Genomic DNA, 907,985 nt, shown 5'->3' on the forward strand with positions numbered 1-907,985 from the left:
GCACCATCACGCAGATCCTGGGCGACAACGGCCAGGCCGTCGAATACGGCCAGCCGCTCTTCGTCATCGAATGACCATGTTCAAGAAGATCCTGGTCGCCAATCGCGGCGAGATCGCACTGAGAATCCAGCGGGCCTGCAGCGAACTCGGCATCAAGGCCGTGATGGTCTATTCGGAAGCCGATCGCGAAGCCAAGTACGTGAAACTGGCGCAGGAGGCGGTGTGCATCGGCCCGGCGCCGTCGTCGCACAGCTACCTCAACATGCCCGCCATCATCTCGGCGGCCGAAGTGACCGACGCCGAGGCGATCCACCCGGGCTACGGTTTCCTGAGCGAGAACGCCAACTTCGCCGAACGCGTCGAGCAGAGCGGCTTCCAGTTCATCGGACCGACGCCCGAGAACATCCGCACGATGGGCGACAAGGTCTCGGCCAAGCAGGCCATGATCAAGGCCGGCGTGCCCTGCGTGCCGGGCTCCGAGGGCGAACTGTCCGACGACGCGGCCACCAACAAGCGCATCGCGCGCGCCATCGGCTACCCGGTCATCATCAAGGCCGCAGGCGGTGGCGGCGGTCGCGGCATGCGCGTGGTGCACACCGAAGCGGCCCTGGTCAACGCCATCCAGATGACCAAGGCGGAAGCCGGCGCGGCCTTCAACAATCCGGCCGTGTACATGGAGAAGTTCCTCCAGAACCCGCGCCACGTCGAGATCCAGATCCTCGCGGACAAGCACAAGAACGCCGTCTACCTCGGCGAGCGCGACTGCTCGATGCAGCGCCGCCACCAGAAGGTGATCGAGGAGTCGCCCGCGCCGGGCATTCCGCGCAAGCTGATCGAGAAGATCGGCGAGCGCTGCGCCGCCGCCTGCAAGCGCATCGGCTACCGGGGCGCCGGCACCTTCGAGTTCCTCTACGAGAACGGCGAGTTCTATTTCATCGAGATGAACACGCGCGTGCAGGTCGAGCATCCGGTGACGGAGTTCACCACGGGCATCGACATCGTGAAGACGCAGATCATGGTGGCCGCCGGTGAGAAGCTGCCGTTCACGCAGCGCCAGATCGAGATGCGGGGCCACTCCATCGAATGCCGCATCAATGCCGAGGATGCCTACAAGTTCACGCCGTCCCCGGGCCGCATCACGATGTGGCACGCACCGGGCGGGCCGGGCGTGCGGGTCGACTCGCACGTCTACACGAACTACTTCGTGCCGCCGAACTACGACTCGATGATCGGCAAGATCATCGTCCACGGCGACACGCGCGAGCAGGCCCTGGCGCGCATGCGCACGGCGCTCAACGAGACCGTGGTCGAAGGCATCCAGACCAACATTCCGCTGCACCGCGAACTGATGGTGGACGCCAAGTTCATGGCCGGCGGCACCAACATCCACTACCTCGAGGAGTGGCTCGCGGCGCGGGCCCGTTGAGCGCCCCGATGTTCGAACTGCGACTACTCGCCCCCGAGGACCATGTCGAGGATCTGAGCGACGCGCTCGACGCGCTCGACGCGCTGAGCGTGTCGGTCGAGGATGCCGATGCCCAGACCGACGCCGAGCAGGCATTGTTCGGCGAGCCGGGCATGCCCCCGCCCAAGGACGGCTGGCAGCGCTCGCGCGTCATCGCCCTGTTCGCCGACGAGGCGGCCGCGCGAGCGGCGGCCGACGTGCTGGCCGCGCAGGATTTCTTCGCCGGCTGCCAGGTCCTGGGCGTGGCCCACGTGCCCGAGCAGGACTGGGTGCGACTCACCCAGTCGCAGTTCGCGCCGGTCGAGATCACGAGCGAGTTCTGGATCGTGCCGACCTGGCACGAACCGCCCGCGCAGGCGCGCCAGGTGATCCGCCTGGACCCCGGTCTCGCCTTCGGCACCGGCACCCACCCCACCACGCGCATGTGCCTGCGCTGGCTCGCGACGCGCGCGGGCGGCTCGCCCGGGCGCGTGCTCGACTACGGCTGCGGCAGCGGCATCCTGGCCATCGGCGCGGCGAAGTTCGGCGCCACCGACCTCGACGCGGTCGACATCGATCCGGCGGCGGTGGAGGCCACGCGCCTGAACGCCGAGGCCAACGGCGTCGCGCTGAACGCCGGGCTGCCCGATGCCGCCCGCGGTGCCTACGACGTCGTGCTGGCCAACATCCTGGCCACGCCCCTGAAGGTGCTCGCGCCCCTGCTGTGCGCGCATGTGAAGCCGGGCGGTGCGCTGGTGCTCGCGGGCATCCTCGCGCGACAGGCCGACGAACTCAAGAGCGCCTACGCGCCCCATGCCGCGCTCGAGGTCAGCGACAGCGAAGAAGGCTGGATCCTGATGACGGCGCGTTTCTGACTTTCGAGCCGGGCGCCATTCCCGGCGATTCCCGAGAACCCCACGTGCCATGAGCCTCGCCACCCGCTGCCCCGCCTGCGGCACGACCTTCCGGATCGAGCCGGACCAACTCGCGCTCGCCGATGGCTGGGCGCGCTGCGGCCGCTGCAGCGCGGTCTTCGATGCGGCGGCGGAGCGCCGCGAGCATCCGGACGACGTGGTCGACACCGCCGTGGCGTCCGCACCCGGTCCCGGCCTCACCTTGCCGCCGGCGCCTGCGCCGAGCGATGCCGACGCGTTCGGCGCGGCGCTCCTGAACTTCCGCCTCGACGCACCGCCGCCGTCCGCGTCGAGTTCCCGGACCGACGATCCCTTCGAGGCGCCCGACGAAGTCGACGAGCGCGCGCCGGCGACGCCGGCCGCGCCGGAGTCCCTGTCCCCTCCGGGCCCTCCCGGGCCTCCCGCCTTCGACCCCTGGCGCGAATTGCCATCGCTGAGCCTGGGGCCCGATCCCGTGTCGCCCGCCCAGGGTCAGGTTCCGGCCCCGGCATCGATGGCGACCCAGGCGGACTCGCCGCCTCCGGTGGCATCGGTGCCTCCGGCGCCGGTGGTGGACGCGGACACCCTGTGGCCCGTGCCACCGTCCGCGTCGACCGAACCGGCGATGCCGGGCGCATCGGGCGTCCGGCCGGCCGCGCGCGCGGAATCGGTGGCGCCGGCCGGCGTGATCCATGCCGCCAGCGAACCGGTGGCCGGCGAGCGGGACGGTGCGCACGGGCCGCGCGGCACGGGACGCCGCCGGTCCTGGCGCGTCGCGATCGTCGTGGTGGTGATCGTGCTGCTGGCGGTGGCGCTGCTGGCGCAGGTGCTCCATCGCCAGCGCGATGTGCTCGCCGCGCATCACCCGGCGCTGCGTCCGGCGCTCGCGGGCCTGTGCGGACTGGCCGGTTGCACGATGGGACCGCTGCGCAGGCCGGGCGACATCGCCATCGAAAGCGCGACCTTCACCCATGTCCAGGACAGCGACCGCTACCGGCTGGCCTTCGTCCTGCGCAACCAGGCCGACGTGCCGCTCGCGGTGCCGGCGATCGAACTCTCCCTGCTCGACGTCCAGGAGCGCGCGGTCGTCCGGCGGGTGCTGATGCCGCCTGAATTCGGCGTGTCGGAGGCGACCCTGCCCACGCTCGCCGAACGCGCGGGCGCCGTGTCCTTCGCCCTGGACGGCCCGGGCGATGGCGAAGGCCCGCCACCCCGCATCGCGGGCTACGCGATGGTCGCCTTCTATCCCTGACGTCTCGATTCTTTTCCCAGCGCGGCGCTGGTCTTCCGCCCGCGCTTCCGACCCCTCACCTTCCACCCCCCCCACAGGCTCATCCATGGCAGCAGTGATTTGCGGTTCCCTCGCGTTCGACACCATCATGAATTTCGACGGCCGGTTCGCCGACCAGATCCTGCCCGGCCAACTGCACATCCTGAACGTTTCGTTCCTGGTGCCGGCCCTGCGACGCGACCACGGCGGCTGCGCCGGCAACATCGCCTACGGCCTGAACGCCCTGGGCGGGCATGCGCTGCCGATGGCCACCGTCGGCAGCGATGGCGCCGACTACATCGCGCGCCTGCGCGAACTGGGCATCGGCACCGAGTTCGTCCGTTCCCTGGACGACACCTACACCGCGCAGTGCTTCATCACCACCGACCGGGACAACAACCAGATCACGGCCTTTCATCCGGGTGCGATGCAGCAGGCGCACCTGACGCGCGTCGAGGCGCGCGAGGACATCCGGCTGGGCATCGTCTCGCCGGACGGGCGCGAGGCCATGCTGCAGCACGCCGAGCAGTTCCAGGCGGCGGGCATTCCCTTCGTGTTCGATCCGGGTCAGGGGCTGCCGATGTTCAGTGGCGAGGAACTGCTGCGCTTCGTCGATCAGGCCGACTGGGTCACCGTCAACGACTACGAGGGCAAGATGCTGTGCGATCGCACGGGGCTCGACAACGCCGGGCTGTCGCGCCGCGTGCGGGGTCTGATCGTGACGCTGGGCGCCGAGGGCTGCGAAGTCTGGATCGACGGCGAGCGCACGCACGTGCCGGCGGTGGTGCCGACGGCCATCGTCGATCCGACGGGATGCGGCGATGCCTGGCGCGCCGCGCTGCTGTTCGGACTCGAGAAGGACTGGCCCCTGGTGCGGTGCGCCGAACTCGGCAACCGATTGGGCGCCTTGAAGATCGCGCAGCGCGGACCCCAGAACTACCAGGTCGATCGCGCGGCGCTGGGCCTCTAGCAGCGCCTGCACCACGAACAAAGGCCCGACGCTCTTGGGAGAGGTGTCGGGCCTTTGTCTCGAGGGGCGGCATCGTTGCCGCTTGGCTGCCGGCGCTTCGTGGGCGCCGATCTCGTCAGGGCTTGCCGGCCGTCGGAAAAGGCCACGCGGCTTGCGGATTCAGCGTCGTCTGCGCGGCGGGTGCCGGCGCGGGTGCGGCGGCGCTGGCCTTGCCTGCTGCCTTCTTCGGTGCGGACTTCGCTGCCGTGACGGGCTTTTCAGCGGTTTTTCCGGCGGTCTTGACGGACGGCTTCGCAGCGGTCTTCGCGGGCGTGGTCTTGGTCGCGCTGGCCTTGGCCGTGGTCGTCGGTGCCTTGTCGGCCGACCTGGAAGGTGCCTTGGTCGGCGCCGCCTTCGTCGCGGTCGCCGTCTTGCCCTGCGACGTTTTCGACGCCGTGGCCGCGGGCTTGGCGGCTGCCGTCTTCTTGGGCGATGCCTTGGTGGCCGTGGTCGCCTTCTTGGCCGTCGCGGTCGACGACGTCGTGGCCTTCTTCGCCGGGCTCGCCGTCGTGGCGGTCTTCTTGGCGGTGGTCGCGGGCGTCGACGCCGTCGCCTTCTTGGCAGCGGTCGGCGCCTTGCCGGTCGCCGGCGCGGTCTTGGCCGCCGCCGTCTTCTTGGCCGGTGCCGCCTTCTTCGCCGCCGGCGCCTTCTTGGCCGCAGCCTTCGGCGCGGTCGTCGTGGCCACCTTGGTCGCCGGTGCCTTCTTCGCCGGTGTGGTCTTCGTCGATGCCGTGGTTTTCTTGGCCGTCGCGGTCGTCGTCTTGGCCGCTCCCGCCTGCTTCTCCGGAGCCTTCTTGGTGTCGGTCTTGGAAGCCGTCGCCTTCTTTGCAGTTGCCATTTTTTTCTCCTTGATCAAGTTGAAATATCAACCTTTGAAGCACTTCGCACGCGCTGTCGCGCACGAAGCGATGCATGGCGCTGGAGATCGGTCCCCAGCGCCATGAACACCTGCGCCCCGTCCGTCGACGCGCTCTGAGGCGTGTTCGACGGTGGAGCAAATACTGAATGCACTTGTCGGTTCTTCGAAGGGTTCAATCCCAGGAGAGCGCGCCGCCCGACTGGTACTCGATCACGCGGGTCTCGAAGAAATTGCGTTCCTTCTTCAGATCGATCATCTCGCTCATCCAGGGAAACGGGTTCTCCTCGTTGGGGAACAGCGTCTCCAGACCGATCTGCTGCGCCCGCCGGTTGGCGATGTAGCGCAGGTAGCCCTTGAACATCGAGGCGTTCATGCCAAGCACGCCACGAGGCATGGTGTCCTCGGCGTACTGGTATTCGAGCTCGACCGCCTTCATGAAGAGGTCCTTGATCTCGGCCTTGAAGTCGGCGGTCCACAACTGCGGGTTCTCCAGCTTCAACTGGTTGATCAGGTCGATGCCGAAATTGCAGTGCATGGACTCGTCGCGCAGGATGTACTGGTACTGCTCGGCGGCACCGGTCATCTTGTTCTGACGGCCGAGCGCCAGGATCTGCGTGAAGCCGACATAGAAGAACAGACCCTCCATCAGGCAGGCGAACACGATCAGCGACTTGAGCAGGGTCTGGTCGGTCTCGTGCGTGCCGGTCTTGAAGTTCGGATCGCTGATCGCCTCGATGAAGGGGATCAGGAACTCGTCCTTGTTGCGGATCGACGGCACCTCGTTGTAGGCGTTGAAGATCTCGCTCTCGTCGAGGCCGAGCGACTCGACGATGTACTGATAGGCGTGCGTATGGATCGCTTCCTCGAAGGCCTGACGCAACAGGAACTGGCGGCATTCGGGCGCGGTGATGTGGCGGTAGGTGCCCAGCACGATGTTGTTGGCGGCCAGCGAATCGGCGGTCACGAAGAACCCGAGATTGCGCTTGACGATGCGGCGCTCGTCCTCGGTCAGGCCGTTGGGGTCCTTCCACAGCGCGATGTCGCGCGTCATGTTCACCTCCTGCGGCATCCAGTGGTTGGCGCAGGTGGCAAGGTACTTTTCCCAGGCCCACTTGTACTTGAAGGGCACCAGCTGGTTGACGTCGGTCTGGCCGTTGATGATGCGCTTGTCGGCCGCGTTGACGCGGCGGGCGACGGCGGGCTCGGAGGCGGTGGGTGCCGGCGCGGAGGGGAAAGCGGGGGCGGAGACGACGTCCGCGCGAGGTGCCGAAGGGCGGGTCGGCGACGTCGGAAGTGCCGACGAACGCGCGGAAGGCGCGTCGCTGGGCGACGAATGATGCAACCCGTGTTGCATGTCCTTCGATGAGGATGGCTTGACTTCTTCGTCCCAGGTCAACATAGAAAAATCCAGTGCTCAAATTATGTGAGCAACGATGCGAGTTGCAAAGCGTTTACCTCTCACCGTGCCCCGATTATCTCGTGTGAAACCCATTCGCGGGCACCGCCATCCTGTCAGGCGATGCCGCGAACGGACCTCGATTCAGACCGACGTCACTGGCACGCTTCGCAGGTCGGATCGTCGACGCCGCAGAACGCGATGTCGGTGGCCGGCATGGCGGCGAGCTGCGCCTGCGCGGCGCGTGCCGCGGCTTCCAGCGCGCTCGGTGCCGCCGCGCCCTGCGACGGCGAGGAAGCGCCGTCGCCGCCGGAGGTGACGGCATTGAGCCGGCCCGACTGCACGGTCGATTTCTCGGCGTGCGTGGCGCTCTGGGTGCGCAGGTAGTAGGTGGTCTTCAGGCCGCGCAGCCAGGCGAGCTTGTAGGTTTCGTCGAGCTTCTTGCCCGACGCGCCGGCCATGTAGATGTTGAGCGACTGCGCCTGGTCGATCCATTTCTGGCGCCGCGCGGCGGCCTCGACCAGCCATTTCGTCTCGACCTCGAACGCGGTGCCGTAGAGCGCCTTGACGTCCTGCGGCACGCGGTCGATCGGACGCAGCGAACCGTCGAAGTGCTTGAGGTCCATGACCATCACGTCGTCCCACAGGCCCAGACGCTTGAGGTCGCGCACGAGGTAGTGGTTGATGACGGTGAATTCGCCCGAGAGGTTCGACTTGACCGACAGGTTGCCGAAGCACGGCTCGATCGAAGCGTCCACGCCGATGATGTTGGAGATGGTCGCGGTCGGTGCGATGGCCACGCAGTTGGAGTTGCGCATGCCGTCGGCCTTGATCTTGCGGCGCAGCGCCTCCCAGTCGAGCGTGGCCGAGCGGTCGACCTCGACGTAGCCGCCACGGGCCTGCGCCAGCATGTCGAGCGTGTCGATGGGCAGCACGCCCTGGTCCCACAGCGAGCCCTTGTAGCTGGAGTACTTGCCGCGTTCCTTGGCCAGGTCGGTCGAGGCCCAGTAGGCGTGATAGCAGATGGCTTCCATCGAACGGTCCGCGAATTCCACGGCTTCCTGCGACGCGTAGGGAATGCGCAGTTCGTAGAGGGCGTCCTGGAAGCCCATCAGGCCCAGGCCCACCGGGCGGTGGCGCAGGTTGGAATCGCGTGCCTTCTTGACGGCGTAGTAGTTGATGTCGATCACGTTGTCGAGCATGCGCATCGCCGTGGAGATCGTGCGCTTGAGCTTCTCCTGGTCGACCTGGCCATCCTTCAGGTGCTGCAGCAGGTTGACCGAGCCCAGGTTGCACACGGCGGTCTCGGTGTCGCTGGTGTTGAGCGTGATCTCGGTGCACAGGTTCGACGAGTGCACGACGCCCGCGTGCTGCTGGGGCGAGCGCACGTTGCAGGCGTCCTTGAAGGTGATCCAGGGATGGCCGGTCTCGAACAGCATCGTGAGCATCTTGCGCCACAGGTCGCTCGCCGCGACGGTGCGCGAGGGCGAGATCTCGCCGCGCGCGGCCTTCGCCTCGTAGGCGACGTAGGCGGTCTCGAAGGCGCTGCCGAACAGGTCGTGCAGGTCGGGCACGTCGTTGGGCGAGAACAGCGTCCACTGGCCCTTCTCCATCACGCGGCGCATGAAGAGGTCGGGGATCCAGTTGGCGGTGTTCATGTCGTGCGTGCGGCGACGGTCGTCGCCGGTGTTCTTGCGCAGCTCCAGGAATTCCTCGATGTCGAGGTGCCAGGTCTCCAGGTAGGTGCAGACCGCGCCCTTGCGCTTGCCGCCCTGGTTCACGGCCACGGCCGTGTCGTTGACGACCTTCAGGAACGGCACCACGCCCTGGGATTCGCCGTTGGTGCCCTTGATGTGCGAGCCGAGGGCGCGCACGCGCGTCCAGTCGTTGCCCAGGCCGCCGGCGAACTTCGACAGCAGCGCGTTCTCCTTGATCGACTCGTAGATGCCGTCGAGGTCGTCGGGCACGGTGGTCAGGTAGCACGACGACAGCTGCGAGCGCAGCGTGCCGGCGTTGAACAGCGTGGGCGTGCTCGACATGAAGTCGAACGACGACAGCACCTCGTAGAACTCGATGGCGCGCGCCTCGCGGTCCACCTCGCCGAGCGACAAGCCCATCGCCACGCGCATGAAGAAGGCCTGCGGGAGTTCGATGCGCGTCTTGCGCACGTGCAGGAAGTAGCGGTCGTAGAGCGTCTGCAGGCCGAGGTAGTCGAACTGCAGGTCGCGCTCGGCCTTGAGCGCGGCGCCCAGGCGCGGCAGGTCGAACTGCAGCAGCTTCTCGTCGAGCAGTTCGTTGTCCACGCCCTTCTTGATGAACTGCGGGAAATAGTCGACGTAGGCCTGCGTGCGCTCGGCGGGCATCACCTCGCGGCCGACGATCTCCTTGAAGATCGTGTGCAGCAGCAGGCGCGCGGTGGCGAAGGTGTAGTCGGGGTCCTTCTCGATCAGCGTGCGGGCCGCCAGGATCGAGGCCTTGTAGACCTCGTCGAGGGGCACGCCGTCGTAGAGGTTGCGCATCGTCTCGGCCACGATGGGCGCGGCCGTGATGCTCTCGCCGAGGTTCTCGCAGGCCGACTCGATCAGCCCCTTGAGCTCGGCCATGTCGAGCGCGACGCGCTCGCCGCCGTCCATCACGTGCAGGGCCGGCGCGGCCGGCGTCTCCTGGGCGACCTGGCGGGCGCGCTCCTGGGTGCGGCGCTCGCGATAGAGCACGTAGGCGCGCGCGATCTCGTGGTGGCCGCCGCGCATCAGGCCGAGCTCGACCTGGTCCTGCACGTCCTCGATGTGGAAGGTGCCGCCGCCCGGACGCGAGCGCACCAGGGCGCGCACGACCGCCTGCGTCAGCGTGTCGACGGTCTCGCGCACGCTGGCCGAGGCCGCGCCCTGCGTGCCGTGCACCGCCAGGAAGGCCTTCATCATCGCCACGGCGATCTTGCTGGGCTCGAAGGGCACCACGGCGCCGTTGCGACGGATGATCTGGTAGTGCGACAGCGTCTCGGCCGAGGCGGCGCCGGCGGCGTCGCGCGCGGGCGCGGTGGCGGTCCTCGCGGTGCTGGCGCGGGACGTGGAGGGGGTGTTCAGGGCAGGTTGCATGAGGTCCTCTGAAAGAAATTCTGAAAGGGCGGCAGCCCGGCACGGGCGAGGCTGCGACGACGCCGACGAGGGCGTCGGCCGGGATCGCCGGACGGCTTGCGTCGGGCAAGGAGGCACTATATCTGGTGTGTCGAGTGGCGGTCGACCACTACCTGTAGTGTTTCGGCATCGATTTTTCCGCATCGACATCGACGCCGGTGCTGGCGGTGCGACGCCATGCCCCATCGTTTCTGCATCGCCGCCCCGACAGCCGCGCCGGCCGGGGCTTGCAGCGGACTTTGGTCTCGCAGGGCGCATGACGACTGGGGGTTCCGGCCTGTCAAGATGTCCGTCGCGGCGCCGACGGACCGTCACAAAAAATTCACGTTCCTGGACGACCGGTACCTGGAGAGAGGTCTTTCGATGACGCTGGTTCGAGCGATGTAATGGGAAAGGATTCGTCGTTCCAGGCCAAGCGCGCGCGCAGGGCCGGCCAGTCGAATCCGGGACCGGGATCGTTCTTGCGGCCGGGCGCGACATGCTCGTGCCCCGCGATGTCGGTCACCGGATAGCGCCGCGCCAGGTCGGCGCAGAGGCCGGCGAGCGTGTCGTACTGCGCCGCCTCGAAGGTGTCGCCCTCGAGCCCTTCGAGCTCGATGCCGACCGAGCGATCGTTGCAGTTCGCGCATCCCCGCCAGCTCGACGCGCCGGCGTGCCAGGCACGGTCGTCGCAGCTCACGAACTGCCAGAGCCGGCCGTCGCGCCGCACGTAGAAGTGCGCCGAGACCGCCAGGCCCCGGATCTGTCCGAAGTAGGGATGCGCGTCCCAGTCGAGTCGGTTGGTGAACAGGCGCTGGACCTCGTCGCCGCCGTAGCGCCCGGGCGGCAGGCTGATGGAGTGCACGACGATCAGGTCGATGCACGTGCCGGCCGGGCGCGGCCCGAAGTTGGGCGAGTCCAGGCGCCGCGCCGGCTGGTACCAGCCGCCGTGCCAGGGCTCCGGCGCGCGGCTCATTCGCTCCCCGGCCCGGACGGGCCGTCCCCGTCGCGGGGCACGGCGATGCCCAGCCGGGCGATGCGGTAGCGGATCTGGCGCAGGCTCAGTCCCAGCCGGGCGGCGGCGGCGGTGCGGTTGAAGCCGCTCTCGCGCAGGGCATGCACCAGGATCTCGCGCTCCTGCTGGTCGAGGTAGGTCTGCAGATCGGCCGGCACCGCGGGCGGCGTGGCCGGCCCGTCGCCGGCCGGCGCGGTCCGCTGTGTCGGCATAGGCGTCGGCGGTGAAGGTCGGACCGTGTCCGGCGCGGGCATGGGCGCGGGCGCGGCGGCCGTCGCCGGGCCGGCGGGCTCGACATCGATGTGCAGTTCGTCGCCGTCGTTGAGCGCGACGGCGCGGTGCAGCAGGTTCTCCAGTTCGCGCACGTTGCCGTGCAGGGCATGCGCGGCGAGCCGCTCGATCACGCCGGGCGACAGCACCGGCACCGGCATGTGCGCGTCGTGGGCGATGCGCGCGAGCAGCGCGGCGCACAGGGCCGGCAGGTCCTCGCGCCGGTCGCGCAGCGCTGGCATGGCGATCTCGATCACGTTGAGTCGGTAGAACAGGTCCTGGCGGAAGCGCCCGGCCTGCACCCCGGCCTGCAGGTCCTTGTGCGTCGCGCTCACGATGCGCACGTCGACGGTCTCCTCCTGCGTCGAGCCGATGGCGCGAACGCTACGTTCCTGGATCGCGCGCAGCAGCTTGGACTGCATGGCCAGCGGCAGGTCGCCGATCTCGTCGAGGAACAGGGTGCCGCCGCGCGCGGCCTGGAAATACCCGTCGCGGTCCTGCACGGCACCCGTGTAGGACCCCTTGCGCGCGCCGAAGAACTCGGCCTCCAGCAGGTTCTCGGGGATGGCGCCACAGTTGACGGCGACGAAGGGTCCGTCGCAGCGCTGGCTGCAGGCATGCACCGCGCGCGCCACCAGTTCCTTGCCGGTGCCCGATTCGCCCCGCACCAGCACCGGCGCCATGCCGCGCGCGACGCGCACGATGCGCGACTTGACCAGGCGCATCGGCTCGGACTCGCCCACCAGCCGTTCGAGCGCCGCGTGCGCGGCGGGCGCGAGCGTGGTGGCCGGCGTGGGCGCGGGCGCCGTCGCGTCGGGCGCGGACGGCGCGACCCTGGGGGGCGCCGGCGGCGTCGGCGCGAGCACGGCCGAGGCCACGACGGTGCGGTACTGCTTGAGGTCGACCGGCTTGGTCAGGTAGTCGAAGGCGCCGGCCTTGAGGGCCTCGACCGCGTTCTCGGCCGAGCCGTAGGCGGTCATGACGATGCAGCGTTCGGGGCGATGGTCGCGCTGGAGGTGTTGCAGGATTTCCATGCCCAGGCCGTCGGGCAGGCGCATGTCGGTGATGACGGCGTCGAAGCGTCCGGCTTCCAGGTGGCGCAGGGCCTCGGCCACGCTGCCGGCGGCCTCGACCCGGTGGCCCTCGCGCAGCAGCGTGAGTTCGTACAGGACGCGCAGGTCGGGCTCGTCGTCGACGACCAGGATGCGGGCGGCGCGGGCGGCCGGGAGGAGGGGTGTGCTCACGGTCGGGATTGTGTCAGCCGCCCGCCACGGTCCGGTCCGCGTCGGCGAATCCGATGAGGAACGCGTTGCCCTCCGGACCGCCCAGGGCGAGGGCGCGCCGCTCGTAGCCGATGGTCGCGCCGTGGCGCGCGCACAGCTCGCGGCACAGGAACAGTCCCAGTCCGCTGGAACGGCTCTCCGAGGAGAAGAAGGGCTCGAACAGGTGGCGCTGCACGGCCGGCTCCAGCGGCGCGCCATCGCTCCAGACGTGCAGGCCGGGCGCGCCGCGCGGGCCCGCGCGGGTGGCGACCTCGATCGAGCCCTCGCGCTCGCTGGCATAGCGCGCGGCGTTGTCCAGCAGGTTCACCAGGATGCGGCGCAGGTGCTCGGCGTCGAACGCGACGTGCCTTCCGCCGGCCGCGAGCGACAGCCGCACGCCGGCGCAGCCGGTCTGGCGCATCCATTCGCCGGCCAGTGCGTGCACCGTGGCGTCCAGCGGGATGCGTTCGCCGGGCAGCAGCACCCGCTGCTCGCGCACGCGGGCGACGTCGAGCACGTCGTCGACGATGCGCGAGAGGCGCCGCGCGTTCTGCGCCACCAGCGCCAGCAGCCGGCGCTGCGCGGGATCGCTGAGGTCCTCCTCGAGCAGCGCGCTGGCCTGGGTGATGGCCGCGAGCGGATTGCGGATCTCGTGCGCGACGGCGGCGGACATGCGTCCCATGGCGGCCAGCTTCTCGGTGCGGATGCGCGCTTCCAGTTCGCGCAGGTCCTGCAGGAACATCACGCACAGGATGCTGCCGGACGGGCCGCTGAGGGGCGTGAGCCGCGTGCGCACGCGCACCTCGCGCGCCGCGCCGCGCGGCTGCGCCACCGGGATCTCGTGCGCCTGCGGCGTCTGGCGGGCGAAGGCCTGCGCGGCGATCTCCGCCAGCGTGCCCCAGGCCGGATGGGCGCCGAGCGCGAACGGCACCGCGAGGCCGGCGAGGCCCTGTCCCAGGATGGCGTCGGCGGCCGGGTTGGCCGCGTGCACCCGGCCCTCGATGTCGATCACCAGCACGCCTTCGCTGAGCGTCTCGATCACGAGGTCGTTGACCCGTGCCTGCACCTGCGCCGTGCTGCGGCTGCGCTGCGCGCGGGCCTCCTCGCGCGCCAGGCGGCGCGAGAGTTCGTGCGCCAGCAGCACGACCAGGAACAGCCCGGTGCTGGTGAGCGCGGCCTGCAGGAAGCGCGTGGGCGAGTCCGAGGGCTGCGCCGCCAGCCAGCGCCAGCCGGCATCGGCCAGCAGCAGCAGGCTGACCGCCGCGGTCGTGCCCAGTCCCACCGACACCGTGCCCAGCACCGCGCCCATCAGCACGGGCATCGCGAACAGCGGCGTGTAGTCGATGCTGCCGGCCTGCAGGACGTGCAGCGTCGCGAAGGTCGCCAGGTCGATGCCGATGGTGACCACCCATGCCGTGCCCAGCGCCTGCATGGGCAGCTGCACCGGCGCCCAGCGCAGGCCGACCAGCGCCGCGACGAGGTAGGTCGTGGCGATGGCGCTGGCGACCCATTGGGCCGGCTGGCCGAGCGCGAAGGTCGCCAGCTGCAGCAGCAGCACCACGACGGCCACGCAGCAGCGCGCGAGCAGGAACCCCCGGCGCAGGCGCAGCAGGGCGGAACTCTCGGCGCCCTGCGCGTCGAGCGCCGACCAGTCGGTGTGGGGGGACTCGCCCATCGACCAGCCGGCGGTGCTCATCGGGGCGCGGCCCTCAGCGTTCGACGACCTGGCGATGGGCGGCGCTGCAATAGGCCGTGCCGTCGCGGCCGGCGACGGCGTCGATCGCCGGGAGGTGCAGTCCGCAATGGGCGCAGCGCACCATCGCCTGCGGCGGCGCCACGGCGGGCGGGGGGGCCGGACGGGGCGGCATGGCGGCGGCCGCGCGTTCGCGCATCGCATCGCGCCGGCCCTGGCGCCAGAGCCAGATGCCGACCGTCACGACCACCAGGACGAGGAAATATTTCAAGGGCGGACCTCTCAGGGCAGGGGGCGCCGCAGCACCACCTCGAGCACGAAACGCGAGCCGACGTACGCCAGCAGCAGCAGCGCCGAGCCGGCGTAGAGCACCCGGCGCGCCTTGCGCCCGCGCCAGCCGAAGCGCATGCGGCCGGTCAGCAGGATCGCGAACGTGAGCCAGGCCAGCACCGAGAACAGCGTCTTGTGGTTCCACTTCGCGGCGCGGTCGGCGGCGCCGTAGAGCGTCTCGCTGAAGAACAGCCCCGCCAGCAGCGTGGCCGACAGCAGCACGAAACCGGCGGTGACGAAGCGGAAGGTCAGCTTCTCCAGCGTCAGCAGCGGCACGCCGCTGCCCTGCGACTCGGGCGCCGCCAGGCGGATGTGCTTCTCGGCCCGCGAGATCAGCCAGGCGTGCACCACCGCCGCGGCGAACAGGCCGTACGACGCGATCCCCAGCGCCAGGTGCAGCGGCAGCCAGGGCGAGGCCGAGACGTGCAGCGGCGAGCCGGGGAACAGGAGCGCCAGCAGCACCGCCAGGGCCCCCAGGGCCGCGAGCACGCGGCGCACCCGCAGCTGCGGGTAGAGGCGGCTCTCGACGGCGTAGACGGTGAGGACCAGCCAGGCCGTGATCGACAGCGCCGGCGCGAAGCCGAAGCGCGGCGCGTCGCCCGCCAGGCTCGAGCCGAGCGCCAGCGCGTGCAGCAGCCAGGCCAGGCCGAGCAGACCGCGCATGGCGGGACGTTCGAGCCGGGCGGAAAGCGCCGCGGTGGCGGCATAGGCGGCGGCGGCGGCGATGCCCAGCGCCACGCCGAGCGGGGAGGGGATCGCTAAAATCATCCTTTGAGTCTAATGGCTCGATCCCGGCCCCCGCTCCCGCCACGCCATCGGCGCCCGCGGTCCGCCGGCCGCCTTCCTCCTTCCCATCGCTCATCCGGCCCCTGCGGCGCCGGCAACCAGGCATTCCCCCATGGCAACCGCCCTTTCCGACAAGTTCTCCCGTCTCGTCAAGCAGGTGAGCGGGCAGGCCCGCATCACCGAGGCCAACGTGCAGGACATGCTGCGCGAGGTGCGCATGGCGCTGCTGGAGGCCGACGTGGCGCTGCCGGTGGTGCGCGACTTCGTCGCCCGGGTCAAGGACAAGGCGCTGGGCCAGGAGGTGCTGAGTTCGCTCAAGCCCGGCCAGGCGCTGGTGGGCATCGTCAACCGCGAACTCGCCGCCACCATGGGCGAGGGCGTCTCCGACATCAACCTGGTGGCGCAGCCGCCGGCGATCATCCTGATGGCCGGCCTGCAGGGCGCGGGCAAGACCACCACCGTCGCCAAGCTCGCCAAGCACCTCATCGACAAGCGCCGCAAGAAGGTGCTGACCGTCTCGGGCGACGTCTACCGGCCCGCCGCCATCGAGCAGCTCAAGACGGTGACGAAGCAGGCCGGCGCCGAGTGGTTCCCCAGCACGCCCGAGCAGAAGCCCCTGGACATCGCGCGCGCCGCGCTCGACCACGCCCGGCGCCACTTCTTCGACGTGCTGATCGTCGACACCGCCGGGCGCCTGGCCATCGACGAGGTGCTGATGACCGAGATCAAGGAACTGCACGCGGCGCTGCGCCCCGTGGAGACCCTGTTCGTGGTCGACGCCATGCAGGGTCAGGACGCGGTCAACACCGCGCGCGCCTTCAGCGACGCGCTGCCGCTCACCGGCATCGTGCTGACCAAGACCGACGGCGACTCGCGCGGCGGCGCGGCGCTGTCGGTGCGCCACGTGACGGGCGTGCCGATCAAGTTCGCCGGCACCAGCGAGAAGATCGACGGCCTGGAGGTGTTCGACGCCGAGCGCCACGCCGGGCGCATCCTGGGCATGGGCGACATCGTGGCGCTGGTCGAGCAGGTCACCGCCGGCGTCGACGTCGCCGCGGCGCAGAAGCTCGCGGCCAAGGTCAAGAGCGGCGCGGGCTTCGACCTGAACGACTTCCTCGGCCAGCTCCAGCAGATGAAGCAGATGGGCGGGCTCTCCAGCCTGATGGACAAGCTGCCCGCGCAGATGGCCGCCAAGGCCACCGAGGCCGACATGACCCGCGCGGAGCGCGACATCCGCCGCAAGGAGGGGATCATCAACAGCATGACCCCGCTGGAGCGCCGCAAGCCCGACCTGCTCAAGGCCACCCGCAAGCGCCGCATCGCCGCCGGCGCCGGCGTGCAGGTCCAGGAGGTCAACCGCCTGCTCAACGAGTTCGAGCAGATGCAGACCATGATGAAGAAGATGAAGGGCGGCGGCCTGATGAAGATGATGAAGAAGATGGGCGGGATGAAGGGCATGGGCGGCATGGGCGGGGGCATGGGCGGCGGCGGCGGGCTGCCGCGCTTCTGAGCCCGCCGCCCCGCCGGCGGCCGGCTCAGCGCGCCCCGGCCGCCGCCAGCAGCGCGGCCATCGCCGCGTGGCCGTGCTCGCGCGCCAGCCGCAGCGGCGTGCGGCCCTCGCGGTCGGGCAGCGACAGGTCGGCGCCGGCGCCGATCAGCGCGGCCAGGGTGCGCTGGTGGCGCGGCCCGCCGTCGCCCAGCACGACGGCCTCGATCGTGGCGGTCCAGTGCAGGTTGTTCACCTGGTCCAGCGGCGCACCGGCGGCGATCAGCCGGCGCACGACCTCGTCGTGGCCCAGGTGCGCGGCGGCGATCAGCGCGGTGCCGTCCCAGCGGCTGGTGGTCTGGCCGGGCTTCGCGCCCAGCGACAGCAGCAATGCCAGCGTGGGCACGTCGTCGGCCACGGCGGCGATGGTGACGGCGTCGTAGCGGTCGGCCTCCAGCGCGTCGAGCGAGGCCCCGGCGCGCGCCAGCACCCGGATCGCCTCGTGCCGGCGGGCGTGGGTGGCGACGTGCAGGGCGGTGCGCCCGTGCGCGTCGCGGGCGTCCAGGTCGGCGCCGGCCGCGATCAGCGCCCGCAGCCGTGGCACGTCGCCCGCCGCCGCGGCGCCGAACCAGCCGTCGTAGGCACGCAGTTCGGCGGCCGACGGCGCGACCTGGGCCGACGCCCCGGTCGCGGCGAATCCGCCCGCCATGGCCACCATCAGCATCGATGCCGCGAGGCACGACCGCGCGCATCGCGTCGCCACGGGGCGCGGGCGCGCCGCCATCGTCATCCCAGCAGCCCCTTGACCTTCTCCAGCGCCGCGTTCGCGCACTGCTCGTCGAGGTGGCCGCCCGGCGCGCCGCCGACGCCGACGGCGCCGATGACCTCGCCGGCGGCGCGGATCGGCACGCCGCCGCCCAGCAGCAGGGCGCCGGGCAGGTACACCAGGTTGGCCGCGGCGGAGTTCTTCTGGGCGCCTTCCATCAGCGCCTGCGTCGGGCTCTTCCACGACGCGGCGGTCCAGGCCTTGCGCTCGCTGGAGGCGAGCGTGTGCGGGCCGGCGCCGTCGGCGCGCTGCACGGCGCGCACCGTGCCGGCGCGATCGACCACCGTGGCCGACACGCCGTAGCCGCTGGCCGCGCAGGCCGCGACGCTCTCGGCGGCGATCTGGCTGGCCAGGGCGAGCGAGAGGTTGCGCTCGACGCGCACCAGGGGCGCGGCGGCGGCGGTGCCGGCCGTGGGCGCGGCGGCGAGGGCCGTCTGGGCCTGGGCGAACGGGGCGGCGAGCAGGACGCCGACGAGGCCGGCGGCGGCGAGGCGATGGGTGCGGTGCATGGCGGGAAATCTCCGGATGGGTCAGTGTTTCGGGACCCGTCCAATGTAGAAAAAGCAGGCGTTTGCCACCATTCGTACGCGCACGCCCCGGACTCCGTAGAACTACGGACGACCGGGGCGTCCGGGCACCGGTCGCGGCGCGCCGGCGCTTCGGTGCGTCAGCCGCCCGCGTCGTCCACCAGCACCGCGTAGCGCCGGATCAGCTGCGCGAGCGACTCGCATTCGAGCTTGGCGAACAGGTGCGCGCGGTGTGTCTCGACCGTGCGCGGCGACAGCGCGAGCGCGCGCGCGATCTCCTTGTTGGTCAGGCCCCGGACGATGAAGCCGAGCACCTCGCGCTCGCGCTCGGAGAGCTGGGCGAAGCGCTCGCGCGCCGACTGGTCGGCCTGCGCGCGCTCGCGCGAACGCACGTGCGCCCGCACCGCGTGCTGCAGCGTCTCCAGCAGCTGCTCGTCGTCGACCGGCTTTTCCAGGAACTCGGCCGCGCCGGCCTTGAAGGCGCGCCGGCACAGCTCGACGGTGCCGTGGCCGGTCAGCATCACCACCGGCTGGTCGACGCCCTGCGCCTTCAGGCGGTCGAGCACGGTCAGCCCGCCGATCCCCGGCATGCGCACGTCCAGCACGATGGCGCCGATGCCGCCGCGTTCGAAGCCGTCCAGGAAGGCCTGCGGGTCGGCCCAGTCCTGCACCCGCAGCCCGACGGTCCCGATGAGCAGCGCCAGGCTTTCCCGCACCGCGAGGTCGTCGTCGATGAGGTGGATCAGCGGGGAGAGCGGCGGGGCGGAGGAGGGGGTCATGAGGTGCGGGGGGCCGGGGCGCGCGAGGTCGCGGGGGCGGGGGCGCGCAGGGACGAGGAAGGGGCCGGGGTCGGCGCGGCGGGCGCCGCGACCTCGCCGCCGCCGGCCGTCGCCAGCGGCAGCAGCAGCGTGAAGCAGGCGCCGCGGGGCGCGAGGTTGGCCGCGCCCAGGCTGCCGCCCATGCCGGCGGCCAGGGTCTCGCTCAGGCTCAGGCCGAGCCCCAGGCCGCCCTCGCGGGTGCTGAAGAAGGGCTCGAACAAGCGCGGCAGCGCCTGCGGCGCGATGCCGGGGCCGTTGTCGCTCACGGCCAGCACGCCCTCGGTGCCGTCGCTGCCGACCGCGATGGCGAGCCGGCGGCCGTCTCGCGGCCCGCGCTCCAGGGCCTGCAGGGCGTTCAGGATCAGGTTGTGGACGATCTGCTCGAGCGCCACCGGATCGGCGCGCACGCGCACCGGGGGCTGCGCCCGGGCGTCGAAGTGCAGGGCGACACCGCGCTGCGCGAACTCCGGCTCCAGGAGGTGGAGCGCCTGGGCGGCCACCTCCTGGAGCACGACCGGCCGCGCCGCGCCGTCGTCCTGGGCGTCGGGCCGCTGCTCGATCAGGCCGCGAAGTCTGCCCAGCACGTCGGCGGCGCGCCTCGCCTGCTCGGCGGCCCGGCCCATGGCGACGCGGGCGGTGTCGAGGTCGGGCGGCTCGTCGTCCAGCAGTCGCCGCGCCGCCTGGGTGTTGGCGAGCACGGCGGTCAGTGGCTGGTTGAGTTCGTGCGCGAGGCCGGCGGACAGCTCGCCCAGCGAATCGAGCCGCGCCACGCGGCCGACGCGCAGCAGGTCCTCGGCGCGCCGGCGGGCGACGCGCTGGCGCTGCAGCCCGCGCAGGACGGCCAGCACCACCGCCACCGCCACCGCCCAGCCGGCCATGCGGCGCCACGGCAGCTCGGCGGGGCCGACGTCGCGCGTCGCCACGACGTCGAAGGCCTGACTGGCCGAGGCCAGGGCCTTGCGGAAGTCGAAGCGCCAGCCGCCGGCGACCGCGCGGCCGGGCTGCACGGTCCACGGCCGGCCGTCGTGCTCGATGACCACGCGCGTCGCGCTGGCCTGCGGGTCCATGGGCCAGTCGCGCCACGGCACGCTGCCGGCGAGGTCGATGTCGAGCGCGTAGCTGGTCGGGGTGGCGCCGATGACGAGCCGGTAGCGGCCCCGGTCGAGGTCGATCGCGGCGAGCACGGGACGCTGCAGTTCGCGCGACCGGGCCTCGGCCGCCGCCAGGGACGCCGCCGCCGGGCCGCCGGGCCAGGTGCCGTCGGGCTCGCGGCGCTGGACGTCGAGGATCGCGGCCTGCACCGTCGACAGGCCACGGCCCAGACGGGCCGCGTCGGCGCCGGATTCGAGCAGCGCCAGGGTCGAGAGGATGGCGTCGTACTGCACCACCTGCTGGCTCATCAGGCGGTGGGCGATGCGCGCGTCGGTCTCGAAGTCCTGCCGCAGCCGCTCGAGCTCGGCGTGCGCGAGCCACAGCGCCCCGCCGGCCGACAGCATCAGCCAGGCCAGGCACCACGCGCCGACGGACGACCACCATTTCCTCATCGGCCGGATTCTGCCCCGGCACGTGCGCGCGGCGCCATGAAAAACGGCGGCCCCGGTTCGCACCGGGGCCGCCGTCCGCAGCCCGCGAGGGCCCGGTGACGCGGTCGGATCAGGCCGTGGCCAGGGCCGGGCGGGCCAGGCGCACGGCGTGCATCCAGGCGCGGCGCAGCACGGCCGGCGAGCGCGATTCCTCGGGAATCAGCAGGAAGCCGCGTTCGCGCAGGGCGGTGCCCAGGGCGATCTGGCTGGTCATCACGGTCAGCGGAATGGCCAGCAGCAGCGGCAGGCCCACGGGCGCCAGCCACACCAGGGCGCTGGCGTCGATGAGGGCGATGCCCACGGCCAGCGCGGCGACCACGAAGGTCATCGGCGCGAGCTGCGACAGGGCGATCCTCCACGGCACGGCGGCGGCTTCGCGGGGGGGCGACTTCCAGTCGAGCTTGATGCCGGTGAGGGCGACCACGACGAACAGCGAGTGGGCCAGCATGCGCACGGGCGCCTGGACGATGGCCAGGGCGCTTTCGAGCGCGGAACTCCGGACCAGGCCCCAGAAACCACCGTACTGGCGCTGCTCGCCGCGCAGCAGCACGGCGGCGATGCCCATCACGCGCGGCAGGAACAGCAGGCACAGGGTCCACAGCCACAGGCCGGCGAGTTCCATCGGCAGCACGTTCCAGCTCGACACGAGGCTCGAACCCGACAGCCACAGGGCCGTGCCCAACGTGAGGAAGGCGAGCCACAGGGGCGCGGAGACATAGGCCATCGTGCCGGTCACGAACATGGCGCGGTGCACGCGGTGGATGCCGGGCTCGGCCATCAGACGGGCGTTCTGCAGGTTGCCCTGGCACCAGCGGCGATCGCGCTGCAGCTCGGAGAGCAGGTCCGGCGGTTGCTGTTCGTAGCTGCCGACCAGATCGGCGCACAGCCACACGTGGTAGCCGGCGCGGCGCATCAGCGCGGCCTCGACGAAGTCGTGCGACATGATGCCGCCGGACATGCCGCCCGTGCCCTTGATGGGCGCCAGGGCGCAATGGTCCATGAACGGCTGCACGCGGATGATCGCGTTGTGGCCCCAGTAGTGGGACTCGCCGAGCTGCCAGAACTGCATGCCCAGCGTGAACAGACGGCCCGTCACGCGCGAGGCGAACTGCTGGGCGCGGGCGTGCAGGGTGACGTGGCCGATGGCCTGCGTCGCGGTCTGGATGATGCCGGCGGTCGGATTGGCCTCCATCAGCTTGACCATCGAGGTCAGGCAGTCGCCGCTCATCACGGAGTCGGCGTCGAGCACGACCATGTAGCGGTAGTCCTTGCCCCAGCGGCGGCAGAAGTCGGCCACGTTGCCGGCCTTGCGGTGCGTGCGGCGCTTGCGCAGGCGGTAGTACACCTCGACCTGCGGCTGGTTCGGGCTGGTGGCCAGGGCGGCGCGCAGGTCTTCCCAGGCGGCGCGCTCGGCGGCGGCGGTGCCGGGGTTGTAGCTGTCGGAGAGCACGAAGACGTCGAAGTGCTTCGCATGGCCGGTCGAGGCGACCGATTCGCAGGTGGCGCGCAGGCCGGCGAACACGGTGGCCACGTCCTCGTTGCAGATCGGCATGATGATCGCCGTGCGTGCCTCGGGGTTCATGGCGTGACCGGCGACCTGCTTGACCGACAGCGAGTGCTTGTCACCGCGCACCGAGACGTAGAAGCCCATCAGCGCGGTCACGAAGCCGGTGACGACCCAGCCCGAGAGCAGGCCGTAGAGGCCGATCTGGCCGTACTGGAGCCAGGCGTTGTCGTAGTCGGGCTGGACGCCGGCGAACAGCGTCGAGGCGATGGCCGTGCTGACGATCGCCAGCACCATGAAGGCCAGGCGGCGCTGCTTGGCGGCGCGCTGCCAGGGCTGCTCGGCGGCCTCGACGGTCGGGAACGCTTCGCGCGCCTGCGCACCGCCGGCGCCCAGCTTCACCAGCATGGCCGTGCCGATGCTGTTCCAGAAGCCGCGCCAGGGACGCGGGGTCATCGAGCCGCGATGCACCGGCGGGGCCGTCGCGGAGTTGGGATGGCGTTCTTCGCGCGGCAGCACCTGGCGGGCGAAGTCGTCTTCGGTCAGTACGCGCATCTGCGAGAAATCAGTGGGTTTCATGGCGGCTTACCAACGTTGCTTGAGGGGGGTGGCGGGCATGTCGCCGATTGCCGGAAGGCGCTTGGCGACGCAGTCCAGGGTGTCGGCACGCCCGGCTTCGAGTCCAGCCCCGGCGTGGCCCGGCGCGCGGGTCTTCGAGAGGAGCGCCTGCCTGGCGCGCAGGGCGTCGCGCTGCGGGCGCAGCGTGAAGGAGGGGCTGAAATGAGCGTTCATGCCTCTTCTGTGGCAAGCCCTGTGCCAACATGAAAAAGTCCTTTTTAATCAAGGACTTGGCAATGATTTCCAGGGTTTTCCCGTGGTCGCGGCGGGCCTGGACCCGTCAGACCCCCTGAATTTGTCGCCTGAGCCCGACAGGCATTGGAGTCCCAGCCCGGGAATCCAATCAAATCAACGACTTACCTCTGTCGCTCGTCGGCGACAGCATCGCCCGCGGGCGACAGGGGCGCATCGGCCTTGAAGTGGCCGGGGGTCAGTTCGTGCTTCTGGAGCAGCCGATAGAACTCGGTGCGGTTGCGGTCGGCCAGGCGCGCGGCGTCGGCGACGTTGCCGTCGGTGATCTTGAGCAGGCCGACGAGGTAGTCGCGCTCGAAGCGCTGCTTGGCGTCGGCGTAGGTCTGCACCTCGACGCTCGGCACGCGCAGTGCGCGCTGCACCAGCGCCAGCGGGATGAGGGGCGAGCCCGACAGCGCGCAGACCTGCTCGACGACGTTGAAGAGCTGGCGCACGTTGCCTGGCCAGGAGGCGGTGGTGAGCGCCTTCATGGCCTCCGGCGCGAAGCCCGAGAGCCGCTTGCCGTACTTGGTCGAGAGCCGCTGCAGGAAGTGGTTGGCCAGCAGCGGGATGTCCTCGCGTCGCGCCGACAGCGGCGGCAGGGTCAGCGTGACGACGTTCAGGCGGTAGTAGAGGTCCTCGCGGAACTGGCTGGCCTCCATCGCCGCGTCGAGGTCGCGGTGCGTGGCCGAGACGATGCGCACGTCGACCGCGATCGACTGCGCCGCGCCCACCGGCCGCACCGCGCGCTCCTGCAGCACGCGCAGCAGCTTGACCTGCAGCGCCGGCGGCATGTCGCCGATCTCGTCGAGCAGCAGCGTGCCGCCGTCGGCCTGCTGGAACAGGCCCTTGTGGTTGGCCACGGCGTCGGTGAAGGCGCCCTTCATGTGGCCGAAGAGCTCGGACTCGAGCAGCGCCTCGGGAATCGCGCCGCAGTTCACCGCCACGAAAGGCTTGGCCGCGCGCGAGCTGGCCTTGTGGATGGCGCGCGCGAGGAGTTCCTTGCCGGCGCCGCTGTCGCCGCGCAGCAGCACGCTGGCGTCGGACTTGGCGACCATGTGGGCCTCGGCCAGGAGTTCGGCCATGCGGCTGCTGCGGCTGACGATCTCGGAGCGCCAGCTGTCGTCGCCGCCGGCGCCGCCCGCCGTCGTGGTCGGCGCGCCCAGGGCCAGCGCCTGGCTGATCTTCTCGAGCAGCTCGCGCGCGTCGTAGGGCTTGGTGAGGTAGGTGAAGACGCCGCGCGCCGTCGCCTCGACCGCGTCGGGGATGGTGCCGTGCGCGGTCAGCAGGATGACCGGCAGCGTCGGGTGGTGCTTGCGGATCTCGTCGAACAGCGCCAGGCCGTCGCGCCCGGGCAGGCGCACGTCGCTCAGCACCAGCTGCGGGTGCTCGATCTCCAGCTGGTTGAGCGCCGATTCGGCCGAGGTCACCGCCTTGACCTGGTAGCCCGCCGCGTTCAGGCGCAGCGACAGCAGGCGCAGCATGTCCGGGTCGTCGTCCACGACCAGCAGCCGGGCTCCGGGATGCTTCGTGGTGAGCGCGGTGTCGGGCATGGCGGGATTCCTGGGAGGGTCTGGGGGAAGGTGGGGGGCGGACGGCGGCGGCGGCGTGCGATCGTTCAGGGGCTCGGGCTCGGGCTCGGGCTCGGGCTCGGCCGGGCGGCGCCGTTGTTGGGTCGCGCGAAGCTGCGCTCGATGGCGCGCAGCGCCTCGATGCGCTCGTTGAGCTGCTCGATGCGTTTCTGGCTGTCGCGCAGCTGCTGCACCTGGCGGTCGCGGTCGTCCTCGACGCGGCGCTGGTCGAGAAAACGCGCGGCCAGGGTGCGCGCGAGCGGCTGCAGCGGCAACGCCTCCGTGGTGGTGCTGGCGACCACGCGCTGCAGCAGCCCGAGCGCGCGCTGGAGGTCGGCCGAGGCGCGGGTCTGGGCCAGCACCAGGGCGACCTGCATCTGGACGGTGGGTGAATCGCCCGGATCGCCCAGGCGCGCCAGTTCGGCGGCCAGTTCGGAGGCCGACAGCGGCCGCAGCCGGTCGGCGTAGAGCAGCACCGCCTCGAGCGGCCCGAAGCCGCGCGGCACGTAGGCCAGCGCGGCCTGCGTGGCCGGCGCGACGGGCTCGGCCTCGACCGGCATCACCCGCACGGGCGGCGGCGGCGCGACGCTGGCCGCGGCCGGGCGGGCGGTGTCGGCGCTCGTCGGCTGCGTGGTGGTCGCGGCCGCGGCGGCCTTGTCGGCCGCCGCCGGTGCGCGCGGCGGCGCCGCGCAGGCCGCCAGCAGCAGCGACAGCGCGGCGACGCCCGCCACGGTGAGGGACGACCGGTGGACGGACGGGAGAGGGAGGGTTCGGGAATGCACGAGGAACAAGGCGAAGGGCGGATGGACGACGGGCTCGGGCGGCGGTGCTGGGGTGCGCGATCGGATGGCGGCGTCGGGGCCGCTCAGGCCGTTCTCGGCAGTTCGATGCGAAAGCGCGCACCGGGCCCGTCGGGCAGCAGCGCGACGCGCCCCCCGTGGGCCGCAATGTACTCCTGCACGATCGACAGGCCGATGCCGGTGCCCTTGACCGCGTGCTCCGGCTGGCGGCTGCCGCGATAGAAGGGCTCGAAGATGCGCTCGCGATCGTCCTCGGCGATGCCGGGTCCGGCATCGGCGATGTCGATGCAGGTCGTCTCGCCCAGGGCCCGGACCTCGATGCGGATGGTGCCGCCGCGCGCCGAGAAGCGGATCGCGTTGGACAGCAGGTTGGCGATGGCCGTGCCGAGCTTGGTGCGGTCCACCGCCACCGATAGCGGCTCGCCGCCGACCTCCACGCGCAGGCCGTAGGCATGCCACTGCAGGCGCTGGGCCTCGACCTGCTCCTCGATCAGCGGCAGCAGCGGCGTGCGCTCGCGGTGGAGTTCGCGCGCCTCGAAGGCGGCGGCGTTGAAGCGCAGCAGCGCCTCGATCTGGCCCTGCAGCGAGATCGCGTTCTGCTGCAGGATCTGCGCGACCTCGTGCTGCGCGGGGGTGAGCGCGCCGGTCACGCCGTCCTCCAGGAGCGAGATGCCCTCGCGCAGCGCGGCCAGCGGCGTCTTGAGTTCATGGGAGACGTGACGCAGGAAGCGTGCCTTGTCGGCGTCGAGTTCGGTCAGGCGCAGGCGCAGCCATTCGAGCTGCTGCGACACGCGCCGCACGTCGGCCGGTCCGCGGATGTCGATCGGCTCGTCCAGCCGGTTCTCGCCCAGCCCGACGATGGCGCGCTGCAGCCGCTTGAAGGGCCGCGCCAGCCACACCCCGAAGGCCAGCGCCAGCGCCACGGCCAGGGCGCTGGCGGCGAGCACCTGGCGCATCAGCCGCACGCGCGCGCTCTCGATGCGCTGCGCCAGTGCCTTGTTCTGCGCCTCGATCTGCGCCTGGGCCTGCTGCGCGATGGCGGTGTTGGCGGTGTCCAGGTCGCGGAACTGCATCGCCATGGTCGACTCGCGCGCGAGCGCGGTCTCCGCCGGGCCGCCCAGCAGCGTCTGCAGGGCGGCGAGCTGGTCGCGCCAGGGCGCCACGGAGGCCGCCGGCACGCCGTTGTCCTCCAGCCGCTCGACGATGGCGCGGGCGTCGCGCGCGGCGTCCTCGAAGCGCCGGCGCAGCACCGCGTCGTTGAGCACCAGCGACTGGCGACCGGCGCGCTCCATCGCGGCGCTGCGCTCGGCGAGCGACTGCGCCGCGCCCGACAGCGCCAGCGCGCGCGCGGCGGCGTCGCGGCTCTGCGTCATGAGCGCGTCGTACTGGAACACCGAGCGCAGCGCGACCCCCACCAGCAGCGCGGTGATCAGCAGGAAGGCGCACAGCAGCAGCTGCTGGAAGGAGCCGCGCACGGCCTTGAAATGCGCCATCAGGCGGGCAGCGGCGCCACGTCGGCCGCGGCGGGCGCCACCGGACCGTCCGATTCCCGCACCGGCACCTCGCCGCGCAGCGTGTAGGCCAGCGAGCGCGTGACGCGCAGGTCGACCATCTGCCCGACCAGCCGCGCGTCGCCCGCGAAGTTGACCACGCGGTTGCAGTCGGTGCGGCCCATCAGCTCGCTGGCGTCCTTGCGCGATGCGCCCTCGACCAGCACGCGCTGCGTGGTGCCCACCAGGGCCTGGCCGAAGCGCTTGACGTTGGCGTCGATGGCCGCCTGCAGCCGGTGCAGCCGCGCGAGCTTGACCTCGTGCGGCGTGTCGTCGTGCAGCGCGGCGGCCGGCGTGCCCGGGCGCGGGCTGAAGATGAAGCTGAAACTGGCGTCGAACGCCATGTCGTCGATGAGCTTCATCATCCGCTCGAAGTCGTCCTCGGTCTCCCCGGGGAATCCGACGATGAAGTCGCTCGACAGCGCCAGGCCCGGGCGCAGGGCGCGCAGCTTGCGCACCGTGCTCTTGTATTCCATGGCGGTGTAGCCGCGCTTCATGGCCATCAGGATGCGGTCGCTGCCGTGCTGCACCGGCAGGTGCAGGTGCGAGACCAGCTGCGGGATGCGGCCGTAGGCCTCGATCAGGCGCGGCGTGAACTCGTTGGGGTGGCTGGTGGTGTAGCGCACGCGCGCGATGCCGGGGATCTCGGCGACGTACTCCAGCAGCAGCGCGAAGTCGGCGATTTCGGCGGTGCCGCCCATGGCGCCCCGATAGGCGTTCACGTTCTGGCCCAGCAGCGTGACCTCGCGCACGCCCTGCGCGGCCAGCCCGGCCACCTCGGCGAGCACGTCGTCGAACGGCCGGCTGACCTCCTCGCCGCGGGTGTAGGGCACCACGCAGTAGCTGCAGTACTTGGAGCAGCCCTCCATGATCGAGACGAAGGCCGTCACGCCGTCCACGCGCGCGGGCGGCAGGTGGTCGAACTTCTCGATCTCCGGGAAGCTGATGTCCACCTGGGAGCGGTCCTGGCGCTCGCGCCGGGCCAGCATCTCGGGCAGGCGGTGCAGCGTCTGCGGACCGAACACCACGTCCACGTAGGGCGCGCGCGCGATGATGGCCGCGCCCTCCTGGCTGGCCACGCAGCCGCCCACGCCGATGCGCACGCCGCGCGCCTTGAGGTGCTTGACGCGGCCGAGGTCGCTGAAGACCTTCTCCTGCGCCTTCTCGCGCACGGAGCAGGTGTTGAAGAGGATCAGGTCGGCCTCCTCGACGTCCTGCGTCGGCTCGTAGCCCTCGGCGGCGTGGAGCACGTCGGCCATCTTGTCCGAGTCGTACTCGTTCATCTGGCAGCCGAAGGTTTTGATGAAGACTTTCTTGGACATGGGTCGTGGGGTGCGTGGAGCGGTCGGGGGCGGAAGACGAGGGGCGTTCACTGTCCGTAGGCGGGCAGGTCGGCGAACGGCGTGCGCGCGTCGTCGCGCGCGCCGGGGGAGACGAAGGGCCAGAAATCCAGCAGGGGGCGCGAGGCCGTGGCACGCGGGGCGCGCGCCTCGTCGGGGCTCAGCACCCACACCTCGCGCACCAGGCCGGCGGCGTCGCGCGTGTAGTTGATCCGCAGGTCCTGGCCCGTGATGGCGGCGCTCACCACCGACAGGTTGCGCGCGTCGCGGATGCGCACGCCGGGCGAGAAGCGGTCCTCGCGGCCGTCCAGCAGGATCGTCGGGACGTCGATCACCCGCAACTGGCCGCGCAGGGCGTCGTCGGGAAAGTTGCGGCCGCCGAACGCGGCCTCGCTGGAGAGGCCCGAGGCGGGAAACAGCGTGCCCTCGGCGGTGGCCTGGGCGCGGGCGGGCGCGGGCGCGAGGACCGGGGCGAGCAGCGCCAGGGCCAGCACGGCCGCGGCGGGCGTCGACACGGCCGGGCCCGGACGCCGCGGGTGGCGGAAGCAGCGGTTCATGGGTGACATCCAGAGGCTGGGGAACCCCCGATTTTGCGCGATCGGGCCGCCGCGCGCCGGCACGCGGCTAGTAGACCGACTCGATGAAGCCGTTGTCCTGTGCCTGGCCGCGGCGCTGGCCACCGCCCCTGGCGGGCGCCAGCGCGCCCCAGGCGCTGGGGGTCTCCTCGGCCGGCGCGCCGGCGCGGTGGGCGTTGCCCGGCACCTGGCCCAGGGTCGAGCCCGGCATCGCCACGCCGAGCGCCCAGTTCGAGGCGCAGGTGAGGAACGCGCCCTGCGCGGCGAGCGACGTCACGGTGTGGTCGATGTCGCGCGAGAACTCGTAGCGCACCTTGTCGGCGAACGGCTCGCGCACCAGCGTGCCGAGGTGGTCGCGGTCCACGTCGCGCACGTGCTGCGTGCCCGAATAGAGCAGGTAGACCGAGACGCCGCGCGCCACCAGCTTGGCCATCGCGCCGCTGAAGGTCGCGCGGACCTCGGCGGGCGTTTCCTTCTCCAGCGTGAAGATGTTGACGGCCGGGGCGTCGGCCGCCACGGGCGCGGCGTTGGTGAAGGTGCGGCGCAGCCAGCGCAGGGTCTTGCCGATCACGGCCGGATTGGTCGGCGCGGCGAGCGCGCGCCGCAGCGAGCGCTCCCAGTGCCAGCGGCGGCCGGCGAAGCTGTAGCCGTCGAACAGCAGGATCCCGGTCACGCGCGGGTCGGCCACCGCGAGGTTCAGCGCGTGCGCCGCGCCCGAGCACAGCCCCACCACCAGGAAGCGCTGGATGCCGTGCGTCGTGCGCAGCAGGTCCATGCCGGCCTGCAGGTCCAGCACGCACTGCGCGTGGTAGCCGAGTTCGGTGCGCGCCGGCGCGCTGTCGCCCAGGCCGGCCAGGTCCATGCGCAGGCTGGTGATGCCCATGGTGGCGAGCCGGTGGGCCAGCTTCACGTTGATGCGGTGCGGACCTCCCCGGTGGTTGGCGCCCATGTTGAGCATCAGGCACGCGATGGGCGCGCCCGTGCTGCTCGCCGGGGTCGTGATCACGCCGACGAGGTTGCGTTCGGTGCCGAAGAGGATGGGGATTTGCTCGATGTCCATGTCACTCATTCATCGTTGCGAGTAGTTGTTTCAGCGCTTCGGAGGGCACCATGGCATTGCTGCTGCCGGGGTCGGAGTTCCAGTCGAGCGGATGATCGAAGTCGAGCACGCGTGCCGCGGGCTGCAGGCGCGCCCATTGCGCGACGGCCTTGTCGCCGGGACGGGCGATGACGGTGGTACGACCCGTCGCCTCGCAGCGGAGTTCCCCGGGCTGCAGCCGCAGCAGCTGGCCGCGCAGGCGGGCCGAGACGCCGAAGCCGGAGGCCTCGGTGACGAAGGCATTCTCATCGCTCGCGAGCTGGCGGCGCAGCGACGGCTCCGGGATGCAGTAGGAGATCTCCAGCGAATGCACATGCCATTCGCGCAGCATCCGCGTGTAGGCCGGACCGTCCATGACCGGCTCCCACAGCACCAGGCGGTCGAGCGCCGGGCGCGCCTGGCGTGCCGCCAGCAGGGCGAGCGTGCCGCCCAGGCGAACGCCCAGCCAGTTGACCGGCGGCGTGCCCGCCGGCGTGGTCGAGAGCCGGCGCAGTTCCTCGTGCGCGGCGACGACGTCGCGCGACCAGCCTTCGAGGTCGCCGTCGTCGTCCTCGCCCGGCGAGTCGCCGGTGCCGTGGTAGTCGAAGCGCAGCACCGAGAAGCCGGCCCGCGCGAGCCGGTCGGCCAGCACCTTGAAGAAGCGGTGCGAGCGCAGCGCCTCCTGGCCGAAGGGCGGGCAGACCAGCACCGCGCCGCGCATCGCGCGGCCTTCCTCGGCGGGGTGGTAGAGGCCGAAAAGCCGACGCGAGGCCGGGCCGAACATCAGGGGAGTCATGACAGGATCTTCATTGCGTGCGTGCCGACGCACGCGGAAACAGGCCGGGGCGCGTCCCGGGGAATGCGCAGCGCGAGCGCCCCGACGGCGTCCGCGGTGCAGGAGAAGGACCGCAGGCGCAGCCGCTGGGTGCCCTCCGGCGTCTCGATGTCGAGGTCGAGCGCCTCGCCCTCCAGGCCCTCGACGCCCACCTCGAAACCGTCGGTGGCCAGCTGCAGGCCCAGGCCCAGCGCCTTCAGGCAGGCTTCCTTGCGCGTCCAGCAGACGAAGAACGCGTGCTCGGCCCGCAGCGGGTCGCGCGCCGCCAGGCGCGCCAGCGCCGCCCGCTCGCCCGGTGCGAAGTAGCTGCGCGCCAGGGCCGCCCAGTCCGCCATCGGCCGCAGCACCTCGACATCGACGCCGACCTCGTGCGTGTCCGACACCGCCACCAGACCGGTCCCGAGGCTGTGGCTCAGGTTGAAGTGCGGCGCGGGCGCCCGTGGCGTCGCCGGGGCGGCGAGCACCGGCTTGCCGTGCGTCGTCTCCACCATGTCGAGCAGGACGCCGTGGCGGCCGGTGCGCCGCGCCAGCAGTTCGCGCAGCGCGGCGTGCGCGACGACGTGGCGGTTGCGGTCGCGCTCGAAGACGAAGCGTTCCGCGCGCGCGCGCTCGGCGGGCGACAGCCGCGCGCGCATGGCCTCGGTGGGCGGCTGGTCGAGGTCGATGCGCCAGACGGCGCAGACCGACGCGGCGATGCCGGTCGACGGCAGCGGTACGGGGCGCGTCGTCGTCATGGCGTGATGCCCGTTCAGCCCTTGCGGCCCCAGCCCTGGAACATGCGTCCGAGCAGGCCGACCCGCGCCGGGGCGGGGGCCTCGGCCGCGTCCAGGGCGCCGGGCACCGTCGTCGAGGCGGCGGGCCGGGTCGCGAGCTGCGCCAGGCTCTCGAACACGTAGCGCCGGGGCTCCACGCGATGGCCCAGCACCTGCTGCGAGTTCTGCACCACGCGCATCGCCATGAGCGAGTCGCCGCCGAGGTCGAAGAAGTTGTCGTCCGGGCGGATCTCGTTGACGTCGATGTCCAGGGCGCTGGCCCACAGCTGCGCGAGGCGCGCCTGCTCGGGCTGCAGCAGCGCCGGCGCGCCGGTGGCCGGCGCGGGCGCCGCCGCGCGCGTCGCGGCGGCCTGCGCCAGGACCGCCGCCGGACGTGCCAGGTCGCCCAGGCGCGTCGCCGGGCTCGCCGCGACGGCCGCCAGGATGTCGAGGAAGCTCTGGCGGAACGCCGCCGCCGTGGCCGCCGTGTAGAGGCTGGCGTTGTAGACGAAGAAGCCTTCCAGCCCGGTGGGACGGTCCAGCAGCCACAGGCCGAGGTCGTCGGTCAGGCCCTTCTGGAACATCATCACCATGTCGTGGGCGAGCGGGCCCCAGTGGCGCTGGCGCTCGCGGGTGTCCTGGAACGAGAACACCGCCTGGTAGAGGCCGGCGCGGCGCTGCGCCGTGCCCGCCTGCTGCGTCAGGTGCTGGAACGGCAGGTCCTGGTGGGCCAGCGCGCCGGTCACCTCGGTGCGCAGGGCGGCGGCGAAGTCGGCGAACGACAGCTCCGGGCGCGCCTCCAGCAGCACCGGCACCAGGCCGACGAAGAAGCCCATCACGTCCTCCAGCTCGGGCACGATGCGCCCGCGCACCGGCATGCCGATGCCCACCGCCGGCTGGCCGATGGCGTGGGCCAACGCGGTGCCGTAGGCGGCCATCAGCACCATGTTGAGCGTCAGGTTGTGGCGCCGGGCCATGTCGCGCAGGGCCTCGGAGAGTTCGCCGGGCACGCTCAGGTGTTCGCTGCGGCCCTCGCCGGGCGTGCCGGGACGCGCCGGGGTGTCGGGCGCCAGCATCGTCAGCACCGGCGCCGCGGCCAGGCGGGCGCGCCAGTGGGCGCGCTGGCGCTCGGCGTCGGCGCCCTCGAGCCAGCGGGCCTGCCAGGCGGCGAAGTCGCCGTAGCTCACCGTCGTCTCCGGCAGCGCCGCCTCGGCGTCCCCGCCGGCGACCAGGGCGCCGTAGAGCGCGGCCATCTCGCGGTAGAGCACGTCGAACGAGTAGCCGTCCCACACCAGGTGGTGCGCCATGAACAGGAAGACGTGCTCCTGCGCGCCCAGGCGGTAGAGCGCGCAGCGGAACAGCGGCGCCGCGCCGGTGGCGATGGGGGTGTCGATCACGGCCTGCGCGCGGCGGCGCATCTCGGCCTCGCGCGTCGGAGCGTCGAGCGCGCCCAGGTCCTCGAAGGGCAGTTCGAAGGCCACCGCGTCGTCGATGCGCTGGTGCCAGCCCTCGGCGTTGAGGGCCGGCACGACGGCCGTGCGCAGCGCGTCCTGGCGGCGCACCACCAGGCGCAGCGCGCGCTCGAACAGCGCCCGGTCCAGCGGGCCGGTGAGGCGGTGGACCGAAGGCGTGTTGAACGCCGTCGTGCCCGGGTGCAGTTCCTCGGCGAAGCGCATGCGCTGCTGTTCCAGCGTCAGCGGCGCGACGTGGCGGTGGGCTTGGCGCGGAATGGCGATCTGCAGCTGCGTGCCGCTGGCCTGGATGCGCGCGATCTCGGCGGCCATGCGCTCGGCCGTGGGCGCCTCGAACACCTTGCCCAGCGGCAGCTGGAGGCCGAAGGCGGTGCCGATGCGCACGGCCAGGCGCGCGGCCAGCAGCGAGTGGCCGCCCATCGCGAAGAAATCGTCCACCACGCCCAGGCCCGGGGTGTGCAGCACCTCCTCCATCATGCCCAGCACGGTGCGCTCGCGGTCGTTGCGCGGTGCGATGCGCGCCGGCGCGGCCGCCGCCGAGTGCGGCGTGGCCGTGGGCGCGGGCAGCGCCTTGCGGTCGACCTTGCCGTTGGGCAGCAGCGGGAGCGCCGCGAGCGTCACCACGTGCTGGGGCAGCATGTACTGCGGCAGGCTCTTGCGCAGGTGCTCGCCGAGCGCGCCGCGATCGATGGCGGCGCCCGCCACGGTGGCCAGGTAGGCCACCAGGCGCACGTCGCCGGGCTTGTCCTCGCGCGCCAGCACGACGCTGCTGGTCACCCCGGGCAGTTCGTTGCAGCGTGACTCGATCTCGCCGAGTTCGATGCGGTAGCCGCGCACCTTGACCTGGAAGTCGTTGCGCCCCAGGTGCGCGAGCAGGCCGTCGCTGCGCCAGCGGCCGCGGTCGCCGGTGCGGTAGATGCGGGTGGGCCGTCCGTCGCCCAGGTCGAGCGTGACGAAGCGGTCGGCCGTGAGGTCGGGCCGGTGCAGGTAGCCCGTGGCCAGGCCGTCGCCGCCGATGCACAGCTCGCCCGGCACGCCCGGGGGCAGCGGCTGCAGGTGCTCGTCGAGGATCCAGACGGTGGTGTTGGCGATCGGCCGGCCGATCGACACGCCGGTGCGCCCGACCAGCGCCGGGTCGACGCGCCAGAGCGTCGACCAGATGGTGGTCTCGGTCGGGCCGTACATGTTCCAGACCTCGCCGGCCGCGTGCAGCAGCGCGTGCGCCAGGTCGCCCGGCAGGCTCTCGCCGCCCACCAGCGCCTTGAACGGCACGCGGCGCTGCCAGCCCGCCTCCAGCAGCAGGCGCCACATGCCCGGCGTGGCCTGCAGCATGGTGGCGCCGCTCGCGTGGATCAGCTCGCCCAGGGCGGTGCCGTTCATGGCGACCTCGCGCGTGGCGATGATCACCTCGGCGCCCACCGACAGCGGCAGCATCAGTTCGAGCACGGCGATGTCGAAGGACAGCGTGGTCACGGCCACCAGCCGGTCGTTGCGGTCGATGCCCGGCTCGTGGCGCATGCTGCGCAGGAAGTTCGCCACCGCGCCGTGCGGCACCGCCACGCCCTTGGGCTTGCCGGTCGAGCCGGAGGTGTAGATGACGTAGGCGACGTCGCCGGGGCGGGCGTCGAGCGCGCCGGGCGCGAGCGCGGCGTCGGACTCGTCGAGCCAGGCGCGCTCGGTGTCCAGCGCCAGGGTGCGCGCGGCGGCCTCGGGGTGCCAGGCGCGCGGCGCGGTCGCCACGTCCGACAGCGTCAGCAGCAGCGCCAGGCCGGCGTCCTGGGCGTAGTAGTCCAGGCGCGCCGGCGGGAAGTCGGGGTCCAGCGGCACGTAGGCGGCGCCGGTCTTGAGCACCGCCAGCAGCGCCATCACCATGCCGGCGTCGCGCGGCAGGCACAGCCCGACGAGCGCGCCGCGGCCGATGCCGCGCGCGCGCAGGGCGCGCGCCAGCCGGTTGGACTGGGCGTCGAGTTCGCCGTAGCTCAGCGACAGGCCCTCGAAGCGCAGCGCGTGGCGCGCCGGCTCGGCCTGCGCCTGGGCGGCGAAGGCGGCGTGCATGGTCTGCAGGGCCGCCTCCAGCGGCGGCCAGGGCGCCGGCTGCAGCGAGCGCAGCGCGTCCAGGCCGGCGGCGTCGAGCAGGTCGAGGCGGCCGACGCGGCGCGCCGGGTCGGCCACGGCGCTGCGCAGCAGGCACTCGTAGGCGTCGAGCCAGCGCGCGATGGTGGCGCGGTCGAACAGGTCGCTGTTGTATTGCAGCTCGACCTGCATGCCCGTGGCCGTCGGCGCGATGTTCACGAACAGCTCGAAGTTCTCGCAGGCGCGCGGCAGGCTGCCCTGCTCGGCCTCGATGCCGGGAAAGCTGCCGGCGTTGGGCGCGGCGTCGCGGTCGACGTTGAACAGCACGCTGACCAGCGGCAGGCGGCTCGCGTCGCGCGTCATGGGCAGGCGCCGCAGCAGCGAGCCGTAGGTCAGGCCCTGGTGCTCGAAGGCGTCGAGCAGCTGGCTGCCCGAGCTGCGCATCAGCGCGTCGAAGGCCAGCGTGTCGTCCACCGCCACGCGCAGCGGCAGCAGGTTCACGCAGTGGCCCACCAGGCGCGGCATGTTGGCCGCCATCTGGCCGGCCGCGGCGATGCCGACGACGATGTCGTCCTGCGCCGTGAGGCGGTGCAGCAGCGCCGCGAAGCCGCTGAAGAGCACGGCGTACAGGCTGGCGCCGGCGCCCGCGCCGGTGCGGCGCAGGGCGTCGATCAGGGGCCGCTCGAGCGCGTGGTCGATGCGCTGCGAGGCGAAGGTGCGCACCGCCGGGCGGGCGCGGTCCAGCGGCAGTTCCAGCACCGGCAGGCTGGTGCCGTCGTACTTGCCCAGCCAGTAGGCGACGTGCGCCTGCATGTCGGGACTCTCGGCCTCGGCCGCCTCCCAGGCGGCGTACGCCGGGTAGCCCGGGGCGGGGTCGAGCGCCGGGCCGGCACCGATGCGCTCGGCGTAGAGCCGCCCGAGGTCGTCGGCGATCACGCCCCACGACCAGCCGTCGCACACCGCGTGGTGCGCGCTCATCACCAGCAGGTACTCCATCGGCGCGAGGTGGTAGAGCGCGGCGCGGAACAGCGGCCCGTTGGCCAGGTCGAAGCGCTCGCGCACGATGGCGGCGCATTCGGCCTCCAGCGCGCGCTTCTGCTGCGCCGGGGCGAGCGCGCGCAGGTCGTGCTCGGCCAGCTGCAGCGGCGCCGGCTCGCCGATCAGCAGCTGGCTGCCGTCGCTGGAGAAGGTGGCGCGCAGCGCCGGGTGGCGCGCGACCAGGGCGTCGAAGGCGGTGACCAGGGCCGGCGTGTCGAGCGCCCCGCGCAGGCGCAGCGTGAGCGACTCGTTGTAGGCCAGCGAGGCCTGCTCGCCGAGCTGGTCGGCCAGCCAGACCTCGCGCTGGGCCTCGGTGGCCGGCGAGGTCTGCTCGATGGCGCCGGCGGCGAACGGGTCGAAATCGTCCTCTTCACGGGTCGTGTTCATGGTGGCTGAGGCGGCTTCGGCGGCGGGGAGGGGCGAGAAGGAATGCATGGTCCGGATCGGGCGCTTCGGAAGGAGGGGACGGCTCAGGCCTGCAGCTTCACGTACTTGCCATGGGCGGCCGGATCGGGCACGAACCAGGCGGGCTGGCCGTCCTTGTCGCGGCCCAGGCGGGCGTCGGGCACCGGCGGGTTGGCGGCGTCGAAGCCGCGCGGCGCGATGGCGCGCCCGGGCAGGAACTCCGCCTGCTGCATCTCGGCGACCGATTCCTTGAACGCCGACTTGATGGTGGCGATGTCGTCGCGGGTGTGCGCGGTGGTCATGAAGCAGGGGAAGTTGTCCAGGATGTGCACGCCGCGGCTGCGCATCATGGCGAACAGCAGGTCCTGCAGCGGGTGGTCCTCCAGCCAGCTCACGCGCCACAGCGAGGCGAAGTGGCGGATCTCCAGGGGCGCGCCGACCTCGCGGCAGAACGCCGTCAGCTCGTCGGCCATGGCCGCGGTGTGCAGGTTGAGCTGCGCCTGCAGCGCGCCGCCGGCGGCGGCCATGTGATCGAGCGAGGCCTTGGCCGCGGCCAGCGTGAGCGGGTGGCGCACGAACGTGCCGGCGAAGTAGGTCACGCCCACGGTGGGGATCGAGTCGTCGCCGTAGTTCCAGGCGCCGCCGTCCAGGGCGTCCATGAACTCGCGCTTGCCGGCCACCGCGCCGATGGGCATGCCCCCGCCGATGACCTTGCCGTAGGTGGAGAGGTCGGCGCGGATGCCGAACATCGCCTGCGCGCCGCCCGGGTGGGCGCGGAAGCCCGTGATGACCTCGTCGAAGATCAGGCAGGCGCCGCTCTGCTCGGTGATGGCGCGCACCGCCTGGAGGAACTCGCGCGGCTGGAAGTCGGGGCGGCGGCTCTGCACCGGCTCGACCAGCACGGCGGCGAGCTCGTCGGCGTTCTCGCGGATGAACTCCAGCGACTCGGGCGTGCCGTAGTCCAGCACGCGCACGTCGCCGAAGACGCCGCTCATCACGCCCGGCGTGGCCGGGATGCCGCGCGCGCCGCGCCCGGCGCGCACCAGCACCTCGTCGAAGGTGCCGTGGTAGGAGCCGGCGAACAGCACGATGGTGCTGCGCCCGGTGTGGGTGCGGGCGATGCGCATGGCCGCCATCACGGCCTCGGAGCCGGTGTTGCACAGCGCGGCGCGGTCGAAGCCGGTCAACTCGCAGATGCGCGCGCTCACGTGGGCGGCCAGCGGATGCTGCGGGCCGATCTCGTAGCCCTGGTCGAGCTGGCGGTGCAGCGCCTCGTTGATGAAGTCGGGCTGCCAGCCGAACAGGTTCATGCCGAAGCCGTTGAGCACGTCGACGTACTCGTTGCCGTCGATGTCCCAGACGCGCGAGCCCTTGGAGCGGTCGACCACCAATTGGTAGGTGATCTCCTTGGTGGCGGGGCGGAAGCCGTTGACCACGCGCGGGTCGGCCATGTGGGGGCGGTTGTCGGCCGTGAAGGCCTTGCTCTTGGCGGTGCGCTCGACGTAGCGGCGCACGAAGGCGTCCAGGCGGGTCTGCTGGCGGCCGGTGATCTCGCGGTTGGGCGCGGTGTGGATGCGGGCGATGGCGCCGAAGGCCTTCTTGACGTCGTAGCTCACGCCGCCGCTGACCTCGGCCGGGTCCGCGACGGCTGGGGCCGGCACGGCCACGGGCGCGGTGGCGGCCGCGGGCCCGGGGGGCGCCACGGGCGCGGCCACCGCCATGGGCACGGCGGCGGCCGGCGCGCCCGACAGCAGCACGAGCTGCTGCTGCATGAGCTGCATCTGCTGGGCGATGAGCTGCTGGAGCATCGGCGCGTCGGCGCGCGGCGCGGCGGCCGGCGCGAAGGCCGGCAGCGCCACCGCCATCGCCACCGGTGCGGCCACCGGCGCGGCCGGGGCTGCCGTGATCGCCACCGGCGCGGCGACCGCGGCCACGGGCGCGGCGACCGGCGCCGCCACGGGCTCCGGCGGCAGCGCCTGGTCGAGGTGGTCGACCAGCAGGTCGAAGCTGCGGCAGCCTTCCATCAGCTGGCGGAAGGTGATGTTGATGCGGAAATGCTTCTTCACCTGCAGCGCGGCCTGCGTCAGCACCAGCGAGTCGAGGCCCTGGTCGATGAAGGGCGTGGCGCCCTCGGCATCGGCCATGGGCGTGCCCGAGATGTCCTCGAACAGTTCGCGCACCTTGGTGTGCAGCGCGGTGCGGCGGGTGGCGGGGAGGGTGTGGGCGGTGGGCATGGAAGGCTCCGGGGTCGAATCGATGAGGGGGGCGGCGGGCACGGGGGTCGGCGCGGGCGTGGCGATGTCCACCCAGTGGCGCTGGCGCTCGAACGGGTAGGTCGGCAGGCGCAGGCGGGCCTTGCGCTCGCGGGCGTCGAGGCTGTCGAGGTCGAGCTCGACGCCCAGCGTCCACAAGCGGCCCAGCGCGAGCTCGAAGGCCACCAGTTCGCTGGCCGGCGTGTCCGCCAGCAGCGCCACGGCGACGGCCGGCTTGCCCGCGACGGCGTGCTGGCGCGCCAGGGTGGCGAGCGTGGCGCGCGGGCCCAGCTCGATGAACAGGGGCTGCGCGAGTTCGGCCTGCGCGGTGCGCACCGCGCCGGAGAAGCGCACCGGCTCGCGCAGGTGGCGCGCCCAGTAGGCGGGGTCGGTGGCCTCGGCGGCGGTGAGCACGCGGCCGCTCAGCGTGGAGACGATGGTGCGGTTCGGCGCGCTCAGGGCCACGCCGCGCACCAGCGCCTCGAAGGGCGCGACGGCGGCGTCCATCATGGCCGAGTGGAAGGCGTGCGAGGTCTGCAGCGGCCGCGCGGCGACGCCGTCGGCCTCCAGCCGGGCCTGCAGTGCCGCGATGCCGGCGGCCGGGCCGGCGGCGACGCAGGCCGACGGGCCGTTCTCGGCCGCGAGCGACACGCCCTGGGCGGCGTCGGCGAGGTAGGGCGCGAGCCGGTCGGCCACCAGGCGCACCGACAGCATGCGCCCGGCCGGCAGGGCCTGCATCAGCGCGCCGCGCCGGGCGACCAGGCGCGCCGCGTCGGCCAGCGACATCACGCCGGCGATGACGGCGGCGGCGAACTCGCCCACGCTGTGGCCGATCATGGCCGCCGGGCGCAGGCCCAGGTGCAGGGCACGGCGGGCCAGCGCGTACTCGAGCGCGAAGGTGGCCGGCTGGGTGGCCGAAGTCGGTGCCAGCGCGGCGGCGTCGTCGGAGAACAGGGCCTCGCGCAGGTCGAAGGACAGCACGTCCGCGAAGGCGGCGAAGGCCTCGTCGAGCGCGGCGCGGAAGGTCTCGTCGTGCACGTACAGCGTGCGGCCCATGCCGGCGTACTGCGCGCCCTGGCCGGGGAACATCAGCACCGGGTCGTGCTGGCGCGGGGCCGTGGCGCCGGCGATCGCGCAGGGCGAGGTCGCGTCGCGCAGGACATCGATCGCCTCGGCCACGCCGTCGGCCACCAGCGCCAGGCGGTGCGCGAAGGCCTTGCGCCCGACGCGCAGCGTGTGCGCGACGTCGCCGAGGTTGATGCCCGGATGCGCGCCCAGGTGGTCGGCCAGCCGCTCGCGCATGGCCGCGAGGGCCCGGGGCGTGCGCGCCGACAGGGTCAGCAGGCGCGGACCGGCGACCGGCTCGGTCGGCACGGCCAGCGGCGCCTCCTCCAGGATCACGTGGGCGTTGGTGCCGCCGACGCCGAACGAGCTGACGCCCGCGCGGCGCGGCGCGCCGGCGCGCCGCGGCCAGTCGGTCAGGCGCGCGTTGACGTGGAACGGCGTGCCCGCGAAGTCGATCGCCGGGTTGGCGGCCTCGTGGTGCAGCGTCGCGGGCAGGCGCTCCTCGTGCAGCGCCAGCGCCGTCTTGATGACGCCGGCCGCGCCGGCGGCCATCAGCAGGTGGCCGACGTTGCTCTTGACCGAGCCGATGGCGCAGAAGCCGCTGTCGGCCGTGTGGCGGGCATAGGCGCGCGCCAGGGCGGCGACCTCGACCGGGTCGCCCATCGGCGTGGCGGTGCCGTGCGCCTCCACGTAGGAGATGCTGCGCGCGTCGACGCCGGCGGAGGCCAGCGCCATCGACACCACGGCGGCCTGGCCGTCGATGCTGGGGGCGGTGAAGCTGGCCTTGGTGGCACCGTCGTTGTTCACGCCAACGCCGCGCAGCACGGCGTAGATGGTGTCGCCGTCGGCCTGGGCGTCCGACAAGCGCTTCATCAGCACCACGCCGGCGCCGTCGCTGAAGACCGTGCCCTGGGCGCGCGCGTCGAAGCTGCGCGTGTGGCCGTCGGGCGAGAGCATCGCGCCCTCCTGGTGGAGGTAGCCGCTGTTGGGCGGGCAGGTGATGGCCACGCCGCCGGCCAGGGCCATGTCGCACTGGCCCGAGCGCAGCGCGGCGAAGGCCTGCGCCATGGCCACCAGCGAGGTCGAGCAGGCGGTGTTCAGGCTGATCGCCGGGCCGGTGAGGTTCAGGCGGTGCGCCACGCGGGTGGCGACGTAGTCCTTCTCGTTGCCCAGCATCACCGTGAACTCGCCCACGGCCTCGATCAGGTCGGGACGCGGCGCGACGTGGCGCTGGAAGTAGGTCGCGTTGTGCATGCCCGCGAAGACGCCGACCGGGCGCCGCTGGCGGTCCGGCGCATGGCCGGCGCGCTCCAGGCACTCCCAGCAGATCTCCAGGAAGACGCGCTGCTGGGGGTCCATCAGCGTCGCTTCCTTCGGGTTGATGCCGAAGAAGGCGGCGTCGAAGCGGTCGGCGCCGTCGATCACGCCGCGGGCGCGCACGTAGTCGGGGTCGGCGCGCAGGGCGGCGCTCACGCCGGCGTCGAGTTCGGCGTCGTCGAAGAAGCGGATCGATTCGCGGCCCTCGCGCAGGTTGGCCCAGAAGGCCTCGACGTCGTCCGCGCCGGGGAAGCGCCCGGCCATGCCGATCAGCGCGATCGGTTCCTGGGCGGCGGCGGCGGCGTCCAGGCGCGCGCGGTCGGCCAATGGCGCCGCCGGCACGGCGTCGGCCTCGCCGTCGATGGCGAGCGCGATGGCCGCGGGCGTCGGGTCCTGGAAGAACAGGTTGGTCGACAGGCGGCGCGGGCTGGCGGCCTGCAGCGCGGCCAGCACCTTGAGCACGCGCAGCGAGTCGCCCCCGAGGTCGAAGAAGTTGTCGGCGCGACCGGCGCGGTCGATGCCCAGGACGCGCGCGAAGGCGGCGCACACCGCGCGCTCGGTGTCGGTGCGGCCTTCCTCGAAGGGCTCGCCCAGGTCGGGACGGGTGGCCAGCGGCGCGGGCAGGGCGCGGCGGTCGATCTTGCCGTTGGGCGAGCGCGGCAGCGTGGCGAGCACGACGAAGGCCGAGGGCACCATGTACGGCGGCAGCGTCGTGCCCAGGTGGGCGCGCAACGCCGCTTCGTCGGCCGACGCGCCGGGCTGCACGCTCACGTAGGCCACCAGGCGCGCGTCGCCGCCGCCGTCGGCGCGCGCCAGCACGGCGCCCTCGGCCACGGCCGGATGGGTCAGCAGGACGCTCTCGATCTCGCCGAGCTCGACGCGGTGGCCGCGCACCTTCACCTGGTGGTCGTTGCGTCCCAGGTACTCGATCTCGCCGTCGGCGCGCCAGCGACCGATGTCGCCGGTGCGGTAGAGCCGCGCGGCCGGGTCGGCGGAGAACGGATCGGCGACGAAGCGCTCGGCCGTGAGGTCGGCTCGGTCCAGGTAGCCGCGCGCCACGCCGGCGCCGCCGATGTGGATCTCGCCGGCCACGCCCAGCGGCGCGGTGCGGCCCCGCGCGTCGAGCACGTGGATGCGGCAGTGGTCGATCGGCCGGCCGATGGCGGGCAGCGCGGCCCAGGTCGCCGGGTCGGCCGGCAGCTGCAGCGCCGTCACGACGTGGCTCTCGGTCGGGCCGTACTGGTTGTGCAGGCGGCAGCCCGGCAGGCGCGCGAAGAAGGCGCGCACGGCCGGGCTGGCGTGGAGCTGCTCGCCGGCGGTCATCACGTCCTGCAGGTCGGGCAGCGCCTCGTCGGCGGCGACCATGAAGTCGGCGATGTTCTGCAGCGCGATGAAGGGCAGGTAGAGGCGCTGGACGCGCTGCGCGCGCATCACGGCGGCCAGCGCCTGCGGGTCGCGGCGCACCGCCTCGTCGATCAGCACCAGCGTGCCGCCCACCGACAGGGTCGCGAAGATCTCCTGGAAGGCGACGTCGAAGCCCAGCGCGGCGAACTGCAGCGTGCGCTGCGGCGCGGCCACGCGCGGGTTCGCGGCCTGCCAGCGCAGCAGGTTGGCCAGCGCGCCGTGGTGCATCGCCACGCCCTTGGGCGTGCCGGTGGAGCCGGAGGTGTAGATGACGTAGGCGAGGTCGCGCGCGGTCACCGGCGCGGCCGGGCCGCTGGCGGCCGGGGCGGCGGCGGGGTCGAAGGCGGCGAAATCCGCGTCCAGCAGGACGGTGGCCGCGCCGTCGCCGTCGCCGGCCGGCAGCGCGGCGGCGAGCGAGGCCTGCGTGAGCACCACGCGCGGCCGGGCGCCGGCCAGCACGGTGGCGGTGCGCTCCGGCGGGTGGCTGGGGTCGAGCGGCACGTAGGCGCCGCCGGCCTTGAGCACGGCCAGCAGGCCGACCACCATCGCCAGGCTGCGCTCGACGTAGAGCGCCACCGGCACGTCGGCGCCGACGCCCAGCGCACGCAGGCGGGCCGCGAGCCGGTCGGCGCGCGCGTCGAGTTCGCCATAGCGCAGCGCCGCGTCGCCCAGGACCACGGCGACGGCCTCGGGCGTGCGCGCGGCCTGCGCCTCGACCATCGCGTGGACGAGGTCGCCGGCGGGCAGCGCGTCGTCGTCGGCGGCGGCGGCCGGCGTGGTGGCGTTGAAGCCCTCGATCAGGCGCCGCTCGGCCGCGCCGATCGTCGGCAGCGTCGCCAGCGGACGCTCGGCGTGCGCGGGCAGGGCGGCCAGCACGGTGCGCACGCCGTCGGCCCAGCGTTCGGCGGTGGCGCGGGTGAACAGGCCGGTCGAGAAGCGCAGCGCGGCGTCGATGCGGCCGGCGCCGATGTCCAGGCACAGGACCAGGTCGCCGACGGGCGCCGACGTGGGGGCGGCGCCGAATTCCAGGCCGGCCGGCAGGGCGGTGGCGGCATCGATGCCGATGGCGGTGGTGGTGACAGTGGCGGTGGCGGCGTCGCGCAGCGCGGCGTCGAACCGGCCCGGCAGGTCGCCCGCCGACGGCGCGCCGCGCAGGTCGACGCGCACGGCCCGCACGGACGCGGCGCCGCCGGACGCCGGTGCGTCCTCGCGGACGCCGACGAGAAAGTGGTCCAGTCCACCCAGGCGCGACAGCACGACGCCCCAGGCGGCCGCGCAGACCGACCGGACGCCGCAGCCCCGCGATCGCGCCAGGGCCTCGATCGCCTCGACCTCGGCCGGCGCCAGGCCGAAGCGCACGGTGTCGGACGCCGAGGGCGCGGCGCCGTGCGTCGCGCGGGCGAAGTCGGTCGGCAGTTCCAGCCAGCCGGCGTCCCGGACATCCGCCGCGCCATCGGCCGTCGAGGAGACAGGGTGTTCGGAAGTCTGGACTTTCATGATGTGTTTTTATGCCGGGCCATTCCGGAATCGCAAGCCGTTCGGTGCACCTTCGCCGGGGAAGGAAATTCCTCGGTCGCAATTGGTTGCCAATCCCTGCTTGACAGGATTTGCAACTATGACAGCGCGGTAAGAATATTGTGCACCGATCGCTCAGTCCCATGAATACTATTAGCTCAGTTGTAAGTGTAAATTCGCTTACTTAGAGCAAAAAGCCTCACGCGATTGGATGAGCCCCTGATCGGCGTGTCAAAAAGAGTAACAAAGCCGTACAGCCTGGGTTACAGGTGCCGCCGGCGGAGCGCCTGTCGGCGTCCGAGGGTGTGCGGGGGCGGACGCGACGGGACGCCGCGCGCCGCCTAGGACCGGGGGACCAGGTGCTCGTCCCGGGCGTCTTCGGCGAGGTGGGCCACGTCGCCCCAGCCGACGAGGCTGAATCCCTGCGGGGTCCAGAGCAGGCGATTCACGGCCGCGTTGCCCAGATGCCACGTCCGGGGGGCCTGCAGGCCCTGGCCGGTGGCCGCGCGGTAGAGGATGTCCAGCACGCCCCCATGGGCGACCAGCACCACCAGGCCGCCGACGTGGCGCGCGGCCAACGCCGCCGCCGCGCCGGTCACGCGGTCGCGGAAGGTCAGCAGCGACTCGCCGTCCGGGGGCGGCGCGAAGTCCGGGTCGCGCGTGCGCCAGCGCCGGGCTTCCTCCGGCAGCCGGGACTCGATCTCGGCGAAGGTGCGGCCCTCGAAATGCCCGAACGCGCGCTCGCGCAGTCCCGTGTCGGCCACCGCCGCCGCTCCGGTGGCCCGCGCGATGGCCCCGGCGGTGTGCCAGGCGCGCGCCAGGTCGCTGGCGTAGAGGGCGTCGACCGGCTGATCGGCCAGCGCGCCGGCGACCTGGCGGGCCTGCCGCCGGCCGGTGTCGTTCAGGTCGATGTCGAGCTGGCCCTGGATGCGGGTGTCGACGTTCCAGGCGGTCTCGCCATGGCGCACGACGACGAGGCGGGTGGCGTTCAATGCCGCCGGCCCGCTGTCGCCACGGCGCGCGATGCCGTCCGGGTCATCGCGCGGCGCCCGCGCCCGCGCGCTGGACCTCGACATCGACGCGCCGCACGCCCTGCGGCGGCGTGGGGAAGCCGCGCAGCGCGGCCTGGAACATCGCCGGCAGCACGGCGGCGTCGCCGGAATAGGGACCGTCGTTGCGCGCGTGCGTCTCGTAGACCACGCGCTGGGTGCCCAGGTCGCGCATCACGACGCTGACCTCGCGGGCATACCAGGGGTTGGCCATCGGCGGGAAGCCGCCGAAGCCGCCGCCCCAGGCGCCGAAACCGCCGCGCCTGCCCCAACCCCCGTAGCCGCCATACCCGCCGTAATAGGGTCGGCCGTAGCCGAAGCCCCCCCATCCGCCCCAGCCCCCGTTGAGCCACGGGTCGTCCCAGGGCGAGATCACGCGCGTCACGCGGGCGCCGATCTGCACGCTGTAGCGCGCGGCGGCGTCGTCGCGCCGCAATCCGGCGGCATCGAGCGCCGGCATGGCGAAGGCTTCGAGCGCATCGGTCTGGCGCGCCGCCTCCGGACCCTGCTGCTGCAGCGGCAGGCGATCGAAGCGGTAGGCCACGGGCGCGCGCGCGGCGGCATCGGCGGGCAGCTCGGAAAAGCTGCGCACCTGGCTGTCGACCACCCAGCGGGTGGCGCAGCCGCCGAGCGCGAGCGTGCCGGCGAGGAGGAGGGTGATCGATCGCGCGCGCTGGACCATGGGCGGAGTCTCCTGGGGCTGCAAAGGGGGTCAGAGCTGGACGATACGCAGCGCCGAGGGCGCGGCGAATTCCGGCGCGTCGAAGGCCTTGTCGCCCTCGGGGTCGGCCACGCCGGTCGCCTGGAGGCCCCGGAAATCGAAGAGGTTGCGGTCGAGCAGGTGCGAGGGCGCCACGCTCTGCAGGGCGCCGAACATGTTCTCGATGCGCCCCGGGTGCTTGCGCTCCCACTCCTGCAGCATCTGCGCGACCTGCTGGCGCTGCAGGTTCTCCTGGCTGCCGCACAGGGTGCACGGAATGATCGGGAAGGCGCGGTGCTGCGCCCAGCGCACGGTGTCCTTCTCGGCCACGTAGGCCAGCGGGCGGATCACGACGTGGCGGCCGTCGTCGCTCACCAGCTTGGGCGGCATCGACTTGAGCTTGGCGGCGAAGAACATGTTGAGGAAGAAGGTCTGCAGCATGTCGTCGCGGTGGTGCCCGAGCGCGACCTTGGTCGCGCCGAGTTCGTCGGCCACGCGGTAGAGGATGCCCCGGCGCAGCCGGCTGCACAGTCCGCAGGTGGTGCGGCCCTCGGGGATCACGCGCTTGACGATGCTGTAGGTGTCCTGCTCCTCGATGTGGAAGGGCACGCCCAGGGCGGTGAGGTAGGCCGGCAGCACGTCCTCCGGGAAGCCCGGCTGCTTCTGGTCGAGGTTGACCGCGACGATGTCGAAGTGGATCGGCGCGCGCGCGCGCAGCTTCAGCAGGATGTCCAGCAGCGCGTAGCTGTCCTTGCCGCCCGAGACGCACACCATGACCTTGTCGCCCGCCTCGATCATGTTGTAGTCGACGATGGCCTGGCCGACCTGGCGGCACAGCCGCTTCTCCAGCTTGTGCGTCTCGCGCTGGAGCTTCAATCCGCTCGCCGCCGCGCCAGCGGCCGCCGCCTCGGCGGCCTCGTCCTCGATCCAGATGGCACTCATTTCAAATCCTTTTCAATCTTGAACCCGACCGACCCAACCCATCGACTCCGACGGAAAGTTTACGGAGTGCGGGTGGACTTGGAAGTGCCCGGGTCGAACCGGGCCGCTTGAGAGGAATGCCCTCGGCGAAAATCGAGCGATGAGCTGAGACGATACCGCCATCCCGGACGCCAGCGTGAATCCGCAGGCCGACCACCTCGGGACGCTCTCACAGGCCAGTAAGCCAGTCCCGCCCCGCACGGCCTTGGCGGTTCAACGAAAAATCGTCAAATGGGCCGGCAAGGCCGTTCACGACTTTTCGATGCTCAGCGACGGCGACGTCGTCATGTCTGTCGGGCGGCGCCGATCGCTGCACGATGCCCGACGCCCTCATCCACCTCAAGCGCGAGGCCCCGATCGATTGTCGGGTGACATCCTGTTTGACCAGGACGGCGCCATCGACGCCTTCCAGCGCATCATTTCCTTCGACTGAACCGTCGCAACGACGGCGTGTTTCCGTGAACACGGCAAGAAGCAGGTCAGGGCCTCGACGCCCCGGGCGCACCACCCCCAACGCGACACACCGGACACGCTGACCCGACCGGATCGGGTGCGCGCCGCCAGCAGCGCCTGGCGCGCCGCGCACGACCCACCACCACATTCGTCGGTCAAGGGAAAAAGCTTTCAACCCTTGCGGTGCACGGGTGCACGGGTGCACGGGTGCACGGGTGCACGGGTGCGTGAGTCAGTGCCCGCACGGGGCCTGTCGAAATAGAACGACAACTTAAGACGTCGATTCCAATGAGATTTCTTCCAAATTCTGAATGGGATTTTTACTTTTGAAATAATTGTTCATTTAGATTTGGATTTAAATTTGGATTTAAATTTGGATTTAAATTTGGATTTAAATTTGGATTTATCATGGTCGCTGAACGTATGGCTGGCTGAAGCGGAATCATTTCGCCATGGTTCGTCGTCGGGTCGCTGTTGCGCTGTGATTCGGAAAGGCGGACGTCGGGAATTTCTCGAAAAAAGCTCACGACGATGCACGTCGCGTCATTGCCCGTAACGACGACGGAAGGCCTATGTTCACTGAACGAAGAGAATGGTATTGAAAAAATACTTCGCTCTTCTTTTTGGTATTCACGATTTTTATTACTTGGAGTTATGAAATGAAGATGATGAAGAAAGCAATCATTGCCGCAGCAGTGGCAACGGCATCGGTGGGATCTTTTGCTGCATCGGCCGGCTTGACCGTGATCGGAACGGTCACGCCCGAGGCGTGTGGCATCACGTTGGCGGCGGGCGGCGCGGTTGACTTCGGGGCTTTGTCTTCGGCCACCGTCAGGGGCTACCCCGTTTTCGCCGGCAATTCATACCGCATGCCGGACAAGACGCTGGCGCTCGACGTCACGTGCGCCGCGCCCACTGCCGTGGCGATCAACTGGACTGACAACCGGGCAGCCAGCAGGATGCCAGTCAATGCCGACGATTCTCTGCGCGCTGGATTGGGTGTCAGCGGCTCCTCGAACATTGGTGCTTACCAAGTGAACTTCGGGTCGGTGCAAGTCACGCCTACCACGGGCGGTACCGCGGCGGCTGCCGCAGGGGTTCTGGTTCGCGCGAAGAACACCGCGGGTGCCTGGGCGGCTTCTTCGGGCTTCAATGGTTCCTTTTTTGCGCCTACCTTGGCGACTGGTTTCAAGCAGGTGGCTGCCGATACCGCGCCTCCGGCACTGGTAAAGCTCACTGCAAATCTCTTGGTTCAGGCTTTTGTGAGCAAGACCCTAATCGATTCCGCGACCACCGCCGTCACCCTCGATGGCTCGTCCACGTTCAATCTCGAATACATCTGATCGAGTTCGGCCTGCCATTTTCGGATGGCGGGCTTTTTTATTCCCATCATGAGAAACAAGCTTGTTGCGTCCTTGGCGGTCCTGGCCTGCCATTTCGGACCCGTTGCGAATGCCACCGGAATCCAGCCGGATTCGACCATCGTGATGCTGTCGGCCGGCGATGGACAGGCTCAGATGGCCGTCAAGAACACCGAAGCCGTGCCATTGCTGATGCACGCGAAAGTGATCGATTTGCCGGGCAGTGAAAATCTCACGGTCATTCCGCTGCCCGAAGTCACGCGCGTGGAAGCCAACGGCCGCCAGATCGTCCGATTCGCGCTCACGAAAACCACGGGTGAAATCACCAAGCAGGTTCTCAAGCGCGTGAGTTTTGAAGGCATACCGCCGAAAAACACGGACCCCGAAAAATCCGTGGTGACGATCAATGTGCGCCAGACCATTCCGATGGTGATTTCGCCCAAGGGACTCGTTCAGGATCCCGAGCCGTGGAAGAAATTGAAGATCTTCGCGGCCCCCGATGGCCTCCAGGTTGTCAACGACAGTCCCTTCGTCGTGCGCCTGAAAGCGGACGCCAAGGTATTGCCCGCCGATGTCGATGTCCGGCTTTTACAGGACACCTACATCCTGCCAGGCGCAAGCGCCAAGGCCGAATTGCCAAAGGACGTGCAAGCCAAGGACGTTCAGGCCGTGAAGATCTTTCCCGCATCGCCCTGGGGTTTCGCCGTAGAGCCTTACGACATCGCGATTTCAAAGGCGAAGTGATCCCGGCTTTCGCCATTGCGATGTCCCACGTTGGCGCGCGTGAAAAAACAAAAAAGATTAGCCGAGGAGGTCGCATGGATCAAATTTTGGGTAGGAGCAAGAACTGTTTTTCCTTCGGCTGCGACGGCGTTGCGACGGAGAAATACCTGAACCTTGGAATTTTCCGATTCTTTCTGATTTGGGCCATGGTGTGCTGCTCGACGTCCCAGGCGCAGGAAACGCCGACGGTCGACGAATCGCCCTCACGCGTCAGGCCGGACCAGGACAAGGCGAAGGCCTCCGGCCCGTCGCGTCCGGCCCCGGCGGAAGCGCTGACCGTGGCGGCCATCGACAAGCTGATGGTGCAGTTCGATACCGAAATCCTCAAAGAGCGTGGCATCAGCCCCATGGTGGGCGAATATTTCCGGCGGGGGGCGCGCTTCTCGCCCGGCAATCAGCTCGTTACCTTCATCGTCAACGGCAACGACGTGGGTCGCAAGAACGTGCAGTTCAGTTCCGTCGGAAACCTGTGTTTCACGCCCCTGCTCGTCAAATCACTCGGCCTGAAGACCATCGAGCAATTGGCGCAGGAGCATCCCGGTGCCGTCAGCGATTCGTCGTGTCCCGATTACCGCGACCATTCGCCGCGCACGCTCATCGCCTTGCGCCCCGGCGAATCCATCATCGACCTCACGGTGCCGCCCGACGATCTGGTGCCCGTGCCCCGGGCGTTTCGCACCGAGATCGGTGGCATGGGAGCGCTCTTCAATTACCGGGGCTACACCTATGAGAGCAGGTTCAACGGCTTCGAGGGGGTCGGCGGCGCGAAGAGCACCTACACCTATGCTGACACCGAACTCGGCTTCAACGCCAACGACTGGATCGTGCGGTCCCGGCAGTTCTACACGTCGTCCAGCGAAGGCGAGTCGCGCCTGCGCTGGCAGGCCGCCTATGCGCAGAAGACCTTCGCCGACGAAAAGCAGGTCCTGCAGGTTGGCCGCATCGTCAACAACAACCCCCTGTACGCGGGCGTGCCGATCGTCGGCGCGCAATGGTTTCCGGAGCGCGGCCTGCGTCAGTTGCAGAGTTACCCGATCCGGGGCGTGGCGGCCACGCGGGCCCGCGTGGAGGTTCGCCAGGGCGGCGTGCTGCTTTATTCCACGGTGGTGCCGTCGGGTGCCTTCACCCTCACGGACTATCCCCTGAACAACAAGAGCATCGACCTCCAGGTGCTGGTGATCGAGGAAACGGGCAGCCAGCAGGTCATCACCGTGCCGTCCTCGTCCCTGCTGCTGGCCAGCGACAACACGCAAAACGAGGGTTTTTCGCTGGCCGCGGGACAGCTATGGGACCAGACGAACGTGCGGACCTACGAGCGCGTGCCCGTGGTGAGCGGCGCCTACGGTTGGGCACTCGGCCCTCTGAGCGGAACGCTCGGCGGCATCCTCGCCAAGGAATACGTCTCAGCCGGCGCCGCGGCCAATTGGCGCCTGGCGCCCAACGCGAGCGTGTTCACGCAGTTCATCGGCGCTCGCGACACGGGGCACGACCTCACGGGCGCGCAGGGCAGCGCGGCACTGGCCTGGCAGCCGAGCGAAGCGGTGTCCCTGGGGCTGTCGGGCAATCTGCGCACGCGCGACTACCGCACCGTGCAGGACGCCGCGAGCATTTACCAGCGCCCGCGCTACGGCATCGGGGCACGCTCGCAGCTGGGAACGAATGGCTCCTGGAGCCTGGGTCGCTGGGGGTCGGTGTTGGCGGGCGTCACGCGCGAGAGCTATTTCGACGGCGACGCGGGGCACGTCTATTCCCTGGGCTGGGGAGGAAACTGGAACCGCATCTATGTCCAGGTGGGGGTCTCGCGCAACACGGCGCGCACCTACCTGAGCGATCCGAGCCAGCCCGGATCGGCCACCGTGCTGCAGCGGCCGAGCACCTTCGCGTACGTCAACGTGAGCATCCCGCTGGGCAACACGGCCAACCTCAACACCTACGCACGGCGTAACAACGACGTCACCCGCTACGGCACGACCGTGAACCAGCGCCTGAACGAGGTGGTGAGCTATCAGGCTGCCGTGGAACGCGCGAGCGACCGCCCGGGCATGGAAGCGACGGCATCGGTCACGGTGGTTCCACGTTACACGTCGCTGACGCTGGGGCTGTCCGACCGCCAGAATGGCAGCAGCCGGTACGCTGAAATCGCAGGCAGCGTGCTGGCGACGTCGATGGGCGTGGGTTTCTCGCCCTATCCGGTCCAGGACACCTTCGGGAGCGTCAAGACCGGCAACGTGGCGGGGATCCGCATCGACACGCCACAAGGTCCCGTGTGGTCGGGGCCGGGGGGTGTTGCGGCGGTGCCATCGCTGCTTGTCTACCAGGACTCGCGCTTGGAGACGGATTTGACCAAGGTACCCCTGGACGTGGACGTCGACAACCCGCTGCAGGTGCTCCAGGCCGGGCGTGGCGCGGTGGTCAACACGGATTTCGCAGCGGTGCGCGTGCGTCGCCTCCTGTTGACCGTGCAGGACGCGGAGGGTCGACCGGTGGCGGGCGGCTTGCCGGTGCTGCGCGGCGGCGACGAGTTCTTCTCCACCACCGGCGCCGGGGGCCAGACCATGATCAGCCGGATGGTGGAGGGCGACTCGATCTACATCGAGACGGCACCCGACAAGCGCTGCCTGATTCAAAACATCCAGACCCAACCTCGCCAGGACGGCGAGCTTTTCGAAAACGGGACGGCCCTATGCAAATGAACCGCTTGTCGCGCATGCGCAGTCACCAGGCCATGACACCGCATGCGAGTCCCCGTCCCGTGGACGTCCGACGCAGACTGCACCGTGTGGCCCTGGGCGTTGCACTCGGCCTGGGCTGCGCCAGTGCCTTCGCGCTTTGCGATCCCGTGACTTTCACGCCGAGCACGCCCGACGTCGGCACCAAGGGCTATGCGGCGTTGCCACCGGCGGATAGCGCCGGCTACAAGCTGGTAGGTCGCACCGCCGCCACTCTGCGCGCGGTATGCGACGACACCCCCGCGACACGTCAGATCAACTTCACCCTCCTGGTTCCGGGCGATGACCCGGGTCTGGTCAAGTGGAGTTCCAGCGTTTCGGGCGCAAGCAACGTCGGTGCTGCCAAGGTGGTCATCAACCAGGCGACCGTCGGTGGCTACGCGGTGCCCATGACCTTCACGCCCATCGGCGGCGCCACCTTGTCGCCCACGCTGGGTCCCGTCACCTTGAACAACGCGGGCATGCTGAGGCTCGACCTCAACGCCGTTCCTGGCACCGGTGACGCACGCAAGACGGTCGTGCTGGACATGCAGGTGCAAACGATGGTGAAAACCGGCTATGCGCCCTCAGGGTCTTCGCCGTTCCGGCTGGACCTGGGCGCGACGTTGCCGTGACTATCTGCTCCTGAAGACTTCGACGCCGACGGCTTCGCAGTCCGGATAGACATCGGGTTTGGCGGTCGACACGCGCGCCGCCCGCACCTTGGGGTGCGCCAGCACCTGCGTGAGCAGGTCGTCGCACAGCGTCTCCTGCAGGTGGATGTGGCCCTGGCTCAGGCGCGCGGCGACGGTGCGCCGGATGAAGTCGTAGTCGACCACTTCGTCGAGTTCGTCCGCGCGCGGCGTGGAAAGTTCCAGCGGCACGTAGAGGTCGACGTTGATGATCACGCGCTGCTCGGCGCGCTTCTCGAATTCGTGCACGCCGATGTTGATCCAGACCTCGTAGTTCTTCAGGAACACGCGGCGGCAGGACAGCAGCAGGGGATCGAGGGCTGCGGTGGTCATGGGGGGGAGGCTTTCTCGTCGTTGTCGGGGTGGAGCAGTTCGTCGACGACGAACATGATGTCGCGCGCGAGCGGCACCAGGTGCTGGCCGTTGTCCACGCACAGGGTGGTGCCGGTCACGCCCGGCGTGGCGGCCAGGAAGACGCAGGCGCGCGCCACGTCGGCCGGGTCGATGGGCCGGCGCAGCAGGTTGGCGCGCGCGGCGCGCCGGAAGTTCTCCGTGTCCTGCGGCCCGCTCTCGAACATGAGCCCCGGCGCCACGCCGCACACCCGCACGGCCGGCGCGAGGGCCTGCGCCTGCAGCGCGACGGCCCGCTCCAGCGCGAGCTTGGAGACGGTGTAGGAGAAGTAGTCGGGGTTCAGGTTGTAGACCTTCTGGTCGAGGATGTGGATCGCCGAGCGGTCGACGCCGTCGCCACCGGCCGCGGCGCCCTGGCGCGCCAGCAGCCGCGCGAAGTCCAGCGGCGCGACCAGGTTCACGCCGAGTTGGCGCAGGGCCGCGTCGGCCTCGAAGTCCAGGCCGGTGTCGGGCTCGAAGGCCGACGCGTTGTTCACGACGCAGTCGAGCGCGCCGCCGGCCGAGACCGCCGCCATCAACTCGGCGCGGCCGGCCGCGCCGGCGATGTCGGCCTCCACCGCCAGCGCGTTGCCGCCTTCGTCGCGCAACCGCTGGCACAGCGCCCGGGCGGCGTCGCGCGAGCCGCGGTACTGGCACCACACCTGCCAGCCCGCGCGCGCGAAGGCCTCGCACACGGCCGCGCCCAGGCGGCGGCCGCCGCCGGTCACGAGCACGCCGCGCGGCCGCGCTTCGGCCGGCGGCGCGCTGGCCGAAGCGGTGGAACGTCGGAGGGTGGAGCCGGTCATGCTGATAGATTTCCCGGAATGAACATGGATGCGGACAAAGGCAGGAACGGCCGTGGCGGCGGTCACGTGAACGGCGGCGGCGGCGGGCCGGGCGGAGCGGACGGCGCCCCGCGGGGCGGCGGCGCGCTGGCCCGGATTATCGACGCCTCGCTCGTGCGCGCGGGCGGCTGGCTGCCCTTCGACCGCTTCATGGCGCTGGCGCTGTACGCGCCCGGCCTGGGCTACTACGCCAGCGCGAGCCGCAAGTTCGGCCACCTGCCGTCCTCGGGCAGCGACTTCGTGACGGCGCCGGAACTCACGCCGCTGTTCGGCCGCGCGCTGGCCGTGCAGGTCGCCGAGGCGATGGCGCGCACCGGCACCGACGAGGTCTGGGAGTTCGGCGCCGGCTCGGGCGCCCTGGCGCGGCAGCTGATCGAGGCGCTCGACGCGCTGGGCCGGCCGCCGGCGCGCTACCGCATCGTCGACCTGTCGGCCACCCTGCGCGAGCGCCAGCGCGAGACCCTGGCGCCGCACGCCGGCCGCGTCGAATGGCTCGATGCGCTGCCCGAGACGATGACCGGCGTGGTCGTCGGCAACGAGGTGCTCGACGCCATGCCGGTGCGGCTGCTCGCGCGCGTGGGCGGACGCTGGTTCGAGCGCGGCGTGGTCGCCGATGCGGACGCGCCGTCGGGCCTGGGCTGGGCCGACCGGCCCACCGACGCCCGCCCGCCGGTGGCGATCGAGGGCGACCACGACTACCTCACCGAGATCCACCCGCAGGCCGAGGCCTTCGTGGCCACCCTGGCCGACCGGCTGGCGCGCGGCGCGGCCTTCCTGATCGACTACGGCTTCCCGGCCGCCGAGTACTACCACCCGCAGCGCCACATGGGCACCGTGATGTGCCACCAGGCCCACCGCGCCGACGGCGACGCGCTCGCCGACGTCGGGCGCAAGGACATCACCGCGCACGTCGACTTCACCGGCATCGCCCTGGCCGCGCAGGACGCCGGGCTCCACGTGCTGGGCTACGCGAGCCAGGGCCGCTTCCTCATCAACTGCGGCCTGCCGGCCCTGGCCGAGCCGGCCGGCGTGGCCGAACGCGCCCGCGCCGCGCACCTGATCCACGAGCACGAGATGGGCGAGCTGTTCAAGGTCCTCGCCCTGGGCGCGGGCGAGCCGTGGGAACCGCTGGGCTTCGCGCAAGGCGACCGCAGCCACACGCTGTGACGCGCGGTGCGGCGCCCCGGCTCGGGTCTAATCGATCGCCATGAGCCCTGACATTGCCGATGCCGAAGCGCTCCTGCGCACCGCCCACGCCCTCGCCGATGCCGCCGCCGCACGGTCGATGGCGTACTTCCGCACCCCGCTGGACGTCCTGACGAAGGCCGACGAGAGTCCGGTCACGCTGGCCGACCGCGCCGCCGAGGCGGCGATGCGCGAGATCCTGGGGGCGACCCTGCCCGACGACGGCATCTACGGCGAGGAGCACGGCAGCGAGCGGCTCGACGCGAAGCGCGTCTGGGTGCTCGACCCGATCGACGGCACGCGCAGCTTCATCACCGGCTCGCCGCTGTGGGGCACGCTCATCGGCGTGCTCGAGGGCGCGCGCGTGGTGCTGGGCGTGGTCGACATGCCGGTGCTGCGCGAGCGCTGGACCGGCCGCGCCGGCGTCGGCGCCGACCGCGACGGCACGCCGGTGCGCGCGAGCGGCTGCACGCGCCTGGCCGAGGCACGCATCGTCACCACCTCGCCCGACATCTTCGCCGCCGACGACTGGCGCGCCTTCGACGCCCTGAGCCGGCGCTGCGCGATGCGGCGTTTCGGCGGCGACTGCTACGGCTACGCGCAGCTCGCCGGGGGCACCATCGACCTGGTGGTGGAGGCCGGCCTCCAGCCCTACGACTACCTCGGCCCCACCGGGCTGATCGAGGCCGCCGGCGGTGTCGTCACCGACTGGGCGGGACGCCCGCTGGGACTCGACTCGGACGGCCGCGTCGTGGCGGCGGCCACGCCCGAGCTGCACCGCCAGGCGCTCGAGGCGCTGGCCGCCTAGGCATTCTCCGATGATCCGCTGGCTGCTCGTGACCGTCCTCGCGCTCGTGCTCATGAGCGGGCTGACGCAATGGCTGCGGCGCTTCGGCTTCGGCCGCCTGCCGGGCGATTTCGCGTTCCGCGCCTTCGGGCGCGAGTGGCAGGTGCCGCTGGCCAGCACGCTGGTGCTGAGCATGCTGGCGGCGCTGGTGGCGCGGCTGATCTGAAGTCCCGCCGTTCCCGATCCATCCACCCCTCCAGACAACGAAGGACCCGAACCCATGAGAGCCTGTGTCGACGTCGGCGGCACCAAGGTCGCCGTGAGCCTCTCGCGCGACAGCGCCGCCCCGCTGGTGGGCCGGCGCAGCGAACCCACCGCCACGCGCGGGGGCAACGACGCGCTGGCGCTGCAGATCCTGCGGCTGATCGACGAGGTGTGCGCCGCGCAGGGCGTCGATCCGGCCTCGGTCGACCGGGTCGGCGTGTCGTCGACCGGCCCCTTCGTGATCGCCGACGGCCGCATCGAATGCGCCTCGCCCAACCTCTGCGGCGGCATCGCCGGCCCGGCGCGCGGCCTGCCCAACGACTGGACGACGGCGCTGCTGGAAGCGCCGCTGGCGCGGCGCTTCGCCCACGTCCGGGTCGAGAACGACGCCGTGGCCGCCCTGGAGGCCGAGCGCCGCTGGGGCGCGCTTCAGGGCCTCGACCACTGCGCCTTCGTGACCTGGAGCACCGGGGTGGGCGTCGGGCTGTGCGTGGACGGGCGCGCGCTGCGGGGCAAGAACGGCAACGCCGGCCACGCCGGCCACAGCTTCGTCTCCGACGACGACGCCCGGGCGCTGTGCGGCTGCGGCAACCATGGCGACGTCGAGGCGCTGATCGCCGGCAACGCGATCGACCGCCGCTTCGGCCGCTCGGCCGAGGACCTGTTCGACGCCGCCAAGCGCGGCGACGCGCAGGCGCTGGCCACGGCCGAGGCGCTGTGCCGGGTGATGGGCCGCCTGCTCTACAACCTCGTCGCCACGCTCGACCTGCAGCGCATCAGCCTGGGCGGCAGCGTGTTCTGGCACCACCGCGATTTCCTGGTGCCGCGCCTGCAGGCCGGGATCGACGGCAGGCTCGCGGCGCTCACGCAGGGCGTGCGCGTGGTGCCGGCCGGACTGGGCGAGCGGCTGGGCGACTACGCGGCGATGGCGCTGGTCGACTGACGCTCAGGTGGCGCGCGGGCGTGGCGCGCGCGGGGCGCCGCCCGGGGCCGGGGTCGCGGTGGCGCCGGCGAGTTCGCCGAGCCGGCGCAGGCCGTCGGCCAGGACCGGGGACCAGGGGATGCCGCAGTTGATGCGCAGGAAGCCGTCGCAGCGCGCGGTGTTGGAGAACAGCGTGCCGGGGGCGACGAGGATGTGCTCGGCCAGCGCGGCGTCGAACACGGCCTGCGCCGAGCCGCCCGGTGGCAGTTCCACCCACAGCTGGAGCCCGCCCGGGGGCAGGTTCAGCCGCGTGCCGGGCGGAAAGTGCGTGGCGATGGCGTCGGCCGTGCGCTCGCGCTGCCCCCGCAGGGCCTCGCGCAGCCGGCGCAGGTGGCGGTCGTAGGCCCCCGTGGCCATGAACTCGCCGACGGCCCACTGCGCCAGTTCCTCGTTGCTGCGGCTGTGGGCGTACTTGAGCATCTCGACGCGCGCGTGCCAGCGTCCGGCGTGGATCCAGCCCAGCCGCAGGCCGGGCGCCAGCACCTTGTGCATCGACGCGCAGTGGATCACGCCGCCGTCCTCGTCGAAGGACTGCAGGGCGCGGGGCGTTCCCTCCGCGTCGAGCAGTTCAGTGTAGGTGTCGTCCTCGATCAGCGCCACGCCGTGGTCGCGGCACAGGCGCACCAGCCGGGCCTTGTGGGCCTCGGGCATCACGCTGCCCAGGGGGTTCTGCAGGTGCGGCACGACCACCACCGCGCGGATGCGTTCGTAGGCGCCCAGGGCCAGCTCCAGCGCCTCGATCGACAGGCCGGTCCGCGGACGGGTGGGGATCTCCAGGGCGCGCATGCCCAGGCTCTCCAGCACCTGCAGCAGCCCGTAGAAGGCGGGGGACTCCACCGCCACCGTGTCGCCGGGGCGGGCCACGGCGCGCAGGGCCAGGTTGAGCGCCTCGATGCAGCCGTTGGTGGGCAGCACGTCCTCGGGCGCGAGGCGCATGCCTGCGCGCAGCGCCCGGCGGGCCACCGCCTCGCGAAACGGCGTGCGCGCGCGCGAGGGCGACGCCCGCGTCAGCAGTTGCGGGTGCTGGCGCAGGCAGCGCGTCATCGCCGCGCGCAGGGCGTCGCCCGGATACAGCTCGGGGGCGCCACGGGCCATCGAGAGGTCCAGCCGCACCTCCCCATGGCGACGGCGGGTGACGAATTCCGAGACCTTCTCGTGGATGCCGACGAACTGCGCCGGGTCGGGCGCGCGGTCGGCGGCGGGCTCGTCCATCGGCGTCATGGCCAGGCGGCGCGGGTGGCGCACGAAGTAGCCCGATCGCGCGCGCGCCTCGGCCCAGCCGTCGCTCTCCAGCGTGCGACAGGCCTGCAGCGCGGTCGACAGGCTGACGGCGTGCAGCCGCATGAGGTCGCGCAGCGAGGGCAGGCGGTCGCCGGGCTGCAGCGAACCGGCCTGGATGGCCTGCAGGTAGTGCTGCGACAGCCGGCGGTAGCGGGGAAGGGGGGGCATGTCCATGGCGCGATGGTGCGCCCGTCCGGGCGATCGCGACAGATGCAGTTGCGGGCCCGGACGACCATAACAGCGCCCCGGCGCGGGGTGCTGTTGCGGTCGACGCAACGCCCGGGTGTGCCTGTTTTCCGGGCGGCGTCCGGCCTACGCTGGAGGCCCGTCCCCCGACCCTTCCAGGAGCCGACCATGCGTGCGCGACCCGATGCCTTCCCCCCTTCCGGTGATTCCGGTGCCTGCGCCGCGTCCGGCACCGCCGATGTCCGGCTCGACGCCGGCCGGACCCTGCGCCTGCCGGTGGTGGCCGGCACCGTGCTGGTGGCCCGCGCCGGCCGGCTGCGGGTCGCCGGGCCGTCGCGCTGGCTGGCCGAGCGGATGGTCGTGGTGGAGCAGGACCTGGCCGAGGGTCAGGCCCACGTCGTGGATGGCGCGGGCTGGGTGGAGGTCAGCGCCGTCGGCGCGGCGCACGCGTGGCTGCGCCGCATCGACCCCGCACCGGCGACGGGACCCGCGTGGACGTGGCCGCGGTTCCTGGCGCCCCGCCGGGCCGGGTCCGCGGCGGCGCGCTGAGGCCGTCCGGCGCGGCTCAGGCGGCCTGCGGCATTGCGCGCAGCGCCTCGAGGAAGGTGCGGCGCCACCAGTGGATGTCGTGCTCGCGGATGCCCTGGAGCAGCTTTTCGTGGCGGGCGCGCCGTTCGTCCAGCGGCATCTGCAGCGCCTGCTGGATGGTCTCGGCGGTGCCGTGCGTGTCGTATGGATTGACCAGCAGCGCCTCCTTGAGCTGTTCGGCGGCGCCCGCGAAGCGCGAGAGCACCAGCACGCCCGGATCGGCCGGGTCCTGCGCGGCCACGTACTCCTTGGCCACCAGGTTCATGCCGTCGCGCAGGGGCGTCACCAGCCCCACCGCCGCCGCCCGGCACAGGCCCGGCACGCGCTTGCGCGCCACCATGCGGTGGATGTAGCGCACCGGCATCCAGTCGAGCTCGCCGTAGTCGCCGTTGATGGCGCCGCACAGCGATTCGAGTTCGCGCCGGATGTCGGCATAGGCGTCGACGCTCTCGCGCGTGGGCGAGGCGATCTGGATCAGCGTCGCGCTGCGGCGGTTCTCCGGGTAGTTCGCCAGCAGTTCGCGGAACGCGCGCACGCGGTGCGGGATGCCCTTGGAATAGTCGAGCCGGTCGATCCCCAGCAGCAGGCGCCGGGTCGAATACTCGCGCTTCATGGTCTCGTACATGTCGCGCGCCTCCTTCGCCTGCGTGAGCGTCATGAACTCGTCGACGTCGATGCCGATCGGAAAGGCACTGCAGCGCACGGTCAGGCCGTAGGCGCGGAACATGTCGTCGCCCAGCGCCTCGCCGTGGGCCTCGTTGGCGACGTAGCGCTCGAAGTGCTGCACGTCCTGCTGCGCCTGGAAGCCGATCAGGTCGTAGGAGAACAGCGAGCGCGCCAGCCATTCGTGCTGCGGGATCGCCGCGAGGATGATCTGCGGCGGCAGCGGAATGTGCAGGAAGAAGCCGATGCGCTGGCGGCAGCCCATGGCGCGCAGCTCGGCCGCCAGCGGGATCAGGTGGTAGTCGTGGACCCAGATGACGTCGTCGTCCTTCAGCAGCGGCAGCAGCTTGCGCGCGAACAGCTGGTTGACGCGCCGGTAGCCGCCGATGAAGCCGGCGTCGAAGTTCGCCAGGTCGAGCCGGTTGTGGAACACCGGCCAGAGCACGTCGTTGCTGTAGCCGGCGTAGTAGCTGTCGTGGTCGTCGCGCGAGAGGTCCAGGGTGGCCAGCGTCACCTTGCCGGCCTGCTGGCGGTGCATCTCGCCCTCGCCGGTGGGCCCGCCCTCGACGATGTTGCCGCTCCAGCCGAACCACAGGCCCCCGGTCTGTTGCAGCGATTCGCCCAGCGCCACGGCCAGGCCGCCGGCGGCGGGCTTGCGCGGGTCGGCCACGCGGTTGGAGACGACGACGAGGCGGCTCACTCGCCGTCTCCCGCGCCGGCGCCGTCGCTCCCGCCGTCCGGGCCGTCGTGGCCGCCCGCGTGGCCGGGGCCGGGATCGCCGCCCGGCGAAGCCGCCGCGCCTTCCGTACCGCCCGTGCCGGGTCGCCGCAGCAGGTCGCGCGCGTTCACCAGCCACTCGAAGACCGCGCGCGTCGAGTCCAGCCGGTGCAGCGCCTGCGTCGGCCCCGGTCCCACCTTCACCGCGATGCCCCCGCGCGGCTGCACAACGGCGAAGCCGGTCTCGTCGGTGGTGTCGTCGCCCGCGAACACCGGCACGCGGCCGGCGAAGGGCGCCTCCCGCATGAAGGCGTCGATGGCGATGCCCTTGTTGACGCCCGAGGGCTTGACCTCGAAGACGAACTTGCCGTGCAGCAGCTCGAACTGCGGCTGGCCCTCGATCGCGGCGGTCATCGCGGCGCGGCAGACGGCCTCGCAGTCGGGTGCCTGGCGGTAGTGCAGGGCGATGGCCGCGTGCTTGCGCTCGACCAGCAGCCCGGGGTGTTCGCCCGCGACGCGGTTGGCGGCGTCGAGGACGCCGTGCAGGTCGGGCGTGGAGCGTTCCTGGATGCGGCCCTCGGCGTCGCGACGCTGCACGCCGTGCTCGCCGGCGGCGGGCAGGCGCAGGGGCGCGAGGAAGCGGTCGACGGCGTCGATCTGCCGCCCCGTGACGATCGCCAGCGCGCCACCGAGCAGTTCGTGCAGGTCGGTCAGCAAGGCGACGAGGGCGGGCGGCACCTCGATGGCCTCGGGCGTCTCCGCCAGGGCGACCAGGGTGCCGTCGAAGTCGAGGAACAGGGCGGCGTCGGGGGTGAGGCGGGGAGGGGTCTGCATCGTCGGATGAACTTAGCAGACGGGGAGCCGGACGGGAGTCGGCCGATGCCGCAAGCCGGTTCGGCCCGGCGTCAGTCCGGCGGCGCCGTCGTGCCCAGCGCCGCCGCCACGGCCGCGACGCGCGCGCGCGTCACGGCCTCGCCGATCTTCGGGCCCTTGGCGCCCCAGCGCAGCGCCGCCTCGACGGCCGGGCGCGTGTCGGTGGCCAGCGCCACCGCCAGCATCGCTGCGAGCCGCGCGCGCTGGGGATAGGGACGCGCCTCGAGGCCGAGCCGTCCGCGCGCGTCGCATTCGCAGGCCAGCAGCACCTCGTCGAAGCACCGGGGCTTGCGCAGCGCGTCGCAGCGCTCGAACAGCCGCACCAGCGCGGCCGCGCCCAGTTCCGCGCTGCGGTGGATGTTGCCGTGCTCGCGCGCCACCACGTCGGCCAGCTCGCGCAGTTCGACCGGCACGCGCCAGCGCTCGCACAGCGGGCGCAGCAGCCGGGCGCTGCGCTGTTCGTGGCCGATGTGGCGCGGCAGCACGTCGGCGGGCGTGTCGCCCTTGCCCAGGTCGTGGGTCAGGCAGGCGAAACGCACGCCCAGCGGCGCCGCCAGCCGCGCGGCCATGTCCAGCACCATCATCAGGTGGACGCCGGTGTCGACCTCCGGGTGGTGCGCGGCGGTCTGCGGCACGCCCCACAGCCGGTCGACCTCGGGCAGGAGCACGGCCAGCGCACCGCACGCGCGCAGGACCTCGAACATGCGCGACGGACGGCGCTCCATGAGGCCGCGCGCGAGTTCCTGCCAGACGCGCTCGGGCACCAGCGCGTCGGCCTCGCCGGCGGCCACCATCCCGCGCATCAGCGCCATGGTCTCGGGCGCGACCTGGAAGTCGTCGAAGCGCGCGGCGAAGCGGGCTACGCGCAGGATGCGCACCGGGTCCTCGCGGAAGGCGTCGGTGACGTGGCGCAGCACGCGCTCGCGCAGGTCGCGCTGGCCGCCGTGGGGGTCCACCAGCAGCGCCGGGTCGGGCCACGGCGCGGCCGGCGTCTCGCCGGGCGCCGGCACCCGCTCGGCCGGCAGGGCGATGGCGTTGACGGTGAGGTCGCGCCGCGCCAGGTCCTGCTCGAGCGTCACGTCCGGCGCGGCGTGGACGACGAAGCCGCGATAGCCCGGCGCGCTCTTGCGCTCGGTGCGCGCGAGCGCGTGCTCCTCGCGCGTCTCGGGATGCAGGAACACGGGAAAGTCGCGGCCCACGGGCAGGAAGCCCGACTCGGCCATGCGCTCGGGCGTGGCGCCCACCACGACCCAGTCGCGATCGCCGCCGGGCCGGCCGAGCAGGGCATCGCGGATCGCGCCGCCGACGAGGTAGGTCTTCATGCGGGCGAGTTTAGGGATTGTCCGGAGCACCGGAAAAGAACGACCGTTCGAAAATCCGCGTCCTGTCGTTCCGCCCTCCCTTCCGTGCGCCTGTCGCACCTGCTTCCTTCCCTCCGATCCACACCATGAAGAAATCACTCTGCACACTGGCCGTTCTCACCCTGGGCGCGTCCGGCGCCATGGCCCAGCAGGCTGGCGACTGGGTCGTCGGCACCGGCTGGCTGCATTTCGCGCCGCAGGATTCCAGCAAGCCCCTGACCTTCACGTCCCCGGTGCGCGCCGAGATCCCGGGCTCGGGTTCGGGCGTGGACAGCGCCAGCACGCTGGGGCTGAGCGCCATCTACTTCGCCGACAGCAACTGGGCGGTCGAAGGCGTGCTGGGCGTGCCGCCGAAGTTCAAGCTCCAGGGCGAAGGCACGCTCGCGCGCCTGGGCGAGATCGGCCAGGCCAGGCAGTGGAGCCCGACCGTGCTGGGCAAGTACTACTTCGGCAACGGCGCCGACCCGATCCGCCTGTCCCTGGGACTGGGCGCCACCTACGTCTGGTACAGCGACGTCAACCTCTCCGACGGCCTGCAGAACGCCGTGGGCGGCCAGTTGCGCCGCCCCCCGGGGACGTCGGGCACGACGGCCAAGCTCGACAAGTCCTTCGCGCCGGTCTTCAACGCCGGCGTGTCCTGGCAGCTCGACCGCCACTGGGGCGTGTCGCTGTCGGTGTCCTACATCCCGCTGAAGACGACGGCGACGCTGACCACGCGCGCGGCCAACGGCGCGACCATCGGCACCAGCGAGGCGCGCCTCAAGCTCGACCCGATCGTCACCTACGCCGCGGTGACCTACCGCTTCTGAGCGTCCGCAAACGCGGCCGGCGCCCTCAGGGCGCCGCGCGGTAGGGCTCGTCGAAGTCGACGAAGTCGTGCTCGGCCAGGGCGTCGTCTATCCAGGCGCGCACGCCCGGCAGCGCCAGCACCCGCTCGACGTAGGCCGCCACGTCCGGTGGCACCGGCAGGGCGTAGGTCGTGATCCGGGTGGCGACCGGCGCGTAGTAGGCGTCGACGATGCCGAAGTCGCCGAACAGCATCGGACCGCCGTGCGCGGCCAGCAACCCGCTCCACATGCCCGTGATGCGTGCCAGGTCGGCACGCACGCCGGGCTGGTCGCGCATCACGATGCGGCCCTGCGTCGACAGATCGGCCTCGATGTTCATGCCGCAATGCGCGCGCAGTGCGCGAAAACCCGCGTGCATCTCCGCGCACAGGGCACGGGCCTGGGCGCGCCGCGCGCGGTCGGCCGGCCACAGGGCGAGCCCGGGATGCGTCTCGGCCAGGTACTCGCAGATCGCCAGCGTGTCGGCCACGGCGAGGCCGTCGTCGACCAGCACGGGCACGGTGCCCGCCGGGTTGAGCGGGTCGACCACGCGGCGGAACGCCGAGCCGGGGGCGAACGAGTCGAAGCGCACCCGCACCTCCTCGAACGCGATGCCGGCCTGCTTCATCAGCACCCACGGGCGCATCGACCAGGAAGAGTAGTTCTTGTTGCCGATGTAGAGCTGGCGCATGGCGGGAAAGTCTCCGGGCGGGTGGATCGGGTGCCGCGATCGGCATCGATCGGGACGGCCACCCGGATGCTAGCGAAGCGGCGCGGATCGATTGATGCCGAAGCCCGCGTCGATTGATGAGCGATGCGCCCGCCGGGTGGCCCGGCGCGTTCAGCGCTGCGGCGGCGTCCTCGGCTTGTCCCCGGGGTCGCCCAGCGCGCGCTCGACCAGGCCGACCAGGCGCGGCATCAGCCCCAGCACCGCCAGCGCCAGCAGGGTGCTGAACAGGGCCATCATCTCGCGGCCCAGCCCGCAGGCCATCCCGATGGCGGCGGTCGTCCACAGGCCGGCCGCGCTGGTCAGGCCCTGGACCTGCTGTTCCTCGCGCCCGCTCTTGAGGATGGTGCCCGCGCACAGGAAACCGACGCCCGCGATCAGTCCCTGGATCACCCGGCTCATGTCGGCCGCGACGATGCCGCTGCTCTGGGGCACCAGCACGAACAGCGCCGACCCGATGGCCACCAGCATGTGCGTGCGGATGCCGGCGGCCTTGCCGCGCTGCTCGCGCTCGAAGCCCAGCGCGAAGCCGAGCAGGGCCGCGAGCCCGAGGCGCACCACGATGCGGGTGATCTGGGCCACGTCGCCGAAGTCGGAGAACTCGGCCGCGACGGTGTCGCCGACCTCGTCGAGCCAGCGCATCGTCAGGGCAGGTCGCGGTTGGGCTCGGGTTCGCGCGCGTCGCGCGGGCCGACCCGCCCGAGCCGCGCGCGCAGCGACTGCGGCTGGCCAGTGATGAGCGCGGCGTAGTTGGTGGTGTTGGCCAGCACCTTCTTCACGTAGTCGCGGGTCTCGGAGAACGGCACGTTCTCGGCCCAGATGGCGGCATCCATGACCGGACCGTTGCGCCAGGCGCGCGGGCGGCCCGGGCCGGCGTTGTAGGCGGCCGCGGCGAGCGCCATGGAGCCGTCGAAGTCGTCCAGCGCCAGCTTGAGGTAGCTGGTGCCGATCGTGATGTTGGTCTCGCGGTCGTTGATCTGGTTGGGCGTGAAGCCCGCGAGGCCGATCTTGTTGGCCGTCCAGCGCGCCGTCGCCGGCATCACCTGCATCAGCCCGGAGGCGCCGACGCCCGAGCGGGCGTCCATGATGAAGCGGCTCTCCTGGCGGATCAGGCCGTAGACGTACGCCGGGTCGAGGCCGATGTCGCGGCTCTTGCGCAGCACCGTGTCGCGAAAGGGCATCGGAAAGCGCTGCTGGACGTCGATGACGTCGCGGGTGCGCTCGCTGGTGTTGATGCAGCGGTCCCAGACCTCGCGCTGGCAGGCCAGGTCGGCGGCCGCGAGCAGTTCGCGGTCGCCCAGGCCGCCCTTGTCGTGCAGGCTGGTGGCGTAGTTCCACTCGCGCACGCCATCGGCGCGCAGGCCGATCGAGATCGCGTAGAGGCCGCGCGCGAGCGCCGGGTTGGCGCGGGCGGCCTGGCGCTCCTCGGCCGTGAGCGGCGCCGGGCGCGGGGCCGCGACGATGGGCCGGCCCAGGTCCTCCTGCGCCAGCATCTCGTAGAAGCCGCGCGTGCCGGCGATGCCTTCGAGCAGGACGCGGGCCTGGGCGCGCCGCTCGTCGCCGCCCAGGGCGTCGAGCGCGCGGGCGTGCCAGTAGACCCAGGTCGGGTCCTGGCGGGCGCTTTCGCCCATCGCCGCGACGGCGGCCTGGACGTCCTTCCACTGGCCGGCGCGCAGGGCGGCGCGCACTTTCCAGCCGAGCATGTCGTCGGACAGGTCGGCGTTCTTCGTGACGTTGGCGTAGTAGGTGTTGGCCAGCGGCGACAGCTTGGTCGCGGCCTGCCGCCCGATGGCGCCCCAGACCCAGTTGCGCTCCTCCGGCTTGAGCATCAGGCCCCACTTGCCGTCGAGCAGCCCGGCGGCCGTGTCGGCATCGGCGATGGCGACCTTGATCAGCGCCAGCACCACCATCTCCTTGCGTTCGGTCGAGGCGGCCATGACGGCGCCGGCGAGGAACTTGCCCGCGCTGGCGTTGACCTGCGCGAAGGTCGCGAGCGCCTCGGGCGCGACCAGCGCGATGGCGTCGCGCGCGGCCTGCGGCCGGTTGGCCTCGATGGCCAGGCGCGCCTTCTTCCAGACGTCCTCCGGGGCGATCAGGCGCGCGGCGACGAGGCGGTCGGCGGCCGTGAGGCAGCCGTCCTCGGCCTCGCGCTGGCGCAGCCACAGGTCGCGCACCTCGTCGGCCTGGGCGCGGGTGCCGACGCCGGTCCTGAGCATGTCCACCAGGATCGCGTAGCAGCGCACCTGCGCGTCGTCGCGCATGCGGTAGAGCGGATGCATGCCGGCGAAACCGTCCCAGTCGCGGCGCTGGCCCAGCAGCAGCAGCCAGTCGTTGCGCAGCCGGTCCTCCTGGTAGGTCCCGGCGTAGCGCGAGAGGAAATCCTGCACCTCGGGCGCGCCCGCCTCCTGCAGCCGCGCCTTCAGTTCCCAGTAGGCGGCCCAGGGTTCGAGCGCATGGCCGCGCGCCTGCGGCAGCAGCGCCGACAGGCGGGCCTTGTCGCCGCGCTGGAACGCCTGGCGCATCTGGAGGAGCGTGTCGTCGGAGGCGTCCTGGGCCCGGGCCGGCTGGAGCAGCGAGGCGAAGGCGAGGACGAGTGCGCCGGCCAGGGACAAGGGAGCGAGGCGCCGGGATGCCAGAATGCTTGGGAACTGCATCGGGGGATTATGGACAAGGCACACGATGGAAACGCACACGAGGGCCGCGCGCAGACCGCGGCCTTCCTCAAGTCTCAGTTGCGCGCGGCACTGATCGAACAGCGCCTGGGACTGCCCGACCGGGAGCGGCGCGCGGACCTGCTCCAGCGCGTGATGCGCATCTGGCTGGTCGGCCGGCCCGACACCGTGATCGGCGCCTACTGGCCGATCAAGGGCGAGTTCGATCCGCTGCCGGCGCTGCACCGCTGGAAGGAGGACGGCGAGCTGCTCGACGAGCCGCACCGTCGCCGCATCGGCCTGCCGGTGGTCGACCGCGTGAGCAAGACGCTGAGCTTCCACTCGTGGTATCCGGGCTGTCCGATGGAGAACGACGCCTACGACATCCCCAAGCCCAAGGACACCGAGCTCATCGTGCCGACCCTGCTGTTCGTGCCCTGCCTGGGCTACAGCGCGGGCGGCTACCGGCTGGGCTACGGCGGCGGTTTCTACGACCGCACCCTGGCGGCGCTGTCGCCACGGCCGTTCACGGTCGGCCTGGGTTTCACGCACGGCTTCCTCGACGAGTACGAGCCCGAGGCGCACGACCTGCCGCTGGACGCCATCCTCAACGACAACGGCGTCGTCTGGCCGGTGGGCTGAGCGGCCTCAGTCGAGGTCGTCGATCGTGTCGGGGTCGGGCACCTCGCCGATCGTCTCGCGCGTGACGCGGGCCTGTTCCTGCAGCCATTCGCAGAAGGCCTTGATCTCCGGGCGCAGGGCGTTGCGCGGGCCCACCAGCAGCCAGTAGCCCATGGGCGAGTCCATGCGGTGGCGCGGCAGCACCTCGACCAGGTCGCCGTTGGCCAGGCTCTCGGCGATGAGCGAACTGCGCGCGAGCACCAGGCCCTGGCCGGTCAGGGCCGCCTGCACCATCTGGTAGGCGTAGTTGAAGTAGAGCCAGCGCCTGGGCTGGGCGCGCGTCACGCCGTGGCGCTCGAACCAGCGCCGCCACGTCAGCCACTCGAGGTGCGTGCGGTGGGCGTCGCCGGCCTCGATCAGGGTGAAGGCGGCGAGGTCGGCGGGTTCCCGGATCGGCGGGCTGCTCTTGAGCAGCCAGGGACTCGCCAGCGGGGTGAGCGTCTCGCCGAACAGCCGCAGCGCGCCGGGGGGCATGTGCTCGCGCGGGCCGTAGCGCAGCGCGATGTCGACATCGGCGACGTCGAGGTCGACGGCCGCGTCGCTCGCGTCGATGCGGATGTCGATGCCGGGCTGCTCGCGCTGGAACGCCTCCAGGCGCGGGATCAGCCACATCGATGCGAACGAGGCGAAGGTGGTGAGCGAGACGCTCTGGCGGCCCGCGCTCTGGCGGATCTGGCGCACCGCGCCGTCGATGCGCGGCAGGGCCTGCTGCACCGCCAGCAGCAGCTGGGCACCCGCGGAGGTGAGTTCCACCGCCCGCGTGTGGCGCAGGAACAGGACGACGCCGACGTCCTCCTCGATGGCCTGGATCTGGCGGCTGACGGCGGACTGCGTGAGGGCCATCTCGTCGGCGGCGGCACGGAAGTTGAGGTGGCGCGCCACGGCCTCGAAGGCGCGCAGCTGGCCGGCGGCGATGGGGCGCGTGCGCAGGTGGGTCTGGGAGAACTGCATGGATGGATTGATGCGGGAATCGAATCAGTAGCGTAGGCCCAATTCATTGGACCGCCAATGGGTCGGACGCGATCATTCATTCCCGAAGCGCGTCGATGCGATGCCTTTCAAGCCACTTAGGAGTTCTCTCATGTCCAGCGCCGTCCTCGTTTCCTCGTCGTCCGACTCGCCGGTGTCCCGGTCGCCGTCGCCGATGGCGTCCGGCGCGGCCGCGGCGCCACGCGCCGAAGCGCTGACGCTGGTTCCCGGCCAGGCGAAGAGCCTGCGGGCCGGGCGTGCCGGCGTGCTGCGGGTGACCCGGGGCCGGCTCTGGGCGACGCGCGACGCGACGCGCCGCCGGGCCACGGAAGACCTCGTGCTGGGGCCGGGCGACACGCTGTCGCTGGAAGCCGGCGAGCGCGTCGTGATGGAAGCCTGGGACGGGCGGGGCGCCGACTGCGCCTGGACCGTGGCGTCGCCCGTGGCGCTCAGCCGCTGATGTCGAAGCCCGGGCGCAGCAGCAGGAAGCGGTCGAGGGCGGCCTGGCCCCGGAGGTCGTGGATGCCCGCCATGTCGTCGGCCCCCTCGCTCTGCGCGAAGCCCAGATCGAAGCGCTGGTAGCGGCGCTGGGCGCGCGCCCCTTCGTAGACCACGCGCACCGCGTGATGCCGGGGGTCGTGCGCGATGCGTCGCATCAGCGCGCCGACCTCGTCGCGCGCGCCCTCGACATGCTGGCAGAACCGCAAGCCGTCGAAGACCAGCAGGCCGGTGATGCGGTGCTGCGTGTTGCGCGCCCGCGCCTGCGAGACGATGCGCCCGACGATGCCGGGGGGCTGGTCCGGTGCCAGGACGCTGCAATAGAGGATTTCGTGGACGGTGGACATGGCGCTCGGCGTCAAGGGCAGGCGAGTGTAGGGAGCCGTCGCCAGCGTGCAAATGTCAAAAGACATGGGCGTGCCTCCTATAGTCGGACGCGAAAGAAGACATCCATGCGTGCCGAAGCCCCTGTCTGCCCTCCCTCCTGCGATGCCTGCGAATTGCGCGCCAATCCGGCGTTCGTCGGGGTGGCGGACCCGGAACTCCGCACGATTCAGGCGTTCCGCCACGGCACCCGCGCGGTGGTCGCGGGCGGCGCCATCGTCGACGAGCACCGGCGCAGCGCGTGGATCTTCACGCTCTACAGCGGCTGGGCCTTCCGCTACAAGACCCTGAGCGACGGCCGCCGCCAGATCCTGTCGTTCCTGTTGCCGGGCGACTTCATCGGCCTGCAGGACGAGTTCGCCGAAGGGCAGACCCACGGCGTCGAGGCCGCCACCGACGCCACGCTGTGCGTGTTCGAGCGCGACCGGCTCTGGGAGCTGTTCCACGCGCAGCCCAGGATCGGCTACGACATCACCTGGCTGGCGGCGCGCGAGGAGAAGATGCTCGACGACAACCTGGTGACGAACGGCCGGCGCAATGCGCCCGAACGCATCGCCATGCTGCTGATGCATCTCTACCGCCGTGCCGAGCGCCTCGGGATGACGCGCGACGGCGGCGTGCCGTTCCCCTTCAACCAGCAGCACATCGCCGACGCGCTGGGACTCTCGCTGGTGCACACCAACAAGACCTTGCGACGGCTCCAGGGGCTCGGACTGCACCGCATCGAGGACGGCCTGCTGCGGCTGCTGGAGCCCCACGCGCTGCAGACGCTGGGCGACTACTTCGAGCGGCCCCTGCGCCGGGTGCCGCTGATCTAGGGCGCGCGGCCGGGGCGCGACGAAGCAATTCGCCGAGAATCCGGCGACCCCAACCTCCGCTTCCCCGATCCATGAGCCACCCAGAGAATCCCGTCCCGGCAACCTGCGCGATCGCTCGTCCGGTCGATGCCATCGTCATGGCCGCCGGCAAGGGCACGCGCATGAAGAGCCGTCTGCCCAAGGTCCTGCACCGCCTGGGCGGCCAGGCGCTGGTGGCGCGCGTGCTGGACACCGCCTCGCGCCTGGGCGGCCGGCACGTCGTGGTCGTGACGGGCCATGGCGCGGAGGCGGTCGAGGCGGCCCTGTCGGCCCTGCCGCAGGGCCCCGGGTTGCGTTTCGCGCGTCAGATGCCCCAGCTGGGCACCGGCCATGCCGTGCAGCAGGCGATGCCGCTGCTGCCCGACGACGGCACGGTGCTGGTGCTCTCGGGCGACGTGCCGCTCATCGGCGAGCCGGCCCTGCGCGCGCTGGTCGAGGCGAGCGGCGGCGAGCGGCTGGCGCTGCTGACGATCGCGTTCGACGATCCCGCCGGCTACGGCCGCGTCGTGCGCGCGCCGGTGGCCGCCGACGGCACCGAAGGCCGGGTGCTGGCGATCGTCGAGCACAAGGACGCCGACGCGGCCCAGCGGGCCATCCGCGAGGTCTATAGCGGCGTGATGGCCGCGCCGGCGCACCTGCTGCGGGATTGGCTGGCACGCATCGGCAACGCCAACGCCCAGGGCGAGTACTACCTGACCGACGTCGTCGGCTTCGCCGTGGCCGATGGCGTGCCGGTGGTGGCCCACCGCATCGACGACGCCGCCCAGGTCGCCGGCGTCAACAGCCCGGCGCAACTCGCGGCGCTCGAACGCGCGCTGCAGTCGCGCCAGGCCGAGGCATTGATGGCCCGGGGCGTGCGGCTGGCCGATCCGGCCCGCTTCGACCTGCGCGGCACGCTGACGTGCGAGACGGACGTGGAGATCGACGTCAACTGCGTCTTCGAGGGTGCCGTCTTCCTGGGCGAAGGCGTGCGCATCGGCGCGAACTGCGTGATCGCCGACGCGCGCATCGAGGCCGGCGCGATCGTCCATCCGTTCACCCACATCGACGGCGAGCGCGCCGGCGTCACCGTCGGCGCCGACGCGCGCATCGGTCCGTTCGCCCGGCTGCGGCCGGGCGCCCGGCTCGGGGCCGACGTGCACATCGGAAACTTCGTCGAGGTGAAGAACTCGACGCTGGCCGCCGGTGCCAAGGCCAACCACCTGGCCTACCTGGGCGACGCCACGGTCGGCGAACGGGTGAACTACGGCGCCGGCAGCATCACGGCCAACTACGACGGCGCCAACAAGCACCGCACCGTCATCGGCGACGACGTGCACGTCGGCAGCAACTGCGTGCTGATCGCGCCGGTGGAGATCGGCGCGGGCGGCACGGTGGGCGGCGGCTCGACGGTCAACAAGAGCACCGCGCCCGGCAGCCTGACGGTCTCGCGCGCGCGCCAGGTGAGCTTCGCGAACTGGAAGCGTCCCGCGAAGACGCCGCGCTAGCGGCCCGGCGGCGTTGCAGCGGCGGCGGCGCGCTCAGTCCAGCGGCACCCGGGGTTCGAATTTCGCGCGCTTCAGGCTGAAGAAGGTCTTCACGTTGCGCACGTTCGCATCGGCGTTGAACAGCCGCTGCGAGAGCGCCAGGTAGCCCGGCATGTCGCGTGCCGCGACGATCAGGACGAAATCCGGTCCCGGGGACACCCGGTAGCACTGCTGCACCGCCTCATCGGCGCTCGCGCGGGACTCGAAGGCCGCCAGGCTGGCATCGTCCTGCCGGTCGAGCGAGACCTCCACCACCGCCTCCAGGCCATGCCCGCGCACCGCCGCGAGGCGGGCCGGCGACAGCACGGCGATCTCGCGTTCGATCAGACCGGCCGCGCGCAGCCGCTGCACGCGGCGCAGGCAGGTCGGCGGCGAGACGTCGACGCTGGCGGCGAGTTGCTGGTTGGTGGGCGACGCATCGCGCTGCAGGGCGTCGAGCAATCGAAGATCGATGGGATCGAGCTGGATGGATTCCATGATTCGACATTTTCTGAAATAAAAATTCTTCGGGTTCCTGGTGTGGAATTTTATTTCCTCAAAGTCGCAAAAACGGAACCATGCTTCGATGGGCGCCCTCTAGGATCGTCCGTTCAGCTTCAACTCTCCCAGGCAGGTCCTTCATGTGCGGCATCGTCGGCGCGGCTTCCCATCGCAACATCGTCCCGGTCCTCGTGCAGGGCCTCCAGCGGCTCGAATACCGGGGCTACGACTCGTGCGGCGTCGCCGTGCACGCGGGCGGGCTGACCCGCACGCGCACGACGTCGCGGGTGGCCGACCTCGTCGCGCAGGTGCGCGACGACCACGTCGAGGGCCTGACCGGCATCGCCCACACGCGCTGGGCCACGCACGGCGCGCCCGCCGTCCACAACGCGCATCCCCACTTCAGCCTGGGCCCGGGGGTCGCGGCCGGCGACGACACGGGCACGGTCCGCCAGGCCCGCGTGGGGCTGGTGCACAACGGCATCATCGAGAACCACGAGGCGTTGCGCGCCGGCCTGGAGGCGCGCGGCTACGTGTTCACGAGCCAGACCGACACCGAGGTCATCGCCCATCTGGTCGACAGCCTCCACGACGGCGACCTGTTCGAGGCCGTCAAGGCCGCCGTGCTGCAACTGCGCGGCGCCTACGCCATCGCGGTGATCGGCCGCGACGAGCCGCACCGCGTGATCGGGGCGCGCGCCGGATCGCCGCTGATCCTGGGCGTCGGGGCCGACGGCACCGAGAATTTCCTCGCCAGCGACGCGATGGCGCTGGCGGGCGTGACCGACCGGATCGTCTACCTGGAGGAGGGCGACGTCGTCGACCTGCAGCCGGGCAAGTACTGGATCGTCGACCGCGCGCACCGGCCGCTCGATGCCGCCCGACGCCCGGTGCGCACGGTGCAGGCGCACAGCGGCGCGGCCGAGCTCGGCCCCTACCGCCACTACATGCAGAAGGAGATCTTCGAGCAGCCGCGCGCCATCGCCGACACGCTCGAAGGCGTCGAGGGCATCGTGCCGGAACTGTTCGACGGCATCGGGCAGGACGGCGCGACGGGCGCGAGCGCGCACCGTGTCTTCAAGGAGATCGACCGCGTGCTGATCCTCGCCTGCGGCACCAGCTACTACAGCGGCTGCGCCGCCAAGTACTGGCTCGAAGGCATCGCCAAGGTCCCGACGCAGGTCGAGATCGCGAGCGAGTACCGCTATCGCGATTCCGTGCCCGACGCGCGCACCCTGGTCGTCACGATCACGCAGTCGGGCGAGACCGCCGACACGCTGGCCGCGCTCAAGCACGCGCGCAGCCTGGGCATGGAACACACGCTGACGATCTGCAACGTCGCCACCAGCGCCATGGTGCGAGAGTGCAAGCTGGCCTACATCACCCGCGCCGGGGTGGAGATCGGCGTGGCGTCGACCAAGGCGTTCACCACGCAGCTCGCCGGCCTGTTCCTGCTGACGCTCGCGCTCGCCCAGGCCAAGGGGCGCCTGGGCGACGAGGAGGAGGCCGCCTACCTCCGGCAGATGCGCCACCTGCCCGTCGCGCTGCAGGCGGTCCTGGCGCTGGAGCCGCAGATCATCGGCTGGTCGGAGGACTTCGCCCGCAAGGAGAACGCCCTGTTCCTCGGCCGCGGGCTGCACTACCCGATCGCCCTGGAAGGCGCGCTCAAGCTCAAGGAAGTGACCTACATCCATGCCGAGGCCTATGCCGCGGGCGAACTCAAGCACGGTCCGCTGGCCCTGGTGACGAGCGAGATGCCCGTGGTGGCCGTGGCGCCCAACGACGCGCTGCTCGAAAAACTCAAGAGCAACCTCCAGGAAGTGCGGGCCCGCGGCGGCGTGCTGTATGTGCTGGCCGACAGCGACACCCACATCGGCAACGGCGAGGGCCTGCACGTGATCCGCATGCCGGGCCACTACGGTGCCCTGTCGCCGCTGCTGCACGTGGTCCCGCTCCAGCTGCTGGCCTATCACACCGCCTGCGCGCGCGGCACGGACGTCGACAAGCCCCGCAACCTGGCCAAAAGCGTCACCGTCGAGTGACCGGCGGCACGCGGGGAGATGGTTGACATTCAGTTGACAATTCGTGAACAATTGCGACCGTCCGTCTATCTGAATCATCCTTTGATGACTGGATGAGCGCCGGTGCGCACTACGATCGACGAATGCAAACACTTCACCTGGACAGCGACGACTACGCCGACATGCTCGACTTCATCGCCACGGGCGGTCGCGCTGGCAGCATCAACACCTCGCAGGGCGACGCGTCGCAGTTCGTCGCCGACCTGTGGGCTCCCAGGGCACGCGCGATGACGACGGCCGTCGTGGCCATCGCCCATGCCGTGATCGACTCCCGCGCCTGAGCGTCTCCCGGGCGCCAGCGGTCCACCGGACCGCCTCGCGCCTCACCGACCGGGCGCAGCGGGCACGGGCGTGACGGTCTCCCGGATCACGCCACCGCCCAGGACGCTTCCTTGCGTGGAAGTCCGCCCCGTCTCCTTGATCCGTGCCTCGCAGTCGGCGCGATCGGCCACCGGCTGGTTCTGGCACCGCGCCAGCGCGTTGCGGTCCTCGACGCCCGCCGCGGGCGTGCTCAGACCCCCACGCTGGGCTTCCTGGCGCGCGGCGCCGGCCTCGCGCAGGCAGGCCTCCCGATCCTGCTGTTTGCCGTCGCAGGCGATCTGCCCGGTCTGGGCCCAGGACGGCGCGCCCGCCAGCAGCATGGCGCCGGTTACGCATGCCAGACCCAAAGAGCGAAACGTGTTTTTCATGATGTCGGTTCCAGGTAGGTGATCGAGGAAAGACCGCATCGGCCGGACGGCCGCCGCGATCGGCTGCGTTCCCATCGCGGTCACGGGCACCTGACGGAGCACCGGTCGCGCGTGCGGGGAAGAAGTCCCCGAACGTAGGTCGGCGGCCCGGGCGGCGATGCCGGACGAGGCGCCTTTCCTGGCGGTGCGCGCTCCTCAGGCGGCCGGCATCGCGGCGACGGCCCCTTCGGCCGCACCGGCCATGCCGGTGGGGGCCGGCTCGGCCTGCGCGATGCGCGCGGCGAGGTGGGCCAGCGCCGCCTCCACCTGGTCGACCAGGATCAGCGCCAGATCGCCGGGCCGCAGCCGTTCCAGGGCGATGTCGATGGCGGCGAACTCGCCACGGATCTCGTCGATCCGCCGCGTGCGGCCGGCGCCCGCCAGGCCCTGGCGCAGCAGCGCCATCACCTCGCCGTCGGCGCGCCCGCGCTGTGCCGCGTCCTGGTAGAGCACGACATCGTCGAAAGCCTCGCCGAGGATGGCGGTCTGGTCGCGGATGTCGCAGTCGCGCCGGTCGCCCGCGCCGCTGATGACCACCGAGCGGTGCCGGGCCGGCAGGGTGTCGACGGCGGCCACCAGGGCCTTCATGGCGTCGGTGTTGTGGCCGTAGTCGGCGATCACGGTGGCGCCCCGGTAGGTCATCAGGTTGAAGCGCCCCGGCACGCCGGCGGCATCGTTCTTGAAGCTGGCCAGGCCGCTGCGGATCGTGTCCCAGTCCAGTCCCAGCGCCCAGGCCGCGGCCATGGCGGCCATCGCGTTCTCGACCTGGAAGGGCAGCGTGCCGTTGCGGGTGATGGGCACGTCGCGCAGCGCGACGCGTTCGCGCCAGGAGCCTTCGGCCGCCACCAGCGTGTCGCGGTCGACGTAGACGGTGCGCTTGCCCTGGGCGCGGTGCGTGGCCATCACCGGATGCTGGCGATCGGCGGCGAAGAAGATGGTGGCGCCGGGGCAGGACGGGGCCATCGCCGCGACGTTCGGGTCGGCGGCGTTGAGCACCGCGAAGCCGCGCTCGGCGACGTTGCGCACGATCACGCGCTTGAGCACCGCCAGGTCCTCGACGGTGGTGATGTAGTTGAGGCCGAGGTGGTCGCCGCTGCCGATGTTGGTCACGACCGCGACCTCGCAACGGTCGAAGCCCAGGCCTTCGCGCAGCACGCCGCCGCGCGCGACCTCGAACACCGCCGCCTCCACGTCCGGATGCAGCAGCACGTTGCGCGCGCTCTTCGGGCCGCTGCAGTCGCCGCTGTCGGTCTGGCGGCCGTCGATCCACACGCCGTCGGTGTTGGTCATGCCGGTGACCAGGCCGCCGGCCGCGAGGAGGTGGTTGATCAGGCGCGCGGTGGTGGTCTTGCCGTTGGTGCCGGTGACCGCCACCACCGGGATGCGGCCTTCGTCGCCCGGCGGGTAGAGCGTGTCCATGACCGCTTCGCCGACCGCGCGGCCACGCCCGAACGACGGCGAGATGTGCATGCGCAGGCCGGGCGCGGCGTTGACCTCGACCACGCCGCCGTGCTGCTCCTCCAGCGGTCGCAGCACGTTCTCGCACACCATGTCGACACCGCAGATGTGCAGGCCGACCATCTGCGCGGCGTCGATCGCGCGCGCGGCGACCTCCGGATGCACCGTGTCGGTCACGTCGGTGGCGGTGCCGCCGGTGGACAGGTTGGCGTTGTTGCGCAGCACCACGCGCTGGCCGAGCGCGGGCACGCTCCCGGGCGCGAGGCCCTGGTCCTCCAGGCGGCCGATGGCGATGTCGTCGAGCCGGATCTTGGTCAGCGAGGTGGCGTGCCCCTCGCCGCGTCGTGGGTCGAGGTTGACCGTGTCGACCAGTTCGCGCACGGTGGACGTGCCGTCGCCGATCACCTGCGGCGGATCGCGCCGGGCGGCGGCCACCAGCCGGTCGCCCACCACCAGCAGCCGGTAGTCGAAGCCGGGCAGGAACTTCTCCACCATCACCTCACCGTGCGCGGCCGCCGAGGCGAAGGCGGCGTTCAGCTGCTCGCGCGTGACGATGTTGACCGTGACGCCCTTGCCCTGGTTGCCGTCCTGCGGCTTGACCACCACCGGCAGACCGATCTCCTGGGCCGCCGCCCAGCCGTCGTCGGCGTCGCTCACGGGCCGCCCGCGCGGCACGGGCACGCCCGCGGCGTCGAGCAGCTGCTTGGTGAGTTCCTTGTCCTGGGCGATGGCCTCGGCCACGCCGCTGGTGCTGTCGACCTCGGCCGCCTGGATGCGGCGCTGGCGCACGCCCCAGCCGAACTGCACCAGGCTGCCGCGCGTGAGGCGCCGGTGGGGGATGCCGCGCGCCGTGGCGGCGTCGACGATCGAGCCGGTGCTCGGGCCCAGCCGCTCGGATTCGTCGAGGTCGCGCAGCTCGGCCAGCGCGGCGCGGGTGTCGAACTGGCCGTCCTCGCGCAGCGCGGCGGCGATCAGCTCGGCGGTTAGCGCCACCGCGCGGCGGCCCACGGCCTCCTCGGCGTACTGCACCACCACCTGGTAGACGCCGTCCTCGAGCGTGCGCGTGGTGTTGCCGAACATCACCGCGCTGCCCGACTGCGATTGCAGCGCCAGCGCGGCGTTCTCCAGCACGTGGGCGAGCGAGAGGGGCTGGCCCAGCACCGTCGGGTGCAGCTCGCCGATGGTCGGGAAGAGCGCGCGCAGGCGCCGTTCGAAGCCGTCGAGGCGGCCGACCGTGTTCTCGTCGCCATGGCAGGCGACGACCGCCTCGATGGACGTGTGGCGGCTCCAGAGGTTGGGGCCGCGCAGGGCTCGGATGCGGGTGACTTCCATGGCGTGGGCGTTGGCGGTTGGAAAGACGAAGAGGGAAGGCGCGGGGCGACCGGAGGAGGACGGGCGTGGAAGGCCGGCGCGCGTGGGGGCGGCGGGGGCGGGCGGAAGAGTGGGCGCAGGGGCGTCCGCGCCCTCAGGCCACCTGGCGCACGGGCGCCTCGGACGAAGGCACGGCCTGCGACAGCTGCAGCGAGGCCAGCGCCGCCTGCAGGTCGGCCTCGAAGGCCTCCGCGCCGGCGCCGATCAGGTTGAGCGGAACCCCCAGCGCCCAGCCGGCGGCGACCGCCGCGAGCAGGCTCTCCAGGCTCACGCCGACGTGGGTCGCGCGCCAGACGGTCAGCCGGCCCAGCCCGGGCAGGAACGACTCGCCGCCGCCGGTGGCCAGCACCACGCGGTCCTGGCGGATCAGCACCGAGCGGCCGCCGGCCTCGCGGTGCGCGGCCAGGGCGGTGGCGCGCTCGTCCTCGGAATACAGGATCACGTCACCGTCGCACAGCGGCGCCAGCGCGGCGACGCGCGGATCGGCCGCGTTGAGCACGGCCGTGCCGCCGGGCAGCACGACGTCCACCTGGGTGCGCAGCACGCGCACCAGCTGGTCGCTCTCGGTGATGTCGAACTCGGCCAGTCCGGCGAAGCCGTCGAGGTCGTTGACGATGCCGACCTGGCAGCGGTCGTAGGCCAGGCCGTCGCGCAGGATCGTCTGCGCGCCGTTCTCGATCACCACCGCCTGCACGGCGCGGTTGACCAGCAGCCGGTGGCCGGCCTCCCAGTGGGCGCTGTCGCGCGCGTCGACGCGGCGGCGCTCCAGGAACAGCCCGTCGCGGCAGGCCAGGCCGGTGTGGCGGCCGCTCAGGCCGATCAGCCACGCCACCAGGCGCGCCAGCACGGCCGTGTCGCGCGAGCCGGCCACGCCGACCACCGGGATGCGGCCGGCCAGGGCGTCGTCGCCGGTCTCGGGAAACAGGTGGTCGCAGATCGCGCGGCCCACGGGGCGCGGCGAGCCGACGGCCGGCTTCAGGTGCATCAGCAGGCCCGGCCCGGCGTTGACCTCGACGATCGCGCCGCGCTGCGCCGCGAGCGGCCGGCCGATGTCCTCGGCCACCAGGTCGATGCCGGCGATGTCCAGGCCGACCACGCGCGCGGCCAGCACGGCGGCGTGCGCGACCTCGGGGTGGACCAGGTCGGTGCAGTCGGCGCCGAGGTTGCCGTTGCGCTGGATGGTGACGACCCGCCCGGCGGCCGGCACGGCGTCGCCGTCGAGGTCCTGGCGCCGCAGTTCCAGCTGCAGCTTGGCGTCGGTCGCGAGGTCGATGAAGTCGAGCGGGAATTCCTCCAGCGCGCCGCGCCGGGGGTCGCTGTTGAGCTGGCTGTCGATGAGCCGCGCGACGCTGGAGACGCCGTCGCCCGTGACGGTGACGAAGGCGCCGCGCGCCGCCGCCACCACCTGGCCGCCGACCACCAGCAGGCGGTGCTCGTGGCCGCGCACGAAGCGCTCGACCATGACGTCGCTGCCCTCCGGCTCGGCCACGGCGAAGGCGGCGACCACTTCCTCGCGGGTCGTGAGTTCGAGCGACACGCCGCGCCCGTGGTTGGCGTCCGAGGGCTTGACGACCACCGGCAGGCCGATGTCCTCGGCCGCTTCCCAGGCCTCCTCGGCGTCGGCCACCACGCGCCCCTCGGGCACCGGCACGCCGCAGCCCTGCAGCAGCGACTTGGTGAGCTCCTTGTCGCTGGCGATGGACTCGCCGATGGCGCTGGTGTGGTCGGTCTCGGCGGTCCAGATGCGCTGCTGCATCGCACCGTAGCCCAGCTGCACGAGGTTGCCGTCGTTCAGGCGCATGTGCGGGATGCCGCGGTCGGTGGCCGCCGCGACGATGGCCGCCGTGCTCGGGCCGAGGTAGCAGTCCTCCAGCTTGCCGCGCACCGCGTCGACCGCCGCCTGCACGTCCGCCGTGGTGAAGGGCGTGTCGTTGATCGCCGCCATGAGCAGGCGATGGCCCTCGGCCAGGGCGGCCCGGGCGACCTGCTCGTCGCGGGCGCGGAACACCATCCGGTAGACGCCGTGGCGCGAGGTGCCGCGGGTCTGGCCGAAGCCCGTGGGCATGCCCGCGAGGTTGAGCAGCTCGATGACCACGTGCTCGAGCACGTGGCCGGCCCAGGTGCCCTCGTTGAGGCGCTGGATGAAGCCGCCGCGCTCGCCGACGCCGCAGTGGTGCTCGACGAGCGCCGGCAGCAGGCTCGTCAGGCGGTCGGTCAGGCCGTCGATGAGGTTGGAGGGAAAGTCTTCCAGGCGACCCAGGTCGAGCCAGACTTCGAGCACCGACCGGTAGGTCCAGAGGTTGGGCCCGCGCAGGTAGCGGATGCGGGTCAGTCGGATGTCGTCGAAACGGGTCATGGAAGCGTTCGAAGTGCCTGGGACAGGCACGCGGGCGGATTCAATGGCGGCCATGGGAATGGCTCAGAATCGAAGCCCGGTGCAGGCCAATGGGCGGTTTGCCCGGGGTCAGAGAGACAGAAACACAATGCAACATCACGATCCAGTCGAATCCCGGGAGGGCAGGGCAGAAGTGGCGCCGGATGGGCTGGAAGGCCAGCTCACGAGGTTGGAAAACGTCTTGGCGCGCCTGACGGTTGACCTCGACGCGCGGCTGCATTTCGCCGACGGTCTGCTCGCGCTCACCGACCATCGGCTCCTGGCACGCGAATCCGACGGCACGTGGCGCGACTGGGAACTCGCCCGCGAGGGCCTGGCACTGCACCTGAGCGACCACGCCGGCATCGGCACCTTCGACCTGACCGACGCCCGCGGCCGGCTCGGGCGCTGGCGCTACACGCTGGCGCACCAGGCCGACGCGCTGGCCCTGCTCAAGCGCTTCGAGCGCCAGGTCGCGGGCGCCGCGGCCCCGGCGGCGGCCGAGGACGACGCCGCGCTGCCGGCCTCGCGCCAGGCCGCGGCGCCGCCCTCGACCTGGGTGCTGCTGCGCCTCGGGCGCTTCGCCAGGCCCTACCGCAAGCAACTCATCGGCGGCTTCCTGCTCACGCTCGCCTCGACCGCCGCGACGCTGGTGCCGCCCTACCTGACCATCCCGCTGATGGACGACATCCTGATCCCGTTCCAGAACGGCCAGCAGATCGCCTTCGAGAAGGTGGCGCTGTTCCTGTCGGCCCTGCTGGCCTCGGCGCTGGCGGGCTGGGCGCTCGGCTGGGCCCGCACCTACCTGCTGGCGCTGGTGTCCGAGCGCATCGGCGCCGACCTGCGCACCACCACCTACGAGCACCTGCTGACCCTGCCGCTGGACTATTTCGGCGGCAAGCGCACCGGCGACCTGATGGCGCGCATCGGCTCGGAGACCGACCGCATCAACGTCTTCCTGTCGCTGCACGCGCTCGACTTCCTGACCGACGTGCTGATGATCGTCATGACCGCCGCCATCCTGGTGTCGATCAATCCGCTGCTGGCGGTGGTCACGCTGGTGCCGCTGCCCTTCATCGGCTGGATGATCCACTTCGTGCGCGACCGCCTGCGCACCGGCTTCGAGAAGATCGACCGCGTCTGGAGCGAGGTCACCAACGTGCTGGCCGACACCATCCCCGGCATCCGCGTGGTCAAGGCCTTCGCCCAGGAGAAGCGCGAGGCCGACCGCTTCCGCGAGGCCAACCGCTACAACCTGCAGGTCAACGACCGGCTCAACCGGATGTGGTCGCTGTTCACGCCCAGCGTGTCGCTGCTCACCGAGATCGGCCTGCTGGTGGTCTGGGGCTTCGGCATCTGGCAGGTGGCGCGCGGCAGCATCACGGTGGGCGTGCTGACCGCCTTCATCGCCTACATCGGGCGCTTCTACACGCGGCTCGACTCGATGAGCCGCATCGTCTCGGTCACGCAGAAGGCCGCGGCCGGCGCCAAGCGCATCTTCGACATCCTCGACCACGTGAGCAACGTGCCCGAACCGGCCCATCCCGTGCCGCTGCAGAAGGTGCAGGGCCGCATCCAGATGAAGGGCATGGGTTTCCGCTACGGCTCGCGTTCGGTGATCCGCAACCTCGACCTGACCATCGAGCCGGGCGAGATGATCGGTCTGGTGGGCCACAGCGGCTCGGGCAAGAGCACCCTGGTCAACCTGATCTGCCGCTTCTACGACGTCACCGACGGCGCGCTGCAGGTCGACGGCACCGACATCCGGCGCTTCGCCGTGGCCGACTACCGGCGCCACGTCGGGCTGGTGCTGCAGGAGCCGTTCCTGTTCTTCGGCACCATCGCGCAGAACATCGCCTACGGACGGCCCGGGGCGACGCGCGAGGAGATCGTCGCGGCCGCGCGCGCCGCCCACGCGCACGACTTCATCCTGCGCCTGCCGCACGGCTACGACTCGCTCGTGGGCGAGCGCGGCCAGGGCCTGTCGGGCGGCGAGCGCCAGCGCATCAGCATCGCCCGCGCGCTGCTCATCGACCCGCGCATCCTGATCCTCGACGAAGCCACCTCGGCGGTCGACACCGAGACCGAGCACGAGATCCAGAAGGCGCTCGACAACCTCGTGCAGGGCCGCACGACCATCGCCATCGCGCACCGCCTGTCCACGCTGCGCAAGGCCGACCGCCTGGTGGTGATGGACCGCGGCGAGATCGTGGAGGTCGGCCCGCACGACGCGCTGATGGAGCAGCGGGGCGCCTACTGGCGGCTCTACCAGGCCCAGCTGCGCCAGGCCGAGAGCGAGAAGCGCACCGACCGCGCCACCGAGGAACGCGTGGCGGTGGCGGTGGCGCTCGGCACGCACGCGGCACATCCCTCCGGAGACGTATGAACTTCCGACTCGAACGCGACGCCTTCGGGCACATCGTCCTCATCGACGCCCAGGGCGTGCGCCACGCGGGCATCGTGCCGGTGCGCGCCTTCCCGCTCACCGGGGCCGACGCGGGCCTGTCGCTGGTGGGCGCGGATGGGCGCGAACGCGCCTGGATCGAGCGCCTCGACCAGCTTCCCCCGGCCCTGCGCGAGCTGCTCGAGGCCGACCTCGCGGCGCGCGATTTCGCCCCGACGCTCACGCAGCTGCACGCCGTCTCCAGCTTCAGCGTGCCCAGCACCTGGACCGTGGGCACCGACCGGGGCGAGACGCGCTTCGTGCTCAAGGCCGAGGAGGACATCCGCCGGCTCGAGGGCGGCGCGCTGCTCATCGCCAGCGCCCACGGCCTGCAGTTCCGCGTGCCCGATCCGAAGGCGCTCGACCGCGCCTCGCGCAAGCTGCTCGAACGCTTCCTCTGACCCCGCGCGCGACGCGGGGTTGGCCGATCGGCAGGCGGCCGGCATAATCGACGGCTCCAGGAGAAGCGGAGGCCGCGAGGCCGCACTACCGAAGGCGCAACCCCGAAACGCTCAGGTCCCGTACTGGACACATCAATCGAACTGGAGAGTGCCGCAACCCCCGCGCGAGCGAGGCGTCAGCGGCCGCCGAAGGTGCAAGCCGCGTCCCCCGAGAAGGGCGGAAGCGGTGAATCTCTCAGGCAAAAGGACAGTGGGGCCGGCGATCCATGGCATGGATCGCCGGCCCTTCCTCGTTTCTTTTCGTCCTGTTCTTGCATTGGAGTCGATGATGAAAGTGATCGTGATGGGTGCCGGCGTGATCGGCACCGCGACCGCCTGGTACCTCAACCAGGCCGGCCATGAGGTGACCGTTCTGGAACGCAATGCGGGGGCCGCGCGCGAGACCAGCTTCGGCAACGGCGGGCAGATCTCCGTCAGCCACGCCGAACCCTGGGCCAACCCCTCGGCCCCGTTCAAGCTCCTGAAATGGCTCGGCCGCGAGGACGCGCCGCTGCTGTTCCGCCTGCGCGCCGATCCGGCGCAATGGCGCTGGGGCCTGAAGTTCCTGGCCGAGTGCGGCGCCCGGCGCTCGACGCGCAACATGGTCCAGCTGCTCAATCTGGGCACCTACAGCCGGGACAGCCTGCAGCAGCTGCGCCGCGACACCGGCATCGCCTACGACCACCTCGCCAAGGGCATCCTGCACTTCTACACCAGTCAGAAGGAGTTCGACCTGGCCCTGGAGCCCGCGCGCGTCATGCGCGAACTCGGCTGCGAGCGCCAGGTCATCGACGCCGACCAGGTGGTGCGCCTGGACCCCGCCATGGCGTCGATCCGCCCGCGCCTGGCCGGCGCCACCTACACCGGCGCCGACGAATCGGGCGACGTCCACAAGTTCACCACCGGCCTGGCGCGCAAGGCCGCCGAGCGCGGCGTGAACTTCCGCTACGGCGTGCGCGTGCAGCGCCTGCGCACCGAGGGCGGGGCCATGACGGGGGTCGAGATCGCCGGGGAGGAAGGCGGCTACGAGGTGCTCGCCGCCGACGCCTACGTGCTGGCCATGGGCAGCTTCAGCGCCGGCCTCGCGCGCGGGGCCGGCGTGTCGCTCGACATCTATCCGGCCAAGGGCTACTCGGCCACGCTGCCGGTGCTCGACGCGGACAAGGCGCCCACCGTCAGCCTGACCGACGACGAGTACAAGCTCGTCTACTCGCGCTTCGGCGACCGGCTGCGCATCGCCGGCACGGCCGAGCTCAACGGCTACGACCTCTCGCTCAACCCGGTGCGCTGCGAGGCCATCGTGCGGCGCGCGCTCGAGGTCTTCCCGGGCATGAGCCGCCCGGAACTCGCCAGCTACTGGGCCGGCCTGCGCCCGGCGACGCCGGGCAACGTGCCCTACATCGGCGCGAGCCGGGTGGCGGGCCTCTACCTGAACACCGGCCACGGCACGCTCGGCTGGACGCACGGCTGCGGTTCGGGCCGTGCCCTGGCCGACCTGATCTCGGGCCGCCGCCCGGAGGTCGACTTCGCCTTCTGCGGCGTCGAAGCCGGCCCTGCGCCGGCGGTGCGCGGCGGCCTGGGCGTGGCCGCGGCGCACTGAGCGCCGGGGCGGCGGATGGCTGCCGGGGCGGGTCGCACGGGCGAAAATCGACGGTCCGCCCGCGCCTTGCCGCTGCCTCCCGCCGCGCGAGCGCCTCCTGCCCTCTTCCCAACGGACCGATCCCATGCACACCACCGCCCTCGTCCTCTTCTCCGGCGGCCAGGACTCCACCACCTGCCTCGCCGAGGCGTTGTCCCGGTACGAACGCGTCGAGACGCTCGGCTTCGACTACGGCCAGCGCCACCGCGTCGAGCTCGACGTGCGCGCCACCGTGCGCGAGCGCCTGCGCGAGCGCTTCCCCGACTGGGCGCCGCGCCTGGGCGAGGACCACCTGCTCACGGTCGACGCGCTGTCGCAGCTCGGCGGCTCCTCGCTGACCGAGGAGGTCGCCTTCTCGATGCAGGCCGACGGCCTGCCCAACAGCTTCGTGCCCGGGCGCAACCTGCTGTTCCTGGCGCTGGCCGGCGCGCTGGCCTACCGGCGCGGCCTGCAGGTGCTGGTCACCGGCGTGTGCGAGACCGACTATTCCGGCTACCCCGACTGCCGCGACGACACCATGAAGGCGATGCAGGTCGCGCTGTCGCTCGGGCTGGAGCGGCGGCTGGTGATCGAGACCCCGCTGATGTGGATCGACAAGGCGCAGACCTGGGCGATGGCCGAGCGGCTCGGTGGCCGGGCGCTGGTCGAGCTGATCGTCGAGGAGACCCACACCTGCTACCTCGGCGACCGGGTCCACCGCCATGCCTGGGGCTACGGTTGCGGTGCCTGCCCGGCCTGCGAACTGCGCGCGGCCGGCTGGGCGCGTTACACGGGCGCCTGACCCGCGGGCACGGGCGCGCGGTCCGTCGTCTCCAGGCGGAAGCGCGGCGTCGCCTTCGCGTCGCCCGCCACCGCCGTGGCCTCGCCCGCGACCGCCGGCACCAGCGTCCAGCGCCGGTCGTGGAAGGCACCGACCGAGGCGCGGTGCGCGATCGACACGATCGCGCCGTCGGCCGCGCGCACCGCCGCGTCCAGGCGTCGGTAGAGCGTGTCTTCGGCCGCCGCGTCCAGGGCGCTGGTGGCCTCGTCGGCGAACAGCCAGCGCGGCTTCCTCAGCAGCACGCGCGCCATCGCCAGGCGCTGCTGCTCGCCGCCCGACAGGCGCTGGCTCCAGGCGTCGCTGTCGTCCAGGCGCGCGCGCAGGGCCGGCAGCAGCGCGTCGTCGAGGGCCTGGCGCAGCTGCGCGTCGGTGTAGTCGGTGGCCGGTCGCGGATAGGCCAGCGCGTCGCGCAGCCGGCCGTCGGGCACGTAGGGGCGCTGGGGGATGAACATCGCGTCCTCCGGCAGCCGCACCCGTCCCGCCGCGTGCGGCCAGATGCCGGCGAAGGTGCGCAGCAGCGTCGACTTGCCGCTGCCCGAGGGGCCCTGCAGCACGATGCGGTCGCCCGGCCGCACGGCCAGCGCGGTGTCGCGCAGCAGCACGGTGCCGTCGGGCAGGAAGACGTCCAGCCCGGCCGCGCGCGGGCCCTCGGTCCCGTCGGCCGCGGCGTCGGGCGCGTCGGGCGCGTCGGTCACGGCGCTGGCGGGTCCGGCGTGGGCACGCATCGCGGCCTCGAAGGTGGTCAGGCGATCGGCCGTCGCGCGCCAGACCGCCACGCGGTCGTAGTTGTCGACGAACCAGCTCAGCGCGTCCTGCACCCGGCCGAAGGCCGAGTTGACCTGCATCAGCTGTCCGAGCTGGATCGCCCCGGCGAAGAAACGCGGCGCCTGCACGACGAAGGCGAAGATCACCGACGCCTGGCCGAAGCCGGTGGTGAACGCCACCAGGTTCTTCTGCGCGCGCACGAGCTGCAGGTAGTTGCGCAGCACCGCGCCGAAGCGCAAGTCGAGCTGGGCGTGCTCCACGTGCTCGCCGCGATCCAGCGCGATCGCCTCGCTGTACTCGCGCACCCGCACCAGGTGGTGCCGGAAGTCGGCCTCGTAGCGCTGCTGGCGGAAGTTCAGGCCGATCAGCGGGCGCCCGATCAGGTGGGTGAGGGCCGTGCCCACGGCGCAATAGGCCAGCGCGATCCAGACCATCGAGCCGGCGACCGTGATCTCGCGGCCCCAGGCCGAGAACGTCGTCGTGCCGCTCAGGCCCCACAGGATGCCGATGAAGCTCGCCAGGGTGACGACCGCGTTGAGCAGGCCCATCGACAGGGTCATCGTGTAGTCGGTGAACAGCTGCATGTCCTCCTGGATGCGCTGGTCGGGGTTGTCCGGCGCGGCCCCGCCGGCATAGCGCGCGAGTTCCAGCCGGTAGAAGGTGTGGTCGCGCATCCAGCGTCCGAGGTAGTTGCGCGTCATCCAGGCGCGCCAGCGCAGCTGCAACAGCTGGGTCAGGTAGAACTTCAGGATCGCGATGGCGACGTAGGCCGCCGCGATCCAGCAGAACACGCCGATCTCGCGCCAGAACACGGCCTGGTTCTTCTCCTGCAGCGCGTCGTAGAAGCGCGCGAACCACTGGTTGTTGAGGACCAGCATGTAGACCGCGGCCAGGTTGAGCGCCACGATCGCCGCGAGCATCGCGCGGGCCCGCCATCGCTCCTCCGAGCGGAAGTACGGCAGCGCGAGCGCGCCGATGCGGCGCAGCGTCCGCGCGAAGGAGGGCCGGGGGGTGTCGTCGGGGCTGGCGCCGGGAAGCTGGGTCGACATCGTGAAGCCTGGGGAAATCGTTTCGCAGGAAGCGGCGGGCGTCCGGTGGTGTCCGGGCCGGCGCGGGTGTCAGCGTGGGTTGGCGATGCCGCTGGAGACGTGCCCCGAGGGCACGTGCCGCGCGGCGCCGTCGACGTGGCCGGTCTGGTCGTCGAAGAAGAAGTCGGGCTCGAACTCGCGCAGGAACGGGCCCTTGTCCAGGCCGCCGAGGAACATCGCCTCGTCCACCGCCAGGCCCCAGTTGAGCAGGGTGTTGATGGCGCGTTCGTGGGTCGGCGCGCTGCGCGCCGTCACCAGCGCGGTGCGGATGCGCATGCCCGAGACGTCGGCCTGCTGCTGCAGCTTGAACAGCGCCGCCAGCAGGGGCTTGAACGGGCCGCCCGACAGCGGCAGCGCCGCCTTGGCCGTCTCGTGCGTCTGGAACGCGGCCAGGCCGTCGGCCTGGTAGACGCGCTCGGCCTCGTCGGAGAACAGCACCGCGTCGCCGTCGAAGGCGATGCGCAGCTCGCTCGGGTAGTTCATGCCGGCGGCCACCGATTCGGTCAGCACGCGCGCGGCCGGGAAACCCAGCGCCAGCGCCTCGCTCACGTCCTGCTCGTTGGCCGACAGGAACAGGTGCGCGCCGAGCGGGCGCAGGTAGCGGAACGGATCGCGTCCCTGCGTGAAGACGCCGCGCTCGAGCTGCAGGCCGGCGTCCTTGGCCGAATGGAAGATGCGCAGCGCGCTGACGGGGTCGTTGCGCGAGAGCACCACGACCTCGACGCGGCGCGCGGCGCCGCTGTTGAAGGCGAGCAGCTTGTGCACCAGCGGGTAGGCCACGCCCGGGCGGGCCGGTACCCGCAGGCGCTGCTGCTGCAGCGCCATGTAGGCCTGCGGGTTCGACGGGTCGAAGAGGCGGTTCTCCTCCTCGAAATCGAACAGCGCCCGCGACGAGATCGCCACGACCAGCTTGTCCTCCAGGGTCGGCTTCACCCGGCGCTCACTTGACGAACTGGTTGAGCTGGATGATGGGCATGAGCACGGCCAGCACGATCAGCATCACCACCCCGCCCATCGCCACGATCAGCAGCGGCTCCAGGATGGTGGCCAGGTGCATCGCGCGGCGCTGCACCTCGGCGCCGAGCTGGGTGGCCGCGCGCTGCAGCATCAGCGGCAGCGTGCCGGTCTGCTCGCCCAGGCGCGCGAACATCGAGACGATGCCCGGAAAGCGCTTCTTCTGCGCCAGCGCCGAGGCCAGCGGCGCGCCCTCGCGCACCAGCACCAGCGCATCGAGCGCGTCGGTGCGCATGGCGCGATTGCCCAGGGTCTCGGCGGCCGCCTGCAGGGCGCGCAGGATCGGCACGCCGGCGGTCGCCAGCATCGCCAGCGTGCTGGCGAAGCGCGCCGCGTTGTAGCCGCGCGCGAGCTTGCCGATGATCGGCAGGCGCAGCCAGGCGGCGTCGAAGCGCTCGCGGAAGGCATCGCGCGCCAGCGCCACCCGCATGCCCACGACCAGCGCCGCGATGCCGATCAGCAGCGTCCAGCCATAGCCGCGCACGAAGTCGCTCAGCGCCAGCATCGCCACCGTGAGCACCGGCAGCGCCCGCTTGGTGCCGGCGAACACGTTGGCCACCTGGGGCACCACGTAGCTCACCAGGAAGATCACGATCACGATGGCGATCACCGACACGATGGCCGGATAGAGCGCCGCCCCGACGAGCTTCTGCTGCAGGGCCTGGCGCTGTTCCAGGTCGTCGGCCAGGCGTTCGAGCACCATTCCCAGGTTGCCGCTGTGCTCGCCCGCGCCGATGACGGCGACGTAGATCGGCGAGAACTCGCGCGGGTGCTGCGCCAGCGCGCGCGCGAAGGGCGAGCCGGCGTTGACCTCCGCGCGCAGCGAGGCGAGCAGGTGGCGCTGGTTCTCGCGCTCGGCCTCGTCGGTCAGCGCGGTGAGCGCGCGCTCCAGCGGCAGGCCGGAGGACACGAGGCCGGCGATCTGCCGCGTCCACACGGCCAGCTCGGTGGTGCTGAAGGCGCGGGCGCGACCGAAGAGCCGCCGGCCGCCGCCCGTGCTGCCGTCCGGGCGCAGCGCCCCGGCGCTGCCGACCACCGCGACCTCTAGCGGAATCAGCTTCTGGGCGCGCAGCATGCCGCGCGCGGCGCGCGCCGTGTCGGCCTCCAGCACGCCCTTGCGCGGCTGGCCCTGCTCGTCGATGGCTTCGAAGGAATAGGCGGGCATGGGTCGTGGGGGGTGGACGGTCAGTCGCGCGTCACGCGCAGGAGTTCGGCGCGCGAGCTGACGCCCGCGCGCACCAGGCGTTCGCCGTCCTCGCGCATGGAGCGCAGGCCGCCGCGCTCGGCGGCGGTGAAGATCTGGCTCTCCGGCGCGCGGCTGTGGATGAGCGACTGCACGGCGTCGTCGGCCACCAGCAACTCGAAGATGCCGGTGCGGCCCTGGTAGCCGGTCTGGCCGCAGGCCTCGCACCCGACCGGCGCGCCCTCGCCCTGGTCCGAGCGCCCGGCGCACACCGGGCAGAGCTTGCGCACCAGCCGCTGCGCCAGCACGCCCAGCAGCGACGAGCTCAGCAGGAAGGGCTCCACGCCCATGTCGGTAAGGCGCGTGACGGCGCTGACCGAGTCGTTGGTGTGCAGCGTGGCCAGCACCAGGTGGCCGGTGAGCGAGGCCTGGATGGCGATCTGCGCGGTCTCGAAGTCGCGGATCTCGCCGATCATGATGACGTCGGGGTCCTGGCGCAGGATGGCGCGCAGGGCCTTGGCGAAGGTCAGGTCGATCTTGGCGTTGACCTGCGTCTGGCCGACGCCCGGCAGCTCGTACTCGATCGGGTCCTCGACCGTCATGATGTTGCTGCGCCCCGCGTCCAGGCGGCTCAGCGCGGCGTACAGGGTGGTCGTCTTGCCCGAGCCGGTCGGCCCGGTCACCAGGATGATCCCGTGCGGCTGGCCGATCAGGGTCTCGAAGCGCGTGAGGGTGTCGCCCTGCATGCCCACCGCCTCCAGCGTGAGCTTGCTCTCGTTCTTGTCCAGCAGGCGCAGCACGGCGCGCTCGCCGTGGGCGCTGGGCAGGGTGGAGACGCGCACGTCGACCGCGCGCGTGCCGATGCGCAGCGAGATGCGTCCGTCCTGCGGCAGGCGTTTCTCGGCGATGTCGAGGTCGGCCATGATCTTCAGGCGCGAGATCAGCGCCGCGTGCAGGGCCCGGTTGGGCTGCACCACCTCGCGCAAGGTACCGTCGATGCGAAAGCGCACCGAGGACGTGCGCTCGTAGGGCTCGATGTGGATGTCGCTCGCGCCGTCGCGCGCGGCCTGCGTGAGCAGGGCGTTGAGCATGCGGATGATCGGCGCGTCGCCGGCCGATTCCAGCAGGTCCTCCACCGCCGGCAGCTCCTGCATCATGCGCGAGAGGTCGGCGTCGCCCTGCACCTCGCTCACGATCGCCGCGGCGTTGGACTCGCCCTGCGCGTAGGCGGCGCTGATGCGCTGGGCGAGCAGGCCGGCGTCGAGCGGCTCGAAGGCGGTGACGGCGAAGCGGCGCGCCACTTCGCCGAGCGCGCTGCGCGGCGGCACGCGCGGCATCCACAGCGTGCGGGTGCCGTCGTCGGATTCCTCCAGCAGCAGCTGCTGGGTCCGCGCGAAGGCGTAGGGCAGGGGATAGCGCACGGCCATGGCGGGTGATTCCTGGTTCCTGGGGTCTAGTTCGGTTCGCGGTAGCTCATCGGGTCGGAGGTGGGCGGCAGGGCGCCGCGCTGCGGTCCGATCAGCGGCAGGGTGCTGGTGGTCGTGGCGGCCGGCGCGCGCACGCCCGAGCTCCGCGCCGCCGAGGGCGGCGGGATCAGGCGGGTGCCCTCGATGCGTTCGGCCGGGCGCTCCGGTGCCTGCGCGGGATCGGGCAGCACCAGCGGCGGCAGCATGGGCGCCTGGCCCACGTTGTTCAGCGGCAGCCTGGGCTCGGGCTGCGTGCCCTGCTGGATGCCGCGGATCGTCTCGTAGCGGTCGGCCGCGAAGGCCTCGGTCACGACGCCGTCGCGCAGCACCACCGGACGGATGAAGACCATCAGGTTGGTCTTGGTGCGTCGGCGGACCTCGTTCCTGAACAGGTTGCCCACCACCGGGATGTCGCCGAGCCCGGGCACCTTCTCGTTGGTATTGGAGTAGTCGTCCTGCAGCAGGCCGCCGAGCATCACGATGCTGCCGTCCTCCACCAGCACGCTCGACTCGATGCTGCGCTTGTTGGTCGTGGGGCCGTTGAGGTCGCCGCGCGTGGATGCGTCGACGTTGGAGACCTCCTGGAAGATCTGCATCTTGATCGTGCCGTTCTCGTTGATCTGCGGGCGCACGCGCAGCGTCAGGCCGACGTCCTTGCGCTCGACCGTGGTGAACGGGTTGACGCTCGAGGTCGAGCCGTTGGTGCTCGCGTACTGGCCGGTCGGGAACGGGACGTTCTGGCCGATCACGATCTTGGCCTCCTCGTTGTCCAGCGTGAGCAGTTGCGGGGTCGACAGCACGTTGCCCGCGCCGTTGCCCTCCAGGAAGCGCGCCAGCACGCCCAGGGTGTACTGGCCGTCGCTGTTGCGCCGCCCGATGCCCAGGTTCAGGCCGGCCGAGGGGATCGTCGTGGCGGTGCCCGCGGCCAGCCCCAGCGCGAGGCTGATGATGTTGTTGTTGGCCCCCGAGACGCTGGAATTGGTGCCCACGATGCCGCGGGTGCTGCCGTCGCCCAGGGCGCTCTGCCACTGCACGCCGAACTCCGCCGCCTTGGTGGCGTTGACCTCGATGATCAGGCTCTCGATCATCACCTGCGCGCGCCGGCCGTCGAGCCGGTCGATCACCGCGCGCAACTGGCGGTACTGCGGCTCGGAGGCGGTGATGATGAGCGAGTTGGTGGTCGGGTCGGCCTGGATCTGGCCGCCGGTGGAGATCGGGTTGGCATTGTTCAGCGGCGCGGTGGCCGCCGCGCTGGTGAGCGCGCCGCCCTGGAGCTGCGATTGCTGCTGTTGCTGCTGGGGCAGGGCCTGCAGGCCCCCGGCCGCGGCCCCGCCGCCGGCCAGCGCCGCGGCGCCGCGCGCATCGCTGGCCATCGCCGCGCGCAGCGTGGTCGCGAGCTTCACGGCGTCGGCATTCTTCAGGTAGACGACGTAGATGTTGCCGGCCTCGCCGTTGGGGCTGTCGATGGCCGCGCGGTCGAGCTTGGCGACCAGCGAGCGCACCAGCTGCGCACGCGCCGGATTGGCCGCGCGCAGGATCAGCGAGTTGCTGCGCGAATCGGCCAGCAGCGAGGTGCGGAACGAGCTGTCGGCCACCCCGCCGCCGGGCACGCCGCCGGCCGCGGCGGCACCGCCGACGCCGGTGGTGGCGGGGCCGCCGTCGAGCAGTCGGTTGACCAGCGGCGCCATGTCGCTGGCGATCGAGTGCTTCAGCGGGATCACCTCGATGTCCGAGGCGTTGGGCACGTCGAGCGAGGCCACGATGCGCGCGAGGCGCCGCATGTTCTCGGCGTAGTCGGTGATCACCAGGGAGTTGTTGCCCGGGTTCACGTTGATGGTGTTGTTGGGCGCGATCAGCGGGCGCAGCACCGGCAGGAGGTTGTTGGCCGACTCGTAGTTCAGCTTGAAGACCTGCGTGACGATCTGGTTGCCGCTCATCGCCGCGATGCCGCCGGTGGAGGTGGCGACGGCGCTGCTCTGGAGCTTGGCGTCGGCCTCCGGCACGATCTTGTAGAGCCCGTCGGCCTGCACCACGGCGAAGCCCTGCAGCCGCAGCGCGGCGGCGAACTGGTTGAAGGCCGCCGCCGGCGCGATGGCGCGCTCGGTCTGCAGGTTGACCACGCCCTTCACGCGCGGGTCGACCACCACGTCGCGGCCGGTGATGACGGCCATGGTGCGCGCCACCGATTCGATCTCGGCATTGGAGAAGTTCAGCGTGATGGGTTCGCCGCGGCGTGGCGCGCCGTCCTGGGCCAGGGCGGCGGGCAGGCAGGCGGTCATCAGCAGTTGCGCGGCGAGCGCGGCGATGCCGAGGCGCACGCCAGTCGAAGACAGGGGCTTCATGGGATCAATCCAGGGTGATGATCGAGCGCGCGCCTTCGCGCCGCCCGATGATGTTCAACAAGTTCGACAGCGCGTCCTCGCGGCCCGGGGCCGCGCTGGCTTCGCCGCTGAAGCGCATGAAAGTGCCGCTCCAGCTGCCGCTGCCGTTGAGCTGCAGGCTGCCTTCGCGCGTGGTGAGGAGCAGGGTCGGCACCGGTCCGCCCTCGACGGCGAAGCGGTAGCTGCCCATCGGGCGCAGCGTCGACAGGCTCGAGGAGATGTCGGTAGCGTCGAGCGTGGCGCGTCCGCCCACGCCGAGCTTCGAGTCCTGCAGCCGCAGGGCGAAGGCCTGCGTCGTCAGGTCGAGCGTGCCTTCGGGCTTGAGCGAATTCCAGGGCGCGCCGAAGCCCGCGAGCAGGGCGGCCGGCCAGCGCGAGGTGCCGTCGCTCCAGTCGAGCTGGACCCCGCCTGCCTCGGGATGCAGCCGTGCCCGCACGGGTTGGGCCGAGCAGCAGGACAGGTCGAGCGTGGCGTCGATCGCGCCCCAGGCGGGCCGCAACGCCCAGCCCACCGCACCCGGCAGCGAGACCGAGGCGTTTCCCCCGGCCCCGCTCGCGAAGACCAGGCCGGCGGTGCCGTTCCAGACCGTGCCGCGCGCGTTGACCAGTTGCACCCGTGCGCCGGTCGCCTGGGCGATGCCCGCGGCCAGCCAGCGCGCCGGGGCGAAGCACACCAGCGCGATCGCACCGCCGAGCAGCGCGCCGGGCACCGCCCAGCGCCAGCCGCGCGACGTGGAGGCGCGGGCCGGGGATGCGGTCTTGAGGGTCGCCATGAACACCAGTGGGGGGACGGAAGCCGGGGCCGTGTCGCGTCGGCGCGTCAGCGCGCCGGCAGGCTCATGACGAGCGTGCCGTCCCAGCGCGCGCCCGACGTGTCGGCGGCGGGAGCGGCCTGCACGAACGCGCCGGTCGCCGTCGCGGCGCCACCGGGTGTCGCGCCCGGACGCGCGAAGCCCGACACGGGGCCGCCGGGGGGCGGAGGGCGTCCGCCGGGAACGGCCATCGTGCCGGGCGGCATGCCGGTGAAACCGCCCGGATTGCCGCTGCCCGCGACGTTCGCCGGTGCCGACTGCGAGCGCGTGACGTGGATCTCGCGCGGCAGCGCGCGCGCATTGCCGCGGGCCTGCGTCAGCCACTGCGCGAAGTTGGTCGCCGGCGTGGCGCGCAGGGTCACGAGCACGCCCTCGGCGGCGCTGGTCGCGGCGGTCTGCATCCGCACGCTGCCGCCCAGGCCTTCGTTGACGGAGGCTTCCAGCGCGCGCAGGGCGTCGTCGCGATTGGCGCGCGGCAGGGCCTGCAGCGCGCGCGCCTGGGCCTGCAGCGCCATCATCTGCTGGAGCTGGACGTCGAGCTGGGCATGGGCGATGCGCGCGGTCGACAGCGTGCGCAGTGCCGGCGCGAGGGCCACCCACCACACCAGCGCCAGGACGACGATCGTGCCCGCCACGCCCACCAGGCGTTGCTCGCGGGTGGGAAGTTCGCGCCACCAGGTCCGCGCGCGCGTCCCGAAGTTCCGCAGCGCGCTCATCGCATCACCCCCGAGGCCGGTTGCACCAGCAGGAGATCGCCTTCGCTGCGCGCGCTGTAGCCGCGCGCGGCCATCGCCGTGGCGATCTGCGTCACGTCGGCCATGCCCAGGCCCAGGCCGCGCAGGCGCAGCTGGCCGGCGGCGTAGTCGATGGCGCTGGGCGTGCGGCCGGGAGGCAGCAGCGCGGCGAGCGCGGCGAGCATCGGCTCGGCATCGCCGGCGGACACGCCGCCGGTCGCCTGCTGCAGCGAGGCGACCTCGCGCGCCATCTGCAGGGCCGGTTCGTAGGGCTGCACGCCCGGAAAGGTCTCGGCGAGGATGGCGCCGATGGCGCCGCGCTTGGCCTCGAGCGCGCGACGTTCCTTCCACGCCCAGGCATTGACGCCGATCAGTTGCGCCAGGACCAGCACCGCCGCCCCCCAGCGCGCGGCCCGCCAGCGCGGGGCATGCCACAGCGCCTGCACGACGGCGGCGAACTTCTTGCCCGCGCGCGCGCGCCCGGTGGAAGCGAGATCGAATTGCGACAGGTCCCAGCCGGAGACGCTTGCCTGCAGCCAGCGTTCGGCGGGCAGCACGATCGCCACCGGCACGCCCAGCAGCTCCTCGGCCAGCGCCGCGACGGCCGGCTCGGCCTGCACCTGCGTGTCCGGCGGCAGCGCGCCGAGCGCGGCGATGCCGGCGGCATCCAGCGGCAGGGCCAGCACGCCCTGCGCGTCGCACAGCGTGATGCGCGCGGCCCCGGGCTCGCCGGTGGCGAACAGCGCGCCCGCGGCCGGGAGCCCGTCGTCGGCGTCCCCCGGCGCGACCGGTGCGGCACGGGAGCGGGGCGCGAACTCGGGGACGATGCGCTCGATGCGGCGTCCCGCGGCTTCGAGGCCCTGCACGATGCCGCGCAGCCAGGCCCGGTTGCAGGCGGCGACCCAGGTCGGCCGGCCGGCGGCGGCATCCGGTGCCAGCGCGAAATGGAGCAGTTCGGGGTCTTCGAGCAGGCGATCCTCGAGCAGGCCGGCGAGCACGGCGCGCAGCCGCACCGGGCTGTTCAGGCTGCCCTGGGGCAGCGTGACCTCGTGCCAGGACAGGGCCGCCGCCGGCACCGCCAGCGTCAGGTCCTCGCCCGAAGGGAGCAGGGCGGGCAACGCGCTGCCGCTCGAACGCAGCTTGCTGCCATCGGCCGACCAGAGGTCCCAGCCGTACTCGCCGCCGGCGGGCGCCGACGGAAGTGGAATCGTCACGAGCAAGGGCATGGGAAGGAAGGAAACGAGAACGAAAGTTCAAGGAAGGCCGAAGGAGCCTCTGATTGTAGGACGCACCTGACTTTCATGCTATTAAAACGATAGCTATCAAATCAGCCTGCCCGGGCGGTTGTCGCAGGTTGGACGGTAACTGTGACAGTTGGTCTCAATCAACGTCCGGGGCCCGGAGTTGTCGCGCCCGCGCCACGCTCTCGCCACAGGATGACGACCTCGACGCCGTTGCGCCGCAGCAGCGAACGCTCCTCGACCCAATTGCGGTCGATGCGCAGCCGGCCGTGGGTCTCGAAGAACGAACTCGACACGCCATGCTGCCCGTCGACGAAGCGCAGCGTGCTGCCCAGGGCCTCGCTGCCATCGGACAGCGTGCGGAAGAAACTGCGCGATCGCTGGGCCACCAGCCGCTGGGCGCCGGCCAGGTCGAGGCTCGGCACGCTGGCGAAGAGCGCCTCGGCGCTGGCGGTGTTGATGTTGAGCGCGGTGCGCACCGGCAGCACCGTGACGTAGGGTTCGAGTGCCGTGGCGGTCGCGGGCGACACGCCCAGCCAGGGCAGTTGCGACATGCGCTGGGGCAGCAGCGGCGCGTCGGCCTCGATCGAGACGGACGGGTCCAGCGTCGCCGTCGCCGAGCCCGCCGACGAGGCCGCGCTCGCCGCCGGTGTCGCGGCGGCGGCCGCGGCCGTCGATGCCGTCGGTGTCGCCGAGGCGTTGCCGGCCGTCGGATTGGAGGGACTCGGTGCCGGGAAGACGCGCTGCAGGCTGGCGATCATCACGGCCAGGTCCTGCGCCGGCAGCCCGAGCAGGCCGAACAGCTTGGTGAAGGCGGCGACCGCCTCGGGCACCGGTTTGCCGATCTCCACCAGGTTGAGCACGTTGAGCTTGGACTGCGCGTCCACGATGCGGCCCGAGAGGAAGGCCTCGGGCAGCGTGTCGGCCACTTCGCCGGGCGGGCTGCGTTCGGCGGCCAGGAAGGTCGACAGCCGCGCCTCCTCCAGCGCGATCGCCCAGGGCTCGGCGAGGTGGTCGGCGCCGGGGGTGCGGCCGTCCTCGCGCAGGATGAGGCGCGACCAGTCGAGCGCCCCGATCAGCACCCAGCTCGACTGCAACCGCGCGCGTTCGGCCGTCTCGACCTCCACCGCGCGCCACTGCTGCCACAGTGCCGCCGCCGCGAGCGTGGCCACCAGCGTGACGGTGAGCATCGCCGCGAGCAGCGCGACGCCGCGCTGGCGGACGCGTCGCCCGGGCCTGTGGTGCGCGTCCGGCGTCATGTCTTGGGCACCGCCACGGTCGGGCGGATCCAGTCGCGCGTGACCACGCCCGACAATCCCGCGCCCGGCGGCAGGTTGAGCACCAGCCGGATGCCGTCGGGCATGCCCGCGCCCAGGCCGCCGACGGCGTTCGCGCCCGAGGCCGCATCGGTCCAGGCGACGCCGCGGAAGTACTGGAGCTGCCAGTTCACGAGCGGCATCAGGTCCACCTCGGCGCCGCGCAGGGTCTCGTTGCTGCCTTGAGCCCAGGCATCGGCCTGGACCCAGGCGCGCAGCCATTCGGCCCGGGTGGCGACGGCGCCGGACTGCCAGCGACGCCAGCGCATGCCGGTGGGGCTGGCGGCATCGGCGCTCATGGCCCAGGCCACCACGTAGAGCACCGGCTGCGTGCCGTCGGCGCCGCGCCGCGTCAGGCGCAGCACCTGTCCGTTCCAGGCGATCGGCTGGATCTGCGGCATCACCACCGTCGCGTCGAGGTCGGTGCCCCACTGGGCGAGCGTGGTCTGCAGCGTGACGACCGCGTCGCTGCGCGCGCGGTTGAAGCCCTGCACCCGCATCATCCCGTCGAGCCCCTGCCAGCTCATCAGCGCCAGCATCGCCATGACCGCGATGCCGACCATCAGCTCGATCAGGGTGAAGCCACGCGCGGCGCGTCGTCGGTGCACGGCCATGGTCCTCAGTACCGCGCGACCATCGTCGAGACATCCAGGATCGGTGTCTCGGCGGCGTCGCGCACCCGCACGTCGACGCGGCGGAAGTTCGGATTGAGCGTCGCCGAGGTCCGCACCGTGACACCGAAGGCGACCCCGGCCTGGACGCAGACCTGGGCGCTGCTGCCGATGCCGGGCATCTGGCGGGCCAGGCGCACGCGCACCAGTTCGTTCTCCGCGCACAGGCCCGCCAGGAGCGTGTCGGACTGGCGTTGCGCGTTGCGCGTGAGCGCCGACGTGGCCTGCGTCCCCGCCGCCAGGGCGATGGCGACGATGGCCAAGGCCACGAGCACCTCGATCAACGTGAAGCCGCGCGCGCGCCGGCCGCTTCCACCGCGGCGCGTCATGGCCCGTTGGAGACGGCGAACGGCCGCAGGCCATCGGTGGCGATGCGCAGGCTGCGCGCGGGCGTGCCGGCGCGGGTCAGCATGACCTGCTGCGCGCCGATGATCGGCTCGGGGCCGAGTTGCAGCGCGGGGGTCGGCCGGCCCTGGCCGTCGCCCGTGACGGCGCCCAGGCCCTCGGGCGAGAGCCAGGTCGTGGGCAGCGTGCCGGGACGCAGTCCGTCGAAGGCGAAGTCGCCGGGGCCGCGCGGCGTCGCGCGCCAGTAGACCGCCGCGCCACCGGTGCGCGACTGCGTGCGCGCCGACTCGAGCAGCGCCACCAGGCGATCCGCCTCGCGCTCGAGCGCGGTGTCGCCCGGGTCGCGCATCGCGAGGCCGACGCCGGCCGTGGCCAGCGCCATGATGGCGATCACGACGATGAGTTCGAGCAGCGTGAAGCCGGCCTGCGGCGCGCGCCGCGCGGTGCGACGCGGACCGCCCGTGCCGTCGGCCCCGGCGCTATTGCCAGCTGCCGATGTCGGCATCGTTGCCTTCGCCGCCGGGCTGCCCGTCGGCGCCCAGCGACAGCACGTCGATCTCGCCCCGGATGCCCGGGTTGAAGTACTGGTAGGGGCGGCCCCACGGGTCGTTCGGGAGCCGCTCGACGTACTGTTTCCAGTTCGGCGGGATCGGCGCGGCGGTGGGACGCGCCACCAGGGCCTGCAGGCCCTGTTCGCCGGTCGGATAGCGCTGGTTGTCGAGCCGGTAGAGTTTGAGCGCCTGCATGACGTTGTTGACGTCGGTGCGTGCCGCCGTGGAACGGGCGTCGTCGGCGCGACCGATCACGTTGGGCACGATGAGGGCTGCGAGCACGCCGATGATGACGAGCACCACCATCAGTTCGATCAGCGTGAAACCGCGTGCGGGGGCGCGCGCCGGGGATCGGAGGGAAGAGGGCATGGGCAAGGTGTCGATGTCGATGGGGTCGGTGCGACGGGCGGGCCGCGGCGGTCGCTGCATGATAATCCGCGCCCATGACGCTCTCCTACCCGACCGCCCGTTGGCCCGCCGCCGTCGCCACCTTCGGGCTCTGGACCGCCGCCGCCGCCGTCGTCGTCTTCTGGGGGCTGCGCCTGGCCGCGCCGCCGGATGCGGCGCCACCGCCCGTCGTGGCCGCGCCCCAGGCCGGCAACATCGACCCGACGGCCGTCGCCAGGCTGCTGGGCGCGGTGACGGGCGTGGCGCCCGTGGCGAGCGCGCCCGAGGCGGCGGGCCGCTTCGCCCTGCTCGGCGTGGTGGCCGACAACCTGCAGCGCGGCGTCGCCCTGATCGCGGTCGACGGCCAGCCGCCCCGGCCCTTCCGCGTCGGTGGCCGGGTCGCGGAAGGCCACGTGCTGCAGTCGGTGGGCACCCGTTCGGCCGTCATCGGCACCGGTGGCGGCACCGGCGGCATCGCGCTGCAGCTGCCGACCACGCCCATGGCCATTCCCGCGCCGCCGTCGCAGCGCTGACCGGCGCCGTGCCCTACTGCCGCAGGAACAGCCGGTACGCCGGGTTCGCCGTCTCCTCCACGAAAGGCAGGTCGAGCGTGCGCAGGAATTCGTCGAAGGCGACATGGTCCTCGGGCGGCACCTGAAGGCCCACCAGGATGCGCCCGTAGTCGGCGCCCTGGTTGCGATAGTGGAAGAGGCTGATGTTCCAGGTGGGGCGCATCAGGCTCAGGAATTTCAGCAACGCGCCGGGGCGCTCCGGGAAGACGAAGCGCAGCAGCCGCTCGTCGCGCGCGAGCCCGCTGCGTCCGCCCACCATGTAGCGCACGTGCTCCTTCGCGAGGTCGTCGTGGGTGAGGTCGATGGCGCCGAAGCCGTGCTCGGTGAAAGTGGCCGCGATGGTCGCGGATTCGCCGCGCGCGGAGGTCGTGAGGCCGACGAAGACGTGCGCCTCGTGCGCGTCGCTGATGCGGTAGTTGAACTCCGTCACGCTGCGCGAGGTGCCGGGCAGGCGACCCACCACCTCGCAGAAACGGCGGAAGCTGCCGCGCTCCTCGGGCACCGTCACGGCGAACAGGGCCTCGCGCTCCTCGCCGACCTCGGCGCGCTCGGCGACGAAGCGCAGGCGGTCGAAGTTCATGTTGGCGCCGCACAGGATCGCCGCGTAGGTCTCGTCGCGCTTGCCGTGGGTCTCCACGTACTGCTTGATCGCCGCCACGGCCAGCGCACCAGCGGGCTCGACGATGCTGCGCGTGTCGATGAAGACGTCCTTGATCGCCGCGCACACGGCGTCGGTATCGACCGTGACGAACTCGTCGACCAGTTCGCGCGCCAGCCGGAAGGTCTCCTCGCCCACCAGCTTGACCGCCGTGCCGTCGGAGAACAGCCCGACGTCGCTCAGCGCGACCCGTTCCCGGGCGTCGACCGAACGGATCATGGCGTCCGAGTCGCTCATCTGCACGCCGATCACCCTGATCTCGGGTCGCACGGCCTTGATGTAGCTGGCGACGCCGGCGATCAGGCCGCCGCCGCCGATGGCTACGAACACCGCGTCGAGCGGTCCCTGGTGCTGACGCAGGATCTCCATCGCGATCGTGCCCTGCCCGGCGATCACGTCGGGATCGTCGAACGGATGCACGAAGGTCAGGCTTTCGGCCGCCTGCAAGGTGATCGCATGGGCGTACGCGTCGGAGTAGCTGTCGCCATGCAGGTGCACCTCGCCGCCCAGGGCGCGCACGGCGTCGATCTTGAGACGGGGCGTGGTCACGGGCATGACGATCACGGCGCGCGTTCCGAGCTTGCGCGCCCCGAGCGCGACGCCCTGCGCGTGGTTGCCGGCCGAGGCGCAGATGACGCCCCGCGCGAGCTGCTCGGGCGTCAGATGCACCATCTTGTTGTAGGCGCCGCGCAGCTTGAAGCTGAAGACCGGCTGTTGGTCCTCGCGCTTGAGCAGCACGGTGTTGCCCAGCCGGGCGCTCAGTCCCCGCGCGGGCTCCAGCGCCGACTCCACCGCCACGTCGTAGACGCGGGCCGTGAGGATCTTCTTGAGGTAGTCGGCGGAAGTGAGGACGGGAGACGTCATGAGAGCGGAGGACCCAAGAAAAAAGCCCCGAATCTTGCGACTCGGGGCTAAATCCACCAATTGAGAGGGTGGAGGAGACAACCGGTGCACAAAGTGCCGAAGCGGCATCGATGTGCGATGAAATAAAGTATATCGGCTCTTTGTTGCGATGCAACAAGCAGCCTCGTAAATCCCACACAATTTAATCGTCCGTCGGCTTTGGCCGACATCGTCACCTTGGAGTTTTCGACATATGGAATGCACGGTCAGCTGGACAGGAAATGCGGGCACGCGCTCGGCCATGGGATTCGTCGCCGAGACAGGCACCGGCCACGTGATCGTCATGGATGGCGCGCCGGACGCGGCCAAGCCGGGCAACGGCGGGCAGAATCTGGCGCCGCGCCCCATGGAGACGGTGCTGGCGGGCACGGGCGGCTGCACGGCCTACGACGTCGTGCTCATCCTCAAGCGCGGTCGCCATCAGGTCACGGGCTGCAGCGTCAAGCTCACCAGCGAGCGCGCGGCGACCGATCCCAAGGTGTTCACGTCGATCCACATGCACTTCACGGTCACGGGCAAGGGCATCCCGCCCGAGGCCGTCGAACGCGCCATCGCCCTGAGCCACGACACCTACTGCTCGGCCAGCATCATGCTGGGCAAGACGGCGACCATCACGACCGGCTTCGACCTCGTGGAAGGCTGAGGCCGACGGCTCGACCCCGCCTCGGTTCAGATGCGGTGCGCCACCGTGGTCATGACCCGGGCGGCCGCGCGCATCAGGGCCCTGGCCGGTGCCGGCAGTTCGGCGGCGCCGGCGTCCACTGCCTCCGCCGCGTGCCGTGCCTCGTCGGCCTTCATCTGGACGATGACGGCACGCGACGCCGTGTCGCCATGCGGCAGTCGACCGAGGTGGCCGTCGAGGTGGGCCTCGACCTGACGCTCGGTCTCGGCCACGAAGCCCAGGCTCGTGCGGTCACCCAGCCGTCCAGCCAGCAGTCCGAGCCCGAAGGCGCCGGCATACCAGAGCGGATTGAGCAGCGACGGTTTCGCGCCCAGCTCGTCGAGTCGCTGGCGGGTCCAGGCCAGGTGGTCGGTCTCTTCCTGGGCGGCCGCCTCGAAATGCGCGCGCAGCGAGGGATCCCGCGTCGACGCGGCCTGGGCGACGTAGAGCGCCTGCGCGCAGACCTCGCCGACGTGGTTGACGCGCATCATGGCGCCCGCCGCGCGTCGGTCGGCCTGGCCCAGCGCGGTCGGCGTGCCGACCGGCCGGGGCATCGGACGGCTCGCCTGCGGTCTCGCGAAGAGGGTGCGGAGCACGGAATCGGTGGCGATGAGGAGCGGGTCGAGAGGATGCGACATGGGTCCATTCTGGCGCCGTGCGAATCACCGTTGCGGTGCCCGGGCGTTCCCTGTGGGACAGCACGCCGAGGGGGTCGGCGCGATGTTGCGGTCGTGCAACACAACGCCCGCCCGCTTCGACATTTCAATTGAATTCTTTTGCTCTGCTCGAACGGCTCTGGTGCAATAGACACAACTTCCCAAAAGGAGGTTGGCCCTGGGTCCGGTGGGAGCGCAACGTGCCAAGCACGGTGAACCCTCTGCACCGGAGCCCTATGTTTAACCTTGGAGAAACTCGCAATGAAAAAATCACTCGTCGCCCTGGCCGTCCTGGCTGCCGCTGGCGCCGCTTCGGCCCAGTCGTCCGTCACCCTGTTCGGTATCGTTGACGCTTCCGTCGGCCACATCTCCGGCAGCAACAACGGCGCCAGCCGCACGTACCTGGGCAACTCCGGCCTGAACTCCAGCCGCCTCGGTTTCCGCGGCGTCGAAGACCTCGGCGGCGGCCTCGCAGCCAGCTTCTGGCTCGAAGGCGCCCTGGGCAACGACGACGGCACGGCCGGTCAGCTGGGCACCGGCGGTTTCGACTTCCGTCGCCGTTCGACCATCAGCCTGTCGGGCAACTTCGGTGAGATCCGCCTCGGTCGCGACCTGACCCCGACGCACCACAACGACGACGTGTTCAGCCCGTTCGGTACCGTCGGTGTCGGCGCCAACATGGTCTTCGCTGCCCTGAACAGCGCCCAAGGCTTCAACCCGAACGGTGGCGTCAATCCCATCACCGGCAACGTCAACCAGATCCGCGCCAGCAACTCGATCGGCTACTTCCTGCCCTCGAACCTCGGCGGCTTCTACGGCCAAGCCATGTACGCGCTGGCTGAGAACACCACGGGCAACGCCACGGCAGCCCAACGGTTCCAAGGTCGCGCTGGCCAGTACGCTGGTGGTCGCGTCGGTTACGCCAATGGCCCGGTCGACGTCGCTCTCGCCTACGGCGAAAGCAAGGGCGCAACCGTTGCTCCTGCAGCCTTCAGCAACCCTGAAGTCCGCACCCTGAACCTGGGCGCTTCGTACGACTTCGGCGTCGTCAAGCTGTTCGGCGAACTGAGCGACGTGCGCTTCGAGCAGGCGTTCACCACGATCGCTTCGCGCGAAGACAAGCAGCGCGGCTACCTGCTCGGCGCTACGGCCCCGATCGGCGCCGGTGTCATCAAGATCGCCTACTCGGCCGTCAAGCGCGACCAGGAACTCTTCGGCAACGACCCGAAGGCTGCCAAGCTGGCCATCGGCTACGTGCATAACCTGTCGAAGCGTACGGCCCTGTACACGACGGTTGCCCGCCAGACCAGCAAGAACGGCTACAACTTCGGTCTGTCGGCCGGCGGTTCCGGTTCGGGCATTGTGGGCACGCCCACCGGCAGCGATGCCAAGGGCAGCGTGACCGGCTACGAATTCGGCGTTCGCCACGCTTTCTGATCTGACGCTGGCGTAAGCCAGTTCGGTCTGAAAACCTGAAAAAGCCCCCCTGACGCGAGTCAGGGGGGCTTTTTCTTTGAGTCGCAGAAGTCGGACCATCCGGACGGTCCGGGTCGGCTACTGCTCCTCGCTCCAGGCGAAGCCATCGCGCGCGATCATCGCGCTCGATGCGCTCGGTCCCCACGTTCCAGCGGCATAGGGACGCGGGCCGCCGTCGGTGCTCCAGCTGTCGATCAGCGGTTCCACCCAGCGCCAGGCTTCCTCCTGCTCGTCGCTGCGCACGAACAGGTTGAGACGGCCGTCGATGACGTCGAGCAGCAGCCGCTCGTAGGCGCCGACACGTTCGGTGCCGAAGCGCTTGTCGAAATCCAGGTCGAGCTGCACCGGCGCCAGGGGCGGGGCCGTGTCCCCATGGGGGCGCTTGCGGCTGTTCTGCGCCTGCGAGAGCAGGTGCAGTTCGAGGCCGTCCTTCGGCTGCAGGTTGATCACCAGCTTGTTCACGGCGCCGGCGGGGGCGCGGAAGATGGCGTGCGGGGTCGGCCTGAAATTGACCTCGATGCGGGCGTCGCGCGAGGCGAGCCGCTTGCCGGTGCGGATGTAGAACGGCACGCCGGCCCAGCGCCAGTTGGCGATCTCGGCGCGCAGCGCGACGAAGGTCTCGGTGCGGCTCTGGGGATCGATGCCGGGCTCGTCGAGGTAGCCTTTGACGCGCTCGCCATAGGCGGTCCCGGCGGCGTACTGGCCGCGGATCGCGTGCAGGCCGAGCGTCTCGGGCGTCCAGGGCTTGAGCGAACGCAGCACCTTGAGCTTCTCGTCGCGCAGCGCGTCGGCGTGCGCGTTGATCGGCGGCTCCATGGCGATGGCGCACACCAGTTGCAAGGCGTGGTTCTGCACCATGTCGCGCAGGGCACCGGTCTGGTCGTAGAACGCGCCGCGCTTCTCGACGCCCAGGTCCTCGGCGATCGTGATCTGGATGTTGGCGATGTGCTCGCGGCGCCAGATGGGTTCGAACAGGGCGTTGCCGAAACGCATGGCGAACAGGTTCTGCACCGACGGCTTGCCCAGGTAGTGGTCGATGCGGAAGACCTGCTGCTCGCTCAGCACCTTGCGCACGGCATCGTTGATGGCGCGGTTGGAAGCCAGGTCGTGGCCCAGCGGTTTTTCCAGCACGACGCGCGTCCGGGGTGTGTTGAGGCCGGCGGCGGCGATCTGCTCGACCACCTGCGTGAACAGGGCCGGCGCCGTGGCCACGTACATCACGACGGTGTCGGCGTTGCGGGCCTCGAGCAGGGCGGACAGTCCGGCGTAGTCGCCCGGCCTGGACAGGTCCATGCGCAGGAAATGGAGCATCTCCGCGAACTTCCCGAATTCCTCGGTGTTGGGGCGCTTCGCGCCTTCGACCGCCTTGAAGCGCGACTCGATGAGTTCCCGGTAGGCGTCGTCGGAGAGATCGTCGCGGCCCACGCCGATGATGCGTCCGTCTTCGGGCAGGCTGCCGTGGCGGAAGGCCTGGAACAGCGCCGGCATCAATTTGCGCCAGGCGAGGTCGCCGGTGCCGCCGAAGAGAACGAGGTCGAAGCTCATGAATGCAAGGTCCGTAGGGTGGGGAAGTGAAGGCTGACGAGGCGTGACTTTAAAGGGTGCCGTCACCGCGGGCGATATCGCCGTGCGCGGTGCGGCGGTCCGCCGATACGGTCGCGCGCGCTTCGTGGAAGGGTCGGGTGCGTGGAACAATCGACGCGCATGAACATCGTTTTCGACCTGGGGGCCGTCGTCATCGGCTGGGAACCCGCCCGACTGCTGCAGACCCGTTTTCCGGAGCGGGCCCCCGACCCGGAGGCCGCCAGCGGACTCGCCCGCGCCTTCTTCCATCACCCGGACTGGCAGGATTTCGACCGCGGCGTGCGCGGGGTGGACGACGTCGTCGAGCGCACGGCCGCGCGACTGTCGCTGCCCCGGGACCGGCTGCACGATTTCGTCGCCTCCCTGGGCGAGCACCTGATGCCGATCGACACCAGCGTGGAACTGCTCGCCACCCTGCGCCACCGGCGTTCGGCGGGGGAGCACATCCGGCTCTACTACCTGTCGAACATGCCCGTTCCCTACGCCAGGGCGCTGGAGCGGCGGTTCTCGTTCTTCCAGTGGTTCGACGGTGGCGTCTTCTCGGGCGACGTGAAACTCGTCAAGCCGGATGGCGACATCTACGAGATGCTGGCCTGGCGCCACGACCTCGCGGCCTCGCGCACCCTGTTCATCGACGACATGGCGGCGAACGTCGAAGCCGCCCGGGCGCAGGGGTGGCGTGCGATCCACTGCACGTCGCCCGGCACGCTCGCCACGCACGTGCTGAGGCAACTCGACGGTGCCGGGGTCGGAGACCGGAGCGAAACGCGGGCCTGATGCGGTGCCCGCTCGCACGTGGCACCGGGCGGCACGTGGCCGCTCCTTCTTCCGACCAGGCCGGATCGGGCCTCACCGTCCGGTGCGCACGACCCGGTCGACGTCGAAGCCCAGGGTGCGGGCGTAGTCGAGTTCGACGGCCAGCCGATCCTCGTCCAGGCGCGGCGCGCGCGAGAGCACCCACAGGAAATCGCGGTCGGGCGTGCCCACCAGCGCCACTTCGTAGTCGCGATCGAGCTTGAGGATCCAGTAGTCGCCCCAGACCATCGGCAACCACGACAGCCATTCCGGCGCGAAGCGGACCTTGAGTCGCCCGGCGCCCGGCTGCCCCGCCACCGTCACCACGCGCGCCGTGCCGACGGATTCGTCGACCCCATCGGCCACCACGCAGACGTTGCGCACCTCCATTGTGCCGTCCGCCAGGGGCGTGTAGCGGGCCGTGACGGCGCCGGTGCATTTCTTCTGGAACCGGTTGGGCAGGCGCGCCTGCTCGTGCCAGACGCCGGCGTAGCGCTGGAGGTCCACCGGGGCCACCGCCTGCAGCGGCGCGCGCATCAGGGGCGCGCCGTCGGCCGGACCCACCACCGCCGGGGTCTGCGCGCGGGCCACGCGGGCGGTGCCCAGCACCGCCAGGGCCAGCACGCCGCCGACGCAGAACGCCGTCGCGAGCGTGCCGATGGACGCGCCGAAACGGCGGTCGTCGAAACCGTCGACGGCGAACGCACCGGTGCGGGAAGAAGGGGCGGGACGCGGGCGCGAAATCATGAGGGGGTTGCTCCAGGGCGATCTGATCGACGACTCTAGGAGCGGGCGGCGTGCGGCCACCGTCAGTCGCAGACCACACGCGCCGTAGTTCCCCAACGAGATAATCGGACGCATGAACCAACTCGATGCCCTCCGCCAATGGACCACCGTGGTCGCCGACACCGGCGACTTCCGTCAACTCGCCCGGTTCAAGCCGCAGGACGCGACGACCAATCCTTCGCTGATCCTCAAGGCCGTCCAGAAAGCCGACTACCGGCCGCTGCTCGACGAGGCCGTCGGCCTGCACCGGGGCAAGCCGATCGACGAGGTGATCGACCGGCTGCTGGTGCGCTTCGGCGCCGAGATCCTGTCGGTGGTGCCGGGCCGCGTCTCCACCGAGATCGATGCGCGCCTGAGCTTCGACACCGCCGCCACCGTGGCGCGCGCCGACCGCATCGTGGCGCTCTACCGCGCCGAGGGCATCGACACCGGGCAGCGCCTGCTCATCAAGATCGCCGCGACCTGGGAAGGCATCGAGGCGGCGCGCATCCTCGAAGCGCGGGGCATCCACACCAACCTGACGCTGCTGTTCTCCTTCGCCCAGGCGGTGGCCTGCGGCGCCGCGGGCGTGCGGCTGATCTCGCCCTTCGTCGGTCGCATCTACGACTGGCACAAGAAGTCCGCCGGCGCGGCGTGGGACGAGGCGGCCAACGCGGGCGACCACGACCCCGGCGTGAAGTCGGTGCGCCAGATCTTCGATTACTACAAGCGCCACGGCATCGCCACCGAGGTGATGGGCGCGAGCTTCCGCAACGTCGGCCAGATCGCCGCGCTCGCGGGGTGCGACCTGCTCACCATCAGCCCCGACCTGCTGGCCGAACTCGCCGCCAGCGACGCCCCGCTCACGCACGCGCTCGACGCCGAGGCCGCGCGCGCGCGCGAGGACATCGCGCCGGTCTCGCTCGACGAACCGGCCTTCCGCTACGCGCTCAACGAGGACGCGATGGCCACCGAGAAACTGGCCGAGGGCATCCGCGCGTTCGCGGCCGACGCGATCAAGCTCGAACAACTGATGGAGACCGTGTGACCGACCCCGCCGCCCTGAATTCCGCGTCCGCGTCCGCGTCCGCGGGCGCCGTCGTGCGCTGCGACCGCACCGCCGCCTGGGGCCGGCTCCAGGCCCTGTTCGACGCCACCGGCCGCGACTTCGACGTGCGCGACGCCTTCGCCGCCGATGCGGACCGGTTCGCGCGTTTCAGCCAGGCGGCGCCCCACGTCTTCGCCGACCTGTCGAAGAACCGGATCGACGCCGCCACGGAGGACGCGCTCCTCGCGCTGGCCCGCGAAGCCGGCCTCGAGGCGCACCGCGACGCCATGTTCGCGGGCGAACGCATCAACACCACCGAGGACCGGGCGGTGATGCACTTCCTGCTGCGCGCCCCGGCCGATGCGTCGGTGGCCCCGGCGGTGCGCGCCGAACTGGCCGACGTGCACGCGACGCTCGACGCCATGCTCACCTATGTCGAGACGGTCCGTGCCGACGCCACCATCACCGACGTCGTGAACATCGGCATCGGCGGCTCCGACCTCGGACCGCAGATGGTGGTGCGGGCGCTCGACGCCTACACCGCGCCGGGCAAGCGCTTCCACTTCGTCTCCAACGTCGACGGCCACGAACTCGCCGGCGTGCTCGCGGACCTGGCGCCCGAGCGCACGCTGTTCCTGATCGCCTCCAAGACCTTCACCACGGCCGAGACGATGGCCAACGCCCGCTCCGCCAGGGACTGGTTCCAGCGCTCGGGCGGCGTCGACGTGTCGCGGCACTTCGCCGCGCTCACGACCAACGTCGAGGCCGCGCGCGACTTCGGCATCGAGCGGACCTTCGGCTTCTGGGACTGGGTCGGCGGGCGCTATTCGCTGTGGTCGTCGATCGGCCTGCCGATCGCGCTGGCCATCGGCGTGGAGGGCTTCCGCGCGCTGCTCGCCGGCGCGCACGCGATGGACGAGCACTTCCGCACCGCGCCGCTGGCGCGCAACCTGCCGGTGCGCCTGGGCCTGCTGGACGTCTGGTATCGCAACTTCCACGGCTTCACCAGCCGCGGCATCGCGCCCTACCACAGCGCGCTGGGCCGGCTGCCGGCCTACCTGCAGCAGCTGGAGATGGAGAGCAACGGCAAGCGCGTGGACGCGAGCGGCGCGGCCCTGCCGTTCGGCACGTCGCCGGTGCTGTGGGGCGAGCCCGGCACCAACGGCCAGCACGCGTACTTCCAGATGCTGCACCAGGGCACCGACGTGATCCCGCTGGAGTTCGTCGCCGTGCGCGAGGCGACCCACGACCTCGCGGGCCACCACGCCAAGCTGCTGGCCAACGCGCTGGCCCAGGCCCAGGCGCTGATGACCGGCAAGGCCGACGCGGGCGGCCACCGGAACTTCCCCGGCAACCGGCCCAGCAGCTTCTTCGTCTTCGAGAAGCTCACGCCCGAGGCGCTGGGCGCCTTCCTGGCGCTGTACGAGCATCGCGTGTTCACCAGCGGCGCGCTGTGGGGCATCAACAGCTTCGACCAGTGGGGCGTGGAGCTGGGCAAGGTGCTCGCGCGCGACATCGAGGCGCGGCTCGCCTCGGGCGACACGGCGGGGCTCGATCCTTCGACGGCCGGGCTGCTGGCGCGTCTGAAACCCTAGCGTCCGACGCGCGTCGTCGGGACCGGAAGAAGCCGCCGCAGCGGCTTTTTTTTCGTCCCGACGCCGGCATCGATCCTGGGACCCGGGCGATCGGATCAGCATCCTGTGTTGCCGAATCTAGGGAATCCACCCCCCGTTCGATGCATAGAAGTATCGATTCGATTTCCGGGCGTACCAAGAATGTCTCAGTGGATCGCCAGAATTCGCTGCGGCGGCCGGCACGGCCGTGTGAACACCACGGAGACATTCATGAAGCGTTTTCTCAAGACGGGCCTGGCGCTCGCGCTCGCCGGCATGGGCCTCGCCCACGCCGCCACCGAACTGGTCATCGCCACCGTCAACAACGGCCACATGATCGAGATGCAGAAGCTCACGCCCTTCTTCGAGAAGGCCAATCCCGACATCAAGCTCAAGTGGGTCACGCTGGAGGAGGGCACCCTGCGCCAGCGCGTGACGACCGACATCGCCACCAAGGGCGGCCAGTTCGACGTCATGACCATCGGCCTGTACGAGGCGCCGATCTGGTCGAAGAAGGGCTGGCTCACGCCCATCGCGACCGACGCGGCCTACGACGTCGAGGACCTGCTGCCGGCCATCCGCACCGGGCTGTCGAACGACGGCAAGCTCTACGCCGCGCCGTTCTACGGCGAGAGCTCGATGCTCATGTACCGGAAGGACCTGGCCGACAAGGCCGGCTTCAAGATGCCCGAGCGCCCGACCTGGACCCAGGTCAGGGAACTCGCGGCCAAGATCCACGATCCCAAGGCCGGCGTCTACGGCATCTGCCTGCGCGGCAAGCCCGGCTGGGGCGACAACATGGCCTTCCTGACCACGCTGGTCAACACCTACGGCGGCCAGTGGTTCGACATGCAGTGGAAGCCGCAGATCGACAGTCAGCCCTGGAAGGACGCGATCACGTTCTACGTCGACCTGATGAAGAACTACGGCCCGCCCGGCGTGTCCGCCAACAGCTTCAACGAGACGCTGGCGCTGTTCAACGAAGGCAAGTGCGGCATGTGGGTGGACGCGACCATCGCGGCCTCGTTCATCGCCGACCCCAAGCAGTCGAAGGTCGCCGACAAGGTCGCCTTCGCGCAGGCCCCGGTCGCCGTCACGCCCAAGGGCGCGAACTGGCTGTGGTCGTGGAACCTGGCGATCCCGGCGAGCTCGACCAAGGCCGCCGCGGCCCAGACCTTCGTCAAGTGGGCGACCTCCAAGGAGTACGTCCAGCTGGTGGCCAAGGAGCAGGGCTGGGCGCAGGTGCCCACCGGCACGCGCAAGTCGACCTACGCGAATCCCGAGTTCCAGAAGGTCGCCAGGTTCGCCGTCGAGGAGAAGAAGGCGATCGACAGCGCCAACCTGACCGACAGCACGCTGCCCAAGTCGCCCTACGTCGGCGTGCAGTACGCGGCCATTCCCGAGTTCCAGGCCATCGGCGTGGCGGTGGGCCAGCAGATGAGCGCGGCCCTCTCGGGCAAGGTCACGGTCGAGCAGGCGCTCAAGACCTCGCAGACCACGGCCGAGCGCGAGATGAAGAAGGCCGGCTACTACAAGTAACCCCCCAGGCTGCGCGCACTGCGTGTCGCTTCGCCAACCCCCCCTGCTGGGGGCGCCGCCAGCGGCCCGGCCAAGCCGGTTCCGCGGCGGCCCACGGCTTTTCCCTGCAACCGCCCGGGACCTTTTCATGAAACGACTCCTGCCTCGCGCCCTGATGGCGCCGGCGGTGGCCACGCTCTTCCTCTGGATGATCGTGCCGCTGCTCATGACGTTGTACTTCTCGTTCGTCAACTACAACCTCCTGCAGCCCGGCGAGCACGCGTTCGCCGGCATCGACAACTTCCACTACTTCATCACCGACCCGGACTTCTGGCCGGCGGTGTCCAACACGCTGCTGCTCATCGGCAGCGTGATCGGGATCACGGTGGTGCTGGGGGTGCTGCTGGCGCTGCTGGTCAACGAGCCGTTCCCGGGGCGGGGCATCGTGCGGGTGCTGCTGATCTCGCCCTTCTTCGTCATGCCGGCGGTCAACGCGCTGCTGTGGAAGCACATGATGATGAACCCGATCTACGGCGTGCTGGCCGACCTCTGGCGCAGCGTGGGCCTCACGCCGGTGGACTGGCTGACCGACGTGCCGCTGTTCTCCGTGATCCTCATGGTGGCCTGGCAGTGGCTGCCCTTCGCCTGCCTGATCTTCATCACCTCGCTGCAATCGCTCGACCGCGAGCAGATGGAGGCCGCGCGCATGGACGGCGCCACCGCCGCGCAGCGCTTCTTCTACCTGACCATCCCGCACCTGGGCCGGCCGATGGCGGTGGTGATCATGATCGAGATGATCTTCCTGCTCGGCGTGTTCGCCGAGATCGCCATCACCACCAACGGCGGCCCGGGCAACGAGAGCACCAACCTCACCTACATGATCTTCAAGCAGTCGCTGCTGAACTTCGACGTCGGCGTGGCCTCGGCGGGCGCCCTGTTCGCGGTGGTGCTGGCCAACATCGTGGCGGTCTTCCTCATCCGCATCGTCGGCAAGAACCTCGACTGAAGGCATCCACCATGCAAGGCAACCTCCTTCTCACCAGCCTGCGCACGCTGGGCGCCTGGGCCGCGGCGCTGCTGCTGTTCTTCCCGCTGGGCTGGCTGTTCCTCACGGCCTTCAAGACCGAACTGCAGGCGATCCACGTGCCGCCGCTGTTCGTCTTCGAGCCGACGCTGGACAACTTCAGCGAGGTCCAGCGGCGCAGCGACTACCTGCTGTATGCGCGCAACTCGCTCATCACCAGCCTGGGCTCCACCCTCATCGGTCTGCTGATCGCCGCGCCGGCGGCCTATTCGATGGCGTTCTTCCGCACGAAGCGCACGCGCGACATCCTGATGTGGATGCTCTCGACCAAGATGATGCCGGCCGTCGGCGCGCTCATGCCGATCTACGTGCTCGCCCAGCGCACCGGCCTGCTGGACTCGCTCACGGCGCTGACGGTGGTCTTCACGCTGTCGAACCTGCCCATCATGGTGTGGATGCTCTACACGAGCTACAAGGACATCCCCAACGAGATCCTGGAGGCCGCGCGCATGGACGGCGCGAGCCTGTGGACCGAGTTCCGCCACGTGGTGCTGCCGCTGTCGGTGGGCGGACTGGCGTCGTGCGGCCTGCTGTGCCTGGTGCTGAGCTGGAACGAGTCGTTCTGGGCGCTCAACCTGAGTTCGGCCAAGGCCGGCACGCTCGCCACGCTGATCGCCTCCTACTCGAGCCCCGAGGGCCTGTTCTGGGCCAAGCTGTCGGCGGCCTCGCTCATGGCCATCGCGCCCATCGTGGTGTTCGGCTGGTTCAGCCAGAAGCAGCTCGTCCAGGGCCTGACCTTCGGCGCCGTCAAGTAGATCCCCACCCCCACACGCACAGAGACACGCACATGGCCTACCTCGAACTCAAGGGCATCACGAAGAGCTTCGGCGACGCCCACATCATCCGTGGCGTCGACCTGGAGATCCGGAAAGGCGAATTCATCGTCTTCGTCGGCCCGTCGGGCTGCGGCAAGTCGACCCTGCTGCGCCTCATCGCCGGGCTGGAGCCGGTCACCGGCGGCGGCGTCAGGCTCGACGGGCGCGACATCACGCACACGCCCTCGGGCAAGCGCGACCTGGCGATGGTGTTCCAGAGCTACGCGCTCTACCCGCACATGAGCGTGGCCGACAACATGTCCTTCGCGCTCAAGCTCGCCGGCGTGGCCAAGGACGAGATCAGGAAGAAGGTCGAGCACGCGGCCCGCCAGCTCAACCTCACGCAATACCTCGATCGCACGCCCAAGGAACTCTCCGGCGGCCAGCGCCAGCGCGTGGCCATCGGCCGCGCGATCGTGCGCGCGCCCAAGGTGTTCCTGTTCGACGAGCCGCTGTCCAACCTCGACGCGGCCCTGCGCGGCAACACCCGCGTGGAGATCCACAAGCTGCACGTCGCCCTCGGGGTCACCAGCATCTACGTCACGCACGACCAGGTCGAGGCCATGACGCTGGCCGACCGCGTGGTGGTGCTGCGCGACGGCCTGATCGAGCAGGTCGGCACGCCCATGGAACTCTACGACCACCCGGTCAACCAGTTCGTGGCGCAGTTCATCGGCATGCCCTCGATGAACATGGTGGCGGCCAAGGCGATCCCCAGCTTCTCGCAGCAGACCGGCGGGCGCCTGCCGGTCGACGGCTTCCTGGGCGTGCGGCCCGAGGGACTGCGCGTGCATCCCGGCCACGGCGCGGGCGTGCCCGGGCGCGTCGAACTCGTCGAGGCGCTGGGCGCGGACACGCTGATCCACGTCGACGTGGCCGGCGTGCCCCTGATCTCGCGCCAGAACGACCGCACGACGCTGCGCGAGGGCGATGCCGTGGGCATCGCGCTCGACCCCTCGGTGCTGCACCTGTTCGGCCGCGACGGCCGCTCGCTCGCCGCCGCCCCGGCCACCGCCTGACTTCCCGACCTTCGACCTTCGACGGAATCCCCGACGTGAACGCACCTTCCCCCGCACCCGCACCCGCACCCGCCCGCATCCTGCACCTGGGCCTGGGCTCGTTCCACCGCGCGCACCAGGCGGTGTACCTGCAGGCGCTGCACGACGCCGGCGACACGCGCTGGTCGCTCGCCGGCGCCAACCTCCGTCCCGACATGGCCGAGGTGCTGGCCGCGCTGCGCGCCCAGGGCGGGCGCTACACGCTGGAGACCATCTCCCCGGCCGGCGAGGTGCGCTACCAGCGCATCGGGTCGATCCGCGAGGTGCTGCCTTTCGAGAGCGATCTGGCCGGCGTGATCGCGCTGGGCGCCGATCCGGCCACGCGCATCGTCTCCTTCACCGTGACCGAGGCCGGCTACTACCTCGACGCCGACCATCGCCTGGACCCGGCCTTCGCCGAGCTGGCCGCCGACATCGAGCGCGCCCGCCGCGGCGAGTCCGGCCAGACCATCTACGGGGCGGTCTGCGCCATCCTGCGCGTGCGCCGCGACGCCGGCGCCGGCCCCGTGACGCTGCTCAACTGCGACAACCTGCGCCACAACGGCGAGCGCTTCCGCGGCGGCCTGCTGGAATTCATCGAGCGCGCCGGCGACCCCGCGCTGCGCGACTGGACGGCGGCCAACACCACCAGCCCCAACGCGATGGTCGACCGCATCACGCCGCGCCCGCCGCCGGAACTGCGCGAGCGCGTGCGCGCCGCCACCGGCTGGGACGACGCCGCGCCGGTCACCGGCGAGCGCTTCATCCAGTGGGTGATCGAGGACGACTTCATCGCCGGCCGCCCGGCCTGGGAGACCGTCGGCGTGGAACTGGTCGCGTCGGTGCAGCCCTACGAGGAAGCCAAGATCCGCCTGCTCAACGCCACCCACAGCTGCATCGCCTGGGCCGGCACGCTGGTCGGGCTGCAGTTCATCCACGAGGGCACGCACACCCCGGCCATCCGCGAGATGGCCCGTCGCTACGTCACCGACGACGTGATCCCGGTGCTGGGCACGCCCGGCGCGCCCAGCCCGGTCGACCTGCCGGCCTACCGCGACGTGGTGCTCGAGCGCTTCGGCAATCCGGCCATCCGCGACACCAACCAGCGCGTGGCGGCCGACGGCTTCTCCAAGATCCCCGGCTTCATCGCGCCCACCGTGCGCGAGCGGCTGGCGCGCGGCGAGCCGATCGAGGCCGTGGCGATGCTGCCGGCGCTGTTCCTGGCCTTCCTCGGGCGCTGGCACCGGGGCGCGCTGCCCTACACCTACCAGGACCAGGGCATGGACCCGGCCGTGGCGCACGCGATGTGCGAGGCCGCCGATCCGGTCGCGGCCTTCTGCGCCGATGCCGGGCTGTGGGGCGATCTGGCCGGCGACGCCCGGCTGATCGACGCGGTGCGGCGCGCCGGCGCGCGGGTCGACGCCTTCGTGGCGGCGGCGTCCACCGGCGCGCGCTGACGAGCCCGCCCGGCGACCCGGACCATGACGTCGACACGCAGCCCCGGGGCGCCATCGACCTGCGCGCCGCCGGCCGATGCCGATGGTGGTAGCTTCCCGTGCTGACCTCCCGAGTCCCTCCGTCCGAGTCCGCGAGACCGCTCCCCGCCATGTCCACCGTCCGCACCCGCGCCACCCCCCGCCAGCGCCAGCCCGAGGTCGAGCACGACCTCGCGCGCTCGGCCGCGCTGGGTTACGAGACCTCCGGCGAGGCCGGCTGGATCCGCTGCCTGGCGCACGGCTTCCCGAGCCCGCTGTCGCGCTGGCACTGCCACGACGAGTACGAGCTGCACCTCATCACCGAGACCTCCGGCAAGGCCTTCGTCGGCGACTGGATCGGCCCGTTCCAGCCCGGCCACCTGGTGCTGTGCGGCCCGCGGCTGCCGCACAACTGGATCTCGCTGGACATGCCCGAGGCCGGCGTGGTGGCGCGCGACCTGGTCATCCAGTTCCGCCACGAGCCGGTGGCGCAGGCCGCGACGCAGATCCCCGAACTCGCCGGCGTCACGCACCTCTTGGAGCGGGCGCGCCACGGCATCGAGTTCTTCGGCCTCTCCACGCGGGCCCGCGACCACTGGACGCGCATCAAGGGCGCCCACGGGCTGCGGCGCCTGGCGGCGTTCTGCGAATTCCTCGCCGACCTGGCCGAGTGCAACGACTACCGGCTGCTGTCGAGCGTGCAGATGAAGGGCGCCGAGGGCGACGCCGAAGGCGACCGCATCAACGCCATCGTCACGCGCATCACCGACCACGTCGCCGAGCCGATCGCGCTGGCCGACGTGGCCGCCGAACTGGGCATGAGCGAGAGCCGCTTCAGCCGCTACTTCAAGCGCTCGACCGGCAACAACTTCACCGACTTCGTCAACCGGGTGCGCATCAACAACGCCTGCCACCTGCTGATGCAGACCGAGCACTTCGTCACCGACATCTGCTATCAGGTCGGCTTCAACAACGTCGCCAACTTCAACCGGCGCTTCCTGGAGGTCAAGGGCATGACGCCCAGCGAGTTCCGGCGGCAGGCCGACAGCCGCTTCGGCGGCGACCGCTGAGCGCGCCCCCCTTTCAAGGACCTTCCCGCACATGTACCTCGGACTCGACCTGGGCACCTCCGAACTCAAGGCGCTGCTGCTGGCGGACGACCATCGCATCGTCGCGGTGGCGCGCGCCTCGCTCACGGTGAGCCGGCCCCGGCCGCTGTGGTCGGAGCAGGACCCGGCCCGGTGGTGGGAGGCGCTGGAGACGGTGATGTCGGCGCTGCGCGCGTCGCAGCCCGGCGCGCTGGCGGCGGTGCGCGCCATCGGCCTGTCGGGCCAGATGCACGGCGCCGTGCTGCTCGACGCGGGCGACGCGGTGCTGCGCCCGGCCATCCTCTGGAACGACGGGCGCAGCGCCGCGCAGTGCGAGGCGCTCGCCGACGCCGTGCCGCGCCTGGGCGAGATCGCCGGCAACCTGGCGATGCCGGGCTTCACGGCACCCAAGCTGATGTGGGTGCGCGCGCACGAGCCCGCGCTGTTCGCGCGCACCCGGCGCGTGCTGCTGCCCAAGGACTGGCTGCGCCTGCGGCTCACCGGCGAGGCCGTGGGCGAGATGTCCGATGCCTCGGGCACGCTGTGGCTCGACGTGGGCCGGCGCGACTGGTCCGACGAACTGCTCGCCGCGACGGGCCTCGGGCGCGAGCACATGCCGCGCCTGGTCGAGGGCGACGCGGTGTCGGCGCGGCTGCTGCCGGCGCTGGCCGAACGCTGGGGCCTGCGGCCGGGCATCGCGGTGGCCGGCGGCGGCGGCGACAACGCGGCCAGCGCCGTCGGCATGGGCCTGATCGAGGCGGGACAGGGCTTCGTCTCGCTGGGCACCTCGGGCGTGATCTTCGTTTGCGGCGCGCGTTTCGCGCCCCGGCCGGAGGCGGCCGTCCACGCCTTCTGCCACGCGCTGCCGGGCCGCTGGCACCAGATGTCGGTGATGCTGTCGGCCGCGAGCGCGGTGGGCTGGGCGGCGCGCTGCTTCGGCTTCGTCGACGAGCCGGCGCTGCTGGCGGCGGCCGCCACGGCGACGGCCGCGATGCGCGCGCGCGCGCCGCTGTTCCTGCCCTACCTGGCCGGCGAGCGCTCGCCGCACAACGATGCCGGCGCGCAGGGCGTGCTGCACGGCCTGACCCACGCGCACGGGCCGGCCGACATCGCCTACGCCGTGGTCGAGGGCGTGAGCCTGGGCCTGCGCGACGGGCTGGACACGCTGGAGCGCCCGGCGGGCGACCTGCTGCTGGTCGGCGGCGGGGCGCGCAGCGTCTGGTGGGGCCAGTTGCTGGCCGACATCCTGGAGGTGCCGCTGGCCCTGGCCGAGGGCGGCGAGGCCGGCGGGGCGCTGGGCGCGGCCCGGCTGGCCTGGCTGGCCGACGGCGGGGACGCCGCGTCGGTGTGCCGCACGCCGCCCCTGCAGCGGCGCTTCGAGCCCGACGCGGCCCAGGCGCCCGGCCACCGGGCGCGGCACGCCCGCTTCAGGGCCCTGTACGCGGCCTCGCGGCCGCACTTCGCGAGCGCCTAGCCCGCCCGCCGGGCGGGCCGGGCAGGTGGCCGGTCAGAGGCCCGCGCCGGGCGCCGTGGCCTTGCCGGCGGCGACGCCCACCAGCACCGGCTTCGCGCGCCAGAGTCCGGGGAACACCTTCTGCAGGTTCTCCACCTTGGGCACGTCGTTGATCACGATGTAGGGGTGGTCGGGATGGCGGGCCAGGAAATCCTGGTGGTCGGCCTCGGCCGGGTAGAAGGCCTTGCCCGTCTCGACGGTGGTGGCGATCGGACGGCCGAACGCCTTGGCGGCGTCGAGCTGCGCGATGTACGCGCTCGCCACGCGCTGCTGCTCGGCGTTCTCGGGGAACACGGTCGAGCGGTACTGGGTGCCGGTGTCGGGGCCCTGCCGGTCGAGTTCGGTCGGGTTGTGCGCCACCGAGAAAAACACCTGGAGCAGGCGTCCGTAGCTGACCTGCCGGGGGTCGTAGGTGATGCGCACGGCCTCGGCATGGCCGGTGTCGCCCAGGCCCACCGCCTCGTACGTGGCCGTCTTGCGGCTGCCGCCGGCATAGCCCGAGACGGCGCCGGTCACGCCCTTGACGTGCTGGAACACCGCCTGCACGCCCCAGAAACAGCCGCCGGCGAACACCGCCGTCGCCGTGGCGCCGCCCGGCGCGACGTCGCTCGCCGGCGGCGGGATCACGACCGCCGCCTCCGCGGCGATGGACGGCATCGCGTGCCACACCGAGGCGGCCGCCGCGAGCCCGGCCAGGGCGAGCAACGGCCGGCGTCCCAGCATCGGCGCTCGAGCGGAGCGGGCGGAGGAGGCGATCACGGGGATTTTCATGGGAGGAGCGCTTGCGGAAATGCGTGGTTTTTTGAGCAGGCAACCTACGGACGGCCCGGCAGCAGACTACAGGATCGAGGCGAATTGCAAACGATGGTTCCTGTGCGAGACACCTTTTCTCGTCCGTTACGTTTCATGCATCCTTCCTCCATTTCGCCTATTTCGTCCATTTCCTCCGCCCGGGTCATGCACGGGCCCGAAGCCCACCGGCCGGCGAGCGACCCGCTTGCGCCCTTGTTCGAGAGTTTCTGGATCGGCGGCTTCGAGGGCGCCGATCACGTCAACGGATTCGGCCAGCCGCTCGACCCGAACGCGCGCAACGGCCACGACGCGCGGCTCGACGAGGACTACGCGGCCCTCACCGCACGAGGCATCCGCACCGTGCGGGAGAGCGTGGGCTGGCGGCTGATCCACGCGCGCGGCGATGCCGGCTGGCGAGCGATCGAGTCGCAGGCGCGCCGCGCCGCCGGCCACGGCATCCAGGTCATCTGGACCCTGATGCACTACGGCTGGCCGGCCGGGCTCGACCCGTTCGAACGACCCGACGAATTCGTCGGCGCCTTCGCCGACCATTGCGCGCGCCTGGCGGAGCTGCTGGCCTGCATCGGGGGTCCGCGACCGGTCTACCAGCCCGTCAACGAGATCTCCTTCCTGGCCTGGGCGGCCTCCAGCACCGGGCTGATCCACCCGCACCTGCCGTCGGCGCCCGGCAACGGCGATCGCCTCAAGCGGGTGCTGGTGCGCGCGGCGCTGCGCGCGACCGACGCCATCCGGGCGGTCGAGCCCGGCGCGCGCATCGTGCACACCGACCCGGTGGTCCACATCGAGCCGCACCGGGGGGCCGGGCCGACCGACAGCGCCGCCGCGCTGCGCGCCAACGACCACCAGTTCGAGGCCTGGGACATGATCGCCGGGCGCACCGCTCCCGAACTGGGCGGTGCCCCGGGCTACCTCGACGTGCTGGGCCTCAACTATTACCACGACAACCAGTGGGAGGAGGGCACGGGCGTGCGCCTGCACTGGCACATGGGCGATGCGCGCCGCCGGTCGTTCGCCGACCTGGCCGACGCGCTGTGGCGGCGCTACGGCCGTCCGATGTGCCTGTCGGAGACCGGCCACATCGGCCAGGGCCGCGACGCCTGGCTCGACCACATCGCCGCCGAGGTGGTCGAGTGCCGCGCCCGCGACATCCCGATCGGCGGCCTGTGCCTCTACCCGGTGATCGACCGCCCGGACTGGCAGGACGCCGGCCACTGGCACCACAGCGGCCTGTGGGACGTGCCCGGCGCCGATGCCGGCGACTTCACCCGCCGGCTGTGCCAGCCCTATGCCGAACGCCTGCGCCACTGGCAGCACGTGTTCCAGACCCCTTCGCTCCTTTCTCAACTTCACAGGCACAGAACCGCCATGACAAGTCTCGTCGTCTTCTCCCACCTGCGCTGGGATTTCGTCTACCAGCGTCCCCAGCAGCTGATGTCGCGGCTGGCCGAGCGCCATCCGGTCGTGTTCGTCGAGGAACCCATGCCGGGCGCGGACCACGCCTGGCTGGAAAGCCACAGCCCCTGCGCCGGCGTCACGGTGCTGCGCATGCACCTGCCGGGCCACGCCCACGGCTTCCACGACGAGCACATGGCCGGCCTGGGCACGCTGCTGGCCGGCCACCTGCGCGAGCACCGCATCGACGACTACCTGCTGTGGTTCTACACCCCGCTGGCGTTTCCGCTGGCCGACGGCCTCGCGCCGCGCGGCATGGTGTACGACTGCATGGACGAGCTCGCCGCCTTCGACTTCGCGCCGCCCGCGCTGATCGAGCGCGAGAACGCCATGTTCGACGCCGTCGACCTCGTGTTCACGGGTGGCCGCAGCCTGTACGAGTCCAAGCGCCTGCGCCACCCGGACGTGCACTGCTTCCCGAGCAGCGTCGACCACGCGCATTTCGGCCGCCGCGACGTGGCCGACCACCCCGACCAGCGCGCCATCGCGCATCCGCGCCTAGGCTACTACGGCGTGATCGACGAGCGCCTGGACCTGGGCCTGGTCGCCGCCGTGGCCGACGCGCATCCGGACTGGCAGGTGGTGATGGTCGGGCCGGTCGTGAAGATCGATCCGGCGGGCCTGCCCCAACGCCCGAACATCCACTGGATGGGCCAGCGCCGCTACGACGAGCTGCCGGCCTTCCTGGCCGGCTGGGACGTCTGCATGATGCCCTTCGCGCTCAACGCGTCGACGCGCTTCATCAGCCCGACCAAGACGCTGGAGTACCTGGCCGCCGGCAAGCCGATCGTCAGCACCCCGGTGCGCGACGTGGCGCAGCAGTACGCCGACGTGGTCCCCATCGCGGCGACGCCGGCGGAGTTCGTGGCCGCCTGCGAAGGCATCCTGGCCTGGCACGACAGCGCGCGTCTGAGCTTCCGTGCCTCCGCCGCGCTGGTGGTGGCCGGTACCTCGTGGGACCGCACCGCCGCGGCCATGCAGGACCTGCTCGAACGCTTCGACGTGGCGGCCGATGCCGACACGCCGAGCGCGGCCCCGGCCGCCCGGACCGCCGCGGTCGAGGAATCGGACACGGCGCTCGACGAGGCCCAGGCATGAGCCCAGGGTCGTTCCCAACCCCTTCTTTCCCGGCGATCCACCCATGACCCACATCGCTATCGCCGGCGCCGGCTTCTCCGGCGCCGTGCTGGCCCAGGAACTGGCACGCGCGGGCTGCCGCGTCGACGTCTTCGACACCCGGCCGCACGTCGCGGGCAACTGCCACACCGAACGCGACGCCGACACCGGCGTGATGCTGCACACCTACGGACCGCACATCTTCCACACCAGCAACGAGCGCGTGTGGGACTACGTGCGGCGCTTCGGCGAGTTCGTGCCCTTCGTCAACCGCGTCAAGGCCATCACCGGCGGGCGCGTGTTCTCGCTGCCGCTGAACCTGCTGACGATCAACCAGTTCTTCGGCAAGACCTTCTCGCCGGCCGAGGCGGCGGCGTTCTTCGAGCAGATCGGCGAGCGCGGCATCGAGTCGCCCGCCAACTTCGAGGAGCAGGCCCTGTCGCTCATGGGCCGCGAACTCTACGAGGCCTTCTTCAAGGGCTACACGACCAAGCAGTGGGGCATGTCGCCCACCGAACTGCCCGCGAGCATCCTCAAGCGCCTGCCGGTGCGCTTCAACTACGACGACAACTACTACGCGAGCCGCTGGCAGGGCATCCCCCGCGACGGCTATACGGCCATCGTCGAGAAGATGCTCGACCACCCGGACGTCCGGCTCCACCTGGGCACCCGCTTCGACCGCGACGCGGCCGGCGACTACGACCACGTGTTCTACAGCGGCCCCATCGATGCCTGGTTCGGCCACGTCGACGGCCGCCTGGGCTACCGCACGCTGGACTTCGTGCGCGAGGACCACGCGGGCGACTACCAGGGCAACGCCGTCATCAACTACGGCGACGTGCCGGTCCCCTGGACCCGCATCTCCGAGCACAAGCACTTCGCCCCGTGGGAGTCGCACGACAAGACGGTCGTCTTCAAGGAGTACAGCCGCTTCTGCGAGAAGGCCGACACCCCGTACTACCCGATCCGCCTGGTGGCGGAGAAGACGTTGCTGTCGCGCTACATCGAGCGCGCCCGCACCGAGCGGAAGGTCACCTTCGTCGGTCGCCTGGGCACCTACCGCTACATCGACATGCACGTCACCATCGCCGAGGCCCTGGACACCGCCGAGCGCTTCCAGAAGGCCCGGGCCGACGGCACCCCCATGCCCGCGTTCGTCGTCGACCCCCTGGGTTGAGCCGCACCCGGCGCGCCCAAAGCAAAAGGCCCTGCAGCGCAAGCTGCAGGGCCTTTTTGTTCGCGGACACCGCGGGACTGGCTTCGCCAGACCGCGGGTGTCGCCCCCGGTAGGGGGAGCAGGCGCAGCGGACACGAAGTGCCGCGCAGCCTGCCGGGGGCGAGCGAGATCACATCCCCATGCCGCCCATGCCGCCCATGCCGCCCATGTCGGGCATGCCGCCGCCGGCGCCGGACTCTTCCTTCGGTGCCTCGGCGACCATGGCTTCGGTCGTCAGCAGCAGCGAAGCGACCGATGCGGCGTTCTGCAGCGCGGTGCGGGTGACCTTCGTCGGGTCCAGGATGCCCAGCTCGAGCATGTCGCCGTACGTGTCGTTGGCGGCGTTGAAGCCGTAGTTGCCGTTGCCGGCCAGGACCGCGTTCACCACCACCGAGGCTTCGCCGCCGGCGTTGTTGACGATCTCGCGCAGGGGCGCCTCGACGGCCTTCATCACCAGCTTGATGCCGGCGTCCTGGTCGGCGTTGTCGCCCTTGACCGAGTCGCCGACCGCCTGCTTGGCGCGCAGCAGGGCCACGCCGCCGCCGGCGACCACGCCTTCTTCCACCGCAGCGCGCGTGGCGTGCAGGGCGTCTTCGACGCGGGCCTTCTTTTCCTTCATCTCGACTTCGGTGGCGGCGCCGACCTTGATCACCGCGACGCCGCCGGCCAGCTTGGCCACGCGTTCCTGCAGCTTCTCGCGGTCGTAGTCGCTCGAGGCTTCCTCGATCTGCACGCGCACCTGCTTGACGCGGGCTTCGATGTCACCGGCGGCGCCGGCGCCGTCGATGATGATCGTGTTTTCCTTGCCCACTTCGATGCGCTGCGCCGAGCCGAGGTCGGCCAGGGTGACCTTCTCCAGCGTCAGGCCGACTTCCTCGGCGATGACCTTGCCGCCCGTCAGGATGGCGATGTCTTCCAGCATGGCCTTGCGGCGGTCGCCGAAGCCAGGTGCCTTGACGGCCACGACCTTCAGGATGCCGCGGATCGTGTTCACGACCAGGGTCGCCAGGGCTTCGCCCTCGACTTCTTCCGCGATGATCAGCAGCGGACGGCCCGACTTCGCGACCTGTTCCAGCGTGGGCAGGAGGTCGCGGATGTTGCTGATCTTCTTGTCGTAGAGCAGCACGAACGGGTTGTCCAGGATCGCCGACTGCTTTTCCGGGTTGTTGATGAAGTAGGGCGACAGGTAGCCGCGGTCGAACTGCATGCCTTCGACGACGTCGAGTTCGCTGTCGAGCGACTTGCCGTCTTCGACGGTGATGACGCCTTCCTTGCCGACCTTGTCCATCGCGTCGGCGATGAGCTTGCCGATGGTCTCGTCGCTGTTGGCCGAGATGGAGCCGACCTGGGCGATTTCCTTCGACGTGGTCGTCGGCTTGGAGGCCTTCTTCAGTTCCTCGACCAGGGCCGTGACGGCCTTGTCGATGCCGCGCTTCAGGTCCATCGGGTTGATGCCGGCGGCCACGTACTTGAAGCCCTCGCGCACGATGGCCTGGGCCAGCACGGTCGCGGTGGTGGTGCCGTCACCGGCGTTGTCGGAGGTCTTGGAGGCCACTTCCTTCACGAGCTGGGCGCCCATGTTCTGCAGCTTGTCCTTGAGTTCGATCTCCTTGGCCACGGACACACCGTCCTTGGTCACGGTGGGGGCGCCGAACGAACGCTCGAGCACCACGTTGCGGCCCTTGGGGCCCAGGGTCACCTTGACGGCATTGGCCAGGATGTTCACACCCTCGACCATGCGTGCGCGGGCTTCGCCGCCGAAAACGACGTCTTTTGCTGCCATGTTGATTCTCCGGATTCAGTAATTGGGGGTAGGAAGGGAAAGCTTGGAAGCAGCCGGTGGCTTACTTCTCGACGACCGCGAACAGGTCGTCTTCCTTCATGACGAGCAACTCGTCGCCGCCGACCTTGACGGTCTGGCCGCTGTACTTGCCGAACAGGACGCGGTCGCCGACCTTGACGGTCAGTGCGGCGAGTTCGCCCTTGTCGTTGCGCTTGCCCGGGCCGACGGCCAGGACTTCGCCCTGATCGGGCTTTTCGGCGGCGGCGTCGGGGATGACGATGCCGGAGGCGGTCTTGGTTTCGCTGTCAACACGCTTGACGATCACGCGATCGGCCAAAGGACGAAGGTTCATAGCATCTCCTGGATGTGTGGAATGGATGGGGATTCGTGCGGCCACGGACGGAAGGTCCGTGGCGCTGTCGCCTGAAAGCGAGCGCTGTTAGCACTCTGCTTCGGTGAGTGCCAATGATAAGGGCATTCATCACGATTTCAAGGGCGCGGGGACGGCGGCGATCAGGCGAACCCCTACACGCGCCGTCTGGTGCGGATGACTCGACCGCTCCTGGCGCGGTCCAAGGATGAGTTTTTCCGATGGCGACCGCGTCGTTCCTCCCCAGTGGGAGACGGCGGATCCGGACACCGCCTTTTCCATTCCCCGTCCTTTTGTCAGGAGACCTCCATGGCCATTCAGAACGATTCCTCGCGCGACATCAACGCAGGCAACACCGGCGACCTGAACCGTGATCCGATCACCGGTGCGCCCGGCGCGCACCCCGTGGGCACCGGCGTCGGCGCCACCGGTGGCGCCCTGGCGGGCGCGGCGGCGGGGTCGCTGGCCGGTCCGGTCGGCACCGTGGTAGGTCTGGTGGCCGGCGCGGTCGTCGGCGGCCTGGGCGGCAAGGCCGTCGCCGAGAACGTCAACCCGACGGCCGAGGACGCCTACTGGCGCGAGAGCTACAACCGCGAAGCCTACGTGCAGCCCGGCAGCAGCTACGACGACTACGGCCCGGCCTACGAGATGGGCTGGTCGACCCGCGCGTCGCGCGCCGACACGTTCGACGCCGTCGAGCCTTCGCTGGCCGACGAGTGGTCGACCCGCCGCGGCGCGTCCGGCCTCGACTGGGAGCAGGCCCGTCCCGCCACGCGCGCCGCCTGGGAGCGCGCCGACCGCACCTATTTCAGCGCCAGCGACGCCGAACTCGACGGCACGGTCAACAACGCCCGCGCGAGCACCACGCTGGGCGCCGCTTCCGCGCTGGGCGCGGGTGCCGCGACGACCACCGCGTTCGGCGCCGGCGACACCTTCGACGGCACGGGCGAGCCGCTCGCCAACGACGAGGTGGTCGACGTCCTCAACGACCTGATCGAGAACTCGCGCGATGGCGCCGAGGGCTTCAAGGTGAGCGCCGAGCAGGTCGAGACCGCGCGCCTGAAGCAGCTGTTCAGCGAGCGCGCCACTGCGTGCGCCGCGGCGGCCGCCGAACTGGTGCCGCTGGTCACGCAGTACGGCGGCACGCCCGCCGATGGCGGCACCGCCGGTGGCGCGCTGCATCGCGGCTGGGTCAAGATCAAGGGCGCGGTCGGCGCCGACAGCGAGGAATCGATCCTGGAAGAGGTCGAGCGCGGCGAGGACGCCTCGTTGGCCCGCTATCGCAAGGCGCTGAAGAACCAGCTGCCGGCCGACGTGCGCGCCGTGGTGCAGAAGCAGGCCGATGGCGCCCAGCGCAACCACGACGAGATCAAGGCCCTGCGCGACCAGGCGCGCGCGCGCGGCTGACCGTCCCTTCGCCGGACCTCGCCAGCGGGTGCCGATGCCGCTCGGCCCGGTCCCGGCATCCCGCTTCGCCAAGCCGCCCCCGGGCGGCTTTTCCACGTCCTTCACGTCCGCCATGAACGCCAGCAAGTCCTCCGGTCCCGATCCTTCCCGCTCCGACGCCGGCCGGCCGGGGTTCGTCCAGGTGCGCGGCGCGCGCGAGCACAACCTGAGGAACGTCGACGTGGACATCCCGCGCGACGCGCTGGTGGTGTTCACCGGCGTGTCGGGCTCGGGCAAGTCGTCGCTGGCCTTCGGCACGCTGTACGCCGAGGCGCAGCGGCGCTATTTCGAGTCGGTCGCGCCCTATGCGCGGCGGCTGATCGACCAGGTCGGCGTGCCGGCGGTGGACTCGATCGAGGGTCTGCCGCCCGCGGTGGCGCTGCAGCAGCAGCGCGGCACGCCGGGCGCGCGCTCGTCGGTGGGCAGCCTGACGACGCTGTCGAGCCTGCTGCGCCTGCTGTATTCCCGCGCCGGGCGCTATCCGGACGGGCAGCCCATGCTCTACGCCGAGGACTTCTCGCCCAACACGCCGCAGGGCGCCTGCCCGGCCTGCCACGGTTTGGGCCACGTCTACGAGGTGACCGAGCGCTCGATGGTGCCGGACGATTCGCTCACCATCCGCGAACGCGCCGTCGCCGCCTGGCCCTCGGCCTGGCAGGGGCAGAACCTGCGCGACATCCTGGTCACGCTCGGCCACGACGTCGACACGCCCTGGCGCGACCTGCCGAGGAAGACGCGCGACTGGATCCTGTTCACCGACGAGCAGCCGACCGTGCCGGTCTACGCCGGGCGCACCGGGGCCGAGGTCCGCGCCGCCCTGCGCGCCAAGGCCGAGCCGAGCTACCAGGGCACCTTCATCGGGGCGCGGAAGTACGTCCGGCACACCTTCGCCACCACCCAGAGCGCCCTCATGAAGAAGCGCGTGGCGCGCTTCATGACCGGCAGCGTCTGTCCGGAATGCGGCGGTGGGCGGCTCAAGCGCGAGGCGCTGGGCGTGACCTTCGCCGGGCTCGACATCGCCGCGCTGTCGCGGCTGCCGCTGGAGGACCTGGCGCGGGTGCTCGGCCCGGCGGCGGCGGGCGAGACGCCGGCCGAGGCGCCCGACGTCCCGCTCGGGCGCGAACGGGCCCGCCGCGACACCGCGCGCCGCGTCGCCGCCGGCGGTGCCGCGCACGCGGCCGCGCCCGACGTGCGGCGCACCTCGCACCTGTCCGAGGAGAAGCGCATCGCCGCGCAGCGCATCGCGCAGGAGGTGCTCGCGCGCGTCGACACGCTGTGCGCGCTGGGCCTGGGCTACCTCTCGCTCGACCGCGCCACGCCCACGCTGTCGCCGGGCGAACTGCAGCGGCTGCGCCTGGCCACGCAGATCCGCTCGAACCTCTTCGGCGTCGTCTACGTGCTCGACGAGCCCTCAGCCGGCCTGCACCCGGCCGATGCCGAGGCGCTGCTCGATGCCCTGGCGCAATTGAAGCGCGCGGGCAATTCGCTCTTCGTCGTCGAACACGACCTGGCCGTCATGCGCACGGCCGACTGGCTCGTCGACGTCGGCCCCGGCGCGGGCGAGCGCGGCGGCGAGGTGCTCTACAGCGGTCCGCCCGCCGGCCTGCGCGAGGTCGCCGCCTCGCTCACGGCGCGCTACCTGTTCGACGAGCGGACGCCGGCCGCGCGCGTGCCGCGCGCGCCGGCCGGCTGGCTGCGGCTCGAAGGCGTCGCGCGCAACAACCTCGACGGCGTGGACGCCGCGTTCCCGCTGGGCGTGCTGACGACGGTGACGGGTGTCTCGGGCTCGGGCAAGTCGAGCCTGGTGAGCCAGGCGCTGGTCGAGCTGGTGGCGGCGCACCTCGGCCAGGAGGCCCCGGCGGCCGACGAGGACGGCGCCGAGGGCGATGCGCCGGGCACGCCCCAGGGCGTCACGGCCGGGCGCATCGCCGGCGGCGCCGAGGCCGTCCGGCGGCTGGTGCGGGTCGACCAGAAACCGATCGGCCGCACGCCGCGCTCCAACCTCGCGACCTACACCGGCCTGTTCGACGCCGTGCGCCGGCTCTTCGCCGCCACGCCCGAGGCCCGGGCGCGGAAGTTCGACGCCGGGCGCTTCTCGTTCAACGTCGAGAAGGGCCGCTGCCCGACCTGCGAGGGCGAGGGCTTCGTCGGCGTCGAGCTGCTGTTCATGCCCAGCGTCTACGCGCCGTGTCCGGCCTGCCACGGCGCGCGCTACAACGCCGCCACGCTCGAGGTGCGCTGGCGGGGCCGCGACATCGCCGAGGTGCTGCGCCTGACGGTGGACGAGGCGTGCGACTTCTTCGCCGAGGAGCCGGCCGTGCAGCGGCCGCTCGTGCTGCTGCGGGCCATCGGCCTGGGCTACCTGCGGCTGGGACAGCCGGCGACCGAGCTGTCGGGCGGCGAGGCCCAGCGCATCAAGCTCGCCACCGAGCTGCAGCGCGCGCAGCGCGGCGACACGCTCTACGTGCTCGACGAGCCGACCACCGGCCTGCATCCCTCGGACGTCGACCGGCTGATGGCGCAGTTCGACCGCCTGATCGAGGCCGGCAACACGGTCGTCGTGGTCGAGCACGAGATGCGCGTGGTGGCCGCGAGCGACTGGGTGATCGACGTCGGGCCGGGGGCCGGCGGGGCGGGCGGACGCATCGTGGCGGCCGGTCCACCGCGCGAGGTCGCCCGCGCGCGCGGAAGCCGGACGGCGCGCCATCTGGCAGCGGCGCTGGGGGAGGCGCCCGCAGAATCCGGCGGATGAAAAAACTGCTCGCGGTCGCCACCGCCTTGCTCTCCGTCTCCGCGCTCCATGCGCAATCCGAGGCCCCTTCCTCCGCCCGCGCCGCCCCCGCCGGCGGCGCGGACCCCGTCGCGGCGTCCGGCGCCGCCGACGACGTTCCCACGCTCGGGGCCGTCACCGTCTCCACGCCGCGCGGCGAAGCCTCCGCCTTCGACGTGCCGGGTTCGATCGACCTGGTCGACCGCCAGCAGCTGCGCGACGGCCGGCTGCAGGTCAACCTGTCGGAGAGCCTGGGCGGCGTGCCGGGGCTGCAGGTGCAGAACCGGCAGAACTACGCGCAGGACCTGCAGATCTCCATCCGGGGCTTCGGCGCGCGCTCGACCTTCGGCCTGCGCGGCGTGCGCCTCTACATCGACGGCATCCCGGCCACGCTCCCCGACGGCCAGGGCCAGAGTTCGAACATCGACATCGGCACGGCCGACCGCGTGGAGGTGCTGCGCGGGCCGTTCTCCGCGCTCTACGGCAATTCGTCCGGCGGCGTGATCCAGGTCTTCACGCAGGACGGCGAGGCGCCGCCGCGGGTGGGCTTCTCGGTGGCCGGCGGCAGCGACGGCACGTCGCGCGTGGGGGCGACGGCCAGCGGGCGGAGCGGCCGCGTCGACTACGTGCTGGGCGCGAGCCGCTTCCGCACCGACGGCTATCGCGACCACAGCGCCGCCACGCGCGACATCGCCAACGGCAAACTGGGCATCGCGCTGGACGACGGCGCGAAGCTCACGCTGGTGGCCAACAGCGTGCGCATCGACGCGCAGGACCCGCTGGGCCTGACGCAGTCGCAGCTGGCGACCGACCGCCGCGGCGCCACGCTGGCGACGCAGTACGACACGCGCAAGACGGTCGACCAGACGCAGCTGGGCCTGCGCTACGAGAAGCGCATCGACGCGGCCAACGACCTGCGCCTGATGGTCTACGGCGGCGAGCGCCGCACCACGCAGTTCCAGGCCATCCCGCCGTCGGCGCAGGCCAGTCCCCTGAGCGCCGGCGGCGTGATCGACCTGGAACGGCGCTACGCCGGCTTCGACGCGCGCTGGACCACGCGCACCCGGCTCGCGGACCGTCCGTTCGAGGTCGCCGCCGGCCTGGCCTACGACACCCTCGACGAGACCCGGCGCGGCAACGAGAACTTCCTCGGCACGGCCGCCGCGCCGCGCCGGCTGGGCGTGCTGGGCGCGCTGCGGCGCGACGAACGCAACACGGTCTCCAACGTCGATCCGTACGTGCAGACGCGCTGGGATTTCGCCGAGCGCTGGAGCCTGGAGGCCGGCGTGCGGCGCAGCACCGTGCGCTTCGACTCGCAGGACCGCTACGTGCGCGGTGCCAATCGCGACGACAGCGGCGACGCGCGCTATGCCCGCACGCTGCCCGCCGGCGCGCTGCGCTACGCGGTGAACCGGGACCTGAACGTGTACGTCTCGGCCGGCCGGGGTTTCGAGACACCGACGCTCAACGAACTTTCCTACCGGCCCGACGGCACCGGCGGGCTGAACTTCGCGCTGCAGCCCTCGGTGAACCGCAGCGTCGAGGCCGGCGCCAAGGCGCGCATCGCCGGCGGGCTGCTGACCGGCGCGGTGTTCCAGACCCGCACCGACGACGAGATCGTCACCGCCACCAACGTCGGTGGCCGCGCCACCTTCCGCAACGCCGGTCGCACCCGGCGCGAGGGCGCCGAGATCGCCTGGCTGCACGAGACCGCCGGCCACTGGCGTACCCAGGTCGCCGCGACGTGGCTGGACGCGCGCTACGACGACGCCTTCAACGCCGTGGCGGCAGGCAGTCGCATCCCGGGCATCGCCAAGCAGGCGCTGTTCGTCTCCTACGGCTACGCGCCGCCCGAGGGCTGGCGCGCCGGCGCCGAGCTGCGCGCGCTCGGCCGCATCGCGGCCAACGACGCCAACACCGCCAGCGCGCCGGGCTACGCGGTGGCGGCGGTGCAGGCCGGCTACGTGCGGCGCGTGGCGCGCTGGGAACTCAACGCCTTCGCCCGCGTCGACAACCTGTTCGCGCGCGACATCGTCGGCTCGGTCATCGTCAACGAGGGCAACGCACGCTTCTACGAGCCGGCGCCGGGACGGACCTGGACCGTGGGGGCGGGGGCGACGTACCGGTTCTGACGGACGCAAGAAAAGCCGGGCGGGCCCGGCTTTCGTGCGATCGATCGATGTCCCTGGGCGCCGGCCTCAGAGCCCGGCGGCGGCGCGCAGCGCGGCGGCCTGGCCGGTCGACTCCCAGGTGAACTCCGGCTCCTCGCGGCCGAAGTGGCCGTAGGCGGCGGTCTTGCGGTAGATCGGGCGCAGCAGGTCGAGCATCTGGATGATGCCCTTGGGGCGCAGGTCGAAGTGCTCGCGCACCAGCGCGGCGATCCGGTCGTCGGGGATCACGCCGGTGCCCTCGGTGTAGACCGTGATGTTCATCGGCTGGGCCACGCCGATCGCGTAGGCGACCTGGATCTGGCACTGGCGCGCGATGCCCGCGGCGACGATGTTCTTGGCCACGTAGCGCGCGGCGTAGGCGGCCGAGCGATCGACCTTGCTCGGGTCCTTGCCCGAGAACGCGCCACCGCCGTGGGGGCAGGCGCCGCCGTAGGTGTCGACGATGATCTTGCGCCCGGTCAGGCCGCAGTCGCCCTGGGGGCCGCCGACGACGAAGCGGCCGGTCGGGTTGATCAGGTAGCGCGTCTCCTTGAGCCATTCCTTGGGCAGCACCGGCTTGATGATCTCCTCGATCACCGCCTCGATGAAGCCGGCCTTCATCTTCGTCGGGCTCTCGCTCTGGTCGGGGTGGTGCTGGGTGGAGAGCACCACGGTGTCGATGCTGTGGGGCTTGCCGTCGACGTAGCGCATCGTGACCTGGCTCTTGGCGTCCGGACGCAGGAAGGGCAGGCGGCCGTCCTTGCGCAGCTGGGCCTGGCGCTCGACGAGGCGGTGCGCGTAGTAGATCGGCGCGGGCATCAGCTCGGGCGTCTCGTCGCAGGCGTAGCCGAACATCAGGCCCTGGTCGCCGGCGCCGGTGTTGAGGTGGTCGTCGGAGGCGTGGTCGACGCCCTGGGCGATGTCGTTGCTCTGCTTGTCGTAGCAGACCATCACCGCGCAGCCCTTGTAATCGATGCCGTAGTCGGTGTTGTCGTAGCCGATGCGCTTGATGGTGTCGCGCGCGACCTGGATGTAGTCGACGTGCGCGTTGGTGGTGATCTCGCCGGCCAGCACCACGAGGCCGGTGTTGGTCAGCGTCTCGGCGGCGACGCGGCTGAGCGGGTCCTGCTCGAAGATCGCGTCGAGGATCGCGTCGGAGATCTGGTCGGCGACCTTGTCGGGGTGGCCTTCGGAGACGGATTCGGAAGTGAAGAGAAAGTCGTTCGCCATGGGATGGGGCTCCAATCGGGTGGGTCGGCGCGTTGCCGACGGCGGATGAAGCCTGGCGAACGCTTTAGCAGAAGGCCGTTTCCGGCCCGGGCACAATCGCTCGGCGCTTGTGCTGTCGCCCTGCAAGTAGTTCCATAACTCGGCGACAATTTGGATTCTATTCGAGCCGTGCAGGGCATCTTGTCAAGGGTCTTTGCCGCGCGTCATCCACCGTTCGGTCGTCTTCTTTCCGCGTTCGTCTTCTCCGCTCCGTCTCCCGATGCTCGTCACCCTGTTCCGCCTGCTCGCCCGCGTGCCGCTGCCCGTCATGCAGCGCCTGGGCATCGCCTTCGGCTGGCTGGTGTGGTGGACCTCGCCGCGCTACCGCCAGCGCTTCGTCGCCAACGCGGAGGCGGCCGGTTTCACGCCCGAGCAGTACCGCCCGGCCATCGGCGCGGCCGGTGCCATGGCGGCGGAATTGCCCTGGCTGTGGGCACGTCCGCGCGGCGAGAGCGTGCTGCCGCGCGTGGTGCGCTGGGACGGGATCGAGGCCTTCGAGGCGGCGCTGGCCGAGGGGCGCGGCGTGATCATCGTCACGCCCCACCTGGGCAGCTGGGAGATGTACGGCCAGGCCCTGGCCGAGCGCCTGGTCGACCGGCACGGGCCGCTCACGGCGCTGTTCCGCCCGCCGCGCAAGGCCTGGATGGCGCGCCTGATGGAAGGCTCGCGCGAGCGCGCCGGCCTGCGCACGGTGCCCACCAGCGTCAAGGGGGTCCGCGGCCTGATGCGCGCGCTGCGCGCGGGCGGCTACACCGGCGTGCTGCCCGACCAGGTGCCTCCGCTCGGCCAGGGCGTGTGGGCGCCGTTCTTCGGCCGTCCGGCCTACACCATGACCCTGCTGCCGCGCCTGGCGCAGCAGACCGGCGCGCGCGTGTTCCTCGGCGTGTGCGAGCGCCTGCCGCGCGGCGCGGGCTACGCGATCCGCTGCGAGCCCTTCGACGGCACCGCGATGAGCGACCCCGAGGCCACGCCCGAGGCCGCCGCCGCCGCCATGAACGAGGGCATCGAGCGCCTGATCCGCCGACTGCCCCAGCAGTACGTCTGGGACTACGCCCGCCACAAGCAGCCCAAGGGCGAGGCGCCCGCGGACGGCGCGGACCGGAAGGCCGCCCCATGAGCCTGTCCTCGTCGCTGGGCATCGCCTTCATGCGGGCGCTGGCGCACCTGCCGTTGCCGGCGGTGCGGGGTTTCGGGGCCGCGCTCGGCCGCGTGCTGCACGTCGTCGCCACGCCGCGCCGGCGCGTGGTGGACATCAACCTGGCGCTGTGCTTTCCGCAGAAGTCCGCCGCCGAGCGCCGGCGCATGGCGCGCGAGACCTTCGTCTTCGTCGCCCAGTCGTGGCTCGACCGCAGCTGGCTCTGGCACGCCCCCGAGGCGGTGGTGGCCAAGCGCCTGCGGGTGGTCGGCGCGGCGGCCGAGATCGAGGAGATCGCGCACGGCAGCGCGCCGATGATCCTGTTCGCGCCGCATTTCTACGGCCTCGACGCCGCGGCCACCGCGCTGACCCGGCACACGTCGCGGCCCTCGACCACCATCTACACCACCCAGCGCGACCCGCAGGTCGACGCCTGGATCCGCGAGGGCCGCCAGCGTTTCGGCAATGTCGAGACGCTCAACCGCGTCGACGGCATCAAGCCGATCCTGTCGGGCCTGCGCAAGGGCGGCCTGCTCTACCTGCTGCCGGACATGGACTTCGGCCGCGACCAGACGGTGTTCGTGCCGTTCTACGGCGTGCAGGCGTCCACCGTGCCGTCGCTTTCGCGCTTCGCGCGGCTGGGCCGGGCGAAGGTCGTCCCGGTGGTGTCGCGCCTGGTGGCGGGCGGCTACGAGATCGAGGTGCTGCCGGCCTGGCAGGATTTCCCGAGCGACGACGTGATGGCCGACACCGCGCTCATGAACACCCGCCTGCAGGGCTACATCGACACGATGCCGTCGCAGTACTACTGGGTGCATCGACGCTTCAAGACGCGCCCCGAGGGCGAGCCGCCGGTCTATTGAGCCGGGGCGGGGCGGGCCGCCCGGTGCAGGAAGTCGCCGATCTCCCGCGCGACGCGCGCGGGCTGCTCGTGGACGATCCAGTGCGTCGCGCCGGGCACCCTCACGACCTCCAGTCGCGGCACATAGGCCTCGAGTCCGTCGAGCAGTCCCGGCAGCAGGGCGGTGTCGTCGAGCGCCCAGATCACCAGCGTCGGCACGTCCACCACGAGGCGCTCGCGCGGGATCTCCGGCAGGCCGGGCGCGGCGCCGGCGGCATCCGCGCCGGCCACGGGCGGCTTCAGCGGCGTCACCCGGTAGAGATTGCAGCCACCGGTCAGGCCGGCGTCCCAGACTTCGCGGTAGCGCGCGCGCACGGCCTCGGTGAGCCAGCCGTGGCCGTCCGCGCCCGCGCCCATCGACGTGAAGAAGCCCCACATCCGGCGATAGTCGTCCTCGGCCAGCAGCGCCTCGGCGTCGGGCCGGGCGAGGAAGTGCATGTAGGCGCTGGCGGCGCGCTGCGCCGGGTTGTCGCGCAGCTCGCGCGCGAACGTGCCGGCGTGCGGCGAGTTGAGGATGACCAGCCGTCCCAGCCGGTGCGGGAACGCGTTGGCGAAGCCCCAGCCGAAGGCGCCGCCCCAGTCGTGCGCCACCAGGACGGCGACCTGCCCGTCGGCGCGCTCGGTGTCCACCAGTTCCTCGATGTCGCGCACCATCAGGTTCGCCCGGTAGGCGGCCACGTCGGCCGGGGCGCTGGAGGGTCCGAAGCCGCGCAGGTTCGGCGCCACGCAGCGGTAGGCGCCGTGCTCGGGCCGCGCGAAGTGCGCCATCAGTTCGTCCCAGACGAAAGCGGCTTCGGGAAAGCCGTGCAGGAAAAGCATCAGGGGCCGGCCGGGCTCGCCGGCGGCGCGGCAGCCCAGGGTGACGCCGCCGGGGAGCGTGCGCTGGAAGGTCTCGATCATGCGGGGGTCTCCTGGGGTTCGAAGGTCGAATCCGGGGCGAGCGCCGCGATCGCGGCGTCAGTCCCCGGGTCGGTCGGCGGACGCTCCGGCGGTGTCGTCGTCCGGCACGCCGGCGGCGGGGACCGGTGCGGCAGCGGCGCCGTCGGCCGGGGCATCGGCCTCGGGGTGGGCCCAGCGCCACAGCAGCTCGGCCGCCTCGTCCACGCCGTGGCGCTTGAGGGCCGAGAACAGTTTGACCTCGCCGCCGCCGGCCTGCAGTCGCGCGATCGACAGGGCCTTGGCGCCCTCGGAGCGCGTGAGCTTGTCGGACTTGGTCAGCAGCACCAGGAACTTCAGGCCGGCTTCCACGCGCGGACGGATGACGTCGAGCAGGATGTCGTCGAGTTCGGTCAGGCCGTGGCGCGGGTCGCACATGAGCACCACGCCGCGCAGGTTCTCGCGCGTCATGAGGTAGTTGCCCATCACGCGCTGCCAGCGCAGCTTGGCCTCGCGCGGCACGGCGGCGTAGCCGTAGCCGGGCAGGTCGGCGAGCACGGCGTCGTCGATCTTCTGCTTGCCCAGACCGAACAGGTTGATGTGCTGCGTGCGCCCGGGCGTCTTGGAAGCGAAGGCCAGGCGTGTCTGCTGCGTGAGGGTGTTGATGGCGGTGGACTTGCCGGCGTTGGAACGCCCGACGAAGGCGATCTCCGGCAGGTCGAAGGCCGGCAGGTGTTCCAGCTGCGGGGCGCTGGTGAGGAAGTGGGCGGTGTGCATCCAGCCCAGCGCGGCGCGGATCCGGTCGGGAGCGGGCGCCGCACGGGGCGTCGCGGTGGCCGGTGAGGGCGCGGGGGAGGTCATCGGGGAGGCTTTCGAAACGGGGGTCCATTGTAGAATCGCGGGGTTTTGCGCCCATAAATCCAAGCCCCGCCGCCATGAAGTCGTTTGCCCATCTTCTGCTCGCAGCCCTCTTGGGTGCCGCCTCCAGTGCCGGTATCGCCCAAGCGCCCGAAGCGCCGGCCGCCTCGGGCACCCCGGCGAAACCAGCCAAGCCCGACCCGGCCCGGGGCGACACGATCTTCAACGCCGCCCCGGCCAACAGCCAGAGTTGCGCGTCCTGCCACAACGCCGACGGCAATTCCGCCGTCGCCGCCAACCCCAAGCTGGCGCAGCAGCATCCCGAATACATCGTCAAGCAGCTGCAGGAGTTCAAGTCGGGCAAGCGCAAGAGCGCGATCATGAAGCCCTACGCCTCGGCGCTGTCCGATCAGGACATGCGTGACATCGCGTGGTTCGTCGGCGCCAAGTCCGTGAAGACCGGCTTCGCCAAGGAGAAGGACCTGGTCGCGCTGGGCGAGAAGATCTACCGCGGCGGCATCGGCGAGCGCCAGATCGCCGCCTGCGCCGGTTGCCACAGCCCCAACGGCGCCGGCATTCCGGCCCAGTACCCGCGCCTGGGTGGCCAGCATGCCGACTACACCACCGCACAGCTCGTGGCCTTCCGCGACGGCGTGCGCACCAACAGCCCGCAGATGACCGGCGTGGCCGCCAAGCTCAACGACCGCGAGATCAAGGCCGTCTCCGACTACATTGCCGGATTGCGTTGAGCCTGCGGTCGAGTCGGCGAACCAAACGCCGATAACCATCTCGTAAGGGCGGGGCCGATCCACGAAGGGTCGCCCGCTCTTTTTTCTTTTCCTCCGACCCGATGTCCATTTCCACCCACGGCCTTCGCGTTCGTCGCGGTCCCCAGGCGGTCCGCGCGATGGTGGAATTGTTTTCGTCGATGCGCTTCGCCATCGCGTTGCTGACGGTCATCTGCATCGCCTCGATCATCGGCACCGTGCTCAAGCAGCACGAGCCCTCGGGCAACTACGTCAACCAGTTCGGGCCGTTCTGGGCCGAGGTCTTCCGCGCGGCGCGGCTCGACGCGATCTACAGCGCCTGGTGGTTCCTGCTGATCCTGCTGTTCCTGGTGGTGAGCACGTCGCTGTGCGTGGCGCGCAACACGCCCCGCATCCTGGGCGAGTTGCGCACCTTCAAGGAGGACCTGCGCGTGCAGAGCCTGAAAGCGTTCGGGCAGCGCGCGGAGGCCGCGCTGGACGAAGCGCCCGAGGCGGCGGCCCGGCGCATCGGCACGATGCTCGCCGGCGGTGGGTGGAAGGTCCGGCTGCAGCATCGCGAGGGCCAGGGCTGGATGGTCGCCGCGCGCGCGGGCGGCGCGCACAAGCTGGGCTACATCGCCGCGCATGGCGCCATCGTGCTGATCTGCCTGGGCGGCCTGCTCGATGGCGATCTGGTGGTGCGCGCGCAGACCTGGTTCAACGGCAAGAGCGTGTTCACCGGCGGCGGCATGATCGCCGACGTCGCACCCGAGCACCGGCTCTCGCCGGGCAACCCGACCTTCCGCGGCAACATCCTGGTGCCCGAGGGCGGGCGCGCCAGCGTCGCGATCCTCAACCAGTCCGACGGCGTGCTGCTCCAGGAGCTGCCGTTCGCCATCGAGCTGAAGAAGTTCATCGTCGACTACTACTCGACCGGCATGCCCAAGCTGTTCGCCAGCGAGGTGGTGCTGCACGACCGCGAGACCGGCGCGCAGGTGCCCGCGCGCATCGAGGTCAATCACCCGGCGAGCTACAAGGGCGTGGAGATCTACCAGTCGAGCTTCGACGACGGCGGCTCCACGGTGAAGCTCAAGGCCGTGCCGATGCGCGCGGCGGCACGGCCGTTCGAACTCGAGGGCCGCATCGGCACCAGCGCGGAGATCACCGACGGCAGCGAACGGCTGACGCTCGAGTACGCCGCGCTGCGTGTGATCAACGTCGAGAACTTCGCCACCAACGGCCTGTCCGGCGCCACCGACGTGCGCCGGGTCGACCTGCTGCAGCACGGCATCGGCTCTCGCCTGGGCGCGGCCAACAAGGTCGACCGGCCCAAGGTGCTGCGCAACATCGGCCCGAGCATCGGCTACAAGCTGCGCGACGCGGCCGGGCAGGCGCGCGAGTACCAGAACTACATGCTGCCGGTGGACGCCGGCGACGGGCCGCCGGTGTTCCTGCTGGGCGTGCGCGAACGTCCCGAGGAGCCGTTCCGCTACCTGCGCGTTCCGGCCGATGCGGACGGCACCATGGACGGCTTCGTGCGCATGCGCGCCGCGCTGGCCGACGCGCGCCTGCGCGAGCGGGCCGTGGCGCGCTACGTCGAGCGCGCGACCGGCCCGGGACGCGCCGACCTCGCCGAGCAGCTGCGGGTCTCGGCGACACGCGCCCTCGCGCTGTTCGCCGGCGCCGAACGCGCCAGGACCGACGGCACGGCCGCCGGCGGCTGGCAGGCGGTCGCCGAATTCATGGAGGCCAACGTGCCCGAGGCCGAGCGCCAGCGCACGGGTGCGGTGCTGGTGCGGGTGCTGAACGACGTGCTCTTCGACGTGCTCAACCTCGGCCGCGAGGACGCCGGGCTGGCGGCGCTGCCGGGCGACGACACGTCGCAGGCATGGCTGACGCAGGCCGTGCTGGCGATCAGCGACGCCACCTTCTATCCGGCGCCCGTCGCCATGCTGATGACCGATTTCCAGCAGGTGCAGGCCAGCGTGTTCCAGGTGGCGCGCGCGCCCGGCAAGAACGTCGTCTATCTGGGCTGCCTGTTCCTCATCGTGGGCATCTTCGCGATGCTCTACGTGCGCGACCGCCGTCTGTGGGTGTGGCTGGCGCCGGGGGGCGGGGGCAGCGACGCCACCATGGCGCTGTCGGCCAACCGGCGCACCATCGACAGCGACCGCGAGTTCGACAACCTCAAGACCAAGCTGCTCGGCCTCCAGGCCCTTCCGAAGGAACCGATGCCATGACCACCACGACCCTCACGCTCAATGACGGCTGGATCGCTCGCCGCAACGCCCTCGACTGGGTGTTCGCGGCGCTGGTGGCGCTCGGCGGGCTGTTCGCCTTCGCCCGCTATGGCGCACGCATGGACGTCTACGAGAAGCCGATCCTCGTCGCGGCGCTGGCCTCGATGGTCTGGCTGGGCTGGTTCTGGCGACCCTTGCAGCTGCTGGGCCTCGTGGTCGCGGCGGCGTCGCTGCTGGCGATCAACTCCTACCAGGGCGACCTGGCCCGCGCCGAGACGGTGTTCTGGCTCAAGTATTTCCTCTCCAGCCAGTCGGCCATCCTGTGGATGAGCGTGCTGTTCTTCATGAGCACGGTCTTCTACTGGCTCGGCCTGTTCGGCGGCCGCCAGGGCGACGCGCTCGAGGGACTCGGCTCGCGCATCGCCTGGGCGGCGGTCGCGATGGCGCTCATCGGCACCATGGTGCGCTGGTACGAGAGCCACCAGCTCGGCCCGGACATCGGCCACATCCCGGTGAGCAACCTCTACGAGGTGTTCGTGCTGTTCTGCTGGCTCACCACGGCGTTCTACCTGTACTTCGAGGCGCGCTACGCCACGCGCGCCATGGGCGCCTTCGTGATGCTGGTGGTCAGCGCGGCGGTCGGCTTCCTGCTCTGGTACACGCTGGTGCGCGAGGCGCACGAGATCCAGCCGCTGGTGCCGGCGCTGCAGAGCTGGTGGATGAAGCTGCACGTGCCGGCCAACTTCATCGGCTACGGCACCTTCGCGCTGGCCGCGATGGTGGCATTCGCCTACCTGGTGAAGGAACAGGCGCAGGAGACGCGCTGGTGGCGCCTGACGCCGATCTGGCTGCTGGGCGCGGCGCTGTGCTTCGTGCCGATCGCCTTCCGCCAGCGGGTGCAGGAGGCCGGCGGCGGCTACTGGATCGGCTACGCGGCGGTGGCGGCGCTGATCGCCGCGGGCATCCTGCTCGGGCGTCGGCGCATCGCGGCACGCCTGCCGGCCAACGAGGTGCTCGACGACGTCATGTACAAGTCGATCGCCGTCGGCTTCGCGTTCTTCACCATCGCCACCGTGCTCGGCGCCCTCTGGGCGGCCGATGCCTGGGGCGGCTACTGGAGCTGGGACCCCAAGGAGACCTGGGCGCTGATCGTCTGGCTGAACTACGCCGCCTGGCTGCACATGCGGCTGGTGAAGGGCCTGCGCGGCACGGTCGCGGCCTGGTGGGCCCTGGTCGGGCTGGCCGTCACCACCTTCGCCTTCCTCGGCGTCAACATGTTCCTGAGCGGTCTGCACAGCTACGGCGAGTTGTAGACACCCAAGTCCGCGCCTTGTCCGACGGAACTTCGCAGCCGCCGTGAAACCAGACGACGGCGTTCTGCGTATTTCATCCGACAGGTCCGGCATTCCGACCGGACCGCGATGTTTCCCCCTGAAAGATTCGCCATGCTGATCCCCTCACGCGACGACGGCTTCATCCACCCCGTGCCCAGCGACATCACGCCACGCCACGTCTACGAGGGCCGCCGCGACATGCTGCGCCTGCTGGCCACCGGCGCGGCCGGCACCGCGCTCGCCGGCTGGGCCGCGCGGGATGCGCTGGCGCAGACGGTTCCCCCGGGCAAGCTCGCCGCGCTCAAGAACGTCAAGTCGACCGTCGCGGGCGCCCAGAGCATGGAAAAGCCGACCGACTACAAGGACGCCTCCACCTACAACAACTACTACGAGTTCGGCACCGACAAGGCCGATCCGGCGAAGAACGCCGGGACCCTGAAGACGCGGCCCTGGAGCGTCGAGGTCGAGGGTCTCGTCAAGAAGCCCGGCAAGTACGACATCGAGGACCTGCTCAAGCTGAGCGCGCAGGAAGAGCGCATCTACCGCCTGCGCTGCGTCGAGGGATGGTCGATGGTCATCCCGTGGGTCGGCTATTCGCTCGCCGAACTCATCAGAAAGGTCGAACCGCAGGGCAACGCCAAGTACGTCGAGTTCGTGACCCTGGCCGATCCCAAGACCATGCCCTTCGTCGGCTCGCGCGTGCTGGACTGGCCCTACACCGAGGGCCTGCGCATGGACGAGGCCATGCATCCGCTCACGCTGCTGACCTTCGGCATGTACGGCGAGGTGCTGCCCAACCAGAACGGCGCGCCGGTGCGTCTGGTGGTGCCGTGGAAGTACGGCTTCAAGTCGGCCAAGTCGATCGTCAAGATCCGCTTCGTCGAGAAGGAGCCGGGCACGGCCTGGAACAAGGCCGCCGCCAACGAATACGGCTTCTATTCCAACGTCAACCCCAACGTCGACCACCCGCGTTGGAGCCAGGCGACCGAGCGCCGCATCGGCGACGGCAGCGGCCTGTTCGCCAAGCGCCGCAAGACGGAGATGTACAACGGCTACGAGGCCCAGGTCGCTTCACTCTACGCCGGCATGGACCTGAAGAAGAACTTCTGACGGGCCAAGGGACGACGTCGTGAACAAGCTGCTGCTCCACCCCGCGGCCAAGCCGGTCGTGTTCCTGCTGTGCCTGCTGCCGTTCGCATGGCTGGCCTATGGCGCCTTCACCGACGCACTGGGCGCGAACCCCGCCGAATACCTGATCCGCGCGACCGGCGACTGGACGCTGCGCTTCCTGTGCATCGTGCTGGCCGTCACGCCGGTGCGCGTGACGCTCGGGCTCAACGGCCTCGCGCGCCTGCGTCGCATGCTGGGCCTGTTCATGTACTTCTACGTCGTCGTCCACCTGCTGAGCTATGGCTGGTTCGACATGGGTTTCGATCTGGGAGAGATCGCGCGCGACATCGTCAAGCGGCCGTTCATCTTGGTGGGCTTCGCGGCGTTCGTGCTGCTCACGCCCCTGGCGGCCACGTCGTTCAACCGGGCGATCAAGGCATTGGGCGCCAAGCGCTGGCAGGCGCTGCACAAGCTGGTCTACGTGATCGCCGGCCTCGGGCTGCTGCATTTCTTCTGGATGCGCGCGGGCAAGAACAACTTCACGGAAGTCTTCGTCTATGCCGCCATCATCGGCGTGCTGATGGGATGGCGCGTCTGGGATTTCGGGCGCAAGCGCAAGGCCAGGTCGGCGAACGCGCGGACGGTGGCGGCGTCGGGCGGACGCGCCACCGCGCCGCCGCGTCCGCTCAGTCGCTGAGCGACGCCGCCCGCAGTTCGGCCCGCAGCTGGTCCTCGGGCGTCTCGCGGTGGCGGATCAGGCGGGCCTCCTGGCCGCTCACCAGCACCTCGGCCGCGCGACCGCGCGTGTTGTAGTTGCTCGCCATCGACATGCAGTAGGCGCCGGCGGAGAGCACGGCCACCAGATCACCGGCCTGCACGGCGAGTTCGCGGTCCCGGCCGATCCAGTCGCCGCTCTCGCACACCGGTCCGACGACGTCGCAGGTCGTCGACGTGCGCTCGCCGGCGGCGTCGGCCGCCCGGACCGGGACGATCTGGTGGAACGCCTCGTACATCGCGGGGCGCGGCAGGTCGTTCATGGCCACGTCGACGATGCAGAAGTTCTTCGCTTCGCCCGGCTTCATGTAGAGCACCTCGCTCACGCAGACGCCGGCGTTGCCCACGAGCGAGCGTCCCGGCTCCACCACGATGCGGCGGCCGCCGAAGCCGCGCGCGTCGAGCCGGGCGAGCAGCTGGCGCCACAGCACGTCGGCCGCCGGTGGCGTGTCGTAGTGATAGTCGATGCCCAGACCTCCCCCGAAATCGAGGTGGTGCAGGACGATGCCGGCGCGCTCGATGGCTTCCACCAGGTCGAGCACGCGCTCCACCGCGTCGAGGTAGGGCGAGACCTCCGTGATCTGCGAGCCGATGTGGCAGTCGATGCCCACCACCTCCAGGCCCGGCAGCGACGCCGCGTGCCGGTAGGCCTGCAGGGCGCGGTCGTGCGCCACGCCGAACTTGTTGCCCTTCAGGCCGGTGGAGATGTAGGGATGCGTCTTCGGATCGACGTTGGGATTGATGCGGATGCTGATGCGCGCGCGCCGGTCCGCTGTTTCCAGCGCCACGGCGTTGAGCACGTCGAGTTCGGCCTCGCTCTCGACGTTGAAGCACAGGATGCCGGCCTCGAGCGCCTGGCGCATCTCGCCGCGCGTCTTGCCCACGCCCGAGAAGATCACCCGTGCCGGATCGCCGCCGGCGGCCAGCACGCGCGCGAGTTCGCCGCCCGAGACGATGTCGAAGCCGCAGCCCGCCTGCGCGAAGACCCGCAGCACGCCGAGTGACGAATTGGCCTTCATCGCATAGCAGACCAGCGCGTCACGGCCCTCGAAGCCGCGCTGGTAGGCCGCGAGCGCGTCGAGCATCCACTGCTTCGAGTAGACGAAGAGCGGCGTGCCGTGCGCGCGGGCCAGTTCGGCCAGCGGCAGTGCCTCCACGCACAGGTCGCCGCGCGCGTCCCGGGCGACGTGCGGGTGGCCGGGCAGGGGGAGGGCAGGGAGGGAGTGGGGGGCGTTCACCGGGTCGTCTCGTAGTCGGAAAGTGGCAGTGCCGGCGTCGTGAAGGACTCGGGAATGGCGATCGGGGCCGGTGTGGTCGGGGCGGGCGGCGCCGCGGATGCATCGGTGCGCGAGAACGGCGCCTTCAGCACGGCCGGCAACGTCGCGCGGTTGGCCGCGGCGGGATCGGTCGGGAAATAGAGCGGTCCCTTCTGGCCACAACCCCCGAGAGGGACCCCGAGGACGCAGAGGCCGAGGACGCTCACTAGAATTTGTCGGACTTTCAACATCGCGAAATTGTAATGACCGACCCCGACTACATGGACCGTGCCGAAGCCCTGCTCAGCGCCGTCGAAAGAGGATGCGATCGCATCAACGACACGACGGAGGCGGACATCGACAACCAGCGGGTCGGCGGGATGATCACCATCAGCTTTCCCGGTGGCAGCCAGCTGATCGTCAACCTGCAGAAACCCTTGCAGGAGGTCTGGCTGGCGGCCCGCTCGGGCGGCTATCACTACCGCCACGACGGCACCGCGTGGGTCGACACCAAGACCGGCGAGGAGTTCTTCGACAACCTCTCGCGCGAGGCGAGCCGCCAGTCGGGCCTGACCCTGCGCTTCCTGCCCCACTGAGCGGACCGCGTGGCCCGCGCCGGGCGGCGGCGGCCGCACGCCGAAGCCACCGGCGACGAGGTCAGTTGCGGAACATGTCGAGGATGCGGTTGCGTTCCTCGGGTGGCGGCTGCGGGCTGGCGGGTTCGCCGCCCGGCGTCACCTCCACCGGTTGCGGCGGTGCCTGCTCGACGCCCAGGCTGGCAACGCCGCGGCCCGGACCGAAGTCGTCGTAGTACAGCTCGCCGCCGATGCTCATGACGCCCGCGGGCGGTGGTCCGGGGTCGGCGACCGGCACGCCCTTGAGCGCGGTCTCCATGTAGCTGATCCAGATCGGCAGGCTCAGTCCGCCGCCGGTTTCCCGGTCGCCCAGCTTGCGCGGCGTGTCGTAGCCCATCCAGGCGACCGCCGCCATGGTGGGCTGGAAGCCGGCGAACCAGGCGTCGAGCGAATCGTTGGTGGTGCCGGTCTTGCCGTAGATGTCGTTGCGCTTGAGCGTCGACTGCGCCTTGGCGGCCGTCCCGCCGCTGGCCACCGACTGCAGCAGGCTGTCCATGACGTAGGCGTTGCGCTGCGGGATGGCGCGCATCGTCTCGTTGAGCAGTGGCGGCTGCGTCTCGACGAGCACCTTGTCGCGATGGTCGGTGATGCGCGTGACCAGGTACGGATTGACGCGATAGCCGCCGTTGGCGAACACCGAATAGGCGGTCGCCATCTGCATGGGCGTGACCGAGCCGGAACCCAGGGCCATCGGCAGGTAGGCCGGATGCTTGGTGCGCTCGAAGCCGAAGTTGGTGACCCAGTCCTGTGCATAGCGCGTGCCGATCGACTGCAGGATGCGGATCGAGACCATGTTCTTCGACTTCATCAGCGCCCGGCGCATCGACATCGGGCCCTCGAAGGTGCCGTCGTAGTTCTTGGGCTCCCACGGCTGGCCGCCGGTGGTGCCGGCGTCGAAGAACAGCGGGGCGTCGTTGATCACGGTGGCCGGCGAGAAGCCCTTTTCCAGCGCCGCCGAGTAGATGAAGGGCTTGAAGCTCGAGCCCGGCTGGCGCCACGCCTGCGTCACGTGGTTGAACTTGTTCTTGCCGAAGTCGAAGCCCCCCACCATCGCCTTGACGGCGCCGTCGCGCGGGTCGACGGCCACGAAGGCGCCCTCGACCTCGGGCAACTGGGTGATCTCGGGCAGGTTCTTCGGTCCGGTGCGCATGACGCGGATGACCGCGCCACGGCGGATCTTGATGTTCGGCGGCGCCTTGTCGGACAGACCCGACTGCGGCAGCTTGAGCCCGTCGCCGGTGATCTGGATCGTCTCGCCGTTGCCGCGGATGGCCACGACCTCGCGCGGGCCGGCCTTCAGGACCACCGCGGCCATCAGGTCGCCGTTGTCGGGATGCTCGGCCAGCGCGTCGTCGACGGCCTCGTCGAGCTCCTTCGCTTCGTTGGGCAGGTCGACGAATTTCTCCGGGCCCCGATAGATCTGGCGGCGCTCGTAATCCATGATGCCCTTGCGCAGCGCCTTGTACGCGGCGGCCTGGTCGGCGGCCACCAGGGACGTGTAGACCTTCAGGCCGCGCGTGTAGGTGCTGTCGCCGTACTGCGCATACATCAGCTGGCGCACCGTCTCGGCCACGTACTCGGCGTGCAGCCGGCTCGGGTCGGCGGCATCGCGCAGGTGCAATTCCTCTTTCTTGGCCTCGGTCGCCTGTTCGGCGGTGATGAAGCCGGCGTCGCGCATGCGGTCGATGACGTAGAGCTGTCGGCCCCGGGCGCGCGTCGGGTTGTTGACGGGGTTGTTCGCGCCGGGCGCCTTGGGCAGGCCGGCGAGCATCGCCGCCTGGGCGATCGTGATGTCCTGCAGCGGTTTGCCGAAGTAGGCGTCGGAGGCGGCCGCGAAGCCGTAGGCGCGGTTGCCCAGGTAGATCTGGTTGAGGTAGATCTCCAGGATCTGGTCCTTGCTCAGCAGGTGTTCGAGCTTGAAGGTCAGCAGGACCTCGTACACCTTGCGCGTCAGCGTCTTCTCGGAACTGAGGTAGACGTTGCGTGCCACCTGCATCGTGATGGTCGAGGCCCCCTGGCTGCGCGCGCGGTTCAGGTTGGCGAGACCGGCGCGCACCATGCCCTTGTAGTCGACGCCGCCGTGCTCGTAGAACCGGGCGTCCTCGGCGGCCAGGACCGCGTCCTTCATGACCTTGGGGATGGTGGCGATGGGCGTCAGGTTGCGGCGTTCCTCGCCGAACTCACCGATCAGGATGCCCTCGGAGGAGAACACCCGCAGCGGCAGCTTGGGTCGGTAGTCGGCCAGGTCGGAGATGTCGGGCAGGTTGGGGTAGGCGACCGCCAGGGCGACCGCCAGCACGGCCACCACGCTGAGCACGCCGGCGGCGGCCAGACCCAGCCCCCACAGGACGATGCGCGTGAGCCATGTCACCCATGCAGGGCGCGCGGGCGGGCGTGGAGCGGTCCGTGCGGAGCGCGTGGAATCGGGGGAGGAGCGGGGCGGAGTCACCGCGCATTATAAAAAAGCCCGGCGTCCGGCGCCTGCCGAGGGTGCACAAAGATGCGTGGATGCCCTCAAAGTCACCGGAATTGCACGGCGCTACATTTGAGTTCCATTTTGGCAACGCGAACAAATTCACAAAGTGTCCGGTGCTTGGTCGCAGTGAGGGCTTGCTGCTAGCATGCAACCCCATGCAAATCTTGCTAATCGTTACACCTGACGAGAATTCAATTGATTGAACTTGGATCCCTGTTTCGACGACAGCCTGGCGCCCTGATCGGGCTCGACGTCAGTTCATCGAGCGTGAAGCTGGTCGAGCTCGGGCGCGAGGCCAGCGGCCGGCTGGTGCTCGAGCACTGCGCGATCGAGCCGCTCGAGCGGGGCTGGATCAACGACGGCAACGTGGAGAAGTTCGACGAGGTCGCCGAGGCCGTGCGCCGCGTGGTGCGCAAGAGCGGCACGCGCACGCGCAACGTCGCGATGGCGTTGCCGCCCTCGGCGGTCATCACCAAGAAGATCGTCCTGCCCGGTGGCATGAGCGAGCAGGAACTCGAATTGCAGGTCGAATCGGAGGCCAACCAGTACATCCCGTTCTCCCTGGAGGAGGTCAGCCTGGATTTCTGCGTCATCGGCGACAGCGCCAGTTCCGCGGGCGACGTGGAGGTGCTGATCGCCGCCTCGCGCAAGGAGAAGGTCCAGGACCGCCAGGGCCTGGCCGAGGCCGCCGGCCTGAAGGCCGTGATCCTCGACGTCGAGTCGTATGCGTCGCGCATGGCCACGTCGCGGTTGATCGAGCAGCTCCCCAACCAGGGCGTGGATGCCGTGGTGGCGCTGTTCGAGGTCGGTGCCTTCACCACGAGCATGCAGGTGCTGCGCAACCAGGAAGTGCTCTACGACCGCGACCAGGCGTTCGGTGGTGCGCAGCTCACCCAGCTCGTCGTGCGCCAGTACGGCTTCTCGAACGAGGAGGCCGAGATCAAGAAGCGCAGCGGCGACCTGCCCGACGACTACGGCGCCGCCGTGCTGCAGCCCTTCGTGGCGAGCATCGCGCAGGAGATCGCGCGGGCGCTGCAGTTCTTCTTCACCAGCACGCCGCACAACCGCGTCGACTACGTGCTGCTCGCGGGCGGGTCGGCCGCGTTGCCGGGCCTCACGAGCGCCGTGACGCGACAGACCTCCTTCGCCTGCTCGCTGGTCAATCCTTTCGAAGGCATGGAAGTCAGCGCCGCCATCCGCGAGAAGAAGATGCGGCGCGAAGCCCCGTCCTACCTGACCTCGTGCGGCCTGGCGATGCGAAGGTTCCTGCAATGATCCTGATCAACCTGCTGCCGCACCGCGAGGCCGCGCGCAAGCGCCGGCGCGAGCAGTTCTTCTCCGTGCTGGCGGCCTCCGTGCTGATGGGCGCCCTGGTCGCCGGTGCCATCTACCTCTGGCTGGGCGCGCAGATCTCCGACCAGAGGCAGACCAACGACTACCTGCAGTCGGAGATCACCAAGCTGGAGAGCGAGATCAAGGAGATCTCGACCCTGCAGTCAGAGATCGCCGGATTGAAGGCCCGCCAGCAGGCCGTGGAGAACCTCCAGGGCGACCGCAACCTGCCGGTGCACCTGCTCAACGAACTGGTCAGCCAGCTGCCCGACGGCGTCTACCTCTCCAGCATGAAGCAGGACGACCGGGTCGTGACGTTGCAGGGCACGGCGCAATCGAACGAACGCGTCTCCGAACTGCTGCGCAACCTCGGCACCGTCAGCCCGTGGCTGACCAAGCCCGAACTCGTCGAGATCACGGCCGGCTCGGTGTCCCTGACGCCGCGCGACCAGCGGCGCGTGGCGAACTTCACCATGCGCATCGGCCTGCGCCGGCCGACCGATGCCGACAAGCCCGCCCCCGCGCCCGCGACGCCCGCGGCCGTGCCGGCGACCAAGGGCTGAAGGACCCCACGACCATGCCGAAAAAACCCTCTGCGTCCAAGGCGCGCGTCGACGTCGCCGCCGCGGCGCGGCGTCTGGGCGACCAGTTCCGCGACCTCAACCCGAACGATCCCTCGATGTGGCCGGCCGTGCCGCGCAACGTGCTGCACGTCGCGGCCGCGATCATGGTGCTGGTGGCGCTGTGGTTCCTGTGGCTGGTGAATTCCAGCGACGAACTCGACGCCGCGCGCGCCAGGGAAGTGACGCTGAAGGCCGACTACCAGACCAAGGTGACCCAGGCTGCGCGGCTCGACCTGCTGAAGAAGCAGCGCGAGGAAGTCCGGCAGTACGTGACGCTGCTGGAGAAGCAGCTTCCGAGCAAGGCCGAGATGGACGCCCTGCTGTCGGACATCAACCAGGCCGGTCTGGGGCGCAGCCTGCAGTTCGAGCTCTTTCGGCCCGGACAGGTCGACGTCAAGGACTACTACGCCGAACTGCCCATCGCGATCCGCGTGACCGGCAACTACCACGACATGGGCGCGTTCGTCGGCGACGTGGCCAACCTGTCGCGCATCGTCACGCTCAACAACCTCTCGATCGCGCCGCAGAAGGACGGCACCCTGACGATGGACGCCACGGCACGCACCTACCGCTACCTCGACGAGCAGGAGCAGGGCCTGCAGCGGCGCGCGGCGGCCTCGGGAGCGAAGAAATGAGCACCGTGCGCAAGGCGGCATGTCTCGGCGCCGTCGTCGTCGTGTTGGCGGGATGCGCGGGCTCCGACCGCGATGACCTGCAGGCCTGGATGGCCGAGCAGCGCGCGCAGGCCAAGCCGACGATCACGCCGATCGTCGCGCCCAAGAAATTCACGCCGCAGGCCTACACGCAGGAAGCGGGCACCGAGCCGTTCAACATCGCCAAGCTGACCCAGGCCCTGCGACGCGATGCCGCGCAGCCCAGCACGTCCGGCCTGATCGCGCCGGAACTCTCGCGCCGCAAGGAGGCGCTCGAGTCGTTTCCGCTCGACGCCATGGAGATGGTGGGCAGCCTGCAGGGCAGCGGCCAGCCGGTGGCGCTGGTGCGTGTCGACAAGCTGATCTACCAGGTGCGGGCGGGCAACTACCTGGGTCTGAACTACGGGCGCGTGCTGCGCGTCGGCGAGAACCAGCTCACCCTGCGCGAGATCGTGCAGGACGCCTCCGGGGAATGGATCGAACGCCCAGCCGCGCTGGAGCTGCAAGAGAAGTCGAAATGAACCAATTCAAAAAATCACGCTTCATGCCCTGGCTGCGCGGCACCGGTCTCACCGTCGGACTGCTCGCGATGGCGGCGCTCGCCCAGGCGCAGAACGCCATCGAGTCGGTCACCAGCTCCATGCAGTCCGGCTCGGAAGTCGTCCGCATCGATCTGAAGGAATCGCTCGCGGCCGTGCCCACGGGTTTCGTGGTGCAGGCGCCGGCACGCATCGCGCTCGACTTCCAGGGGGTGGCCAACGCCATCGGCCGCTCGGCGATCGAGGTCAACCAGGGCAACCTGCGCTCCATCAACGTCGTCCAGGCCGGGGAACGCACCCGGCTCGTGCTGAACCTCAAGCAGGCCACGGCCTACCGCACGGAAATCCAGGGCAAGTCGCTGCTCGTGTCGCTCGAACCGGTCGCGGGCACCGCGCTGGTGTCCTCGACGACCAGCACCTTCGCCGAGAACCGCAATCGCGACATGCTGCCCCTGCGCGACGTCGACTTCAAGCTGGGCACCGAGAACACTGGGCGGGTGATCGTCGATCTCGCCAACAGCCAGGTCGGCGTCGACATCCGCCAGCAGGGCGGCAACCTCGTGGTCGAGTTCACCAAGTCGACCCTGCCCGAGGGCCTGCGCCGCCGCCTGGACGTGACCGACTTCGGCACGCCGGTGCAGACCATCACCACGCAGCAGGCCGGCGACCGCGTGCGCATGGTCATCGAGCCCAAGGGCGACTGGGAGCACAGCGCCTACCAGAGCGAGAACCAGTTCGTCGTCGAGGTCCGTCCTCGCAAGGTCGATCCGACCAAGCTCACGCAGGGCACGGGCTACAACGGCGAGAAGCTCTCGCTGAACTTCCAGAACATCGAGATCCGTTCGTTGCTGCAGGTGATCGCCGATTTCACGAACTTCAACATCGTGACCTCGGACTCCGTGACCGGCGCGCTGACGCTGCGGCTCAAGGACGTGCCGTGGGACCAGGCCCTGGACATCATCATGCAGGCCAAGAACCTGGGCCTGCGCAAGAACGGCAGCGTGCTGTGGATCGCGCCCAAGGACGAGATCAACGCCAAGGAGAAGCTCGACTACGAGGCGCGCGCGGCGATCCAGAACCTCGAACCCCTGCGCACGCAGTCGTTCCAGTTGAACTACTCCAAGGCCACGGTCATCGCGCAGGGCCTCAGCGGCACGGGCGTGGGCTCCACCGGTGGCGCCGTCGGCACCGCGACGCGCATCCTGAGCCCGCGCGGCAGCGTCATCGCCGAGACGCGCACCAACCAGCTGTTCGTCTCGGACATCCCCGCCCGCCTCGCCCAGGTGGCCGAGCTGATCCAGAAGCTCGACGTGCCCGTGCGGCAGGTCATGATCGAGGCACGCATCGTGGAGGCGACGGACACCTTCGGCAAGTCGCTGGGCGTGCGCCTGGGCGGCGGCGTGATCAACACCGGAAGCACCGTCGGCGCGTTCCCCGCGGTCACGGCCAACGCGGTGACCAACGGCACCTTCGGCGGTGCGCCCAGCGCGACGACGACCTTCACCGGCAGCAACTTCGTCAACCTGCCGTCCACGGGCGTGTCGGGCAACGGCAACGCGCCGGGCACCTTCGCCGTGTCGCTGTTCAACTCGAGCTTCTCCCGCCTGCTGAACCTGGAGATCTCCGCGCTCGAGGCCGACGGCAAGGGTCGCGTGGTGTCGAGCCCGCGCGTCGTCACGGCCGACCAGACCGAGGCGCTGATCGAGCAGGGCACCGAACTGCCCTACCAGGTGGCCACCTCCAGCGGCGCGACGTCGATCGCCTTCCGCAAGGCGAACCTGGCGCTGAAGGTCACGCCGCAGATCACGCCCGAGGGCAACATCATCCTGGCGCTGGACGTGAACAAGGACACCGTCGGCCAGGCCACGACCGCCGGCTTCGCCATCAACACCAAGCACGTCAAGACCGACGTGCTGGTGGAGAACGGCGGCACGGTCGTCATCGGCGGCATCTTCGAGCTGACCGAGCAGAACGACGAATCGCGCATTCCCGTCCTGGGCGAGGTGCCCTACCTGGGCGCGCTCTTCCGCACCCGCACCCGGACGCTGAACAAGACCGAGATGCTGGTGTTCATCACGCCGCGGATGATCACCGACCGCAGCGCGGCGCGCTGACGAGAACAAGAACCGACGGACGAGGAGGTGCCATGAATTTCCCGAGAATCTCTGCCTGGATCATTTCGACATCCATCCTGGCTTCCTGCGGCGGGGGAGGCAGTCCCGATGTTCCTTCGGCGGCCGCCACGGGCGGCACTTCGACGACGTCGACGGGCACGACCACGACCCCGGCCGTGACGACGCCCTCGATCGCCCTGGAGCTCAGGGGGGCCGACAACGCGTCGACGACGACGCTGGCGGCTGCCGGGACCACCGCACGCGCCACCGTGCTCGATGAGTCCGGCCGGCCGGTGGCCAGCAAGCTCGTGACGTTCTCGACCGCCACCGCCGTGGCGTCGCTCACGCCGGCCTCGGGCCAGGCCTTGACCGATGCGGCCGGCGTGGCGCAGGTGCAGGTGGCCCCGGCATCGCTCACGGCATCCGGCGCCGGCACCCTGACGGCGACGGCCGTCGTCGGCACCACGACGGTGACGAAGACGCTCGACTACCAGCTCACGCCGGCGAGCCTGCGGATCGAGGCGCTCGACGTCGGCAGCGGCGCGCTGGCGGCCTACGGCAACCGCTCGGTCTCGGTGCGCGTCACCGCCAACGGCGTCGCGCTGACCACCACGACCGTGCCGGTGACGTTCGCCGCGAGCTGCGGTGCCGCCAACCTGGCGCCCACCACGGTCAGCACCAACGCCGGCGGCCTGGCCAGCACCACCTATGCCGCGATCGCCCCCGAATGCTTCGGAACCAACGTCGTCGTGACCGCCTCCGTGCCGGGCGCGGCGGCGGTGAGCGGCCAGATCCCGGTGGCGGCGGCCCAGGTGGCGAACATCCAGTTCGTCGGCAGCGCGCCTCAGGTCATCTACCTGGCGGGCTCGACCGGCGCGACGCAGGCCGTGGTGACGTTCCGGGTCATCGACTCGAACGGCAACGCCGTGCAGAACCAGGCCGTCACGCTGTCGTTGGTCAATGCCGCGCCGGGCGTCTCGCTCGGACTCGCCGGCAATTCGCTGCCCCTGAGCGCCACGACCGGCTCGGCGGGCCAGGTCTCGGCCGCCGTGTTCTCGGGAACGATCCCGACGTCGGTCCAGGTCCAGGCGCTGATCCCGTCCAATCCCAGCGTGCCCGCGACGTTGTCGAACGTACTCACGGTGGCCTCGGGTCGTGCCGTCCAGAAGGCCACCAGCCTCGCCGTGGGCCAGTTCTCGATCGAGGGATTCAACGTCGACGGCACCAGCACCCCGGTCACCGTCTCGCTGGCCGACCGCCAGGGCAACCCGGTGCCCGACGGAACCCAGGTGAACCTGACGAGCGAGAGCGGCCTGCTCGTGCCGCCCACCTGCCTCACGGCCGGCGGAACCTCCAGCTGCAGCGTGAGCTTCCGTTCGCAGGGCACACGCCCGGCCGACGGCCGCGTCTCCATCCTGGCCTACCTGCCGGGCGAGGAAGACTTCGTCGACGCCAACGCCAACAACGTCCATGACGCGGGAGAAGCGTTCACGGACCTCGGCGACGCCTACCGCGACGACAACGAGGACGACGCCTACGTGGCGGTGGACGACTTCACGGTGCCGCGCGCGTCGCCGGCTCGGGCCTGCCAGGACGTCATCTCGGCGGCCGTGGCGCCGGGCGGCGACCACGGCCGTGCCGACCGGTGCGACGGCGTCTGGGGCACCGCCGACATCCGCAGGCAGACCGTGGTGGTGCTCGCGACTTCCAGCGCCCGCATCGTGGGCGTCAACGGCTCGGCCATCGCCCGGGTCAGGCTCGCGGCCCCGGCGGCGAAGGTCAACGACCTCAACGGCAACATCATGCCGGTCGGCTCGACCATCGCCGTGGCGTCGGCCGACACCGGCTGCACCGTGACCAGCACCGTGACCACGGTGCCCAACGCCGCGTTCGGCAAGGCGGACGTCGTCGCCGGCAACGCGGGTACCATCGTGCCCCTGACGACGACAGGCTGCGTCGCGGGCCAACGGGTCACCGTGACCGTGACGTCCCCCCGTGCCCTGACGACGTCGCGAGAACTAATCTTCGAGTAGGTGCGACGGATGTGGCAGTGGAAAAATCGGATCGACTGACCGTCCTCGTCGGCCTCCCGGGCTCCGGCAAGTCCAGCGTGGGGCGGCGCCTGGCGCAACGGCTGGACCTGCCGTTCTTCGATTCCGACACCGTCATCGAGCAGCGCATCGGCTGCACCATCCGCGACTTCTTCGCGCGGGAGGGCGAGACCCGCTTCCGCGACCTGGAGCAGGAAGTGATCGCCGAACTCGTCGGCACGCGCGGCGCGGTGGTGGCCACGGGCGGCGGCGCGGTGTTGCGGGAAGCCAATCGAGACGCCTTGCGGAGGGGTGCCTATGTCATCTACCTGCACTCGATGCCGGAGGACCTGTACCGCCGGCTGCGCCACGACATGAAGCGGCCGCTGCTGCAGGTCCAGGACCCGCTGGGCCGGCTGCGCGAACTCCACGAAGTGCGCGATCCCCTCTATCGCGCGACCGCGCACGCGACCGTCGAGACGGGCCGGCCCTCCGTGGCCTCGCTGGTCCAGGTGATCGCCGCGCAGCTGGCGCTCGCGGGCGTGCCGGAAGTGGCGGGCGAGTCGAGGCGATCGGAGGGCGTCGACGAACGGGCGGACCGGCCTTCGACGCCGTCGCCGCAACGCCCACGCAGTCATTGAGCCCACGCCGGCCGGGCGGCGCACGGGGACCGCGCTGCCCCTAAACTCGCCGCCATGTCCGCGTCCGCCATCTCCCAGCCCGTCCGCTTCCCGTCCTCGTCGTCACCCGGCGCGTCGCTTCGCGCGCCCGATGCGGCATCGGCCACCGAACGCATCGACATCGACCTGGGCGATCGCGGCTACCCGATCCTGATCGGCGCCGGCCTGCTGGGCGATCCGTCGAATTTCGACGTCGCGCCCCAGGCCGCGAGCGCGCTGATCGTGACCAACACGACGGTCTCGCCGCTCTATGCCGCCACGCTGCAGAAGGCCCTGGCTGCCCGCTACCGCGACGTGCGCGTCATCGCGCTGCCCGACGGGGAGGCCCACAAGGACTGGCCGACGCTCAACCTGATCTTCGATGCGCTGCTCGCGCACGGCAGCGACCGCAAGACCGTGCTGTTCGCCCTGGGCGGCGGCGTGGTGGGCGACATGACCGGCTTCGCCGCGGCCAGCTACATGCGCGGCGTGCCGTTCGTGCAGGTGCCCACGACGCTGCTGGCGCAGGTCGATTCGTCGGTCGGCGGCAAGACGGCCATCAACCATCCGCTGGGCAAGAACATGATCGGCGCCTTCTACCAGCCGCGGCTGGTGTTGTGCGACCTGGACACCCTCGCGACCCTGCCGGCGCGCGAGCTCAGCGCCGGCCTGGCCGAGGTCATCAAGTACGGGCCGATCCACGACATGGCGTTCCTCGACTGGATCGAGGCGAACATCGACGCGCTGGTCGGGCGCGATCCGGCCGCGCTGGCCCACGCGGTGAAGCGCAGCTGCCAGATCAAGGCGCTGGTGGTGGGGCAGGACGAGCGCGAGGCCGGGCTGCGCGCCATCCTCAATTTCGGCCACACCTTCGGCCACGCGATCGAGTCCGGGCTGGGCTATGGCGAGTGGCTGCACGGCGAGGCCGTCGGTTGCGGCATGGTGATGGCGGCGCGCCTGTCGCAACGCCTGGGCGGCATCGACGAGGCCTTCGTACGGCGCCTGACGCGGTTGATCGAGCGCGCCGGCCTGCCGGTGACGGCCCCGCGCCTGGGCGCCGAGCGCTACCTGGAACTGATGCGCGTCGACAAGAAATCCGAGGCCGGCGAGATCCGCTTCGTGGTGATCGACAGGCCCGGCTCGGCACGGGTCTGTGGCGCGCCGGACGCGATGGTGCGCGAGGTGCTGGCCGAGTCCGGCGGCGCGTGATGCGCGATGACTGGCGTGGGCTCGCCTCCGAACGGGTCGCCGGCGGTCACGGCGCGTCGGCCGGCTCCACGATGACCGCTGCCTCCGTCGCGCCATGACGCTCGCGCGCTACGCCAGCCATCCCGGGCGTTCCCGGGGTCGCCGCCACCCGGAGCCGCCGGCGCCTACGCGCGACGACTTCCAGCGCGACCGCGACCGCATCGTCCATTCGACCGCCTTCCGCCGGCTGGTCTACAAGACGCAGGTGTTCCTCAACCACGAGGGCGACCTGTTCCGCACGCGGCTGACGCATTCGCTCGAGGTCGCGCAGTTGGGCCGCTCGATCGCGCGCTCGCTGGGGCTCAACGAGGACCTGGTGGAGGCCATCGCGCTCGCGCACGACCTCGGCCACACGCCCTTCGGCCATGCCGGGCAGGACACGCTCGACGCCTGCATGAAGGACCACGGCGGCTTCGAGCACAACCTCCAGAGCCTGCGCACGGTCGACACGCTGGAGCAGCGCTATCCGCGCTACGACGGCCTGAACCTCAGCTTCGAGACGCGCGAGGGCATCCTCAAGCATTGTTCGCGCGCCGATGCCGAGCGCATCGAGGCGGCCGAGCCCGGCGGCGTCGCCCGGCGTTTTCTCGACCGCACGCAGCCGAGCCTGGAAGCGCAGCTGTGCAACCTGGCCGATGCGATCGCCTACAACGCGCACGACATCGACGACGGCGTGCGCTCCGGCCTGATCGCGATCGAACAGCTGGCCGAGGTCGACCTGTTCGAGCGCCATCGCCGCGAGGCGCTGGCCGAGCATCCGGGCCTGGACGGCCGGCGCGTGCTCTACGAGACCATCCGCCGCATGCTCAGCGCCCAGGTCTACGACGTGATCGACGCCACGCGCGCGGCCCTCGTGGCGCTCAAGCCGGCCGATGTCGACGACGTGCGCCGCGCGCCGCCGCTGGTGCGGTTCGGCGAGCCGATGCGGGGCGAATCGGCGGCCCTGAAACGCTTCCTCTTCGCCAACCTGTACCGGCATCCGCAGGTGATGCAGACCACCGGCCAGGCGCAGGACGTGGTGCGCGAACTGTTCGACCTCTACCTGGCACGACCGCAGGAGATGCCGGCGTCCTTCGCCGATCGCCGCGCCGGCCTGCCGCGCGCCGTGGCCGACTACATCGCCGGCATGACCGACCGCTTCGCCCTGCGCGAGCACGAACGCCTCACGGGCCGGGCGTGGGTGGCGTGAACGTGCCCGCCCGAATCACCGCCGAGGCCGCCGTGGCCGACACGCGCCACTGGCTGGCGCGCGCCGTCATCGGTCTGAACCTGTGCCCGTTCGCCAAGGCGGTGCATGCCAAGGGCCAGGTGCATTACGCCGTGCACCTCGCGGAGGCGGACGACGCCGGCCTGACCGAGATGCTGCTGACCGAGGCGCGGGCACTGACGGTGCTGCCGGCGTCCGAGCGCGACACGACCCTGATCGTCGCGCCCCACGCGCTGGCCGATTTCATCGACTTCAACGACTTCACCGCGCGCGCCGAACGCCGCCTGTCGCGTGAGGGCTTCGACGGCACGCTGCAGCTGGCGAGCTTTCATCCGCGCTTCCAGTTCGCCGGCACCGAGGCCGAGAACATCGGCAACGCGACCAACCGCGCGCCCTATCCGACCCTTCACCTGCTGCGCGAGGCGAGCATCGACCGCGCCGTCGAGGCCTTTCCGGACGCCGAGGCGATCTTCGGGCGCAACATCGAGACGCTCGAAGCGCTGGGCGCGGATGGCTGGGCGGCGCTGGACGTCGGCCCCGGCGGCGCGTTGCGATGACCGTCGTCGCCACGCGCGCGGCAACCCCACGAGATCCGACCATGACCCCCCAGACCGCCAGAGCTCTCGGCACCCCGGGCACCGCCCGCAAGCCTTCGCCGCAAGGCCGGAGCGACCCGGCTCCCCGGCTCGGCAAGGCCGAGCAGGCCGCCGCCGACGTGCTGCAGGAGCTGCGCCCGGGCCAGTCGATCGAACTGCTCAAGGAGCTGCACATCCTCACGCGCGAGGGCCGCCTCAACCAGGACTCGCGCCGCAAGCTCAAGCAGGTCTACCACCTGTTCCAGTTCATCGAGAAGCTGCTGCGCGAGCTGCCCGACGAAGGCGCGCGCGCCACGCTGGCCGACCATGGCGCGGGCAAGTCCTACCTGGGCTTCATCGTCTACGACCTGTTCTTCAAGGCGCAGGCCGAGGCCGGGCAGGGCGCCGGGGCCGGTCGCGTCTATGGCATCGAGACACGCCGCGAGTTGACCGACCGCTCGCGCGAACTGGCCCAGAGGCTGGGTTTCGACCGCATGGCGTTCCTGAACCTCACGGTGGCCGAGTCCACGCACGCGGCCGAACTGCCGCCGCGCATCGACATGGTGACGGCGCTGCACGCCTGCGACACCGCCACCGACGACGCCATCGCCTTCGGCCTGGCCAAGGAGGCGCGTTCCATGGTGCTGGTGCCGTGCTGCCAAGCCGAAGTGGCCGCCTGCCTGCGCGAGACCAAGGCGCTGTCGCTCGCGCGCACGCCGCTGGCCGAGCTCTGGCGCCACCCGCTGCACACGCGCGAGATCGGCAGCCAGCTCACCAACGTGCTGCGCTGCCTGTACCTGGAGGCCCGGGGCTATCAGGTGACCGTGACCGAACTGGTCGGCTGGGAACACAGCATGAAGAACGAACTCATCCTCGCCCGCCGCACCGGCCAGCCCAAGGCCGGCGCGGCCGACCGGTTGCGCGGCCTGCTGGCCGAGTTCGGGCTCGAATCGCTGATGGAGACGCGTTTCCGCCTCGATTGAGGCCGCCGAGACCGACACGCGTCGCCGCATGGCCCGACTGCCCCGACTCACGCTGGCCGACCAGCCGCATCACGTCCTCCAGCGCGGGAACAACCGCCAGCCGATCTTCATGGACGATGCCGATCGCGAGCGCATGCTCGCGCTGATCGCGGAGAACGTGCCGCGCTGGGGCATGGCGCTGCACGCGTACGTGCTGATGGACAACCATTTCCATCTGCTGGCCACGCCCTCGACCGCCGACGGCCTGCCCAGGTTCATGCAGGCGGTCGGGCGCAGCTATGTGCGCTGGTTCAATGACCGGCACGCGCGCACCGGCACGCTGTGGGACGGGCGCTATCGTTCGACCGTGGTTCAGGCGGAACGCTGGCTGCTGCCCTGCATGGTCTCGATCGACCTCAATCCGGTGCGCGCCGGTCTGGTGCCGGATGCGCTGTCCCATCGCTGGTCGAGCCACGCGCACTACGTCGGCGCGCGCCCGGATCGCGCACTGACCCCGCCGCCAGCGTACTGGGCACTGGGCAACACCCCGTTCGCGCGCGAGGCGGCCTACGCGGAACGCGTGGCCGCCGGTCTCGGGGAAGCGGACCAAGCCGTCGTCACGACGTCGCTCCTGCAAGGCTGGGCCGCGGGCGACCCGCGCTTCCTTGCCCGTCTGCAGGAGGCGACGCCACGCCGGGTGGAAAAGCGACGCGCCGGACGTCGTCCCAACAACCCGATCGAGTGACCGCGCGGCGGCAGCGAGCCGCATCCGCGTGTCCCCGCACGCCGATTCAACATGTCCCCAATTGATATTTGAATGAAAAGTTGAGAAATAAATGGGAATCTGACCCCATTTAAAATACTTGGCATTGTTCGTGCAACGAAATATCCTCGCCAAGGGAAGTCTCGCCAGCATCGGCCGGGCTGGCATGCCCGCGACACTTTCCTCTCCCACGAGCCTTGCATCGTGAAGTCAGTCCCACGAAGAAATTGAAGGAACGCGCCCCATGACGACGGCTGCCGAGATCCAACACCTGGAACAGCACGGTCTGTATTCCGCCAGCAACGAACACGACGCCTGCGGTCTCGGCTTCGTGGCGCACATCAAGGGCGAGAAGCGGCACGACATCGTGACGCAGGCGCTCAAGATCCTGGAGAACATCGACCATCGCGGCGCCGTCGGGGCCGACAAGCTGATGGGCGACGGCGCCGGCATCCTGATCCAGATCCCCGATGCGCTCTACCGCGAGGAGATGGCCGCGCAGGGCGTCGCGCTGCCGCCCTACGGCGAATACGGTGTCGGCATGATCTTCCTGCCCAAGGAGCATGCCTCGCGCATGGCCTGCGAGCAGGAGATGGAGCGCGCCATCAAGGCCGAGGGCCAGGTGCTGCTGGGCTGGCGCGACGTGCCGGTCAACCGCGACATGCCGATGTCGCCGGCCGTCAAGAAGACCGAGCCGATCCTGCGCCAGGTCTTCATCGGCCGCGGCAGCGACGTCATCGTGCAGGACGCGCTGGAGCGCAAGCTCTACGTCATCCGCAAGACGGCCAGCGCCAACATCCAGAACCTGGCGCTCAAGCACAGCAAGGAGTACTACGTTCCGAGCATGTCGAGCCGCACGGTGGTCTACAAGGGCCTGCTGCTGGCCGACCAGGTGGGCGTGTACTACCTCGACCTGTCCGACGAGCGCTGCGTCTCGGCCATCGGCCTGGTGCACCAGCGCTTCTCGACCAACACCTTCCCGAAGTGGCCGCTCGCCCACCCGTACCGCTACGTCGCCCACAACGGCGAGATCAACACGGTGCGCGGCAACTACAACTGGATGAAGGCGCGCGAGGGCGTGATGTCCTCGCCCGTGCTCGGTCCGGACCTGAAGAAGCTCTATCCCATCAGCTTCGCCGGCCAGTCCGACACCGCCACCTTCGACAACTGCCTCGAACTCATGACCATGGCCGGCTACCCGATCAGCCAGGCCGTGATGATGATGATCCCCGAGCCGTGGGAGCAGCACTCGACCATGGACGAGCGCCGCCGCGCGTTCTACGAATACCACGCCGCCATGATGGAGCCGTGGGACGGTCCGGCCTCGATCGTGTTCACCGACGGCCGCCAGATCGGCGCCACGCTCGACCGCAACGGCCTGCGCCCCTCGCGCTACTGCGTGACCGACGACGACCTCGTCATCATGGCCTCCGAATCGGGCGTCCTGCCCGTGCCCGAGCAGAAGATCGTGCGCAAGTGGCGCCTGCAGCCGGGCAAGATGTTCCTGATCGACCTGGAGCAGGGTCGGATGATCGACGACGACGAGCTCAAGGCCTATGTCGTCAACACCAAGCCCTACAAGCAGTGGATCGAGAACCTGCGCATCAAGCTCGACAGCGTCGAGGCGCCGGTGGCCGACATGCCCGCGAGCGCCGTGTCGCTGCTCGACCGCCAGCAGGCCTTCGGCTACACGCAGGAGGACATCAAGTTCCTGCTCAGCCCCATGGCCCAGGCCGGCGAGGAGGGGATCGGCTCGATGGGCAACGACAGCCCGCTGGCCGTGCTCTCGAGCAAGAACAAGCCGCTCTACAACTACTTCCGCCAGATGTTCGCGCAGGTCACGAACCCGCCGATCGATCCGATCCGCGAGGCGATCGTGATGTCGCTCAACAGCTTCATCGGCCCCAAGCCCAACCTGCTGGACATCAACCAGGTCAACCCGCCGATGCGGCTGGAGGTGAGCCAGCCGATCCTCGACTTCGCCGACATGGCCAAGCTGCGCAACATCGCCGAGCACACGCAGGGCAAGTTCCGCTCGACCACGCTCGACATCACCTACCCGGCCGACTGGGGCCGGGAAGGCGTCGAGGCCAAGCTCGCCTCGCTGTGCGCCGAGGCCGTCGACGCCATCAAGGGCGGCAGCAACATCCTGATCGTGAGCGACCGGGGCGTCAGCGCCACGCAGGTCGCGATCCCCGCGCTGCTCGCCTCCAGCGCGATCCACCAGCACCTGGTGCGCGAGGGCCTGCGCACCACCAGCGGCCTGGTGGTGGAGACCGGCAGCGCGCGCGAGGTGCATCACTTCGGCGTGCTGGCCGGCTACGGCGCCGAGGCCGTGCATCCGTACCTGGCGATGGAGACCCTGGCCTCGCTGCACGCCGACCTCTCGGGCGACCTGTCTGCCGACAAGGCGATCTACAACTACGTCAAGGCGATCGGCAAGGGCCTGTCGAAGATCATGTCCAAGATGGGCGTGTCGACGTACATGAGCTACTGCGGCGCCCAGCTGTTCGAGGCCATCGGCCTGAACAGCAACACCACCGACAAGTACTTCACCGGCACGGCCAGCCGCGTCGAGGGCATCGGCGTCTTCGAGATCGCCGAGGAGGCGCTGCGCATGCACGCCGCGGCCTTCGGCGACGACCCGGTGCTGGCCAACATGCTCGACGCCGGCGGCGAGTACGCCTGGCGCACGCGCGGCGAGGACCACATGTGGACGCCCGACGCCATCGCCAAGCTGCAGCACAGCACGCGTGCCAACAACTGGAGCACCTACAAGGAATACGCCCAGATCATCAACGACCAGAACCGCCGCCACATGACGCTGCGCGGCCTGTTCGAGTTCAAGCTCGATCCGGCCACCGCGATTCCCGTGGAGGAGGTCGAGTCGGCCGCCGACATCGTCAAGCGCTTCGCCACCGGCGCCATGTCGCTCGGCTCGATTTCGACCGAGGCGCACGCGACGCTGGCCGTGGCCATGAACCGCATCGGCGGCAAGAGCAACACGGGCGAGGGCGGCGAGGACCCGAACCGCTATCGCAACGAACTCAAGGGCATCCCGATCCAGGTGGGCGACACGCTCAAGAGCGTGATCGGCGAGAGCAACGTCGAGGTCGATCTGGCGCTGAAGGTGGGCGATTCGCTGCGCTCGAAGATCAAGCAGGTCGCCTCGGGCCGCTTCGGCGTCACGGCCGAGTACCTGAGCTCGTCCGACCAGATCCAGATCAAGATGGCCCAGGGCGCCAAGCCCGGCGAGGGCGGCCAGCTGCCCGGCGGCAAGGTCACCGAGTACATCGGCAAGCAGCGCTATTCCGTGCCCGGCGTGGGCCTCATCAGCCCGCCGCCCCACCACGACATCTACTCGATCGAGGACCTGGCGCAGCTCATCCACGACCTGAAGAACGTCGCGCCGCACGCGAGCATCAGCACCAAGCTGGTCAGCGAGGTCGGCGTGGGCACGGTGGCCGCCGGCGTGACCAAGTGCAAGAGCGACCACATCGTGATCGCCGGCCATGACGGCGGCACCGGCGCTTCGCCCTGGTCGTCGATCAAGCACGCCGGCGGTCCGTGGGAGATCGGTCTGGCCGAGACCCAGCAGACGCTGGTGCTCAACCGCCTGCGCGGCCGCGTGCGGGTGCAGGCCGACGGTCAGATGAAGACCGGTCGCGACGTCGCCATCGGCGCGCTGCTGGGTGCCGACGAGTTCGGCTTCGCGACCGCGCCGCTCATCGTCGAGGGCTGCATCATGATGCGCAAGTGCCACCTCAACACCTGCCCGGTGGGCGTGGCCACGCAGGACCCGGTGCTGCGCCAGAAGTTCTCCGGCAAGCCCGAGCACGTCGTCAACTACTTCTTCTTCGTCGCCGAGGAAGTGCGCCAGATCATGGCGCAGCTGGGCATCCGCAGGTTCGACGACATGATCGGCCGCGCCGACCTGCTCGACATGAGGAAGGGCATCGCCCACTGGAAGGCCAGCGGCCTCGATTTCAGCCGCCTGTTCGCGCTGCCCATCGTGCCGGACGACGTCCCGCGCTTCCACGTCGAGAACCAGGACCACGGCCTGGAGCACAACCTCGACACCAAGCTCATCGAGAAGTCGCGCGCGGCCATCGACAAGGGCGAGAAGGTGCAGTTCATCGAGGTGGTGCGCAACGTCAACCGCACCGTCGGCGCCAAGCTGTCGGGCGCGCTGACCCGGGTGCATCCCGAGGGTCTGCCCGACGACTCGATCCGCATCCAGCTGGAGGGCACGGGCGGACAGTCGTTCGGCGCCTTCCTCGCGCGCGGCATCACGCTCTACCTGATCGGCGACGCCAACGACTACACCGGCAAGGGTCTCTCGGGCGGCCGCATCGTGGTGCGTCCGAGCCTGGACTTCCGCGGCGAGGCGGTTCGCAACACCATCGTGGGCAACACCGTCATGTACGGCGCCACCACCGGGGAGGCGTATTTCTGCGGCGTCGCCGGCGAGCGCTTCGCGGTGCGCCTGTCGGGTGCGACGGCGGTCGTCGAGGGCACCGGCGACCACGGTTGCGAGTACATGACCGGCGGCACGGTCGCCGTGCTGGGCAAGACCGGGCGTAACTTCGCCGCCGGCATGAGCGGCGGCGTGGCCTTCGTCTACGACGAGGACGGCCAGTTCGCCTCGCGCTGCAACCTGTCGATGGTGTCGCTGGAGAAGGTGCTCACGAAGGCCGAGCAGACCGCCACGGTCGATCGCGGCATCTGGCACAACGCCATGACCGACGAGGCCCAGTTGCGCAAGCTGCTGGAGGACCACCACCGCTGGACCGGCAGCAAGCGCGCGCGCGAACTGCTCGACGACTGGACGGTCAACCGGACGAAGTTCGTCAAGGTGTTCCCCAACGAGTACAAGCGCGCGCTCGGCGAGATCCACTACCGCAAGACCCTGGTCACCTCGACCGGCAACGACGCCCAGGCCGGCCTGCAGCCGAGCGTGACGGCCGCCCGCAAGGGTGCGGCCGTCTGACGACGGCGACCCCACAGAAACCAAGAACCAAGGACAGCACGATGGGAAAGATCACCGGCTTCATGGAGTACGAGCGCATCGAGGAGGGCTACAAGCCCCCGACCGAGCGCCTCAAGCACTACAAGGAATTCGTCGTCGGCCTCGATGCCAAGCAGGCCCAGGTCCAGAGCGCGCGCTGCATGGATTGCGGCACGCCGTTCTGCAACAGCGGCTGCCCGGTCAACAACATCATTCCGGACTTCAACGACCTGGTCTATCGCGACGACTGGCAGAACGCCTTCGCGGTGCTCGACTCGACCAACAACTTCCCGGAATTCACCGGCCGCATCTGTCCCGCCCCGTGCGAGGCGGCCTGCGTGCTCAACGTGAACGACGACGCGGTGGGCATCAAGTCGATCGAGCACGCGATCATCGACCGCGCCTGGGACGAGGGCTGGGTCAAGCCGCGCGTGGCCAAGCACCGGACCGGCAAGAAGGTCGCCGTGATCGGCGCCGGCCCGGCCGGCATGGCGGCGGCGCAGCAGCTCGCCCGCGTCGGACACGACGTCACGCTGTTCGAGAAGAACGACCGCGTGGGTGGCCTGCTGCGCTACGGCATTCCCGACTTCAAGATGGAGAAGACGCACATCGACCGCCGTGTCGAGCAGATGAAGGGCGAGGGCGTGACCTTCCGCCTGGGCGTGGTCGTCGGTGCCGCCAAGGACCCGATGGGCAAGGGCTCCAAGGTCACCAACTGGGCCAAGGAGACCGTGACGCCCGAGCAGCTCGACAAGGAGTTCGACGCCGTGGTGCTCACGGGCGGCGCCGAGCAGTCGCGCGACCTGCCCGCGCCCGGGCGCGAGCTCGACGGCATCCACTTCGCGATGGAGTTCCTGCCGCAACAGAACAAGGTCAACGCGGGCGACAAGCTCAAGGGCCAGTTGCGCGCCGAAGGCAAGCACGTCATCGTGATCGGCGGGGGCGACACCGGCAGCGATTGCGTGGGCACCAGCAACCGCCACGGCGCGGTCAGCGTCACGCAGTTCGAGTTGATGCCTCAGCCGCCCGAGGAAGAGAACCGGCCCATGACCTGGCCCTATTGGCCGTACAAGCTGCGCACCAGTTCCAGCCACGAGGAGGGTTGCGAGCGCGAGTTCGCCATCTCGACCAAGGAGTTCATCGGCGACGGCAAGAAGATCACCGGCCTGAAGACCGTGCGCGTCGAATGGAAGGACGGCAAGATGGTCGAAGTGCCGGGCAGCGAGCAGATCCTCAAGGCCGACCTGGTGCTGCTGGCGATGGGTTTCGTCAGCCCGGTGGCGAGCGTGCTGGACGCCTTCGGCATCGAGAAGGACGCCCGCGGCAATGCCAAGGCGACGGTGGAGTTCACCGGTGGCTACGCGACCAGCGTCCCGAAGGTGTTCGCCGCCGGCGACATCCGGCGCGGCCAGTCGCTGGTCGTGTGGGCGATCCGCGAGGGGCGGCAGGCCGCGCGCGCGGTCGATGAATTCCTGATGGGCTACAGCGACCTGCCGCGCTAAAGCCTTACGGGCGGGCCCGGCGAAACCGTCGTGACGCCACAACGCCGGCTCCCTTATCATGGAGCCAACCGCAAGCCGGGATTTCCCTGAAGGGGACGCCCGGCTTTTTCTTTTCGATGAACGCCAGCACCTCCCCACCCACCGCCCTTGTCGAGTTCCGCGACGTGACCTTCGGTTACGGCGAACGCGCGATCCTGGACGGCGTGTCCTTCGCCATTCCGCGCGGCAAGGTGACGGCACTCATGGGTGCTTCCGGCGGCGGCAAGACCACGGTGCTGCGCCTGATCGGCGGCCAGGTGCGCGCGCGCGCCGGCGAGGTACTGCTCGACGGCGCGGACATCGGCCACATGGATGCCAAGGCGCTCTATGCGGCCCGGCGTCGCATGGGCCTCCTGTTCCAGTTCGGCGCGCTGTTCACCGACATGACCGTTCTAGACAACGTCGCTTTTCCCCTGCGCGAGCACACCCAATTGCCCGAGTCGCTGGTGCGGGACATCGTCCTCATGAAGCTCGACGCCGTCGGCCTGCGCGGCGCGCGCGATCTGATGCCCAGCGAGGTGTCCGGGGGCATGGCGCGGCGCATCGCGCTGGCGCGTGCGATCGCCCTGGACCCCGACCTGGTAATGTACGACGAGCCCTTCGCCGGCCTCGACCCGATCTCGCTGGGCACCGCGGCGCGCCTGATCCGCCAGCTCAACGACACCCTGGAGTTGACCAGCGTCGTCGTCTCGCACGACCTGGAAGAGACCTTCCGCATCGCCGACCACGTCGTCATCCTGGCCAACGGCGGCGTGGCGGCCCAGGGCACGCCCGACGACGTGCGGCGCAGCACCGATCCCCTGGTGCACCAGTTCGTCCACGCGCTGCCCGACGGGCCGGTGCGTTTCCACTACCCGGGCGTGAGCGTCGAGGACGACTTCGGTCCCGTGCAGCAGGCGCTCGTGCCCAAGGAGCCGGCATGAGCCTCTGGAAGCCGGCCGATCTGGGTTTCGCCGTGCGCGGCAAGCTGGCCGACATCGGCCGTGGCGCACGCCTGTTCCTGCAGCTGGTGCGCCATGGCGCCGCGACCCTGGGCCGCTTCGGCCTGGTGCGCGACCAGATCCATTTCCTGGGCAACTACTCGCTCGCGATCATCGCCGTCTCCGGCCTGTTCGTCGGCTTCGTCCTGAGCCTGCAGGGCTACAACCTGCTGCAGCGTTTCGGTTCGGCCGAGGCGCTCGGTCTGGTGGTGGCGCTCGGGCTGCTGCGCGAACTGGGACCGGTCATCGCGGCGCTGCTGTTCGCCGGCCGTGCCGGCACCGCCCTCACGGCGGAGATCGGACTCATGAAGGCCGGCGAGCAGCTCAGCGCGATGGAGATGATGGCGGTCGATCCCGTCCGGCGCGTTCTGGCGCCGCGCTTCTGGGGTGGCGTCATCGCCATGCCGCTGCTGGCATCGGTCTTCAGCGCGGTCGGCATCCTGGGCGGCTACATCGTCGGCGTGATGCTGCTGGGGGTCGATTCCGGTGCGTACTGGGGCCAGATGCAGAGCGGCGTCGACGTCTGGACCGACGTGGGCAACGGTTTCATCAAGAGCGTCGTCTTCGGCATCACCGTCACGTTCGTGGCGGTGCACCAGGGCTACGAGGCGCTGCCCACGCCCGAGGGCGTCTCGCGCGCCACGACCCGCACGGTCGTCGTTGCCTCGCTGGCCGTGCTCGGCCTCGACTTCCTGTTGACCGCGCTGATGTTCAGCGTCTAGGAGAACACATTCCATGCAACGTTCCAGCAACGACATCTGGGTCGGCCTGTTCGTGCTGATCGGCGGAGCGGCCCTGCTGTTCCTCGCGCTTCAGTCGGCCAACCTGCTCAACCTCAACTTCCAGAAGACCTACGCCGTCACGGCGCGCTTCGACAACATCGGCGGCTTGAAACCCAAGGCGGCCATCCGAAGCGCGGGCGTGGTGGTCGGGCGTGTCGATTCGATCCGCTTCGACGACAAGACCTTCCAGGCCAACGTGAACCTGGCACTGCAGAGCAGTTACCAGTTCCCCAAGGACAGTTCCCTCAAGATCCTGACCAGCGGTCTGCTCGGCGAGCAGTACATCGGCATCGAAGCCGGTGCCGATGCGAAGAACCTCGAGGCTGGCGACACGATCACGGCCACCCAGTCGGCGGTCGTGCTGGAAAATCTCATCAGCCAGTTTCTCTACAGCAAGGCGGCCGACGGAAGCGACACGCCGGAAAAGGCACCCAAGAAATGAACCCGCGATCCTCCTCAAACGCTGGCGCCTTGCGCCTTGTCGCTGTCCTGGGCCTCTTGGTCCTCGCGACGGGCTGCGCCACCGGGCCACGTGCCACGGCGCCCAGCCCGGTCGATCCGTTCGAGCCGTTCAACCGCAGCGTCTCGCGCTTCAACGACGTGGTGGACGACAACGTGCTGGTGCCCGTGGCCACGGCCTATCGCAAGGTGCTGCCCTCGCCGGTGCGCTCGGGCGTCAACAATTTCTTCGGCAACCTCGGCGACGTCTGGAACTTCGCGAACAACGTGGCGCAGTTGAAAGCGCAGAACAGCGCCGAGACCTTCATGCGACTCAACGTCAACACGTTCTTCGGGCTCGGCGGCCTGCTCGACGTCGCGACCGAACTGGGCATCGATCGTCATCCGGAAGATTTCGGCCAGACGCTCGGGCGCTGGGGCGTTCCGAGCGGACCCTACGTGGTGCTGCCACTGCTCGGACCGTCGACCGTGCGCGACACCGCCGCCTTGCCGGTGAACGTGCAGGGTGACCTCGTCCGACAGGTGGCCGACATTCCCGTGCGCAATTCGATGTACGTGCTGCGCATCGTCGACCTGCGTTCGAACTACCTGCGCGCCAGCCAGCTCATTGGCGATGCGGCCCTGGATCGCTACTCGTTCACACGCGACGCGTATTTGCAGCGGCGTCGCAGCGAGGTCTACGACGGGAATCCGCCGGACGACGGAAAAGGCGCGGACTGACGGCCAGGGGGTGGCGAGCCTGCGTAGGCTCCTGATGTGATGAGCGGGCTTTCTGCCGGAACCGGCCCGGCGAAATTGTCTCCAAGCGTCAAGGACCGACGCTCCTGCATTGCAGGACGCGGATTCCGCCCCATGTGCCTTCCATTCTCCGAATCATCGACCCTGGAAACCTCCTGATCATGAAAACCACCACCGCCACCGTGCAACGCCGCTTTCTGGGGCGCATCGTCCTGGCCAGCGCCATGCTCTTCAGCGCCGCCGCCGTCTTCGTGAGCCCCGCACGTGCGGCGGACGAATCGCCCGACGCCCTGGTCCAGCGCATCTCCGGCGACGTGCTCACCACCATCAAGGCGGACAAGTCGATCAAGGCGGGCGACGTCGGCAAGATCATGCTGCTGGTCGACAGCAAGATCATGCCGAACGTCAATTTCCAGCGCATGACGGCCTCGGCGGTCGGGCCGGCTTGGCGCACGGCGACGCCGGAGCAGCAGAAGCGCCTGCAGGAGGAATTCAAGACGCTCCTGGTGCGCACCTATGCGGGTGCCCTCGATCAGGTGAGCGACCAAAGCGTGACGGTGCGCCCGTTCCGCGGTTCGGCAACGGACAAGGAAGTCCTCGTGCGCACCGAGATCCGCGGCGGTGGCGATCCCGTCCAGCTCGACTACCGTCTGGAGAAGACGCCGGGCGAAGCGGGTGGCTGGAAGGTCTACAACCTGAACATCCTGGGCGTCTGGCTGGTCGATACCTACCGCACCCAGTTCTCCCAGCAGATCAACAGCAAGGGCATCGACGGCCTCATCGCCGCGCTGGCCGCGCGCAACAAGAGCAACGGAACCAACTGACGTGAGCATGCTGGTCCTGCCTGCGACGCTGCGCCACGAGGAGGCGCCGGCCTGCATGCGCATGCTGCACCAGGGCTTGGCCGCCCAGCAGCAGGATTCGGTGGCGATCGTCGACGCGACCGCGCTGGTCCGGTTCGACTCCTCGGCCCTGGCCGTGCTGCTCGAATGCCGGCGTGAAGCGGCCGCGCTCGGTCGCGGCTTCGCAGTCAAGGGACTCTCCACGCGGCTCAGGGAGCTCGCCATGCTCTACGGCGTGGCCGGACTCCTTCCCAGCGCGCCCTGATACTTCGGGCGACAATGAGCGCCCGTCGGACATCTTTCCGCTTTTCTTCGTCGACCGAACACCTCCCCGTAAAATCGCGGGCTCCCCATGTCCGCGATCTCGTTCCAATCGGTCTCCAAGACCTACCCCCCATCACGTCAGCAGCGCGCCCAGGGCAAGCCGGGCCTCCGGGCGGTCGACCAGGTCGATTTCGCGATCGAGGAGGGTGAGTTCTTCGGTCTGCTCGGCCCCAACGGTGCCGGCAAGACGACGCTCATCAGCATGCTCGCCGGTCTGGCACGGCCGACGACCGGGTCCATCGCCGTGCACGGCTTCGACGTGCAGCGCGACTATGCGCAGGCGCGCCGTCACCTGGGCATCGTGCCGCAGGAACTGGTGTTCGATCCGTTCTTCAACGTGCGCGAGTCGCTGCGCATCCAGTCGGGCTATTTCGGCATCCGGAACAACGATGTCTGGATCGACGAACTGCTGCAGAACCTCGGTCTGGCGGACAAGGCCACGGCCAACCTGCGTCAGCTCTCGGGTGGCATGAAGCGCCGCGTGCTGGTCGCCCAGGCGCTGGTGCACAAGCCGCAGGTCATCGTGCTCGACGAGCCCACCGCCGGTGTCGACGTCGAGCTGCGCCAGACCCTGTGGCAGTTCGTGGCCCGCCTCAATCGCGAGGGGAGCACCGTCCTGCTCACCACCCATTACCTGGAGGAAGCCGAAGCGCTCTGCCATCGCATCGCCATGCTCAAGCAGGGCCGCGTGATCGCGCTCGACCGCACCAGCGAGCTGTTGCGCGCGGCCGCGAGCAACGTGCTGCGTTTCAAGACCGACGCCGATCTGCCGTGGGCCATCGCCCAGCACGCCCGGATCACGGGCCGCATCGTGCAGCTGCCGGCGCAGAACGCGCACGAGGTCGAGCAGTTGCTGGTCGCCCTGCGCGAGGCGGGTGTCGCGGTCGAGGACGTGGAGATGCGCAAGGCCGACCTGGAGGACGTGTTCATCGATCTCATGGCCGGCGAGCAGACGCCGCTGGAGGTCGCGCGATGATGAAGTTCCAACCCACCGGCTGGCACGCGCTGCTCTACAAGGAGACGCTGCGTTTCTGGAAGGTCGGTTTCCAGACCGTCGGCGCCCCCGTGCTCACGGCCGTGCTCTACCTGATGGTGTTCGGCCACGTGCTCGAGGGCCATGTCAAGGTCTACGGTTCGATCAGCTACACGGCCTTCCTGATCCCCGGGCTGGTGATGATGAGCATGTTGCAGAACGCGTTCGCCAACAGCTCGTCGTCGATCATCCAGAGCAAGATCATGGGCAGCCTGGTGTTCGTGCTGATCACGCCGCTGTCCCATTGGGGCTGGTTTTTCGCCTACGTCGGCTCGTCGGTGATCCGTGGCCTGGCCGTCGGGCTGGGCGTCTTCGTCGTGACGCTGTTCTTCGCCGTGCCGGACTTCGTCGCGCCGCTCTGGATCCTCGCGTTCGCCTTCCTGGGCGCCGCCATCCTGGGCACGCTGGGGCTCATCGCCGGCCTGTGGGCGGAGAAGTTCGACCAGATGGCGGTGTTCCAGAACTTCCTGATCATGCCCATGACCTTCCTGTCGGGCGTGTTCTATTCGATCGGCTCGCTGCCGCCGTTCTGGCAGGGCGTGAGCCACCTGAACCCGTTCTTCTACATGATCGACGGCTTCCGTCATGGCTTCTTCGGCGTCAGCGACGTCTCGCCATGGGTGAGCCTGGCGATCGTCGGCAGCGCGTGGCTGGTGGTGAGCGCCATCGCCGTGAACCTGCTGCGCATCGGCTACAAGATTCGAGGCTAGCTTTTTCCATGACCGCTGACGAACTTCGAGACATCATTTCCGCCGATCTGGCCTGCGAGCACATTGCACTGGAGGGTGACGGAAGGCACTGGTACGCGACCATCGTCTCGGCGGAGTTCGACGGGCTGCGTGCCATCCAGCGCCACCAGCGGGTCTACCGCACGCTGGGTGCGAAAATGCACACCGACGAGGTGCATGCGTTGTCGATGAAGACGTTCACCCCGGCCGAATGGGCGGCCGCGCCGCGTTGAAACCGGTCCGGGGCCGTTCGCGTGCTCCGGTTTCCCGTCGCCCTACCCGGCAACCGCTTCCACTTCCGCTGGACTCTCCGATGGACCAACTCCTCATTCGCGGCGGGCGCACGCTCGGCGGCGAAGTCTTCGTCTCCGGCGCCAAGAACGCCGCCCTGCCCGAACTCTGCGCCGCGCTCCTGACCGCGCAGCCCGTCGTCCTGCACAACGTGCCGCGTCTGCAGGACGTCTCCACCATGCTGCGGCTGATCCGCAACATGGGCGTGCAGGCCGAACGCGACGACGCCGCCGGCGAGGCCCACGGCATCGTGCGCATCGATGCCGCCGCGCTGTCGAACCTGGAGGCGCCCTACGACCTGGTCAAGACGATGCGCGCGTCGGTGCTGGCGCTCGGTCCGCTGCTGGCGCGATTCGGCCGGGCCAAGGTGTCGCTGCCCGGGGGCTGCGCGATCGGTTCGCGGCCGGTGGACCAGCACGTCAAGGGACTGCAGGCGATGGGCGCGGAAATCTCGGTGGAGCACGGCTACATGCTCGCGCGCCTGGCGGCCGGCCGCACGCGCCTGCGGGGCGCCCGCATCCTGACCGACATGGTGACCGTCACCGGCACCGAGAACTTCCTCATGGCCGCGACCCTGGCCGAGGGCGAGACCATCCTGGAGAACGCCGCCCAGGAGCCGGAGATCGTCGACCTGGCGGAGATGCTGATCCGCATGGGTGCGCGGATCGAGGGCCACGGCACCAGCCACATCCGCATCCGGGGCGTGGAGGCCTTGCACGGTTGCGAGCATGCCGTGGTGGCCGACCGCATCGAGGCCGGCACCTTCCTGTGCGCGGTGGCGGCCGCCGGTGGCGAGGCGTTCCTGCGCCACGCCCGCTCCGACCACCTCGAAGCCGTCATCGACAAGCTGCGCGAGGCGGGCTGCGACGTGCGCGGCGTCGAGGGCGGCATCCGCATCGCGTCGGCCGGTGGCGCCACGCTCAGGGCGCAGCCGTTCCGCACCACCGAATACCCCGGCTTTCCCACCGACATGCAGGCCCAGTTCATGGCGCTGAACTGCGTCGCGCAGGGCACGGCGGCCGTGACCGAGACGATCTTCGAGAACCGCTTCATGCACGTCAACGAACTGGTGCGGCTCGGCGCCGCGATCCACGTCGACGGCAAGGTCGCGGTGGTCGAGGGCGGGGCGACGCTGTCGGGCGCGACGGTGATGGCCACCGACCTGCGTGCCTCGGCCAGCCTGGTGATCGCCGCGCTGGTGGCCGAAGGCGAGACGCGGGTCGACCGCATCTATCACCTCGATCGCGGCTACGACCGCATGGAAGCCAAGCTGCGCGGCCTGGGCGCCGACATCGAGAGAATATGAGATGACCCCTCGTCTTCGCGCACCGCGTGTCGCTGCGCCGACCCCCTTCCAGGGGACCACGCCGGCGGCCCGGCGAAGCCGGTTCCACGGTGTTTCCGGCCTGAGAGAAGGTGGACTTTTGGAGTTGTTTCGATGATTACTTTGGCCTTGTCCAAGGGGCGGATTTTTGAAGAGACGGTGCCGCTGCTGGCGGCGGCGGGGATCGAGGTCACCGAGGACCCCGAGAAGTCGCGCAAGCTGATCCTCGCCACCACGCGCAGCGACGTGCGGGTGGTGCTCGTGCGAGCCTCGGACGTGCCGACCTACGTGCAGTACGGCGGCGCCGACCTTGGCGTGACGGGGCTGGACGTGCTGCTCGAGCACGGCAACCAGGGCCTCTACCAGCCGCTCGACCTGCGGATCGCCGCCTGCCGCCTGAGCGTGGCGGTGCGCGCCGACTACGACTACGCCTCGGCCGTCAGGCAGGGCTCGCGACTGAAGGTGGCGACCAAGTACGTCGGCCTGGCGCGGGACTTCTTCGCCGGCAAGGGCGTGCACGTCGACCTGATCAAACTCTACGGCAGCATGGAACTCGCGCCGCTGACCGGGCTGGCCGATGCCATCGTCGACCTGGTGTCGACCGGCAACACGCTCAAGGCCAACCACCTGGTCGAGGTCGAGCGCATCATGGACATCAGCGCGCGCCTGGTGGTCAATCAGGCCGCGCTCAAGCTCAAGCGCGAGCCGATCCGCCGCATCCTGGACGCCTTCGCGTCGGCCATTCCGGCGGCGCCCCTGAAATAAGTCCTCTCATCCTGCCTTCTTCTTTGCCGCCATGACCACGCAAGCCGCCCCCGTCCGTCTGTCCACCACCTCGGCCACCTTCGAGGTCGACTTCAAGGCGCGGCTGCATTGGTCGGCCGAAGCGGACGCGGCGATCGAGGAGCGTGTGGCCGCCATCCTGGCCGACGTGCAGCGACGCGGCGACGCGGCGGTGCTCGAGTACACCGGGCGCTTCGACCGCCTCGACGCGGCCGACATGCAGGCGCTGGAGCTCACGGCCGGCGAACTGCGCGCGGCCTTCGAGTCGCTGCCGGGCGAACAGCGCGAAGCGCTCGAGTTCGCCGCCCGCCGGGTGCGCCAGTTCCACGAGGCGCAGAAGCGCGCCAGCGGCGAAAGCTGGAGCTACCGCGACGAGGACGGCACGTTGCTCGGTCAGAAGGTCACGCCGCTCGACCGCGTGGGCATCTACGTGCCGGGCGGCAAGGCCGCCTATCCGTCGAGCGTCTTGATGAACGCGATTCCGGCGCACGTGGCCGGCGTCGGCGAGATCGTGATGGTCGTGCCCACGCCCGGTGGCGAGAAGAATGCGCTGGTGCTGGCCGCCGCGCACGTGGCGGGCGTCGGCCGTGCCTTCACCATCGGCGGTGCGCAGGCCGTCGCCGCGCTGGCCTACGGCACCGCGACCATCCCTGCCGTCGACAAGATCACCGGCCCGGGCAACGCCTACGTGGCGGCCGCCAAGCGCCGCGTCTTCGGCACCGTCGGCATCGACATGATCGCCGGCCCGAGCGAGATCCTGGTGCTGGCCGACGGCAGCACGCCGCCCGACTGGGTGGCGATGGACCTGTTCAGCCAGGCCGAGCACGACGAGCTCGCGCAGAGCATCCTGCTGTGCCCCGATGCCGACTACATCGAGCAGGTGCAGGCCGCCATCGACCGGCTGCTGCCGACCATGCCACGCGCGGAGATCATCGCCGCCTCGCTCAACGGGCGTGGTGCGCTGATCCGGACGCGCGACATGGCGGAGGCCTGCGCCCTGAGCAACCGCATCGCGCCGGAACATCTGGAGGTCAGCAGCCGCGAGCCGCACCGATGGGAGCCGCTGCTGCGCCACGCCGGGGCCATCTTCCTGGGTGCATACACCAGCGAGAGCCTGGGCGACTACTGCGCCGGCCCGAACCACGTGCTGCCCACCAGCGGCACCGCGCGCTTCTCCAGCCCGCTGGGCGTCTACGACTTCCAGAAACGCTCCAGCCTGATCGAGGTGAGCGAGGCGGGCGCGCAGACGCTCGGCCGCGTCGCCGTGACCCTGGCCGAAGGCGAGGGTCTGAACGCGCACGCCGAGGCGGCGCGCCTCCGGCTCAAGCCATGACACGTCGCCGGGCTTCGCGCGTGGCGTGCCGCTGCGCGTTGGTCGCCGGCCTCCTGGCCGTGACGGCCGCGCAGGGCATGAGCATCCGCGAGTTGCGCACGCTCGAGGCGGGCGAGAAGGACGGCAAGACCTATGCCGGCTACTACCTGGTCGGCGTGGTCGAGGGGCTGCGCGAAGGCGCGGAGACCGCCGCCCGGGCCGGACAGAAGCCGCCGTTCTGCATCGAGAACCGCCGCCTGGAGCCCGCCATGGCGCGGCCCCTCTACCAGACCGAACTCACGCGCAACGCCGATGGCTACGAGGCCGACATGCCGGTCCAGCTCGTGCTCGCCGCCGCGCTGCGCAACACCTACCGCTGCACGCGCTGAGGACGTCCATGACCGCTTCCATTCCCACCGCCACGCTCGCCGGCGTGGCCGACAGCGCCGAGATCGCCGCCGGCACCGGCCGTGCCCTCGGACGCATCCGCGACGATGTCCGCGCCATGCACGCGTACGTCGTCCAGGACGCGCCCGCCGACGCCTCCAAGCTCGACGCCATGGAGAACCCGCACGTCCTGCCGGCCGCGCTGCAGGCCGAACTCGGCCGCCGCCTGGGCGCTCTGGCGATCAACCGCTATCCGGCCAACGACGGCAACGCCCAGCTCAAGCGCGCCCTGGCCGCGCACGCGCACCTGCCCGAGGGCTTCGACCTGATGCTGGGCAACGGCTCCGACGAACTGATCTCGCTCGTCACCATGGCGTGCGACCGGCCCGGGGCGTCGGTGCTGGCGCCGGTGCCCGGCTTCGTGATGTACGGCGTCAGCGCGCAGCTCCAGGGCCTGGCCTTCACCGGCGTGCCGCTGACGGCCGACTTCGAACTCGACGGTCCGGCCATGCTCGCGGCCATCGCGCGCGAGCGGCCCGCCATCGTGCACCTGGCCTATCCGAACAACCCGACGGCCAACCTGTGGAACGACGACGTCGTCGAGCAGGTCGTCCAGGCCCAGGGCGCCCAAGGCGGCCTGGTGGTCGTCGACGAGGCCTACCAGCCCTTCGCCTCGCGCAGCTACATCGACCGCATCGCGCGCCATGGCCACGTGCTGCTGATGCGCACGCTGAGCAAGTTCGGCCTGGCCGGCGTGCGGCTGGGCTACCTGATCGGGCCGGCCGCGCTGGTCGCCGAGATCGACAAGGTGCGTCCGCCCTACAACGTCAGCGTGCTCAACTGCGAATGCGCGCGCTTCGCGCTGGAACACGCGGCGGTCTTCGAGGCCCAGGCGGCCGACATCCGGGCGCAGCGCGAGCGGCTGGTCGAGGCCCTGGGCCGCCTGCCGGCGGTGCGGCAGTGGCCGAGCGACGCCAACATGATCCTCATCCGCGTCCCCGACGCCGCGCGGACCTTCGAGGGCATGAAGGCGCGTGGCGTGCTGATCAAGAACATTTCTAAAATGCACCCCTTGCTGGCGAACTGCCTGCGCCTGACCGTCGGAACGGCCGACGAGAACGCGCGCATGCTCGCGGCCCTCGAAGCATCCCTATGAACACTCCCACGGCACCCGAAGCGGTCGTCGGCGCGGTCGGCGCGCGCACGGCGGCGGTCACGCGCCACACGGCCGAGACCCGCATCGACGTCCGCGTCGATCTCGACGGCACCGGCCGCGCCAGGCTCGCGACCGGCATCGGCTTCTTCGACCACATGCTCGACCAGATCGCCCGCCACGGCCTGATCGACCTCGACATCGACTGCCAGGGCGACCTGCACATCGACGGCCACCACACCGTCGAGGACGTCGGCATCACCCTCGGCCAGGCGGTGGCCAGGGCGGTCGGCGACAAGAAGGGCATCCGCCGCTACGGCCATGCCTACGTGCCGCTGGACGAAGCGCTCAGCCGCGTCGTCATCGACTTCTCCGGCCGTCCGGGCCTGCACCTGCACATCCCGTTCACCAGCGGCATGATCGGCGCCTTCGACACCCAGCTCGCCTACGAGTTCTTCCAGGGATTCGCCAACCACGCCGGCGTGACGTTGCACATCGACAACCTCAAGGGCATCAACGCGCACCACCAGTGCGAGACGGTCTTCAAGGCCTTCGCGCGGGCGCTGCGCGCGGCGCTGGAACTCGACCCGCGCTCGGCCGGCGTCATCCCCTCGACCAAGGGAACGCTCTGACCGTGACGACTTCCACCAACTCCGTGGCCGTGGTCGACTACGGCATGGGCAACCTGCGCTCGGTGTCGCAGGCCGTGCGGCACGCGGCCGACCAGTCCGGCGTCGAGGTCCTCGTCACCGCCGACCCGGACGTGGTGCGCCGTGCCACGCGCGTCGTGCTCCCGGGACAGGGCGCGATGCCCGACTGCATGCGCGAGCTGCGTGACTCCGGCCTGCAGGCGTCGGTGCTCGAGGCCGCGGCGACCAAGCCGCTGTTCGGCGTCTGCGTGGGCATGCAGATGCTGCTGTCGCGCAGCGAGGAAGGCCCCACCGACGGGCTCGGGCTGATCCCGGGCGAAGTCGTCAAGTTCGATCTCGCCGGTCGTCTGCAGCCCGACGGCAGCCGCTTCAAGGTGCCGCAGATGGGCTGGAACCAGGTTCGGCAGGCGCAGCCTCATGCGATGTGGGACGGCGTGCCCGACGACGCCTACTTCTATTTCGTGCACAGCTTCTACGCCCGGCCGGTCGATGCGCGCCACGCCGTCGGCCAAGCCGACTACGGCGCGCCGTTCGCCGCGGCGATCGCCCGCGACAACCTCTTCGCCACCCAGTTCCACCCCGAGAAGAGCGCCGACCACGGTCTGCGGCTCTATCGCAACTTCCTCCACTGGAATCCCTGACCCCTCAGGGCTGCTTTCCCATGCTGCTGATACCCGCCATCGATCTCAAGGACGGTCACTGCGTTCGCCTCAAGCAGGGCGACATGGACCAATCGACCATCTTCAGCGAAGACCCCGCCGCCATGGCGCGCAAATGGGTCCAGGCCGGCGCGCGCCGCCTGCACCTGGTCGACCTGAACGGCGCCTTCGCCGGCAAGCCGCAGAACCACGCGGCGATCAAGGCGATCCTGCGCGAGGTCGGCGAGGAGATCCCTGTGCAGCTCGGCGGCGGCATCCGCGACCTCGACACCATCGAGCGCTACATCGACGATGGCCTGCGCTACGTGATCATCGGCACCGCGGCGGTGAAAAACCCCGGTTTCCTGAAGGACGCCTGCGTCGCGTTCGGCGGCCACATCATCGTCGGGCTCGACGCCAAGGACGGCAAGGTCGCCACCGACGGCTGGAGCAAGCTCACCGGCCACGAGGTCGCCGATCTGGGCAAGAAGTTCGAGGACCATGGCGTCGAATCGATCATCTACACCGACATCGGCCGCGACGGCATGCTCTCGGGCATCAACATCGACGCCACGGTGCGGCTCGCGCAGGCCCTGACGATTCCCGTGATCGCATCGGGCGGCCTGTCGAACATGGCCGACATCGAGCAGCTCTGCGCGGTCGAATCCGAAGGCGTCGAGGGCGTGATCTGCGGCCGGGCGATCTATTCGGGCGATCTCGACTTCGCCGCCGCCCAGGCCCGCGCCGACGTGCTCGCGACCGGCGCCTGAGCCCGCGCGGCGCGGGCGGGCGGAGGCTCGCCGAGCGGTCCGTCCCTAGAATCCCCGCATGCCTGTCTCATCGATCGACTTCCGCGGCCAGCCCGCGTTCCGCCTGAGCGCGCCCGACGGCGCGCAGTGCACCGTGGCCCTGCACGGCGGCCACATCCTGTCCTGGGTCACGCCGGACGGTGTCGAGCGGCTCTACCTGAGCCCGAATTCCGCGTTCGATGGCCGCGCCGCCATCCGGGGCGGCGTGCCGATCTGCTGGCCGCAGTTCAACCAGCGCGGTCCGCTGGCCAAGCACGGATTCGCACGCAACGTCGTCTGGCAGCTCGCGCAGGCCGATCCGGCGGCGCCTGCGTGCATCGCGCTTCGGCTGGACGACGACGCGGCCACGCGCGCGCTCTGGCCGCACGGTTTCGGGCTTCGGCTGGAAGCCACGCTCGACGCCGGCAGCCTGCGCGTGGCGCTCGACGTCCGCAACACCGGCGACACGCCCTGGTCGTTCACCGGCGCGTTGCACAGCTACCTGCGGGTCGACGACATCGCCCGCGCGCGGCTCGAAGGGCTGCGGGGTGCCCGACGCTGGGACGCGGTGCGCGACCTGCGTCTGCAGGAGGACGCCGAAGCCGTGACCTTCGAGGCCGAGTTTGACAGCGTCTACGCGGCGCCGGCCACGCCGCTGCGGCTCGTGCAGCCGTCGGGCACGCTGGAGATCGCGCAGTCCGCCAGTTGCACCGAGACCGTCGTCTGGAATCCCGGCGACGTGCTCTCGGCCCGGCTCGCCGACCTGCCCGACGATGGTTATCGGCACATGCTCTGCGTCGAGGCCGCCGCCGTCGACACGCCCGTCGCGCTCGCTCCCGGCGAGACGTGGCAGGGCTGGCAGCAGCTCACCGTGCGTTGAACCCGTCGAATCCCCCGCTTCTCGAACCTCCCGTACCGCCATGCTCGCCAAACGCATCATTCCCTGCCTCGACGTGACCGGTGGTCGCGTCGTCAAGGGTGTCAACTTCCTGGAGCTGCGCGATGCCGGCGACCCGGTCGAGATCGCCGCGCGCTACAACGCGCAGGGCGCCGACGAACTCACCTTCCTCGACATCACCGCCACCAGCGACGGTCGCGACCTGATCCTGCCGATCATCGAGGCCGTCGCCTCGCAGGTGTTCATCCCGCTGACGGTCGGCGGCGGCGTGCGCACGGTCGAGGACGTGCGCCGGCTGCTCAACGCCGGTGCCGACAAGACCAGCTTCAACTCGGCCGCCATCGCCAATCCGGCGGTGATCGACGAGGTGTCGCACCGCTACGGCGCTCAGTGCATCGTGGTGGCCATCGACGCCAAGCGCCGCACGGCCGCGGACGCCGCCGAGCGCGGTCCGGGCTGGGACGTCTACAGCCACGGCGGGCGCAAGAACACGGGCCTCGACGTGGTGCGCTGGGCGGCCGAGATGGCGCGGCGCGGCGCCGGCGAGATCCTGCTGACCAGCATGGACCGCGACGGCACCAAGAGCGGTTTCGACCTCGAACTCACGCGCGCGGTGAGCGACGCGGTCGGCGTGCCGGTGATCGCTTCGGGCGGTGTCGGCAACCTCGACCATCTGGCCGACGGCGTGCAGGCCGGCGGCGCCGATGCAGTGCTGGCGGCGAGCATCTTCCACTACGGCGACCACACCGTCGGCGAGGCCAAGGCACTGATGGCCGCGCGCGGCATTCCGGTGCGCGCCTGATGCCCCGCCGACGGTTTGCGACAATCGCCCGATGACGAACTGGCTCGACGAAGTGAAATGGGATGCCGTCGGCCTGGTGCCGGTGATCGCGCAGGAGCAGGGCAGCAACGACGTGCTGATGTTCGCCTGGATGAACCGCGAGGCCCTGCAGAAGACGGCCGAACTCGGTCGTGCCGTGTACTTCAGCCGTTCGCGCGCGAAGCTGTGGTTCAAGGGCGAGGAGTCGGGCCACGTGCAGACCGTGCACGAGATCCGTCTGGACTGCGACAACGACGTCGTGCTTCTCAAGGTCACGCAACGCGGCCACGAGCCCGGCATCGCCTGCCACACCGGGCGCCACAGCTGCTTTTTCAGCCGCTACGAGAACGGCCTGTGGACGGCAGTCGAACCGGTCCTCAAGGACCCCGAGTCCATCTACAAGTAAGAAGCAGATCCATGACATCGACGACAGCATCCGCCTTGGACGCATCCGCCACCGACGCCCTGGCTCGGCTGGCCGCCGTCATCGAGAGCCGCCTGCCGGCGCGCGGCGGGGATCCCGACAGGAGTTATGTCGCGCGGCTCCTGCACAAGGGACCGGACGCCTTCCTCAAGAAGATCGGCGAGGAGGCGACCGAGGTCGTGATGGCGGCCAAGGACGCCGATCACGGCGGCGACCGGCAGAAAATAGTGAACGAAGTGGCCGACCTCTGGTTCCACAGCATGATCGCCCTCGCGCACTACGGCCTCGCGCCGCGCGAGGTCGTCGCCGAACTGGAGCGCCGTGAAGGCACCAGCGGCATCGAGGAAAAGGCGCTGCGCAAGGCGCAGGACCGCGAAGCCCGCGAGCAATGAAGGACAAGGACACCATGGACCGTGACATCGTCGACGTCGAACCCCACAAATCCTTGCGGACCTGGGGCTGGATCAGCTACGCCCTGCACCTGGTCGTGGCCGTGGGCGCGGTGGTGCCCGGCATGCAGGCGTCGGTCGCATTGCTGCTGCTCGCGCTGATCATCGACATCGTCAAGCGCCCGGAGGCGACCGGCACCTGGCAGGCCTCGCACTTCGGGTGGCGCATCCGCTCGGTGGTGTGGGCCGGGGTGCTGTACCTGATCACCTCCTGGCTCTGGCTGCTGCTGATCGTGCCGGGCTTCATCGCCTGGGGCCTGATCTCGCTGTGGTTCCTCTACCGCATCGTCAAGGGCATGGCCCGCATGAACGCCGGCCGCGCGATGGAGGCCTCGAATGTCCTCTGACCCGAACTGCGTCTTCTGCAAGATCATCGCCGGGCAGATACCGTCGAAGAAAGTTCATGAGGACGAGGACGTCTTCGTCTTCCACGACATCGCGCCCTGGGCGCCGGTGCACCTGCTGATCGTGCCCAAGCGACACATCGCGTCGATGGCGCAACTCACGGACGACGATGCCGCCCTGATGGGGCGGATCATGACGCTGGCGCCCCGCCTGGCACTCGACCAGGGCTGCCGGCCCTATCCGGAGGGGGGCTTCCGCGTCGTCGTCAACACCGGCGCCGAAGGCGGGCAGGAGGTCCACCACCTGCACGTCCACGTGATGGGTGGCCCACGGCCCTGGCTGAAGGGCTGATCTCCCGCGTCATCCCGGTGCCATCTTGGCGCCGACTAAAATTCTTCACATTCTTCAGGAGTCATCCATGGGTTCTTTTTCAATCTGGCACTGGCTGATCGTGCTGCTCGTCGTCGTCATGATCTTCGGCACCAAGAAGCTGCGCAACATGGGCTCCGACCTGGGCGGCGCCGTCAAGGGTTTCAAGGACGGCATGAAGGACGGCTCGACCACCGAGACCCCTGTCGTCACGCCCGCGCCGACGACGCCGACGCAGCATGTGACCGGCCACGCGGCCGCCGACAAGTCGGCCACCATCGACGTCGAAGCGCGTCACAAGTCCTGATCCGCCGCGCGACGTGATCGATCTCGGCATTTCCAAGCTGGCGCTGATCGGCGCCGTGGCGCTCATCGTCATCGGCCCCGAAAAGCTGCCGCGCGTGGCACGCACCGTCGGCATGCTGCTGGGCAAGGCCCAGCGCTACGTCAACGACGTCAAGGCCGAGGTCAATCGTTCGATGGACCTCGACGAACTCCGCAAGATGAAGGACTCCGTGCACGAGGCCGCACGCGATGTCGAGCAGTCGATCCATTCGGGCGCGAGCGACTTCGAGAAGCAGTTCTCCGAGAGCGGCCAGACCCTGTCGGCCCTTGCCGAGCCCGAGGTGCCCTACACCCCCGTGGCGCCGGTCTACAAGCATCCACGCAAGAACTGGCGCCTGAAGCAGGGCGCCACGCCCCAGTGGTACAAGGCCCGCAACGGCGTGCGCACCAAGGCGCTCTCCGGGGCCGCGCGCGTCGCGCGCTTCCGGCCGCACAAGATCAACTAGCCACCCCAGGCCGGGCCGGACGTCGCGACCTGCGGCGCCGGTGTCACCGCCCGCAGCGCTCCCCCATGGCCGAATCCACCCCCAAAGACAAAGAAGACGAGCTCGCCGGCACGGAGCAGCCGTTCGTCCAGCACCTGGTCGAACTGCGCGATCGCCTGCTCTATTGCGTCTACGGCCTCGCCGTGGCCGCCGCGCTGCTGGCGCTCTGGCCCGGCCCGGCCGGACTGATCGACCTGATCGCGATGCCGATCCGCGCGCACATGCCCGATGGCGCCAAGCTCATCGCCATCGGCGTGTTCTCTCCGTTCTTCGTGCCCCTGAAGGTGCTGGGCATGACGGCGGTGCTGCTGGCACTGCCGTGGCTGATGTATCAGATCTGGATGTTCGTGGCGCCGGGCCTGTACAGCCATGAAAAGCGGTTCGCGCTGCCGCTGATCTTCTTCGGCAGCCTGCTGGCCTACATCGGCATCGCCTTCGTGCAATTCTTCGTCTTGGACAAGATGTTCGGCTTCATCCAGCGCTTCACGCCGGCCTCGGTCAACGCCACCCCGGACATCGCCTCCTACGTGGAGGCGATCCTCTCGCTGTACATCGCCTTCGGTTGCGCTTTCCAGGTGCCGATCGTGGTGATGCTGCTGGTGCGTTTCGAGATGGTCACGATCGAGAAGCTGCGCAGTTTCCGCGGCTACTTCATCGTGCTGTCGTTCGTCGTCGCGGCGGTGCTCACGCCGCCGGACGTGGTCTCGCAGTTGGCGCTGGCCATCCCGATGTGCCTGCTCTACGAGATCGGCATCGTCGCGGCGCGCTACTTCGTCAAGCACAGCAAGTCGCCCGAGGAAACCACGGACCTGACGACGCGTCCCTGAGGACGTTCGCCGCCGTCGCCTTATTCGGTTTCGGCCGGGCTGCGCCGCACCTGCGTCTTCGGGCGCAGGCCCGGACTGACGGCGAGTTCCATCCGGTCGCTGCCGCGTTGCAGCGCGAAGCGCGCCTCGATGCCGGGCTTGAGTCCGGCCACGGCGGTCAGCAGTTCCTGCACGTTGTCGACCTTCTTGTCGCCAACGCCCGTGATGACGTCGCCCGGCCGGATGCCCGCGCGCGCGGCCGGGCCGTTCTGCAGCACCCCCGTGATGATCACGCCGGCGTTGGCCTTGACGCCGAAGGTCTCCGCCAGCTCGGGTGACAGATCGCCGGGCTCGACGCCGATCCACCCGCGCGTGACCTTGCCCTCGGTCACGATGTCGCTGAGCACCTGCTTGGCCATCGACACCGGAATGGCGAAGCCGATGCCCATGCTGCCGCCCGAGCGCGAGTAGATGGCGGTGTTGATGCCTTCGAGGTTGCCGTTGACGTCGACCAGCGCGCCACCCGAATTGCCCGGGTTGATGGCCGCGTCGGTCTGGATGAAGTTCTCGAACATGTTGATGCCCAGCTGGTTGCGGCCCAGCGCCGAGACGATGCCGCTGGTGACCGTCTGGCCGACCCCGAACGGATTGCCGATGGCCAGCACCTGGTCACCCACCTGCAGGGCGTCGGAGTTGCCCAGCACGATCACCGGCAGCTTGTCGAGTTCGATCTTGAGCACCGCCAGGTCGGTGTCCGGATCGGTGCCGATCACCTTGCCGCGCGCGTGGCGGCTGTCGTTGAGCGTGACGTCGATCTCGTCGGCGCCGTCCACGACGTGGTTGTTGGTCAGGATGTAGCCGTCGGCGCTGACGATCACACCGCTTCCCAGGCCGACCTGCGGCTGGTCGTTGCCGCCCGGGTCACCGAAGAAGAAGCGGAACCACGGGTCGTTGCTGCGCGGATTGCGCTGCGCGGCCTTGCTGGTGTTGATGCTGACCACCGCCGGCGCAGCCTTCCTGGCCGCCGCGCTCAGGCTGCCCGCGGCGATCGCGCCAGGCGCGCTGGCCGGTGCCTCGATGACCGGCACCAGGCCGCCGAGCGACGTGCGCCGGTTGAGCCAGTCCGGCCTGAGCGTCGCGACGACGAAATAGGCCGCGAGCAGGACGGTGACGGTTTGGGCGAACAGCAGCCAGGTGCGTTTCATGGAGGAGGACCGAAAAGTAGGAGCGGGGAAAGGACGTGGGCAGGCGGCGTGCCCGGACCGACGGCGATCATGGCCGGACGAACCGCGCGGGGCCGTGATTGTCTCTCAAGCCCCCTGTGCGTCATGGGATTCGCCCGCTTCGCCGCGAGACCCGTCCGGCGCGTCGAACAAGGGAAAACCCTAGAATGACGCCCCTTCCGCCACCGGCGTTCCCACAGGACGCGCCGGTGCGGGGCGCTCCCATCCCGAGCGGCACCCGCTTGCGCATCCGAATGCCCGCCCGACGACGCCGCGAGTCCAGGCTCGCCGTCCGTGCCGCTGTCCGATCGATGTTTTTCCCGCAGTCCTTTCTCCCGGGACGCCACGCCATGACCGCCATCGCCACCGCCGCCGCCTCGCCGGCCTCGCCCACGCGCACGCTCGACGCACGCGATTACAAGACGCTCGCGCTGTCCGCACTGGGCGGCACGCTCGAGTTCTACGACTTCGTCATCTACGTGTTCTTCGCCACCGTGCTCGGCGCGCTGTTCTTTCCGCCCGACATGCCCGACTGGCTGCGCCAGCTGCAGACCTTCGGCATCTTCGCCGCGGGGTATCTGGCGCGGCCGCTCGGCGGCATCGTGATCGCGCATTTCGGCGACCTGCTGGGACGCAAGCGCATGTTCACGCTGTCGATCTTCCTGATGGCCGCACCCACGCTGGTGATCGGCCTGCTGCCCACCTACGCCAGCATCGGCGTGGCGGCGCCGCTGCTGCTGCTGGCGATGCGCACGCTGCAGGGTGCCGCCATCGGCGGCGAGATGCCGGGCGCGTGGGTGTTCGTCGCCGAGCACGTGCCGGCGCGGCGCTACGGCTTCGGCATCGGCACGCTGACCTCGGGCATCACCGGCGGCATCCTGCTGGGCTCGCTGGTGGCGGTGTTCGTCAACACGCACTACACGCCGGCCGAGGTCGCCGACTTCGCCTGGCGCGCTCCGTTCGTCCTCGGGGGTGTCTTCGGCCTCGTGTCGGTGTACCTGCGCCGCTTCCTGCACGAGACGCCGGTGTTCCAGGAACTGGCCGATCGCCGCAGCGTGGCGCGCGAGTTGCCGCTCAAGACCGTGCTGCGCGAGCATCGGGGACCGGTCCTGTTCGTCGGCCTGCTGACCTGGGTGCTGTCGGCGGCCATCGTGGTGGTCGTGCTCTACACGCCGACCTACCTGCAGAAGGTCCATCACGTCCCGGCCGCGCTGGCGCTGAAGGCCAACGCCGTCGCGACGCTGATGCTCACGATCGGCTGCATCGTGGTGGGGTGGGCGAGCGACCGCATCGGCACGCGCGCGACGATGCTGGTCGGCTGGGGCGGCCTGCTGGCCACCACCTGGCTCTTCTATGGCAGCCTGCCGGGCAGCCCGGCATCGCTGGTCTGGCACTACGGTCTGGTGGGCCTGTTCGTTGGGACCATCGCCACGGTGCCGATCGCCGCCGTGCGTGCCTTTCCGGCGCCGGTGCGCTTCACCGGGCTGTCCTTCGCCTACAACATGTCCTATGCCGTCTTCGGCGGCCTGACGCCGGTGATCCTGACCGTGTGGCTGCAGAAGGATCCGATGGCGCCGTCTCACTACGTGAGCGCGCTGGCGGTCATCGGCCTGCTGCTGGCATTGTTGCCCATGGCCGGGCGCGGCCATCCGATGCACGCGGCGCGACAATGAGGCCATGAGCACCACCCGGCACGAACTCCTGCACGCGTTCGATCTCCTGCTCGCGCCCACGCGCTTCAAGGACTACGGCCCCAACGGCCTGCAGGTGGAGGGCCGCACGACGGTGCGGCGCATCGTGTCGGGCGTGACGGCGAGCCGGGCCCTGATCGAGGCCGCCATCGAGGCCGAGGCCGATGCGATCTTCGTGCATCACGGCCTGTTCTGGCGCGGTCAGGACGGCCGCGTCACCGGCTGGATGCGCCAGCGCCTGGGCCTGCTGCTGGCCCACGACATCAACCTCTTCGCCTACCACCTGCCGCTGGACGCCCACCCCGAACTGGGCAACAACGCCCAGCTCGGCCTGAAGCTGGGCCTGTCGGCGCACGCGGGCGCGTCCGGCCGCTTCGGCGAGCAGGACCTGGGCTTCATCGGCCAGCGCGACGATGGCGGCAGCTTCGCCGACGCGGGCGCCCTGGCGTCGCATGCGGAGCGGGTGCTGGGCCGGGCCGTGACGCTGGTCGAAGGCGGGCGTCGGCCGATCCGCACCGTCGCTTGGTGCAGCGGCGGTGCCCAGGGGTATTTCGAGGCCGCCATCGCCGCCGGGGCCGATGCCTTCCTCACCGGCGAGATCTCCGAGCCGCAGGCCCACTGCGCACGCGAGATGGGCGTGACATTCATCGCCGCCGGCCACCATGCGACCGAGCGCTATGGTGCGCCCGCCGCCGCCGGTCACGTGGCCGCGCAGCTGGGTGTGGAGCACCGGTTCATCGAGATCGACAACCCCGCATGAAACCCATTGCCATCACGTTGGGCGATCCGGCCGGCATCGGGCCGGAAATCATCGCCAAGGCATTTCGCGACGCGCCGGCACTCACGCGGGGCTGCTTCGTGGCCGGCGACGTCGCGACGGTGCGCGCGGCCACGCGGATGCTGGCGGTGGCGGGACGTCCCGCGCTGCCGGTGGTCGTGCTCGACAGCGCCGACGAGGTCGACGGAGCGCCGCCGGATTGCGTGCCGGTGCTGCAGGTCGTCGCACCGCCCCGGGGTGTCGTGCTCGGCCGGATCGGCGCCGAGGCCGGCCGGGTGGCGGGAGCGTGCGTCGAATGGGCGGCACGCGCCGCGCTCGCGGGCGACATCGCCGCCATCGTCACGGCACCGCTGCACAAGGAGGCCCTGGCCGCCGCCGGCTATCGCTATCCCGGTCATACCGAACTGCTGCAGGCCGAGGCCGCGGCCCATCGGGGCGTGCCGGTGGAGGCGATGCCGGTGCGCATGATGCTGGCCAACGACGAATTGCGCACCGTGCTCGTGAGCATCCACATGTCGCTGCGCCGCGCCATCGAGGCCGTCGACGTGGACGGCGTGCTGGAGACGATCCGGATCGCGCATCGCGCGCTGGGCGCCGCGCTCGGGCGCGCGCCGCGCATCGGCGTGGCCGGGCTGAATCCGCACGCGGGGGAGGGCGGGCTGTTCGGCACGGAGGAGCGCGACGTCATCGCGCCGGCCATCGCCGCCGCGCGTGCCGAGGGGATCGACGCGAACGGCCCCCACGCGCCCGACACGGTGTTCATGCGTGCTCGCTCGACGCCCGGACGGCCGGGCGAGTTCGACGTCGTGATCGCGATGTACCACGACCAGGGACTGATTCCCGTCAAGTACCTGGGAGTCGACAAGGGCGTCAACGTGACGCTCGGTCTGCCGCTGGTGCGTACCAGCCCCGACCACGGCACCGCGTTCGACATCGCCGGCACCGGCCGTGCCGATGCGGCCAGCCTGATCGAGGCGCTGCGCATGGCGCGGGCGTTGTCCGGTGCTGCGGACTGAAGAATTCCCGGCGGCCGTGGCGCTTCGGCGGTCCAGTTGGCTGGACGCCCGGACGAGGCCCGCGGACGGCCTCGAAGGCGGGGTTCTCCAGGGGGTTCTCCGGGGGGCGCCGCGTTGAATGAGCGTGTGACGCTCCGCTACAATCTCGGGTTGACCCAAGGCCCAGCGAGAAGATTGAGGACCCCCATGAGTGACATCCCTGTCGGCGCCCCGAAGATCGACAAGAGCAAGAGGACGTGGTTGATCGCTTCCGGCTGCGCCGGCGCGGTGGGTGGGGCGGCCACGGTGGTGCCCTTCGTCAGCACCTTCCAGCCCTCGGAGAAGGCCAAGGCGGCCGGTGCGCCGGTCGAGGTCGACATCGCGGGGCTCCAGGAAGGCCAGAAGCTCACGGTCGAATGGCGCGGCAAGCCGGTCTGGATCCTCAAGCGCTCGGCGGCCCAGGTCGCCGAACTCCCCAAGCTCGACGGCCAGCTGGCCGATCCGGATTCCAAGCGCAATCCGGCCGAGTTCACGCCCAAGTACGCCAACAATCCCGGCCGCTCCATCAAGCCCGACGTGCTGGTCGTCGTGGGCATCTGCACGCATCTGGGCTGCTCGCCCATCGACCGCCTGCAGGCCGGTCCGCAGCCCTCTCTGCCGGACAACTGGGAGGGTGGCTTCCTGTGCCCCTGCCACGGTTCCACGTTCGACCTCGCCGGTCGCGTGTTCAAGAACAAGCCCGCGCCCGACAACCTGCCGGTGCCCCCGCACATGTACCTGAGCGACACGCGCTTGCTCATCGGCGACGACAAGAAGGCCTGAGGAGAACCGCGACATGGCTGACTATCACGAGATTTCCCCCAACGCCCCTGGCGGAGAGCGGCTGCTCAACTGGGTCGACAACCGCTTTCCGCTGACCAAGCTCTGGAAGGAGCAGTGGGGCAACTACTACGCGCCGAAGAACTTCAACTTCTGGTACATCTTCGGCTCGCTCGCGATGCTGGTGCTGGTGATCCAGATCGTGACCGGCATCTTCCTGGTGATGCACTACAAGCCGGATGCGGCCCAGGCCTTCGCCTCGGTCGAATACATCATGCGCGACGTGCCCTGGGGCTGGCTGATCCGCTACATGCATTCGACCGGGGCCTCGGCGTTCTTCGTCGTCGTGTACCTGCACATGTTCCGTGGCCTCATCTACGGCAGCTACCGCAAGCCGCGCGAGCTGATCTGGATCTTCGGTTGCGCGATCTTCCTGTGCCTCATGGCCGAGGCCTTCATGGGTTATCTGCTGCCTTGGGGCCAGATGAGCTATTGGGGTGCCCAGGTGATCGTCAACCTGTTCGCCGCCATTCCATTCATCGGCCCCGACCTGGCGCTCCTCATCCGCGGCGACTATGTCGTGAGCGACGCCACGCTCAACCGCTTCTTCAGCTTCCACGTCATCGCCGTGCCGCTGGTGCTGCTCGGCTTGGTGGTGGCACACCTGATCGCGCTGCACGAGGTGGGCTCGAACAACCCCGACGGCATCGAGATCAAGGCCAACCGGGGCCCGGACGGCCATCCGGTCGACGGCATCCCGTCGCATCCGTACTACACCGTGCACGACATCTTCGGCGTGGTGGTGTTCCTGACGATCTTCTCGGCCGTGATCTTCTTCGCTCCCGAAATGGGCGGCTACTTCCTCGAGTACAACAACTTCATTCCTGCCGACTCGCTCAAGACGCCCAACCACATCGCGCCGGTCTGGTATTTCACGCCTTTCTATTCGATGCTGCGCGCCATCACCAGCGAGATGATGTATGCGCTCATCGCCTGCGTGGTGGGTGCCGCCATCTACGGCGTCTGGAAGGCGCGGCTGCCGTCGATCTTCAAGGGCGCCATCGTGGTGGCGGCGGTGGTGGTCTGCGCGCTGATGCTGTCGATCGATGCCAAGTTCTGGGGCGTGGTGGTGATGGGTGGCGCGGTCATCATCCTGTTCTTCCTGCCCTGGCTGGACCACAGCCCCGTGCGTTCGATCCGCTATCGGCCGAGCTGGAACAAATACCTCTACGGCATCTTCGTCGTCAATTTCATCGTGTTGGCGTACTTGGGTGTGCAGCCGCCATCGCCGCTGGGAGAGCGCGTCTCCCAGGTCGGTACGCTGTTCTATTTCGGCTTTTTCCTGCTGATGCCCTGGTGGAGCCGCCTGGGCGAGTTCAAGCCGGTGCCGGACCGTGTGACCTTCGCCGCGCACTGAACCGCCAGTCCGGAGCCCACAAGAATGAAGAAACTCATCCTCACGCTGATCGCCGCGTTCGGCATCGCCACGGGCGCGCAGGCGGCCGAAGGCGGCATTGCCTGGGACAAGGCGCCGAACAGGACCAATGACCTGGCATCGCTGCAGAACGGTGCCAAGCTGTTCGTCAACTACTGCCTGAACTGCCATTCGGCGGCGTTCATGCGCTACAACCGGCTTCAGGACATCGGCATCTCCGAGCAGCAGGTCAAGGACAACCTGCTGTTCAGCACCGACAAGGTGGGTGAGACGATGAAGTCCAACATCGATCCGCGGCAGGCCAAGGAGTGGTTTGGCGCCAACCCGCCCGACCTGACCCTGGTCGCACGTTCGCGCGCCGGTCATGGCGGCAGCGGTGCCGACTACCTCTACACCTACCTGCGCACCTACTACCGGGACGACACCAAGGCCACCGGCTGGAACAACCTGGTCTTTCCGAGCGTCGGCATGCCGCACGTGCTGTGGGAACTGCAGGGCGATCGCCGCCCCGTCTACACCAAGGTGGAACAGCACGGCCACGAGGTCGAAGTGTTCAAGGGCTGGGAGCAGGTCACGCCAGGCAAGATGACCCCGCTGCAATACGACCAGGCCGTGGGCGACCTCGTCAACTACCTCCAGTGGATGGCCGAGCCGGCCCAGAACACGCGCGTGCGCATCGGCGTGTGGGTGCTGCTGTTCCTGGCCATGGCGCTGCTCTTCGTCTGGCGGCTCAACGCTTCCTATTGGAAAGACGTCAAGTAGCGCTGTTCGACATCGACCGGTCCCAGCGCCCTTGCGCGACCGGTCCCGCAGAGTGGGTTGCCAACGCGACCCACTCTTTTTGATTTTTAGGAGTCTTTCGCCATGATGGTTCTGTATTCAGGTACGACCTGCCCCTTTTCCCACCGCTGCCGGTTCGTACTGTTCGAAAAAGGCATGGACTTCGAGATCCGCGACGTCGACCTCTACAACAAGCCCGAAGACATCGCCGTCATGAATCCGTACGGTCAGGTGCCGATCCTGGTCGAACGCGACCTGATCCTGTACGAGTCGAACATCATCAACGAGTACATCGACGAGCGTTTCCCGCATCCGCAGCTGATGCCCGGCGATCCGGTCGATCGCGCCCGGGTCCGCCTGTTCCTGCTCAACTTCGAAAAGGAACTCTTCGTTCACGTCGCCGCGCTCGAGAATCGCAGTGCCAAAGGCAATGACAAGGCACTGGAAAAGGCGCGTGCCCACATCCGCGATCGCCTCACCCAACTCGCACCCGTGTTTCTCAAAAACAAGTACATGCTGGGCGACAACTTCTCGATGCTCGACGTCGCCATCGCACCGTTGCTCTGGCGTCTGGACTACTACGGCATCGACCTGAGCAAGAATGCCGCGCCGCTGCTGAAGTACGCCGAGCGCATCTTCTCGCGTCCCGCATACATCGAAGCGCTGACGCCATCCGAAAAGGTCATGCGCAAGTAGGCGCTCTCCGATGATCAACGCGCCCGAGCTGTCCTCCACCCGCCCGTACCTGATCCGGGCGCTGTACGAATGGTGCACCGACAACGGCTTCACGCCGTATGTCGCCGTGCAGGTCGACGACAGCGTCCAGGTGCCACGCGAATACGTCAAGAATGGCGAGATCGTCCTCAATGTCAGCTTCGACGCGACCAGTTCGCTCAAGCTCGGTAACGATTTCATCGAATTCAAGGCGCGTTTCGCCGGCACGGCGCGCGAGATCATGGTGCCGGTGGGCAACGTGATCGCCATCTACGCACGCGAGAACGGCCAGGGCATGGCGTTTCCGGCGATGCCTTCGACGTCGGCGACCGGTGGCGCGGACGGGCCGGGCACGACGTCGGCCGTCAGCACGCCGACATCGCGTGTTCCCTTGAGGGATGCCTCGCGCGGCAGCGAAGGCGATGCAAACAATGTCGTCCATCTTGTGGGCGCCGATGCATCGTCCGAACCCGGCGCGAGCGAGGCGGACGCCGGAGCGCCCGACGACAGCGAGCCCCCACGCCCGCCATCGACCGGTGGCACCAAGCCGTCGCTCAAGCGCGTCAAGTGAGTGCGCGGGCCGGGCTTCGCGTCCCGGTCGCTAGAATCCAGATCCGTGCCGCTTTAGCTCAGTTGGTAGAGCAACCGCCTTGTAAGCGGTAGGTCGTCAGTTCGATTCCGACAAGCGGCACCAGACACCATCTTCCGTTCCTGCATCGCGTTCCAGCCGCGTCACGCGCGCCCCACGCAGAGATCGATGTGTCGTTCCATCCGCGCCGCCTCGGGCGCGGTCAGCGCCCCCAGCCGCATGTCGATGCGCCAAGTTGCGCCGCCGGGCAGTTCCACCACGCGGCCGTGTGCCTTCTCTGCCCGATGGCCTTCCACGCCCGAGGTCGCTGGCATCGAAAGCCCGATGGCGTCCTGTTCGGGCGTGCGGCACAGCCAGCGCGACGTGATGGGCGCCTGCGCCGGGCGATGCGCCGCGTAGTCGGCCCGCCCGTCCGGATGCACCTGGAGGGCATGGGCCCAGCCCTCGGCATCGGCCACCATGTCGATCGCGAAGACCACCTCCGGATCGTAGGCCACGCCGGCCGTCAGCCGGTGATGCACCTGCGGGATCGCCGCCAGCCTGTCCAGCAGTTCGGCATACCCCGGCTGTGGCGTGATGTGGCCGGGAATGGACTTTCGCACCCGCACCGCTTCGGCGGTGTAGGGCGCGCTGTAGACCAGTCGCGCCTCGTCGATCGGCCGGAAGTTCGAGTGCCCGAGGTAGAGCAGGTCCATGGGGCCCTGCTTCTGGTTGTGCACCTCGAGCGACACGTCCAGCAGTGCCGAATCGCGATGCAGCACCGTGCGTGCCGTCGCGCGGTAGTCGGTGGAAAAGGCCACGGCGTGCCGGTAGACGCTCTCGATGCACAGCGTGCCGCCGGCCTCGTCGATCGCGATCGCGGCCTGGTCGAACGGGGCGTTGGGCAACTCGCCGTGCAGGGGATGGGTGTCGTGCGGACCGGGCGCGCCCATGCCCGTGACGCCGCAGTGCAGGAAGAAGGCACCATAGGTGCGAAGGTAGTCGGTGGTCCTGGCCGGTTCGTCGAACAGGGAGCGCATCGCCAGTTCGCGCCCGTCGAAGGTCGCCCGCCAGATCTGCTGGCCCTGGAACGGCAGTACCACGATGTGGCCGCGGTCGTTGCGCACGCGAAGGGCCTCCACGCCGGAATCGAAACGGAAGGTGGCGCACTCGAAGCCCGGCGCCGTCGCCAGGATGCGTTCGCGTTCGCCGAACATGGCGGGGCGCAGGTCGATGCGTGTGGTCATGGAAACTTCGATGGTCCTTGGAGCGCGTGGCGCGATTCTTGGCGTGCGCCGCAACTAGCGTCGTGTCTGCACCTTGAGGCGGATGCTGGCGACTTCCCAGCCTCTGGACCGCAGGCGCACCACGAGCCTGGGGGCGAGCTGGCGCAGTTTCGCGGCGGCCGCGCTGCCCTGCACCAGCAGACACCAGACATCGCCCTCGGCCGGCCCGGCCTGGACCGCCGGGCGCATCTCGGCCGGGATCAGCTCCTCGATCGCGCGCAGGCGTTCGTTGACGTCGCGGGCGCGGGCGAGCAGTCCGGCCAGGGTGGGCGAGCCGTCGGCAGCCTGCTGCAGCGTGAAGGGTTGGAAACGGCGATTCACTGAATTGGGGAGAAGGGGTCGAATGGCTAAAATGCCCGGTTCGCCGGCGCTCGGCGCCGGCGCGGACCGCTTGCTTTACGGCAAAGCGGGCCCACTTGCTTCCACCGTATCTTAGGGATTCTGCTCCAGGCGTCCGGCATCTCCGGCCGTCCGACGAGCCTCCACACATGGCCACCAACTTCCTGACCCAACTCTTCGGCAGTCGCAACGACCGGCTTCTCAAGCAGTACCGCAAGACGATCGAACGCATCAACGCCCTGGAGCCGCAGTTCGAGAAGCTCGACGACGACGCGCTGCGCGCCAAGACGCAGGAGTTCAAGGACCGCGCCGCCAAGGGCGAGTCGCTCGACGACCTGCTGCCGGAAGCCTTCGCCACGGTGCGCGAGGGTTCCAAGCGGATCATGAAGATGCGTCACTTCGACGTCCAGTTGCTCGGCGGCATGGCGCTGCACAACGGCAAGATCTCCGAGATGCGCACGGGCGAGGGCAAGACCCTGACGGCCACGCTGCCGGTCTACCTGAACGCGCTGTCGGGTCAGGGCGTCCACGTCGTGACCGTCAACGACTACCTCGCGAACCGCGACGCCCGCTGGATGGGCCGGCTCTACAACTTCCTGGGCCTTTCGGTGGGCATCAACCTGCCCCAGATGCCGCGCGAGGAGAAGCAGCAGGCCTATGCCAGCGACATCACCTACGGCACCAACAACGAATACGGTTTCGACTACCTGCGCGACAACATGGTCTACGAGTCGAACGACCGCGTGCAGCGCAAGCTGAACTTCGCGATCGTCGACGAGGTGGACTCGATCCTGATCGACGAGGCCCGCACGCCGCTGATCATCAGCGGCCAGGCCGAAGACCACACGGAGATGTACCTGGCGATCAACAAGGTCGTCCCGCTCCTGGTCAAGCAGGAGGGCGAGGCCGACCCGCGCACGGGCGAGGGCATCACGACGCCGGGCGACTTCACGGTCGATGAGAAGACGCATCAGGTGTTCCTGACCGAGGACGGCCACGAGAAGGCCGAGCGGGTCCTGGGCGAGTTCGGCCTGCTGCCCGAGGGCGCGTCGCTCTACGACCCGGCCAACATCACGCTGATGCACCACCTCAACGCCGCCCTGCGCGCGCGCCATCTCTACCACCGCGACCAGCACTACGTGGTGCAGCAGGGCGAGGTCGTCATCGTCGACGAGTTCACCGGCCGCCTGATGAGCGGGCGGCGCTGGAGCGATGGCCTGCACCAGGCCGTGGAGGCCAAGGAAGGCGTCGAGATCCAGGCGGAGAACCAGACGCTGGCCTCGATCACCTTCCAGAACTACTTCCGCCTCTACAACAAGCTCGCCGGCATGACCGGCACGGCCGACACCGAGGCCTACGAGTTCCAGGAGATCTACGGCCTGGAGACGGTCATCATCCCGCCCAACCGCATCAGCAAGCGCGAGGACCAGCTCGACCGCGTCTACAAGACGACGCGCGAGAAGTACGAGGCCGCCATCCAGGACATCCGCGAGTGCCACGAGCGTGGCCAGCCGGTGCTGGTGGGCACCTCGTCGATCGAGAACTCCGAGATCATCGACGAACTGCTCAACAAGGCCGGACTCCCGCACCAGGTGCTCAACGCCAAGCAGCACGCCCGCGAGGCCGACATCGTGGCGCAGGCCGGCCGCGCCAAGATGATCACCATCGCGACCAACATGGCCGGTCGCGGCACCGACATCGTGCTGGGCGGCAACATCGAGAAGATGATCGAGGCGATCGAGAACGACGAGGGTCGCGACGAGGCCACCAAGCAGGCCGACATCGCGCACGTCCGCGCCGAATGGACGCAGGACCACGAGGCCATCAAGGCGCTGGGCGGCCTGCGCATCATCGCCACCGAGCGCCACGAATCGCGGCGCATCGACAACCAGCTGCGCGGACGCTCGGGCCGCCAGGGCGACCCGGGTTCCTCGCGCTTCTACCTGAGCCTGGACGATCCGCTGATGCGCATCTTCGCCGGTGACCGCGTCAAGGCGATCATGGACCGGCTCAAGATGCCCGATGGCGAGGCCATCGAGGCGGGCATCGTCACGCGCAGCATCGAGAGCGCGCAGCGCAAGGTCGAGGCGCGCAACTTCGACGTGCGCAAGCAGCTGCTCGAATACGACGACGTCTCCAACGACCAGCGCAAGGTGATCTACCAGCAGCGCAACGACATCCTGGACGCCGTCGATCTCACGGCGCAGATCGCCGGACTGCGCGAAGGGTGCTTCACCGACCTGGTGCGCCAGTACGTACCGGCCGAATCGGTCGAGGAGCAGTGGGACCTGGCCGGCCTGGAAAAGGCGCTGGCCGCCGAATGGGGCCTGGCGCTGCCGCTGAGCCAGGAGGTCGAGGCCGCGACGGCCATGTCCGACGAAGATCTCCTCGAACGCATCGTCAAGGCGGCGAATGCCGAATTCGACGCCAAGCTGGCATTGATCGGCAAGGAGAACTTCACCCAGTTCGAACGCATGGTGCTGTTGCAGAGCATCGACACCCACTGGCGCGAACACCTCGCCTCGCTCGACTACCTGCGCCAGGGCATCCACCTGCGCGGGTACGCGCAGAAGCAGCCCAAGCAGGAATACAAGCGCGAAGCATTCGAACTCTTCGGCCAGCTGCTCGATTCGGTCAAGAACGAGGTCACGCGCCAGCTCATGACGGTGCGCGTGCAGTCCGGCGACCAGCTGGAGCAGGCGGCCGAGCAGATGGAGAGCCAGGCCGAGTCGATCGCCAACCTCACCTACACCGCACCGACCGAGACCGGCGAGGTCGAGGTGCGGGTCGACGACGAGAACCAGCGCCGCACGGCCACCGCCGCCGCCGCGTCGGCGACCGCGGGGGGTGCTTTCGCGCGCGTCGGACGCAACGATCCATGTCCCTGCGGCAGCGGCCTGAAGTTCAAACAGTGCCACGGCAAGTTGACCTGATCCGGCGTCTCCGGCGGCCCCGCCACCAGCGGGGGCGGCGGTTCGCCCACGGGCGTGGGCAGCGTCGTGGATCGCTGACATGATCGGGTCACGCCGCTTTCGTCATCCCTCCTTCCCCTCACCACTTCCATGCCCGTCCATCTCTCCGCTCCCATTCCTTCCGAACTCCACGCCGTGGCCGGCGTGCGCATCGGCGTCGCCGAAGCCGGCGTGCGCAAGGCGAACCGCAAGGACCTGACCGTCGTCCTCATCGACGAGGGCGCGGCCGTCGGCGGCGTCTTCACGCAGAACCGCTTCTGCGCCGCGCCGGTGCAGGTCTGCCGCAATCACCTGGCCAAGAACTACGGCATCCGGGCGCTGCTGGTGAACACCGGCAACGCCAACGCCGGCACCGGCGAGGACGGCCTGGCGCGCACGCACCAGAGTTGCGTCGCGCTCGCGCGCGAGCTCGACATCGCTCCCGAGGAAATTCTGCCGTTCTCCACCGGCGTGATCATGGAGCCGCTGCCGGTCGAGCGCATCGAGGCCGGCCTGCCCGATGCCATCGCCGATGCGGCGCCCGACCACTGGGCGCGCGCGGCCGAAGGCATCATGACCACCGACACGGTGCCCAAGGCCTTCAGCCGGCAGGTGACGATCGGCGGCGCCACGGTCACCGTCACCGGCATCAGCAAGGGCGCCGGCATGATCCGGCCGAACATGGCGACCATGCTCGGCTTCATCGCCACCGACGCACGCATCGTGCCGGCACTGGTGCAGCCCCTGGCCAGGACCCTGGCCGATGCCTCGTTCAACCGCGTGACCATCGACGGCGACACCTCGACCAACGACTCCTTCGTCGTCATCGCCACGCAGAAGGCCGCGCACGACCCGATCGAGTCGTTCGACACGCCCGACGGTCGCCTCCTGCTGGAGACGATGCACGAGGTCTCGCGCCTGCTGGCCCAGGCCATCGTGCGCGATGGCGAGGGCGCGACCAAGTTCATCGCCATCCGCGTGGAGGGCGGACGCGACGCCGCCGAGTGCCGCCAGGTGGCCTACGCCGTGGCGCATTCGCCCCTGGTCAAGACGGCCTTCTTCGCCAGCGACCCCAACCTCGGCCGCATCCTGGCCGCCGTCGGCTACGCCGGCATTGACGACCTCGACCAGACCCGCATCGACCTGCACCTCGACGACGTCCACGTGGTCGTGGAGGGCGGTCGCAACCCGTCCTATCGCGAGGAGGACGGCCAGCGCGTGATGAAGCAGAGCGAGATCACGGTGCGCATCGGGCTCGGCCGGGGTGAGGCCAGCGACACCGTCTGGACCTGCGACCTGAGCCACGACTACGTCACCATCAACGCCGACTACCGTTCATGAGCGACAAGTTCGAACGCCTGATCGAGCGGGCCGAGCGACTCATCGGACGCATCGAGGCCATCCTGCCGCAGCCGCTGCAGGCACCGGCGGACTGGAGCGCGTCGATCGCATGGCGCTACCGGCGCCGCGGTTCCGGCCACGGCGTGCTGGAGCCGGTGCGCCACCTGGGGCCGATGCCGCTCGACGCGCTCAAGGAGATCGACGTCCAGAAGGAGAAGATCGAGCGCAACACGCGCCAGTTCGTCGAGGGCCGCCCGGCCAACAACGTGCTGTTGACGGGAGCGCGCGGCACGGGCAAGTCCTCGCTCATCCGCGCCTGCCTGCACGCCTACGCGCCACGGGGGCTGCGGCTGATCGAGGTCGACAAGGCCGAACTCACCGATCTGCCCGACATCATCGAAGTGGTTGCCGAACGCCCGGAGAAGTTCATCGTCTTCAGCGACGACCTGAGCTTCGATGAGGGCGAGCCCGGCTACAAGGCGCTCAAGTCGATCCTCGACGGCTCGGTGGCCGCGTCGACGCCGAACGTGCTGATCTATGCGACCAGCAACCGTCGTCACCTGCTGCCCGAGTACATGAAGGACAACCTCAGCTACAAGCACACGGACGACGGCGAGGTCCATCCGGGCGAGGTGATCGAGGAGAAGATCTCGCTGTCCGAGCGTTTCGGGCTCTGGGTCAGTTTCTATCCGTTCAGCCAGAACGAGTACCTCGCGATCGTCGCGCAGTGGCTGTCGTCCTTCGGCGTCGATCCGCAGGCCATCGAGGCCGCGCGGCCCGCGGCACTGGTGTGGGCGCTGGAGCGAGGCTCCCGCAGCGGGCGCGTGGCCTACCAGTTCGCCCGGGATTTCGCCGGACGCGCGTCCGGTGGGGACGTCGCGGCGCCATGACGGCGTCGTCGCCGGTCGCGCCGTCCGCGCGCGCCCACACCGAGGTCGCGGTCGGCATCCTGATCCGCGCCGCCGACGATGCGCTGCTCCTGTCGACGCGGCCTCCCGGCAAGCCCTACGCGGGCTTCTGGGAATTTCCCGGCGGCAAGATCGAGATGGGCGAAACGGTCGAGCAGGCCTTGCGGCGCGAGCTGCATGAAGAACTCGGCATCACGCTCGACGCCGCCGAGGTCTGGCGCGTCACCGAGCACGATTATCCGCACGCGCGGGTGCGGTTGCACTGGTGCAAGGTCCTGCAATGGCGAGGCGACTTCGAGATGCGCGAGGGCCAGGCCATGCGCTGGCAGCAGTTGCCGCTGGGCGTGAGCCCGGTCCTGCCGGGGGCCTTGCCGGTGCTGCGCTGGCTGGCCGACGAGCGCGGCGTGACCGACATCCTGGGTCCGGGCGTCTCGACGACGCTCGACTGACGCGGCACCGGACGGCAGGCTTCGGTTCGTCCGACCGCGAGCGTTCAGGTCTGACGCTGGCGCGGATCGCCGAAGGGTTCGTCGTCCGGTGGCGCGTCCGCGGGCATGCGGAACTCCTCGCTCGCCCAGGCGCCCAGATCGATGCCCTTGCAGCGCGCGCTGCAGAACGGCCGATAAGGATTGCTGGGCGCGTAGACGCTGTCCTGTCCGCAGGCCGGGCAGCGCACGATGCGTTCGCCGTCGGGCGTGGTCTTCCTGCCGGCGTTCATGCGCAGAGCGTCAGTTCGAAGGGCACGTCGTCCTTGATCGCGTGCAGCCGGTCGTCCTGGCCGTGGCGCATCAGTCGCACCAGCACGATCAGGCGGTTGCCGCTGATCTCGGGAATGGCCCGCAGGCGGGGGTCGATGCGCAGGCGAAGCAACTGGAACGTGCGGCCCTGGGGCAGGTTCTGCTGGAACTGCCCGCCCGTCGCGATGACCTTGTAGGGCACGTCGGCATCGCGCATCAGCTTGAGCAGCAGGAAGACCGATTCGATCAGTGGCGACAGTGCGCCCAGCCAGCGCTCCAGGTCGGCCCGCCGCGCGGTCATCGGATGGTGCTGCCAGGCATGGTAGGCCGGCAGATCGAATTCGCAGGTGCCACCCGGAATGCTCGCGCGGCTGCGCACGCCCATCAGCCATTCGTTCTCGGTCAGCGCCTGGCCGGCACGGCCGTTGAGCGCGTGGATGCCGCCGAAGGCGTGGTCGATCTGCTGGACGATCTGGTCGAGCGCGGTCTCGGAGATAGCCGGATTGCCTCGGTAGGCATTGAAGACGCTCTTGTGCCGTTCGAGGTCGCGCAGGAGGTCGGTCTTCAGGTCGGCCCGCGCGGCGACGTCCATGACCTCGAAGATCGTCATGAGCGCGTAGTGATGCGACAGGGCCGATTCGGCCGGCACCAGCTCGCCCAGGCGTCGGAACAGATGCTCCAGCCGTAGGTACGTTCGGATGCGCTCGTTGAAGGGGTACTCGTAGAGAATCACGCTTTAGTATCAATTTCTCGGTCGATCATAGCCCGGCACCCAGCGCCGCCAAAGGACCTCGATCTGATGGCCCAGCGCGTCGAGTGTCAGCGTGTCGTTGAACACGACGGCATCCGCCGCGGCCCGGCGCGCCGTGCGCGTGGCCTGCTGCACGATGACGGCATCCACGGCCGCCGGCGACCAGCCCGAGCGCTCGACGACGCGCCGGCGCTGCGTGGCTTCGGTGGCATCGACGACCAGGACCCGGTCGACCCGTGCGCGCCAGCGCCCCGATTCGACCAGCAGCGGCACGTCGAAGACGATGGCCGGACGCCCGGCCAGTTCACGGGCCCGCCGTTCGCATTCGATGCCGATCATGGGATGCAGGATGGCTTCGAGTCGCTGCTTGGCGGCCGCTTCGTGGAAGACCAGATCGCGCATGCGCGCACGGTCGAGGGCGCCGTCCGGCGCGATCAGCGACGACCCGAACGCGGCCTCGATCGCCGGCATCGCCAGCCCGCCGGGCAGCGTGAGCGCGCGCGCGATGGCGTCGGTGTCCACCAGTCCCGCGCCGTGCGCGACCAGCGCTCGCGCCACGGTGCTCTTGCCGCTGCCGATGCCGCCGGTCAGCCCGATGCGCAGGGCCCCCGTGGACGGGGCGTTCACAGACCCACCGCCCGGAGCATGGCCGCCGGGCCGACGACCATCGCCGTGAAGCCGGCACCGGCCAGGAACGGGCCGAAAGGCACGTAGCCGCCCTCGCGCAGCTTGCGGTTGAGCTTGAGGGCCACTCCCACCACCACGCCGATGACCGAGGCCATCAGGATGATCGGCACCAGCGCCTGCCAGCCGAACCAGGCACCGAAGGCGGCGAACAGCTTGAAGTCGCCGTATCCCATCCCTTCCTTGCCGGTCGCCAGCTTGAACGCCCAGTACACCGACCAGAGCGACAGGTAGCCGGCCACTGCGCCCCACACCGCATCGGCGAGCGCGACCCCGGTCAGACCGAAGATCGCCGCGAGCAGGCCGGCCCACAGCAGCGGCAGCGTGATGTCGTCCGGCAGCAGCGTGGTGTCCCAGTCGATCAGCGCCAGCGTCAGCAGCGCCGCCGAGAAGCCGCACCATGCCAGCGGCACCCATGGCCCCCGGCCGGGGGCCTGCCAGGCGCACCATGCGAACAGGAGGGCCGTCGCCAGCTCGACCAGCGGATAACGCGCGCCGATGCGCGTGCCGCAGCCCGCGCAGCGGCCGCGCAGGGCGAGGTAGCTGACCACCGGCAGGTTCTCGTACCAGCGGATCGCGTGGCCGCACGACGGGCACGCCGAGCGCGGCACCATCAGGTTGTAGGGCGCCTCGCTCGGCGACGCGGCGACGGTGGACGCCGTCGCGCCCGGGGCGGGAGCGTCGGTCTCGCGGCGATCTTCCAGGCCCGCGCACTCGACGGCCCACTGGCGCTCCAGCATCTTCGGCAGGCGATGGATCACCACGTTGAGGAAGCTGCCCACGAGGAGGCCCAGCACGCCGGCCAGCAGGGCCGCCTCGCCGCGGGACAGCGACGCCAATCCGATCGCGTCCATGACGCGGCTCAGACCACCTGGCCGAGCTTGAAGATCGGCAGGTACATGGACACCACGATGCCGCCGATCAGCGTGCCCAGGAAGACGATGATGATGGGCTCCATCAGGCTGGAGAGCCCGGCCACCATGTCGTCGACCTCGGATTCGTAGAAATCGGCGGCCTTGCCCAGCATGTGGTCGATCGAGCCCGATTCCTCGCCGATCGCGGTCATCTGCAGCACCATCGAGGGAAACACGCTGGCGTTGGTCATGGCCGCCGTGAGACTCGTCCCGGTGGACACCTCCTGCTGGATCTTCACCGTCGCATCGGCATAGACCGAATTGCCCGAGGCGCCGCCCACCGAGTCGAGCGCCTCGACCAGGGGCACGCCGGCGGCGAACATCGTCGCGAGCGTGCGGGTCCAGCGTGCCACGCAGGACTTGTCGATCAGCGCGCCGAAGACCGGCATGCGCAGCAGCAGCCGGTCCATGACCTTCTGGAAGCGCTCGTTGCGCTTCCACGCCTGCAGGAAGAAATAGACGCCGCCGCCCAGCGTGCCGAAGATCAGCCACCAGTAGGAGACGAAGTACTCGCTCATGCCCATCACGATGAGCGTGGGCGCGGGCAGGTCGGCACCGAAGGAGGTGAAGACCTCCTTGAAGGCGGGAATGACGAAGATCATGATGACCGCGACGACCACGAAGGCCACGATGACCACCGAGATCGGGTACATCAGCGCCGACTTGATCTTCGACTTGATGGCCTCGGTCTTCTCCATGTAGGTCGCCAGGCGGTCCAGCAGTTCTTCCAGGATGCCCGCCGCCTCGCCGGCCTCCACGAGGTTGCAGTAGAGGTTGTCGAAGTAGCGCGGGAACTTGCGGAACGCCGTCGAGAGCGACGAGCCGGTCTCGACGTCGGCGCGGATGTCACCGAGCAGCTTGGCGACGCTGGCGTTGGCGTTGCCCCGGCCCACGATGTCGAAGGCCTGCAGCAGCGGCACGCCGGCCTTCATCATGGTGGCGAGCTGGCGGGTGAAGATCGCGATGTCCTTGGGCCGGATCGCCTTGCCCGAGCGCGCGCGGCGCTTCTTGATCTTCGAGACGAGCACGCCCTGGCGGCGCAGCGTGGCCTGGGCTTGGTTGGCGCCGGCCGCGCGCAATTCGCCGCGCACCAGCTTGCCGTTGCGGTCCTTGCCCTCCCACTCGAAGATGAATTCCTTGTGGGGGGTGCGGTTGGATGCTGCCGTTGCCATGGGAGGGTCTTCGGTTCGTTGCGGATTGCGGAGGGAAGGGCGGACGGCGCCCGGCGCTATTCGTTGGTCACGGCGAGGACTTCCTCGAGCGACGTCAGGCCCTGCACGACCTTGATCAGGCCGGACTGGCGCAGCGAGCGCACGCCGTCGGCCTCGGCCTGGCGGGCGATGTCGAGCGCGCTGCCGTCGCGCAGGATGATTTCCTGGATCGCCTCGGAGATCGGCATCACCTGGTAGATGCCCACGCGGCCCTTGTAGCCGCTGTTGCAGGACGAGCAGCCCACCGGGCGATAGGGCTTCCACCCGCCGTCGAGCTGCTCGGCCCTGAATCCGGCTTCCACGAGCGCCTTGCGCGGCACGTCCACCGGCTCCCGGCAGACCATGCACAGGCGCCGCGCGAGCCGCTGGGCGGTGATGAGGATCACGCTGGAGGCGATGTTGAAGGGCGCGATGCCCATGTTGCGCATGCGCGTGAGCGTGGTCGGCGCGTCGTTGGTGTGCAGCGTCGAGAGCACGAGGTGGCCGGTCTGGGCCGCCTTGATCGAGATGTCGGCGGTCTCCAGGTCGCGGATCTCGCCGACCATGATGATGTCCGGGTCCTGCCGCAGGAAGGCGCGCAGCGCCGTCGCGAAGGTGAGGCCGGCTTTCTCGTTCACGTTGACCTGGTTGACGCCCGGCAGGTTGATCTCCGACGGGTCCTCGGCGGTGGCGATGTTCACGCCCGGCTTGTTGAGCAGGTTCAGGCAGGTGTAGAGCGACACCGTCTTGCCCGAGCCCGTCGGCCCGGTGACCAGCACCATGCCGTAGGGCCGGCCGATGGCCGTGAGCAGGCGGTCCTTCTCGTCGGCGTCGTAGCCCAGGGCGTCGATGCCCAGGCGGGCGCTGTTGGGGTCCAGGATCCGGATGACGATCTTCTCGCCGAACAGCGTGGGCAGCGTGCTCACGCGGAAGTCGATCACGCGTTCGGGGCCGAGCTTGAGCTTCATGCGCCCGTCCTGCGGGATGCGCTTCTCGGAGATGTCCAGCCGCGAGATGACCTTGATGCGCGAGGCCAGCCGGTCCTTGATGGCCGGCGGCGGGCTGGCGATCTCGCGCAGTTCGCCGTCGATGCGGAAGCGCACCCGGTACTGGTGCTCGTAGGGCTCGAAGTGGATGTCGGAGGCCCGCATCGCGAAGGCGTCGAGCAGCATGCGGTGCAGGAAGCGCACCACCGGCGCGTCCTCCACCTCGGTCATGTTCGGTTCGTGCGCCTCGACCGGGACGTCGAGGTGGAAGTCGCCCGCATCGAACTCGAAGCCGACGATGGTCTCGATCATCTCGGCCGCCGAGGCGGCGGTCGCCTCGATGAGGCGGGAGAGCTTGTCGTACTCGGCGATGACCCAGTCCACGCCCATCTGGGAGGCGAACTTCACCTTCTCCGCAGCCTGCTGGTCGGACGGGTCGGCCGTGGCGACGATCAGGCGGTTGTTGCGCTTGCTCAGCACCACGATGCGATAGGCCTGGCAGAGCTTGGCGTCGAGCAGGTCCTTCGGCAGGCGTTGCGGATCGATGGCGTCGAGGTCCAGCAGCGGCGCCCCGAAGGCGCTCGACAGCGTGTGCGCGAGGTCGGCGGCCGACACCGCGCCCGTGCCCGTGAGTTCGGCGATGAAGCTCGTGCGGCTGGCCAGCGAGCGTCGGTAGATGTCCTCGGCCGCGCGGCCTTCGAGCTTGCCGGCCGAGATCAGTGCGCGCGCGAGTCCGGGAAGGGCGACGGGTGGGTGGTCCTTGGCGTGAGGTTCGGCGGTGGCCATCGATGGGAAAGGAATCGGACGATTCTGAACAAGTTGTTACGATCATCGCCGATCGTCGAACCGCTGTAAACGCGGCCCGTGGCGCATGCGAACGCTCGCCGACCTGGCTTCCGGGCCCGTCGGGCACCGAATCCAAGTTAACACACGCTTCGCGATCACGCGGCCGACGCGCGGGCGTCAGCGCTTCCTGGCCGATGCGTCGACCGCTGGCGCGCGCGCGGCGCCGTAGCGCTCCAGCGTGCGGTCACGGGCCTCGGCATGGTCGACGACCGGGCTTGGGTAGTCCTCGCCCAGCCGCAGTCCGGCCGCGACGAGTTCGACCGGGCTGGCCGTCCAGGGCGCGTGGATCGTGGCGTTGGAGAGCTTGGCGAGTTGCGGCAGGTAGCGGCGGATGAACTTGCCTTCCGGATCGAAGCGTTTGCTCTGCGAGACGGGGTTGAAGATGCGGAAGTAGGGCTGGGCATCGCAGCCGCTCGAACTCGCCCACTGCCAGCCGCCGTTGTTGGATGCCAACTCGTAGTCGTTGAGGTGGAGGGCGAAATAGGCCTCGCCGCGCCGCCAGTCGATGCCCAGGTCCTTGCACAGGAAGCAGGCGACCACCATGCGCAGGCGGTTGTGCATGTACCCGCTCTGGTTGATCTGGGCCATCGCGGCGTCGACCAGGGGATAGCCGGTGCGGCCCTCGCACCAGGCGGCGAAGAGGGCGTCGGCCTGCTTGCCGTGGTGCCAGGCGATGCGGTCGTACTCGGGCTTGTAGCTCTTGCCCTCGGCGATGCGGGGATGGTGGGTGAGCACCTGGGAGTAGAAGTCGCGCCAGATCAGCTCGCTCAGCCAGACCGCCGCGCCGGCGTTGCCCTGCAGCGAGAGCCGGTGGGCGACGCCTGCGAGCTGTCGGATCGACACCGTGCCGAAGCGCAGGTGCACGCTCAGGTAGCTCGGTCCGCGCACCGCCGGGAAGTCGCGCGCGCTGTCGTAGTGGTCGATGCGTCCGAAGAAGTCCTCGAACAGCGCCGCGCCGCCCTGGGTGCCGGTGGGGATCTCCAGCGCCTGCAGGTTGGTGGGCTCGAAGCCGAGGTCGGCCAGCGACGGCACCGGGGCGCGGTGGGCCGCCGGCGGCGGCACCAGCGCATCGGCGTAGCCGCGCGAGGGATAGGGCTTGAGGTGGTAGTCGTCGAGCTTGGCCAGCCAGGCGCGCTTGTAGGGCGTGAACACGCCATAGGGCTGGCCCGCCTTGGTCAGCACCTCGTCGCGTTCGAAGATCGTCTGGTCCTTGGCGGTGTGGAAGGCGATGCCCGCGTTGGCGAGCGCGCCGAGCACCTGGGCGTCGCGCGCGATGGCGGCGGGCTCGTGGTCGCGGTTGGCGTAGACCGCCTGCACGCCCAGGGCGGCGGCCAGCGCCGGGATCTCGTCCCGGGCGACGGCGTGGCGCACGATGAGCCCGCCACCGAGCGCGCGCAGGTCGGCCTCGAGCTCGACCAGCGATTCGCGGATGAATTCGACGCGCCGGTCGGCGCGCGGCAGGTCGTCGAGGATGGCGCGGTCGAACACGAAGACGCACAGGACCTCGCGGCAATGGCGCAGGGCCATCCAGAGCGCGGCGTTGTCGTCCACGCGCAGATCGCGGCGCAGCCAGAGGAGTCCCTTGGGATAGGTCTTGTCGACGGCCGGTAAAATGGGGGGCATATGGCTTCCGATTCTGCCCGCATGAACCTCACGCATCACTTCCTGATCGCGATGCCGGGGATGGAGGATCAGGCCTTCAGCCGCAGCGTCGTCTACCTCTGCGAGCACAGCGAGCGCGGCGCGCTCGGCCTGGTGATCAACAAACCGAGCGACATCAACCTGCAGGCGCTGTTCGACAAGATCGAACTCCACCTCGCGCGGCCCGAACTCGGCGCGGCGCCCGTCTACCAGGGCGGTCCGGTGCAGACCGAGCGCGGCTTCGTGCTGCACGAGCCGGTCTTCGCCGCCGCCGACCGGCCCGAGGAGTCGGTCTACGCCTCCACCATGACCATTCCCGGCGGTCTGGAGATGACCACTTCCAAGGACGTGCTCGAAGCCATGGCCACCGGCGCCGGACCGCGCCGGGTGCTGGTCTCGCTGGGCTACTCGGCCTGGGGCGAGGGCCAGCTCGAATCCGAACTGGCCGAGAACAGCTGGCTCACCGTGGGTGCCGATCCGGCCGTGATCTTCGACACGCCCGTGGACGAGCGCTACGACCGCGCGCTGCGCCTGCTGGGACTGGAGGCCTGGACCCTCTCGCCCGATGCGGGCCATGCGTGAGTCCGGCGGCGGCGATCCTGCCGTGACGGCCACCGGGCCCTCCGCCGCCTCCACGCCCGCCGCGGTCCCGGGCCAGACCTTCCTCGCCTTCGACTACGGCCAGAAGCGCACCGGCGTGGCCACCGGCAACCGGTTGCTGGGCACGGCGTCGCCGCAGGCCACCATCAAGGCCGAGGGCGATGCGCGCTTCGTGCAGGTGGCCGCGCGGATCAAGGAGTGGCAGCCCGACGCGCTGGTGGTGGGCGTGCCGTTCCACCCCGATGGCGCGAGCCACGAGAACACGGCCAAGGCACGGCGTTTCGCGCGCCAGCTGCGCGGGCGCTTCGGCCTGCCGGTCCACGAGGTCGACGAGCGCTACAGCACCACCGAGGCCCTGGCCTCCGGCGCGCGCGACGCCGACGCCGCATCGGCCTGCATCATCCTGGAGCAATTTTTGAGGAGTCTTTCTTGAGTGCAACGAACCCCGTTCCCGATGCCGAGGCGCTCTACGGCGACCTGCTGCGCGGCGTGCAGACCCTGATGAACGCGGACACGCGGCTGGTCGGCATCGCCTCCGGCGGCGTCTGGCTGGTCGAGCGGCTGCACCGCGACCTCGGCTTGGCCGGCGCGCCGGGCACGATCTCCTCGGCCATGCACCGCGACGACTTCGCGCGCCGCGGCCTCGCGAGCAGCGCCCAGACCGTGCTCCCCTTCGACGTCAACGGGGCCGACGTGCTGCTGCTCGACGACGTGCTCTACACCGGCCGCACCATCCGCGCGGTGCTCAACGAACTGTTCGACTTCGGCCGGCCGGCGCGCGTGCGCCTGGCCGTGCTCGTCGACCGGGGCGGGCGCGAGCTGCCGGTGACGGCGGATTTCGCGGCCGCGCGGCTCTCGCTGCCCGGGGCGCAGTCGCTGGCCCTGGCGCGCGACGCCCGGGGCGCGTTCGGCCTGCAGGTGGAGGCCAGCGCCTGATGCTCTACAAGCGCAATCCGCAGCTCAACAAGCACGGCGAGCTGGTCCACCTGCTGTCGATCGAGGGCCTGCCCAAGGCCATCCTGACGCACATCCTCGACACCGCCGCCAACTTCACCAGCGTGAGCGACCGCGAGGTCAAGAAGGTGCCGCTGCTGCGCGGCAAGAGCGTCTTCAACCTGTTCTTCGAAAACTCGACGCGGACCCGCACCACCTTCGAGATCGCGGCCAAGCGCCTGTCGGCCGACGTCTTCAACCTCGACATCGCGCGCTCCTCGGCCAGCAAGGGCGAGTCGCTGCTCGACACCATCGCCAATCTGTCGGCGATGGCGGCCGACATCTTCGTGGTGCGCCACGGCGAGTCGGGCGCGCCCTACCTGATCGCCCAGCACGTCGCGCCCCACGTGCACGTGGTCAACGCCGGCGACGGCCGCCACGCGCACCCCACCCAGGGGCTGCTCGACATGTTCACGATCCGCCACTACAAGAAGGATTTCGCCAACCTGACGGTGGCCATCGTCGGCGACGTGCTGCATTCGCGGGTCGCGCGCTCGGACATCCACGCGCTCACCACGCTCGGCTGCGCCGAGGTACGGGTCGTGGGGCCGAGGACGCTGGTGCCCGGCGACATGGCCGGCATGGGCGTGCGCGTGTGCCACACGCTGGAAGAAGGCATCCGCGACTGCGACGTGATCATCATGCTGCGCCTGCAGAACGAACGCATGAGCGGCGCGCTGCTGCCCTCCAGCCAGGAATTCTTCAAGACCTACGGCCTGACGCCGGAGAAGCTCCGGCTGGCCAAGCCGGACTGCATCGTGATGCACCCCGGGCCGATCAACCGCGGCGTCGAGATCGACTCGGCCGTGGTCGACGGCGCGCAGAGCGTGATCCTGCCGCAGGTCACTTTCGGCATCGCGGTGCGCATGGCGGTGATGAGCATCGTCGCGGGGAACGAAGCATGAACCTTCTTATCGTCAACGGCCGGGTGGTCGATCCCCGCTCGGGCCTCGACCGGCCCGGCGACATCGCCATCTCGGGGGGAAAGATCCTGTCGATCGGTGCGACGCCGGCCGGCTTCGAGGCCGAGCGGACGCTCGATGCGACCGGCTGCATCGTCGCACCGGGCCTGGTCGACCTGGCCGCGCGGCTGCGCGAACCCGGTCACGAGCACGAGGGCATGCTGGAGAGCGAACTCGCCGCGGCGGTGGCCGGTGGCGTGACCAGCCTGGTCTGCCCGCCCGACACCGATCCCGTGCTCGACGAGCCCGGGCTGGTGGAGATGCTGCACTACCGCGCCCGCAAGCTGCGCCGGGCGCGGCTCTTCCCGCTCGGCGCGGTCACGCGCGGACTCGCGGGCGAGGTGCTCACCGAGATGGTCGCACTGACCGAAGCCGGCTGCGTCGGCTTCAGCCAGGCCGACGTGCCGCTGGCCAGCACCCAGGTGCTGCAGCGCGCGCTGTCGTACGCCAGCACCTTCGGCTACACGGTCTGGCTGCGGCCGCAGGACCGCGACCTGGGCAAGGGCGTGGCCGCCAGCGGCGCGATCGCGACGCGGCTGGGCCTGGCCGGCGTGCCGGTGGCGGCGGAGACCATCGCGCTGTTCACGATCTTCGAACTGGTCAAGGCCACCGGCGCGCGCGTTCACCTGTGCCGGCTCTCCAGCGCGGCCGGCGTGGCGCTGGTGCGTGCGGCCAAGGCCGACGGCCTGCCGGTGACCTGCGACGTGAGCATCAATTCGCTGCACCTGACCGATGCCGACATCGGCTATTTCGACAGCCGCGCGCGCCTGAGTCCGCCCCTGCGCCAGCAACGCGACCGCGACGCACTGTCCGCCGCGCTGGCCGACGGCACCATCGACGCGCTGGTCTCCGACCACACGCCGGTCGACGCCGATGCCAAGACGTTGCCCTTCGCCGAGAGCGAGCCGGGCGCCACCGGACTCGAACTGCTGCTGCCGCTGGCGCTCAAGTGGGGTCGGGACAGTGGTGCCGGTCTGGCGCGTGCGCTCGAAGTCGTCACCGCCGCGCCCGCGCGCATCCTCACCGCGCCGGAGGCGGCGGGCGCCGGGCGGCTGGTCGAAGGCGGCTGGGCGGACCTTTGCGTGATCGATCCGGACCTCGAATGGCAGGTGCGCCCCGAAGCGTTGCGCAGCCAGGGCAAGAGCACGCCCTTCGGCGGCTATGCCGTGCGCGGCGCGGCGCGCGCCACGCTGGTGGGCGGGCGGATCATGCACGAGCACGCGACGTGGACCGAAGCCGCGGCGCAGGAAGGCTGATCGTTCCGGCGCGCGGGCGTCCGGTCCGATGAAACCGTTTCGCACCGGCTGGCGACTGCTGCGTGCCTTCGCCCACATGCTGGTCGGCTGGTGGATCATCCGGCGCCGTTTCCCGCGCCTGACGCCGGCCGAGCGCGAGCGCGAGGTCGAGCGCTGGTCGCGAGGCATGCTGGCGCAGATGGGCGTGCGCCTGGAGATTCAGGGCACACCTCCCGCCGGAGGGCCGCTGCTGCTGGTGTGCAACCACCTGTCATGGCTCGACATCCTGGTGATCCATGCCGCGCGACACGTGCGCTTCGTGTCGAAATCGGATGTCCGGCGCTGGCCGGTGATCGGGACGCTGGCCGACGGCGCCGGCACCCTCTACATCGAGCGCGAGCGCCGCCGCGATGCGCTGCGCGTGGCTCACCACATGACCGAGGCCCTGCGGGCGGGCGACCTCATCGTGGTGTTTCCCGAAGGCACCACCAGCGACGGCCAGGACGTGCTGCCGTTCCACGCCAACCTGCTGCAGGCGGCGATCTCCGCGGACGCCCCGGTGCAACCCATCGCGCTGCGTTTCGTCGACGACGCCAGCGGCCTGCCCAGCCGCGCCGCGCGCTACATCGACGACGACGACCTGATCACGTCGTTGTGGCGTACGCTTGGCGCCCCACCGCTGCGCGCGATCGTTCGCTTCGGTCCGCCGCAACCGGCTGCGGGACGCGAGCGTCGTGCCTGGGCCGCATCGCTGCATGCCGACGTGCAGGCGCTGCGGCGCGAGATGCACTGAGGCACGTCACCACCGCCGCGGCGGACGCGATCCGCGAGGGCATGCGCCGTGCAGCGACCGGCATTCCCGTCACGATCCCAAAGAGAGACAAACGCCATGCATTGCTTCCATTCCGTGCCTCGATGGCTCGCTTCGCTCCGCTCCGCCCCCGCATCGCGCCGGGGCGCGGCAGGGGCCGTGGTGGTGACCCTCGCGACGCTCGCCGGTTGCGCCGGCCTGCCATCGGCGACCTCCACCGCCGCCGTCCCGAAACGCCAGCTCATGCTGGTGGCCAACGACGAGAAGCAGTCCTGGACCGATGCCGGCAACGTCGTCCTGGGTCCCCACGGGCGCGATACCGTGCAGGTGCTCGACATCGGCACCGATCCCCTGGCCCCCCGGACGATCGGCTCGCTGCCGCTGGACAACACGATCGCCGGACCACCGACCAACCTCGCCATCAACGCCGACGAAACGCTGGCACTGGTCGCGAACTCGCTCAACGTGATCGAGGAAGCGGGCGTGCGCCGTCAGGTGCCCGACAACCGCCTGTTCGTGATCGACCTCGCCGCCACGCCGCCGACGCTGATCGACACGCTGAGCGTCGGTCGTCAGCCCTCGGGGCTGTCGATCAACCGCGCCGGCACGCTCGCGCTGGTGGCGCACCGCGCCGACAACTCGATCGGCGTGCTGCGCATCGAAGGCCGCAAGGTCACGCTGATCGACACCGTGGCGATGGGCGAGTCGGTGGCGCACGTGCGCTTCACGCCGGACGGAAAGCGCGCGCTGGTCGTCAAGTTCCCGGGTCACAAGGTCGCGCTGCTCGACATCGACGGCGAGAAGGTGACGCCCGCCAAGGCCGACATGGCCGCCGGACTGTGGCCGTACAACGTCGACGTGACACCCGATGGACGGCTCGCTCTCACCGCCGACAACGGCAATGCCGGCGCTTCGGACGGACAGGCCGACACGGTCAGCGTGATCGATCTCGAAGCCGTCCCGCCGCGCGTCGTCGACAAGGTCGTGGTCGGCGACGGTCCCGAGGGACTGGCCATCAGCCCGACCGGCAAGCTGGCCGTGGCGGTCCTCCTGCGCGGCAGCAACGCAGCGAAGAATGCGTATTTCCATCAGCGCAATGGTTCCGTCGTGGCCTTGAAGATCGATGGCAAGAAAGTTACGCGGAGCAACGAGGTCGTGGTGCGCGGCCTCCCCGAAGGGGCGGTGTTCAGTGCCGACGGTCGTTACCTCTACGTGGGCAACTTCATCGATCGCGACATCACCATCCTTCGGGTGGAAGGCGACACCCTGGTCGACACCGGTCGTTCGGTCGGACTCCAGGGGCACCCGGCCGCCATGCGGGGGCGCGTGACCCATTGAGGCTCCTCCGCCTGGCCGAGGCCTGGACCGGCCGGCAAGGCCGCATGGTCACAGGGCTCGCACCGACGAAAAAAAAAGCGCCCCGGAGGGCGCTTGGAACAACGTCTTGCGACGTCGCGAGGAGGAAACGGTTGGAGTTCGGTCGTCGCTGTTGGTTCAGACAAATCTCAAAAATTCTTCACTTCGGCATTTCACAGGATGCCGAAAAGCTTCAGGCCAATAATGACCACCACGGGCACACCGCACAGCCAGAGGATGATGCTTTTCACGGACTGCTCCTGTCGTTGAGGGAATGACGTTGACATTAGGTGCGTGATGCGGTTGCGCATTGAGGGATAAGACAAACCGACTTCGTGGGTCGGTGCCTACATCGTTTGGATGATGGCAAGAAAGCGAAAGTATTCACAAAATGAGTTTCGCTTTCCGTGCGTACGAACTTTATGATTGAATTTCACTTGTCAAGCGTCGGAACATTAATCACAATTGATTACATGAACCGATCCAATCAACAAGCACATGAATGGTGGAAAGACAGTCTCAACGACAACCAGCGCCAGATGCGCTTGTCATTGGTGAGGGAAAGCCTTCGGCACCAGCATGCCGCCGCTTGGCGACGCAATCTGGTCCGCCTGGGTCTGCTCATGGCGGTACCGGTCGCGCTGCGTCTCGTGTCGGTGTTGTGATGGTGGGCGACCACCAGCGTTTCGCGCGCTTGAGCGATACCGACCTCAGCGACATCGCGCGGGCGATGCGCCAGCAGGCGCAAGGCAGTGCCGCCTCGGTCGTGGTCGCCAATGCGCTCGAAACGATCGTGAAGCGTCGTGGCGAACTCCTGGAGACGCGACGCAGGCGCAACCCGGCGCGTGCCGGTCTTCGCGCCATGCGACGCCTGACCTGCTGGGCGTCGGTCTTCGCATCGATGCACATCGACGTGGCGCTGGGACGGTCCCGTTCCTGAATCGCGAGGGAGACGGTGCCCGCCTACAGCAAACACCGTTGCGACGTACGTCCGGAATGGACGTTGCCACCGATCCTGATGACCCGATCAGCCTTCAGGAGTCGCTTTTGAACCAGGACCGAACCTCGTCGCGCCACGTACCCCCGGAACCGGGCGATCCGGCCAAGGCCAACCCGTCGACGGTCGACAACAGTGACAAGGCGAAGGACTCGCCCGCCTTCCGCGAAGCCCTGAAGAACGACGATGCGCGTGAGGCGCATGCCACCTTCTCGGTGGACAAGGACCTCTGGGGTCGCTCCGGTGCGGGTCCCGGTGTCTCCAAGAGCGATCCCGAGGATCCTCGCAAGACCGAGCCTCAACCCAAGCGACGCGAAGAAGGTTACGGCGAATAGTCGCTTTCCATCCGTGGCATCCGGGATGCGACGGGGCATTGTTGAACGATCTCCAGAATTCCGCTCCGATGCCGCTCGACATCCTTCACCTGCTCGCCAGCAGGAAACTTCCTGTGGAAGTCCATGGCATCCGTAAGGTGGAAGCCATCCGGGTGCTGGTGCTGAGTGGTCACGTCGAGGCGATCGTTCCATCGATCGAGCCCTCGCTCACACTGTCGAGTCCCGTCGCCATCGTCACGCGCATCACGCCTTCCGGCAGGCGGATGCTGCAGACGTTTCCAGCAACGAAAGCACCGGCCAGATCGAAACTTCACCGTCGGAACACGCGCAACCTGTGACCGAATCGATGTCGAGATGTTGCCAAATGAGTACTTTTGTTTACAATTGAGACTTGCTCAACCCCATGGAGGCCCGATGCATCCTGATCTGTTCGCTCTGCTTTTTTCCGTGATCGGCGTCGCCTGGTTGACGATCGTGCCGACCTATCGCGGATGGCAGGGCATCAATTCGGTCCTGGCGGAGCGGGTCGAAGTCTCCGTCTTGGCATTGCGGGCACTCAAGTGAGCACGGGTCACCAGACCGTCGGAACCGAAGGCCTTGATGACCGCTCGCTTCCGGTAAAGGCTTTGCTCAGGAGCCCGGCATCTGGTTGCGTCGCGCGTCGTCACGTTTCTGTTGTTCCCTGACGGCATCGCATCGCGGATGACGCGCGTACGCCGGTTGCTGACAGTGATTGGCTTCGCAACGCGCGGCGAAGGCGAAGAAGAGGTGCTCGCAGCCGACCCTTGGGTCCGATGTCCGACCACTGCCTGGTGGCGTCGTCGCCGCTCGCCTCGTGCCTCGGCCGGGCGATGACGGGTCCAGGCCAGGGGCTGTGGGTGTCGCAGGGGACGAATTGGCCAGGGACATGGATTCCGATGTGCTCGAAGCCGAAGGCGCTTCTACGGTCGGTAACGAGTGGGCGGGCTCGGGAAGTGAGGGTGTGATCGCCTGGGTTGTCGCATCGGGCTGTGGGCCATCGTCCAGTGTCTCCCCCTTCGACAGGGATGCTTCGGGCGGGAGGCGACCTTCCGAGGAGGCGGTCTTTCCAACCGGTTGGCCCGGGGGAGGCGGAGCATCGGTGGCAAGCCAGCCGACCCAGGCGAGCGATGTCACGAACAAGACGAGGAGCATCGCGATCATGGCGCTCCGACCGAAGGACGGACCGGAGAGCAACCCGGTCGACATTGCCGATGGCGACGACCGCTGGACGTTCGGTGAAGTTGTCGGGGTGACCGGGGAGGCACCGGCATGCCGGACATCGGATGCACCGGACGATGACTTCTTCGTCGTGGCGAAGGCCGGAAGCTTGCCCGCGCAACCGCGGCAGAACATGGCCTTGTCGCGGTTTTCGGTGCCGCAGGCATCGCACCGCACGGTCATGGTGGGATCAGACCGTGGCGACCGGCGCCGTCGAAGGATAGGGCGGCAGATGGCCGTTGTTGGCGATGTAGGCCGCCACCATGAGCATCAGTTCGAGGTTCACCTGTTCAGGCTCGCGTGGAACGAGGTCGTAGTGGCACAGGGTCGCGAGCACGTTCCCGTGGCTGTCCATCACGGGGACACCGCAGTAGGTGGCGACCTGCTCACGGGCGGCATGCTCGGCGAGTCGTTCGTCGATCAGCGCGTTCGGGGTCTTGAAGGGCGCCTTGCGTTCGCGCACGAAGCAGCAGTACGTGGCGGTGTCGGGGACCTCCTGCGCGTCGATGACCGTCGAGTCCTCGCGATCGTAATGAACGACCGCGTTGGCCTTCCCATCCTGAAAGCGCCACAGGCCGATGAATCGATAGTCCGTGAGCCTGAGCAGGGTCGCCAACGCGGTGCGCAGGTCCCGCGTCCGGTGCGTGACCACGAACTTGGCGAATGCGGCGGACGTGGAGGTGGAAAGTGGATCGGGCATCGGACGGAGAAAGCCCTGGCGGGCGGGGCGGGTCGAGTGGATGTCTGAAATTCTACCGATTGCCCAGGCAGGGATCTCAGCGCGCGAAGACGTTGCGCCAGGGCGTCGAAACGCTCTGGAACAAGCGGCCGAAGAAGCGATCCCAGTGACGGCGCTGGGGTTCCAGCAGGAGGCCGAGGATCGACGACAGCACCAGCGCCGCGACGACGGCCTGGGCATATTGCACCGGATCGTCATACCGTGTGCCGAAGAGCACGCGCCACAGCACCAGCAGGGGGTAGTGCATCAGGTAGATGGGGAAGGTGAGGTCGGCGAGCCGTCGCACCCGCCGCACCAGCACCGCAGAGAGGGGTCGCCCATCGCGCCGGTCCTCGGCCGCCCTCGCGGGCAGCACCCATAGCACCAGCGCCACGCTCAAGCGGACGACCCAGTCGGTCACGAACTGATTGGCGAAGAAGAACGGTGCCCGACCGATGGGAAAAGGATTGGGCGGCACCACGGCGATGGCCAGCGCGACGACGGCCAGCAGCAGGGCGACGGCGACCCAGCGCAGCCGCGGTGCCAGCACGGGACGGGGCAGGCGGTAGGCGGTAGGCGGCGCAGCCCATCAGCCAGATCGGCATCATCAGGAGGATCTTCGGTCCCGCGACGACGCACGCACCCAGCGCCAGCAGCCACGACTTCCAGCCCTTGCCGTTGAAGAACCACAAGCCGAAGATGAGGTAGTACCAGAACTCGAAGCTCAGCGACCAGAGTGCGATGTTGGCGGGAGGCGCGGCCGAGAACAGCCAGACTTCGTTGAGGAAGGTCCCGGTCAGGAGGTAGCGCGGTCCGAAGCTGCCCCGCACATACGATGCCATGAGGCCGGGGTCGCCCTGCAGCCGAAGCGCCACTTCCACCACGGCCGTCAAGAGCAGCGCGGGAACGACCATCGAGCACAGGCGGCCCAGCCAGGCCTTGATGTAGGGGCCGAACCCGCATTGCGCGTGCTCGCCGTGTAGGCGATCACGAAGCCCGAAAGCACGAAGAACACGATCACCGCCGCGTGCGAGAGGTTGCCCGGCGTGTCGGGACGATGGAGCAGCGACGGGAACCCCATGTCCTGCGCATGGATGCACAACACCGCGATCGCTGCTGTCAGGCGCAGGCCGTCCAGAACCAAGCTCGTTCCACCCTCGATCGACCGTCGTGTTCTTTCCATGAGAGTCCTCGAAGTCCCAAAATGGAAACTTTAGTATTAGTTTTATGAGATTATCATTAAAAGTTCCCGAAGTTAATTTTTCTTACATATGAGGCCTCGGGTCTCCATGGTTGTCTTCGCGACCGCGTCAGACCGGTCGTTCGCGAATCGGCCGGTCTGCCTCCCCCGAACAGGGGATGTTTGCCGGGCGGAATCCGGAGACCATCGTCCAATGGACATCAAGAACCTTGACGACGAGGAACTCGCAGCCACGGCCTACGTGCTGCGGCAAAGGGCAAAGCTGGGAGATCGACAGGCGCAACGGACGGCGGGCGAACTGGAGGCGGAACTCAGTCGCCGGATCGGGCCGACGCCTTCGCAGATGGGCCTGCTGGAGGCTGCCGGGCCCTCGGTGTCGCAGCGTCCGTGGTGGCGGCGCTGGTGAAGGCAAAGACAGGGGGAGGGAAGGGCGTGTCTGGTGCCTTCGACAGGAATCGAACCTGTATCTGAGTCTTAGGAGGACCCCGTTCTGTCCATTGAACTACGAAGACGCTGTGCGAACAGAGGGCGACTTTAGCAGTTCGCCGCCCTCCGGTCGCGGGGGAACCTAGTCGTACTTGAGGGTGTAGATCAGGTCCAGCGCGCTCTTCTGGCCGGCCTGGCCACGCAGGGTCAGACGCTGGGTCAGGTCGTAGAACACGTAGATGGTGCCGACCACGCCGCCCAGACTGCTCTCGTAGGTGACGTAGAAATCCTTGGAGATGCGCTTGCCGACCGTCACGGCGGTCGAGCGCAGATCGCTCCCGCTGGACGGGCCCTTGAAGCCGATTTCGTCCAGGCCCAGGCGACTCGCCAGGCTGCCGCCCGAGCCGCCCTTGCCCAGCCCGCCCAGCAACGCGAGCGCGGCCTGCTGCATCAGCACCGATTCGCCGCCGCTGGTGGCCGAGGCACGGCCGAGGACCACCCACGACAACGTCTCGACATCGGAGAGTTGCGGCTCCGAGTAGAGCCGCACGCGCGGCGCCTGTGCCGTGCCGCTGATCTGCACGCCGGCGCGGTAGGCGATGTTGGGACGGATGGCCAGGATGTCGAGCGACGGATTGTCGTAGGGCCCGTTGAAGCGGGCGATCCCGGTTTCGACGTCGAGCTGCTGGCCATAGGCACGGTACTGGCCGCGCACCGTGCGCACTTCCCCGGTGATGCGGGGTGGAGCGCCCAGCGCGTTGCTGCGGATGTCGAGATTGCCCTCGAGGCGGGTGGTGATTCCGCGTCCCTGGACCGCGAAATCCTTGCCCAGGTCGAAGTTCACGGCGATGTCCGGTGGCTTCGCCGTCTGCGGCTGCGCGGCCTGCGCCTGGCTGCGCTCGATGTCGCCTCGGGCCTTGAGGGCCTGCGCTTCGGCTTCCCGGGTGCGCGCGGCCGAACGCACCACCACGTCGCTGCCCAGGCTAGGTGCCGTCTCGTCGGGCAGGATGATCACGGCGCGATCGGTCCGCAGCGTGCCCCGCACGGTGAACTGGCCATTGTCCAGCCGCGTCTGGAGATCGCCCGACACCGTGATCTGACGGTCGGAGCGCACCAGTAGGCGCAAACTGCGCAATTCGGCCTGCAACGCCATCCGGATGCCCGAGGCGCCGCCACCCGGGGCCGCCGTGCCCCAGCGCAATTCGCCACGGCCGGACAGCGTGCCGCCGTCGCGGCCGGCCTCGCCGGCGGCCGTGCTCAGGTTGCCGCTCTGTCCGGCGATGCGCGCACCGCTGGCGGCGCCGCCCTTGAGCGTGAAGTCCGTCACGTCGACGCGGTCGCCCGCGAGCGTCGCGCGCAGGCGGCCGTCGCGCAGGTCGATGCCTTCCACCAGCGCGCGCAGCGCCAGGTTGTCGGCACCCAGGGTGCCGTTCCAGCGCGGCGCTGCGCGGTTGCCCGACAGCGTGGCATCGGCATCGAGCGTTCCGGCGATGCGCCAGCCAGGGGGTGCCAGCATCGACCAGACGCCCAGGTTCGGCAGCCGGGCCTTGACGGTGCCGGCCAGCGGTGCGTCGGCCGCCCATTGCCAGCCACCATCGCGCTGCACCACGCGGGTCGATGCATCGGCGCGGACCTCGCCGGCGCGCTCGCTGTCCCAGACCAGGCGCGCGCGTACGTCCTCGCCCTGTGCATCGAGGCGCAGTTCGGCCTGGCGCAATCCGGCGGGCGTGCTGGGGCCGGCCGTTCCGGCACCGGAGGCCGAGTCCATGACGATCTCGCTCTTCGCGCCGCTGCCATGGCTGCGGATGCGGGTGACCAGCGCGGCCTCGCCGGCCTGCACGCGAATGTCGCCGCTGCGGCGCGCGAGCCGGGCGCTGGCGCGCAGGGCATCGCCGGCGTCGATGTCCCAATCGCCGTCGAAGATCAGATCGCCGCCGATGCCCAGGCTGGCGAGCGAGGTGCTGGCGTCGAAGGCTTCGGCCCATGCCATGGGCAGGCCCAGCATGCGGCCCTTGGACTGCACGCGCATCGCGCCCTGTGCGCCGCCGGTCTGTCGGAAACGCACCGGCTCCCATTCGAAGCGCAGCGTTCCCGGCACCGGACCCTGCACCGTGGCGCTGCCGGCCGAGGCATCGATCTCCAAGCCGCCCGGCGTGGTGCGCATTTCGGCCGAGGTCGCGCCGCCCAGCGTGACGCTCCAGGGCCCGGGCCGGGTGCTGTCGGTGGCCTGCAGCCGCAGGCTGGCCAGTTGGGCGCGCCAGTGGCCGGCGCGTTCGAGCGCGCCGCTGGCGCGCGTGTCGAGACGGAGGTCGAGCGTGCCGGTGCGCGCCTGACCGCGCAGGTCCAGCGTCGCCTGCGCCAGGCTGCCGCCGACTTCGGCGCGCACGTCGCGCAATTGCAGCGACTGCGGCGACGGTGCGGGTGTCGCGCCGGCCGAAGCCGTCGCGGCCGCTGCAGGCAGGCGCAGGTCCAGGCGTGGCGCGACCAGAGTGGCCTGCAGCGTGGGTTCGGTCATGCCGCGCGGCGCGGGCGTGGTGGCGGTCTGCAGGCGGCGCTGCACCGCTTCCCAGCCGCCCTGCCAGCGCGCGTCCAGACGCGCGCTGCCGTCGGCCGACGCACCCGCGAAGATTTTCGACAGACCCGGCAGCCGTTCGATCCAGCGCTGCATCGCGGCCGCGTCGTCGATGCGTGCCCGGATCTCGCCGCCGCCCTGGACCGGCGCGATGCGGCCCTGCACCTGCGCACCGCCGCCGGGCAGTTCGACCTTCAGATCGCCGCTGCCCGCGCGCTCGGCCACGCGCGCCTGCAGCGTGCCTTCGACGCGCGCCTGCGCGGCCTCGATGCGCAGGGTGCGCAGATCGAGGACCTGGTCCTTCCATTGGCCCTGTGCCAGCGCGCGGTCGAGCCGCACGCCCTGCAGCGCGGTGCTGCCGGCGGTGCCCTGCGCCTGCAGCGCGACGTCGAACAGCAGGGCAGCGTCGGCACGCTGCTCGACGCTGGCGCGACCGCCGATCGGCGCGCCGGCGAGCTGCGTGTGCAGCGCGCCGGGCTGAACGCCGTTGACGGTGGCGTCCACCTTCCAAGGGGCCGGCGCCGGGCGCCATTGGCCCGCCGCCTCGATCCGGCCGCCGCCGGTGCGGATCGTGGCGGCCGGCACGGTCCAGGTCTGGCCGTCGAACAGGGCGCGGGCCTCGATGCGGTCGAGCGGCAGGCCGCCGCGGTCCCACGGCGCGGGCCGGGCGTTGCGGAGGTCGGCGTCCAGCTGCCAGCCCTTGGCGGCATCGGGACCGGCGCGCACCGTGCCGCTCAGCAGCGTCGTGGGTGCCTGCGGCAGCAGCACGGCGAGGTCGATGTCGCGCAGGGCGACGTCGGCGTCGACCACCGGCTGCTGCTGCCAGGGCGCGAGGGTGGCGCGCGCATCGGCCTGCATGGTGGCATCGGTGGCCGGCTCGGCCGGGCGTACTCGCGCCGTCACGGCCACGCGCGCGTCGGCACCGGCGAGATCGCCCTTGGCGGTGGCCTGCGCGAGCACGTCCAGGGTGCGGCCCTCGGTCAGCGGTGCGCGCACGCGGCCGTCGAGCGTGGCATCGAGGGCCATCGGCGCGGCGCCCTGCAGGCCGACGCGCGCGGTGTAGTGGCCGTCGGCCACGTCCACGCCGTCGACCACGAGCGCATGCTGCGTCGTGGCGCGCGCATAGCGGTAGCTGCCGGCGAGGTTGTTCGCCTCCACGACCGGCGGGCCGGCCCAGCGGATGCTGTCGACGCGGAACGGCAGCTCGATGTCCACCGGCAGCACGATCGGGGCCAGCGGCGCGAGCGGCTCCGAAGACGTCTTTTCGACCGGGCCGCGGCGTTCCAGCAGCACCTGCCCGACGTGGACATCGCCCAGGCGCACTTGGCGGTCCAGGAGCGGCCTCAGCTGCCAGCCGATCGTGGCGTCGCGCACCTCGACGGCGAGCGTCGGGCTCTGCCAGCGCAGGAAACCGATGCGGCCGCCCTGGCGCAGCGAGCCGGCCACGTCGCGGCTCTCCAGCGTCTGGCCCGCCGGCATGTACCGCGCCGCCCGGTCGAGCGAGAACGCCAGCGACTGGGCCGAGCCGAGCCACCACCATGCGGCGGCGCCCAGCGCGACCAGCAGGATCAGCAGCACGCCGACGGTCCAGGCCAGCACGCGCACCACCCTTCGGGTCGTGGCGCGGCGCGGTGCGGGCGGTGGGGTCGGGGAGGGGGTGGCGGGAGGTACCGGCGGCAGGGGCGCGGTCGAAGACAAGGTGGGATCCTGAGGCTGCATCGTGCGGGCTTGCCTGTCCTAGAAAGTGAAGCCGAGTCGCAGGTGCAGCCGCACCTTCTTGACGTCGACGCCATAGGCCAGGTCGGCCTGGACCGGCCCGACCGGGCTGCGCCAGCGCGTGCCGAAGCCGACGCCCACCTTGGTCTTGAGGGCGCTGACCTGGTCAGCCACGGCGCCAGCGTCGACGAACAGCGTGCTCTCGAACTCGGTGAGCTTGCCGTTCCAGACGATCGGGCGCTGCCACTCGACGCTGCCGACACCGAGATAGCGGCCGGCGACGATCTGGCCGTCGTCGCGCTCGGTGCCGATCTGGCGATAGCTGTAGCCGCGCACGGTGGTGTCGCCGCCGGTCAGGAACAGCAGGGTGGCGGGCGCCTGCGCGTTGTCGCGGGCGATGAACGCACCGGCCTCGGCGCGGAACTGCAGCCGGCTGCTGCGCGCGGCGCTTTCCTGCGTGGCGCGCACCTCGCCGATCGGCACGAAACCCAGCCAGCGGCCGTAGGTGCGCACGAAGGGCGCGCGCTCGCCGATGAGCGTCTGGCCGAGTCCGACCTCCAGCGCCAGGCCCTGGCCGCGCGTGGGCGAGGCGGCGTTGTCGAAGTAGCGCCCGGTCCAGCCCCAGTTCGCGCTCACGGCGGAGGCCGACGGCGGTGCGTCGGTCCCGCCGGTGTAGGTCGCGTAGTCGTACTGCAGGAAGTAGCTGCGGTCGATGCGGTCGCCGGTCTTGCCCCGGCCGCTGCGCACGCGGCCGCTGTTGACGTCGTAGGTGCCCGCGACTTCGCGCTTGAGCAGTCCGGAACCGAACCAGCGCCAGCCGCGGTCGTCGGGGATCGCGTTCCAGTCGGTGCTCAGGGACTGCGTGTTGCGGTCGAAGGACAGCTTGGAGACCGCCCGCCATCCCAGCAGCGGCATCTGGTTGTGGATGTGGTCGAGCGACAGACGCGGACCGCCGTCGGTGGTGAAGCCGACACCGGCCACCAACTTCTGATAAGGCGCTTCGCGGACTTGGGCGATGACCGGCGCCGACTCCGGATCGCTCCCGTCGGTGTCCAGCGTGAGGAAGACCGAGTCGTAGTAGCCGCTGCTCGCGAGACGCTGCTGCGCGTCGAGCAGCTTCTGCTGGTCGTAGTCGGTGCCCGTGGGGACGCGGGCGATGCGGTGGGCGCCGTCGGCCGAGTAGCGCTGGACCCCGCGGACGTCGAGCGCGCCGAAGCGGTAGGCCGGACCCGAGTCGTAGGTCACGCCCAGGCGTGCTTCGCCGCGGTCGGCGTCGATCTCGGCCTGGCTGCGGGTGATGCCGGCCGTGGCATAGCGCTTGGCCGTGAGGTTGCGCAGGCCCGCAGCCTTGGCGTTGTCCCAGGCCTGCTGGGTGAAGAATTCGCCGTTGCGCAGGCCCCAGGCCGAGCGGATCGCCTCGCGCTGCGCCCGGGCGACGGGATCGTCGGGCGTCGTGTTGGAGATGGCGCCCCCGAAGTCGATCTGGAAAGCGGCCACACGGGTCTGTGCCCCGGGCTCGACGGTGACCGTCACCTCGCGCGGGGCCTTGGCGTTCGCCGGCGTCTCGCGCAGTTCCAGCGTGAGAGTGGGGGTGAAGTAGCCCAGGGTGCCGAGCAGTTCGCGGGCATTGGCCTCGGCGGCCACCATCAGGCGCGACAGTTCGGTCGCGCCGAGGTCGGGGATCTGACGATAGCGCTGGATCTCGAGGTGGAGGGACAGGTAGTCGCGGATGTCGTCGGGCCCGCGTACCGCCAGCGTGAAGGCATCGCCCTGGCGGGTCGCACCACCGTCGCGGGCATCGCCGGCCACCGGCCGGGCGCCGGATTCGTCGTCGGACGCGTCCCTCTTGGGCAACAGGCTGCAACCCTGCAAAAAAAGCGCGCTGGAAAAAAGCAACGCCGGCACCAATGCCGGCGTCTTGAAGTGAGCCACCCTGTACATCGATTCATTCTGCCAGCAGGCAGAAACGCGTCCCGTGCGGGGCGACCCCAGAGGCTGTAGGTCAGCGGCGCTTGAGTTGCTTCATGGCCTTCCACACGAGCGGAGGCGTGAGCAGGCGCAGGGCCTTCTTGGCGCGGTCGGTGCGCCGGGTGTGCATGAAGACCGAGACGGCCTCGTCGGGGTCCTGGCGCCCGGCCTTGGGGCTGGTGTAGAAGTAGGCGGCCACCGAGCGGCGCTGGACGCCCTCGGGCGGGCACAGCGCGCCGGGGTGGCCGTGGTAACTCGCCGGGCCGTGCGGCAGGACGAGGGTGTGGCCGAACTGCGGGCTCACGCGCGCGCGGCACTGCCCGTCCTTGGCGTCCCACAGCTCCAGCACCCCGCCCCAGGCATCCTGCCAGTCGTGGTTGAGGTAGGTGATGCACACCATCTCGTTCTTCAGCCCGACGTGGGGGTGGTAGTTGAAGTCGCGGTGGATGGCGAAGGTGCCCCCGACGCGGCTCTCGTGGAGGCCCCCGCCGAAGCGCTGGGGGTCCGTCAGCAGGTAGGGCGTGCCGCTCACCGCGGAGAGCCAGCGGGTGAACCAGCCCGACTCGATCAGGTCGAAGTAGACCTGGGAGGCCGGCCCGAGCGCGGCGCCCAGCTCGGAGCGCCGGGTGGACTCGTAGCCGCTGGTGACGTCCTTCCAGCCGTCGGCGGGGCGGTGGTCGAACTCCTCGCGCACCAGCTCGAGCAGGGCCGGGTTGAACAACCCCTCGAGGACCAGGTGGGCGAAGGGCGTGGCCGCCTTCAGGCGCTCGTGCAGCCGCGCGGTCGCCTCGGGCGTGAAGAACGCGGCGTCCACCAGGTCCTCCATGCGCAGGCGCACCCCGCGGATGCTCACGAAATCCACCGCGCGCTCGGCGACCACCCGCAGGCTGGGTGGAGACGATGGAAAAGAGAGCAAGGCGGACATGGAACTGGGGCTTCCAGAAAGGGAGTCGGACGAAACGGCGTCCGTGAAAGAAGACTTAAGTATCAAATGTAAGTGAATTAAATAAAAAGTGAGAATTCTTTTCCTGGGCCTTGCCGGCGGCGTGGCCTTGGAGCGTTCAGGGGATGGACGCCGGTGCCGTGCTCACTTGGAAAGCATCCGCATGGCGTCTTCCAGGCCCCGGAGGGTCAGTGGGTACATGCGGCCGGACATCAGTTGCTGGATCAGCGAGATGCTCTGGCGATAGGACCACACGCCCTGCGGCTCGGGATTGATCCAGGCGAACTTCGGAAAGGCGTGCGTGAGGCGTTGAAGCCATTCGGCGCCGGCTTCCTCGTTGTTGTATTCGACGCTGCCGCCGGGCTGAAGGATCTCGTAGGGGCTCATGGTGGCATCGCCCACGAAGATCAGCTTGTAGTCGCGGTTGTACCTGCGCAGGATGTCCCAGGTCGCGAACTTCTCCGAAAAACGCCGGCGGTTGTTCTTCCACATGAAGTCGTAGACGCAGTTGTGGAAATAGTAGAACTCCAGGTGCTTGAACTCGGTCTTGACGGCCGAGAACAGTTCCTCGATGCGCTGGACATGCTCGTCCATCGTGCCGCCGACGTCCATCAGCAGCAGCACCTTGACGTTGTTGTGGCGCTCCGGGCGCATCTTGATGTCGAGCCATCCGGCGTTCGCCGCCGTCGAGCGGATAGTGTGGTCGAGGTCGAGTTCGTCCTCGTGACCCTCGCGCGCGAACTTGCGCAGGCGCCTGAGCGCGACCTTGATGTTGCGCGTGCCCAGTTCCTGGCCATCGTCGTAGTCCTTGTAGGCACGCTGGTCCCAGACCTTCACGGCGCTGCGATTCTTGCCGGCCCCACCGATGCGCACGCCCTGCGGGTTGTAGCCGCCGTGGCCGAAGGGGGAGGTGCCACCGGTGCCGATCCACTTGCTGCCGCCCTCGTGGCGTTCCTTCTGCTCCTCGAAGCGCTTCTTCAGCGTCTCCATGAGTTCGTCCCAGCCCATCTTCTCGATGGCGGCCTTCTCCTCGGGCGAGAACTCGCGCTCGAGCGTCTTGCGCAGCCAGTCGAGCGGTACCTCGCGCGTGAAGTCCGTGAGCATCTCGACGCCCTTGAAGTAGCCCGCGAAGGCACGGTCGAACTTGTCGTAGTGTTTCTCGTCCTTCACCAGCGCGGTGCGGCTGAGGTGATAGAAATCCTCCATGCCGAAGGCGCCGTCCGAGTCCGGGCCCACCACGTCGGCCTGCAGCGCCTCCAGAAGCGTCAGGAACTCCTTGACCGACACCGGCAGCTTGGCCGCGCGCAGCGTGTAGAAGAAATCGATCAGCATGGCGTGGGCTCCCGGGAGATGGCCGAAATCAGGTCCGTCGAGCAGCGCTCAGGCGGTCTCGCGGCGTGCGAGCAGGTCGTGCAGCTGTGCCCGGACCTCGGGCCACTCGCCCGCGCGCAGGCTGTACATCACGGTGTCCCGAACGGTACCGTCGCGGCGCAACGCGTGACCGCGGATCACGCCGTCCTTTCTCGCTCCCAGGCGTTCGATGGCACGTTGCGAGTCGAAATTGAAGTTGTCGGTGCGCCATCCCACCACCTCGCAGCCCAGGGTGTCGAAGGCGTGCCCGAGCAGCATCAGCTTGCAGGTGGTGTTGACGTGGGTGCGCTGACAGCGCCGGGCATACCAGGTGTAGCCGATCTCCACACGTTTCACCGCCGCCAGGATGTCGTGGTAGCTGGTGGTGCCCAGCACGGTGCCGGTCGCGGTGTCCGTGACCGCGAAGGCGAGGCGGTTGCCGGCCTCGCGCATCGCCAGGGCCGCTTCGATGTAGCCGCGCGTGTCGCGTGGCTCCGGCACGGACGTGACGCGCAGCTTCCACAGCTCGCCGTCGGCCGCCGCCGCGCGCAGTCCCTCCTCGTGCGCCAGCGTCAGCGGCACCAGCGAGACGCCGCGCGACGTCAGGGTCACGGGTTCCACGAAGGCCATCGTCGTGTCCGCCTAGCGGTTGTTCTTCTGCATGAAGACGAGCTTCTCGAACAGCGTCACGTCCTGTTCGTTCTTCAGCAAGGCTCCCACCAGGGGTGGCACGGCGACCTTCTCGTCCCTGCTCTGGAGGGCTTCGAGCGGCATGTCCTCGGCCACCAGCAGCTTGAGCCAGTCGAGCAGTTCGGAGGTCGACGGCTTCTTCTTCAGGCCCGGAAGGTTGCGCACGTCGTAGAAGGTCTTCATGGCCGCGGCCAACAGGTCCTGCTTGAGCGTGGGGAAGTGCACCGCGACGATGCGCTTCATCGTCTCGGCGTCCGGGAACTTGATGTAGTGGAAGAAGCAGCGACGCAGGAAGGCGTCGGGCAACTCCTTCTCGTTGTTGGACGTGATGAACACCACCGGCCGGTGTTTCGCGCGGATGAGCTCGCGCGTCTCGTAGCAATAGAACTCCATGCGGTCGATCTCGCGCAGCAGATCGTTCGGGAATTCGATGTCGGCCTTGTCGATCTCGTCGATCAGGAGCGCCACGGGCCGGTCGGCCGTGAAAGCCTGCCACAGCACGCCCTTGACGATGTAGTTGTGAATGTCCTTGACGCGTTCGCCACCGTCGACGTCCGCGAGCTGCGAGTCGCGCAGGCGGCTGACCGCGTCGTACTCGTACAGGCCCTGCTGGGCCTTGGTGGTGGACTTGATGTGCCATTGCAGCAACGGCAGACCCAGGGACTGCGCCACTTCCTCGGCCAGCATGGTCTTGCCGGTGCCCGGCTCGCCCTTGACCAGCAACGGCCGCGACAGGGTGATGGAAGCATTGACCGCGAGCATCAGATCCCGTGTCGCGACGTAATTGTCTGAACCTTCGAATTTCATGGGGAGAGCGGCGTGCTGGAATGTGGAAGAAACCGGCGCCCTCGGGCGCTGCGCGGCGGGAGATCCGGTGAGCTTCGCGGCACAGGCCCGCGGGAGGCTGCCGCATATAATCGAACGTTGCTTCGAAACCGTTTCTCCACGAGATTGTGCGCGCAAAATGAACAAGTTGAAGACCACGGTATTTGCCCTCGCTGTCGCTTGCGTGACCTTTTCGGCCCAGGCACAGCCGGTGACCGGCAGTGTCGAGAACGGTTCGAGGAAGACGGCGATGTGCATCGGCTGCCATGGCATCGTGGGCTATCAGTCGAGTTTTCCCGAGGTGCACAAGGTGCCCAAGATCGCGGGCCAGAGCGCCACCTACCTCGCCGCGGCGCTCGCCGCGTACAAGGCCGGTGACCGGAAGCATCCGACCATGCGTGCCATCGCCGACACCCTGAGCGAGCAGGACATGGCCGACCTCGCGGCCTATTACGCCCAACTCGGCGTCAAACAGGGCGATGCTCCTCCGGCGGCGGCCGCCAAGGCGCCGAGCGAGCGTGTCCAGGCCCTGATCTCGCGCGACCGCGACAACGCCTGCACCAAGTGCCATGGCGCCAACTTCAACACGCCCAACGACGGCACCGTGGCCAAGCTCGCCGGCCAGCACCCCGACTACCTCTATGTGGCCTTGAAGGCTTACAAGGTCGAGAGCCGAGCCCAGCTCGGCCGCGCCAACGGCGTGATGAGCGGTCAGGCCAAGAAGTTCAGCAACGACGAACTCAAGGAACTCGCGGCCTACATCGGTTCGCTTCCGGGCGAACTCAAGACGGTGCCTGAATCGCGCTTCCACCAGACGACCGCCCGCTGAGCGGGCACCCGGCGAAGCGACGCCTTCGACGGCTCGCGCGCCGGTGCGGCAACCTCCGTCAGTCCCGTGTCGCGTGACGCTGCACGCAATCGACGTAGGCGTGGCCGTCGGGTGGTCGGCCGGCGCGCTGGCTCTCCCACATCATGCGGCCCAGGCACTCCATCGCGGCATGGTGAGCGTCGAGCAGCGAACCTCGACGCGAGGCGAGCAGTTCCACCGCCTGCCGGATGCCCCGGGGCTGGTCGATCGAGCACTGTTCGCTGATCGACAGGTGCATCGACAGGTGGAGGAACGGGTTCTCGCGGCCGCCTTGACCGTCGTACACGCGGGCCACGGCGGCGTCGGCATCGACGAGGTCGGCGTGGTATTCGGGGTGTGCGTCGATCCAGCCGGCCGCGATGGTCTCGAGGGCTTCCATCGGCTGGCCGGACCGGCTCTTCGCGTAGACGTCGCAGAAGAAGCGCCGCACTTCTTCCTGGGTGGGATTGAACATGATTCGAGGGTAGCACCGGAGGCCGTGGGGCCGGGGGTGCTGGGTACCATGCACGACGACCCGGTCCGGCATCCTCGAGCCGGGCCCGGTCCCCTCATGCATCCGCTACCGCGTTCGCGGTCCGTCCTCGAAAGGTTTTCTCCATGCCACGCATCCCACTCACCGCCGCGCCGAACCGCCGCCTGTTCGGACTGGGCGCCATCGCCGCCACGGCCACCGTCCTCTGCTTCTCGCCCTTGGGCGCGCTGGCGCAGACGGCCTATCCGTCCAAGCCGATCACGATCATCGTGCCGTTCTCCGCCGGCGGCACCACCGACATCCTGGCGCGCGTGGTGGGCCTGCACGTCGGGCAGACGCTCGGCCAGCCGGTGATCATCGACAACCGCGCTGGCGCGGGCGGCAACATCGGCACGCAGGCGGTGGCGCGCGCCCCGGCCGACGGCTACACGCTGCTGATGGGAACGGTCGGCACGCACGCCATCAACCAGGGCCTCTACAAGAAGCTGCCCTTCGACCCGATCAAGGATTTCACGCCGCTCTCGCGCGTGGCCATGGTGCCCAACCTGCTGGTCGCCAATCCCGCGCAACCCTACAAGAACGTGAAGGAACTCATCGCCTATGCCAAGGCGAATCCGGGCAAGGTCAATTTCGCCTCTTCGGGCAACGGCACGTCGATCCACCTGTCGGCCGAACTGTTCAAGCAGATGACGCAGGTCGAGATGCAGCACGTCCCCTACAAGGGCAGCGCTCCGGCGGTGGCCGACCTGATCGGTGGGCAGACGGCAATCATGTTCGACAACATGCCCTCGGTCATGCCGCACGTGAAGGCAGGCAAGCTGCGCGCGATGGCCGTCACGACGGCCCGACGCTCGCCCGCGTTGCCCGACGTGCCGACGATCGCGGAATCGGGCGTGCCAGGCTACGACACCTCGTCGTGGTTCGGTCTGCTGGCACCCGTGGGCACACCGGCCGATGTCGTCGCAAAGCTCAATGCCGCCATCGTCAAGGCATTGGCCGATCCGGAAGTCAAGACCAAGCTGGCCGAGCAGGGGGCCGAGCCGCATCCGGAGAAGCCCGAACAGTTCGCCGCCTTCATCGGCGCGGAGACGACCAAATGGGGCAAGGTCGTGAAGGAATCCGGCGCCAGCGTGGATTGAGCCCGGCGCGTCGCTGGTGTTCCCCGTCATCGCCGACTGGCACTTCTACGCGGTCGCCATTCCGGCCGTGCTGCTGCTGGGCGTGAGCAAGAGCGGCTTCGGCGCCGGCTTCGGTTCGCTGGCCGTGCCGATGATGGCGCTCGCGGTCAGTGTGCCGCAGGCCGCGGCCATGCTGATGCCCGCCTTGCTGCTGATGGACCTGCTGGGCATCGCCGCTTTCCGCCGCGATTTCGATGGCCGCCTGCTGAGACTGCTGATCCCCTGCGGTCTGGTGGGGACCGTCGTGGGCGCCCTGCTGTTCAGTGTCCTGGACGCGGCGACGGTCGCGGGCCTGGTGGGCGGTTGCACGCTGCTGTTCCTGGCGCAGCGCCTGGTCTTTCCGCCGCGCGCGGATGCCCGTGCGCCGTCGCGTGCGGTGGGCGGCGTGCTGGCGGCCGTCGGCGGCTTCACCAGCTTCATCGCGCACGCGGGCGGCCCACCCGTGAGCGCCTACCTCATTCCGATGCGGTTGAAGCCGGTCGTCTTCACGGCGACGATGGCCTACCTGTTCTTCGTCATCAACCTGAGCAAGTGGATTCCGTACGCCTGGCTGGGCCTGCTCGACCTGCGCAACATGGCGACCTCGCTGGTGCTGCTGCCGTTCGCGCCGATCGGCGTGTGGCTCGGCATCCGCATCGCGCGGCGCATCGATCCGGTCTGGTTCTATCGCTTCGTCTACGCCGGCATGCTGCTCACGGGCCTCAAGCTCGTGAGCGACGCGTTCCAGGGCCGCTGATCGTCGACCCTACTCGTGGTCCCAGTGGCGGCTGGCGAGGCGCTCGCGTTCCTCGCGCTCGCGGGCCATCTGGCGCGCGAACTGCTGGCGGCCTTCCTTGGCCACCGCGATGAGCTTGGCGCGATCCTTGTAGTGCGGATAGGTCTCCTGCATGAGCTTGAGGTTGCGGCGACGGAACACCATCGTCGACTCGCGCGCCTCGTGCGCCGGCCAGCCCAGCACCTCGAGCACCGAGCGCGCGCTGCGCAGGGACGACTCGAACATCTCGCGCTCGACGAACTCGACCTTGCGATCCTGCAGCTGGTAGAGGTGACCGACGTTGCGTGCGCGCGCCACGATGCGCGCCTGCGGGAAATGCGCGCGCACGAGGTCGACGATGTCCAGCGACTGCTCGACGTCGTCGACCGCCACGACGATCGCCTCCGCCGTGCCGGCGCCCGCGTTGCGCAGCAGGTCGAGGCGCGTGGCATCGCCGTAGAAGACGCGGAAGCCGAACTCGCGCAGGCCCTCGACGGTGTCGGGGTCGTGGTCGAGCACGGTCACCTCCAGGCCCTGGGAGAACAGCAGCCGACCGACGATCTGCCCGTAACGCCCGAAGCCGCAGATCAGCACCTTGGGCGCCTGCGGCTCGGAGATCTCGGCCATGGTGGTGGCGCCGCCCCGGCTGTAGCGCGGGAGCACGAATTTGTCGATCGCCACCAGCAGCAGCGGAGACACCAGCATCGACAGCGCCACCGCCGCGATCAGGAACGACGCCGTCGTCGGCGGCAGGACGTCCGGTCCGGCCGCCTGGAACACCACGAAGGCGAATTCGCCGCCCTGTGCCAGCAGCAGCGTGAACACCGGGCGCTGCTGGTAGGGCACCCCCATCGCCTTGCCCAGCGCATAGATGACGGCGAACTTCAGTGCCAGGAAGCCCGCGACCACCAGCGCCATCAATCCCGGATGGGCCATCAGCACCCCGAAGTCGATGCTCATTCCCACGGCGATGAAGAACAGGCCCAGCAGCAGGCCCTTGAACGGCTCGATGTCGGTCTCGAGTTCGCGCCGGTACTCGCTCTCCGCGAGCAGCACGCCCGCCAGGAACGCGCCCAGGGCCATCGACAGCCCGACGAACTGCATCAGCGCCGCGATCGCCACGACCAGCAGCAGCGCGGTGGCGGTGAAGATCTCCGGCGTGTTGCTGCGCGCGATCCAGCGCAGCAACGGACGCACCAGCAGCCGCCCGCCCAGCACGATGCCCGCGATTACGCCGACGATCCTGGCGGCCTGCCAGGCGCGCGCGGCGCCGTCGGCGACGTCAGGCGCATCGGCGCCGGCCACCGCGAGCAGCGGCAACAGCGCCAGGATCGGGATCGCCGCGACGTCCTGGAACAGCAGGATCGAGAAGCCGGCCTGGCCGCTGGACGCGGCGAGCAGGTTGCGCTCGCCGAAGACCTGCAGCGCGATGGCCGTGGACGACAGGGCCAGGCCCAGCGCCGCGACGAGCGCCACGCGCCAGCCGGCGCCGGCCATCCAGCCGACCGCGAACAGCACCGCCGCGCAGCCCAGCACCTGCGCCGAGCCCCAGCCGAAGATCGGCCGGCGCAGGTTCCACAGTCGCTCGGGTTCGAGTTCGAGCCCCACCAGGAACAGCATCAGCACGACGCCGAACTCGGCGAAATGCAGCACCTGCTCGACGCTGGAGACCAGTCCCAGTCCCCACGGACCGATGGCGATGCCGGCGGCGAGGTAGCCGATGATGGAGCCCAGGCCGAGCGCCTTGGACAGCGGCACGACCAGCACGGCGGCGCCCAGGTAGATCAGGCTGGCGGTGAGCCAGGCGGGTGCGTGTTCCATGGCGCTCAGGCGACCGTCGCGGGGGAGGACGCGGGGGCAGGGCGATCGCGCAAGGGCACGGTGCACGTCGGGCAGGCGTCGATCTCGGCCATCTCCGGCCAGTCGGGATATCGCCGCAGGCGCTGCGCGAAGACCTCGGTGTGCGCGCGCAGTTCGACTTCGGTGGCGCGGCTGGCGCCGTGGAGCAGCAGCGGTGGGAGGAAGCGCATGCCGCACAGCGCCGCGGTCTGCTCGTAGGGCGGCAGGAAGGCGTCGAAGAAGTAGCGGTTGTAGCCCTGCGGGTGGTAGCTCTCCTGCGTCCCGCCGGTGGAGGCGACCAGCCAGACATCCTTGCCGCGCAGTGTCGTGCCGCCCGGGCCGTAGGCCCAGCCATAACGCAGCACCTCGTCGAGCCAGAGCTTCTGCAGCGGCGGCATCGAATACCACTGGATCGGATGCAGCAGCACCAGCAGGTCGGCACCCGCGAGCCGTTCTCGCTCGGACTCGACGTCGATGGCGAAGTCGGGATAGCTGCCGTACAGGTCGTTCACGTCGATGTCGACCGCGCCGTCGCCGTCCGCGGCCAGCGAGCGGGCGGCCGCGAGCAGGCGGCGGTTGACGTGCGAGTCGCGCCAGCGCGGATGGGCCGCGACGAGGTAGATGCGGGGGCGGCCGGCCGTGCCGTCGGAAGATGGAGTCATGCGTCGAACATAGCGCACGGACGCGTGTCGCGGCGTTCCGGCCGCCCGCTTGCGGACATCGGCGGCTTGTCGCCCCATGGACACCGCGCCGCCAGCCCGTCGCCTTACAGTGCGCCGCATGAAAAAGACCTTCCAGACCCTTCGCGAACTGGCCGATCAGGCCGGCCAGGACGTCGCCGTGAGCGACTGGCTCGTCGTCACGCAGGCGCAGGTGGACCGGTTCGCCGAGGCCACCGGCGACCATCAGTGGATCCACGTCGACCCCGAACGCGCCAAGGCCGGCCCGTTCGGCGCGCCGATCGCACACGGTTTTCTGACGCTGTCGCTGCTGCCGCGTTTCTTCGAGTCCGCGCTGGAGATCGTCGAATCCGGCATGGGCGTGAACTACGGACTCAACCGCGTGCGTTTCATGTCCCCCGTGCCCGTGGGCAGCCGGTTGCGTGCCCGCATGAAGCTCTTGTCGGCCGAACCGATCGCCGGGGACGGCTACCAGATGACGTGGGAGACGACGGTCGAGCTCGAAGGCGCGACCAAGCCCGCCTGCGTGGCGGAATCGGTGGTGCGTCGCTACCGCTGAGGCGTGACGGGGGCGGTCTGACGGCGCGCGGCCAGGGCCGGCGTCGCGACGCGCGGCGGCACCGGATTCACGCGAAACCCTGCTGGCGCCAGGCTTCGAAGACGGTCACGGCGACGGCATTCGAGAGGTTCAGGCTGCGCTGGTGCTCGCGCATCGGCAGGCGCAGTCGCTGCGCCGCGGGGAACCGCTCGCGCAACGCGGGTGCCAGGCCGCGTGTCTCCGATCCGAAGACCAGCCAGTCCCCCGGCTCGAATGCCGTGTCGTGCACGGTGCGGGTGCCCCGCGTGGTGAGGGCGAACATGCGATCGGGCGCCGGGTGCTCGGCATCGAGCAGCGCGTCCCAGCCGGCATGGCGACGCACCTCGGCGTACTCGTGGTAGTCCAGGCCGGCGCGGCGCAGCAGGCGGTCGTCCATCGAGAAGCCCAGGGGCTCGACCAGGTGCAGCGTGCAGCCGGTGTTGGCCGACAGCCGGATCACGTTGCCGGTGTTGGGCGGTATTTCGGGTTCGACGAGGACGATGTGGAACATGGCGCGGGATGGATGGCTTCGACGGTCGGCAGTGGTCGGGGAAGGCAGGTGGAACCCGCACGGTGCCGGATGGACGCGAGCATGCGGGAGGATAGCGACGCGGCGGTCCGTGGCCTCAGGCTGGCGCTTCCGTCCTGGCCAGCACCAGGCCCGTGAGGTGCGCCGCACCGGCGGCCCGCAGCACCTGTGCCGCAGCGAACAGCGATGCGCCGCTGGTCATGACGTCGTCCACCAGCACGACGCGACGGCCGCGCAGCGACGCCGCGCGCAGTGGCTCGACGGCGAACGCACCCTGCAGGTTGAGCAGCCGTTGCGCACGTGCGAGTCCGTGCTGCGCGGGCGTGTCGCGCAGACGCAGCAACAGGGTCGCATCGGTCTTGCCGGGCGACAGGCGGCGCGCGAGTTCGAGCGACTGGTTGAACCCGCGCTCCCGCAGGCGTGCCTTCGCCAGTGGCATCGGCAGCACCACATCGCAGCGCTCGAGCGCCGGCTCGGTCCACGGCGCGCTGCGCATGAGCTGCGCGAAGACGGCCGCCCAACCGGTCTCGCCACGGAACTTGAAGTGGCCGATGTGCACGGGCCAAGGCCAGGCGTAGGCGCAGGCGGCGATGCAGGCGTCCAGCGGCGGGGGGTGGCGCACGCAGTCGCTGCAGCGCTCGACGCCGGGGGGCACGGGAATGGCGCAGGCAGGGCAACGCGCCACGGGCGCCGCGAACCGGGCGATGCATGGGTCGCACAGCGGTCGTGACGGCCAGGCGCGGCAGATCGCGCACTGGCTCGGTACGCGGGTCGCCAGAGCGTCCGCCAGGGACGACAGCAGGCGGGGAAAGTGGAAAGGGCGCACGGCCCGGCGGGAACGCATCGCTCAATATACTGAGCGTTCCCATGCCTGCCGAATCCTCTCAGCGTCCGCCCACCATCGATCCCGTGGCCGCCGTGCGATGGGCGCGCCTGCCGATCGTCGGGGAAGGCTCGCCGTGGCTGCACGAGGAGATCGGCCGGCGCATGGAGGATCGCCTGCAATGGATCACCGCCAAGCCCGCCAGCTGGGCCGACTGGTCACCTTTGCGTGGCGGTCTCGAGGCGCACGCACGCGTCGCCAGGCGCTATCGCGATGCGCCGGTCTTCGTGATCGAACCCGACGCCCCCCTGGCGGCGCTCACGGCCCGGACCCTGGCCGTGCCGTGGTGGAACGCGCGGCGCTGGCAGGGCGGTCAGGCGCGCTTCGAGGCGCCGCCGGAAGCGGGCGTGGATCTGCTCTGGGCCAACATGGCGCTGCACATGGCGCCCGATCCCCAGGCGCTGATCGCCACTTGGCACGCGCGCCTGGCGACCGATGGCTTCCTCATGTTCTCGTGCCTCGGGCCCGACACGCTGCACGAGTTGCGCGGCCTCTACGAACAGTTCGGCTGGCCGCCGCCCGGTCACCAGTTCACCGACATGCACGACTGGGGCGACATGCTCGTGGGCGCCGGTTTCGCCGAGCCGATCATGGACATGGAGCGCGTCGTGCTGACCTGGGCCACGCCCGAGGCCGCACTGGCCGAACTGCGCGGTCTCGGACGCAACCTGCACCCGCAGCGCTTCGGGGCGCTGCGCGGAAGACGCTGGCGCGATGCCTTGCACCAAGCCTTGGCGGCGCTGGCCGTTCCCGGACACAACGACGGCCGCATCGCACTGACGTTCGAGGTCGTCTACGGCCATGCCTTCAAACCGCCACCGCGCGTCGCGCTGTCAGGCGAAAGCGCCGTGTCGCTGCGTCAGATGCGCGAGATGCTGCAGCGCGGGCGTCCCTAAAGCGCCTCGCTTTCGATAGGTGAGCCGCTACAATCCGGGGCTGCGCCAACTCCCGGGAATCCCCCCGCGATCGACGTCCGTCGGATGAGGGTTCGGCGGCTGTCGACGAACCGATCTGCCGAACTCGCCCGTGTCGAATTCCGTGTTTCGTTTTGCCACCGTTTCCGGCCAGGACACCCACTGGCTGCTGAAGCGCAACTGCTCGGTGACGCCGTCCCAGCTCGGCTGGTTGTACGCCTCGCTGTGTTTTGTCTCGCTTGGCATCGGTGTGGCGTTCTGGTTGTGCGGCGCGACGATGGTGCTGCCTTTCGCGTGGCTGGAACTGGTGGCCGTGGGTGTGGCGTTCCTGATGTATGCCCGGCATGCGACGGATGGCGAGCGCATCGAGCTTCAGGCTGGAAGGCTGGTGGTTGAACTGGAGAATGCCGGGCATCGCGAGCGCGTCGAGTTCCTGCCGCATCAGGTGCGTGTCGAACCCGAGGCCAGCGACCGCTCGCTGATCAAGGTGTCGGGTCAGGGACGTTCGGTCAAGGTGGGGCGTTACGTGCGTCCTGAACTGAGGGCGGCGCTGGCGCGGGAGATCCGCATGGCGCTGCGCGGTGCCTGAGCGGACAGGTGCGTGTGGGCGTCGCCGATGACACGGGCCCGTGTGGATTCAACGGACGAATGAAGAAGAAGTGATCACGATGAAGAGCATTTGGCGCAACAAGTTCAGTCCCGCACATCTCCTGCTGGCCGTCGGCGCGACGTTCGGCGGCATGGCGCACGCGGTCGAGGACCTGCCCGGCGGGCCCATGGTGCGTCAGCTGAACCTGCCCACCGGCGTCACCAAGATCGCCCAGGAGCAGCATCTCCTGCACACGCTCATGATGATCCTGTGCACGGTCATCTTCGTCGCCGTGTTCGCGGTGATGTTCTATTCGATCTGGAAGCATCGCAAGTCGGTGGGCCACAAGGCCGCCAACTTTCACGAGTCCGTGGTGGTCGAGGTGATCTGGACCATCGTGCCTTTCGTCATCGTGATCCTCATGGCGCTTCCCGCCACGAAGGTGCTGGTGGCACAGAAGGACACCACCAACGCCGACCTCACCGTCAAGGTCACCGGCTATCAGTGGAAGTGGGGTTACGACTACATCAAGGGGGAGGGCGAGGGGCTGGGCTTCATCTCCACGCTCGACAGTTCGCACCGGGCCATGTCGGATGCCGGCGCCAAGGGCACGATCCCGGTCGACTATCTTTTCAAGGTGGACAACCCGTTCGTGGTGCCGGTCGACAAGAAGATCCGCGTGATCACCACCGCCAACGACGTGATCCACGCCTTTGCCGTACCTCAGTTCGGCATCAAGCAGGATGCGATTCCCGGCTTCGTGCGCGACACGTGGTTTCGGGCCGAGAAGGTGGGCGACTACTACGGCCAGTGCCAGGAACTGTGTGGCAAGGAGCATGCGTACATGCCCATCCACGTGAAGGTGGTCTCGGCGGCCGACTACACCGCCTGGGTCGACGGCAAGCGCAAGGAAGCCGCGGCCAAGCTCGACGACCCGAACAAGGTCTGGGCGCTGCCCGAGATCATGGCGCGCGGCGAGCGCGTCTACGCCGCCAATTGCGCCGCCTGCCATCAGGCCAACGGCAAGGGCGCGGGACCGATCAAGCCGCTCGACGGCTCGCCCAAGGTGCTCGACCCCAACCACGCCGACCAGATCAACGTGCTGCTCAGGGGCCAGAACAACGGCGCCATGCCGGCCTGGAAGCAATTGAGCGACACCGATCTCGCCGCCGTGATCAGCTTCACGAAGAACAGCTGGTCCAACAAGACCGGCCAACTGGTGCAGCCAGCCGAAGTCAAGGCCGAGCGGGCCAAGCTCTGAGCGGCGCCTGAAGTCCGCGACGCCCCGACATCCAAGGAATCCAAGACATGAGCGCAGTCCTCGACCCCCACGGCCACGCCCACGGCGACCATGCCCATGACGAACATCACGACGCTCCCACCGGCTGGCGTCGCTGGCTGTTCGCGACCAATCACAAGGACATCGGCACGCTGTACCTGCTGTTCAGCTTCACCATGCTGATGGTGGGCGGTGTGCTCGCGTTGCTGATCCGCGCCGAGTTGTTCCAGCCCGGCCTGCAATTGGTCAATCCTGAACTCTTCAACCAGTTCACCACCATGCACGGTCTGATCATGGTGTTCGGCGCGATCATGCCGGCCTTCGTCGGTTTCGCGAACTGGATGATTCCGTTGCAGATCGGCGCGTCCGACATGGCGTTCGCGCGCATGAACAACTTCAGCTTCTGGCTGATGATTCCGGCCGCGCTGACCCTGGTGTCGAGCTTCTTCATGCCCGGCGGCGCTCCGGCGGCCGGCTGGACGCTCTACGCGCCGCTCACGTTGCAGATGGGCCCGTCGATGGACGCCGGCATCTTCGCGATGCACCTGCTGGGGGCCTCTTCGATCATGGGTTCCATCAACATCATCGTCACGATCCTCAACATGCGCGCTCCGGGCATGACGCTCATGAAGATGCCGATGTTCTGCTGGACCTGGCTCATCACCGCCTATCTGCTCATCGCCGTGATGCCGGTGCTCGCCGGCGCCATCACGATGACGTTGACCGATCGTCACTTCGGCACCAGCTTCTTCAATCCCGCCGGTGGCGGCGACCCGGTGATGTACCAGCACATCTTCTGGTTCTTCGGCCATCCCGAGGTCTACATCATGATCCTGCCGGCCTTCGGCATCATCAGCCAGATCGTGCCGGCGTTCTCGCGCAAGAAGCTTTTCGGCTACGCGTCGATGGTCTACGCCACCTCGTCGATCGCCATCCTGTCGTTCATCGTCTGGGCGCACCACATGTTCACGACCGGCATGCCGGTCACTGGCCAGCTCTTCTTCATGTACGCGACGATGCTGATCGCCGTGCCCACGGCCGTGAAGATCTTCAACTGGATCGCGACGATGTGGCAAGGCTCGATGACCTTCGAGACGCCGATGCTGTTCGCGGTCGGCTTCATCTTCGTCTTCACCATGGGCGGCTTCACCGGCCTGATCCTGGCCGTGGCGCCCATCGACATCCAGCTGCAGGACACCTACTACGTGGTGGCGCACTTCCACTACGTGCTGGTGGCGGGCTCGCTCTACGCCATGTTCGCCGGCGTGTATTACTGGCTGCCGAAATGGACCGGGGTGATGTACAGCGAGGCACGCGGCAAGCTGCACTTCTGGTGGTCGCTGATCTCCTTCAATGTCACTTTCTTCCCGATGCATTTCCTGGGTCTCGCCGGCATGCCGCGTCGCTATGCCGACTATCCGATGCAGTTCGCCGACTTCAACGCCGTGGCCAGCGTCGGCGCGTTCGCCTTCGGTCTTGCCCAGGTCTATTTCTTCGTGTTCATCGTCCTGCCCGCCATGATGGGCAAGGGTGAGAAGGCCCCACAGAAGCCGTGGGAAGCCGCCGAAGGACTCGAATGGGAAGTGCCGTCGCCGGCGCCGTTCCACACCTTCGAGACGCCGCCGCGTCTGGATGCCACGGCGTCCAAGATCATCGGCTGAGCCGACGCAACGACCGATCAGGACGCCGCACATCCATGGCCATGACACCCGAGCAAAAGAAGAACAACCGCCGCATGGGGTTGACGCTGGCGTCGATCGCCATCCTGTTCTTCATCGGTTTCCTGGTGCGCATGGTGGTGTTCGGCCGCTGAGCTGAACGTCGTCTCGATCCCGCCAGCTAGACGATCTCCCAGGACACCAGGACGCTCATGAGCATCGGTCAACGGCTGCATCGCGAGAACCTCCGCATGGTGGGCAAGCTCGCCGTGGTGGCCTGCGGCATGTTCGCGTTTGGCTACCTGCTCATCCCGGTGTATCGACACATCTGCGAGATGACCGGCATCAACATTCTTTCGTTGACCGAGCGCCAGGTGCCCGGAAACGGCGCTGCCGGCGCACAGGTGCGCGTGCCCGAGAATTCGCAGGTCGACATGAGCCGCACCATCACGGTCGAGTTCGACGCCAACGTGCGGGGGCCGTGGGACTTCAAGCCGGCCCAACGCTCCATCCAGGTGCATCCGGGCGAGTTGAAATCGGTGATGTACGAATTCCAGAATGTGCAGAACCGTCGAATGGCGGCGCAGGCGATCCCGAGCTACGCGCCGGCGCAGGCAGCGCCTTACTTCAACAAGCTCGAGTGCTTCTGCTTCAGCCAGTACACGCTGGAGGCCGGCGAAAAGAAGGAATGGCCGGTGGCCTTCGTGATCGATCCGAAGATATCCAAGGACGTGACGACCATCACCCTGTCCTATACGTTCTTCGAGGTGGGAGGCAAGACGCCTGCCGCGCCGAGCGCATCGGTCGGATCGATCGTGCCCGTCACGGAGCCTCGTTCGTGAGAACGAACGGCGATGGCGGCGAGGTGGCCCGTGGTGGGCGGGGCAGCGTCTGGCGCACCGTCAAGGCGGTGGCCTGGGGTTTCTTCGGCGTGCGGAAGAACAGTGCCTATCAGGAAGACATCGCTCGCCTCACGCCGCTGCACGTCGTGATCGTGGGACTGGTGGCCGTGATCGTGTTCGTCGTCGCGCTGATCGTGCTGGTCCGGCACGTGGTCGCGGCTTGAAATCCCTTTTTTGCATCGCATGCGACAGAACATCCGAATCGAGAGAAGAAAGCAGGAGCTGATATGAGTTCAACCACGCACGCCACGACACCCTACTATTTCGTGCCCGGACCGTCGCGTCATCCGCTCATGGCGTCGATCGGGCTGTTCTTCGTCATCCTCGGCGCAGGCCAGTGGATCAACGGCCAGCAATGGGGTGCCTATTCGCTCGCGTTCGGCCTGCTGTGGTGGTGGGGCGTGCTCTACCAATGGTTCCGCGATGCGATCGGCGAAAGCGAGGGCGGACAGTACAGCCATCGCATCGATCTGTCCTACCGCTGGAGCATGAGCTGGTTCATCTTTTCCGAGGTGATGTTCTTCGGTGCGTTCTTCACGGCGCTTTGGTGGGCTCGCGTCCATGCGTTGCCCGCGCTCGGCAGCCTGGACAACGCGCTGCTGTGGCCCGATTTCAAGGCCGTGTGGCCGAGCATGGCGGCCGGCGCGACCGGTTCACCGGCCGACATCGTCGAGCCGTTCCAGACCGTCGGCCCGTTCTGGCTGCCCACCATCAACACGGCGCTGCTGCTGAGTTCCGGCGTGACGCTGACCATCGCCCACCACGCATTGCGTGCCGATCATCGCGCGCAGTGCGTGCGCTTCATGTGGCTGACCGTCGTTCTGGGCATTGTCTTCCTCGGCGTGCAGGGTTACGAGTACTACCACCTCTATACCGAACTCAACCTCAAGCTGAGTTCAGGCACCTACGGTTCGACCTTCTTCATGCTGACCGGCTTTCACGGCCTGCACGTCCTCATCGGCATGCTGATGCTGCTGTTCATCACGCTGCGCCTGCAGCGCGGTCATTTCACGCCCGAGCGCCACTTCGGCTTCGAAGGCGCGGCCTGGTACTGGCACTTCGTCGACGTGGTCTGGCTGGGCCTCTATGTGATGGTGTACTGGCTTTGAACGAGCATCCCGGCACGACCACCAAGCGCCGCGAGGCGCTTTTTTCATGGCTTCCCGGCAACGGTCGCGGTGAGCGGGCGTCGTTCTGGACCTGGAACGAGCACGACCTACTTGCCGATCGGGAGCCCGCCCGGCTGGATGTAGCCCAGCTTCCACGCCGCCAGCAGGCAGACGAACAGCAGCACCGAAAGCCCGATGCGCACGGTCAGCGCGCGCGCCATGTTGCCGCTTCGGGCGCGGCCGTCGCGCCCGCCGCCTCGCAGCATCGAAACGAGCGCCCAGCCCAGGCTGCCCAGGATGCCGACGAAGGCCGCCGCGATGAGGTATTTCATGCGCCGGATTATCGGCCGGGTGCCGCCGCGGCGCCGGCCAAGGCTGCGTCGTGGACCGGGGCTCGAGTGCGTCCGTGGGCGCAGCCGCAAAGCCAGGTGCAGCCGCGGCCCCGAGTGCCGTCGGCGACCGGTGGGCATCCGGAACCGGCACGATCGTCCGTGCCGGCGGCTCCGGTGGCACAGCCCGCCAGACCTCCGCTTCACCTCAGGCCCGAATCCGCGACCGACCGGCCGGAGCCCGCGATGATGCCGTCGCTCTCGGCCTCCTCCCCGCCCGCCAGCGTCGCCAGTGTCGCCCCCGCGCCGCCTGTTCCGGAGGTGCAAGCCGTGCCCGCGGCGCCGTCGCCGCCCGTGCCGTCGGCGCCTCCGGTCCGGGCGTGGCGTCCTTGGCGCTTCGCACTGGTCACGGTGGCCACGTTGCTCACCCTGGCGGCCACCGCGTCGCTGGGTCAGTGGCAGCGCTCGCGGGCCGCGCAGAAGATCGCCCTGCAAGCCGGCATCGAGGCCCAGCAGCTGCTGCCGCCACTCGACCAGGACGAATTCCTCGCGCTGGGCGACCCCGCGCCGGTCCTGCATCGGCCGGTGCGTCTGCGCGGACTGTGGCTGGGGCCACAGACGACCTACCTCGACAATCGCCAGATGCATGGCCTGACCGGGTTCTACGTGCTCACGCCGTTCGCCATCGAAGGCAGCGAGCGGACCGTGCTGGTGCAGCGCGGCTGGATCCCGCGCAATTTCAACGACCGCGCGTTGCTCGCGCCGGTGGAAACGCCCAGTGGATTGGTCGAGATCACCGCGCTCGTGGCGTCGCCACCGGGGCGGCTCCTGGACCTGGGTTCGATGGCGGGTACGCCGTCGCGCGCGGCCCCGAGCGCCGCGATGCCCGGGGCCTGGGCCGCGGCGGCGGCCAGCGCGGCATCCGACGCGGTCGCGACCGTGGTCTCGACGATGTCACCCACTGGTGCCAACGGCGCCCCCGGACCGACCGCCGCTCCGGCCGCGACATCGGATGCTGCCTCGCCGGTCGCGGTCGAAGGCATGGCGCCGGGCCGAGGCAACGATGCGCTCGCGCGCGCAGCGGATGCGACGGCGGGCGTCGCTCCGGCCTCGGAGTCGATCGTGGGGGGCGACGGGAACGCGCGTCCCGCGTCCGCCGCCGCGCGCAACGCGGCCGCCGCAGCGGCCATCACGGCCGCCCGGGACCGCGCCGTGGGGTCTTCTCCCATCCGGCAGAATCTGGACCTCAACGCGTTCCGCGCCGAGACCCGGCTGCCGCTGCGTACCGACCTCACCCTGCAACAGACCGGCGCGGCCTCCGAAGGCCTTCTGCGCGACTGGCCGGCCCCGGCCCTCGGCGTCGAGAAGCATTACGGCTATGCATTCCAGTGGTTCGGCTTGACCGGCCTTGTCGCACTCCTCTATGTCTGGTTCCAACTCATCGTCCCCTGGCGCAGGTCGCGCCGGCACCGCCGTGGCTGAGGGCGACGAGCCGCTCGGACTGACGGTGCACTCGATGCCGTCGCCCCAGCAGGCGCTCGGCGCGGGCGACACGCGGCGCACGCGACTGGGGCGCTGGAAGATGGTGGTCGTGCTGCTGTGTTGCGCGGCACCGGTCATCGCGTCGTATTTCACCTACTACGTGATCCGTCCGGAAGGCCGCCGCGTCTACGGCGAGCTGATCGACCCGCAACGCCCCATGCCGGCGCTGGAGGCGACGTCGCCGGACGGCCGGGCCGTCCCGCTGCGTGCGTTGCAGGGCCAGTGGTTGCTGGTGGCGGTCGCCGATGCCGCGTGCGATGCCCTGTGCGAGCGCCAGCTCTATCTCCAGCGGCAGTTGCGCGAGAGCCTGGGACGCGAGAAGGACCGGCTCGATCGCGTCTGGCTGGTGAGCGACGACGCGCCGATCCCGCCCCGGCTCGACAACGGGCTGCGCGGCGCGACCGTGCTGCGCGTGCCGGCCGCGCGCCTGGCAGCGTGGCTCGCGCCGGCCGCAGGCCATGGGCCGGCCGAGCACTTCTTCGTCGTGGATCCACAGGGCAACTGGATGATGCGCTTTCCGGCCGGCATGGATGCCGAGGGTGCCGCGCGCGCCAAGCGCGATCTGGAACGCCTGCTGCGCGCGTCTTCCTCGTGGGACGAGCCCGGCCGCTGACGCCGCACGCCGTCGACACCCCCTTCATGGAACACACCTCCCTCTACGATCTCGCGCCCATCGCCTGGCTGATGGCCGTGGGCATCCTGCTCGCGCTCGGACCGCTCCTGTGGGTGTGGCGTCGCCATGCCGGTGCGGGCGCCGCGCGCCGGCTGCATGCGCTGACCGTCCTCACGCTGTTCCTCACGTTCGACCTGACCCTCTTCGGTGCCTTCACGCGCCTGACCGATTCCGGCCTGGGCTGTCCGGACTGGCCAGGCTGCTACGGCAACGCCAGCCCGCTCGGCGCGCGCCACGAGATCGCCATGGCGCAGTCGGTCCAGCCCACCGGTCCGGTCACGCATGGCAAGGCCTGGGTCGAGATGGTGCATCGTTACCTCGCCACCGGCGTCGGCGTGCTCATCCTGACCCTGGCCGTCGCCACCTGGATCGTGCGTCGTCGCCAGCGGCGCCTGGTGGCGCACGCAGCCACGGATCCGGCTCCGGCATCGACCGCGCTCAGCGCCTGGTGGCCGGCGGCGACGCTCGCCTGGGTCTGCCTGCAGGGTGCCTTCGGTGCGCTGACCGTCACGCTGAAGCTGTTTCCGGCGATCGTCACGCTCCACCTGATGGGCGCGATCGTGCTGCTGGCGCTGCTGTGCATCCAGGCCGTGCGCTATCAGCAGGCCGCCGCCGGGCGCGGGCCCGTCGCGTTGGCCACGCCGCTGCGGCTCCTGCTGGTGGCCACCACCGTGCTGGTGGCGCTGCAGATCGCCCTGGGCGGCTGGGTCAGCACCAACTACGCGGTGCTGGCCTGCACGCAGTTCCCCACCTGCCAGGGCAGCTGGTGGCCCCCGATGAATTTCGCGCAGGGCTTTCAGGTCTGGCGGGAACTCGGTGTGGACGCGGCCGGTGCGCCGATCGATTTTTCCGCGCTCACGGCGATCCACTACGTCCACCGGCTGACCGCCTACGTGGTGTTCGCCGCGCTCGGCGCACTGGCCTGGCGGCTGCATCGTGACGTTCCCGCCTTGCGCGACCAGGCCAGGTGGCTCGCCGGACTGGCGCTGCTGCAACTCGCCACCGGCCTGGGCAACGTGCTGCTGGGCTGGCCGCTGGTGGCCGCCGTGCTGCACACCGGCGGCGCCGCGGCGCTGGCCGTGGTGCTGACCTGGACCCTGTGCGGAAGCCGGCGGGTCGCCTCGCGGGACGCCGCCGCCCGGACGGTGCCCGCGACCGCCTTGCGGGGCGGCGACCGAGCCCGCGCGGCCACGAACGTCGCCGCGCCATGAGCCACCAACCCGTGCCGACCCCCGCGCCGCATGCCGCTTCGCTGACGAACGTCGTGCGCCAGTTCTACGCGCTGACCAAGCCGCGCGTGGTGCAGCTGATCGTCTTCTGTGCCCTCATCGGCATGGTGCTGGCCGTCCCGGGCGTGCCCACCGGGGCCGACCTCAAGCGCGGCCTGCTCGCCTGCATCGGCATCTGGCTGGTGGCGGGTGCGGCGGCCGCCTTCAATTGCCTGGTGGAGAAGGGCATCGACGCGCGCATGAAGCGCACCGCCTGGCGTCCCACCGCGCGTGGCGAATTGAGCGACATCCAGGCGCTCGCGTTCTCGGCGGCGCTGTGCGCGACGGGTTCGGCATTGCTGTGGTTGACCGTGAATCCGTTGACCATGTGGCTGACCTTCGCCACGTTCGTGGGCTATGCCGTCATCTACACCGTCATCCTGAAGCCGCTGACGCCGCAGAACATCGTGATCGGCGGGGCGTCCGGGGCCATGCCGCCCGTGCTCGGGTGGTCCGCCATGACCGGTGACGTCGGTCCGGAGGCCATGATCCTCTTCCTCATCATCTTCCTGTGGACGCCGCCGCATTTCTGGGCGCTGGCGCTCTACCGCGTCGAGGACTACCGCAAGTCCGGGCTGCCGATGCTGCCGGTCACGCACGGCAACGCTTTCACGCGGCTGCAGGTGCTGCTCTACACCTTCATCCTGCTGGCCGCGTGCCTGCTGCCGTTCATCTACGGCATGAGCGGCTGGCTCTACCTCGCGGTCGCGGTGGCGGTCAGTCTGGGCTTCTGCGGCTACGCGTTCGCGTTGTGGCGCGACTACTCGGACGCACTGGCACGCAAGACCTTCCGCTTCTCGTTGATCCACCTGAGCGTGCTGTTCGCGGCCCTTCTGGTCGATCACTACGTTTTCTGATCCACGCATCCACACCACCCCGGGGCCCGACCCCACGAAAACATCCATGGACAAGCGTCGTTTCCTCCATTGCGTCGGCGCCTCGGCGCTGGCCCGCGGCGTCGGATTCACGCTGCTCGGCAGCGGTCTCGCGGCGTGTTCCGAATCGACGCCCAAGCAAAGCTTCAGGGCCGTCGACCTGACCGGTGCCGATTACGCCAAGGACTTTTCCCTGACGGATGCCGATGGGCGCCGACGCACGTTGGCCGACTTCAAGGGCAAGGTCGTGGTGATGTTCTTCGGCTATGCGCAGTGCCCGGACGTGTGTCCCACCACGATGACCGAGATGGCGCAGGTCAGGCAGGAACTGGGCAAGGACGCGGACAAGTTGCAGGTGGTGTTCGTGACCGTCGATCCCGAGCGCGACACGGCACCGGTGATGAAGGCCTACACCCAGGCCTTCGACCCGAGCATCGTCGCCCTGATTCCGACGCCCGAGGAACTCGCCGCGCTGTCGAAGGACTTCAAGTTCTACTACAAGAAGGTCGAGGGCTCGACCCCGACGAGCTACTCGATGGACCATTCCGCCGCGAGTTACATCTACGACCCGGCGGGCCGGTTGCGGCTGTATTCGCGCTATGGCTCGGGCGTGGAGCCGATGGTGGCGGATGTGAAGACCCTGCTGGCCCAGGGCTGAAGCAGGAAGAGGGCCGGGACCCCGACCCCGGGCTTCAGGCGTATTCGACCAGCGCCTTCTTCATTTTCTTCATCGCCGCGACCTCGATCTGACGGATGCGCTCCGCCGAGACGCCATAGACCGCGGCGAGGTCGTGCAGCGTCATGCCGCCCGAGCCGTCGTCGTTCACCTTGAGCCAGCGTTCCTCGACGATGCGGCGGCTGCGATCGTCCAGCGCTTCGAGCGCGGTCGTGATGCCTTCGCTCGACAGGCGGTCGCGCTGCTGGGATTCCAGCTGCGCGGTCGGCTCCTGGGTCGCGTCGGCCAAGTAGGCGATCGGACCGAAGCCTTCGTCGCCGTCGTCGGCCGGACCGGGATCGAGCATCACGTCGCCGCCCGAGAGACGCGTTTCCATCTCGAGGACTTCCTCGCGCTTGACGTTCAGCTTGGCGGCCATGGCGTTGACCTCGGCCGGGCTGAGCGTGTCGCGGTGCGTCCCGTGGTCGGCGGCGGCGGCGTCGGCCTTGAAGTTCTGCTTCATGGAACGCAGATTGAAGAACAGCTTGCGTTGCGCCTTGGTCGTCGCGACCTTGACCATCCGCCAGTTCTTCAGGATGTACTCGTGGATCTCGGCCTTGATCCAGTGCATGGCGTAGCTCACGAGCCGCACGCCCTGGTCCGGGTCGAAGCGCTTCACCGCCTTCATCAGGCCGATGTTGCCTTCCTGGATCAGGTCGCCGTGCGGGAGGCCATAGCCGAGGTATTGGCGCGAGATCGAGATGACGAGGCGCAGATGCGACAGGACCAGCGCGCCGGCGGCTTCGAGGTCGTTGTGGTCGCGCAGCTTGCGCGCGAAGCCCTGCTCTTCCTCGAGCGTGAGCAGGGGCAGGCGGTTGGCCGTCGAAATGTAGGCATCGAGGTTGCCGAGCGGCGGCACCATCGACCATGGATTGGCGACGGCGAGCTGGTGGGTCGCGATAGAGGCTCCAGACAGCGATGTCATCAGGGAAACTCCTTTGTGGATTGTCATATTAGCACTCGGTTAGAGGGAGTGCCAAAGCAGTAGTTCCGAGCCTAATTGCATCAATCAGGCGGTTTTCGGAATTCATTGTTCCGAATTCGGCAACAAAGCAAGGGGGATGGAAGCGCGTCGCGAAGGCATCGCGGACCGCGTCCGGATGGATTTCGCAAACATCAAGATGGGCCATGCCGAGCGACCCGGCTGTCGGCCGATGTCGGTCGATGCCCCTCGCGATGACCGACGTCATCCCGACCGCGCGGCGTCCGGCCGAAGCGATCCCGTGGCCTCAGTCGGTCCCGACGAGGGCCTGCGCGAACTCGCGGGCGTCGAACGTCTCGAGGTCCTCGAGACGTTCGCCGACGCCGATGAAGTAGACCGGGATCGGCCGTTCGCGCGCGATGGCGCACAGCACGCCGCCCTTGGCGGTGCCGTCGAGCTTGGTGACGATCAGCCCAGTCAGCCCCAGCGCCTCGTCGAACGCCTTGACCTGCGCCAGCGCGTTCTGCCCGGTGTTGCCGTCGATGACAAGCAGCAGCTCGTGAGGCGCCGTGGCCTCCGCCTTGGCGACCACGCGCTTGATCTTGCGCAGTTCGTCCATGAGATGCAACTGCGTGGGCAAGCGGCCGGCGGTGTCGACGAGCACCACGTCCTTGCCACGCGCCCGGCCGGCATTCACGGCGTCGAAGCTGACGGCCGAGGGATCACCCCCGGCGTTGCTGACGATCTCCACTGTGTTGCGGTCGGCCCAGACGAGCAGTTGCTCGCGGGCCGCCGCACGGAAGGTGTCGGCGGCCGCCAGCAGGACCGACGCGCCTTCGCTGGAAAGGTGCTTGGTGAGCTTGCCGATGGAGGTCGTCTTGCCCGCGCCGTTGACGCCGGCGACCATGATCACCGTCGGCACGTGGCGACCGATCTCCAGCGGCTTCTCCAGCGGGCGCAGCAGGTCCGCGATGGCCTCGGCGAGCAGCACGCGCACCTGCTGCGCGTTGGTGGCGATCTGGCTCTTGACGCGGCGGCGCAGGTCGTCGAGCAGGTATTCGGTGGCCTTGACGCCCGTGTCCGCCATGAGCAGCGCGGTCTCCAGCTCCTCGTAGAGTTCCTCGTCGATCTGGGCATTGACGAAGACGGCCTGGATGCCGGTGCCGGTCTTGCGCAGCCCGGTCTTGAGCTTGTCGATCCAGCCCTGGCGCGCCGCCTCGGCCATCGGAGCGGGACGGGCGGGCGACCCCGGGGACGTCCTGGAGCCGGGAATGGCGACGGGGCCCGGGGCGGGAGGCGCCGGTGCCAGCGAAGGACGTGGCACGATCGGCGTGATGGCCGGCACGTCGGGCGCCGGCCCGGGCACGGCTTCGGGCTTGCCGCCGAACCAACTCGACGGCGAGAACACGGATTTCGCGGCTGGAACCGTCGGCGGCGGGGCCGTGGCGGGTTCGGACGCGACAGCGGGCGGCGCGACGTCGTCGGGCTGCGGCTTTTTCTTGAAGAAACTGAACATCGGTGCTTTTTTACAATCCGAGCCATTCTATGAAACACCCCTTGCCACGCCGTTCGGCGTCGGGCGTGGTGCTGGCCCTGGCGCTCTCGGCGTCCTGGATCCTGCCGGCCTCCGCCCAGACTTCCCCTCCCACAGCGCCACCTGTCTCCCCGACGTCCGGGACACCGGCCGGCGACAGCGCGCGCGCGCAGCAGTTCACGCTGTCCAACGGCATGACCCTGATCGTCAAGCCCGACCGCCGCTCCCCCACGGCGGTGCACATGGTGTGGGTGCGGGTGGGTGCCATGGACGAGGTCGACGGCACCTCCGGCGTTGCGCACGCCCTCGAGCACATGATGTTCAAGGGCACCAAGCGGATCCCGCCGGGCGAGTTCTCGCGCCAGGTGGCCGCGCTGGGCGGTCAGGAGAACGCCTTCACCTCGCGCGACTTCACCGGCTACTACCAGCAGATCCCGGCGGGCAAGCTCGAGGACGTGATGAAGATCGAGGCCGACCGCTTCGCCGACAACCAGTGGCCCGATGCCGAGTTCAAGCGCGAGATCGAGGTCATCAAGGAGGAGCGCCGGCTGCGCACCGAGGACCAGCCGCGCGCCCTGCTCGGCGAGCAGCAGAACGCCGCCGTCTTCATGGCCTCGCCCTATCACCGGCCGATCGTCGGCTGGATGAGCGACCTCGACGCCATGACGCCGGACGACGTGCGCGACTTCCACGCCAAGTGGTACGTGCCCGCCAACGCGGCGATCGTGGTGGCCGGCGACGTCGACGTCGCCAGGGTGCGGACGCTGGCCGAACGCTACTACGGCCGCATTCCCGCGCGGGCGGTGCCGGCGCGCAAGCCCCGCACCGAGCCCGAGCAGCGCGGCATCCGGCGCCTGGAATTCAAGGCGCCGGCCGAACAGGCCTACGTCTCGCTGGCGTTCCGCACGCCGCGCCTGGAAAGCCTCGACGGCGAGAGCGACGCCTGGGCGCTGGTGGTGCTCTCGGCCCTGCTCGACGGCTATCCGGGCGCACGGCTCGACCGGGCGCTGACGCAGGGTCCCGACCGCGTGGCCGATTCCGCCGGCAGTGGCGCCGGCTTCATCGGCCGCGGTCCGCAGCTCTTCGAACTCGACGGCGTGCCGGCGCCGGGCAAGACCACCGAGGCCGTCGAGGCGGCATTGCGCGCCGAGATCGCCCGCGTGGCGAAGGAGGGGGTGGGCGCGGCCGAACTCGCCCGCGTCAAGACGCAGTGGGTGGCCAGCGAGACCTACAAGCTCGACTCCGTCATGGCGCAGGCGCGCGAGCTGGGCAGCCAGTGGGTCCAGGGCCTGCCGCTGGACGCCAGCGCGCGCATCATCGCGCGGCTCCAGGCCGTGACCGCCGAGCAGGTGCAGGCCGTGGCCGGCCGCTATTTCGGCGACGACCAGCTCACCGTGGCCACGCTGCGCCCCCTGCCGCCCGAGAAGAACCGCCGCCCGCGCCCCGCACCCGCCGGCGAGCTGCGTTGAAGGACACCGTTTCCATGCTGCAGAAGAACCTCAGAACCCTCGCCGCCGGCCTGCTGCTGGCCGGCGCGACCACCCTCGTCGCCCTTCCCGCGCAGGCCGCGCCGCCGATCCAGAACTGGACGCTCGCCAATGGCGCCCGCGTCTACCTGGCGGCGACCGACGCGCTGCCCATCGTCGACGTGCAGGTCGACTTCGACGCCGGCAGCCGGCGCGACCCGCCCGCGCAGGCCGGCCTGGCGAGCACCAGCGCCCTGATGATCGAGAAGGGCTTGCGCGCCGCCGGCGGCGAGCCCGCGCTCGACGAGAACGCCCTGGGCGAGGCCTGGGCCGACCTCGGTGCGTCGTTCGACGCCGGGGCCGGCCCGGAGCGCACCAGCTTCACCCTGAGAACCCTGGCCGATCCGGCGCTGCTCGATCGTGCCGTGGCCCTGGCCGCGCGCGAGATCGGCGAGCCGGCGTTCCCGGACGACGTCTGGCGGCGCGAGCGCGAGCAGATCGGTGCCGCCATCAAGGAAGCCAACACCCGTCCGGGCACCGTGGTCGCCCGCACGTTCGCCCAGAAGGTGTACGGCAGCCACCCCTATGGCGAGGAGACCACCGAGGCGACCCTCGCGGCGATCGACACGGTGGCGATGCGCGCGCGCCACGAGCGCCTGATCCAGCCCTGCCGCGCGAAGCTGAGCATCGTCGGCGCCGTCACGCGCGCCCAGGCCGAGGCCATCGCCACGCGGCTGCTGTCGCGCCTGCCGCCGCCCGCCGAGGCCGGCTGCGCGCCGTTGCCGCCGGTCGCCGAGGTGGCGCCGCTCGCCGCCGCGAGCGTGACGGAGATGCCGTTCGACTCCGCCCAGGCGCACGTGATGCTCGGCCAGCCGGGCTACCAGCGGCGTGATCCGGACCACTTCGCGCTCACCCTGGGCAACTACGTCCTGGGTGGCGGCGGCTTCGTCTCGCGCCTGACCAGCGAGGTGCGCGAGAAGCGCGGCCTGGCCTACAGCGTCTACAGCGGTTTCTCCCCGGGACTGCACGCCGGGGCCTTCCGCGTGGCCTTCCAGACCCGGCCCGACCAAGCCGCGCAGGCGCTGGCCGTGTCGCGCGAGGTGGTGGCGAAGTTCGTCGCCGACGGCCCGACGCAGGCCGAACTCAAGGCGGCGAAGGACAATGTCGTCGGCGGCTTCCCGCTGCTGCTCGACAGCAACGCCAAACTGCTCGGCAACGTCGCCAACATCGCCTGGAACGACCTGCCGCTGGACTACCTCGATACCTGGACCACCCGAATGAACGCCGTCACCGTCTCCGACATCCGAGCCGCCTTCGCGCGCAAGCTGCAGCCCGATCGCATGGCCGCCGTCGTCGTGGGAGGCAAGCCATGACGCGCCCGGGTCCCCGCGTCGGGCCGACCGGCAAGGCCGCCCGCGCCGCCAAGCCGAATGCGCCCCAGCACGACAAGCGCCCGCACGAGGTCCGCATCGTCGGCGGCCAGTGGAAGCGCACGCGCCTGGCCGTGGCCGACAAGCCCGGCCTGCGCCCGACGCCCGACCGGGTGCGCGAGACGCTCTTCAACTGGCTCGCCAGCCTGGCCGGCGCGGGCGGTGGGGAGCTGCCCGGCTGGCACTGCGTGGACGCCTTCGCCGGCACGGGCGCGCTGGGGTTCGAGGCGGCCTCGCGCGGCGCGGCGCAGGTGCTGGTCTGCGAGCAGGATGCCGAGCTCGTCGAGCGCCTGCTGAAGATCAAGGCGAAGCTGATGGCCGAGGCGGTGCGCGTCGAGCGCGGCAACGGCGTGACGGCGCTGGAGCGCGCGGTGCCCGGCAGCCTGCACCTGGTACTGCTCGATCCGCCCTTCGAGACGCCGGCGCTCTACGAGCCGGCCCTGCGCGCGGCCGCGCGGGCGCTGCGTCCCGACGGCGCCGTCTATCTGGAGGCGGCGCGCCGGTGGAACGACGACGAGCTCGCCGGCTTCGGACTGCGGGTCTTCCGCCACCTCAAGGCCGGCGCCGTGCACGCGCACCTGCTGCGCCCCGCCGACGAGGACGCGACCGGGACCGATCCGTCGGCATAATCCGCTGGATTCCGAAGGGTCCGGACCCGGGCCCGCCCAAGACACCGATTCCAGCAGCCGCCGTCGTCGACGGCCACCCAGAGGAGACTCTCCCGATGTCCAGCGTGATCGCGGTCTATCCCGGCACTTTCGACCCGATGACGCTGGGCCACGAGGACGTCGTGCGGCGCGCCACGCAGCTGTTCTCGCACGTCATCGTCGCCGTCGCGGCCGGCCACCACAAGAAGGCGATGTTCTCGCTGCCCGAGCGCATCGCCATGGCCGAGGAGGCGGCGCGGCCCTATCGCGACCGCGTCACCATCGAGAGCTTCTCCGGCCTGCTGCGCGACTTCGTCGTCTCCCGGGGCGGCAAGGCGATGGTGCGCGGGCTGCGCGCGGTCACCGACTTCGACTACGAATTTCAGCTCGCCGGGATGAACCGCTCGCTCATGCCCGACGTCGAGACGGTCTTCCTCACGCCCAGCGACAAGTACCAGTTCATCTCCAGCACCTTCGTGCGCGAGATCGCCACGCTCGGCGGCGAGATCGACAAGTTCGTCTCGCCCTTCGTGCAGAGCAAGCTCGAAGCCAAGGTGCGCGAACTGTCGCTCGGCTAGGCGACGACCATGGTGTCGTCGATCACGAGCGCCGCGCCGCGCGATCTGCCGCGACTCCACGCGCTGGGCGACGGGGCCCTGGTCTGCACCCTGGCCGCGCCCGCCACCCTGGCGCGGCAGCGACGCATCTGGGCCCTGCGGGAGGAGGCCCTGCGGTGGCCGGCGGTGAGCGAGGCCCTGCCGGGGATGAACAACCTGACCCTGCTGTTCGACCCGGCGCTGGTCGACGCGGCCGAGCTGGAGATCCAGGTCCTGACCGCGTGGCCGCAGCTCGGCGCCGGCGGCGAGGACATGGACGCGCCCGGGCGCACCGTCGAGATCCCCGTGGCCTATGGCGGCGCGCACGGCCCCGACCTGGCCGACGTCGCCGCCCACACCGGCCTCGCGCCCGCCGAGGTGGTGCGCCGCCACGCGGGGGGCGAGTACGTGGTCTACCTGCTGGGCTTCCTGCCGGGCTTCGCCTTCATGGGCGGGCTCGCGCCGGAACTCGCCACGCCGCGCCGGACCGAGCCGCGCCTGACCGTGCCGGCGCGCTCCGTGGGCATCGGCGGGGCCCAGACCGGCATCTACCCGCTCGCGTCGCCCGGGGGCTGGCAGCTCATCGGGCGGACCGCGCTCGAACTGTTCGACCCGCAGGCGGCCGAGCCGACCCTGCTGCGCCCGGGCGACCGCGTGCGCTTCGTCGTCGAAAGCTTCGAGCCATGATCGTCGTCGTCAGGCCCGGCCTCCTGGCCTCGGTGCAGGACCTGGGCCGGCACGGCCACCGCGACCTGGGCATCTGCCCCGGCGGCGCGCTCGATGCGCTGGCGCTGACCCTGGCCAACCGGCTGGTGGGCAACGCGCCCGGCGCCGCCGGGATCGAACTGACCATGGGACGCTGCGAGCTGCGCTTCGAGGCCGACACGCGCATCGCGCTGGCCGGCGGCGACTTCGGTGCCCGGCTCGACGGCACGCCGCTGGCGCCGTACTGGAGCGTGGCCGTCCAGGCCGGGCAGTCGCTGGTGCTGGGCGAGGGCAGGGCGGGCGCAACGGGCGCCGGCCCTGGGCTGCGGGCCTGGCTGGCGGTGGCCGGCGGCATCGACGTGCCCATGGTGCTCGGCTCGCGCAGCACCGACCTCAAGGCCGGCTTCGGCGGCCATCGCGGCCGGGCGCTGAAGAAGGGCGACCGGCTGGCCCTGGGCCCCTCCGCGCTCGATGCCGCGCAGCGCGGGCGCCGTGCCCTCGGCCTGCGCGGACCCGAGGGCGGCATCGACGAGCGCGACCGCCACGCGATGCCGGACTCCGATGCCGCCAAGGCCGGCGCGCGGGCGCACAGCCTCTTCGGCGGGCATCGCGACGAAGGCGACGATGACGGCGACGCGATCGTCCTGCGCGTCATGCCCGGGCCCGAGTTCGACCACTTCACGCGCGCTTCCCAGGCCGCGCTGTGGCGCGCGCGCTGGCGCATCACGCCGCAGAGCAACCGCATGGGCAGCCGCCTCGAGGGCCCGGCCCTGCAGCGCGCGCGGTCCGGGGAGATGCTGTCCTCGGGCGTCGTGCCGGGCACGGTCCAGGTGCCGCCCACGGGCCAGCCGATCGTCCTGATGGGCGATGCCCAGACCACCGGCGGCTATCCGCGCATTGGCGCCGTGATCCGCGCCGACCTGTGGAAGCTCGCGCAGGCACCGCTGGGGGGCGCGCTGCGCTTGGTGCAGGTCGACGCGGTTCAGGCCCGGCTCGCCTGGGAGGCGCAGCGCCGTTACCTGGCACTGGCCTTGCAGGGCCTGAGCGCGGCGGGCTGGCCGATCGCGCCGGCGCCGACCGGGTCGGCCGCGTCCGCTCCTGAGCCTGCTTCCGCCTCCGCTTCCGCGTCGCCGGCAGCGAACCCCGATTCCAACGTTGGAGGACCATTCCATGCAGATTGACCTGAACGCCGACCTCGGCGAAGGCGCGGGCAGCGACGAGGAACTGCTCGCGCTGGTGAGCTCGGCCAACATCGCCTGCGGCTGGCACGCGGGCGACGCGTCCACCATGCGCCAGTGCGTGCGCTGGGCGATCGATCGCCATGTGGCGATCGGCGCTCACCCGAGCTTTCCGGACCGCGCCAACTTCGGCCGCAGCACCATGCACCTGCCGCCGCAGGAGATCGTCGACGGCCTGCTCTATCAGATCGGTGCGCTCGCGGCCATCGTCAAGGCCGAGGGTGGCACGCTCGCCCACGTGAAGCCGCACGGCGCGCTCTACAACCAGGCGGTCAAGGAGCCCGAACTCGCCGCCGCCATCTGCGAGGCCGTGCGGCGCTTCGACCCCGGCCTGCGCTTCTTCGGCCTGGCCGGCAGCGGCATGATCGCCGCCGCGGAACGCGCCGGCCTGAGGCCGGTGGAGGAGGTCTTCGCCGACCGTGGCTACATGCCCGACGGCAGCCTGGTGCCGCGCAGCCAGGCGGGGGCGCTGATCGAGGACGAGGCGGCGTCGCTGGCGCAGACCCTGTCGCTGGTGCGCGACCACCGCGTCACGGCCATCGACGGCAGCGTGGTGGCCGTCAACGCCCAGACCGTGTGCCTGCACGGCGACGGCGCGCACGCGCTGGCCTTCGCCCGGCGCATCCGCGCGGCGCTGGAAGGCGAGGGGATCGCGGTCATGGCCACGGCCGCCTGAGGGCCGCTCAAGCGGGCGGCAGTCGCGCGAGCCAGTCCGCCAGCAACGCGTTCACCGGCGCCGGCTTCTCCATCGTCAGCATGTGGCCGCAGTCCGGAAGCCAGTGCAGTTCGGCGTGCGGGACGCATTCGGCGATCTCGCGCGAGCACTCGGGCGGCGTCAGTCGGTCGGTGTCGCCGCACAGGACCAGCACCGGGCAGCGCAAGGCGCCCAGATGCGTCCGCGCGTCGGGGCGTTGCATCACGGCGCGGTTCTGGCCCACCAGCTGCGCCACGCCGGCGTCCATCACCATCTCCACGTAGCACCGCACCAGCGCCTTGTCGGCCGCCTGTTTCGGGTGGAAGGCGAAGTTGGCGTTGAACTCGATGAGCTCGCGCGCCTCGCCGCGCTCGAACAACCCGATGGCCGACTCCCGCAGGCGGAACATGTCCGGCGTCTCGGGGCGCGGGCTGGTGCCCAGCAGGGCCAGGCCGGCGATGCGTCCGGGGGCCTGCCGCGCGGCCTCCATGGCGATCATCCCGCCCATCGAGGCCCCGCACAGCACAAGCGTACCGTCGTGTTCGGCCAGCACGGCGCGCGCCATGGCCTCGATGACGCCATGGCGCATGTGCACGTCGCTGACGACGGCATCGAAGGCGGCCGGGACGGCGGCGCGCTGCGCGTGCCAGAGGCGGGCGTCGCAGGCGAGGCCGGGCAGGAAGACGAGTCGGGTCATCGCCGCATTCTCGGTGACGCCGCACGGGCGTCACGCCGCGGATCGACCCGTGTCACGCCGGGCGCCGACAATGGCCGGCGCCATGACCGAACCCAACGCCACGCCCGCCACCGATCCCGTGCTCCCCCTCGCCACCGAACTCGTCCTGGTGCGCCACGGCGAGACCGCCTGGAACCGCGAACTGCGTTTCCAAGGTCATGCCGACGTCCCACTCAACGACATGGGCCACGAGCAGGCGCGCCGCCTCGGGCTGCGCCTGGCGGACGCGGCGGTGGATCACCTGTTCTGCAGCGATCTGATGCGCGCCCAGCAGACCGCCGCGCCGGCCGCGCAACGCCTCGGTCTGCCGGTGGTGACGCTGGCGGGCCTGCGCGAGCAGCACTTCGGCCTCGTCGAGGGGCTGCGTGGCGACGAGATCCGCGCGCTGCATCCGCGCGCCTGGGAGGAATGGCTGGAATTCCGCGAGGACCACGCCATGCCCGAAGGCGAGTCGCCCCGGCGCTTCCACGCCCGCGTGATCGAGACGCTGGGCGCCATCGCCGCGGCGCATGCCGGGCGGACGCTGTTGGTGGTGACGCACGGCGGCGTGCTCGACATGGTCTGGCGCACCGCCCACGGCCTGGGCCTGAACGGCCCGCGCCAGAGCGACATCCCCAACGCCGGCGTCAGCCGCATCCGCCTGCCCGATGCGTCGCGGCCCGGCCACATCGAGATCCTCGACTGGGCCGACACCCGCCACCTGGACGACCTGCCGGCGCAGCCGGTGTACGACCAGCGGCGGCACATGGCGAAGTAGCCGGCGTCCTTAGATCAGTCCCAGGGCCCGGTTCACGGCGCTCACCTGGCGCCGCAGCCGCAGCGATTCGGGCTGGCCGTTGAGCTGGCGCTGCAGCACGTCCTGCGCCGCCGCCAGGGAGCGGGGCGTGCCGGCGCGCACGCGGGCGTCGAGCAGCACCTGGTCGAACAGGTCGCGCTGCGCGTGGCTGCCACCGATCTCGACCATGCGCGGCAGCGCCGTGCCCAGCGCCTCGATGGCGCGCGGGAAGTCGCCGCGCGCATGCGCCAGCAGGCCGTGCGCGGCCGGCACGCACACCTGCTGCCAGGCGGCGCGGGTCTGGTCGGGCGCCCGCGCGGCGAAGGCCTCGATGCGCCCCAGCAGGACGTCGGCCTCGTCGCGCCCGGCCCGCGCCAGGCCGTAGAGGTACTGCAGGTCGAGAAAGGGCAGCACATGGTCGTCGAGCCGGTGGAGCAGGTGCGCCGCCACGTCGTCCCAGCGCGCGCCGACGTCGATGCCCGCCAGCTCCAGTCGCGCGAGCAGCGACACGGCGCCGATCTGGTCCTGGGTGTAGTCCACGGCCACGCCCCAGACATGGTCGTCGTGGATGGCGAGCGCCTCGTCGTCGCGGTCCAGGTCGATGAGGAACAGCGCCACGTGCCACCAGTTGTGCGTGACCATGAAGGAGTTGAGTCCCACCCAGGTGTCGCTCACGTCCCGCATGAATTCGAGGCCCTCGGCCAGGCGCCCCTCGGTGAGCATGACGTGGCCGAGCGCATGGTGTGCCCAGGGTTCCTTGCGATTCAGGGCGATGGCGCGGCGCGCGCTGACCTCGGCCTCGCGCAACCGGTGGCACTGCTCGTGGCCGAAGGCGACCATGCCGTGCGCCTGGGCGACGTCGGCGGCCGCCGGCAGGGCGGTCTGGGCGAGTCGCAGCAGGCCGGGAAAGTCGCCGATGTTGAAGCAGTGGTACTGGCCGAGCTTGACCGAGGCCAGGTCGCGCGGGTGCTCGCGCGCCTGCTCCTGGTGCAGCGCGATGGCGCCCTCGACGTCGCCGTCGACCCAGGCGCCGACGGCGGCGATGAAACGCCGCTCGCGCGGCGTGGTGCGCGCCGCCCCGGCCCGGGCACGCTCGATGAAGGGCCGCGCGCCGGGCGCGCCGTCCTTCGACTCCGAGAACATGTGCAGCGCGGCGCAGCAGGCCTGCACCATCGGGGTGGTGTCGCCGGCGGCGCTCAGCACGTCGGCGGCGGTCGACTCGCAGGCGATGAAGCCGCTGGCGAAGGCGTCGATGGCCGCGGCCGCGCCGGGGTCGTCGAGCGTCACGGGGTTGCCCAGGAAGTCGGTGGTGGTGGTCATGGTGTCGTGGCGATGGGTCGCGGCCGGGCGCGGTCCGGTATCAGGCCTCGGGCGGCACCGGCCAGGGCCGTTGCGCCGCGCGGATCTGTTCGAAGGCGCGCGCCACCCGCAGCACGCCCAGGTCGTCGAAGCGCCGACCGGCGATCTGCAGGCCGATCGGCAGCCCCGCCCCGGTGTAGCCGCAGTTGATCGACGCGGCCGGCTGCTCCGACATGTTGAAGGGCACCGTGAAGCCGATGTGCTCCAGCGGACGCAGCGGGTCGTTGGTCGGCGAGGGCCACTCGGCCGGCGCGGGCGAGTTGGGCGCGGTCGGCGAAATGACGTAGTCGAAGTCGGCGCAGGCGGCCACCGCCGCCACGCGCGTGGCGTGGAACTGGCTGAAGGCGCGGAAGACGTGCTCGCCGCCGAAATCGGCCGCGCTCTCGGCCCAGCGGCGGATGTAGGGCAGCACCTTGTCGCGCTGCGCCGGCGCCAGCGCCTGCAGGTCGACGTGCGAGCGCATGCGCCAGAGGTGGTCCATGCCGTCGAGCATCGTCCGCGTCATGAACGGACGCATCGGTTCGACCACGGCGCCGGCGGCTTCGAAGCGCGCCGCCGCGTGCTCGACCGCCGCGCGGATCTCCGGCTCCACCGCCAGCCCGCAGCCGGCGTCGAGCAGCAGGCCAATGCGCAGGCCGCGCAGGTGGTCGGGGTCGACGTCGAAGTCGCGCCAGGCGATGTCCTGCGGCGGCAGGTTCATGCTGTCGCGCGCGTCCGGGCGCGCGAGCGCCTCGAGCATCAGGGCGGCGTCGCCGACCGTGCGCGTCATCGGACCGGCGGCGCGTCCCATGTAGGGCGGGTCGATCGGCACGCGACCCAGGCTGGGCTTGAGCGTGAAGATGCCGCACCACGCCGCCGGCAGGCGCAGCGAGCCGCCGATGTCGGTGCCGATGTGCAGCGGCCCGTAGCCGGCGGCGGCGGCGGCGGCGGCCCCGGCGCTGGAGCCGCCCGGCGTGCGCGAGCGGTCCCACGGATTTCGCGAGAGCGCATGGAAGCTGGAGAGGCCCGACGACAGCATCCCGTAGTCGGGCATGGTCGTCTTGGCCAGGATCACGGCGCCCGCTTCCTTCAGGCGCGCGGCCGGCGGCGCGTCGTGCTTCGCCGGCACCAGCGCGACGGCGGCGGTGCCCGCGGGCAGCGGGTCGCCGCGCGTGGCGATGTTCTCCTTGATCGTGACGGGCACGCCGTCGAGCGGGCCGCGCTCCTCGCCGCGCCGCCAGCGCGCCTCGGAGGCGCGGGCCTGTTCCAGCGCGGCCTCGGGCCGCAGCAGCCAGGTCGCGCGCAGGTGCGGCTCCCAGCGCTCGATGTGGTCGAGGACGTCGCGCGTCGCCTCGACCGGCGAGAGCGAGCCGTCCCGGTAGGCCGCGCCGAGTTCGCGCGCCGAATGGTCGTGGAGCCGGCTCATGCCCACGAGAGCGCGGACAGGTCGTTGGCGAAGATCGGCAGTTCCTTCCACAGGCCCTTGACGTTCTTCTTCGCGATGGTCGGAAACTGCGGCTGGTAGAGGTAGCCGTTGGCGGCGTCGGTGGCCAGCAGTTTCTGCGCCTCGCCCAGCAGCCGGGCGCGCTCGGCCGGCGCGGCCGTGTTCTGGATCTTGTCGTAGAGCGTGTTGAAGGCCTTGGACTGGTAGCCCCAGTAGTAGTCCGCCTTGGCGTAGTTGCCCAGGTCGAAGGGTTCGACGTGCGAGACGATCGACAGGTCGTAGTTCTTGTTGCCGTAGGTGCCGCTGAGCCATTGCGCCCATTCCACGTTCTGCACCTTGACCACGATGCCGATCCTGGCGAGCTGCGCCACGATCATCTCGCCGCCCTGGCGCGCGTAGGGCGGCGGCGGCAGGGTCAGGGTCAGTTCGAGCGGCGTCTTCACGCCGGCCTCGGCCATCAGCTTCTTCGCCTTCTCGAGGTCGAAGGGGTTGATGGCGGTGGTATCGACATAGCCCGCGGCGCCCGGCACGTAGTGGCTGCCGATGGGCACGCCGAAGCCGTCGGCCGCGCCCTCGATCACGGCCTTGCGGTCGACCGCCGCCAGGATGGCGCGACGCACGCGCACGTCGTCGAGCGGCTTCCTGGCGCTGTTGATCGCCAGGATCGTCTTGGCGCGCGAGCCCGCCAGGATGACCTGGAACTGCGGATTGCCCCTGAACTGCGCCACGATGCGCGTGGCCGCGCGCGGGAACACGTCGACGTCGCCGGCCATCAGCGCGGCGGCCTGCGCGGCGCTGTCGGAGATGAATCGGAAGGTGACGCGGTTGATCTTCGCCTGGCCCGGATTGCGGTAGCCGTCCCACTTGGTGAGGACCAGCGAGGCGCCCTTGTTGTAGGCCTCCAGCCGGTACGGACCGGTGCCCACGGGCTTGGCCGCGTTGGTGTCGGCGCTCCTGGGCTCGACGATGACGGCCGTGGCCTGGCCGAGCGCGAAGGGCAGGTCGGGATCGATCTCCTTGTTCAGGATTACGACGGTGAACTCGTCGACCGCCTGCACGCTCATGCCGGCGAAGGCGCGCTTGTCCTTGTTGGTGCTCTTCTCGCCGCCCGCGCGCTCGAAGCTGAACTTCACGGTCTGGGCGTTGAAGGGCTCGCCGTTCTGGAACTTCACGCCGCGCTTCAGGCGGAAGGTGTAGGTCTTCAGGTCGGGCGAGACGTCCCAGCTCTCGGCCAGCAGCGGGCTCACGCTGCCGTTCTCGTTGACGCGGGTGAGCGTCTCGTAGATGTTGTAGAGGGTGACCTCCGCGATCGAGGCGGCGGCGCTGGCCGTCGGGTCCAGGCCGGTCGGCTCCAGCGTCATGCCCAGCACCAGGGCGTCCTTGCGGCCCTGCGCCAGCGCGGCGGCCGGGGCGGCGAGCATTCCGAGGGCGAGCGAGGCGCTTCCGGTGGCGAGGAGGGTGCGGCGGTTGAGCATGCGATGGAACTCCGGGTGGTCGGGTTGGAAGAAGAACTACGAGGACTGCGCGAGGACCAGGGCCGGGCCGCGCGGCACCGCTGCCAGCAGGCGGCGCGTGTAGGGGTGCCGCGCGTCGCGGAACAGCCGCTCGGGCGGTCCGGCCTCCACGATCTTGCCCTCGAGCAGCACGACCACGTCGTCGCACAGGTGGTTGACCACCGCGAGGTCGTGGCTGATGAGCAGGAAGCTGATGCCCTCGCGCTGCTGCAGGTCCTGCATCAGGTTGAGCACCTGCGCCTGGACCGACACGTCGAGCGCGCTCACCGGCTCGTCGGCGACGATGAGTTTCGGCCGCGTGATCAGCGCGCGCGCGATGGCGATGCGCTGGCGCTGGCCGCCGGAGAACTCGTGCGGGTACTTGTCGAGGTCGGTGGGGCGCAGTCCGACGGCGGCGAGCGCCTCGCCCGCGCGCTCGCGCCGCTCGGCGCGGCCGGCCAGGCCCAGGGCCTCGATCGGCTCGGCGACGATGCGCGCGACGCTCTGGCGCGGATCGAGCGAGCCGTAGGGGTCCTGGAACACCATCTGGAAGTCGCGCCGCGCGTCGCGCAGCTCGCGTGCGTCCAAGGCGTTCAGGTCGCGTCCCTGCAGGCGCACGTGGCCCGCGGTGGGCTTGTCCAGCGCCATCACCAGCCGTGCGAGGGTCGACTTGCCCGAGCCCGATTCGCCCACGATGCCCAGGCTGCGCCCGGCCTCGACGCGGAAGCTCACGCCGTCGAGCGCCCGCACCACCGGCGCCGGCGCGAAGAGCGACGTGCGCGGCAGCGGGTAATGCCGCACGAGGCCGGCGACCTCCAGCAGCGGCGCGTCGGCGGAACCGCCGGGGAGGGCCAGGTCGGGCGCACCGGCGGTCATGCGGGGGGCCCCCCGCTGGCGGCCGCGACCTCGTCGAGCCGCAGGCAGCGCACGCGGTGGCCGTCGGGGAATTCCACGACCGGCGGCCGGGTGGCGTGGCAGGCCTCGACGGTAAAGGCGCAGCGCCCGGCGAAGGGACAGCCCGGCGGCAGGTCGACGAGTTCGGGCACGCTGCCCCGGATGGTCGCCAGCCGGCCGCCGCGCGGCGCCCCCAGCACCGGCCGGGCAGCGAACAGGCCCTGCGTGTAGGGGTGCGCGCGGCGCGCGAACAGCGCCTTCGTCGGTCCGCTCTCCACGACCGTGCCGCCGTACATCACCAGCATCCGGTCCACGGTGTCGGCGATCACGCCCAGGTCGTGCGAGATCAGGATCAGCGCCATGCCGCGCTCCGCCACCAGCTCCGCGATCAGGTCGAGGATCTGCTTCTGCACCGTCACGTCGAGCGCGGTGGTGGGCTCGTCGGCGATCAGCAGATCCGGCCCGCAGGCCAACGCCATGGCGATGCCGATGCGCTGGCGCTGGCCGCCGGAGAACTGGTGCGGGTAGGCGTCCAGGCGGGCCGCCGCGTTGGGAATGCCCACACGCTCGAGCAGCGCGAGCGCCTCCGCGCGCGCCGCGGCGGCGCCCAGGCCGCGATGCAGGCGCAGCGGTTCGCCCACCTGGCGCGCGATGGTGTGCAGCGGGTTGAGCGCGGTCATCGGCTCCTGGAAGATCATGCCGATGCGGTTGCCCCGGACGCGGCACATCGCGCGGTCGGAAAGCCCCACCAGGTCCTGCCCGTCGAAACGGATGCGGCCCGACACCTCCGCCGTCTCCGGCAGCAGCCCCATGAGCGACTGCACCGTGATCGACTTGCCACTGCCCGACTCTCCCACGATGCCCAGCGTCTGGCCGCGTTCCAGCGAAAGATCGACGCCGCGCACCGCGTCGGCCGGGCCACGCTGCGTCTGCAGGCGGACGTGGAGGTCTTCGACTTCGAGCAGGGGCATGGTTTCAGGGGTCAGGTCATCGGCTTCTGGCCAGGCGGGGATCGAGCAGATCGCGCAGGCCGTCGCCCAGCAGGTTCAGGCCCAGCACCGCCAGCGCGATCGCCAGCCCCGGCCACACGGCCAGCAACGGCTGCTGGAACATCAGGGTCTGTGCCTCGCTGAGCATGCGGCCCCACGAGGGCTGCGGTGGCTGGGTGCCCAGGCCCAGGTACGACAGCGCCGCCTCGGCCAGGATGGCGATGGCGAAGCGGATCGTGAGCTGCACGATCAGCACCGCCGAGATGTTGGGCAGCACGTGCTGGAAGGTGATCGCGAAGGCGCCCTTGCCGCAGGCGCGCGCGGCGGCCACGTACTCGCGCGACCACACCGTGTTGGCCGAGGCGCGCGTGATGCGCGCGAAGGTCGGGATGTTGTAGATGCCGATGGCCACGATGGCGTTGACGATGCCCGCGCCGAAAACGGCCGTCATCATGATCGCCGACAGGATGGCCGGGAACGCCATGGAGAAGTCGCACACCCGCATCACCGCCTCCTCCACCCAGCCGCGCCGCGCCGCCGCCAGCAATCCGAGGGCGGTCCCCACGACCAGGCCGATGCCCACCGCGATCACACCCACCAGGATGGACGCCCGCGCCCCGACCAGCAACAGCGAGGCGACGTCGCGACCGAAGGCGTCGGTGCCCAGCCAGTGCGCCCGGGTGGGCGCCTGCAGCTTGGCGGGCATGTCCATCTCGTAGGGCGACCACGGCGTCCAGACCAGGGACAGCAGCGCCGCGGCGACCAGCAGCAGCGTCAGCACGAAACCGATTGAGAAGCTGCGGTGCCGCCACGCCCGCCGCCAGAAGCCGGGCGACGTCGACGGCGTCGCGCCGCTGATCGCGCTCGTGTTCATACGTCGGCGGCCTTGATGCGGGGGTCGATCACGGCGTAGAGCACGTCGACCACGAAATTCACGATCACCACCATGGCCGCGAGCAGCATCACGCAGTTGCGCACCACGACCAAGTCGCGGTTGCTGATGGCCTGGAAGATCAGGCGGCCGAGGCCGGGCAGGTAGAACACGTTCTCCACCACGATGGTGCCGGCGAGCAGTTCGGAGAACTGCATGCCCATCACCGTGATCACCGGGATCAGGGCGTTGCGCAGCACGTGCAGCCACAGCACCGCGCGCCGGGACACGCCCTTGGCGCGCGCCGTGCGCACGAAGTCCTCGCGCAGCACCTCCAGCACCGCCGAGCGCGTGATGCGCGCGAGGATCGCCGCCTGCACCACCGCCAGCGACAGGGCCGGCAGCAGCAGCGACTTCAGGCCCGCGCCCACGCCTTCGCCCCAGCCTTCGAAGCCACCGGCCGAGAACCACTGCAGCTTCACCGAGAACACCAGGATCAGCAGGATCGCGAACCAGAAGTTGGGGATGGCGATGCCGACCTGCGCGAGGCTCATCAGGCCGACGTCGCCGAGCCGGTTGTGGCGCGCGGCGGCCGTCACGCCCACCACCAGCGCCAGCACGGTCGTGAGGGTCATCGCCAGCAGCGCCAGCGGCACGGTCAGCGCGAGGCGTTCGAGGATCAGGTCGAGCACCGGCGAGCCGTAGGCGTAGCTGTCGCCGAGGTTGCCCGTGAGAAGGCCGCCCACCCAGTGCACGTAGCGCGTCCAGGCCGGCGCGTCGAGTCCCAGCTTCGTGGCCAGGGCGGTCACCGCCTCGGGGGAGGCGTCCGGCCCCATGAGGATCTGCGCGGCGTTGCCCGGCAGGATCTCCAGCACCAGGAACACGATGGCCGATGCGCCGATGAGCGTGCCGATCAGGGTCGCGAAGCGTTTGAGAAGGAAGATGCTCATGGGGCGGGGCGCAGCATAACCGGACCGTCGCAACGAACATGCCCGGGGCTGGATAATCACCCGATGGCACTCATGATCACCGACGAATGCATCAACTGCGACGTGTGCGAGCCCGAGTGCCCGAACGACGCGATCTCCATGGGCGAGCAGATCTACGAGATCGACCCGGGCAAGTGCACCGAATGCGTCGGCCATTTCGACGAGCCGCAATGCGTGCAGATCTGCCCGGTGGCCTGCATCCCGGTCAGTCCCGGCCACGTCGAGACGCGCGAGACCCTGTTCGAGCGGTACCTGCGCCTTCAGGCCGCGAAGACGTCCTAGCGGCGTCGACCGGCGGCTTCGGCATGGCCCGCGGCCACGGGACGACGACCGGTCCGCTGGCCGGAAGCCCGGTTCCTCTGGCGCTCCTCGTCCCGCGCGAGCCGCAATGCCGCGAGCCGCGCCGCTTCGCGGTTCCTGGCTTCGGCGATGCGATGGTCCGGCAGGATGACCGCGCCGTTGCGCGATGCGGCGGCCTGCTCGGCGCGCAGGCGGTCGCGCTCCATGGTGTCGGCGCGCTGTTCGATGCGGCGCGTGGACTCGTCGGCGGCGCGACGGGCCGCCTCGCCGGGCGCCCCGCCGGTGTCGATGCGCCGGCCGCCGACGCAGGGTGTGTCGGAATAGGCGTTGCCGCAGCGCCAGGGGGCGGGACCGGTGGGGGAGGACGGCGCGGCGGTCGCCCCCATGGCGATGCAGGCCCAGGCCAGTCCCGCCAGGACCGGCGACCGCCAGTGCGTGGCGCGGATGGATCGATGGTCGTTCTTCATTTTTTTCTCTCCCTGTCTTCGTTGCGGAATCTCCGCGTCGCGGCGGCCCGTGCCGCGATGCCTCACGACGTCGGTGGCGGTGCGCCTCCGGCCGGCGTCGTGGTCGGCGCGGGCGGTGCACCGTCGCCGGGATCGCGCCGCGGCGGCTTCGGCCGCGGCGGCTTGCTGGTGTGGATCTGCTGCATGGCCCGGGTCGTGTCGCCCGCGAGCAGCGCGGGCACGGCGTGCAGCGAGCGCGCGATGGCGTCGTCGATGGCGTCGCGCTGTTCCTTGAGGGGCTTCTTCAACACCCAGCCGACCACCTCCGATTTCGCGCCCGGATGTCCGATGCCCAGGCGCAGCCGCCAGTAGTCGCCGGTGCCGAGCTGCGCGTGGATGTCGCGCAGGCCGTTGTGGCCGGCGTGGCTGCCGCCGAACTTGAGCTTGGCCTCGCCCGGCACGACGTCGAGTTCGTCGTGGATCACCAGGATCTCGGCCGGCTCGATCTTGAAGAAGCGTGCCAGTGCCGCCACCGATTTGCCCGACAGGTTCATGAAGGTCTGCGGCGCCAGCAGCCAGACCGGCTGGCCGGCGATCTGCGTGCGGGCGACCCGCGCGTGATAGGCGCGCTCGGGGGTCAACTGGAGCTTGAGATCGCGCGCCAGGGCGTCGATCCACCAGAAGCCGGCGTTGTGCCGCGTGGCCTCGTATTCCGGGCCCGGATTGCCCAGGCCGACGAACAATTTGATCATGGGGCGGGATTATCCAGGGCCGTCGCGCGCGCGGCGCGCCAACGAAAACGGCCCGCGCGAGGCGGGCCGTCGGTCCGCGGCCGGCGAACGAGCGCGGCTGCGGGGGGCGAGAAGTCTTACTTCTTGGCGGCGGGCTTGGCAGCCGTCTTGGCCGGAGCGGCCTTGCCACCCTTGCCGGCCGGGGCCGCCGGTGCGGCGGCAGCGGCTTCCGCGCCTTCGACCACCGGATCGATTTCCTCGGCGGCCGGCGGCGTGGCCGAGGCCAGCACCGGATTGGCCTTGCCGTGGCTGACCCAGCGCACGCCGCGCGGCAGCTTGATGTCCTTGAGCGTCACGGTGCCGTTCTTCTTGAGGCCGGAGAGGTCGACCTCGATGAACTCGGGCAGTTCGGACGGCAGGCAGTTCACTTCGAGTTCGGTCGTCACATGGCTGACCAGGTTCTGCTCGAGCTTGACGGCGTCGGACTCTTCCTCGCCCTTGAAGTGCAGCGGCACCTTCATGGTCATGCGGGTGCGGGCATCGACGCGCTGGAAGTCGATGTGCTGCACGAGCTGGCGGAACGGGTGGTACTGCACGTCGCGCAGGAGCACCTTGCTCACGGTGCCGCCGAGGTCCATCTCGAGGACGGAGGCGTGGAACGCTTCCTTCTTGAGAGCGTGCCACAGCGCGTTGTGGTCGATCTCGATGAGTTGCGGGGTGGCTTCGCCACCGTAGACGATCCCGGGGGTCTTGCCCGAGATGCGGAGACGGCGGCTCGCACCCGTGCCCTGCTTGGCGCGCTCAAAAGCGACGAATTTCATGATCAAACTCCTTGGAGCGAGGGCGGGATTGCCGTTCGCTGCGTTTCGACGTCCACCGCGACCAGTGCGACGCCGGTTTCAAATTGGCTCTCCGCGAGGGAAAGCCGGCCAATGGCTCAGAACAGGGAATCCTGGTCCGAGAACAAACTCATCACCGACTCGCCCTTGGCGATGCGCTGGATCGTCTCGCCGATCAGCGGCGCGACGGAGACCTGGCGGATCTTCGAGCAGGCCAGGGCGCTGTCGGACAGTGGAATGGTGTTGGTGACGACGATTTCGTCGAGGGCCGAGCCCTGGATGCGCTCGATCGCCGGACCCGAGAAGATCGGGTGCGTGATGTAGGCATACACCTTCTTCGCACCTCGCTCCTTGAGCACCTCGGCCGCCTTCACCAGCGTGCCGGCGGTGTCGATCATGTCGTCCATGATCACGCAGTTGCGGCCGTCGATCTCGCCGATCACGTTCATGACCTCGCTCACGTTCGCCTTCGGGCGGCGCTTGTCGATGATGGCGAGGTCGGTGTTGAGCTGCTTGGCCAGCGCGCGGGCGCGCACCACGCCGCCGACGTCGGGCGACACCACGATCAGGTCGTCGTACTTCTTCTGGCGCAGGTCGCCCAGCAACACGGGCGAGGCATAGATGTTGTCGACCGGAATGTCGAAGAAGCCCTGGATCTGGTCGGCATGGAGGTCCATCGTGAGCACGCGCTCGACGCCGACGGTCTCCAGCAGGTTGGCCACCACACGCGCCGAGATCGGCACCCGGCTCGAACGCGGACGGCGATCCTGGCGGGCGTACCCGTAGTAGGGGATGACGGCGCTGATCCGCTCGGCCGAGGCGCGCTTGAGCGCGTCGACCATGATCAGCAGTTCCATCAGGTTCTCGTTGGTCGGGGCGCAGGTCGACTGGATGACGAAGACATCGCGCGCACGCACGTTCTGATTGATCTCCACGGTGACTTCGCCGTCGGAGAAACGGCCGACGCGGGCGGCACCGAGTTCCGTGCCGAGGTGCTTGGCGATGTCCGCGGCCAAGCCAGGATTGGCATTGCCGGTGAAAAGCATGAAGTCAGGGGATTGAACCTGCATGAGCGCGTCCAGCAATGCAAAAGCCTATCGAGAAGAACCACCGGCAGCGGCCAATGTTCTGGCGCCTTCGCAGCGCTGTGCCTCGGAGCCATCACCGGAGCTTCCGGCACCGCAGCCCGAAGGCTGAGGTTTCCATGTTTTGGCAGGGGAGAAAGGATTCGAACCTTTGCATGCTGGAATCAAAATCCAGTGCCTTAACCAGCTTGGCGACTCCCCTACACGGGTCGATGGCTTGCACCATCAACCGATATGTGCGGCACCGGAACGCATCCCGCGGCCCGGTCCTTCTGCTTCAGTCTGCCCAGCCCGCCAAGGGATGGACATCCAGGTTGCCGCATCTGCGGACCTGCCAGCCCTCGTGAGGAATGGCCGATTCCGCGTCCTGCGGCATGTCGCTGTCGAGCGGTCCGTCGACGGCATTCATGGGAGCGAACACCGCACTGCCTGAACCGGTCATCCGGGCATCGAATCCCTGCGAACGGAGCCATCGGATGGCTTCGGACACCTCGGGACAGAGCCTTTGAGCAACCGGCTGCAGGTCGTTGTGTCCAAACCCGTAGGTCTGATCGATGCGTCCTGCAGCAAAGCCAGAGAGTATAGCAGCAGGCGTGGCACGTTCAAGGTCCGGCGCCATAAAAATGCTGCGGGTATCGATTCCCGCCACGGGCTTGACGATCACGAAACGCGCCGGCGGCAGGGTGATCGGCGTGATCCGCTCGCCGATCCCTTCGACCCAGGCGTGGTGCCCGCCGAGAAAGAAAGGGATGTCCGCACCCAGCGACAGTCCGATCTCGGCGAGCGTCGAACGCGGCAGGCGCAGGTTCCACAGCCGGTTGAGCGCCAGCAGGCAGGTGGCCGCGTCCGATGAGCCGCCGCCCATGCCGGCCTGCGCGGGCACCTGTTTGTCGACGGCGATGTGAGCCCCCTGTCCGGGTCCGGCGAAGCGCTGGAGCGCGCGTGCCGCGCGAAGGATCAGATCGTCCTCGGGAAGCGGGCTGGTGAGGTCCTCGCGACTGAGGCCGCCGTCGCGGCGGGCCTCGATGTGCAGCGTGTCGCACCAGTCGACAAGCATGAACACCGACTGCAGCAGGTGATAGCCGTCGTCGCGCCGCCCGGTGATGTGCAGGAAGAGGTTGAGCTTGGCCGGAGCCGGCAGGTCGTAGAGCGTTTGCATGGTCGGGCGCGGCCGGCGAAGCGGAAAAAAGCGGGAGCAGGCGGTTCGCGTGTTCAGGGTCGTTCGAACACGATGCGCAGGTCGGCGCCCGGCTGCGGTGACTCGCGCACGGCGCGCAGGCGGCCCTGGGCGACCTGCTGCAGGTCGGGCCGCCAACCGGCCACGCGCTCGTCCCGACCTTCGAGCCAGCCGAACAACGCGCGCACCGGGATGGCCGCGCCCGTGGCCGCGGTCACGAGCGCGTCGACGGAGTCGTAGCGGCGCGTCTCGGCGCCGTTGCGCAGCCGCGCCTCGCCCGGTGCCCAGCTCAGTTCCGCCAGCGTGCTGCCGATCGGACTGGTCAGCACCAAGCTGCCGCGCTCCGGCGTGCCGCGCAGGTCGAACAGCGCCGCGAAGCTCTGCGCCGGGTCGCTGTGCACCTGCAGCGACAGCCGGCCGCTCCAGCTGTCGACGCGGGTGACCGTGTCGTGGACCGCGACCGCGGCGGTCGGAGCCTCCGGTCGGGCGACCGGTGAGGCGCACCCGGCCAGCAGCAGCACCAAGCTCCAGCTTCCGAGGGCGGCGGCGAGAGCGGCAGCGCGCGGGGCGACAGAGGCGGTGGTCATCTACAGCTTGACGCGCAGGCGCTTGAGCGTCTCCTGCAACGTCTCGTTCTCCGCGTCGGCGAGCGCGGCTTCGCGCCACACCTTGAGCGCCGCCTCGCGCTCGCCCGCCGTCCACAGCACCTCGCCGAAGTGGGCGCCGATCTCCGGGTCCGGACGACGCTGGTAGGCCGCCGCCAGGATGCCTCGCGCGTTGGCGGTGTTGCCCAGCCGGAACTCGACCCATCCCAGGCTGTCGGCGATGAACGGGTCCTGCGGCGACAGGTCGATGGCCTTGCGGATCAGCGCGCGCGCCTCGTCGAGCCGCAGCTTGCGATCGGCGAGGGAGTAGCCCAGCGCGTTGTAGGCGTTGTGGTTGTCGGGCCGGAGTTCGATCAGGCGTCGCAGCAGACGCTCCATCTCGTCCAGGCGCTGGAGCTTCTCGGCGGTCATGGCCTGGTCGTAGAGCAGGTCGGGATCGTCGGGTTTGGCGATGAGGGCTTCGGCCAGGAAGTCGTAGGCCAGCTGGTACTGCTTGGCTTCGCGCAGGACCTGGAGTTCGGCCTGCTGCTGCCGCGTCTTCTCTTCGGCGGTGCCTGCCGGCAGGGCGCGAACCATTTCGCGCGCCTGCTGTACCTTGCCCTGGCGTGACAGCAACAGGGCACTGCGCAACTGCACGGCGGCGCGGTCCTCGGTACCGTCGATGCGCGAGAGCCAGCGCGCGGCGCCCGTGTAGTCCTTGCGGCGCTCCGCGAGTTGGGAGAGCAGGAGGTAGGCCTGCGTCAGGCCGCGCTTGCTTTCCTCCCGGGCATCGGCCGCGGTCGCCAGTGCCACATAGCGCAATGCCGACTTCTCGGCCGCGGCGTCCTGGCGGGCCTGTCCCTGCAGGCTGGCCAGCAGCACCCAGGGCACGGGCAGGTCGGGCTGTTCGGACGTCAGGCGGGCGAGTTCGGTCGTCGCGTCGGCATAGCGCCGCTGCTCGATCAGGGTCTGCGCGTAGCCGACGCGGATGTCCGGCAGCGCCTTGGCACCGGCGAGGTAACGCTGGACGATCGGTTCGGCCTCCGACTGCCCGAGTCCCATCAGGTCGAGCGCCAGCACGGCCGGTGCCTCGGAAGCGGCATCGGCCGCCTGCCCGGCGACGGCCGCCTGCAGCGCACCGGGCGTGTCGCCGGCCACGATGCGCAGGCGCCCGATGGTGGCCCACGCGATGCCGGCGGTGGCCGGGTTCCTGATCTCGTCCACCAGGGCCGCCTCCACCACGCGGGCGGCGGCCTGCTTGTCGGCGGCACGGCCGTAGTTGCGGGCGATCACGGCCATCAGCACCGGCCGCTCGGGCAGGGGCGCGGCGGCGATCTCCGCGCGCAGCAGCGGCGCCGTCTCCTCGAGGCGGTTGAGCGCGATCAGGATCTGGAGTTCGTAGCGGCGGCCCTCGCGCGTCTCGGGCAGGGTCTGCTGCCAGGCACGCGCCGCGGCCAGCGCGGCCTCGCCCGAACGCGCCTGCAGCGCGATCTCGACGGCCCGCTGGAACAGGGCCTCGTCGCGCGTGCGCCGTGCCGCATCGAGCACCAGCGCATAGCCCGCACCGGGGTCGCCCGAGCGCAACGTGATCTCGCCCATGAGCACTTCGTAGAAGAGCTCGGCCGTCAGGGCAGACTTCCCGGGGACGGGCTTGGCCTCGCCGGGGGCCGCCGCTGGCACGGGGTTGACGATGGGCGCCGGGCTGGTGGGCTGGGCGGGCGCCGGAAGCCCGCTGGGGTCGGGAGCGACGGGCCCGGTCTGCGCCTGCGCCGCGAATGCGAGCAGCGTGAGGGAAATGGCTGCCGCAAGGCGGAATCGTCGGGGCGGTGGGGTCATCGAACTCATAATAATCCAAGGGTTTTCGTGTGCGCGCCGAGAGGACATCGGGTTCCCGGCACCATCCCTTCATCCACGCCCCGGCGTGCTCGCGCTGTCCGTCCACATCCCTTTCACATGCCCGAACTCCCCGAAGTAGAAGTCGCCCGTCGTGGCTTCGTCGACCGCATCGCCGGCGCCCGCATCGACGCGGTGCGCGTGGGCAAGCCGCTGCGCTGGGCGCTCGGCATCGCGCCGGACCTGCTGGTCGGGCGCACGGTGACCACCGTGCGCCGGCGCGGCAAGTACATGCTGATCGACCTCGACGAAGGGTTGCTGCTCCTGCACCTGGGCATGTCCGGCAGCCTGCGCTTCGACGCCGCGCTGCCCGAGCCCGGGTCGCACGATCATTTCGACCTCGCGACCAGCCGTGGCACCCTGCGGCTCAACGACCCGCGCCGCTTCGGCGCGGTGGTGCATGCCGAGCACGAGACCGCTCCCCTGGCCGTCAAGCTGCTCGGCGGACTCGGCATGGAACCGCTGGACGACAGCTTCGATTTCGAGGTCTTCCACGCCGGGCTGCGAAAGCGGCGAGCGCCGATCAAGCAGGTCCTGCTGACGGGCGACGTGGTGGTGGGGGTGGGCAACATCTACGCGTCCGAGGCCCTGTTCCTCTCGGGCATCCGGCCGACCGTCGCGGCATCGCGCATCAGCCGGCCGCGCGCGCTGCGCCTGCACGCCGTCATCCGGGACCTGCTCGCACGCGCGGTCGAACGCGGAGGAACCACGCTGCGCGATTTTTCGAACATCGACGGTCAGCAGGGCCATTTCCAGCTCGACACCACCGTCTATGGCCGGCAGGGCGAGCCCTGCCGTGTCTGTGGTGCGCCCATCCGGCAGATGCGTCAGGGTCAAAGATCGACGTTTTTCTGTCTTAATTGTCAAAAGTACTAATAAATACTGCTTCCTCTTTCGTCGCGTTCTCGAACCCGATGCTATATTTTGTAAGCAACTTTTACATTTCAACTTGAGCCGCTCTTTCAATCAGCAACTCGACCAGCACGGCGTCTGGCGCCGCAACGTCGCCCGACGGCTCGATGAGCTGTCCGGCTGGCTGGGCGAAAACGACCTGCTCGACGTGTCGGTCGCCGAACGCCTGCGCGAACTCGAGACGCAATTGCGCACGAGCAAGGTGATGGTGGCCTTCGTCGCCGAGTTCTCGCGCGGCAAGTCCGAACTCATCAACGCGATCTTCTTCGCCGGCTACGGCCGCCGGATCATGCCGGCGAGCGCGGGCCGCACGACGATGTGTCCGACCGAACTCGGCTACGACGCCGCGCAGCCGCCGAGCCTGCGGCTGCTGCCGATCGAGACGCGGCTGGAGTCCTTCTCCCTGATGCACTGGCGCGAGGAACCCTCGCGCTGGACCGACGTACCCATCGACGTCGACGATGCCGACCAGCTGGTGCAGTCGATGTCGAAGGTGGCGGAGGTGCTCTGGGTGCCGCTGGACGACGCGCGCCGGCTGGGTTTCTGGAACGACAGCACCCCCGACGACAACCCGCGCCGCGACGCCCGGGGTCTGGTGGAGATCCCGCGCTGGCGCCACGCGGTGCTCAACATGCCGCATCCGCTGCTGGAGCAGGGCCTCGTGATCCTGGACACGCCCGGCCTCAACGCCATCGGCGCCGAGCCCGAACTGACCGTGAGCCTGATCCCGCAGGCCCACGCGGTGATCTTCATCCTGGGCGCCGACACGGGCGTGACCCGCTCCGACCTGGCGATCTGGCGCGAGCACCTCGTCACCGACGTGGGCGGCCGCGATACCCGCGTGGTGGTGCTCAACAAGATCGACACGCTCTGGGACAGTCTCAACACGCCCGAGCACGTCGATGCCCAGGTCGAGCGCCAGTGCCGGGGCGCCGCGGAACTGCTGGGAGTGCCGCTCTCGCAGGTGCTGCCGGTGTCGGCGCAGAAGGGCCTGCAGGCCAAGATTCGCCAGGACGCGCCCCTGCTGCAGGCGAGCCGGCTGCCGGCGCTCGAAGCGGTGCTCGGCGAGGGGCTGCTGGGCAACCGCGAGAAGATGCTGCAGGCGGCGGTCCGCTCGGGCATCGCGTCGCTTCGGGTGGAGGGCTCGCGCATCCTGGGCGTGCGCGAGCGCAACCTCGCCGAGCAGACGATCGAGCTCGAGGGCCTGCGCGGGAAGAATTCGGCCGTGATCCGCCAGATGCGCGCGCGCATCGAGCAGGAGCAGGACGAGTTCGAGGGCAGCAACTCGCGCATCCTGGCGCTGCGTTCGGTGCAGGGCAAGCTGCTGCGCGAGGTCTATTCGGTGCTCGGCACTTCGGCCCTGCGCGCCGACATGAGCAAGCTGTCCGACGCCCTCAGGCGTCCGGGCATCAAGTTCAGCGTGCGCAAGATCTACGGCGAGACCTTCGACGCCTTGCGCAACAACCTGCGCGAGGTGCAGTCGACCACCGGCGAGATCCAGTCGATGCTGCACGCGACCTTCCGCCAGCTCAACGCCGAGCACGGCTTCACGCTGCAGGCACCCGCCGAGCCGGACCTGCTGGGCTTCGAGCACCAGCTCGACCAGATCGAGCAGAGCCACATCCACTACCTGGGCGTGGGCAACCTGATCAAGCTCGCGCAGGGCGACTTCTGCGACAAGCTCGTGCGCGCCCTCGCCAGCCGGCTGCGCGTGGTCAACGAGGCGGCCATGACCGAGGTGGAACGCTGGACCAAGAGCGCCGGCGCGCAGCTCGACCAGCAACTCAAGGAACAACGGCGCAATTTCGGCAAGCGCATCGAGTCGGTCGAGCGCATCCAGGGCGCGGCCGGCAACCTGGAGGAGCGCCTCGTGGAGATCGCCACGCAGGAGCGCGCGCTGGTCGGGCTGCATGCGCGGCTGGTCGAACTCACCAGCCAGATCGACGAACACGAGCCGTCCTCACCGTCGCCCTCGTCGTCGGATGGCCGGTTCGAACGCGATGCCGTCGGACAGCGCTGAATCCCCCGCCGCCGCCCTGACACCCTTGCCGCTCCCGCCGATTTCCTCGCCGCTGCCGGACTTCGCCACCCGCGTCGTCGCCTGGCAGGCGACGCACGGCCGCAGCGAACTGCCGTGGCAGAACACGCGCGACCCCTACCGCGTGTGGCTGTCCGAAGTGATGCTCCAGCAGACCCAGGTCGTGACCGTGCTGGGCTATTTCGCCCGGTTCCTGGACCGCTTTCCGGACGTGGCCGCGCTCGCGGCGGGCAGCGAGGACGAGGTCTTGGGCCTGTGGAGCGGCCTGGGCTATTACAGCCGGGCGCGCAACATGCATCGCTGCGCGCAGGACGTGGTGACGCGCTTCGGCGGGGTTTTTCCGCGCACCGCCGCCGAACTGGCCACGCTCCCGGGCATCGGCCGTTCCACCGCCGCGGCCATCGCCGCCTTCTGCTTCGGCGAACGCGTGGCGATCCTCGACGGCAACGTCAAGCGCGTGCTGACGCGGGTGCTGGGCTTCGCCGGCGACATGTCGTCGGCGGCCCAGGAGCGCGCGCTGTGGGACATCGCCGGACAACTGCTGCCGCCCGAGGGCGATCACGCCGCCATCTCGCGCTATACCCAGGGCGTGATGGACCTGGGCGCGACGGTCTGTCTCCCGCGCAGGCCGGCCTGCATCCTCTGTCCGATCGTCGACGTCTGCGCGGCGCGGCTGGAAGGCGACCCTGAGCGCTATCCGGTCAAGACCCGCAAGCTCAAGCGCGGTGCCCAGTCGCTGTGGATGCTGGAAGCGCGCGACAGCGCCGGCAACATCTGGCTGGAGAAGCGGCCGGCCAGCGGGGTCTGGGCAGGACTGCATGCGCCGCCGATGTTCGACAGCCGGGACCTGTTGCTCGATGCGCTGCCGAGCGCCGCGCGCGTCACGGCGCTCGACGAGCAGCCCTTCGTCGCCGTGATGACGCACAAGGACCTCCACATCCATCCGGTCGCCGTGGTGCTCGAGGCGGCGACGGGCTTGCGCGGCCATGACGGCCGCTGGAGGTCCTCGGACGAGTGGACGGTGCTCGGCCTGCCCGCGGCCGTGCGAAAGCGGCTGACGTCGAACCGGGTCCCGTGAGCGTGTGAGCGGATCGCGCCGGAGGCGGGCTCAGACGCCGTCGAGTTCGCGATGCCGCTTGAGCGTGGCCCAGCGCGTCCCGAAGCTGCGCGCGAGCTGCTCGACCAGGAACACCGAGCGATGCTGACCGCCGGTGCAGCCGATCGCCACGGTGACGTAGCTGCGGTGGTCGCTGGCCAGCGCGTCGAGCCAGCGTTCCAGGAACTGCGCGATGTCCTCGTACATGCGCGCCACGTCGGGATGATCGCGCAGCCAGTCGATCACGGGGCCGTCGCGCCCGGTGAGCGGCCGCAGGGCAGGCACGTAATGCGGGTTGGGCAGCATGCGAACGTCGAAGACGTAGTCGGCATCGAGTGGCACGCCGCGCTTGAAGGCGAACGACTCGAACACCAGCGTGAGCGCGCTCTGCGGTGCGGAGATCAGCGCCTTCACGTAACTCTGCAGTTGCGCCGGCCGGATGATGCTGGTGTCGATCACGTCGGCACCGTCGCGCAGGTCGGCGAGCAGTTCGCGTTCCAGGTCGATGGCGTGGATCAGCAGGCGCTGCTGGTCGTTGCCCTCGATGCGCCGGTCCTCGCGCGAGAGCGGGTGGCGCCGCCGGGATTCGGAATAGCGCCGCACCAGGGCCTCGGTGGTGGCCTCCAGGAACAGTGAACGCAAAACCAGTCCCTCGCGCCGCAGACTCTCGAGCTGCTGCGGCACCAGGGGCAGCGAGACGCCGCTGCGCACGTCCATGGCCACCGCCACCTGACGGGCGTCCTGCTGCCGCTGCAACGCGATGAACGGCGCGAGCAGTTCCGGCGGCAGGTTGTCGACGCAGTAGTAGCCCGCGTCTTCCAGGGCATTGAGCGCCACCGACTTGCCCGAGCCGGACATGCCCGTGATCAGCACCAGCTCCAGCGCGGAGGTCGCAGGTGCGTCGGGACCCGGCGCCGGGTCCGCCACCGCCGGGGGACCGGGCGTCGGGGAGGGTGGCAATTCGTCGTTCATGGGGTCCTCGCATCCTGTGGGCCGAGCATCTCGCGCGCATGCGCCAGCGACGTCGTCGACACCCGCTCGCCACCGAGCATGCGGGCGATTTCCTGCACGCGGCGATCGTCCGCGAGGACGGCGACGCCGCTCTCCGTGCGCGCGTCCTCGCCGCCGGCCGCGCGCACCTGTCGCTTGGCCACGAGCAGATGGTGGTCGGCACAGGCCGCCACCTGGGGCAGGTGGGTCACGGCGAGCACCTGTCGGTCGCGGCCGAGCTGCTGCATCAGGCGTCCGACGGTTTCCGCCACCGCGCCGCCGACGCCGGCGTCGACCTCGTCGAAGATCAGCGTCTGGGCCGCGCCGAGCTCGCTGGTGGTCACCGCGATGGCCAGCGCCACGCGCGAAAGTTCGCCGCCCGAGGCCACCTTGCCGATCGGACGCGGCGTGCTGCCCGGGTGCCCGCTGACGAGGAAGGCCACCTCTTCCAGGCCGGCGCGGCCGGGTTGGGCCAGCGGCTGCAGAGCGACCTCGAAGCGGCCGCCCTGCATGCCCAGGCCCTGCATGGCCTGGGTCACGGCCTTCGACAGCCGGGGCGCGGCCTGCGCCCGTGCCTTGCCCAGCGCGCGCGCCTCCTTCAGATAGGCCTGCTGCGCAAGCTGCTCGGCGCGCTCCAGGGCATCGAGGTCACCCTGCGCATCCAGGGCGCGCAATTCGTCCTGCCAGCCAGCGAGCAGTGCCGGCAGATCCTCGGGCGAGCGCTTGTAGCGGCGCGCCAGCGACATCCACAGGCCCATGCGTTCGTCGAGTTCGGCCAGGCGCTGCGGATCGGGGTCGGCGTGGCGCAGGTAGCCGTGCAGCGAATGCGCGGCGTCGGACGCCTGGGCGACGCTGGAGGCCAGCACCTCGGTCAATGCCTTGAACTCGGGCTCGATGTGCTCGCAGTCCTGCAGCAGCGACAGGGCGCGGTGCAGCGCCGCGAGCGCGCCGCCGTCGTCGTCCTCGAGGGCGGTGCGCGCGCCCTCGGCGGCCTCGATCAGCGCCTGCGCGTTGGCGATGCGGGAGTGGCTGGTCGAGAGTTCCTCCCACTCGTCGGCACCCGGCGCCAGCTTGGCGACCTCGCCGATCTGCCACTGCAGCCGCTCGCGCTCGCGCTGCAGGGAATCCTGAGCGCCGCGCGCCGACTGAAGCGCGGCCAGCGCCTGACGCCAGCGCTGCCAGACGCCGTCGAGCGCGTCCCCACGCAGACCGGCGTAGGCGTCGAGCAGGCCGCGCACGGCGTCCGGCCGCGTGAGGCTCTGCCAGGCGTGCTGGCCGTGTATGTCGAGCAGGCGGTCGCCGATCTCGCGCAACTGCGTGGCCGTGGCGGGGCTGCCGTTGATCCAGCCGCGGCTGCGGCCCTGGAGATCGACCGTGCGGCGCAGGAGCAGCGAATCGCCGGCTTCGAAGCCGCCGGCGTCCAGCCATGCGGCGAAATCTGGATCGGTGTCGAATTCGACGCTCACGTCCAGGCGTTCGGCGCCCTCGCGCACCGCACCCGCGTCGGCGCGGTTGCCCAGCGCGAGTTGCAGGGCGTCGATGAGGATCGACTTGCCCGCGCCGGTCTCGCCGGTCAGCACGGTGAAGCCGGCGGAGAGGTCGATGTCGAGCGCGCGCACGATCACGAAATCGCGCAGGGCGATGCGTCTCAATGCCATCAGCGTTCCTGGAAATGCGGGGATGTCGTCGGGGACAGGATGGGAGCGAGGACGCGCATGGTCTAGGAGCCGCCCTCGTTCCAGTGCAGTTTCTTGCGCAGCGTGTCGAAATAGCTCCAGCCGCGCGGGTGCAGGAAGCGCACGCGGTAGTCGGAACGCCGCACCACCACGCGATCGCCGATCTCGACGGAGGCGAGCGACTGCATGTCGAAGTTCGCGCTGGCGCCCCGCCCCGACACCAGCTCGAGCGTGATCTCCTCGGCGTCGGGCAGAAGGATCGGGCGGTTGGACAGCGTGTGCGGTGCGATCGGCACCAGCACCCAGCCTGGAATGGAGGGATGCATCAGCGGTCCGCCGGCCGACAGCGCGTACGCGGTCGAACCGGTGGGCGAGGCGACGATCAGGCCATCGGCGCGCTGGTTCGCGATGAAATTGCCGCCCACCGACACCCGCAGCTCGACCATGCCCGAGGTCGCCCCGCGATTGACGACCACGTCGTTCATGGCCAGCGCATCGAACACGCAATCGCCCTCGCGCATGACCCTCGCATGCATCAGGCTGCGGTGGTCTTCCTCGTACTCGCCCGCGAGCATGGGCACGAGGCGCGACTGGTAGCTGTCCAGGGCGATGTCGGTGATGAAGCCGAGGCGTCCGCGGTTGATGCCGATGAGCGGCACGCCATAGGGCGCCAGCTGGCGGCCGATGCCCAGCATCGTGCCGTCGCCGCCGACCACCAGGCCGAGGTCGCAGCGTTCGCCGATCTCCTCGGCCGTGAGCGACGCGTACCGGCTGGTCTCCACGTGGTCGGCCGTCGAGCGCTCGACCACCACCTCGCAACCCTGGGATTCGAGAAAGGCGCCGATGTCCTCCATGACGCCGTCCTCGGCGCCCGCCTGGGCCCGCTGGCCCGATGCCTGGTATTTGCCGATGAGCGCGACATGCCGGAAACGCGAGGTCATGCGTCAAATTACAACACTAAAATCCGGCGATGCTGGACGACCGGGCCAAGTTGCTTCTCAAGACACTCGTCGAGCGCTACATCGCCGAGGGTCAACCCGTGGGTTCGCGCACGCTCTCGCGCGCTTCGGGGCTGGAACTGTCCCCGGCCACCATCCGCAACGTGATGTCCGACCTGGAAGGACTGGGCCTCATCACCAGCCCCCACACCTCCGCCGGTCGCATTCCCACGGCACGCGGCTATCGGATGTTCGTCGACACCATGCTCACGGCCGAGCGCGAGCAGTTCGCCACGCCGAGCCTCGCGGCCGACCAGCCGCAGAAAGTCATCGCGAACGCGGCGCACCTGCTGTCGAGCCTGTCGCAGTTCGTGGGTGTCGTGATGGCGCCGCGTCGCACCTCGGTCTTCAAGCAGATCGAATTCGTGCGCCTGTCCGATCGCCGGCTGCTGGTGATCATCGTGGCGCCCGACGGGGACGTGCAGAACCGCGTCATCTTTCCCGATACCGACCACACCCAGTCGCAACTCGTGGAGGCGGCGAACTACATCAACGCCCACTATGCCGGGCTGTCCATCGAACAGGTGCGCGACCGGCTGCAGTCGGAAGTGGAGAAGCTGCGTGGCGAGATCGCATCGCTCATGCAGGCGGCGGTGCAGGCGAGCACCGACGCGATGACCGAATCGCAGGATGAGGTCGTCATCTCCGGCGAGCGCAATCTGCTTGCCGTGAGCGATTTCTCCAGCGACATGGGCCAGCTGCGCCGCGCCTTCGATCTCTTCGAACAGAAGGCGCAGCTGGTGCGCCTGCTGGACGTGTCGAGCAAGGCCGAAGGCGTCCGCATCTTCATCGGCGGCGAGAGCCAAGTCGTTCCGTTCGAGGAACTGTCGATCGTCAGCGCCAACTACGAGGTCGATGGCGAAGTCGTGGGCCGGCTGGGCGTGATCGGTCCGACGCGCATGCCCTACGAACGGATGATTCAGATCGTCGACATCACCTCGCGCCTGGTGACCAATGCGCTGACGCATCGCAAGTGACGCGTGGCGGACCACTAGAATCTGCGGCGCGTAGGGGCCGTTAGCTCAGCTGGTCAGAGCAGAGGACTCATAATCCTTTGGTCGTTGGTTCAAGTCCAACACGGCCTACCAGGTGAAAAATGCAATGAAATTTGTGTTTTCGTAGAAATGGCAGATTTCGCATGCTATAATTCGAAGCTCAGCGGCTGTAGCTCAGTTGGATAGAGTACTTGGCTACGAACCAAGGGGTCGTGGGTTCAATTCCTGCCAGCCGCACCATACGGATAGCCCCGGAACAGCAATGTTCCGGGGCTTTTTCCTTTGTGTCACGAATGCCGGTCTTCCTTTCCCGACCAGCCGAACCGGCTTGTTCATGAGGCCGGAAGGCCGACCGCCAAAGAGAAATGGCTCCTTCGCTAAGGAGCCATTTCTCTTTGGCGGGGCTTTTGTCGTGCCCCGCCGTCGCTGCGCGAGGCAGCGGTCCTTCCATTCACCGAAACAGGTGTCGGTCGGCAGGGGACCGACACCGTGCATCAGTTGATGTTGGCTACTGCGCCGTGGAAGGGTTTGCCCGGGACCTTGAAGGTGCCACCGTACTCGAACGGGCCGCCGTTGAGCATCTGGCAGCCACCCTTGGCCGGTGCGCAGGCCTTCGATGAATCGTTCGTGTGCCAGATGATGGGACCGTAGAGGAAGTTGTGGATGCCCTTGCCGGCGTAGTCGACGACGCTCACGATGTAGCTTTCGGTGCCGTGATTCTCGTTGTCTTCCGTGGCGATCGGATCGATCACGCGGCTTTCCTGGAAAGTGCGCGCCACCGAAGCGGAATTGAAGCCGCTGTCGAAACGCACCCACTGCACCTTGCGATCACCGCGTGACGTGACGATCAGTTCCTTCTGTATCGAGTTCGGGTAGATGGACTTGAGCACGGAGTTGGTGCCCGACGCGTGGTCCTTGACATAGCCGATGTTGGTCGGGTTGCGGCCCACGTCGACGGAGAACTTCTCGGCGATGTCCGAGGGCGAACCGCCGCCGGCCTGGTTGAGGTAGCCCGTGCCGAGGTCGAAGACCCGCAGCTTGCCTTCCTGGGTGGCGATGAAGGCGCGGTGCGGCGCCTCCAGGCTCACCTTGACGGCGGTGGGGCGGTTGGCCAGGTCGACGACCTTGATCACGCTGGGCTTCTGCGACGAAACGACATCGAAGGTGTAGGGCCACTGGCTGGCGCCGTCGCCGCGGTTGGCGATCATGGCGTTGAAGCCCGACTGCGACTGCACGAAGTACTGCTGCTTGTAGTAGGCGAACAGCGGGCGCAGGTCGACGAAGGCCGCGCGCTTCTCCGACTTGGAGATCACCACCGCCATGCCGGCACGGGCGTAGGTGTTGGACAGGTCGCCCGACGCATAACGGTTGCGCACGCTCTGGTTGTCCAGGTCGGTGTTCCAGAAGCTCTTGACCGATTCGTAGTCCCAGCGCGAGAGGCCGGTGGAGGCCGAGATCTCGGTGGGCGCCTTGAGCGAGTCCGGCAGGTCGACGAAGCCGATGAGCTTGGCGTAGTTGTAGTTGCCCAGGCCCGGGGCGCCGGGGTACGTGCGCTTCCAGTTGCCCCAGTTGGGTCCCCAGTTGCTTTCGTTGGTCGCGGTGCAGCTCTGGCAGCCGTCGCCCAGGGCGACCACCGCGATCTGGCCGCGCATGGCCGCGGTGTCCCACACCGTGACCAGGGCGAACTCGCCGCTGTTGGTGATGGTCAGGGCGGTGGGCACCTTGCCCGCGGGCAGCTTGGTGCTCACGAAGTTGTGGGAGGTGTTGCTGCCCACGCCGATGATGCGCCCGTCGGCGTACACCGCCAGGGAGTTGGTGCACCAGCCGCCACGGCCGTAGCACTTGGCCAGGGCGACGGGCTTTTCCATCGTGAACGACTTCCGGTAGGTGTCGATGTTCGCGTCGATCGCGCCGCCGTCGTTGGCCGCCCCGGCGTAGGTCGTCCAACTCGGCTCGGGCTCGACCGAATTGACGTTGTGTCCGACATTGAGCACTTGGACCGAGCCCACGGCCGCGGCATAGGACTTCCTGTAGAAGCTCGCGTCCGGGTTGGCGTCGGCGACGTAGGCGAAGTTCAGGATGTTGGAGCTGTAGTCGCCCCAGTAGTACTCCAGGGGACCGCCGACCTGCCAAGTGCCGCACCAGACGGTCCAGGCGCAGCCGCGGTTGCCCAGGCCGTTGGGGTTCTGGATGGAGACCATGTTCATCAACTGGCTCTGGCGCTTGCCGTACGTCGGCAGGCCGCCCTGGCTGGCCGTGCCGTACTCGGCCGAGGAGGGGCCGTAGCGGTAGGCGATGGCCTCCTCGGTGCCCATCTTCTGGGCCATGGCCTGGTACTCGGCGTTGGAGACCGCGCCGTTGACGACCACGTCGCCGGAGACGGCCGTGACCGTGCCGTTGCTGGCGACGGTCGTCGGGGTCGATGTCGGTTGGGAAACGGACGGGGACGCCGCTGCTTCGGCCGTCGACGTGGTGCCGTTGGAATAGCAGGACTTGAGCACGCCACGAAGCGGATCGCCGAAGAGACCGTCACCGCACTGGTACGTGCCGGCGGTCAGCGACTTCTGGGTGAAGGTTCCGTTCGCGCCGTAGCTGACGGTGGTGGTGGCGTTCAAGGTGAACGAAGCAGGCTGGGTGGCCAGCAGGGTGGACGCGCCACCACTCGACGATGTGCTGGTGGCCGATGTGTAGCATGCTTTCAGGACGCCTTGGAAAGGATCGCCGAAAAAGCCGTCGGTGCAGGAATAGGTTCCCGCGCCAAGGCTTTTCTGGTTGAACTTGCCGTATGCGCCGTAGAGCACGGTCGTCGTCTCAGTCAGCCTGAAGGTTCCGTTCTGGCTGCTCAGCAGGGTGCTTTGTGCCTGAGCCGACAGCGACACCATGGCCAGGGTCAAAGCCGCAGCGCTCAGATTCACACACTTTAATACTTTCGACACTTAAGCGTCCTCTTGTTAGACAGAAAAGGAGTTTTTACGCGGGCTTAGTCCTACGTTCAACTCGTATTTGTCCGACAAAGTAATAAACGCTTGGTCAAGTAACGAAGGGGCACACTGATTGCCCGCATTGCAAAGAGTTCCGCAAATATCGTGTCTTGGTGAAAATTGTTGCAATGCAACAACATGCCCACTGGAGAAGCTCATGTCAAAAAGTTCTTTGGGCCGCGAGCCGTTCGTCCGGACGTGGAAAGTCGCCGGTCGGAGGAAGTAGGTTTGGAAACACTTTCACTTCCTTGACGCAACGTCTGAACATCGTTCGTGCAGGACGTCCGGTGCGGCTCCGGCCACCGATTTCTGCTCCGCCGCCCAAGAGCGCGCCTCTGTCGGCGCGCCGCTATCCTCGAGGCCCCATGCCAGAAACCAGGACGGTTTTCGATTTTCGGAGTCAGGACGCGATGAGCAAGGCATTCACCAAGGAGTCCGATTCGGACGAACAGGACGATGGTCTCGAGGCCGCCGCGGCGTCGTTGCCGGGCGGCGGCAAGAACTACATCACGCCCGAGGGCTTCGCGCGCCTGCGCGACGAGTTGGTCAACCTGATGGACGTGGAACGACCACAGGTGGTGGAGGCGGTGCACTGGGCGGCCAAGAATGGCGATCGTTCGGAAAACGGTGATTACCTGTATGGCAAGAAGCGGCTGCGGGAAATCGATCGGCGCATCCGTTTCCTGGGCAAGCGGCTCGAGATCGCCGAGATCACCGATCCCTCGGCGCACCACGGCAGCGATCAGGTCTTCTTCGGTGCCACCGTGCGCTACGCCGACGAACGGGGCGACGAGCAGAGCGTGACGATCCTGGGCATCGACGAAGCCGACAGCGCCCAGGCGCAGGTGAGCTGGATCTCGCCCATCGCCCGTTCATTGCTGCGATCCCGGGTAGGCGACAGTGTGAGACTCGCGACGCCGGGCGGCGCGCGCGAGATCGAGATCCTGGAGGTCGGCTATCCGGCGCCCTCCGCGCTGGACGACTGAACCGTCAGCGACGCGATCGCTGGTGGCTCAGTTCGCCGGCACGACCCGCGTGGCCGTGAGGACCGACGTGGTGCGCCTGACCGCGCGCAGCACGGCCTCGAGATGGGCGTGGTCGCGCACCGCGAGTACGAAGCGCAGGTCGAGCAGTTCCTGGGGCGTCTCGTCGGCCATTTCCACGTGCGTGATGTCGGCTTCCGCTTCGGTGAGTGTCGAGGCCACGCGCGCCAGCATGCCCTTGTCGTTGCGCACCGTGACCAGGATGCGCGTCTCGAAGGTCCGGACGGGCTCGTCGCTCCATTCCACCGCGAAGAAACGCTCGCTGTCCTTGTAGCGCAGCCGTTGGCCGACGCCGCAGCCCTCGGTGTGGACAACCAGGCCCTCGCCATGGCCGAGGTAGCCGACGATCGGATCGCCTGGAATGGGACGACAGCACAGGGCGAACCGGACCGACGAGTTCTCGCTGCCGTCGAGCGTCACCGCGCCCTGCGACACCGTCTCGTGGGCCGTGAAACGCTCGCGGCTGAGCATCAGGGCGTCCGGCTTTTCGCCGCGCTCGGCCAACAACGCCATGAGCCGCTTGGCCACGATGCTGGCCACCCGTTTGCCCAGGCCGATGTCGATCAGCAGTTCGGACCGGGTCCGGCTGCCGGTGAAGCGCAGCAGCTTGTCCCAGATGGGCTGATGGTCGGCGTCGTCCGCCGGCAATCGGCCCAGTCCCTCGGCGCGCAGGGCCTGCGCCAGCAGCTTCTCGCCCAGACCTTCGGACTCGGCATGCGCCAGGGTCTTGAGGTAGTGGCGGATCTTGGAACGCGCGCGGCCCGTGCGGACGAAACCCAGCCATGCCGGATTGGGCGTGGAGACGGGGGCGGTGATGACCTCGACCACGTCACCGTTCTTGAGTTCAGTGCGCAGGGGCACCTGGTCGCCATTGATCCGCGCCGCCGAGGTGTGATCGCCGATGTTGCTGTGGATGGCGTAGGCGAAGTCGACCACCGTGGCGCCTCGTGGCAGGGCCATGATCTGGCTCTTCGGCGTGAAGACGTAGACCGCGTCGGGAAAGAGGTCGACCTTGACATGGTCCCAGAACTCCGTGGCGTCGCGTGTCTCGTCCTGGATGTCGAGCAGCGACTGCAGCCACTTGGTGCCCAGGCGATCGTTGCCGGCGGTGCTCGGATCGGCCGCCTTGTAGAGCCAGTGTGCTGCCACGCCCGACTCCGCCACCACGTGCATGGCCTCGGTTCGCAGCTGAAATTCGACATTCACGCTCGCCGGACCCACCAGCGTGGTGTGCAGCGACTGGTAGCCATTGAGCTTGGCGATCGCGATGTGGTCCTTGAACTTGCCCGGCAGGGGCTTGTACATCTGGTGCAGGATGCCCAAGCCGGTGTAGCAGCTGATCACGTTGGGCACGATCAGGCGGAAACCATAGATGTCGGTCACCTGGGCGAAGCTCAGGTGTTTGTCCTCCATCTTTCGGTAGATCGAATAGAGCGTCTTCTCGCGACCGGCGATGCGCACGTTGATCTGCGCCTGACCGAAGGCGAGTTCGACCTCGCGCTGGACCTTCTGGATCAGGTCGCGACGACGGCCACGGGCCTTGGCAACCGCCTTGGCGAGCACCGAATGGCGCCAAGGACGGAGGTGGCGGAACGACAGTTCCTGGAGTTCCCGGTAGGTTTGGTTGAGCCCCAGGCGGTAGGCGATGGGTGCGTAGATGTCCAGCGTCTCGCTGGAGATGCGGGTCCATTTCTGGCGCGGCGCATCGTCCAGGGTGCGCATGTTGTGGGTGCGATCGGCGAGCTTGATGAGGATGACGCGCACGTCGCGCGCCATGGCAAGCAGCATCTTGCGGAACGATTCGGCCTGGTTTTCCTCGCGCGTGTCGAACTGGAGTTTGTCGAGCTTGGTGAGGCCGTCCACGAGCTCGGCCACCGGGGCGCCGAAGCGCTCGATGAGTTCGGACTTCGTGACGCCGCAATCCTCGATCGCGTCGTGCAGCAGGGCGGCCATGAGCGCCTGGGCATCGAGCTTCCATTCGGCGCACTGGGCAGCGACGGCGATCGGGTGGGTGATGTAGGGCTCGCCGCTGTTGCGCAACTGTCCCAGGTGCGCCTCGTCGGCGAAACGGTAGGCGCGACGCACCATGTCCGTGTCGGTCGCGCTCAGGTAGTCGAGCCGGGCCGTGAGCGCGGCGAAGCTGGCGGCGGCGGCGTTCAGGGCCGCCGGGCTCGGCCTGGCTGCGCCATCAGGCGCATCTGACAGGGATTTCACAACCGCACTCATGGCTTGCACTTTAGCGCGGGCTGCCCGATGCCGTGTCCGGACGTAAAAAAAGCACCGCGGTGCGGTGCTTCTTCGTAGCGGGGATCCATCGGATTCAGCCGGGAACCTTCTTGAGCATCTCGATGCCGATCTTGCCTTCGGCGATTTCGCGCAAGGCGGTGACCGCAGGCTTGTTCTTGCTCTCGATCTTGGGGGCGTGACCCTGGCTGAGCATCCGGGCGCGATAGGTCGCGGCCAGCACGAGCTGGAAGCGGTTGGGGATCTGCTCGAGGCAGTCTTCGACGGTGATGCGGGCCATGGGGTCTTCTTTCGGAAAGGATCGTTGAGGGGGAGACGCTCAGGGAATGTTCAGTGCCGAGAAGGTGTCGGCGCGCGCTCGGCGCTGGGCGGAATACCGGAGGCGTTGCGCGTGGACGATGGCTTTCAGGTCGAAAAGCGCGCGCTCGAATACCTCGTTGATTATAACGAAGTCGAATTCGCCGGCACGGGCCATCTCGTCGGCCGCATTGCCCAGGCGCAACTGGATGACCTCGGCGCTGTCCTCGCCGCGACGCTCGAGGCGTGAACGCAACTCCTCCCAGCTCGGCGGCAGGATGAAGATGAGGACGGCGTTGGAAAACGTCTTGCGAATCTGGATCGCGCCCTGGAAGTCGATCTCCAGGATGACGTCCGCGCCGAGGGCGACGCGCTCCTCGATCGCCTTCTTGGAAGTGCCGTAGCGCTGTCCGTGGACATGCGCCCATTCCAGGAACACGTCGGATTCGACCATCGCGTCGAATTCGGGCTGGGAGACGAAGAAGTATTCGCGGCCGTGCTTTTCCTGGCCGCGGGGCGCGCGCGTGGTGTGGGAGACGGACGGCTGCACCGCCGAGTCGAGTTCCATCAGGGCCTTGACCAGACTGGATTTGCCCGCGCCGCTGGGCGCGGCGACGACGAAAAGATTGCCGGGGTAGTCCATGCGTGCCTTCACTCGATGTTCTGTACCTGCTCGCGCATCTGCTCGATCAACACCTTCATGTCGACACCGATGTGCGTCAGTTCGAGGGCAGCCGACTTGGAACCCAGCGTGTTGGCCTCGCGATGCAGTTCCTGGATGAGGAAATCCAGGCGCTTGCCGGCTTCGCCGCCCTTGTGCAGCAGGCGCTCGATCTCGTCGAGGTGCGAAGCCAGCCTCGCCAGTTCCTCGGCGACGTCGATGCGGATCGCGAAAGCCGTGGCCTCGCTCAGGGCACGGTCCTGGGCGGCTTCGGGCAGCGCGTTGCCGGTCAGGCCCATGGCCTCTCCCCAGCGCTCCAGGAAACGGGTGCGCTGCTGTTCGACCAGCTTCGGGACGAGCGGAGCGGCCTGCGCGACGAGGCCGCGCAGCCTTTCGAGCTGGCCGCGCAGCAGGTCGGCCAAGCGGGCGCCTTCGCGTTCGCGTGCGGCCAGCAGGCTGTCCAGCGCGTCCCGCGTCACGTCGAGCAGATCGGGCCCCGCGTCGGCACGGACCGACGAGTCGCCGTTGGCGGCGAGGCGAAGCACGTCGGCCACGCTCAGCTCGCATGCCGCGGGCAGCCAGGCGCGCACGTTGTCCTGGATGCCGTTGAGGCGCTGCAGGAGGCGGATGGAAGGCTCGGCGACGCCGGACGGCGCGAGGCTCTCGAGCGACGCGCGCAACTCGACCTTGCCACGCTTGAGTCGCGACGAGAGCAACTCGCGCAGGGCGCCTTCGTGCTGGCGCAACTCCTCCGGAAGCTTGAAGGTCAGGTCCAGGAAGCGGCTGTTGACCGATCGGATCTCGACGCCCAGACGGCCGATGTTCGATGGCCGGGACTCGGTGTCTGGCTGGGTGGCAACGGGTCCGTTCTGGCCGTTGGCATAGCCGGTCATGCTGTAAACTGGCATCTCGCCTCACTGTGATTTGTAGCCTGCGCCGGGGCGGCGGCACCACTGCCCTCGGATTGCCCTTCGGCGAAACTCCCGGATTATGTCAAAGGTCAAACCCTCGCCCCTGCTGCCGGAGACGGCCATCGGCGATTACCGCATCGTGCGCCGGTTGTCGGCGGGGGGATTCGGGGTCGTCTACCTGGCCGTTGACCGCGAGGGTCAGCAGGTGGCCATCAAGGAATACCTGCCGTCCTCGCTCGCCACCCGCGGCATCGGCGAGCTCGCGCCTCAGGTGCCGCCGGAGAAGCTGTCCCTCTACCGGCTCGGCCTCAAGAGCTTCTTCGAGGAAGGACGCTCGCTGGCGCAGATCTCCCATGCGTCGGTCGTGAGCGTGCTGAACTTCTTCCGGGAGAACGAGACCGTCTACATGGTCATGAACTACCTGGAGGGCGCGACCCTGCAGGACTTCATCGTCACCGCCCGCGACCTGCGCAGGCAGAAGGTGTTCCGAGAATCCACCATCCGCTCGCTGTTCGACGAGATCCTGCGCGGGTTGCGCATCGTCCACCAGCACAAGATGCTGCACCTCGACATCAAGCCTGCCAATGTCTTCGTGACCGACGACGACCGTGCCGTGATGATCGATTTCGGCGCCGCGCGCGAGGTGCTGTCCAAGGAAGGCAATTTCATCCGCCCGATGTACACCCCCGGCTTCGCCGCGCCGGAGATGTACCGCCGCGATTCGTCGATGGGGCCGTGGACCGACATCTATGCGATCGGCGCGTGCATGTACGCCTGCATGCAGGGCTATCCACCCAACGACGCCCCCCAGCGCATCGAGAAGGACCGCCTCGGCCTGTCGCTCTCCCGGCTGCGCGGCATCTATTCGGACAACCTGATCGAGGTCGTGGAGTGGTGCATGTCGCTCGATCCGCTGTCGCGCCCCCAGTCGGTCTTCGCGCTGCAGAGGGAACTCAGCCGCGACGGCGAGCGCCGCTACAGCAAGCTCACCGTCGGCGAGAAGATGCGCCTGTCGATCGACAACATGCGCTCGCTCGACAAGAAGAGCCTGCCCAAGACGCCCGCACCGACGACGCAGCCACCATGAAGTTCTCCGTCTTCCAGGTCACCCGCCGCGGTGGACGCGTCAAGAACGAGGACCGCATGGGCTATTGCTACACGCGCGAATCGGGCCTGTTCCTGCTGGCCGACGGCATGGGCGGCCATCCCGAAGGCGAGGTGGCCGCACAGATGGCGCTGCAGACCATCGCGGCGCTGTTCCAGCGCGAGGCCCGGCCGGTGCTCAAGGACGTGACCTCGTTCCTGGCCTCGGCCACCATGACGGCGCATCAGCAGATCATGCGGTACGCGGGCAACCGGGGCATGCTCGACACCCCGCGCACCACGCTCGTGGCGGCGGTCATCCAGGGGGGTCACGCGACCTGGCTGCATTGCGGTGATTCGCGGCTCTACGTGGTGCGCGACGGCGTGATGCTCAAGCGCACGCGCGACCACTCGCATGCCGAGCGTCCCCGTCCGGGCAGCTCGGCCGAACACGTCAACCGCAATCTCCTGCTGACGTGCCTGGGCTCGCCCACGCCGCCGGTGTTCGACATCTCCGCGCCCATGCCGTTGCTCCACGGCGACCGCATCATGCTGTGCTCCGATGGCGTGTGGGGGGTGCTCGACGACGCGCTCATCGTGCACACGCTCTCATCGGGCAAGCCGGTCTCCGACGCCGCGCCGGACCTGGCGGAGCTGGCACTGCGCCGCGGAGGCGTCCGCAGCGACAACGTCACGCTCGTGGCCGTCGAATGGGAGACGTCCGGTTCGCCCGGCGCCGCCGGCACGGCGCGGGGCGTGTCGACCGACAGCATCAACGACGGGGTCTTCGCCTCCACCATCCAGGCCGGCATACCCGCCGATCACGAGCTCGACGACCTCGACGAGGACACCATCGAACGCTCGATCGCGGAGATCAACGAGGCGATCCGCCGCTCGGCGGCACGCAAGGCCTGAGCCCCGTTCCGTTTCCCCCTTCCTCCCTTCTTCCTTCGACATGACCGATTTCATCCGCAGCGGCCAGCGTGCCGCCAATCAGTTGCGCCCCGTGCGCATCACCCGGGGCTTCACGATCCACGCCGAGGGTTCCGTGCTCATCGAGTTCGGCCAGACGCGCGTGCTGTGCACCGCTTCGGTCGAGGAGAAGGTGCCGCCGCACAAGAAGGGCAGCGGCGAGGGCTGGGTGACCGCCGAGTACGGCATGCTGCCGCGCGCCACCCACACCCGGGGCAGCCGCGAGGCCGCCAAGGGCAAGCAGACCGGCCGCACGCAGGAGATCCAGCGCCTCATCGGCCGCTCCATGCGCGCCGTGTTCGACCTGGCGGCGCTGGGCGAACGCACCATCCACCTCGACTGCGACGTGCTTCAGGCCGACGGGGGCACCCGCACGGCCGCCATCACGGGGGCGTTCGTGGCGGCGCAGGATGCCGTCGCGACGCTGCTGGCGGCCGGCCTGATCGCCGCGTCGCCCATCCGCCAGAGCGTGGCGGCGATCTCCGTGGGCATCGTCGCGGGTACGCCGCTGCTCGACCTGGAATACGTCGAGGATTCGGCCTGCGACACCGACATGAACGTCGTCATGACCGGCGCCGGCGATTTCATCGAGGTGCAGGGCACGGCCGAGGGCGCGGCGTTCACGCGCGCGGAGATGGGCGCGCTGCTCGACCTGGCCGCCAAGGGCATCGGCGAACTCGTCTCGCTGCAGCGCCAGGCGCTGGCGGCCTGAGGCGCGGGCCCGTCCGATCGTCGTGTGCCATGAAGCTCGTCCTCGCCTCCAACAACGCCGGCAAGCTCGCCGAACTGCAGCCGCTCCTGGCGCCGCTGGGATTCGAACTCGTGCGCCAGTCCGACCTGGGTGTGGGCGAGGCCGCCGAGCCGTTCCGCACCTTCGTCGAGAACGCGCTGGCCAAGGCGCGCCACGCGTCGGCCGCGACCGGACTGCCCGCCATCGCCGACGACGCGGGGCTGTGCGTCGATGCCTTCGGCGGCCTGCCCGGCGTCGACACCGCCTACTACGCCACCCGCTTCGGCTACGCCAAGGGCGATGCCAACAACGTGCGCGCGCTGCTCGAACAGATGGCCGGCGTCGACAACCGCCGCGCCGCGCTGGTCAGCACCCTGGTCGCGCTGCGGCGCGCCGACGACCCGGAGCCCCTGGTGGCCGTCGGCCGTGCGGCCGGCGAGATCACGCGCGAGCCGGTGGGCGAGAACGGCTTTGGCTTCGATCCGGTGATGTTCCTGCCGCAGTTCGGCCGCACCTTCGCGCAGCTGTCGCCCGAGGTCAAGAACGCCAACAGCCATCGCGGACAGGCGGCGCGCACCATGGTCGCGCTCATGCGGGGGGCCTGGCGCACGCGATGAACCACCGCCGCGCCGCGCCATCGCAACCGTCATCGTCCTCGCCATCCCCATGAACATCCCGATCCAGCGCCTGGACGCGTCCGGCGACGACGTCGCCGGCGGCGCGGCGCGCGCCAACGACGTGCTGCACCACATGCGCCCCGGGCCGCTGCAACTCGCCGCGTTGCCGCCGCTGTCGCTCTACGTGCACCTGCCGTGGTGCCTGCGCAAGTGCCCCTACTGCGATTTCAATTCGCACGAATGGCGTGGCGGCGGTGGCGACACGCCGTCGATCCCCGAGGCGCGCTACCTCGACGCGCTGGTGGCCGACCTCGACGCGGCGCTGCCGCTCGTCTGGGGCCGCACGGTGCACACGATCTTCATCGGTGGCGGCACGCCCAGCCTGTTCTCGCCGGCGGCCATCGATCGCCTGCTGGGCGACCTGCGCGCGCGCCTGAAGCTGGCGCCTGACTGCGAGATCACGCTGGAGGCCAACCCCGGCACCTTCGAGCGCGACCGCTTCCGCGCCTACCGCGCCGCCGGCGTCACGCGGCTGTCGGTGGGCGTGCAGAGCTTCAACGACGACCACCTGAAGGCGCTGGGTCGCGTGCACGACCGCGCGCAGGCGATCGCCGCGGTGGAGGAGGCCGCGAGCGCCTTCGACACCTTCAACCTCGACCTGATGTACGCGCTGCCCGGCCAGACGCCGCAGCAGCTCGACGCCGACCTCGACCAGGCGCTCGCGCTCGCGCCGCCGCACCTGTCGGTCTACCACCTGACCATCGAGCCCAACACCTACTTCGCCAGGTTTCCGCCGGCCGTGCCCGAGGACGACACCGCCTACGACATGCTCGACCGCATCACGGCGCGCACCGGCGTGCAGGGTCTGTCGCGCTACGAGGTGTCGGCCTATGCGCGCGACGGCCACCGCTGCGCGCACAACCTGAACTACTGGCAGTTCGGCGACTACCTGGGCATCGGCGCCGGCGCGCACAGCAAGCTCAGCTTCGCGCACCGCGTGCTGCGGCAGGTGCGCCGGCGCGATCCGGTGCGCTACATGGAGGGCGCTCTCGCGGGCGCGGCCGTCTCGCGCAGCGACGACATCGCGCTGGCCGACCTGCCGTTCGAGTTCATGCTGAACGCGCTGCGCCTGAAGGAAGGCTTCACGCTGGCGCAATTTGGCGAGCGCACCGGCCTGTCGATCGCCGCCATCCAGCGTCCCCTGGAGGAGGCCGAGCGCAAGGGACTGCTCGCGCGCGACCTGTGGCACGCCTGGCCGACCGAGCGTGGATTCGACTTCCTCAACGACCTGCAGGCGCTGTTCCTGGCGGAGGCCGGCTGAGCGCCGGACCCGGCCGCGCCGCGCGTTCCGCGTGGCGGCCGGGTTCGCGGTCCCGCTAGAATCGTCGGCTGTCTCCGCCACCCGGAGACGGTTCCGGAGAGTTGGGTGAGTGGTTTAAACCAGCAGTCTTGAAAACTGCCGACGGGCGACCGTCCGTGAGTTCGAATCTCACACTCTCCGCCATCACACCAAATGAAGAGGCCCTGCAAAGGGCCTTTTTCATTGGGGCACTGCTTAGAAATGACTCCGGTTTAGTCCGATATCATCCAGCCAGATCGGTTTCGTTTTGGCAGCAAGGATGATGGAAATGCGGACATGCCCAAAAAAGCAGCAGAGCTAGGCGCGCTCCAGGTTAGTCGTCTGGTGAAGCCCGGTGCTCACGCAGTCGGTGGTGTCGCTGGCCTGCAGCTCAAGATCAATGAGGAGGGCGCCCGGTCCTGGGTGCTCCGTGCCATGGTGGCTGGCAAGCGCCGAGACATGGGCCTGGGCGGCTTTCCCGACGTGCCGCTGGCAGAGGCCCGGCAGCGAGCACGGGACGCACGGGCGAAGATCCACGCCGGCACCGATCCCATCCAGGCCCGCAGAGAGGCCCGCAGCGCCGTCGCGGCGGCCACCGCCAAGGCCAGGACCTTCGACCAGTGCGCTACCGCGTACATCAAGGCCAAGTCCGGCGAGTGGGCCAACGCCAAGCACCACACCCAGTGGGAGACCACGATCGAGACCTATGCGTCGCCCGTCATCGGCAGCCTCCTGGTGGCGGACGTCGACGTATCCAACGTGCTGAAGGTGCTCGAACCGATTTGGACGACAAAAACGGAAACGGCATCCCGACTGCGTGGACGTATCGAGTCGATCCTCGACTGGGCGACGGCGCGCGGCTACCGCACCGGCGAGAACCCGGCGCGCTGGCGCGGCCACCTCGATCAACTGCTGGCCAGGCCAAAGAAGATCGCGAAGGTGAAGCATCACAAGGCCGTGCCCGTCGACGGCGTGGCCGCGTTCGTGGCAGACCTGCGCCAGGTGGACGGTTCTAGCGCTCGCGCGCTCGAGCTGGCTGTGCTAACCGCTGCACGCTCAGGCGAGGTCCGCGGCGCGCGATGGTCAGAAATCGACCTTGAGGCCCGGGTATGGACCGTGCCGGCCGAGCGGATGAAAGCGAAGAAGGAACACCGTGTTCCCCTGTCGACCCAGGCCCTCGCCATGCTGGAGCAGCTACCGCGCTTCGAGGCATCGGACCTGCTGTTCCCCGGCCGGAAGGGCCCGCTATCCGACATGTCGCTGACGGCTGTCATGCGGCGCTTGAAGTTGACCGCCGTGCCGCATGGGTTCCGATCGACCTTTCGCGACTGGGCCGCCGAACGCACGAACTACCCGCGCGACTTGGCCGAGATGGCGCTGGCCCACGCGATCGAGAACGCCGTAGAGGCGGCCTACCGGCGCGGCGACATGTTGGCCAAGCGCGCGGCCATGATGCAGGCCTGGGCCGACTTTCTCGACCAGACGCACACGGGCGGGAACGTGCTGGAGTTCAAAACAGCTTAGGCGTTTCGGTTCTCTTGGCAGACAGCTCCTCAACACACCGCACCAGGTCTGCCACCCGCCAGCGCGTGAGCCCGCCAATCTTCACCGGCTGCGGTAGGTTCTTCTTGCTGACCTCGCGCCAGAAGGTTGAGATGCCCATCGACAGTAGCCGCGCTGCTTCCTTCGCAGGTACGAGCTTGAGGGCTGGCTCGGAATCGATGGGTGTCGGTGCCGGTGCTACCGCGGGCGCTTTCTGAGGACTTGGCGCGAGGGGTTTCGCGTGTGGCGATAGGCGACGCTGGCTCGCGTCGAACCTTGCCTTCTGCGCCAGAAAAATTAACAGGTCGGCTCGGACGAAAAGCCATGAACTCCCAATCTGCAGTCCTGGGATCTCACCTGCCTGGGCAAGCTCCTCGATCTGGCCAGACGTACAGCGGAGGAGGGCAGCGCACTGCGTCGAATCGATGATTTCGGATACTGGCATGAAGGGCGGTAAGTCCGCGATAAAACAACCACAAAAAAGGTTGCATTCCGCGGATTAAGCCACCACAATAAACTCATGGCAGAGAAACCCGCTACCCCCGCAAAGAAGTCTCGTGGCAGGCCCGCCATTGATCCGGGCAATGAGACTCACACGGTTGCAATCCGAATGACTGGGGCACAGCGCGAGAAGCTGGCACAGCTCGGCGGAGCGCCTTGGGTTCGCGAAAAGATCGACAGAGCCAAGGTGACAACGCCGAAAGAATGATGCCTTGCTGTAGGGCGGCGGGACCGGTGGAACGGCCCTGAATCTGCAGCGAATCCAGGCGGCCGGAAGGGTGGTGGAACACCCGACCGACCTAACCACAACGTGCAACTCTTGAAGGACCGCACACCATGGCTACTCGCAAGTCTACCCAAGCCGCGCCCGCGGCGTCCGTGAACGACTTCCTAAAAGTCGCTTCTTCCGCTGATCCTGCAATCGAGAGCCTGCTCTCAGAGATCGCGGCCTTAGCTCATCGCACCGATCATCGTCTGCGGCTTTTGCCCTGCGGTGACGGTGAGATTGACGCGATCGAGGTCGACACGCTTCGCGATGTCGTGATGCGCATGGGCTGGATGGCCGATGTCGCGCTGCAGCGCCTCGACAGCATCAACACCATGCGCAATGGCCATGCCGAGCAGTGGTTGTTGCCACCGTCCTGCATCACTGCTCTCCTGGGCGACGAGGTGGGAGCATGAGCGCCGCTGTCCTGGCCCTGCCTACATCCGCTCCTGGGCCTGTGGCACAGCGGCAGCGCCGTGGGCCCCTACCGAAAGCTGTGCGCAGCCTCAGTGCATACCGGCTGGATCGGAAGAAAGGGCACGAGCAAGTGCATGCCGACAAAGTAGCGAAGGTGAAAGAAGTCTTCTTCCAGGCTCTCGAGCGTGTACTGCAGGGCGAAGTGACAGGGGTCGCCATCCTCGAGACGCGTGAAGGCGCCAACGAGGGCGACACTTTTTCTGCAGCTGGAGAGTTCGTTGACGATCCGGCCCACTTTCGACGCTGCGCTTACAAGGTCATAGACCTCAGCTTCGGTTGGCACATTGAAGAAAACAATCGACTTCAGTCGACCGAATGAATTTTTCGATAAACGGGTACATGACTATTGCCTTCCTTTCAAACAATGCCTTTGGCTTTAAGCAAACCCGTTTCTGTCCATCCAAGCAGTTTTCAAAGCTGCAATAGCGAGGGCCTCAAGGCAGGGGAGTGCGATGAGGCCCTCTTGAGCACCTGAACCGAAGAACAAGCACCCCTCTTGGCGGAGGGTTCGAGTTTATCGGGTCGGGTGGTTTTTCGACTAGTAGCCACTGACCAACCATGAACCAATCTCAGACTCCCGTTCAGCAGCCTGCCGATGAGCGGCTGCTGCGTCTCCCCGAGGTCTTGACCCGCATTCCAGTGTCGCCTTCGACATGGTGGGACGGCGTCAAGGCAGGTCGTTTTCCAGCGGGCGTGAAGCTTGGCCCGAAGCTGACCGTATGGCGCGCTTCCACGATCGACAGCCTGATCCGTTCTCTCTGAAAGGGCGGACACCATGGAAACGATTCACGGCGATACGCCGGGCGCGAGCACGCCTGCTGATCTGAAGCAGCTTGCCACCCTGCGCGCTCGCTTTGCCCTGCTGGGTCACGAGCTGCGCGTGGTGACCAAGAGCGACAGCATGTTCTACGAGGTGCACCGCTGGGGACAAAGTCGCCACTGCAGCACCATCCACGACTTGGAAGGCTTCCTCGCGCAGCTCACAGGAGCGAAGCATGGCCTTCGTTCGTGACCGCCTGCCGGAGGCTATTCCCTACTTCGAGAGCGAAGGTCTGCGCCTCACAGGCCCTGGCAAGTGGAAGACCGCGAAATGCGATTTCCACGGCGGCAGCGACTCGATGCGCATTAACACGGAGACGGGTGCATTCGTCTGCATGAGCGGCTGCGGCGCCAAAGGCGGCGACGTCGTGGCGTACCGCATGCTCATCGCCGGCGTCGACTTCGTGCAGGCCTGCAAGGACCTCGACGCCTGGCAGGAGAACGACCGGCCATCCCGCATGAAGCCGCTGCCGTTCTCGGCGCGGGAAGCACTGTCCGTGCTGCGCTTCGAAGCGCTGCTGGCTGCTGTCGCCGCTGGCAACATCGCGAAGGGCGTTGTCCTGACCGATGACGACCGACAGCGACTCCTGCAGGCCGCCTCACGCATCGAATACATCGCGGAGGAAGTCGGATGACGCCGCGCGCCAAGACGTACGAGGAGACAGCGGCGGTCTTCGATCACCCACTGCGATCCGCGCCTGGCCCTGCGCTTCCAATGCGGCGCCTGATCTACCAGCTGGCCCAGGATCTGCCGGACGAGCCGGAGTTCGAGGACGAACTGGTCGAGGGCCTGATCGGCCGCCAAGCCATGTCCGTGATCTACGGCGACAGCAACAGCGGGAAGACCTTCCTGGCGATCGACTTGGCCGCATCCGTGTGTCTGGGCACGCCGTGGATGGGCCGGAACGTCGAGCCGTCGCTGGTGGTGTACCTGGCCACCGAAGCGCCGCGCTCAGTGCGCGAGCGCTTGAAGGCCTACCACCGGCACCACGAATGCAAGGTGCCGATGCTGGCCATCGTCGCGTCACCAGTGAACCTGTTCGACACTGACGGCGACACCAAGGCGCTCATCGCGCTCGTGAAGGAACTGGAGACCGAACACGGCATGACCTGTGGCTTGGTCATCGGCGACACCCTTGCGCGCCTGAGCGCTGGCGCGAACGAGAACAGCGGGGAGGACATGGGCGTGGTCGTGAAGCACGTCGACCGCATCCGCGCGGAGACGGGCGCGCACTTCATGCTCATCCACCACTCGGGCAAGGACGCGGCGCGCGGCATGCGCGGCTGGAGCGGCCTGCGTGCGGCGACCGACACCGAGATCGAGGTGACCTCCGACGAGCTCGCTGGCACGCGCACCGCCGAGATCACGAAGCAGCGTGACATGGGAGGGAAGGGCGATCGCATCGGCTTCCGCCTGGAGACCATCGACATGGGCCCGGGGAAATGGGGGAAGCAGCGCACGTCGTGCGTCGTCGAACCCACCATTGCCGCCGACAAGCCGGCGCGCGGCAAGCGGCCCAGCGAGGTCGCGGGAGCCATTACCGAGTTCCTGACGGTGCGCGGCAGTGGATGCCTTCGTGGAGCTTTGGTGAAGCATTTCGACGGCAGGTACCCGAGCACGTCGGTCTATCGCGAGATCAACAAGATGCTCGACGCCGGCCTCTTGATCGAGTCCGTTGGCATCGTCGCGCTACCAGGCCGCCCGGGGGTGAATCCTTGATACACCTCTGTTACGAAAGTCTCCAACTGCTGAAAAAGTGGGCAGCAGAAAACTGCCCTCAGATTAAGCAGGCGAGGGAGGCGCTTTTCTCCTCTTGTCTCCAACTACGTGCAGTGTGCAAAGCCAGCATCCATGCGGGTTTCCAGGGGAGTCTCCAACTTGTCTCCTATGTCTCCAATGAGCAATCGGAGACAAGGTTTCAGGTGTCTCCAACTGTCTCCTCTCCCTATAGGGGAGAGACAGAGGAGACAAACCCGGCCAGGAGACTGGCGCCTGCAAGCAGGACGCATCAGGGGGCGACGACCATGAACTGCGCCAGGAGAGAGCCATGAGTAGCTTCGATGACGCGTTCGTGGTGATGGCTTACATGGCGTTCCTGAACGAACCCAGTGCGGAGACCGGAGACAACTTGGCCGCTGCGCTCGCAGACCAACACCCGGCGCTCCTATCGTTCGAAGAGCTATCCCGCACCTTCCGCAGGCATGTCTCGGAGCTGCAGCACAGCCGCCTGCTTGATGCATCAGGACAGGCCGGCGTGAACCTGCTCAACGAACTGATCGCGGATTGCAAGGGGAAGGGCATCTCATGAGCGCCCTGATTCAGCAAGCCAAGACAGTCCGAGCAACCGTGCTTTTCGTGCTGGTTGCGCCGGACGTGTACCGCCTGGGCCTAGACGGCAACACAGCGATCTATGCGCCGCGATCCAACGCGAGGAAGACAGCATCGATGCTCCATGCCTTGGCTGAATCACGAGGGCAGTGGGTGAATGCATCCGGCCTGCTTGAAGGTGCCGAGCGCACCCGTCCTGACAAATGCGTGCGACAAGCCTTGTTGCGTGGCGTCGACCAGATCGGCAACGTCTCAACGAAGCTGGCCGCCGCGCTGAGCACGATCGAAACCGAAATGCGCGGAGACGAGGTCTGGGTCCGTGTGCTCGACCGCGAGACCGGCTTTTTCATCGAAACCGTGCCAATGCCGTTCCACCTCCATTCCTGAGCTAGGACGGGCGGGCACCCGCTGGGATCATCAAATGCATGACCTCAGCCATTCCCTCTTCGCTCCGTCACGGCATCAACCGGTGCCGCTCTTTGCTTGCCACTAACCAAGCGGAGATAGAAGCCTGTGTGTCTGACATGACACGCAAGGATGTCGATCTGACGGACGAGCTCGAGCGCCTGACGGCTGTCGGCAATGCTCTGCGCCAACGCCTCGGCACCTACGAGCATGCGGCGATGCTCGCCTCCGAGCAAAGCGCAGACGACCAAGCCGAGCAACGCTTGGCACGCGATGCTCATTTGGCTCGGCTTGCCTGTGAGGCAGCCGAGTACCGCAGCGTGCTCGCTGCTGCTGTCACGAGTCAACTCGAACAGCTCAAGGTTTCCATCGAGGCCTTTTATAAAGCCGACGAAGAGGCGCACGCCGCCTTTGTTCGAGCTGCCTCCCCCAACGTAGTCGACGGGCGCTGCCGCTCCCAAGTCTTCGAGGCCATCACGCGCGCCTTGGCTGAGACCGCTCACGTCCAGCCCGATCCGGAGGCGTGCAAGTGGAAAGCCGGACGTGTCCGTGCCTTCATGGCGGAAAAGCTGCGCGACCCCTCGCAATTCGATGTCTGAACCACCAGGAGCAAGCCATGTGCGTTGAATCTTTGATCGCTCTGGGCCTCTCGGCCTCTACCGCATCCACCGTGGGCACCGTCGCCTCGATCGCCGGCACCGCTGCTGCTGGCGCTGCTGCAACCTCCGCCCTGGCGAAATCGCCGAAGGTCGACGCGCCCAAGCCGTTGACCCAGGCCGACAAGCCCGCGCAGGCTGCTCAGGCGGTGGACCGCAATGCACTCCTCAAGCGCAATGCCACGGCCGCCCAGGGCGCGCTCGCGGGCAATGGCAGCACGCTCTTGAGCGGAGCGAGCGGCATCAATCCGGCCTCCCTCAACCTTGGCAGCAACTCGCTGCTCGGGAGCTGACATGAGCTTGAGTGACGTCGAAGTGTTCTACGGTTCCAAGCCTGCCGCTGCACCAGCTGAACCCGCTCCTGCACCAGTTCCTGCGCCCGTTGTGGTGGCCGAGCCTGCCGAGTCAGCGCCCGTCGATGAAGAGCAGGCCGAGGCTCAGGCCCCTGTCGTCGAGCAGCCGGCCGAGAAGGTCGAGCATGTGAGCGATAGCCCTCCTGCGCCCTGGGAGCGCACGCCAGAGGAAGTCTTGGCGTCCAGCTTCTACGACCCGCGCACGACGTACAAGACATCCCTCAACGCCATCGAGCAGGCCTACGTCAGCCGCGGCGCAACGCCCGAGCAGGCCCAGGAGGTCGTCGGGCAGTGGTGGCCGGCCCTGGGTCGCCTGAGCGCCGACGGTGGCGACATGAGCCAGGTTGCCGACGCTGTTGCCGCTGTCACGCGTGAGCTTCCGCCGCCGGAGCGCGTTCAGGAATGGGCTGGCCAGAGCATGCAGCTGCTGCGCTCGGAGTACGGCGACGACGCCGGCCAGATCCTGAAGGACATGCGCACGATGGTCGCCGCTGACCCGAAGGCCAAGGCTTATCTGGACCTGACGGGCCTGGGCAACCATCCGAGCATCGTTGCTGCCCTGGCCAAGAGCGCTCGAGCCTTCCGTCGCGCGGGAAAGTTCAAGTAGCGCGATGCCTGCTTGGAAGCCAGGCCAGTCCGGCAACCCGTCAGGCCGAGCGAGCAAGGGCACGATCGAGGCCCGTGTCGCCCTGCGCCAGAACATTCTGGATCGCATGCCTGCCGTCGTAGAAAAACTGCTTGCCCTGGCTCAAGAGGGTGACGTGCAGGCCGCGCGCACGCTCATGGAGCGCGTGCTGCCATCGGTGAAGCCTGAGAGCCTGCCGGTCCTGCTGGACATGGCTGGCGCGACCACTGCGACCGAGCAATCCGCCCTGATCGTCAAGGCGATCGTGTGCGGACAGATCGCACCCGACGTTGGCTCTGACCTGCTTGCCGGCATCGCCAACGCCGCACGAATCGCTGACTTCGATCAAGTCGCAGCGGACGTGCGTCAACTTCGTGAGGAGCTGAGCAAGAGATGAACCGATCCCCTGTCGACGACGAGCGCCGCCGGTGGCATCAGAGCCCAGAGTGGTCCGGCACCGCGCCGAGACCACCCCAAAAGCCTCTGCAACCCAGCCAAGTGCGCATTGGTTTCGAGGAAGCCATGCGCGAGCGTGCCTTCCAGGCGAGCTACAGGAGTCGCCTGCTCTACGACCCGTTCAAAGGACGCACATGACCGCACGCAGCCTGCTCGAACAGCTCAAACGCGACCTCGTGCGCCGGAGTGGTGGTGCCGCGGGTGTCTTGGGAGTCAAAGGGCTTGCCGAGCGCATGAGGAAGAAATGGCTGCCCAAGTACCACGCAGACGTTGACTACTACCGCAAGCATGGAGCGCTGCCTCCGCAACCAATGCCACCCACCCGGGAAGAGCTGGAGCAGCGCCTTGCCCAGTACGAACCCGGCAGCCTTGCCCACAAGATGACCGAGCGGTCACTTTTCTACTTCGACCGCGTCTTCATTCCTGGCCCGCCTGGCGAGGGTGGCGAATGGGTCCTGCGCGAACCACAGACCGGAGACTGATATGTCCACCACCATCCGCCTCGCCGTTGAGCAGGACGTCGACGACCTCGTTGCAATGGGCCGCGATATGCACGCCGAGAGCCCGCGATTCCGGACCATGGGTTTTTCAGAAACCAAGGTGCGCCGCCTGCTCACGATGCTGCAAGGTACCTCGCCCGGCCTGCGCGGCTGCATGTTCGTCGCCGAGCGCGACGGCACCCTGATCGGCATGGCTCTCGCAATCCTGGATCAGCACCTCTTTCACGATGAGCGATTCGTCACCGACTTGGTGGTGTTCATCAAGCCCACGCACCGACCGAGCCGGGCCTTTCCCAGGCTCATCCAGGCGATTGAGTCATGGTCGATCGAGCAAGGCGCCGCCTCCGTGATCCTAGGCGTCAGCACCGGCGTGCACGTCGAGCAGACCCTCGAGATGTACGGCCGCATGGGCTATGCCAGTGCCGGCTGCACCCTGTCCAAGACGCTTGCAGGAGATTGAACATGGCCGACCAATTCGATGCGGATGCCGCAGTCCGAAGCTTCATGAATGGCGCTGCACCAAACCCCGAGGTTGCACTGCGCAGCAGCCTCTACGACGCAGTAACCAAGAACCCTGACCAGGCCGCCGAGTGGCGCCGCACCGCCGCGACGATCGGCGTGCCGGTGGACACCGCCCAGGCGCTGCCCGACTGGTCCAAGCAGCAGATAGCACTTCAGCAGATCAACCCGACAGCCCTGGCTCGAATGAATCCGGCTACTACGGGCTTCCTGACTGACCCGCAGAACGCCGCTGTTGCGCATGATGACGTCGGGGTCCTGTCGCAGTTAGAGGGCGGCATCGTCGGCGCGGCCAAGTACCTCACTGGCCTGGGCGATGCGAAGCGCAGCCTGCCGAAGGACCTGCTGGCCGGCGCGATCTTCAAGGCGAACCAAGGCATGGCCGGCGTCCTGCAAGCCGCCGTCGAGATCCCGGCGAAGGCTCTCGATCCGCTGGTGGGCAGCCTGCTCCCGAGCAACCCGCTCACGCCCGTGGCCGAGTACCTGGCCTGGGCCGGCGCCACCTCCGCCGCGCGTGCCAAGGAACTCAGCCCGGCGACCGACAGCTTGGCCGAGAACGCGTTCTCGAGCGGCGTGCAGTCGATGGGCTTCAATCTGTCGATGCTGCCGCTGCTGATCGCGACGCGCGGTGCGGGCGCCGGACCAGTGCTCACCATGATGTCGGCGAACCAGGGCGGCCAGTCCTACCAAGAGGCGCGCACGCAGGGCCTGAGCCCGTTCCAGGCGCTGCCGTATGCCGCCTCCCAGGCCGCCATCGAGTACGCGACGGAGAAGCTGCCGCTGGGCGTGCTGCTGAAGGACCTGAAGGCTGGCACTGGCCTCATGAAGACGCTGGCGCACAACGTCGCGACCGAGATCCCTGGCGAGCAGGTCGCGACCGTGCTGCAGGACCTCAACTCGTGGGCCGTCCTGCCCGAGAACCGCGCCAAGCCCTTCAGCGCTTACCTCGCGGAGCGGCCCAGCGCTGCCGCCTCGACGCTCATCGCCACTGTGGTGGGTTCAGGCGGTCAGGTCGGCGTGATGAAGGCGGTTCAGGCGGCCGCAGACCGCGTGTCCGGCGTCGATCGGCAAGCCCAGGAGGCCCAGCAGAGCGCCCAGCAGGTCGAGCAGATGGCCAAGGTGGCCAGCACCAGCAAATTGCGCGCACGTGACCCGGAGAGCTTCCGCCTGTTCGTCGACCAAGTGACCGAGGCCAATGCCCAGGCGCCGAAAGAGTTCTACATCGACGCCCAGACGCTCGCCAACACTCTGAACCAGTCAGGCATCGGCCAAGCGGAGATCGAGCGCCTGGCGCCCGGTGTGGCCGCTCAGATGAAGGCTGAGAACCAGCTGCCCGGGGCCGACATCCGCATCCCCATCGCTGAGCTGCTGGCTGCCGATCCGGCCATCACCGCATCGTTGATCGATCACTTGCGCGTGACGCCCGAGGACATGAGCCGGGCCGAGAGCCAGCAGTTCACCCTCAACCAGAGCCAGGAGCTGCAGAGCGCCGTCGAGGGCGAGATGGCGCGCGCCGTGACCGAGGCCGACATCGCTGGCCGCGACGCCAACGTGCGGCTCTACTTCGAGCAGCAGCTGGCCGCGACGAACCGTTTCACCGCCCAGGCCCGCCTTTCCTATGCGTCGATGTTTGAGGCCTACTACCGCACCCAGGCCGAACGCTCCGGCATGACGCCCGAGGTCTTCCTGGACCGGTACCGCCTGGAGTTCACCAACGCTGCTGCGCCTGGTGGCCGCTCCGTCAGCCAAGGACAGCAGCGCGGCCCGCGCGCAACGCTCAGCTTCGGCGAGGACATCACTGCGGCGGCCAGCGTCATCGGCCTGGGGAAGAACGCGGATTTGAGCAGCGTCCTCCATGAGGGGGGACATTTCTTCCTGGAGGTGCAGAGCGACCTTGCAGGCCGCATCCAGGGCCGCATCAACGCCGGCGAGGACGTCAGCGCCAGCGAGCGCCAGATCGCTGTGGACATGGGCACGCTGCTCAAGTGGATGGGCGTGACCGGCACGCCGACGCTCGACGCGCTCACCGACTGGCAATCAACGCCGCTCGAGCAGAAGCGCAGCCAGCACGAGAAGTTCGCGCGCGGTGTCGAGACCTACTTCATGGAGGGCCAGGCGCCCAGCGTCGAGCTGCAATCTGTCTTCGATCGCTTCCGCTCCTGGCTGGTGTCGATCTACAAGAAGCTGTCCAACCTGAAGGCCGATCTGTCGCCAGACGTGCGCGGTGTGCTCGATCGGATGCTGGCGTCGGACGACGCAATCCGGGCCGCAGAGGACGCGCGCAACCTGGGACCGCTCTACACCAGCGCGGAACAGGCCGGCATGACACCTGCGGACTTCCAGGCCTACCAGGCGCTCGGCAAGCAGGCTACGGCCGACGCAGAGGCCGAGCTGTCGATCCGCATGATCCGTGACATGCGGCTGCTGTCGAAGGCCAAAGACAAGGCCCTGCGCGCTGCCCAGAAGGAGGCAGACGCCCTGCGTGCCGAGATCGAGCAGCAGGTGCGCCGCGAGGTGCTCGCTGAGCCGATCTACCGCGCGCACCAGTTCCTCACCGGCAAGGCGCAGGACAGCATCCAGCCCGGAAAGATCGCGCCGGAGGACGTCGACACCACGCTGGGCAACGGCAAGCTGCGCACGGCCCTGGTGAAGGAGATCGCTCCGGAGGCCTTTGCCGAACTGCGCCGCATGCGCATGACCAGCGAGAAGGAGGGCATGCACCCCGACCTGGTGGCCGACATGTTCGGTTTCAGTTCCGGTGACCAGCTGCTGCAGGGCCTCGCGATGGCGGGCCCGCCGGCCGACGCCATCCAGGCGCTCACCGATCAACGCATGCTGGAGACGCACGGCGACATCGCCAGCCCAGAGGCGCTCATGCGCGCGGCCGAGCGCGCCATCGCCAACGAGGCCCGCGCCCGCATGGTGGCGACCGAACTGCGCGCCGCGGCCAGGGCAGGCAACGGCCGTGAGGGCAGCGTCGACGTGATGAGCCGCGCCGCCCGCGACTTTGCCGAGCGTGTCATCGCCGGCCAGCGCATCAAGGACGTGCGGCCCAAGCAGTACATGGCCGCCGCCGGCCGCAGCGCCAAGCTGGCGATGCAGAGCCTGGGCAACACCGCCGAGCTCGCCATGCACAAGCGCAATGAGCTGGTGAACATCCACGCCGCGCGCGCCGCGTCGAATGCCCAGACCGAGATCGAGGCCGCACACAAGTACTTCCAGCGCGTGGTAAAGGCCGACATCCCGAGCGACTACATGGCCCAGATCGACGCGCTGCTCGAGCGCTTCGACATGAGCCCGAGGACGTCGAACAAAGCGATCGAGCGACGCAAGAGCCTGCGCAAGTGGGTCGACGAGCAGCGTGAGCTTGGCCGAGACCCGGACATCAGCGAGGAGCTGCTGGACGAGGCGCGCCGCGTGTCGGTCAAGGATCTGACGGTGGACGAGTTCCGTGGCCTGGTCGAGACCGTGAAGCAGATCGAGCACCTGGGCCGCACGAAGGAGCGCATGCTGACGGCCAAGGACGAGCGCGACTTCGCCGAGGTCAGCGCCGAGCTGATCGGCAGCGTGACCTTCAATGCCCAGGGCCGCAAGGCAGACACGCGCACGCCGAAGACCGAGCTGGGTCGCAAGCTGCAGGGCCTGCGCAACTTCGGTGCCTCGCACATCAAGGTGGCGACCCTGGCGCGCGTGTTCGACGGCGGCAAGGACGGCGGCGCCTGGTGGGAGCGCGTGATCCGTCCGGTCAATGAGGCCGGCAACATGGAGACGCGCATGAAGGCTGAGCTGACCGAAAAGCTCACCGGCATCATGGCGCCTCTGTTCGAGTCCGGCGCTTCGATGACCGGCAATGACCAGTTCTTCCCGACCATCGGTCGCAGCCTGAACCGGCAGGAGCGCATGGCCATCGCCATGAACTGGGGGAACGCCTCGAACCGACAGCGCCTGCTCGGTGGCGAGAACTGGACCGAGCAGCAGGTGCAGCCCGTGCTCGACAGCGTGACAGCCGAGGAGTGGCACGTGGTGCAGAACGTCTGGAGCCTGTTCGAGTCGCTGCGCCCGCTCATCGCCGCCAAGGAACTGCGCGTTTTCGGGAAGGAGCCCAACTGGATCGAGCCAACGCCGTTCGTGACGTCGACCGGTGTCACGATGAGCGGCGGCTACTTCCCAGTGACCTACGACAGCTCGGCCAGCATCAGAGCCGAGGAGCATGCCAACGCCGAGGAGGCGCGCCAGCAGATGAAGGGCGCCTACAACGCCGCCACGACGCGCCGCAGCTTCACCAAGACCCGCGCCGAGGAGGTCTACAACCGGCCGCTCCTGCTGTCGTTCCAAGGCATGTACGGCAGCCTGAACGCGGTGGTGCGCGACTTGGCCTATCACGAGGTGCTGATCGACCTGAACCGCCTGCTGCGCTCCGATGCGATTGACGGTGCGGTCCGCTCCACGTTCGGGCCGGCGGTCATCAAGCAGTTCAGCGACTGGCGCAACGACATCGCCGAGGGCGACGTGCCGGCGCAGCGGCAGATCGACAAGCTGGCAGGCGCTGTCCGGCGCAACGTCAGCTTCGTGGGCCTGGGCTACAACGTGGTGAGCGCGGCAACCCAGCTCACTGGTGTGGCCCAGTCCATTGCCCGGGTCGGCCCGCAGTGGTTCGGCATGGGCCTGAAGGCCTACTTGGGCGCGCCGATCGTCAAGACGCGCGAGGCCAGCGCCAAGTCCGAGTTCATGGCCAGCCGCACGCGCACGCAGTTCCGCGAGCTGGCCGAGCTGAACAACAAGGTGAACGGCCAGAGCGCGATCCGGGAAGCCATCGTGGCGAACGGCTATGTGCTGATGTCGCGCGTGCAGCAGATGGTCGACGTGCCGACCTGGCACGGCGCCTACGAGAAGGCGATCGCTGACGGCAGGAACGAGGCGACAGCCGTGCAGCTGGCCGACCAGTCGGTGATCGATGCCCAGGGCGGCGGCGGCATCAAGGACCTGAGCGCGATCGAGCGCGGCGGCCAGACACAGAAGCTCTTCACGTCGTTCTACTCGTTCATGAACACCGCGCTGAACATCCTGGTGGCGCGCGGCATGACGCACCGGTCAGCAGCGCATAGCGTGGTCGACTTCACCCTCATCGTGATGGTGCCCAGCATGATCACGTCGCTTCTGAAGGACGCTCTGATCCCAGGCGACGGCAGCGACGACGACAAGGCGGTCTGGCGCAAGCTGGTTGCCGCCGGCGCGGACAGCCTGTTCGGCCTAGTGGTGGGCGGTCGGGAGCTGTCGGAGGCCGCGAAGAAGCTGCTGGGCGTCTCCGACTTCGCCCGCGGCTACAGCGGCCCGGCTGGCCTGCGCATCGTCGGCGACCTCACCAACCTGAGCACGCAGGTGCAGCAGGGAGACGCTGACCTCGCACTGCTCAAGGCCACGATCAACGTCGCCGGTGACCTGGTGGGCCTGCCTGCTGCACAGATCAATCGCACCCTGACCGGTGGCGCTGCCCTGGCGCAGGGTGACACCCAGAACCCGGCTGCACTGGCCTTCGGTTACCAGAAACCCTGACAGGAGAACCCGCATGATCATCAACACCAACGAGCTTTTCAGCTCCGTCCAATCCCTGCCGGCGCTTGGCGATGCCGTGTCCCAGCCCGTCGAGAATTTGTCGATGGGCAACCTGCTCGATGCTGAGCGGCCCTTCCTGCACATCCGCACCGCCGGCGTGGCGCCGCGCTCGGAAGGCCTGTCGGTGCTGGAGGTGGGCCTGCTGCACTCCGATGACGGCCAGCGCTTCGCGTGGGCAATCTCGCCCATCCCTGACATGGAGATCCGGACGTCGACGCCTTGGGCCTTCACGCCGATGCGCCTGCCAGGTGGCCTCAAGCGCTTTTTGATGCTGCGCTACCGGGTGACCGGCGATCGCCTCATCGCGGGTGCCCTGACGGCGTTCCTTTCCGCCGATGCGGTGCCGCCTTCGCCAAAGGCACAGCCTGCACAACGCGAGCGGCGCCAGAACGTGACCGCCCAGCACGAGTACTACCCGTCAGGTTTCAGCTTCCCGCACTACTACAACCAGCCAGGGAAGTACGAGGAACAGGCGGCAGGAGGCTCGCAAAAGGCCTAGACGGAAGAACTGGCTGCAAGCATTCACGCAGGCTTGCGGATCACCAGATTGATGCCAGCTTTCTGCAGCGTCGACAGCTTCCAGCCGCGGGTGCGCAGACTGAAGTCAACGTCGGGCTTAGGCAGCTTGCCCTGCCTGATCCAGCGGCGCACGGTCTCGTCGCTGACGCCACCGAAGTAGGCACGGAGGTCGCGGCGCCAAATCATGATGTCGACCTCATCCGTCCTCATGCCTTCAGTCCTTGTAGGTAGGGCACAGGTTAAGCACTTCGTTTGACGTCATGAGAGAACAGCTTACGAAGTAACCTTTTCGGTTAAGCAAAAAGGGTTTGTCAGCACGTAAAAATGCAAACTTTTCTGCTGCTTTAATACTAAAGGTTATTAACGTTTCGTTGACTTTGCCTACTTCCCGAAGCTAAGATCGACAGCAATATGCCCCCCACCTCTGGCCCCGGCGCAAGCGCGGTGTGTCATGTGGGGGGTTTCTCTTTGTGGGGCCCGTCGAGTCTTGATGGTAGTGCTGAAGCCTCATCTATCCCGTCCGAACCAAGTTGATCGCCTTGCCGAGCGTGGTCTAGAAATCAGAGACAGGGCTCAAGCCCTGGCTGCACTTCAAAGATTTGGTTACTACAGGCTATCAGGATACTTTTATCCATTGAGGAAAACTAAGCCTCGTGGTGAGCAAGGACGCCTTGATGAGTTTGTGGATGGAGCAACCTTCGATCTCATCGTTGCCTTGGCAGAGTTCGACAAGGCGCTCCGTGTTCATGTCATGCATGCGGTTGAAACGATTGAAGTTGCGTTTCGTGTGGCCATTGCATACAAACTGGGCCCGCTAGCACCAGATGCTCACTTGCAGTCTGCGTTTCTGGATGGTCGATTCGTCGAGAAACCTTCATACGACCGACCTTCGAAGCATGACGAGTGGATCGTCCGCTATCAGAAGCTATGCACGCAGTCCAAGGAGGACTTCGTCAAGCATCACAAGGACAGGTATGGCGGCCAGATGCCTATCTGGGTGGCGATCGAGTTGTGGGACTTCGGCCTACTTTCTCGGTTTTACGAAGGGATGAAACCTCGAGATCAAGGCAGCATCGCTAGCGCTTTCGGCCCTGTCGACGGCAGGATGATTGCCTCATGGCTTCGAAACATCTCCTTCGTGCGAAACGTGGTCGCCCATCACGGTCGGCTTTGGAACCGCACCAATCCCTCAACCTTAGTGCTGCCCAAGGGCGATCGAGTGCCCTATCTAAGCGGGCTGGGCGATGGTCCACGAGGCAAGCTCTACGAGACGCTTGCATGCATGCGCTTCCTTTTGCGAACCATCCAGCCACATTCGGAGTGGCATACCTACTTGAAGCGGCAGATCAATACGTTTCCAGCGTCTGACCTTGTTTCCTTGGAAGCTGCAGGCTTCCCGACCGACTGGCAAACAAGACCTCTATGGAACTAGGATCAGATTCGTTTTGATGGCCTGGTTGATGGAAAAAACCATGAAGAGACGATTTAACCCCTCTATTAGTTGCGCTTAGGCGGACACACTCTCCGCCATCGACGCGTCGCGCTCGCGACCGCCATCCGTTTCCAGCACGCTCCAACCCTGTCGGCCACAAGCATGCCGGCGGTGCGCAACCACGCGTTGCAGGTAGAGCGAAAGATCGCATCGACGACCTTGGTCGTCCGCCGCTGCGTTTACGATGCCCGGCTGCCCGCCCAGGTCGGCGCCGCCAACCACCGACAGAAGAAGTACAACATGCTGACTGCACTCGCTTACGCCATGATCCTCGTGTTCATGGCGCTGATCATGACCAAGCGCCTGTCGGCCATGGTGGCGCTGATCATGGTGCCCATCGTCTTCGGCCTGATCGGCGGATTCGGCATGGGGCTGGGTCCGATGATGCTCGACGGCATCAAGAAGCTCGCGCCCACGGGCGTGATGCTGATGTTCGCGATCCTGTACTTCGGCATCATGATCGATGCCGGGCTGTTCGATCCGGCGGTGCGCTGGATCCTGAAGCTGGTGGGCAACGATCCGACCAAGATCGTCATGGGCACCTTCGTGCTGGCCACCTGCGTCTCGCTCGACGGCGACGGCTCCACCACCTACATGATCACCTGCGCGGCCATGCTGCCGCTCTACCGCCGGCTGGGCATCAGCCGGCTCGTGCTGACCTGCGTGGTCATGATGGCCGGCGGCAACATGAACATCCTGCCCTGGGGCGGGCCGACCGCGCGCGCGGCCAGCGCCCTGGGCGTGGACGTGGGCCAGCTGTTCGTGCCGATGATCCTGCCCATGGTCATCACCGGCGCCTGGGGTCTGGCGGTGGCGTTCTGGCTGGGCCGGCGCGAGAAGCGCCGCCTGGGCACCATCGATTTCTCCAGGATGCACGACGCCCCGGGCGACGACGGGATCGCCGTGTCCTCCGTGGCGCGGCCCGGCCTGATCTGGGTCAACCTGGCCCTGACGGTCGGACTGATGGTGCTGCTGATCATGGGCGTCTTCCCGCTGCAGGTGCTGTTCATGGTGGCCGCGGCGATCGCATTGATGATCAACTACCCGCGCCTGGAGCAGCAGAAGGAGCGTCTCGAGGCGCACGCGGCCAACATCGTGCCGGTGGTGGCGCTGATCTTCGCGGCCGGCATCTTCGTGGGCATCCTGTCGGGCACCAAGATGGTCGACGCGATCGCGGCGAGCGTGATCTCCGGCCTGCCCAACTGGCTGGAGCCCTACCTGGCGGTGGTGACGGCGGTCCTGAGCGTGCCGTTCACCTTCTTCATCTCGAACGACGCGTTCTATTTCGGCATCCTGCCGATCCTGGCCAAGGCCGGGGCGGTGCATGGCTTCACGGCCGCCGAGATCGGCCGCGCCTCGCTCATCGGCCAGCAGGTGCACCTGCTGAGTCCGCTGGTCGCCTCGACCTACCTGCTGGTGGGGCTGGCCAAGGTGGAGTTCGGCGACCACCAGCGTTTCACGCTGCTGTGGGCGATGTCCTCGGCCGTGGTCATGCTGGCCACCACGCTGCTGCTCGGCGTGATCCCGCTGGTGCGATTCGGCTGAACGGGAGGTGGAAATGAACAAGCGCATGTCCGGGGACTCGATGGGCGGGACCACGCGCCGTGCCGCGGTCGGGGGCCTCGTCGCCCTGGGGGTGAGCCCGTTCGCGGCCGCGCAGCACAACGCGCAGCGCACCGACGAACTGCTCGACTTCGCGCCACGCGGCCGCCCGCCGGCGGGCTACGAACCGGCCTACGCCGCCATCGTGCGCGCGGCCGAGGACGAGGGGCGCCTGGTCATCTACTCGACCACCGACCTCGCCGTCGTCCAGCCGCTGATCGATGATTTCCGCTCGCTCTATCCGCGCATCGCGGTGGAGTACGAGGACCTCACCAGCACCGAACTGCACCACCGCTTCGTCGCCGAGACCCAGCTCGGGCGCGACAGCGCGGACGTGCTGTGGAGCTCGGCCATGGACCTGCAGGTCAGCCTGGTCGAACAGGATCACGCGCTGGCGTACGCGTCGCCCGAGGGTGCGAGCCTGCCGGACTGGGCGCGGTTGCGCGACCAGGCCTGGGCCACGACCTTCGAGCCGATCGTCATGGCCTACAACAAGAAACTGGTGCCGCGTCCGCCCCGCACGCATGCCGACCTGGCGGCGCTGCTGGAGCGCACGCCGGCGCTCAAGGGCAAGGTGATCACGTACGACGTGGAGAAATCCGGCCTCGGGTTTCTGCTGGCGGCGCAGGACGCGCGCGCGACCCCGGCCTTCTGGGACGTGGCGCGCGCCCTGGGCCGCGCCGACGTGCGTTTCGCCGCGACCACCTCGACGATGCTGGGCCGGGTGGCCAGCGGCCGCGAAGCCATCGCCTACAACGTGCTCGGTGCCTACGCGCTGGCGCAGGCACGGCGCAATCCGGACATCGGCGTGGTGTTTCCCGAGGACTACACGCTGGTGCTCTCGCGGCTGCAGTTGATCGCCCGGCGCGCCGCGCGGCCGAACGCGGCGCGGCTGTGGCTCGACCATACGCTGTCGCAGCGCGGCCAGACCCTGATCGAGCGCCAGGGCATCTACGCCATGCGCGCCGACGTGAAGGGCGCGGCCACGGCGGCGCAGCTGTCACGTCAACTCGGCGCGACGCTGCGGCCGATCCAGCCGGATGCCGATCTGACGCACGACTTGCAGCCCGACGCCTACCGCGCGTTCATCCGGCGCTGGCGCGACGCCCTGGGACAGCCGCTGCGCCGCGCGGCCTGAGCCGCCTGCGTTGCGGGCCAGCCGCCCGACGCCGCTTCTATGACCGGCATACAGCGTGCCTATTCGCCCGCATCATGCTTCTGGGACAGAATTTCGCTTCCTTTCCCACCGCATGACGGAGTTGCCTCATGGAAAAAGACAAGAACGAAGCGAAGTGTCCCTTCAGCCAGGCATCGGGTGCCGGCAGAACCAACCGAGACTGGTGGCCCGAGCAATTGCGCCTGGACCTGCTGCATCAACACTCGTCCAAGTCCAACCCCATGGGCGGGGACTTCGACTACGCGGAAGCCTTCAAGCGTCTCGACCTCGCGGCCGTGAAAGCCGACCTCGCGGCCCTGATGACCGATTCGCAGGACTGGTGGCCGGCCGACTTCGGCCACTACGGGCCGCTGTTCGTCCGCATGGCGTGGCACAGCGCCGGCACCTACCGCATCGGCGATGGGCGGGGTGGCGCCGGCCGCGGCCAGCAGCGCTTCGCGCCGCTCAACAGCTGGCCGGACAACGTGAGCCTGGACAAGGCCCGTCGCCTGCTCTGGCCGATCAAGCAGAAGTACGGCAACCAGATCTCCTGGGCCGACCTGCTGATCCTGACGGGCAACGTCGCGCTCGAGACGATGGGCTTCAAGACCTTCGGCTTCGCCGGCGGCCGTGCCGACGTGTGGGAGCCCGACCAGGACGTGTACTGGGGCCGCGAGGACAAGTGGCTCGGCGGCGACAAGCGCTATTCGCGCGGCTCGCCGGGCGTCGAGGGCCACGGCGTCATCGACAAGGACGACGACAGCGAGGTGACCCACTCCCGCGATCTGGAGAATCCCCTGGCCGCCGTGCAGATGGGCCTGATCTACGTCAATCCCGAAGGCCCGGACGGCAAGCCCGACCCGGTCGCCTCGGCCATCGACATCCGTGACACCTTCGGGCGCATGGCCATGGGCGACGAGGAGACCGTGGCGCTGATCGCGGGCGGCCACACCTTCGGCAAGACCCACGGCGCCGGCCCGTCCGAGAACGTGGCGCACGAGCCCGAGGCGGCCGGCATCGAGGCGCAGGGCTTCGGCTGGCACAACCGCTTCGGCACCGGCAAGGGCGGCGACACCATCACCAGCGGCCTGGAAGTCACCTGGACCAGCAAGCCGACGCAGTGGACCAACGAGTACTTCGAGAACCTGTTCAAGTTCGAGTGGGAGCTGACCAAGAGCCCGGCTGGCGCGCACCAGTGGATCGCCAAGGACGGCGCCGGTGCCGGCACCATCCCGCATGCGCACGACCCGAACAAGAAGCTCGCGCCGACCATGCTGACTTCCGACATCGCGCTGCGCGCCGACCCGGTCTACGAGAAGATCTCGCGCCGCTTCCTGGAAAATCCCGACCAGTTCGCCGACGCCTTCGCGCGTGCCTGGTTCAAGCTCACGCACCGCGACATGGGACCACGCGTGCGCTACTTGGGCCCGGAAGTGCCGGCCGAGGAACTCATCTGGCAGGACCCGATCCCTGCGGTGGACCATCCGCTGGTGGATGCGGGCGACGTCGCGACGCTCAAGGACAAGGTGCTGGCGTCGGGTCTGAGCGTGTCCGAACTGGTGTCGACCGCCTGGTCATCGGCCTCCACCTTCCGCGGTTCCGACAAGCGCGGCGGCGCCAATGGCGCGCGCATCCGCTTGGCACCGCAGAAGGACTGGGCCGTCAACCAGCCGGCGCAACTGTCGAAGGTGCTGCGGACGCTCGAAGGCATCCTTGACGAGTTCAACGCCGCGTCTTCAGGCGGCAAGCGGGTGTCGCTGGCCGATCTGATCGTGCTCGCGGGCAATGCCGGGGTCGAGAAGGCCGCGCGCGACGCCGGCCGCGAGGTCGAGGTGCCGTTCGCGCCCGGGCGCGCCGATGCGTCGCAGGCCCAGACCGACGTCGAGTCCTTCGTGCCGCTGGAGCCGGCCGCCGATGGCTTCCGCAACTACGCGAAGGCGGATTTCAGCGTGCCCGCGGAAGTGCTGCTGGTCGACAGGGCGCAGCTGCTGACGCTGACCGCGCCGGAGATGACCGTGCTCGTGGGCGGCCTGCGCGTGCTCGGCGCCAATGCCGGCGACGCAAAGCATGGCGTCCTCACGCACAAGCCGGGCACGCTGACCAACGATTTCTTCGTCAACCTGCTCGACATGGGCACAGAATGGAAGGCGATCGCGGGCCGTCATCAGCAGTACGAGGGCTGCGACCGAAAGACCGGCGAAGCCCGCTGGACCGGCACGCGCGCCGATCTGGTCTTCGGCTCGAACGCGATCCTGCGCGCCGTCGCCGAGGTCTATGCCAGCGCCGATGGCCAGCAGAAATTCGTCGACGATTTCGTCGCGGCCTGGACCAAGGTCATGAACCTGGATCGTTTCGACCTCGTCTGAGTCGCGCACCGGTGCCGGCGCCGGCTTCGGCGGGTCACGGGAGGAAGACGACCGTGGAAAAGCCCCTTTCGAGGGGCTTTTTTCATGGTGGTCCGCCGGGAGGCGGCGGTCGCGCCGCTCAGGCCAGGGCGACCGGATCGTGGAAGCGGAAACCGTTCTTGCCCTCCCGCTTGGCCGCGTACATGGCGGTGTCGGCGGCCTTGACGAGGCGGTCGATGTCGGCGCACGCCGGGCCGTGCAAGGCGATGCCGATGCTCGCCGAGACCCGGCAACCGTGGCCGTTGACCTGGAAGGGCAGCGCGCCGCAGCGCACGATGCGTCCGGCCAAGGCCTCGACGCTGGCGCGCGACTCGAATGCTTCGACGACGACCACGAACTCGTCGCCGCCCAGCCGGGCGGCCACGTCCGACGGACGCAACGCGTGTTTCAGACGCTGCGCGAAAGCGACGAGCAAGGCGTCTCCGGTCTCGTGGCCCAGCGAGTCGTTCACGGCCTTGAAGCCGTCGAGGTCGATGAACAGCACCGCCAGTGGCGTGCCGAGCTGTGCCCTGGCGACGACCTGGCGCAGCAGTTGCATCAGCAGGTTGCGGTTGGGCAGGCCGGTCAGGGCGTCGAAATGCGCCAGGCGACGGATCTGATCCTCGTGCGTCTTGCGCCGGGTGATGTCCATCACCAGGCCTTGCAGCACCGCCGGCCCACCCGCGGCGCGTGCGATCGGCCGTGCGAGCGCATGGATCCAGCGCACGCCGCCCGCCGGCAGGGAAACGCGGCATTCGGTGTCGAACTCCTGGCCCCGGACCAGCGCGTCCTGGATCAGGCGCAGGTAGCGTTCGCGGTCTTCCTCGTGCACCAGCGCCAGGAAACCCGCATCGCCGATCACGCGCTCGCCGGGATCGAGCCCCAAGATCCGGCGGGTCTGTTCCGAACCGGTGGTTTCCTGGCGCGCCGGATCGAAGGTCCAGCTGCCGAATTGCGCGAGGCGCTGGGCCTCGGCCAGGGTGCGTTCGCTCTCGGCGACGGTGCGGAAGGCTTTCATGAGGCGTTCGCGCAGTTCGCTCACGTAACCGGCCATCAAGGCGAACCACGGCATGCTCACGCCGAAGACGAACAAGTTGATGAGCTCCAGCCGCAGATCCAGCGCGTGGGGACGGAATCGGTGCAGCAGGCCGACGACCAGCGCATAACCCGCGACGACGCACAACGCGTGGACCATGAGCGTGCGGATGCGCAGGCCCAGGGCGCCGAACAGGCACACGATCACCAGCAGCACGAGAAACACGGCCCGGCCGCCTTCGGCGGCATAGGCCGCGCCAAGCACGGCCACCGATGCCGCCGCCATCTGCGCCAGGGTGAGGCGGGCATCGTTGCGGGGAGAGTCTCGCCCGGCGTGGAAAAGCCATGCGATGAAGGCCAGCAACAGCAGCGTCGTCACCAGGATGAGCCCGAACACCCGGCCGCGCAGCATGCCCAGTCCATACCAAGCCAGCATGAGCATCAGGGCCAGCAGGTTCGTGGCCGCCGCCAGGAGGTAGCTTCTTGCCCGGATCGCTTGGCGGGCATGGGTCGGACCGGAGAAAGAGGGCGTGCGCATGGTCCTTGACGGGAGAGTTTGCGCACACTTTATCGGCCCCGCGAGGCGCGGGACGGGTGGGTTTCCTGCACGGTCGAGCCGACCGGCGGAACGGAACAACGCCGGTTTTGCCGGCGCTCCCCGTCAGGCCAGACGGCCGAACTTGCTCAGTTCGAAGACCGAGTTGGGCGCGTTGGGCCGTGTCGGTTTGACGGGACGGCGTACCGGTTCTATCTTGCGCGCAGGTTCGCGGTCGAGCATCGGGACGCCCGACGCGATCTGGTCGTCCGCCAGCTTGCGCAAGGTGATGGAGTCCAGGAACTCGACCACGTTGCGGTTGAGCGAATCCCACAGTTCCGGCGTGGTGCAGCGCTCGGCCTGCGTCGGGCCGGCCTTCTTGTCCGTGCCGGCGCGACGTGCCTCGGCGGGCGGGCCGTTCACCGCGAACAGGATGTCGGCGACCGTGATCTCCTCGCTCGCCCGGCCCAGGGTGTAGCCGCCGCCGGGCCCCCGCGTCGAGGCGACGAGGTCGTGGCGACGCAGGTCCGAGAACATCTGCTCGAGGTAGGAGATGGAGATGCTCTGGCGGCGGCTGATCACGCCCAGCGCGATCGGTCCGGCCTTGTGGTGGAGCGCGACGTCGATCATCGCGACGACGGCCAGACGGCCCTTGGTGGTGAGTCTCATGGTGTTGTTCTCCTGACCTGGACGGTGGTGGGTGTGCTTGCGTTGGGTCTCGTCGTCACTCGTCCCTGCCGCCGCCGATGCCCAGCAGCATCAGCACCGACTGGAAGACGTTGTAGAGGCTCAGGTAGACGCCGAGCGTGGCCGTGATGTAGTTGGTCTCGATGCCATCCTTCACGCGCTTCAGGTCATGCAGGATGAAGGCCGAGAAGATGCCGATGGCCAGCACCGACAGGGTGATCATCAGCGCGCTCGACTGGATGAAGAAGTTGGCGATGCCCGCCACCAGCAGCATGATCACGCCGATGAAGAGCCACTTGCCCATCGACGACAGGTCGCGCTTGATGATCGACGACAGGGACGCCATGCCGAAGAAGATCGCGCCGGTTCCCGCGAAGGCCGTCATCACCAGGCCGGCGCCGTTGGCCATGCCGAGCACGGTGCCGACGAGGCGCGAGAGCATCAGGCCCATGAAGAACGTGAAGGCCAGCAGCACCGGCACGCCGGCGGCCGAATTCTTGGTCTTCTCGATGGCGAACATGAAACCGAAGGCGCCGCCCAGGAAGACGATCATTCCGATGCCGGGCGACATCGCGCGCGCGATGCCGGTCTCGATGCCGACCCAGGCGCCCAGCACCGTCGGCAGCATCGACAGTGCGAGCAGCCAGTAGGTGTTGCGCAGGACCTGGTTGCGTTGCGTCGGAGTGGAAAGCGTCCCGGCGTTGCCGTAGACCTGGGTGTTGTCGTTCATGGTGTGTTCCTGGTTGAACCTCTGGGACGAAGGAATCGGATTCCGAAAGGGTTGTTGACCCATTCAATGTAGGGGCGACGAGACTTCGATAAAAGTCGTATTTTCAGCATCGTTTATTCGCTTTCGATTGAATGACTCGACTTTTGTAGGAGAAGTTCGATGAACTACAAGCACCTCTACTATTTTTGGGCCGCTGCCAAGGCCGGTGGCGTGGTGCGGGCCGGCGAGCAGCTGCACATCACGCCGCAGACGTTGTCGGCGCAGATCAAGCTGCTGGAGGAGGCGCTGGGCTGTCACCTGCTGCAGAAGAGCGGGCGTGGCGTCGAGCTCACTCCGGACGGACGGATCGCGCTGGGCTACGCCGACCAGATCTTCACGCTGGGCACCGAACTGGAGGCGGCGGTCGGCAACCGCGACACCGGCGCGCAGACGCTCACCTTCCGGGTCGGCATCGCCGATGCCGTGCCCAAGGCGATCGCCTACCGGCTCCTGGAGCCCGCACTCACCACGCGCGAGCAGGTCCGCCTGATCTGCCACGAGGGCAATTTCCGCGACCTGCTGGCGCAACTGTCGGTGCATCGCCTGGACCTGGTGATCGCCAACGAGCCGATGGGACGTCAGACCAGCGTGAAGGCGTTCAACCACACGCTGGGTGTGACCGACATGAGCTTCTTCGCCGCGCCGGTGCTGAGCGCGGCGCTGGAAGACAAGCCGTTTCCCTACTGTCTGGACGGCGCGCCGATGCTCATCCAGGGCGCGTCGTCGGTGATGCGCCAGCGGCTGGACCTGTGGCTGGCCGAACACGGACTGCGCCCGCGCCTGATCGGCGAGTTCGACGACGCGGCCCTGCTCAAGGCCTTCGGCGCGGAGGGCCGTGGCGTGTTCATGTCGCCGACCGTGCTGGAGGAGGAGACCTGCGCGCAATACGGGGTCGAGGTGCTGGGGCGCGCGGCGGAACTGGTCGAGGAGTTCTTCGGCGTGTCGGTCGAGCGGCGCGTGCGCCACCCGTGCGTGGTGGCGATCACGCAGTCGGCGCGCGCGCAGTTCAAGCGCTGACCGGCTCAGGCGTCGACCAGCAGGCCGCGTTTCTCGATGAACGAGACGACCTCGGCCAGGCCGGTGAGGGTCTTGAGGTTGGTCATGACATAGGGGCGCTGCTTGCGCATGCGCCGCGTGTCGGCTTCCATCACGTCCAGGTTGGCCCCCACGTGGGGGGCGAGGTCGGTCTTGTTGATGACGAACAGGTCGCTCTTGGTGATGCCGGGGCCGCCCTTGCGCGGGATCTTCTCGCCGGCAGCGACGTCGATGACGTAGATCGTGAGGTCGCTCAGCTCGGGGCTGAAGGTGGCCGCGAGGTTGTCGCCGCCGCTCTCGATGAACACGATGTCGGCATCGGGAAACTCGCCGAGCATGCGGTCGATGGCCTCGAGGTTGATGGAGGCGTCCTCGCGGATGGCGGTGTGAGGGCAGCCGCCGGTCTCCACGCCCATGATGCGCTCGGCCGGCAGCGCGCCCGAGACGGTCAGAAGGCGCTGGTCCTCCTTGGTGTAGATGTCGTTGGTGATGGCGATCAGGTCGTAGCGCTCGCGCATCGCCTTGCACAGCATCTCCAGCAGGGTGGTCTTGCCGGAGCCGACCGGCCCGCCGATGCCCACGCGCAGGGGTGGCAGGTGCTTGGTGCGATGGGGGATGTGATGGAGGGCGGAGGCCATGGTCTCGTGCGTCGCTTCCTGGGAGTCGGTGGGGGAGGGGGGGCTGCGTTCGCGACGCCAGCGGTCGTCAACTGCGGAACAGCCGGGAATATTGTGTCTCGTGGCGCGCCGACAGCACCGCCAGCATCGGCGCGAAGGCCTGGCGCTCGGCGTCGGGAAGTTCGAGCGCGCGGTCGACCGCGCCGGGAATCTCCAGCGCCAGCCGGCCGAGGATGCGCTGGCCGGCGCTCTGGCCGAGCGGCACGGATTTGACGGCCGCGCCGGTCATGTTCTCCGCCCAGCCGAAGGCGAAGGCCAGGCAGCCGTCGCGCACGCCCGCCTGCGTGCGGCTGACGGCGAAGGCGAACGCCACGGGATAGGTGATGCGCGCGGCGAGATCGCCGAAGGCCTCCGCCACATCGTCGTGGCGCAGCTTCAGCCATTCGACGAAGGAGCGGCCCATCTGTTCGGTCTGCAGCAGGAATTCGGCCGACTCGCGTGTCTGCAGCACCCAGTCGTTGAGCCCGCGCACGCGCGCCGCGTCGCCCGTGCGCCAGGCGACGATGGCTTGGGCCAACACCGGCAGGTCGCCCCGCGCGAGGCCCAGGTGCAGCTGGTCGGCGATCCAGTCGGAGGCCCGAACCTCCGAAGCGAGTCCGGCCCACTCGACGCCGGCCTCCAGGCCTTCGGAGTACGAGAAGCCGCCGATGGGCAGCGCCGGGGAAGCGAGCCAGATCAGCTGGAGCAGGCCGGCGGCGGAAAGGGCGGCCGGCGGCGTGCCAGGGAGGGCGGTCTCGGCGCCGGCCCCAGCGCCGGCGACGCTGCGGGCGTCGCGAGGGCGTTCGATGCGCGGATCGATCATCGACTCAATGCGAATGGCCGTGCTCGCACTTGTCGTGATCGTGACCATGGCCGTCATGGTCATGTCCGTGATCGTCGTGGCCGTGCGGGGTGCCGCCGTAGGCATCGGCATGCAGCACGGGACCGACCGGTGCCCGTCCGGTCGCGGGCGCGTGCGAGTGACCATGATCGTGACCACCGCGCGAATGGCCGTGCCCGCCCGCGCCATGCGCGCCATAGGCGCCGTTCTCCGGCTCGAAGGGTTCGTCGGCGGCGCGCACGATCAGGTGCATCGCGCGCAGCATGTCGGCGAGCACGTGGTCCGGCTCGATCTTCAGGTGCGTGGGCGTCAGCTCGATCGGCACATGACGGTTGCCCAGGTGGTAGGCCGCGCGCGTCAGGTCGAACGGCGTGCCGTGCTGCGCGCAGTGCGTGACGACCAGCACCGGCTGCGGCGCGGCGATCACCTTGACGAGCGAGCCGTCCTCCACCACCAGCACGTCGCCGCCGCGCACGGCGGTGCCGCGCGGCAGGAACACGCCGATGCGGCGGCCCTGCGAGTCGGTGGCGTCGAAGCGGCTCTTCTGGCGCACGTCCCAGTCGAGTTCGACCGTCGAGGCGCGCTTGAGCAGCACGGCGGCGAGACCGCCGCCCCGGGGCATGAGTTTGTTGGCGTTGAGCATGTAAGGGGGTCAGAACAGGAAGTACCGCTGCGTCATCGGCAACGAGGTCGCGGGCTCGCAGGTGAGCAGATGGCCGTCGGCGCGCACGGCGTAGGTCTGGGCGTCGATCTCCATCCTCGGCGTGTAGGCGTTGTGGACCATGTGCTGCTTGCGCACGCCCCGGATGCCCGTCACCGCGCTCAGCGTCTTGCGCAGGCCGTAGCGCTCGCCGATGCCGGCGGCCAGACCGGCCTGCGAGACGAAGGTGAGCGAGCTGCGGTGCAGCGAACCGCCGAAGGCACCGAACATCGCCCGGTAGTGCACCGGTTGCGGCGTCGGGATCGAGGCGTTGGGGTCACCCATGGCGGCCATCGCGATGGTGCCGCCCTTGATGATCGTGAAGGGCTTGACGCCGAAGAAGGCCGGCTTCCAGACCACCAGGTCGGCCCACTTGCCGACCTCGATGCTGCCGACCTCGTGCGCGATGCCGTGCGCGATGGCCGGATTGATCGTGTACTTGGCGACATAGCGCCGGGCACGGAAGTTGTCGTGGCGCTCGGTGTCCCCGGGCAGCTTGCCGCGCTGGACCTTCATCTTGTGCGCGGTCTGCCAGCAGCGCATGACGACTTCGCCGACGCGGCCCATGGCCTGCGAGTCGGAGCTGAACATGCTGATGGCGCCCAGGTCGTGCAGGATGTCCTCGGCCGCGATGGTCTCCTTGCGGATGCGCGACTCGGCGAAGGCCAGGTCCTCGGCGATGCCGGCGTCCAGGTGGTGGCAGACCATGAGCATGTCGACGTGTTCGTCGAGCGTGTTCACGGTGTAGGGCATGGTCGGGTTGGTCGACGAGGGCAGGAAGTTGTCCTCGCCCACCACGCGCAGGATGTCCGGCGCATGGCCGCCGCCCGCGCCCTCGGTGTGGAAGGCGCAGATGCCGCGCCCCTTCACGGCCGCGATGGTGTTCTCCACGAAGCCCGACTCGTTGAGCGTGTCGGAGTGGATCGCCACCTGCGTGTCGGTCGCGTCGGCCACGTCCAGGCAGTTGCTGATCGCCGCGGGCGTGGTGCCCCAGTCCTCGTGCAGCTTCAGGCCGATGACGCCGGCGTCGATCTGCTCGTGCAGCGCCGCCGGCAGGCTGGCGTTGCCCTTGCCGAGGAAGCCCAGGTTCATCGGGAAGGCGTCGGCCGCCTGCAGCATGCGCTCGATGTGCCAGGGGCCGGGCGTCGAGGTGGTGGCGAAGGTGCCGGTCGCCGGGCCGGTGCCGCCGCCGAGCATGGTGGTGACGCCCGAGGCGAGCGCCTCCTCGATCTGCTGCGGGCAGATGAAGTGGATGTGGCTGTCGATGCCGCCGGCCGTGACGATGTGGCCCTCGCAGCTGATGACCTCGGTGCCCGGACCGATGACGATGTCCACGCCCGGCTGCACGTCGGGGTTGCCGGCCTTGCCGATGGCCACGATGCGCCCGCCCTTCAGGCCGATGTCGGCCTTGACGATGCCCCAGTGGTCGAGGATCAGCGCGTTGGTCATGACCGTGTCGACGGCGCCTTCGGCGCGGGTGCGCTGCGACTGCGCCATGCCGTCGCGGATGGTCTTGCCGCCGCCGAACTTCACTTCCTCGCCGTAGCCGCCGGCGCGCAGCGTGTGGTCGGCCTCGACCTCGATCACCAGGTCGGTGTCCGCCAGCCGCACCCGGTCGCCCACGGTGGGGCCGAAGATTTCGGCGTAGGCACGCCGTCCGATCGTTGCCATGTCTAGAGCCTTCCTTGAACGAGGCCGCGAAAGCCGTGGACGATGCGGTCGCCGGCGAAGTCGCACAGCTCGACCGTGCGCTGCTGGCCGGGCTCGAAGCGCACGGCCGTGCCGGAGGCGATGTTCAGACGCATGCCGCGCGCGGCGGCGCGGTCGAAGCCGAGCGCGCCGTTGGTCTCGGCGAAGTGGTAGTGGGAACCGACCTGGATGGGGCGGTCGGAGGTGTTCTGCACGACCATCGTCAGGGTCCGCCGGCCGGGGTTGAGGGGATGGTCGCCGTCGTCGGTGAGGAGTTCGCCGGGAATCATGTCGGTCCTTGGGGTTGCGCCTCAGGCGAGCTGGCCCAGCAGCACGACGCCGGCGAGCGCCACCACGGCGCCGATGGCGCGCGGGAGCCAGGCGTCGCGATGGCGCAGCGTCCAGCCGAGGCCGACGCCGGCGGCGTGCAGCAGCGCGGTGGCCATCACCATGCCGACGAGCGCCGGCACGGCGCCGCCGCCGCCGTTACCGTCACCGGCGAGCTCGATGCCGTGCGCCGCGCCGTGGAACGCCGCGAACAGCCCGACCAGCCCCGCCGCCACCGGTCCGGGCAGGCGCAGCCGCGTGGCCGCCAGCAGGCCGATCACCAGCAGGGAGGCCGCGATCATGGGTTCGACCGCCGGGACGCGCAGTCCCGCCAGGCCGGCCAGGGCGCCGGCCAGCAGCATGGACGCGAAGCCCAGCGGCGCCCACAGCGCATCGCGCCCGCCGCGCGCCGCCGATGCGCTCCACAGACCGACCACCACCATCGCGGCGAGGTGGTCCAGGCCGGTGAACGGATGCGCCAGGCCCTGCGCGAAGCCGACGTGCGCGTGCGCCGCCGCGTCGGCGCCGACGTGCGCGAGCGCCGCCAGCGGCGCGAAGGCCAGGACCGGCAGGACGATGGCGAAGGAGGAACGGATCCGGCGCATGGGGAACTCCACTCGAAGGGAAGGTGGTTGGAAGGAAACGGGCAGACGGAGCGGCGAAGAGGAGAAGAGGCGGACGGCGCCGGCTCCCCGCTCAGACGATCGGCTGGTGCACGGTGACCAGCTTGGTGCCGTCGGGGAAGGTGGCCTCGACCTGGATGTCGGGAATCATCTCGGCGATGCCGTCCATGACGTCATCGCGCGTGAGGACGGCGCGGCCCTCGCTCATGAGCGCGGCGACGCTCTTGCCGTCGCGCGCGCCTTCCATGACGGCCGCGGAGATCAGCGCCACGGCCTCGGGGTAGTTGAGCTTCAGGCCGCGGGCGCGCCGGCGCTCGGCCAGCAGCGCCGCCGTGAAGATCAGCAGCTTGTCTTTTTCGCGGGGGGTGAGTTCCATGGGATCGGCAGCGGGTGGCTGGGAAGGACAGCCATTATGGGCAGGCCCGCACCGATGCAACAGTCGTGCCGGCCACGCCGGAAGGTCGGGTCGCCGCGCCGCCGACCCCGCACGACGCCCGCCGGCGCCCGGCCCGCTCAGGCCTCGTAGGCGCCGCCGTCTCGGATGCGGTGGATCTCCTCGATCTCCACCACCCACACCAGACCGTCGCCGATCTGGCCGGTGCTGCAGGCCTCGACGATGGCCTTGCGGATCGTCGGCACCATGGCGTCGTCGGCCAGCAGGCAGACCATCACCTTGCCGGAGAAGTCGGTCAGCTCCTCGCGCACCGAACGCGCATGGATGGCGGCCGGGGCGGTGAAGCCCTCGGCCTTGAGCAGCGTCACGCCGGGGAAGTTGGGGATGGCGCGCAGCGCGACGCGCAGCCGCTCCACCCGGCTCGGGCGCACGATGGCTCGGATTTCTTTCATGGTTTTCTCCTTGGATCAGGCTTCGACGGGTTTTTCGTCGAACCAGCGGTAGAGGGTGGGCAGCACGACGAGCGTGAGCAGCGTCGACGAGATCAGTCCGCCGATCACCACGATGGCCAGCGGACGCTGGACCTCCGAGCCCGGTCCGGTCGCGAACAGGAACGGCACCAGGCCCAGCAGCGCCACGGTGGCGGTCATCATCACCGGGCGGAAGCGTTGCACGCAGCCTTCGCGGACCGCCTCGGCCACGTCCAGCCCGTCCTCGCGCAGGCGCCGGATGGCGCTGACCAGCACCACGCCGTTGAGCACCGCGATGCCCCACAGCGCGATGAAGCCGACCGAGGCCGGCACGCTGAGGTACTCCCGCGTCACGAACAGCGCCACCAGCCCGCCGATCGAGGCGAAGGGCAGCACCAGGATGATCAGCCCGGCCAGGCGCACCGAGTTGAACAGCATGAACAGCAGGAAGAAGATGGCCGCGATGGTCAGCGGCACGATCACCGCCAGCGTGCTCATGGCGCGCTCCATGTTCTCGAACTGGCCGCCGTAGACGAAGGTGTAGCCCGGGGGCACGTTCACTTCCTTGGCGATGCGGCCCTGGACCTCCTGGACGAAGCCGGCCAGGTCGCGGCCCTCGACGTTGGCGCCCACCACGACGCGGCGCTTGCCGGCCTCGCGGCTGATCTGAGCCGGGCCGTCGAGCAGCCGGATCTTGGCCACCGTCGACAGCGTCACCTGCGCGCCGCCGGCGGCCGTCAGCAGCGTGTTGCCGATGGCCTCCGGCGTGGCGCGCTCGTCCTCGGGGAAGCGCACCGCCACCGAGAAGCGCCGCTCGCCCTCGTACAGGGTGGTGACTTCCTTGCCGCCGATGGCCGTCTCGATGACGTCCTGCACGTCCGACACGTTGATGCCGTAGCGCGCGATGACCGCGCGGTCGATCTCCACCATCAGCGCCTGCTGCCCCGACAGCCGCTCGATGCGGATGTCGCGGCTGCCCGCGACGTCCTTGAGCACGCGCGCCACGCCTTCGGAGATGTCCTTGAGCTGGGTCAGGTCGTCGCCGAAGACCTTGATCGCGACCTGCGAGCGCACGCCCGTGACCATCTCGTCGACCCGCTCGGAGATCGGCTGCGACAGCACGATCTGCACGCCCGGGATGCTGGACAGGCGCTGGCGGATCTCCTCGTCGATCTCGTCCTGCGAGCGGCCGCTGTCCGGCTCGAGCAGCACGATCGGGTCGGACTCGTTGGGTCCGGCGGGGTCGGCCGGCGATTCGCCGCGACCCAGCTTGGAGACCACCGAGCGGACGCCCTTGACCTCGGCGATGCTCTTCATCGCGGCCATCTCCATGCGGATCGACTCGTCCAGCGAGATGCTCGGGACGCGGTTGATCTGCGGGGTGAGGGCGCCCTCGCGCATCGTCGGCATGAAGGACTTGCCCAGCAGCGGGAACAGCGACATCGACATCAGCAGCAGGCCCACCGCGACGGCCAGCGTCATGCGGTTGCGGCGCGTGGCGGTGTCCAGCAGGTTGAGGTAGTGGCGCTTCATGAAGGCGATGACGCGCGTGTCCTCGCCCGTGCCGCCCTTGAGGAAGAACGAGCACAGCACCGGCGACAGCAGCAGCGACACCACCAGCGAGACGAACAGCGAGATGGCGATGGTCATGGCCAGCGGACCGAACATCTTGCCCTCCTGGCCCTCCAGCGTCATCAGCGGCAGGAACACCAGGATGATGATCAGGATGCCGAAGATGGTGGGCGTGGCCACCTCGGTGGTGGCCTGCAGGATGGTGCGGATGCGCGAACCCTTGCCCGGCTCGGCGTGGCCCAGGCGGTGGTAGACGTTCTCCACCACCACCACCGTGGCGTCCACCATCAGGCCGATGGCGATCGCCAGCCCCCCGAGCGACATCAGGTTGGCCGAGATGCCGTAGCGGTTCATGACGATGAAGGTCGTCAGCGGCGTGATGATCAGCGTGGCCACCACGATCAGGCTGGAGCGCACGTCGCCCAGGAAGATGAACAGCACCACCACCACCAGCGCGATGCCCTCCAGCAGCACCTTGGCCACGGTCCACAGCGCGGCGTCGACCAGCTCGGTGCGGTCGTAGAAGGGCGTGATCTGCAGGCCGCCGGGCAACTGGCCCTGGGCGTTGATCTCCGCGACCCGTTCCTTCACGCGGCCGACCACCTCCTTGGCGTTGCCCCCGCGCATCATCAGCACGATGCCCGAGACCGCCTCGGTGTAGCCGCCCTTGATGATGGCGCCCTGGCGCACCTCGCTGCCGATCTGCACCTCGGCCACGTCGCGCACGAACACCGGCACGCCGGCCTGCTCCTTCAGCACGATGTTGCCGATGTCGTCGAGCGTGCGGATGATGCCCACGCCCTGGATCAGGTACTGCTCGGTGGCCAGGGGCAGCACGCCGCCGCTGGCGTTGGCGTTGTTCTGCGCGATGGACTGCACCACCTGCTGCACCGACAGCCCGTAGTGGCGCAGCCGACCCGGATCGACCAGCGCCTGGTACTGGCGCACGTAGCCGCCCTGCGAGTTGATCTCGGCCACGCCGGGGATCGAGCGCAGCATCGGGCGCACCACCCAGTCCTGCACCGTGCGGCGCTCGGCCAGCTCCTCGGGCGTGAGGGCGCGCTGGCCGTCGTCGGGGTGGTCGAGCGTGTACTGGTAGACCTCGCCCAGGCCGGTGGAGACCGGGCCCATCACCGGCACGATGCCCGCGGGCATGCGCGGCGTGACCTCGATGAGCCGCTCGGTCACGAGCTGGCGCGCGAAATAGACGTCGGTCTCGTCGGTGAACACCAGCGTGATGATCGACAGCCCGCTCTTGTTGAGCGAGCGCATCTCCACCAGTCCCGGCAATCCGGTCACGGCGATCTCCAGCGGCACGGTGACGAAGCGCTCGATCTCCTCGGGCGAGCGGCCCGGGGCCTCGGTGGCGACCTGGACCTGCACGTTGGTCACGTCCGGGAAGGCGTCGACCGACAGGTTGAGCGCGGCGCGCAGGCCGAAGCCGCACATCACCAGCGCGAGCACGATCACCACGAGCCGCTGGGTGAGGGTGGCCCGTATCAGGGAAGCGATCATCGGCGCTTACTCCAGTTCGGAGCGCTTGCGCTCGTTGTTCAGATGGAAAGCGCCGCCGGACACGAAGGGCGTGCCTTCGGCGATGCCCTTGAGGACCGGGCGCATGCCGTCGCTCGGCGTGCCCAGTTCCACCGGCACCAGCCGGTAGACGTTCTCGGCGGTGCGGGTGTAGATGTGGTCGCGGTCGTTGTCGCGCACCACGGCGGCCTCGGGCACGGCCAGCACGCGCTGGGTCTTGCCGGTGATGCGCATGGTCGCGAGCATCTGCGGCTTGAGCGCGCGGTGCGGGTTGTCGACCTGCGTGCGGATCGCCACGGTGCGGGTGTCGGCCGCCACGGTGTCGCCGACCTGGACGATCTTGCCGGCGATGAGGTCGTTGCCCAGCGCCGGCACCTCGATCTCGACCGACTGGCCGGCCTCGACGGTGCGCGCGGCCTGCTCGGGCAGGGCGCCCACGACCCAGACGTTGCGCAGGTCGGCCACCGTGAAGAGGGCGTCGCCGGGCTGGGCCACCTGGCCCTGGCTGAGCGTGCGCTCGAGCACCACGCCGCTCTGCGTGGCGACGATGGCGGCGGCCGAGGCGATCGTGCCCTGGCGCTGGAGCTTCTGCAGCGCGTCGCCGGAGATGCCCATCAGGCGCAACTGGTCGGTCGCCGCGCGCAGTTCGGCCTGCGCGATGGCGAGTTCGGCCTCGCGGCGCTGGACTTCGGCCGAGCCGATGACGTCGGCCTGGATCAGTTGGCGCGCGCGCTCGACGGCACTCGCGGCCAGGCGCAGGTTGGAACTCGCGCGCATCACGGCGAGCTGGGCGGTGGTGAGTTCGGGACTCGTGACGTGGGCCAGCACCTGGCCCTGGCGCACGGTGTCGCCGACCTCGACCAGCACGTCGATGATGCGGCCGCTGACCGACGCGCCGATGCGCGTGACCAGCCGTTCGTTGGCCGCCACGCGGCCGGGCACGGTCTGGGTCGTCGCGATCTCGGCCATGGCCAGCGGGCGGACCTCGAAGTTGGGCGCCATCTCCGGCTTGACGGTGACCACCATCGGGTCGGCCGGCGGCGCCGGGGCCGCTTCGGGCTCGGCGGACTTGCCGCAGCCCTGCAGGAACAGGAGGGACGCCAGGAGGACGGCGCCGGGGAAGAGTTTGCGTGAGTGGGGCATGGGGTCCGCCTTCAGGGCTGCAGGGGGGTGCCGGCGAAACGGCCGGCGAGGATGTCGAGGTCGATGCGCGCGGCCTGCACCTGGAAGCGCGCGGCCAGCAGGTCGGAGCGCACGGTGCGCAGGACGCGCTGGGCGTCCAGCACGTCCAGGATGCCGCGTTCGCCATAGCGGTAGGCGGCCTCGGCCACGCGCACGGCGGCCTCGGCGTCGCGCACCGCGCCGGTGCTCAGCGCCTGCACCTTCAGGGCGGCGATGTCCTGCAGCTGGGCGGCCTGCAGGATCTGCTGGCGCAGCTCGAGCTGCAGGCCCTCGTAGCGGCCGCGCGCGCGCACCAGCTCGGAGGACGCCTCGGCGATCGGGCCGGCGCGCTGGTCGAACAGCGGGATCTGCACGCCCACGCTGACGCGGCCGGTGCGCACCTCGGGATCGCGCCCCTGGTCGTAGCGCACTTCCAGGCCGGGCCAGCGGTTGGCCCGCGCGCCGGTGACCAGCGCCTGCGAGCGGTCGATCTCCGCGCGCAGGGCCAGCAGGTCGGGATTGCGCGACATCGCGTCCTCCACCAGCAGGTCGCGCGGCGGCAGCGGCGGTACGCCCGCCAGGGTCTCGTTGAGGGTCCAGCGCACGGGCAGGTGGCCGGCGGCGAGGCGGTTGAGGGTGAACAGCGACTGCTCGACCATGAGCGCGGAGGTATCGCGCACCTGGCGCGCGTTGATGATCTCGGCCTCGGCCTTGATGAGCTCGTAGCGCGGCGCCTCGCCGCTGGAGACGCGGGCGTTGACGCGCGTCTGCACCTGCTCGAGCAGCGCCAGCGAATCGGCCGCGGCCGCGGCCTCGGCCTGGCGCAGCAGGTATTCGTAGGCGCGCAGCCGGATCTCGCCGACCAGCGCGTTGCGCACCGCCGCGGCCGACGCCCCGGTGCCCTGCACGGCGAAGCGGGCCGCCTCGACGCGGGCGCGACGCAGCACCGGGTTCTCGATCAGTTGCGAGATGCCCCACGTGCTGGTGTTGCCGTTGACCGACGTCGGCAGGCTGGCGCGCTGGCGCCCGGTGCCGTATTCGAGCCGCGGGTTGGGGATCGCGCCGGCGGAGACCACGGCGGCCGCGGCGGTCACGCGGGCCTGCTCGGCCGACAGCAGCGCCGGGTTGTGGGTCAGGATGGTCTGGACCAGCTCGTCCAGGCCGAACACCGGCGCCAGCTGGCCGCCGACGCGGGTCGGCGCGACCTCGCCGGTCGCGAGGGACGGGGAGCGGGAGTCGCCCGTGGGCGCGGGCGCGCGCTGGCCGGCCGGCGTCTGCGCCAACGCGGGACACAGCGCGGCGCCGGTCGTGATGAGGGCGGCCGTCAGCGCACGACGCGCGGCCTTGTTCAGTGGAAGGTGCATGGTTGACGCTGCCTTCTGGGGGCAGTGATCGAGGAAGGGAACGGAAAGGGGTGCCGGCCACGGCCGGCGCGGAACGACGGGTGGAACGCCGGGCAGGCCCGGCGTCGCGCGCGGGTCAGGCGGGTCGGGGCGGGCGCAGCAGGCGCTCGTGCCGCTCGGGCACGGCGCCGGTGGCCATCAAGATCGGACGCGCCGGTCGCGGCAGGGGCGCGAGGGCGAGTCTGGAGACCGTCGGGATCGTCTCGCCGTGATCGTCCAGCGAGAACGCGGCGTCGGTCAGCGCACTGCACACCGGCGCGCTGGCGATGTCGTCCCAGAATTCCTCGGCGGCGTCGACCACGTCGTGCACCAGCACCGTCGCCTTGGCCGTCAGACGCTGCGGATCGGTGAGGGACGTGCACGGCTTCGTGGCGACCAGACCCATCGACAGGGACGTCACCATCAGGAGCAGAAGAGCCACGAACACCGAGCGCATAGGCGAAAGATTGTGCACGAGCGAAAAGGGTAAACCCTTGAACCGCGTGAACACGTCCTTGTAGGAGGGCAGGAGATTCGCGCCGTGCCTCCGGCCGCGACAGGGCGCTGGCGTCGGCTGGCATGGATGGTGCAGCCGGCGCAGCCGTGCCGAACCATCGTCCTTCCCCGCCCCGCGAGACCCCGGACGTCACCGCTTCCATGCCGATCGGAACCTCGCACGAGGCACCCCAGCGCATCGTCAAGGTCCGGCGCGACTACAACAGTTGGGTGGCGAGCGAGACCCTGGAGGACTACGCGCTGCGCTACACCCCCCAGCGCTTCCGCCGGATGTCGGAGTGGCGCGTCGCCAGCACGGCCTTCGGCGGCGCGGCCTCGTTCCTGATCCTGGAGGCCGTCGGCGCCACGCTCCTCGTGCAGTACGGCTTCTCCAACGCGTTCTGGGCGATCCTGGCGACCGGACTGATCATCTTCCTGGCCGGACTGCCCATCAGCATCTGCGCCGCGCGCTACGGCGTGGACATGGACCTGCTCACGCGCGGCGCGGGCTTCGGCTACATCGGCTCGACGCTCACCTCGCTGATCTACGCCTCCTTCACCTTCATCTTCTTCGCCCTGGAGGCGGCGGTGATGGCCTACGCGCTGGAACTGGCGCTGGGCGTGCCGCCGGCGTGGGGCTACCTGGTGTGCGCGCTGGTGGTGATTCCGCTGGTGACGCACGGGGTCTCGGCCATCAGCCGGCTGCAGGTCTGGACGCAGCCGCTCTGGCTGGTGATGCTGGTGGTGCCCTTCGGCTACGTGCTGGCGCGCGATCCCGGTGCATTCGCCGGCATCACGCACTATGGTGGTGTAAAGGGCGCTTCATCCGGCTTCAATATGCACCTCTTCGGTGCTGCACTGACCGTGGGCATCGCGCTCATCACGCAGATGGGCGAACAGGCCGACTACCTGCGCTTCATGCCCGCGCGCACGCCGGGCAACCGCGCGCGCTGGTGGGCCGGCGTGCTGGTGGGCGGACCGGGCTGGGTGGTGCTGGGCGTGCTGAAGATGCTGGGCGGCGCGGCGCTGGCCTACCTGGCCATCACGCACCGGGTGCCGCCCGAGCGCGCGGTCGATCCCAACCAGATGTACCTCGCGGCCTACGAGTACGTCTTCGACGACTACGGCTGGGCGGTGGCGGCGACGGCGCTGTTCGTGGTCGTCTCGCAACTGAAGATCAACGTCACCAACGCGTACGCCGGCTCGCTGGCATGGAGCAATTTCTTCTCGCGCGTCACGCACAGCCATCCCGGCCGCGTGGTGTGGGTCGTCTTCAACGCGCTGATCGCCTTCATGCTGATGGAGATGAACGTGTTCGAGGCGCTGGGCGACGTGCTGGGCGTCTACGCCAACATCGCCATCGCCTGGATGACGGCGGTGGTGGCCGACCTGGTGATCAACAAGCCGCTCGGGCTGTCGCCGCCGGGCATCGAGTTCAAGCGCGCGCACCTCTGGGACGTCAATCCGGTGGGCGTGGGCGCGATGGCCCTGGCCTCGGGGCTGTCCATCACCGCGCACCTGGGCGCCTTCGGCCCGCTGGCACAGGCGTTCTCGGCGCTCATCGCGCTGGGCGCGGCGCTGGTGGCGTCGCCGTTGATCGCCTGGGCCACGGGCGGGCGCTACTACCTCGCGCGCGGACCGGAACACGCGGCGCGAGCCGGCCGCGACGCCGGGTCCGCCGGCGCGGTCGCCCCAGCGGCACCGGCACCCGGCGCGATCGCCCGGCCGGTGCGCTGGGCCCGCGTGGCGCGCGATCCGGCGGCCGCGCGGGCGCTGGCGTCGGCGCGCCTGCAGGTGCAGCGCTGCGTGATCTGCGAGCGCGACTACGAGGCGCCCGACATGGCGCACTGCCCGGCCTACCAGGGCGCGATCTGCTCGCTGTGCTGCACGCTCGACGCGCGCTGCGGCGACCTGTGCAAGCCGCAGGCGAGCCTGTCGCGCCAGTGGTCGGGGGCGCTGCGCTGGCTGCTGCCGCGCCGCGTGTGGCCCTACCTCGACACCGGCCTGGGTCACTTCCTGCTCATCACCGGGGTGGTGGTGCCGCTGCTCGCGGCGGTCTTCGGCGTGCTCTACCAGCAGGAACTGCGTGCCCTGGCGGACGGCGCGCTGGGCCCGATGCCCTCGGGCGAGGTCGCCGAGGCGGTGCTGCGCGCGCAGGTGGCGTCGCTGCGCTCGGGTTTCCTGAAGTCGTACATGGCGCTGCTGCTGATCGCCGGCATCGTGGCCTGGTGGCTGGTGCTGGCCCACCAGAGCCGCCGCGTGGCGCAGGAGGAGTCGAACCGCCAGACCCGCCTGCTGCAGCGCGAGATCGAGCGGCACCACGAGACCGACCTGGCCCTGCAGGCGGCCAAGCAGCGCGCCGACGAGGCCCGCGAGGTCGCCGAGCAGGCCAAGCACGCCGCCGACCAGGCGCGGCGCGCGGCCGACCACGCCAACCAGGCCAAGAGCCGCTACATCAGCGCCATCAGCCACGAACTGCGCACGCCGCTCAACAGCATCCTGGGCTACGCGCAGCTCATGGGCGAGGACGCCGCCGTGCCGCCGCACCGCCGCCAGGCCGTCGCCGTGATCCAGCGCGGCGGCGAGCACCTGCTCTCGCTCATCGAGGGCACGCTGGACATCGCCCACATCGAGGCCGGCAAGCTGACCCTGCAGGCGCGCCCGATGCGCTTCGCCGAGACGATGCGCGAGCTGGCCGACATGTTCGAGCTCGAAGCCTCGGAGAAGGGCCTGGCCTTCCGCTACGAGCCCGCCGGGGAGTTGCCCGAGGCGGTGCGGGCCGACGAGCGGCGCGTGCGCCAGATCCTGATCAACCTGCTGGGCAACGCGATCAAGTTCACGGCCACCGGCCGCGTCGCGCTGCGGCTGAGCTACGCGCGCGAATTCGCGGTGCTGGAGATCGAGGACACCGGACCGGGCATGTCGGCGCGCGAGATCGAGCGGATCTTCGAGCCCTTCGCGCGCGGCGATGCCCCGGGCGGCGCGCTGGGTGGCGCCGGACCGCGCGCGCCGGGCGCCGGCCTGGGCCTCACCATCGCCAAGATGCTGACCGACCTGATGGGCGGCGAGATGTCGGTGCGCAGCCAGCCGGGGGCGGGCTCGGTGTTCCGGGTGCGATTGTTCCTGCCGCGCATCCATGCGGACGCCCTGGCCGGCCCGGGCGCGCCCCCGCGTCCGCCCGCCGCCGCGCGCCGGCCACGGCGCGGCTATGCGGGCCCGCGCCGCCGCGTGCTGGTGGTGGACAACGAGGAGGCCGACCGCGAGCTGCTGGTGCGCGTGCTGGAGCCGCTGGGCTTCGAGCTGCGCACGGCCGCGAGCGGTCACGATGCGCTCGACCTGATCGCCGCCGGTTTCCGGCCCGACGCCATGTTCGTCGACCTCGCGATGCCCGGCATCGACGGCTGGGAGACGCTGCGGCGCGCGCGGCGCTTCGCGCCCGGGCTGGCGCCGGGCCATGCGGCCGTCGTCTCGGCCAACGCCTTCGACAAGCGGCTGGACAACGACGCGGGCATCGCGCCGGAGGATTTCTTCGTCAAGCCGGTGCGCCACAGCGAGCTGATCGACTGGCTCGGCCGCCGGCTCGCCCTGCGCTGGAGCGAGACGCCGGTGGACGGCGCCGGCGCCGGCCCGCCCGTGGCGGGCGCGCTCGTGCGGCCGGCCGCGGCGCATCTGGTCGCGTTGCGGGAAGCCGTCGGACTGGGTTACTTTCGGGGCGTCATGAACCAGCTCGACGCCATCGACCTCGCCCAGCCCGAATGCGCCGCATGGACCGCCGCGCAGCGCGCGCTCGCGCGGCAGTTCCGCTTCGAGGCGATGGACGCATGAGCGCTTCCGCCACCGTGCCCGCGCCCGCCCGGCCGCTGGCCGCCCAGGGCGACCTGGTGCTGATCGTCGACGACGTGCCCGACAACCTCGCCGTGCTGCACGACGCGCTCGACGAGTCGGGCTACACGGTGCTGGTGGCCACCAGCGGAGCGGCGGCGCTCGCCCGCGCTGCGCAGGCGCGGCCCGACATCGTGCTGCTCGACGCCCTGATGCCCGGCATGGACGGCTTCGAGGTCGCGCGCCGTCTGAAGGCCGACCCCGCCACCGCGCACATCCCGATCGTCTTCATGACCGGCCTGACCGAGACCGAGCACCTGGTCGCCGCGCTGGAGGCTGGCGGCGTCGACTACGTCACCAAGCCGATCAAGCCCAAGGAGGTGCTCGCGCGCATGAACGTGCACCTGCAGGGCGCGCGGCGCGCGCGGCAGGAGGCGCAGCAGGCCGGGCAGGCGCGCAACGCGCTCGACGCCTTCGGCTACGCCAGCGCCACGGTGCGTCTGCCCGAGGGCCGCATCATCTGGCAGACCGCGCTCGCGCGCGACCTGCTGCTGCGCTACTGCGGCACGCAGGCGCCCCAGGCGCCGCAGGCGGTGCTCGACTGGCTGCGGCGCCACGTGGGCGACGCGCAGGAGCGCCAGATCGAGCCGCCCGCGCTCGACATCGCATCGGGCGCGCGCACCCTGAGCCTGCGCCTGCACCAGCAGACCGGCCACGACGACGCCGGCGACGACTGGCTGGTGATCATGCGCGAGACCTCCGACGCCGGCGTGATCGAGACCATCAGCCTGAGTCTGAAGCTCACCGCGCGCGAGGCCGAGGTGCTCTACTGGGTCGTCAAGGGCAAGACCAACCGCGACATTGGCGAGATCGTCGGCAGCAGCCCGGCGACGGTGAAGAAGCACCTGGAGCGCGTCTACGTCAAGCTGGGCGTGGAGACGCGCACGGCCGCCGCCGGCGTCGCGATGCAGCGCATCCGGGCGCTGCAGTCGCGCTAGGACCGGCGCCCGGCGATCGATCCGTCGGCCCGCAACGGAAAACGCCCCGCGTGCGGGGCGTGATCGAGGTGGCGTGGCCCAGGTCGCGAAGACCGGGGCGCACGCGCGAAAGGCTCAGGAAACGACGGGCGAGGCGGCGACCAGGTGCTCGGTCAGGAACCAGACCTGCAGCTCGTTGGTGCGCAGCACGTTGCTCACGAACACGTCGTTGCTGCCGGGATCGCCCACCTCGTCGACCTTGTCGGCGGCCTCGCGGGCCTGCTTGATGATCATCTCGTGCGCTTCGGCCAGGCGGCGGATCTGCACGGCGGCGGGTTCACGGCCGCGCGGCGGGCGGGGGATGCGGGTGGTCTCGGCGATGTCGGCGGCCATGGCCAGCGCGATGCCGCCCAGCAGCTGGATGCGCTCGGCGAGGATGTCCACCAGCAGGACCTGGCCTTCGAAGTGCTGGTCGTACATCAGGTGCAACTGGTTGAACGTCGGGCCGACGACCTGCCAGTGATGCTTCTTGTACATGTCGCGCAGCGTGATGGTGTCGGCCAGGCACTGGTTCAGGAGGGCGACGCTGGCCTTGCAGGCGTCCTCGGACAGGCCGTTGGGCAGTTTGACGATCTCGCCGTACTTCTGCGTCTCGTGGCTCGGCTGGTCCAGATCAGGCTTGACGGCGTCCGGATTACCTGCGGTGAGGCCGTCGTTCGTCTTCTTGGTGTCTTTGTTCGAACCTTGGGATGCCATGGGGAAAACTCCGTTGTTGAGGTGAATGACGGGTTTCTAGGCCGTCGCCCGCCGCCGTCGCGTAGTCCATTCGGCTGACCCCCCGCCCTCAGTTGCGACCCACCGGACTGTCGGTGTCTGTCCGACGGGCTGTCAGTCGGATTGCATGCCCTCGATGAGGAAGCGCACCTTTCGCACGCCCTGCCATTCGTCGGCGTCGAGCCGGAACGCCAGGGTCGCGCGCGAGGGCAGCGGCTCGGTGTGGCCGAACCAGATGCCGTCGACCGGACGGCCCCGGTGGCGCAGCTTGACCGCCAGGTGCTTCTCGCCCACCAGCCGCTGCGAGATCACCTCCACCTCGTCGCTGAAGGTCGGTGGCGCGAAGCCCTGGCCCCAGACCTCGCGGTGCAGGGTGTCGACCAGGTCCACGCGCATGTACTCGGGGGCGATCGGTCCGTCGGTGTCGAGGCGGCGCGTGAGCGTCGCGGCGTCGAGCCACTCGCGCGCGACCTGGGCCAGCGCGCGCTCGAACGTCTCGAACTGCTCGCGTGCGACGGTGCAGCCCGCGGCCATCGCATGCCCGCCGAAGCGCAGCAGCACGCCCGGATGGCGCTTGGCGACGAGGTCGAGCGCGTCGCGCAGGTGGAAGCCCGGGATCGACCGGCCCGAGCCCTTGATCTCGTGCGACTTGCCCGGCGCCGCGCTGGCGGCGAACACGAAGGTCGGCCGGTGGAAGCGTTCCTTGATGCGCGAGGCCACGATGCCGACCACGCCTTCGTGGAAGGTGGGATCGAACACGCTGATCGCCGCGGGCATGCCGGCATGGAGGTCGGGTCCAGCGCCGCCCGGGGAGACGACGGCATCGCCTTCGCCGTCCTGGCCGGGCGTGGCGAACAGCGACTCGGCCAGCAGCAGCGCCTGCTCGCGCATGCCGCCCTCGATGGTGCGCCGCTCGCGGTTGATGCCGTCGAGCAGCCGCGCAAGTTCGTCGGCGCGCGCCGGGTCGTCGGTCAGCAGGCATTCGATGCCCAGCGTCATGTCGGCGAGCCGCCCGGCGGCGTTGATGCGCGGACCGAGCGCGAAGCCGAAGTCGAAGGTGGTGGCGGCGCTGGCCTGGCGTCCGGCCGCCCGGAACAGCGCCGAGAGCCCGACGGGCAGGGCGCCGGCACGGATGCGGCGCAGCCCCTGCGCGACCAGCCGACGGTTGTTGACGTCGAGCTTCACCACGTCGGCGACCGTGCCCAGCGCCACCAGCGGCAGCAGCACGTCGAGCTTGGGCTGGCTGGCCGTGTCGAAGACACCGCGTGCGCGCAGTTCGGAGCGCAGCGCCAGCAGCACGTAGAACATGACGCCGACGCCCGCGATGCTCTTGCTCGGGAAGTCGCACCCAGGCTGGTTCGGGTTGACCAGCACGTCGGCCTCGGGCAGCACTGCCGCGGGGAGGTGGTGATCGGTCACCAGGACCTGCAGGCCGCGCGCGCGGGCGGCGGCCACGCCCTCGACGCTGGCGATGCCGTTGTCGACCGTGACCAGCACGTCGGCGCCACCGTCGGCCACGCGCTCGGAGATCGGCGGGGTCAGCCCGTAGCCGTCGATCACGCGGTCGGGCACGAGGTAGGTGACGTGCCGCGCGCCGAGCAGGCGCAGCCCGCGCACCGCGACGGCGCAGGCGGTGGCGCCGTCGCAGTCGTAGTCGGCCACCACGCACAGGCGCAGGTCGGCGGCGATGGCGTCGGCCAGCAGCACGGCGGCCGCGCCGGTGCCGCGCAGCGCGGCGGGCGGCAGCAGGCGCGCCAGGCCGTCGTCGAGCTCGTCCTTGCCCGAGACGCCGCGCGCCGCGTAGAGGCGCGCGAGCAGGGGGTGCACGCCGGCCTGTTCCAGCGCCCACACGCTGCGCGGGGGAGCGTCGCGCTCGACGATCTTCACGTCACAGGTCCTGCAGCACGGCGGCGGCCTGCGGCCGGCGCAGCAGCCCGCGCAGGAAGCTGCCCGCGCCACGGCGCTGCGGCACGAAGCGCCGCGCGGCGCGATCGCCGCACAGCGTGAGCGCGACGGCCGCGCCGCGCGCCTCCTCCGCGCGCAGCGCGGCGATCGGCCCGGCGTCCAGCGCCTGCCAGCTCGCCGCCCAGCCGGCGGCGTCGTCGGCCAGCGCGCTGGCGCGCAGGGCGTCGAGCACCGTCGGCGCGGGCACTTCGGTCACCAGCGCCGACTTGGGCAGGGCGCCGGTGCCGCTGAGCCAGAACGCATTGACCGACCGCGCACCGCGCAATGCACGCGCGTCGTTCAGGGGCTGCGTGTAGAGCAGCATCTGCATCTCGTTCTGCAGCTTGCGCACCGGGCGCAGCGCGTCCGACAGCGGCGCCCACTCGGAGATCGGCCGGTTGGCGACGCGGTCGAGCGAGGCGGTGGGCAGGCTGCGGAAGAGTTCGCCGCGCGCCAGCCATCGGCCCGGCACGGCCGAGCCGCGCAGCGCGATGCCCTCGCTCTGGAACAGCGGCCGCGCCGCCTCCAGGAGCGCCAGCGATTCCGCCTCGTCGATGCCGATGTCCGACGGGTCCTCCAGCAGCACCTCGTCGATCGCCACCTCCCAGTGGCACAGCGTGAGCAGGCCCCAGGGCTCGGCGGCGTCGGCGCGCGTCAGGCCGCCGCGGTGCGCCTCGCTGGCGGCCCACGGGATGAGGCCGTCGTGGGCCGCGATGCCCATCGTGCGGGCCAGGGCGCGCTCGTGCGGTGGCGACAGCGTGGTGGCGGCCTGCGCGTCGTCGTCGGCCAGGGACAGACGACCGAGCAGGGCGTCCAGGTTGGGCAGCCGCAGGCCGGCGAGCGCGGCGAGGCACGCCGGCGAGGAGCGCCCGGCGAACGGAATCAGGAGGTGTCGGGAGGGGGAGGGTTCGGCCATCCGGGCATTGTCGTTGCGCGGCCGGGGCCGATGGGCGCGGTGCCACAATTCGGCCCCTATGCCCCTTCCCTACGAACTGCAGCTCGGCTGGCGCTACACGCGTGCGGGCCGGGCCACGCGGCGCAACGGCTTCATCTCCTTCATCTCGGGCGTCTCGATGCTCGGCATCGGCCTGGGCGTGGCCGCGCTCATCATCGTCCTGAGCGTCATGAACGGCTTCCAGAAGGAGGTGCGCGACCGCATGCTGGGCGTGGTCTCGCACATCGAGATCTTCTCGCGCGACGGCCAGGCGCTGGGCGAGCTCGACCCCATCATGGCGGGTGCCCGCCGCAATCCGGAGGTGGTCGGCGTCGCGCCCTTCATCGCCACCCAGGCCCTGATCGCGCGCGGCGAGGACATGAAGGGCACGCTGGTGCGCGGCATCGACCCGGTGCTGGAGCCGCAGGTCACCGATTTCGCCACCACCGCGCAGCAGGGCGTGCTCGCCAGGCTGGTGCCGGGCGAGTTCGGCATCGTTCTGGGCGGCGAGCTGGCGCGCTCGCTGTTCGTGCGCACCGGCGACCAGGTCACGCTGGTTGCGCCGGGCGGGCAGGTCACGCCGGCGGGCGTGGTGCCGCGCCTGAAGCAGTTCACGGTGGTGGGCACCTTCGATTCGGGTCACTACGAGTACGACTCGGCCCTCGCCATGGTGCACGTGCAGGACGCCGCGCGCGTCTTCCGCCTCGACGGACCGAGCGGCATCCGCATCAAGCTCAAGGACCTCAACCGTGCCCGCGCGGTGGCCGACGAACTGGCCACGACGCTGCCGGGCGCCTTTCTCATCCGCGACTGGACGCGGCAGAACAAGACGTGGTTCGCGGCCGTGCAGGTCGAGAAACGCATGATGTTCATCATCCTGACGCTGATCGTCGCGGTGGCGGCCTTCAACCTGGTCTCGACGCTGGTCATGACCGTGACCGACAAGCGCGCCGACATCGCCATCCTGCGCACGCTGGGCGCCAGTCCGCGCAGCATCATGGGCATCTTCGTCGTGCAGGGCGCGATGGTGGGCGTCATCGGCACCCTCGGCGGGCTGCTGCTGGGCCTGGGCATCGCCACCAACATCGACGTCATCGTGCCGGCACTGGAGCGCCTGTTCCAGGCCAATTTTCTGCCCAAGGACATCTACCTCATCAGCCGCATGCCGAGCGATCCGCAGCGCTCGGACATCATGCCCATCACCCTGATCTCGCTCGCGCTGGCCTTCGCCGCCACGCTCTATCCGAGCTGGCGCGCCAGCCGCGTCAACCCGGCGGAGGCGCTGCGCTATGAGTGAGTCGGCCCCCACCCCCGGCGCCGATGGCGTCCCGGCCAAGGTCGTGCTGCAAGTGCGCGGCCTGACCAAGCGCTTCAACGAGGGCCGCATCGACCTCACGGTGCTCCACGGCGTGGACCTCGACGTGCGCGCGGGCGAGACGCTGGCCATCGTCGGCTCGTCGGGCTCGGGCAAGAGCACGCTGCTGCACCTGATGGGCGGCCTCGACGCGCCCAGCGCCGGCAGCGTCGAGCTGCACGGGCGCAACATCGCGCACGCCGACGCGGCCGAGCAGGGCCGGCTGCGCAATCGGCACCTGGGCTTCGTCTACCAGTTCCACCACCTGCTGCCCGAGTTCAGCGCCCTCGACAACGTCGCGATGCCGCTGAAGATCCGCCGCGCGCCGCCGGCCGAGGCCGAGGACGCGGCCACCCGCATGCTCACGTCCGTCGGCCTGGGCGAGCGCCTGCATCACCGGCCGGCGGAGCTGTCGGGCGGCGAGCGCCAGCGCGTGGCCATCGCGCGCGCGCTGGTGACCCGGCCCGACTGCGTGCTCGCCGACGAGCCGACCGGCAACCTCGACCGCAAGACCGCCGACGGCGTCTTCGCGCTGATGATCGACCTGGCGCGCCGGCACGGCACCGCGTTCGTCATGGTGACGCACGACGAGATGCTGGCGCGACGCTGCGACCGGGTGCTGCGGCTGGTGACGGGGCGGCTGGCGGACGGGGGCGTTCCGGCGGCGTGACCGCAACGGTGATGCGGCCGGTCGCCGCGTCGCCATGAGCCCCATACGGTTTCGCGCATCCGCTCCGGCACGCCTTGCGCTAGGCTCGTCGCACGATGAAAAAAGCCTATCGCGCCTCCCTCCTGCGCTTCGACGGCGACGGCCGCGCCCTGTACGACACCGACGGCCTGCTGGTCGTCGCGCCCGACGCGCAGGGCCGCTGGCGCGTGGTCGACGCCGGCGACCATGCCAGCGTCGCGCCGCGTCACGCCGACGCCCATGTCACGCACTGGCCGGGTCGCATCCTGGCGCCCGGCTTCGTCGACATGCACATCCACTTCCCGCAGACCGACATCATCGGCGCGCCCTCGGAGGGGTTGCTGCCCTGGCTGGAGAACTACACCTTCCCGGCCGAGAGCCGCTTCGCCGACCCGGTGCACGCGGCCGAGGTGGCCGAGGTGTTCCTCGACGAGCTGCTGCGCAACGGCGTCACCACGGCGCTGACCTTCGCGACCTCGCACGTGGCCTCGGTCGATGCCTTCTTCGCCGCCGCGCAGCGCCGTGGCCTGCGCATGATCAGCGGCAAGGTGCTGCAGGACCGCCACTCGCCCGACGGCGTGCGCGACGAGACCGCGCAGAGCCTGGCCGACACCGAATCGCTGATCCGCCGCTGGCACGACGTCGACCGCCTGGGCTACGCCATCACGCCGCGGTTCGCGCCCACCAGCACCGAGGCGCAGCTCGAAGGCGCCGGCGAACTGGCGGCGAAGTACCCGGACACCTGGATCCACTCCCACGTCGCCGAGAACAAGGACGAGGTGAAGTGGGCGCGCGAGCTGTTCCCGCACGCGCGCTCCTACCTCGACGTCTACCGCGGCTTCGGCCTGATGCGCGAGCGCGCGGTGTACGCCCACTGCATCCACTTCGACGACGACGATCGCCGCCTGATGCGGGAGACGAAGACCGCCGCCGCCGTCAGCCCGACGAGCAACCTGTTCCTGGGCAGCGGCTTCTTCGACGTCGAGGGCGCCGACCGCGTCGGCATGCGCTACGGGCTGGCCAGCGACGTCGGGGGCGGCACCAGCTTCAGTCCGTTCACGACCATGATGGCGGCGTACTACGTCGGCCGCGAAGGGCAGACCAAGCCCGGCGTGAGCATCGCCCCGTCGCAGCTGTGGTGGCGCCACACCGGCGGCGCGGCGCGGGCGCTGGGACTCGACGGCGTCATCGGCAACCTGCAGCCCGGCTGCGAGGCCGACTTCGTCGTCATCGACCCCGGAGCCACGCCGCTGCTCGCGCGCAAGACCGCGCTGGCGCAGAACCTGGAGGAGCTGCTGTTCTCCATGATCGTGCTGGGCGACGACCGACTGATCGAGCGCACCGTGATCTCGCAGGCCGGCTGAGTCCCGATCACGGGCCGGACGGCCGGGTGCTCATGTGACAATCCCCGCCCCAGCGAACGCGGTGGACTTCCTTCGTGAAACACCGCGGAACCGGCTTTGCCGGGCCGCTGGTGTTGCCCCTGGTGGGGGGTTGGCGAAGCGGCACGCAGTGCGCGCAGACTGGGGGCGAGATGAGCATCAAGAGCGACAAGTGGATCCGGCGCATGGCCGAGCAGACCGGCATGATCGAGCCCTTCGAGCCCGGCCAGGTCCGTGAGCGGGACGGCGGCAAGATCATCAGCTACGGCACGTCGAGCTACGGCTACGACATCCGCTGCGCCCCGGAATTCAAGGTCTTCACGAACATCCACAGCACGGTGGTGGATCCCAAGAACTTCGACGAGAAGAGCTTCGTCGATTTCCACGGCGACAGCTGCATCATCCCGCCCAACAGCTTCGCGCTGGCGCGCACCGTCGAGTACTTCCGCATCCCGCGCAACGTGCTGACCATCTGCCTGGGCAAGAGCACCTACGCGCGCTGCGGCATCATCGTCAACGTGACCCCGTTCGAGCCCGAGTGGGAGGGCTACGTGACCCTGGAGTTCAGCAACACGACCCCGCTGCCGGCGAAGATCTACGCCGGCGAGGGCTGCGCCCAGGTGCTGTTCTTCGAGAGCGACAAGGACGATGTCTGCGAGGTCAGCTACAAGGACCGTGGCGGCAAGTACCAGGGTCAGCGCGGCGTCACGCTGCCGCGCGCCTGAGCGCGGCGACGCGCGGGCGCGGCGCGCGCAGTCGCCCGTCTCCTACAAGCGTTGACGCCGGTGCAAGCCGCCGGCGCCCCCGTTCTGGCGCATCATCGTGCGCCGCGCTCCCGACGAGCGCGAAGGAGGAACGGACATGAAGTGGGAAGGCAACGAGCAGTCTGACAACGTCGAGGATCGCCGCGGCAGCGGGGGCGGCGGATTCCCGATCGGCGGGCGCAGCGTGGGCATCGGGACCGTGGCGGTGGCGCTCGTCGCCGGCTGGGTGTTCGGCATCAACCCGCTGACCGTCCTCGGGCTCTTGAGCGGCGGCGGCGAGCAGGCGCAGGTCCAGCAGCAGGGTCCGGCACAGAAACCGCCACCCGAGGACCGCGAGGCGGCCTTCGTCTCGACCGTGCTGAAGAACACCGAAGTGGTGTGGAGCGACATCTTCCGGCAGAACGGCGGCAGCTACCAGGCGCCCCGGCTGGTGCTGTTCCGGGGCGTCACGCCCACGGCGTGCGGCACCGGCGAATCGGCGATGGGTCCGTTCTACTGTCCGGGCGACAAGAAGGTCTACATCGACCTGGGTTTCTACGACACCCTGAAGAACCAGCTCGGCGCGCCGGGCGAATTCGCGCAGGCCTACGTGATCGCGCACGAGGTCGGCCACCATGTGCAGGACGAGCTCGGCATCACCGCCAAGGTCGACGCCGCGCGTGGCCGCATGAGCCAGACCCAGAACAACGCGATGAGCGTGCGCGTCGAACTGCAGGCCGACTGCTTCGCCGGCGTGTGGGCGCACCATTCGCAGCAATCCAAGCAGTGGCTCGACCCGGGCGACATCGAGGCGGCCATGAACGCCGCGCGCAAGATCGGCGACGACGCCCTGCAGCGCTCGGCCGGCCGGGCCGTCGTGCCCGACAGCTTCACGCACGGCTCCAGCGCCCAGCGCCAGCGCTGGTTCGGCAACGGCTATCAGAGCGGCGACATCAAATCCTGCGACACGTTCTCCACGCAAAGTCTCTGAAACAGCGTTGCGATGAGGGTCGGCATCGACGGATGCCACAATAGAGGGCTTCATGACAAGCTCTTTTTCCAATCTCTCGCTGGCCGAACCGCTGGCGCGCGCCGTGGCCGAAATGGGCTACGAAACCATGACACCGATCCAGGAGCAGGCCATTCCGGTCGTGCTGTCGGGACAGGACGTGATGGGCGCGGCGCAGACCGGCACCGGCAAGACGGCGGCGTTCTCGCTGCCCCTGCTCCAGCGGATGCTCAAGCACGAGAACGCCTCGATGTCGCCCGCGCGCCATCCCGTGCGTGCCCTGGTGCTGCTGCCCACGCGCGAGCTGGCCGACCAGGTCGCCCAGCAGGTCAAGCTCTACGCCAAGTACACGAACCTGCGCAGCGCCGTGGTGTTCGGCGGCATGGACATGAAGCCGCAGACGCTGGAGCTGAAGAAGGGCGTCGAGGTGCTGGTCGCCACGCCCGGCCGGCTGCTCGACCACATCGAGGCCAAGAACGCGGTGCTCAACCAGGTCGAGTACGTCGTGCTCGACGAGGCCGACCGCATGCTCGACATCGGCTTCCTGCCCGACCTGCAGCGCATCCTGAGCTACCTTCCCCAGCAGCGCACGACGCTGTTGTTCTCGGCCACGTTCTCGCCCGAGATCAAGCGCCTGGCCGGCAGCTACCTGCAGAACCCCGTCACCATCGAGGTCGCGCGCCCCAACGAGACGGCCTCGACCGTCGAGCAGCGCTTCTTCAGCGTCGGTGACGACGACAAGCGCCGCGCGCTCAAGCAGATCGTGCGTCAGCGCGGCATCACCCAGGCCTTCGTCTTCGTCAACAGCAAGCTCGGCTGCGCGCGGCTGGCTCGCTCGCTGGAGCGCGAAGGCATGAAGACCACCGCCCTGCACGGCGACAAGAGCCAGGACGAGCGCCTGAAGGCCCTCGACGCCTTCAAGAAGGGCGAGGTCGACCTGCTGGTGTGCACCGACGTCGCCGCGCGCGGCCTGGACATCAAGGACGTACCGGCGGTCTTCAACTTCGACATCCCGTTCAACGCCGAGGACTATGTGCACCGCATCGGTCGCACCGGCCGCGCCGGTGCGTCGGGCCTGGCGGTGAGCTTCGCGAGCGGCGGCAACGACGCGCGCCTGGTGGCCGACATCGAGAAGCTGATCAAGAAGCCGATCGAACTCGAGGCGATGGAGTTCGAGGAGGACCGTCCGCGCGGTCGCATCAACGACGGACGCCGTCACTGGCGCGAGGAGGGCGAGACCGGCGACGTGCGCGACGCGCTCGACACGCTGACCGAGGTACCGCCTCCGCGCGAGCGTGGCGGCAACGGCAACGGCAACGGCAACGGCAACGGCAACGGCGTTTCGCGCGCCGGCGGCGTGCGGTCCGCGCGCGGCGCCTCGGCGTCGCGCGACCCGTTCTTCGAGCAGCCCTACGAGACCCCGCAGCGCGAGGCCGAGCCCGCCTGGGAAGCCTCGGCGAAGACCGCGCCGGCCGCGCGCGGCATTTCCGCCAACATCAAGCCGCGCCGCAAGGTCGCCGCGCTGTTCAAGGCCGCGGCGCCCCGGGCCGTCGAACCCCAGGCCGCCGACGAGCCGCGCGCCGCCGAATCGGACCGCCAGCCGAACTGAGCACGGGGCCGGCCGCGATCGGGCGCCCCGGGGGCGGGCCCGCCCGGTGCGATGCCTCAGGCGCCCGGCACCTGGGCCTGTTCGCAGGTCACTTCGATGTGCTCGCGCTGGTCGAGCGTGGCGCCGATGCGCGCGGCGCCGAGGCAGCCGCCCCAGACGCAGCCGGTGTCGGTGGCCATCAGGTCCGGCCGCGAGATCCAGCCCAGCGTCGACCAGTGACCGAAGGCGACGGTCGCGGCCGCCGTGCGGCGGCCCGGCACGTCGAACCAGGGCATGAAGCCGGGCGGTGGCGCGTCGGCGCTGTCCTTGGTGTCGAAATCCATGCGCCCGTCGGCCGTGCAGAAGCGCAGCCGCGTGAGGCCGTTGACGATGGCCCGCAGGCGCGCGGCGCCAGTGAGCCCATCGTGCCAGTGATCGGGCTCGTTGCCGTACATGACGCGCACGAACTCGCCCAGGTCGGGCCCGCGCAGCACCGCCTCGACCTCCGCCGCCAGCGCCAGCGCGTGCTCGACGCTCCATTGCGGCAGCACGCCCGCGTGCACCATCAGCAGGTCGCGTCCGCCGATGGCCTGGTGCAGGGCCATGCGCTGGTGGCGCAGCCAGTCGAGCAGCGCCGCGCGGTCGGGGGCGTCGAGGATGTCGTCGATGGTGTCCTTGCGGCCGGCGCGGCGCGCGCCGTGGGCCACGCCCAGCAGGTGCAGGTCGTGGTTGCCCAGCAGGCTGCGCGCCGAGGCGCCCAGGCGCTGGACGCGGCGCAGCACCGCGGCCGAGGCCGGACCCCGGTTGACGAGGTCGCCCAGCAGCACCAGGGTGTCGCGGCTCGCGGAGAAGTCGATGCGGTCGAGGAGGCGGCCCAGGGCGTCGTCGCAGCCCTGCACGTCGCCGATCAAGTAAAGTGCCATGTTCCCATTCTCTCCCCCGTACATGGATGTCTTTCTGCTGGCGTTGCTGACGACGCTCAACGCGTTGTTCGCCATGTCCGAAATGGCCCTGTCCACCAGCCGGCGCGCACGGCTCGCCGCCCTGGCCGAGACCGGTGACACCGGCGCCGCCGCGGCGCTGCGGCTGATGGAGGACCCGACGCAGTTCCTCTCCACCGTGCAGATCGGCATCACGTCCATCGGCATGCTCAGCGGCATCGTGGGCGAGGCGGCGTTCGCGACGCCGCTGGCCGTGTGGATGGAACAGAGCGCCGGCCTGGGAGCCGGCACCGCCAGCGTGGCGTCCACGGCCGTGGTGGTGACCTGCATCACCTTCTTCACAATCATCTTCGGCGAGCTGGTGCCCAAGCGCATCGGCCAGCTCTACCCCGAGCCGGTGGCGCGCTTCGTCTCGCGGCCGATGCGCGGGCTGGCCACCGGCGCCAAGCCCTTCGTGCTGCTGCTCTCGGGCGCCACCGCCGCGATCCTCAAGCTGCTGCGCATCGATGCCAACGCGGCCCGCACGGTGACCGAGGAGGAAATCTCCGCCAGCCTGGAGGAGGGCGTGGACGCCGGCGTCATCGAGATGCACGAGCACCAGATGGTGCGCAACGTGTTCCATCTCGACGACCGGCGGCTGAGCTCGCTGATGGTGCCGCGCGCCGACATCGAATGGCTCGATGCCGCCGGCACGGTGGCCCAGAGCCTGCAGACGGTGGCCGACGCCGGCGCGCTGGACCTGGTCCATTCCTGGTATCCGGTGTGCCGCGGATCGCTCGACGACGTGGTCGGCGTGATCAGCGTCGCGCACCTGCTGCGCCTGGGGCCGCAGCACGTGGGCACCATCGAGACCGTCGCCGAGCCGGCGTTCTTCGTGCCCGAGACGCTGACCGGCATGGAACTGCTCGAGCAGTTCCGCACCCGCGCCGGTCGACTCGTCTTCGTGGTCGACGAATACGGCGTCGTGCAGGGCCTGATGGCGCCGCGCGACCTGCTCGAGGCCATCACCGGCGAACTCCAGCCCCATGCCGTCGCCGACGCCTGGGCGCGCGAGCGCGAGGACGGCGCCTGGGAGCTCGACGGCCTGATGCCGGTGTCCGAGCTGCGCGCCCGCCTGGCCATCCGCGAACTGCCGGAAGAGGAGCGCGGGCGCTACAACACGCTGGCGGGCCTGCTGATGTCGGTCTCCGGCGAGCTGCCCGTGGTGGGCGAGCGCGTCGAATGCGCCGGCTGGACCTTCGAGGTCATGGCGCTCGACGGTCGGCGCATCGACCGGGTGCTGGCGCAGCCCGGCGCCGACCACGGACACGCCACCCGCACGTCGACGGCGAGCTGAGCCACACCGCGCCGCACCGCACAGCGCCGCGCCGCGCCACGTGCACGGTGTCCCGTCGCATCGCGGGGGAATTCCCGGACGATCCGATAATAGAATGCGAATCTTTCTCATTAACTTGATCAATGATGATTCGCACGATCCAGCGGTCACGCCGCCGTGCCGCGTTGCCGGCCGTCCTCGCCCTGCGTTCGTTCCAGGCTACGGCGCACGTCGGTGGCGCGACCCTGCCGGAGGTGCGGATCGACGCCTCGCCGGAGCGCGAGCGCGCGGTCTCGCCGATCGTCGGCGACGGGGCGAAGCGCGCGGTCAGCGCCACCAGGGCCGACACGCCGCTGGCCGAGACGCCCCCGTCGGTGAGCGTCGTGACGCGTGACCAGAGGGTCCGCACCGAGCCCTGCACCCTGGAGCGCCTCGTGGTGCAGCACGGCCCGGCGGGCATGCTGTCCAGCGCCCGCCGCAACGTGGTGGCCAGCGCGAACTACCGCTTCTGACCTTTTCCGCGACGCACACCCCACGAGAAAACCATGACCCCGATGAACAGCAAGACGATCAAGACCTGGGCCTGGGTCCACAAGTGGAGCAGCCTGGTCTGCACCGTATTCATGCTGCTGCTGTGCCTGACCGGCCTGCCGCTCATCTTCCATCACGAGATCGGGCACCTGCTGGGCACCGAGGTGGAGGCGCCCGAGATGCCGGCGGACACGCCGCGCGCGAGCCTCGACCGCGTCCTCGAGGTGGCGAAGGCCAAGCATCCCGACCGCGTGGTGCAGTTCGCCTCGCACGCGGAGGACGACGACAACCTGTGGTTCGTCACCCTCACGCCGACGCCGGCGCCCACCGACGACTTCAAGTCGGTGGTGGTGGACGCGCGCACCGCCGAGGTGCTGGGCCAGCCGAAGTTCGACGAGGGCTTCATGTACGTGATGTTCAAGCTGCACGTCGACCTGTTCGCGGGGCTGCCAGGCAAGCTGTTCCTGGGCTTCATGGGCCTGCTGCTGCTGGTGGCGATCGTCTCGGGCGTGGTGCTCTACGCGCCGTTCATGCGCAAGCTCGAGTTCGGCACGGTGCGACGCGAGAAGCGCGCGCGCCTGAAGTGGCTCGACCTGCACAACCTGCTGGGCATCGTCACGCTGGTGTGGGCCTTCGTGGTGGGCGGCACCGGCATGATCAACACCTGGGCCGACCTGGTCATCAAGTACTGGCAGCACGACCAGCTGACCGCGCTGCTGGCACCCTACCAGGGGCAGGCCCCGGTGCCGGTGGCCGAGCGCGGCTCGCTGCAGCGCTCGCTCGAGGTGGCGCAGGCGCGCGCGCCGGGCACCAAGCTGTCGTTCATCGCGTTCCCGGGCACCTCCTTCTCCAGCCCGCACCACAACACCTTCTTCCTGCGCGGCGACGAGCCGTTCACGTCGAAGCTGCTGCAGCCGGTGCTGGTCGATGCCCGCACGGCCGAGGTGACGGCGTCGCCGAAGCTGCCGTGGTACCTCACGGCGCTGCTGGTGTCCCAGCCGCTGCACTTCGGCGACTACGGCGGCCTGCCGATGCAGATCCTGTGGGCGTTGCTCGACATCGCCACGATCGTGGTGCTGGGCAGCGGGCTGTACCTGTGGTGGAAGCGCCGCAGCGGTGTGCCGGCGGCACGGGCCGGCCATGCGTCGCGCCCGGCGGGCGACGTGTCGGCACCGCCCTCGGCGCAGCCGGCGCCGGCCCTGAAGGTGCGCGCGTGAGGCCGCCGGCATCGTCCGCGCCGACCACGCCGGCGCATCCGTTCCGGCACACGCCGTCGTCGTTCTGGCGGCTGTGGGGCTGGCCCGTCGTGCTGGGGGTGCTGACGACCCTCGGCCTGGTCTCGGCGCTGTTCAGCGACGGTGGAGCGGGCGACGTGGTGGCCTGGGTCGCGCTGGGCGTTCCGGTCGGCGTGGGCGTCTGGTTCGGGTGGCGTCGACCGGCCCGGCGGCATTCCGGGGATTGAGCCTCCGGCCTCCCGCAAGGCACATCGCCCCGACGGCCTTCGCAGGCCATCGGGGCGATGTGCTTTCCGGGGTCCGTGGCGCGCCGTGCGCGCCGGGTCCGCGCGCGCCTACCGGACCGCCATGAACATGCTGGGCAGCCAGGTGGAGAAGGCGGGGACGAAGGTGACGAGGGCGAGGGCGAAGACGAGGGCGCCGTAGAAGGGCCAGATGGTGCGCATGACGGTGCCCACGGAGACCCCTCCGATGGCGCAGCCCACGAACTGGGTGGTGCCCACGGGGGGGGTGTTCAGCCCGAGGGCGCAGTTGATCAGCAGCACGATGCCGAACTGCACGGAGGTCATGCCGTACTGCTGGGCGATGGGCAGGAAGATCGGCGTGCACAGCAAGATGGTGGCGGCCATGTCCAGGAAGGTGCCCAGCACGAACAGGATGACGTTGATCATCAGGAAGATCAGCCACGGGGTGGTGGTGATCTGGGAGAGCATCTGCCCGGTGAGCTCGGCCACGCCGTAGAGGCTGATGAGGTAGCCGAAGGTGCTGGAGATGCCGATGAGCAGCAGGATGACCCCGGTGGTGCGCACGGCCTTGGAGGCCGCCTTGATGAAGTGCTCCCACTTGATGCTGCGGTAGACGAGCACCGTGAGGGCGAGCGCGTAGAGCACGGCCACGGCGGCCGACTCGGTGGCCGTGAAGATGCCCGAGAGGATGCCCCCCAGGATCAGCACGACGATGAACAGGCCGGGCAGCGCCGCGGCGAACGACCGCGCGACGATCGCCCAGCCGGGGAAGGTGCCCGCGGGGTAGCCGCGCTTGACGGCCACCAGGTAGGCCGCGGCGAGGTTGCTGATGGTGAGGATGGCCGCGGGCAGCAGCGCGGCCAGGATCAGCGCGGCGATGGAGACCTTCCCGCCGGCGGCCAGCGAGTAGATGATCAGGTTGTGGCTGGTGGGCATGAGCGCGCCCACGAGGGCGGCGTGAGTGGTCACGTTGACCGCGTAGTCGGCGTGATAGCCCTCCTTCTTCATCATCGGAATCATCACCGCGCCCATGGCCGAGACGTCGGCCACGGGGGAGCCGGAGACGCCGCCGAACAGCGTGCAGGCCACCACGTTGGACATGCCCAGGCCGCCTCGCACGTGGCCCACGATCGAGCGCGCGAAGTCCACGATGCGGTCAGCGATGCCCCCGTAGAGCATCAGCTCGCCGGCGAAGATGAAGAACGGGATGGCCAGGAAGGAGAAGATGCCCATGCCCGAGGTCATCTGCTGGAAGCCCACGGCCAGGGGCAGGCCCTCGTAGGCGAGCGTGGCGAGCGCGGACAGCCCGATGGAGAACGCCACGGGCACGCCCAGCAGCAGGAACAGCGTGAACGACACGCACAGGATCAGGAGAGGGATGGTCATGGGTTACTTCCGGGAATACCGCGGAGCCGGCTTTGCCGGGCCGCTGGTATTGCCCCCTGCAAGGGGGTTGGCGAAGCGACACGAAGTGCGCGAAGACTGGGGGTGAGCATGTTCAGGCCCAGGCGGGTTCGACTTCGCGGCCCTTGGCCAGCGCGATGATGTGCTCGATGGAGAACATGACGATGAGCACGCCGGCGATCGTCGCGGGCACGTACTTCCAGCCCTCGGAGATCCACAGGGTGGGCAGCCGGTAGTCCCACACCGACTCGGCCAAGAGGGCGCAGTTCCACGCCATGACCGCGCCGAAGACCAGCACCAGCCCATGGATGAGGAACTCCATCTTCAGGCGCAGCCAGTCCGGCGCGAGCACCAGGAACGACTCCAGCCCGATGTGGCCCGCGTCGCGCACGCCCACGGCCACGCCGAACATGGTCACGTAGATCACCAGCAGCAGCGCCAGGCTCTCCGCCCAGGTGGGGGTGTTGTTCAGGACGTAGCGGCCGAACACCTGCCAGCTCACCGCGCAGATCACCGCGATGAGCCCGACGATGCCCAGCCACATGCACAGGCGCGCGAGCGCGCGGCAAAGCTTGGTGTACATGATGGGGAAGGGGGGTGCTCGTCTTACTTGGTGTCCTGCACGCGCTTGACCAGGTCCTTGAGCTTGTCGTCGGTGATGAACTTGTCATACACCGGCTTCATCGCCGCCTGGAACGGCGCCTTGTCGATCTCGATGATCTCCGCGCCCCCGGCCTTCACGGTGGCGAGCGACTTCACCTCGCGCGCCTCCCACTGCTTGCGCATGTAGGGCACCGACTCCTTGGCCGCCTGGCGGATCCAGCCCTGCTCCTCGGCGGAGAGCCGGTCCCAGGCGCGCTTGGAGAACAGGAGCATCTCCGGGGCCATCGAGTGCTCGGTCTTGGTGTAGTACTTGGCCACCTCGAAGGCGCGCGCGCTCTCGTACGTCGGGTAGTTGTTCTCCGCCGCGTCGATCAGCCCGGTCTTCAGGCCCGTGTAGACCTCCCCCATGGGCATGGGCGTGGCGTTCGCCCCCATCGCCTCGAGCATCGTCACCCACAGGTCCGACTGCTGCACCCGCACCTTCAGCCCCTTCATGTCGGCGAAGCTGCGCACCGCCCGCTTGGCCGTGAACATCGAGCGCGCGCCGCTGTCGTAGTAGGCCAGCCCCACGAAGCCCTGCTTCTCGCAGCTCTTGAGGATGTCCTCGCCGATCGGGCCGTCGAGCACCTTGTGCAGGTGGTCCACCGAGCGGAACAGGAACGGCATCGTGGGCACCTGGGTCTCCGCGCAGATGTTGTTCATCGGCGCGATGTTCACCCGCACCATCTGCAGCGCCCCGATCTTGGTCTGCTCGATCGTGTCCTTCTCGTTGCCCAGCGCGGAGTTGTTGAACACCTTGATCGAATGCTTGCCCCCGGACAGCGCCTTGAGCCGCTCACCCATGAACTTCACCGCCGTCACCGTCGGGTAGTCGTCCGGGTGGATGTCCGCCGAGCGGAACTCCGTCGCCTGGGCGGTCAGGCTGGCGAAGGCGGCGCAGGCACAGGCGGCCAGCGCGATCAGGTTGAATCGATGCGATTTCATTTGTCTTCCTCTGCGGGTGGTGGTTTGGGGTGGTTCTTCGAAGGGTCAGAAAACGCAGGCCGGCTCGGGCAGGCCGGCCACGCCGGGACGCAGCGCGAACACGCCGCCGGCGAGCGGCTGGTCCGACAGGTCGCCGCCCGGGCGGATGGAGGTGACGAACAGCGTGTCGAGCCGCGCGCCGCCGAAGGCGCACATGGCGGGCTTCTTCACCGGCACGGCCAGCGACCGGTCGAGCCGGCCGTCGGGCGTGAAGCGGTGCACCAGGCCGGCGTCGTTGCCGCAGATCCAGTAGCAGCCCTCGGCGTCCACGGCCGCGCCGTCGGGACGGCCCGGCAGCGCGCGCATGTCGACGAACAGGCGCCGCCCGTGCGGCGTGCCGGTGTCGGTGTCGTAGTCGAAGGCCCAGATCGCCTGGACGTCGGGATGCGAGTCCGACAGGTACATCGTGGCGCCGTCGGGACTGAAGGCGAGCCCGTTGGGCACGATGAGCGCGTCGAGTTCGACCCGCAGCGCGGCCTCGGCCACGACATCGCCCTGGTAGCGGTAGACGCGGCCGACGGAGCGGCCGGCGGCCATGTCCATCAGCATCGTGCCGGCGCGAAAGCGGCCCTGGCGGTCGCAGCGTCCGTCGTTGAAGCGCATGCCCGGCGCGGCATGCGCGGCGTTGGCCAGCAGGGTGCTCGCCAGGGTACCGTCCTCGCGCGGTGCGATGGCGAACAGGCCGCTTTCCATGCCGGCGATCCACTGGCCCGGCCGGCCCGCGCGCGGGGCGATGCAGGCCAGCATCTCGTCGCCGGTCCACGTGGCGTGGGCGCCGCTGGCGGGGTCGAGCCGGTGCAGCCGTCGTGCCGGGATGTCGACCCAGCAGAGCGCCTGTTCGTCGGCCAGCCAGACCGGGCTCTCACCGGTGGCGCAGCGCGCGTCCAGGACCAGTTCGGCCACGGGGCCGTTGACGCCCGTCATGGTCAGAACGGGCCCTGCGCCGTGAAGGCGCCGCCCTGGTAGATGGCGTTCGGATCGTCCGCCGCCACCGGTGGCTGGGCCTCGACCTTGGCGCGGAAGGGCTCGGAGCTGTCCTTGGCGACGAAGCCCAGGTGGGCGGCCTGCGTGTTGTCCCACCAGATGTCGCGGTTGGCCGACATGCCGTAGACCACGGTGTGCTTGACGTCGGGCGTGAACAGGGCCTTCTCGATCAGCGCCGTCAGGTCGTCGTAGCTCAGCCAAGTGCTCATCATCCGGCGGTTGAGCGGCTCCGGGAACGACGAGCCGATGCGGATGCTGACGGTCTCGATGCCGTAGCGGTCGAAGTAGAGCTGCGCCATGTCCTCGCCGAAGGACTTCGACAGGCCGTAGTAGCCGTCGGGCCGGCGCCGCGCGTTGGCGTCGATCGTCTCGTCCTGTTTGTAGAAGCCGATGGCGTGGTTGGAGCTGGCGAAGACCACGCGCCGCACGCCGTGGCGCCGCGCCGCCTCGTAGACGTTGAAGACGCCGCGGATGTTGGCTTCCAGGATCTCCTCGAACGGCCGTTCGACCGACACGCCGCCCAGGTGGACGATGGCGTCGCAGCCGTCGACCAGCGCGTCCACGGCGGCCTTGTCGGAGAGGTCGCAGGTCACCAGTTCCTCGTGCGCCTGGGCCGCCGGAGCCAGCGCCGCGATGTCCGACAGGCGCAGCGTCCGTGCGAAGGGCCGCAGCCGCTCGCGCAGCACCTTGCCCAGCCCGCCGGCGGCACCGGTCAGCAGCAGGCGCTGGAACATGGCGTCCCGGGAAGCGGGCGAGGCCCGGGACGGGTCGGAAGTCTCGGTGGGAGCGGGTGTGCCGGCGTCGGTCATCTGCATCGTCTCTTGTAAGTTATCGGTTGTCATACAACCCATGCGGCGATTATCATGAAGCGATGGCGAGCGTGTCAACAGAACTTCCCAGCATGTCCGAGGCCCCCGCCACGGCCTTGGCGCCGGCCGCGCCGGTTTCCGCGTCGGCCCGCCAGCGGCTGCGCGGCCGCGGGCTGGCGCACAGCCTGGTCGACGATTTCAGCGTGCGCATCCGCGACGCGGTGCTGCGCCCGGGAGACAAGCTGCCCACCGAGTCGGAGATCATGCAGGTCTTCGGTGTCAGCCGCACCGTGGTGCGCGAGGCGCTGTCCAAGCTGCAGGCCGGCGGTCTGGTGGAGACGCGCCACGGGATCGGCACCTTCGTGCTGCACCCGCGCGCGAGCGGGGTGTTCCGCCTCGACGCCGGCGACATCGCGACCTCGGTCGACGTGCTGGCGGTACTGGAGCTGCGCATCAGCCTGGAGACCGAGGCCGCCGGCCTGGCCGCCGTGCGCCGCAGCGCCGAGCAGCTCCAGGCCATGCGCGCGGCGCTCGACGAGTTCGAGCGCAACGTCGCGCTCGAGCACGACACGGTGGAGGCCGACTTCGATTTCCACCTGCAGATCGCCCAGTCGACCGGCAATCCGTATTTCGCCGAGATCCTGGCCCACCTGGGCCGCACGATCATCCCGCGCACGCGCATCAAGGCCATCCGCGACCACGTGCGGGGCGGCGCCTACCTCGGCCGCGTGAACCGCGAGCACGAGGAGATCCATGCCGCCATCGCGCGCCACGACGCCGAATCGGCCCGCGCCGCGATGCGCATCCACCTGACCAACAGCCGGGAGCGCCTGCGCCTGTCGCAGCACGCGGCGCGCACCCTCGAGGCGGCCGACGGCGCCGCCGCGCCGTCCTCGGACGGCACGGCCGGCACGGCCGCCTGAGCGGCCGGATGGGCGGTCAGGGAAATCCCTGTTGCGAAATCATTTTCATCCAGTCATACGATGACTGATCACTGCAAATGGGCATCGACCGGGCCCAAGACCTTTTCCAGGAGACAGACCATGACGCTTTCCCGCCGCCATCTCGGTGCCAGCTGCCTCGCCGCCGCTTGCCTCGCCACGCCGTTCGCCACGCTGGCCCAGCCGGCCGCCTGGCCTTCCAAGCCGCTGCGCATCGTGGTGCCGTACCCCCCGGGCGGCTCGTCCGACATCATCGCGCGCGCCATCTCGCAACCGCTGGCCGAAGCGCTCAAGACGACCGTGCTGGTGGAGAACAAGCCCGGCGCCAACGGCAACCTCGGCGCCGATTTCGTCGCCAAGTCCGCGCCCGACGGCTATACCATCCTGCTGTGCGACGTCGGCGCGCTGGCGATCAGCCCGTCGGTCTACACCAAGCTGGCCTTCGACCCCTCCAAGGACCTGCGCGGCGTGACCATGCTGGCCTATTCGCCCCACCTGCTGGTGGTCCATCCGTCGGTCAAGGCCAACAACCTCAAGGAACTGGTGGCGCTGTCCAAGACCGGCGACCTGAACTTCGCCGTCACGGCCTCGGGCAGCGCGCCGCACCTCGCGGGCGTGGCGCTCGAACGCGCCAGCGGCGCCAAGTGGACCTACGTGCCCTACAAGGGCGGCGTGCAGGCGATCCAGGACACCGTCTCCGGCCAGACGCAGGTGCTCATGAACGGCATGCTCGCCACGCTGCCGCAGGTGCAGGCCGGCCGGCTGAAGGTGCTGGGCGTCTCCAAGGCCACCCGCATGCCCCTCATCGGCGACGTGCCCACGCTGGCCGAGCAGGGCGCGACCGGCTTCGAGTCCGGCACCTGGCAGGGCGTGGTGATGGCGCGCGGCACGCCCGACGCCATCGTCAACCGGCTCAACAAGGAACTCGTCGCCGTCATCCGCTCGGCCGACATCCGCTCGCGCCTGGCCGGGCAGGGCGCCGAGGTGGTGACCATGACGCCGCAGGAGGAAGAGCAGTTCTTCAACAAGGAACGCGCGCGCTGGGCGGCGGTCGTGAAGCAGGCCGACATCCGCCTGGACTGAGTCCCGGACGGCGAAGAATTCAACAACGACAGGAGACGAAGACATGCCGAAGAAGACCATCCTCATCGCCGCCGCCGTGCTGGCGATCGCCGCCGCGAGCGGCTGCGCCGACCTGCCGCGCCCGCACATGCCGGGACCGGCCATGGGAGCCACCGGCACGCCGGCCGCCACCCAGGCCGTGACCGCCGCCGCCGAGCGCCTGCGCCTCGCGATGATCGACCCCACGCCGGCCGCGCTCGGCGCGCTGGTGGCCGACGACCTGAGCTACGGCCATTCGGCCGGCCGCGTCGACACCAAGGCCAGCTTCATCGCCGACCTGATGGACGGGAAGTCCGATTTCGTGACCCTGGTCATCAGCGACCAGACCGTGAAGGTGGTGGGCGACGCGGCCATCGTGCGCCACACCCTCACGGCCGACACCAACGACGCCGGCAAGCCCGGCAAGGTCGCCATCAAGGTGCTCGGCGTGTGGCAGCGGCAGGCCGACGGCGCCTGGCGCCTGCTGGCGCGTCAGGCGGTGCGCCCGCCGGTCTGACGCCGGCGCCGGGCGGCGAGCCACGCACCGGCCTCGAACAGCAGTTCGCTCGCGATCGCCAGCGCGGCGGCCGGCAGCGCGCCGGCCAACAGCAGCTGGCGGTCGTTGAGCGCCAGCCCCGTGACGATGCGCTCGCCGAAGCCGCCCGCGCCGATGAAAGCCGCGATGGTCGCCGTGCCGATGGCGATCGCCGTGGCCGTGCGCACGCCCGCCACCAAGGTCGGCAGCGCGATGGGCAGCAGCACGAAGCGCAGGTTCTGCGCGCGCGTCAGGCCCAGCGCGATGCCGGCCTGGCGCACGCCCTGGGGCACCTCGCCCAGCCCGGTGACGGTGTTGCGCATGATGGGCAGCAGCGCGTAGAGCGTGAGCGCGATCAGCGCGGGCAGGGTGCCGATGGCGCCCAGCGCGGAGATCAGCACCGCCAGCAGCGCCAGCGACGGCACCGTCTGCAGCAGGCTCGCGACGCCCAGCGCCAGCGCCCGCCAGCGCGCGTGCGCGAACACCGCCACCGCCACCGGCACGCCGATCAGGACCGCCAGCCCGACCGCGACGGCCACCAGCAGCAGGTGCTCGCGCGCGAGCCGGCCGAGGTCGGCGCCGAACAGCTTGGCCGCGAAGCCGCGCGGGGCCTGCGACGCCGCGCCACCGGCGAGGAAGTCGCGCGCGATGGTGTCAAAGGCCGCGCCCTGCAGTTCGGCGCGCGCGTTCATGGCGATCATGGCGCGCTCGTCGATGCGGCCTTCCAGCGTGCGCAGCGCGGCCCAGGCGGCCGGGTGGCGCGCGGGCAGGTCGAGCCGGTGCAGCAGCACGGCGTCGTAGCGCGGGAAGTAGGCCCGGTCGTCGCGCAGCACGCGCAGGCCGAGGTGGTCGATTCGCGCGTCGGTGGTGTAGATGTCGATGACGTCGATGCGGCCGGCGCCGATGGCGTTGTAGGCCAGGCCATGGTCGATGCCCACGGGCTGTTGCGCGAGACCGTAGCGCGCGGCCAGCCCGCGCCAGCCGTCGGCGCGGCCGATGAACTCGTTGGACAGGCCCAGGCGCAGCGCCGGGTGCGCCGCGAGGTCGGACAGCGTGCGCACGCCCAGGCGGTCGGCGTCGGCCGCGCGCATCGCCAGGGCATAGCCGTCGTTGAAGCCCAGCGGCACCGCCACGCCCAGGCCGAGCGGCGCGAGCGCGGCGTTGAGCGCCTCCGGCGCGAGGGCGGCCGCGTCCGTCGCGCCGCCCTTGAGGATCTCCAGCGCGATGGTGCCGGTGTACTCGGCATAGACGTCGATGGCGCCGGAGCGCAGCGCCTCGTGGACGATGGCCGTGTTGCCCAGGCCCTGGCGCAGCACCGGCGGCGCCGTCGTCCGCGCGGCCGCGGTCTGGGCCATGACCTCGGCCAGGATGTACGACTCGGTGAAGCGCTTGGAGCCGATGCGCAGGGGTCCGGCGTCCGGGGCGGATGGGGTCTGCGCGAGGCACGACAGGCCGCACATCGCCAGCAGGACGATCGCGAGCCGGCGCGCGAACCCGCCCGCCCCCGTGCGCCACCGGGCGGGACGCACGCCGGGCACCGGCGGGGACGGGGCGGGTGACGAGGCGGGTGACGGGGCGGGCATCGCGGCAGTGTAGGGGCCCGTCCGCGACGGCCGGCCGGTTCACGTCGGCTTCCTACAGACGGTCGTGCGCGAGGCCGATGCGTCGTGGCGGGCGCCGCCGCGACAGTCGCAGCGCCGCTGCGCGGCGGCCACGGACGGCGCCCGACGTCCGCGGGCTTCGAATCACCCTCACGAAGGACATCTCCCCCATGGCTTCCAACCCTCCCGAACACGCCACCCTCGTCGACATCCACGGCGCGCGCGAACTTCCCCTGGTGACGGTCGAGGGCTACAGCCTGCAGTTGCGCGACAAGGACGGCTTCATCGGCGACGGCGCCAGCCAGACCGCGTTCCGCGAACTGCTGCAGCAGGCGCGCAAGGACCGGCCGAAGGAAGGACCGGACCCGTTCGGCCGCCGGCATTCGCGCAGCTTCGCGAAAAAGGAACTCGACGCCATCCTCGCCGACGAGAGCCCCGGCGAGGCCGCCCGCATCCTGCGGGGCGTGATCGACGACTTCGCCATCGAGCTCGCGCACGTCACGCGGCGGTTCCTGCGCGAGCCGTCGTGGAAAGGCGTCGAGCGGGTGGTGATCGGCGGCGGCTTCCCGGAGAGCGACGTGGGCGAGCGTGCCATCCTGCAGGCGTCGGTGATCCTGGACTCGCAGCGCGTCCACGTGCCGCTCGGACGGCTGTCGCACGAGGTCGACGACGGTGGGCTGATCGGCTGGGTGCACCTGGTGCCGCCGGCGATGCTGCGCCACCACGACGCCATCCTCGCGGTCGACATCGGCGGCACCAACCTGCGTTGCGGCATCGTCAAGCTGCGCCGGAAGCGCGCCGCGGACCTGTCCAAGGCCAAGGTGCTCGAGCGGCAGAAATGGCGCCACGCGGACGACAAGCCCACCCGCAGCGCGCTGGTCGACCGGCTCGCCGCGATGCTCCAGGAACTCATCGACCATTGCGACGAGGAAGGCCTGAGCCTCGCGCCCTTCATCGGCATCGCCTGCCCGGGGCAGATCCGGCGGGACGGCTCCATCGCGCGCGGCACGCAGAACCTGCCGGGCAACTGGGAGAGCGACACCTTCCACCTGCCCAGCGAGCTGCAGAAGCGGCTGCCCACCGTCGGCGGCATCCCGGCCATGGTGCGCATGCACAACGACGCCGTGGTGCAGGGCCTGAGCGAGCTGCCCTTCATGCGCGACGTCAAGCGCTGGGCCATCCTGACCATCGGCACCGGCCTGGGCAACGTCAGCTACACGAACAAGCCCGAGCCGGACGAGGCGGCCGACGAGAAGGCCCGGCGCAAGGCCCGCAGGAAGCACCGCGAGGAAAAGGCCGAGGCCGAGCGGCGGGAGAAGGACAAGAAGCGCGAGGTCCGGAAGCGGGCCGAGGCCGCGCGCGAGGCGCTGGAGAAGTTCGAGAAGCCGGAGAAGCAGGAGCCATCCGGAAAGGGCAAGGCCACCGGCGCCTAGAGCTGGAACGCGATCGTCAGCAGCAGGCCCTCGGCCAGGTCGCGCACCACGCCCGGGCGGCGCGCGCGGAAGGTCTCCCCGGCCGAGGCGGTGGTCTCGATCCACTGGGCGAGCCAGTCGATGTCGTGGGCGCCGTAGAAGACGACGGCGGCCTCGTGGTTGAGCAGCAGGCTGCGCAGGTCGAGGTTGATCGAGCCGCACAGCGCCAGCGTCTCGTCCACCACCACCGCCTTGGCGTGCGCCATGAACGGCAGCATCCGGAAGATCACGCCGGCGGCGGCGAGGTCGCGCATGGCGCGCGTGCGCACGAAATCCGCCAGCCGGTGGTTGGACCGCCGCGGCATCGCGATGGTCACCTGCACGCCGCGCCGCGCCGCCAGCCGCAGGGCGTTGCGCAGGCCGTCGTCGGGCACGAAGTAGGGCGTGATGGCGAGCACGCGGTGCTCGGCGCGGAAGCACGCGTCGATCAGCAGCGAATTGGCGGTGTCCTCGGTCTGGTCGGGGCCGCTGGGCAGGAACTGCGCGGGCGGCAGCGCGGTCTCGCCGTCCTGCGGCGCGGCGGGCGGCACCGGGATGTCGCGCGCCGCGTCCTGGCGCACCGAGCGCCAGTCGTGGTCGAACTGCTGCGCCGCCGCGTGCGCGACGCCGCCGTCGAGGTCGAAGGACAGGTCGCGCCAGGCCTGGGGGTGGGCGTCGTTGCCGGTGAAGTACTCGCCGGCCAGGTTGCGCCCGCCGGCCCACAGCCGGGCGTCGTCGGCGACGACCAGCTTGCGGTGGTTGCGCAGGTTGCGCGGTCCGCTGCGCCGCAGGCTCAGCAGGGGACGGAAGACGGCCACCTCGGCGCCGGCCGCGCGCAGGGCGTCGAGCCGCCGGCGCGGCAGCGTGAGCGCGCCGAAGCCGTCGAGCAGCAGGCGCACGCGCACGCCCTCGCGGGCGCGCCGGGCCAGGCGTTCGACGGCCTCGGCGCCCAGCGCGTCGTCGCCGATGATGAAGGTGCACACGTCGATGCGATGGCGCGCGCCGTCGATCACGCGCCACAGCGCCTCGCGCGCGGCGGCGCCGTCGGCATGGAAGCGCGTGCGGCAGGGCGAGGGCGCGGGCAGCCCGAAGCTCTCGATCAGCTCGGCCGCCCAGTGGAGCGGGACCCGGGTGCGCGCCGGCCTCGGCAGGCCGACCGGGCGCAGCTTGCGCTGGCCGAACAGCAGGTAGCCCGGCAGCGCCACGTAGGGCATCAGCACCAGCCCCATGACCCAGGCGATGGCCGTGGCCGGCGGGCGCTGCTCGCGGCGCGCCCGCGTCGTCACCACATACACCAGCAGCGCGATCGCGACGACGAGGAAGTGCTGCGACGGCGACGGCAGCCAGGCCAGGAACAGGGGGGTCATCGGCGGCGAGGTTAACGCGCGCGCCGCAGCGCTTACGCTCGGGTGCCCCGGGCGCTCGCGCTCGCCTCCGTTGCTCGCCTGCGTCGCCCGCCCGCGCCATGTCCCGCCGTCCTCCGTCGCCTCCCATCGTCCGTCCGCCATGCTGACCCTGCTGTTCGACGGCGTCGCCCACGGCATGGTGCTGTTCGTCCTGGGCCTGGGCCTGGTCGTCACGCTGGGGCTGATGAATTTCGTCCACCTCGCGCACGGCGCCTTCGCCATGGCGGGCGGCTACGTCGCGGTGTTCGCCATGCGGTCGCTGGGACTGCCGTTCCTCGCGAGCCTGCTGCTGGCCTTCGTCGGCGCGGCGGCGGCGGGCGCGCTGCTGGAGCGCACGCTCTACCGGCCGATGCACCGCCGCCCGCACCTCGATCAGGTGCTCTTCTCCATCGGCCTCGTCTTCATGGCCATGGCGCTGGCCGATCACCTCGCCGGCGCCGCGCCGCGCCACCTCGACCCCCCGGCCTGGCTGCTCGGTCGCACCGAGCTCGGCGAGGGCGCGCTGCGGCTGTCGATGGGCCACTACCGGCTCTTCGTGATCGCGGTGTGCGCGGGCCTGGCGGCGGCGCTGCAGTGGGTCTGGTCGCGCACGCGCTTCGGTGCGCGCCTGCGCGCCGCCGTGGACGATCCGCGCGTGGCCGGCGGCATGGGCATCGACGTCGGGCGGCTGTTCTCGGTCACCTTCGCCGCCGGTTCGGGCCTCGCCGGCCTGGGCGGCGCGCTGGGCGCGGAGCTCGTCGGCATCGACCCGGCTTTTCCGCTGCGTTGCCTGGTGCCGATGCTGATCGTCGTGGCGGTGGGCGGCACGGCGTCGGTCACCGGGCCGCTGCGCGCCGCGCTGCTGCTGGGCATCGCGGAGGTGGCCGGCCGGTACTTCGTGCCGGCGCTGGGCGGTGCGCTGGTCTACCTGGTGACGATCGCGCTGCTGCTGTGGCGCCCGCGCGGCCTGTTCGCGCCGGGGGGCGCACGGTGAGCGGGCTGCGGCGGACCGGGGAGATCGCCGGCTGGGCGCTGGTGCTGGCGCTGCCCGCCGTGGTGCCGTCCCAGGCGCCGCTCGTGGGCGAGATCGCCATCGTCGCGCTGTTCGCGGTGTCGCTCGACCTGGTGGTGGGCTACGCGGGCATCGTCTCGCTCGGCCACGCGGCGTTCTTCGGGCTGGGGGCGTACGCCGCCGGCCTGTTCGCCAAGCACGCGACGCCCGATCCGGTCGCCGGCCTGCTGGCGGCCACGACGCTCGCGGCCGCCTTCGGCGCGCTCGCCAGCCCGACGGTGCGGCGCGGCAGCGACCTCACGCGCCTGATGGTCACGCTGGGCACCGCCGCGCTGCTGCATGAACTCGCCAACGCCTTCGACGGCCTGACCGGCGGCGCCGATGGCCTGCAGGGCGTGGCGATGGGGCCGCTGCCGGGCGGCTTCACGTTCGATCTCGACGGCCGCGCGGCGGCCGGGTACGCGCTGGCGGTGGCGCTGGCGCTGTTCGCCGTGCTGCGGCGGCTGGTGCGTTCGCCCTTCGGCGTCGCGCTGCGCGCGGTGCGCGATCACCGGCCGCGCGCCGAGGCCATCGGCATCCCGGCCGCGCGCCACCTGGGCGCGACCTACACCGTCGCCGCCGGGGTGGCCGGCGCGGCCGGCGCGCTGCTGGCGCAGACCACGGGCTTCGCCTCGCTCGACGTGCTGTCCTTCGCGCGCTCGGCCGACGGCCTGCTGATGCTGGTGGTCGGCGGCACGGGCTGGCTCTACGGCGGGGTGGCGGGCGCGGTCGTGTTCAAGCTGCTGCAGGACGCGCTGGCGTCGCTGGCGCCGCAGTGGGGCATGTTCTGGATCGGCTCGGTGCTGGTCCTGCTGGCGCTCGGCGGACGCGACCTGGTGCCGTGGACGCTCGGACGTCTGGGCGCCGGCCGCCGCGGGACCGGCGCGCCGTCCGGCGGCCGTGCGACCGAGGGCACCGGTCCCGACCGTGCCGGCGCCGCCGGCCACGCCGCCGGGAACGCCTTGGGGAACGCCTGGGGAAACGCGGCGGCCGTCGATGCCGGGTCCGACGACGTCGTGCTGGCGTGCCACGGCCTGACCGTGCGGCTGGGCGGCGTCGACGCGGTGCGCGGCGTGGACCTCGAACTGCGCCGGGGCGCGCGGCACGCGCTGATCGGTCCGAACGGCGCCGGCAAGACCACCCTGGTCAACCTGCTGGGCGGGGTGCTCGCGCCCGACGCGGGGCGCATCGTGCTCGACGGCACGGACGTCACGCGCGAGCCCCCGCACCGGCGTGCCGCCCGGGGCCTCGTGCGTTCGTTCCAGGTCGGCGCGCTGTTCGACACCCTGACGCCGCGCGAGACGCTGGCGCTCGCCATCGCGCGCCGCCACGCCGGGGGCGCGGACGGGTGGCGCCCGCTGGCGGCGTCGGCCGTGGCGGCGGAGGGCGCGACGTGGCTGCTCGAGCGCTTCCGCCTCGCCGCCGACGCCGACCGGCCCACGCGCGCGCTGGCCTACGGGCAGCGCCGGCTGTTGGAGATCGCGCTGGCGCTGGCTTGCGAGCCGCGCGTGCTGGTGCTCGACGAGCCCATGGCCGGCGTGCCGCCGGCCGAGCGCGAGGCCCTGCTCGAGACGCTCGCGGCGCTGCCCCCGGAGGTCGCGGTGCTGCTGATCGAGCACGACATGGACCTGGTGTTCCGCTTCGCGCGGCGCATCACGGTGCTGGCCGAGGGGGCCGTGCTGGCCGAGGGCGATCCGGCGGCGATCGCGGCGGACGCGCGCGTCCGCTCGGCCTACCTGGGTCCGGCCGGCGCCGGGACCGCTCCGCGTCCCGATCCGTGCGCCGATGCGCGCACCGGCGACACCGGGTCCGTGGTGCCCGCGACCGCGCCGTCAGGCAGGACGGCGGCGCCGGCCCGCCCGACGGCCGCCGTCCCGCCCACGCGCGCACCGCTGCTGCGCGTAGAGGGCCTCGTCGCCGGCCACGGCGACGCGGTGGTGCTGCACGACATCGGCTTCGTGCTGCAGGCCGGGCGCACGCTGGCGCTGCTCGGACGCAACGGCGCGGGCAAGACCACGTTGATCGACACGCTCGCGGGCACCGCGCGGCAGCGCGGCGGACGCATCCTGTGGCAGGGCGAGGGCGAGGGCACGCCGGTCGCGCTCCACGCGCTCGCCGCGCACCGGCGCGCGGCGCTGGGCATCGGCTGGGTGCCCCAGGAGCGCGGCGTGTTCGCGTCGCTCACCGTGCACGAGCACCTCGCGGCCTTCGCGCGGCCGGCGCGCGCCGGCCGCGGCCGCGCGCCGGCCTGGACCCCCGGACGCGTCTACGCGCTGTTCCCACGCCTGGCCGAACGCCGTGCCCACCTCGGCCGCCAGCTCTCCGGGGGCGAGCAGCAGATGCTGGCCATCGGGCGGGCGCTGATGCTGGCGCCGCGCCTGCTGCTGCTCGACGAGCCGCTCGAAGGGCTGGCGCCGGTGCTGGCGGCCGAGGTGCTCGCGGCCATCGAACGGCTCACGCGCGGGGAGGGACTGGCCGTGATCGTCGTCGAGCAGCACCCGCAGGCCGTGCTGGCCATCGCCGACGAGGCGCTGGTGCTCGACCGGGGCCGCGTCGCCCACGCCTCGGCGGCGCGCGAACTGGCGGCGCGGCCCGACCTGCTCGCGCGCTGGCTGGGCGCGGCCGGCGGCGCGTGAGCCGATCCGCTCAGATCGGCAGCGCGGTCGTCGTCTTCACGCGGTCGAGCACGAAGCTGGTCTTGCAGTCCTGCACGCTCGGGTGCTTGAGCAGCGTGTCCATGACGAAGCGCGCGTAGTGCGCCATGTCGGCCACCACCACGCGCAGGAGGTAGTCCATCTCGCCGGTGAGCGAGGCGCACTCGACCACCTCCGGCCAGGCCTGGATGGAGGCGCGGAAGGCGTCCATCGGATTGCGCTTGTGGCGCTCGGTGTGCTTTTCCAGGCGCACGTTGATGTAGGCCATCAGCGGCAGGCCGACCCGCTCGGGCCGCAGCAGGGCGACGTAGCCTTCGATCACGCCGGCCTCCTCCAGGCGCTTGACGCGCCGCAGCGTGGCCGAGGCCGACAGGCTGACCTGCGCGGCCAGCTCGTCGTAGGTGGCGCGGCCGTTGCTCTGGAGCGCGCGAAGCACGCGCAGATCGATGGCATCGAGTTCGACTGAAGCGTTCATCCGAAGTATTTTGCAGGAATCCTGCGTTCGTCCGCCGCGGGCATCGCAAGTTGCAGGAATCGTGTGCCGAGAGCGCCTAGCATTCGATGACACACCCCCCACCCGACGCCCACACCACTTCCGGAGACGACGATGACCGATCTGTTCGACAACCCCATGGGCCTGCAAGGCTTCGAGTTCATCGAGTTCGCCTCGCCCACCCCCGGCGTGCTGGAGCCGGTGTTCGAGACGCTGGGCTTCACGCTGGTCGCCAGGCACCGCTCCAAGGACGTCGTGCTCTACCGCCAGGGCGAGATCAACTTCATCATCAACCGCGAGCCCAGGAGCCCGGCGGCCTATTTCGCGGCCGAGCACGGCCCGTCGGCCTGCGGCATGGCGTTCCGCGTGAAGGACGCCCACAAGGCCTACCACCGCGCCCTCGAACTCGGCGCCCAGCCGGTGGAGATCGCCACCGGACCGATGGAGCTGCGCCTGCCGGCCATCAAGGGCATCGGCGGCGCGCCGCTCTACCTGATCGACCGCTTCGAGGACGGCAAGTCGATCTACGACATCGACTTCGAGTTCGTCGAAGGCGTGGAGCGCCATCCGGCGGGCCACGGCCTCAAGCTCATCGACCACCTGACGCACAACGTCTATCGCGGCCGCATGGCCTTCTGGGCCGACTTCTACGAGCGCCTGTTCAACTTCCGCGAGATCCGCTACTTCGACATCTCGGGCGAATACACCGGCCTGACCTCCAAGGCGATGACGGCGCCGGACGGCATGATCCGCATCCCGCTCAACGAGGAAGCCAAGAAGGGCGGCGGGCAGATCGAGGAGTTCCTGATGCAGTTCAACGGCGAGGGCATCCAGCACATCGCCCTGATCTGCGACGACCTGAAGGCCACGGTCGACCGGCTGGCGCTGGCCGGCGTGCAGACCGCCACCGCGCCCAACGACTACTACTACGAGATGCTCGACACGCGCCTGCCGGGCCATGGCGAGAACGTGGCCGAACTGCAGGCGCGCGGCATCCTGATGGACGGCACGACCGAGGGCGGCCAGCCGCGCCTGCTGCTGCAGATCTTCTCCACGGCCTCGCTCGGACCGGTGTTCTTCGAGTTCATCGAGCGCCGGGGCGACTACCGCGAAGGCTTCGGCGAGGGCAACTTCAAGGCGCTGTTCGAATCGCTCGAACGCGACCAGATCCGGCGCGGCGTCCTCGAAGCCGATCCCGCCTGACCCCCCGCGTCCCAAGGAGTTCGTCATGGACACGTCGGTGATCGATCAGGGTGCAACTTCGGTGAAGCATGGCCTGGCGGCGGGCGGCGCGGCCGCGCCGCAGCGGCCGGACTGGACCATCGACCAGGGCTGGGAGCGCTACACGCCGGCCGACCATGCGGTCTGGAAGACGCTGTTCGAGCGCCAGACGAAGCTGCTGCCGGGCCGCGCCTGCGACGAATTCGTCGCCGGCATGGCGCGCCTGCCCATGGGTGCCGACCGCATCCCGAACTTCGTCGAACTCAGCGAGGTGCTCGTGGAACGCACCGGCTGGCAGGTGGTGGCGGTGCCGGGGCTGGTGCCCGACGAGGTGTTCTTCGAGCACCTGGCCAACCGGCGCTTTCCGGCGGGCAACTTCATCCGCGGCGCGCATCAGCTCGACTACCTGGAGGAGCCCGATGTCTTCCACGACGTCTTCGGCCACGTGCCGATGCTGATGGACCCGTCGATCGCCGATTACATCCAGGCCTATGGCGTCGGCGGGCTGCGGGCGAAACGGCTCGGCGTGCTGGACAAGCTGGCGCGCGCCTACTGGTACACGGTGGAGTTCGGCCTCGTGCGGCAGGCCGGCGGCCTGCGCATCTACGGCGCGGGCATCGCGTCGTCGTACACCGAGAGCGTCTTCGCGCTCGACGATCCGTCGCCCAACCGCATCGCGTTCGACCTCGAACGCGTCATGCGGACGAACTACCGCATCGACGATTTCCAGGAGAGCTACTTCGTCATCGACGGCCTGGCGCAACTGCTCGAACTCGCCGCCATCGACTTCGCGCCGCTGTACGAGCGCATCGCCGGCCAGACCGACCATCAGCCCGGCGACGTGTTGCCCGAGGACCGTGTGGTCACCCGGGGCACCGGCCGTCATCACGCGGCCAAGCGTCCCCCGAGCGAGGCGCGGGCCTGACGGAAGCGGAGCCGGGACGGGCCGTCACCGGCCGATCGCGGGCCACCGGCGGTGCAGCCAGGACCAGGCCACCAGCCCGATCGCCAGCATCAGCCCCGACGTCAGCGCCAGGGCGATCGCCGAGTGCATCACCAGCGGCGCGATGGCGCCGGCCACCAGGCCATTGGCGGTCGAGCCGATCACCGCCTGCAGCGAAGACGCCATGCCGCGCCGCTCCGGGTGCAGGTCCAGCACCAGCAGCGTGACGGCCGGCACCATCAGCGCCCAGCCGAAGGCGAAGATCGCCACCGGCGGCAGCGACCACAGCGGATGCGCCGGAAAGACGGCGTGGATGGCGATGTTGACCAGCGACACCAGCGCCATGATGAGGAAGCCGTGCCGGATCTGGCGCTTGGGTGGCACCTTGCCGGCCATGCGGCCGCTGATCCACGCGCCGGCCATGATCCCGCCGATGGTCAGCAGGAAAAACCAGAAGAAGCGCGTGGGCGGCAGGCCCAGCAGATCGCCCAGGAAGGCCGGCGCCGACAGCACGTAGAGGAACATGCCGTTGAACGGCACCCCGCTCGCCAGCGCCAGCAGCAGGAAGCGCGGGTCCGAGCACAGCTCGCGGTAGCCGCGCATCAGCGGGCGCGGGGCGAAGGGCTGGCGCTGGTCGAGGTGCAGGGTCTCGGGCAGCAGCTTCCAGTTGGCCACGAACAGCACCACGCCGACCGCCACCAGGAACCAGAACACCGCGTGCCAGCCCGCGTGCACGAACAGGAAGCCACCGACGATCGGCGCGATCGCCGGCGCCACGCCGAAATAGATCGTGACCTGGCTCATCACCTTCTGCGCCTCGGCCGGCGGGAACATGTCGCGGATGACCGCGCGCGAGACCACGATGCCCGCGCCGGTCGACAGGCCCTGCATGGCGCGGAAGAAGACCAGTTGGCCGATGGTCTGCGACAGGGCGCAACCCAGGGAGGCCAAGGTGAACACCGCCAGTCCCGCGAGCACCACCGGCCGGCGCCCGAAGCTGTCGGACAGCGCGCCGTGGAACAGGTTCATGAAGGCGAAGCCGAACAGGTAGGCCGAGAGCGTCTGCTGCATCTCCACCGGCGTCGCGCCGATCGACGCGGCGATGCCCGAGAACGCCGGGATGTAGGTGTCGATGGAGAACGGCCCGAGCATGCCCAGCACGGCCAGCAGCACCGCCAGCGCCCAGCGCGGCGCCTTCCAGAGGGTGTGGGCATCCGGGTTCATGCGGTCGTTTTCCTGTCTTTGTCGAGTGAAGGAACAGCGTCGCCCAAAAGCAGACGAGCGCCCGTAGGCGCTCGTCTGCATGTTCGCGGACACCGCGGAACCGGCTCTGCCGGGCCGCAGGTGTCGCCCCCTCGAAGGGGGTGGGCACTGCTACGCGAAGCGAGCAAGCCTGGCGGTGGTCAAAGCGTATCGATGAAGCTGCGCAGCTTGTCCGAACGCGACGGGTGCTTGAGCTTGCGCAGCGCCTTCGCCTCGATCTGGCGGATGCGCTCGCGCGTCACGTCGAACTGCTTGCCGACTTCCTCGAGCGTGTGGTCGGTCGACATCTCGATGCCGAAACGCATGCGCAGCACCTTGGCCTCGCGCGGCGTGAGGGAGTCCAGGATGTCCTTGACCACGTCGCGCAGGCCCGCCTGCATGGCCGCCTCGATGGGCGCGGTGTTGCTGCTGTCCTCGATGAAGTCGCCCAGGTGCGAATCGTCGTCATCGCCGATCGGCGTCTCCATGGAGATCGGCTCCTTGGCGATCTTCATGATCTTGCGGATCTTGTCTTCCGGGATCTCCATCTTGGCGGCCAGGATGCCGGCGTCGGGCTCGAAGCCGAACTCCTGCAGATGCTGGCGCGAGATGCGGTTCATCTTGTTGATCGTCTCGATCATGTGGACCGGGATGCGGATGGTGCGCGCCTGGTCGGCGATCGAGCGCGTGATGGCCTGGCGGATCCACCACGTGGCGTACGTCGAGAACTTGTAGCCGCGGCGGTATTCGAACTTGTCGACCGCCTTCATCAGGCCGATGTTGCCTTCCTGGATCAGGTCGAGGAACTGCAGGCCGCGGTTGGTGTACTTCTTGGCGATGGAGATCACCAGGCGCAGGTTGGCCTCGATCATCTCCTTCTTGGCGTCGCGCGAGGAGCGCTCGCCGTCGTTCATGCGCTTGTTGATGTCCTTCAGCTGCGTGAGCGGCACCACCACGCTCGACTGGATGTCGGCGAGCTTCTGCTGGAGTTCCTGCACCGGCGGGATGTTGCGCGCGAGCACCGTGCTCCACGGCTTGCCCGAGGCGGCCTGCTTCTCGACCCATTTCAGGTTGAGCAGGTTCGACGCGACGCGGTTGCCGTTCTTGTCGAAGCCGCTGAAGTCGCGGATGAAGTCCTCCTGCGGGAAGCCGCACTTGTCCACGATGATGCGGCGCAGTTCGCGCTCCTTCTTGCGCACGTCGTCGACCTGCGTGCGCACCAGGTCGCACAGCTTCTCGATGGTCTTGGCCGTGAAGCGGATCGTCATCAGCTCCTCGGACATGGCCTGCTGGGCCTTCAGGTAGGCGGGCGTGCCGTAGCCTTCCTTCTCGTAGATCTGGTGGATCTTCTCGAACATCGACGCGATGCGGTCGAAGCGCTCCAGCGCATCGCGCTTGAGTTCCTCGAGCTTCTTGGTCAGCGCCTTGGAGCCGCCCTTGCCGTCGTCGTCGTCCTCCTCGTCGAACTCGTCGAAGTCCTCCTCGGCCACGTAGTCGTCGGCCTCGTTGGGGTTGGAGAAGCCGTCCACGATGGTGGAGATGACGACCTTGCCGTCGCGGATGGTGGCGGCCATCTCGAGGATGGCGGCGATGGTCGAGGGCGAGGCGGAGATCGCCTCCATCATGGCCATCAGGCCGCCCTCGATGCGCTTGGCGATCTCGATCTCGCCCTCGCGCGTGAGCAGCTCGACGGTGCCCATCTCGCGCATGTACATGCGCACCGGGTCGGTCGTGCGGCCGAACTCGCTGTCGACGGTGGACAGGGCCGCCTCGGCCTCTTCCTCGGCCTCCTCGACGGTGGTCGCGGTGGGCGCGGTGTTGTTGAGCAGCAGCGTCTCGGCGTCGGGCGTCTGTTCGTAGACGGCCACGCCCAGGTCGTTGAGCATCGTGACCACGACCTCCATGGTCTCGGCGTCGACCAGCTTGTCGGGCAGGTGGTCGGAGATCTCGCCCTGCGTCAGGTAGCCGCGGGTCTTGCCCAGCGTGATCAGGGTCTTCAGGCGCGAGCGGCGCTTGGCCATGTCCTCCTCGGACAGGACGGTCTCGTCGAGACCGAATTCCTTCATCAGCGCGCGCTCCTTGGCCTTGCTGATCTTCATGCGCAGCGGCTTGACCTTCTCCTCGGTCGAACCCGTCGCGCCGGTGGCCGCCGGCTCCTCGCCGACGAGCTCGTCCTCGATGTCGGACAGGTCGACGTCGCTGGACGGCTCGGCGGCCGCCTTGGGCTTGCGGCCGCGCTTGGCGCCGGTGGCGGGGGCCGCGGCATCGGCGGTGGCGGCGGCCTTGGGCGGACGGCCGACCTTCTTGGCGGGCACGGCGGCGGTGGCGGTGTCGGAAGCGGCGGCGGCCTTGGCGGCGGCTTTGGGGAGATCGGCGGACGGGTTTTTGGTGGGCACGGTTTTCACTTGGGTTGTCGCATTCGCCTTCGTTGCGGAGGCACCCTTCACAGGTGCTGCCGCTGCGGCTGCTTTCAACGGTGGGGCCGCGGCGGTGGGCGGGGCGGCGGACGCGGCAGGCTTCTTTGGACTGGTCATGGAACCTCGTACGACAAGAATGGACAAGCGGAATCAGGCGCCACGAACCCGGCGCGGGGACGGACACGGAGAGCGAGGAAGCACGGGAGAACGCGGGGCGTTGTACTCCTCGCGCCATCGACGGCCAACGGCAAGATGTCGGGCGAACATTTGGAATGCAGTCCTTGCGGTGTATTGGCCCGTTTCCCGTCTGGGGAAATGCATTGCGCGTGGGGCCGGGTCCGGAGGTGCTGCTGTCGCTCTTGCCTGGTTTCGCGATCAGCGAAGCCGCACATTATAGCGGGTTGCTCAATTTCAAGGCATCCGGCGGACGCCGGCTACGCATCGTTACATCCCGCCCGCGGTGGGCTTGAGGCGCTGGCGCAGTTCGAGCCGGCGTTTTTCCAGTGCCCGGTAGCGCTCGAGCGCCAGGGGGTCGGTCTCCGCCTGGGCGATGGCCTCGCTCTGGCGCGCCTTGAGCAGGTCGTCGAGCATGAAGTCGAGCACGTTGCGCAGTTCCCGCGCCGCGTCGGCGGCCGATTCGCCTGCCTGGGCGTGCCCCGGATCGCCGTCGGGATGGGTCATCAGGCGTTCCGCCAGGGCCTCGAAGGACTGGCCGCGCAGGCCTTCGCGCAGGGCCGCCCAGGCCTGCACGCCGTGCTCGTGCAACTGGCTGTCGAGCCAGCGGAACAACAGGCCGTGCTCGCCCGGCAGGCCGCACAGCAGGTCGTGGAGTTCGTGCGGCAGGACTTCCCACTCGGCCATGTTCGACAGCAGCCGGCGCGCCGCGACGTCGGGCCGGCTCGGCGGCAGCGTGCGGGCGCGCGACGGCGCCCGCGACGGTGGCGCGCCCCGTCCACCGGCACGGCGCGGCGCGGCGCGGCGTTCGCCCGGGTCGTCCCAACCGGAAGGATCGCGGCCATCGCGGTCGTCGCGGAAGTCCTGGCCTTCGAACGCCTCCGGAGCGTCGTCGCGCCGCGGGGCCGGGCGGGCCGCCGCCGAGGAGCGGCGCGACGCGGCGACGGCGCCCCACAGTTCGGTGAGTTCGGTCGTGCCGAGCTGCACTTTCTCGGCGATCTCGCCGAGCAGCTGGCGCTTGAGCGCGCCGTCGGGCAGGGCGCTCCACAGGGGGCGGGCGTTGCTCGTCATGCGGGCGCGTCCTTCGGCGCTGCCCAGGTCGCAGCCCTCGCGCGCCGCCTCCAGCATGAAGCGGCTCAGGGGCGTGGCCTCGGCGACGAAGCCGGCGAAGGCCTCGGCGCCGAACGCGCGGATGTAGCTGTCGGGATCGTGCTCGGCGGGCAGGAACAGGAACTTGATGCTGCGCACGTCGCTGGCGTAGGGCAGGGCGCCGTCGAGCGCCTTGCGCGCGGCGCGCCGGCCGGCGGCGTCGCCGTCGAAGCTGAAGACCACCGAATCGGTGAACCGGAAGAGCTTCTGCACGTGCTCGGGCGTGCAGGCCGTCCCCAGCGTGGCGACCGTGTTCGGAAAACCCAGCTGCGCCAGCGCGACGACGTCCATGTAGCCTTCGGTGACCAGCGCGTAGCCGAGTTGGCGGAAAGCGGTTCGCGCCTCGTACAGGCCGTAGAGCTCGCGGCCCTTGCTGAAGACCGGCGTCTCGGGCGAGTTGAGGTACTTGGGCTTCTCGTCGCCCAGGACGCGCCCGCCGAAGCCGATGGTCTCGCCCTTGACGTTGCGGATCGGGAACATCACGCGGTCGCGGAAGCGGTCGTAGCGCTTGCCGTCCTCCTCCTCGCCGACGATCACCAGGCCGCTCTCGGCCAGCAACGGATCGTCGTAGCTCGGGAAGACGCTCGCCAGGCTGCGCCATCCCGCGGGCGCGTAGCCGATGCCGAACTGCTTGGCGACCTCGCCGGAGACGCCGCGACCCTTGAGGTAGTCGATGGCGCCGGGGGACTGGCGCAGGTGCTTGCGGTAGGCATCGCCCGCCTTCTCCAGCACGTCGGTGAGCGTGGCCTGCTTCTCGCGCTGGCCGGCCGCGCGGGCCCGCTCCTCGGGCGAGGCGTCGTCCTCGGGCACCTGCAGGCCGTATTCGCCCGCCAGGTCGCGCACCGCCTCGACGAAACCCATGCCGGCGTGCTCCATCAGGAAGCCGATGGCGTTGCCGTGCGCGCTGCAGCCGAAGCAGTGATAGAACTGCTTGCTCGGGCTGACCGAGAACGAGGGCGACTTCTCGCCATGGAACGGGCACAGGCCCATGAAGTTGGCGCCGGCCTTGCGCAGCTGCACATAGCGCCCGACGATCTCCACGACGTCGGCGCGGGCGATCAGTTCCTGGATGAATGCTTGAGGGATGGACATGTAGGCGCGCAGCGGCAAATCATACGCAAGCGGCCTTGCCGGGTTGCCCGGACGGCATACTCGCGCGGCCCGTCACCGCCCTTCCAACCGCCCGCCGGCGCCACGCATGATCCGCAGATTCCTCCGCCTCGACGACCCGTTGCTGCGTCATCCCTTGCGATTCCTGTGGGAGGCGCTCAAGGGATTCCGTGCCAACCAGGGCCTGCTGTTGGCCGGCGCGGTCGCCTACTACGCGCTGCTGTCGATGGTGCCGCTGCTCATCGTCAGCGTGATCGCGCTGTCGCATTTCATCGACCAGCGCGAGCTGCTGGTCACCATCGGGCGCTACCTCGAATGGCTGCTGCCGGGCCAGTCGCGCGCCATCGTCGGCGAGCTTTCCAACTTCCTCGCCCACCGCGACGTGCTCGGCCCGGTGCTGCTGGTGACGATGATCTTCTTCAGCTCGCTCGCCTTCACGGTGCTGGAGAACGCGATGTCGGTGATCTTCAACCACCGCAAGGCCGACCGCTCCAGGCACTTCCTGGTCTCGGCGGTGATGCCCTACCTCTACATCCTCAGCCTGTGCTTCGGGCTGCTGCTGGTGACGCTGGTGTCGGGCGCGCTGCAGATCATCGGCCAGGAGCGGGTGGAACTGCTGGGCTACAGCTGGTCGATGTCCGGCGTGTCGGGCCTGCTGCTCTACCTGCTGGGCCTGGGCGGCGAGATCTTCCTGTTGACCTCGCTCTACATGGTGATGCCGGTGGGCCGCCTGTCGCTGCGCCACGCGCTGGTCGGCGGCGTGACGGCGACCCTGCTGTGGGAGGTCACGCGGCGGGTGCTGGTGTGGTATTTCTCGACGCTTTCGCAGGTCAACGTGGTCTACGGCTCGCTCACCACCGCGATCGTCGTGCTGCTGAGCCTGGAGATCGCCGCCACGCTGGTGCTCTTCGGCGCCCAGGTCATCGCGCAATACGAGCGGCTGGACCGCCAGCAGACCGCGGCGGCGGTGGCGGCCTAGCGCCTCAGCGCGGCGCCATGCGGATCGCGCCGTCGAGGCGGATCACCTCGCCGTTGAGCATGTCGTTCTCGATGATGTGGCGTGCGAGCTTGGCGTAGTCCTTGGGCGTGCCCAGGCGCGACGGAAAGGGCACGCTCGCGGCCAGCGCGTCCTGCACCTCCTGCGGCATGCCGAAGAGCATCGGCGTGCCGAAGATGCCCGGCGCGATGGTCATGTTGCGGATGCCGCTGCGCGCCAGGTCGCGCGCGATGGGCAGCGTCATGCCCACGATGCCGCCCTTGGAGGCGCTGTAGGCGGCCTGGCCCATCTGGCCGTCGTAGGCCGCCACCGAGGCGGTGGAGATCAGCACGCCGCGCTCGCCGGTCGATTCGGGCTCGTTCCGCGTCATCGCCTCGGCGGCCAGACGGATCATGTTGAAGCTGCCGATCAGGTTGATCGTCACCGCCCGGCTGAACGAGGCCAGTCCGTGCGGGCCGTTCTTGCCGACCACCTTCTCGGCCGGCGCGATGCCGGCGCAGTTGACCAGGCCGACGAGCTTGCCGCGCTGCTGCGCCGCGGCCACGGCGGCCTGTCCATCGGCCTCCTGCGTCACGTCGCAGGTCACGAAGACACCGCCGATCTCGCGCGCCACGGCCTCGCCCTTGTCGGCCTGCATGTCGGCGATCACCACCGTGGCGCCATTGGCCGCGAGCATGCGCGCCGTGCCTTCGCCGAGTCCGGAGGCGCCGCCCGTGACGAGAAATACCCTGCCGTCGATCTGCATCTGTCTGTCTCCTGGTGTGTGGTTCGAACGGCGATTATCGAATCGTGTGCGTCAATCGGCCGTGGGAAACGCCCGACCCAGAACGACGAAGGCCCCGACCGAGGTCGGGGCCCATGGCGCGTCCCGAAGGACGTGCGGCCGGCGAGTCAGCGGCGGGACCGGCCCGCCACCGCCGCTCAGCGCTTGCGCGAAGCGGTCTGCGTGGTCGTCTTGGCGGCGTTCACAGCCGTGTTCTGGACGGCCTGGAAGTTGGCTTCGGCGACGTCGGAAGCCTGCTTGACGGCCTTCTGCACCGATTCGAAGGCGTTGTTGGCGGCGGCCACGGCGCTCTTCATCACGGCGACGGCGGTTTCCGAACCAGCGGGCGCGTTCTTGGCGGCGCTGTCGACCAGGCCGGCAAAGTTCTGCTGGGCTTCGACGGCCTTCGACTCGAACGCTTTGCCGAATTCGGCGCCGGTGCCCTGGGCGATGTCGTACAGGTGACGGCTGTAGGCGGCGGTCTTCTCGGCCAGCGGCTGGAACAGGCTGGCTTGCAGCGTCAGCAGTTCCTGGGCGTCCTTGACGCTGAGCATGGCTTGCGTGGTGCTCGCGGCTTCGCTCAGGGCGGCCTTGGAAGCGGTGACGTTCAGCTCGACGAGCTTCTCGACGCCTTCGAAGGCCTTGGTGGTCAGGCCGAACAGCGTTTCGAGGTTGGCTTTTTGTGCGGCGAGGATTTGGTCAGCGGTCAGTGCCATGGTGGAACTCCAGAAGTTGATGGATTGGATCGGCTTGCGCTGCTTCTACATCGTTATGTTGCGCTGCAGCATGGATCGAAGTATAGGCCGCTGCGACGCCAGAGCAAGCGTTTTGGCCTACGTCAGGGGTTTTTAGAAAGAGCTTACTAAAAAGCGGCTCTTGGATGGTTTCTCCGCCGACTGGGAGAATCCCGACCCATGAGCACCTCCCGCATTCCCGCCAGCCAGCGCCATGAATTCCGTGCCTTCCGGCGCATCCCGACGCGCTGGGCCGACAACGATCTCTACGGTCATGTCAACAACGTCGTCTACTACACGTGGTTCGACACGGCGATCAATTCGATGCTGATCGAGGAGGGCGTGCTGGACCTCCATGGGGGTTCGATCGCCGGATTCGTCGTGGAGACGCACTGCAATTACCTGTCGCCCATCTCCTATCCGCAGGAGGTCGACATCGGCATCCGTGTCGGGCGCATCGGCACGTCGAGCGTCCGCTACGAACTGGCGGTCTTTCCCAAGGACGAGGAGCACGCGTGCGCGCAGGGTCACTTCGTGCATGTCTACGTGGATCGCGCCACGCAGCGGCCGGTACCGATCTCGGGCGGACTGGCGCAGCTGCTGCAGCGACTCGTCTGGCCATGAAAAACGGCGCCCGAGGCGCCGTTTCGATGATCGGTCGATCGCATCGAGCGATCGAGCCATCCCGCAGAATTACATCTTCATCTTCTTGATGTCGGCCTTGCCCTTGGCTTCATCGGCCTTGGCTTGCTTCACGCACGCGTCCTTGGCGGCGCCCGACTGGTCGTCGCACTTTTCCTTGGCCACGTCGTAGGCCATGCTGACCTTCTCTTCGGCGACCTTGCGGGCGTGCGAAGCGGTCGGCTTGTACTGGTTCTCCAGGTCCGCCTTGGCGACCTTCTGGGTGCCCGACGCTTCCTTCGAACACACGTCCTTGGCGTTGTCCTTCATCGTGTCGCACTGGGCCTTGGCGACCTTGTAGTCGGCCTCGATTTTTTCCTTGGCGACGTTGTACTCGTCCTTGGTCAGCGCGCTTGCACCGCTGGCGACGAAAAAGGAGGAGACGATGGCGAGGGCGAGGAGTTGCTTCTTCATGATTTTTTTCCTTGGTGCTTCTGTTATTTATTGGTTGTCGAATCGTCGATGTCTGCGGTCCGCCGCTATGTTGGCGGAGCCGGGTGCGTCAGATCTTTTCCATCCACAGCGCGGCCGGCGTGCGGCCGTCGCGGTTTTCCCAGGCGGCCACCTGCGTCTCCGCTTCGTCGCGGCTGACGCCATGACGCTCCTGGATGCGACCCAGGAGCTGGTCGCGCTTGCCCGCGATGACGTCGAAGTCGTCGTCGGTCAGCTTTCCCCATTGCTCCTTGACCTTTCCCTTGAACTGCTTCCAGTTGCCTTCGAGCGTGTCTTTGTTCATTGCCTTGCTCCTTTGCGGTTCATGCGTGAAATGACGTCCCGGGTCGCATGGCGAAAAAGCGGTGCGGATCGCTTCCGGCCCATCCCGATGACGTGAAAAGGAATGTAGGAGCACCGGTATTTGGAACGTGGTAGGACTCCCGCAGAGTCGCCCGTAGGCACATGCCGACGAGGGTCGTGATAATCGGAGCCACGCCCGGCGGGGCCGACCGGTATCGTCTTGCGCCGGCCTCCTTGCATCGCTCATCGAGCCGGACCCCCGCGAATCACCCACGCCTGCGCACCATGATCATCCAGAGCCTGCTCGACACCGACCTCTACAAGTTCACGATGATGCAGGTCGTGCTGCATCACTTTCCCGGCGCCCGCGTCGAATACCGCTTCAAGTGCCGCAATCCCGGCATCGACCTCGCGCGATTCGCCGACGAGGTCCGCGAGGAGGTGCGTCACCTGTGCTCGCTGCAGTTCACGGAGACCGAACTCGCCTACCTGAGCTCGATGCGCTTCATCAAGAGCGACTTCGTCGATTTCCTGGGGCTGTTCCGGCTCAACGAGAAATACATCCGCATCGTCCCGCATCCGTCGGGCGAACTGGAGATCGGCATCGAGGGGCCGTGGCTCCACACGATCCTGTTCGAGATCCCGGTGCTCGCCATCGTCAACGAGGTGTACTTCCGCAACACGCAGAAGCACCCCGACTTCGACGAGGGCCGGCGGCGGCTGGAGACCAAGATCACGCAACTCCAGAGCGCCGGCCTGGGGGACCTGAAGATCGCCGACTACGGCACGCGCCGCCGCTTCGCGAAGGGCTGGCACGAGGAGGTGCTGCAGACCCTCACCAGCCGGCTGGGCGCGGTCGTGGCGCCGCCGCCGCCGTCCACCACGGTGCCGGTGCAGGTGCCCGTGGCCGCGCCGACGCCCGTGCCCGGTCGTCCCGCGCAGCTCGCGGGCACGAGCAACGTGCTGTTCGCCATGAAGCTCGGCCTGATCCCGCTGGGCACCATGGCGCACGAGTACCTGCAGGCCTGCCAGGCGCTGGGCCCGCGCCTGCGCGACAGCCAGATCTTCGGCTTCGAGTCCTGGGCGCGCGAGTACCGGGGCGACCTGGGCATCGCGCTGTCGGACGTCTACGGCATGAGCGCGTTCCTGCGCGACTTCGATCTGTATTTCTGCAAGCTCTTCGACGGCGCGCGCCACGACAGCGGCGACCCGTTCCAGTGGGGCGAGCGGATGCTGGCGCACTACGTCGCCAACCGGGTCGATCCGCGCACCAAGACGCTGATCTTCAGCGACGGCCTGACGGTGCCGCGCACGATCGAGCTCTACCACCAGTTCCGGGGGCGCTGCCAGCTCGCGTTCGGCATCGGCACCAACCTCACCAACGACATCGGCTGCGAACCGCTGCAGATCGTCATCAAGATGCTGCGCTGCAACGGCCAGCCGGTGGCCAAGCTCTCCGACACGCCGTCGAAGAACATGTGCGACGACGAGCGCTACCTCGGCTACCTGCGCCAGGTCTTCCAGATCGAGCAGCCGGCCTGATGGCGGGCGGACACGCGGGAGTGCTCGACGGCGCCGCGCTGTCGCCGCTGTGGGGCGTGCCCTTCGCCGGGCTGCTGCTGTCGATCGCGTTGCTGCCGCTGTTCGCGCCCGCCTTCTGGCATCGCCACGATGGCAAGGTCGTGCTGGGATGGGTGCTGGCCTTCATGCTGCCTTTCACGATCGCCTTCGGCTTGCCGATGGCCCTCGGGCAGTTCGTCCATGCGGCCCTGGCCGAGTACGTGCCTTTCATCGTCCTGCTCACGGCGCTGTTCACGGTGGCCGGCGGCATCCACGTGAGCGGCAACCTGCGTGGCGCTCCGGGACTCAACGTGGCGATCCTCGCCCTGGGGGCGGTGCTGGCGAGCGTGATGGGCACCACCGGCGCTTCGATGCTGCTGATCCGCCCGCTGATCCGCGCCAACGACGACCGCGTCCGCTGCGCGCACGTGGTGGTGTTCTTCATCTTCATCGTCTCCAACGTCGGCGGCGCCCTCACGCCGCTGGGCGATCCACCGCTGTTCCTGGGTTTCCTGAAGGGCGTCGACTTCTTCTGGACCGTGCGGCACCTGCTGCCGCAGACCCTGTGCCTGCTGGGCGTGCTGCTGGCGCTGTTCTGGGTCGTCGACCGGCACCTGTTCAGGGTCGATGGCGTGCGACCGGTCGACCCGACGCCCGACACGCCGGTCCCGATCACGACCACCGGGACCGCGACCGTCGGCCGCTGGCCGATCGGCATCGAGGGCGCGCGCAACTTCTGGCTGCTCGCCGGCGTGATCGGCCTGGTGCTGATGAGCGGGACCTGGAGGTCGCCGATCGCGTTCGACGTCATGGGCACGCCCGTCGGCTTGCCCGGCCTGCTGCGCGACGTGGGCCTGCTCGCGCTGACGGGGCTGTCGCTCGCGTGGACCCCGCGCCGGGTGCATGCGGCCAACCGCTTCGGTTGGGCGCCGATGGCCGAGGTGGGGACGCTCTTCGCCGGCATCTTCCTGACCATCGTGCCGGTCATCGCGATGCTCAAGGCGGGCGCGGCCGGGCCGTTCGGCGCCGTGGTGTCGGCCGTCACGCGCGCCGACGGCCAGCCCGATCCGGCGATGTACTTCTGGGCCACCGGACTGCTGAGCTCGTTCCTCGACAACGCGCCGACCTATCTGGTCTTCTTCAACACCGCCGGCGGCGACGCGGCGACGCTCATGACCACGCATGCCGCCACGCTGGCGGCGATCTCCGCCGGCGCCGTGTTCATGGGCGCCAACACCTACATCGGCAACGCGCCCAACCTCATGGTCAAGGCCATCGCCGAGGACCGGGGCGTGCGCATGCCGGGCTTCTTCGGCTTCATGGCCTGGTCGCTCGTCTGCCTGGTGCCGCTGTTCGTCCTCGTCACCGTCGTGTTCGTCCGCTGAGCCGGTCGGCCGACGCCTTCCTCAACCCCATCCTTCAACCTCCGCCATGTCCGACGCCGCCACCTCCCAACGTCCCCGCATCCTCGTCACGCGCGCCGTGTTCCCCGAGGTCGTCGCCAAGCTCGAACGGCACTTCGAGGTCGAGTCCAACCCCGACGACGCCGACTGGTCGCGTGACGAACTGATCGCCCGGCTTCAGGGCCGCCAGGGCGCCTTCACCACCGGCAGCGTGAAGGTCGACGAGGCGCTGCTCACGGCCTGCCCGGACCTGAGGATCTGCGCCAACATGGCCGTGGGCTACAACAACTTCGACATCGACGCCATGACGCGCCACGGCGTCGTGGCCACCAACACGCCCGACGTGCTGACCGAGACCACCGCCGACTTCGGCTTCGCGCTGCTCATGGCGACCGCGCGCCGCCTCACCGAGAGCGAGCACTACCTGCGTCGCGGCGAGTGGAAGAAGTGGAGCTACGACATGTTCGCCGGCGCCGACATCCACGGCGCGACGCTCGGCATCCTGGGCATGGGCCGCATCGGGCAGGGCATCGCGCGGCGCGGCGCGCTCGGCTTCGGCATGAAGGTGATCTATCACAACCGCTCGCGCCTGCCGGCCGACGTCGAGGCCGAACTGGGCGCGCGCTACGTCGGCAAGGACGAGCTGCTCGCCCAGGCCAACCACCTGGTGCTGGTGCTGCCGTACTCGGCCTCGTCGCACCATGCCATCGGCGCGGCCGAGCTCGCGCGCATGAAGCCCACCGCCACGCTGGTCAATCTCGCGCGCGGCGGCATCGTCGACGACGCGGCGCTGGCCGAGGCGCTGCGCGCGCGCACCATCGCGGCCGCCGGGCTGGACGTGTTCGAAGGCGAGCCGTCGGTCCATCCGGCGCTGCTCACGGTGCCCAACGTCGTGCTCACGCCGCACATCGCCAGTGCCTCGATCCCCACGCGCCGCGCGATGGCCGACCTGGCGGCCGACAACCTCATCTCCTTCCTCGAAGGCCGGGGTGCGCTCACGCCCGTGCAGCCCAACCCGTCGCCCGCGGACACGGGCGCGGCGCGCTGACGTGGAGGCGTCCACCGCCGCCGGCAGTGGCCTCGGTCTCTGGCTGCTCGCCGGCCTCGCGCTCCTGAACCTGGGCGTGCTGGTCGCGCTGTTCCTGCGCCGGCCGCCGGCGGCCGCGCCGCCGGACGACGCGCTGTCCGATCAGGTGGTCGACGCGCTGGCCGCTTCGAGCGAGCGCACCGAACGGGCGCTGCGCCACGAGATCGCCGAGTCGGCGCGCGGCACGCGCCAGGAGCTCGGGCACAACCTGGCGAGCTTCCAGGCCGCGCTGGTGCAGCAGGGCGCCGAGGCCACGCGCACGCAGAACGCGCAGATCGACGCGTTCGCGCAGCAGCTCGCGCTGATGCAGAAGTCGCTGGCCGACACGCTGCACACGCAACTCCAGGGTCTGTCGGAGTCGAACGCGCGGCGCCTGGCGGAGGTGCGCGCCACCATGGAGACCCAGCTCGCGCAGCTGCAGCAGACCAACTCCGCCAAGCTCGACGAGATGCGTCGCACCGTCGACGAGAAGCTCCAGAGCACCCTGGAGGCGCGCATCGGCGAGAGCTTCCGGCAGGTGGCCGACCGCCTCGACCAGGTCCACAAGGGCCTGGGCGAGATGCAGAACCTGGCCGTCGGCGTGGGCAGCCTGCAGCGCGTGCTGACCAACGTGAAGACGCGCGGCATCTTCGGCGAGGTGCAGCTGGAGGCCCTGCTCGAGCAGGTGCTCACGACCGAGCAGTACGCCCGTCAGGTCGAGACGCGCCCGCGCAGCGGCCAGCGCGTGGACTTCGCGGTGCGCTTTCCCGGCCGCAGCGCCGACGGCGCGCCGGTGTGGCTGCCCATCGACGCCAAGTTCCCGCGCGACGACTACGAGCGCCTGATCGAGGCCCACGAGCGCGCCGACGCGCCGGCGGTCGAGCTGGCCGGCAAGGCGCTGGAGGCCCGCATCCGCACGGAGGCCAAGTCGATCGCCGACAACTACCTCTGCGCCCCGCACACCACCGACTTCGCGATCCTGTTCCTGCCGGTGGAGAGCCTCTATGCCGAGGTGCTGCGCCGTCCCGGCCTGATGGACGCCGTGCAGCGCCAGCACCGGGTGACGCTGGCGGGCCCGACCACGCTGCTGGCCATGCTCAACAGCCTGCACATGGGCTTCCGCACGCTGGCGCTGGAGCAGCAGGCCTCGGAGGTCTGGAAGACGCTGGGCGCGGTCAAGACCGAGTTCGAGCGCTTCGGCGACTGGGTCGCGCGCATCAAGGAGCAGGTCGCCAAGGCCTCCGACACGCTGGACAAGGCCGACATGCGCGCGCGCCAGATGCGCCGCGTGCTCAAGGGCGTCGAGGCGCTGCCCGAACTCCAGACGCAGGCCCTGCTGCCGGTGGGCGATGCCGACATCGAGGCCGACGAACGCGAGGGCGAACGCACGCCGTGACGCCCGAGCTGCTCCGGCTGATCGCCGCGCAGGTCTGCCTGCACGCCGCCATGACCGGCACACGGCTGGCCGCGCCCTTGCTGGCGTTGCAGCAGGGGTACAGCGCGGCGGCGGTGGGCGTGCTGCTGGCGTTGTTCGCGCTGACGCAGGTGTTCCTCGCATTGCCGGCCGGCCGCTACGCCGACCGCCACGGGCTGCGGCGGCCGCTGGCCATCGCGGTCGCGGCGGCCGTGCTGGGCGCCGCGCTGGCGGCGGCGTTCCCGGTCTTCCCGGTGCTGTGCCTGGCGGCGCTGCTGACCGGCGGGGCGACCGGCATCGCGGTGATCGCGCTGCAGCGCCACGTCGGGCGGGTGGCGCAGAACCCGACGCAGCTGCGCCAGGTCTTCAGCTGGCTGGCGATCTCGCCGGCGGCGGCGAACTTCGTCGGACCGTTCGCCGCCGGCCTGCTGATCGACCACGCGGGCCGCGCGCCGGCCGACCTGCCGGGCTTCCGCATCGCCTTCGGCGTGCTGGCGCTGCTGCCGCTGGCGTGCTGGCTGCTGGCGCGCGGCACGCGCGAGCGTCCGAGTCCGCCGCCGCCGCCGGGCACGCCGAAGCCGCGCGCGCTCGACCTGCTGCGCCAGCCGATGTTCCGGCGCCTGCTGTTCGTCAACTGGCTGCAGTCGGCGGCCTGGGACGTGCACACCTTCGTGCTGCCGATCCTGGGGCACGAGCGCGGCCTGAGCGCCTCGGTCATCGGCGCGCTGCTGGGCGCCTTCGCCATCGCCGCGGCCGGCATCCGGGTGGTGCTGCCGCTGGTGGCCTCGCGATTGAACGAGCGGCAGGTGATCGCGGCGTCCAACGTGGTGACGGCGGGGGTGTTCGCGGTCTACCCGCTGACGGGGTCGGCGCTCGGCATGGGGGCGTGCTCGGTGGTGCTGGGCATCGCGCTGGGCGCCGTCCAGCCGATGGTGATGAGCATGCTGCACCAGATCACGCCGCATGCGCGCCACGGCGAGGCGCTGGGATTGCGCGTGCTCACGCTCAACGCGTCGAGCGTGGCCATGCCGATGCTCTTCGGCGCGGCTGGCGCCTTCATCGGCGTGGCCGGTGTCTTCTGGGTCGTGGGCGGCGTCGTGGCGCTGGGAACGCGCGCGGTCGGCGGGCTGCGGGTGCCGCCGCCCGCCGAGGGGACTCAGAGCTTGTAGAAGCGCTTGATCGCGTCCCACGCGTCGGCCGGCGCGTCGACGTACTCGAACAGTTTCACGTCCTCGGGCGAGATCACGCCTTCCTCGGCCAGGAAGTCGAAGTCGATCAGCCGCTTCCAGTAGTCTGAGCCGAACAGCACGATCGGCACCGGCTTGGCCTTGCGCGTCTGCACCAGCGTGACGACCTCGAACAGTTCGTCGAGCGTGCCGAAGCCGCCCGGGAACGCCACCAGCGCCTTGGCCCGCATCATGAAATGCATCTTGCGGATGGCGAAGTAGTGGAACTTGAAGCTCAGCGCCGGCGTGACGTAGGGGTTGGGTTCCTCCTCCATCGGCAGCGCGATCGCCAGGCCGATGTTCAGGCCGCCACCCTCGTGCGAACCGCGGTTGGCCGCCTGCATGATGCCGGGGCCGCCACCGGTGCAGACGAACAGCTTGTCGGCGGCTTCCTTGCCGGCGCTGTACTGCGCGACCATCTTGCCGAAGGCGCGCGCCTCCTCGTAGTAGTGCGAGTTGTGGGCGAGCTTGCGCCAGCGCGCGGCGGCCACCGCGTTTCCGGCCGCGTCGGCCTGCGCGATCAGCGCGTCCGATTCCTCCCGGCTTCGGAAGCGCGCGCTGCCGAAGACCACCACCGTGTTCTCGATGCCGTGCTCGCGCATCTGCAGGTCGGGCTTCATCAGCTCGAGCTGCATCCGGATGCCGCGCGTCTCGCGGCGCAGCAGGAACTCGGGGTCGGCGAAGGCCAGGCGCGCCGGATCGCTGTCCAGTGGCAGGCCTTCGTTGGAGTGGGCCTGGAGCGTTGCCCAGGCGTCGGCGAGGCGTTTGTCGTGAAGGTCGTGCGTCTTGTCGCTCATGCGGTGCTCCGTGTCGCCGCCGGTCGGGCGGGTGGTGGGCCCTCGGAGAAGGCCATGAAAAAAGGCTCCCGAAGGAGCCTTGCGGATGGTACGCAGAAGTTCACACGCGCTTACGGTATTCGCCCGTGCGGGTGTCGATCTCGATGCGGTCGCCCTGCGCCACGAACAGCGGCACCGGCACCTCGAAGCCGGTGGCGATCTTGGCCGGCTTGAGCACCTTGCCCGACGTGTCGCCCTTGACGGCGGGTTCGGTCCAGGTGATCTCTCGCTCGACGCTGGTGGGCAGTTCGACGGAGATGGCCTTGCCTTCGTAGAACACCACTTCGACGGTCATGCCGTCTTCCAGGTAGTTCAGGGCGTCGCCCATGTTCTCGGCCTCGACCTCGTACTGGTTGTACTCGGTGTCCATGCAGACGTAGAGCGGGTCGGCGAAGTAGGAATAGGTGCACTCCTTCTTCTCCAGCACGATCTGGTCGATCTTGTCGTCGGCCTTGAAGACCACTTCGGTGTTGAAGTTGGCCACCAGGCTCTTCATCTTCATGCGCACGGTGGCGGAGTTGCGGCCGCCGCGGCTGTACTCGGTCTTGAGGACGACCATCGGGTCCTTGCCGTGCATGATGACGTTGCCGGCGCGGATTTCTTGAGCGATTTTCATAGGTTGTCTGGCTGGTTGGCCGCGGGGCGCGGCAGGCCGGGGGCCATCGAGGCACCTGGAAAGGCGTCCAGGTCGAACGGCGGGCGGCACATGTTGGGGAACCCGCGATTTTAGCGGGTTTCGCGGGGTCCGGGCCATGGGTCGCCCAGCGCGCCCGCGAACCGCGCGAGCTGCGTGACGAGGTCGTCCTGGGCCACCAGCCGCGTGCGGGCGGCCCGCGCGGCGACCGCCCAGTCGGCGCGCGTGGCCACGTCGGGCCAGTCCGCGGGGGCGTCGTCGATGCCGTTCCACCCGGCGTGGAAGCGGCGCAGCGAGGCCGGCGCGGCGACGGCGTCGAGCAGCGCCTGGAGCTTGGCGTGATGGGCGTCGTCGTCCTGCGGATAGATCTGCCAGGCGAACGGCGCGCCGGCCCAGATCGCGCGCACCAGCGAATCCTCGCCGCGCACGAAGTTGAAGTCGCCGGTCCACAGCAGATCGTCGAACGCGATCTGGGTGAGCAGCGGCAGGAAGGTGATCGCGAGCCGGCCGGTGCCGACGACCGGGTCCGGCAGCGCGGCGCGCACCGCCCGCGCGGCGCGACCGGCGGTCACCAGCAACCGGATCGGCTCGTCGCCATCGGCCCACCGTGCCAGCAGCGCGGGCAAGGCGCGGGGTTCGTAGCAGAACAGCGTGACGATCGTTTCGTCACGCCGTTCGATGCCGTGCGCGGCCAGCCAATCGGCACGGTCGAAAGCCGCGCGCCGCTCGGCCAGCTCCGGCTCGCGCAGCAGGCCGCCGGTCGCGGGCGTGAAGCCGGGATAGAAGAAGTGCTTGGTTAGCCCCGCGCCAGGTCCCCGGAAGACGGGCGAGGGCAACGTGTGCAGCCGCTCGACGGAGGGCTCGGCGGACAGGTATTCGAGGTTGATCCAGGGCCGCGCCCGGCCGTCCGAGGCGATGTCGGCCGCGAAGCGCGCCACCAGTTCGGGCGCCGGGTCGCAGCCGAACGCCTCGATCAGCACGTCCGGCGCAGGCGCCGCCACGGCCGCGCGCACGGCGGCCCGGTCCGACGTGTCGATCACCGCGACGCCCGGCTCGCCCCCGGGCGCCATCCAGGCGACCAGCGCCGGGTCGTCGATCCACAGCCGCACGTGCGCGCCGGTCCGCGCGAGCCCGCGGGCCAGTCGCCAGCAGACGCCGGCGTCGCCGTAGTTGTCGACGACCTTGCAGGCCAGGTCCCAGTGCGCGTGTTGATGCATGCCTCGATTCTGGCCGTCGCCCATGAAGTCAGGCTCCCGGCGTCCGGATCGACGGCGGGGGCCTGGGAAGGACACGTGCGTCGAGATGCCGGGACGTCAGGGCGTGACGGTGTCCCCCAGCACGATGCCCTCGCGGCGCGGATCGGCGCCGCCGGTCAGCACGGTGGTGCCATTGACCTGCCGGCGGATGACGGTGCTGATGCCGCTGGACTGCGCGGCGGTGGAGACCGTGTGGCCGAGCGCGCGCAGGCCGGCGACCAGCGTGTCGTTGTTGCCGTTGTTGCTGGTGTCGACGTTCGGGTGCTCGCCGCCGACGTTGGTCGTCGCGCTGTTGGCGGCGCCGAAATCAACCAGCGAGGTGGCCTGCTGCGCGTCCAGGCCCCAGTCGAGCGCGCCGACCACGGTCTTCACGACGTACTGGATGATGGTGCCGCCGCCGGGCGAGCCGGTGGCCATGAAGAAGTCGCCCGGCGCGCTGCCGTTGAAGACCATCGTCGGTGCCATCGTGCTGCGCGGGCGCTTGCCCGGCGCCACGCGGTTGGCCACCGGCAGCCCGGCGGCGTCCACCGGCGAGGCGCTGAAGTCGGTCAGCTGGTTGTTGAGCATGATGCCGCGGCTCATGTGGTAGGACCCGAGCGTGGACTCGACCGTCGTCGTCATGGTCACGACGTCGCCGGCGCGGTCGACGATGGTCAGGTGCGTCGTGCCGCGCTCGACGGTGGTGTCGATGCCTTGCGGGACGGCGCCCAGGTTGCCCGCCTGCGCCACGCCCATGCTGCGCGTCGTGCTGACGAGGCCGGCGCGCGAGCGCATGTAGGCCTTGTTGAGCAGCGTGTCGGCGCTGCCGCCGGGCAGCGGCACGTAGTCGGTGTCGGCCACGTACTTGTCGCGGTCGGCATAGGCCAGCCGCTCGGCCTCGGCCACCAGGTGGACGCCCTGCACGGTCGGCCTGCCGCCCTCGAGGTCGATGGCCGTGGGCGCGTTGCGCGCCATGTCGAAGTTCTCCAGGATACCCAGCGACGACAGCACGCCGATGCCGCCGGACGACGGCGGCGACATGCTGCACACGTAGTAGGCGCGGTAGGTGGTGCAGACCGGTTCGCGACGCACCGCCCGGTAGGCGCGCAGGTCGGCCAGCGTGGTCTTGCCGGGCGTGATGGCCGAGCCGTCGGCGCCGGTCGCGATCTGGATCTTGGCGACGATGTCGGCGGCGATCGGGCCGGTGTGCAGCGCGTCGGCGCCCTGGCTCGCGAGGGCGCGCAGGACGTCGGCGTAGGCCGGATTGGTCAGCGTGGCGCCCAGCGGCTTGGGATTGCCGGCGGCGTCGAGGAAGTAGGCGGCGGCCTCGGCGTCGCGCTTCAGGTTGGATGCCGACGAAGCGATGGCCGCGGCCAGGCGTCCGCCGATCCTGAAGCCGTTGGCCGCCAGGTCGGTGCCCTGGCCGAACAGGGCGTTCCAGGGCAGCGTGCCGTGGTCGCCGTGGGCCAGTTCGAGCATCCGCATCACGCCGGGCGTGCCGATGGAGCGGCCGCTCGCGCGCGCGTTGGGCACGGGCGGGTTCTGGTTGCCCGCGTCGTCGATGTAGCGCAGGTAGTTGGCGGTGGCGGCGGCCGGCGCGGTCTCGCGGCCGTCGTAGGCCTGCACCTTCTTCGTCTGCGCGTCGTAGTGCAGCATGAAGGCGCCGCCGGCCATGCTGCTCGACTGCGGCTCGACCAGGCCCAGCACGGCCTGCACGGCGACGGCCGCGTCGACCGCGCTGCCGCCGGCCTTCAGGATGTCGCAGCCCGCCTTGGTCGCCAGCGGATGGTTGGCGACGACCATGTAGCTCTTCGCGGTCACGACCTTGTGGCCGACCACGTAGCCCGAGGCCGGCTCCGGCGCGGCCGGGTCGCCGGCGAGGCCGGAGCCCACCACCACGGGCGCGCCGCCGGTGGTGGTCAGGCAGCCGTTGTCGGCGACGGGCGTGGTCGGGGTCACGGGCGTCTGGGTGACCGGTGGCGTGACGGCGGCGGGCGTGTCGTCGGAACTGCCGCCGCAGCCCGCGAGGGCCAGCGACAGCGACACGGACAGGGCGAGGGCGGCGGGCTCGCGCCAGGTCGTCGGATTCTTTTTCATGGGCGGACGTCCGTGCATCGGAAGCGATGCGAAGTTGGAAAACAGCGTAGGGGCCGGGCATGCGAATGCCCGGGGCGATGCGTGCAGGAACCGCGCCAGCCGCAGGCGGCGACCCGGCCCGGACGCCACAATACCCCCATGTCCGACGTGCACTCCGATCAATTGCTCAGCGAAGTGGCCGCCCTGCCACAGCTCCCCGGCGTCTACCGCTATTTCGACGCCGCCGGCACCGTGCTCTACGTGGGCAAGGCGCGCAACCTCAAGCGGCGCGTGGCCAACTACTTCCAGAAGAACCACGGCGGCACGCGCATCGGTCACATGATCGGCAAGATCGCGCGCATGGAGACCACCGTGGTGCGCTCCGAGGCTGAGGCGCTGCTGCTGGAGAACAACCTCATCAAGAGCCTCAAGCCGCGCTACAACATCCTGTTTCGCGACGACAAGAGCTATCCCTACCTGAAGATCGCCTCGCACGCCTTCCCGCGCCTGGCCTATTACCGGGGCGCCACCGATCGCCGGCACCGCTACTTCGGCCCCTACCCGAGCGCCTGGGCGGTCAAGGAGTCGATCCAGCTATTGCAGAAGGTCTTCAAGCTGCGCACCTGCGAGGACACCGTCTACGCCAACCGCACGCGGCCCTGCCTGCTCTATCAGATCAAGCGCTGCACCGCGCCGTGCGTGGGCCACGTCACGCCCGAGGCCTACGCGCAGGACGTCGCCAACGCCGAGGCCTTCCTGCTGGGCGACACGCAGGCCGTGCTCGGCCAGCTGGAGTCGCGCATGACGACGCACGCCGAGCGGCTGGAGTTCGAGCAGGCCGCCGAACTGCGCAACCAGATGACGGCGCTGTCGCGCGTGCTCCACCAGCAGTCCATCGAGATCGCCTCGGACAAGGACGTCGACGTCCTCGCCGTGAAGGTGCAGGGCGGCCGCGCTTGCGTGAACCTGGCGATGGTGCGCGGCGGGCGCCACCTGGGCGACCGCGCCTACTTTCCCGTGCACGTCGAGGACGCCACGCAGATGGACCACGAGGAGCTCGACACCGAGGGTGGCGCGGCGCCGGCCTCGGTCGAGACGCGGGTGCTGGAGGCGTTCATCGCGCAGCACTACATCGACGTGCCGGTGCCGGGCATCCTGGTGCTGAGCGAGCCGGTCGGCCGCGAACTGATCGAGGCGGTGGTGCAGCAGTCGGGCACCCGCGTCACGGCCGTCTTCCAGCCGCGCGAGCAGCGTCGGCTCTGGCTGGAGATGGCGCAGAAGAACGCCGGGCTGCAGCTCGCGCGGCTGCTGGCCGAGGAGGGCTCCCAGCAGTCGCGCACGCGCGCGCTGGTCGAAGCACTCGAACTCGCCCCCGACGACCTCGACAACTTCCGCATCGAGTGCTTCGACATCTCCCACACCGCCGGCGAAGCCACGCAGGCCTCGTGCGTGGTGTTCGAGCACCACGCGATGCAGAACCGCGACTACCGCCGCTACAACATCGAGGGCATCACGCCGGGCGACGACTACGCGGCCATGCGCCAGGTGCTGCGCCGGCGCTATGCCAAGCTGGCCGAGGCCATCGCCGCCGAGAGCGATGCGCCGCCGGCGGGCGACGCGGCCGGCGCGGGCAGCGACGCGCCACCCGCCACCCGCGCCGCGCGCATGCCCGACCTGGTGCTGGTGGACGGCGGCAAGGGCCAGGTCTCGATGGCGCGCGAGGTCTTCGGCGAGCTCGGCCTGCCGCTGTCCTTGATCGTCGGCGTCGAGAAGGGCGAGGGCCGCAAGGTCGGCCTGGAGGAACTCGTCTTCGCCGACGGACGCGAGAAGGTCTACCTCGGGCGCGATTCGGCGGCGCTGATGCTGGTCGCGCAGATCCGCGACGAGGCGCACCGCTTCGCCATCACCGGCATGCGCGCCAAGCGCGCCAAGGTGCGCGTGGGCGGCAGCCAGCTTGAGGACATCCCCGGCATCGGCCCGAAGCGCCGGGCCCGCTTGCTGCAGCGCTTCGGCGGCATCCGCGGCGTGGCGGCGGCCAGCGTGGAGGACATCGCCTCGGTCGAGGGCATCGCCTCGGAACTGGCCGAGGAAATCTACCGCGCACTGCATTGAGGCGCGGCGCCGGTCCGGCCACTGGGCTCATGCACAATCGAGCGCATGTTCTGGACCCTTCCGACCATCATGACCTGGACGCGCATCGTCGCGATTCCGCTGATCGTCGGCGTCTTCTATCTGCCCATGGCCGAGCCGACGCGCAACCTGATCGCCACGGTCATGTTCGTGGTCTTCGCCGCGACCGACTGGCTCGACGGCTTCCTCGCGCGCAAGCTCAACCAGACCTCGGCCTTCGGCGCCTTCCTCGACCCGGTCGCGGACAAGTTCCTGGTGTGCGCGTCACTGCTGGTGCTGGTGCATCTGCAGCGCACCGACGTCTTCGTCGCCCTCATCATCATCGGCCGCGAGATCGCGATCTCGGCGCTGCGCGAGTGGATGGCCCAGATCGGCGCGGGCAAGAGCGTGGCGGTGCACATGCTTGGCAAGGTCAAGACCGTGGTGCAGATGGTGGCCATTCCCTTCCTGCTGTACGAGGGCACGCTCTTCGGCACGATCGACACCGGGCTCTGGGGCCGGTGGCTGATCTGGGTGTCGGCCGTGCTCACGGTCTGGTCGATGATCTACTACCTGCAGAAGGCGGTTCCGGAGATCCGGGCGCGCACCCGCTGAAACCGTCGAACGGCCGCCGCCACGGTGCACGCCCCGGCCGCTTCGTCGCGTGGCGAGACGCCGAACAGGGTGGGCGAAACCCCTAGAATCGCCTCCTTCGCCGCCGGGAAGATCCGAAGCAAGCCTTGTTGACACCCCGCGGCCCCGTGGTTGTAATCGTCGACGATCGTGTGCCGTTCGCGCATCGAACCCGTCGTCTGCATCGGCTGGACCGCCATCGCCCGCCCGCCACGGACTGCGATCCCTCGACGACCATCCGCCCACCTTTTCCTAAGAGGCCCTCGTGAACAAGACCGAACTGATTGAGCACATCGCAAAGAACGCCGACATCTCGAAAGCCGCCGCCACCCGCGCACTGGAATCCACCATCGGCGCCGTTCGCACCACGCTCAAGAAAGGCGGTTCTGTGTCGCTCGTCGGTTTCGGAACGTTCGCGGTCGGAAAGCGCGCTGCGCGCACCGGCCGCAATCCACGCACCGGCGAGGCGATTAAGATCAAGGCCGCCAAGATTCCGAAGTTCCGTCCGGGCAAGGCCTTGAAGGACGCGTTGAACTGAGGCGCAGTCATTCGGGGGTGCTTAGCTCAGTTGGTAGAGCGGCGCCTTTACACGGCGTAGGTCGGGGGTTCGAGCCCCTCAGCACCCACCACCCCGGCCAAGAAGGCGAACGTGACGTTCGCCTTTTTTGTTGGTCCCCGGCACCGTCACAGAGAGTGTTCAAGCATGTTTGAGTTTTTCCGCAAGTACAACAAGATCGTCATGGGATTCTTGTTCTTGTTGATCATCCCGTCGTTCGTGCTGTTTGGCGTCGATCGCTACGACGGCGACCAGAAGGGCGAGAAGGTCGCGCGCGTGGACGGTCAGGACATCACGCGTCCCCAGTGGGACGCCCAGCATCGCAACGAAGTCGATCGCATTCGCCAGCAGATGGCCAATGTCGATCCCGCGCTGCTCGATTCGGATGCCTCGCGCTACGCGACGCTCGAGCGCATGGTCCGCGACCGCGTGCTGGCCGCGGCCGCGGAGAAGGCCCACATGTCGGTGTCCGAGGAACGCCTCGCACGCCTGTTCGCCGAGGACACCGGCCTGGCCTCCTTCCGCACGGCCGACGGCAAGTTCGACCGCCAACGCTTCATGCTGGCCACCGGCAGCACGCCCGAACAATACGAGGCATCGGTGCGCGCCCAACTGGCGACCCAGCAGGTCATGCTGGGGGTCTCGGGCACCACTTTCGCGACGCCGACGCAGGAGCGCCTCGCGCTCGACGCGTTCCACGACCGCCGCGAGATCCAGACCGTGCGTTTCAATCCGGCCGACTTCCGCGCCAAGGTCAATGTCGCCGATGCCGATCTCGAGGCCTATTACAAGTCTCACGCCGCCCAGTTTCAGGCGCCGGAGCAGGCCAGCATCGAGTACGTCGTGCTCGACATGGACGCGGTCAAGAAAAACATCGCGATCAGTGATGCCGACCTGCGCAGCTACTACGAACAGAACAAGGCGCGCTTCGGCACGCCCGAGGAACGCCGCGCGAGTCACATCCTGATCACGGCTCCCGCCACGGCGCCGGCGGCGGAGCGCGACAAGGCGCGTGCCCGTGCGAACGAACTGCTTGCCGAAGTGCGCAAGGCTCCGGCCACCTTCGCCGCCGTGGCACGCAAGAATTCCCAGGATCCGGGGTCGGCCGAGAAGGGTGGCGACCTGGGCTTCGTGGCGCGAGGGGCCATGGTCAAGCCGTTCGAAGATGCCATGTTCGCCCTGAAGAAGGGTGACATCGGCGATGTCGTCGAAAGTGAGTTCGGTTTCCACGTCATCCAGCTCGACGACATCAAGCCGAGTGTGGTGCAGCCCTTCGAGCAGGTGCGCGCCACCATCGAGAACGACATCCGCGGTCAGCAGGCGACCCAGGAATTCGCCAAGGCCGCCGAGGCCCTGTCCGATGCGGTCTATCAGCAGCCCGACAGCCTGCAACCCGCAGCCGACCGCCTCAAGCTGCTCCTGCAGAAGTCGACCGGCGTCGCGCGCGTGCCGGTGCCCGGGGCCACTGGCGTCCTCGCCAACCGGAATTTCCTCGCGGCGCTCTTTGCACCGGAATCACTCGAACGCAAGCACAACACCGAGGCCATCGAGGTCGGTGCCAACCAGCTCGCCGTCGGCCGCATCGCCCAGTACTCGCCCGCGCGCGTCGTGCCGCTGGACGAAGTCAAGGAGCAGGTGCGCACCCAACTCGTCGCCGAGCGCGCTGCGGCCCTGGCCAAGGCGGATGGCGAAGCCAAGCTCGCCGTCTGGAAGACCAACCCCGCTGGCGCGCCGTTCGGTGCGGCCATCACGGTCTCGCGACTCGAAGCGCAATCGCAACCTCCGGAAGTGGTCGACAGCGCGCTGCGGACCGATGCTTCCAAGCTGCCGACGCTGACGGGTGTCGACCTCGGCAATCAGGGCTACGTCGTTGTTCGGACCGTGAAGTCGGTGCCACGCACCGCACCCAGTGCCGAAGTGGCCAAGCAGGAAGCCGATCAGGTGACGCAGGCGATCTCGACGGCGGAAAACGCGGCCTACTATGAGCTGCTCAAGCAGCGCTTCAAGGCTGAAATTCTGGTTCCGAAGCCCACCGATGCCATGTAAGGCGCCTCGAAGCCGATTTTCGAGCTACAATCGCTGGCTCAAATGGTGGCTGTAGCTCAGCTGGTAGAGTCCCAGATTGTGATTCTGGTCGTCGTGGGTTCGAGTCCCATCAGCCACCCCAAGAATCTGCCCGTAGCGGTTCTCTGAATCTTTTCTCAGTCTTCGACGAGCCCTCTGGTCAGCAATGACCAGAGGGCTTTTTTGTGTCCGTCGATGACGTTGATGGAAAAGAGGGCGTCAGCAAAAGACGTTTCGCTTCGTTCGAGTTCTGCGCGCTTTGCCGGGCACGTCTGCGATCAGGAAGGACGTCGGGCAGTTCGAAGGCATCTTCGGTCCGAGCCCGACACGCACCCGTCAAGATCGGCACGGGACGCGATGTGGTCGACACGGACAGCACTCAGAAACTCGATTGGATGCAGGCCTGGATTTCTGGTCGCCCAACCTGGGTGCCGAAGCGATCACGATCGAGGTGGAGATTCCAGCATCGAGCCATCCAGGCTCAAGTCCTTTTGGAACCACCGCTGACGACGCCATTCAAGGTGCCCGTCAGCTTGGCGGCGGCTTCCGGAAGTATGCGTGGGCAACTTGTCTCGGCACTGCGATCCTTGCTGCGACGAACTGCGTCAACCCGAGTGCCTCCAATGCAAATTACCTGCGTGTTCCGGGTGTCGGTTGGCACTGAGACAGCCCGCAATGGCTCCAGCGTCTTCATCAAGCTCAATGACCGAGACTGTCTGGTTGGACGGCTGAGAGGTGGCCGCAGTTCGTGTGCCGATCCGGGTGGAAGTGATGTCTAAGGCCGGCTCGACAAAGCCTACAGCGCGGTTCTGTACCAATGTCGGATGCGATCCCACCAACCACGCGCCAACCCATCTAACGGCGCCATGACAGCAGCACCAACACGTTCTTGTACACGCCCAATGGTGAAGCGTGGGATCTGGCGGTCGAGAAGCCAAGTGTCTGCCTCTATCGGGGAATTGCCTTCTGTGTACATGGCACCCCGGTCGTGGTGAACGACGTCGTCTATCGCTTCTGCAACACGCAAAAAGGGATCAATGTCTGTCCGCTCCATCGGAGCGAACGGGATCAAGTGATTCGTACCATCCCCTGGTTCACTCATGAAGGTGTCATCCGGTACGCCGGAGCGGCCCCTGCATCGCAGTCACCGCCGATGTACCGCTTCCTGAATCGCTCCAATGCCGCTCATTTCCACACCATCAATGCCAATGAACGTGACCTCGTCATGGCCTCGGCGCCCAACTTCGCCTACGAAGGCATCGCTTACTAGGGCTGGCTGTCGCCTTGATCACGGACGACTTTAGTCTTGCATCAATCAGAGCGTTCACGTCTTCGATCCGACTTGCCTCGACTGGACGCGGTCGATTGCCGTTCGCTCCTGCTTCTCCGAATGATGGTTGCTGATCGCCCGACTGGGTTGACACGATTATTAAGAACAATCCGATTGCAGAGAATTCGGGACGTCATCATTGTTTTTCAATACTGATTGATTCATGGGAAAACAAATAAATTTTGAATAATTGTTGCGTCTAAGGAAGATGTGTTAGAAGTTGTGTAACCATTGGTTATTATTGAATTAAAGAACATTTTATTTGATCCTTGAGTAACAGTTATCAATGGTCGGTCGGTTGATTCGAGGAATCTCCGTCCGGTTGTCCGAAGACTGTTTCGTTCCTCCTGGCAGGAATCAATCAGCGATCCCGGCTTACTTCGGCAACAGGAAATCCTTGTGCAATCAGTCTTGAGCGGCTCTTCCGGCATGCATTGGCCCGTGCTGCCAATCACCGGTCCTTGTCGTGCGGACGAGGAGATATACCTTCTGGTGGAGTTGCTGAACCATGCCGAGATCGAGGCAATGCACGGTGCCGAGGTGGCGGCACAGGCGTTTCAGGTCATGCATCAGAAGATGCTGCATTGGGGGGCGCAGACAGAAGCGCTCCATGAGACATCGGTGCTTGCCCGCTGGCAGTTTAAGGCGTTGGTTCGACTCTGCGGCTATCACGGTTTTGATGCCCAGGATGACGACATCGCCTGCGGTCTGGAAATGCTTCAGGCGCAATGGTCCGTCGATTCGCTGGATGTGGGCGGGCAGCACGTGTTGCCGTTGCTCGCCATCCATGAGGTCGCGTCTCCAGGCGAGAAGATCCTGCATGCCTTGTCCGCGGCTCCCGACCTGCGTCCGCTGGCAATCTCGAGTTCGTTGAAGCGACCGCCTGTGCAGGGTCGCTCGAACGAATGGCTGGAACGCCACCGCAGCGACATGAACCTGGCGTGGCGGTGGCACATGGCCCTGGGACAGGGCCGGGCGAGCCTGGTGCTTCAACCGGTGCGCCATTCGCGCACGGGAGAGGACCTCTACCACGAGGCATTGCTGCGCGTGGCGGACGAACAAGCCGCCTCCGACGCTGAGACGCTGAGTGCGGGGATGGCCGTCATGGCGCTGGAGCGTCTCGGACTGGTGCGACCGCTGGACCGCCTGGTCGTGTCGACGGTCATCGACCGTCTGGAACTGGAGACCGACCACCGCCTGGGTTGCAACATTTCAGCCGCGAGTCTGAAGCTCGATGGCTGGTGGAACGTCCCACTGCAGCGCCTGACCGCGCGCCCCGATGTCGCTGCGCGACTCATGGTGGAGGTCACGGAGACAATGCCGGTGACCGACCTCGAGGCGGCCCTGACGTTTCTCCGGAAGCTCAAGTCGCTGGGTTGCGGCGTTGCCTTGGACGACGTGGGCAGCGGCTACAGCAGCCTGAGCCTCGCACGCGAGATTCGTCCCGACGTGATCAAGGTCGATGCATCGCTGTTGCATGCCGAGCGCGATTCGCATGCGGCGACTTCGACGTTGGAGAAGCTGGTGGGCTACTGCCAGACCCTGGCGGCTCACGTGGTGCTCGAAGGCATCGAGGAGAAAGAGGACCTCGCGTTGGCCCAGCGTGTCGGGGCTCAGTGGCTGCAGGGCTACGCGATCGCGATGCCCGCCGCCCCAGTGTTGCCGATGCCTGTCACGGGATCGTTTCGATGCTGAAACGCCGCATCGACAGATAACAGAGAACGCGAAGAAGTAATGCCGGCAGCGATCGATGGGGCATGAGTTCGAACGCATCGATCGGCAGTTTCAGGGAGCCGGGCTCTGTTCATTCAGAGCATTTGCATCAAGTTTGAAAAGGATCATGAAATGAAAACTAAATCAATTGTTCTGGCGGTCTGGCTGTCGGTCGCCGTGTCTGTCTTCGCGCAATTCGCGCCGCAGAAGGGCGCTGCGGGCGCCAAAGAAGCGGTCGTGTCGAAGCCTACCGTCGAAGTGACGCTGGTTCAGAAGAAGGTCGTGCAGTCCGACAACAGCACGGAGCGGCTGGTGGATGCGGACACGGGCAAGCCAGGCGACGTCATCGAGTACCAGGCTACCTACATCAACAAGACCGACAAGCCGGTGGCGCAGGTCATTGCCAACCTGCCTTTGCTCGAAGGCCTAGAAGTACGTGCTGAAGAGCGCCAAGCCGACCGGTGGCACGCGGATGTCCGCGCAGGACAAGCAGTTCGGCGTGGAGCCTCTGTCGCGCAGGTCGCTCGCGGGCAAGACGGAACCAGTTCCGTACAACGAATACCGTGACATCCGCTGGACGATCGGCCAGATCCCCCGTAGCCAAATCCGTCACGGTCGTCGCGCGGGCCAAGGTCGAAGCCGTCGTGCCTCAAACCAGTGCGCCGACGGCGGCAGCCGTGGGTGCGGCGGGCCTCAGAGCTCGACCCCCGCTGCAGCCATCAAGCCTTGAACTGAGCCGTTCCTGAGTCGAGCGGCGCCGAGCACACCGTGGCCGGCAACATCTTCCGCTAGCAATTCCCCAGACCGAATTTCCTCGTTACAGCCACCGACCGTCCCAGGACGTCCGGCTGTGCGAGTTTGTTGCGCCGTGTCTCGACGGGACACCGAGCCCGACATAGGAAAGCTGGCACCTTGATGCCGACGCCTTGTTCACCGCCACGGTACACGCTGGTGGACAGCACCACGGTGGGCAACAGCGCGCTGTCGCTGTTCAAGGAGGTGCGCAACGTCACCACCGGTGGTCCCTGGGGCGCCGACAACCAGGCCAAGTCCGGCCAGGTGCTGGAATACCGCGTGACCTACACCAACACCGTGACCACACCGATGAAGAACGTGGTCGTCATGGATTCGGTGCCGGCCTAAACGGTCTTCCAGGCGGCCACGGCGAGTGCGCCGACGCCGCTCGGGCTGGGGAGCTGCACGAAGAACACGCCGGCCAACGCCGTCCCCGCGCCAGCGGTGGGCTGCGCCGCGCTGCAGACGCCCGGGGGCACGGGCTCGCTTCGGTGGATGTTCGACGGCGTGCTCAACCCGCAGGCCACCGGATCGGTGGGCTTCACGGTAAAGTTGGACTAGAACAAAAGTTTGAAAAGGCGTATCGGGTGCATGGACAAGTGGCGTTGTCCTATAGGCCTGCACGTTGTGGGGACGCACGCTGCCGTTCTTTCAATCTTTCAAGGGGAATGCAATGAACTTCATCATCTGGCTCGTGGTAGGCGGTCTCATCGGTTGGGTCGCCAGCAAGATCATGAACACCGACGCACAACAGGGCGTGTTCCTGAACATCGTGGTCGGCATCGTGGGTTCGATGCTCGGCGGATGGCTCGTCGCCCCGCTCCTTGGATCGGCAACGGTCAACCAGAACGACTTCAGCATCATGGGCCTGCTGTCCTCGCTGATCGGCGCGGTCATCCTGCTGGCGATCGTCAACTTCTTCCGTCGCGGCAAGGTGCGTTGATTCCCGGCTGACACGGGCCGGCCGCACCGCCCGGTGCGATCGGCCCGCCCAGCAAAAAGCCCCCAGGAACCGTCGCCATGCGGCGACATTTCCTGGGGGCTTTTTTCGTCTTGGTGCCCGAGGCCGGAATCGAACCGGCACGCCTTGCGGCGGGGGATTTTCTTACCACTTCGGCTTTCGCCGCCCCCGTGACGGGTTCGTGGTCTGGAGCACGCCTTCACCTTGGTCTTTCGACTTTAGGTGCCCGCCGTCTGCTCTCTACACCTTCCCCGGGCCTTTCGGTCCGGGGCTTGGCTCGGTATTAGCTCGGACTCGCGTCCAGGGCCTTCGCCGAGTTTGACGGGCTTCACCTCGGGAATTTCTTCCCGAGGGCTCAAATTTGGTCTGAGTCCCCTGCGTCTACCAATTTCACCACTCGGGCTGGAACGCAATTCTCCTGTTTCACCACGCTTCCGGAAGGCCCGATACGGATATCCGGCCGAAGAAGCGCAGCCGAAAATTATGGCACAGTGCTCCGGCGCCAAGTTGAGTTTCCACAACGCTTTTTCGAACGGACGACGAGATGAGCTACCCCACGATCGAAGACGCCATCGGCAGGACGCCGCTGGCGGCGCTGCAACGCATCGACGCCGAAGAGAGCGCTCGGCGCGGCAACGTCATCCTCGGCAAGCTGGAGGGCAACAATCCGGCCGGTTCGGTGAAGGACCGCCCCGCGCTGTCGATGATCCGACGTGCGGAGGAGCGCGGCGAGATCAAGCCGGGCGACACCCTCATCGAAGCGACGTCGGGCAACACCGGCATCGCGCTGGCGATGGCCGCGGCGATCAAGGGCTACCGGATGGTGCTGATCATGCCGGAGGACCTGTCGATCGAGCGAGCCCAGACGATGAAGGCGTTCGGCGCGGAACTGATGCTCACCCCCAAGAGCGGCGGCATGGAATACGCCCGCGACCTGGCCGACCAGATGGTGCGCCAGGGCAAGGGCCGGGTGCTCGACCAGTTCGCCAACCCCGACAACCCGCGCATCCACTACGAGACCACCGGCCCCGAGATCTGGGACGACACGCAGGGCCGCGTCACCCATTTCGTCAGTGCCATGGGCACCACCGGCACCATCACCGGCGTGTCGCGCTACCTGAAGGAGAAGAACCCGGCGGTGCGCATCGTGGGCGCGCAGCCCGAGGACGGCTCGCGCATCCCGGGCATCCGCAAGTGGCCGCAGGCGTACATGCCGCGCATCTACGACCCGAGCCATGTCGACCAGCTGATTAACGTGAGCCAGGACGATGCCGAGGAGATGTGCCGCCGGCTGGCGCGCGAGGAAGGCATCTTCGGCGGCATCTCGGCGGCCGGCGCACTGTGGGCGGCGCTCCAGGTCTCGCGCACGACGGAGAACGCGACCATCGTCTTCATCGTCTGCGACCGTGGCGACCGCTACCTCTCCACCGGCGTGTTCCCCGCCTGAGCCGCGCCATGCAAGCTCCCAAGTTCTGCCCGGCCTGCGCCACGCCGCTCGAATGGATCGAGTCGACGGAGGACGGCGGCCCCAAGGCCCGCCTGCGCTGCCCGGCCTGCGACTACACCCACTGGAACAATCCGACGCCGGTGCTCGCCGCCATCGTCGAATACAGGGGCCAGGTGCTGCTGGCGCGCAACGCGGCCTGGCCGCCGAAGATGTTCGCGCTGATCACCGGCTTCATGGAAGCCGGCGAGACGCCGCAGGAGGGCATCGCGCGCGAGGTCAAGGAGGAAACCAACCTCGACGCGAGCGAGGTGCATCTGGTGGGCGTCTACGATTTCCAGCGCATGAACCAGGTGATCATCGCCTACCACGTGGTGGCCGACGGCGAGGTGCGCCTGTCGCCCGAACTGCTGGACTGGCGGCTGCACGACCTGGACGACCTGAAATGCTGGCCGGCGGGCACCGGTCACGCGCTGGCCGACTGGCTGCGTTCGCGAGGCCACGAGCCGGTGTACTTCACCGCCGAGGAGAACGAGGAACGCCGTCGCGGCCTGGACCCGCAGCCCGGCGAAGGAGACCGACCGAAATGAATCCCACGTCCACGTCCATCGTCGTCGACCGCGAGATCGACACGCGCGGCCTGCGTTGCCCGCTCCCCATCCTCAAGGCCAAGCGCGCGTTGAACGAGATGACGAGCGGCCAGCAGCTGCGGGTGACATCGACCGATCCCGGATCGCTGCGCGACTTCGAGGCCTTCGCGCGCCAGACGGGCAACGAGCTGGTCGAACAGCAGACGCGGGACGACGAATTCATCCACGTCCTGCGTCGGCGCTGACGTCTGCGGTCCGGTGATGCGCGACGGCTCGACCACCGACGGCGCGTCGCGCCGGACCGCGCTCGGGCGTCGTCCCGGCACGATCGTCCTGGCCGTGGTGTCCGTCGGGCTGGTGGTCGCGGCGGTGGCTGGCGTCCTGGCCATGGCGAGGGGCAGGCAACCCGCCGCACCATCGGCCGCCACTTCCGTGGCCGCCATCCCGTTCGCGGTGCTGGGCGATTCCAACAGCCATGCCTACCAGGACGGGCTCGCGTTTCCCGCCGGGTCGGGCGCACGCGGCGGCGCTTTCCACGCGACGACCCTGCAGTGGACGGAGGTGCTCGCGCGGCTGAGGGGCGGCGAGGTCGATCCGGGGCCCTGGGTCGAATGGGGCCATTCGGGTGCCTGGTCGAAGGCCGCCTCGGTCCTCGGGATGGAGATGGGACGCGTGCCGCGCAAGCAGGACCATCGCCACAACTTCGCCGTCTCCGGGGCCGTGTGCAGCAACCTGACCGAGGGTTCGCAGCGCCAGGCGCAGCACCTGGCCGTGCTCATGGCCGAGGACCCCGGACGCTGGCGGCGCGGGGTGGTGGTGATCCGCATCGGCCTGAACGACTGGGTCGGCCTGATGGACGCGCAGGCGGCGGCGCCCGATGCGGCCGGCCTGCCGGCGACGCGCGACACCATCGCGCGCTGCATCGGCCACATGACCGAGGCGATCCGCCGGGTGCGCGCGGTGCAGCCCGACGTGCGCCTCGTGCTCGTCGGCGTGGCCGACGAATCGGCCGATCCCGACACCTTCGCCCGGTGGAACAGCCGGGTCGAGACCGAGCGCATCGGCGCGGCGCTCAAGCACTTCAACGACGCGATCTCGGCCCTGGCGCGCGCCACGCCGCGCACCGTCTTCTTCGACGACGACGCGTGGGTGCGCAGGACCTGGGGAACGCGCGACGACGAAGGCCGCCCGGCGTACCGGAGCGTCTCGATCGGTTCCGGGCTGCGCGTGACCAACAGCACGGGCGATGCACCCGAGCACGCCGTCCTCGCCGACCACCACGCGGGCCTGGTCTACAACACGCTGTGGACGCAAGCGTTCGTCGAATGCCTGCGGGAGGGCTTCGGCCTGTCCCTGACGCCGATCGGCGACGAGGAGGTCGCGCGCTTCGTCGAGGCGCTGGTGGCGAAGTCGCCCACGGCGTCGAAGCCGTGAGCCTTGCCGTGCAACGTCAGAGCGGGAGGCCCTTGAGGTATTCGCGGAACTGGGCGCCGACTTCCGGGTGCGCGAGCGCCAGTTCGACGCTGGCCTGCAGGAAGCCTTCCTTGCTGCCGCAGTCGTAGCGCGTGCCCTTGTAGGCATAGGCGTAGACGGCTTCCTTCTTCATCAGCGAGGCGATGCCGTCGGTCAGCTGGATCTCGCCACCGGCGCCCTTGGGCTGGTTGCGGATCTCGGCGAACACGCCGGGCGTCAGCACGTAGCGGCCGGCCACGCCCAGGCGCGAAGGCGCCGACTCGGGCGACGGCTTCTCGACCATGCGGTTGACCTTGACCAGGCCGTCCTCGATCTGGTCGCCGGCCACGATGCCGTAGCGCTTGACCTGGTCGAGCGGCACTTCCTGCACCGCCAGCAGCGAGCGGCCGAGCTGGGCGAAGGCCGCCGTCATCTGCGCCATGACCGGCTGGCCGTCGACCGGGCCGACCATCAGGTCGTCGGCCAGCAGCACGGCGAAGGGCTCGTTGCCCACCAGATGCTCGGCGCACAGCACGGCATGGCCCAGGCCCAGCATGCGCGGTTGGCGCACGTAGGAGACCGTCATGTCGTCGGGCATCACCGAGCGGGCGATGTTCAGGAGCGCCGTCTTGCCGCTGGCCTCGAGCTGGCTTTCCAGTTCATAGGCGGTGTCGTAGTGGTCCTCGATGGCGCGCTTGTTGCGGCCGGTGACGAAGATCATGTCGCGGATGCCGGCCGCGTAGGCCTCCTCGACGGCGTATTGGATGAGCGGCTTGTCGACGACCGGCAGCATCTCCTTGGGTTGCGCCTTGGTGGCCGGCAGGAAACGGGTGCCGAAACCGGCCACGGGAAAGACGGCCTTGCGGATGCGCGTGGTATTGGACATTGATCTCTGTAAGGGGAAGCTACGAATGCTTTTGATGTTAACGGGCGATTAATACATTCGTCTGTCAGTTAACGTGCAAAAAGTCCGTTTAGTCCAGGCGCGACAGCTGATCCCGCAGCCGAACGACCGCGGCACCGAAGTCGGACAGGCGCTTACGCTCCTGTTCGATGACGGCGGGCGGCGCCTTGGCGACGAAGGCCTCGTTGCCGAGCTTGCCATTCACCCGGGCGATCTCGCCCTCGACACGCGCGAGTTCCTTGCCGATGCGCAGCCGCTCCGCCGCCTTGTCGACCTCCATGTGCAGGCACAGGCGCACCGCGCCGACCAGCGCGACCGGCGCTGCGCCGGCCTCGGCCGCCCAGGCCGCGGCATCGTCGAACACGCGCACCTCCTTGAGCTTGGCGAGCGCCTGCAGCACCGGTGCGGCGGCGCGCAGGAAGACCGCGTCGTCGGCGTCGTCCGCCACGGCCAGCAGCGGCAGCCGCGTGGCCGGCGAGACGTTCATCTCGCCACGCAGGGTGCGGCAGGCGTCGACCAGCGACTTCAGGCGCGCGACGTGGGCCTCGGCCGCCTCGTCGATGCGCTCGGGCTGGCTCTGGGGGTAGGCGGCGATCATGATCGACGCGCCCGCGCGGCCGGCCACCGGGGCCACCTTCTGCCACAGTTCCTCGGTGATGAACGGGATCACCGGATGGGCCAGGCGCAGGAGCGTCTCCAGCGTGCGGATCAACGTGCGCCGGGTGGCACGCTGCTGCGCCGCGTCGCCGGTCTGGATCTGCACCTTGGCGATCTCCAGGTACCAGTCGCAGAACTCGTCCCAGGCGAACTGATAGACCGCCGTGGCGACGTTGTCCAGCCGGTAGTCCTCGAAACCCCGGGCCACGTCGGCCTCGACGCGCTGCAGGCGCGAGACGATCCAGCGGTCGGCCTGGCTGAATGCCAGGTGGCCGTGCGCCGGACCGCCGGGGGCGCAATCGGCCTTCGTGTGCTCGCGCAGGCCGCAGTCCTGGCCCTCGCAGTTCATCAGCACGAAGCGCGTCGCGTTCCAGAGCTTGTTGCAGAAATTGCGGTAGCCCTCGCAGCGCTTGCTGTCGAAATTGATGCTGCGCCCGAGCGAGGCGAGGGACGCGAAGGTGAAGCGCAGCGCGTCGGCGCCGAAGGCCGGGATGCCGTCCGGGAATTCCTTCTGCGTGTTCTTGCGCACCTGCGGCGCCGTCTCCGGCCTGCGCAGGCCCTGCGTGCGCTTGTCGAGCAGTTCGGGCAGCGCGATGCCGTCGATCAGGTCGACCGGGTCGAGCACGTTGCCTTCGGACTTGCTCATCTTCTTGCCCTGCGCGTCGCGCACCAGGCCGTGGATGTAGACGTCCCTGAAGGGCACCTCGCCGGTGAAGTGCTTGGTCAGCATGATCATCCGGGCGACCCAGAAGAAGATGATGTCGTAGCCCGTGACCAGCACGGAGGAGGGCAGGTAGCGCGCCAGGTCGTCCGTCTTCTCCGGCCAGCCGAGCGAGGAGAAGGGCACCAGCGCCGACGAGTACCAGGTGTCGAGCACGTCCTCGTCGCGGCGCAGGACCTTGCCCGGCGCCTGCGCCTGCGCCGCGGCCTCGTCGCGCGCCACGTACACCTTGCCGTCCTCGTCGTACCACGCCGGGATCTGGTGGCCCCACCAGAGCTGGCGCGAGATGGTCCAGTCCTGGATGTTCTCCATCCAGTGGTCGTAGGTGTTGACCCAGCTCTCGGGCACGAAGCGCACCTCGCCGGACTTGACCACGTCGATCGCCTTCTGCGCGATCGACTGGCCGTCGGCGCCGGGCTTCCTCATGGCCACGTACCACTGGTCGGTGAGCATGGGCTCGACGACGGCGCCGGAGCGCGCGCAGCGCGGCACCATCAGCTTGTGCTTGCGGGTCTCCACCAGCAGGCCCAGCGCCTCGAGGTCGGCCACGATGGCCTTGCGCGCGACGAAGCGGTCCAGGCCGCGGTATGGCTCGGGGGCCTCGGCGTTGATCGTGGCATCGAGCGCGAGCACGCCGATCATCGGCAGGCCGTGGCGCTGGCCGACCGCGTAGTCGTTGTAGTCGTGCGCCGGCGTGACCTTGACCACGCCGGTGCCGAAGGCCCGGTCGACGTAGTCGTCGGCGATGACGGGGATGAGGCGGTCGACCAGCGGCAGGCGCACCCGGCGCCCGATCAGGTGCGAATAGCGCTCGTCCTCGGGGTGGACCATCACGGCGGTGTCGCCCAGCAGGGTCTCGGGCCGGGTGGTGGCCACGGTCAGCGTGCCGCTGCCGTCCTCCAGCGGGTAGGCGATGTGCCAGAGGAAGCCGTCCTCCTCCTGGCTCTCCACCTCCAGGTCGCTCACGGAGGTCTTGAGCACCGGGTCCCAGTTGCCCAGGCGCTTGCCGCGGTAGATGAGGCCTTCCTCATAGAGCTTCACGAACGTGTCGGTCACGACCTTCGACAGGTCCTCGTCCATCGTGAAGTACTCGCGCGTCCAGTCGACCGTGTCGCCCATGCGGCGCATCTGGCCGGTGATGGTGTTGCCGGACTTCTCCTTCCACTCCCACACCTTGGCGACGAAGTTGCGGCGCGCCTCGGCCGGCGTGGGTCCCATGTCGTGGCGGCTGATCTTCTGTTCCTGCAGCTGGCGCTCCACCACGATCTGGGTGGCGATGCCGGCATGGTCGGTGCCCGGCACCCACAGGGTGTTGTCGCCCTGCATGCGGTGGTAGCGCGCCAGGCTGTCCATGATGGTCTGGTTGAACGCATGTCCCATGTGCAGCGTGCCCGTGACATTGGGCGGGGGCAGCTGGATGGCGAAGGCGCCGGCGTCGTCCCGGGGCGCGCCGGTGCCGCGGAAGCCGGCGGCGGCATAGCCACGGCGTTCCCATTCCGGGCCCCAGTGCGCCTCGATGGCGACGGGCTCGAAGGATTTGGGCAGGCTGTCGAGGCCGGGCTGGGCGGGGGAGTCGTGGAGGGTGTCGCTCATGGCGTGGCGGAGGGCGGCGATGCCTGCTGGGGCACCGCCGCCGACGGGTGGGAGGTGGCGGGAAGGAGGTGATTTTAGCCGGGGCCTCCCAGGTGCCATCGCCCGGCCGCGGCCGGCCGCGCCATGGGCCGGACCCATAATTCCGCCTCATGCTGTTCCTGCTATCGCCAGCCAAGTCGCTCGACTACGAAACCCCGCTCCCGCCCCGCGCTCCCGCCGCCACCGCGCCCGTCTTCGAGGGGCCGCGTGGTCCCGCCGCCGAAATCGTCGCGCTGCTGCGGGCGCAGTCGCCCCAGCAGATCGCCACGCTGATGAGCCTGTCGGACAAGCTCGCCGCGCTCAACTTCGCGCGCTACGCGGCGTGGTCGCCCCGCGGCACCGACGCCAACGCGCGGCCGGCCGCGCTGGCCTTCGACGGTGACGTCTACGGCGGCCTCGACGCCCGCAGCCTCGACGCGGCCCGCCTCGCCTGGGCGCAGGCGCACGTGGTCATCCTGAGCGGCCTGTACGGCGTGCTGCGGCCGCTCGACCGCCTGCAGCCCTACCGGCTGGAGATGGGCACCAAGCTCGCCAATCCGCGTGGCAAGGACCTCTACGCGTTCTGGGGTCCGCGCATCGCCGAGCACCTCAACGCGCGCCTCGCGGCCGACGCCACCCCGGTGGTTGTGAACCTGGCCTCGCAGGAGTACTTCAGGGCGGTCGACCGGCGCGTGCTGAAGGCGCGGGTCGTGGAGTGCGTGTTCGAGGAGTGGAAGGCCGATGCCCGGGGTGGCGGCCAGCACCGGGTGGTGAGCTTCCATGCCAAGCGCGCGCGCGGCCTGATGGCGCGCTGGGCCGTGCTGCACGAGGCCGCCACGCCCCGGCGGCTGGAAGGCTTCGACCTCGAGGGCTATGCGTTCGAAGGCGCGGTCTCGACGCCCGAGCGGCTGGTGTTCCGTCGCCGGAGCGCCGCATGACGGCCACCCCCACCCCCGAGCTGATCGATTGGGCGCGGGCGCAGCTCGCCGCCGGCCACGACGCGCCGGCGCTGCGCCGCTCGATGTGCGAGGCCGGCTGGGAAGACGCTGCGGCCGATGCCATGCTGGCCATGCTCGCGCCGCCGGGCCGGTCCGCCGGCGCGGACTCCGACGCCGCGCGGCCGCCGCAGGGCGCCATGCCCGGTCCCGACCTCGCCACCGCGCCGCTCTACCTCGATGCCGGAGACCGCCGCGTCCACGTCCTGCAGACCGTGCGCGATCCACGCGTCATCGTCTTCGGCGACCTGCTGTCCGACGAGGAATGCGCCGCCCTGGTGGCCACCGCCGGCCAGCGCCTGGCGCGTTCGCTCACCGTGGAGACCCGCACCGGCGGCGAGGCACTCAATGTCGACCGCACCAGCGACGGCATGTTCTTCGAGCGTGGCGAGAACGAGGTCGTCGCGCGCATCGAGCGGCGCATCGCCGCGCTGCTGCGCTGGCCGGTCGAGTACGGCGAGGGCCTGCAGGTGCTGCGCTACGCGCCCGGGGCCCAGTACCGGCCGCACTACGACTACTTCGATCCCGGCGAGCCGGGCACGCCCACCATCCTGCGTCGCGGCGGACAGCGCGTCGCCACGCTCGTCATCTACCTGCAGGAGCCCGAGCAGGGCGGGGCGACCACCTTCCCCGACATCGGCCTGGAGATCGCGCCCAAGCGCGGCACGGCGGTGTTCTTCAGCTACGACCGGCCTGATCCGGCCACCCGCACGCTGCACGGTGGCGCACCGGTGCTCGCGGGCGAGAAGTGGGTCGCGACCAAGTGGCTGCGCGAGCGGGAGTTCACATGAAGGTGCGTGCCAACGGCATCGACATCGAGGTCGAGGACACGGGTGGCGAAGGCCGCCCCGTCATGCTGCTGATCATGGGCCTGGGCATGCAGCTGGTCGCCTGGCCGGACGCCCTGGTGGACTGGCTGGTCCGCGCGGGCTATCGCGTGGTGCGCCACGACAACCGCGACGCCGGCCTGAGCCAGGGCTTCGACGAACTCGGCACCGGCAACCTGGTCTGGCAGGGCGTGCGCTACCGGCTCGGCCTGCAGGTCCGCTCGGCCTACACGCTCCAGGACATGGCCCTGGATTCGCTGGGCGTGCTCGACGCCCTGGGGATCCGTCGCGCCCATGTGATGGGCGCCTCGATGGGCGGGATGATCGCCCAGCGCGTGGCCGCGACGGCGCCCGAACGCGTCGCGAGCCTGCTGAGCGTGATGAGTTCCAGCGGCGCGCGCGGTCTGCCGGGACCGCGTCCCGACGTGCTGCGCCTGCTGATGCGGCGGCCTCCGGGCACCGACGAGGCCTCGCTGGTCGCGCACAGCGTGCGGCTGGTGAAGCTCATCGCCGGCCCGGTGTTCCCGCCCGACGAGGCCGCCCTCCGCGAGCGCCTCGTGCAGGCGCTGCGGCGGGCCTACCGGCCGCGCGGCCTGATGCGCCAGATCGCCGCCGTGGCCGCCGACGGCGACCGCGCGGCCCTGCTCGCGCGCATCCAGAGCCCGACCCTGGTCCTGCACGGCAACGCCGATCCGCTGGTGCCCATCGCCTGCGGACTGGACACCGCCCGGCGCATCCCGGGCGCACGCTTCGCGCTGGTGCCGGGCATGGGTCACGACCTCACGCCCGGACTGGTCGAGATGCTGCTCGTCCACATCGCGCCCTTCCTGCGCGACATCAAATCCCAAGGAATCCACGCATGACCACGACCCCGACCCTCGACAACACCCCCGAGGGGTCGCAGCTCGGCCGCGCCTCGGCCTACGCCGACCGTTACGACCCGACGCTGCTGTTCCCGATCGCGCGCGCCACCCAGCGCGAGGCCATGGGCCTGCGCGGCGACGCCTTGCCGTTCTTCGGCGCCGACCTCTGGACCGCCTTCGAACTGAGCTGGCTCAACGCGCGCGGCCGCCCGCAGGTGGCCATCGCCCACGTCACCGTGCCCTGCGAGACGCCCCACATCATCGAGAGCAAGTCCTTCAAGCTCTACCTCAACAGCTTCAACAACAGCGTCTTCGCCGATGCCGAGGCGGTGCGCGAACGCCTGCGCGCCGACCTGACCGAGGCGGCCTGGCGCGGCAGCGGCCGCAGCGGCGGCATCGGCGTGCGGCTGGTCGCGCCCGATGCGTTCGCGCGCGAGAAGGTGCAGGAGCTCGAAGGCCTTGACCTGGACCGGCTCGACATCGAGTGCTCGCACTACCAGCCGGCGCCCGAGCTGCTGTCGAGCGACGCCACGCAGACCGCGGTCGAGGAGACGCTCGCAAGCCGCCTGCTCAAGAGCAACTGCCTGGTCACCGGCCAGCCCGACTGGGGCAGCGTGCAGGTGCACTACAGCGGCGCGCCCATCGACCAGGCCGGCCTGCTGGCCTACATCGTGAGCTTCCGCAACCACAACGAGTTCCACGAACCCTGCGTGGAGCGCATGTTCAGGGACATCATGGAACGCTGCCGGCCGCACAAGCTGGCGGTCTACGCCCGCTACACGCGGCGTGGCGGACTCGACATCAATCCGTTCCGCACCAGCTTCCCGCAGGCCCTTCCCGCCAACGCGCGGACGGCCCGCCAGTAGGTCCGTTCCTACGCTTGCGTTTTCGCAACGGATCGATACTCGACCACTGTCTTTTCCAGCCACATCCTGGCATTTGGGGTACTCACTTTGAACGTGTTGATCGTTGACGACAACCAAGCCGCGGCCGACTTGCTGCAGGAACTTCTCTCGCTGCAGGACCACACGGCGCGCTGCACCTATTCGGCCCAGGAGGCACTGGCCGCCGGTGCCGAAGAGACCTTCGACATCGCGCTGATCGACATCACCCTGCCCGACCTGCCGGGCACCGAGGTCGCGCGCCGCCTGCGTGCCTCCAGCCGGCCACCGGCCCTGCTGGTGGCCGTCACCGGTCTGTCCTCGCACGACACGCTGGGCCGCGAACCGAAGCTGTTCGACCATCACCTGCAGAAGCCGATCGATTTCGACGCCCTCGACCGCATCCTCGAGCAGGCGGCCGGCAAGTCCGCCTCGTCTTCATGAAGGCCTCTCCCGGCGCACGCAGCTGGATCGCCGCCGGCGTGCGCCACGAGCTCCTCACGCGCGCCCTCCCGGCCCTGCGCCACGACATGGCCGCGCCGGTGTCGGTGATGCGCATGGGCCTGCTGATGCTGCGCCGGCAACTGGGCGCGGCGACCATCGACCCGGCCGTGTGCGAGGAACGTGTGGCGCTGATCGATCACCAGATCGCCGAACTCGTCGCCGCGGTGCGTTCGCTGCGCGACTGGGAACTGGCCGTCGAGGACGACGGGATCTCGCGCGCGGCGCTGGTGGCCCAGTGCCTCAACCTGATGCGCGCGGCCTTCGACTTCCAGGGCGTGCGGCTCACGTGCGACGAGGCGTTCGAGCGCGCGCCGGAGACCGGAGCGACCGAGCCGGCGACAGCCGCCGACGCCGTGGCGCCGACGATCTGGCCTTCCGGGGCCTCGCTGCGCTACCTCCTCCTGGGCGCGCTGGGCTACCTGCACGACAACGCGCCGCAGGTCGTGGGCATCGACATCAGCGCCGACGGCGACGATGGCCTCTGGGTGCGTGCGACGTCGGGCGCCACCGACACCACGCCCTCGGACACCGGCGCCCACCGCGCGCCTCGCGCGCTGGCCATCGACGCCATCGCGCTGCAGTCGCTGGCCGACGACCTGGGCTACGCGCTGACCATCGAGCGCGACGCGGTGCGCCTGCCGCTCGCGGCCGGCTGACGCCCGACGGCCCTCGGTTTCTTCGACACCTGGCGTGCCAGGTCCTTCCGGTGGTGCTGCAGGAAGGCCAGCAGCCGCGCCTCGGCGGCGTGCAGGCGGCGCACGGCGCGCGCCTTGCCCGCCACAGTCTGCCAGATGTCGGTCATGGTGCCGGGATCGGCGGCCAGCTGGGCCCCGAGCGACAGCACTGCCGGATGCACGTAGGCCTTGCGGCACACCGCCGGCGTGTTGCCGAGTTGCCGGGCCACGGCGGCGACGATGGCCTTGGCGTCGAAACGCGCTGACGGCAACGAGCGCTTCGACACCGCCCCTTCGTCTCCCTCTCCGATCGCGCAGACGGTGTCGCCGTCCCCGCACGACGCGCAGGCCAGCCGCGTGAGTTCGAGCGCCTGCACCGTGCCGTGCCACGTGCGGAAGTCCTTGGCGGTCAGGTGGTCGCCCGAGGCTTCGCGCAGGTAGGCGTTGACGTCGCTCGACGATAGACCGTGCGGGCGGCCTTCCGCGTCCTGGTACTGGAACAGCTCCTGGCCGGGCAACTGCTGGCAGCGCCGCACGATGCGCGCCACGCGCGGGTCGTCGACCTCGGCGGTGTGCATCACGCCGCTCTTGCCCTTGAAGTGCAGCTTGAGCGTCGTGCCCTTCACGTCCGCATGGCGGTTGCGCAGCGTGGTGAGCCCGTAGGAGCCGTTGGTGGCCGCGTATTCCTCGTTGCCCACGCGCAGGAAGGTGGTATCGAGCAGCCGCACCAGGGTCGCCAGCACGCGTTGCCGGTCGAGCGATGCGTCGCCGGCGCCGGCCAGGTCGCGGGCGACGCGCGCGCGGATGCGCGGCAGGGCGCGGCCGAAGGCCTCCAGGCGCTCGAACTTGCGCTCGTCCTTCAGCAGCCGCCACTGCGTGTGGTAGCGGTACTGCTTGCGCCCGCGCGCGTCGATACCGATCGCCTGCAGGTGGCCGTGGGCGATCGGGCAGATCCAGACGTCGGTGTAGGCGGGCGGGATCGCGAGCCGGTCGATGCGCGCGATCTCGTCGGCATCGCGCAGCCAGCGCCCGGCGGCGTCCTTGTAGCGGAAACGATCGCCCTGCCGGACGCGGCGCAGGCCGGGCATGTCGGGGTCGACGTAGACGAGGCCACCGGCGAGCTTCCCCGCTGGGGCATCGGTGGCGGCGGCGACGGCGGCGGTGGGGCGGGCGGTGGGCATGGCGTCTCGATGTCTCTGGAAGGATGCGTCCGAAGATGCGCGCGCCGCCCGTCGGGCACCTGTAGGACGCCGCAAATGTGCCGGGTGCGCGGCGTGCTCGTGGACACGCGCGCTGCGAGGCCGCCCGCGCCCAGCCGCTACGGCGCGCCGTTCAGAACAGCGATGCGGTGGTCGATGGGGGCGGCCGGCGCGGCCCGGCCGTCCCCGCTGCGGCGCCACCGGCCGCCGCTGCAGCGTCCGCGAGCGCCGCAGGGCTGCCTGCGCGCACCAGCGCGCCCACGCGCACGCCGATCAGCCGCAGCGGCCGCTCCAGCGGCACGCGCTTGAGGCACTGGCCGGCGGCCTGCCGGATCGACCTCGCATCGGCGACGAACCGCTCGATGGTGCGGTCGCGCGTGGCGATGCGGAAATCGTCGTAGCGCAGCTTGATGCCGATGGTGCGCCCGACGTAGCCCTTGCGCTGCAGGTCCTCGGCCACGCGCTCGCACAGGCGCGTGAAGATGGCGCCCAGCTCGGCGCGGTCGCGCACGGCGTGCAGGTTGCGCTCGAAGGTGGTCTCGCGGCTCATCGACACGGGCTCGCTCTCGGTCACCACGGGGCGGTCGTCGCGTCCCCAGGAGACCTCGTGCATCCAGGCGCCGGTGGCCTTGCCGAAGTGCGCCATCAGCCAGTCGCGCTCGCGCGCGGCGATGTCGCCCACGCTGCGCAGGCCCAGCGCCTCCAGCTTCGCGTCCGCCTTCGGTCCGATGCCGTTGACCTTGCGCGCGGGCAGCGGCCAGATGCGCGTCTCCAGGTCGTCCTCGTGGACGATCGAGATGCCGTTGGGCTTGTCGAACTCGCTGGCCATCTTGGCGATGAGCTTGTTGGGCGCCACGCCGATCGAGCAGGTCAGCCCGGTGGCCTCGAGGATCGAGCGCTGGATGAGCCGCGCGAGCACGCGTCCGCCCTCGCGCTGGCCGCCGGGGACGTCGGTGAAATCGATGTAGACCTCGTCCACGCCGCGGTCCTCCATCACCGGCGCGAGTTCGGTCACGACGTCCTTGAAGCGGCGCGAGAAGCGCCGGTACTCGTCGAAGTCGACGGGCAGGATGAGGGCCTGCGGACACAGCTTGGCCGCCTTCATCAGGCCCATGGCCGAGCCGACGCCGAACTGCCGTGCCGCGTAGGTCGCGGTGGTGATGACGCCGCGCCCGGCATAGTCCTTCAGGCGCGGGAACGCGGCCACCGGGATGTCGGCCAGCGTGCCGCCATCGGGCACGTCGCGCAGGGCCTCGTCGGCCTTGCGCCGTCCGCCGCCGATGACCAGCGGCAGGCCCTTGAGCTGCGGGTAGCGCAGCAGTTCCACCGAGGCGTAGAACGCATCCATGTCGAGGTGGGCGATGCGCCGGGGGAGGGGGGCGGGAGCGTTCACGCCGTGGATTCTCGTCCCCTCCCCGGTACACCTGCGGACCGCGCGTTGTGCCGATGAAAACCCTGACCGCCACCTGACCCACAAGCGACACCGAAAGAAGGAAAATCCGTTGCCTTTTTCCGAAACCATCACGCAAAAATCATGACACCACCGCCCAGCACCGGCAAGTTGCCGATCTATCGATCCCTGTACGTGCAGGTCATCACGGCCGTCATCATCGGCGTGGCGCTGGGACATTTCTTCCCGCACCTGGGCGAGGCGATGAAGCCCCTGGGCGACGGTTTCATCAAGCTGATCAAGATGATCATCGCGCCGATCATCTTCTGCACGGTGGTGGTGGGCATCGCGGGCATGGAGGACATGAAGAAGGTCGGCAAGACCGGTGGCCTGGCGCTGCTGTACTTCGAGATCGTCAGCACCATCGCGCTGATCGTCGGCCTGGTGCTGGTCAACGTGCTCAAGCCCGGCGTGGGCATGAACATCGACGCCTCGACGCTCGACACCAAGGCCATCGCCGCCTACACCGGCCCGGGCAAGATGACCGGCACGGTCGACTTCCTGCTCAACGTCATCCCCACCACGGTGGTCGACGCCTTCGCCAAGGGCGAGATCCTGCAGGTGCTGCTGATCGCCGTGCTGTTCGGCTTCGCGCTGCACCGCTTCGGCGGCCGCGGCACGATGGTGTTCGACATGATCGAGAAGAGTTCGCACGTGCTCTTCACCATCGTGGGCTACATCATGAAGCTCGCGCCCATCGGCGCCTTCGGCGCCATGGCCTTCACCATCGGCAAGTACGGCGTGGGCACGCTGCTGTCGCTGGGCTACCTGATGTTCGTGTTCTACCTGACCTGCCTGCTGTTCATCTTCGTCGTGCTGGGGCTGATCGCGCGCTTCCACGGCTTCAGCATCTGGAAGTTCATCAAGTACATCAAGGAAGAGCTGCTGATCGTGCTGGGCACGTCGTCCTCCGAGTCGGTACTGCCGCGCATGATGGAGAAGATGGAGAACCTGGGCGCGAAGAAGACCTGCGTCGGCCTGGTGATCCCCACGGGCTACTCCTTCAACCTCGACGGCACGTCGATCTACCTGACGATGGCGGCGGTGTTCATCGCCCAGGCCACCAACACGCCGATGACGCTGACGCAGGAGATCACGCTGCTGGCGGTGCTGCTGCTGACCTCCAAGGGCGCCGCCGGGATCACCGGCAGCGGCTTCATCGTGCTGGCGGCGACGCTGTCGGCCGTGGGCACGGTGCCCGTCGCCGGCCTGGCGCTGATCCTGGGCATCGACCGCTTCATGTCCGAGGCGCGCGCGCTGACCAACCTGATCGGCAACGGCGTGGCGACCCTGGTGGTGGCCAAGTGGACCGACGAGCTCGACGAGAAGCGCCTGCACGCGGCCCTGAACAACGAGACCTGGGTCGAGGCCCAGGAGCCCGAGGTGCTGGTCACGGCCAAGGATTCGCAGATGGCCGCCAACGCCGGTCGCACCACCCCTCACTGAGGGCGCATCGACGCGCCGCGCGGGAAGCGGACCCGGCCATCCGCTCCCCCGCGCCCCGCACCCGCCCTCCGCACCCGGGCCCCGCGCGCCCGATTTCGCCGTCCTCAGCGGCGCGCGAGCGTCGGACGGCGCGGCCCTGGCGCCGGGTCGCCGTCGCCTTCCCTGAGGCCCGCGCCGCGCGTATGCAGGCGGCCGTCGATGTGCCAGCGCAGGCCGTCGTCGTGCGCGCCGGTGGCCGCCAAGCGCACGCGCTGGCGATGCGGCGGGCGGCGGGCGTCGCCGGGGCCTTCAAGGCGGATGCGCGCGGCGATTCCCCGCGTGACCGGCGCGTTGAAGCGCAGCGTCATGGGGCGCAGCGGCAGGCACGCGGCCTGCGCGTTCTCGCGCTCGCAGGCGAAGGGTTCGCGGACCTCGAAGTCGAAGCGCTGCGCCACGCGGCTGGCCACGCCCGGGGGCGTCGCGACCCCCCTGGCCGTACACCACCTGCACGCGTCCTCCGGCGGTCAGCGTGCGGTTGCAGCGCAGCGCGGCGAAGCGCGACGGTTCGGCACGCGCGGCCTTGTCCCGCCCGACCGCCTGGAGCACCGCGTCGCGTTCGGCGTCCTCGACGAGCGCGACGGGGATGCGTTCGCCCGGGCCGTCGGCCGCGCACCAGACGTGCTCACGCAGGCTCGCGGGCGTGGCCGCGCCGCTGAGTTCGAGCACGAAGGTCTGCCGCTCGTCGATCTTCCCGCCCGCCGGCCAGAGCGTGCGCACGGACGGTCCGCCAGTGTCGAAACGCGATCGCTCGGGGCCTTGAGCGCCGCGCCCGCGGCCGAGCGGAAGCCCGCCAGGCGCTCGACCGTGCAGCGCACGCCGGGCGGAAGGTCGGCCGCGAAGTCGAACACCCACCGCTTCGCGCCGGTCCAGCGCGGCGTGCCCTTGCCGGCCTGCGCGTCGTCGCGGCGCACCGTGAAGGGAGCGGGTGCGCTGGGATCGCCGAAGTCGACGGCGGGCTCGTCGAACGTGGCGACGACCTGCCGCACGCGCGCGACCTCGCCGCGCGGCGAGAGGTCCACCAGCTGCAGCGCATGGGCGCGCGGGCCCGCCAGCGCGAGCAGCGCGACGGTCACGACGGCGATGTTTTTTCTTCTGTCCATGACTTCCTCCCTGCGGCGGGAAGACCAGCCCAAGTCGGTGTCGGGACAGGCCTTTTCGGCCTGGAGCGCTCCACTATGATCGGCCGCTATGAAAGTGCTATTGAGCCATTCCGCAGGTAATCAAAACGTTCGCGCCATGCTGGACGCGCTCACCCGTGCGGGGCTCATGGCGCGCTTCGCCACCACGGTGGCCGCCGACGAGCACAGCGCCATGCTGCGCCTGATGCCCGCCGGCGTGCGGCGCGACTGGCTGCGCCGGCGCTTCGACGTGCCGCGCGAGAAGATCCTGCAGCACCGCTGGCGCGAACTCGCCCGCGTGATCTGCGGCGGTGCCGGCTGGCAGTCGGCGCTGCGCCACGAACAGGGATTCGCCTCGCTCGACGCCGTGATCCAGGACTTCGACCGTTTCGTGGCGCGCTCGCTGCCCTCGGTGCAGCGGCGCGAGCCGCTGGGCGCGGTGTATGCCTACGAGGACGGCGCGCTCGACACCTTTCGCGCCGCCGGTGCGCTGGGCATCAAGCGCGTCTACGACCTGCCCATCGCCTACTGGGAACTCGGCCACCGGCTGCAGCAGGAAGAGGCCGAACGCCTGCCCGACTGGGCCGCCACGCTCGGCGGGGGGCTGGTCGATTCGCGCGCCAAGCTCGCGCGCAAGACGCAGGAACTCGAACTCGCCGACCTGGTGGTGGTGGCCAGCACCTTCGTGCGCGATTCGCTGCCGGTGTCGGCCGCGCACAAGGCGATCGTGATGTCGCCCTTCGGCTCGCCCGCGCGCTGGACCGGCGAGTGGTCCCGCGACGCGCTCGACCCGGCGCGACCGATGCGCGTGCTGTTCGCCGGCTCCATGGGCCAGCGCAAGGGCCTGGCCGACCTGTTCGCCGCCATGAAGCTGCTCGCCGGCGAGAACATCGAGCTGGTCGTGCTCGGCTCGCCGATGGAGAGCATGGCGTTCTACAAGGGCCAGTACGCCGGCTTCACCCATGAGAAGAGCCGTCCGCACGCCGAGGTGCTGGCGCTGATGCGCAGCTGCGACGTGTTCTGCCTGCCCTCGATCGTCGAGGGCCGCGCGCTCGTCATGCAGGAGGCGATGAGCCAGGGCCTGCCGGTGGTCATCACCGCCAACACCGGCGGTGCCGATCTGGTGGTCGAGGGCCGCACCGGCTTCCTGGTGCCGATCCGCTCGCCGCAGCAGATCGCCGAGAAGCTCTCCTGGCTCAACCGGCACCGCGCCGAGCTGGTGGCGATGAAGGAGGAGGCCGCGCGCCATTCGGCGAGCTATTCCTGGACCACCTATGGCGACACCGTGGTCGAGGCCATCCGCCGGCTCGAAGGCGTCACGCCCGCCGCCGCCACGCCTGCCTGAGGCGATGAAGGACGCGCCGCCCCACGGCACCGGGCCGGCGTCCGCGCCATCGCAGCGCTACTGGGAGGTCGACGCCCTGCGCGGGCTGATGCTGGTGCTGATGACCGTCACGCACCTGCCCACGCGCCTGACCGATCCGCTGGGCCAGCCCTTCGGCTTCGTTTCGGCGGCCGAGGGCTTCGTGCTGCTGTCGGCCTTCATGGCCGGGCTGGTCTACAGCCGCACCGGCCACCGCGACGGCATCGACGCCATGCGCCGCGCCTTCTGGCAGCGCGCGCTCAAGATCTACATGGCCCAGGCGGCGACCCTGCTGTTCCTGTTCACGATCATCGCGGCGGTCGGCCTGCGGATCGACCAGCCGGCGGTCAAGAACCTGATGTCGTACTACCTGTCGCAGCCGCGCGAGGGCTTCCTCTTCGGCCTGCTGCTAGTCTACGAGCCGGCGCTGCTCGACATCCTGCCGATGTACATCTTCTTCATGCTGCTGAGTCCGTGGGTGCTGGCGTTCGCCTTCCGCCACGGATGGAGCGCCGTGATCCTGACGAGCACGGCCGTGTGGGCGGCGGCGCAGTTCGGGCTGAGCGAGGCGATCTACGGCGTCGCGGTGCGCTGGACCGGCATCCCGGTGCCGTTCCACGAGATGGGCGCCTTCAACGCCTACGCCTGGCAGTTCCTGTGGTTCGTCGGCCTGTGGCTGGGTGCCACGCGCAGCACGCCGGGTGCCCGGCCGCTGCGCATGCCCGCGTGGCTGCTCGTCGTGGCGACGGTGATCGCGCTCTACGGCTTCTACTGGCGTCACCACGGCCCCCATGGCCAGGCGCCGTTCGGGGCCGACGACCACCTCAACCTGTTGTTCGACAAGTGGCTGCTCGGGCCCCTGCGCCTGGTCGATCTGGTGGCGCTGGGCGTGCTGGCGATCGGCTTCGGGCCGGCCCTGATGCGGCGGCTGCCGCGCCTGCACTGGCTGGAGGCGATGGGCTCGGCCTCGCTGCCGGTGTTCTGCGCGCATCTGGTGGCGGTGCTGCTGGTGCTGGCCTTCTATGGCGGCAACCAGACCGCGCGGCCCTGGTGGGGCGACGCGCTGCTGCTGGTGGTGGTGTTCGGCGGGCTCTACGCGGTGGCGCGCGCCACGCTGTGGGTCGACGCGCGCCGCGCGGCGCGGCGCCGCGCCGTCATCAGCGCCGCGAAGACGCTGGCACGTTCGACGCCGTCGTGACGGCCGTGCCGCCGGCCGGCAGGGCGGGCGCGGCGGCCAGCGCGGCCGGCGCCGGTCCGACGTGCGACGCGATCACCGAGTGCCACAGGCGGTAGCCGGCCTCGTTCATGTGCAGGCGGTCGCCCAGGAACAGGTCGGCGCGCGGACGCTCGTCGGTGCCCATCATGGGCGTGAAGATGTCGATGTACTCGCTGTTGTCCAGCGTGCGCACATAGGCCGAGATGACGTTGTTGGTCTCGCGGACCTTCGGCAGCAGCGCCTCGCGCGCCGGGCTGGGCTTGACCGAGATGTAGCTGATGCGCGCGTCCGGCAGCGTCTCGCGCACGGTGCGGGCGAATTGGATGAAGCTGTCGAGCACCTGCAGCGGCGTGCGGCCCTCGGCCAGGTCGTTGTCGCCGGCATAGACGAGCACGTGGCGCGGCTTGTAGCGCACCACCAGCTCGCGGGTGAACAGGCTGCAGTCGGCCATGGTGGAGCCCCCGAAGCCCCGGTTGATGACCACCGGCTGTTCCCGGAAGTCCTGCGCCAGGTGCGTCCAGAAGCGGATCGTCGAACTGCCCACGAAGAGCACGCCACCTTCCCCCGGCAGTCGCTCCTTGTCGGCGCTGTCGAACGCCGAGAGCGAACCCTGCCAGCGGCTCATCGCGGCGGCGTACGCCGGGGAGACGGGGAGGGGGGCGGCCGCCGTGGCGGCGGGACGCAGGGAGCCGGTGGCGGCCGGCGACTGGGCGCGGGCCGTGGCCTGGGCGGCCAGGACGACCAGGACCGAAGCACAGAATGAAAGAAGGGGTTTCATGAGCACCATGGAAAGGGCAACGTGCTTCGATGCCTTCGCGTTGGCAGGTTCACCCGTGATCGAGGGAAAAATCGTATCCGGATGCTTCGCCCGACGCCGCGACGGCCTGCGCGCCGACATCCGTGTGCCGCGGAGTGAGTCCCTACAGCGTCTTCTCAATCAGCGCGCCCTTGAAGAGCACGGGACCGGTCGGCCCGCTGCCGCGCGGCGCCCCGCCCGCCGGCTCCAGGCTCACCGCCAGCGCGGGCACCGCGCGCACCGCCGATTCCGGGGCCGGCAGCCGCAGGGCCTGCGCGTGGTCGAGCACGCCCAGCGACTGCGGCGCGCCACCCGGTGGCAGCGCCCAGAGCTGCAGCGACTTGTCCTGGCCCTCCTGGAAGGCGCCCACGCGCTGCAGCGTGAGCTGCTGGCGCACCGGGTCGAAGGTCACCAGCATCGAGGCCCGGGCGGCGTCGTCGGAGAGCACCGCCACGTAGCGCACGGCCGGCGCGTTGCGCAGCTGTTCGTTCAGATTGAGGCCCACTACCGCGCCGGCCACGGTCGCCAGCGCGCCGGCCGCCGCCGCGCCGCGCCACAGCGCCAGGCTGCCCAGCCAGCCGCGCCGGGGCGCCGCGAGGGGCCGCGCCGTCCGGCGCTGACGCTCCAGCGCCTGCTCGCTCTTGTCGATCTCGATCTGGTTGAGGATGCGGCTCCAGACGGCCGCGTCGGGCTTCACGCCCGGCTCGATCTCGGTCAGGCTGGACAGGCGGCCCTGCCAGATCAGCGCGGCGGCGCGCACGGGCGCCTGCTCGCGCGCCAGGGTCTCGAAGCGCCGCCGCGCGCCGCCGCGCAGGGTGCCCAGCGCATAGCTCGCGGCCAGGAGTTCGAGGCGCTTGCCGGGGTTCGAGATGTTCATGCGACGGCCCTCCTCAGGCGAAGCGCGTCATGCAGACACGCAGTTTTTCCAGTCCGCGGCGGATCCAGGTCTTGACGGTGCCCAGCGGCAGCTTGAGCTGCTCGGCCAGTTCGCCATGGCTGAGGTCGCGCAGGTAGGCCAGGCTGACCACCTCGCGCTGCCGGCCCTCGAGCTGCTGCAGGCACTGCTGCAGGGCCCAGGCCTGTTCGCTCGCCTCGATGATGTCCATCGGGCCGGGCCCGTCGGACGCCAGGGTGTCGGCCATCACGTCGTCGAATTCCTGCGTGAGCTGGGCCCGGTCGGCGGTGCGCCGACGCAGCAGGTCGAGCGAGCGGCTGCGCACGATCAGACCCATCCAGGCCATGGGCGGGCTCAGCGAGGCCCGGTAGTCGCCCGCCACCCGCCAGATCGTGATGAACGTCTCCTGCAGCGCGTCCTCGGCCCACTCGCGCTGCCGCACGACGCGCAGCGCCAGCCCGAAGAGACGCGGCGACGCGCTGTCGTAGAGCAGTCGCAGCGCGGCCTGGTCGCGCTGGCCGACGCGGTCGATGAGGGCCATGAGATCGGCATCGGAAAGGGGGACGTTCATGCCCGGATTGTGCAGGGTAGGCCATGCAGGGAATACGGGGTGGAGGCGGCGCTGGATTCAGGCGCGGAAATTTGAATCCGTCGTGGCGACGTCCGCGTACCCATGCTCGGGCAGGGCGCCGACGGGAACGTCCCCGATGCACTGCCATCACGCTCCTGCACTTTCATTGCCATCAACTCCGAAGGAAAAGACCATGACCAACCGACGCCTCCTCCTCGTTCCCGTCCTTTGCGCCGTCGCGGCCCTGTCCGCGTGTTCGGGCACCGGCATGAAGCCCATGGGCGCCATGGGTTCGGCCATGGGCGCGAAGCCCTTTTCCCAGGCCATGCTGCCCGAGCCCGTGAAGGTGCCTGCCGGCAACGTGGTGGCGATGGAGACCGTGGGTGCCGGCGACATCACCTACGAATGCCGCGCCAAGGCGGCCATGCCCGGCCAGTTCGAATGGGTCTTCGTCGGTCCCGACGCCAAGCTGATGGACCGGGCCGGCAAGCAGGTCGGCACCTATGTCGGCCCGCCGGCCACCTGGGCCCACATGGACGGCTCCAAGGTCACGGCCACGCAGGTCGCGGTCGCGCCCAACGGCCCGGACAACATCCCGCACCAGCTGGTCAAGGCCAACCCCGCCATGGGCATGGGCGCGATGCAGGGCGTGACGTACATCCAGCGCACCGCCACCCGTGGCGGCGTGGCGCCGTCGATGCCCTGCGGCACGGCGAACATGGCCCAGAAGCAGATCGTGAAGTACCAGGCCGACTACATCTTCTATCGCGCGATGTGATCCGCGACGGTGCCCGGCGAGGGGCACCAGCGGCCGCCGCCGGCCGTCGCCGGTGCCGGGTTCAGGCGCCGAGCCGGCCCCGGTGCCGCGCGATCTGGGCGCGCACCTGCGCCGGCGCGGTACCGCCGAGCACGTCGCGCGCGTTCAGCGAGCCACGCAGGCTCAGGACGCCGTAGACGTCCTGCTCGATCGTGGGGTTGAAGCGCTGGAGTTCGTCCAGCGGCAGTTCCGACAGGTCCACCTGTCGCGCGATCGCCGCCTTGACCGCGTGCGCGACGGTCTCGTGCGCGTCGCGGAACGGCAGGCCCTTCTTCACCAGATAGTCGGCCAGGTCGGTCGCCGTGGCGTAGCCGCGCAGGGCGGCACGCTCCATCGCCTCGGGCTTGACGATGATGCCGCCGACCATCTCGGCGAAGATGCGCAGGGTGTCCTTGAGCGTGTCGACAGTGTCGAACAGCGGCTCCTTGTCTTCCTGGTTGTCCTTGTTGTAGGCCAGTGGCTGCGCCTTCATGAGCGTGATCAGCCCCATCAGGTGGCCCACCACGCGACCGGTCTTGCCGCGCGCGAGTTCTGGCACGTCGGGGTTCTTCTTCTGGGGCATGATCGACGAGCCGGTGCAGAAACGGTCGGCGATGTCGATGAAGCCGAAGCTCTGGCTCATCCACAGGATCAGTTCCTCGCTCATCCTGCTGACGTGGATCATGGCCAGCGAGGCCGCGGCGGTGAACTCGATCGCGAAGTCGCGGTCGCTCACCGCGTCCAGGCTGTTCTGGCAGACCACGGCCGCGCCCGCCTCGTCGACCATCCCCAGCGCGCGCGCGACCCGTTCGCGGTCCAGCGGATAGCTGGTGCCGGCCAGCGCCGCGGCGCCCAGCGGCAGGCGGTTGACGCGCTTCCTCACGTCGAGCAGTCGCTCGGCATCGCGCGCGAACATCTCCACGTAGGCCAGCATGTGGTGGCCGAAGCTCACCGGCTGCGCCACCTGCAGGTGCGTGAAGCCCGGCAGGATGACCTCGACGTTGCGCTCGGCGATGTCCACCAGCGCGTGCTGCAGGGCGACCAGGAGATCGCCGATCAGGTCGATCTCGCCGCGCAGCCACAGCCGCACGTCGGTCGCGACCTGGTCGTTGCGGCTGCGCCCGGTGTGCAGGCGCTTGCCGGCGTCGCCCACGATCTGGGTCAGGCGCGCCTCGATGTTCAGGTGCACGTCCTCGAGGTCGAGCTTCCATTCGAACGCGCCGGACTCGATCTCCGAGCGCACCTGTGCCATCCCGCGTTCGATCGCGGCATGGTCCTGCGCCCCGATGATTCCCTGCGCGGCCAGCATGCCCGCGTGCGCGAGGGACCCCGTGATGTCGGCCTCCCACAGCCGCTTGTCGAAGAACACGCTGGATGTGTAGCGTTTGACGAGGTCGCTCATCGGCTCGGAGAACAGGGCCGACCAGGCTTCGGATTTCTTGTCGAATTGGTTTTGGGTCATGGAAGGCGTTGGCGAGGCAATAATGAGTTTGTCACTCGATGTATCTGCAGTCTGTCATGCGCAAGCCGTCGATCTTATCGACTCCCTCTCCGGTGCCCCGGGAACCTTCGCCAGCCGTCGCTGGAGCGAAGCGGGTGCCCGCGCGCCCCGCGAACCTGCTGTTCGACGTCTGTCACGTGGGGGCCGTGCTGCGCGCGGTGTTGCTGGTGGAGGCGGTGGTGGCCGTGGTGGCGCTGTTCCTGGCGCCGAGCCCGGCCGCCTGGCTGGTGCTCGCCGGTTCCATCACCGGCGGGGCGCTGCCCGCGGTCGTGCACTGGCTGGTGGCCAGCTGCGCGGCGAAGACGTTCCTGGCGCGCGGGTCGCCCCGGGCCCAGCACGCGGCCGGCATCGCGCTGGGCGCGCTCTCCGCGCTCTACGGCTGCGCGCTGCTGCGCCTGAGCGGTGTCGTGGAGTCGGCGCCCTGGTTCGCCTCGGCGGTGGCAGGCGCGCTGCTCGCGGCGATCTTCATGTCGCTGCTGGTGTTGCGCGCGCGCGGGCGCATGCCGGCGGCGACGGCGGCCCGGCTGCAGGAACTGCAGGCGCGCATCCGGCCGCATTTCCTCTTCAACACGCTCAACAGCGCCATCGCCCTGGTGCGCGAGGACCCGGTCAAGGCCGAGACCATGCTGGAGGACCTGAGCGAACTCTTCCGCGGCGCGCTCGCCGAGCCCGGGGAGTCGGTCACGCTGGCCGACGAGATCCTGCTGGCGCGCCGCTACCTGGCCATCGAGCAGGTGCGCTTCGATGCCCGGCTGAGCGTCCTGTGGGACATCGATCCGGCAGCCGACGGCGCGCGCCTGCCGCCACTGCTGCTGCAGCCGCTGGTGGAGAACTCGGTCAAGCATGGCATCGAACCCAGCCCCGTGGGCGGCATGCTGCTGGTGCGGACCCAGCGCCGTGGCGGCATGGCGGTGATCGAGGTGGTCAACACCCTCGCGCCGCCACCCTGGAACGCCACGGTGCGCACCGACGGCAACGGCATCGCGCTGGAAAACGTCCGGGACCGGCTGCAGCTCCTGCACGACGTGCAGGCCCAGTTCGCCGCCGGTGTCGAAAAGAACAACTATCGCGTGCGCATCGCCGTCCCGATCGGGACATGAGCATGCCGCGCCAGGAGAAGAGTCCATGTCCCTGAGAACCCTCATCGTCGATGACGAAGCCCTGGCGCGTTCGCGCCTGCGGACCCTGCTGGGCGACTGCACGGAACCGGCCGCGGAGGTCGTCTCCGAGGCCTCTCACGCCGCGCAGGCCAAACAGCTGGTGCAGAGCACGGCCTTCGACCTGGTGCTGCTGGACATCCACATGCCCGGCATGGACGGACTCGAACTGGCGCGCGCGCTCGCGGCGCTGCCCGACGCGCCGGCGCTGGTGTTCGTGACGGCGCACTCGATGCACGCCGTCGCGGCGTTCGACCTCGACGTGGTCGACTACCTGACCAAGCCGGTGCGGGTGGAGCGCCTGCAGCAGGCGCTGCAGAAGGTCGAGCGACACCGCAAGGACCGGCAGGCGCAGGCGGGCGGGGCCACCGGCCAGACCCAGGAGTCGCTCCTGATCCAGGACCGTGGCCGCGTCGAGCGCGTGCCGCTGGCCTCGGTGCGCTACCTGAAGTCGGAATTCAAGTACCTCACCGTCCGGACCTCCGCGCGCAGCTACATCCTGGAGGGCTCGCTGAGCGAATTCGAGGAACGCTACGCGGGCCGTTTCGTGCGCGTCCACCGCAACGCGCTGGTGGCGCTGGCGGCGGTGCGCAAGCTCGAACGCGTGGCGTCCGGCGACGAGGCCGAGGGCTGGGCCGTGCGGCTCGACGGCATTCCCGAACCGATCGCGGTCTCGCGTCGGCAACTCGCCAGCGTGCGGGAGGCCTTGAAGGAAGCGCCGTGACGACGCCCGAAGGCGCCACGCCCGACGAGGCGCGCGCGCTCGCCGCCACCGAGGCGGTGCAGCGCGCGGAGGAACACCGCGAGCGCGTGCTGCTGCACATGCCGGTGGACGTGCGCAGCGCCTCGCTGGTGGTGCTCGCGGTGCTGGCCGGCATCTTCACGCTGCGCTGGGCGGCGGCGGTGTTCATCCCGCTGATGCTCAGCCTGATCCTGACCTACGCGCTGTCGCCGCTGGTCGACCGGCTGGAACGCCTGAAGGTCCCCCGCGTGATCGGCGCGGCGGCCATCCTGCTGGGCATCGCCGGGGCCATCGGCACGACCGGCTATTCGCTCTCGGGCAGCGCCGCGCAGCTGGTCGATTCGCTGCCGGTGGCGGCGCAGAAGCTGCGCCAGGCCATGACGAGCCGGCCGAGCCCGAGCAATCCCAGCACCCTCGACACCGTGCAGCAGGCCGCCGCGCAACTCGAGCAGGCCGCGCAGGCGGCCTCCGTGCAGGCCGGGCGCCGTGGCGTCACGCGCGTCGTCGTCGAGCGGCCGCCCTTCAACGTGCGCGACTATCTCTGGAGCGGCACGGTCGGCCTCGCGGGCGCGCTGGGCCAGCTCACGCTGGTGGCCTTCCTCACCTTCTTCGCGCTGTGCTCGGGCGACACGTTCCGCCGCAAGCTGGTGAAGATCACCGGCCACAGCCTGCAGAAGAAGAAGATCACCGTGCACGTGCTCGACGACATCACCGGCAACATCGAGCGCTACCTGCTGGTACAGATCTTCACCAGCGCGCTGGTGGGCGTCGCCACCGGGCTGGCGTTCTGGGCCATCGGGCTGGAGAACGCGGCGGTGTGGGGCATCGTCGCGGGGGTGACCAACCTGATCCCCTACGTCGGCTCGATCCTGGTGCTGGGCGCTTCGGCGCTGGTGGCGTTCCTGCAGTTCAACAGCCTCGGGACGGCGGCACTGGTGGGTGGCACGTCGCTGCTGATCCACACCCTGGTGGGCAACCTGCTCGCGCCGTGGCTGACCAGCCGCACCAGCCGCATGAACCCGGTGGCGGTGTTCGTGGGCGTGATCTTCTGGGGCTGGTTGTGGGGTGTGTGGGGGCTGCTGCTGGGCATCCCGATCATGATGATCGTGAAGTCGGTGTGCGACCGGGTCGAGGACCTGCAGCCCATCGGCGAACTGCTGGGGGATTGAGCCCGGCTCCCGGGCTTTGCGCACTTCGTGTCGCCTTGACCCTCCTCCTTTCCAGAGGGCGGCAACGAAGGCCCGACGCAGCCGGCCGCGTGATGTTCTTGGCTGTCAAATCTTTCCAAATGGCAACCGAACGCGTTCGATCTGCGCACTACGTCACCGAATTCGGATGAACCTGGGCGGGTCCACCGCTTCCGGCGCCTCGTTACGTGAGGGCTCACTACATTCGGGGCTTCTTGTTTCCATGCGTAACAACGCGAGCCCTGCATGTCCATGTTCTTCGACGCGGATCGCGCCCTGGCGGTTCACGGCCCCGCGATCCCGCTGATCGCGGGCGAGCCCGCGCTGGTGGCGCTGAGTCTGCAGGGCCGGGAGGGCATCAACAGCCTGTTCGAGTACCGGCTGGTGCTGCAGACCCCGGACGCCCCGGGCCCGGGCCTCGGGACCAGCGCGGGCGCGGGCATGGGGGCGAACTTCGACCTGAGCGCCTTCGTCGGGCGCGAGCTCACCTGCGCCATCGAGCTGGAGGGCCACGGCAGCTTCGTGCCCGGGGTGCCCGGCGGGCTGGGCGCCCACCACGGCGCGGGCGTGCGCGAGCTCTGCGGGCTCGTCACCCAGGCGCGCTTCCTCGGCGAGCACGGGCGCCACGCCCGCTACGCGCTCACCCTGCGCCCCTGGCTGCACCTGGCCACCCTCACCACCGACTGCCGCGTCTTCCAGGACCAGAGCCCGGTCGAGATCATCGAGGGCATCCTCGCGCGCTACGCCTTCGCCTGCGAGCGCCGCCTGATCGAGGCCTACCCGCGCGTGGACTACACCGTCCAGTACAACGAGAGCGACTTCGAGTTCGTCACGCGCCTCATGCAGGCGTGGGGCATCAACTACCACTTCGAGCACACCGGCGGGGTGCACCGCCTGGTGTGGAGCGACCACAACGGGGCCTTCGGGGCCTTCGAGCCCGGCCGGGATGGTCGGGGTGGTCGGGACGGTCGGGATGGTCGGCGCGATCGAGGCGAGGCCCCCGGGGCGTACCACCGCATCCCCTTCCACCCCCCGAGCCAGCGCATCGACCAGGAGCACATCCACGCCCTGAGTCCTTGCGAGGCGCTCACCAGCGGCAGCTACGCGAGCCGCGACCACGACCACACCCGCCCGCGCGCCACCCTGGAGGCGCAGGCCGCCGCACCCCGCCCGACCGGCCACGCCCACCAGGCGGTCTACCTGTGGCGGGGCGACCGCGCGGGCCTGGGCGGCAGCGACTACAGCCAGCCCAACCGCGGCGCGGACAGGACCGCCAACCGCACCGAGGCCCAGGGCGAGCACCTCGCGCGCCTGCGCATGGAGCTGCTGCGCCAGGGCGGCCACCGCGCCACGGGCGCGGGCCGCGTGCGCGGCATCGTGCCCGGCCATGCCTTCACCCTCACGCACCACCCGCGCGCGAGCGCCAACGTCGCGTACATCGTGCTGGAGGCGCGCCTGGTCATCGAGAACGTCGGGGAGGACTCCCAGCGCGCGCAGGACTCGCAGACTGCGAGCGAGGCTGGCGCCCAGGGTCCGGCCGAGCTCGCCGTCCCGGGCGACGCCGCACGCCCGAGCGGGCGCTGGCGGGTGGGCGTCGAGTTCGACGTGCAGCCCCTCGCCGAGGCGCTGCGTCCGGAGGCAGTCCAGCGCAAGCCTAAGACCGGCGGGCCCGAGACCGCCGTGGTCGTGGGCCCCGGGGCCGCCACGGCCGAGACCAACCTCTACACCGACAGCCTGGGGCGCATCAAGGTCCAGTTCCCCTGGGACCGCCACGGCCGCCACGACCACCTGAGCTCGTGCTGGGTGCGCGTGGCCAACGACTGGGCGGGCAACCAGCTGGGCGCCATGCACCTGCCGCGGGTGGGCCAGGAGGTGGTGGTGAGCTTCCTCGGGGGCGACCCGGACCTGCCGCTGGTCACCGGGCGGGTGCACAACCAGCTCAACCCGCCGCCCTGGGAGTTGCCCGCGCAGCAGGCCCTGAGCGGCCTGAGGAGCCGCGAGCTCACCCCCGGCGGGGGCAACGCCGCGCCCGGGCGCGGCAACCACCTGATCCTGGACGACACGGCGCAAGCGATCCAGGCGCAGCTCAGGTCGGACCACCAGCACAGCTCCCTGAGCCTGGGCCACCTCACACGCATCGAAGACAACGCGGGGCGCCAGGACGCGCGGGGCGAGGGCTTCGAGCTGCGCACCGACGGCCACGGGGTGGTGCGCGCGAAGGACGGGCTGCTGATCACCACCGAGGGTCGGGTCGGTGCGAGATCGCACGCGAAGGCCATGGGCGAGACCACCCAGCGCCTGGCGCACGGGCAGGACCAGCACGGGCGCCTGGCCGACCTCGCGCAGCAGCACCGGGCGCAGGAAGCGGGTGACCAGGACGAGGTGGCCCGGGTCATCGAGGCGCAGAACGCGGACATAGAGGGACGGGGGCAGGGCAGTGAGGCAGGCGACTTCCCGGAGCTGAGCGAGCCGCATCTCACGCTGGCGAGCCCGGCGGGCATCCAGAGCACCACCGCCGGCAGCACGCACCAGCACAGCGGCCAGCACCACGCGATCACCGCTGGCGGGCACGCGAGCGTCAGCACGGCCAAGAGCTGGCTCGCCAGCGCCGAGCAGGCCATACGGATGTTCGCCTACCGTGCCGGTCTGAGGATCGTCTCGGCCGTGGCCGACATCGACATCCAGGCCCTGGACCGAAGCATCAACGTGCTGGCCAAGCTCGACATCAACCAGACGGCCAACCGCATCACCCTCAACGCCCGGGAGCGCGTGACGATCAACGGCGGGGGCAGCCACACGGTGTGGGACGCCCGCGGCATCACCTCCGGCACCACCGGAGCCCACACGGTGCATGCGGCCAGCCATGCAAGGGCGCGGCCGAAGGGCATCGGGGTCGATGTGGCAGGCCGATGGCGCACGGACTCGCACAGCGAGCAGTTCGAATGGCTCAGCCCCACAGGTGCGCCGCTCGCGCAGCGTCCCTACGGCGTCAGTTCGGCCCAGGCCGGTCACCACGGACTGACGCCCGAGACCGGCCAGTTGCCAACCATCCATTCGGCGGCACCCGAGGAGATCCAGGTCCGACGGGTCTGGGCCGAGTTCGAGATTCCCGATGCGACACCGCCTTCGGCCACCACCACCCCAACCAAGTCCTAGGACCCCCGCGCCATGGCAGATTCAGCGACCGGCATCACCAACACCCGGCCCGACAGCAAGGTCACCATCCGCTACACCGACAAGGAAATGTGGTCGGAGGCTCAGGAGTTCGCCTACGTGCGGCTGACCTCCACCCGCGACCACAAGGTCGACCCGTGGGGCGTGCCCGAGGTCACGGTCAGGAAGCACCTGCTGGCCGACTACGACGTGCGGGCCCGGCGCATCAGCGCCACCTACGCACGCTTCTATCTCGAGACCGAGGAGGGCGGCCAGCCCGACAAGAAGGGGCGCTTCTACTGGATGGGCCTGGGTGCGTTCGCGGCCAAGACGGTGGCCTGCGCGCTGGAGGACCCGCGCGTGGTGGGCATGCCGCCGGGCACGGACCAGGTGCGACAAGGGCTGGGCAAGGGAAACATGTGGCTGTTCTACGAGGTCGCGCCCTGGCACTGGATGCATGCCAACGCGGCGGACTGCATGGTGCTCTACGAGCGCACCCGCAGCGACACCAACCTGGTCCCCGCGCTGTTGACGGCCACGCAGAAGATGCCTTGGTCGGCCGACGCATTGCCCCGGATCGGCAGGCTCAAGAGCAATGAGCACGTCAAGGACGCCTTTGACAAGACACGAGAGATTGAAAAACTCGATCCCGTAAAAAACACGATTGCTCGCCAAAAAGTCCAATTCGACCACCTGCTGGCCATGGCCATGCACGAGCAGAAGATGGTGCTGCAACCCCTGATCTACGAGGACGAGGGATTCGTGTGGTGGGTGCGCCAGCAGCGCAAGGCTTGGGTGAATTGGGCATCGCCGACCTTGCAACTGGTCTTCGCAGCGGCCTGCGACATCGACGACCCTGAATTCAAATCCGTCGCGCCAATTGGCACGGTGCTGGAGAGCTTTGATAGTCGATTCGAATGGATCAGTTCAGCCGCGAAAAAATACCATGGACTTATGCAAACAAAGCCGTTTTACATGGAAAGCGAGCTTAGAGCCATGGCCTCTTGGGCGCAGTTGAACGATCGAGCGCCTTTGCCTATTCCTCCACCAATGCGTTGATTTCCATGCAGATTCAAATCGTCTGTCGCGTTGTGCTTCTTCTTGTTTGCTGGGTGTGCTGTGCCTGCACTCGTCAAACATCAGACACGACTGAAGCCTCGACCCGCAACATACTTAAAGGTCATTCCATGAAGACAGAAGTAACCCTGCAACTTGGATGGAGCGGGCCGGATTTTGCAATTGCGTTGGGACGCGAGGACGCACGCGTCAGCAGGCAACCTGCGGGCTTGAATTTTTATGAAATCCATTGGCCTGATCAGACTTCGGGCATCGCCCGTTTTGGGCACGGCGCCAACGGTTTCGAATTGACCACTGTCCTTGGCGTGATGGGAACGGAGGATGCCGATCGACTCGCTGCAGGCGTATACGAAATCCTGATCTCGTTTGGTTTGCCGCCTCGAAATGCGATTCCTCATGATGAAGCCCGGTTGCAGGTGATGGCCTTTCTCAAGCGCCTGCAAAACGCAGGCTGGCAGCAGAGCTACTACTTCAGCGAAGCCCGCATCAAGGGGCGCAGTTCGTTGATCAATCCGAGCGCTTTGGACGCGCGCTATGTGCCGACCCTCGGCGAATGGATGGCCTTTGGCATTCGCCGTGCCAGCTGGAAACTGCAGGCCAACGGCGTGTACATGGACATTGCCATGAATCGGGACGGCGATCGAATGGATCCTTATCAGCCCGGCGCCTATTTCATGTCCATGACGCTCGAGACGGAGGAGCAGTACATGCGTCGTCACTTTGGTGAGAAGGACCGCGACAACTGGAAAGCCCTGTGGCCTGAGTTCTCGAAAGTCCTGAACGAGTCCCGTGCCGAGGATGAGGCCAAGGCGCGGCTGAGCGGCCTGGAGATCGACACCGGCTACAAGGACCCGCCCATCCTGGCTTTGAAGGTGCCCGTCGTCAGCCTTCGCGTGGGCCAGCCGTGCTCCCGGAGTGGCGTATGGCAGGCCAGCCTGCCGCCGGACCATCCGGCCGCCTTCCTTCTGGCCAGGGCACCCCAGCGCTTGCAGCGCGTCGAAGCCGGCGAGCCGATGCCCGCGATCTATTCACGCCTGATGCATCCGCCCGCCGATGCGGACAACGCCGCCATCACGTGGGTGCTGGTGCGGGCGGCTTGGAGGACTGCCAAGTAGGCACTCGCATGGAATTCGAGCTTCAGGCCAGGGGCCCGGTCTTCACTCTTCCGATTCGAGGTCAGTTGTCGATCCGCACGACGGCCCCGTCGGGCAGGGCGCGCCAGTCGATCCACTCGCCGGGGGCGGCATGGTGGGTGGGTTCGCGCGGCGGTGCCTGGGAGGTCGCGTCCGCCGGCGGCGTGCCGTGGCGCAGCGTGAAGGCCTTGCCGCCGAGCCGCAGCGTCGTCTCGAAGCCACTCCAGTGCGCGGGCACGCGCGGGGTCAGGCAGAGCCGGTCGCCGCGCACGGCCAGGCCCAGCAGCGTCTCGGTCGCCGCGCGATGCAGCCAGGCGGCCGAACCGGTGTACCAGCTCCAGCCGCCGCGTCCGACGTAAGGGGCGGCGCCGTAGATGTCGCCGGCCATGACGTAGGGCTCCAGTTCGTAGACCGGACCGCGCAGCGGATGCGCGGCGCGGTGCGCCGGGCTGAGGCCCTCGAAGCTCCGCCAGGCGGCTTCGGTGTCGCCCGAGAGCGCCTGTGCCATCAGCGCCCAGACGGCCGCGTGCGCGTACTGCCCGCCGTTCTCGCGCACGCCGCGCGGGTAGGCCTGGATGTAGCCGGGACTGGGTTGCGACTGGGCCAGCGGCGGGTGCAGCAGGCGCAGCAGTCCGGCCGGCTCGTCGTGCAGCCGTTCCTGGAGCGCGGCCATCGCCGGTCGCGTGTGGGCGTCGTCGGAGGCGCCGGAGAGCACCGACCAGGCCTGGGCGATCAGGTCGATGCGGCATTCGTCGTTGACCGACGCGCCCAGCGGCGTGCCGTCGTCGAAGAACGCGCGCCGGAACCAGGCGCCGTCCCAGCCCGCGTGGTGCAGCGCGGCGATCCAGCCGCGCCGCGCGTCGAGCCAGCGCCCGGCACGTTCGCCGTCTCCGCGCGCCTGCGCCAGGGGCGCGTAGCGCTCGACCACGCTGCACAGGAACCAGGCCAGCCAGACCGATTCGCCCCGGCCCTCGTGGCCGACGCGGTTCATGCCGTCGTTCCAGTCGCCCGTGCCCATCAGGGGCAGGCCGTGGACGCCGGTGGCCAGGCTGTGGTCGATGGCGCGCGCGCCGTGCTCGTAGACGCTGGCGTGGTCTTCGGTCACCCGGGGCGCGTAGTAGGCGTCCTCGGCGCCGTCGGGAATGCCCGGGCCGTCGACGAACGGCACCTGCGCGTCGAGCAGCGTCGCATCGCCCGTCACCTCGACGTGGTGCGACACCGCGTACGGCAGCCACAGCAGGTCGTCCGAGAAATGCGTGCGCACGCCGGCACCGCCGGGCATGTGCCACCAGTGCTGCACATCGCCCTGCGGGAACTGGCGCGCGGCGTTGATCAGAATCTGCTCGCGCAGCCGGTCCGGGTCGGTCAGCGCGAAGGCCATCGCGTCCTGGAGCTGGTCGCGGAAACCGAAGGCGCCGCCGGCCTGGTAGAAGCCGGCCTTCGACCACAGCCGGCACACCAGCGTCTGGTACATCAGCCAGCGGTTGACCAGGGCGTCGAAGCGTGCATCGGGCGTGCGCACCTGCTGGCGGCCGAGCAGCTCGTCCCAGAACCCGCGCGCCTGCGCCAGCGCGGCGTCGATGTCGCGCTGCTGCCAGCGGCGCGCCAGCGCCACGGCGGCCTCGGCGTCGGGGGCATGGCCGACCATGAAGCACAGCCGCACGCTGGCGCCGGCCTCCAGGAAGAACTCGCCGTCGATGGCCGCGCAGGCGTCCAGGCCGTGTCCGGCGCGGCGCCCGAGCAGGTCGGGCAACTCGATGCCGCCGCGTCCGGCGAAGAACTCGCTGCGCTCGCAGGTCCACTGCACGGCGTCGGCGACGCCCGCGGGCAGGCCCGCCAGCGCCAGGAAGGCGGTGGCGCCGCCATGGCCGCCACTGCATTCGCGCTGCTGGCCGAACACGGCCGGCAGGTCGTCGCCCTTCCAGGTGTGGATGGTGCGCCGCTCGCCCCGTGCCGCGCCCAGCTGCCATTCGACCAGCGCCAGCGCGCGCAGCCGGCGCCGCGTCCGACCGTCGTTGCGCACGGTCACCCGCACCAGCTTCATGGGCTCGTCGCGGTCGGCGAAGAACGTGGTGGCGAGCGTCATGCCGTCGGTCGCGCACTCGAACACGCTGTAGCCCTGGCCATGGCGCACGCGGTGCGCGGCGGTGCCGTCGCCCCGGCTGGCCGGCGTGAGGGGCAGCAGCTCACGCGTGTCCACGTCCTGCAGCAGGTAGTGCTCGAAAGCCGGGTCCTGCACCGGGTCGTTCGACCACGGCGTGAGCTGGTGCATGCGGCTGTTGACGGCCCAGGTGTAGCCCGTGCCGGCCTCCGACACCTGGAAGCCGAACGAGGCGTTGGCGATCACGTTGACCCACGGCTTGGGCGTGCGCCGCAGGGCGTCGACCTCGAAGCGGAACTCGCCGCTGGCGGCGTCGAAGCCGCCGTGGACGGCCGGTGGCACCGCGCCGGACGCCGGGGCCGGGGCGGCGCGCGTCGCGGCCAGGCGCGTGCGCGGCGCCGGCGCCGCGTCGTCCTCCTCGCCCGCCTGCTCGGCAAGCGCGGGCGTGGCCGCGTCCCGCAGCGCCGCCATCTGGGCCTCGAGCGTGCGGCCGTCGGCCGTGAAGACCGCCCGTGCCAGGCTCGATAGCGCGGCGCGCTCGGCGGGCACCACCTCGGCGTCGCGCAGCAGGTAGAAGCCCGCCGCGTCGTTGCGGGGAAAGCTGTTCTGCGTCTCGTGGGTCACGCGGTTGCGCAGCGCCTCGATCTCGCGCTGCAGCGGCATCAGGTAGGAATTCGGTTCGCCGTTGAGCACCACCAGGTCGCACGCCACGCCGCCGAAGCCCCACCACGGCTGCGCGCGCAGCAGCGTGTCGATCAGGCTCATGCCGCCCAGCGAGTGGATGTGCACCAGCACGATCGGCTTGTCGCCGGAGATGCCGAAGCGCCAGAGCTGGCGCAGGTCGATCGGGCCGCGGTCGCTCATCACGCGCGGCGTCGTGTAGGTGAGGATGGTCGTGAGGTCCTGCAGCGCGAAGTTCTTGGCCGGATCGATGGCCAGGTCGCGCAGGCGCACCTGCGCCAGCGTGGCGGCCATGCGCATGGCGCGCTCGACGTGCATGGGTTGCAGGTAGCGGTCGATGCGGGGGATCAGCGCATCGACGCTCTCGTCGGCCGCCGTGGCGAAGGTCACGCGCGCGGTGGCGCCGGCGGGGACGCGCAGCGTCACGCGCAGGCAGGCGATGGGGTCGAGCCCGTCGACGGGCGCGCCCTCGGCGTCCAGCGGCTGGGCGTCCAGGCGCGGCGCGGCCAGCGAGCCGTTGCGTCCGATGAAGGCGCGGCGGTCGGTCATGCAATCGACCGAGACCACGTGGGCGTCGGTCGCCGCGACGAAGTGCGCCGCCGCCATCACCGCGTCGCCATGCAGGCGCGGCTTGCGCGCGAGCAGCAGGGCGCGCCAGCGCGGCTCCCAGCGCGTCTGCACGAACAGGTTGGCGAACGCGGGGTGCGCCTCGTCGGCCTTGGGCTGGGACAGCACCGGTTCGAGGTAGGAGACGAGTTCGAGCGTGCGCTCGGCCGTCCCGTCGTTGCGCAGCGTCACCGTGCGCAGCTCGGTGTCGTCCTCCGGGCTGATCAGCACCATCGTGCGCGCGTGCAGACCGTCGCCGACGGCGTCGAACTGCGCCTGGTCGGCCAGGAAGCGCGTGCGGTACTGCCAGTCCCGGCCCGGGGCGGGCAGGGCGGTCAGCGAGGTGAGCGCGCTCGCGCCGACGTCGCGCACGTAGAAGAAGGTGCCGTGGGCGTCGCGCAGCGGGTCGTCGCGCCAGCGCGTGACGTTGAACGAGCGCCAGCGGCTCACGCCCGCGCCGCTCGCGCGCAGCGCCAGCGTGCAGTGGCCGTTGGACAGCAGGTGGGTCGGCTGGAAGCCGGGCACGGTCGGATCGACCACGCGCGGCTGGTGCGCCACCGGCGCTTCCCCGGTGCTCGGCTCGGGCGGCGGACGCGGGTCGGCGCTGTCGATGATCTGGCGGGGCGTGCGCTCGTGCAGCAGCGAGACGTGCGCCTCCACCAGCGCCGCGGCGCTGAACCAGCGGCGCGGGGCATCGTCGCGCAGCACGTTGCCCAGCGCGACCAGGGCCATGCCCTGGTGGTGCGCCATGAAGTTGCGCACCACGCTCAGGGGCTGGCCCGCGGGCTGGCGTGCGAGCGTGAAGTCCACGGCGTCGAAGAAGCCGAACTCGCCGCGCGCGCCCATCGTCTCCAGCCGCCGCAGGTTGGCCACCGCCTCGGCGGGCGCGGCCATGGTGGCCATCATGCTGGCGTAGGGCGCGATCACGCGATCGGTGGGCGGCGTGCGGCGCAGGGCCAGGCGCGACACGCCGAAGGGCGAATACTGGTAGGCCAGCGAGTGGTCCTGGGCGAAGTACGCCGATTCCGACACCCCCCACGGCAGGCCCTGCTGCACGCCGAAGGCCTGCTGCTCGCGCACGGCGGCGAGGTTGGCCACCTGCAGCAGCCCGCCGTCGGGCTCCGTCATGACCAGGGCGGGCATCAGGTATTCAAACATCGAGCCCGACCACGACTTGAGGCCCGGCAGCGCCCCCACCGACAGGAACGGCCGACCGAGCGCCGTCCAGTGGCGCCGCGGCGCGTCGCCCTTGGCGATGGCCAGGAAGCTCAGCAGGCGCGACTCGGAGGCCAGCAGGTCGTAGTAGCTGGCATCGAGGGCGTCGTCCTCGACCCGCAGGCCGATGTGGAACAGGTGGCGCTTGGGATCGTAGAGGCCGCTGAAGTCCATGGCCCGGCACATCGCGTCGCAGCGCGCGGCGAGCGCCCGCAGGTCGTCGCGCACGGCCTCGGGGGCGACCGGCGGCGTCTGCGCCGCGAACGCGCGGCAGGCGCCGGCCACGGCCAGCAGGTGCCCGGCCATGTTGCCGCTGTCCACGCTGGAGACGTAGGCGGGCGGCAGCAGCTGCAGCGTGCGCGTGTCGTACCAGTTGTAGAGATGACCGCGATGCTTGCCCAGGCGGTCCACGCTGTCGAGCGTGGCCCGCAGTCGAGCGACCAGCGCGGCGTCGTCGATCCAGCCGAAGTCGCGCGCGCAGCAGCATGCGAGCAGGTACATGCCGATGTTGGTGGGCGAGGTGCGGTGCGCGAGCGTGGGCTCGGGTTCGAGCTGCAGGTTGTCCGGCGGCAGGTGGTGGTCCTCGGGGCCGACGGCGTGCTCGAAGAAGCGCCAGGTGTCGTGCGCGAGCGTGTGCAGGTAGTCGCGGTCGCCCGGATCGAGCGCATGGCGCGCCTGCCGGTGCGCCGGCACGCGGCTGGCCCACCACGCGGCCACGGGCGCCAGCGCCCACAGGCCGAACAGCAGCGCGCCCGCCACCGGGTGCGGACTCCACGCGACGGCCGCCCCCGCCAGCGCCAGGCAGGCGATGCCGGTCGGCGCGGCGCCGCGCACGAACGATGCGAGGCCGTAGCGCGCCTGGGCCTGCGCCTGCTCGGCGGTGGTCCACTGGAGCAGGTCGCGCCGGCTCGCGGCGAGTCGCCACACGGCGCGCAGCGTGGCGTCCAGCAGCAACCGCGTGGACGCCGCCAGCTGCGTGAACTGCCAGGCCGCGCCGGCCACGGCACGCGCCAGGTCGACGCCTCCCACCGCGAAGAAATGCCGCAGCGCGATCGAGCGCCGCGTCGGCACCAGCGCGGCCAGCGCGCCCAGCAGCGGCCCCAGCACCAGCGCCGCGGCGACGGCGCCGACGGCCCAGGACAGCGGCAGCTGGCGCGTGAAGACCGCCAGCGCCAGCAGCGCGGTCGAGGCCGGCACCACCAGGGAGCGGCGCAGGTTGTCGCCCATCTTCCAGAGCCCCAGGGCATCGATGCCGAAGTGCCGCGCGCGCAGCATCAGCGGCAGCAGCTGCCAGTCGCCGCGCGTCCAGCGATGGATGCGCGAGGCGGCGACGCCGGCATGGTGCGGGTGGTCCTCGGTCAGGACCAGGTCGCTGACCACCGCGCAGCGCGCGACCGTGCCTTCGAGCAGGTCGTGGCTGAGCACGGCGTCCGGCGGCAGGCGCGCGTCGAGCACGGCGTGCACGGCCTGCACGTTGAGCAGGCCCTTGCCGGTGAAGGAGCCGGTGCCGAAGAGGTCCTGGTAGATGTCCGAGGCGCCGCTGCTGTAGGGGTCGATGCCGCAGCGGCCGGCGAACATCCAGTGGAACGGCGAGCGCTCCTCGCGTTCCGGCAGCGGCGTGACCACGCGCGGCTGCAGGATGCCGAAGCCCGCGACCACCCGGCGGCCGCCGGCGTCGAGCTGCGGCGCGTTGAGGGGATGCGCCGCGATGGCGACGAGGTCGCGCAGGCCCCCCGGTGGCAGGCCGGTGTCGCTGTCGAGCGTGACGACGTAGGGGGTGGGGTTCGCCAGCGCCAGGCCGGACGCCAGTGGCACGAAGCCGGCCGCGTCGCCCGTGGCCAGCAGGCGCAGCAGCATCTCCAGCTTGCCGCGCTTGCGCTCCCAGCCGATCCAGCGCCGTTGCGTGACGCACCAGGTGCGCGGGCGATGCAGCAGCACGAAGCGCGGTGGCTCGCCCGGAGCGACCGGATGGGCCGCGTTCAGGCGCGCGATGTGGCCCGTGGCGTCGGCCAGCAGGGCGTCGTCGCCGGACTGCACCGCCGCGTCGGCATCGGCGAAGTCGCTCAGCAGCGCGAACTGCGCGTGCGGCTCGCGATTGGACAGCCAGTGCAGTTCGAGCCGCTGCGCCAGCCGTGCGTTGCCCGCCGGGGACGTCAGCATCGCGGGCACCGCCACCAGCACGCGGTGCGCGGCCGGGATGCCGGCGGCGAAGTCGAGCCGGGGCAGCGTCTGCACGCGCGTGGACTCGGCGATCATGCGGTGGATCAGGGCGATCACCGCCTCCGACAGGGGCCAGGCCAGCAGCGCCAGCGCCGCCAGCGTCGGCCCGTCGAACCCGACGATGCCGCGCCGGTGCAGGGCGTGGGCCACCGCGGCCAGCAGCAAGGCGGTGCTCGCGACGATCGCCAGCACGTACAGCGTCAGGCGCCGGTCGTGCCGGGCGAACGGGTGGCGCGAGGCCGCCGCGGCGGCACCCCGGATCGCGGGGTAGGGCGACTGTGCCGTCAGCGCGGTCACCAGCGCCTCGCGGCCCTGGCCGAGCAGGTGGTAGCCGGCGGTGGCGGCGGCGCGCGGACGCGATGCCCCGCGCGCCAGGCCCAGCACGGTCTCGGCGACGGCGCGTTCGGTGCGTCCGGTGATGCGCGCGAGGCGCTCCATCGCCTGCGTGATCTGCTGGCGCGTGCGCTCGCTCTCCTCGCCGAAGCTCGGCAGCGCGCGCAGCACGCGCAGCGAGCGGCTGACCGGCTCGATCAGGTCGGCCCAGTCGACCTGCCCGATCGCGCGCAGCGTGGTGATGATGTTGCCCACCGTGAGGTTGGCCGCGGCCTGGTCGGCCTGCGCCTCGGCGATGAGGCCGGGGCCGTTCGGGCAGTTGCGCTCGGTCCAGGCGACCAGGGGCGGCGGGCTGGCGGGGCGTTCGACCGGCAGACGCTGCCAGAGCTGGGTGCAATAGGTCGCCTCGAGCCCATGCTCGCGCACCAGCGCGAACAGGGCGTCGAGTTCCGACGCCGACAGCGCGTCGGCCGCGTCCCAGGCGGCATGCGCGAGTTCGCGCGCGATCTTGTTCGCGGCGATGCCCTGGGCCACGCGGCGCAGGTTCTCCAGCAGCACCACACGCAGCGTCGTCGGCAGCGCCCAGAGTTCGCCCAGGGTGAGCTCGTCGATGTCCTGGTAGGCGTCCAGGAAGGTCGTGAAAAGCTCAGCGTTGAGCACGCTGTCGGTGTGCGCGACATAGGCCCAGGCGATGCCGTAGACGCGCGGCAGCCCCGTGAGCGGTGGCGTCCCCAGCTTGGGCAGGCGCGCGTAGTAGCCGCGCGGCACGCCTTCGCGGATCTGCTGGAGCTGGGCCTCCACCAGGTGGAAGTTGTCCAGCAGCCATTCGGCCGCCGGCGAGACGTAGCGCCCGCTGCGCGAGATCAGCGCGATGTAGTCGAAGGCACCGCGCAGCGAGGCGAGGTTCTCGTCGACGCGCGGGAAGAAGGGCGGCGCGGGTCGCGCGACGTCGGCGTCCTGTACGGCCTGGGCCCGCGCCAGACTGTGGCCGTGCTCGGCGAAACGCTGCGCGCCGAACAACTCGGCCCGCACCGGCGGCTGCACGATGGCGTGCGGCCGCGACAGCAGCGTGCGAGCGTAGGGGCTGAGCGAGTCGAGGCGGGAGAGGACCGAGGCCGCCACGCCGTCAGGCGAAGGTGGCCAGCACGACGATGGCCGCCACCGCGACGCACGTCAGCGTGACGAGGCGTCCGGCGGCGATCGAATGCACCTGCCGCAAGCCGCTGCGCAAGGCCGACCAGCGTCCCTGCGCCGCCGAGCAATGCGCCATGTGCGAGGAGAGGTCGTCGAAATCGCTGCTCACGAAATCGAAGGCGGGCGTCGTCGCCGTGACCGGACCGGTGGGGGAGACGAGAGCGGACGAAGAGGGCATGACGACGGTTCCAAGTTAAGACGTTGACGACCGCGCGAAATGCGAAATGGTGTGTGCGTATTGCGCTCCAGGGTATACCTTTAGGTAGAACCGTCGATCCTCCGAAGCGGATAAGGACGTAGGAAAAAGCACTGTGGTGCGGCGGGCGGCGTCGCGAACGCCGCCGCGCCGTCGGCCGTCAGCCCGTGTTGCGCAGGCCGGCGGCCACCCCGTTGATCGAGATGTGGATGCCGTTCTGCAGCCGCTCGCCACCCTCGCCGGCACGGTAGCGGCGCATCAGTTCGACCTGCAGGTGGTGCAGCGGATCGATGTAGGGGAAGCGGTGGTTCACCGAGCGCTGCATGTCGGCGTTGCCTTCCAGGCGCTGCTTCGCGCCCGTGATGAGCGTGAGCGCGTCCGACGTGCGCCGCCACTCCGCCTCGATCATGCCGAACACCTTCAGGCGCAGCTTGCGGTCGGCGACCAGTTCGGAATAGCGCGAGGCGAGGGCCAGGTCGCTCTTGGCCAGCACCATGTCCATGTTGGACAGGAGGGTGCGGAAGAACGGCCACTGCGCGTACATGCGCTGCAGCAGCGCCTCGCGTTCCTTGCGCTGCACGGGCGTGGCCGCGCTCTCCAGGAACTGCGCGATGGCCGAGCCGAAGCCGTACCAGCCCGGCAGCGTGAGGCGGCACTGACCCCAGCTGAAGCTCCAGGGGACCGCCCGCAGGTCCTCGATGCTGCGGTTGGGGTTGCGCGAGGCCGGGCGCGAGCCGATGTTGAGTTCGGCGATCTCGCGGATCGGCGTCGCGCCGAAGAAGTAGTCGGCGAAGTTCGGGGTCTCGTAGACCAGCGCGCGGTAGGCGGCCATGCTGGCGGTCGACAGCTCCGCCGCCGCCGCCAGGAAGGCGGCCGAGGCGGCCTTGCCCGCGGGCAGCAGCGTGGCCTCGAGCGTGGCGGCGACCAGCGTCTCCAGGTTGCGCCGGCCGATCTCGCGGTTGGCGTACTTGGAGCCGATCACCTCGCCCTGCTCGGTCAGGCGGATCTGGCCGCGCACCGTGCCCGGGGGCTGGGCCAGGATCGCCTGGTAGCTGGGGCCGCCGCCGCGCCCGACCGTGCCGCCGCGGCCGTGGAACATGCGCAGGCCGATCGCTGGGCCGGCGTCGGGTCCGGACGCGCCGCCCGCCTTGGCGTCCTTGCCCTTCCTCGCGCCGGCGCCGGCCGCCGCGGCCGGCGCCGCCGTGGCGTTGAGTTCGTCGAACAGCGCCACCAAGGCCGTGCCGGTGCGGTAGAGCTCCCAGTTGCTGGTGAAGATGCCTCCGTCCTTGTTGCTGTCGCTGTAGCCGAGCATCACGTCCTGCAGGGCGCCCGAGCGCTGCACCAGCGCCTTGATGCCGGGCAGGGCGTAGAACTCCCGCATGATCGGCGCGGCGTTGCGCAGGTCCTCGATGGTCTCGAACAGCGGCACCACGATCAGGTCGCACACGCCCGTGGCCGCCAGCGTGCCACGCAGGAGGCCCACTTCCTTCTGCAGCACCAGCACCTCCAGCAGGTCGCTCACGCTTTCCGTGTGGCTGATGATGTAGTGGCGGATGGCGGCGTCGCCGTAGCGCGCGCGCGACGCGCGGGCGGCCGCGAAGATGGCGATCTCGCTGTGCGTGAGCGGCGCGTAGTCGGCATCGGGCACGCGCAGGGGGCGTGCCTCGCCCAGGAGCCGCAGCAGCAGGGTGCGCTTGGCGTCCTCGGCCAGCGCGCCGTAGTCGGGCTCGATCTGCGCCTGTGCCAGCAGGTCGGCGACCACCGCCTCGTGCTTGTCGGAACTCTGGCGCAGGTCGACCGTGGCCAGGTGGAACCCGAAGACTTCGACGGCGCGGATCAGCGGGCCGAGGCGGTGCGCGATCAGCGCCGCACCGTGCTTGTCGGTGAGCGATTCGGCGATGGTGCGCAGGTCGCTCAGGAACGCCTCGGCGCTCGGGTAGGGGTTCTGCGGCGCGATGGCGTGGCGCGCCGCCTGGCCGCCGGTCAGGTCGCGCAGCGTCGCGGCCAGGCGCGCGTACATGCCGGTGAGCGCGCGCCGGTACGGCTCGTCGACGCGATGCTCGCTGTGGTCGGGTGAGCCCTCGGCCAGGGCCTGCATCTCCACCGACACGTCCACCAGCGTGGCCGACAGCGACAGTTCGCCGCCCAGGTAGTGGACCTCGGTGAGGTAGTGGCGCAGGGCCAGTTCGCACTGGCGGCGCAGGGCGTAGTCCAGCGTGTCGGCCGTCACGTTGGGATTGCCGTCGCGGTCGCCGCCGATCCACTGGCCCATGCGCAGGAACGGCGCGATGTCCTTGTGGCCCAGCGCGCGCTCGAGTTCGGCGTAGACGCGCGGGATCTCGCGCAGGAAGGTGGCCTCGTAATAGCTCAGCGCGTTCTCCACCTCGTCGATCACCGTGAGCTTGGAGAAGCGCAGCAGCCGCGTCTGCCACAGCTGCGTCACGCGGATGCGGATCTGGTCCTCGTTGTCGGCGTAGTCGCGCGGGGTGAGGGCGTCCTTGGCGCCGGCGAAGGCACGCTGGCGCCAGCCGATCTCGTCGCGCGCGGTCAGGAGCTGCGCGATGGCGCGCTCGGCGTCCAGAATGCTCTTGCGCTGCACCTCGGTCGGATGCGCGGTCAGCACCGGGGAGACATAGCTGCGCGCGAGCGACTCGACCACCGCCTCGGGCGCGATGCCGGCCTTGCGGATGCGCGCGAGCGCGGCGCCCAGGCTGCCGTCCTCGGTGGCGCCGGCGCGGTCGGCTTCGGTGGCGCGGCGGATCTGGTGACGGTCCTCGGCCAGGTTGGCCAGGTGACTGAAATAGGTGAAGGCGCGGATCACGCGCACGGTCTCGGCCGCGCTCAGGCCCTTGAGCAGGTTCTTCAGCGCCCGGTCGGCCGCCTGGTCGGCATCGCGGCGGAACGCCACCGACAGCGTGCGCACCTTCTCGACCAGCGCGTAGGTGGCCTCGCCTTCCTGCTCGCGGATCACGTCGCCCAGGATGCGTCCGAGCAGGCGGATGTCGTCGATGAGCGGTTCGTCGTCGCCGCGCACGGGCTTGTTCTGAGCGGGGGAAGCCTGGGCCTTCTTGCCTGTCGTCATTCGCGTTTTCTCCTTGTTTCGAGGGCGTCGCGCCGACAGCGTTGCTGCGGCGCAACATGCTAGCATTCCGGGGTTCTTGTGCAATCAGTGGGAATCGTCGTGAGCAACATCGTGATCGCCACCCGGGAAAGCCGGCTGGCCCTGTGGCAGGCCGAACACGTGCGTGCCTTGCTGCAAGAACGGGGCCACACGGTCGAACTGCTGGGCATGACCACGCGGGGCGACCAGATCCTCGACCGCACGCTCAGCAAGGTCGGCGGAAAGGGCCTGTTCGTCAAGGAACTCGAGACCGCGCTGGAGGAGGGACGCGCCGACATCGCCGTCCATTCGCTCAAGGACGTGCCGATGGAACTGCCGGCGGGTTTCACGCTGGCCTGCGTGCTGTCGCGCGAGGACCCGCGCGATGCCTTCGTCTCCCCGCGCCACGCTTCGGTCGAGGACCTGCCCCGGGGCGCGGTCGTCGGCACCTCCAGCCTGCGCCGCGTCGTGCTGCTGCGCGCGCTGCGCCCGGACCTGCGCATCGAGCCTTTGCGCGGCAACCTCGACACGCGCCTGCGCAAGCTCGACGAGGGCCACTACGACGCCGTCGTGCTGGCCGCCGCCGGCCTCAAGCGACTGGGCCTGGAACACCGCATCCGCCTGGCCTTCGAACCCGAGACCATGCTGCCGTCGGCCGGACAGGGCGCGCTCGGCATCGAGGTGCGTACCGGGCGCGCCGACCTGATCGCGCTGCTCGCGCCGCTCGCCCACCGTCGCGACTGGCTCGCCACCACGGCCGAACGCGCCGTCAGCCGCACGATGGGCGGCAGCTGCTCGATGCCGCTGGCCGCGCACGCGCGCTGGCAGGCCGACGGCACGCTGGGCATCGAGGCCGTCTGGGGCGACGCGGAGGGCGACGCTCCCCTGGTGCACGCCACGGCCAGCACGCGGGACGTGGACGGGGAAGGGGCCGCCACGGCGACCGACGGCGAGACCGCCGCGACCGGGGACTTCGCCCGCGCCCGGGCGCTGGGCGAGTCGGCGGCCGGCCTGCTGCGCGCGGCCGGCGCCCGCTGAGCCGCGGTCGCCGCGCCGTCCTAGCGCATGCGTCAGAGCGTGATCGTCACCCGCCCGGCGCGCGAGGCCCGGCGCTGGATCGACGGCCTGCGCGCCGCCGGATTCGACGTCCACGCGCTGCCCCTGATCGCCATCGCGCCGGTCGACGACGCCGTCGCGGGCGCGGCGCTGGTCCGGGCCCGGCACGACGTGGCGCGGTGCCACGCGGCGATGTTCGTCAGCGCGGCGGCCGTCGAGCATTTCTTCGCCCCGGTCCCGGTCGGCGTGTCGCCGGCGCCGCCGCATCGCTGCTGGGCCACCGGCCCCGGCACCGTGCTCGCCCTGCGCCGCGCCGGCGTGTCCGAGGCGCGGATCGATGCGCCGTCGGGCGCGGCGGCCTCCTTCGATTCCGAGACCCTGTGGGGCCTCGTGCGCGCGCAGGTCGCCACCGGCACCCGCGTGCTGATCGTGCGCGGCGGCGACGCAGGGGCGCGGCCCACCGGGCGCGACTGGCTCGCGCGCGCGATCGAGGCCGCGGGCGGCGTGGTCGACACCGTGGTCGCCTACCGGCGGCTCGAACCGGCGCTCGACGCCCCGGCGCGCGCGCTGGCAACGGCGGCGGCCGAGGACGGGTCGGTCTGGGTCTTCAGCAGCTCCGAGGCCGTCGCCCACCTGTGCCGTGCGCTGCCGCAAGCGCACTGGCGTCACGGGCGCGCCGTGGCCACGCACGCGCGCATCGCGCAGGCGGCGCGGGAGGCCGGTTTCGGCCGCGTGGCGCTGGCTTCGCCGCGCCTGGACGATCTGGTCGCGTCGATAGAATCGTTCAGATGAGTCCCGCTTCGCCGCTTCCCGATCGCACCGTCGCGGACGTGGCGGCCAGGACGACGCTGCCGTCACCGCCCACGGCCGGCGGCGCGGCGCTCGCGCGACTCGTGCTGGTCGCCGTGAGCCTGCTCGCGCTGGTGGCCCTGGTGATCGGCCTGATGCTCTGGCAGAAGGTCTCGGGCATGCAGGAGCAGCTCGCGCGCCAGAGTGCCGACGCCCTGGCGCAGTCGCTCGAAGCCCGCACCCTGGCGCGCCAGGCCCAGGACACCGTGCGCGACACGGCCGCGCGCCTGTCGCTCGCCGAAGGCCGCGTCGCCGAGGTCGCGTTGCAGCGCGCGCAACTGGAGGAGCTGCTGCAGAGCCTGTCGCGCTCCCGCGACGAGAACCTGATGGTCGATGTCGAATCCACGCTGCGTCTGGCGTTGCAGCAGGCGCAGGTCACGGGCAACACCGGGGCGTTGCTGGCCGCGTTGCGCACGGTCGACCAGCGCATCGCGCGTGCCGCCCAGCCGCGCCTCGCGCCGCTGCAGCGCGCCCTGCAGCGCGACGCCGACCGCCTGCGCGCGAGCGCCAGCGGCGACGGCAGCGAGGCCATGGCGCGCCTGGACGAGTTGCTGCGCGGCATCGACGACCTGCCCACCGTCAACGCGCTGCCCGCGCGCAGCGGTGGCGCCACCGATGCCTGGCAGATCGAGCCCATCCCCGACGACGCGCCGATGTGGCAGCGCATCCTGGCGTCGGTGCGCAACGAGGCGCGCTCGCTGGTGCGGGTCGGGCGCATCGACCGGCCCGAGAGCGTGCTGCTGTCGCCCGACCAGGCCTTCTTCCTGCGCGAGAACCTCAAGCTCAAGCTGCTGGGCGTGCGGTTGTCGCTGATGTCGCGCCAGGTCGAGCCCGCGCGCAGCGAACTGGCGGCCGTGACGGCCTCGCTCAACCGCTATTTCGATCCGTCCTCGCGCCGCGTGCAGGTCGCGGCCACGCAACTCCAGCAGCTTCAGCTGCAGGTCCGCGCGGTCGAGCCGCCGCGCCTGGACGACACGTTCGCCGCCCTGTCGACGGCCATGGCCGGACGCTGATGCGCGCGGCACTCTGGTTCCTGGCGCTGTTCGGCACCGCCGCGGCGGTGGCGCTGTTCACGGGCGACAACCAGGGCACGGTCACGGTGTTCTGGCCGTCGTGGCGCATCGACCTCTCGCTCAACCTGGTGCTGCTGATCGTCGCCGGCGCGTTCGTCCTGCTGCACGTGGCGCTGCGCGCGCTGTCGGCGCTGTTCTCGCTGCCGCGCGAGGCCCGCCAGTGGCGCATCCAGCAGAAGGAGCGGGCGCTCCACGCGGCGCTGCTCGATGCGCTGGTGCAGCTGCTGGCCGGACGCTTCTCCCGCTCGCGCAAGGCGGCGCTGGCCGCGCTGGCCCAGGAAGGCACGCTCGCGGCGCTGGGCGCGGCGCTGCCCCAGGCGCGGCAGATCCGCACCATCGCCCATCTGCTGGCCGCCGAGGGCGCGCAGGCGCTGCAGGACCGGCCGGCGCGCGACCTGCACCTGCTGCAGGCGCTTGGCCAGAACGAGTGGAAGAGCGGCGCGCCGGGATCGGAACTGCGCGAAGGCGTGCAGCTGCGCTCCGCCCGCTGGGCGCTGGAGGAGGGCGATGCCGCCGCCGCGCTCGCGCGCCTGGAGGAACTGCCGCAGGGCGCCCAGCGCCGCACGCTGTCGCTGCGCCTGCGCCTGAAAGCCGCGCGGCAGGACCGCCGCACGTCCGAGGCGCTGCAGACCGCGCGGCTCCTGGCCAAGCACCGGGCGTTTTCCGAGGCCGCCGCGCGCAGCATCGTGCGCGGGCTCGCGGCCGAACTGCTCTCGGGCGCGCGCGATCCGGCGCAGCTGGTGCGGGCCTGGGATTCGCTCGAAGCCACCGAGCGGGCGATGCCCGACGTGGCCATCCAGGCGGCGCACTGCATGACCGTGCTCGGCGGCGACCTGGCCCTGGCACGCGCCTGGCTGCTGCCCGTGTGGGAGGAGGTGGTGCGGCCGCCCGTGGCCGGCGACGCGTCCCCGGGCGGTCCGCTGCTCGCGCGGCTGGTGCGCACGCTGGAAGCCGGGCTGGATTCGGTCGATCCGGACTGGCTCGCACGCATCGAGGCCGCGCACCGCGACAACCCGCGCGAGCCGATGCTGCAGTACCTGGCGGGCATCGCCTGCCTGAAGCGCGAACTCTGGGGCAAGGCGCAGCAACTGCTCACCCAGGCCGCACGCGGACTGCGCGATCCACGGCTGCTGCGCCATGCCTGGCAGGCCCTGGCCCGCCTGGCCGAGACCCGGGGCGACGAACGGCAGGCGGCCGAGGCCTGGAAGCAGGCCGCACAGGTGGATGGACATTGACGCCCATCCAGGCATGATGCGCCCTGCGCACGAAAGTACACTTAAGACTTAGCTAGCGCAGTGACCCCTCACTTTGGAGGGGTCGACTATCAGAGAACACCTACAGGGTTTTCTCTTCGATTCCCTTGTTTCCAACCGTTTTGTTGCATACCTCACGCTTATCGCCCGGCGTCCAAGAAACATTTGGACTTAAATAAGCGACGTGAGGTACATTCGTAACTGTTTCCAAAAGTATTCATTTTGCTATTGCGGAGTCCGAATTGAAAAGTTTCTCACTACATGCTGCTCTGCTGCTTTCGGCCGTGGTCGCATTGCAGGGATGTGCGCCGTTGGCACCGGGCTACCGTTCTGCCAGCAACGACGCGGCCTCCGCCGTGTCCCCGTCGGGCTTCGCGTCCCCGGGTGTGGATGCACCGCCTCCCGGCGCGCTGACGGAGATCACCCCCCAACTGATCCAGGCCCAGCGTGACGCCACGCCGCGCCAGATCTCGCCCGAGGCGCTGGCCCTGGTCGGCGAGCCCGAGCCCTACCGGATCGGCCCCGGCGACGTGATCGGCATCACGGTCTACGACCATCCCGAAATCGTCTTCAGCGGCGTGCCCGCGACCACGGTGGCGGACCCGGGCAGCGTGTCGCCGGCACCCGGCTTCATCGTCTCCAACACCGGCCAGCTCACGTTCCCCTATGCCGGCCCGCTGCAGGCGGCCGGCATGACGTCGCAGGACCTGGAGAACACCCTCGTGCAGCGCCTCTCGCGCGTCTTCAAGAACCCCCAGCTCAGCGTGCGCGTGACCGCGTTCCGCAGCAAGCGCGCCTACATCGAAGGCGAAGTGCGGCTGCCCGGCCTGCTGGTGTTCACCGACATCCCGATGACCCTGGCCGAAGCGCTCAACCGCGCCGGCGGCATCACCCCGACGGGCGACCGCTCCTTCGTCACGCTCACGCGCGGCGGCAAGACCACGACGCTCGACCTGTTCGCGCTCACCAACGCCGGCCTCGACCCGACGCGCATCCCGCTCAAGAGCGGCGACCTCGTCATGGTGCGCGGCCGCGACGAGCGCAAGGTCTCGGTCATGGGCGAGGTGAACGTCCAGGCCCCGATCCTGATGCGCAACGGCAACCTGAGCCTGAACGAAGCGCTCAACGAGGCCGGCGGCGTCAACCTGAACCTGGCCAACCCGCGCCAGATCTACGTGATCCGCAACGAGCCCACCGGCGGCCAGGCGATCTTCCACCTCGATGCGCGCACGCCGACGGCGCTCGCGCTGGCCGACGGGTTCGCCCTGCGGGCGCGGGACGTCGTGTACGTCGATCCGGTCCCGCTGGTCCAGTGGAACCGCGTGATCAGCCTGATCCTGCCGTCCACCGCCACGCTGAACTCCGTGCGTGACATCTCCAGGACCAACCGCTGAGCACCCCTTCGGTCCTCCTCCTCCAAAGACCCATCAGCCGATGAACACCACCACCACCTCCTACTCGGGCGACGGCCCGCCGACCACCGCGGACGAAGGCGGCGCCGCCGACTTCGGCCACTACGCCGAGGTCATCCGCACGAACAAGTGGCTCATCCTCGCCATCACCGTCGTGGTCCTGGCGATCGGCGTCGCCATCGCGATGCTGTCGCGCCCGACCTACGAGTCGCTCATCGTGCTGCAGGTCGAGGACGCGCCGGACAACGGCTCGAAGGGCTTCCTGAGCGAAGCCGGCGGCATGTTCGACATGCGCGCACCCACCACCGCCGAGATGGAGATCGTGCGTTCGCGCATGGTGGTGGCACCGGCCGTCGAGCAGACCAAGCTCTACATCTCGGCCTCGCCGCGCTACGTCCCGCTGGTCGGCGGCTGGCTGGCACGCCGCGCGAGCGGCCTGTCCAATCCGGGCTTCCTGGGCTTCGGCGGCTACGTGTCGGGCCTGGAACGCATCTCGGTGGCGACCTTCGACGTGCCGGCCGACCTCGAGGGCTCGCCCTTCGTGCTCACGGCGCAGGCCAACGGCGGCTATTCGCTGTCGCATCCGCGCATCGGTGAAGCCCTGAACGGCCGCGTCGGCACCGTCCTGAACGCCACCACAGTGCACGGCCCGATCTCGCTGCTGGTCAGCGAACTCTCCGGCAAGCCGGGCGCCGAGTTCGACCTGTCCCGCGCACCCAAGCTGGCGACGATCGCCGGCGTGCAGGAGTCGCTCGCGCTGATCGAGCGCGGCAAGTCCTCGGGCATCATCAACGTGTCGATGCAGGGCAACGACCCGTACCGCATCACGCGCGTGCTCAACGCCGTCGGCCAGCAGTACGTGCAGCAGAACATCGAGCGCAAGGCGGCCGAGGCGCAGAAGACGCTGGCCTTCCTGGACGTGCAGCTGCCCCAGTTCAAGCAGCAGCTCGAAGCCTCCGAGGAGGTCTACAACCGCTATCGCAACCAGAAGGCGACCGTCGCGTTCTCCGAGGAAGCCAACCTGATCCTGACCTCGTCGGTGGACCGCCAGACCAAGCTGCTCGAAGCGCAGCAGCGTCGCCGCGAGCTGGAGAGCCGCTTCACCTCCGGTCACCCGTCGGTGCAGACGCTCGACGCGCAGATCGCCGCGCTGCAGGCCGACATCGGCGGCATCCAGACCCGCATCAAGGGCCTGCCCGCGATCCAGCAGGAAGCCGTGCGCATGGAGCGCGACGTGAAGGTCAACACCGAGCTCTACCAGTCGCTGCTCAACAGCGCGCTGCAGCTGCGCCTGGTGAAGGAGGGCAAGGTCGGCAACGTGCGCGTGCTCGACGCCGCCGTGACGCCGGAATACCCGATCAAGCCCAACCGCACCGCCATCATCGGCGCGGCCCTGGCGCTCGGCCTGTTCCTGGGCCTGCTGACGGCGTTCATCCGCAGCGCGATGGCCGAGCAGCGCATCCGCGATCCGCACGAGGTCGAGACCCACAGCGGCCTGCCGGTGTTCTCCACCATCCCGCTGAGCGACGCGCAGGACGCCATCGCCAAGCGCCGCCTGACCGGCGCCAGCGGCGCCCGCCTGCTGGCCATCGAGAAGCCGGACGATCCGGCCGTCGAGAGCCTGCGCAGCCTGCGCACCGCCATGCAGTTCGCCATGCTGGAGTCGCCGAACAACCGCGTCGTCATCACCGGCGCCACGCCGGGCGTCGGCAAGAGCTTCGTGACGGCCAACTTCGCCGCCCTGATGGCCGCCGCCGGCAAGCGCACGCTGCTGATCGATGCCGACCTGCGCCGTGGCCATGCCCACCAGTACTTCGGCCTGCAGCGCCACGGCGGCCTGTCCGAGCTGATCGCCGGCAGCCTGTCGGTACAGCAGACGGTGCACAAGCAGGTCGCGCCGGACCTGGACTTCCTGGCCACCGGCCAGCTGCCGCCCAACCCGGCCGAACTGCTGGTGTCGTCGTCCTTCAAGAGCATCCTGGACACGCTGTCGCAACAGTACGACCTGGTGGTGATCGATTCGCCCCCGGTGCTGGTGGCGGCCGACACGGCCACCATGGCGGCCCATGCCGGCACGGTGCTGCTGGTGGCCCGCGCCGACCTGTCCACCATGGGCGAGCTCAAGGAGAGCGTGCGCCGGCTGTCGCTGACCGGCAAGGTCGCCTCGGGCGTGCTGCTCAACGGCATGAACCTGGACCGCCGCGGCTACTCGGCGCCCAAGTACGGCCGCTACCGCTACACGAGCTACAACTACGAGAGCGTGCTGCCGTCCGAGGAACTGCCCGGCGGCAAGCTGCACTGAGTCGCGTGCCGCGACGCCGTCCGGGTGACCGGACGGCACTGGCCGCAGCGGCCGGATCGTGGGAAGGAAAAGCCATCGGCGCCGCAACGGCGCCGATGGCTTTTTCGCTGGTGGTCCCGTCCCTCGAGGCCGGATCTCCTGCTGCTGCTGTGGCGGCGGCGTCGTGCCTCCGGCGGCAGCCGCGCGTGCGAAGAGGGGCGTGATCGGTGCCGCACCCGGCCAACCGGATGCACGCCATGCGTGGCCCGCTACGGAAGAGGAATAGGAAAAGGCCCTGCGAGGGCCTTTGGATCGATCGAACCGGCCGTGTCGGGCGCGGGAGGGGAGCGAGCGGCGGAACGCCGCGAGGGACGCGCCCCGTTCAGCGGGCGCGTCGCGCGTCGATGCTGTCCTGCAGGTCGCGCTCGAAGCGCTCCAGCACGGCATCGCGGGCGAAGCGCGCCTCGGCGCAGGCCCGCGCCTTTGCGCCGAGTTCGCGACGCAGCTCGGGCTGGGACGCCAGCGAGAGCATCGCGTCGGCGAAGGCGGGTGCGTCCTCGGGAGGCACGATGCGCCCGCAGGTCGCGACGACCTGGCCCAGTTCGGTGTCCGCCCGCGCGCCGGCCAGCACGGGCCGCCCGCTGCTGAGCATGCCCGTGAGCTTGGACGGCATCACCAGGTCGGCCGCGTCCGCGCGCTGGGGCAGCAGGTGGATGTCGGCGAGGCCCAGCAGGTCGCCCAGGCGTTCGACCGGCTGCAGGTCCATGAAGTGGACGTTGGCCAGACCGCCGCAGCGCGCCATCAGATCGGCGCGTCCGGCGCCCATGCCGCAGAAGACGAAGGCGATGTTGGGCACGTCGCGCAGCAGGATGGCCATGTCCGAGAGCACCTCGAGGCCCTGCTTGCCGCCCATGTTGCCCGAGTAGAGCGCGACCACGGTGTCCTCGGCGATGCCGAGTTCGGCCCGGAACGGGCTCGGACCGGTGAGCGGCCGGATCGCCGTGACGTCGGCCCAGTTGGGAAAAGAGATCAGCCGCTCGGCGGTCACGCCCTTGCTGGCGGCGCGTTCGAGCATGCGCTGGGAAATGGTGGAGACGCGGTCGAAGGCGCCCATGAGCGCGCGCTCGACGCGGGTCACGCCGGCGCGCAGCCGCGCGCCCTTGAGCAGGCCCAGTTCGAAAGCGGCATCGACCTCGTAGTCCTGGATGTGCAGCCACGCGACCGACGAGCGCATCCGGGCGAACGCCAGGCCGGCCGGCGTGCAGAACAGCGGCGGCTCGGTCATCCAGACGACGTCGGGTTTCCAGCGCCACTGCGCCAGCAGGGCCGGGATGCTGGCCAGCGCGAAGCTTCCCAGGTGCAGGAGGCGGCGCAGGCCGTTGACCTTCTTCGGCACCCAGACCGGCGTGCGGTAGACGCGCGCGCCCTTCCAGTCGTGCGTGGCGTAGCGCGTGGCGCTGTAGCCGGGCCAGACCTTCCATTCGGGGTAGTAGGGCGGCGCGGTCACGACGCGGACCTCGTGTCCCCGTTCGGCCAGCCAGGCCACCATCTCGCCGGAGTACTTGCCGATGCCCGTGAGTTCCGGCGCGAAATTGATGCCGTAGACCAGCAGCTTCATCGACGCTTCTTGACGAACAGTTCGGCCGCCGGGAATTTGGCCATCAGCAGGAAGAAGCCGAGCAACAGGCCCATCATGGCGTTGGCGCTCAACTGGCCGATGGCCGGCCACGTGAACAGCCCCAGCAGCAGGGCCAGGCCCATGAGCATCGGGAACGGCGAATGCGTCTTGAAGGAAAGGCGCCAGCTCTGCGCCAGCGCAGCCAGCAGGACGACGATCTTCAGCGCGATGTAGGCGAAGCCCAGCAGGCCACCCTCCAGCAGGATCCGTCCGGCTTCCGATTCGGCGAGGCTGAAGTTGTCGGCGCCGGATTTCAGTGAGGTCGCGAGGTTGGAACCGGTGCCGATGCCCGAACCCAGCCAGTCGAAGGCGGCCATGACGGTCGGCTCGCCGAAGAACACGGCCATCAGGCGGTCGAGGAAGTTCTCGTGGCTCGCCGCGGTCTCGAAACGTTCCTGCGTCACGGTCACGGCGTCGGAGAAGAAGTAGCCGGCGGCGCCCACCAGCAGCAGCGCCATGAGCGCCGCGATGATCGCGGTGGGACGATCGCGGTCGCGCGAGAGCACCACCCGGCCTGCCACGTAGGCCCCGAGCAGGCCGCCGGCCGACAGCACGGCCGTGCGCGAGCCGCTGACCACGCTGCCCACGAGCAGGGCGCCGAAGACGGCCAGGGCGAACAGCCAATGGCGCTTTGCGTACTTGCGCGTACCGAGGTAGCCCAGCACGAGCGGTGCCGCCAGCAGCAGGAACGCCGCGTAGCCGGAAGTGAAGCTGAAGGTGCCGGTGGTGCGGACCACGCCCACCACCACGACGAACACGCTTTCCTCGTCGCCGTCGATCTGGCGGTTGACGGTCGAGCCCTGCGGCGAATAGTGCTGCAGCACCGCCAGCGGGGCCAGCATCAGCATCAGGAGCGCCACGACGCGGATGGCGACGCGGTAGTCGGTCTGGTTCATGGCCGCCGCGGCGGCCACGGCGAACCAGCTGTAGAGCAGCCAGAAGCGCAGGCCGACGGCCAGCAGGGTGGGCGAACTCTCCCCGGCCATGAGCTGGATCAGGCTCCACACCAGGACGCAGCAGGTCCATCCCACCATCACCGTCGTGACCTTGGCGTTGCGTCGCAGGTGGCCCCCGCGCCAGGCGTGGAAGATCAGGTAGACCGCCAGGCCGTCGCGCAGCAGCAGCAGCGGGGCGGTGGCGCCGGCGGTGATCCACTTACGCACGGCACCTTCCAGCACCACGGTCAGCAACACGATGATGAAGGCGTAGCCGGCCCGGCTGAGCTTGACGGCCGGCGCCGCGCTGACCGCGCGGCGGGCCGGGAGCGCCACGGGCGCGACCCGCGCGAGGCGCGTGGGTGGGGAAGCGGATGTCGTGGACGTCATGGGCGGGCCTCTGCGTGCAGTTTCTTCAGAGCGTCGACATGGGCATCGACGCGGTGGGGTTCATACCATTGCCGCGCGGCGCGGCCGATCCGGGCGGCGTGGGCGGACAGGTCGCCTTCGCCCGTCTTCGCGAACGCCTCGAATCCGCCGGCGTAGTTCACGCCGGCCTGCAGGCCGTCGTGCGTGTCGTAGTCGTGCCACAGCAGGATCGGGCACATGCCGTGTGCCGCGTAGGCCGCGAAGATGCCGCTCTTGCAGGCGTAGATGGGCTCGTACCGCACCACGCCGAAACGGGCAGCCAGCATCGCCCGGCTCACCTCGGCCTCGGACAGCATGCCGTGTATCACGGCGCCCGACTCAGCGAGGCGCTGGGCCATCGGACCGTCGGGCAGGATGCGGCCGATGTCGTGGATGCGCAGACCGTGGTGCTGCGCGAACCGGTGGATTTCGCCGTCGTTCCAGGCGTAGGTCCGCTCGCGCGAGGACGTGGCGCCGAACACGACCAGCGAAGGCTCGCGCTCGCCCTCGGCCGGTGGCGGCTCGCCGATGTTTGAGAATACCGGTAGCACGCGGTGCGGCGCCACCGCCGCATGGGACGACTTGCGCAGCCACTGCGCGGCCGCTTCGCGGTTTGTGTGCCAAAAGTCGGCCTCGCGCAGCACATCGCGCGCGATGCGCTGCTGCATCGGGCTCAGCCAGAACGCCGAGCGCCAGGGCGGACCGAATGCGTAGGTTTCGTGGAAGACCACGCCGAAGACCTTGAAGCGCTGGCGCAGCGTGCGGATCCGCTCGGCCAGCCAAGTTGGGATGCCGCGTTTCTGGTAGCCGTAGCTGGAGTAGTGCAGCAGCAGCAGGTCGCCAGACCAGTCCGACACGTCGGTGGTCTCGGTGAGCTCCCTGAGCGGCGCCTGCAGATCGTCCGCGAGTTTGGCCGCGTAGTCGAACACGCCGCCGCCGCCGGGCGGGATCAACTGGAGCGAAGAAGGCTTGTCGCGCGACATGACTGGCATTAATAAGGCGATCGGGGACGACGAAATGAAGCGATCAGCGATCAGCGGACCGCAGGTGCCGCGAATTGCGCTGCCGAGGCGCTGGCGAGGTAGGCCCTGAAGTCCTCGTAGGCGCTCTCGATGCCCTCGCGCAAGCCGACGGTCGGCGTCCATCCCAGTTCGCGGATGCGGGAGATGTCCAGCAGCTTGCGCGGTGCGCCATCGGGCTTGTCGGCATCGCAGCGGATCTCGCCGCGGAAACCCACCACGTCGCCCACGAGCCGCGCCAGTTCCAGGATCGACAGGTCCTCGCCGCTGCCCACGTTGATGTGGCTGTTCATCGGTTCGGTCGACGCGGCGTAGGTGTCGTGCGGGAGGTTCATCACGTGCACGCAGGCCGCGGCCATGTCGTCCACGTAGAGGAACTCGCGCTTGGGCGTGCCCGTGCCCCAGATCACGACCGTGGGCGTGCCCGCCATGCGCGCTTCGTGGAAACGGCGGATGAGCGCTGGCAGGACGTGGCTGTTCTCGGGGTGGTAGTTGTCGCCCGGACCGTAGAGGTTGGTGGGCATGACGCTGCGGAAATCGGTGCCGTGCTGGCGGTTGTAGCTCTCGCAGAGCTTGATGCCGGCGATCTTGGCGATGGCGTAGGGCTCGTTGGTCGGTTCGAGCTTGCCCGTGAGCAGGGCGTCCTCTGCCATCGGCTGGGCCGCCAGACGCGGATAGATGCAGCTCGAGCCGAGGAACAGCAGCTTGCGCACGCCGCTGCGCCAGGCCTCGTGGATGAGGTTGGCCTCCAGCATCAGGTTGTCGTAGAGGAAATCCGCGGGATAGGTGTTGTTGGCGTGGATGCCGCCGACCTTGGCCGCCGCCAGATACACCTCGTCGGGCTTTTCCACGGCGAAGAAGCGCCGCACCGACGCCTGGTCGGTCAGGTCGAGTTCGGCATGCGTGCGCGTGATGAGGCGGCTGTGGCCCTGGGCGGTCAATTGGCGCACGATGGCGCTGCCCACCATGCCTCGGTGGCCGGCGACATAGATGCGCTTCTGGAACTCGTTCATGGGGATGACGTCTGCAAGAGAGTGAACAAATGTAAACGAGGCGGGAGGCCGCGACTGTCGCCACGAAACTCCGCCTCGGTCAGTGCGACCACGTGCCGTGATCGCAAAGGGGTGGCCCTGTTCAGGCCGGGGACTGAATGCTAGCGCCTGTGATCAGCGCGAGCCATCGCCGGAAATCACGGTATAGACAGTTTTTGCAAGAATCTTGATGTCCAGCCAGAGCGACCACTCGTTCACGTACTTGGCATCGAGTTCGACGCGCTGGGCATACGAGAGGCGGTTGCGGCCGCTGACCTGCCACAGACCCGTGAGGCCCGGACGCACGGCGCAGTAGTGGCCCCAGGTCTTGCCGTAGAGGCTGCGCTGGCGTTCCATGCAGGGACGGGGACCGACGATGCTCATGTCGCCCTTGAGCACGTTCCAGAATTGGGGCAGCTCGTCCAGGCTCAGCTTGCGGATGAAATGGCCCAGCGGCGTGATGCGCGGGTCGTTGTCGAGCTTCTGGAAGGTGTCCCACTGCTTGCGGGCCTCGTCGTTCTTGCTGAGGTAGTCGTCGAGGATGTCCTCGGAATTGCGCACCATCGAGCGGAACTTGAAGAATCGGAACGCCTTGCCGTCCACGCCCATGCGGGTCTGGCCGAAATGCACCGGCGTGCCCATGCTGATGCGAACACCCAGCGCCACCAGCACGTACAGCGGCCCGAAGATCGCGAAGAACACCAATGCGCCCGCAATGTCCATCGAGCGCTTGGCGGCCCGTTCGATCAGCGTGAACTGGCGGGGCTGGAGATACAGCGGGGCGGGCTGGGGATCTCCACCGCCACGGGGCAGTCGACGAACCAGATTAGCTTGCGCGGTCGAATCAGAACGAAACATTTGGGATTCCCCTCAAAGAGCTTGCCTTACAGCAAAGTTGTTGTAACGCTTTACTACTAACAGAAAGAATTTGAACACATTCGTTCTAGTTTGTCCGTAGGTTAAAGCTTCAGGACAACCACGCATGGGGGGTGAAACGAGTAATTTTTCACGCGATCAATGGTTGTGCAACGCAGCATTGCATCATGCCTGTAATGAATTCGTACGCCAAGTAGTAACTAAATCTAAAACATCCACGGGTAAACGCTCAGTAAAGGCCCATGCATGGGTGTCGCGTTGTCAAGCAGATTGAGCTAGATAAATGTGAGAAATATCACATCCATGAACGGATGAATTGTCACCGTCGTCGTTACATGTGGTGATGTGTTTGTCGGACAACGCCTTACGTAAAAAAAGGCCGGCCCGTCTTGCGACAGGCCGGCCTTTTGGGTCGGCGAAGTGGTCGGACCGGTTCAGTGCCGGACGACGTCTCCGGTGCCTTCGGAACGCTCGAAGGGGAGCACCGTATTGGCGAGGTTGCGTTTCGTCTCGACCAGCACCAGCGGGCCCTCGTCGACGACGACGACCGGAATGCGCTCGCGCGGGACATGGATTGCGGCGGGTTCCGCGGCGATGGCCGCCTGGGCCTGGGCGATCCGCTCCGCATTGGAGTTCACCCACTGTAGGCCTGATCCTTCAGCAAGCCGCGTCAGTGCCGACAGGGGAAGCTCGAAAGGCTGCACCTTCGGCATGCCGTTGCCGACCTCCATCACGTCGGTGCGTTGGCGCGATCCGACGGACTTGGGTGTCTCCGTGTTGTTACCCATGCTCACCAGATGGTCGGGGGCGGCTGCGGATGCGGCCGTCGGTGCGTCGGACGACTGTGCCTTTTCGGACACAGTCACGGGCGCCGAGACGTTCCGGTCATCCCCGAGCGGCTGGACGAAGGCCACGCCGACGTCCGGTTCGCGGGCGGCTTCCGTGGCTTGCGGGCGGTCGGCCGAGGCGGATGCCTCGTCGCGGGGTGCGCGCTCGCGGCGGTCGCGACCATAGCGGTCGCGTGAACGACCACGGCGCTCGTCGCCTTCACGACGTGCTGGTGCCTCGGCGCCGTCCGGACTCGTCATGACGCCGGCGTCCTCGGGGACGCCGCCGTCGGCGCCTGCCTGGACCGGCGCGGCGGACGCGGTGCCTTCCTGGGGCGCCTGGACCGTGGCGGGTCGTGCCTGGCGTTCGTCACGCGGACCGTCCCCATGGGCCGGGCGACGCTCGCGACGGCCTTCGCCGGTGGCGGGTTCGCGCATCGGACGTTCCGGCATCGGCGCGGGCTCGTCCACCTGGGGCGGCAAGACGTCCTGCGACGTCACCGCGGCGGCGTCGGACGAGGCCACGAAGCCCGGATCGCGCGCCGCGTACACGCTGCGCTCCCGTCCGTTGCGGGGCTCGCGCTCGCCCGGGCGGGCATCGGCGCGTTCCTCGGAGCGCTCGACACGCTCGCCATCGACAAGATCCGCGCGTTCGCCGCGTTCCTGGCGTTCGCCGCGATCGCGATCCCGGCCACGGCCGCGTGGGGCGCGGTCGGTCGTTCCCGGCGCGCGATCGCTGGTGGGAGCTTCCGCGAGCGCCGAGGCGCCTTCCACCACCGCGCCCTCGGTCAACTCGCTCACCACCGGACGGGCCTCGCCGTCGGTGCGCGGTCCGCGTCCGCCGCGACGCTCGCCATCGCGCGGCGCCCGGGCCTCGCGGGGTTCACGCGCCTCGCGGACGTCGCGCGGTTCACGCGGCTCGCGCACCGCGCCTTCGACACGCGACTCGCCGCGTGCCTCGACGGTCTCGCGGCGCTCGCCGCCGCGACCATTGCGGCGCTCGCCGTCACGGCCCGCGCGGCCTTCGCCATCGCGGCCGCCACGGCCTTCACCGCGCCCGCCACGTCGTGCCTCACCGTCGCGTGCGCCGCGCGCTTCGCCTTCGCGGCCACCGCGGCCGCCTTCGCGACGTCCGGAGCGCGGTGCCTCCGCCGACGGCGCGACCGGCGCGGGCGCCGCAACCGGCGCCGATGCGGCGGGCGCTGGCGGCTCGCCGAAACCGAAGAAGCTCTTGATCAGGGCCCAGAAGCCGGTTTCGGCCGGTGCCGCAGCGGGCGCGGGCGCCGGGGCGGGTGCCGGGGCCGGCGCAGGGGCGGCGGCGGCCGGACGCACCGGCTCGGGACGCGGAACGGCGGCCGGCGCCGGCGCGTCGGGCAGCACGCCCTTGATGACCGGCGTCTGCTTGTTGGTGGGTTCCTGCGAGCGGCGCGTGACGGAGGTGGGGTCCTCGATCTCGTCGGCCATCCGGTAGCTGGCCTCGATGTGGTCGAGGCGCGGGTCGTCGTGCTTCAGGCGTTCGAGCCGGTAGTTGGGCGTCTCCAGCGTCTTGTTGGGCACCATCAGCACGGTGACACGCTGCTTGAGTTCGATCTTGGCGATCTCGGGGCGCTTCTCGTTGAGCAGGAAGGACGCCACCTCGACGGGGACCTGCACGTGCACGGCCGCCGTGTGGTCCTTCAGGCACTCCTCCTGGATGATGCGCAGGATCTGCAGCGCGCTCGATTCGGTGTCGCGGATGTGGCCCGAGCCGCCGCAACGGGGGCAGGGGATCGACGCGCCTTCGCTGAGCGCCGGCTTCAGGCGCTGGCGGCTCATCTCCATCAGGCCGAACTTGCTGATCGAGCCGAACTGCACGCGGGCGCGGTCCTGGCGCAGCGCGTCGCGCAGGCGGCTCTCGACCTCGCGGCGGTTCTTCGACTCGTCCATGTCGATGAAGTCGATGACGATCAGGCCGCCGAGGTCGCGCAGGCGCATCTGGCGGGCCACCTCGTCGGCGGCCTCCAGGTTGGTGCGGGTGGCGGTCTCCTCGATGTCGCCGCCCTTGATGGCGCGCGCCGAGTTGACGTCGACCGAGACCAGCGCCTCGGTGTGGTCGATCACGATGGCGCCGCCCGAGGGCAGCTGCACCGTGCGGGCGTAGGCCGACTCGATCTGGTGCTCGATCTGGAAGCGGCTGAACAGCGCCGCGTCGTCGCGGTAGCGCTTCACGCGGGCGGCATGCTCGGGCATGACGTGCGCCATGAACTGCTGCGCCTGCTCGTAGATGTCGTCGGTGTCGATCAGGATGTCGCCGATGTCGTGATTGAAGTAGTCGCGGATCGCGCGGATCACCAGGCTCGATTCCTGGTAGATCAGGAAGGCGCCCTTGGCGCCCTTGGCGGCGCCGTCGATGGCGCCCCAGAGCTTGAGCAGGTAGTTCAGGTCCCACTGCAGCTCGGGCGCCGAGCGGCCGATGCCGGCGGTACGGGCGATGATGCTGGCGCCCTTGGGGTACTCCAGCTGGTCCATCGCCTCCTTGAGTTCGGCGCGGTCGTCGCCCTCGATGCGGCGCGAGACGCCGCCGCCGCGCGGGTTGTTGGGCATCAGAACGACATAGCGGCCCGCCAGCGAGACGAAGGTGGTGAGCGCCGCGCCCTTGTTGCCGCGCTCTTCCTTCTCGACCTGCACGACCAGTTCCTGGCCTTCGCGGATCGCGTCCTGGATGCGGGCCTGGCTGGCGGAGACGCCCTCGGCGAAGTACTGGCGCGAGATCTCCTTGAACGGCAGGAAGCCGTGGCGGTCCTCGCCGTAGTCGACGAAGCAGGCCTCCAGCGAAGGCTCGACGCGCGTGACGACGGCCTTGTAGATGTTGCCCTTGCGCTGCTCGCGTCCTTCGATCTCGATTTCGTAGTCGAGGAGTTTTTGTCCATCGACGATGGCCAGGCGGCGCTCTTCGGGCTGCGTGGCGTTGATCAACATCCGCTTCATGGTGCGTTGTCCTTTTATGTATGCGTTCGAACCGGCCCATGACGGGCCAACGATGCACGGACGACGCCGGTGAAACGAGGGGGAATTGCCGCGGTGCCCCGGCTGCCTCGGCCGTGCGGCGCAAACGCCGGGCGGCCCCGTCGAGCCTCAGCTCGACAGCAGCAGGGGTGGTGGTGGCGCGTGGAAGGGTGCGAGCCCGGGGTGGTGTCGACGGGCTGCCTCGTGATCAGCCGGTTGCGCAGGGATGGCGCGCGCCGCTCGCGACCCGATGCCGCGGGCCGCTGGCAGTGGCCAGGTCGGTTTGCGCAGGCAGCGATGAATCAGCAGCAGCATCAACACTTGAGAGAACTCGCTTCGATCCGCCGGCTGCTTGGGAGCTGCCGGCTGGGTATTCCGTATCGGTGTTTCGTGGACGTCGGCTTGACTGGGGTGCGTCGGCTGCCACTTTGCGCTCCAGCGCGGGGTTTGCAGTCTCGGTGCCCCAGCGGCATCGACCTCGCAGCGCGTTCGGCGGTGCTCTAAACTTCTGTTTAATCAAGCACTTACAGAACCGCGCTGGTGAAAAATATTATAGGTGCGAAGCCCGGGCCCACGGCCGCGGAGGTCCGCTTTGTTACGGTGGATGAAGAATCCGCCGGGCAGCGTCTCGACAACTTTCTCTTCCGCCATTTGAAGGGCGTGCCCAAGACGCACGTCTACCGCATCATCCGCTCGGGCGAGGTGCGCCTGAACAAGGGCCGTGTCCAGGCCGAGACGCGCGTCTCGGCCGGCGACGTACTGCGCTTGCCGCCGATGCGGATGACCGCGCCCGCGGAGGACGGCGCCCCCGGCGCACCGGCGCGCGATTTTCCGGTCCTGTTCGAGGATGCGTCGCTGCTGGCCATCGACAAGCCCGCCGGCGTGGCGGTGCACGGCGGCAGCGGCGTGAGCTTCGGCGTCATCGAGCAGTTGCGCGCGGCGCGCCCCGATGCCAAGTTCCTCGAGCTGGTGCACCGGCTGGACCGCGAGACCTCCGGCATCCTGCTGGTGGCGAGGAAACGCAGTGCCCTGACGGCCCTGCAGGCACAGTTCCGCGAGCGCGAGACGGGCAAGACCTACCTGGCTTTGGTCGATGGCGCCTGGCCGGCCAACCGCAAGGTCCTGGACGCGTCCCTGGCCCGCTACCTGCTCCCCGCGGCGGCGGGCGCGGCCGAGGGCGAGCGCCGGGTGCGGGTCGTCCCCCAGGACCATCCCGACGCGATGCATGCCGTGACGCTGGTGCGGGTCGTCGCCCTGGTCCGGCTCGCCGGCGACGCCACGCCGATGTCGCTGCTGGCCGTCACCATCAAGACCGGGCGCACGCACCAGATCCGCGTGCACCTCGCTTCCGCCGGCCATGCCATCGCCGGCGACGACAAATATGGCGATTTCGAACGCAACCGCGATTTGCAGAAGGCCGGACTGAAGCGCATGTTCCTGCATGCCTGGCGACTGCAGTTCGACCACCCGGCGACCGGCGAGCGCACGGCGCTGGAGGCCGGCCTGCCGCCCGAACTGCGCGCGCTGATGTCCGCCGACGTGCTCGACGCGCTGGCCCGCCAACCCGCGCCCCAGGGCGCCGCCTGAATTTCCCACGATGGACCCGCACCCCCCGATGACCGAACCCTCCACCCGCCGCTTCGACCTGATCGCCTTCGACTGGGACGGCACGCTCTACGACTCCACCGCGCTGATCGCGCACTGCATCCAGGACGCGGTGGTCGATGTCGGCGGCGCCCGGCCGAGCCTGCGCGACGCCGCCTGGGTCATCGGCCTGGGCCTGGCCGAGGCGCTGGCGCGCGCCGCGCCCGACGTGCCGCGCGAGAAGTACGTGGCGCTCGGCGCCCGTTATCGCTACCACTACGTGAAGCGGCAGGACGACCTCGTGCTGTTCGAGGGCGTGCTGCCGATGCTCGACGCGCTGCGGGCACGGGGTCACCGGCTGGCCGTCGCCACCGGCAAGTCGCGCCGCGGGCTCAACGAGGTGCTGGCCACCTCCGAACTGCGCGATCGCTTCGACGACTCCCGCACCGCCGACGAGACCGCCGGCAAGCCGCATCCGCGCATGCTGCTCGAACTGATGGAGGCGCTGGACGTGCCGGCCGCGCGCACCCTGATGATCGGCGACACCACGCACGACCTGCAGCTCGCGATCAATGCCGGCTGCGCGAGCGTCGGGGTGAGCTACGGCGCGCACGAGCCGGCGAGCTTCGACGCACTGGGTCCGCTGCACGTCGCGCATTCCGTGGCCGACCTGCATCGCTGGCTGGTCGACAACGCCTGAGATGTCCCGCACCACCCGAGAGGAGCTGCCGATGAGCGAGATTCAGAACATTCCCCTGTGCCAGTCGAGCGACCTGGTCGAAGGCGGCCTTGCCGTGCCCTTCGACCTCACGTACGCCGGCGAGACCTGCCGTGCCTTCGCGATCCGCTTCGAGGGGCAGGTGCATGCCTACCTCAATCGCTGCACCCACGTCGCGATGGAGATGGACCATCAGCCCGACCGCTTCTTCGACGACACCGGCCAGTGGCTGCTGTGCGCCTCGCACGGCGCCGCCTACCGGCCCGACACCGGCGAGTGCGGCGGCGGACCCTGCCGTGGCGCCCTGGTCAGGGTCGAGACGAGCGAGCGGGACGGCGTGGTCCACTGGCATACTGCCTGGAACCTCCGCCCGGTGGCTTTCTAGCCTCACTCCCGTTGCCTCGATGACCGAACCGACCCGTACGGAACCTCAGGGTTTCGAGCCTTTCGAGCGCCCTCCGGCGTCTTCTCCCGCCCATTCCGCCATGTCAAAGAACGATCCGACCTCCACCCCCGGCTGGGAGCGCGCCACGCTCGAGAAGCTCGCCTTCGCGTCCTTGCGCGAGCAGCGCGCCGCGCGCCGCTGGAAGACCTTCGTGCGCCTGGGTTGGCTCGCGTTCTTCGTCTTTCTCGTCTGGCTGGGCATGTCGCGCACCGCCGCCACGTCGACCACCACCTCGCCGCACACGGCCGTGGTGGAGATCAAGGGCGAGATCGCCAACGGCGCGGACGCCAGCGCCGAATTCGTCGTCGCGGCCATGAAGACGGCGTTCGAGGATGCCGGCGCCAAGGGCGTCGTGCTGCTCATCAACTCGCCCGGCGGCAGCCCGGTCCAGGCCGGCATCATCAGCGACGAGATTAAGCGCCTGAAGGCCAAGCACGGCAAGCCGATCTATGCCGTGGTCGAGGAGACCTGCGCCTCGGCCGCCTACTACATCGCCGCGGCCACCGACGCCATCTACGTGGACAAGGCCAGCATCGTCGGCAGCATCGGCGTGCTGATGGACGGTTTCGGCTTCACCGGCACCATGGAGAAGCTGGGCGTCGAGCGGCGCCTGCTCACCTCGGGCGAGAACAAGGGCTTCCTCGACCCCTTCAGCCCCGTGAGCGATGCCCAGCGCGCCCACGCGCAACAGATGCTCGACCAGATCCACGACCAGTTCATCGCCGTGGTGAAGGCCGGGCGCGGCGACCGGCTCAAGCTGGACACGCCCGGCCTGTTCAGCGGCCTGTTCTGGAGTGGCCAGCGGTCCATCGAGCTGGGCCTGGCCGACCATGTCGGCAACGTCGACTACGTGGCGCGGGAAGTGATCAAGGCCGAGGAGATCAACGACTACACGCGACGCGACAACGTCGCCGAGAAGCTGGCGAAGAAGTTCGGCGCCGCGATGGGCGACGCTTCGGTGCGCGCGCTGCACGCGGTGCCGGCCCTGCGCTGAAGACTGTCCGGTCCGTTCGCGAGAAGCCGGCCACGCGCCTCGCGCGGGCCGGCTTCTCGCGACCGCCGTCAGGGCCGGGGATTCGCGTGGCGCGCGGCCAGGGCCAGCGCCAGGGCGAACGCCACCACCACGCACAGCGCGAGCGTCAGCGAACTGACGCGTGCCAGGAAGCCGATGACCGGCGGCCCGGTCATGAAGCCGAGGTACGCCATCGCCGACACCGAGGCGATGCCCTGCGCCGGCGGCACGCCCGGCATCTGCGCCGAGGCGGCGAACAGCACCGGCACGACATTGGCGAACCCGACGCCGACGCCGGCGAACCCCGCCAGCGCGACCCACGGCGTCGAGGTGACCAGCACCAGCGCCATCGACGCGGCCGCCAGCAGCGCGCTGCCGCGCACCAGCGCGGCGGGTTCGAAGCGCTTGCGCAGCGCGTCGCCGCCGAAGCGCGCGGCGGCCATGGCGGCCGAGAAACTGCCATAGGCCAGCGCGGCCTGCTGCTGCGGACTGCCCAGCTCCTGCTGGAGGTACAGCACGCTCCAGTCGTAGATGGCGCCTTCGGCGATCAGCCCCAGCGCCGCCAGGGTGCCGAGCACGGCCAGCGCGCCGCGCGGCAGCCGGAACCCGTCCGTGCCGCCGCCGGGCCCGCGTTCGGTCGCGGTGACGGCGCCCGGCAGCATCCGCGTCGTCGCCAGCGCCACGGCCACCAGCATGGCGCCGGCCACCAGCCACAGGTGGTGCTGCGGCGGCAGGCCGGCGGCGATCGCGGCGCCCCCGGTGAGCGCGCCGGCCATCCCGCCCAGGCTGAACATGCCGTGCATGCCGCTCATCAGGGGCTGTCCCCCGCGCATCTCCAGCTGCGCGGCCTCGGTGTTGATGGCGACGTCGAACACGCTGGTGACCAGGCCGAACAGCACCAGCAGCGCCAGCAGGCCGATCAGGCCCGGCATCGCGATCAGGCCGGTCAGCAGCAGCGCGTAGACCGTGCCGCACAGGCCGCAGACGAGGCGCGCGCCGTGGCGCCCGATGACGCGGCCCGCCTGCGAGATGCCCAGCAGCGCGCCGACGCCCGCGGCCAAAAGGGCCAGGCCGAGCTGGGCCTCGTCGATGCCGTAGTGCGCCTTGACGGTGGGAATGTGCACGCCCCAGGTGGCGAAGATGAAGCCGGCGCAGAAGAACTGCGTGCGCGAGGCCCAGCGCGTGGCGGTGGAGGGCACCGATCGGTCGAGGGCACCACCGGCGGCGGCGTTCGCGTGCTCCGTCGCCATCAGCGGCCGATCGCGAAGACGGCCGGCAGGCGCGTGTCGGCGGTCTCCGGCGCGGTGGCGCGCCAGCCCCTGACCGTGTCGCTGCGCACGCTGGCGCCGGCCAGCGTCAGGCCACGCGCCACCGACAGGCGGGTGTGGTGCTGCAGCGACTGCTTGAGCGCCTGCAGCAGCGCGGCGTTGCGGTAGGGCGTCTCGATGAAGAGCTGGGTCTGTCCGGTGCGCAGCGCCAGCGCCTCCAGTTCGCGGATGCGCCCGACGCGTTCGTCGGCGTCCTGCGGCAGGTAGCCCACGAAGGCGAAATTCTGGCCGTTGAGCCCGCTCGCGGCCAAGGCCAGCAACAGCGACACCGGGCCGGTCAGCGGCACCACCTCGACGCCCAGGAGGTGCGCCGCGCGCGCCACCGAGGAGCCCGGGTCGGCCACCGCCGGCATTCCCGCCTCGCTCAGCAGGCCGATGTCGTGGCCCTGCAGCGCCGCCGCCAGCATGCCGCGAGCGTCGAACTCCCCGGCATGGTCGCCCTTCTTGTGCACCTCGCGCGGCAGCTCGTCGATGCGCTGCGACTGCAGCGGCACGGCCAGCGGCACGACGGCGTCGATGCGCTTGAGGTAGGCGCGGGCCGATTTCGCGTTCTCGCAGATCCAGTGCGTGATGCGCGCGGCCGCCTGCAGCGTGCCGAGCGGCAACGCGTCCTGCAGGGGCGACTGGGCGTCGCAGCCGAAGTCCAGCGGCGCGGGCACGAGGTACAGCCGGCCCCTGGCAGCGGCCCCTCCGGAGGCGGCCTCGCCCGGGGCGGGCGCGGGCGCGGTGGCCCCGCTCACAGCAGCTCCAGGCCGGCGGCGCGCAGCATCCGCGCCGTGCGGATGAGCGGCAGGCCGACCAGCGCGGTGGGGTCGTCGCTGTCGATGGCGTCGAGCAGGGCGATGCCCAGGCCCTCGCTCTTGGCGCTGCCGGCGCAGTCGTAGGGCGTCTCCGCGCGCAGGTAGGTCTCGATGGCCTCGTCGCTCAGGGGTCGGAAGACCACGCGCACCGGTGCCACGTCGCTGTGGGCGAAGCCGCTGGCGGCGCACACCACCGCCACCGCCGTCTGGAACACCAGGGTGTGCCCGCGCATGCGGCGCAGCTGGGCGGTGGCGCGGTCGTGATCGCCAGGCTTGCCCAGCGGCTCGCCGTCGAGATCGGCCACCTGGTCGGAGCCGATCACGATCGCCTCCGGAAAGCGCGCCGCGACCGTGTTGGCCTTGGACAGGGCCAGCCGTTGCGCGAGCGCCAGGGGGGTCTCGCCAGGCAACGGGGTCTCGTCGACCTCCGGGGCCTGAACGTCGAAGGGCATGCGCAGGCGCGCGAGCAGTTCGCGGCGATAGCGCGAAGTCGAGGCGAGGATCAAAGGGCGTTGCATGGGTCGGAATTGTGCGTGAGCCGTTTAGACTGGCCGTGATGAAAAGAGATGCCGCACCCGCCAGACTCGATGTGATCGATTTCGCCAGCACCGCCGCGACGCTCGCGGGCGAAGAACCCGTGAGCGGTTTTCCGCGCGTGGCCGCCGAGCTGGCGGGCGCCGCGGAAACGGCACCGTCGGCGCCGGGGGCCACCGGCGCACCCGACGCGCCATCGGTCCGGTGGACCGCCACCGGGGCGCGCCGCGCGGGCGCGAGCGGTGCCGTCGAGCCCTGGCTCCATCTGCAGGCCGACGCGGTGGTGCCGCTGATCTGCCAGCGCTGCCTCGCGCCGGTCGACACCGCGCTGCAGGTCGATCGGTGGTTCCGTTTCGCGCCCGACGAAGCCACGGCGGCGGTCGAGGACGAGCTCGCCGACGAGGATGTGCTCGTGGCCGCGCGCGACTTCGCGCTCCGTGAGCTGATCGAGGACGAGTTGCTGATGGAGATTCCCTTCACCCCACGGCACGACGTGTGCCCGCAGCCGGTGCGGCTGACCGCGTCCGACGAGGCATTCGACGAAGGGGAGGGCGAGCGTGCCAATCCTTTCGCGGTGCTGGGCAGCCTGCGCCCGCGCAAGTCCTGAGTGGCATCGACGCCGGCGTCGCGCTATAATCGCAGGCTTCGCGCGCGCCGCTGACGGCGTCTGACTCAGTGTCCGGCGTTTCGCAGTCCCGCAGCCCACCCACCTCACCGTACATTCAGGAGCCTCCATGGCCGTCCAACAAAACAAGAAGTCGCCCTCCAAGCGCGGCATGCACCGTTCCCACAATGCGCTGGACGTGCCCGGCATCGCCGTGGAGCCGACCACCGGCGAGATCCACCTGCGCCATCACATCAGCCCGACCGGTTTCTACCGCGGCCGCAAGGTCCTGAAGACCAAGTCCGAATCCTGATCACTTGATTCAAGGCCAAGGCCCGAAGCTACCTCTGCCGTAGCGTCGGGCCTTTGTTTTGATGGTCGTCGCCTCCAACCCCGCTTCCGTACCGCCCGCGATCACGCTTGCCGTGGATTGCATGGGTGGCGATCACGGGCCGCGCATCACGCTGGCGGCCTGTCGCGCCTTCCTCGACCGCCATCCCGAGGCCTCGCTCCTGCTGGTCGGCCTGCCCGCCGTGCTGCAGGGTCTGGTGCATCCGCGCGCCCGCATCGTGGCGGCGACCGAGGTGGTCGGCATGGACGATCCCCTGGAAGTCGCACTGCGCCGGAAGAAGGACTCCTCGATGCGGGTCGCCATCCAGCAGGTCAAGGATGGCGCGGCGCAGGCGGCGGTGTCGGCCGGCAACACCGGTGCGCTCATGGCGATCGCGCGTTACCTCCTCAAGACCATGGACGGCATCGACCGGCCGGCCATCGCGCCCCAGTTGCCCAATCGCAAGGGCGGCGCCACGACGGTGCTCGACCTGGGTGCCAATGTCGACTGCGACGCCGAGGACCTGCTGCAGTTCGCGGTGCTGGGCTCCGCGCTGGTCTCCGCGCTCACTGGCAACGAGTCGCCCACGGTCGGACTCCTGAACGTCGGCGAGGAGGCCATCAAGGGCAGCGAGACGATCAAGAAGGCAAGTCTGCTGCTGCGCGCCGCCGCCAATTCGCAGGACCTGAACTTCTACGGAAATGTCGAAGGCAACGACATCTTCAAGGGCACGACGGACATCGTGGTGTGTGACGGCTTCGTCGGCAACATCACGCTCAAGGCGACCGAAGGCGTGGCGTCTATGATCGTGGAGTTCCTGCGCTTCGAGTATTCCAACGGGCTGTTCAGCAAGTTCGCCGCGCTGGTGTCCTATCCGGTCCTGAAATCGCTGAAGCGGCGGCTCGACCACCGCCGATACAACGGCGCCGCGCTGCTGGGCCTGCGCGGACTGGTTTTCAAGAGCCATGGTTCGGCCGACGAGGTGGCGTTCGGCTACGCGCTCGATCGCGCTTATGATGCCGCCCGCAACAACCTGCTCGAGCGCGTGCGCTCCCGCATCGCCCGAGCCGCTCCCCTGCTCGCACGCACCCAGCCTGCAACCCCGGGGGCGTCGACCGAAGTCACCGCATCCGCCGCATTGCACGCTTGATGACCTCCTTCTCCCGCATCACCGGTACCGGCAGTTACCTGCCGCCTCGCTGCCTCAGCAACGACGATCTGGCCCGCGAACTCGCCGAGCGTGGCGTCGAGACGTCGGATCAGTGGATCGTGGAGCGCACCGGCATCCGCGCGCGTCATTTCGCCGCGCCGGACGTGGCCAGCAGCGACCTGGGCCTCGAAGCCGCCCGGCGCGCGCTCGAGGCAGCGGGTCGAACGGCCGAGGACGTCGACCTGATCATCGTCGCCACCTCGACGCCGGACATGGTGTTTCCCTCGACGGCCGCGATCCTGCAGCACAAGCTGGGAATCGCGGGCTGCGCGGCCTTCGACGTGCAGGCGGTCTGCAGCGGGTTCATCTATGCGCTGACCGTGGCCGACGCGCTGATCAAGACCGGCACTGCCCGCTGTGCCCTGGTGATCGGCGCCGAGGTGTTTTCCCGCATCCTGGACTTCGACGACCGCACCACCTGCGTGCTGTTCGGCGACGGCGCCGGTGCCGTGGTGCTCGAGGCCAGCGAGCGGCCCGGCATCCTGGCGAGCGACCTGCATGCCGATGGCAGGCATGTCGGCATCCTGTGCGTGCCGGGGCAGGTCGCCGGCGGCGAGGTGGTGGGCACGCCGCTGCTGCGCATGGACGGCCAGGCCGTCTTCAAGCTGGCCGTGCGCGTCCTCGAGGAAGCGGCGCGCGCCACGCTCGCCAAGGCCGGAAAGACACCCGAGGACATCGACTGGCTGATCCCGCACCAGGCCAACCTCCGCATCATGCAGGGCACGGCCCGCAAGCTGCGATTGCCGCTGGAAAAGCTCGTCGTGACCGTGCACGATCACGGCAACACGTCGGCCGCCTCCATTCCGCTCGCGCTCGACGTCGCGGTGCGTGGCAGTCAGGTGAAGCCCGGCGACACCGTGATGCTCGAAGGCGTGGGCGGGGGTTTCACCTGGGGTGCCGTCCTCCTGAATCTTTAGGCTCGTCCCGTCCACGGTCGCCGACCTTCGGTCCGCGCCTCGATGATCGACCCTCACACAACGAGACACGATGAACTCCTTCGCTTTCGTATTTCCCGGCCAGGGTTCCCAGGCCGTCGGCATGCTCGACGCATGGTCCGGTCACCCGGTGATCGCCGAGACGCTGGACGAGGCATCCGAGGCGCTCGGCGAGGATGTGGGCGCCCTGATCCAGCAGGGTCCGAAGGAGGCGCTCGCACTCACGACCAACACGCAGCCGGTCATGCTGGTCGCCGGCGTGGCCGCGTGGCGTGCCTGGCTGGCCGAAGGTGGTCGCCAGCCGTCGGTCGTGGCGGGGCATTCGCTGGGCGAATATTCGGCGCTCGTGGCGGCCGGTGCACTCACGCTGGCGCAGGCTGCGCCGCTGGTCCGCTTTCGTGCCCAGGCGATGCAGCAGGCGGTGCCGGTCGGTGTCGGCGCCATGGCCGCCGTGCTCGGCATGGACGCTGCCCGTGTCATCGTCGGCTGTGCCGAGGCGACCGCCTCCTTCGACATCGGCAGTGGCGAGGTGGTGGAGGCCGTGAACTTCAACGATCCGATGCAGACCGTCATTGCCGGCAGCAAGGCCGCGGTCGACAAGGCGTGCGAGATCGTGAAGACGGGGGGTGCGAAGCGCGCGCTGTTGCTGCCGGTGTCGGCGCCGTTCCATTCGAGCCTGATGCGGCCGGCCGCCGAGGCGCTGCGCGAGCGCCTGGCGTCGGTGCGGATCGAGACGCCGCGAATTCCCGTGATCAACAACATCGACGTGGCCGTCGAGACCGATGCGGGCCGCATCCGCGACGCGCTGGTGCGGCAGGCGGCGGGCCCGGTGCGCTGGGTCGAGACGGTACAGGCGCTGCAAGCACGCGGCGTGGACGCCATCGTGGAGTGCGGACCGGGCCGCGTGCTCGCCGGCATGGCCAAACGAATCGCGCCGGACCTGCCCTCGGCGGCTCTCTACGATCCGGCGTCGCTCGCGCAGACCCGCCAACTCCTGACGACTTCATGACCCATCCCAAATTCGAAGGACAGATCGCACTGGTCACCGGTGCATCGCGCGGCATCGGCGCGGCCATCGCCCTGGAACTCGCGCAGCGCGGCCTGGTGGTGATCGGCACCGGCACCAGCACCGAGAGCGCCCAGAAGATCACCGCCGCGCTCGGCGCGTTCGGAGGCCAGGGCCGTCCCCTGGACGTCAACGACGGCGCGGCACTCGACGCATTGGTCGACGACATCGTCAAGACCCGTGGCGGTCTGCATGTCGTGGTGAACAACGCCGGAATCACCCGCGACATGCTGGCCATGCGCCTGAAGGACGACGACTGGGACGCCGTGCTCGACACCAACCTGAAAGCCGTGTTCCGCGTCTCGCGCGCGGCGATACGTCCGATGATGAAGCAACGCTACGGTCGCATCATCAGCATCACCAGCGTGGTCGGCGCGGCCGGCAACGCGGGTCAGGCCAACTACGCCGCGGCCAAGGCCGGTGTCGCGGGCATGACGCGCGCGCTGGCGCGCGAACTCGGCAGCCGCAACATCACCGTCAACTGCGTCGCGCCGGGCTTCATCGAGACCGACATGACCTCGCGGCTGCCCGAAGCGCAGCAGCAGGCACTGCTTGCCCAGATCCCGTTGGGCCATCTGGGCAAGCCGGCCGACGTCGCGCACGCCGTCGCCTACCTCGCATCGCCGCAAGCTTCCTACGTGACGGGGCAGGAATTGCACGTCAATGGCGGCATGCACATGCAGTAGCGCTGGTTCGCGATCCGCCGGTCCCCATCGGGCCGTCGGGCCGCCCTGTGGCAGCCAGTTAAAATCAACCAATTCTTTACAACCCCCAGAGGGAAACAAATGAGCGATATCGAAGCACGTGTCAAAAAAATCATCGCCGAGCAACTCGGCGTGGAAGAGTCCCAGGTCACCAACGAGAAGGCTTTCGTGGCCGACCTCGGCGCGGATTCGCTCGACACGGTGGAACTCGTGATGGCACTCGAGGACGAGTTCGGCATCGAGATCCCCGACGAGGACGCCGAGAAGATCACGACGGTGCAAAACGCCGTCGATTACGCCACCAAGAATCAGAAGGCCTGATTGGCCGTCCACCGCTTGATGGGCGCGCGACGCGGGATCGCGGTCCACGCCCGTCGAAGGCCCGTGATGGCGGTGTTGTTCCAGAAAGGTTTGCCGGCATGACCAAACGCCGCGTTGTCGTGACCGGACTCGGTTGCATCGCTCCCGTCGGAAACACGGTGGCCGAATGCTGGGACCATCTGTTGGCCGGCCAGTCGGGCATCGACACGATCCGTTCGTTCGACGCCAGTGCCTTCGCCTGCAAGTTCGCGGGCGAGGTCAAGGGCTTCGACGTCACCCAATACATCTCCGAGAAGGAAGCGCGTCACATGGACCGCTTCATCCATCTCGGAATGGCCGCTGCCATGCAAGCCGTGCAGGACAGTGGTCTGAAGACCAACGACGCGCTTTCCCCCGACGAGGCGGCGCGCATCGGTTGCAACATCGGTTCGGGCATCGGCGGCTTGCCGATGATCGAGCAGACGCGCGACGAACTGGTCAATCGTGGCCCCCGTCGCGTCTCGCCATTCTTCGTGCCGGCTTCGATCATCAACATGATCTCGGGCCACGTCTCGATCAAGTATGGCTTCGAGGGCCCCAACGTCGCGGTCGTCACGGCCTGCACCACCGGACTGCATGCCATCGGCCTGTCGGCCCGGATGATCGAATACGGCGATGCCGACGTGATGGTCGCCGGCGGCGCCGAGTCCACCGTCTCGCCGCTGGGCATCGGCGGTTTCGCTGCCGCGCGGGCCTTGTCCACGCGCAACGACGATCCCCGGACCGCTTCCCGGCCGTGGGACAAGGACCGTGACGGTTTTGTTCTCGGCGAAGGTGCGGGCGTGGTGGTGCTCGAGGAGTACGAGCACGCACGGGCGCGCGGGGCCAAGATCTACGCCGAGGTGGCGGGTTTCGGCATGAGCGCGGACGCCTACCACATGACCGCACCCAACGTCGATGGTCCGCGCCGTTCGATGGCCGCCGCGCTGAAGAACGCCGGTGTCAATGCGGACCAGGTCCAGTACCTCAACGCGCATGGCACCTCGACGCCGCTGGGTGACCTGAACGAGACCAATGCGATCAAGAACGCGTTCGGCGACCATGCCCGCGAGCTGGTCGTGAATTCGACCAAATCGATGACGGGCCACCTCCTGGGCGGCGCGGGAGGCATCGAATCGGTGTTCACGGTCCTCGCGCTGCACCACCAGAAAAGTCCACCGACGATCAACATCTTCAATCAGGATCCCGAGTGCGATCTTGATTACTGTGCCAACGAGGCGAGGGATCTCCCCATCGATGTCGCGGTGAAGAACAATTTCGGGTTCGGCGGCACCAACGGAACCCTGGTGTTCAAGCGCGTTTGAATCCATTGCCGTCTTTCGATGCATAGCCCGCCGTCGGTCTGTTATCCGGTCGGGCGATCACGAACCGCCGATCGTCTGATGGGACTGGGCTGGCTGTCGGGCGCTGCCTGCGCCGCTGGCGCCGCGTTCGCACCCGGTCTGTCGGGCGTGGCGGACTGGCGCGCATGGGCACCGTGTGCACTGGCGGCGCTGGCCGGTCTGGCGTCGTGGCATTTCCGCTGGCGATCGTCGAAGGGCCAACTCGTGCTCGACGGCGGCCAGTGGTCCTGGCAGTCCGAAGCCGGCACTGCCTCCCAGATCGATTGCCCCCGGACATGCCTGGATCTGCAAGGAACCATGCTCCTGCACCTGTGCACGCCCGGACGGTCCGATCGCTGGCTGTGGGTCGATCGCGACGCCATGCCATCGTGTTGGAGCGACCTGCGTCGCGCGCTCTGCGCGGGCAGGGAAGCCCAGGCTGAAGCTTTCACGACGTCGGGTGACCGGGTGACGGGGTGACCGCGACATGACCGTTCCCCCACCGCCCGTTCCGCCGTCTGAGGCCCCGGAGCTTTCCGGTGACAAGCCTTCCGAGGCCGTTCACCCGGAAGCGCGTCCGGGCGCCGTCGATTTCGAACTCGTGCGGCGCACCGTGGCGGGTGATCAGAAGGCATTCGAGATGCTGGTCATCAAGTACCAGCGCCGCATCGAACGCCTGATCGGGCGGATGGTGCGGGATGTGGATCTCGTGGAGGACATCGCGCAGGAGACGTTCATCCGCGCCTACCGCGCCTTGCATCAGTTCCGCGGCGAGGCGCAGTTCTACACGTGGCTCTACCGGATCGCCGTGAACACGGCCAAGAAGGCGCTCGTGGACATGAAACGCGATCCGACCATCTCCGAAAGTGCGCTCAGGCCTTCTTCGTCCGACGACGATGAAACTTACCAGCCGAGAAACGAACCAATCAGCGACGAAACCCCCGAAACGGTGCTGGCGGCCAACGAGATCGCGGCGGTGGTCGAGGCGGCGATGGAAGCCCTGCCGGCCGAATTGCGGCAGGCGGTCACGCTGCGCGAGATCGAGGGTTTGAGTTACGAAGAGATCGCCGAGGTCATGGATTGTCCGATCGGCACGGTGCGTTCGCGGATTTTCCGGGCGCGCGAAGCGATTTCTGCACGAGTCAAGCCGATGCTCGACAACCAGTCCGGCAAGCGTTGGTAATCAGGTGATTGCAATGAACCCCTCAGACGAATCTTCCCGCGAACAGATTTCCGCCTTGGCCGATGGCGCCCTGCACGGGCAGGCCATGACGCGCACGATCGAGGCGTTGTGCGCGCAACGGTCCATGCAGCAGGTCTGGCAGGACCACCACGCCGTGGGCGATCTGTTGCGCGCCGGTGCGCGCCGGCCATGCACCGACAACGCCGCCTTTCTGGAACGCTTTCAGCAGCGTCTCGCCGCCGAGCCGGCATCGATCCCGGTCGCGGTCGCCGCGCCTGTGTCTTCCGTGGTGCAACTGCCTGTGCGCCAGCCGGTGACGACCGTCGCCGGACGGATCGGACGCAACGAAGCCGCCAACGAACCGGTCTTTCGCTGGAAGCTCGTCGCCGGCGTGGCGTCGCTGGCGGCGGTGGCGGCCATCGGTTGGAATCTGGTGGGAGGCGTGGGCCTGCCGGCGTCCGGATCCCAGCTTGCGCAACAGCAGGCACAGCCTGCGGTCCAGACAGCATCGCGTGAAGCACCCTTGGTGGTACCGGTCGCTGCTTCGCCGAACGACGCGTTCGCTGCCGGTGAACCGCAGACGCAAGTGACCACGCGGGTTGCTGCGGGCGCGGGCGAGCCGCAGGTGATGTTGCGCGACGCCCGGCTCGATCAACTGCTCGAGGCGCATCGGCAGGCCGGCGGTGCGGCCCAGATGCCTTCGGGCTTCCTGCGCAACGCGACCTTCGACGGCCCGTCGCGCTGAACGATCACAAGGAAATTCCAACGATGCCGATCGTCGCCCGCAGGTCCCTGCTGATCCTTTCCACCGCCGGTCTGGTGGAAGTCGCTGTGGGGCAGCCGCGCACAGGCGATGAGCAGGAGGCACGCCGACCGGTCGCGACCGAGCCATCGAAGCTCGGCACCGTGGACTGGCTGCGTCGCATGCATGCGGCGTCGCGCCAGTTCAGCTACGTGGGCACTTTCGTGGTGTCGGCGACGACCGGCAACTTGTCGAGCGCCCGCATCTGGCATGTGGCACAGGGCGATCTGCTCATGGAGCGCGTCGAGTCGCTGTCGGGCGCGCCCCGCTCCACCTTCCGTCGCAACGGCCAGATCATGACCTTCCTTCCCGAGGACAAGGTCGTGAAGAGCGAGAAGCGGGAGAACCTCGACTTCTTCCCCAACCTGCCCGGTGCGCCGGACTCGACCATCGGCGAGCTCTACGACGCGCAGATGCTGGGGAAAGGCCGTGTCGCCGCCCTGGATGCGGACGTGGTCCAACTCGTGCCTCGCGATGCCCTGCGCTTCGGGTATCGCGTCTGGTGCGAGCGCCGCACCGGGCTGGTCGTCGCGCTGCAGACCGTCGATCGCGATGGCCGTGTGGTCGAGCAGTCGGCGTTCTCCGAACTGCAGTTCAACGCGCCTGTGAAGGTCAAGGCGCTTCAACAGATGATGAGCGACACCACCGGCTACCGCATCGAGAAGGCCGAACTCGAACGCACCACGGCGGCGGCCGAAGGCTGGAACCTGCGCGAGTCCGTTCCCGGGTTCCGGGCCATCAATTGCTATCGGCGTTCGCTCGACGGCCATGCCAAGCCCGAACGCACGATGCAATGGACGTTCTCCGACGGCCTCGCGTCCGTGTCGCTGTTCGTGGAACCGTTCGACGTCCGGCGTGCTGCACGTGAAGCCACGCTCGCTCTCGGGGCCACGCACACGATGACACGGCGTCTCGCCGACCGCGATGGCGACTGGTGGCTCACCGCCGTGGGCGAAGTGCCCGCGCAGACGCTGGATGCCTTCGCGCAGGCGCTCGTTCGCGTGCGCTGAACTTCTTTATCGGATGCCGCTCGCCGGGAGCGTGAACCAAAACGCCCCGAGAGATTCACAAGGCGACGTGTTTCGCGTTCTTGCATGGAAAGAAATCCAATGATGCTCACTTTCGACGGTCGCAGAAAACTTCGTTCTTCCCTTCTCGCCTGTGCTATGGCGGTGACCACAGCGGGCACCTTCCTGCCAATGGTGCCCGCGGTGGCGCAGGTGAGGGCCTTGCCCGATTTCACGGACCTGGTCGACCAGGTCGGACCCGCCGTGGTCAACATCCGCACGGTGGAGCGCGTTGCCCAGCGTGGTGGCTCTGGCGGCGGGGCCGCCAATGGCGAGATGGACCAGGAGATGCAGGAATTCCTGCGCCGGTTCTTCGGCCAGAACGCGCCCGGCGCGCCCAATGCGCCCAATTCGCCCCGTCAGGGACCGCGCTCGTCGCCGCAACCGCAGGAGCCCCAGGAGGAGTCGCGTCCGCGCGGCGTCGGATCGGGGTTCATCCTGAGCCCGGACGGCTACGTGATGACCAATGCGCACGTCGTGGAGGATGCGTCCGAGGTGATCGTCACCCTCACAGACAAGCGCGAGTTCAAGGCGAGGATCGTCGGCGCCGACAAGCGCACCGACGTGGCGGTCGTGAAGATCGATGCGACGGGGCTGCCCGCACTCAAGGTGGGGGACGTCTCCAAGCTCCGGGTCGGCGAGTGGGTGATGGCGATCGGATCGCCGTTCGGTCTCGAAAACACCGTGACGGCCGGCATCGTGAGTGCCAAGCAGCGCGACACGGGCGACTACCTGCCTTTCATCCAGACCGACGTGGCGATCAACCCGGGCAATTCCGGCGGTCCCCTCATCAACATGCGCGGCGAGGTGGTGGGCATCAACAGCCAGATCTATTCGCGCTCGGGCGGCTTCATGGGCATCTCGTTCTCGATCCCGATCGACGAGGCGATCCGCGTGAGCGAGCAGCTCCAGGCCACCGGACGCGTCTCCCGCGGTCGCATCGGGGTGCAGATCGACCGTGTCTCGAAGGACGTGGCCGAATCGATCGGTCTGGGAACGGGGCAGGGCGTGCTGGTGCGCAGCGTCGAGGCCGGATCGCCCGGCGAGAAGGCGGGCATCGAGGCGGGCGACATCATCACCAAGTTCGACGGCAAGGTGGTCGACAAGCCGAGCGATCTGCCGCGCATGGTGGGCAACACGAAGCCGGGCACGCGCAGCACGGTGACCGTGTTCCGCCGTGGCGCCTCGCGCGATCTGGCCGTGACGATCGCCGAGATCGAGCCCGACAAGCCGACGCGCAAGGCCAGTGCCGAGCGCGAGGAGCAGCCGCCCAAGGTGGCTTCGTCCGCTGCGGCCAAGGCCCTCGGACTCGCGGTGAGCGATCTTCCCGAGGCGCAGAAGAAGGAGTTGAAGGTGCGCGGTGGCGTGAAGATCGAAGCGGCCACCGATGCGGCCGCGCGGGTCGGCCTGAAGGAAGGCGACGTGATCCTGGCGGTCGGCAACATCGAGGTGTCGAGCGTCAAGGAATTCGATGCGGCCCTGGCGAAGCTCGAGAAGTCCAAACCCGTGAGCGTGCTGTTCCGACGTGGCGACTGGGCTCAGTACGCGCTGATTCGACCGGCGCGCTGACGTTTCACCCTGATGCAGTGGCCCCAACCCTCAGTCGGGTTTGGGGCTTTTTTTGGTGGCGCCCTTGCGACGTTCTTGGTTTGCACGACTATTTTTTTGCGTCGCGATGTGTTAGCGAACGCTAACTGGCGGCGCAGGGCCAACGACGATTTTCAGTAGAATGGACTCCTTTCGAAGGATCGGAGTGGCATAAGGATGCAGGACCTGTTCACCATGCGGTACGGATCCGAGTCGCTGGCCAATGCTCCACAGATCGCCCACAAGTTGTCCCCCAATCCATTCACCGAAGGTGTGGACAACTTGTTGATAAACCAATCGTTGTGGACCTGCAACGTCATTTCCGACCCCGCACCGACATGGACGTCACCCCCTTTTTGCCTACAATGAAGTCCCAACTACTGCAGTTGCCATTGCTTGTTGGTTCAGGGCGCGTCTCCTTCGGACGCGCCCTTTTTTCTTGTCCGACGCGTTCTGCGTTCGAGGCAATTCAAGTACTTAAGCGTCTTCGTTGATGAATCACATCAGAAATTTCTCCATCATTGCGCACATCGACCATGGCAAGTCGACACTGGCCGACCGACTGATCCAGCGCTGTGGGGGACTCGCCGAACGGGAAATGGAAGCCCAGGTGCTCGATTCGATGGACATCGAGAAGGAACGTGGGATAACCATCAAGGCGCAGACGGCGGCACTGCGCTACAAGGCCAACGACGGCAAGGTCTACAACCTCAATCTCATCGACACGCCCGGCCACGTCGATTTCTCCTACGAAGTGTCGCGCTCGCTTTCCGCGTGTGAGGGTGCCCTGCTGGTGGTGGATGCGTCGCAGGGCGTCGAGGCGCAGACGGTGGCCAACTGCTACACCGCGCTGGACCTCGGTGTGGAGGTGGTGCCGGTCCTCAACAAGATGGACCTGCCCAATGCCGATCCGCAGAACGCGCGCACCGAGATCGAGGATGTGATCGGCATCGACGCGACCGACGCGATTCCCTGCTCCGCCAAGACCGGCATGGGCATCGACGAGATCCTGGAGGCGGTGGTGCAGCGGATGCCGCCACCGCGCGGCAATCCGGAAGGCCCCCTGCGCGCGATGATCGTGGACAGCTGGTTCGACGCCTATGTGGGCGTGGTGATGCTGGTGCGCGTGGTGGACGGCCGGCTGGTCAAGGGCGAGCGCATCAAGATGATGGCTTCCGGCGCCACCTACAACGCGGACAACCTCGGCGTCTTCACGCCGGCGACCGAAAAGCGCGACTCCCTCGAAGCTGGCGAGGTCGGCTTCATCATCGCGGGCATCAAGGAACTGCAGGCGGCCAAGGTCGGCGACACCGTGACGGTCATCAAGACCGGCACCGGGGGCGCCGCCGCGACGGCGACCGAGGCGCTGCCCGGTTTCAAGGAAATCCAGCCGCAGGTCTTCGCCGGCCTCTATCCGACCGAAGCCAGCGAATACGAGTCGCTGCGCGATGCGCTGGAGAAACTCAAGCTCAACGATTCGTCGCTGCGCTACGAGCCCGAGGTGAGCCAGGCACTGGGTTTCGGCTTCCGCTGCGGCTTCCTGGGCCTGCTGCACATGGAGATCGTCCAAGAGCGTCTGGAGCGCGAGTTCGACCAGGATCTCATCACGACCGCGCCCAGCGTGGTCTACCAGGTGGTGCGCAACGACGGCGAGGTCATCATGGTGGAGAACCCGTCGAAGATGCCCGATGTCGGGCGCATGAGCGAGATCCGCGAGCCGATCGTCACGGTGCACCTCTACATGCCGCAGGAGTACGTCGGCGCCGTCATGACGCTGGCCAACCAGAAGCGCGGCGTGCAGATGAACATGGCCTATCACGGCCGCCAGGTCATGTTGACCTACGAGATGCCGCTCGGCGAGATCGTGCTGGACTTCTTCGACAAGCTGAAGTCGCAGAGTCGCGGCTACGCGTCGATGGACTACGAGTTCAAGGAATACCGTGCCTCCGATGTCGTGAAGGTCGACATCCTGCTCAACGGCGACCGCGTCGACGCATTGTCGATCATCGTGCACCGCAGCCAGAGCCAGTACCGTGGGCGGGCCGTGGTCTCGAAGATGCGCGAGATCATCTCGCGCCAGATGTACGACGTCGCCATCCAGGCGGCCATCGGGGTCACCATCATCGCGCGTGAGACAATCAAGGCGCTGCGCAAGAACGTGCTCGCCAAGTGCTATGGCGGCGACATCTCCCGCAAGAAAAAGCTGCTCGAGAAGCAGAAGGCGGGCAAGAAGCGCATGAAGCAGATCGGCTCGGTCGAGGTTCCGCAAGAGGCCTTCCTCGCGATCCTGCAGGTCGAAGACTAAGAAAACATGGCACTCCTCACCTCCCTGATCCTGGCCGTGTTCGCGGCATACGTCGGTTCCTGGTATTTCGGCGCGGTCGAAGGCAACTTCGCGCTCCTGCTGTTCCTGGCGACCGTCGTCACCGGTCTCTACTGGCTGGCCGAACGCCTGTATTTCCTGCCCCGGCGCCGGCGCACGGCCGCCGCCCTGGACGCCTCGCTCGAACAGCGGCGTGCCGAACTGGAGCGCCAGGGCATCAAGCAGGTCGACACGGTCGACACCAAGGCGCGCGAGCGTCTGGTGATGCAGCCCTGGTGGCTCGACTGGACCGCCGGCCTGTTCCCGGTGATCCTGGTCGTGTTCCTGCTGCGTTCGTTCCTGTTCGAGCCCTTCAAGATTCCCTCGGGCTCGATGATGCCGACGCTGCTCACCGGCGACCTGATCCTGGTCAACAAGTTCACCTACGGCCTGCGCCTGCCCGTGCTCAATACCAAGGTCACCGACGGGACGCCCCCCGCACGCGGCGACGTGATGGTGTTCCGCTATCCGCCCAAGCCCAGCCTGGACTACATCAAGCGCGTCGTCGGCCTGCCCGGCGACGAAGTGGCCTACCTCAACAAGAAACTCACCATCAACGGCCAGCCGGTCAACAAGGACGCGATTCCCGACTACTTCGACGAGGAAGCCATGCGCTACCTGAAGCAGTACAGCGAGAACCTCGGCGCGCGCCAGCACAAGATCCTGAACGACGACACGCGGCGCGCGGGAATCTCGGAGATCGAGGTGATGACGTTTCCGAATCAGGACAATTGCCGCTACAGCGTCGAAGGCGTGGTGTGCAAGGTGCCCGCCGGCCATTACTTCATGATGGGCGACAACCGCGACAACTCGCTCGATTCCCGCTACTGGGGGTTCGTCCCGGACAGGAACATCGTCGGACGCGCCTTCTTCGTCTGGATGAACTTCGGCAACCTGGGGCGCATCGGCGCTTTCCAGTGAGGGCCGTCGGCGCACGCATGCAAGGAGCAGGGCACATGAGGATTTCCCGGTCCATCCGATCGGCGTCGCGGCAGCGCGGCATCTCGTTCATCGGACTGTTGTTCGTCGCCGTCGTGCTGGGCTGCGCCGGCGTGGTGCTGGCGCAGGTCATTCCGACGGTGATCGAGTACCAGGCCATCGGCAAGGCCGCCAACAAGGCCGCCGAGGGCAACACGGTGCCCGAGGTGCGCGCCCTGTTCGACCGCGCGCAGGCCGTCGACGACTTCAAGTCCGTCAGCGGCAAGGACCTCGACGTGCGCAAGGTCGGCGATCGGGTCGTGGTCTCCTTCGCCTATGACCGCGAGATCCATCTGGCCGGACCGGCTTACCTCGTGCTCAAGTACAAGGGCCAGGGGCAGGCGCGCTGAGCCCGGTGACATCCTCGACGAAACCGGACCCCCGTCAGCGCCCGGCCGACGCCACGCTGGGTGCCCTGGCCACGCGCCTGAAGCATGCCTTCGGCGACCCGCGCCTGCTGCAGCTCGCGCTGACCCATCGGAGCTTCTCGGCCGACCACAACGAGCGTCTCGAATTCCTCGGCGATTCGGTGCTGAACCTGGCGGTCTCGCACCTGCTGTACGAGCGCCTCGCGGCCCTGCCCGAAGGCGATCTCTCGCGGGTGCGTGCCAACCTCGTCAAGCAGGACACGCTGCACCGGATCGCCGTTCGTCTGGCGCTGTCGCCGCTGCTGCGGCTGGGCGAGGGCGAGGCGCGCTCGGGTGGCCCCGAGCGGCCGTCGATCCTGGCCGATGCGCTGGAGGCCGTGATCGGCGCGGTCTACCTCGATGCCGGCTACGACGCCGCGCAGGCACTGGTGCGCCGGCTCTACGAGTCCGTGGAGATCAACCCCCGCATGGAGGCCGCCTCCAAGGACCCCAAGACCGAATTGCAGGAATGGCTGCAGGGGCACAAAATGAAACTGCCCGTCTACCGCGTCGCCGACACGCTGGGGGCGGCCCATCAACAGACCTTCGATGTCGAGTGCGAGGTGCCCGAACTGGGCCTGCTCGAACGCGGCATCGGTGGGTCTCGCCGCGCTGGCGAGCAAGCCGCCGCCGCGGCCATGCTGATTCGACTCAAGTCCCGCGGGACCTCCAAGGCCAAATGAATTCCATCCCTGACGCGACGCCGCCGGCACCTGAACCCGAACCCGATGCCCCGCACGAGCACGGCGACGACGCCATTCCCGACGTGCGACTCGAAGACCAGTTGCGCCAGCTGACGGCGGGCCGCGCCTCGAGCACCGGCGAAGGCGTCCAGCGCTGTGGGCTGATCGCCATCGTCGGCAAGCCCAACGTGGGCAAGTCGACCTTGCTCAACGCGCTGGTCGGACAGAAGATCAGCATCACCTCGCGCAAGGCGCAGACCACCCGCCATCGCATCACCGGCATGCGCACGCGCGCCGCGCCCGAGGGCGGCGGCACGCAGTTCGTGTTCGTCGACACGCCCGGCTTCCAGACGCTGCGCGCCAATGCGCTCAACAAGTCGCTCAACAAGACCGTCAAGGGTGCCGTCGCCGACGTCGACCTGATCCTGTTCGTGGTGGAGGCGGGGAGCTTCACGCCGGCCGATGCCAAGGTGCTGGCCCTGCTGGGCAAGGACATTCCGGCGCTGCTGATCGCCAACAAGTTCGACAACATCCATCGGCGCGGCGACATCGCGCCCTGGCTGCAGACGATGCAGCAGAAGCACCCGTTCGCCGAGTTCGTGCCGATGTCGGCCAACAACGCCCGGGACGTGGAGCGACTGTTCGGCATCTGCGAGAAGTACCTGCCCGAGCAGGCCTGGTGGTATGCCGAGGACGAGCTCACCGACCGCAGCGAGAAGTTCCTCGCCAGCGAGACGGTGCGCGAGAAGCTGTTCCGCCTGACCGGCGACGAACTGCCCTACACCTCGACCGTCATCATCGACAAGTTCGACGAGGAGCCGCCCCAGCGCAAGGGCCACCGGCGCCTGCTGAAGATCGCCGCGACGATCGTGGTCGAGCGCGAGGGCCACAAGGCGATGGTCATCGGCGACAAGGGCGAGCGCATCAAGCGCATCGGCACCGAGACGCGCCAGGAACTGGAGAAGCTGCTCGACGCCAAGGTGTTCATCGAGATGTGGGTCAAGGTGCGTTCCGGCTGGGCCGACGACGAGGCGCGCGTGCGCAGCTTCGGCTACGAGTAGCGCGTGGCCGTCCAGCGGATCTCCCACGAGCCGGCCTATGTGCTGCATCGCTACGACTGGAGCGAGTCGAGCCTGATCCTGGAGACCTTCACCCGCCACCATGGGCGCATCGCGCTGGTGGCCAAGGGAGCGAAGCGGCCGAGTTCGAACTTCCGGCCGATCCTGCTGCCGTTGCAACCGCTGCAGGTGAGCTACGGGGGCGACACCGAGATCCGCACGCTCAAGGCGGTCGAGTGGATGGGCGGCCATGTCATGCCCACCGGGGACGCGCTGCTGTCGGGCTACTACGTCAACGAACTGCTGCTGCGGCTGCTGGCGCGCGACGACGCGCACGAGGCCCTGTTCGACGCCTACGCCGGCGTGGTGCAGGTGCTGGCGTCGTCGCACGAGGGCGCTCAGGCGGCCGCGCAGGCCTCGGCCCTGCGCGCCTTCGAACTGCTGCTGCTGCGCGAGACCGGGTTCCTGCCGACGCTCGACGTCCAGACACTCACGCTGGCGCCACTGGCCGTCGACGGCCGCTATGCGCTCGTGCCCGAGGCCGGCGTGCGGGAGGCGGGCGGCGACGAGTCCTCGCTCCCGGGCGCCGACTGGCAGGCCCTGCAGCGCGCACTCGACGACACGGCGCCGTTCACCGCGCTGCTGCGTCGCGTCGCCGAGCTCACGCCCGGCACCAACGCGGCCCTGCGCATGCAGCTGCGCGCACTGCTCAACTACCATTGCGGCGTCAACACGCTGCGCACGCGCCAGATGATGCGCGAGCTGCAAAACCTATGAGCAATTCCTCCGGATCCCGCACCGCCGCGCGCGCCACCGCGCTGTCGGTCAACGTCAACAAGGTCGCCTTGCTGCGCAACACGCGCCACCTCGGCATCCCGAGCGTCGCGCGCGCGGCGCGCCTGTGCCTGGAGGCGGGAGCGCACGGCATCACCGTGCATCCACGCCCCGATGCCCGCCATGTCCGCGCCGGCGATGTGCATGAACTCCATGCCCTGCTGAAGGCCGACTGGCCGCAGGCCGAGTTCAACATCGAGGGCAACCCGTTCCAGAACCTGATGGACTTCGTGCGCGAATTGCGTCCGCACCAGGCGACGTTCGTCCCCGATGGGGAGGACCAGTTCACCAGCGACCATGGCTGGACCTTTCCGCAGGATGCCGAGCGCCTGCGGCCCTTGATCGCCGAAGCGCGCGCGCTGGGCGTGCGCGTGAGTCTGTTCATGGACCCGGACGCCGGTGCGATGGCCGCTGCCCGGGCCGTGGGCGCCGACCGCGTCGAGCTCTACACCGAGGCGTACGCCTCGTCGCGCGGCACGCCCGACGCCGATGCCGTGCTCGCGCGCTATGCCGAGGCGGCGCGCGCCGCCCAGGCCGCGGGCCTGGAGGTCAACGCCGGCCACGATCTGAGCCAGGGCAACCTGGCCGATTTTTTGCGCGGCGTGCCGGGCGTGCGCGAGGTGTCGATCGGCCACGCCTTCGTCGCCGATGCGCTGGAAGCCGGGTATGCCGCCACCACGCGCGCCTACCTGCGGTGCATCGACGCGGCGGCGTGAATCCGTGATCTACGGCATCGGCACCGACATCTGCGACATCCGGCGCATGGCCGCCACCGTCGAGCGCCAGGGCGAACGCTTCGCGCGCCGCGTGCTGGCCGACACCGAATTCGCGGTCTGGCAGGCGCGCGGCACGCGCTGGCCGAAGCGCGGTCTGAGCTACCTGGCGACGCGCTTCTCCGCCAAGGAGGCTTTCAGCAAGGCCATCGGCACCGGCATCCATTCGCCGATGAGCTGGCGGCTGTGCGAGATCGCCAATGAACGCAGCGGCAAGCCGGTGATCGTGCTGCACGGCGCGCTCAAGGACTGGTTCGACGGCGAGCGCCTGGTGGCTCACGTCACCGTGACCGACGAGACCGACTACGCGGCGAGTTTCGTGGTCGTGGAACGCCGGAGCGACGTGCCGTGAGCCGTCGCCCCCCGAGCGCCCCCATCGCCGCGAACCCCGTCGCCGACGGCACTGCGATGCAGCGCCCGCTCGTCATCGACGTCGCCGGCACGGCGCTGACCGCCGCCGACCGCCGTCGGCTCGCGCACCCCGGGGTCGGCGGCGTGATCCACTTCGCGCGCAACTGGCGTGACCGCGCGCAGTTGCGTGCGCTCAACGCGGAGATCAAGGCCATCCGCCCGGACCTCCTCGTCAGTGTCGACCACGAGGGCGGGCGCGTGCAGCGCTTCCGCACCGACGGCTTCACGCGGCTGCCGTCGATGCGCGCCCTGGGGACGCTGTGGATGGAGGATCCGATGCGCGCCGTCGAGGCCGCCACGGCGGCCGGCCACGTGCTGGCCGGCGAACTGCGCGCCTGTGGCGTCGACTTCACCTTCGCGCCGGTGCTCGACCTCGACCATGGCGGCAGCACCGTCATCGGCGACCGCAGCTTCCATCGCGATCCGCGTGTCGTCGCGCTGCTGGCCCAGGCCCTGGTGCACGGGCTGCTGCAGTCGGGCATGGCCAGCTGCGGCAAGCACTTTCCCGGCCACGGCCACGTCGAGGCGGATTCGCACGTCGCGATCCCCGTCGATCGCCGTGGCCTGAAGACGCTGCTGGCCGACGATGCACGGCCCTTCGACTGGCTGGCGGGCACGCTGGCGGCCGTCATGCCGGCGCACGTCATCTATGCCCGCGTGGATGCGCGGCCGGCTGGTTTCTCGTCGCGCTGGCTCCGGGACATCCTGCGTGGCCGCCTCGGCTTCCAGGGGGCCATCTTCAGCGACGACCTCAGCATGGAAGCCGGCCGCTACATCGACGGCGAACTGCTGAGCTACACCGACGCCGCGCTCGCGGCGCTGGGCGCTGGCTGCGACATGGCGCTGCTGTGCAACCAGAGCGTGGGCGAGGGCGCGGCGCTCGACGAACTGCTCGACGGCTTCGACGCCGCTGCCGCGTCCGGTCGCTGGCGCCCCGACGTGGCCGGCGAGGCGCGCCGGCTCGCGCTGCTGCCCAAGGCGTCCGCGCTCGACTGGGACGCGTTGGTGGCATCGCCGGCCTATCGGCGCGCGCAGCACGTGCTGGCGCGGCTGCAGCCGAACTGAAGCCGCGCCGATGGGTCGTTGCGGCCGCCGGCCGCTGCGCGACCTCTCCGGCCCGGCGAGCACCCGGGTCCTCAGACCGACCCGGTGGCGGCGCGCATCGCCTCCGTCGCGAGGATTGCGTCGTCTTCGCCGCCATCCCGGCGGGTCTCCTCGCCCCACAGCCGGGCGCCGCCGGCCTCCAGGTGCGTCAGGTACAGCCGCAGGTCGAACTCGTGCTGGTGGTAGTCGGGCTCCATGTGCGTGCACAGGGCGTAGAAGGCGCGGTCGTGGTCGCGCTCCTTCATGTGCGCGAGTTCGTGCACGACGATCATGCGCAGCCAGGCATCGGGCACGGCCTTGAACAGGCTCGCCACGCGGATCTCGCGCTTGGCCTTGAGCTTGCCGCCCTGGACGCGGGAGATCGTCGTGTGGGTGCCCAGGGCATGGCGCACGACGTGCAGCTTGCTGTCGAAGGCGACCTTCGACAGCGGGTCGGCGTTGCGCAGGAACTCGCCCTTGAGCGCCGTCACGTAGTCGTACAGGGCGCGGTCGGTGCGCACCGCGTGCGCCTCGGGATGGCGCGCGCGCAGGTGGTCGCCCAGCCGCCCCTCGTCGATCATCCGCCGCACCTGCGCCTGCACGCCGACCGGGTAGTGGGCGATGTACTTCATGCGGGGGGTCGTGGCGGCGGTCATGGCGGAGAGCCGGTTCAGGCGACGCTGTCCGTGCTCCGGGGCGCCCCGGCCGCGCGCGCGGTGTAGGCGAGCCCGGCGGCAACGCCGCCGAAGCGGTCGCCCTCGACCAGCTTCACACCCGCGAAGCCGCGCCGCAGCGCCTCCTGGAACGCCCGCAGCGCCGACGAGCCGCCGGTCAGATAGAGCGCGTCGAGGTCGTTGCTGCGCAGGCCCGCCCGCCGCACGCATTCGTGCGCGCTGGCGACCACCTTGGCCAGGGGATCGGCCAGTTCGCGCGCCATGTCGGCCACGCCCAGCGTCACGGCCAGGCCGCGTTCGGCGCACGACAGGTCGATCGCGGTGTCGCCGCCGGAGAGGGAGCCCTCGATCTTGGCCTCCTCGACCGCGCTGGCGATGCGGTGGCCGTGGCGTTCCTCCAGCACCGTCATCAGCCGGTCGTGCAGCCGTGCGTCGGCATAGCTGGTGCGCAGTTCCTTCGCCTGGCGCACCGCCTTGGCCGCGTAGAGCCAATTGATCAGGTGCCACGACGAGAGCTCGAAGAACACCTTGCTGGGCACTTCGCGTCCACGCGCGTCCTTGTGGCGAAAGCCGAACTGCGGCATCACGCGCTCCAGGTTCAGGCGCTGGTCGAAGTCGGTGCCCCCGATGTGCACGCCGCTGGTGGCCAGCACGTCGGCGGTGCGGTCGGGGCGGCCCATGCGCTCGGGGCCCAGACGCACCACGGTGAAGTCGGAGGTGCCGCCGCCGATGTCGACGATCAGCACCAGCGACTCCTTGGTCACGCGCTGCTCGTAGTCGAAGGCCGCGGCGATGGGCTCGAACTGGAAGCGGACGTCGCGGAAACCCGCCGTGCGCGCGGCCTGACGCAGGCTGTCCTCGGCCTGGCGGTCGCGTTTGGCGTCGTCGTCGACGAAATGCACCGGCCGTCCCAGCACGACGCTGGCGGGCCGCTCGCCCAGCGTGCGTTCGGCGCGGTGGCCGAGCTCCAGCAGGAAGCGCGCGACGATGTCCTGGAAGCTCACCAGCCCGTCGTAGACGGCGGTGGTCTCCTGCATCAGCGAACTGCCCAGCAGGCTCTTGAGCGAGCGCATCAGACGCCCTTCGACGCCCGCCAGGTAGAGCGCGACGGCCTCCCGGCCGAAGTGCGTGCTGCGGTCCTCGGCGTTGTAGAACAGGGCCGTGGGCATCGTCGTGGCCGTGCCCTCGAGCGGCAACGCCCGCGCCAGTTCGCCCTCGGGCGCCCAGGCGACGGCGGAATTGGAGGTGCCGAAGTCGATGCCGATCATTGCGCCGCTCAACCCTCGCGACGCAGTGCGGGGAACAGGATCACGTCGCGGATGCTCGGCGAGTCGGTCAGCAGCATCATGAAGCGGTCGATGCCGATGCCGCAGCCGCCGGTGGGCGGCATGCCGTACTCGAGCGCGCGCACGAAGTCGTGGTCGAAGAACATCGCCTCGTCGTCGCCGGAATCCTTGGCCGCGACCTGCGCGTTGAAACGTGCGGCCTGGTCCTCGGCGTCGTTGAGCTCGGAGAAGCCGTTGCCGAACTCGCGCCCGGTGATGTAGAGCTCGAAGCGCTCGGTGACCTCGGGGCGGTCGTCGTTGGCGCGCGCGAGCGGCGAGATCTCGGTCGGGTGTTCCATGATGAAGGTCGGCTGCCAGAGCTTTTCCTCCACGGTCTCCTCGAAGTACATCACCTGCAGGCTCGGCAGGCTGCGCTGCGAGAGGCGGTCCTTCTCCTCGCTCAGGCCGAGCCTGCGCAGGTCGGCGACCAGCCATTCGACGCTGTCCACGCGCGCCGGCGCGTCGGGGCCTTCCGCGACAGGCGCGCCGGCCTCGGTGTACTTCACGATCGCCTCGCGGATCGTCAGGCGCTCGAAGGGCCGGCTCAGGTCGACCTCGCGGCCCTGGTAGACGAGCTGCTCGCCGCCCGTGGTCTTCCGGGCGATCGTGCGGACGATCAGCTCGGTGAAGTCCATCAGGTCCTGGTAGTTCCAGTAGGCCGCGTAGAACTCCATCATCGTGAATTCGGGGTTGTGCCGCACCGAGATGCCTTCGTTGCGGTAGCTCCGGTTGATCTCGAAGACGCGCTCGAAGCCGCCGACGATCAGGCGCTTGAGGTACAGCTCGGGCGCGATGCGCAGGAACATCTCCTGGTCGAGTGCGTTGTGATGCGTCTTGAAGGGCTTGGCGTTGGCGCCGCCCGGGATCGGATGGAGCATCGGCGTCTCGACCTCCAGGAAGTCGTTGGCCACCATGAACTCGCGCAGGGCCGAGACCGCCTTGCTGCGCGCCTTGAAACGCTCGCGCGCCGATTCGTCGGTGATCAGGTCGACATGGCGCTGGCGGTACTTCTGCTCCTGATCGGCCATGCCGTGGAACTTGTCGGGCAGCGGGCGCAGGCTCTTGGTGAGCATGCGGATCGAGGTCACCTTGATCGACAGTTCGCCGGTGCGGGTCTTCATCAGCGTGCCCTCGGCACCGACGATGTCGCCCAGGTCCCAGCGCTTGAAGTCGGCATAGGCGGCCTCGCCGATGGCGTCGCGCGTGACATAGATCTGGATGCGGCCGGTGGCGTCCTGCACGGACGCGAAGCTGGCCTTTCCCATGACGCGCTTGAGCATCATGCGCCCGGCCACGCTGTAGGTGGCGGTGGCGGCCTCGAGCGCCTCGGCGGTGGTCTCGCCGTGGGCCGCCAGCAGCGCGGCGGCGCGGTCGCGCGGCTTGAAGTCGTTGGGAAACGCGACGCCCCGGCCGTCGGCCTGCGCGGCGCGCATCGCCTTGAGCTTCTCGCGCCGCTCGGCGATCAGCTGGTTGTCGTCGACGGCGGGCGTGGGCGCGGCGGCGGACACGGGGGAGGGCGTGGATTCGGTCATTGGAAGGGCCAGGAAGGGGACGGCGCGACGGCCGGCGGGCGCGGCCCCGGGAAGGACCGTGACCGGCTCGGGCGTCGCGCACGAGAGGGAAGCAGGGCGCGCCGGCGTGGCGCGGAACCCTCGATTTTAAGGCGCGCGGTCACCGATGCCGTTGCGCGAGAGCAGGTCGTCCACCAGTTCGAGGCGCATGAGCGGACTGTCGAGCTCCATCAGGCGCTGGCGCGCCTCCGGCTGCATCGGCAGCAGTTCGCTCCACCGGTTGGCCAGCCAGCCGCAGTCGTCGAAACGGTGCGGCTCGGTCATCGGCAGGCGCAGGGCATCGGCGTCGCCGGCCTTGCGCCGTTCCTCCAGCGTGTCGACCAGCCGGCGCAGGGCATCGGCAACGTGACGCAGGTCCTCTGGCACGGCGAGCGCCACGTCGGCCTCCACCGCCTCGGCCTCGGCGGTCCACAGGCCGTGCTTCTGCAAGGCGCTGCTGCGGATGCGGAAACGCTGCGTACCGGTGCACTCGACGCGCATCAGACCGGGCTGCGGGGCGTCGAACTCGCGGATCACGGCCAGCGTGCCGATCGTCGCGAAGCGCTCGGTGCCGGCGCCGGCCACGCGCACTTCGGCGCCCTGCACCAGGCTCACCACACCGAAGGGCGAACCCTGCCGGCGGCAGCGCCCGATCATGTCGAGGTAGCGCACCTCGAAGACCTGCAACGGCAGCAGGCCGTCGGGAAACAGCACGGTGCCCAGCGGGAAGAGGGGCAGGTCGTGCAGGACGGCGGGAAGGGGAAGGGGGGTCATGGGAACACCTCGCTGGCTATCATCGGACTCCATGCTCTACCAGATCACCGCGTTCCTGCTCGATGTCATTGCCGGCCTTCTGGGCGGAGCATGCCTGTTGAGGCTGTACATGCAGTATCACCGCGTACCGTTCGACAATCCGCTCGGTCGTTTCGTGTTCGCGCTGACCGACTGGATCGTCATGCCATTGCGCCGCATCGTGCCCGCGTTTCGGCGCTGGGATCTGGCCAGCCTCGTCGCCGCCTGGCTCGTGATCACGGTCAAGTACGTGCTGCTGTTCCTGCTGGCGGGCCAGACCGCGCGGATGGGACTGCTGCCCGTGCTGTCGCTGATCGGGCTGGTGCAGTTGGCGGTGTCGGGACTCACGATGCTGCTGATCGTGCATGCCGTGCTGTCGTGGGTGCCGGGGGCCTCGCCCGCACTGCGCGACGTCGTCGCGCGCCTGGCCGATCCGCTGGTGGCGCCGTTGCGGCGCTTCATCCCTCTGGTCGGCGGTGTCGACCTGTCGCCGCTGGCCGCCATCGTGCTGCTGCAGGTGGCAGGGATGGTGGTCGGCAGCGTGCTGGGTTCGTTGCTCAGGTGACGGCGTCGGCGGGCTGGCGCAGCAGCATCGCCAGCGTGCTGGCCACGGTCTTGCGCAACTCGCGGCGGTCGCAGATGAAATCGACGGCGCCTTTGGTCTGCAGGAATTCCGAGCGCTGGAAGCCTTCGGGCAGGGTGACCCGAACCGTCGACTCGATCACGCGCGGCCCGGCGAATCCGATCAGCGCCTTGGGCTCGGCGACCACCACGTCGCCCAGGAACGCGAAGCCCGCCGAGACGCCACCCATGGTCGGATCGGTCAGCACGCTGACGTAGGGCAGTCCCTTCTTGGCCAGGTGCGTGAGCGCGGCGTTGGTCTTGGCCATCTGCATGAGCGACAGCAGGCCTTCCTGCATGCGCGCGCCGCCGGTGGCGGTGAAGCACACGAACGGCACCTTCTGCTCGATTGCGGTCTCCACGCCGCGCACGAAGCGCTCGCCGACCACGCTGCCCATGCTGCCGCCCATGAACTCGAACTCGAAGCAGGCGACCACCGCGCTGATGCTGTGGATCGATCCGCCCATCACCACCAGCGCGTCGGTCTCGCCGGTGTGCTCCATCGCCTCCTTCAGGCGCTCGGGATACTTGCGGCTGTCCTTGAACTTGAGCGGGTCGACCGGCAGCACTTCCTGGCCCAGCTCGTAGCGGCCTTCGGGATCGAGGAACTTGTCCAGCCGCGCCCGGGCGCCGATGCGGAAGTGGTGGCTGCAGTTGGGGCAGACGTTCTGGTTGTGCTCCAGGTCGGTCTTGTAGAGCACCGTCTCGCAGCTCGGGCACTTGGTCCACAGGCCGCCGGGCACCTGACGGCGCTCGCTGGGATCGGTCTGCGTGATCTTCGGGGGCAGGAGTTTTTCTAGCCAGCTCATGGGCGGTCCTCGTTGAAGTCGGTGCGGGGGGCGATTATCGGCCGATCGAACGCCTCGCGGATCAGCCGCCGGCCGCGTTCTTGGGCGTGGCGCCCGGCAGGGCGTCGAGGGCCTGGCGGATCTCGCCGAGGAACTCGCGCACCACCGGAACGACGCGCTCGCGCGGCTGGTCGCCGATGAGCTGCAGGATCCGCGTGCCGATCACCACCGCATCGGCGGTCGAGCCCACCGCCTGGGCCGTGCGGGCGTCGCGGATGCCGAAGCCCACGCCCACGGGCACCGTCACGTGCGCGCGGATGCGCGGGATCATGCGGCCGACGGCCTCGGTGTCGAGGTGGCCGGCGCCGGTCACGCCCTTGAGCGAGACGTAGTAGACGTAGCCCGTGGCGATGCGCGCGACCTGCGCCATGCGCGCCTCGGTGCTGGTCGGGGCCAGCAGGAAGATCAGGTCGATGCCCACGGCGCGCAGCTCGGCGGCGAAGACCTCGCACTCCTCCGGCGGGTAGTCGACGATCAGCAGTCCGTCGACGCCGGCGGTGGCCGCGTCGCGCACGAAGCTGCCCTTGCCGTGGACGCCGTCGTAGCGCTCGACCGGGTTGGCGTAGCCCATCAGCACGACCGGCGTGCGGGTGTCGTCGCGGCGGAAGTCCGCCACCATCGCCAGCACCTGGCGCGTGCCGACGCCCTGCGCGAGTGCCGCCTCGCCGGCCTGCTGGATCACCGGGCCGTCGGCCATCGGGTCGGAGAAGGGGACGCCCAGTTCGATGACGTCGGCGCCGGCCGCGACCATGCCGTGCATCAGCTCGGGCGTGACGTCGGGGAACGGGAAGCCCGCCGTCACGTAGGGAATGAGGGCCTTTCGCCCGTCACGCGCCAGCGCCTCGAAGGTCGCGGCGATGCGGCTCATGCCTTGCCTCCCTTCACGCCCAGACCGCGCATCGACGGCCGGTCGTAGAAGTCGACGCCCGACAGATCGGCCACCGTGCCGATGTCCTTGTCGCCGCGACCCGAGAGGTTGACCAGGATCGACTGGTCGGCGCGCATCGTCGGGGCCAGCTTCATGGCGTAGGCCACCGCGTGGGCCGATTCGAGCGCGGGGATGATGCCCTCGGTCCGGCACAGGTAGTGGAAGGCCGCGAGCGCCTCGGCGTCGGTGACGCCGACGTACTCGGCGCGGCCGATGTCGGCCAGGTGCGCGTGCTCGGGGCCGACGCCGGGATAGTCCAGGCCGGCGCTGATGCTGTGCGTCTCGGTGATCTGGCCGTCCTCGGTCTGCAGCAGGTAGGTCCGGTTGCCGTGCAGCACGCCGGGGCTGCCGCGCAGGATCGAGGCCGAGTGCTTGCCGCTGTCCAGGCCTTCACCGGCGGCCTCGACGCCGATCAGGCGCGTCTGCTCGTACGGGATGTAGGGATGGAAGATACCCATCGCGTTGCTGCCCCCGCCCACGCAGGCGACCACCACGTCGGGTTGCCGGTCGGCGCGGTCGGTGACGCCGTCGACCGCCAGCATCGCGGGCATCTGGGCGATGCATTCGGTGCCGATGACGCTCTGGAAGTCGCGCACCATCATCGGATAGGGGTGCGGACCGGCCACGGTGCCGATGATGTAGAAAGTGTTCTCGACGTTGGTGACCCAGTCGCGCATGGCCTCGTTGAGCGCGTCCTTCAGGGTCTTGCTGCCCGACTCGACCGGCACCACCGTCGCGCCCAGCAGGTTCATGCGGTAGACGTTGGGGCTCTGGCGCAGGACGTCCTGGCTGCCCATGTAGACCACGCATTCGAGGCCGTAGCGCGCGCAGATCGTGGCCGTGGCCACCCCGTGCTGGCCGGCGCCGGTCTCGGCGATCACGCGCGGCTTGCCCATGCGCTTGGCGAGCATCGCCTGGCCGATCACGTTGTTGATCTTGTGCGCGCCGGTGTGATTGAGGTCCTCGCGCTTGAGGTAGATCTGCGCGCCGCCCATCTCGTGGCTGGTGCGCGCGGCGTGATAGACCGGCGAGGGCCGCCCCACGAAGTGGGCCAGTTCGTAGTGGAATTCGGCCAGGAACGCCGGATCGTCCTTGTAGCGGGCGTAGGCCTCGCGCAGTTCGGCGATGGCGTGGGTGAGCGTCTCGCTCGCGAAGGTGCCGCCATAGGGGCCGAAATGGCCACTGGCGTCGGGTTGCTGATAGCGGGTGCTGGCGTCCATGGGATGCTTTCTCTGTGTCTCTCGATGGGGAGCGTCGGCGACGGCCCGGATGAGTGGGCGTCGCGCGGCGGGTGGGGTCAGGTCGCGAGGTCGGCGGTGCGCACGGCGGCGATGAAGGCGCCGACCTTGGCGGCGTCCTTGATGCCTTTCATGCCCGGGCCGTCGGCCTCGACGCCGGAGCTGACGTCAACGGCCAGCGACCGGCAACGCGGGCGCAGCGCGGCGATGCCCTCTGCCACGTTTGCAGGTGTGAGTCCACCACTCAAGACGAGGTGAGCGTCGACGGCGGTTGGAAGGAGTGACCAATCGAATGCATTGCCGCCGCCGCCGAAACCCGCGACTTCGGCGTCGAGCAGGATGGCGTGGGCGTGGGAGAAATCGGATGCGTATTTTAGGAGGTCGAAACTTGCCCCTGCCGCCCCCAGAGGAATGCGCGCCGCGCGCAGGAAGCGGTGGGCGCCGTCGCCGCTCGCCTCGACGCACCACGCGGGCGATTCGTCACCGTGGAACTGGGCCATCGCGCCGGGCACCCGCCGCAGGGCGTCGCGCACCCGGGTCGCGTCGTCGTTGACGAACAGCAGCACCGGCGTGACGAAGGGCGGCAGGCGCGCCGCCAACTCGGCCGCCCGCGCGACCGACACGGCGCGCGGACTCGGCGGATAGAGCACGAAGCCGACCGCGTCGGCGCCGGACTCGACGGCCGCGTCGACGTCGGCCTCGCGCGTCAAGCCGCAGATCTTGATGCGCGTGCGGGATGACGCGGACCTCGCGACGGCAGTGGACGGAACGGTTGGAAGGCTCATGCGGACGATGATACGCACGCCCCTCCCGGCACGCCGGCACCCGACTTCAGGCGCCGAGCGTGGCCTCGGCCGGCAGGCCCCAGGCCGCATCGTAGAGCGGGCCGAGGAAATACAGCCCGTCGGCGGAGAAGGTCGGCGCGGCGACCTTGCGGCTGCGCGCGGCCAACACCTCGGCGATCCACTCCGGCGGCGCCTCGCCATGACCCACCCGCAGCAGGCAGCCCATCAGGTTGCGGATCATGTGATGCAGGAAGGCATCGGCCTCGAACTCGAAGCGCCAATGGCAGCGCTCGCCGTCGGCGGACGCGTCACGCCGGAGGATGTCGATGCGCCGCAGGTGCTTGACCGGCGATCGCGCCTGGCAGGCCGAGGCCCGGAACGAACTGAAGTCGTGGGTGCCGATCAAATGGGCGGCGGCCGCACGCATGGCGTCGCCGTCGAGCGCGCGCATCGACCAGCCGACGCGTCCGGCGTCCAGGCTCGGGCGCACCGGGGATTGCGAGAGCTCGTAGCGGTAGCGGCGCGTCAGCGCGCTGGCCCGGCAGTGGAAGGCGTCGGGCACCGGATGCGCCCACTGCAACGCGATGTCCGCCGGCAGGTAGCGGTTGGTGCCACGAACCCAGGAGAACGGCGCGCGCTCGATGTCGGTGTCGAAGTGCGCCACCTGCATGAGCGCGTGCACGCCGGCGTCGGTGCGACCGGCGCACAGCGTCGAGATCGGGGCGTCGGCGAATCGGCCCAAGGCGGCTTCGAGCCGGTCCTGCACGGTCCGTCCCGAGCGCTGACTCTGCCAGCCCTGGTAGGCCTGCCCGTTGTAGCGCACGCCCAGCGCGATCCTCATGTCACTTCCCTGCGACGAAACGGGGCACCCGAGGCGCCATCCCACCTGCGATCACTCGAGCTGGCTCAGCATCCGCCGGGCCTGCTGGCGCAGCTCGCCGGAACTCTCGGATTCGACCTCCTCGATCAGCGACCGCGCGCCTTCGAGGTCGCCCATGGCCTGCAGCTCGCGCGCCAGCGCCAGCTTGATCGCCTGCGGGTCACTGTCGATCTGGCGCTGCGACTCCAGGCTCGCGCGAACCGTGTCGGCCGCTGCCGGCGTGCGCGTCTGGGACAGGTCGCGGACGTCGAAATCGATCAGGCCCGAGTCCGGCGGCAGGTCGGCACGCAAGGTGGCGTACTCGCTCTCGGGCACCTCTGGCAGTGCCTGACGCGGGGGGGGCGTCTCGAGTGCGGCCGGCGTCGTGTCGAAATCCGCCAGATCGATCGTCAGCGGATGGTCCGCACCGCCGTCGAGGGGCGGATGCGGCATGGTGGACAGGAAGGGGTTCTGCGGCCGGTTCGCCTCGGGCGGGTTCTCGAGGGGCATCGAGATCGTCGTGTCCAGGGGCGGTTGCATGGGATCGACGGGCTTGCGAGCGGCTGGCGCAGGGGGCGGGACGGGATCGGGCCGATCGAGGTCCAGATCGAAATCGAGCGGCGCCACGGAAGGCACGAAGGCCGGTGCCTGCGACGTGAAGACCGGGGGCAGCGCCGACACGGGCTCGGGCGTGGAGGGCACGGCCGCGGGCACGGACACGGCCACCGGCACCGACGCGGTCTGCGCGCGGATCGCCTCGGCCGACATGCTCAGGGCTGCGGCCCCCGCCAGGCCACCGGCGCGGCCGTCGGCGTCGTAGGCCGGATTGCCGGGGTCCAGTTCGCGGCCCATCTCCAGCACGCGCGCCCAGTCGCCGCCGGTGCCGCCGGTCAGTGCGTGGACGTCCTGCGCCAGCGTCGCGTAAGCACGGACGTCGCGACGCTTGGCATGGATCTCCAGCAGCTTCAGGTGGATGGCCACGCGTTCCGGTTGCGCCTTCAGGGCCTCGCGCAGGATTTCCTCGGCCTGCAGGTCGCGGCCGTAGGCGAGGTAGACATCGGCCTCCGCGACCGGATCGACATCGGCGGCATCGACGTGGCTGGGCGAATAGGAAAGCGACGATGCCAACGCGCCGCCGCGCTGGCGCGTGTCCACCGATTCGCCGCCGCTCGCGGCGAAGAACGAGTCCTTGGGCACGTTGCTTTCCAGGAAGACGCTGTCGGCCGCATCCCGGCGCCTGCGGCTGTTCAGACGGAACGCCAGCCAGGCGATCAGCAGACCCATCAGGCCGAGGCCGCCGAGCGCCAGCGGGTTGGCCAGGATGGACTCGTACCAGGCCTCTTCGGAACCGGCCGCGGTGGCAGCAGCGGGCACGGACACGCTCGCGGCGGGCGTGGCGGGCGTGGTGGGCGTGCTGGCCGTCGGCGCGGCGGTGCCGTTGCCCGGGCCGGCCGCATCGGCTGCGGCGGGTGCGGCTGCGACGGCGGTCGCGGCGGTACTGCCGGACGCTGGCGTGATCGCCGGCGTACCTGGAGTGGGCGCGCTGGCGACGCCCAGCGGACCTGCGACGCCCGCGGTGGGCGCCCCGGGCGCGGAACCGGCCACGCCACCACCACCGGCGCCCGCCTGCGGCGTCGGGGCATTCGCGGATGCCGGCGCGCTGCCGCCCGGTGCGATGGTCAACCGGTCGGCGGGCGTGTCGGGCGTGCGCGCCTGCACGTCGGACTGCACCCTGCCGGCCGCCTGCCGACCCGGCGGCGCCAGGCCGGAAGCCGGCGCGTTGTCGGCCAGCTGGCGGCGGTAGTCACCGAAGTCGCGACTCTGGGCGATGACGGCGCGCCGTGCGTCCTGCGGCGACAAGGCGCCGGCCTGCGACGCATCGGGCACTTCCATCACGGCACCGGCCCGGACGCGATTGAGGTTGCCTTCCATGAAGGCGTCGGGATTGGCGCGCAGCAGCGCCACGAGCATCTGGTCGAGCGAGATCTCGGCGGGCTTGACGGCGTTGGCGATCCGGCTGGCGGTGTCGCCGGGGCGCACGGTGATCTGGCGACCACCGCCACCGTCGACGCTGCTCCTGGCCGTGGGAGGCACGATGCGTTCCGCCGGTGCCGGCGCCGGCGCCGGTGCTTGCGTGACGCTCGTGGGCCGTTGAGCGGGCACGGCACGTGGCCGATCCGTCGGCGGCGTCGAGGGTCTGGCGCGGTCCTCGCCCGCGACGGACGCCGGACGCGACGCGGGGACCGGCACGGCCGCCACGGCCGGGGGCGGGGCCACCGGGCGGGCGCCCGCCGGATCGATCAGCACGGTGTAGTCGCGGAACACGCGTCCCGAACTGCCGTTGGCTTCGAGCAGCACGTCGATGAAGGGATCGGCCATCTGCCGGCTGCTGGACAGCTGCACGACATAGCGGCCGTTCGGGCGGCGCTGCACGGTCGCCTGCACGTCCGCGAGCGCCGAGTTGTAGGGCACGCCGATGGCACGGAACGCATCGGCCGACGGGATGCGGACCCGCAGGCCGTCGGCCTCGGCGGCCGTGACGTCCGTCAGTTCGACTTCCGCGCGAAGCGGCTCCCCCAGGGACGACAGCACGTTGATCCGACCCAGGGAGAGCGCTGCCGCGTCGATGCCGAACGTGCCGAGGGCCAGTGCGATGCCCGCCGCGACGAGGGACAGGGCGGGGCGGCGGGGGAGGGAAGGCAGGAGGGGAGCGGCGCGTGCCGGAGATCTGTTCATTCGGGGCGGAGCCAAACAGCGTTAAGAATTGTAAGGGGACGTTAACATTATCGTTTCGCACTGACAAGGCGCCGTCCATCACCCCCGCCCGGCAGCGCGCGGCCTGTCGACCGGGCGCCGCGTCGTCGGGAAACTCAGGCTTCCAGCAGGATGCGCAGCATGCGGCGCAGCGGCTCGGCCGCGCCCCACAGCAGCTGGTCGCCGATGGTAAAGGCGCCGACGTAGTCGGGCCCCATGGCCAGCTTGCGGATGCGGCCGACCGGAATGTCCATGGTGCCGGTCACGGCCACCGGGGTGAGCGACCTGACCGTCGCCTCGCGCGTGTTGGGCACGACCTTCGCCCATGGGTTGTCAGCGGCGATCATGGCCTCGATGTCCGCCACGGGCACGTTCTTCTTCAACTTGAAGGTCAGCGCCTGACTGTGGCAGCGCATGGCGCCGACGCGCACGCAGAAGCCGTCGACCGGCGTCGCCGCGGTGCCGAAGCCGGCGCCCTGGCCCAGGATCTTGTTGGTCTCCGCGCCGCCCTTCCACTCTTCCTTGGACGTGCCCCAGCCTTCCTCTTCCTGGCCCTTGCCCAGGCCCAGGTCCTTGTCGATCCAGGGAATCAGCGAGCCGCCCAGGGGGGCGCCGAAGTTCGCGATCTCGCTCGCGCCGAGGTTCTGCTGCTTCTGCAGCACCTTGCGGTCGATCTCCAGGATGGCGGACTTGGGGTCGTCCAGCAATGCGCGCACCTCGGCGTTGAGCGTGCCGAACTGCGTGAGCAGTTCGCGCATGTGCTGCGCGCCGCCGCCCGACGCGGCCTGGTAGGTCATGCTGGTCATCCACTCGACCAGGCCGGCCTTGTACAGCGCGCCGACGCCCATCAGCATGCAGCTGACGGTGCAATTGCCGCCGATCCAGTTCTTGCCGCCCTTGACCAGCGCGTTGCGGATGACGGGCAGGTTGACCGGGTCCAGCACGATGACGGCATCGTCCTGCATGCGCAGGGTGGAGGCGGCGTCGATCCAGTGGCCGGTCCAGCCGGTCGCGCGCAGCTTGGAAAACACGGCGGAGGTGTAGTCGCCGCCCTGCGCCGTGACGACGATCTCGCACTTCTTGAGCGCCTCGATGTCGTGGGCGTCCTGGAGCGTGGTCTCGTTCTTCGCCCAGGCCGGAGCCTTGCCGCCGGCGTTGGAGGTGGAGAAGAAGACCGGCTCGATGAGACCGAAGTCGTCTTCGGCCTGCATGCGGTCCATCAGGACCGAGCCGACCATGCCGCGCCAGCCCACGAGGCCGACCAGAGGTTGAGATGCGTTCGCCATTTCAGTGTGCCCTTTGAGAAAAAGAAGGATGGGTTTCTCTTTGCGCCCGGCTCGTCGGGCCGGGGGGCATGACGAAGCGGGCCGCGGTCAGCCGGTAATCGTCTTTTTGGTGATGGCCGAGGCCGGCGACGAGGACAGCGCGGCCACCACCGCATCGCCCATCTCGCGCGTACCGACGCGCGTCGTGCCCGCCGACCAGATGTCTCCCGTGCGCAATCCCGACGCCAGCACCGCGCTCACCGCCGACTCGATTCGGTCGGCGGCCTCGGGCTGTTGGAGGGAGAAGCGGAGCATCATGGCGGCGGACAGGATTGTAGCCAGCGGATTGGCGATGCCCTTGCCGGCGATGTCCGGCGCGCTGCCGTGGCTGGGCTCGTAGAGGCCCTGGCTGCTGGCGTTGAGCGAGGCCGAGGGCAGCATGCCGATCGAGCCCGTCAGCATCGCTGCGGCGTCCGACAGGATGTCGCCGAACATGTTGCCGGTGACCACGACGTCGAACTTCTTGGGCGCCTTCACCAGCTGCATGGCGGCGTTGTCGACGTACATGTGGTCGAGCTCGACGTCCGGGTAGTCCTTGCCGACCTCGGTGACGACGTCCTTCCAGAACTGGAAGGTCTCCAGCACGTTGGCCTTGTCGACGCTGGTCACGCGCTTGCCGCGCTTGCGTGCCGCATCGAAGGCGACGCGCGCGATGCGCTCGATCTCCGGACGCGAGTAGCGCATCGTGTCGAAGGCCTCCTCGGCGCCGGGGAAGTGCCCGTCGATGGCGGTGCGGCGACCGCGCGGCTGCCCGAAATAGATGTCACCGGTGAGCTCGCGCACGATCAGGATGTCCAGGCCGGCGACCAGTTCGGGCTTCAGGCTGGAAGCGCCGACGAGCTGCTCGTAGCAGATGGCGGGGCGGAAGTTGGCGAACAGTCCGAGGTGCTTGCGCAGGCCCAGGATGGCCTGCTCGGGGCGCAGGGGACGGTCCAGCGTGTCGTATTTCCAGTCGCCGACAGCACCGAAGAGGATGGCGTCGGCGTCCTTGGCCAACTGCAGCGTGGCGTCGGGCAGCGGATGGCCATGGGCGTCGAAGGCAGCGCCGCCGACGAGCGCGGTTTCCATCTCGAACTTCAGGTCGAGCGCGCCGAGCACGCGAACGGCCTCGGCGACGATTTCGGTGCCGATGCCGTCACCTGGGAGAACTGCGATTTTCATGAGTCTTTTCTTTTGTCTTGGAGAGGGGGCGAGGCGGGTGCGCGCATCCGCCTCGGCGGTTCAGACCAGCGCGGTCTTCGCCAGCCAGGGCTTGGTGGCCAGGCGCTCGGTCTCGAAGGCCAGGATCTTGTCCTTCTTCTGCAGCGTGAGCCCGATGTCGTCGAGACCGTTGAGCAGGCAGAACTTGCGGAAGGCCTGCACCTCGAAGGCCAGTTCGGTGCCGTCGGGCTTGACGACGACCTGGCGCTCCAGGTCGATGGTGAGCGCATAGCCGGGAAAGGCGAACACCTCGTCGAACAGCTGCGCGACCTGCGACTCCGGCAGCACGATCGGCAGCAGGCCGTTCTTGAAGCTGTTGTTGAAGAAGATGTCGGCGTAGCTCGGCGCGATGATGGCGCGGAAGCCGAACTGGTCGAGTGCCCACGGCGCGTGCTCGCGCGACGAGCCGCAACCGAAGTTCTTCCGCGCCAGCAGCACGGAGGCGCCGGCGTAGCGCGGCTGGTTGAGGACGAAATCGGGATTGGGCCTGCGCGAGCCCGGGTCCTGTCCCGGTTCGCCGTGGTCGAGGTAGCGCCACTCGTCGAACAGGTTCGGGCCGAAGCCGGTCTTGCGGATCGACTTGAGGAACTGCTTGGGGATGATGGCGTCGGTGTCGACGTTCTCGCGATCCATCGGTGCCGCGAGGCCTTTGTGAACGGTGAATTTCTGCATTTGAGGTTTTCCTCGATCAGGCGAATTGACGGATGTCGACGAAGTGGCCGTGCACCGCGGCGGCGGCGGCCATGGCCGGACTCACGAGGTGGGTGCGTCCGCCGGCGCCCTGGCGGCCCTCGAAGTTGCGGTTGCTGGTCGAGGCGCAACGCTCGCCCGGCTCCAGCCGGTCGGCGTTCATCGCCAGGCACATCGAGCAGCCGGGCTCGCGCCACTCGAAGCCGGCGGCCTTGAAGATCTGGTCGAGTCCTTCGCGCTCGGCCTGTTCCTTGACGAGTCCGGACCCCGGCACCACCATCGCCAGCTTGACGTTCCCGGCCACCTTCTGGCCGAGTCGCTTGACCACCGCGGCGGCCTCGCGCATGTCCTCGATCCGGCTGTTGGTGCACGAGCCGATGAAGACCTTGTCGACGAAGATGTCGTTCATCGGCTTGTTGGGCTCCAGGCCCATGTAGGTGAGGGCGCGCTCGATGGCGCCACGCTTGTTGGCGTCCTTTTCCTTGTCAGGATCGGGCACGCGGCCGTCGATGGCCGTCACCATCTCGGGCGAAGTGCCCCAGGTGACCTGCGGCGGGATCTGCGCCGCGTCGAGTTCGACCACGGCGTCGAAGCGTGCATCGGGGTCCGACTGCAGCGTCTTCCAGTAGGCCACCGCCTGATCCCATTCGACGCCGGTCGGCGCGAAAGGGCGGCCCTTGACGTAGGCGATGGTCTTGTCGTCGACCGCCACCAGCCCGGCGCGCGCACCGGCCTCGATGGCCATGTTGCACACGGTCATGCGGCCTTCCATGCTCAGTTCACGGATCGCCGAGCCGCCGAACTCGATGGTGTAGCCGGTGCCCCCGGCGGTGCCGATGCGTCCGATGATCGCCAGCACGATGTCCTTGGCCGTGCAGCCCAGGGGCAGCTTGCCCTCGACCTTGATCAGCAGGTTCTTGGCCTTCTTGGCCAGCAGCGTCTGCGTCGCCATCACGTGCTCGACCTCGCTGGTGCCGATGCCGTGCGCGAGGGCGCCGAACGCGCCGTGCGTGGAGGTGTGGGAGTCGCCGCAGACGACGGTCATGCCCGGCAGCGTCGCGCCCGACTCGGGGCCGATGACGTGGACGATGCCCTGGCGCTTGCTCAGGAACGGGAAGAAGGCGGCGGCGCCGAATTCCTCGATGTTGTGATCGAGCGTGGTGACCTGTTCCTTGCTGATCGGATCGGTGATGCCGTCGTAGCCGCGTTCCCAGCCTGTGGTGGGCGTGTTGTGGTCGGCCGTGGCGACCACCGAACTGATGCGCCAGAGCTTGCGCCCCGCGACGCGCAGGCCCTCGAAGGCCTGCGGGCTGGTCACCTCGTGGACCAGGTGGCGGTCGATGTAGAGGATGGAAGTGCCGTCCTCCTCGGTGTGGACGACGTGTTCGTCCCAGAGCTTGTCGTAGAGCGTGCGTGCCATGGTGGGTTTTCCTTCGTGGGTTCTCTTGGGATTCGGGAGCGTGTCGGTGGTGGGGTGTCGGCGGCGCGGGAGCGTCCGTGCCTCAGGCGGCGAGTCCGGCGGGCGCCGGCTCGACCGCTTCGCCGGAGGCACGCAGGTGCGCGACCAGTGCCCGTGCGGCGACGGGCAAGGTGGAGAAATCGCGTGCCACGAGCCGGATCTCGCGCCGGGCCCACCCGTCCGCGAGGGGAAGGCCGCGCAGCCGGTGGCCGATGCCCGCGCGCATGAGGTCGAACGCACGGCCCGGCATCACGCCGATGCCCAGGCCGTTCTCGATCATGCGGCACATGGCGTCCAGCCCGGTCACGTGGATGCGCAATCGGAGGTTGCGGCCGGCTTCCAGGGCCGCCTGGCGCGTCGCGACATAGATCGAACTGTTGGTGTGCAGGCCGACGTGGTCGAAGTCGAGCGCTTCGGCGAACGCCACGCTTGGCGCGGACCCGTCATCACCCCCGGACTCTGCCCGCAGGAGGGCATGACCGGTCGGCACGACCAGCATCAGGTGATCGGTGCGATAAGGCTGGGTCTGCAGTTCGCTGGCCCCCTCCGGCGCGTGGCACACGCCCAGGTCGGCCGCACCTTCCCGAACGGCACGCAGCACTTCGGTGCTCAGGTGCTCCTCCAGATCGATCTTGATCTCCTCGTGCCGGTGGCGGAAGGCTCCCAGGTCCTCCGGCAGGAACTGGACGATGGCGGAGATGTTCGCGTGCATGCGAACATGGCCGCGCACGCCATCGGCGTATTCGCTGAGCTCGCCCTGCATCTTCTCGAGGCTGTAGAGCACCGAACGCGCGTGGTGCAGCAGACTCTCCCCGGCCGGTGTCAGGTCGACACCGCGGGCGTGGCGATAGAGCAGGCGCGTGGACAAGGTGGTCTCCAGGTCGGACAGGCGCTTGCTGACCGCCGAAGCGGCGATGAATTCGCGCTCCGCGGCGCGGCCGATGCTGCCCAGCTCGCACACCGCCACGAACAGCTGCAGCGAGGTCAGGTCCATGCGGCGGGCGAAACTGCGTTCTGAGGCAATCACGAAGGGGCATCGCGCGAAAAGATGGGGGGACCATATTCTCTCCGCTTCGGACGGGTCTGGCCATCGCCAAGCGAGATGGCCAAGCCATCGATGGGCGATGAACCCCAGCATCGAGCGCCCAGAAAAAAGCGGACCGAAGTCCGCTTTCTCCAACGGGGTCGACCCGATTTACTTCTTGCGCTCGGCGGCGTTCTCGATCTTCTCGCCACCCTTCTGGATGTCCTGGCCAGCGCCCTTGAACGTGTTGCAGCCTGCGAGGGGCACGGCGAAGGCAAAGGTAACGGCGATCAGTGCGGCAAGTTTCTTCATGGGAACTCCTTCGGGATTTATGGAATTGAAGTGGGTTGATCCACCGTCGAGGAGCGTAAGCAGATCGCGCGAAACACCCTGTAATCCAAAAGGCAAAAAAGCTGCCCTCGGGCAGCTTTCAGGGACAACCCGGGAAACTGTGTTGCAAATCCAACAACCCGGCGTTCGTTCCTGCGAATCAGCGCGTGGCGATCGCCTGCACGTCGCGCTGCACCGAGCCTTCGAAGAGCTGGCGCGGCCGGCCGATCTTGTACTCCGGATCGCCGATCATCTCGTTGAGCTGAGCGATCCAGCCCACGGTGCGGGCGAGGGCGAACACGGCGGTGAACAACGGCACTGGAATGCCGATCGCGCGCTGCACGATGCCCGAATAGAAATCGACGTTCGGGTAGAGCTTGCGCGAGACGAAATACTCGTCTTCCAGGGCGATCTTCTCGAGGGCCATGGCCAGCTTGAACAGCGGGTCGTTTTCCAGGCCCATCTCGGCGAGCACTTCCTTGCAGGTTTCCTGCATCAGCTTGGCGCGCGGATCGTAGTTCTTGTAGACCCGGTGACCGAAGCCCATCAGCTTGACGTTGGAGTTCTTGTCCTTGACCTGCTTGATGAACTCACCGATCTTCTCGACGCCGCCCGCCTTCTGGATGTCGTAGAGCATGTTCAGCGCCGCCTCGTTGGCACCGCCATGGGCAGGACCCCAGAGGCACGCCACGCCGGCCGCGATGGCGGCGAACGGGTTGGTCCCGGACGATCCGCACAGGCGCACGGTGGACGTCGAGGCATTCTGTTCATGATCGGCGTGCAGGATGAAGATGCGGTCGAGCGCGCGTTCGAGCACCGGGCTGACCTTGTATTCCTCGCACGGCGTGGCGAACATCATGTGCAGGAAATTGCCCGCGTAGCTCAGGTCGTTCCTGGGATACATGTACGGCTGGCCGATCGTGTACTTGTACGCCATGGCCACCAGCGTGGGCATCTTCGCGATGAGGCGGATCGCCGCGATCTCGCGGTGCTTCGGATTGTTGATGTCCGTGCTGTCGTGATAGAAGGCCGAGAGCGCGCCGACCAGCCCGGTCATGATCGCCATCGGATGGGCGTCGCGGCGGAAGCCGCGCAGGAAGAACTGCATCTGCTCGTTGACCATCGTGTGGTTGGTCACGAGCTTGGTGAAGTCGCCCTTCTGGGTCTCGTTGGGCAGTTCTCCGTACAGCAGCAGGTGGCAGGTCTCGAGGAAGTCGCAGTTGGTGGCGAGCTGTTCGATCGGATAGCCGCGATAGAGCAGTTCGCCCTTGTCTCCATCGATGTAGGTGATGTGCGACTGGCACGAGGCGGTCGACATGAAGCCTGGGTCGTACGTGAACATGCCGGTCTGCGCGTACAGCTTGCGGATGTCGATGACGTCGGGGCCCAAGGTGCCCTTGTAGATCGGCAGTTCGACGTTGTCACCGCCGTTGCTGAACGACAGGGTGGCTTTGGTGTCGGATGCTTTCATTGCGTTGCTTTCTTCAAAGAGGACATGCGAAAAGGTTGGAGGACGGGAAATTCGCGCCGGCTAGACACGCATCAGCCGCAACAGATCGACCACATCGGCCCCGGCCCATGCGGGCTCGGGCTCCTTTCGTTGCAGGAGGATGTCCAGCAGGTCCGGGTCCGAAAGGTCCATCAGGGTGTTGAGCGCCTGGGCCTGCCGGACCGTGAGGCCCGCCTCGTGCCGCTGGAAGAAGCGCTCGATGAACAGGTCGTTCTCGAGCAGGCCGCGTCGGCAGCGCCACCTCAGTTTGCTGAGCGCTCGCTCGTCCAGGGGCTGGTCGAGGTCGTCGGTGGCAGGGGCTTGCATCGAGAGGTGTCCGTTCAGATGGCGCGCCGCACCATCAGTTCCTTGATCTTGCCGATCGCCTTGGTGGGATTGAGGTTCTTCGGGCACACGTCGACGCAGTTCATGATCGTGTGGCAACGGAACAGGCGATACGGATCCTCGAGGTTGTCCAGGCGCTCGCCGGTGGCTTCGTCGCGGCTGTCGGCGATGAAGCGATAGGCCTGCAGCAGGCCGGCCGGGCCGACGAACTTGTCGGGGTTCCACCAGAAGCTCGGGCAGCTGGTGGAGCAGCTCGCGCACAGGATGCATTCGTAGAGGCCGTCGAGCTCCTCGCGTTCCTCGGGCGACTGCAGGCGTTCCTTCTCGGGCGGCACGTTGTCGTTCTGCAGGTACGGCTTGATCGAGTTGTACTGCTTGAAGAACTGGGTCATGTCCACGATCAGGTCGCGGATGACCGGCAGACCCGGGAGCGGCTTCAGCACGATCGTGCCCTTGAGCGTGAGCATGTTGGTCAGGCAGGCCAGGCCGTTCTTGCCGTTGATGTTCATGGCGTCGGAGCCACAGACGCCTTCGCGGCACGAGCGGCGGAACGACAGCGTCGGATCCTGTGCCTTGAGCTTCATCAGCGCGTCGAGCAGCATGCGCTCGTGACCGTCGAGTTCGATCTCGATGGTCTGCATGTAGGGCTTGGCGTCCTTGTCCGGGTCGTAGCGGTAGATCTGGAATGTGCGCTTCATCGTGGGGACCTTCGTTGGTTTCTTGGCTTCCGTATCGCGGCGTGCGGCCGGATCAGAACGTGCGGACCTTGGGCGGGACCGAGGCGACCGTGAGCGGTTGCAGGCGCACGGGCTTGTAGGTGAGGTTGTTGGGCTCGCTGTGCCAGAGCGTGTGCTTCATCCAGTTGGCATCGTCACGGCCGAGTGGCGAGACCGGATCGTCGGCCGGGCGCTCGTAGTCCTCGACCGTGTGGGCGCCGCGGCATTCCCGGCGGGCGGCGGCCGACACCATCGTGGCCTGCGCCACCTCGATCAGGTTGTCCACCTCGAGCGCCTCGATGCGCGCGGTGTTGAACACCCGCGACTTGTCCTTGAGCGTGATGGCCGCGACGCGTTGGCGCACGGCGGCGATCTTCGCGACCCCCTCGTCCATCGACACCTGCTTGCGGAACACCGCGGCATGCTGCTGCATGACCGTGCGGATCTCGTTGGCGACATCCTGCGCGTACTCGCCCGATGTCGAGTTCTCAAGTTCGTTCAGGCGTGCCAGCGAGCGATCGGCCGTGTCGACCGGCAGCGGCTTGTGCTCCTTGAGCTTGTCGTTGAACTGCACGATGTGGTTGCCCGCGGCGCGGCCGAACACCAGCAGGTCGAGCAGGGAGTTGGTGCCCAGGCGGTTGGCGCCGTGCACGCTCACGCAGGAGCATTCGCCCACGGCATAGAGGCCGTTGACGACGGCGCTGTGCTCGTCGCCCTTCTGGATGACGACCTGGCCGTTGATGTTGGTCGGGATGCCGCCCATCTGGTAGTGGATGGTCGGCACCACGGGGATCGGCTCCTTCGTGACGTCGACGTTCGCGAAGTTGATGCCGATCTCGTAGACCGAGGGCAGTCGCTTGTGGATCGTCTCGGCGCCCAGGTGATCGAGCTTCATGTGGATGTAGTCCTTATTGGGACCGCAGCCGCGACCTTCCTTGATCTCCTGGTCCATGCACCGCGAGACGAAGTCGCGCGGCGCCAGGTCCTTCAGGGTGGGCGCATAGCGCTCCATGAAGCGTTCGCCATTGCTGTTGAGCAGGATGGCGCCTTCGCCACGGCAGCCTTCGGTCAGCAGCACGCCGGCACCGGCCACGCCGGTCGGGTGGAATTGCCAGAACTCCATGTCCTGCAGCGGGATGCCCGCGCGCGCGGCCATGCCCAGGCCGTCGCCGGTGTTGATGAAGGCGTTGGTGGACGCCTGGAAGATGCGGCCCGCGCCGCCCGTGGCCAGCAGCACGGTCTTGGCCTGCAGCACGTGCAGGTCGCCGGTCTCCATCTCGAGCGCGGTCACGCCGACGACGTCGCCGTCTTCGTCGCGGATCAGGTCGAGCGCCATCCATTCGACGAAGAACTGGGTGCGGGCCTCGACGTTCTTCTGGTAGAGCGTGTGCAGCATCGCGTGGCCGGTGCGGTCTGCGGCCGCGCAGGCGCGCTGGACCGGCTTCTCGCCGTAGTTGGCGGTGTGACCACCGAACGGACGCTGATAGATCGTGCCGTCGGGATTGCGGTCGAACGGCATGCCGAAGTGTTCGAGCTCGTAGACCACCTTGGGGGCCTCACGGCACATGAACTCGATCGCATCCTGGTCGCCGAGCCAGTCGGAGCCCTTGATGGTGTCGTAGAAGTGGTAGTGCCAGTTGTCCTCGCTCATGTTGCCCAGCGAGGCGCCGACGCCACCCTGGGCGGCCACGGTGTGCGAACGCGTCGGGAACACCTTGGAGAGCACGGCCACGTTGAGGCCGGCGCGGGCGAGCTGCAGCGAGGCACGCATGCCGGAGCCGCCGGCCCCGACGATGACGACGTCGAACTTGCGCTTGGTGATTTGGTCTTTGGTATAGGCGGTCATGGGGTTCAGAGTCTCCAGAGCACTTGGATGGCCCAGCCGGCGCAACCCACGAGCCACACGATGGTGAAGATTTGGCAGGTAAGGCGGATGCCGATGGGCTGGACGTAGTCCATCAAAATGTTCCGCGCGCCGACCCACACGTGATACAGGATGGAGCCGATGACGACGAACGTGAGCACCTTCATCCACTGGGCGGCGAAGATGCCGGCCCAGGTCTCGTAGCCGATCGGGCCGCGCGAGAAGACGAGCTGGGCCAGCAGCAGCACCGTGAAGAGGGCCAGCAGGCCCCCGGTGACATGCTGGGCCATCCAGTCGCGCAGACCGTAGTGCGCGCCGACGACGATGCGCTTGGAGCCGTAGTTCACAGACATTTGGAGTTTTCCTTCAATACAGACCGAAGAGCTTGGCGCCGAGGACGACGGTCAGCGCGATGCTCGATGCGAGCGTGAACAGGGCCGACTTGTGGCTGAAGTTCTTGTTGACGGACGCATGGCTCACGTCCATCCACAGGTGGCGCAGGCCGGCGATCAGGTGATGGAGGTAGGCCCAGATCAGCGCGAGCGCGACGAGCTTGAGGAACCAGCCGGGCGCGAAGCCCAGGCCGCTGTTGAAGGCCGCCTTGAAGCGCGCGAAGGAGATCTCGGACGAAACCGAGGTGTCGAACATCCAGATGATGAACGGCAGCAACAGGAACATGATCACACCGCTGATGCGGTGCAGGATCGACACGATGCCCGCAGGTGGCAGCCGGTAGGTCGTCAGGTCCGTGAAGGCGTTGATGTTGCGAAACTGGCGGCGCGGCGGCCTGGAGGAGGCGAGCTCTGTCATGGGGGGCTTTCTTTGCTTTTGATGAACGACTTGTTCTTTGACAAATTTGCAAACAACACAAAATTCTATTGCAATGCACCATTCGACGGCGCATCCGGGCGTGTCGAATCGCTTTCAGCCGAGTGCGTTGCGATAGTGGTGCGTGTCGGTCCGGTACAGCGCGCGGCGCAGTTCCATGGGTGCGTCATGGTACGTGTGGGCCACCCGCTCTACGCTCAGAAGGGGCATGTCCGCAGGCAACTGCAGCAGGGCGGCCTGCTCCGCGTCGGGGTGCACGGCGCGGATGCGCTCCTCGGCGCGCACCATGCGCACGCCGAATTCGGTTTCGAACAGGGCGTACATCGGGCCGTGCCAGTCGCGCAGACGCTCCGCCGTCAGTCCCTTGAAGGGGGTGCCCGGCAGCCACAGGTCCTCCAGGATCGTCGGTACGCCGCCATAGGCCAGCACGCGACGCACCTGCAGCACGGCATCGCCCGCACGAAGGCCCAGGGCCCGTGCCACGTCGGCCGCGGCCCTCTGGCGCCGGCAGTCGACGATGGTGCGCTCGGCCGGACCCTCGGCGCGCGCGTCGCCGTGGTCGGGCACCAGGCGCAGGAAACGGTACTGCACGTGGTGCTCCGCGTGCGTGGCCACGAAGGTCCCCTTGCCCTGGCGCCGCACCACGAGGTTCTCGGCGGCGAGTTCGTCGATCGCCTTGCGCACCGTGCCCTGGCTGACGCGGAACCGGGCGGCGAGCTCGATCTCGCTCGGGATGGGCTCGCCCGGCTTCCATTCGCCGGCCTGCAGCCGTTGCAGGATCAATGCCTTGATCTGCTGGTAGAGGGGGCTGAACGACGGCGTCGCGTTCTCCGCCGCGACGTGGGCCAGGGGCGGCAGGAGGGCGGACGAAGGTGTGTTCATGGACGGGGCGAAAAGGCATATCTTATATAAGACACAAGACATGAACGAACAAAGTGAGAATCGGCACTAAAATGCCGCCCGGACTTGTGCAATGGCGTTTTCCCCGACGATCCGGCGCACGCCAGCCCCGGCGGCCGGATCCGCCCGCCGGCACCGTTTTCCATTACCTTCTGGAGTCTTTTCCCATGAGCAAGAAGCCCGTTCGCGTCGCCGTCACCGGCGCCGCAGGCCAAATCGGTTATGCCCTGTTGTTCCGCATCGCTTCGGGCGAGATGCTCGGCAAGGACCAGCCGGTCATCCTGCAGTTGCTCGAGATCCCCGACGAGAAGGCCCAGAAGGCGCTCAAGGGCGTGATCATGGAGCTCGAGGACTGCGCGTTCCCGCTGCTCGCCGGCGTCGTGCCCACCGGCGATCCGCTGGTCGCCTTCAAGGATGCCGACTACGCGCTGCTGGTCGGCTCGCGCCCGCGCGGCCCCGGCATGGAACGCGCCGAACTGCTGGCCGTCAACGGCGCCATCTTCACGGCGCAGGGCAAGGCGCTCAACGACGTGGCCAGCCGCGACGTCAAGGTGCTGGTCGTGGGCAACCCGGCCAACACCAACGCCTACATCGCCATGAAGAGCGCGCCGGACCTGCCGCGCGAGAACTTCACCGCCATGCTGCGCCTGGACCACAACCGCGCCGCCAGCCAGATCGCCGCCAAGACCGGCGTCGCCGTGGGCGACATCGAGAAGCTCACCGTCTGGGGCAACCATTCGCCCACGATGTACGCCGACTACCGTTTCGCCACGGCCGGCGGCAAGGGCATCAAGGACCAGATCAACGACCAGGCCTGGAATGCCGACACCTTCCTGCCGACCGTCGGCAAGCGCGGCGCGGCCATCATCGAGGCGCGCGGCCTGTCCTCGGCCGCCTCGGCCGCCAACGCCGCCATCGACCACATGCGCGACTGGGCGCTGGGCTCCAACGGCAAGTGGGTCACCATGGGCGTGCCCTCCAACGGCGAATACGGCATTCCGAAGGACGTGATGTTCGGCTTCCCGGTCACCACCGAAGGCGGCAAGTACAAGATCGTCGAAGGCCTCGAGATCGACGCCTTCAGCCAGGAACGCATCGACAAGACGCTCAAGGAACTGACCGACGAGCAGGCCGGCGTGGCCCACCTGATCAAGGGCTGAGCATCGCCATGCTCGACTGGAACCCCGCGCTCTACGGCCGCTACGAGGACGAGCGCACGCGCCCGGCCGCCGAGCTGCTGGCGCGGGTTCCGTTGTCCGGCGCGACGCGCGCGGTCGACCTCGGCTGCGGGCCGGGCAACTCGACCGAACTCGTCGCCCGACGTTTTCCCGATGCCGAGCTGCTCGGCATCGACAACTCCGAAGCCATGCTGGCCGCCGCGCGCACGCGCCTGCCGGCCGCGCGCTTCGAAGCCGGCGACATCGCGCGGTGGACGCCCGCCGCCGATGCTCCGCCCGATCTCATCTATGCCAACGCCGCCCTGCAGTGGGTGCCCGACCACGAGGCGCTGATCCCGCGCCTGTTCGCGGCGCTCGCCCCCGGCGGCGTGCTGGCCATCCAGATGCCCGACAACCGCGCCGAGCCCACGCATCGCCTGATGCGCGAGGTCGCGGCCGAGCCGGCCTGGCGCGAGGCCATCGGCGATGCCGACCGCCTGCGCACCGAGCTGCTGCCGCTGGCCGGCTATTACGACCTGCTCTCGCGCGACGCGGCGGCGGTCGACGTCTGGCACACCATCTACCAGCATCCGCTGGCCTCGCCCGAGGCGATCGTCGAGTGGGTGCGGGCCACCGGGCTCAAGCCCTTCATCGACCGCCTGACGCCCGCCTTGCGGACGAGCTACCTGGCCGAATACGAGCGCCGCGTCGACGCGGCCTACCCGCCACGCGCCGATGGCCGGCGGCTGCTCGCGTTCCCCCGACTGTTCATCGTGGCGCGAAAGGCGACATGACCGCATCGACGACTTCCGATCCGTCGCACCCGCGCGCGGTGCTGCTCGGCGCCCAGGCCGGTGCCGTGGTGCTCCCGGTGTGCGACCACTACAGCGGCGTCGAGGCGCGCATGCGCAAGAGCCTCGCGCTGCAGGCCGAGATGACGGCCGAATTCGGCGCCTGCGTGTTCGACGTCACGCTCGACTGCGAGGATGGCGCGCCCGTCGGCGGCGAGACCGAGCACGCCGCGCTGGTCACCGAACTGGCGCTGGGCGCCGCGCCCGGCGCCCGCGTCGGCGTGCGCGTGCATCCGGTGGACCATTCCTCGTTCGAGGCCGACGTGGCCGCCATCGCCGGCCACGCCGGGGCGCGCCTGAGCCATTTGATGGTGCCCAAGGTCGAATCGGTGGCCGACGTGGCGCGCGCCGCCGCCGCGCTCGACGCCGCCGGCGCCGCCGACCTGCCGCTGCACGTGCTGATCGAGTCGCCGCTGGCGGTGCACCGCGCGTTCGACATCGCCGCACACCCGCGCGTGCAGTCGCTGAGCTTCGGCCTGATGGATTTCGTCTCGGCCCACGCCGGCGCCATCCCGGCCGGCGGCATGGGCGCGGCCGGCCAGTTCTCGCATCCGCTGGTGGTGCGTGCCAAGCTGGCGATCGCCTCGGCCGCGCACGCGCACGGCAAGGTGCCCTCGCACTGCGTCGTGACCGAGTTCGGCGAGGCGGACGCGATGCGCCGGGCGGCGCGCCGCGCCGCGAGGGAGTTCGGCTACACGCGCATGTGGAGCATCCATCCGGCGCAGATCCGGCCGATCCTCGAAGCCTTCGCGCCCGACGCGGGCGAGATCGACGTCGCCGTCCGCATCGTCGAGGCGGCCCGGCGCGCCCAGTGGGCACCCGTCAGCATCGACGGCGTCCTGCACGACCGCGCGAGCTACCGCCATTTCTGGCAGGTGCTCGAACGCGCCCATGCCACGGGCCGGTCCCTGCCGGCCGAGGCCCGGACCTGGTTCGTACCGGCGGGGAACGGTTGACGCGTTTCCCGCTCCACTTCGGGCCTGGCCTCGGATTTGCATCGCCCCCGGCGACGCGGTCGTCTCCAGGCACTCCTCACACACCGTCCCTGTCTTCCTAGGAAACCCCGCTCCATGAAAACCAACGTCCTGATCGCTGCCGTCGCGCTGGCACTGCCCTTCGCCACGTTCGCGCAGAGTGCGGCGAACGCCGACAAGGCCAAGCCCGCGCCCAAGAGCGCCGCCGCCAAGCCCGCGGCCAAGGCGACGCCCAAGGCCGCCGACAAGACCGCCGCCGCGAAGGCCGCCGTGAAGAAGCCCACCCGCCAGATCACCCGCCGCGCCGCCAAGGCGGTCGAGGAAGTCACGCCGGTCGACACCAACACCGACGTCGCGCTCAACGACGCCGACCTCGCCGTCGCCCAGCTCGTGCACACCGGCAAGATCCAGTGCGAACTCGGCGCCGACGTGACCGTCACCGCCGACGAGAAGAAGCCCGGCTTCTTCAGCGTCTCCACCAAGGGCGCGAAGTACCGCATGCATCCGGTGGAGAGCCGCACCGGCGCGATCCGCCTGGAAGACCCTCGCGCGGGCGCCATGTGGCTGCAGATCGCCAACAAGTCGATGCTCATGAACCAGAAGATGGGCCTGCGGCTGGCCGACGACTGCCAGGCCCCGCAGCAGCTCGCCTTCGCCGACGAGATGAAGAAGAACCCGCCCAAGAGCCTGTTCGAAGGCGCCGATCCGCAGCCCGGCGCCGCCGGCAAGTAAGTCAGTTCCTTTCAGCCCTGGAGAAAAAGATGTTGCAAGCCTACGTTGACCATGTCGCCGAGCGCGCCGCGCTCGGTATCCCGCCGCTTCCCCTGACGGCCAAGCAGACCTCCGAGATGATCGAGCTGCTCAAGACCGCGCAACCCGGTGCCGACGGCGAGTTCCTGCTCGACCTGCTGACCCACCGCGTGCCCGCGGGCGTCGACGATGCGGCCAAGGTCAAGGCCAGCTACCTCGCGGCCGTGGCGCACGGCACCGAGAAGAACCCGCTGCTCTCGCGCGAACGCGCCACCGAGCTGCTGGGCACCATGCTGGGCGGCTACAACATCGGACCGATGATCGACCTGCTCAAGGACGAGCAGGTCGGCGCGGTCGCCGCCGAAGGGCTGAAGAAGACGCTGCTGATGTTCGACCAGTTCCACGACGTCAAGGAACTGGCCGACGGCGGCAACGCCCACGCCATCGCGGTGATGCAGAGCTGGGCCGACGCCGAGTGGTTCACCGACCGTCCCGAGGTGCCGCAGCGCATCACCTTCACCGTCTTCAAGGTCCCGGGCGAGACCAACACCGACGACCTGTCGCCCGCGCCCGACGCCACCACGCGCCCGGACATCCCGATGCACGCGCTGGCCATGCTCAAGAACAAGCGCGACGGCGCCGCCTTCGAGCCCGAGGAGGACGGCAAGCGCGGCCCCATCAGGTTCATCCAGGACCTCGTGGCGCGCGGCCTGCCGGTGGCCTACGTCGGCGACGTGGTCGGCACCGGCTCCAGCCGCAAGTCGGCCACCAACTCGGTGCTCTGGTTCACCGGCGAGGACATCCCCTTCATCCCGAACAAGAAGTTCGGCGGCGTCTGCCTGGGCGCCAAGATCGCGCCGATCTTCTACAACACCATGGAAGACGCCGGCGCGCTGCCCATCGAGCTGGACGTGAGCCAGATGGAGATGGGCGACACCATCGAGCTGCGCCCCTACGAGGGCAAGGCCCTGAAGGACGGCCAGGTCATCGCCGAGTTCCAGGTCAAGAGCGAGGTGCTGTTCGACGAAGTGCGCGCCGGTGGCCGCATTCCGCTGATCATCGGCCGTGGCCTCACGGGCAAGGCGCGCGAGGCGCTGGGCCTGCCGGCATCGACGCTGTTCCGCCTGCCGCAGGCCCCCGCGGACAGCGGCAAGGGCTTCTCGCTCGCGCAGAAGATGGTCGGCCGTGCCTGCGGCCTGCCCGAAGGCCAGGGCGTGCGCCCCGGCACGTACTGCGAGCCGAAGATGACCTCGGTCGGTTCGCAGGACACCACCGGCCCGATGACGCGCGACGAGCTCAAGGACCTGGCCTGCCTGGGCTTCTCGGCGGACCTCGTCATGCAGTCGTTCTGCCACACGGCGGCCTACCCGAAGAAGGTCGACGTGAAGATGCACCACGAGCTGCCCGACTTCATGGCCACCCGCGGCGGCGTGTCGCTGCGCCCGGGCGACGGCGTGATCCACAGCTGGCTCAACCGCCTGCTCACGCCCGACACCGTCGGCACGGGCGGCGACAGCCACACGCGCTTCCCGATCGGCATCAGCTTCCCGGCCGGTTCCGGCCTGGTCGCCTTCGCGGCGGCCACCGGCGTGATGCCGCTGGACATGCCCGAATCGGTGCTGGTGCGCTTCAAGGGCACGATGCAGCCGGGCGTCACGCTGCGCGACCTGGTCAACGCCATCCCGCTCTACGCCATCAAGAGCGGCCTGCTGACGGTCGCCAAGCAGGGCAAGAAGAACATTTTCTCCGGCCGCATCCTGGAGATCGAGGGCCTGCCGGACCTGAAGGTCGAACAGGCCTTCGAACTGAGCGACGCGTCGGCCGAACGCTCGGCCGCCGGCTGCACCGTGCACCTGAACAAGGCGCCGATCATGGAATACATCAACAGCAACATCACCCTGATGCGCTGGATGATCGCCGAGGGCTATGCCGACGCCCGCACACTGGCGCGCCGCATCGCCGCCCAGGAAGCCTGGCTGAAGGACCCGCAGCTGCTCAAGGGCGACGAGGACGCCGAGTACGCGGCCGTCATCGAGATCGACCTGGCCGACATCCATGAACCCATCGTGGCCTGCCCGAACGACCCGGACGACGTGAAGACGCTGTCCGACGTCGCCGGCGCCACCATCGACGAGGTGTTCATCGGCTCGTGCATGACCAACATCGGCCACTTCCGCGCGGCTTCCAAGCTGCTCGAGGGCAAGCGCGACATCCCGGTCAAGCTGTGGATCGCGCCGCCGACGAAGATGGACGCGCAGCAGCTGACCGAGGAAGGCCACTACGGCGTCTTCGGCAACGCCGGCGCGCGCACCGAGATGCCCGGCTGCTCGCTGTGCATGGGCAACCAGGCACAGGTGCGCGAGGGCGCGACCGTGATGTCGACGTCCACGCGCAACTTCCCCAACCGCCTGGGCAAGAACACCTTCGTCTACCTCGGCAGCGCCGAACTCGCCGCGATCTGCTCGCGCCTGGGCCGCATCCCGACGAAGCAGGAGTACATGGACGGTGTCGGCGTGCTGGACGCGTCCAGCGCGCAGATCTACCAGTACCTCAACTTCGACAAGATCGAGGACTACCAGTCGGTGGCCGACGGCGTCGCCGCCTGACGCGCGGATCGATGCGCACGGGGCCAGCGCCCCGATGACGAGGCCCACTCCGGTGGGCCTTTTTCATGGGCGCCGCGCCGCGACGGGCCGAGGCCGTCAGTCGATGGCCGGCTGCACCGTCGTCGCGACGGCGGTGGCCGCCAGCCCCGCGGCGATGACGGCCAGCAAGGTGTCGCCGAACCCGCCACGGGCACGCGCATCGGCGCGTGCGCTCGTCGTCACGCGCGGCGCGGCGCTCCAGGCGATGCGCGCGCCGCTGGCCTGGAGCGCCTCGACCAGCGCCACGTCCTCGCTGCAGGCCAGCGGCTGGAAGCCGCCGGCGCGCTCGTACGCTTCGGCCGAGACGCCCAGGTTCGCGCCGTGGATGTGGCGGTGACCGTCCATCTCGTGATAGGTGACGGCGAAGTGGTCACGGATGAAGCCGGCCTGGTCGCCATGCGCGCTCCAGTCCGCCACGCCGATGCAGCCGCAGACCGCGTCGGCGTCCAGTTCGAGCTGGCGCACCAGCCAGTCGGGCGCGACCCGCGTGTCGGCGTCGGTGAACGCCAGCCAGCGCGCGCCGCGCGCCAGTAGCGCCGACGCCCCGGCCGCCCGGGCCCGGCCGACGTTGCGCGCCGCGATCGACAGGGACGCCACGCCGTGCGTCCGCACGATGTCCGCGGTGGCGTCCGCGCAGCTGTCGAGCACCACCAGGAGTTCCACCGGCTCTCCGGCGAGGCCGGGATGGCGTGCCGCCAGCGCCAGCGCGGCGAGCGTGCCGCCGATGTGGTCGGCCTCGTCGTGCGCGGGAACGATCACGCCGATCACCGGATGCCTTCGCGTTGCGCGACCGAGCGGGCGTCGCGGCACCAGACGTCGAGCACGAAGTCGTCCTCGACGTGATGCACGGTACGGGCCAGCCCCAGGTCGGCCAGGGCGGCGTGCACGGCATCGGTGGACAGTGCCCGGGCATCGAAGTCGGGCCGCCAGTGGCAGGCCGCCAGCACGCCGTCCTCGGCCAGCGCGTCGTGGCAGCGGGCCGCCAGCGACCGCATCGCCTCCGCATCGAGGAAATAGCCGAGTTCGCCCACGACGATGAGGTCGAAGGTGCCTTCGGGCCAGTCGCGCGGCAGCACGTGCGAGGCGATGCGCACGTTGGCGAGCGTCGCCGTGCGCGCGCGGGCCGACGCGAGCGCGCCCGGGCTGAAGTCGCTGGCGAGCAGGTCGTCGCAGCGCATGGCGAGTTCGGCGGTCGTCTCGCCGGCGCCGCAGCCCGGCTCGTAGGCGCGGGCGTAGCGCGGATGGGGCAGGGCGGCGAGCAGCGCGGCGCGCTTGCGTGCCTCGTACCAGCGCGTGCGCAGGCCGTAGGGATCGGGACTGTCGCCGTAGAGGCGCTCGAAGTAGGTCAGGCGGTCGGTGGTGCCGTTCCCGCCGTCGTTCCCCCCGTTGTCCATCGCGCTCATGCGAACACCACCTCGAACGGCCGCCGGGCCCGCTCGACCGTGGTGGGCCGCAGGATCGGTCCGGCGCCGGTCGACGGGTCGGGCAGCAACTGGCTGCGGAAGGCTTCGACGGCGTCGGCCTTGCGGCGCGCGATCGGAGCGTCGAGCGTCACGCGGTGCGCGCGCGACCAGGGCAGGCGTGCATCGCCCGCCGCCGCCCAGTGCCAGGCCCAGACCGGCACCTCCACGAGTCGCAGCGCCATGCACGCGGCCACCGCGGCGCAGGCCTGGCCGGTGGCCTCGTGGTCGGGATGGCCGTCGAGACGCCACGTGGTGAAGACGACGTCGCCCGGGCGCAGGAGGGCGGCGATGCGCTCGGCCAGCGTGCCGCGCAATCCCATCAGGCCGCCGTCGGGCAGACCCAGGCGGCGCACTTCGCACCACGACAGGCCCAGCCGGGCGAGCGCCTGCTCGGTCTCCAGGGGACGCTCGCGGCCCAGCCGCTCGGGCGGCCACAGCGGCGACCCGTCGTGGCTGCCCGTGCCGTCGGTCGCGGCCACGACCAGCAGTTCGCGTCCCAAGGCGGCCAGGTGCCCGAAGAGGCCGCCGACCGACAGCACCTCGTCGTCCGGGTGCGGCGCCACCACCACCGCGCGGCAGCCCGGTGGCACCAGGGTGGCGGGCGCGATCTCGGGCAGCCGCCGCCGGGTCAGCCAGGGAAGCCAGTCGGCTTCCGGCGTGCCGGCGCCTTCGATGGCGCGGTCGTTGGCGGCCTCGTCCGCCGATGGCGGCTCGGCGGCGGGCGATGGGTTCACAGGGTCCACGGGGAATCCTCGTCGATGACCAGACCGGCGCCGAGCGACGCCAGGTCGCGCTCGGCGTGGCTCTGGCGCAGGAAGACCGGCAGGTCGGCCATCGCCCGCGCGAAGCGCGCATCGCGGCACAGCGGACCGGCGCCCAGCGCCCGGCCCGCGTGGTCGAGCACCCGGGTCGCCGCGTCCTCGACCGTCAGCCGCGCGCGCGACGCGGGACGCTGGGCATCGGCGCGCGGATGGGCATCGATCCACGCCGCCGTCTCGCGCAGCGTGGCGGCGGCCCCGGCCAGCGCGACATCCATGGCTCCCAGATGCGCGAGCCGGTGCGCGTCGGGTTTCGACCCCAGCCGGCGGCGTGTCATTTCGGCGATGCCCTGGGCACCGCCGTACCAGCAGGCGGCGATGCCGGCGCCCCCCTGCCAGAAGCCGGGACGCGCCACGTAGGCGCCGGGCCGGCCGACCGGGGTCGCCAAGGCGCCGTCGAAACGCACGTCGACGCTGCCCGTGTCCGCCATGCCCACGGCGTGCCAGCCATCGGAGGTCACCGTGACGCCCGGCTGGTCGAGCGCGACGGCGGCCAGACAGGGTTCGCCCCGGTCGTTCCAGGCGCTGAGCAGCGCGTGCGTCGACATGGCGGCGCCCGAGCACCAAGCCTTGGTACCGTGGAGCCGGACGCCCCGGCCGTCCGGGTCGGGGCGGAGTTCGACACGCGCATCGGGCGGCTCCGCGCACCAGGTTCCCCAGCGGCTCGCGGCCGGTGGGGGCGGACCGTCGAGTTCGGCCAGGATGGCCAGGGCGTCGGTGTGGCCCTCGTACAGCTTCACCAGCGCGAGATCCCGTGCGGCCACGGCGGCCAGTGCCCGCCAGCGTGCGAGCGTGCGGCCCGCGCCGGGCCGTGGCAGACGGTCCGTGTCCGCCCCGATCAGGGCCTGGAGCGTCGGCGTCGCCGATCCGGCGGCGAGCAGCGCGGCGAGCCGGACCAACACGTCGTCATCGCGGGGCGACACCGGGCGTCTTCCGGCTCAGAGATCGACCTTCTTGTGCTCGCCGAGGTTCTTCGGCACTTCGCCGGTCAGGGCGGCCTTGGCCATCTTCAGCAGCTGGACCATCTTGCTGTCGTCGACGTCCCAGTACTCGGCTTCCTCGATGTGCACCGCCAGCAGACCGGTGTTGGGATCGGTCGGGCCGTTGGGGAACCAGGCCTTGGCCATGGGATTGAAGAGTTCCTGCTTCTTGGCGAGGTCGTCGAGCATCGAGGCACGGCCGGCCACGGAGACATAGCTGTCGCTGTCGGTGTTCGCGTAGGCCACGTTCACGACGCCGTCTTCCGCCACGTGGCGAGCGATGTCGCCGTCGGCGGGCACGAAGAAGTACAGCGTGGCGTGCTCGTCGAGGTCCTTGTTCTGGGTGGTCAACGGGTGGCTGTGCAGCAGGCCGTCGTGGTGGCGGTGCGTGAGCATGCCGAAGCGGGTGTCCTTGATCAGCTCCCAGAGTTTCTGGTGGGTGTTGTCGTTCGAGTCGGCCATCTGGAAGTTCCCGTTGTGTGGTTGGTGACCGGAGCACCCTACTGGCGGCGGGCGCCCCGCACCGGCCTTCCCGTGGCTGATGATCGTGTCGTCCTGAACCGACGAAAGTCCTGGCCCACCAGGCTGTCGCGGTCGCCGACGATCGAGGCGACTCCGTCCTACGCGCGCTGGTCGGCGGTCCGGGTGACGGTCGCGGCATCGGGCTGTTAACGTCCGATGTCGATGTCCGCGGGACCGGATCCATCCCCGTGCCGATGTCGCCCCCCACGTTCGCAGCCATTCCCAAGGAGCCCCTCATGGCCACATCCGCCCCGCACGCGTTCGCCTCCACGCTCAAGACGTTCCGAACGCCGTCGGGGCGTTCGGGCCGGTACTGGTCGCTCAAGGAGCTCGCCAAGCAGTATCCGAGCGTGTCGCGTCTGCCGGTGTCGATCCGCATCGTGCTGGAGTCGGTGCTGCGCAACTGCGACGGCCTGAAGGTCGGCGAGGACAACGTCAAGCAACTGGCCCACTGGCTGCCCAACGCCGAGCGCACCGACGAGATCCCGTTCGTCGTCGCCCGCGTGGTGCTGCAGGATTTCACCGGCGTGCCGCTGCTGGCCGACTTGGCCGCGATGCGCAGCGTGGCCGCGCGACTGGGCAAGTCGCCCAAGGCCATCGAGCCGCTGGTGCCGGTCGATCTGGTGGTGGACCACTCGGTGATGGTCGACCACTACGGCACTCCGCAGGCGCTCGATCTCAACATGAAACTGGAATTCCAGCGCAACCACGAGCGCTACCAGTTCATGAAGTGGGGCATGCAGGCGTTCGACACCTTCGGCGTCGTGCCGCCGGGCTTCGGCATCGTCCACCAGGTGAACCTGGAGTACCTCGCGCGCGGCGTCTACAAGCGCGCCGACGACACCGACGAGGTGCCGGTCTACTACCCCGACTCGCTGGTGGGCACCGACAGCCATACCACCATGATCAACGGCGTCGGCGTGGTCGGCTGGGGCGTCGGCGGCATCGAGGCGGAGGCGGCGATGCTCGGCCAGCCGGTCTACATGCTCACGCCCGACGTGGTGGGCTTCGAGCTCACCGGCAAGCTGCGCGAGGGCGTCACGGCCACCGACCTGGTGCTCTACGTCACGGCCATCCTGCGCGGCGAGAAGGTGGTGGGCAAGTTCGTCGAGTTCTTCGGTCCCGGCGCCGCCTCCATCGCCGTCCCCGACCGCGCCACCATCGGCAACATGGCGCCCGAGTACGGCGCGACGATGGGCTTCTTCCCGGTCGACGACATGACGGTGGCGTACTTCCGGGGCACCGGCCGTACCGAAGAGGAGATCGAGCGGTTCGAGGCCTACTACAAGGCGCAGGGCCTGTTCGGCATGCCCGCGCCGGGCGACATCGACTACACCAAGATCGTCAAGCTCGACCTGGGCACCGTCACCCCGAGCCTGGCCGGCCCGAAGCGTCCGCAGGACCGCATCGACCTCGGCCACCTCTCGACCAAGTTCTCCGAGCTCTACAGCAAGCCGAACAACGCCAACGGCTTCAACCAGCCGGCCGACAAGCTCAAGGCCCGCTTCGCGCTCCCGCCGGCATCGTCCGGCGGCGCGGCGGACAACGCCGAGGCGCCGCCCACGGCGCCCGGCGAACCCCGGCAGGTGGTCGAGATGGAGGCCAATCGCCCAACCCGCGAGGCGGCCGACACCAGCGCCTCGGCGGCGGCCTCGACCGTGCCCGACGGGGCGGACGCCGGCATCACCATCGGCAACGGCGACGTGCTGATCGCCGCCATCACCTCCTGCACCAACACCTCCAACCCGAGCGTCATGCTGGGTGCCGGCCTGCTGGCGAAGAAGGCGGTGGAAGCGGGGCTGAAGGTCAAGCCGCACGTCAAGACCTCGCTGGCGCCAGGCTCGCGCATCGTCACCGAATACCTGGAGAAGGCCGGCCTGCTGCCCTACCTGGAACAGCTGGGCTTCTACCTGGCGGGCTACGGCTGCACCACTTGCATCGGCAACGCGGGCGACCTGACGCCGGAGATCAACGAGGTCATCACCAAGAACGACCTGGTCGCGGCGGCCGTGCTGTCGGGCAACCGCAACTTCGAGGCCCGCATCCATCCCAACCTGAAGGCCAACTTCCTGGCCTCGCCGCCGCTGGTGGTGGCCTTCGCCATCGCCGGCAACGTGATGGTCGACCTGATGACCCAGCCGGTGGGCCAGGGCACGGGCGGCAAGGACGTCTACCTCGGCGACATCTGGCCGACCCCCCAGGAGATCGACGAGAACCTGCGCCACGCCATGAACGCCAAGGCGTTCCGCGCCAACTACGACAAGGTCCGGACCGACCCGGGCGAGTTCTGGACCAGCATCCAGGGCACGACCGGCGAGGTCTACGACTGGCCGACGTCCACCTACATCGCCGAGCCGCCGTTCTTCGAGGGCTTCGAGATGACGCCGCAGGCGGGCGCGGCACCCGGCTTCGAGGGCGCGCGGATCATGGCGCTGTTCGGCGACTCGATCACCACCGACCACATCTCGCCGGCCGGCGCCATCAAGGACAGCTCGCCCGCCGGCCTGTGGCTCAAGGCGCACGGCGTCGGCAAGGCCGACTTCAACAGCTACGGCTCGCGCCGGGGCAACCACGAGATCATGATGCGCGGCACCTTCGCCAACGTGCGCATCAAGAACCTGATGCTGCCGCCGGACGACAAGGGCACGCAGGAGGAGGGCGGCTACACGCTGTTCCAGCCGGGCAACGAGAAGATGGCGATCTACGACGCCGCCATGACCTACATCGACCAGGGCGTGCCCACGGTGGTCTTCGGCGGCGAGGAGTACGGCACCGGCTCGTCGCGCGACTGGGCCGCCAAGGGCACCCAGCTGCTGGGCATCAAGGCCGTGGTGGCACGCAGCTTCGAGCGCATCCACCGCGCCAACCTGGTCGGCATGGGCGTGCTGCCGCTGCAGTTCCGCGGCGCCGACTCCTGGCAGAGCCTGGGGCTGACCGGCCACGAGCGCATCGACGTCGTGATCGAGGGCGCGCTGCGGCCGCAGATGGACGTGAAGCTGGTCGTGCACCGGCCCGACGGCAGCCGCCAGGAAGCCACCGTGCGCCTGCGCATCGACACGCCGATCGAGGTCGACTACTACCTCCACGGCGGCATCCTGCCGTTCGTGCTGCGGCAACTGCTGGCGGCCTGAGCCGGCAGCGCGGAAGGGAAAAGCAGGCGGTTCGGCCCAGATCGAGTTGAGAATGGTTAGCATCTGGCTTTTGACATCGCGCAGTCCGCCGACGCGACGCGCGTCCCGCCCGTGCCCCATACCGACTCCGACGCAGCGCCGCTGCAGGCCGCCGTGCTGCGGCTCGACCAATTCCCGTCGCACCAGTGGGCGACCGTCATCGACCTGCGCCGCCCCGAGGCGGCCGAGGACCGCGACCTCGTCCTGCGCCTGACCGAGATCGGCTTCGTACCCGGCGAGGCGGTGCGCATCGTGGCCAGCGGCCAGCCGGGGCGCGAGCCATTGGCCGTGCGCCTGGGCCACACCACCTTCGCCCTGCGGCGCCACGAGGCGTCGTTCATCCACGTCACGGCCGGGGCGACGCGGCATGGCTGAGGCCACGCTCGTCTTCCATCCGGGCGCCGCGCGTTCCGGGGCTCCGGCGTCCGATGCGCCGCCGGAGCGCATCGCCCTGCTGGGCAACCCGAACTGCGGCAAGACCGCGCTGTTCAACCTGCTGACCGGCAGCCGCCAGAAGGTCGCGAACTACGCGGGCGTCACGGTCGAGCGCAAGGAGGGCGTGCTGGAGACCGCTGGCGGGCGCCGCGTCTTCGTGCTGGACCTGCCGGGGGCCTACAGCCTGAACGCGCTGTCGGCCGACGAGGCCGTCACCCGCGACATCGTCACCGGCCGCAGCAAGGAGGCGCTGCCCGACCTGATCGTCTGCGTCACCGACGCCACCAACCTGCGCCTGAACCTGCGCCTGGTGCTGGAGGCCCGGCAGCTCGGCCTGCCGATGGTGGTGGTGCTCAACATGACCGACATGGCCAGGAAGCAGGGCATCGCCGTGGACACCGCGGTGCTCTCGCGCGAACTGGGCCTGCCGGTGATCGAGACCGTGGGCGTGCAGGCCGGCGGCGCCGACCGGCTGCTGGCCGCGCTCGACGCGCCGGTGGCCGCCGCGGCGCCGGTGCCGTGGATCGCGCCCCGGCTCGACGACGTGCTCGCCACGCAGCGCGAGGTCCGCCGCATCCTGGGTCTGGCGGTCACCGAGCCGGTCGGCAGCCTGGCCGCGAGCGACCGCATCGACCGCGTGGTGCTGCATCCGGTGTGGGGCATGGTGGTGCTGGCCGTGACGCTGTTCCTGATGTTCCAGGCCGTCTTCAGCTGGGCCAACGTGCCCATGGACCTGATCAAGGGCGCCACCGAGGCGCTCGGCGAACTCGTCGGCCGCCTCCTGCCCGAGGGCCTGCTGCAGAGCCTGCTGGTCGACGGCGTGGTGGCGGGCCTGGGCGGGGTGATCGTCTTCCTGCCGCAGATCCTGATCCTGTTCCTGTTCATCCTGGCGCTGGAGGATTCGGGCTACCTGCCGCGCGCGGCCTTCCTGCTCGACCGCGTGATGGGCACCGTCGGGCTGTCGGGGCGCTCGTTCATCCCGCTGCTCTCGAGCTTCGCCTGCGCCATCCCCGGCGTGATGGCCACGCGCACCATCAGCAACTGGCGCGACCGCCTGACGACCATCATGATCGCGCCGCTGATGACCTGCTCGGCGCGGCTGCCGGTGTATGCCCTGCTGATCGCCGCGTTCATCCCCGAGCGCACGGTCGGTGGCGTCTTCAACCTGCAGGGCGTGGTGCTGTTCGGGCTGTACGTCTTCGGCATCGTCTCGGCGATGGCCGTGGCGTGGGTGATGAAGCGCTTCCGCCAGGCGGGCGACGCCGGCGTGCATTCCCCGCTGCTGATGGAACTGCCGGCCTACCGCTGGCCGAACCCGCGCAACCTGGCGCTCGGCCTGTACGAGCGCGCCTGGATCTTCCTGCAGCGCGTGGGCACGATCATCCTGACGATGACCATCCTGCTGTGGTTCCTCTCGACCTTCCCGTCGCCCCCCGAGGGCGCCACCGGCCCGGCCATCCAGTACAGCGCCGCCGGCGTGATCGGCGGCTGGCTGGAGCACGTCTTCGCGCCGATCGGCTTCAACTGGCAGATCTCCATCGCGCTGGTGCCGGGCATGGCCGCACGCGAGGTGGCGGTGGGTGCGCTGGGCACGGTGTACGCGCTGTCGGCGACCGGCGAGGGCGTCGCCACGGCGCTGGAGCCGCTGATCGCGACCAGCTGGTCGCTGGCGACGGCGCTGTCGCTGCTGGTGTGGTTCGTGTTCGCACCGCAGTGCCTGTCAACCCTGGCGGCGGTGCGCCGCGAGACCAACTCCTGGCGCTACGTCTGGATCATGGCCGGCTACCTCTTCGGGCTCGCCTACCTGGCGTGCTTCGTCACCTACCGCATCGCGCTGGCCCTGGGCTGGGGCTGACGCGACCATCCCACCGGAGGTTCCCAATGGCCCAGCAGATCATCGTCGGACTCATCGTCGCCTGCGCCGCGCTCTACGCCGTCTGGCGCTGGATGCCGGCGACCTGGCGGCGCGCGGCGGCGGGCCGGGTCGCCGCCGGGTCGCGGCGCGCCGGGCTGGTCGACGCGCGGCGCGCCGAGGCGCTGGCCGCCTCGCTCGCGAAGACCTCGGGCTGCGGGTCGTGCGACAGCTGCGGCAGCTGCGGGACCGCCGCGCAGCGGGGCGGCGCCTCGGTCGACGGCGCGGCCGCCCCGGCGCGCGCGACCGGCACGGCGGGACCCGCGTCGCCGGCCCGCGCCGGACGCTGACGCCGGCCGTGGCATCGCGCATCCTCGTCGCCGGCGGCGGCATCGGCGGGCTTGCGTGCGCGCTAGCGCTCGCGCGCGGCGCGGCCGTCGATGGGGACGCGATGTCCGCGCACCGCACGGTCCGGGCGCCGCGCCATCGCGTCGACCTGCTGGAGCAGGCCGACGCCTTCGGCGAAGTCGGCGCCGGTCTGCAGCTGGGTCCCAATGCCACGCGGCGGCTGCACGCGCTCGGGCTGGCGCGGGCGCTGGCCGGCATCGCGGCGGTGCCCGATGCGCTGGTGGTGCGTGGCACCGGCGGCGACGGCGTCGTCGCGCGGCTGCCGCTGGGGGAGGCCATGCGCCGGCGCTACGGCGCGCCCTATTGCTGCGTGCATCGCGCCGACCTGCACGCGATGCTGCTCGACGCCGCGCGCGGCAGCGCCGGCACCACGCTCCACCTGGGCGCGCGCATCGACCGGATCGACGCCGGCGACGCAGCGGTCCGCGTCGACGGTGCCGACGGCCGCCACTGGTCCGGCGACGCCCTGATCGGCGCCGACGGCCTGTGGAGCGCCGTGCGGGCCCAGGTCAGCGGCCCGGCCGATCCGCCACCGCGCGTCACCGGCCACACGGCGTGGCGCGCGCTGGTGCCGCAGGCCGCGCTGCCGGCCGCGCTGCGCGGCGCCGACGTGCGCGTCTGGCTCGGCGCGCGACTGCACGCGGTGGCCTACCCGGTGCGTGGCGGCGCGGCGCTCAACGTCGTCGTGCTGGCCGAGTCGGCCCCGGCCGGCGACGCGCGCGACTGGGACCAGGCCACCGGCCTCGACGCCCTGCAGCGCGCCACGGGCCGCTGCGGCGGGATGCTGCAGGCGCTGATCGAGGCGATGCCCGCCTGGCGCGCCTGGACGCTGTGCGACCGCGCGCCGCTCGCCGGCCCGTCCGGCATGGCGCGCGGGCGCGTCGCGCTGGCCGGCGACGCCGCGCACCCGATGCTGCCGTACATGGCGCAGGGCGCGGGCATGGCGATCGAGGACGCGGTGGCGCTGGCCGACGCGCTGGGCGACGCGGCGGCCGCGGACGTGCCCGCCGCGCTGGCGCGCTATGCCGACGCGCGCTGGCGGCGCAACGCCCGGGTACAGGCGCGCGCCCGGCGCAACGGGGTCGTCTTCCATCTGTCGGGTCCGGCCCGGCTCGCGCGCGACGCCGGCCTGCGCGCCCTGGGCCCGAAGCTGCTGGACGTGCCCTGGCTCTACGCCGGCTGACTCAGAGGTCGGTGCGCAGCGCCCACAGTTCCGGGAACAGCACCACGTCGAGCATCCTGCGCAGGTAGCTCACGCCGCCCGTGCCGCCGGTGCCGCGCTTGAAGCCGATCACGCGCTCGACCGTCGTCACGTGGCGGAAGCGCCAGAGCCGGAAGGCGTCCTCGATGTCGATCAGCTTCTCGCCGAGCTGGTAGAGGTCCCAGTGCGCGCGCGGGTCGCGGTAGACGGCGAGCCAGGCGGCGCGCACGGCCTCGTCGGGCTCGCAGGGCCGCGTCCAGTCGCGCGCCAGCCGGGACGCGGGCACGGCCAGGCCGTGGCGGGCCAGCAGGCGCAGCGCCTCGTCGTAGAGCGATGGCGCGCGCCAGGCGGCCTCGACCTGGGCCAGGAGGTCCGGCCGGTGCGCGTGGGGCTGCAGCATGGCGGCGTTCTTGTGGCCGAGCATGAATTCGATGCGGCGGTACTGCGCGCTCTGGAAGCCGCTCGAGTTGGCGAGGTAGGGCCGCATGGCGCTGTACTCGGGTGGCGTCATGGTCGCCAGCACGCTCCAGGCGCCCACGAGCTGTTCCATGACGCGGCTCACGCGCGCCAGCATCTTGAACGCGTCGGGCAGCCGGTCGCCGGCGACGCAGTCGATGGCCGCCGTCAGCTCGTGCAGCATCAGCTTCATCCACAACTCGCTGGTCTGGTGCTGGACGATGAACAGCATCTCGTCGTGCGCGGGCGAGCGCGGGTGCTGGGCCGCGAGCAGGTCGTCCAGGTGCAGGTAGTCGCCATAGCTCATGGCGGCACTGAAATCCAGCCGCGCGCCCTCGTCGCGCACGATGCGTCCGGCGGCGTCGGCGTCGTGCGCCGTGGCGGGGGTGTCGGCGGCCATCACGTCACCGCCTGCTTGCGGTTGAATTCCGGGCGCTCCCACTCGCGCGCCGCCAGCACCCGCGCGAGGTGGTCGACGGCCCGCCAGACGTCCTCGAAGCCGAGGTAGAGCGGCGTGAAGCCGAAGCGCAGGATGTCGGGCGAGCGCGCATCGCCGGCGCGGAAGTCGCCGATGACGCCGCGCGCGATCAGGGCCTGGACGATCGCATGGGCGGTCGGCGCGGCCTCGTCCGGGCCGACCGACGCCGCGCCGGAACGCGCCAGGGTCAGGCTGACCTGCGAGCCGCGCCGCGCGTGCGCGCGTGGCGTGGCGATCTCGAAGCGCCCGTCGCAGCGCGCCTCGACCAGCGCCATGAAGGCATCGGTGAGGGCCAGCGACTTGTGCCTCAGCGCCCCCATCGGTCCGACATCGCCATCGAAGGGCGCGGCCGCCAGCACGGTGTCCAGGCCGCACTCGAGCCCGGCGAGCGCGACGATCGGCTGGGTGCCGCACAGGTAGCGCCCGACCCCGGCGGCGGGCCGGTAGCCGGGCGTGAACTCGAACGGCGCCGCGTGGCCCCACCAGCCGGCGAGCGGCTGCTCGAACTGCCCGGCGTGGCGCGCGTGCACCCACACGAAGGCCGGCGCGCCCGGGCCGCCGTTGAGGTACTTGTAGCCGCAGCCGACGGCGAAGTCGGCCCCGCAGTCGTCCAGCCGCACCGGCACCGCGCCGGCGCTGTGCGCCAGGTCCCAGACGGCCAGCGCACCGGCAGCGTGCGCGGCGGCGGTGACGGCGCGCATGTCGTGCATCGCCCCGGTGCGGTAGTTGACGTGCGTGAGCATCAGCACGGCGACGTCGCCGGCGGCGAGGGCGGCGTCGATCCCGTCGGCGTCGTCGAGCAGCGCCAGCGTGAAGCCGCGCTCCCGGCACAGCGACTGTGCGATGTAGAGGTCGGTCGGGAAGTTGGCGCGCTCGCTGAGCACCACGCGGCGCGCCGCGTCGCCCCGGCCGTCGCGCTCCAGCACCCGGGTCATCGCGGCGAACAGCACCTTGTAGAGGTTGACCGAGGTGCTGTCGGTGCACACCACGCTGCCGGGCGCGGCGCCGACGAGGCGCGCCACCTTGTCGCCCAGGCGCTGCGGCAGGTCGACCCACCCCGCCGTGTTCCAGGAGCGGATCAGGCCCTCGCCCCATTCGCGCGCCACGACCTCGGCGATGCGCCCCGGGGCGGCCTTCGGCAGTGCGCCGAGCGAGTTGCCGTCGAGGTAGATCACGTCCTCGGGCAGCGTGAACAGCGCGCGCAGGGCGCGCAGCGGGTCCCGCGCGTCCAGGGCGCGGCAGTCGTCGAGGGTCGGGGCGGCGGGGCGGTCGGCGCAGGCCGTCGCAGGCGCCGTCGGCGAGGTGCCGGCGGCGGGCGGGAGGTCGCGCAGCACCGCGCGCACGGGCGAGGCGTCGGCGGTCGTGAGCCGCAGCGGCAGGGCGATGAGTTCGTAGTCGCCCTCGGGCACGTCGTCGAGCACCAGGTTCTCCAGCACGCGCAGCCCCAGGCGGCGGATCGCCTGGTGGCTGTCGAGCGTCTTGCTCGTGGCCGGGTCGATGCTGGCGCTGTCGATGCCCACCAGCGTCACGCCGCGCGCGGCCAGCCGCTCGATGGTGTCGGGCGCGAAGGCGACGAGGTCCGGGTCCCAGCGGTCGACCACGGCCCGCGCGCGGGTGCGCACGAGCACGCGCGGAGGCAGGTCGTCCAGCGCATGCGCGAGGTGCGCCCAGGCGATCAGGGGGCCGCGGTCGATGACGTGGACGACGCGGCAGCGGCCGAGGAAGGGCGCCAGGTCGACCAGGCCGATGGCCGCGCCCTCGGGGTCGTAGTGCAGCGGCGCGTCGGCGTGCGCGCCCACGTGCGGCGACAGCGTGAGCTCGCCCACGTTGACCGGGCCGTCCGCGCCGATGCGCGCGGCCCAGCGCTGGCGGTAGGGCGTGTCGCCGGGAAAGACCGGCGCGCCTTCATGGACGGGCGGGGAGATGTCCCGGACGTGGGGTAGGGAGTCAGGCATGGCGCGAAGGTAGCGCCGTGCGACAGGGCGTGGTGTCGGTTATTCCCAACGTCGCGGTAACACCCGGAGACCTGGATCGACCACCCCGGATCGATGGGCCCCGGATCGATGGCCCCGGGACGAAGCGGTCCGCTCAGGCCCGCAGCCGCCCCAGCAGCAGGAACTCCAGCAGCGCCTTCTGCACGTGCATGCGGTTCTCCGCCTCGTCCCACACGACCGACTGCGGTCCGTCGATGACGTCGGCATCGACCTCCTCGCCGCGGTGCGCGGGCAGGCAGTGCATGAACAGGGCGTCGGGCTGGGCGACGCGCATCATCTCGGCGTCCACGCGCCAGTCGGCGAAGGCGGCGCGGCGCGCGTCGTTCTCGGCCTCGTAGCCCATGCTGGTCCAGACGTCGGTGGTCACCAGGTCGGCGCCCCGGCAGGCTTCCATCGGATCGGTGAAGACCTTGTAGCTGTCGGCCGAGCGCAGTCCCGCGACCGACTGGTCGACGCCGTAGCCGCTGGGCGTGCTCACGTGCACCGTGAAGCCCAGGATCTCGCTGGCCTGCAGCCAGGTGTTGGCCATGTTGTTGCCGTCGCCCACCCAGGCCACCGTCTTGCCGCGGATCGAGCCGCGGTGCTCGATGTAGGTGAAGATGTCCGCCAGGATCTGGCAGGGGTGGAATTCGTTGGTCAGGCCGTTGATGACCGGCACGCGCGAGTGCCGGGCGAACAGCTCGATCTTGTCCTGCCCGAAGGTGCGGATCATCACCGCGTCGACCATGCGGCTGATGACGCGGGCGCTGTCCTCGATCGGCTCGGAGCGCCCCAGCTGGGTGTCGCCGGTGGTCAGGTGGACCACGCTGCCGCCGAGCTGGTACATGCCGGCCTCGAAGCTCACGCGGGTGCGCGTCGAGGCCTTCTCGAAGATCATGACCAGCGTGCGGTCGACCAGCGGCTGGTGCTTCTCGTAGGCCTTGAACTTGCGCTTGATGAGGGCGGCGCGTTCGAAGAGATAGGCGTAGTCGTCGGTCGTGAAATCCGAGAACTGCAGGTAGTGCCGGATCGCCGGTTGGCCGGTCATGGTCGTCGTCATGGGGTGGGTTCCGAGAGGAAGGTGTGGACCAGCGGCGCGAGGATCGCGACGATCTCGTCCGCCTCGGCGACGCTCAGGACGAGCGGCGGCACGAGACGGATCACGTTGTCGGCCGTGACGCTCAGCAGCAGGCCGGCGTCGCAGGCGCGGTTGAGGATCACGCCGCAGGGCCGGTCGAGCTCGATGCCCAGCATCAGGCCGTGGCCGCGCACCTCGCGCACGCCGGCCAGGCCCTCGAACTCGCGCTCCAGCGCCGCCTTGAGGTGGGCGCCCACGGCGGCGGCGTGCTCGACCAGGCCGTCCTTCTCCATGATGCGGATGGTCTCGACGCCGGCGCGCATCGCCAGCGGATTGCCGCCGAAGGTCGTGCCGTGGTTGCCGGGGCCGAAGATGTTGGCCGCGCGCGGCCCGGCCACCACCGCGCCGATCGGCACGCCCGAGCCCAGGCCCTTGGCCAGGGGCATCACGTCGGGCAGGATGCCGGCCCACTGATGGGCGAACCACTTGCCGGTGCGGCCCATGCCGCACTGCACCTCGTCGATCATCAGCAGCCAGTCGCGCTCGTCGCACAGCGCGCGCACTTGCTTCAGGTATTCGACGCGCATCGGATGGATGCCGCCTTCGCCCTGGATGGTCTCGAAGAACACCGCCACGACGTTCGGGTTGCCCTCGGTGGCCCCCTTCAGGGCCTCGATGTCGTTGAGCGGCACGCGGATGAAGCCCTCGACCAGCGGGCCGAAGCCCTTCTGCACCTTGGGATTGCCGGTGGCCGACAGCGTGGCGATCGAGCGGCCGTGGAAGGCGTGCTCGTAGACCACGATCTCCGGACGCTCGATGCCCTTGTCGTGGCCGAACTTGCGCGCCAGCTTGAGCGCCGCCTCGTTGGCTTCCAGGCCGGTGGAACAGAAGAACGCGTTGGTCAGGCCCGAGAGTTCGACCAGCTTGGCCGCGAGCTGTTCCTGGCCGGGCACGTGGTAGTAGTTGGAGCTGTGGATGAGCTTGGCCACCTGGTCCTGCAGCGCGGGCACCAGCTCGGGGTGGTTGTGGCCGAGCGTGTTCACCGCGATGCCGCCCAGGCCGTCGAGGTAGGCGCGGCCCTCGGTGTCCCACACGCGGCAGCCCTGACCATGCGACAGCGCGATGGGCAGTCGGCCATAAGTATTCATGACGTGGGGCGATGTGGGGACGGCGGGGGCGCTCATACGGGGTACTCCGGGAAAGGGAAGGCGGATTCTAGGCGTGCGTTATTTCATCTTTGTTGAGGATTCGGCATCGCAGCAATGTCCGGGCCAGCCCTGTGCGATTGCCGGTGCCGCGACGGGTCGCCCGGATAGAATCCGTGGTGCGCTGCAGCACGCGCCCAGCCCTTTCAAACGATGATCTCCCCCAGCGCCAAAGAAGTCTTCATCCAGGGCATCACGAGCGATGGCCGAACCTTCCGCCCCAGCGACTGGGCCGAACGCCTCGCCGGCGTGATGAGTTCGTTCCGTCCCGGCGGCGCCACGCCCGGCAGCCACCTGAGCTATTCGCCCTGGTGCGTGCCCACCAACATCAACGGCGTCAAGTGCGTGGTCGTCCATGTCGACCTGCGCGACTACAACGTGATGGCCTGGGACTTCGTCATGAACTTCGCGCGCGACAACGGCCTGCAGATCGTCGAGGCTTGCCTGGTGCCCCAGGAGAAGCCCTGACCGTCATGCCGTGGACGCCCGGCGGAAGCGACGTTGCGTTCGCCCATGAAAAAACCGCCCGAAGGCGGTTTTCCACTTTTTTGCTTTGCTGCCGCAGCGCACCCCGATCAAACGGCGGAGCGGCGTGATGCACGGGGCATCGAACCGTTCCGGGCTGGTTACCTGAGCGTCAGGCGGCGGCCTTCTCAGGGGCGAGTGCCAGGGCCTTGACCTTGGCGGACAGGCGGCTCTTGTCGCGAGCGGCCTTGTTCTTGTGGAAGATGCCCTTGTCGGCGACGGTGTCGACCACGGCCTGCGCCTTGGCGAACAGCTCGGTGGCCTTGGTCTTGTCGCCGGCCAGCACGGCCTTCTCGACGTTCTTCACCGCGGTGCGGTACTTGGAGCGCAGCGACGTGTTGGCGGCGTTGAGCTTGGTGTCCTGACGGACGCGTTTGCGGCCCGACGCGAGGCGCGGGTTCTTCTTCTTGGGTTTAGCGGATGCCATTGATGTGTGTCCTTGTGTGTCTGGGGATGATGCGGCAAAGCCAACGATTATAGAACGCCCGGGCCGGGACCTACACTCGCGGCGCCGTGTCCCTCTTCAAATCCGCCTCTACCGTCTCGCTGCTCACGCTGGCGTCCCGCGTCGCCGGCCTGGCGCGCGACCTGCTGATGGCCTCCGTCTTCGGGGTCAGCGCGCTGACCGACGCCTTCAACGTCGCCTTCCGCATCCCCAACCTGTTCCGGCGCGTGCTGGGGGAGGGCGCCTTCAGCCAGGCCTTCGTGCCGGTGCTGGCCGCGACGCGCACCGAGCGGGGCGACGAGGGCGCACGCGCCCTCGTCGACCATGTCGCCACGCTGCTGACCTGGACGCTGGTGGTGTTGTGCATCGCGGGCATGGCCGGGGCGCCGCTGATGGTCTGGGCGATGGCCAGCGGCCTGGCGCAGACGGCGCAGGGCCATGACGCGGCGGTGTTCATGACGCGCTGGATGTTCCCCTACATCGGCTTCATGTCGCTGGTGGCGCTGGCCGGCGGCATCCTCAACACCTGGCGCCGTTTCGCGGTGCCGGCGGCCTCGCCGGTGCTGCTGAACCTGGCGCTGATCCTGTCGATCCTGATCGGCGCGCCGCTGTTCCGGCGCTGGGGCATCGAGCCGATCTACGCCCAGTGCGTGGGCGTGATGGTCGGGGGGGCGCTGCAGCTGGGCATCCAGCTGCCGGCCCTGCGCCGCATCGGCATGCTGCCGCACGTGGGCACCAGCGTGCGCGCCTTGCGCGCCGCCTGGGCCGACCCCACCACGCGCCGCGTCCTGACGCTGATGCTGCCGGCCCTCGTCGGCGTGAGCGTGGCGCAGATCTCGCTGCTCATCAACACGCAGATCGCCTCGTACCTCGCGCCGGGCAGCGTCACGTGGGTCAGCTACGCCGACCGGCTCATGGAGTTCCCGACCGCCATGCTCGGCGTCGCGCTCGGCGTGGTGCTGATGCCGCAGCTCGCCTCCGCCCGCGCCGCCAAGGACGAGCAGCGCTATTCGTCGCTGCTCGACTGGGGCCTGCGCCTGGTGGTGCTGCTGTCGGTGCCGTGCGCGGTGGCGCTGCTGCTGTTCTCGCGCCCGCTGGTGGCGGTGCTGTTCCACAACGGCGCCTTCGGCGACGTCGACGTGCAGCGCACCACGGTCGCGCTGATGGGCTATGGCGCCGGCCTGGTGGGCATCGTCGCGATCAAGGTGCTGGCGCCCGGCTACTACGCCAGGCACGACATGCGCTCGCCGATGCGCATCGCCGTGTGCGTCCTGGTGCTCACGCAGCTGCTCAACCTGGTCCTGGTGCCGGTGCTGCAGCACGCGGCGCTGACGCTGACCATCGCCCTCGGCGCGGTCGTCAACGCGCTGTGGCTGCTGATCGGCCTGGTGCGGCGCGGCAGCTACCGCCCGGAGCCCGGCTGGGGCCGCTTCGTGCTCAAGGTGATCGTGGCGTCGGCGGCGCTGGGCCTGCTGCTGGCCTGGGGGTCGCAGCACGTCGACTGGGTCGGCCTGCGCGCGGCGCGCGTCCAGCGCATGGGGCTGCTCGCGCTCTTCGTCGCCGGGGGCGCGATGCTGTACTTCGCCGTGCTGGGGCTGATGGGGGTGCGGCCGCGCAACTTCATGAAGCGCTGAGCGGGCCGCGCCGGCAGCCACCGGCGCCGGCGGCTGCCGCAAGCGCCTTGACGCTGTCGGCGCGCTCCTCTACAAAGCCCGCATGAAGTTCAGTCTCTCGACACCGACCGCCCTCGAATATTTCGCCTCGCTGGTGCAGAGCGACGAACACTTCCCGCTGCTCGAGGCCGCCACCAGCATCGCCCAGGACGAGTACCCCGAACTCGACGTCGCCCAGGTGCTCGGCGACGTCGACCAGCTCCTCGCCCGCCTGAAGCGCCGCCTGCCGGCCGACGCCGCGCCGCTCGCCCGGCTGCGCCTGCTCAACCAGTTCTTCTTCCACGATCTGAACTTCGGCGGCAATCTCAACGACTACTACGACCCCGACAACAGCTACCTCAACGCCGTGCTGCGCACGCGCCGCGGCATCCCGATCTCGCTGGCGGTGCTGTGGATGGAGCTGGCGCAGGGGCTGGGCCTGCAGGCCCGTGGCGTCTCCTTTCCCGGGCACTTCATGATCAAGGTGACCCTGCCCAAGGGACAGGTCGTGATCGATCCGTTCACCGGCAAGTCGCTCTCGCGGGAGGAACTGGTCGAGCGGCTGGAACCGTACAAGCGCGGTGACGGCGTGGTCGGCGAATTCGACGTGCCGCTCGGGCTCTACCTGCAGCCGGCCACGCCGCGCGAGATCATCCACCGCATGCTGCGCAACCTCAAGGAGGTGCACGCGGCACAGGAGGACTGGCAGCGCACGATCGCCGTGCAGGACCGCCTGATCACGCTCTCGCCCGATGCCTGGGGCGAATGGCGCGACCGTGGCCTCGCGCACGCGGCCCAGGGCCACGCGACGCGCGCCGTGCACGACCTCGAGACCTACCTGCGCCATGCCGAGGACGCGCTCGACCTCGACGTCATCGCCGAGCGCGTGGCCGCCCTGCGGCGGGCGGAGAACCGGTGACCCCCGGCCCGGCGTCGGTCGCGGATGCCGCCGAACGGCTCGGCGACCGCCACCGCTTCCACGGCGTCCAGCCGGTGTTGCCGGTGGCCGACGCGGCCCGCGCGGCCCGCTATTTCTGCGAGGTGCTCGGCTTCGAGCTGGACTTCATCGCGGGCGAGCCGCCCAGCTACGCGCGCGTGAAGATCGGTGCCGGGCGCCGCGGCGAGCCCGGTGAAGGCGACCCGGTCTACCTGCGGCTGTGGCAGTGCGGTCCGCACGATGCGCGCGCCTGGCGTGGCGAGATCGTGATCCACGTCGGCCGCGACCTCGACGGGCTCCACGCGGCCTACGTCCGGCGCGGCGTGGCGGTGGTCGAGCCGCCGCAGTCCCAACCCTGGGGCCTGCGTGAGTTCGCCGTGCGCGAGCCCGACGGGCACGTGCTGCGCTTCTCGGGCTACCTGCCGACGCCCTGACCGATCCGGTCGCCCGGGCGCCGCGGGTGGCATGCAACCTGCAGGCGTGCCACCATGGCCGTTTTCACCATCGACATGCCGTCCCTTTCCTTCCACCTGCGATTGCGCGAGCGCCTGCGCGGCATCCCCGCGGGTGGCCAGCCGCTGCGCGTGCTGCTCACCCTGGGCAGCCTGATGGCCATGTGCCTGCTCGGCCAGCGCTCGGAGGCGGTGATCCCGTCGTTCCTCGGCGCCATCGCCAGCGCCCTGTCCGAGACCGACGACGGCTGGCGCAAGCGCCTGCGGGCCCAGGTCCTCACGCTCGCGTGCTTCGCGGCGGCGGCGCTGGCGGTGCAGGTGCTGTTCGACCGGCCGATCCTCTTCATCGCCGGCCTGGCGCTCGCGGCGTTCTGCCTCACGATGCTCGGCGCGGTCGACGCGCGCTACCGCGCCATCGGCTACGCGACCCTGATCCTGTCGATCTACGCCACCCTCAACCTCGACCACGCCGCCAGCGCACCGGCCGAGGTCGGCGCGATCGCCAGGCGCCAGGGGCCGGTGCTGCTGCTGGCCGGCGCCGCCTGGTACGGCGTGTTCTCGGTCGCCTGGGCGGCCCTGTTCCCGGCCCAGCCGGTGCAGGCCCTGCTGGTGCGGCTCTACACCGTCCTGGGCGAGTACGTGCGTTTCAAGGCCTCGCTCTTCGAGCCGCTGCGCGGCGTGGACATCGAGCAGAAGCGCCTGTCGCTCGCGCAGCTCAACACCGACGTCGTGACCGAGCTCAATGCCGCCAAGGAAGGCATCTTCCGGCGCATCGGCAAGCGCGCGCCGACCGGGCGCATCTCGCGCTATCGCGGCCTCTACCTGATCGCCCAGGACGTGCACGAGCGCGCCAGTTCCTCGCACGACGACTACAACGCGCTGGCCGACACCTTCTTCCACAGCGACCTGCTCTACCGCTGTCGGCGCGTGCTGGCGCTGCAGGGCGTCGAGTGCCAGCGCCTGGCGGCGTCGATCGCGCGGCGCGAACCGTTCGTGAAGGGCGACGCCACCGTGCAGGCGCTGGCCGACCTGCGCGGGGCGATCGAGCACGAACGCGCGCGCACGCGGGAGTCCGGACCGCTGGCGCTGCTGGCGTCGGTCGAGGCGCTGGCGCGCAATTTGGCCCAGCTCGACGGCCAGCTCGCCGGCGCCAGCCAGCCCTCGGCCCAGGCCGGGCGCATCGACATGGGCCTGGCCGATGGCTCGCCGCACGGCTGGCGCGACATCCTCGAGCGCGTGCGGCGCCAGCTCACGCCCGGATCGGCCCTGTTCCGCCATGCCTCTCGCCTGGCGGTGGCGTTGACCGCGGGCTACGTCGTGATGCGCGTGATCCATCCGGCACAGGGGTACTGGATCCTGCTGACGACGCTGTTCGTCTGCCAGCAGACCTACGGCGGCACCATCGCCCGCATGGGCCAGCGCATCGCCGGCACCATCCTGGGCGTCGTCGCCGGATGGGCGTTGCTCGAACTGTTCCCGCAGCCGTGGCTGCAGTCCCTGCTGGCCGTGGCCGCCGGCGTGGTGTTCTTCGCCACCCGCACGCGCCGCTACCTGCTGGCCACCGCCGCCATGACGCTGCTGGTGCTGATGTGCTTCAACCAGGTCGGCGACAGCGGCGTGCTGCTGGTGCCGCGCCTGGTCGACACCGCCATCGGCAGCGTCATCGCCGGCCTCGCGATGCTGCTGGTGCTGCCGCACTGGCAGGCCCGGCGCATCGACGCGCTCGCCGCCACGGCCCTGCGGGCCCAGGCGGGCTACCTGCGGCAGATCGCCCGCCAGTACCGCTCGGGCGCGCGCGACGACCTGGCCTACCGCGTGGCGCGGCGCGATGCGCACAACGCCGATTCGGCGCTGTCAAGCGCGGTGTCGGACATGTTCCGCGAGCCGGGCTTCGTGCGTCCGCGCGCGGGCGTGGCGCTGCGCTTCCTGATCCGCGCGCACACGCTGCTGAGCTATCTGTCGGCGCTGGGCGCGCATCGCGCGGTGGTCGGGCCGGCCGGATCGGCGGGCGTGCGCGCATTGCTGGACGCCGCCGAGGGAGCGGCGGCGGCGCTCGATGCCCTGGCGGTCACGCTGGTGGCGCGCGGCACGTTCCACGAGCCGAAGCGTAGCAGCGCCGCGAGCCAAACCGAAGCCGCGCGAGGCGGCCTCGAAGCGGGCGGTGCCGAGGCCGTCGACCCCGCCGCGGCGTCCGGCGCGCCGGCCGGCGATCCCGCCGTGGCCGCGGCCCGGGCGGCCGAGACTGCCCTGCGCGACGCGCTGGCGGCCTCGGTCGAGGCGGGCGACGAGCGCAATCCGGCGGCGCGCCTGCTGCGCACCCAACTCACGCTCGTGTGGCTGCAGATCGACGCGTTGCGCGCGCATGCCGACGAATGGCTGCTCCGGAGCACGCATGCGGCGGACGGCGACGCCGGGGATCGCGTCGCGGCCTGAGCACGCCGGGCGCATGCCGGGCGACGCCGACGGTCCCGGCATCGCCGGTCAGACCAGACCGGCGGCCTGCAGTTCCTTCTTGCAATACGCGTAGAACAGCGGCGCCGCCACCAGACCGGCCGGTCCGAAGACCGCCTCGGCCATGAACATCACGGCCAGCAGTTCCCACACCGCCATCTGCGTGCGGCTGCCCACCACCTTGGCGTTGATGAAGTACTCGGCTTTGTGGATCAGCACCAGGAAGCCCAGGCAGGCCAGCGCGGTCGCCGGCGAGACCGACAGGCCGACCAGCGTGATGACCACGTTGCACAGCAGGTTGCCCACGATCGGCACCAGGCCGGCGACGAAGGTGAGGGTGACGAGGGCGGGGGTGTAGGGCAGTTCCTCGCCCCACATCGGCAGCAGGAAGAGCAGGAACACGGCCGTGAGGAAGGTGTTGAACGCCGCGATCCAGAACTGCGCCGCGACGATCTGGCCGAAGGCCTCCCCGAAGCGGGAGATGCGTCTGAACATCTGCTGAGCCAGCGGCCGGCGCACGGCCGGGCCGTGCGCGACGGCCGCCAGCGTGCCCACGATCAGGCCGACGTAGGCGAACAGCAGCCCGCCCAGCCAGGCGCGCCCGGCCATCGCCATGGCGCCGGCCTGGGCGCGCAGGTAGCCCGCGACCACGCGCTGGACTTCCGCCGCACCCTCGGGCAGGTAGATCGCCATGTCGGGCGGGAGCTTGGAGCGCAGTTCCAGCACGGTGCGCGCGATGAAGTCGAGCAGTTCCCGGTACTGCTCGGTCGCGTTCAGCACGAACTCGCGGGCCTCCGCGTAGGCGAACACCAGCAGCGCCAGCGGAGCGAGCATCACCAGCACCGCGGCGGCGATGCGCGCGCCCGACGAGGACACGGCGGCCGGGGGCGCGGGCGCGGCGAGCGCGGCGCGCGATGCACCCGCGCGGCGCTTGAGTCCGAGGTCCAGCATGCGTGCGAGCCAGCGGGTCGCAAGGAAGCCCACGCACACGCACAGCAGGCCGGGCAGCAGGCCCTGCCACATGATCAGCAGCAGGGTCGCCGAGATGAGCACGAAGCTCGCCGCGACGATGGCGCGGGAGGGAACGTCGGAAGTCGCGGCGGCGGAGGGCAGGGTCACGCTCGGAAGGATGTGGACGGCGACGGTGGGCGGGCGGCCTGGGAGCCGCACGGACGGATCGGCGGCGGGACGCTCAGGCGACGATCACCGCGGCGCCGTCGCCGCGCGGGGCGATGCGTCCGATCTCGTGGACCGTCTCGCCCGCCGCGCGCAGGGTCGCCGCGCAGGCGGCGGCCTGCGCCGCCTCGATCACCACCACCATGCCGATGCCGTTGTTGAAGGTGCGGTTCATCTCCAGGTCGTCGATGCCGGCGACCCGCTGCAGCCAAGCGAAGAGTTCGCTGCGCGGCCAGCTGCCCTTGACCAGGTGGGCGGCGGTGCCCTCGGGCAGCACGCGCGGGATGTTCTCCAGCAGGCCGCCGCCGGTGATGTGGGCGAGCGCCTTGATCGGGTGGCGCGCGAGCGCCTCGAGCACCGGCTTCACGTAGAGCCGCGTGGGCGCCATCACCGCCGTGCGAAAGGGCTGGCCGTCGAGCGTGGCGGGCAGGTCGTCGCCCGCGCGCTCGATCACCTTGCGCACCAGGCTGAAGCCGTTGGAATGCACGCCGCTGGAGGCGAGGCCGAGCACCACGTCGCCGGGCTCGACGTCCCGGCCGGTCAGGATGAGCGACTTCTCGACGGCGCCGACGGCGAAGCCTGCGAGGTCGTACTCGCCCGGCGGATACATGCCTGGCATCTCGGCCGTCTCGCCACCGATGAGCGCGCAGCCCGAGAGTTCGCAGCCGCGCGCGATGCCGCCCACCACGGCCGCGGCCGTGTCGACGTCGAGCTTGCCGCAGGCGAAGTAGTCGAGGAAGAACAAGGGCTCGGCACCCTGGACCAGCACGTCGTTCACGCTCATGGCGACCAGGTCGATGCCCACGGTGTCGTGCATGTCCCATTCGAAGGCCAGGCGCAGCTTGGTGCCCACGCCGTCGGTGCCGCTGACCAGCACCGGTTCCTTGTAGCGCTTGGGCACCTCGAACAGCGCGCCGAAGCCGCCGATGCCCGCCAGCACGCCTTCGCGCATCGTCTTCTTCGCCAGCGGCTTGATGCGGTCGACCAGCGCGTCCCCGGCATCGATGTCGACGCCGGCGTCCTTGTAGCTGAGCGGGGTGGGCGAGTTGGAAGTCATGGGTCGGACGGTTTGGAAGCCGGAAGAAGGAGGAACGACGAAGGGGGAACCCGGTGAGGCCCGACGGGGCCGGCGTGGTCGCCGCGCGCAACGGCTGCGGTGGCGTCCATGGCCGCAATGGCCGGGCCGATAGAATTCGCCACGATTTTAAGGGCCGTCCGGCCCGGTCCCATGAACCCTTCTTTCGCGTCCTCCGTGCCACGGCAGCCGCCCGCTTCGCTCCCGGCATGAAGCAGCTCGCGCTCGACATCGGACTGGCGAGCGGGCCCACGCTGTCCGGCTTCCACGCAGGACCCAACGCGGCCGTGCTGCGCCACCTCGCGGCCTGGGTCGACGAGGCACCGCCCCCGGCCGGCCAGTCGCCCGTGCCAGTCTACCTCTGGGGCGAGAGCGGCAGTGGCAAGACGCACCTGCTGGAGGCCGTGCGCAGCGCCCTGCGCGAGCGCGGGGCGCTGGTCGGCGTGCTGCACGCGGGCACCACGCAGCCGCTCGCCTTCGACGAGCGCTGGGGCGCCGTGCTGATGGACGATGTTCATCTCTACAACCCGGTGCAGCAGCATGTCGCCTTCGCATGGTTCGTCACCGCGCACGCCCTGCAGCGCGGGGTGCTGGCCACGGGCGGGCTGCCGCCGGCCGACCTGGCCTTGCGCGAGGACCTGCGCACGCGCCTGGGCTGGGGCCACGTGTTCCACCTGCAGCTGCTCGACGAGGCCGAGCGCCGCGCGGTGCTGCGCCAGGCCGCCGACGCGCGCGGCGTGCTGCTGGCCGACGAAGTGCTCGACTACATGCTGCATCGCTTCAGCCGCGACCTCGGCAGCCTCATGGAGCTGCTCGACCAGCTCGATGGCTACGCGCTGCAGACGCAGCGCGCGGTGACGATCCCGCTGATCCGCTCGATGCTCGAGAACCAGTAGGCGCGCCGCCCTTCAGAATGAACCCTCCCGGAGCGCCCGGCGCCCGGCTTCCCCTTACCTCTGCCCCCATGATCAAGACATTCATCGACAAATTGCTCGGCAAGTCCGCCGGGTCGGCCCGCGGCGCCAAGTCGCGCTTCGGCAAGCGCGAGGAGGTGGCCGCCAGCGTCCACGGCATCGACCCGGCCCTGGTCGACGAACGCGCGAAGAACGTCGTCACCACGCTGCAGGACGCCGGCTACGAGGCCTACGTCGTCGGCGGCGCGGTGCGCGACCTGCTGCTGGGCCTGCGTCCCAAGGATTTCGACGTGGCGACGAATGCCACGCCCGAGCAGGTCAAGGCGCTGTTCCGGCGCGCCTTCATCATCGGGCGGCGCTTTCGCATCGTGCACGTGGTGTACGGGCGGGGACGCGAGCACGAGGTGATCGAGGTCTCGACCTTCCGTGCCTACATGGACAACGCCGCGGCCGAGCAGGTCAAGGGCAACGAGCGCACCAGCAAGGGCGAGCTCGCCGGCATGACGCACGCGGTCGATTCCAGCGGACGCGTGCTGCGCGACAACGTCTGGGGCCCACAGGAGGAGGACGCCGCGCGCCGCGATTTCAGCGTCAACGCCATGTACTACGACCCCGCGAGCCAGGTGGTGGTCGACTACCACGGCGGCATCCGCGACGCGAAGAAGCTGGTGCTGCGCATGATCGGCGACCCCGTCACGCGCTACCGCGAGGACCCGGTGCGCATCATCCGGGCGATCCGCTTCTCGGCCAAGCTCGCCGCGCTGGGCTTCGAGATCGAGCCGAAGACGGCGGCGCCGCTCGTCGAATCGGCCCGCCTGCTGGCCGACGTGCCGCAGAGCCGCCTGTTCGACGAGATGCTCAAGCTGCTGCAGACCGGCCACGCCGTGGCCACGATCGCGCAGTTGCGCAAGCTCGGCCTCGCGCGCGGCATCTATCCGCTGCTCGACGTCATCGTCGAGCGTGCCGACCAGCCCTTCGTGCGCGCCGCGCTGCAGGACACCGACCGCCGTGTCGCCGAGGGCAAGCCGGTGGCCCCGAGCTTCCTGCTGGCCTGCGTCCTGTGGGCCGACGTGCGCGACGGCTGGGCCGATCGCGTGGAGGGGCGCAACGGCCAGCGTGGCATGCCCGCCTTCCCGGCGCTGCAGGAGGCCATCGACGAGGTCTTCGACACGCGCATCGGCGACGTCTCGGGCCGCGGCAAGCTCGGCGGCGACATGCGCGAGATCTGGATGATGCAGCCGCGTTTCGACAAGCGCGTCGGCTCGACGCCCTACAGCCTGGTCGAGCAGGCGCGCTTTCGCGCCGCGTTCGACTTCATGCGCCTGCGCGCGGACGTCGGCGAGGTCAGCGAGGCGATCGCCGAGTGGTGGCAGGAATTCGGCAGCGCCGACGACCTGCGCCGCCAGGACCTGCTCGAGCAGGTGCGCGAGGAGCAGAAGCCGGCGGCGCGCACCCGGGTGCGCGTGCGCAATCCGGCCGGGGAGGGCGGGGTGGAGCGCAAGGGTGCGGCGCAGGCCCCCCGGCCTGGCGGCGACGACGACCGCATCGCTTCCGGCGAACGCGACGAACGTGACGATCCGGACGGTAACGACGGCCCGGCCGTGCCGCCCGATGGCGAAGCGGCCCCGCGCAAGCGCCGGCGTCGTCGCAAGCCGCGCGGCGGCGGCGAGGGGGGCGCCGAGGGCTCCTCGGGGGCGTCGAAGCCCGCATCGGATGCGAGCGGCAACGGCCACGACGCATGAGCGATGCCGCCCGGGCCTTCGTCGGGCTCGGCGCCAACCTCGGCGACGCGCGCACCGCAGTGCTGCGCGCGATGGACGCACTCGACGGTCTGCCGGGCACGCGCGTCGTGGCCCGCTCGTCGCTCTACCGCAGCGCGCCGGTCGATGCCACCGGGCCCGATTTCGTCAACGCGGTGGTGGCGCTGGAGACGACGCTCGATCCGTCCGATTTGCTGGCCGAGCTGCAGCGCCTGGAGCACGACGCATTGCGCGAACGCCCCTACCGCAACGCGCCGCGCACGCTCGATCTGGACCTGCTGCGCCATGGCGATGCGGTGCTGCGCACGGCGCGCCTGAGCCTGCCGCACCCGCGCATGCACGAGCGCGCCTTCGTGCTGCGCCCGCTCGCGGAGATCGCGCCGGCACTGGTGACGCCGGCGCAGCTCGACGCCGTCGCCGGTCAGGCCATCGAGCGGCTCTGACCGCGCTCCTCGTCGTGCGCCGCGCCGGCGGACGCGTGGGCGGTGCGCGCAGCCCGGCCCTTACACTCCCGGCTGTCACGAAATCGTCATCACGACGACATCCGCATCGATTAAGGAGCCAACGTCATGTTCGGCAAGCTGCTGCCCCGAGAGGGCAATTTTTTTGAGATGTTCAACCAGCACGCGGAGCGCATCGTCGAGGCCGCGCGCGCGTTCGAGAACCTGGTCGCCAACTACGGCGACCTGCACCTGCGCGAACAGTACAACCGCGACGTCGACAACGCCGAGCGCGCCGCCGACCGCGTGACGCACGACGTCAACCGCCTGATCCACAAGACCTTCATCACGCCGATCGACCGCGAACAGATCCACAAGCTCATCAACACGATGGACGACGTGGCCGACCTGATCCAGGACTCGGCCGAGACCATGGCGCTCTACGACGTGCGCCACATGACCGAGGAGATCGTGCGCCTGACCGCGCTGAGCGTGAAGTGCTGCGACCGCCTGAAGGACGCGGTCAAGTTCCTCGGCAAGATCGCCGATCCGGCCGTGGCGGAGGCGACGCTCAAGACCTGCGAGGAGATCGACCGCCTCGAGTCCGACGCCGACCGCGTCATGCGCAGCGCGATGAGCAAGCTGTTCCGCGAGGAGCCCGACGTGCGCGAGGTGATCAAGCTCAAGGCCATCTACGAACTGCTCGAGACGATCACCGACAAGTGCGAGGACGTCGCCAACGTGATCGAGGGCATCGTCCTCGAGAACTCCTGAAACGCGACACGCCATGGCATCGGTTCAGGTAGGGCTGTGGGTCGTCGTGCTGCTGGTGGTGCTGGCCATCGCGTTCGACTTCATGAACGGCTTCCACGACGCGGCGAACTCGATCGCGACGGTGGTCTCCACCGGGGTGCTCAAGCCCGGTCAGGCGGTGGTCTTCGCCGCTTTCTTCAACCTGGTGGCGATCTTCGTCTTCCACCTGAGCGTGGCCGCGACGGTCGGCAAGGGCATCGTGCAGCCGGGCATCGTCGACGTGCACGTGGTGTTCGGTGCCCTCATCGGCGCCATCACCTGGAACCTGGTGACGTGGTACTACGGCATTCCCAGCAGCTCGTCGCACGCCCTCATCGGCGGCATCGTCGGCGCGGTGATGGCCAAGGCCGGATCGAGCGCGCTGGTGGCCGCCGGCATCTGGAAGACGGTCGCCTTCATCTTCGTCTCGCCGGTGCTGGGCTTCGTCCTGGGCTCGGCCATGATGGTGCTGGTGGCATGGGTCTGCCGGCGGGCGACGCCCTCACGGGTGGACCGCTGGTTCCGGCGGCTGCAACTGGTCTCCGCCGGTGCCTACAGCCTGGGCCACGGCGGCAACGACGCCCAGAAGACCATCGGCATCATCTGGATGCTGCTGATCGCCACCGGCCATTCCGGCACCGACACGCCACCGACCTGGACCATCGTGAGCTGCTACACCGCGATCGCGCTGGGCACCATGTTCGGCGGCTGGCGCATCGTGAAGACGATGGGTCAGAAGATCACCAAGCTCAAGCCGGTGGGCGGCTTCTGCGCCGAGACCGGCGGTGCGCTGACGCTGTTCCTGGCGACGGCATTGGGAATCCCCGTCTCGACCACCCACACCATCACGGGCGCGATCGTCGGCGTTGGATCGGTGCAGCGCGCGAGCGCCGTGCGCTGGGGCGTGGCAGGCAACATCGTCTGGGCCTGGATCTTCACGATTCCCGCCTCGGCGTTCGTCGCCGGTGTCGCCTACTGGGTGAGCATGCAGATCTTCTGAGCACCGGTCTGCCGGGCTACTGTGAAATCTTGCGGCCTTCCTCGACCTGGTGCTCGAAGTAGCGCTGGAAGCTGAAGACGATGCTGGACATGAGCACCGTGGTGCCGACCAGCAGCGCCACGACCACCGCGCCGATGGTCAGCCAGCCCGTGCGTCCGGGCGGCGCGTCGGGCGCCCCGCCCGCGTTGAAGCGCGCGTTCCATTTCTCCGGCGCCATCAGGCCGTAGACGATCGCGGTCAGCGCGCAGCCGGCGACGGTGAAGCCCACCAGCGGGATCAGCACCCAGCTCAGGCCGTCGTCGAGTCCGTGCTCTCGCGCGCGTCCGATGCCGTAGACGCCCAGCGCCGTCGGGATCGGCAGCAGCCAGCCGAGCAGGTCGTTCGCACCGTGCAGGTAGAAGCGATGCAGGCCGAGCGGTCCGCCCAGGAAGGCCAGCCAGGCGGCAAGCGTCTTGTCGCGGGGCTTCACGAAGGGGCCCGGACCGGTTCGGTCAGGCTGCCGTCGCCGAGCACGCGATCCATCAGGACGACGTCGAGCCAGCGGTCGAACTTCCAGCCGACGTCCGCGAGCACGCCCACGTGCGCGAATCCCTGCGCGCGGTGCACGCCGATCGAGCCGGCGTTGCCCGCGTCGCCGATCACGGCGATCAGCTTGCGCACGCCGGCCGCCTCGGCGGCCTCGATCAGCGCCCCCAGGAGCGACTTGCCCACGCCCTGGCCGCGTGCGTCGTCGGCCAGGTAGATCGAATCCTCGGCGGAGAAGCGGTAGGCCGGCCTCGGCTTGAACCAGTTGCAATAGGCGAAGCCGAGAATCGCACCGTCTCCCTGGCGCTCGGCCACGAGGTAGGGCAGTCCCTTCGACAGGACGTCGGCACGGCGCGCGGCCATGTCGGCGACGCTGGGCGGATCGGTCTCGAAGGTGCCGGTGCCGTGGCGCACGTGGTGCGCGTAGATGGCGGCGATCGCGGCGATGTCCGCGTCGAGGCTGGGTCGGATGAGGATCGTCATGGCTGCGGGAGACGCGGGAAGAAAGAGGGAGGGGAAGCGCGCGGGCTATAATCGCGGGCTTTTCAGCGTGTCGCTGGCCGGGTGGCCATGTCGCGTGTCTCAACGCTGGAAGATCATTGTGGGCGAACCTTGCGGGTTTGCCACCACCCCAAGGATAAATCATGGTCGTCATTCGACTCTCCCGCGGCGGCTCCAAAGGCCGTCCGTTCTTCAACATCGTCGTCTCCGACAAGCGTGTGCGCCGCGATGGCCGCTTCATCGAGCGCCTGGGCTTCTACAACCCGATCGCCAAGTCGAACGAGGAAAGCATCCGCATCGCCCAGGACCGTCTGACGTACTGGGAAAGCGTCGGTGCCCAGGCTTCGCCCACGGTCACGCGCCTGATCAAGCAGGCTGCCGCCGCAGCCCCCAAGGCCGCGGCCTGATCGCTCCGGCGCGGTGATGCTGCCCACCCTCGAGACCGCCGCACTGCCGGCGGACGCCGTGGAGGTGGGTCGCATCGCCGATGCCTGGGGCATCAAGGGCTGGTTCAAGGTCCTGCCCCACAGCGCCCGACCCGAGGCGCTCTTCTCATCGAAGCGCTGGTTCATCCAGCCTTCCGGCCCGGTCCACGCGAAGCCGCAGACCCAGGCCTTCCGGCTCGCCATCCGCGAGGCCAAGGAACATTCGGATTGCATCGTCGCCACGTCCGACGACGTCCCCGATCGCAATGCCGCGGAAGCGTTGCGCGGGGCCCGCGTTTTCGTGCCGCGCTCGAGCTTTCCCACCGCCGCGGACGACGAGTACTACTGGGTCGATCTCATCGGTCTGGACGTCGTCAATCGCGAAGGCATCGCCCTGGGCACGGTGCGCGAACTGCTCGCGACCGGACCGCAGACCACGCTCGTGCTCGTCGCCGATGCGCCCTCGGACGAAACAGGCCAAGCCAGCGCCGGCAAGACGATCGAGCGGATGGTGCCCTTCGTCTCCGCCTTCGTCGACGAGGTCGATCTCGTCGGCCGTACCATCACCGTCGACTGGCAACCCGACTACTGAGCGCGCCGGCCGGACGCCGCACCGTCACGGCGGCCGCATGACGGGTCTGTTTCCAGTCATCCAGATGCCCCGTGCACGGAGTTCTTCCTGATGCGCTTCGATGTCGTCACCCTGTTTCCCGAACTTTTCGCCCCTTTCCTGACCAGTGGCGTGACGCGACGCGCCTACGAGTCCGGGCAGGTCGAGGTCGTGTTCTGGAACCCCCGCGATTTCGCCTCCGGCAACTACCGCCGCGTGGACGATCGGCCGTTCGGCGGCGGGCCGGGCATGGTCATGATGGCCGAGCCGTTGTCGGCCTGCCTGGACGCGGCCCTGGCGAGCCGTGGCGTGGCGGCGCCGGTCGTGCTCTTCTCGCCCGTCGGCGAGGTGCTGCGACACGCGACGGTCACCACCTGGGCGTCGGGGGAGGGCGCCGTGCTGGTCTGCGGCCGCTACGAAGGCGTCGACCAGCGGTTCATCGACGCGCGCGTCACGCACCAGATCAGCCTGGGCGACTTCGTGCTGTCGGGCGGAGAGGTGGCCGCGATGGCGCTGCTGGACGCGGTGGCGCGGCTGCAACCCGGCGTGTTGGGCGACGAGGCGAGCCATGTCCAGGACAGCTTCAACCCGGTCCTCGACGGCCTGCTCGACTGCCCGCATTACACCCGCCCCGAGCAATGGAACGGTCGTGCGGTACCGGCGCCCCTGCTGTCCGGCCACCATGCGCAGATCGAGCGCTGGCGACGCGACCAGCGTCTGGCGATCTCGGCCGCGCGACGCCCGGAACTGGTGGATGCGGCGCGCGCCTCGGGCCGCATCGACAAGGCCGATGAAAAGGCGTTGGCGAAAAGGCTATAATCGAAGGCTCTCCGATCCTCTGCCCGGCCGCGGCCCTGCAAGAAACGGCACACCTGCGGACCTGCAGGCTGCCTGCTCTGCCGCCTTTTGTGTAGCGCGTGCAAGATCGAAACCAGGACCTCCATGAATCTCATCGAAACGCTCGAGCAGGAAGAAATCGCTCGACTCAACAAGACCATTCCCGCGTTCATGCCCGGCGACACCGTCATCGTGAGCGTGAGCGTCGTCGAAGGCACGCGCAAGCGCGTGCAGGCCTACGAAGGCGTCGTGATCGCCAAGCGCAACCGTGGCCTCAACAGCGGCTTCACGGTGCGCAAAATCTCCAGTGGCGAAGGTGTGGAGCGGACGTTCCAGACCTACAGCCCGCTGATCGCCGGCATCGAGATCAAGCGCCGCGGTGACGTGCGCCGTGCCAAGCTCTACTACTTGCGCGAACGCAGCGGCCGCTCGGCTCGCATCAAGGAAAAGCTGCCCAGCCGTGCCGCGAAGGCAGCTTCCGCCGCAGCCGCAGCCGCTCAGTAAAAAGCGTCGCCGCCTCAAGACAAGCCGCCTTTCCAGGCGGCTTTTCGCGTTCATGGGCGGTGCCTTTCGCGGCATGGACCGGCGTTTCGACGGTCTCGGTCCAACCCATCCATTTCATCGCCACCGCCATGTCGACCGCTCCGTCCACCATCGAACCGATCAACGCCGTGTCGTCGATCGCCTTCGATCCGCATGCCGTTCCGGTGATCGGGATCGACGCCCACCTGCCTGCCGTTCCGGCATCGCGGCTGACCGTCGCGGCGTTGCGCGGACGTTTCGCGAATCCACCACATTGGGTGCCGGAACTGCGCAGGGAGCCAGCCATCGGCGATCGAACGCCGGCCCAGGCGGCGGTGCTCGTGCCCATCGTGCAGCGCGAGCAGCCGATGGTCCTGCTGACCGAGCGTGCGACCCGGATGTCGACGCACTCGGGACAGGTCGCGTTCCCGGGCGGCCGGGTCGATCCCGACGATGCGAACGTGGCCGCTGCGGCGTTGCGCGAGGCCTGGGAGGAGGTCGGCCTGTCGGCGGAGTTCGTCGAGGTGCTGGGCGCCTTGCCCACCTACACGACGGTCACGTCTTTCATCGTGACGCCGGTCATCGCCATCGTGCAGCCGGGCTTCGAGCTGCGCCTCAGTCCGAACGAAGTGGCCGATGCGTTCGAAGTGCCGCTCGCCTACCTGATGGATCCCGCCCACCACCGTCGTCACCGGGTGGCCGGCGAGGGGGTGGAAGCAAGGCAGTGGTTCTCGATGCCCTACCAGGATGGCGCAAGCGAGCGATACGTCTGGGGCGCCACCGCCGGGATGCTGCGCAACCTCTACCGGTTCCTGTCGGCCTGATCTTCCCTGCGCCCAGCGCCCGTCCGGGCCATGGAAGTGATCGCTATCATCGAATCATGAGCTTTTTCGCCATCCTGTGCGCCCTGCTGATCGAGCAGGCGCGGCCGCTCGCGTCACCCAACGCGGTCTATAGCGGCGTGCTGGCGTGGACCCGCTGGACCAGTCGGAACTTCGATGCCGGCAAGCCGAACCATGGATGGGTGGTCTGGGCGATCGCGGTGCTCATGCCGACGGCGCTGGTGCTGGGCGTCCACTGGCTGCTCGTCGCGACGCTGGGATTACCCTTCGCCGTGCTTTGGAGCATCGCGGTGCTCTACACGACCCTGGGCTTCCGGCAGTTCAGCCATCATTTCACCGGCATCCGGGACGCACTGGAAGACGGCGACGAACCCCTCGCCCGATCGCTGCTGGCCCACTGGCGACAGATCGGCGTCGCCAACCTGCCGCGCAGCGAGATCGTGCGGCACGTGATCGAGCACTCGGTGATCGCCGCGCACCGTCATGTCTTCGGTGTGCTCGCCTGGTTCTCGATCCTGGCCGCCCTGGGCCTCGGCCCGTCGGGGGCCGTGTTCTACCGGATGAGCGAATTCGTCTCGCGCTATTGGGCGCACAAGGACGGAGCGCCCCTTCAGCCGTCGAGCCGAGGTGTGCGGGACGTGGCGCAGAAGGCCTGGATGGCGACCGACTGGCTGCCGGCACGCATCACTGCGCTCGGCTTCGCCGTGGTCGGGAGCTTCGAGGATGCGATCGACTGCTGGCGCAACGACGCACGGCGCTTTCCCGAGCTCAACGACGGCGTGATCCTTGCGGCCACGTCCGGTGCCGTGAACGTCCGCCTGGGTGGAGGCATCCTTGCGTCCGGACCCTCGATCGATCAGCTGCCACGCGCGCAGGCAGGCGACACGGTGCCAGCGTTGTCGCCGACCCAGAGCGGCAGCACACCGGGCCGCGAGCCCGATCTGACCCATCTGCGCAGCGTGGTCGGGTTGGTCTGGCGGTCCGTCGTGATGTGGATGGTGCTGCTGGCGTTGCTGACGCTCGCGCGGCTGCTGGGCTGAGCGCACGACGGAGCGATCGCGCCGCGATCCTCGGGCGGCAGGCCCGATGCTGTGCCTAGTAGGTGCGTGCCTGGCTGAGTTCGGCGAACAACTCACCGTAGATGCGGTAGCGGGTGGCACTGATCGCGCCATCAGGATGGGCGGCTGTCTGGACGTTCGCGATGACGCCGCAGCCCGGTTCGTGCAGGTGCGTGCAGTTGTAGAACTTGCAGTCCCCCGCATGTTCGGCGAGGTCGGGCATCAGGTGCGCGAGCCGCATCGGCTCGATGTGGTGAAGGCCGAACTCCTGGAATCCGGGGGAGTCGATCAGGCCGGTGGTGCGTGCCTCGTCGACCCAGTACCACGTCGTGCTGGTGGTCGTGTGCTTGCCCGAGTTGAGTGCCTGGGAGATCTCGTTGGTCAATGCCCTGGCACCTGGAACGAGCAGGTTGATCAGGGTGCTCTTGCCCGCACCGGACGGTCCGAGCACCAGCGTCGTCCTGCCCTGGAGCAGCGTCGTGAGCGAAGCGCGATCGGGTTCGCTGGAAGCGGTCAGCGACAGTGGCAGCACGCCATGCTGCATGCGCCGATAAGGCGCGAGACGCGACCATGCGCGCTCGAAGGGCGTCACGAGATCGCGCTTGTTGAGCGCGATGACCGCATCGATCCCTTCGGCCCGGGCGGCGATGAGCGCACGCGCGAGCTGATGCTCGGAGAACTCCGGTTCGGCCGCGATCAGGATCAGCACCTGATCGAGGTTGGCCGCGAACGACTTGGTGCGGATCTCGTCCTGCCGGTAGAACAGGTTGCGGCGTGGCACCACCTGTTCGATGGTGCCTTCGTCCTCGCTCTTCTGCCAGCGCACCCGGTCGCCGACGACGGCCTGACTCTTCTTGCCGCGCGGGTGGCAGATCAGCCTTTCCCCCGTCGGCGTCTCCACCATGCAGTGGCGCCCATGGCCGGCGACGACGAGTCCCTCGTTCAACGTGGAGGCGGCGACTCCGGAGGCGCCGTGTCGCTTAGCCAACTCGATGTCTCCGGATCACGATGACGTGGCCGGGGCGAGCAAGGCATTGGTCTGCGAGGCGCATTCGAGGTCCGTGGTGGAGATGCCGGCGACGTCGTGGGTGCTGAAGCGCACCACGCAGCGGTCGTAATGCACCGAGAGGTCCGGATGATGGTCCTGCCGATGCGCGATCAAGGCCAGCGCATTCACGAAGGCGATGGTTTCGAAATAGTTGGCGAAACGAAACGTCTTCTCGATGGCGACGTCGGCGCCATCGCCCGAGAGACGCCAGCCATCGAGCCGGGTCAGGCCGCTGACGATCTCGGTGGCGCTCAGCGCGCGGCGTTGTTCGGTCTTCCAATCGCGCGGGATCAACATGCTGTGGGTCATGACGTGGTGTGCTTTCAGGCCGCAGCGGCCTGGATCCGGGCGAGGCGCTCGGAGGCGGGTGGATGCGAGTAGTAGAACTTGACGAAGACGGGGTCGGGAGTCAGCGTCGAGGCGTTGTCCTGATAGAGCTTGAGCAGCGCGGCCGAAAGATCGATGCCATTGGTCTGCGCGACGGCATAGGCATCGGCCTCAAACTCGTCGCGGCGTGACAGACGTGCCGAGAGGGGAGCGATGAAAAAGCCGAAGACCGGTGCCGCGGCCATGAACAAGAGGAGCGCCACCGCATCGTTGGGCGCGCCGAAATCGGGCTGGACGCCGAGCCCCGCGAAGAACCACGCACGGCCCGAGAGCCACCCCAGCAGCGCGAAGCCCGCGAAGCTCGTCGCGAACAGCATCACCATCCGCTTGACGATGTGACGGTGCTTGAAATGTCCGAGTTCGTGGGCCAGCACGGCTTCCACTTCACCCGGGGTCAGCTGACGCAGTAGGGTGTCGTAGAACACCACCCGCTTGCTGGCGCCGAAACCTGTGAAATAGGCGTTCGCATGGGCACTGCGACGGCTGCCGTCCATCACGAACAACCCCTTGGCGGCGAAACCGCAACGCTGCATGAGTGCCGTCACGCGGGCTTTGAGGCCGACGTCGTCGAGCGGAGCGAACTTGTTGAAGAGCGGGGCGATGAACGCGGGATAGATCAGCATCAGCAGCAGGTTGAAGGTCATCCACGTGCCCCATGCCCAGAGCCACCACGTCGACCCCGCAGTGCCCATGATCCAGAGGATGAGGGCGGCGATGGGAAGGCCCACGACCACCCCGACCGCCAAACCCTTGAGCGCATCGCCCAACCACATCCGCCACGTCATCTTGTTGAACCCGAAGCGCTGCTCAAGCCGGAAGGTCTGCCACAGCGTGAACGGGAGTTCGATCAGGCCGCCGATCGCGGCGAAGGCGGCCAGCAATGCCAGTTGCTGCAGCAGGCCGCCACCGAGCAGGTCGAGCAAAGTCTTGTTCAGCACGTCGAGGCCGCCCAGAAGCGTCCAGCCGAGCAGCATCGCGGCCGACCATGCCGTCTCGGCCAGACCGAAACGCGCTCTCGCCACCGTGTAATCGGCCGCCTTGCGGTGTGCCGCCAGGGTCATGGTGTCCTTGAAGGCCGCCGGGACGGCATCGCGATGCATCGCAACGTACCGGATCTGCCGCGATGCAAGCCAGAACTTCGTGACCAGACCGATCGTCAATGCGACCGCAAAAGCACAGGTGAGGATGAGCGAGTGGGACATGGCATCGAGTTTAGTCCGCCAGCCCCGGCGGACGAGGCCGGTCGGGGCATGGGCGACAATGAGCCGATGTCCGAAACCACCGACCTCACCCCGGCCGTGCCGACCCCCGTGCTCAAGAAGAGCGACCAGAACCTCGTCTGGCTCGATTGTGAAATGACCGGTCTCGACCCCGAGAAGGAGCGTCTGATCGAAATCGCCGTGGTCGTCACCGGTCCCGACCTGTCCCCCCGGATCGACGGGCCGGTCATTGCCATCCACCAAAGCGATGCCGTGCTGGATGCCATGGACAACTGGAACAAGGGCACCCACGGCAGGAGCGGCCTGATCGATAAGGTCAAGGCTTCGACCGTGGACGAGGCGACTGCGGAACAGCAGTTGCTCGACTTCATCGCGCGCTACATCCCCAAACAGGGATCGCCCATGTGCGGCAACACCATCGGCCAGGACCGGCGCTTCCTGGTGAAGTACATGCCACGGCTGGAGGCTTATTTCCACTATCGCAACCTCGACGTCAGTACCCTCAAGGAACTGGCCAAGCGTTGGAAGCCCGCTGCCTACGCAGCCTTCAAGAAGCAGCAGGCGCACACGGCGCTGGCCGACGTGCACGAATCCATCGAGGAACTCGCGCACTACAGGACGACATTTCTGCGGCTTGAGGATTAGGTAAAACCCCATGGATATGTCATAATCGAAGGCTACGCTGCAGATTGCGGCGTTTCTTGCATCTCCCTATCTTGCACACGTGCCCGACCAATCGGGCCGCAGTTGAAGCGATTGGCAGGACCTGTTCACGAAGGTCCCGCTGCTTCTCTGAATGTCGTTGGATGGTTGATGTCTTTCACCACCCGACGAAGCGTTGCCCACGGCCACGCTTGCGTATGAGATTGAATCATGACTGACGCTTATCAAGCGCAGGGCGACTTCGCGCCTGTGCAATCCGATGAATTCATCGCCCCGACCGACGTCGTCCGCGATCACGAATTCCTTGCCGACTCCTCATCCATGACCGATGTCCCGGCAGCCGCCGAAGAGGCCGTCGAGACGGCGCCCGCCGGCCCCAATGGTTTCGTTCTGCTGGGCTTGGCGCCTGAACTCGTCGCTGCTGTCGCCGACCTCGGCTACACCGAGCCGACCACCGTTCAGGACAAGGTCATTCCGCTGGCACTGACCCATTCCGACGAAGGCGAAGCGCGTCTGGTCGACCTCATGGTGTCGAGCCAGACCGGAAGCGGCAAGACCGCCGCATTCCTGCTGCCCGTGCTTCACACCCTGCTCAAGCAGGAAGCGGAAGCCGAAGCGGCCGCCAAAGCGGAATTCCAGCGGCTCTCGGCCGAAGCCGCCGAGCGTGGCGAAGTGCTTCCCAAGAAGGCCAAGCGCAAGGATCCGACCAATTCCCGCAACTTCAAGGCCGCCACGCCCGGGGCCCTGATCCTGTGCCCCACGCGCGAACTCGCCCAGCAGGTGGCACACGACGCGATCGACCTCGTGCGCCATTGCCGTGGCCTGCGTGTGGCCAGCGTGGTCGGCGGCATGCCCTACCAGTTGCAGATCGCCAAGCTGCAGAATGCCAATCTCGTGGTCGCCACGCCGGGTCGCCTGCTCGACCTGCAGCGCTCCATGCAGATCAAGCTCGATCAGGTGCAGTTCCTCGTTGTCGACGAAGCCGACCGGATGCTCGATCTGGGCTTCTCCGACGATCTGGCCGAAGTCAACCAGCTCACGATCGAGCGTCGGCAGACGATGATGTTCAGCGCCACTTTCGCGCCTCGAATCCAGCAACTCGCGACGCGCGTCATGCGCCAACCGCAAAAGGTGCAGATCGATTCGCCGCAGGAAAAGCACGCCAATATCAAGCAAGTGCTGTTCTGGGCCGACAACATCACGCACAAGCGCAAGCTGCTCGATCACTGGCTGCGTGACACATCGATCAACCAAGCGATCGTGTTCGCCAGCACTCAGGTGGAATGCGACGGTTTGGCCAACGACCTCCAGCAGGAGGGCTTCAGTGCCGTTGCGTTGCACGGCGCGCTGAGCCAAGGGCTCCGCAATCGCCGTCTGATGGCGTTGCGCCAGGGGCAGGTTCAGATACTGGTGGCGACCGACGTGGCCGCGCGTGGCATCGACGTGCCGACCATCACCCACGTCTTCAACTTCGGCTTGCCGATGAAGGCCGAGGACTACACGCACCGCATCGGGCGTACAGGTCGTGCAGGACGCGATGGCATCGCGGTGACGTTTGCCGAGTTCCGCGATCGCCGGAAGATCTTCGACATCGAAGGCTACAGCCGTCAACAGTTCAAGGCGGAAGTCATTCCAGGCCTGGAACCGCAGCAGCGCATCCAACAGTCGCGTCCTCAAGGCGACTTCGGTGGCCGTGGCCGTGACGTCAATCCACGTGATCGCAAGTTTGGTGGAGGCGGTGCAGGCGGTGCGCATCGCCCTGGGGCCGGTTTCGGCAATGCCGCCAGCAACTACGCCGGTGCGAGCGGCTTCAATGATCGCGGACCGCGCGGCGCATCGGTCTCACCCGCTGCACGGGGTCCCCGTGGAACGAATCAAGGCGCCGGCTTCGGGGGCCATCGGGAGCTCAACGAGCACGGCGGTCGCGGGCGGCCGGCGTTCAATGAAGGAACCGAATCGCGTGGACGTCCCGCTGGTCGCGGCAACGAAACCCAAGGACTTTCGCGCAATGCGTCGGTCGACAATGCCGGCTTTGGCGGCGGCAAGGTTTTCGTTCCGCGCGACTCGCAAAAGCGGGCTTTCAAGCCCACGCGCTGACGCTGAATCCTGACTTGAGGGTCTTTGGACCACTCGGGTAAATCGATCACAAGCCTGCACTGTCCAAACGGTGCAGGCTTTTTTTTTTGAATGAGGCCTGGAGTCCGGGAACAGTGACGTAAACAAAAAGGCCAGCCTCATGCCGGAAGCTTTCACGTGTCGTGCCTCACAACAATTCATCGACTGGCACGGTTTATGCAAATAGTAAGCACGAGGTCGATGCCGAGTCTGCTGAAACATTGTTAGCAGGGTCGTCTTTCAGGTCGTTAATGCGATTGGAGTCCAAACTGCCGAAGTCGTCCCTGAGTTGCAAAAAATCTTGAAAACCTTTTTCAAATTAAGAAAATTATGCGAGTTTGCTATTCTAATAACAAATAATTATTAATCTTAAGTAAGACGGCGCATCTAAGGTGAACACTCACATTGCGAATTCAGGTCTTTCATAAACTACTGTGAGAACTTAATAAATGTTCAGTTTTCAAGGGGTGGGAACTGACCCAATGGATGAAAGAATAATCCATGTCGCAGCAGAAACCTGCTGCCCCGGATTCGCAGTTATCGGCAATCCGCTCATCTGGTGAAAATTGCATGCGAATAGCTCTTCTTGACGACGACGAAGCCCAGATCAAGCAACTCATCGGCGCGTTGAAGGCACCGTTCCTGTCGATCGACGGTGAGACCATCTGCAGCACCTTTTCCAGCGGGGAGTCCCTGCGCCGTGCCTTGAGGACGGAAACGTTCGACGTGCTCGTGTTGGATTGGATGATGCCCGATCTCGATGGCTTCGATCTGTTGCATTGGTTGAGAACGGAGAGGAACGACAACACCCCTGTGATCATGCTGAGCGCGCGTGCCGCAGAACGCGACGTTGCCGCAGCGCTGACGTTGGGTGCTGACGATTACATCTTCAAGCCTTTTCGTCCCTTGGAAATGCGCGCCCGCATTTCACGTCTGTTCGAGCGGACGTTGAAAAGCAAGACAGGGCCCGGGTCGAGTTTCGGACGTTGGGATTTCGACAGCGCCACGAACATCGTCAAATACCGCAATGTGCTCGATGGAAAACTGGAGGAAGTTCGCCTTACCGAGAAAGAGTTTAAGTTTGCCTTGACCCTTTTCCGCAATCTTGATCGCCCCGTGTCACGAGGTCACTTGCTGGCAGCGGCCGGATACAGCACCGAATCGATCACACGTTCTCTGGATATCCACATCTACCGATTGCGGAACAAATTGCAACTCGAGGGGACACGGGATGTGCATCTGAGAACGGTCTATGGCCAGGGATACAGGTTGCAACGGAGCGCAGCCGCGCTGCTTGAGAGGAGTCTTTGAATCCGGCGGCGAACTCGGTGGCGGCGCTGCTCCAACAGGTCAAGGAACGCGGACTCGTCGCTCCGACTGCATTGAATGCACCGCTCGATCCATCTGTCTTTGCGTGACATTCCTGAGAACCATAAGAGAGCAGAAGAGCGAGTTGACATGGGTTATGAAAACTGGGACGCGGCACTTGTCATCAGGGCCAATGAGTTGTTGACCGAGGTACGGCGTTACCACGCGGATGCGGAGGCGACCCGATTGCAACTCTCCTCGTCAGCCGCATCCATTGCTCGAAAAGTGGATGAACTTCCCGTCCTGGTCCGGCAAGTGGTTGAAACGTGTTTCGAGCAGGACGCATCGAGTGCCGAGCGTGCCACCGTTGCCAAGCGTCTCGATCTGTCGACCCGAATGCTGGGCGAGCTGTCGACGAAATTGCATGGTTCCGGAATGGCTTTTCTGAGGCAGGCGCGTCGCGCATCGACAGTGATCTTTGTCTGTGCCGCCATCAGTTCCGCAGCGGTATGGTGGTCTTTGGACAAGGTCGCCAAGACCATGCATCTCTCCACCGAGATCAGCGACATGCGCAAGACGATCGATCACCTTCGTCAGGCAGAAATGCACGGTGCCGTCAGGACCTGCATCGATTCATCTTCCAGATCTCGACTCTGCGTTCGCATCGACGAGAAAGCGGGAAAGCAGAAGAATTCCTACTATTTCATCGATCGGTAGTGTCACGGAATCTTCATCCGCAGGAAATTGTCGTTGGATGGGAGTGAACTCTGACTGGTGCTGAAGTCTTGAAACCCTGTTCGTCCGCCAGAAGGTCAACTGCAGGTGAGCCACGGCTGATGCAATCAGCGTCGGATCAGCGTAATCGCAGGTTGGGTACACCCCCTTCATCAGGGTTCAAACACCTTCTTGTCGAACCGTCTCCTATTTGCGATGACCGATGGCGAATGCATCAGCCGGTCCTTGCAACACCGTGAATTGCACCGCTTTTTGCAGGTTTCAACGATCAGGAAGAAGCCCTGTCACTTCTCTGCCACGGGAATCGTCGTGGCAAGCGCGACCGGCACGGCCGTCACGCTGTTCTGGGGAGAGCCTTCGACCAGTCGGTCGGAGTAGGAAAGGTAGATCAGCGCATTGCGCTTGGTGTCGACCATTCGCACCACGCGCAAACGCTTGAACATGATGGAAAGTCGTTCACTGAAGACTTCCTCGCGCTTCTTCAGCGGACCCGTGAACAACAAGGGGCCGACCTGTCTGCAGGCGATCGAGGCTTCCGCCTTGTCTTCGGCGAACCCCAGGGCGCCGCTGACGCCTCCGGTCTTGGCGCGCGATACGTAGCAGGTCACCCCGTTCACCTTCGGATCGTCGTACGCCTCGACGACGATCTTGTGATCGGGGCCGATGAGCTTGAACACGGTGTCCACTTCTCCGACGGTTTCGGCCTTGGCGGACGCCGTGAGCACGGCGACCGCCATGAGGACGAAGGCGCGACAGGACCGTCGGAACGTGGAAGGGTCGGCTCGTCGCGAAGTGGAATTTTTCATGGATCGGAATTGCCCGTCGTCAGTGAATGTCGAACGCGTGAACGCGATCGAAGCTGCCGCGACGATGGTCTTCGAAGTAGAGACGAAGGGCTTCACGCACGGTGCGAAAGGCAATTTCCTCCCATGGAATCTCGTGTTCGGCGAAAAGGCCGACCTCCATGGTTTCGTGACCGGGGTCGAAGACGTCATCGAGCAGCGCCGCCCGATAGAACAGATGCACTTGGCCGACGTGGACGACGCTCATGACAGCGAAGAGCCCTTGCATCTCGTAATGCGCGCCGGCTTCTTCGTCGGTCTCGCGCGCTGCACCTTGAGCGGCGGTTTCGCGCAGTTCCATGAAACCGGCCGGCAGCGTCCACTTGCCTCGACGCGGCTCGATGTTGCGCTTGCAGAGCAGCACCCGGTCACCCAGCACGGGAATCGTGCCGACCACGTTGATGGGATTCTCGTAATGGATGGTGCCGCACGCCGGACACACCGCGCGTTCGCGTGTGTCGCCGTCGTCTGGCACGCGGTAGATCACGGCAACTCCGCAATTCCGGCAGTGCCGGATGTTCCGGCCCAGGGGGTGAATCGATCCCGCGACGCTCATGGGTCAGACGATCTCGAGCTTCAGCACCGGCAGCCCGCCGACGCTTCCTTCCAGTCTGTCGCCGGCCACCACCGCCGCGACGCCCTCCGGCGTGCCGGTGAAGATGAGGTCACCCGGCTGCAGGGCCCAGGCCTTGGAGAGATGCTCGATCGTCTCGGCGATGGTCCAGATCAACTTGGCCACGTTGCTCGACTGGCGCGCGGCGCCATTGACATGCAATGCGATGTCGGACTTCTCCACGTCGCCGGCCTGGGCGACCGGCACGATCGGACCGATCGGCGCGCTCTGGTCGAACCCCTTGGCGATGTCCCACGGCCGGCCTTGTTTCTTCATGTCGGCCTGCAGGTCACGGCGCGTCATGTCGAGGCCCACGGCGTAGCCGAAGATGTGTTGGTGCGCATCGGCCGCGGCGATGTCGCGGCCGCCCGTTCCGATGGCCGCCACCAGCTCGATCTCGTGATGGAGGTTCTGGGTCAGCGTGGGATAGTCGATGGTGCCGGTCTGGCCTTCCTCGACGACCACGATGGCGTCGGCGGGCTTCATGAAGAAGAAGGGCGCCTCGCGACCCGAGAATCCCATCTCCTTGGCATGATCCTCGTAGTTGCGGCCGACGCAATAGATGCGGCGCACCGGAAAACGGCCGGCTTGTCCGACCACGGGAATGGACACCACTTCGGGCATGGGAACGACGTACTCGGAAGCCATTGCTTTCATCCTTGTCCTGACGAGTTTCAAACCTGTTCGCAGCGAATTGTTCGCGCGTGCGGCAGTGTGCCAGAGTGAACTTCGAACCGTCCGCGCGAGGTCGGTCCGTGGAAGCCCGATGGAGGCCGGCGTGCGCTGCCGTTAAGCTCGCTGCGCATGATGAAGCTTCACAACTACTTCCGTTCGTCCGCTTCGTACCGGGTGCGCATCGCGCTCGGAATGAAGGGCCTGGCCTACGAGTACGTGCCCGTGCACCTGGTGCGCGGCGAACACCTGAAGGCACCGTTCGCCTCCATCTCGACGGACACCCTGCTGCCGCTGCTGGAGGTCGACGGCGCACAGGGCGCTGCGGCGCCGGAGCGTTTCTCGCAATCGATGGCGATCATCGAGTACCTCGACGAGACCCATCCCGAGCCACCGCTGCTCCCGTCGGATCCGGCCGGCCGTGCGCACGTCCGCGCCCTGGCGCAGATGATCGCTTGCGACATGCATCCCGTGAACAATCTGCGGGTCCTGAAATACCTGGTGCGTGAGCTGAAGCTCGACGATGCCGCGAAGACGACGTGGTATCGCCATTGGGTGCGAGAGGGCCTGCAGGCGTTCGAGCGCCAACTGGCGTTGCGATCGCCCGGACGCCACTGCTACGGCAACGCTTTCACGCTGGCCGACTGCTGTCTGGTGCCGCAGATCTTCAACGCACAACGCTTCGACTGCGATCTCAGCGAACTGCCACGCACGATGGCCGCCTACGAGGCGGCGATGGAGATCGAAGCCGTGCAGCAGGCGCATCCCGCGCGGTGTCCCGACGCGGAAGCCTGATGGCGACAAGGCAGCCGCCCGCGGACTGGATCGTGCCCGCATGGCCCGCCCCACGTGGCGTTCGCGCACTGTGCACCACACGCGCCGGTGGCGTGTCGCTGCCGCCCTACGACCGCTTCAATCTGGGCGTTCACGTGGGTGACGTGCAGGCGGACGTCACCCTCAACCGCGCGAAGCTGCGCGACGTCCTGGGCGTGCGTCCGGTGTTCCTGGACCAGGTTCACGGGGTGGAGGCGATCCTGCTCGACGAGGCCACGCCGGACGGCACGCGTGCGGACGCCTGCATCGCCACGCGGCCAGACATCGCCTGCACGGTCATGGTCGCGGACTGCCTGCCCGTGCTTTTCGCCAGCGGATGCGGCACGCACGTGGCAGCGGCTCACGCGGGATGGCGAGGGCTGGCCGCCGGCGTGCTCGAACGCACGCTGGCAGGAATGACGACGAACGATGGCCTGCGTCCGATCGCCTGGCTGGGTCCGTGCATCGGGCCGCGCGCGTTCGAGGTCGGAGACGAGGTGAGGGCGGCTTTCGAATCGCAGGATGCCGCGTCGGCGGACTGCTTCCGCTCCACGGGTGCGACGGGCAAGTGGTGGGCGGACCTTCCCATGCTCGCCAGGCGGCGCCTGCGATCGGCGGGCGTCCGCAGCATCCATGGCAACGACGGCGACGACGCCTGGTGCACGGTGCGCAACCCGTCACGGTTCTTTTCGCACCGGCGCGACCGGGTCACCGGGCGCTTCGCCGCCTGCGTCTGGATCGAGGCCTGAACGACCGCGTTCGGGCCCGCCTGCGGTGCGAGCCGCTTCCTGCTGCGCCTGCTCGCGTTCCCTGATGCGCTTGCGACGTGCCGGCGCATTCAGCAGGTACACGACCAACGCGACCGGCGCCACGCCATAGAGCAGAAACGTGAAGATCGCGCCGATGACGGTGCCGGCCGTGTGGGTGCCTTCGGCCACGGCCATCATGAGGGCCACGTAGAGCCAGGCGATCACGACGATGTGCATGGGAGGGGTGTACCGAAAGGATCGCTGGTTTGGGGGATGTCGCGTTGTGGGCGACTTGCGAATGCAGGATACTTTCTTCCGACAAGAACGGATTTCGATGAGGATTCAGGAGACATCATGAAACAACAGGCGACCGCCACCGACGCGTTCGGGCCTTTTCAACAAGCGCTGGCACGTGGATGGCAGCAGGCCATGGAATCGTTCCAGTCGATCGGCACGCCGGGCCCCTCGGGCGCGGGGCCCACGGGGAATTCCGGGAACGGTGCGGAGATGCGCTCCGCGCTGCCGAAATTTTCTCTGGCGCCCGAGAAGATGCAGGAAATCCAGCGCCAGTACATCGCCGAGGCGACCGACCTCTGGCGCCAGGGGCTGAGCGCCAAGCCGGTCGGCGACCGACGGTTTTCCGCCGAGGCGTGGTCCGGCAATCCGCTTTCTGCATTCACGGCGGCGGTCTATCTGCTCAATGCCCGCACGTTGATGGGCATGGCCGATGCCGTCGACGCCGATGCGAAGACGCGCGCCCGGCTGCGCTTCGCGGTCGAGCAGTGGCTCGCAGCCACGTCGCCGAGCAATTCGCTGGCCTTCAACGCCGACGCCCAGAAGAAGGCCCTGGAGACGCAGGGCCAGAGCATCGCCCAGGGAATGCAGAACCTGCTGCACGACCTCCAGCAGGGCCAGCTCAGCATGACCGACGAGAGTGCATTCGAAGTGGGACGCAACGTCGCCACCAGCGAAGGCGCCGTGGTGTTCGAGAACGAGATCTTCCAACTGCTGGAATACAAGCCGCTCACGGCCAAGGTCTACGAGCGACCGTTCCTGCTGGTGCCGCCTTGCATCAACAAGTTCTACATCCTCGACCTGCAGCCCGAGAACTCGCTGATCCGCTATGCCGTCGAGCAGGGTCACCGGGTCTTCGTGGTGAGCTGGCGCAACCCGGACGAGTCGATGCGCGACCGCACCTGGGACGACTACATCGAGGATGCCGCGATCAAGGCCATCCACGTGGTGCAGGACATCGCCACGCACGGCAACAAGGACGACCAGATCAACGCGCTGGGCTTCTGCGTGGGCGGCACGATCCTGAGCACGGCACTCGCGGTGCTGGCCTCGCGCGGCGAGAAGCCGGTGGCCTCCCTGACGCTGCTGACCACGCTGCTGGACTTCACCGACACCGGCGTGCTGGACATCTTCATCGACGAGCAGATGGTGAAATACCGCGAGATGCAGATGGGGCAGGGCGGCATGCTAGCCGGCAAGGAACTGGGCTCGACCTTCAGTTTCCTGCGGCCCAACGACCTGGTCTGGAACTACGTCGTGGGCAACTACCTCAAGGGCGAGAAGCCGCCCGCGTTCGACCTGCTCTACTGGAACGGCGACGCCACCAACCTGCCGGGGCCGTTCTACGCCTGGTACCTGCGCAACACGTACCTGGAGAACAAGCTCGTCGAGCCCGGCGCGTTGACGGTGTGCGGCGAACCGGTCGACCTGGGCCGCATCGACGTGCCCACCTACATCTACGGGTCGCGCGAGGACCACATCGTGCCCGTCGGTGGTGCCTACGCGTCGACCCAGGTTCTGAACGGCAAGAAGCGGTTCGTGATGGGTGCCTCGGGCCACATCGCCGGCGTGATCAATCCGCCGGCCCAGAACAAGCGCAGCCACTGGATTCGCGACGACGCACGGTTTCCCGCCACCTCCGCCGAATGGCTCGAGGGCGCCAGCGAACGGCGCGGCAGCTGGTGGACGGACTGGTCGCAGTGGCTCAAGACGCACGCCGGCAAACAGATTCCCGCACCCAGGAACTACGGCAGGGACCGCGCCTACAAGGCGAGCGAACCTGCTCCGGGCCGCTACGTCAAGGCTCGCGCCTGACGATCGAGCGCGCACGGCACATTCGAAGAATCATCAAACTGGAAAAGAACGGAGAGCATTCATGGAAGACATCGTCATCGTTTCAGCCGCACGCACGGCCGTGGGCAAGTTCGGCGGCTCGCTCGCGGGCATTCCCGCGACCGAACTTGGCGCCTTGGTCATCAAGGAAGTGCTCGCGCGCGCACGACTGGGCAACGACCAGATCGGCGAGGTGATCATGGGTCAGGTGCTGGCCGCCGGCGCGGGCCAGAATCCGGCGCGTCAGGCGCTCCTGAAGAGCGGAATCGGCAAGGAGACGCCGGCCTTGACCATCAATGCCGTGTGCGGTTCGGGTCTGAAGGCGGTGATGCTGGCGGCCCAGGCCGTGGCCACTGGCGACAGCGAGATCGTCGTGGCGGGCGGGCAGGAGAACATGAGCCTGTCGCCCCACGTGCTTCCCAATTCGCGCAACGGCCAGCGCATGGGCGACTGGAAGATGGTCGACACCATGATCGTCGACGGCCTGTGGGACGTCTACAACCAGTACCACATGGGCATCACGGCGGAGAACGTCGCCAAGGAATACGACATCAGCCGCGCGATGCAGGACGAATTGGCCCTGGGCAGCCAGACCAAGGCCGCCGCCGCCCAGGATGCGGGCAGGTTCAACGACGAGATCGTCAGCGTGAACATTCCGCAGAAGAAAGGCGATCCCGTCGTCTTCGCGAAGGACGAATTCATCAATCGCAAGACCAATGCCGAAGGCCTCGCCGGCCTGCGTCCGGCCTTCGACAAGGCGGGCGGCGTCACGGCCGGCAACGCTTCGGGACTGAACGACGGTGCCGCCGCCGTGGTCGTCATGACCGCGAAGAAGGCGGCGGCGCTGGGGCTCACGCCACTGGGCCGCATCGCCAGCTACGCCACCGCCGGTCTGGACCCGAAGGTCATGGGCATGGGGCCGGTGCCGGCATCGCAGAAGGCATTGCAGCGCGCCGGCTGGAAGGCCGCCGACCTCGATCTGCTGGAGATCAACGAAGCCTTCGCGGCCCAGGCTTGCGCGGTGAACCGCGAGATGGGCTGGGACACCAGCAAGGTGAACGTGAATGGCGGGGCCATCGCCATCGGCCATCCGATCGGTGCATCGGGCTGTCGCATCCTGGTGACGCTGCTGCACGAGATGCAGCGTCGCGATGCCAAGAAGGGCATCGCCTCGCTGTGCATCGGCGGCGGCATGGGCGTGGCGCTCACCATCGAGCGCTGAGTCGGTTTCCGGCGTGGCGCCCCGCGCCGACGCCGGCGCCTTCGTCGCAACCTTTTTTCCCATGTGTCCCGCATGCCCCGCATGCCCCGGGCACGCCAATTTCGGTCATCGCTCAGTGTTTTCCTGCACCTGTGGGAGTGAGAACTTTGGGTACAGTGACCTTGTCTCCCGAGAGACAAGTACAAATCAAGGAATCGTCATGAGCAAAAAAGTCGCCTACGTCACCGGTGGTATGGGTGGGATCGGAACCGCCATCTGCCAGCGCCTGCACAAGGACGGATTCACCGTCATCGCCGGTTGTGGCCCCACCCGCGACTTCGCCAAATGGCTGGCCGAACAGCGCGAACTTGGATTCGAGTTCCACGCGTCGGTCGGCAATGTCGGTGATTGGGCGTCCACGGTCGAAGCCTTCAATCAGTCCAAGTCCGAGCACGGCAGCATCGACGTGCTGGTCAACAACGCGGGCATCACGCGCGACCGCATGTTCCTCAAGATGTCGCCGGAGGACTGGAGCGCGGTGATCGAGACCAACCTCAACAGCATGTTCAACGTCACCAAGCAGGTGGTGGGCGACATGGTGGAAAAGGGATGGGGCCGGATCATCAACATCAGCTCGGTCAACGGCGCCAAGGGCCAGGCCGGGCAGACCAACTATTCGGCGGCGAAGGCCGGCATGCACGGCTTCACGATGGCCCTGGCGCAGGAACTCGCCGCCAAGGGCGTGACCGTCAACACCGTGAGCCCGGGCTATATCGGCACCGACATGGTCAAGGCCATCCGCCAGGAAGTGCTCGACAAGATCGTGGCGACCATTCCGGTCAAACGCCTGGGCGAACCCAGCGAGATCGCATCGATCATCTCTTGGCTGGCGACCGACGAGGGCGGCTATTCCACCGGTGCGGATTTCTCCGTCAACGGCGGCCTGCACATGCACTGAGGGGCCACGGGCGTCACGCGCGATGCGCGCAGGCCCGCCATCCGGATCGAAAACCCGCTGCGGCGGGTTTTTTCGTTTTCTGGCGGGAGCAGCGGTGCGAGGGCGCTAAAGTGGTCCTGCGGCGACAGGTTTCGACCGTCCGGTCCGGCCCGTCCTCCCATCGATTCCGCGCGGTCTGCGCACCCTTCTTGCCATTGGACGAGGATGCCCCACAGCGTTTCCCTGATCAACACCATCGCCGCCGGCCTCGGGCTGGCGCTCATCCTGGGTTTCTTCGCCGTGCGGCTGCGCCTGCCGGCGCTGGTCGGCTACCTGGTCGCGGGCGTGATCCTCGGTCCGTTCACGCCCGGGTTCGTCGCCGACACGGAGATCGCGGCGCAACTCGCCGAGATCGGCGTGATGCTGTTGATGTTCGGTGTCGGCCTGCATTTCTCGCTGGACGACCTGATGGCGGTGCGCAAGATCGCCGTGCCGGGCGCGCTGGTGCAGATCGGCGTGGCGACGCTGCTGGGCGGGGCACTGGCGATGTGGTGGGGCTGGCACCTGGGCGCCGCGCTGGTCTTCGGCCTCGCGCTGTCGGTGGCCAGCACGGTGGTGCTGCTGCGCGCGCTGGAGAGTCTCGGGCTGCTGGACAGCTACATCGGGCGCATCGCCGTCGGCTGGCTGATCGTGGAGGATCTGGCGATGGTGATGGTGCTGGTGCTCCTGCCGCCGCTCGCCGGGGTCCTGGGCGGGCGTGACCATGGCGGCGACGCCGCAGCGATCTGGCAGACGCTGGGCCTCACGCTGCTGCAGGTCGGCGGCTTCATCGTGCTGATGCTGGTGGTCGGGCGCCGCGTGTTTCCGTGGATCCTGTGGCAGGTGACGCGCACCGGTTCACGCGAACTGTTCACGCTGTGCGTGGTGGCCGCCGCGGTGAGCATCGCCTTCGCGTCCGCGGCGCTCTTCGGCGTCTCCTTCGCGCTGGGTGCCTTCTTTGCCGGCATGGTGATGCGCGAATCGGAATTCAGCCATCGCGCGGCGGAGGAGTCGCTGCCCCTGCGAGACGCCTTCGCGGTGCTGTTCTTCGTCTCGGTGGGCATGCTGTTCAATCCTGCGGTGCTGATCGAGCGGCCCTTGCAGGTGCTGGCGGTGGTCCTGGTGATCATCGTGGGCAAATCGATCGCGGCCGGTGTCCTGGTTCTGGCGTTCCGCTATCCACTGCGTACCGCGCTCACCGTCAGCGCCAGCCTGGCCCAGATCGGTGAGTTCTCGTTCATCCTGATCGCGCTGGGCATGTCGCTGGGGCTTCTGCCGGACGAGGCGCAGAGCCTGGTGCTTGCCGGCGCGCTCATCTCCATCGCCACCAACCCGTTGTGGTTCAGTTTGATCGCGCCTCTGCAGGCCTGGTTGCACCAGAGCTTCGCCTTCGCCCGTGCGCTCGAACTGCGTGACGATCCGCTGGCCGAACTTCCGCTGTCGACGGAGGCGCGCTACCTGTCGCGACAGGTGGTGCTGGTCGGCTACGGGCGGGTCGGGCGGCGCATCGCCGCCGAGATGAAGGCCCACGAGATTCCCTTCGTGGTGGCCGAGCAGAATCGCGAGATGGTGGAGAAGCTGCGCGCCGAGGGCATCGCGGCGGTCTGGGGCGATGCCGCCGAGCCCACCGTTCTCGTCCAGGCGCACATCGCCAAGGCGAGGGTCCTGGTCATCGCGACGCCCGACACCCTGCACGTGCAGCAAATGATCGAGACGGCACGACTGCTCAACCCGGGCATCTTGACCGTGATCCGCAGCCACAACGAGGAGGAGGCGGGGCTGCTGGCCAAGGACATCTCCGTGACGGTCTTCCTGGGCGAGCACGAACTGGCGCAGTCGATGGCGCGGCGGGTCCTGCAGCACGCCGGGTCCTGATCGCCCCGGTACCACGCCGCCGACGATGCGGCGCGGTCCTCAGAGGTCCTCGATCACCAGCATCCGGTAGCGTTGCGCGATCGAATAAGGCACGGTGCGGACGACCTCCATGACGCGTTCGGCATCTTCCTCGTCCTCGGTCCTCACCATCAGACCGGTGTGTCCCTCGCGAGCGAGCTTGGTGTAGGCCCTGACCACGGCACCTTCGGTCCCTGCGGAAGGCAGGGGATTGTCGGCGTCGCTCGTGGTGGGCGTGATCTGCGACAACACGATCTCCGGAGGAACGAGGTACACCGCATCGGTGGGAACGCCGTTCTCTTCGAGCGTGCGTCCCACCGTCCGGGCATCGTCCGCTTCCGGAAACATGATGAAGGAGTGTCCGGTGGGGTAGAAAGCGCCGCCAATGGCGGCGGTCATGCTCGGATCGAGTGTGAAGTTCTGCATGCGGTCTCCTCGCGATGGATTGAGCGGAACAGGCACCGCGCCGTCCGGATGTGAGCGGGAAGCCTAAGGCTTCGGCGATGCGGGACTGTAGGAAAACCATGGAACTTGGTCGACGCCGGGATCACGACCGCGTCCCACGACCAATTTGTAAGGAATATAATGAAAGTTGTATCAAAACGTGAATTCCTGCGCTGGTGAGCGAAGTGCGCGGTCCTTAGGATTCGAGCATTCTGAAATCCAAAGTTTTAATTTATGTCGCACTTGCGGAACATTGCACTCACCGTGCACGAACTCGAAGACGGCGAGTACTACTGGGTTCTGATGGAAGGCGCGGAGTACGCCATCGAGGACATCCTCCCTTATCTGCCGATCGAATCGTCGAGCGATCCGTACGGCAGCTATGCGAACGCGCTGGTGGCGGGGATGGCGGCCATGCGGCGGATGTTCGGTTCGGGTGGACCGCGGGAGTGAACGTGGCGGGCGATTAACATGTCGCCCGGGGCCGCGAAAGCGCGCGCAGCACGCCTTCGCATCCGATCCGGCCGCCATCGAGGGCGACGGAGCCGCCGCCCCGCTTCATTCCAAGCCGCAGACGCGGGCCCGGGCGGGCTGCGTTCCATCCGGTCCGCAACGATGCGCGGACATCCTGGCGGTTTGAGATTCCTTCAACCGCACTTTCGATTTCGTTCATGACGTTCAGCGTCTTTCTCGTCGAAGACAACCTTTCCGTTCGCGATGGCCTCCTCGGCATGCTGGAGGAGGTCGGCGATGCCACCGTCGTGGGCGTGGCGCCGACCCAGGACGAGGCCACCCGGTGGCTGCTCGAACACGCACAGGCGTGGCAGCTGGTGATCGTCGACCTGTTCCTGTCCGAAGGCTCCGGCATGGAGGTCGTGAAGGTGTGCGCGCCGCGACAGGCACACCAGCGGGTCGTGGTGTTGACGAACTACGTCGAGGCGTCCGCGTCGCGCGCGCTCGCCCAAGGTGCCGACGCGGTGTTCGACAAGACCACGCAGCTCGAGGAGTTCCTCGCCTATGTGCAGTTGTGCGGTGCGCAACACCGCGAGCGGGCACGGGCATGAGTCCGGACGTGCCCGTGACTGGAAGCCTGGCGGCCAAGGTGCTTTCGGTGGCGCCGATGCTCGACTGGACCGATCGGCACTGCCGCCATTTCCATCGGCTGCTGTCGCGCCGTGCGTTGCTCTACACCGAGATGGTGACCACCGGCGCGCTGCGCCATGGCGACGTCGAACGCCATCTGCGCTTCGGCACCGACGAACATCCGGTGGCCCTGCAGCTGGGCGGCAGCGAGCCCGCCGACCTCGCCCATTGCGCGGAGCTGGGCGAGCGATGGGGCTACGACGAGATCAATCTCAACTGCGGGTGCCCGAGCGAGCGCGTCCAGCGAGGCGCCTTCGGCGCGTGCCTGATGGCCGAGCCGGCGCTGGTGGCCGATGGGGTCAAGGCCATGGTGGACCGCGTCGACGTCCCCGTGACGGTCAAGCACCGCATCGGCATCGACCGTCAGGAGAGCTACGACTTCGTGCGCGACTTCGTGGGCACCGTGAGCGAGGCCGGATGCGGAAGCTTCGTCGTGCACGCGCGCAATGCCTGGCTCAAGGGACTGTCGCCGAAGCAGAACCGCGAGATTCCGCCCTTGCGACACGACCTGGTGCACCGCCTCAAGCACGACTTCCCCCACCTGCGCATCGCGCTCAACGGCGGCATCGTCGCGGACACCCAGGTCCACGAGCACCTGCGGCTGCTCGACGGCGTGATGGTCGGCCGGGAGGCCTACCACAACCCCTGGTGGCTGGCCGGCTGGGATGCGACGTTCTTCGGCGACGCCGCGCTCGAGCGCACGCGCGAGGACATCGAGGCCCTGATGTGCGACTACATGGCGCGCGAGGCCGCCGAGCACGGCACGCCCTGGTCGAACATCGCGCGCCACATGCTCGGCCTGCGCAACGGGCTGCCGGGCGCGCGCCGCTGGCGCCAGGTCTGGAGCGACCACCGCCTGAAGGGGCTGGCGCCGCATGCCGTGATGGCGCTGGCGCACGCGCCGGCCGAGCACGCCGTCGCCTAGGCCCGCCTCACGCCGCTGCTTCCAGGCCGTTGCCGAAGTGCTCGCGCATGCGCCTCGTCGCCGCGTCGGCATCGCGTGCCAGCAAGGCGGCCATGAGCACGCGATGCTCGGCGAGCGACTCGTCGAGGCGGCCGGTCTTGAGCAGCGAGCCGTAGCGGTTGAGCTTCATCACCTTGCGCAGGTCCATGACCATCTGCGTGCGCCAGCGGTTGTCGGCGATCTCGAGCAATCGCATGTGGAAACGTTCGTTGACCGAGAAGAAGTGGTTGCGATCGACCTGACCCGGCGCCACCGCCGATTCGAGCTGCGTGTGCAGCGCCTGCAGTTCGTCGAGCTGGGCCTGCGTGGCGCCACTGGCCACGGCGCCGGCCGCGTCGCTCTCGAGCAGTGCCAGCAGGTGGTAGACATCGGCCAGGTCCCGGCGCGACACCTCGGTCACGTAGGCGCCTCGGCGCACCTTCATGGTCACCAGGCCTTCCGCCGCGAGCACCTTCAGCGCCTCGCGCAGCGGCGTGCGGCTGATGCCGTAGGCCTCGGCGAGCTTCATCTCGTCGATCCAGTCGCCAGGGGCGAGTTCGTGGCTGAAGATGCGCTGGCGCACCCGCTCGGCCACTTCCTGGTAGAGCGCGCGGGGCGTAAGTGTGGCGGCTGGCATGGCGGCGAATGTACCGCAGAAGATGAATTGAATTAATAATTACAGAAGCGTTAAACTGCGGCGCCGATGCTTCGCGAACCGGGGTGTCGGCGCCTTTTTCGACGCGCATCACCGCGACACCGCGGGCATGCCCGGTCCACCTCCACGAACCCGCCGCTGGCGCCACGAGCATGCCCGAACCGACCTTCAAGACCGCCGACCTCGCTGCCTGGACGCGCGCCGCCGCCAAGTCCGCGCCGGGAGGCGACCTGGAAGCGCTGACCTGGACCACGCCCGACGGCATCAAGGTCAAGCCGCTCTACACCGCCGCCGACCTGCAGGGCCTGCAATACACCGACACGCTGCCGGGCTTCGAGCCCTATCTGCGCGGCCCCCAGGCCACCATGTACGCGGTGCGTCCGTGGACCATCCGGCAGTACGCGGGCTTCTCGACGGCGGAGGAATCCAACGCCTTCTACCGCAAGGCGCTGGCCGCCGGCGGGCAGGGCGTCTCGGTCGCCTTCGACCTGGCGACGCACCGCGGCTACGACAGCGACCACCCGCGCGTGACCGGCGACGTCGGCAAGGCCGGCGTGGCGATCGACTCGGTGGAGGACATGAAGATCCTGTTCGACCGGATCCCACTGGACAAGGTGAGCGTGTCGATGACCATGAACGGCGCCGTGCTGCCGGTGCTGGCCGGCTACGTGGTCGCCGCCGAGGAGCAGGGCGTGGCGCAGGACCAGCTGAGCGGAACCATCCAGAACGACATCCTCAAGGAGTTCATGGTCCGCAACACATACATCTTCCCGCCCGCGCCGAGCATGCGGATCATCGGCGACATCATCGAGTACACGGCGCACCGGATGCCCAAGTTCAACTCGATCAGCATCAGCGGCTACCACATGCAGGAAGCCGGCGCCAACCAGGCGCTGGAGCTGGCCTTCACGCTGGCCGACGGCAAGGAGTACGTGAAGACGGCCCTGGCCAAGGGGCTCGACGTGGACGTGTTCGCGGGGCGCCTGAGCTTCTTCTGGGCCATCGGCATGAACTTCTACCTGGAGGTGGCCAAGATGCGCGCGGCCCGGCTCCTGTGGTGCCGGATCATGAAGGAGTTCGAGCCGAAGAACCCCAAGAGCCTGATGCTGCGCACGCACTGCCAGACCTCGGGCTGGTCGCTCACCGAGCAGGACCCCTACAACAACGTCGTGCGCACCACCATCGAGGCGATGGCGGCGGTCTTCGGCGGCACGCAGAGCCTGCACACCAACGCGCTCGACGAGGCCATCGCGCTGCCCACCGAGTTCTCGGCGCGCATCGCGCGCAACACCCAGCTCATCATCCAGGAGGAGACGCACATCACGAGCGTGATCGACCCCTGGGCCGGCAGCTACATGATGGAGAAGCTCACGCAGGACATGGCCGATGCCGCCTGGACACTGATCGAGGAGGTCGAGGCGATGGGCGGGATGACGCGCGCGGTCGACAGCGGCTGGGCCAAGCTGAAGATCGAGGCGGCGGCGGCCGACAAGCAGGCGCGCATCGACTCGGGCCGCGACGTGATCGTCGGCGTCAACAAGTACAAGCTCAAGACCGAGGACGCGATCGACAGCCTCTCCATCGACAACGTGCGCGTTCGCGATGGCCAGATCGCCAAGCTCCAGGCGATCCGCGCGACGCGCGACGGCGCCGCCGTGCAGGCCGCCCTCGACGCGCTGACCGCCGCCGCCGAGAGCGGCGAGGGCAACCTGCTGGCGCTCTCCATCGACGCCGTGCGCCTGCGCGCGACGGTCGGCGAGATCAGCGACGCGCTGGAGAAGGTCTACGGACGCCACCGCGCCGACACGCAGAAGGTGACCGGCGTGTATGCCGCGGCCTACGACTCGGCCGAGGGCTGGGAGGCGCTGCAGCACGAGATCGCCGCCTTCGCCGAGGAACAGGGCCGCCGCCCGCGCGTGATGATCTCCAAGCTCGGCCAGGACGGCCACGACCGCGGCGCCAAGGTGGTGGCCACGGCCTTCGCCGACCTGGGCTTCGACGTCGACATGGGGCCGCTGTTCCAGACCCCCGAGGAGTGCGCGCGCCAGGCGATCGAGAACGACGTGCACGCCGTGGGCGTCTCCACGCTCGCGGCCGGCCACAAGACGCTGGTGCCGGCGATCATCGCGGAGCTGAAGAAGCAGGGCGCCGACGACATCATCGTCTTCGTGGGCGGCGTGATCCCGCGCGGCGACTACGAGATGCTCTACGAGGCCGGCGTGAAGGGCATCTACGGCCCCGGCACGCCGATCCCGGCGAGCGCCAAGGACGTGCTCGAGCAGATCCGCGCGGCGGTGGCGGCCTGACGGGCCATCGTCGATGCAGTTGCCCGTGTTCATCGAGGCCCTCGCGGACGAAGGCTCGCCACGCCAGCGCCGTGCCATCGCCAAGGCGATCACGCTGCTGGAGTCCACGCGCGGGGATCACCGCGCGCAGGGCGACGAACTGCTGACGGCGTTGCTGCCGCGCACCGGCGCGTCCTTCCGCCTGGGCATCTCCGGCGTGCCGGGCGTGGGCAAGTCGACCTTCATCGAGACGCTGGGACTGTCGCTGATCGCGCGCGGCCATCGTGTGGCGGTGCTCACCATCGACCCGTCGTCGACCGTCTCCGGCGGCTCGATCCTCGGCGACAAGACGCGCATGGAGCGCCTGTCGGTGCACGAGCGCGCCTACATCCGGCCGAGTCCGTCGTCGGGCACGCTCGGCGGCGTGGCCGAGAAGACGCGCGAGGCCATGCTGGTGTGCGAGGCCGCGGGCCACGACGTCGTGATCGTCGAGACGGTCGGCGTCGGCCAAAGCGAGACGGCGGTCGCGGGCATGACCGACATGTTCGTGCTGATGCAGCTGCCCAATGCCGGCGACGACCTCCAGGCGATCAAGAAGGGCGTGATGGAGATCGCCGATCTGGTGGTCATCAACAAGGCCGACCTCGACCGCGACGCCGCCACCCGCGCCCAGGCGCAGATCACCTCGGCGCTGCGCCTGTTCGGCCACCACGGCAATCCGGCGCACGCCCAGGCGATGCGGGCCGCCCACGCGGCGCCCGGATCGCCCGAGGCGGAGGTCCGCTTCTGGCAGCCGCGCGTGCTGCAGCTGAGCGCGCTGGCGGGAACCGGCGTCGATGCCTTCTGGGAGGCCGTGTCGGACTTCCGGCGCCTGCAGGCGGCCAACGGCCGGCTCGCCACGCGGCGGGAGAAGCAGTCGCTCGCCTGGATGTGGGAGCGCATCGACACCGGACTCAAGCAGGCGTTCCGCCAGCATCCGCAGGTGCGCGAACTGCTGCCGCGCACCGTCGCGCAGGTCGCCTCGGGCGCGCTGCCGGCATCGACCGCCGCGCGCCAGCTGCTCGCGCTCGCACGCCAGGCGGCGCACGGCGGCCACGGCGAGGCGGTGCACCCGCCCGCGGGAACGGCTCCGGCGCCGGCGTCCGTGTCGACGGCCGATCCGCCGGGCCCCGGCCCGTCCTGATCCGTCCTTCCTCTTCTTTGTTCCTCCCACAAGACCAAGCGCCATGAAAGACATCCTCGAACAACTTGAAAAGCGCCGTGCCCAGGCCCGGCTGGGCGGTGGCCAGAAGCGCATCGACGCACAGCACAAGAAGGGCAAGCTGACCGCGCGCGAGCGCATCGAGCTGCTGCTCGACGACAACACCTTCGAGGAATGGGACATGTTCGTCGAGCACCGCTCGAGCGACTTCGGCATGGCCGACAACAAGATTCCCGGCGACGGCGTGGTCACCGGCTACGGGATGATCAACGGCCGCCTGGTGTTCGTCTTCAGCCAGGACTTCACCGTCTTCGGCGGCGCGCTGTCGGAGGCGCACGCCGAGAAGATCTGCAAGGTGATGGACCAGGCCATGAAGGTCGGCGCGCCGGTGATCGGCCTGAACGACTCGGGCGGCGCGCGCATCCAGGAGGGCGTGGCCTCGCTGGGCGGCTACGCCGACGTGTTCCAGCGCAACGTGCTCGCCAGCGGCGTGGTGCCGCAGATCAGCATGATCATGGGCCCGTGCGCGGGCGGCGCGGTGTACTCGCCGGCCATGACCGACTTCATCTTCATGGTGCGCGACAGCTCCTACATGTTCGTCACCGGCCCGGAGGTCGTGAAGACCGTCACGCACGAGGACGTGACGGCCGAGGAACTGGGCGGCGCGCTCACGCACACCACCAAGAGCGGCGTGGCCGACATGGCCTTCGACAACGACGTCGAGGCGCTGATGATGCTGCGCCGGCTCTACAACTACCTGCCGCTGAACAACCGCGAGAAGCCGCCGGTGCGCCCGAGCGGCGACCCCGCCGAGCGCGCCGACGCCTCGCTCGACACGCTGGTGCCGGACAACGCCAACAAGCCCTACGACATGCTCGAGCTGATCACCAAGGTGGTCGACGACGGCGACTTCTTCGAACTGCAGCCCGACTACGCGAAGAACATCGTCATCGGCTTCGCGCGCATGGAAGGCCAGAGCGTGGGCATCGTGGCCAACCAGCCGCTGGTGCTGGCGGGCTGTCTGGACATCCGCTCGTCGATCAAGGCGGCGCGCTTCGTGCGTTTCTGCGACGCCTTCAACATCCCGGTGATCACCTTCGTGGACGTGCCCGGCTTCATGCCCGGCACCAGCCAGGAGTACGGCGGCATCATCAAGCACGGCGCCAAGCTGCTCTACGCGTACGCCGAATGCACGGTGCCCAAGATCACCGTCATCACGCGCAAGGCCTATGGCGGCGCCTACGACGTGATGGCGTCCAAGCACCTGCGCGGCGACGTGAACCTGGCCTGGCCACGCGCGGAGATCGCGGTGATGGGCGCCAAGGGCGCCGTCGAGATCATCTTCCGCGAGGACAAGCACGATCCGGAGAAGCTCGCCGCGCGCGAGGCCGAGTACAAGGCCCGCTTCGCCAACCCGTACGTGGCGAGCACGCGCGGCTACATCGACGACGTGATCCTGCCGAGCGAGACGCGCCGGCGCATCTGCCGCAGCCTGGTCATGCTGCGCGCCAAGAAGCTCGAGAACCCGTGGCGCAAGCACGGCAACATCCCTTTGTGAACGACTGGCTCGCCCCCAGTCTTCGCGCACTTCGTGTCGCTTTGCCAACCCCCTACCGGGGGCAACACCAGCAGCCCGGCAAAGCCGGTTCTGCGCTGTTTCCCGAACAGACTCTCTGACGGACGGAACCATGTTTAAAAAAATCCTGATCGCCAACCGTGGCGAGATCGCCTGCCGCGTCATCAAGACCGCCCGGAAGATGGGCATCGCGACGGTGGCGGTGTATTCGGACGCCGACCGCGACGCGCGCCACGTGGAGCTGGCCGACGAGGCCGTGCACATCGGCGCGTCGCCCAGCCGCGAGAGCTACCTGCGGGCCGACCGCATCATCGAGGCGTGTCGCCGGACCGGCGCCGAGGCGGTGCATCCGGGCTACGGCTTCCTGTCGGAGAACGAGGCCTTCGCGCGCGAGGTCGAGGAAGCCGGCATCGTCTTCATCGGGCCGAAGCACCATTCGATCGCGGCCATGGGCGACAAGATCGCCTCGAAGAAGCTGGCCAAGGCGGCGAACGTCAACACCATCCCCGGCTGGAACGACGCCATCGAGACGGCCGAGCGCGCCGTCGAGATCGCTCGGGACGTCGGCTACCCGGTGATGATCAAGGCGTCGGCGGGCGGCGGCGGCAAGGGCCTGCGCGTGGCCTTCGACGACAAGGAGGCCTTCGAGGGCTTCACGGCGTGCCGCAACGAGGCGCGCAACTCCTTCGGCGACGACCGCGTCTTCATCGAGAAGTTCGTCGAGGAGCCGCGCCACATCGAGATCCAGGTGCTGGGCGACTCGCAGGGCCAGGTCATCTACTTGAACGAGCGCGAGTGTTCGATCCAGCGGCGCCACCAGAAGGTGATCGAGGAGGCGCCGTCGCCCTTCATCAGCGATGCGACCCGGCGCGCGATGGGCGAGCAGGCCGTCGCGCTGGCCAGGGCCGTGAACTACCAGAGCGCGGGCACGGTGGAGTTCGTGGTCGGCAAGGACCAGGGCTTCTACTTCCTGGAGATGAACACCCGGCTGCAGGTGGAGCATCCGGTGACCGAGTGCATCACCGGACTCGACCTGGTCGAGCTGATGATCCGCGTGGCCGCCGGCGAGCCGCTGCCGCTGACGCAGGCCGAGGTGAAGCGCGACGGCTGGGCCATCGAGTGCCGCATCAACGCGGAGGACCCGTTTCGCAACTTCCTGCCGTCCACCGGCCGGCTGGTGAAGTTCCAGCCGCCCCGGGAGACGATGTTCGCCGCCGACACGGCGCACCTGCACGGCGTGCGCGTGGACACCGGGGTCTACGACGGCGGCGAGATCCCGATGTTCTACGACTCGATGATCGCCAAGCTGATCGTGCACGGGCGCGACCGCGCGCACGCGATCGCGCGGATGCGCGAGGCGCTCGACGCCTTCGTCATCCGGGGCGTCGGCAGCAACATCCCGTTCCAGGCCGCGCTGCTCGCGCACCCGAAGTTCGTCGCCGGCGACTTCAACACCGGCTTCATCGCCGAGCACTACGGCCAGGGCTTCCGCGCCGAGGACGTGGTGCACGAGGACCCCGACTTCCTCGTCGCGCTCGCGGCCTTCATGCACCGGCGCTACCGGGCGCGCGCCTCGGGCATCAGCGGCCAGCTCGAGGGCCACGGCGTGAAGGTCGGCGAGCGTTTCGTCGTCGTCACCCTGGGCACCGGCGGCGAGAACGTCCACACGCCGGTCTCGGTCACCGACTTCAAGGGCAAGACCGGCTCCAGCGCGGTGCAGGTGGGCGACAGGACCTACCAGATCGACAGCGCGGCCCTGCTGGGCGACCCGCGCGTGGAGGGCGTCGTCAACGACCGGCCGTTCTTCGCCCAGGTCGAGCGCGGCGCGGGGCGCAACCCGCTCGCGCTGCGCGTGGCGCACCACGGCACGCGCATCGACGCCGTGGTGCTGTCGCCGCTGGGGGCGCGGCTGCACGCGCTCATGCCCTACAAGGCGCCACCGGACCTGAGCAAGTTCCTGATGTCGCCGATGCCCGGCTTGCTGGTGGAGGTGGCGGTGGCGCCGGGCCAGCAGGTGCAGGCCGGCGAGAAGCTGGCGGTCATCGAGGCCATGAAGATGGAGAACGTGCTGTTCGCCGCGCGCGACGGCGTCGTCGGCACCATCTCGGCGGCCAAGGGCGATTCGCTGTCGGTCGACCAGATCATCCTGGAGTTTGCATGACGGGCGCCGACGACACCCGGACGGTGACGCTGCACCGATCGCCCGCGACGACAACTGCGGCGGTCGCGACGCCGATGCGCTGGACGGTCGAGGCAATCCAGGCGTTGCTAGACAAGTCCTTCATGGACCTGCTGTTCCAGGCGCAGACCGTTCACCGCGCGCACTGGCCGGAGGGCACCATTGAGTTGGCCACGCTGCTGTCGGTCAAGACCGGCGGCTGCCCGGAGAACTGCGGCTATTGCCCGCAATCGGCCGAGTTCGACACCGGCGTCAAGGCGGAGAAGCTCATGGCGGTCGACGAAGTGCGCCGTGCCGCGCAGGCCGCCAAGGACGCGGGCGCGACGCGCTTCTGCATGGGCGCAGCCTGGCGCGCGCCCAAGGACCGCGACATCGAGAAGATCGCCGAACTGATCGTCGCCGTGAAGGACCTGGGTCTTCAGACCTGCGCCACGCTGGGCATGCTGGAGGCCCACCAGGCCGGCGCGCTACGCGATGCCGGCCTCGACTACTACAACCACAACCTCGACACCGCCCCCGAGTACTACACCGACGTCGTCAGCACCCGGGCCTACCAGGACCGGCTCGACACCCTGCGCCACGTGCGCGACGCCGGCATCAGCGTGTGCTGCGGCGGCATCGTCGGCATGGGCGAGGCGCCCGTGCATCGCGCCGGTCTGCTCGCCCAGCTGGCCAATCTGACGCCATACCCTGAATCGGTGCCGATCAACAGTCTGGTGCGAGTGCCCGGCACGCCACTGGCCGACAGCGAGCCGATCGATCCGCTGGACTTCGTGCGCGTGATCGCGGTCGCGCGCATCACCATGCCCCGGGCCCGCGTGCGACTGTCGGCCGGCCGCCAGCAGCTCGGCGACGCGGTGCAGGCGCTGTGCTTCATGGCCGGGGCCAATTCCATCTTCTACGGAGACAAGCTGCTGGTGACGGGCAACCCCGACGTGCGAGCCGATGTCGAGTTGCTCACCCTGCTGGGCCTGAAAGGCCATCGCATGTCGACATCCCCCGAGGTCGCTTCATGAATGCCGCATCGCGTCCCTTCAAGGTGCTGGGCATCCAGCAGATCGCCATCGGCGGGGTCGACAAGCTGCGCCTTCGCCGGCTGTGGGTGGACATGCTCGGGCTCGAGGTGACCGGCACGTTCAGGAGCGAGCGCGAGAACGTCGACGAGGACATCTGCGCCATCGGCGAGGGCCCGTTCCGGGTCGAGGTCGACCTCATGCAGCCGCTCGACCCCGACGGCAAGCCGGCGGTGCACACGACGCCGCTCAATCACGTCGGCCTGTGGATCGACGACCTGCCGGCGGCGGTCGAGTGGCTCGCGGCGCAGGGGGTGCGCTTCGCGCCGGGCGGCATCCGCAAGGGCGCGGCCGGCTTCGACATCTGCTTCCTGCATCCGAAGGCGAACGACGCGTTCCCGATCGCCGGGGAGGGCGTGCTGGTGGAGATGGTCCAGGCGCCGCCCGAGGTGGTCGGGGCCTTCGCGGCGCTGGCGGCGGGCGGCTCCAGCGCCCCCTGAGCCGCGCGCTTCAGGCCTCGCCGGTGTCGTGCGGGGCCGGTCGCGCCGCCGCCGCGCGTGCCAGCGCGGCTTCGATGATGGCGCGCTTGCGGGACGCCGCCGCGTCGGCATCGGCCACCGGCGGCACGGCATTCTCGGCGGTCACCCGGGCCCGACGCATCCGATGCACGCCGTACCGCCGGCGTGCCGCTTCGGCCTGCGTCGCCGACCAGGCTCGCCAGCCGCTTCGGCCGGGCGTCGCCACCTCCAGGGAGATGCAGTCGACCGGACAGACCGGGATGCAGAGTTCGCAGCCGGTGCAGTGCGCCTCCAGCACCGTGTGCATGTGCTTGTTGATGCCGAGGATGGCATCGGTCGGGCATGCGTCCAGGCAGAGCGTGCAGCCGATGCACCACGCTTCGTCGATGACCGCCAGGCTCCGGGGCCCTTCCTCGCCGCAGGCGGGGTCGAGCGGCGAAGGCCGCCGGCCCGTCACGGCCGCGAGGCGTGCGATGCCCTCGTCGCCGCCCGGTGGACAGCGGTCGATGGGCGCATTGTCCCGCGCGATGGCTTCCGCGTAGGCACGGCAGTCGGGATAGCCGCAACGCGTGCACTGCGTCTGCGGCAGGACGTCGTCGATGCGGTCCGCGAGCGGTCGCATCGACGAGGCCGGCGACATGGCGACGGTCCTGGTCAGGATCCGTCGCCGCCACGCCGGGTGGCGACGGCGGTCGAGGCCGCGGCACGCCGGGCCTTGGGGGTCGCCGTCGCCTTGGCGATCGCACGGACACCCGATGTCTTCGTCGCCGCCGCGCTGACGGCCCGCTTCGTCGCGGGCGTGCGGTCGTCGGCGGTGACCTCGGTGCCGGTCGCCGCGCGCACGGCCGTCCCGGTCGCCGACGTGAGCGCTTCGGCGCCCTTGGCGATGTCGTCGGCCATGGCCTGGATGAGTTCGGTGGTCCCGGTGGACACCGTGGCCTCGTCCGACGGCTGGGGCAGCGCGGCCTGCGCGCCGGGCGTGATGGCGGATGCCGCCGGCGCGGTGGCCACGGCGCGCTGGCGCTTCGCGGCGGCGACCCGGACGGTGGCCTTCGGACGCGATGCCGTGACGGCCTTCGCCGGCTCGGCCCGGGCCCTGGCCGGCGCGACCGCGGTCTCGGCCTTCTTCGCCGCCGGCGCCTTGCGGCTCACGCGCGCGCCCGCCTTCGCCTTGGGCGGGTCGATCTTGACCTTGTCCTCGGCCGTGACATCGGCCGCCTCCAGGGCGACGGCGCGCTTTTGCGACTGGTCGTGGGCCAGGATGAACGAGGTGACGGCCGGATAGACGATCTCGCGCCAGCGCCGACCGCTGAAGATGCCGTAGTGGCCCGCGCCCGGAACTTCGAGGTGGCGACGCTGGTTCTTGGTGATGCCGGTGCACAGGTCGTGCGCCGCGCGGGTCTGACCCGAACCCGAGATGTCGTCGAGTTCACCCTCGACGGTGAGCAGCGCGGCCTTGGTGATGTCGGCGGGCTTCACGCGCTCGATGCGCCCGTCGGGCGCCGTCACGTCCCATTCGCCCTTGACGAGCGAGAAGTCCTGGAACACCGTGCGGATGGTTTCCAGGTAGTAGTCGGCATCCATGTCGAGCACGGCGTTGTACTCGTCGTAGAACTTGCGATGGGCCTCGACGCTGGCGTCGTCGCCCTTGATCAGGTCCTTGAAGTAGTCGTAGTGGCTGGTGGCATGGCGGTCCGGGTTCATCGCCACGAAGCCGGTGTGCTGCAGGAAACCGGGATACACGCGACGGCCGGTGCCCGGGAAGCCTTGCGGCACGCGGTAGATGACGTTGTTCTCGAACCACTCGAAACTCTTGTTCATCGCCAGGTTGTTGACCGAGGTCGGCGACTTGCGGGCATCGATGGGGCCTCCCATCATCGTCATCGACAGCGGGATCTGCTCGTCACGGCTGGCCATGAGGGACACGGCGGCCAGCACGGGCACGGTCGGCTGGCACACGCTCACGACATGGCAGTTGCCGTATTCGGTCTGCAGGTGGCGGATGAATTCCTGCACGTAGGCGATGTAGTCGTCGAGGTGGAATTCACCTTCCGACAGCGGCACCGTGCGGGCGTTCTTCCAGTCGGTGATGTAGACCTTGTGGTCCTGCAGCATGGTGCGCACGGTGTCGCGCAGCAGCGTGGCGTAGTGCCCCGACAGCGGTGCCACGATCAGCACCACGGGCTGCTTCTTGAGCTTGCCCAGCGTCCTGGGCTCGTCCGTGAAGCGCTTGAATCGGCGCAGTTCGCAGAAAGGCTTGTCCAGCGCGATGGCTTCCTGGATGACGACGTCGCTGCCATCGACCTTCACGCTCTTGATGCCGAATTCCGGCTTCACGTAGTCCTTGCCGAGCCGGAACAGCAGGTCGTAACCGGCGGCCATGCGCTGGGCCATCGGCAGGTGCGACAACGGCGACTTGTCGTTGCTGTAGAGCTTCGAGGCGGCCTGGGCGAAGTCGGTGAGCGGCTCCATCAGGGACCGCTGGGCTTCATAGAGTTGATAGAGCATGGGGCTGGAACCTGTAGGAATGGAATCTGGTTGAAATTGTTGCAGTGCAATATATCAACATAACCGAGCCACATGGTAGGGGGCTGCCCCTAGCCAGGGGACAGGTTCCGGCCCGCGCCCGGGTCAGACGACCTTGGCGATGCTCTCGCAGACGTAGTCGATGTTCTTGCTGTTGAGGGCGGCCACGCACATGCGGCCCGTGTCGGTGCCGTAGACGCCGAACTCGCTGCGCAGGCGCACCATCTGGTCCTTGGTGAGACCCGAATAACTGAACATGCCGATCTGCGTCGTGATGAAGCTCATGTCCTGGGTCACGCCGGCGGCCTTCAGGCCGTCCACGAGCTTCTGGCGCATGGCCTTGATGCGGATGCGCATCTCGGCGAGCTCGCCCTCCCAGACCGCCCGGCGCGCCGGGTCGTTCAGCACGGCCGCCACCACGGCGCCGCCGTGGATGGGGGGGTTGCTGTAGTTGGTGCGGATCACGATCTTGAGCTGCGAGAGCACGCGCGCGGCTTCGTCCTTGTCGGCGCACAGCACCGACAGCGCGCCGACGCGCTCGCCGTAGAGGCTGAAGCTCTTGGAGAACGAGGTCGAGACGAAGAACGTCAGGTCGGCGTCGACGAACTTGCCGATGACCGCGCCGTCCTCCTGGATGCCGTTGCCGAAGCCCTGATAGGCCATGTCGAGGAACGCGACCAGGTCCTTCGCCTTGACGGCCTCGACCACACGGTCCCACTGCCCGGGCGTGATGTCGTAGCCGGTGGGGTTGTGGCAGCAGGCGTGCAGCACCACGACGGTGCCGGCCGGGGCCGCTTCCAGCGCGCCGAGCATGGCGTCGAAGTCGACGCCGCGCCGTGCCGCGTCGTAGTAGGGATAGCTCTCGACGGTGAAGCCGGCGTTGGTGAACAGCGCGCGGTGGTTCTCCCAGCTCGGATCGCTGATCAGCACCTTGGCCTCGGGACGCAGGCGCTTGAGGAAGTCGGCGCCGACCTTCAGGCCGCCGGTGCCGCCGATGGCCTGGACCGTGGCCACGCGGCCGGATTTCACGGGTTCGCTGTCGGCGCCGAAGACCAGGCCCTTGACGGCCGCGTCGTAGGCGGCGATGCCGTCGATGGGGAGGTAGCCGCGCGCGCTGGGCGCCTTCGACATGTCTTCCTCGACCGCGCGCACGCAGGCGAGCAGCGGCAGCTTGCCGTCGTCGTCGTAGTAGACGCCGACGCCGAGGTTGACCTTCTTGGGATTGCCGTCGGCGGCGTATTGCTCGTTGAGACCCAGGATGGGGTCGCGCGGCGCCATCTCGACGGCGGTGAACATAGACATGGGAAAAGGTCCTCAGGAGGGTTCGGATCGCCAACGAGGCCGGTCGGCCTCTGGCTCTGGCCCCGAAGCTGGATTAGGCTTTCAGGTTGCCTTGAATTTTACCGACCGCTCGCCAACTGACACGGACACGCCATGCCTCCCATCACCGAAGTCATCTCCCCGTCCCCAGCCGCCGATCCGACCGGTCCCTTCAAGGAAGGGACCTTCCTGACTTTTCCCGGGTCGCCTTTCGAGCTGTTCCAGCCCTATCCGCCGGCCGGCGACCAGCCCACCGCCATCGAGGGTCTGGTGGAGGGTCTGGAGAACGGCGAGGTCTTCCAGACCCTGCTGGGCGTCACCGGCTCGGGCAAGACCTTCACGATGGCCAACGTGATCGCGCGCATGGGCCGACCGGCGATCGTCTTCGCGCCCAACAAGACGCTGGCCGCGCAGCTCTACAGCGAATTCCGCGAGTTCTTCCCGAAGAACGCGGTCGAGTACTTCGTCAGCTACTACGACTACTACCAGCCCGAGGCCTACGTGCCGCAGCGCGATCTGTTCATCGAAAAGGACAGTTCGATCAACGAGCACATCGAGCAGATGCGCCTGTCGGCCACCAAGAGCGTCCTGGAGCGGCGCGACACCATCATCGTGGCGACGGTGAGCGCGATCTACGGCATCGGCACGCCCGAGGACTACACCCAGATGCGTTTCATCATGCGCGTGGGCGACGAGATCGGGCAGCGCGACGTCATCGGCCGGCTCATCCGCATGCAGTACACGCGCAACGAGCAGGACTTCTCGCGCGGCACCTTCCGCGTGCGCGGCGACACCATCGACGTCTTTCCGGCCGAGCACAGCGAGCTCGCCATCCGCATCGAGCTGTTCGACGACGAGATCGAGTCGCTCCAGCTGTTCGACCCCCTGACCGGCCGCATCCGCCAGAAGATCCCGCGCTTCACGATCTATCCGTCGAGCCACTACGTGACGCCGCGCGACAAGGTGCTCACGGCGGTCGAGGCGATCAAGCTGGAGCTCGACGCGCGCCTGAAGGAGTTCGTCGCGCAGGGCAAGCTGGTGGAGGCCCAGCGCATCGAGCAGCGCACGCGCTTCGACCTGGAGATGCTCGCCGAGATCGGCCACTGCAAGGGCATCGAGAACTACTCGCGCCACCTCTCGGGTGCCGCGCCCGGCCAGCCGCCGGCCACGCTGACGGACTACATGCCCAAGGACGCGCTGATGTTCCTGGACGAGAGCCATCAGATGATCGGCCAGCTCGGCGGCATGTACAACGGCGACCGCGCGCGCAAGACGACGCTGGTCGAGTACGGTTTCCGGCTGCCCTCGGCGATGGACAACCGGCCCCTGCGCTTCGAGGAGTTCGAGGCCCGCATGCGCCAGTGCATCTTCGTCTCGGCGACGCCGGCGCAGTACGAGAAGGACCATTCCGGCAACGTCGTCGAGCAGCTGGTGCGCCCGACCGGCCTGGTCGATCCGATCGTCGAGGTGCGTCCGGCCACGCACCAGGTCGACGACGTGCTCGGCGAGATCCGATTGCGGGTCGAGAAGAGCGAGCGCGTGCTCATCACCACGCTGACCAAGCGCATGGCCGAGCAGCTCACCGACTACCTGGGCGACAACGGCGTGAAGGTGCGCTACATGCACAGCGACGTCGACACGGTCGAGCGGGTGGAGATCCTGCGCGACCTGCGCCTGGGCGCCTTCGACGTGCTGGTGGGCATCAACCTGCTGCGCGAGGGCCTGGACATCCCGGAGGTGTCGCTGGTGGCGATCCTGGACGCCGACAAGGAAGGCTTCCTGCGCGCCGAGCGCAGCCTGATCCAGACCATCGGCCGCGCGGCGCGCAACCTCAACGGCCGCGCCATCCTCTACGCCGACCGCATGACCGATTCGATGAGGAAGGCCATCGACGAGACCGAACGCCGGCGCATCAAGCAGATCGCCCACAACGAGGCCCACGGCATCACGCCGCGCAGCATCGTGAAGAAGGTGCGCGACCTCATCGACGGCGTCTACAGCGAGCAGAGCGGGCGCGAGTCGGAAAAGCTGGAACTCGAGCGCGCCAAGGTCGAGGACATGAGCGAGAAGGACATCTCGCGCGAGATCAAGCGGCTGGAGAAGCTGATGCTCGAACACGCGCGCAACCTCGAGTTCGAGAAGGCCGCCCGGGTGCGCGACCAGCTCTCGATCCTGCGCGAGCAGGCCTTCGGTGCGGGCGGCGGCGACAACATCGCCGTCCTCTGAAAACGGTCGCGCTTCTCGCCTACGCCGACACGGGCCGGGAGGTGGGTTAACCCGAGCAGGACCGAGGGCCTTCTGGTATACTTGAGCGAATTAGTCAACAACAATAACTTCGCGATGAAGAGCCGGTTCCCGCCCCCGAGGCGAGGCGATCGGTAGAGGCGGAGACCGCGCCATCCGGGCCCTTGCGGGCTGGATGTCCATGTTACGAAGCACACAAGGAGCTTTCGATGCGTCTCACAACCAAAGGTCGTTTCGCAGTCACCGCGATGATCGATCTGGCACTGCGCCAGAACACCGGCCCGGTGACGCTGGCGGCCATCAGCCAGCGCCAGCAGATCTCGCTGTCCTACCTGGAACAGCTGTTCGGCAAGCTGCGCCGCCATGAACTGGTGGAGTCCACCCGCGGTCCCGGCGGCGGCTACAGCCTCGGGCGCAAGGCGTCGGAGATCACGGTGGCCGACATCATCGTGTCGGTCGACGAGCCGATCGACGCCACGCATTGCGCCGGCAAGGAGAACTGCCTGGGCGAGGCGGGCCGCTGCATGACGCACGAACTCTGGGCGTCGCTCAACCAGCGCATGGTCGAGTTCCTGGATTCGGTCACGCTGCAGAAGCTCGTGGACGACCAGATCGCCAAGGGCGTGCAGATCGAGAACAAGCCCGCCGTCAAGCGCGCCATCTCGGCGCAGCCGGTGGTCAAGCCGATCCGCGTGAACGCGCCGAACTCGGTCTTCGCCCTGGGCAACGCCTTCGCCAAGTCCTGATCGCCTGCCGCCTCATCCGCGGCATCGACCTCTTCATTTCCACAGCCACCTACGCCAGCCAGAGCCAGCCATGGACGTCACGCCTCATTTCCCCATCTACCTCGACTACGGTGCGACCACGCCCGTCGATCCGCGTGTCGTCGACGCCATGATCCCGTGGCTGCGCGAGCACTTCGGCAACCCCGCATCGCGCAGCCATGCATGGGGCTGGGAAGCCGAGGAAGCCGTCGAGAAGGCGCGTGGCGAAGTCGCCCAGCTCATCGGCGCCGACCCGCGCGAGATCGTCTGGACCTCGGGTGCCACCGAATCGAACAACCTCGCCATCAAGGGCGCGGCGCAGTTCTACAAGGGCAAGGGCAAGCACCTGATCACGGTCAAGACCGAGCACAAGGCCGTCCTCGACACCATGCGCGAGCTGGAGCGTCAGGGCTTCGAGGTGACCTACCTCGACGTCCAGGAGAACGGCCTGCTCGATTTCGAGGTCTTCAAGGCCGCGATCCGTCCCGACACCATCCTGGCGAGCGTGATGTTCGTCAACAACGAGATCGGCGTCGTCCAGGACGTGGTCGCCCTGGGCAACCTGTGTCGCGAGAAGGGTGTGATCTTCCACGTCGACGCGGCGCAGGCCACCGGCAAGGTCGAGATCGACATGACGAAGCTGCCGATCGACCTGATGAGTTTGGCCTCGCACAAGACCTACGGTCCCAAGGGCATCGGCGCGCTGTACGTGCGTCGCAAGCCGCGCGTGCGGCTGGAAGCCCAGATGCACGGTGGCGGCCACGAGCGCGGCATGCGTTCGGGCACGCTGCCCACGCACCAGATCGTGGGCATGGGCGAGGCGTTCCGCATCGCCCGCGTCGAGATGAAGGACGACCTCGCCAAGGCCACGGCCCTGCAGAAGCGCCTGATCGACGGCCTGAGCGATGTCGAGCAGGTCTTCATCAACGGCGACATGGCCCATCGCGTGCCGCACAACCTGAACATCAGCTTCAACTACGTCGAGGGCGAGTCGCTGATCATGGGCATCAAAGGGCTGGCCGTGTCCAGCGGGTCGGCCTGCACGTCGGCGAGCCTGGAGCCGAGCTATGTGCTGCGCGCCCTGGGCCGCAGCGACGAACTCGCCCACAGCAGCCTTCGCATGACCATCGGCCGCTTCACGACCGAGGAAGAGATCGACTATGCGATCTCCACCATCCGCCACAACGTCGCCAAGCTCCGCGAGCTGAGCCCGCTGTGGGAGATGTTCAAGGACGGCATCGACATCAGCACGATCCAGTGGTCCGCCCACTGAACGATCGCGCACGACCCACGACGAAACCAAGAAGGATTCCACCATGGCTTACTCCCCCAAGGTCATCGACCACTACGAAAACCCCCGCAACGTCGGCTCCTTCGAAAAGGGCGACGACTCCGTCGGCACCGGCATGGTCGGCGCGCCGGCCTGCGGTGACGTCATGAAGCTGCAGATCAAGGTCAATCCCGAGACCGGCGTCATCGAGGACGCGCGCTTCAAGACCTACGGCTGCGGCTCGGCCATCGCGTCGTCTTCGCTCGTGACGGAATGGGTCAAGGGCAAGACGCTCGACGAGGCCGCCGCGCTCAAGAACGCGCAGATCGCCGAGGAACTGGCGCTGCCGCCTGTGAAGATCCATTGCTCGATCCTGGCGGAGGACGCCATCAAGGCGGCCGTGCTCGATTACAAGCAGAAGCACGTCGCCGCTGGCACCCCCGCGGTGGCTTCGGCCGAAGAGACGGCGGTCCACTGACATGGCCGTGACGCTCACTCCCGCCGCCGCGCGCCATGTCAACCGATACCTCGGCAAACGGGGCAAGGGCGTCGGCGTGCGTCTGGGCGTCAAGACGACCGGTTGCTCGGGCCTGGCCTACAAGCTCGAATACGTGGACGAGTTCACTCCCGAGGACGTCGTGTTCGAGGACCAGGGCGTCAAGGTGCTGGTCGATCCGAAGAGCCTCGCCTACATCGACGGCACGCAGCTCGACTTCGTGCGCGAGGGCCTGAACGAGGGCTTCAAGTTCATCAACCCGAACGAGCGTGATCGCTGCGGGTGCGGCGAGAGCTTCCGGATCTAGGCCCGTTCCGATCCACGCCCTGAACTGGATGAAAGCCGCCGGCGTCCTGCCGGCGGCATTTTTTTGTTTGTCATGAACCTGAACGACACCGACTTCGAACTGTTCGGCGTGCCGGCCACCTTCGCGCAGGAGCGCCCGACGCTGGACGCGCGCTGGAAGGACCTGCAGCGCGAGGCGCATCCCGATCGTTTCGCGGCCCAGGGGCCGGCGGCGCAGCGCCTGGCGATGCAATGGTCGGTGCGCATCAACGAGGCCTACCAGCGCCTGAAGGATCCGGTGCGGCGGGCGGCCTACCTGTGCGAGCTCCACGGCGCGCCGGTGGACGCGGAGCGCAACACGGCGATGCCGCCGGCGTTCCTGATGCAGCAGATGGAATGGCGCGAGGCGCTCGACGAGGCCGAGTCGCCCGAGGCGGTGGCGCGCCTGCGCGAGGAGGTCGACGCGGGCCGTGCGAGCGCGCTGTCCTCGCTCGGCGCGCTGATCGACGGGCAGGGTGATCATCCGGCGGCCGCGCAGCAGGTGAGAGCCCTCATGTTCATCGAGCGCTTTGCGCAGGACGTCGAGGACCGCGCCGACAGGTTGGGACAATAGAACGATGGCACTCCTTCAGATTTCAGAACCGGGCCAGGCGCCCGACCCGCATCAGCGGCGCGTGGCGATCGGCATCGACCTGGGCACCACGCACTCGCTCGTCGCGGCGGTGCGCAACGGCGTGGCCGAATGCCTGCCCGACGCGCAGGGCCGCGTGATCCTGCCGTCGGCCGTGCGCTACCTGGCCGGCGACCGGCGCCAGATCGGCCACGACGCGCTGGCCGCGCGCGCCGAAGACCCGACCAACACCATCACCTCCGTCAAGCGCCTCATGGGGCGTGGCGCCGCCGACATCGCGCACCGCGAGGCCATGCCCTACCGCCTGTCCGACGCGGGCGGCATGCTCAAGGTGCTGACGGTCGCCGGCGAGAAGTCGCCGGTCGAGGTCAGCGCGGAGATCCTGGCGACCCTGCGCTACCGCGCCGAGGACACCTTCGACGACGACGCGCTGCACGGCGCCGTCATCACCGTGCCGGCGTACTTCGACGAGGGCCAGCGCCAGGCGACCAAGGACGCCGCGCAGCTCGCCGGCTTGAACGTCCTGCGCCTCATCAGCGAACCCACCGCCGCGGCCATCGCCTACGGCCTGGACAACGCCAGCGAGGGCGTCTATGCCGTCTACGACCTGGGTGGCGGCACGTTCGACATCTCGATCCTGCGGCTCGCGCAGGGCGTCTTCGAGGTCATCGCGACGGGCGGCGACTCCGCGCTCGGCGGCGACGACTACGACCACGTGCTGGCCGGTCTCGCGCTGGAGCGCCTGGGCCGTCAGGCCCGCACCGACAACGATCGCGCCGCGCTCCTGGTGGCCGCGCGCGCCGCCAAGGAGGCCCTGAGCGACGCGACGTCCGCGACGTTCGCGGCGCGGCTGGCGAACGAGGACGTCCGCGTCGACCTCTCGCGCGACGACTTCGAGGCCGCCACCAAGGCCCTGACCGAACGCACCATCGTCGCCGTGCGCAAGGCGCTGCGCGACGCGCGGCTGACGACCGAGGACCTCCAGGGCACCGTGCTGGTGGGTGGCGCGACGCGCATGCCGCAGGTGAGGGCCGCCGTGGCGGCCTTCTTCGGCCGCGCGCCCCTGACCGACCTGAACCCCGACGAGGTGGTCGCGCTGGGCGCCGCCATCCAGGCCGATCAGCTCGCCGGCAATGGCGGCGCCGACGACCTGCTGCTGCTCGACGTCATCCCGCTGTCGCTGGGCATCGAGACGATGGGCGGGCTGGTCGAGCGCATCGTGCCGCGCAATCAGACCATCCCGACGGCGATGGCGCAGGACTTCACGACCTACCAGGACGGCCAGACCGCCTTGGCGCTGCACGTGGTGCAGGGCGAGCGCGACCTCGTGGCCGATTGCCGCAGTCTCGCGCGCTTCACCCTGCGCGGCATCCCGCCGATGGCCGCCGGCGCGGCGCGCATCCGCGTCACCTTCACGGTCGACGCCGACGGACTGCTCTCGGTCGCCGCGCGCGAGCAGGGCAGCGGCGTGGAGGCCAGCGTGGCCGTCAAGCCGTCCTACGGCCTGTCGGACGACCAGATCGCGACCATGCTGCAGGACAGCTTCGCCACCGCGCAGCAGGACATGCGATCGCGCGCCCTGGTCGAGGCCCGCGTCGACGCCGAGCGCATGCTGATCGCCACGCGCGGCGCGCTCGACGCCGACGGCGACCTCCTCGAGGCCGGCGAGCGCGGGGCCGTCGAGCGGCTGCTGGAGGCGCTCGACGTCGCCCGTGCCGACAGCACCGACGCCGCCGCCATCGAAGCCGCCACCAAGGCGCTCGCCGACGGCACCGAGGCCTTCGCCGCGCAGCGCATGAACCGCGGCATCGCGCGCGCACTCGCTGGCCGCAAGCTCGAATCCCTGTAGAACGACGAAGACCCGATGCCCACGATCAAGATCCTTCCCCATCCCGAGTACTGCCCGCAGGGCGCCGAGGTCACCGCGCCGGCGGGCACCTCGATCTGCGAGGCCCTGCTCGAGCACCACATCGACATCGAGCACGCCTGCGAGATGAGCGCCGCGTGCACCACCTGTCACGTCGTGGTGCGCCAGGGCTTCGGCTCGCTCGCGCCGTCCGAGGAGATCGAGGACGACCTGCTCGACCGCGCCTGGGGGCTGGAGCCGCAGTCGCGCCTGAGCTGCCAGGCCATCCTCGCGCAGCAGGACCTGACCATCGAGATCCCCAAGTACTCGATCAACCACGCCAAGGAAAACCACTGATGTCGCGCCAGATCGTGCTCGACACCGAGACCACCGGCCTGTCCGCCGAGGGTGGTGATCGCGTCATCGAACTCGGCTGCGTCGAGCTGCTCAACCGCAAGCTGACCGGCAACGACCTGCACATCTATTTCAACCCCGAGCGCGAGAGCCACGAGGAGGCGCTCAAGGTGCACGGCCTGACGACGGACTTCCTGCGCGACAAGCCGAAGTTCGCCACGCTTGCCGACGACGTGGTCGAGTACCTGCGCGGGGCCGAACTGATCATCCACAACGCCGCCTTCGACGTCGGCTTCCTGAACAAGGAACTCGAACTCGTCGGCCTGCCGCCGCTGCGCACTTTCGTCTCGGAAGTGACCGACACGCTCGCCATGGCCAAGCTGGTGTATCCGGGCAAGCGCAACTCGCTCGACGCGCTGTGCGACCGCTTCGGCGTCGACCGCTCCAACCGCACCTTCCACGGTGCCAAGCTCGACGCGCAACTGCTGGCCGATGTCTACATCAACCTGACGCGCGGCCAGGACGCCCTGCTGATCGACGCCGGCGCCGACGAACCCGCGCACGGCGTGGTCGTGGCGGTCGACCTGCGCCGGTTCGAGCTGCCGGTGATCCGCGCGGCCGAGGACGAACTGGCGGCGCACGAGGACCTGCTCGCGCAACTCGACAAGTCGAGCAAGGGGAAGACGCTTTTTCGCAGACTGGAAGCGCAAGCCTGAAAGGCTGTGGCATAATCGCGGGCTTCGCTGCATGGCGAAACGGATTTCCAGCGAAGCGCGGCCCATCGGGTGCGTTTCGCAGGGGCGGTTAGCTCAGGGGTAGAGCACAGCATTCACACTGCTGGGGTCCCAGGTTCGAAACCTGGACCGCCCACCAACACATCGAAGGACAGAAGGCCCGGCTTGATCGCCGGGCCTTTTTTCGTTGGGTGTTCCGGGGGGCCGCGCGCACGCGTGTCGGGCGAGCGGCCAGAATCGATGGCTTGTTTATTGCATGACCCATCGCACCCCATGAACATCGCCGACTCCTTCGCGGACATCAGCCGCTTCGTCGACATCCGTCGCGACATCCACGCCCATCCCGAACTCGGTTTCGAGGAACACCGCACGTCCGATCTGGTCGCGCGGCTGTTGACCGAATGGGGCATCGAGGTGCATCGCGGCATCGCCGGCACCGGTCTGGTCGGCGTGCTGCGGCGCGGCACGTCGGGCCGCACCATCGGCCTGCGTGCCGACATGGACGCGCTGCCGATGCACGAGGCCAACGCGTTCGCCCATGCCTCGGTCCATGCCGGCCGCATGCACGCCTGCGGGCACGACGGCCACACGACGATGCTGCTGGCCGCGGCCTGGCACCTGGCCCACCACGCCACGCCGTTCGACGGCACCGTCCACCTGATCTTCCAGCCGGCCGAGGAGATGGGGAAGGCGGGCGCGAAGAAGATGATCCAGGACGGCCTGTTCGAACGCTTTCCGTGCGACGCGGTGTTCGCGCTGCACAACTTCCCCGTCGGCGAGGTCGGGCGCTTCGCGCTCAACGAGGGCGCGCTGATGGCCTCGAGCAACACGTACAAGGTCACCGTGCGCGGGCGCGGCACGCACGCGTCGCTGCCCCACACCGGCATCGATCCCGTGAAGGCGGTGATCGCGCTCGCGCAGGCGCTGCAGACCGTGGTGGCCAGCGTCATCCCCAGCACCGAGCGCGCGCTGCTGGCCGTCACGCAGCTCCAGGGCTCCGACGCCCCCAACGTGATCCCCGACACCGCCACGGTCGGCGGCACGGTGCGCACGTTCTCCGTCGGCGCCATCGACCGCATCGAGGAGCGCGTGCGCGCGCTGGCCCAGGGCATCGCCCAGGCGCACGAATGCAGCGCCGAGGTGAGCTTCGTGCGCGCGTCGCCGCCGGTGGTCAACCACGCGGCCGAGGCGGGCTTCGCCATCGAGGTCATGCGCGAAGTGGTGGGCGCGGACATGGTCACCACGGACTTCCCGGCCGTGATGGGCGCCGAGGACTTCGCCCACATGCTGCAGGCTCGACCGGGCTGCTACGCCTTCCTGGGCAACGGCGACGGCGAGCACCGCCTGGGCGGTCACGGGCCGGGGCCCTGCATCATCCATAACACCTCGTTCGACTTCAACGACGAGATCATTCCCATCGGCGCCAGCTATTTCGTGAAGCTGGTCGAACGCTGGATGCCGGTCGCCGGCTGAGCGACGACGCGGCGCCGCACGTCCCGTCGGCGAGCCGCCCGCGCGTCCCTCCGAGCCGGCAGGCCGTCCTCGCGCCGCACGCTTCTTCCTTACCGCCTCAGAAAGACCCCGCACCATGTCCATCCCGACGCGCCCGCGCCGTTCCTTCATCACCGCCGTCTCGACCGGCCTGTTCGCCCTGGCGCTGACCGGCGCCGCGCTGCCCGCGCACGCGCAGCGCGTGATCCGCATCGTGGTGCCCTTCGGCACCGGCGCGGTGCAGGACACCGTCGCACGCTCGTTCAACAACGAACTGGGCGCCGTGCTCAATGCGAGCGTCATCGTCGAGAACCGCGCGGGTGCGGGCGGCACGGTGGGGGCGGCGCTGGTGGCCAAGGCGCCGCCCGACGGCAACACGCTGGTGCTGGCCGCGGCCAGCCACAACATCGCCGCCCACCTCTACAGCAAGCTGCCCTACGACACGCTGAAGGATTTCGTCGGCGTCGCCACCGTGGGCAACGCGGGCTACGTGCTGATGGTGTCGAGCGGGCTGAACGTCGCCACCACGGCCGACTTCATCCGCGAGGTCAAGGCGCATCCGGGCCAGTACAACTACGCCTCGGCCGGCAACGGCAGCGCCACGCACCTGGCGATGGCCGCCTTCCTGGCCAAGGCCGGGCTGCAGATGACGCACATCCCGATGAAGTCGACCGGCGAGGCGGTCAACGAGGTGCTCGCCGGCCGCGTGCAGGCCGTGATCTCCTCCAGCATCGGCGTCATCGGCCTGCAGAACGACGCGCGCGTGAAGTCGCTGGCCTCCACCGGCAAGCGCCGCAGCCCGTTCTTGCCTAACCTGCCCACGGTCGAGGAGAGCGGCCTGCCCGGCTACGACTTCGATTCGTGGATCGGCCTGCTGGCGCCGGCGGGCACGCCCAAGGCCGAGATCGACCGGCTCAACGCCGCGGTGACCCAGGTCATGGGCGAGCCGGCGATGAAGGAACGCTTCGCCCGCCTGGGCGTGGAGCCGCGCAGCGGCAGCGCCGAGGAATTCCAGAAGCTGCTGCGCGCGGACTACGACACCATGGGAGCGGTGGTGAAGGCGTCCGGGGCGCGCGTCGACTGATCGCGGGCCGACCCGCGCCGCTGGCCCGGTTCGTCGCCGAGCACGTGCCGGACGACGGTCCGATCCGCATCGGGCGCGACGGCCGCGTGGCCGCGCGAGGTCGCCTGACCGGCCGGCCGGACGCCCGCACCGTCGGACAATCGCCGGATGGAAGTCCTCAAGACCCTCGGCCTCTTCGTCGCCACCGCGTTGGCGGAGATCGTCGGCTGTTACCTGCCCTACCTCTGGCTGCGACAGGACCGCACGGCGTGGCTGCTGCTGCCCGGGGCGATCGCGCTGGCGGCGTTCGCCTGGCTGCTGACGCTGCATCCGGCCGCCGCCGGACGCGTCTACGCGGCCTACGGCGGGGTCTACATCGGCGTGGCGATCGTCTGGCTCTGGGTGGTGGACGGCGTCCGGCCGACCGCGACCGACTGGGTCGGTGCGGCGGTCGGACTGTGCGGCATGGCGATCATCCTGTTCGGTCCGCGACCGGCCGCCTGAGGGCGGACCGTCACCGCCGCATGGTCGTCTGCAGCGACACCGGCGGCGCGTCGTTGCCCCACGCGCCCCGCACGTAGGTCAGCACCGCCGCGATGTCGCCGTCGTCGAGCACCTGTCCGAAGGGCGGCATGCCGTAGGGGCGCGGGTTGCCGGCGGTGGCCGGCAGGAAACCGCCCCGGCGCACGATCTGGACCAGGTTGGCGGGGTTCGCCATGAGGACGGCACGGTTGCCCGCCAGCGGCGGGTAGGCGCCGGACGCGCCCTGGCCGGCGTCGCCGTGGCAGTAGGCGCAGCGCTGGTCGTAGATGCGCGACCCGCGCGCCACCGTGCCGGCGTCGCCGCGTTCCGTGGCGGGGCGGGGCGGGACGGGGGCCTGCGCGGCCACGGCGCCGTCGGCGGGCAGTTGTCGCAGGTAGGTCGCCATGGCGCCGAGGTCGGCGTCGCTCAGGTGCTGGGTGCTGCCATGCACGACGTCGGCCATCGGCCCCATGACCGAGCCGCGCGGCGAGGTGCCGGTGCGCAGCAGCCGCACGATGTTGCGGGGGTCCCAATCGGCCACGCCGGCCTCGCGCGGTGACACCAGCGACGGCGCATACCAGTTCTCGATCGGGATCGATCCGCCGGAGAGCCCGCGCGCCGGGTCGGTCGCGCCCAGCGCGTTGCGCGCGCCGTGGCAGGCGATGCAATGGCCCAGTCCGTCGACCAGGTAGGCGCCGCGGTTCCACTCGGCCGAGCGCGCCGGGTCGGGCACGAAGGCGGCGGGCTGGAAGTACAGCGCCCGCCACACCGCCAGCGCGAACTGCGTGTCGTAGGGAAAGCGCAGCCGGTGCGGCGCGTTGGGCACGGCGGCGGCGGGCACGCTGCGCAGGTAGGCGTAGAGGGCGTCGGAGTCCTCGCGCGTCACGCGCGTGAAGCTCGGATAGGGGAAGGCCGGATAAAGCAGGCGGCCGTCCTTCGAACGGCCGTGGTGCATCGCGCGCCAGAAATGCGCGGCGCTCCAGTCCCCGATGCCGTGCGTCGGGTCGGGCGTCAGGTTGCTGGCGTGGACGGTGCCGAAGGGCGTCTCGATGCCCGGGCCGCCCGCGTAGGCCGCACCGCCGCGCTGGGTGTGGCAGCCGGCGCAGTGGCCCGCGAACGCGAGGTAGCGACCGCGCTCGACCTGGGCCGGCGTGGCCTCGAAGGCGGCGGCCGGCCCGCCGACGGGCGCTTCGTCGCGCAGGTTCAGCCACGCCAGCGTGGCCAGACCGAGGCCGGCGGCCAGCACGACGAATGCGAGCGCGGCGACGGCGAGTCGACGCGCCGGAGCGGGGGTTGCGCGCACGGCCGTCATGGCGTCCTCCGCGCGACGGTGGCGTCGGGCATCGAGCCGCACGGCAGCGGCAGCGGGCGCGGCAGGGCGGCGACCGCCCTGGCCTCGGCGGGCACCGGCTGGATCGCCAGCCAGCTCGCCACCGCGTTGACGTCGTCCGTGGTCAGCCGGCGGCCGACCTCGCGCATGCAGTCGTTCGGCAGGGCGTGGCGGCTGTCGGTGAGCCAGGCGCCCAGTTGCGAGGCCACGTAGAGGCGCGGCAGGCCGACCAGGGCCGGAATGCCGGGCTGCACGCCGGTGAGCGCCGCGCCGTGGCATTGCACGCAGGCCGGAATGCCGCGCGCGGCGTCGCCTTCGAGCGCGAGCGCGCGGCCGCGCGCCAGCGTCGCGACGGCGGCATCGCTCGTGGCCGGCACGCTCGGGTAGGGCAGGTCGAGGCCGGCGAAGTACGCGGCCATCTCGCGCAGGTAGTCGTCGCCGAGGTGGCGCACTAGGTGCGTCATGTCCGAGTTGAAGCGTCGCCCGTCGCGAAAGCTCGCGAGCTGGTTGAACAGGTAGCCCGCGGGCTTGCCGGCCAGACGCGGATAGTAGGCGGCATTGCCGATGGCGCCCTCGCGACCGTGGCAGGCGATGCAGGCGGCCACGCGCTGGGCGATGGTGTCGGGCACGGCGGGTGCGGAAGGCAGGCCCTGGGCGACGGCCTCGGTCCGGCCCGCCAGCGCCGTCGCGAACAGGGCCGCGCCCGCCAGGGTGCGGGAAAGCCTCGCGGCGACGGTGCGCCACCGTGGGACGTGTGCGTTGCGGGCGGACGAAGGCATGCGGTTCGCGTCGTGGATGGAGGTCTGCCGGAGCCTCGCGCGTGCATCGTGGGTGCAGCGCCGGCCCGGTGGTTCCTGCCATTCTCCCGCGCGAGCGCCAATGGCGCGGTGGACTTTTTGTCCCGGTGCCACGACTTCGCGAGCGGCGGTCCGGCCGCGCCACCATGTCGCGACGACAAAAATTCGATCGCCGTCGGCGAGGAAATCACTTTTTGCCCCCTATAATCGAAATCGCTTTGAAATGCGGGATTAGCTCAGTTGGTAGAGCGCAACCTTGCCAAGGTTGAGGTCGAGAGTTCGAGTCTCTTATCCCGCTCCACATTTCAGCAGCGTCATCCAAGAGGGCCCACGGGGCCCTTTTTTCGTTTCTGCCCCATCGCGGTGCCGGAGTGCCACGATGACGGTCCCTTTTTCGGGAAAGCGTGACTTCCATGAAGATGAACACACTGGACGGCCTGATCGAGACCCTGGCGTCGGCCCACGGCGCCGGGACCGTCGTCGAAGGCGCGGCCTGGGGCGATGCCCTCTCCGACGTCGAGCAGGCCTACTGGGTGCAGGACGGCGTCGGCCGCGCGCTCGGCGTCTTCGGCTCCGAGGTGCCCCGGCACTGGAAGTCCGGCGGCCCCTCGCGTGGCGCCGCGCTCACCCATGCACCCCTGCCTCCGGCGGGCGTGCGCGGCGGTCCGGCGCGTTTCGCCGACATGCGCTTTCGCATTCCCGGCTTCGAGGCCGAGATCGCCTTGCGGCTCGGCCGCGATGTCACGCCCGACATGGCGGCCGGGCTCGCCGCCGAGGACGTCGATGCATTGATCGACGCGATGGCCGTCTCGGTGGAGATCGTCGATTCGCGCTGGGACGACATCGGGCGCACCTTCCCGCTCCTGAAACTGGCCGACTTCCAGTCGCACGGCGCGCTGGCACTGGGCGGATGGGTGCCCTACACGCCCCGCGACTGGTCGCGCCAGACCTGCCGCGTGCACATCGAGGGCAGCGAGCCCCGGGTGTTCACCGGCACGCACTCGCTGGGCGAGCCCCAGTGGCTGCTGCCGCACTGGCTGCGTCACGTCACACGTGGCGGCAAGACCGTCTCGGCCGGCACGGTCGTCACCACCGGGACGTGGTGCGGCCTGATCCCGCTGCGCCCGGACGCCGTGGCCACGGTGGAATTCGAAGGCATCGGCACGCTCGACGTGCGGCTCGCGGGCGGCTGACGGCGGTCGGTGGCGACCGGCGTGTCCGGTTCGCTCCCGGTCCGCTTCCGGTCAGGCAGCCGGGCTAGAGTCCGCGCATGCAACTGCCCTACATCCAGGCCGCCGGCTTGCGTCGGCTCGCCTGCGGTGCCCTCGCCGGGCTCGCCGTCGGCGTCGTTCCCCTGCCGCTGGGAGGCATCGCGCGATGCCTGCTCGGGTGGAACGCGGGTGCCGGCGTGTACCTGGCGCTGGCGTGGTGGTTGTGCAGCACCTTCGATGCCGAGCGCACGCGGGCACGCTCGCAGTCGCTCGATCCGCCCAACGCGATGATCCTCGCGGTCATGGTGACGGCCGTCGGCGCCTGCGTGGCGGCCATCGCGATGCTGCTTCAGCAGGTCAAGGACATGGCCGGCTGGGAGCGCGCCGGCCACATCGTGCTGGCGCTCGTCGCCCTGGCGACCTCGTGGCTCCTGATCCACACCGTCTATGCCTTCCACTATGCGCACCGCTACTACCAGCAGGAACTCCAGGACCGGCGCGGCAAGACCGGCAACGCACCGAGCCTCGACTTCCCTGGCAGGCCCGACCCCGATTATTTCGATTTCGTCTATTTTTCCTTCGTCATCGGCATGACCTCGCAGGTCTCCGATGTGCAGGTGACCACTTCGCGGCTGCGCCGCGTCGCGCTGGTTCACAGCGTGCTGGCGTTCGCCTTCAACATGCTGGTCCTGGCGCTGTCGGTCAACGTGGTGGCCAGCGCGATCTGATGACAGGGCCGTGGCGGTTGCGTTAGATTGACCGGCAAGTACTACAAAAAAACAGACAGGCCCCGCAGATGACGCAACCGACAGTCACGGTGATCGTGCCGACGCATTTGCCCGAACCCGACGCCATGGGCAAGGTCTCGCTGGCGCAGACGCTCTCGGTCCTGCATCGCCACACCATCACCTTCGTGGTGCCGATCGGGCTGGACGTGCGCTGGTACGAGGAATTCTGCCGCGGCAAGGCGCAGGTCCGCTTCGAGCGCTTCGATTGGCACGGCTTCTTCGAATACAGCCGTCTGATGCTCCACCCGGCGTTCTACCGCCGCTTCCGGTCCTACGACTACGTGCTGATCTGCCACCTCGACGCCTTCGTCTTCCGCGACGAACTGCTCGAATGGTGCGAGCGCGGCTACGACTACGTGGGCTCGGTGATCTACCGCCTCGGCTGGAAGGACGGCGTGCCGCTGTCGCCGCGCAAGGCGCGGGTCAACGCCGCTCTGCGCAGGCTGCTGCGCACGCGACGCACGGAATACCTCGCCAACGGCGGCTTCGCGCTGAAGAAGGTCGCGACCTTCCTGCGGCTGACGCAACGCTTCAAGCCCTGGCTCGATCTCTACGCCACGGTGGCGCGGCTGCGCGGGCGCGGCATCTGGGAGGACATGCTGGTCAACCGGCATTTCCCCCGGCTGTCGCGACGCTTTTCGCTGCCGCCCCGGGCCGTGGCCGAGCGCTTCGGCGCCGAGTTCGTGGACTACGATCCGGGCGACCTGCCGTTTTCCGGCCAGTCCCCCGGGACGCTGCCGTTCGGCGTCCACGGCTGGCCGCAGTTCCAGCTCGACTACTGGCGTTCGGTCATCCGGGACCACGGCCACGCCGTGTGAGGCGCGGGTTTACCAGTCCGGTCGACAGCGCCACGCCGCAGACGATCACGGCGGCGCACAGCAGCATCCAGGCGGTCACGTGCTCGTCGAGGAACGCGACGCCATAGGCCACCGCGAACACCGGCACCAGGAAGGTCACGGTCAGCGCCCGGGTCGGGCCGGCCGTGTCGATCAGGCGGAAGAACAGCACGTAGGCGAAGCCCGTGGAGGCCACGCCCAGCACGGCGACGGCCAGCCAGGCCTGCAGGCTCGGCATGCGCGCGGGCCAAGTCAGCAGCGCGGGCAGGGCCAGGAACAGGCTCGCGCCGATCTGGCTGCCCGCGGCGCTCGCCAGCGGCGGCAGTCCGGCGAGGTGGCGCCGCGCCGCGCTGGCCGAGATGCCGTAGCAGACGCAGGCGCCCAGGCAGGCGCCGATGGCCAGCAGGGGGGCGAGCAGGCTGCCGTCGGCACCGGCGTGCACGCCGACGCTGCGGCTCGCGAGCATCGCCACGCCCACGAAGCCGATGGCCAGTCCGGCGATGCGCGCGCCGGAGGGCCGCTCGCCGAACCAGCCCCAGGCGATGAGCGCGCCGAACATCGGCACCGTCGCGTTGAGCACCGAGGCCGCGCCGCTGGTGAGCGTGAGCAGGGCATAGCAGAACAGCGCGAAGGGCAGGCCGGAGTTGAGGATGCCGATGCCCAGCATGGGGCGCCAGTGCCGCCGCAGCGCGGGCCCCTGGTCGCGCAGCAGCATCAGCGGCACCAGGAAGAGCATCGCGATGCCCACGCGCATCGACGCGGCCGGCACGGCGCCGAACTCCGGCGCCGCGATGCGCATGAACAGGAACGACGCACCCCAGAGCGCGCCGAGCAGCACCAGGTCGACGATCCAGCGCCGCGACGGAACGGCGGCCGGCGCGGGGACGGCCACGGCGGCGGGCGGACTCACAACGCGCCTTCGAGGGCCAGCAGCGCGGTCTTGCGCGCCAGGCCGCCGGCATAGCCGGTGAGCGCGCCGCCCGCGCCGATCACGCGGTGGCACGGCACGATCACGCTGATCGGGTTGCGCCCGACCGCGCCGCCCACGGCGCGCACCGCCGCCGGGCGGCCGACGCACGCGCCGAGCGCGCCGTAGCTCGTCGTCGCACCGCGCGGGATCGCGCGGAGCGCCTGCCAGACGGCCTGCTGGAAGGCGGTGCCGTGCGACAGGTCCAGCGGCAGGTCGAACGCGGCGCGCCGTCCGGCGACGTAGTCGGCCAGTTGCGCCGCCGCCTCGCGCAGCACGGGATGGTCGGCCGCGACCTGCCAGCCGGCCGTGTCGGGCGCGTGGCGCTGGGCGTCGAACCAGAGGCCGCACAGGCCGAGGTCGGTCGCGGCCAGCGTGACGCCGCCCAGCGCGGTCTCGACATGCACGGTGCGGATCGTCGGGGTCTCGAATCTCATGACGTCTTCCTTCCGGGATGGCGGGTCTTCCTCGCCGGGACGGGATCGCCGGCCGCTTCCGCGACGGCGCTCCGGTCGGGCACGGGTTCGAGCGGTTCGCGGGCGGCAACGGTCGGCATCAGCGTCTGCCAGGCGCGCAGCACCGCGTAGCTGCGCCAGGGACGCCAGGCGAGCGAGGCCTCGGCGGCGGCGCGCGCCGAGGCGACGCCCATCGCCTTCTGCAGCGCCACGTCGCCGGACGGAAAGGCGTCCGGCCAGCGCAGCGCGCGCATGGCGATGCACTGCGCGGTCCAGTCGCCCACGCCCGGCAGGGCATGGAGGGCGGCCAGCGTGGCGACCACGTCGGCACCCGGATGCAGGGCCAGTCGACCGGCCAGGGTCTCGCGCGCCAGGGCCTGCAGGGCGCCCTGGCGCTGGCGCACGATGCCCAGGTGGCCGAGGGCCTCGCTGCTCGCCGCCAGCAGCGCCTCCGGCGTCGGGAACAGCCGCTCGAGCCCGTCGAAGGGCGTCGCGATCGGCTCGCCGAAGGCCATCACGAGCCGGCCGCCGATGGTGCGCGCCGCCGCCACCGAGATCTGCTGGCCCAGCACGATGCGCACGGCCATCTCGAAGCCGTCGAGCGTGCCGGGCACGCGCAGGCCGTCGCCCTGCGGGAACGGCGCGTTGAGCACCGCGTTGATCGCCATCGGCTCGGCATCCAGGTCGAGCAGGGCACGCACCCGGCTGATGACCACCGGCAGCACGCCGGCGAGCGACTCGCTCACCGACAGGCGCACGTGCTCGCGCCCGGCGTCGAAATGCAGGCGCAGCCAGCCGGTGTGCGTCCGGCCGGCCTGCACGACGCGCAGGGTGCGGGCGAAGGGCGTCGAGGCGTCCGTGCCGCCGGTTTCCATGCCCTTGAGGGCGTGACGGGCATGGAATTCGAACATCGCGTCCATGTCCAGGGGCGGCCGGAAACCCAGCCGCACCTCGACGGCATCGGCCACGCCACCGTCGTCACCGCCGCCATCGTCATCCCCATGGCCATGGCCATGGCCATCGCCTTCCGTGCGCCTGGCGCCGCCGGCACGCCGCATGGCACTCGGGTTGAGTTTGTAGTGCGCCACGAAGGCGGCGTTGAAGCGCCGCACGCTCGCGAAGCCGCTGGCCTGCGCCACTTGCGCCATGGGCAGGGCGGTGTCGGCGATGAGCTGTTTGGCCGCGAGCAGGCGTCGCGTCTGGAGGTATTGCAGGGGCGACACGCCGAAGCGCGTCTCGAAGAGGCGGCGCAGGTGGCGATCGCTCACGCCCAGTCGCGCGGCGATGTCGGCGGCACCGGGGCCTCGCGCGTGCCAGGCGTCGGGCTCGTCGATCAGGCGCGCGGCCTGCAGGGCCAGGATGGTGGAGGCGTCCTCGGTCGACCAGCTCGCCGCGCGCGGGGCCAGTTCGGGCCGGCAGCGCAGGCAGGGGCGGAACCCCGCGGCTTCGGCCTGCGCCGCATGGCGATAGAAACGGCAGTTCTCGCGCAGCGGCAGGCGCACCCGGCAGACCGGACGGCAATAGATGCCGGTCGATGTGACGGCCGTGAAGAACGAACCGTCGAAACGCGCGTCGTGGGCCTGCATGGCCCGATAGCAGGCGTCGCCGCCCAGGCCGGTGGGCAGGTCGGCGAGCGCGGGGACGGAAGGGGTCGGTGTCATGCGGGCGATCTTACGGAGGCGTGCGCGCGATGCTGGCCGTTTCCGGACATGCCCCTGCCGAGGGCACATGCCTACAATGGCGCCTCGTTTTTCCCGAGAACTTTTGGGGCACACCTCCATGCAAATCAGCGCATCGATCTTCAAGGCCTACGACATCCGGGGCGTCGTCCCCACCACGCTCGACGCGGAGATCGCGGAAGCGCTCGGCCGGGCCTTCGGCAGCGCCGCGCGCGCGGCCGGCGAGAAGAGCGTGGCGGTCGGACGCGACGGCCGGCTTTCGGGCCCGGCCCTCTCCGAAGCCCTCATCCGCGGCCTGGTGGCCACCGGCGTCGAAGTCATCGATGTCGGCGCGGTCACCACGCCGATGCTCTATTTCGCCGCCCATACCCTGGCCAGCAGCGGCATCCAGGTCACCGGCAGCCACAACCCCAAGGACTACAACGGCTTCAAGATGGTGCTGGCGGGCCGCGCCATCTATGGCGACGAGATCCAGTCGCTGCGCCGCGTCATGGAAGCCGGCAGCGCCAACCTGGCCGAAGGCGGCAGCGTGCGCAAGGTCGACGTGCTGGAGGCCTACACGCAGCGCATCGTCGGCGACATCAAGCTGGCGCGCCCGCTCAAGATCGTGGTCGATTCGGGCAACGGCATCGCCGGCGCATCGGCCCCGGCCATCCTGCGCGCCATCGGCTGCGAGGTGACCGAACTGTTCAGCGAGGTCGATGGCGACTTCCCCAACCACCATCCCGATCCGAGCAAGCCGGAGAACCTGGTCGACCTGATCGCCGCCCTGAAGTCCGGCGATGCCGAGATCGGCCTGGCGTTCGACGGCGACGGCGACCGCCTGGGCATCGTCACGCGCGAGGGCAACAACATCTATCCCGACCGCCAGATGATGCTGTTCGCGCAGGACGTGCTCTCGCGCGTGCCGGGCGGCACCATCGTGTACGACGTGAAGTGCTCGCAGCGACTGGGCCCGGCGATCGAGGCCGCCGGCGGCGTGCCGATGATCTTCAAGACCGGCCACTCGCTGATCAAGGCCAAGATGAAGGAGATCGACTCGCCCCTGGGCGGCGAGATGAGCGGCCACATCTTCTTCAAGGAACGCTGGTTCGGCTTCGACGACGGCACCTATGCCGGTTGCCGGCTGCTGGAGATCCTGAGCAAGAGCCCGAACGCGAGCACCGTGCTCGACGGCCTGCCCACCAGCTTCTCGACGCCCGAACTGAACGTGAAGTGCGCCGAGGGCGAGCCGCACACCGTGGTCGAGCAGCTCGTGAAGACGGCCGATTTCGCCGCTCCGGCCAAGCTCTCCACCATCGACGGCGTGCGCGTGGACTGGCCCGACGGCTTCGGTCTGATCCGTGCCTCCAACACCACGCCGGTGCTGGTGCTGCGCTTCGAGGGCCAGACGCAGGAGGCGCTCGACCGCATCGAGCACGAGATGCTGGCGTTCCTGAAGACCGCCAAGCCCGACGCCACCATCGGTGCCGCGGCGCACTGATCCGTTCCTCTTCTTCACGAGCTCCCCAGCGACCGACGTTTTCTCCGCGTGCCCTCGATGATGCTGCGCCTCTATGGCGCCTTTACCCGTCTCGCTCAACCCCTGGTCCGGCGCAAGCTGCGCCGCCGTGCCGTGGCCGAACCCGGCTACGCGGTGGCGGTCGAGGAACGTTTCGGTCACTACGACCCCCTGCCCGAGGGGACCGAGGCACCCGCCACCGGCGGTTGCTGGGTGCATGCCGTGTCGCTGGGCGAGACGCGGGCGGCCGCGATCCTGATCGCCGAGTTGCGGCGTCAGCATCCGGACATCCCGATCCTGCTCACGCATGGCACCGCGACCGGTCGCGAGGAGGGCGCCAAGCTGTTGCGGCCGGGCGACCACCAGGTCTGGCAGCCGTGGGACGAGCCCGGCGCCGTCGCGCGTTTCCTCGACCGTTTCGCGCCCCGCATCGGCGTGCTGATGGAGACCGAGGTGTGGCCGGTGATGGTCGACGCCTGCCGGGCGCGGAGCATTCCGCTGGTGCTCGCCAACGCGCGACTGAGCGAGAAGTCGCTGGCCGCGGCCGAGCGGCTGCGCTGGCTGTCGCGGCCGGCCTATTCGGCGCTGACCGCGGTATGGGCCCAGACCGAGGCCGATTCGCATCGCCTGGTGTCGCTCGGCGCCAAGGTCGAGGGCATCTACGGCAACCTGAAATTCGACGCCATGCCGGACGCGCGCCAGCTCGCCACGGCGAGGGCGTTGCGCGGCACGCTGCCCCGGCCGCTGGTCGTGCTGGCGAGTTCGCGCGATGGCGAGGAGCGTCTGCTCCTGGAGGTGCTCAAGCGCTTCGGCGCGACCGAGGCGACGCCGCCGCCGGCGCACACGGGCATCGATTCGATCGCGCGGCAGGTCGCCGCCGTGCAGTGGATGATCGTGCCGCGTCATCCGCAGCGCTTCGACGAGGTCGCGGCGCTGATCGAGGCCCATGGCTTCGCGGTCGCGCGCCGCAGCGTCGCCGGTGCGCCGGCGGCTTCGGAGATCTGGCTGGGCGATTCGCTCGGCGAGATGGCGCTCTACTACGGGCTGGCCGACGCGGCGCTGCTCGGCGGCAGCTTCGAGGACCTCGGCGGGCAGAACCTGATCGAGGCGGCGGCCTGCCGCTGCCCGTTGATCCTGGGTCCGTCGACCTTCAATTTCGCCGAGGCGGCGGAACTGTCGCTGGCCGCCGGCGCCTCGCTGCGCGTCGAGACGATGGAGCAGGCGGTCAAGGCGGCGCTGGCCCTGGTGGCCGATCCCGAACGCCGCGAGGCCATGGCCGAGGCGGCACAGGGTTTCGCCGGTGCCAACCGGGGCGCCGCGCAGCGCACGGCGACGTCGGTGCTGGCCGTGGTCGAGGCGGCGGCGCTGCAGGACGGATCGGCGTCGAACGGCTCGTCCGAGCCTTTGCTCGAACCGGTCGTCGCGGGCCGGACCGAACCGGTCGACCCGGGGGCGCCGATGGCGCCGACGGGCGGGGCGACGGCGCCCGCCGCCGGCAGGGCGCCGTCCTCGAGCGCCCGGGGCGAACGTCCCGAACCCTGGCTGGACTGAATCAGCGCGGGTTCACCGGTGCTGGCACTGGCACGGGCGTGGGCGTGGGCGCTCCGGTCGTCGGCGCAGCGGAACCGGTCGCGCGACTTTCGTCGCGCGCCAGCGTGGCGTCGATGGGTGACAGGTCAGGCGCCGCCAGGGTGCCGTTGGCCTGTCGCAGGCGCAGCTGTCCGAGCAGCACGTTGTAGCGCGCCAGGGCGAGGTCGCGCCGGGTCTGGAACAGCTGGCTCTGGGAATTCAGCACGTCGATGTTGATGCGCACGCCGACCTGGTAGCCGAGCTGATTGGCTTCGAGCGCACTCTGGCTCGACGCCTCGGCGGCTTCGAGCGCGCGCACCTGCCCGGCGCCGGAGATCAGGCCCAGGTAAGCCGTGCGCGTCGCCTGCGCCACGCCGCGTCGCGTGGATTCGAGCGTGGCGCGCGACTGCTCCTCCAGCGCCAGGGTCTCGCGGATGCGGTTCTGGGTCGCGAAGCCCGCGAACAGCGGCATGTTGAGCACCACCCCGACGTTGGGCCCGCGGGCCGCCGTGCCCACCGTGGTGAGCACGGTGCCGTTCGGATTGCGCGAGATGCTGTAGCCCAGGCTGGCGTCGACGGTGGGCTTGTGGCCGGCCTCGGCCTTCTGCACCTCGAGCGCGGCGACATCGACGCCCAGCCGGGCCTGGGCGATGGCCGGATGCGCGTCCTGCGCCTGCGTCACCCAGGCTTCCATGTCGGCCGGCAGGGACGCCGGCAGCACGACGGGGAGGGCGAGCGGCAATGGCGCGCTGCCGCGCCGGCCGGTCAGCGTGTCGAGCGCCAGGCGCTTGACCTGCAGGTCGTTGCCGGCGGCGATCTCCTGGGCGAGCACCAGGTCGTAGCGCGACTGGGCCTCGCGCGAATCCGTGATGGTGGCGGTGCCGACCTCGAAGTTGCGCTGCGCCGATGCCAGCTGTTCGGCCACCGCCGCCTTCTGCGCGCGCACCAGCGCAAGGGTGTCCTGCGCGCCGAGCACGTCGAAATAGCCCTGGCCCACGCGCACGATCAGGTCCTGTTCGGCCGTCGCGAGCACGGTCCGCGCGATCTCGGCCTGGCGCTGGCCCTGCTCGTACGCGGCCCAGGCGGCAGGCCGATAGAGCGGCTGGCTGGCGCTGATGCCGGCGTTCTGGGCCGTGTAGGCACGCGTGGCCGTGCCGCGCGGTGCTCCGGAGATGACGTCGATTTCCAGGTCGGTGCGGGTCACGCCCGCCTGCACGCCCACCTGCGGCAGGATGCCGGCCCGCGCCTGTGCGGCGCGGGCGAGGCTGGCGTCGTACTGCGCCAGCGCGCCCTGGTAGGTGGCGTCGTAGCCGCGCGCCGCTTCGTACAGCGCGACCAGGCCCTGGCCGTGGGCAGGCGCCATGAACGCCGCCGCCAGCAGCCAGGGGCCCGCCGCGAGCAGGCGGCGCAGGGGCGAGCGCGTGGCCGGGCCGGTGGCCGGCAGGCGCTTGGCGGACAGGACGCTTCGCATGGGGTGCGACGAGGGCGAGGTGATCAGTAGCGCGGCACGGCGGGTTCGCGCGTGGCGGACCAGGCGTCGATGCCGCCGGCCACGTTGGCCACCTCCGCGAACCCCTGCTGTGCGAGGAAGGCCGCCACGCGCTGGCTGCGCGCGCCGTGGTGGCACAGGCAGGCCACCGGTCGCGCCGGATCGAGTTCGGCCAGGCGAGCGGGGATATCGTTCATCGGGATCGCGACCAGTTCGACGCCCGCCGGCGCGGTCACGGCCGCGGTCTGCAGCTCCCATGGCTCACGCACGTCGAGCAGCAGCGGCTTCGGGGAGACGCCGGTGCTCCAGGCTTCGAATTCGGCGGGGCGGACTTGTTCGATCATGCGGACGACCTATTGCGGCGGACCGCAGGCGCGCGGGGTGGCGCTGCGGCCCGTCCGGAACAGCACGGAGGCTGCGGGAGGAAGCGGGAAAGCGGGATGCGGGATGCGGGGGCGGCGGAATCGGGGCGAATGCGTCGCGTCGGTCCGCCGCGGTCTCAGAAGCTGAAGCGCGAGGGTTCGGGGAAATTCAGCAGCCGGGGAGCGACCGTGTCCCAGGGCTGTGCGACGTCCCATTTGCTCTCGCTCACGCGGGTGACGAAGTGGGCGCGCATCATCGGTTCCTGGCCGACGATGGCCGCCAGGCGTCCGCCGATGGCGAGCGAACCCAGCAGGTTCTGCGGCACGTGAGCGACCGAGCCGCTCAGCACGATGACGTCGAAGGTGGGACCGCCGGGCAGCGGCTTGGAGCCGTCGGCCTGGCGCACGTCGACATTGGCGACGCCGTTGCGGCGCAACGTCGCGGCCGCGCGCTCGGCGAGCGTCGGGTCGATCTCCAGCGTCAGCACGCGCGCGGCCTGGTGGGCCAGCAGCGCGGCCATGAAGCCCGAACCGGTACCGATCTCCAGCACGGTCTCGTGCTTCTGGACGTGCAGGTCGTTGAGGAGACGCGCCTCGACCTTGGGCGCCAGCATCGTCTGGCCGGGGACCGAGCCGTCGCCGAGCGGCAGCTCCATGTCGAAGAAGGCGAGCGCGCGGTGCGCGGCGGGGACGTAGTCTTCGCGCCGGATGCTCTCGAGCAGTGCGAGGACTTGCGCGTCGTGCACGTCCCAGGGGCGAATCTGCTGCTCGATCATGTTGAAGCGCAGGCGCTCCGGCGTTGCGGGGGTGTTCATGGCGTAGATTTTCTGGCTGAGGGAGCCCGGGGGGAGTCGGCGATTTTAGGTCGCTCGGCGAGCAGTCCGCCGACGAGGAGGTCGGTCTGCACCGAGAGATAGCGGCGCGGGTCGACCGCGACGGTGCCGTCGATGCAGCTGATGGCGGAATGCCGCATGAGGGTCAGCATGGCCATGGTGGAGACGACCGCATAGCTCGCGTGGTCGACGTCCACCGGGGCGAACTCGCCGCTGTCGACGCCGCGCCGCAGGATGCGCCGGATCAGCGCATGGCCCGGCTCGACGACCTCGCGCCGGTAGTAGGCGGCCAGTTCGGGAAAGTTGTTCCCTTCGGTCATCATGAGTTTGGCGATGCCCGAGGCGGGGGTGGCGCCCACGAGTTCCCACCACACGTCCAGGCAATGGCGCAGCATGTCGGCCGTGGTGCCCTCGAAACGCGCGAACTCGGCGTTCCACTCCGCGTAGCGACCGGCGAGCGTCTCGGCGATGACGGCCTTCAACAGGTCGGTCTTGCTCGGGAAATACAGGAAGAGGGTGCCTTTGGAGACGCCGGCGCGGGCGGCGACCTCTTCGGAGCGCGTGGCGACGAAACCCTTCTCGACGAACAACTGGAGGGCCGCCCGGATCAGCTCGCCAGGCCTCGCTTCCTTGCGCCGCTCGTGCTTGGCACGGACAGGGCAGAGCGAGGAGCTGATGAAACGGGACATGCGTGGCGCACTAATGACTGGTGGGTTATTAATCCTAGTGAAGCGTCCCGACAGCGTCAAGACACGACAATGGCATGCCCGGCCCTTCGCCATCCACGCCGAACCCCAACATGTCCAGCACCCCACCTTCTTCCGTTTCCTCCGCCGGCAATGCGCCCGCCGCGTCGTCGATCGATTCCATCGTGCTCGGCGGCGGCTGCTTCTGGTGCACCGAAGCCGTCTTCGATCGCGTCCAGGGCGTGGTGGATGTCGAATCGGGCTACAGCAACGGCCAGGTCGCCCGTCCGACCTACGAGCAGGTCTGCACCGGCCGCACGGGTGCGGTCGAGGTGGTCAAGGTGGCGTTCGATCCATCGCTGATCTCGCTGCGCGAACTGCTGGAGATCTTCTTCGTCATCCACGATCCGACGACGCTCAACCGCCAGGGCAACGACGTCGGCACGCAGTACCGCAGCGGCATCTACACCACCGACGACGCCCAGCGCGAGGTGGCGCAGGACGTGATCCGCGAGATCGGCGCGAGCGGCACCTACCGGGCGCCGATCGTCACGGAGGTGGTGCCGCTCGCGGACTATTCCACCGCCGAGGCCTATCACCAGGACTACTTCCTGCAGCACCCCAACCAGGGGTACTGCGCCTTCGTGGTCGGCCCCAAGGTCGAGAAGTTCCAGAAGACCTTCGCCGCGCGCGTGAAGGGCTGACGGGTCGCCAGGGCTGGACGTCATGGGTCGCACGAACACCACCTCGCGTCGCCCCCCGTGGTGTCGCACGGCCGCGGCCCGCCGGGACGACCGCGCGGACGGCGGGTCGATCGCGGTCGTCCTCGTGCTCGCGGTGGCGCTGTGGATGGCCGCGTCGCTGGGCCTCGCGCACCGGGTGGTGCATACGCCGGGCGTGTCCGGCGTGGCGGTCCGCTCCGTCGTGCCGTCCGGTGATCCGGGCGTTGCCGGCGCGATGGCCGTGCGTGCCCATGCACATGCCGGCGGCAGCGTGTTCGCGATGCTGTTCGGCGCGCATGGCGATCCGAAGGACTGTCGCCTCTACGACCAGCTGTCGGGCGGCTTCGCCACGCTGTCGGTGCCATCCGCGGTGCTGCCGATCGCGCTGCCGACGGCGCGTTTCCATTTCTTCCTGGGCGAAGCCATCGCCCGCTGGGTCACGCTGTTCGACGCGCGTGGCCCACCCGCGTCTCGCTGAATCCTCCTGTCGTCCGGCTCCCGATCGCGCTCCCTGAAGGGAGCGCGTCGGCCGGCTTTCATCCGATTCAACGAGTTCGCATCCATGTCCCATGATTTCCGGCGCCATGCCATCGGCATCGCCGTCCTTTCCCTCGCTTCCCTTCTCGGCGTGAACGCGCCGGCCCAGACCCGCACCCCGACGCCGTCGCTGGGCGAGGTCACCGTCACCGGCAATCCGCTCGGTGCCACCGAACTCATCGCGCCGACCGAGGTCCTGCAGCGCGACGAATTGCTGCTGCGCTCGCGATCCACGCTCGGCGAGACGCTCGAGGGGTTGCCCGGCGTCAGCAGCAGCTACTTCGGCCCCAATGCCAGCCGGCCCGTCATCCGCGGCCTGGACGGCGACCGCATCCGGATCCTGCAGAACGGCGGTGCCGCGCCGGACGCCTCCGCCCTGAGCTACGACCACGCGGTGCCGGTCGACGCACTGGTGACGGAGCGGATCGAGGTGCTGCGCGGGCCTTCCGCGCTGCAGTACGGCGGCAGCGCCATCGGCGGCGTGGTCAACGTCATCGACAACCGCATCCCGACCGAGCCGATCGACGGCTTCGGTGGGCGGGCGGACGTCGGCTACGCCGCCGGCAGCGTCGAGAAGAGCGGCGCCGTGGTGCTCGAGGGCGGCAACGAGCGCTACGCCCTGCATGTCGATGCCTTCGAACGCCGCTCGGACGACGTGCGCGTGCCGATCGAACTCGATTGCGAGAAGCCCGGCGCGCCCGGACTCGCGCGGCGCATCTGCAATTCGCAGAACCGCGCCAGCGGCGGCGCCGTCGGCGGCACGCTGTTCCTCGATCGCGGCTGGGTCGGCGCGTCCGCCAGCAGCTACCGCAGCGACTACGGCACGGTGGCCGAGAGCGATGTCACCATCGGCATGAAGTCCGACCGGTACGCGCTCGAGGGCGAATGGCGCCCGGGCGGCTTCTTCACCAGCGTGCACGCCAAGTTCGGGCACACGGATTACCGCCACACCGAATACGAGGGCGCCACCGCCGGCACCACCTTCGCCAGCCTGAGCAACGACCTGCGCGTCGAGGCCAGGCACCGCCGGATCGGCGGCCTGGAGGGCCTGATCGGCTTCACGAGCGAGCGCAACCGCTTCTCCGCCGATGGCGAGGAGGCGTTCGCGCCGCACAGCCGCACGCGGTCCGACGCGCTCTTCCTGCACGAGGAACTCGGCATGCCCTGGGGCCGGCTGAACTTCGGCGCACGCACCGAACGCGTGCAGGTCCAGTCGCTGGGCTATCCGGACGACCCGTCGATCGACCGCTTCGTCGTGGGCACGCGCCGCTTCGATCCGCACAGCGCGGCGTTCGGCGCGCTGGTCGACGTCGCCCCGCAGTGGCAGTTGACGTCCAACCTGGCCTACACCGAGCGCGCGCCCAAGGACTACGAACTCTTCGCCAACGGCCCGCATTTGGCGACGGCGGCCTGGGAGGTCGGCAACGCCGGGCTGGCCAAGGAGAAATCGCTCGGGCTCGACGTGGGCGCGCAGTGGAAATCCGGGGCCGACGAAGCCCGGGTGAACGCCTACGTGACACGCTTTCGCAACTACATCGGCCTGAACGCCACCGGCAACCAGCGCGACGCGGAAGGCGCCCCGGCGGCGCCAGGCACTGACGAGGCCCTGGCCGAATACGCCTATGGCAACGCGCGCGCGCGTTTCACCGGCATCGAGGCGAGCGGCAAATGGCGCCTCCTCGGTGCCGGCGGTTTCGCGCGCGCGCCCGACGGCGGCACGCTTGACCTGCGCTGGCGCGGTGATCTGGTACGCGCCACCAACACCGACACCGGCCAGCCGCTGCCGCGCATCGCGCCGGTGCGCGTGGGCGCCGGACTGGCCTGGGCGCGGGGAGCGTGGTCGGCGCGTGCCGGTTTCGACCACTACGCGGCGCAGGACCGCGTGCCCGAGGTCGGCGCCCGGTCCACCGGCGGCTATACGCTGTGGAATGCCGCGCTGGCCTACCGCATGAAGGTGCAGGCCACCGACTTCACCTGGTACGCGCGGTTGGACAACCTCACCAACCGGCTCGCCTACAGCGCGACATCGATCCTGACGACCACCGTCTACCCGGCGGCGCCATTGCCGGGGCGCTCCCTCAAAGTGGGTCTTCGTGTGACGTTCTGAAGGCCGGTCGGCTTCGGAGAAATCCTTTCGGGACGGGGGCCACGCGGCGAGCCGCTATGCTCGCCCGCGTGAATTTTCCTGTCTCCTTCCCGTCATGGTCCGGCGTTCCGAGCAAGGGAACGGTGCGGTGAACGCCCGCGTCGGCGCGCGTCTGCCGCGCCAGATCTACCTGCCGCGAACGCTCGGTCTCGGACTGGGGGGATTGGGCATGGCGGCGGCCCTGCGGGAGGGCACTCCCTCTGCGTGGGTCTGGGCGTTCTTCGCCTTCGCGGCCCTGGTCTGGCCGCATGTGGCCTACCAATGGTCGTCCCGGGCGAGGCGACCGGGCCGGGCCGAGGAGCGCAACCTGATGATCGACGCGTTCCTGGCCGGGGCCGCCGTCTTCGCCATCGGCGGCAATCTCGTGCCCAGCGCCGTGGCGCTGGCGATCGTCTGCATGAACAACACGGCCGTCGGCGGATTGCGGCTGTGCGCCTGGGGCGTCGTCGCGGCGACGCTGGGGGCGGGCACGATGGCGACGATCGCGCCGTTCCGTTTTTCTTCCGACTCCAGCATCCTGGTGCAGCTGGCCGTGCTGCCGGTCATCGTGCTTTACCTGCCGGCCTTCGGCTGGACCACGCACCGCTTGGCGACGACGCTGCACCGCAGCCGGGAAGCCTTGCGCCGCGCGAGCCAGATCGACCCGCTGTCGGGGCTCTACAACCGGCGGACGTTCGAGGTGGGGTTCCAGGCCACGTTCGAGGGATTGCTCAACGCCCACGCGGGCACGGGTCCCCAGCGGCGTCCCACTTCGCTGGTGCTGTGCGACGTCGATCACTTCAAGCGGATCAACGATGGCGCCGGTCACGCCGCGGGCGACGCGGTCATCCGCAGCATCGGCGAGAGTCTGCGCGTCCATGTCCGGATGCCCCACGTCGCGGCGCGCTACGGCGGCGACGAGTTCGCCCTGCTGCTGCTCGACCACGATGGCGACGAGGCCAGGACCTTCGTGGAGCGGCTGTGGTCGCAGCTGAGCGTCGAAGGGGGCGCGGGCGGGTCGGTGCCGACGTTCACGATGAGCACCGGCATCGCCTGCTTCGATGTCACGCTCGCCAGCGCGGACGACTGGATGGCGCGGGCCGACGAAGCGCTCTACGAGGTCAAGCGTCGCGTGCGGGGTGGCGTCTGCGTGGCCCGGCAGCGGGCGCCGCACCGGCCGCTGGACGCCATGCCGTCCTGAGCACGGCGCGGTGTCGAGGCGGCCTCAGGTGGACCGCTTCGGCGCCATCGGTCGATGGATCAGGGTTTCGAGCAGCTTGCCCATGTCGTCCACCAGTGGAAGGTAGTCGGGGCTGTCGCCCAGCACGGCGTTGATCGTCATGTCGGGCACGGCGGCGTCGGCCGGGCTCTGCACGATGCCCAGGGCGTCCGGCACGCGATGGATGGCACGCAGGCCGGCGGTGCCATCACGGCCGCGACCGCTCATCACGACGCCGATCACGCGCGCACCGAAGACCCGGGCGGCCGACGCGAACAGCAGGTCGGCCAGTTGGGTATCGACCGTGGCGGGATCTCGATCGACCCTGAAGCGGCCTTCGTCGTCGATCGTCAGGCGCTGCTTGCGAGGCGCCAGGAAGACGTGCCCGGGCTCGACGTGAACGCCGTCCGTGGCATGGGAGGTGGGCAGCGAGACGCCGCGAGCGATCTGGTCGAGCGTCAGTGGCGGGCCATCCACGGGTTCCTTGATGACCACGACGATGGCCGCGGCGATTCCCGTGCGCAAGGGGTGAAGCACGCGATGCAGGTCATCGACGCCTTCGGTGGAAGCGACGATGGCCACGAATTTCCATTCATCGGTCATGTGCGACCCCGCGCGCCCGACGCTGTGGGTGATCGGCACGTCCACGGTCGAAGATCGGGTTTTCGGCAGAGGTCATGACGGGGTTCCAGTGATGACGCGATGCGCTCGGCATTGGCGTCGTGGCCCTCGCATTGTGCGCGTGTTCGCATGGCGCGCGGCGATCCCGGTGGCGCTCTGTCGTCACGCCGGGTTGTGGCTCCCTGCGCGAACGAATAGCATGGGCGCCCCTCCGGCCGGGCCGGAGACGACCGCCGATGCGGCAGAACCCATCCGAGATCCGACAATGAAAAAGAGACCGTTCCTGATCGCCGCGCTCGCCCTGGGCGCCGCGGCCGCCACCACCGGCGCCCTGGCCCAGGAGGCCTACCCCACCAAGCCCGTGCGCATGATCGTGCCGTTCCCACCCGGAGGCGGCACCGACATCCTGGCCCGGCTGGTGGCCACCAAACTGGGTGACAGCGCCAAGTGGACCATCGTCGCCGACAACCGCGCCGGCGCCGGCGGCACCATCGGCATCGCCGAGGCGGCCAAGTCACCGCCCACCGGCTACGACATGGTGATGGGCCAGAAGGACAACATGGTCGTGGCGCCCTGGCTCTACAAGCACCTGAGCTACGACCCGACGCGCGATCTGGTCGCCGTGGCCAGCGTCGCCTACACGCCGGTCATCATCGCCACCGGCGTCAATTCGCGCTTCAAGACGCTGGCCGACGTGGTCGCGGCCGCCCGCAACGCGCCGGACGCCGTCACCTACGGCTCGCCCGGCAACGGCACCACGATCCACCTGGCCGGGGACATCTTCGGCAAGGCCGCCAAGGTGCAGTTGCGCCACGTGCCCTACAAGGGTTCCGGGCCGGCCCTGATGGACGTGCTCGCCGGCAACGTCGACCTGCTGATGTCGTCGGTGCCCTCGGCCATGGGGCAGATCAAGTCGGGCAAGCTGCGCCCGCTGGCGGTGACATCGGCCACGCGCAGCAGTTCGCTGCCCGATGTGCCCACGGTGGCCGAACTGGGCTATCCGGGCTTCGACGTCAGCACCTGGTACGGCATCTTCATGCCGGCGCGCACGCCCGCGGCGGTGGTCGAGGTGGTGAACCAGAAGGTCAACGAGTTGCTGGCCACGCCCGACATGAAGGCCGCCGTCCAGGCCCAGGGCGCGGAGGCGTTGCCGATGACATCGAAGGAGTTCTCGAAAGTCGTCGCCGACGACGTGCGCAAGTGGAAGGGGATCGTCGAGGCCTCGGGCGCGACGATCGAATAACCGCCGTCGAAGTGGGTGCGGGCATCGGCCTTGCTTGCATGGCGAGGCATGGACCTCGCACCTCATTTCGATGCCGCCTCCCGGCTCAGCCCGAAGGGCGCGGCCATCGCTCTGCGGTTGCTGGCCCGGATCGCCGCGCTGCTCGAGCCGGAGGCGTGCCGTCCGCTCGAGGACATGCTGATCGATCAGTCCCGGCGTTCGGGACCTTTCTCCGACAGCGACCTGATGTCGCTCATCGCCCACGACGAGCCCGTGAAGACACGGGGCTTCACCTTCGAGACGACGCACCAGCGCATGGCCCGGCTCTGGATCGAGGACGTCCTGGCGGACGCCTCGCTGCGCACCGCGCCGCGCCGGTCGTCGCAGGGCCGGCGCTGAGGCGCCGGCACGCGGGACTCAGCCGGCGACGGCTTCCAGCGCCGCGTTGAACGTCGCGCTCGGGCGCATGACGGCGGCGGTCTTGGCCGGGTCGGGACGGTAGTAGCCGCCGATGTCCACCGCCTGCCCCTGCACCGTCTTCAGTTCCTCGACGATCTTCTGCTCGTTCTTGGAGAGCGACTCGGCCAGGGGCGCGAAGTGCGCCTGCAGGTCCTTGTCCTCGGTCTGCGCGGCGAGGGCCTGGGCCCAGTAGAGCGCGAGGTAGAAATGGCTGCCCCGGTTGTCGAGCTCGCCGGTGCGGGTGGACGGGCCCTTGCCGTTGTCCAGCAGCATGCCGGTGGCCGTGTCGAGCGTCTCGGCTAGGATGGCGGCCTTGCGGTTGCCGGTCTTCTGACCCAGGTCCTCCAGCGAGACCGCCAGCGCCAGGAATTCGCCCAGCGAATCCCAGCGCAGGTGGTTCTCCTCGACCAGCTGCTTGACGTGCTTGGGGGCCGAGCCGCCCGCGCCGGTCTCGAACATGGCGCCGCCGGCCATCAGCGGCACGATCGACAGCATCTTGGCACTGGTGCCGAGTTCCATGATGGGGAACAGGTCGGTCAGGTAGTCGCGCAGGATGTTGCCGGTCACCGAGATGGTGTCCTTGCCGCGGATCACGCGCTCGAGCGTGTAGCGCATCGCGCGCACCTGCGACATGATCTGGATGTCGAGACCCTTGGTGTCGTGGTCCTTCAGGTAGGTCTTGACCTTCTTGATCAGCTCGGCCTCGTGCGGGCGGTACTCGTCGAGCCAGAAGACGGCCGGCATGCCCGACAGGCGCGCGCGGTTGACCGCCAGCTTGACCCAGTCGCGGATCGGCGCGTCCTTGGTCTGGCACATGCGCCAGATGTCGCCCTGCTCGACGTTCTGCTCGAGCAGCACCTCGCCGGTGGCGAGGTCCACGATGCGGGCGACGCCGGCCTCGGGGATCTCGAAGGTCTTGTCGTGCGAGCCGTATTCCTCGGCCTTCTGCGCCATCAGGCCGACGTTGGGCACGGTGCCCATGGTGGCCGGGTCGAAGGCGCCGTTGGTCTTGCAGAAGTTGATGATCTCCTGATAGATGCGCGCGAAGGTGCTCTCGGGGATCACCGCCTTGGTGTCCTTCGGACGGCCGTCCGGACCCCACATCTTGCCGCCCTGGCGGATCATGGCCGGCATCGAGGCGTCGACGATCACGTCGTTGGGCGCGTGCAGGTTGGTGATGCCCTTGGCCGAGTCGACCATGGCGAGTTCGGGGCGGTGCTCGTGGCAGGCGTGCAGGTCCTTGATGATCTGGTCGCGCTGCGAGGTGGGCAGGTTCTCGATCTTGCTGTAGATGCTGGACAGGCCGTTGTTGACGTTGACGCCCAGTTCCTCGAACAGCTTGCCGTGCTTGGCGAAGGCGTCCTTGTAGAAGATCTTCACGGCGTGGCCGAACACGATCGGGTGCGACACCTTCATCATGGTGGCCTTGACGTGCAGCGAGAACATGACGCCCGTCTCGCGCGCGTCCTCCATCTGTTCCTCGTAGAACTTGCACAGGGCGTTCTTGCTCATGAACATGCTGTCGATCACCTCGGCCTCGAGCAGGGCGACCTTCTTCTTCAGCACGATCGTCTTGCCGCTCGCCGTGACGAGGTCCATCTGCACGTCGCGCGCCTTGTCCAGCGTCATGCTCTTCTCGCCGGCGTAGAAGTCGCCGCCGTGCATGTGCGAGACGTGGGTGCGCGAGGCCGGGCTCCACGGGCTCATCGAATGGGGGTTCTTGCGCGCGTTGCGCTTGACCGCGGCGGGCGCGCGGCGGTCGGAGTTGCCCTCGCGCAGGACCGGGTTGACCGCGCTGCCCAGGACCTTCGAGTACTTGGCCAGCACCGCCTTGTCCGCGTCGGTCTTCGGATCCTCGGGCAGGTCGGGGATCGGGTAGCCGGCGGCCTGGAGCTCACGGATGGTGGCCACCAGCTGCGGCACCGACGCGCTGATGTTGGGCAGCTTGATGATGTTGGTGTCGGGGAACTGCGTGAGGCGGCCGAGTTCGGCGAGGTTGTCCGGCACGCGCTGCGCGTCGCTCAGCAGATCGGGAAACTCGGCCAGCACGCGCGCGGCGACCGACACGTCGCTCGTGACGACGTCGATGTCCGCTGCCTTGGCGAAGGTCTGGATCACGGGCAGCAGCGAAGCCGTCGCGAGCAGGGGCGCTTCGTCCGTCAATGTGTAGATGATCTTTGATTTTTCAGCAGTCATGGAAGGACCTTTCGTATGGATGGGGTGCTCGCCCGCGGTGGCGAGAGCGATCGGCGGCTGGCGCGCGCGGCTGGCGGCATGCAAGTCGCGAAACGCGTTCCGGACTGGATGGCGATGCCGCCGGACGCTCTGTCAATCGGCTGGCGCCGCGTCGCAGCCATTATTCCAGCAGTCGCGCGCGTCTCCTGGGTTTCGTGTGGAAATGCCCGCCCCCTGCAGAATCGCCCGCCATGGATTTCGATTTCGCGACCGTGCTCCTCAACGACCTCGACGGTCCGTTCGTCGTGGAGATCGTTTTCAGGACGGTCGTCATGTTCATCGTCATCCTGTCGTTCCTGCGGCTGTCGGGGAAGAAGGGCGTGCGGCAGCTGTCGATCTTCGAGGTCGCGATCGTCATCGGCCTGGGCTCGGCCGCGGGCGATCCGATGTTCAACCGCGATCTCGGGATCGTGCCGGCGCTGCTGGTCTTCGCCTGCATCCTGGTGTTCTACCGGGGCATCATGTGGATTTCCGCGCGCAGCGAGCGCTTCGAAAGCCTGCTCGAAGGCGATCCGGTCTACGTCATCGCGGACGGGGAGTTCGTGCTGTCGGGCACCCAGCAGCGGCTCTACGCCAAGGACGAGTTCTTCTCGGAGATGCGGCAGCAGTCGATCGAGCACGTCGGCCAGGTCCGCATCGCCATCCTCGAGACCACGGGGAGCATGAGCTTCTACTACTTCCGCGACGACGACGTGAAGCCGGGACTGCCGGTCACGCCCGAGCCATACCGCAAGAAGCGCTGCGTCCTGGAAGCGGCCGGCGCTTTCGCGTGCACCGAATGCGCGCGGGTGTCGCGCATCGCGACGGCCACGCACACGTGCGGACGCTGCGGCCACAACGAGTGGGTCGAGGCGATGACGACCCGGCGCATCGGCTGATCTCCGAAAGGGGCGCGAAAGCGCGACGGCCGCGATCCGGCGCGACGGACGACATGGGCGGCCGGCGGTCTCGCGCGAGCGCCATGCCGTGACGGGCGCAACGGTCCTACAGCGAGGACGCTTGCACGGGAGGTAGCGTCGACGGGACCGTTCGTATCACGGGAAATGTCTTCCCGAGACGGTCCAGAAGGAGCCACCATGCCGACGCCTGACAAATTGAACGAAGCCTATGAAGCCTGGCGACGCGCCAACGACGAGCACGTCGAGTTGATGCGCGCAGTGACATCGGGCGCGGCGCTCGATGCCGAGGCCATGGCGCGGCAGGTCGGCAAGGTCGAGGTCCTGCACACGACCTGGATGGAGATGGTGAAGCGCAGGGACGGCGAATCGTCATGACCGGTGGTGACGGCCGCTGCCGCATGCCAAACCGTGAACGCTTGGCGAGTTTTTGCCGCATATATCTCGCAGGCTCAACGACTCCCTGATCGAGCCGGATCCGGAGTCTGTCGGTCGTCCGGCGTTTTCTCCTTGTCTCCAGTTCGATGTCCCTCGGTGACCGGGCCGTTGTAGACAGCATCGAGCACCGGCCCCCGATCAGTGTCAACGCTGTTCATGGCGTCTTCAAAAGCCTGTTTCCCCACGGTTTCCATGGTGGGGCTCGCTGCAGCCTGGCTGCTGGCAGACTCATCCAGTTCACTGTATTGCTTGGGTGCGGGCCTTTGCAAAGCATCGTTGCTGCCTTGCGCCCAGTGGGTTTCACCGTCGTTGGGCGCCGGTTGCCGTTCGGGGGGGGTGTCGGCGCTGATCGGCTGCTTCTTAGCGCCCTCCGCTGCGCTGGCAATGGCTTTGTTCATGTTCATGGGTTTTTCCCTTTTCAGTCACTGTGGTCGAGTGGGCAGCGAAGATCTTCTCGCAACGGCGAGGTAGGCACGTTCACCCGGCAAGCCAAATGCCTGGGAGCCGCGTCCGCGTCCCATCCGACGTTCTCTTGGTGGCCCATGGATTCGCCGCTCCCTCAGAATGAAAAGGCGAGCACCCTTCAACGCATCTCGAGAGAAGTGGAGATCCCATGACGACCCCCGAGCCGATCGAATCGGCCACGCGCCAGACGCGCAGCCACCAGACGTACCCGGTTCTCGATGCCGCTGATGCGGACCGCATGAGGCGTTTTGGCGAGGTGCGCCGCTACCCGCGAGGCAGTTGCCTGTTCCGTGCCGGTGACCCGGGCCCGGGCATGTATCTGGTCCTGGCAGGCACGGTGAGCATCAGCCAGCGTGACGGTCTCGGTCGAGTGACGCCGGTTGCCGTGCAGGGCAAAGGTCAGTTCCTGGCGGAAGTTGGCGCCCTGTCGGGACAATCGGCCCTGGTGGATGGTCATGCCGAAGAGGACGTGGAAGCGCTGCTGGTGCCGCCCGACCGCCTGAGGGCGCTGATCGTCGCTGAAGCCGATCTGGGCGAGCGGCTGGTGCGGGCGTTGATCCTGCGGCGCGTGGCGCTGATCGACGCCGGTGCCAGCGGCCCGGCGTTGATCGGGCGGCCCAACTCGGCCGATGTCATGCGACTGCAGAACTTCTTGAGCCGCAACGGTCAGCCCTACCATGTGGTCGACTCGTCCACCGATCCAGGCGCCGCGGTCCTGTTGGAACAGTATGGCGAGGCCAGCCTGCTGGTGGCTTGCCCCAATGGAGCGGTGTTGGTCAATCCGAGCGAAGAGGCGTTGGCCCGCTGCATCGGCATGCTCGACACCGTGGAGCACGCCGATCTGTTCGACGTCGTGGTGGTCGGCGCCGGGCCGGCCGGGCTGGCCACGGCGGTCTATGCGGCCTCGGAAGGGCTGCGTGTGATGGTGCTGGACTGTCGCAGCTATGGTGGTCAGGCGGGTGCCAGCGCGCGCATCGAGAACTACCTGGGATTTCCCACCGGCATCTCGGGCGCCGCGCTGGCAGGGCGGGCTTTCGTACAGGCGCAGAAGTTTGGCGCCGAGATGATGATCCCGGCCCAAGCGGCGTCGCTGGACTGCAGTGGTGCTCACACCGGCCACGGGCTGCGGGTGGGGCTGACCGACGGGCGAGAGTTGCGGGCGCGCACCGTGGTGGCGGCCAGCGGTGCACGTTACCGGCGGCCCCAGGTGCCACGTCTGGCGGAGTTTGAGGGCCGTGGCGTGTGGTACTGGGCTTCAGCCATCGAGGCAAGGATGTGTGCGAAACAGGAGGTCGCGCTGGTCGGCGGCGGCAACTCGGCAGGTCAGGCAGCGGTGTTCCTTTCGCAACACGCGGCGTTGGTCAACGTGCTGGTGCGTGGGCCGTCGCTGGCGGCCAGCATGTCGCGCTACCTGATCGACCGCATTGAAGCCTCTCCCAACATTGTGGTGCGGTCCCATACCGAACTGGTGAGTCTCAAAGGCGATCCCGACACCGGCCTGGAAGGTGCCACATGGCGTGATGCCCGCACTGGCGATCAGCACGACTGTCCGGCACGCAACCTGTTCATGTTCGTCGGAGCCGAGCCTGAGACCCAGTGGCTCAAGGGCTGTGATGTGGCGGTGGACCACCACGGCTTCGTGCGAACCGGCGTCGACATCGGCGGCCGCGACGCGGTCGACGCGAGTTCCCTGGAGACCAGCGTACCGGGCGTGTTCGCCGTGGGGGACGTGCGTTCCAGCTCGGTCAAGCGAGTGGGCGGTGCCATCGGTGAAGGCGCGGCGGTCGTGGCCCAGATCCATGCGAAGCTGGCGCAGGTGGCTGCCACGGCGTGACGGCATGGGCATGTGGTCACGCGACGCCCAGTGGTGGGCGCTACTACGGCGGGTGCGGGGGCTGTTTCCGGCCGATCCCGGCCGGTTGCTACGGCTGCAGTTGCTGCAATTCGAGCGCGTGACGGCCGATCTCCGTCGGTGATGATGTGAACTGCTGCTGCGCTCTCGATCACAGAGGCGACCCCTGCGTCGCAGTCGAGGTCGAGATGTGGGCAGCAAGCGAGGAAAACCGTCTCGCTTTGATGGGAAGCCCTACATCGGCTGAGGCGTCGTCACCACTTGTCCGTCCTTGACCGGCAGTGTTGCCCCGGGCTTGAACGACATCCGCGTCATTGCCTCCTTGCCGTCGAGTCGATACGTGACGTTGTAGCCAACCGATTTTTGCGACTTCTCGTTGACCGTCCTGCAACGCTGCTCCGTCGAGACAACGACATCCTTTTGCTGCATGTTCTTCTGCACCTGGTTGCCGGCATAGCCACCCGCTGCGGCGCCCGCGACGGTGGCCAAGGTCTTTCCATTGCCCCCGCCGACGAGGCTGCCCAGCAGTCCCCCGGCAACGCCGCCGACCACGGTACCGGCGATGCGGTTGCCGTCCTTCACGGGCGCCGCATGCTGAACCTGAACGTTTTCGCAGTGCTGGCGTGGCGTGGTGACCGTCTCCGTGATTTCCTTGACCGCAACGACGTCAGCGAAGGTCGGCTTGTTCAAGGACTTGTAGCCGGTCACGGCACCTGCGCCAAGCACCACCATGGCCAGACCGCCGATCACCACACCCTTAATCATTGACTTGTCCATGCGCATCCTTTTGTTGACGCGATTCTCATCGTCAACGCGCGCAGTGCGTTTTTCTTCCAGCGTCGCACCGTGAGAATCTCCACGGCGAGCCGACTTAGTACCACTCGTGCGAAAGCTGGCCCTGTCATCGGACCGCCTTGATCGTGAGTTCGGCCTTCGGCCCTCGCCACGCACCCATCCATTCGGCCGTCTCACGTGCTCTGGTGCCTCGCAATGCATCAATTTCACGATGTCGATGTCTTTCGCTTCAGGTCCTGGCAATTGCTCCGGACCGGCCCGAGCCGGCGATGGAAGCACTCGGCAATAGCCCGGTGGATCAACGCGAATTAGCGTTCAACGCGCTTTCTGCGCGGGCAGTGGCGGAAACGGAAGCTTTGAATCGTCATGGGTCGAAACGGTTGACGCGGCATCACGATCCTCGCGAAGGTGGATCAACGGGCAGTCAGCTTTCGAGGCAGCACCAGCGTCGGTGACGCGACGGCTGGGTCGCAACAGCAGCCGCTCGAGGACGCATGCGCTGAAACCTTCGCTCAGCTTCAGGACGAAGTGACCAGCGGCGTGCAAAAGCAGACCCTCGAGACATGACGGTGTCACGGCCCCACACTCGCCTCATCTCGATATCGGCCAGGAAGCATCATGAACAAACTCACGCGCGTCGTCTGCCTCGCGGCCAGCGTGCTGTCGTGTACCGTGGCAGGAGCAACGTGCTACGGCACTGGGTCGTTCCAGACCTGCAATGACAGCGCCGGCAACAGCTACGAGGTCAAGCGCCATGGCAACACGACCCAGGCCCAGGGTACGAACACGCAGACGGGCACCTCGTGGCGCCAGAGCAGCAGGATGGTCGGGAACACTGCCTTCCATCAGGGCACCGCGTCCGACGGAGCTTCATGGCGTGGAACGTCGCAGGTCGTCGGTGGCGCAACATTCCATCGAGGGGTCGACGGCCAAGGCCGTTCGTACGCCAGGATCTGCCCTGCGGCAGGCTGCCGGTGAATGAAGCCGGCCATGAGCCTTCGTAGCTTGGAGCGGTTCTCGTCGTGGCTGCGACGGCAGTCGGCCCTGCAGCCGCCCAGACGCCTTCGATGCTTCCAGAAGCCTGCAACTCGATGGAATCGGCAATCAAGCACCTCGAGTGCCTGCGTGCTGCATCTGGCCTGTTGCCGCAGGGCTGGCCAGAAGGTTCGGGTGATCGACGTCAAACCGACCGAGGCCGGGCCCCTTGGCGGCTGGCCTGAGGCAGAAGCGCTGTTCAAGTGCGAGTGATCGAGTCGGCTCGCAACCTCATCCGAAAGGACGATGCAACGCCACTCCAGTTCTTCAAGAATGCAGGACATGGATTACGTGGAACTGGCGTTTGCAGCACTGATGGCGATGGCGATGGCTTCGGTGCTCTACGGGAGCATGGCGGCAGCGGGGCGGGAACATCTCACGAGCTTGGACGTCGACAGGGTGACGTTGGCGGCGGTGATCACGTTCGTATCGATGATGGTTGCCCAGCATCCCGAGTGGCTTTCGTAGCAGCCCAAGAGTGAATCGATCGCCCGTCGAATTGGCTTGTCGATCATCAAAAGGTATGGGCCGGACTGGAGGCAAAGTGCCTTGACCGAATGGGTCGATGGTAGAAAAAGCCTGATCAAAGACACCCGATGTTGCCGTGGACCCGATGGATTGGAGGCCTCTTCATGCCGTTCCAAGAACGTGCTTTTTCTCTGGTCATGCTTGCATGGATGCCGATGGCTGCCAAGTCTCAATCAATTGCAGATTTCGAGAAACTTCCGGAATTGTCGGCCAGCGAATTGACTGCCCGATCGACAGGGAAGACGTTCACGACCATGGGGACGGACGGAAGCCCTTGGAGAATAGAGTACAAGTCCAATGGCTACGTCATCATCGGCGTGCAACGTCGCGGGTCCAGCAACAACTTCAGCAAGCCATGGCGTGTCGAGAACAGCAAGGTCTGCTCGACCGACAGAGGTATCTAGGAATGCAAGCCGGTTCGTCTCGACGGATCGACGCTCGTCGTGCAGGTTACGCCCACCGAGACCGTTCGGTACACCGAGCAGTAACTGAAATTCCTCTGCCGATGCTATTGGACAACGCGCCTTCATCGAACTGGTTCCGGCGGACTTCGATGAACTGTCGAAGGTTGATCAGGCCCGGGCCCTGCTCAAGCCTGCGCTGGTGGAGCAACTGGAGCGGTGGCTACAGCCCGGAAAAGCCAGGGAAAGGCCGAAGGTGTCATGTGTGGCGAGCGTGGTGGCTCTGGCAAGCCGTCCGAAGAATGGCATGGGAGCGCGGCGCCGGTGCCAGTCGAAACCTGGAAGGTGTCGGCGTGCTGCGGCCCGAACCCTGTACCGCCGGCCACATGGTGGCTGCATGAGCTGTTTTCGGCACACCCAAGAAAAAAAGCCTGCTATTGATTAAATAGCAGGCTTTTCAGTGCCCATGCGGGCTTGTTGGTGGTGGGCCCTGAGTGACTCGAACACTCGACCTACGGATTAAGAGTCCGCTGCTCTACCAACTGAGCTAAGAGCCCCTGTTCGACATCGCTGTCTTCAGGCAAGACCGAGATTATAGCCTGAGAATTCGATGCCGCCAGGGGGATGGAACATCGACTTGTGCAAAAAATGGACCGTCCTTCGAGACGCGCGTGCGTCAACGCACCGGACGGGGTTCGGGCTTCGGTTCGAAGTCGACGAAGCGGCGCTCGAGCAGCAGGTAGGACAGGGTGGAGACCGTCATCACCGCCGCCACCGCCAGGCATGCGAGGAGGGTGAACGCGGCGGGCGACAGTGCCGCGACGTCGAGGACGTACGCATGGCACAGACCGAAGCAGGCGAAGAACACCATCACGTGCAACAGATAGAGGCTGTAGCTGAGCGTGCCGAGCGCCACGGCGCTGCGGGTCGACAGGCAGCGTGGCCGAACGATGGCCGCGCAGGCGAACAACGCGAGCACGTGCAGTCCCTGAAGGACGCGGTCCCGGTCAACGACCTCCCAGTTCAGGAGCATCGAGGCGGCGCACACGCACAGGGTGCCCTGCGCCACCGCGCATTGCCGGGGCGTCGGCTGCATGCGTGTGAGCGGCGAGGCGAGGGCGCCCAGCGCGAAGAACATCCACACGCCAAGCCCCTCGACGAGCATCAGCACGATCGTCACCAGGGCGATGGCCACGCTGCCGGGGGCCTTGCCCAGACGGATCACCATGAACACCAGCGGCAGCAGGACATAGAAACGCCATTCGAAGGCCAGCGTCCAGCTCATCCCCAGGAGGCGCGACGTCTCGAAGGCGCCCACGCGCGGCAGGGGATAGAACCCGAAGGCCATCAGCCGGGGAATGGCCTCCAGGGCGGAAGCGATGAAATGCCGGTCGATGCGCGAAAACAGGGCGGCGACGACGATGGTGGCCAGCACGGCGACCAGGTAGGCGGGCACCAGCCGCTGCATCCGCCGAACGAAGAACAGCGGCCAGTCGACGTTCTGCGCCGGCAGCAGCTTGCGGGCGAACAGGCAGCCGGTGATGCAGAAGAAGATCTGGACGCCGATGCTGCCTAGGTAGTCCAGCAGGGCCCGCGTGTCGTCGCCCAGGGCGAAGCCCGTCGGCGCGAGCTGGAGGTTCTGCAGCACGAGCGGCGCGTGGTTGAGCATCACCAGCGTGACCGCCAGTCCGCGCAGACCGTCGAGCCAGCGGGTGCGTGGATGCGCCTGCGACGACAGCCCCGGGACGCGCCGCGACAGCAGCATCGCCGTGCCCAGCACGGCGGCCAGGAGGCAGGCCAGCATCAGCAGGCTCATGCCGAACGGCAGGATCGCCGCCTGGGAGATCGGTGGTCCCAGCAGATCGCCGCGCGTCGAGAGGGCGTCGCCCGAGACGATCGGGTCGCGTGCGCGCGCCAGCGCCTCGCTCACGGCGTTGCCGGACCACGTCGGCCCGCCCCGGTCCTGGAAACATGCCGGATGCGCGAGCGCATCGGTACAGGCATGGAAGTCGTTCATGTTCACCCCCTCAGATGAGCGCTCGTCGGCCCGCCCGGCGTTGGCGCAGGCCCGGATCGGGCGCGACGCTGCACGGCGCGTAGCAAGACGCGGGCTCGGATCCTGTCGTGGCCGGGATCGATCGCCGACGCTCCCGCGCGTGCGTGTCCGGAGACACGGGAGCAAGCGGGATGCCGGCTCTACGACCCGGACGGAAGAAAGCCGCCGGACGACGCGATCTAGGGGGGTGTGACGGAGAAGAAATGGCCTCGCGCGAGTTCACTGCCGCGGAAGACCGCCGGACGGATGCACAGGCGCTCGCAGTCCGCGCGGGCGCGGGTGTCCCACGCGTCGAGGCATCGGAGAGGCCGGTGGTGCGTCATCGCGGTCGAGAGGCGTGCGCGAGCGGTGCGGGTCGGACCGTCGGTCAGGCGACGAGGTCGGCGATCTTGGTTTCGGGGCTCTTGCAGGCGTCGGGACTGGTCTTCTTCAGACGCAGCTGGGCGGGCCGGTAGGTCGACTGGGTGAACACCTGGATCAGCATGCCCACGCCCTTGCGGAAGATCTTGTAGGGCGTGCGGGTCTTCAGCGCGGTGAGCACGAGGTGCGCGCCATTGCGCAACTGCACCTGCGTGTTGCCCACCCGCTTGCCGTTGGACAGCAGGCCGCCGTAGACGACCGTGCGCTCCGGGAAGTTCTCGAACAGGGCCGTCACCACCTTGACCTCGTCGAAGGGGTTGACGCCCTGCTTGGCGAAGCTGTCGTACAGGGTGCCGGTGTAGAAGGCGCGCGTGTGCGTCATGGTCACCTCGTCGAGCACGGCCGCCTTGTAGGCCGGCTCGGCCATCAGCAGCGCCCAGATGTGGTCGGCGCCCCAGCCGCAGACGTACTTCTCGATGATCGGCAGCAGCGTCTTCATGTAGGACGTCTTGATGCACGGGGACATGCACTCGAGGTGGTTGGTGTAGCGCAGGCTGAAGCCCGGGCACTGCATGAGCACCGGATAGGACACGAAGCTGTCCATGGACATGGCCGGCTGCGCGATGGTGAGGTCGTGGGCCACGGCCATCTCGAAGATGCGGTTGATGCCGCGCGCGTCCATCAGCAGGTCGTCGTCGGGCAGCATGACGTAGTCGTAGCGCTCCAGGAGCTCGGGGTGGGCGCGGAAGTGGCGCGCGAGGCTGTCCCACTTGGTTCCCTGGTCGACCACGGTGGGCAGGTCCGCATCGGCGATCTGCGCGGCCGTGTCGCCGTAGGCGTTGAGCTGCAGGTCCCACGTCCTCGTGCACGAGGTGTCCTCGGTCCACGCCCGGTGCAGCGACTTGCCGCCCACGCGGCCGATGACGAGAAAGCGCTTCGTTGTCTGTGTCATTGTCTTCTCGTGTTCGTGCGGTTCAGAAGAACGCCGGGGTGTCCGCCTCGAGCAGTGGCCAGGCGGCGTCCTTGTCGGAGATCCCGGTCACCGGCAGCGGCCACGAGATGCCCAGGCGGGGGTCGCAATAGCGCAGGCCCCACTCCGCCGCCGGCGTGTAGGGCGACGACACCAGGTAGCTGACCTCGACGTTCTCGGTCAGCGTCTGGAACGAGTGCGCGAAGCCCGGCGGCACGTAGAGCTCGCGGTGGTTGGTCGCGGTGAGCTCGAAGGCCTCGTGGCGCATGTAGCTGGGCGAGCCCGCGCGCAGGTCCACGATGATGTCGACGATGGCGCCCTGGGTGCAGCGCACCAGCTTGGCCTCGGAGGCGTCGCCGCGCTGGAAGTGCAGGCCGCGCAGGGTGCCCTTGTCGGCCGAGAACGAGGTGTTCTGCTGCACGAACGTGGTGACCATGCCGTGGGCCGCGAATTCCTTCTGGCACATGGTGCGAGCGAAGAAGCCACGCGCGTCGCCGCGCTTTTCCAGGTCGATGATCCAGGCGTCCTGGAGGGTGGTGGGGGTGAAGATCATGGAGCGCGTTCGGGGAGGGAAGGGGAGCGTGGGGTGGCGGGTCAGGCCGAGGCCGCGGCGGTGGTGGACGCCGGCGCGAACGTGCGTTCCTGCTCGGCGTAGAGCGCGTCGATGACCCGGCCGTGCGGGATCTCGATGTCGTCGAAGGTGAGCGCGGCGTCCTTGGCCACCGCCCGCACGACCCTGCAGCCCACGGCCAAGCCGATCGGCAGCAGCGCCTCGCCACGGATGGCCTCGATGTTCTCGGCCACGCCGTAGACCTCGTAGCCGCCCAGCTCGTCGATCAGGTCGCCCGGGACCAGGTCCTTCTTGGCGACCGCGATGACGCCGACTTCCGGCCCCGCCAGCGGCGTGAGCACCGGGTCGTCGAACAGCACCGCGCGCGCCACCGACGTCGGCACCTCGAAATGGCAGAGGTGATAGGGCGTGGAGAAGCAGTAATAGGGGCCGGTGCCCAGCTTGTACAGGTTGAGGTAGTGCTGCTGGCGCGGGTCGTCGTGCGTGGCCAGGACGAAGACGCCGGGGCCGGGACGCGCACCCACGACGTAGTCGACGATGCCCGGGCCGCCCTTGTCCAGGTGCTCGGCGAAGGCGCTGACCGTCTCCTCCAGCGTCACCAGGGGTGCGCCGGGATTGCCGCCGGAGAAATCCGGGCCGAGCATGCCGCGCCGGGCGACCTTCATGCCGGTCCCGTTGGCCACGATGGCCTGCTCGAAGGAGATCTTGGTGCCGTCGGCGAACGAGGCCACCATGGCCGGCTTCTGGCCCCACTTCTCCGCGAACGCGCGCTGCGTGGTCGGATCGCGATAGGGGTCGTGCAGACCCTTGATGTTGCCGCACAGCACCGGCTTGCAGCCCAGGCCCTCGACGAAGCGGTAGAGGTTCATCTGCACGCCGGGCTGGTCGCCGTCGGAGAAGGTGTAGACCACGCCGCGCGCCTGCGCCTTCTGCTTGAGGATGGGGCCGACCGTGCCGTCGAGCTCGGCGTTCATCTGCACGACGTGCTTGCCCGACTCGATGGCGGCGAGCACGACCGTGGCGGCGTACTCGAGCGATCCCGTCACTTCGATGATGGCGTCCAGGCCCGCCGCGCGGGCGAGCGCCACGGCGTCCTCGGTGACCGCCGGCGTGCCCGCGGCGATGGCGGCTTCGAGTTCGGCCTGCGTGTCGCAGCGCACCGCCTCGACGTTGGCCTCCGAATAGGCGCGCTGCGCCGGCTCGATGCGGCGGTTGGCGATGGCGCACAGGCGCATGCCCGGGGTCGACGCGATGATCTGCAGCGCGATGCCCCTGCCCTGGAAGCCGGCGCCGACCAGACCCACCTTGATGGGATTGCCCGCGGCGGCACGCTTCTTGAGCGCGGTGTCAACAATGATCATTCCAAATTACTCCGTAAACCTCGGTGCGATGCGCAGTTGTGACAATACTTAAGTATTAATCTGACCAGACTTTCCAAGGGGCTGACTTACCCTTGCCCCACAGGCCCTCGAGGACCTGCTTGTCGCGCAGCGAATCCATGCTCTGCCAGTAACCGGTGTGGTGGTAGCTGGCCAGCTTGCCCTGCGCCACCAGGCGCGCCATGGGTTCTTCCTCCCACATCTGGTGGTCGCCGTCGATGACGTCGAAGATCTCCGGCTCGCAGACGAAGAAGCCGCCGTTGATCAGGCCGCCGTCGGTGGCGCCCTTTTCCCGGAAGCCCTTGACGTTGCTGCCGTCGTCTGAGAGGTGCAGGGCGCCGTAGCGACCGGGCTGCGTCACGGCGGTGAGCGTGCAGTGGGCGCCCGACTTCTCGTGGAAGCTCATGAGCTCGTGCATGTTCACGTCCGACACGCCGTCGCCGTAGGTCAGGCAGAAGCGTTCGCCGTCGAGGTACTTGCGGGCGCGCTTGATGCGCCCGGCCGTCATCGTCTCCAGCCCGGTGTCGAGCACCGTCACGCGCCAGTTGTCGCTGCGGTGCTCCAGCCAGTCGACCTTGCCGGTGCCCAGATCGATCGTGAAGTCGGTGTCACGGGCCTGGTGACGCAGGAAGTACTCCCGGATCATGTCGACCTTGTAGCCACCCAGCACCACGAAATCGTTGAAGCCGTAGTGCGCATACACCTTCATGATGTGCCACATGATCGGCTTGCCACCGACCTCGACCAGCGGCTTGGGCCGGATGGTCGTCTCTTCGCTCAGGCGGGTGCCGTAGCCCCCCGCCAGCAACACTACTTTCACCATCGTCGTATCTCCTCGCGAGGCAGTCCGGGTCACACCGCTGCCGTCATGGTTTGGGAAGTGCCCCGGCCGGAACCGGGGCCCGCGATCCTCAGGCGTCCAGGGTCTGCCACTCGAAGGCCTGGTTCAGGCGCTTCTCGTCGATGTGGCCCTGCAGGACGTTCAGGCGGATCAGCAGCGACTTGCGGAAGTCGGCGTCGTCGAACTTCATGCGGCGCATGCCGGCGAGCAGGTTCTGGATCGACCGCGCGAGGTCGACCTGCGGCTGATGCCGCGGCGCGAGCGACTTGTAGAGCGCGAAGTCGACCTGGTAGGAGCGGCTGTCTGCCGGCGCGTCCAGGTTGATCGAGACCTTCGTGCCGGGCACGGCGTCGGCCACGGCCTTGGCGAGGTCACGCACCTGGTAGTTGCACTCGTCGGCGCCGGCGTTGACCGCCAGGTAGCGCCCACCGTTGTCGGCGGAACGCGAGGCGGCCCAGTCGATGGCGCGCGCCATGTCGGCCACGTCGATGAGCGGGCGCCACGGCGAGCCGTCCGACAGCACCGTGATCTCGCCCTGGCTGAGCGCGCAGGCCACGAAGTCGTTGAGCACCAGGTCGAGCCGCAGGCGGTCCGACATGCCGCAGGCCGTCGCGAAGCGCAGGCAGGTGATCGTCATGCCGGTGTCGAGTTCGGCCAGCTCGCGCTCGGCGCCGATCTTCGACTTGGCATAGGCGGTGATCGGGTTGAGGTCGTCCGATTCCTTGCGCGGGCCGCCCAGCGCGATGCCGTAGACGCTGCAGCTCGAGGCGAAGACGTAGTTCTTCACGCCGGCCGCCGAAGCGGCCTTGGCGATCGACACGGCCGAACCCTGGTTGATGTCCATCGTGGGCTTTTCGAACCGGTTGCCCATCGGATCGTTGGAGATCGCCGCGAGTTGGACGACCGCGTCGTAGCCCTGGAGGGCTTCCGGCGCCAGTTCGCGCACGTCGCCGTAGAGCTGCTCGTCGAGGCTGCGCTCGGGCACGACGGTCGTGCCGGTGAGGCCGTGGGCGAAGTAGGCGTTGTCGTAGCCGTGCAACACGGCGTCCGGATGGGCAGCCCTCAGGTACTTGGAGACCACCGAGCCGACGTATCCCATGTTCCCAGTAATCAATATTTTCATGGCATCCAATTTCGCTACAACCAATACAATAGATGTATACCTAAGGCCTCATTTCAGAAGCTTTCTCAGGGCACGACACCTCGGTTTTCAGGCTTCCATTTCGATCGTTGCTGTTCGCATCGATCAACCGGAGAGTTCGACCGGCTTCGACAACCGCCGAAGACCGAGGGACACCCCGGAAAAATGTAAACCTTAAGTAATAATTGTGCCCAAGAAGATTTGAAATGTCACCTTTTGTTTGGTGCAATTTGCGTTTTCTTGATGACTGGGTCGAGAAGTGTGAGATTTGACCGGTTTTGAGGCTTTTTCAGCGCCAGTTGAAGGGGGTTGGCAACCTCCGGGCGGCTTCGCGAACCGATGGCGTGGCGCAATCGGCCAAAAAAAAGCCTCGGCGACGGGCCGAGGCTTTTTCGATGCAGACCGTCCAGGTCTGCTTGAGATGGGTGTGGTGGAGAGGATGAGGATCGAACTCACGACCTCCGCATTGCGAACGCGGCGCTCTCCCAGCTGAGCTACCCCCCCGACACAAGGCGGATTCTAGTCAGATCGATGTCCGTTCGCACGGACCCCGATGCCCGACCCCGGAGCGCACGCGGCGTTCCGGCGCGCTTACATCAGCAGGTGCTCGCCCGCGTTGTCGCCGCCCAGGGTCACGTAGTTGACCTTGCGGATGTCCATCAGCGCCTTGCCGCCGGCGTAGCTGATCGAGCTCTGGACGTCCTGTTCCATCTCGATGAGCGTGTCGGCGAGCTTGCCCTTGATCGGCTCCAGGATGCGCTTGCCTTCCACGTGCTTGTACTCGCCCTTGTTGAAGTCGCTGGCCGAGCCGTAGTACTCCTTGAACAGCACGCCGTCGACCTCCACCGTCTTGCCGGGCGATTCCTCGTGGCCGGCGAACAGCGAACCGATCATCACCATCGAGGCGCCGAAGCGCACGCTCTTGGCGATGTCGCCGTGGTCGCGGATGCCGCCGTCGGCAATGATCGGCTTGGTCGCCACGCGGGCGCACCACTTGAGCGCGCTCAACTGCCAGCCGCCGGTGCCGAAGCCGGTCTTGAGCTTGGTGATGCAGACCTTGCCCGGGCCGATGCCGACCTTGGTCGCGTCGGCGCCCCAGTTCTCCAGGTCGATGACGGCTTCCGGCGTGCCGACGTTGCCGGCGATCACGAACGAGGCCGGCAGCTTGCGCTTGAGGTATTCGATCATGTGCTTGACGCTGTCGGCATGGCCGTGGGCGATGTCGATGGTGATGTACGCGGGCACCAGATCGGCCTCGGCGAGGCGGTCGACGGTGTCGCGATCGGCCTGTTTCACACCCAGCGAGATGGAGGCGAAGACGCCCTGCGCGTGCATGCGCCGCACGAACGCGACGTTGTCGAGGTCGAAGCGGTGCATGACGTAGAAATAGCCGTTCTGCGCCAGCCACAGGCAGGTGGTCTCGTCGACCACCGTCTTCATGTTGGCCGGCACCACCGGCAGGCGGAAGCTGCGGCCGCCGAGCGTGACGCTGGCATCGCATTCCGAGCGGCTCTCGACGCGGCACTTGCGCGGCAGCAGGAGGATGTTGTCGTAATCGAAGATCTGCATGGAACCAAGCTCCTGGAGGGGGAAGAAGGCGCCGCGGGACGTGGGGCCGGCGGCGTGGGCGCTTGGTCGACGTCCGGTTTTCCGTGCCGCGCCAGATGCGGCGGGCGAAAAAAAAACCGGGCGTCAAGAAACTTGGGCCCGGTGCGCGATTCTAGGACGGTCGTCGCTGTCCGGTACCCTGGCTTTCGTATAGACCTCATACGGCGCGCGGTGGGTCGCGCGTTGCGGCTTCCTACAATCGACGGATGTCTCTTTTCGGCTCGAACGATGCCTCCGCCGGCGTCTCTTCCCCGGGTTCGGCGCATGCCGATCCGGCCTCCTCCCCGCTGCTGGCCCACCTCAATCCCGAGCAACTCGCCGCCGTCACGCTGCCCGAGGGCAACGCGCTGATCCTCGCGGGCGCGGGCTCGGGCAAGACCCGGGTGCTCACCACCCGCATCGCCTGGCTGCTGCAGACCGGCCAGGTCTCGCCGGGCGGCATCCTGGCCGTGACCTTCACCAACAAGGCCGCCAAGGAGATGCTCACGCGCCTGACGGCGATGCTGCCGGTCAATGCGCGCGGCATGTGGATCGGCACCTTCCACGGGCTGTGCAACCGCTTCCTGCGCTCGCACTGGAAGCTGGCGAACCTGCCCTCGACCTTCCAGATCCTGGACACGCAGGACCAGCTCTCGGCCATCAAGCGGCTGATGAAGCAGCACCAGGTCGACGACGAGCGTTTTCCGGCCAAGCAGACGCAATGGTTCATCGCCGGCGCCAAGGAGGACGGGCTGCGTCCGGACGCCGTCGAGACCCGCACCGAGGACGACCGCAAGAAGGTCGAGCTCTATCGGCTCTACGAGGCCCAGTGCCAGCGCGAGGGCGTGGTCGACTTCGGCGAGCTGATGCTGCGCAGCTACGAACTGCTGCGCGACAACGACGCCGTGCGCGAGCATTACCAGCGGCGCTTCCGCCACATCATGATCGACGAGTTCCAGGACACCAACCGCCTGCAGTACGCCTGGATCAAGATGCTTTCCGGCCACGTCGAGCACGACCGCTTCGTGCCGGGCACCCACAACAGCGTGATCGCCGTGGGCGACGACGACCAGAGCATCTACGCCTTCCGCGGCGCGCGGGTGGGCAACATGGCCGATTTCGTGCGCGAGTTCGAGGTCGAGCGGCAGATCAAGCTGGAGCAGAACTACCGCAGCTACAGCCACATCCTCGACTCGGCCAACGCGCTCATCAGCCACAACAGCAAGCGCCTGGGCAAGAACCTGCGCACCGAGCAGGGACCGGGCGAGCCGGTGCGCGTCTACGAATCCACCAGTGACTTCGCCGAGGCCCAGTGGATGGTCGAGGAGATGCGCCAACTGGTGCGCGAGGGCATCGAGCGCAAGGAGATCGCCGTGCTCTACCGCAGCAATGCGCAAAGCCGGGTGATCGAGACGGCGCTCTTCAACGCGGCCGTGCCCTATCGCGTGTACGGCGGCCTGCGCTTCTTCGAACGCGCCGAAATCAAGCACGCGCTGGCCTACCTGCGCCTGATGGACAACAAGGACGACGACACCAGCTTCCTGCGCATCGTCAACTTCCCGCCGCGCGGCATCGGCGCGCGCAGCATCGAGGTACTGCAGGACACCGCGCGCGCCGCCGGCCGGTCGCTGCACGACGCGGTCAGCGCGGTGGGCGGCAAGGCGGGGGGCAACCTGTCGGCCTTCGTCGCCCGCGTCGACGTGATGCGCGAGCAGACGGTGGGCCGTTCGCTGCGCGAGATCATCGAGATGGTCCTGGAGCACAGCGGTCTGGTCGAGCACTACAAGGCCGACCGCGAGGGCGCCGACCGCATCGAAAACTTGAACGAACTCGTGAACGCGGCCGAGAGCTTCGTCACGCAGGAGGGCTTCGGGCGCGACGCGGTGGCCCTGCCGGTCGACGAACTGCGCCAGTCGCCGGCCAGCCAGGGGCTGGATGCGAACCTGCCGCTGCTCGACGAGCCGATGGAGGCGCTGGCGCCCGACGCCGAGACCGGCGAAACCCTCAGCCCGCTCGCGGCCTTTCTCACGCACGCGGCGCTGGAGTCGGGCGACAACCAGGCCCAGGCCGGCCAGGACGCCATCCAGCTCATGACCGTGCACGCGGCCAAGGGCCTGGAATTCGACTGCGTCTTCATCACCGGCATGGAGGAGGGCCTGTTCCCGCACGAGAACTCCATGAGCGACCACGACGGCCTGGAGGAGGAGCGCCGCCTGATGTACGTGGCCATCACGCGCGCCCGCAAGCGCCTCTACATGAGCCATTCGCAGACCCGCATGCTCCATGGGCAGACGCGCTACAACGTCAAGAGCCGCTTCTTCGAGGAACTGCCCGAGGAATCGCTCAAGTGGCTGACGCCGAAGAACCAGGGCTTCGCGCCCTCGGCCTTCGGCTACGGGGGTGGTTACGCGACCTCGCGCGGCGCGGCGGGCGGCGCGGGTGGCGGTGGGGGTTTCAGCAAGGAGGCGTTCGCCAGTCCGCCCGTGCCGCCGCAGAAATCGACGCCTTCGCACGGCCTGCGCGCGGGAGTGAAGGTGTTCCACAACAAGTTCGGCGAAGGCACCGTGACCGCGCTCGAAGGCGTGGGCGACGATGCCCGCGCGCAGATCAATTTCCCGCGCCACGGCGTGAAGTGGCTGGCGCTGTCGGTCGCCAAGCTGACCGTGGTCTGAGCGGGCGCGCCGCGCCGGCCGCGCTCAGCGGCGCTCGACCGTGGTGCCGTCGTCGGCTTCGAAAGTGCCCTTGAACGAGAACCACGCGCTGGTGAAGAACATCGCCGCCGTGACGAGCACGCCGCCTACCACCAGGGTGCTGCCCATCGCCATGCCGGCGCCTTCGCCGCTGCCGAACAGGCCCACGGCCGCTAGCAGGACGGTGATCGTGCTCAGCAGCATGCCCGCGCCGAGGACGACACCCATCCAGACGAGGCCGAAGACCGACAGCGCGCCGAAGGTCCTGAAGCAGGCCACGAAACTGAAGAAGAGGCTCTTGGCTGGCGGCACCTGGTGCCAGTGGACCAGCGCGGGCGCATGCCAGAACGCCAGCGACAGCGGCAGGTAGAGTGCCAGCGACACCCACAGGGCGCCCTGGAAGGCGCCGCTTTCGGCCACTTCCCGGGTGATCTGGCTCCCCATCAGGTAGGCGCGCGCGAACTGGCCGCCATCGATCAGCGCGGAGATGCCCATGACCAGCAGGAACAGCACCGCGTAGAGGACGCCGAGGACCGCCAGCGGCCGGGCGTCCTTGCGCACGGCCTGGAACGCGATGGCGAAGAGGTTGGCCGGGATCGATCCGCCACCGACGCCGGAGACCGCCGCGGCCGCCGTCATGAGGCCCAGCGTCATGGTCGGCAGCAGCGCCAGCGCGAGCACCGTGCCCAGCAGGGGCACCTGGGAGACGAGCGACACGAGCGCCATGAAGAACATGAACAGCGCCATGAAGGCCAGGGGGCGCCGGGCGAAGGTCTGGAGGCCGCTGCGGACCCAGGTGGCGCCGGTGCGGGCCGGGACGAGGTTGAGTTTCATCGGTTGCGTTCAGGCGCCCAGGGCCTCGGCGGTCGCCGTCAGCGGTGCGCGGACCCGTTCGCGCAGCACGCGCTCGAAATGCGTCGGATCGTGGGCTTTAAGCATGGTGGCCTCGCGTGGCAGATGGAAGTCCCACAGCCGGGAGATCCAGAAGCGCAGCGCGGCGGCGCGCAGCATGGCCGGGAGCAATGCGCGTTCGGCGCCCGTCAGCGGCCGCACGCGGACGTAGGCCTCCAGCAGCGCGGTCGTGCGTTCGAGGTCGGCTTCGCCCGTCGCCAGATCGATGGCCCAGTCGTTCAGGCTCACCGCGAGGTCGAACAGCCAGCTGTCGGTGCCGGCGAAATAGAAGTCGAAGACACCGCTCAGCCGGGGCGGCTCGCCGGCGTCGGCAGTGCCGCTCGCGAACATCGCGTTGTCGCGGAACAGGTCGGCATGCACCGGCCCGCGTGGCAGGGCCGCATGGGAGGCCGATGCGGCGACCTGGTTCTGATAGGCGAGTTCGCTGCGCAGCAGGTCGGCATCGGTCGCGTCCAGGTGCGGCAGCACGATGGATGCGGTCTCGTTCCACCAGTCCAGGCCGCGCAGGTTGGGCTGCACCCTGGGGAAGTCGCGGCCGGCCAGGTGCATGCGCGCCAGCCAGCCGCCGAGTTCGGCGCAATGGGCCGGGCCGGGCGACAGCACGCTGTGGCCGCTCAAACGATCGACCACCGCCGCGGGCTTGCCCGCCACGGTGTGCAGAAGCGCGCATGGCGCATCGGACGGCGAGGTGCCCGGGACGGCGGCCGCGGAAGCGATCGTCGGATCGGCCACCGGTGCCGGCACCGGGATGCCCCGGCTCGCCAGGTGTTCCATCAGGCAGAGGTAGTAGGGCAGCTGGCGCGGGCCCAGCCGCTCGAACAGCGTCAGCACGTACTCGCCACGCTCGGTGGTGGCGAAGTAGTTGGTGTTCTCGATGCCGCCCTCGATGCCGCGCAAGGCCTTCAGGGCGCCGAGCCCCAGGCGACGCACGAGCGCGTCCGCCTCGTCGTGACCGACTTCGGTATAGACCGCCACGCCGCGCTCAGAACTTCAGCAGGTTCCACACCCGTGCGCCGACGCCGGTGCTGCCCGTCTCGGCCTGCCCCTGGCGCTCGCGGCCCCCGTCGTTGGGCAGCACCTCGTAGGCGGGCACGTTGGCCTTGGGCTGCACGGTGATGCTCTGGGTCTGGCCGCCGTAGCGGACCTCGTCGACCTTGGCGCCACCGTCCTCGACGTGGATGTTCTCGATCTTCTGGTTGCGCCGGCCCTCCGCGCGGGTCTGCGCGGCATCCTGCGATGCGGTGCCCTGGGCCGATGTCGACGGGGTGCCCCCCGTCGGTGCCGGCAGCGCGCCGGTCTGGGCGCAGGCGACGGCGCCCGTGAGGGCGCAGACGGTCGCCAGCAGTGCGTGGCGGAGGAGGGGAACGGTGGAGGTGGCCATGCGGGGATTGTAGGTGCGGCCCCTCGGGCGCGCGGTGTCGGCGCGCGGTGTCCGAGCCTGCCAGCGGCCATGCCGCGCACGGGCAGAATGGCCCGATGACCGACAAGAAAACGCTGCTGCTCGTCGATGGATCGAGCTACCTGTACCGCGCCTTCCACGCGATGCCCGACCTGCGCGCGGTGCCCGGCGACGCCGCCAGTCCCGCCACCGGCGCCATCCGCGGCATGATCAACATGATGCAGTCGCTGCGCCGCGAGGTGCGTGCCGACTACGCCGCCTGCGTCTTCGACGCGCCGGGCAAGACCTTCCGCGACGACTGGTACGCCGACTACAAGGCCCACCGCTCGCCCATGCCCGACGACCTGCGCGCCCAGGTCGCCCCGATCCACGAGGTGGTGCGGCTGCTGGGCTGGCCGGTGCTCTGCGTGCCCGACGTCGAGGCCGACGACGTGATCGGCACGCTGGCCAAGGTCGCCGCCGCCCAGGGTGTCGAGGTGATCGTCTCCAGCGGCGACAAGGACCTGAGCCAACTGGTCGACGAGCACATCACCATCATCGACACCATGAACGGCAAGCGGCGCGACGTCGCCGGCGTCACGGCCGAGTTCGGCGTGCCGCCCGCATTGATGGTCGACTACCAGACGCTGGTGGGCGACGCGGTCGACAACGTGCCCGGGGTCGACAAGGTCGGCCCGAAGACGGCGGCCAAGTGGCTGCTGCAGTACGGCTCGCTCGACGCCCTGATGGAACACGCCGCCGAGATCAAGGGCCAGGCCGGGGAGAACCTGCGCAAGGCCGTCGACTGGCTGCCGCAGGGCCGCCGGCTGGTGACCATCCGCACCGACTGCGATCTCGACGGCCACGTCCAGGGGCTGCCGGCGCTCGACGGCATCGCCATCGGCGCGCAGCAGGTCGAGCCGCTCAAGGCCTTCTACGAAAGCTACGGCTTCAAGAGCCTGGCGCGCACGCTGGAGGCGCACGCGGTGCCGCCCGAGCTGATCGCGCAGAACAAGAAGAAGAAGGGCCCCGAGGCCAGCGGCGGCCTGTTCGACGAGCCCGAGGCGCAGGCCGCCGAGCAGGCCTCCAACCTCGCCTACGACACCATCCTGACGTGGGAAGCGTTCGACGCCTGGATGGCGAAGATCGATGCCGCGGCGCTGGTGGCCGTCGACACCGAGACCACCTCGCTGGACGAGATGCGCGCGCGGATCGTCGGCGTGAGCTTCAGCGTCGAGCCGGGCGCCGCCGCCTACGTCCCGCTGGCGCACGACTATGCCGACGCGCCCGCGCAGCTGCCCATCGACGAGGTGCTCGCGCGCCTGAAACCGTGGCTGGAGGACCCGTCGCGTCCCAAGCTCGGACAAAACGTCAAGTACGACCGCCATGTCTTCGCCAACCACGGCATCGAGGTGCGCGGCTATGCCCACGACACCATGCTGCAGAGCTACGTGCTGGAGGTCCACAAGCCGCACGGCCTGGCCAGCCTGGCGGAGCGGCACCTGGGGCGCAGTGGCATCGACTACGAGGACCTCTGCGGCAAGGGCGCCAAGCAGATCCCGTTCGCGCAGGTCTCGATCGACAAGGCGGCCGAATACTCCAGCGAGGACAGCGACCAGACCCTGGACGTGCACCGCGTGCTGTGGCCGCAGGTCGAGGCCGACGAGAAACTGCGCTTCGTCTACGCGCTGGAGATGCGCAGCAGCGAGGCGCTGTTCCGCATCGAGCGCAACGGCGTGCTGATCGACGCGGACCGCCTGGCCGCCCAGAGCCACGACCTGGGCACGCGCATCATGGCGCTGGAGCAGGAGGCCTACGAGCTCGCCGGCCAGCCCTTCAACCTCGGCAGCCCCAAGCAGATCGGCGAGATCTTCTTCACCAAGCTGGGCCTGCCGATCGTCAAGAAGACGCCCAGCGGCGCGCCGAGCACCGACGAGGAGGTGCTGGAGAAACTGGCCGAGGACTTCCCGCTGCCGGCCAAGCTGCTCGCGCACCGCAGCCTGTCCAAGCTCAAGGGCACCTACACCGACAAGCTCGGCCAGCTCGCCAATCCGCGCAGCGGCCGCGTGCACACCCACTACGCCCAGGCGGTGGCCGTGACCGGACGCCTGAGCAGCAACGAGCCCAACCTGCAGAACATCCCGATCCGCACGGTCGAGGGCCGGCGCGTGCGCGAGGCCTTCGTGGCGCCGCCGGGCCATGTGATCGCCAGCGCCGACTACTCGCAGATCGAGTTGCGCATCATGGCCCACATCAGCGGCGACGAATCGCTGCTGCGCGCCTTCACCGAGGGCATCGACGTGCATCGCGCGACGGCCGCCGAGGTCTTCAACACGCCCGTGGACAAGGTCTCCAGCGAGCAGCGCCGCTATGCCAAGGTCATCAACTTCGGCCTCATCTACGGGATGAGCAGCTTCGGCCTGGCGAAGAACCTGGGCATCGAGACCAAGGCCGCCGCCTCCTACATCGAGCGCTATTTCGCGCGCTATCCGGGCGTCAAGCGCTACATGGACGAGACGCGCGCCAGCGCCAAGGAGCAGGGCTTCGTGGAGACCGTCTTCGGCCGCCGGCTCTACCTGCCGGAGATCAATTCGCCCAACGGTCCGCGCCGCGGCGGCGCCGAGCGCGCGGCCATCAACGCGCCCATGCAGGGCACCGCCGCCGACCTGATCAAGCTGAGCATGGTCGCGGTGCAGGACGTGCTCGACGCCGAGCGGCGCGCGACGAAGATGATCATGCAGGTGCACGACGAACTGGTCTTCGAGGTGCCCGAGGCCGAGGTCGACTGGGTGCGCGCCGAGATCCCGCGCCTGATGGCTGGCGTGGCCGAGCTCAAGGTGCCCTTGCTGGCCGAACTGGGCATCGGTCCCAACTGGGATCAAGCACATTGACCCGCGTCGCTCCATCCATGACCCGCCAGCTTCCTATCCGATGAGATTCGCCATGACCACCCTCCGCTTTCCCCTTCGACGCTCCGCGCTGGCGCTGCTGTGCGCCGCCGCGTGCGCCTTCGGCGCCACCGCCCATGCCGCGCCCGATGCCCGCATCGCCGAACTCGCCGCCCGCGAGAAGCAGCCGCTGCTCGACTCGCTCTCGCAACTCGTGGGCATCGAGTCGGGCAGCCGCGACCTCGAAGGCCTCGACCGCATCGCCGGTCTCATCGCCGGGCGGCTGCGCGCGCTCGGCGGCGAGGTCGAACTGATCGAGCCCGGCAGCGCGGCCTCGCCGCAGGTCTACCGCATGGAGGACACGCCCGAGAAGATCGGCAAGGTCGTGAAGGCCACCTTCAAGGGCACGGGCACCAGGAAGATCATGCTCATCGCGCACATGGACACGGTCTACCAGCGCGGCATGCTCGCCGGCCAGCCGTTCCGCGTCGAGGGCGACAAGGCCTACGGGCTGGGCATCGCCGACGACAAGCAGGGCATCGCGGTGATCCTGCACGCGCTCGCCATGCTGCGCCAGCTCGACTTCAGGGACTACGGGACGCTCACGGTGCTCATCAACGGCGACGAGGAGATCAGCTCGCCGGGTTCGCGCGCGCTGATCACGCAGCTGGGCGGCATGCAGGATGCCGTGCTCTCCCACGAGGGCGCTTCCATCGCGCAGGACACGCTCTCGCTGGCGACGGCGGGCATCGGCGCGGTGTCCCTCACGGTGCGCGGCAAGGCCTCGCACGCGGGCTCGGCGCCCGAGCGCGGCGTCAACGCGTTCTACGAGATGGCGCACCAGGTGCTGCAGATGCGCGATCTCTCCGATCCGGCCACCGGCCTGAAGATGAACTGGACCACCGCCCAGGCGGGCACCAACCGCAACGTGATCCCGGCCCTGGCCACGGCCACCGCCGACGTGCGCGTCACCAAGGTGGCCGACTACGACCGCATCGAGCGTGCCATGGCCGAGCGCGTGAAGAACCAGCTGGTGCCCGAGGCCCAGGTCGAGGCGCGTTTCGAACGGCGACGTCCGCCGCTGGAATCGAGTGCCGCGTCGCTCGCGCTGGCCAAGCACGCGCAGGGCATCTACGGCGAACTCGGCCGGCGCCTCGCGGCCGATGACAAGGTCGCCGGCGGCGGCACCGACGCGGCCTTCGCGGGGCTCGCGACCAAGGCCGCCGTGGTCGAGCGTTTCGGCCTGCAGGGCTTCGGCGCGCATTCGGCCGATGCCGAGTACGTGCTGCTCGACTCGATCGAGCCGCGCCTGTACCTCGTCACGCGCCTCGTCATGGACATCGCGCGCGGCAAGGTCGGCCCGTGACGGGCCTTGCCGTGTCCGCCCGCCATCCCTCGTTCGACGTCGTCGACCACGCCACGTTCCGGAGCCTCCCCATGAAGAAGCCATCGCTCGTTCCCGCCCTCGTGCGTTCCATCACCCTGGCCGCCGTCGCGGCCGTCGCCCTCCCGGTCCAGGCGGAGGTCAGCGTCACGGACGCCTGGGTGCGCGCCACCGTGCCGCAGCAGAAGGCGACCAGCGCCTTCATGCGCCTGAGCGCACCGGCCGACAGCCGCCTCGTCTCCGTCACCACGCCGCTCACGCCGGTCGCTGAGGTGCACGAGATGAAGATGGTGGACGGCGTGATGCGCATGCGCCGCGTCCCGGCCCTGGCGCTGCCCGCTGGCGGGACCGTCGAACTCACGCCGGGCGGCTACCACGTCATGCTGATGGACCTGAAGCAGCAGGTCAAAGCTGGCGACACCGTGCCGCTGACGCTGGTGTTCGAGGACCAGGCCGGCCGGCGCGAGACCCGGCAGGTGACGGCGGCGGTGCGCGCTCTCGCGGCCACCGCTGCCTCGGCCGCCCCCGCCGCCGGCACGCACGACGCCCATGGCGCGCAGGGTGCGCAGGGCGGCCACAAGCACTGAGGCGCTCGCGCAGGGCGTGGCACGGCGGTCTGACACGCCGTCGTCCGACGCGTCCGCCCGGGTTGGTCGTCGACCATGCGCCCATCATCAACGCAAGGAGTGTCTTTCCATGTTCAGACTCATCGCGACGCTCGCGGTCGCAGGCGTCGTCGCCGCGTGCGCGCAACCCGGCCCGACCGGCCCGATGTCGGCCAAGCCCATGCCCCCGGCCGGCGGCCCGATGGCGCCAGGGCCGATGGCGGCACCGGCTGCGCCACCACCGCCGCCCGTGACGCCGCCGGCGGCCCAGGTGTTCCGCCAGGCCCCGCTGCCCTATGCGGCGGACGCGCTGGAACCGGTGATCGACAAGGCCACCATGGAGATCCACCACGGTCGCCACCACAAGGCGTACTACGACGCGCTCAACAACGCCGCCGCGTCGAGCCCCGAAGTCGCACGCTCGAGCGTCGAGCAACTCGTCGCCACGGCGTCGCGCCAGACGCTGGTGGTGCGCAACAACGCGGGCGGGGCCTGGAACCACGCCTTCTTCTGGAACATCATGGCGCCGGTCGGCCAGGGCGGTGCCCCGTCGCCCGCGCTGATGGCACGCGTCCAGGCCGACTTCGGTTCCATGGACAACCTCATGCGCCAGTTCAACCAGGCCGGTGCCTCGCGCTTCGGCTCCGGCTGGGCCTGGCTGATCGTGCGTGACGGCAAGCTCGCCGTGACCTCGACGCCCAATCAGGACAACCCGCTGATGGACCTGGCCGAAGTGCGCGGCACGCCCATCCTGGGCAACGACGTCTGGGAGCACGCCTACTACCTGAAATACCAGAACCGGCGCGCCGACTACCTCGCCGCTTGGTGGCAGGTCGTCAACTGGAACGAGGTCAACCGCCGGTTCGCCGCGTCCGCCGCCGCCGGTCCCGCCACCGCGCGCTGATCCGCGTCCGATCCTGCGCGGGGCCGGTGCATCGATCTGCGCCGGCCCCGTTTTTTCGTTGGTCCTCCGGCCGTCACGGCCTCTCATTGAAAGCGATTGCCCATGCCCTCCCATTTCCCATCGAACGGCCAGGAACACAACGACCTCGACGCCGAATTCGATTCGCTGCGTCCCGGCGGCAGCACGGCCGCCGGCGCGACGCGCCGCACCGCCCTGATGGCCGCGCTCGGCGTCGGCTACGCGGCCGCGGCCGTGCCCGTCGCGGCGCAGACCTTCGTCACCACGCCGGCGGACGGGCTGACGGCCGGGCCGGTCACCTACAACGTCGGCGGCTTCGACGTGCCGGCCTACGCCGCCGCGCCAGCGGGCAAGACCGGCCTGCCGGTGGTGCTGGTGATCCAGGAGATCTTCGGCGTGCACGAATACATCGCCGACACCTGCCGGCGCTTCGCCAGGCTGGGCTACCTCGCCATCGCGCCGGAACTCTACGCGCGCCAGGGCGACGCGCGTTCGTTCACCGAGCTGCCGAAGCTGATGAGCGAACTGGTCGCCAAGGTGCCCGACGCCCAGGTCATGGCCGACCTCGACGGCGCCCTGCGCTACGCGGCCACGCGGGGCGGCGACGTCTCGCGTGCCGGCATCACCGGCTTCTGCTGGGGCGGGCGCATCACGTGGCTGTACGCGGCCACCGGCAAGGTCAAGGCCGGCGTGGCGTGGTACGGACGCCTCGTGGGCCAGCCGAGCGAGCTCACGCCGCGCCACCCGGTCGACATCGCCGCGCAGCTGCAGGCGCCGGTGCTGGGCCTCTACGGCGGGCGCGACCAGGGCATCCCGCTCGACACGGTCGAGCGCATGAAGGCGGCGCTGGCCACCGGCCCGGCCGCCGCCAGGGCCTCGCAGTTCGTCGTCTACCCGGAAGCCGGCCATGCCTTCCATGCCGACTACCGGCCGAGCTACGTCAAGGAGGCGGCGGAGGACGGCTGGAAGCGCACGCTGGCCTGGTTCAAGGCGAACGGCGTCGCCTGACCCGGCGCCGCGCCGGACGGTGACCGCCGCCCGGCGATGAACCGTCGGCGGATGTCATGGGACACTCGGCGCCCACCGTTTTCGTCCCCTCCCTGGCCCGCCGGCCAGAAAGTCCGTCGCCATGAATCTGTTCCTCATCCTCGCCGCCACGCTCGTCGCCGGCATCGGCAGCGTGTGGATCGCCGCGCTGCTCATGCGCGTGGGCGTGCGCAACGGCGGGGGCGGGCTCAATGCCCAGCACCTCCTGAGCCTGGCCGCCGGCGCGCTGCTCGCCACCGCGTTCATGCACCTCCTGCCCGAAGCCTTCGAGGGCGGGGTCGAGCCGTCCCGCCTGTTCGCCGCGCTGCTCTTCGGCGTGGTGTTCTTCTTCCTGCTCGACAAGGCGGAACTATGGCATCACGGGCACGAACACCACGGCGGCGCGACGGTGCCCGGTCATGGCCACGCGCATGCGAACGACCACGACCATGGTCATGGTCATGGTCATGGTCATGGTCATGGTCACTCACATGCCCACGCGACGTCGCGCACGGGGGGCTGGACGGTGCTGACCGGCGACAGCGTGCATTGCTTCGGCGACGGCATCCTGATCGCCTCGGCCTTCGCCGCCGATGCGCGCCTGGGGGTGGTGGCGGCCGTGTCGGTGCTGGCGCACGAGGTGCCGCACCACATCGGCGATCTGGTGGTGCTGCGCCAGACGTCCGCCAGTTCGCGCGCCGCGGTCGTCAAGGTCTCGCTCGCCGGCACGATGACGGCGCTGGGGGGATTGATCGGCTGGTGGCTGCTCGACCAGCTCCACGGCGTGCTGCCGTATTTCCTGGTGCTGGCGAGCAGCAGCTTCATCTACGTGGCCCTGGCCGACCTCATTCCGCAACTGCAGAAGCGTCTGCCGGCGCGGCAGACCGCGGCGCAGATCGCCTGGCTCGCCACCGGCATCGTGGTGGTGACGCTGGTGAGCACGCTGGCGCACGGCGGCCACGACCACGGGCACGCCGGGGAGGGCGGCCCTGCGCATGGGCACGAGGCATCGCATCACGAGGGCGACGGGCACGACCACGGTGCGGACGCGCCAGCCGGCGGCGTTTCGCGGCCGGCGCGCTGAGCTTCGCGTCGACACCGGGACGCTGGCCGCCCGGCGGAGGCTTTCTCCCACAGGCGAGTGGCCGAGCGGCTGTTGCACTGCGCCACGTCCGGGGGCAGCATGAGCGCTCTTCCACACACCAGGGACACCCCATGACTCACCCAGACCCCACGCTGCGCACCGGCTTGTCGACCCGCGAGGACGGCGAACTGCCGATGCTCGGCGACGGCTTCGACGCGTCGGACGATCTCGAGGCGGCGGCGCCCGACGAGCTGGAGGACGAGACCGGCATCGACCTGACCGACGCCAGCGACCTCGACGCCGACAACGTGCCGGCCGACGAAGAGAGCGAGCGCGTCGTCAACGCGCCCGACTGAGCTTCATCGGGACGTCCGGGACGTCCCGCCCGTCAGGGCTGCGCGCCCTGGCGTGTCGGCAGTCCGGGGGTGTTGCTCCATTCGCTCCAGCTGCCCGCGTACAGGCCCGTCGTTCCGAGTCCCGCGATCTGCATCGCCAGGAGGTTGGGAACGGCGCTCACGCCGCTGCCGCACTGGTGCACCACCGTCGAGGGATCGCGGCCGCCGAGCAGTTGCTCGAACTCCTGCTTCAGCTGCGCCGCCGGCTTGAACCTGCCATCGGGTCCCAGATTGTCCGAGAACGGCCGGTTCAGCGCGCCCGGGATGTGGCCGGCGACCGGGTCCAGCGGCTCGATCTCGCCGCGGTAGCGTGCGCCGGCCCGGGCGTCGACGAGGGTCTGGCCTGCCTGCTCGAGCCCGCGGACGACGTCGGGCGTGGTCACCAGGGGCAGCAGGGGATCGGCCGGCACGAAGTTCGACTGGAAGTGTGCCGCCTCGGTCCGGTCGGTGACGGCGCCGCCGGCCGCCTGCCAGGCCTGCAGGCCGCCATCGAGCACGGCCACCGCCTCATGGCCCATCCACTTGAGCATCCACCACAGGCGGCCACAGAAGTTGGCCCCGTTGCGGTCGTAGACGACGGCCTGCATGTCGTTGCGGAAACCCACGCTGGACAGCCAGGCCGAGAAGCGTTCGCGGCTGGGCAGCGGATGACGGCCGCCCGAGGCGGGAATGCCGTCGTCCTGCGCCACCACCACGCCGTGGCGGCCCGGCACCCCGTGGCGGGCGCTCAGGTCGGTGTCGAGGTTGGCGTAGACGGCGCCGGGAATGTGGGCCGCCTGGTACTGCGCCGGACCGGCCTCGGGTTTCATCAGGTCGAAGGTGCAGTCGAAGACCATCGATGGGGCACCGTTCGCCAGGAGGCTGGAGAGTGCTTCGGCGGAGATCAGGGTCGTGTGCATGTGGGATGTCCTGCGTGCGTGGGTTGAGCCGCCGGCCGGCGGCATGCCGTCAGTGCTCCTCGGCGGGCGCGCGGGGCAGCGAGCGCTGGCGCAGGACCGTGGCGGCGATGCCGCTGGCGATGATCAGCGCCATGCCGCCCCAGCCGAGCATGTCGATGCGGTCGTCGAAGAGCACCACACTGTAGATCGCCGCGAAGACGATGCCCGAGTACTGCAGGTTGGCCACGACCAGCGTGCCGTTCTCGGTTTTCGCCGAGGCGTACGCGCGCGTCATGCACAACTGGCCGGTGGAGGCCAGCAGGCCCACCGGCACCAGCCACAGGGCGTGGCCCCAGGTCCACCGGTCCCACGGCGTGAAGCCCGTGAGGGCCGTGGCGATGCCTCCCGCCACGGCCGAGCCGACCGCGAAATAGAACACCGTGCGCGCCTCCGGCTCGCCCATCCGCGACAACGCCACGACCTGCATGTAGGCGAAGGCGGCCGTGAGGCCCGACATCAGCCCCATCGCGCTGGCCAAGCCGTTGACGCCGGCGGTGCCGCCGACGTCGGGCTTGAGGATCATCACCACGCCGCCGAAGCCGGCGAGCACGGTCGCCACCAGCGCGCCCTGCAGGGGCGGGCGGTCGGCGCGGTCGTCGCGGCCGGGCACCGGCATCCAGGCCAGCAGGGCACCACCGACCAGGAAGGCGGCGATCCAGACGCTGCTCATGTAGTTGAGCGTCATGGCGGTGGCCAGCGGCAGGTGGGCGATGGCGTAGAACCACGCGCCCAGCGACACCACGCCGACCGTGCTGCGCCAGGCGTGCATGCCGGGGTGGCGGGTGGCCAGCGAAATGCCCCCGGCGCGCGCGAGCAGTCCCATGAACACGACGCTGATCATCCCGCGATAGAACACCAGCTCGGCGCTGGAGAACCAGGCCGAGGCGATCTTCACGCACACGCCCATGCTGGCGAACAGCACGGCGGCCAGCACCATCCACAGGGCCTGCATCGCGTGCTCAGGCCCCGGCGCGCGGCGTTCGCCGCGTCATGCGAGCGACTGCGCCATCTCGCGGCGATACCACTCGTGGAACTGCTGCATGCCGTCCTCCATCGGGCTCTGGTACGGACCGGTCTCGTTGTCGCCGCGCAGCATGAGCGCGCGGCGCCCGGCGTCCATGCGCTCGGCGATCTCGTCGTCCTCGACGCAGGTCTCCATGTAGGCGGCCTGCTGGGCCTCGATGAACTCGCGCTCGAAGGCGACGATCTCCTCGGGATAGAAGAACTCCACCATGTTGAGCGTCTTCTGCGGGCCCACCGGATGCAGGGTCGAGACCGTGAGCACGTGCGGATACCACTCGATCATCACGTGCGGGTAGTAGGTCAGCCAGATGGCACCGTACTTGGGTGGCTGGCCGTCGCGGTACTGCAGCAGCTGCTCCTGCCATTTCTGGTAGACCGGGCTGCCGGCGCGCCCGAGCCGGTTGGCCACGCCCACGGTCTGCACGGAGAAGTCGCGCGCGAACTCCCAGCGCAGGTCCTCGCAGGCCACGAAGCTGCCCAGGCCGGGATGGAACGGACCGACGTGGTAGTCCTCGAGGTAGACCTCGATGAAGGTCTTCCAGTTGTAGTTGCACTCGTGCAGCTCGACGCGGTCGAGCGCGTAGCCGGTGAAGTCGAGGTCGGCGCGCGGGCCCAGCCCGGCGAAGTCGGCCGCCACGTCGCGCCCGCTGCCGTCGCGGTTCTTCTCGAACAGGAGGCCGTTCCATTCCTCCAGCGGGTAGTTGTGCAGGTTCAGGCACGGGTCCTGCGCGAAGTGCGGCGCACCGATCAGGGTGCCGGTGGTGCGCGGGTCCGACGCGGCGTAGGTCCACCGGTGCAGCGGGCAGACGATGTTGCCGCCCGCCCCGGCGTCGAGCGTGCCGCGGCCCTGCAGGATCGTGGCCTGGCGATGGCGGCACACGTTGGAGATCAGCTCCACGCCCTTGGGCGTGTGCACCAGCGCGCGACCCTGGTGTTCCTGGGGCAGCGTGTGGAAATCGCCTCGTTCGGGCACCGCCAGCCGATGGCCGACATAGCGCGGGCCATTGGCGAAGAGGGTGTGCAGTTCGCGGGCGTAGAGTGCTTCGTCGAAGTACGCGGAAACCGGAAGTTGGCTCTGGGCCTTCTGCAGTTGAAGACTTAAATCAGACATGGGTGACCTGACCAAGCTCCCCACAGGGAGAGAAAAGAAAGAGAAGGAAGGCGTCGCCCGAACATCCGTCAGGCCCTGGAGCGCGCAGGAGCGGCGACCGCGAGAACGATCCCGGCGGGACCGGCATGTGAGGGGCATTGTACCCGCCGGGTACCGCGCGCAGCGTCGCCCTAAAATGCGCCGCTTACCTCCAGGTCCATTCCAAAGACTCCCCACGCATGCCCAAGGCGCCATCCCCCGTCGTCGGAACCGCTCCGGCGAACCCCGTCGATCCCACCTCCGCCGCCGCGATGCCGGCCGTGTCCTCGGCCGACGTCGCGCCGCCGGCCAGCTACGAAGCCGGGCTGCAGGAACTGGAGCGGTTGGTCGGCGAACTCGAATCGGGCCAGTTGCCGCTCGACCGGCTGCTCGACAGCTACCGGCGCGGCGCGTTCCTGCTGACGCACTGCCGCGAACGGCTGCAGGCGGTGGAGGACCAGATCAAGGTGCTCGACGCCGGCACGCTCAAGACGTGGTCGCCCGAATGAGCGCGGCCGACCACGAGCCGGGCGCCGTCGCCGCCTGGACGCCGCGGCGGCTGGCCGACTGGAGCGCACCGCAGCTCGCCCGCGTGGAGGACGCGCTGTCGCGCTGGGTCGGCGTCGATTCGCCCGCGCAACTGGGCGATGCGATGCGCTACGCGGTGCTCGGCGGCGGCAAGCGGCTGCGTCCGCTGCTGGTCCTGGCGGCGAGCGAGGCCGTCGGGGGCAGCGGTCCCGCCGCCCTGCGCGCGGCCTGCGCGACCGAGTTGATCCACGCCTATTCGCTGGTCCACGACGACCTGCCCTCGATGGACAACGACGTCCTGCGCCGTGGCAAGCCCACGGTGCACGTGCGCTTCGGCGAGGCCAGCGCGCTGCTCGCGGGCGACGCGCTGCAGGCGCTCGCCTTCGAGCTGCTCACGCCCGACGACGAGCCGGCCGTCACGCCGTCCATGCAGGCCATGCTGTGCCGGCTGCTCGCGCGCGCCGCCGGCAGCCAGGGCATGGCGGGCGGGCAGGCGATCGACCTGGCGAGCGTGGGCGTGATGCTCGACGAGGCGCGGCTGCGCCAGATGCACCGCCTGAAGACCGGCGCGCTGCTGCAGGGCAGCGTCGAGATGGGGATGGCGTGCGCCACGAGCGAGGTCGCGCCCGCCGCGGCCCGGGCGCTGCGCGACTACGGCGCGGCCCTTGGGCTCGCGTTCCAGGTGGTCGACGACATCCTGGACGTCACCGCCGATTCGCAGACGCTGGGCAAGACCGCCGGCAAGGACGCCGCCGCCGACAAGCCCACCTACGTCTCGCTGCTGGGCCTGGACGCCGCGCGCGCCGAGGCCGCCGCGCTGCTGGAACGCTCGCTGGTCGCGCTCCAAGGCAGCGGCTTGGCCGACACCGCCGCGCTGCGCGCGCTGGCACACATGGTCGTCGACCGCGACCGATAACGATTTCCACAAATGGCCGAGCTGCTCCCCACCATCCACGACCCCTCGGCGCTGCGCGCCCTCGACCGCGATCAGCTCAAGCAGCTGGCCCACGAAGTCCGAGCCTGCGTGCTCGACAACGTCTCGCGCACCGGCGGACACCTGAGCTCGAACCTGGGCACGGTCGAGCTCACCGTCGCGCTGCATCACGTCTTCCACACGCCGCACGACCGCCTGGTGTGGGACGTGGGCCACCAGACCTATCCGCACAAGATCCTCACCGGCCGGCGCGACCGCATGCCCACCCTGCGCCAGCAGGGCGGCATCTCGGGCTTCCCGCAACGCAGCGAGAGCGAGTACGACACCTTCGGCACCGCCCACTCCTCGACCAGCATCTCCGCGGCGCTGGGCATGGCGATGGCGGCCAAGCAGAAGGGCGAGGACCGTCATGCCGTGGCCATCATCGGCGACGGTGCCATGACGGCCGGCATGGCCTTCGAGGCGCTGAACAACGCCGGGGTGTCCGACTGCAGGCTGCTGGTGATCCTGAACGACAACGACATGTCGATTAGCCCACCCGTGGGTGCGCTCAACCGCTACCTCGCGCAACTCATGAGCGGCAACTTCTACGCGGCGGCCAAGAGCGTCGGCAAGACCGTGCTGCGCGCGGCGCCGCCGCTGTTCGAACTGGCCAAGCGGCTGGAGGAGCATGCCAAGGGCATGGTGGTGCCGGCCACGCTGTTCGAGCAGTTCGGCTTCAACTACGTCGGGCCGATCGACGGCCACGACCTCGACTCGCTGGTGCCCACGCTGGAGAACCTGCGGCTGCTCGACGGTCCGCAGTTCCTGCACGTCGTCACCAAGAAGGGGCAGGGTTACAAGCTGGCCGAGGCCGATCCGGTGGCCTATCACGGCCCGGGCAAGTTCGACCCCCAGGTCGGACTGGTCAAGCCCTCGACGGCACCCCGGCAGACCTTCACGCAGGTGTTCGGCGACTGGTTGTGCGACATGGCCGCGCACGACGGCCGGCTGGTGGGCATCACCCCGGCCATGCGCGAAGGCTCGGGCATGGTGGAGTTCGAGCGGCGCTTTCCCGGCCGCTACCACGACGTCGGCATCGCCGAGCAGCACGCCGTGACCTTCGCCGCGGGCCTCGCGTGCGAAGGACTCAAGCCGGTCGTCGCCATCTACTCGACCTTCCTGCAGCGCGCCTACGACCAGCTGATCCACGACGTCGCGATCCAGAACCTGCCGGTGGTCTTCGCGCTCGACCGCGCGGGCCTGGTGGGCGCCGACGGCGCGACGCACGCGGGCGCCTACGACATCCCGTTCCTGCGCTGCATCCCGAACATGAGCATCGCGTGCCCGGCCGACGAGGCCGAGTGCCGGCTGCTGCTGACCACCGCCTACGAGCAGAGCCACCCGGTGGCGGTGCGCTATCCGCGCGGCGCCGGCGCCGGTGTCGCGCCCGCCCTCACGCTCGACGCCTTGCCGTTCGGCCGCGGCGAGGTCCGCCGCGAGGGATCGGGCATCGCCATCCTGTGCTTCGGCACGCTGCTGCATCCGGCGCTCCAGGCAGCCGAGGTGCTGGACGCCACGGTCGTCAACATGCGCTGGGCCAAGCCGCTGGACGTCGAACTGCTGCTGCGCATCGCGGCGACGCACGATGCGCTGGTGACGCTGGAGGAGGGCGCGGTGATGGGCGGTGCGGGAAGCGCGGTGCTCGAGGCGCTGCAGGACGCCGGCATCGCGCGGCCCGTGATGGTGCTCGGCCTGCCCGACCGCTTCGTCGAGCACGGCGACCCGGTGCGGCTGATGGCCGACCTGGGCCTCGACGCGACGGGCATCGCCAGGTCGATCCAGGAACGCTTCCCGGCGACGCCGGCGGTGCTGGCACCGGTCGCGCCCGCGGTGGTGGCGGCCCTGTCCTAGAACGGGAAATCCGCAGGGTAAACCCCGGGCAGGCGGGTGGATGCGCTTTTTTACAATGGCGCCGGCCCACAAGGTCTGGAACGCGGCTCTGGCCGCGTTTTTCTTTTCCCCTCGCTATTTCGGAGTCAATTCCCCATGGATCGTCGTTCCCTCATCAAGCACGCGGGCGTCGCCGGTGTCCTGGCCGCGGGCATCGCGCCGGCCGTGCATGCGCAAGCGGCCGTGCGCTGGCGTCTCGCATCGAGCTTTCCCAAGTCGCTCGACACCATCTACGGCACCGCCGAGGTCTTCTCCAAGAAGGTCAGCGACATGACCGGCGGCAAGTTCCAGATCTCGGTGCATGCCGGCGGCGAGCTGATGCCGGCCTTCGGCGTGGTGGACGGCGTGCAGAACGCATCGGTGGAGATGGCGCACACGGCGCCCTACTACTTCTACGGCAAGGACCCGACCTTCTGCCTGGGCTGCGCGGTGCCCTTCGGCTTCAATGCCCGCCAGATGAACGCCTGGATGTACGAGGGCAACGGCATGAAGCTCATGCGCGAGTTCTACGCCAAGTACAACATCATCAATTTCCCCGGCGGCAATACCGGCGCGCAGATGGGCGGCTGGTTCAGGAAGGAGATCAAGTCGGTCGCCGACCTCAAGGGCCTGAAGTTCCGCACCAATCCCTTCGCCGGCCGTGTGCTCGAACCCTTCGGCGTGATCCCGCAATCCATCCCCGGCGCGGACCTGTATCCGGCGCTGGAGAAGGGCACGCTCGACGCGCTCGAGTGGGTCGGCCCCTACGACGACCAGAAGCTGGGCTTCAACAAGGTCGCGCCGTTCTACTACTACCCCGGCTGGTGGGAGGGCGGCCCGCAGCTGGACTTCTACATCAACAACAAGGCCTGGGAAGGCCTGTCGTCGGAATACAAGGCGGTGGTCGAGGCGGCCGCCTCGCACGCCAACGTGACCATGACGGCCAAGTACGACGCGCGCAACCCCGTCGCGCTCAAGCAACTCGTGGGATCGGGCACCAAGCTGCGTCCGTTCCCGCAGGACGTGATGAACGCGGCCTTCAAGTCAGCCCAGGAGATCTACGCCGGCCTGAACAACACCAATCCGGAGTGGAAGAAGATCTACCCCGACTACTCGAAATTCCTGGCCGACCAGAACGCGTGGTTCCGCTTCACCGAAGGCACCTTCGACCGCTTCATGCAGCAGCAGAAGCTGTGAGGTGAGCTGAGGTCCCAGGGGCGCGCCGAGCGCCCTTCGCGACGACTCCCGAGGCCCTTCCGGCGACGCCGGCGGGGCCTTCGTCATTTCAGGCGCGGGGCAGCATGGCGCGTCCGGCATGCTCGCCCACGCGCTGCGCGAAGGCCGTGAGCAGCGCCGGGTCGGCCGACTGGAACCAGCCGATGGCGCCGTTGCGGCGCTTGACCAGCAGGCGTGGCGCGATCACCTTCTGCAGCGGTGCCCAGTGCACCAGCTTGAGCTGCACCACCTCGCCGGCGTGCGCGCGACGGTTCCACAGCCAGGTCTGGCTCAGCACGTCGCCATCGAGCCGCGTGCGGCTGCGCACCACCCAGACGCCCATCCACACCACGCCGACGCCCGCCAGCCCGAGCACGGCGAGGCTGCCGGCCGACCACGTGGCCGCACGCAGCGCTGGCAGGCTCCACAGCGCCAGGGCGACCACGTCGACCACGATGACCACCGACAGCACGCGCAGGAAGGCCGGATAGGCCGGGCTCTCCAGCACCGGCCGCTCGGCCTCCCGCGCATCCATCTCCGGCGCGTCGTCGGTGGGCGGCGTCACCGCAGCGGATGCGGTCGTCACCGGGGCGGCGCCGGCTCCGGCGCGGCGGGAGCGGCCGGCGCGGCCGGGTCGGGTTGCGTGGTGCCGAACGGGTTTTCCATGTCGATGTTGCCGCTGTCGGGCTGCTGGCCCTCGGTGGGCATTTCCAACTGGACCTTGTCCGTGTCGACCACCACCGGCTTGTCGAGGAAGACGGTGACGGTCTGCGGGAAGAAGATCACGATGGCTACCAGCAGCAACTGCATCGCCACCCACGGGATGGCGCCCAGGTAGATGTCGCGCGACTCCACCTTGCGCGGCAGGGCACCGTTCTTGAACAGCGTGTCGGCGATGCCGCGCAGGTAGAACAGGGCGAAGCCGAAGGGCGGGTGCATGAACGAGGTCTGCATGTTCACGCACAGCAGCACGCCGAACCACACCATGTCGATGCCCAGCTTGTGCGCCACCGGCCCGAGCATCGGCAGGATGATGAAGGCGATCTCGAAGAAGTCGAGGAAGAAGGCCAGGAAGAAGACGAAGACGTTGACCGCGATCAGGAAGCCGATCTGCCCGCCGGGCAGGCCCGAGAGCAGGTGCTCGATCCACACCGCGCCGTCCACGCCCTGGAACACCAGCGAGAACACGCGCGAGCCGATCAGGATGAACACCACCATGGCCGTGAGGCGCATGGTGCCCTCCATGGCGTCCTTGAGCAGTTGCCACGTCAGCCGTCCATGGACGGCCGCCAGGATCAGCGCGCCCACCGCGCCCATGGCGCCGGCCTCCGTCGGCGTGGCGATGGCGTGGTCCATGAAGGGCAGGCCGCCCATCGAACCCAGCACGGCGAAGATCAGGATGGCCGAGGGGATGATGCCGCGCAGGCACTTGCGCCACAGCGCCCAGCCGTGCAGCGTGCGCGCCGTGGGCGGCAGGCCGGGCACGTGGTCGGGGCGCAGGCGCGAGACCAGGAACGTGTAGGCCGCGAAGATCAGCACCTGCAGGATCGAGGGACCCCAGGCGCCCTTGTACATCTGGCCGACGTCGGTGCCGAGCTGGTCGGCCATGACGATGAGCACCAGCGAAGGCGGCACCAGTTGCGTGATGGTGCCCGAGGCCGCCAGCACCCCGGTCGAATAGCGCATGTTGTAGCCGTAGCGCATCATGACCGGCAGCGAGATCATGGCCATGGCGATGACCTGGCCGGCCACGGTGCCGGTGATGGCGCCGAGCACGAAGCCCACGATGATCACCGAGTAGCCCAGACCCCCGCGCACCGGGCCGAAGAGCTGGCCCATCGAGTCGAGCATGTCCTCGGCCAGTCCGCACTTCTCGAGCACCGCCCCCATCAGCGTGAAGAACGGGATGGCCAGCAGCGTCTCGTTGGACAGGATGCCGAAGACGTTGAGCGGCAGGTTGGCCATGAAGCCGGCCGGGAACCAGCCCATCTCGATGGCGATGAAGCCGCTGAGCAGACCGAGCGCGGAGAGCGAGAACGCGACCGGGAAGCCGATCAGCATGATTACCACGAGCCCCGCGAACATCAGCGGGGCGAAGTTTTCCATTTGCATTGTGTGGGGCTCTCGCGGGGTCAGGCGGTGTCGGCGGCGGTGGCGACGAGGGATGGCGTGAGGACGGTGCTCATTGCAACGGCTTCTCGTACTGCGTGCTCATCGACAGGTCGCCGCGCAGGTGGGCCACGCGCTTGACGATCTCGGCCACGCCCTGCAGGAACATGACGGCGAAGCCCACGGGCATCAGCAGCGCGGCCGGCCAGCGGATCAGCCCGCCGATGTTCCCGGAGATCTCGTTGGTCTGGAACATGTTCCAGAAGAAGGGCCACGTGAGGTAGGTCAGCAGGCCCATCACCGGCAGCAGGAAGAAGGTCAGCCCGAAGAGGTCGACCCAGACCGGCCCGTGGCCCTTGAGCTTCCCGTAGACGATGTCGACCCGCACGTGCTCGTTGAACCGCAGCACCACCGGCGCGCCGAGCATCACGGTGGCCGCGAAGAGGTACCACTGGATCTCCAGCCACGCGTTGTTGCTGAAGTCGAAGCCGTAGCGCACGAGCGCGTTGCCCGCGGAGATCAGCGAGGCGGCCAGCACGGCCACGCCGGCGATCTTGCCGAGTTTCTCGCTGACCCAGTCCATGAGGGTCGCGAATCGAAGGAGTGCGGACAAGGTGGGAATCTCCGGCGCGGTGGGGACATCGGTCGTTGTCGGACAACACCGCGCAAAGCCCGCGATGGTAGCCGCCGCGCCCGCGTTGGTGCCGACAAACCATCGACGGGTTTTCCCTGAGGGCGGCCCCGAGAACATAATCCGCCGATGCCTCCCGCACCCGACCCCACGGCCCCCACACCACCCGGCCGGGCGCGTCCGGCCCACGCCCGCAGCATCGACGGTCCGGACATGCGCGAGGCCGGACGCGAACTCCTGTCGCTGGCCCTGATCGACGCGCGCAACCGCACGCTGCACCTGCTGTCGATGTGCGCGGACGCCCCCGACGCGCTGTGGCTCGCCGGCCACGCCGGCTGGTTCAGCGAGTGGTGGATCGCGCGCAACACGCAGCGCGCCTTCGGCATCGCATGCTCGCCGCGCCCGACGCGGCTGGCCTCCATCGAATCGCGGGCCGATGCCTGGTGGGCGCAGCGCCCGCCCGGCCTGGCGCACGGCATGTTCGAGCCGCTGCCCGATGCCCACGCCACGCGCGCCTACCTGCTGGAGACCCTGGAAAACACGCTCGACATGCTGGAGCGCGCGGTCGAGACCGACGCGGGCCTGTACTTCTACCGGCTCGCGCTGTTCCACGAGGATTCCTGCGGCGAGGAACTGCTGGTCCGGGCGCAGACGCTCGGCCTGCCGCTGGACGTGCCGCTGGAGGCGCCGCCGCTGGCGCGCGAGCCCCTGGCGCTGCCCGCGACCGCGTGGGCGCTCGGCCGCGCCGACGAGGGCTTCGCGTTCGCGCAGGAATGCGGTCACCAGGAGGTCGAGGTGCCGGCCTTCGAGATCGACGCCCAGCCCGTGACGTGGGCGCAGTTCGCCGAGTTCGTCGACGACGGCGGCTACGACCGCCTCGAGCTCTGGCGCCCCGAGGGCGTCGCGTGGCTCGCGCGACAGCGCGAGGGACGGCGCGCGCCGCGCCATGTGGAGCACATCGGCGTCGCGCACCAGGGCACCGGTGGCGCCGTCACGCAGCGCCGATTCGGGCGCGCCGTGCGCCTGGCCGGCCAGCGCAGCGTCGTCCACGTGGCCTGGTGGGAGGCCGACGCCTGGGCACGCTGGGCCGGTCGCCGCCTGGCCACCGAAGTCGAATGGGAGATCGCGGCGCGGGCCTCGGCGCACCACGGCTTCCGCTGGGGCGACGTGCACGAATGGACGGCCAACGTCCTGCGCCCGTGGCCCGGTTTCCGGCCCGACCCGTGGAGCGCCGGCACCGGCTTCGATCCGCGCCCGGTCTTCGGCCAGGCGCGCGTGCTGCGCGGCGCCTCGCTCGCCACGCACGCGCGCCTGCGCTCGCCGCAGCGGCGCGGCTTCGCATCGCCGGAATGGGACGAGGGCTTCGTGGGGTTCCGCACCTGCACGGTCTGACGCGCGCCGCGGCCGACGCTCAGCGCGCGGTCGCCTGCCGCACCGCCCGCTCCCAGCGCGCCATCGCCTCCTCGGCCTGGGCGCGTTCCATCGTCGGCACGAAGCGGCGCTCGACGCGCCAGAGCTTCGACAGCGCGGCGGTATCGGGGAAGACGCCGCACGAGAGGCCGGCCAGGCAGGCCGCGCCCAGGGCGGTGGTCTCGACGACCTCGGGCCGCACCACCGGAATGCCCAGCAGGTCGGCCTGGAACTGCATCAGCAGGTCGTTGACGCAGGCGCCGCCGTCCACCCGCAGTTCGCTCACCGGCGCGCCGCCGGCGGCCACCGCGTCGCGGCTCATGGCCTGCAGCAGCGCCGCGCTCTGGTAGGCGATGCTCTCCAGCGCGGCGCGCGCGATGTGGGCGACCGAGGTGCCGCGCGTCAGGCCGGTGATGATGCCGCGCGCCTCGGCGTTCCAGTAGGGCGCGCCCAGCCCGGTGAAGGCCGGCACCATCATCACGCCGCCGGCGTCGGGCACGCGCTCGGCGAGCGACTGCACCTCGGCGCTGCCCTGGATCGCCTTCAGGCCGTCGCGCAGCCACTGCACCACCGCACCGCCGACGAAGACGCTGCCTTCCATCGCATAGCGCGTCCGGGCGTCCGTCTGCGCCGCGCTGGTGACCAGCAGGCCGTTGCGCGAGGGCTGGAACGACTCGCCTGTGTGCATCAGCAGGAAGCAGCCGGTGCCGTAGGTGTTCTTGGCCATGCCGGCGTCGAAGCAGGCCTGGCCGAAGAGGGCGCTCTGCTGGTCGCCCGCCACGCCGCCGATGGGCAGCGCGGCGCCGAGCAGCTCGGCGTCGATGTCGGCGAAGTGCGAACTCGACGGCCGCACCTCCGGCAGCAGCGACGCCGGGATGTCCAGCAGCGCCAGCAGCTCGGCGTCCCAGCGGTTCGCGTGGATGTCGAAGAGCATCGTGCGCGAGGCGTTGCTGACGTCGGTGACGTGCACCCGGCCACCCGTGAGCCGCCAGACGAGCCAGCTGTCGACCGTGCCGAAAGCCAGCTCGCCGCGCTCGGCCTGCGCGCGGGCGCCGGGCACGTGGTCCAGCAGCCAGCGCAGCTTGGTGGCGGAGAAGTAGGCATCGACGACCAGGCCGGTGCGCGCGCGGATCAACGCGTCGGCGCCGTCCTCGCGCAGCCGCGCGCACAGGGGCTCGGCGCGGCGGTCCTGCCAGACGATGGCGCGATGCACGGGCTCGCCGGTGCGGCGGTCCCACAGCAGCGTGGTCTCGCGCTGGTTGGTGATGCCGACGGCCCGGATGTCGCGCGCCGTCAATCCGGCCCTGGCCAGCACCTCGCGCGCGGTGGCGAGCTGGCCGGTCCAGATCTCCTGCGGGTCGTGCTCGACCCAGCCGGGCCGCGGATAGAACTGCGTCAGCTCCTTCTGCGCCACCGCGACGATGCGGCCCTCGGCGTCGAACACGATGCTGCGCGAACTGGAGGTGCCCTGGTCGAGGGCGAGCAGGTAGGTCATGGGGATGGGATCTCCAAGTGGGTCCTCAGGGGGCGGCGATCTCGCAGCGCACCCCGGCGCGCTCGAGCAGTTCGGGGAAGGGCGCGGGCGGCGGCGCGTCGGTGAACAGCCGGTCGATCTGCGCCAGCGTGCCCAGCGCGATCATGGCGGGCCGGTTGAACTTGCTCGCGTCGGCCGCCAGCCAGACCTCGCGGGCCTGCGCGATGATGGTCTGGGCGACCTTCACCTCGCGCAGGTCGAAGTCGCGCAGCGACCCGTCGGCCTCGATGCTGGAGACGCCGATGAGCGCGATGTCGACCTTGAACTGGCGGATGAAGTCGATCGTCGCCTCGCCCACCACCGCGCGGTCGCGCGAGCGCACCGAGCCGCCCGCCACGATCACCTCGCAGGCCGTGTTGCCGCTCAGGATGGTCGCCACGTTGAGGTTGTTGGTGATCACGCGCAGGCCCGTGTGGCGCATCAGCTGCCGCGCGATGGCCTCGGTCGTGGTGCCGATGTTCAGGATCAGCGAGCAGTCGTCGGGCACGCGGGCCGCCACGGCGCGCGCGATGCGCGCCTTGGCCTCGGCGTGGAGCGAGGCGCGCTGCCGGTAGGCGATGTTCTCCGTGGTCGACGGGCCGGGGCATCGCACGCCGCCGTGGAAGCGGCCCAGCAGGCCCTCGTCGGCCAGGCGCCGGACGTCCCGCCGCACCGTCTGCAGGGTCACGCCCAGCAGGTCGGCGAGTTCCTCGACGGTGGCCGAACCGCGGTCGCGCACCGTGTCGAGTAGTCGGATCTGGCGGGGGTTGGTGTTCACGTGCGACGGATGGGGGCGGGCGGTGCGAGGGGCTCTACTGTAGAACGAACCAAAACGAACCGGTTCGAGGGAAAATATCCGGCAGAACCGTGCGCAAAGGAAAGACAATGAACGGATGCGAAAGCGCCGGCGCCCGAGGGCGTTCCGACGCGCCAACGCCGACGACCGCCGCGACCCCCACCTCCACCTCGACCGTGACCACCACCCCCATGCCCCAGGTTCCCGGGACCGACCCCGGAGTCGGCGATTGCGACGTGCTGGTCATCGGCGGGGGCATCAACGGCTGCGGCATCGCGCGCGACCTGGCCGGCCGGGGCTGGCGCGTGACCCTGTGCGAGCAGGACGACCTGGCCTCGCACACCTCGTCGTCCTCGACCAAGCTGATCCACGGCGGCCTGCGCTACCTGGAGTACTACGAGTTCTCGCTGGTGAGGAAGGCGCTGCGCGAGCGCGAGGTGCTGCTGCGCAGCGCGCCGCACATCATGTGGCCGCTGCGTTTCGTGATGCCGCACGACCCGGCGACGCGGCCGGCGTGGATGATCCGCGTCGGGCTGTTCCTCTACGACCACCTGGCCAAGCGCGAGGTGCTGCCGGGCTCGCGCGGCATCGACCTGCGGCGCCACGCGGCGGGCGGGCCGCTCAAGCCGCGTTACCGGCGCGGCTTCGTCTACTCCGACGGCTGGGTCGACGATGCCCGGCTGGTCCTGCTCACCGCGGTCGACGCGCGCGACCACGGCGCCGAGGTCCTGACGCGCACGCGCTGCACCCGCGCCGTGCGCGCGGCCGACGGCTGGACCGCCACGCTCGACGGCCCGGACGGCACGCGCACCGTGCGCGCCCGCGCCGTCGTCAACGCGGCCGGTCCGTGGGCCGAGGCCTTCCTGCGCGGCGTGGCGGAGTCGGCCCGGGGCGAGACCATGGCCACCAAGAGCCTGCGCCTGGTCAAGGGCAGCCACATCGTGGTGAAGCGCCTGTTCGACCACGACCACGCCTACATCTTCCAGAACCCCGACAAGCGGATCATCTTCGCCATCCCCTACGAGGACGCGTTCACGCTGATCGGCACCACCGACGTCGAGATCAAGAGCGACGATCCCGGCGCCGCCCGCGCCAGCCCCGACGAGATCGCCTACCTGTGCGAGCAGGTCAGCCGCTACTTCGAGCGGCCCGTGACGCCGGCCGACGTGGTCTGGACCTACTCCGGCGTGCGGCCGCTGCTCGACGACGCCTCGGGCGATCCGTCGGCCGTCACGCGCGACTACCTGCTCGAGGCCAACACCGACGGCGCGCCGCTCCTGTCGGTGTGGGGCGGCAAGATCACCACCTTCCGCAAGCTGGCCGAGGACGCGGCCGACGAGGTCGGCACCCTGCTCGGTCAGGGACCGGCGCGGCGCCCGGCGTGGACCGCCGGCGCCTTCCTCGCCGGTGGCGACCTGTCGGGCTGGATCGGGCCGCGCCGGCGCGGCGAGCGGCCCGTGGACGAGTTCGAGCGCTTCGTCGCCGCCGTCTTGGCGCGCCATCCCTGGCTCGACGCGACGCTCGCGCGCCGGCTGGCGCACGCCTACGGCGCCCGCATCGCCGACGTGCTGGGCGACGCCGCGTCGCCGGCCGATCTGGGCGCCGAGGTCGCACCCGGCCTGCACGAGCGCGAACTGCGCTTCATGCGGGCGCAGGAATGGGTCCGCACCGCCGACGATGCGTTGTGGCGTCGCTCCAAGCTGGGCCTGCGCTACACGGCCGAGCAGCGCGCGGCGGTCGGCGCCTGGCTGGCGGCGTGCTCCGGACGGGAGGTCGCGCATGCGACGGCGTGAACTGGCGGGTCTGGCGCTGCTGCCCTGGGTCGACGCCCGGGCGGCCGGCGACGAGGCATTCCCGCGCGCGGTGCGCCAGGGTGGTTGCGCCGTGGTGTTCCGTCACGCGCAGACGGTGGCGGGCATCGGTGATCCGCCGGGCTTCGCGCTGGCCTCCTGCGCGACCCAGCGCAACCTGAACGACGAGGGTCGGGCGCAGGCGCGCCGCATCGGCGAGTGGTTCGCCAGCCATGGACTGCGGCCGGCGGCCGTGCGTTCGAGCGCCTGGTGCCGCTGCCAGGACACGGCGCGCCTGGCCTTCGGCGCGTCCGACGTGTGGGCGCCGCTCAATTCCACCTTCGACGACGCGGCGCTGTCGCCCGCCGCCACGGCCCGGCTGCGGGAAGCGTTGCGCGCCATCCCGGCCACGGGCTTCGAGGTGTGGGTGACGCACCAGGTCAACATCACCGCGCTCACGGGCCGCTTCGCGGCGTCGGGCGAGGGCTTCGTCGTCGACGCGGCGGGCGCCGTGCGCGCCCAGGCGCGGCTCTGACGCGACGCCGGACGTGACCGACGGCGGGTCCGGCCCGGCGCCGGGGGGTCAGCGTGGCGTGGGGCCCGCAGCCTCGCGCGTCAGGCCTTCGGCGCGATAGAAGCGGGTGAACGCCGCCGTGGTCGCCAGGCGCACCTTGGGCAGGTCGGCGCGCTCGAACAATGCCGCCCAGGCCCGTCGCTTGGGTGGCGTGTCGATGGCGATGTGGCGCACCATCGACCACTTCACGCTGTCCCTGGCGCCGTCCAGCGCGCCGTGCCGTCGGCGGTCGAACCAGGTCCGTCGGACGTAGCGCAGCAGGCCGACGGCCGTCGGGACGTCCAGCAGGATCAGGCCCGTGGCGCGTTCGAGGCGCCGATCCAGGCAGCGCGTGTAGTTGCCGTCCATGACCCAGCGCGCCTGCCGGATCGCCTCGTCGTGCAGACGCAGGAAGTCGGCCTCCGGACGGGGTCGCCAGTCGGTGCGGGGCAGGTGGAACAGCCGGTCGAGGTGGACGGCCGGCAGCCCGTGCCGGCGTGCGATGGCCGCGGCCAGGGTGGACTTGCCGCTGTTGGACGGTCCCAGGATGCAGATGCGCTCGCCGAGCCCGTCGAGCGTCCGCATGGCATCGATGTCCGTCGGTCCGGGCGTCACTGCGCCATCGCCGCCTTGACCTCGTCGCCCAGGTCCAGCACCGACATCGCGTAGTAGCTGCTCCAGTTGTAGCGCGTGATGACGTAGAAGTTGCGCGTGCCGGCGACGTAGGTGGGCGCGTCGGCGCCGTTCTGCAGTTCGATCAGCGCGAGCAGCCCTGGGTGGGAGAGGGCCGGACCCTGGAGCACCGCGCCGGCGGCGACGAAGCTGTCGGCGCTGAAGGTCGGCAGGATGTCGGGCGCCATCAGCACGTCCATCCGCAGGCGTGCCGGGTCGAAGGCGACCGGGTAGGTCGAGGGCATGCCGCGTCGCCAGCCGAAGGCCTTGAAGTAGTTCGCCACGGAGCCGATCACGTCGGCCGGGTTGTCGACCAGGTCGATGCGCCCGTCGCCGTCGAAGTCGACCGCGTACTTGGCGATGCTGCTGGGCATGAACTGCGGCATGCCCATGGCACCGGCATAGCTGCCCAGTGGGGCGAGCGGGTCCTGGGCGGTGCGGCTTTCGGTGCTGAGGAAACTCTCCAGCTCGCCGCGGAAGAAGGCCTCGCGCTCGGCGGCGCGGGGATGGCCGGCGGGGAAGTCGAAGGACAGCGTGGCCAGTGCGTCGATGACGCGGAAGCTGCCCATGTTGCGCCCGTAGATGGTCTCCACGCCGATGATGCCCACCACGATTTCCGGCGGCACGCCGTATTCGGCCTCGGCGCGGGCGAGCGTGGCGGCGTTGTCGCGCCAGAAGCGCACGCCCGCGGCGATGCGCACCGGGTCGATGAAGCGGCCCCGGTAGGCGCGCCAGTTCTTGGCCGTGCCCCGCGTGGCCGGCAGCATCAGGCGCGGCACGTTGGGCAGCAAGCGCGCCGCGCCGATGGTGGCGCGGACCCACTCGCGGTCGAGGTTGCGCCGCGCGGCGACGTCGTCGGCGAAGCGCATGGCGTCCTCGCGCGTGGCGTAGGGCGTCGCCTCGACCGTCTGGGCGACCTTGCGCTTCGCTTGCTGGGGCGCCGCCGCGACGCCGCTCGACGCGCCACAGGCGAGTGCGAAGGCGAGGAGGGCGGCGCGCGTGGCGGCGTGGCGCGGAGCGACCGGGGCGCCGGCCGGCGCGATGCGGAGGAAGGAACGATGCATCGAGGGATTGTGCCGGCCGGACGCCGACCCCGTGCGGCTGGAGGTTCCCATCCCGCGCCCTCTTCCTCCGGGCAGGAGCCGATCCGACCGCGCGGCTTCAGCCGGCGTCCCGGCGCGGCCAGGCGAGGCGCCGGAACTCGGCGAGCAACGCGGGCAGGCCGGCCTCGGGCGACTTCGCGTAGCGCTGGGCTTCGAGCCGCAGCAGCCAGTCGTGCGCCGCCCGCGCGGCCGGTCCGAAGCGCGCCGTCGCCTGCTCGGCCATGCGGCGCGGCGGTGTGGCGGCGTCCAGGTCCAGCCCGGCCTTCGCCAGGCGTGCGCGCGCCTGGGCCAGCAGGCGCAGCCACGGGTCGCGCCGGCGGCGCTCCCACAGGGTCCAGCCGCCGCCCGCCGCCGTCGCCGCCACCAGCAGCCACAGCAGGACGATCGCCAGGTCCTGCGGACTCGGCGCCTCGAAGCCCAGCCACCTGAGCAGGTCGAGCTGGCGGCTCTGCGTGTGGTTGAGGACGCGCTGGTTCCAGGCGTTGTTGAGCGCCTCCCAGGCCTGGCGGAAATTCTGCAGGAGCGTCGGGCTCATCGTGCCGATCGCGCCGGCGAGAAAGCCCGGTTGCGGCGCCAGGCGCCGGAAGGCGCCGATGCGTTCGGGCGAGATGGCCCCGGTCGGATCGACGCGCACCCACCCCGCGCCGGCCTGCCACACCTCGGCCCAGGCATGGGCGTCGCTCTGGCGCACCACCCACGTGTCGTCCAGGCCGTTGAGCTCGCCACCCTGGTAGCCCGTGACGATGCGCGCGGGCACGTCGAGCGCGCGCATCAGCACGACGAACGCCGAGGCGATGTGCTCGCAGAAGCCTTCCTTGCGGTCGAACCAGAACTCGTCGGCGGTCTCGTCGCCGTAGACGCCGGGCTCCAGCGTGTACGAATAGCCCCCGGTGCGCAGGCGCTCCAGGGCCGCGCGCACGTAGCCCGGGGTGCCGGCGGCGGCCAGCGCGGGATCGGCCTTCATCCGGGCGGCCAGCGCGACGGTGCGCGGATTGCCGCCCGGCGGCAGCGCCACGTCGCGCTGCAGGGCGGCGGTGCGCCGCAGCGGGCCGCTCTGGAAATCGGGATGGCTCTCGGCGCGGTAGCGCAGCAGGTCGCCGAGCGGGCGGTTGGCCAGCCACTGCAGGTCGGGCGTCGCCACCACGCGCAGGCCGGGCACGTGCGAGACGTCGGGCGGGCGCGCGGGCGCGTCCAGCGCCAGCAGCCAGGGCCGGTTGCTGGGCTCGAGCGTGACCTCGTAGCCGACCGGCTCGCCACGCACGCGCAACTCCGACGACAGGAAGCCGCGCTCCCACGGCTGCGGCGCGGTCCAGGTGCGGCCGTCGAATTCCGACAGCACCGGCCCCCGGAAGTACAGCGCGCGCTGGTCCGGCACGCGGCCGCCGTCGAAGCGGATGCGCGCGGCGATGCCGTCGTCCAGCGCCAGGCGCGCGATGCTGCCCACGCGCATGGTGCTCGACAGGCCCGAGCGCCCCGTGACCTCGTCGTTGGGCGTGCCCCACAGCGGCGCCAGGCGCGGGAACAGCAGGAACAGCGCCAGCATGATCGGCGCGCCCAGCAGCGCCATGCCGCCGGCCGTGCGCGCGGCCTGCGCGAGCGGCGGCCGTCCCACCGGCATGTGCGCGTTGACCAGCGCGGTCAGCAGGCCCAGCAGGGCCAGCAGCATCGCCGCGGCCGTGAGCAGCGTCTGCGACTGGAAGAAGTTGGTGAGCATCGTGAAGAAGCCCAGGAAGAAGACGACGAAGGCATCGCGCCGCGCGCGCAGCTCCATCGTCTTGAGCGCCAGCAGCACCACCACCAGCGTCACCCCGGCATCGCGCCCGAGCAGCGTGCGATGCGTGGCGAAGGTCGCGGCGAGCGTGAGCGCGAGCAGCGCCAGACGCCAGCCCCGGTGCGGCAGCGGCGCGCCACGCACGGCGAGCGTGCCGCGCCAGAGCAGCACCCCCGCCACCAGCGCGCCGCACCACGTCGGCAGGGTCGGCAGCTGCGGCAGCACCACCAGCGCGATCACGCCGAGCAGGAACAGCGTGTCGCGCGCGTCGCGCGGCAGGGTGCGCGGGTCGAGGCCGCGCCAGGTCGTGCGCGCGCTCAGCATGTGGCGAGCACCTCCAGGCAGCGCCGCCGGTGCACCTCGCCATGGCCCGGCGCCACCCGGCGGCCGCCGGCGCGCAGGCCGTAGTCCAGGCCCAGCCGGTCGGCCGCCAGCACCCAGGCGCACAGGCGCGAGAGGGCGGCCTCGGCATCGGCCAGGCCGGTGGCCCGGGCATCGAGCCACAGCTCGCGGCGCTGGGTCTGGCGGGTGTCGCGGCTGACCAGGTCGTCGGAGCCGGCGGCCTGCGCGCGCGCGGCTTTCTTCCAGACCACCAGGCGCTGCGAATCGCCGCGCTGGTAGGCGCGCACGCCGTCGTATTCGCCCGCGCCGCCGGTGCGCGTGGTCGGCGCGCCGGCGCTGGCGGGCGGCGCCTCGCCCACGGGCAGCGGCGGCGGGTGCGGCTCGGGCGCGGGGTAGACCAGCAGCTGCGAGGCCGGCCGCCACACCGTCCACACGCGGAAGGTGCCCAGCGGGAACCGCGTCTCCGCCGTCAGCGCCGGCATCGCGTGCAGGCCGCGCCGCTCGGGCCGGAAGGCGATCTCGACGGTGGCGCCGCCCTGGGCGGGCACGTCGGTCCAGGCCCACTGGCCGCTGCCGCGCACGGCCAGGCCGATGCCGAAGCGCACGCGCCGCCGCGCGTTGTGCAGCACGACGCGGAACACCGCCGCGCTGCCGGCGAACTGCGCCTCAGGAGCCAGCAGGTGCAGGCTCAGTCCGCGCAGGGTCGCGTGGCCGACGTGCATGCCCACGGCGACGCAGCCGGTGATCATGAAGGTCAGCAGGTAGCCCAGGTTGAGCTGGTAGTTGATCGACGCGACCAGCTGGACGACGAGCGTCGCGGCCAGCAGCCAGCCGGCGGCCGTCGGCACGATGTAGACGTTGCGCTGGGTGAGTTCGAGGAGGTCGGAGGCCGGCTGGCGCGAGAGGAACCAGCCGTCGATGCGCCGGCGCAGCGCCGCGGTCGTCATCGCCGCGGTCCTAGGGCAGCGGCACGGCGGCGATCATCGCGCGCACCTGTTCCTGGGCACCGCGCCCAGCATCGCCCACCGGGGTCACGCGATGCGCCACGGTCTGCGGCAGCACGGCCTGGATGTCGTCGGGCGCCACGTAGTCGCGGTTGGCCAGCAGTGCCTGCGCCTTGGCCGCCCGGAGGATCGCGATGCCCGCGCGCGGCGACAGCCCCTGCAGGAACCAGCGCCCGCTGCGCGTGGCGGCGATGAGGTCCTGGAGGTAGTCCAGCAGCGGCTCCGAGGCATGGACCTGCTGGACGCGCTGCTGGATCGCGTGGAGTTCGCCGGCCGTGAGCAGGGCCGGCAGGTGCGCCAGCATCTCGCGCCGGTCGGCGCCGGCGAGCAGCTCGCGCTCCGCCGCGCGGTCGGGATGGCCCAGCGAAATGCGCATCAGGAAGCGGTCGAGTTGCGATTCGGGCAGGGCGTAGGTGCCCAGCTGGTCGTGCGGGTTCTGCGTCGCGATCACGAAGAACGGCGTGGGCAGCGGCCGGGTCTCGCCTTCGATAGTGACCTGCTTCTCCTCCATCGCCTCGAGCAGCGCGCTCTGGGTCTTGGGACTGGCGCGGTTGATCTCGTCGGCCAGCAGCACCTGGGCGAAGACGGGGCCGGGATGGAAGACGAAGGTCTGGCTGTTGCGGTCGTAGATGGCGACGCCGGAGAGGTCGCCGGGCATCAGGTCGGCGGTGAACTGCACGCGCGAGAACTGCAGGCCGAAGGTGTGCGAAAGGGCGTGCGCCAGCGTCGTCTTGCCGACGCCCGGAACGTCCTCGATCAGCAGGTGGCCCCCGGCCAGCAGGCACGCCACGCAGTCGCGGACCTGCGCCTCCTTGCCCACGATCACCGTGTTAAGCTGACCCAGCAAACTGGCGAGCTTCGCGGCCACGTCCATCTTTGTATCCATATGCAAACCATAACGCACGGTCCGACGGCCCCACGCGACGTAGGGCCGGAGCAGGCGACAGAGACATGGGCAAGACAGGTTATTTCACCCATCGCGACTGCTGGAAGCACGACATGGGCGACGGGCATCCGGAATGTCCGCAGCGCCTCGACGCCATCGAGGACCGCCTGCTGCTGACCGGCGTGGGCGACGCGCTCGAACGCGTTGAGGTGCCCCTGGCCACGCTGGCGCAGATCGCCCGGGCCCACACCGTCGAGCACCTGGAGCACCTCGAGTCCCTGCATCAGCGGCTGGTGGCCGACGCGCCCGCCGGCGGCCCCGACCATGCCCTGCTCGATCCCGACACCGTCCTCATGCGCCACACCGTGCTGGCCGCCCGTCGCGCCGCCGGCGCGGCCGTGGCGGCGACCGACGCGGTGATGTCCGGCGCGCTGGAGAACGCCTTCTGCGCCGTGCGTCCGCCGGGTCACCACGCCGGTCGCGCGCAGGCGATGGGCTTCTGTTTTCTCAACAACGTCGCCATCGCCGCGCGCCACGCGCTGGAGGCGCACGGTCTCGACCGCGTGGCGGTGGTCGACTTCGACGTCCACCACGGCAACGGCACCGAGGACATCCTGGCCGGCGACGAGCGCGTGCTGATGGTGGGCATCTTCCAGCACCCGTTCTATCCCCACACCGACATCGACCACGCGGCTGCCAACATGCTCAATCTGCCCGTGCCGGCCTACACCCGGGGCATGGACGTGCGTGAGCTGATCGAGGCCATGTGGATGCCGCGCTTGGAGGCGTTCCGGCCGCAGATGGTCTTCATCAGCGCCGGCTTCGACGCCCACCGCGACGACGAGCTGGGCCAGCTGCGGCTCAACGAACAGGACTTCGCCTGGATCACCGAGCGCGTGCGCGGCGTCGCGCAGCGCCATGCGGGCGGGCGAATCGTGTCGATGCTCGAAGGCGGCTATCACCTCGGCGCGCTGGCCACCAGCGTCGAGGCCCACGTGCGCGTGCTGGCCGACCTGTGACGGGACGTCGCGACGACCGATGCGCCTCGATGATTTCCTCGAACGCCTTCGGCAGGTGCGCATGGGCGGCCTGTGGCTCGAACTGGCGGTGCTCGCCGGCTGTCTCGCGCTGGCCTGGGGCCTGAGCCGCTGGTCCGGCCGCGGCCAGCCGCGCGATTCGATCTGGTTCGGCCAGCGCACGTTCGACGGGCTCCTGTTCCCGCTGCTGTCCCTGGTCTTCGTCGACCTCGCGCGTCGCGCCGTGCTGGACCACCAGGTGGTGGTCGTGCTGCGGATCGCGGTCTCGGTGTTCGCCTCGCTGGTGGCGATCCGTTTCATCGCCCGCGTGCTGCGCGCGGTGTTCCCGAATTCGGCGCTGGTCGGGCTGGTGGAGCGCACGGTGTCGTGGATCGCCTGGCTCGGCGCGGTGTTGTGGATCGTCGGATTGCTGCCGCCCGTCCTGGCCGAACTCGACGGGATCACGCTGGTCTTCGGGAAGGACCGCGTGAGCCTGCGCACGATCCTGGAAGGCACGCTGTCGGCCGGGCTGGTGCTGGTGATCGCGCTGTGGATCGCCGCCACGATCGAGAAACGCGTTCTAAGCCGCGCCGTGAGCGATCTGTCGATGCGCAAGGTGGCCTCCAACGCGATCCGCGCCTTCCTCCTGCTGGTGGGGCTGCTGTTCGCGCTGTCGGCGGTGGGCGTCGACCTGACGGCGCTGTCGGTGCTCGGCGGCGCGCTGGGGGTGGGGCTGGGCTTCGGCCTGCAGAAGCTGGCGGCCAACTACGTCAGCGGCTTCGTGATCCTGCTGGAGCGCTCGATCCGCATCGGCGACAACGTGAAGATCGACAGCTTCGAGGGCCGCATCACCGACATCAAGACGCGCTACACCCTGGTGCGCGCCGGCAACGGGCGCGAGGCGATCGTGCCCAACGAGTCGCTCATGACCAGCCGAGTGGAGAACCTCTCCCTGGCCGACCTCAAGTTCAACCTCACGACGGCCATCGTGGTGGGCTACGACAGCGACGTGGCGCAGGTCCAGGCCATCCTCGCCGACGCCGCGCGGGCTCAGCCGCGCGTGATGACGGAGCCGGCGCCGGTCGCTTTCCTCACGGCCTTCGCGCCGGACGGCATCGAGTTCACCCTGCATTTCTGGGTCGCCGACCCGGACAAGGGCAAGGACAACGTGCGCTCGGCCACCAACATCGCCATCCTGGAAGGACTGAGGGCGGCCGGGATCGAGATTCCCGGCCCGCAGCGGGTGCTGCGGGTGATGTCCCTTCCGGAGCGCTGGCCCAGGAACTTCCCCCCGGGGTCCGAAGCTACTTTATAATTTGAAAGAAAAGAACGATCGTTCTTTTTTCTGGACACTCCTTCGAGCCTGACCGCCACGGCGGTGACAGAAACGGACATCCGTCCAAAGAGACCGACCCTAGAATGATCGGTTGCCCTCTCGGAGGCACGCGGTTTTGCCATCTCATGGAGTCATATCAATGAAGGTTCTGGTCCCAGTCAAGCGGGTCGTCGACTACAACGTGAAGGTTCGGGTGAAATCCGACGGCAGCGGTGTGGACGTGGCCAATGTGAAGCACAGCATGAACCCCTTCGACGAGATCGCCGTCGAGGAGGCGGTGCGGTTGAAGGAGAAGGGCGTGGTCACGGAGATCATCGCCGTGTCCTGCGGCGAGACCAAGTGCCAGGAGACCCTGCGCACGGCGCTGGCGATCGGCGCGGACCGCGCCATCCTGGTGGAGACGGGCGTCGAGCTGCAGCCCCTGGCGGTGGCCAAGCTGCTCAAGGCGCTGATCGACAAGGAGCAGCCGCAGCTGGTGATCCTGGGCAAGCAGGCCATCGACGACGACGCCAACCAGACCGGGCAGATGCTCGCCGCGCTGGCCGAGCTGCCCCAGGGCACGTTCGCGAGCAAGGTCGAGGTCTCGGGCGACAGGGTGAGCGTCACGCGCGAGGTCGACGGCGGCCTGGAGACGGTCTCGCTCACGCTGCCGGCCATCGTCACGACCGACCTGCGCCTGAACGAGCCGCGCTACGTGACGTTGCCCAACATCATGAAGGCCAAGAAGAAGACGCTCGACGTCCTCAAGCCCGAGGACCTGGGCGTGGACGTCGCGCCGCGCCTGAAGACCCTGAAGGTCGCCGAGCCGCCCAAGCGCGGCGCCGGCGTCAAGGTGGCCGACGTGGCCGCCCTGGTGGACAAACTCAAGAACGAAGCCAAGGTGATCTGACCATGCCCATCCTCGTCATTGCCGAACACGACCACGCCAGCGTCAAGCCGGCCACCCTCAACACCGTCACGGCCGCGCTCGCCATCGGGGGCGACGTGCACGTGCTCGTCGCCGGCGCCAATGCCGCCGAGGCGGGCGCGGCCGCCGCGCAGATCGCCGGCGTCGCCAAGGTCATCGTCGCCGACGGCGCGAGCCTGACCGAAGGGCTGGCGGAGAACGTCGCCGCGCAGGTGCTGGCCATCGCCGGCAACTACAGCCACATCCTGTTCCCCTCGACCGCCGCGGGCAAGAACGTCGCCCCGCGCGTGGCCGCCAGGCTCGACGTGGCGCAGGTCAGCGACATCACGCGGGTCGTGGCGCCGGACACGTTCGAGCGCCCGATCTACGCGGGCAACGCCATCGCCACGGTGCAGAGCGCCGACAAGACGATCGTGATCACGGTGCGCACCACCGGTTTCGACGCCGCGGCGGCCACCGGCGGCAGCGCGACGGTGGAGAACGCCGAGGCGGTCGCCGACTCGGGCAAGTCCAGCTTCGTCGGTCGCGAGGTCACCAAGAGCGACCGGCCCGAACTCACCGCGGCCAAGATCATCGTCTCGGGCGGGCGCGCCCTGGGCAGCGCGGAGAAGTTCACGGAAGTGATGACGCCGCTGGCCGACAAGCTCAACGCCGGGCTGGGCGCGAGCCGCGCGGCGGTGGACGCGGGCTACGCGCCCAACGACTGGCAGGTCGGGCAGACCGGCAAGATCGTGGCGCCGCAGCTCTACATCGCCGCGGGCATCTCCGGGGCGATCCAGCATCTGGCGGGCATGAAGGACTCCAAGGTGATCGTGGCGATCAACAAGGACGAGGAGGCGCCGATCTTCTCGGTGGCCGACTACGGCCTCGTGGCCGACCTGTTCGTCGCCGTGCCGGAACTCGTCGGGAAGATCTGAGGACGGGCGCCCTCGCGCTCACCACAGGCATCCAGAAGGCATCGTTCGCGGTGCCTTTTTCGTATCTGAACGACGGGGTCGCGCGTGTCGCGCGGCCCGTCGCGATTTCCCCGTCCTCATCCGGAGACCCAGAGAAATGACCTACCGCGCCCCGCTCGAAGATATGCTGTTCGACATGGAACACCTCGCGCGGCTCGACGCCATCGCCGCGCTGCCGGGCTTCGAGGACGCCGGCCTGGAGACCGCGCGCGCCGTGCTGGCCGAATGCGCGCGCTTCACGCAGGACGTGGTCGCACCGCTGAACGTGGCGGGCGACCGCGAACCCTCGTCGTTCAGGGACGGCGTGGTCACCACCACGCCGGGTTTCAGGGACGCGTTCGCGCAGTACACGGCGGGGGGCTGGCAGGGCCTGCAGCATCCGCTGGACTTCGGCGGCCAGGGCCTGCCCAAGACCATCGGCGCGGCCTGCGCGGAGATGCTGAACGCGGCCAACATGAGCTTCGCGCTGTGCCCGCTGCTGTCCGACGGCGCCATCGAGGCGCTGCTCACGGCCGGCTCCGACGCGCTCAAGTCGACCTACCTCGGCAAGCTGGTGAGCGGCGAGTGGACCGGCACCATGAACCTGACCGAGCCTCAGGCCGGCAGCGACCTGTCGCTGGTGCGCACGCGCGCCGAGCCCGTGGGCGACGGCACCTACAAGGTCTTCGGCACCAAGATCTACATCACCTACGGCGAGCACGACATGGCCGCCAACATCGTGCACCTGGTGCTCGCGCGGGTGGTCGGCGCGCCCGAGGGCGTCAAGGGCATCAGCCTGTTCGTGGTGCCCAAGTTCCTGCCCACGGCCGACGGCGCGCCGGGCGAGCGCAACGACGTGCATTGCGTGAGCATCGAGCACAAGCTGGGCATCAAGGCCTCGCCCACGGCGGTGCTGCAGTACGGCGACCACGGCGGCGCGCTGGGCTGGCTGGTGGGCGAGGAGAACCGCGGGCTGGAGTACATGTTCATCATGATGAACGCGGCGCGCTATGCGGTGGGCGTGCAGGGCGTGGCGATCGCCGACCGCGCCTACCAGCACGCCGTGGCCTATGCCCGCGAGCGCGTGCAGAGCCGCCCGGTCGACGGGTCCGCGAACGCGAGCGTGGCGATCATTCAGCACCCCGACGTGCGCCGCATGCTCATGACCATGCGGGCCCAGACCGAGGGCTGCCGCGCCATGGCCAGCGTGGCCGCCGCCGCCTACGACGCCGCGCACCACGCGACCGACGAGGCGGCGCGCCGCGAGAACGCCACCGTCCACGAGTTCCTGGTGCCGCTGGTCAAGGGCTATTCGACCGAGATCGGCATCGAGGTGGCCTCGCTGGGCGTGCAGGTGCACGGCGGCATGGGCTTCATCGAGGAGACCGGCGCGGCGCAGTACCTGCGCGACGCGCGCATCCTGACGATCTACGAGGGCACCACCGCCATCCAGGCCAACGACCTGGTCGGGCGCAAGACCGCGCGCGACGGCGGACGGACCGCGCGCGCGCTGGCCGAGCGGATCGCGCGGACCGAGGCGGAACTCGAGGCCAGCGGCAGCGAGGCGGCGCTGGCCGTGCGCGCGCGCCTGCGGGCCGCGCGCGAGGCCTTCGTCGAGGTGGTCGATTTCGTGGTCGCGCAGGCCAAGGCCGCGCCCAACGCCGTCTTCGCGGGCAGCGTGCCCTACCTGATGCTGGCGGGCAACCTGGTGGCCGGCTGGCAGCTGGCGCGCTCGCTGCTGGTCGCCCAGACGCTGATCGAGGAGGGCGCCGGCGCCGAGGCGGCCTTCCTGCACGCCAAGACCGCCACGGCGCGCTTCTACGCCGAGCACATCCTGAACAAGGCGCCGGGCGTGCGCGACAGCATCGTCCATGGCGCCGACAGCGTCATGGCGCTGGCGCCGGACGCGTTCTGATCCCCCGGGCGGCCCGCCCTGTCGCCCGTTCGACCTGCTCCTGCCGCCCCGCGGCCTATAACGCCTTCCTTCCCCCGAACGGAGTTTCCATGTCCCGACTGCCTCCCGTGCTCGCCAACCTGCCGTTGCCCATCATCGGTTCGCCGCTGTTCATCATCAGCAACCCGAAGCTGGTCATCGCGCAGTGCACGGCCGGGGTGGTGGGGTCGATGCCGGCGCTCAACGCGCGGCCGGCGTCGCTGCTCGACGAGTGGCTCGCCGAGATCACCGAGGCCCTGGCCGCGCACGACCGCGCGCACCCCGACCGGCCCGCCGCGCCGTTCGCCATCAACCAGATCGTCCACAAGAGCAACGACCGGCTCGAGCACGACATGGAACTCGTCGCCAAGTACAAGGTGCCGATCGTCATCACTTCCCTGGGCGCGCGCACCGACGTCAACGACGCGGTGCACGCCTACGGCGGCGTCACGCTGCACGACATCATCAACAACGTCTATGCCAGGAAGGCGATCGAGAAGGGCGCCGACGGCCTCATCGCGGTGGCTGCCGGCGCCGGCGGCCACGCGGGCGTGAAGAGCCCGTTCGCCCTGATCCAGGAGATCCGGCAATGGTTCGACGGCCCGGTGGCGCTGTCGGGGGCCATCGCCACCGGCGACGCCGTGCTGGCCGCGCAGGCGATGGGGGCCGACTTCGCCTACATCGGCACCGCCTTCATCGCCACCGAGGAAGCGCGCGCGAGCGACGACTACAAGCGCGCCATCGTCGAGGGCAGCTCCGACGACATCGTCTACTCCAACCTTTTCACGGGCGTGCACGGCAACTACCTCGCGCCCAGCATCGTGGCCGCCGGGCTCGACCCGGCCAACCTGCCCCAGGGCGACCTCAAGACCATGAACTTCGCCACCGGCGACGGTTCCAAGGCCAAGGCCTGGAAGGACATCTGGGGCTCGGGCCAGGGCATCGGCGCCATCGGCGAGGTGACCAGCGCGGCCGCCTACGTCGACAGGTTGCGGCGCCAGTACCAGGCCGCCCGCGAACGGCTCGCGCTGTAGCCGGCAAGGCCTCCGGGCCGCGACCGCTTCGACCGGGAGCGGGGCAGGGCGATGGCGGTCCGCCGCGCGGTTGTGCGGATAATTCCGTCCCATGAGCGGCAACACATTCGGAAATCTCTTCGCAGTCACCAACTTCGGTGAATCCCACGGTCCCGCGATCGGCTGCGTCATCGACGGGTGTCCGCCGGGCATGGCGCTCTCGGAGGCGGACATCCAGGGCGACCTCGACCGCCGCCGCCCCGGCACCAGCCGCCACGTCACGCAGCGCAACGAGCCCGACGCGGTGCAGATCCTCAGCGGCGTCCACGAAGGCCGCACCACCGGCACGCCGATCGCGCTGCTGATCCAGAACACCGACCAGCGCAGCAAGGACTACGGCCAGATCGCCCAGCAGTTCCGGCCCGGCCACGCCGACTTCACCTACTGGAAGAAATACGGCATCCGCGACCCGCGCGGCGGCGGGCGCTCGTCGGCGCGGCTGACCGCGCCGATGGTCGCGGCCGGCGCGGTGGCCAAGAAGTGGCTGCTGGAGAAATACGGCACGGTGTTCCGCGGCTGCATGACGCAGATCGGCGAGGTCGCCATTCCGTTCGAGGACTGGTCGCACGTGCCGGCCAATCCGTTCTTCGCCCCGGTGGCCGACGTGTCGCACCTGGAGGCCTACATGGACGCCCTGCGCAAGTCCGGCGACTCGTGCGGCGCGCGCATCCGCGTCACGGCCTCGGGCGTGCCGGTGGGCCTGGGCGAACCGCTGTTCGACAAGCTCGACGCCGAGATCGCCTACGCCATGATGGGCATCAACGCGGTCAAGGGCGTGGAGATCGGCGCCGGTTTCGCCAGCGTCGCGCAGCGCGGCACCACGCACGGCGACTCGATCACGCCCGGGGGGTTCGCGACCAACAACGCCGGCGGCGTGCTCGGCGGCATCAGCACCGGGCAGGACCTGGAGGTGGGCATCGCCATCAAGCCGACCAGTTCGATCCTCAGCCCGCGCCAGTCGATCGACGTCAACGACCAGCCGGTGGAGGTCGTCACCAAGGGCCGCCACGACCCCTGCGTGGGCATCCGCGCGACGCCGATCGCCGAGGCCATGCTGGCGCTGGTGGTGATGGAGCACGCCCTGCGCCAGCGCGCGCAGTGCGGTGAGCCCGCCGCGGCGGCGGGTGCCGACACGGGGCGGCTCCAGGCGTCTTTCCTTTAAGCGGCACTTTTCCGGGGTGACGTGCTCCGACACGCCTGCCGGTCGTGGCGACCGCCCACCGGCCGCCGCCCATCCTTTTCCGAACGGACCTCCCGATGTTTTCCATGCCGCCCGCCACCCAGGCGCTGATCCTCAGCTGCGTCGTCGTCTTCGTCCTCCAGTCGCTGGGCGTGGACGGCCTCGCGGCCTTCGCGCTGTGGCCCTGGGACTCGGGCGGCTTCCTGCCGTGGCAGGTGGTGACCTACGCCTTCCTGCACGGCGGTCTGTCGCACCTCGTGTTCAACATGTTCGGCCTGTTCATGTTCGGCGCCGAGCTCGAACGGGTCTGGGGCGCCTGGCGCTTCCTGGTGTTCTATGCCGCCAGCGTGCTGTGCGCCGCCCTGGCGCAGCTGGCGGTCGCGGCCTGGAGCGGCAGCCCCAACCCCACCATCGGCGCCTCGGGCGGGCTGTTCGGCCTGCTCGCGGGCTTCGCGATGCTGTTTCCCAAGCGCACCATCGTGCCGCTCATCCCGCCGATCCCGATGCCGGCCTGGCTCTTCGTGGTGCTCTACGGTCTGGTCGAACTGACGCTGGGCGTCACCGGCAGCATGAGCGGCGTGGCGCACTTCGCGCACCTGGGCGGCATCCTCGGCGGCTGGCTCACGCTGCGCTATTGGCGCGGGCAGATCCCGTTCGGCAGCCGGCGCTGACGCCGGGGGCGGGTTGACGTCCGCCCGGTCGTCGCCACCATCGGAGTTCCGAACCGACGCGTTCCCACCTTCTACCGACCGGAGTCCCATCCATGGCCACCCCCCTCAAGATCGATTTCGTCTCCGATGTCTCGTGCCCGTGGTGCGCCGTCGGCCTGGGGGCGCTCGAGGCCGCCCTCGCGCGCGTCGCGCCCGAGGTGCGGGCCGAACTGCACTTCCAGCCGTTCGAGCTCAATCCCGGGATGGCCGCCGAGGGGCAGGACATCGGCGAGCACCTGCAGGAGAAGTACGGGTCCACCCCGGAACAGCGGGCCCAGGCGAGCGAGGCGATCCGCCAGCGCGGCGAGGCCGTCGGCTTCACCTTCACGTCCGGCGCCCGCCGACGCATTTACAACACCTTCGACGCGCACCGCCTGCTGCACTGGGCGGGGCTCGAGAGCCCGGCGCGCCAGTACGCGCTCAAGAAAGCGCTGCTGAAGGCCTATTTCACCGACGGCCTCGATCCGTCGGACCACGACACGCTGGTGCGGCTCGCCGGCGACGCGGGCCTGGACCCGGCGCGCGCGCGCGAGATCCTGGCCGGCGACGACCACGCCGACGCGGTGCGCGAGCGCGAGCGCCTCTACACCGACGCCGGCATCCATTCGGTGCCGGCGATCATCCTGAACGACCGGCACCTGATCTCGGGCGGCCAGCCGGTCGAGGTGTTCGAGCGCGCGCTGCGTCAGATCGCCGGCGCCCAGCCGTCCCAGGTGATGTCGGCCTGAGGCTTGCGCGCACGCGGCGGCGGTGGCGTTCCCGGCTGCCGGCCCGTGTGCCGCGACGTCAGCCGCTGCGCGCCGCGTGCTTCTTGCCGATGGCGTGGACGATGGCCGGGACCTCGGCCGACAGTTCGCGCGCCAGATAGCCCAACGGTCCGTGGCGCCGCCCGAGCGCGTGGCCGGCGCGCGCGTGCAGCAGCACGCCCCAGGCGCTGGCCTGCAGGGGCGACAGTCCGCGCGCCGCCAGCCCGCCGATCAGACCGGCGAGGGTGTCGCCCGAGCCCGACGTGGCCAGCCCGGGCGTTCCGCCGTCGAAGCGCCAGGCGCCTTCGCCCGGTTGCACGATGAAGGTCTCCGCGCCCTTGAGCGCGACGCACGCGTTCCAGCGCGCGGCGGCCTCCCGCGCGGTGCCCAACGGGTCGTCGCACACCGCCTCCTTGGTCAGCCCGGTCAGGTGCGCCATCTCGCCCGGGTGAGGCGTCAGCACCACCGGCTGGTCGAAGGGACCGTCGCGCGCCACCGACATGGCGTAGGCGTCCAGCACGACCACGGCCTCGCGCAGCAGCGGCAGCAGCCCGCGCACGAAGGCGACGCTGCGCGTCTCGTCGAGCATGCCCGGGCCCAGCACCACGGCACCGGCCTTCGCGGCGACCGATTCCAGCGCCGCGCGCCCCCGGGCCAGCAGGCCGCCGCCCTTGTTCTCGGCCAGGGCGATGACGCGCGCCTCGGGAATCGCCAGCGCCAGGCCGAGCGCCACGCGCTCGGGCGCGGCGATGGTCAGTTTTCCCGCGCCGACGCGCAGGGCCGCGACGGCGGCCAGGAGCGCCGCGCCCGGGATCTCGTGGCTGCCCGCCACGACCAGCACGTGGCCGCGCGTCTCCTTGTCGGCCGTGCCTTCGGGGGCTGGCAGCGGCCAGCGCGCGAGCGCGGCGTCGTCGATGCGCCGGGGCGCCGCCGGTGCAGCGCCGGTCCGCGGACGTGCGCGGGTCTTCGCCGGCGCATCGGCAATGGCGTCGGCCGCGCGGCGCGGCCGTGGGGAAGCGGCGGTCATGGCTTGGGCGAGGTCTGCTCGTCGGGCTCGGTGGTGACCGGCGTCGCCGCCTCGCGCAGCGGCGCGAGGAAGTTCACCAGGTCGAGCGCCATCACGTCGTCCTGGTCGGCGGGGCTGTCGTCCGGACGCGCGCGGTAGGAGGTGACCGCGCAATTGGGCACGTCGCCCTGGCGGTCGATGTCGAGGATCCGCTGCTCGTCCATGTGCTCCATCAGGTAGCGCATGCAGTTGACGATCACCTGGTGGCCCACCACCAGCACGCGCCGTCCGGCGTACTCGCGCGTCACCATCTCCAGCAGGCTGCGCAGGCGCAGGATGACGTCGCACCAGCTCTCGCCGCCCGGCGGGCGGAAATAGAACTTGCCGACGTGGCCGCGCTGTTCGTCGAGTTCGGGGTGCTTCTGCTGGATGCCGAAGCGCGTCAGGCGGTCCAGGATGCCGAATTCCTTCTCGCGCAGCCGCTCGTCCAGGCGCAGGCGCACGCCCTGTCCGGCGCCCAGACCGGCGCTCTCGGCCAGCAGGCGGGCCGTCTCGCGGGCCCGCACGTAGGGCGAGCACAGGATGACCTCGGGCCGCTCGTCCGGGGGCAGCCGCCCGAACCAGTCGCCCACCGCCTGCGCCTGCTCGACGCCGAGGTCCGACAGCGGCACGTCGATGTCGCGCCAGGCGATGTCGATGACCGGCAGGCCGCCGGATTCGGCGGCGTCGCGCGCGACGTTGCCGGCGCTCTGGCCATGGCGGATGAGCCAGAGCGTCCGTGGCCAGGCGGTGGTGGAGGAAGCGGGGGAGGAGGAGTTCGCTGTGGAAGGCATCGGGCCATGATAGGAAGCGCCTCCGCGCCATTCCGTAGGCGGAGGCCGCCGGCATTCACAGCGCGTTACGGCGCGGGTGCCGGTCGCGGTTTTAATCGGGTGGTCGTCAAACAACGGATTTCGTCCATGCCCGAGCGTCATTCATCGGATTTCAGACCCGTGCCCGAGTCCTCGCGTGGCTTCGGTGGCGTGTTGCTGGTCCTGGCCATCCTGGCCGGCGCCGCCGGTTTCGCCTGGTGGTACTGGCTGCGGCAGCCCCCGGTGCCGGCCGACGTGTCGCCGCCGTCGGCGAGCGTGCCCGACCAACCCGCGGCCGAAACGCCGCCGCCCGCGTCCGAGCAGGCCATCGGTCCGCAGCACCCGATCGACGCCGTGGCCCCGCCCGAGGGCGCGCTGCCGCGCCTGAACGATGCCGACGCGCGCGTCACGGCGGCGCTGGGCGAACTGCTCGGCGGTGCGAAATCGCTGTCCTTCCTGCAGCTCGACGGTTTCGTGCGGCGCGTGGTGGCCACGGTCGACAACCTCGTGCGCCCCCAGGCGGCCGCGCGCATGTGGCCGGTCCAGCCCGCGCCCGGACGCTTCACGGTGGCAGGCGCGGCGGGCGGCCCGCAGACCATCGACGTCGCCAACGCGGCGCGCCACGGGGCCTTCGTCGCCTTCGTCGAGACCATCGACGTCGGGCGCGCCGCGGCGCTCTACGCCCGGCTGTACCCGCTGTTCCAGGAGGCGTACGAGGAGCTGGGCTATCCGGGGCGCTATTTCAACGACCGCCTGATCGCCGTCATCGACCACCTGCTGCAGGCGCCCGAGCCCGAGGGGCCCGTGGCGGTGACGCTGGTCGAGGTGAAGGGCGAGTACGCGACGCCCCGGCCCTGGACGCGCTACGAGTTCGTCGACCCCGAACTGGAATCGCTCTCCAGCGGCCAGAAGCTCCTGGTGCGCATGGGCGTGGCCAACGAACGCCGGCTGAAGGCACGGCTCGCGGCGTTCCGCGAACGCATCGCCGCGGGCGCCGTCGCGACCCGGCGCTGAAGCCGTCGCCGGCGCGCCGGCCCGGCGCCGCCGGCGTTCAGTCGGCCTCGGCGTAGGCCTCGACGGGCAGGCAGCTGCAGAACAGGTTGCGGTCGCCGTAGACGTTGTCGACGCGGCCCACCGGCGGCCAGTACTTCGCCGACCGGAGCGCGGCGATCGGGTAGGCGCCGAGTTCGCGCGCATAGGGCCGCGACCATTCGGTGCCCAGCAGGCTCGCGGCCGTGTGCGGGGCGTGCTTGAGCGGGTTGACGTCCTTGGGCCAGACGCCTTCCTCGACGCGGCGGATCTCGCCCCGGATGGCGATCATGGCGTCGATGAAGCGGTCGAGCTCGGCCAGCGGCTCGCTCTCGGTGGGCTCGACCATCAGCGTGCCGGGCACCGGGAAGCTCAGCGTCGGCGCGTGGAAGCCGTAGTCGATCAGCCGCTTGGCGACATCCTCGGCGGTGATGCCGCAGCGCTTGGCGATCGGGCGCAGGTCCAGGATGCACTCGTGCGCGACGTGGCCGTTGGGGCTGGCGTAGAGCGTGGGGTAGTGGTCGAGCAGGCGGGCGCTGACGTAGTTGGCGCTCAGGATGGCGGTCTCGGTGGCGGCCTGGAGGCCGTCGGCGCCCATCATGCGGCAGTACATCCAGCTGATCGGCAGCACCGCCGCGTTGCCCAGCGGCGCGGCGGAGACGACGCCCACGGCGTGCTCGGGCAGCACCGCGGCGTCGGGGTTGGCGCTCGCGTGGCCGGGCAGGAAGGGCACCAGGTCGGCCACCACGCACACCGGGCCGACGCCGGGGCCGCCGCCGCCGTGCGGGATGCAGAAGGTCTTGTGCAGGTTCAGGTGGCTGACGTCGCCGCCGAACTCGCCCGGCGCCGCCACGCCGACCAGCGCGTTCATGTTCGCACCGTCGACGTACACGCGACCGCCATGGGCGTGCACCAGCTCGCACAACTCCTTCACGCGCGTCTCGAAGACGCCGTGCGTGCTGGGGTAGGTGATCATCACGGCGGCGAGGTCGGAGGCGTGCTTCTCGCAGGCGCGTTTCAGGTCGTCCATGTCGACGTTGCCGTTGGCGTCGCAGGCCGTCACGACCACCCGCATGCCGACCATCTGCGCGCTGGCCGGGTTGGTGCCGTGCGCCGATGACGGGATCAGGCAGACGTCGCGCGCGCTGTCGCCGCGCGAGGCGTGCCAGGCCCGGATGGCCAGCAGGCCGGCGTACTCGCCCTGCGAGCCGGCGTTGGGCTGCAGGCTGATGCCGGCGTAGCCGGTGGCCTCGCAGAGCCAGTCGCGCAGCTGCCGGTCGAGTTCGGCGTAGCCCTCGCGCTGGTCGGCCGGCGCGAACGGGTGGATGTCCGCGAATTCGGGCCAGGTGACGGGAATCATCTCGCTGGTCGCGTTGAGCTTCATGGTGCAGCTGCCCAGCGGGATCATGGTGCGGTCGAGCGCGAGGTCCTTGTCGGAGAGGGCACGGATGTAGCGCAGCATGGCCGTCTCGCTGCGGTGCGTGTTGAACACCGGGTGCGCGAGGAAGGCGCTGGTGCGGCGCAGGGCCTCGGGGATCATCGGCGTGGCGTCGGCGGCGAGCGCCTCGAAGCGCGGCATCGCCACGCCGGCGGGCACGAACAGCGCCCACAGCGTCTCGATGTCGGGGCGCGTGGTGGTCTCGTCGAGCGAGACGCCCAGGTGCTGCTGCAGCCGGTGGCGCAGGTTGACGCCGGCGGCCTCGGCGCGCGCGACGATGGCGGCGGTGGCCTCGCCGGTCTTCACGGTCAGGGAGTCGAAGGCGGTGTCGTTGACGGTCTCGAAGCCCATCTGCGCCAGGCCGCGCGCCAGCAGGCCGGTGAGGGTGGCCACGCGGCGCGCGATGCGCGCGAGGCCGTCGGGGCCGTGGTAGACGGCGTACATGCTCGCCACCACCGCGGGCAGCACCTGCGCCGTGCAGATGTTCGAGGTCGCCTTCTCGCGCCGGATGTGCTGCTCGCGCGTCTGCAGCGCCAGGCGCAGGGCGGGTGCGCCGTGGGCGTCGACGCTCACGCCCACCAGGCGGCCGGGCAGCGAGCGCTTGTAGGCGTCGCGGCAGGCCAGGTAGGCCGCGTGCGGGCCGCCGTTGCACATCGGCATGCCGAAGCGCTGGGTGGTGCCGCAGACGATGTCGGCGTCCCATTCGCCTGGCGGCGCGAGCAGCGTGAGCGCCAGCAGGTCGGCCGCCACGCACAGGGCGGCATCGTGGCGGTGGGCGAGGTCGGCCAGCGCGCGCAGGTCGTGCACCTGCCCGGTGGTGGCCGGGTACTGCGCGAGCGCGCCGAAGAAGTCGCCCGCCTCCATCAGCTGCGGCAGCGACTGCGCCGCGGTGCTGACCCTGAGCTCGATGCCCAGCGGCGCCGCGCGCGTGCGCAGCACCTCGATGGTCTGCGGGTGGCAATCGCCCGCCACCAGGAAGACGGTGCTCTTCGCCTTCACGCTGCGGCGCGCGAGCGTCATGGCCTCGGCGGCGGCGGTCGCCTCGTCGAGCATCGAGGCGTTGGCGATGGCCATGCCCGTGAGGTCGCACACCATGGTCTGGAAGTTCAGCAGCGCCTCCATGCGGCCCTGCGAGATCTCGGCCTGGTAGGGCGTGTAGGCGGTGTACCAGGCCGGGTTCTCCAGCACGTTGCGCAGGATCACGCCCGGCGTGTGCGTGCCGTAGTAGCCCTGGCCGATGAAATTGCGCGCGACCTTGTTCTTCGCCGCCATGGCCTTGAGTTCGGCCAGCGCCTCGGCCTCGCTCGCGGCGCCCGGCAGGTTCATCGGCCGCGTGCGGCGGATGGCCGCGGGCACGATGCCGTCGATCAGTGCGGCGCGCGTGGCCGAACCGATGACCGGCAGCATGCGTGCCTCGTCGGCCGGCGAGATGCCGATGTGCCTGGGAATAAATTCACCGGCGGTGTCGAGGTCGCTCGGAAGGGAGGAAGCGTTGGATGGCATGGCGGTGCGCAAGGATGGCGGGCTTCAGCCGGCGGCGAAGGCGTCGTAGTCGGCCGCGTCGAGGAGGGCGTCGACCTGCGCGGCGTCGGACAGCTTGACCTTGAAGAACCAGCCGGCGCCCAGCGGGTCGGTGTTGGCCAGACCGGGGTCGGCGCGCAGGGCCTCGTTGACCTCGGTGACCTCGCCCGAGACGGGCATGAAGACATCGGCGGCGGCCTTGACCGACTCGACCACGCCGGCGACGTCGCCCTGCGCGTAGGTCGTGCCGACCTCCGGCAGGTCGACGAACACCACGTCGCCCAGCGCGTCCTGCGCGTGCACCGTGATGCCGACGGTGGCGGCATCGGCGCCGGTGGTGTCGACCCACTCGTGGTCTTTGGTGAACTTGACGGTCATGGGGAGGGCTCCTGGGAAAGGGAAGGAAGAGGAAGCAAAGGGAAGGGAGAAGCGTAGCGGGGCCGGCGGCGGCGCGTGTCGGCGGGCGGGCGGCGTCGGCGGCGGACGCACGGGATCAGCCCCGGAAATAGCGCGCCGGCACGAAGGGCAGCGGCACCACCTCCATCGGCACGGCCTTGCCGCGCACGCGCGCCTGCAGCCGGGTGCCGTGCGTGGCCAGGGCCAGGGGCACGTAGCCCATCGCGATGGGTCGGTCGACGGTCGGCGCGAGCAGGCCGCTGGTGACCTGGCCGACCCACTGGCCGTCGACCGATTCGAGCGGCGTGCCGTCGCGCACCGGCACGCGCTCGAGCGCGACCAGGCCGACGCGCCGGCGCGCGGTCGCCCCGCCATCGGCCGCGTCGAGCTGCGCCAGCACGCGGTCGGCGCCGGGAAAGCCGCCGGCGCGCGCGCCCCCGGTGCGCCGCACCTTCTGCATCGCCCAGGTCAGCGCGGCCTCGACCGGCGTCGTGGTGCGGTCGATGTCGTGGCCGTAGAGGCACAGGCCGGCCTCGAGCCGCAGCGCGTTGCGCGCGCCCAGGCCGATCGGCAGCACCTCGGGCTCGGCCAGCAGCCAGCGCGCGAGCGGTTCGGCATCCCTGGCGCGCACCGAGAGCTCGAAGCCGTCCTCGCCGGTGTAGCCGCTGCGCATGACGAAGGCGGCGATGGCGGCATCGCCCGCGCCGATGCGCACCGCGCCGCCGGTCATGAAGACGAAGCGATCGATGCCGGGCGACAGCCGTTCCAGCACGGCCGCGGCCCGCGGACCCTGCAGGGCGAGCAGGGCGTGGTCGGGCAGGGGCTGCACCTCGCAGCGCGCTGCGATGCGGGTCCGGATGTGCGCGAGGTCGGCCGCCTTGCAGGCGCCGTTGACGATCACGAAGTAGGAACCGCCTCCCTCGTTGAAGCACATCAGGTCGTCGAGGATGCCGCCCTCGTCGTCGAGCAGCAGTCCGTAGCGCTGCCGGCCGGGCGCGAGCCCGATGACGTCGATCGGCATCAGCGATTCGAGGGCGGCAGCGGCGTCGGGACCGACGAGGCGCAGCTGGCCCATGTGGGAGATGTCGAAGAGCCCGGCGGCGGCACGCGTGTGGCGATGCTCGGCGACGAGGCCGGTGGGGTACTGCACAGGCATCGCGTAGCCGGCGAAGGGCACCATGCGCGCGCCGAGCGCGACGTGCAGGTCGTGCAGCGGGGTGCGCAGCAACGCGGCAGTGTCGGCGGCATCGACGGGAGAAGCGGGGGCGGCGGTCATGGAACGCTTTCCGGTGAACGAGGGGCGGATCGAATTCCACGGCTCGCAAGCCGTGGGCCACCCCTGCTGTCCGCTCTACCTGAGAGATTCGCCCCGTCCTCGCACCGGTCCCGGGGGTTGCTCCTTCGGTGGACCGGCTCCGTCGCCCTCGAGCGCGCACCGGTCTCTCTCCAGCAGGGAAACGCCCGCCTGAGCGGACGCTTCGTCAGTCCTTTTGCCTGAGCGTTTGGAAATGATCCTGCGCCTTCGGCGGCCTTCGCTGGGAAGGCTCTCTCCTGACCCGGGCGAGTGTAGTGGAGGATGCCGCGTCGCCCGCTGACGGGTGTGTCGCTACTTGAAACCGAGCGCGCGCGGCAGCCAGGTGCTCAGCGCCGGCACGAACGTCAGCAGCACCAGCACCGCCCCGTGCGCCCACAGGAACGGCACGAGTTCGCGCACCAGTTGCGACATCGGCACCTTCGAGACGTTGCAGGTCACGAACAGCAGCCCGCCCACCGGCGGGGTGATCATCCCCAGGGTGAGGTTGTAGATCACGATCATCGCGAAATGCACCGGGTCGACGCCCAGCTTGATCGCCACCGGCGCGAGGATCGGCGCGAGCACCATCACGCCGGGCAGCGGCTCGATGAAGATGCCGAACAGCAGCAGGAAGACGTTGACGATGATGAGGAACATCCACGGCGACAGCTTCATCGAGATCAGCCACTCGGCCATCTGCTGCGGGATGCCCTCGATGGTCAGCACCCAGGCGAAGGACGCCGACAGGCCGATGATGATCAGCACCGAGGCCGACAGCAGCGCCGAGCGCTCCAGGATGTTGGGCAGCGCCTTCCATTCGAGCGTGCGGTAGACGAACTTGCCGCACAGCAGCGCATAGAACACCGCCACCACCGAGGCTTCGGTCGGCGTGAACCAGCCCGCGCGCATGCCCCCCAGGATCACCACCGGCAGCAGGATCGCCGGCAGCGCCTTCCAGCTCGTGACGAGGATCTCGCGCAGCGGCGGCAGCCGGCCGTCGCCCTTGTAGTTGCGCTGCCTGGAGACGTGGAAGTTGACCGCGCACATCGCCCCCGCGATCAGGAGGCCCGGCAGGATGCCCGCGACGAACAGCGAGCCGACGGAGACCGTCTCGTCCTGCAGCGCATAGATGATCATGATGATCGAGGGCGGGATGATCGGCCCGACGATGGCGGTCGAGGCGGTGAGCGCGGCGGCGTAGGAGCGGTCGTAGCCGGCCTTGCCCATCATCTTGATGAGCATCGACCCCGGCCCGGCCGCATCGGCCAGCGCAGAGCCGGAGATGCCGGAGAAGAAGGTGAGCGACACCACGTTGGTGTAGCCCAGCCCGCCGCGCTTGTGGCCGACGAACTGCCCGGCGAAGCGCAGCAGCACCTCGGTGAGCGAGCCGCCGCTCATCAGTTCGGCCGCCAGGATGAAGAAGGGCACCGCCATCAGCGGAAAGCTGTCGATGCCCGTGAAGGTCTCCTTGAGCAGCACGAGGAGCGGGTAGCTCTCCGCCAGGATCAGGGTGGCGGCCGTGGCCATGCCCAGCGCGAAGGCCACCGGCACGCCGATGGCCAGGAACACGCAGGCGGAGACGATGAGAACGATGCTGGCATCCATGCCGCGGCTCCTACAGCGAAGCGCTGGCGTTGGCGTCGAAATGCGCGTCGGAGCGGAATTCCCGCCGCAACACGTAGCCCTTGACGACGAAGGCGAAATGCACGATCAGCAGCACGCCGCCGATCGACATCGCGCTGTAGATGTAGCCGAAGGGCAGCTGCGTGACCGCGGTGAGCTGGAACATGGTGCGCTGGATGTAGAGCCAGCCGTACCAGACCAGGAAGCCGAAGAAGGCGAACAGCAGCGCCGCGACGATCGCGCGCACCACGACGGCGCCCCGCCCGGGCAGGGCGTCCTGCAGGTTCTCCACCGCGATGTGGCCGCCGTAGCGCAACACCGGCCCGGCGCCCAGGAACGTCAGCCAGATCATCATGTGGCGCGACACCTCCTCGGCCCATTCGAGCGAATGGTTGGTGAGGTAGCGCAGCGCCACGTTGACGAAGATGATGACCGACATCGCAGCCAGCAGGAGGATCAGCGCCCAGCGGTTGGCGGCTGTGAAATGGCGCTCGAAGGCTTGCACGGTCCGGGAGGCCTCTTACTTGACGTCGGTGATCTTCTTGATGTTGTCGGCGCCGAACTCCTTGGCGTACCCGACATAGGCCGGCTTGAGCGCCTCGCGGAAGGCGGCGCCGTCGACGGTCCGCGTGACCTTCATGCCCTGGCTCTCGAGCAGGGCGATGCCGCTGTTCTCGTCGTCGTTGACCTTCTTGCGCTGGGCCACCGCGGCGGTCTGCGCCGCCGCGACGAAGACCTTCTTGTCGGCGTCGGAGAGCTTGTTCCAGGTCTTGGGCGACATCAGCAGCAGGGCCGGTGAGTAGACGTGACCGGTCATCGACAGGTGCTTCTGCACCTGGGAGAACTTCGACGCCAGGATCACCGGGATCGGGTTCTCCTGGCCGTCGACCGTGCCCTGCTGCAGGGCGCCGAACAGTTCCGGGAACGCCATCGGCGTGGGCAGGATGCCGAAGGTGCGGTAGCCGTCCATGTGCACCTTGTTCTCCATGGTGCGCATCTTCAGTCCGGCCGCGTCGGTCGGCTTGACGATGTCGCGCTTGTTGTTCGTCATGTGGCGAAAGCCGTTCTCCGTCCAGGCCAGCGCGACGATCCCCTTGGCGGGGAACTTGGTCAGGAGGTCCTGGCCGATCGGCCCGTCCATGACCTTGCGCGCGTGGTCGTAGTCGCGGAAGAGGAACGGCAGGTCGACGATGCGGACCTCGGGCACGAAGTTGCCCACCGGGCCGGTGGAGGTGTTGAGCAGGTCCTGCGTGCCCAGCTGGATGGCCTCGATCTGCTCGCGCTCGCCGCCGAGCGCGGAGTTGGCGAAGTGCTGGCACTTGTAGCGCCCCTGGGTGCCCTTCTCGACCTCGTCGCAGAAGACGGTCGAGCCGACGCCGTAGTGCGATTCCTTGGAGGTGGCGTAGCCGATCTTCAGCGTGGTGGTCTGTGCCTGGACGCCGGAGGCGCCCGCGAAGCCGAGGGCGAGCGCGAGGGCCGTGGCGAGGATGCCGTTGTTCATGGGTCGTGTGTCTCCGGGATGGTCTGGCGCCCCAGCGGCGCCCCGCCGGACTATGCGTCACCCCGGCCCCGTTTCGCGTCGGGGGTTACACGGACACGGGAGCGAAAAGAACCGGATTGGTCAGGCCACCGGCCGGCGCGCGGACTTCGGGCGGAAGGCTGCGCAGACCGTCGCGTCGGTCTCCAGGTAGGGCCCGCCGATCAGGTCGATGCAGTAGGGCACGGCGGCGAAGATGCCGGCGACCGCCTGCGAGCCATCGTCGTCGCGCAGGCCCTCCAATGTCTCGGCGATGGCCTTCGGCTGCCCGGGCAGGTTCAGGATCAGCGCGCGGTCGCGGACGACGGCGACCTGACGCGACAGGATCGCCGTGGGCACGAAGCGCAGGCCGATCTGGCGCATCTGCTCGCCGAAGCCGGGCAGTTCCTTGTGCGCCACCTCCAGCGTGGCCTCGGGCGTGACGTCGCGCAACGCCGGTCCGGTGCCGCCCGTGGTCAGCACCAGCGAACACCCGGCGTCGACCAGTTCGATCAGCGTCGCGGCGATGACGGAGCGTTCGTCCGGAATGAGGCGCGCCTCGAAGACGACCGGATTGCGCAGGGCGCGCGTGAGCCAGGCCTGCAGCGCGGGCAGGCCCTGATCGACGTAGACGCCGGTGGAGGCGCGGTCGCTGACCGAGACGATGCCGATGCGCACCGGGTCGAAGGCGATGCTCACGACGCGCTCCGGGTTTCTTCCCCGTCGTCGGGCGCGTCGGCGTCCCGCCCGGAGAGCCCGGCACGCACGACCTGGAAGATCTCGCGGTAGGCCTTGCCCTGGCGCGGGGCCTCGCCGGCGGGGCCGGCCTTGAGGTCCTTGCGCGCCTGTCGCACCAGCGCGCGCAGCTGCTGGCTGTCGGTGGCCGGATGCGCCTCGATCCAGCCACCGAACGCGTCGTCCTCGGCGATCAGGCGGTCGCGCCAGCGCTCGGCCTCGTGCAGGGTCGCGGTTTCCTCGGCGGGCCCGCGATGCTGCTCGTCCAGCGCGGCGCGCACGAGGTCGAGCGTGGCCGGATCCAGGCCACGCATGAGTTTGCCGATGAACTGCATCTGACGGCGCCGGCCCTCGAAGTTGGTGATGCGGCGCGCTTCCGCCACGGCGTCGACGAACTTCTCGCTCAACGGCAGCCTGTCGAACAGGCCCGCGCGCAGGCCCAGCAGGTCCTCGCCGATCTTCTGCAGCTCGGCGCTCTCGCGCTTCAGATCGGTCTTGCTGGCTTCGTCGGTGCCCTTGAGCTCGCGTTTGAGCTCGAGGTCGAGTTCGCTGCCTTCGGCAACGAATTCGCCGCGCACGTAGTAGCCTTTTTTGGGTTTGCGGGACATAGGTCGATCGGTGGCCGCAATGGACCGTGTCAGAGAGGGAAAGGGGGGCGCAAGTATCATAGCCAGCACATGACGACATCCACTTCGCGCGCCGAATCCGGCTTCGCCTACAGCCGCTCCTTCTTCGAAAACCTGGTCGACTCGGCCCTCGCGCATGCGAAGAAGCTCGGGGCCACCAACGCCGGCGCCGAAGCCTCCGAAGGCTGCGGCCTGAGCGTGTCGGTGCGCAAGGGCGAGCTGGAGAACGTCGAGCGCAACCGCGACAAGTCGCTGGGCATCACCGTCTACATCGGCAACCGGCGCGGCAACGCCAGCACCTCCGACTTCTCCGACGCCGCCATCGCGCAGACCGTGCAGGCCGCCTACGACATCGCCCGGTTCACCGCCGAGGACCCGCTCAGCGGCCTGCCCGACGAAGCCGACATCGTGCGCGAGCAGCCCGACCTCGACCTGTTCCATCCGTGGGACATCGACAGCGAGCGCGCCGCCACGCTGGCCCTCGAATGCGAGGCCGCCGCGCTCACGACCGACCGCCGCATCACCAACAGCGAGGGCGCGGGCGTGTCGGCCCAGCAGAGCCACTTCTTCAGCGCCCACACGCACGGCTTTCGCGGCGGCTATGCCAGCTCGCGGCACTCGATCTCGGTGGCACCGATCGCCGGCAAGGGCGACGACATGCAGCGCGATGCCTGGTACAGCTCGATGCGCTCGGCCGACGAGCTCGCCAGTCCCCAGGCGGTGGGCCGCTATGCCGCCGAGCGGGCGCTCTCGCGTCTCGGGTCGCGCAAGATCAAGACGACGCAATGCCCGGTGCTGTTCGAATCGCCCCTGGCGGCCGGGCTGCTCGGTGGACTGGTGCAGGCCACCAGCGGCGGGGCCCTCTACCGCAAGAGCACTTTCCTGCTCGATTCGCTCGGCAAGCAGGTGCTGCCCAAGCACATGGACGTCGCCGAGGACCCGCACGTCCCGCGCGGCAAGGGCAGTTCGCCGTTCGACGACGAGGGCGTGGAGACGCGGGCGCGCAAGGTGGTCGACGGCGGCCGCCTGCAGGGCTATTTCCTGAGCACGTACTCGGCGCGCAAGCTGGGCATGCGCACCACGGGCAACGCCGGCGGCTCGCACAACCTGACGCTCACCTCACGCCTGACGAACCCCGGGGACGACCTCGACGCCATGCTGCGCAAGCTGGGCACGGGCCTGTTCGTGATCGAACTCATGGGCCAGGGCGTGAACTACGTGACCGGCGACTATTCGCGCGGTGCGAGCGGCTTCTGGGTCGAGAAGGGCCGCATCGCGTACCCGGTGCAGGAGATCACGATTGCCGGAAATCTCAAGGACATGCTGCTGGGCATCGAGGCGGTCGGTGCCGATGCCTACAACCACGGCGCCAAGACGACCGGATCGCTGCTCGTCAACCGGATGAAGATCGCCGGCAGCTGAGGCGGCACCGCCGGGCCGGCAGCGCATCGCGCGCCGTCGGTGGACGCGCCCGGGAACGCGTCAACCGGCGAGTGCGGTCTTGACGGCCGCGCTGACCTGGCCCATGTCGGCCTTGCCGGCCAGGCGGGTCTTCACGGCGCCCATGACCTTGCCCATGTCGCCCGGGCCCTTGGCGCCCAGTTCGGCCACGATCGCCCTGACCTCGACGGCCACCTCGTCGGCGCTCAGGCGCTGCGGCAGGTAGACCTCCAGCACCTTGATCTCGGCGGCTTCCTTGTCGGCCAGGTCGATGCGGCCGCCCTGGGTGAAGGCGGTGACCGAGTCCTTGCGCTGCTTGACCAGCTTGTCGACGATGGCGACGACCGCCACGTCGTCGAGTTCGACGCGCTCGTCGACTTCCTTCTGCTTCATCGCCGCGAGCAGCAGGCGGATGGTGCCCAGGCGTTCGGCGTCCTTGGCGCGCATGGCGGTCTTCATGTCTTCGGTGATCTGGTGCTTGAGGCTCATGGGCGTCTTCCTTGGAAATCGAACATCGGGAGAGGTGGAGGCAAAAACAAGGCCGCGGCAGGTTTCCCTGGCGCGGCCGGTGCGTGTCTCGGTGGGCGTCGCCGGTGCTCGATGGAAGCAGCGGACCGGCCCGGCCTGACGGGACTCAGTACAGCTTCTTGGGCAGCTGCATGCTGCGCACGCGCTTGTAGTGGCGCTTGACCGCAGCGGCCTTCTTGCGCTTGCGCTCGGCGGTCGGCTTCTCGTAGAACTCGCGGGCGCGCAGGTCGGTCAGCAGGCCAAGCTTCTCGATGGTGCGCTTGAAGCGGCGCAGGGCGACGTCGAAGGGCTCGTTTTCTTTAACGCGGATGGTGGTCATTGATGAATCGTTGAATCGAAGTTGGCCCCAGGAGATCGAGGCCTGGCGCCGGGGTTCCTCAACTGGAGAAGTTTTGCGGCCGTTGAGGGGAGGCCAAAGTGAGCCGGAGATTATAGCCCGCTCGCGCGGGACTCACGCGAGCGGCTTGAGTGCCTGGGCGCAGGCGAAGGCGCTGGCCCAGGCCCACTGGAAGTTGTAGCCACCGAGCCAGCCGGTCACGTCGGTCACCTCGCCGATGAAATGGAGACCCGCCTGGCGCTTCGATTCCAGCGTCTGCGACGACAGCTCGCGCGTGTCGACGCCGCCCGCGGTCACTTCGGCCTTGCGATGGCCCTCGGTGCCCGTCGGCGTGACGCGCCAGCCGGCGACGCGCTCGGCAAGGGCCGCCAGCGCGCGATCGGCGGCCTCGTTGATGGGGCGCTGCAGCGCCGGGTCGTCGCCGACCCAGGCATCGGCCAGGCGCGAGGGCACCAGCGTCGCGAGCTCGTTGGCGATGCGCTTGCGCGAGCGTGACTTGGCCGCCCCCAGGGCCGCCGAGACGTCGGTGTCGGGCGCGAGGTCGATGGCCAGCGGCTGGCCCTCGCGCCAGTAGCTGGAGATCTGCAGCACCGCCGGACCGGACAGGCCCCGGTGCGTGAACAGCAGGTCCTCCAAGAAGGCCACGCGTTCCTTCTTCGCGCCGACCTCGATGCGCACCGGCAGCGCCAGCCCCGAGAGTTGCGCGTACGGCGCCCAGCCCTCGCCCGCGAACGTCAGGGGCACCAGCGCCGGACGCGGCGCGACCACGCGCAGGCCGAACTGCTCGGCGATGCGATAGCCGAAGTCGCTGGCGCCGATCTGCGGGATCGCCAGGCCGCCGGTGGCGACGACCAGTTGCGGCGTCTCCACCGGCCCGCGCGCGGTCTCGATGCGATAGCCGCCCGTCGGCAGGGCCGCGACGGCACGCACGGCGCAAGGCTGCCAGCGCTCGACGCCACCGGCCGCGCATTCGGCCAGCAGCAGGTCGACGATCTGCTGCGACGGTCCGTCGCAGAACAGTTGGCCCTTGTGCTTCTCGTGATAGGCGATGCCGTGCTTCTCGACCAGCGCGATGAAGTGCTGCGGCGTGTAGCGCGACAGCGCGGAGCGGCAGAAGTTGGGGTTCTCGCCGATGAAATGACGCTGCGGCGCGCGCACGTCGATGTCGCGGTTGGTGAAGTTGCAGCGCCCGCCGCCGGAGATGCGGATCTTCTCGGCCACGCGCTCGGCATGGTCGACCAGCAGCACGCGCAGTCCGCGCTGGCCGGCCAGCGCCGCGCAGAACAGGCCGGCCGCGCCGGCGCCGATGACGACGGCGTCGAACGACGCCGCATCGGCGGCGCACTGGAACGCAGGAGGAAGGGGCGCCTGGGCGGCGGGAACCGTGGGGGTGGTGGGGGCGGTGGACGAGTCGGACATGCCGGGAGAAGGTGGGCGCGACGCCGCGGAGGCCGGAATTCTAGGCAGGCGCGGGCCGAGCGCCGGACTCAGCGCCGCCGCCCGGCCACGGGCGGGGTGGGCATGGCCCGCGCCGGTGGTTCGGCCGGCCGGGCGGCGGCGGCCAGGCCGTGGAGGACGTCGCCCACGACGATGACCGAGGGGCTGCCCAGGCCGGCCTGCACGATGGCCACGCCCAGGCGCGCGAGGGTGGTGGCGACGTGGCGCTGGTGCGGCAGGCTCGCGTGCTGGATCACCGCCACGGGCGTGTCCCCGGGCAGGCCGTGGAGCAGCTCGGCCTGGATGTGCGCCGCCCCGGCCACGCCCATGTAGATCACCAGCGTGAGGCGCGCCTCGCGCACCGTCGCGGCCAGCGCGCGCCAGTCGGTGGGGTCCTGGGGGGCGGCCGCGCCGGTCTTGGCGTGGCCGGTGACGAACACCACGCCCTGGGCGTGGTCGCGGTGGGTCAGCGGCACGCCCAGGGAAGTGACCGCGGCGAGCCCGGCGGTGATGCCGTTGACCACCGCGCAGGCGATGCCCGCCTGCCTCAGGTGCTCGACCTCCTCGCCCCCGCGCCCGAAGATGAAGGGGTCGCCGCCCTTCAGGCGCACCACCGTCTCGCCCTCGCGCACGGCGGTGATCATGAGGCGCTCGATGAAGGCCTGGGGCGTGCTCTTGCAGCCGCCTCGCTTGCCCACGTGGACGATGCGCGCGCCCGGGCGCGCGTGGGCCGTGACGACGGCCTCGTCGACCAGGTCGTCGACGAACAGCACGGTGGCCGCGGCGATGGCGCGCGCGGCCTTGATCGTCAGCAGCTCCGGGTCGCCCGGGCCGGCCCCCACCAGCGTGCAGCTGCCGGCGGCGGCGGGGGAGGAGAAGGGCGTGGAAGCGGTCATGCGCGTCCGGCCAGGCGCAGGATGAATTCGACCTGCCGCGCGATGGCCGGCGGCAGCGGCATGTCGCCGGCGAGCACGGCGCGCGTGTAGGCGGCCGTGGTCGCGATGTCGATCTCGCCGGGCAGGCCTTCGACTTCCGACGCGGTGCCGGGCTGCTGGGCCTGGAGTTCGAGGCGCTCGCCGCGCACGAAACCGTCGACCTGCGCCGTGCGGCGTGGATCGGACACCACCTCGCCTTCGAGCCCGCGCGAGAGCAGGGCGGTCGCACCCACCAACTCGAAGGTCTCGCCCATGGTGCGCGCGTACTCCGGGTGCGTGTAGCTCGCCACCACCACGCACGGCCCGGCGGTCGGCCGGATCAGCTTCGTCACGCTGTGGGCCGGATTGCGCAGGCCCACCACGCGGCGCACGTCGAGCAGCCGCTTGAGCGCCGGGTTGAGCAGCTCGGTCGGCGCGAAGGCGACTTCGCCCGGGGCGACGGGCCGGATGCGTTCGAGTGGCGCGACATCCAGCGCCGCCAGGACGCCGGAGGCCAGCACGCGGTTCGCTTCGGTGGCGGTGCCGTGCACCAGCACCGGCAGGCCCTCGCGCGCGACCAGCAGCGCCAGCAGCGGCGTGAGCACCGGCAGCTTGCGCGCGCCGTTGTAGCTCGGCAACGAGACCAGCGCACGCGTCCCCGCCGGCACCATCGCGAGCCGCGCGTGCGTGGCGTCGAGAAAGCCCGCCATCTCCTCGGGCGTCTCGCCCTTGATGCGCATCGCCAGGCAGAAGGCCCCGATCTCCAGGTCGGTGACGTTGCCGTCGAGCACCTGGCCGAAGAGGTCGGCCGCCTGCTCGCGCGCGAGCGGCTTCGCGCCGCGGGCGCCGCGGCCGATTTCCTTGATGTAGTGACTGATTCCCATGGGTCGGAGGATTCTCCCGCAAGCCTTATGCCGGAACCAGAACGGGCTTATGCCGTGGTCGTGGGATGTGACCGGACCGGTGCCGCGACCTCAGAGCTGCAGGGCGACGACCGCCGTCACGCGGCCCAGTGGCGCCACGGGGATGGCGATGGTGGCGTCGGCCACGCACGGCAGGCCGGTGAGGAAGGCGCGTGCGAGCGGGCCGTCGCACGCCACCGTCAACGCGAGGCTGCCCGGTGTCGGCGCCGCCGCGCCCCGCGTGTCCTCGGAGAACCCGAAGGTGCGCTGCAGCGTCGTCGCGTCGGGGTCGGGCTCCCAGGTCTCCACGTGGCGGGCGATGGGCGTGGCCAGCGCGGAGAGGAACGCCATGACGAGGTTCGAGCCGTCGAGCGCGGCGCACGGAATGGCGAAGCCGCGGTTGATGCCGACCTTCACCGCGTCGTCGGCACGCAGGAAGCCCGAGCCCTTGCCCAGGTCGGGCAGGAACACCGGCCTGTGCCGCGCCCAGGCCATGCCCGGCAGGCCGTTGCCCTTGCGGAAGGCGGTGGCGCGCGAGATGAATTCGAAGGTGTCGCCGGTGGTGCCGTAGTAGCCATCGACCAGCGTCATGTCGTGCGATTCCTCCGGGTCGTTGCCCCAGAGCTCGATGGCGCCGGCATGCGCGGCGTCGTCGCCGCAGAAGAACACGACCACCGCGGCGACGCGTTCGCCGCGCCGCATCGGCACCGCGATGCCGCAGGTCAGCCCGGCGGCGCGAGCGGCCTCGGCGCGACGGAAGTACGAGCCTTCGAGCTGCTGGAGCACGATCGGCCGGCCCGTGTCCCAGGCGCGTCCGGGCAGGCCCTCGCCCCGGGAGAAGCGCAGGCCGGCGCTGGCGTCGGCCAGCGCGGCGGCATCGCCGAACAGGCCGCCGCCGAAGGTCAGCGACTCGCCGGTGGCATCGGGCACCCAGTACTCGATGGCACGGATGAAGGTCTTCATGGTGATGCTCCTCGCGGCGGAACCGGACTCAGGCCGCCTTCTCGACGTGGCCCTGGCGCGTGTAGAGGAAGTCGATCACGGCCTTGCGGTAGTGCACGTACTGGCGGTCTTCGGCGAGCTGCACGCGGTTGCGCGGGCGTTCCAGGTTGATGCTGAGCACCTCGCCGATGGTGGCCGAGGGGCCGTTGGTCATCATCACGATCTTGTCGGACAGCAGCACCGCTTCGTCCACGTCGTGCGTGACCATCACCACCGTGCTGCGCGTCTTCTGCACGATGGCCAGCAGCTCGTCCTGCAGCCGCGCGCGGGTCAGCGCGTCGAGCGCGCCGAAGGGCTCGTCCATCAGCAGCACCTTGGGCTCCATCGCCAGCGCCCGGGCGATGCCCACGCGCTGCTTCATGCCGCCGGAGATCTCGCCGGGGCGCTTGTTGGTCGCTGGCGTCAGCCCGACCAGCGCCAGCGCCGCGTCGGTGCGCGCCTTGAGCTGGGCGCGGCCCTCGGTGGCGGCGAAGACGCGCTCCACGCCCAGGAAGATGTTCTCGTAGCAGGTCAGCCAGGGCAGCAGCGAGTGGTTCTGGAACACCACCGCGCGCTCCGGGCCGGGGCCGGCGATCTCCTTGTCGGCGCACAGCAGCACGCCGTGCGTCGGCCGGGTCAGTCCGGCGATGAGGTTGAGCAAGGTCGACTTGCCGCAGCCCGAATGGCCGATCAGGGCGACGAACTCGCCCTTGGCGACCGTCAGGTGGATGTCGCGCAGGGCCTGGAAGCTGCCCTTGGGCGTCTTGAAGGTCTGCTCGACGTCCTGGATGTCGATGAATTTGCGGTCGGAGCGCAGTTCCGGGGGAGCGATCATGATTTCACCTCTTCGAACGTGAACGCGGTGGCGATCTTGATGAGCGCGAATTCCAGGATCAGGCCGACGATGCCGATTACGAAGATCGCGATGATGATGTTCTTGACGTTGAGGTTGTTCCACTCGTCCCAGACCCAGAAGCCGATGCCCACGCCGCCGGTCAGCATCTCGGCCGCGACGATCACCAGCCACGCGGTGCCCACGGCCAGGCGCACGCCGGTCAGCATGTAGGGCAGCACGGCCGGGAAGAGGATCTTGGTGATAATCTTCCACTCGCTCAGGTTGAGCACCTTGGCGACGTTCATGTAGTCGCTGGGCACGCGCTGCACGCCCACGGCGGTGTTGATGATCATCGGCCAAATCGAGCAGATGAAGATGGTCCAGATGGCGGCCGGGTTGGCGCCCTTGAACACCAGCAGGCCGATCGGCAGCCAGGCCAGCGGCGACACCGGCCGCAGCAGGCTGATGAGCGGGTTGAACATGCGCGACATGAACTCGAAGCGCCCGATGGCGAAGCCCGCCGGGATGCCCACCAGCGCGGCCAGGCCGAAGCCCAGCGCCACGCGCTGCAGCGAGGACAGCACGTTCCAGCCCACGCCCTGGTCGTTGGGGCCCTTGCTGTAGAACGGGTCGCTGAAGACCTGCACCGCCTGCAGCCAGGTCTCCCACGGCCCGGGAAAGGTGCCGGCGCTGCGCACGGCGATCAGTTCCCAGACCAGCAGAAGCGCACCGAAGCCCGCGAGCGGCGGCAGCACGCGCATCCAGAAGCCGCGCAGGTCGAGCGACCTGCGCGCCCCGGATCGGGCGGCCCTGGCGAGGGCGGGGGACGGGGTCGAAGCCCCGGAAGCGGAGGCCGGTGCCGCGGGGGCGGCATCGAGCGGAGGGTGGAAGACGGCGCTGACCATGGTGGTTCTCCTTTAAGCCTTGACCTTTAAGCCTTGACCTTGAAGCCGTCGGCGTAGGCCTGGGGGTTCCTGCCGTCCCACACCACGCCGTCCATCAACTTGCTGGTGCGCATCGTCTCCTTGGGCACCGGCGTCTTGGACGCGGCGGCGGCCTGCTTGTAGAGCTCGATCTGGTTGATCTCGGTGGCGACCTTGAGGTAGTCGGGATGCGCCTTGAGCAGTCCCCAGCGCTTGTGCTGGGTGAGGAACCACATGCCGTCGGACAGGTAGGGGAAGCCGACGGCGCCGTCGTTGTAGAACTTCATGTGGTTGGGATCGTCCCAGTTCTTGCCCAGGCCGTTGGTGTAGCGGCCCAGGATGCGCTGGTTGATGGCGTCGACGCTGGTGTTGACATAGCTCTTGTCGGCGATGGTCTCGGCCATCTTGTTCTTGTTCTGCAGGCTCGAATCGATCCAGCGGCTCGCCTCCAGGATGGCGGCGGTCACCGCGCGCGCGGTGTTCGGGTTCTTCTTCGCGAACTCGGCGGTGCAGCCCAGCACCTTCTCGGGGTGGTCCTTCCAGATGTCCTGCGTGGTGATCGCGGTGATGCCGATGCCGTCCATGATGGCGCGCTGGCCCCAGGGTTCGCCGACGCAGAAGCCGTCCATGTTGCCGATGCGCATGTTCGCCACCATCTGCGGTGGCGGCACCACGATGGACTTCACGTCCTGGACCGGATTGATGCCGTTGGCCGCCAGCCAGTAGTTCAGCCACATCGCGTGGGTGCCGGTCGGGAAGGTCTGGGCGAAGGTGTATTCGCGCTTCTCCACCGCCATCGCCTTGTTCAGGGAGGGCCCGTCGATCGCGCCCTTGTCGGCCAGCTTCTTCGACAGCGTGATCGCCTGGCCGTTGTTGTTGAGCGTCATCAGCACGGCCATGTCCTTCTTCGGGCCGGAGACGCCCAGGTGCACGCCGTAGACCAGCCCATAGAGCACGTGGGCGAAGTCGAGGTCGCCGTTGACGAGCTTGTCGCGCACGCCGGCCCAGCTCGCCTCCTTGCTCGGCACGATCTTCACGCCGTACTTCTTGTCGATCCCCAGGACCGACGCCATCACGACGCTGGCGCAGTCGGTCAGTGGAATGAAGCCGATCTTCACCTCCTCCTTTTCGGGCTTGTCCGAGCCCTGGGCGTAGACGGCGGCGCGCAGCGCGGGATCGATCGCCACGGCCCCGACGGCGGCGGCCTGCAGCAGCGTGCGGCGGCTCAATCCAGGTTTCATCGATTCGGTCATGCTGTGGAAGCTCCAGGAAAAAATGCGGAAGACGTGGTGCCAACGGAAAAGGCGTCCGCATCCCGTCGCGTCCGGCCACGCGGCCGGATGCTTGGGGATACGGACGCCTTTGTCCGATCGATGGGCGGCAGCCTTCGTTGGATGCCGTCCGGATTCGCAGGCCGTCGATGACCTGTCGTGGCATCCGATGCAAACCGCATGCCAGCTTTTCGCGGTCCGGTTGTGGTGCGGCGCACCATTCAGGGCCGCCGGGGCGGCGCGGCGGGCAGGTACTCCGCCATCGCCAGCACCGACTCGGCCACGTCGACGAGCCGGCGGTTCTGGTTCATGGCGGTCTGGCGCAGCATCTTGTGGGCGTCCTGCTCGCTCAACTGGCGATGCGCCATCAGCAGCCCCTTGGCGCGCTCGACCAGCTTGCGCTCGTTGAGCGCCGCCCGCACCGTGTCGAGTTCGTGGCTCATGGCCTGCAACCGGTCCGACTGGTCGCGCACCAGGTCCAGGATCGAGCGTTCGAGCTGCCGGCCGTAGAGCGCGGGGTTGGCGCGCTGCGGCGCGACGCTCGCGGGTGGGTGGGTCGCGTCGAAGAAGGCGTTCGACGGCGGCGACGGGCCGTCGGCCCAGCGCACCAGGAGCGTCTCGTGCGCGGCGAGTTCGGTGCGGGCGTGGGCGGTCTTGGTCTCGCACAGCCGGCGCAGGTCGTCGGCCAGGCGCTCCTCGACGGTCTGCATGGCGTCGATGCGGCGTGTGCAGCAGTCGAACCAAGCCGCGCTCAGCTCGGGGTCCAGCGCCACGCCCGGTGGCGATGCGCAGGCGATGCGGCGCAGGCGCTCGAGCTCGGCCATCTGCGCGGGCGGCAGGTTGGCCAGCCACTGGGCTTCCAGCGCCTCGCCGGCGAATTCGGCGAAGACCTCGAAGCAGCGTTCCTGCGACTCGATCAACTCGAGCCAGTCCTGCTGGCGCACGCGCTCGGTGTGTCCGGAGGCGAAGGCGACGCCGCCGCAGGCCCGCTCCTGGCCGGCGAATTCCTTGCCCTGCATGAAATTGAACATCGCCGCGAGCAGGCGCGAGATCTCCGGGTCGGTCGCGCCGTCGGCGGCCTCGAAGACCACGGCCAGCCAGCCGGCGACGAGGCGGCCGTAGGCGGCGGTGGACTCCGCCACTGGCAAGGCCAGCAGGCCGACGCGTTCGCGCAGGCCGGGCAGGGCGTCCAGGCCGGGCAGCACCCAGGCGATGCGGCTGAACAGCCGCGCGCCGTTGCGCAGGTGCGCGCCGAAGACGAACGGACGATCGGGATCGGCGTCGGGATCGATGTCACCAGCCCCGGCCGGCGCGCTGGCGGCGCCCGGCGCATCGAGCCGGTCGAGCCGCCGGCGCACCTCCTGCTCCAGCCGGAGGCTCTGCGCGACCTGCGCCTCGCGCTCGGCCACGAAGCGTTGCCCTCCGGACGCCAGCACCACGTTGGAGAGCCCGCGCTCGCGCTGCAGCGCGTGCACCAGCCGCCCGATCGCGCCGACGAGTTCGCTCGTGCGCCCGAGCTGGTCGAGTTCGTCGATCTCGCAACGCAGGGCGGCGACCAGAAAGCTCAGTCCGGATTTCATCGTGGGCGGGGCATCCAGCAACAACCGTGCCTCGCCGACGACCGCCGCCTACACTCGGCCGCATGCTGGTCCTCGGAATCGAATCCTCCTGCGACGAAACGGGCGTGGCCCTCGTCGAAACCCGCGCCGAGGCCGGCGCCGGCCTGCCGGTGCTGCTGTCCCACGCGCTGCACAGTCAGATCGCCATGCACCAGGCCTACGGCGGCGTCGTGCCCGAGCTGGCCAGTCGCGACCACATCCGTCGCGTGCTGCCGCTGGCCCGGACGGTGTTCAAGGAAGCCGGCCGGTCACTGGGCGACGTGGACGTGGTGGCGTACACGCGCGGGCCGGGCCTGGCCGGCGCGCTGCTGGTGGGGGCCGGCGTGGCCTGCGCGCTGGGCGCTGCGCTGGAGCGGCCGGTGCTCGGCGTGCATCACCTGGAGGGGCACCTGCTGTCGCCCTTCCTGAGCGCCGATGCGCCGGAATTTCCGTTCGTCGCGCTGCTCGTCTCCGGTGGTCACACGCAGCTCATGCGCGTCGACGGCGTGGGCCGCTACGCACTGCTGGGGGAAACCATCGACGACGCGGCGGGCGAGGCCTTCGACAAGTCGGCCAAGCTGATGGGGCTGCCGTATCCGGGCGGACCGTGGCTGGCCCGGCTGGCCGAGGCCGGGAATCCAGCCGCCTTCAAGCTGCCGCGACCGCTCCTGCACAGCGGGGACCTGGATTTCTCCTTCGCCGGCCTGAAGACGGCCGTGCTCACGCAGGCCAGGAAGCTCGGCGACGACCTGGAGGCGCGCAAGGCCGACCTGGCGGCATCGACCCAGGCGGCCATCGTGGAGGTGCTGCTCAAGAAGTCGCTGGCCGCGCTGGACCGGACGGGCCTGAGGCGACTGGTGGTGGCCGGTGGAGTGGGTGCCAACTCGGCCCTGCGTGCGCAACTGAACGCGGCCTGCGCGGCACGGCGCGTGCGGGTGCACTATCCCGAACTGCACCTGTGCACCGACAACGGCGCCATGATCGCCATGGCCGCGGCGATGCGGCTCCAGGCGGGGGTCCAGTCGGCCACGACCGCCTACGCCTTCGACGTCAAGCCGCGCTGGCCGCTCGACCAGGTCGCCGACGCCGTGGTCTGAGGACGGCCGGGCAGCGGCGGCGCGATCGCCTCAGAGCCGGTCTTCGGCGCCTTGTTCGGCCTGGGCGACGGTGTCCCGCACGATCCTTGGAAGCGGCAGGGTGGTGAGCATGTCGCGCCACAGCGCCGACCACACCGGCCAGTCGTGGCCCCCTTCGGCGGTGAAGACATGACCGGGTGGAAGCACGTCGGCGAGCAGTTGGTGATTGGGCGCGAACCGGTCGGCCAGACCGTGGCCGAGATAGAGCGGCGGCAACGCCACCGCCGCGTCCGGCGCCGCATAGCGCTGCAGCCAGGGCCACAGCTTGCGGTCGACTTCCTCGTCGGGCGGCGGACCCTCGGGATTCTTCCAGACCCTCAGTCCGCCGGCCTTGTGGATGTCGGCGCCGATCGGGCGGCGGCCGAGGTAGGGCGCCAGCACCACGATGCCTTCGACGAGGCCGGGATGCGCCAGTTCGTGCGTGAGGGCCCCGAAGCCACCGATCGAGATGCCGACCAGCCAGATCGACTTGTAGCCCTGGGCACGCGCGGGCGCCAGCACGTCGTGGGTCAGGCGGGGAACGAAGCTCTGATCGTAGTAGTAGGAGACGTTGGCATCGACCAGCATCACATCCGCTGCAAAATCCTGACGGCGCACACCACTGACGAATCCTTCGCGCTCGAAATCTTCCGGCTTGAGGAACGCGCCGGGCAAAAAGACCAGCAAGGTATCGGCACGATGGCCTGGCGTCAGCGCATGCAGATGTGTATCCAACGAAATTCCCCTGAATGACGGGGATCTCGCTGCCACGGGTTGTCAGCGTTATCGCGACGTCAAATTAGTAAATAAGTTCCTGTGATCGAATTGCTACAAGTGCTTTTTTACACAGGTTGCTCATTCGAACATAAAAATTACAAATAAGTGATAACTGACATGAATTTTCAAATTTTGCTGATTGCGAAATTGTAGAAAAAAGTGTTGCAATTCGATTTGATGTAAATATTCCGTTTTAAGTCGTTCAGCAGGGCGCATAACGTCTTAGTAAAAAACGTTTCAGAAATAGCGTCTGTTGCTGGGTTGGGCTACGGGTCGAGTGTCCCGCAGAAACCGGATGTATTTTTTGTGCAACACTTTTTTGCATGTCCCTGATGACCCTAGGGAACTCGGGCCGCAGCAGGCTGGTCGCGTGCCGGATTCGGGATCGTCGGACTCGGCGGCGTGACGAAATGGCTCCCTTACACTGCGCGACCTTTCGTCATCCGGTGCCAAGCCGCCCATCGGACCCGTCTCGCATGCCGCGGCGGGTGCATCTCCTGCCATGCCTCATCGTCATCCCCGCCGCCAGGCATTGAAATTCGTCGCTTCGCTCCTGCCCGCGGCACTCGCCACGGCCATCACCCCCCCCGCGATCGCCGCCGATCCGCCGACACCCATCCGGCTGGCCCTGATCGAGAGCATGAGCGGGCCGTTCGCCAACACCGGCGAGGCCGTGTTCCGGAACCTCCTGTGGGCCGTGGAGCGGGTCAACGCACGCGGCGGGGTGCCGCTGCCCGGTGGGGCGCGCCGGCTCGCGCTCGAGCGCTACGACAGCAAGGGCCAGAACGAGGAGGCCCTGTCGGCGCTGCGCGCGGCCATCGACGATGGCGCGCGCATCGTGCTGCAGGGCAATTCGTCGGCCACCGCCGCGGCGCTGATCGACGCCATCGACAAGAACAACGAACGCGATCCGGCCCGGCGCGTGCTGTTCCTGAACTACTCGGCCGTGGATCCGGTCCTCACGAACGAGCGCTGCAGCTTCTGGCACTTCCGCTTCGATGCCCATGCCGACATGCGCGTGACGGCGCTCATGCAGGTGGTCAGGGACGACGCCGCGCTCAAGCGGGTCTACCTGATCGGCCAGGACTACAGCTTCGGGCAGGCCGTGCTGCGCGAGTCGAAGCGCCAGCTCGCCGCATCGCGGCCCGACGTGCAGGTGGTCGGCGAGGAGTTGCACCCGCTCGGGCGCGTCAAGGATTTCTCACCCTACGCCAGCAAGATCATCGCCAGCGGCGCGCAGGCGGTGGTCACCGGCAATTGGGGCAACGACCTGACGCTGCTGGTCAAGGCGGCGCGCGAAGCCGGCTTCGGCGGCACCTTCTATACGTTCTATGGCAACGCGCTGGGCGCGCCGGCCGCGATCGGCGAGGCCGGCATCGGTCGCGTGGTCGCGGTGGCCGACTGGCTGCCCAACGTGCAGACCGCACCGTCGGAGGCGTTCTACCAGGCGTTCCGCGCGCGCTTTCCCAAGCCCTCCGACGACTACGTGCACATGCGCATGCAGTTGCTGGTGGAAGCGCTGGCGCAGGCGATCGGCAGCGCCGGCAGCCTCGACGCCGTGGCGGTGGCGCGGGCGCTGGAACGCGCCGACGTGACGCTCGCCGGTCAGCGCGGACGCATGCGCGCGGCGGACCACCAGTTCCAGCAGACGCTGGTCGTCGGCGTGATGGAACGCCAGGGCGTCGAGGGGGTGCGTTTCGACGTCGAGGGCTCGGGGTACGGCTTCCGTGTCGTGAAGACGGTGGCCGCCGAGCGCGCGGAAATGCCCACGACCTGCCGCATGCAGCGGCCCTGAGTCCGCTTTCGTTCCTTCAACCCCCGCACCGGAAGAGGCGGGTCGCAGAAACCGCCAGGAAATCCCGCCATGCGCCAGACCATCCACGACCTCCAGGCCTCCAAGATCCGCGAAGTCGCCAACGCCGGCCTGGGCCGCGACGATGTGCTCGCCTTCTGGTTCGGCGAAAGCGACGAGGTCACGCCCGAGCCGGTGCGCCGGGCCGCGATCGATTCGCTGCAGCGTGGTGAAACCTTCTATGCCCACAACCTGGGACTTCCGGCGCTCCGCTCGGCCGTGGCGCGCTACACCAGCGCCCTGCACCTTGAGGTGGACGCATCCCGCATCGCCATCACCTCCGGCGGCGTGAACGCGCTGATGCTGGCGGTCCAGGCCCTGGTCGACGCGGGCGACGAGGTGGTGGCCATCACGCCGGTCTGGCCGAACCTGATCGCCCAGCCGGCCATCATGGGCGCCCATGTGCGCTGCGTGCCGCTGCGCCCGCTCGGCGGTGCCTGGACGCTGGACCTCGACGCGTTGCGAGACGCCGTCACGGCGCGCACCCGGCTGCTCATCGTGAACGCGCCCAACAACCCCACCGGCTGGACGCTCGCGCGCGACGAACAGCGGGCCATCCTCGACCATTGCCGCGCCACCGGCACCTGGATCCTGGCCGACGAGGTCTACGAGCGGCTGTACTTCGAGCCGACGACCAACGGCTGCGCGCCCAGCTTCCTCGACCTCGCCGAGCCCGAAGACCGGCTCGTCGTCGCCCACAGCTTCTCCAAGAGCTTCCTGATGACCGGCTGGCGTCTGGGGTGGCTGGTGATGCCGCCCTCGCTCATCGAGGGAATCGGCAAGCTGATCGAGTTCAACACCTCGTGCGCGAGCGTCTTCACCCAGCGTGCCGGCATCGCCGCGCTGGCCCATGGCGAGGACATCACGCCGCGGGTCGTCGCCCACCTCAAGCACTGCCGCGACGTCCTGGTGCCGCTGCTCGCCGAACTGCCCGGCGTGGAGGTGGCGCCAGCGCGTGGCGGCATGTACGCCTTCTTCCGTCTGGAGGGCTGTGCCGATTCGCTCGAGGTCGCCAAACGACTGGTCGCCGAGGCCGGCCTGGGGCTCGCCCCGGGCAACGCCTTCGGCGCCGAGGCGCAGGGCTGGCTGCGCTGGTGCTTCGCTTCCCGGGACCCGCAGCGCCTCGTGCAGGGGGCCGAGCGCCTCGGGACCTGGTTGAAGGCCCGATGAGGGCAGGCGAGCTATAATCCAAAGGCTTTGCATGCCGCGAGGCGCACGGTGAATGCAGTTCCAGCGCACACCGCAAGTCAAACATCCCGGAACAGGAAACACACACATGATCGCAGCCTCCATCAAGGCCGAAGTCGTCAAGGACAACGCCCGCGCCGCCAACGACACCGGCAGCCCCGAAGTCCAGGTCGCACTGCTGACCGCACGCATCAACGAACTCACTCCCCACTTCAAGACGCATGCCAAGGACCATCACGGTCGTCGTGGCCTGCTGCGCATGGTGAGCCGTCGTCGCAAGCTCCTCGACTACCTCAAGTCCAAGGATGCCGACCGCTACACCGCACTGATCGCGAAGCTGGGTCTGCGCAAGTAATCCGGTCCGCACGCAAGAAACGCCTGGGTTAGTCCGCTAGCTCAGGCGTTTTTTACTTCGCGAACCGCAATGGATCGTCAATGCCGGAATGCCGCACAGAGCGAAGCTGTGTCATTCCACCGAAGTTCCGGTGCCCTCGGGCGATGCGAATTTCGCTGGAATGGCATCGTGTTCTGAAAGCGTTCCGATTTCCCCGGCGGGAGCCGTCCGGCGCAGTCTGTCGCTGCGAAGGCCGGGTCTTCCGCCCTCAAAACAGGAGCTAACACATGAGCCTTTTCAACAAAGTCACCAAGTCGTTCCAGTGGGGCGGCAAGACCGTCGTCCTCGAAACCGGTGAGATCGCCCGCCAGGCCAGCGGTGCCGTCGTCGTCGACATCGAAGGCACCGTGGTGCTGGCGACCGTGGTCGCCTCCAAGTCGGCCAAGCCCGGCCAGGATTTCTTTCCGCTGACCGTCGACTACATCGAGAAGACCTACGCCGCGGGCAAGATTCCCGGCAGCTTCTTCAAGCGCGAAGCCAAGCCCAGCGAGCACGAGACGCTCACCAGCCGTCTGATCGACCGTCCGATCCGCCCGCTGTTCCCCGAGGGCTTCCTCAACGAAGTGCACGTGGTCATCCACACGCTGTCGCTCAATCCCGAGGTCGACGCCGACATCGCCGCCATGATCGGTGTCTCGGCCGCTCTTTCGATTTCCGGCATCCCGTTCAGCGGCCCGATTGGCGCGGCCCGTGTCGGCTACATCAATGGCGAATACGTCCTGAACCCGGGTCAGACGGCCCGCAAGGATTCGCAGATGGACCTGGTCGTCGCCGGCACCGAATCGGCGGTGCTGATGGTCGAGTCCGAAGCCCTGCAGCTGAGCGAGGAGATCATGCTCGGCGGCGTGGTGTTCGGCCACGAGCAGTCGGCCGTCGCCATCAACGCCATCCATGAACTGGTGCGCGATGCCGGCAAGCCGGTGTGGGACTGGCAGGCCCCGGCCGAAGACGAAGCCTTCGTCGCCAAGGTCAACGGCCTGGCCGAGGAGAAACTGCGCGCGGTCTACCAGATCCGCAGCAAGCAGGCCCGCACGCAGGCGCTGCGCGAAGCCAACGCCGGCGTGATGGCGGCCCTCAAGGAAAGCGGCGAACCCTTCGACGCCGGCAAGGTCGGCGATTTGCTGTTCGCGATCGAGAGCCGCATCGTGCGCAGCCAGATCCTCGAAGGCGAGCCGCGCATCGACGGCCGCGACACGCGCACCGTGCGCCCGATCGAGATCCGCAGCTCGGTGCTGCCGCGCACCCACGGCTCGGCGCTCTTCACGCGCGGCGAGACGCAGGCGCTGGTGGTCACCACGCTGGGCACCGAGCGCGACGCACAGCGCATCGACGCCCTGTCGGGCGACTACGAGGACCGCTTCCTGTTCCACTACAACATGCCTCCCTTCGCCACCGGTGAAGTCGGCCGCATGGGGTCCACCAAGCGCCGCGAGATCGGCCACGGCCGTCTGGCCAAGCGCGCGCTCGTCGCCGTGCTGCCGAGCAAGGAAGACTTTCCCTACACCGTGCGCGTGGTCTCGGAGATCACGGAATCGAACGGTTCCTCGTCGATGGCCTCGGTCTGCGGCGGCTGCCTGTCGCTGATGGACGCCGGCGTGCCCGTGAAGGCGCACGTGGCCGGCATCGCCATGGGCCTGATCAAGGAAGGCAACCGCTTCGCGGTGCTGACCGACATCCTGGGCGACGAGGACCACCTGGGCGACATGGACTTCAAGGTGGCCGGAACGACCGCCGGCATCACCGCGCTGCAGATGGACATCAAGATCCAGGGCATCACCAAGGAGATCATGCAGGTCGCCCTGGCGCAGGCCAAGGAAGCACGCGTGCACATCCTGGGCAAGATGCAGGAAGCGCAGGGCTCGGCCAATGTCGAGGTGTCGCAGTTCGCGCCCCGCATGACCACGCTCAAGATCAACCCCGAGAAGATCCGCGACGTGATCGGCAAGGGCGGCGCGGTCATCCGCGGCCTGCAGGAGGAGACCGGCACGACGATCAACATCGACGAGGACGGCACCATCACCATCGCCTCGACCGATCCGGAAAAGGCCGAGATCGCCAAGAAGCGCATCGAGCAGATCACCGCCGAGGTCGAGATCGGCAAGGTCTACGAAGGCGCGGTCACCAAGATCCTGGACTTCGGCGCCCTGATCAATCTGCTGCCGGGCAAGGACGGCCTGCTGCACATCAGCCAGATCGCCCATGAGCGCGTCGAACGCGTGCAGGACTACCTGACCGAAGGCCAGATCGTCAAGGTCAAGGTCCTGGAGACCGACGAAAAGGGCCGCGTCAAGCTGTCGCTCAAGGCCCTGACGGAGCGTCCGGCGGGCATGGAGTTCCAGGAACGCGCGCCGCGCGAGGACCGCGGCGGCGAGCGTCGCGAGCGCTCCGACCGGGGTGACCGCAACGACCGTGGCGATCGTGCGCCGCGCGGTGAGCGCTCCCCCCGTTTCGATCAGGGCAGCCAAGGTGGCCAGGAGCGTGGCGGTGAACAGCAGCCGCAGCCGCAACATGCGCTCTACCCGGAACAGGCGCAGGTCGAGATGCAGCAGCGTCCTGCATCGCCGGACGCTCTGCGCGGCGACCGGAACGAACCGCAAACCTGATCCGTACCGGCGGGCTCCGTCCCGTCGTGCGGATCGCGCGGTGCGCCGTCCCGCAGGGCGCCGCATTCTGGAGAATCCATGAAAGCCATTGAAATCACGACTTTCGGCGCGCCCGAGGTCCTGCGCGTTGCCGATCGGCCCGATCCGGTCGCCGGCCCGGGCGAATTGCTGATTCGCGTGGCGGCCAGCGGGGTCAACCGCCCCGACGTGTTGCAGCGCACCGGCAACTACCCGGTGCCGCCCGGCGCCTCCGACCTGCCCGGCCTGGAGGTCGCGGGCGAGGTCGTCTCGGGCGACGCCCAGGCGTTGGCTGCGGCCGGCCTGGCGATTGGCGACCATGTCTGCGCGCTCGTTGCCGGAGGGGGCTACGCGCAGTTGTGCGTGGCTCCCGTCGCGCAGTGCCTGCCCGTGCCTCGCGGCTGGAGCGACGTCGAGGCGGCCACGCTGCCCGAGACCTTCTTCACCGTCTGGAGCAACGTCTTCATGCGGGGTCGCCTGCAGAAGGGCGAGACGCTGCTCGTCCAGGGCGGCTCGAGCGGCATCGGCGTGACGGCCATCCAGCTGGGCAAGGCCATGGGCGCGACGGTCATCGTCACGGCCGGCAGCGACGACAAGTGCGAGGCCTGCAAGACCTTCGGCGCCGACCATGCCATCAACTACAAGACGTCGGACTTCGTCGAGGAGGTCAAGCGCCTGACCGGTGGCAAGGGTGCCGACGTGGTACTCGACATGGTCGCCGGCAGTTACGTGGCGCGCGAGATCGAGTGCCTGGCCGACGACGGACGCATCGTCATCATCGCCGTGCAGGGCGGTGCCAAGAGCGAGGTCAACGTCGCCCAGGTGCTGCGCCGGCGACTGACCATCACCGGTTCGACCTTGCGGCCCCGGCCGGTGGCCTTCAAGGGCGAGATCGCCCGCGCGCTGCGCGAGACGGTCTGGCCCCTGCTCGAGAACGGCACCGTCAAGCACGCGATCCACAGCAGTTTCGCCGCGATCGGCGACGCGCAGGGCGGCACCAGCGGTGCCGCACAGGCCCATACCCTCATGGAATCGAACCAGCACATCGGCAAGATCGTGCTGACCTGGTGAACCTTCGGAGCAACATCGAGATGACGAACAGGAAGCTGATCGCGGGCAACTGGAAGATGAACGGCAGCCTGGCGGCCAACGAGGCCCTGGTAAATGCCCTGCGCCGCGACATCGGCGCGCCGGCATGCGATGTCGCGCTGTGCGTGCCGTCGCCCTACCTGGCGCAGGTGCAGGCGCTGGTGGCGGGGTCTCCGCTCGCCCTGGGTGCGCAGGACATCTCGGCCCGCCCGCATGGGGCCTTCACGGGAGAGAAGTCGGCTTCCATGCTGAAGGAGTTCGGGGTGCGCTATGCGATCGTGGGGCATTCGGAGCGCCGCGAATACCACCGCGAGGCCGACGACCACGTGGCCGCGAAGGCGGGAGCTGCCCTGGGGGCCGGCATCACGCCGATCGTGTGCGTGGGTGAGACGTTGGCCGAGCGCGAAGCAGGGCAAACCGAGGAGGTCGTGAAGCGTCAGCTCGCCGCCGTCATCCATGCCAACGGCCACTGCATCAGCGAGATCGTCGTCGCCTACGAGCCGATCTGGGCCATCGGCACCGGCAGGACGGCGACGCCGGAGCAGGCGCAGTCGGTGCATGCCGTGCTGCGCGCGCAACTGCATCACGCCGCCAGCGACCATGCGGCCGGCATCCGCATCCTCTATGGCGGCAGCATGAACGCCGCCAACGCCGCCGAACTGCTGGCGCAGCCCGACATCGACGGGGGGCTCATCGGCGGTGCTTCGCTCAAGGCGCCGGATTTTCTGAAGATCATCGCTGCCGCCGGCTGAGCAGCGGCGGTCGTTTCAACAAGGAGTAATAACAATGAACGTGGTTCTCAACATTCTGGTGGGCGTGCAGATGCTCACCGCCCTGGTGATGATCGGCTTGATCCTGGTCCAGCACGGCAAGGGCGCCGACATGGGCGCGGCGTTCGGCAGCGGCAGTGCCGGCAGCTTGTTCGGCGCGAGCGGAAGCGCCAATTTCCTGTCGCGCACGACGGCGGTGCTCGCGGCCGTCTTCTTCGTCACCACCCTGCTGCTGGCCTACTTCAGCCACAGCGGTCCAGTGGGAGGAGGCAGCCTGCTGGAACGGGCGACGACCGGCGTACCGATCCCGGCCGTCGCGCCGGCTTCGGCGCCCGTACCGTCCGGCACCGCATCGCAGATTCCGTCGGGCAATCCGGCACCGGCTGCGCCGGCGGCACCCGCCGTCCAAGCCGTTCCAACGCCGGCGCCGGCCGCTCCGGCGCCGGGCACCGGGCCTGCACAATAATCTCTCTTGTTCCTTTCATCCGTGTGGCAAACCGGATGCGTTTCAGGGTAAACTCGTAAGCTGTCCGGAAAGCCAAAAACTCTTGGGTTCCTCATGCCATCCGAACAGTCAGAACCGCGGTCGTGGTGAAATTGGTAGACACGCTATCTTGAGGGGGTAGTGGCGAAAGCTGTGCGAGTTCGAGTCTCGCCGACCGCACCAAATCTCACCGCCAGACGTCAGCAGAGCAGCTGACCTCTGGCGGTGGCAAGCGGTGATAGAACAACGATGAACCTCGATTCCTACCTCCCCGTCCTGTTGTTCATCCTGGTCGGTATCGGGGTCGGCATCGCCCCCCAGGCGCTTGGCTATTTGCTCGGCCCCAATCGCCCGGACGCAGCCAAGAATTCCCCTTACGAGTGTGGTTTCGAAGCGTTCGAGAACGCGCGAATGCAGTTCGACGTTCGTTACTATCTCGTTGCGATCCTTTTCATTCTTTTCGATCTGGAAATCGCCTTTCTTTTCCCTTGGGCCGTGGCGTTCACCGAACTCACCGCGCAGGGCGCCACCGCGTTCTGGGCGGTGGTGATCTTCCTGACGATCCTGGTCGTGGGCTTCGTCTACGAGTGGAAAAAGGGCGCGCTCGATTGGGAATAGGAAATGCCTGCGCGGCGAGCACACGCCGCACCCACGAAGATACAAGGTACAGCCATGGCCATTGAAGGCGTTTTCAAAGAAGGTTTCGTCACCACGTCGTACGACTCCGTGGTGAACTGGGCGAAGACCGGTTCGCTGTGGCCCATGACCTTCGGTCTGGCCTGCTGCGCGGTAGAGATGATGCATGCCGCTGCTGCGCGATACGACATCGGGCGTTTCGGTGCCGAAGTCTTTCGCGCCAGCCCCCGCCAGTCCGACCTCATGATCGTCGCTGGCACGCTGTGCAACAAGATGGCCCCCGCGCTGCGCAAGGTCTATGACCAGATGGCGGAGCCACGCTGGGTGCTGTCGATGGGCTCATGCGCCAATGGGGGTGGTTACTACCACTACAGTTATTCGGTGGTGCGCGGTTGCGACCGCGTCGTGCCGGTGGATGTGTACGTGCCCGGCTGTCCGCCGACGGCCGAGGCGCTCATCTACGGGATCATCCAGCTGCAGCAGAAGGTGCGGCGTACCAACACCATCGCGCGCGCGTGAGGACCTCGCACCCATGACAGCTTTTGCGATCGATTCGGCCGACCTTCAGAAATCCGTCGAGCGCGCGCTCGGCGACAAGCTCAAGAGTGCCACGGTGGCCCTGGGCGAGTTGACGCTGGTCGTCAAGGCGGCGGACTATTTGGACGCCATGCGCCTGCTGCGCGATGCGCCGGACTGCAGGTTCGAGCAACTCATGGACCTTTGCGGGGTCGATTATTCGGCCTATCGCGACAGCGTCTGGGAAGGTTTGCGGTATTGCGTGGTGGTGCACCTTCTGTCGGTGGATTTCAATCAGCGCGTGCGCGTCAAGGTGTTCTGTCCCGACGACGATTTCCCGGTGTTGCCGTCGGTCATGCACCTCTGGAGCTCGGCCAACTGGTTCGAGCGCGAGGCCTTCGATCTCTTCGGCATCGTGTTCGAAGGTCACGAGGACCTGCGCCGCATCCTGACCGACTACGGTTTCATCGGCCATCCTTTCCGCAAGGATTTCCCGCTCACCGGCAATGTCGAGATGCGCTACGACGAGGACCTCAAGCGGGTCGTCTACCAGTCCGTGACCATCGAGTCCCGCGAAGTCACGCCGCGCATCATCCGCGAGGAAAATTACGGGGGACCCGCATCCCGGGTCTTGCCCCGGTGATTGAACATGGCTGAAATCAAGAACTACACGCTCAACCTGGGCCCGCAGCATCCGGCCGCGCACGGCGTGCTGCGACTGGTGCTCGAGCTCGACGGCGAAGTCGTCCAGCGCGCCGATCCGCACATCGGTCTCCTGCACCGCGCGACCGAAAAGCTCGCCGAAGGCAAGACCTACATCCAGTCGCTGCCGTACATGGACCGACTCGACTACGTGTCGATGATGAGCAACGAGCACGCCTATTGCCTGGCGATCGAGAAGTTGCTCGGCCTCGAGGTGCCGATCCGTGCCCAGTACATCCGGGTCATGTTCGGCGAGATCACGCGTCTGCTCAATCACCTGATGTGGCTGGGTTCGCACGGCAACGATTGCGGCAGCTCGACGATCCTGATCTACGCATTCCGCGAACGCGAAGACCTGTTCGACGTCTACGAGGCGGTGTCGGGTGCGCGCATGCACGCGGCCTATTTCCGTCCGGGTGGCGTCTATCGGGATCTGCCCGACGCCATGCCGCAGTACAAGGTCAGCAAGATCAAGAACGCCAAGGCGCTGGCGCGAATGAACGAGAACCGCAGTGGTTCGGTGCTCGACTTCATCGATGACTTCACGCAGCGTTTCGCGAAACACGTGGCGGAGTACCACACGCTGCTGACCGACAACCGCATCTGGAAGCAGCGCACGGTGGGCATCGGCGTCATGTCGCCCGAACGCGCGCTCAATCTCGGATTGACCGGTCCGATGCTGCGTGGCTCCGGAATCGCCTGGGACCTGCGCAAGAAGCAGCCCTACGACGTCTACGACCGCATGGACTTCGACATTCCGGTGGGCAAGACAGGCGACTGCTACGACCGCTATCTGGTGCGGATGGAGGAGATGGTCCAGTCCAATCGCATCATCAAGCAGTGCGTGGACTGGCTGAAGGCGAATCCCGGCCCGGTCATCACCGACAACCACAAGGTCGCCGCACCGGCGCGCGAGTCGATGAAGGCCAACATGGAGGAGTTGATCCATCACTTCAAGCTCTTCACGGAAGGCTTCCACGTGCCCGAGGGCGAAGCCTACGCGGCGGTCGAGCACCCGAAGGGCGAGTTCGGCATCTACCTCATGAGCGACGGCGCCAACAAGCCCTACCGTCTGAAGATCCGTGCGCCCGGGTTCGCTCACCTCGCCGCACTCGACGAACTCACGCGCGGCCACATGATCGCCGACACCGTCGCCATCATCGGCACGCTCGACATCGTGTTTGGAGAAATCGACCGATGAACGACAACAGATCCAGCCCGGCGCCGGCGCAGTCGCTGTCGGAAGCCACGCACCAGCGCTTCGCGCGCGAGATCGCCAAATACCCGGCGGACCAGGCACAGTCGGCCGTCATGGCCTGTCTGGCGATCGTGCAGCAGGAGCATGGTCATGTCAGCGCGGACCACGAGAAGGTGATCGCCGATGTCCTCGGCATGCCTCAGATCGCGGTGCACGAGGTCACCACCTTCTACAACATGTACAACCAGCGGCCGATCGGCCGCTTCAAGCTCAACGTCTGCACCAACCTGCCGTGCCAACTGCGCGACGGCGAGAAGGCGTTGGCGCACCTGGAGAAGAAGCTGGGCATCGCCATGGGCGGAACGACCGACGACGGTCTGTTCACATTGCAGCAGAGCGAGTGCCTGGGCGCCTGCGCCGATTCGCCGGTGATGCTGGTCAACGACCGCACCATGTGCAGCTTCATGACGGGTGAAAAACTCGATCAACTCGTCGACGGGTTGCGCGCCTGTGCGCATTCGCCGGCTTCGAAAGGGGAGGTCGCATGACGCCCGATCAAGTGCTGGAACAGTTTCGCGCGACGGGTGTCCAGACCTGTTTCCACGACCGCCACATCGACCCGCAGATCTACGCCGGACTCGACGGCACCAACTGGCGTCTGGCCGACTATGAGGCACGCGGTGGCTATCAGGCGCTGCGCAAGATCCTGACGGAGGGCATGACGACCGATCAGGTGATCGCCGAAGTGAAGGCTTCCGGTCTTCGCGGTCGGGGCGGTGCCGGTTTTCCGACCGGGTTGAAGTGGAGCTTCATGCCGCGGCAGTTTCCGGGTCAGAAGTACCTCGTGTGCAATTCGGACGAAGGCGAACCGGGGACGTGCAAGGATCGCGACATCCTCCAGTTCAATCCGCACATCGTGATCGAAGGCATGGCCATCGCGGCCTTCGCCATGGGCATCAGCGTCGGCTACAACTACATCCACGGCGAGATCTTCGGCACCTACGAGCGCTTCGAGGAAGCGCTGGAAGAGGCGCGCGCGGCCGGCTACCTGGGCGACGGCATCATGGGCAGCGGCTACAACTTCCAGTTGCATGCCGCGCATGGCTTCGGTGCCTACATCTGCGGAGAGGAGACGGCGCTGCTCGAATCGCTCGAAGGCAAGAAGGGCCAGCCGCGCTTCAAGCCGCCGTTCCCGGCCAGCTTCGGCCTCTACGGCAAGCCGACGACGATCAACAACACGGAGACCTTCGCGGCCGTGCCATGGATCATCCGCAATGGGGGTCCGGCCTACCTCGCCTGCGGCAAGCCCAACAACGGCGGCACCAAGATCTACTCGGTCAGCGGGGACGTCGAGTCGCCAGGCAACTACGAAGTCCCGATGGGGACGCCGTTCGCCAAGCTGCTCGAACTCGCCGGTGGCGTGCGCAAGGGCCGTCAGCTCAAGGCCGTGATCCCGGGCGGATCTTCGTCGCCCGTCCTGCCGGCCGCCATCATGATGGACTGCACGATGGACTACGACTCGATCGCGAAGGCGGGCTCGATGCTGGGCTCCGGTGCGGTGATCGTCATGGACGACAGCCGTTCGATGGTGGAGTCCCTGCGGCGTCTGTCGTACTTCTACATGCACGAGTCCTGCGGTCAATGCACCCCGTGTCGCGAAGGCACCGGATGGCTCTGGCGCGTCGTCGACCGCATCCACAACGGGCATGGAAAACCCAGCGATATGGAATTGCTCAACTCGGTCGCCGACAACATCCAGGGCCGCACGATCTGCGCGCTCGGCGATGCCGCGGCGATGCCGGTGCGCGCCATGATCAAACATTTCCGCCACGAGTTCGAGGCATTGATCCCGGGCCACGTCGCCAAGACGCCCGCCAACGCCTGAGCACGAAACCGCGACATCGCGACACACACCTATGGTTGAAATCGAACTCGACGGCAAGAAGGTCGACGTGACCGAAGGCAGCATGATCATGCATGCGGCCGACAAGGCGGGCACGTACATCCCGCACTTCTGCTATCACAAGAAGCTCAGCATCGCGGCCAATTGCCGCATGTGCCTGGTGGACGTGGAAAAGGCGCCCAAGCCGATGCCGGCCTGCGCGACCCCCGTGACGCAGGGCATGATCGTTCGCACGAAGAGCGACAAGGCGATCAAGGCCCAGCAATCGGTGATGGAGTTCCTGCTCATCAATCACCCGCTGGACTGCCCGATCTGCGACCAGGGCGGCGAGTGCCAGTTGCAGGATCTGGCCGTGGGCTACGGCGGTTCCTCGTCCCGTTACGAGGAGGAGAAACGCGTCGTCTTCCACAAGGACGTCGGGCCGTTGGTCAGCATGGAGGAGATGACCCGCTGCATCCATTGCACGCGCTGCGTGCGCTTCGGCCAGGAAGTTGCCGGCGTGATGGAGCTGGGCATGATCCACCGGGGCGAGCACTCCGAGATCACGACCGTGGCGGGCGAGACCATCGACTCCGAGCTTTCGGGCAACATGATCGACGTCTGCCCGGTCGGTGCACTCACGAGCAAGCCGTTCCGCTACAGCGCCCGCACGTGGGAGCTGTCGCGCCGCAAGTCGGTCAGCCCGCACGACTCGACCGGTGCCAATCTGATCGTCCAGGTCAAGAACAACCAGGTCATGCGTGTCGTTCCGCTCGAGAACGAGGACGTGAACGAGTGCTGGCTCGCCGACCGTGACCGTTTCTCGTACGAAGCGCTCAACAGCAGCGAGCGCCTGCGCCAGCCCATGCTCAAGCAGGGCGGCCAATGGCAGGCCGTCGACTGGCAGACGGCGCTGGAATACGTGGCCAACGGCCTTCGTCAGATCAAGGCCGACCATGACGCGTCCGCGATCGGTGCGCTGGTCAGCCCGCACAGCACCGTCGAGGAACTGTCGCTGGCGACCAAGCTGGTGCGAGGACTGGGCAGCGAGAACATCGACTACCGCCTGCGCAACGCCGATTTTGGCGCGTCCAAGAACATTCGCTGGCTCGGCACTTCGATCGCATCGCTGACGAACCTCCAGCGCGTGCTCGTGATCGGCTCGAACCTGCGCAAGGATCATCCCTTGTTCGCGCAGCGCATCCGTCAGGCCGCGCGCAAGGGTGCCGCCATCGGCGTGATCGCATCGCAACGCGAACTCGCCTCGCACGACGCGTGGGCCATGCCGCTGGCCAACGTCCACACGGCCGCTGCGGGCGACTGGGTCCGGGCCCTGGCGGACGTGGCCACGGCCATCGGCTCGGAGAAGGGCGAGGCCGCGCCGGTCCACGGCGAAGCGACCGACACCGCCAAGGCAATCGCGACGTCGCTGCTCGGCGGCGAACGCAAGGCCATCCTGCTCGGGAATGCCGCCGCGCATCATGCGGATGCATCTCGCCTGCTCGCGCTTGCGCAATGGATCGGCGTGCACACCGGCGCCAGCGTGGGTTACCTGACCGAGGCTGCCAACACGGTCGGTGCCCAATGGGTCGGCGCGTTGCCCGGCGAAGGCGGCCTGAATGCGGCGCAGATGCTCGCCGGTGGCGTCAAGGCGCTGCTGCTCGTGAACAACGAGCCCGAGTTCGATTCCGCAGCCGGGGCCGGTGTGCGTGCCGGCCTGGAACACGCCCAGATGGTCGTCACGCTCAGTCCGTTCAAGGCCAACCTCGCCTTCAGCGACGTGTTGCTGCCGATCGCTCCGTTCTCCGAGACGCCGGGCACGTTCGTGAATGCCGAGGGACGCATCCAGAGCTTCCATGCGGTGACCAAGCCGCTGGGCGATACCCGGCCCGCCTGGAAGGTGCTGCGCGTGCTTGCGAACTTGATGGGTGTGCAGGGCTTCGACTTCGAGACCGTCCAGGACGTGCTCGCGCACGTGCTCGGCACGGCCGAGAACCAGAAGGCGACCCACGTGCCAGCCGTGCTGCTGGGCAACGTGCCGCCGGAAGATTTCGATCTCGCTTCCGCGCCGGTCGAGAACGTCGCCGAACCGGTGGTCGCACCGATCTATGAACTCGACGGCCTGACGCGCCGTGCACCATCGTTGCAGCTGACCGCCGATGGGCGCGGCAGCCGGCACGCCGCCAAGGGCGTGCCCGAGGGCCAGCACGTGACGCTCGACGAGGTGGCTGCATGATCGATTCGATTCACGCCTTCGGTCAGGGACTGATCTCGGCGCGCTGGTGGACGGTCGGTGGGTGGCCCATGATCTGGTCGCTCATCAAGATCATCTGCGTGCTGCTGCCGCTGCTCGGTGCGGTGGCCTACCTGACGTTGTGGGAGCGCAAGTTCCTTGGCTGGATCCAAGTCCGCCACGGCCCCAACCGGGTCGGTCCGATGGGTCTGCTGCAGCCCATCGCCGATGCCGTCAAGTTGCTGACCAAGGAAATGATCAGCCCGACCGCGGCGAGTCCCGGCCTGTTCCGGCTCGGTCCGATCATGGCGATCATGCCGGCGCTGGCCGCGTGGGTTGCCATCCCCTTCGGTCCGGAGGCCATCCTGGCCAACGTCAATGCCGGCCTGCTGTTGATCATGGCGATCACCTCGATCGAGGTGTACGGCGTGATCATCGCCGGTTGGGCGTCGAATTCGAAGTATGCCTTCCTGGGCGCCATGCGTGCCTCGGCACAGATGGTGAGCTACGAAATCGCGATGGGCTTCTGCCTCGTCGTGGTGATCATGGTCACGGGCAGCCTGAAGCTGGGTGACGTGGTGAGCGCGCAAGGGGTGGGCATGGGTGCCTCGATGGGCCTCGGGTTCCTGTCCTGGAACTGGCTGCCCCTGCTGCCGATCTTCATCGTCTACGTGATCTCCGGCGTCGCCGAGACCAATCGTCATCCCTTCGACGTCGTCGAAGGCGAAGCGGAGATCGTGGCTGGTCACATGGTCGAGTATTCGGGCATGGGCTTCGCCATCTTCTTCCTGGCCGAGTACGCCAGCATGTGGCTGGTGTCGATCCTGGCGGCGTTGATGTTCCTGGGAGGCTGGCTGTCACCGGTCGGGTTCCTCGACTTCATCCCCGGTTGGATCTGGCTCGGGCTGAAGACGTTCTTCGTGGTATCCACCTTCATCTGGATCCGCGGCACTTTCCCGCGCTTCCGTTACGACCAGATCATGCGTCTGGGCTGGAAGATCTTCATTCCGGTCACCCTGGTGTGGCTGCTGGTGGTCGGGGGCTGGATGCAGACGCCCTGGAACATCTGGAAATAAGCGGAGCAACACACGATGTCTTCATCCACCACGGTCGCCGCGGCGCCGTCGAAATCCGCCTTCTCGGTCGGGGATTTCCTCAAGAGCTTCATGCTCGCCGAACTGTTCAAGGGCATGGTCCTGACGGGACGCTATGCGTTCCGCCGCAAGATCACGGTCCAGTTCCCCGAGGAGAAGACCCCCCTGTCGCCACGCTTTCGCGGTCTGCATGCCTTGCGCCGCTACGAGAACGGCGAAGAGCGCTGCATCGCCTGCAAGCTGTGCGAGGCCGTGTGTCCCGCGGTCGCGATCACGATCGAGTCGGATGTGCGCGACGACGGTTCGCGCCGCACCACGCGCTACGACATCGACCTGACCAAGTGCATCTTCTGCGGCTTCTGCGAGGAAAGCTGCCCGGTCGACTCGATCGTCGAGACGCACATCCTGGAGTACCACGGCGAGAAGCGCGGTGATCTGTACTTCACTAAGGAGATGCTGCTCGCCGTCGGCGACCGGTACGAGACCGAGATCGCGGCCAACAAGGCCGCGGACGCGAAATACCGTTGAACGACGGACGCCCCAAAGAAAAGCATCCATGGACGTCAAGACCGGCTTCTTCTATCTGTTCTCGATCGTGCTGCTCTTCGCGGCCTTTCGCGTCGTCACCGCACGCAACCCCGTGCACGCGGTGCTCTACCTCATGCTGGCGTTCTCGCAGGCCTCGGCCGTGTGGCTGCTGCTCGAGGCGGAATTCCTGGCCATCGTGCTGGTCCTCGTGTACCTGGGCGCCGTGATGGTGCTGTTCCTGTTCGTCGTGATGATGCTCGACCTCAACATCGACAGCTTGCGGCAAGGCTTCTGGAAGCATTTCCCATTGGCCGCGCTCATCGGCGTGGTCATCGCGCTGGAAATGGCCTACGTCCTGATGGGTGGTTTCCGCGAGATGCCGATCGCCGTCCAGGCGGGTGCCGCGCAGGTTTCCAACACCAAGGCTCTCGGCCTGCTGCTCTATACCGAGTACCTGTACCCGGTGCAGATCGCCGCGGTGATCCTGGTGGTCGCCATGATCGCGGCGATCGCGCTCACGCTGCGCCAGCGCAAGGACAGCAAGTTCATCGACGTCAGCACGCAGATCCACGTGAAGGCGCGCGATCGACTGAGCATCGTGAAGCTCGATGCCACCCGCACGGCGCCGCCCGCGCCGGTCGAGGCACCCGCCGCCGCTCCCGTGGAGAAGAAGCCATGACCCTGACCCTTTCCCACTATCTGACGCTGGGCGCGATCCTGTTCTCGATGTCGGTGATCGGCATCTTCCTGAACCGCAAGAACCTGATCGTCCTGCTGATGTGCGTCGAGCTGATGCTGTTGGCCGTCAACATGAATTTCGTCGCGTTCTCGCACTACCTGGGCGACATGCACGGCCAGATCTTCGTGTTCTTCATCCTGACCGTGGCGGCCGCCGAATCGGCCATCGGGCTGGCACTCCTGGTGCTGCTGTTCCGCAACAAGTCGACGATCAGCGTCGACGAGTTGAATTCGCTCAAGGGCTGAGTCTTTTCTTATGAGCGCAACTCTCTCCGCATCCACGCTGTTGGTCGTACCCATGGCGCCCCTGGTGGGCGCCGCCCTGGCGGGTCTGTTCGGCACGAAATTCGGTGGCGACCACCTCGGCCGGAAGGTCACGCACAGCCTCACGATCCTTGGCGTGCTGATCGCCTTCGTCATCTCGGCATCGACGCTGCGCAGCGTGATCGTCGACGGCGCCCGCTTCAACGAGACGCTCTACACCTGGATGGTGGTGGGCGGTCTGAAGATGGAAGTTGGCTTCCTGGTCGACGGCCTGACCGCCATGATGATGTGCGTCGTGACCTTCGTCTCGCTGATGGTGCACATCTACACCATCGGCTACATGGAGGAAGACGAAGGCTACAACCGTTTCTTCGCCTACATCTCCCTGTTCACGTTCTCCATGCTGATGCTCGTGATGAGCAACAACATGCTTCAGCTGTTCTTCGGCTGGGAGGCCGTGGGCCTTGTGTCGTACCTGCTGATCGGCTTCTGGTTCAACAAGCCGACCGCGATCTTCGCCAACATGAAGGCTTTTCTGGTCAACCGCGTGGGCGACTTCGGCTTCATCCTGGGCATCGGTCTGATCGCGGCCTATGCGGGCACGCTGAACTACGGCGAAGCCTTCGCCAAGGCCGATACGCTGGCGGCGCTGACGTTCCCGGGCACGCAGTGGATGCTGGTGACCGTGATCTGCATCTGCCTGTTCATCGGGGCGATGGGCAAGAGCGCGCAGTTCCCGCTGCATGTCTGGCTGCCCGACTCGATGGAAGGCCCGACACCCATCTCGGCGCTCATCCACGCCGCGACGATGGTCACGGCCGGCATCTTCATGGTGGCGCGCATGTCGCCGCTGTTCGAATTGAGCGACACGGCCTTGAGCTTCATCCTGGTGATCGGTGCCATCACGGCGCTGTTCATGGGCTTCCTGGGCATCATCCAGAACGACATCAAGCGGGTCGTCGCCTATTCGACATTGTCCCAGCTCGGCTACATGACGGTGGCGCTCGGCGCTTCGGCGTACTCGGTGGCGGTGTTCCACCTGATGACGCACGCGTTCTTCAAGGCGCTGCTGTTCCTGGGCGCCGGCTCGGTCATCATCGGCATGCACCACAACCAGGACATCCGCTGGATGGGTGGCGTGCGCAAGTACATGCCGATCACCTGGATCACGTCCCTGCTGGGTTCGCTGGCGCTGATCGGCACGCCGCTGTTCTCGGGCTTCTATTCCAAGGACAGCATCATCGAGGCCGTCCACGAGAGCCATCTCGCCGGTGCCGGCTTCGCGTACTTCGCCGTCCTCGCCGGCGTGTTCGTGACGGCGTTCTATTCGTTCCGCATGTACTTCCTGGTCTTCCACGGCAAGGAACGCTACGACCAGAATCCGGACGCACACCATGCGCATCATTCCGACGAGGAGCCGCTGGATGCCCACGGCGACGGCCACGGCGCGCACGCGACGACCGCGCACGCAGCGACCCACGACGCTCACCATGGTCATGGCCACGACGAGAAGCCGCATGAATCTCCCTGGGTGGTTTGGCTGCCCCTGGTGCTCCTGGCGATTCCCTCGGTGGTCATCGGCTTCCTGACCATCCAGCCGATGCTCTACGGCGAGTTCTTCAAGGACGCGATCTTCGTGAACCTCGACAAGCACCCGGCGATGCGCGAGATGGCGGAGGCCTTCCACGGTCCGCTGGCAATGGCGCTGCATGGACTGACGACGGCGCCGTTCTGGCTCGCGCTCGCCGGTGTCGTGCTCTCCTACTACATGTACATGATCAACCCGGCGTTGCCGGCGGCGATCAAGCGCGGCTTCGGCCCGGTCTACCGTCTGCTGGAAAACAAGTACTACCTCGACTGGATCAACGAGAACATCGTGGCACGCGGCGCGCGCGCGCTGGGCACCGCCTTCTGGAAGGGCGGGGATCAGGCCGTCATCGACGGCGCGATCGTCAACGGCTCCTGGCGCACCATCGGCCGCATTGCCGGCGCCGTGCGCGGCGTGCAGTCGGGCTACATCTATCACTACGCGATGGCGATGTTGCTGGGCATCTTTCTGCTCATGACGTATTTCGTCTGGTTCAACAAATAAGCGCTGCGCTGGAGAACAATAAAAATGGGTTTGTTGAGCCTTGCCATCTGGATGCCGATCGCGATCGGCACCCTGTTGCTGGCGTTCGGCCGGAACAGTGCGAACGTCGTGCGCTGGGTCGCGCTCCTCGGGTCGATCGCCAGCTTCGTCGTGACGCTGCCGCTCTACACGAGGTTCCAGAACGGAACCTCGGCGATGCAGTTCGTCGAGAAGACGCCCTGGATCGATCGTTTCAACATCAACTATCACGTGGGGGTCGACGGGATCTCGCTGTGGCTGGTGCTGTTGACCGCCTTCATCACGGTCATCGTGGTGATCTCGGCCTGGGAAGTGATCACCGAGCGCGTGAACCAGTACATGGGCGCTTTCCTGATCCTGTCGGGTCTGATGATCGGCGTGTTCGCCGCGCTCGACGGACTGCTGTTCTATGTCTTCTTCGAAGCCACGCTGATCCCGATGTACCTGATCATCGGCATCTGGGGGGGGCCGAACAAGATCTACGCGGCATTCAAGTTCTTCCTGTACACGCTGCTGGGCTCGCTGCTCATGCTGGTCGCGTTGATCTACCTGTACAACAAGTCGGGCGGCAGCTTCGACATCCTGACGTGGCACCGGCTCCCCCTGACCGGCAGCGCGCAGACGTTCCTGTTCTTCGCCTTCTTCGCGGCCTTCGCGGTGAAGGTGCCGATGTTCCCGGTCCACACCTGGCTGCCCGACGTGCACGTCGAGGCGCCCACGGGTGGTTCCGCCGTGCTGGCCGCGATCATGCTGAAGTTGGGCGCCTACGGCTTCCTGCGCTTCTCGATGCCCATCGCGCCCGACGCCTCGCGTGAATGGGCCTGGCTGATGATCGCGCTCTCGCTCGTCGCCGTCATCTATGTCGGCCTCGTGGCCCTGGTGCAGAAGGACATGAAGAAGCTGGTGGCGTACTCGTCCGTCGCCCACATGGGTTTCGTGACGCTCGGCTTCTTCATCTTCAACGACCTGGGCGTCTCCGGCGGCATCGTCCAGATGGTGGCGCACGGCTTCGTCTCCGCGGCCATGTTCCTGGGCATCGGCGTCCTGTACGACCGCGTGCATTCGCGCCAGATCGCCGACTACGGCGGCGTGGTGAACACGATGCCCAAGTTCGCCGCGTTCGCGCTGCTCTTCGCCATGGCCAATTGCGGCCTGCCGGGCACGGCCGGTTTCGTGGGCGAATGGATGGTCATCCTGGGCGCGATCAAGTCGAATTTCTGGATCGGACTCGGCGCTTCCTCGGCGCTGATCTTCGGTGCCGCCTATACGCTGTGGATGTACAAGCGCGTCTACCTCGGTCCGGTGGGCAATCATCACGTCGAGGAACTCAAGGACATCAACGCGCGTGAATTCCTCATGCTGTCCTTGCTGGCGATCGCGGTGCTGTGGATGGGCCTGTATCCGAAACCTTTCACCGATGTGATGGACGTGTCCGTGGCCGATTTCCTGCGGCACGTGGCGATGTCCAAGTTGCCTTGATCACGCTGAAGAAGAGAACGAGATGATTGACAAACTCAGCTGGATCGCGATCTATCCGGAAATCGTGCTGCTGGTCATGGCCTGCATCATTGCGCTGGTCGACCTGTCCTCGACCGACGCGCGCCGCACGCGCACCTACATCCTCACGATGCTCACGCTCGCCGTAGTGGCGGCGCTGACGGGTTCCAACGCGGCCGCCGGTCGCACGATCTTCGGGTTCGGCGGCATGGTCTTGAGCGATCCGATGGGCAACTGGCTCAAGTGCTTCGCCACGCTCGCGCTGATGGTCAGCCTGGTCTACGGGCGACCTTACGCGGGTGATCGCGGCATGCTGCGCGGCGGCGAGATCTTCACGATCAGCATGCTGTCGCTCCTGGGAATGTTCGTCATGATCTCGGGCAGCAATTTCCTGCTGATCTACCTGGGGCTGGAACTGCTGACGTTGTCGAGTTACGCGCTCGTGGCCCTGCGCCGCGACGACGCGACGGCCAGCGAGGCGGCCATGAAGTATTTCGTGCTCGGCGCGATGGCCAGCGGTTTCCTGCTGTACGGGTTGTCGATGATGTACGGCGCCACGGGTTCGCTCGACGTCGTCGAGGTGTTCCGCGCCATCGCCAGCCGGCAGGTCAATCACCAGGTGCTGGTGTTCGGGCTGGTCTTCATCGTGGCCGGACTGGCGTTCAAGGTCGGCGCGGCGCCGTTCCACATGTGGGTGCCCGACGTCTACCAGGGCGCACCGACCGCGATCACGCTGCTCATCGGCGCGGCGCCCGAACTCGCCGCCTTCGGCATCATCATCCGGTTGCTGGTCGAGGGACTGCTGCCATTGGCCTTCGACTGGCAGCAGATGCTCGCGGTGCTCGCCGTGGCGTCGCTGCTGGTGGGCAATTTGGCGGCCATCGCCCAGACCAACCTGAAGCGGATGCTGGCCTATTCGACCATCGCGCAGATGGGATTCATGCTGCTGGGCATGGTCGGTGGCGTGGTGGGCGACAACGCGTCGAACACCGGCCTGGCCTACAGCGCCGCCATGTTCTACGTCGTGACCTACGTGCTGACCACGCTGGCGAGCTTCGGCATCATCCTGCTGCTGGCCCGTGAGGGATTCGAGAGCGAGGAGATCTCCGACCTGGCCGGCCTCAACCAGCGCAGCCCGTTCTACGCCGGAGTGATGGCGGTGGCGATGTTCTCGCTGGCCGGTCTGCCGCCACTCGTGGGTTTCTACGCCAAACTGGCCGTGCTGCAGGCACTCATCGCATCGGGCCAGGCGGCCTACATCGCCATGGCGGTCTTCGCGGTGGTGATGTCGCTGATCGGCGCGTTCTACTACCTTCGCATCGTGAAGGTCATGTACTTCGACGCACCGGCCGCCACGGCGCCGGCGGTGACCAGCGCGGGCGACGTCCGGGTCGTGCTGGCGCTCAACGGCGCGCTGATCCTGGTGCTCGGCATCCTGCCCGGCGGTCTCATGGACCTGTGCGCACGCGCCATCGCGGCGACGCTGGCCAACTGATCCGCGCGCGGTGGCGTCCTCGCAGAGCGTGTCGGTCTGGCTCGTGCTTGCGATCGCGCTCTTCGCCGCCAACCTCCCGTTCCTGACCGAGCGGTTCCTCGGATTGCTGCCACTGCCGGCGGCCTGGGCGCCGTCCAAGTCGCTCGCGCTGCGGTTGCTCGAACTGGTGCTGCTGTACGGGTTGACCGGTGCGGTCGGCCTGCTGTTCGAGAAGCGGGCCGGGCAGATCGCGACGCAGGGTTGGGAGTTCTATGCGGTCACCGGTGCCCTGTTCATCGTGCTGGCCTTTCCCGGGTTCACATGGCGGTACCTGCTCAAGCGCCGCCATGCTCCCGCCTGATTCAACCGCCGGCTTCCGGCTTCCATCGCCATGATTCCTTCCACCGCCGCCTCGTCGAGCGAATCGCACCTGGTCGAGGAGGGCACGTCCAGCGAAGTGCTGGTGAACGGCAACTTCCTCAAGGCGCGCCGCGACACGGTGCGCCTGCCCGACGGCGGGACCTCCACGCGCGAGTACGTGGTCCATCCGGGTGCCGTGGTGGTCGTGCCGCTGCTCGACGACGGACGCGTGGTGCTGGAGCGTCAGTACCGCTATCCGGTCGGTCGGGTGCTGACCGAATTCCCCGCCGGCAAGCTCGACGTCGGTGAAGATCCCTTCGTCTGCGGTCGACGCGAGTTGCTGGAGGAAACCGGCTACACCGCCCGGGAGTGGGCGAGCGCGGGGTTGATGCATCTGGCGGTCGCCTATTCGACCGAGGTGATCCACGTCTACTTCGCGCGCGGTCTGTCGCTGGGCGAGCGTCGCCTCGACATCGGGGAGTTCGTGGACGTCTTCACGGCGACGCCGGATGAACTCATCGGCTGGTGCCGCGATGGCACCGTGACCGACGCCAAGACGCTGACCTGCACGCTGTGGCTGCAGAACGTCTTGTCCGGTGCATGGCCACTCGATTGGCAGGTGTTCGCCGCGGAGGACGCCGCCGGATAATCCGGCCCATGAAGGTTCTCGATCTGCGCTGCGAACACGGCCACGGCTTCGAAGGCTGGTTCGCGTCCGGCGAGGCCTTCGAGGATCAGCGGACGCGCGGGCTCGTGGAATGTCCGGTATGCGGCGCGACGACGGTCGTCAAGCTGCTGGCCGCACCCCGGCTCAACCTGAGTGGGGCACGGGCGCCATCGACGAGTGGCGAGGGGGCGAAGCGCGGCGCCGAACCGTCGCCGCCGGCCGCTGCGGACGCCAGTGTGCAGGCGCGCTGGATGAGCGCGGTGCGCCACGTGCTGGCGAACACGGAGAACGTCGGCGACCGTTTCCCCGAGGAAGCCCGGAAAATGCACTATGGCGAGGCCGACGAGCGCGCGATCCGGGGCCGCGCGACGCGCGCGGAAGCCCAAGCCTTGCGCGACGAAGGCATCGAGGTGGTGCCCTTGCCGATCCCACCGGGCACCAAGGAGACGCTTCAGTAGCCGGGCGGGGCGGCGGGACTAGACGGCGAACTGCAGCGCGGCCAGCCGGGCGTAGACGCCACCCCGTGCCACCAGCGCCGCGTGCGTGCCCTGTTCGACGACCTCGCCATGGTCGAGCACCACGATGCGGTCGGCCTTCTGGACCGTCGCCAGACGGTGGGCGATGACCACGGTCGTGCGTCCGTTCATCGCCGATTCGAGCGCCGCCTGCACCATCCGTTCGCTTTCGGCATCGAGCGCGCTGGTGGCTTCGTCGAGCAGCAGCAGCGGCGGGTTCTTCAGGATGGCGCGCGCGATCGCGATGCGCTGGCGCTGTCCGCCCGAGAGCCGCACGCCGCGTTCGCCCAGGAAGGTGTCGTAGCCCTCGGGCAGGGCGCGCAGGAAGTCGTCCGCGAAGGCGGCGCGGGCGGCGGCGTGCACTTCGTCGGCGGTGGCGTCGGGGCGGCCGTAGCGGATGTTCTCGAACGCGCTGGCCGAGAAGATCACCGAGTCCTGCGGCACCAGCCCGATGCGGTGCCGGAGGTCCTCCAGCGCCAGCGTGTCCAGCGGCGCGCCGTCCAGGGCGATGCGTCCTGCCTGCGGGTCGTAGTAGCGCAGCAGCAGCTGGAAGACCGTGCTCTTGCCGGCGCCGCTCGCACCCACCAGCGCCACGGTCTCGCCCGGCGCCACGCGCAGGCTGACGTCGCGCAACGCGGGCAGTCCGGGGCGGGACGGGTAGTGGAAGGTCACCGCGTCGAGCGCGATGGCGCTGCCGCCGCTCGGCGCGGTGGCCATCGCCGGGCGCGCGGGCGAGGCGATGTCCGAGCGCGAGTGCAGCAGTTCCATCAGGCGCTCGGTCGCGCCGGCGGCGCGCAGCAGGTCGCCGTAGACCTCGCCGAGCACGGCCGCGGCGCTCGCCAGGATCAGCACGTACACCACCGTCTGCCCCAGGTGGCCGGCCGTGATGCGGCCGTCGAGCACCGCCTGCGTGCCCTGGTAGAGGCCCCACAGCAAGGCCGCCGAGGTGGCGATGATGATGAACGCCACCAGCACCGAACGCGCCTTGGCGCGGCGCACGGCGGTGCGAAAGGCGTCGTGCGTGGAGGCGTCGAAGCGCGCCGCCTCGCGCGCCTCCGACGTGTAGCTCTGGACGACGGGTATCGCGTTGAGCACTTCGGCGGCGATGGCGCTCGAGTCCGCGACGCGGTCCTGGCTGGCGCGCGAGAGCTTGCGCACGCGCCGGCCGAACCACATGCTGGGCACCACGACCAGCACCAGCCCGCCGAGCACCTGCACCATGACGTAGGGGTTGGTCCACACCAGCACCGCGAGCGCGCCGATGCCCATCACCGCGTTGCGCAGTCCCATGCTGAGCGACGAACCGACGACGGTCTGCACCAGCGTCGTGTCGGCCGTGAGGCGCGAGAGCACCTCGCCGGTCTGGGTGGTCTCGAAGAACGCCGGACTCTGGCGCAGCACGTGCGCGTACACCGCGTTGCGCAGGTCGGCCGTGATGCGCTCGCCCAGCCAGCTGACGGTATAGAAGCGCGCCGCCGAGAACAGCCCCAGCGCCACCGCCACGGCGAACAGGGCGCCGAAATGCTCGCGCAGCGCCAGCGTCTGGGCACTGCGGTCGCCCGGCACCAGACCGCCGTCGATCAGCGTGCGCAGTGCCAGCGGGAACACCAGCGTGGTCACCGCCGCCAGCACCAGGAACAGCCCCGCGAGCCCGATCTGCAGACGGTAGGGGCGAAGGAACGGGAGGAGGCCTGACAGGGACTTGGGTGAGCCCTTGGCGGCGGTGCGGGAAGCGGAATCGGCCATGCTCGAATTCTACCCAACGGTTGCAGCTGCAAAGGCAGCCTTGACAATGGTTGCCTAAGCAATTAATATCGGCGTCCGATGCAAGACAACGATTCCATGCCATCGCCGGCGCCGCCACGCGCCGCCGCGCCCGACTTCTACCGGCCGGAGAGCTATGCCGCCGAGGACAGCGTGGGCTACCTCATGCGGCGGGTCCTCAACGCCATGAGCCAGGCGGTCGACGGCCAGCTGTGCAAGCCCGACTCGCCCACGTACCCGCAGTGGCTGCCGCTGCACAAGCTGCACGTCGGCAAGGCGCAGACCGTGGCCGAGCTGGCGCGCGAATGCATGCTCGACGCAGGGTCGATGACCCGTCTGCTCGACCGCCTGGAGGCCAAGGGGCTGTGCCGCCGGGTGCGATCGGTGACCGACCGGCGCGTGGTCAACATCGAACTGACCGATGAAGGCAGCGCGGCGGCCCAGCAGGTGCCCGAAGTGCTTTGCAAGGTGCAGAACGAGTTCCTCGCCGGTTTCGAGGCCGACGAATGGAACCAGCTCAAGGGCTATCTGCGTCGCATCCTCGACAACACGCAGGCCTACGCGGCCCAGGCAGGAAAGAAATGACTCCCCGACTCCCATCGTCCGCCGCCATGACCTTCGCGGCCACCGTCGTCGCCGCGGTCGTCGCGGCTCTGACGCTGACACTCACCGGCTGCGCCGACATGGCCGGCATCGACTCGCACGCCCGCCTGCGCGACGCCGCGTCGCTCGGTCTCGGCGCCGAGGCCACCGCCCATGCGCCGCCGCCCGCCGACCCGGCCGAGGCGCGGGCCGCCGCGATCCCCGGCGCGATGCTGCCCGATGCGCGCTGGTGGGTCGGCTTCGGCGACGCCCGACTCGACGCCCTGGTGGCGGAGGCGCTGGCCGACAGCCCGAACCTGCGCTCGGCCCAGGCCCGCCTGGCGCGCGCGCAGGCGGCCATCTCGAACGTCGAGGCGGCGTCGCGGCCCCAGGTCAACGGCGCATTCGACGCGACGCGCCAGAAGTTCAGCGGCAACTACATCTATCCGGCGCCGCTGGGCGGCTCGGTGCGCGACATCGGCACGCTTCAGGTCGGCGGCAGCTGGGAACTCGACTTCTTCGGCAAGAACCGCGCCGCGCTGGACGCCGCGCTCGGCGGCGCCAACGCGGCGGCGGCCGAGGCCGATGCGGCCGCCGTGCTGCTGGCGGCCAACGTGGCGCGCGGCTACGCGCAGTGGGCGCGGTTGTCCGACCAGCTCGCCGTCGCCCGCCGCACGCTCGCGCAGCGCGACGAGACGCTGCGCCTGGTGCGCGACCGCGTCGCGGCCGGCCTCGACACGCGGCTCGAACTGCGCCAGAGCGAAGGCGGCCTGCCCGAGGCGCGCCAGCAGATCGAGGCGCTGGCCGAGCAGATCGAGATCGCCCAGCATGCGCTCGACGCGCTGGTGGGCCGCCCGGGCGCGACGCGCGCGCTGGCGGCGCCGACCCTGGCATCGATCCGGGGCCTGACGCTCGCACCGGACATCCCGGCCGACCTGCTCGGCCGCCGTGCCGACATCGCCGCCGCGCGCTGGCGCGTGGAGGCCGCGCGCGGCGACGTCGCCAACGCGCGCACGCTGTTCTATCCCAACGTCAGCCTGACGGCCTTCGTCGGGGCGGCGAGCCTGGGCCTGGGCAAGCTGGTCGAGTCGGGCAGCGGCCAGTGGGGCGTGGGCCCGGCGGTGCGCCTGCCGATCTTCGAGGGCGGACGCCTGCGCGCCAACCTGCGCGGGCGCGCCGCCGACCTGGACGCCGCCATCGAGAGCTACAACGCCAGCGTGATCGACGCCGTGCGCGATGCCGCCGACCGTGCGAGCAGCGCCCGGTCCGTGGTGCGCCAGCAGGCCGAGCAGCGCGACGCGCAGACCGCCGCCGAAGGCGCCTACGACATCGCCGTGCAGCGCTACCGCGCCGGGCTGGGCAACTACCTCAACGTGCTGACGGCCGAGACCGCCGTGCTGGCGCAGCGGCGCCAGGGCGTCGACCTGGCCTGGCGCGCGATCGACACGCAGGTCGGCCTGGCGCAGGCGCTCGGCGGCGGCTGGCTGCCAGCGACCGCGACGGCCGCCACCGATCGCGCATCGCGCAGCCTGACGACGAGCGCCGCCCTCGCCACGGCCCGACCCTGAACCCGAACACCGTCCGAATCCGACCTGAGAGAATCCAGATGAACAACGACAACGCATCCGTCGCGCCATCGTCCCCCGCTGCCGCCCCCGCCCTGGCGCCCGCTCCCAACGGCAACAAGCGTCGCCGCGCGCTGACCGGCCTGGCCGCCGTCGTGGTGCTCGCCGGCGGGGCCTGGGGCCTGTACGAATGGCTCGTGGCCAGCCACTACGAAACCACCGACAACGCCTACGCCCAGGGCAACGTGATCCAGATCACGCCGCAGATGCCGGGCACCGTGATGGCGATCCTGGCCGACGACACCGACTTCGTGAAGGCCGGCCAGCCGCTGGTGCGGCTCGATCCGGCCGATGCGAAGGTGGCGCTGGAGCAGTCCGAGGCGGCGCTCGCGCAGGCCGTCCGCCAGGTGCGCACGCTCTACGCCAACAACGGCTCGCTGGCCGCTCAGGTGACCCTGCGTCAGTCCGACATCGTCAAGGCGCAGAGCGACATCGCCCGCGCCCAGGACGACCTGAGGCGCCGTCAGGCGCTGACCGGCAACGGGGCGGTGTCCAAGGAAGAGCTCGACCACGCCGAGACCACGCTGGCCAATGCGCGCAGCGCCCTGGCCGCGGCCCAGGCCGGCGTGCTGGCCGCGCGCGAGCAGCTCGCGAGCAACCAGTCGCTCACCGAAGGCACCAGCGTCGCCCAGCATCCCAGCGTGCTGGCGGCGGCGGCGCGGGTGCGCGAGGCGTGGCTGGGCACGCGGCGCGCCGAACTGCCCGCGCCGGTCGACGGGTACGTCGCGCGGCGCACCGTGCAGCTCGGCCAGCGCGTGGCCGCGGGCACGCCGATGATGTCGATCGTGCCGCTCGACCAGCTCTGGGTCGACGCCAACTTCAAGGAAGTGCAGCTGCGCAACATCCGCATCGGCCAGCCGGTCAAGCTCACCGCCGACCTCTACGGCAAGAAGGTCGAGTACGACGGCAAGGTCGCCGGCCTGGGCGTGGGCACCGGCGCGGCCTTCGCGCTGCTGCCGGCGCAGAACGCGACGGGCAACTGGATCAAGGTGGTGCAGCGGGTGCCCGTGCGCATCGCGCTGACGCCCGAGCAGCTCAAGGCCAATCCGCTGCGCGTGGGCCTGTCGATGGACGCCGAGATCGACGTCACGCAGAAGGACGGCCGCTCGCTGGCCGATGCGCCGCGCGTCACGCCGCTGGCGCAGACGCAGGTCTACAGCGCGGTCGACAACGGCGCCGACGCCGAGGTCGAACGCATCATCGCGGCCAACCTGGGCCGCGCCGCGGCGACGTTGCCGGCGTCCAACCGGCCGCCGGCGGGGCGGACACCGGCGCCGTCGGCCGCCGGGGGCGGCGCCTCCGTCGCCCAACGCGACGCCGCGCACGGCTGAGGCCCCGGTCACCGCCATGGCCACCGCTTCCGCCAGCGCCGCCGCGCCCGCAGCCCAGGCGGCGCCGGCGCACATCACCTACCCGCCGCTCGAAGGCTCCGCACGCGTCTGGGGCACGATCGCGCTGTCCGCGGCGACCTTCATGAACGTGCTCGATTCGTCGATCGCCAATGTGTCGCTGCCCGCCATCGCGGGCGACCTGGGCGTGAGCTCGACGCAGGGCACCTGGGTCATCACCAGCTTCGCCGTGGCCAACGCCATCGCCGTGCCGCTGACCGGCTGGCTGACCCAGCGCTTCGGCCAGGTGCGGCTGTTCATGGCCAGCGTGATCCTGTTCATGGTCGCCTCGCTGCTGTGCGGGCTCGCGCCCAACATGACCACGCTGATCGCCTTCCGGGCGCTGCAGGGCTTCGTCGCCGGGCCGATGATCCCGCTGTCGCAGACGCTGCTGCTGTCGAGCTATCCGCGCGCCAAGGCCGGCCTGGCGATGGCGATGTGGTCGATGACCACGCTCGTCGCGCCGGTGATGGGACCGCTGCTGGGCGGCTACATCACCGACAACATCTCGTGGCCGTGGATCTTCTACATCAACATCCCCGTGGGCATCGCCTCGGCCACCATCACCTGGGCGCTCTATCGCAAGCGCGAGAGCAACACGCGCAAGCTGCCGATCGACTCGGTCGGGCTGGCGCTGCTGGTGCTGTGGGTGGGGGCGATGCAGCTGATGCTCGACAAGGGCAAGGAGCTGGACTGGTTCAACTCCCCCGAGGTCGTGACGATGGCGGTGGTGGCGGTGGTCGGCTTCGCCTTCTTCATGATCTGGGAGCTGACCGAGCAGCATCCGGTGGTCGACCTGTCGCTGTTCAAGCGCCGCAATTTCTGGGCCGGCGCCACGGCCACGGCCGTGGGCTACGGGCTGTTCTTCGGCAACGTCGTGCTGCTGCCGCTGTGGCTGCAGCAGTACATGGGCTACACGGCCACGCAGGCGGGCATGGTGCTGGCGCCCGTCGGGGCGCTGGCGATCGTGCTGTCGCCGGTGGTGGGCATGACGGTGGCGAAGGTCGATCCGCGGCGCTACGCCACGTTCTCGTTCCTCGTCTTCGCGCTGGTGCTGTGGATGCGCTCGAACTTCAACACGCAGGCCGACATCGCCACCATCATGGTGCCCACCATCGTGCAGGGGGTGGCGATGGCGTTCTTCTTCATCCCGCTGGTGACGCTGACGCTGTCGGGCCTCACGCCCGACCGCATCCCGGCGGCCTCGGGCCTGTCGAATTTCCTGCGGATCACGGCCGGCGCCATGGGCACCTCGATCGCGACCACGCTGTGGGAGCGTCGCGCGACCGTGCACCATGCGCAGCTCGCCGAGTCGATCAACCAGGGCAACGCCGCGGCGACCAGCGCGCTGGGCGGACTCACCGGCGGCGGGTTCAGTCCCGACCAGGCGCTGGCGCAGGTCGGCCGCATCGTCGACCAGCAGGCCTTCATGCTGGCGGCCAACGACATCTTCTACGCCTCGGCCGTGCTGTTCATCTTCCTGGTGCCGCTGGTCTGGCTGGCGCGGCCGCAGATGGGGGGCGCCGGGGCCGCCGACGCGGCGGCGGGCGCGCACTGACGCCCTCGGGACCGGCCCGGAGGGTGGGCCTTCACTGCAGTGCAGCATAGGCATTTGCCCCAGTAGGCAAGGGCGGGGCGCTCGCGACAATGGCGCGGCGCCCACGTCGGGCGCGAACCGAAGCCCGCCATGACCGACCTTTCCCTTCCTTTTTCGAGCGCCCGCGCGAGATGAGCGACATCATTCTCGAGACCCGCCAGCTCACCAAGGAATTCAAGGGCTTCACCGCGGTCAGCAAGGTCGACCTCCAGGTCGCGCGCGGTTCGATCCATGCGTTGATCGGACCCAACGGCGCGGGCAAGACGACCTGCTTCAACCTGCTGACGAAGTTCCTCGAACCGACCTCCGGCACCATCCTGTTCAACGGCCAGGACATCACCGGCGAGCGCCCGGCGCAGATCGCGCGGCGCGGCATCATCCGCTCGTTCCAGATCTCCGCCGTGTTCCCGCACCTCACGCTGCTGGAGAACGTGCGCCTGGGCCTGCAGCGCGCCCTGGGCACCTCCTACCACTTCTGGAAGAGCGAGCGGTCGCTCAAGCCCCTGGACATCCGCGCGCGCGCGCTGCTCGCCGAGGTCGGCCTGGACGACCTGGCCGACGAGATGACCGTGAACCTGCCCTACGGCCGCAAGCGGGCCCTGGAGATCGCCACCACGCTGGCCATGGACCCCGAACTCATGCTGCTGGACGAACCCACGCAGGGCATGGGCCACGAGGACGTGCACCGCGTGGCCGAACTCATCAAGCGCGTCTCGGCCGGGCGCACCATCCTGATGGTCGAACACAACATGAGCGTGGTCTCCACCATCGCCGACACCATCACCGTGCTCCAGCGCGGCGCCGTGCTGGCCGAAGGCCCGTACGCCGAGGTCTCGCGCAACCCCCAGGTCATGGAGGCCTACATGGGCACCACCGACGGCCAGCTGCAGGGAGCGCACTGACATGACCGCCGCACTCGAGATCAAGGGCCTGCAGGCCTGGTACGGTGAATCGCACGTGCTCCACGGCGTCGACATGGTCGTGCAGCCGGGCGAGGTCGTGACGCTGCTGGGGCGCAACGGCGCCGGGCGCACCACCACCATGCGCGCCGTGATGGGCCTGACCGGCGCGCGCAAGGGCAGCATCCGGGTCAACGGCACCGAGACCGTCTCGATGCCCACCCACCGCATCGCCCACCTGGGCATCGGCTACTGCCCCGAGGAACGCGGCATCTTCGCCAGCCTGTCGGCCGAGGAGAACCTGATGCTGCCGCCCGCCCTCAAGGGGGCCGGGCCGGGCATGTCGATCGACGAGATCTACGCGATGTTCCCCAACCTCGCCGAGCGCCGCCACAGCCAGGGCACGCGCCTGTCGGGCGGCGAGCAGCAGATGCTCGCGGTCGCGCGGATCCTGCGCACGGGCGCCAAGCTGCTGCTGCTCGACGAGATCTCCGAGGGCCTGGCGCCGGTGATCGTGCAGGCGCTCGCCCGCATGATCACGATGCTGCGCGGCAAGGGCTACACGGTGGTCATGGTGGAGCAGAACTTCCGGTTCGCGGCACCGCTGGCGGACCGCTTCTACGTGATGGAGCACGGCCGCATCGTGGAGCAGTTCGGCGCGGCCGAACTCGCCGCCAAGATGCCGGTCCTCAACGAGCTGCTGGGCGTCTGAGACGTTCCGGCGACTTCCTTTTCCCTGTTTTCGATTCCCCTGACGGAGCTTCATTCCATGCAAAGACGACTCACCGCCCTCGCACTCGCCATCGGCGCCCTGACCCTGGCCGCTTCCGCCGCGCAGGCGCAGGAAAAGGTCAAGATCGGCTTCATCACCGACATGTCCAGCCTGTACGCCGACGTGGAGGGCAAGAACGGCGCGGTCGCCATCCAGATGGCGATCGACGACTTCGGCGGCAAGGCGCTGGGCCAGCCGATCGAGCTGCTCACGGCCGATCACCAGAACAAGGCCGACATCGCCGCGAGCAAGGCCCGCGAGTGGATCGACACGGCCGGCGCGACCATGATCTTCGGCGGCACCAACTCCGGCACGGCGCTGGCCACCGCCAAGGTCGCGGCGGAGAAGAAGCGCGTCTACTTCAACAACGGCGCGGGCACCTCCGCGCTGACCAACGACCAGTGCACGCCCTACACCGTGCACTACGCCTACGACACCGTGGCGCTGGCCAAGGGCACGGGCGGCGCGGTGGTCGAGCGCGGCGGCAAGAGCTGGTTCTTCCTGACGGCCGACTACGCCTTCGGCCAGGCGCTGGAGACCGACACCACGGCCGTCGTCAAGGCCAAGGGCGGCACGGTGGCCGGCTCGGTGCGCCATCCGCTCAACGCCTCGGACTTCTCTTCGTTCCTGCTGCAGGCGCAGAACTCCAAGGCGCAGATCCTGGGCCTGGCCAACGCGGGCGGCGACACCATCAACGCCATCAAGGCGGCGCGCGAGTTCGGCATCAACAAGACCATGAAGACCGCCGGCCTGCTGGTGTTCCTGACCGACATCCACAGCCTGGGCCTGAAGAACACCGAAGGCCTGCTGCACACCACCAGCTGGTACTGGGACCTGAACGACGACACGCGCAAGTTCGCCAACGCGTTCTTCGCCAAGACCAAGCGCATGCCCACCGACGTCCAGGCCGCCGACTACTCGGCCACCATGACCTACCTGAAGGCCGTCGCCGCCGTCAAGACCACCGACTCCGACAAGGTCATGGCGCACCTGAAGAGCACGCCTATCGACGACTTCTACGGCAAGGGCCAGATCCGCGCCGACGGCAGCTTCATCCACGACATGTACCTGGTCGAGGCGAAGGCGCCGGCCGAGTCGAAGAAGCCGTGGGACTACCTCAAGGTGATCGCCAAGCTGCCGGGCGACCAGGTCTTCACGACGAAGGCCGAGAGCAAGTGCGCGCTCTGGAAGTAGAGCCCGCCTCCAGGCTCGCGCACGTCGTGCCGTAGCGCCGAGCCCCTTCCGGGGGGCGACACCGGCGGCCCGGCGCAGCCGGCCCCGGCTTGTTCCTGGCCTTGGACGGCTCGGTGCTGACGCACCCTTGCCCTTGAATTCGTTCCCGGAGTTTCTTTTGCAACTGCTGTCATGAACATCTCTATGTCCGCCTTGTCCAGCCAGCTCCTGCTGGGGCTGGTCAACGGCTCGTTCTACGCGATCTTGAGCCTGGGGCTGGCGGTGATCTTCGGATTGCTCAACGTCATCAACTTCGCGCACGGTGCGCTGTTCATGATGGGCGCCATCCTCAGCTGGATGGCGATGGAGTACTTCGGCATCAGCTACTGGGTGATGCTGCTGGTGGCACCCGTCATCGTCGGCCTGTTCGGCATCGTCATCGAGCGTTTGCTGCTGCGCTGGATCTACAAGCTCGACCACCTCTACGGCCTGCTGCTCACGCTCGGGCTGACCCTGCTCATCGAGGGCGTGTTCCGCTCGGTCTACGGCGTCTCCGGCCTGTCCTACGACGCGCCCGACGCCCTGTCGAGCGCCAGCGACCTGGGCTTCATGATCCTGCCGAACTACCGCGCCTGGGTGGTGGTCGCCTCCCTGGTGGTGTGCTTCGCGACTTGGTTCGTGATCGAGAAGACGCGCCTGGGCGCCTACCTGCGGGCCGGCACCGAGAACCCCAGGCTGGTCGAGGCCTTCGGCGTCAACGTGCCGTTGATGATCACGCTGACCTATGCCTTCGGCTGCGCGCTGGCGGCCTTCGCCGGGGTGCTGGCCGCGCCGGTGATCCAGGTCTCCCCGCTGATGGGGCAGAACCTCATCATCGTGGTCTTCGCCGTCGTCGTGATCGGCGGCATGGGCTCCATCATGGGCGCCATCCTCACCGGCCTGGGCCTGGGCGTGATCGAGGGACTCACCAAGGTCGTCTATCCGGAGGCCTCGTCCACCGTCGTGTTCTTCATCATGGTCATCGTGCTGCTGATCCGTCCCGCCGGCCTGTTCGGCAAAGAGAAGTGAGCGAGCGGCCATGAAGAAGATCTCCACCGTCGTCTACCTGCTGCTGCTCGTCGCGCTGCTGATCGCGCCGTTCCTCGGCGCCTATCCGGTGTTCGTGATGAAGCTGATGTGCTTCGCGCTGTTCGCCTCGGCCTTCAACCTGCTGCTGGGCTACACCGGGCTGCTGTCCTTCGGCCACGCGGCCTTCCTGGGCGGCTCGGCCTACGTGGCGGGCTACGGCGTGAAGGCGCTGGGCTTCACGCCCGAGGTCGGCCTCATCGCCGGCACGCTCACCGGCGCCTTGCTCGGCTGGCTGTTCGGGCTGCTGGCCATCCGCCGCCAGGGCATCTACTTCGCGATGATCACGCTGGCGCTGGCCCAACTGATCTTCTTCGTCGCGCTGCAGGCCCGGTTCACCGGCGGCGAGGACGGCCTGCAGGGCGTGCCGCGCGGCAAGCTCTTCGGCCTGCTCGACCTGTCGAACGACCTGACGATGTACTACGTCACGCTGGTGGTGGTGGTGGGTGCCTTCCTGCTGATCATGCGGACCATCCATTCGCCGTTCGGCCAGGTGTTGAAGGGCATCAAGGAGAACGAGCCGCGCGCGCTGTCGCTGGGCTACGACGTGGCGCGCTTCAAGCTGCTGGCCTTCGTGATCTCGGCCGCGCTCGCGGGCCTCGCGGGCTCGCTCAAGACGCTGGTGCTGGGTTTCGCCACGCTGTCGGACGTGCACTGGACCGCCTCGGGCCAGGTCGTGCTGATGACGCTGGTCGGCGGGCTCGGCACGCTGTCGGGGCCGCTGGTGGGCGCGGCGGTGGTGGTGCTGCTGGAGAACAAGATCGGCGAGCTGGGAAACCTGCTCGCGCGCATCACCTCCATCGAGTGGTTCACCACGCTCGGCGAGTCCGTGACCATGGTCACCGGCCTGATCTTCGTGATCTGCGTGCTGGCCTTCCGCAAGGGCATCATGGGCGAGATCATCGCGTTCATCGAGCGTCGCAAGACGACGCGTCCGCGCGGCTGACGTTCCGGCGGGTTCAGTCCTGCGCGACGTCCCCGACGTCCAGCGCCTCCCCGATGGCGTAGAAATGGCCGCCCGCGACGTGGTGCAGGCTGCGCCACTCGGGGCCGGCCGCCTCGAAGCGCCAATGCCCCTGCGCGAACGCGCGCGTGTCGGCCCAGGCCGCCACGACCTCGCCGATGAACAGGTCGTGGACGGCCTGGTTGCGCGGCTCCGGGATGAGCCGGCAGGCCAGCCAGGCCGAGCATCCCGCCACGAAGGGCAGGTCGTGGCCGTCCATCCGGAACAGCTCGACGCCCGCGCGCGCCAGCTTGTCCGGAAAGTCCTTCAGGCTGCGGGTGCCCACGGCATGGGTCAGCCGCAACTGCGCGGCGGTGGGCACCTGGATCAGGAACGCGCCGCCGGCCTCGACCAGCTCGCGGGTGCGCGTGGCCTTGTCGAGCACGACCGTCAGCTTGGGCGGCGAGAAGTCCAGGGCGCAAGCCCAGGCGGCGGCCATGACGTCGTCGGTGTCGGCGTGGTGCGCCGACACCAGGACGGTGGGGCCGTGCGTGAGCAGGCGGTAGGCCTTGTCGAGCGGGACGGGAGCGAGGTGTGTTTTCATGGGATGTGTCGAAGGCCGAAGGCCGAACGCCGTCGATGTGAAATTGACCGAGCCATCGATTCTCGCGATGCTTGCCGGATGATCAGCGAACTCAGGACCTTCATCGCCGTGTGCCGCTACGGGACTTTCGCCGCGGCGGGGGAGCGGATCGGCCTGACGCAATCGGCCGTCAGCAGCCAGATCCGGCGGCTCGAGGAAAGCCTGGGCTTCGACCTCTTCGACCGGACCAGCCGCTCGGCCGTCCTGAACGCCGCCGGGCACACGACCCTGCAGCGCGCCGAGGCGATCTGCGCGCTCTACGCCAAGCTGGGCGACGTGCCCGACGATCCGTCCGAGGGCGTGCTGCTGCGCATCGGCGCCATCGCCTCCGTGCAGCCGACGCTGCTCGCGCGCGCGCTGGGAATGCTGCGGGAACGATTTCCGCTGGTGCGCGCGCATGTCGCCCCCGGCGTGTCGATGCGGCTGATGGACGAACTCGACGCCGGCCGGATCGACGCGGCGCTGATCATCCGGCCGCCGTTCGGCATCCTGCCGGAGCTGACCTGGCAGTCGCTGGTGCACGAGCCCTACGTGCTGGTGGCGCCCGCCGGCCTGCCGGGCACGGACTGGCGCGCGTTGCTGGGCGAGCAGCCGTTCCTGCGCTACGACCGGGTGTCCTTCGGGGGACGCATGGTGGAGCGGTTCCTGCGCCGTGAAGGCATCGCGGTGCGGGAGTCGGTGGAGATCGACGAGATCGCCGGACTGATCCACCTGGCCGCCAGGGGGCTGGGGGTCGCGCTCGTGCCCCTGGTCGAAGCGCATTCGCCCCTGCCCCGGGAGGCCCGCATGATCTCCCTGGGCGCGTCGACGTTCTACCGCGAGATCGGGCTGCTGCAGCGCAAGCCGAAGGCGACGCCCGCCATCGTCGCCCATTTCGCGCAATGCCTGCGCGAGGCGGCGGAGGTGGCGGACGCGGCGCCGGGGACCCATTGAACTCGCGCGTCAGCGCGCCTCGTACGCTTCCAGCGGCTTGTCGGTCGGGTCCGCCCAGGCCGCGCGCGTCAGTGCGTTGGCGGGCAGGCCCACCGTCAGGTTCTGCGGCGGGATGGGCTGGACGAACCACTTGTCGTAGAGCGCCGCGACCTCGCCGCTGCGGGCCAGCGCCACCACGCTGCGGTCCACCTGCCGCTTGAAGGCCGGGTCGTCCCTGGGCAGCATGATCGCGATGGGCTCCACGCTGAGCACCTGGTCGAGCAGCCTGTACCGGGCGGGCTCCCTGCTCCTGGAGATCAGCGTCGCGAGGATCTGCCCGTCGGCGGCGAAGCCGTCCGCGCGCCCGGTCTCCAGCAGCAGGAAGCCTTCGGCGTTGTCCTTGGCGAGGACTTCCCGCACGTCGTTCAAGCCCTCGCGCTGCAGCTTGCGCAGCAGCTGCACCGAGGTGGTACCGGTGGTGGCCGCGACGGCCTTGCCGGAGAGCTGTGTCGGCGTCGCGATGCCGGCACCCGCCCGGACCGCGATCCGGATGCCCTCCACGTACAGCGTGGGCGCGAACGCCACGTCCTTCTGGCGCGCCAGGTTGTTGGTGGTCGTGCCGCACTCGATGTCCACGGTCCCGTTCTGGACCAGCGGGATGCGGTTCTGCGGCGTGACCAGCTGGTAGTTCACGGTGAGCTTGTCCAGCCGCAGCGCCTGCCTGATGTCGGCGACGATGCGCTCGCAGACGTCCACGTGGAAGCCGGCGTACTTGCCCGGTCCCAGCGTGAAGGACATGGCGCCCGAAGCGTCGCGCACGCCCATCGTGATGGCGCCCGAGTCCCTGATCTTCTTCAGCGTGTCGGTCTGCGCGGCGGCCATGCCGGGCGCGAGCCACAAGGCGATGGCGACGACGCCCGCGCAGCGGCGCGCCGTCCTCACGATGCCGCTCATTTCGCGAACAGCGAATCGAGGTTGGCGAACGACTTCATCTCGATCGCGTTGCCCGACGGGTCCAGGAAGAACATCGTGGCCTGCTCGCCGACCTCGCCCTTGAAACGGACGTAGGGCTCGATGACGAACGCGGTCCCGCGCTCGACCAGCTTGTCGGCCATCGCCTGCCACCGGTCCATCGGCACGATGGCGCCGAAGTGACGCACCGGGACGTCGTGACCGTCGACGGCGCTGCTCTGGCGGTGGCCGCACTCGTCGGGCGCCAGGTGCGCCACGATCTGGTGGCCGTGGAAGTCGAAATCGACCCATTCCGGCGCGCTGCGGCCTTCCGGGCAGCCCAGCAGGTCGCCGTAGAAGGCGCGGGCCTCGGCGATGTCGCGGACCGGAAAGGCCAGGTGGAAGGGAATGCGGACGTTGGAGGAGTCGGTCATGGCGTCATCGTCGGAGTGGTTGGGACGACGGGACTCTAGAGCGCACTGCCAACGAAGAAAAACGATATGTTTTTGCGCTGAGCATCGACGGAATCGATGAATCGCGTGCCTAGAGCCGCAGCCGCGCCACGTAGCCCGTCATCTCCAGGTACCCGCGTCCGACGCGCCGGCCCCCGGCGTCGAGCAGTTCGCTCGCGCCTTCCCAGTACACCGAGCCGGTCGAGGCGCGGCTGTCGAGCTCCTGGTCGGCCAGCAGGGCGCGCACGGCGAAGCGGCCGGCGGGCGTGTCGACCTGCCAGCGCGTCGGATACACGGCCCGCGTGCGTGGACTGGTCCAGCGCGCCTGCGCCTCGAAGCGGACCTCGTCGGCGCCGAAGGTGCGCGCGGCGCCGTCGCGCGGCCGGAACGAACCGCCGGCCCACAACGCGCTGCCGTCGGCGCGGCGCAGGTGGAAGGCGGTCAGCGCGCTCCCGTCGTCCAGGTTCATGCCGATCCAGTCCCACCCGACGGCCTCGGGGTGCAGCAGCGCCTCGCTCCATTCGTGGTCGAGCCAGGCGGTGCCGTCGACCTCGAAGGCCTGGCCCTGCAGCGTGATGCGTCCGCGCGTGGCGAGTTGCGGCTCGCTGTAGTAATAGCTCGCCTGGGACGGATCGGGGCCCTTGCGCGAGAGGCCGGCGCGGCCCTGCAGCAGCACCGGCTGGGTCGGCGCGAAGGTCAGCGCCAGGGCGAAGTCGCCGGCCGGTAGCGCGGCTTCGTAGTGGCCGTCGGCGGGCCGGCGCCGCAGGTGCCAGTCGCGCAGGTTCACGTCGGTGTCGCGCTCGCTCGCGCCGGCGACGCCGAAGCCCGCGCGCGCGATGCGCTCGTCGTGGCGCAGCCTGCCGTTCGCGCCGTCGAGGTCGGTGAGCGCGGCATGGGCCGAGACGAGCTGGCGCGCCGCGAAGGCCGAACGCATGCCGCGCGTGGCGTCCACGCGCGAGCGGAAGAAGGTCAGCTGGAAGCCGAACTCGCGCCCGGGCGCACGCCCGTCGGCGCGCGCCGTCGCCCGGCCGGTGATGTACCACCACTCGGTGCGCAGTTCGGGATGGCTGCCGAAGTCGCGCGGGAAGACCAGCGCGCGCGGCGGCAGCGCCGCCGCCGGGGCCTCGGCGCCGGACGGGACCGGCGCCGGTGTCCGGGTCGGGGTCGCCGAGGCGGGCAGGGCCGCGCCAGCCGATGGCGCCGCGCCGGCGTCGGCCTCCGGCGGCTCCGCCGCGGCGGCGCCACGCGCCACCGGCAGCGCGAGCAGGGCGGCCAGCACGGCACGGCGATCGCGGTCGAATCCGTCGTCCATCACCAGTCCTCCTTCACCGCCAGCACGGCGTCGCGTCCCGCCGCCGCGCGGCCGGCGATCCAGGCCGTCAGCGTGCCGGCCGCGACCACCGCCGCGCACAGGGCCAGCAGGCGCGCCCACGGCACCAGCAGGTCCATGGTCCAGTGGAAGCTCTGCGGATTGACCACCCGCACGAGCACGACCGACACCGCCAGCCCCAGCGCCAGCCCGGCGACCGCGCCGATCGCGGTCCACGCCGCGCCCTCGCCGGCGACGATGGCCAGCACCTGGGCCCGGGTGAAGCCCAGGTGCGCCAGCAGGCCGAATTCCTTGCGCCGCGCCAGCACCTGCGCGCTGAAGCTCGCCGCGATGCCGAACAGGCCGATGGCGATCGCCACGCCCTGCAGCCAGTAGGTGACTGCGAAGCTGCGGTCGAAGATGCGCAGCGAGGCGGCGCGGATCTGGCCGGCCGAACTGATCTCGATGGCGTCGCCCGCGAGCGCGCCCTCGCGCTGCGCCAGGGCCCGCACGTCGCGTTGCACGGCGCCCTCGTCGGCGCCCGGGGCCAGCCAGAGCGACACGTCGCTCGCGCTGCGATCGCCCGAGAGGCGCTCGAATTCGCGCGCTTCCAGTGTGATGGCGCCGAACTGGCGCACGTAGTCGCGCCAGACGCCGGCCACGAAGAACACCGGCGGCACCGGTCCCGCCGCCACGCCCAGCGCGCGCGCGAGCGGAGCGAATTCGCTGCCGGGCCGGGCCCCGTAGAGGTCCACCATCGCCTCGCTGACGTAGATGCCGATGCGCCCGGGTGGCACCGGCAGCACCTCGCCGACCATCGGCAGGGCGCGCGCCGGATCGTCCTCCAGCGGACGCGAGATGAGCGTCACGGCCGGTCGCGCGGGGTCCAGCAGCAGCGCGCGCAGGCGCAGCGTGCCGGTGCGCTCGACCCCCGGCAGCCGGGCGAGGCGCTGCACCACGTCCGGCGTGAAGGCGGCGGCGCCGTCGTCGCCGCCGGGTCCGCCACCGCCGCCGCTGCCCGCCACGCGCAGGTAGAGGTCGGCCGGCAGCACGACGTCGAGCCACTGCGTGACCGAGTCGCGGAAGCTGGCCACCATCACCGTCAGCGCCACCGCCAGGCTCAGGCTCGCGACCACGCCGCTGACCGCCACCGCCGCCGTGCCCCGCATGCGGCGCGCGCGCTCCACCGCCAGCATCGGCAGCACGTGGCGCGACAGCAGTGGCGCGAGGCGGTCGTAGAGCAGCGCGACCAGCGCCGGCAGCGCGGTGATGCCGCCCACCAGCAGGAAGCCGACCGACAGGTAGGCCGCCACCGGCAGTCCGAAGACCGGCGGCGCGTTGGCGAGCGCCACGCCCGCGGCCAGCAGCGCCACCGGCGGCCACCAGGCGCCACCGCGCGCCGACCCGGCGCCCAGGCCCTTGAGCGTCTGCGCCTCGGGCAGGGCCTGCGCGGCGCGCGCGGGCCACCAGCCGCCCACGCCCGCCGCCGCCACGCCCAGCGCACCGTAGAGGGCGGCGGCCGTGCCGTTCCAGCGCAGGGTGGGCGCCACCCCGGCGAAATAGCCGCCGCCCAGGTCGCCGCCGAGCACCCGCAGCGCCAGCGCGGCCAGGCCGGTGCCCAGCGCGATGCCCGCGAGGCTGCCGACCAGCCCCAGCAGCAGCGACTCCGCCAGCACCAGGCGCAGCCGTCCGCGCGGCGTGAGGCCCAGCACGCCCAGCAGGGCGAACTGCTGGGCGCGCTTGGCCACGCTCAGCGCCAGCACGGAGAACACCAGAAAGGCGCCGGTGAACAGCGCCACCAGCGCCAGCACCGTGAGGTTGACGCGGTAGGCGCGCGAGAGGTTGCTCACGCGCTGTGCCGCGTCGCCCGGTTCGGCGATCTGCACGTCGGCCGGCCAGTCGGGCGCGTCGCGCAGCCCGGCGATGAAGGCGGCGCGGTCGATGCCGGCGGCCAGTCGCAGGTCGATCCGCGTGAGGCGGCCGATGCGCCCGAGCAGTTCCTGCGCGGCGCCGATGTCCATCACGGCCAGCGCCGCGCCGCCGGCGCTGACGTGGCCGGCGACCTCCAGCGTCCGCCGCTGGCCCTGCCACAGCACGTCCAGGCGCGTCGCGTCCGGCCCGATCGCCTCGCGCGCCGCGGCGTTGAGGAACGCCTGGCCCGGCGAGACGATCGCCAGGCGCGGCGCGTCGTCGGCCGGACGCGGCATCAGCGCGGGCGCGAGGGTGGGGATCGCCAGCGCGTCGACGCCGACGATGCGCAGCGTCGCGGGCGCCGCCGTCCCGTCGTCCTGCGACGTCGCGCCGCCGACCCGGGGCCGCGCGATGCGCACCTGCGCTTCCACCACCGGACTGGCCAGCACGACCTGCGGGTGCGTCGCCACGCGGGCGAACACCGCCTCGTCGAAGCCGCCGCCGGCCGCCCGCAGCTCCAGGTCCGGCTGCCCGTTGACCGAGCGCACGGCGCTGGAGAACTCGTCGAGCGCCGAGGCGTTGATCAGGTGCACGGAAAACGCCAGCGCCACGCCCAGCATCACGGCGATGGCGGCGGCGGCGTTGCGCCACGGATGGTGGCGCAGTTCCTGCCAGGAGAAGGTGACGAGCAGCGCGCGCATCGGGCTTTCGGCCGGGTTCAGCGCGCGATGCCGTCGATGCGCAGGTGCAGCACGCGGTCGGCGCGCGCGGCGGCGGCCTCGGAATGGGTCACCAGCACGAGCGAGGCGCCGTGCTCGCGCGTCTGCGCCAGCAGCACGTCCATGACCTTCGCGGCGGTGGTGGGGTCGAGGTTGCCGGTCGGCTCGTCGGCCAGCAGCAGCGCCGGGCGATGCACCAGCGCCCGCGCGATGGCCACGCGCTGCAGCTGGCCGCCGCTCAACTGCTGCGGCAGCCGCGCGCCCAGGCCGGCCAGCCCGACCGCCTCGAGCATCGCCGCCACGCGCGGCCGCGACGCTGCCTCCCGCTCTCCCAGCAGCAGCAGCGGCAGCGCCACGTTCTGCGCCACGTCCAGGTGCGGCAGCACGTGGAAGGCCTGGAACACGAAGCCGACGTGGCGCCGCCGCCAGACCGCGCAGGCCTCGGCGCCGAGCGCGCCGATGTCGGTGCCGTCGTGGAGGACGCGGCCGGCGTCCCAGGTGTCGAGCCCGGCCATGCAGTTGAGCAGGGTCGACTTGCCGACCCCCGATTCGCCGACGATGGCGACGAATTCGCCCGCCGCCACTTCGAGCGAGACGTCGGCGAACACCGTGGCGTCGCCGTAGCGCTTGGAGAGTCCCTCGATGGCGAGCGTCATGCCGTGGCCACCCGCAGGGCGTGCGCCACCGCCTGCGCGGCGGCGTCGGGCGCGTCGGCCGCGATCACCGTGCGCGCGGGCATGCCGCGCAGCCAGGTCGTCTGGCGCTTGGCGAGCTGGCGCGTGGCGGCGACGCCGCGCTCGCGCAACGTGTCCAGGGCGGCGTCGCCCAGGGTCGCCGTCGGCGACGAGGCCGCCGCCGCGTCGAGCAGTTCCCAGGTCTGGCGATAGCCGACGCAGCGCATCGCGGGCAGGTCGGGGTCCAGGTCGCCGCGCGCGCGCAGGGTCCGCACCTCGTCGACGAGGCCCTCACGCAGCATGGCGTCGAAGCGCTCGGCGATGCGCGCGTGCAGCCAGGCACGCTGGGTCGGCTCCAGCGACAGCAGGGCGGCGGGGCGCAGGCCTGCCGGCGCGGCGGGCGACGCTTCGGCCGGATCGTCGTCCCGGTGGGCGCGCTGGAAGCTCGACAGCGGCCGGCCGCTGGTGCGCCATACCTCCAGCGCGCGCTGGATGCGCTGGCTGTCGTGCGGCGCCAGCCGCGCGGCGGTCGCCGGATCGACCTCGGCCAGCCGCGCGTGCAGCGCCGGCCAGCCGTGCGCGGCGGCCTCGGTCTCGATGACGGCGCGCGTGGCCGCGTCGGCCGGGGGCATGGCATCCAGGCCTTCGATCAGCGCCCTGAAGTACAGCATCGTCCCGCCCACGAGCAGCGGCAGCCGCCCGCGCGCGGCGATCTCGCCGATCAGCCGCGTCGCGTCGGCGACGAACGTGGCGGCGCTGTAGGGCGCGCGCGGGTCGCGGATGTCGATCAGATGGTGCGCGACCTCAGCGCGTTCGGCGGCCGACGGCTTGGCGGTGCCGATGTCCATGCCGCGATAGACCAGGGCCGAATCGACGCTGACGATCTCCACCGGCAGCGCCCGCGCGATGGCCAGCGCGGCGGCGGTCTTGCCGGCCGCCGTGGGCCCGGCGAGGGCGAGGTAGCGGGGGGGTGGTCCTGGCGTGGCGGAAGTCGCCGTGGACGCCGGTGGCGCGGCGACGGCGTCGCAAGAAAAAGGCATCGGTCGAGGGTAGCAAAAGCGCCCCGACCCTCCTGCGCGCAGGCCCGCCGCGGTTGCCGGCGGCGCCGCCGGTGGCGTCGCCCGGCGTGGCGGTCGCCGGTGCCTGCCCTCAGATGGCCGGTGCGCTCTCGCCGGCCACCTGGGTGACCACCGGCTTCATCTTGAACAGCTGGGTCAGCGCGGCCTGGTACTGCGCCTGGCCGATCGAGTTGGTGTTGTGGTGCGAACCGCCCTCGACCAGCACGAACATCTTGGGCACCGTCGCGGCCTCGTACAGGCGGCGCCCCAGCGTCGGGTTGATGAGGCTGTCGGCCGTGCCGTGCACGACCAGCAGCGGCGACCCGATGTCCTTGACCCGGCTGATGGCCTCGAAGCGCTGCGTGATGAACGGCCCGAAGGGCAGCCAGCCCCACTTGAAGCTGCTGGCCACGTCGGCGATGGAGGTGAAGGTGCTCTCGACGATCACGCCGCTCTCGTCCTTGACGTTGGAGGCCAGGTCGATGCCGATGGCGCCGCCCAGCGAGTGGCCGAAGATGTAGCGGTGCTGCCGGGGATGGCGCGCGGCCAGCCAGGTCCAGGCGGCGCGGGCGTCCTCGCGGGCGGTGGCCTCGGAGGGCAGGCCGGCCGAACTCTTGCCGAAGCCCCGGTAGTCGATCGCCAGCACCGAGAAGCCCAGTTCGTGCATCCGCTGCATGCGCGGGGCGGAACCGGCGACGTTGTAGCGCGCGCCGTGCAGGTAGAGCAGGACGGGCGTGTCGGCCGACTCCGGCGCGCCACCGAGCCACAGGCCGTGCAGCCGGGCCGGCTCACCGGTGACCGAGGACTGGAAGTCGATCCAGACGTGCGCCATGCCCTCGGTCATCGCCTCGGAGTTGCCCCAGCTGCGGTCGCTGGGCTGGAAGATCCATTCGCGCTGACGCGCGTCGAGCGTCGAGCATCCGCCGGCAAGCAGCGCGAACAGTGCGATAACGGAGGCGAAGAGCGACCAATGTTTCATGCGTTTGGACAGAGCCGATGGAGCGGCCGAAAGTTCCTGGCAATGCCATGCAACGTGCATGCCCGGACGCGGGAGGACAGCGGAAACCCCTATGTAGTACTTTGCTACGCTTTTTGTAGGTCAACGCCCGCGCAGGAACCACCCGTCGAGTTCGCGCACCGACACCTGCCGCCAGGTCGGCCGGCCGTGGTTGCACTGGTCCGAACGCTCGGTCGTCTCCATCTGGCGCAGCAGGGCGTTCATCTCGTCGAGGGTCAGGCGGCGGTTGGCGCGCACGGCGCCGTGGCAGGCCATGGTCGAGAGCAGTTCGTTGCGCGCGCGCTGCACGACGGTGGCGGCATCGTGCTGCGCCAGCTCGGCCAGCACGCTGCGCGCCAGTTCGACGGCATCGCCGTCGGCGAGGGTGCCCGGGACGGCGCGCACGGCCAGGGTACGCGGCGAGAACGGCACGATCTCCAGGCCGAGCGTGGCCAGCACGGCCGCGCAGGCCTCGGCCGTGGCCACCTCCTGTGGCGTGGCGGCGAAGGTGGCCGGGATCAGCAGCGGCTGGCTGACGATGGCCGCGCCGTCGAACTGCGTCTTCAGGCGCTCGTAGACGATGCGCTCGTGCGCGGCGTGCATGTCGACGATGACCAGGCCCTGGCGGTTCTCGGCCAGGATGTAGATCCCCTGGAGCTGCGCCAGGGCACGACCGAGCGGCCAGACGTCGTCGGTCGCGCCGGTGTCGGCGGCGCCGGGAACGGCCGCGTCCGCGTCCGTCGGGGCCCACGGCACGCCCGCCGGCCCGGCACCGGTGGCCGCCGGCGGCATCGACGGCGCCGCGCCGGAGAAGGACGTCGCGGGCCACATCGCGGCCTGGTCGCCCGTGCCGCGTTCGGCGGCGAAGTGCATGCGCGGCTGGGTCCAGGCCGGCGGCATGGCGACGCCGCCGCCGGCCGGCCGTGCGGACGGGGTCGGCGCCGCGACGGTCGCGGCGTCGCCCGCGCGCGGGGCGGCGAGTGCGTTCTCCACGGCGTGCCGTACGGCCTGGTGCACCTCGCGGCCGTCCCGGAAGCGCACCTCGATCTTGGTCGGATGGACGTTGACGTCGACACGCGCGGGGTCGATGCGCAGGTAGAGCGCGAACACCGGCTGGCGCTGGCCGTGCAGCACGTCCTCGTAGGCGCTGCGCACCGCGTGCGCCAGCACCCGGTCGCGCACGAAGCGGCCGTTGACGTAGAAGAACTGCTGGTCGCCGCGCGAGCGCGCCGCGTCCGGGATGCCGGCGCGCCCCTCGACGCTCAGGCTGCCCACCGCGTGGGCGACGGCCACGCTGCGGGCCACGAAGTCGTCGCCCAGCGCATCGGCCAGGCGCGGTTCGCGCGCCGGATGGGCGCGCCACTGCTCGACCAGGCGCCCGTCGTGCCAGACCGAGAAGCCGACGTCCGGCCGCGCCAGCGCGTGGCGGCGCACCGCCTCGACGCAGTGCGCGAGTTCGGTGGCGTCGGTCTTCAGGAACTTGCGCCGCGCGGGCGTCGCGTAGAACAGCTCGCGCACCTCGACCGTGCTGCCCTCGGCGCGCGCCACCTGGCGCAGCTCGCCGGTGCGGCCGTCGAGCGCGTGGGCGGCGGCGGCGCCGCGCTCGCGCGAGTGCAGGGTCAGGTCGGCGATGGCGTTGATCGCGGCCAGCGCTTCGCCCCGGAAGCCCATCGTGGCCACCGTCTCCAGGTCGCCCAGGCTGGCGATCTTGCTGGTGGCGTGGCGGCGCAGCGCGATGCTCAGGTCGCCGCGCGCGATGCCTTCGCCATCGTCCTCCACCGAGATCAGCCGCACGCCGCCGGCCGACAACCGCACCGTGACCTGCGTGGCGCCGGCGTCGAGCGCGTTGTCCAGCAACTCGCGCACCACCGACGCGGGCCGCTCGACGACCTCGCCCGCCGCGATCTGGCTGATCAGCTCGTCGGGCAGTTCGCGGATGGGGCGGCGCGGCGCGACCCGCGCCGTGGCGGGATCGGAAAAGGGCGGCAGGGCGGGGTCCGGGCGGTCGGAAGGAAGGGGCACCGGATCATTCTAGGTTTTGGGTTCCGGCCGGGCGCCGGCGGGGGAAACCGGGCTGCGCATAATCCGCCCCATGGAAATCGTGCACTTTCTCATCGACTTCATCCTCCACATCGACAAGCACCTCGAGGCCTTCGTCATCGCCTACGGGCCGTGGGTGTACGCGCTGCTCTTCGCGATCGTGTTTGTCGAGACCGGTGTGGTGGTGATGCCGTTCCTGCCCGGGGATTCGCTGCTGTTCATCGTCGGGGCGCTGTGCGGCATCGGGCTGATGAGCTTTCCGATCGCCTGCGCGGTGCTGATCGTGGCGGCCATCCTGGGCGACCAGTGCAACTTCACCATCGGACGCCACCTGGGGCCGAAGGTCTTCCAGTGGGAGGACTCGCGCTTCTTCAACAAGAAGGCGTTCAACCAGGCCCATGCGTTCTACGAGCGCTATGGCGGCATCACGATCATCCTGGCGCGCTTCATGCCGTTCATCCGCACCTTCGCCCCCTTCGTGGCGGGCGTGGCCGCCATGGACCGCGGCAAGTTCACGCTCTTCAACGTGGCCGGCGCGCTGCTGTGGGTGCTGGGCATCGGCACGGCCGGCTATTTCTTCGGCAACCTGCCGTTCGTGCGCCAGCACCTGGAGAAGATCATCTGGGGCCTGATCCTGGTGCCGGGCCTGATCGCCATCTTCGGTGCCTGGCGCGCCGGGCGCGCCGAGCGCCTGCGCGAGGCGACGGAACTGCCCCGCTGACGCCACGCATGGCCGAGTCGATCCCGTGACGGTCCCGCTCGCTCCGATCCTCCCGCACCGGCCCCGGCGACCCGCCGGAAACCCGTTCCTGATCGCACTGGGCCTGGCCTGCGTGCTGGCGGCGGGGTGCGCGACGCCCGACGCCCCCTGGCCCGCGAAGGTGGTCGACCCCGACGGCCTGCAGGTCGTCGGGCGGCTCGGCGTGACGCGGCCGATGCGCAACCTGAGCGACCCGGTCGCCGGCGGCACCACCGTCCTGCGCCTGCACATCGACGCCCGGGGCCGGGTCCGCCGCGTCGTGGTCGTCGAGGGCAGCGGCGATGCCGGCGTGGACGCGGCGGCCGTTCGCGGCCTGTCCGGCGCGACCTTCGCGCCGTACCTCGAGGACGGTGTGCCGGTCGCGGTGACGACCCGGATGCCGGTCCGTTTCCGCGCTTCGTCTCGGTGCCGGGGACTGCGTCCGCTGGACTGCTGAACGGGCGTGGCGGGCCAGCGCCGGCGGCCGTGATCCCGCCGGCTCCGCGCCAAGCAAAAGAGGCGTGCCTTTCGGGGCACGCCTCTTCGGGGTCGATCGGGCCGTGGCGCGCTCACGCGGCCCCGGGCCCTCCGGCGGATCAGTAGCGCGAACCGTCGCTGCGATAGCGCTGGTTGTTGCGCTGGTCGGAATTCTTGCCGACCTCGTTGCCGATCAGGCCGCCGAGCGCCGCGCCGCCGACGGTCGCCGCCGTGTTGCCGCCCAGCACGTTGCCCAGCACGGCACCACCCACCGCACCGCCCGCGGCGCCCATCTGCTGGTTGGGGCCGGTGCCACAGCCCGCGAGGACCATGACCGACGAAGCGGCAGCGGCTGCGATCCAGAGACGTGTCTTCATGGGATTCACCTTTTGAAAGAAGTTGTGACACCCATTGTGGCCACCGCCGGAGGGCCGACTGTAGGAAGCCGCCCCAGTCAGGTGCGCGAGTGCACCGGTCCCGCGCGCGGTGAGCGCTCGCCTCAGAGCTGACGGCTGCGCGCGAGCGGCGGGTTCTGCGCGAAATAGCGCTGGATGCCGCGCATGAGGGCGTCGGCCAGGTCGTCCTGGTAGGTCGGCGAGCGCAGCTTCGCCTCTTCCTCGGGGTTGCTGATGAAGGCGGTCTCCACCAGCACGCTGGGGATGTCGGGCGCCTTCAGCACCGCGAAGCCGGCCTGCTCGACGCCGGCCTTGTGCAACCGCGCACCGATGCGCTGGATCTCGCCGAGCATGGCCGAGCCCAGCCGCAGGCTGTCGTTGATCTGCGCCGTGGTGCTCATGTCGAGCATGGCGCGCTGCACCTGCGCCTCGTGGCTGCCCACGTTCACGCCGCCGACGTTGTCGGCCTGGTTCTCCTTGTTGGCCAGCCAGCGCGCGGCCGAACTCGACGCGCCCGACTGGCTCAGCGCGAACACGCTCGCGCCGCGCGCCTCGGGGTTGCTGAAGGCGTCGGCGTGGATGCTCACGAACAGGTCGGCCTGCACGCGCCGCGCCTTCTGCACGCGCATGCCCAGCGGCACGAAGAAGTCGGCGTCGCGCGTGAGGAAGGCGCGCATCGGACTGCCGCCGACGTTGGCCGCGTTGATGCGGTCGCGCAGGCGGTGCGCGACCTGCAGCACGATGTCCTTCTCGCGCGTGCCGTTGGGGCCGGTGGCGCCGGGGTCCTCGCCGCCGTGGCCGGGGTCGAGGGCGACGATGATGATGCGGTCGGTCCGGTTGGGCGTGGCGGTGCTGCGCCGGGTGGCGGCCACGCTGGGGGGCGGCGGCGCCGAGGCCATCGGCGGCGGCAGTTGCGAGGGCAGCGCGGCGGCCGGTGGCGGGGGCCGCACGGCCGGTGCCGCCGCCATGGCGGGCGGGCGGGCCGGCAGCGGGATCGGGATCGGCGGCGTGGCCGGCACGACCGGCCAGTTGCCGGTGCCCGACGCGGATGGCACGCCGTCCTGGGCGCGGTCGGCCTGCTGCGCCATCAGCTCGCCCAGGGGGTCGGCGGCGATGGGGCCCGACGCCGTGGCCGGACCGGGCGGGGCCGGCGGCGCGGGCGCCATCGACACCGAGGGTGCCGAGCGCAGGCGGTCGGCGATGAGCGCCTCCATCGGGTCGACGCGCTGTGCCGGGTAGAGGTCGAGCACCAGCCGGTGGCGGTAGGCGGCCACCGGCGCGAGCGAGAACACCTGCGGCTGCACCGCCTGCTTCAGGTCGAACACGATGCGCACCACGCCCGGGGCGTATTGGCCCACGCGCAGGCCGTCGATGTAGGGATCGCCGGGCTTGATCTGGCGCACCAGGTCGCGCAGCGCCGGGTCGAGGTCGATGCCCTGGATGTCGATGGCCAGGCGCGGCGGGCTGCCCACCACCTGCTGCTGGGTCTGCAGGGGGCTGTCGGATTCGATGGTGACGCGGGTGTAGTCGGTCGCCGGCCAGACGCGCACGGCCACGATGCTCGCGCCGCGCGCGATCTCCTGGGCGCCCAGCAGGAGCACGAGGCTGCCCGCCTTGAGCAGGGCACGGCGGGAGTCACGGGGTGGTTTCGGAGCCTGGGTCATGAAGGGGTCGTGGGGGAGAAGGGCGTCGCGGTGCTCAGGACGCCATGTCGGTGTTATCGGCCACGGCGGCCAGCAGCTTGAGGCCGCGCGCGGTGCCGGCCTCCAGCGTCACGCGCCGGGTGGCGTCGGCCCGGGCGTCGATGTGCACGGCGAGGTCGGCCACCGGCAAGCGGCCGGCGGCGTTGTCGGGCCACTCCGCGAGCTTGAGGCCGCCGGCGGCGAAGATGTCCCGGAACCCCGCGTCGTCCCATTCGCGCGGATCGCCGAAGCGGTAGAAATCGAAATGGTGGATGACCAGGCCGTCGGGCGCCTCGTGCGGCTCGACCACCGCGTAGGTCGGGCTCTTGATGCGCCCGGCGATGCCCAGGGCGCGCAGCAGATGCCGCACGAAGGTGGTCTTGCCCGCGCCCAGGTCGCCGTGCAGCGCGACGAAGGCGTCGCGCAGCGCGGGCTGCGCGGCCAGCGCGCGCGCGAAGGCCTCGGTGTCGGCTTCGTCGCGCCACGCCAGGGTGGCGGCGCGGGGCTTCGGGTCGGTGGGTGGCGGGGTCAAGGGGGCGGTTTCTACAATCGGCAGGTGATCGGCAGCCATCAACTCGTCATTCGGATTCGGGCCTTGGCCCGGGAACTGGGATTCTCCCAAATCGGCATCGCCGGCATCGACCTGTCGAGCGCGGAGCCGGGTCTGATGCAGTGGCTGGCCCAAGGGTTCCATGGCGAGATGCATTACATGGCCGCGCACGGCACCCGGCGCGCCCGGCCGGCCGAACTGGTTCCGGGCACCGCCTCGGTCATCACCGCCCGCATGGACTACCTGCCGCGCGCCACGCCGCCCGACTGGCAGGCGATCGAGTTCGACCGGCTCGCGCGGCCGGCCGAGGGCATCGTCTCGCTCTACGCCCGGGGCCGCGACTACCACAAGGTGCTGCGCTCCCGGCTGGCCACGCTGGCCGGGCGGATCGCGCAGGAGGTCGGCGAATTCGGCCACCGCGCCTTCACCGACTCGGCCCCGGTGCTGGAGGCCGAGCTGGCCGCGCGCAGCGGCCAGGGCTGGCGCGGCAAGCACACGCTGGTGCTCGACCGGGAGGCCGGCTCGATGTTCTTCCTCGGCGAGATCTACGTGGACATGGCGCTGCCGCCGAGCGAGCCGGTCACGCCGCACTGCGGTCGCTGCACGGCCTGCATCGACGTCTGTCCGACCGGCGCCATCGTCGCGCCGCAGCGCCTGGACGCCCGGCGCTGCATCTCCTACCTGACCATCGAGCATCCGGGCGCGATCCCCGCCGAACTTCGCCCTCTGATGGGCAACCGCATCTACGGCTGCGACGACTGCCAGCTCGCCTGCCCCTGGAACAAGTTCGCGCAAAGAAGCACGTTGCCGGATTTCGACGCCCGCGACGGGCTCGCGGGCAGCGCGCTGGCGCACCTCTTCGCCTGGACCGAGGACGAGTTCCTGCGCCGCACCGAGGGCAGCCCGATCCGGCGGATCGGCCACGAGCGCTGGCTGCGCAACCTCGCCGTGGCGCTGGGGAACGCGCTGCGCGCGGGCGAGCCGGACGCGCGCCGGGCCCTGGCCACGCGGCGGGAGCACCCGAGCGCGCTGGTGCGCGAGCACGTCGCCTGGGCGCTGGCGGCGACGCCGGGCCTGCCGGTCGCCGCGCCCACCGCGCCCACCGCGCCCGGGCCCGACTGAGCTCGCCGCCGTGGCGCCATGGCCGCCGCGCCGGGCTCACTCGTCGTGCGTGTCGTGCGTCGCGGCGCTGCCCCGGCGCCAGTAGCCCGAGGCGCGCACCCATTTCGGATTCAGTCCGCGTTCGCCCACGAGGTGCGCGCGCAGGGCCTTGGCCGCCGCCGATTCGCAGCCGATCCACGCGTGCAGGTCGCCCGCGGGCAAGGTCGCGGCGCGCAGGGCGTCGAGCAGCGGCACGGCGCCGGGCGTGGCGCCCTCGCGGTGGACCCAGGCGAGGGTGACGTCGGCCGCGCTCGGCAGCGCGACGTGGTCGGCCGGGCCGTCGACCTCGGCCAGCACCAGCGCGCGGGCACCGGCGGGCAGTTCGGCCAGGCGGCGCGAGATGGCGGGCAGGGCGGTGTCGTCGCCGATCAGCAGGTGGCCGTCGAAGGCGGTCGGCACCAGGAACGAGCCGCGCGGTCCGCCCACGCCCAGGCGCTGGCCGGGCGCGGCCTGGCGGGCCCAGCGCGTGGCCGGACCGGCGACGTGCAGTGCGAAATCGATCGCCAGCGTGCCGGCCTCGGCGTCGAAGCGGCGTGGCGTGTAGTCGCGCATGGTCGGCTTGCGGCCCTCGGGCCAGACGGGGCCGTCGGGGCCGGCGGTGGGCAGCGTCAGCGCGCCGGTGGCCTCGTCCGGGAAGAACAGCTTGGCGTGGTCGTCGAAGCCGGGGCTGTGGAAGCCTTCGAGGTCGGCGCCGCCGAGCGTCACGCGCACCAGGTGCGGCGTGACGTGCTCGACCGCCAGGACGTCGAGCGCGCGGAAGCGCAGGGCGTGGCGCACCCGCTGCGGGGCGCGGTCGGTCACGGCGGAGGGGGAGGGAGCGGTGGACATCGGGTTCATGGTCAGAGGCTTTCGATCTGCTGGGCCGCGTGGTCGAGCACGGCGGCGAAGGCGCGGGCCTGGGCCGGCGTCAGGGGGTCGCCCGACAGGCGCATGCGCATCGCGAGCTTGAGGTTCTCGATGGCGCGCGTGACCGGGGGCGGACGGCCGCCACGGGGGCCCGCGCCGTCGACGCCGCCCTGCATGCGGGCCATCAGCTCGTCGGTGGTGGCGCGGTGGGCGGCCAGGAATTCGCGCCCGGCATCGGTCGCGCTGTAGCGCTTGCGGCTGCTGCCGTCGGCGGTGTCCACGGCCAGGTGACCCAGTTCCTCCAGCAGGGTGAGGGTCGGGTAGACGATGCCGGGGCTCGGCGCGTAGGCGCCGCCCAGGCGGTCCTCGATCGCCTTGATGAGTTCGTAGCCGTGCGCGGGCTTGTCCGCGATGAGCTGCAGCAGCACGAAGCGCAGGCCGCCGTGGCCGAAGACGCGGCCGCCCCCGCCGCGTCGGCCCCCGCCGCCCCCGCCACCACCGCGCGACGGTCGCTCGTCGGCCGCACGGGGTGGGCCGGGGTCGGCGCCGGGCTGCTCGGCGGTGCCGCCGCCCGGGTCGGCGTGGCGGCTGTGGAGGCGCGGGGCAGGGTGGATGTGTCGCATGGGGTGTCCGTTCGGATGTCGATGGGCGACTATAAAAGATATATCTGATTTAGATCTTAGTTGGAACGTAAAGACAAGGTGAACGCGGGGACCCCGCCGCCTAAGATGGCCGTTTTCCCAAGGCGAAGGAGCCCGTTCATGCAGTCGTTCCCGGATGGATTTCGCGCCCTCGTGCTGGGCGCCTCGGGCGCCATAGGCGGGGCGCTGGCGCGACGGCTCGAGGCGGACGCGCGCTGCGCCGGCGTGACGCGGCTCGGCCGCGACACGGCGCCGGCGGTGGACTTCGACGACGAGGCGAGCGTCGCGGCGGCGGCCTCGGCCGTCCGGGATCGGGGTCCGTTCCACCTGGTCGTGAACGCGGCCGGCCTGCTGCATGCGGCCGGCTTCATGCCCGAGAAGCGCCTGGGCCAGCTGGGCTACGCGCAGATGGAGGCCACCTTTCGCATCAACGCCTTCGGCCCGGCGCTGGTGCTGGCGCATTTCGCGCCGCTGCTCGACCGCGAGCGCGGCGTGCTCGCCGTGCTGTCGGCCAAGGTCGGCAGCATCGGCGACAACCGCCTGGGCGGCTGGTACAGCTACCGTGCCTCCAAGGCCGCGCTCAACATGTTCGTAAAGACGGCCGCCATCGAGGTCGCGCGCGGCAACCCGAACGCCGTGCTGGTGGCGCTGCACCCGGGCACGGTGGATTCGTCGCTCTCCGCGCCCTTTCGTGGCGCCGAGATCGGCCGCACGCCGGAAGCCGCCGCCGCCGACCTGCTGGCCGTGATCGACGCGCTCACGCCAACCGACACCGGCGGCTTCCGGGCCTATGGCGGGGAGGTGCTGCCCTGGTAGGGCCGGGTGGGAAGGCCATGGGCGGTGGATGCGATGACGGCGTGACGACCGCCGTCGGCCCTCGTCCCAGACCTTTCCCGGAGAGAGAGAGGGAGACGGACCGGTGCCCGTCTAACGGCTCGGCATGTCCTTCACGGAATACCCCAGGCTCACCGTCGCGTCGGCCGGGATCGGCGGCATGGTCGCGTTCCAGGCGGTCCAGTCCTCGCGCATGGCGGCCAGGCGCCCGGGCTGGTGGCGGGCCTGGTTGGCGCGCTCGCGCTCGTCGGCGCCGAGGTCGAACAGGTACTCGTTGCCGTCGACCTGCAGGTACTTCCAGTCGCCGTCGCGCAGGGCGCGCTGACCCCGGTGGTTCATGCGCCAGTGCATGGGCCGATGGAAGACGCGGGTCGCGTCGGCCAGCACCGGCCGCAGCGACACGCCGTCGAGCGGGCAGGCCGCGTCGGGCACGGCGCCGGCGAGGTCGAGCAGCGTGGCCGACCAGTCCATCGTCAGGCAGTGCTGCGTGGTGACGCCGCCGGGCGCGATGCCCGCCGGCCAGTGCGCGATCCAGGGCACGCGGATGCCGCCCTCGGTCAGGTCCATCTTGCCGCCCACCAGCGGCCAGCTGTCCGAGAAGCGCTCGCCGCCGTTGTCGCTGGTGAAGACGACCAGCGTGTCGTCGGCCAGGCCGTGCTTCTCCAGCGCGGCCATGAGCCAGCCGATGCCTTCGTCCATGTGGCGGATCATCTCGCGATAGCGATGGATGCTGCCGCCGGCGAGGTCGAACAGGTTGTCCTTGATCTGCGGCGCGCGGCCGGCGTCGTCGCGCGTCTCCCAGGGCCAGTGCGGGGCGGTGTAGTGGAGGCTGAGGAAGAACGGCGCGTCCTGCGACGCCATGCGCTCGACGTGGTCGACCGCGCGCCGGGAGAGCAGGTCGGTCAGGTAGCCGTCCTGCGCGCAATCCGCCTCGCCCAGCCACAGGTCGTGCGTGCCGCGCGAGTCGCAGTGGGTGAAGTAGTCGACGCCGCCGGACATCGGACCGAAGAATTCCTCGTAGCCCGAGCGCAGCGGACCGAACGCGGGCGGATAGCCCAGGTGCCACTTGCCGATCAGCGCGGTGCGGTAGCCGGCCGCCCTCAGCAGCGAGGGCAGGGTGGGGTGGTCGGGCGGCAGGCCCAGCGTGGCGTTGCCGCGGTCGCTGCGGATCGGCTCCTCGGCGGCGCCGCGCAGGCGGTACTGGTAGCGCGCGGTCATCAGCGCGAAGCGCGTGGGCGAGCACACGGGCGAGTTGGCGTAGCCCTGGCTGAAGCGGATGCCGCGCGCGGCCAGGCCGTCGAGCACGGGCGAGACCGGCGCGCGAGCGCCGTAGCAGCCGAGGTCGGCGTACCCCAGATCGTCGGCGACGATGAAGACGATGTTGGGGCGCTTGGCGGCCGGCGCCGTGGCCGGGGTGGTGGGCATGGACATGGGATCGGAACGGTGGGGTGGGACGAGGCCGTGGCCGCGGTGGCGACGGCCGGTCAGGGCTGGTAGCCCGACTTGCTCACCACGGGCGCCCACTGGGCACGGTAGGCGCGCAGCATGCCGGCGGTCTGCTCCGGCGTGCTGACCACCGGCGCGAGGCGCGCGTCCTTGAACCTGCGCTGCGTGTCGGGGTCCTGCATGACCTCGCGGATCGCCTGCGCGATGCGCGCCACCTTCTCGCGCGGCATCGTCACCGGCGCGAAGAAGACGTTCCAGCCGGTGCCCACGAGGTCGAGGCCGGCCTCGCGGAAGGTCGGCACGTCGGGCGCGAAAGGCGAGCGCTTCGCGCCCGAGACCGCCAGCACGCGGAGCTTGCCGGCCTCGTGCTGCGCCACCACGCTGTCGAGCGTGTCGACCGCGATCGGTACCTGGCCGCCCATCAGGTCGTTGAGCAGCGGGCTGGAGCCCTTGTAGCCGATCACCTCGGCCTTCACGCTCGCCTTCTCGCCCAGCATCAGCGCGAAGAAGTGCGGCAGGCTCCCGGTGGCCGGCACGCCGAAGTTGGCCTGTTGAGGGTTGGCGCGCATCCAGGCCACCAGGTGCGACATCTCCTTCACCGGCACCGCGGCCGCCACGGCCAGCGCGAACTCGTACTCGTTGACGTTCGACATCGGAACGAAGTCGCGCTCGGCGTCGTAGCCGTTGTCCTTGAAGACCAGCGGCGCCACCACCATCACGGCCGGGTTGGCGACCATCACCACGTTCTGGTTCGCCGGCGTCGCCCGCACCTGCTGCGCCGCCAACCGGCCGCCCGCGCCGGGCTTGTTGTCGACGATCACCGGCACGCCCAGCTTCGCCCCGAGCTTGTCGCCGACCAGCCGCGCGACGCGGTCCGTGGCGCCGCCGGGGGCGTAGCCGACGACGATGTGGAGCGGGGTGTCGAGCGGGGCGGGTGGCGGGGTCTGGGCGTGGACGGACAGGAGCGGCGTGGCGAGTAGGAGTGCCGCGAGGCCGCGGCGCAGGGGGGAGAGGGGCATGGTCAGTCTCGGTGGTGGCGTGTCGTTGGGATGTCGGTACCGCGACGATTCTCCAGGACCGATGGCGTTCGGTGGCCACGTCGGCACTGGGGGGCCAGGATGGCCGTTCCGGACGAGCGGCTTCTATGAGTCCGGACTTGCCGTCGGGCGGTCGGATCGACACACTCCCGATCCACCTTGGAGGTCAACCTTGAGGATCGTTCGTTTTCTGGCGAATGCCGCACTGGGCATCGCGCTCTTGCTGTTCATCATCGGATTGCCCAAAGCCGCCGCCTTCGTCTTCGGCCTGACGAACGTGGTCCACCTGCTGCACGCCATGAGCACTGGGAAGCAGAAAAACGAGGGCATGCATTGACGACGCCGAAGGTCCCGGGAGCGCCCGACCCTTCACCCCTCCCGGCCCATCGGCCGCAGCACCGCCCCCGCCGACTCGTCGATCCGCACCCTGGGCAGGAACTGCGGGTACTCGCGCTGCATGAAGCCGATCAGTCCCTCGCGCACCGCGCAGCGCAGGTCGAAGGCGAGCGAGGACGAGGCGGCGGTGCACAGCACGCGCACCTGCATCGTGCGTTCGGTGGCGTCGGTCACCTGCACGTTGAAGAAGCGGCCGTCCCACTGGGGCGCGGCCTTCACCAGCCGCTCGACCTCGGCGCGCAGCGGGTCGATGGGCATGCCGTAGTCGGTGTAGACGAACACCGAGCCGAGGAGTTGCGAGCTGCTGCGCGTCCAGTTCTGGAACGGCTTCTCGATGAAGTACGACAGCGGCAGGATCAGGCGCCGGTCGTCCCAGATGCGCAGCACGACGAAGGTGCCCGTGATCTCCTCGACGCGGCCCCATTCGCCTTCGACCACCAGCACGTCATCGATGCGGATGGGCTGCGACAGCGCGATCTGCAGCCCGGCGATGAGGTTGCTGAAGACCGGCTTGGCCGCCAGGCCGGCCACGATGCCGATCACGCCGGCCGACGCCAGCAGGCTCGCGCCCACCTGCCGCGCGCCGGGGAAGGTCATCAGGATCATCGAGGCGCCCGCCAGCAGCAGGAGCGTGATGGCCGTGCGCGCCAGCACGCGCGTCTGCGTGAGGATGCGCCGCGCCTGCAGGTTGTCGGTGACGTCGTAGGGGTACTTGGCGATCAGGCCGTCGGCGAAACCGTTGATGGCCTTGATGCCCAGCCACGTCGCCGCCGTGATGAGCAGCACGCCGTTCAGGTGGCGCACGCCGTTCATGTAGCGCAGGTCGTCCGGCGCGGCCTGCCAGATGACCTGCAGCGCCACCAGCGGCAGCACGACCCGCGCCGCGCCGCTCAGGTTGAGCAGCATCGTGTGCACCACGGGGGCGCCGCGCGTCACGCGCCGCAGCACCAGGCTGGACACGCTGTGGGCGATCAGCGCGAGCGGCACGGCGAGCAGCGCCGCGAGGAGGGGGCCGAACCAGGGATGGGCGATCAGCAGGTCGAAATTCATCGTACGGGGGGTCCTTCAGGAGGTTGGCGACGCGGGCGCGTCGAGGGGTTGCAGGGGCGCGGGGCGGGTGGGGGCCGGCGGGAGGTCGCCGGCGGCTCCGGCGGACTCGTCCTCGGCGAACTGCAGGATGCGTGCCGCGTCGTCGCGCAGCTGCAGCGCGATGCCGCTGGCCAGGTCGAGCCGGCGCAGCATCCACGGGCTGATGTCGTTGTCGAACGGGTCGGGCAGGCGCACCGCGCCGGCGAGCGCCGTGGCCGGCGGCGCGGCGGCGCCCACCGCGGTGCCGGGCAGGGGCGCGCTGCCGATGGCCGCCTCAATGCGCTCGGCCGTGCGCCGCAGCGGCCCGGCGATCTCCGAGGCCGTCAGGCGGTCGCGCCGCAGCACCAGCATCGACTTCACGGCGCTGAGCTGCGCGAGCAGCTGGTAGCTGTGCGCCTGCAGGTGTTCCAGCGGCGCGATCGGCGGGCGCACGGCGCGCGGCTCCGACAGCGAACGCTGCGTCGCCTGCACCAGCGCCGAGAGGCTGTCGAAGGCCTCCTTGCGCGCCAGGCGCCAGTCGAGTTCGGGGCTGCTCTCCATCGCCTGGAGCTGGCCGAGGCCCAGCGCGAGGCGCGCGTGGCGCGCCTGCGCCCGCAGCACGCGCGCCACCAGCGCCGGGATCTGCGTGCGTTCCCAGGACGGCAGCACGTAGCAGAAGCCCCAGGCGATGGCCGCGCCGATGAGGGTGTCGGCGACGCGCTCGAACAGCGCGAAGGTCGGCGCCGCGCCGGTGTTGAGCAGGTGCGCCTGCACCAGGCCCAGCACCGTCGCGGCCACGGCCGTGATCAGGTAGCGCCGCACCGCGAAGCCGTGCGCGATGGCCTGCGCCACCACCGAGGCGGCCAGCAGCGCGAACGGCCCCGGATGCCCCGACAGCAGCCCGAGCGCCAGCACGCAGCCCAGCAGCGTGCCGGCGACCCGGTGATTGCGCCGCTCCAGGGTCTGCGAGAGGCTGCCGCGCAGCACGACCACGATGGTCAGCAGGATCCAGTAGTCGTGCGAGCCCCAGGGCAGCAGCACCGCGACGCCGTAGCCCGTGGCGATGGCCAGCGCCGCGCGGATGGCGTGGCGCAGCGGCGGCGCGTCCCAGCGCCAGATCGCGCGCAGCGGCGCCCACGACCAGGCCGTCGGGCTGACGAACATCTGCCAGTTGGCGCGCACCACGGCCAGATCGGGCTCGCGCTCGCCTCGCGCCAGCGCCGACAGCCGCATCACCTCATCGTTCATGTGGCCGATGCGGCTGGCCAGGCCGCGCGCGAGCAGCGCCGCCGTCGGGCCGGCCGGGCCGGCGCCGGGGGGCAACGCGTCGGTCACGCGGATCGCCATCAGCTCGTCGCGGCGGTCGCGCACGCGCGCCGGGTAGCGACCCAGCAGCAGCGAATCGGCCAGGGCGGCCGTGGCGTCGGCGAGCGCCTCCAGCACGCGGCGCATCTCGGCCAGCGCGGGAGCGTGCGCGGGCTCGGACTGCAGCACGTCGAGGTCGAGCTCGCTCGCGAGCAGCTGGTCGCGCATCTCCAGCACCACGATCAGCATGCCCGCCAGGCGCTGGCGCTGGGCCGTGCGCGGCGACTCCAGCACCAGGTCGCGCGTGGCCTGGATCTGGTCGGCCAGCGCGGCCTGCTCGCGCAGCAGTCGCCCGAGCAGCGGCGCGGGCGTCTCGCGCACGTCGCCGGACTCGTCGCGCGGGGTGAACTGGCGCGCCTCGGTGCGCATCAGCGCGGCCAGCGACAGCAGCACGTCGGCCACGGCCTGCACGCGGTAGCGCCCGTTGAGCGCCAGGTTGGCCAGCGTCGCGTAGACCACGTAGAGCCCCGAGCCCAGCGCGAAGAGCAGCGTGCGCTCGAACGCCTCCTCCAGGCTCGAGGGCCGGTGCGTGGCCATCGAGAAGATCATGGAGAACATCACCGCGATGGCGATCGGGATGCCGCGCTTGCCCCAGGCCATGGCCGTGAAGGCGAGGAAGGTGGCCGGCACCAGCAGCAGGCCGAGGTGCAGCGGCGCGGCATGCAGCATCTGCACCGCGAAGAACAGCGGCACGCCGATCAGCGGCGCCGGCAGCATCTGCAGGAACTTGCCCCGGCGCGGCGCGGGGAGGTCGGGTGGCGCGGCGACGATCGCGCCGACGGCGGCGGCGGAAGCCGCGAAGGCCCCCAGCCACACATGCACGCAGGCCGAGATCACCAGCAGCCCGAGCGCGACCGACAGCCCGTTGGCGATGTAGTGGCTCAGCGCCACCCGCACGGCGGCGCGGGTGCGCAGGACGGCCGCGCGCGGCGCCTGCATGTCAGCGTGCGTCGGGTTCGCCCTCGGCCGGCGCCGCGGCACCGGGGGCTGCGGCCGCCGGGGCGCCGGCCGGGGCGCGCTTCACGCGCGTGAGGCGCCGCGGCGCCGGGGCGGCGACGGCGGGTGCGGCCGCCGCGTCGTCCTCGCCGGATTCGGCCTCGTGCAGTCCGACGGTGCTGCGCGCGTAGAGGTCGCTGGCGGTGTCGGCGGACGGATCGCCCTCGGCGCGCGAGGACGAGGCCACGGCGCGGATGCGGTCGCTCGCACGCATCTTGTCGTCGACGCCCGCGAACTTCGAGTACTTCGACAGCAGCGGCACGACCTGGCCGTAGATGCGCGGCGCGGCGGCCAGGCACTCGCGGTGCGTCATGAAGTCGGACTCGCCGGTGAAGTTGCCGATCAGGCCGCCGGCCTCGGTCACCAGCAGCGAACCCGCCGCCACGTCCCAGGGCTGCAGGCCGGTCTCGAAGAAGCCGTCGGTGAAGCCGGCGGCCACGTAGGCGAGGTCGAGCGCGGCGGCGCCGGGACGGCGCAGGCCGGCGAAACGCGGCATCAGGTCGGCCATGATGGCCAGGTACTGCTTGAAGTTGTCGCCGGTGCGGAACGGGAAGCCGGTGGAGACCAGGCACTGGGAGAGCTGGGTGCGCTTGCTCACGCGGATGCGCCGGTCGTTCATGTAGGCGCCGCGCCCGCGCGTGGCGGTGAAGAGGTCGTTGCGGGTCGGGTCGTACACCACGGCCTGCTCGACCTTGCCCTTGACCGCCAGCGCGATCGACACGCAGTAGACCGGGAAGCCGTGGATGAAGTTGGTCGTGCCGTCGAGCGGATCGATGATCCAGACGTAGTCGGAATCCTTGGCGCCATGCTCGCTGCCCGATTCCTCCGCCAGGATGCCGTGGCCCGGGTAGGCGGTCAAAAGCGTCTCGATGATGACCTGCTCGGCCGCGTGGTCCACCTCGGTGACGAAGTCGTTGACCTGCTTCTGGGAGACGCGCACCGCCTCGACGTCGAGCGCCGCGCGGTTGATGATGGCGCCGGCGGCGCGTGCGGCCTTGACGGCCACGTTGAGCATGGGATGGAGGTTGGGCGACGACATGGATTGTGGGAAGAGCGAGGGATGCGGAATGCGGCGGGACGCGCGGGGGCGCGACCGTGGCGAGCGCGGACCGGCGATGCGGGGCGGCGAGAATCGGACATTTTACCGGGCGACCCGCCGGGCGTCCGCCGCCGTTCCGGTTCCTTCCGCCCCGCTCGCACACCCGTTCCCATGCGCACCCGCTTCATCCTGATCCAGACCAGCCACGCCGGCAACGTCGGCGCCGCCGCGCGCGCCCTGAAGACCATGGGCTTCGGCGACCTCGTGCTGGTGGCGCCGCGCTGGGCCAACGTGCTGCGCCGCGAGGAGACCATCCAGCGCGCCAGCGGCGCCCTCGACGTGCTGGCCAACGCGCGCATCGTCGAGACGCTCGACGAGGCGCTCGACGGCGTGACGCACCTGTGCGCGACCGCCATGATCCCGCGCGACTTCGGACCCCCCACGCGCACGCCGCGCGAGCACTTGGCGCCGCTCGGGAGCTCGCAGACGCCCGAGCACGTCGCCTTCCTGTTCGGCTCGGAACGCTTCGGCATGCGGAACGAGGACGTCTACCGCTGCCACGTCGCCCTGAGCATCCCGGCCGACCCGGCCTTCGGCTCGCTCAACCTCGGCGCCGCGGTCCAGCTCGTCGCCTACGAATGGCGCCTGGCGCTCGGCGGCTTTCCGGTGAGCGAATCGGTCGCCCCGGCCGAGGCCGCCGATGCGCGCGCCGTCGCGGGCATGCTCGAGCACTGGGAGCGCTCGCTGGTGGCGATCGGCTTCCTGGACCCCGCCGCGCCGAAGAAGCTGATGCCGCGCCTGCAGCAGCTGTTCAACCGGGCGCGCCCGACGGTGGAGGAGATCCACATCCTGCGCGGCATCGCCAAGACGATGGCGCAGCCGCAGCCGCAGCCGCAGCCGCAGCCGCAGCCGCAGCCGCAGCCCGAGGCGCCGGCCGCGACGGCGCCGCCCGGCGTGCGCGCGCCGGACTGATTCTCCCGGGGGCGCGGGACCGGCCTCCGCGCCCCGGCCGTCCGGACGCCCGCCCTCACATCCCCACGTAGTTCGGTCCGCCGCCGCCCTCGGGGGTGACCCAGACGATGTTCTGCGTCGGGTCCTTGATGTCGCAGGTCTTGCAGTGCACGCAGTTCTGCGCGTTGATCTGCAGGCGCTCCTTGCCGGCGTTGGCCTCGTCGGGCACGTACTCGTAGACGCCTGCGGGGCAGTAGCGCTGCTCGGGCCCGGCGTACTCGGGCAGGTTGATGCGCGTGGGCACCGTCGGGTCCTTGAGCGTGAGGTGCGCGGGCTGGTTCTCCTCGTGGTTCGTGTTGCTGATGAACACGCTCGAGAGCTTGTCGAAGGTCAGCTTGCCGTCGGGCTTGGGGTAGACGATCTTCTTGCACTCGGCCGCGGGCTTCAGGCGCTTGTGGTCGGCCTCGGTGCGGTGGATGGTCCAGGGGATGTGCCCGCGCAGCACCAGCTGCTCGACGCCGGTCATCAGGGTCGCGACCGTCAGGCCCTTCTTGAACCACTGCTTGAAGTTGCGCGCCTTGTGCAGCTCGGTGTGCAGCCAGCTGCGCTCGAAGGCCGCGGGGTAGTCGGTCAGTTCGTCGTGCTGGCGACCGGCCGTGATGGCGGCGAAGGCGGCGTCGGCCGCGAGCATGCCGGTCTTGATCGCGCCGTGACTGCCCTTGATGCGGCTCGCGTTCATGTAGCCCGCCTCGCACCCGACCAGCACGCCGCCCGGGAACACCGTCTTGGGCAGTGCGAGCAGGCCGCCGGCGGTGATGGCGCGCGCGCCGTAGCTCAGGCGCTTGGGCGCCTTCAGGCCCTTGTCCTGGCCCTCGAAGTACCAGCGGATGTTCGGGTGCGTCTTGAAGCGCTGGAACTCCTCGAACGGGCTCAGGTGCGGGTTCTGGTAGTCCAGGCCGACCACGTAGCCGATGATGAGCTGGTTGTTCTCCGCGTGGTAGATGAACGAGCCGCCGTAGGTGTCCGACTGCAGCGGCCAGCCGGCCGTGTGCACGGCCAGGCCGGGCTCGTGGCGCGCCGGGTCGATCTCCCAGAGTTCCTTGATGCCGATGCCGTAGCTCTGCGGGTCCTTGCCCTCGGCCAGGTTGTACTTGGCGATCAGCTGGCGCCCGAGGTGGCCGCGCGAGCCCTCGGCGAAGACGGTGTACTTGCCGTGGAGCTCCATGCCCAGCTGGAAGGCCTCGGTGGGCTCGCCGTCCTTGCCGATCCCCATGTTCCCGGTCGCCACGCCGCGCACCTTGCCGTCGTCGGTGTAGAGCACCTCGGCCGCCGGGAAGCCGGGGAAGATCTCCACGCCCAGTTCCTCGGCCTGCTGGGCCAGCCACTTGGTGACGTTGCCCAGGCTGACGATGTAGTTGCCGTCGTTGTGGAAGTTCGCGGGCAGGGCGAAATTGGGCGTGCGGGTGGCGCCGGTCTCGCTGAGCATCAGGAAGGTGTCGGCGGTCACGGGCTGGTTGAGCGGGGCGCCGCGCTCCTTCCAGTCGGGGAACAGCTCGTTGAGCGCGCGCGGGTCCATGATGGCGCCCGAGAGGATGTGCGCGCCGGGCTCGGAGCCCTTCTCCAGCACCACGACCGAGAGTTCCTTGTCGTAGAGGCCGGCGAGCTGCTTCAGGCGGATCGCGGTGGACAGCCCGGCCGGGCCGCCGCCCACCACGACCACGTCGTATTCCATGGCTTCGCGCGGGCCGTACTGGGCGAGGATTTCGTCTTGGGTCATGGGATCGTGGGATGGCAAGGGGTTGGATCGGTGCCGTCGCCGCATGCGGTGCGTGGCGACGTGCGTCGGAAGGGAATGCGTGTGTTATGGCACGCGCTGCGGACATTTTATGTACGTCGATCCCGACAGCGGCGCGCCGCCGGGGCCGTCGTCCGTCGCGTCGGCGACGGGGCACGGCGGCGCGCGGCGACCCCCCTTCAGGCCGGCCGCAGGACGATGCGCGCCTCCAGGCCGTGATCGCGGCCCGGCGGCGGCGAGGCCAGTTCGAGCCGCGCCCCGTGCTTCTGCACGATGGTCGCGACGATCGACATGCCCAGCCCGTAGCCGGCGCGCTCCCGGGCGTGGCGCACGTGGCGCTCGCGCAGGGTGGCGAGCTGGTCGGGCGTCACGCCCGGTCCGGCGTCGCGCACGGTCAGCACGCCCCCGGAGCGCACCTCGATCTCGACCAGGCCGGTGCCGGCGTGGCGCAGCGCGTTCTCCACCAGGTTGCGCAGCGCGATGGCCAGACCGTCGAAATCACCCAGCACGATGGGTGTGTCGCCGCTGTCGGGCACCTGCAGGTCGAGCCGGTCGAGCACCTTTTCGTCCTGCCAGAACTCCTGCGCCACCGTGGCCGCGAGGCGCACCAGGTCGACCCGCGCGCGCGTGAGCGCGGCGCCGGACTCGGCGCGCGAGAGCTGCAGCAGCCGTTCGGTGCGGTGGCTGAGCATGCGCAGCGCCTCCAGCGCGGCGGCGACGTCCTCGCGCCGCAGGTCGGCGTCGAGCGCGGTCTGCAGGCGCAGGCGGGCCGCGGCCAGCGGCGTGCGCAGCTCGTGGGCGGCGTTGGCCGCGAGCGCGCGTTCCACGTCCAGCGACTGCGCCAGGCGTTCGAGCAGGCGGTTGACGTGGTCGCCCACCAGCTGCAGCTCCTGCGGCAGGCCGGGCAAGGGGATCGGCTGGAGGTGCGTGCCGTTGCGCTGGCCGATCTCGGCGGCCAGGCGCACCAGCACCGCCAGCTCCTGGCGCGCGATGCGACGCAGCAGCAGCGCCAGCAGCGGCAATGCCGCGCCCAGCGGGATCACCAGCCCGAGCAGCGTCCGGTTGAGGGCCTCCCGGCGCTCGTCGAGCGGGTCGGCCACCTGCAGGAACAGCGGCCGGCCGGGGTGCTGCACGGTGTAGATGCGCCAGGCGTCGTTGGTTGCGAAACCCGGCGCCATCGGCACGTCGAAGGTGCCGGGCGGCGTCTCGGCCGAGCGCACCAGCACCCGCTCGCCGCTGTCGACGACCTGATAGATCACCGCCGCGTCCTGGAACGTCGGCGTCGGCGCGATCAGCGGGCCCCGGCTGGCCGGGTTCGTCGCGTGCGCGTCGAGGTCCTGGATGGCGATGTCGAACATGCGGTGCGAGACCTCGATCAGCTCGTTGTCGAAGTTGTGGTTGATCTCCCGGTCGACATACCAGACCACGCCCAGCACGCCGATCAGCCAGGCGCCGCCGATCCACAGGATCAGGGTGCGGATGAGGCGTCCGGCGAGCGTGTCGGCGCGGGGCGCGCCGGCGGGCGGCGTCCGGTCGTCGCGCGTCACCCGGCGTCCCCGGCCGCGTTCACCAGCCGGTAGCCGAGGCCGCGCAGGGTCTGGATGTGGTTGCGCCCGAGCTTGCGGCGCAGGCGGCTGATGAACACCTCCAGCGTGTTGCTGTCGGCCTCGTCGTCGAAGCCGTAGAGCGCGTTCTGCAGGCTCTCGCGCGTGTGGATGCGGTCGGGGCGGGTGGCCATCACGCGCAGCAGCGCCCACTCCTTCTGCGTCAGCGTCACGGGCATTCCGCGCTCGCGCACGACTTCGCGCGCCAGGTCGATCTGCAGGGTGCCCAGCACCAGAACGGGCGCGTTGGCCGCGCTGCGCCGGCGTTCCACCGCGCGCAGCCGCGCCAGCAGCTCGCCGGGGTCGTAGGGCTTGACCAGGTAGTCGTCGGCGCCCGCGTCCAGGCCGCGGATGCGGTCGGTCACCTGGTCGCGCGCGGTCAGCACGATGACGATCGGGCGATCCTTCAGGGCGCGGATCTGCGGCAGCAGCGACAGGCCGTCGCCGTCGCCCAGGTGGAGGTCGAGCAGCACGGCGGCGTACTGCGCGCCGCACAGCGCGCCGCCCGCCGCCGCGAGGCTGGGGACGGCATCGACCACGAAAGCCTTGGCGCGCAGGTAGCCGCAGACGGCCTCGGACAGCGCCACGTCGTCTTCGACCAGCAATACGCGCACGGGTGGTTTCCTCGGGCAGGGAAGGGGGAGCGGGACGGGCATGGGCCACGGTGCCGCAGCGGCGAGTCTATCGGCGGTCGCGGCGCCGGGCGTCAGGCTGCGTTAAGCGAGTCTGCCTAGGCTCGGCATTTTCGGGACCTTCACCTTGACTGCTTCGCGTGGCGCGCCGGACCGCCTTCCGTTCCTCCTCACCGCCATCGCCTTCGCGCTGTTCGCGCTGTGGGACGCCTCGGGACTGGACCTCGCGCTGGCGCGGCTCGCCGGCGGCGCCTCGGGCTTTCCCCTGCGCGAGGACCGCCTGCTCGTGCTGGGCCTGCACGAGGTCCCGCGTTTCCTGAGCATGGCCGGCGTGGCGGTGCTGCTCGTGGCGGTGCGCTGGCCGTTCGGCGTGCTGCGCCGCCTCGACGCGCGCGCGCGCCTGCGGCTCGCCCTGAGCGTGCTGGCGGCGCTGGCCGTGGTGTCGCTGCTCAAGAACACGAGCCGCACCAGCTGCCCCTGGGACCTGGCCGAATTCGGTGGCGTGGCGACCTACGTGTCGCACTGGGCGCGCGGCCTGCGCGACGGCGGGCCCGGGCGCTGCTTCCCCGCCGGGCACGCCTCGGCCGCGTTCGCCTACCTGGCGGGCTGGTTCGCGTTGCGCCGCGTCGCGCCACGGGCGGCCCGGGTGTGGCTGGTCACGGCGGCGGTCTGCGGCCTGGTGCTGGGACTGGCGCAGCAATGGCGCGGTGCCCACTACATGAGCCACACGCTGTGGACGGCCTGGGTCTGCTGGAGCGTGGCGCTGGCGATCGACGCCGTCGCCCGGGCGCGGGCAGCGCGCGCCTCGGTGAAGGAATCCGCGGACCGGGCCGCTGGGGCCGCTGTTTCCAAGCTGAACGAATCCTGAGCAGGTCGTTCAGCCAGGGGTCAGTACCGCTCCCCATGATCCACCGGGTGACCTCCACCACCCTCGATCCCGCCTCGCACCGGCCCGCGCCCGCCGACCTCCCGCATGCCTTCGAGCGTCCGCCCGGCGGCTGGCTCGCCGTCGATGCCTGGCTGTCCCGGCCGCGCTCGCCACGTTTCATCGTCGGGATGCTGAGCCTCTACCTGCTGCTGGCGGCCAACTGGCCGCTGTGGTTCGAACTCGCGCGCATCGACGGCGCGCCGAGCCTGTACCTGCGCTCGATCGCGATGATGGCCGTCCTGGTGGGGTTCGGCACCGCCGCCGTGCTCGCGCTGACCGCCTGGACGCGCGGCATGAAGCCGGTGTGGTTCGCCGTCGTGCTGGTCGCCGCCGTGGCGCAGCACTACATGCTGACCTACCGCGTCGTGATGGATCCGACCATGATGGCCAACGCGCTGCAGACCGACTTCCACGAGACGCGCGACCTGCTCGGCTGGCGTCTGGTCATCAATGTGGCGCTGGTGGCGGTGCCCGCGGGCTTGTGGCTGTGGCGTGTGCGCATCCTGCCGATGCCCGCGTGGGGCCAGGCCTGGCGCAACGCGGCGATGTGCGTCGCGGCGCTGGCGGTGGTGGTGGCGAGCGTGCTGGTCACCGCGCGCGAACTCGCCCCCCTGATGCGCAATCACGTCACGCTGCGCTACCTGAGCAACCCGCTCGCGACCGTCTACTCGACCGGCCGGGTCGTCCTGAAGCCGATGTTCGCGCACAAGCGCGCGCTGCTGCCGACCTCGGCCGGCGCGGCGCTGGGCCCGAGCTACGCGGCGGCGGGCGCGAAGCCGCCGCTGTTCGTGGTGGTGGTGGGGGAGACCGCGCGCGCCGACCACTTCGCGCTCAACGGCTACGGGCGCGACACCACGCCCGAGCTCGCCGCGCGCGGCGTGGCCAGCTGGGCCAACGTCCACTCGTGCGGCACCAACACGCTGGCGTCGGTGCCGTGCATGTTCTCCCCGCTGGGCAAGGCCGACTACGAGAGCAACAAGGACGACCGCGAGAACCTGCTGGACGTGGCGCAGGCCGCCGGACTGGCCGTGCTGTGGGTCGACAACCAGCCCGGTGGCTGCAAGGGCGTGTGCGACCGCATGCCCAACGCGGACGCCCGCGTGGGCCTGGACGCCGCCGACAAGGCCGCGCTGTGCAGCGACGACGAGTGCCTGGACGACGCCCTGCTCGTGGGCCTGGAGCGCCGCATCGAGGCCTTGCCGCCCGAGCGCCGCGCGCGCGGCGTGCTGCTGGTGATGCACCAGATGGGCAGCCACGGCCCGGCCTATTTCAAGCGCTCGTCGGCCGACATGAAGCGCTTCGCGCCCGAGTGCAAGACCAACGTGCTGGCCGACTGCAGCCACGGCGAGCTGATCAACGCCTACGACAACGCCATCGCCTACACCGACCGCTTCCTCGGGCGCACCATCGACTGGCTCAAGACGCAGTCGGCGCGCCACGCGACCGGGCTGCTCTACGTGAGCGACCACGGCGAGTCGCTCGGCGAGTTCGGGCTGTTCCTGCACGGTCTGCCCTACCAGATGGCGCCCGAGGTGCAGAAGCACGTGCCGATGGTGGCGTGGTTCGACGCCGGCCTGCAGGCGCGCGGCGGGCTGTCGACGGCCTGCCTGAAGGCCGACCGCGACACCGCGCTCACCCACGACAACCTCTATCACACGGTGCTGGGCGTGATGGACGTGGCCACGCCGAGCTACCACCCCGCGCAGGACGCCTTCGCGAAATGCCGGGGCGCCGATTTCGCTCAGGCGTCGGTGCGCTGAGGCCGGGGCACGCGGCCGAGCAGGAAGAATTCCGGGTTGGGCTGCATGCCCGCGAAGCTGGCCATGCGGTTGGACAGGCCGAAGAACGACGTGATGGCGGCGATGTCCCAGATGTCCTCGTCGTCGAAGCCGTGCGCGTGCAGCGCCGCGAAGTCGGCCTCGTCGATCTCGTGCGAGCGTTCGCAGACCTTCAGCGCGAACGCCAGCATCGCCCGCTGGCGCGGCGCGATGTCGGCCTTGCGCCAGTTCACCGCCACCTCGTCGGCCACCTGGGGCTTCTTCTCGTAGATGCGCAGCAGCGCGCCGTGCGCCACCACGCAATAGAGGCAGCGGTTGGCCGCGCTGGTGGCGGTGACGATCATCTCCCGGTCGCCCTTCGTAAGGCTGCCTTCCTCCTTCAGCATGAGCGCGTCGTGGTAGGCGAAGAAGGCGCGCCATTCGGCCGGGCGGCGCGCCAGGGCAAGGAACACGTTGGGCACGAAGCCGGCCTTCTCCTGCACGGCGAGGATGGCGTCGCGGATGTCGTCGGGCAGGCCGGCGAGCGTGGGGGCGGGATAGCGCTCGCCGGTGGCGGGCGAGGCGGGGCGGGCGGGGAGGTCGGGCGAGGTCATGGCGTCTCCTGCGGATGGGGCCGCCATGATGGCACCGGGTGGGCGCGGATCAGCCGGGCAGGGCGGGCCGGCCGTCCGGCGCCACCACCGCCAGGTCGCTCTCGTCCTTGAGCGCGATGCCGGTGGCGCCGCCCCGCAGCGCCGCGCGCATCAGCCAGGCCAGCTTGAAGGCGGCGGTCTCGTGGCCCAGGCCTTCGGGGCGCACGTTGGAGATGCAGTTGCGTTCGGCGTCGTGGCGGCCGCGCCGGGGCGTGTGGGTGAGGTAGATGCCCAGGCTGTCGGGCGAGCTCAGCCCCGGCCGCTCGCCCACCAGCATCACCGACAGCGTCGCGCCGAAGGCCTCGCCGACCTCGTCGGCCAGCGCCACGCGGGCCTGCGTCGCGATCGCGACCGGGGCGAAGCGGGTCTCCGGTGGCAGGTGCGGGCGCAGCGCGGCCAGGAGTGGAACGGCCTGGCGCTCGACGGCCAGCGACGAGAGCCCGTCGCCGATCACGATGCAGACGCCGGGCGCGGCGCCGGCCGCGACGGCGCCATCGCGCAGGCGTCGCGCGTCGTCGGCATCGAGCCGGCGGCCGAGGTCGGGTCGGCGCAGGTAGGTGGTGCGGTCGCCCGCCTGGCTGCGCACGCGCTCGACCGCCCAGCCCTCGGCCGTCAGCCGCGCGGCGAGCGCGTCGACGTCGAGCGCCGCGTGGATGGCGTCGCGCGCCATCGCGTGGGCCCAGCCGAAGCGCAGCGTCTCGTCGGTCGGCATGCCCGTGCCGACGCGTCCGAGCGCCAGCCGCGCCGGCGTGGCGCGGCGCCAGTCGCGCCAGGGATCGGGGGTGACCACGGGGGCGTCGTCGCGGCCGTCGGGGGTGTCGTGGTCGTCGTGGTCGCCCATGTCAGCTCCCCAGTGCCTGGAGCCCGCCCATGCCGGCGAGCAGGCCGTTGGCGCCGGGCGGCGCCAGGCGGCCGGCCTCGTCGGTGATGCCCATGCGCAGCAGCCAGGCCTCGAACTCGGGCGCGCGCTGGAGGCCCAGCGTCTCGCGCAGGAACAGCGCGTCGTGGAACGACGTGCTCTGGTAGTTGAGCATCACGTCGTCGGCGCCCGGCACGCCGATGAGGAAGGTCAGGCCGGCGGTCGCCAGCAGCACCAGCAGCGTGTCCATGTCGTCCTGGTCGGCCTCGGCGTGGTTGGTGTAGCAGACGTCGCAGCCGATCGGCAGGCCCATCAGCTTGCCGCAGCAGTGGTCCTCCAGCCCGGCGCGGATGATCTGCTTGCCGTCGAACAGGTATTCCGGTCCGATGAAGCCGACCACCGTGTTGATCAGCAGCGGCCGGTAGCGCCGCGCCAGCGCATAGGCGCGCACCTCGCAGGTCTGCTGGTCGACGCCGAAGTTCGCATCGGCCGACAGCGCGCTGCCCTGGCCGGTCTCGAAGTACATGACGTTGTCGCCGACGGTGCCGCGATGCAGCGAACGCGCCGCGTCGTGGGCCTCGTCGAGCAGCTCGGGCGTGACGCCGAAGGACAGGTTGGCCTTCTCCGTGCCGGCGATCGACTGGAACACCAGGTCGACCGGGGCGCCGGCCTCCGCCAGGCGCAGCGTGTTGGTCACGTGCGTGAGCACGCAGCCCTGGGTCGGGATCTCGAAGCGCTGGACGACCTCGTCGATCATGCGCATCAGGCGCCCGAGCACCGGCAGGCTGTCGGAGGCCGGATTCAGGCCGATCACGGCGTCGCCCGCGCCGTAGAGCAGGCCGTCGAGCATGGAGGCCGCGACGCCGCGCAGGTCGTCGCTCGGGTGGTTGGGCTGCAGGCGCACCGCCAGGTGGCCGGGCAGGCCGAGGGTGTTGCGAAAGCGCGTGACCACGCGGCACTTGCGCGCCACCGCGATCAGGTCCTGGTTGCGCATCAGCTTGGAGACGGCGGCCACCATCTCGGGCGTGAGCCCGGGCGCGAGCGCGCCCAGTGCCGCCGTGCTCGCGCGCGCCGACAGCAGCCAGTCCCGGAAGCCGCCGACCGTGAGGTGCGCCACCGGCGCGAAGGCGTTCGCGTCGTGGCCGTCGACGATCAGGCGCGTGACGTTGTCGCTCTCGTAGGGGATCAGCGCCTCGGTCAGGAACTGCTTGAGTGGCGTGTCGGCCAGCACGTGGCGCGCGGCCATGCGCTGCTGCGCGGTCGCCGCGCCGATCCCGGCGAGGTAGTCGCCCGAGCGTGCCGGGCTGGCGAAGGCCATGACCTGCCGGAGGTCGTCGAAGGCGAAGACCTGGGCGTCGAGCGTGGTGCGGTAGCGCATCGGAAAAGCTCCTCGGAAGACATGGAACCGAGTCCACTTTGCCACCGCAGCAAGAGCGATGCCACGGGGGCGCGTTCCGGCCCCGCCGAATCCCGCGGCTGGGCGGGGAGGGGCTGCCCATAATCGGGCCGTCCCAACCCCTTCCATCCCACGAGGTCCACCTTGAAATCTCTCTTCTTCGCCGGCGCCATCCTCCTCGCCGCGACGTCCGCCGCCTGGGCCCAGGCGCCCGCCCAGCCCGTCACCACCCCGAGCGGCCTGGTCTACCAGTCCCTCAAGGAAGGCACCGGCGCCTCGCCCGCGGCCAGCGACACCGTCAAGGTCCACTACCGCGGCACGCTGCAGGACGGCAAGGAATTCGACAGCTCCTACAAGCGCGGCGAGCCGATCGAGTTCCCGCTCTCCGGCGTCATCCCGTGCTGGACCGAGGGCGTGCAGAAGATGAAGCCCGGCGGCAAGGCCAAGCTGACCTGCCCGCCCGCCATCGCCTACGGCGCGCGCGGAGCCGGCGGCGTCATCCCGCCGAACGCGACGCTGAATTTCGAGGTCGAGCTGATCTCGATCAAGAAATAAACATTCGGACGCGGTCCCGCCCGATGGCGTGGTCGCGACATCGAACGCTGGAAACTCCATGACAACCACACAAGACGATTTCCCGCTGGCATCCGACCCGAAGAGGATTTTCGTCTTCGACGAGGTCTACCCGTTCAGGGCCGCGCAGGAGCAGGCCGAGAAGAAGAAGCTCGACGCCTTCGGTCTGATCGCCAAGTTCAATCCGCTCAACCGGCCACGCCACGACACGGTGCTGCTGTCGCGCCAGGAGATGCGGCTGGAACCGTTCTGGCATGTGGTAGCCCAGCGCTCGGTCGATTACACCTGCCAGGTCACCTACCAGGTGCCGGTCCACAACCCCTACGCCCAGTCGCTGCAGGTGGAAGAGCAGCGCCACGAGGTGGCACGGCAGAAGGACAAGGCCCGCATCGAATTCGTCGCCACCGAGCTTTGCCATCGGAAGATCCAGTTCGACCGGATGATCGACGGCATGCAGCGCGACATCAAGACGTCGGCCCTGAAGTCCTACATCGAAAAATACAAGTTCACGGAGTCCGAGGGGGTGGAGCGTCCGGGCGAACTGCTCAGACCCTTCATCTCGCTGGCCGCCGCAACGCAGATCGCGGTCGCGTCATTGACGTCCGAGGCCATCAATGCCTTCGAAATCCAGAAGGACCACACTGATTTCGAACGCACCCACCTCTACTTGCGGCCGGTCTTCGCGTTCGAGTTCAGGTGGAGCAGTGCGGACAAGGTCGGCGTCATCGAGGTTGACGGCCTGACGGGTGAGGTCATCGAGAACGGCCGCTGGTTCAAGGAAAAACTCGACGAGGTGCTTACGCGCGACATGCTCATCGACATCGGCGCGGAAGTCACCGGCGCCTTCATCCCGGGTGGAGGCACGGCCGTCAAACTGCTTGGCAAGTTCACCGAGCCGCGCCGTCCGTAGCAAGCCGGCCGACCGGCCGACAGGCCGAAGCCACCCTAGAACGGCTGGTACTGGTAGAGCCAGGTCTCCGTCAGCGTCTGGTCCCCGTTCTTCAGGTAGAGCCGCATGTCGACCGGCTCGGTGCCCTCGACCGTGAAGTCGAACTGCGCGCGCCAGTGGCCGGGCACGCCGTTGGGCACGGCCTCGGAGAAGATGTAGGAAAAGCGCCCACGCGAGGCCGTCAGCACCAGTTCGGGCTTCACGCCGAAGGGCAGCGCGGCGAGCGGGCCGCCGACGAACTCGACCATGAACTTGCGCACGCCGCCCGGGCGCGGCTGGCCGGGCTGGCCGCCGCGGCCGATGCGCGTGGCCATGCAGCGCCCGAGCGGGGAGGGGAACGGCTCCTTGTCGGTCCAGTGCAGCCGGTACTTCAGCGCGTAGCTCGACCCGGCCTTCGCCGGTGCCTTTGGGACCCAGAAGGCGACCGTGTTGTCGTGGATCTCGTCGTCGGTCGGGATCTCGACGAGCTGCACCGCGCCCTCGCCCCAGTCGCCCAGCGGCTCGACCCACAGGCTCGGGCGCTTCTCGTAGAAGACGCCGTCCTGGTAGTGGTCGAAGGCGCGGTCGCGCTGCAGCAGGCCGAAGCCGCGCGGGCGCGTGTCGGTGAAGGCCGAGGCGCGCGTCTGGGTCGGGTTGTTGAGCGGGCGCCAGATGTGCTCGCCCGCGCCGTTCCACATCGCCAGGCCATCGGAGTCGTGCACCTCCGGGCGCCAGTCGATGCCCCCGGGCTTGACGGTCTCCGAATACCAGTACATCGAGGTCAGCGGGGCGATGCCCAGGCGGGCGACGTCCTTGCGCAGGAAGAGCTGGCAGTCGATGTCCATCAGCACGGCCGCGTCGCGCCGCATGACGAACTTGAAGGCGCCGGTGATGCTGGGGCCCTCCAGCAGGGCGTAGACGGTGACGCTGCGGCTGCCCTCGGCCGGCGGCTCGAAGTGGAAGCGCGTGAAGGTCGGGAATTCCTCCGGCTTGTCGGGCACCGCCACGTCGATGGCGATGCCGCGCGCCGACAGGCCGTACTGGTAGAGCTCGCCGATGGCGCGGAAGTACGAGGCGCCCAGGAAGGCGACCCAGTCGTTCTTCTTCCAGTCGAGCTTGGCCTGGTCGCCCAGGCGGCTTTCCTGCAGGCGGAAGCCGGCGAAGCCCGCGCCGTCGGGCAGCTGGCGCGCCGGGCTGTCGGCGGGCATGTCGAAGTAGGCCGCGTCGTAGAGGATCTCGCGCGAGAAGACGTCGCCGCCGGCGTTCTCCAGCACGTGCATGTGCACCGGCACCTGGAAGAAGCGCCCGAGGTGGAAGAAGGTGACCGGGTAGGCGCCGGGGCCGTCCTTGAACAGCGCGCTGCCGGTGTCGAAGCGGATCTTGCCGTGCGTCTCGTAGTCGATGCGCTCGAGCACGTCGGCCGGCAGCGTGCCGTCCACCACGTAGGGGCGGGCGGCGAGCGAGCGGGCCTGTGCGGCGAGGCGTTCGAAGGAGAACGGCGCTGGGTTGCCCAGCTTGAGCCCGGTGGCCGCGAGCGCGGCGGCGGGCAGTCCGAGGGAGGCGAGCGCGACGGAGGCGCTGCCGGCGGCGAGGAAGGATCGTCGGTCTAGCATCCGGCCCATGGTAGCGATGGCGCCGGGGCCGACCTGTATCCGGATGCCACGAACGGCTTCAGCCCGCCATCAGCTTCTGCACCAGCTCGGCCGTGGTGGCGGCGGCGTACTTGCGCATCAGGCGCGCGCGGTGCAGCTCGACGGTGCGGTGGCTGATGCCCAGCACGCGGCCGATCTCCTTGGAGGTGAGGCCCTGCATGACCTGCGCGGCCACCTCGCGCTCGCGCGGCGTCAGCGCCGCCTTGGCGTGGCGGCGCGAGCCCAGGTCCTCGAAGGTCCAGATGCCCGACTCGTGCGGCCGGTCGCGGTTGAGCGCGTGGCCGGTGACGTGGCACCAGAAGGTCTCGCCGGCGAAGGCGCCGTGCAGGTCGCCCAGCCGGCGCATCATGCGGTGGTCGGCGTAGCGGCCGCTGGCGTTGAGGATCGGCACCAGGCGCCGGCCGATGCGCTCGAACTCCACCGCGCTCGGGTAGAGCACCCGCAGCGACCGGCCGATCAGCTCGGCCTTGGTCGCGCCGAACATCTCGCACAGGCGGGCGTTGCAGTCGAGGATGCCGCGTTCGCGCGAGAGCACCATGCCCACCGGCGCGTGCTCGAAGGCCAGGCGGTAGTCGATGCCGACGGCGGCGGTGGGGTCGTTCCGGGGGCTGTCCATTACGAGTTACTACGTATGCGGGTACGTAGTATCGTTCCAGGGTTTTCCGCATCGCGTCATTTCACTTTCCGCCCACCTCCAACCCCTCCAACTCGCAAGGACCTCGACCTCATGGCGAACAAGATCTATCCCTCCGCCGAAGCGGCGCTCCAAGGCGTCGTCGCCGACGGGCAGACGCTGGCCGTCGGCGGCTTCGGCCTCTGCGGCATCCCCGAGGCGCTCATCGACGCCCTGCGCGACTCGGGCGCGAAGGACCTCACCTGCGTGTCCAACAACGCCGGCGTCGACGGCTTCGGCCTCGGCAAGCTGCTGGAGACGCGCCAGATCAAGAAGATGGTGGCGAGCTACGTGGGCGAGAACAAGGAGTTCGAGCGCCAGTACCTCGCCGGCGAACTCGAGCTGGAGTTCACGCCCCAGGGCACGCTGGCCGAGAAGCTGCGCGCCGGCGGCGCCGGCATTCCGGCCTTCTTCACCAAGACCGGCGTGGGCACGCAGGTCGCCGAAGGCAAGGAACTGCGCGAGTTCGATGGCGAGACCTACGTCATGGAGCACGCCATCGTGCCCGACGTGTCGCTGGTCAAGGCCGACGTCGCCGACAAGTCCGGCAACCTGCGCTTCCGCCTGACGGCGCGCAACTTCAACCCGGCCGCCGCGATGGCCGGCAAGGTCTGCATCGTGGAGGTGGAGCGCATCGTCGAGGTCGGCGAGCTCGCGCCCGACGACATCCATCTGCCGGGCATCTACGTGCACCGCATCGTGCTCAACGCCCACCCGGAGAAGCGCATCGAGAAGCGCACCGTGAGCGCCGCCGCCCCGGTCGACGTCGAGGCCGCCAAGGTCGAGGCGCAGGCCGTGATCGCCCAGGCCGCCGTCATCGACGAGATGCCCGTGCCCACCGTCCCCGCCAACCAATCGCAAGGAGCCTGAACATGCCCTGGACCCAAGACCAGATGGCCGCGCGCGCGGCCCAGGAACTCGAGGACGGCTTCTACGTGAACCTCGGCATCGGCATCCCGACGCTGGTGGCGAACTTCGTGCCCAAGAACAAGGAGGTCTGGCTGCAGAGCGAGAACGGCATGCTGGGCATCGGCGCCTTCCCGACCGAGGACGCGGTCGACGCCGACCTCATCAACGCCGGCAAGCAGACCGTCACCACGCTGCCGGGCTCGGCCATCTTCGGCAGCCACGAGAGCTTCGCGATGATCCGCGGCGGCAAGATCAACCTGTCGATCCTGGGTGCCATGCAGGTGAGCGCCCAGGGCGATCTCGCCAACTGGATGATCCCCGGCAAGATGGTCAAGGGGATGGGCGGCGCCATGGACCTGGTGGCCGGCGTCAAGCGCGTGATCGTGCTGATGGAGCACGTCGCGCGCAAGAAGGACGGCACCCAGGACCTGAAGATCCTGACCCAGTGCACCCTGCCGCTCACGGGGGTGGGCGTGGTCGACCGCATCATCACCGACCTGGCGGTGATCGACGTCACGCCCGAGGGCCTGAAGGTGGTCGAACTGGCCGATGGCGTCACCTTCGAGGCCTTGCAGGAAAAGACCGGCGCGCCGCTCATCGCTCCCTGAGCGGCCGTTTTTCTCCCGCCCGGCAGCGGCACCGGGCGGGCCGCCGCGTCGCTCGACGCGACGGTCGGCCGGAGCGCCCGCGGGCCTTCGCGGCCACTTCCCTCGCTTCCTCCCTTCCTCGTTCCCGTCTTCGCGGTTCGTCCGTCGCCGGTGTCGCAACGGACGGCGTCGCTCGCAATTCCGCACAATTCCCGGCGCCGTATTCGAATTGCCGGAACACCGTCGATCGGCACCTCGCCGAATTGCTCCCGGCAATCGGCGTGCCCGTGTAACGCGTCCGCGACATCAATTGGGATCAATTCCGAGAATTCGGAAGAAGATATTTCTATTCGCGATCGGCCGGTCGGGAAGGCATCGTTCGAGAGGCCGTTTCTCCTCGAAGAACCCTGTCCCTTCCGGGAGTGTGGGGCATACTGCCGGGCCGTGCACGAAATTCGCGGGACGTTGCCGGAATTGATCATCGGCAATTTCCCGGAACCGAATTGATCGGGCGCATCGACGCGTGATAACGATCGCGGAATTGAATGGCAAGACATCGAATAAGAAGGAGGATTTTCCGTGTCGCATGTGAAAACCGGATGGCCCGGATGCATCGGAGCCGCACCGTCATCGGCGTCGCCGGCGCCGTTTTCCCTGGCCGCGTTCCTCTCCGCATCGACCCCGCGTCGGCGTTTTGCACGCCGCGCGCGGTCGCGCTAGCGCGTGGAGGCGCACGCCATGGCGGCGCGCAAGGTCCTGTGCATCGCACCGGCCTGGCGCCCCGCGGACGTGGACGCGGCGTTGCGGGCCGACGGCTGGGACGTGGCCTGGGCGGACGACCTCGCGGGCGCGCAGCGCCTGCAGGGCGCGTTCCAGGCGCGGTTGTGCCTGCTGCTGCTCGATCGCGTGGACACCGCGCTGGTCCGGCAGATCGGCGCGGCCGTGCACGCGATCGCGGACGTGGAATGGATCGCCGCGATGCCGCCGGAGGCGATGGCGCCGCCGGAGTTGCGCGAACTGCTGCTCGACGTCTTCCTCGACTTCCACGTCGGGCCGATCCAAGGCGACGTCCTGCTGCCGATGCTCTCGCACGCCCACCGCCGCGCGCTGCTGCGGGCCTCGCTGCGCGACGCGCCGGTGGGCGAATCGACCAACGACCTGGGACTGATCGGGCGCAGCCCGGCCATGACGCTGCTGCGTCGACAGATCGTCAAGCTGGCCGCGACCGACGCGCCGGTGCTGATCGACGGCGAGCGCGGCACCGGCAAGGAGCGGGTGGCGCGGGCGATCCACGAGCGCTCGGCGCGCGCGGACCGGCCCTTCGTCGCGGCGCACTGCGGCGCGTGGCCCGCCGCCGAGGTCCGCCTGGAGGTCTTCGGCGCGGACGCGGTCGCGCGCCCGTTCGGCACGGGCGACGGCGCGGCCGAGGCCACGGGCGGCCTGCTCGCCGCCGCGCGGGAGGGGACGCTCTTCCTGGACGGGGTCGAGCGCCTGCCGGCGGACGCGCAGGCCCGCCTGCTGCGCCTGCTCCAGGATCGCACGGAGCGGCGCCTGGGCATGGGCCCGGCGGTGGCGGACGCGTCGGACGCGCGCGTGATCGCCGCCTCGCAGCTCCAGCTGTCGCAGGCGGTGGCGCAGGGCCGGTTCCGGGAGGACCTGTTCGACCGGCTCGACGTGCTGTCGATCACGGTCCCGCCGCTGCGCGAGCGCAAGGACGACATCGCGCTGCTGGCACGCCACTGCCTCCAGCACTGCGCCGACGAGCGCCGGACGCGCGTCGAGGGCTTCAGCCGGCAGGCGATCGACGCCATGGTGGCGCACGACTGGCCGGGCAACGTGCGCGAACTCTGCAACCGCGTGCAGCGGGCGGTGGTGATGACCGATCGCCGCCTCATCTCGGCGTCGGACCTCGAACTCGGCCTGTCGGGCGAGCGCGGCGCGGCCCCGCACATGGACCTGGACGCCGCGCGCATGCGCGCCGAGCGCGAGGCCATCCGCATGGCGCTGGCGCGCGGCGGCCACAACATCTCGCGCGCGGCGCGCGAACTCGGCATCTCGCGCATGACGCTCTACCGGCTGATGGCCAAGCACCGCGTCGCCGGCGCCGACGCCTGAGGGGCGGCCTCAGGCCGGCGGTGTCGCGGGCGCGGGGGGCAGGAGCGCGTCGCGCTGCGCGGCCACCGTCTCGCGCACGAAGGCCCAGGCCGCCTGCAGGCGCGCGACGTGCCGGGTCTCCTCGGGCATCGACATCCAGAAGGTGCGCGTGAAGCTCGCCTGCGCCGGCAGCACGGCGCGCAGCGTCGGGTCGCGCCCGGCGACGAAGGCCGGCAGCACCGCGATGCCGGCGCCGGCGGCCACGGCGGCGTGCTGCGCCAGGATGCTGGTGCTGCGCAACGCGAAGGCCTCCGGCCGGCCCAGTTCGTCGAGGTAGTGCAGCGCCTTGCTGAAAAGCAGGTCGTCGACGTAGCTGACGAAGCGGTGGCCGCGCAGGTCCTCGCGCGAGGCGATGGGCGGGTGCGCGGCGAGGTAGGTCTCGGACGCGTAGAGGCGCAGCGCGTAGTCGCACAGCCGGGTCACCACCACCGGCCCGCGCGCCGGGCGCTCCAGCGAGATCACGATGTCGGCCTCGCGCCGCGACAGGTTGACCAGGCGCGGCAGGGCCAGCAGGTCGATCACCAGCCTCGGATGCGTGCGCGCGAACAGGGCCAGCCGGGGCGCCAGCACGACGGCGCCGAATCCCTCGGTGGCGCCGATGCGCACCACGCCCGCGAGGCCCTCGGGCGAGGACGGCGCCGCGCGCTCGATGCGGCGGAACGCCGTCTCCATGGCCTCGACCTGCGGCTGCAGGGCGCGCCCGGCCTCGGTCAGCCGGTGGCCGTCGGCCTCGCGCGTGAACAGGGGGGCGCCGACCTGCTTCTCCAGCGCCTGGATGCGCCGGGCGACCGTCGTGTGGTCGACCGCCAGACCGCGCGCGGCGCTCTGCAGCGTGCCGGAGCGGGCGAGTTCGAGGAAGAAGCGCAGGTGGTCCCAGTCCATGGCGCGCATTCTGCATTCCCGCAAAGCGGCAACGCGTTTGTGTCTATTGCCATCGCAAAAGTGCAAAGCTAGCATGGCCCGCATTCCGTGATCCCGCCAACGAAAGAGACATTCCCCATGGACGCCACCACCACGCCGACCGTCGAGGTCGCCACCGTCAAGCTGCTGATCGGCGGCAAGTTCGTCGAATCGACCACCACCGAATGGCGCGACGTCGTCAATCCGGCCACCCAGGAGGTGCTCGCGCGCGTGCCCTTCGCGACCGCCGACGAGGTCGATGCGGCCGTGGCCTCGGCGCAGGGCGCGTTCAAGACTTGGCGCAAGACGCCCGTGGGCGCGCGTTCGCGCATCTTCCTGAAGTACCAGCAGCTCATCCGCGAGCACATGGGCGAGCTCGCCGCCATCCTGACGGCCGAGCAGGGCAAGACCCTGCCCGACGCCGAGGGCGATGTCTTCCGCGGGCTGGAGGTGGTCGAGCACGCATCGGGCATCGGCAACCTGCAGCTCGGCGAGCTGGCCAACAACGTCGCCAACGGCGTCGACACGTACACGCTGCTGCAGCCGCTGGGCGTGTGCGCGGGCATCACGCCGTTCAACTTCCCGGCCATGATCCCGCTGTGGATGTTCCCGATGGCCATCGCCACGGGCAACACCTTCGTGCTCAAGCCCTCCGAGCAGGACCCGATGGTCACCATGCGCCTGTGCGAGCTGGCGCTCGAGGCCGGCGTGCCCCCGGGCGTGCTCAACGTCGTGCATGGCGGCGAGGCGGTGGTCAACGCCATCTGCGACCACCCCGACATCAAGGCGATCTCCTTCGTCGGCTCGACCAGGGTCGGCACCCACGTCTACCACCGCGCCTCGGCCACCGGCAAGCGCGTGCAATGCATGATGGGCGCGAAGAACCACGCCATCGTGATGCCCGACGCCAACAAGGAGCAGACCCTGAACGCGCTGGCCGGCGCGAGCTTCGGCGCCGCCGGGCAGCGCTGCATGGCGGTGTCGGTGGCGGTGCTGGTGGGCGAGGCGCGAGACTGGGTGCCCGACCTGGTGGCCAAGGCGAAGACGCTCCGGATCGGCGCCGGGACCGACAAGGGCGTCGACGTCGGCCCGCTGGTGTCCTGCGCCGCCTACGAGCGCGTCAACGGCCTGATCGAACGCGGGGTGGCCGACGGCGCCACGCTGGCCCTGGACGGCCGCAACCCCACCGTGCCGGGCTACGAGCGCGGCAACTTCGTCGGCCCGACCGTGTTCGCCGACGTCGTGCCCGGCATGACGATCTACGAGCAGGAGATCTTCGGCCCCGTGCTGTGCACGGCCAACGCGGAGACCCTGGACGAGGCCATCGCCATGATCAACGACAATCCCAACGGCAACGGCACGGCGATCTTCACGCAGTCCGGCGCCGCGGCGCGACGCTTCCAGGAGGAGATCGACGTCGGCCAGGTCGGCATCAACGTGCCGATCCCGGTGCCGGTGCCGATGTTCTCCTTCACCGGCTCGCGCGCCTCCAAGCTCGGCGACCTCGGCCCCTACGGCAAGCAGGTGGTCATGTTCTACACGCAGACCAAGACCGTGACGGCGCGCTGGTTCGACGACGCCAGCCTGGGCCAGGGCGTCAACACGACCATCAGCCTGAAGTGAGCGGCGCACCGCGACGACCGGCGACGGCGGTGGCGGCGGCGCGCGCGCTGGCCGTCCTGGTGCTGTGCGGCGCCGGGCTCGCCGGCGCGGCCGACGACGCCGATCCGTCCGCCTGCCGGCCCGACGGCAACCAGCAGCAGATGAACGCCTGCGCCGTGCGCGACTTCCGCGCCGCCGACGCCGCGCTCAACATCCGCTACCGCGAGGTCATGGCCGAGCTGCCCACCGCGCCGCGCGTCGCGTTGCGCAAGGAACAGCGCGACTGGCTGCGTCGGCGCGACCCCGCCTGCAAGACCGAGGCACGCGCCAGCGAGGGCGGCTCGATCTGGCCGCTCGTGTTCCACGCCTGCCTGGAGAAGGCGAGCCGCGAACGAACCACCGAACTCGAAGCCTGGAAGGGCCGCCGATGAATTTCGAACCGTCCGAGGAACAGCTCGCCTTCGCGCAGACCGCGCGCGACTTCGCCGCCGCCGAGTTCGCGCCGCACGCCGCGCGCTGGGACGCCGAGTCCGTTTTCCCGCGCGAGGCCATCGCGAAGGCCGGTGAACTGGGGCTGTGCGGCCTCTACGCGCCGGAGCGCATCGGCGGCCTCGCGCTGCCGCGCCTGGACGCCACGCTGGTGTTCGAGGAGATGGCCGCGGTCGACCCGTCGACCACCGCCTTCCTCACGATCCACAACATGGTCGCCTGGATGCTGGGCACCTGGGGCGGCGACGCCGTGCGCGAGCGCTGGGGCGAGGACCTCGCGAGCGGGCGCCGGCTCGGCTCCTATTGCCTGACGGAGCCGGGCGCGGGCTCCGACGCGGCCGCGCTGAAGACGCGGGCGCGCCGCGACGGCGACGCCTGGGTCGTCGACGGCGGCAAGGCCTTCATCTCCGGCGCCGGCGCGACCGACGTGCTGATCGTCATGGCGCGCACCGGCGGCGGCGGGGGCGGCGGGGTCTCGGCCTTCGCGGTGCCGGCCGACGCGCCCGGCGTGAGCTACGGCAAGAAGGAACACAAGATGGGCTGGAACAGCCAGCCCACGCGCACCATCGCCTTCGACGGCGTGCGCGTGCCGGCGGACCACCTGCTGGGCGCCGAGGGCGAGGGCTTCCGCATCGCCATGAAGGGGCTCGACGGCGGACGCGTCAACATCGCGACCTGTTCGGTCGGCGCGGCCCAGGGGGCGCTCGACGCCGCGCGCGCCTACCTGCACGACCGCAGGCAGTTCGGCCAGCCGCTCGCGAGCTTCCAGGCGCTGCAGTTCAGGTTCGCCGACATGGCGACCGAACTCGTCGCCGCGCGGCAGATGGTGCGCCTGGCCGCGAGCAAGCTCGACGCCGCGCATCCCGACGCCTCCACCTACTGCGCGATGGCCAAGCGCTTCGCCACCGACGTCGGCTTCAAGGTCTGCAACGACGCCCTGCAGCTGCATGGCGGCTACGGCTACCTGGCCGACTTTCCGCTGGAGCGGCTGGTGCGCGACACGCGCGTGCACCAGATCCTCGAAGGCACCAACGAGATCATGCGGGTCATCGTGGCGCGCAAGGTCCTCGACAAGGACATCCGATGACCGATCCCGCGAACGACGCCGTCGTTCTCTTCAGGACCCTGCCGACCGCCGGCGGCCGGCACTTTGGCGTCGCCACGCTGAACGCGCCGGCCTCGCTCAACGCCCTGTCGGTGGACATGGTGCGGCTGCTGACGCCGCAACTGCGCGCCTGGGCGGCCGACGACGGCATCGTCGGCGTGCTGCTGGACGCGGCGGGCGAGAAGGCGTTCTGCGCCGGCGGCGACCTGCGCGCGCTCTACCGGACCCTGCTGGAGCGCAAGGCGCAGCGCAACGCCTATGCCGAGCGCTTCTTCGGCGAGGAGTACGAGCTCGACCACCTGATCCACACGTACCCGAAGCCGTTCCTCGGCTGGGGCCACGGCATCGTCATGGGCGGCGGCGTCGGCCTGCTGGCGGGGGCGTCGCACCGCGTCGTCACCGAAGGCAGCCGCGTGGCGATGCCCGAGGTCAGCATCGGCCTCTATCCGGACGTCGGCGGCAGCTGGTTCCTGCGCCGCATGCCCGGGCGCACGGGACTGTTCCTGGCCTTCACGGCCGCGCCGCTGAACGCGGCCGACGCGATCTTCTGCGGCCTGGCCGACGTGATGGTGCCGCAGGCGGCCAAGGCGCGGGTGCTCGAGGCCGTCTCGACGGCGCCCTGGCGCGGCGAGCCGCAGGCCGACCGCGCGCTGCTGTCGACGCTGCTGGCCCAGGCCGGGGAGGGCGCGGTCCTGCCGGCGTCGAAGCTGCGCGAGCACCTCGACCTCGTCAACGCCACCCTGGCCGGCGACGACCTGGGCGAGATCGACCACCGCCTGCGCGCGCTGCCCGGACGCAGCGACGACCCCTGGCTGCAGACCGCCGCCAAGACCTACGTGCGTGGCGCGCCGAGCTCGGTGGCGCTGTCCTGGGCGCTGTGGCAGCGCGTGCCGCGCATGTCGCTGGCCGAGGTGTTCCGGCTCGAATACCAGGCCTCGCTCGGCTGCTGCGCCCATGCCGACTTCGCCGAGGGCATCCGCGCCGTACTGGTCGACAAGGACCGCAACCCGCGCTGGAACCCCGCGACGCTCGACGAGATCACGCCGGACTTCATCGACGACCACCTGCGGGCGCGCGGCGACATGGCGCCCGAACTCGCCGCCCTGCGCTGAGCCGCATCGAACCAAGCATCCACGGAGACACACATGAAGATCGCTTTCATCGGCCTGGGCCACATGGGCGGCCCGATGGCGCTGAACCTGCACAAGGCCGGCCATGCCCTGACCGCTTTCGACCTTTCCGGCGAGGCCTGCGACCGGCTGGCGTCCGAGGGCGTGTTCATCGCCGCGACGGCCGCCGACGCGGTGGAGGGCGCCGAGGCCGTGGTCAGCATGCTGCCGGCCAGCGCGCACGTCGACGCGCTCTACTTCGGCGCCGACGGCCGGGCGGGCCTGCTCGAATCGATCGCGCCCGGCGCGCTGGTCGTCGACAGCAGCACCATCGCCGCGGCCACCTCGCGCAGGGTGGCCGCCGCCGGCGCGGCGCGCGGGCTGGCCGTGATCGACGCGCCGGTCTCCGGCGGCACCGGCGCCGCCATCGCCGGCACGCTGACCTTCATGGTCGGCGGCGCGGCGGCCGACCTCGAACGCGCCCGGCCCCTGCTGGAGGCGATGGGCGCCAACGTGTTCCACGCCGGCGAGGCCGGCGCCGGCCAGACCGCCAAGATCTGCAACAACATGCTCCTGGGCATCCTGATGATCGGCACGTCCGAAGCCATCGCCCTGGGCGTGGCCAACGGACTCGATCCGAAGGTGCTCTCGGAGATCATGCGGCGCAGCTCGGGCGGCAACTGGGCGCTGGAGAAGTACAACCCGCTGCCGGGCGTGATGGAGACGGCACCCGCCGCCAAGGGCTATGCCGGGGGCTTCGGCACCGACCTGATGCTCAAGGACCTGGGCCTCGCGCAGGAGAACGCCGCCGCCGTGCGCGCCGCCACGCCGCTGGGCGGCCTGGCGCGCAACCTGTATGCCGCGCACAGCCTGGCCGGGCACGGCGCGTTGGACTTCTCCAGCGTCATCAAGTCGTTCCAGAAGCCGGCCTGAGCCGCGCGCCGGCCGGTACCGGCCGACGACGCCGGCCTCAGCGCGGCGTGACGCGCAGGACGCGCCCCTCCCGGGCGTCGGTCAGCAGGTAGAGCGCGCCGTCGGGGGCGGCGCGCACGTCGCGCAGGCGTTCGTCGAGTTCGGTGAAGAGCGTCTCCTGCGGGCCCGGCACGCCGCCGGCCAGCGGCACGCGGCGCACGCTCTTCTCCTTCAGCGCGGTCACGAACAGGCTGCCGCGCCAGGCCGGGAACATCGGGCCGTCGTAGTGCGCCATGCCGGCCGGCGCGATCGACGGCGTCCACTCGACCAGCGGCGGGGTGACGCCCGGGTAGGTGCGGTAGGGCGTGATGCGCGCACCGGTGTAGTCGACGCCGCCGGTGGTGACCGGCCAGCCGTGGTTGGCGCCGGGCTCGATGCGGTTGAGCTCGTCGCCGCCCTTGGAGCCGTGCTCGTGCGCGTAGAGCGCGCCCCGCGCCGGCAGGCTCACCATGCCCTGCGGGTTGCGGTGGCCGAGGCTGTAGATCTCCGGCAGGGCGCCCGCGCGGCCGACGAAGGGGTTGTCCGCCGGCACGCCGCCGTCGCGGCCGACGCGCACGATCTTGCCCAGGTGCGTCGAGAGGCGCTGCGCGTCGGTGCGCTCCAGGTTGCCGTCGCCCATGCCCACGACCAGCGTGCCGTCGGCCAGCAGCGCCATGCGCCCGCCGAAATGCTGCGTGTGCGACTTCGCGGGCCGCGAGGTGAAGATCGCGCGCACGTCGTGCAGCCGCGCGCCGTCGAAGCGCGCCCGCACCACGCGCAGGTGGTTGGCCGACGGCGTGCCGTGCGCGAAGGACAGGTAGAGCACGCCGTTGGCGGCGAAGTCCGGATCGAGCATGACGTCGAACAGGCCCGACTGGCCCTCGGCCAGCACCGCCGGCACGCCCTCCACCGGCGCGGCGCGCAGGCGGAAGCCGCCGGCCGCGTCGCGCTCGACGACGCGCAGGCGTCCGGGGCGTTCGGTCACCAGCAGCCGCCCGTCGGGCAGGGTGGCCAGCGACCAGGGGTGGTCGAGCCCGTCGGCGACGGACTCGATGCGGTAGGCGGCGCGCGGCGCGACATCGGTCGACGGACCGGCCGCCCGCGCCGGCGCGCCGGCCAGCCAGCTCGCGCCCGCGAGTGTCATGACGATCGCGAGGGACGGGCGGCGCGGACGATGATGCATTCGATATCCTCGATGGAGAAAAGCAGAGGGGCCCGCCGGGGCCGTCGCCGGCCCGGTGGGGCTTGCGGTTATCACACACCCTTCCCAGGAAATTCCGCATGTCCCCACGCCGCACCCCCCTGTCCGCCAGACCCTGGCGGCGCACCGTCGCGGCGTTCCTCGGCGCGGCGCTGGTGGCGGCGGCCTGGGGGTCGGTGGCCCAGACGCAGGTCACGATGAACGCGCTGGTGGCCCTGGGCGTCGCGATGCCCTGGGACCTGCGGCTGCGCACCACGCTGCAGGATCTGATGGGCTTCGGCCCGGTCTACGCGGCGATCGTGCTCGTCGCCTGGGTGCCGGCCTTCGCCGTGGCGGGCGCGCTGGCCCGGCGTGCGCGGGCCTGGCGACCGGTGCTGTTCCCGGTCGCGGCGGGCGTGGCGCTGGGCACGGCGTTCGCCTTCGCCGATGCCGTCGCGCCGATGCCGGTCTTCATCGATGCCACGCGCGGCTGGGGCGGGACGATGGCGATGGTGCTCGGTGGCGTGCTGGGCGGCCTGCTGTACACGCGCTGGACGCGTCCGAGGCCATGACGAAGCGTGCGGTGGACGGCGGCGGTGAGTCCGCGCCGGCGTCGGGCCGCCCCGGCCGCGTCGCCCGAGCGACTCACCCGCGCTCGTTGCGCCGGATCGCCAGGGCCACGACGGCCACGCCGGCCGCGACGACGAGCGCGTCCTCGATCAGGCCGCTGCGCGTCTGCCCGAGGCGCGCCATCGCCCGCTTGCGGCCGGCCAGGGTCAGGTAGGCCAGCGGCACGGCGGTGGCGACCGCCACCGCGGCGCCGCGCTTCTCGTCGCCGCGCGGCGCCAGCGCCGCGCCCGCGATGCCCGCGCTCGCCACGCGCGCGAGCAGGCCGAGGAAGACGGTGCGGTCCGGCGCGTTCTTCATCTTGTCGCCGAACAGTTCCCCCACGCCCATCGCCAGGGCGCCGTACTTGAACAGCGGCCGGTCCAGCAGCGCGAGTCCGCCGGGCGTGGCGTGGCCGGCGAGGCGCGCCGCCGCGAGGCCGGCCATCGGGGTCATGGAGCGCGCGCTGGCGACGGCGCCGATCAGGGCGGAAAAGAGCAGGCGACAGGAAATCATGGGACGGTCCGGGTGAGGGTCGAGCGCCCGATGGTCGCGAGCGGCCGCGGGCGCGGACAGGGGCCGGACACGCGAAGGCGTGTAGGAAGCGATGGCGGCGCGGGAACGCCCATGGGCGACGGCGTCCGCGTCCGCGATCCGCCTATTTCTTCTCGTGGCCGTGCTTCGCGGTCTTCTCGGCCTGGTCGAAATCCTCCTTCTTCGGCGCGCCCTCGGCGCCCGGTTCGCGCATGTGCTCGCCGCTGCCGTGCTTGATGCGTTCCTGCTTGGCGTGGATGTTGGCGTAGAGGCCGGGTTTCTTCTTGGCGGCGGTCATGGGGGTGCTCCTGGAAGTGGAGCAGGCACGGTAGGTCGCGCCGGGTGGCGGCCCGTGTCGGCGCCGCCGCGCGGTCGGCGTAGGAGGGCGCGGCGGCCCGGTGCGGGCGCCGCGTCAGACCGGTGCCGGCCGGGGACTGCGCGCGTAGAGCGCCACGCCGACGGCCACGACGGTCGTCGCGCACAGGAAGATCCAGGCGTACGTCGACGCCGCGCTCCAGCCATGGCGTTCGCTGGCGTCGGCGATCTGCCCGAAGGTCCACGAGGTCACCGCCGAGCCCAGGAAGACGAAGGTGTTGAGCACGCCCAGTCCGCGCCCGCGCAGGGCCGGCGCCACCAGGCCGCGTCCGTGCGCCATCACCAGCGGATGCACCATGCCGATCGTCGCCAGGCCCGTCAGCAGCGCGACGCCCGGCCACAGGCCCGAATCGGGCCACGCGGCCAGGGTCGCGCCGCAGGCCAGCGGCAGCAGCGACCAGGCGAGCACGGCGGCGCGCAGCGACAGGCGCCGCATCAGCATCGGCAGCAGCAGGGCGGCGCCGAAGCCGCCCAGGCTCACGACCGCCAGCGCCAGGCCGCGCGCGTCGGTGCCCAGCGCGAAGACGTCGGCGAGGTACGGCCCGCCCCAGGCGTTGCGGAAGGTCGTGCCCGCGGCCATCGCCACGCACAGCGGGATCAGCGTCCACATCGCCGGGATGCCCAGCAGGCGCAGGCTGCCCGCGAGCAGCGCGACGGGGCGCTCGGCGCGCGCCTCGGCGTGGCCGGCGTCGCGCACGTGGCGCCAGATGCCCGTGCAGGCGGCCAGCATGCATACCGCGGCCACCGCCAGGGCCGCGCGCCAGCCGAAGCGGTGCGCGGCCCAGCCCAGCGGCGCCGTCGCGCACAGGGCACCGAGCATGGACAGCGCGTTGGCACGGCTGACCACCGTCGCGTAGCGCGACGCCGGCAGCTGCTCCGAGGCGAAGTGCATCAGCCCCATGAAGACCGGCGCGCACGCCAGGCCGAGCCCGGCCTGCGCCACCATCGCCGTGCCGCCGCCCGGCGCCACGACGAAGAGCACCGCCGCCACCACGCCCAGTGCCGTGAGCAGCCGCGTCGGCCGGCCGACGCCATAGCGGTCGAAGGCGATCCCCACCGGGATCTGCGCCACCGCGAAGGCCAGGAAGAAGGACGAGGACAGCGCGCCGAAACCCGCCGGCGACAGGGCCAGGTCGTGCTGCAGCTCCGGTGCGATGACGGCCAGGCAGGTGCGGAAGAACTGGCTCAGCGCGAAGGCGAAGGTGAGGGCGCGGATGCCGCGCATGCCGTCCGTGCCGCCCGTGGCGGGCGCCGGAATCGCGCTCACCCCTTGGGCACCGCCATCCCGCGCTGCACCGCCGGGCGCGCGCCGACCTCGGCGAGCCAGCGGTGGAAGTTCAGCTTGGTCGCCAGCGATCCGGCCAGCGCGTCCTTCAGGAAGGTGGTGGCCGCGACGCTCCAGCCGTAGCAGGCGATGTCGGCGATGGTGTAGTCGTCGCCCGCCAGGTAGGGGTGCCGGGCGAGCTGGCGGTCCATCACGCCGAGCAGGCGGTCGGCTTCCTCGGTGAAGCGGGCGATGGCCAGCGGCGCCTTTTCCTTGGAACGCACGGCGAAGAAACCGAGCTGGCCGAGCATCGGGCCCAGGCCGCCCATCTGCCAGTTGAGCCATTCCAGCGCCTTCCAGCGCGCCGCGCCCGAGGGCGCGAGGAAGCGGCCCCGACCGTGGGTGTCGGCCAGGTAGGTGAGGATGGCGCCGCTCTCGAAGATCGACAGCGCGCCGCCCTCGGCCGCGTCGTCGATGATGGCGGGGATCTTGTTGTTGGGGGACACCGCGAGGAACTCGGGCGAGAACTGCTCGTTCTTGCCGATGTCGATCGGCCGCACGGCGTAGGGCAGGCCGAGCTCCTCGAGCAGGATGGAGATCTTGCGGCCGTTGGGCGTGGTCCAGGTGTAGAGCGTGATCATGGAGGTGCGTTTTCGAAGGAAGAAGCGGACGGGAGACATCCGGCGCCCATTCGACCACGCCCGCCGCGCGTCAGCGTTCGCCTTGGCGATAGGGCTTCATCAGCGCCTGCGGATAGCTGGCCTTGCGCGCGACCAGCACCAGCGCGAGGATCGACAGCGCGTACGGCAGCATCAGGTAGAGCTGGTAGGGCAGCGCGGCCTCGCCCGACTGCTGCAGGCGCAGCTGCAGGGCGTCGAAGAAGGCGAACAGCAGCGCCCCCAGCAGCGCCTTGCCCGGTCGCCACGAGGCGAACACCACCAGCGCGACGCAGATCCAGCCGCGGCCGTTGACCATGTTGAAGAAGAAGGCGTTGAAGGCCGACAGCGTGAGGAAGGCCCCCGCCACGCCCATCAGCGCCGAGCCCGCGACGATGGCCGCCGTGCGCGTGGCCGCGACCGACACGCCCTGGCTCTCGGCCGCGTGCGGGTTCTCGCCGACCATGCGCACGGCCAGCCCGGCCGGCGTGCGCGCGAGCACCCAGGCCACCAGCGGCACCAGCAGCAGGGCCAGCAGGGTCAGCGCCGTCTGGGCGCCGAGCACGGGAACCGGCAGCCAGTCCATCGGCGCGAACGGCGTCACGGTGGGCGGCGTGCTCACCTTCGGAAAGCTCACCCGGTAGCCGTAGTGGCTCAGCGCGGTCGCCAGCAGCGTGATCCCGAGGCCCGAGACGTGCTGCGACAGCGCCAGCCCCACGGTGAGGAACGCGTGCAGCAGCCCGAACAGCGCGCCCGCGAGCGCCGCCACCGCGACCCCGCCCCACAGCGGCAGTCCCAGGTAAACCGCCAGCCAGCCGCAGAACGCGCCCGCGACCATGATCCCCTCGATGCCCAGGTTGAGCACGCCCGCGCGCTCGCACAGCAGCACGCCCAGCGTGCCCAGGATCAGTGGCGTGGCGATGCGCAGCGTGGCGATCCAGAACGGCGCGCCGGCGAGCAGGTCGAGGACCTCGTTCATCTCAGCCGCACCCGGAACTGCGCGAGCAGCGTCGCCACCAGCACCGCGATGAGCGCGGTCGCGACGATCACGTCGGCGATGTAGGTCGGCACGCCCACGGCGCGGCTCATGGTGTCCGCGCCCACCAGCACGCCGGCCACGAACACCGCCGCGGCCACCACGCCCAGCGGATGCAGCCCGGCCAGCATGGCGATCACGATGCCCGTGTAGCCGTAGCCCGGCGACAGGTCGAGCGTGACGTAGCCGGTCCGCCCGGCGACCTCGATGGCGCCGGCCAGCCCGGCCAGCGCGCCGGAGACCAGGGCCACCGCGACCACCGTGCGGGTCACCGGCACGCCCGCGAATTCCGCCGCCCGCGCGTTGGCGCCGACCGCGCGCAGGTCGAAGCCCGCGACCGTGCAACGCACCCACGCCCATGCCGTCACGGCCAGCGCCAGCGCCACCAGCAGCCCGGTGTGCACGCGCGTCTGCGCCACCAGCCGGCCGAGTTCCAGCACGCCCTGGAGCGGCACGCTCTGCGGCCAGCCCATCGCCGAGGGGTCCTTCATCGGCCCGTCGAGCAGAGCCGACACGCCCAGCAGCACGATGAAGTTCAGCAGCAGCGTGGTCACCACCTCGTCGACGCCCAGGTGGCGCTTGAGCAGCGCCGGGCCGAGCAGCAGCAGCGCGCCGGCCACGGCGGCGGCGGCCATCGCCAGCGGGAACAGCAGCCAGGGGGTGAGCGCGAAGCCCTCGCCGCCGTGCATGCCGCCCACCGCCACGGCGGCCAGCGCGCCGGCGTAGAGCTGGCCCTCGGCGCCGATGTTGAACAGCCGCGCCCGGAAGGCGACCGCCGCGGCGAGCCCGGTGAGGATCAGCGGCGTCGCGCGCGTGAGCGTCTCGCTCCAGGCGAACACCGACCCGAAGCCGCCCTGCAGCAGCAGCGCGTAGGTGCGCCCGACCGGCGCCCCGGCCCACAGCACCAGCAGCGCGCTGACCGCCAGCGTGAAGGCGACCGCGCCCACCGGCGCGAGCACCAGGGCGGCGCGGGAGGTGGCGGGGCGGCGTTCGAGTCGCATCGGGACCGGGCGCTCAGGCGCCCGCCATGGCCAGGCCGATCGACTGGCGAGTCCAGTGCGCGGCCGGGTGCGCCACGCCCAGCTCGCCGCCGTGCATCACCGCCACGCGGTCGCCCAGCGCCAGCACCTCGTCGAGGTCGTCGGAGATCACCAGCACGGCCGCGCCGGCGTCGCGCGCGGCCAGCAGCTGCGCGTGCACGTACGCGACGGCGCCGACGTCCAGCCCCCAGGTCGGCTGGTGGGCCACGATCAGGCGCGGCGGGGTGCCGTTCCAGGTCCCCGCGACCGGCCCGGGCGCCGTCAGCGCGCGGCCGAGGATCAGCTTCTGCATGTTGCCGCCCGACAGCGACCGGGCCGGCGCGTCGAGTCCGGCGCCGCGCACGTCGTAGGCGGCCTCGATGCGCCGTGCGTGGGCCCGCGCGGCGTCGCGGCGCACCCAGCGCACGCCCGGCAGCAGCCGGCGCGAGAACGCGTCGCCGCGCAGGTGCTCCGACACCGCGTTCTCCCACACCGGCAGATCGCCGACGGTGCCGACGGCGTGGCGGTCCTCCGGCACGCGCGCCACGCCCAGCGCCACCACGTCGGCCGGCGAGGGCGGCAGGGGCCGGCCCAGCAGCCGCACCGTCCCGGCCGTGGCGCGCCGCAGGCCGCACAGCAGTTCGGCCAGCGCGACCTGACCGTTGCCCGACACCCCGGCGACGGCGACGATCTCGCCGGCGCGCAGGGTCAGCGAGGCCTCCTCCAGCCGGTCGTCGCCGGCGCCTCCGGTGTCGACGCGGTCGAGCACGCAGACCGCCTCGCCCGGGCCCGGCGGCGCGCGGTGCCGGGGCGGCGCGGTCACCGCGTGGCCGACCATCCAGCGCGCCAGTTCGGCCTGCGTGGTATCGGCCGCGCGCGCCTGCGCCACCAGCCGGCCGCCGCGCAGCACCGCGACGCGGTGCGACACGCGCAGCACCTCCGGCAGCTTGTGGCTGATGAAGACGATGGACAGGCCCTGCGCCACCATGCGCGCGAGGGTGGCGAACAGCGACTCGGCCTGCTGCGGCGTGAGCACGGCGGTCGGTTCGTCCAGGATCAGGATGCGGGCGCCCCGGTAGAGCGCCTTCAGGATCTCCACCCGCTGGCGCTCGCCCACCGACAGGTCGCCCACGCGGGCGTCGGGCAGCACCGGCAGGCCGAAGCGGCCCGCCACCTCGTGCAGCCGCGCGCGCGCCCGGGCGCGGCGCGAGAACGGCCGCCACAGCGGCTCGGTGCCCATGAGCACGTTGTCCAGCACGCTGAGGTTGTCGGCCAGGGCGAAGTGCTGGTGCACCATGCCGATGCCCGCGGCCAGCGCGGCCTTCGGGTGGCCCGGCGGCAGGCGCCGGCCGAACACCTCGATGCGTCCGGCGTCGGCCGTGTAGTGGCCGAACAGGATCGACATCAGCGTCGACTTGCCCGCGCCGTTCTCGCCCAGCAGGGCCAGCACCTCGCCGGCGTGCAGGGTCAGCGAGATGGCGTCGTTGGCGAGCAGCGGGCCGAAGCGCTTGGTGATGCCCTCGATGCGCAGCACCGGGGGCGGTCCGGCGGCGGGCACGCCGACGAAACTTTCCGGGGGCGTCGCTGCCGTCACCGCCGCGCCTCCCGCTTCAGCGCCAGGCGGCCAGGAAGGCCAGCAGCACCCGGGCCGAGTTGTCCGCCGCGAGGTTCATGAAGGCGTGCATCTCGTTGTCGCCCGCGCCGCCGCCGGCCAGGTCGCTGAGCGAGCGGAAGGCGATGAAGGGCACGCCGTTGCTCCACGCCACCTGGCCGACGGCCGAGGTCTCCATGTCGAGCACGCGGGCGCCGAAGGTGGCGTGGGCGTATTCGCGGAACGCCGCGTTGTCGACGAAGGCCGCACCCGAGACGCCGTTGCCGCCCACCACCAGCTTCGGCCGCGTGCCCAGGCAGCGCATGGCGGCGTCGCAGCGGTTCAGCGCGACGTCCGGCGCCAGCCCGCGCGCGACGGCCAGCATGGCCGGGTCGACCTCGAACCAGAACCGCTCCTCGGCGCCGCGCGCCGAGCGCACGCCGACCGCGCGCGGATGGATCATCCCGAAGGCGGCGAAGCCCGCGTCCTTGCTGGTGCGCGGGGCGGTGAAGCGTCCGGGCGCGGTCTCGCGCGCGAACAGCGATTCGAGGTAGGAGCCCCACTGCGCCGGCACCGCCACGTCGCCGATGCGCAGCGACGGATCGACCCCGCCGGCGATGCCGCTGAAGACGAGGTGCGTGAGCACGAAGCGGTCGAGGGCGCGCTGCGCGTTCAAGGCCGCGTTGGTCATGCTGATGCCCGACAGGAACAGGACCACCGGGTGGCCCTGCAGCGTGCCGGTCGTGAACTCGACGCCGTGGACGCGGTGCGCGACGGGATCGGCCAGCCGGGCGCGCAGCAGCGCGAGTTCGGGCGCGAAGGCCGAGACGACGGCGATGCGCGGCACGGTGTCCAGGCGCGCCCCGTGGTCGGCGGCGCTCGCCGCCGCGGCCGGCGACGCCGACCCTGTGGCGGGCGTCGCGGGCGTCGCGGGCAGCGTGGTCGCGCAGCCCGCGAGCAGGCCCGCGAGCACCGCGATGGCCGCGACGATCGCCCGCCTCATCGCGCGGTCGACTTCGGCGGCGTGTCGTCGACCTTCACGACGAAGGTGCCCGCCAGGATCTCGGCCTGCTTCGCCTGCACGCCGGCCACCGTCGCGGCCGGCACCTTCTTCGCGAAGGTGCCCAGCGGCGCGAGTTCGGCGCCCTTGTGCTTCATGGTCGAGTAGACGCCGTAGTCCTCGGCGGCGAACTTGCCTTCCTTCACCAGGCGGATGGCGCGGTCGGCCGAGGGCCCGAAATTCCACAGCGCCGAGGCGACCACCGTGTCGGGGTACTGGGCCTGGGTGTCGATCACGTTGCCGATGGCGAGCTTGCCTTTCTCCCTGGCCGCGTCGCTGACGCCGAAACGCTCGGCATACATCACGTCGGCGCCCTTGTCGATCATGGCGAAGGCCGCCTCCTTGGCCTTGGGCGGATCGAACCAGCTGTTGATGAAGCTGACGCTGAACTCGACCTTCGGGTTGGTCTCCCTCGCGCCGGCCATGAAGGCGTTCATCAGCCGGTTGACCTCGGGGATCGGAAAGCCGCCGACCATGCCGATGCGGTTCGTCCTGGTCATGCCGCCGGCCACCATGCCCGAGAGGTAGGCCGGCTCCTGGATGTAGTTGTCGAAGACGCTGAAGTTGGGCGCCTGCGGCTTCTGCGACGAGCCCATCAGGAAGGCCACCTTCGGAAAGTCCTTGGCCACGCGCCGCGCCGCCGACTCGACCCCGAACACCTCGCCCAGGATCAACTGGTGGCCGGCCGTCGCGTACTCGCGCATCACGCGCTCGTAGTCCGCGTTGGCCACGTTCTCGGTCGCCTTGTACTCGATCTCCCCGCGCGCCTGGGCCGCCTGCAGCGCCTGGTGGATGCGCCCGACCCATTGCTGCTCGAACGGCACGGTGTAGACGGCCGCGACCTTCAGCTTCGCCCCCGGCGCCGGCTGCGCCAGGGCGACGCCCGGCACGCCCAGCGCCAGTCCCGCCGCCACGGCGGCCCCACGAACGATCCACTCACGGCGTCTGGTCAAGATGCTTCTCCTCGTCGATTGAAAAATCCGTCGGCAGGTCCGGGCCCGGTCTCGGGCCCGGGTCGCGTGCTATTTGGTGCCGAAGATGCGGTCGCCGGCGTCGCCCAGGCCCGGCAGGATGTAGCCGTGGCGGTCGAGCTCGCGGTCGATGGCGGCGGTGTAGATCGGCACGTCCGGGTGCGCTTCCTGGAGGTTCCTGACGCCTTCGGGGCAGGCCAGCAGGCAGACGAACTTGATCGACTTGGGGCTCATCTCCTTGAGCCGCTCGACCGCCGCGATGGCCGAGTTGCCCGTCGCCAGCATCGGGTCGACCACGACGATGTCGCGGTCCTGCATGTCGCCGGGCATCTTGAAGTAGTACTCGACGGCGGTGAGCGTCTTGGGGTCGCGGTACAGGCCGATGTGGCCCACGCGCGCGCCGGGCACCACGCTGAGCATGCCTTCCAGGATGCCGTTGCCCGCGCGCAGGATCGACACCAGCACCAGCTTCTTGCCGTCGATGACCTTGGCGGTCATGGTCTCCAGCGGCGTCTCCACCTCGATGTCCTGCATCGGCATGTCGCGCGTGACCTCGTAGGCCATCAGCATGCTGAGTTCGTTGAGCAGGCGCCGGAAGCTGTTGGTGGACGCCTCCTTGCGCCGCATGAGGGTCAGCTTGTGCTGGACGAGGGGATGGTCGATGACGTGGACGTTGGAGGTGCTTGGACTCATGGAAGGCGACAGACAGGAAGGCGGTGATGGAAGGGGACGAGCGGGAGGACGGGGGGTGGCCGGTCCTAGAACACGGTGCCGTCGCTTTCGATGATCAGGGCTGGCGCGCCGGCTCGCAAGCGCTGTGCCAGCGCGCGCCCGGCGGCCCAGGTGCCGCCTTCGAGCACGCAGGCCAGCGGCATCTCCTCGGCGCTCGCGCCCAGCAGGCCGCGCACGCGCGGCGCCACCGCGTCGAGCAGGGCCACGGTCAGCGCGCGCCATTCGACGACGAACTCGTCGCCGACCTGCCAGGTGCCCTCGAGGAAGGCCGCGTCGCGCGGCACGATCACGCCGGTGTCCAGGAACAGGCCGCCGTTGCGGTATTCGGGCAGGCCGGTCAGCTGGTCGATGCCGCGCACCTTCACGCCGGCCCATTCGAAGGGCTCCAGCAGCGAGTAGGTCAGCCATTGCGACAGTTTGTGGAACGGCATCCAGCCGTCGGTCAGGCCCGGGCCGCGCGCCGCGCCGTGGGGCCAGCAGTCGCCCAGCGCCAGCGCCGGATCGCCCGAGCCGGTGAGGACGTCGCCGTCGAGGGCGTTGCCTGAGGGCCAGATGCGCGAGAGCGAATCCAGCAGCAGCTGCAGGATCTCCTCGGCGGAGACCTCGGCCGTCGGTGCCGCGGCCGGGCCGTAGGCGCCCACGAGGGCGTCGAACAGGCCGCCGGGGCGCGAGATGCCGTCGTGGCCGAAGATCTCCGGCTGCTGGGCCAGCGCCTCGCCGAGCCGGCGCAGCAGGGTCGTGCGGCCGGCCAGGCCGACCAGCGGATTGCCTTCGCCGACCTGGAACGCCTCGCCCAGGCGGTCGCCCACCAGCGCGCGCAGCCCGGCCGCGTCGGCCTGCAGCGGCCGCTCGGCGTCGGAGGAGAACAGGCCGGCCGTGAAGGCGTGGAAGCTGGCCACGCCCAGGCCCTCGGAGCGCGTGAAGCGCTGGCCGGTGGCGGACTCGACGTAGTGCCAGTCGGGGCCGGCGCCGGCGTCCAGGAGCACGCTCACCAGCGCCAGGTCGATCTGCGCGCGGGCGCGTTCGCGCGGCGTCGCATCCTCGCCCAGCAGGGCGTCGAGCCGGGCGCGGCGATCCACCCCGCCGGCCTCGAAATGACGCCAGCGGCTGTGGAACGGGATGCGCCCGGACGGATAGCGTTCGCGCGCCGCGTCGGCCACGGCCTGGGCGGCGGTGTCGAGCGCGTCGTCGGCGCCGATCGTGAACCAGGTGGATTCGCCACGGCGCGCGCGCGCCAGCAGCGCCGCGGCGCGCTCGCGCACGGCGCCGGCCGTGCGCAGGTAGCCGACGGCGGGGCCGGCCTGGCGGTAGTTGGGGGCGATGTCCGCGTCGACGCGCGCGGCGGGATCGGAAGTGGTCATGCGTCTGTCTCCTTGGATTGCAGGGCGGGGCTCACGTGTCGAGCCCCCGGCCCTTGGCCTTCTTGAGTTCCTCGGCGTCGGGCACCGGGCCGGGCGTGAAATAGCCGGCCGCCATCTTGGCGTCCATCTCGACGCGGGCGTCGGCCGGAATCAGGTCGTCGGGAATGTTCACGCGCTCGCCGATCTCGATGCCCGAGCCGGTGATGGCGTCGAACTTCATGTTGCTCATCGACACCAGGCGGTGGATCTTCTTGATGCCCAGCCAGTGGAAGACGTCGGGCATCAGCTCCTGGAAGCGCATGTCCTGCACGCCGGCCACGCATTCGGTGCGGGCGAAGTACTGGTCGGCGGTGTCGCCGCCGACCTGGCGCTTGCGCGCGTTGTAGACCAGGAACTTGGTGACCTCGCCGAGCGCGCGGCCTTCCTTGCGCGAATAGGCGATGAGGCCGACGCCGCCGCGCTGGGCGCCGCGGATGCATTCCTCGATGGCGTGCGTGAGGTAGGGGCGGCAGGTGCAGATGTCGGAGCCGAAGACGTCCGAGCCGTTGCACTCGTCGTGGATGCGCGCGGTCAGCTCGACCTCCGGATCGGCCAGGTCGCGCGGGTTGCCGAAGATGTAGATGGTCTGGCCGCCGATGGGCGGCAGGAACACCTCCAGGTCCGAGCGCGTGACCAGTTCCGGGTACATGCCGCCGGTCTCCTCGAACAGCGTGCGGCGCAGGTCGGTCTCCGAGCAGCCGAAGCGCCGCGCGACTTCGGGCAGGTACCACACGGGCTCGATGGCGGCCTTGGTCACCAGCGCGGCGCCGCCGGCGGTGAGGAACTTGCCGTCGGCCACCAGGCGGCCGCTCTGCAGCGCCTCGATCACCTCCGGCAGGATCACGTGCGCCTTGGTGATGGCGATGGTCGGGCGGATGTCGTAGCCGGCGGCCAGCTCGGTGGCGAAGACGTCGGCCACCAGCGCGCCCCACGGGTCGAGCGAGACGATGCGGCCCGGCTCGGTCCACTGCGGATAGGGGCCGATGGCATCGGTGGGCGAGGTGTTGGTGAGGTCGGCCTTGTGCTCGCGCTTCAGGGCACCGGCGGCGACGGCCAGTGCGCGGTAGACGCTGTAGGAGCCGCTGTGGGTGCCGATCACGTTGCGGTGCGCGCGCTTGGTGGTGGTGCCGACGACCGGACCGCGCTCAACCGGCGTGGCCGCGCCCCAGCGGATCGGCAGGGCGCCGAAGCCGCTCGAGTGCGAGGTCAGCCGGATGTGGCGCGGCGCGCTCGCCAGCGGCGCGTTGTAGGACGGGCTCAGCGAGATGGCGGCCTCCACCGGCATGGCCATGGCCGGCAGGACCGCGGCGGCATGGCCCGAGGCGTCGAAGTGGGGGGATGGGATCGCCGGGATCGGCAGTGGAACGGTGGGGGAGGAAGAATCGGAGACGGTGTCAACGGACATTGCAGGCCCTCAAAAAATGCAATGTACCGAGGGTCCACCGGCACGGCAAGCGAAGCTGTACGCCATTCGCCGTATCGCATCGATGCCGGAGCGCCGATGCGGTACGAAGGTGTTCGTCAGGAAGGCGCCTGCCGTGCCGGCTCCGGCTTCGTCGGCCAGCCCGCCAGGTGCCGCTCGGCGATGCCGGCCAGCGCGGTGATCCAGGCCGGATCGTCGTTGAGCGAGGGGATGTAGTGGAACTCGCGCCCGCCCTCGTGCAGGAACGCCTCGCGGCCTTCCATGGCGATCTCCTCCAGCGTCTCCAGGCAGTCGGCCGGGAAGCCCGGGCACATCACGTCGACGCGCCCGACCTTGGCGCGGCCGAGTTCGCGCAGGGTCGGTTCGGTGTAGGGCTCCAGCCATTTCGCGCGGCCGAAGCGCGACTGGAAGGTCACGCGATGGTCGTGCGCCGACAGGCCCAGGCGCTCGGCCAGCAGGCGCGCCGTGTTCAGGCATTGCGACTGGTAGGGGTCCCCCAGGCGGATGTTGCGCTCGGGGATGCCGTGGAAGCTCATCACCAGCTGGTCGGGACGGCCATGGCGCTGCCAGTGGGCCTGGACGCTGCGCGCCAGGGCATCGATGTAGCGCGGGTCGTCGTGGAAGTCGTTGACGAAGCGCAGTTCGGGCAGGTGGCGCTGGGTGCGCGTCCACTGGGCGACGGCGTCGATCACGCTGGCCGTGGTGGTGGCCGAATACTGCGGGTAGGCCTGCAGCACCAGCACGCGCGCCACGCCCTCGGCCTGCAGCGCGTCGAGCTGCGAGGCGATCGACGGGTTGGCGTAGCGCATCGCCGCGCGCACCGTGAGCTGGTGGCCGCGCTCGCCCAGCCAGCCGGCCAGCAGCGTCGCCTGCTTCGCCGTCCAGACCTTCAGCGGCGAGCCCTCCGGCAGCCAGATGCTGGCGTACTTGGCGGCCGACTTGGCCGGGCGCACGCGCAGGATGATCCCGTGCAGGATCAGGCACCAGACCGCGCGCGGGATCTCCACCACGCGGTGGTCGTGCAGGAACTGCGACAGGTAGGGCCGGACGGCCTGCGCCGTCGGCGCGTCGGGCGATCCGAGGTTGCACCAGAGGACGGCGGTGCGCGGTGCGGAGGAGGGGGTCGGAAGGGCGGAGGGAACGTGCGCGGCGGCGGGCGCCGGGGCTGCGGCGCGGGCGCCGGCGGGGTCGTTGGGGAGCATGCGATATTCTGCGGCATGACCTCCGAGACACCGGCGCACCCGGCCACGACCGCCACCCACGGCCTCGACATCGACCGCATCGCCGGCATCTCGCTGGACCTGGACGACACCCTGTGGCCGATCTGGCCGACCATCGAGCGGGCCGAGGTCGTGCTGCACGAATTCCTGCTGCGGGAGGCCCCGGCGACCGCCACGCTGCTGGTCGAGCCCGGCGTGCTGCGCGAATTGCGCGAGGCCACGGCCCGCGAGCGCTCCGACCTCGCCCACGACCTGAGCGCGCTGCGGCGCGAGACGATCCGCGCCGCCCTGCGCCGCGCGGGCGAGGACCCGGCCGTGGCCGACCCCGCCTTCGAGGTCTTCTTCGCCGAGCGCCAGCGCGTCGTGCTCTACGACGACGCCGCGCCGGCGCTGCAGTGGCTGAGCGAGCGCTACCCGCTGGTGGCGATCTCCAACGGCAACGCCGACATCCACCGGACCGGCGTGGGCCGCTGGTTCAAGGGCGCCTTCAGCGCCTACGTCTTCGGCAGCGCCAAGCCGCACGCGCCGATCTTCCACGCCGCCGCCGCGTCGCTCGGGCTGGCGCCGGACGCCATCCTGCACGTGGGCGACGACGCCGCGCTGGACGTCGTGGGCGCGCTGGGTGCCGGCATGCAGGCGGCCTGGCTGGCGCGCAAGCCGGGCGACGACCGCCAGCCCTGGACCTACGGCGCGCGGCCCCAGCTCGTCGTGCCCGACCTGCTCGCGCTGTGCCGGGCGCTCGGCGCGCGCTGACCGGGGCGTCCGGTCCCGCGCGATGGCCGGGCCACGGCCTCGCGCCCGTCCCGGCGCGGCGGTGCGCCGCCGCCACCGACGTCAGCCCCCGGCCAGCACCTCGCGACGCATCCGTCCCGGCGCCATGCCGTAGAGCTGCCGGAAGTGCCGGATGAAGTGCGAGGCATCGGCGAAGCCGCACTCGTAGGCGATGGCGCTGACCGGCGAGTCCGACGTGGTCAGCAGCCAGGGGCCGTACTTGAGGCGCGAGTTGCGCGGGGCGTGAGGTTCGTGACGCCCGCCACGATCGAGGCGTTCGAGGTCCGGCGCGGCCGGGTCGAGTCGGTGCGGACGGACGCCGGCGCGGTGCAGGCCGAAGCGTTCGTCGTCGCCCTGGGCGGAGCGAGCGCGCGCGTCGCGCGGCAGCTCGGCGTTCGCCTGCCCGTGTATCCGCTCAAGGGCTACAGCATCACCCTGGACGTCGATCGTCGGGCGATGACATCACCCACCGTGAGCGTGACCGACAGCGCGCGCAAGATCGTGTTCGCCGGCATCGGCTCGCGCCTGCGCGTGGCCGGCATGGCGGAACTGGTGGGCGACGACGACCGCATTCCCGCCGACCGGATCCGGACGCTGGTCGACGCCGCCCGGGCGGTCTTCCCGCGCTGTGGCGATTTCGAGGTCACACGGCCCTGGACCGGGATGAGGCCCGCCACGCCGACCGGCCTGCCCATCACGGGCCGCGTCCGTGGCGCCCCGGACAACGTCCTGTTCAACACCGGCCACGGCGCCCTGGGCTTCACCCTGGCCTTCGGGTCGGCCGTCGAACTCGCGCGGGCCATCGCGCGCCCGGCGCCGCGTTGACCCGGCCTTCGCGCCGGCGCGACCGTGGCGCTCAGCCGATGTGGAACGACTTCTGCAGGCGGAACAGGTCCTGGTTGCTGCTGACGCTCAGCTTGCGGAACGCGGCCTGCTTCTGCGAACTGATGGTCTTGATGCTGCGGACGAACTTGTGGCTGATCTCGCTGACCGACATGCCCTGGAGCAGGCAGCGCACGACCTCCATCTCGCGCGTCGACAGGCCCGCGCCTTCCAGGGCTTCGCCGCTGGGCTCGGGCGTGGCGTCGACGTCGTCGAGCGGGATGTCGGGCGTCTTGGGGTGTTTGCGCTCGCCGTGGAAACGTGCTTGCCAGGACGCGAAGCCCAGTTCGCGGATCACACCGACCAGCTTGTCCATCGAGGCGCTCTTGGACAGCACGTGGGACGCGCCGGCGCGGTACATCAGCGACATCGTGGCCGGGCTCATGTAGCCGGTGTAGATCAGCAGGCGGGTGTCGGGAAAATTGCGGCGGAATTGCTTGATGAGATTCCAGCCGTCGTTCTCGAGGCCTTCGAGCTGATATTCCACGATCACCACGTCGCAGGGAGATTCCTTGAGCAGGGCCGCGACTTCCCTGAAATCCTTGCCGGAGCCGATCCAGTTCATGTCGTATTGGGTGCGGACCTTGCATTCCAGCCCGAAGCGCACCGCCGAATGACTGTCGAGCGTGCAGATGTTGATGCGGGTGGGGCCGTCGTCCCGGACGGCTGGCATGGGCGCGACACGGGTCGTGAGGATTTTGTTGAAATCGCGTGTTTCTGACATTTCCTGCGTCCTGAAGGTTGATTCGGCGTCGCTTCCGTCGGAGTCGGATGCGGCACGACCAAGGCTAATCCCAGGCACGTCTCAGAAATCTGAAGTAATGTTTCTCAGCTTTGAAAACTTTTGCAATTGAATCAATTGTTAGGCCAATTGTTTGAATTGAACAACGCATTCTTTATTTGCTGAAAGAAATTCTATGGACAATGACCAAACACTCGGAGAAAAAGACAATTTTCCCGCGCCAAGTATATAAATCAAATGTATTAATTGTATTGAAAACCGATGTCGCCAGCCTTGAACACCGGCATGTCGCGTCCCGATCGCTAGCGGGCGACCGGCACGGCCCGGGCGGCGGCGAGGCCGCTGCGCACGGCGCCCTCCAGGGTGGCCGGATAGGGTCCGGCGACGTGGTCGCCGCAGGCGCTGATCGCTTCGGCGATGTCCCGTCCGGGCCGGCGCAGCCCGGGCGTGCAGGCGAACGTGGCCCGCTTCTCCACGATCGTGCGCAGCACGCGCAGGGCCGGCTGGCCCAGCGCGGTCCGGGCCTGCGCCAGCACCTGGCGTTCCAGGACGTCGCGCGGCGCGTCCGCCGCGCTCACGACCAGCGCGAGGCGACCGTCCGGGCCGCCCAGGACGGTCCGGTCGAAGGCGAATTGCGCCGGTGCATCGGGCGACGAGCGCAGTGCCAGCATGGGCGCGGCCAGCGGCGTCGCCCCCTCGAGGTAGACGGTGGCGATCGCCTCGAAGCGCAGCGCCTCGGCCGCGTCGGTCCAGGCCGGCGCGACGATGGCGCTGTCGCGCAGGAGCCGCACGGCGTCCCACGACGCGCTGGCGAGCACGACGTGGTCGACGTCCGTGCCTTCGACGCGCCAGCGTGCTCCGCCCGCCGCACCGCGTCCGATGACGTCCACGCGCTTTCCCCGCTGCACGGTGGCGCCCTGGTCGGCCAGCCAGGCCAGCGCCGCATCGGGCAGCAGGGCGCCGAGATCGACACGCGGGAGCAGCAGGTCGGCGCCACCCGCCTCGCCGAAGAGCGCGTCGCGCAGCACGCTCAGGAAGACCTGGCCGCTGGCCCGATCGGAGGGCGTGTTGAGGGCCGAGACGCACAGCGGATCGACCAGTTCGTCCATCGCGCGGGGCGTGAGGCCGGCGCACAGGTCGCGCACCGTCGCGTCGTCGGCGCAGCGAAAACCGTCGCGCCGCCAGCCCCAGGCGCCGCGCAGGAGCGATGCCTTGTCGCGCCAGGTCCAGCCACGCGCGGTGGCGATGCCGGCGAGCAGGTCCAGCGGGGCGGGCCAGCCGGCGGGCACGGCCAGCCCACCGCCGTCGGGCCGCCGCAGCGACAGCGGCAGGCGCAGCAGCACGGCGCGCGGATCGACGCCGACCGTGCGCATCAGCGCGAGCGTCTCGCGGTAGGCGCCGATGAGGATGTGCTGGCCGTTGTCGAGCGGCGGGCCCGACCCGGCGGCATCGCCGTCGATGCGGCGCGCGCGGCCGCCGGCGGTGCGCGCGGCTTCGAACACGGTGACGCGATGGCCCGCGCGCGTGGCCTCGACCGCGCAGGCGAGGCCGGCCCACCCGGCGCCGATCACGGCGATCCGCACGACGGCCGACCTACAGGCGCCCGAGCGCCTGCACCTGCCAGGCGAGCCAGAACTTGCGCACCGGGGTGAGGCTCACGCGCTGGTTGAGCACCTGGAAGTCGTCGCGTTCGATCTCGCGCAGCAGGGTGCGATAGATGCTGGCCATCATCAGGCCGGGCTTCTGGCTGCGCCGGTCGGCCGCCGGCAGCAACGCGAGTGCCGCGTCGTAGGCCTCGTGGGCGCGTCCGGCCTGGAACCTCATGAGCGCCACGAAGCGTTCCGAATGCACGCGGTTGAGCACCTCGTGCGCCTTGACGTCGAACTGCTGGAGTTCGTTGACCGGCAGGTAGATGCGCCCGCGCAGGGCGTCCTCGCCGACGTCGCGGATGATGTTGGTCAGCTGCAGCGCGAGGCCGAGCTGGTGCGCGTACTCGGTGGTGCGCGCGTCGGTCTGGCCGAAGATGCGCGCCGCCACTTCGCCCACCACCCCGGCCACCAGGTGGCAGTAGCGTCGCAGCGCATGGAAGTCGAGGTAGCGCGTCTGGTCGAGGTCCATCTGGCAGCCGTCGACGATCTGCTGGAGTTGCGCGGCCTCGATGCCGTGCTCGGCGGTCAGCGGCATGAGCGCCTGCATCACCGGGTGGTGCGGCTGGCCGGCGAAGGACTGGGCGATCTCGGTGCGCCACCAGGCGAGCTTGGTGGCGGCCACGCCCGGGTCGCGCACTTCGTCGACCACGTCGTCGATCTCGCGGCAGAAGGCGTAGAAAGCGGTGATCGCGGCACGGCGCGGCTTGGGCAGGAACAGGAACGCGTAATAGAAGCTGCTGCCCGAGGCGGCCGCCTTGTCCTGCACGTACTGGTCGGGATTCATCGGAGCGGATGCGCGGTCGTCGTGGTCATGGGACCGATTGTCTCCCCATCCACAGCGCGCGCCAGGCCAGGCGCGGGACATCGCCCTTTCCGATGGTGGGCCGGTGGGAGAAGCTGTCGAATCCCCGTGCCTCGATCTTGTCGAGGATCCGCAGCCCGCCCTGGATCACCACCCGCAGTTCCCAGCCGGCACGCCCGGGCAGCCGGTGGACCAGGGGCGCCCCTTCTTGGAGCATCGCGCGTGCCCAGGCCACCTCGCGCGCGACGAGCGCCAGCGCGGCCGCGCTCGGCGCATCGGCGCCCAGGGGACGAAAACGCTCGAAATCGTCGGGCCCGACGCCGCATGCCTTGCAGTCCGACAGCGGCAGGTAGTACCGGTCGCGCGGCAGGTCGACGCTGGGGTCCTGCCAGAAATTGACCAGTTGCAGGCCACTGCACACGGCGTCGCTGTGTGCGAGCGACGTTGCGTCGTCGATGCCGTGGAGGTGCAGCAGCAGTCGCCCGATGGGATTGGCGGAACGCCGGCAGTAGTCCAGCAGTTCGGCGCGGTCGGCGTACCGGTGTCCCTTGCGCGTGTGGACGATGTCCTGGGCGAAGGCGTGCAGGAGGTCGGCCAGCAGCGCTTCGCTCAGCCCGAAATGCTTCATCGCATGCGCGAGCGGTCCGAACACCTGCGGCCAGCGCGATGCCGGGTCGACCGCGCCACGGGCCGCGGACGCCAGCTCGGCACGGAAGTCGCGCAGGTCGGCCAGGCGCGGCGCGGGACCGGCATCGCCCTCGTCGGCGATGTCGTCGGCCGTGCGTGCGAAGCCGTAGATGGCCGCGATCGGGGCCCGGAGCCGGGGCGGGCAGAGCCACGACGCGACGGGGAAGTTTTCGTAATGGGTGGGCGGCTCGGCGAGGGTCGGCGGCGCTGCCGGCGTGGCGGCGGGCGCCGGGGAGGGGGAAAAGGGGGAGGACACGCCCCGGATTGTCGGAGCAGTTGCCGCGGTCCGGGTGCGCGGCGTCGTGCCGGGCCGACCCGGTCGGCCTGGATTGACAGTGATTGGCGCTTGTCCTAGATTACTAACCGTTCGGTCATTAGTGGCCTTCCGTGCACGACGAGGTGGTCCATGACCGTGTTTCCCCCCCATCCGATGGCTTTGTCGAGCGGCGCCGCGTGGCTGCTGGTGTCGATGGCCGTACTGCTTGCGGGCTGTTCGCGTCCGGCGCCCGTCGAGGAGCCGGTGCGTGCCGTCAAGGTCCAGGCCGTCGCCGTCAGCGGCATCGAGACCGCGCCCGAATTCTCCGCCGAGGTGCGCGCGCGCATCGAGTCGCAACTGGGCTTCCGGGTCGCCGGGAAGATCCTGCGCCGCCAGGCCGAACTCGGCCAGCACGTGCGCGCGGGCGATGTGCTCGCCCAGCTCGATCCTCAGGACCTGCGGCTCGCCGCCGAGGCCGCGCGCGCGCAGCAGGCGGCCGCGCTCACCAACCGGGACCTGGCGGCGGCCGACCTGCAGCGCTATCGCGAGCTGCGCGCGCGCAACTTCATCAGCAGTGCGGAACTCGAGCGCCGCGAATCCACCTGGAAGGCGGCGCAGGCGCAGTTCGACCAGGCCCGGGCGCAGTCGGCCGCCCAGGGCAACCAGGCCGCCTACGCCACGCTCGCGGCCGACGTGGCCGGCATCGTCACGGCCGTGGACGCCCAGCCGGGCCAGGTGGTCTCCGCGGGCACCCCGGTCGTGCGCATCGCCCAGGATGGCGCGCGCGACGTCGTGTTCGCGGTGCCGGAGGACCGCGCCGCGCTGATGCGGCCGGGCTCGCCCGTGGCCGTGCGCGGCTGGGCCGGCGGCGACGAGATCGAGGGTCGCGTGCGCGAGGTCGCGGGCAGCGCCGATCCCGTCACCCGCACCTACACCGTCAAGGTCGCGATCGACGCGGCCGGTGCGCCCGCGCTGGGTGCCACGGTCTATGCCAGGCCACGGGCGCTGGCGCGCGCCGACGCGCCGGTGCTCAAGCTGCCCACCAGCGCCCTGCGCCAGGAAGGCGCCGGCAGCGCCGTCTGGGTGCTGGACCGCCCGACGATGACGGTGCGCTCGCAGCCGGTGCAGGTGGCCACGGCCGACGGCAACCAGGCGGTGATCGCGTCCGGGCTGAAGCCGGGCGAACTGGTGGTGGTCGCCGGCGTGCATGTGCTGTCGCCGGGACAGAAGGTGTCGATCTACCAGGACCGGCTCGCGGCCGGCGCGGCAGGCGCGGCGACGGCGGCTCCACCGGCGGCGGCGCCCGTGCCCGTGCCCGCAACCACGGCGGTGCGTTGAGGGCCGCACGATGACCGATCCCGGCGCCTCCCGCGATGCCGCGACCCCCGATGGGGGGAGCGGCGCGAACGCATCCCGATCCGGCTTCAACCTGTCGCGCTGGGCGCTGGAGCATGCCGCCCTCACGCGCTACCTGATGGTGGCGCTGATGGTGCTGGGCTTCGCGGCCTATTTCCAGCTCGGCCAGGACGAGGACCCGCCCTTCACGTTCCGGGTGATGGCCGTGCGCACCCTGTGGCCCGGCGCCACCGCCCAGCAGGTCGCGGAACAGGTGACCGACAAGCTCGAGCGCACCCTGCAGGAAGTGCCCTACGCCTACCGCATCCGCAGCTACTCCAAGCCCGGCGAGTCGCAGATCATCTTCGAGATCAAGGATTCGTCGAAGGCCAGCGAGGTGGCCGGCGTCTGGTACGCGGTGCGCAAGAAGATCGGCGACATGCGCGCCACGCTGCCCGGCGGCGTCGTGGGGCCGTTCTTCAACGACGAGTTCGGCGACGTCTACGGCGTGATCTACGCGCTGCAGACCGACGGCTTCTCGCCCGCCGAGGTCAAGACCTTCGCCGACGACGTGCGTCAGCGCCTGCTGCGCGTGAAGGACGTCGCCAAGGTCGAGCAGTTCGGCGTGCAGGACGAGCGGATCTTCGTCGAGGTCTCCCAGAAGCGCGTGGCGCAACTCGGCCTGGACTTCAACGCCGTGCTGCAGCAGATCGGCGCGCAGAACGCCGTGGAGAGCGCCGGTGCCATCCAGTCGCCGCAGGACGTGGTGCAGGTGCGCGTGGCCGGCCAGTTCACCAGCGTCGAGCAGCTGCGCGAGATGCCCATCCGCGGCAGTTCCGGCAACCAGCTGCGCCTGGGCGACATCGCGACCATCAGGCGCGGCACGGTCGACCCGCCCGTCACCAAGGTGCGCCACCAGGGCGGCGAGGTGGTGGCGCTGGGCGTGTCCATGACCAAGGGCGGCGACATCATCGCGCTGGGCAAGGCGCTGCGCACGGCGGTGGCGGACATCCAGCGCAACCTGCCCGCGGGCGCGACGCTCGCGCAGGTGCAGGACCAGCCCGTCGCCGTGGCGTCGTCGGTCAACGAGTTCGTGCACGTGCTGATCGAGGCGGTGGCGATCGTGCTGGCCGTGAGCTTCATCGCGCTGGGCCTGCACCGGGGCGGGCGCTTCGGCTGGACCATCGACGTGCGTCCGGGCCTGGTGGTGGCCATCACCATTCCGCTGGTGCTGGCCGTCACCTTCCTGGCCATGGACTACTTCGGCATCGGCCTGCACAAGGTGTCGCTGGGCTCGCTCATCATCGCGCTGGGGCTGCTGGTGGACGACGCCATCATCGCGGTCGAGATGATGGTGCGGAAGATGGAGGAGGGCTACGACAAGGTGCGCGCGGCCACCTTCGCCTACGACGTCACAGCCAAGCCGATGCTGACCGGCACGCTGATCACGGCGGCGGGCTTCCTGCCCATCGGCATCGCCCGGTCGGTGACGGGCGAATACACCTTCGCGATCTTCGCGGTCACGGTGATCGCACTGGTGCTGTCGTGGATCGTGTCGGTCTACTTCGTGCCCTACCTGGGCACCCTGCTGCTCAAGGTGAAGCCGCACGACCCCGACGCGCCACCGCACGAGATGTTCGACTCGCGCTTCTACAACGGCTTCCGCCGTGCCGTGGACGCGTGCATCACGCACCGCTGGATCACGATCGGCGCGACGCTGGCGATCTTCGCGCTGGGCCTCGTCGGCATGGGGCGGGTGCAGCAGCAGTTCTTCCCGGACTCCAGCCGCCCGGAGGTGCTGGTCGAACTGTGGTTTCCGGAAGGGACGTCGTTCGCGGCCAACGAGGAGGTCGTCAAGCGCGTCGAGCGGCGCGTCATGGCCGAGACCGCCGTGGCCTCGGTCACGACCTGGGTCGGCAACGGCGTGCCGCGCTTCTACCTGCCGCTCGACCAGATCTTCCCGCAGAGCAACGTCTCGCAGATGATCGTGCTGGCCAAGGACCTGAAGCAGCGCGAGGCGCTGCGCACGGCGCTGCCGGCCATCCTGGCCCAGGAATTTCCCGAGGTACGTGGTCGCGCCCGGCTGCTGCCCAACGGGCCACCGGTGGCCTACCCGGTGCAGTTCCGCGTCGTCGGCCCCGACCCCGCCCAGTTGCGCCAGCGTGCCGACGAGGTCAAGGCGCTGATGCGGGAGAACACCCACACGCGCGGCGTCAACGACAACTGGAACGAGTCGGTGAAGGTGGTGCGTCTGGAGGTCGATCAGGCCAAGGCACGAGCGCTGGGCGTGACCAGCCAGGCCATCGCGCAGGCCTCGCGCACCATGTTCAGCGGCACCACGGTCGGCCAGTACCGCGAGGGCGACCGGCTCATCGACATCGTGCTGCGCCAGTCGCCCGACGAGCGCGGCGAGATCTCCGACATCGGCAGCGCCTACCTGCCCACCGCGTCGGGACGCTCGATCCCGCTGCTGCAGATCGCGCGGCCGGTCTTCACCTGGGAGTCGGGCGTGATGTGGCGCCAGAACCGCGACTACGCCATCACCGTGCAGGGCGACATCGCCGAGGGCATGCAGGGCGCCACCGTCACCGGCGAACTCGAACCCGCCCTGCGCGCGCTCGAGGTGCGCTGGCACGCGCAGGGCCAGGGCGCCTACCGCATCGAGGTCGCCGGCGCGGTCGAGGAGAGCAGCAAGGGCTCCGACTCGATCGTCGCGGGCGTGCCGATCATGCTGTTCCTGGTCTTCACGCTGCTGATGCTCCAGCTCCACAGCTTCAGCCGCGCGCTGCTCGTGTTCATGACCGGGCCCCTGGGCATCGCGGGCGTGGCCGCGGCGCTGCTGATCCTGGACCGGCCATTCGGCTTCGTGGCGCTGCTCGGGGTGATCGCGCTGATGGGCATGATCCAGCGCAACTCCGTCATCCTGATCGACCAGATCGAGAGCGACCGTGCCGCCGGCGTGCCGGCCTGGGACGCGATCGTCGAGTCCGCCGTGCGGCGCCTGCGGCCGATCGTGCTGACGGCCGCGGCGGCCGTGCTGGCGATGATCCCGCTGTCGCGCAGCGTCTTCTGGGGGCCGATGGCCGTGGCCATCATGGGCGGGCTGATCGTGGCCACCGCGCTGACCCTGCTGGCGCTGCCGGCGATGTACGCCGCCGCGTTCCGCGTCCGACGCGATCCGGAGGGACCCGCGGTTCGCGTCTAAAATACGCGGTTGCCGATTTCGAACGGGTGGTCTGCATGGCAGGCCGCCCGTTCTTGCATTGAGTCCCCTGACCGCGCGGGTGGCGAAATTGGTAGACGCACCAGGTTTAGGTCCTGACGTTCGCAAGAACGTGCCGGTTCGAGTCCGGCCCCGCGCACCAGCTCAAAAAATCCTCTCAAGGAAGACACATCAGATGACCGTGAACGTTGAAACCCTCGAAAAGCTCGAGCGCAAGATCACCCTGACCCTGCCGGTCGACACCATCCAGTCGGAGGTCAATGCGCGCTTGAAGAAGATCGCGCGCACCGTCAAGATGGACGGCTTCCGTCCCGGCAAGGTGCCGATGACCGTGGTGGCCCAGCGCTACGGCTACTCGGTCCATTACGAGGTCATGAACGACAAGGTCGGCGAAGCCTTCTCGCAGGCCGCCAACGAAGCCAAGCTGCGCGTGGTGGGCCAGCCCCGCATCACCGAGAAAGAAGAGTCGCCCGAGGGCGCTATGGCCTTCGACGCGATCTTCGAGGTGTTCCCGGAAGTGAAGATCAACGATCTCTCCGCCGCCGAGATCGACCGCATCACGGCCGAGGTGAGCGACGAGGCGATCGACAAGACGCTCGACATCCTGCGCAAGCAGCGCCGCACCTTCGAGCCGGGCGCCCAGGACGCTGCCGCGACGGACGACGACCGCGTGACGGTCGACTTCGAAGGCAAGATCGACGGCGAGCCCTTCCAGGGCGGCAAGGCCGAGGACTTCCAGTTCATCGTCGGCGAAGGCCAGATGCTCAAGGAATTCGAGGACGCGGTCCGTGGCCTGAAGGCGGGCGACAGCCGCACCTTCCCGCTGTCGTTCCCGGCCGACTACCACGGCAAGGACGTCGCCGGCAAGCAGGCCGACTTCATGGTCACCGTCAAGAAGATCGAGGCCTCGCAGCTGCCGGCCGTCGACGAAGCGCTGGCCAAGTCGCTCGGCATCGAGGAAGGCACCGTCGAAGGCCTGCGCGCCGACATCAAGCGCAACCTCGAGCGCGAGGTGAAGTTCCGTCTGCTGGCACGCAACAAGAACGCCGTCATGGACGCGCTCATCGGCAACGCCGAACTCGACGTGCCCAACGCCAGCGTGCAGTCCGAGGTCGAGCGCATGGTCCAGGGCGCCCGCGCCGAGCTCAAGCAGCGCGGTGTCAAGGACGCCGACAAGGCGCCGATCCCCGAGGAGATGTTCCGCCCGCAGGCCGAGCGTCGCGTGCGCCTGGGCCTCGTGGTCGCGGAGCTGGTGCGTGCCAACGAACTCCATGCCAAGCCCGAACAGGTCAAGGCGCATGTCGAGGAACTGGCCGCCAGCTACGAGCGTCCCGCCGACGTCGTGCGCTGGTACTTCGGCGACAAGGAGCGCCTGGCCGAGGTTGAGGCCGTCGTGATCGAGAACAACGTGACCGACTTCGTGATGGGCAAGGCCAAGGTCAACGACAAGGCCGTCTCCTTCGACGAACTGATGGCGCAGCAGCAGCAGGGCTGATCGTCGCGGGCCGTGTCCGGGTGTGTGCGGCCCGGGGCTTGTGCTCTGCGCGCGAGCCCCAAATTGTCGGGATGGTACGAAACACTCTGGAGAGCAATATGAGCGCACAGGAAATTCAAGGCCTCGGCATGGTGCCGATGGTGATCGAGCAGTCGGGCCGCGGCGAGCGTTCCTACGACATCTATTCGCGACTGCTGAAGGAGCGCGTGATTTTCCTGGTCGGCGAGGTCAACGACCAGACCGCGAACCTGGTCGTGGCGCAGTTGCTGTTCCTCGAAAGCGAGAACCCCGACAAGGACATCTCGTTCTACATCAACTCGCCGGGCGGCAGCGTGAGCGCCGGCATGGCGATCTACGACACGATGCAGTTCATCAAGCCGGCCGTGTCCACGCTGTGCATCGGCTTCGCGGCCAGCATGGGTGCGTTCCTGCTGGCGGCCGGAGAGAAGGGCAAGCGGTTCTCGCTGCCCAACTCGAAGGTCATGATCCACCAGGTCCTCGGCGGTGCCCGAGGCCAGGCGACCGACATCGAGATCCATGCGCGCGACATCCTGCGCACCAAGGACCAGATGAACCGCATCCTGGCCGAGCGCACCGGACAGCCGCTGGAGAAAATCGCGCGCGACACCGAGCGCGACTACTTCCTCACCGCGGACGAGTCGAAGGAATACGGCTTGATCGACGAGGTCATCGCCAAGCGCAGCTGATCCAGCGCGTGATGGCCGGGGGCGCGATGGCGCCTGAGCAAGAGCGGCGTTGTCCATGAGGAGAACGCCGTTTTCGTTCAGGAAGAGGCCTTTCGCTCTTGGCTATGATTGTTGAACCCCATTACGAGGCACCTGCCCATGGCCGAGAAAAAAGGCTCCTCCAGCGAAAAGACGCTCTACTGCTCGTTCTGCGGCAAGAGCCAGCACGAGGTCAAGAAACTCATCGCCGGGCCGTCCGTGTTCATCTGCGATGAATGCATCGACCTGTGCAACGAGATCATCCGCGACGAACTCCCGCCGGGTGAGGAATCGCGCGAGGCGCGGGGCGACCTGCCCACGCCGCTGGAGATCAAGAACAATCTCGACAACTACGTGATCGGCCAGGAAGCGGCCAAGCGCATGCTGTCCGTGGCGGTCTACAACCATTACAAGCGGCTGCGTCACAAGGAAAAGGCCAAGGGCGACGACGTCGAACTCAACAAGAGCAACATCCTGCTGATCGGCCCGACGGGTTCGGGCAAGACGCTGCTGGCGCAGACCCTCGCGCGCATGCTCGACGTGCCTTTCGTCATGGCCGATGCGACCACCCTGACCGAAGCCGGCTACGTCGGCGAGGACGTCGAGAACATCATCCAGAAGCTGCTGCAGAGCTGCAACTACGAGGTCGAGCGTGCGCAGCGCGGCATCGTCTACATCGACGAAATCGACAAGATCTCGCGCAAGTCGGACAACCCCTCGATCACGCGCGACGTCTCCGGAGAGGGCGTGCAGCAGGCGCTGCTCAAGCTGATCGAAGGCACGATGGCCAGTGTGCCGCCGCAGGGCGGGCGCAAGCACCCCAACCAGGACTTCCTGCAGATCGACACGACCAACATCCTGTTCATCTGCGGCGGCGCCTTCGCCGGTCTGGAAAAAGTCATCGAGAACCGCACCGAGGCGTCGGGCATCGGTTTCGGGGCGATGGTGAGAAGCAAGACGCAGCGCAGCCTGACCGACGTGTTCCGCGAGGTCGAGCCCGAAGACCTGATCAAGTTCGGCCTGATTCCCGAACTGGTGGGTCGCATGCCGGTCGTGGCCTCGCTGGCCGAGCTGACCGAGGACACGCTGGTCAAGATCCTGACCGAGCCGAAGAACGCGGTCGTCAAGCAGTTCGTCAAGCTGCTCCAGATGGAAGGCGTCGACCTGGAGATCCGCCCCAGCGCGCTCAAGGCGATCGCCCGCAAGGCGCTGGCGCGCAAGACCGGCGCGCGCGGCCTGCGCTCGATCCTGGAGCAGTCGCTGGTCGACACCATGTTCGACCTGCCCAACGTGACGAACGTCGACAAGGTCGTGGTCGAGGAGTCGACCATCGACGAGAACAAGCCACCGCTGCTCGTCTATCGGGAAGCGGCCAAGAAGGCTTGAGTCGAGAGCGCGGGGGTTCCGACCCTCGCGGGCATGCGGGTTTCGCATGCTTCCATGATCGAACGCACCGTCCGGGCTTGAAATGCGGACGGTGCGTTCCATCTTTGCCTGATCACTTCGAGGATTCGCATGTCCGGTCACACCCCTTTGCCTCCAGACGCCATCGACCTGCCGCTGCTGCCGCTGCGCGATGTCGTCGTGTTTCCACACATGGTGATTCCGCTGTTCGTCGGGCGCCCCAAGAGCATCAAGGCGCTCGAACTGGCCATGGAAGCCGAGCGACGCATCATGCTGGTGGCCCAGAAGGCCGCCGCCAAGGACGAGCCCGCCGTCGAGGACATGTTCGAGGTCGGCTGCGTCTCGACGATCCTGCAGATGCTCAAGCTGCCCGATGGCACCGTGAAGGTGCTGGTCGAGGGACAGCAGCGCGCGCGCGTCAACGGCATCCAGGATGCCGAGACCCACTTCACCGCGAGCGTGACGCCCGTTGCCGCGGTCGACGCGGCGGCCCAGAAAGGCACCGAGATCGAGGCGCTGCGCCGTGCCGTGATGCAGCAGTTCGACCAGTACGTCAAGCTCAACAAGAAGATCCCGCCGGAGATCCTGACGTCGATCTCCAGCATCGACGATCCCGGCCGGCTGGCCGACACGATCGCCGCGCACCTGCCGCTCAAGCTCGACAGCAAGCAGTCCGTGCTCGACCTCGACGACGTCAAGGCCCGGCTGGAGAACCTGTTCGGCCAGCTCGAGCGCGAAGTCGACATCCTGAATGTCGACAAGAAGATCCGTGGCCGCGTGAAGCGCCAGATGGAGAAGAACCAGCGCGACTTCTACCTCAACGAGCAGGTCAAGGCGATCCAGAAGGAGTTGGGCGAGGGCGAGGACGGCGCCGACATCGAGGAGATCGAGAAGAAGATCAAGCTCGCGAAGATGCCCAAGGACGCGCTGAAGAAGGCCGAGGGAGAACTCAAGAAGCTCAAGCTGATGTCGCCGATGTCGGCCGAGGCCACGGTAGTGCGCAACTACATCGACGTGCTGATCGGCCTGCCCTGGAGCAAGAAGACCAAGATCAAGCACGACCTGGCCAACGCGGAAGCCGTGCTCAACGAGGACCACTACGGCCTGGACAAGGTCAAGGACCGGATCCTGGAATACCTCGCGGTCCAGCAGCGTGTGGACAAGGTCAAGGCGCCGATCCTGTGTCTGGTTGGACCACCGGGCGTGGGCAAGACCTCGCTCGGCCAGTCGATCGCCAAGGCGACGGGTCGCAAGTACACCCGCATGGCGCTGGGCGGCATGCGCGACGAGGCCGAGATCCGCGGGCATCGCCGCACCTACATCGGCGCCTTGCCGGGCAAGGTGCTGCAGAGCCTGAACAAGATCGGCACGCGCAATCCCTTGTTCCTGCTCGACGAGATCGACAAGCTGGGCACCGACTTCCGCGGCGATCCGTCGAGCGCGCTGCTGGAAGTGCTCGACCCCGAGCAGAACCACACGTTCGGCGACCATTACGTCGAGGTCGACTTCGACCTGAGCGACGTGATGTTCGTCGCGACGTCGAATTCGATGAACATCCCGCCTGCGTTGCTCGACCGGATGGAAGTCATCCGCCTGGCCGGCTACACCGAGGACGAGAAGACGCACATCGCGCTGAAGTACCTGCTGCCCAAGCAGATGCAGAACAACGGCGTGAAGGAGGAGGAACTGCTCATCACCGAGGAAGCGGTGCGCGACATCGTGCGCTACTACACCCGGGAGGCCGGTGTGCGGTCGCTCGAGCGTGAGCTCTCCAAGATCTGCCGCAAGGTGGTCAAGGGCCTGCTGCTCAAGAAGATGACGCCCAAGGTCACGGTCGATGGCACAAACCTCAACGATTTCCTGGGCGTGCGCAAGTACACCTTCGGCTTGGCCGAGAAGCAGAACCAGGTAGGGCAGGTCGTCGGACTCGCATGGACCGAGGTCGGTGGCGACCTGTTGACCATCGAGGCCGTCTCCATGCCGGGCAAGGGCGTCATCAGCCGGACGGGATCGCTCGGCGACGTGATGAAGGAATCGGTCGAGGCCGCGCGCACGGTGGTGCGCAGCCGCGCGCACCGCCTGGGCATCCGCGACGACATCTTCGAGCGGCGCGACATCCACATCCACGTGCCCGATGGCGCGACGCCCAAGGACGGTCCGAGCGCGGGAGCGGCGATGACGACGGCGTTCGTGTCGGCGCTCACGGGCATTCCGGTGCGCGGAGACGTCGCCATGACGGGCGAGATCACCCTGCGTGGCGAAGTGACGGCGATCGGCGGATTGAAGGAGAAGCTGCTGGCAGCATTGCGCGGTGGCATCCGCACCGTGCTGATTCCGGAGGAGAACGCGAAGGACCTTCAGGACATTCCGGAGAACGTGAAGAACGGCCTGGAAATCATCCCCGTCAGATGGATCGACAAGGTGCTGGAGATCGCCCTGGAGAAAGCGCCGACCCCGTTGTCCGACGAAGAGGTGGCGGCTTCGGCCGCGGCCGTCGCCGAACTGTCGCGCCAGAGGGCGGCACAGCCTCCCGAAGGCTCGATCAAGCACTGAGAAAACCCTCCATGCTTGCTGAGCCTCGAAAAAATGGCATATAATTCGAGGCTCGAAACGCGGGATTAGCTCAGTTGGTAGAGCGCAACCTTGCCAAGGTTGAGGTCGAGAGTTCGAGTCTCTTATCCCGCTCCAGATTCGAAAAAGGGAAGCTCAGGCTTCCCTTTTTTTCGATGTCATCGGTTCATGGCGCGATAGCAAAGCGGTTATGCAACGGATTGCAAATCCGTCCAGCCCGGTTCGACTCCGGGTCGCGCCTCCATCAGACCCCGTCGCAGACCGACCACGAAAACGCCCCGCCATGACGGGGCATTTTTTCGTGCCCCTTTTCATGTCGCCGCTGGGCGACCCAACTCATCGCGAGCCGGTCGCCCGACCCTTCTCCCACGCACGCAACCCGCGATGCCAGGTGCGCAACCGTTCGTCCACCGGTTCGCCGCCCACGCCCAGGCCGGTGGCGGACAGCTGATCGAGCAGGATCTGCTGGTCGCTGCTCAATCGCGATGGAAAGACGGGCGTCAGCGTGACGACCTGATCGCCACGCGAACCTCGGCGCTCGACCGGAAAGCCCTGACCTTCGAGGCGATAGGACAACCGCTCGCGGTCCAGCTGCAAGGTCTGCAGACCCGACACCGTGGGGACCTTGACGACGCGGTTGGCGATCCAGGCGAACCCGTCGATCGGCATGTCGCAGCGGATGGTGCCGTCGTCGTCGAGGCGGAAAAAGTCGTGCGCCGCGACCTCGACGCGGATTTCGATGTCCGAATTCGGGCTGTCGTCGCGCGGGCGGCGCCCGTCGACATGGAGCAGGTCGCCGTTGCGCACCCCTTGCGGAATCCGCACGTTCATCCGGTAGTTGCGTGGTGGCAATCTGCCGGCGCCCTCGCATTTCGCACACGTGACGCGCCCGGCACCGCTGCCCATGCAGGTCTCGCAGGCCGTGGAGGCTGCGGTCGACCAGCCGAAGAAGGAACGTTTCTGCAGCACGCCCGAGCCACCGCATGGCGCGCACCGGCCGGCCATGACAAGCGAGCCGACGCCCGCGCAGTCCACGCAGGCATCGACGACCTTGCCGCGCAGCACCTTGATGCAGCCAGCGGCGGCTTCCTCCAGCGTCAGCTTGATCCTGCGCCGCAGCAGCCGCCGCGATGCGCCGGTCCCGGTCGCCGGGTCCGCATCGGGCGAGGCGTCGCCTCCCGAAGCCGCTGCGGCGTCGCTCGCGGGCGCGTCCTCGGGGGCGTTCGCGGCCTGGGGCGGCGATGAACCGGACATCGGCTCGTCGGGAGGGGTGGGCAGGGCGCAACCGTGACGGCGGATGTATTCGAAGGCCTGGTTGATGCGCTGCATCCGGGCGCTCGCTTCGGCACTGGCATTGCGATCGGGATGCCATTGGGACGCGAGCCGCCGCCAGGCCGCCTTGACCTCGCGCTCGGTCGCATCGGAGGGCAATCCCAGTTCGGCGAAAGCGTTGTCGGTGACCAAATCCTGAAACCTCATGCGAAAGATGCCGCCCGCAGCGAGCGCCTTGGACGCGGCGGCCTTCCGTGGCGAATCTTATGCCAGCGACCGATGGAAACGGAATCTCCCCCGGCGCGTGAACGCGATCGAGAAGCGGCCGGCGCGGTCCGGACGATGTCGCACCGGAGCGCGGCGGTGCGGGTGGTATTCTCGCTGGCTTAGCAACCGGCACCGCTTCGCGGTCGTCGGCATGCCCGAGTGGTGAAATCGGTAGACACAAGGGACTTGAGGCAATTTGAGCCCTCTGGTGGAAACGCCGGAGATGAAACCCGTCAAATTCGGTGAACGCCCTGGCCGATGGCCGATCCGGACCAACGTCCGGCATCGCGCAGACGCCGAGCCAACGCCGAGCCAAGCCGAGGAGGACGTCTCGACGGACTCCACGGAAGGTGTAGAGAGCAGACGGCGGGCACCTACAGTCGCAGGACCAGGGTGAAGGCGTGCTCCAGACCACGAACAGCGGCCACCCGGACGCTGGCGGCGAAAGCCGAAGTGGCAGGAAAATCCCTCGACTTCGCGGTCGTGCCGGTTCGATTCCGGCCTCGGGCACCAATATGACAAATGCCGCCGTGGCGCAGAAGACACCGATGCTGCGCTGCGACGGCATTTTTTCCGTGGCGACGCGATCCCGCCGTGGGCTGTATATTTGAACAGTCCCATGGCCGATCCTTTCCCTACCGATGCGAGTGCCCAGGCCGGTCCGCCGCCCGCGCTGCGGGTGTCGGTGCGTGCGCTGTGCGAGTTCGGTGCGAAAGCGGGCGACCTCGACTTCCGTTTCGCGCCGGCGCCGACCGCGCAGGAAGGCATCGCCGGCCATCAGTGGGTGCAGGGGCGGCGCGGTCCCACCTACCAGAGCGAGGTGACGCTTTCTACGGGTTTCGAGGGCCTGCTCGTGCGCGGGCGCGCGGACGGCTTCGAGGCCGCGGGCGATGGCGACGCCGATTGCCCGCGCGTCGAGGAGATCAAGACCTTCCGGGGCGACTTCGACGCCATCCGGCAGAACCACCGGGCACTGCATCTGGCGCAGGCGCGCACCTATGGCTGGATGCTGTGCGAGCGGCACGATCTGGACGAGATCGATGTCGCGCTGGTCTACCTCGACATCGCCACCAACGAGGAGACGGTGGTCGAGGCGCGTCATCGGCGCGACGACCTGCGCACCGATTTCGAAGCGCTGTGCCGTCGCTTCATGCACTGGGCGCTTCAGGAGGCCCGCCATCGGGTCGAGTTGTCCCGGGCGCTGGACGGCCTCGCGTTTCCCCACGCCGGTTTCCGCGCCGGCCAGCGCGAACTCGCCGAGCACGTCTACCGCGCCGCGGCCTCTCAACGCTGCCTGATCGCGCAGGCGCCCACGGGCATCGGCAAGACCGTGGCGACGATCTTCCCGCTGCTGCGCGGCTGGGCACCGCAGGGGACCGACAAGCTGTTCTTCCTCACCGCGAAGACCCCGGGGCGCGGGGTCGCGCTGGAGGCGCTCGACCTACTGGCGCGGCCGGCGGCGGGCGTGCCCCTGCGCGTGGTCGAGCTCGCCGCGCGCGAGAAGGTGTGCGAGTACCCGGGTCGCGCGTGCAGCGGCGAGGCCTGCCCGCTCGCGCGCGGCTTCTACGATCGCCTGCCGGCGGCGCGCGGGCAGGCCGTGGTCGCCCACCGCCTCACGGTCCCGGCATTGCGCGACATCGCCCGCGCGCACGACGTCTGCCCGTATTTCCTGGCGCAGGAGATGGTGCGGTGGGCCGACGTGGTGGTGGCCGACTACAACTACTACTTCGACACCAGCGCCTTCCTGTTCGCCCTGACGCGGCAGGAGGAATGGCGGGTCGCCGTGCTGGTCGACGAGGCGCACAACCTGCTCGATCGGGCGCGCGGCATGTATTCGGCCGAACTGCGCGCCAGCGAGATGGAGGCGGCGCGCCTGCAGGCGCCCGCGCACGTGCGGCCGGCCGTGGCGCGGGTCGGCCGTGAATGGCGAGCGCTGCAGAAGGAACAGGCCACCGGGCACGTCGCGCGGGACGAGGTGCCCGAGGGCCTGCACGACGCGCTCAGGGACGCCGTCGCGGTGCTGGCGGACCATTTCGCGGCATCGGCCTCGTCCGTCGCCGCGTCGACGGCGGGTGCGAGGGCCGATCCGATCCCGGACCGCGTGTCGCCGGACGCGATGGCGACGACGGCGCCGCTGCAGCGCTTCTTCTTCGACGCCCTGCAGTTCACCCGCCTGTGCGCCGGTTCGCTGGTCGGTCATTCGGTCTTCGAAAGCGTGCTCGGCGCGGCCGGCGAAGGCAACGCCATCGCGATCCGCAACCTCGTGCCGGCGCCCTTCCTCCAGCGGCGCTTCACCGCTTCCATGACGACGGTGTGCTTCTCGGGCACCATCGCGCCCTTCGCGTTCTATCGCGACATGCTGGGCCTGCCCGGCGATGCGATCGAGCTGGAGGTGGCCTCGCCGTTCCGCGCGGCGCAGCTCGAGGTCCGCATCGCCGCCGACCTGTCCACCCGCTTTCGCGACCGGGCGCGTTCGATGCAGCGTCTGGTCGACCTGGTGGCCGCGCAATTCGCCCGCAGACCGGGCAACTACCTGGTCTTCCTCAGCAGCTTCGAGTTCCTCGACGCCGCGCACGCGCTGTTCACGCGCCGCCATCCGGCGATCGCGACCTGGACCCAGTCGGCCGCCATGCGCGAGGCGCAACGCCAGGCCTTCGTCGAACGCTTCCGACCGGGCGGGGAGGGCGTGGGCTTCGCGGTGCTGGGCGGCGCGTTCGGCGAAGGCGTCGACCTTCCGGGCGACCGCCTGATCGGCGCGTTCGTGGCCAGCCTCGGGCTGCCGCAGCACGACGCGCGCAACGAAGCCATGCGCGAACGCATCGAGGCCCGCTTCGGCGACGGGTACGCCTACACCTATCTCTATCCGGGCCTGCGCAAGGTCGTGCAGGCTGCCGGGCGCGTGATCCGCACCGAGCAGGACACCGGCGTGCTGTTCCTGCTGGACGACCGGTTCGCGCGGGCCGGGGTGCGGCGCCTGCTGCCGCCGTGGTGGCACATCGAGGTCGTCGACAGCCGCCGACCGCATGGAATCGACGCCCCCCCGGGCGCTTTGCCGCCGTCGCCGCCCGCGACCTGAAGGCGCCCGTCGGTCGCCTCCGCGAGGGGTGTTTGGGCACCTGGCCGCATGGAAAGCTGCGGGTATCATCGACTCAAATCGCCCGTCGCAGATCGCGCCACGCCGTGATCCGGGCCTCACGAAACATCCCCGGAGCCCCCCATGCCACGCTACAACGCTCCATTCGAGATCCACGTCCACGGCGACGTGCCGCTGCGTTCGGACGTCACCTTCGCCCAGATCCAGGAAGCGCTCAAGCCGCTGTGGACGTATGCCGGGGCGCGCTCGCTGGCCGATGGCGCCACCAGTTCCTACGAGGAGGAGCCGGGCCTGCGGTTCGACGCCAAGGAGCACATGCTCCAGATGTGCTGGACGGTGGCCGGCGACGAGGATTTCCGCCAGGAACTCGACGAGATGTGCATGGCCCTCAACGAGCTGGCCGAACAGGGCGCCGCGATCGAGGTCACCTTCTACGACACCGACTACGACGAGGAAGAGGGCGACGACGAGGACGAGTCGCGCGACGATTTCGTGATGCTGTTCGTCGGCCCCAATCCGGCGGCCATCATGCAGGTGCAGCGCGACCTGCTGGTGGAGGACGTGGTCAACCTCATGGAGCGCCATTTCGACGGCGCCGAACTCGGCGGCGTCGTCGCCGAGATCGACAAGCTGTTCGGCGAGCGCTTCGACGCCCTGGTGAACTCGCTGGAGATCGGCAAGCGCCCGCGTGGCAGCGGCGGTCCGGGCAGCGCCGGCTCGGGCGGGCACGGCGGCGGCCGCCGGCCGCGCCACCTGCACTGAACGCGACGCACCGGGCCCGGCCTTGAGCCTGTTTCCCGCTTCGGCGCTGCGTCCGGGCGTGCGCCGTGCCGATGTCTTCGGCTGGGCGATGTACGACTTCGCCAACTCCGGCTACACCACGGTCGTCATCACGGCGGTCTTCGCGGCCTATTTCGTCGGTGGCATCGCCCAGGGCGCGCCCTGGGCCACCTTCGTGTGGACGGCCGCGCTGAGCATCTCCTACGCGATCGTGATGCTCACGATGCCCGCGATCGGCGCCTGGGCCGACCGGCACGCCGCCAAGAAGCGCGTGCTGACGATGGCGACGGCCGGCTGCGTGGTCGCCACGGCGGCGCTGGCGCTGACGCCGCGTTTCGCCGAGGGCGGCGCGCCGGGCCAGGTCGTGCCCGCCGGCGTGGCGCTGGCCATGGCGCTGATCGTCGTCTCCAACGTCTTCTACTCGTACGGCGAGTCGCTCACCGGGGCCTTCCTGCCGGAACTGGCCACGGCCGAGGGCATGGGCAAGGTCAGCGGCTGGGGCTGGGGGTTCGGCTACTTCGGCGGCATGCTGGCGCTGGGGCTGTGCCTGGGCTATGTGCTGTGGGCGCAGGGCCGCGGCCTGCCGGCCGCGCATTTCGTGCCCGTCACGATGCTCATCACGGCCGTCTTCTACGGCGGCGCCGCCTGCGTCACCTTCGCGCTGCTGCCCGAACGCGCGGTGGCGGAGCCGGCCGTGGCGGCCGGGGAGAAGGCCTGGGCCCGCCTGCGGCGCACCTTCGACGAGGCGCGCGGCCACCGCGACTTCATGTGGCTGCTGGCGTGCACGGTGTGCTACCAGGCCGGCGTGGCGGTGGCGATCACGCTGGCGGCGATCTATGCGCAACAGGTGATCGGCTTCGCGGCGCACGAGACGATGACGCTGATCTTCGTGCTCAACATCGCGGCGGCCCTGGGCGCCTTCGCCTTCGGCTACCTGCAGGACGCGCTTGGCCACCGGCGCGCGCTGTCGGTCACGCTGGTCGCCTGGATCGCGGTGTGCGTGATCGCCGCGGCCGCGCGCGGCAAGGGCGACTTCTGGTGGGCGGCGGTGATCGCCGGGCTGGCGATGGGCTCGAGCCAGTCGGCCGGGCGCGCCATGACCGGCTGGCTCGCGCCGCCACGTCGTGCCGGCGAGTTCTTCGGCCTGTGGACCTTCGCCACGCGCCTGGCGAGCATCGTCGGACCGCTGAGCTACGGCGCCATCACCTGGATGACCGGCGGCAACCAGCGCATCGCCATCGTGGCGACGAGCGTGTTCTTCGTCGGCGGACTGCTGCTGCTCATCCCCATCGACATGCGGCGCGGGCGGGCGCTGGCGCTGCATGACGAGCCCGGAGCGTCGGCGGCGGCCTAGACGCCGGGGCGACACCTGCCGGCTGCGCCGACGGGTCGGGCTGTGGTCCGATCGGGACATCCCACGGAGACCCGACCCATGAACGGCATTCAACCTGGCGCGTCCGCGCAGCCCGACGACACCATCCCCGACATCGATCCGGTGGAGACCGCCGAGTGGCGCGATGCTTTCCTGGCGCTGGCGGCCTCGCACGGCGCGGCGCGGGCGCGCGCGATGCTCGACGAGCTCGCCCGGCTGGCGCGGCGCCAGCGCATCGGCTGGACGCCCGAGCTGGCCACGCCCTACGTCAACACCATCGCCGCGGAGGACCAGCCGGTGTTTCCCGGCGACCTCGCGATGGAGGAGCGCCTGGGCTCGCTGATGCGCTGGAACGCCCTGGCGATGGTGGTGCGCGCCAACCAGGCCTATGGCGAGCTGGGCGGCCACATCGCCAGCTACGCGAGCGCGGCGGACCTGTTCGAGGTCGGCTTCAACCACTTCTTCCACGCCCGCAGCGACACCCACGGCGGCGACCTCGTGTTCTTCCAGCCGCACAGCGCGCCGGGCGTGTACGCGCGCGCCTTCCTCGAGGGCCGGCTGTCGCAGGACGACCTCCTGCACTACCGCCAGGAGCTCACCGCGCCGGCCGCCACCCGCGCCGACGGCAGCGGGGCGCGCGGCCTGTGCAGCTACCCGCACCCGTACCTGATGCCGGACTTCTGGCAGTTTCCCACCGGCTCGATGGGGCTCGGGCCGATCAGCTCGATCTACCACGCGCGCTTCATGCGCTACCTCACCGACCGGCGGCTGCTCGACTGCGCCGGGCGCAAGGTATGGGGCGTCTTCGGCGACGGCGAGATGGACGAGCCCGAATCCATGAGCGCGCTGACCCTGGCCGCGCGCGAGAAGCTCGACGACCTGGTCTGGGTGGTCAACTGCAACCTGCAGCGCCTGGACGGCCCGGTGCGCGGCAACGGCCGCATCATCGACGAGCTGGAGCGGCTGTTCGCCGGGGCCGGCTGGAACGTGATCAAGCTGGTGTGGGGCAGCGACTGGGACGGGCTGTTCGCGCGCGACCTCACCGGCGCGCTGGTGCGCGCGCTCGGGGACACGGTCGACGGCCAGATGCAGACCTTCGCGGCCAAGGACGGGCGCTTCAACCGCGACACCTTCTTCGGCCAGAACGCCGAGCTCGCGCGCCTCGTGCAGGGCCTGAGCGACGAGCAGATCGACCGCCTGAAGCGCGGTGGCCACGACCTGGTGAAGATCCACGCCGCCTACGCGGCGGCGGCGGCTCATCGCGGCCGGCCCACCGTCATCCTGGCCCATACCAAGAAGGGCTACGGCATGGGCGCCGGCCAGGGCCGCATGACCACCCATTCGCACAAGAAGTTCGAGAGCGCCGACCTGATCGGCTTCCGCGACCGCTTCGACCTGCCGCTGTCCGACGAACAGGCCACGTCGCTGTCGTTCTACAAACCGGCCGACGACAGCCTGGAGATGCGCTACCTGAGGGCGCACCGTGCCGCGCTCGGCGGCTCGATGCCCCGGCGCGAGACCGCCTGCGACGTGGTGCCCGTGCCCGCGCTGCCCGCCTACGCCAGGTTCGCGCTGGAGGCCGACGGCAAGGACATGAGCACCACCATGGCCTTCGTGCGGCTGCTCGGCGCGCTGCTCAAGGACCCCGCGCTCGGCCCGCGCGTGGTGCCCATCGTGGCCGACGAGGCGCGCACCTTCGGCATGGCCAACCTGTTCAAGCAGGTGGGCATCTACTCGAGCGTCGGCCAGCGCTATTCGCCCGAGGACATCGACTCGATCCTGAGCTACCGTGAAGCCACCGACGGCCAGATCCTGGAGGAGGGCATCAGCGAGGCCGGCGCCATCGCCAGCTGGACGGCCGCGGCCACCAGCTACAGCGTGCACGGCCTGGCGATGCTGCCGTTCTACATCTACTACTCGATGTTCGGCTTCCAGCGCGTGGGCGACGCCATCTGGGCGGCCGCCGACCAGCGCGCGCGCGGCTTCCTGATGGGCGCCACCTCGGGGCGCACCACGCTCGGGGGCGAGGGCCTGCAGCACCAGGACGGCAGCAGCCACCTGGTGGCCGCGACCATCCCCAACTGCAAGGCCTACGACCCCGCGTTTGCCGGCGAGATGGCGGTGATCGTGGACGCCGGACTGCGCGAGATGCTGGTCGAGCAGCGCGACGTCTTCTACTACGTCACGCTGATGAACGAGAACTACGCCCAGCCCAGCCTGCCGCCCGAGGCGCACGCCGACGTGTTGCGCGGGTGCTGGCGCTTCGGGCGCTTCGATGCGGGCGATGGCGCGCAAGGCCCGGCGCACGTCACACTGATGGGCTCCGGCGCCATCCTGAGCGAGGTGGTCAAGGCGGCGCGGCAGCTGGCCCGGGAGGGGTTGTGCGTCGACGTCTTCAGCGTCACCAGCTGGAGCGAGCTGGCGCGCGACGGCGCCGCCTGCGAGGCGCGCGCGCTGCGCGGCGAAGCCGCGGGCGAGCCGTTCATCGCCCGCCAGCTCCGCGATGGCGCGGGCCCGATCGTGGCGGCGACGGACTACGTGCGCGCCGTGCCCGAGAGCGTGCGCGCCTGGCTGCCCGAGGGCCGGCGCTACCTGACGCTGGGCACCGACGGCTTCGGGCGCAGCGACACGCGCGCGGCATTGCGCGGGTTCTTCGGTGTCGATGCGGCCAGCATCGCGCGCGCGGCCCGACACGCGATGGCCTGAGCGCGATGGCCAGCGTGCGTCGCCGACCGGTTGCATCGGGCCGTGGCTCGTTATGTCGTAGGAGTTTTTCCAAAGCCACTTTTCATATAGTTTCCTTATAAGCAAGCAAGGAATCAATCGTTGGTCCGGTGCCGGGGGAGGCCTAGAGTGCGGCATCGCGTGACTGCTGCGATGCAGGTGAGCGCTTTCCCAGGATGATTCGAATGACCTCCGTTTCCAATTCCGTCGCCGAGCCCCGGACTTCCACGCCCTCCCAGACCTTCGAGGTGCGTCCCTTCGATGCCCCCGTGGGGGCCGAGATCGTGGGCCTGGACATCTCCCGGCCGATCGACGATGCCGATTTCGCGCGCATCCACCGCGCCCACCTCGACCACCACGTGCTGGTCTTCCGCGACCAGCGGGTCTCGCCCGACGCGCACATCGCGTTCAGCCGGCGTTTCGGCGAACTGGAGATCCACGTGCTGCACCAGTTCCAGCTGCCGCGCCATCCGGAGATCCTCATCGTCTCCAACATCAAGGAAAACGGCGAGCCGATCGGCCTGGGCGACGCGGGCGTCTACTGGCATTCCGACATCTCGTACAAGCCCAGGCCGAGCCTGGGTTCGCTGCTGCACGCGCAGGAGCTGCCCGCCGAGGGCGGGGACACGCTCTTCGCCGACCAGCACCTGGCGTGGGAGTCGCTCGACCCCGCACTGCAGCAGCGCATCCTGCCCCTGAAGGCCGAACACAGCTACCTCGCCAAGTACGAGGAACTGCGCGCCAAGAACCCGTGGCGCCCGAAGCTCTCGCAGGCGCAGATCGACCAGGTCGCGCCGGCCGTGCATCCGGTGGTGCGCACGCACCCCGAGACCGGGCGCAAGGCGCTCTTCGTCAGCGAGCACTTCACGACCCGCATCGTCGATCTGCCGCAGGAGGAGGGCGACGCGCTGCTGGCCGAACTGTTCGCCCACAGCGTGAAGCCGGCATTCGTCTATCGCCACCAGTGGCAGCCGCACGATCTGGTCTTCTGGGACAACCGCTCGCTCATGCACCTGGCCGCCGGCACGCCCGACCACCTGCGCCGCCGCCTCAACCGCACCACCGTCGTGGGCGACACGCCGTTCTGACCGCCCCGATGACCGCCACTGCGAACCCCATTGCCATGAACCCCGACCTCGCTCCGCCACGCTCCGCGCGGCACCGCTTCACCCGCCGCGCCGCCGCCGCGGTGGTCGGCCTGGGCCTGCTGGCGGGCAGCCTCGCCGCGCAGGCCGAGGGCCAGATCCGCATCGCCCGCCAGTACGGCATCGTCTACCTGCTGCTGGACGTGGCGCAGGCGCAGAAGCTGGTCGAGAAGCACGCCAAGGCCGCGGGCGTCGACGCCAAGGTGGAATGGCTGCAACTCTCGGGCGGCTCCGCCGTCAACGACGCGCTGCTGTCGGGCAACATCGAGATCGCCGCGGCCGGCGTCGGCCCGCTCCTGACGCTGTGGGACCGCACCAAGGGCCGACAGGACGTCAAGGGCGTGGCTTCGCTCGGCAACTTCCCCTACTACCTGGTGAGCACCAACCCGGCGGTCAAGACCATCGCCGACTTCACCGACAAGGACCGCGTCGCGCTGCCGGCGGTGGGCGTGTCGGTGCAGTCGCGCGTGCTGCAGATGGCCTCGGCCAAGGTCTGGGGCGACAAGGAATTCGCCCGCCTCGACAAGTCCAGCGTCGCCCTGCCGCACCCGGACGCGGCGGCCGCCATCATCAAGGGCGGCACCGAGATCAACGCCCACTTCGGCAGCCCGCCCTTCCAGGAGCAGGAGCTCGCGGGCAACCCGCAGGCGCACGTCGTGCTGAATTCCTACGACGTGCTCGGCGGCCCGGCCTCGGCCACGGTCCTCTACGCGACCGGCAAATTCCGCGACGCCAACCCGAAGACGTACAAGGCCTTTGTCGACGCGCTCGACGAGGCGGCCCGCTTCGTCACCGCCAACCCGGAGCAGGCGGCCGACATCTACCTCAAGGGCGGCAACGCCAAGCTCGATCGCGAACTGCTGCTCAAGCTCATCAGGAGCCCGGAGGTCCAGTTCAAGACCACGCCGCAGAACACCCTCGCGCTGGCCACGTTCATGCATCGCGTGGGCGCGATCAAGAACAAGCCGGTGTCGGTGAAGGACTATTTCTTCGACGACGCGCACAACGCGAAGGGGAACTGAGCGTGGCGTTCGCGAAAGCCGCCGCCGGTCCCACACCGTTCTCGCTGCGCGAGCAGGCGGGCCCGGGCGCCGCACCCGCCGCACCGGCGAGGCCCGCGCCGCCGATCCCCACCCCTGTCGCCGCGCGCGAGGGCAGGGCGCGCGCGCCGGACACGCCGCTGCTGCAGGTCGATGGCGTCAGCCTCGAATACCGCACGCCCGAGCGCGTCGTGCGCGCCACGCACCGCGTGGGCTTCGACGTCTTCGAGGCCGACCGCTTCGTGCTGCTGGGCCCTTCGGGCTGCGGCAAGTCGACGCTGCTCAAGGCCATCGGCGGCTTCATCGCGCCGGTGGAGGGCGAGATCCGGCTCGACGGCCGCGCCGTCACCGCGCCGGGACCCGACCGCATCGTCGTGTTCCAGGAGTTCGACCAGCTGCCGCCGTGGAAGACCGTCAAGGAGAACGTGATGTTCCCATTGCGGGCGTCGGGCACGCTGGGCCGGCGCGAGGCCGCCGAGCGGGCGATGCACTACCTCGCCAAGGTCGGCCTCGACAAGTTCGCCGACGTGCATCCGCACCAGCTCTCCGGCGGCATGAAGCAGCGCGTGGCGATCGCCCGCGCGCTGGCGATGCAGCCGCGCGTGCTGCTGATGGACGAGCCGTTCGCCGCCCTCGACGCGCTCACGCGCCGCAAGATGCAGGAGGAGCTGCTGGCGCTGTGGGACGAGGTGCGCTTCACGCTGCTGTTCGTCACGCACTCGATCGAGGAGGCGCTGGTGGTGGGCAACCGCATCGCGCTGCTGTCGCCGCACCCGGGGCGCATGCGCGCGGAGATCAACAGCCACGCCTTCGACCTGGGCAGCCAGGGCGGCGTCGAATTCCAGGCCACGGCCCAGCGCATCCACCGCATGCTGTTCGACGAACCGCAGGACGCGGTCGCCACGCCATGAACCCGACGACCCTGACACCCCCCGTGCGCCCCGAATACGAGCGCACGCTGGCACCCTTCACCGAACTCCCCGTCGAGCGCGTCTTGCCGCTAGGCACGCGCGTCTGGTCGCAGGGCTGGCTGCGCAAGGGCCTGATCCTGGTCGTGCTGGCGGCCCTGTGGGAGGTCGCCGCGCGCTGGCAGGACAACGACCTGCTGCTGCCGACCTTCACCGCCACCGCGCGCGCCCTGGTCGAGGGCGTGGCCTCCGGCGAATTGATCGACAAGGTCGCCATCTCGCTGGGCATCCTGCTGCAGGGCTACCTCGCGGGCGTGCTGCTGGCCTTCGCGCTGACGACCCTGGCCGTGTCCACGCGCATCGGCCGCGACATCCTCGACACGCTGACCTCGATGTTCAACCCGCTGCCGGCCATCGCGCTGCTGCCCCTGGCGCTGCTGTGGTTCGGCCTCGGACGCGGCAGCCTGGTCTTCGTGCTGATCCATTCGGTGCTGTGGCCGCTCGCGCTCAATACCTACGCCGGCTTCCAGGGCGTGCCGGAGACCCTGCGCATGGCCGGGCGCAACTACGGCTTGCGCGGCCTGCCGTTCGTGCTGCAGATCCTGGTGCCGGCGGCGCTGCCGGCGATCCTGTCGGGCCTGAAGATCGGCTGGGCTTTCGCCTGGCGCACGCTGATCGCGGCCGAGCTGGTGTTCGGCGCCTCGTCCGGCCGGGGCGGCCTGGGCTGGTACATCTTCCAGAACCGCAACGAGCTCTACACCGACCGCGTCTTCGCCGGCCTGGCGATGGTGGTGCTGATCGGCCTGCTGGTCGAAAGCCTCGGTTTCGCGACGCTCGAACGCCTGACCGTGCGAAAGTGGGGGCAACAACGCTGAAGAAGGAGCCGCCGTGATCGACCACCTGGACCACCTCGTCCTCACCACCACCGACGAAGCGGCCTGCCTGCGCTTCTACGTCGACGGCCTGGGGATGACCCTGGAGCGCTTCGGCGCGGACCGCAAGGCGCTGCGCTTCGGCAATCAGAAGATCAACGTGCACGTGAAGGGCCACGAGTTCGAACCCAAGGCGCACCTGCCGGTCCCCGGGGCGCTCGACCTGTGCTTCATCGCCAGCGTGCCGCTCGACGAGGTCGTGGCGCGGCTCGCGGTGCGCGGCCTGACGGTGATCGAGGGGCCGGTGGCGCGAACGGGCGCGGTGTCGAAGCTCCGGTCGGTCTACCTGCGCGATCCGGACCTGAACCTGATCGAGATCTCCGAGACCGTGGACTGACGGAGAGGCGACGCACCATGGCTGCACACGCGGACGCCTGCCTCTACCCGGCGATCGAGCCCTACGAGCGCGGATCGCTGGACGTCGGCGACGGCCACACGGTGCATTACGAGCGCATCGGCACGCCGGGTGGCCGACCGGCCGTGTTCCTGCACGGCGGCCCCGGCGGGGGCATCTCGCCCGCGCACCGGCGACTGTTCGATCCGGCGCGCTACGACGTGCTGCTGTTCGACCAGCGCGGCTGCGGGCATTCCACGCCCCATGCCGGGCTCGACGCCGGCCTCGTGGCCAACACCACGTGGCACCTGGTCGCGGACATCGAACGCCTGCGTCGCCATGTCGGGGTGGCGCGATGGCTGGTGCTGGGCGGCTCGTGGGGCTCGACCCTGGCGCTGGCCTATGCGCAGACGCACCCGGAGCGGGTCGACGCGCTGATCCTGCGCGGTGTCTACACCCTGACCCGGGCCGAACTCGACTGGTACTACCGCTTCGGCGTGTCCGAGATGTTTCCGGAGAAATGGGAGCGTTTCCAGGCGCCCGTTCCCGTGGAGGAGCGCGGCGACATGATCGCCGCCTACCGCCGGCTGCTCCATGGCGACGACGCCGCCCGGCGCATCGAGGCGGCCCGGGCCTGGAGCCTGTGGGAGGGCGAGACCATCACGCTGCTGCCCGATGCGGCGTTCTCCGCGTCGCACGCCGAGGACCGCTTCGCCCTGGCGTTCGCGCGCCTGGAGAACCACTATTTCACCCATGCGGCCTGGCTGGAGGAAGGCCAGCTGCTGCGCGACGCCCACCGGCTGCACGGCATTCCCGGGGTGATCGTGCACGGCCGCTACGACATGCCGTGTCCGGCGCGTCATGCCCACGCGCTCCACCGGGCCTGGCCGGAGGCGGCGTTCCATCTCGTGGAGGGCGCCGGCCACGCGTGGTCGGAACCCGGCATCGTCGAGCGCCTGGTGGCGGCGACCGACCGGTTCGCGCGCCAGGACCCGACCTAGGCCGCGCGCTCAGGGCGTCGCGCGCCGGGGCACCGGGTAGCGTTTGCCGTCGAAGCGCAGCGTGATCGAGCGGAAGGTCGCCGGCTGCTCGCGCGTCACGCATTCCTCGCCCTGCAGGCTCGAGCGGCTGCGCGACGCGGTCTGAGACAGCAGGAGGTCGGCGCGGCCGTTGCTCGCGCCGCGCGCGACCGACACGCTGCCGCGCACGGCCTGGAAGTCGCCGCTGCACTGGCTGTCCCAGACGCCGCGCTCCAGCGTCACCTCCAGGTCGTCGAGCACCTTGTCGAGCTGCGTGCCCTGCGCCTGCGGCACGTACAGCGCGAGGCGCTCGCTCTCGTAGGGATCGGCGCGCGTCGTGCCGCGCACCACCGTGCGCACGCCGAAGGCCCGGGCGTCCGGCGCGAGCACGTAGCGGGCGGTGTCGACCTTGAGCGTCGCGACGGTGCGGTCGTCCTCCACCACCAGCGCGCGTGGCTCGAACAGGCGCCCGACGATGCGCGCGCGCTCGGTGTTGCCGTTGTCGGCCTGCTGCACCACCAGCACGTCGAGGTCGTACTCGGTGACGTCCGGATCGGTGGCGGGCCGCAGCAGGGGCAGCAGCACGATGAAGCGGCCGAGCATGCCGCGCCAGGGCTCGCAGACCGCCCGCTCGTGGTCGAGCGTGCGCTGCGGATGCAGCTTGCCGTGCATGCGCTCGGCCAGGCCGGTGTCGCAGGCTGCGTGGCCGAGGCCGCAGGTGCCCGCCAGCAGGGCCGCCGCGAGGCGCGCGCGCAGCAGCGTCATCCGATCGGTCCGCCGAGCCAGCGCGCGGCGGCCGCGCGCAGGGTCGCGGGATCGCCCGTGCCCGTCAGACGCACGGTGCCGGCATGCGCGGAGATGCCCACGCCCACGCCCACGCCCACGCCAGCGCCAGCGCCCGGGTCCATGGCGTCGCCGTCGTCCTCGCCCGCCACCGGCGCCAGGGTGCCGGCCGCCGCGAGCAGGCGGCGCGTCTGCAGCGCGACCGGCACGCCGGTCTCGATGAAGCGCACGTCCGCGCCGGTGTGCCGGCGCAGCACGTCGGCCGCGAAGGGATAGTGCGTGCAGCCCAGCACCAGCGTGTCGATCTCGCCCGGCGCGGTGCCGAAGCGGCCGGCCTGGGCGACGTAGCGCGCGCACAGCGCTGCGACCGGCCCGGGCTCGCCGGCCTCGATGGCGCTGGCCAGCCCGTCGCAGGCCACGACGCTGAAATCCGCCTGCGCGGCGAACGCGTCGCGCAGCAGCGCGAACTTGCGGCTGGTCACCGTGCCGCGCGTGGCCAGCACCGCGATGCGTCCGGTGCGCGAGGCCGCCACGGCGGGCTTGAGCGCCGGCTCGACGCCGACGAGCGGGAACCCGGGCAGCTCGGCGCGCAACACGTGGATGGCCGCGGCGGTGGCGGTGTTGCACGCCACCACCAGCGCCTTGATGCGCTCCTGCTCGATCAGGCCGGTCGCGACGGCGCGCGTGCGTTGCACCACGTACGCCTCGCTGCGCTCGCCGTAGGGCGCGTGGCCGGTGTCGGCGAAGTAGACGAAGTCCTCGCGCGGCAGTTCGGCGCGCAGCGCGGCGAGCACGCTCAGCCCGCCGATGCCGCTGTCGAAGACGCCGATGGGGCGTTTCCCCTCAGGGCTCAAGCCGTCTCCAGCACGATGGTCTTGAGTTCGCCCGAGGCGATGCGGCGCTGCCACTCGGCCGGGCCGGTGATGTGCACGCTGGTGCCGCCGGCGTCCACCGCCACGGTCACGGGCATGTCGACGACGTCGAACTCGTAGATCGCCTCCATGCCCAGGTCGGCGAAACCGACCACCCGGGCCGTCTTGATGGCCTTGCTCACCAGGTAGGCGGCGCCGCCCACGGCCATCAGGTAGGCGCTCTGATGCTTCTTGATGGCCTCGATGGCGACCGGGCCGCGCTCGGCCTTGCCGATCATGGCGATCAGGCCGGTCTCGGCCAGCATCATCTCGGTGAAGCCGTCCATGCGGGTGGCGGTGGTCGGGCCGGCCGGACCGACGGCCTCGCCCTGGACCGGGTCGACCGGGCCCACGTAGTAGATGACGCGGTTGGTGAAGTCCACCGGCAGCGGCTCGCCGCGCTCCAGCATGCCGGCGATGCGCTTGTGCGCGGCGTCGCGGCCGGTGAGCATCCTGCCGTTGAGCAGCAGCGTGTCGCCGGGCTTCCAGCTGGCGACCTCAGCCGGGGTCAGGGTGTCGAGGTCGACCTTCTTGCTCTTGTTGTAGTCGGGCGCCCAGTCGACGTCGGGCCACAGGTCGAGCGACGGCGGCGTGAGGTAGACCGCGCCGCTGCCGTCCATGGTGAAGTGCGCGTGGCGGGTGGCCGCGCAGTTGGGGATCATGGCCACGGGCTTGCTCGCCGCATGCGTCGGGTACATCTGGATCTTCACGTCCAGCACGGTGGACAGGCCGCCCAGGCCCTGCGCGCCGATGCCCAGGGCGTTGACCTTCTCGTAGAGCTCGATGCGCAGCGCCTCGACGTTGGTCAGCTCGGCGCCGGAGGCCTTCTTGGCCTGCAGCTCGTGCATGTCCAGGTCGTCCATCAGGCTCTCCTTGGCCATCAGCGCCGCCTTCTCGGCCGTGCCGCCGATGCCGATGCCCAGCATGCCCGGCGGGCACCAGCCCGCGCCCATCGTCGGCACGGTCTTGAGCACCCAGTCGACGACGCTGTCGCCCGGGTTGAGCATGGCGAGCTTGCTCTTGTTCTCGCTGCCGCCGCCCTTGGCCGCGACGGTCACTTCCAGCTTGTCGCCGGGCACGAGCTCCGTGAAGATCACCGCCGGCGTGTTGTCGCCGGTGTTCTTGCGGGCGAACTGCGGGTCGGCCACGACCGAGGCGCGCAGCGTGTTGTCCGGGTGGTTGTAGGCGCGGCGCACGCCCTCGTTGATGGCGTCGTCCAGGCTGCCGGTGAAGCCGCCCCAGCGCACGTCCATGCCCACCTTCAGGAACACGTTGACGATGCCGGTGTCCTGGCAGATCGGGCGCTGGCCGGTCGCGCTCATCTTGCTGTTGGTGAGGATCTGCGCGATGGCGTCCCTGGCCGCCGGGCTCTGCTCGCGCTCGTAGGCGCGCGCGAGGTGGGCGATGTAGTCGGCCGGGTGGTAGTAGCTGATGTACTGGAGGGCCGCGGCGATCGATTCGATCAGGTCGGCCTGCTGGATCGTGGTGGTCATGGGACGTCGTTCGTGGGGTTGGAAGCGCCTCGCAAATGCGAGTCGTTCTTGTCCTGGCTATGCTGTCAGGCTTCACGTGCCCGGGCTTCGTTGCCGGCACGCCCCCCATTTTGACAGCGGAGCTTTTCCAGATGACACAAAGCGGCAACATTCGCGTCGAGCGCGACACCTTCGGCCCCATCGACGTCCCGGCCGACAAGCTGTGGGGCGCGCAGACGCAGCGTTCGCTGCAGAACTTCGACATCTCCGGCGAGCAGCAGCCGCGCGAGATCATCAAGGCCCTGGCGCAGGTCAAGCGCGCCTCGGCGGTCGTGAATCACGCGCTGGGCCTGCAGGACGAGCAGAAGACGCAGGCCATCGTGGCGGCGGCCGACGAGGTCATCGCCGGCCGGCATCCGGACGAATTCCCGCTCGTGGTCTGGCAGACCGGCTCGGGCACGCAGACCAACATGAACGTCAACGAGGTGCTGGCCAACCGCGCGAGCGAACTGCTCGGCGGCGAGCGCGGCGAATCGCGGCGCGTGCACCCGAACGACGACGTCAACCGCAGCCAGTCGAGCAATGACGTGTTCCCCACCGCCATGCACGTGGCCGCGGTCGAGGCCCTCACGCACCGCCTGCTGCCCGCGCTGGCGCTGCTGCGCGGCACGCTGGCGCAGAAGTCCGCCGACTTCATGGACATCGTGAAGATCGGCCGCACCCACCTGCAGGACGCGACCCCGCTGACGCTGGGGCAGGAGTTCTCCGGCTACGTGGCGCAGCTCGCGCACGGCGAGGCGCACGTGCGCGCGGCGTTGCCGCACCTGGGCGAGCTGGCGCTGGGTGGCACCGCCGTGGGCACCGGCCTTAACGCGCCCAAGGGCTATGCCGAGCAGGTCGCGGCCGAACTCGCGACCCTGACCGGCCTGCCGTTCGTCACCGCGCCCAACAAGTTCGAGGCGATGGCCTCGGTCGACGCGCTGGTGCACGCGCACGGCGCGCTCAAGACGCTGGCCGCCAGCCTGATGAAGATCGCCAACGACGTGCGCTGGCTCGCCAGCGGCCCGCGCAGCGGCATCGGCGAACTCAGCATCCCGGAGAACGAACCGGGCTCGTCGATCATGCCGGGCAAGGTCAACCCGACGCAGAGCGAGGCGGTCACGATGCTGGCCGCGCAGGTCTTCGGCAACGACGTCGCCATCAACTTCGGCGGCGCCTCGGGCAACTTCGAGCTCAACGTATTCCGCCCGATGGTGGCGCACAACTTCCTGCAGAGCGTGCGCCTGCTGGCCGACGGCATGCGCAGCTTCAACGACCACTGCGCGGTCGGCATCAAGCCCAACCGCGAGCGCATCACCGAACTGGTCGACCGCTCGCTGATGCTGGTGACCGCGCTCAACACCCACATCGGCTACGACAAGTCCGCCGCCATCGCCAAGAAGGCGCACAAGGAAGGCACCAGCCTGCGCGAGGCGGCCGTGGCCTCGGGCCACCTCACGGGCGAACAGTTCGACCAGTGGGTGGTGCCCGGCAACATGACCGGACGCTGAGGGGGGGACGCCGGGCCGGGTCCCGTCCGGGCCCGGCACGGCACCGGCGTGGCTCAGTGCTCGCCGGGCGCGCGCGACATCAGCCGGTCGGTGTAGGCGATGGCCATCGCCGACATCAGGAACGTGATGTGGATCACCGTCTGGGCGATCAGCACGCGGTCGGTGTAGTTGTCGGCGTTGATGAAGGTCTTGAGCAGGTGGATCGAGCTGATGCCGATGATGGCGGTGGCCAGCTTGACCTTCAGCACCGAGGCGTTCACGTGGCTGAGCCATTCGGGCTGGTCGCGGTGGCCCTGCAGGTCCATGCGGCTGACGAAGGTCTCGTAGCCGCCCACGATCACCATGATGAGCAGGTTGGAGATCATCACCACGTCGATGAGCGCCAGCACCACCAGCATGATCACCGTCTCGTTGAGCGAGGTGATGGGCGCGCTGGCGGCGGTCTTGTAGCCGATGCTGTTGACCAGCGCCTTGAGCGCCGTCTCGCTGCCGAAGGCCGCCTCCACCAGGTGCAGCAGCTCGACCAGGAAGTGCACCACGTACACGCCCTGGGCCACGATCAGGCCCAGGTAGAGCGGCAACTGCAGCCAGCGGCTGGCGAAGATCAGCTTGGGCAGCGGGCGCAGGGGCGACGTGCGCAGGGCGAGGGGCGGCGCGGCGGCCGGGTCGGAGGCATCGGAGGGGTGGAGGGGGTCTGGGCGGGCCATGGTGTCGAAGTGGGTGCGCGAAGGCGCGGCGCGGGATTCTAGGTGGCGCGCGCCGGACCGGGCCACGCCATGTCCTCACGGGTCGCCGTGCGAAAGCCCGGCGCGGCGACCCGGGCACGGCCGCCGCGCGCATGCCGGGGAGGGGGCTGTCCGACAGCCACGGCCATGTCCGTGAGCTAGAACCTTCGTATCAAAGTCGAACGAGGAGGTTCACATGGGTCTGATCACGGGTGGGTTGCTGGTGGTGGTGGTGCTGATCGCGGGGCTGGCCGCGCTGAACTGGGGGCTGCTGGTGGCCCCGACGCTGATGTCGCTGGGCTTCATGCAGACCAGCGCGCCGTTCGGGCTGATCATGCTGGCGCTGACGGTGCTGCTGGGCGTGCTGCTGGTGGCCTACGTGGTGTACCTGCAGAGCTCGGTGCTGCTGGAGGCGCGTCGCCACAACCGCGAGATGCAGACCCAGCGCGACCTCGCCGACAAGGCCGAGGCCTCGCGCTTCACGGAACTGCGCAACTTCCTCGAAGCCCAGGCCACCACGCGATCGACGCAGGACGGCGAGCGTCACGCCGCCCTGCTGGCGCGTGCCCAGCAGACCGAGAACTCGCTCGCCGCGCACATCGGCCAGCTCGAGGACCGGCTGGAGCGGCGACCGGCGGGCTCCTCGCACACGGATTTCGCGCCGGCGGCGGTGCCCCCGCGCTTCTGAGCCGGACGTCGCTCACTGCGGCGTGGCGAGCACCCAGGTGGCCAGCGTGCGGGCCTCGGCCTCGCTGACCTGGTTGTTCGCCGGCATCGGCACCGGACCCCAGGCGCCGGCGCCGCCCTTGCGGATCTTGGCGGCCAGCAGCTCGGTCGCCGCGGCATTGCCCTTGTAGCGCGCGGCGACGTCCTTGAAGGCGGGTCCGAGCACCTTGCGCTCGACGGCGTGGCAGCTCATGCAGTTCTTCGAGCGGGCGAGCGCGAGGTCGGCCCGGACGGGTGCCGACGCGGACAGCACGCAGGCGACGAGGACGAGCGCTTTTTTGATGGACATGGGTTGGATGTTGGATGGGTCGTGCGAGGGTCGCGATGACCCGGGTGGCGATCGCGGGCGCGAAGCGGACCGCGTTCTCGTCGCCGGATCATTGTAGGGAGCGCGTCCGAGCCGGCCGACGGCGCCGGCGGCGTGTGGACGACCCTGCGGTGGCGGGGTCGGGGCGGCCTGTGCGACGATCCGGCGCAACACCCCCGGAGAAAATCTATGTGGTTCCTGGCCCTCGGCCTGATCGGTGTCGCACTGAAGTATTTCGAGGTCGGTCCGGTCGGACAGCTCTCGTGGTGGCTCGTCCTGGTCCCGTTCGGCCTCGCCGCGCTGTGGTGGGCCTATGCCGATGCCTCGGGCTACACCAAGCGCCGCGTCGTCGAGCGCGAGGTGGCGCGCAAGCAGGCGCGCCTGGACCGCCAGCGCGCCGACCTGGGGCTGTTCGATCCCCGGGCGCCGCGCTCGGACCGCCAGCGCCGCAAATAGCCGCGGCCGGCGGGCCGGCGGCCGCGCCGCGACTCAGTAGTTGTCCAGCACCGCGCCCGTGCTGGCGCTCGAGGCGTTGAAGGCGAACTTGGCCTGCACGCCGCGCGTGTAGCGCGGCGCCGGTGGCGTCCAGCCCTCGCGGCGTTGCGCGAGTTCGGCCTCGCTCACGTTGAGTTCGAGCTTGAGTTCGTGGGCGTCGATGGTGATCGAGTCGCCTTCGCGGACGAAGGCGATGGTGCCGCCGGCGGCCGCTTCCGGCGCGACGTGGCCCACCACCATGCCCCAGGTGCCGCCGGAGAAGCGGCCGTCGGTGATCAGGCCGACGCTCTCGCCCAGGCCGGCGCCGATCAGCGCGCCCGTGGGCGCCAGCATCTCGGGCATGCCCGGTCCGCCCTTGGGGCCGAGGTAGCGCAGCACCATCACGTCGCCCGCCACGATCCGGCCGGCCAGGATGGCCGCGAGGGCCGACTGCTCGTCGTCGAAGACGCGCGCCGGGCCGGTGATGACCGGGTTCTTCAGGCCGGTGATCTTGGCGACCGCGCCTTCGGGCGACAGGTTGCCCTTGAGGATGGCGAGGTGGCCCTCCGCGTACATCGGTTCGCCGATCGGGCGGATCACGTCCTGGTCGGCGCGCGGCACGTCGGGCACGTCGGCCAGCACCTCGGCGATCGTCTGTCCGCTGATGGTGATGCAGTCGCCGTGGAGCAGGCCGGCGTTGAGCAGCACCTTCATGACCTGCGGGATGCCGCCGGCCTGGTGCAGGTCGACCGCGAGGTACTTGCCCGAAGGCTTGAGGTCGCACAGCACCGGCACCTGCTTGCGCATGCGTTCGAAGTCGTCGATGGTCCACTCGACGCCGGCCGCGTGGGCGATGGCCAGGAAGTGCAGCACGGCGTTGGTCGAGCCGCCGGTGGCCATGATCACCGCCACGGCGTTCTCGATCGACTTGCGCGTCACGATGTCGCGCGGCTTCAGGTCCCTCTTGATCGCCTCGATCAGCACCTTGGCCGACTCCTTGGCCGAGTTGGCCTTCTCGTCGTGCGGATTGGCCATGGTGGAGGAGTAGGGCAGCGAGATGCCCAGCGCCTCGAAGGCCGAGCTCATCGTGTTGGCCGTGTACATGCCGCCGCACGAGCCCGTGCCGGGGATGGCGCGCTTCTCGATCTGCAGCAGGTCCTCGTCGCTCATGTTGCCCGCGGCGTTCTGGCCCACGGCCTCGAAGACGCTCACGATGTTCAGGTCCTGGCCCTTGTAGCGGCCCGGCAGGATGGTGCCGCCGTAGACGTAGATCGCCGGCACGTTGGCGCGCAGCATGCCCATGAGGCCGCCGGGCATGTTCTTGTCGCAGCCGCCCACCACCAGCACGCCGTCCATCCATTGCCCGCCGACGCAGGTCTCGATGCAGTCGGAGATGACCTCGCGGCTGACCAGCGAGTACTTCATGCCCTCGGTGCCCATGGCCATGCCGTCGGAGATCGTCGGCGTGCCGAAGACCTGGGCGTTGCCGCCGGCCTCCTCGATGCCGGCGATGGCCGCGTCGGCGAGCTTCTGCAGGCCGGAGTTGCACGGCGTGATGGTGCTGTGGCCGTTGGCCACGCCGACCATCGGCTTCTTGAAGTCGCCTTCCTCGTAGCCCATCGCGTAGTACATGGAGCGGTTGGGCGCGCGCGACTTGCCTTCAACGATGTTGGCGCTGCGGCGGTTGATCTGGAGGGTCTTGGTGTCCATGGCGTGGGGATCTGGTTGGAATCGGGGGTCGCCAGTATCGGACTTCCGACTGATTCGTTCCAATCCGTTCTCGGGGTCGGATTGATATGCTGGCCGTATGAAGGACGTTCCGATCGATCTCCGGGCCTGGCGCCAGTTCGTCGCCGTCGCCGAGGAACTGCACTTCGGCCGCGCCGCGCGCCGCCTGCACCTGACGCAGCCGCCGGTGACGCAGGCCATCGCGCAACTCGAGCGCGCGCTGGGCGTGCGCCTGTTCGACCGCACGCAGCGCCGCGTGGCGCTCACCGCCGCCGGCGATGCGCTGCTGGGCGACGTGCGCGACCTGCTCGCGCGTGCGCAGGCGCTGCCGGCACGCGCGCGCGCGGCGGCGGCGGGGGAGGTCGGGCGCGTGCGGCTGGCCTTCGTCTCGACCATCGGCTTCGAGCACCTGCCGCTGTGGGTGCGCGACTTCCGCGCGCTGTGCCCGCAGGTGGCGCTGGAACTGGTCGAGGCGACCGGCGACGTGCAGCGCGAGGCGCTCGCGCGCGGCGAGATCGACGCCGGCCTGATGCTGCATTCCCCGGGCTTCGCGCCGCCCGGGCTCGACCGCCTGCCGGTGGCCGTCGAGCCGCTGGTGCTGGCGCTGCCCGAGGCGCATCCGCTGGCCGCCGCCGCGCGGCCGGCGCTCGCCGACGTGCTGGCCGAGCCGCTGGTGATCTTTCCGCGCCGCATCGTGCCGTCGCTGCACGACGCCATCCACGCGCTCTACCATGCCGCCGGCCGCGTGCCGGCGGTGGCGCAGGAGGCCATCCAGATGCAGACCATCGTCAACCTGGTGTGGGGCGGCGTCGGCGTGGCCTGGGTGCCGGAGAGCGTGACGCGCTTCCGCCGCGAGGGAGTGGTCTACCGGCGGGCGGAGGCGCTCGGCGACGCCGCCCCGGACTCCGGGCGGCGGCCCCGTGCCGGGTCCGCCGTCGCGCTGCCCGAATGCGAGACCAGCCTGGTCTGGCCGGCGGACCTCGACCACCCGGCGCTGGCGCGGTTCGTCCGCTTCGTGCGGGACCGCGATGGCGCCACGCCGCCGCCCTGACGCCGGTTCGACACGGGCCCACGGCACAATCCCCGGATGCTCATGTACCCGCAGATCGATCCGATCGCCCTCCAGATCGGCCCGCTCGCCGTCCACTGGTACGGCCTGACCTACCTCGCCGCCTTCGGGCTGTTCTACCTCCTCGGCACGCTGCGGCTGCGCCACGAGCCGTTCCGCTCCATCACCGGGCCCGGGGCCTGGTCGCGCAAGGACGTGGAGGACATCCTGTTCCTCGGCGTGATGGGCGTCATCGTCGGCGGCCGGCTGGGCTACTGCCTGTTCTACAAGCCGGGCTACTACCTCACGCACCCCCTGGAGATCTTCTACATCTGGCAGGGCGGGATGAGTTTCCACGGCGGGCTGCTGGGCGTCATCACGTCGATGATCTGGTTCGCCCGCTCGCGCGCCCGGCCGTACTGGCAGGTGATGGACTTCGTCGCGCCCTGCGTGCCGACCGGCCTGGCGGCGGGCCGCGTGGGCAACTTCATCAACGGCGAACTCTGGGGCCGCTTCGCGCCGGCCGACCTGCCCTGGGGCATGGTGTTCCCGCACAGCGGCTCGCTGCTGCCGCGTCACCCGTCGCAGGTCTACCAGTTCCTGCTCGAAGGGCTGCTGCTGTTCGTCTTGCTGTGGCTCTACGCGCGCAAGGACCGGCGCGAGCGGCGCGTGTCGGCCGTGTTCCTGATCGGCTACGGCGTGATGCGCTTCATCGCCGAGTACTTCCGCGAGCCCGACGACTTCCTCGGCCTGCTCGCGCTCGACATGAGCATGGGCCAGTGGCTGTGCGTGCCGATGGTCGCCTTCGGCATCTGGCTGTACGCGAGCGCCCCGCGGCGGCGCACGGTCGTCGCCGGCTCAGGCGACGCCGTCGGCGCGCGCCCGCTCGGCCGCTAGCCAGCCCGCCAGGGCGGCGGCGTCCATCGCAGGCGCGACGTGGGAGCCCTGGAACCCGTCGCAGCGCGCCTCGCGCAGGGCCCGCGCCGTCGCCGCCGTCGCCACGCCGTCGGCGACCACGCGCAGGCCCAGCGTGTGGCCCAGTCCGACGACGGCGCGCACGATGGCCAGGTGCGCCGGCTCGTCCAGCATCCGGTGCACCAGCGAACGGTCGATCTTGAGCGTGTCGATCGGAAACCGGTGCAGGTGGGCGAGGCTCGAATGGCCGGTCCCGAAGTCGTCGATCGACAGCGCCACGCCCAGCGCCCGGAGCGCGCGCAGGGGCGCCAGCGTGCGCTCGGACGCATCCTGGAGCGCCGACTCGCTCAGCTCGACCGCCAGGTGCGCCGGTGCCATGCCGTGGCGTCGCAAGGCCGCGCCCAGCGTCGCGACCAGTCCGGGGTCGCGCAGCTGCAGCGCCGACATGGCGATCGACAGCGCCACCGCGCCCAGGCCGGCGTCGCGCCAGGCCGCGTGCTGGGCGCAGGCCCGCTCGACGGCCCAGGCACCGATGCCCACGATCTGCCCCGACTCCTCCGCCACGGGAATGAATTCGGCCGGCGGCACCGCGCCGAGTTCGCCGTCGTCCCAGCGCAGCAGCACCTGCGCGCCCACCGTGCGGCCCGTGCGGGCATCGACGCGCGGCTGGAACGCCAGGCGCAGCGCCCCGCGCCCGATGGCGTGGCGCAGGTTCGACTCGATCTGCTGGCGGCGCCGGGCGCGCTCGTTCATCTCCGGGGTGAAGAAGCGCGCCGTGTCGCGCCCGCCCGCCTTGCCCTGGTACATGGCGACGTCGGCATGGCGCATGAGTTCGTCGATGTCGGCGCCGTCCTCGGGGTAGAGCGCGATGCCCACGCTGCACGAGACGTGCAGCGCGTGGCCGTCGATGTCGTGGGGCCGGCGCACCGCCGGCACCAGCCGCTCGACCAGCGCCAGCACGTCGTCGCCATCGGCGATGTCGCGCAGCACGACCACGAACTCGTCGCCGCCCAGGCGGCTGACCGTGTCGCCCGGCCGCACGGTGTCCAGCAGCCGTCGCGCCACCGACTTCAGCAGGGCGTCGCCCACGTGGTGGCCCAGCGAGTCGTTGATGACCTTGAAGCGGTCCAGGTCGAGGAACAGCACACCCACGCGCCGCCCGTGGCGGCGCGCTTCCTGGATCGCGTGACCCAGGCGCTCGACGCACAGGACGCGGTTGGGCAGCTCGGTGAGCACGTCGTGCAGCGCCAGGTAGCGGATGCGTTCCTCGCTGCGCTTCCTGTCGCTGATGTCGATCGACGTGAAGATGTAGTGCGAGACCCGGTCCGGCCCGTCGCGCACCACGCTCGCCATCACCCAGGCCGGGTAGCGGGTGCCGTTGCGCCGGCGCACGCCGGCCTCGCCCTGCCAGGCGCCGCGCTGGTCGAGCGCGCGCCAGAAGCCCGGAGCGTCCAGCGTGGCGTCGGCCAGCAGGTAGTCCGGCGTCGCGCCGACGAGTTCGCGCGCGTCGTGGCCGGTGTGGCGGGTGAGGGCCCGGTTGACCGTCAGGATGGCGTGCTGCGCGTCGATGATCATGATGCCCTCGGAGGAGGCCTCGAACACCTTGGCCCAGAGTTCCAGGCGCTGCTCCAGCTGCTTCAGGTGGTTGACGGGCGTGAAGGCGGTCAGCACCGCGTCGCGGCCCTGGTAGGTGAAACGCCGCGCCGACAGCACGGCCCACGAGGGCTGCCGGCCGCCGCGCCAGCGCACCTCGAATTCGTCCACCGCGTCGCGGTCGGCCAGCTGCTGGAAGAAGCGGGCGCGCACGGCGGGTTCCAGCCCCTGGGCCCAGGGGTCGCCCTCGCGTCCGCCGAGCCATTCCCGCGCGGGCAGGTTGGCGTCGAGCACCTCGTGGCCCGGCACGGCCGTGACCATGATCGGGATCGGGATGGCCGCGACGAAGTCGCGCTGGGCCTCGGCCGCGCGCGCGCTGGCGGCGAGTTCCTGCTGCACGCGCCGCTCGCGGTCGAGCTGCGCGAGCATGTCGTTGAAGCCCACGACCAGGCGTCCGATCTCGTCGCCGCTGTCCCAGCGCGCGCGCAGCGTGTGGTCGCCCGTGCGGCGCACCGTGTCGACCACGCCGGAGAGCCGCGCGAGCGGCAGCGCGATCTGCCGCGCGACGTGGTAGACGGCGCCCAGGATCAGCAGCAGCAGGAACAGCGCCGTGCCCAGGTGCAGCCACATGCGGGTGAAGAAGCCCCGTTCGCGCGCCGCCAGCAGCGCGTCGAGGTCGGTGCCGGCGTCGGTCCAGGCCGCGTCGAGGTCGTCCAGAAGCGACTGTCGCGCCGCCTCGAAGGCCGCCACGGGGGCCTCGGCGCGGTCCTCGAACGCCGCGCGCGCCGCCCGCTGGAACGCCTCGATGCCCGTGCGCAGCCGCTCGCGCGAGGCGTCCAGGTGCCGGCGCGAAGGACCGGTGGCCGCCGCGAAGGCCTCCTCGTAGTCGCTCCGGATGGCGGCGGCGACGGCCTCCACCCTGCCTTCGAGGACGAAATGGCGGGTGCGCGCCTGCGCCCCCGCGGCGCCGTCTCCGCGCGAGCGGCCCAGGTGCGCGTCCAGCGCCGAGACCAGCTCCAGCAGTTCCGGAAAACGCAGCAGCACCAGCGACATCGTGTAGTAGCTGTCGAGGTCGGGGTCGAGGATGAGGTTGGACTGGTTGCCCACGCGCGTCACCAGCGCGCGACCGCGCTCGAGCGCCACGCGCTCCAGCCCGGCGCGCGCCGCGTCCCCGGCGGCGGCGTTGCGCGCGCGCGCGACGGCCTGCCGGAAGGCGAGGCTCGGCTCGGCGCTGTGCAGCCCGTCCCCGTGGCGGCGCTCCACGGCCTCCAGCTGGGTGTCCGATGCCGGGTTCGCCCCGCGCCAGCCCGCCAGGGCGAGCAGCGACGGCTGCAGCGCACGGATGTAGGCGATGCCCGCCATCTCCTTGCGGCCGAAATCGATGGCGATGAACTTCTCGTTGATCAGGATGCCGCTGATGAAGATGACGGCGGTCAGGTCCAGCAGGTAGATGACGAGCAGCTTGCGCCCGACACTGAGCCGGCCGAGTCGGCGGGTGAGGAGGTTCAACATGCGAGGGAGGGGAATCTGGGAAACCCCTCAAGCAAGCGTCGTGCCCCCGATCGCACGCCAACTTCATCGAATATAGCTATAAAGTATTACTAAATGAATTCAATCGATGGCTTCGTCGGTCATCCGGTTTCGGCTGGACCGATTCCGGAGGCCGCCGTCCCGCCCGGCTGGACCGCGTGGTGCGACGGCAGCGCGTTGCCCAACCCGGGGCGCATGGGATGGGGCGTGGTGCTGGTGGCGCCCGACGGGCGACGCCACGCGCTGTCGGGGTCGGGCGGCGCGGCGATCGGCTGCAACAACGAGGCCGAACTGCGCGGCGTCATGGCCGCCCTGGCCGCCCTGCGCGCGCACGGGGCCGGCGCGGCGGTGGTGTGCTGCGACAACAGCGTGGTGGTGGCGCAGCTGGGCGGGGCGGTGGACGGAGGCCGCGCCGTGCGTCCCATCGCCCGTCTGGCCGGGCGGTTCGACGAGGCGCGCGCCGCGCTGCGATCGCTGGCCGACGTCCGCGTCGTCTGGATCCCCGCGCACCGCAACCGGGAGGCCGATGCGCTGGCGCGCGCGGCGCTGGGCCTGACGACGCCGCGCCCGGTCGCGCCGCGCCATAAGAAGCGCCGCTGAGGCGCCGTCCCCCGGTGTCAGCCGGCCAGGCCCACGTACACGTGCTGCACGTCGTCGTTGGCGTCGATGGCGGCCAGGAAGGTCTCGACCTCCTCGAGGTCCTCCGCGCTCAGCGACGCCGGGTCGATCGGGTTCTTCGCCCGGTAGCCCAGCCGGGAGGCGACGACGCGGAAGCCGTGCGCGGGCAGGGCGCGGCCGACCAGGTCGAGGTCGGCCGGCGCGGTGAGGAAGCGCGCGGTGCCCTCGTCGTCGCCGGGCTCGAAGTCCTGCGCGCCGGCCTCGATGGCGGCGAGCTCGGCATCGGCCCCGGGGGCCGCCGGCTCGGCCTCGATCAGGCCCAGGTGGTCGAAGTCCCACGCCACCGAGCCGGACGTGCCGAGCTGGCCCTTGCGGAACAGCACGCGCATCTCGGGCGCGGTGCGGTTCACGTTGTCGGTCAGGCACTCGACCATCACCGGCACGCGGTGCGGCGCGAAGCCCTCGTAGATCACGTGCTCGAAGTGCACCGCCTCGCCCGTCAGGCCGGCACCCTTGCGGATGGCGCGATCGAGCGTGTCCTTGGGCATCGACACCTTGCGCGCCTGCTCGACCACCAGCCGCAGCCGGGCGTTGGAGGCCGGGTCGGCGCCGCCGCGCGCGGCCACCATGATTTCCTTGGCCAGTTTGCCGAACAGCCGGCCCTTGGCGTTGGCGGCCACGTCCTTGTGCTTTGCTTTCCACTGCGCGCCCATGTCGATCCGTCCTTGGTGTCGTTTTGAAGGTGGGTGGTTATAAGCCCTGGACGCCGGGCGCCGCGTCCTCGTCCAGCGACCGGCGCGTGTGGAATTCGCGCGCCTCGCCCGTCACCGGGTCGGTGAAGGCGAGCGAGCGGGCCAGCAGGCGCAGGGGGCGCGCGTGGTCCTCGTGGTCGGTCTCGGGCCGCAGCACCGGGTAGATCGGGTCGTCCACGATCGGCACGCCGAGCGCGGCGCAATGCACGCGCAGCTGATGGCGGCGGCCGGTGACCGGCGACAGGCGCAGGTGCGCGACGGCCGGCCCCGGCCGGCCGATCAGCGCGAAGCGCGTCTCCGAGTTCGGCTCGCCCGCGACCTCGCACGTCTTCATGAAGGCGTGCGGGTCGACCGCGAGGCGGGTGCGCCGCGACGGCGGCAGCACGGTGCCGGCCGGCCAATGGACGAGGGCCTCGTAGGTCTTTTGCACGCGGCGCTCGGCGAACAGGCCCTGGTAGGCCCCGCGCGTGGCCGGGTCGACGCAGAACAGCACCAGCCCGGCGGTGCCGCGGTCGATGCGGTGGACGGGCACCAGGTCGTCGAGGCCGAGCTCGCGCTTCAGGCGCGCCAGCAGGGTCTCCCGCAGGTACTTGCCGGTCGGCGCGACCGGGAGGAAGTGCGGCTTGTCGACCACCAGCAGGCGTTCGTCGCGCCACAGCACCTCGTGCGCGAAGGGCACGCGCGGCTCGTCGGGGAGGGATCGGTAGTAGTAGACGCGTTGGTGCGGCGCGTAGGGGCGCTCGGCCGTCACGCGGCCACCGTGTTCGTCGACGACCTCGGCGGCCGCGAAGCGCGCGAGCCACGTCTCGCGCGCGACGCCGGGGAAGCGATGGAGCAGGAAGTCGAGAAAGGTCGGCCAGGCGCCCGGGGGCAGGCCGACGCAGCTCGGCCCTATGCCGTCGCGGGTGGGCAGGGGCAGGGGCGGGCGATCGGGCGGGGAGGGGGCTTTCGGTGCGGCCAAGGATGGGATCGTCGGGGAAGCGGGACCGCCGAATCTACGCCCCGTGCCCGGGAGGCGTTCCCGGGGCCGGTTCAGTCGTGCAGCGACGACAGGAACTGCCTCAATTCCGCCGTCTGCGGGTTGCCGAACAGCTCGGCGGGCGGTCCCATCTCGTGGACGCGGCCCTGGTGCATGAAGATCACACGGTCGCTGACCTTGCGCGCGAAGCCCATCTCGTGCGTGACCATGAGCAGCGTCATGCCCTCCACGGCCAGCGACTCCACCACGCGCAGCACCTCGCCGACGAGCTCGGGGTCCAGCGCCGAGGTGATCTCGTCGCACAGCAGCACCGCCGGCTCCATCGCCAGCGCGCGCGCGATGGCCACGCGCTGCTGCTGGCCGCCGGAGAGCTGGTCGGGCATGGCGTCGAACTTCTCCGCCAGGCCCACGCGCGCGAGCAGCTTGCGCGCCTGCGAGGCGGCCTCGGCCTGGGCGCGCCGCTTGACCAGCGTGGGCGCGAGCATCACGTTCTTGCCCACCGTCAGGTGCGGGAAGAGGTTGAAGCCCTGGAAGATCATGCCCACGCGCTGGCGCAGCTCGCGCATGGCCATCGCGCTGTCGTGCAGCAGCGGCTTGCTGTCGACCGTGAGCGCGCCTTCCTGGAACGCCTCCAGGCCGTTGATGCAGCGCAGCAGCGTGCTCTTTCCCGAACCGCTCTTGCCGATGATGGCGATGACCTCGCCGCGCTTGACGCTCAGGTCGATGCCCTTCAGGACCTCGTTGGCGCCGTAGGACTTGCGCAGCGCGGTGATCTGCACGATGGGCGCGCCGCCCGGCGCGCGGCGCGACGGGTGGACGACGGGGGTGGCTTCAGCGACGGTTGACATGGGTTCTTCTCTCCAGATGTTTGGCAAACAGGCTGATGGGGAAACACAGGGCGAAGTACAGCAGCGCGACGCAGCTGAAGACGACGAAGGGCTTGAAGGTGGCGTTGGAGATCATCCCGCCGGCCTTGGTGAGTTCGATGAAGCCGATGACCGAGGCGAGCGCCGTGCCCTTGACCACCTGCACCAGGAAGCCGACCGTCGGCGCGGTGGCGATCCGCACGGCCTGCGGCAGCACGACGTGGCGCATCTGCTCGCCGAAGCTCAGCGCCAGGCTGGCGGACGCTTCCCACTGGCCCTTGGGGATGGAGGCGACGCAGCCGCGCCAGATCTCGGCCAGGAAGGCGCTGGTGTAGAGCGTGAGCGCCACGCTCGCGGCCGTCCACGCCGAGACGTCGATGCCGAACAGCGCGATGCCGAAGTACGCGAGGAACAGCTGCATCAGCAGCGGCGTGCCCTGGAACAGCTGCACGTACACGCCGATGGCGCGCTGCGCGCCGCGCCCGCCGCGCAGCCGCGCGAACAGCAGCAGGCCGCCGACCACGCCGCCGCCGACGAAGGCGATGGCCGACAGTGCCACCGTCCAGCGCAGCGCGAGCAGCAGGTTGCGCAGGATGTCCCAGAGGGAGAACTCGACCATGGGGAGGCTTTCCTGTTGTTGTTGCGGTCGGGGACCGGTCAGCGGCCGAAGAAATATTTCGGCCCGGCCCAGTCGAGCAGGCGCCGCAGCGCCACCGACAGCGCCAGGTAGATCAGCGTGGCGACGATGAAGGACTCGAAGGCGCGGAAGTTGCGGCTCTGGATCAGGTTGGCCGCGTAGCTCAGCTCCTCCGTGGAGATCTGGCCGCAGACCGCCGAGCCCAGCATCACGATCACGATCTGGCTGACCATCGAGGGCCAGACCTTCTTGAGCGCGGGCGGCAGCACGACGCGGAAAAAGACCTGCACGCGGTCGAGCGCCAGGCTCACGGCGGCCTCGATCTGGCCCCGGGGCGTCGCCTCGATGCCGGCGCGCACGATCTCGGTGGCGTAGGCCCCGAGGTTCAGCGTCATGGCGATCACCGAGGCCATCTCCGCCGACAGCTTGAAGCCCGCCGCCGGCAGGCCGAAGAAGATGAAGAACAGCTGCACGATGAAGGGCGTGTTGCGGATCAGCTCCACGTACGCGCCGACCCCCCAGCGCAGCCACGTCGGACCGCCCGAGCGGGCCCAGGCGCAGAACACGCCCACCGCCATGCCCACGACGGTGGCGATCGCGGTGAGCCCGACGGTCCATGCCACGCCCCGGAGCAGCAGGGGCCACTGGGCGAGGACCGCCAGGAAATCGAAGGTGATGCGCATGGCCGGGTGCTTCCGTCGGGACCGGTCGGGATCAGCTCGGCAGGTCGCCCGACGGGCGGCCGAGCCACTTCTTCGACAGCGCGTCGAGCTCGCCGGCCTTCTTGGCCTCGGCCAGGATGTCGTTGACCTTCAGGCGCAGCTTGTCCTCGCCCTTGGCCACGCCGATGAAGTTGGGGCTGTCCTTGAGCAGCAGCTTGAACTCGGCGCCCACGCCGGGATTCTTGGCCATCATGTTGCCCGCGACCGAGGCGCTGGTCGCCACCAGCTGCGTCTGGCCGGCGACGAAGGCGGCGATGGTGGCGTTGTTGTCCTCGAAGCGCTTGACGTCGACGCCCGCGGGGGCGACCTTGGCCAGTTCCTGGTCCTCCATCGCGCCGCGCGTGACGGCCACGCTCTTGCCGGCCAGGTCGCCCCAGCCCTTGATCGCCATCGACTTGGGCGCGAACACGGCCTGGAAGAAGGGCGAGTAGGCGCTCGTGAAGTCGATCACCTTCTCGCGGTCGGGGTTCTTGCCGAGCGTGGAGACCACCAGGTCGGCCTTGCGCGTCTGCAGGTAGGGCACGCGGTTGGCGCTGGTCACGGGCACCAGCTCGACCTTCACGCCGAGCTTGGCGGCGATCAGCCTGGCCACGTCGACGTCCAGGCCCTGGGGCGCCATGTCGGTGCCGACGAAGCCGTAGGGCGGGTAGTCGGTCGGGATGGCGATCTTGATCGACTTGGCCTTCATGACGTCGTCGAGCGCCGCCTGGGCGTGCGCGCCGGCCGAGGCGAGGAGGGTGGCCGCTGCGGCGAGGCCGAGCGCGAAGGCGCGTTTGGTGATGAGAGGGGTCATAACAGGGCTCCTAGGTAGGTGGATGAATCGTCGGGGGTGGGTTCGTCGGCGGCCGCTGGCACGCTGCCCGCGACCGCGGTGCCGCCGGCCAGGGGCGCGAGCGCGTCGCGCAACTGCGCCAGCGGGTCGTGGTCGCAGCGCGCGCGCAGGGCGGCGTGCACGGTGCCGATGTGTTCGGACATCAGGGCCTCGGCGCTGGCCGCGTCGCCGCGTGCGAGGGCCTCGACGATGCGCACGTGGTCGGCGCAGGATTGCGCGGCGTCGTGGGTGGACTGGTAGCGCATCGCGATCAGCGTGGTGCGCGCGGTGAAGTCGCGCAGGGTGTCGGCCAGCAGGGTGTTGCCCAGGCACTCGGCCAGGCAGACGTGGAAGTCGCCCAGCAGGAAGCTGCGGGTGCCGATGTCGGTGTCGTCGGCGATGGCGGCCTGCTCGCGCGCGAGGTGGGCGCGCAGGCGGCCGAGCGCGACCGCGCCGATGCGCCCGGACTGGCCGGCGCTGCGGATCAGCCCGACCTCGATCACCCGGCGCGCCTCGAAGGCCTCGCGCGCCTCGTCCTGCGAGGGCTCGATGACGAACCAGCCGCGCCGCGCGCTCACGGTCACGATGCCGCGCGCGGCCAGCCGGGTCAGCGCCTCGCGCACGATGGTGCGGCTGCAGCCGAACAGCATCGCCAGTGGCTGTTCGCCCAGCCGGGAGCCGGGCGCGAGCTTGCGCGCCATCACCGCCTCGATGATGCGTGCACTGATTTCGGAAGCGGAGATCGACATGTCACCGTGCGTCAGCAGCTTCCGTGCCAACTGGTATGCAAGATGTGCGCACCACGAAGGCGCAAAGATGCAAACCTTTCGTGCTACTTCCCTGCGATGCTCGGGCGGCGATCCGTGGGCCTCGGGCATGGGAAATCCGCCCGACTCATGGTCCACTGTCGCCGCGATCCGACGACACGGACGAAGACCGAGACGACCACAACGATTGGAGACGACCCATGAATCCAGACCTCGACCGGCGCCACCTGTTGCGCCTGGCCACCCGCACCACCGCCACCGCCGCCGGGGCTTCGGCCCTGGGCCTGTTCGGCGCGCTCGCCTCGCCGGCGCATGCCCAGGCGGGCTGGCCGGCCCGGCCGGTGACGATGATCGTGCCGTTTCCCGCCGGCGGCGGCACGGACGCCTTCGCCCGGCCGTTCTCGGCGCAGTTCTCGCGCGCGACCGGCCAGACGCTGGTGATCGACAACCGCGGCGGCGCCGGCGGCACGCTCGGCGCCGGCATCGCCGCCAAGGCGCAGCCCGACGGCTACACGCTGTTCATGGGCGCGGTGCACCACGCCATCGCACCGGCGGTGTACCCGCGCCTGGACTACGACATCGAACGCGACTTCGTCCCGCTCATGCTGCTGGCCAACGTGCCCCAGGTGCTGGTGGTCAATCCGCAGCGCGTGAAGGTCGCCAACCTGCGCGAGTTCCTCGACCTGGCGAAGAAGAACCCCGGCCGGCTGAACTACGCCTCGGCCGGCGCCGGCACCTCGCACCACCTGGCCGGGGAACTGTTCAAGCTGCAGACCGGCGTCTTCATCACCCACATCCCCTACCGGGGCGCCGGCCCGGCGCTGCAGGACCTCATCGCCGGCAACGTCGACGTCATGTTCGACGGGCTGGGTTCGTCGGCCCAGCACATCAAGGCCGGTCGCATCAAGGCGCTGATGGTCTCGGGCACCCGGCGCAATCCCGCCTTCCCCGACGTGCCGTGCGCCGCCGAGGTGGGTCTGCCGGACTACACCGTGACCACCTGGTACGGCCTCTGGGCACCCCGGGGCACGCCGGGCGAGCTCCAGGCGCGCATCATCGAGAGCGCGCGCAAGGCGCTCGCGGCCGACGACCTGCGCACCATCTGGGCGGCCAACGGCTCGGAGATCCCGGACCTCGCGACCACGGCGTTCGGCGGCTTCGTCAACGCCGAGGTCCGGCGCTGGGCCACCGTCGTCAAGGCCTCCGGCACCAAGCTCGACTGACCCCGATGTCCGGCGCGACCCGCCTGCAGCACCCGGCGGCACCGTGCACCGCGACGGCGCCTGCGCCTTCAGCGGCTGGCCCGCCGCGTGCTTCCGATGCGCATCGCGCCGGCGGCGGGCGATCCCCCCGATCCCTTCGACCTTTCCGTTCCTTCTTCGAGTTTTCCCTGCCAGACGAACCATGAACGCTCCATCGACCTCCTCGCCCGCGGGCAACGCCAACCTCTTCGTCGCGCTGCGCGGCGGCTTCCCGTGCGACCTCGACGCCATCGCCATCGAGACCGACGAGGGCCAGCGCCACACCTGGCGCGACCTCGACCAGGCCAGCGCGCGCATCGCGAACCTGCTCGACGCGCTGGCCCTGCCACCGGCCTCGCGCATCGCCGTGCAGGTGGAGAAGTCGGTCGAGGCCGTGGCGCTGTACCTGGGGACGCTGCGCGCGGGCCATGTCTTCCTGCCCCTGAACACCGCCTACCGCAGCGCCGAGATCGCCTACTTCATCGGCAACGCCGAACCCGCCGTGGTGGTGTGCGGCAGCGCCAACGCCGACTGGGTGGCGCCCATCGCCGTGGAGGCCGGCACGCGCCACGTCTTCACGCTCGACGACGACCGCACCGGCACGCTCCTCGACGTGGCCGCGCAGTGCCCCGACCAGCACGTGCCGGCCATGAAGGCCGACGACGACCTCGCGGCCATCCTCTACACCAGCGGCACCACCGGGCGCAGCAAGGGCGCCATGCTCACGCACCGCAACCTGCGCTCCAACGCCGAGGTGCTCAAGGACTACTGGGGCTGGACCGAGGGCGACGTGCTGATCCACGCGCTGCCGATCTTCCACGTCCACGGCCTGTTCGTCGCGCTGCACGGCGCGCTGCTCAACGGCAGCCGGATGATCTGGTTCGACCGCTTCGATCCGAAGAAGGTGGTGGCGCGGCTGGCCGACGCCACCGTCTTCATGGGGGTGCCCACGCTGTACGTGCGCATGCTGGCGGAGCCGGGCCTCACGAAGGAGGCCTGCGCGCGCATGCGGCTGTTCATCTCCGGCTCGGCGCCGCTGCTGATCGAGACCTTCGAGACGTGGCGCGAACGCACCGGCCACACCATCCTGGAGCGCTACGGCATGAGCGAGACGGCGATGCTCACCTCCAACCCCTACCGCCCGGTACAGGGCGAGCGGCGCGGCGGCACCGTGGGCTTTCCGCTGCCCGGCGTCAACCTGCGGGTGCGCACGGCCGACGACCACGGCGGCGGCGAATTCCGCGACTGCGCCACCGACGAGATCGGCGGCATCGAGGTCGTCGGGCCCAACGTCTTCGCCGGCTACTGGCGCATGCCGGAGAAGACGCGCGAGGAGTTCACGGCCGACGGCTTCTTCAAGACCGGCGACGTCGGGCGCATCGACGGCCTGGGCTACGTCACCATCGTCGGGCGCAGCAAGGACCTCATCATCAGCGGGGGCTACAACGTCTACCCGGCCGAGATCGAGGGTGTCATCAACGAGATGCCGGGCGTGACCGAGAGCGCCGTGATCGGCGTGCCGCACCCGGATTTCGGCGAGGTGGGCGTGGCGCTGGTGGTGGCGCGCAAGGACGAGCGGCCCGACGCCGAGGCGATCCTCGCGGCGTTGCGCCGCCAGCTCGCCAACTTCAAGATCCCCAAGCGCTGCTTCGTGGTCGACGAGCTGCCGCGCAACACCATGGGCAAGGTGCAGAAGGCGGCCCTGCGCGAGCAGCACAAGGGGCTGTTCGCCGGCAGCACGGCCGCCGCCGGCGCGGGCAACGCCCGCGCCGAGCCGATCAGGCCGGCAGCGCGGTGAGCGTGGCGGGCTCGTCCACCGGCACGCCGTTGGCGTTGCTGCGGAACTGCGCCGCCATGTCGTAGACCGCCTTGCGCACGCGCATGATCGAGCCGAGCGGGCGGTGCGCGGCCAGCGAATGCCAGGGCGAGAACGACATGCCGTCGTCCACCGCCGCCGAACGCGCGGCGCTCCACGCCACCTGCGGCCGCGCGCTCAGGCGGGCGACGGCGACGTAGGGGCTGCGGTCCTCGGGCCATTCGACCGAGGCGTCCTCGATCGGCATCGCCTCGATGTCGGTGCACAGCTGCACGCGCAGTTCCCACTCGCCGCCGTTGTGGGCGAAATGCTGCAGCACGGCCTCGCGGATGACATCGGGTCCGTCGCCCAGATCGAGCAGGTTGCCGGTCAGCGCCACCAGTTCGGCCGACACCGGCGCGAGCGAGAGCTTGGCCATGTAGGGGCCATGGCGCAGCGGCACCTGCGTGTAGAAGGTCTCCCCGAGGATGTGCGTGGCCGGATGGCCGCCCATGGTCTTGAACGTGGCGACCTCGCCGCCGGCCTTCTCGACCAGCGTCTCCAGGCCGCGCAGGGCCGCCGAGAGCGCCTTCTTCAGGCCGGAGGCCTTGTCGGTGGTGGCGGCGAGCAGCTTGAGCGGACCCAGGAAGGCCTTGGCCGTGGGCGCGCTGAAGACCGGGCCGTTGACCAGGATGAAGTCCTGCGTGACGTCGCCTTCCGAGCCCGAGACGCGATCGCCCTCGACGCCGACGACCTTCAGCGCCACGCCGCGCGGCGTGGAGACGGCGTCGTCGAGCAGGTCGCCGGGCGTGGTGGAGAAGCGCATGGCGACGGGGTAGGTGCCCGCCTTGGCGAACAGGCCCTGCGCCAGCCGCTCGGGCAGTCCGTCCAGGACCCGCAGTTCGGCCAGCAGCAGGCCGTGGCTCTTGGCGTGCACGCTGCGGTAGGCATGGCCCTCGTCCCGGTGGACGGTCTCGCTGATCTCGTGCAGGGTTTCCTTCAGCGCGCGGGTCGTCTCGGCCTCGTCGTCCTCGAGCGATTCGTATGCGGGCTGGTAGCGCAGTGGCTCGGCGGCGTGGGGCAGGGGAGCGGACATCGTGGTTTCCTTCGGGGTTGGACGCGGCGCGGGGCGCCGTCGCGTCAGTATTCGAAGGAGGACCGCGCCGGACCGTCAGTGGCGCCGACGACGCCTTGTGGGACGACATGGCGTCGTTCCGGGAAGCGCAGGGTCGCGGCGTGGAGGGCCGGACCGGGGAGAGAAGGTGTCTGCGAATGTGCACCGGACCCGCATCCTGAACCAGGGTTCAGGTGGGCGAGGGCAGCCCGACTTCGGGTTCATCTGACGCGAGATGATCACGCCCGTCGGGCGATGTACCAAGCCCGGCTCCGGAGAGCATTGGAACAAGGAAATATTAAGCCCGGCGCGCACCGCAGACAGGGGCGATTCTATGCCCGGCGACCCGGCCGGCACGCCGCGTCAGGGCAAATGAGGGTCGCCGGCAAGGGCTTGATCGAGGCGCTTGACGAGCGCGCCGAGACGGTCCTCTCCCGCCGGCGGCGCAGCGGGCGGGGCGGTCCGCCGGGCCAGGACCTCGGCCTCGGCCTCGATCCGCGCGCGCGTGGCGGCGGCCGCCTCGACCTCGGCGCGCGCGCGGTCCGCGGCCGCCGCGACGCGTTCCGCCCGGGCCTGCTCGGCCGCCTGCGCGGCGGCCTCGGCCGCGGCCGCGCTCGCCTCGGCCGCGGCGGTCTGCTGCCCGAGGTCGTAGGCCAGGTGCAGCGAGGCCAGCACCGCGATGCGGTCGCGCGCGCGCACCTTGCCGGCGTCGCGGATGCGGCACATCGTGAGGTCGACCCGCTCGACGGCATCGCGCAGCCGGGCCTCGCCGCCCTCGGGGCAGCCCAGCAGGTAGCTCTGGCCCATGATCTGGACTTCGATCTGCTTCATCGGACGGCCGCGGCGGAGGCGAACGCGGGTGGCGAGGACGGGGCGGGCGGCGGGGTGGCGTCGTCGTGCGGCGGCTCGGCCGGCAGGCGCTCGAGCACGGCGTCCAGGCGCAGGCGGGCCTCGGCGAAGCGCGCCAGCAGCGCGTCGCGCTCCTGTGCCAGGGCGCTCACCTGATCCTGCAGCCGCGCGTTCGCGCGCAGGACTTCCTCGTGGCGCGCCAGCAGGCGCTCGACGCGCACGGCGATCTGGTCGATGGGGCTCGGGTCGGACATGGAAACGATTGTATGAGTGCTGTTCCGAAAGATGCCTCACTTAGAATCCGCCGCGTTGGTGCTCGCGCCGCGGTTCACGCGGTGCAGTTCAACGGGAAGCAGGAGCCAGACGCCCCCCGGGCCGAGGCCAGCCTGCGCTGCCCCCGCAACGGTCCAGCAGACGGCGTCCTCACCGGCGCCACTCCCGCCAATTCGCCACTGGGCGCCCTGAAACAGGTGCCTGGGAAGGCGGTGGGAGATGCGCTGCAAGCCCGGATACCGGCCAACGAGGAGACGGCGCCGCGTGCGCCGTCGTGACACCCAGACGTCCGGCGGGGAAGCCGGGCAGGGTTTTGGTTTCCCGAGTTTCCTGTTCCATGAAAAATTCCGTTTCCCTCGCCGGCGCGTGCCGGTCCGCACCCGCACGCCTGTTGCCCGCGACGCTGGCGATCGCCGCCGCCTGGCCCGTGCTCGCCTCGGCCCAGGCGCAGCCCGCCGACGACGTGCTGCGCGAGACCGTGGTGACCGCCACGCGCGTCGAGCAGCCGCTGGCCGATCTGGTGAGCGACGTCTCCATCGTCGACCGCGCCACCATCGAGCGCAGCGGCGCGACCGGCGTGGCCGACGTGCTCGCGCGCCTGCCGGGCATCGAGATCGTGCGCAACGGCGGCATCGCCAATGCGAGCAGCGTGTTCCTGCGCGGCGCCGAGTCGCGCTTCACGGCCGTCTACCTCGATGGCGTGCGCATCGACTCGCAGTCCACCGGCGGCGTGGCGTGGGAGGCGATCCCGCTGGCGCAGATCGACCGCATCGAGGTCCTGCGCGGTCCCGCCGCCGCGGTCTACGGCTCCGACGCGATCGGCGGTGTCGTGCAGCTGTTCACCCGGCGCGGCGAGGGTCCGGCGCGCCCCTACGTCGGCATCGGCCTGGGCAGCCACGACCTGCGCCGCGCCGAGGCCGGCGTGAGCGGCTCGGCCGGCGTGGGCGGCGCGTTCGACTACTCGCTCGGCGCCGCCTACGAGGAGAGCCGCGGCTTCGACGTCCAGCCGCGCAGCCTGCGCTCGCCGCTGCGCAGCGGGCCCTTCGCCGCCGACGGCTTCACCAGCCCGGACCGCGACGGCTACCGCATCAGCTCGGCCAACGCGCGTCTGGGGTTCCGGATCAGCGCGACGCAGCGCATCGAGACCACGCTGCTGACGAGCGACACCCAGGCGAAGTACGACGCCCGCGTCTCCGGCACGCGGCCGCCGGCGGCCTTCGCCGACGACACCAACGCCAACACGCTGCGCACCGCCGGCGCGGCGTGGATCGCCAAGTGGAGCGACCTCTACAGCACGCGCGTGCAGGTCACCGACAGCCGCAGCACCTACGAGACGGCGCCGTCGTTCTACCGCACCGAGACGCAACTGCGCGGCTACCTGTTCCAGAACGAACTGCGCTTCGGGCCGCACCTGGTGACCGCCGCGCTGGAGCGCCGCGAGGACGCGCTGGACAATGCCGCCACCGCGTTCGTGCCGCGCCTGGCGCGCGATCGGTCGCAGAACGCGCTGGCGCTGGGCTACGGCTTCGTGCAGGGCCCGCACTCGCTGCAGCTGCACGCGCGCCACGACGACGACAGCGAGTTCGGCGGCAAGTCCACCGGCAGCGCCGCCTACGGCTTCGCGATCACGCCGCAGTGGCGCGCGACCGCCTCGGCGGGCACGTCGTTCCGCGCGCCGACGCTCTACCAGCGCTTCAGCCAGTACGGGGTCGCCAGCCTGCAGCCGGAGGAGGGCGAGAACGTCGAGGTCGGTCTGCGCTACACGCAGGGCGCGACGACCGCCGGCATCGTCGCCTACCGCAACCGCATCACCAACCTGATCACCTTCGGTCCGGCGGGCGTGGGCACCTGCCAGGACCGCAACGTCGGTTGCTACGCCAACACGGCGCGCGCCCAGTACGAGGGCGTGACGCTGTCGGGTGGCCACCGCATCGGCGACGTGACGCTGCGCGCGTCGGCCGACTTCCAGGACCCGCGCGACCTCGACACCGACCGCCAGCTCGCGCGGCGTTCGCGCCGCCACGCCACCGTGGGAGCCGACTGGCGCCTGGCCGGCTGGACGCTGGGCGCGGAGGTGCAGACCTCAGCGATGCGCTGGGACGACGCCGCCAACACGCGCCGCCTGGGTGGCTATGCGCTGCTGAACCTGTCGGCGACGACGCAGCTCACGCGCGAGATCGGCCTGGTGGCGCGCCTGGACAACGTCGGCGACAAGGACTACCAGCTCGCGCGCACCTACGCCACCGGCGGCCGCCGGGGCTACGTCGGCCTGAAGTGGACGCCGCAGTGAGCGTGGCGGCCGGTCACGCGCCGCCGGCCGGGCCGGCCGCCTGCGCCGCCGTGCTGGTGGCGGCGCCGGCCTCGGGCCAGGGCAAGACGACCGTCGCCGCCGCGCTGGCGCGGCTGCACGCGCGCGCCGGCCGGCGCGTGCGGGTCTTCAAGTGCGGGCCGGATTTCCTCGACCCGCAGTGGCTGGCGCTGGCCTCCGGCGCGCCGGTGCATTCGCTGGACCTGTGGATCAACGGCGAAGCCGACTGCCGCGCGCGCCTGCACGCGGCCGCCGCGTCGGCCGACCTGCTGATCGTCGAGGGCGTCATGGGCCTGTTCGACGGCCGGCCGAGCGCGGCCGACCTGGCCACCCGCTTCGGCCTGCCGGTGCTGGCCGTGATCGACGCGCGGGCGATGGCCGGGACCTTCGGCGCCCTGGCCCTGGGCCTGCGCGCGTTCCAGCCCGGCCTGCCGTGGCTGGGCGTGCTGGCCAACCGCGTCGCGAGCGAGCGCCACGCCGGCATGCTGCGCGACGCCCTGCGTCAACCGGACCAATGGCTGGGCGGCCTGCCGCACGGCGCGGCCTTCGCGCTGCCCGAGCGCCACCTGGGGCTGGTGACGACCGGCGACACCGCCGACGCGCTCGCGCGCCTGGACGCCGCCGCCGACGCGCTGGCCGCGACGCCGCTGGGCGCGCTGCCGGTCGCGGCGCTGCCCCGGGTGCGCTTCGAGGCGCCGCCGGCGCCGGCCGCGTCGCGCGACGCAGCCGGCGCCGGCGCGGCGCGGCCCCTGGCCGGGCGCACGGTCGCCGTGGCGCGCGACGCCGCCTTCGCCTTCATCTACCCGGCCAACCTCGCGGTGCTGGAGGACCTGGGCGCGCGGGTCGCCTTCTTCGCACCGCTGGCGGGCGACAGCCTGCCGCCCTGCGACGCGGTCTGGCTGCCCGGCGGCTACCCCGAACTCCACGCCGCCGCGCTCGCGGCCTGCCTGCCGCTGCGCGCGGCGCTGCACGCGCACGCCGCCGCTGGCCGGCCGGTCTGGGCCGAGTGCGGCGGGATGATGGCGCTGTTCGACACGCTCGTCACCGCCGATGGCGCCAGCCATGCGATGTGGGGCCTGCTGCCCGGCCGCTCGACGATGCAGGGGCGCCTCGCCGGGCTCGGCCCGCAGGCCCTGCGGCTGGGCGACGGCGAGACGCTGCGCGGCCACACCTTCCACTATTCGACCAGCGAGACCCCGTCGCCGGTGGCCGCGCGCACCGTGCCGCCCGCGACCGGCGCCGGCGCGGCGGCGCGTCCGGGCGAGGCCGTCCACGTGCGCGGCGGCGTGCGCGCGAGCTACTTCCACGCCTGGTTCGCGTCGAATCCGCGCGCGGCGGCACGGCTGTTCGAGCCGGCGCCGATCGCGTTCGCGGCCGCCGCCGACACGGCACCCGGCGGGCCGTCGCGCGATGCCTGAGCGCGAATTCATCCTCGGCGGCCAGAAGAGCGGCAAGTCGCGCCGCGCCGAGCTGCGGGCGCGGGCCTGGCTCGACGGCGGCGCCGCGCGGCGCGCGGTGTTGATCGCCACCGCCCAGCCCTGGGACGACGAGATGCGCGCGCGCATCGCGCGCCACCGCCGCGAGCGCGCCGCGCGCGTGCCCGGCCTGCGCACGGTGGAAGAGCCGCTGCGGCTGGCCGAGACCGTCGCCGCGCACGCCGCGCCCGACACGCTGGTGGTGGTCGACTGCCTCACGCTGTGGCTGACCGCGCACCGGATGCCGATGACGCCCGCGGCGCCGGAACCGGACGTTGGCGCCGGCGCGGCCGCGGACGCGGACGTCGCGGTCCGCGCCCTGATCGACGCCATCGGCGCCGCGCGCGGCCCGCTGGTGCTGGTGGGCAACGAGATCGGCCTGGGCGTGATCCCGATGGGGCGCGAGGTGCGCGCCTTCGTCGACGCGCTCGGCCGCCTCAACCAGGACGTGGCCGCCGCCTGCGACCGCGTCACGCTGATGGCGGCCGGACTGCCGCTGACCCTGAAGGAACCCGCATGACGATGTCCGCGCTCCGGCGTCCGATCCCTCTCGCCGCGTGCGCGCTCGCGCTGGCGGCCGCCCTGGCCTGGCCGGGCACGGCCGCGCGCGCGGCCGAGGTGCGCGACGAGCGCGGCGTGACCGTGTCGCTGCCGCGCCCGCCGCAGCGCATCGTCAGCCTGCTGCCGTCGCTGACCGAGTCGGTCTGCGCCCTGGGCGCGTGCGACCGGCTGGTGGGGGTGGACCGCTATTCGAATTCGCCCGCGCCGGTGCGCGCGCTGCCCCAGGTCGGCGGCGGCCTCGACCCGAACGTCGAGGCCATCGTCGCGCTGCGGCCCGACGTGGTGCTGCTGTCGCAGGCCTCGCGCGTGACGCAGCGGCTGGAGGCGCTGGGCGTGAAGGTGATCGCGCTGGAGCCGCGCACCAGCGCCGACGTGCGGCGCGTGCTCGACACGCTGGGCGCCGTGCTGGGGGTGGACGACGCGCAGCACGTGTGGCGCGCCATCGACGCCGGCGTGGCGGCGGCGGCGCAGTCGCTGCCGGCCGCCGCGCGCGGGGCGCGGGTGTACTTCGAGGTCAACAACGCGCCCTACGCGGCCGGCGAGACCTCGTTCATCGGCGAGACGCTGATCCGCCTGGGCGCGCGCAACGTCGTGCCGGCGGCGCTCGGGCCGTTTCCCAAGCTCAATCCCGAATACGTGGTGCGCGCCGATCCGGAACTGATCATGGTGGGCGCGCGCAGCGCCGCCGGACTGGAACAGCGACCGGGCTGGGGCGCCATCCGCGCCGTGCGCGAGCAGCGCATCTGCCGCTTCACGCCCGAGGAGTCCGACGTGCTGGTGCGCCCGGGGCCGCGCATGGCCGAGGCGGCGCGGCTGATGGCGCGCTGCCTGTCGGAGAAGGCGCCCGGCGTCGCCGCCGGCGCCCCCACGCCCGCCCGGGCCGTGCCGTGAGCGCTCCGCGGCGCCGCGTGCGGGTCGCCGGCGGCGTGCTGGCGGTGCTGTCGCTCGCGCTGCTGACGGTCGGGCTGGGCATCGGCAGCACCGGCTTCGCCAGCGTCTTCGCGGTGCGGGACGACCCGGTCGCGTGGCAGATCGTCTGGGACATCCGCCTGCCGCGCACGCTGGGGGCCTGGCTCGCGGGGGCGCTGCTGGGGCTGTCCGGCGCGGTGGCGCAGGGGCTGTTCCGCAACCCGCTGGCCGACCCGTACCTGCTGGGCAGCGCCTCGGGCGCGCTGCTGGGCGTGGCCGTGGCGCTGCTGCTCGTGGGCGGCGGCGCGGCCGGCGCGTCGACGGGCGCGCAATGGGCGCTGCGCCTGGGGCTGACGGGCGCGGCCTTCGTCGGCGCCGTGCTGGCGGTGCTGCTCACGCTGGCGCTGGCGCGCGGGGTGCAGCAGACGCTGCGGCTGCTGCTGGCCGGCGTGATCGTGGGCGTGGTGCTCGGCGCGCTGAAGGACCTGATCACGATCCAGTCGGCCGACATCCTGGTGGCGCTCACCGGCTTCCTGCTGGGCAACACCGGGCTGGTCGGCTGGAGCGCCTGCGCGACGATGGCCGGCTGCGCGCTCGCCTGCGTGGCGGCCGCCCGGGTGCTGGCCCCGGTGCTCGACGGCCTGGCGCTGGGCGAGGCGACCGCCGCCAGCCTGGGCCTGCCGCTGGGCGCGATGCGCGCCGCGCTGGTCGCGGTGCTGGCGCTGGCGACCGGGGCGGCCGTGGCCCAGACCGGCCTCATCGCCTTCGTCGGGCTGGCCGCGCCGCACCTGGTGCGCTCGGTGGTCAAGACCACGCACGCCGGGCTCGTCACCCTGTCGGCCGCCATGGGCGGGATGCTGCTGATGGCGGCCGACCTGCTGGCGCGCTGGCTGATCGCGCCGCAGGAACTCCCCGTGGGCGTGCTGACGGCGCTGCTGGGCGGTGGCTACCTGCTGTGGCTGATGCGCGGTGGCGCCCTGCGCGGGAGCGCGCGGTGACGCGCGGGGCGTCCGGCGGGGTGGCGATCGAGGCGCGCGGCGTGCGCGTCGCGCTGGGCGGGGTCGAGGTGCTGCACGGCATCGACGCGACGCTGGCGGCGGGCCGCTGGAGCGCCATCGTCGGGCCCAACGGGGCGGGCAAGTCGACCCTGCTGCGGGTGCTGGCGGGGCTGCAGGCGGGCCATCGCGGCGAGGTGCGGCTCGGCGGCACGCCGCTGGCCGCGCTGCCGGGCCGGGAGCGCGCGCGCCGCCTGTCGTGGCTGGGGCAGGGCGGGGCGGGCGATGCCGGCGCCGACGACCTGCGCGTGCACGACATCGCCATGCTGGGACGCCTGCCGCACCAGCGCTGGCTGGCCGCGCCGAGCGAGGCCGATCACGCGGCGGTGGAACGCGCCCTGCGCGAGACGCAGGCCTGGGACTGGCGCGACCGGCCGCTCGGCGAGCTCTCCGGCGGGGAGCGCCAGCGCGTGCTGCTCGCGCGCGCGCTGGCCGTCGAGGCCGAGGTCGTGCTGATGGACGAGCCCCTGGCCAACCTCGACCCGCCGCACCAGGCCGACTGGATGCGCACCGCGCGCGCGCTGGCCGCGCGGGGGCGCACGGTGGTCAGCGTGCTGCACGAACTCTCCGTGGCCCTGGCGGCCGACGACCTGGTGGTGATGGCCGACGGCCGCGTGGCCCACCACGGCGGCTGCGGCGATCCGGCCACGCACGCGGCGCTGGAGGCGGTGTTCGACCGGCGCGTCGCCGTGCACCGCGTGGCCGGCCAGTGGATCGCGCTGCCGCGATGAGGACGTCGGCGCGCCTAGCTCAGCCCGGTCACCGGCACGGCCGCGCCGTGGATCGCGCGCGCCGCGTCGGAGGCCAGGAACACGATCACGGCGGCGAGGTCGGTCGGCGCGACCCAGCGCGCGGGGTCGGCCCCGGGCATGGCGGCGCGGTTGTCGGGCGTGTCGATGATGGTGGGCAGCACGCAGTTGACGTTGACGCCGTGCTCGCGCAGCTCGGCCGCCATCGACTCGGTCAGGCGGATCACGGCGGCCTTGGACGCGACGTAGGCGCCCATCCGCGCCGCGCCCTCCCGCGCCGCGAAGGCGCCGACGTTGACGATGCGCCCGCCACCGGCGGCCAGCATGCCGGGCACCACGGCGTGCGCCATGTGCAGCACCGTGCGCGCGTTCAGGTCCATCAGGACGTCCCAGGTCCGCGCCGAGGTCTCGTGCACCGCCTCGCCCATGCGGAAGCCGCCGGCGAGGTTGCACAGCACGTCGATGCGGCCGAAGCGCTCGACGGCGCGCGCGGCGGCGGCGTCGGCCTCGGCCGGCCGCAGCAGGTCGGCGGCGATGTGCATGCGCCGCGCGTCGGGTTCGCCGAAACTCCCGTGCAGCGCGTCCTCGCGCAGGTCCGCGAGCGCCAGCCGGGCGCCGCGCGCCGCGAACGCCCGCGCGACGGCGCCGCCGAGGTGGCCGGCCGCGCCGGTGATGAGCACCGTGGTGCCGTCGAAATCCTGGGTCGTGTCCATGTCCCGTGTCCTCGAAGAAATCCGGAATCCGAAGCCTAACCCCCTCACGCCATGCAGATCGAAACCCCTCCCGCCGCCAAACCCTACGAGAAGCCCGAAGGCGAGCGCCGCGGCCTCGTCATCGTCCACACCGGCGACGGCAAGGGCAAGAGCACGGCCGCCTTCGGGCTGGCCCTGCGCGCCCACGGCCGCCACCACGTCCACGGCAAGGCCGTGAAGATCTGGCAGTTCATGAAGGTGCCGACCGCGCGCTTCGGCGAGCACCGCATGTTCGAGCGCATCGGCATTCCCATCGAGGGCCTGGGCGACGGCTTCAGCTGGAAGAGCCAGGACCTGGAGCGTTCGGGCCAGCTGGCGCGCGACGGCTGGGAGCGCGCGAAGGCATCGATCCTGTCGGGCGAGCATTTCCTGGTGGTGCTCGACGAGATCACCTACCCGCTGATCTACGGCTGGCTGCCGCTGGACGACGTGCTCGCCACGCTGCGCGCGCGCCCGTCGGACGTGCACGTGGTGCTCACCGGCCGGCGCTGCCCGCCGGAGCTGATCGCGCTGGCCGACACCGTGACCGAGATGACGATGGTCAAGCACGCGTTCAAGGCCGGCGTGCCGGCCCAGCGCGGCATCGAGGACTGACGCGTCGATGGCGGCCTGGCAGACGGCGCTGGCGATCGGCATCGCGCTGGTCGTGGACCGCGCCTTGGGCGAACCGCCGGCGCGCTGGCACCCGGTGGTCGGCATGGGGCGCTACCTGGGCGCGGCGGGGCGGCGGATCGCGCCGGTGGCCGGCGGCGGCGCGGATGTCGGCGGCGCGGCGGCGCGCGGGCGGCCGTTCGCGCTCGGCGCGGCGGCCTGGTGCCTGGGCGCGGCCGGCGTGGGCGCCGTCGCGTTCGGCCTCGAGGCCGCCATCGCGTCGGCGCCCCTCTGGCTGGCGGCGGTCCTGGCGGGCCTGCTGCTCAAGCCGCTGCTGGCCTGGCGGATGCTGCGCGACGAGGTGCTGGCCGTGGAGGCGGCGCTGGACGAATCGCTCGACGCCGGCCGCGCCCGGCTGGCGCGGCTGGTCAGCCGCGACGTCGCGTCGCTCGACGCGGCCGGGGTGCGCGAAAGCGCGATCGAGTCGCTGGCCGAGAACCTCAACGACTCGGTGGTGGCGCCGGTGTTCTGGTTCGCGATCCTGGGGTTGCCGGGAGCGGCGGTCTACCGTTTGGCCAACACGGCCGACGCGATGTGGGGCTACCTCGGCGAACGCGGGGGCCGCGACTGGACCTGGGCCGGCAAGTGGGCCGCGCGGGCCGACGACGCGCTCTCCTGGGTGCCGGCGCGCCTGACCGCGCTGCTGCTGCACGCCCATTTCGCGCGTCGTTCCCCGGACGCGTCGCGCCCGCGCGTCCCGTCGCCGCTGGCGACGCTGCGCCGCGAGGCCGTTCTCACGCCGTCGCCCAACGGCGGCTGGCCGATGGCGGCGATGGCGCTGGGGTTGGGCGTGCGGCTGGGCAAGCCGGGCGTCTACGTGCTCAACGCGTCGGCGCCGGCGCCGGGCGCGGGCGACGTGCGGCGCGCGGCGCGGGCCGGCGGCCGCGCGGTGGCGCTCATGGCGGCCGGGACGGCCGGGGCGGCGGCGGTGGCGCTGGTGGCGACCTGGCTGGCGGGGCGTCCATGAACGACGACGCGCTGTTCGTCCATGGCGGTCCCGACGACGGTCCGCCGGTGCGCCACGATTTCTCGACCAACGCCAACGCCTGCGGGCCGTGCCCGGAGGTCCTGGCCGCCGTGCGCCGAGCCGATGCGGTGCGCTATCCCGACCCGCGCTACACCGCCCTGCGCGAGGCGCTCGCCGCCTTTCACGGCGTGGACGCGGCGCGCATCGCGATCGCCGCCAGCGCGAGCGAGTTCATCCTGCGCATCACGGCGGCGGTGGCGCGCCAGGGAGGCCGCGCCGTCGCGCTGCCGGCGCACGGCTATGCCGACTGCGCGCGGGCGGCGCGGGCGTGGGGACTGGTGGGGTGGGACCGGCAGCCACCCGGCACCGACGCGGACGCCGCGCCGCCGGACCTGGTCTGGCAGTGCGATCCGTCCAGTCCGCTGGGCCAGCCCGTGCCGGACCTGGGCGGGCGCATCGACGCGCTCGCGCCGTCCTCGACGTGCGTGCTGGACCTGGCCTACGAGCCGCTGCGGCTGGACGGCGGACTCGGCCTGACGCCGGCGCAATGCGACCGCGTGTGGCGGATGTGGACGCCCAACAAGGCGCTCGGGCTGACGGGCGTGCGGGCCGCCTATGCCATCGCGCCGCTGGACGGACCGGACCTGCGCGAAGGGGTGGCGCGACTGGCGCCTTCCTGGTCGGTCGGTGGCCACGGCGTGGCCCTGCTGGACGGGTGGCGCCGGGCCTCGGCGCAGGATTGGCTGGCGCGCAGCCGGGAGGTCCTGTGCGGGTGGCGGGCTTCACAGTGGAGGGTGTGCGCGGAACTCGGGTGGGAAACCCGCGCCTGCGTGGCGAATTTCCTGTGCGTCGATCCCGGGGTCGACGACGTGGGGCTTTGGGCCGGGGCGTTGCGCGCCCGGCGCATCAAGGTGCGCGACGCGGCCTCGTTCGGCCTGCCGGGGCTGTGCCGCGTCGCGGTGTTGCCGCCGCCGGCGCAGGAGGCGCTCCGGGCGGCGACGCTCAGTCTTGCTTTTCCTCGCCGGGCTTCTCTGCCAGCTTCTCGTTCACGACGTCCTTCATGAGCTTCTCGCCCTCGACATCGCGGCCATCGTTGGGCACGGACTCCTCCTGGGTGATCTCGGGCTCCTCGTGGGCCTTGGCCTTGGCGGCATCGGATGGGTTCGCGGTGGAATCGTTGGCCTGGGTCACGGTGTGCTCCTTGTTGGGGTGGAGGTCACCATGACGGTCGATCCACGCGCGCCGGTTCGGGCAATCACCCCTGCCACCGTCAGCCGATCTCCACAGTCAGGCCAGCGGCCCGGTCGTGCTCACCGGGTCCGCGGCCATGGTGCGGCGCAACTCGGCCACCCCCAGCACCATCGCGTCCCAGTAGGCGGCCTGCGGGGCCGAGGCCGAGCGGAAGGTGCGGTAGTGGAAGACGTCGGAGCCCTGCATCTCGCAGGCTTCGAGCAGGGCCCAGAAGTATTCTCCCGCCGCGCGTTCCTCGACCCTCAGGGCCAGTTCATGTCTCGGTGCCATCGTGTGTCCATCTCGGTGTGGGGCGTGCGTCCTGAAACGAACGTGGGCGCCATCCTGATGACAGCGCGCGGGTGTGTTGCATCTGCTTGCCACCCGGCGGCCCATCGGATCGGGGTAAACCCCCGGAAAGGAAGACACGCATGACCATTTCGGACGAACGCGCCGCGCCGGCGGGGGCGCGCTGCGTCATGGTGCTGGGCACCACCAGCGGCGCGGGCAAGAGCTGGCTGGCGACGGCCCTGTGCCGCTGGATGGCGCGCCAGGGCCTGCGCGTGGCGCCGTTCAAGGCGCAGAACATGAGCAACAACGCGCGTGTGGTCGCCGGTGGCGAGATCGGCAGCGCGCAGTACTTCCAGGCGCTGGCCGCGCGCGCCGAACCCGAGGTGCGCATGAACCCGCTGCTGCTCAAGCCCGAGCGCGACACCCACAGCCAGGTCGTGCTGATGGGCCGGGTCGACCCGGCCCTCACCGCGCTGCCGTGGCGCGGACGCAGCGAGCGCGTCTGGCCCGCGATCGCCGCCGCGCTCGACGCGCTGCGCGCGGAGAACGACGTGGTCGTCATCGAGGGCGCGGGCTCGCCGGCCGAGATCAACCTGATGGACAGCGACATCGTCAACCTGCGCGTCGCGCGCCACGCCGACGCGCGCTGCCTGCTGGTGAGCGACATCGACCGCGGCGGCGCCTTCGCCCACCTCTACGGCACCTGGGCGCTGCTGCCGGAGGCGGACCGCGCGCTGCTGCGCGGCTTCGTGCTCAACCGGTTCCGGGGCGACGCCTCGCTGCTCGCGCCGGCGCCCGAGCGCCTGCGGGCGCTGACCGGCGTGCCCACCGTGGCGACGCTACCGATGTGGTGGCGCCACGGGCTGCCCGAGGAGGACGGCGTCTTCGATGCGCGCACCACGTCGGCGGGGGAGGTGCGCCTGACCGTCGCCGTCGTCGCGACGCCGCGCATCAGCAACCTCGACGAGTTCCAGCCGCTGAAGAACCTCGACGGCGTGCGGCTGCGCTGGGTGCGTGCGCCGGCCGAACTGGCCGACCTGGGACCGGGCGACTGGATCGTGCTGCCGGGCTCCAAGCACACCAGCGGCGACCTCGCCTGGCTGCGCGCGAACGGCCTGGACCGCGCGGTGGCCACGCACGCCGCCCGGGGCGGGGGCGTGCTGGGGGTGTGCGGCGGGCTGCAGATGCTGGGCGAGGCGCTGATCGATCCCCACGGCATCGACGGCAACGCGCCGGGCCTGGGCCTGCTGCCGCTGGTGACGGTGTTCGAGCCCGAGAAGACGGTGCGCCACCGCGAAGCCACTTTCGGCGCGATCGACGCCGGGCCGTGGCGCGCGCTGTCGGGGCTGGCGGTGCGCGGCTACGAGATCCACCACGGCGCGACCGCGGAGCATCCCGCCCTGGCCGCGGCCGGCCAGCGCGCCCACCCCGTGCTGCCCGAGGGCCTCGGCTGGCGCAACGCGGCGGGCAACGTGATCGGGTTCTACCTGCACGGCCTGTTCGAGGACCCCGGCGTGATGCGCGCGCTGTTCGGCGGCGCCGCGCCGACGCTGGACTCGGTCTTCGACGGCCTGGCGGACTTCATCGACGCGCACTTCCAGCCGGGCGTGCTGCGTTCCCTCATCGACTGACCGGGCGTCCCGCCTTCTTGCATGAACTCCTCCCGCTCTTCTGCTAACGGCCTTGCGGACACGTCCGGGACCGCTGTCCCCAAGACCGAATGCGCCGATCTCTCCGATCCGGCACTCGTCCGCCGCCTGCAGGCGGCGCTCGACAACAAGACCAAACCCGTGGGCGCGCTCGGGCGCATCGAGGCGCTGGCGTTGCGCCTGGGCGGCATCCTGGGCACCGAGTCGCCCGTGCTGGACCGCCCGCAGATGCTCGTCTGCGCGGCCGATCACGGCCTGGCGGCGCGGGGCGTGTCGGCCTATCCGGGCGAAGTGACGCGGCAGATGGTCGAGAACTTCCTCGCCGGCGGGGCGGCCGTCAGCGTGCTCGCGCGCCAGCACGGGCTGGCGCTCACGGTGGTCGATTGCGGGGTGCGCGGTGAGATCGCGCCGCGTCCGGGCCTGCTGTCGCGCAAGGTCGCCCACGGCACCGCCGACGCGTCGGCCGGACCGGCGATGAGCCCGGCGCAGTGCGCGCAGGCGATCGCGAACGGACGCGACGTGGTGCGCGCGCTGCCGGGCAATGCGCTGCTGCTCGGCGAGATGGGCATCGGCAACACCTCGGCGGCGTCGATGCTGCTGGCGCGGCTCGCGGGCATTGACGTCGACGCCTGCACCGGCACGGGCACCGGCCTGGACGCCGCCGGGCGCGCGCGCAAGGCCCGGGTGCTGGCCGAGGTGCTGGCGCGGCACGCCGGTGCCACCGCGCCGCTCGACGCGCTGGCGGCCTTCGGCGGCTTCGAGATCGCGACGCTGGTGGGCGCCGTGCTGCAGGCGGCCGAAGCGCGCCGCGTGATCGTGCTCGACGGCTTCATCGCCAGCGCGGCGGTGCTGGTGGCGCAGGCGCTGGCGCCCCACGTCGCGCAGCGCTGCGTGGCCGCGCACGTCTCGGCCGAGCCCGGCCACGCGCTGCTGCTGGCGCGGCTGGGCCTGGAACCGCTGCTGGCGCTGGACCTGCGCCTGGGCGAGGGCTCGGGCGCGGCGCTGGCGTGGCCCCTGCTGGAATCGGCCTGCCGCCTCCTGCGCGAGATGGCGAGCTTCGACGCGGCCGGCGTCTCCCGCGGCGACGCGGCGGCCTGACGCCGGCCGTTCCCGATGGCCATGAGGACCCTGGCGGCCGGCGTGCGGCACTTCCTGCTGGCGCTGCAGTTTTTCACGCGCATCCCGGTGACCGGGGCCCTGGCGCGCTGGGTGGGCTACAGCCCGGCGATGCTGCGCGCGAGCGCGGCGCACTTCCCGGCGGTGGGGTGGGTGGTGGGAGCGATCGGCGCGGCGGCGTTCGCGCTCGCGTCGGCCCTGTGGCCGCCGGCCGTGGCGGCGGTGGCGGCCACGGTCGTCACGGTGCTCGCGACCGGTGCCTTCCACGAGGACGGCCTGGCCGACGTCGCCGACGGCCTGGGCGGCACGCAGGACCGGGCGCGGGCGCTGGAGATCATGCGCGACTCGCGCATCGGCGCGTTCGGCGCCATCGCCCTGGTGCTGGCGCTGGGGCTGAAGCTGGCCCTGCTGACGACGCTGGGCGCGCTGGCCGGTGCCACGCCGGCCTGCGCGGCGCTGGCGGGGGCGCACGTGCTCTCGCGCCTGATGCCGCTCGCGCCGATGCGCTGGCTGCCGCACGTGAGCGGCGAGGCCGCCAAGTCCAAGCCCCTGGCCGATTCGGTGAGCGGTCGCGCGCTGGGCATCGCGCTGGCGTGGTCGGCGCCGGCCGCGCTGGGGCTGGGATACGTGTTCGGCGTGCCGGCGGCGCTCGGCGCGCTGGCGGCGGCGGCCGGGGTCACCTTCGCGCTGGCGCGCTGGTTCCGGCGCCGGCTCGGCGGCTTCACCGGGGACTGCCTGGGGGCGACGCAGCAGGTCGCCGAGATCGTGATCTACCTCGCGCTGGCGGCGCGGTGGTGAGCGTGACGACATCGACGTCGGCCGGAAGGGCGCCCAGGCTCTGGCTGCTGCGCCACGCGGCGGTGGAGGGCGCGTCGGGCCGGTGCTACGGCGCGAGCGACTTGGCGGCCCGGCCGGCGGCGACGCGCGCCGCGGCGGACGACTTCGCGCGGCGGTGGCCGGCCGGGCCGGAAGCGTCCGGCATCGCCGTCTCCGACGCTGGTCGTGCCGACGACGACACCGGCGGCACCCCCATCGGCGACACCGCCCGCCGCGCCGATCCCACGCTCGTGGCGGCATCGTCGCAGTTCGATCCCGCTACCGCTACCGCCACCGCCACCGCCGACGACGTCCGCCTCTGGTGCTCGCCGTTGCGGCGTTGCACCGCGCTGGCGGCGGCCGTGGTCGAGCGCCTGCCCGGCCTGGGCCCGGTGCGCATCGACGCGCGGCTGGCGGAGATGGATTTCGGCGCCTGGGAAGGCCTGCCGTGGGACGCCATCGGCCGCGACGCCTTCGACGCCTGGACGGCCGATTTCGCCGACGCGCGCGTGGGCGGCCACGGTGAGAGCACCCGCCTGTTCATGGCCCGCGTCGGTGCGGCGTGGGACGCGTGGCGCGCCTCGGGGCGCGATGCCGTGTGGGTCACGCACGCGGGGGTGATGCGGGCCGTGATGCTGCTCGACGCGGGCGTGCGCTGCCCGGAACGCGCGAGCGAGTGGCCTCAGCAATCGGTCGCGTTGGGAGCGTGGATCTGCGTCGAAAGCCGGCCGCGCTGATCGATTCACGTCGCAGTGCAGCGCTCATCGGACATGACGCCCTATCGGCTTTTCACCGAAGTGGAAAAAAGAATTCTCAGGTTCCCGGGAGCATAGTCCATCCGCCGCCTTTTCCCGGACAGAAAACGGGAGCCAATGCGAAAGCCGGATCCTTCGTATCGCGCCAGCGCCATCCGTCGTCCTTCAGGAAATAACACTCATCGCCAACTTCCATCTGGAAAATCTCGTTCATTCTATCGATGGATGCATAGACTGGAAAAGCAGAGGCTCCAGAGGTCTGAGCCATTTTTACTTCCATCCTGCTCCACTGGAATGGACCCTTGAAGTACGGAGGGTCGCTCGGATTTTTAAAAAGAAGAAAAATAATCAGTAGGAGCAGCGAGATTCCAATTGTCGTTTTCCACGTGTTCATGGCGATTTGAGGTAGTGATTTCTTTTCGCCAGTCTTTTCGATCGAGAAACGACAATAAGAATTTCTTTCGGAGAAACCATGTCGGTGGATTCGGGCTCGAACTGGAATCGTGGATCATGGGAGAGAATCCCGATGCTTTCCAGAACATCGGCGATGTTCGTGGAACAACTGTTGTTGGCGATGTTGTAGGGAGCATCGACTTTGGCTCGGCGCCTGAGTTCTTTCGCGATCTTGGATTTTTCTGTGGGAGAAACGCGAAGAACCAATCCTTCAAAGTCTCGAATCTTCAAGTTGGAACGCCGGAAACCCTCGCCATCGGGAATAATTGCATATCTGCTGTTTGCCCTGCTGTAGATCACGCCATCGATATCGATGGCCACATGCCCAAACTGTGAACCTGCCGATGTCATGACGGCGTCAAAAATCAGTACTTCAATCGTCGTTGAATCGGTATCGATGGATTTTATGGATCGATCGCCATGCGGAGTGGTTTTGATTTTGGCGATCAGGCGCAAGATTTCGCCCTGGTTTTCCAGTAGGGTCTGATCCGGCATGATCTATCCCGCGATGAAGAAGCTGATCTCGCCGGCATGCTCACCTGTCAGATGCACGTGCGTGTGTCCATCCTGATCCGTGGTTTGAAAAGCGATTTTTCCACTAGCGTCTTTTGTACCGTAATAAGTGTTCGGCATGGCGCTTCCATGACTGTCCCGCAGGACATAGCGGTCGTCGTAGCCGTTGCCGTTCACGAAAGAAATAACCTTGAGAAGTAGGTCGGCAGGAGCACTTTCGGCAATCAGGGTGACGCCGCAGCCCGTCAAGTGACCTTCTGTGGCCATTGGAATCGCTGCATTGGTATCCGTACAGTTGGGCAGGCCTTCCGTGATCTTGAAGAAATGAGGCGGGCATCTGGGGCAGAAGACGTCGTCCCCTTTGCGGGCGATCGGCAAGCCATGCCATGAATTGTTCGGGCTGCCCGACGTGATCACTCCACCGTGGCTGGTCATGTCGCCTAGCGCAGCCTGAGATTTGCCGTATAGATCTGCTCTTTTGAAGATTGATGTCATGTCGATTTGAATATTGATCAAGAATTATCAATATGCCAGTTCGGCAAGTGCTGTTTTGCCGACCTTCCTGAACAATTCTTGATGCGCAATTCAGACGCATGTCTTTTGCATCCCGTTCCTGTCGTGCTCAGGGACCTGGCGCCGGCGTCTTCGGCTTGAAATCGCAATGCGCCGCCACCGCACACTCCCAGCAGCGCGGCTTGCGCGCCACGCAGACATAGCGGCCGTGCAGGATCAGCCAGTGGTGCGCGTGCAGGCGGTAGGCCGGCGGCACGCGCTTTTCCAGCTTCAGTTCGACCGCCAGCGGCGTCTTCCCAGGGGCCAGCCCGGTGCGGTTGCCGACGCGGAAGATGTGCGTGTCCACCGCCATCGTCGGCTCGCCGAAGGCGACGTTGAGGATCACGTTGGCGGTCTTGCGGCCCACGCCCGGCAGCGCTTCGAGCTCGGCGCGCGTGCGCGGCACCTCGCCGCCGTGCCGCTCGACCAGCATCCGGCAGGTCGCCATCAGGTGCTTCGCCTTGCTGCGGTACAGGCCGATGGTCCGGATGTGTTCCTCCAGCGTCTCCTGGCCCATGTCGAGGATGGCCTGCGGCGTGTTCGCCACCGGGTAGAGCCGCCGCGTCGCCTTGTTCACGCCGACGTCGGTGGCCTGCGCGGACAGCAGCACGGCGGCGAGCAGCTCGAAGGGGGAGTCGTACAGCAGCTCGGTCTCGGGCGTCGGATTGGCCGCCTGCAGGGCGGCGAAGAAGGCTTCGATGGATTCTTTTTTCATGGGGTGTCGCGGGTCGTGTCGATGTCAGCCCGCGTCGTGCAGCCGGGGCGCGAAGGCCTTCACGCCGTCCAGGACCGCCTCGGCCAGCGGTGCCGGAAAACCCGGTGGCAGTTCGGATTCGACCCGGCGCAGCACCTCGGGCAGCCGCTCGGCGATCTCGTCGCGCGGCGCGCGGGGACCGGCCGCTCCGGCCAGCCGGGCGACCTCGTCCCAGTGCCGGGCGCGGAGGTCGCCCAGGCCCCAGTGGGCGCTCTTCTCGCGCAAGGCGAGCGCCGGCCGGGTCTTCTGCTGAAGCTCGATCGCGCGGAGTCCGCCACCGCCGATGACCGGCCAGGCCGACCGCACGCCATGGAAGGGAGCCAGGCGATGGCCGCCCCCGGGCGCGAGGAGGATCGAATGGTTGCCCGCGTGGCCGCCGGTCGCCGCCAGCAGCCAGAAGACCATCTGCGCCTTCACGAAGGCGGCCTTGTCGGCGGCGGCGTTCGTGCCGGCGCCGAGCACGCGCAGGATGTCGCGCAGGCCCGGACCGCCGTCGGCCTCGTGCCGGCGCGTGCCCGGCACGCCGAGCGCCTGGCACAGGTTTTCCTGGGGAAGGCGGACGATGCGGTCGTCGCCGGCCTCGACGCCGCCCTGGACGGCCCGGTCGAAACGCTCGACGACCAGGGCCTCGTGCCGGCCGAAGCGGGCGACCTCGCACGCCGCCACGTCCAATCCGAAGGCCGACACGACGCGCGCGCACAGCCATTCGTTCCAGAGCCCGTCGCGCGGCCCGGCGTCCAGGGGGTCGGGCCCGCCGGTCCCGCCGGGCGACAGCTTGAGGAGGTGCGTGGTCGGCGTGGCGCCGAGCGGGCGCAGCCACCGGTCCGCGCGCCGGACCAGGGCGGTCTTCTCCCGCGTGCCGGGCAGGGCGGCGCGGACAGGGCCGTCCTCGCCGTCCGTGCCGCCCTCGCGCCGGCGCCGGCCGGGCGCCAGCGCGGCGTCGATGGCGCGCTCGACGCCGCCCTCGTCCAGCGGCGCGGCGTCGATGCGATCGAAGTCGCCGGGTGACGCGCCGGGCGCCAGCAGCTGCACCGCGCCGACGCAGTCGCGGCCGAGCGCGCCCAGCAGGTCGAACGCGTCGGCGTCGCCCAGCCCGAGCTGATCCTGCAGTCGCTGCCGGAGGAGGCCGACGTCGGGCAGCAGGTGATCGAACCAGTCGCCCACGACCGCGCCGCGCAGCGGGGCGTGGTCGGGCGGGAACGGCAGCGACAGGGAGAGCGGGCACGCGTCCGGGTCGGCGACCCAGGCCTCGTCGTACCCGAAGCGATGCTCGCCCTCGCGCACCGACCATTCGCCGACGACGCGGCCGTGCATCCACGCCACCAGCGGCGCCGGGTGGCGCGGGCCGCGACCGCGCTTCTTGACGACCGCCATCACGACGCGCCGCCGGCCCTGGGGATGGATGCGTCCGCGCTGCGCCGTCGCGTGGCCCGCACGCCATGCGGCGGCCGACGCGACGTCGGTGGCGTGGCGCCGGGGAGCCGGCGGGTTTCGGGAAGGGCGTGCGTGGAGGGGGGCATGGGCGATCGTTCGACGTTCGTGGGATGGGGGAAAGCGGGCCCGGCGGAGGTCGGTCCGGCTTCGCTCGACAATAACGCCCTCAGAAAGGTCCAAGGTCCATCGCCATGCAATTCGCCTCCCGCCTCGACAACGTCGAGACCTCCGCCATCCGCGAACTCTTCAAGCTGCTGGGCACGCCCGGCATCATCAGCTTCGCGGGCGGCTTTCCGGACAGCGCCATGTTCGACGTCGAGGGACTGAAGGCGGCCAGCGCGCGCGCCCTCGACGAGGAGCCGGGCGGCGCCCTGCAATACGGCGCGACCGAGGGCTACGAGCCGCTGCGCGCGCAGCTCGCGGCGTTCATGGGGGCCAAGGGCGTGACGGTCGACCCGAGCGGCCTGATCGTCACCACCGGCAGCCAGCAGGCGCTGGACCTGCTGGGCAAGACGCTCATCTCGCCCGGCGACAAGGTGATCGTGGAAGGACCGACCTTCCTCGCCACCATCCAGTGCTTCCGGCTCTACGGCGCGCAGCTGATCAGCGCGCCGGTCGACGCCCACGGCGTGGACACCGACGCGCTCGAAGCGCTCATCGCCGAGCACCAGCCGAAATTCGTCTACCTGATCCCGACCTTCGGCAACCCGAGCGGCGCGCTGCTGTCGCTGGCGCGCCGCCGCAAGGTGCTGGAACTGGCGGTGAGGTACCAGACGCCGATCGTCGAGGACGACCCGTACGGCGACCTGTACTTCGGCGAGGCGCCGCCGCCGTCGATCCTGGCGCTGTCGCCGGAGGTGCCCGGCAGCCGCGAGCTGCTGGTCCACTGCGGCAGCCTGAGCAAGGTGCTCAGCCCGGGCCTGCGCATCGGCTGGATGATCGCGCCGCCGGAACTGCTGGCCAAGGCGACGATGTGCAAGCAGTTCAGCGACGCCCACACCAGCACCTTCGCGCAGGCCACCGCCGCGCAGTACCTGCGCAGCGGCCGGATGCCCGCGACGCTCGCCGACGTGCGCCGCGTCTACGGCGAGCGCGCCCGGGCCATGGGCGCCGCGTTGCGGCGCGAACTCGGCGACGCCATCACGTTCACGCAGCCGCAGGGCGGCCTGTTCTTCTGGGCCCGCCTGACCGGCGCCGACGGCAGGCTCGCCGACGCCGGCGTGCTGGCCAAGCGCGCCATCGGGCAGCTGGTCGCCTTCGTGCCCGGCGCGCCGTTCTTCGCCGAGAAACCGGACCCCGCGACCCTGCGCCTGAGCTTCGCCACTGCCAACGTCGAGAAGATCGAGGAGGGCATCGCCCGGCTCGCGAAGGCGCTCTGACTCAGGGGGAGCGGTGCAGGCGCGGCGACGACAGCGCCGCCAGGCTGTCGTCGATCGCCGAGTCCAGGTCCTTCCACTTGCCCGTCAGGCGCGAGAGCGTCATCACCGTCTTGAGCGCAGTCAGGTCCTTCACGCTGGGAGCGACCTTGATCTGCGCGATGGCCGCCGCCCGGTTGCCGCCATTCACCAGGGCCATCACCTTGCCCGTCCAGTCGTTCGCGCGCGCCATTCGTTTTCACCTCGTCGTCGTTGAGGCGCGCACTTTAGACGCTTCCTACAATCACCCATGAAAAAGACCTTCCCCCTCCACGTCGAGGGCAAGCACCCCGACCGCCTGCTCGAGGCCACCAAGCACGAGATCCGCAAGTACATCCGCCGCGAACGCCGCCGCGAACTGCCCCCGGGCGCCGACCGCTGGGAGTTCGACTGCCGTTTCGGCGCCACCGAGGCCAGCGCGGTACCGGTGGAGGAGTCCGCGCTGACGGCCTCGATCGACGCCGTCGTGGCGGCCGCGGGCACGCAGTTCTACGTCGAGATCCTGGCCAAGCCCGGTCAGCGCGCGCCGAGGCCGGCACGCACCGGCGACGCCGATCCCTCGCCGCCGCACGCCTGAGCGGCCTCCCGGCGCCCACCGGCGTCCTGGCTTCACGTGCCTGCCGGCCTCAGCGCAGCACGTCGAGCAGCCGGTCGAGCCCGCCCGCGTCGATCGCCACCATGGCCTGCTCGCGCACCTTCGGCTTGGCGTGAAAGGCGACCGACAGGCCCGCCGCGCCCATCATCGGCAGGTCGTTGGCGCCGTCGCCCACGGCGATGGTCCGCGCGCTCGACAGGCCCAGCAGCGAGGCCACCTCCAGCAGCGTGCGTCGCTTCTCGGCGCCGTCGCAGATGTCGCCCCAGCATTGCGGCACGACGCGGCCGGTGAGGTGGCCGTCGGCTTCCTCCAGCAGGTTGGAGCGCGCGAAGTCGATGCCCAGGCGCGCCTTCACGCGGTCGGCGAAGAAGGTGAAGCCGCCCGAGACCAGCAGCACCTTCAGGCCGGCCGCCCGGCAGGCCGCGACCAGCGCCTCGGCGCCCGGGTTGAGGTGCAGGCGCTCGTCGTACACCCGCTGCAGCGCGGCCACCGGCACGCCTTCGAGCAGCGCCACGCGGCGCGTCAGGCTCTCCTTGAAGTCCCTGATCTCGCCGCGCATCGTGGCCTCGGTGATGGCCGCCACCTCGGCCTTCCTGCCCACCGCGTCGGCGATCTCGTCGATGCACTCGATGTCGATCAGCGTGGAGTCCATGTCGAAGGCGATCAGGCCGAAATCCGCCAGCCGCAGGGGCGGGGTGAAGCGCTGGAGGACGAGTCCGGGGGCGAACGATGCGGTCATGCGGGAAGGGCTTCCAGGGTGCGGGGTTGTCCGAGGCTGCGCAGCACGTCGCGCACCATCTGCGCCCGGTCCTTGGGCTCCTTGAGCTCGCGCTCGATGCGCAGCTTCTCGTTGCCGGCGAGCTTGATGTGCTTGTTCTTCTGGATCAGGTGGATGATCGCCATCGAATCGATCGGCGGGTCCTTGCGGAACGTGATGTTGATCACGCCCGGAGCGGCGTCGACCTTCACCACGCCGTAGGGCCGCGCCAGCACGCGCAGGCGGTGCACGTCGATCAGCGTCTGGGCCTGCGGCGGCAGCTTGCCGAAGCGGTCGACGATCTCTTCGAGCAGGTGATCGATCTGGTCGGGAGTCTTGGCGGTGGCGAGCTTCTTGTAGAACGACAGGCGCAGGTGCACGTCGCCGCAGTAGTCGTCGGGCAGCAGGGCGGGAGCGTGCAGGTTGATCTCGGTGGTGACCGACAGCGGCGCGAGCAGGTCGGGCTCCTGCCCGGCCTTGAGCGCGCGCACGGCCTCGCCGAGCATCTCGTTGTAGAGCTGGAAGCCGATCTCCAACATGTTGCCGCTCTGGTTCTCGCCCAGCACCTCGCCGGTGCCGCGGATCTCCAGGTCGTGCATGGCCAGGTAGAAGCCGCTGCCGAGTTCCTCCATCTGCTGGATGGCCTCGAGCCGCTGCGAGGCGTGCTTGGTCAGGCCCTCGATGTCCGGCACCATGAGGTAGGCGTAGGCCTGGTGGTGGCTGCGACCGACGCGCCCGCGCAGCTGGTGGAGCTGCGCCAGACCGAACTTGTCGGCGCGGCTCATGACGATGGTGTTGGCCGTGGGCACGTCGATGCCCGTCTCGATGATGGTCGAGCACAGCAGGATGTTGTAGCGCTGGGCCACGAAGTCGCGCATCACGCGCTCGAGCTCGCGCTCGGGCATCTGGCCGTGGGCCACGGCGATGCGGGCCTCCGGCAGGATCTCCTCGAGCTTCTGGCGCCGGTTCTGGATCGTCTCGACCTCGTTGTGCAGGAAGTAGACCTGGCCGCCGCGCTTCAACTCGCGCAGCACGGCCTCGCGGATGACGCCGTTGCCCTCGGTGCGCACGAAGGTCTTGATGGCCAGGCGCCGCTGCGGGGCGGTGGCGATCACGCTCAGGTCGCGCAGGCCTTCCAGCGCCATGCCCAGCGTGCGCGGGATCGGCGTGGCGGTCAGCGTGAGCACGTCGACCTCCGCGCGCATCGCCTTCATCGCCTCCTTGTGGCGCACGCCGAAGCGGTGCTCCTCGTCGATGATGAGCAGGCCCAGGTTCTTGAACTGCACCGTCTGCGACAGCAGCTTGTGGGTGCCCACGACGATGTCGATGGTGCCCTCGGCCAGCCCCTTGGCGGCGGCGGTGATCTCCTTCGCGGAGCGGAAGCGGCTCATCTCGGCCACCTTGACCGGCCACTTGGCGAAGCGGTCCACCAGTGTCTGGTAGTGCTGCTCGGCCAGCAGCGTGGTCGGCGCCAGGAAGGCGACCTGCTTGCCGCCGGTGACCGCGATGAAGGCGGCGCGCAGGGCGACCTCGGTCTTGCCGAAGCCGACGTCGCCGCACACCAGCCGGTCCATCGGCTGGGGCGAGATCATGTCCTGCACCACGGCGTGGATGGCCGCCTTCTGGTCGGGCGTCTCCTCGAAGCCGAAGTCGTTGGCGAAGACCTCGTAGTCGGCGCCGGAATAGCGGAAGGCGTGGCCCTCGCGCGCCGCGCGCCGGGCGTAGATGTTGAGCAGCTCGGCGGCCGAATCGCGCACCTGCTCGGCGGCCTTGCGCTTGGCCTTGTCCCACTGACCCGAGCCCAGCTTGTGCAGCGGGGCCTCGTCGGCGCTCACGCCGGTGTAGCGGCTGATCTGGTGCAGCTGGCTGACCGGCACGTAGAGCGTGGCCTTGTCGGCGTACTCCAGGTGCAGCATCTCCTGCATCAGCGGGCGTCCCTCGGCGTCGCTGCCCTGGCCGAGGTCCATGTTGACCAGCCCGCGATAGCGGCCGATGCCGTGCGCGGTGTGCACCACCGGGTCGCCGAGGTTCAGCTCGGCGAGGTCCTTGATCAGCGCCTCGACGTCGCTGACCTGCTCCTGGCGCTTGCTGCGCCGGCGCGTGGTGGGCGCGGTGGCGAACAGCTCGGTCTCGGTGACGAAGTCGATGCCGCGTTCACGCCATGCGAAGCCCGACGCGAGGGCCGCCGTGGCGATGCCGATCTTCTCGCCGTCGTCGGCCTCGAAGCCGGCCAGCGAGTCGAACACCGGCGGCGCGACGCCGCTCGCGCGCAGGAAGTCCAGCAGGCTCTCGCGCCGGCCGTCGCTCTCCGCGAGCAGCAGCACGCGGTGCGGCGTCGCTTGGATGTGCGCCTTCAGCCGTACCAGCGGGTCGTCGGCCCCGCGCACCACGGCGAAGGGCGGCAGGGCGTCGAACTCGGCGTACGCCGGCGTCGCGGATTCGGCCGTGCCGCGCAGGGCGAGCTGCGGATGCGCCCTGGCGCGCTGATGGAACTGTTCGGCGCTCAGGAACAGCGCCTCCGGCGGCAGCGCCGGGCGTTCCGGGTCGCCGCGCACCAGGCGGTAGCGCTCGGCCGTGTCCTGCCAGAAGTGCTGGAACGCCGGCTCCAGCTCGCCGTGCAGCACCACCGTGGCGTCGTCGCCGAGGTAGTCGAAGACGCTCGCCGTCTCCTCGAAGAACAGCGGCAGGTAGTACTCGATGCCGGCGGTGGCGACGCCGTTGCCCATGTCCTTGTAGATGCGGCTCTTGGTCGGGTCGCCTTCCAGGAGTTCACGCCAGCGGCTGCGAAAGCGCGCCCGGGCGTCGTCGTCCATCGGGAACTCGCGCCCGGGCAGCAGGCGCACCTCGGGCACGGGGTACAGGCTGCGCTGGGTGTCGGGGTCGAAGGTGCGGATCGAGTCGATCTCGTCGTCGAACAGGTCGACCCGGAACGGCACCGGCGAGCCCATCGGGAACAGGTCGATCAGGCCGCCGCGCACCGCGTACTCGCCCGGGCTCACCACCTGCGTGACGTGGCTGTAGCCCGCCAGCGTGAGCTGCGCCTTGAGCTTGGACTCCTGCAGCTTCTGCCGGGTCTTGAAGTGGAAGGTGTAGCCGGCCAGGAAGGACGGCGGCGCCAGCCGGTAGAGGGCGGTGGTGGCCGGCACCAGGATGACGTCGGCCTCGCGCCGTCCGCCGTTGGGCAGGATGCGCCAGAGCGTCGCCAGCCGCTCGCTGATCAGGTCCTGGTGCGGCGAGAAGCTGTCATAGGGCAGCGTCTCCCAGTCCGGGAAGAGGGCGCAGCGCAGGTCGGGCGCGAAGAAGCGGAGCTCGTCGATGAGGCGCTGCGCGTCGTTGGCGTCGGCGGTGAAGATCGCCGTGGCCCGGCCGGCCGCGGTCTCGCGCGTGGCGAGCTGCGCGAGCAGCAGCGCATCGGCCGACAGGGGCGGTCGCGGGAGCGTGAAACGCTTGCCGGCGGGGAGGGAAGGGAGATCCATGAGAGGTGAAATGCCCGGGTGAGGATGCGCACTGCACATGCGCCAACACCCCGCGCCGCGAGGCGAGGGGTGCATGGCGCCGGATTCTAGAATGGCGACCCCTTCGCTGCCGGCCCCTCGCGGGCGTCCCTGATCCCATGTTGGCCTTGCCGGCGCCCCGCTGCTTCGTCCTGATCCCGTGCGCCGGAAGCGGCAGCCGCGCGGGCGCCGGCCCGTTGCCCAAGCAGTACCGGCGCATCGCCGGTCGGCCGCTGGTGGCGCACACGCTCGACGTCTTCCGCGCGCTGCCCGGACGCTTCGCCGCGCTGGCGCTGGTGGTCTCGCCGGAGGACCGTGACGTCGCCGCCGCGCTGCCCGGTTTTCCCGGGCCGGGCGAGCGGCTGCTGCGCGTCGGCGGCGGCACCCGCGCCGCCACCGTGGGCGCCGGCCTGGCGGCCCTGCGCGCGGCCGGCGCCCAGGCCCACGACTGGGTGCTGGTGCACGACGCCGCGCGCTGCCTGGTCACGCCGGCACAGGTCGAGGCCCTGATCGCCGCCTGCGCGCACGATGCCGTCGGCGGCCTGCTGGCGCACCGGCTGGCCGACACGCTCAAGGCCGCGTCGGCCGAGGGCCGCGTCTGCGCCACGCTGCCGCGCGCCGACAAGTGGCTCGCGCAGACGCCGCAGATGTTCCGCATCGGCGTGCTGTGCGAGGCGCTGGAACGCGCCGGCGACGGCGTCACCGACGAGGCGGGCGCCATCGAGGCCATGGGCCTGGCGCCGCTGCTGGTGGCCGCCAGCGCGCGCAACTTCAAGCTCACCTATGCCGAGGACTTCGAGCTGGCCGAGGCGCTGCTCGCGCCGCGCCGTCCCGAGCCATCCCCCGTCGACGCCGTCGACGCCGAACCTGTCCGCGACCGCCCATGACGACACCCGCCACCACCCCCGCCTCCGAACCCGTCCCCACCCCGGCCTCGGCCATGCCCCTGGACCTCCGCGTCGGCGAGGGCTGGGACGTCCACCAGCTCGTGGCCGGCCGCAAGCTGATCCTCGGTGGCGTGGAGGTGCCCCACACCACCGGGCTGCTCGGCCATTCCGATGCCGACGTGCTGCTTCACGCCATCACCGACGCGCTGCTGGGCGCGGCCGGGCTGGGCGACATCGGCCGCCACTTCCCCGACACCGACGCGACTTTCCGCGGTGCCGACTCCGCCGTGCTGCTGGCCGAGGCGATGCGCCGCGTCGGCGCCGAGGGCTGGCGCGTGGGCAACCTCGACACCACGGTGATCGCGCAGGCGCCCAAGCTGGCGCCGCACATCCCGGCCATGCGCGAGCGCATCGCGGCAGTGCTGGGGCTCGCGCCGTCGCAGGTGAACGTGAAGGCCAAGACGGCCGAGAAGCTCGGGCCGGTGGGCGAGGGCCGGGCGATGGAGGCGCGCGCCGTGGTGCTGCTGCACCGCCAGGGCGCAGCGGGCGGCCGCTGAGGTCGGCCGGTCGCTAGCCCTGGCCCTTGCGCGGGCCGGCCGCCGGCTCCGGCCTGGGCGGGAAGGCGCGCGGCAGGCGGATGTGCGCGGCGAAGCCGCGTCCCGGCGTGCTCGTCAGCGCGAAGGTGCCGCCCATGCGGTCGATGTTCTTGGCCACGATCGACAGGCCCAGCCCGGCGCCGGCGGCCGAGGTGCGGGCGGCGTCGCCGCGGAAGAACGGCTTGGTCAGCTGCGGCAGGGTGTCCGCCGGCACGCCCGCGCCGTGGTCGCGCACCTTGATGAGCACCGCCTCGTCGTGCGCCTGGGCCTGGATCGTCACGTTGGCCACGCCCGTGCCGGGCGTCTGGCCGTAGCGGCGCGCGTTCTCCACCAGGTTGGAGAGCACGCGCGTGATCTCCACCTCGTCGGCCGTCACGCGCAGGTCCGCCGGCACCTCGACCTTGATGCGGATGTCGTCGTGGTCCTGCACGGCGTACGTGCAGGCGTCCACCACGTCGCGCAGCAGCACGGCCGTGACGTCGACGTGGTCGGGGCGCGCATAGTCGAGGAACTTGTCGATGATCGAGTCGAGCTGGGCGATGTCGGCGGCCATGTGGTCGCGCGCGTCCTCGTCGGCCACGCTCATCTCGGTCTCCAGGCGCAGCCGGGCGAGCGGCGTGCGCAGGTCGTGCGAGATGCCCGCGAGCATCACGGCGCGGTCCTGCTCGATCTTGGCGAGCTGGTCGGCCATGCGGTTGAAGCCGATGTTGACGGCGCGGATCTCGTTGGTGCGGGCACGCTCGTCGAGCCGGTGGGCCTCGTACTCGCCCTCGCGCACCTGCAGCGTCGCGCGCGAGAGGTGCTTGAGCGGCCGGTTGATGAAGCCGGCGATGAGCGCCGCGCCGGCCAGCGACAGGATGATGCCGGTCGCGAGCCACACCGCCCACGTGCGTCCGCCGACGTGGGTGAAGCGCGTGGGGTCGAGCAGCAGCCAGTAGGCGTCGCTCTCGATCGTGAAGCCGACCCACAGGCCTTCCTCCTCGTTGACCCGGCTGGCCACCGTCGTGCCGTCGCCGAGCCGGGCGATCAGCTCGTCCGTCACGCGGCGGTCGAGCGTGGCGTTCGCATAGGGCTCATAGCGGTCGTTGGCCTCGCGCGGCAGGATGCGCACGCCCTCCTGGTCGGCCAGCGTCTTGATCAGCGAGACACGCGTGACGGCGTCCGAATACACCAGCGCCGCCCGCGTCAGGTTGACCAGCGAGGCGATCTGGTGCGCCGTCTGCAGCGTGCGCGGCTCGTATTCCAGCGCGCGGAAGGTCTGCAGCCAGGCCACGGTGCAGCCCAGCAGCAGCAGCGCCAGCAGGAAGAAGGTGCGCCAGAAGAGGCTGAAGCCCAGGCGCAGTCCGAAGCCCTGGCGGCGCACCCGCCCACCGCTCTCCAGCGGGCTGGGCATGGTGACCTGGGCGGCGTCCTCGCCGAAGTTCGGCAGGGGCGGTGGCTGTGGCGCGGGCATGCGCATCGGCCGGAGTCGCTCCGGCGGTCTCAGGACGTGCCGTCCGGAACGAACACGTAGCCCACGCCCCAGACCGTCTGGATGTAGCGCGGCGCGGCGGCATCGGACTCGACCAGCTTGCGCAGGCGCGAGATCTGCACGTCCAGGCTGCGGTCGAAGGGCTCGAACTCCCGGCCGCGCGCGAGCTGCGCCAGTTTCTCGCGCGACAGCGGCTGGCGCGGATGGCGCACCAGCGCCTTGAGCATGGCGAACTCGCCGGTGGTCAGCGAGAGTTCCTCGCCGTCCTTCTTGAGCGTGCGCGAACCGAGGTCGAAGCTGAACGGGCCGAAGGTGACGGTCTCGTTCTCGGCCGAGGGCGCGCCCGGTGCCTCCAGCGGTGGACGGCGGCGCAGCACGGCATGGACGCGCGCGAGCAGCTCGCGCGGGTTGAACGGCTTGCCCAGGTAGTCGTCGGCGCCGACTTCCAGGCCGACGATGCGGTCCACGTCCTCGCCCTTGGCAGTGAGCATGATGATCGGGGTGCGATCGTTGGCCGCGCGCAGGCGCCGGCACACGGAGAGTCCGTCCTCGCCCGGCATCATCAGGTCCAGCACGATCAGGTCGACCGTGTCGCGCAGCAGGATGCGGTTGAGCGCCTTGCCGTCCTCGGCCACGATCACCTCGAATCCTTCCTGCGTGAGGTAGCGGCGCAGCAGGTCTCGGATGCGGGCGTCGTCGTCGACGATCACGACCTTGTCGGTGCGGGAGAGGGTTTGATTCATTACTTCTGCGACACTGAATTTGTAACAGGCGCGATTTTGACGGCGTTGCCATGCCATTACGGTCTTTTGCCAGCGTTTTGACACTAAGTTACACAACTTGCCTGGGCCCGTGCCGACGGGCCGCACATCATCGGAAGATCGACCGATGACCGCCCCACGCCCCTGGCGCCCGACCCCTGCCGGATGAAAACGAAGACGAACACGAAGCGGGCCAACGCCCTGGGATTGCTGCTGATCTGTGCCGGCCCGCCGCTCTGGGCCGCCTCGCCCGCGCCGGCGCCGCTGGGCGTGGTGCAGGTGGGAAGCGCGCACCGCGACGACATCCGTCGCACGGTCGAGCGCCACCGCGACGCCCAGCGGGAGGAGATCCGGCGCGGTGAACTGGCGGCCGGCCGGCGCCTGACGGCGCGCGAACTGCTGGAGCTTCGCGCCCAGGTGCGCCAGCAGTCGCAGCCCGCTGCGGCCGTGAGCGTGCCGCCGCACGCCGGCGCGGACGGCGATGTCCAGGCGTCGCCGGTCGGCCTCGGCCCGGCCACGGTGCCGCTGGTGCCGACCTCGTCGCGTTCGTCGCTGACAATGCCCCGCAGCCAGCGCCAGCCCTAGCGCCGCGGAAGCGGCGGCCCGGCGGCCTTCCGCAACCGCCTTCCCACAGGACCCGTGCCTTGACCTCGACCCCGATCTCGATCGCCACCTCCGCTTCCACCCCGTCCCGCCATCGCGCCGGGCCGATCGCCGCCGTCCTGGCCGCCGCCGTCTGCTTCTGCGGCCTCGCCGGCGCGCCGTCCTCCGCCCGGGCGCAGGCCGTGGCGCCGCCGCAGAACGTGCTGCAGCTGTCGGCTTCCGGCACGGTCGAGGTCCAGCAGGACCTGCTGAGCATCACCCTGAGCACGACGCGCGACGCACCCGACGCCGCCACCGTGCAGAACCAATTGCGCGTGGCGCTGGAGGCCGCGCTGACCGAAGCGAGGAAGAACGCGCAGCCCGGCCAGCTCGACGTGCGCACCGGCAACTTCAGCCTGTCGCCGCGCTACACGCGCGAAGGCAAGGTCAATGGCTGGCAGGGCACGACCGAACTGGTGATCGAGGGGCGCGATTTCCCCCGCATCACCCAGACCGCCGGCCGCATCACCACGCTGAGCCTGGGCAACGTCGGTTTCGGGCTGAGCCGCGAGGAGCGCGCGCGGGTCGAGGCGCGGGCGCAGACGCTCGCCATCGAGAACTTCAGGCAGAAGGCGGGCGAGCTCGCGCGCGGCTTCGGTTTCGGGAACTACACGCTGCGCGAGGTGTCGGTCAACGCCAACGACGCCGGCCCGGAGCGCCCGCGCATGATGGCCGCCCAGGCCAAGGCGTTCGCCGCCGACGCCCCGGTCCCGGTGGAGGCGGGCAAGGCCAGCGTCGTGGTGAACGTCTCCGGCTCGGTGCAGCTGCGCGACTAGGCCTCCGCCCGGCCAGGTCGCGGCGCCGCCCCACACGGCGGTGCGGCACCGCCTCCGACGGGATCAACTACGATGCCGGACGACCTCCGTTGATCTCTCTTCGTGCCGTCCGGCGCGCGATGCCATGACCCGACCCGACCTCTTCTTCGTGACCTGCGACGACGCCCAGGGCGGCCACCGCATGGCGTACTGGCAGTGGGGCGACGCCCGCAGCGCGCACGTCGTGCTGTGCGTGCACGGCCTCACCCGGCAGGGCCGCGATTTCGACGCGCTGGCACAGGCGATCGTGGCGCGCGCCGGCGGCGACGTGCGGGTCGTGTGCCCCGACGTCGCGGGCCGCGGCCACAGCGACTGGCTGCGCGATCCCGCCGGCTACCAGGTGCCGTTCTATGCGGCCGACATGGTCGCGCTGGTGGCCCGGCTGCACGGCGAGCGGCCGATCGCCACGCTCGACTACGTCGGCACCAGCATGGGCGGGCTGATCGGCCTGGTGGTCGCCGGCCACGCGGCGCTGCCGCTGCCGGTGCCGGTGCATCGCCTGGTGATCAACGACGTCGGACCGACGCTCGACCCGGCCGCGCTGCGGCGCATCGCCACCTACGTGGGGCAGGGCGGTCGCTACGCGACGCTGCAGGAGGCGGCCGATGCGATGTGGGCGCTGTCGAGCAGCTTCGGCCCCCACACCGCCGAACAGTGGCTGGCGCTGTCGCGTCCCATGGTCGCCGCGGCGTCGCGGCGCACGGCCGACGGGGGCGCCAAGGTGGGGGACGAGGTCGATCCCTGGATCGAACCCGAGGGTCCGCTGCTGCTGCACTACGACCCGGCCATCGCGGTGCCGTTTCGCACCGCGACGCCCGAGGCCGCCGCGCAGGGCGAGGCGATGCTGTGGGCGCTCTACGACGCCATCACCGCGCCGACGCTGCTCGTGCGCGGCGCGCAGTCCGACCTGATCACCCCGGAGACGGCGCGGCAGATGACCCGGCGCGGGCCGCGCGCCACCCTCGTCGAATTCGAGGGCGTCGGCCATGCGCCGACCTTCGTCGACCCGGCTCAGAGCGCGGCGGTGACCGCGTTCCTGTTCGATTGAACGCGGCGCACCTCCCCACGGAAGCCCACCGGATGAAGCGCGGTCCCGTCAGCCCGCCGGCCCACGGCCCGGACGCGGCGCAGGGCGCATCCGACGGCGCGGAGGCGAGCGCGGCCGACTACCCGCTGTCGGTCGCCACGGCCGAGCACACGCCGCCCATCGACCACATGCTGGTGCGCGCACGCTCCTTCGCCGAACCGCTGATCGCCGACGAGACGCTCGACACCGGCGAGAACACCCTCGCGCACGCCGACGCCGTGGCCGCCATCGTCTCGGCCATGGGCGGCTCCGAGGCCATGCAGGCGGCGAGCTACCTCGTCTACACGTGCCAGCACCTCAACCGGCCGCAGGAAGTCATCGCCAAGGTCTTCGGCGACAACTTCGCCGCGCTCGCCGTCGAGACCACCAAGCTGGTCAACGTCCAGAAGCAGGCGCGCAGCGCGACGGCCGGGTCGCACGGGGCCGATGGCGGCGCGCAGACCGAGAACGTGCGCAAGATGCTGCTGGCGTTCTCGCGCGACCTGCGCGTGGTCATGCTGCGCCTCGCGTCCCGGCTGCAGACCCTGCGCCACGCCGCGGCCAGCCGCCGGCCGGTGCCCGAGGCGGTGGCGCGCGAGTCCCTGGAGGTGTTCGCGCCGCTGGCCAGCCGCCTGGGCATCTGGCAGGTCAAGTGGGAGATCGAGGACCTGTCGTTCCGCTTCCTGGAGCCCGAGACCTACAAGCTCATCGCCCGCTTGCTGGACGAGAAGCGCGTGGAGCGCGAGGGGTACGTGGAGCAGTTGCGCAGCCAGCTCGAGCACGAGCTGCACGCCCAGGGCATCGGCGCGACCGTGCAGGGACGGCCCAAGAACATCTACAGCATCGTCAAGAAGATGCGCGGCAAGTCGCTCGACTTCAATCAGGTCTTCGACATCCTGGCGCTGCGCGTGGTGGTGCCCGACGTGAAGGACTGCTATGCCGCGCTGGCCTGGGTGCACACGCACTTCGAGCCGATCGACGAGGAGTTCGACGACTACATCGCGCGGCCCAAGGCGAACGGCTACCAGTCGCTGCACACGGTGGTGCGCAAGGCCCACGACGGCCGGATCGGCAAGCCCATCGAGATCCAGATCCGCACCGAGCAGATGCACGACCACGCCGAGCACGGTGTGGCCGCGCACTGGGCCTACAAGGAGGCCGGCCCGCGCGGCTATGCCGGCGTGTGGGCCGGCGGCGAGTACGACGCCAAGATCGCGGTGCTGCGCCAGCTGCTGGCCTGGGAGCGCGACCTCTCCGACGGCCGCCAGGGCCAGGGCCTCTTCGACGACCGCATCTACGTGCTGACGCCCGACGCCTCGATCGTCGAGCTGCCCCAGGGCGCGACGGCGGTCGACTTCGCCTACACCGTCCACACCAGCCTGGGCCACCGCTGCCGCGGCGCGCGCATCGACGGCGTCATGCTGCCGCTGAACACGCCGTTGCAGAACGGCCAGACGGTGGAGGTGATCGCGGCGAAGGAGGGCGGCCCCTCGCGCGACTGGCTCAACGCCGAACTGGGTTATCTGGCCAGCCACCGCGCCCGTGCCAAGGTGCGCGCCTGGTTCAACGCCCAGGTCACGCACGAGACCGTGGCGCGCGGGCGCGAGGCGGTCGAGAAACTGCTGCAACGCGAGGGCCGCACGGCCTTCAAGCTGGAGGACCTCGCGTCGCAGCTGGGCTTCAAGTCGGCCGACCACCTGTTCGAGGTCGTCGGCAAGGACGAGTTCTCGCTGCGCAACATCGAGATGCTGCTGCGTCCGCCCAGCCCGGTGCCCGGACCGGACGAGGGCGTGCTCATCCGCAAGTCCAAGGGCAGCGAGAAGTCGGGCAAGGGCGGCGTGCTGGTGGTGGGCGTGTCGTCGCTGATGACGCAGCTGGCCAAGTGCTGCCGGCCGGCGCCGCCCGACGCCATCGGGGGCTTCGTCACGCGCGGCCACGGCGTGAGCGTGCACCGTGCGGACTGCAGCAACTTCCGCACGATGGCCGCGCACAGCGCCGAGCGCGTGATCGACGTCGAGTGGGGCACGCCCAAGCCGTCGGCCGACCAGCCGGTCTACGCCGTCGACGTGGCGGTCGAGGCCGCCGACCGGCAGGGCCTGCTGCGCGACATCTCCGACGTGCTCGCGCGCGAGAAGATGAACGTGATCGGCGTGCAGACGCAGTCGGTCAAGGGCACGGCGTGGATGACCTTCACGGTCGAGATCGCCAGCGCGGCACGGCTGCAGCACGTGCTGGGCACCGTCGCGATGGTGCCGGGCGTGCGCTCCGCGCGCAGGCGTTGATCAGGTACGGATTTTCATGCCATAATCGCGCTCTCGAATGAACGCAGGCGCGTAGCTCAGTTGGTTAGAGCACCACCTTGACATGGTGGGGGTCGTTGGTTCGAATCCAATCGCGCCTACCAACTCACCCTTGGTAGAAAACAAGTCCTTCCAGACCCACGGTCCGGAAGGATTTTTTTTGGCCGGTCGGCGGAACGGCCCGATGCCGCCTCCGCCCCGGCCGTTCAGCGTGCTCGGTGCGGGGTGCGGCGGCTCACTTCAGCTCGACCTTGATGTCGTCCTGCTGCACCGTGATCGCGCCGATCTCGTAGGTCTTGCGGCCGACCGTCAGGTCCTCCGGCTTGAAGGTGAGCAGCGGGTAGTCGCGCAGCAGCTCCTGCGCGACCAGCCCGCCGATGCGCTGCAGGCGCTGGGCGTCGGCACCGCCGATGCCCTGGAGTTCGATGCGGTCGGCCTTCGGCTGGTCCAGGCGCACGGCGCGCGCGGCGGCGTCGTAGCGCAGGGCGCTGCTGATCGTCACCACGCCGTCGATGCTGGAGGGCTGCATCAGCGGGCTGCCGATGGTCATGCGCGCGGCGATGGCGGCGCGGTTGGTCGGCGCGTCCAGGCCGAGCTGCGGGTCGCGCAGGTCGACCGTGAACAGCTCGGCGTAGCGCTGGCGCACCGGGAATCGCCTGGCGATCTGCGCCTGCATCTCGGCGCGGGTGGCCGTGTACTCGCTGAGGAAGAAATTGAAGCCCGCGAGCGTCGGCAACGCGGGCAGGGCGACGGCGCCGGCGGCGAGCCGGACGAGAAACAGGCGGCGGGGAGGGGAAAGGCGTCGGTGCATGGCGGGTCGGAGCTTGCCACGGCGCGGCGAGTTCCGAGCCATCGCCCCCGCGTCGCCTGCGCGACGCGCTCGGGACTTGCCCGATGCCGGCCGCCGACCTCGCGGCGTAGGCTGGCGGGCTCTCTGGAGACCTCATGGAACGTCCGCATTTCAAGTTCTGGCCGAAGCGCGTGCCCCGCGCGATCACCGTGCCGGCGACCTCGCTCTGGCACAACCTCGCCACCTCCGCCGCGCGCTATCCCGACAAGGACGCGCTGGTCTTCTTCGGCCAGGCCGTCAGCTACCGCGACTTCGTCGACCAGGCCGAGCGCCTGGCCGGCACCCTCCATGCGCTGGGCGTGCGGCGCGGCGACCGTGTGGTGCTCGCGATGCAGAACTGTCCGCAGCTGGTGATCGCGCATTTCGCCATCCTGCGCGCCAACGCGGTGGTCGTGCCGGTCAACCCGATGAACCGGGCGGAGGAGCTTAAGCACTACATCGTGGACCCCGATGCCAAGGTCGCCATCACCACCGGCGACCTGGCCGGCGAGGTGGCCAAGGCCAGCAACGCGCTGCCCCCCGGGCAGCGCCTGGCCCACCTGATCGCCACGCGGTTCACCGACGCCTTCGACCGCGACGTCGCCGGCGAGGAGGCGCCGGCGCCGGCCTGGCGCGAATGGCTCACGGCCGAACATCCGCTCCCCGCGCTCGACGGCGGCCGATGCATGCACTGGCGCGACGCCCTGGATGGCGCCAACGCGCCACCCGAGCACGTCGTGGGCGCGCACGACATGGCGCTGCTGCCCTACACCAGCGGGACCACCGGCCTGCCCAAGGGCTGCATCCATCCGCACTCGACCCTGATGGTCAACGCGGTCGCGAGCCAGCTGTGGGGCGCCGTGTCCTCGGAGGTCGTGGTGCTGGCGGTGGTGCCGATGTTCCACATCACCGGCATCGTCAGCATGATGCACACCACCATCCACGCCGGCGGCACGCTGGTGATCATGCCGCGCTGGGACCGCGAGGTGGCCGGACGCCTGATCTCGGTGCGCCGCATCACCAACTGGACCAACATCCCCACGATGGTGATCGACCTCATGGGAAGCCCCAACCTGGACGCCTTCGACCTGAGCAGCCTGACCTACATCGGCGGTGGCGGGGCGGCCATGCCGCAGGCGGTGGCGCAGCGGCTGTTCGAGCAGTACGGACTGCGCTACCAGGAAGGCTACGGGTTGACCGAGACGGCCGCGCCCTCGCACGCCAACCCGTTCGAGCATCCCAAGCAGCAGTGCCTGGGCATCCCGTTCGTGGGCGTCGATTCGCGCGTGGTGGACCCCGACACGCTGGCCGAGATGCCCGTGGGCGAGTCCGGCGAGGTCGTCACGCGCGGTCCGCAGGTGTTCCAGGGCTACTGGAAGCGACCCGACGCCACCGCCGCCGCCTTCGTCGAGATCGACGGCGAGCGCTTCTTCCGTACCGGCGACATGGCCCGCGTCGACGAGGACGGCTACTTCTTCATGACCGACCGCCTGAAGCGGATGATCAACGCCAGCGGCTTCAAGGTCTGGCCGGCGGAGGTCGAGCTGCTGATGTTCAGGAACCCCGCGATCCAGGAGGCCTGCGTGATCGCCATGAAGGACGCCTACCGCGGCGAATCGGTCAAGGCCGTGGTCGTGCTGCGCGCGACCCACCGCGACACCACCGCGCAGCAGGTCATCGACTGGTGCCGCGAGCACATGGCCGTCTACAAGA

The 907,985-nt window shown here is 69.8% G+C and carries 831 protein-coding genes, 17 tRNA genes, 7 pseudogenes and 4 riboswitches (2 of these 859 cut by a window edge); of the genes and pseudogenes, 482 read left to right on the forward strand and 373 right to left on the reverse strand.

The window, feature by feature from the left end; all coding sequences use genetic code 11:
• The 5 genes from accB to NF681_05555 all read left to right on the forward strand — a co-directional run.
• Positions 1 to 74, forward strand: the final stretch of a protein-coding gene (accB, locus tag NF681_05535; protein UST54658.1) for an acetyl-CoA carboxylase biotin carboxyl carrier protein. 376 nt of this gene lie to the left of the window's left edge; only the last 74 of its 450 coding nucleotides appear in the window; its start codon lies off the left edge, out of view; it ends in the stop codon at positions 72 to 74.
• Positions 75 to 76: 2 nt separating this feature from the next.
• Positions 77 to 1,426: an acetyl-CoA carboxylase biotin carboxylase subunit gene (gene accC / locus NF681_05540; GenBank protein ID UST54659.1), complete on the forward strand. Its 1,350-nt coding sequence runs from the start codon at positions 77 to 79 to the stop codon at positions 1,424 to 1,426.
• An 8-nt stretch (positions 1,427 to 1,434) separates the two neighbouring features.
• Positions 1,435 to 2,319: a 50S ribosomal protein L11 methyltransferase gene (gene prmA, locus NF681_05545; GenBank protein ID UST54660.1), complete on the forward strand. Its 885-nt coding sequence runs from the start codon at positions 1,435 to 1,437 to the stop codon at positions 2,317 to 2,319.
• A gap of 49 nt (positions 2,320 to 2,368) precedes the next feature.
• Positions 2,369 to 3,589, forward strand: a complete 1,221-nt coding sequence (locus NF681_05550; protein UST54661.1) for a zinc-ribbon domain-containing protein — start codon at positions 2,369 to 2,371, stop codon at positions 3,587 to 3,589.
• 85 nt (positions 3,590 to 3,674) lie between these two features.
• Positions 3,675 to 4,577 (forward strand): carbohydrate kinase family protein, encoded by a 903-nt coding sequence (locus tag NF681_05555; protein UST54662.1) that lies wholly within the window; start codon positions 3,675 to 3,677, stop codon positions 4,575 to 4,577.
• 115 nt (positions 4,578 to 4,692) lie between these two features.
• Here the strand turns inward: NF681_05555 and NF681_05560 are convergent, their stop codons facing one another.
• The 8 genes from NF681_05560 to ccsA all read right to left on the reverse strand — a co-directional run bounded on the left by NF681_05560 (position 4,693) and on the right by ccsA (position 15,322).
• Positions 4,693 to 5,454 carry a histone gene (locus tag NF681_05560; GenBank protein UST54663.1) on the reverse strand — a complete coding sequence of 254 codons (762 nt, stop codon included), beginning with the start codon at positions 5,452 to 5,454 and terminating at the stop codon, positions 4,693 to 4,695.
• A gap of 193 nt (positions 5,455 to 5,647) precedes the next feature.
• The gene (locus NF681_05565; protein UST54664.1) at positions 5,648 to 6,874 is read right to left on the reverse strand and encodes a ribonucleotide-diphosphate reductase subunit beta; all 1,227 of its coding nucleotides are present in this window, start codon (positions 6,872 to 6,874) and stop codon (positions 5,648 to 5,650) included.
• Positions 6,875 to 7,026: 152 nt separating this feature from the next.
• A complete protein-coding gene (locus NF681_05570; protein ID UST54665.1) occupies positions 7,027 to 9,966 on the reverse strand; it encodes a ribonucleoside-diphosphate reductase subunit alpha in 2,940 nt (979 codons plus the stop codon).
• Positions 9,967 to 10,327: 361 nt separating this feature from the next.
• Entirely contained in the window at positions 10,328 to 10,960 is a 633-nt protein-coding gene (ampD, locus tag NF681_05575) for a 1,6-anhydro-N-acetylmuramyl-L-alanine amidase AmpD (GenBank protein ID UST54666.1), read from the reverse strand.
• Positions 10,957 to 12,513, reverse strand: coding sequence for a sigma-54 dependent transcriptional regulator (locus tag NF681_05580; GenBank protein UST54667.1), 1,557 nt, complete (start codon positions 12,511 to 12,513; stop codon positions 10,957 to 10,959). The genes ampD and NF681_05580 overlap by 4 nt, the downstream gene beginning before the upstream one ends.
• A 13-nt stretch (positions 12,514 to 12,526) precedes the next feature.
• Positions 12,527 to 14,227 carry an ATP-binding protein gene (locus tag NF681_05585; GenBank protein UST54668.1) on the reverse strand — a complete coding sequence of 567 codons (1,701 nt, stop codon included), beginning with the start codon at positions 14,225 to 14,227 and terminating at the stop codon, positions 12,527 to 12,529.
• 13 nt (positions 14,228 to 14,240) lie between these two features.
• Complete coding sequence (locus tag NF681_05590; GenBank protein UST54669.1) at positions 14,241 to 14,495, reverse strand: hypothetical protein; 255 nt, start codon at positions 14,493 to 14,495, stop codon at positions 14,241 to 14,243.
• 11 nt (positions 14,496 to 14,506) lie between these two features.
• Positions 14,507 to 15,322, reverse strand: a complete 816-nt coding sequence (gene ccsA / locus NF681_05595; protein ID UST54670.1) for a cytochrome c biogenesis protein CcsA — start codon at positions 15,320 to 15,322, stop codon at positions 14,507 to 14,509.
• Between the two features lie 130 nt (positions 15,323 to 15,452).
• Between ccsA and ffh the strand changes: the two genes are divergently transcribed.
• On the forward strand, positions 15,453 to 16,850 hold the full coding sequence (ffh, locus tag NF681_05600; protein UST54671.1) for a signal recognition particle protein: 1,398 nt from the start codon (positions 15,453 to 15,455) through the stop codon (positions 16,848 to 16,850).
• A gap of 25 nt (positions 16,851 to 16,875) precedes the next feature.
• On the opposite strand, the gene NF681_05605 is transcribed toward ffh, so the two are convergent.
• The 20 genes and pseudogenes from NF681_05605 to ttcA form a co-directional block, all read right to left on the reverse strand.
• Positions 16,876 to 17,535, reverse strand: a complete 660-nt coding sequence (locus NF681_05605) for an ankyrin repeat domain-containing protein (protein UST55681.1) — start codon at positions 17,533 to 17,535, stop codon at positions 16,876 to 16,878.
• 77 nt (positions 17,536 to 17,612) lie between these two features.
• A complete protein-coding gene (locus tag NF681_05610; protein UST54672.1) occupies positions 17,613 to 18,161 on the reverse strand; it encodes a heme-binding protein in 549 nt (182 codons plus the stop codon).
• A 158-nt stretch (positions 18,162 to 18,319) separates the two neighbouring features.
• Entirely contained in the window at positions 18,320 to 18,958 is a 639-nt protein-coding gene (locus NF681_05615; protein ID UST54673.1) for a response regulator, read from the reverse strand.
• Positions 18,955 to 20,541 (reverse strand): ATP-binding protein, encoded by a 1,587-nt coding sequence (locus NF681_05620; protein ID UST54674.1) that lies wholly within the window; start codon positions 20,539 to 20,541, stop codon positions 18,955 to 18,957. Before NF681_05620 ends, NF681_05615 begins: the two co-directional genes overlap by 4 nt.
• Before the next feature lie 109 nt (positions 20,542 to 20,650).
• Positions 20,651 to 22,663: a glucans biosynthesis glucosyltransferase MdoH gene (gene mdoH, locus NF681_05625; protein UST54675.1), complete on the reverse strand. Its 2,013-nt coding sequence runs from the start codon at positions 22,661 to 22,663 to the stop codon at positions 20,651 to 20,653.
• A 6-nt stretch (positions 22,664 to 22,669) separates the two neighbouring features.
• On the reverse strand, positions 22,670 to 22,876 hold the full coding sequence (locus NF681_05630; GenBank protein ID UST54676.1) for a hypothetical protein: 207 nt from the start codon (positions 22,874 to 22,876) through the stop codon (positions 22,670 to 22,672).
• 182 nt (positions 22,877 to 23,058) lie between these two features.
• Positions 23,059 to 24,486 (reverse strand): sigma 54-interacting transcriptional regulator, encoded by a 1,428-nt coding sequence (locus NF681_05635; protein ID UST54677.1) that lies wholly within the window; start codon positions 24,484 to 24,486, stop codon positions 23,059 to 23,061.
• Positions 24,487 to 24,551: 65 nt separating this feature from the next.
• Entirely contained in the window at positions 24,552 to 25,235 is a 684-nt protein-coding gene (locus tag NF681_05640) for a hypothetical protein (GenBank protein UST54678.1), read from the reverse strand.
• Between the two features lie 134 nt (positions 25,236 to 25,369).
• Positions 25,370 to 26,797, reverse strand: a complete 1,428-nt coding sequence (locus NF681_05645) for an ATP-binding protein (protein ID UST54679.1) — start codon at positions 26,795 to 26,797, stop codon at positions 25,370 to 25,372.
• Positions 26,797 to 28,176: a tRNA (N6-isopentenyl adenosine(37)-C2)-methylthiotransferase MiaB gene (miaB, locus tag NF681_05650; protein UST54680.1), complete on the reverse strand. Its 1,380-nt coding sequence runs from the start codon at positions 28,174 to 28,176 to the stop codon at positions 26,797 to 26,799. Before miaB ends, NF681_05645 begins: the two co-directional genes overlap by 1 nt.
• A 47-nt stretch (positions 28,177 to 28,223) precedes the next feature.
• A complete protein-coding gene (locus tag NF681_05655) occupies positions 28,224 to 28,751 on the reverse strand; it encodes a hypothetical protein (protein UST54681.1) in 528 nt (175 codons plus the stop codon).
• A 67-nt stretch (positions 28,752 to 28,818) separates the two neighbouring features.
• A complete protein-coding gene (locus NF681_05660) occupies positions 28,819 to 29,829 on the reverse strand; it encodes an alpha/beta hydrolase (protein ID UST54682.1) in 1,011 nt (336 codons plus the stop codon).
• 1 nt (position 29,830) lies between these two features.
• Positions 29,831 to 30,643, reverse strand: coding sequence for an alpha/beta fold hydrolase (locus NF681_05665; protein UST54683.1), 813 nt, complete (start codon positions 30,641 to 30,643; stop codon positions 29,831 to 29,833).
• Positions 30,640 to 31,416: a 4'-phosphopantetheinyl transferase superfamily protein gene (locus NF681_05670; protein UST54684.1), complete on the reverse strand. Its 777-nt coding sequence runs from the start codon at positions 31,414 to 31,416 to the stop codon at positions 30,640 to 30,642. The genes NF681_05665 and NF681_05670 overlap by 4 nt, the downstream gene beginning before the upstream one ends.
• A gap of 14 nt (positions 31,417 to 31,430) precedes the next feature.
• On the reverse strand, positions 31,431 to 36,404 hold the full coding sequence (locus tag NF681_05675; protein UST54685.1) for an amino acid adenylation domain-containing protein: 4,974 nt from the start codon (positions 36,402 to 36,404) through the stop codon (positions 31,431 to 31,433).
• 83 nt (positions 36,405 to 36,487) lie between these two features.
• Complete coding sequence (locus NF681_05680; protein ID UST55682.1) at positions 36,488 to 43,180, reverse strand: amino acid adenylation domain-containing protein; 6,693 nt, start codon at positions 43,178 to 43,180, stop codon at positions 36,488 to 36,490.
• Between the two features lie 269 nt (positions 43,181 to 43,449).
• A pseudogene (locus tag NF681_05685) lies at positions 43,450 to 43,545 on the reverse strand (polymer-forming cytoskeletal protein).
• A 771-nt stretch (positions 43,546 to 44,316) separates the two neighbouring features.
• Positions 44,317 to 44,967 (reverse strand): histidine phosphatase family protein, encoded by a 651-nt coding sequence (locus NF681_05690; protein UST55683.1) that lies wholly within the window; start codon positions 44,965 to 44,967, stop codon positions 44,317 to 44,319.
• A 43-nt stretch (positions 44,968 to 45,010) separates the two neighbouring features.
• Positions 45,011 to 45,706: a hypothetical protein gene (locus tag NF681_05695; protein ID UST54686.1), complete on the reverse strand. Its 696-nt coding sequence runs from the start codon at positions 45,704 to 45,706 to the stop codon at positions 45,011 to 45,013.
• Between the two features lie 30 nt (positions 45,707 to 45,736).
• Positions 45,737 to 46,666 (reverse strand): tRNA 2-thiocytidine(32) synthetase TtcA, encoded by a 930-nt coding sequence (gene ttcA / locus NF681_05700; GenBank protein UST54687.1) that lies wholly within the window; start codon positions 46,664 to 46,666, stop codon positions 45,737 to 45,739.
• Positions 46,667 to 46,841: 175 nt separating this feature from the next.
• Here ttcA and NF681_05705 point away from each other — a divergent pair, with 175 nt between their 5' ends.
• The 5 genes from NF681_05705 to NF681_05725 all read left to right on the forward strand — a co-directional run bounded on the left by NF681_05705 (position 46,842) and on the right by NF681_05725 (position 52,645).
• On the forward strand, positions 46,842 to 47,138 hold the full coding sequence (locus tag NF681_05705) for a hypothetical protein (protein UST54688.1): 297 nt from the start codon (positions 46,842 to 46,844) through the stop codon (positions 47,136 to 47,138).
• A 679-nt stretch (positions 47,139 to 47,817) separates the two neighbouring features.
• Positions 47,818 to 48,501, forward strand: a complete 684-nt coding sequence (locus NF681_05710; GenBank protein ID UST54689.1) for a DUF1120 domain-containing protein — start codon at positions 47,818 to 47,820, stop codon at positions 48,499 to 48,501.
• A 48-nt stretch (positions 48,502 to 48,549) separates the two neighbouring features.
• Complete coding sequence (locus NF681_05715; protein UST54690.1) at positions 48,550 to 49,263, forward strand: fimbria/pilus chaperone family protein; 714 nt, start codon at positions 48,550 to 48,552, stop codon at positions 49,261 to 49,263.
• 74 nt (positions 49,264 to 49,337) lie between these two features.
• A complete protein-coding gene (locus NF681_05720) occupies positions 49,338 to 51,995 on the forward strand; it encodes a fimbria/pilus outer membrane usher protein (GenBank protein UST54691.1) in 2,658 nt (885 codons plus the stop codon).
• A gap of 59 nt (positions 51,996 to 52,054) precedes the next feature.
• Positions 52,055 to 52,645, forward strand: a complete 591-nt coding sequence (locus NF681_05725; protein UST54692.1) for a hypothetical protein — start codon at positions 52,055 to 52,057, stop codon at positions 52,643 to 52,645.
• Here the strand turns inward: NF681_05725 and NF681_05730 are convergent, their stop codons facing one another.
• Together NF681_05730 and NF681_05735 are read right to left on the reverse strand one after the other, a co-directional pair.
• Positions 52,646 to 53,035, reverse strand: a complete 390-nt coding sequence (locus NF681_05730) for a dihydroneopterin aldolase (protein UST54693.1) — start codon at positions 53,033 to 53,035, stop codon at positions 52,646 to 52,648.
• The gene (locus NF681_05735; protein UST54694.1) at positions 53,032 to 53,898 is read right to left on the reverse strand and encodes an SDR family oxidoreductase; all 867 of its coding nucleotides are present in this window, start codon (positions 53,896 to 53,898) and stop codon (positions 53,032 to 53,034) included. The genes NF681_05730 and NF681_05735 overlap by 4 nt, the downstream gene beginning before the upstream one ends.
• Before the next feature lie 24 nt (positions 53,899 to 53,922).
• Between NF681_05735 and NF681_05740 the strand changes: the two genes are divergently transcribed.
• Genes NF681_05740 through NF681_05755 form a run of 4 tightly spaced genes read left to right on the forward strand, consistent with a single transcriptional unit; the run spans position 53,923 to position 57,116 of the window.
• Complete coding sequence (locus tag NF681_05740; GenBank protein ID UST54695.1) at positions 53,923 to 55,104, forward strand: SAM-dependent methyltransferase; 1,182 nt, start codon at positions 53,923 to 53,925, stop codon at positions 55,102 to 55,104.
• Positions 55,105 to 55,144: 40 nt separating this feature from the next.
• Positions 55,145 to 55,930 carry a histidinol-phosphatase gene (hisN, locus tag NF681_05745; GenBank protein ID UST54696.1) on the forward strand — a complete coding sequence of 262 codons (786 nt, stop codon included), beginning with the start codon at positions 55,145 to 55,147 and terminating at the stop codon, positions 55,928 to 55,930.
• A gap of 10 nt (positions 55,931 to 55,940) precedes the next feature.
• Positions 55,941 to 56,135, forward strand: coding sequence for a DUF2905 domain-containing protein (locus tag NF681_05750; GenBank protein UST54697.1), 195 nt, complete (start codon positions 55,941 to 55,943; stop codon positions 56,133 to 56,135).
• 54 nt (positions 56,136 to 56,189) lie between these two features.
• Positions 56,190 to 57,116, forward strand: a complete 927-nt coding sequence (locus NF681_05755) for an ROK family protein (GenBank protein ID UST54698.1) — start codon at positions 56,190 to 56,192, stop codon at positions 57,114 to 57,116.
• Positions 57,117 to 57,119: 3 nt separating this feature from the next.
• Here the strand turns inward: NF681_05755 and NF681_05760 are convergent, their stop codons facing one another.
• Positions 57,120 to 58,604, reverse strand: a complete 1,485-nt coding sequence (locus NF681_05760; GenBank protein ID UST54699.1) for a PLP-dependent aminotransferase family protein — start codon at positions 58,602 to 58,604, stop codon at positions 57,120 to 57,122.
• A 186-nt stretch (positions 58,605 to 58,790) separates the two neighbouring features.
• Between NF681_05760 and NF681_05765 the strand changes: the two genes are divergently transcribed.
• Positions 58,791 to 59,171: a hypothetical protein gene (locus tag NF681_05765; GenBank protein ID UST54700.1), complete on the forward strand. Its 381-nt coding sequence runs from the start codon at positions 58,791 to 58,793 to the stop codon at positions 59,169 to 59,171.
• 16 nt (positions 59,172 to 59,187) lie between these two features.
• Here the strand turns inward: NF681_05765 and otsA are convergent, their stop codons facing one another.
• From otsA to NF681_05780, 3 genes are all read right to left on the reverse strand, one after another.
• A complete protein-coding gene (gene otsA, locus NF681_05770; GenBank protein ID UST54701.1) occupies positions 59,188 to 60,573 on the reverse strand; it encodes an alpha,alpha-trehalose-phosphate synthase (UDP-forming) in 1,386 nt (461 codons plus the stop codon).
• Positions 60,570 to 61,424, reverse strand: a complete 855-nt coding sequence (gene otsB, locus NF681_05775; GenBank protein UST54702.1) for a trehalose-phosphatase — start codon at positions 61,422 to 61,424, stop codon at positions 60,570 to 60,572. The genes otsA and otsB overlap by 4 nt, the downstream gene beginning before the upstream one ends.
• A 71-nt stretch (positions 61,425 to 61,495) precedes the next feature.
• Positions 61,496 to 62,785, reverse strand: a complete 1,290-nt coding sequence (locus NF681_05780) for a multifunctional CCA addition/repair protein (GenBank protein UST54703.1) — start codon at positions 62,783 to 62,785, stop codon at positions 61,496 to 61,498.
• A 125-nt stretch (positions 62,786 to 62,910) separates the two neighbouring features.
• On the opposite strand from NF681_05780, the gene NF681_05785 reads away from it, so the two are divergent.
• Positions 62,911 to 63,633 (forward strand): outer membrane beta-barrel protein, encoded by a 723-nt coding sequence (locus tag NF681_05785; GenBank protein ID UST54704.1) that lies wholly within the window; start codon positions 62,911 to 62,913, stop codon positions 63,631 to 63,633.
• Between the two features lie 25 nt (positions 63,634 to 63,658).
• Here NF681_05785 and NF681_05790 read toward each other — a convergent pair whose 3' ends face one another.
• From NF681_05790 to NF681_05800, 3 genes are all read right to left on the reverse strand, one after another.
• Positions 63,659 to 64,342, reverse strand: coding sequence for a glutathione S-transferase family protein (locus NF681_05790; protein UST54705.1), 684 nt, complete (start codon positions 64,340 to 64,342; stop codon positions 63,659 to 63,661).
• A 150-nt stretch (positions 64,343 to 64,492) separates the two neighbouring features.
• Positions 64,493 to 65,020: an MgtC/SapB family protein gene (locus tag NF681_05795; protein ID UST54706.1), complete on the reverse strand. Its 528-nt coding sequence runs from the start codon at positions 65,018 to 65,020 to the stop codon at positions 64,493 to 64,495.
• Between the two features lie 2 nt (positions 65,021 to 65,022).
• Positions 65,023 to 67,032 carry a lytic transglycosylase domain-containing protein gene (locus NF681_05800; GenBank protein ID UST54707.1) on the reverse strand — a complete coding sequence of 670 codons (2,010 nt, stop codon included), beginning with the start codon at positions 67,030 to 67,032 and terminating at the stop codon, positions 65,023 to 65,025.
• 9 nt (positions 67,033 to 67,041) lie between these two features.
• Between NF681_05800 and NF681_05805 the strand changes: the two genes are divergently transcribed.
• Entirely contained in the window at positions 67,042 to 67,671 is a 630-nt protein-coding gene (locus NF681_05805; GenBank protein ID UST54708.1) for a 5-formyltetrahydrofolate cyclo-ligase, read from the forward strand.
• A gap of 6 nt (positions 67,672 to 67,677) precedes the next feature.
• Here NF681_05805 and NF681_05810 read toward each other — a convergent pair whose 3' ends face one another.
• Entirely contained in the window at positions 67,678 to 68,661 is a 984-nt protein-coding gene (locus tag NF681_05810) for a LysR substrate-binding domain-containing protein (GenBank protein ID UST54709.1), read from the reverse strand.
• Positions 68,662 to 68,791: 130 nt separating this feature from the next.
• On the opposite strand from NF681_05810, the gene NF681_05815 reads away from it, so the two are divergent.
• Positions 68,792 to 69,139, forward strand: coding sequence for a DUF2917 domain-containing protein (locus tag NF681_05815; protein UST54710.1), 348 nt, complete (start codon positions 68,792 to 68,794; stop codon positions 69,137 to 69,139).
• On the opposite strand, the gene NF681_05820 is transcribed toward NF681_05815, so the two are convergent.
• The gene (locus NF681_05820; GenBank protein UST54711.1) at positions 69,129 to 69,524 is read right to left on the reverse strand and encodes a BLUF domain-containing protein; all 396 of its coding nucleotides are present in this window, start codon (positions 69,522 to 69,524) and stop codon (positions 69,129 to 69,131) included. The genes NF681_05815 and NF681_05820 overlap by 11 nt on opposite strands.
• Before the next feature lie 105 nt (positions 69,525 to 69,629).
• Between NF681_05820 and NF681_05825 the strand changes: the two genes are divergently transcribed.
• Entirely contained in the window at positions 69,630 to 70,379 is a 750-nt protein-coding gene (locus tag NF681_05825; protein UST54712.1) for a Crp/Fnr family transcriptional regulator, read from the forward strand.
• 71 nt (positions 70,380 to 70,450) lie between these two features.
• Positions 70,451 to 71,905 (forward strand): bifunctional UDP-N-acetylglucosamine diphosphorylase/glucosamine-1-phosphate N-acetyltransferase GlmU, encoded by a 1,455-nt coding sequence (gene glmU / locus NF681_05830; protein UST54713.1) that lies wholly within the window; start codon positions 70,451 to 70,453, stop codon positions 71,903 to 71,905.
• A 33-nt stretch (positions 71,906 to 71,938) separates the two neighbouring features.
• Here glmU and NF681_05835 read toward each other — a convergent pair whose 3' ends face one another.
• Entirely contained in the window at positions 71,939 to 72,421 is a 483-nt protein-coding gene (locus NF681_05835; protein UST54714.1) for an Lrp/AsnC family transcriptional regulator, read from the reverse strand.
• A 143-nt stretch (positions 72,422 to 72,564) separates the two neighbouring features.
• On the opposite strand from NF681_05835, the gene glmS reads away from it, so the two are divergent.
• Together glmS and NF681_05845 are read left to right on the forward strand one after the other, a co-directional pair.
• Positions 72,565 to 74,466: a glutamine--fructose-6-phosphate transaminase (isomerizing) gene (glmS, locus tag NF681_05840; protein ID UST54715.1), complete on the forward strand. Its 1,902-nt coding sequence runs from the start codon at positions 72,565 to 72,567 to the stop codon at positions 74,464 to 74,466.
• A 122-nt stretch (positions 74,467 to 74,588) separates the two neighbouring features.
• A complete protein-coding gene (locus NF681_05845) occupies positions 74,589 to 74,786 on the forward strand; it encodes a hypothetical protein (protein ID UST54716.1) in 198 nt (65 codons plus the stop codon).
• Positions 74,787 to 74,828: 42 nt separating this feature from the next.
• Here NF681_05845 and NF681_05850 read toward each other — a convergent pair whose 3' ends face one another.
• The 3 genes from NF681_05850 to cphA (NF681_05860) all read right to left on the reverse strand — a co-directional run bounded on the left by NF681_05850 (position 74,829) and on the right by cphA (NF681_05860) (position 80,418).
• Positions 74,829 to 75,146 carry a hypothetical protein gene (locus NF681_05850; GenBank protein UST55684.1) on the reverse strand — a complete coding sequence of 106 codons (318 nt, stop codon included), beginning with the start codon at positions 75,144 to 75,146 and terminating at the stop codon, positions 74,829 to 74,831.
• A gap of 243 nt (positions 75,147 to 75,389) precedes the next feature.
• Positions 75,390 to 78,023, reverse strand: a complete 2,634-nt coding sequence (gene cphA / locus NF681_05855) for a cyanophycin synthetase (GenBank protein ID UST54717.1) — start codon at positions 78,021 to 78,023, stop codon at positions 75,390 to 75,392.
• A 133-nt stretch (positions 78,024 to 78,156) separates the two neighbouring features.
• Positions 78,157 to 80,418 (reverse strand): cyanophycin synthetase, encoded by a 2,262-nt coding sequence (gene cphA / locus NF681_05860; GenBank protein UST54718.1) that lies wholly within the window; start codon positions 80,416 to 80,418, stop codon positions 78,157 to 78,159.
• 127 nt (positions 80,419 to 80,545) lie between these two features.
• On the opposite strand from cphA (NF681_05860), the gene NF681_05865 reads away from it, so the two are divergent.
• From NF681_05865 to queC, 4 genes are all read left to right on the forward strand, one after another.
• A complete protein-coding gene (locus tag NF681_05865; GenBank protein UST54719.1) occupies positions 80,546 to 82,822 on the forward strand; it encodes an ABC transporter ATP-binding protein/permease in 2,277 nt (758 codons plus the stop codon).
• Positions 82,819 to 83,280 (forward strand): DUF1854 domain-containing protein, encoded by a 462-nt coding sequence (locus tag NF681_05870; protein ID UST54720.1) that lies wholly within the window; start codon positions 82,819 to 82,821, stop codon positions 83,278 to 83,280. Before NF681_05865 ends, NF681_05870 begins: the two co-directional genes overlap by 4 nt.
• A 131-nt stretch (positions 83,281 to 83,411) precedes the next feature.
• A riboswitch (glycine riboswitch) is annotated at positions 83,412 to 83,541 on the forward strand.
• 67 nt (positions 83,542 to 83,608) lie between these two features.
• Positions 83,609 to 84,919, forward strand: coding sequence for a D-amino acid dehydrogenase (locus NF681_05875; protein UST54721.1), 1,311 nt, complete (start codon positions 83,609 to 83,611; stop codon positions 84,917 to 84,919).
• Between the two features lie 124 nt (positions 84,920 to 85,043).
• The gene (gene queC, locus NF681_05880; GenBank protein UST54722.1) at positions 85,044 to 85,739 is read left to right on the forward strand and encodes a 7-cyano-7-deazaguanine synthase QueC; all 696 of its coding nucleotides are present in this window, start codon (positions 85,044 to 85,046) and stop codon (positions 85,737 to 85,739) included.
• Here the strand turns inward: queC and NF681_05885 are convergent.
• From NF681_05885 to gspG, 13 genes are all read right to left on the reverse strand, one after another.
• Positions 85,724 to 87,592: an ABC transporter ATP-binding protein/permease gene (locus tag NF681_05885; protein ID UST54723.1), complete on the reverse strand. Its 1,869-nt coding sequence runs from the start codon at positions 87,590 to 87,592 to the stop codon at positions 85,724 to 85,726. The two genes, queC and NF681_05885, sit on opposite strands and share 16 nt — an antisense overlap.
• 69 nt (positions 87,593 to 87,661) lie before the next feature.
• Entirely contained in the window at positions 87,662 to 88,564 is a 903-nt protein-coding gene (locus NF681_05890; GenBank protein UST54724.1) for a 5'-nucleotidase, read from the reverse strand.
• A 7-nt stretch (positions 88,565 to 88,571) separates the two neighbouring features.
• Positions 88,572 to 89,810 carry a type II secretion system inner membrane protein GspF gene (gspF, locus tag NF681_05895; protein ID UST54725.1) on the reverse strand — a complete coding sequence of 413 codons (1,239 nt, stop codon included), beginning with the start codon at positions 89,808 to 89,810 and terminating at the stop codon, positions 88,572 to 88,574.
• 20 nt (positions 89,811 to 89,830) lie between these two features.
• Positions 89,831 to 91,255, reverse strand: coding sequence for a type II secretion system ATPase GspE (gene gspE, locus NF681_05900; protein ID UST54726.1), 1,425 nt, complete (start codon positions 91,253 to 91,255; stop codon positions 89,831 to 89,833).
• A 26-nt stretch (positions 91,256 to 91,281) separates the two neighbouring features.
• Complete coding sequence (gene gspD / locus NF681_05905; protein ID UST54727.1) at positions 91,282 to 93,636, reverse strand: type II secretion system secretin GspD; 2,355 nt, start codon at positions 93,634 to 93,636, stop codon at positions 91,282 to 91,284.
• A gap of 4 nt (positions 93,637 to 93,640) precedes the next feature.
• The gene (locus NF681_05910) at positions 93,641 to 94,447 is read right to left on the reverse strand and encodes a type II secretion system protein N (GenBank protein ID UST54728.1); all 807 of its coding nucleotides are present in this window, start codon (positions 94,445 to 94,447) and stop codon (positions 93,641 to 93,643) included.
• A 47-nt stretch (positions 94,448 to 94,494) separates the two neighbouring features.
• Complete coding sequence (locus tag NF681_05915) at positions 94,495 to 95,202, reverse strand: type II secretion system protein M (protein UST54729.1); 708 nt, start codon at positions 95,200 to 95,202, stop codon at positions 94,495 to 94,497.
• Positions 95,199 to 96,446, reverse strand: coding sequence for a type II secretion system protein GspL (gspL, locus tag NF681_05920; protein UST54730.1), 1,248 nt, complete (start codon positions 96,444 to 96,446; stop codon positions 95,199 to 95,201). The genes NF681_05915 and gspL overlap by 4 nt, the downstream gene beginning before the upstream one ends.
• Before the next feature lie 158 nt (positions 96,447 to 96,604).
• Entirely contained in the window at positions 96,605 to 97,720 is a 1,116-nt protein-coding gene (gene gspK / locus NF681_05925; GenBank protein ID UST54731.1) for a type II secretion system minor pseudopilin GspK, read from the reverse strand.
• Positions 97,717 to 98,391, reverse strand: a complete 675-nt coding sequence (locus tag NF681_05930; GenBank protein ID UST54732.1) for a prepilin-type N-terminal cleavage/methylation domain-containing protein — start codon at positions 98,389 to 98,391, stop codon at positions 97,717 to 97,719. Before NF681_05930 ends, gspK begins: the two co-directional genes overlap by 4 nt.
• Positions 98,392 to 98,396: 5 nt before the next feature.
• On the reverse strand, positions 98,397 to 98,777 hold the full coding sequence (gspI, locus tag NF681_05935) for a type II secretion system minor pseudopilin GspI (GenBank protein ID UST54733.1): 381 nt from the start codon (positions 98,775 to 98,777) through the stop codon (positions 98,397 to 98,399).
• The gene (locus tag NF681_05940; GenBank protein UST54734.1) at positions 98,774 to 99,298 is read right to left on the reverse strand and encodes a prepilin-type N-terminal cleavage/methylation domain-containing protein; all 525 of its coding nucleotides are present in this window, start codon (positions 99,296 to 99,298) and stop codon (positions 98,774 to 98,776) included. The genes gspI and NF681_05940 overlap by 4 nt, the downstream gene beginning before the upstream one ends.
• A complete protein-coding gene (gspG, locus tag NF681_05945) occupies positions 99,273 to 99,713 on the reverse strand; it encodes a type II secretion system major pseudopilin GspG (protein ID UST54735.1) in 441 nt (146 codons plus the stop codon). Before gspG ends, NF681_05940 begins: the two co-directional genes overlap by 26 nt.
• 74 nt (positions 99,714 to 99,787) lie before the next feature.
• On the opposite strand from gspG, the gene NF681_05950 reads away from it, so the two are divergent.
• The gene (locus tag NF681_05950) at positions 99,788 to 100,264 is read left to right on the forward strand and encodes a hypothetical protein (GenBank protein UST54736.1); all 477 of its coding nucleotides are present in this window, start codon (positions 99,788 to 99,790) and stop codon (positions 100,262 to 100,264) included.
• Between the two features lie 13 nt (positions 100,265 to 100,277).
• Here NF681_05950 and ilvA read toward each other — a convergent pair whose 3' ends face one another.
• Positions 100,278 to 101,825 (reverse strand): threonine ammonia-lyase, biosynthetic, encoded by a 1,548-nt coding sequence (ilvA, locus tag NF681_05955; protein ID UST54737.1) that lies wholly within the window; start codon positions 101,823 to 101,825, stop codon positions 100,278 to 100,280.
• A gap of 232 nt (positions 101,826 to 102,057) precedes the next feature.
• Between ilvA and NF681_05960 the strand changes: the two genes are divergently transcribed.
• Positions 102,058 to 102,507, forward strand: coding sequence for an OsmC family protein (locus NF681_05960; GenBank protein UST54738.1), 450 nt, complete (start codon positions 102,058 to 102,060; stop codon positions 102,505 to 102,507).
• 26 nt (positions 102,508 to 102,533) lie between these two features.
• Here NF681_05960 and coq7 read toward each other — a convergent pair whose 3' ends face one another.
• Positions 102,534 to 103,163: a 2-polyprenyl-3-methyl-6-methoxy-1,4-benzoquinone monooxygenase gene (gene coq7, locus NF681_05965; GenBank protein ID UST54739.1), complete on the reverse strand. Its 630-nt coding sequence runs from the start codon at positions 103,161 to 103,163 to the stop codon at positions 102,534 to 102,536.
• Positions 103,164 to 103,442: 279 nt separating this feature from the next.
• On the opposite strand from coq7, the gene NF681_05970 reads away from it, so the two are divergent.
• Positions 103,443 to 104,618, forward strand: a complete 1,176-nt coding sequence (locus NF681_05970; protein ID UST54740.1) for a porin — start codon at positions 103,443 to 103,445, stop codon at positions 104,616 to 104,618.
• 117 nt (positions 104,619 to 104,735) lie between these two features.
• Here NF681_05970 and zwf read toward each other — a convergent pair whose 3' ends face one another.
• On the reverse strand, positions 104,736 to 106,202 hold the full coding sequence (gene zwf / locus NF681_05975) for a glucose-6-phosphate dehydrogenase (GenBank protein UST54741.1): 1,467 nt from the start codon (positions 106,200 to 106,202) through the stop codon (positions 104,736 to 104,738).
• Positions 106,203 to 106,361: 159 nt separating this feature from the next.
• Between zwf and NF681_05980 the strand changes: the two genes are divergently transcribed.
• A complete protein-coding gene (locus NF681_05980) occupies positions 106,362 to 107,018 on the forward strand; it encodes an HAD family phosphatase (protein UST54742.1) in 657 nt (218 codons plus the stop codon).
• A gap of 72 nt (positions 107,019 to 107,090) precedes the next feature.
• Here NF681_05980 and NF681_05985 read toward each other — a convergent pair whose 3' ends face one another.
• Positions 107,091 to 107,783: a lipocalin family protein gene (locus NF681_05985; protein ID UST54743.1), complete on the reverse strand. Its 693-nt coding sequence runs from the start codon at positions 107,781 to 107,783 to the stop codon at positions 107,091 to 107,093.
• A gap of 112 nt (positions 107,784 to 107,895) precedes the next feature.
• Between NF681_05985 and tal the strand changes: the two genes are divergently transcribed.
• The 9 genes from tal to xylB all read left to right on the forward strand — a co-directional run bounded on the left by tal (position 107,896) and on the right by xylB (position 118,953).
• On the forward strand, positions 107,896 to 108,849 hold the full coding sequence (gene tal / locus NF681_05990) for a transaldolase (protein UST54744.1): 954 nt from the start codon (positions 107,896 to 107,898) through the stop codon (positions 108,847 to 108,849).
• Complete coding sequence (pgi, locus tag NF681_05995; protein ID UST54745.1) at positions 108,846 to 110,444, forward strand: glucose-6-phosphate isomerase; 1,599 nt, start codon at positions 108,846 to 108,848, stop codon at positions 110,442 to 110,444. The genes tal and pgi overlap by 4 nt, the downstream gene beginning before the upstream one ends.
• Positions 110,445 to 110,693: 249 nt before the next feature.
• A complete protein-coding gene (locus tag NF681_06000) occupies positions 110,694 to 112,001 on the forward strand; it encodes a sugar ABC transporter substrate-binding protein (GenBank protein UST54746.1) in 1,308 nt (435 codons plus the stop codon).
• 127 nt (positions 112,002 to 112,128) lie between these two features.
• Positions 112,129 to 112,986, forward strand: a complete 858-nt coding sequence (locus tag NF681_06005) for a sugar ABC transporter permease (protein UST54747.1) — start codon at positions 112,129 to 112,131, stop codon at positions 112,984 to 112,986.
• Positions 112,987 to 112,997: 11 nt separating this feature from the next.
• A complete protein-coding gene (locus tag NF681_06010; protein UST54748.1) occupies positions 112,998 to 113,819 on the forward strand; it encodes a carbohydrate ABC transporter permease in 822 nt (273 codons plus the stop codon).
• Positions 113,820 to 113,851: 32 nt separating this feature from the next.
• Entirely contained in the window at positions 113,852 to 114,898 is a 1,047-nt protein-coding gene (gene ugpC / locus NF681_06015) for a sn-glycerol-3-phosphate ABC transporter ATP-binding protein UgpC (protein ID UST54749.1), read from the forward strand.
• Positions 114,899 to 114,975: 77 nt separating this feature from the next.
• Positions 114,976 to 116,373, forward strand: a complete 1,398-nt coding sequence (locus tag NF681_06020) for a mannitol dehydrogenase family protein (GenBank protein UST55685.1) — start codon at positions 114,976 to 114,978, stop codon at positions 116,371 to 116,373.
• Positions 116,374 to 116,522: 149 nt separating this feature from the next.
• The gene (locus NF681_06025) at positions 116,523 to 117,461 is read left to right on the forward strand and encodes an AraC family transcriptional regulator (protein UST54750.1); all 939 of its coding nucleotides are present in this window, start codon (positions 116,523 to 116,525) and stop codon (positions 117,459 to 117,461) included.
• A gap of 31 nt (positions 117,462 to 117,492) precedes the next feature.
• Positions 117,493 to 118,953, forward strand: coding sequence for a xylulokinase (gene xylB / locus NF681_06030; GenBank protein UST54751.1), 1,461 nt, complete (start codon positions 117,493 to 117,495; stop codon positions 118,951 to 118,953).
• A gap of 33 nt (positions 118,954 to 118,986) precedes the next feature.
• On the opposite strand, the gene msrA (NF681_06035) is transcribed toward xylB, so the two are convergent.
• Positions 118,987 to 119,649 carry a peptide-methionine (S)-S-oxide reductase MsrA gene (gene msrA, locus NF681_06035; GenBank protein ID UST55686.1) on the reverse strand — a complete coding sequence of 221 codons (663 nt, stop codon included), beginning with the start codon at positions 119,647 to 119,649 and terminating at the stop codon, positions 118,987 to 118,989.
• Between the two features lie 300 nt (positions 119,650 to 119,949).
• Between msrA (NF681_06035) and NF681_06040 the strand changes: the two genes are divergently transcribed.
• Both NF681_06040 and glf read left to right on the forward strand, forming a co-directional pair.
• Positions 119,950 to 122,355, forward strand: coding sequence for a glycosyltransferase (locus tag NF681_06040; protein ID UST54752.1), 2,406 nt, complete (start codon positions 119,950 to 119,952; stop codon positions 122,353 to 122,355).
• 43 nt (positions 122,356 to 122,398) lie between these two features.
• Complete coding sequence (glf, locus tag NF681_06045) at positions 122,399 to 123,550, forward strand: UDP-galactopyranose mutase (GenBank protein UST54753.1); 1,152 nt, start codon at positions 122,399 to 122,401, stop codon at positions 123,548 to 123,550.
• A 169-nt stretch (positions 123,551 to 123,719) separates the two neighbouring features.
• Here the strand turns inward: glf and groL are convergent, their stop codons facing one another.
• Both groL and NF681_06055 read right to left on the reverse strand, forming a co-directional pair.
• Entirely contained in the window at positions 123,720 to 125,372 is a 1,653-nt protein-coding gene (groL, locus tag NF681_06050; protein UST54754.1) for a chaperonin GroEL, read from the reverse strand.
• 61 nt (positions 125,373 to 125,433) lie between these two features.
• Complete coding sequence (locus NF681_06055; GenBank protein UST54755.1) at positions 125,434 to 125,724, reverse strand: co-chaperone GroES; 291 nt, start codon at positions 125,722 to 125,724, stop codon at positions 125,434 to 125,436.
• Positions 125,725 to 126,051: 327 nt separating this feature from the next.
• Between NF681_06055 and NF681_06060 the strand changes: the two genes are divergently transcribed.
• The 3 genes from NF681_06060 to NF681_06070 all read left to right on the forward strand — a co-directional run bounded on the left by NF681_06060 (position 126,052) and on the right by NF681_06070 (position 132,090).
• Positions 126,052 to 127,149, forward strand: coding sequence for a PA2169 family four-helix-bundle protein (locus NF681_06060; GenBank protein UST54756.1), 1,098 nt, complete (start codon positions 126,052 to 126,054; stop codon positions 127,147 to 127,149).
• A 112-nt stretch (positions 127,150 to 127,261) separates the two neighbouring features.
• A complete protein-coding gene (locus NF681_06065; protein ID UST54757.1) occupies positions 127,262 to 129,940 on the forward strand; it encodes an excinuclease ABC subunit UvrA in 2,679 nt (892 codons plus the stop codon).
• Positions 129,937 to 132,090: a TonB-dependent receptor gene (locus tag NF681_06070; GenBank protein UST54758.1), complete on the forward strand. Its 2,154-nt coding sequence runs from the start codon at positions 129,937 to 129,939 to the stop codon at positions 132,088 to 132,090. The genes NF681_06065 and NF681_06070 overlap by 4 nt, the downstream gene beginning before the upstream one ends.
• A 66-nt stretch (positions 132,091 to 132,156) precedes the next feature.
• On the opposite strand, the gene metK is transcribed toward NF681_06070, so the two are convergent.
• Positions 132,157 to 133,338, reverse strand: a complete 1,182-nt coding sequence (metK, locus tag NF681_06075) for a methionine adenosyltransferase (protein UST54759.1) — start codon at positions 133,336 to 133,338, stop codon at positions 132,157 to 132,159.
• 259 nt (positions 133,339 to 133,597) lie between these two features.
• Between metK and NF681_06080 the strand changes: the two genes are divergently transcribed.
• Positions 133,598 to 134,494, forward strand: coding sequence for a lysophospholipid acyltransferase family protein (locus tag NF681_06080; protein UST54760.1), 897 nt, complete (start codon positions 133,598 to 133,600; stop codon positions 134,492 to 134,494).
• The gene (locus NF681_06085) at positions 134,491 to 135,375 is read left to right on the forward strand and encodes a lipid A biosynthesis acyltransferase (GenBank protein ID UST54761.1); all 885 of its coding nucleotides are present in this window, start codon (positions 134,491 to 134,493) and stop codon (positions 135,373 to 135,375) included. The genes NF681_06080 and NF681_06085 overlap by 4 nt, the downstream gene beginning before the upstream one ends.
• Here NF681_06085 and NF681_06090 read toward each other — a convergent pair.
• On the reverse strand, positions 135,369 to 136,313 hold the full coding sequence (locus NF681_06090; protein ID UST54762.1) for an alpha/beta fold hydrolase: 945 nt from the start codon (positions 136,311 to 136,313) through the stop codon (positions 135,369 to 135,371). The genes NF681_06085 and NF681_06090 overlap by 7 nt on opposite strands.
• 57 nt (positions 136,314 to 136,370) lie before the next feature.
• Positions 136,371 to 137,150 carry a ribosome biogenesis GTP-binding protein YihA/YsxC gene (gene yihA / locus NF681_06095; protein UST54763.1) on the reverse strand — a complete coding sequence of 260 codons (780 nt, stop codon included), beginning with the start codon at positions 137,148 to 137,150 and terminating at the stop codon, positions 136,371 to 136,373.
• A 74-nt stretch (positions 137,151 to 137,224) separates the two neighbouring features.
• Here yihA and NF681_06100 point away from each other — a divergent pair, with 74 nt between their 5' ends.
• From NF681_06100 to NF681_06120, 5 genes are all read left to right on the forward strand, one after another.
• Positions 137,225 to 137,896, forward strand: coding sequence for a cytochrome c4 (locus NF681_06100; protein ID UST54764.1), 672 nt, complete (start codon positions 137,225 to 137,227; stop codon positions 137,894 to 137,896).
• Between the two features lie 101 nt (positions 137,897 to 137,997).
• Positions 137,998 to 140,133 (forward strand): cytochrome c biogenesis protein ResB, encoded by a 2,136-nt coding sequence (locus NF681_06105; protein UST54765.1) that lies wholly within the window; start codon positions 137,998 to 138,000, stop codon positions 140,131 to 140,133.
• Positions 140,130 to 141,446, forward strand: a complete 1,317-nt coding sequence (ccsB, locus tag NF681_06110) for a c-type cytochrome biogenesis protein CcsB (protein UST54766.1) — start codon at positions 140,130 to 140,132, stop codon at positions 141,444 to 141,446. Before NF681_06105 ends, ccsB begins: the two co-directional genes overlap by 4 nt.
• Before the next feature lie 132 nt (positions 141,447 to 141,578).
• Positions 141,579 to 142,577 carry a protein-methionine-sulfoxide reductase catalytic subunit MsrP gene (gene msrP, locus NF681_06115; protein UST54767.1) on the forward strand — a complete coding sequence of 333 codons (999 nt, stop codon included), beginning with the start codon at positions 141,579 to 141,581 and terminating at the stop codon, positions 142,575 to 142,577.
• A gap of 19 nt (positions 142,578 to 142,596) precedes the next feature.
• Positions 142,597 to 143,274, forward strand: coding sequence for a sulfoxide reductase heme-binding subunit YedZ (locus NF681_06120; GenBank protein ID UST54768.1), 678 nt, complete (start codon positions 142,597 to 142,599; stop codon positions 143,272 to 143,274).
• Here NF681_06120 and lysA read toward each other — a convergent pair.
• Together lysA and NF681_06130 are read right to left on the reverse strand one after the other, a co-directional pair.
• Positions 143,264 to 144,589 carry a diaminopimelate decarboxylase gene (lysA, locus tag NF681_06125; GenBank protein ID UST54769.1) on the reverse strand — a complete coding sequence of 442 codons (1,326 nt, stop codon included), beginning with the start codon at positions 144,587 to 144,589 and terminating at the stop codon, positions 143,264 to 143,266. The genes NF681_06120 and lysA overlap by 11 nt on opposite strands.
• Positions 144,586 to 144,858, reverse strand: a complete 273-nt coding sequence (locus tag NF681_06130; GenBank protein UST54770.1) for a lipoprotein — start codon at positions 144,856 to 144,858, stop codon at positions 144,586 to 144,588. Before NF681_06130 ends, lysA begins: the two co-directional genes overlap by 4 nt.
• A 12-nt stretch (positions 144,859 to 144,870) precedes the next feature.
• Here NF681_06130 and cyaY point away from each other — a divergent pair, with 12 nt between their 5' ends.
• Entirely contained in the window at positions 144,871 to 145,203 is a 333-nt protein-coding gene (gene cyaY / locus NF681_06135) for an iron donor protein CyaY (protein UST54771.1), read from the forward strand.
• Positions 145,204 to 145,264: 61 nt separating this feature from the next.
• On the opposite strand, the gene NF681_06140 is transcribed toward cyaY, so the two are convergent.
• Positions 145,265 to 147,613 carry a PBP1A family penicillin-binding protein gene (locus NF681_06140; protein UST54772.1) on the reverse strand — a complete coding sequence of 783 codons (2,349 nt, stop codon included), beginning with the start codon at positions 147,611 to 147,613 and terminating at the stop codon, positions 145,265 to 145,267.
• A gap of 300 nt (positions 147,614 to 147,913) precedes the next feature.
• On the opposite strand from NF681_06140, the gene NF681_06145 reads away from it, so the two are divergent.
• The 40 genes from NF681_06145 (at position 147,914) to tatC (ending at position 185,146) form a co-directional block, all read left to right on the forward strand.
• A complete protein-coding gene (locus NF681_06145) occupies positions 147,914 to 148,993 on the forward strand; it encodes a pilus assembly protein PilM (GenBank protein UST54773.1) in 1,080 nt (359 codons plus the stop codon).
• Positions 148,990 to 149,613, forward strand: coding sequence for a PilN domain-containing protein (locus NF681_06150; protein UST54774.1), 624 nt, complete (start codon positions 148,990 to 148,992; stop codon positions 149,611 to 149,613). The genes NF681_06145 and NF681_06150 overlap by 4 nt, the downstream gene beginning before the upstream one ends.
• 14 nt (positions 149,614 to 149,627) lie before the next feature.
• A complete protein-coding gene (locus NF681_06155) occupies positions 149,628 to 150,308 on the forward strand; it encodes a type 4a pilus biogenesis protein PilO (protein ID UST54775.1) in 681 nt (226 codons plus the stop codon).
• Positions 150,305 to 150,847, forward strand: coding sequence for a pilus assembly protein PilP (locus tag NF681_06160; GenBank protein UST54776.1), 543 nt, complete (start codon positions 150,305 to 150,307; stop codon positions 150,845 to 150,847). Before NF681_06155 ends, NF681_06160 begins: the two co-directional genes overlap by 4 nt.
• Positions 150,844 to 152,979, forward strand: coding sequence for a type IV pilus secretin PilQ (locus NF681_06165; GenBank protein ID UST54777.1), 2,136 nt, complete (start codon positions 150,844 to 150,846; stop codon positions 152,977 to 152,979). Before NF681_06160 ends, NF681_06165 begins: the two co-directional genes overlap by 4 nt.
• Positions 152,980 to 153,155: 176 nt before the next feature.
• Positions 153,156 to 155,012 (forward strand): Ig-like domain-containing protein, encoded by a 1,857-nt coding sequence (locus NF681_06170; GenBank protein UST54778.1) that lies wholly within the window; start codon positions 153,156 to 153,158, stop codon positions 155,010 to 155,012.
• A 35-nt stretch (positions 155,013 to 155,047) separates the two neighbouring features.
• Positions 155,048 to 155,650, forward strand: coding sequence for a shikimate kinase (locus tag NF681_06175; protein UST55687.1), 603 nt, complete (start codon positions 155,048 to 155,050; stop codon positions 155,648 to 155,650).
• Between the two features lie 54 nt (positions 155,651 to 155,704).
• Positions 155,705 to 156,877 (forward strand): 3-dehydroquinate synthase, encoded by a 1,173-nt coding sequence (aroB, locus tag NF681_06180; GenBank protein ID UST54779.1) that lies wholly within the window; start codon positions 155,705 to 155,707, stop codon positions 156,875 to 156,877.
• 94 nt (positions 156,878 to 156,971) lie between these two features.
• The gene (locus NF681_06185; protein UST54780.1) at positions 156,972 to 158,105 is read left to right on the forward strand and encodes a deoxyguanosinetriphosphate triphosphohydrolase; all 1,134 of its coding nucleotides are present in this window, start codon (positions 156,972 to 156,974) and stop codon (positions 158,103 to 158,105) included.
• Complete coding sequence (locus NF681_06190) at positions 158,102 to 158,680, forward strand: DUF1415 domain-containing protein (GenBank protein ID UST54781.1); 579 nt, start codon at positions 158,102 to 158,104, stop codon at positions 158,678 to 158,680. The genes NF681_06185 and NF681_06190 overlap by 4 nt, the downstream gene beginning before the upstream one ends.
• A 41-nt stretch (positions 158,681 to 158,721) precedes the next feature.
• Positions 158,722 to 159,681 (forward strand): SAM-dependent methyltransferase, encoded by a 960-nt coding sequence (locus NF681_06195; protein UST54782.1) that lies wholly within the window; start codon positions 158,722 to 158,724, stop codon positions 159,679 to 159,681.
• Between the two features lie 28 nt (positions 159,682 to 159,709).
• The gene (locus NF681_06200) at positions 159,710 to 160,405 is read left to right on the forward strand and encodes a transposase (protein ID UST54783.1); all 696 of its coding nucleotides are present in this window, start codon (positions 159,710 to 159,712) and stop codon (positions 160,403 to 160,405) included.
• A 262-nt stretch (positions 160,406 to 160,667) separates the two neighbouring features.
• Positions 160,668 to 165,413 carry a glutamate synthase-related protein gene (locus tag NF681_06205; GenBank protein UST54784.1) on the forward strand — a complete coding sequence of 1,582 codons (4,746 nt, stop codon included), beginning with the start codon at positions 160,668 to 160,670 and terminating at the stop codon, positions 165,411 to 165,413.
• A gap of 41 nt (positions 165,414 to 165,454) precedes the next feature.
• A complete protein-coding gene (locus tag NF681_06210; protein ID UST54785.1) occupies positions 165,455 to 166,933 on the forward strand; it encodes a glutamate synthase subunit beta in 1,479 nt (492 codons plus the stop codon).
• A gap of 116 nt (positions 166,934 to 167,049) precedes the next feature.
• Positions 167,050 to 167,895 (forward strand): ABC transporter ATP-binding protein, encoded by an 846-nt coding sequence (locus NF681_06215; GenBank protein ID UST54786.1) that lies wholly within the window; start codon positions 167,050 to 167,052, stop codon positions 167,893 to 167,895.
• Complete coding sequence (gene mlaE / locus NF681_06220; GenBank protein UST54787.1) at positions 167,892 to 168,674, forward strand: lipid asymmetry maintenance ABC transporter permease subunit MlaE; 783 nt, start codon at positions 167,892 to 167,894, stop codon at positions 168,672 to 168,674. Before NF681_06215 ends, mlaE begins: the two co-directional genes overlap by 4 nt.
• Positions 168,675 to 168,687: 13 nt before the next feature.
• Complete coding sequence (gene mlaD, locus NF681_06225) at positions 168,688 to 169,176, forward strand: outer membrane lipid asymmetry maintenance protein MlaD (protein ID UST54788.1); 489 nt, start codon at positions 168,688 to 168,690, stop codon at positions 169,174 to 169,176.
• Between the two features lie 29 nt (positions 169,177 to 169,205).
• Entirely contained in the window at positions 169,206 to 169,913 is a 708-nt protein-coding gene (locus NF681_06230) for a VacJ family lipoprotein (protein ID UST54789.1), read from the forward strand.
• A 179-nt stretch (positions 169,914 to 170,092) separates the two neighbouring features.
• A complete protein-coding gene (locus NF681_06235; GenBank protein UST54790.1) occupies positions 170,093 to 170,755 on the forward strand; it encodes an ABC transporter substrate-binding protein in 663 nt (220 codons plus the stop codon).
• Between the two features lie 7 nt (positions 170,756 to 170,762).
• Positions 170,763 to 171,038 (forward strand): STAS domain-containing protein, encoded by a 276-nt coding sequence (locus NF681_06240; GenBank protein ID UST54791.1) that lies wholly within the window; start codon positions 170,763 to 170,765, stop codon positions 171,036 to 171,038.
• Positions 171,039 to 171,125: 87 nt separating this feature from the next.
• Positions 171,126 to 172,073 (forward strand): ABC transporter ATP-binding protein, encoded by a 948-nt coding sequence (locus tag NF681_06245; protein UST54792.1) that lies wholly within the window; start codon positions 171,126 to 171,128, stop codon positions 172,071 to 172,073.
• Positions 172,073 to 172,840 (forward strand): ABC transporter permease, encoded by a 768-nt coding sequence (locus tag NF681_06250; GenBank protein ID UST55688.1) that lies wholly within the window; start codon positions 172,073 to 172,075, stop codon positions 172,838 to 172,840. Before NF681_06245 ends, NF681_06250 begins: the two co-directional genes overlap by 1 nt.
• 8 nt (positions 172,841 to 172,848) lie before the next feature.
• Entirely contained in the window at positions 172,849 to 173,091 is a 243-nt protein-coding gene (locus NF681_06255) for a BolA/IbaG family iron-sulfur metabolism protein (GenBank protein ID UST54793.1), read from the forward strand.
• 80 nt (positions 173,092 to 173,171) lie between these two features.
• The gene (murA, locus tag NF681_06260) at positions 173,172 to 174,455 is read left to right on the forward strand and encodes a UDP-N-acetylglucosamine 1-carboxyvinyltransferase (GenBank protein ID UST54794.1); all 1,284 of its coding nucleotides are present in this window, start codon (positions 173,172 to 173,174) and stop codon (positions 174,453 to 174,455) included.
• A gap of 132 nt (positions 174,456 to 174,587) precedes the next feature.
• Positions 174,588 to 175,238: an ATP phosphoribosyltransferase gene (hisG, locus tag NF681_06265; GenBank protein UST54795.1), complete on the forward strand. Its 651-nt coding sequence runs from the start codon at positions 174,588 to 174,590 to the stop codon at positions 175,236 to 175,238.
• 31 nt (positions 175,239 to 175,269) lie between these two features.
• A complete protein-coding gene (hisD, locus tag NF681_06270) occupies positions 175,270 to 176,589 on the forward strand; it encodes a histidinol dehydrogenase (protein UST54796.1) in 1,320 nt (439 codons plus the stop codon).
• On the forward strand, positions 176,586 to 176,957 hold the full coding sequence (locus NF681_06275; protein ID UST54797.1) for a hypothetical protein: 372 nt from the start codon (positions 176,586 to 176,588) through the stop codon (positions 176,955 to 176,957). The genes hisD and NF681_06275 overlap by 4 nt, the downstream gene beginning before the upstream one ends.
• 116 nt (positions 176,958 to 177,073) lie before the next feature.
• On the forward strand, positions 177,074 to 178,111 hold the full coding sequence (hisC, locus tag NF681_06280; protein ID UST55689.1) for a histidinol-phosphate transaminase: 1,038 nt from the start codon (positions 177,074 to 177,076) through the stop codon (positions 178,109 to 178,111).
• The gene (gene hisB / locus NF681_06285) at positions 178,108 to 178,740 is read left to right on the forward strand and encodes an imidazoleglycerol-phosphate dehydratase HisB (GenBank protein ID UST54798.1); all 633 of its coding nucleotides are present in this window, start codon (positions 178,108 to 178,110) and stop codon (positions 178,738 to 178,740) included. Before hisC ends, hisB begins: the two co-directional genes overlap by 4 nt.
• Before the next feature lie 44 nt (positions 178,741 to 178,784).
• Complete coding sequence (gene hisH, locus NF681_06290) at positions 178,785 to 179,399, forward strand: imidazole glycerol phosphate synthase subunit HisH (protein UST55690.1); 615 nt, start codon at positions 178,785 to 178,787, stop codon at positions 179,397 to 179,399.
• A 20-nt stretch (positions 179,400 to 179,419) separates the two neighbouring features.
• Complete coding sequence (gene hisA / locus NF681_06295) at positions 179,420 to 180,166, forward strand: 1-(5-phosphoribosyl)-5-[(5-phosphoribosylamino)methylideneamino]imidazole-4-carboxamide isomerase (GenBank protein UST54799.1); 747 nt, start codon at positions 179,420 to 179,422, stop codon at positions 180,164 to 180,166.
• A gap of 58 nt (positions 180,167 to 180,224) precedes the next feature.
• Positions 180,225 to 181,064, forward strand: a complete 840-nt coding sequence (locus NF681_06300; GenBank protein ID UST54800.1) for a D-hexose-6-phosphate mutarotase — start codon at positions 180,225 to 180,227, stop codon at positions 181,062 to 181,064.
• A 40-nt stretch (positions 181,065 to 181,104) separates the two neighbouring features.
• Positions 181,105 to 181,884: an imidazole glycerol phosphate synthase subunit HisF gene (hisF, locus tag NF681_06305; GenBank protein UST54801.1), complete on the forward strand. Its 780-nt coding sequence runs from the start codon at positions 181,105 to 181,107 to the stop codon at positions 181,882 to 181,884.
• A 31-nt stretch (positions 181,885 to 181,915) separates the two neighbouring features.
• Positions 181,916 to 182,308 (forward strand): phosphoribosyl-AMP cyclohydrolase, encoded by a 393-nt coding sequence (gene hisI, locus NF681_06310; GenBank protein UST54802.1) that lies wholly within the window; start codon positions 181,916 to 181,918, stop codon positions 182,306 to 182,308.
• 11 nt (positions 182,309 to 182,319) lie between these two features.
• Entirely contained in the window at positions 182,320 to 182,718 is a 399-nt protein-coding gene (locus NF681_06315; protein ID UST54803.1) for a phosphoribosyl-ATP diphosphatase, read from the forward strand.
• 14 nt (positions 182,719 to 182,732) lie between these two features.
• A complete protein-coding gene (locus NF681_06320; protein ID UST54804.1) occupies positions 182,733 to 183,122 on the forward strand; it encodes a hypothetical protein in 390 nt (129 codons plus the stop codon).
• Positions 183,112 to 183,471, forward strand: a complete 360-nt coding sequence (locus NF681_06325) for a histidine triad nucleotide-binding protein (protein ID UST54805.1) — start codon at positions 183,112 to 183,114, stop codon at positions 183,469 to 183,471. Before NF681_06320 ends, NF681_06325 begins: the two co-directional genes overlap by 11 nt.
• 67 nt (positions 183,472 to 183,538) lie before the next feature.
• Complete coding sequence (gene tatA / locus NF681_06330) at positions 183,539 to 183,796, forward strand: Sec-independent protein translocase subunit TatA (GenBank protein UST54806.1); 258 nt, start codon at positions 183,539 to 183,541, stop codon at positions 183,794 to 183,796.
• Positions 183,797 to 183,809: 13 nt separating this feature from the next.
• Entirely contained in the window at positions 183,810 to 184,280 is a 471-nt protein-coding gene (gene tatB / locus NF681_06335) for a Sec-independent protein translocase protein TatB (GenBank protein ID UST54807.1), read from the forward strand.
• A gap of 65 nt (positions 184,281 to 184,345) precedes the next feature.
• Positions 184,346 to 185,146: a twin-arginine translocase subunit TatC gene (gene tatC / locus NF681_06340; GenBank protein UST54808.1), complete on the forward strand. Its 801-nt coding sequence runs from the start codon at positions 184,346 to 184,348 to the stop codon at positions 185,144 to 185,146.
• A gap of 20 nt (positions 185,147 to 185,166) precedes the next feature.
• Here tatC and NF681_06345 read toward each other — a convergent pair whose 3' ends face one another.
• Positions 185,167 to 186,330, reverse strand: a complete 1,164-nt coding sequence (locus NF681_06345) for a trypsin-like peptidase domain-containing protein (GenBank protein ID UST54809.1) — start codon at positions 186,328 to 186,330, stop codon at positions 185,167 to 185,169.
• A 368-nt stretch (positions 186,331 to 186,698) separates the two neighbouring features.
• Here NF681_06345 and NF681_06350 point away from each other — a divergent pair, with 368 nt between their 5' ends.
• The 9 genes from NF681_06350 (at position 186,699) to NF681_06390 (ending at position 194,254) form a co-directional block, all read left to right on the forward strand.
• Entirely contained in the window at positions 186,699 to 188,021 is a 1,323-nt protein-coding gene (locus NF681_06350) for an MFS transporter (GenBank protein ID UST54810.1), read from the forward strand.
• 4 nt (positions 188,022 to 188,025) lie between these two features.
• On the forward strand, positions 188,026 to 188,799 hold the full coding sequence (locus tag NF681_06355; protein UST54811.1) for a Nif3-like dinuclear metal center hexameric protein: 774 nt from the start codon (positions 188,026 to 188,028) through the stop codon (positions 188,797 to 188,799).
• Positions 188,796 to 189,833, forward strand: a complete 1,038-nt coding sequence (gene pdxA / locus NF681_06360; GenBank protein ID UST54812.1) for a 4-hydroxythreonine-4-phosphate dehydrogenase PdxA — start codon at positions 188,796 to 188,798, stop codon at positions 189,831 to 189,833. The genes NF681_06355 and pdxA overlap by 4 nt, the downstream gene beginning before the upstream one ends.
• A gap of 186 nt (positions 189,834 to 190,019) precedes the next feature.
• A complete protein-coding gene (petA, locus tag NF681_06365; GenBank protein ID UST54813.1) occupies positions 190,020 to 190,634 on the forward strand; it encodes a ubiquinol-cytochrome c reductase iron-sulfur subunit in 615 nt (204 codons plus the stop codon).
• Between the two features lie 13 nt (positions 190,635 to 190,647).
• Positions 190,648 to 192,048: a cytochrome bc complex cytochrome b subunit gene (locus tag NF681_06370; GenBank protein UST54814.1), complete on the forward strand. Its 1,401-nt coding sequence runs from the start codon at positions 190,648 to 190,650 to the stop codon at positions 192,046 to 192,048.
• Positions 192,049 to 192,072: 24 nt separating this feature from the next.
• Complete coding sequence (locus tag NF681_06375) at positions 192,073 to 192,828, forward strand: cytochrome c1 (GenBank protein ID UST54815.1); 756 nt, start codon at positions 192,073 to 192,075, stop codon at positions 192,826 to 192,828.
• Between the two features lie 102 nt (positions 192,829 to 192,930).
• On the forward strand, positions 192,931 to 193,542 hold the full coding sequence (locus tag NF681_06380) for a glutathione S-transferase N-terminal domain-containing protein (GenBank protein UST54816.1): 612 nt from the start codon (positions 192,931 to 192,933) through the stop codon (positions 193,540 to 193,542).
• Between the two features lie 10 nt (positions 193,543 to 193,552).
• On the forward strand, positions 193,553 to 194,131 hold the full coding sequence (locus tag NF681_06385; GenBank protein ID UST54817.1) for a ClpXP protease specificity-enhancing factor: 579 nt from the start codon (positions 193,553 to 193,555) through the stop codon (positions 194,129 to 194,131).
• Positions 194,132 to 194,178: 47 nt separating this feature from the next.
• A tRNA-Thr gene (locus NF681_06390) sits at positions 194,179 to 194,254 on the forward strand.
• A gap of 38 nt (positions 194,255 to 194,292) precedes the next feature.
• On the opposite strand, the gene NF681_06395 is transcribed toward NF681_06390, so the two are convergent.
• Entirely contained in the window at positions 194,293 to 195,375 is a 1,083-nt protein-coding gene (locus tag NF681_06395) for a DUF4432 family protein (GenBank protein ID UST54818.1), read from the reverse strand.
• Between the two features lie 54 nt (positions 195,376 to 195,429).
• Positions 195,430 to 195,735 carry a DciA family protein gene (locus tag NF681_06400; protein ID UST54819.1) on the reverse strand — a complete coding sequence of 102 codons (306 nt, stop codon included), beginning with the start codon at positions 195,733 to 195,735 and terminating at the stop codon, positions 195,430 to 195,432.
• Positions 195,736 to 195,902: 167 nt separating this feature from the next.
• Between NF681_06400 and secA the strand changes: the two genes are divergently transcribed.
• From secA to NF681_06420, 4 genes are all read left to right on the forward strand, one after another.
• A complete protein-coding gene (secA, locus tag NF681_06405) occupies positions 195,903 to 198,686 on the forward strand; it encodes a preprotein translocase subunit SecA (GenBank protein UST54820.1) in 2,784 nt (927 codons plus the stop codon).
• Between the two features lie 129 nt (positions 198,687 to 198,815).
• Positions 198,816 to 200,045 (forward strand): bifunctional glutamate N-acetyltransferase/amino-acid acetyltransferase ArgJ, encoded by a 1,230-nt coding sequence (argJ, locus tag NF681_06410; protein ID UST54821.1) that lies wholly within the window; start codon positions 198,816 to 198,818, stop codon positions 200,043 to 200,045.
• Positions 200,042 to 200,935 (forward strand): ATP-binding protein, encoded by an 894-nt coding sequence (locus tag NF681_06415; GenBank protein UST54822.1) that lies wholly within the window; start codon positions 200,042 to 200,044, stop codon positions 200,933 to 200,935. The genes argJ and NF681_06415 overlap by 4 nt, the downstream gene beginning before the upstream one ends.
• Entirely contained in the window at positions 200,932 to 201,402 is a 471-nt protein-coding gene (locus tag NF681_06420) for an NUDIX domain-containing protein (protein ID UST54823.1), read from the forward strand. Before NF681_06415 ends, NF681_06420 begins: the two co-directional genes overlap by 4 nt.
• 44 nt (positions 201,403 to 201,446) lie before the next feature.
• Here the strand turns inward: NF681_06420 and NF681_06425 are convergent, their stop codons facing one another.
• The 7 genes from NF681_06425 to NF681_06455 all read right to left on the reverse strand — a co-directional run bounded on the left by NF681_06425 (position 201,447) and on the right by NF681_06455 (position 208,684).
• On the reverse strand, positions 201,447 to 201,671 hold the full coding sequence (locus tag NF681_06425; protein ID UST54824.1) for a DNA gyrase inhibitor YacG: 225 nt from the start codon (positions 201,669 to 201,671) through the stop codon (positions 201,447 to 201,449).
• The gene (gene zapD, locus NF681_06430; GenBank protein ID UST54825.1) at positions 201,668 to 202,423 is read right to left on the reverse strand and encodes a cell division protein ZapD; all 756 of its coding nucleotides are present in this window, start codon (positions 202,421 to 202,423) and stop codon (positions 201,668 to 201,670) included. The genes NF681_06425 and zapD overlap by 4 nt, the downstream gene beginning before the upstream one ends.
• A gap of 9 nt (positions 202,424 to 202,432) precedes the next feature.
• On the reverse strand, positions 202,433 to 203,068 hold the full coding sequence (gene coaE, locus NF681_06435) for a dephospho-CoA kinase (GenBank protein UST54826.1): 636 nt from the start codon (positions 203,066 to 203,068) through the stop codon (positions 202,433 to 202,435).
• A complete protein-coding gene (locus NF681_06440) occupies positions 203,065 to 203,979 on the reverse strand; it encodes an A24 family peptidase (GenBank protein UST54827.1) in 915 nt (304 codons plus the stop codon). The genes coaE and NF681_06440 overlap by 4 nt, the downstream gene beginning before the upstream one ends.
• An 8-nt stretch (positions 203,980 to 203,987) precedes the next feature.
• The gene (locus tag NF681_06445) at positions 203,988 to 205,211 is read right to left on the reverse strand and encodes a type II secretion system F family protein (protein UST54828.1); all 1,224 of its coding nucleotides are present in this window, start codon (positions 205,209 to 205,211) and stop codon (positions 203,988 to 203,990) included.
• Positions 205,212 to 205,267: 56 nt separating this feature from the next.
• Complete coding sequence (gene pilB / locus NF681_06450) at positions 205,268 to 207,001, reverse strand: type IV-A pilus assembly ATPase PilB (protein UST54829.1); 1,734 nt, start codon at positions 206,999 to 207,001, stop codon at positions 205,268 to 205,270.
• A 177-nt stretch (positions 207,002 to 207,178) separates the two neighbouring features.
• On the reverse strand, positions 207,179 to 208,684 hold the full coding sequence (locus NF681_06455) for a DNA photolyase family protein (GenBank protein ID UST54830.1): 1,506 nt from the start codon (positions 208,682 to 208,684) through the stop codon (positions 207,179 to 207,181).
• Between NF681_06455 and NF681_06460 the strand changes: the two genes are divergently transcribed.
• The 12 genes from NF681_06460 (at position 208,685) to NF681_06515 (ending at position 216,555) form a co-directional block, all read left to right on the forward strand.
• A complete protein-coding gene (locus NF681_06460) occupies positions 208,685 to 209,284 on the forward strand; it encodes a YqgE/AlgH family protein (GenBank protein ID UST54831.1) in 600 nt (199 codons plus the stop codon). It abuts the gene before it with no gap.
• Positions 209,277 to 209,735, forward strand: a complete 459-nt coding sequence (ruvX, locus tag NF681_06465; protein UST54832.1) for a Holliday junction resolvase RuvX — start codon at positions 209,277 to 209,279, stop codon at positions 209,733 to 209,735. Before NF681_06460 ends, ruvX begins: the two co-directional genes overlap by 8 nt.
• Entirely contained in the window at positions 209,732 to 210,238 is a 507-nt protein-coding gene (gene pyrR / locus NF681_06470; protein UST54833.1) for a bifunctional pyr operon transcriptional regulator/uracil phosphoribosyltransferase PyrR, read from the forward strand. The genes ruvX and pyrR overlap by 4 nt, the downstream gene beginning before the upstream one ends.
• A complete protein-coding gene (locus tag NF681_06475) occupies positions 210,238 to 211,200 on the forward strand; it encodes an aspartate carbamoyltransferase catalytic subunit (protein ID UST54834.1) in 963 nt (320 codons plus the stop codon). The genes pyrR and NF681_06475 overlap by 1 nt, the downstream gene beginning before the upstream one ends.
• Positions 211,197 to 212,513, forward strand: a complete 1,317-nt coding sequence (locus NF681_06480; GenBank protein UST54835.1) for a dihydroorotase — start codon at positions 211,197 to 211,199, stop codon at positions 212,511 to 212,513. The genes NF681_06475 and NF681_06480 overlap by 4 nt, the downstream gene beginning before the upstream one ends.
• A gap of 28 nt (positions 212,514 to 212,541) precedes the next feature.
• Positions 212,542 to 213,285 (forward strand): 1-acyl-sn-glycerol-3-phosphate acyltransferase, encoded by a 744-nt coding sequence (locus NF681_06485; protein ID UST54836.1) that lies wholly within the window; start codon positions 212,542 to 212,544, stop codon positions 213,283 to 213,285.
• Between the two features lie 177 nt (positions 213,286 to 213,462).
• Positions 213,463 to 214,641: a YncE family protein gene (locus tag NF681_06490; GenBank protein UST54837.1), complete on the forward strand. Its 1,179-nt coding sequence runs from the start codon at positions 213,463 to 213,465 to the stop codon at positions 214,639 to 214,641.
• Positions 214,642 to 215,132: 491 nt separating this feature from the next.
• Positions 215,133 to 215,324: a hypothetical protein gene (locus NF681_06495; protein UST54838.1), complete on the forward strand. Its 192-nt coding sequence runs from the start codon at positions 215,133 to 215,135 to the stop codon at positions 215,322 to 215,324.
• Positions 215,325 to 215,353: 29 nt separating this feature from the next.
• Positions 215,354 to 215,599: a hypothetical protein gene (locus tag NF681_06500; GenBank protein ID UST54839.1), complete on the forward strand. Its 246-nt coding sequence runs from the start codon at positions 215,354 to 215,356 to the stop codon at positions 215,597 to 215,599.
• 56 nt (positions 215,600 to 215,655) lie between these two features.
• Positions 215,656 to 215,991, forward strand: a complete 336-nt coding sequence (locus NF681_06505; GenBank protein ID UST54840.1) for a hypothetical protein — start codon at positions 215,656 to 215,658, stop codon at positions 215,989 to 215,991.
• Positions 215,992 to 216,059: 68 nt separating this feature from the next.
• Positions 216,060 to 216,329, forward strand: coding sequence for a hypothetical protein (locus NF681_06510; protein ID UST54841.1), 270 nt, complete (start codon positions 216,060 to 216,062; stop codon positions 216,327 to 216,329).
• A 76-nt stretch (positions 216,330 to 216,405) separates the two neighbouring features.
• Positions 216,406 to 216,555, forward strand: coding sequence for a hypothetical protein (locus NF681_06515; protein ID UST54842.1), 150 nt, complete (start codon positions 216,406 to 216,408; stop codon positions 216,553 to 216,555).
• Positions 216,556 to 217,420: 865 nt separating this feature from the next.
• On the opposite strand, the gene NF681_06520 is transcribed toward NF681_06515, so the two are convergent.
• From NF681_06520 to NF681_06530, 3 genes are all read right to left on the reverse strand, one after another.
• Complete coding sequence (locus NF681_06520) at positions 217,421 to 217,930, reverse strand: GAF domain-containing protein (protein ID UST54843.1); 510 nt, start codon at positions 217,928 to 217,930, stop codon at positions 217,421 to 217,423.
• 76 nt (positions 217,931 to 218,006) lie between these two features.
• Positions 218,007 to 218,498: a hypothetical protein gene (locus tag NF681_06525; GenBank protein UST54844.1), complete on the reverse strand. Its 492-nt coding sequence runs from the start codon at positions 218,496 to 218,498 to the stop codon at positions 218,007 to 218,009.
• Positions 218,499 to 218,837: 339 nt separating this feature from the next.
• A complete protein-coding gene (locus tag NF681_06530) occupies positions 218,838 to 219,131 on the reverse strand; it encodes an acyltransferase family protein (protein UST54845.1) in 294 nt (97 codons plus the stop codon).
• A 211-nt stretch (positions 219,132 to 219,342) separates the two neighbouring features.
• Here NF681_06530 and NF681_06535 point away from each other — a divergent pair, with 211 nt between their 5' ends.
• On the forward strand, positions 219,343 to 219,555 hold the full coding sequence (locus NF681_06535; protein ID UST54846.1) for a hypothetical protein: 213 nt from the start codon (positions 219,343 to 219,345) through the stop codon (positions 219,553 to 219,555).
• A 31-nt stretch (positions 219,556 to 219,586) separates the two neighbouring features.
• Here the strand turns inward: NF681_06535 and NF681_06540 are convergent.
• The 7 genes from NF681_06540 to NF681_06570 all read right to left on the reverse strand — a co-directional run bounded on the left by NF681_06540 (position 219,587) and on the right by NF681_06570 (position 229,621).
• Positions 219,587 to 219,661, reverse strand: a tRNA-Arg gene (locus tag NF681_06540).
• A 56-nt stretch (positions 219,662 to 219,717) separates the two neighbouring features.
• Complete coding sequence (locus tag NF681_06545; protein ID UST54847.1) at positions 219,718 to 223,845, reverse strand: translocation/assembly module TamB domain-containing protein; 4,128 nt, start codon at positions 223,843 to 223,845, stop codon at positions 219,718 to 219,720.
• 39 nt (positions 223,846 to 223,884) lie between these two features.
• Positions 223,885 to 225,804, reverse strand: coding sequence for a BamA/TamA family outer membrane protein (locus NF681_06550; protein ID UST54848.1), 1,920 nt, complete (start codon positions 225,802 to 225,804; stop codon positions 223,885 to 223,887).
• A 61-nt stretch (positions 225,805 to 225,865) separates the two neighbouring features.
• The gene (locus NF681_06555) at positions 225,866 to 226,756 is read right to left on the reverse strand and encodes a 2OG-Fe(II) oxygenase (protein ID UST54849.1); all 891 of its coding nucleotides are present in this window, start codon (positions 226,754 to 226,756) and stop codon (positions 225,866 to 225,868) included.
• Between the two features lie 162 nt (positions 226,757 to 226,918).
• Entirely contained in the window at positions 226,919 to 228,106 is a 1,188-nt protein-coding gene (locus NF681_06560) for a VWA domain-containing protein (protein ID UST54850.1), read from the reverse strand.
• A 48-nt stretch (positions 228,107 to 228,154) separates the two neighbouring features.
• Positions 228,155 to 228,754, reverse strand: a complete 600-nt coding sequence (locus tag NF681_06565; protein ID UST54851.1) for a GNAT family N-acetyltransferase — start codon at positions 228,752 to 228,754, stop codon at positions 228,155 to 228,157.
• Between the two features lie 12 nt (positions 228,755 to 228,766).
• Complete coding sequence (locus NF681_06570) at positions 228,767 to 229,621, reverse strand: MoxR family ATPase (GenBank protein UST54852.1); 855 nt, start codon at positions 229,619 to 229,621, stop codon at positions 228,767 to 228,769.
• A 157-nt stretch (positions 229,622 to 229,778) separates the two neighbouring features.
• On the opposite strand from NF681_06570, the gene NF681_06575 reads away from it, so the two are divergent.
• On the forward strand, positions 229,779 to 230,468 hold the full coding sequence (locus NF681_06575) for a c-type cytochrome (GenBank protein ID UST54853.1): 690 nt from the start codon (positions 229,779 to 229,781) through the stop codon (positions 230,466 to 230,468).
• 58 nt (positions 230,469 to 230,526) lie between these two features.
• Here the strand turns inward: NF681_06575 and NF681_06580 are convergent, their stop codons facing one another.
• Complete coding sequence (locus NF681_06580; protein ID UST54854.1) at positions 230,527 to 230,961, reverse strand: DUF1841 family protein; 435 nt, start codon at positions 230,959 to 230,961, stop codon at positions 230,527 to 230,529.
• Positions 230,962 to 231,104: 143 nt separating this feature from the next.
• On the opposite strand from NF681_06580, the gene NF681_06585 reads away from it, so the two are divergent.
• The gene (locus NF681_06585; protein ID UST54855.1) at positions 231,105 to 232,118 is read left to right on the forward strand and encodes a tripartite tricarboxylate transporter substrate binding protein; all 1,014 of its coding nucleotides are present in this window, start codon (positions 231,105 to 231,107) and stop codon (positions 232,116 to 232,118) included.
• 13 nt (positions 232,119 to 232,131) lie between these two features.
• Positions 232,132 to 232,893, forward strand: coding sequence for a sulfite exporter TauE/SafE family protein (locus tag NF681_06590; GenBank protein ID UST55691.1), 762 nt, complete (start codon positions 232,132 to 232,134; stop codon positions 232,891 to 232,893).
• Positions 232,894 to 232,902: 9 nt separating this feature from the next.
• On the opposite strand, the gene kefC is transcribed toward NF681_06590, so the two are convergent.
• Positions 232,903 to 234,732 (reverse strand): glutathione-regulated potassium-efflux system protein KefC, encoded by a 1,830-nt coding sequence (gene kefC, locus NF681_06595; protein UST54856.1) that lies wholly within the window; start codon positions 234,730 to 234,732, stop codon positions 232,903 to 232,905.
• Between the two features lie 5 nt (positions 234,733 to 234,737).
• On the reverse strand, positions 234,738 to 235,412 hold the full coding sequence (locus NF681_06600; GenBank protein UST54857.1) for an NAD(P)H-dependent oxidoreductase: 675 nt from the start codon (positions 235,410 to 235,412) through the stop codon (positions 234,738 to 234,740).
• Between the two features lie 118 nt (positions 235,413 to 235,530).
• Here NF681_06600 and NF681_06605 point away from each other — a divergent pair, with 118 nt between their 5' ends.
• Complete coding sequence (locus tag NF681_06605) at positions 235,531 to 235,989, forward strand: MaoC family dehydratase (GenBank protein ID UST54858.1); 459 nt, start codon at positions 235,531 to 235,533, stop codon at positions 235,987 to 235,989.
• Positions 235,990 to 236,056: 67 nt separating this feature from the next.
• Here the strand turns inward: NF681_06605 and trmL are convergent, their stop codons facing one another.
• Together trmL and NF681_06615 are read right to left on the reverse strand one after the other, a co-directional pair.
• On the reverse strand, positions 236,057 to 236,518 hold the full coding sequence (trmL, locus tag NF681_06610) for a tRNA (uridine(34)/cytosine(34)/5-carboxymethylaminomethyluridine(34)-2'-O)-methyltransferase TrmL (GenBank protein ID UST54859.1): 462 nt from the start codon (positions 236,516 to 236,518) through the stop codon (positions 236,057 to 236,059).
• Positions 236,519 to 236,633: 115 nt separating this feature from the next.
• Positions 236,634 to 237,380, reverse strand: coding sequence for a ComF family protein (locus tag NF681_06615; GenBank protein ID UST54860.1), 747 nt, complete (start codon positions 237,378 to 237,380; stop codon positions 236,634 to 236,636).
• Between the two features lie 23 nt (positions 237,381 to 237,403).
• On the opposite strand from NF681_06615, the gene NF681_06620 reads away from it, so the two are divergent.
• The 8 genes from NF681_06620 to NF681_06655 all read left to right on the forward strand — a co-directional run bounded on the left by NF681_06620 (position 237,404) and on the right by NF681_06655 (position 243,870).
• A complete protein-coding gene (locus tag NF681_06620) occupies positions 237,404 to 238,315 on the forward strand; it encodes a biotin synthase (GenBank protein ID UST54861.1) in 912 nt (303 codons plus the stop codon).
• Between the two features lie 130 nt (positions 238,316 to 238,445).
• Positions 238,446 to 238,922, forward strand: coding sequence for a DUF2244 domain-containing protein (locus NF681_06625; protein UST54862.1), 477 nt, complete (start codon positions 238,446 to 238,448; stop codon positions 238,920 to 238,922).
• A gap of 79 nt (positions 238,923 to 239,001) precedes the next feature.
• On the forward strand, positions 239,002 to 240,183 hold the full coding sequence (gene coxB, locus NF681_06630) for a cytochrome c oxidase subunit II (protein UST54863.1): 1,182 nt from the start codon (positions 239,002 to 239,004) through the stop codon (positions 240,181 to 240,183).
• Positions 240,184 to 240,230: 47 nt separating this feature from the next.
• A complete protein-coding gene (gene ctaD, locus NF681_06635) occupies positions 240,231 to 241,862 on the forward strand; it encodes a cytochrome c oxidase subunit I (protein ID UST54864.1) in 1,632 nt (543 codons plus the stop codon).
• A gap of 41 nt (positions 241,863 to 241,903) precedes the next feature.
• Entirely contained in the window at positions 241,904 to 242,014 is a 111-nt protein-coding gene (locus NF681_06640) for a cytochrome oxidase small assembly protein (GenBank protein UST54865.1), read from the forward strand.
• A 57-nt stretch (positions 242,015 to 242,071) separates the two neighbouring features.
• Positions 242,072 to 242,701: a cytochrome c oxidase assembly protein gene (locus tag NF681_06645; GenBank protein ID UST54866.1), complete on the forward strand. Its 630-nt coding sequence runs from the start codon at positions 242,072 to 242,074 to the stop codon at positions 242,699 to 242,701.
• Entirely contained in the window at positions 242,698 to 242,925 is a 228-nt protein-coding gene (locus tag NF681_06650; protein UST54867.1) for a DUF2970 domain-containing protein, read from the forward strand. The genes NF681_06645 and NF681_06650 overlap by 4 nt, the downstream gene beginning before the upstream one ends.
• A gap of 63 nt (positions 242,926 to 242,988) precedes the next feature.
• Positions 242,989 to 243,870: a cytochrome c oxidase subunit 3 gene (locus tag NF681_06655; GenBank protein ID UST54868.1), complete on the forward strand. Its 882-nt coding sequence runs from the start codon at positions 242,989 to 242,991 to the stop codon at positions 243,868 to 243,870.
• Positions 243,871 to 243,977: 107 nt separating this feature from the next.
• Here NF681_06655 and NF681_06660 read toward each other — a convergent pair whose 3' ends face one another.
• Positions 243,978 to 244,202: a twin transmembrane helix small protein gene (locus NF681_06660; GenBank protein ID UST54869.1), complete on the reverse strand. Its 225-nt coding sequence runs from the start codon at positions 244,200 to 244,202 to the stop codon at positions 243,978 to 243,980.
• 200 nt (positions 244,203 to 244,402) lie between these two features.
• Positions 244,403 to 244,609 (reverse strand): hypothetical protein, encoded by a 207-nt coding sequence (locus NF681_06665; GenBank protein UST54870.1) that lies wholly within the window; start codon positions 244,607 to 244,609, stop codon positions 244,403 to 244,405.
• 1 nt (position 244,610) lies between these two features.
• On the opposite strand from NF681_06665, the gene NF681_06670 reads away from it, so the two are divergent.
• Genes NF681_06670 through NF681_06690 form a run of 5 tightly spaced genes read left to right on the forward strand, consistent with a single transcriptional unit; the run spans position 244,611 to position 249,215 of the window.
• Positions 244,611 to 245,681, forward strand: a complete 1,071-nt coding sequence (locus NF681_06670) for an SURF1 family protein (GenBank protein ID UST54871.1) — start codon at positions 244,611 to 244,613, stop codon at positions 245,679 to 245,681.
• A complete protein-coding gene (locus NF681_06675) occupies positions 245,674 to 246,354 on the forward strand; it encodes a hypothetical protein (GenBank protein ID UST54872.1) in 681 nt (226 codons plus the stop codon). The genes NF681_06670 and NF681_06675 overlap by 8 nt, the downstream gene beginning before the upstream one ends.
• 26 nt (positions 246,355 to 246,380) lie before the next feature.
• Positions 246,381 to 247,625, forward strand: coding sequence for a COX15/CtaA family protein (locus tag NF681_06680; GenBank protein UST54873.1), 1,245 nt, complete (start codon positions 246,381 to 246,383; stop codon positions 247,623 to 247,625).
• On the forward strand, positions 247,622 to 248,539 hold the full coding sequence (gene cyoE, locus NF681_06685) for a heme o synthase (GenBank protein ID UST54874.1): 918 nt from the start codon (positions 247,622 to 247,624) through the stop codon (positions 248,537 to 248,539). The genes NF681_06680 and cyoE overlap by 4 nt, the downstream gene beginning before the upstream one ends.
• A 46-nt stretch (positions 248,540 to 248,585) precedes the next feature.
• A complete protein-coding gene (locus NF681_06690) occupies positions 248,586 to 249,215 on the forward strand; it encodes an SCO family protein (GenBank protein ID UST54875.1) in 630 nt (209 codons plus the stop codon).
• 34 nt (positions 249,216 to 249,249) lie between these two features.
• On the opposite strand, the gene rpoH is transcribed toward NF681_06690, so the two are convergent.
• Both rpoH and ftsY read right to left on the reverse strand, forming a co-directional pair.
• The gene (rpoH, locus tag NF681_06695; GenBank protein UST54876.1) at positions 249,250 to 250,197 is read right to left on the reverse strand and encodes an RNA polymerase sigma factor RpoH; all 948 of its coding nucleotides are present in this window, start codon (positions 250,195 to 250,197) and stop codon (positions 249,250 to 249,252) included.
• A 304-nt stretch (positions 250,198 to 250,501) separates the two neighbouring features.
• Positions 250,502 to 251,710, reverse strand: coding sequence for a signal recognition particle-docking protein FtsY (ftsY, locus tag NF681_06700; GenBank protein ID UST54877.1), 1,209 nt, complete (start codon positions 251,708 to 251,710; stop codon positions 250,502 to 250,504).
• A 29-nt stretch (positions 251,711 to 251,739) separates the two neighbouring features.
• Here ftsY and NF681_06705 point away from each other — a divergent pair, with 29 nt between their 5' ends.
• The 7 genes and pseudogenes from NF681_06705 (at position 251,740) to pxpA (ending at position 258,486) form a co-directional block, all read left to right on the forward strand.
• Positions 251,740 to 253,197, forward strand: a complete 1,458-nt coding sequence (locus NF681_06705) for an insulinase family protein (GenBank protein ID UST54878.1) — start codon at positions 251,740 to 251,742, stop codon at positions 253,195 to 253,197.
• 14 nt (positions 253,198 to 253,211) lie between these two features.
• Positions 253,212 to 254,567, forward strand: a complete 1,356-nt coding sequence (locus tag NF681_06710) for an insulinase family protein (GenBank protein UST54879.1) — start codon at positions 253,212 to 253,214, stop codon at positions 254,565 to 254,567.
• Positions 254,564 to 255,253, forward strand: a complete 690-nt coding sequence (gene rlmJ, locus NF681_06715; protein ID UST54880.1) for a 23S rRNA (adenine(2030)-N(6))-methyltransferase RlmJ — start codon at positions 254,564 to 254,566, stop codon at positions 255,251 to 255,253. The genes NF681_06710 and rlmJ overlap by 4 nt, the downstream gene beginning before the upstream one ends.
• A 95-nt stretch (positions 255,254 to 255,348) precedes the next feature.
• A complete protein-coding gene (gene coaD, locus NF681_06720) occupies positions 255,349 to 255,849 on the forward strand; it encodes a pantetheine-phosphate adenylyltransferase (GenBank protein UST54881.1) in 501 nt (166 codons plus the stop codon).
• A 9-nt stretch (positions 255,850 to 255,858) separates the two neighbouring features.
• Positions 255,859 to 256,554: a 5-oxoprolinase subunit PxpB gene (gene pxpB / locus NF681_06725; GenBank protein UST54882.1), complete on the forward strand. Its 696-nt coding sequence runs from the start codon at positions 255,859 to 255,861 to the stop codon at positions 256,552 to 256,554.
• Positions 256,551 to 257,522 (forward strand): annotated as a pseudogene (locus tag NF681_06730) (biotin-dependent carboxyltransferase family protein). The gene pxpB and the pseudogene NF681_06730 overlap by 4 nt, the downstream one beginning before the upstream one ends.
• A 220-nt stretch (positions 257,523 to 257,742) precedes the next feature.
• Positions 257,743 to 258,486 (forward strand): 5-oxoprolinase subunit PxpA, encoded by a 744-nt coding sequence (gene pxpA / locus NF681_06735; GenBank protein ID UST54883.1) that lies wholly within the window; start codon positions 257,743 to 257,745, stop codon positions 258,484 to 258,486.
• 7 nt (positions 258,487 to 258,493) lie between these two features.
• Here pxpA and NF681_06740 read toward each other — a convergent pair whose 3' ends face one another.
• Positions 258,494 to 259,201: an alpha/beta hydrolase gene (locus NF681_06740; protein UST54884.1), complete on the reverse strand. Its 708-nt coding sequence runs from the start codon at positions 259,199 to 259,201 to the stop codon at positions 258,494 to 258,496.
• A gap of 82 nt (positions 259,202 to 259,283) precedes the next feature.
• Here NF681_06740 and NF681_06745 point away from each other — a divergent pair, with 82 nt between their 5' ends.
• A complete protein-coding gene (locus NF681_06745; protein ID UST54885.1) occupies positions 259,284 to 259,997 on the forward strand; it encodes a histidine phosphatase family protein in 714 nt (237 codons plus the stop codon).
• A gap of 9 nt (positions 259,998 to 260,006) precedes the next feature.
• Here NF681_06745 and NF681_06750 read toward each other — a convergent pair whose 3' ends face one another.
• Genes NF681_06750 through NF681_06780 form a run of 7 tightly spaced genes read right to left on the reverse strand, consistent with a single transcriptional unit; the run spans position 260,007 to position 267,994 of the window.
• The gene (locus tag NF681_06750) at positions 260,007 to 261,335 is read right to left on the reverse strand and encodes a tetratricopeptide repeat protein (protein ID UST54886.1); all 1,329 of its coding nucleotides are present in this window, start codon (positions 261,333 to 261,335) and stop codon (positions 260,007 to 260,009) included.
• Positions 261,336 to 261,375: 40 nt separating this feature from the next.
• Positions 261,376 to 262,779, reverse strand: coding sequence for an amidase (locus NF681_06755; GenBank protein UST54887.1), 1,404 nt, complete (start codon positions 262,777 to 262,779; stop codon positions 261,376 to 261,378).
• Complete coding sequence (locus NF681_06760; protein UST54888.1) at positions 262,776 to 264,272, reverse strand: ABC transporter substrate-binding protein; 1,497 nt, start codon at positions 264,270 to 264,272, stop codon at positions 262,776 to 262,778. Before NF681_06760 ends, NF681_06755 begins: the two co-directional genes overlap by 4 nt.
• A gap of 36 nt (positions 264,273 to 264,308) precedes the next feature.
• A complete protein-coding gene (locus tag NF681_06765) occupies positions 264,309 to 265,166 on the reverse strand; it encodes an ATP-binding cassette domain-containing protein (GenBank protein UST54889.1) in 858 nt (285 codons plus the stop codon).
• Complete coding sequence (locus NF681_06770) at positions 265,163 to 266,155, reverse strand: ABC transporter ATP-binding protein (protein ID UST54890.1); 993 nt, start codon at positions 266,153 to 266,155, stop codon at positions 265,163 to 265,165. The genes NF681_06765 and NF681_06770 overlap by 4 nt, the downstream gene beginning before the upstream one ends.
• Positions 266,156 to 266,171: 16 nt before the next feature.
• A complete protein-coding gene (locus NF681_06775; protein UST54891.1) occupies positions 266,172 to 267,047 on the reverse strand; it encodes an ABC transporter permease in 876 nt (291 codons plus the stop codon).
• Positions 267,044 to 267,994 carry an ABC transporter permease gene (locus NF681_06780; GenBank protein ID UST54892.1) on the reverse strand — a complete coding sequence of 317 codons (951 nt, stop codon included), beginning with the start codon at positions 267,992 to 267,994 and terminating at the stop codon, positions 267,044 to 267,046. Before NF681_06780 ends, NF681_06775 begins: the two co-directional genes overlap by 4 nt.
• Positions 267,995 to 268,057: 63 nt before the next feature.
• Here NF681_06780 and NF681_06785 point away from each other — a divergent pair, with 63 nt between their 5' ends.
• Positions 268,058 to 268,315 carry a YfhL family 4Fe-4S dicluster ferredoxin gene (locus NF681_06785; protein ID UST54893.1) on the forward strand — a complete coding sequence of 86 codons (258 nt, stop codon included), beginning with the start codon at positions 268,058 to 268,060 and terminating at the stop codon, positions 268,313 to 268,315.
• Here NF681_06785 and NF681_06790 read toward each other — a convergent pair.
• From NF681_06790 to NF681_06825, 8 genes are all read right to left on the reverse strand, one after another.
• On the reverse strand, positions 268,312 to 268,800 hold the full coding sequence (locus tag NF681_06790; GenBank protein ID UST54894.1) for a hypothetical protein: 489 nt from the start codon (positions 268,798 to 268,800) through the stop codon (positions 268,312 to 268,314). The two genes, NF681_06785 and NF681_06790, sit on opposite strands and share 4 nt — an antisense overlap.
• Positions 268,801 to 268,862: 62 nt before the next feature.
• The gene (gene pth, locus NF681_06795) at positions 268,863 to 269,531 is read right to left on the reverse strand and encodes an aminoacyl-tRNA hydrolase (protein UST54895.1); all 669 of its coding nucleotides are present in this window, start codon (positions 269,529 to 269,531) and stop codon (positions 268,863 to 268,865) included.
• A gap of 116 nt (positions 269,532 to 269,647) precedes the next feature.
• Positions 269,648 to 270,331, reverse strand: coding sequence for a 50S ribosomal protein L25/general stress protein Ctc (locus NF681_06800; protein ID UST54896.1), 684 nt, complete (start codon positions 270,329 to 270,331; stop codon positions 269,648 to 269,650).
• Positions 270,332 to 270,447: 116 nt separating this feature from the next.
• Positions 270,448 to 271,419, reverse strand: a complete 972-nt coding sequence (locus tag NF681_06805; protein ID UST54897.1) for a ribose-phosphate pyrophosphokinase — start codon at positions 271,417 to 271,419, stop codon at positions 270,448 to 270,450.
• 140 nt (positions 271,420 to 271,559) lie between these two features.
• Positions 271,560 to 271,636 (reverse strand) — tRNA-Gln (locus tag NF681_06810).
• A gap of 75 nt (positions 271,637 to 271,711) precedes the next feature.
• Positions 271,712 to 272,593: a 4-(cytidine 5'-diphospho)-2-C-methyl-D-erythritol kinase gene (ispE, locus tag NF681_06815; GenBank protein ID UST54898.1), complete on the reverse strand. Its 882-nt coding sequence runs from the start codon at positions 272,591 to 272,593 to the stop codon at positions 271,712 to 271,714.
• 53 nt (positions 272,594 to 272,646) lie between these two features.
• Positions 272,647 to 273,198, reverse strand: a complete 552-nt coding sequence (locus tag NF681_06820) for an outer membrane lipoprotein LolB (GenBank protein ID UST54899.1) — start codon at positions 273,196 to 273,198, stop codon at positions 272,647 to 272,649.
• Positions 273,199 to 275,031, reverse strand: coding sequence for a tetratricopeptide repeat protein (locus NF681_06825; protein UST54900.1), 1,833 nt, complete (start codon positions 275,029 to 275,031; stop codon positions 273,199 to 273,201).
• A gap of 117 nt (positions 275,032 to 275,148) precedes the next feature.
• Between NF681_06825 and mutM the strand changes: the two genes are divergently transcribed.
• The 3 genes from mutM to mutY all read left to right on the forward strand — a co-directional run bounded on the left by mutM (position 275,149) and on the right by mutY (position 279,116).
• Positions 275,149 to 275,964 (forward strand): bifunctional DNA-formamidopyrimidine glycosylase/DNA-(apurinic or apyrimidinic site) lyase, encoded by an 816-nt coding sequence (gene mutM / locus NF681_06830; GenBank protein UST54901.1) that lies wholly within the window; start codon positions 275,149 to 275,151, stop codon positions 275,962 to 275,964.
• A gap of 73 nt (positions 275,965 to 276,037) precedes the next feature.
• Positions 276,038 to 278,020, forward strand: a complete 1,983-nt coding sequence (locus NF681_06835) for a dynamin family protein (GenBank protein ID UST54902.1) — start codon at positions 276,038 to 276,040, stop codon at positions 278,018 to 278,020.
• Between the two features lie 40 nt (positions 278,021 to 278,060).
• Entirely contained in the window at positions 278,061 to 279,116 is a 1,056-nt protein-coding gene (gene mutY / locus NF681_06840; protein ID UST55692.1) for an A/G-specific adenine glycosylase, read from the forward strand.
• A gap of 30 nt (positions 279,117 to 279,146) precedes the next feature.
• On the opposite strand, the gene rapZ is transcribed toward mutY, so the two are convergent.
• The 3 genes from rapZ to NF681_06855 all read right to left on the reverse strand — a co-directional run bounded on the left by rapZ (position 279,147) and on the right by NF681_06855 (position 282,741).
• Positions 279,147 to 279,992, reverse strand: coding sequence for an RNase adapter RapZ (gene rapZ / locus NF681_06845; protein ID UST55693.1), 846 nt, complete (start codon positions 279,990 to 279,992; stop codon positions 279,147 to 279,149).
• A gap of 110 nt (positions 279,993 to 280,102) precedes the next feature.
• Positions 280,103 to 281,782: a DNA repair protein RecN gene (gene recN / locus NF681_06850; protein UST54903.1), complete on the reverse strand. Its 1,680-nt coding sequence runs from the start codon at positions 281,780 to 281,782 to the stop codon at positions 280,103 to 280,105.
• Positions 281,783 to 281,844: 62 nt separating this feature from the next.
• Positions 281,845 to 282,741 carry an NAD kinase gene (locus NF681_06855; GenBank protein ID UST54904.1) on the reverse strand — a complete coding sequence of 299 codons (897 nt, stop codon included), beginning with the start codon at positions 282,739 to 282,741 and terminating at the stop codon, positions 281,845 to 281,847.
• 29 nt (positions 282,742 to 282,770) lie between these two features.
• Between NF681_06855 and hrcA the strand changes: the two genes are divergently transcribed.
• From hrcA to NF681_06870, 3 genes are all read left to right on the forward strand, one after another.
• Positions 282,771 to 283,775 carry a heat-inducible transcriptional repressor HrcA gene (gene hrcA, locus NF681_06860; protein UST54905.1) on the forward strand — a complete coding sequence of 335 codons (1,005 nt, stop codon included), beginning with the start codon at positions 282,771 to 282,773 and terminating at the stop codon, positions 283,773 to 283,775.
• A 34-nt stretch (positions 283,776 to 283,809) separates the two neighbouring features.
• Positions 283,810 to 283,886: transfer RNA gene (locus NF681_06865), tRNA-Ile, on the forward strand.
• Positions 283,887 to 283,956: 70 nt separating this feature from the next.
• Positions 283,957 to 284,033 (forward strand) — tRNA-Arg (locus NF681_06870).
• A gap of 254 nt (positions 284,034 to 284,287) precedes the next feature.
• Here the strand turns inward: NF681_06870 and NF681_06875 are convergent.
• On the reverse strand, positions 284,288 to 286,594 hold the full coding sequence (locus NF681_06875) for a hypothetical protein (protein UST54906.1): 2,307 nt from the start codon (positions 286,592 to 286,594) through the stop codon (positions 284,288 to 284,290).
• A gap of 590 nt (positions 286,595 to 287,184) precedes the next feature.
• Between NF681_06875 and greB the strand changes: the two genes are divergently transcribed.
• Positions 287,185 to 287,760: a transcription elongation factor GreB gene (gene greB, locus NF681_06880; GenBank protein ID UST54907.1), complete on the forward strand. Its 576-nt coding sequence runs from the start codon at positions 287,185 to 287,187 to the stop codon at positions 287,758 to 287,760.
• 27 nt (positions 287,761 to 287,787) lie between these two features.
• Here greB and NF681_06885 read toward each other — a convergent pair whose 3' ends face one another.
• The 4 genes from NF681_06885 to NF681_06900 all read right to left on the reverse strand — a co-directional run bounded on the left by NF681_06885 (position 287,788) and on the right by NF681_06900 (position 291,927).
• The gene (locus tag NF681_06885) at positions 287,788 to 290,043 is read right to left on the reverse strand and encodes a bifunctional (p)ppGpp synthetase/guanosine-3',5'-bis(diphosphate) 3'-pyrophosphohydrolase (GenBank protein ID UST54908.1); all 2,256 of its coding nucleotides are present in this window, start codon (positions 290,041 to 290,043) and stop codon (positions 287,788 to 287,790) included.
• A gap of 94 nt (positions 290,044 to 290,137) precedes the next feature.
• Positions 290,138 to 290,341 carry a DNA-directed RNA polymerase subunit omega gene (gene rpoZ, locus NF681_06890; protein ID UST54909.1) on the reverse strand — a complete coding sequence of 68 codons (204 nt, stop codon included), beginning with the start codon at positions 290,339 to 290,341 and terminating at the stop codon, positions 290,138 to 290,140.
• A 39-nt stretch (positions 290,342 to 290,380) separates the two neighbouring features.
• Positions 290,381 to 291,001, reverse strand: coding sequence for a guanylate kinase (gmk, locus tag NF681_06895; GenBank protein UST54910.1), 621 nt, complete (start codon positions 290,999 to 291,001; stop codon positions 290,381 to 290,383).
• A gap of 8 nt (positions 291,002 to 291,009) precedes the next feature.
• Positions 291,010 to 291,927 carry a YicC family protein gene (locus tag NF681_06900; GenBank protein ID UST54911.1) on the reverse strand — a complete coding sequence of 306 codons (918 nt, stop codon included), beginning with the start codon at positions 291,925 to 291,927 and terminating at the stop codon, positions 291,010 to 291,012.
• An 82-nt stretch (positions 291,928 to 292,009) separates the two neighbouring features.
• On the opposite strand from NF681_06900, the gene NF681_06905 reads away from it, so the two are divergent.
• The 7 genes from NF681_06905 (at position 292,010) to NF681_06935 (ending at position 298,195) form a co-directional block, all read left to right on the forward strand.
• Complete coding sequence (locus NF681_06905; GenBank protein UST54912.1) at positions 292,010 to 293,017, forward strand: serine/threonine protein kinase; 1,008 nt, start codon at positions 292,010 to 292,012, stop codon at positions 293,015 to 293,017.
• Entirely contained in the window at positions 293,014 to 293,928 is a 915-nt protein-coding gene (locus NF681_06910; GenBank protein ID UST54913.1) for a serine/threonine-protein phosphatase, read from the forward strand. Before NF681_06905 ends, NF681_06910 begins: the two co-directional genes overlap by 4 nt.
• A 40-nt stretch (positions 293,929 to 293,968) precedes the next feature.
• Positions 293,969 to 294,697, forward strand: coding sequence for a ribonuclease PH (gene rph / locus NF681_06915; GenBank protein ID UST54914.1), 729 nt, complete (start codon positions 293,969 to 293,971; stop codon positions 294,695 to 294,697).
• A gap of 29 nt (positions 294,698 to 294,726) precedes the next feature.
• Complete coding sequence (gene rdgB, locus NF681_06920) at positions 294,727 to 295,332, forward strand: RdgB/HAM1 family non-canonical purine NTP pyrophosphatase (GenBank protein UST54915.1); 606 nt, start codon at positions 294,727 to 294,729, stop codon at positions 295,330 to 295,332.
• A gap of 49 nt (positions 295,333 to 295,381) precedes the next feature.
• The gene (gene hemW / locus NF681_06925; GenBank protein ID UST54916.1) at positions 295,382 to 296,653 is read left to right on the forward strand and encodes a radical SAM family heme chaperone HemW; all 1,272 of its coding nucleotides are present in this window, start codon (positions 295,382 to 295,384) and stop codon (positions 296,651 to 296,653) included.
• 95 nt (positions 296,654 to 296,748) lie between these two features.
• Positions 296,749 to 296,836, forward strand: a tRNA-Ser gene (locus NF681_06930).
• Between the two features lie 132 nt (positions 296,837 to 296,968).
• A complete protein-coding gene (locus NF681_06935; protein UST54917.1) occupies positions 296,969 to 298,195 on the forward strand; it encodes a tyrosine-type recombinase/integrase in 1,227 nt (408 codons plus the stop codon).
• On the opposite strand, the gene NF681_06940 is transcribed toward NF681_06935, so the two are convergent.
• Positions 298,182 to 298,658 (reverse strand): hypothetical protein, encoded by a 477-nt coding sequence (locus tag NF681_06940; protein ID UST54918.1) that lies wholly within the window; start codon positions 298,656 to 298,658, stop codon positions 298,182 to 298,184. The genes NF681_06935 and NF681_06940 overlap by 14 nt on opposite strands.
• 392 nt (positions 298,659 to 299,050) lie before the next feature.
• Here NF681_06940 and NF681_06945 point away from each other — a divergent pair, with 392 nt between their 5' ends.
• From NF681_06945 to NF681_07020, 16 genes are all read left to right on the forward strand, one after another.
• Positions 299,051 to 299,395: a hypothetical protein gene (locus NF681_06945; protein ID UST54919.1), complete on the forward strand. Its 345-nt coding sequence runs from the start codon at positions 299,051 to 299,053 to the stop codon at positions 299,393 to 299,395.
• A complete protein-coding gene (locus NF681_06950) occupies positions 299,392 to 299,775 on the forward strand; it encodes a hypothetical protein (protein UST54920.1) in 384 nt (127 codons plus the stop codon). The genes NF681_06945 and NF681_06950 overlap by 4 nt, the downstream gene beginning before the upstream one ends.
• A 239-nt stretch (positions 299,776 to 300,014) precedes the next feature.
• Positions 300,015 to 300,218, forward strand: coding sequence for an AlpA family phage regulatory protein (locus NF681_06955; GenBank protein ID UST54921.1), 204 nt, complete (start codon positions 300,015 to 300,017; stop codon positions 300,216 to 300,218).
• A 13-nt stretch (positions 300,219 to 300,231) separates the two neighbouring features.
• Positions 300,232 to 300,468, forward strand: coding sequence for a hypothetical protein (locus NF681_06960; GenBank protein UST54922.1), 237 nt, complete (start codon positions 300,232 to 300,234; stop codon positions 300,466 to 300,468).
• On the forward strand, positions 300,452 to 300,910 hold the full coding sequence (locus tag NF681_06965) for a CHC2 zinc finger domain-containing protein (protein UST54923.1): 459 nt from the start codon (positions 300,452 to 300,454) through the stop codon (positions 300,908 to 300,910). Before NF681_06960 ends, NF681_06965 begins: the two co-directional genes overlap by 17 nt.
• Positions 300,907 to 301,995: a helicase RepA family protein gene (locus NF681_06970; protein UST54924.1), complete on the forward strand. Its 1,089-nt coding sequence runs from the start codon at positions 300,907 to 300,909 to the stop codon at positions 301,993 to 301,995. The genes NF681_06965 and NF681_06970 overlap by 4 nt, the downstream gene beginning before the upstream one ends.
• A 328-nt stretch (positions 301,996 to 302,323) precedes the next feature.
• The gene (locus NF681_06975) at positions 302,324 to 302,584 is read left to right on the forward strand and encodes a hypothetical protein (GenBank protein UST54925.1); all 261 of its coding nucleotides are present in this window, start codon (positions 302,324 to 302,326) and stop codon (positions 302,582 to 302,584) included.
• The gene (locus NF681_06980; GenBank protein ID UST54926.1) at positions 302,581 to 302,991 is read left to right on the forward strand and encodes a hypothetical protein; all 411 of its coding nucleotides are present in this window, start codon (positions 302,581 to 302,583) and stop codon (positions 302,989 to 302,991) included. Before NF681_06975 ends, NF681_06980 begins: the two co-directional genes overlap by 4 nt.
• A 137-nt stretch (positions 302,992 to 303,128) precedes the next feature.
• The gene (locus tag NF681_06985; protein UST54927.1) at positions 303,129 to 303,608 is read left to right on the forward strand and encodes a hypothetical protein; all 480 of its coding nucleotides are present in this window, start codon (positions 303,129 to 303,131) and stop codon (positions 303,606 to 303,608) included.
• Between the two features lie 71 nt (positions 303,609 to 303,679).
• Complete coding sequence (locus tag NF681_06990; GenBank protein UST54928.1) at positions 303,680 to 303,958, forward strand: hypothetical protein; 279 nt, start codon at positions 303,680 to 303,682, stop codon at positions 303,956 to 303,958.
• A gap of 1 nt (position 303,959) precedes the next feature.
• Positions 303,960 to 304,625, forward strand: a complete 666-nt coding sequence (locus NF681_06995) for a hypothetical protein (GenBank protein ID UST54929.1) — start codon at positions 303,960 to 303,962, stop codon at positions 304,623 to 304,625.
• A gap of 4 nt (positions 304,626 to 304,629) precedes the next feature.
• Positions 304,630 to 305,040: a DUF5681 domain-containing protein gene (locus tag NF681_07000; protein UST54930.1), complete on the forward strand. Its 411-nt coding sequence runs from the start codon at positions 304,630 to 304,632 to the stop codon at positions 305,038 to 305,040.
• A 193-nt stretch (positions 305,041 to 305,233) separates the two neighbouring features.
• Complete coding sequence (locus tag NF681_07005) at positions 305,234 to 305,581, forward strand: hypothetical protein (protein UST54931.1); 348 nt, start codon at positions 305,234 to 305,236, stop codon at positions 305,579 to 305,581.
• 1 nt (position 305,582) lies between these two features.
• Positions 305,583 to 306,059, forward strand: a complete 477-nt coding sequence (locus NF681_07010; GenBank protein UST54932.1) for a GNAT family N-acetyltransferase — start codon at positions 305,583 to 305,585, stop codon at positions 306,057 to 306,059.
• A 2-nt stretch (positions 306,060 to 306,061) separates the two neighbouring features.
• Positions 306,062 to 311,671 (forward strand): hypothetical protein, encoded by a 5,610-nt coding sequence (locus NF681_07015; protein UST54933.1) that lies wholly within the window; start codon positions 306,062 to 306,064, stop codon positions 311,669 to 311,671.
• A gap of 13 nt (positions 311,672 to 311,684) precedes the next feature.
• On the forward strand, positions 311,685 to 312,230 hold the full coding sequence (locus tag NF681_07020) for a hypothetical protein (GenBank protein ID UST54934.1): 546 nt from the start codon (positions 311,685 to 311,687) through the stop codon (positions 312,228 to 312,230).
• Positions 312,231 to 312,253: 23 nt separating this feature from the next.
• On the opposite strand, the gene NF681_07025 is transcribed toward NF681_07020, so the two are convergent.
• Positions 312,254 to 312,460, reverse strand: coding sequence for a hypothetical protein (locus tag NF681_07025; GenBank protein UST54935.1), 207 nt, complete (start codon positions 312,458 to 312,460; stop codon positions 312,254 to 312,256).
• A gap of 280 nt (positions 312,461 to 312,740) precedes the next feature.
• On the opposite strand from NF681_07025, the gene NF681_07030 reads away from it, so the two are divergent.
• The 4 genes from NF681_07030 (at position 312,741) to katG (ending at position 318,866) form a co-directional block, all read left to right on the forward strand.
• Entirely contained in the window at positions 312,741 to 313,682 is a 942-nt protein-coding gene (locus tag NF681_07030; GenBank protein ID UST54936.1) for an Abi family protein, read from the forward strand.
• A 300-nt stretch (positions 313,683 to 313,982) separates the two neighbouring features.
• Positions 313,983 to 315,287 carry a CitMHS family transporter gene (locus NF681_07035; GenBank protein ID UST54937.1) on the forward strand — a complete coding sequence of 435 codons (1,305 nt, stop codon included), beginning with the start codon at positions 313,983 to 313,985 and terminating at the stop codon, positions 315,285 to 315,287.
• A 13-nt stretch (positions 315,288 to 315,300) separates the two neighbouring features.
• Complete coding sequence (locus NF681_07040) at positions 315,301 to 316,482, forward strand: ABC transporter substrate-binding protein (protein ID UST54938.1); 1,182 nt, start codon at positions 315,301 to 315,303, stop codon at positions 316,480 to 316,482.
• A 128-nt stretch (positions 316,483 to 316,610) separates the two neighbouring features.
• A complete protein-coding gene (gene katG, locus NF681_07045) occupies positions 316,611 to 318,866 on the forward strand; it encodes a catalase/peroxidase HPI (GenBank protein UST54939.1) in 2,256 nt (751 codons plus the stop codon).
• A gap of 118 nt (positions 318,867 to 318,984) precedes the next feature.
• Here the strand turns inward: katG and NF681_07050 are convergent, their stop codons facing one another.
• The 3 genes from NF681_07050 to NF681_07060 form a co-directional block, all read right to left on the reverse strand.
• Positions 318,985 to 320,457, reverse strand: coding sequence for a sensor domain-containing diguanylate cyclase (locus NF681_07050; protein ID UST54940.1), 1,473 nt, complete (start codon positions 320,455 to 320,457; stop codon positions 318,985 to 318,987).
• Between the two features lie 123 nt (positions 320,458 to 320,580).
• Positions 320,581 to 321,123 (reverse strand): Rrf2 family transcriptional regulator, encoded by a 543-nt coding sequence (locus tag NF681_07055; protein ID UST54941.1) that lies wholly within the window; start codon positions 321,121 to 321,123, stop codon positions 320,581 to 320,583.
• 55 nt (positions 321,124 to 321,178) lie between these two features.
• On the reverse strand, positions 321,179 to 321,871 hold the full coding sequence (locus NF681_07060; GenBank protein ID UST54942.1) for a Bax inhibitor-1/YccA family protein: 693 nt from the start codon (positions 321,869 to 321,871) through the stop codon (positions 321,179 to 321,181).
• Positions 321,872 to 322,030: 159 nt separating this feature from the next.
• Between NF681_07060 and nhaR the strand changes: the two genes are divergently transcribed.
• Positions 322,031 to 322,927, forward strand: coding sequence for a transcriptional activator NhaR (gene nhaR / locus NF681_07065; protein UST54943.1), 897 nt, complete (start codon positions 322,031 to 322,033; stop codon positions 322,925 to 322,927).
• A 5-nt stretch (positions 322,928 to 322,932) separates the two neighbouring features.
• Here the strand turns inward: nhaR and ureG are convergent, their stop codons facing one another.
• The 12 genes from ureG to NF681_07125 form a co-directional block, all read right to left on the reverse strand.
• Positions 322,933 to 323,583 (reverse strand): urease accessory protein UreG, encoded by a 651-nt coding sequence (gene ureG / locus NF681_07070; protein UST54944.1) that lies wholly within the window; start codon positions 323,581 to 323,583, stop codon positions 322,933 to 322,935.
• Between the two features lie 67 nt (positions 323,584 to 323,650).
• Positions 323,651 to 324,487 (reverse strand): urease accessory protein UreF, encoded by an 837-nt coding sequence (locus NF681_07075; protein ID UST54945.1) that lies wholly within the window; start codon positions 324,485 to 324,487, stop codon positions 323,651 to 323,653.
• The gene (ureE, locus tag NF681_07080; protein ID UST54946.1) at positions 324,429 to 325,085 is read right to left on the reverse strand and encodes an urease accessory protein UreE; all 657 of its coding nucleotides are present in this window, start codon (positions 325,083 to 325,085) and stop codon (positions 324,429 to 324,431) included. Before ureE ends, NF681_07075 begins: the two co-directional genes overlap by 59 nt.
• Positions 325,086 to 325,094: 9 nt before the next feature.
• Positions 325,095 to 326,813 (reverse strand): urease subunit alpha, encoded by a 1,719-nt coding sequence (gene ureC, locus NF681_07085; protein ID UST54947.1) that lies wholly within the window; start codon positions 326,811 to 326,813, stop codon positions 325,095 to 325,097.
• 2 nt (positions 326,814 to 326,815) lie between these two features.
• The gene (locus tag NF681_07090) at positions 326,816 to 327,121 is read right to left on the reverse strand and encodes an urease subunit beta (GenBank protein UST54948.1); all 306 of its coding nucleotides are present in this window, start codon (positions 327,119 to 327,121) and stop codon (positions 326,816 to 326,818) included.
• A gap of 21 nt (positions 327,122 to 327,142) precedes the next feature.
• Positions 327,143 to 327,754 carry a HupE/UreJ family protein gene (locus NF681_07095; GenBank protein ID UST55694.1) on the reverse strand — a complete coding sequence of 204 codons (612 nt, stop codon included), beginning with the start codon at positions 327,752 to 327,754 and terminating at the stop codon, positions 327,143 to 327,145.
• A gap of 100 nt (positions 327,755 to 327,854) precedes the next feature.
• On the reverse strand, positions 327,855 to 328,157 hold the full coding sequence (locus NF681_07100) for an urease subunit gamma (GenBank protein ID UST54949.1): 303 nt from the start codon (positions 328,155 to 328,157) through the stop codon (positions 327,855 to 327,857).
• Positions 328,158 to 328,294: 137 nt separating this feature from the next.
• Positions 328,295 to 328,627, reverse strand: a complete 333-nt coding sequence (locus NF681_07105; GenBank protein ID UST54950.1) for a P-II family nitrogen regulator — start codon at positions 328,625 to 328,627, stop codon at positions 328,295 to 328,297.
• A gap of 15 nt (positions 328,628 to 328,642) precedes the next feature.
• On the reverse strand, positions 328,643 to 331,732 hold the full coding sequence (locus NF681_07110) for a CusA/CzcA family heavy metal efflux RND transporter (GenBank protein ID UST54951.1): 3,090 nt from the start codon (positions 331,730 to 331,732) through the stop codon (positions 328,643 to 328,645).
• Between the two features lie 6 nt (positions 331,733 to 331,738).
• A complete protein-coding gene (locus NF681_07115) occupies positions 331,739 to 332,893 on the reverse strand; it encodes an efflux RND transporter periplasmic adaptor subunit (protein UST54952.1) in 1,155 nt (384 codons plus the stop codon).
• 11 nt (positions 332,894 to 332,904) lie between these two features.
• On the reverse strand, positions 332,905 to 334,275 hold the full coding sequence (locus NF681_07120) for a TolC family protein (protein UST54953.1): 1,371 nt from the start codon (positions 334,273 to 334,275) through the stop codon (positions 332,905 to 332,907).
• Between the two features lie 115 nt (positions 334,276 to 334,390).
• A complete protein-coding gene (locus NF681_07125) occupies positions 334,391 to 334,735 on the reverse strand; it encodes a hypothetical protein (GenBank protein ID UST54954.1) in 345 nt (114 codons plus the stop codon).
• A 215-nt stretch (positions 334,736 to 334,950) separates the two neighbouring features.
• On the opposite strand from NF681_07125, the gene NF681_07130 reads away from it, so the two are divergent.
• Positions 334,951 to 338,613 carry an ATP-binding protein gene (locus tag NF681_07130; GenBank protein ID UST54955.1) on the forward strand — a complete coding sequence of 1,221 codons (3,663 nt, stop codon included), beginning with the start codon at positions 334,951 to 334,953 and terminating at the stop codon, positions 338,611 to 338,613.
• The gene (locus NF681_07135) at positions 338,610 to 339,608 is read left to right on the forward strand and encodes a response regulator transcription factor (protein ID UST54956.1); all 999 of its coding nucleotides are present in this window, start codon (positions 338,610 to 338,612) and stop codon (positions 339,606 to 339,608) included. Before NF681_07130 ends, NF681_07135 begins: the two co-directional genes overlap by 4 nt.
• A 114-nt stretch (positions 339,609 to 339,722) precedes the next feature.
• Here NF681_07135 and NF681_07140 read toward each other — a convergent pair whose 3' ends face one another.
• The 3 genes from NF681_07140 to NF681_07150 all read right to left on the reverse strand — a co-directional run bounded on the left by NF681_07140 (position 339,723) and on the right by NF681_07150 (position 343,221).
• Entirely contained in the window at positions 339,723 to 340,343 is a 621-nt protein-coding gene (locus tag NF681_07140; protein ID UST54957.1) for a DNA starvation/stationary phase protection protein, read from the reverse strand.
• Positions 340,344 to 340,475: 132 nt separating this feature from the next.
• Positions 340,476 to 342,248, reverse strand: coding sequence for a single-stranded-DNA-specific exonuclease RecJ (gene recJ, locus NF681_07145; protein UST54958.1), 1,773 nt, complete (start codon positions 342,246 to 342,248; stop codon positions 340,476 to 340,478).
• A gap of 1 nt (position 342,249) precedes the next feature.
• Positions 342,250 to 343,221, reverse strand: a complete 972-nt coding sequence (locus tag NF681_07150) for a hypothetical protein (protein UST54959.1) — start codon at positions 343,219 to 343,221, stop codon at positions 342,250 to 342,252.
• Positions 343,222 to 343,279: 58 nt separating this feature from the next.
• On the opposite strand from NF681_07150, the gene NF681_07155 reads away from it, so the two are divergent.
• The 6 genes from NF681_07155 to NF681_07180 all read left to right on the forward strand — a co-directional run bounded on the left by NF681_07155 (position 343,280) and on the right by NF681_07180 (position 350,024).
• Positions 343,280 to 344,536 (forward strand): lipoprotein-releasing ABC transporter permease subunit, encoded by a 1,257-nt coding sequence (locus NF681_07155; GenBank protein UST54960.1) that lies wholly within the window; start codon positions 343,280 to 343,282, stop codon positions 344,534 to 344,536.
• Entirely contained in the window at positions 344,529 to 345,263 is a 735-nt protein-coding gene (gene lolD, locus NF681_07160) for a lipoprotein-releasing ABC transporter ATP-binding protein LolD (GenBank protein UST54961.1), read from the forward strand. Before NF681_07155 ends, lolD begins: the two co-directional genes overlap by 8 nt.
• 95 nt (positions 345,264 to 345,358) lie before the next feature.
• Positions 345,359 to 346,645 carry a guanine deaminase gene (gene guaD, locus NF681_07165; protein UST54962.1) on the forward strand — a complete coding sequence of 429 codons (1,287 nt, stop codon included), beginning with the start codon at positions 345,359 to 345,361 and terminating at the stop codon, positions 346,643 to 346,645.
• Positions 346,646 to 346,815: 170 nt separating this feature from the next.
• Entirely contained in the window at positions 346,816 to 347,388 is a 573-nt protein-coding gene (gene dcd / locus NF681_07170) for a dCTP deaminase (GenBank protein ID UST54963.1), read from the forward strand.
• Positions 347,389 to 347,524: 136 nt separating this feature from the next.
• Complete coding sequence (locus tag NF681_07175) at positions 347,525 to 348,397, forward strand: neutral zinc metallopeptidase (protein UST54964.1); 873 nt, start codon at positions 347,525 to 347,527, stop codon at positions 348,395 to 348,397.
• A gap of 52 nt (positions 348,398 to 348,449) precedes the next feature.
• Complete coding sequence (locus tag NF681_07180) at positions 348,450 to 350,024, forward strand: DEAD/DEAH box helicase (GenBank protein ID UST54965.1); 1,575 nt, start codon at positions 348,450 to 348,452, stop codon at positions 350,022 to 350,024.
• A gap of 56 nt (positions 350,025 to 350,080) precedes the next feature.
• Here the strand turns inward: NF681_07180 and NF681_07185 are convergent, their stop codons facing one another.
• Positions 350,081 to 350,926, reverse strand: coding sequence for a symmetrical bis(5'-nucleosyl)-tetraphosphatase (locus tag NF681_07185; GenBank protein UST54966.1), 846 nt, complete (start codon positions 350,924 to 350,926; stop codon positions 350,081 to 350,083).
• Positions 350,927 to 350,948: 22 nt separating this feature from the next.
• On the opposite strand from NF681_07185, the gene NF681_07190 reads away from it, so the two are divergent.
• The 4 genes and pseudogenes from NF681_07190 to NF681_07205 all read left to right on the forward strand — a co-directional run bounded on the left by NF681_07190 (position 350,949) and on the right by NF681_07205 (position 354,252).
• Entirely contained in the window at positions 350,949 to 352,280 is a 1,332-nt protein-coding gene (locus NF681_07190; GenBank protein ID UST54967.1) for a hemolysin family protein, read from the forward strand.
• Positions 352,281 to 352,444: 164 nt separating this feature from the next.
• A pseudogene (locus tag NF681_07195) lies at positions 352,445 to 352,723 on the forward strand (hypothetical protein).
• Between the two features lie 90 nt (positions 352,724 to 352,813).
• The gene (locus tag NF681_07200) at positions 352,814 to 354,007 is read left to right on the forward strand and encodes a PepSY domain-containing protein (GenBank protein ID UST55695.1); all 1,194 of its coding nucleotides are present in this window, start codon (positions 352,814 to 352,816) and stop codon (positions 354,005 to 354,007) included.
• On the forward strand, positions 354,004 to 354,252 hold the full coding sequence (locus tag NF681_07205) for a hypothetical protein (GenBank protein ID UST55882.1): 249 nt from the start codon (positions 354,004 to 354,006) through the stop codon (positions 354,250 to 354,252). The genes NF681_07200 and NF681_07205 overlap by 4 nt, the downstream gene beginning before the upstream one ends.
• Before the next feature lie 108 nt (positions 354,253 to 354,360).
• On the opposite strand, the gene NF681_07210 is transcribed toward NF681_07205, so the two are convergent.
• The 5 genes from NF681_07210 to NF681_07230 form a co-directional block, all read right to left on the reverse strand.
• Positions 354,361 to 355,656 carry a TRAP transporter large permease gene (locus tag NF681_07210; GenBank protein ID UST54968.1) on the reverse strand — a complete coding sequence of 432 codons (1,296 nt, stop codon included), beginning with the start codon at positions 355,654 to 355,656 and terminating at the stop codon, positions 354,361 to 354,363.
• 112 nt (positions 355,657 to 355,768) lie between these two features.
• The gene (locus NF681_07215; GenBank protein ID UST54969.1) at positions 355,769 to 356,257 is read right to left on the reverse strand and encodes a TRAP transporter small permease; all 489 of its coding nucleotides are present in this window, start codon (positions 356,255 to 356,257) and stop codon (positions 355,769 to 355,771) included.
• Between the two features lie 23 nt (positions 356,258 to 356,280).
• Positions 356,281 to 357,261, reverse strand: a complete 981-nt coding sequence (locus NF681_07220; protein UST54970.1) for a TRAP transporter substrate-binding protein — start codon at positions 357,259 to 357,261, stop codon at positions 356,281 to 356,283.
• A gap of 45 nt (positions 357,262 to 357,306) precedes the next feature.
• Positions 357,307 to 358,224 carry an SMP-30/gluconolactonase/LRE family protein gene (locus tag NF681_07225; GenBank protein UST54971.1) on the reverse strand — a complete coding sequence of 306 codons (918 nt, stop codon included), beginning with the start codon at positions 358,222 to 358,224 and terminating at the stop codon, positions 357,307 to 357,309.
• A gap of 2 nt (positions 358,225 to 358,226) precedes the next feature.
• A complete protein-coding gene (locus NF681_07230) occupies positions 358,227 to 359,018 on the reverse strand; it encodes an NAD(P)-dependent oxidoreductase (GenBank protein ID UST55696.1) in 792 nt (263 codons plus the stop codon).
• A 167-nt stretch (positions 359,019 to 359,185) separates the two neighbouring features.
• On the opposite strand from NF681_07230, the gene NF681_07235 reads away from it, so the two are divergent.
• From NF681_07235 to NF681_07245, 3 genes are all read left to right on the forward strand, one after another.
• Positions 359,186 to 360,016, forward strand: coding sequence for a FadR family transcriptional regulator (locus NF681_07235; GenBank protein ID UST54972.1), 831 nt, complete (start codon positions 359,186 to 359,188; stop codon positions 360,014 to 360,016).
• Between the two features lie 120 nt (positions 360,017 to 360,136).
• Complete coding sequence (locus NF681_07240; GenBank protein ID UST54973.1) at positions 360,137 to 361,117, forward strand: tripartite tricarboxylate transporter substrate binding protein; 981 nt, start codon at positions 360,137 to 360,139, stop codon at positions 361,115 to 361,117.
• Between the two features lie 43 nt (positions 361,118 to 361,160).
• On the forward strand, positions 361,161 to 361,652 hold the full coding sequence (locus NF681_07245; GenBank protein UST54974.1) for a nuclear transport factor 2 family protein: 492 nt from the start codon (positions 361,161 to 361,163) through the stop codon (positions 361,650 to 361,652).
• Here the strand turns inward: NF681_07245 and NF681_07250 are convergent.
• Positions 361,628 to 363,130 (reverse strand): ABC transporter permease subunit, encoded by a 1,503-nt coding sequence (locus tag NF681_07250; GenBank protein ID UST55697.1) that lies wholly within the window; start codon positions 363,128 to 363,130, stop codon positions 361,628 to 361,630. The genes NF681_07245 and NF681_07250 overlap by 25 nt on opposite strands.
• Positions 363,131 to 363,441: 311 nt before the next feature.
• Between NF681_07250 and NF681_07255 the strand changes: the two genes are divergently transcribed.
• Positions 363,442 to 364,704: an ROK family protein gene (locus NF681_07255; GenBank protein UST54975.1), complete on the forward strand. Its 1,263-nt coding sequence runs from the start codon at positions 363,442 to 363,444 to the stop codon at positions 364,702 to 364,704.
• Here the strand turns inward: NF681_07255 and NF681_07260 are convergent.
• Positions 364,701 to 366,089, reverse strand: a complete 1,389-nt coding sequence (locus NF681_07260; protein UST54976.1) for a phospholipase D-like domain-containing protein — start codon at positions 366,087 to 366,089, stop codon at positions 364,701 to 364,703. The genes NF681_07255 and NF681_07260 overlap by 4 nt on opposite strands.
• A 139-nt stretch (positions 366,090 to 366,228) precedes the next feature.
• On the opposite strand from NF681_07260, the gene NF681_07265 reads away from it, so the two are divergent.
• Positions 366,229 to 367,101, forward strand: coding sequence for a branched-chain amino acid ABC transporter permease (locus NF681_07265; GenBank protein ID UST54977.1), 873 nt, complete (start codon positions 366,229 to 366,231; stop codon positions 367,099 to 367,101).
• A complete protein-coding gene (locus NF681_07270; protein ID UST54978.1) occupies positions 367,098 to 369,794 on the forward strand; it encodes an ATP-binding cassette domain-containing protein in 2,697 nt (898 codons plus the stop codon). The genes NF681_07265 and NF681_07270 overlap by 4 nt, the downstream gene beginning before the upstream one ends.
• Before the next feature lie 10 nt (positions 369,795 to 369,804).
• On the opposite strand, the gene NF681_07275 is transcribed toward NF681_07270, so the two are convergent.
• Positions 369,805 to 370,287, reverse strand: coding sequence for an Lrp/AsnC family transcriptional regulator (locus tag NF681_07275; GenBank protein UST54979.1), 483 nt, complete (start codon positions 370,285 to 370,287; stop codon positions 369,805 to 369,807).
• Between the two features lie 132 nt (positions 370,288 to 370,419).
• On the opposite strand from NF681_07275, the gene hppD reads away from it, so the two are divergent.
• Both hppD and phhA read left to right on the forward strand, forming a co-directional pair.
• Positions 370,420 to 371,508 carry a 4-hydroxyphenylpyruvate dioxygenase gene (gene hppD, locus NF681_07280; GenBank protein ID UST54980.1) on the forward strand — a complete coding sequence of 363 codons (1,089 nt, stop codon included), beginning with the start codon at positions 370,420 to 370,422 and terminating at the stop codon, positions 371,506 to 371,508.
• Positions 371,509 to 371,533: 25 nt separating this feature from the next.
• Entirely contained in the window at positions 371,534 to 372,451 is a 918-nt protein-coding gene (gene phhA, locus NF681_07285; GenBank protein ID UST54981.1) for a phenylalanine 4-monooxygenase, read from the forward strand.
• 24 nt (positions 372,452 to 372,475) lie between these two features.
• Here the strand turns inward: phhA and NF681_07290 are convergent, their stop codons facing one another.
• The 3 genes from NF681_07290 to dnaG form a co-directional block, all read right to left on the reverse strand.
• The gene (locus NF681_07290) at positions 372,476 to 373,693 is read right to left on the reverse strand and encodes a multidrug effflux MFS transporter (protein ID UST54982.1); all 1,218 of its coding nucleotides are present in this window, start codon (positions 373,691 to 373,693) and stop codon (positions 372,476 to 372,478) included.
• A 179-nt stretch (positions 373,694 to 373,872) separates the two neighbouring features.
• Complete coding sequence (gene rpoD / locus NF681_07295; GenBank protein ID UST54983.1) at positions 373,873 to 376,245, reverse strand: RNA polymerase sigma factor RpoD; 2,373 nt, start codon at positions 376,243 to 376,245, stop codon at positions 373,873 to 373,875.
• Positions 376,246 to 376,572: 327 nt separating this feature from the next.
• On the reverse strand, positions 376,573 to 378,543 hold the full coding sequence (gene dnaG, locus NF681_07300) for a DNA primase (protein ID UST54984.1): 1,971 nt from the start codon (positions 378,541 to 378,543) through the stop codon (positions 376,573 to 376,575).
• A gap of 106 nt (positions 378,544 to 378,649) precedes the next feature.
• On the opposite strand from dnaG, the gene NF681_07305 reads away from it, so the two are divergent.
• On the forward strand, positions 378,650 to 379,540 hold the full coding sequence (locus NF681_07305; GenBank protein ID UST54985.1) for a YihY/virulence factor BrkB family protein: 891 nt from the start codon (positions 378,650 to 378,652) through the stop codon (positions 379,538 to 379,540).
• A 4-nt stretch (positions 379,541 to 379,544) separates the two neighbouring features.
• Here the strand turns inward: NF681_07305 and NF681_07310 are convergent, their stop codons facing one another.
• Together NF681_07310 and NF681_07315 are read right to left on the reverse strand one after the other, a co-directional pair.
• Positions 379,545 to 380,303, reverse strand: a complete 759-nt coding sequence (locus NF681_07310) for a 3-hydroxyacyl-CoA dehydrogenase (GenBank protein UST54986.1) — start codon at positions 380,301 to 380,303, stop codon at positions 379,545 to 379,547.
• 176 nt (positions 380,304 to 380,479) lie between these two features.
• Positions 380,480 to 381,037, reverse strand: coding sequence for a phasin family protein (locus NF681_07315; GenBank protein UST54987.1), 558 nt, complete (start codon positions 381,035 to 381,037; stop codon positions 380,480 to 380,482).
• Positions 381,038 to 381,235: 198 nt separating this feature from the next.
• On the opposite strand from NF681_07315, the gene NF681_07320 reads away from it, so the two are divergent.
• Positions 381,236 to 381,679, forward strand: coding sequence for an acyl-CoA thioesterase (locus NF681_07320; protein ID UST54988.1), 444 nt, complete (start codon positions 381,236 to 381,238; stop codon positions 381,677 to 381,679).
• A gap of 69 nt (positions 381,680 to 381,748) precedes the next feature.
• On the opposite strand, the gene NF681_07325 is transcribed toward NF681_07320, so the two are convergent.
• A complete protein-coding gene (locus NF681_07325; GenBank protein ID UST54989.1) occupies positions 381,749 to 382,150 on the reverse strand; it encodes a hypothetical protein in 402 nt (133 codons plus the stop codon).
• A gap of 88 nt (positions 382,151 to 382,238) precedes the next feature.
• Positions 382,239 to 382,472: a CsbD family protein gene (locus NF681_07330; GenBank protein UST54990.1), complete on the reverse strand. Its 234-nt coding sequence runs from the start codon at positions 382,470 to 382,472 to the stop codon at positions 382,239 to 382,241.
• 284 nt (positions 382,473 to 382,756) lie between these two features.
• Between NF681_07330 and pncB the strand changes: the two genes are divergently transcribed.
• From pncB to NF681_07355, 5 genes are read left to right on the forward strand one after another with little or no spacing between them, the layout of a single operon-like run.
• On the forward strand, positions 382,757 to 384,013 hold the full coding sequence (pncB, locus tag NF681_07335; protein UST54991.1) for a nicotinate phosphoribosyltransferase: 1,257 nt from the start codon (positions 382,757 to 382,759) through the stop codon (positions 384,011 to 384,013).
• Positions 384,013 to 385,416, forward strand: a complete 1,404-nt coding sequence (locus NF681_07340) for a sodium:proton antiporter (protein ID UST54992.1) — start codon at positions 384,013 to 384,015, stop codon at positions 385,414 to 385,416. The genes pncB and NF681_07340 overlap by 1 nt, the downstream gene beginning before the upstream one ends.
• 46 nt (positions 385,417 to 385,462) lie before the next feature.
• The gene (locus tag NF681_07345; GenBank protein UST54993.1) at positions 385,463 to 386,482 is read left to right on the forward strand and encodes a D-glycerate dehydrogenase; all 1,020 of its coding nucleotides are present in this window, start codon (positions 385,463 to 385,465) and stop codon (positions 386,480 to 386,482) included.
• Position 386,483: 1 nt separating this feature from the next.
• Positions 386,484 to 387,896, forward strand: a complete 1,413-nt coding sequence (gene rmuC, locus NF681_07350) for a DNA recombination protein RmuC (GenBank protein UST54994.1) — start codon at positions 386,484 to 386,486, stop codon at positions 387,894 to 387,896.
• Between the two features lie 50 nt (positions 387,897 to 387,946).
• Positions 387,947 to 389,083 carry an MFS transporter gene (locus tag NF681_07355; GenBank protein UST55698.1) on the forward strand — a complete coding sequence of 379 codons (1,137 nt, stop codon included), beginning with the start codon at positions 387,947 to 387,949 and terminating at the stop codon, positions 389,081 to 389,083.
• Here the strand turns inward: NF681_07355 and NF681_07360 are convergent.
• The 4 genes from NF681_07360 to NF681_07375 form a co-directional block, all read right to left on the reverse strand.
• The gene (locus NF681_07360; GenBank protein ID UST54995.1) at positions 389,071 to 389,937 is read right to left on the reverse strand and encodes a TIGR00730 family Rossman fold protein; all 867 of its coding nucleotides are present in this window, start codon (positions 389,935 to 389,937) and stop codon (positions 389,071 to 389,073) included. The genes NF681_07355 and NF681_07360 overlap by 13 nt on opposite strands.
• A 100-nt stretch (positions 389,938 to 390,037) precedes the next feature.
• Complete coding sequence (efp, locus tag NF681_07365) at positions 390,038 to 390,592, reverse strand: elongation factor P (protein UST54996.1); 555 nt, start codon at positions 390,590 to 390,592, stop codon at positions 390,038 to 390,040.
• 110 nt (positions 390,593 to 390,702) lie between these two features.
• Positions 390,703 to 391,827, reverse strand: a complete 1,125-nt coding sequence (gene earP, locus NF681_07370; protein UST54997.1) for an elongation factor P maturation arginine rhamnosyltransferase EarP — start codon at positions 391,825 to 391,827, stop codon at positions 390,703 to 390,705.
• A 96-nt stretch (positions 391,828 to 391,923) separates the two neighbouring features.
• Positions 391,924 to 393,942, reverse strand: coding sequence for a gamma-glutamyltransferase family protein (locus tag NF681_07375; GenBank protein ID UST54998.1), 2,019 nt, complete (start codon positions 393,940 to 393,942; stop codon positions 391,924 to 391,926).
• A gap of 138 nt (positions 393,943 to 394,080) precedes the next feature.
• On the opposite strand from NF681_07375, the gene uvrC reads away from it, so the two are divergent.
• From uvrC to NF681_07430, 11 genes are all read left to right on the forward strand, one after another.
• Positions 394,081 to 396,033 (forward strand): excinuclease ABC subunit UvrC, encoded by a 1,953-nt coding sequence (uvrC, locus tag NF681_07380; GenBank protein ID UST54999.1) that lies wholly within the window; start codon positions 394,081 to 394,083, stop codon positions 396,031 to 396,033.
• A gap of 45 nt (positions 396,034 to 396,078) precedes the next feature.
• Entirely contained in the window at positions 396,079 to 396,645 is a 567-nt protein-coding gene (gene pgsA / locus NF681_07385; GenBank protein UST55000.1) for a CDP-diacylglycerol--glycerol-3-phosphate 3-phosphatidyltransferase, read from the forward strand.
• Positions 396,646 to 396,928: 283 nt separating this feature from the next.
• Positions 396,929 to 397,201: an HU family DNA-binding protein gene (locus NF681_07390; GenBank protein UST55001.1), complete on the forward strand. Its 273-nt coding sequence runs from the start codon at positions 396,929 to 396,931 to the stop codon at positions 397,199 to 397,201.
• Between the two features lie 15 nt (positions 397,202 to 397,216).
• Positions 397,217 to 397,292, forward strand: a tRNA-Val gene (locus tag NF681_07395).
• Between the two features lie 74 nt (positions 397,293 to 397,366).
• A complete protein-coding gene (locus NF681_07400) occupies positions 397,367 to 399,265 on the forward strand; it encodes a SurA N-terminal domain-containing protein (protein UST55699.1) in 1,899 nt (632 codons plus the stop codon).
• Positions 399,266 to 399,310: 45 nt separating this feature from the next.
• Positions 399,311 to 399,386 (forward strand) — tRNA-His (locus NF681_07405).
• Positions 399,387 to 399,674: 288 nt separating this feature from the next.
• Entirely contained in the window at positions 399,675 to 399,947 is a 273-nt protein-coding gene (locus tag NF681_07410) for a hypothetical protein (protein ID UST55002.1), read from the forward strand.
• Between the two features lie 225 nt (positions 399,948 to 400,172).
• On the forward strand, positions 400,173 to 400,553 hold the full coding sequence (locus NF681_07415; protein ID UST55003.1) for a hypothetical protein: 381 nt from the start codon (positions 400,173 to 400,175) through the stop codon (positions 400,551 to 400,553).
• Between the two features lie 501 nt (positions 400,554 to 401,054).
• Entirely contained in the window at positions 401,055 to 402,308 is a 1,254-nt protein-coding gene (locus NF681_07420) for an EAL domain-containing protein (protein ID UST55004.1), read from the forward strand.
• Positions 402,309 to 402,458: 150 nt separating this feature from the next.
• Entirely contained in the window at positions 402,459 to 402,893 is a 435-nt protein-coding gene (locus tag NF681_07425) for a hypothetical protein (GenBank protein UST55005.1), read from the forward strand.
• Between the two features lie 384 nt (positions 402,894 to 403,277).
• Positions 403,278 to 403,469 carry a hypothetical protein gene (locus tag NF681_07430; GenBank protein UST55006.1) on the forward strand — a complete coding sequence of 64 codons (192 nt, stop codon included), beginning with the start codon at positions 403,278 to 403,280 and terminating at the stop codon, positions 403,467 to 403,469.
• On the opposite strand, the gene NF681_07435 is transcribed toward NF681_07430, so the two are convergent.
• Positions 403,466 to 403,666, reverse strand: coding sequence for a hypothetical protein (locus tag NF681_07435; GenBank protein UST55007.1), 201 nt, complete (start codon positions 403,664 to 403,666; stop codon positions 403,466 to 403,468). The genes NF681_07430 and NF681_07435 overlap by 4 nt on opposite strands.
• 128 nt (positions 403,667 to 403,794) lie before the next feature.
• Here NF681_07435 and NF681_07440 point away from each other — a divergent pair, with 128 nt between their 5' ends.
• The 5 genes from NF681_07440 (at position 403,795) to NF681_07460 (ending at position 407,550) form a co-directional block, all read left to right on the forward strand.
• Positions 403,795 to 404,064: a GlsB/YeaQ/YmgE family stress response membrane protein gene (locus tag NF681_07440; protein UST55008.1), complete on the forward strand. Its 270-nt coding sequence runs from the start codon at positions 403,795 to 403,797 to the stop codon at positions 404,062 to 404,064.
• Positions 404,065 to 404,626: 562 nt separating this feature from the next.
• Positions 404,627 to 405,529, forward strand: coding sequence for a cysteine synthase CysM (gene cysM, locus NF681_07445; protein ID UST55009.1), 903 nt, complete (start codon positions 404,627 to 404,629; stop codon positions 405,527 to 405,529).
• A gap of 8 nt (positions 405,530 to 405,537) precedes the next feature.
• Positions 405,538 to 406,116 carry an NUDIX hydrolase gene (locus NF681_07450; protein UST55010.1) on the forward strand — a complete coding sequence of 193 codons (579 nt, stop codon included), beginning with the start codon at positions 405,538 to 405,540 and terminating at the stop codon, positions 406,114 to 406,116.
• Between the two features lie 17 nt (positions 406,117 to 406,133).
• Positions 406,134 to 406,361 (forward strand): sulfurtransferase TusA family protein, encoded by a 228-nt coding sequence (locus tag NF681_07455; protein ID UST55700.1) that lies wholly within the window; start codon positions 406,134 to 406,136, stop codon positions 406,359 to 406,361.
• Positions 406,362 to 406,377: 16 nt separating this feature from the next.
• Positions 406,378 to 407,550, forward strand: a complete 1,173-nt coding sequence (locus tag NF681_07460) for an SGNH/GDSL hydrolase family protein (protein UST55011.1) — start codon at positions 406,378 to 406,380, stop codon at positions 407,548 to 407,550.
• Between the two features lie 16 nt (positions 407,551 to 407,566).
• Here the strand turns inward: NF681_07460 and galU are convergent, their stop codons facing one another.
• Both galU and NF681_07470 read right to left on the reverse strand, forming a co-directional pair.
• Positions 407,567 to 408,454, reverse strand: coding sequence for a UTP--glucose-1-phosphate uridylyltransferase GalU (gene galU / locus NF681_07465; protein UST55012.1), 888 nt, complete (start codon positions 408,452 to 408,454; stop codon positions 407,567 to 407,569).
• A gap of 88 nt (positions 408,455 to 408,542) precedes the next feature.
• Entirely contained in the window at positions 408,543 to 411,443 is a 2,901-nt protein-coding gene (locus NF681_07470; GenBank protein ID UST55013.1) for a valine--tRNA ligase, read from the reverse strand.
• Between the two features lie 149 nt (positions 411,444 to 411,592).
• Here NF681_07470 and yaaA point away from each other — a divergent pair, with 149 nt between their 5' ends.
• From yaaA to NF681_07500, 6 genes are all read left to right on the forward strand, one after another.
• The gene (gene yaaA / locus NF681_07475) at positions 411,593 to 412,399 is read left to right on the forward strand and encodes a peroxide stress protein YaaA (GenBank protein ID UST55014.1); all 807 of its coding nucleotides are present in this window, start codon (positions 411,593 to 411,595) and stop codon (positions 412,397 to 412,399) included.
• Positions 412,396 to 413,247 (forward strand): 2OG-Fe(II) oxygenase, encoded by an 852-nt coding sequence (locus NF681_07480; protein ID UST55015.1) that lies wholly within the window; start codon positions 412,396 to 412,398, stop codon positions 413,245 to 413,247. Before yaaA ends, NF681_07480 begins: the two co-directional genes overlap by 4 nt.
• Positions 413,244 to 414,146 carry an alpha/beta hydrolase gene (locus NF681_07485; protein UST55016.1) on the forward strand — a complete coding sequence of 301 codons (903 nt, stop codon included), beginning with the start codon at positions 413,244 to 413,246 and terminating at the stop codon, positions 414,144 to 414,146. The genes NF681_07480 and NF681_07485 overlap by 4 nt, the downstream gene beginning before the upstream one ends.
• Positions 414,143 to 415,012, forward strand: a complete 870-nt coding sequence (queF, locus tag NF681_07490) for an NADPH-dependent 7-cyano-7-deazaguanine reductase QueF (protein ID UST55017.1) — start codon at positions 414,143 to 414,145, stop codon at positions 415,010 to 415,012. The genes NF681_07485 and queF overlap by 4 nt, the downstream gene beginning before the upstream one ends.
• A 93-nt stretch (positions 415,013 to 415,105) precedes the next feature.
• Positions 415,106 to 415,471 (forward strand): response regulator, encoded by a 366-nt coding sequence (locus NF681_07495; protein UST55018.1) that lies wholly within the window; start codon positions 415,106 to 415,108, stop codon positions 415,469 to 415,471.
• Positions 415,468 to 416,187, forward strand: coding sequence for a hypothetical protein (locus NF681_07500; protein ID UST55019.1), 720 nt, complete (start codon positions 415,468 to 415,470; stop codon positions 416,185 to 416,187). Before NF681_07495 ends, NF681_07500 begins: the two co-directional genes overlap by 4 nt.
• Here the strand turns inward: NF681_07500 and NF681_07505 are convergent.
• A complete protein-coding gene (locus NF681_07505; GenBank protein UST55020.1) occupies positions 416,133 to 417,386 on the reverse strand; it encodes a DNA topoisomerase IB in 1,254 nt (417 codons plus the stop codon). The two genes, NF681_07500 and NF681_07505, sit on opposite strands and share 55 nt — an antisense overlap.
• Before the next feature lie 151 nt (positions 417,387 to 417,537).
• Positions 417,538 to 418,752 (reverse strand): DNA polymerase IV, encoded by a 1,215-nt coding sequence (locus NF681_07510; protein ID UST55701.1) that lies wholly within the window; start codon positions 418,750 to 418,752, stop codon positions 417,538 to 417,540.
• Positions 418,753 to 418,938: 186 nt separating this feature from the next.
• On the opposite strand from NF681_07510, the gene NF681_07515 reads away from it, so the two are divergent.
• On the forward strand, positions 418,939 to 420,300 hold the full coding sequence (locus tag NF681_07515) for a dicarboxylate/amino acid:cation symporter (GenBank protein UST55021.1): 1,362 nt from the start codon (positions 418,939 to 418,941) through the stop codon (positions 420,298 to 420,300).
• 278 nt (positions 420,301 to 420,578) lie between these two features.
• Here NF681_07515 and NF681_07520 read toward each other — a convergent pair.
• A pseudogene (locus NF681_07520) lies at positions 420,579 to 421,439 on the reverse strand (Ig-like domain-containing protein).
• Positions 421,440 to 421,575: 136 nt separating this feature from the next.
• On the opposite strand from NF681_07520, the gene NF681_07525 reads away from it, so the two are divergent.
• Both NF681_07525 and NF681_07530 read left to right on the forward strand, forming a co-directional pair.
• Positions 421,576 to 422,802: a glycosyltransferase family 4 protein gene (locus NF681_07525; protein ID UST55022.1), complete on the forward strand. Its 1,227-nt coding sequence runs from the start codon at positions 421,576 to 421,578 to the stop codon at positions 422,800 to 422,802.
• Positions 422,803 to 422,806: 4 nt separating this feature from the next.
• The gene (locus NF681_07530; protein UST55023.1) at positions 422,807 to 424,018 is read left to right on the forward strand and encodes an OpgC domain-containing protein; all 1,212 of its coding nucleotides are present in this window, start codon (positions 422,807 to 422,809) and stop codon (positions 424,016 to 424,018) included.
• On the opposite strand, the gene NF681_07535 is transcribed toward NF681_07530, so the two are convergent.
• The 3 genes from NF681_07535 to NF681_07545 form a co-directional block, all read right to left on the reverse strand.
• Complete coding sequence (locus NF681_07535) at positions 423,978 to 424,814, reverse strand: SGNH/GDSL hydrolase family protein (protein UST55024.1); 837 nt, start codon at positions 424,812 to 424,814, stop codon at positions 423,978 to 423,980. The two genes, NF681_07530 and NF681_07535, sit on opposite strands and share 41 nt — an antisense overlap.
• Before the next feature lie 142 nt (positions 424,815 to 424,956).
• A complete protein-coding gene (locus NF681_07540) occupies positions 424,957 to 425,709 on the reverse strand; it encodes an anti-sigma factor (GenBank protein UST55025.1) in 753 nt (250 codons plus the stop codon).
• A 13-nt stretch (positions 425,710 to 425,722) separates the two neighbouring features.
• Positions 425,723 to 426,298 carry a sigma-70 family RNA polymerase sigma factor gene (locus NF681_07545; protein ID UST55026.1) on the reverse strand — a complete coding sequence of 192 codons (576 nt, stop codon included), beginning with the start codon at positions 426,296 to 426,298 and terminating at the stop codon, positions 425,723 to 425,725.
• Between the two features lie 268 nt (positions 426,299 to 426,566).
• Here NF681_07545 and NF681_07550 point away from each other — a divergent pair, with 268 nt between their 5' ends.
• The gene (locus NF681_07550; GenBank protein UST55702.1) at positions 426,567 to 427,076 is read left to right on the forward strand and encodes a DUF3455 domain-containing protein; all 510 of its coding nucleotides are present in this window, start codon (positions 426,567 to 426,569) and stop codon (positions 427,074 to 427,076) included.
• Between the two features lie 61 nt (positions 427,077 to 427,137).
• On the opposite strand, the gene argH is transcribed toward NF681_07550, so the two are convergent.
• The gene (gene argH, locus NF681_07555; protein ID UST55027.1) at positions 427,138 to 428,556 is read right to left on the reverse strand and encodes an argininosuccinate lyase; all 1,419 of its coding nucleotides are present in this window, start codon (positions 428,554 to 428,556) and stop codon (positions 427,138 to 427,140) included.
• A gap of 56 nt (positions 428,557 to 428,612) precedes the next feature.
• Here argH and NF681_07560 point away from each other — a divergent pair, with 56 nt between their 5' ends.
• The 6 genes from NF681_07560 to NF681_07585 all read left to right on the forward strand — a co-directional run bounded on the left by NF681_07560 (position 428,613) and on the right by NF681_07585 (position 437,026).
• Positions 428,613 to 429,695 (forward strand): histidine kinase, encoded by a 1,083-nt coding sequence (locus NF681_07560; protein ID UST55703.1) that lies wholly within the window; start codon positions 428,613 to 428,615, stop codon positions 429,693 to 429,695.
• Positions 429,696 to 429,720: 25 nt separating this feature from the next.
• The gene (locus NF681_07565; GenBank protein ID UST55028.1) at positions 429,721 to 430,476 is read left to right on the forward strand and encodes a LytTR family DNA-binding domain-containing protein; all 756 of its coding nucleotides are present in this window, start codon (positions 429,721 to 429,723) and stop codon (positions 430,474 to 430,476) included.
• A gap of 56 nt (positions 430,477 to 430,532) precedes the next feature.
• The gene (locus NF681_07570) at positions 430,533 to 431,663 is read left to right on the forward strand and encodes an AI-2E family transporter (GenBank protein ID UST55704.1); all 1,131 of its coding nucleotides are present in this window, start codon (positions 430,533 to 430,535) and stop codon (positions 431,661 to 431,663) included.
• A 264-nt stretch (positions 431,664 to 431,927) separates the two neighbouring features.
• Entirely contained in the window at positions 431,928 to 434,837 is a 2,910-nt protein-coding gene (gene vgrG, locus NF681_07575) for a type VI secretion system tip protein VgrG (GenBank protein UST55029.1), read from the forward strand.
• A gap of 12 nt (positions 434,838 to 434,849) precedes the next feature.
• Positions 434,850 to 435,893 carry a hypothetical protein gene (locus tag NF681_07580; protein ID UST55030.1) on the forward strand — a complete coding sequence of 348 codons (1,044 nt, stop codon included), beginning with the start codon at positions 434,850 to 434,852 and terminating at the stop codon, positions 435,891 to 435,893.
• A 128-nt stretch (positions 435,894 to 436,021) separates the two neighbouring features.
• A complete protein-coding gene (locus NF681_07585; protein UST55031.1) occupies positions 436,022 to 437,026 on the forward strand; it encodes a hypothetical protein in 1,005 nt (334 codons plus the stop codon).
• Positions 437,027 to 437,087: 61 nt separating this feature from the next.
• Here the strand turns inward: NF681_07585 and NF681_07590 are convergent, their stop codons facing one another.
• The 3 genes from NF681_07590 to NF681_07600 form a co-directional block, all read right to left on the reverse strand.
• Positions 437,088 to 445,322 carry a hypothetical protein gene (locus tag NF681_07590; protein UST55032.1) on the reverse strand — a complete coding sequence of 2,745 codons (8,235 nt, stop codon included), beginning with the start codon at positions 445,320 to 445,322 and terminating at the stop codon, positions 437,088 to 437,090.
• 4 nt (positions 445,323 to 445,326) lie between these two features.
• Positions 445,327 to 445,572: a hypothetical protein gene (locus tag NF681_07595; protein ID UST55033.1), complete on the reverse strand. Its 246-nt coding sequence runs from the start codon at positions 445,570 to 445,572 to the stop codon at positions 445,327 to 445,329.
• Positions 445,573 to 445,750: 178 nt separating this feature from the next.
• A complete protein-coding gene (locus tag NF681_07600) occupies positions 445,751 to 448,672 on the reverse strand; it encodes a phosphoenolpyruvate carboxylase (GenBank protein ID UST55034.1) in 2,922 nt (973 codons plus the stop codon).
• Between the two features lie 99 nt (positions 448,673 to 448,771).
• Between NF681_07600 and hemC the strand changes: the two genes are divergently transcribed.
• The 6 genes from hemC (at position 448,772) to NF681_07630 (ending at position 456,635) form a co-directional block, all read left to right on the forward strand.
• Positions 448,772 to 449,728: a hydroxymethylbilane synthase gene (gene hemC / locus NF681_07605; protein UST55035.1), complete on the forward strand. Its 957-nt coding sequence runs from the start codon at positions 448,772 to 448,774 to the stop codon at positions 449,726 to 449,728.
• A gap of 27 nt (positions 449,729 to 449,755) precedes the next feature.
• Positions 449,756 to 450,538, forward strand: a complete 783-nt coding sequence (locus tag NF681_07610; GenBank protein UST55036.1) for a uroporphyrinogen-III synthase — start codon at positions 449,756 to 449,758, stop codon at positions 450,536 to 450,538.
• A complete protein-coding gene (locus NF681_07615) occupies positions 450,535 to 451,608 on the forward strand; it encodes a uroporphyrinogen-III C-methyltransferase (protein ID UST55037.1) in 1,074 nt (357 codons plus the stop codon). The genes NF681_07610 and NF681_07615 overlap by 4 nt, the downstream gene beginning before the upstream one ends.
• A complete protein-coding gene (locus NF681_07620) occupies positions 451,608 to 452,903 on the forward strand; it encodes a heme biosynthesis protein HemY (GenBank protein ID UST55038.1) in 1,296 nt (431 codons plus the stop codon). Before NF681_07615 ends, NF681_07620 begins: the two co-directional genes overlap by 1 nt.
• A 374-nt stretch (positions 452,904 to 453,277) precedes the next feature.
• Complete coding sequence (locus NF681_07625; protein ID UST55039.1) at positions 453,278 to 454,315, forward strand: polysaccharide biosynthesis/export family protein; 1,038 nt, start codon at positions 453,278 to 453,280, stop codon at positions 454,313 to 454,315.
• Between the two features lie 40 nt (positions 454,316 to 454,355).
• On the forward strand, positions 454,356 to 456,635 hold the full coding sequence (locus NF681_07630) for a polysaccharide biosynthesis tyrosine autokinase (GenBank protein UST55040.1): 2,280 nt from the start codon (positions 454,356 to 454,358) through the stop codon (positions 456,633 to 456,635).
• Between the two features lie 361 nt (positions 456,636 to 456,996).
• Here the strand turns inward: NF681_07630 and NF681_07635 are convergent, their stop codons facing one another.
• The 6 genes from NF681_07635 to NF681_07660 form a co-directional block, all read right to left on the reverse strand.
• The gene (locus NF681_07635) at positions 456,997 to 458,232 is read right to left on the reverse strand and encodes a glycosyltransferase WbuB (protein UST55041.1); all 1,236 of its coding nucleotides are present in this window, start codon (positions 458,230 to 458,232) and stop codon (positions 456,997 to 456,999) included.
• Positions 458,229 to 459,617, reverse strand: a complete 1,389-nt coding sequence (locus NF681_07640) for a hypothetical protein (protein ID UST55042.1) — start codon at positions 459,615 to 459,617, stop codon at positions 458,229 to 458,231. The genes NF681_07635 and NF681_07640 overlap by 4 nt, the downstream gene beginning before the upstream one ends.
• Positions 459,614 to 460,618: a hypothetical protein gene (locus tag NF681_07645; GenBank protein UST55043.1), complete on the reverse strand. Its 1,005-nt coding sequence runs from the start codon at positions 460,616 to 460,618 to the stop codon at positions 459,614 to 459,616. The genes NF681_07640 and NF681_07645 overlap by 4 nt, the downstream gene beginning before the upstream one ends.
• A 50-nt stretch (positions 460,619 to 460,668) precedes the next feature.
• Entirely contained in the window at positions 460,669 to 461,667 is a 999-nt protein-coding gene (locus tag NF681_07650) for a GDP-L-fucose synthase (GenBank protein ID UST55044.1), read from the reverse strand.
• Positions 461,668 to 461,820: 153 nt separating this feature from the next.
• Positions 461,821 to 462,543, reverse strand: coding sequence for a sugar transferase (locus NF681_07655; GenBank protein ID UST55045.1), 723 nt, complete (start codon positions 462,541 to 462,543; stop codon positions 461,821 to 461,823).
• Between the two features lie 452 nt (positions 462,544 to 462,995).
• Positions 462,996 to 466,355, reverse strand: coding sequence for an Rne/Rng family ribonuclease (locus tag NF681_07660; protein ID UST55046.1), 3,360 nt, complete (start codon positions 466,353 to 466,355; stop codon positions 462,996 to 462,998).
• Between the two features lie 558 nt (positions 466,356 to 466,913).
• Here NF681_07660 and NF681_07665 point away from each other — a divergent pair.
• From NF681_07665 to NF681_07680, 4 genes are read left to right on the forward strand one after another with little or no spacing between them, the layout of a single operon-like run.
• Positions 466,914 to 467,960 carry an RluA family pseudouridine synthase gene (locus tag NF681_07665; GenBank protein UST55047.1) on the forward strand — a complete coding sequence of 349 codons (1,047 nt, stop codon included), beginning with the start codon at positions 466,914 to 466,916 and terminating at the stop codon, positions 467,958 to 467,960.
• 28 nt (positions 467,961 to 467,988) lie between these two features.
• The gene (locus NF681_07670) at positions 467,989 to 468,657 is read left to right on the forward strand and encodes an HAD-IA family hydrolase (GenBank protein ID UST55048.1); all 669 of its coding nucleotides are present in this window, start codon (positions 467,989 to 467,991) and stop codon (positions 468,655 to 468,657) included.
• A 31-nt stretch (positions 468,658 to 468,688) separates the two neighbouring features.
• A complete protein-coding gene (locus NF681_07675) occupies positions 468,689 to 469,060 on the forward strand; it encodes a Rieske 2Fe-2S domain-containing protein (protein ID UST55049.1) in 372 nt (123 codons plus the stop codon).
• A 19-nt stretch (positions 469,061 to 469,079) separates the two neighbouring features.
• A complete protein-coding gene (locus NF681_07680) occupies positions 469,080 to 470,114 on the forward strand; it encodes a S49 family peptidase (protein UST55050.1) in 1,035 nt (344 codons plus the stop codon).
• Positions 470,115 to 470,182: 68 nt separating this feature from the next.
• Here the strand turns inward: NF681_07680 and NF681_07685 are convergent, their stop codons facing one another.
• The 3 genes from NF681_07685 to NF681_07695 all read right to left on the reverse strand — a co-directional run bounded on the left by NF681_07685 (position 470,183) and on the right by NF681_07695 (position 472,778).
• Positions 470,183 to 471,382: an MFS transporter gene (locus tag NF681_07685; GenBank protein UST55051.1), complete on the reverse strand. Its 1,200-nt coding sequence runs from the start codon at positions 471,380 to 471,382 to the stop codon at positions 470,183 to 470,185.
• The gene (locus NF681_07690; protein UST55705.1) at positions 471,382 to 472,128 is read right to left on the reverse strand and encodes an SAM-dependent methyltransferase; all 747 of its coding nucleotides are present in this window, start codon (positions 472,126 to 472,128) and stop codon (positions 471,382 to 471,384) included. The genes NF681_07685 and NF681_07690 overlap by 1 nt, the downstream gene beginning before the upstream one ends.
• Positions 472,129 to 472,196: 68 nt before the next feature.
• The gene (locus NF681_07695; protein ID UST55052.1) at positions 472,197 to 472,778 is read right to left on the reverse strand and encodes a Maf family nucleotide pyrophosphatase; all 582 of its coding nucleotides are present in this window, start codon (positions 472,776 to 472,778) and stop codon (positions 472,197 to 472,199) included.
• Between the two features lie 38 nt (positions 472,779 to 472,816).
• Here NF681_07695 and NF681_07700 point away from each other — a divergent pair, with 38 nt between their 5' ends.
• From NF681_07700 to nagZ, 22 genes are all read left to right on the forward strand, one after another.
• On the forward strand, positions 472,817 to 473,401 hold the full coding sequence (locus NF681_07700) for a DUF177 domain-containing protein (protein ID UST55053.1): 585 nt from the start codon (positions 472,817 to 472,819) through the stop codon (positions 473,399 to 473,401).
• A 127-nt stretch (positions 473,402 to 473,528) separates the two neighbouring features.
• Positions 473,529 to 473,711: a 50S ribosomal protein L32 gene (gene rpmF / locus NF681_07705; protein ID UST55054.1), complete on the forward strand. Its 183-nt coding sequence runs from the start codon at positions 473,529 to 473,531 to the stop codon at positions 473,709 to 473,711.
• Between the two features lie 121 nt (positions 473,712 to 473,832).
• The gene (gene plsX / locus NF681_07710) at positions 473,833 to 474,879 is read left to right on the forward strand and encodes a phosphate acyltransferase PlsX (GenBank protein UST55055.1); all 1,047 of its coding nucleotides are present in this window, start codon (positions 473,833 to 473,835) and stop codon (positions 474,877 to 474,879) included.
• Positions 474,879 to 475,856, forward strand: a complete 978-nt coding sequence (locus NF681_07715) for a ketoacyl-ACP synthase III (GenBank protein ID UST55056.1) — start codon at positions 474,879 to 474,881, stop codon at positions 475,854 to 475,856. Before plsX ends, NF681_07715 begins: the two co-directional genes overlap by 1 nt.
• Positions 475,857 to 475,926: 70 nt before the next feature.
• Positions 475,927 to 476,883 carry an ACP S-malonyltransferase gene (gene fabD, locus NF681_07720; GenBank protein UST55057.1) on the forward strand — a complete coding sequence of 319 codons (957 nt, stop codon included), beginning with the start codon at positions 475,927 to 475,929 and terminating at the stop codon, positions 476,881 to 476,883.
• The gene (gene fabG, locus NF681_07725; protein UST55058.1) at positions 476,880 to 477,626 is read left to right on the forward strand and encodes a 3-oxoacyl-ACP reductase FabG; all 747 of its coding nucleotides are present in this window, start codon (positions 476,880 to 476,882) and stop codon (positions 477,624 to 477,626) included. Before fabD ends, fabG begins: the two co-directional genes overlap by 4 nt.
• Before the next feature lie 99 nt (positions 477,627 to 477,725).
• A complete protein-coding gene (acpP, locus tag NF681_07730) occupies positions 477,726 to 477,965 on the forward strand; it encodes an acyl carrier protein (protein ID UST55059.1) in 240 nt (79 codons plus the stop codon).
• 98 nt (positions 477,966 to 478,063) lie between these two features.
• Positions 478,064 to 479,308: a beta-ketoacyl-ACP synthase II gene (gene fabF / locus NF681_07735; protein UST55060.1), complete on the forward strand. Its 1,245-nt coding sequence runs from the start codon at positions 478,064 to 478,066 to the stop codon at positions 479,306 to 479,308.
• Positions 479,309 to 479,386: 78 nt separating this feature from the next.
• A complete protein-coding gene (locus NF681_07740) occupies positions 479,387 to 479,806 on the forward strand; it encodes a hypothetical protein (GenBank protein ID UST55061.1) in 420 nt (139 codons plus the stop codon).
• Between the two features lie 160 nt (positions 479,807 to 479,966).
• Positions 479,967 to 480,509, forward strand: coding sequence for a sigma-70 family RNA polymerase sigma factor (locus tag NF681_07745; GenBank protein UST55706.1), 543 nt, complete (start codon positions 479,967 to 479,969; stop codon positions 480,507 to 480,509).
• 13 nt (positions 480,510 to 480,522) lie between these two features.
• On the forward strand, positions 480,523 to 481,254 hold the full coding sequence (locus NF681_07750) for a sigma-E factor negative regulatory protein (GenBank protein ID UST55062.1): 732 nt from the start codon (positions 480,523 to 480,525) through the stop codon (positions 481,252 to 481,254).
• Positions 481,255 to 481,277: 23 nt separating this feature from the next.
• Entirely contained in the window at positions 481,278 to 482,321 is a 1,044-nt protein-coding gene (locus NF681_07755; protein ID UST55063.1) for a MucB/RseB C-terminal domain-containing protein, read from the forward strand.
• Between the two features lie 99 nt (positions 482,322 to 482,420).
• Positions 482,421 to 483,947, forward strand: coding sequence for a DegQ family serine endoprotease (locus NF681_07760; protein UST55064.1), 1,527 nt, complete (start codon positions 482,421 to 482,423; stop codon positions 483,945 to 483,947).
• 511 nt (positions 483,948 to 484,458) lie between these two features.
• Positions 484,459 to 486,270 (forward strand): translation elongation factor 4, encoded by a 1,812-nt coding sequence (gene lepA / locus NF681_07765; GenBank protein UST55065.1) that lies wholly within the window; start codon positions 484,459 to 484,461, stop codon positions 486,268 to 486,270.
• A gap of 6 nt (positions 486,271 to 486,276) precedes the next feature.
• The gene (gene lepB, locus NF681_07770) at positions 486,277 to 487,248 is read left to right on the forward strand and encodes a signal peptidase I (GenBank protein UST55066.1); all 972 of its coding nucleotides are present in this window, start codon (positions 486,277 to 486,279) and stop codon (positions 487,246 to 487,248) included.
• Positions 487,249 to 487,283: 35 nt separating this feature from the next.
• Positions 487,284 to 487,655, forward strand: coding sequence for a DUF4845 domain-containing protein (locus NF681_07775; protein UST55067.1), 372 nt, complete (start codon positions 487,284 to 487,286; stop codon positions 487,653 to 487,655).
• Positions 487,656 to 487,711: 56 nt separating this feature from the next.
• The gene (gene rnc, locus NF681_07780; protein UST55707.1) at positions 487,712 to 488,395 is read left to right on the forward strand and encodes a ribonuclease III; all 684 of its coding nucleotides are present in this window, start codon (positions 487,712 to 487,714) and stop codon (positions 488,393 to 488,395) included.
• Positions 488,392 to 489,456 carry a GTPase Era gene (gene era / locus NF681_07785; protein ID UST55068.1) on the forward strand — a complete coding sequence of 355 codons (1,065 nt, stop codon included), beginning with the start codon at positions 488,392 to 488,394 and terminating at the stop codon, positions 489,454 to 489,456. Before rnc ends, era begins: the two co-directional genes overlap by 4 nt.
• Before the next feature lie 3 nt (positions 489,457 to 489,459).
• Positions 489,460 to 490,230 carry a DNA repair protein RecO gene (gene recO, locus NF681_07790; protein ID UST55069.1) on the forward strand — a complete coding sequence of 257 codons (771 nt, stop codon included), beginning with the start codon at positions 489,460 to 489,462 and terminating at the stop codon, positions 490,228 to 490,230.
• Positions 490,227 to 491,003, forward strand: a complete 777-nt coding sequence (locus NF681_07795; protein UST55070.1) for a pyridoxine 5'-phosphate synthase — start codon at positions 490,227 to 490,229, stop codon at positions 491,001 to 491,003. The genes recO and NF681_07795 overlap by 4 nt, the downstream gene beginning before the upstream one ends.
• A gap of 4 nt (positions 491,004 to 491,007) precedes the next feature.
• Positions 491,008 to 491,412, forward strand: coding sequence for a holo-ACP synthase (acpS, locus tag NF681_07800; protein UST55071.1), 405 nt, complete (start codon positions 491,008 to 491,010; stop codon positions 491,410 to 491,412).
• Between the two features lie 56 nt (positions 491,413 to 491,468).
• Positions 491,469 to 492,536 (forward strand): beta-N-acetylhexosaminidase, encoded by a 1,068-nt coding sequence (nagZ, locus tag NF681_07805; protein ID UST55708.1) that lies wholly within the window; start codon positions 491,469 to 491,471, stop codon positions 492,534 to 492,536.
• A gap of 71 nt (positions 492,537 to 492,607) precedes the next feature.
• Here nagZ and NF681_07810 read toward each other — a convergent pair whose 3' ends face one another.
• The 4 genes from NF681_07810 to NF681_07825 all read right to left on the reverse strand — a co-directional run bounded on the left by NF681_07810 (position 492,608) and on the right by NF681_07825 (position 496,877).
• Complete coding sequence (locus NF681_07810; protein UST55709.1) at positions 492,608 to 493,186, reverse strand: DUF45 domain-containing protein; 579 nt, start codon at positions 493,184 to 493,186, stop codon at positions 492,608 to 492,610.
• Positions 493,187 to 493,224: 38 nt separating this feature from the next.
• Positions 493,225 to 494,496 (reverse strand): Hsp70 family protein, encoded by a 1,272-nt coding sequence (locus NF681_07815; GenBank protein UST55072.1) that lies wholly within the window; start codon positions 494,494 to 494,496, stop codon positions 493,225 to 493,227.
• Positions 494,497 to 494,504: 8 nt separating this feature from the next.
• Positions 494,505 to 496,085: a lysine--tRNA ligase gene (gene lysS / locus NF681_07820; protein ID UST55073.1), complete on the reverse strand. Its 1,581-nt coding sequence runs from the start codon at positions 496,083 to 496,085 to the stop codon at positions 494,505 to 494,507.
• Between the two features lie 126 nt (positions 496,086 to 496,211).
• Complete coding sequence (locus tag NF681_07825) at positions 496,212 to 496,877, reverse strand: LON peptidase substrate-binding domain-containing protein (GenBank protein UST55074.1); 666 nt, start codon at positions 496,875 to 496,877, stop codon at positions 496,212 to 496,214.
• Positions 496,878 to 496,908: 31 nt separating this feature from the next.
• On the opposite strand from NF681_07825, the gene NF681_07830 reads away from it, so the two are divergent.
• Complete coding sequence (locus NF681_07830) at positions 496,909 to 497,460, forward strand: YggT family protein (GenBank protein ID UST55075.1); 552 nt, start codon at positions 496,909 to 496,911, stop codon at positions 497,458 to 497,460.
• On the opposite strand, the gene accD is transcribed toward NF681_07830, so the two are convergent.
• The 19 genes from accD to NF681_07925 form a co-directional block, all read right to left on the reverse strand.
• Positions 497,453 to 498,325 carry an acetyl-CoA carboxylase, carboxyltransferase subunit beta gene (gene accD, locus NF681_07835; GenBank protein UST55076.1) on the reverse strand — a complete coding sequence of 291 codons (873 nt, stop codon included), beginning with the start codon at positions 498,323 to 498,325 and terminating at the stop codon, positions 497,453 to 497,455. The two genes, NF681_07830 and accD, sit on opposite strands and share 8 nt — an antisense overlap.
• Before the next feature lie 61 nt (positions 498,326 to 498,386).
• Entirely contained in the window at positions 498,387 to 499,232 is an 846-nt protein-coding gene (trpA, locus tag NF681_07840) for a tryptophan synthase subunit alpha (GenBank protein ID UST55077.1), read from the reverse strand.
• Positions 499,229 to 500,512, reverse strand: coding sequence for a tryptophan synthase subunit beta (gene trpB, locus NF681_07845; GenBank protein ID UST55078.1), 1,284 nt, complete (start codon positions 500,510 to 500,512; stop codon positions 499,229 to 499,231). Before trpB ends, trpA begins: the two co-directional genes overlap by 4 nt.
• A gap of 77 nt (positions 500,513 to 500,589) precedes the next feature.
• Positions 500,590 to 501,315, reverse strand: a complete 726-nt coding sequence (locus NF681_07850) for a phosphoribosylanthranilate isomerase (GenBank protein UST55079.1) — start codon at positions 501,313 to 501,315, stop codon at positions 500,590 to 500,592.
• Between the two features lie 46 nt (positions 501,316 to 501,361).
• Entirely contained in the window at positions 501,362 to 502,156 is a 795-nt protein-coding gene (truA, locus tag NF681_07855) for a tRNA pseudouridine(38-40) synthase TruA (GenBank protein UST55080.1), read from the reverse strand.
• A 51-nt stretch (positions 502,157 to 502,207) separates the two neighbouring features.
• The gene (locus NF681_07860) at positions 502,208 to 504,910 is read right to left on the reverse strand and encodes a hypothetical protein (protein UST55081.1); all 2,703 of its coding nucleotides are present in this window, start codon (positions 504,908 to 504,910) and stop codon (positions 502,208 to 502,210) included.
• Positions 504,911 to 505,044: 134 nt separating this feature from the next.
• Positions 505,045 to 506,214 (reverse strand): aspartate-semialdehyde dehydrogenase, encoded by a 1,170-nt coding sequence (gene asd / locus NF681_07865; GenBank protein UST55082.1) that lies wholly within the window; start codon positions 506,212 to 506,214, stop codon positions 505,045 to 505,047.
• A gap of 87 nt (positions 506,215 to 506,301) precedes the next feature.
• The gene (gene leuB / locus NF681_07870) at positions 506,302 to 507,414 is read right to left on the reverse strand and encodes a 3-isopropylmalate dehydrogenase (GenBank protein ID UST55083.1); all 1,113 of its coding nucleotides are present in this window, start codon (positions 507,412 to 507,414) and stop codon (positions 506,302 to 506,304) included.
• 60 nt (positions 507,415 to 507,474) lie between these two features.
• Positions 507,475 to 508,125, reverse strand: a complete 651-nt coding sequence (gene leuD, locus NF681_07875) for a 3-isopropylmalate dehydratase small subunit (GenBank protein ID UST55084.1) — start codon at positions 508,123 to 508,125, stop codon at positions 507,475 to 507,477.
• 16 nt (positions 508,126 to 508,141) lie between these two features.
• On the reverse strand, positions 508,142 to 509,563 hold the full coding sequence (gene leuC, locus NF681_07880; protein UST55085.1) for a 3-isopropylmalate dehydratase large subunit: 1,422 nt from the start codon (positions 509,561 to 509,563) through the stop codon (positions 508,142 to 508,144).
• Between the two features lie 82 nt (positions 509,564 to 509,645).
• Entirely contained in the window at positions 509,646 to 510,629 is a 984-nt protein-coding gene (locus NF681_07885; protein ID UST55086.1) for a LysR substrate-binding domain-containing protein, read from the reverse strand.
• Between the two features lie 168 nt (positions 510,630 to 510,797).
• Complete coding sequence (locus NF681_07890) at positions 510,798 to 510,938, reverse strand: entericidin A/B family lipoprotein (protein UST55087.1); 141 nt, start codon at positions 510,936 to 510,938, stop codon at positions 510,798 to 510,800.
• A gap of 178 nt (positions 510,939 to 511,116) precedes the next feature.
• Complete coding sequence (gltA, locus tag NF681_07895) at positions 511,117 to 512,427, reverse strand: citrate synthase (protein UST55088.1); 1,311 nt, start codon at positions 512,425 to 512,427, stop codon at positions 511,117 to 511,119.
• Positions 512,428 to 512,487: 60 nt separating this feature from the next.
• Positions 512,488 to 512,772, reverse strand: coding sequence for a succinate dehydrogenase assembly factor 2 (locus tag NF681_07900; GenBank protein ID UST55089.1), 285 nt, complete (start codon positions 512,770 to 512,772; stop codon positions 512,488 to 512,490).
• Between the two features lie 14 nt (positions 512,773 to 512,786).
• Positions 512,787 to 513,488, reverse strand: coding sequence for a succinate dehydrogenase iron-sulfur subunit (locus tag NF681_07905; GenBank protein ID UST55090.1), 702 nt, complete (start codon positions 513,486 to 513,488; stop codon positions 512,787 to 512,789).
• A gap of 52 nt (positions 513,489 to 513,540) precedes the next feature.
• A complete protein-coding gene (gene sdhA / locus NF681_07910) occupies positions 513,541 to 515,352 on the reverse strand; it encodes a succinate dehydrogenase flavoprotein subunit (protein UST55091.1) in 1,812 nt (603 codons plus the stop codon).
• 5 nt (positions 515,353 to 515,357) lie between these two features.
• A complete protein-coding gene (gene sdhD / locus NF681_07915; GenBank protein ID UST55092.1) occupies positions 515,358 to 515,723 on the reverse strand; it encodes a succinate dehydrogenase, hydrophobic membrane anchor protein in 366 nt (121 codons plus the stop codon).
• Positions 515,724 to 515,736: 13 nt separating this feature from the next.
• Positions 515,737 to 516,180 (reverse strand): succinate dehydrogenase, cytochrome b556 subunit, encoded by a 444-nt coding sequence (gene sdhC / locus NF681_07920; protein ID UST55093.1) that lies wholly within the window; start codon positions 516,178 to 516,180, stop codon positions 515,737 to 515,739.
• 114 nt (positions 516,181 to 516,294) lie between these two features.
• Positions 516,295 to 517,080 (reverse strand): GntR family transcriptional regulator, encoded by a 786-nt coding sequence (locus NF681_07925; protein UST55094.1) that lies wholly within the window; start codon positions 517,078 to 517,080, stop codon positions 516,295 to 516,297.
• Positions 517,081 to 517,265: 185 nt separating this feature from the next.
• On the opposite strand from NF681_07925, the gene NF681_07930 reads away from it, so the two are divergent.
• The 5 genes from NF681_07930 to NF681_07950 all read left to right on the forward strand — a co-directional run bounded on the left by NF681_07930 (position 517,266) and on the right by NF681_07950 (position 523,436).
• Complete coding sequence (locus NF681_07930; protein ID UST55095.1) at positions 517,266 to 518,258, forward strand: malate dehydrogenase; 993 nt, start codon at positions 517,266 to 517,268, stop codon at positions 518,256 to 518,258.
• 8 nt (positions 518,259 to 518,266) lie between these two features.
• A complete protein-coding gene (gene tam, locus NF681_07935) occupies positions 518,267 to 519,049 on the forward strand; it encodes a trans-aconitate 2-methyltransferase (protein ID UST55096.1) in 783 nt (260 codons plus the stop codon).
• A complete protein-coding gene (locus NF681_07940; GenBank protein ID UST55097.1) occupies positions 519,046 to 520,062 on the forward strand; it encodes an aldolase/citrate lyase family protein in 1,017 nt (338 codons plus the stop codon). Before tam ends, NF681_07940 begins: the two co-directional genes overlap by 4 nt.
• Before the next feature lie 114 nt (positions 520,063 to 520,176).
• On the forward strand, positions 520,177 to 520,812 hold the full coding sequence (locus NF681_07945; protein ID UST55098.1) for a hypothetical protein: 636 nt from the start codon (positions 520,177 to 520,179) through the stop codon (positions 520,810 to 520,812).
• A 29-nt stretch (positions 520,813 to 520,841) separates the two neighbouring features.
• Positions 520,842 to 523,436, forward strand: a complete 2,595-nt coding sequence (locus NF681_07950; GenBank protein UST55099.1) for a bifunctional aconitate hydratase 2/2-methylisocitrate dehydratase — start codon at positions 520,842 to 520,844, stop codon at positions 523,434 to 523,436.
• 96 nt (positions 523,437 to 523,532) lie between these two features.
• Here NF681_07950 and NF681_07955 read toward each other — a convergent pair whose 3' ends face one another.
• From NF681_07955 to NF681_07975, 5 genes are all read right to left on the reverse strand, one after another.
• Entirely contained in the window at positions 523,533 to 524,243 is a 711-nt protein-coding gene (locus NF681_07955; protein UST55100.1) for a glycosyltransferase, read from the reverse strand.
• The gene (locus tag NF681_07960) at positions 524,240 to 524,878 is read right to left on the reverse strand and encodes a class I SAM-dependent methyltransferase (GenBank protein ID UST55101.1); all 639 of its coding nucleotides are present in this window, start codon (positions 524,876 to 524,878) and stop codon (positions 524,240 to 524,242) included. Before NF681_07960 ends, NF681_07955 begins: the two co-directional genes overlap by 4 nt.
• Positions 524,875 to 525,672: a PIG-L family deacetylase gene (locus NF681_07965; GenBank protein ID UST55710.1), complete on the reverse strand. Its 798-nt coding sequence runs from the start codon at positions 525,670 to 525,672 to the stop codon at positions 524,875 to 524,877. Before NF681_07965 ends, NF681_07960 begins: the two co-directional genes overlap by 4 nt.
• Positions 525,669 to 526,598, reverse strand: coding sequence for an acyl-CoA/acyl-ACP dehydrogenase (locus tag NF681_07970; protein ID UST55711.1), 930 nt, complete (start codon positions 526,596 to 526,598; stop codon positions 525,669 to 525,671). The genes NF681_07965 and NF681_07970 overlap by 4 nt, the downstream gene beginning before the upstream one ends.
• A 96-nt stretch (positions 526,599 to 526,694) precedes the next feature.
• Entirely contained in the window at positions 526,695 to 527,198 is a 504-nt protein-coding gene (locus tag NF681_07975; GenBank protein UST55102.1) for a pyridoxamine 5'-phosphate oxidase family protein, read from the reverse strand.
• A gap of 296 nt (positions 527,199 to 527,494) precedes the next feature.
• Here NF681_07975 and NF681_07980 point away from each other — a divergent pair, with 296 nt between their 5' ends.
• The 5 genes from NF681_07980 to NF681_08000 all read left to right on the forward strand — a co-directional run bounded on the left by NF681_07980 (position 527,495) and on the right by NF681_08000 (position 534,306).
• Entirely contained in the window at positions 527,495 to 530,389 is a 2,895-nt protein-coding gene (locus NF681_07980) for an aconitate hydratase (GenBank protein UST55103.1), read from the forward strand.
• 111 nt (positions 530,390 to 530,500) lie between these two features.
• Positions 530,501 to 530,803, forward strand: coding sequence for a ferrous iron transport protein A (locus NF681_07985; protein UST55104.1), 303 nt, complete (start codon positions 530,501 to 530,503; stop codon positions 530,801 to 530,803).
• The gene (locus NF681_07990) at positions 530,796 to 532,718 is read left to right on the forward strand and encodes a ferrous iron transporter B (protein ID UST55105.1); all 1,923 of its coding nucleotides are present in this window, start codon (positions 530,796 to 530,798) and stop codon (positions 532,716 to 532,718) included. The genes NF681_07985 and NF681_07990 overlap by 8 nt, the downstream gene beginning before the upstream one ends.
• Before the next feature lie 26 nt (positions 532,719 to 532,744).
• A complete protein-coding gene (locus NF681_07995) occupies positions 532,745 to 533,065 on the forward strand; it encodes a hypothetical protein (protein ID UST55106.1) in 321 nt (106 codons plus the stop codon).
• A gap of 8 nt (positions 533,066 to 533,073) precedes the next feature.
• Positions 533,074 to 534,306: an FAD-dependent monooxygenase gene (locus tag NF681_08000; GenBank protein UST55107.1), complete on the forward strand. Its 1,233-nt coding sequence runs from the start codon at positions 533,074 to 533,076 to the stop codon at positions 534,304 to 534,306.
• Position 534,307: 1 nt separating this feature from the next.
• On the opposite strand, the gene kynA is transcribed toward NF681_08000, so the two are convergent.
• From kynA to NF681_08025, 5 genes and pseudogenes are all read right to left on the reverse strand, one after another.
• The gene (gene kynA, locus NF681_08005; GenBank protein ID UST55108.1) at positions 534,308 to 535,180 is read right to left on the reverse strand and encodes a tryptophan 2,3-dioxygenase; all 873 of its coding nucleotides are present in this window, start codon (positions 535,178 to 535,180) and stop codon (positions 534,308 to 534,310) included.
• Complete coding sequence (kynU, locus tag NF681_08010; GenBank protein ID UST55712.1) at positions 535,180 to 536,490, reverse strand: kynureninase; 1,311 nt, start codon at positions 536,488 to 536,490, stop codon at positions 535,180 to 535,182. The genes kynA and kynU overlap by 1 nt, the downstream gene beginning before the upstream one ends.
• Positions 536,491 to 536,637: 147 nt before the next feature.
• Positions 536,638 to 537,213, reverse strand: a pseudogene (kynB, locus tag NF681_08015) (arylformamidase).
• Between the two features lie 133 nt (positions 537,214 to 537,346).
• Positions 537,347 to 538,291, reverse strand: a complete 945-nt coding sequence (gene argF, locus NF681_08020; GenBank protein ID UST55109.1) for an ornithine carbamoyltransferase — start codon at positions 538,289 to 538,291, stop codon at positions 537,347 to 537,349.
• Entirely contained in the window at positions 538,288 to 539,493 is a 1,206-nt protein-coding gene (locus tag NF681_08025) for an aspartate aminotransferase family protein (GenBank protein UST55110.1), read from the reverse strand. Before NF681_08025 ends, argF begins: the two co-directional genes overlap by 4 nt.
• A gap of 174 nt (positions 539,494 to 539,667) precedes the next feature.
• Between NF681_08025 and NF681_08030 the strand changes: the two genes are divergently transcribed.
• On the forward strand, positions 539,668 to 539,982 hold the full coding sequence (locus NF681_08030; GenBank protein ID UST55111.1) for a DUF3579 domain-containing protein: 315 nt from the start codon (positions 539,668 to 539,670) through the stop codon (positions 539,980 to 539,982).
• Positions 539,983 to 540,151: 169 nt separating this feature from the next.
• Here the strand turns inward: NF681_08030 and rpsT are convergent, their stop codons facing one another.
• A complete protein-coding gene (rpsT, locus tag NF681_08035; protein ID UST55112.1) occupies positions 540,152 to 540,466 on the reverse strand; it encodes a 30S ribosomal protein S20 in 315 nt (104 codons plus the stop codon).
• An 86-nt stretch (positions 540,467 to 540,552) separates the two neighbouring features.
• Between rpsT and murJ the strand changes: the two genes are divergently transcribed.
• The 4 genes from murJ (at position 540,553) to yccS (ending at position 545,958) form a co-directional block, all read left to right on the forward strand.
• Positions 540,553 to 542,118, forward strand: coding sequence for a murein biosynthesis integral membrane protein MurJ (gene murJ, locus NF681_08040; GenBank protein UST55113.1), 1,566 nt, complete (start codon positions 540,553 to 540,555; stop codon positions 542,116 to 542,118).
• 82 nt (positions 542,119 to 542,200) lie between these two features.
• On the forward strand, positions 542,201 to 543,055 hold the full coding sequence (locus NF681_08045) for a tetratricopeptide repeat protein (protein ID UST55114.1): 855 nt from the start codon (positions 542,201 to 542,203) through the stop codon (positions 543,053 to 543,055).
• Positions 543,052 to 543,507: a VOC family protein gene (locus NF681_08050; GenBank protein UST55115.1), complete on the forward strand. Its 456-nt coding sequence runs from the start codon at positions 543,052 to 543,054 to the stop codon at positions 543,505 to 543,507. Before NF681_08045 ends, NF681_08050 begins: the two co-directional genes overlap by 4 nt.
• A gap of 54 nt (positions 543,508 to 543,561) precedes the next feature.
• Positions 543,562 to 545,958, forward strand: a complete 2,397-nt coding sequence (yccS, locus tag NF681_08055) for a YccS family putative transporter (GenBank protein ID UST55116.1) — start codon at positions 543,562 to 543,564, stop codon at positions 545,956 to 545,958.
• A 48-nt stretch (positions 545,959 to 546,006) separates the two neighbouring features.
• On the opposite strand, the gene NF681_08060 is transcribed toward yccS, so the two are convergent.
• Positions 546,007 to 547,095 carry an AI-2E family transporter gene (locus NF681_08060; GenBank protein ID UST55117.1) on the reverse strand — a complete coding sequence of 363 codons (1,089 nt, stop codon included), beginning with the start codon at positions 547,093 to 547,095 and terminating at the stop codon, positions 546,007 to 546,009.
• 73 nt (positions 547,096 to 547,168) lie between these two features.
• Positions 547,169 to 548,209 (reverse strand): phosphoribosylformylglycinamidine cyclo-ligase, encoded by a 1,041-nt coding sequence (gene purM, locus NF681_08065; GenBank protein ID UST55118.1) that lies wholly within the window; start codon positions 548,207 to 548,209, stop codon positions 547,169 to 547,171.
• A gap of 227 nt (positions 548,210 to 548,436) precedes the next feature.
• Between purM and hda the strand changes: the two genes are divergently transcribed.
• The 5 genes from hda to NF681_08090 all read left to right on the forward strand — a co-directional run bounded on the left by hda (position 548,437) and on the right by NF681_08090 (position 553,133).
• The gene (hda, locus tag NF681_08070) at positions 548,437 to 549,123 is read left to right on the forward strand and encodes a DnaA regulatory inactivator Hda (protein UST55119.1); all 687 of its coding nucleotides are present in this window, start codon (positions 548,437 to 548,439) and stop codon (positions 549,121 to 549,123) included.
• A gap of 68 nt (positions 549,124 to 549,191) precedes the next feature.
• On the forward strand, positions 549,192 to 550,883 hold the full coding sequence (gene pcnB, locus NF681_08075; GenBank protein ID UST55120.1) for a polynucleotide adenylyltransferase PcnB: 1,692 nt from the start codon (positions 549,192 to 549,194) through the stop codon (positions 550,881 to 550,883).
• The gene (gene folK, locus NF681_08080) at positions 550,880 to 551,344 is read left to right on the forward strand and encodes a 2-amino-4-hydroxy-6-hydroxymethyldihydropteridine diphosphokinase (protein UST55121.1); all 465 of its coding nucleotides are present in this window, start codon (positions 550,880 to 550,882) and stop codon (positions 551,342 to 551,344) included. Before pcnB ends, folK begins: the two co-directional genes overlap by 4 nt.
• Before the next feature lie 126 nt (positions 551,345 to 551,470).
• Positions 551,471 to 552,115: a DUF47 domain-containing protein gene (locus tag NF681_08085; GenBank protein ID UST55122.1), complete on the forward strand. Its 645-nt coding sequence runs from the start codon at positions 551,471 to 551,473 to the stop codon at positions 552,113 to 552,115.
• A 13-nt stretch (positions 552,116 to 552,128) separates the two neighbouring features.
• On the forward strand, positions 552,129 to 553,133 hold the full coding sequence (locus NF681_08090) for an inorganic phosphate transporter (protein ID UST55123.1): 1,005 nt from the start codon (positions 552,129 to 552,131) through the stop codon (positions 553,131 to 553,133).
• 16 nt (positions 553,134 to 553,149) lie between these two features.
• Here the strand turns inward: NF681_08090 and NF681_08095 are convergent, their stop codons facing one another.
• Together NF681_08095 and NF681_08100 are read right to left on the reverse strand one after the other, a co-directional pair.
• Positions 553,150 to 553,602, reverse strand: coding sequence for a hypothetical protein (locus NF681_08095; protein ID UST55124.1), 453 nt, complete (start codon positions 553,600 to 553,602; stop codon positions 553,150 to 553,152).
• The gene (locus NF681_08100) at positions 553,599 to 554,141 is read right to left on the reverse strand and encodes a GNAT family N-acetyltransferase (GenBank protein ID UST55125.1); all 543 of its coding nucleotides are present in this window, start codon (positions 554,139 to 554,141) and stop codon (positions 553,599 to 553,601) included. The genes NF681_08095 and NF681_08100 overlap by 4 nt, the downstream gene beginning before the upstream one ends.
• Positions 554,142 to 554,302: 161 nt before the next feature.
• Between NF681_08100 and rpsP the strand changes: the two genes are divergently transcribed.
• From rpsP to NF681_08130, 6 genes are all read left to right on the forward strand, one after another.
• Complete coding sequence (gene rpsP, locus NF681_08105) at positions 554,303 to 554,566, forward strand: 30S ribosomal protein S16 (GenBank protein ID UST55126.1); 264 nt, start codon at positions 554,303 to 554,305, stop codon at positions 554,564 to 554,566.
• A 16-nt stretch (positions 554,567 to 554,582) separates the two neighbouring features.
• Positions 554,583 to 555,176, forward strand: a complete 594-nt coding sequence (rimM, locus tag NF681_08110) for a ribosome maturation factor RimM (protein ID UST55127.1) — start codon at positions 554,583 to 554,585, stop codon at positions 555,174 to 555,176.
• 90 nt (positions 555,177 to 555,266) lie between these two features.
• Complete coding sequence (gene trmD / locus NF681_08115; GenBank protein ID UST55128.1) at positions 555,267 to 556,013, forward strand: tRNA (guanosine(37)-N1)-methyltransferase TrmD; 747 nt, start codon at positions 555,267 to 555,269, stop codon at positions 556,011 to 556,013.
• Between the two features lie 123 nt (positions 556,014 to 556,136).
• Positions 556,137 to 556,535: a 50S ribosomal protein L19 gene (gene rplS / locus NF681_08120; protein ID UST55129.1), complete on the forward strand. Its 399-nt coding sequence runs from the start codon at positions 556,137 to 556,139 to the stop codon at positions 556,533 to 556,535.
• Positions 556,536 to 556,663: 128 nt separating this feature from the next.
• Positions 556,664 to 557,377 carry a CoA pyrophosphatase gene (locus NF681_08125; GenBank protein UST55130.1) on the forward strand — a complete coding sequence of 238 codons (714 nt, stop codon included), beginning with the start codon at positions 556,664 to 556,666 and terminating at the stop codon, positions 557,375 to 557,377.
• 56 nt (positions 557,378 to 557,433) lie between these two features.
• Positions 557,434 to 558,435: a CobD/CbiB family protein gene (locus NF681_08130; GenBank protein ID UST55131.1), complete on the forward strand. Its 1,002-nt coding sequence runs from the start codon at positions 557,434 to 557,436 to the stop codon at positions 558,433 to 558,435.
• A gap of 55 nt (positions 558,436 to 558,490) precedes the next feature.
• Here the strand turns inward: NF681_08130 and rsgA are convergent, their stop codons facing one another.
• The 3 genes from rsgA to NF681_08145 form a co-directional block, all read right to left on the reverse strand.
• Positions 558,491 to 559,357: a ribosome small subunit-dependent GTPase A gene (gene rsgA / locus NF681_08135; protein UST55713.1), complete on the reverse strand. Its 867-nt coding sequence runs from the start codon at positions 559,355 to 559,357 to the stop codon at positions 558,491 to 558,493.
• A gap of 99 nt (positions 559,358 to 559,456) precedes the next feature.
• Complete coding sequence (locus tag NF681_08140; GenBank protein UST55132.1) at positions 559,457 to 559,810, reverse strand: 4a-hydroxytetrahydrobiopterin dehydratase; 354 nt, start codon at positions 559,808 to 559,810, stop codon at positions 559,457 to 559,459.
• A gap of 14 nt (positions 559,811 to 559,824) precedes the next feature.
• On the reverse strand, positions 559,825 to 561,090 hold the full coding sequence (locus NF681_08145) for a M48 family metallopeptidase (protein ID UST55133.1): 1,266 nt from the start codon (positions 561,088 to 561,090) through the stop codon (positions 559,825 to 559,827).
• 66 nt (positions 561,091 to 561,156) lie between these two features.
• On the opposite strand from NF681_08145, the gene orn reads away from it, so the two are divergent.
• The 4 genes from orn to NF681_08165 all read left to right on the forward strand — a co-directional run bounded on the left by orn (position 561,157) and on the right by NF681_08165 (position 565,911).
• Positions 561,157 to 561,753, forward strand: a complete 597-nt coding sequence (gene orn, locus NF681_08150) for an oligoribonuclease (protein ID UST55134.1) — start codon at positions 561,157 to 561,159, stop codon at positions 561,751 to 561,753.
• Between the two features lie 228 nt (positions 561,754 to 561,981).
• A complete protein-coding gene (locus tag NF681_08155) occupies positions 561,982 to 563,868 on the forward strand; it encodes a DEAD/DEAH box helicase (GenBank protein ID UST55135.1) in 1,887 nt (628 codons plus the stop codon).
• Positions 563,869 to 564,387: 519 nt separating this feature from the next.
• Positions 564,388 to 565,197 carry a response regulator transcription factor gene (locus NF681_08160; GenBank protein ID UST55136.1) on the forward strand — a complete coding sequence of 270 codons (810 nt, stop codon included), beginning with the start codon at positions 564,388 to 564,390 and terminating at the stop codon, positions 565,195 to 565,197.
• Positions 565,198 to 565,272: 75 nt separating this feature from the next.
• Complete coding sequence (locus NF681_08165) at positions 565,273 to 565,911, forward strand: hypothetical protein (GenBank protein ID UST55137.1); 639 nt, start codon at positions 565,273 to 565,275, stop codon at positions 565,909 to 565,911.
• 302 nt (positions 565,912 to 566,213) lie between these two features.
• Here the strand turns inward: NF681_08165 and NF681_08170 are convergent, their stop codons facing one another.
• From NF681_08170 to NF681_08180, 3 genes are all read right to left on the reverse strand, one after another.
• Positions 566,214 to 566,666: a CreA family protein gene (locus NF681_08170; GenBank protein ID UST55138.1), complete on the reverse strand. Its 453-nt coding sequence runs from the start codon at positions 566,664 to 566,666 to the stop codon at positions 566,214 to 566,216.
• Between the two features lie 88 nt (positions 566,667 to 566,754).
• On the reverse strand, positions 566,755 to 567,327 hold the full coding sequence (locus NF681_08175) for an NUDIX hydrolase (GenBank protein UST55139.1): 573 nt from the start codon (positions 567,325 to 567,327) through the stop codon (positions 566,755 to 566,757).
• Positions 567,328 to 567,330: 3 nt separating this feature from the next.
• A complete protein-coding gene (locus tag NF681_08180; GenBank protein UST55140.1) occupies positions 567,331 to 568,032 on the reverse strand; it encodes a fumarylacetoacetate hydrolase family protein in 702 nt (233 codons plus the stop codon).
• A gap of 159 nt (positions 568,033 to 568,191) precedes the next feature.
• On the opposite strand from NF681_08180, the gene maiA reads away from it, so the two are divergent.
• The gene (maiA, locus tag NF681_08185; protein ID UST55714.1) at positions 568,192 to 568,851 is read left to right on the forward strand and encodes a maleylacetoacetate isomerase; all 660 of its coding nucleotides are present in this window, start codon (positions 568,192 to 568,194) and stop codon (positions 568,849 to 568,851) included.
• Positions 568,851 to 569,618 (forward strand): peptidoglycan editing factor PgeF, encoded by a 768-nt coding sequence (gene pgeF, locus NF681_08190; GenBank protein UST55141.1) that lies wholly within the window; start codon positions 568,851 to 568,853, stop codon positions 569,616 to 569,618. The genes maiA and pgeF overlap by 1 nt, the downstream gene beginning before the upstream one ends.
• Here pgeF and NF681_08195 read toward each other — a convergent pair.
• Positions 569,547 to 569,855 (reverse strand): hypothetical protein, encoded by a 309-nt coding sequence (locus tag NF681_08195; GenBank protein UST55142.1) that lies wholly within the window; start codon positions 569,853 to 569,855, stop codon positions 569,547 to 569,549. The genes pgeF and NF681_08195 overlap by 72 nt on opposite strands.
• A gap of 117 nt (positions 569,856 to 569,972) precedes the next feature.
• Between NF681_08195 and phaC the strand changes: the two genes are divergently transcribed.
• From phaC to NF681_08215, 4 genes are all read left to right on the forward strand, one after another.
• On the forward strand, positions 569,973 to 571,727 hold the full coding sequence (phaC, locus tag NF681_08200; GenBank protein UST55143.1) for a class I poly(R)-hydroxyalkanoic acid synthase: 1,755 nt from the start codon (positions 569,973 to 569,975) through the stop codon (positions 571,725 to 571,727).
• A gap of 61 nt (positions 571,728 to 571,788) precedes the next feature.
• A complete protein-coding gene (locus NF681_08205) occupies positions 571,789 to 572,967 on the forward strand; it encodes an acetyl-CoA C-acetyltransferase (protein UST55144.1) in 1,179 nt (392 codons plus the stop codon).
• Positions 572,968 to 573,166: 199 nt separating this feature from the next.
• Complete coding sequence (gene phbB, locus NF681_08210; GenBank protein ID UST55145.1) at positions 573,167 to 573,904, forward strand: acetoacetyl-CoA reductase; 738 nt, start codon at positions 573,167 to 573,169, stop codon at positions 573,902 to 573,904.
• Between the two features lie 204 nt (positions 573,905 to 574,108).
• Positions 574,109 to 575,797, forward strand: a complete 1,689-nt coding sequence (locus NF681_08215) for a Kef family K(+) transporter (GenBank protein ID UST55146.1) — start codon at positions 574,109 to 574,111, stop codon at positions 575,795 to 575,797.
• Positions 575,798 to 575,836: 39 nt separating this feature from the next.
• Here the strand turns inward: NF681_08215 and NF681_08220 are convergent, their stop codons facing one another.
• Positions 575,837 to 576,241: a hypothetical protein gene (locus NF681_08220; protein UST55147.1), complete on the reverse strand. Its 405-nt coding sequence runs from the start codon at positions 576,239 to 576,241 to the stop codon at positions 575,837 to 575,839.
• A 282-nt stretch (positions 576,242 to 576,523) separates the two neighbouring features.
• Here NF681_08220 and NF681_08225 point away from each other — a divergent pair, with 282 nt between their 5' ends.
• The 3 genes from NF681_08225 to dusA all read left to right on the forward strand — a co-directional run bounded on the left by NF681_08225 (position 576,524) and on the right by dusA (position 578,327).
• A complete protein-coding gene (locus NF681_08225; GenBank protein UST55148.1) occupies positions 576,524 to 576,712 on the forward strand; it encodes a hypothetical protein in 189 nt (62 codons plus the stop codon).
• Between the two features lie 218 nt (positions 576,713 to 576,930).
• Positions 576,931 to 577,323: a response regulator transcription factor gene (locus tag NF681_08230; GenBank protein UST55149.1), complete on the forward strand. Its 393-nt coding sequence runs from the start codon at positions 576,931 to 576,933 to the stop codon at positions 577,321 to 577,323.
• A complete protein-coding gene (dusA, locus tag NF681_08235; GenBank protein ID UST55150.1) occupies positions 577,320 to 578,327 on the forward strand; it encodes a tRNA dihydrouridine(20/20a) synthase DusA in 1,008 nt (335 codons plus the stop codon). Before NF681_08230 ends, dusA begins: the two co-directional genes overlap by 4 nt.
• 7 nt (positions 578,328 to 578,334) lie before the next feature.
• Here the strand turns inward: dusA and NF681_08240 are convergent, their stop codons facing one another.
• Positions 578,335 to 578,982 (reverse strand): GntR family transcriptional regulator, encoded by a 648-nt coding sequence (locus NF681_08240; GenBank protein ID UST55151.1) that lies wholly within the window; start codon positions 578,980 to 578,982, stop codon positions 578,335 to 578,337.
• A 170-nt stretch (positions 578,983 to 579,152) separates the two neighbouring features.
• Between NF681_08240 and scpA the strand changes: the two genes are divergently transcribed.
• The 6 genes from scpA to NF681_08270 all read left to right on the forward strand — a co-directional run bounded on the left by scpA (position 579,153) and on the right by NF681_08270 (position 587,754).
• Positions 579,153 to 581,306, forward strand: coding sequence for a methylmalonyl-CoA mutase (gene scpA, locus NF681_08245; protein UST55152.1), 2,154 nt, complete (start codon positions 579,153 to 579,155; stop codon positions 581,304 to 581,306).
• Positions 581,307 to 581,319: 13 nt separating this feature from the next.
• On the forward strand, positions 581,320 to 582,468 hold the full coding sequence (gene meaB, locus NF681_08250) for a methylmalonyl Co-A mutase-associated GTPase MeaB (protein ID UST55153.1): 1,149 nt from the start codon (positions 581,320 to 581,322) through the stop codon (positions 582,466 to 582,468).
• A 43-nt stretch (positions 582,469 to 582,511) separates the two neighbouring features.
• Positions 582,512 to 584,044, forward strand: a complete 1,533-nt coding sequence (locus NF681_08255) for an acyl-CoA carboxylase subunit beta (GenBank protein UST55154.1) — start codon at positions 582,512 to 582,514, stop codon at positions 584,042 to 584,044.
• A 130-nt stretch (positions 584,045 to 584,174) separates the two neighbouring features.
• Positions 584,175 to 586,223 (forward strand): acetyl/propionyl/methylcrotonyl-CoA carboxylase subunit alpha, encoded by a 2,049-nt coding sequence (locus NF681_08260; GenBank protein UST55155.1) that lies wholly within the window; start codon positions 584,175 to 584,177, stop codon positions 586,221 to 586,223.
• Positions 586,220 to 587,257, forward strand: coding sequence for a biotin synthase BioB (gene bioB / locus NF681_08265; protein UST55156.1), 1,038 nt, complete (start codon positions 586,220 to 586,222; stop codon positions 587,255 to 587,257). Before NF681_08260 ends, bioB begins: the two co-directional genes overlap by 4 nt.
• The gene (locus tag NF681_08270) at positions 587,254 to 587,754 is read left to right on the forward strand and encodes a VOC family protein (GenBank protein ID UST55157.1); all 501 of its coding nucleotides are present in this window, start codon (positions 587,254 to 587,256) and stop codon (positions 587,752 to 587,754) included. Before bioB ends, NF681_08270 begins: the two co-directional genes overlap by 4 nt.
• Before the next feature lie 10 nt (positions 587,755 to 587,764).
• Here the strand turns inward: NF681_08270 and NF681_08275 are convergent, their stop codons facing one another.
• The 3 genes from NF681_08275 to NF681_08285 all read right to left on the reverse strand — a co-directional run bounded on the left by NF681_08275 (position 587,765) and on the right by NF681_08285 (position 591,600).
• Entirely contained in the window at positions 587,765 to 588,394 is a 630-nt protein-coding gene (locus NF681_08275; protein UST55715.1) for an RnfABCDGE type electron transport complex subunit B, read from the reverse strand.
• A 32-nt stretch (positions 588,395 to 588,426) separates the two neighbouring features.
• Positions 588,427 to 590,280, reverse strand: coding sequence for a polyhydroxyalkanoate depolymerase (phaZ, locus tag NF681_08280; GenBank protein ID UST55158.1), 1,854 nt, complete (start codon positions 590,278 to 590,280; stop codon positions 588,427 to 588,429).
• A gap of 123 nt (positions 590,281 to 590,403) precedes the next feature.
• On the reverse strand, positions 590,404 to 591,600 hold the full coding sequence (locus tag NF681_08285) for an aspartate/tyrosine/aromatic aminotransferase (protein UST55159.1): 1,197 nt from the start codon (positions 591,598 to 591,600) through the stop codon (positions 590,404 to 590,406).
• A gap of 132 nt (positions 591,601 to 591,732) precedes the next feature.
• Between NF681_08285 and uvrB the strand changes: the two genes are divergently transcribed.
• The 13 genes from uvrB (at position 591,733) to NF681_08350 (ending at position 603,300) form a co-directional block, all read left to right on the forward strand.
• Positions 591,733 to 593,844 (forward strand): excinuclease ABC subunit UvrB, encoded by a 2,112-nt coding sequence (gene uvrB / locus NF681_08290; protein ID UST55160.1) that lies wholly within the window; start codon positions 591,733 to 591,735, stop codon positions 593,842 to 593,844.
• A gap of 227 nt (positions 593,845 to 594,071) precedes the next feature.
• A complete protein-coding gene (gene iscR / locus NF681_08295) occupies positions 594,072 to 594,608 on the forward strand; it encodes a Fe-S cluster assembly transcriptional regulator IscR (GenBank protein ID UST55161.1) in 537 nt (178 codons plus the stop codon).
• A gap of 70 nt (positions 594,609 to 594,678) precedes the next feature.
• Positions 594,679 to 595,899, forward strand: coding sequence for an IscS subfamily cysteine desulfurase (locus NF681_08300; GenBank protein UST55162.1), 1,221 nt, complete (start codon positions 594,679 to 594,681; stop codon positions 595,897 to 595,899).
• Positions 595,900 to 595,942: 43 nt separating this feature from the next.
• Positions 595,943 to 596,374, forward strand: coding sequence for a Fe-S cluster assembly scaffold IscU (gene iscU, locus NF681_08305; GenBank protein ID UST55163.1), 432 nt, complete (start codon positions 595,943 to 595,945; stop codon positions 596,372 to 596,374).
• A 1-nt stretch (position 596,375) separates the two neighbouring features.
• Entirely contained in the window at positions 596,376 to 596,699 is a 324-nt protein-coding gene (gene iscA / locus NF681_08310; GenBank protein ID UST55164.1) for an iron-sulfur cluster assembly protein IscA, read from the forward strand.
• A 72-nt stretch (positions 596,700 to 596,771) separates the two neighbouring features.
• The gene (gene hscB, locus NF681_08315; protein UST55165.1) at positions 596,772 to 597,290 is read left to right on the forward strand and encodes a Fe-S protein assembly co-chaperone HscB; all 519 of its coding nucleotides are present in this window, start codon (positions 596,772 to 596,774) and stop codon (positions 597,288 to 597,290) included.
• A gap of 4 nt (positions 597,291 to 597,294) precedes the next feature.
• Complete coding sequence (hscA, locus tag NF681_08320) at positions 597,295 to 599,157, forward strand: Fe-S protein assembly chaperone HscA (GenBank protein ID UST55166.1); 1,863 nt, start codon at positions 597,295 to 597,297, stop codon at positions 599,155 to 599,157.
• 15 nt (positions 599,158 to 599,172) lie between these two features.
• The gene (gene fdx, locus NF681_08325) at positions 599,173 to 599,511 is read left to right on the forward strand and encodes an ISC system 2Fe-2S type ferredoxin (protein ID UST55167.1); all 339 of its coding nucleotides are present in this window, start codon (positions 599,173 to 599,175) and stop codon (positions 599,509 to 599,511) included.
• Positions 599,511 to 600,224, forward strand: a complete 714-nt coding sequence (gene dnaQ / locus NF681_08330; protein ID UST55168.1) for a DNA polymerase III subunit epsilon — start codon at positions 599,511 to 599,513, stop codon at positions 600,222 to 600,224. Before fdx ends, dnaQ begins: the two co-directional genes overlap by 1 nt.
• A gap of 82 nt (positions 600,225 to 600,306) precedes the next feature.
• Positions 600,307 to 600,381 (forward strand) — tRNA-Val (locus tag NF681_08335).
• A 134-nt stretch (positions 600,382 to 600,515) separates the two neighbouring features.
• Positions 600,516 to 601,715: a M20 family metallopeptidase gene (locus tag NF681_08340; protein ID UST55169.1), complete on the forward strand. Its 1,200-nt coding sequence runs from the start codon at positions 600,516 to 600,518 to the stop codon at positions 601,713 to 601,715.
• Between the two features lie 115 nt (positions 601,716 to 601,830).
• Positions 601,831 to 602,817 carry a tripartite tricarboxylate transporter substrate-binding protein gene (locus tag NF681_08345; GenBank protein UST55170.1) on the forward strand — a complete coding sequence of 329 codons (987 nt, stop codon included), beginning with the start codon at positions 601,831 to 601,833 and terminating at the stop codon, positions 602,815 to 602,817.
• Between the two features lie 147 nt (positions 602,818 to 602,964).
• The gene (locus NF681_08350) at positions 602,965 to 603,300 is read left to right on the forward strand and encodes a YnfA family protein (GenBank protein ID UST55171.1); all 336 of its coding nucleotides are present in this window, start codon (positions 602,965 to 602,967) and stop codon (positions 603,298 to 603,300) included.
• Between the two features lie 10 nt (positions 603,301 to 603,310).
• On the opposite strand, the gene NF681_08355 is transcribed toward NF681_08350, so the two are convergent.
• Positions 603,311 to 604,630 (reverse strand): cytochrome c, encoded by a 1,320-nt coding sequence (locus NF681_08355; GenBank protein UST55172.1) that lies wholly within the window; start codon positions 604,628 to 604,630, stop codon positions 603,311 to 603,313.
• Positions 604,627 to 605,427 (reverse strand): c-type cytochrome, encoded by an 801-nt coding sequence (locus NF681_08360; GenBank protein UST55173.1) that lies wholly within the window; start codon positions 605,425 to 605,427, stop codon positions 604,627 to 604,629. The genes NF681_08355 and NF681_08360 overlap by 4 nt, the downstream gene beginning before the upstream one ends.
• Before the next feature lie 243 nt (positions 605,428 to 605,670).
• On the opposite strand from NF681_08360, the gene NF681_08365 reads away from it, so the two are divergent.
• The 4 genes from NF681_08365 to NF681_08380 all read left to right on the forward strand — a co-directional run bounded on the left by NF681_08365 (position 605,671) and on the right by NF681_08380 (position 608,262).
• Positions 605,671 to 605,746 (forward strand) — tRNA-Gly (locus NF681_08365).
• 112 nt (positions 605,747 to 605,858) lie between these two features.
• A complete protein-coding gene (locus NF681_08370; GenBank protein ID UST55174.1) occupies positions 605,859 to 606,638 on the forward strand; it encodes a fumarylacetoacetate hydrolase family protein in 780 nt (259 codons plus the stop codon).
• 77 nt (positions 606,639 to 606,715) lie between these two features.
• Positions 606,716 to 607,384 (forward strand): DUF1345 domain-containing protein, encoded by a 669-nt coding sequence (locus tag NF681_08375; GenBank protein ID UST55175.1) that lies wholly within the window; start codon positions 606,716 to 606,718, stop codon positions 607,382 to 607,384.
• Between the two features lie 68 nt (positions 607,385 to 607,452).
• Positions 607,453 to 608,262, forward strand: coding sequence for a hypothetical protein (locus NF681_08380; GenBank protein ID UST55176.1), 810 nt, complete (start codon positions 607,453 to 607,455; stop codon positions 608,260 to 608,262).
• On the opposite strand, the gene NF681_08385 is transcribed toward NF681_08380, so the two are convergent.
• From NF681_08385 to NF681_08395, 3 genes are read right to left on the reverse strand one after another with little or no spacing between them, the layout of a single operon-like run.
• A complete protein-coding gene (locus NF681_08385) occupies positions 608,234 to 609,190 on the reverse strand; it encodes a DMT family transporter (protein ID UST55177.1) in 957 nt (318 codons plus the stop codon). The genes NF681_08380 and NF681_08385 overlap by 29 nt on opposite strands.
• Complete coding sequence (locus NF681_08390; GenBank protein ID UST55178.1) at positions 609,187 to 609,684, reverse strand: methylated-DNA--[protein]-cysteine S-methyltransferase; 498 nt, start codon at positions 609,682 to 609,684, stop codon at positions 609,187 to 609,189. The genes NF681_08385 and NF681_08390 overlap by 4 nt, the downstream gene beginning before the upstream one ends.
• Complete coding sequence (locus NF681_08395) at positions 609,681 to 611,363, reverse strand: helix-turn-helix domain-containing protein (protein UST55179.1); 1,683 nt, start codon at positions 611,361 to 611,363, stop codon at positions 609,681 to 609,683. The genes NF681_08390 and NF681_08395 overlap by 4 nt, the downstream gene beginning before the upstream one ends.
• A 118-nt stretch (positions 611,364 to 611,481) precedes the next feature.
• Between NF681_08395 and NF681_08400 the strand changes: the two genes are divergently transcribed.
• Together NF681_08400 and NF681_08405 are read left to right on the forward strand one after the other, a co-directional pair.
• Positions 611,482 to 612,864: a phosphomannomutase/phosphoglucomutase gene (locus NF681_08400; GenBank protein ID UST55180.1), complete on the forward strand. Its 1,383-nt coding sequence runs from the start codon at positions 611,482 to 611,484 to the stop codon at positions 612,862 to 612,864.
• 48 nt (positions 612,865 to 612,912) lie between these two features.
• Positions 612,913 to 614,433, forward strand: a complete 1,521-nt coding sequence (locus tag NF681_08405; protein UST55181.1) for a 3-deoxy-D-manno-octulosonic acid transferase — start codon at positions 612,913 to 612,915, stop codon at positions 614,431 to 614,433.
• 1 nt (position 614,434) lies between these two features.
• Here the strand turns inward: NF681_08405 and NF681_08410 are convergent, their stop codons facing one another.
• The 4 genes from NF681_08410 to NF681_08425 form a co-directional block, all read right to left on the reverse strand.
• Complete coding sequence (locus NF681_08410) at positions 614,435 to 615,814, reverse strand: TolC family outer membrane protein (GenBank protein ID UST55716.1); 1,380 nt, start codon at positions 615,812 to 615,814, stop codon at positions 614,435 to 614,437.
• Positions 615,815 to 615,945: 131 nt separating this feature from the next.
• Entirely contained in the window at positions 615,946 to 616,284 is a 339-nt protein-coding gene (locus tag NF681_08415; protein ID UST55182.1) for a rhodanese-like domain-containing protein, read from the reverse strand.
• A 155-nt stretch (positions 616,285 to 616,439) separates the two neighbouring features.
• Positions 616,440 to 617,117 (reverse strand): protein-L-isoaspartate O-methyltransferase, encoded by a 678-nt coding sequence (locus tag NF681_08420; GenBank protein UST55183.1) that lies wholly within the window; start codon positions 617,115 to 617,117, stop codon positions 616,440 to 616,442.
• Positions 617,114 to 617,824: a TetR/AcrR family transcriptional regulator gene (locus tag NF681_08425; protein ID UST55184.1), complete on the reverse strand. Its 711-nt coding sequence runs from the start codon at positions 617,822 to 617,824 to the stop codon at positions 617,114 to 617,116. The genes NF681_08420 and NF681_08425 overlap by 4 nt, the downstream gene beginning before the upstream one ends.
• Before the next feature lie 110 nt (positions 617,825 to 617,934).
• Here NF681_08425 and msrA (NF681_08430) point away from each other — a divergent pair, with 110 nt between their 5' ends.
• The 4 genes from msrA (NF681_08430) (at position 617,935) to NF681_08445 (ending at position 622,406) form a co-directional block, all read left to right on the forward strand.
• On the forward strand, positions 617,935 to 618,525 hold the full coding sequence (msrA, locus tag NF681_08430; protein ID UST55185.1) for a peptide-methionine (S)-S-oxide reductase MsrA: 591 nt from the start codon (positions 617,935 to 617,937) through the stop codon (positions 618,523 to 618,525).
• A gap of 22 nt (positions 618,526 to 618,547) precedes the next feature.
• Positions 618,548 to 619,021, forward strand: a complete 474-nt coding sequence (locus NF681_08435) for a hypothetical protein (GenBank protein ID UST55186.1) — start codon at positions 618,548 to 618,550, stop codon at positions 619,019 to 619,021.
• Between the two features lie 84 nt (positions 619,022 to 619,105).
• Positions 619,106 to 621,187, forward strand: coding sequence for a TonB-dependent receptor (locus tag NF681_08440; GenBank protein ID UST55187.1), 2,082 nt, complete (start codon positions 619,106 to 619,108; stop codon positions 621,185 to 621,187).
• Between the two features lie 127 nt (positions 621,188 to 621,314).
• Positions 621,315 to 622,406, forward strand: a complete 1,092-nt coding sequence (locus NF681_08445; GenBank protein UST55188.1) for a diguanylate cyclase — start codon at positions 621,315 to 621,317, stop codon at positions 622,404 to 622,406.
• 24 nt (positions 622,407 to 622,430) lie between these two features.
• Here NF681_08445 and NF681_08450 read toward each other — a convergent pair whose 3' ends face one another.
• Positions 622,431 to 623,072 (reverse strand): hypothetical protein, encoded by a 642-nt coding sequence (locus tag NF681_08450; GenBank protein ID UST55189.1) that lies wholly within the window; start codon positions 623,070 to 623,072, stop codon positions 622,431 to 622,433.
• A 238-nt stretch (positions 623,073 to 623,310) separates the two neighbouring features.
• Between NF681_08450 and NF681_08455 the strand changes: the two genes are divergently transcribed.
• Both NF681_08455 and NF681_08460 read left to right on the forward strand, forming a co-directional pair.
• Entirely contained in the window at positions 623,311 to 624,288 is a 978-nt protein-coding gene (locus tag NF681_08455; GenBank protein ID UST55190.1) for a tripartite tricarboxylate transporter substrate binding protein, read from the forward strand.
• Positions 624,289 to 624,336: 48 nt separating this feature from the next.
• Positions 624,337 to 624,666, forward strand: a complete 330-nt coding sequence (locus tag NF681_08460) for a hypothetical protein (GenBank protein ID UST55191.1) — start codon at positions 624,337 to 624,339, stop codon at positions 624,664 to 624,666.
• Between the two features lie 18 nt (positions 624,667 to 624,684).
• Here NF681_08460 and NF681_08465 read toward each other — a convergent pair whose 3' ends face one another.
• Entirely contained in the window at positions 624,685 to 626,922 is a 2,238-nt protein-coding gene (locus NF681_08465) for an NADP-dependent isocitrate dehydrogenase (GenBank protein ID UST55192.1), read from the reverse strand.
• Positions 626,923 to 627,152: 230 nt separating this feature from the next.
• Between NF681_08465 and NF681_08470 the strand changes: the two genes are divergently transcribed.
• Both NF681_08470 and NF681_08475 read left to right on the forward strand, forming a co-directional pair.
• Positions 627,153 to 627,839, forward strand: coding sequence for a DUF421 domain-containing protein (locus NF681_08470; protein ID UST55193.1), 687 nt, complete (start codon positions 627,153 to 627,155; stop codon positions 627,837 to 627,839).
• A gap of 198 nt (positions 627,840 to 628,037) precedes the next feature.
• Positions 628,038 to 628,235, forward strand: coding sequence for a hypothetical protein (locus NF681_08475; GenBank protein UST55194.1), 198 nt, complete (start codon positions 628,038 to 628,040; stop codon positions 628,233 to 628,235).
• A 74-nt stretch (positions 628,236 to 628,309) separates the two neighbouring features.
• Here NF681_08475 and NF681_08480 read toward each other — a convergent pair whose 3' ends face one another.
• On the reverse strand, positions 628,310 to 628,699 hold the full coding sequence (locus NF681_08480) for a hypothetical protein (GenBank protein ID UST55195.1): 390 nt from the start codon (positions 628,697 to 628,699) through the stop codon (positions 628,310 to 628,312).
• Positions 628,700 to 628,908: 209 nt separating this feature from the next.
• Between NF681_08480 and NF681_08485 the strand changes: the two genes are divergently transcribed.
• Positions 628,909 to 630,594, forward strand: a complete 1,686-nt coding sequence (locus tag NF681_08485) for an FAD-dependent oxidoreductase (GenBank protein UST55196.1) — start codon at positions 628,909 to 628,911, stop codon at positions 630,592 to 630,594.
• 252 nt (positions 630,595 to 630,846) lie between these two features.
• Here NF681_08485 and NF681_08490 read toward each other — a convergent pair whose 3' ends face one another.
• Positions 630,847 to 631,389 (reverse strand): glycine zipper 2TM domain-containing protein, encoded by a 543-nt coding sequence (locus tag NF681_08490; protein UST55197.1) that lies wholly within the window; start codon positions 631,387 to 631,389, stop codon positions 630,847 to 630,849.
• Positions 631,390 to 632,025: 636 nt separating this feature from the next.
• Between NF681_08490 and NF681_08495 the strand changes: the two genes are divergently transcribed.
• From NF681_08495 to NF681_08505, 3 genes are all read left to right on the forward strand, one after another.
• Positions 632,026 to 632,385: a hypothetical protein gene (locus tag NF681_08495; protein ID UST55198.1), complete on the forward strand. Its 360-nt coding sequence runs from the start codon at positions 632,026 to 632,028 to the stop codon at positions 632,383 to 632,385.
• Between the two features lie 339 nt (positions 632,386 to 632,724).
• Positions 632,725 to 632,910, forward strand: coding sequence for a hypothetical protein (locus NF681_08500; protein ID UST55199.1), 186 nt, complete (start codon positions 632,725 to 632,727; stop codon positions 632,908 to 632,910).
• Positions 632,911 to 633,074: 164 nt separating this feature from the next.
• On the forward strand, positions 633,075 to 633,374 hold the full coding sequence (locus NF681_08505) for a hypothetical protein (GenBank protein UST55200.1): 300 nt from the start codon (positions 633,075 to 633,077) through the stop codon (positions 633,372 to 633,374).
• 478 nt (positions 633,375 to 633,852) lie between these two features.
• Here NF681_08505 and NF681_08510 read toward each other — a convergent pair.
• The 9 genes from NF681_08510 to NF681_08550 form a co-directional block, all read right to left on the reverse strand.
• A tRNA-Lys gene (locus NF681_08510) sits at positions 633,853 to 633,928 on the reverse strand.
• A gap of 119 nt (positions 633,929 to 634,047) precedes the next feature.
• A complete protein-coding gene (locus tag NF681_08515; GenBank protein ID UST55201.1) occupies positions 634,048 to 635,388 on the reverse strand; it encodes an acyltransferase in 1,341 nt (446 codons plus the stop codon).
• 406 nt (positions 635,389 to 635,794) lie between these two features.
• Positions 635,795 to 636,739 carry a DUF707 domain-containing protein gene (locus NF681_08520; protein ID UST55202.1) on the reverse strand — a complete coding sequence of 315 codons (945 nt, stop codon included), beginning with the start codon at positions 636,737 to 636,739 and terminating at the stop codon, positions 635,795 to 635,797.
• 22 nt (positions 636,740 to 636,761) lie between these two features.
• Positions 636,762 to 637,310: a dTDP-4-dehydrorhamnose 3,5-epimerase gene (gene rfbC / locus NF681_08525; GenBank protein UST55203.1), complete on the reverse strand. Its 549-nt coding sequence runs from the start codon at positions 637,308 to 637,310 to the stop codon at positions 636,762 to 636,764.
• Positions 637,311 to 637,351: 41 nt separating this feature from the next.
• Positions 637,352 to 638,689: an NAD(P)-dependent oxidoreductase gene (locus NF681_08530; GenBank protein ID UST55204.1), complete on the reverse strand. Its 1,338-nt coding sequence runs from the start codon at positions 638,687 to 638,689 to the stop codon at positions 637,352 to 637,354.
• 55 nt (positions 638,690 to 638,744) lie between these two features.
• Positions 638,745 to 639,527 (reverse strand): glucose-1-phosphate cytidylyltransferase, encoded by a 783-nt coding sequence (rfbF, locus tag NF681_08535; GenBank protein UST55717.1) that lies wholly within the window; start codon positions 639,525 to 639,527, stop codon positions 638,745 to 638,747.
• A 91-nt stretch (positions 639,528 to 639,618) separates the two neighbouring features.
• A complete protein-coding gene (locus NF681_08540; protein ID UST55205.1) occupies positions 639,619 to 640,647 on the reverse strand; it encodes an SDR family oxidoreductase in 1,029 nt (342 codons plus the stop codon).
• 470 nt (positions 640,648 to 641,117) lie between these two features.
• Positions 641,118 to 641,193: transfer RNA gene (locus NF681_08545), tRNA-Ala, on the reverse strand.
• Between the two features lie 87 nt (positions 641,194 to 641,280).
• Positions 641,281 to 642,258 carry a GMP reductase gene (locus NF681_08550; protein UST55206.1) on the reverse strand — a complete coding sequence of 326 codons (978 nt, stop codon included), beginning with the start codon at positions 642,256 to 642,258 and terminating at the stop codon, positions 641,281 to 641,283.
• Positions 642,259 to 642,503: 245 nt separating this feature from the next.
• Between NF681_08550 and NF681_08555 the strand changes: the two genes are divergently transcribed.
• Entirely contained in the window at positions 642,504 to 644,948 is a 2,445-nt protein-coding gene (locus NF681_08555) for a UvrD-helicase domain-containing protein (GenBank protein UST55207.1), read from the forward strand.
• Between the two features lie 24 nt (positions 644,949 to 644,972).
• Here the strand turns inward: NF681_08555 and NF681_08560 are convergent, their stop codons facing one another.
• The 3 genes from NF681_08560 to NF681_08570 are packed head-to-tail and all read right to left on the reverse strand — an operon-like array spanning position 644,973 to position 647,259.
• Positions 644,973 to 645,800: a hypothetical protein gene (locus NF681_08560; GenBank protein UST55208.1), complete on the reverse strand. Its 828-nt coding sequence runs from the start codon at positions 645,798 to 645,800 to the stop codon at positions 644,973 to 644,975.
• A 9-nt stretch (positions 645,801 to 645,809) separates the two neighbouring features.
• The gene (locus NF681_08565; protein ID UST55209.1) at positions 645,810 to 646,853 is read right to left on the reverse strand and encodes a homoserine kinase; all 1,044 of its coding nucleotides are present in this window, start codon (positions 646,851 to 646,853) and stop codon (positions 645,810 to 645,812) included.
• 7 nt (positions 646,854 to 646,860) lie between these two features.
• Complete coding sequence (locus NF681_08570) at positions 646,861 to 647,259, reverse strand: hypothetical protein (GenBank protein ID UST55210.1); 399 nt, start codon at positions 647,257 to 647,259, stop codon at positions 646,861 to 646,863.
• Between the two features lie 95 nt (positions 647,260 to 647,354).
• Here NF681_08570 and polA point away from each other — a divergent pair, with 95 nt between their 5' ends.
• From polA to NF681_08605, 7 genes are all read left to right on the forward strand, one after another.
• On the forward strand, positions 647,355 to 650,147 hold the full coding sequence (polA, locus tag NF681_08575) for a DNA polymerase I (GenBank protein UST55211.1): 2,793 nt from the start codon (positions 647,355 to 647,357) through the stop codon (positions 650,145 to 650,147).
• A 52-nt stretch (positions 650,148 to 650,199) separates the two neighbouring features.
• Positions 650,200 to 651,510: a M20/M25/M40 family metallo-hydrolase gene (locus NF681_08580; protein ID UST55212.1), complete on the forward strand. Its 1,311-nt coding sequence runs from the start codon at positions 650,200 to 650,202 to the stop codon at positions 651,508 to 651,510.
• 71 nt (positions 651,511 to 651,581) lie between these two features.
• Positions 651,582 to 652,115, forward strand: coding sequence for a copper chaperone PCu(A)C (locus NF681_08585; protein ID UST55213.1), 534 nt, complete (start codon positions 651,582 to 651,584; stop codon positions 652,113 to 652,115).
• Between the two features lie 289 nt (positions 652,116 to 652,404).
• Positions 652,405 to 653,037 (forward strand): superoxide dismutase, encoded by a 633-nt coding sequence (locus tag NF681_08590; protein UST55718.1) that lies wholly within the window; start codon positions 652,405 to 652,407, stop codon positions 653,035 to 653,037.
• Positions 653,038 to 653,139: 102 nt separating this feature from the next.
• The gene (locus tag NF681_08595; GenBank protein UST55214.1) at positions 653,140 to 654,063 is read left to right on the forward strand and encodes a dienelactone hydrolase family protein; all 924 of its coding nucleotides are present in this window, start codon (positions 653,140 to 653,142) and stop codon (positions 654,061 to 654,063) included.
• A 121-nt stretch (positions 654,064 to 654,184) separates the two neighbouring features.
• On the forward strand, positions 654,185 to 655,165 hold the full coding sequence (locus NF681_08600) for a ZIP family metal transporter (GenBank protein ID UST55215.1): 981 nt from the start codon (positions 654,185 to 654,187) through the stop codon (positions 655,163 to 655,165).
• 131 nt (positions 655,166 to 655,296) lie between these two features.
• A complete protein-coding gene (locus tag NF681_08605; GenBank protein UST55216.1) occupies positions 655,297 to 655,521 on the forward strand; it encodes a hypothetical protein in 225 nt (74 codons plus the stop codon).
• Positions 655,522 to 655,553: 32 nt separating this feature from the next.
• Here the strand turns inward: NF681_08605 and NF681_08610 are convergent, their stop codons facing one another.
• From NF681_08610 to NF681_08620, 3 genes are read right to left on the reverse strand one after another with little or no spacing between them, the layout of a single operon-like run.
• Positions 655,554 to 656,459 carry a sulfurtransferase gene (locus NF681_08610; GenBank protein ID UST55217.1) on the reverse strand — a complete coding sequence of 302 codons (906 nt, stop codon included), beginning with the start codon at positions 656,457 to 656,459 and terminating at the stop codon, positions 655,554 to 655,556.
• Between the two features lie 49 nt (positions 656,460 to 656,508).
• Entirely contained in the window at positions 656,509 to 657,450 is a 942-nt protein-coding gene (locus NF681_08615; protein UST55218.1) for a DMT family transporter, read from the reverse strand.
• A 36-nt stretch (positions 657,451 to 657,486) separates the two neighbouring features.
• Complete coding sequence (locus tag NF681_08620) at positions 657,487 to 658,632, reverse strand: aromatic ring-hydroxylating dioxygenase subunit alpha (protein UST55219.1); 1,146 nt, start codon at positions 658,630 to 658,632, stop codon at positions 657,487 to 657,489.
• Positions 658,633 to 658,922: 290 nt separating this feature from the next.
• On the opposite strand from NF681_08620, the gene xseB reads away from it, so the two are divergent.
• From xseB to NF681_08640, 4 genes are all read left to right on the forward strand, one after another.
• On the forward strand, positions 658,923 to 659,159 hold the full coding sequence (gene xseB, locus NF681_08625; protein ID UST55220.1) for an exodeoxyribonuclease VII small subunit: 237 nt from the start codon (positions 658,923 to 658,925) through the stop codon (positions 659,157 to 659,159).
• Positions 659,156 to 660,094, forward strand: coding sequence for a polyprenyl synthetase family protein (locus NF681_08630; GenBank protein ID UST55221.1), 939 nt, complete (start codon positions 659,156 to 659,158; stop codon positions 660,092 to 660,094). Before xseB ends, NF681_08630 begins: the two co-directional genes overlap by 4 nt.
• A 12-nt stretch (positions 660,095 to 660,106) precedes the next feature.
• Positions 660,107 to 662,005 carry a 1-deoxy-D-xylulose-5-phosphate synthase gene (gene dxs / locus NF681_08635; protein ID UST55222.1) on the forward strand — a complete coding sequence of 633 codons (1,899 nt, stop codon included), beginning with the start codon at positions 660,107 to 660,109 and terminating at the stop codon, positions 662,003 to 662,005.
• Positions 662,006 to 662,140: 135 nt separating this feature from the next.
• Positions 662,141 to 663,220: a TRAP transporter substrate-binding protein gene (locus NF681_08640; protein ID UST55223.1), complete on the forward strand. Its 1,080-nt coding sequence runs from the start codon at positions 662,141 to 662,143 to the stop codon at positions 663,218 to 663,220.
• A gap of 88 nt (positions 663,221 to 663,308) precedes the next feature.
• Here NF681_08640 and NF681_08645 read toward each other — a convergent pair whose 3' ends face one another.
• The 3 genes from NF681_08645 to NF681_08655 form a co-directional block, all read right to left on the reverse strand.
• Positions 663,309 to 663,824 (reverse strand): hypothetical protein, encoded by a 516-nt coding sequence (locus NF681_08645; GenBank protein ID UST55224.1) that lies wholly within the window; start codon positions 663,822 to 663,824, stop codon positions 663,309 to 663,311.
• On the reverse strand, positions 663,821 to 665,350 hold the full coding sequence (locus tag NF681_08650; protein ID UST55225.1) for a TRAP transporter large permease subunit: 1,530 nt from the start codon (positions 665,348 to 665,350) through the stop codon (positions 663,821 to 663,823). Before NF681_08650 ends, NF681_08645 begins: the two co-directional genes overlap by 4 nt.
• A 70-nt stretch (positions 665,351 to 665,420) precedes the next feature.
• Positions 665,421 to 665,960 carry a TRAP transporter small permease subunit gene (locus NF681_08655; protein ID UST55226.1) on the reverse strand — a complete coding sequence of 180 codons (540 nt, stop codon included), beginning with the start codon at positions 665,958 to 665,960 and terminating at the stop codon, positions 665,421 to 665,423.
• Positions 665,961 to 666,191: 231 nt separating this feature from the next.
• Between NF681_08655 and NF681_08660 the strand changes: the two genes are divergently transcribed.
• The gene (locus NF681_08660; protein UST55719.1) at positions 666,192 to 667,370 is read left to right on the forward strand and encodes an SUMF1/EgtB/PvdO family nonheme iron enzyme; all 1,179 of its coding nucleotides are present in this window, start codon (positions 666,192 to 666,194) and stop codon (positions 667,368 to 667,370) included.
• 19 nt (positions 667,371 to 667,389) lie between these two features.
• Here the strand turns inward: NF681_08660 and glpK are convergent, their stop codons facing one another.
• Together glpK and NF681_08670 are read right to left on the reverse strand one after the other, a co-directional pair.
• A complete protein-coding gene (glpK, locus tag NF681_08665; GenBank protein UST55227.1) occupies positions 667,390 to 668,883 on the reverse strand; it encodes a glycerol kinase GlpK in 1,494 nt (497 codons plus the stop codon).
• Between the two features lie 25 nt (positions 668,884 to 668,908).
• The gene (locus NF681_08670) at positions 668,909 to 669,679 is read right to left on the reverse strand and encodes a DeoR/GlpR family DNA-binding transcription regulator (GenBank protein ID UST55228.1); all 771 of its coding nucleotides are present in this window, start codon (positions 669,677 to 669,679) and stop codon (positions 668,909 to 668,911) included.
• A gap of 209 nt (positions 669,680 to 669,888) precedes the next feature.
• Here NF681_08670 and glpD point away from each other — a divergent pair, with 209 nt between their 5' ends.
• Both glpD and NF681_08680 read left to right on the forward strand, forming a co-directional pair.
• On the forward strand, positions 669,889 to 671,490 hold the full coding sequence (glpD, locus tag NF681_08675; protein ID UST55720.1) for a glycerol-3-phosphate dehydrogenase: 1,602 nt from the start codon (positions 669,889 to 669,891) through the stop codon (positions 671,488 to 671,490).
• Positions 671,477 to 672,022, forward strand: a complete 546-nt coding sequence (locus tag NF681_08680; GenBank protein UST55229.1) for a histidine phosphatase family protein — start codon at positions 671,477 to 671,479, stop codon at positions 672,020 to 672,022. The genes glpD and NF681_08680 overlap by 14 nt, the downstream gene beginning before the upstream one ends.
• Before the next feature lie 48 nt (positions 672,023 to 672,070).
• Here the strand turns inward: NF681_08680 and NF681_08685 are convergent, their stop codons facing one another.
• The 5 genes from NF681_08685 to NF681_08705 all read right to left on the reverse strand — a co-directional run bounded on the left by NF681_08685 (position 672,071) and on the right by NF681_08705 (position 677,806).
• Complete coding sequence (locus tag NF681_08685; GenBank protein ID UST55230.1) at positions 672,071 to 672,625, reverse strand: AAA family ATPase; 555 nt, start codon at positions 672,623 to 672,625, stop codon at positions 672,071 to 672,073.
• A 26-nt stretch (positions 672,626 to 672,651) separates the two neighbouring features.
• Positions 672,652 to 673,581, reverse strand: coding sequence for a lytic murein transglycosylase B (gene mltB, locus NF681_08690; protein ID UST55721.1), 930 nt, complete (start codon positions 673,579 to 673,581; stop codon positions 672,652 to 672,654).
• Positions 673,582 to 673,873: 292 nt separating this feature from the next.
• Entirely contained in the window at positions 673,874 to 675,910 is a 2,037-nt protein-coding gene (locus NF681_08695) for a DUF3488 and transglutaminase-like domain-containing protein (GenBank protein UST55231.1), read from the reverse strand.
• The gene (locus NF681_08700; GenBank protein ID UST55232.1) at positions 675,904 to 676,875 is read right to left on the reverse strand and encodes a DUF58 domain-containing protein; all 972 of its coding nucleotides are present in this window, start codon (positions 676,873 to 676,875) and stop codon (positions 675,904 to 675,906) included. Before NF681_08700 ends, NF681_08695 begins: the two co-directional genes overlap by 7 nt.
• A gap of 10 nt (positions 676,876 to 676,885) precedes the next feature.
• Positions 676,886 to 677,806: a MoxR family ATPase gene (locus tag NF681_08705; GenBank protein UST55233.1), complete on the reverse strand. Its 921-nt coding sequence runs from the start codon at positions 677,804 to 677,806 to the stop codon at positions 676,886 to 676,888.
• Between the two features lie 77 nt (positions 677,807 to 677,883).
• Here NF681_08705 and NF681_08710 point away from each other — a divergent pair, with 77 nt between their 5' ends.
• The 9 genes from NF681_08710 to NF681_08750 all read left to right on the forward strand — a co-directional run bounded on the left by NF681_08710 (position 677,884) and on the right by NF681_08750 (position 687,636).
• Positions 677,884 to 678,837 carry a histone deacetylase family protein gene (locus NF681_08710; GenBank protein ID UST55234.1) on the forward strand — a complete coding sequence of 318 codons (954 nt, stop codon included), beginning with the start codon at positions 677,884 to 677,886 and terminating at the stop codon, positions 678,835 to 678,837.
• 19 nt (positions 678,838 to 678,856) lie between these two features.
• Complete coding sequence (locus NF681_08715; GenBank protein ID UST55235.1) at positions 678,857 to 680,149, forward strand: mechanosensitive ion channel; 1,293 nt, start codon at positions 678,857 to 678,859, stop codon at positions 680,147 to 680,149.
• Positions 680,150 to 680,309: 160 nt separating this feature from the next.
• Positions 680,310 to 681,059, forward strand: coding sequence for an electron transfer flavoprotein subunit beta/FixA family protein (locus NF681_08720; GenBank protein UST55236.1), 750 nt, complete (start codon positions 680,310 to 680,312; stop codon positions 681,057 to 681,059).
• A 2-nt stretch (positions 681,060 to 681,061) separates the two neighbouring features.
• Positions 681,062 to 681,994 (forward strand): FAD-binding protein, encoded by a 933-nt coding sequence (locus NF681_08725; protein UST55237.1) that lies wholly within the window; start codon positions 681,062 to 681,064, stop codon positions 681,992 to 681,994.
• A 136-nt stretch (positions 681,995 to 682,130) separates the two neighbouring features.
• Entirely contained in the window at positions 682,131 to 683,927 is a 1,797-nt protein-coding gene (locus NF681_08730) for an acyl-CoA dehydrogenase (protein ID UST55238.1), read from the forward strand.
• A gap of 89 nt (positions 683,928 to 684,016) precedes the next feature.
• Positions 684,017 to 684,979: a nitronate monooxygenase family protein gene (locus NF681_08735; GenBank protein UST55239.1), complete on the forward strand. Its 963-nt coding sequence runs from the start codon at positions 684,017 to 684,019 to the stop codon at positions 684,977 to 684,979.
• 91 nt (positions 684,980 to 685,070) lie between these two features.
• Positions 685,071 to 686,180: a chorismate synthase gene (gene aroC / locus NF681_08740; protein UST55240.1), complete on the forward strand. Its 1,110-nt coding sequence runs from the start codon at positions 685,071 to 685,073 to the stop codon at positions 686,178 to 686,180.
• Between the two features lie 95 nt (positions 686,181 to 686,275).
• Entirely contained in the window at positions 686,276 to 686,869 is a 594-nt protein-coding gene (locus NF681_08745; GenBank protein UST55241.1) for a rhomboid family intramembrane serine protease, read from the forward strand.
• 92 nt (positions 686,870 to 686,961) lie between these two features.
• Positions 686,962 to 687,636, forward strand: coding sequence for a DsbA family oxidoreductase (locus tag NF681_08750; GenBank protein UST55242.1), 675 nt, complete (start codon positions 686,962 to 686,964; stop codon positions 687,634 to 687,636).
• Between the two features lie 58 nt (positions 687,637 to 687,694).
• Here the strand turns inward: NF681_08750 and NF681_08755 are convergent, their stop codons facing one another.
• Together NF681_08755 and NF681_08760 are read right to left on the reverse strand one after the other, a co-directional pair.
• Positions 687,695 to 688,681 (reverse strand): NAD(P)H-hydrate dehydratase, encoded by a 987-nt coding sequence (locus tag NF681_08755; protein UST55243.1) that lies wholly within the window; start codon positions 688,679 to 688,681, stop codon positions 687,695 to 687,697.
• Entirely contained in the window at positions 688,678 to 689,493 is an 816-nt protein-coding gene (locus NF681_08760) for a histidine phosphatase family protein (protein UST55244.1), read from the reverse strand. Before NF681_08760 ends, NF681_08755 begins: the two co-directional genes overlap by 4 nt.
• Before the next feature lie 126 nt (positions 689,494 to 689,619).
• On the opposite strand from NF681_08760, the gene NF681_08765 reads away from it, so the two are divergent.
• The gene (locus NF681_08765; GenBank protein UST55245.1) at positions 689,620 to 690,525 is read left to right on the forward strand and encodes a DUF3014 domain-containing protein; all 906 of its coding nucleotides are present in this window, start codon (positions 689,620 to 689,622) and stop codon (positions 690,523 to 690,525) included.
• A gap of 37 nt (positions 690,526 to 690,562) precedes the next feature.
• Here NF681_08765 and gcvP read toward each other — a convergent pair whose 3' ends face one another.
• From gcvP to NF681_08805, 8 genes are all read right to left on the reverse strand, one after another.
• Complete coding sequence (gene gcvP, locus NF681_08770; GenBank protein ID UST55246.1) at positions 690,563 to 693,481, reverse strand: aminomethyl-transferring glycine dehydrogenase; 2,919 nt, start codon at positions 693,479 to 693,481, stop codon at positions 690,563 to 690,565.
• Between the two features lie 24 nt (positions 693,482 to 693,505).
• A complete protein-coding gene (gene gcvH / locus NF681_08775) occupies positions 693,506 to 693,877 on the reverse strand; it encodes a glycine cleavage system protein GcvH (protein ID UST55247.1) in 372 nt (123 codons plus the stop codon).
• A gap of 115 nt (positions 693,878 to 693,992) precedes the next feature.
• Complete coding sequence (gene gcvT, locus NF681_08780; GenBank protein ID UST55248.1) at positions 693,993 to 695,171, reverse strand: glycine cleavage system aminomethyltransferase GcvT; 1,179 nt, start codon at positions 695,169 to 695,171, stop codon at positions 693,993 to 693,995.
• 56 nt (positions 695,172 to 695,227) lie between these two features.
• Positions 695,228 to 695,355, reverse strand: a riboswitch (glycine riboswitch).
• A gap of 12 nt (positions 695,356 to 695,367) precedes the next feature.
• Positions 695,368 to 695,459, reverse strand: a riboswitch (glycine riboswitch).
• Between the two features lie 42 nt (positions 695,460 to 695,501).
• Positions 695,502 to 696,794, reverse strand: coding sequence for a TRAP transporter large permease (locus tag NF681_08785; GenBank protein UST55249.1), 1,293 nt, complete (start codon positions 696,792 to 696,794; stop codon positions 695,502 to 695,504).
• Positions 696,795 to 696,804: 10 nt separating this feature from the next.
• Positions 696,805 to 697,317 carry a TRAP transporter small permease gene (locus tag NF681_08790; GenBank protein UST55250.1) on the reverse strand — a complete coding sequence of 171 codons (513 nt, stop codon included), beginning with the start codon at positions 697,315 to 697,317 and terminating at the stop codon, positions 696,805 to 696,807.
• 15 nt (positions 697,318 to 697,332) lie between these two features.
• Positions 697,333 to 698,313, reverse strand: a complete 981-nt coding sequence (locus NF681_08795; protein UST55251.1) for a TRAP transporter substrate-binding protein — start codon at positions 698,311 to 698,313, stop codon at positions 697,333 to 697,335.
• A gap of 120 nt (positions 698,314 to 698,433) precedes the next feature.
• The gene (mog, locus tag NF681_08800; protein UST55252.1) at positions 698,434 to 699,027 is read right to left on the reverse strand and encodes a molybdopterin adenylyltransferase; all 594 of its coding nucleotides are present in this window, start codon (positions 699,025 to 699,027) and stop codon (positions 698,434 to 698,436) included.
• Positions 699,024 to 699,671: a DUF615 domain-containing protein gene (locus NF681_08805; protein ID UST55253.1), complete on the reverse strand. Its 648-nt coding sequence runs from the start codon at positions 699,669 to 699,671 to the stop codon at positions 699,024 to 699,026. Before NF681_08805 ends, mog begins: the two co-directional genes overlap by 4 nt.
• Before the next feature lie 69 nt (positions 699,672 to 699,740).
• Between NF681_08805 and pmbA the strand changes: the two genes are divergently transcribed.
• Positions 699,741 to 701,111, forward strand: a complete 1,371-nt coding sequence (gene pmbA, locus NF681_08810; GenBank protein ID UST55254.1) for a metalloprotease PmbA — start codon at positions 699,741 to 699,743, stop codon at positions 701,109 to 701,111.
• A 60-nt stretch (positions 701,112 to 701,171) separates the two neighbouring features.
• On the opposite strand, the gene NF681_08815 is transcribed toward pmbA, so the two are convergent.
• The 10 genes from NF681_08815 to NF681_08860 all read right to left on the reverse strand — a co-directional run bounded on the left by NF681_08815 (position 701,172) and on the right by NF681_08860 (position 710,837).
• Entirely contained in the window at positions 701,172 to 701,618 is a 447-nt protein-coding gene (locus tag NF681_08815; GenBank protein ID UST55255.1) for a GatB/YqeY domain-containing protein, read from the reverse strand.
• 145 nt (positions 701,619 to 701,763) lie between these two features.
• A complete protein-coding gene (gene rpsU / locus NF681_08820) occupies positions 701,764 to 701,976 on the reverse strand; it encodes a 30S ribosomal protein S21 (GenBank protein ID UST55256.1) in 213 nt (70 codons plus the stop codon).
• Between the two features lie 132 nt (positions 701,977 to 702,108).
• A complete protein-coding gene (locus NF681_08825; GenBank protein UST55257.1) occupies positions 702,109 to 703,413 on the reverse strand; it encodes an NAD(P)/FAD-dependent oxidoreductase in 1,305 nt (434 codons plus the stop codon).
• Positions 703,414 to 703,481: 68 nt separating this feature from the next.
• Positions 703,482 to 704,327: a uroporphyrinogen-III C-methyltransferase gene (gene cobA / locus NF681_08830; protein ID UST55258.1), complete on the reverse strand. Its 846-nt coding sequence runs from the start codon at positions 704,325 to 704,327 to the stop codon at positions 703,482 to 703,484.
• Positions 704,324 to 705,229 carry a DNA-binding protein YbiB gene (gene ybiB, locus NF681_08835; GenBank protein ID UST55259.1) on the reverse strand — a complete coding sequence of 302 codons (906 nt, stop codon included), beginning with the start codon at positions 705,227 to 705,229 and terminating at the stop codon, positions 704,324 to 704,326. Before ybiB ends, cobA begins: the two co-directional genes overlap by 4 nt.
• A gap of 90 nt (positions 705,230 to 705,319) precedes the next feature.
• Positions 705,320 to 706,210, reverse strand: a complete 891-nt coding sequence (locus tag NF681_08840; protein ID UST55260.1) for a GAF domain-containing protein — start codon at positions 706,208 to 706,210, stop codon at positions 705,320 to 705,322.
• A gap of 28 nt (positions 706,211 to 706,238) precedes the next feature.
• On the reverse strand, positions 706,239 to 707,063 hold the full coding sequence (locus NF681_08845) for an ABC transporter ATP-binding protein (GenBank protein ID UST55261.1): 825 nt from the start codon (positions 707,061 to 707,063) through the stop codon (positions 706,239 to 706,241).
• Positions 707,060 to 707,968, reverse strand: coding sequence for a nitrate ABC transporter permease (gene ntrB / locus NF681_08850; protein UST55262.1), 909 nt, complete (start codon positions 707,966 to 707,968; stop codon positions 707,060 to 707,062). Before ntrB ends, NF681_08845 begins: the two co-directional genes overlap by 4 nt.
• 26 nt (positions 707,969 to 707,994) lie before the next feature.
• On the reverse strand, positions 707,995 to 709,239 hold the full coding sequence (locus NF681_08855; protein UST55263.1) for an ABC transporter substrate-binding protein: 1,245 nt from the start codon (positions 709,237 to 709,239) through the stop codon (positions 707,995 to 707,997).
• Between the two features lie 239 nt (positions 709,240 to 709,478).
• Positions 709,479 to 710,837, reverse strand: a complete 1,359-nt coding sequence (locus NF681_08860; GenBank protein UST55264.1) for a nitrate- and nitrite sensing domain-containing protein — start codon at positions 710,835 to 710,837, stop codon at positions 709,479 to 709,481.
• Between the two features lie 62 nt (positions 710,838 to 710,899).
• On the opposite strand from NF681_08860, the gene tsaD reads away from it, so the two are divergent.
• Positions 710,900 to 711,952 carry a tRNA (adenosine(37)-N6)-threonylcarbamoyltransferase complex transferase subunit TsaD gene (gene tsaD / locus NF681_08865; protein ID UST55265.1) on the forward strand — a complete coding sequence of 351 codons (1,053 nt, stop codon included), beginning with the start codon at positions 710,900 to 710,902 and terminating at the stop codon, positions 711,950 to 711,952.
• A gap of 30 nt (positions 711,953 to 711,982) precedes the next feature.
• Here the strand turns inward: tsaD and NF681_08870 are convergent, their stop codons facing one another.
• A complete protein-coding gene (locus NF681_08870) occupies positions 711,983 to 712,741 on the reverse strand; it encodes an esterase family protein (protein ID UST55266.1) in 759 nt (252 codons plus the stop codon).
• 508 nt (positions 712,742 to 713,249) lie between these two features.
• On the opposite strand from NF681_08870, the gene NF681_08875 reads away from it, so the two are divergent.
• The 25 genes from NF681_08875 (at position 713,250) to NF681_08995 (ending at position 737,502) form a co-directional block, all read left to right on the forward strand.
• Positions 713,250 to 714,542 (forward strand): branched-chain amino acid ABC transporter substrate-binding protein, encoded by a 1,293-nt coding sequence (locus NF681_08875; GenBank protein UST55267.1) that lies wholly within the window; start codon positions 713,250 to 713,252, stop codon positions 714,540 to 714,542.
• A gap of 69 nt (positions 714,543 to 714,611) precedes the next feature.
• Positions 714,612 to 715,769 (forward strand): pyridoxal phosphate-dependent aminotransferase, encoded by a 1,158-nt coding sequence (locus tag NF681_08880; GenBank protein UST55268.1) that lies wholly within the window; start codon positions 714,612 to 714,614, stop codon positions 715,767 to 715,769.
• Between the two features lie 106 nt (positions 715,770 to 715,875).
• Complete coding sequence (gene rpsO, locus NF681_08885; GenBank protein UST55269.1) at positions 715,876 to 716,142, forward strand: 30S ribosomal protein S15; 267 nt, start codon at positions 715,876 to 715,878, stop codon at positions 716,140 to 716,142.
• Between the two features lie 266 nt (positions 716,143 to 716,408).
• The gene (gene pnp / locus NF681_08890; GenBank protein UST55270.1) at positions 716,409 to 718,784 is read left to right on the forward strand and encodes a polyribonucleotide nucleotidyltransferase; all 2,376 of its coding nucleotides are present in this window, start codon (positions 716,409 to 716,411) and stop codon (positions 718,782 to 718,784) included.
• 78 nt (positions 718,785 to 718,862) lie between these two features.
• Entirely contained in the window at positions 718,863 to 719,873 is a 1,011-nt protein-coding gene (locus tag NF681_08895; protein UST55271.1) for an NAD(P)H-quinone oxidoreductase, read from the forward strand.
• Between the two features lie 20 nt (positions 719,874 to 719,893).
• Positions 719,894 to 720,643 (forward strand): triose-phosphate isomerase, encoded by a 750-nt coding sequence (gene tpiA, locus NF681_08900; protein UST55272.1) that lies wholly within the window; start codon positions 719,894 to 719,896, stop codon positions 720,641 to 720,643.
• A 34-nt stretch (positions 720,644 to 720,677) separates the two neighbouring features.
• Positions 720,678 to 721,127 carry a preprotein translocase subunit SecG gene (gene secG, locus NF681_08905; protein UST55273.1) on the forward strand — a complete coding sequence of 150 codons (450 nt, stop codon included), beginning with the start codon at positions 720,678 to 720,680 and terminating at the stop codon, positions 721,125 to 721,127.
• 116 nt (positions 721,128 to 721,243) lie between these two features.
• A tRNA-Leu gene (locus NF681_08910) sits at positions 721,244 to 721,328 on the forward strand.
• A 66-nt stretch (positions 721,329 to 721,394) separates the two neighbouring features.
• Positions 721,395 to 721,763, forward strand: a complete 369-nt coding sequence (locus tag NF681_08915) for an NADH-quinone oxidoreductase subunit A (GenBank protein ID UST55274.1) — start codon at positions 721,395 to 721,397, stop codon at positions 721,761 to 721,763.
• A gap of 54 nt (positions 721,764 to 721,817) precedes the next feature.
• Complete coding sequence (locus tag NF681_08920) at positions 721,818 to 722,300, forward strand: NADH-quinone oxidoreductase subunit B (GenBank protein UST55275.1); 483 nt, start codon at positions 721,818 to 721,820, stop codon at positions 722,298 to 722,300.
• Between the two features lie 13 nt (positions 722,301 to 722,313).
• Positions 722,314 to 722,940 carry an NADH-quinone oxidoreductase subunit C gene (locus NF681_08925; GenBank protein ID UST55276.1) on the forward strand — a complete coding sequence of 209 codons (627 nt, stop codon included), beginning with the start codon at positions 722,314 to 722,316 and terminating at the stop codon, positions 722,938 to 722,940.
• Positions 722,941 to 722,946: 6 nt separating this feature from the next.
• On the forward strand, positions 722,947 to 724,200 hold the full coding sequence (locus NF681_08930) for an NADH-quinone oxidoreductase subunit D (GenBank protein ID UST55277.1): 1,254 nt from the start codon (positions 722,947 to 722,949) through the stop codon (positions 724,198 to 724,200).
• A complete protein-coding gene (gene nuoE / locus NF681_08935) occupies positions 724,197 to 724,745 on the forward strand; it encodes an NADH-quinone oxidoreductase subunit NuoE (GenBank protein ID UST55278.1) in 549 nt (182 codons plus the stop codon). The genes NF681_08930 and nuoE overlap by 4 nt, the downstream gene beginning before the upstream one ends.
• A complete protein-coding gene (gene nuoF / locus NF681_08940; GenBank protein UST55279.1) occupies positions 724,742 to 726,082 on the forward strand; it encodes an NADH-quinone oxidoreductase subunit NuoF in 1,341 nt (446 codons plus the stop codon). The genes nuoE and nuoF overlap by 4 nt, the downstream gene beginning before the upstream one ends.
• Positions 726,083 to 726,113: 31 nt before the next feature.
• Positions 726,114 to 728,315, forward strand: a complete 2,202-nt coding sequence (nuoG, locus tag NF681_08945) for an NADH-quinone oxidoreductase subunit NuoG (GenBank protein UST55280.1) — start codon at positions 726,114 to 726,116, stop codon at positions 728,313 to 728,315.
• Positions 728,312 to 729,388: an NADH-quinone oxidoreductase subunit NuoH gene (gene nuoH / locus NF681_08950; GenBank protein UST55281.1), complete on the forward strand. Its 1,077-nt coding sequence runs from the start codon at positions 728,312 to 728,314 to the stop codon at positions 729,386 to 729,388. The genes nuoG and nuoH overlap by 4 nt, the downstream gene beginning before the upstream one ends.
• Before the next feature lie 15 nt (positions 729,389 to 729,403).
• On the forward strand, positions 729,404 to 729,934 hold the full coding sequence (gene nuoI / locus NF681_08955) for an NADH-quinone oxidoreductase subunit NuoI (GenBank protein ID UST55282.1): 531 nt from the start codon (positions 729,404 to 729,406) through the stop codon (positions 729,932 to 729,934).
• 28 nt (positions 729,935 to 729,962) lie between these two features.
• Positions 729,963 to 730,613 carry an NADH-quinone oxidoreductase subunit J gene (locus NF681_08960; GenBank protein UST55283.1) on the forward strand — a complete coding sequence of 217 codons (651 nt, stop codon included), beginning with the start codon at positions 729,963 to 729,965 and terminating at the stop codon, positions 730,611 to 730,613.
• Positions 730,610 to 730,918: an NADH-quinone oxidoreductase subunit NuoK gene (gene nuoK, locus NF681_08965; protein ID UST55284.1), complete on the forward strand. Its 309-nt coding sequence runs from the start codon at positions 730,610 to 730,612 to the stop codon at positions 730,916 to 730,918. Before NF681_08960 ends, nuoK begins: the two co-directional genes overlap by 4 nt.
• A 10-nt stretch (positions 730,919 to 730,928) precedes the next feature.
• Positions 730,929 to 733,028 carry an NADH-quinone oxidoreductase subunit L gene (gene nuoL / locus NF681_08970; protein ID UST55285.1) on the forward strand — a complete coding sequence of 700 codons (2,100 nt, stop codon included), beginning with the start codon at positions 730,929 to 730,931 and terminating at the stop codon, positions 733,026 to 733,028.
• 24 nt (positions 733,029 to 733,052) lie between these two features.
• Complete coding sequence (locus NF681_08975; protein UST55286.1) at positions 733,053 to 734,525, forward strand: NADH-quinone oxidoreductase subunit M; 1,473 nt, start codon at positions 733,053 to 733,055, stop codon at positions 734,523 to 734,525.
• Positions 734,526 to 734,547: 22 nt separating this feature from the next.
• The gene (nuoN, locus tag NF681_08980) at positions 734,548 to 736,038 is read left to right on the forward strand and encodes an NADH-quinone oxidoreductase subunit NuoN (GenBank protein UST55287.1); all 1,491 of its coding nucleotides are present in this window, start codon (positions 734,548 to 734,550) and stop codon (positions 736,036 to 736,038) included.
• Between the two features lie 10 nt (positions 736,039 to 736,048).
• Positions 736,049 to 736,378, forward strand: a complete 330-nt coding sequence (locus tag NF681_08985; protein UST55288.1) for a DUF2818 family protein — start codon at positions 736,049 to 736,051, stop codon at positions 736,376 to 736,378.
• Between the two features lie 30 nt (positions 736,379 to 736,408).
• Positions 736,409 to 737,026 (forward strand): NUDIX hydrolase, encoded by a 618-nt coding sequence (locus NF681_08990; GenBank protein UST55289.1) that lies wholly within the window; start codon positions 736,409 to 736,411, stop codon positions 737,024 to 737,026.
• Positions 737,027 to 737,034: 8 nt separating this feature from the next.
• Positions 737,035 to 737,502, forward strand: coding sequence for a DUF1178 family protein (locus NF681_08995; GenBank protein ID UST55290.1), 468 nt, complete (start codon positions 737,035 to 737,037; stop codon positions 737,500 to 737,502).
• Between the two features lie 18 nt (positions 737,503 to 737,520).
• On the opposite strand, the gene NF681_09000 is transcribed toward NF681_08995, so the two are convergent.
• A complete protein-coding gene (locus tag NF681_09000) occupies positions 737,521 to 739,305 on the reverse strand; it encodes an ABC transporter transmembrane domain-containing protein (GenBank protein UST55291.1) in 1,785 nt (594 codons plus the stop codon).
• 96 nt (positions 739,306 to 739,401) lie between these two features.
• On the opposite strand from NF681_09000, the gene NF681_09005 reads away from it, so the two are divergent.
• The 9 genes from NF681_09005 (at position 739,402) to NF681_09045 (ending at position 749,430) form a co-directional block, all read left to right on the forward strand.
• Positions 739,402 to 739,908: a MarR family transcriptional regulator gene (locus NF681_09005; protein ID UST55292.1), complete on the forward strand. Its 507-nt coding sequence runs from the start codon at positions 739,402 to 739,404 to the stop codon at positions 739,906 to 739,908.
• Positions 739,905 to 741,473: an efflux transporter outer membrane subunit gene (locus tag NF681_09010; GenBank protein ID UST55293.1), complete on the forward strand. Its 1,569-nt coding sequence runs from the start codon at positions 739,905 to 739,907 to the stop codon at positions 741,471 to 741,473. Before NF681_09005 ends, NF681_09010 begins: the two co-directional genes overlap by 4 nt.
• Positions 741,474 to 741,511: 38 nt before the next feature.
• Positions 741,512 to 742,861 carry an efflux RND transporter periplasmic adaptor subunit gene (locus tag NF681_09015; GenBank protein ID UST55294.1) on the forward strand — a complete coding sequence of 450 codons (1,350 nt, stop codon included), beginning with the start codon at positions 741,512 to 741,514 and terminating at the stop codon, positions 742,859 to 742,861.
• Between the two features lie 16 nt (positions 742,862 to 742,877).
• A complete protein-coding gene (locus NF681_09020; GenBank protein ID UST55295.1) occupies positions 742,878 to 744,476 on the forward strand; it encodes a DHA2 family efflux MFS transporter permease subunit in 1,599 nt (532 codons plus the stop codon).
• A 170-nt stretch (positions 744,477 to 744,646) separates the two neighbouring features.
• Positions 744,647 to 745,417 carry an ABC transporter ATP-binding protein gene (locus tag NF681_09025; GenBank protein UST55296.1) on the forward strand — a complete coding sequence of 257 codons (771 nt, stop codon included), beginning with the start codon at positions 744,647 to 744,649 and terminating at the stop codon, positions 745,415 to 745,417.
• A 1-nt stretch (position 745,418) separates the two neighbouring features.
• Positions 745,419 to 746,126, forward strand: coding sequence for an ABC transporter ATP-binding protein (locus NF681_09030; GenBank protein UST55297.1), 708 nt, complete (start codon positions 745,419 to 745,421; stop codon positions 746,124 to 746,126).
• Positions 746,127 to 746,183: 57 nt separating this feature from the next.
• A complete protein-coding gene (locus tag NF681_09035; protein ID UST55298.1) occupies positions 746,184 to 747,380 on the forward strand; it encodes an ABC transporter substrate-binding protein in 1,197 nt (398 codons plus the stop codon).
• Positions 747,381 to 747,551: 171 nt separating this feature from the next.
• Positions 747,552 to 748,427, forward strand: coding sequence for a branched-chain amino acid ABC transporter permease (locus NF681_09040; protein ID UST55299.1), 876 nt, complete (start codon positions 747,552 to 747,554; stop codon positions 748,425 to 748,427).
• Between the two features lie 10 nt (positions 748,428 to 748,437).
• Entirely contained in the window at positions 748,438 to 749,430 is a 993-nt protein-coding gene (locus NF681_09045) for a branched-chain amino acid ABC transporter permease (GenBank protein ID UST55300.1), read from the forward strand.
• Between the two features lie 13 nt (positions 749,431 to 749,443).
• Here the strand turns inward: NF681_09045 and NF681_09050 are convergent, their stop codons facing one another.
• Entirely contained in the window at positions 749,444 to 750,031 is a 588-nt protein-coding gene (locus NF681_09050; GenBank protein ID UST55301.1) for a flavin reductase family protein, read from the reverse strand.
• Between the two features lie 78 nt (positions 750,032 to 750,109).
• On the opposite strand from NF681_09050, the gene NF681_09055 reads away from it, so the two are divergent.
• Positions 750,110 to 751,003, forward strand: a complete 894-nt coding sequence (locus NF681_09055; GenBank protein ID UST55302.1) for a LysR family transcriptional regulator — start codon at positions 750,110 to 750,112, stop codon at positions 751,001 to 751,003.
• A gap of 9 nt (positions 751,004 to 751,012) precedes the next feature.
• On the opposite strand, the gene NF681_09060 is transcribed toward NF681_09055, so the two are convergent.
• From NF681_09060 to mutL, 8 genes are all read right to left on the reverse strand, one after another.
• Complete coding sequence (locus NF681_09060) at positions 751,013 to 751,864, reverse strand: amino acid ABC transporter substrate-binding protein (GenBank protein ID UST55722.1); 852 nt, start codon at positions 751,862 to 751,864, stop codon at positions 751,013 to 751,015.
• A gap of 68 nt (positions 751,865 to 751,932) precedes the next feature.
• Entirely contained in the window at positions 751,933 to 752,367 is a 435-nt protein-coding gene (locus tag NF681_09065; GenBank protein UST55303.1) for a VOC family protein, read from the reverse strand.
• 109 nt (positions 752,368 to 752,476) lie between these two features.
• Positions 752,477 to 753,697, reverse strand: a complete 1,221-nt coding sequence (locus NF681_09070) for a carotenoid 1,2-hydratase (protein UST55304.1) — start codon at positions 753,695 to 753,697, stop codon at positions 752,477 to 752,479.
• Positions 753,697 to 756,306, reverse strand: a complete 2,610-nt coding sequence (locus NF681_09075) for an ABC transporter permease (protein UST55305.1) — start codon at positions 756,304 to 756,306, stop codon at positions 753,697 to 753,699. Before NF681_09075 ends, NF681_09070 begins: the two co-directional genes overlap by 1 nt.
• Before the next feature lie 17 nt (positions 756,307 to 756,323).
• Positions 756,324 to 756,980, reverse strand: a complete 657-nt coding sequence (locus NF681_09080; protein ID UST55306.1) for an ABC transporter ATP-binding protein — start codon at positions 756,978 to 756,980, stop codon at positions 756,324 to 756,326.
• The gene (gene miaA / locus NF681_09085; GenBank protein ID UST55307.1) at positions 756,977 to 758,038 is read right to left on the reverse strand and encodes a tRNA (adenosine(37)-N6)-dimethylallyltransferase MiaA; all 1,062 of its coding nucleotides are present in this window, start codon (positions 758,036 to 758,038) and stop codon (positions 756,977 to 756,979) included. The genes NF681_09080 and miaA overlap by 4 nt, the downstream gene beginning before the upstream one ends.
• A gap of 109 nt (positions 758,039 to 758,147) precedes the next feature.
• Positions 758,148 to 759,035, reverse strand: coding sequence for a lysophospholipase (locus NF681_09090; protein UST55308.1), 888 nt, complete (start codon positions 759,033 to 759,035; stop codon positions 758,148 to 758,150).
• 120 nt (positions 759,036 to 759,155) lie between these two features.
• Positions 759,156 to 761,042: a DNA mismatch repair endonuclease MutL gene (gene mutL / locus NF681_09095; GenBank protein ID UST55723.1), complete on the reverse strand. Its 1,887-nt coding sequence runs from the start codon at positions 761,040 to 761,042 to the stop codon at positions 759,156 to 759,158.
• A gap of 103 nt (positions 761,043 to 761,145) precedes the next feature.
• Between mutL and NF681_09100 the strand changes: the two genes are divergently transcribed.
• Together NF681_09100 and NF681_09105 are read left to right on the forward strand one after the other, a co-directional pair.
• Complete coding sequence (locus NF681_09100) at positions 761,146 to 761,814, forward strand: DedA family protein (GenBank protein UST55309.1); 669 nt, start codon at positions 761,146 to 761,148, stop codon at positions 761,812 to 761,814.
• A 25-nt stretch (positions 761,815 to 761,839) separates the two neighbouring features.
• On the forward strand, positions 761,840 to 762,289 hold the full coding sequence (locus NF681_09105) for an energy transducer TonB (GenBank protein UST55310.1): 450 nt from the start codon (positions 761,840 to 761,842) through the stop codon (positions 762,287 to 762,289).
• Positions 762,290 to 762,428: 139 nt separating this feature from the next.
• Here NF681_09105 and NF681_09110 read toward each other — a convergent pair whose 3' ends face one another.
• From NF681_09110 to tsaE, 3 genes are all read right to left on the reverse strand, one after another.
• Entirely contained in the window at positions 762,429 to 762,686 is a 258-nt protein-coding gene (locus NF681_09110; GenBank protein UST55311.1) for a glycine zipper 2TM domain-containing protein, read from the reverse strand.
• Positions 762,687 to 762,808: 122 nt separating this feature from the next.
• Entirely contained in the window at positions 762,809 to 764,368 is a 1,560-nt protein-coding gene (locus NF681_09115; GenBank protein UST55312.1) for an N-acetylmuramoyl-L-alanine amidase, read from the reverse strand.
• Positions 764,369 to 764,402: 34 nt separating this feature from the next.
• Positions 764,403 to 764,957, reverse strand: coding sequence for a tRNA (adenosine(37)-N6)-threonylcarbamoyltransferase complex ATPase subunit type 1 TsaE (gene tsaE / locus NF681_09120; GenBank protein ID UST55313.1), 555 nt, complete (start codon positions 764,955 to 764,957; stop codon positions 764,403 to 764,405).
• Here tsaE and queG point away from each other — a divergent pair.
• Complete coding sequence (gene queG / locus NF681_09125) at positions 764,943 to 766,058, forward strand: tRNA epoxyqueuosine(34) reductase QueG (GenBank protein UST55314.1); 1,116 nt, start codon at positions 764,943 to 764,945, stop codon at positions 766,056 to 766,058. The two genes, tsaE and queG, sit on opposite strands and share 15 nt — an antisense overlap.
• A gap of 36 nt (positions 766,059 to 766,094) precedes the next feature.
• Here the strand turns inward: queG and NF681_09130 are convergent, their stop codons facing one another.
• A complete protein-coding gene (locus NF681_09130) occupies positions 766,095 to 766,925 on the reverse strand; it encodes a siderophore-interacting protein (GenBank protein UST55315.1) in 831 nt (276 codons plus the stop codon).
• An 11-nt stretch (positions 766,926 to 766,936) separates the two neighbouring features.
• Complete coding sequence (locus NF681_09135) at positions 766,937 to 767,566, reverse strand: PadR family transcriptional regulator (GenBank protein ID UST55316.1); 630 nt, start codon at positions 767,564 to 767,566, stop codon at positions 766,937 to 766,939.
• 138 nt (positions 767,567 to 767,704) lie between these two features.
• Between NF681_09135 and NF681_09140 the strand changes: the two genes are divergently transcribed.
• A complete protein-coding gene (locus NF681_09140) occupies positions 767,705 to 768,400 on the forward strand; it encodes an SDR family NAD(P)-dependent oxidoreductase (protein UST55317.1) in 696 nt (231 codons plus the stop codon).
• Positions 768,401 to 768,511: 111 nt separating this feature from the next.
• Here the strand turns inward: NF681_09140 and NF681_09145 are convergent, their stop codons facing one another.
• Together NF681_09145 and NF681_09150 are read right to left on the reverse strand one after the other, a co-directional pair.
• Positions 768,512 to 769,849 (reverse strand): sulfatase-like hydrolase/transferase, encoded by a 1,338-nt coding sequence (locus tag NF681_09145; protein UST55318.1) that lies wholly within the window; start codon positions 769,847 to 769,849, stop codon positions 768,512 to 768,514.
• A gap of 53 nt (positions 769,850 to 769,902) precedes the next feature.
• Positions 769,903 to 770,883, reverse strand: a complete 981-nt coding sequence (locus tag NF681_09150) for a tripartite tricarboxylate transporter substrate-binding protein (GenBank protein UST55319.1) — start codon at positions 770,881 to 770,883, stop codon at positions 769,903 to 769,905.
• 190 nt (positions 770,884 to 771,073) lie between these two features.
• Here NF681_09150 and NF681_09155 point away from each other — a divergent pair, with 190 nt between their 5' ends.
• Positions 771,074 to 771,238 carry a hypothetical protein gene (locus tag NF681_09155; protein ID UST55320.1) on the forward strand — a complete coding sequence of 55 codons (165 nt, stop codon included), beginning with the start codon at positions 771,074 to 771,076 and terminating at the stop codon, positions 771,236 to 771,238.
• A 32-nt stretch (positions 771,239 to 771,270) separates the two neighbouring features.
• Here the strand turns inward: NF681_09155 and NF681_09160 are convergent, their stop codons facing one another.
• Genes NF681_09160 through NF681_09170 form a run of 3 tightly spaced genes read right to left on the reverse strand, consistent with a single transcriptional unit; the run spans position 771,271 to position 775,765 of the window.
• On the reverse strand, positions 771,271 to 772,347 hold the full coding sequence (locus tag NF681_09160) for a mechanosensitive ion channel family protein (GenBank protein ID UST55321.1): 1,077 nt from the start codon (positions 772,345 to 772,347) through the stop codon (positions 771,271 to 771,273).
• Positions 772,348 to 772,362: 15 nt separating this feature from the next.
• Positions 772,363 to 774,669: an FUSC family protein gene (locus NF681_09165; protein UST55322.1), complete on the reverse strand. Its 2,307-nt coding sequence runs from the start codon at positions 774,667 to 774,669 to the stop codon at positions 772,363 to 772,365.
• Position 774,670: 1 nt separating this feature from the next.
• Positions 774,671 to 775,765, reverse strand: a complete 1,095-nt coding sequence (locus tag NF681_09170) for an inositol monophosphatase (protein ID UST55323.1) — start codon at positions 775,763 to 775,765, stop codon at positions 774,671 to 774,673.
• Positions 775,766 to 775,936: 171 nt separating this feature from the next.
• Between NF681_09170 and NF681_09175 the strand changes: the two genes are divergently transcribed.
• Positions 775,937 to 776,737 carry an RNA methyltransferase gene (locus NF681_09175; protein UST55324.1) on the forward strand — a complete coding sequence of 267 codons (801 nt, stop codon included), beginning with the start codon at positions 775,937 to 775,939 and terminating at the stop codon, positions 776,735 to 776,737.
• 55 nt (positions 776,738 to 776,792) lie between these two features.
• On the opposite strand, the gene NF681_09180 is transcribed toward NF681_09175, so the two are convergent.
• From NF681_09180 to NF681_09190, 3 genes are all read right to left on the reverse strand, one after another.
• Complete coding sequence (locus tag NF681_09180) at positions 776,793 to 778,493, reverse strand: electron transfer flavoprotein-ubiquinone oxidoreductase (GenBank protein UST55325.1); 1,701 nt, start codon at positions 778,491 to 778,493, stop codon at positions 776,793 to 776,795.
• Positions 778,494 to 778,690: 197 nt separating this feature from the next.
• Complete coding sequence (locus NF681_09185; protein UST55326.1) at positions 778,691 to 780,058, reverse strand: HAMP domain-containing histidine kinase; 1,368 nt, start codon at positions 780,056 to 780,058, stop codon at positions 778,691 to 778,693.
• Positions 780,055 to 780,729: a response regulator transcription factor gene (locus NF681_09190; protein ID UST55327.1), complete on the reverse strand. Its 675-nt coding sequence runs from the start codon at positions 780,727 to 780,729 to the stop codon at positions 780,055 to 780,057. The genes NF681_09185 and NF681_09190 overlap by 4 nt, the downstream gene beginning before the upstream one ends.
• 145 nt (positions 780,730 to 780,874) lie before the next feature.
• Here NF681_09190 and NF681_09195 point away from each other — a divergent pair, with 145 nt between their 5' ends.
• Both NF681_09195 and NF681_09200 read left to right on the forward strand, forming a co-directional pair.
• Entirely contained in the window at positions 780,875 to 781,615 is a 741-nt protein-coding gene (locus tag NF681_09195) for a phosphatase PAP2 family protein (GenBank protein UST55328.1), read from the forward strand.
• 188 nt (positions 781,616 to 781,803) lie between these two features.
• Positions 781,804 to 783,435, forward strand: coding sequence for a sulfatase-like hydrolase/transferase (locus NF681_09200; GenBank protein UST55724.1), 1,632 nt, complete (start codon positions 781,804 to 781,806; stop codon positions 783,433 to 783,435).
• Here the strand turns inward: NF681_09200 and NF681_09205 are convergent.
• From NF681_09205 to NF681_09215, 3 genes are read right to left on the reverse strand one after another with little or no spacing between them, the layout of a single operon-like run.
• Positions 783,417 to 784,046 carry a peroxidase-related enzyme gene (locus NF681_09205; GenBank protein UST55329.1) on the reverse strand — a complete coding sequence of 210 codons (630 nt, stop codon included), beginning with the start codon at positions 784,044 to 784,046 and terminating at the stop codon, positions 783,417 to 783,419. The two genes, NF681_09200 and NF681_09205, sit on opposite strands and share 19 nt — an antisense overlap.
• Before the next feature lie 49 nt (positions 784,047 to 784,095).
• The gene (gene eutC / locus NF681_09210; GenBank protein UST55330.1) at positions 784,096 to 784,926 is read right to left on the reverse strand and encodes an ethanolamine ammonia-lyase subunit EutC; all 831 of its coding nucleotides are present in this window, start codon (positions 784,924 to 784,926) and stop codon (positions 784,096 to 784,098) included.
• A gap of 1 nt (position 784,927) precedes the next feature.
• Positions 784,928 to 786,322, reverse strand: a complete 1,395-nt coding sequence (locus NF681_09215) for an ethanolamine ammonia-lyase subunit EutB (GenBank protein UST55331.1) — start codon at positions 786,320 to 786,322, stop codon at positions 784,928 to 784,930.
• 162 nt (positions 786,323 to 786,484) lie between these two features.
• Between NF681_09215 and NF681_09220 the strand changes: the two genes are divergently transcribed.
• Entirely contained in the window at positions 786,485 to 786,895 is a 411-nt protein-coding gene (locus NF681_09220) for an FKBP-type peptidyl-prolyl cis-trans isomerase (GenBank protein UST55332.1), read from the forward strand.
• Between the two features lie 58 nt (positions 786,896 to 786,953).
• On the forward strand, positions 786,954 to 787,823 hold the full coding sequence (locus tag NF681_09225; protein ID UST55333.1) for a hypothetical protein: 870 nt from the start codon (positions 786,954 to 786,956) through the stop codon (positions 787,821 to 787,823).
• Positions 787,824 to 787,858: 35 nt separating this feature from the next.
• On the opposite strand, the gene NF681_09230 is transcribed toward NF681_09225, so the two are convergent.
• The gene (locus NF681_09230) at positions 787,859 to 789,454 is read right to left on the reverse strand and encodes a glucan biosynthesis protein D (protein UST55334.1); all 1,596 of its coding nucleotides are present in this window, start codon (positions 789,452 to 789,454) and stop codon (positions 787,859 to 787,861) included.
• A 58-nt stretch (positions 789,455 to 789,512) separates the two neighbouring features.
• Positions 789,513 to 790,109 carry a LuxR C-terminal-related transcriptional regulator gene (locus NF681_09235; protein UST55335.1) on the reverse strand — a complete coding sequence of 199 codons (597 nt, stop codon included), beginning with the start codon at positions 790,107 to 790,109 and terminating at the stop codon, positions 789,513 to 789,515.
• Positions 790,110 to 790,220: 111 nt separating this feature from the next.
• Between NF681_09235 and NF681_09240 the strand changes: the two genes are divergently transcribed.
• The 3 genes from NF681_09240 to NF681_09250 all read left to right on the forward strand — a co-directional run bounded on the left by NF681_09240 (position 790,221) and on the right by NF681_09250 (position 793,777).
• Entirely contained in the window at positions 790,221 to 791,036 is an 816-nt protein-coding gene (locus NF681_09240) for a CoA transferase subunit A (GenBank protein UST55336.1), read from the forward strand.
• A 2-nt stretch (positions 791,037 to 791,038) separates the two neighbouring features.
• Complete coding sequence (locus NF681_09245; protein UST55337.1) at positions 791,039 to 791,683, forward strand: 3-oxoacid CoA-transferase subunit B; 645 nt, start codon at positions 791,039 to 791,041, stop codon at positions 791,681 to 791,683.
• 717 nt (positions 791,684 to 792,400) lie between these two features.
• Positions 792,401 to 793,777, forward strand: a complete 1,377-nt coding sequence (locus NF681_09250; protein ID UST55338.1) for a sigma-54 dependent transcriptional regulator — start codon at positions 792,401 to 792,403, stop codon at positions 793,775 to 793,777.
• A 9-nt stretch (positions 793,778 to 793,786) separates the two neighbouring features.
• Here NF681_09250 and NF681_09255 read toward each other — a convergent pair whose 3' ends face one another.
• A complete protein-coding gene (locus NF681_09255) occupies positions 793,787 to 794,698 on the reverse strand; it encodes a LysR family transcriptional regulator (GenBank protein ID UST55339.1) in 912 nt (303 codons plus the stop codon).
• A 117-nt stretch (positions 794,699 to 794,815) separates the two neighbouring features.
• Between NF681_09255 and NF681_09260 the strand changes: the two genes are divergently transcribed.
• The 5 genes from NF681_09260 to mmsB are packed head-to-tail and all read left to right on the forward strand — an operon-like array spanning position 794,816 to position 799,954.
• Positions 794,816 to 796,339 carry a CoA-acylating methylmalonate-semialdehyde dehydrogenase gene (locus tag NF681_09260; GenBank protein ID UST55340.1) on the forward strand — a complete coding sequence of 508 codons (1,524 nt, stop codon included), beginning with the start codon at positions 794,816 to 794,818 and terminating at the stop codon, positions 796,337 to 796,339.
• Complete coding sequence (locus NF681_09265; protein UST55341.1) at positions 796,336 to 796,749, forward strand: lysozyme inhibitor LprI family protein; 414 nt, start codon at positions 796,336 to 796,338, stop codon at positions 796,747 to 796,749. The genes NF681_09260 and NF681_09265 overlap by 4 nt, the downstream gene beginning before the upstream one ends.
• Positions 796,746 to 797,894, forward strand: a complete 1,149-nt coding sequence (locus tag NF681_09270; protein UST55342.1) for an acyl-CoA dehydrogenase family protein — start codon at positions 796,746 to 796,748, stop codon at positions 797,892 to 797,894. The genes NF681_09265 and NF681_09270 overlap by 4 nt, the downstream gene beginning before the upstream one ends.
• Entirely contained in the window at positions 797,891 to 799,024 is a 1,134-nt protein-coding gene (locus tag NF681_09275; protein UST55343.1) for an enoyl-CoA hydratase/isomerase family protein, read from the forward strand. The genes NF681_09270 and NF681_09275 overlap by 4 nt, the downstream gene beginning before the upstream one ends.
• A 33-nt stretch (positions 799,025 to 799,057) precedes the next feature.
• The gene (gene mmsB / locus NF681_09280; GenBank protein ID UST55344.1) at positions 799,058 to 799,954 is read left to right on the forward strand and encodes a 3-hydroxyisobutyrate dehydrogenase; all 897 of its coding nucleotides are present in this window, start codon (positions 799,058 to 799,060) and stop codon (positions 799,952 to 799,954) included.
• A gap of 37 nt (positions 799,955 to 799,991) precedes the next feature.
• Here mmsB and NF681_09285 read toward each other — a convergent pair whose 3' ends face one another.
• Complete coding sequence (locus NF681_09285; GenBank protein ID UST55345.1) at positions 799,992 to 801,155, reverse strand: PQQ-dependent sugar dehydrogenase; 1,164 nt, start codon at positions 801,153 to 801,155, stop codon at positions 799,992 to 799,994.
• 98 nt (positions 801,156 to 801,253) lie between these two features.
• On the opposite strand from NF681_09285, the gene NF681_09290 reads away from it, so the two are divergent.
• Positions 801,254 to 801,724 carry a hypothetical protein gene (locus NF681_09290; GenBank protein UST55346.1) on the forward strand — a complete coding sequence of 157 codons (471 nt, stop codon included), beginning with the start codon at positions 801,254 to 801,256 and terminating at the stop codon, positions 801,722 to 801,724.
• Between the two features lie 73 nt (positions 801,725 to 801,797).
• Here the strand turns inward: NF681_09290 and NF681_09295 are convergent, their stop codons facing one another.
• The 13 genes from NF681_09295 to hemH all read right to left on the reverse strand — a co-directional run bounded on the left by NF681_09295 (position 801,798) and on the right by hemH (position 815,021).
• The gene (locus tag NF681_09295) at positions 801,798 to 802,274 is read right to left on the reverse strand and encodes a hypothetical protein (protein ID UST55347.1); all 477 of its coding nucleotides are present in this window, start codon (positions 802,272 to 802,274) and stop codon (positions 801,798 to 801,800) included.
• 142 nt (positions 802,275 to 802,416) lie between these two features.
• A complete protein-coding gene (locus tag NF681_09300; protein ID UST55348.1) occupies positions 802,417 to 802,590 on the reverse strand; it encodes a hypothetical protein in 174 nt (57 codons plus the stop codon).
• Between the two features lie 114 nt (positions 802,591 to 802,704).
• Positions 802,705 to 803,892 carry an MFS transporter gene (locus tag NF681_09305; GenBank protein ID UST55725.1) on the reverse strand — a complete coding sequence of 396 codons (1,188 nt, stop codon included), beginning with the start codon at positions 803,890 to 803,892 and terminating at the stop codon, positions 802,705 to 802,707.
• 38 nt (positions 803,893 to 803,930) lie between these two features.
• Positions 803,931 to 804,572: a glutathione S-transferase N-terminal domain-containing protein gene (locus NF681_09310; protein UST55349.1), complete on the reverse strand. Its 642-nt coding sequence runs from the start codon at positions 804,570 to 804,572 to the stop codon at positions 803,931 to 803,933.
• 70 nt (positions 804,573 to 804,642) lie between these two features.
• Positions 804,643 to 805,566 carry an ABC transporter permease gene (locus NF681_09315; protein UST55350.1) on the reverse strand — a complete coding sequence of 308 codons (924 nt, stop codon included), beginning with the start codon at positions 805,564 to 805,566 and terminating at the stop codon, positions 804,643 to 804,645.
• Positions 805,563 to 806,624, reverse strand: coding sequence for an ABC transporter permease (locus NF681_09320; GenBank protein ID UST55351.1), 1,062 nt, complete (start codon positions 806,622 to 806,624; stop codon positions 805,563 to 805,565). The genes NF681_09315 and NF681_09320 overlap by 4 nt, the downstream gene beginning before the upstream one ends.
• A 13-nt stretch (positions 806,625 to 806,637) precedes the next feature.
• The gene (locus NF681_09325; protein ID UST55352.1) at positions 806,638 to 808,236 is read right to left on the reverse strand and encodes an ABC transporter ATP-binding protein; all 1,599 of its coding nucleotides are present in this window, start codon (positions 808,234 to 808,236) and stop codon (positions 806,638 to 806,640) included.
• A 16-nt stretch (positions 808,237 to 808,252) separates the two neighbouring features.
• Positions 808,253 to 809,236 carry a 5'-methylthioadenosine/S-adenosylhomocysteine nucleosidase gene (locus NF681_09330; protein ID UST55353.1) on the reverse strand — a complete coding sequence of 328 codons (984 nt, stop codon included), beginning with the start codon at positions 809,234 to 809,236 and terminating at the stop codon, positions 808,253 to 808,255.
• A complete protein-coding gene (locus NF681_09335; GenBank protein ID UST55354.1) occupies positions 809,233 to 810,246 on the reverse strand; it encodes a BMP family protein in 1,014 nt (337 codons plus the stop codon). The genes NF681_09330 and NF681_09335 overlap by 4 nt, the downstream gene beginning before the upstream one ends.
• A gap of 69 nt (positions 810,247 to 810,315) precedes the next feature.
• Entirely contained in the window at positions 810,316 to 810,957 is a 642-nt protein-coding gene (gene upp, locus NF681_09340) for a uracil phosphoribosyltransferase (protein UST55355.1), read from the reverse strand.
• A 65-nt stretch (positions 810,958 to 811,022) separates the two neighbouring features.
• Positions 811,023 to 812,357, reverse strand: a complete 1,335-nt coding sequence (locus NF681_09345) for a URC4/urg3 family protein (protein ID UST55356.1) — start codon at positions 812,355 to 812,357, stop codon at positions 811,023 to 811,025.
• A gap of 31 nt (positions 812,358 to 812,388) precedes the next feature.
• Complete coding sequence (locus tag NF681_09350; GenBank protein UST55726.1) at positions 812,389 to 813,681, reverse strand: GTP cyclohydrolase II; 1,293 nt, start codon at positions 813,679 to 813,681, stop codon at positions 812,389 to 812,391.
• 236 nt (positions 813,682 to 813,917) lie between these two features.
• Positions 813,918 to 815,021 (reverse strand): ferrochelatase, encoded by a 1,104-nt coding sequence (hemH, locus tag NF681_09355; GenBank protein ID UST55357.1) that lies wholly within the window; start codon positions 815,019 to 815,021, stop codon positions 813,918 to 813,920.
• 15 nt (positions 815,022 to 815,036) lie between these two features.
• Here hemH and NF681_09360 point away from each other — a divergent pair, with 15 nt between their 5' ends.
• Positions 815,037 to 815,792 (forward strand): HAD-IA family hydrolase, encoded by a 756-nt coding sequence (locus tag NF681_09360; protein UST55358.1) that lies wholly within the window; start codon positions 815,037 to 815,039, stop codon positions 815,790 to 815,792.
• 81 nt (positions 815,793 to 815,873) lie between these two features.
• Here NF681_09360 and NF681_09365 read toward each other — a convergent pair whose 3' ends face one another.
• Complete coding sequence (locus tag NF681_09365) at positions 815,874 to 815,984, reverse strand: helix-turn-helix domain-containing protein (GenBank protein ID UST55727.1); 111 nt, start codon at positions 815,982 to 815,984, stop codon at positions 815,874 to 815,876.
• A 54-nt stretch (positions 815,985 to 816,038) separates the two neighbouring features.
• Between NF681_09365 and NF681_09370 the strand changes: the two are divergent.
• A pseudogene (locus NF681_09370) lies at positions 816,039 to 816,635 on the forward strand (FAD-dependent oxidoreductase).
• 31 nt (positions 816,636 to 816,666) lie between these two features.
• On the opposite strand, the gene NF681_09375 reads toward NF681_09370, so the two are convergent.
• The 4 genes from NF681_09375 to hpnC all read right to left on the reverse strand — a co-directional run bounded on the left by NF681_09375 (position 816,667) and on the right by hpnC (position 820,828).
• Positions 816,667 to 817,365, reverse strand: coding sequence for a response regulator transcription factor (locus NF681_09375; GenBank protein ID UST55359.1), 699 nt, complete (start codon positions 817,363 to 817,365; stop codon positions 816,667 to 816,669).
• A 371-nt stretch (positions 817,366 to 817,736) separates the two neighbouring features.
• A complete protein-coding gene (hpnE, locus tag NF681_09380; protein ID UST55360.1) occupies positions 817,737 to 819,017 on the reverse strand; it encodes a hydroxysqualene dehydroxylase HpnE in 1,281 nt (426 codons plus the stop codon).
• Between the two features lie 10 nt (positions 819,018 to 819,027).
• Entirely contained in the window at positions 819,028 to 819,867 is an 840-nt protein-coding gene (gene hpnD, locus NF681_09385; protein ID UST55361.1) for a presqualene diphosphate synthase HpnD, read from the reverse strand.
• Positions 819,868 to 819,892: 25 nt separating this feature from the next.
• Positions 819,893 to 820,828: a squalene synthase HpnC gene (hpnC, locus tag NF681_09390; protein ID UST55362.1), complete on the reverse strand. Its 936-nt coding sequence runs from the start codon at positions 820,826 to 820,828 to the stop codon at positions 819,893 to 819,895.
• A gap of 150 nt (positions 820,829 to 820,978) precedes the next feature.
• On the opposite strand from hpnC, the gene NF681_09395 reads away from it, so the two are divergent.
• The 9 genes from NF681_09395 (at position 820,979) to NF681_09435 (ending at position 831,825) form a co-directional block, all read left to right on the forward strand.
• Positions 820,979 to 822,166, forward strand: a complete 1,188-nt coding sequence (locus NF681_09395) for an efflux RND transporter periplasmic adaptor subunit (protein UST55363.1) — start codon at positions 820,979 to 820,981, stop codon at positions 822,164 to 822,166.
• 136 nt (positions 822,167 to 822,302) lie between these two features.
• On the forward strand, positions 822,303 to 825,368 hold the full coding sequence (locus NF681_09400; GenBank protein UST55728.1) for an efflux RND transporter permease subunit: 3,066 nt from the start codon (positions 822,303 to 822,305) through the stop codon (positions 825,366 to 825,368).
• A gap of 73 nt (positions 825,369 to 825,441) precedes the next feature.
• Positions 825,442 to 825,528: transfer RNA gene (locus NF681_09405), tRNA-Leu, on the forward strand.
• A gap of 33 nt (positions 825,529 to 825,561) precedes the next feature.
• Positions 825,562 to 826,881 (forward strand): trigger factor, encoded by a 1,320-nt coding sequence (tig, locus tag NF681_09410; protein UST55364.1) that lies wholly within the window; start codon positions 825,562 to 825,564, stop codon positions 826,879 to 826,881.
• Positions 826,882 to 826,979: 98 nt separating this feature from the next.
• Positions 826,980 to 827,588, forward strand: coding sequence for an ATP-dependent Clp endopeptidase proteolytic subunit ClpP (clpP, locus tag NF681_09415; protein UST55365.1), 609 nt, complete (start codon positions 826,980 to 826,982; stop codon positions 827,586 to 827,588).
• 138 nt (positions 827,589 to 827,726) lie between these two features.
• On the forward strand, positions 827,727 to 828,992 hold the full coding sequence (gene clpX / locus NF681_09420) for an ATP-dependent Clp protease ATP-binding subunit ClpX (protein ID UST55366.1): 1,266 nt from the start codon (positions 827,727 to 827,729) through the stop codon (positions 828,990 to 828,992).
• A gap of 129 nt (positions 828,993 to 829,121) precedes the next feature.
• The gene (lon, locus tag NF681_09425; protein UST55367.1) at positions 829,122 to 831,563 is read left to right on the forward strand and encodes an endopeptidase La; all 2,442 of its coding nucleotides are present in this window, start codon (positions 829,122 to 829,124) and stop codon (positions 831,561 to 831,563) included.
• Positions 831,564 to 831,622: 59 nt separating this feature from the next.
• A tRNA-Gly gene (locus NF681_09430) sits at positions 831,623 to 831,698 on the forward strand.
• Between the two features lie 53 nt (positions 831,699 to 831,751).
• Positions 831,752 to 831,825: transfer RNA gene (locus NF681_09435), tRNA-Cys, on the forward strand.
• A gap of 92 nt (positions 831,826 to 831,917) precedes the next feature.
• On the opposite strand, the gene NF681_09440 is transcribed toward NF681_09435, so the two are convergent.
• A complete protein-coding gene (locus NF681_09440) occupies positions 831,918 to 833,045 on the reverse strand; it encodes a DnaJ domain-containing protein (GenBank protein ID UST55368.1) in 1,128 nt (375 codons plus the stop codon).
• A 476-nt stretch (positions 833,046 to 833,521) separates the two neighbouring features.
• On the opposite strand from NF681_09440, the gene NF681_09445 reads away from it, so the two are divergent.
• The 11 genes from NF681_09445 (at position 833,522) to pip (ending at position 846,450) form a co-directional block, all read left to right on the forward strand.
• Positions 833,522 to 833,731, forward strand: a complete 210-nt coding sequence (locus NF681_09445) for a hypothetical protein (GenBank protein UST55369.1) — start codon at positions 833,522 to 833,524, stop codon at positions 833,729 to 833,731.
• An 8-nt stretch (positions 833,732 to 833,739) separates the two neighbouring features.
• The gene (locus NF681_09450) at positions 833,740 to 836,196 is read left to right on the forward strand and encodes an ATP-dependent DNA helicase (protein ID UST55370.1); all 2,457 of its coding nucleotides are present in this window, start codon (positions 833,740 to 833,742) and stop codon (positions 836,194 to 836,196) included.
• Between the two features lie 141 nt (positions 836,197 to 836,337).
• The gene (locus tag NF681_09455; protein UST55371.1) at positions 836,338 to 836,976 is read left to right on the forward strand and encodes a hypothetical protein; all 639 of its coding nucleotides are present in this window, start codon (positions 836,338 to 836,340) and stop codon (positions 836,974 to 836,976) included.
• 22 nt (positions 836,977 to 836,998) lie between these two features.
• The gene (locus NF681_09460; protein UST55372.1) at positions 836,999 to 838,348 is read left to right on the forward strand and encodes an MFS transporter; all 1,350 of its coding nucleotides are present in this window, start codon (positions 836,999 to 837,001) and stop codon (positions 838,346 to 838,348) included.
• A 78-nt stretch (positions 838,349 to 838,426) separates the two neighbouring features.
• Positions 838,427 to 841,072: an alpha-ketoglutarate dehydrogenase gene (gene mdeB, locus NF681_09465; GenBank protein ID UST55373.1), complete on the forward strand. Its 2,646-nt coding sequence runs from the start codon at positions 838,427 to 838,429 to the stop codon at positions 841,070 to 841,072.
• A 203-nt stretch (positions 841,073 to 841,275) separates the two neighbouring features.
• On the forward strand, positions 841,276 to 842,178 hold the full coding sequence (locus NF681_09470) for a TauD/TfdA family dioxygenase (GenBank protein UST55374.1): 903 nt from the start codon (positions 841,276 to 841,278) through the stop codon (positions 842,176 to 842,178).
• Between the two features lie 35 nt (positions 842,179 to 842,213).
• Positions 842,214 to 843,257, forward strand: a complete 1,044-nt coding sequence (locus NF681_09475; protein UST55375.1) for an ABC transporter substrate-binding protein — start codon at positions 842,214 to 842,216, stop codon at positions 843,255 to 843,257.
• A gap of 104 nt (positions 843,258 to 843,361) precedes the next feature.
• Positions 843,362 to 844,186, forward strand: a complete 825-nt coding sequence (locus NF681_09480; protein ID UST55729.1) for an ABC transporter ATP-binding protein — start codon at positions 843,362 to 843,364, stop codon at positions 844,184 to 844,186.
• Complete coding sequence (locus tag NF681_09485) at positions 844,183 to 845,058, forward strand: ABC transporter permease (GenBank protein ID UST55376.1); 876 nt, start codon at positions 844,183 to 844,185, stop codon at positions 845,056 to 845,058. Before NF681_09480 ends, NF681_09485 begins: the two co-directional genes overlap by 4 nt.
• A 13-nt stretch (positions 845,059 to 845,071) precedes the next feature.
• The gene (locus NF681_09490; GenBank protein UST55377.1) at positions 845,072 to 845,452 is read left to right on the forward strand and encodes a VOC family protein; all 381 of its coding nucleotides are present in this window, start codon (positions 845,072 to 845,074) and stop codon (positions 845,450 to 845,452) included.
• 17 nt (positions 845,453 to 845,469) lie between these two features.
• A complete protein-coding gene (gene pip / locus NF681_09495; protein ID UST55378.1) occupies positions 845,470 to 846,450 on the forward strand; it encodes a prolyl aminopeptidase in 981 nt (326 codons plus the stop codon).
• A 9-nt stretch (positions 846,451 to 846,459) separates the two neighbouring features.
• Here pip and NF681_09500 read toward each other — a convergent pair whose 3' ends face one another.
• The 3 genes from NF681_09500 to NF681_09510 are packed head-to-tail and all read right to left on the reverse strand — an operon-like array spanning position 846,460 to position 849,655.
• Entirely contained in the window at positions 846,460 to 847,233 is a 774-nt protein-coding gene (locus tag NF681_09500) for a hypothetical protein (protein UST55379.1), read from the reverse strand.
• Positions 847,230 to 848,105: a glutamate racemase gene (murI, locus tag NF681_09505; GenBank protein UST55380.1), complete on the reverse strand. Its 876-nt coding sequence runs from the start codon at positions 848,103 to 848,105 to the stop codon at positions 847,230 to 847,232. Before murI ends, NF681_09500 begins: the two co-directional genes overlap by 4 nt.
• A complete protein-coding gene (locus NF681_09510; GenBank protein UST55381.1) occupies positions 848,102 to 849,655 on the reverse strand; it encodes a fumarate hydratase in 1,554 nt (517 codons plus the stop codon). The genes murI and NF681_09510 overlap by 4 nt, the downstream gene beginning before the upstream one ends.
• Before the next feature lie 131 nt (positions 849,656 to 849,786).
• Here NF681_09510 and fumC point away from each other — a divergent pair, with 131 nt between their 5' ends.
• Entirely contained in the window at positions 849,787 to 851,184 is a 1,398-nt protein-coding gene (gene fumC / locus NF681_09515; GenBank protein UST55382.1) for a class II fumarate hydratase, read from the forward strand.
• A 53-nt stretch (positions 851,185 to 851,237) separates the two neighbouring features.
• On the opposite strand, the gene NF681_09520 is transcribed toward fumC, so the two are convergent.
• Positions 851,238 to 851,891: a TIGR00645 family protein gene (locus NF681_09520; protein ID UST55383.1), complete on the reverse strand. Its 654-nt coding sequence runs from the start codon at positions 851,889 to 851,891 to the stop codon at positions 851,238 to 851,240.
• 214 nt (positions 851,892 to 852,105) lie between these two features.
• On the opposite strand from NF681_09520, the gene NF681_09525 reads away from it, so the two are divergent.
• Entirely contained in the window at positions 852,106 to 852,597 is a 492-nt protein-coding gene (locus NF681_09525; GenBank protein ID UST55384.1) for a LapA family protein, read from the forward strand.
• A gap of 12 nt (positions 852,598 to 852,609) precedes the next feature.
• On the opposite strand, the gene NF681_09530 is transcribed toward NF681_09525, so the two are convergent.
• A complete protein-coding gene (locus NF681_09530; protein ID UST55385.1) occupies positions 852,610 to 852,924 on the reverse strand; it encodes a c-type cytochrome in 315 nt (104 codons plus the stop codon).
• Positions 852,925 to 853,131: 207 nt separating this feature from the next.
• Here NF681_09530 and NF681_09535 point away from each other — a divergent pair, with 207 nt between their 5' ends.
• Positions 853,132 to 853,398, forward strand: a complete 267-nt coding sequence (locus NF681_09535; GenBank protein ID UST55386.1) for a TIGR04438 family Trp-rich protein — start codon at positions 853,132 to 853,134, stop codon at positions 853,396 to 853,398.
• 33 nt (positions 853,399 to 853,431) lie between these two features.
• Here NF681_09535 and ilvD read toward each other — a convergent pair whose 3' ends face one another.
• Complete coding sequence (gene ilvD / locus NF681_09540; GenBank protein UST55387.1) at positions 853,432 to 855,126, reverse strand: dihydroxy-acid dehydratase; 1,695 nt, start codon at positions 855,124 to 855,126, stop codon at positions 853,432 to 853,434.
• Between the two features lie 97 nt (positions 855,127 to 855,223).
• Between ilvD and NF681_09545 the strand changes: the two genes are divergently transcribed.
• Positions 855,224 to 856,195, forward strand: a complete 972-nt coding sequence (locus NF681_09545; protein ID UST55388.1) for a LysR family transcriptional regulator — start codon at positions 855,224 to 855,226, stop codon at positions 856,193 to 856,195.
• 36 nt (positions 856,196 to 856,231) lie between these two features.
• Entirely contained in the window at positions 856,232 to 857,089 is an 858-nt protein-coding gene (lgt, locus tag NF681_09550; GenBank protein ID UST55389.1) for a prolipoprotein diacylglyceryl transferase, read from the forward strand.
• Here lgt and NF681_09555 read toward each other — a convergent pair.
• The gene (locus tag NF681_09555) at positions 857,051 to 860,212 is read right to left on the reverse strand and encodes an EAL domain-containing protein (protein UST55390.1); all 3,162 of its coding nucleotides are present in this window, start codon (positions 860,210 to 860,212) and stop codon (positions 857,051 to 857,053) included. The genes lgt and NF681_09555 overlap by 39 nt on opposite strands.
• 93 nt (positions 860,213 to 860,305) lie before the next feature.
• Here NF681_09555 and NF681_09560 point away from each other — a divergent pair, with 93 nt between their 5' ends.
• A complete protein-coding gene (locus NF681_09560) occupies positions 860,306 to 860,830 on the forward strand; it encodes a ribonuclease HI family protein (GenBank protein UST55391.1) in 525 nt (174 codons plus the stop codon).
• A 17-nt stretch (positions 860,831 to 860,847) separates the two neighbouring features.
• On the opposite strand, the gene NF681_09565 is transcribed toward NF681_09560, so the two are convergent.
• The 7 genes from NF681_09565 to NF681_09595 form a co-directional block, all read right to left on the reverse strand.
• On the reverse strand, positions 860,848 to 861,561 hold the full coding sequence (locus NF681_09565) for a YebC/PmpR family DNA-binding transcriptional regulator (protein ID UST55392.1): 714 nt from the start codon (positions 861,559 to 861,561) through the stop codon (positions 860,848 to 860,850).
• 37 nt (positions 861,562 to 861,598) lie between these two features.
• A complete protein-coding gene (locus NF681_09570; protein ID UST55393.1) occupies positions 861,599 to 862,561 on the reverse strand; it encodes a pseudouridine synthase in 963 nt (320 codons plus the stop codon).
• A gap of 71 nt (positions 862,562 to 862,632) precedes the next feature.
• The gene (locus NF681_09575) at positions 862,633 to 863,361 is read right to left on the reverse strand and encodes an amino acid ABC transporter ATP-binding protein (protein ID UST55730.1); all 729 of its coding nucleotides are present in this window, start codon (positions 863,359 to 863,361) and stop codon (positions 862,633 to 862,635) included.
• Between the two features lie 49 nt (positions 863,362 to 863,410).
• Positions 863,411 to 864,064 (reverse strand): amino acid ABC transporter permease, encoded by a 654-nt coding sequence (locus tag NF681_09580; GenBank protein ID UST55394.1) that lies wholly within the window; start codon positions 864,062 to 864,064, stop codon positions 863,411 to 863,413.
• A gap of 38 nt (positions 864,065 to 864,102) precedes the next feature.
• Positions 864,103 to 864,765 (reverse strand): amino acid ABC transporter permease, encoded by a 663-nt coding sequence (locus tag NF681_09585; GenBank protein UST55395.1) that lies wholly within the window; start codon positions 864,763 to 864,765, stop codon positions 864,103 to 864,105.
• A 31-nt stretch (positions 864,766 to 864,796) separates the two neighbouring features.
• Positions 864,797 to 865,597, reverse strand: coding sequence for a transporter substrate-binding domain-containing protein (locus NF681_09590; GenBank protein UST55396.1), 801 nt, complete (start codon positions 865,595 to 865,597; stop codon positions 864,797 to 864,799).
• Positions 865,594 to 866,364, reverse strand: a complete 771-nt coding sequence (locus tag NF681_09595; GenBank protein ID UST55397.1) for a GntR family transcriptional regulator — start codon at positions 866,362 to 866,364, stop codon at positions 865,594 to 865,596. The genes NF681_09590 and NF681_09595 overlap by 4 nt, the downstream gene beginning before the upstream one ends.
• Before the next feature lie 218 nt (positions 866,365 to 866,582).
• Between NF681_09595 and NF681_09600 the strand changes: the two genes are divergently transcribed.
• Positions 866,583 to 867,605 carry a tripartite tricarboxylate transporter substrate binding protein gene (locus NF681_09600; protein UST55398.1) on the forward strand — a complete coding sequence of 341 codons (1,023 nt, stop codon included), beginning with the start codon at positions 866,583 to 866,585 and terminating at the stop codon, positions 867,603 to 867,605.
• A 181-nt stretch (positions 867,606 to 867,786) separates the two neighbouring features.
• Positions 867,787 to 869,421: a malonyl-CoA synthase gene (locus tag NF681_09605; GenBank protein UST55399.1), complete on the forward strand. Its 1,635-nt coding sequence runs from the start codon at positions 867,787 to 867,789 to the stop codon at positions 869,419 to 869,421.
• On the opposite strand, the gene NF681_09610 is transcribed toward NF681_09605, so the two are convergent.
• The 3 genes and pseudogenes from NF681_09610 to NF681_09620 form a co-directional block, all read right to left on the reverse strand.
• A complete protein-coding gene (locus tag NF681_09610; GenBank protein ID UST55400.1) occupies positions 869,402 to 870,514 on the reverse strand; it encodes a catalase family protein in 1,113 nt (370 codons plus the stop codon). The two genes, NF681_09605 and NF681_09610, sit on opposite strands and share 20 nt — an antisense overlap.
• A 609-nt stretch (positions 870,515 to 871,123) precedes the next feature.
• A pseudogene (locus NF681_09615) lies at positions 871,124 to 871,363 on the reverse strand (cell division protein ZapA).
• Positions 871,360 to 871,635 (reverse strand): DUF904 domain-containing protein, encoded by a 276-nt coding sequence (locus NF681_09620; GenBank protein ID UST55401.1) that lies wholly within the window; start codon positions 871,633 to 871,635, stop codon positions 871,360 to 871,362. Before NF681_09620 ends, NF681_09615 begins: the two are co-directional and overlap by 4 nt.
• 39 nt (positions 871,636 to 871,674) lie before the next feature.
• A riboswitch (cobalamin riboswitch) is annotated at positions 871,675 to 871,917 on the forward strand.
• Positions 871,918 to 871,991: 74 nt separating this feature from the next.
• Here NF681_09620 and NF681_09625 point away from each other — a divergent pair.
• The 6 genes from NF681_09625 to NF681_09650 are packed head-to-tail and all read left to right on the forward strand — an operon-like array spanning position 871,992 to position 878,693.
• A complete protein-coding gene (locus NF681_09625) occupies positions 871,992 to 873,944 on the forward strand; it encodes a TonB-dependent receptor (GenBank protein ID UST55402.1) in 1,953 nt (650 codons plus the stop codon).
• Positions 873,941 to 875,380, forward strand: coding sequence for a cobyrinate a,c-diamide synthase (locus NF681_09630; GenBank protein ID UST55403.1), 1,440 nt, complete (start codon positions 873,941 to 873,943; stop codon positions 875,378 to 875,380). Before NF681_09625 ends, NF681_09630 begins: the two co-directional genes overlap by 4 nt.
• Positions 875,373 to 875,957 (forward strand): bifunctional adenosylcobinamide kinase/adenosylcobinamide-phosphate guanylyltransferase, encoded by a 585-nt coding sequence (locus NF681_09635; GenBank protein UST55404.1) that lies wholly within the window; start codon positions 875,373 to 875,375, stop codon positions 875,955 to 875,957. The genes NF681_09630 and NF681_09635 overlap by 8 nt, the downstream gene beginning before the upstream one ends.
• Positions 875,954 to 876,889, forward strand: coding sequence for a helical backbone metal receptor (locus NF681_09640; GenBank protein UST55405.1), 936 nt, complete (start codon positions 875,954 to 875,956; stop codon positions 876,887 to 876,889). Before NF681_09635 ends, NF681_09640 begins: the two co-directional genes overlap by 4 nt.
• Complete coding sequence (locus tag NF681_09645) at positions 876,886 to 877,905, forward strand: iron ABC transporter permease (protein UST55406.1); 1,020 nt, start codon at positions 876,886 to 876,888, stop codon at positions 877,903 to 877,905. Before NF681_09640 ends, NF681_09645 begins: the two co-directional genes overlap by 4 nt.
• Complete coding sequence (locus NF681_09650; GenBank protein ID UST55407.1) at positions 877,902 to 878,693, forward strand: ABC transporter ATP-binding protein; 792 nt, start codon at positions 877,902 to 877,904, stop codon at positions 878,691 to 878,693. The genes NF681_09645 and NF681_09650 overlap by 4 nt, the downstream gene beginning before the upstream one ends.
• Before the next feature lie 14 nt (positions 878,694 to 878,707).
• Here NF681_09650 and NF681_09655 read toward each other — a convergent pair whose 3' ends face one another.
• Positions 878,708 to 879,424, reverse strand: a complete 717-nt coding sequence (locus NF681_09655) for an SDR family NAD(P)-dependent oxidoreductase (protein ID UST55408.1) — start codon at positions 879,422 to 879,424, stop codon at positions 878,708 to 878,710.
• A 51-nt stretch (positions 879,425 to 879,475) separates the two neighbouring features.
• Here NF681_09655 and cobO point away from each other — a divergent pair, with 51 nt between their 5' ends.
• Genes cobO through NF681_09670 form a run of 3 tightly spaced genes read left to right on the forward strand, consistent with a single transcriptional unit; the run spans position 879,476 to position 882,145 of the window.
• Positions 879,476 to 880,057: a cob(I)yrinic acid a,c-diamide adenosyltransferase gene (cobO, locus tag NF681_09660; protein UST55409.1), complete on the forward strand. Its 582-nt coding sequence runs from the start codon at positions 879,476 to 879,478 to the stop codon at positions 880,055 to 880,057.
• 7 nt (positions 880,058 to 880,064) lie between these two features.
• Complete coding sequence (cbiB, locus tag NF681_09665; protein ID UST55410.1) at positions 880,065 to 881,081, forward strand: adenosylcobinamide-phosphate synthase CbiB; 1,017 nt, start codon at positions 880,065 to 880,067, stop codon at positions 881,079 to 881,081.
• Positions 881,078 to 882,145 carry an aminotransferase gene (locus NF681_09670; protein ID UST55411.1) on the forward strand — a complete coding sequence of 356 codons (1,068 nt, stop codon included), beginning with the start codon at positions 881,078 to 881,080 and terminating at the stop codon, positions 882,143 to 882,145. The genes cbiB and NF681_09670 overlap by 4 nt, the downstream gene beginning before the upstream one ends.
• On the opposite strand, the gene NF681_09675 is transcribed toward NF681_09670, so the two are convergent.
• Complete coding sequence (locus NF681_09675) at positions 882,084 to 882,272, reverse strand: hypothetical protein (GenBank protein UST55412.1); 189 nt, start codon at positions 882,270 to 882,272, stop codon at positions 882,084 to 882,086. The two genes, NF681_09670 and NF681_09675, sit on opposite strands and share 62 nt — an antisense overlap.
• Positions 882,273 to 882,368: 96 nt before the next feature.
• A complete protein-coding gene (locus tag NF681_09680) occupies positions 882,369 to 882,602 on the reverse strand; it encodes a hypothetical protein (protein ID UST55413.1) in 234 nt (77 codons plus the stop codon).
• Between the two features lie 140 nt (positions 882,603 to 882,742).
• Here NF681_09680 and NF681_09685 point away from each other — a divergent pair, with 140 nt between their 5' ends.
• The 4 genes from NF681_09685 to NF681_09700 are packed head-to-tail and all read left to right on the forward strand — an operon-like array spanning position 882,743 to position 886,920.
• Positions 882,743 to 884,233, forward strand: a complete 1,491-nt coding sequence (locus NF681_09685; protein UST55414.1) for a cobyric acid synthase — start codon at positions 882,743 to 882,745, stop codon at positions 884,231 to 884,233.
• 21 nt (positions 884,234 to 884,254) lie between these two features.
• Positions 884,255 to 885,349: a nicotinate-nucleotide--dimethylbenzimidazole phosphoribosyltransferase gene (cobT, locus tag NF681_09690; GenBank protein UST55415.1), complete on the forward strand. Its 1,095-nt coding sequence runs from the start codon at positions 884,255 to 884,257 to the stop codon at positions 885,347 to 885,349.
• A gap of 21 nt (positions 885,350 to 885,370) precedes the next feature.
• Positions 885,371 to 886,165, forward strand: a complete 795-nt coding sequence (cobS, locus tag NF681_09695) for an adenosylcobinamide-GDP ribazoletransferase (GenBank protein UST55416.1) — start codon at positions 885,371 to 885,373, stop codon at positions 886,163 to 886,165.
• Positions 886,166 to 886,167: 2 nt separating this feature from the next.
• Positions 886,168 to 886,920, forward strand: a complete 753-nt coding sequence (locus tag NF681_09700) for a histidine phosphatase family protein (GenBank protein UST55417.1) — start codon at positions 886,168 to 886,170, stop codon at positions 886,918 to 886,920.
• 76 nt (positions 886,921 to 886,996) lie between these two features.
• Here the strand turns inward: NF681_09700 and NF681_09705 are convergent, their stop codons facing one another.
• The 5 genes from NF681_09705 to NF681_09725 form a co-directional block, all read right to left on the reverse strand.
• Positions 886,997 to 887,332: a hypothetical protein gene (locus NF681_09705; GenBank protein ID UST55418.1), complete on the reverse strand. Its 336-nt coding sequence runs from the start codon at positions 887,330 to 887,332 to the stop codon at positions 886,997 to 886,999.
• Positions 887,329 to 887,886, reverse strand: coding sequence for a hypothetical protein (locus NF681_09710; protein ID UST55419.1), 558 nt, complete (start codon positions 887,884 to 887,886; stop codon positions 887,329 to 887,331). Before NF681_09710 ends, NF681_09705 begins: the two co-directional genes overlap by 4 nt.
• 3 nt (positions 887,887 to 887,889) lie before the next feature.
• Positions 887,890 to 888,420, reverse strand: a complete 531-nt coding sequence (locus NF681_09715) for a PAAR domain-containing protein (protein UST55420.1) — start codon at positions 888,418 to 888,420, stop codon at positions 887,890 to 887,892.
• A 106-nt stretch (positions 888,421 to 888,526) separates the two neighbouring features.
• Complete coding sequence (gene nth, locus NF681_09720; protein UST55421.1) at positions 888,527 to 889,171, reverse strand: endonuclease III; 645 nt, start codon at positions 889,169 to 889,171, stop codon at positions 888,527 to 888,529.
• A gap of 24 nt (positions 889,172 to 889,195) precedes the next feature.
• On the reverse strand, positions 889,196 to 890,584 hold the full coding sequence (locus NF681_09725) for a HipA domain-containing protein (GenBank protein UST55422.1): 1,389 nt from the start codon (positions 890,582 to 890,584) through the stop codon (positions 889,196 to 889,198).
• Between the two features lie 251 nt (positions 890,585 to 890,835).
• On the opposite strand from NF681_09725, the gene NF681_09730 reads away from it, so the two are divergent.
• Entirely contained in the window at positions 890,836 to 892,023 is a 1,188-nt protein-coding gene (locus tag NF681_09730) for a PLP-dependent aminotransferase family protein (protein UST55423.1), read from the forward strand.
• 1 nt (position 892,024) lies between these two features.
• Here NF681_09730 and NF681_09735 read toward each other — a convergent pair whose 3' ends face one another.
• Positions 892,025 to 892,252 (reverse strand): hypothetical protein, encoded by a 228-nt coding sequence (locus NF681_09735; protein ID UST55424.1) that lies wholly within the window; start codon positions 892,250 to 892,252, stop codon positions 892,025 to 892,027.
• Between the two features lie 57 nt (positions 892,253 to 892,309).
• On the opposite strand from NF681_09735, the gene NF681_09740 reads away from it, so the two are divergent.
• Positions 892,310 to 892,636, forward strand: a complete 327-nt coding sequence (locus tag NF681_09740) for a DUF6172 family protein (protein UST55425.1) — start codon at positions 892,310 to 892,312, stop codon at positions 892,634 to 892,636.
• A 49-nt stretch (positions 892,637 to 892,685) separates the two neighbouring features.
• Here NF681_09740 and serB read toward each other — a convergent pair whose 3' ends face one another.
• Both serB and mfd read right to left on the reverse strand, forming a co-directional pair.
• Positions 892,686 to 893,393 (reverse strand): phosphoserine phosphatase SerB, encoded by a 708-nt coding sequence (gene serB / locus NF681_09745; GenBank protein ID UST55426.1) that lies wholly within the window; start codon positions 893,391 to 893,393, stop codon positions 892,686 to 892,688.
• Complete coding sequence (mfd, locus tag NF681_09750) at positions 893,390 to 896,887, reverse strand: transcription-repair coupling factor (GenBank protein UST55427.1); 3,498 nt, start codon at positions 896,885 to 896,887, stop codon at positions 893,390 to 893,392. The genes serB and mfd overlap by 4 nt, the downstream gene beginning before the upstream one ends.
• Before the next feature lie 137 nt (positions 896,888 to 897,024).
• On the opposite strand from mfd, the gene ispD reads away from it, so the two are divergent.
• Both ispD and ispF read left to right on the forward strand, forming a co-directional pair.
• Positions 897,025 to 897,792: a 2-C-methyl-D-erythritol 4-phosphate cytidylyltransferase gene (gene ispD / locus NF681_09755; protein UST55428.1), complete on the forward strand. Its 768-nt coding sequence runs from the start codon at positions 897,025 to 897,027 to the stop codon at positions 897,790 to 897,792.
• 53 nt (positions 897,793 to 897,845) lie between these two features.
• Positions 897,846 to 898,349 carry a 2-C-methyl-D-erythritol 2,4-cyclodiphosphate synthase gene (ispF, locus tag NF681_09760; GenBank protein ID UST55731.1) on the forward strand — a complete coding sequence of 168 codons (504 nt, stop codon included), beginning with the start codon at positions 897,846 to 897,848 and terminating at the stop codon, positions 898,347 to 898,349.
• Positions 898,350 to 898,362: 13 nt separating this feature from the next.
• Here the strand turns inward: ispF and NF681_09765 are convergent, their stop codons facing one another.
• Positions 898,363 to 899,781 (reverse strand): ATP-binding protein, encoded by a 1,419-nt coding sequence (locus tag NF681_09765; protein ID UST55732.1) that lies wholly within the window; start codon positions 899,779 to 899,781, stop codon positions 898,363 to 898,365.
• Positions 899,782 to 899,870: 89 nt separating this feature from the next.
• Positions 899,871 to 900,602 (reverse strand): two-component system response regulator OmpR, encoded by a 732-nt coding sequence (gene ompR, locus NF681_09770; protein UST55429.1) that lies wholly within the window; start codon positions 900,600 to 900,602, stop codon positions 899,871 to 899,873.
• 183 nt (positions 900,603 to 900,785) lie between these two features.
• Between ompR and NF681_09775 the strand changes: the two genes are divergently transcribed.
• The 5 genes from NF681_09775 to NF681_09795 all read left to right on the forward strand — a co-directional run bounded on the left by NF681_09775 (position 900,786) and on the right by NF681_09795 (position 905,547).
• The gene (locus NF681_09775; protein ID UST55430.1) at positions 900,786 to 901,205 is read left to right on the forward strand and encodes a hypothetical protein; all 420 of its coding nucleotides are present in this window, start codon (positions 900,786 to 900,788) and stop codon (positions 901,203 to 901,205) included.
• Positions 901,206 to 901,405: 200 nt separating this feature from the next.
• Entirely contained in the window at positions 901,406 to 902,038 is a 633-nt protein-coding gene (locus NF681_09780; protein UST55733.1) for an SIMPL domain-containing protein, read from the forward strand.
• 124 nt (positions 902,039 to 902,162) lie between these two features.
• Positions 902,163 to 903,125, forward strand: a complete 963-nt coding sequence (locus NF681_09785) for an alpha/beta hydrolase (protein UST55431.1) — start codon at positions 902,163 to 902,165, stop codon at positions 903,123 to 903,125.
• Between the two features lie 32 nt (positions 903,126 to 903,157).
• Complete coding sequence (locus NF681_09790; protein ID UST55432.1) at positions 903,158 to 905,425, forward strand: bifunctional (p)ppGpp synthetase/guanosine-3',5'-bis(diphosphate) 3'-pyrophosphohydrolase; 2,268 nt, start codon at positions 903,158 to 903,160, stop codon at positions 905,423 to 905,425.
• A gap of 45 nt (positions 905,426 to 905,470) precedes the next feature.
• Positions 905,471 to 905,547: transfer RNA gene (locus tag NF681_09795), tRNA-Val, on the forward strand.
• 131 nt (positions 905,548 to 905,678) lie between these two features.
• On the opposite strand, the gene NF681_09800 is transcribed toward NF681_09795, so the two are convergent.
• Positions 905,679 to 906,254, reverse strand: coding sequence for a DUF1439 domain-containing protein (locus tag NF681_09800; protein UST55433.1), 576 nt, complete (start codon positions 906,252 to 906,254; stop codon positions 905,679 to 905,681).
• 134 nt (positions 906,255 to 906,388) lie between these two features.
• Between NF681_09800 and NF681_09805 the strand changes: the two genes are divergently transcribed.
• Positions 906,389 to 907,985, forward strand: the 5' portion of a protein-coding gene (locus NF681_09805; protein ID UST55434.1) for a long-chain fatty acid--CoA ligase. The gene runs 101 nt beyond the window's last position; the window shows 1,597 of its 1,698 coding nt (coding positions 1–1,597); the start codon lies at positions 906,389 to 906,391; the stop codon falls past the right edge of the window.

The sequence above is a fragment of the Comamonadaceae bacterium OTU4NAUVB1 genome (assembly GCA_024372625.1).
In the GTDB taxonomy this organism is placed as follows: domain Bacteria; phylum Pseudomonadota; class Gammaproteobacteria; order Burkholderiales; family Burkholderiaceae_C; genus Variovorax.

Excerpts from the sequence above, each read along its gene's own strand:
- fumC (UST55382.1), top strand. The coding sequence starts at position 849,787 with ATGACACAAAGCGGCAACATTCGCGTCGAGCGCGACACCTTCGGCCCC.
- NF681_09310 (UST55349.1), bottom strand. The coding sequence starts at position 804,572 with ATGATCACGCTCTACACCTGGACCACGCCCAACGGCCGCAAGATCTCC.
- NF681_08170 (UST55138.1), bottom strand. The coding sequence starts at position 566,666 with ATGGCGGTCGCCGTGCTCACGGCGTCCGCCAAGGCCGAAACCGTCGGA.
- NF681_09455 (UST55371.1), top strand. The coding sequence starts at position 836,338 with ATGCCACGCTACAACGCTCCATTCGAGATCCACGTCCACGGCGACGTG.
- NF681_05680 (UST55682.1), bottom strand. The coding sequence starts at position 43,180 with ATGGTCGAGGCGCAGGCCGCGCGCACGCCCGAGGCCGTCGCCGTGGTC.
- NF681_06565 (UST54851.1), bottom strand. The coding sequence starts at position 228,754 with ATGGCCTTCGTGGAACCCGTGACCCTGACGTCGCGCGGCGTCTCGCTG.
- msrA (UST55686.1), bottom strand. The coding sequence starts at position 119,649 with ATGCCGTCCATCGCCGCGGAGGCGGCGGTCGTGATCCCGCCGCCGGCG.
- NF681_09670 (UST55411.1), top strand. The coding sequence starts at position 881,078 with ATGAACGACGACGCGCTGTTCGTCCATGGCGGTCCCGACGACGGTCCG.
- NF681_09790 (UST55432.1), top strand. The coding sequence starts at position 903,158 with ATGAAGCGCGGTCCCGTCAGCCCGCCGGCCCACGGCCCGGACGCGGCG.
- NF681_08785 (UST55249.1), bottom strand. The coding sequence starts at position 696,794 with ATGGATGCCAGCATCGTTCTCATCGTCTCCGCCTGCGTGTTCCTGGCC.
- NF681_08470 (UST55193.1), top strand. The coding sequence starts at position 627,153 with ATGGATTTCGATTTCGCGACCGTGCTCCTCAACGACCTCGACGGTCCG.
- NF681_06505 (UST54840.1), top strand. The coding sequence starts at position 215,656 with ATGGACGTTGCCACCGATCCTGATGACCCGATCAGCCTTCAGGAGTCG.
- clpX (UST55366.1), top strand. The coding sequence starts at position 827,727 with ATGGCCGAGAAAAAAGGCTCCTCCAGCGAAAAGACGCTCTACTGCTCG.
- NF681_06620 (UST54861.1), top strand. The coding sequence starts at position 237,404 with ATGCCTGCCGAATCCTCTCAGCGTCCGCCCACCATCGATCCCGTGGCC.
- NF681_07355 (UST55698.1), top strand. The coding sequence starts at position 387,947 with ATGACCGGCACACGGCTGGCCGCGCCCTTGCTGGCGTTGCAGCAGGGG.
- gmk (UST54910.1), bottom strand. The coding sequence starts at position 291,001 with ATGGACTACCCCGGCAATCTTTTCGTCGTCGCCGCGCCCAGCGGCGCG.
- NF681_08755 (UST55243.1), bottom strand. The coding sequence starts at position 688,681 with ATGACCGCCGCTTCCCCACGGCCGCGCCGCGCGGCCGACGCCATTGCC.
- NF681_07505 (UST55020.1), bottom strand. The coding sequence starts at position 417,386 with ATGCCCACCGCCCGCCCCACCGCCGCCGTCGCCGCCGCCACCGATGCC.
- NF681_08620 (UST55219.1), bottom strand. The coding sequence starts at position 658,632 with ATGTCTGATTTAAGTCTTCAACTGCAGAAGGCCCAGAGCCAACTTCCG.
- uvrC (UST54999.1), top strand. The coding sequence starts at position 394,081 with ATGTCCGACGTGCACTCCGATCAATTGCTCAGCGAAGTGGCCGCCCTG.
- accC (UST54659.1), top strand. The coding sequence starts at position 77 with ATGTTCAAGAAGATCCTGGTCGCCAATCGCGGCGAGATCGCACTGAGA.
- NF681_05760 (UST54699.1), bottom strand. The coding sequence starts at position 58,604 with ATGCCCCCCCTTCCCCGCTACCGCCGGCTGTCGCAGCACTACCTGCAG.
- hrcA (UST54905.1), top strand. The coding sequence starts at position 282,771 with ATGCTGGACGACCGGGCCAAGTTGCTTCTCAAGACACTCGTCGAGCGC.
- hisI (UST54802.1), top strand. The coding sequence starts at position 181,916 with ATGACGAACTGGCTCGACGAAGTGAAATGGGATGCCGTCGGCCTGGTG.
- NF681_05740 (UST54695.1), top strand. The coding sequence starts at position 53,923 with ATGGATGCGGACAAAGGCAGGAACGGCCGTGGCGGCGGTCACGTGAAC.
- NF681_06370 (UST54814.1), top strand. The coding sequence starts at position 190,648 with ATGGCTGACTATCACGAGATTTCCCCCAACGCCCCTGGCGGAGAGCGG.
- NF681_07130 (UST54955.1), top strand. The coding sequence starts at position 334,951 with ATGCCGATCGGAACCTCGCACGAGGCACCCCAGCGCATCGTCAAGGTC.
- NF681_07150 (UST54959.1), bottom strand. The coding sequence starts at position 343,221 with ATGGCCGAACCCTCCCCCTCCCGACACCTCCTGATTCCGTTCGCCGGG.
- pip (UST55378.1), top strand. The coding sequence starts at position 845,470 with ATGGCTGCACACGCGGACGCCTGCCTCTACCCGGCGATCGAGCCCTAC.
- NF681_08715 (UST55235.1), top strand. The coding sequence starts at position 678,857 with ATGCGCCTCGATGATTTCCTCGAACGCCTTCGGCAGGTGCGCATGGGC.
- gspI (UST54733.1), bottom strand. The coding sequence starts at position 98,777 with ATGACGCGCCGCGGTGGAAGCGGCCGGCGCGCGCGCGGCTTCACGTTG.
- NF681_06415 (UST54822.1), top strand. The coding sequence starts at position 200,042 with ATGAGCGACAAGTTCGAACGCCTGATCGAGCGGGCCGAGCGACTCATC.
- NF681_07190 (UST54967.1), top strand. The coding sequence starts at position 350,949 with ATGGATGTCTTTCTGCTGGCGTTGCTGACGACGCTCAACGCGTTGTTC.
- NF681_06985 (UST54927.1), top strand. The coding sequence starts at position 303,129 with ATGACACGCAAGGATGTCGATCTGACGGACGAGCTCGAGCGCCTGACG.
- tsaD (UST55265.1), top strand. The coding sequence starts at position 710,900 with ATGCTGGTCCTCGGAATCGAATCCTCCTGCGACGAAACGGGCGTGGCC.
- NF681_08860 (UST55264.1), bottom strand. The coding sequence starts at position 710,837 with ATGAAATCCGGACTGAGCTTTCTGGTCGCCGCCCTGCGTTGCGAGATC.
- NF681_06580 (UST54854.1), bottom strand. The coding sequence starts at position 230,961 with ATGTTCAATCCCACCCAGGAAGAAGTGCGGCGCTTCTTCTGCGACGTC.
- NF681_09330 (UST55353.1), bottom strand. The coding sequence starts at position 809,236 with ATGAGGCGGGCGATCGTCGCGGCCATCGCGGTGCTCGCGGGCCTGCTC.
- NF681_09165 (UST55322.1), bottom strand. The coding sequence starts at position 774,669 with ATGCAGGCGCCGCGCGCGGCCGTCCTGCGCACCCGCGCCGCCGTGCGG.
- NF681_06205 (UST54784.1), top strand. The coding sequence starts at position 160,668 with ATGACGACGGCTGCCGAGATCCAACACCTGGAACAGCACGGTCTGTAT.
- NF681_08230 (UST55149.1), top strand. The coding sequence starts at position 576,931 with ATGACGTTCAGCGTCTTTCTCGTCGAAGACAACCTTTCCGTTCGCGAT.
- secG (UST55273.1), top strand. The coding sequence starts at position 720,678 with ATGAACGTGGTTCTCAACATTCTGGTGGGCGTGCAGATGCTCACCGCC.
- glmS (UST54715.1), top strand. The coding sequence starts at position 72,565 with ATGTGCGGCATCGTCGGCGCGGCTTCCCATCGCAACATCGTCCCGGTC.
- tatA (UST54806.1), top strand. The coding sequence starts at position 183,539 with ATGGGTTCTTTTTCAATCTGGCACTGGCTGATCGTGCTGCTCGTCGTC.
- NF681_08705 (UST55233.1), bottom strand. The coding sequence starts at position 677,806 with ATGGACGTGGCCGCGAAGCTCGCCAGTTTGCTGGGTCAGCTTAACACG.
- NF681_06940 (UST54918.1), bottom strand. The coding sequence starts at position 298,658 with ATGCCAGTATCCGAAATCATCGATTCGACGCAGTGCGCTGCCCTCCTC.
- queC (UST54722.1), top strand. The coding sequence starts at position 85,044 with ATGCACACCACCGCCCTCGTCCTCTTCTCCGGCGGCCAGGACTCCACC.
- upp (UST55355.1), bottom strand. The coding sequence starts at position 810,957 with ATGAGTCCAAGCACCTCCAACGTCCACGTCATCGACCATCCCCTCGTC.
- NF681_06060 (UST54756.1), top strand. The coding sequence starts at position 126,052 with ATGGCCATTCAGAACGATTCCTCGCGCGACATCAACGCAGGCAACACC.
- NF681_05850 (UST55684.1), bottom strand. The coding sequence starts at position 75,146 with ATGCTGCTGGCGGGCGCGCCGTCCTGGGCCCAGACCGGGCAGATCGCC.
- bioB (UST55156.1), top strand. The coding sequence starts at position 586,220 with ATGACGGGCGCCGACGACACCCGGACGGTGACGCTGCACCGATCGCCC.
- NF681_08805 (UST55253.1), bottom strand. The coding sequence starts at position 699,671 with ATGTCCCGCAAACCCAAAAAAGGCTACTACGTGCGCGGCGAATTCGTT.
- NF681_08505 (UST55200.1), top strand. The coding sequence starts at position 633,075 with ATGCCGTTCCAAGAACGTGCTTTTTCTCTGGTCATGCTTGCATGGATG.
- NF681_07755 (UST55063.1), top strand. The coding sequence starts at position 481,278 with ATGCCGATCGTCGCCCGCAGGTCCCTGCTGATCCTTTCCACCGCCGGT.
- NF681_08615 (UST55218.1), bottom strand. The coding sequence starts at position 657,450 with ATGCAGGCCCTGTGGATGGTGCTGGCCGCCGTGCTGTTCGCCAGCATG.
- NF681_08025 (UST55110.1), bottom strand. The coding sequence starts at position 539,493 with ATGAGCGCCCCCGCCGTCCCCACATCGCCCCACGTCATGAATACTTAT.
- NF681_07485 (UST55016.1), top strand. The coding sequence starts at position 413,244 with ATGAAGGTGCGTGCCAACGGCATCGACATCGAGGTCGAGGACACGGGT.
- dcd (UST54963.1), top strand. The coding sequence starts at position 346,816 with ATGAGCATCAAGAGCGACAAGTGGATCCGGCGCATGGCCGAGCAGACC.
- NF681_06785 (UST54893.1), top strand. The coding sequence starts at position 268,058 with ATGGCACTCATGATCACCGACGAATGCATCAACTGCGACGTGTGCGAG.
- NF681_05820 (UST54711.1), bottom strand. The coding sequence starts at position 69,524 with ATGTCCACCGTCCACGAAATCCTCTATTGCAGCGTCCTGGCACCGGAC.
- NF681_05630 (UST54676.1), bottom strand. The coding sequence starts at position 22,876 with ATGAACGCTCATTTCAGCCCCTCCTTCACGCTGCGCCCGCAGCGCGAC.
- hisC (UST55689.1), top strand. The coding sequence starts at position 177,074 with ATGCACGCGTACGTCGTCCAGGACGCGCCCGCCGACGCCTCCAAGCTC.
- NF681_05670 (UST54684.1), bottom strand. The coding sequence starts at position 31,416 with ATGACGACGACGCGCCCCGTACCGCTGCCGTCGACCGGCATCGCCGCG.
- NF681_07660 (UST55046.1), bottom strand. The coding sequence starts at position 466,355 with ATGAAGCGGATGTTGATCAACGCCACGCAGCCCGAAGAGCGCCGCCTG.
- coaD (UST54881.1), top strand. The coding sequence starts at position 255,349 with ATGTCCAGCGTGATCGCGGTCTATCCCGGCACTTTCGACCCGATGACG.
- NF681_07055 (UST54941.1), bottom strand. The coding sequence starts at position 321,123 with ATGAGACTCACCACCAAGGGCCGTCTGGCCGTCGTCGCGATGATCGAC.
- NF681_07595 (UST55033.1), bottom strand. The coding sequence starts at position 445,572 with ATGCCCTCTTCGTCCGCTCTCGTCTCCCCCACCGGTCCGGTCACGGCG.
- NF681_09625 (UST55402.1), top strand. The coding sequence starts at position 871,992 with ATGAAAAATTCCGTTTCCCTCGCCGGCGCGTGCCGGTCCGCACCCGCA.
- gspD (UST54727.1), bottom strand. The coding sequence starts at position 93,636 with ATGAAGCCCCTGTCTTCGACTGGCGTGCGCCTCGGCATCGCCGCGCTC.
- NF681_09180 (UST55325.1), bottom strand. The coding sequence starts at position 778,493 with ATGACCCAAGACGAAATCCTCGCCCAGTACGGCCCGCGCGAAGCCATG.
- NF681_07600 (UST55034.1), bottom strand. The coding sequence starts at position 448,672 with ATGACGACAGGCAAGAAGGCCCAGGCTTCCCCCGCTCAGAACAAGCCC.
- rapZ (UST55693.1), bottom strand. The coding sequence starts at position 279,992 with ATGTCCGGCTCGGGCAAGTCGGTGGCGCTCAATGCCCTGGAAGACGCG.
- NF681_06350 (UST54810.1), top strand. The coding sequence starts at position 186,699 with ATGACCGCCATCGCCACCGCCGCCGCCTCGCCGGCCTCGCCCACGCGC.
- era (UST55068.1), top strand. The coding sequence starts at position 488,392 with ATGAATTCCATCCCTGACGCGACGCCGCCGGCACCTGAACCCGAACCC.
- NF681_05970 (UST54740.1), top strand. The coding sequence starts at position 103,443 with ATGAAAAAATCACTCGTCGCCCTGGCCGTCCTGGCTGCCGCTGGCGCC.
- NF681_07175 (UST54964.1), top strand. The coding sequence starts at position 347,525 with ATGAAGTGGGAAGGCAACGAGCAGTCTGACAACGTCGAGGATCGCCGC.
- NF681_09260 (UST55340.1), top strand. The coding sequence starts at position 794,816 with ATGGACGCCACCACCACGCCGACCGTCGAGGTCGCCACCGTCAAGCTG.
- mfd (UST55427.1), bottom strand. The coding sequence starts at position 896,887 with ATGGATCTCCCTTCCCTCCCCGCCGGCAAGCGTTTCACGCTCCCGCGA.
- NF681_07025 (UST54935.1), bottom strand. The coding sequence starts at position 312,460 with ATGAGGACGGATGAGGTCGACATCATGATTTGGCGCCGCGACCTCCGT.
- aroC (UST55240.1), top strand. The coding sequence starts at position 685,071 with ATGAGCGGCAACACATTCGGAAATCTCTTCGCAGTCACCAACTTCGGT.
- otsB (UST54702.1), bottom strand. The coding sequence starts at position 61,424 with ATGCAGACCCCTCCCCGCCTCACCCCCGACGCCGCCCTGTTCCTCGAC.
- cbiB (UST55410.1), top strand. The coding sequence starts at position 880,065 with ATGGCGGCCTGGCAGACGGCGCTGGCGATCGGCATCGCGCTGGTCGTG.
- NF681_06345 (UST54809.1), bottom strand. The coding sequence starts at position 186,330 with ATGAAACGCACCTGGCTGCTGTTCGCCCAAACCGTCACCGTCCTGCTC.
- NF681_08350 (UST55171.1), top strand. The coding sequence starts at position 602,965 with ATGGAAGTCCTCAAGACCCTCGGCCTCTTCGTCGCCACCGCGTTGGCG.
- NF681_09705 (UST55418.1), bottom strand. The coding sequence starts at position 887,332 with ATGAACACGTGGAAAACGACAATTGGAATCTCGCTGCTCCTACTGATT.
- lon (UST55367.1), top strand. The coding sequence starts at position 829,122 with ATGTCCGGTCACACCCCTTTGCCTCCAGACGCCATCGACCTGCCGCTG.
- rpmF (UST55054.1), top strand. The coding sequence starts at position 473,529 with ATGGCCGTCCAACAAAACAAGAAGTCGCCCTCCAAGCGCGGCATGCAC.
- NF681_09215 (UST55331.1), bottom strand. The coding sequence starts at position 786,322 with ATGCGCTACCGCACCACGCTCGACGCCCAGGTCTTCGCCTTCGACGAC.
- NF681_06105 (UST54765.1), top strand. The coding sequence starts at position 137,998 with ATGTCCATTTCCACCCACGGCCTTCGCGTTCGTCGCGGTCCCCAGGCG.
- NF681_07050 (UST54940.1), bottom strand. The coding sequence starts at position 320,457 with ATGCGCACGCCCTCTTTCTCCGGTCCGACCCATGCCCGCCAAGCGATC.
- fabG (UST55058.1), top strand. The coding sequence starts at position 476,880 with ATGACCCATCCCAAATTCGAAGGACAGATCGCACTGGTCACCGGTGCA.
- NF681_05710 (UST54689.1), top strand. The coding sequence starts at position 47,818 with ATGAAGATGATGAAGAAAGCAATCATTGCCGCAGCAGTGGCAACGGCA.
- NF681_06550 (UST54848.1), bottom strand. The coding sequence starts at position 225,804 with ATGTACAGGGTGGCTCACTTCAAGACGCCGGCATTGGTGCCGGCGTTG.
- NF681_07700 (UST55053.1), top strand. The coding sequence starts at position 472,817 with ATGAAAAGAGATGCCGCACCCGCCAGACTCGATGTGATCGATTTCGCC.
- NF681_09765 (UST55732.1), bottom strand. The coding sequence starts at position 899,781 with ATGCCCAGCCCGCTGGAGAGCGGTGGGCGGGTGCGCCGCCAGGGCTTC.
- NF681_07315 (UST54987.1), bottom strand. The coding sequence starts at position 381,037 with ATGGCACTGACCGCTGACCAAATCCTCGCCGCACAAAAAGCCAACCTC.
- NF681_07945 (UST55098.1), top strand. The coding sequence starts at position 520,177 with ATGAAAACCAACGTCCTGATCGCTGCCGTCGCGCTGGCACTGCCCTTC.
- NF681_07060 (UST54942.1), bottom strand. The coding sequence starts at position 321,871 with ATGAACGACAACACCCAGGTCTACGGCAACGCCGGGACGCTTTCCACT.
- folK (UST55121.1), top strand. The coding sequence starts at position 550,880 with ATGAGCGATGCCGCCCGGGCCTTCGTCGGGCTCGGCGCCAACCTCGGC.
- NF681_05750 (UST54697.1), top strand. The coding sequence starts at position 55,941 with ATGATCCGCTGGCTGCTCGTGACCGTCCTCGCGCTCGTGCTCATGAGC.
- NF681_09775 (UST55430.1), top strand. The coding sequence starts at position 900,786 with ATGAAAACGAAGACGAACACGAAGCGGGCCAACGCCCTGGGATTGCTG.
- NF681_06315 (UST54803.1), top strand. The coding sequence starts at position 182,320 with ATGACATCGACGACAGCATCCGCCTTGGACGCATCCGCCACCGACGCC.
- NF681_09320 (UST55351.1), bottom strand. The coding sequence starts at position 806,624 with ATGCGACTCGAACGCCGCCCCGCCACCTCCCGCGCCGCCCTGGTGCTC.
- NF681_07650 (UST55044.1), bottom strand. The coding sequence starts at position 461,667 with ATGAACGAGTTCCAGAAGCGCATCTATGTCGCCGGCCACCGAGGCATG.
- NF681_08825 (UST55257.1), bottom strand. The coding sequence starts at position 703,413 with ATGTCCGACTCGTCCACCGCCCCCACCACCCCCACGGTTCCCGCCGCC.
- NF681_06000 (UST54746.1), top strand. The coding sequence starts at position 110,694 with ATGAAGCGTTTTCTCAAGACGGGCCTGGCGCTCGCGCTCGCCGGCATG.
- argF (UST55109.1), bottom strand. The coding sequence starts at position 538,291 with ATGACGACGACCATGACCGGCCAACCGGCGATCCGGCACTACCTGCAG.
- NF681_08270 (UST55157.1), top strand. The coding sequence starts at position 587,254 with ATGAATGCCGCATCGCGTCCCTTCAAGGTGCTGGGCATCCAGCAGATC.
- NF681_08840 (UST55260.1), bottom strand. The coding sequence starts at position 706,210 with ATGAAGACCTTCATCCGTGCCATCGAGTACTGGGTGCCCGATGCCACC.
- lepB (UST55066.1), top strand. The coding sequence starts at position 486,277 with ATGGCACTCCTCACCTCCCTGATCCTGGCCGTGTTCGCGGCATACGTC.
- NF681_07695 (UST55052.1), bottom strand. The coding sequence starts at position 472,778 with ATGCAACGCCCTTTGATCCTCGCCTCGACTTCGCGCTATCGCCGCGAA.
- NF681_05565 (UST54664.1), bottom strand. The coding sequence starts at position 6,874 with ATGTTGACCTGGGACGAAGAAGTCAAGCCATCCTCATCGAAGGACATG.
- NF681_09160 (UST55321.1), bottom strand. The coding sequence starts at position 772,347 with ATGAATTTCGACCTGCTGATCGCCCATCCCTGGTTCGGCCCCCTCCTC.
- dnaG (UST54984.1), bottom strand. The coding sequence starts at position 378,543 with ATGTCCATCCCTCAAGCATTCATCCAGGAACTGATCGCCCGCGCCGAC.
- NF681_08155 (UST55135.1), top strand. The coding sequence starts at position 561,982 with ATGACTGACGCTTATCAAGCGCAGGGCGACTTCGCGCCTGTGCAATCC.
- NF681_08680 (UST55229.1), top strand. The coding sequence starts at position 671,477 with ATGCGACGGCGTGAACTGGCGGGTCTGGCGCTGCTGCCCTGGGTCGAC.
- NF681_08455 (UST55190.1), top strand. The coding sequence starts at position 623,311 with ATGAAAAAGAGACCGTTCCTGATCGCCGCGCTCGCCCTGGGCGCCGCG.
- NF681_07425 (UST55005.1), top strand. The coding sequence starts at position 402,459 with ATGAAAACTAAATCAATTGTTCTGGCGGTCTGGCTGTCGGTCGCCGTG.
- NF681_05560 (UST54663.1), bottom strand. The coding sequence starts at position 5,454 with ATGGCAACTGCAAAGAAGGCGACGGCTTCCAAGACCGACACCAAGAAG.
- uvrB (UST55160.1), top strand. The coding sequence starts at position 591,733 with ATGCCTCCCATCACCGAAGTCATCTCCCCGTCCCCAGCCGCCGATCCG.
- NF681_09785 (UST55431.1), top strand. The coding sequence starts at position 902,163 with ATGACCCGACCCGACCTCTTCTTCGTGACCTGCGACGACGCCCAGGGC.
- NF681_07620 (UST55038.1), top strand. The coding sequence starts at position 451,608 with ATGCGCGCGGCACTCTGGTTCCTGGCGCTGTTCGGCACCGCCGCGGCG.
- NF681_08600 (UST55215.1), top strand. The coding sequence starts at position 654,185 with ATGAATCTGTTCCTCATCCTCGCCGCCACGCTCGTCGCCGGCATCGGC.
- NF681_07850 (UST55079.1), bottom strand. The coding sequence starts at position 501,315 with ATGAGCCTTCCAACCGTTCCGTCCACTGCCGTCGCGAGGTCCGCGTCA.
- yccS (UST55116.1), top strand. The coding sequence starts at position 543,562 with ATGGCCGTTTTCACCATCGACATGCCGTCCCTTTCCTTCCACCTGCGA.
- NF681_06745 (UST54885.1), top strand. The coding sequence starts at position 259,284 with ATGACCGAACCCAACGCCACGCCCGCCACCGATCCCGTGCTCCCCCTC.
- NF681_08085 (UST55122.1), top strand. The coding sequence starts at position 551,471 with ATGTTCGGCAAGCTGCTGCCCCGAGAGGGCAATTTTTTTGAGATGTTC.
- NF681_05765 (UST54700.1), top strand. The coding sequence starts at position 58,791 with ATGCGTGCGCGACCCGATGCCTTCCCCCCTTCCGGTGATTCCGGTGCC.
- kefC (UST54856.1), bottom strand. The coding sequence starts at position 234,732 with ATGGAACACGCACCCGCCTGGCTCACCGCCAGCCTGATCTACCTGGGC.
- trmD (UST55128.1), top strand. The coding sequence starts at position 555,267 with ATGCGCTTCGATGTCGTCACCCTGTTTCCCGAACTTTTCGCCCCTTTC.
- NF681_06970 (UST54924.1), top strand. The coding sequence starts at position 300,907 with ATGACGCCGCGCGCCAAGACGTACGAGGAGACAGCGGCGGTCTTCGAT.
- NF681_08090 (UST55123.1), top strand. The coding sequence starts at position 552,129 with ATGGCATCGGTTCAGGTAGGGCTGTGGGTCGTCGTGCTGCTGGTGGTG.
- NF681_07525 (UST55022.1), top strand. The coding sequence starts at position 421,576 with ATGCTGGACGCGCTCACCCGTGCGGGGCTCATGGCGCGCTTCGCCACC.
- pcnB (UST55120.1), top strand. The coding sequence starts at position 549,192 with ATGATCAAGACATTCATCGACAAATTGCTCGGCAAGTCCGCCGGGTCG.
- nuoI (UST55282.1), top strand. The coding sequence starts at position 729,404 with ATGTCTTCATCCACCACGGTCGCCGCGGCGCCGTCGAAATCCGCCTTC.
- nagZ (UST55708.1), top strand. The coding sequence starts at position 491,469 with ATGCAGCGCCCGCTCGTCATCGACGTCGCCGGCACGGCGCTGACCGCC.
- NF681_06040 (UST54752.1), top strand. The coding sequence starts at position 119,950 with ATGCACGGGCCCGAAGCCCACCGGCCGGCGAGCGACCCGCTTGCGCCC.
- NF681_06605 (UST54858.1), top strand. The coding sequence starts at position 235,531 with ATGAAAAAGACCTTCCAGACCCTTCGCGAACTGGCCGATCAGGCCGGC.
- NF681_07550 (UST55702.1), top strand. The coding sequence starts at position 426,567 with ATGAAGCCCATGGGCGCCATGGGTTCGGCCATGGGCGCGAAGCCCTTT.
- NF681_07645 (UST55043.1), bottom strand. The coding sequence starts at position 460,618 with ATGTCGCGCGACAAGCCTTCTTCGCTCCAGTTGATCCCGCCCGGCGGC.
- NF681_09600 (UST55398.1), top strand. The coding sequence starts at position 866,583 with ATGAATCCAGACCTCGACCGGCGCCACCTGTTGCGCCTGGCCACCCGC.
- NF681_09050 (UST55301.1), bottom strand. The coding sequence starts at position 750,031 with ATGAAAACACACCTCGCTCCCGTCCCGCTCGACAAGGCCTACCGCCTG.
- msrA (UST55185.1), top strand. The coding sequence starts at position 617,935 with ATGTCCAGCACCCCACCTTCTTCCGTTTCCTCCGCCGGCAATGCGCCC.
- NF681_07535 (UST55024.1), bottom strand. The coding sequence starts at position 424,814 with ATGAAACCCCTTCTTTCATTCTGTGCTTCGGTCCTGGTCGTCCTGGCC.
- NF681_08745 (UST55241.1), top strand. The coding sequence starts at position 686,276 with ATGTTTTCCATGCCGCCCGCCACCCAGGCGCTGATCCTCAGCTGCGTC.
- NF681_06515 (UST54842.1), top strand. The coding sequence starts at position 216,406 with ATGCATCCTGATCTGTTCGCTCTGCTTTTTTCCGTGATCGGCGTCGCC.
- NF681_09295 (UST55347.1), bottom strand. The coding sequence starts at position 802,274 with ATGATTTCCTGTCGCCTGCTCTTTTCCGCCCTGATCGGCGCCGTCGCC.
- NF681_07345 (UST54993.1), top strand. The coding sequence starts at position 385,463 with ATGTCCGACGCCGCCACCTCCCAACGTCCCCGCATCCTCGTCACGCGC.
- NF681_08380 (UST55176.1), top strand. The coding sequence starts at position 607,453 with ATGACGCAACCGACAGTCACGGTGATCGTGCCGACGCATTTGCCCGAA.
- NF681_08420 (UST55183.1), bottom strand. The coding sequence starts at position 617,117 with ATGAACACCCCCGCAACGCCGGAGCGCCTGCGCTTCAACATGATCGAG.
- NF681_06055 (UST54755.1), bottom strand. The coding sequence starts at position 125,724 with ATGAACCTTCGTCCTTTGGCCGATCGCGTGATCGTCAAGCGTGTTGAC.
- ttcA (UST54687.1), bottom strand. The coding sequence starts at position 46,666 with ATGAGTGCCATCTGGATCGAGGACGAGGCCGCCGAGGCGGCGGCCGCT.
- NF681_06200 (UST54783.1), top strand. The coding sequence starts at position 159,710 with ATGGCCCGACTGCCCCGACTCACGCTGGCCGACCAGCCGCATCACGTC.
- NF681_06495 (UST54838.1), top strand. The coding sequence starts at position 215,133 with ATGAACCGATCCAATCAACAAGCACATGAATGGTGGAAAGACAGTCTC.
- NF681_07610 (UST55036.1), top strand. The coding sequence starts at position 449,756 with ATGCGTCAGAGCGTGATCGTCACCCGCCCGGCGCGCGAGGCCCGGCGC.
- trpA (UST55077.1), bottom strand. The coding sequence starts at position 499,232 with ATGAGCCGCATCGCCGCGACCTTCGAGGCGCTGGCGCGTGACGGGCGA.
- NF681_08730 (UST55238.1), top strand. The coding sequence starts at position 682,131 with ATGACCTACCGCGCCCCGCTCGAAGATATGCTGTTCGACATGGAACAC.
- gspK (UST54731.1), bottom strand. The coding sequence starts at position 97,720 with ATGACGCCGGACGCGCACCACAGGCCCGGGCGACGCGTCCGCCAGCGC.
- NF681_09360 (UST55358.1), top strand. The coding sequence starts at position 815,037 with ATGACCTCCGAGACACCGGCGCACCCGGCCACGACCGCCACCCACGGC.
- NF681_06320 (UST54804.1), top strand. The coding sequence starts at position 182,733 with ATGGACCGTGACATCGTCGACGTCGAACCCCACAAATCCTTGCGGACC.
- NF681_07225 (UST54971.1), bottom strand. The coding sequence starts at position 358,224 with ATGACGGGCGTCAACGGCCCCGTGGCCGAACTGGTCCTGGACGCGCGC.
- scpA (UST55152.1), top strand. The coding sequence starts at position 579,153 with ATGCCCGAACCGACCTTCAAGACCGCCGACCTCGCTGCCTGGACGCGC.
- NF681_06680 (UST54873.1), top strand. The coding sequence starts at position 246,381 with ATGGAACACACCTCCCTCTACGATCTCGCGCCCATCGCCTGGCTGATG.
- NF681_09590 (UST55396.1), bottom strand. The coding sequence starts at position 865,597 with ATGACCCCTCTCATCACCAAACGCGCCTTCGCGCTCGGCCTCGCCGCA.
- NF681_09740 (UST55425.1), top strand. The coding sequence starts at position 892,310 with ATGAAAAAGACCTTCCCCCTCCACGTCGAGGGCAAGCACCCCGACCGC.
- NF681_07990 (UST55105.1), top strand. The coding sequence starts at position 530,796 with ATGGCTGAGGCCACGCTCGTCTTCCATCCGGGCGCCGCGCGTTCCGGG.
- NF681_06615 (UST54860.1), bottom strand. The coding sequence starts at position 237,380 with ATGCGTTCCCGCCGGGCCGTGCGCCCTTTCCACTTTCCCCGCCTGCTG.
- gcvT (UST55248.1), bottom strand. The coding sequence starts at position 695,171 with ATGACCGCCGCCCCCGCTTCTCCCGTCGATGCCGCCGACACTGCCGCG.
- ctaD (UST54864.1), top strand. The coding sequence starts at position 240,231 with ATGAGCGCAGTCCTCGACCCCCACGGCCACGCCCACGGCGACCATGCC.
- NF681_05660 (UST54682.1), bottom strand. The coding sequence starts at position 29,829 with ATGGACATCGAGCAAATCCCCATCCTCTTCGGCACCGAACGCAACCTC.
- rdgB (UST54915.1), top strand. The coding sequence starts at position 294,727 with ATGAAGCTCGTCCTCGCCTCCAACAACGCCGGCAAGCTCGCCGAACTG.
- NF681_09800 (UST55433.1), bottom strand. The coding sequence starts at position 906,254 with ATGCACCGACGCCTTTCCCCTCCCCGCCGCCTGTTTCTCGTCCGGCTC.
- NF681_06955 (UST54921.1), top strand. The coding sequence starts at position 300,015 with ATGAACCAATCTCAGACTCCCGTTCAGCAGCCTGCCGATGAGCGGCTG.
- NF681_09585 (UST55395.1), bottom strand. The coding sequence starts at position 864,765 with ATGCGCATCACCTTCGATTTCCTGGCGGTCCTCGCCCAGTGGCCCCTG.
- NF681_07120 (UST54953.1), bottom strand. The coding sequence starts at position 334,275 with ATGCACCTTCCACTGAACAAGGCCGCGCGTCGTGCGCTGACGGCCGCC.
- coq7 (UST54739.1), bottom strand. The coding sequence starts at position 103,163 with ATGTCGCATCCTCTCGACCCGCTCCTCATCGCCACCGATTCCGTGCTC.
- NF681_08215 (UST55146.1), top strand. The coding sequence starts at position 574,109 with ATGCCCCACAGCGTTTCCCTGATCAACACCATCGCCGCCGGCCTCGGG.
- NF681_07360 (UST54995.1), bottom strand. The coding sequence starts at position 389,937 with ATGAGCGACAAGACGCACGACCTTCACGACAAACGCCTCGCCGACGCC.
- NF681_08750 (UST55242.1), top strand. The coding sequence starts at position 686,962 with ATGGCCACCCCCCTCAAGATCGATTTCGTCTCCGATGTCTCGTGCCCG.
- NF681_05865 (UST54719.1), top strand. The coding sequence starts at position 80,546 with ATGCAACATCACGATCCAGTCGAATCCCGGGAGGGCAGGGCAGAAGTG.
- NF681_06420 (UST54823.1), top strand. The coding sequence starts at position 200,932 with ATGACGGCGTCGTCGCCGGTCGCGCCGTCCGCGCGCGCCCACACCGAG.
- mlaE (UST54787.1), top strand. The coding sequence starts at position 167,892 with ATGAGCCTCTGGAAGCCGGCCGATCTGGGTTTCGCCGTGCGCGGCAAG.
- rplS (UST55129.1), top strand. The coding sequence starts at position 556,137 with ATGAATCTCATCGAAACGCTCGAGCAGGAAGAAATCGCTCGACTCAAC.
- NF681_09535 (UST55386.1), top strand. The coding sequence starts at position 853,132 with ATGTGGTTCCTGGCCCTCGGCCTGATCGGTGTCGCACTGAAGTATTTC.
- NF681_08285 (UST55159.1), bottom strand. The coding sequence starts at position 591,600 with ATGTCTATGTTCACCGCCGTCGAGATGGCGCCGCGCGACCCCATCCTG.
- NF681_05555 (UST54662.1), top strand. The coding sequence starts at position 3,675 with ATGGCAGCAGTGATTTGCGGTTCCCTCGCGTTCGACACCATCATGAAT.
- NF681_07450 (UST55010.1), top strand. The coding sequence starts at position 405,538 with ATGCAAGCTCCCAAGTTCTGCCCGGCCTGCGCCACGCCGCTCGAATGG.
- NF681_07290 (UST54982.1), bottom strand. The coding sequence starts at position 373,693 with ATGAACCCGGATGCCCACACCCTCTGGAAGGCGCCGCGCTGGGCGCTG.
- NF681_08605 (UST55216.1), top strand. The coding sequence starts at position 655,297 with ATGACTCACCCAGACCCCACGCTGCGCACCGGCTTGTCGACCCGCGAG.
- ureG (UST54944.1), bottom strand. The coding sequence starts at position 323,583 with ATGGCCTCCGCCCTCCATCACATCCCCCATCGCACCAAGCACCTGCCA.
- NF681_06070 (UST54758.1), top strand. The coding sequence starts at position 129,937 with ATGAAAAAACTGCTCGCGGTCGCCACCGCCTTGCTCTCCGTCTCCGCG.
- NF681_05645 (UST54679.1), bottom strand. The coding sequence starts at position 26,797 with ATGGCGCATTTCAAGGCCGTGCGCGGCTCCTTCCAGCAGCTGCTGCTG.
- NF681_08175 (UST55139.1), bottom strand. The coding sequence starts at position 567,327 with ATGAGCGTCGCGGGATCGATTCACCCCCTGGGCCGGAACATCCGGCAC.
- NF681_09225 (UST55333.1), top strand. The coding sequence starts at position 786,954 with ATGACAACCACACAAGACGATTTCCCGCTGGCATCCGACCCGAAGAGG.
- hisD (UST54796.1), top strand. The coding sequence starts at position 175,270 with ATGACCACGCAAGCCGCCCCCGTCCGTCTGTCCACCACCTCGGCCACC.
- NF681_07265 (UST54977.1), top strand. The coding sequence starts at position 366,229 with ATGCTGACCCTGCTGTTCGACGGCGTCGCCCACGGCATGGTGCTGTTC.
- NF681_09130 (UST55315.1), bottom strand. The coding sequence starts at position 766,925 with ATGTCCACCGCTCCCTCCCCCTCCGCCGTGACCGACCGCGCCCCGCAG.
- NF681_09205 (UST55329.1), bottom strand. The coding sequence starts at position 784,046 with ATGACCTCGCCCGACCTCCCCGCCCGCCCCGCCTCGCCCGCCACCGGC.
- NF681_09450 (UST55370.1), top strand. The coding sequence starts at position 833,740 with ATGGCCGATCCTTTCCCTACCGATGCGAGTGCCCAGGCCGGTCCGCCG.
- pgsA (UST55000.1), top strand. The coding sequence starts at position 396,079 with ATGTTCTGGACCCTTCCGACCATCATGACCTGGACGCGCATCGTCGCG.
- glmU (UST54713.1), top strand. The coding sequence starts at position 70,451 with ATGAGCCACCCAGAGAATCCCGTCCCGGCAACCTGCGCGATCGCTCGT.
- NF681_08585 (UST55213.1), top strand. The coding sequence starts at position 651,582 with ATGAAGAAGCCATCGCTCGTTCCCGCCCTCGTGCGTTCCATCACCCTG.
- ureC (UST54947.1), bottom strand. The coding sequence starts at position 326,813 with ATGGCAACGATCGGACGGCGTGCCTACGCCGAAATCTTCGGCCCCACC.
- NF681_07035 (UST54937.1), top strand. The coding sequence starts at position 313,983 with ATGCTGACTGCACTCGCTTACGCCATGATCCTCGTGTTCATGGCGCTG.
- NF681_06555 (UST54849.1), bottom strand. The coding sequence starts at position 226,756 with ATGTCCGCCTTGCTCTCTTTTCCATCGTCTCCACCCAGCCTGCGGGTG.
- NF681_08895 (UST55271.1), top strand. The coding sequence starts at position 718,863 with ATGAAAGCCATTGAAATCACGACTTTCGGCGCGCCCGAGGTCCTGCGC.
- NF681_07015 (UST54933.1), top strand. The coding sequence starts at position 306,062 with ATGGCCGACCAATTCGATGCGGATGCCGCAGTCCGAAGCTTCATGAAT.
- lgt (UST55389.1), top strand. The coding sequence starts at position 856,232 with ATGCTCATGTACCCGCAGATCGATCCGATCGCCCTCCAGATCGGCCCG.
- NF681_05635 (UST54677.1), bottom strand. The coding sequence starts at position 24,486 with ATGCCCGACACCGCGCTCACCACGAAGCATCCCGGAGCCCGGCTGCTG.
- NF681_07540 (UST55025.1), bottom strand. The coding sequence starts at position 425,709 with ATGAACATCTCGAACCCCGGCAAGCGCCTCGAACTCCTGGCCGCGAGC.
- NF681_09020 (UST55295.1), top strand. The coding sequence starts at position 742,878 with ATGGCCACCGCTTCCGCCAGCGCCGCCGCGCCCGCAGCCCAGGCGGCG.
- fabD (UST55057.1), top strand. The coding sequence starts at position 475,927 with ATGAACTCCTTCGCTTTCGTATTTCCCGGCCAGGGTTCCCAGGCCGTC.
- NF681_07030 (UST54936.1), top strand. The coding sequence starts at position 312,741 with ATGGTAGTGCTGAAGCCTCATCTATCCCGTCCGAACCAAGTTGATCGC.
- NF681_06575 (UST54853.1), top strand. The coding sequence starts at position 229,779 with ATGAACAAGTTGAAGACCACGGTATTTGCCCTCGCTGTCGCTTGCGTG.
- meaB (UST55153.1), top strand. The coding sequence starts at position 581,320 with ATGCAGTTGCCCGTGTTCATCGAGGCCCTCGCGGACGAAGGCTCGCCA.
- NF681_09030 (UST55297.1), top strand. The coding sequence starts at position 745,419 with ATGACCGCCGCACTCGAGATCAAGGGCCTGCAGGCCTGGTACGGTGAA.
- NF681_07200 (UST55695.1), top strand. The coding sequence starts at position 352,814 with ATGAACAGCAAGACGATCAAGACCTGGGCCTGGGTCCACAAGTGGAGC.
- NF681_06275 (UST54797.1), top strand. The coding sequence starts at position 176,586 with ATGACACGTCGCCGGGCTTCGCGCGTGGCGTGCCGCTGCGCGTTGGTC.
- NF681_07975 (UST55102.1), bottom strand. The coding sequence starts at position 527,198 with ATGGCCGACTCGAACGACAACACCCACCAGAAACTCTGGGAGCTGATC.
- nuoE (UST55278.1), top strand. The coding sequence starts at position 724,197 with ATGAACGACAACAGATCCAGCCCGGCGCCGGCGCAGTCGCTGTCGGAA.
- NF681_08375 (UST55175.1), top strand. The coding sequence starts at position 606,716 with ATGCAACTGCCCTACATCCAGGCCGCCGGCTTGCGTCGGCTCGCCTGC.
- NF681_09730 (UST55423.1), top strand. The coding sequence starts at position 890,836 with ATGCAATTCGCCTCCCGCCTCGACAACGTCGAGACCTCCGCCATCCGC.
- NF681_08720 (UST55236.1), top strand. The coding sequence starts at position 680,310 with ATGAAGGTTCTGGTCCCAGTCAAGCGGGTCGTCGACTACAACGTGAAG.
- trmL (UST54859.1), bottom strand. The coding sequence starts at position 236,518 with ATGTTCCACATCGTCCTCGTCGAACCCGAAATACCGCCCAACACCGGC.
- NF681_06775 (UST54891.1), bottom strand. The coding sequence starts at position 267,047 with ATGAACACGAGCGCGATCAGCGGCGCGACGCCGTCGACGTCGCCCGGC.
- NF681_07110 (UST54951.1), bottom strand. The coding sequence starts at position 331,732 with ATGATCGCTTCCCTGATACGGGCCACCCTCACCCAGCGGCTCGTGGTG.
- nuoK (UST55284.1), top strand. The coding sequence starts at position 730,610 with ATGACCCTGACCCTTTCCCACTATCTGACGCTGGGCGCGATCCTGTTC.
- NF681_07500 (UST55019.1), top strand. The coding sequence starts at position 415,468 with ATGAAGGCCTCTCCCGGCGCACGCAGCTGGATCGCCGCCGGCGTGCGC.
- groL (UST54754.1), bottom strand. The coding sequence starts at position 125,372 with ATGGCAGCAAAAGACGTCGTTTTCGGCGGCGAAGCCCGCGCACGCATG.
- NF681_08165 (UST55137.1), top strand. The coding sequence starts at position 565,273 with ATGCACCGCTCGATCCATCTGTCTTTGCGTGACATTCCTGAGAACCAT.
- NF681_08880 (UST55268.1), top strand. The coding sequence starts at position 714,612 with ATGCGCCAGACCATCCACGACCTCCAGGCCTCCAAGATCCGCGAAGTC.
- cyoE (UST54874.1), top strand. The coding sequence starts at position 247,622 with ATGAGCCACCAACCCGTGCCGACCCCCGCGCCGCATGCCGCTTCGCTG.
- NF681_07860 (UST55081.1), bottom strand. The coding sequence starts at position 504,910 with ATGAACAGATCTCCGGCACGCGCCGCTCCCCTCCTGCCTTCCCTCCCC.
- NF681_08915 (UST55274.1), top strand. The coding sequence starts at position 721,395 with ATGAACCTCGATTCCTACCTCCCCGTCCTGTTGTTCATCCTGGTCGGT.
- NF681_08725 (UST55237.1), top strand. The coding sequence starts at position 681,062 with ATGCCCATCCTCGTCATTGCCGAACACGACCACGCCAGCGTCAAGCCG.
- NF681_07685 (UST55051.1), bottom strand. The coding sequence starts at position 471,382 with ATGGCGACGGAGCACGCGAACGCCGCCGCCGGTGGTGCCCTCGACCGA.
- nuoG (UST55280.1), top strand. The coding sequence starts at position 726,114 with ATGGTTGAAATCGAACTCGACGGCAAGAAGGTCGACGTGACCGAAGGC.
- NF681_07105 (UST54950.1), bottom strand. The coding sequence starts at position 328,627 with ATGAAAGAAATCCGAGCCATCGTGCGCCCGAGCCGGGTGGAGCGGCTG.
- NF681_08875 (UST55267.1), top strand. The coding sequence starts at position 713,250 with ATGCCTCATCGTCATCCCCGCCGCCAGGCATTGAAATTCGTCGCTTCG.
- acpP (UST55059.1), top strand. The coding sequence starts at position 477,726 with ATGAGCGATATCGAAGCACGTGTCAAAAAAATCATCGCCGAGCAACTC.
- NF681_08685 (UST55230.1), bottom strand. The coding sequence starts at position 672,625 with ATGCGGACGCTCGACGGGCTCGGCGAGCGCATCTGCATCCTGGGACCG.
- NF681_06150 (UST54774.1), top strand. The coding sequence starts at position 148,990 with ATGATCCTGATCAACCTGCTGCCGCACCGCGAGGCCGCGCGCAAGCGC.
- sdhC (UST55093.1), bottom strand. The coding sequence starts at position 516,180 with ATGACAGAGCTCGCCTCCTCCAGGCCGCCGCGCCGCCAGTTTCGCAAC.
- NF681_06705 (UST54878.1), top strand. The coding sequence starts at position 251,740 with ATGAAACACCCCTTGCCACGCCGTTCGGCGTCGGGCGTGGTGCTGGCC.
- nhaR (UST54943.1), top strand. The coding sequence starts at position 322,031 with ATGAACTACAAGCACCTCTACTATTTTTGGGCCGCTGCCAAGGCCGGT.
- orn (UST55134.1), top strand. The coding sequence starts at position 561,157 with ATGTCCGAAACCACCGACCTCACCCCGGCCGTGCCGACCCCCGTGCTC.
- NF681_09035 (UST55298.1), top strand. The coding sequence starts at position 746,184 with ATGCAAAGACGACTCACCGCCCTCGCACTCGCCATCGGCGCCCTGACC.
- yihA (UST54763.1), bottom strand. The coding sequence starts at position 137,150 with ATGACCTCCCCCGCGCCCTCACCGGCCACCGCGACGCCCCGTGCGGCG.
- NF681_09110 (UST55311.1), bottom strand. The coding sequence starts at position 762,686 with ATGAAGACACGTCTCTGGATCGCAGCCGCTGCCGCTTCGTCGGTCATG.
- NF681_09080 (UST55306.1), bottom strand. The coding sequence starts at position 756,980 with ATGACGCTCGCCATCGAGGGACTCTCCAAGCGCTACGGCGACGCCACG.
- NF681_09725 (UST55422.1), bottom strand. The coding sequence starts at position 890,584 with ATGGCGGTCGTCAAGAAGCGCGGTCGCGGCCCGCGCCACCCGGCGCCG.
- NF681_05950 (UST54736.1), top strand. The coding sequence starts at position 99,788 with ATGACGCTCTCCTACCCGACCGCCCGTTGGCCCGCCGCCGTCGCCACC.
- pmbA (UST55254.1), top strand. The coding sequence starts at position 699,741 with ATGACGACATCCACTTCGCGCGCCGAATCCGGCTTCGCCTACAGCCGC.
- hisF (UST54801.1), top strand. The coding sequence starts at position 181,105 with ATGCTCGCCAAACGCATCATTCCCTGCCTCGACGTGACCGGTGGTCGC.
- NF681_08490 (UST55197.1), bottom strand. The coding sequence starts at position 631,389 with ATGGACAAGTCAATGATTAAGGGTGTGGTGATCGGCGGTCTGGCCATG.
- NF681_08440 (UST55187.1), top strand. The coding sequence starts at position 619,106 with ATGTCCCATGATTTCCGGCGCCATGCCATCGGCATCGCCGTCCTTTCC.
- dxs (UST55222.1), top strand. The coding sequence starts at position 660,107 with ATGGCCGAGCTGCTCCCCACCATCCACGACCCCTCGGCGCTGCGCGCC.
- NF681_07305 (UST54985.1), top strand. The coding sequence starts at position 378,650 with ATGATCCGCAGATTCCTCCGCCTCGACGACCCGTTGCTGCGTCATCCC.
- NF681_06455 (UST54830.1), bottom strand. The coding sequence starts at position 208,684 with ATGCCCCCCATTTTACCGGCCGTCGACAAGACCTATCCCAAGGGACTC.
- NF681_08415 (UST55182.1), bottom strand. The coding sequence starts at position 616,284 with ATGATCGAACAAGTCCGCCCCGCCGAATTCGAAGCCTGGAGCACCGGC.
- NF681_09250 (UST55338.1), top strand. The coding sequence starts at position 792,401 with ATGGCGGCGCGCAAGGTCCTGTGCATCGCACCGGCCTGGCGCCCCGCG.
- NF681_07255 (UST54975.1), top strand. The coding sequence starts at position 363,442 with ATGGCTTCCAACCCTCCCGAACACGCCACCCTCGTCGACATCCACGGC.
- ftsY (UST54877.1), bottom strand. The coding sequence starts at position 251,710 with ATGTTCAGTTTCTTCAAGAAAAAGCCGCAGCCCGACGACGTCGCGCCG.
- NF681_08710 (UST55234.1), top strand. The coding sequence starts at position 677,884 with ATGGGCAAGACAGGTTATTTCACCCATCGCGACTGCTGGAAGCACGAC.
- rlmJ (UST54880.1), top strand. The coding sequence starts at position 254,564 with ATGACGCGCCCGGGTCCCCGCGTCGGGCCGACCGGCAAGGCCGCCCGC.
- NF681_06255 (UST54793.1), top strand. The coding sequence starts at position 172,849 with ATGACCGCTGACGAACTTCGAGACATCATTTCCGCCGATCTGGCCTGC.
- NF681_06375 (UST54815.1), top strand. The coding sequence starts at position 192,073 with ATGAAGAAACTCATCCTCACGCTGATCGCCGCGTTCGGCATCGCCACG.
- NF681_05610 (UST54672.1), bottom strand. The coding sequence starts at position 18,161 with ATGCACCGCACCCATCGCCTCGCCGCCGCCGGCCTCGTCGGCGTCCTG.
- NF681_09520 (UST55383.1), bottom strand. The coding sequence starts at position 851,891 with ATGGCCCGCCCAGACCCCCTCCACCCCTCCGATGCCTCCGACCCGGCC.
- NF681_05930 (UST54732.1), bottom strand. The coding sequence starts at position 98,391 with ATGGCCGTGCACCGACGACGCGCCGCGCGTGGCTTCACCCTGATCGAG.
- NF681_09075 (UST55305.1), bottom strand. The coding sequence starts at position 756,306 with ATGCGCGCGCTGCTCGTCACCTTCTCCTGGCAGGAACTGCGCCACCAT.
- NF681_09620 (UST55401.1), bottom strand. The coding sequence starts at position 871,635 with ATGTCCGACCCGAGCCCCATCGACCAGATCGCCGTGCGCGTCGAGCGC.
- NF681_06755 (UST54887.1), bottom strand. The coding sequence starts at position 262,779 with ATGAGCCGGCTCCACGACCATTCGGCGCGCGAACTCGGCGCGGCCTAC.
- NF681_07340 (UST54992.1), top strand. The coding sequence starts at position 384,013 with ATGGCGGGCGGACACGCGGGAGTGCTCGACGGCGCCGCGCTGTCGCCG.
- NF681_09345 (UST55356.1), bottom strand. The coding sequence starts at position 812,357 with ATGACCACTTCCGATCCCGCCGCGCGCGTCGACGCGGACATCGCCCCC.
- NF681_09090 (UST55308.1), bottom strand. The coding sequence starts at position 759,035 with ATGAAACATTGGTCGCTCTTCGCCTCCGTTATCGCACTGTTCGCGCTG.
- NF681_09290 (UST55346.1), top strand. The coding sequence starts at position 801,254 with ATGTCCCCACGCCGCACCCCCCTGTCCGCCAGACCCTGGCGGCGCACC.
- tal (UST54744.1), top strand. The coding sequence starts at position 107,896 with ATGAACCAACTCGATGCCCTCCGCCAATGGACCACCGTGGTCGCCGAC.
- pgeF (UST55141.1), top strand. The coding sequence starts at position 568,851 with ATGGCGACAAGGCAGCCGCCCGCGGACTGGATCGTGCCCGCATGGCCC.
- NF681_07630 (UST55040.1), top strand. The coding sequence starts at position 454,356 with ATGAACACCACCACCACCTCCTACTCGGGCGACGGCCCGCCGACCACC.
- pxpA (UST54883.1), top strand. The coding sequence starts at position 257,743 with ATGCAGATTGACCTGAACGCCGACCTCGGCGAAGGCGCGGGCAGCGAC.
- NF681_07940 (UST55097.1), top strand. The coding sequence starts at position 519,046 with ATGACCGCATCGACGACTTCCGATCCGTCGCACCCGCGCGCGGTGCTG.
- NF681_09170 (UST55323.1), bottom strand. The coding sequence starts at position 775,765 with ATGTCGTCGCCCAACCTCCATCCCATGCTCAACGTGGCCGTCAAGGCC.
- NF681_07400 (UST55699.1), top strand. The coding sequence starts at position 397,367 with ATGTTTGAGTTTTTCCGCAAGTACAACAAGATCGTCATGGGATTCTTG.
- NF681_07440 (UST55008.1), top strand. The coding sequence starts at position 403,795 with ATGAACTTCATCATCTGGCTCGTGGTAGGCGGTCTCATCGGTTGGGTC.
- cysM (UST55009.1), top strand. The coding sequence starts at position 404,627 with ATGAGCTACCCCACGATCGAAGACGCCATCGGCAGGACGCCGCTGGCG.
- glf (UST54753.1), top strand. The coding sequence starts at position 122,399 with ATGACCCACATCGCTATCGCCGGCGCCGGCTTCTCCGGCGCCGTGCTG.
- asd (UST55082.1), bottom strand. The coding sequence starts at position 506,214 with ATGGCGAACGCATCTCAACCTCTGGTCGGCCTCGTGGGCTGGCGCGGC.
- NF681_07220 (UST54970.1), bottom strand. The coding sequence starts at position 357,261 with ATGAAATCGCATCGATTCAACCTGATCGCGCTGGCCGCCTGTGCCTGC.
- dnaQ (UST55168.1), top strand. The coding sequence starts at position 599,511 with ATGTCGCGCCAGATCGTGCTCGACACCGAGACCACCGGCCTGTCCGCC.
- NF681_08340 (UST55169.1), top strand. The coding sequence starts at position 600,516 with ATGAACATCGCCGACTCCTTCGCGGACATCAGCCGCTTCGTCGACATC.
- serB (UST55426.1), bottom strand. The coding sequence starts at position 893,393 with ATGACCGCATCGTTCGCCCCCGGACTCGTCCTCCAGCGCTTCACCCCG.
- NF681_07960 (UST55101.1), bottom strand. The coding sequence starts at position 524,878 with ATGAGCGCGATGGACAACGGGGGGAACGACGGCGGGAACGGCACCACC.
- argH (UST55027.1), bottom strand. The coding sequence starts at position 428,556 with ATGACCCAAAACCAATTCGACAAGAAATCCGAAGCCTGGTCGGCCCTG.
- NF681_08495 (UST55198.1), top strand. The coding sequence starts at position 632,026 with ATGAACAAACTCACGCGCGTCGTCTGCCTCGCGGCCAGCGTGCTGTCG.
- NF681_07320 (UST54988.1), top strand. The coding sequence starts at position 381,236 with ATGAGCACCTCCCGCATTCCCGCCAGCCAGCGCCATGAATTCCGTGCC.
- NF681_09545 (UST55388.1), top strand. The coding sequence starts at position 855,224 with ATGAAGGACGTTCCGATCGATCTCCGGGCCTGGCGCCAGTTCGTCGCC.
- pilB (UST54829.1), bottom strand. The coding sequence starts at position 207,001 with ATGGCCACCGCCGAACCTCACGCCAAGGACCACCCACCCGTCGCCCTT.
- NF681_05815 (UST54710.1), top strand. The coding sequence starts at position 68,792 with ATGTCCAGCGCCGTCCTCGTTTCCTCGTCGTCCGACTCGCCGGTGTCC.
- katG (UST54939.1), top strand. The coding sequence starts at position 316,611 with ATGGAAAAAGACAAGAACGAAGCGAAGTGTCCCTTCAGCCAGGCATCG.
- NF681_09055 (UST55302.1), top strand. The coding sequence starts at position 750,110 with ATGATCAGCGAACTCAGGACCTTCATCGCCGTGTGCCGCTACGGGACT.
- guaD (UST54962.1), top strand. The coding sequence starts at position 345,359 with ATGAAAAAAGCCTATCGCGCCTCCCTCCTGCGCTTCGACGGCGACGGC.
- NF681_07640 (UST55042.1), bottom strand. The coding sequence starts at position 459,617 with ATGACGTCCACGACATCCGCTTCCCCACCCACGCGCCTCGCGCGGGTC.
- NF681_08520 (UST55202.1), bottom strand. The coding sequence starts at position 636,739 with ATGACACAGACAACGAAGCGCTTTCTCGTCATCGGCCGCGTGGGCGGC.
- vgrG (UST55029.1), top strand. The coding sequence starts at position 431,928 with ATGTCCATGTTCTTCGACGCGGATCGCGCCCTGGCGGTTCACGGCCCC.
- NF681_05585 (UST54668.1), bottom strand. The coding sequence starts at position 14,227 with ATGAGCACCGCCGGCTGGTCGATGGGCGAGTCCCCCCACACCGACTGG.
- NF681_09010 (UST55293.1), top strand. The coding sequence starts at position 739,905 with ATGACTCCCCGACTCCCATCGTCCGCCGCCATGACCTTCGCGGCCACC.
- NF681_06655 (UST54868.1), top strand. The coding sequence starts at position 242,989 with ATGAGTTCAACCACGCACGCCACGACACCCTACTATTTCGTGCCCGGA.
- gcvH (UST55247.1), bottom strand. The coding sequence starts at position 693,877 with ATGACCGTCAAGTTCACCAAAGACCACGAGTGGGTCGACACCACCGGC.
- NF681_08475 (UST55194.1), top strand. The coding sequence starts at position 628,038 with ATGCCGACGCCTGACAAATTGAACGAAGCCTATGAAGCCTGGCGACGC.
- NF681_05845 (UST54716.1), top strand. The coding sequence starts at position 74,589 with ATGCAAACACTTCACCTGGACAGCGACGACTACGCCGACATGCTCGAC.
- NF681_07815 (UST55072.1), bottom strand. The coding sequence starts at position 494,496 with ATGATCGGCATCGACTTCGGCACCTCCAATTCCGCCGTCGCCTGGGCG.
- NF681_06980 (UST54926.1), top strand. The coding sequence starts at position 302,581 with ATGAGCGCCCTGATTCAGCAAGCCAAGACAGTCCGAGCAACCGTGCTT.
- NF681_09605 (UST55399.1), top strand. The coding sequence starts at position 867,787 with ATGAACGCTCCATCGACCTCCTCGCCCGCGGGCAACGCCAACCTCTTC.
- NF681_06300 (UST54800.1), top strand. The coding sequence starts at position 180,225 with ATGCCTGTCTCATCGATCGACTTCCGCGGCCAGCCCGCGTTCCGCCTG.
- NF681_08695 (UST55231.1), bottom strand. The coding sequence starts at position 675,910 with ATGCTGAGCGCGCGCACGACCTGGCGCGGCCTCGACCCGCGCACCCTG.
- rpoZ (UST54909.1), bottom strand. The coding sequence starts at position 290,341 with ATGGCCCGCATCACCGTCGAAGACTGCCTCGAGCAGATCCCCAACCGC.
- gspE (UST54726.1), bottom strand. The coding sequence starts at position 91,255 with ATGGCCGTGCGCTATCCCCTGCCCTACGCCTTCGCGCGGACCCAGCAG.
- NF681_09045 (UST55300.1), top strand. The coding sequence starts at position 748,438 with ATGAAGAAGATCTCCACCGTCGTCTACCTGCTGCTGCTCGTCGCGCTG.
- NF681_07510 (UST55701.1), bottom strand. The coding sequence starts at position 418,752 with ATGGATGCGTTCTACGCCTCGGTGGAACTGCTGCGCTACCCGCAGCTC.
- NF681_06210 (UST54785.1), top strand. The coding sequence starts at position 165,455 with ATGGGAAAGATCACCGGCTTCATGGAGTACGAGCGCATCGAGGAGGGC.
- NF681_06010 (UST54748.1), top strand. The coding sequence starts at position 112,998 with ATGCAAGGCAACCTCCTTCTCACCAGCCTGCGCACGCTGGGCGCCTGG.
- sdhD (UST55092.1), bottom strand. The coding sequence starts at position 515,723 with ATGTCTGTGAACTACGGCTCCAAGCGCATCGTCGTCGGCGCGCACTAC.
- truA (UST55080.1), bottom strand. The coding sequence starts at position 502,156 with ATGAGGATCGCGCTGGGCGTGCGCTACAACGGGCAGGCCTACCAGGGC.
- fabF (UST55060.1), top strand. The coding sequence starts at position 478,064 with ATGACCAAACGCCGCGTTGTCGTGACCGGACTCGGTTGCATCGCTCCC.
- NF681_07760 (UST55064.1), top strand. The coding sequence starts at position 482,421 with ATGATGCTCACTTTCGACGGTCGCAGAAAACTTCGTTCTTCCCTTCTC.
- accD (UST55076.1), bottom strand. The coding sequence starts at position 498,325 with ATGAGCTGGCTAGAAAAACTCCTGCCCCCGAAGATCACGCAGACCGAT.
- NF681_06520 (UST54843.1), bottom strand. The coding sequence starts at position 217,930 with ATGCCCGATCCACTTTCCACCTCCACGTCCGCCGCATTCGCCAAGTTC.
- NF681_09145 (UST55318.1), bottom strand. The coding sequence starts at position 769,849 with ATGTCCATGCCCACCACCCCGGCCACGGCGCCGGCCGCCAAGCGCCCC.
- NF681_06235 (UST54790.1), top strand. The coding sequence starts at position 170,093 with ATGAAAACCACCACCGCCACCGTGCAACGCCGCTTTCTGGGGCGCATC.
- NF681_09270 (UST55342.1), top strand. The coding sequence starts at position 796,746 with ATGAATTTCGAACCGTCCGAGGAACAGCTCGCCTTCGCGCAGACCGCG.
- NF681_07655 (UST55045.1), bottom strand. The coding sequence starts at position 462,543 with ATGTTTCGTTCTGATTCGACCGCGCAAGCTAATCTGGTTCGTCGACTG.
- NF681_05695 (UST54686.1), bottom strand. The coding sequence starts at position 45,706 with ATGGTCCAGCGCGCGCGATCGATCACCCTCCTCCTCGCCGGCACGCTC.
- NF681_06215 (UST54786.1), top strand. The coding sequence starts at position 167,050 with ATGAACGCCAGCACCTCCCCACCCACCGCCCTTGTCGAGTTCCGCGAC.
- miaA (UST55307.1), bottom strand. The coding sequence starts at position 758,038 with ATGCCTTTTTCTTGCGACGCCGTCGCCGCGCCACCGGCGTCCACGGCG.
- cobT (UST55415.1), top strand. The coding sequence starts at position 884,255 with ATGAACTCCTCCCGCTCTTCTGCTAACGGCCTTGCGGACACGTCCGGG.
- NF681_08140 (UST55132.1), bottom strand. The coding sequence starts at position 559,810 with ATGACCCACAGCATGTTGATCCCGCGCGATTGGAAGACCGAACAACGC.
- NF681_05875 (UST54721.1), top strand. The coding sequence starts at position 83,609 with ATGAAAGTGATCGTGATGGGTGCCGGCGTGATCGGCACCGCGACCGCC.
- NF681_05980 (UST54742.1), top strand. The coding sequence starts at position 106,362 with ATGAACATCGTTTTCGACCTGGGGGCCGTCGTCATCGGCTGGGAACCC.
- NF681_06960 (UST54922.1), top strand. The coding sequence starts at position 300,232 with ATGGAAACGATTCACGGCGATACGCCGGGCGCGAGCACGCCTGCTGAT.
- ilvA (UST54737.1), bottom strand. The coding sequence starts at position 101,825 with ATGACGTCTCCCGTCCTCACTTCCGCCGACTACCTCAAGAAGATCCTC.
- NF681_08130 (UST55131.1), top strand. The coding sequence starts at position 557,434 with ATGAGCTTTTTCGCCATCCTGTGCGCCCTGCTGATCGAGCAGGCGCGG.
- NF681_08465 (UST55192.1), bottom strand. The coding sequence starts at position 626,922 with ATGACTGCTGAAAAATCAAAGATCATCTACACATTGACGGACGAAGCG.
- NF681_09240 (UST55336.1), top strand. The coding sequence starts at position 790,221 with ATGGCGAACAAGATCTATCCCTCCGCCGAAGCGGCGCTCCAAGGCGTC.
- NF681_09680 (UST55413.1), bottom strand. The coding sequence starts at position 882,602 with ATGGCACCGAGACATGAACTGGCCCTGAGGGTCGAGGAACGCGCGGCG.
- tsaE (UST55313.1), bottom strand. The coding sequence starts at position 764,957 with ATGGCTGCCGATCACCTGCCGATTGTAGAAACCGCCCCCTTGACCCCG.
- NF681_07515 (UST55021.1), top strand. The coding sequence starts at position 418,939 with ATGACACCACCGCCCAGCACCGGCAAGTTGCCGATCTATCGATCCCTG.
- NF681_08700 (UST55232.1), bottom strand. The coding sequence starts at position 676,875 with ATGACGACCGCGGCGCTGCGCCGGCGCATCGACGGCTGGTTCCTCTCG.
- NF681_08995 (UST55290.1), top strand. The coding sequence starts at position 737,035 with ATGAAGGTTCTCGATCTGCGCTGCGAACACGGCCACGGCTTCGAAGGC.
- NF681_08240 (UST55151.1), bottom strand. The coding sequence starts at position 578,982 with ATGCCAGCCGCCACACTTACGCCCCGCGCGCTCTACCAGGAAGTGGCC.
- NF681_06080 (UST54760.1), top strand. The coding sequence starts at position 133,598 with ATGCTCGTCACCCTGTTCCGCCTGCTCGCCCGCGTGCCGCTGCCCGTC.
- pxpB (UST54882.1), top strand. The coding sequence starts at position 255,859 with ATGGTGTCGTCGATCACGAGCGCCGCGCCGCGCGATCTGCCGCGACTC.
- NF681_06750 (UST54886.1), bottom strand. The coding sequence starts at position 261,335 with ATGACCACCACCACCGACTTCCTGGGCAACCCCGTGACGCTCGACGAC.
- tam (UST55096.1), top strand. The coding sequence starts at position 518,267 with ATGCTCGACTGGAACCCCGCGCTCTACGGCCGCTACGAGGACGAGCGC.
- NF681_09595 (UST55397.1), bottom strand. The coding sequence starts at position 866,364 with ATGTCGATCTCCGCTTCCGAAATCAGTGCACGCATCATCGAGGCGGTG.
- NF681_07995 (UST55106.1), top strand. The coding sequence starts at position 532,745 with ATGGCCCAGCAGATCATCGTCGGACTCATCGTCGCCTGCGCCGCGCTC.
- NF681_05915 (UST54729.1), bottom strand. The coding sequence starts at position 95,202 with ATGAGCGCGCTGCGGAACTTCGGGACGCGCGCGCGGACCTGGTGGCGC.
- nuoF (UST55279.1), top strand. The coding sequence starts at position 724,742 with ATGACGCCCGATCAAGTGCTGGAACAGTTTCGCGCGACGGGTGTCCAG.
- gspL (UST54730.1), bottom strand. The coding sequence starts at position 96,446 with ATGCCCTTGCTCGTGACGATTCCACTTCCGTCGGCGCCCGCCGGCGGC.
- NF681_08500 (UST55199.1), top strand. The coding sequence starts at position 632,725 with ATGGATTACGTGGAACTGGCGTTTGCAGCACTGATGGCGATGGCGATG.
- gcvP (UST55246.1), bottom strand. The coding sequence starts at position 693,481 with ATGCCATCCAACGCTTCCTCCCTTCCGAGCGACCTCGACACCGCCGGT.
- NF681_07020 (UST54934.1), top strand. The coding sequence starts at position 311,685 with ATGATCATCAACACCAACGAGCTTTTCAGCTCCGTCCAATCCCTGCCG.
- NF681_07680 (UST55050.1), top strand. The coding sequence starts at position 469,080 with ATGACCGAACCGACCCGTACGGAACCTCAGGGTTTCGAGCCTTTCGAG.
- NF681_07670 (UST55048.1), top strand. The coding sequence starts at position 467,989 with ATGACCGAACCCTCCACCCGCCGCTTCGACCTGATCGCCTTCGACTGG.
- mmsB (UST55344.1), top strand. The coding sequence starts at position 799,058 with ATGAAGATCGCTTTCATCGGCCTGGGCCACATGGGCGGCCCGATGGCG.
- NF681_06025 (UST54750.1), top strand. The coding sequence starts at position 116,523 with ATGTCCACCGTCCGCACCCGCGCCACCCCCCGCCAGCGCCAGCCCGAG.
- NF681_08960 (UST55283.1), top strand. The coding sequence starts at position 729,963 with ATGGACGTCAAGACCGGCTTCTTCTATCTGTTCTCGATCGTGCTGCTC.
- NF681_08400 (UST55180.1), top strand. The coding sequence starts at position 611,482 with ATGCAAATCAGCGCATCGATCTTCAAGGCCTACGACATCCGGGGCGTC.
- NF681_09655 (UST55408.1), bottom strand. The coding sequence starts at position 879,424 with ATGGACACGACCCAGGATTTCGACGGCACCACGGTGCTCATCACCGGC.
- NF681_06445 (UST54828.1), bottom strand. The coding sequence starts at position 205,211 with ATGGCAACGGCAGCATCCAACCGCACCCCCCACAAGGAATTCATCTTC.
- NF681_09555 (UST55390.1), bottom strand. The coding sequence starts at position 860,212 with ATGTTGAACCTCCTCACCCGCCGACTCGGCCGGCTCAGTGTCGGGCGC.
- NF681_05885 (UST54723.1), bottom strand. The coding sequence starts at position 87,592 with ATGTCGACCCAGCTTCCCGGCGCCAGCCCCGACGACACCCCCCGGCCC.
- NF681_09285 (UST55345.1), bottom strand. The coding sequence starts at position 801,155 with ATGCATCATCGTCCGCGCCGCCCGTCCCTCGCGATCGTCATGACACTC.
- NF681_06975 (UST54925.1), top strand. The coding sequence starts at position 302,324 with ATGAGTAGCTTCGATGACGCGTTCGTGGTGATGGCTTACATGGCGTTC.
- NF681_07925 (UST55094.1), bottom strand. The coding sequence starts at position 517,080 with ATGAACACACCTTCGTCCGCCCTCCTGCCGCCCCTGGCCCACGTCGCG.
- lolD (UST54961.1), top strand. The coding sequence starts at position 344,529 with ATGAGTGAGTCGGCCCCCACCCCCGGCGCCGATGGCGTCCCGGCCAAG.
- NF681_08360 (UST55173.1), bottom strand. The coding sequence starts at position 605,427 with ATGCCTTCGTCCGCCCGCAACGCACACGTCCCACGGTGGCGCACCGTC.
- efp (UST54996.1), bottom strand. The coding sequence starts at position 390,592 with ATGAAAATCGCTCAAGAAATCCGCGCCGGCAACGTCATCATGCACGGC.
- NF681_08610 (UST55217.1), bottom strand. The coding sequence starts at position 656,459 with ATGCACACGACCCTGATCTCCGCCGAAGCACTCTCCAGCCTCCTGGCG.
- lysS (UST55073.1), bottom strand. The coding sequence starts at position 496,085 with ATGACCGAATCCACGCCCTCCCCCGTGTCCGCCGCCGCGCCCACGCCC.
- NF681_06245 (UST54792.1), top strand. The coding sequence starts at position 171,126 with ATGTCCGCGATCTCGTTCCAATCGGTCTCCAAGACCTACCCCCCATCA.
- NF681_05825 (UST54712.1), top strand. The coding sequence starts at position 69,630 with ATGCGTGCCGAAGCCCCTGTCTGCCCTCCCTCCTGCGATGCCTGCGAA.
- NF681_08630 (UST55221.1), top strand. The coding sequence starts at position 659,156 with ATGAGCGCGGCCGACCACGAGCCGGGCGCCGTCGCCGCCTGGACGCCG.
- hppD (UST54980.1), top strand. The coding sequence starts at position 370,420 with ATGACCGATCTGTTCGACAACCCCATGGGCCTGCAAGGCTTCGAGTTC.
- NF681_05870 (UST54720.1), top strand. The coding sequence starts at position 82,819 with ATGAACTTCCGACTCGAACGCGACGCCTTCGGGCACATCGTCCTCATC.
- NF681_06440 (UST54827.1), bottom strand. The coding sequence starts at position 203,979 with ATGGACGCGATCGGATTGGCGTCGCTGTCCCGCGGCGAGGCGGCCCTG.
- NF681_09510 (UST55381.1), bottom strand. The coding sequence starts at position 849,655 with ATGACCACCACGATCCAGCAGGCCGACCTGATCGAATCGATCGCCGCG.
- NF681_08660 (UST55719.1), top strand. The coding sequence starts at position 666,192 with ATGCGCGAGGCCGGACGCGAACTCCTGTCGCTGGCCCTGATCGACGCG.
- zwf (UST54741.1), bottom strand. The coding sequence starts at position 106,202 with ATGAGCTTCGACCTCGTTCTCTTCGGCGGCACCGGCGACCTCGCCTGG.
- hemW (UST54916.1), top strand. The coding sequence starts at position 295,382 with ATGAACATCCCGATCCAGCGCCTGGACGCGTCCGGCGACGACGTCGCC.
- rpoH (UST54876.1), bottom strand. The coding sequence starts at position 250,197 with ATGACATCGCTGTCTGGAGCCTCTATCGCGACCCACCAGCTCGCCGTC.
- NF681_07230 (UST55696.1), bottom strand. The coding sequence starts at position 359,018 with ATGTTCCAGCGCCTGCTGCTGACCGGTGCCGCCGGCGGGCTGGGCAAG.
- NF681_09710 (UST55419.1), bottom strand. The coding sequence starts at position 887,886 with ATGCCGGATCAGACCCTACTGGAAAACCAGGGCGAAATCTTGCGCCTG.
- rpsT (UST55112.1), bottom strand. The coding sequence starts at position 540,466 with ATGGCATCCGCTAAACCCAAGAAGAAGAACCCGCGCCTCGCGTCGGGC.
- NF681_07890 (UST55087.1), bottom strand. The coding sequence starts at position 510,938 with ATGAAGAAACTTGCCGCACTGATCGCCGTTACCTTTGCCTTCGCCGTG.
- NF681_06935 (UST54917.1), top strand. The coding sequence starts at position 296,969 with ATGCCCAAAAAAGCAGCAGAGCTAGGCGCGCTCCAGGTTAGTCGTCTG.
- NF681_08760 (UST55244.1), bottom strand. The coding sequence starts at position 689,493 with ATGCCTTCCACAGCGAACTCCTCCTCCCCCGCTTCCTCCACCACCGCC.
- NF681_07635 (UST55041.1), bottom strand. The coding sequence starts at position 458,232 with ATGAAGCTGCTGGTCTACGGCATCAATTTCGCGCCGGAACTCACGGGC.
- NF681_06760 (UST54888.1), bottom strand. The coding sequence starts at position 264,272 with ATGCTCAACCGCCGCACCCTCCTCGCCACCGGAAGCGCCTCGCTCGCC.
- NF681_06100 (UST54764.1), top strand. The coding sequence starts at position 137,225 with ATGAAGTCGTTTGCCCATCTTCTGCTCGCAGCCCTCTTGGGTGCCGCC.
- NF681_08275 (UST55715.1), bottom strand. The coding sequence starts at position 588,394 with ATGCGACCGCTCGCGGACCGCATCGACGACGTCCTGCCGCAGACGCAG.
- NF681_08425 (UST55184.1), bottom strand. The coding sequence starts at position 617,824 with ATGTCCCGTTTCATCAGCTCCTCGCTCTGCCCTGTCCGTGCCAAGCAC.
- NF681_06510 (UST54841.1), top strand. The coding sequence starts at position 216,060 with ATGCCGCTCGACATCCTTCACCTGCTCGCCAGCAGGAAACTTCCTGTG.
- NF681_07750 (UST55062.1), top strand. The coding sequence starts at position 480,523 with ATGAACCCCTCAGACGAATCTTCCCGCGAACAGATTTCCGCCTTGGCC.
- NF681_08390 (UST55178.1), bottom strand. The coding sequence starts at position 609,684 with ATGAGATTCGAGACCCCGACGATCCGCACCGTGCATGTCGAGACCGCG.
- NF681_06395 (UST54818.1), bottom strand. The coding sequence starts at position 195,375 with ATGACCACACGCATCGACCTGCGCCCCGCCATGTTCGGCGAACGCGAA.
- phaZ (UST55158.1), bottom strand. The coding sequence starts at position 590,280 with ATGCTCTATCAACTCTATGAAGCCCAGCGGTCCCTGATGGAGCCGCTC.
- NF681_05795 (UST54706.1), bottom strand. The coding sequence starts at position 65,020 with ATGCGCTGGCTCGACGAGGTCGGCGACACCGTCGCGGCCGAGTTCTCC.
- NF681_05615 (UST54673.1), bottom strand. The coding sequence starts at position 18,958 with ATGACCCCCTCCTCCGCCCCGCCGCTCTCCCCGCTGATCCACCTCATC.
- NF681_05755 (UST54698.1), top strand. The coding sequence starts at position 56,190 with ATGAGAGCCTGTGTCGACGTCGGCGGCACCAAGGTCGCCGTGAGCCTC.
- NF681_08205 (UST55144.1), top strand. The coding sequence starts at position 571,789 with ATGGAAGACATCGTCATCGTTTCAGCCGCACGCACGGCCGTGGGCAAG.
- NF681_07140 (UST54957.1), bottom strand. The coding sequence starts at position 340,343 with ATGGCATCCCAAGGTTCGAACAAAGACACCAAGAAGACGAACGACGGC.
- NF681_09500 (UST55379.1), bottom strand. The coding sequence starts at position 847,233 with ATGACGCTGCTGCGCGCGCGCCTCGCGGCGGCCCTGCTGGCGGGCACC.
- rsgA (UST55713.1), bottom strand. The coding sequence starts at position 559,357 with ATGGTGGAGACGCCGACGGGGGAAAGGCTGATCTGCCACCCGCGCGGC.
- NF681_07585 (UST55031.1), top strand. The coding sequence starts at position 436,022 with ATGAAGACAGAAGTAACCCTGCAACTTGGATGGAGCGGGCCGGATTTT.
- NF681_07980 (UST55103.1), top strand. The coding sequence starts at position 527,495 with ATGGCCACATCCGCCCCGCACGCGTTCGCCTCCACGCTCAAGACGTTC.
- NF681_06965 (UST54923.1), top strand. The coding sequence starts at position 300,452 with ATGGCCTTCGTTCGTGACCGCCTGCCGGAGGCTATTCCCTACTTCGAG.
- NF681_08345 (UST55170.1), top strand. The coding sequence starts at position 601,831 with ATGTCCATCCCGACGCGCCCGCGCCGTTCCTTCATCACCGCCGTCTCG.
- NF681_07470 (UST55013.1), bottom strand. The coding sequence starts at position 411,443 with ATGAGCGACACCCTCCACGACTCCCCCGCCCAGCCCGGCCTCGACAGC.
- NF681_07010 (UST54932.1), top strand. The coding sequence starts at position 305,583 with ATGTCCACCACCATCCGCCTCGCCGTTGAGCAGGACGTCGACGACCTC.
- rph (UST54914.1), top strand. The coding sequence starts at position 293,969 with ATGACCGATTTCATCCGCAGCGGCCAGCGTGCCGCCAATCAGTTGCGC.
- NF681_07480 (UST55015.1), top strand. The coding sequence starts at position 412,396 with ATGACGGCCACCCCCACCCCCGAGCTGATCGATTGGGCGCGGGCGCAG.
- NF681_08795 (UST55251.1), bottom strand. The coding sequence starts at position 698,313 with ATGAACAACGGCATCCTCGCCACGGCCCTCGCGCTCGCCCTCGGCTTC.
- murA (UST54794.1), top strand. The coding sequence starts at position 173,172 with ATGGACCAACTCCTCATTCGCGGCGGGCGCACGCTCGGCGGCGAAGTC.
- NF681_07005 (UST54931.1), top strand. The coding sequence starts at position 305,234 with ATGACCGCACGCAGCCTGCTCGAACAGCTCAAACGCGACCTCGTGCGC.
- leuD (UST55084.1), bottom strand. The coding sequence starts at position 508,125 with ATGCAGAAATTCACCGTTCACAAAGGCCTCGCGGCACCGATGGATCGC.
- NF681_08735 (UST55239.1), top strand. The coding sequence starts at position 684,017 with ATGTCCCGACTGCCTCCCGTGCTCGCCAACCTGCCGTTGCCCATCATC.
- hemH (UST55357.1), bottom strand. The coding sequence starts at position 815,021 with ATGCTCCCCAACGACCCCGCCGGCGCCCGCGCCGCAGCCCCGGCGCCC.
- ureE (UST54946.1), bottom strand. The coding sequence starts at position 325,085 with ATGCTCAACGCCAACAAACTCATGCCCCGGGGCGGCGGTCTCGCCGCC.
- NF681_06770 (UST54890.1), bottom strand. The coding sequence starts at position 266,155 with ATGCCCCTGCTCGAAGTCGAAGACCTCCACGTCCGCCTGCAGACGCAG.
- NF681_08125 (UST55130.1), top strand. The coding sequence starts at position 556,664 with ATGTCGACCGCTCCGTCCACCATCGAACCGATCAACGCCGTGTCGTCG.
- NF681_07745 (UST55706.1), top strand. The coding sequence starts at position 479,967 with ATGCTGGTCATCAAGTACCAGCGCCGCATCGAACGCCTGATCGGGCGG.
- NF681_09000 (UST55291.1), bottom strand. The coding sequence starts at position 739,305 with ATGGCCGATTCCGCTTCCCGCACCGCCGCCAAGGGCTCACCCAAGTCC.
- NF681_08550 (UST55206.1), bottom strand. The coding sequence starts at position 642,258 with ATGCAGATCTTCGATTACGACAACATCCTCCTGCTGCCGCGCAAGTGC.
- NF681_07615 (UST55037.1), top strand. The coding sequence starts at position 450,535 with ATGAGTCCCGCTTCGCCGCTTCCCGATCGCACCGTCGCGGACGTGGCG.
- clpP (UST55365.1), top strand. The coding sequence starts at position 826,980 with ATGAGCGCACAGGAAATTCAAGGCCTCGGCATGGTGCCGATGGTGATC.
- hpnD (UST55361.1), bottom strand. The coding sequence starts at position 819,867 with ATGAATCCCGACCAGTACGTGCAGGACAAGGCGGCCGCCTCGGGCAGC.
- ccsA (UST54670.1), bottom strand. The coding sequence starts at position 15,322 with ATGATTTTAGCGATCCCCTCCCCGCTCGGCGTGGCGCTGGGCATCGCC.
- NF681_05675 (UST54685.1), bottom strand. The coding sequence starts at position 36,404 with ATGAACACGACCCGTGAAGAGGACGATTTCGACCCGTTCGCCGCCGGC.
- NF681_08975 (UST55286.1), top strand. The coding sequence starts at position 733,053 with ATGGGTTTGTTGAGCCTTGCCATCTGGATGCCGATCGCGATCGGCACC.
- NF681_08845 (UST55261.1), bottom strand. The coding sequence starts at position 707,063 with ATGATCGCTCCCCCGGAACTGCGCTCCGACCGCAAATTCATCGACATC.
- msrP (UST54767.1), top strand. The coding sequence starts at position 141,579 with ATGCTGATCCCCTCACGCGACGACGGCTTCATCCACCCCGTGCCCAGC.
- NF681_06535 (UST54846.1), top strand. The coding sequence starts at position 219,343 with ATGGACATCAAGAACCTTGACGACGAGGAACTCGCAGCCACGGCCTAC.
- NF681_06910 (UST54913.1), top strand. The coding sequence starts at position 293,014 with ATGAAGTTCTCCGTCTTCCAGGTCACCCGCCGCGGTGGACGCGTCAAG.
- NF681_08485 (UST55196.1), top strand. The coding sequence starts at position 628,909 with ATGACGACCCCCGAGCCGATCGAATCGGCCACGCGCCAGACGCGCAGC.
- NF681_08515 (UST55201.1), bottom strand. The coding sequence starts at position 635,388 with ATGAACGACTTCCATGCCTGTACCGATGCGCTCGCGCATCCGGCATGT.
- NF681_06325 (UST54805.1), top strand. The coding sequence starts at position 183,112 with ATGTCCTCTGACCCGAACTGCGTCTTCTGCAAGATCATCGCCGGGCAG.
- NF681_05835 (UST54714.1), bottom strand. The coding sequence starts at position 72,421 with ATGGAATCCATCCAGCTCGATCCCATCGATCTTCGATTGCTCGACGCC.
- NF681_06065 (UST54757.1), top strand. The coding sequence starts at position 127,262 with ATGAACGCCAGCAAGTCCTCCGGTCCCGATCCTTCCCGCTCCGACGCC.
- cobA (UST55258.1), bottom strand. The coding sequence starts at position 704,327 with ATGACCGCTTCCACGCCCTTCTCCTCCCCCGCCGCCGCCGGCAGCTGC.
- NF681_05730 (UST54693.1), bottom strand. The coding sequence starts at position 53,035 with ATGACCACCGCAGCCCTCGATCCCCTGCTGCTGTCCTGCCGCCGCGTG.
- rpoD (UST54983.1), bottom strand. The coding sequence starts at position 376,245 with ATGACCAGTCCAAAGAAGCCTGCCGCGTCCGCCGCCCCGCCCACCGCC.
- mdeB (UST55373.1), top strand. The coding sequence starts at position 838,427 with ATGAACGGCATTCAACCTGGCGCGTCCGCGCAGCCCGACGACACCATC.
- NF681_06195 (UST54782.1), top strand. The coding sequence starts at position 158,722 with ATGACCCCCCAGACCGCCAGAGCTCTCGGCACCCCGGGCACCGCCCGC.
- cobO (UST55409.1), top strand. The coding sequence starts at position 879,476 with ATGCAGATCGAAACCCCTCCCGCCGCCAAACCCTACGAGAAGCCCGAA.
- ispD (UST55428.1), top strand. The coding sequence starts at position 897,025 with ATGTTGGCCTTGCCGGCGCCCCGCTGCTTCGTCCTGATCCCGTGCGCC.
- nuoN (UST55287.1), top strand. The coding sequence starts at position 734,548 with ATGATTGACAAACTCAGCTGGATCGCGATCTATCCGGAAATCGTGCTG.
- NF681_09685 (UST55414.1), top strand. The coding sequence starts at position 882,743 with ATGACCATTTCGGACGAACGCGCCGCGCCGGCGGGGGCGCGCTGCGTC.
- xseB (UST55220.1), top strand. The coding sequence starts at position 658,923 with ATGCCGGCCGTGTCCTCGGCCGACGTCGCGCCGCCGGCCAGCTACGAA.
- recN (UST54903.1), bottom strand. The coding sequence starts at position 281,782 with ATGGCATTGAGACGCATCGCCCTGCGCGATTTCGTGATCGTGCGCGCG.
- ybiB (UST55259.1), bottom strand. The coding sequence starts at position 705,229 with ATGGGAATCAGTCACTACATCAAGGAAATCGGCCGCGGCGCCCGCGGC.
- NF681_09275 (UST55343.1), top strand. The coding sequence starts at position 797,891 with ATGACCGATCCCGCGAACGACGCCGTCGTTCTCTTCAGGACCCTGCCG.
- NF681_06855 (UST54904.1), bottom strand. The coding sequence starts at position 282,741 with ATGACCTCGCGTTTCCGGCATGTCGCGCTCATCGGCAAATACCAGGCA.
- queF (UST55017.1), top strand. The coding sequence starts at position 414,143 with ATGACCACGACCCCGACCCTCGACAACACCCCCGAGGGGTCGCAGCTC.
- NF681_09580 (UST55394.1), bottom strand. The coding sequence starts at position 864,064 with ATGGTCGAGTTCTCCCTCTGGGACATCCTGCGCAACCTGCTGCTCGCG.
- hisN (UST54696.1), top strand. The coding sequence starts at position 55,145 with ATGAGCCCTGACATTGCCGATGCCGAAGCGCTCCTGCGCACCGCCCAC.
- hisG (UST54795.1), top strand. The coding sequence starts at position 174,588 with ATGATTACTTTGGCCTTGTCCAAGGGGCGGATTTTTGAAGAGACGGTG.
- NF681_06820 (UST54899.1), bottom strand. The coding sequence starts at position 273,198 with ATGACCACCGCCTCTGTCGCCCCGCGCGCTGCCGCTCTCGCCGCCGCC.
- NF681_08930 (UST55277.1), top strand. The coding sequence starts at position 722,947 with ATGGCTGAAATCAAGAACTACACGCTCAACCTGGGCCCGCAGCATCCG.
- NF681_09395 (UST55363.1), top strand. The coding sequence starts at position 820,979 with ATGACCGTGTTTCCCCCCCATCCGATGGCTTTGTCGAGCGGCGCCGCG.
- NF681_06560 (UST54850.1), bottom strand. The coding sequence starts at position 228,106 with ATGCTGATCGATTTCTTCTACACGCTGCGCGCGGCCAAGCTGCCGGTG.
- NF681_09735 (UST55424.1), bottom strand. The coding sequence starts at position 892,252 with ATGGCGCGCGCGAACGACTGGACGGGCAAGGTGATGGCCCTGGTGAAT.
- NF681_05985 (UST54743.1), bottom strand. The coding sequence starts at position 107,783 with ATGATTTCGCGCCCGCGTCCCGCCCCTTCTTCCCGCACCGGTGCGTTC.
- NF681_08435 (UST55186.1), top strand. The coding sequence starts at position 618,548 with ATGGGTCGCACGAACACCACCTCGCGTCGCCCCCCGTGGTGTCGCACG.
- tpiA (UST55272.1), top strand. The coding sequence starts at position 719,894 with ATGACGAACAGGAAGCTGATCGCGGGCAACTGGAAGATGAACGGCAGC.
- NF681_07180 (UST54965.1), top strand. The coding sequence starts at position 348,450 with ATGACAAGCTCTTTTTCCAATCTCTCGCTGGCCGAACCGCTGGCGCGC.
- NF681_09015 (UST55294.1), top strand. The coding sequence starts at position 741,512 with ATGAACAACGACAACGCATCCGTCGCGCCATCGTCCCCCGCTGCCGCC.
- NF681_08560 (UST55208.1), bottom strand. The coding sequence starts at position 645,800 with ATGAAACTCAACCTCGTCCCGGCCCGCACCGGCGCCACCTGGGTCCGC.
- hisA (UST54799.1), top strand. The coding sequence starts at position 179,420 with ATGCTGCTGATACCCGCCATCGATCTCAAGGACGGTCACTGCGTTCGC.
- NF681_07155 (UST54960.1), top strand. The coding sequence starts at position 343,280 with ATGCCCCTTCCCTACGAACTGCAGCTCGGCTGGCGCTACACGCGTGCG.
- iscU (UST55163.1), top strand. The coding sequence starts at position 595,943 with ATGGCTTACTCCCCCAAGGTCATCGACCACTACGAAAACCCCCGCAAC.
- NF681_09315 (UST55350.1), bottom strand. The coding sequence starts at position 805,566 with ATGAACGAGGTCCTCGACCTGCTCGCCGGCGCGCCGTTCTGGATCGCC.
- NF681_06950 (UST54920.1), top strand. The coding sequence starts at position 299,392 with ATGAGCGCCGCTGTCCTGGCCCTGCCTACATCCGCTCCTGGGCCTGTG.
- NF681_08255 (UST55154.1), top strand. The coding sequence starts at position 582,512 with ATGAAAGACATCCTCGAACAACTTGAAAAGCGCCGTGCCCAGGCCCGG.
- NF681_07530 (UST55023.1), top strand. The coding sequence starts at position 422,807 with ATGAAGGACGCGCCGCCCCACGGCACCGGGCCGGCGTCCGCGCCATCG.
- NF681_07000 (UST54930.1), top strand. The coding sequence starts at position 304,630 with ATGCCTGCTTGGAAGCCAGGCCAGTCCGGCAACCCGTCAGGCCGAGCG.
- NF681_05910 (UST54728.1), bottom strand. The coding sequence starts at position 94,447 with ATGGCGACCCTCAAGACCGCATCCCCGGCCCGCGCCTCCACGTCGCGC.
- iscA (UST55164.1), top strand. The coding sequence starts at position 596,376 with ATGGCCGTGACGCTCACTCCCGCCGCCGCGCGCCATGTCAACCGATAC.
- xylB (UST54751.1), top strand. The coding sequence starts at position 117,493 with ATGTACCTCGGACTCGACCTGGGCACCTCCGAACTCAAGGCGCTGCTG.
- NF681_06690 (UST54875.1), top strand. The coding sequence starts at position 248,586 with ATGGACAAGCGTCGTTTCCTCCATTGCGTCGGCGCCTCGGCGCTGGCC.
- mltB (UST55721.1), bottom strand. The coding sequence starts at position 673,581 with ATGCGCTTCGCCGACGACGTCGCCGCGCGGCGCAACCTCGACCGCGAG.
- NF681_06570 (UST54852.1), bottom strand. The coding sequence starts at position 229,621 with ATGAAATTCGAAGGTTCAGACAATTACGTCGCGACACGGGATCTGATG.
- leuB (UST55083.1), bottom strand. The coding sequence starts at position 507,414 with ATGAAAATCGCAGTTCTCCCAGGTGACGGCATCGGCACCGAAATCGTC.
- NF681_05810 (UST54709.1), bottom strand. The coding sequence starts at position 68,661 with ATGCAGTTCTCCCAGACCCACCTGCGCACGCGCCCCATCGCCGCCGGC.
- NF681_08530 (UST55204.1), bottom strand. The coding sequence starts at position 638,689 with ATGATCATTGTTGACACCGCGCTCAAGAAGCGTGCCGCCGCGGGCAAT.
- NF681_07210 (UST54968.1), bottom strand. The coding sequence starts at position 355,656 with ATGACCATCCCTCTCCTGATCCTGTGCGTGTCGTTCACGCTGTTCCTG.
- NF681_05605 (UST55681.1), bottom strand. The coding sequence starts at position 17,535 with ATGGCGGGCGGATTCGCCGCGACCGGGGCGTCGGCCCAGGTCGCGCCG.
- cphA (UST54718.1), bottom strand. The coding sequence starts at position 80,418 with ATGACCCGTTTCGACGACATCCGACTGACCCGCATCCGCTACCTGCGC.
- NF681_06710 (UST54879.1), top strand. The coding sequence starts at position 253,212 with ATGCTGCAGAAGAACCTCAGAACCCTCGCCGCCGGCCTGCTGCTGGCC.
- gspG (UST54735.1), bottom strand. The coding sequence starts at position 99,713 with ATGCCCTCTTCCCTCCGATCCCCGGCGCGCGCCCCCGCACGCGGTTTC.
- mutM (UST54901.1), top strand. The coding sequence starts at position 275,149 with ATGCCCGAACTCCCCGAAGTAGAAGTCGCCCGTCGTGGCTTCGTCGAC.
- NF681_06600 (UST54857.1), bottom strand. The coding sequence starts at position 235,412 with ATGACTCCATCTTCCGACGGCACGGCCGGCCGCCCCCGCATCTACCTC.
- maiA (UST55714.1), top strand. The coding sequence starts at position 568,192 with ATGAAGCTTCACAACTACTTCCGTTCGTCCGCTTCGTACCGGGTGCGC.
- coxB (UST54863.1), top strand. The coding sequence starts at position 239,002 with ATGAAGAGCATTTGGCGCAACAAGTTCAGTCCCGCACATCTCCTGCTG.
- cobS (UST55416.1), top strand. The coding sequence starts at position 885,371 with ATGAGGACCCTGGCGGCCGGCGTGCGGCACTTCCTGCTGGCGCTGCAG.
- NF681_07040 (UST54938.1), top strand. The coding sequence starts at position 315,301 with ATGAACAAGCGCATGTCCGGGGACTCGATGGGCGGGACCACGCGCCGT.
- NF681_05940 (UST54734.1), bottom strand. The coding sequence starts at position 99,298 with ATGCCGACATCGGCAGCTGGCAATAGCGCCGGGGCCGACGGCACGGGC.
- NF681_09485 (UST55376.1), top strand. The coding sequence starts at position 844,183 with ATGAACCCGACGACCCTGACACCCCCCGTGCGCCCCGAATACGAGCGC.
- NF681_06485 (UST54836.1), top strand. The coding sequence starts at position 212,542 with ATGAAACCGTTTCGCACCGGCTGGCGACTGCTGCGTGCCTTCGCCCAC.
- NF681_08920 (UST55275.1), top strand. The coding sequence starts at position 721,818 with ATGGCCATTGAAGGCGTTTTCAAAGAAGGTTTCGTCACCACGTCGTAC.
- rpsP (UST55126.1), top strand. The coding sequence starts at position 554,303 with ATGGTCGTCATTCGACTCTCCCGCGGCGGCTCCAAAGGCCGTCCGTTC.
- metK (UST54759.1), bottom strand. The coding sequence starts at position 133,338 with ATGGCGAACGACTTTCTCTTCACTTCCGAATCCGTCTCCGAAGGCCAC.
- NF681_05735 (UST54694.1), bottom strand. The coding sequence starts at position 53,898 with ATGACCGGCTCCACCCTCCGACGTTCCACCGCTTCGGCCAGCGCGCCG.
- NF681_09230 (UST55334.1), bottom strand. The coding sequence starts at position 789,454 with ATGCTAGACCGACGATCCTTCCTCGCCGCCGGCAGCGCCTCCGTCGCG.
- NF681_09305 (UST55725.1), bottom strand. The coding sequence starts at position 803,892 with ATGCGCGGCATCCGCGCCCTCACCTTCGCCTTCGCGCTGAGCCAGTTC.
- NF681_07325 (UST54989.1), bottom strand. The coding sequence starts at position 382,150 with ATGAAGAAGCAACTCCTCGCCCTCGCCATCGTCTCCTCCTTTTTCGTC.
- NF681_06090 (UST54762.1), bottom strand. The coding sequence starts at position 136,313 with ATGATCGAGACCTTCCAGCGCACGCTCCCCGGCGGCGTCACCCTGGGC.
- NF681_07930 (UST55095.1), top strand. The coding sequence starts at position 517,266 with ATGAGCAAGAAGCCCGTTCGCGTCGCCGTCACCGGCGCCGCAGGCCAA.
- NF681_07330 (UST54990.1), bottom strand. The coding sequence starts at position 382,472 with ATGAACAAAGACACGCTCGAAGGCAACTGGAAGCAGTTCAAGGGAAAG.
- NF681_08595 (UST55214.1), top strand. The coding sequence starts at position 653,140 with ATGCCCTCCCATTTCCCATCGAACGGCCAGGAACACAACGACCTCGAC.
- NF681_06165 (UST54777.1), top strand. The coding sequence starts at position 150,844 with ATGAACCAATTCAAAAAATCACGCTTCATGCCCTGGCTGCGCGGCACC.
- NF681_09635 (UST55404.1), top strand. The coding sequence starts at position 875,373 with ATGCCTGAGCGCGAATTCATCCTCGGCGGCCAGAAGAGCGGCAAGTCG.
- NF681_05655 (UST54681.1), bottom strand. The coding sequence starts at position 28,751 with ATGAACCGCTGCTTCCGCCACCCGCGGCGTCCGGGCCCGGCCGTGTCG.
- rimM (UST55127.1), top strand. The coding sequence starts at position 554,583 with ATGCTGCCCACCCTCGAGACCGCCGCACTGCCGGCGGACGCCGTGGAG.
- NF681_07090 (UST54948.1), bottom strand. The coding sequence starts at position 327,121 with ATGATTCCCGGCGAACTCCTCACCGACGACGGCGACCATCCCCTCAAC.
- NF681_06425 (UST54824.1), bottom strand. The coding sequence starts at position 201,671 with ATGAACGCCGGCAGGAAGACCACGCCCGACGGCGAACGCATCGTGCGC.
- NF681_09470 (UST55374.1), top strand. The coding sequence starts at position 841,276 with ATGACCTCCGTTTCCAATTCCGTCGCCGAGCCCCGGACTTCCACGCCC.
- NF681_09070 (UST55304.1), bottom strand. The coding sequence starts at position 753,697 with ATGGACGACGGATTCGACCGCGATCGCCGTGCCGTGCTGGCCGCCCTG.
- NF681_08145 (UST55133.1), bottom strand. The coding sequence starts at position 561,090 with ATGTCCCACTCGCTCATCCTCACCTGTGCTTTTGCGGTCGCATTGACG.
- NF681_07250 (UST55697.1), bottom strand. The coding sequence starts at position 363,130 with ATGTGCGGCCTGTCGTGCCTCGCGCAGACCCCATCCGCCCCGGACGCC.
- secA (UST54820.1), top strand. The coding sequence starts at position 195,903 with ATGGCCACCAACTTCCTGACCCAACTCTTCGGCAGTCGCAACGACCGG.
- purM (UST55118.1), bottom strand. The coding sequence starts at position 548,209 with ATGACTTCCAACTCGCCCACCCCGCTCAGCTACAAGGACGCCGGCGTC.
- NF681_08480 (UST55195.1), bottom strand. The coding sequence starts at position 628,699 with ATGAACATGAACAAAGCCATTGCCAGCGCAGCGGAGGGCGCTAAGAAG.
- NF681_09375 (UST55359.1), bottom strand. The coding sequence starts at position 817,365 with ATGCCAGCCGTCCGGGACGACGGCCCCACCCGCATCAACATCTGCACG.
- NF681_08555 (UST55207.1), top strand. The coding sequence starts at position 642,504 with ATGTCTCTTTTCGGCTCGAACGATGCCTCCGCCGGCGTCTCTTCCCCG.
- NF681_07775 (UST55067.1), top strand. The coding sequence starts at position 487,284 with ATGAGGATTTCCCGGTCCATCCGATCGGCGTCGCGGCAGCGCGGCATC.
- NF681_06900 (UST54911.1), bottom strand. The coding sequence starts at position 291,927 with ATGCCAGTTTACAGCATGACCGGCTATGCCAACGGCCAGAACGGACCC.
- NF681_05785 (UST54704.1), top strand. The coding sequence starts at position 62,911 with ATGAAGAAATCACTCTGCACACTGGCCGTTCTCACCCTGGGCGCGTCC.
- NF681_07825 (UST55074.1), bottom strand. The coding sequence starts at position 496,877 with ATGACCCCCCTTCCCCTTCCCGCCGTCCTGCACGACCTGCCCCTCTTC.
- mlaD (UST54788.1), top strand. The coding sequence starts at position 168,688 with ATGCAACGTTCCAGCAACGACATCTGGGTCGGCCTGTTCGTGCTGATC.
- hisH (UST55690.1), top strand. The coding sequence starts at position 178,785 with ATGGGCAACCTGCGCTCGGTGTCGCAGGCCGTGCGGCACGCGGCCGAC.
- phhA (UST54981.1), top strand. The coding sequence starts at position 371,534 with ATGGACACGTCGGTGATCGATCAGGGTGCAACTTCGGTGAAGCATGGC.
- NF681_06475 (UST54834.1), top strand. The coding sequence starts at position 210,238 with ATGCTCTACAAGCGCAATCCGCAGCTCAACAAGCACGGCGAGCTGGTC.
- NF681_06585 (UST54855.1), top strand. The coding sequence starts at position 231,105 with ATGCCACGCATCCCACTCACCGCCGCGCCGAACCGCCGCCTGTTCGGA.
- NF681_07135 (UST54956.1), top strand. The coding sequence starts at position 338,610 with ATGAGCGCTTCCGCCACCGTGCCCGCGCCCGCCCGGCCGCTGGCCGCC.
- NF681_07905 (UST55090.1), bottom strand. The coding sequence starts at position 513,488 with ATGAAGCGCACATTCCAGATCTACCGCTACGACCCGGACAAGGACGCC.
- cyaY (UST54771.1), top strand. The coding sequence starts at position 144,871 with ATGACCGACCCCGACTACATGGACCGTGCCGAAGCCCTGCTCAGCGCC.
- NF681_07115 (UST54952.1), bottom strand. The coding sequence starts at position 332,893 with ATGCCCCACTCACGCAAACTCTTCCCCGGCGCCGTCCTCCTGGCGTCC.
- galU (UST55012.1), bottom strand. The coding sequence starts at position 408,454 with ATGTCCAATACCACGCGCATCCGCAAGGCCGTCTTTCCCGTGGCCGGT.
- pth (UST54895.1), bottom strand. The coding sequence starts at position 269,531 with ATGATCAAATTGTTCGTCGGCCTGGGCAATCCGGGCCCGGAATACGAG.
- cphA (UST54717.1), bottom strand. The coding sequence starts at position 78,023 with ATGGAAGTCACCCGCATCCGAGCCCTGCGCGGCCCCAACCTCTGGAGC.
- NF681_06085 (UST54761.1), top strand. The coding sequence starts at position 134,491 with ATGAGCCTGTCCTCGTCGCTGGGCATCGCCTTCATGCGGGCGCTGGCG.
- NF681_07810 (UST55709.1), bottom strand. The coding sequence starts at position 493,186 with ATGAAGTACATCGCCCACTACCCGGTCGGCGTGCAGGCGCAGGTGCGG.
- ispF (UST55731.1), top strand. The coding sequence starts at position 897,846 with ATGCCCCTGGACCTCCGCGTCGGCGAGGGCTGGGACGTCCACCAGCTC.
- NF681_09025 (UST55296.1), top strand. The coding sequence starts at position 744,647 with ATGAGCGACATCATTCTCGAGACCCGCCAGCTCACCAAGGAATTCAAG.
- NF681_06905 (UST54912.1), top strand. The coding sequence starts at position 292,010 with ATGTCAAAGGTCAAACCCTCGCCCCTGCTGCCGGAGACGGCCATCGGC.
- NF681_05550 (UST54661.1), top strand. The coding sequence starts at position 2,369 with ATGAGCCTCGCCACCCGCTGCCCCGCCTGCGGCACGACCTTCCGGATC.
- NF681_09525 (UST55384.1), top strand. The coding sequence starts at position 852,106 with ATGGGTCTGATCACGGGTGGGTTGCTGGTGGTGGTGGTGCTGATCGCG.
- hisB (UST54798.1), top strand. The coding sequence starts at position 178,108 with ATGAACACTCCCACGGCACCCGAAGCGGTCGTCGGCGCGGTCGGCGCG.
- NF681_09475 (UST55375.1), top strand. The coding sequence starts at position 842,214 with ATGAACCCCGACCTCGCTCCGCCACGCTCCGCGCGGCACCGCTTCACC.
- NF681_08195 (UST55142.1), bottom strand. The coding sequence starts at position 569,855 with ATGCACATCGTCGTGATCGCCTGGCTCTACGTGGCCCTCATGATGGCC.
- NF681_09040 (UST55299.1), top strand. The coding sequence starts at position 747,552 with ATGAACATCTCTATGTCCGCCTTGTCCAGCCAGCTCCTGCTGGGGCTG.
- glpD (UST55720.1), top strand. The coding sequence starts at position 669,889 with ATGCCCCAGGTTCCCGGGACCGACCCCGGAGTCGGCGATTGCGACGTG.
- pdxA (UST54812.1), top strand. The coding sequence starts at position 188,796 with ATGAAACCCATTGCCATCACGTTGGGCGATCCGGCCGGCATCGGGCCG.
- NF681_07100 (UST54949.1), bottom strand. The coding sequence starts at position 328,157 with ATGGAACTCACCCCCCGCGAAAAAGACAAGCTGCTGATCTTCACGGCG.
- NF681_07310 (UST54986.1), bottom strand. The coding sequence starts at position 380,303 with ATGCAGATCGACGGCAGGGTATTTCTCGTCACGGGCGGCGCCTCCGGA.
- NF681_09100 (UST55309.1), top strand. The coding sequence starts at position 761,146 with ATGGAAATCGTGCACTTTCTCATCGACTTCATCCTCCACATCGACAAG.
- NF681_06780 (UST54892.1), bottom strand. The coding sequence starts at position 267,994 with ATGAGCATCTTCCTTCTCAAACGCTTCGCGACCCTGATCGGCACGCTC.
- rpsU (UST55256.1), bottom strand. The coding sequence starts at position 701,976 with ATGACCACCATCCGCGTTAAAGAAAACGAGCCCTTCGACGTCGCCCTG.
- NF681_07375 (UST54998.1), bottom strand. The coding sequence starts at position 393,942 with ATGAAAAAGAATCCGACGACCTGGCGCGAGCCCGCCGCCCTCGCCCTG.
- NF681_08370 (UST55174.1), top strand. The coding sequence starts at position 605,859 with ATGAAGATGAACACACTGGACGGCCTGATCGAGACCCTGGCGTCGGCC.
- NF681_08815 (UST55255.1), bottom strand. The coding sequence starts at position 701,618 with ATGAGCCTCAAGCACCAGATCACCGAAGACATGAAGACCGCCATGCGC.
- NF681_05720 (UST54691.1), top strand. The coding sequence starts at position 49,338 with ATGGATCAAATTTTGGGTAGGAGCAAGAACTGTTTTTCCTTCGGCTGC.
- NF681_06185 (UST54780.1), top strand. The coding sequence starts at position 156,972 with ATGACGCTCGCGCGCTACGCCAGCCATCCCGGGCGTTCCCGGGGTCGC.
- NF681_09065 (UST55303.1), bottom strand. The coding sequence starts at position 752,367 with ATGACCGACTCCTCCAACGTCCGCATTCCCTTCCACCTGGCCTTTCCG.
- greB (UST54907.1), top strand. The coding sequence starts at position 287,185 with ATGAGCAAGGCATTCACCAAGGAGTCCGATTCGGACGAACAGGACGAT.
- NF681_07900 (UST55089.1), bottom strand. The coding sequence starts at position 512,772 with ATGCAAGCCCCTGCCACCGACGACCTCGACCAGCCCCTGGACGAGCGA.
- NF681_07675 (UST55049.1), top strand. The coding sequence starts at position 468,689 with ATGAGCGAGATTCAGAACATTCCCCTGTGCCAGTCGAGCGACCTGGTC.
- NF681_09255 (UST55339.1), bottom strand. The coding sequence starts at position 794,698 with ATGGACTGGGACCACCTGCGCTTCTTCCTCGAACTCGCCCGCTCCGGC.
- ccsB (UST54766.1), top strand. The coding sequence starts at position 140,130 with ATGACCACCACGACCCTCACGCTCAATGACGGCTGGATCGCTCGCCGC.
- NF681_08260 (UST55155.1), top strand. The coding sequence starts at position 584,175 with ATGTTTAAAAAAATCCTGATCGCCAACCGTGGCGAGATCGCCTGCCGC.
- NF681_06250 (UST55688.1), top strand. The coding sequence starts at position 172,073 with ATGAAGTTCCAACCCACCGGCTGGCACGCGCTGCTCTACAAGGAGACG.
- polA (UST55211.1), top strand. The coding sequence starts at position 647,355 with ATGACCGACAAGAAAACGCTGCTGCTCGTCGATGGATCGAGCTACCTG.
- iscR (UST55161.1), top strand. The coding sequence starts at position 594,072 with ATGCGTCTCACAACCAAAGGTCGTTTCGCAGTCACCGCGATGATCGAT.
- nuoL (UST55285.1), top strand. The coding sequence starts at position 730,929 with ATGAGCGCAACTCTCTCCGCATCCACGCTGTTGGTCGTACCCATGGCG.
- earP (UST54997.1), bottom strand. The coding sequence starts at position 391,827 with ATGCATCAACACGCGCACTGGGACCTGGCCTGCAAGGTCGTCGACAAC.
- dusA (UST55150.1), top strand. The coding sequence starts at position 577,320 with ATGAGTCCGGACGTGCCCGTGACTGGAAGCCTGGCGGCCAAGGTGCTT.
- NF681_07715 (UST55056.1), top strand. The coding sequence starts at position 474,879 with ATGACCTCCTTCTCCCGCATCACCGGTACCGGCAGTTACCTGCCGCCT.
- NF681_06355 (UST54811.1), top strand. The coding sequence starts at position 188,026 with ATGAGCACCACCCGGCACGAACTCCTGCACGCGTTCGATCTCCTGCTC.
- NF681_06995 (UST54929.1), top strand. The coding sequence starts at position 303,960 with ATGAGCTTGAGTGACGTCGAAGTGTTCTACGGTTCCAAGCCTGCCGCT.
- NF681_08580 (UST55212.1), top strand. The coding sequence starts at position 650,200 with ATGACCACCCTCCGCTTTCCCCTTCGACGCTCCGCGCTGGCGCTGCTG.
- ntrB (UST55262.1), bottom strand. The coding sequence starts at position 707,968 with ATGGTCAGCGCCGTCTTCCACCCTCCGCTCGATGCCGCCCCCGCGGCA.
- NF681_08640 (UST55223.1), top strand. The coding sequence starts at position 662,141 with ATGGATCGTCGTTCCCTCATCAAGCACGCGGGCGTCGCCGGTGTCCTG.
- NF681_09245 (UST55337.1), top strand. The coding sequence starts at position 791,039 with ATGCCCTGGACCCAAGACCAGATGGCCGCGCGCGCGGCCCAGGAACTC.
- ugpC (UST54749.1), top strand. The coding sequence starts at position 113,852 with ATGGCCTACCTCGAACTCAAGGGCATCACGAAGAGCTTCGGCGACGCC.
- eutC (UST55330.1), bottom strand. The coding sequence starts at position 784,926 with ATGGGCGACCACGACGACCACGACACCCCCGACGGCCGCGACGACGCC.
- pnp (UST55270.1), top strand. The coding sequence starts at position 716,409 with ATGAGCCTTTTCAACAAAGTCACCAAGTCGTTCCAGTGGGGCGGCAAG.
- hda (UST55119.1), top strand. The coding sequence starts at position 548,437 with ATGAAGCAGCTCGCGCTCGACATCGGACTGGCGAGCGGGCCCACGCTG.
- NF681_05780 (UST54703.1), bottom strand. The coding sequence starts at position 62,785 with ATGAAGACCTACCTCGTCGGCGGCGCGATCCGCGATGCCCTGCTCGGC.
- NF681_06645 (UST54866.1), top strand. The coding sequence starts at position 242,072 with ATGAGCATCGGTCAACGGCTGCATCGCGAGAACCTCCGCATGGTGGGC.
- fdx (UST55167.1), top strand. The coding sequence starts at position 599,173 with ATGCCCACGATCAAGATCCTTCCCCATCCCGAGTACTGCCCGCAGGGC.
- NF681_09610 (UST55400.1), bottom strand. The coding sequence starts at position 870,514 with ATGTCCGCTCCCCTGCCCCACGCCGCCGAGCCACTGCGCTACCAGCCC.
- NF681_06945 (UST54919.1), top strand. The coding sequence starts at position 299,051 with ATGGCTACTCGCAAGTCTACCCAAGCCGCGCCCGCGGCGTCCGTGAAC.
- NF681_07075 (UST54945.1), bottom strand. The coding sequence starts at position 324,487 with ATGACCATGACGGCCATGGTCACGATCACGACAAGTGCGAGCACGGCC.
- NF681_06385 (UST54817.1), top strand. The coding sequence starts at position 193,553 with ATGATCAACGCGCCCGAGCTGTCCTCCACCCGCCCGTACCTGATCCGG.
- hscB (UST55165.1), top strand. The coding sequence starts at position 596,772 with ATGAACCTGAACGACACCGACTTCGAACTGTTCGGCGTGCCGGCCACC.
- NF681_07260 (UST54976.1), bottom strand. The coding sequence starts at position 366,089 with ATGACCCCCCTGTTCCTGGCCTGGCTGCCGTCGCCGTCGCAGCACTTC.
- NF681_05665 (UST54683.1), bottom strand. The coding sequence starts at position 30,643 with ATGACTCCCCTGATGTTCGGCCCGGCCTCGCGTCGGCTTTTCGGCCTC.
- NF681_09060 (UST55722.1), bottom strand. The coding sequence starts at position 751,864 with ATGGCCGCCGCGCAGACCGACACGCTGAAGAAGATCAGGGACTCGGGC.
- NF681_05570 (UST54665.1), bottom strand. The coding sequence starts at position 9,966 with ATGCAACCTGCCCTGAACACCCCCTCCACGTCCCGCGCCAGCACCGCG.
- NF681_09350 (UST55726.1), bottom strand. The coding sequence starts at position 813,681 with ATGCCGGTGGAGGCCGCCATCTCGCTGAGCCCGTCCTACAACGCGCCG.
- NF681_08300 (UST55162.1), top strand. The coding sequence starts at position 594,679 with ATGGACGTCACGCCTCATTTCCCCATCTACCTCGACTACGGTGCGACC.
- NF681_06005 (UST54747.1), top strand. The coding sequence starts at position 112,129 with ATGAAACGACTCCTGCCTCGCGCCCTGATGGCGCCGGCGGTGGCCACG.
- NF681_08540 (UST55205.1), bottom strand. The coding sequence starts at position 640,647 with ATGGGATACGTCGGCTCGGTGGTCTCCAAGTACCTGAGGGCTGCCCAT.
- NF681_08030 (UST55111.1), top strand. The coding sequence starts at position 539,668 with ATGATCTCCCCCAGCGCCAAAGAAGTCTTCATCCAGGGCATCACGAGC.
- tatC (UST54808.1), top strand. The coding sequence starts at position 184,346 with ATGGCCGAATCCACCCCCAAAGACAAAGAAGACGAGCTCGCCGGCACG.
- ampD (UST54666.1), bottom strand. The coding sequence starts at position 10,960 with ATGAGCCGCGCGCCGGAGCCCTGGCACGGCGGCTGGTACCAGCCGGCG.
- ompR (UST55429.1), bottom strand. The coding sequence starts at position 900,602 with ATGAATCAAACCCTCTCCCGCACCGACAAGGTCGTGATCGTCGACGAC.
- NF681_08160 (UST55136.1), top strand. The coding sequence starts at position 564,388 with ATGTCGCAGCAGAAACCTGCTGCCCCGGATTCGCAGTTATCGGCAATC.
- NF681_08925 (UST55276.1), top strand. The coding sequence starts at position 722,314 with ATGACAGCTTTTGCGATCGATTCGGCCGACCTTCAGAAATCCGTCGAG.
- NF681_07740 (UST55061.1), top strand. The coding sequence starts at position 479,387 with ATGGGACTGGGCTGGCTGTCGGGCGCTGCCTGCGCCGCTGGCGCCGCG.
- plsX (UST55055.1), top strand. The coding sequence starts at position 473,833 with ATGGGTGGCGATCACGGGCCGCGCATCACGCTGGCGGCCTGTCGCGCC.
- gspF (UST54725.1), bottom strand. The coding sequence starts at position 89,810 with ATGCCCGCCTATTCCTTCGAAGCCATCGACGAGCAGGGCCAGCCGCGC.
- NF681_06530 (UST54845.1), bottom strand. The coding sequence starts at position 219,131 with ATGGAAAGAACACGACGGTCGATCGAGGGTGGAACGAGCTTGGTTCTG.
- NF681_05620 (UST54674.1), bottom strand. The coding sequence starts at position 20,541 with ATGAGGAAATGGTGGTCGTCCGTCGGCGCGTGGTGCCTGGCCTGGCTG.
- miaB (UST54680.1), bottom strand. The coding sequence starts at position 28,176 with ATGTCCAAGAAAGTCTTCATCAAAACCTTCGGCTGCCAGATGAACGAG.
- NF681_09400 (UST55728.1), top strand. The coding sequence starts at position 822,303 with ATGGTGGCGCTGATGGTGCTGGGCTTCGCGGCCTATTTCCAGCTCGGC.
- petA (UST54813.1), top strand. The coding sequence starts at position 190,020 with ATGAGTGACATCCCTGTCGGCGCCCCGAAGATCGACAAGAGCAAGAGG.
- NF681_09115 (UST55312.1), bottom strand. The coding sequence starts at position 764,368 with ATGACCCAGGCTCCGAAACCACCCCGTGACTCCCGCCGTGCCCTGCTC.
- NF681_07545 (UST55026.1), bottom strand. The coding sequence starts at position 426,298 with ATGAACGTCCCCCTTTCCGATGCCGATCTCATGGCCCTCATCGACCGC.
- NF681_09005 (UST55292.1), top strand. The coding sequence starts at position 739,402 with ATGCCATCGCCGGCGCCGCCACGCGCCGCCGCGCCCGACTTCTACCGG.
- leuC (UST55085.1), bottom strand. The coding sequence starts at position 509,563 with ATGGCACGCACGCTCTACGACAAGCTCTGGGACGAACACGTCGTCCAC.
- NF681_08765 (UST55245.1), top strand. The coding sequence starts at position 689,620 with ATGCCCGAGCGTCATTCATCGGATTTCAGACCCGTGCCCGAGTCCTCG.
- NF681_07795 (UST55070.1), top strand. The coding sequence starts at position 490,227 with ATGAGCAATTCCTCCGGATCCCGCACCGCCGCGCGCGCCACCGCGCTG.
- NF681_07830 (UST55075.1), top strand. The coding sequence starts at position 496,909 with ATGCTCTACCAGATCACCGCGTTCCTGCTCGATGTCATTGCCGGCCTT.
- ruvX (UST54832.1), top strand. The coding sequence starts at position 209,277 with ATGCGTGAGTCCGGCGGCGGCGATCCTGCCGTGACGGCCACCGGGCCC.
- NF681_07215 (UST54969.1), bottom strand. The coding sequence starts at position 356,257 with ATGTACACCAAGCTTTGCCGCGCGCTCGCGCGCCTGTGCATGTGGCTG.
- NF681_06805 (UST54897.1), bottom strand. The coding sequence starts at position 271,419 with ATGCAGGTTCAATCCCCTGACTTCATGCTTTTCACCGGCAATGCCAAT.
- NF681_09530 (UST55385.1), bottom strand. The coding sequence starts at position 852,924 with ATGTCCATCAAAAAAGCGCTCGTCCTCGTCGCCTGCGTGCTGTCCGCG.
- NF681_05715 (UST54690.1), top strand. The coding sequence starts at position 48,550 with ATGAGAAACAAGCTTGTTGCGTCCTTGGCGGTCCTGGCCTGCCATTTC.
- NF681_09640 (UST55405.1), top strand. The coding sequence starts at position 875,954 with ATGACGATGTCCGCGCTCCGGCGTCCGATCCCTCTCGCCGCGTGCGCG.
- glpK (UST55227.1), bottom strand. The coding sequence starts at position 668,883 with ATGACCTACCTGCTCGCCCTCGACCAGGGCACCTCCAGTTCGCGCAGC.
- lepA (UST55065.1), top strand. The coding sequence starts at position 484,459 with ATGAATCACATCAGAAATTTCTCCATCATTGCGCACATCGACCATGGC.
- NF681_09140 (UST55317.1), top strand. The coding sequence starts at position 767,705 with ATGCAGTCGTTCCCGGATGGATTTCGCGCCCTCGTGCTGGGCGCCTCG.
- NF681_09565 (UST55392.1), bottom strand. The coding sequence starts at position 861,561 with ATGGGCGCGCAGTGGAAAGCAAAGCACAAGGACGTGGCCGCCAACGCC.
- NF681_07565 (UST55028.1), top strand. The coding sequence starts at position 429,721 with ATGTCCCTGAGAACCCTCATCGTCGATGACGAAGCCCTGGCGCGTTCG.
- rpsO (UST55269.1), top strand. The coding sequence starts at position 715,876 with ATGATCGCAGCCTCCATCAAGGCCGAAGTCGTCAAGGACAACGCCCGC.
- rfbC (UST55203.1), bottom strand. The coding sequence starts at position 637,310 with ATGATCTTCACCCCCACCACCCTCCAGGACGCCTGGATCATCGACCTG.
- NF681_06740 (UST54884.1), bottom strand. The coding sequence starts at position 259,201 with ATGACCCGACTCGTCTTCCTGCCCGGCCTCGCCTGCGACGCCCGCCTC.
- NF681_06825 (UST54900.1), bottom strand. The coding sequence starts at position 275,031 with ATGACCCCACCGCCCCGACGATTCCGCCTTGCGGCAGCCATTTCCCTC.
- nth (UST55421.1), bottom strand. The coding sequence starts at position 889,171 with ATGAAAAAAGAATCCATCGAAGCCTTCTTCGCCGCCCTGCAGGCGGCC.
- nuoH (UST55281.1), top strand. The coding sequence starts at position 728,312 with ATGATCGATTCGATTCACGCCTTCGGTCAGGGACTGATCTCGGCGCGC.
- NF681_05960 (UST54738.1), top strand. The coding sequence starts at position 102,058 with ATGGAATGCACGGTCAGCTGGACAGGAAATGCGGGCACGCGCTCGGCC.
- NF681_06155 (UST54775.1), top strand. The coding sequence starts at position 149,628 with ATGCCGAAAAAACCCTCTGCGTCCAAGGCGCGCGTCGACGTCGCCGCC.
- tig (UST55364.1), top strand. The coding sequence starts at position 825,562 with ATGACCGTGAACGTTGAAACCCTCGAAAAGCTCGAGCGCAAGATCACC.
- kynA (UST55108.1), bottom strand. The coding sequence starts at position 535,180 with ATGGCCGCCGACACCCCCGCCACGGCGCACGACGCCGACGCCGCCGGA.
- NF681_05800 (UST54707.1), bottom strand. The coding sequence starts at position 67,032 with ATGCAGTTCCCAAGCATTCTGGCATCCCGGCGCCTCGCTCCCTTGTCC.
- NF681_06130 (UST54770.1), bottom strand. The coding sequence starts at position 144,858 with ATGTTGAAAGTCCGACAAATTCTAGTGAGCGTCCTCGGCCTCTGCGTC.
- NF681_09560 (UST55391.1), top strand. The coding sequence starts at position 860,306 with ATGAATTCAATCGATGGCTTCGTCGGTCATCCGGTTTCGGCTGGACCG.
- prmA (UST54660.1), top strand. The coding sequence starts at position 1,435 with ATGTTCGAACTGCGACTACTCGCCCCCGAGGACCATGTCGAGGATCTG.
- ilvD (UST55387.1), bottom strand. The coding sequence starts at position 855,126 with ATGGACACCAAGACCCTCCAGATCAACCGCCGCAGCGCCAACATCGTT.
- NF681_08395 (UST55179.1), bottom strand. The coding sequence starts at position 611,363 with ATGACACCGACCCCTTCCGTCCCCGCGCTCGCCGACCTGCCCACCGGC.
- NF681_08220 (UST55147.1), bottom strand. The coding sequence starts at position 576,241 with ATGCAGAACTTCACACTCGATCCGAGCATGACCGCCGCCATTGGCGGC.
- NF681_06885 (UST54908.1), bottom strand. The coding sequence starts at position 290,043 with ATGAGTGCGGTTGTGAAATCCCTGTCAGATGCGCCTGATGGCGCAGCC.
- NF681_09135 (UST55316.1), bottom strand. The coding sequence starts at position 767,566 with ATGCGACACATCCACCCTGCCCCGCGCCTCCACAGCCGCCACGCCGAC.
- mdoH (UST54675.1), bottom strand. The coding sequence starts at position 22,663 with ATGAAACCCACTGATTTCTCGCAGATGCGCGTACTGACCGAAGACGAC.
- NF681_07185 (UST54966.1), bottom strand. The coding sequence starts at position 350,926 with ATGGCACTTTACTTGATCGGCGACGTGCAGGGCTGCGACGACGCCCTG.
- NF681_06480 (UST54835.1), top strand. The coding sequence starts at position 211,197 with ATGAACCTTCTTATCGTCAACGGCCGGGTGGTCGATCCCCGCTCGGGC.
- NF681_07560 (UST55703.1), top strand. The coding sequence starts at position 428,613 with ATGCGCAAGCCGTCGATCTTATCGACTCCCTCTCCGGTGCCCCGGGAA.
- NF681_08570 (UST55210.1), bottom strand. The coding sequence starts at position 647,259 with ATGGCCACCTCCACCGTTCCCCTCCTCCGCCACGCACTGCTGGCGACC.
- NF681_06765 (UST54889.1), bottom strand. The coding sequence starts at position 265,166 with ATGACCGCCGGTGCGCCCGACCTGGCCCTCCCCGGCGGTTCCGCCGAC.
- NF681_06800 (UST54896.1), bottom strand. The coding sequence starts at position 270,331 with ATGAAATTCGTCGCTTTTGAGCGCGCCAAGCAGGGCACGGGTGCGAGC.
- hscA (UST55166.1), top strand. The coding sequence starts at position 597,295 with ATGGCACTCCTTCAGATTTCAGAACCGGGCCAGGCGCCCGACCCGCAT.
- NF681_07235 (UST54972.1), top strand. The coding sequence starts at position 359,186 with ATGTCCGAGGCCCCCGCCACGGCCTTGGCGCCGGCCGCGCCGGTTTCC.
- NF681_09235 (UST55335.1), bottom strand. The coding sequence starts at position 790,109 with ATGGACAGCCCCCGGAACGACCCCACCGCCGCCGTCGGCATCGACTAC.
- NF681_07245 (UST54974.1), top strand. The coding sequence starts at position 361,161 with ATGCCGAAGAAGACCATCCTCATCGCCGCCGCCGTGCTGGCGATCGCC.
- NF681_08990 (UST55289.1), top strand. The coding sequence starts at position 736,409 with ATGATTCCTTCCACCGCCGCCTCGTCGAGCGAATCGCACCTGGTCGAG.
- trpB (UST55078.1), bottom strand. The coding sequence starts at position 500,512 with ATGGACGCCAGCACCCGCTATCAGCAACCCGACGCCAGTGGCCATTTC.
- NF681_08650 (UST55225.1), bottom strand. The coding sequence starts at position 665,350 with ATGCAAATGGAAAACTTCGCCCCGCTGATGTTCGCGGGGCTCGTGGTA.
- gltA (UST55088.1), bottom strand. The coding sequence starts at position 512,427 with ATGAAAGCATCCGACACCAAAGCCACCCTGTCGTTCAGCAACGGCGGT.
- NF681_06160 (UST54776.1), top strand. The coding sequence starts at position 150,305 with ATGAGCACCGTGCGCAAGGCGGCATGTCTCGGCGCCGTCGTCGTCGTG.
- NF681_06790 (UST54894.1), bottom strand. The coding sequence starts at position 268,800 with ATGAAGAACGACCATCGATCCATCCGCGCCACGCACTGGCGGTCGCCG.
- ffh (UST54671.1), top strand. The coding sequence starts at position 15,453 with ATGGCAACCGCCCTTTCCGACAAGTTCTCCCGTCTCGTCAAGCAGGTG.
- NF681_06380 (UST54816.1), top strand. The coding sequence starts at position 192,931 with ATGATGGTTCTGTATTCAGGTACGACCTGCCCCTTTTCCCACCGCTGC.
- NF681_09300 (UST55348.1), bottom strand. The coding sequence starts at position 802,590 with ATGACCGCCGCCAAGAAGAAACCCGGCCTCTACGCCAACATCCACGCC.
- NF681_09200 (UST55724.1), top strand. The coding sequence starts at position 781,804 with ATGCTGAGCCTCTACCTGCTGCTGGCGGCCAACTGGCCGCTGTGGTTC.
- yaaA (UST55014.1), top strand. The coding sequence starts at position 411,593 with ATGCTGTTCCTGCTATCGCCAGCCAAGTCGCTCGACTACGAAACCCCG.
- NF681_06660 (UST54869.1), bottom strand. The coding sequence starts at position 244,202 with ATGAAATACCTCATCGCGGCGGCCTTCGTCGGCATCCTGGGCAGCCTG.
- NF681_07275 (UST54979.1), bottom strand. The coding sequence starts at position 370,287 with ATGAACGCTTCAGTCGAACTCGATGCCATCGATCTGCGCGTGCTTCGC.
- ispE (UST54898.1), bottom strand. The coding sequence starts at position 272,593 with ATGCAAACGCTCTACGACCTGCCGGCTCCGGCCAAGCTCAACCTCTTC.
- NF681_06640 (UST54865.1), top strand. The coding sequence starts at position 241,904 with ATGACACCCGAGCAAAAGAAGAACAACCGCCGCATGGGGTTGACGCTG.
- NF681_08180 (UST55140.1), bottom strand. The coding sequence starts at position 568,032 with ATGGCTTCCGAGTACGTCGTTCCCATGCCCGAAGTGGTGTCCATTCCC.
- NF681_06460 (UST54831.1), top strand. The coding sequence starts at position 208,685 with ATGGCTTCCGATTCTGCCCGCATGAACCTCACGCATCACTTCCTGATC.
- NF681_09150 (UST55319.1), bottom strand. The coding sequence starts at position 770,883 with ATGCCCCTCTCCCCCCTGCGCCGCGGCCTCGCGGCACTCCTACTCGCC.
- sdhA (UST55091.1), bottom strand. The coding sequence starts at position 515,352 with ATGACCGCCTATACCAAAGACCAAATCACCAAGCGCAAGTTCGACGTC.
- aroB (UST54779.1), top strand. The coding sequence starts at position 155,705 with ATGTCCGCGTCCGCCATCTCCCAGCCCGTCCGCTTCCCGTCCTCGTCG.
- NF681_08045 (UST55114.1), top strand. The coding sequence starts at position 542,201 with ATGAAGTTCAGTCTCTCGACACCGACCGCCCTCGAATATTTCGCCTCG.
- NF681_08100 (UST55125.1), bottom strand. The coding sequence starts at position 554,141 with ATGACGATCCTCATCCGACCCAGCCTCGACGCGGACATCGCCGCGATC.
- NF681_08855 (UST55263.1), bottom strand. The coding sequence starts at position 709,239 with ATGACCGAATCGATGAAACCTGGATTGAGCCGCCGCACGCTGCTGCAG.
- NF681_08355 (UST55172.1), bottom strand. The coding sequence starts at position 604,630 with ATGACGGCCGTGCGCGCAACCCCCGCTCCGGCGCGTCGACTCGCCGTC.
- NF681_07460 (UST55011.1), top strand. The coding sequence starts at position 406,378 with ATGCGCGACGGCTCGACCACCGACGGCGCGTCGCGCCGGACCGCGCTC.
- NF681_07240 (UST54973.1), top strand. The coding sequence starts at position 360,137 with ATGACGCTTTCCCGCCGCCATCTCGGTGCCAGCTGCCTCGCCGCCGCT.
- NF681_05790 (UST54705.1), bottom strand. The coding sequence starts at position 64,342 with ATGCGCCAGCTCTACATCGGCAACAAGAACTACTCTTCCTGGTCGATG.
- NF681_09175 (UST55324.1), top strand. The coding sequence starts at position 775,937 with ATGCGCACCCGCTTCATCCTGATCCAGACCAGCCACGCCGGCAACGTC.
- NF681_06240 (UST54791.1), top strand. The coding sequence starts at position 170,763 with ATGCTGGTCCTGCCTGCGACGCTGCGCCACGAGGAGGCGCCGGCCTGC.
- NF681_07580 (UST55030.1), top strand. The coding sequence starts at position 434,850 with ATGGCAGATTCAGCGACCGGCATCACCAACACCCGGCCCGACAGCAAG.
- phaC (UST55143.1), top strand. The coding sequence starts at position 569,973 with ATGAAACAACAGGCGACCGCCACCGACGCGTTCGGGCCTTTTCAACAA.
- NF681_08410 (UST55716.1), bottom strand. The coding sequence starts at position 615,814 with ATGGCGCCTGCCCACGGCCAGGGCCTGGTCGCGCTGTACGAAGCGGCG.
- phbB (UST55145.1), top strand. The coding sequence starts at position 573,167 with ATGAGCAAAAAAGTCGCCTACGTCACCGGTGGTATGGGTGGGATCGGA.
- NF681_08460 (UST55191.1), top strand. The coding sequence starts at position 624,337 with ATGGACCTCGCACCTCATTTCGATGCCGCCTCCCGGCTCAGCCCGAAG.
- NF681_05805 (UST54708.1), top strand. The coding sequence starts at position 67,042 with ATGGACAAGGCACACGATGGAAACGCACACGAGGGCCGCGCGCAGACC.
- argJ (UST54821.1), top strand. The coding sequence starts at position 198,816 with ATGCCCGTCCATCTCTCCGCTCCCATTCCTTCCGAACTCCACGCCGTG.
- NF681_07950 (UST55099.1), top strand. The coding sequence starts at position 520,842 with ATGTTGCAAGCCTACGTTGACCATGTCGCCGAGCGCGCCGCGCTCGGT.
- pncB (UST54991.1), top strand. The coding sequence starts at position 382,757 with ATGATCATCCAGAGCCTGCTCGACACCGACCTCTACAAGTTCACGATG.